860 protein-coding genes, 1 tRNA gene, 7 pseudogenes and 2 riboswitches (2 of these 870 only partly in view) are annotated in these 911,429 nt (G+C 64.3%); of the genes and pseudogenes, 383 read left to right on the top strand and 485 right to left on the bottom strand.

Features of this window, described 5'->3' with window-relative positions:
- The 4 genes from XH91_RS19345 to XH91_RS39915 all read right to left on the bottom strand — a co-directional run.
- Positions 1-1,621: the 5' portion of a penicillin-binding protein 1A gene (locus XH91_RS19345; RefSeq protein WP_128952043.1), read on the bottom strand. The gene continues 887 nt to the left of window position 1, outside the view; the window shows 1,621 of its 2,508 coding nt (coding positions 1-1,621); its start codon is at positions 1,619-1,621; the stop codon falls past the left edge of the window.
- 233 nt (positions 1,622-1,854) lie between these two features.
- Positions 1,855-3,153 carry an N-acetylmuramoyl-L-alanine amidase gene (locus XH91_RS19350; RefSeq protein WP_128952044.1) on the bottom strand — a complete coding sequence of 433 codons (1,299 nt, stop codon included), beginning with the start codon at positions 3,151-3,153 and terminating at the stop codon, positions 1,855-1,857.
- 614 nt (positions 3,154-3,767) lie between these two features.
- Positions 3,768-4,184: a hypothetical protein gene (locus tag XH91_RS39910; protein WP_283810012.1), complete on the bottom strand. Its 417-nt coding sequence runs from the start codon at positions 4,182-4,184 to the stop codon at positions 3,768-3,770.
- 12 nt (positions 4,185-4,196) lie between these two features.
- Positions 4,197-4,625, bottom strand: a complete 429-nt coding sequence (locus tag XH91_RS39915; protein ID WP_283810011.1) for a hypothetical protein — start codon at positions 4,623-4,625, stop codon at positions 4,197-4,199.
- Between XH91_RS39915 and XH91_RS19355 the strand changes: the two genes are divergently transcribed.
- On the top strand, positions 4,596-6,986 hold the full coding sequence (locus XH91_RS19355; RefSeq protein WP_283810010.1) for an Rne/Rng family ribonuclease: 2,391 nt from the start codon (positions 4,596-4,598) through the stop codon (positions 6,984-6,986). The genes XH91_RS39915 and XH91_RS19355 overlap by 30 nt on opposite strands.
- 69 nt (positions 6,987-7,055) lie before the next feature.
- Here XH91_RS19355 and XH91_RS19360 read toward each other — a convergent pair whose 3' ends face one another.
- Positions 7,056-7,736 (bottom strand): helix-turn-helix domain-containing protein, encoded by a 681-nt coding sequence (locus tag XH91_RS19360; RefSeq protein ID WP_128952046.1) that lies wholly within the window; start codon positions 7,734-7,736, stop codon positions 7,056-7,058.
- A gap of 207 nt (positions 7,737-7,943) precedes the next feature.
- On the opposite strand from XH91_RS19360, the gene XH91_RS19365 reads away from it, so the two are divergent.
- From XH91_RS19365 to XH91_RS19375, 3 genes are read left to right on the top strand one after another with little or no spacing between them, the layout of a single operon-like run.
- Entirely contained in the window at positions 7,944-9,437 is a 1,494-nt protein-coding gene (locus tag XH91_RS19365) for an amidase (RefSeq protein ID WP_128952047.1), read from the top strand.
- A gap of 47 nt (positions 9,438-9,484) precedes the next feature.
- The gene (locus XH91_RS19370; RefSeq protein WP_128952048.1) at positions 9,485-10,699 is read left to right on the top strand and encodes an MFS transporter; all 1,215 of its coding nucleotides are present in this window, start codon (positions 9,485-9,487) and stop codon (positions 10,697-10,699) included.
- Between the two features lie 14 nt (positions 10,700-10,713).
- Positions 10,714-11,946: an NAD(P)/FAD-dependent oxidoreductase gene (locus tag XH91_RS19375; protein WP_128952049.1), complete on the top strand. Its 1,233-nt coding sequence runs from the start codon at positions 10,714-10,716 to the stop codon at positions 11,944-11,946.
- Here XH91_RS19375 and XH91_RS19380 read toward each other — a convergent pair.
- Positions 11,943-12,776: a helix-turn-helix transcriptional regulator gene (locus tag XH91_RS19380; RefSeq protein ID WP_128952050.1), complete on the bottom strand. Its 834-nt coding sequence runs from the start codon at positions 12,774-12,776 to the stop codon at positions 11,943-11,945. The genes XH91_RS19375 and XH91_RS19380 overlap by 4 nt on opposite strands.
- Positions 12,777-12,865: 89 nt before the next feature.
- On the opposite strand from XH91_RS19380, the gene XH91_RS19385 reads away from it, so the two are divergent.
- Positions 12,866-13,750, top strand: coding sequence for an SDR family oxidoreductase (locus XH91_RS19385; protein ID WP_128952051.1), 885 nt, complete (start codon positions 12,866-12,868; stop codon positions 13,748-13,750).
- 26 nt (positions 13,751-13,776) lie between these two features.
- Here XH91_RS19385 and XH91_RS19390 read toward each other — a convergent pair whose 3' ends face one another.
- The 3 genes from XH91_RS19390 to XH91_RS19400 all read right to left on the bottom strand — a co-directional run bounded on the left by XH91_RS19390 (position 13,777) and on the right by XH91_RS19400 (position 17,032).
- Positions 13,777-15,111: a dicarboxylate/amino acid:cation symporter gene (locus XH91_RS19390; protein WP_128952052.1), complete on the bottom strand. Its 1,335-nt coding sequence runs from the start codon at positions 15,109-15,111 to the stop codon at positions 13,777-13,779.
- 85 nt (positions 15,112-15,196) lie between these two features.
- Positions 15,197-15,754, bottom strand: a complete 558-nt coding sequence (locus tag XH91_RS19395; RefSeq protein ID WP_128954911.1) for a biotin transporter BioY — start codon at positions 15,752-15,754, stop codon at positions 15,197-15,199.
- A gap of 90 nt (positions 15,755-15,844) precedes the next feature.
- Entirely contained in the window at positions 15,845-17,032 is a 1,188-nt protein-coding gene (locus tag XH91_RS19400) for a pyridoxal phosphate-dependent aminotransferase (protein ID WP_128952053.1), read from the bottom strand.
- Positions 17,033-17,205: 173 nt separating this feature from the next.
- Between XH91_RS19400 and XH91_RS19405 the strand changes: the two genes are divergently transcribed.
- The 10 genes from XH91_RS19405 (at position 17,206) to aat (ending at position 27,114) form a co-directional block, all read left to right on the top strand.
- Entirely contained in the window at positions 17,206-18,600 is a 1,395-nt protein-coding gene (locus tag XH91_RS19405; RefSeq protein ID WP_128952054.1) for a M48 family metalloprotease, read from the top strand.
- A 95-nt stretch (positions 18,601-18,695) separates the two neighbouring features.
- The gene (locus tag XH91_RS19410) at positions 18,696-19,463 is read left to right on the top strand and encodes a DsbA family protein (protein ID WP_128952055.1); all 768 of its coding nucleotides are present in this window, start codon (positions 18,696-18,698) and stop codon (positions 19,461-19,463) included.
- A gap of 250 nt (positions 19,464-19,713) precedes the next feature.
- Positions 19,714-20,517 carry a DUF1236 domain-containing protein gene (locus tag XH91_RS19415; protein ID WP_128952056.1) on the top strand — a complete coding sequence of 268 codons (804 nt, stop codon included), beginning with the start codon at positions 19,714-19,716 and terminating at the stop codon, positions 20,515-20,517.
- A 258-nt stretch (positions 20,518-20,775) separates the two neighbouring features.
- Complete coding sequence (gene aroQ, locus XH91_RS19420) at positions 20,776-21,243, top strand: type II 3-dehydroquinate dehydratase (RefSeq protein ID WP_128952057.1); 468 nt, start codon at positions 20,776-20,778, stop codon at positions 21,241-21,243.
- Positions 21,244-21,280: 37 nt separating this feature from the next.
- The gene (gene accB / locus XH91_RS19425; RefSeq protein ID WP_128952058.1) at positions 21,281-21,775 is read left to right on the top strand and encodes an acetyl-CoA carboxylase biotin carboxyl carrier protein; all 495 of its coding nucleotides are present in this window, start codon (positions 21,281-21,283) and stop codon (positions 21,773-21,775) included.
- Positions 21,776-21,855: 80 nt separating this feature from the next.
- Positions 21,856-23,214 (top strand): acetyl-CoA carboxylase biotin carboxylase subunit, encoded by a 1,359-nt coding sequence (gene accC / locus XH91_RS19430; RefSeq protein WP_128952059.1) that lies wholly within the window; start codon positions 21,856-21,858, stop codon positions 23,212-23,214.
- A gap of 102 nt (positions 23,215-23,316) precedes the next feature.
- The gene (locus XH91_RS19435; protein WP_128952060.1) at positions 23,317-24,834 is read left to right on the top strand and encodes a sensor histidine kinase; all 1,518 of its coding nucleotides are present in this window, start codon (positions 23,317-23,319) and stop codon (positions 24,832-24,834) included.
- Positions 24,831-25,271 (top strand): response regulator, encoded by a 441-nt coding sequence (locus tag XH91_RS19440; protein WP_128952061.1) that lies wholly within the window; start codon positions 24,831-24,833, stop codon positions 25,269-25,271. Before XH91_RS19435 ends, XH91_RS19440 begins: the two co-directional genes overlap by 4 nt.
- A complete protein-coding gene (locus XH91_RS19445) occupies positions 25,268-26,374 on the top strand; it encodes a sensor histidine kinase (RefSeq protein ID WP_128952062.1) in 1,107 nt (368 codons plus the stop codon). Before XH91_RS19440 ends, XH91_RS19445 begins: the two co-directional genes overlap by 4 nt.
- Positions 26,375-26,433: 59 nt before the next feature.
- Positions 26,434-27,114, top strand: a complete 681-nt coding sequence (gene aat / locus XH91_RS19450; RefSeq protein WP_128952063.1) for a leucyl/phenylalanyl-tRNA--protein transferase — start codon at positions 26,434-26,436, stop codon at positions 27,112-27,114.
- A 39-nt stretch (positions 27,115-27,153) separates the two neighbouring features.
- Here aat and XH91_RS19455 read toward each other — a convergent pair whose 3' ends face one another.
- Positions 27,154-28,176, bottom strand: coding sequence for a DUF2155 domain-containing protein (locus tag XH91_RS19455; RefSeq protein ID WP_164938297.1), 1,023 nt, complete (start codon positions 28,174-28,176; stop codon positions 27,154-27,156).
- A gap of 207 nt (positions 28,177-28,383) precedes the next feature.
- Here XH91_RS19455 and XH91_RS19460 point away from each other — a divergent pair, with 207 nt between their 5' ends.
- Both XH91_RS19460 and XH91_RS19465 read left to right on the top strand, forming a co-directional pair.
- Positions 28,384-29,331: an alpha/beta hydrolase gene (locus XH91_RS19460; protein WP_128952065.1), complete on the top strand. Its 948-nt coding sequence runs from the start codon at positions 28,384-28,386 to the stop codon at positions 29,329-29,331.
- Positions 29,332-29,344: 13 nt separating this feature from the next.
- Entirely contained in the window at positions 29,345-30,355 is a 1,011-nt protein-coding gene (locus tag XH91_RS19465) for a Na+-dependent transporter (RefSeq protein WP_128952066.1), read from the top strand.
- A gap of 27 nt (positions 30,356-30,382) precedes the next feature.
- On the opposite strand, the gene XH91_RS19470 is transcribed toward XH91_RS19465, so the two are convergent.
- The 3 genes from XH91_RS19470 to XH91_RS19480 all read right to left on the bottom strand — a co-directional run bounded on the left by XH91_RS19470 (position 30,383) and on the right by XH91_RS19480 (position 33,261).
- The gene (locus XH91_RS19470) at positions 30,383-30,622 is read right to left on the bottom strand and encodes a hypothetical protein (protein WP_128952067.1); all 240 of its coding nucleotides are present in this window, start codon (positions 30,620-30,622) and stop codon (positions 30,383-30,385) included.
- Positions 30,623-30,764: 142 nt separating this feature from the next.
- On the bottom strand, positions 30,765-32,099 hold the full coding sequence (locus tag XH91_RS19475) for a S8 family serine peptidase (protein WP_128952068.1): 1,335 nt from the start codon (positions 32,097-32,099) through the stop codon (positions 30,765-30,767).
- A gap of 259 nt (positions 32,100-32,358) precedes the next feature.
- A complete protein-coding gene (locus XH91_RS19480; protein ID WP_283810009.1) occupies positions 32,359-33,261 on the bottom strand; it encodes a LysR family transcriptional regulator in 903 nt (300 codons plus the stop codon).
- Positions 33,262-33,377: 116 nt separating this feature from the next.
- On the opposite strand from XH91_RS19480, the gene bla reads away from it, so the two are divergent.
- A complete protein-coding gene (gene bla / locus XH91_RS19485) occupies positions 33,378-34,262 on the top strand; it encodes a class A beta-lactamase (protein ID WP_128952069.1) in 885 nt (294 codons plus the stop codon).
- A 16-nt stretch (positions 34,263-34,278) separates the two neighbouring features.
- Here the strand turns inward: bla and XH91_RS19490 are convergent, their stop codons facing one another.
- The gene (locus tag XH91_RS19490; RefSeq protein ID WP_128952070.1) at positions 34,279-35,217 is read right to left on the bottom strand and encodes a GlxA family transcriptional regulator; all 939 of its coding nucleotides are present in this window, start codon (positions 35,215-35,217) and stop codon (positions 34,279-34,281) included.
- A gap of 91 nt (positions 35,218-35,308) precedes the next feature.
- Here XH91_RS19490 and XH91_RS19495 point away from each other — a divergent pair, with 91 nt between their 5' ends.
- On the top strand, positions 35,309-35,995 hold the full coding sequence (locus XH91_RS19495) for a DJ-1/PfpI family protein (protein WP_128952071.1): 687 nt from the start codon (positions 35,309-35,311) through the stop codon (positions 35,993-35,995).
- A 555-nt stretch (positions 35,996-36,550) separates the two neighbouring features.
- Here XH91_RS19495 and XH91_RS19500 read toward each other — a convergent pair.
- A complete protein-coding gene (locus tag XH91_RS19500) occupies positions 36,551-36,958 on the bottom strand; it encodes an NADH:ubiquinone oxidoreductase subunit NDUFA12 (RefSeq protein ID WP_128952072.1) in 408 nt (135 codons plus the stop codon).
- Positions 36,959-37,216: 258 nt separating this feature from the next.
- On the opposite strand from XH91_RS19500, the gene XH91_RS19505 reads away from it, so the two are divergent.
- The 3 genes from XH91_RS19505 to XH91_RS19515 all read left to right on the top strand — a co-directional run bounded on the left by XH91_RS19505 (position 37,217) and on the right by XH91_RS19515 (position 40,821).
- A complete protein-coding gene (locus XH91_RS19505) occupies positions 37,217-37,792 on the top strand; it encodes a BA14K family protein (RefSeq protein ID WP_128952073.1) in 576 nt (191 codons plus the stop codon).
- Positions 37,793-38,146: 354 nt separating this feature from the next.
- Positions 38,147-38,560 carry a response regulator gene (locus XH91_RS19510; RefSeq protein WP_128952074.1) on the top strand — a complete coding sequence of 138 codons (414 nt, stop codon included), beginning with the start codon at positions 38,147-38,149 and terminating at the stop codon, positions 38,558-38,560.
- Positions 38,557-40,821: a CHASE3 domain-containing protein gene (locus XH91_RS19515; RefSeq protein WP_164934151.1), complete on the top strand. Its 2,265-nt coding sequence runs from the start codon at positions 38,557-38,559 to the stop codon at positions 40,819-40,821. Before XH91_RS19510 ends, XH91_RS19515 begins: the two co-directional genes overlap by 4 nt.
- Here the strand turns inward: XH91_RS19515 and XH91_RS19520 are convergent.
- Positions 40,787-41,683, bottom strand: a complete 897-nt coding sequence (locus XH91_RS19520) for a DMT family transporter (RefSeq protein WP_128952075.1) — start codon at positions 41,681-41,683, stop codon at positions 40,787-40,789. The genes XH91_RS19515 and XH91_RS19520 overlap by 35 nt on opposite strands.
- Positions 41,684-42,448: 765 nt before the next feature.
- Between XH91_RS19520 and XH91_RS19525 the strand changes: the two genes are divergently transcribed.
- Genes XH91_RS19525 through XH91_RS19535 form a run of 3 tightly spaced genes read left to right on the top strand, consistent with a single transcriptional unit; the run spans position 42,449 to position 46,722 of the window.
- Positions 42,449-46,216, top strand: a complete 3,768-nt coding sequence (locus tag XH91_RS19525; RefSeq protein ID WP_128952076.1) for a vitamin B12-dependent ribonucleotide reductase — start codon at positions 42,449-42,451, stop codon at positions 46,214-46,216.
- A 31-nt stretch (positions 46,217-46,247) separates the two neighbouring features.
- The gene (locus XH91_RS19530; RefSeq protein ID WP_128952077.1) at positions 46,248-46,493 is read left to right on the top strand and encodes a DUF4160 domain-containing protein; all 246 of its coding nucleotides are present in this window, start codon (positions 46,248-46,250) and stop codon (positions 46,491-46,493) included.
- Positions 46,474-46,722 (top strand): DUF2442 domain-containing protein, encoded by a 249-nt coding sequence (locus XH91_RS19535; RefSeq protein ID WP_128952078.1) that lies wholly within the window; start codon positions 46,474-46,476, stop codon positions 46,720-46,722. The genes XH91_RS19530 and XH91_RS19535 overlap by 20 nt, the downstream gene beginning before the upstream one ends.
- On the opposite strand, the gene XH91_RS19540 is transcribed toward XH91_RS19535, so the two are convergent.
- The 3 genes from XH91_RS19540 to XH91_RS19550 all read right to left on the bottom strand — a co-directional run bounded on the left by XH91_RS19540 (position 46,719) and on the right by XH91_RS19550 (position 47,990).
- A complete protein-coding gene (locus XH91_RS19540; protein ID WP_128952079.1) occupies positions 46,719-47,297 on the bottom strand; it encodes a hypothetical protein in 579 nt (192 codons plus the stop codon). The genes XH91_RS19535 and XH91_RS19540 overlap by 4 nt on opposite strands.
- Positions 47,298-47,536: 239 nt before the next feature.
- Positions 47,537-47,827: a type II toxin-antitoxin system PemK/MazF family toxin gene (locus XH91_RS40120; RefSeq protein WP_128952080.1), complete on the bottom strand. Its 291-nt coding sequence runs from the start codon at positions 47,825-47,827 to the stop codon at positions 47,537-47,539.
- Complete coding sequence (locus tag XH91_RS19550) at positions 47,736-47,990, bottom strand: AbrB/MazE/SpoVT family DNA-binding domain-containing protein (protein ID WP_128954914.1); 255 nt, start codon at positions 47,988-47,990, stop codon at positions 47,736-47,738. Before XH91_RS19550 ends, XH91_RS40120 begins: the two co-directional genes overlap by 92 nt.
- A 238-nt stretch (positions 47,991-48,228) precedes the next feature.
- On the opposite strand from XH91_RS19550, the gene XH91_RS19555 reads away from it, so the two are divergent.
- Positions 48,229-50,586 (top strand): hybrid sensor histidine kinase/response regulator, encoded by a 2,358-nt coding sequence (locus tag XH91_RS19555; protein ID WP_128952081.1) that lies wholly within the window; start codon positions 48,229-48,231, stop codon positions 50,584-50,586.
- 171 nt (positions 50,587-50,757) lie between these two features.
- The gene (locus tag XH91_RS19560) at positions 50,758-51,267 is read left to right on the top strand and encodes a ParB N-terminal domain-containing protein (protein WP_128952082.1); all 510 of its coding nucleotides are present in this window, start codon (positions 50,758-50,760) and stop codon (positions 51,265-51,267) included.
- Positions 51,268-51,280: 13 nt separating this feature from the next.
- On the opposite strand, the gene XH91_RS19565 is transcribed toward XH91_RS19560, so the two are convergent.
- Together XH91_RS19565 and XH91_RS19570 are read right to left on the bottom strand one after the other, a co-directional pair.
- A complete protein-coding gene (locus XH91_RS19565; RefSeq protein WP_128952083.1) occupies positions 51,281-52,252 on the bottom strand; it encodes an acyl-CoA desaturase in 972 nt (323 codons plus the stop codon).
- 270 nt (positions 52,253-52,522) lie between these two features.
- Positions 52,523-52,798, bottom strand: a complete 276-nt coding sequence (locus tag XH91_RS19570) for a hypothetical protein (protein ID WP_128952084.1) — start codon at positions 52,796-52,798, stop codon at positions 52,523-52,525.
- Between the two features lie 117 nt (positions 52,799-52,915).
- On the opposite strand from XH91_RS19570, the gene XH91_RS19575 reads away from it, so the two are divergent.
- Entirely contained in the window at positions 52,916-53,137 is a 222-nt protein-coding gene (locus tag XH91_RS19575) for a hypothetical protein (RefSeq protein WP_128952085.1), read from the top strand.
- 161 nt (positions 53,138-53,298) lie between these two features.
- Here XH91_RS19575 and XH91_RS19580 read toward each other — a convergent pair whose 3' ends face one another.
- Complete coding sequence (locus tag XH91_RS19580) at positions 53,299-54,111, bottom strand: FkbM family methyltransferase (RefSeq protein WP_128952086.1); 813 nt, start codon at positions 54,109-54,111, stop codon at positions 53,299-53,301.
- 228 nt (positions 54,112-54,339) lie between these two features.
- Here XH91_RS19580 and XH91_RS19585 point away from each other — a divergent pair, with 228 nt between their 5' ends.
- On the top strand, positions 54,340-55,173 hold the full coding sequence (locus XH91_RS19585; RefSeq protein ID WP_128952087.1) for a PhzF family phenazine biosynthesis protein: 834 nt from the start codon (positions 54,340-54,342) through the stop codon (positions 55,171-55,173).
- 27 nt (positions 55,174-55,200) lie between these two features.
- Here the strand turns inward: XH91_RS19585 and XH91_RS19590 are convergent, their stop codons facing one another.
- Positions 55,201-55,560 (bottom strand): c-type cytochrome, encoded by a 360-nt coding sequence (locus tag XH91_RS19590; protein WP_128952088.1) that lies wholly within the window; start codon positions 55,558-55,560, stop codon positions 55,201-55,203.
- A gap of 280 nt (positions 55,561-55,840) precedes the next feature.
- Here XH91_RS19590 and XH91_RS19595 point away from each other — a divergent pair, with 280 nt between their 5' ends.
- The 3 genes from XH91_RS19595 (at position 55,841) to XH91_RS19605 (ending at position 56,930) form a co-directional block, all read left to right on the top strand.
- On the top strand, positions 55,841-56,191 hold the full coding sequence (locus XH91_RS19595; protein ID WP_128952089.1) for a zinc ribbon domain-containing protein YjdM: 351 nt from the start codon (positions 55,841-55,843) through the stop codon (positions 56,189-56,191).
- An 81-nt stretch (positions 56,192-56,272) separates the two neighbouring features.
- On the top strand, positions 56,273-56,542 hold the full coding sequence (locus tag XH91_RS19600) for a hypothetical protein (RefSeq protein WP_128952090.1): 270 nt from the start codon (positions 56,273-56,275) through the stop codon (positions 56,540-56,542).
- A 100-nt stretch (positions 56,543-56,642) separates the two neighbouring features.
- Positions 56,643-56,930: a hypothetical protein gene (locus XH91_RS19605; protein ID WP_128952091.1), complete on the top strand. Its 288-nt coding sequence runs from the start codon at positions 56,643-56,645 to the stop codon at positions 56,928-56,930.
- An 8-nt stretch (positions 56,931-56,938) separates the two neighbouring features.
- Here the strand turns inward: XH91_RS19605 and XH91_RS19610 are convergent, their stop codons facing one another.
- The 3 genes from XH91_RS19610 to XH91_RS19615 form a co-directional block, all read right to left on the bottom strand.
- On the bottom strand, positions 56,939-57,859 hold the full coding sequence (locus XH91_RS19610) for a DMT family transporter (RefSeq protein ID WP_128952092.1): 921 nt from the start codon (positions 57,857-57,859) through the stop codon (positions 56,939-56,941).
- A gap of 86 nt (positions 57,860-57,945) precedes the next feature.
- Complete coding sequence (locus XH91_RS38935; protein WP_164934152.1) at positions 57,946-58,092, bottom strand: hypothetical protein; 147 nt, start codon at positions 58,090-58,092, stop codon at positions 57,946-57,948.
- Between the two features lie 217 nt (positions 58,093-58,309).
- On the bottom strand, positions 58,310-58,474 hold the full coding sequence (locus tag XH91_RS19615) for a Flp family type IVb pilin (RefSeq protein ID WP_164934157.1): 165 nt from the start codon (positions 58,472-58,474) through the stop codon (positions 58,310-58,312).
- Between the two features lie 311 nt (positions 58,475-58,785).
- Between XH91_RS19615 and XH91_RS19620 the strand changes: the two genes are divergently transcribed.
- Entirely contained in the window at positions 58,786-60,144 is a 1,359-nt protein-coding gene (locus XH91_RS19620) for a M15 family metallopeptidase domain-containing protein (protein ID WP_128952094.1), read from the top strand.
- Positions 60,145-60,151: 7 nt separating this feature from the next.
- Here XH91_RS19620 and pdxY read toward each other — a convergent pair whose 3' ends face one another.
- Together pdxY and XH91_RS19630 are read right to left on the bottom strand one after the other, a co-directional pair.
- Complete coding sequence (pdxY, locus tag XH91_RS19625) at positions 60,152-60,964, bottom strand: pyridoxal kinase (protein ID WP_128952095.1); 813 nt, start codon at positions 60,962-60,964, stop codon at positions 60,152-60,154.
- A 57-nt stretch (positions 60,965-61,021) separates the two neighbouring features.
- Complete coding sequence (locus XH91_RS19630) at positions 61,022-61,666, bottom strand: TetR/AcrR family transcriptional regulator (RefSeq protein WP_128952096.1); 645 nt, start codon at positions 61,664-61,666, stop codon at positions 61,022-61,024.
- A gap of 98 nt (positions 61,667-61,764) precedes the next feature.
- On the opposite strand from XH91_RS19630, the gene XH91_RS19635 reads away from it, so the two are divergent.
- From XH91_RS19635 to XH91_RS19645, 3 genes are all read left to right on the top strand, one after another.
- The gene (locus XH91_RS19635) at positions 61,765-62,430 is read left to right on the top strand and encodes an O-methyltransferase (RefSeq protein WP_128952097.1); all 666 of its coding nucleotides are present in this window, start codon (positions 61,765-61,767) and stop codon (positions 62,428-62,430) included.
- A gap of 199 nt (positions 62,431-62,629) precedes the next feature.
- A complete protein-coding gene (locus XH91_RS19640; RefSeq protein WP_128952098.1) occupies positions 62,630-62,974 on the top strand; it encodes a DMT family transporter in 345 nt (114 codons plus the stop codon).
- Positions 62,974-63,543, top strand: coding sequence for a TetR/AcrR family transcriptional regulator (locus tag XH91_RS19645; RefSeq protein ID WP_128954915.1), 570 nt, complete (start codon positions 62,974-62,976; stop codon positions 63,541-63,543). Before XH91_RS19640 ends, XH91_RS19645 begins: the two co-directional genes overlap by 1 nt.
- A gap of 18 nt (positions 63,544-63,561) precedes the next feature.
- Here the strand turns inward: XH91_RS19645 and XH91_RS19650 are convergent, their stop codons facing one another.
- The 5 genes from XH91_RS19650 to XH91_RS19670 form a co-directional block, all read right to left on the bottom strand.
- A complete protein-coding gene (locus tag XH91_RS19650) occupies positions 63,562-63,915 on the bottom strand; it encodes a hypothetical protein (protein ID WP_128952099.1) in 354 nt (117 codons plus the stop codon).
- Between the two features lie 70 nt (positions 63,916-63,985).
- A complete protein-coding gene (locus XH91_RS38940) occupies positions 63,986-64,192 on the bottom strand; it encodes a hypothetical protein (RefSeq protein ID WP_164934153.1) in 207 nt (68 codons plus the stop codon).
- A gap of 253 nt (positions 64,193-64,445) precedes the next feature.
- On the bottom strand, positions 64,446-64,724 hold the full coding sequence (locus XH91_RS19660; protein WP_164934154.1) for a hypothetical protein: 279 nt from the start codon (positions 64,722-64,724) through the stop codon (positions 64,446-64,448).
- Between the two features lie 173 nt (positions 64,725-64,897).
- Positions 64,898-65,872: an SH3 domain-containing protein gene (locus tag XH91_RS19665; protein ID WP_128952102.1), complete on the bottom strand. Its 975-nt coding sequence runs from the start codon at positions 65,870-65,872 to the stop codon at positions 64,898-64,900.
- A 140-nt stretch (positions 65,873-66,012) separates the two neighbouring features.
- Positions 66,013-67,935: an FAD-binding monooxygenase gene (locus XH91_RS19670; RefSeq protein ID WP_128952103.1), complete on the bottom strand. Its 1,923-nt coding sequence runs from the start codon at positions 67,933-67,935 to the stop codon at positions 66,013-66,015.
- Positions 67,936-68,036: 101 nt separating this feature from the next.
- Here XH91_RS19670 and XH91_RS19675 point away from each other — a divergent pair, with 101 nt between their 5' ends.
- Both XH91_RS19675 and XH91_RS19680 read left to right on the top strand, forming a co-directional pair.
- On the top strand, positions 68,037-68,501 hold the full coding sequence (locus XH91_RS19675; RefSeq protein ID WP_128952104.1) for a MarR family winged helix-turn-helix transcriptional regulator: 465 nt from the start codon (positions 68,037-68,039) through the stop codon (positions 68,499-68,501).
- Between the two features lie 121 nt (positions 68,502-68,622).
- Complete coding sequence (locus tag XH91_RS19680) at positions 68,623-69,054, top strand: COG4315 family predicted lipoprotein (protein ID WP_128952105.1); 432 nt, start codon at positions 68,623-68,625, stop codon at positions 69,052-69,054.
- Here the strand turns inward: XH91_RS19680 and XH91_RS19685 are convergent.
- Together XH91_RS19685 and XH91_RS19690 are read right to left on the bottom strand one after the other, a co-directional pair.
- Positions 69,051-69,284, bottom strand: a complete 234-nt coding sequence (locus XH91_RS19685) for a hypothetical protein (RefSeq protein ID WP_128952106.1) — start codon at positions 69,282-69,284, stop codon at positions 69,051-69,053. The genes XH91_RS19680 and XH91_RS19685 overlap by 4 nt on opposite strands.
- 144 nt (positions 69,285-69,428) lie before the next feature.
- The gene (locus XH91_RS19690) at positions 69,429-70,025 is read right to left on the bottom strand and encodes a L,D-transpeptidase (protein WP_164934158.1); all 597 of its coding nucleotides are present in this window, start codon (positions 70,023-70,025) and stop codon (positions 69,429-69,431) included.
- 339 nt (positions 70,026-70,364) lie between these two features.
- On the opposite strand from XH91_RS19690, the gene XH91_RS19695 reads away from it, so the two are divergent.
- The 5 genes from XH91_RS19695 (at position 70,365) to XH91_RS19715 (ending at position 75,182) form a co-directional block, all read left to right on the top strand.
- On the top strand, positions 70,365-71,390 hold the full coding sequence (locus tag XH91_RS19695) for a hypothetical protein (protein WP_128952108.1): 1,026 nt from the start codon (positions 70,365-70,367) through the stop codon (positions 71,388-71,390).
- 374 nt (positions 71,391-71,764) lie between these two features.
- A complete protein-coding gene (locus XH91_RS19700; RefSeq protein ID WP_128952109.1) occupies positions 71,765-71,995 on the top strand; it encodes a DUF6894 family protein in 231 nt (76 codons plus the stop codon).
- 99 nt (positions 71,996-72,094) lie between these two features.
- Positions 72,095-72,487 carry a hypothetical protein gene (locus tag XH91_RS19705; RefSeq protein WP_128952110.1) on the top strand — a complete coding sequence of 131 codons (393 nt, stop codon included), beginning with the start codon at positions 72,095-72,097 and terminating at the stop codon, positions 72,485-72,487.
- A 202-nt stretch (positions 72,488-72,689) separates the two neighbouring features.
- A complete protein-coding gene (locus XH91_RS19710; RefSeq protein ID WP_128952111.1) occupies positions 72,690-72,938 on the top strand; it encodes a hypothetical protein in 249 nt (82 codons plus the stop codon).
- A 132-nt stretch (positions 72,939-73,070) separates the two neighbouring features.
- A complete protein-coding gene (locus XH91_RS19715) occupies positions 73,071-75,182 on the top strand; it encodes an ATP-binding protein (RefSeq protein WP_128952112.1) in 2,112 nt (703 codons plus the stop codon).
- A 6-nt stretch (positions 75,183-75,188) separates the two neighbouring features.
- Here the strand turns inward: XH91_RS19715 and XH91_RS19720 are convergent, their stop codons facing one another.
- The 6 genes from XH91_RS19720 to XH91_RS19745 all read right to left on the bottom strand — a co-directional run bounded on the left by XH91_RS19720 (position 75,189) and on the right by XH91_RS19745 (position 79,807).
- Positions 75,189-75,374 carry a hypothetical protein gene (locus XH91_RS19720; RefSeq protein WP_094974415.1) on the bottom strand — a complete coding sequence of 62 codons (186 nt, stop codon included), beginning with the start codon at positions 75,372-75,374 and terminating at the stop codon, positions 75,189-75,191.
- A 98-nt stretch (positions 75,375-75,472) separates the two neighbouring features.
- The gene (locus XH91_RS19725) at positions 75,473-76,546 is read right to left on the bottom strand and encodes a linear amide C-N hydrolase (RefSeq protein ID WP_128952113.1); all 1,074 of its coding nucleotides are present in this window, start codon (positions 76,544-76,546) and stop codon (positions 75,473-75,475) included.
- Between the two features lie 168 nt (positions 76,547-76,714).
- Positions 76,715-76,996 (bottom strand): cell division topological specificity factor MinE, encoded by a 282-nt coding sequence (gene minE, locus XH91_RS19730; RefSeq protein ID WP_128952114.1) that lies wholly within the window; start codon positions 76,994-76,996, stop codon positions 76,715-76,717.
- Positions 76,993-77,808, bottom strand: a complete 816-nt coding sequence (gene minD / locus XH91_RS19735; protein ID WP_128952115.1) for a septum site-determining protein MinD — start codon at positions 77,806-77,808, stop codon at positions 76,993-76,995. The genes minE and minD overlap by 4 nt, the downstream gene beginning before the upstream one ends.
- 19 nt (positions 77,809-77,827) lie before the next feature.
- Positions 77,828-78,526, bottom strand: a complete 699-nt coding sequence (minC, locus tag XH91_RS19740) for a septum site-determining protein MinC (protein WP_128952116.1) — start codon at positions 78,524-78,526, stop codon at positions 77,828-77,830.
- 276 nt (positions 78,527-78,802) lie between these two features.
- The gene (locus tag XH91_RS19745) at positions 78,803-79,807 is read right to left on the bottom strand and encodes an ABC transporter substrate-binding protein (RefSeq protein WP_128952117.1); all 1,005 of its coding nucleotides are present in this window, start codon (positions 79,805-79,807) and stop codon (positions 78,803-78,805) included.
- A gap of 99 nt (positions 79,808-79,906) precedes the next feature.
- Here XH91_RS19745 and XH91_RS19750 point away from each other — a divergent pair, with 99 nt between their 5' ends.
- From XH91_RS19750 to XH91_RS19775, 6 genes are all read left to right on the top strand, one after another.
- Positions 79,907-80,554: a TetR/AcrR family transcriptional regulator gene (locus tag XH91_RS19750; RefSeq protein ID WP_128952118.1), complete on the top strand. Its 648-nt coding sequence runs from the start codon at positions 79,907-79,909 to the stop codon at positions 80,552-80,554.
- Positions 80,555-80,635: 81 nt separating this feature from the next.
- Positions 80,636-81,406, top strand: a complete 771-nt coding sequence (locus XH91_RS19755; RefSeq protein ID WP_128952119.1) for an ABC transporter permease — start codon at positions 80,636-80,638, stop codon at positions 81,404-81,406.
- A gap of 29 nt (positions 81,407-81,435) precedes the next feature.
- Positions 81,436-82,473 (top strand): NAD-dependent epimerase/dehydratase family protein, encoded by a 1,038-nt coding sequence (locus tag XH91_RS19760; RefSeq protein ID WP_128952120.1) that lies wholly within the window; start codon positions 81,436-81,438, stop codon positions 82,471-82,473.
- Positions 82,460-83,281, top strand: a complete 822-nt coding sequence (locus XH91_RS19765) for a GNAT family N-acetyltransferase (protein ID WP_128952121.1) — start codon at positions 82,460-82,462, stop codon at positions 83,279-83,281. The genes XH91_RS19760 and XH91_RS19765 overlap by 14 nt, the downstream gene beginning before the upstream one ends.
- A gap of 6 nt (positions 83,282-83,287) precedes the next feature.
- Positions 83,288-84,343 (top strand): dihydrodipicolinate synthase family protein, encoded by a 1,056-nt coding sequence (locus XH91_RS19770; protein WP_128952122.1) that lies wholly within the window; start codon positions 83,288-83,290, stop codon positions 84,341-84,343.
- Complete coding sequence (locus tag XH91_RS19775; RefSeq protein ID WP_128952123.1) at positions 84,331-85,113, top strand: ABC transporter ATP-binding protein; 783 nt, start codon at positions 84,331-84,333, stop codon at positions 85,111-85,113. The genes XH91_RS19770 and XH91_RS19775 overlap by 13 nt, the downstream gene beginning before the upstream one ends.
- 46 nt (positions 85,114-85,159) lie before the next feature.
- Here XH91_RS19775 and XH91_RS19780 read toward each other — a convergent pair whose 3' ends face one another.
- Positions 85,160-85,663 (bottom strand): MarR family winged helix-turn-helix transcriptional regulator, encoded by a 504-nt coding sequence (locus tag XH91_RS19780; protein ID WP_245477155.1) that lies wholly within the window; start codon positions 85,661-85,663, stop codon positions 85,160-85,162.
- Between the two features lie 509 nt (positions 85,664-86,172).
- Between XH91_RS19780 and XH91_RS19785 the strand changes: the two genes are divergently transcribed.
- A complete protein-coding gene (locus tag XH91_RS19785) occupies positions 86,173-88,029 on the top strand; it encodes a tannase/feruloyl esterase family alpha/beta hydrolase (protein WP_164934155.1) in 1,857 nt (618 codons plus the stop codon).
- 169 nt (positions 88,030-88,198) lie between these two features.
- On the opposite strand, the gene XH91_RS19790 is transcribed toward XH91_RS19785, so the two are convergent.
- Positions 88,199-88,456 carry a hypothetical protein gene (locus tag XH91_RS19790; protein WP_128952125.1) on the bottom strand — a complete coding sequence of 86 codons (258 nt, stop codon included), beginning with the start codon at positions 88,454-88,456 and terminating at the stop codon, positions 88,199-88,201.
- A gap of 66 nt (positions 88,457-88,522) precedes the next feature.
- On the bottom strand, positions 88,523-89,494 hold the full coding sequence (locus XH91_RS19795) for a DUF2778 domain-containing protein (RefSeq protein ID WP_128954917.1): 972 nt from the start codon (positions 89,492-89,494) through the stop codon (positions 88,523-88,525).
- A gap of 191 nt (positions 89,495-89,685) precedes the next feature.
- Between XH91_RS19795 and XH91_RS19800 the strand changes: the two genes are divergently transcribed.
- On the top strand, positions 89,686-90,123 hold the full coding sequence (locus tag XH91_RS19800; protein ID WP_128952126.1) for a DUF1810 domain-containing protein: 438 nt from the start codon (positions 89,686-89,688) through the stop codon (positions 90,121-90,123).
- Between the two features lie 99 nt (positions 90,124-90,222).
- Positions 90,223-92,304, top strand: a complete 2,082-nt coding sequence (locus XH91_RS19805; protein ID WP_128952127.1) for a methyl-accepting chemotaxis protein — start codon at positions 90,223-90,225, stop codon at positions 92,302-92,304.
- 42 nt (positions 92,305-92,346) lie between these two features.
- Here the strand turns inward: XH91_RS19805 and XH91_RS19810 are convergent, their stop codons facing one another.
- Positions 92,347-92,937, bottom strand: a complete 591-nt coding sequence (locus XH91_RS19810; RefSeq protein WP_128952128.1) for an NADPH-dependent FMN reductase — start codon at positions 92,935-92,937, stop codon at positions 92,347-92,349.
- 50 nt (positions 92,938-92,987) lie between these two features.
- Positions 92,988-93,935, bottom strand: a complete 948-nt coding sequence (locus XH91_RS19815) for a helix-turn-helix domain-containing protein (protein ID WP_128952129.1) — start codon at positions 93,933-93,935, stop codon at positions 92,988-92,990.
- Positions 93,936-94,235: 300 nt separating this feature from the next.
- On the opposite strand from XH91_RS19815, the gene XH91_RS19820 reads away from it, so the two are divergent.
- From XH91_RS19820 to XH91_RS19830, 3 genes are read left to right on the top strand one after another with little or no spacing between them, the layout of a single operon-like run.
- Positions 94,236-95,339 (top strand): DUF2336 domain-containing protein, encoded by a 1,104-nt coding sequence (locus XH91_RS19820; protein WP_128952130.1) that lies wholly within the window; start codon positions 94,236-94,238, stop codon positions 95,337-95,339.
- Between the two features lie 3 nt (positions 95,340-95,342).
- Positions 95,343-95,675 (top strand): PilZ domain-containing protein, encoded by a 333-nt coding sequence (locus tag XH91_RS19825; protein WP_128952131.1) that lies wholly within the window; start codon positions 95,343-95,345, stop codon positions 95,673-95,675.
- A 57-nt stretch (positions 95,676-95,732) separates the two neighbouring features.
- Complete coding sequence (locus XH91_RS19830; protein ID WP_128952132.1) at positions 95,733-96,854, top strand: HD-GYP domain-containing protein; 1,122 nt, start codon at positions 95,733-95,735, stop codon at positions 96,852-96,854.
- A 47-nt stretch (positions 96,855-96,901) separates the two neighbouring features.
- Here XH91_RS19830 and XH91_RS19835 read toward each other — a convergent pair whose 3' ends face one another.
- Positions 96,902-97,105, bottom strand: a complete 204-nt coding sequence (locus XH91_RS19835) for a hypothetical protein (protein WP_128952133.1) — start codon at positions 97,103-97,105, stop codon at positions 96,902-96,904.
- A 128-nt stretch (positions 97,106-97,233) separates the two neighbouring features.
- A complete protein-coding gene (locus XH91_RS19840) occupies positions 97,234-97,401 on the bottom strand; it encodes a hypothetical protein (RefSeq protein ID WP_245477156.1) in 168 nt (55 codons plus the stop codon).
- On the opposite strand from XH91_RS19840, the gene XH91_RS19845 reads away from it, so the two are divergent.
- The 3 genes from XH91_RS19845 to XH91_RS19855 all read left to right on the top strand — a co-directional run bounded on the left by XH91_RS19845 (position 97,385) and on the right by XH91_RS19855 (position 98,917).
- Positions 97,385-97,651 carry a hypothetical protein gene (locus XH91_RS19845; protein ID WP_128952134.1) on the top strand — a complete coding sequence of 89 codons (267 nt, stop codon included), beginning with the start codon at positions 97,385-97,387 and terminating at the stop codon, positions 97,649-97,651. The genes XH91_RS19840 and XH91_RS19845 overlap by 17 nt on opposite strands.
- Positions 97,652-97,662: 11 nt before the next feature.
- On the top strand, positions 97,663-98,574 hold the full coding sequence (locus XH91_RS19850) for a dienelactone hydrolase family protein (protein WP_128952135.1): 912 nt from the start codon (positions 97,663-97,665) through the stop codon (positions 98,572-98,574).
- A gap of 94 nt (positions 98,575-98,668) precedes the next feature.
- Positions 98,669-98,917 (top strand): hypothetical protein, encoded by a 249-nt coding sequence (locus tag XH91_RS19855; protein WP_128952136.1) that lies wholly within the window; start codon positions 98,669-98,671, stop codon positions 98,915-98,917.
- 78 nt (positions 98,918-98,995) lie between these two features.
- Here the strand turns inward: XH91_RS19855 and XH91_RS19860 are convergent, their stop codons facing one another.
- Positions 98,996-99,871: an MBL fold metallo-hydrolase gene (locus tag XH91_RS19860; protein ID WP_128952137.1), complete on the bottom strand. Its 876-nt coding sequence runs from the start codon at positions 99,869-99,871 to the stop codon at positions 98,996-98,998.
- Between the two features lie 69 nt (positions 99,872-99,940).
- Positions 99,941-101,563 carry an ABC-F family ATP-binding cassette domain-containing protein gene (locus XH91_RS19865; protein WP_128952138.1) on the bottom strand — a complete coding sequence of 541 codons (1,623 nt, stop codon included), beginning with the start codon at positions 101,561-101,563 and terminating at the stop codon, positions 99,941-99,943.
- Between the two features lie 196 nt (positions 101,564-101,759).
- On the opposite strand from XH91_RS19865, the gene XH91_RS19870 reads away from it, so the two are divergent.
- Positions 101,760-102,728, top strand: coding sequence for a phosphate acetyltransferase (locus XH91_RS19870; protein WP_128952139.1), 969 nt, complete (start codon positions 101,760-101,762; stop codon positions 102,726-102,728).
- 140 nt (positions 102,729-102,868) lie between these two features.
- Here the strand turns inward: XH91_RS19870 and XH91_RS19875 are convergent, their stop codons facing one another.
- Positions 102,869-103,615 carry a hypothetical protein gene (locus tag XH91_RS19875; RefSeq protein ID WP_128952140.1) on the bottom strand — a complete coding sequence of 249 codons (747 nt, stop codon included), beginning with the start codon at positions 103,613-103,615 and terminating at the stop codon, positions 102,869-102,871.
- A 248-nt stretch (positions 103,616-103,863) separates the two neighbouring features.
- Here XH91_RS19875 and XH91_RS19880 point away from each other — a divergent pair, with 248 nt between their 5' ends.
- Positions 103,864-104,799 carry a hypothetical protein gene (locus tag XH91_RS19880; RefSeq protein ID WP_128952141.1) on the top strand — a complete coding sequence of 312 codons (936 nt, stop codon included), beginning with the start codon at positions 103,864-103,866 and terminating at the stop codon, positions 104,797-104,799.
- Positions 104,800-104,813: 14 nt separating this feature from the next.
- On the opposite strand, the gene XH91_RS19885 is transcribed toward XH91_RS19880, so the two are convergent.
- From XH91_RS19885 to XH91_RS19905, 5 genes are all read right to left on the bottom strand, one after another.
- Positions 104,814-104,963: a hypothetical protein gene (locus XH91_RS19885; RefSeq protein WP_084292415.1), complete on the bottom strand. Its 150-nt coding sequence runs from the start codon at positions 104,961-104,963 to the stop codon at positions 104,814-104,816.
- Positions 104,964-105,047: 84 nt separating this feature from the next.
- On the bottom strand, positions 105,048-105,869 hold the full coding sequence (locus tag XH91_RS19890) for a tetratricopeptide repeat protein (protein ID WP_164934156.1): 822 nt from the start codon (positions 105,867-105,869) through the stop codon (positions 105,048-105,050).
- A 32-nt stretch (positions 105,870-105,901) separates the two neighbouring features.
- Positions 105,902-106,585: a substrate-binding domain-containing protein gene (locus XH91_RS19895; protein ID WP_128952142.1), complete on the bottom strand. Its 684-nt coding sequence runs from the start codon at positions 106,583-106,585 to the stop codon at positions 105,902-105,904.
- Positions 106,586-106,603: 18 nt separating this feature from the next.
- Positions 106,604-107,305 (bottom strand): GrlR family regulatory protein, encoded by a 702-nt coding sequence (locus XH91_RS19900; RefSeq protein WP_128954919.1) that lies wholly within the window; start codon positions 107,303-107,305, stop codon positions 106,604-106,606.
- Positions 107,306-107,507: 202 nt separating this feature from the next.
- Entirely contained in the window at positions 107,508-108,542 is a 1,035-nt protein-coding gene (locus tag XH91_RS19905) for a glutamine synthetase beta-grasp domain-containing protein (protein ID WP_128952143.1), read from the bottom strand.
- Positions 108,543-109,076: 534 nt separating this feature from the next.
- Here XH91_RS19905 and XH91_RS19915 point away from each other — a divergent pair.
- Entirely contained in the window at positions 109,077-109,280 is a 204-nt protein-coding gene (locus XH91_RS19915; RefSeq protein ID WP_128952144.1) for a DUF2735 domain-containing protein, read from the top strand.
- A gap of 113 nt (positions 109,281-109,393) precedes the next feature.
- Here XH91_RS19915 and XH91_RS19920 read toward each other — a convergent pair whose 3' ends face one another.
- Positions 109,394-109,705 (bottom strand): MliC family protein, encoded by a 312-nt coding sequence (locus XH91_RS19920; protein ID WP_128952145.1) that lies wholly within the window; start codon positions 109,703-109,705, stop codon positions 109,394-109,396.
- A gap of 71 nt (positions 109,706-109,776) precedes the next feature.
- On the opposite strand from XH91_RS19920, the gene XH91_RS19925 reads away from it, so the two are divergent.
- Complete coding sequence (locus XH91_RS19925; protein WP_128952146.1) at positions 109,777-110,532, top strand: tyrosine-protein phosphatase; 756 nt, start codon at positions 109,777-109,779, stop codon at positions 110,530-110,532.
- 72 nt (positions 110,533-110,604) lie between these two features.
- On the top strand, positions 110,605-111,285 hold the full coding sequence (locus XH91_RS19930) for an SDR family oxidoreductase (RefSeq protein ID WP_128952147.1): 681 nt from the start codon (positions 110,605-110,607) through the stop codon (positions 111,283-111,285).
- On the opposite strand, the gene XH91_RS19935 is transcribed toward XH91_RS19930, so the two are convergent.
- Positions 111,286-111,633 carry a GrlR family regulatory protein gene (locus tag XH91_RS19935; protein ID WP_128952148.1) on the bottom strand — a complete coding sequence of 116 codons (348 nt, stop codon included), beginning with the start codon at positions 111,631-111,633 and terminating at the stop codon, positions 111,286-111,288.
- Positions 111,634-111,760: 127 nt separating this feature from the next.
- Between XH91_RS19935 and XH91_RS19940 the strand changes: the two genes are divergently transcribed.
- Positions 111,761-112,459: a DUF2161 domain-containing phosphodiesterase gene (locus tag XH91_RS19940; RefSeq protein WP_128952149.1), complete on the top strand. Its 699-nt coding sequence runs from the start codon at positions 111,761-111,763 to the stop codon at positions 112,457-112,459.
- Between the two features lie 77 nt (positions 112,460-112,536).
- On the top strand, positions 112,537-112,842 hold the full coding sequence (locus tag XH91_RS19945; protein WP_015686575.1) for a hypothetical protein: 306 nt from the start codon (positions 112,537-112,539) through the stop codon (positions 112,840-112,842).
- A gap of 73 nt (positions 112,843-112,915) precedes the next feature.
- Here XH91_RS19945 and XH91_RS19950 read toward each other — a convergent pair whose 3' ends face one another.
- From XH91_RS19950 to XH91_RS19980, 7 genes are all read right to left on the bottom strand, one after another.
- A complete protein-coding gene (locus tag XH91_RS19950; protein WP_128952150.1) occupies positions 112,916-113,527 on the bottom strand; it encodes a GNAT family N-acetyltransferase in 612 nt (203 codons plus the stop codon).
- A 152-nt stretch (positions 113,528-113,679) separates the two neighbouring features.
- Positions 113,680-114,078, bottom strand: coding sequence for a PaaI family thioesterase (locus tag XH91_RS19955; protein WP_128952151.1), 399 nt, complete (start codon positions 114,076-114,078; stop codon positions 113,680-113,682).
- A gap of 169 nt (positions 114,079-114,247) precedes the next feature.
- A complete protein-coding gene (gene kynU / locus XH91_RS19960; protein WP_128952152.1) occupies positions 114,248-115,450 on the bottom strand; it encodes a kynureninase in 1,203 nt (400 codons plus the stop codon).
- 8 nt (positions 115,451-115,458) lie between these two features.
- The gene (kynA, locus tag XH91_RS19965; RefSeq protein WP_128952153.1) at positions 115,459-116,298 is read right to left on the bottom strand and encodes a tryptophan 2,3-dioxygenase; all 840 of its coding nucleotides are present in this window, start codon (positions 116,296-116,298) and stop codon (positions 115,459-115,461) included.
- Positions 116,299-116,332: 34 nt separating this feature from the next.
- Positions 116,333-117,142, bottom strand: coding sequence for an alpha/beta hydrolase (locus tag XH91_RS19970; RefSeq protein WP_128952154.1), 810 nt, complete (start codon positions 117,140-117,142; stop codon positions 116,333-116,335).
- A 153-nt stretch (positions 117,143-117,295) separates the two neighbouring features.
- Positions 117,296-118,573, bottom strand: a complete 1,278-nt coding sequence (locus XH91_RS19975; RefSeq protein WP_128952155.1) for an ArgE/DapE family deacylase — start codon at positions 118,571-118,573, stop codon at positions 117,296-117,298.
- A gap of 52 nt (positions 118,574-118,625) precedes the next feature.
- Complete coding sequence (locus XH91_RS19980) at positions 118,626-119,414, bottom strand: pyridoxamine 5'-phosphate oxidase family protein (RefSeq protein ID WP_430648523.1); 789 nt, start codon at positions 119,412-119,414, stop codon at positions 118,626-118,628.
- A 24-nt stretch (positions 119,415-119,438) separates the two neighbouring features.
- Between XH91_RS19980 and pdxR the strand changes: the two genes are divergently transcribed.
- Positions 119,439-120,908, top strand: a complete 1,470-nt coding sequence (gene pdxR, locus XH91_RS19985; RefSeq protein ID WP_128952157.1) for a MocR-like pyridoxine biosynthesis transcription factor PdxR — start codon at positions 119,439-119,441, stop codon at positions 120,906-120,908.
- Positions 120,909-120,977: 69 nt separating this feature from the next.
- The gene (locus XH91_RS19990) at positions 120,978-121,235 is read left to right on the top strand and encodes a DUF6719 family protein (protein ID WP_128952158.1); all 258 of its coding nucleotides are present in this window, start codon (positions 120,978-120,980) and stop codon (positions 121,233-121,235) included.
- A gap of 111 nt (positions 121,236-121,346) precedes the next feature.
- Here the strand turns inward: XH91_RS19990 and XH91_RS19995 are convergent, their stop codons facing one another.
- Positions 121,347-121,712, bottom strand: coding sequence for a hypothetical protein (locus XH91_RS19995; RefSeq protein ID WP_128952159.1), 366 nt, complete (start codon positions 121,710-121,712; stop codon positions 121,347-121,349).
- Positions 121,713-121,750: 38 nt separating this feature from the next.
- Entirely contained in the window at positions 121,751-122,086 is a 336-nt protein-coding gene (locus XH91_RS20000; protein ID WP_128952160.1) for a hypothetical protein, read from the bottom strand.
- Between the two features lie 229 nt (positions 122,087-122,315).
- Between XH91_RS20000 and XH91_RS20005 the strand changes: the two genes are divergently transcribed.
- On the top strand, positions 122,316-122,531 hold the full coding sequence (locus XH91_RS20005) for a hypothetical protein (RefSeq protein ID WP_347338607.1): 216 nt from the start codon (positions 122,316-122,318) through the stop codon (positions 122,529-122,531).
- 55 nt (positions 122,532-122,586) lie between these two features.
- Here XH91_RS20005 and XH91_RS20010 read toward each other — a convergent pair whose 3' ends face one another.
- Positions 122,587-123,135, bottom strand: a complete 549-nt coding sequence (locus XH91_RS20010) for a CreA family protein (RefSeq protein WP_128952161.1) — start codon at positions 123,133-123,135, stop codon at positions 122,587-122,589.
- Positions 123,136-123,343: 208 nt separating this feature from the next.
- Between XH91_RS20010 and XH91_RS20015 the strand changes: the two genes are divergently transcribed.
- From XH91_RS20015 to XH91_RS20030, 4 genes are all read left to right on the top strand, one after another.
- Complete coding sequence (locus tag XH91_RS20015) at positions 123,344-125,005, top strand: L,D-transpeptidase (protein WP_128952162.1); 1,662 nt, start codon at positions 123,344-123,346, stop codon at positions 125,003-125,005.
- A gap of 88 nt (positions 125,006-125,093) precedes the next feature.
- Positions 125,094-125,663 (top strand): glutathione peroxidase, encoded by a 570-nt coding sequence (locus tag XH91_RS20020; RefSeq protein WP_128952163.1) that lies wholly within the window; start codon positions 125,094-125,096, stop codon positions 125,661-125,663.
- Positions 125,664-125,826: 163 nt separating this feature from the next.
- Complete coding sequence (locus XH91_RS20025; protein WP_128952164.1) at positions 125,827-126,846, top strand: polysaccharide deacetylase family protein; 1,020 nt, start codon at positions 125,827-125,829, stop codon at positions 126,844-126,846.
- A gap of 7 nt (positions 126,847-126,853) precedes the next feature.
- Positions 126,854-127,408, top strand: a complete 555-nt coding sequence (locus XH91_RS20030; RefSeq protein WP_164934229.1) for a dihydrofolate reductase family protein — start codon at positions 126,854-126,856, stop codon at positions 127,406-127,408.
- A gap of 3 nt (positions 127,409-127,411) precedes the next feature.
- On the opposite strand, the gene XH91_RS20035 is transcribed toward XH91_RS20030, so the two are convergent.
- Positions 127,412-127,864: a DoxX family protein gene (locus tag XH91_RS20035; protein ID WP_128952165.1), complete on the bottom strand. Its 453-nt coding sequence runs from the start codon at positions 127,862-127,864 to the stop codon at positions 127,412-127,414.
- A 291-nt stretch (positions 127,865-128,155) separates the two neighbouring features.
- The gene (locus XH91_RS20040; RefSeq protein ID WP_128952166.1) at positions 128,156-130,465 is read right to left on the bottom strand and encodes an NADP-dependent malic enzyme; all 2,310 of its coding nucleotides are present in this window, start codon (positions 130,463-130,465) and stop codon (positions 128,156-128,158) included.
- Between the two features lie 246 nt (positions 130,466-130,711).
- Between XH91_RS20040 and XH91_RS20045 the strand changes: the two genes are divergently transcribed.
- Positions 130,712-132,679: a hypothetical protein gene (locus tag XH91_RS20045; RefSeq protein ID WP_128952167.1), complete on the top strand. Its 1,968-nt coding sequence runs from the start codon at positions 130,712-130,714 to the stop codon at positions 132,677-132,679.
- Between the two features lie 152 nt (positions 132,680-132,831).
- Here the strand turns inward: XH91_RS20045 and aspS are convergent, their stop codons facing one another.
- Positions 132,832-134,601, bottom strand: a complete 1,770-nt coding sequence (gene aspS / locus XH91_RS20050; protein ID WP_128952168.1) for an aspartate--tRNA ligase — start codon at positions 134,599-134,601, stop codon at positions 132,832-132,834.
- Positions 134,602-134,797: 196 nt separating this feature from the next.
- On the opposite strand from aspS, the gene XH91_RS20055 reads away from it, so the two are divergent.
- A complete protein-coding gene (locus XH91_RS20055; RefSeq protein WP_128952169.1) occupies positions 134,798-136,270 on the top strand; it encodes a protein adenylyltransferase SelO in 1,473 nt (490 codons plus the stop codon).
- Positions 136,271-136,376: 106 nt separating this feature from the next.
- Here the strand turns inward: XH91_RS20055 and XH91_RS20060 are convergent, their stop codons facing one another.
- Complete coding sequence (locus tag XH91_RS20060) at positions 136,377-136,910, bottom strand: REP-associated tyrosine transposase (protein WP_128952170.1); 534 nt, start codon at positions 136,908-136,910, stop codon at positions 136,377-136,379.
- Positions 136,911-137,226: 316 nt separating this feature from the next.
- On the opposite strand from XH91_RS20060, the gene XH91_RS20065 reads away from it, so the two are divergent.
- The 6 genes from XH91_RS20065 (at position 137,227) to rnd (ending at position 143,274) form a co-directional block, all read left to right on the top strand.
- The gene (locus XH91_RS20065) at positions 137,227-138,078 is read left to right on the top strand and encodes a phosphodiesterase (protein ID WP_128952171.1); all 852 of its coding nucleotides are present in this window, start codon (positions 137,227-137,229) and stop codon (positions 138,076-138,078) included.
- A gap of 1 nt (position 138,079) precedes the next feature.
- Positions 138,080-139,030 carry a carbohydrate ABC transporter permease gene (locus XH91_RS20070; RefSeq protein WP_164934228.1) on the top strand — a complete coding sequence of 317 codons (951 nt, stop codon included), beginning with the start codon at positions 138,080-138,082 and terminating at the stop codon, positions 139,028-139,030.
- The gene (locus XH91_RS20075; protein WP_128952173.1) at positions 139,027-139,896 is read left to right on the top strand and encodes a carbohydrate ABC transporter permease; all 870 of its coding nucleotides are present in this window, start codon (positions 139,027-139,029) and stop codon (positions 139,894-139,896) included. The genes XH91_RS20070 and XH91_RS20075 overlap by 4 nt, the downstream gene beginning before the upstream one ends.
- 11 nt (positions 139,897-139,907) lie before the next feature.
- Complete coding sequence (locus XH91_RS20080) at positions 139,908-141,242, top strand: ABC transporter substrate-binding protein (protein WP_128952174.1); 1,335 nt, start codon at positions 139,908-139,910, stop codon at positions 141,240-141,242.
- 634 nt (positions 141,243-141,876) lie between these two features.
- A complete protein-coding gene (locus tag XH91_RS39920; RefSeq protein WP_256439977.1) occupies positions 141,877-142,008 on the top strand; it encodes a hypothetical protein in 132 nt (43 codons plus the stop codon).
- A 117-nt stretch (positions 142,009-142,125) separates the two neighbouring features.
- On the top strand, positions 142,126-143,274 hold the full coding sequence (gene rnd / locus XH91_RS20085) for a ribonuclease D (protein ID WP_128952175.1): 1,149 nt from the start codon (positions 142,126-142,128) through the stop codon (positions 143,272-143,274).
- A gap of 152 nt (positions 143,275-143,426) precedes the next feature.
- On the opposite strand, the gene XH91_RS20090 is transcribed toward rnd, so the two are convergent.
- Together XH91_RS20090 and XH91_RS20095 are read right to left on the bottom strand one after the other, a co-directional pair.
- Positions 143,427-144,809 carry an aspartate aminotransferase family protein gene (locus tag XH91_RS20090; protein ID WP_128952176.1) on the bottom strand — a complete coding sequence of 461 codons (1,383 nt, stop codon included), beginning with the start codon at positions 144,807-144,809 and terminating at the stop codon, positions 143,427-143,429.
- 200 nt (positions 144,810-145,009) lie between these two features.
- Positions 145,010-146,341 (bottom strand): MFS transporter, encoded by a 1,332-nt coding sequence (locus tag XH91_RS20095; protein ID WP_164934227.1) that lies wholly within the window; start codon positions 146,339-146,341, stop codon positions 145,010-145,012.
- A 155-nt stretch (positions 146,342-146,496) separates the two neighbouring features.
- Here XH91_RS20095 and XH91_RS20100 point away from each other — a divergent pair, with 155 nt between their 5' ends.
- Both XH91_RS20100 and XH91_RS20105 read left to right on the top strand, forming a co-directional pair.
- The gene (locus XH91_RS20100) at positions 146,497-147,252 is read left to right on the top strand and encodes an IclR family transcriptional regulator (RefSeq protein WP_128952177.1); all 756 of its coding nucleotides are present in this window, start codon (positions 146,497-146,499) and stop codon (positions 147,250-147,252) included.
- Positions 147,253-147,347: 95 nt separating this feature from the next.
- Positions 147,348-148,940: an FAD-dependent monooxygenase gene (locus XH91_RS20105; protein WP_283813048.1), complete on the top strand. Its 1,593-nt coding sequence runs from the start codon at positions 147,348-147,350 to the stop codon at positions 148,938-148,940.
- A 31-nt stretch (positions 148,941-148,971) separates the two neighbouring features.
- On the opposite strand, the gene XH91_RS38945 is transcribed toward XH91_RS20105, so the two are convergent.
- From XH91_RS38945 to XH91_RS20120, 4 genes are read right to left on the bottom strand one after another with little or no spacing between them, the layout of a single operon-like run.
- Positions 148,972-149,139: a hypothetical protein gene (locus XH91_RS38945; protein ID WP_164934226.1), complete on the bottom strand. Its 168-nt coding sequence runs from the start codon at positions 149,137-149,139 to the stop codon at positions 148,972-148,974.
- A 33-nt stretch (positions 149,140-149,172) separates the two neighbouring features.
- The gene (locus tag XH91_RS20110) at positions 149,173-149,733 is read right to left on the bottom strand and encodes an isochorismatase family protein (protein WP_128952178.1); all 561 of its coding nucleotides are present in this window, start codon (positions 149,731-149,733) and stop codon (positions 149,173-149,175) included.
- A 25-nt stretch (positions 149,734-149,758) separates the two neighbouring features.
- On the bottom strand, positions 149,759-150,379 hold the full coding sequence (locus XH91_RS20115) for a GNAT family N-acetyltransferase (protein ID WP_128952179.1): 621 nt from the start codon (positions 150,377-150,379) through the stop codon (positions 149,759-149,761).
- Positions 150,366-150,983 (bottom strand): hypothetical protein, encoded by a 618-nt coding sequence (locus XH91_RS20120; protein ID WP_164934225.1) that lies wholly within the window; start codon positions 150,981-150,983, stop codon positions 150,366-150,368. The genes XH91_RS20115 and XH91_RS20120 overlap by 14 nt, the downstream gene beginning before the upstream one ends.
- 71 nt (positions 150,984-151,054) lie before the next feature.
- Here XH91_RS20120 and XH91_RS20125 point away from each other — a divergent pair, with 71 nt between their 5' ends.
- The gene (locus XH91_RS20125) at positions 151,055-152,095 is read left to right on the top strand and encodes a LysR family transcriptional regulator (RefSeq protein WP_128952180.1); all 1,041 of its coding nucleotides are present in this window, start codon (positions 151,055-151,057) and stop codon (positions 152,093-152,095) included.
- 19 nt (positions 152,096-152,114) lie between these two features.
- On the opposite strand, the gene XH91_RS20130 is transcribed toward XH91_RS20125, so the two are convergent.
- Positions 152,115-153,281, bottom strand: coding sequence for an autotransporter outer membrane beta-barrel domain-containing protein (locus XH91_RS20130; protein WP_128952181.1), 1,167 nt, complete (start codon positions 153,279-153,281; stop codon positions 152,115-152,117).
- Positions 153,282-153,692: 411 nt separating this feature from the next.
- Between XH91_RS20130 and XH91_RS20140 the strand changes: the two genes are divergently transcribed.
- The gene (locus XH91_RS20140; protein ID WP_008551638.1) at positions 153,693-153,899 is read left to right on the top strand and encodes a cold-shock protein; all 207 of its coding nucleotides are present in this window, start codon (positions 153,693-153,695) and stop codon (positions 153,897-153,899) included.
- A gap of 89 nt (positions 153,900-153,988) precedes the next feature.
- On the opposite strand, the gene purN is transcribed toward XH91_RS20140, so the two are convergent.
- Complete coding sequence (gene purN / locus XH91_RS20145; protein ID WP_128952182.1) at positions 153,989-154,657, bottom strand: phosphoribosylglycinamide formyltransferase; 669 nt, start codon at positions 154,655-154,657, stop codon at positions 153,989-153,991.
- On the bottom strand, positions 154,657-155,730 hold the full coding sequence (gene purM, locus XH91_RS20150) for a phosphoribosylformylglycinamidine cyclo-ligase (RefSeq protein ID WP_128952183.1): 1,074 nt from the start codon (positions 155,728-155,730) through the stop codon (positions 154,657-154,659). Before purM ends, purN begins: the two co-directional genes overlap by 1 nt.
- Positions 155,731-155,886: 156 nt before the next feature.
- On the opposite strand from purM, the gene XH91_RS20155 reads away from it, so the two are divergent.
- From XH91_RS20155 to ppx, 4 genes are all read left to right on the top strand, one after another.
- A complete protein-coding gene (locus XH91_RS20155) occupies positions 155,887-156,429 on the top strand; it encodes a CDP-alcohol phosphatidyltransferase family protein (RefSeq protein WP_128952184.1) in 543 nt (180 codons plus the stop codon).
- A gap of 92 nt (positions 156,430-156,521) precedes the next feature.
- Positions 156,522-157,199: a P-loop NTPase family protein gene (locus XH91_RS20160; protein WP_128952185.1), complete on the top strand. Its 678-nt coding sequence runs from the start codon at positions 156,522-156,524 to the stop codon at positions 157,197-157,199.
- Positions 157,200-157,347: 148 nt separating this feature from the next.
- Entirely contained in the window at positions 157,348-159,537 is a 2,190-nt protein-coding gene (locus tag XH91_RS20165) for an RNA degradosome polyphosphate kinase (protein ID WP_164934232.1), read from the top strand.
- Positions 159,538-159,552: 15 nt separating this feature from the next.
- A complete protein-coding gene (ppx, locus tag XH91_RS20170) occupies positions 159,553-161,055 on the top strand; it encodes an exopolyphosphatase (protein WP_128952186.1) in 1,503 nt (500 codons plus the stop codon).
- Positions 161,056-161,060: 5 nt separating this feature from the next.
- Here ppx and XH91_RS20175 read toward each other — a convergent pair whose 3' ends face one another.
- Together XH91_RS20175 and ndk are read right to left on the bottom strand one after the other, a co-directional pair.
- A complete protein-coding gene (locus XH91_RS20175) occupies positions 161,061-161,918 on the bottom strand; it encodes a TerC family protein (RefSeq protein WP_128952187.1) in 858 nt (285 codons plus the stop codon).
- A gap of 34 nt (positions 161,919-161,952) precedes the next feature.
- Positions 161,953-162,375, bottom strand: a complete 423-nt coding sequence (ndk, locus tag XH91_RS20180) for a nucleoside-diphosphate kinase (protein ID WP_128952188.1) — start codon at positions 162,373-162,375, stop codon at positions 161,953-161,955.
- 320 nt (positions 162,376-162,695) lie between these two features.
- On the opposite strand from ndk, the gene XH91_RS20185 reads away from it, so the two are divergent.
- From XH91_RS20185 to XH91_RS20195, 4 genes are all read left to right on the top strand, one after another.
- Positions 162,696-162,953 carry a sulfur globule protein precursor gene (locus tag XH91_RS20185; RefSeq protein WP_128952189.1) on the top strand — a complete coding sequence of 86 codons (258 nt, stop codon included), beginning with the start codon at positions 162,696-162,698 and terminating at the stop codon, positions 162,951-162,953.
- Between the two features lie 224 nt (positions 162,954-163,177).
- Positions 163,178-163,351 carry a hypothetical protein gene (locus XH91_RS38950; RefSeq protein WP_164934224.1) on the top strand — a complete coding sequence of 58 codons (174 nt, stop codon included), beginning with the start codon at positions 163,178-163,180 and terminating at the stop codon, positions 163,349-163,351.
- Positions 163,352-163,397: 46 nt separating this feature from the next.
- On the top strand, positions 163,398-165,263 hold the full coding sequence (locus XH91_RS20190; protein ID WP_128952190.1) for an ABC-F family ATP-binding cassette domain-containing protein: 1,866 nt from the start codon (positions 163,398-163,400) through the stop codon (positions 165,261-165,263).
- A gap of 323 nt (positions 165,264-165,586) precedes the next feature.
- Positions 165,587-166,375 carry a class I SAM-dependent methyltransferase gene (locus XH91_RS20195; RefSeq protein ID WP_128952191.1) on the top strand — a complete coding sequence of 263 codons (789 nt, stop codon included), beginning with the start codon at positions 165,587-165,589 and terminating at the stop codon, positions 166,373-166,375.
- A 45-nt stretch (positions 166,376-166,420) separates the two neighbouring features.
- Here XH91_RS20195 and XH91_RS20200 read toward each other — a convergent pair whose 3' ends face one another.
- The 3 genes from XH91_RS20200 to XH91_RS20210 all read right to left on the bottom strand — a co-directional run bounded on the left by XH91_RS20200 (position 166,421) and on the right by XH91_RS20210 (position 169,036).
- The gene (locus XH91_RS20200) at positions 166,421-166,921 is read right to left on the bottom strand and encodes a hypothetical protein (protein WP_164934231.1); all 501 of its coding nucleotides are present in this window, start codon (positions 166,919-166,921) and stop codon (positions 166,421-166,423) included.
- A gap of 166 nt (positions 166,922-167,087) precedes the next feature.
- Positions 167,088-167,540 carry a DNA polymerase III subunit chi gene (locus tag XH91_RS20205; RefSeq protein WP_128952193.1) on the bottom strand — a complete coding sequence of 151 codons (453 nt, stop codon included), beginning with the start codon at positions 167,538-167,540 and terminating at the stop codon, positions 167,088-167,090.
- Positions 167,537-169,036, bottom strand: a complete 1,500-nt coding sequence (locus tag XH91_RS20210; protein ID WP_128952194.1) for a leucyl aminopeptidase — start codon at positions 169,034-169,036, stop codon at positions 167,537-167,539. Before XH91_RS20210 ends, XH91_RS20205 begins: the two co-directional genes overlap by 4 nt.
- Before the next feature lie 342 nt (positions 169,037-169,378).
- On the opposite strand from XH91_RS20210, the gene lptF reads away from it, so the two are divergent.
- The 14 genes from lptF to XH91_RS20275 all read left to right on the top strand — a co-directional run bounded on the left by lptF (position 169,379) and on the right by XH91_RS20275 (position 182,694).
- Complete coding sequence (gene lptF / locus XH91_RS20215) at positions 169,379-170,548, top strand: LPS export ABC transporter permease LptF (protein ID WP_128952195.1); 1,170 nt, start codon at positions 169,379-169,381, stop codon at positions 170,546-170,548.
- A complete protein-coding gene (lptG, locus tag XH91_RS20220) occupies positions 170,545-171,642 on the top strand; it encodes an LPS export ABC transporter permease LptG (protein WP_128952196.1) in 1,098 nt (365 codons plus the stop codon). The genes lptF and lptG overlap by 4 nt, the downstream gene beginning before the upstream one ends.
- The gene (locus XH91_RS20225; RefSeq protein ID WP_164934223.1) at positions 171,642-174,128 is read left to right on the top strand and encodes an LPS-assembly protein LptD; all 2,487 of its coding nucleotides are present in this window, start codon (positions 171,642-171,644) and stop codon (positions 174,126-174,128) included. Before lptG ends, XH91_RS20225 begins: the two co-directional genes overlap by 1 nt.
- 69 nt (positions 174,129-174,197) lie before the next feature.
- Complete coding sequence (locus tag XH91_RS20230; RefSeq protein WP_164934222.1) at positions 174,198-175,142, top strand: SurA N-terminal domain-containing protein; 945 nt, start codon at positions 174,198-174,200, stop codon at positions 175,140-175,142.
- A complete protein-coding gene (pdxA, locus tag XH91_RS20235) occupies positions 175,142-176,167 on the top strand; it encodes a 4-hydroxythreonine-4-phosphate dehydrogenase PdxA (protein ID WP_128952199.1) in 1,026 nt (341 codons plus the stop codon). The genes XH91_RS20230 and pdxA (XH91_RS20235) overlap by 1 nt, the downstream gene beginning before the upstream one ends.
- Positions 176,167-177,021, top strand: a complete 855-nt coding sequence (gene rsmA / locus XH91_RS20240) for a 16S rRNA (adenine(1518)-N(6)/adenine(1519)-N(6))-dimethyltransferase RsmA (protein WP_128952200.1) — start codon at positions 176,167-176,169, stop codon at positions 177,019-177,021. The genes pdxA (XH91_RS20235) and rsmA overlap by 1 nt, the downstream gene beginning before the upstream one ends.
- A gap of 26 nt (positions 177,022-177,047) precedes the next feature.
- Positions 177,048-178,106 (top strand): alcohol dehydrogenase, encoded by a 1,059-nt coding sequence (locus XH91_RS20245; protein ID WP_128952201.1) that lies wholly within the window; start codon positions 177,048-177,050, stop codon positions 178,104-178,106.
- 70 nt (positions 178,107-178,176) lie between these two features.
- Positions 178,177-178,404 carry a hypothetical protein gene (locus XH91_RS20250; RefSeq protein ID WP_128952202.1) on the top strand — a complete coding sequence of 76 codons (228 nt, stop codon included), beginning with the start codon at positions 178,177-178,179 and terminating at the stop codon, positions 178,402-178,404.
- A 265-nt stretch (positions 178,405-178,669) separates the two neighbouring features.
- On the top strand, positions 178,670-178,861 hold the full coding sequence (locus tag XH91_RS20255; RefSeq protein WP_128952203.1) for a hypothetical protein: 192 nt from the start codon (positions 178,670-178,672) through the stop codon (positions 178,859-178,861).
- 39 nt (positions 178,862-178,900) lie between these two features.
- Positions 178,901-179,077 carry a hypothetical protein gene (locus tag XH91_RS38955; protein ID WP_164934221.1) on the top strand — a complete coding sequence of 59 codons (177 nt, stop codon included), beginning with the start codon at positions 178,901-178,903 and terminating at the stop codon, positions 179,075-179,077.
- Between the two features lie 58 nt (positions 179,078-179,135).
- Complete coding sequence (locus XH91_RS20260; RefSeq protein WP_128952204.1) at positions 179,136-179,357, top strand: hypothetical protein; 222 nt, start codon at positions 179,136-179,138, stop codon at positions 179,355-179,357.
- 134 nt (positions 179,358-179,491) lie between these two features.
- Positions 179,492-180,838: a caspase family protein gene (locus XH91_RS20265; protein ID WP_128952205.1), complete on the top strand. Its 1,347-nt coding sequence runs from the start codon at positions 179,492-179,494 to the stop codon at positions 180,836-180,838.
- Positions 180,839-180,865: 27 nt separating this feature from the next.
- Positions 180,866-181,366 (top strand): single stranded DNA-binding domain-containing protein, encoded by a 501-nt coding sequence (locus XH91_RS20270; RefSeq protein ID WP_128952206.1) that lies wholly within the window; start codon positions 180,866-180,868, stop codon positions 181,364-181,366.
- Between the two features lie 152 nt (positions 181,367-181,518).
- A complete protein-coding gene (locus XH91_RS20275) occupies positions 181,519-182,694 on the top strand; it encodes a hypothetical protein (RefSeq protein ID WP_128952207.1) in 1,176 nt (391 codons plus the stop codon).
- On the opposite strand, the gene gmk is transcribed toward XH91_RS20275, so the two are convergent.
- The 9 genes from gmk to XH91_RS20320 form a co-directional block, all read right to left on the bottom strand.
- Complete coding sequence (gmk, locus tag XH91_RS20280; protein ID WP_128952208.1) at positions 182,627-183,286, bottom strand: guanylate kinase; 660 nt, start codon at positions 183,284-183,286, stop codon at positions 182,627-182,629. The genes XH91_RS20275 and gmk overlap by 68 nt on opposite strands.
- A 3-nt stretch (positions 183,287-183,289) precedes the next feature.
- Positions 183,290-184,177, bottom strand: coding sequence for a YicC/YloC family endoribonuclease (locus tag XH91_RS20285; RefSeq protein WP_128952209.1), 888 nt, complete (start codon positions 184,175-184,177; stop codon positions 183,290-183,292).
- 141 nt (positions 184,178-184,318) lie between these two features.
- Positions 184,319-185,572 (bottom strand): endolytic transglycosylase MltG, encoded by a 1,254-nt coding sequence (gene mltG / locus XH91_RS20290; protein WP_128952210.1) that lies wholly within the window; start codon positions 185,570-185,572, stop codon positions 184,319-184,321.
- 125 nt (positions 185,573-185,697) lie between these two features.
- A complete protein-coding gene (fabF, locus tag XH91_RS20295; protein ID WP_128952211.1) occupies positions 185,698-186,963 on the bottom strand; it encodes a beta-ketoacyl-ACP synthase II in 1,266 nt (421 codons plus the stop codon).
- A gap of 108 nt (positions 186,964-187,071) precedes the next feature.
- Complete coding sequence (locus XH91_RS20300; RefSeq protein ID WP_008130699.1) at positions 187,072-187,311, bottom strand: acyl carrier protein; 240 nt, start codon at positions 187,309-187,311, stop codon at positions 187,072-187,074.
- Between the two features lie 309 nt (positions 187,312-187,620).
- Positions 187,621-188,358 (bottom strand): 3-oxoacyl-[acyl-carrier-protein] reductase, encoded by a 738-nt coding sequence (gene fabG / locus XH91_RS20305; protein ID WP_057757979.1) that lies wholly within the window; start codon positions 188,356-188,358, stop codon positions 187,621-187,623.
- A 68-nt stretch (positions 188,359-188,426) separates the two neighbouring features.
- Positions 188,427-189,386, bottom strand: coding sequence for an ACP S-malonyltransferase (gene fabD, locus XH91_RS20310; protein ID WP_128952212.1), 960 nt, complete (start codon positions 189,384-189,386; stop codon positions 188,427-188,429).
- 166 nt (positions 189,387-189,552) lie between these two features.
- Positions 189,553-190,578: a fatty acid desaturase family protein gene (locus XH91_RS20315; protein WP_128952213.1), complete on the bottom strand. Its 1,026-nt coding sequence runs from the start codon at positions 190,576-190,578 to the stop codon at positions 189,553-189,555.
- Positions 190,579-190,581: 3 nt separating this feature from the next.
- Positions 190,582-191,286 (bottom strand): TetR/AcrR family transcriptional regulator C-terminal domain-containing protein, encoded by a 705-nt coding sequence (locus tag XH91_RS20320; protein WP_128952214.1) that lies wholly within the window; start codon positions 191,284-191,286, stop codon positions 190,582-190,584.
- A gap of 478 nt (positions 191,287-191,764) precedes the next feature.
- Between XH91_RS20320 and rpsF the strand changes: the two genes are divergently transcribed.
- The 4 genes from rpsF (at position 191,765) to rplI (ending at position 194,262) form a co-directional block, all read left to right on the top strand.
- A complete protein-coding gene (gene rpsF / locus XH91_RS20325; protein ID WP_128952215.1) occupies positions 191,765-192,262 on the top strand; it encodes a 30S ribosomal protein S6 in 498 nt (165 codons plus the stop codon).
- A gap of 5 nt (positions 192,263-192,267) precedes the next feature.
- Positions 192,268-192,507: a 30S ribosomal protein S18 gene (rpsR, locus tag XH91_RS20330; RefSeq protein WP_007592020.1), complete on the top strand. Its 240-nt coding sequence runs from the start codon at positions 192,268-192,270 to the stop codon at positions 192,505-192,507.
- Positions 192,508-192,636: 129 nt separating this feature from the next.
- Positions 192,637-193,614, top strand: a complete 978-nt coding sequence (locus tag XH91_RS20335) for a DUF2232 domain-containing protein (RefSeq protein WP_128952216.1) — start codon at positions 192,637-192,639, stop codon at positions 193,612-193,614.
- A gap of 48 nt (positions 193,615-193,662) precedes the next feature.
- Positions 193,663-194,262, top strand: coding sequence for a 50S ribosomal protein L9 (rplI, locus tag XH91_RS20340; protein WP_128952217.1), 600 nt, complete (start codon positions 193,663-193,665; stop codon positions 194,260-194,262).
- Positions 194,263-194,423: 161 nt separating this feature from the next.
- On the opposite strand, the gene XH91_RS20345 is transcribed toward rplI, so the two are convergent.
- Positions 194,424-195,458 (bottom strand): hypothetical protein, encoded by a 1,035-nt coding sequence (locus tag XH91_RS20345; RefSeq protein WP_164938298.1) that lies wholly within the window; start codon positions 195,456-195,458, stop codon positions 194,424-194,426.
- 279 nt (positions 195,459-195,737) lie between these two features.
- On the opposite strand from XH91_RS20345, the gene XH91_RS20350 reads away from it, so the two are divergent.
- The 3 genes from XH91_RS20350 (at position 195,738) to alr (ending at position 200,584) form a co-directional block, all read left to right on the top strand.
- Entirely contained in the window at positions 195,738-196,988 is a 1,251-nt protein-coding gene (locus XH91_RS20350; protein WP_164934181.1) for a cyclopropane fatty acid synthase, read from the top strand.
- A gap of 759 nt (positions 196,989-197,747) precedes the next feature.
- Positions 197,748-199,259 carry a replicative DNA helicase gene (locus tag XH91_RS20360; RefSeq protein WP_128952220.1) on the top strand — a complete coding sequence of 504 codons (1,512 nt, stop codon included), beginning with the start codon at positions 197,748-197,750 and terminating at the stop codon, positions 199,257-199,259.
- A 47-nt stretch (positions 199,260-199,306) separates the two neighbouring features.
- Positions 199,307-200,584: an alanine racemase gene (gene alr / locus XH91_RS20365; protein ID WP_164934184.1), complete on the top strand. Its 1,278-nt coding sequence runs from the start codon at positions 199,307-199,309 to the stop codon at positions 200,582-200,584.
- Between the two features lie 12 nt (positions 200,585-200,596).
- Here alr and XH91_RS20370 read toward each other — a convergent pair whose 3' ends face one another.
- Entirely contained in the window at positions 200,597-200,815 is a 219-nt protein-coding gene (locus XH91_RS20370) for a cysteine rich repeat-containing protein (RefSeq protein ID WP_128952222.1), read from the bottom strand.
- A 41-nt stretch (positions 200,816-200,856) separates the two neighbouring features.
- Here XH91_RS20370 and XH91_RS20375 point away from each other — a divergent pair, with 41 nt between their 5' ends.
- Positions 200,857-201,627: an exodeoxyribonuclease III gene (locus XH91_RS20375; protein WP_128952223.1), complete on the top strand. Its 771-nt coding sequence runs from the start codon at positions 200,857-200,859 to the stop codon at positions 201,625-201,627.
- Between the two features lie 15 nt (positions 201,628-201,642).
- Here the strand turns inward: XH91_RS20375 and XH91_RS20380 are convergent, their stop codons facing one another.
- A complete protein-coding gene (locus XH91_RS20380; protein WP_128952224.1) occupies positions 201,643-202,011 on the bottom strand; it encodes a GFA family protein in 369 nt (122 codons plus the stop codon).
- Between the two features lie 274 nt (positions 202,012-202,285).
- On the opposite strand from XH91_RS20380, the gene XH91_RS20385 reads away from it, so the two are divergent.
- Positions 202,286-203,011, top strand: coding sequence for a sulfite exporter TauE/SafE family protein (locus XH91_RS20385; RefSeq protein WP_128952225.1), 726 nt, complete (start codon positions 202,286-202,288; stop codon positions 203,009-203,011).
- Between the two features lie 3 nt (positions 203,012-203,014).
- On the opposite strand, the gene XH91_RS20390 is transcribed toward XH91_RS20385, so the two are convergent.
- Together XH91_RS20390 and XH91_RS20395 are read right to left on the bottom strand one after the other, a co-directional pair.
- The gene (locus XH91_RS20390; RefSeq protein ID WP_430648524.1) at positions 203,015-205,066 is read right to left on the bottom strand and encodes a putative bifunctional diguanylate cyclase/phosphodiesterase; all 2,052 of its coding nucleotides are present in this window, start codon (positions 205,064-205,066) and stop codon (positions 203,015-203,017) included.
- Positions 205,063-206,220 carry an ABC transporter substrate-binding protein gene (locus tag XH91_RS20395; protein ID WP_164934180.1) on the bottom strand — a complete coding sequence of 386 codons (1,158 nt, stop codon included), beginning with the start codon at positions 206,218-206,220 and terminating at the stop codon, positions 205,063-205,065. The genes XH91_RS20390 and XH91_RS20395 overlap by 4 nt, the downstream gene beginning before the upstream one ends.
- Positions 206,221-206,422: 202 nt before the next feature.
- Here XH91_RS20395 and radA point away from each other — a divergent pair, with 202 nt between their 5' ends.
- The 5 genes from radA to XH91_RS20420 all read left to right on the top strand — a co-directional run bounded on the left by radA (position 206,423) and on the right by XH91_RS20420 (position 212,528).
- On the top strand, positions 206,423-207,871 hold the full coding sequence (gene radA / locus XH91_RS20400) for a DNA repair protein RadA (protein WP_128952227.1): 1,449 nt from the start codon (positions 206,423-206,425) through the stop codon (positions 207,869-207,871).
- 167 nt (positions 207,872-208,038) lie between these two features.
- Positions 208,039-208,668 carry a CvpA family protein gene (locus XH91_RS20405; protein ID WP_128952228.1) on the top strand — a complete coding sequence of 210 codons (630 nt, stop codon included), beginning with the start codon at positions 208,039-208,041 and terminating at the stop codon, positions 208,666-208,668.
- 28 nt (positions 208,669-208,696) lie between these two features.
- Positions 208,697-210,208, top strand: a complete 1,512-nt coding sequence (purF, locus tag XH91_RS20410; protein ID WP_128952229.1) for an amidophosphoribosyltransferase — start codon at positions 208,697-208,699, stop codon at positions 210,206-210,208.
- Positions 210,209-210,367: 159 nt separating this feature from the next.
- On the top strand, positions 210,368-211,108 hold the full coding sequence (locus XH91_RS20415) for an SDR family NAD(P)-dependent oxidoreductase (protein ID WP_128952230.1): 741 nt from the start codon (positions 210,368-210,370) through the stop codon (positions 211,106-211,108).
- Between the two features lie 193 nt (positions 211,109-211,301).
- Positions 211,302-212,528, top strand: a complete 1,227-nt coding sequence (locus XH91_RS20420) for an ABC transporter substrate-binding protein (protein WP_128952231.1) — start codon at positions 211,302-211,304, stop codon at positions 212,526-212,528.
- A 126-nt stretch (positions 212,529-212,654) separates the two neighbouring features.
- On the opposite strand, the gene der is transcribed toward XH91_RS20420, so the two are convergent.
- The 7 genes from der to XH91_RS20455 form a co-directional block, all read right to left on the bottom strand.
- Positions 212,655-214,037 (bottom strand): ribosome biogenesis GTPase Der, encoded by a 1,383-nt coding sequence (gene der / locus XH91_RS20425; protein WP_128952232.1) that lies wholly within the window; start codon positions 214,035-214,037, stop codon positions 212,655-212,657.
- A 50-nt stretch (positions 214,038-214,087) separates the two neighbouring features.
- Complete coding sequence (locus tag XH91_RS20430; protein WP_128952233.1) at positions 214,088-214,645, bottom strand: hypothetical protein; 558 nt, start codon at positions 214,643-214,645, stop codon at positions 214,088-214,090.
- Positions 214,646-214,690: 45 nt separating this feature from the next.
- Positions 214,691-215,344 (bottom strand): tetratricopeptide repeat protein, encoded by a 654-nt coding sequence (locus XH91_RS20435; protein ID WP_128952234.1) that lies wholly within the window; start codon positions 215,342-215,344, stop codon positions 214,691-214,693.
- Between the two features lie 179 nt (positions 215,345-215,523).
- Positions 215,524-217,110 (bottom strand): class I adenylate-forming enzyme family protein, encoded by a 1,587-nt coding sequence (locus XH91_RS20440; protein WP_128952235.1) that lies wholly within the window; start codon positions 217,108-217,110, stop codon positions 215,524-215,526.
- Between the two features lie 73 nt (positions 217,111-217,183).
- Positions 217,184-217,768 (bottom strand): NnrU family protein, encoded by a 585-nt coding sequence (locus XH91_RS20445; RefSeq protein ID WP_128952236.1) that lies wholly within the window; start codon positions 217,766-217,768, stop codon positions 217,184-217,186.
- A 71-nt stretch (positions 217,769-217,839) separates the two neighbouring features.
- The gene (locus XH91_RS20450) at positions 217,840-218,418 is read right to left on the bottom strand and encodes a hypothetical protein (protein WP_128952237.1); all 579 of its coding nucleotides are present in this window, start codon (positions 218,416-218,418) and stop codon (positions 217,840-217,842) included.
- A 283-nt stretch (positions 218,419-218,701) separates the two neighbouring features.
- On the bottom strand, positions 218,702-220,324 hold the full coding sequence (locus XH91_RS20455) for a peptide chain release factor 3 (RefSeq protein WP_128952238.1): 1,623 nt from the start codon (positions 220,322-220,324) through the stop codon (positions 218,702-218,704).
- A gap of 176 nt (positions 220,325-220,500) precedes the next feature.
- On the opposite strand from XH91_RS20455, the gene sugE reads away from it, so the two are divergent.
- Entirely contained in the window at positions 220,501-220,815 is a 315-nt protein-coding gene (gene sugE, locus XH91_RS20460) for a quaternary ammonium compound efflux SMR transporter SugE (protein WP_128952239.1), read from the top strand.
- Here the strand turns inward: sugE and XH91_RS20465 are convergent.
- The 7 genes from XH91_RS20465 to XH91_RS20495 all read right to left on the bottom strand — a co-directional run bounded on the left by XH91_RS20465 (position 220,808) and on the right by XH91_RS20495 (position 227,296).
- Entirely contained in the window at positions 220,808-221,812 is a 1,005-nt protein-coding gene (locus XH91_RS20465) for an inorganic phosphate transporter (RefSeq protein WP_128952240.1), read from the bottom strand. The genes sugE and XH91_RS20465 overlap by 8 nt on opposite strands.
- Before the next feature lie 12 nt (positions 221,813-221,824).
- Positions 221,825-222,469: a DUF47 domain-containing protein gene (locus tag XH91_RS20470; RefSeq protein WP_128952241.1), complete on the bottom strand. Its 645-nt coding sequence runs from the start codon at positions 222,467-222,469 to the stop codon at positions 221,825-221,827.
- Between the two features lie 157 nt (positions 222,470-222,626).
- Positions 222,627-223,595 (bottom strand): branched-chain amino acid ABC transporter permease, encoded by a 969-nt coding sequence (locus tag XH91_RS20475; RefSeq protein ID WP_128952242.1) that lies wholly within the window; start codon positions 223,593-223,595, stop codon positions 222,627-222,629.
- Between the two features lies 1 nt (position 223,596).
- On the bottom strand, positions 223,597-224,460 hold the full coding sequence (locus tag XH91_RS20480; RefSeq protein WP_128952243.1) for a branched-chain amino acid ABC transporter permease: 864 nt from the start codon (positions 224,458-224,460) through the stop codon (positions 223,597-223,599).
- A gap of 72 nt (positions 224,461-224,532) precedes the next feature.
- Entirely contained in the window at positions 224,533-225,753 is a 1,221-nt protein-coding gene (locus tag XH91_RS20485) for an ABC transporter substrate-binding protein (protein ID WP_128952244.1), read from the bottom strand.
- Between the two features lie 48 nt (positions 225,754-225,801).
- Positions 225,802-226,548 (bottom strand): ABC transporter ATP-binding protein, encoded by a 747-nt coding sequence (locus XH91_RS20490; RefSeq protein WP_128952245.1) that lies wholly within the window; start codon positions 226,546-226,548, stop codon positions 225,802-225,804.
- Positions 226,541-227,296, bottom strand: a complete 756-nt coding sequence (locus tag XH91_RS20495; RefSeq protein WP_128952246.1) for an ABC transporter ATP-binding protein — start codon at positions 227,294-227,296, stop codon at positions 226,541-226,543. Before XH91_RS20495 ends, XH91_RS20490 begins: the two co-directional genes overlap by 8 nt.
- 339 nt (positions 227,297-227,635) lie before the next feature.
- Here XH91_RS20495 and XH91_RS20500 point away from each other — a divergent pair, with 339 nt between their 5' ends.
- Positions 227,636-228,283, top strand: a complete 648-nt coding sequence (locus XH91_RS20500; RefSeq protein ID WP_128952247.1) for a hypothetical protein — start codon at positions 227,636-227,638, stop codon at positions 228,281-228,283.
- Here XH91_RS20500 and XH91_RS20505 read toward each other — a convergent pair.
- Positions 228,280-228,645 carry an ArsC family reductase gene (locus XH91_RS20505; RefSeq protein ID WP_128952248.1) on the bottom strand — a complete coding sequence of 122 codons (366 nt, stop codon included), beginning with the start codon at positions 228,643-228,645 and terminating at the stop codon, positions 228,280-228,282. The genes XH91_RS20500 and XH91_RS20505 overlap by 4 nt on opposite strands.
- Positions 228,646-228,773: 128 nt before the next feature.
- On the opposite strand from XH91_RS20505, the gene XH91_RS20510 reads away from it, so the two are divergent.
- The 3 genes from XH91_RS20510 to XH91_RS20520 all read left to right on the top strand — a co-directional run bounded on the left by XH91_RS20510 (position 228,774) and on the right by XH91_RS20520 (position 230,753).
- On the top strand, positions 228,774-229,145 hold the full coding sequence (locus tag XH91_RS20510; protein WP_128952249.1) for a tRNA-binding protein: 372 nt from the start codon (positions 228,774-228,776) through the stop codon (positions 229,143-229,145).
- Between the two features lie 192 nt (positions 229,146-229,337).
- The gene (locus XH91_RS20515) at positions 229,338-229,970 is read left to right on the top strand and encodes a TetR/AcrR family transcriptional regulator (RefSeq protein ID WP_128952250.1); all 633 of its coding nucleotides are present in this window, start codon (positions 229,338-229,340) and stop codon (positions 229,968-229,970) included.
- 3 nt (positions 229,971-229,973) lie between these two features.
- On the top strand, positions 229,974-230,753 hold the full coding sequence (locus XH91_RS20520) for a sulfite exporter TauE/SafE family protein (RefSeq protein WP_128952251.1): 780 nt from the start codon (positions 229,974-229,976) through the stop codon (positions 230,751-230,753).
- A 1-nt stretch (position 230,754) separates the two neighbouring features.
- On the opposite strand, the gene XH91_RS20525 is transcribed toward XH91_RS20520, so the two are convergent.
- The 13 genes from XH91_RS20525 to XH91_RS20580 form a co-directional block, all read right to left on the bottom strand.
- Positions 230,755-231,459, bottom strand: coding sequence for a glutathione S-transferase family protein (locus XH91_RS20525; protein WP_128952252.1), 705 nt, complete (start codon positions 231,457-231,459; stop codon positions 230,755-230,757).
- A 103-nt stretch (positions 231,460-231,562) separates the two neighbouring features.
- Positions 231,563-231,706 carry a hypothetical protein gene (locus XH91_RS38960; protein WP_164934179.1) on the bottom strand — a complete coding sequence of 48 codons (144 nt, stop codon included), beginning with the start codon at positions 231,704-231,706 and terminating at the stop codon, positions 231,563-231,565.
- Positions 231,707-231,820: 114 nt separating this feature from the next.
- Positions 231,821-232,486, bottom strand: coding sequence for a DUF429 domain-containing protein (locus XH91_RS20530; RefSeq protein ID WP_128952253.1), 666 nt, complete (start codon positions 232,484-232,486; stop codon positions 231,821-231,823).
- A 31-nt stretch (positions 232,487-232,517) separates the two neighbouring features.
- Positions 232,518-232,859: a carboxymuconolactone decarboxylase family protein gene (locus XH91_RS20535; RefSeq protein WP_128952254.1), complete on the bottom strand. Its 342-nt coding sequence runs from the start codon at positions 232,857-232,859 to the stop codon at positions 232,518-232,520.
- A 3-nt stretch (positions 232,860-232,862) separates the two neighbouring features.
- A complete protein-coding gene (locus tag XH91_RS20540; RefSeq protein ID WP_128952255.1) occupies positions 232,863-233,384 on the bottom strand; it encodes an RNA polymerase sigma factor in 522 nt (173 codons plus the stop codon).
- Positions 233,381-233,590, bottom strand: coding sequence for a YgaP family membrane protein (locus XH91_RS20545; RefSeq protein ID WP_128952256.1), 210 nt, complete (start codon positions 233,588-233,590; stop codon positions 233,381-233,383). The genes XH91_RS20540 and XH91_RS20545 overlap by 4 nt, the downstream gene beginning before the upstream one ends.
- Positions 233,591-233,685: 95 nt before the next feature.
- A complete protein-coding gene (locus XH91_RS20550) occupies positions 233,686-234,870 on the bottom strand; it encodes a serine hydrolase domain-containing protein (RefSeq protein ID WP_128952257.1) in 1,185 nt (394 codons plus the stop codon).
- A 74-nt stretch (positions 234,871-234,944) separates the two neighbouring features.
- On the bottom strand, positions 234,945-235,637 hold the full coding sequence (locus XH91_RS20555; protein WP_164938299.1) for a GNAT family N-acetyltransferase: 693 nt from the start codon (positions 235,635-235,637) through the stop codon (positions 234,945-234,947).
- A gap of 4 nt (positions 235,638-235,641) precedes the next feature.
- Entirely contained in the window at positions 235,642-235,989 is a 348-nt protein-coding gene (locus XH91_RS20560) for a Lin0512 family protein (protein WP_028178016.1), read from the bottom strand.
- Between the two features lie 24 nt (positions 235,990-236,013).
- Positions 236,014-237,840 (bottom strand): chloride channel protein, encoded by a 1,827-nt coding sequence (locus XH91_RS20565; RefSeq protein ID WP_128952259.1) that lies wholly within the window; start codon positions 237,838-237,840, stop codon positions 236,014-236,016.
- Between the two features lie 109 nt (positions 237,841-237,949).
- Positions 237,950-239,605 (bottom strand): acetolactate synthase large subunit, encoded by a 1,656-nt coding sequence (locus XH91_RS20570; RefSeq protein ID WP_128952260.1) that lies wholly within the window; start codon positions 239,603-239,605, stop codon positions 237,950-237,952.
- 229 nt (positions 239,606-239,834) lie between these two features.
- Entirely contained in the window at positions 239,835-240,479 is a 645-nt protein-coding gene (locus XH91_RS20575; protein WP_128952261.1) for an O-methyltransferase, read from the bottom strand.
- A gap of 12 nt (positions 240,480-240,491) precedes the next feature.
- Positions 240,492-241,118 carry a PadR family transcriptional regulator gene (locus tag XH91_RS20580; RefSeq protein WP_128954927.1) on the bottom strand — a complete coding sequence of 209 codons (627 nt, stop codon included), beginning with the start codon at positions 241,116-241,118 and terminating at the stop codon, positions 240,492-240,494.
- A 165-nt stretch (positions 241,119-241,283) separates the two neighbouring features.
- On the opposite strand from XH91_RS20580, the gene XH91_RS20585 reads away from it, so the two are divergent.
- Complete coding sequence (locus XH91_RS20585; protein ID WP_128952262.1) at positions 241,284-241,658, top strand: MmcQ/YjbR family DNA-binding protein; 375 nt, start codon at positions 241,284-241,286, stop codon at positions 241,656-241,658.
- Positions 241,659-241,736: 78 nt separating this feature from the next.
- A complete protein-coding gene (locus XH91_RS20590; protein ID WP_128952263.1) occupies positions 241,737-242,615 on the top strand; it encodes a bifunctional helix-turn-helix transcriptional regulator/GNAT family N-acetyltransferase in 879 nt (292 codons plus the stop codon).
- A gap of 6 nt (positions 242,616-242,621) precedes the next feature.
- Here the strand turns inward: XH91_RS20590 and XH91_RS20595 are convergent, their stop codons facing one another.
- Positions 242,622-243,848, bottom strand: coding sequence for an MFS transporter (locus XH91_RS20595; protein WP_128952264.1), 1,227 nt, complete (start codon positions 243,846-243,848; stop codon positions 242,622-242,624).
- Between the two features lie 588 nt (positions 243,849-244,436).
- On the opposite strand from XH91_RS20595, the gene XH91_RS20605 reads away from it, so the two are divergent.
- Positions 244,437-244,937, top strand: coding sequence for a peptide deformylase (locus XH91_RS20605; protein ID WP_128952266.1), 501 nt, complete (start codon positions 244,437-244,439; stop codon positions 244,935-244,937).
- A gap of 111 nt (positions 244,938-245,048) precedes the next feature.
- Here XH91_RS20605 and XH91_RS20610 read toward each other — a convergent pair whose 3' ends face one another.
- The 4 genes from XH91_RS20610 to XH91_RS20625 all read right to left on the bottom strand — a co-directional run bounded on the left by XH91_RS20610 (position 245,049) and on the right by XH91_RS20625 (position 247,220).
- A complete protein-coding gene (locus XH91_RS20610) occupies positions 245,049-245,411 on the bottom strand; it encodes an ArsR/SmtB family transcription factor (RefSeq protein WP_128952267.1) in 363 nt (120 codons plus the stop codon).
- Entirely contained in the window at positions 245,411-246,073 is a 663-nt protein-coding gene (locus XH91_RS20615) for an SRPBCC family protein (protein WP_128954928.1), read from the bottom strand. The genes XH91_RS20610 and XH91_RS20615 overlap by 1 nt, the downstream gene beginning before the upstream one ends.
- 106 nt (positions 246,074-246,179) lie before the next feature.
- Positions 246,180-246,698 carry a hypothetical protein gene (locus tag XH91_RS20620; RefSeq protein WP_128952268.1) on the bottom strand — a complete coding sequence of 173 codons (519 nt, stop codon included), beginning with the start codon at positions 246,696-246,698 and terminating at the stop codon, positions 246,180-246,182.
- 84 nt (positions 246,699-246,782) lie between these two features.
- Positions 246,783-247,220, bottom strand: a complete 438-nt coding sequence (locus XH91_RS20625) for a hypothetical protein (protein ID WP_245477159.1) — start codon at positions 247,218-247,220, stop codon at positions 246,783-246,785.
- Between the two features lie 149 nt (positions 247,221-247,369).
- On the opposite strand from XH91_RS20625, the gene XH91_RS20630 reads away from it, so the two are divergent.
- Entirely contained in the window at positions 247,370-248,317 is a 948-nt protein-coding gene (locus tag XH91_RS20630) for a LysR substrate-binding domain-containing protein (RefSeq protein WP_128952269.1), read from the top strand.
- 148 nt (positions 248,318-248,465) lie between these two features.
- Here XH91_RS20630 and XH91_RS20635 read toward each other — a convergent pair whose 3' ends face one another.
- Positions 248,466-249,344 (bottom strand): AraC family transcriptional regulator, encoded by an 879-nt coding sequence (locus tag XH91_RS20635; RefSeq protein WP_128952270.1) that lies wholly within the window; start codon positions 249,342-249,344, stop codon positions 248,466-248,468.
- Between the two features lie 324 nt (positions 249,345-249,668).
- Between XH91_RS20635 and XH91_RS20640 the strand changes: the two genes are divergently transcribed.
- Positions 249,669-250,082 (top strand): GFA family protein, encoded by a 414-nt coding sequence (locus XH91_RS20640; RefSeq protein WP_128952271.1) that lies wholly within the window; start codon positions 249,669-249,671, stop codon positions 250,080-250,082.
- Positions 250,083-250,173: 91 nt separating this feature from the next.
- Positions 250,174-250,566 carry a VOC family protein gene (locus XH91_RS20645; protein WP_128952272.1) on the top strand — a complete coding sequence of 131 codons (393 nt, stop codon included), beginning with the start codon at positions 250,174-250,176 and terminating at the stop codon, positions 250,564-250,566.
- 114 nt (positions 250,567-250,680) lie between these two features.
- Here the strand turns inward: XH91_RS20645 and XH91_RS20650 are convergent, their stop codons facing one another.
- Both XH91_RS20650 and guaA read right to left on the bottom strand, forming a co-directional pair.
- Positions 250,681-251,583, bottom strand: coding sequence for an HNH endonuclease (locus XH91_RS20650; protein ID WP_128952273.1), 903 nt, complete (start codon positions 251,581-251,583; stop codon positions 250,681-250,683).
- A gap of 53 nt (positions 251,584-251,636) precedes the next feature.
- Positions 251,637-253,235 (bottom strand): glutamine-hydrolyzing GMP synthase, encoded by a 1,599-nt coding sequence (guaA, locus tag XH91_RS20655; RefSeq protein ID WP_128952274.1) that lies wholly within the window; start codon positions 253,233-253,235, stop codon positions 251,637-251,639.
- Positions 253,236-253,385: 150 nt separating this feature from the next.
- Between guaA and XH91_RS20660 the strand changes: the two genes are divergently transcribed.
- From XH91_RS20660 to XH91_RS20670, 3 genes are all read left to right on the top strand, one after another.
- A complete protein-coding gene (locus XH91_RS20660; protein ID WP_128952275.1) occupies positions 253,386-253,757 on the top strand; it encodes a nuclear transport factor 2 family protein in 372 nt (123 codons plus the stop codon).
- Positions 253,758-253,983: 226 nt separating this feature from the next.
- Positions 253,984-254,316, top strand: coding sequence for a DHCW motif cupin fold protein (locus XH91_RS20665; RefSeq protein ID WP_128952276.1), 333 nt, complete (start codon positions 253,984-253,986; stop codon positions 254,314-254,316).
- Between the two features lie 257 nt (positions 254,317-254,573).
- Complete coding sequence (locus XH91_RS20670) at positions 254,574-254,783, top strand: cold-shock protein (protein WP_027532363.1); 210 nt, start codon at positions 254,574-254,576, stop codon at positions 254,781-254,783.
- Positions 254,784-254,931: 148 nt separating this feature from the next.
- Here the strand turns inward: XH91_RS20670 and XH91_RS20675 are convergent, their stop codons facing one another.
- On the bottom strand, positions 254,932-256,233 hold the full coding sequence (locus XH91_RS20675) for an RsmB/NOP family class I SAM-dependent RNA methyltransferase (protein WP_128952277.1): 1,302 nt from the start codon (positions 256,231-256,233) through the stop codon (positions 254,932-254,934).
- Between the two features lie 91 nt (positions 256,234-256,324).
- Complete coding sequence (locus XH91_RS20680) at positions 256,325-256,747, bottom strand: MAPEG family protein (protein WP_128952278.1); 423 nt, start codon at positions 256,745-256,747, stop codon at positions 256,325-256,327.
- Between the two features lie 159 nt (positions 256,748-256,906).
- On the opposite strand from XH91_RS20680, the gene XH91_RS20685 reads away from it, so the two are divergent.
- Together XH91_RS20685 and XH91_RS20690 are read left to right on the top strand one after the other, a co-directional pair.
- On the top strand, positions 256,907-257,524 hold the full coding sequence (locus tag XH91_RS20685) for an acriflavin resistance protein (RefSeq protein ID WP_128952279.1): 618 nt from the start codon (positions 256,907-256,909) through the stop codon (positions 257,522-257,524).
- Positions 257,525-257,592: 68 nt separating this feature from the next.
- Positions 257,593-258,435 (top strand): metallophosphoesterase family protein, encoded by an 843-nt coding sequence (locus XH91_RS20690; protein WP_128952280.1) that lies wholly within the window; start codon positions 257,593-257,595, stop codon positions 258,433-258,435.
- Positions 258,436-258,443: 8 nt separating this feature from the next.
- Here XH91_RS20690 and XH91_RS20695 read toward each other — a convergent pair whose 3' ends face one another.
- The 3 genes from XH91_RS20695 to guaB all read right to left on the bottom strand — a co-directional run bounded on the left by XH91_RS20695 (position 258,444) and on the right by guaB (position 261,681).
- Positions 258,444-258,743, bottom strand: a complete 300-nt coding sequence (locus tag XH91_RS20695) for a hypothetical protein (protein ID WP_128952281.1) — start codon at positions 258,741-258,743, stop codon at positions 258,444-258,446.
- Positions 258,744-258,922: 179 nt separating this feature from the next.
- Entirely contained in the window at positions 258,923-259,957 is a 1,035-nt protein-coding gene (locus tag XH91_RS20700; RefSeq protein WP_128952282.1) for an NADP-dependent oxidoreductase, read from the bottom strand.
- 230 nt (positions 259,958-260,187) lie between these two features.
- Entirely contained in the window at positions 260,188-261,681 is a 1,494-nt protein-coding gene (guaB, locus tag XH91_RS20705; protein ID WP_128952283.1) for an IMP dehydrogenase, read from the bottom strand.
- Positions 261,682-262,139: 458 nt separating this feature from the next.
- Between guaB and XH91_RS20710 the strand changes: the two genes are divergently transcribed.
- On the top strand, positions 262,140-263,630 hold the full coding sequence (locus XH91_RS20710) for an MFS transporter (RefSeq protein ID WP_128952284.1): 1,491 nt from the start codon (positions 262,140-262,142) through the stop codon (positions 263,628-263,630).
- A 64-nt stretch (positions 263,631-263,694) separates the two neighbouring features.
- Here the strand turns inward: XH91_RS20710 and XH91_RS20715 are convergent, their stop codons facing one another.
- Both XH91_RS20715 and XH91_RS20720 read right to left on the bottom strand, forming a co-directional pair.
- Positions 263,695-264,375, bottom strand: coding sequence for an RlmE family RNA methyltransferase (locus XH91_RS20715; protein WP_128952285.1), 681 nt, complete (start codon positions 264,373-264,375; stop codon positions 263,695-263,697).
- Between the two features lies 1 nt (position 264,376).
- Positions 264,377-265,462 (bottom strand): Ppx/GppA phosphatase family protein, encoded by a 1,086-nt coding sequence (locus XH91_RS20720; protein WP_128952286.1) that lies wholly within the window; start codon positions 265,460-265,462, stop codon positions 264,377-264,379.
- 211 nt (positions 265,463-265,673) lie between these two features.
- Here XH91_RS20720 and XH91_RS20725 point away from each other — a divergent pair, with 211 nt between their 5' ends.
- Positions 265,674-268,046, top strand: coding sequence for a xanthine dehydrogenase family protein molybdopterin-binding subunit (locus XH91_RS20725; protein WP_128952287.1), 2,373 nt, complete (start codon positions 265,674-265,676; stop codon positions 268,044-268,046).
- 166 nt (positions 268,047-268,212) lie between these two features.
- Here XH91_RS20725 and XH91_RS20735 read toward each other — a convergent pair whose 3' ends face one another.
- Positions 268,213-269,013 (bottom strand): hypothetical protein, encoded by an 801-nt coding sequence (locus tag XH91_RS20735; RefSeq protein WP_128952288.1) that lies wholly within the window; start codon positions 269,011-269,013, stop codon positions 268,213-268,215.
- 107 nt (positions 269,014-269,120) lie between these two features.
- Between XH91_RS20735 and XH91_RS20740 the strand changes: the two genes are divergently transcribed.
- The 3 genes from XH91_RS20740 to XH91_RS20750 are packed head-to-tail and all read left to right on the top strand — an operon-like array spanning position 269,121 to position 272,509.
- Positions 269,121-269,612 (top strand): YaiI/YqxD family protein, encoded by a 492-nt coding sequence (locus XH91_RS20740; RefSeq protein ID WP_128952289.1) that lies wholly within the window; start codon positions 269,121-269,123, stop codon positions 269,610-269,612.
- A gap of 2 nt (positions 269,613-269,614) precedes the next feature.
- Positions 269,615-271,426 carry an ABC-F family ATP-binding cassette domain-containing protein gene (locus XH91_RS20745; protein WP_128952290.1) on the top strand — a complete coding sequence of 604 codons (1,812 nt, stop codon included), beginning with the start codon at positions 269,615-269,617 and terminating at the stop codon, positions 271,424-271,426.
- A gap of 3 nt (positions 271,427-271,429) precedes the next feature.
- On the top strand, positions 271,430-272,509 hold the full coding sequence (locus tag XH91_RS20750) for a D-TA family PLP-dependent enzyme (RefSeq protein ID WP_128952291.1): 1,080 nt from the start codon (positions 271,430-271,432) through the stop codon (positions 272,507-272,509).
- 105 nt (positions 272,510-272,614) lie between these two features.
- On the opposite strand, the gene XH91_RS20755 is transcribed toward XH91_RS20750, so the two are convergent.
- From XH91_RS20755 to XH91_RS20790, 8 genes are all read right to left on the bottom strand, one after another.
- Positions 272,615-273,790: a TIGR03862 family flavoprotein gene (locus XH91_RS20755; protein WP_245477160.1), complete on the bottom strand. Its 1,176-nt coding sequence runs from the start codon at positions 273,788-273,790 to the stop codon at positions 272,615-272,617.
- A 207-nt stretch (positions 273,791-273,997) separates the two neighbouring features.
- Positions 273,998-274,915 carry an SDR family NAD(P)-dependent oxidoreductase gene (locus tag XH91_RS20760; RefSeq protein WP_128952293.1) on the bottom strand — a complete coding sequence of 306 codons (918 nt, stop codon included), beginning with the start codon at positions 274,913-274,915 and terminating at the stop codon, positions 273,998-274,000.
- 231 nt (positions 274,916-275,146) lie between these two features.
- Positions 275,147-275,626, bottom strand: a complete 480-nt coding sequence (locus tag XH91_RS20765) for a MaoC family dehydratase (protein ID WP_128952294.1) — start codon at positions 275,624-275,626, stop codon at positions 275,147-275,149.
- Positions 275,627-277,345, bottom strand: a complete 1,719-nt coding sequence (locus XH91_RS20770; protein WP_128952295.1) for an AMP-binding protein — start codon at positions 277,343-277,345, stop codon at positions 275,627-275,629.
- On the bottom strand, positions 277,345-278,235 hold the full coding sequence (mmsB, locus tag XH91_RS20775; protein ID WP_128952296.1) for a 3-hydroxyisobutyrate dehydrogenase: 891 nt from the start codon (positions 278,233-278,235) through the stop codon (positions 277,345-277,347). The genes XH91_RS20770 and mmsB (XH91_RS20775) overlap by 1 nt, the downstream gene beginning before the upstream one ends.
- A gap of 27 nt (positions 278,236-278,262) precedes the next feature.
- Complete coding sequence (locus tag XH91_RS20780) at positions 278,263-279,330, bottom strand: enoyl-CoA hydratase/isomerase family protein (protein ID WP_128952297.1); 1,068 nt, start codon at positions 279,328-279,330, stop codon at positions 278,263-278,265.
- Positions 279,327-280,472, bottom strand: a complete 1,146-nt coding sequence (locus tag XH91_RS20785) for an isobutyryl-CoA dehydrogenase (RefSeq protein WP_128952298.1) — start codon at positions 280,470-280,472, stop codon at positions 279,327-279,329. Before XH91_RS20785 ends, XH91_RS20780 begins: the two co-directional genes overlap by 4 nt.
- A gap of 153 nt (positions 280,473-280,625) precedes the next feature.
- Complete coding sequence (locus tag XH91_RS20790) at positions 280,626-282,122, bottom strand: CoA-acylating methylmalonate-semialdehyde dehydrogenase (protein WP_128952299.1); 1,497 nt, start codon at positions 282,120-282,122, stop codon at positions 280,626-280,628.
- 100 nt (positions 282,123-282,222) lie between these two features.
- On the opposite strand from XH91_RS20790, the gene XH91_RS20795 reads away from it, so the two are divergent.
- Positions 282,223-283,137, top strand: a complete 915-nt coding sequence (locus tag XH91_RS20795) for a LysR family transcriptional regulator (protein WP_128952300.1) — start codon at positions 282,223-282,225, stop codon at positions 283,135-283,137.
- Positions 283,138-283,252: 115 nt separating this feature from the next.
- Here XH91_RS20795 and XH91_RS20800 read toward each other — a convergent pair whose 3' ends face one another.
- Both XH91_RS20800 and XH91_RS20805 read right to left on the bottom strand, forming a co-directional pair.
- Positions 283,253-283,873: a TetR/AcrR family transcriptional regulator gene (locus XH91_RS20800; RefSeq protein ID WP_128952301.1), complete on the bottom strand. Its 621-nt coding sequence runs from the start codon at positions 283,871-283,873 to the stop codon at positions 283,253-283,255.
- Between the two features lie 59 nt (positions 283,874-283,932).
- Positions 283,933-284,472: a PaaI family thioesterase gene (locus tag XH91_RS20805; RefSeq protein ID WP_128952302.1), complete on the bottom strand. Its 540-nt coding sequence runs from the start codon at positions 284,470-284,472 to the stop codon at positions 283,933-283,935.
- Between the two features lie 151 nt (positions 284,473-284,623).
- Between XH91_RS20805 and XH91_RS20810 the strand changes: the two genes are divergently transcribed.
- A complete protein-coding gene (locus XH91_RS20810; RefSeq protein ID WP_128952303.1) occupies positions 284,624-285,394 on the top strand; it encodes an enoyl-CoA hydratase in 771 nt (256 codons plus the stop codon).
- 52 nt (positions 285,395-285,446) lie between these two features.
- On the opposite strand, the gene XH91_RS20815 is transcribed toward XH91_RS20810, so the two are convergent.
- The gene (locus tag XH91_RS20815; protein ID WP_128950217.1) at positions 285,447-286,601 is read right to left on the bottom strand and encodes an IS4 family transposase; all 1,155 of its coding nucleotides are present in this window, start codon (positions 286,599-286,601) and stop codon (positions 285,447-285,449) included.
- Positions 286,602-286,939: 338 nt separating this feature from the next.
- On the opposite strand from XH91_RS20815, the gene XH91_RS20820 reads away from it, so the two are divergent.
- The 4 genes from XH91_RS20820 (at position 286,940) to XH91_RS20835 (ending at position 291,918) form a co-directional block, all read left to right on the top strand.
- Positions 286,940-288,136, top strand: coding sequence for an acetyl-CoA C-acyltransferase (locus XH91_RS20820; protein ID WP_128952304.1), 1,197 nt, complete (start codon positions 286,940-286,942; stop codon positions 288,134-288,136).
- A gap of 111 nt (positions 288,137-288,247) precedes the next feature.
- On the top strand, positions 288,248-289,543 hold the full coding sequence (locus XH91_RS20825) for an MFS transporter (protein WP_128954930.1): 1,296 nt from the start codon (positions 288,248-288,250) through the stop codon (positions 289,541-289,543).
- Positions 289,544-289,805: 262 nt separating this feature from the next.
- Positions 289,806-290,255 (top strand): c-type cytochrome, encoded by a 450-nt coding sequence (locus XH91_RS20830; protein ID WP_128952305.1) that lies wholly within the window; start codon positions 289,806-289,808, stop codon positions 290,253-290,255.
- A gap of 187 nt (positions 290,256-290,442) precedes the next feature.
- The gene (locus XH91_RS20835; protein WP_128952306.1) at positions 290,443-291,918 is read left to right on the top strand and encodes an FAD-binding oxidoreductase; all 1,476 of its coding nucleotides are present in this window, start codon (positions 290,443-290,445) and stop codon (positions 291,916-291,918) included.
- 27 nt (positions 291,919-291,945) lie between these two features.
- Here XH91_RS20835 and XH91_RS20840 read toward each other — a convergent pair whose 3' ends face one another.
- The 3 genes from XH91_RS20840 to XH91_RS20850 all read right to left on the bottom strand — a co-directional run bounded on the left by XH91_RS20840 (position 291,946) and on the right by XH91_RS20850 (position 295,084).
- On the bottom strand, positions 291,946-292,320 hold the full coding sequence (locus XH91_RS20840) for a hypothetical protein (protein ID WP_347338598.1): 375 nt from the start codon (positions 292,318-292,320) through the stop codon (positions 291,946-291,948).
- Positions 292,321-292,620: 300 nt separating this feature from the next.
- Positions 292,621-294,180 (bottom strand): acyl-CoA carboxylase subunit beta, encoded by a 1,560-nt coding sequence (locus tag XH91_RS20845; protein ID WP_128952308.1) that lies wholly within the window; start codon positions 294,178-294,180, stop codon positions 292,621-292,623.
- Positions 294,110-295,084 carry an IclR family transcriptional regulator gene (locus tag XH91_RS20850; protein ID WP_128952309.1) on the bottom strand — a complete coding sequence of 325 codons (975 nt, stop codon included), beginning with the start codon at positions 295,082-295,084 and terminating at the stop codon, positions 294,110-294,112. Before XH91_RS20850 ends, XH91_RS20845 begins: the two co-directional genes overlap by 71 nt.
- 95 nt (positions 295,085-295,179) lie before the next feature.
- Here XH91_RS20850 and XH91_RS20855 point away from each other — a divergent pair, with 95 nt between their 5' ends.
- Both XH91_RS20855 and glsA read left to right on the top strand, forming a co-directional pair.
- Positions 295,180-295,407, top strand: coding sequence for an acyl-CoA carboxylase biotin carboxyl carrier protein subunit (locus XH91_RS20855; protein WP_128952310.1), 228 nt, complete (start codon positions 295,180-295,182; stop codon positions 295,405-295,407).
- A 139-nt stretch (positions 295,408-295,546) separates the two neighbouring features.
- On the top strand, positions 295,547-297,394 hold the full coding sequence (gene glsA / locus XH91_RS20860) for a glutaminase A (RefSeq protein WP_128952311.1): 1,848 nt from the start codon (positions 295,547-295,549) through the stop codon (positions 297,392-297,394).
- 7 nt (positions 297,395-297,401) lie between these two features.
- Here glsA and XH91_RS20865 read toward each other — a convergent pair whose 3' ends face one another.
- The 14 genes from XH91_RS20865 to XH91_RS20930 all read right to left on the bottom strand — a co-directional run bounded on the left by XH91_RS20865 (position 297,402) and on the right by XH91_RS20930 (position 310,295).
- Positions 297,402-297,704, bottom strand: a complete 303-nt coding sequence (locus XH91_RS20865; protein ID WP_128952312.1) for a nucleoside triphosphate pyrophosphohydrolase family protein — start codon at positions 297,702-297,704, stop codon at positions 297,402-297,404.
- Positions 297,705-297,729: 25 nt separating this feature from the next.
- Complete coding sequence (locus XH91_RS20870; RefSeq protein WP_128952313.1) at positions 297,730-298,257, bottom strand: carboxymuconolactone decarboxylase family protein; 528 nt, start codon at positions 298,255-298,257, stop codon at positions 297,730-297,732.
- 479 nt (positions 298,258-298,736) lie between these two features.
- Complete coding sequence (locus XH91_RS20875) at positions 298,737-299,096, bottom strand: Zn-ribbon domain-containing OB-fold protein (protein WP_128952314.1); 360 nt, start codon at positions 299,094-299,096, stop codon at positions 298,737-298,739.
- The gene (locus XH91_RS20880; protein WP_128952315.1) at positions 299,093-300,229 is read right to left on the bottom strand and encodes a thiolase family protein; all 1,137 of its coding nucleotides are present in this window, start codon (positions 300,227-300,229) and stop codon (positions 299,093-299,095) included. Before XH91_RS20880 ends, XH91_RS20875 begins: the two co-directional genes overlap by 4 nt.
- 10 nt (positions 300,230-300,239) lie before the next feature.
- Entirely contained in the window at positions 300,240-301,439 is a 1,200-nt protein-coding gene (locus XH91_RS20885; RefSeq protein ID WP_128952316.1) for a CaiB/BaiF CoA transferase family protein, read from the bottom strand.
- Positions 301,440-301,550: 111 nt separating this feature from the next.
- Complete coding sequence (locus tag XH91_RS20890) at positions 301,551-301,757, bottom strand: hypothetical protein (protein ID WP_128952317.1); 207 nt, start codon at positions 301,755-301,757, stop codon at positions 301,551-301,553.
- Between the two features lie 226 nt (positions 301,758-301,983).
- Complete coding sequence (locus XH91_RS20895; protein WP_128952318.1) at positions 301,984-303,153, bottom strand: acetyl-CoA acetyltransferase; 1,170 nt, start codon at positions 303,151-303,153, stop codon at positions 301,984-301,986.
- A gap of 58 nt (positions 303,154-303,211) precedes the next feature.
- Complete coding sequence (eda, locus tag XH91_RS20900) at positions 303,212-303,862, bottom strand: bifunctional 4-hydroxy-2-oxoglutarate aldolase/2-dehydro-3-deoxy-phosphogluconate aldolase (RefSeq protein ID WP_164934049.1); 651 nt, start codon at positions 303,860-303,862, stop codon at positions 303,212-303,214.
- A gap of 31 nt (positions 303,863-303,893) precedes the next feature.
- A complete protein-coding gene (locus XH91_RS20905) occupies positions 303,894-304,874 on the bottom strand; it encodes a sugar kinase (protein WP_128952320.1) in 981 nt (326 codons plus the stop codon).
- Between the two features lie 30 nt (positions 304,875-304,904).
- The gene (gene denD, locus XH91_RS20910) at positions 304,905-305,891 is read right to left on the bottom strand and encodes a D-erythronate dehydrogenase (protein ID WP_128952321.1); all 987 of its coding nucleotides are present in this window, start codon (positions 305,889-305,891) and stop codon (positions 304,905-304,907) included.
- Between the two features lie 89 nt (positions 305,892-305,980).
- Positions 305,981-306,856 carry a carbohydrate ABC transporter permease gene (locus XH91_RS20915; protein WP_128952322.1) on the bottom strand — a complete coding sequence of 292 codons (876 nt, stop codon included), beginning with the start codon at positions 306,854-306,856 and terminating at the stop codon, positions 305,981-305,983.
- A gap of 3 nt (positions 306,857-306,859) precedes the next feature.
- Positions 306,860-307,807, bottom strand: a complete 948-nt coding sequence (locus XH91_RS20920; RefSeq protein WP_128952323.1) for a carbohydrate ABC transporter permease — start codon at positions 307,805-307,807, stop codon at positions 306,860-306,862.
- Between the two features lie 66 nt (positions 307,808-307,873).
- Complete coding sequence (locus tag XH91_RS20925; protein WP_128952324.1) at positions 307,874-309,187, bottom strand: ABC transporter substrate-binding protein; 1,314 nt, start codon at positions 309,185-309,187, stop codon at positions 307,874-307,876.
- A gap of 46 nt (positions 309,188-309,233) precedes the next feature.
- Entirely contained in the window at positions 309,234-310,295 is a 1,062-nt protein-coding gene (locus XH91_RS20930) for an ABC transporter ATP-binding protein (protein WP_128952325.1), read from the bottom strand.
- A gap of 204 nt (positions 310,296-310,499) precedes the next feature.
- Here XH91_RS20930 and gntR point away from each other — a divergent pair, with 204 nt between their 5' ends.
- The 6 genes from gntR to XH91_RS20960 all read left to right on the top strand — a co-directional run bounded on the left by gntR (position 310,500) and on the right by XH91_RS20960 (position 316,771).
- Complete coding sequence (gene gntR / locus XH91_RS20935; RefSeq protein WP_245477162.1) at positions 310,500-311,597, top strand: HTH-type transcriptional regulator GntR; 1,098 nt, start codon at positions 310,500-310,502, stop codon at positions 311,595-311,597.
- Positions 311,598-311,724: 127 nt separating this feature from the next.
- Positions 311,725-313,554 (top strand): IlvD/Edd family dehydratase, encoded by a 1,830-nt coding sequence (locus XH91_RS20940; protein ID WP_128952326.1) that lies wholly within the window; start codon positions 311,725-311,727, stop codon positions 313,552-313,554.
- 133 nt (positions 313,555-313,687) lie between these two features.
- Entirely contained in the window at positions 313,688-314,419 is a 732-nt protein-coding gene (locus tag XH91_RS20945; protein ID WP_128952327.1) for an SDR family oxidoreductase, read from the top strand.
- A 21-nt stretch (positions 314,420-314,440) separates the two neighbouring features.
- Entirely contained in the window at positions 314,441-315,187 is a 747-nt protein-coding gene (locus XH91_RS20950) for an SDR family NAD(P)-dependent oxidoreductase (RefSeq protein WP_128952328.1), read from the top strand.
- 37 nt (positions 315,188-315,224) lie between these two features.
- Complete coding sequence (locus XH91_RS20955; protein WP_128952329.1) at positions 315,225-316,382, top strand: serine hydrolase domain-containing protein; 1,158 nt, start codon at positions 315,225-315,227, stop codon at positions 316,380-316,382.
- On the top strand, positions 316,379-316,771 hold the full coding sequence (locus tag XH91_RS20960) for a GFA family protein (RefSeq protein WP_128952330.1): 393 nt from the start codon (positions 316,379-316,381) through the stop codon (positions 316,769-316,771). The genes XH91_RS20955 and XH91_RS20960 overlap by 4 nt, the downstream gene beginning before the upstream one ends.
- 2 nt (positions 316,772-316,773) lie before the next feature.
- On the opposite strand, the gene XH91_RS20965 is transcribed toward XH91_RS20960, so the two are convergent.
- Positions 316,774-317,685, bottom strand: coding sequence for a DMT family transporter (locus XH91_RS20965; RefSeq protein WP_128952331.1), 912 nt, complete (start codon positions 317,683-317,685; stop codon positions 316,774-316,776).
- 92 nt (positions 317,686-317,777) lie between these two features.
- Here XH91_RS20965 and XH91_RS20970 point away from each other — a divergent pair, with 92 nt between their 5' ends.
- The 3 genes from XH91_RS20970 (at position 317,778) to XH91_RS20980 (ending at position 319,887) form a co-directional block, all read left to right on the top strand.
- A complete protein-coding gene (locus XH91_RS20970) occupies positions 317,778-318,644 on the top strand; it encodes a LysR family transcriptional regulator (protein ID WP_128952332.1) in 867 nt (288 codons plus the stop codon).
- A 68-nt stretch (positions 318,645-318,712) separates the two neighbouring features.
- Positions 318,713-319,393, top strand: a complete 681-nt coding sequence (locus tag XH91_RS20975; protein WP_128952333.1) for a site-2 protease family protein — start codon at positions 318,713-318,715, stop codon at positions 319,391-319,393.
- Between the two features lie 71 nt (positions 319,394-319,464).
- A complete protein-coding gene (locus tag XH91_RS20980; protein WP_128954931.1) occupies positions 319,465-319,887 on the top strand; it encodes a hypothetical protein in 423 nt (140 codons plus the stop codon).
- A gap of 11 nt (positions 319,888-319,898) precedes the next feature.
- Here XH91_RS20980 and XH91_RS20985 read toward each other — a convergent pair whose 3' ends face one another.
- From XH91_RS20985 to XH91_RS21015, 7 genes are all read right to left on the bottom strand, one after another.
- Complete coding sequence (locus tag XH91_RS20985; RefSeq protein ID WP_128952334.1) at positions 319,899-320,690, bottom strand: energy transducer TonB family protein; 792 nt, start codon at positions 320,688-320,690, stop codon at positions 319,899-319,901.
- Positions 320,691-320,700: 10 nt separating this feature from the next.
- Complete coding sequence (exbD, locus tag XH91_RS20990) at positions 320,701-321,162, bottom strand: TonB system transport protein ExbD (protein ID WP_128952335.1); 462 nt, start codon at positions 321,160-321,162, stop codon at positions 320,701-320,703.
- 3 nt (positions 321,163-321,165) lie between these two features.
- Positions 321,166-322,167 carry a tonB-system energizer ExbB gene (exbB, locus tag XH91_RS20995; protein WP_128952336.1) on the bottom strand — a complete coding sequence of 334 codons (1,002 nt, stop codon included), beginning with the start codon at positions 322,165-322,167 and terminating at the stop codon, positions 321,166-321,168.
- Complete coding sequence (locus tag XH91_RS21000) at positions 322,164-322,853, bottom strand: Fe2+-dependent dioxygenase (RefSeq protein ID WP_128952337.1); 690 nt, start codon at positions 322,851-322,853, stop codon at positions 322,164-322,166. Before XH91_RS21000 ends, exbB begins: the two co-directional genes overlap by 4 nt.
- A gap of 20 nt (positions 322,854-322,873) precedes the next feature.
- Complete coding sequence (locus XH91_RS21005) at positions 322,874-325,444, bottom strand: TonB-dependent receptor (protein ID WP_128952338.1); 2,571 nt, start codon at positions 325,442-325,444, stop codon at positions 322,874-322,876.
- A 255-nt stretch (positions 325,445-325,699) separates the two neighbouring features.
- A complete protein-coding gene (locus XH91_RS21010; protein WP_128952339.1) occupies positions 325,700-328,114 on the bottom strand; it encodes a TonB-dependent receptor in 2,415 nt (804 codons plus the stop codon).
- Positions 328,115-328,348: 234 nt separating this feature from the next.
- Positions 328,349-328,588 (bottom strand): hypothetical protein, encoded by a 240-nt coding sequence (locus tag XH91_RS21015; protein ID WP_092291479.1) that lies wholly within the window; start codon positions 328,586-328,588, stop codon positions 328,349-328,351.
- A gap of 389 nt (positions 328,589-328,977) precedes the next feature.
- Here XH91_RS21015 and XH91_RS21020 point away from each other — a divergent pair, with 389 nt between their 5' ends.
- The 3 genes from XH91_RS21020 (at position 328,978) to XH91_RS21030 (ending at position 333,915) form a co-directional block, all read left to right on the top strand.
- Entirely contained in the window at positions 328,978-330,153 is a 1,176-nt protein-coding gene (locus XH91_RS21020; protein ID WP_128952340.1) for an efflux RND transporter periplasmic adaptor subunit, read from the top strand.
- Positions 330,150-333,287, top strand: a complete 3,138-nt coding sequence (locus tag XH91_RS21025) for a multidrug efflux RND transporter permease subunit (RefSeq protein ID WP_128952341.1) — start codon at positions 330,150-330,152, stop codon at positions 333,285-333,287. Before XH91_RS21020 ends, XH91_RS21025 begins: the two co-directional genes overlap by 4 nt.
- Positions 333,288-333,351: 64 nt before the next feature.
- Complete coding sequence (locus tag XH91_RS21030; protein ID WP_164934050.1) at positions 333,352-333,915, top strand: invasion associated locus B family protein; 564 nt, start codon at positions 333,352-333,354, stop codon at positions 333,913-333,915.
- 15 nt (positions 333,916-333,930) lie between these two features.
- Here XH91_RS21030 and XH91_RS21035 read toward each other — a convergent pair whose 3' ends face one another.
- A complete protein-coding gene (locus XH91_RS21035; RefSeq protein WP_128952343.1) occupies positions 333,931-336,219 on the bottom strand; it encodes an arylsulfatase in 2,289 nt (762 codons plus the stop codon).
- An 88-nt stretch (positions 336,220-336,307) separates the two neighbouring features.
- Between XH91_RS21035 and XH91_RS21040 the strand changes: the two genes are divergently transcribed.
- Entirely contained in the window at positions 336,308-337,003 is a 696-nt protein-coding gene (locus tag XH91_RS21040; RefSeq protein ID WP_128952344.1) for a TetR/AcrR family transcriptional regulator, read from the top strand.
- Between the two features lie 241 nt (positions 337,004-337,244).
- Here XH91_RS21040 and XH91_RS21045 read toward each other — a convergent pair whose 3' ends face one another.
- The gene (locus XH91_RS21045) at positions 337,245-338,810 is read right to left on the bottom strand and encodes a porin (protein ID WP_128952345.1); all 1,566 of its coding nucleotides are present in this window, start codon (positions 338,808-338,810) and stop codon (positions 337,245-337,247) included.
- A gap of 361 nt (positions 338,811-339,171) precedes the next feature.
- Here XH91_RS21045 and XH91_RS21050 point away from each other — a divergent pair, with 361 nt between their 5' ends.
- Positions 339,172-339,558 (top strand): hypothetical protein, encoded by a 387-nt coding sequence (locus XH91_RS21050; protein WP_128952346.1) that lies wholly within the window; start codon positions 339,172-339,174, stop codon positions 339,556-339,558.
- A gap of 175 nt (positions 339,559-339,733) precedes the next feature.
- On the opposite strand, the gene XH91_RS21055 is transcribed toward XH91_RS21050, so the two are convergent.
- On the bottom strand, positions 339,734-339,976 hold the full coding sequence (locus XH91_RS21055) for a DUF3551 domain-containing protein (RefSeq protein WP_128954932.1): 243 nt from the start codon (positions 339,974-339,976) through the stop codon (positions 339,734-339,736).
- A gap of 241 nt (positions 339,977-340,217) precedes the next feature.
- Positions 340,218-340,291: transfer RNA gene (locus tag XH91_RS21060), tRNA-Gln, on the bottom strand.
- A 248-nt stretch (positions 340,292-340,539) separates the two neighbouring features.
- Between XH91_RS21060 and XH91_RS21065 the strand changes: the two genes are divergently transcribed.
- On the top strand, positions 340,540-342,033 hold the full coding sequence (locus tag XH91_RS21065) for an amidase (protein WP_128952347.1): 1,494 nt from the start codon (positions 340,540-340,542) through the stop codon (positions 342,031-342,033).
- Positions 342,034-342,044: 11 nt separating this feature from the next.
- On the opposite strand, the gene XH91_RS21070 is transcribed toward XH91_RS21065, so the two are convergent.
- Genes XH91_RS21070 through XH91_RS21085 form a run of 4 tightly spaced genes read right to left on the bottom strand, consistent with a single transcriptional unit; the run spans position 342,045 to position 346,296 of the window.
- Positions 342,045-343,175, bottom strand: coding sequence for an iron-containing alcohol dehydrogenase (locus tag XH91_RS21070; RefSeq protein ID WP_206733536.1), 1,131 nt, complete (start codon positions 343,173-343,175; stop codon positions 342,045-342,047).
- 16 nt (positions 343,176-343,191) lie between these two features.
- On the bottom strand, positions 343,192-344,220 hold the full coding sequence (pdxA, locus tag XH91_RS21075) for a 4-hydroxythreonine-4-phosphate dehydrogenase PdxA (RefSeq protein WP_128952349.1): 1,029 nt from the start codon (positions 344,218-344,220) through the stop codon (positions 343,192-343,194).
- Positions 344,217-345,323 (bottom strand): four-carbon acid sugar kinase family protein, encoded by a 1,107-nt coding sequence (locus XH91_RS21080; protein ID WP_128952350.1) that lies wholly within the window; start codon positions 345,321-345,323, stop codon positions 344,217-344,219. Before XH91_RS21080 ends, pdxA (XH91_RS21075) begins: the two co-directional genes overlap by 4 nt.
- Positions 345,324-345,375: 52 nt before the next feature.
- Entirely contained in the window at positions 345,376-346,296 is a 921-nt protein-coding gene (locus XH91_RS21085) for a dihydrodipicolinate synthase family protein (protein ID WP_164934056.1), read from the bottom strand.
- A 139-nt stretch (positions 346,297-346,435) separates the two neighbouring features.
- On the opposite strand from XH91_RS21085, the gene XH91_RS21090 reads away from it, so the two are divergent.
- Positions 346,436-347,308 (top strand): IclR family transcriptional regulator, encoded by an 873-nt coding sequence (locus XH91_RS21090; protein WP_128952351.1) that lies wholly within the window; start codon positions 346,436-346,438, stop codon positions 347,306-347,308.
- Between the two features lie 35 nt (positions 347,309-347,343).
- Here XH91_RS21090 and XH91_RS21095 read toward each other — a convergent pair whose 3' ends face one another.
- From XH91_RS21095 to XH91_RS21120, 6 genes are all read right to left on the bottom strand, one after another.
- Positions 347,344-347,547, bottom strand: a complete 204-nt coding sequence (locus tag XH91_RS21095; protein WP_128952352.1) for a hypothetical protein — start codon at positions 347,545-347,547, stop codon at positions 347,344-347,346.
- Positions 347,548-347,665: 118 nt separating this feature from the next.
- Positions 347,666-348,571 (bottom strand): ribonuclease Z, encoded by a 906-nt coding sequence (rnz, locus tag XH91_RS21100; RefSeq protein ID WP_128952353.1) that lies wholly within the window; start codon positions 348,569-348,571, stop codon positions 347,666-347,668.
- 48 nt (positions 348,572-348,619) lie between these two features.
- The gene (locus XH91_RS21105) at positions 348,620-349,603 is read right to left on the bottom strand and encodes an antibiotic biosynthesis monooxygenase (RefSeq protein ID WP_128952354.1); all 984 of its coding nucleotides are present in this window, start codon (positions 349,601-349,603) and stop codon (positions 348,620-348,622) included.
- Positions 349,604-349,613: 10 nt separating this feature from the next.
- A complete protein-coding gene (gene guaD / locus XH91_RS21110) occupies positions 349,614-351,011 on the bottom strand; it encodes a guanine deaminase (RefSeq protein ID WP_128952355.1) in 1,398 nt (465 codons plus the stop codon).
- A complete protein-coding gene (locus XH91_RS21115; RefSeq protein ID WP_128952356.1) occupies positions 351,008-352,243 on the bottom strand; it encodes a multidrug effflux MFS transporter in 1,236 nt (411 codons plus the stop codon). The genes guaD and XH91_RS21115 overlap by 4 nt, the downstream gene beginning before the upstream one ends.
- 384 nt (positions 352,244-352,627) lie before the next feature.
- A complete protein-coding gene (locus tag XH91_RS21120; protein ID WP_128952357.1) occupies positions 352,628-353,401 on the bottom strand; it encodes an alpha/beta fold hydrolase in 774 nt (257 codons plus the stop codon).
- A gap of 154 nt (positions 353,402-353,555) precedes the next feature.
- Here XH91_RS21120 and XH91_RS21125 point away from each other — a divergent pair, with 154 nt between their 5' ends.
- The 5 genes from XH91_RS21125 (at position 353,556) to XH91_RS21145 (ending at position 360,235) form a co-directional block, all read left to right on the top strand.
- Positions 353,556-354,206: a GntR family transcriptional regulator gene (locus tag XH91_RS21125; RefSeq protein ID WP_128954934.1), complete on the top strand. Its 651-nt coding sequence runs from the start codon at positions 353,556-353,558 to the stop codon at positions 354,204-354,206.
- Entirely contained in the window at positions 354,203-355,732 is a 1,530-nt protein-coding gene (locus XH91_RS21130; protein WP_128952358.1) for an aldehyde dehydrogenase, read from the top strand. Before XH91_RS21125 ends, XH91_RS21130 begins: the two co-directional genes overlap by 4 nt.
- Positions 355,733-355,805: 73 nt before the next feature.
- Complete coding sequence (locus tag XH91_RS21135; RefSeq protein WP_128952359.1) at positions 355,806-357,173, top strand: MFS transporter; 1,368 nt, start codon at positions 355,806-355,808, stop codon at positions 357,171-357,173.
- A gap of 243 nt (positions 357,174-357,416) precedes the next feature.
- The gene (locus XH91_RS21140; protein WP_128952360.1) at positions 357,417-359,273 is read left to right on the top strand and encodes a caspase family protein; all 1,857 of its coding nucleotides are present in this window, start codon (positions 357,417-357,419) and stop codon (positions 359,271-359,273) included.
- Between the two features lie 266 nt (positions 359,274-359,539).
- A complete protein-coding gene (locus tag XH91_RS21145) occupies positions 359,540-360,235 on the top strand; it encodes a Clp protease N-terminal domain-containing protein (RefSeq protein ID WP_128952361.1) in 696 nt (231 codons plus the stop codon).
- A gap of 144 nt (positions 360,236-360,379) precedes the next feature.
- On the opposite strand, the gene XH91_RS21150 is transcribed toward XH91_RS21145, so the two are convergent.
- The 7 genes from XH91_RS21150 to XH91_RS21180 all read right to left on the bottom strand — a co-directional run bounded on the left by XH91_RS21150 (position 360,380) and on the right by XH91_RS21180 (position 366,197).
- Entirely contained in the window at positions 360,380-360,877 is a 498-nt protein-coding gene (locus XH91_RS21150) for a DUF2147 domain-containing protein (RefSeq protein WP_128952362.1), read from the bottom strand.
- 95 nt (positions 360,878-360,972) lie between these two features.
- Positions 360,973-361,419 (bottom strand): MaoC family dehydratase, encoded by a 447-nt coding sequence (locus tag XH91_RS21155; RefSeq protein WP_128952363.1) that lies wholly within the window; start codon positions 361,417-361,419, stop codon positions 360,973-360,975.
- Between the two features lie 391 nt (positions 361,420-361,810).
- Positions 361,811-362,233 (bottom strand): hypothetical protein, encoded by a 423-nt coding sequence (locus XH91_RS21160; RefSeq protein WP_128952364.1) that lies wholly within the window; start codon positions 362,231-362,233, stop codon positions 361,811-361,813.
- A 12-nt stretch (positions 362,234-362,245) separates the two neighbouring features.
- Positions 362,246-362,467 carry a hypothetical protein gene (locus XH91_RS21165; RefSeq protein WP_128952365.1) on the bottom strand — a complete coding sequence of 74 codons (222 nt, stop codon included), beginning with the start codon at positions 362,465-362,467 and terminating at the stop codon, positions 362,246-362,248.
- Between the two features lie 33 nt (positions 362,468-362,500).
- A complete protein-coding gene (locus XH91_RS21170) occupies positions 362,501-363,397 on the bottom strand; it encodes a lytic murein transglycosylase (protein ID WP_128952366.1) in 897 nt (298 codons plus the stop codon).
- A gap of 128 nt (positions 363,398-363,525) precedes the next feature.
- Positions 363,526-364,332, bottom strand: coding sequence for a shikimate dehydrogenase family protein (locus XH91_RS21175; RefSeq protein WP_128954935.1), 807 nt, complete (start codon positions 364,330-364,332; stop codon positions 363,526-363,528).
- Positions 364,333-364,337: 5 nt separating this feature from the next.
- Entirely contained in the window at positions 364,338-366,197 is a 1,860-nt protein-coding gene (locus XH91_RS21180; RefSeq protein WP_128952367.1) for a flavin-containing monooxygenase, read from the bottom strand.
- A gap of 177 nt (positions 366,198-366,374) precedes the next feature.
- Between XH91_RS21180 and XH91_RS21185 the strand changes: the two genes are divergently transcribed.
- Both XH91_RS21185 and XH91_RS21190 read left to right on the top strand, forming a co-directional pair.
- Entirely contained in the window at positions 366,375-368,000 is a 1,626-nt protein-coding gene (locus XH91_RS21185) for a long-chain fatty acid--CoA ligase (RefSeq protein WP_128952368.1), read from the top strand.
- 70 nt (positions 368,001-368,070) lie between these two features.
- On the top strand, positions 368,071-369,180 hold the full coding sequence (locus tag XH91_RS21190; RefSeq protein ID WP_128952369.1) for a glycoside hydrolase family 172 protein: 1,110 nt from the start codon (positions 368,071-368,073) through the stop codon (positions 369,178-369,180).
- A gap of 219 nt (positions 369,181-369,399) precedes the next feature.
- Here XH91_RS21190 and XH91_RS21195 read toward each other — a convergent pair whose 3' ends face one another.
- The 4 genes and pseudogenes from XH91_RS21195 to XH91_RS39425 all read right to left on the bottom strand — a co-directional run.
- Entirely contained in the window at positions 369,400-370,266 is an 867-nt protein-coding gene (locus XH91_RS21195) for an efflux RND transporter periplasmic adaptor subunit (protein WP_128952370.1), read from the bottom strand.
- Entirely contained in the window at positions 370,263-370,469 is a 207-nt protein-coding gene (locus tag XH91_RS21200; protein ID WP_128952371.1) for a DUF1656 domain-containing protein, read from the bottom strand. Before XH91_RS21200 ends, XH91_RS21195 begins: the two co-directional genes overlap by 4 nt.
- Positions 370,466-372,517 (bottom strand): FUSC family protein, encoded by a 2,052-nt coding sequence (locus XH91_RS21205; protein ID WP_128952372.1) that lies wholly within the window; start codon positions 372,515-372,517, stop codon positions 370,466-370,468. The genes XH91_RS21200 and XH91_RS21205 overlap by 4 nt, the downstream gene beginning before the upstream one ends.
- A gap of 200 nt (positions 372,518-372,717) precedes the next feature.
- Positions 372,718-372,872: pseudogene (locus XH91_RS39425) on the bottom strand (amino acid ABC transporter substrate-binding protein); the annotation flags it as partial.
- Between the two features lie 123 nt (positions 372,873-372,995).
- Here XH91_RS39425 and XH91_RS21220 point away from each other — a divergent pair.
- The 3 genes from XH91_RS21220 (at position 372,996) to XH91_RS21230 (ending at position 375,954) form a co-directional block, all read left to right on the top strand.
- Entirely contained in the window at positions 372,996-374,237 is a 1,242-nt protein-coding gene (locus XH91_RS21220; protein ID WP_128952373.1) for an amidohydrolase family protein, read from the top strand.
- A gap of 37 nt (positions 374,238-374,274) precedes the next feature.
- A complete protein-coding gene (locus tag XH91_RS21225) occupies positions 374,275-375,480 on the top strand; it encodes an amidohydrolase family protein (RefSeq protein ID WP_128952374.1) in 1,206 nt (401 codons plus the stop codon).
- Between the two features lie 150 nt (positions 375,481-375,630).
- Positions 375,631-375,954, top strand: a complete 324-nt coding sequence (locus XH91_RS21230; RefSeq protein ID WP_128952375.1) for a hypothetical protein — start codon at positions 375,631-375,633, stop codon at positions 375,952-375,954.
- A gap of 3 nt (positions 375,955-375,957) precedes the next feature.
- Here the strand turns inward: XH91_RS21230 and XH91_RS21235 are convergent, their stop codons facing one another.
- From XH91_RS21235 to XH91_RS21270, 8 genes are all read right to left on the bottom strand, one after another.
- Positions 375,958-376,872 carry a DUF1932 domain-containing protein gene (locus tag XH91_RS21235; RefSeq protein ID WP_128952376.1) on the bottom strand — a complete coding sequence of 305 codons (915 nt, stop codon included), beginning with the start codon at positions 376,870-376,872 and terminating at the stop codon, positions 375,958-375,960.
- Positions 376,872-377,741, bottom strand: coding sequence for a substrate-binding domain-containing protein (locus XH91_RS21240; RefSeq protein WP_128952377.1), 870 nt, complete (start codon positions 377,739-377,741; stop codon positions 376,872-376,874). The genes XH91_RS21235 and XH91_RS21240 overlap by 1 nt, the downstream gene beginning before the upstream one ends.
- A gap of 22 nt (positions 377,742-377,763) precedes the next feature.
- Positions 377,764-378,447 carry a 4-carboxy-4-hydroxy-2-oxoadipate aldolase/oxaloacetate decarboxylase gene (locus tag XH91_RS21245; RefSeq protein WP_128952378.1) on the bottom strand — a complete coding sequence of 228 codons (684 nt, stop codon included), beginning with the start codon at positions 378,445-378,447 and terminating at the stop codon, positions 377,764-377,766.
- Complete coding sequence (locus XH91_RS21250) at positions 378,444-379,157, bottom strand: PIG-L deacetylase family protein (RefSeq protein ID WP_027517331.1); 714 nt, start codon at positions 379,155-379,157, stop codon at positions 378,444-378,446. The genes XH91_RS21245 and XH91_RS21250 overlap by 4 nt, the downstream gene beginning before the upstream one ends.
- A 66-nt stretch (positions 379,158-379,223) precedes the next feature.
- On the bottom strand, positions 379,224-380,525 hold the full coding sequence (gene dctA, locus XH91_RS21255) for a C4-dicarboxylate transporter DctA (protein ID WP_128952379.1): 1,302 nt from the start codon (positions 380,523-380,525) through the stop codon (positions 379,224-379,226).
- Positions 380,522-381,406 carry an amidohydrolase family protein gene (locus XH91_RS21260; RefSeq protein ID WP_128952380.1) on the bottom strand — a complete coding sequence of 295 codons (885 nt, stop codon included), beginning with the start codon at positions 381,404-381,406 and terminating at the stop codon, positions 380,522-380,524. The genes dctA and XH91_RS21260 overlap by 4 nt, the downstream gene beginning before the upstream one ends.
- A complete protein-coding gene (locus XH91_RS21265) occupies positions 381,406-382,359 on the bottom strand; it encodes an amidohydrolase family protein (RefSeq protein WP_128952381.1) in 954 nt (317 codons plus the stop codon). The genes XH91_RS21260 and XH91_RS21265 overlap by 1 nt, the downstream gene beginning before the upstream one ends.
- A gap of 74 nt (positions 382,360-382,433) precedes the next feature.
- A complete protein-coding gene (locus XH91_RS21270) occupies positions 382,434-383,144 on the bottom strand; it encodes a TetR/AcrR family transcriptional regulator (RefSeq protein WP_128952382.1) in 711 nt (236 codons plus the stop codon).
- A gap of 115 nt (positions 383,145-383,259) precedes the next feature.
- Here XH91_RS21270 and XH91_RS21275 point away from each other — a divergent pair, with 115 nt between their 5' ends.
- Positions 383,260-384,240 carry a tripartite tricarboxylate transporter substrate binding protein gene (locus XH91_RS21275; RefSeq protein WP_128952383.1) on the top strand — a complete coding sequence of 327 codons (981 nt, stop codon included), beginning with the start codon at positions 383,260-383,262 and terminating at the stop codon, positions 384,238-384,240.
- A 10-nt stretch (positions 384,241-384,250) separates the two neighbouring features.
- Here the strand turns inward: XH91_RS21275 and XH91_RS21280 are convergent, their stop codons facing one another.
- Positions 384,251-385,396 carry a mechanosensitive ion channel family protein gene (locus XH91_RS21280; protein ID WP_128952384.1) on the bottom strand — a complete coding sequence of 382 codons (1,146 nt, stop codon included), beginning with the start codon at positions 385,394-385,396 and terminating at the stop codon, positions 384,251-384,253.
- 121 nt (positions 385,397-385,517) lie between these two features.
- On the opposite strand from XH91_RS21280, the gene XH91_RS21285 reads away from it, so the two are divergent.
- Positions 385,518-386,768, top strand: a complete 1,251-nt coding sequence (locus tag XH91_RS21285) for a DUF763 domain-containing protein (RefSeq protein WP_128952385.1) — start codon at positions 385,518-385,520, stop codon at positions 386,766-386,768.
- On the opposite strand, the gene XH91_RS21290 is transcribed toward XH91_RS21285, so the two are convergent.
- The 3 genes from XH91_RS21290 to XH91_RS21300 form a co-directional block, all read right to left on the bottom strand.
- A complete protein-coding gene (locus XH91_RS21290; protein ID WP_128952386.1) occupies positions 386,669-387,976 on the bottom strand; it encodes a cytochrome P450 family protein in 1,308 nt (435 codons plus the stop codon). The two genes, XH91_RS21285 and XH91_RS21290, sit on opposite strands and share 100 nt — an antisense overlap.
- 80 nt (positions 387,977-388,056) lie before the next feature.
- Positions 388,057-388,383 (bottom strand): hypothetical protein, encoded by a 327-nt coding sequence (locus tag XH91_RS21295; protein WP_128952387.1) that lies wholly within the window; start codon positions 388,381-388,383, stop codon positions 388,057-388,059.
- A 159-nt stretch (positions 388,384-388,542) separates the two neighbouring features.
- The gene (locus XH91_RS21300; protein ID WP_128952388.1) at positions 388,543-389,316 is read right to left on the bottom strand and encodes a ferredoxin--NADP reductase; all 774 of its coding nucleotides are present in this window, start codon (positions 389,314-389,316) and stop codon (positions 388,543-388,545) included.
- Between the two features lie 157 nt (positions 389,317-389,473).
- On the opposite strand from XH91_RS21300, the gene XH91_RS21305 reads away from it, so the two are divergent.
- Positions 389,474-390,670 carry an amidohydrolase family protein gene (locus tag XH91_RS21305; RefSeq protein WP_128952389.1) on the top strand — a complete coding sequence of 399 codons (1,197 nt, stop codon included), beginning with the start codon at positions 389,474-389,476 and terminating at the stop codon, positions 390,668-390,670.
- A gap of 142 nt (positions 390,671-390,812) precedes the next feature.
- On the opposite strand, the gene XH91_RS21310 is transcribed toward XH91_RS21305, so the two are convergent.
- The 8 genes from XH91_RS21310 to XH91_RS21345 form a co-directional block, all read right to left on the bottom strand.
- On the bottom strand, positions 390,813-391,268 hold the full coding sequence (locus XH91_RS21310) for a MarR family winged helix-turn-helix transcriptional regulator (protein ID WP_128952390.1): 456 nt from the start codon (positions 391,266-391,268) through the stop codon (positions 390,813-390,815).
- Between the two features lie 14 nt (positions 391,269-391,282).
- Complete coding sequence (locus XH91_RS21315; protein ID WP_128952391.1) at positions 391,283-391,987, bottom strand: ABC transporter ATP-binding protein; 705 nt, start codon at positions 391,985-391,987, stop codon at positions 391,283-391,285.
- On the bottom strand, positions 391,984-392,775 hold the full coding sequence (locus XH91_RS21320) for an ABC transporter ATP-binding protein (RefSeq protein ID WP_128952392.1): 792 nt from the start codon (positions 392,773-392,775) through the stop codon (positions 391,984-391,986). Before XH91_RS21320 ends, XH91_RS21315 begins: the two co-directional genes overlap by 4 nt.
- Positions 392,772-394,661 carry an ABC transporter permease gene (locus tag XH91_RS21325; protein ID WP_128952393.1) on the bottom strand — a complete coding sequence of 630 codons (1,890 nt, stop codon included), beginning with the start codon at positions 394,659-394,661 and terminating at the stop codon, positions 392,772-392,774. Before XH91_RS21325 ends, XH91_RS21320 begins: the two co-directional genes overlap by 4 nt.
- Positions 394,662-394,844: 183 nt before the next feature.
- Positions 394,845-396,047 carry an ABC transporter substrate-binding protein gene (locus XH91_RS21330; RefSeq protein ID WP_128952394.1) on the bottom strand — a complete coding sequence of 401 codons (1,203 nt, stop codon included), beginning with the start codon at positions 396,045-396,047 and terminating at the stop codon, positions 394,845-394,847.
- Positions 396,048-396,125: 78 nt separating this feature from the next.
- Positions 396,126-396,710, bottom strand: coding sequence for an amino acid synthesis family protein (locus XH91_RS21335; protein WP_057758342.1), 585 nt, complete (start codon positions 396,708-396,710; stop codon positions 396,126-396,128).
- Positions 396,711-396,736: 26 nt separating this feature from the next.
- Positions 396,737-397,636, bottom strand: coding sequence for a UPF0280 family protein (locus XH91_RS21340; RefSeq protein ID WP_128952395.1), 900 nt, complete (start codon positions 397,634-397,636; stop codon positions 396,737-396,739).
- Positions 397,633-399,090 (bottom strand): 6-hydroxynicotinate reductase, encoded by a 1,458-nt coding sequence (locus XH91_RS21345; protein WP_164934052.1) that lies wholly within the window; start codon positions 399,088-399,090, stop codon positions 397,633-397,635. Before XH91_RS21345 ends, XH91_RS21340 begins: the two co-directional genes overlap by 4 nt.
- A gap of 245 nt (positions 399,091-399,335) precedes the next feature.
- Here XH91_RS21345 and XH91_RS21350 point away from each other — a divergent pair, with 245 nt between their 5' ends.
- A complete protein-coding gene (locus tag XH91_RS21350; protein ID WP_128952397.1) occupies positions 399,336-399,818 on the top strand; it encodes a (2Fe-2S)-binding protein in 483 nt (160 codons plus the stop codon).
- Positions 399,818-403,330: a molybdopterin cofactor-binding domain-containing protein gene (locus tag XH91_RS21355; RefSeq protein ID WP_128952398.1), complete on the top strand. Its 3,513-nt coding sequence runs from the start codon at positions 399,818-399,820 to the stop codon at positions 403,328-403,330. The genes XH91_RS21350 and XH91_RS21355 overlap by 1 nt, the downstream gene beginning before the upstream one ends.
- Position 403,331: 1 nt before the next feature.
- Here the strand turns inward: XH91_RS21355 and XH91_RS21360 are convergent, their stop codons facing one another.
- Entirely contained in the window at positions 403,332-404,300 is a 969-nt protein-coding gene (locus tag XH91_RS21360) for a catechol 2,3-dioxygenase (protein WP_128952399.1), read from the bottom strand.
- Positions 404,301-404,732: 432 nt separating this feature from the next.
- Between XH91_RS21360 and XH91_RS21365 the strand changes: the two genes are divergently transcribed.
- The 4 genes from XH91_RS21365 to XH91_RS21380 all read left to right on the top strand — a co-directional run bounded on the left by XH91_RS21365 (position 404,733) and on the right by XH91_RS21380 (position 408,549).
- The gene (locus tag XH91_RS21365) at positions 404,733-406,472 is read left to right on the top strand and encodes an ATP-binding protein (protein ID WP_128952400.1); all 1,740 of its coding nucleotides are present in this window, start codon (positions 404,733-404,735) and stop codon (positions 406,470-406,472) included.
- 226 nt (positions 406,473-406,698) lie between these two features.
- Positions 406,699-407,286 carry a peroxidase-related enzyme gene (locus XH91_RS21370; protein WP_128952401.1) on the top strand — a complete coding sequence of 196 codons (588 nt, stop codon included), beginning with the start codon at positions 406,699-406,701 and terminating at the stop codon, positions 407,284-407,286.
- A gap of 10 nt (positions 407,287-407,296) precedes the next feature.
- On the top strand, positions 407,297-407,776 hold the full coding sequence (locus tag XH91_RS21375) for an MgtC/SapB family protein (protein ID WP_128952402.1): 480 nt from the start codon (positions 407,297-407,299) through the stop codon (positions 407,774-407,776).
- 110 nt (positions 407,777-407,886) lie between these two features.
- Positions 407,887-408,549 (top strand): flavin reductase family protein, encoded by a 663-nt coding sequence (locus tag XH91_RS21380; protein ID WP_128952403.1) that lies wholly within the window; start codon positions 407,887-407,889, stop codon positions 408,547-408,549.
- Positions 408,550-408,760: 211 nt separating this feature from the next.
- Here XH91_RS21380 and XH91_RS21385 read toward each other — a convergent pair whose 3' ends face one another.
- Together XH91_RS21385 and XH91_RS21390 are read right to left on the bottom strand one after the other, a co-directional pair.
- Positions 408,761-409,003 carry a DUF6894 family protein gene (locus XH91_RS21385; RefSeq protein WP_128952404.1) on the bottom strand — a complete coding sequence of 81 codons (243 nt, stop codon included), beginning with the start codon at positions 409,001-409,003 and terminating at the stop codon, positions 408,761-408,763.
- Positions 409,004-409,010: 7 nt separating this feature from the next.
- Positions 409,011-409,775, bottom strand: a complete 765-nt coding sequence (locus XH91_RS21390; protein ID WP_164934053.1) for a Crp/Fnr family transcriptional regulator — start codon at positions 409,773-409,775, stop codon at positions 409,011-409,013.
- A 117-nt stretch (positions 409,776-409,892) separates the two neighbouring features.
- On the opposite strand from XH91_RS21390, the gene XH91_RS21395 reads away from it, so the two are divergent.
- Entirely contained in the window at positions 409,893-410,108 is a 216-nt protein-coding gene (locus XH91_RS21395; RefSeq protein ID WP_430644530.1) for a hypothetical protein, read from the top strand.
- Here the strand turns inward: XH91_RS21395 and XH91_RS38965 are convergent.
- Complete coding sequence (locus XH91_RS38965) at positions 410,105-410,248, bottom strand: hypothetical protein (protein WP_164934054.1); 144 nt, start codon at positions 410,246-410,248, stop codon at positions 410,105-410,107. The genes XH91_RS21395 and XH91_RS38965 overlap by 4 nt on opposite strands.
- Before the next feature lie 273 nt (positions 410,249-410,521).
- Here XH91_RS38965 and XH91_RS38970 point away from each other — a divergent pair, with 273 nt between their 5' ends.
- Positions 410,522-410,677, top strand: coding sequence for a hypothetical protein (locus XH91_RS38970; protein ID WP_164934055.1), 156 nt, complete (start codon positions 410,522-410,524; stop codon positions 410,675-410,677).
- Between the two features lie 16 nt (positions 410,678-410,693).
- On the opposite strand, the gene XH91_RS21400 is transcribed toward XH91_RS38970, so the two are convergent.
- Positions 410,694-411,320, bottom strand: coding sequence for a ParB-like protein (locus tag XH91_RS21400; RefSeq protein ID WP_128952405.1), 627 nt, complete (start codon positions 411,318-411,320; stop codon positions 410,694-410,696).
- Between the two features lie 289 nt (positions 411,321-411,609).
- Between XH91_RS21400 and XH91_RS21405 the strand changes: the two genes are divergently transcribed.
- From XH91_RS21405 to XH91_RS21430, 6 genes are all read left to right on the top strand, one after another.
- Positions 411,610-411,954 carry a hypothetical protein gene (locus XH91_RS21405; RefSeq protein ID WP_128952406.1) on the top strand — a complete coding sequence of 115 codons (345 nt, stop codon included), beginning with the start codon at positions 411,610-411,612 and terminating at the stop codon, positions 411,952-411,954.
- Positions 411,955-412,201: 247 nt separating this feature from the next.
- Positions 412,202-412,489, top strand: a complete 288-nt coding sequence (locus tag XH91_RS21410) for an acyl carrier protein (protein ID WP_007592476.1) — start codon at positions 412,202-412,204, stop codon at positions 412,487-412,489.
- Between the two features lie 10 nt (positions 412,490-412,499).
- A complete protein-coding gene (locus XH91_RS21415) occupies positions 412,500-412,970 on the top strand; it encodes a 3-hydroxyacyl-ACP dehydratase FabZ family protein (protein WP_128952407.1) in 471 nt (156 codons plus the stop codon).
- Entirely contained in the window at positions 412,967-414,172 is a 1,206-nt protein-coding gene (locus XH91_RS21420) for a beta-ketoacyl-ACP synthase (protein ID WP_128952408.1), read from the top strand. The genes XH91_RS21415 and XH91_RS21420 overlap by 4 nt, the downstream gene beginning before the upstream one ends.
- Positions 414,173-414,297: 125 nt before the next feature.
- On the top strand, positions 414,298-415,575 hold the full coding sequence (locus XH91_RS21425; protein ID WP_128952409.1) for a beta-ketoacyl-ACP synthase: 1,278 nt from the start codon (positions 414,298-414,300) through the stop codon (positions 415,573-415,575).
- A gap of 22 nt (positions 415,576-415,597) precedes the next feature.
- Entirely contained in the window at positions 415,598-416,533 is a 936-nt protein-coding gene (locus XH91_RS21430) for a lipid A biosynthesis lauroyl acyltransferase (protein ID WP_128952410.1), read from the top strand.
- 78 nt (positions 416,534-416,611) lie between these two features.
- On the opposite strand, the gene XH91_RS21435 is transcribed toward XH91_RS21430, so the two are convergent.
- Entirely contained in the window at positions 416,612-417,766 is a 1,155-nt protein-coding gene (locus XH91_RS21435) for an IS4 family transposase (protein ID WP_128950217.1), read from the bottom strand.
- Between the two features lie 211 nt (positions 417,767-417,977).
- Positions 417,978-419,132 (bottom strand): IS4 family transposase, encoded by a 1,155-nt coding sequence (locus XH91_RS21440; protein WP_128950217.1) that lies wholly within the window; start codon positions 419,130-419,132, stop codon positions 417,978-417,980.
- 196 nt (positions 419,133-419,328) lie between these two features.
- Here XH91_RS21440 and XH91_RS21445 point away from each other — a divergent pair.
- Positions 419,329-419,406, top strand: a pseudogene (locus tag XH91_RS21445) (LpxL/LpxP family acyltransferase); the annotation flags it as partial.
- A gap of 271 nt (positions 419,407-419,677) precedes the next feature.
- Here XH91_RS21445 and XH91_RS21450 read toward each other — a convergent pair.
- From XH91_RS21450 to XH91_RS21505, 12 genes are all read right to left on the bottom strand, one after another.
- Positions 419,678-420,790, bottom strand: coding sequence for a polyamine ABC transporter substrate-binding protein (locus XH91_RS21450; RefSeq protein ID WP_128952411.1), 1,113 nt, complete (start codon positions 420,788-420,790; stop codon positions 419,678-419,680).
- 6 nt (positions 420,791-420,796) lie between these two features.
- Positions 420,797-421,978, bottom strand: coding sequence for an aminotransferase (locus XH91_RS21455; protein WP_128952412.1), 1,182 nt, complete (start codon positions 421,976-421,978; stop codon positions 420,797-420,799).
- A gap of 7 nt (positions 421,979-421,985) precedes the next feature.
- The gene (locus XH91_RS21460) at positions 421,986-422,312 is read right to left on the bottom strand and encodes a rhodanese-like domain-containing protein (protein WP_128952413.1); all 327 of its coding nucleotides are present in this window, start codon (positions 422,310-422,312) and stop codon (positions 421,986-421,988) included.
- Between the two features lie 158 nt (positions 422,313-422,470).
- Positions 422,471-424,399 (bottom strand): potassium transporter Kup, encoded by a 1,929-nt coding sequence (locus tag XH91_RS21465; RefSeq protein ID WP_128952414.1) that lies wholly within the window; start codon positions 424,397-424,399, stop codon positions 422,471-422,473.
- Between the two features lie 152 nt (positions 424,400-424,551).
- Positions 424,552-426,450, bottom strand: a complete 1,899-nt coding sequence (locus XH91_RS21470; RefSeq protein ID WP_164933719.1) for a potassium transporter Kup — start codon at positions 426,448-426,450, stop codon at positions 424,552-424,554.
- Positions 426,451-426,625: 175 nt separating this feature from the next.
- Positions 426,626-427,456: an OmpA/MotB family protein gene (locus tag XH91_RS21475; RefSeq protein WP_057758401.1), complete on the bottom strand. Its 831-nt coding sequence runs from the start codon at positions 427,454-427,456 to the stop codon at positions 426,626-426,628.
- A gap of 24 nt (positions 427,457-427,480) precedes the next feature.
- On the bottom strand, positions 427,481-428,254 hold the full coding sequence (locus XH91_RS21480; RefSeq protein WP_128952416.1) for a motility protein A: 774 nt from the start codon (positions 428,252-428,254) through the stop codon (positions 427,481-427,483).
- 213 nt (positions 428,255-428,467) lie between these two features.
- Complete coding sequence (locus XH91_RS21485; protein ID WP_128952417.1) at positions 428,468-429,292, bottom strand: SDR family NAD(P)-dependent oxidoreductase; 825 nt, start codon at positions 429,290-429,292, stop codon at positions 428,468-428,470.
- A 13-nt stretch (positions 429,293-429,305) separates the two neighbouring features.
- Positions 429,306-430,025, bottom strand: a complete 720-nt coding sequence (locus XH91_RS21490) for an RraA family protein (RefSeq protein WP_164933720.1) — start codon at positions 430,023-430,025, stop codon at positions 429,306-429,308.
- 120 nt (positions 430,026-430,145) lie between these two features.
- Positions 430,146-431,027 carry a CDP-alcohol phosphatidyltransferase family protein gene (locus XH91_RS21495; RefSeq protein ID WP_128952419.1) on the bottom strand — a complete coding sequence of 294 codons (882 nt, stop codon included), beginning with the start codon at positions 431,025-431,027 and terminating at the stop codon, positions 430,146-430,148.
- 87 nt (positions 431,028-431,114) lie between these two features.
- Positions 431,115-431,813 (bottom strand): phosphatidylserine decarboxylase, encoded by a 699-nt coding sequence (locus tag XH91_RS21500; RefSeq protein ID WP_128952420.1) that lies wholly within the window; start codon positions 431,811-431,813, stop codon positions 431,115-431,117.
- Positions 431,814-431,893: 80 nt separating this feature from the next.
- Positions 431,894-433,840 (bottom strand): ABCB family ABC transporter ATP-binding protein/permease, encoded by a 1,947-nt coding sequence (locus XH91_RS21505; protein WP_128952421.1) that lies wholly within the window; start codon positions 433,838-433,840, stop codon positions 431,894-431,896.
- A gap of 202 nt (positions 433,841-434,042) precedes the next feature.
- Here XH91_RS21505 and XH91_RS21510 point away from each other — a divergent pair, with 202 nt between their 5' ends.
- A complete protein-coding gene (locus tag XH91_RS21510) occupies positions 434,043-434,648 on the top strand; it encodes an LOG family protein (RefSeq protein WP_164933721.1) in 606 nt (201 codons plus the stop codon).
- A 3-nt stretch (positions 434,649-434,651) separates the two neighbouring features.
- On the opposite strand, the gene XH91_RS21515 is transcribed toward XH91_RS21510, so the two are convergent.
- The 4 genes from XH91_RS21515 to cysS form a co-directional block, all read right to left on the bottom strand.
- Entirely contained in the window at positions 434,652-435,029 is a 378-nt protein-coding gene (locus XH91_RS21515; RefSeq protein WP_128952423.1) for a VOC family protein, read from the bottom strand.
- A 142-nt stretch (positions 435,030-435,171) separates the two neighbouring features.
- Entirely contained in the window at positions 435,172-436,770 is a 1,599-nt protein-coding gene (cimA, locus tag XH91_RS21525) for a citramalate synthase (protein WP_128952424.1), read from the bottom strand.
- Positions 436,767-437,258: a GNAT family N-acetyltransferase gene (locus XH91_RS21530; protein WP_164933722.1), complete on the bottom strand. Its 492-nt coding sequence runs from the start codon at positions 437,256-437,258 to the stop codon at positions 436,767-436,769. Before XH91_RS21530 ends, cimA begins: the two co-directional genes overlap by 4 nt.
- 115 nt (positions 437,259-437,373) lie before the next feature.
- Positions 437,374-438,756, bottom strand: a complete 1,383-nt coding sequence (gene cysS / locus XH91_RS21535) for a cysteine--tRNA ligase (protein ID WP_128952426.1) — start codon at positions 438,754-438,756, stop codon at positions 437,374-437,376.
- A gap of 293 nt (positions 438,757-439,049) precedes the next feature.
- Between cysS and XH91_RS21540 the strand changes: the two genes are divergently transcribed.
- Together XH91_RS21540 and XH91_RS21545 are read left to right on the top strand one after the other, a co-directional pair.
- Positions 439,050-439,355 carry a hypothetical protein gene (locus tag XH91_RS21540; RefSeq protein ID WP_128952427.1) on the top strand — a complete coding sequence of 102 codons (306 nt, stop codon included), beginning with the start codon at positions 439,050-439,052 and terminating at the stop codon, positions 439,353-439,355.
- A 130-nt stretch (positions 439,356-439,485) separates the two neighbouring features.
- Positions 439,486-440,658, top strand: coding sequence for a DUF2865 domain-containing protein (locus XH91_RS21545; protein ID WP_128952428.1), 1,173 nt, complete (start codon positions 439,486-439,488; stop codon positions 440,656-440,658).
- 142 nt (positions 440,659-440,800) lie between these two features.
- Here the strand turns inward: XH91_RS21545 and XH91_RS21550 are convergent, their stop codons facing one another.
- Genes XH91_RS21550 through XH91_RS21560 form a run of 3 tightly spaced genes read right to left on the bottom strand, consistent with a single transcriptional unit; the run spans position 440,801 to position 444,321 of the window.
- Complete coding sequence (locus tag XH91_RS21550) at positions 440,801-442,558, bottom strand: NAD+ synthase (RefSeq protein ID WP_128952429.1); 1,758 nt, start codon at positions 442,556-442,558, stop codon at positions 440,801-440,803.
- 16 nt (positions 442,559-442,574) lie between these two features.
- Complete coding sequence (locus XH91_RS21555) at positions 442,575-442,928, bottom strand: diacylglycerol kinase (RefSeq protein ID WP_164933723.1); 354 nt, start codon at positions 442,926-442,928, stop codon at positions 442,575-442,577.
- A 4-nt stretch (positions 442,929-442,932) separates the two neighbouring features.
- On the bottom strand, positions 442,933-444,321 hold the full coding sequence (locus tag XH91_RS21560) for a class II 3-deoxy-7-phosphoheptulonate synthase (protein ID WP_128952430.1): 1,389 nt from the start codon (positions 444,319-444,321) through the stop codon (positions 442,933-442,935).
- 181 nt (positions 444,322-444,502) lie between these two features.
- Between XH91_RS21560 and XH91_RS21565 the strand changes: the two genes are divergently transcribed.
- Positions 444,503-445,399, top strand: a complete 897-nt coding sequence (locus XH91_RS21565) for an alpha/beta hydrolase family protein (protein ID WP_128952431.1) — start codon at positions 444,503-444,505, stop codon at positions 445,397-445,399.
- Positions 445,400-445,402: 3 nt separating this feature from the next.
- Here XH91_RS21565 and XH91_RS21570 read toward each other — a convergent pair whose 3' ends face one another.
- Positions 445,403-446,548 (bottom strand): ATP-binding protein, encoded by a 1,146-nt coding sequence (locus XH91_RS21570; protein ID WP_164933724.1) that lies wholly within the window; start codon positions 446,546-446,548, stop codon positions 445,403-445,405.
- Positions 446,549-446,694: 146 nt separating this feature from the next.
- Positions 446,695-447,324: a response regulator transcription factor gene (locus XH91_RS21575; RefSeq protein ID WP_283817263.1), complete on the bottom strand. Its 630-nt coding sequence runs from the start codon at positions 447,322-447,324 to the stop codon at positions 446,695-446,697.
- Positions 447,325-447,582: 258 nt separating this feature from the next.
- Between XH91_RS21575 and XH91_RS21580 the strand changes: the two genes are divergently transcribed.
- The 3 genes from XH91_RS21580 (at position 447,583) to XH91_RS21590 (ending at position 449,643) form a co-directional block, all read left to right on the top strand.
- Positions 447,583-448,332, top strand: a complete 750-nt coding sequence (locus XH91_RS21580; protein WP_128954939.1) for a COG4705 family protein — start codon at positions 447,583-447,585, stop codon at positions 448,330-448,332.
- A gap of 59 nt (positions 448,333-448,391) precedes the next feature.
- A complete protein-coding gene (locus tag XH91_RS21585) occupies positions 448,392-448,790 on the top strand; it encodes a hypothetical protein (RefSeq protein WP_245477164.1) in 399 nt (132 codons plus the stop codon).
- A 61-nt stretch (positions 448,791-448,851) separates the two neighbouring features.
- Entirely contained in the window at positions 448,852-449,643 is a 792-nt protein-coding gene (locus tag XH91_RS21590; protein WP_128952434.1) for a COG4705 family protein, read from the top strand.
- On the opposite strand, the gene XH91_RS21595 is transcribed toward XH91_RS21590, so the two are convergent.
- A complete protein-coding gene (locus XH91_RS21595) occupies positions 449,640-449,903 on the bottom strand; it encodes a hypothetical protein (protein ID WP_128952435.1) in 264 nt (87 codons plus the stop codon). The two genes, XH91_RS21590 and XH91_RS21595, sit on opposite strands and share 4 nt — an antisense overlap.
- A gap of 299 nt (positions 449,904-450,202) precedes the next feature.
- Here XH91_RS21595 and XH91_RS21600 point away from each other — a divergent pair, with 299 nt between their 5' ends.
- Entirely contained in the window at positions 450,203-450,580 is a 378-nt protein-coding gene (locus XH91_RS21600) for a winged helix-turn-helix domain-containing protein (protein ID WP_128952436.1), read from the top strand.
- Positions 450,581-450,582: 2 nt separating this feature from the next.
- Here XH91_RS21600 and XH91_RS21605 read toward each other — a convergent pair whose 3' ends face one another.
- Positions 450,583-450,960 carry a hypothetical protein gene (locus tag XH91_RS21605; protein ID WP_128952437.1) on the bottom strand — a complete coding sequence of 126 codons (378 nt, stop codon included), beginning with the start codon at positions 450,958-450,960 and terminating at the stop codon, positions 450,583-450,585.
- 182 nt (positions 450,961-451,142) lie between these two features.
- On the opposite strand from XH91_RS21605, the gene XH91_RS21610 reads away from it, so the two are divergent.
- On the top strand, positions 451,143-452,549 hold the full coding sequence (locus XH91_RS21610) for an aldehyde dehydrogenase family protein (protein ID WP_128952438.1): 1,407 nt from the start codon (positions 451,143-451,145) through the stop codon (positions 452,547-452,549).
- 71 nt (positions 452,550-452,620) lie between these two features.
- Complete coding sequence (locus tag XH91_RS21615) at positions 452,621-453,181, top strand: DUF2478 domain-containing protein (protein WP_128952439.1); 561 nt, start codon at positions 452,621-452,623, stop codon at positions 453,179-453,181.
- Between the two features lie 4 nt (positions 453,182-453,185).
- Here the strand turns inward: XH91_RS21615 and XH91_RS21620 are convergent, their stop codons facing one another.
- A complete protein-coding gene (locus XH91_RS21620; RefSeq protein ID WP_128952440.1) occupies positions 453,186-453,758 on the bottom strand; it encodes a hypothetical protein in 573 nt (190 codons plus the stop codon).
- Between the two features lie 159 nt (positions 453,759-453,917).
- Here XH91_RS21620 and XH91_RS21625 point away from each other — a divergent pair, with 159 nt between their 5' ends.
- Both XH91_RS21625 and XH91_RS21630 read left to right on the top strand, forming a co-directional pair.
- Positions 453,918-454,856, top strand: a complete 939-nt coding sequence (locus XH91_RS21625) for a LysR family transcriptional regulator (protein ID WP_128952441.1) — start codon at positions 453,918-453,920, stop codon at positions 454,854-454,856.
- A gap of 101 nt (positions 454,857-454,957) precedes the next feature.
- Positions 454,958-455,206 (top strand): hypothetical protein, encoded by a 249-nt coding sequence (locus XH91_RS21630; RefSeq protein WP_245477165.1) that lies wholly within the window; start codon positions 454,958-454,960, stop codon positions 455,204-455,206.
- Here XH91_RS21630 and XH91_RS21635 read toward each other — a convergent pair.
- Positions 455,192-456,346, bottom strand: coding sequence for an IS4 family transposase (locus XH91_RS21635; RefSeq protein ID WP_128950217.1), 1,155 nt, complete (start codon positions 456,344-456,346; stop codon positions 455,192-455,194). The genes XH91_RS21630 and XH91_RS21635 overlap by 15 nt on opposite strands.
- Here XH91_RS21635 and XH91_RS21640 point away from each other — a divergent pair.
- Entirely contained in the window at positions 456,338-457,186 is an 849-nt protein-coding gene (locus XH91_RS21640; protein ID WP_128952442.1) for a helix-turn-helix domain-containing protein, read from the top strand. The genes XH91_RS21635 and XH91_RS21640 overlap by 9 nt on opposite strands.
- A gap of 18 nt (positions 457,187-457,204) precedes the next feature.
- On the opposite strand, the gene XH91_RS21645 is transcribed toward XH91_RS21640, so the two are convergent.
- The 5 genes from XH91_RS21645 to XH91_RS21665 all read right to left on the bottom strand — a co-directional run bounded on the left by XH91_RS21645 (position 457,205) and on the right by XH91_RS21665 (position 460,044).
- Positions 457,205-457,777, bottom strand: a complete 573-nt coding sequence (locus XH91_RS21645; protein ID WP_128952443.1) for a TIGR00645 family protein — start codon at positions 457,775-457,777, stop codon at positions 457,205-457,207.
- Between the two features lie 43 nt (positions 457,778-457,820).
- Entirely contained in the window at positions 457,821-458,459 is a 639-nt protein-coding gene (locus XH91_RS21650; protein WP_128952444.1) for a TerC family protein, read from the bottom strand.
- Positions 458,456-458,818: a hypothetical protein gene (locus tag XH91_RS21655; RefSeq protein ID WP_164933725.1), complete on the bottom strand. Its 363-nt coding sequence runs from the start codon at positions 458,816-458,818 to the stop codon at positions 458,456-458,458. The genes XH91_RS21650 and XH91_RS21655 overlap by 4 nt, the downstream gene beginning before the upstream one ends.
- Positions 458,819-458,820: 2 nt before the next feature.
- Positions 458,821-459,267, bottom strand: a complete 447-nt coding sequence (locus tag XH91_RS21660; RefSeq protein WP_128952446.1) for a TerB family tellurite resistance protein — start codon at positions 459,265-459,267, stop codon at positions 458,821-458,823.
- Between the two features lie 396 nt (positions 459,268-459,663).
- Positions 459,664-460,044, bottom strand: a complete 381-nt coding sequence (locus tag XH91_RS21665) for a nuclear transport factor 2 family protein (protein ID WP_128952447.1) — start codon at positions 460,042-460,044, stop codon at positions 459,664-459,666.
- A gap of 184 nt (positions 460,045-460,228) precedes the next feature.
- On the opposite strand from XH91_RS21665, the gene XH91_RS21670 reads away from it, so the two are divergent.
- From XH91_RS21670 to XH91_RS21685, 4 genes are all read left to right on the top strand, one after another.
- On the top strand, positions 460,229-461,980 hold the full coding sequence (locus tag XH91_RS21670; protein ID WP_128952448.1) for an MOSC and FAD-binding oxidoreductase domain-containing protein: 1,752 nt from the start codon (positions 460,229-460,231) through the stop codon (positions 461,978-461,980).
- Between the two features lie 16 nt (positions 461,981-461,996).
- Positions 461,997-462,587 (top strand): redoxin domain-containing protein, encoded by a 591-nt coding sequence (locus tag XH91_RS21675; protein ID WP_128952449.1) that lies wholly within the window; start codon positions 461,997-461,999, stop codon positions 462,585-462,587.
- Between the two features lie 109 nt (positions 462,588-462,696).
- A complete protein-coding gene (locus tag XH91_RS21680; RefSeq protein WP_128952450.1) occupies positions 462,697-463,326 on the top strand; it encodes an FMN-binding negative transcriptional regulator in 630 nt (209 codons plus the stop codon).
- A 141-nt stretch (positions 463,327-463,467) separates the two neighbouring features.
- A complete protein-coding gene (locus tag XH91_RS21685) occupies positions 463,468-464,697 on the top strand; it encodes a carboxylate-amine ligase (protein WP_128952451.1) in 1,230 nt (409 codons plus the stop codon).
- 19 nt (positions 464,698-464,716) lie between these two features.
- Here the strand turns inward: XH91_RS21685 and XH91_RS21690 are convergent, their stop codons facing one another.
- A complete protein-coding gene (locus tag XH91_RS21690) occupies positions 464,717-465,025 on the bottom strand; it encodes a hypothetical protein (RefSeq protein ID WP_245470705.1) in 309 nt (102 codons plus the stop codon).
- 354 nt (positions 465,026-465,379) lie between these two features.
- On the opposite strand from XH91_RS21690, the gene XH91_RS21695 reads away from it, so the two are divergent.
- The 3 genes from XH91_RS21695 (at position 465,380) to XH91_RS21705 (ending at position 468,977) form a co-directional block, all read left to right on the top strand.
- A complete protein-coding gene (locus XH91_RS21695) occupies positions 465,380-466,519 on the top strand; it encodes a hypothetical protein (RefSeq protein ID WP_128952452.1) in 1,140 nt (379 codons plus the stop codon).
- 103 nt (positions 466,520-466,622) lie between these two features.
- The gene (locus XH91_RS21700; RefSeq protein WP_128952453.1) at positions 466,623-467,090 is read left to right on the top strand and encodes a hypothetical protein; all 468 of its coding nucleotides are present in this window, start codon (positions 466,623-466,625) and stop codon (positions 467,088-467,090) included.
- 240 nt (positions 467,091-467,330) lie between these two features.
- A complete protein-coding gene (locus XH91_RS21705; protein WP_128952454.1) occupies positions 467,331-468,977 on the top strand; it encodes a porin in 1,647 nt (548 codons plus the stop codon).
- Positions 468,978-469,032: 55 nt separating this feature from the next.
- Here the strand turns inward: XH91_RS21705 and gor are convergent, their stop codons facing one another.
- From gor to rpiA, 3 genes are all read right to left on the bottom strand, one after another.
- The gene (gor, locus tag XH91_RS21710) at positions 469,033-470,421 is read right to left on the bottom strand and encodes a glutathione-disulfide reductase (protein ID WP_128952455.1); all 1,389 of its coding nucleotides are present in this window, start codon (positions 470,419-470,421) and stop codon (positions 469,033-469,035) included.
- A gap of 81 nt (positions 470,422-470,502) precedes the next feature.
- On the bottom strand, positions 470,503-471,018 hold the full coding sequence (locus XH91_RS21715) for a DUF2059 domain-containing protein (protein WP_128952456.1): 516 nt from the start codon (positions 471,016-471,018) through the stop codon (positions 470,503-470,505).
- Between the two features lie 21 nt (positions 471,019-471,039).
- Positions 471,040-471,738, bottom strand: coding sequence for a ribose-5-phosphate isomerase RpiA (gene rpiA, locus XH91_RS21720; RefSeq protein WP_128952457.1), 699 nt, complete (start codon positions 471,736-471,738; stop codon positions 471,040-471,042).
- Positions 471,739-471,904: 166 nt separating this feature from the next.
- On the opposite strand from rpiA, the gene XH91_RS21725 reads away from it, so the two are divergent.
- From XH91_RS21725 to XH91_RS21750, 6 genes are all read left to right on the top strand, one after another.
- Positions 471,905-472,618, top strand: a complete 714-nt coding sequence (locus XH91_RS21725; protein WP_128952458.1) for an HAD-IA family hydrolase — start codon at positions 471,905-471,907, stop codon at positions 472,616-472,618.
- A gap of 133 nt (positions 472,619-472,751) precedes the next feature.
- Positions 472,752-473,234, top strand: a complete 483-nt coding sequence (locus tag XH91_RS21730) for a hypothetical protein (RefSeq protein ID WP_128952459.1) — start codon at positions 472,752-472,754, stop codon at positions 473,232-473,234.
- 123 nt (positions 473,235-473,357) lie between these two features.
- A complete protein-coding gene (gene moaA / locus XH91_RS21735; protein WP_128952460.1) occupies positions 473,358-474,392 on the top strand; it encodes a GTP 3',8-cyclase MoaA in 1,035 nt (344 codons plus the stop codon).
- Between the two features lie 296 nt (positions 474,393-474,688).
- Positions 474,689-475,228, top strand: a complete 540-nt coding sequence (locus XH91_RS21740) for a TRAP transporter small permease subunit (protein ID WP_128952461.1) — start codon at positions 474,689-474,691, stop codon at positions 475,226-475,228.
- Positions 475,225-476,826: a TRAP transporter large permease gene (locus XH91_RS21745; RefSeq protein WP_128952462.1), complete on the top strand. Its 1,602-nt coding sequence runs from the start codon at positions 475,225-475,227 to the stop codon at positions 476,824-476,826. Before XH91_RS21740 ends, XH91_RS21745 begins: the two co-directional genes overlap by 4 nt.
- 146 nt (positions 476,827-476,972) lie before the next feature.
- Positions 476,973-478,262 carry a M20/M25/M40 family metallo-hydrolase gene (locus XH91_RS21750; RefSeq protein ID WP_128952463.1) on the top strand — a complete coding sequence of 430 codons (1,290 nt, stop codon included), beginning with the start codon at positions 476,973-476,975 and terminating at the stop codon, positions 478,260-478,262.
- Positions 478,263-478,299: 37 nt separating this feature from the next.
- Here the strand turns inward: XH91_RS21750 and XH91_RS21755 are convergent, their stop codons facing one another.
- Positions 478,300-479,664 (bottom strand): sensor histidine kinase, encoded by a 1,365-nt coding sequence (locus XH91_RS21755; RefSeq protein WP_245470706.1) that lies wholly within the window; start codon positions 479,662-479,664, stop codon positions 478,300-478,302.
- Between the two features lies 1 nt (position 479,665).
- Positions 479,666-480,340: a response regulator transcription factor gene (locus XH91_RS21760; RefSeq protein WP_128952464.1), complete on the bottom strand. Its 675-nt coding sequence runs from the start codon at positions 480,338-480,340 to the stop codon at positions 479,666-479,668.
- Positions 480,341-480,922: 582 nt separating this feature from the next.
- Between XH91_RS21760 and XH91_RS21765 the strand changes: the two genes are divergently transcribed.
- On the top strand, positions 480,923-481,378 hold the full coding sequence (locus XH91_RS21765; RefSeq protein ID WP_128952465.1) for a hypothetical protein: 456 nt from the start codon (positions 480,923-480,925) through the stop codon (positions 481,376-481,378).
- Between the two features lie 135 nt (positions 481,379-481,513).
- On the opposite strand, the gene XH91_RS21770 is transcribed toward XH91_RS21765, so the two are convergent.
- The 9 genes and pseudogenes from XH91_RS21770 to XH91_RS21810 all read right to left on the bottom strand — a co-directional run bounded on the left by XH91_RS21770 (position 481,514) and on the right by XH91_RS21810 (position 489,524).
- On the bottom strand, positions 481,514-482,602 hold the full coding sequence (locus XH91_RS21770) for a TRAP transporter substrate-binding protein (protein ID WP_128952466.1): 1,089 nt from the start codon (positions 482,600-482,602) through the stop codon (positions 481,514-481,516).
- Positions 482,603-482,812: 210 nt separating this feature from the next.
- Positions 482,813-483,847 carry a sigma-70 family RNA polymerase sigma factor gene (locus tag XH91_RS21775; RefSeq protein WP_245477167.1) on the bottom strand — a complete coding sequence of 345 codons (1,035 nt, stop codon included), beginning with the start codon at positions 483,845-483,847 and terminating at the stop codon, positions 482,813-482,815.
- A gap of 29 nt (positions 483,848-483,876) precedes the next feature.
- On the bottom strand, positions 483,877-484,599 hold the full coding sequence (locus XH91_RS21780) for an SDR family NAD(P)-dependent oxidoreductase (protein ID WP_245477168.1): 723 nt from the start codon (positions 484,597-484,599) through the stop codon (positions 483,877-483,879).
- A gap of 57 nt (positions 484,600-484,656) precedes the next feature.
- Positions 484,657-485,427, bottom strand: a complete 771-nt coding sequence (locus XH91_RS21785) for an SDR family oxidoreductase (RefSeq protein WP_128952468.1) — start codon at positions 485,425-485,427, stop codon at positions 484,657-484,659.
- A gap of 114 nt (positions 485,428-485,541) precedes the next feature.
- Positions 485,542-485,958, bottom strand: coding sequence for a nuclear transport factor 2 family protein (locus XH91_RS21790; protein ID WP_128952469.1), 417 nt, complete (start codon positions 485,956-485,958; stop codon positions 485,542-485,544).
- A 163-nt stretch (positions 485,959-486,121) separates the two neighbouring features.
- Positions 486,122-486,292: pseudogene (locus tag XH91_RS40125) on the bottom strand (YunG family protein); the annotation flags it as partial.
- Between the two features lie 308 nt (positions 486,293-486,600).
- Entirely contained in the window at positions 486,601-487,692 is a 1,092-nt protein-coding gene (locus tag XH91_RS21800; RefSeq protein WP_128952471.1) for a TRAP transporter substrate-binding protein, read from the bottom strand.
- Between the two features lie 192 nt (positions 487,693-487,884).
- Entirely contained in the window at positions 487,885-489,021 is a 1,137-nt protein-coding gene (locus XH91_RS21805) for an Mrp/NBP35 family ATP-binding protein (RefSeq protein ID WP_128952472.1), read from the bottom strand.
- 53 nt (positions 489,022-489,074) lie between these two features.
- Positions 489,075-489,524: a VOC family protein gene (locus XH91_RS21810; protein ID WP_128952473.1), complete on the bottom strand. Its 450-nt coding sequence runs from the start codon at positions 489,522-489,524 to the stop codon at positions 489,075-489,077.
- Positions 489,525-489,713: 189 nt separating this feature from the next.
- Between XH91_RS21810 and XH91_RS21815 the strand changes: the two genes are divergently transcribed.
- The 5 genes from XH91_RS21815 to XH91_RS21835 all read left to right on the top strand — a co-directional run bounded on the left by XH91_RS21815 (position 489,714) and on the right by XH91_RS21835 (position 494,442).
- A complete protein-coding gene (locus tag XH91_RS21815; RefSeq protein WP_128952474.1) occupies positions 489,714-490,586 on the top strand; it encodes an NAD(P)-dependent oxidoreductase in 873 nt (290 codons plus the stop codon).
- 12 nt (positions 490,587-490,598) lie between these two features.
- On the top strand, positions 490,599-491,876 hold the full coding sequence (nhaD, locus tag XH91_RS21820) for a sodium:proton antiporter NhaD (RefSeq protein ID WP_128952475.1): 1,278 nt from the start codon (positions 490,599-490,601) through the stop codon (positions 491,874-491,876).
- Between the two features lie 138 nt (positions 491,877-492,014).
- Positions 492,015-493,610, top strand: coding sequence for a sensor histidine kinase (locus tag XH91_RS21825; protein WP_128952476.1), 1,596 nt, complete (start codon positions 492,015-492,017; stop codon positions 493,608-493,610).
- A gap of 45 nt (positions 493,611-493,655) precedes the next feature.
- On the top strand, positions 493,656-493,859 hold the full coding sequence (locus tag XH91_RS21830) for a DUF1289 domain-containing protein (RefSeq protein WP_128952477.1): 204 nt from the start codon (positions 493,656-493,658) through the stop codon (positions 493,857-493,859).
- 28 nt (positions 493,860-493,887) lie between these two features.
- Positions 493,888-494,442 carry a TIGR02281 family clan AA aspartic protease gene (locus tag XH91_RS21835; protein WP_128952478.1) on the top strand — a complete coding sequence of 185 codons (555 nt, stop codon included), beginning with the start codon at positions 493,888-493,890 and terminating at the stop codon, positions 494,440-494,442.
- 4 nt (positions 494,443-494,446) lie between these two features.
- On the opposite strand, the gene dusA is transcribed toward XH91_RS21835, so the two are convergent.
- A complete protein-coding gene (dusA, locus tag XH91_RS21840; protein ID WP_245470708.1) occupies positions 494,447-495,406 on the bottom strand; it encodes a tRNA dihydrouridine(20/20a) synthase DusA in 960 nt (319 codons plus the stop codon).
- Between the two features lie 171 nt (positions 495,407-495,577).
- On the opposite strand from dusA, the gene XH91_RS21845 reads away from it, so the two are divergent.
- Entirely contained in the window at positions 495,578-495,919 is a 342-nt protein-coding gene (locus tag XH91_RS21845) for a hypothetical protein (protein WP_245470709.1), read from the top strand.
- A 42-nt stretch (positions 495,920-495,961) separates the two neighbouring features.
- A pseudogene (locus tag XH91_RS21850) lies at positions 495,962-496,168 on the top strand (transposase); the annotation flags it as partial.
- Between the two features lie 5 nt (positions 496,169-496,173).
- Here the strand turns inward: XH91_RS21850 and XH91_RS40130 are convergent.
- Positions 496,174-496,308 (bottom strand): annotated as a pseudogene (locus XH91_RS40130) (oxalate/formate MFS antiporter); the annotation flags it as partial.
- A 657-nt stretch (positions 496,309-496,965) separates the two neighbouring features.
- Here XH91_RS40130 and XH91_RS21860 point away from each other — a divergent pair.
- From XH91_RS21860 to XH91_RS21885, 6 genes are all read left to right on the top strand, one after another.
- On the top strand, positions 496,966-498,216 hold the full coding sequence (locus XH91_RS21860; protein WP_128952480.1) for an ABC transporter substrate-binding protein: 1,251 nt from the start codon (positions 496,966-496,968) through the stop codon (positions 498,214-498,216).
- A 111-nt stretch (positions 498,217-498,327) separates the two neighbouring features.
- Positions 498,328-499,122, top strand: a complete 795-nt coding sequence (locus XH91_RS21865) for a branched-chain amino acid ABC transporter permease (protein WP_245470710.1) — start codon at positions 498,328-498,330, stop codon at positions 499,120-499,122.
- Positions 499,119-500,123 (top strand): branched-chain amino acid ABC transporter permease, encoded by a 1,005-nt coding sequence (locus XH91_RS21870; protein WP_245470711.1) that lies wholly within the window; start codon positions 499,119-499,121, stop codon positions 500,121-500,123. The genes XH91_RS21865 and XH91_RS21870 overlap by 4 nt, the downstream gene beginning before the upstream one ends.
- A 2-nt stretch (positions 500,124-500,125) precedes the next feature.
- Positions 500,126-500,869 (top strand): ABC transporter ATP-binding protein, encoded by a 744-nt coding sequence (locus tag XH91_RS21875; RefSeq protein WP_245477169.1) that lies wholly within the window; start codon positions 500,126-500,128, stop codon positions 500,867-500,869.
- Positions 500,870-500,880: 11 nt separating this feature from the next.
- A complete protein-coding gene (locus XH91_RS21880; RefSeq protein WP_347338583.1) occupies positions 500,881-501,585 on the top strand; it encodes an ABC transporter ATP-binding protein in 705 nt (234 codons plus the stop codon).
- Positions 501,586-502,580: 995 nt separating this feature from the next.
- Positions 502,581-502,898 (top strand): ArsR/SmtB family transcription factor, encoded by a 318-nt coding sequence (locus XH91_RS21885; protein ID WP_128952484.1) that lies wholly within the window; start codon positions 502,581-502,583, stop codon positions 502,896-502,898.
- A gap of 16 nt (positions 502,899-502,914) precedes the next feature.
- Here the strand turns inward: XH91_RS21885 and XH91_RS21890 are convergent, their stop codons facing one another.
- The 14 genes from XH91_RS21890 to XH91_RS21955 all read right to left on the bottom strand — a co-directional run bounded on the left by XH91_RS21890 (position 502,915) and on the right by XH91_RS21955 (position 513,618).
- Entirely contained in the window at positions 502,915-503,466 is a 552-nt protein-coding gene (locus XH91_RS21890; RefSeq protein WP_128952485.1) for a YeeE/YedE thiosulfate transporter family protein, read from the bottom strand.
- A gap of 12 nt (positions 503,467-503,478) precedes the next feature.
- Positions 503,479-504,030, bottom strand: coding sequence for a YeeE/YedE thiosulfate transporter family protein (locus tag XH91_RS21895; protein ID WP_128952486.1), 552 nt, complete (start codon positions 504,028-504,030; stop codon positions 503,479-503,481).
- A gap of 83 nt (positions 504,031-504,113) precedes the next feature.
- Positions 504,114-505,199, bottom strand: coding sequence for a YeeE/YedE family protein (locus tag XH91_RS21900; RefSeq protein ID WP_128952487.1), 1,086 nt, complete (start codon positions 505,197-505,199; stop codon positions 504,114-504,116).
- An 81-nt stretch (positions 505,200-505,280) separates the two neighbouring features.
- Positions 505,281-505,724: a DsrE family protein gene (locus tag XH91_RS21905; RefSeq protein WP_128952488.1), complete on the bottom strand. Its 444-nt coding sequence runs from the start codon at positions 505,722-505,724 to the stop codon at positions 505,281-505,283.
- An 8-nt stretch (positions 505,725-505,732) separates the two neighbouring features.
- Positions 505,733-506,638 carry an alpha/beta hydrolase gene (locus XH91_RS21910; protein ID WP_128952489.1) on the bottom strand — a complete coding sequence of 302 codons (906 nt, stop codon included), beginning with the start codon at positions 506,636-506,638 and terminating at the stop codon, positions 505,733-505,735.
- Positions 506,639-506,652: 14 nt separating this feature from the next.
- Positions 506,653-507,087 (bottom strand): DsrE family protein, encoded by a 435-nt coding sequence (locus tag XH91_RS21915; RefSeq protein WP_245477171.1) that lies wholly within the window; start codon positions 507,085-507,087, stop codon positions 506,653-506,655.
- Between the two features lie 26 nt (positions 507,088-507,113).
- The gene (locus XH91_RS21920) at positions 507,114-507,806 is read right to left on the bottom strand and encodes a c-type cytochrome (protein WP_164933726.1); all 693 of its coding nucleotides are present in this window, start codon (positions 507,804-507,806) and stop codon (positions 507,114-507,116) included.
- Positions 507,790-509,061: a sulfite dehydrogenase gene (gene soxC / locus XH91_RS21925; protein WP_128952492.1), complete on the bottom strand. Its 1,272-nt coding sequence runs from the start codon at positions 509,059-509,061 to the stop codon at positions 507,790-507,792. Before soxC ends, XH91_RS21920 begins: the two co-directional genes overlap by 17 nt.
- A gap of 6 nt (positions 509,062-509,067) precedes the next feature.
- Complete coding sequence (gene soxB / locus XH91_RS21930) at positions 509,068-510,759, bottom strand: thiosulfohydrolase SoxB (RefSeq protein WP_128952493.1); 1,692 nt, start codon at positions 510,757-510,759, stop codon at positions 509,068-509,070.
- Positions 510,760-510,786: 27 nt separating this feature from the next.
- A complete protein-coding gene (gene soxA / locus XH91_RS21935) occupies positions 510,787-511,608 on the bottom strand; it encodes a sulfur oxidation c-type cytochrome SoxA (protein WP_128952494.1) in 822 nt (273 codons plus the stop codon).
- A 28-nt stretch (positions 511,609-511,636) separates the two neighbouring features.
- Entirely contained in the window at positions 511,637-511,963 is a 327-nt protein-coding gene (soxZ, locus tag XH91_RS21940; RefSeq protein ID WP_128952495.1) for a thiosulfate oxidation carrier complex protein SoxZ, read from the bottom strand.
- Positions 511,964-511,981: 18 nt separating this feature from the next.
- Complete coding sequence (gene soxY, locus XH91_RS21945; protein ID WP_128952496.1) at positions 511,982-512,434, bottom strand: thiosulfate oxidation carrier protein SoxY; 453 nt, start codon at positions 512,432-512,434, stop codon at positions 511,982-511,984.
- 18 nt (positions 512,435-512,452) lie between these two features.
- Entirely contained in the window at positions 512,453-512,908 is a 456-nt protein-coding gene (gene soxX, locus XH91_RS21950; RefSeq protein WP_164933727.1) for a sulfur oxidation c-type cytochrome SoxX, read from the bottom strand.
- 128 nt (positions 512,909-513,036) lie between these two features.
- The gene (locus XH91_RS21955) at positions 513,037-513,618 is read right to left on the bottom strand and encodes a SoxW family protein (RefSeq protein WP_430648560.1); all 582 of its coding nucleotides are present in this window, start codon (positions 513,616-513,618) and stop codon (positions 513,037-513,039) included.
- Between the two features lie 86 nt (positions 513,619-513,704).
- Between XH91_RS21955 and XH91_RS21960 the strand changes: the two genes are divergently transcribed.
- A complete protein-coding gene (locus XH91_RS21960) occupies positions 513,705-514,424 on the top strand; it encodes a hypothetical protein (RefSeq protein ID WP_164933728.1) in 720 nt (239 codons plus the stop codon).
- Here the strand turns inward: XH91_RS21960 and XH91_RS21965 are convergent.
- Positions 514,421-515,152, bottom strand: a complete 732-nt coding sequence (locus XH91_RS21965; RefSeq protein ID WP_128952498.1) for a cytochrome c biogenesis CcdA family protein — start codon at positions 515,150-515,152, stop codon at positions 514,421-514,423. The genes XH91_RS21960 and XH91_RS21965 overlap by 4 nt on opposite strands.
- Before the next feature lie 73 nt (positions 515,153-515,225).
- Between XH91_RS21965 and XH91_RS21970 the strand changes: the two genes are divergently transcribed.
- The 3 genes from XH91_RS21970 (at position 515,226) to XH91_RS21980 (ending at position 517,137) form a co-directional block, all read left to right on the top strand.
- Positions 515,226-515,597, top strand: coding sequence for a thioredoxin domain-containing protein (locus XH91_RS21970; RefSeq protein ID WP_128952499.1), 372 nt, complete (start codon positions 515,226-515,228; stop codon positions 515,595-515,597).
- Between the two features lie 35 nt (positions 515,598-515,632).
- A complete protein-coding gene (locus XH91_RS21975) occupies positions 515,633-515,983 on the top strand; it encodes an ArsR/SmtB family transcription factor (protein WP_092183595.1) in 351 nt (116 codons plus the stop codon).
- A gap of 74 nt (positions 515,984-516,057) precedes the next feature.
- On the top strand, positions 516,058-517,137 hold the full coding sequence (locus XH91_RS21980; RefSeq protein ID WP_128952500.1) for a YeeE/YedE family protein: 1,080 nt from the start codon (positions 516,058-516,060) through the stop codon (positions 517,135-517,137).
- 245 nt (positions 517,138-517,382) lie between these two features.
- Here XH91_RS21980 and XH91_RS39435 read toward each other — a convergent pair whose 3' ends face one another.
- The 10 genes from XH91_RS39435 to XH91_RS22030 form a co-directional block, all read right to left on the bottom strand.
- On the bottom strand, positions 517,383-517,574 hold the full coding sequence (locus tag XH91_RS39435) for a fibronectin type III-like domain-contianing protein (protein ID WP_245470714.1): 192 nt from the start codon (positions 517,572-517,574) through the stop codon (positions 517,383-517,385).
- Between the two features lie 148 nt (positions 517,575-517,722).
- Positions 517,723-518,316: a glycoside hydrolase family 3 protein gene (locus XH91_RS39440; protein ID WP_245477360.1), complete on the bottom strand. Its 594-nt coding sequence runs from the start codon at positions 518,314-518,316 to the stop codon at positions 517,723-517,725.
- A 129-nt stretch (positions 518,317-518,445) separates the two neighbouring features.
- Positions 518,446-519,135, bottom strand: a complete 690-nt coding sequence (locus XH91_RS21995) for an ABC transporter ATP-binding protein (protein WP_245477172.1) — start codon at positions 519,133-519,135, stop codon at positions 518,446-518,448.
- A 37-nt stretch (positions 519,136-519,172) separates the two neighbouring features.
- A complete protein-coding gene (locus XH91_RS22000; RefSeq protein WP_128952501.1) occupies positions 519,173-519,913 on the bottom strand; it encodes an ABC transporter ATP-binding protein in 741 nt (246 codons plus the stop codon).
- Positions 519,910-520,869 (bottom strand): branched-chain amino acid ABC transporter permease, encoded by a 960-nt coding sequence (locus XH91_RS22005; protein ID WP_128952502.1) that lies wholly within the window; start codon positions 520,867-520,869, stop codon positions 519,910-519,912. Before XH91_RS22005 ends, XH91_RS22000 begins: the two co-directional genes overlap by 4 nt.
- Positions 520,866-521,747, bottom strand: a complete 882-nt coding sequence (locus tag XH91_RS22010) for a branched-chain amino acid ABC transporter permease (protein WP_128952503.1) — start codon at positions 521,745-521,747, stop codon at positions 520,866-520,868. Before XH91_RS22010 ends, XH91_RS22005 begins: the two co-directional genes overlap by 4 nt.
- A gap of 110 nt (positions 521,748-521,857) precedes the next feature.
- Entirely contained in the window at positions 521,858-523,141 is a 1,284-nt protein-coding gene (locus tag XH91_RS22015; protein WP_128952504.1) for an amino acid ABC transporter substrate-binding protein, read from the bottom strand.
- Between the two features lie 64 nt (positions 523,142-523,205).
- Positions 523,206-525,599, bottom strand: coding sequence for a xanthine dehydrogenase family protein molybdopterin-binding subunit (locus XH91_RS22020; protein WP_128952505.1), 2,394 nt, complete (start codon positions 525,597-525,599; stop codon positions 523,206-523,208).
- Positions 525,596-526,081, bottom strand: coding sequence for a (2Fe-2S)-binding protein (locus XH91_RS22025; RefSeq protein ID WP_128952506.1), 486 nt, complete (start codon positions 526,079-526,081; stop codon positions 525,596-525,598). Before XH91_RS22025 ends, XH91_RS22020 begins: the two co-directional genes overlap by 4 nt.
- Complete coding sequence (locus tag XH91_RS22030) at positions 526,078-526,959, bottom strand: FAD binding domain-containing protein (RefSeq protein ID WP_128952507.1); 882 nt, start codon at positions 526,957-526,959, stop codon at positions 526,078-526,080. Before XH91_RS22030 ends, XH91_RS22025 begins: the two co-directional genes overlap by 4 nt.
- A gap of 173 nt (positions 526,960-527,132) precedes the next feature.
- Here XH91_RS22030 and XH91_RS22035 point away from each other — a divergent pair, with 173 nt between their 5' ends.
- Together XH91_RS22035 and XH91_RS22040 are read left to right on the top strand one after the other, a co-directional pair.
- Positions 527,133-528,239, top strand: a complete 1,107-nt coding sequence (locus tag XH91_RS22035; protein ID WP_128952508.1) for an LLM class flavin-dependent oxidoreductase — start codon at positions 527,133-527,135, stop codon at positions 528,237-528,239.
- Positions 528,240-528,243: 4 nt separating this feature from the next.
- Entirely contained in the window at positions 528,244-529,119 is an 876-nt protein-coding gene (locus tag XH91_RS22040) for a polysaccharide deacetylase family protein (RefSeq protein WP_128952509.1), read from the top strand.
- 52 nt (positions 529,120-529,171) lie between these two features.
- Here the strand turns inward: XH91_RS22040 and XH91_RS22045 are convergent, their stop codons facing one another.
- Genes XH91_RS22045 through XH91_RS22055 form a run of 3 tightly spaced genes read right to left on the bottom strand, consistent with a single transcriptional unit; the run spans position 529,172 to position 532,117 of the window.
- Positions 529,172-529,555: a cupin domain-containing protein gene (locus XH91_RS22045; protein ID WP_128952510.1), complete on the bottom strand. Its 384-nt coding sequence runs from the start codon at positions 529,553-529,555 to the stop codon at positions 529,172-529,174.
- Between the two features lie 11 nt (positions 529,556-529,566).
- Positions 529,567-530,271 carry an SDR family oxidoreductase gene (locus XH91_RS22050; RefSeq protein ID WP_128952511.1) on the bottom strand — a complete coding sequence of 235 codons (705 nt, stop codon included), beginning with the start codon at positions 530,269-530,271 and terminating at the stop codon, positions 529,567-529,569.
- Positions 530,272-530,317: 46 nt separating this feature from the next.
- The gene (locus XH91_RS22055) at positions 530,318-532,117 is read right to left on the bottom strand and encodes a thiamine pyrophosphate-binding protein (protein WP_128952513.1); all 1,800 of its coding nucleotides are present in this window, start codon (positions 532,115-532,117) and stop codon (positions 530,318-530,320) included.
- A 227-nt stretch (positions 532,118-532,344) separates the two neighbouring features.
- Between XH91_RS22055 and XH91_RS22060 the strand changes: the two genes are divergently transcribed.
- The 4 genes from XH91_RS22060 to XH91_RS22075 all read left to right on the top strand — a co-directional run bounded on the left by XH91_RS22060 (position 532,345) and on the right by XH91_RS22075 (position 538,082).
- Positions 532,345-533,256: an IclR family transcriptional regulator gene (locus XH91_RS22060; protein ID WP_128952514.1), complete on the top strand. Its 912-nt coding sequence runs from the start codon at positions 532,345-532,347 to the stop codon at positions 533,254-533,256.
- A gap of 141 nt (positions 533,257-533,397) precedes the next feature.
- Positions 533,398-534,642 carry an ABC transporter substrate-binding protein gene (locus tag XH91_RS22065; RefSeq protein ID WP_128952515.1) on the top strand — a complete coding sequence of 415 codons (1,245 nt, stop codon included), beginning with the start codon at positions 533,398-533,400 and terminating at the stop codon, positions 534,640-534,642.
- A gap of 27 nt (positions 534,643-534,669) precedes the next feature.
- The gene (locus XH91_RS22070; protein ID WP_128952516.1) at positions 534,670-535,545 is read left to right on the top strand and encodes a branched-chain amino acid ABC transporter permease; all 876 of its coding nucleotides are present in this window, start codon (positions 534,670-534,672) and stop codon (positions 535,543-535,545) included.
- Positions 535,542-538,082 carry a branched-chain amino acid ABC transporter ATP-binding protein/permease gene (locus XH91_RS22075; RefSeq protein WP_128952517.1) on the top strand — a complete coding sequence of 847 codons (2,541 nt, stop codon included), beginning with the start codon at positions 535,542-535,544 and terminating at the stop codon, positions 538,080-538,082. The genes XH91_RS22070 and XH91_RS22075 overlap by 4 nt, the downstream gene beginning before the upstream one ends.
- Positions 538,083-538,292: 210 nt before the next feature.
- Here the strand turns inward: XH91_RS22075 and rhaI are convergent, their stop codons facing one another.
- Entirely contained in the window at positions 538,293-539,591 is a 1,299-nt protein-coding gene (gene rhaI / locus XH91_RS22080) for an L-rhamnose catabolism isomerase (protein ID WP_128952519.1), read from the bottom strand.
- A complete protein-coding gene (locus XH91_RS22085; RefSeq protein WP_128952520.1) occupies positions 539,588-541,684 on the bottom strand; it encodes a bifunctional rhamnulose-1-phosphate aldolase/short-chain dehydrogenase in 2,097 nt (698 codons plus the stop codon). Before XH91_RS22085 ends, rhaI begins: the two co-directional genes overlap by 4 nt.
- Before the next feature lie 184 nt (positions 541,685-541,868).
- Between XH91_RS22085 and XH91_RS22090 the strand changes: the two genes are divergently transcribed.
- From XH91_RS22090 to XH91_RS22115, 6 genes are all read left to right on the top strand, one after another.
- Positions 541,869-542,684, top strand: coding sequence for a DeoR/GlpR family DNA-binding transcription regulator (locus tag XH91_RS22090; protein WP_128952522.1), 816 nt, complete (start codon positions 541,869-541,871; stop codon positions 542,682-542,684).
- A 2-nt stretch (positions 542,685-542,686) separates the two neighbouring features.
- Positions 542,687-544,228 (top strand): sugar ABC transporter ATP-binding protein, encoded by a 1,542-nt coding sequence (locus XH91_RS22095; RefSeq protein ID WP_128952523.1) that lies wholly within the window; start codon positions 542,687-542,689, stop codon positions 544,226-544,228.
- A 5-nt stretch (positions 544,229-544,233) separates the two neighbouring features.
- On the top strand, positions 544,234-545,211 hold the full coding sequence (locus XH91_RS22100; protein WP_430644532.1) for an ABC transporter permease: 978 nt from the start codon (positions 544,234-544,236) through the stop codon (positions 545,209-545,211).
- Entirely contained in the window at positions 545,208-546,200 is a 993-nt protein-coding gene (locus tag XH91_RS22105; protein WP_128952526.1) for an ABC transporter permease, read from the top strand. The genes XH91_RS22100 and XH91_RS22105 overlap by 4 nt, the downstream gene beginning before the upstream one ends.
- Positions 546,201-546,249: 49 nt before the next feature.
- Positions 546,250-547,365 carry an autoinducer 2 ABC transporter substrate-binding protein gene (locus XH91_RS22110; protein WP_128952527.1) on the top strand — a complete coding sequence of 372 codons (1,116 nt, stop codon included), beginning with the start codon at positions 546,250-546,252 and terminating at the stop codon, positions 547,363-547,365.
- Positions 547,366-547,443: 78 nt separating this feature from the next.
- Positions 547,444-548,808 (top strand): FGGY-family carbohydrate kinase, encoded by a 1,365-nt coding sequence (locus XH91_RS22115; RefSeq protein ID WP_128952528.1) that lies wholly within the window; start codon positions 547,444-547,446, stop codon positions 548,806-548,808.
- A 99-nt stretch (positions 548,809-548,907) separates the two neighbouring features.
- Here XH91_RS22115 and XH91_RS22120 read toward each other — a convergent pair whose 3' ends face one another.
- The 10 genes from XH91_RS22120 to XH91_RS22170 all read right to left on the bottom strand — a co-directional run bounded on the left by XH91_RS22120 (position 548,908) and on the right by XH91_RS22170 (position 558,863).
- Positions 548,908-549,927, bottom strand: coding sequence for an RNA polymerase subunit sigma-70 (locus XH91_RS22120; protein WP_128952529.1), 1,020 nt, complete (start codon positions 549,925-549,927; stop codon positions 548,908-548,910).
- Between the two features lie 28 nt (positions 549,928-549,955).
- On the bottom strand, positions 549,956-550,714 hold the full coding sequence (locus XH91_RS22125; RefSeq protein WP_128952531.1) for an SDR family NAD(P)-dependent oxidoreductase: 759 nt from the start codon (positions 550,712-550,714) through the stop codon (positions 549,956-549,958).
- 29 nt (positions 550,715-550,743) lie between these two features.
- On the bottom strand, positions 550,744-551,184 hold the full coding sequence (locus XH91_RS22130; protein ID WP_128952532.1) for a DUF3237 family protein: 441 nt from the start codon (positions 551,182-551,184) through the stop codon (positions 550,744-550,746).
- A 61-nt stretch (positions 551,185-551,245) separates the two neighbouring features.
- Entirely contained in the window at positions 551,246-552,040 is a 795-nt protein-coding gene (locus tag XH91_RS22135) for an SDR family NAD(P)-dependent oxidoreductase (protein WP_128952533.1), read from the bottom strand.
- A 957-nt stretch (positions 552,041-552,997) separates the two neighbouring features.
- Positions 552,998-553,573, bottom strand: a complete 576-nt coding sequence (locus XH91_RS22145; RefSeq protein ID WP_164938332.1) for a histidine phosphatase family protein — start codon at positions 553,571-553,573, stop codon at positions 552,998-553,000.
- A gap of 57 nt (positions 553,574-553,630) precedes the next feature.
- Positions 553,631-554,719, bottom strand: coding sequence for an ABC transporter ATP-binding protein (locus tag XH91_RS22150; RefSeq protein WP_128952536.1), 1,089 nt, complete (start codon positions 554,717-554,719; stop codon positions 553,631-553,633).
- A gap of 9 nt (positions 554,720-554,728) precedes the next feature.
- Positions 554,729-555,562, bottom strand: a complete 834-nt coding sequence (locus XH91_RS22155; RefSeq protein WP_128952537.1) for a carbohydrate ABC transporter permease — start codon at positions 555,560-555,562, stop codon at positions 554,729-554,731.
- Positions 555,563-555,571: 9 nt separating this feature from the next.
- Positions 555,572-556,522, bottom strand: a complete 951-nt coding sequence (locus XH91_RS22160; protein ID WP_128952538.1) for a carbohydrate ABC transporter permease — start codon at positions 556,520-556,522, stop codon at positions 555,572-555,574.
- Between the two features lie 132 nt (positions 556,523-556,654).
- The gene (locus XH91_RS22165) at positions 556,655-557,917 is read right to left on the bottom strand and encodes an ABC transporter substrate-binding protein (protein ID WP_128952539.1); all 1,263 of its coding nucleotides are present in this window, start codon (positions 557,915-557,917) and stop codon (positions 556,655-556,657) included.
- Position 557,918: 1 nt separating this feature from the next.
- Positions 557,919-558,863, bottom strand: a complete 945-nt coding sequence (locus XH91_RS22170) for an N-acetylmuramic acid 6-phosphate etherase (RefSeq protein WP_128952540.1) — start codon at positions 558,861-558,863, stop codon at positions 557,919-557,921.
- A 93-nt stretch (positions 558,864-558,956) separates the two neighbouring features.
- Here XH91_RS22170 and XH91_RS22175 point away from each other — a divergent pair, with 93 nt between their 5' ends.
- Genes XH91_RS22175 through XH91_RS22195 form a run of 5 tightly spaced genes read left to right on the top strand, consistent with a single transcriptional unit; the run spans position 558,957 to position 563,853 of the window.
- Positions 558,957-559,829 (top strand): glucosamine kinase nucleotide-binding domain-containing protein, encoded by an 873-nt coding sequence (locus XH91_RS22175; protein ID WP_164938300.1) that lies wholly within the window; start codon positions 558,957-558,959, stop codon positions 559,827-559,829.
- On the top strand, positions 559,826-560,581 hold the full coding sequence (locus XH91_RS22180) for a GntR family transcriptional regulator (protein ID WP_245477174.1): 756 nt from the start codon (positions 559,826-559,828) through the stop codon (positions 560,579-560,581). The genes XH91_RS22175 and XH91_RS22180 overlap by 4 nt, the downstream gene beginning before the upstream one ends.
- A complete protein-coding gene (locus XH91_RS22185) occupies positions 560,578-561,603 on the top strand; it encodes an SIS domain-containing protein (RefSeq protein WP_128952543.1) in 1,026 nt (341 codons plus the stop codon). The genes XH91_RS22180 and XH91_RS22185 overlap by 4 nt, the downstream gene beginning before the upstream one ends.
- The gene (gene nagA, locus XH91_RS22190; protein WP_206733492.1) at positions 561,603-562,739 is read left to right on the top strand and encodes an N-acetylglucosamine-6-phosphate deacetylase; all 1,137 of its coding nucleotides are present in this window, start codon (positions 561,603-561,605) and stop codon (positions 562,737-562,739) included. Before XH91_RS22185 ends, nagA begins: the two co-directional genes overlap by 1 nt.
- A gap of 16 nt (positions 562,740-562,755) precedes the next feature.
- A complete protein-coding gene (locus XH91_RS22195; protein WP_245477175.1) occupies positions 562,756-563,853 on the top strand; it encodes a Gfo/Idh/MocA family protein in 1,098 nt (365 codons plus the stop codon).
- Between the two features lie 17 nt (positions 563,854-563,870).
- Here XH91_RS22195 and XH91_RS22200 read toward each other — a convergent pair whose 3' ends face one another.
- The 4 genes from XH91_RS22200 to XH91_RS22215 are packed head-to-tail and all read right to left on the bottom strand — an operon-like array spanning position 563,871 to position 568,658.
- Entirely contained in the window at positions 563,871-564,647 is a 777-nt protein-coding gene (locus tag XH91_RS22200; RefSeq protein ID WP_128952545.1) for a cyclase family protein, read from the bottom strand.
- A gap of 48 nt (positions 564,648-564,695) precedes the next feature.
- Positions 564,696-565,127: a RidA family protein gene (locus tag XH91_RS22205; protein WP_128952546.1), complete on the bottom strand. Its 432-nt coding sequence runs from the start codon at positions 565,125-565,127 to the stop codon at positions 564,696-564,698.
- 17 nt (positions 565,128-565,144) lie between these two features.
- Positions 565,145-566,323, bottom strand: a complete 1,179-nt coding sequence (locus XH91_RS22210; protein WP_128952547.1) for an acyl-CoA dehydrogenase family protein — start codon at positions 566,321-566,323, stop codon at positions 565,145-565,147.
- A 16-nt stretch (positions 566,324-566,339) separates the two neighbouring features.
- Positions 566,340-568,658 carry a bifunctional salicylyl-CoA 5-hydroxylase/oxidoreductase gene (locus tag XH91_RS22215; protein ID WP_128952548.1) on the bottom strand — a complete coding sequence of 773 codons (2,319 nt, stop codon included), beginning with the start codon at positions 568,656-568,658 and terminating at the stop codon, positions 566,340-566,342.
- 290 nt (positions 568,659-568,948) lie between these two features.
- On the opposite strand from XH91_RS22215, the gene XH91_RS22220 reads away from it, so the two are divergent.
- The gene (locus XH91_RS22220) at positions 568,949-569,455 is read left to right on the top strand and encodes a MarR family winged helix-turn-helix transcriptional regulator (RefSeq protein WP_128952549.1); all 507 of its coding nucleotides are present in this window, start codon (positions 568,949-568,951) and stop codon (positions 569,453-569,455) included.
- Between the two features lie 12 nt (positions 569,456-569,467).
- On the opposite strand, the gene XH91_RS22225 is transcribed toward XH91_RS22220, so the two are convergent.
- Genes XH91_RS22225 through XH91_RS22255 form a run of 7 tightly spaced genes read right to left on the bottom strand, consistent with a single transcriptional unit; the run spans position 569,468 to position 576,835 of the window.
- Complete coding sequence (locus XH91_RS22225) at positions 569,468-571,123, bottom strand: ATP-dependent acyl-CoA ligase (RefSeq protein WP_245477176.1); 1,656 nt, start codon at positions 571,121-571,123, stop codon at positions 569,468-569,470.
- 14 nt (positions 571,124-571,137) lie between these two features.
- Positions 571,138-572,295, bottom strand: a complete 1,158-nt coding sequence (locus XH91_RS22230) for an ABC transporter substrate-binding protein (protein WP_164933731.1) — start codon at positions 572,293-572,295, stop codon at positions 571,138-571,140.
- Positions 572,296-572,351: 56 nt separating this feature from the next.
- Complete coding sequence (locus XH91_RS22235) at positions 572,352-573,134, bottom strand: cyclase family protein (protein WP_164933732.1); 783 nt, start codon at positions 573,132-573,134, stop codon at positions 572,352-572,354.
- Positions 573,135-573,168: 34 nt separating this feature from the next.
- On the bottom strand, positions 573,169-574,410 hold the full coding sequence (locus tag XH91_RS22240; protein WP_128952552.1) for an SDR family NAD(P)-dependent oxidoreductase: 1,242 nt from the start codon (positions 574,408-574,410) through the stop codon (positions 573,169-573,171).
- Complete coding sequence (locus XH91_RS22245) at positions 574,407-575,585, bottom strand: thiolase family protein (RefSeq protein ID WP_128952553.1); 1,179 nt, start codon at positions 575,583-575,585, stop codon at positions 574,407-574,409. The genes XH91_RS22240 and XH91_RS22245 overlap by 4 nt, the downstream gene beginning before the upstream one ends.
- 22 nt (positions 575,586-575,607) lie before the next feature.
- Entirely contained in the window at positions 575,608-576,036 is a 429-nt protein-coding gene (locus tag XH91_RS22250) for an organic hydroperoxide resistance protein (RefSeq protein WP_128952554.1), read from the bottom strand.
- Positions 576,037-576,052: 16 nt separating this feature from the next.
- A complete protein-coding gene (locus XH91_RS22255) occupies positions 576,053-576,835 on the bottom strand; it encodes an aspartate/glutamate racemase family protein (protein ID WP_164933733.1) in 783 nt (260 codons plus the stop codon).
- 609 nt (positions 576,836-577,444) lie between these two features.
- Here XH91_RS22255 and XH91_RS22260 point away from each other — a divergent pair.
- From XH91_RS22260 to XH91_RS22275, 4 genes are read left to right on the top strand one after another with little or no spacing between them, the layout of a single operon-like run.
- Complete coding sequence (locus XH91_RS22260; RefSeq protein ID WP_128952556.1) at positions 577,445-578,593, top strand: ABC transporter substrate-binding protein; 1,149 nt, start codon at positions 577,445-577,447, stop codon at positions 578,591-578,593.
- 43 nt (positions 578,594-578,636) lie between these two features.
- On the top strand, positions 578,637-579,680 hold the full coding sequence (locus tag XH91_RS22265) for a branched-chain amino acid ABC transporter permease (protein ID WP_128952557.1): 1,044 nt from the start codon (positions 578,637-578,639) through the stop codon (positions 579,678-579,680).
- The gene (locus XH91_RS22270; protein WP_128952558.1) at positions 579,677-581,446 is read left to right on the top strand and encodes a branched-chain amino acid ABC transporter ATP-binding protein/permease; all 1,770 of its coding nucleotides are present in this window, start codon (positions 579,677-579,679) and stop codon (positions 581,444-581,446) included. The genes XH91_RS22265 and XH91_RS22270 overlap by 4 nt, the downstream gene beginning before the upstream one ends.
- The gene (locus XH91_RS22275) at positions 581,443-582,156 is read left to right on the top strand and encodes an ABC transporter ATP-binding protein (RefSeq protein ID WP_128952559.1); all 714 of its coding nucleotides are present in this window, start codon (positions 581,443-581,445) and stop codon (positions 582,154-582,156) included. The genes XH91_RS22270 and XH91_RS22275 overlap by 4 nt, the downstream gene beginning before the upstream one ends.
- Positions 582,157-582,382: 226 nt before the next feature.
- Here the strand turns inward: XH91_RS22275 and XH91_RS22280 are convergent, their stop codons facing one another.
- Both XH91_RS22280 and XH91_RS22285 read right to left on the bottom strand, forming a co-directional pair.
- Positions 582,383-582,976: a dihydrofolate reductase family protein gene (locus XH91_RS22280; RefSeq protein WP_128952560.1), complete on the bottom strand. Its 594-nt coding sequence runs from the start codon at positions 582,974-582,976 to the stop codon at positions 582,383-582,385.
- 19 nt (positions 582,977-582,995) lie between these two features.
- Positions 582,996-583,343, bottom strand: a complete 348-nt coding sequence (locus XH91_RS22285) for a winged helix-turn-helix transcriptional regulator (protein ID WP_245470722.1) — start codon at positions 583,341-583,343, stop codon at positions 582,996-582,998.
- Positions 583,344-583,527: 184 nt separating this feature from the next.
- On the opposite strand from XH91_RS22285, the gene XH91_RS22290 reads away from it, so the two are divergent.
- The 7 genes from XH91_RS22290 to XH91_RS22320 all read left to right on the top strand — a co-directional run bounded on the left by XH91_RS22290 (position 583,528) and on the right by XH91_RS22320 (position 591,554).
- Positions 583,528-584,391 (top strand): NmrA family NAD(P)-binding protein, encoded by an 864-nt coding sequence (locus tag XH91_RS22290; protein WP_128952562.1) that lies wholly within the window; start codon positions 583,528-583,530, stop codon positions 584,389-584,391.
- A 458-nt stretch (positions 584,392-584,849) separates the two neighbouring features.
- The gene (locus tag XH91_RS22295) at positions 584,850-585,770 is read left to right on the top strand and encodes a LysR family transcriptional regulator (protein WP_164933734.1); all 921 of its coding nucleotides are present in this window, start codon (positions 584,850-584,852) and stop codon (positions 585,768-585,770) included.
- Positions 585,771-585,881: 111 nt separating this feature from the next.
- Positions 585,882-587,240, top strand: a complete 1,359-nt coding sequence (locus tag XH91_RS22300) for an extracellular solute-binding protein (RefSeq protein WP_128952564.1) — start codon at positions 585,882-585,884, stop codon at positions 587,238-587,240.
- Positions 587,241-587,248: 8 nt separating this feature from the next.
- Positions 587,249-588,220 carry a carbohydrate ABC transporter permease gene (locus XH91_RS22305; RefSeq protein ID WP_128952565.1) on the top strand — a complete coding sequence of 324 codons (972 nt, stop codon included), beginning with the start codon at positions 587,249-587,251 and terminating at the stop codon, positions 588,218-588,220.
- A complete protein-coding gene (locus tag XH91_RS22310) occupies positions 588,217-589,047 on the top strand; it encodes a carbohydrate ABC transporter permease (protein WP_128952566.1) in 831 nt (276 codons plus the stop codon). Before XH91_RS22305 ends, XH91_RS22310 begins: the two co-directional genes overlap by 4 nt.
- A gap of 24 nt (positions 589,048-589,071) precedes the next feature.
- A complete protein-coding gene (locus tag XH91_RS22315) occupies positions 589,072-590,610 on the top strand; it encodes a sulfatase (RefSeq protein ID WP_128952567.1) in 1,539 nt (512 codons plus the stop codon).
- Complete coding sequence (locus XH91_RS22320; RefSeq protein WP_164933735.1) at positions 590,607-591,554, top strand: DUF4432 family protein; 948 nt, start codon at positions 590,607-590,609, stop codon at positions 591,552-591,554. Before XH91_RS22315 ends, XH91_RS22320 begins: the two co-directional genes overlap by 4 nt.
- Here the strand turns inward: XH91_RS22320 and XH91_RS22325 are convergent.
- The 5 genes from XH91_RS22325 to XH91_RS22345 are packed head-to-tail and all read right to left on the bottom strand — an operon-like array spanning position 591,551 to position 595,120.
- Positions 591,551-592,270 (bottom strand): hypothetical protein, encoded by a 720-nt coding sequence (locus tag XH91_RS22325; RefSeq protein WP_128952569.1) that lies wholly within the window; start codon positions 592,268-592,270, stop codon positions 591,551-591,553. The genes XH91_RS22320 and XH91_RS22325 overlap by 4 nt on opposite strands.
- Positions 592,267-592,704, bottom strand: a complete 438-nt coding sequence (locus XH91_RS22330; RefSeq protein WP_128952570.1) for an acyl-CoA thioesterase — start codon at positions 592,702-592,704, stop codon at positions 592,267-592,269. Before XH91_RS22330 ends, XH91_RS22325 begins: the two co-directional genes overlap by 4 nt.
- Positions 592,704-593,612, bottom strand: coding sequence for a fumarylacetoacetate hydrolase family protein (locus XH91_RS22335; RefSeq protein ID WP_128952571.1), 909 nt, complete (start codon positions 593,610-593,612; stop codon positions 592,704-592,706). The genes XH91_RS22330 and XH91_RS22335 overlap by 1 nt, the downstream gene beginning before the upstream one ends.
- Positions 593,613-593,657: 45 nt before the next feature.
- Positions 593,658-594,764, bottom strand: a complete 1,107-nt coding sequence (locus XH91_RS22340) for a cupin domain-containing protein (RefSeq protein WP_128952572.1) — start codon at positions 594,762-594,764, stop codon at positions 593,658-593,660.
- Positions 594,749-595,120 carry a nitrilase-related carbon-nitrogen hydrolase gene (locus XH91_RS22345; protein WP_128952573.1) on the bottom strand — a complete coding sequence of 124 codons (372 nt, stop codon included), beginning with the start codon at positions 595,118-595,120 and terminating at the stop codon, positions 594,749-594,751. The genes XH91_RS22340 and XH91_RS22345 overlap by 16 nt, the downstream gene beginning before the upstream one ends.
- Positions 595,121-595,246: 126 nt before the next feature.
- Between XH91_RS22345 and XH91_RS22350 the strand changes: the two genes are divergently transcribed.
- The 4 genes from XH91_RS22350 to XH91_RS22365 all read left to right on the top strand — a co-directional run bounded on the left by XH91_RS22350 (position 595,247) and on the right by XH91_RS22365 (position 600,035).
- Positions 595,247-597,406, top strand: coding sequence for a thiamine pyrophosphate-dependent enzyme (locus tag XH91_RS22350; RefSeq protein WP_128952574.1), 2,160 nt, complete (start codon positions 595,247-595,249; stop codon positions 597,404-597,406).
- Between the two features lie 10 nt (positions 597,407-597,416).
- Positions 597,417-598,982: an indolepyruvate oxidoreductase subunit beta family protein gene (locus XH91_RS22355; RefSeq protein ID WP_128952575.1), complete on the top strand. Its 1,566-nt coding sequence runs from the start codon at positions 597,417-597,419 to the stop codon at positions 598,980-598,982.
- A 76-nt stretch (positions 598,983-599,058) separates the two neighbouring features.
- Positions 599,059-599,553, top strand: a complete 495-nt coding sequence (locus XH91_RS22360; protein ID WP_128952576.1) for a MarR family winged helix-turn-helix transcriptional regulator — start codon at positions 599,059-599,061, stop codon at positions 599,551-599,553.
- A 56-nt stretch (positions 599,554-599,609) separates the two neighbouring features.
- Positions 599,610-600,035 carry a MarR family winged helix-turn-helix transcriptional regulator gene (locus tag XH91_RS22365; RefSeq protein WP_245477178.1) on the top strand — a complete coding sequence of 142 codons (426 nt, stop codon included), beginning with the start codon at positions 599,610-599,612 and terminating at the stop codon, positions 600,033-600,035.
- A 223-nt stretch (positions 600,036-600,258) separates the two neighbouring features.
- On the opposite strand, the gene XH91_RS22370 is transcribed toward XH91_RS22365, so the two are convergent.
- The 11 genes from XH91_RS22370 to XH91_RS22425 form a co-directional block, all read right to left on the bottom strand.
- Complete coding sequence (locus XH91_RS22370) at positions 600,259-600,987, bottom strand: SDR family NAD(P)-dependent oxidoreductase (protein WP_128952578.1); 729 nt, start codon at positions 600,985-600,987, stop codon at positions 600,259-600,261.
- Positions 600,988-601,003: 16 nt separating this feature from the next.
- Positions 601,004-602,620 carry an ATP-dependent acyl-CoA ligase gene (locus tag XH91_RS22375; protein WP_128952579.1) on the bottom strand — a complete coding sequence of 539 codons (1,617 nt, stop codon included), beginning with the start codon at positions 602,618-602,620 and terminating at the stop codon, positions 601,004-601,006.
- A gap of 7 nt (positions 602,621-602,627) precedes the next feature.
- Positions 602,628-603,104, bottom strand: a complete 477-nt coding sequence (locus tag XH91_RS22380; RefSeq protein WP_128952580.1) for an aromatic-ring-hydroxylating dioxygenase subunit beta — start codon at positions 603,102-603,104, stop codon at positions 602,628-602,630.
- Positions 603,101-604,441: an aromatic ring-hydroxylating dioxygenase subunit alpha gene (locus XH91_RS22385; protein WP_128952581.1), complete on the bottom strand. Its 1,341-nt coding sequence runs from the start codon at positions 604,439-604,441 to the stop codon at positions 603,101-603,103. Before XH91_RS22385 ends, XH91_RS22380 begins: the two co-directional genes overlap by 4 nt.
- A gap of 14 nt (positions 604,442-604,455) precedes the next feature.
- A complete protein-coding gene (locus XH91_RS22390; protein WP_128952582.1) occupies positions 604,456-605,406 on the bottom strand; it encodes a PDR/VanB family oxidoreductase in 951 nt (316 codons plus the stop codon).
- A gap of 402 nt (positions 605,407-605,808) precedes the next feature.
- Positions 605,809-606,858: a LacI family DNA-binding transcriptional regulator gene (locus XH91_RS22400; RefSeq protein ID WP_128952584.1), complete on the bottom strand. Its 1,050-nt coding sequence runs from the start codon at positions 606,856-606,858 to the stop codon at positions 605,809-605,811.
- A complete protein-coding gene (locus tag XH91_RS22405) occupies positions 606,855-607,499 on the bottom strand; it encodes a ThuA domain-containing protein (protein WP_128952585.1) in 645 nt (214 codons plus the stop codon). Before XH91_RS22405 ends, XH91_RS22400 begins: the two co-directional genes overlap by 4 nt.
- 10 nt (positions 607,500-607,509) lie before the next feature.
- Complete coding sequence (locus XH91_RS22410) at positions 607,510-608,607, bottom strand: Gfo/Idh/MocA family protein (protein WP_128952586.1); 1,098 nt, start codon at positions 608,605-608,607, stop codon at positions 607,510-607,512.
- A 22-nt stretch (positions 608,608-608,629) separates the two neighbouring features.
- Complete coding sequence (locus XH91_RS22415) at positions 608,630-609,478, bottom strand: carbohydrate ABC transporter permease (RefSeq protein ID WP_128952587.1); 849 nt, start codon at positions 609,476-609,478, stop codon at positions 608,630-608,632.
- Entirely contained in the window at positions 609,471-610,397 is a 927-nt protein-coding gene (locus XH91_RS22420; protein ID WP_430644520.1) for a carbohydrate ABC transporter permease, read from the bottom strand. Before XH91_RS22420 ends, XH91_RS22415 begins: the two co-directional genes overlap by 8 nt.
- A gap of 14 nt (positions 610,398-610,411) precedes the next feature.
- Complete coding sequence (locus XH91_RS22425) at positions 610,412-611,677, bottom strand: extracellular solute-binding protein (protein WP_128952589.1); 1,266 nt, start codon at positions 611,675-611,677, stop codon at positions 610,412-610,414.
- Positions 611,678-611,837: 160 nt separating this feature from the next.
- Between XH91_RS22425 and XH91_RS22430 the strand changes: the two genes are divergently transcribed.
- Entirely contained in the window at positions 611,838-612,596 is a 759-nt protein-coding gene (locus XH91_RS22430; protein WP_128952590.1) for an SDR family NAD(P)-dependent oxidoreductase, read from the top strand.
- A gap of 24 nt (positions 612,597-612,620) precedes the next feature.
- Here the strand turns inward: XH91_RS22430 and iolE are convergent, their stop codons facing one another.
- Positions 612,621-613,520: a myo-inosose-2 dehydratase gene (gene iolE / locus XH91_RS22435; protein ID WP_128952591.1), complete on the bottom strand. Its 900-nt coding sequence runs from the start codon at positions 613,518-613,520 to the stop codon at positions 612,621-612,623.
- A 15-nt stretch (positions 613,521-613,535) separates the two neighbouring features.
- Positions 613,536-615,377: a 3D-(3,5/4)-trihydroxycyclohexane-1,2-dione acylhydrolase (decyclizing) gene (gene iolD, locus XH91_RS22440; protein WP_128952592.1), complete on the bottom strand. Its 1,842-nt coding sequence runs from the start codon at positions 615,375-615,377 to the stop codon at positions 613,536-613,538.
- 227 nt (positions 615,378-615,604) lie between these two features.
- Here iolD and iolG point away from each other — a divergent pair, with 227 nt between their 5' ends.
- The 3 genes from iolG to dinB all read left to right on the top strand — a co-directional run bounded on the left by iolG (position 615,605) and on the right by dinB (position 618,559).
- On the top strand, positions 615,605-616,597 hold the full coding sequence (gene iolG, locus XH91_RS22445) for an inositol 2-dehydrogenase (protein ID WP_128952593.1): 993 nt from the start codon (positions 615,605-615,607) through the stop codon (positions 616,595-616,597).
- Between the two features lie 2 nt (positions 616,598-616,599).
- On the top strand, positions 616,600-617,382 hold the full coding sequence (locus tag XH91_RS22450; protein ID WP_128952594.1) for an inositol monophosphatase family protein: 783 nt from the start codon (positions 616,600-616,602) through the stop codon (positions 617,380-617,382).
- A 76-nt stretch (positions 617,383-617,458) separates the two neighbouring features.
- Positions 617,459-618,559 carry a DNA polymerase IV gene (dinB, locus tag XH91_RS22455; protein WP_128952595.1) on the top strand — a complete coding sequence of 367 codons (1,101 nt, stop codon included), beginning with the start codon at positions 617,459-617,461 and terminating at the stop codon, positions 618,557-618,559.
- A 24-nt stretch (positions 618,560-618,583) separates the two neighbouring features.
- On the opposite strand, the gene XH91_RS22460 is transcribed toward dinB, so the two are convergent.
- Positions 618,584-620,749 (bottom strand): exonuclease domain-containing protein, encoded by a 2,166-nt coding sequence (locus XH91_RS22460; RefSeq protein WP_128952596.1) that lies wholly within the window; start codon positions 620,747-620,749, stop codon positions 618,584-618,586.
- A gap of 397 nt (positions 620,750-621,146) precedes the next feature.
- On the opposite strand from XH91_RS22460, the gene XH91_RS22465 reads away from it, so the two are divergent.
- The 20 genes from XH91_RS22465 (at position 621,147) to XH91_RS22560 (ending at position 643,231) form a co-directional block, all read left to right on the top strand.
- Entirely contained in the window at positions 621,147-622,397 is a 1,251-nt protein-coding gene (locus XH91_RS22465; protein WP_128952597.1) for an ABC transporter substrate-binding protein, read from the top strand.
- 130 nt (positions 622,398-622,527) lie between these two features.
- On the top strand, positions 622,528-623,355 hold the full coding sequence (locus tag XH91_RS22470; protein ID WP_128952598.1) for an AraC family transcriptional regulator: 828 nt from the start codon (positions 622,528-622,530) through the stop codon (positions 623,353-623,355).
- Positions 623,356-623,551: 196 nt separating this feature from the next.
- Positions 623,552-624,562, top strand: coding sequence for a branched-chain amino acid ABC transporter permease (locus XH91_RS22475; protein ID WP_128952599.1), 1,011 nt, complete (start codon positions 623,552-623,554; stop codon positions 624,560-624,562).
- 1 nt (position 624,563) lies between these two features.
- On the top strand, positions 624,564-625,652 hold the full coding sequence (locus XH91_RS22480) for a branched-chain amino acid ABC transporter permease (protein ID WP_128952600.1): 1,089 nt from the start codon (positions 624,564-624,566) through the stop codon (positions 625,650-625,652).
- Positions 625,645-626,427: an ABC transporter ATP-binding protein gene (locus XH91_RS22485; protein WP_128952601.1), complete on the top strand. Its 783-nt coding sequence runs from the start codon at positions 625,645-625,647 to the stop codon at positions 626,425-626,427. Before XH91_RS22480 ends, XH91_RS22485 begins: the two co-directional genes overlap by 8 nt.
- Positions 626,420-628,636 (top strand): ABC transporter permease, encoded by a 2,217-nt coding sequence (locus XH91_RS22490; protein WP_128952602.1) that lies wholly within the window; start codon positions 626,420-626,422, stop codon positions 628,634-628,636. Before XH91_RS22485 ends, XH91_RS22490 begins: the two co-directional genes overlap by 8 nt.
- A gap of 3 nt (positions 628,637-628,639) precedes the next feature.
- On the top strand, positions 628,640-629,473 hold the full coding sequence (locus tag XH91_RS22495) for a phosphoenolpyruvate hydrolase family protein (protein WP_128952603.1): 834 nt from the start codon (positions 628,640-628,642) through the stop codon (positions 629,471-629,473).
- A 26-nt stretch (positions 629,474-629,499) separates the two neighbouring features.
- On the top strand, positions 629,500-632,403 hold the full coding sequence (locus XH91_RS22500) for a flotillin family protein (RefSeq protein WP_128952604.1): 2,904 nt from the start codon (positions 629,500-629,502) through the stop codon (positions 632,401-632,403).
- 10 nt (positions 632,404-632,413) lie between these two features.
- Positions 632,414-632,851 carry an SRPBCC family protein gene (locus tag XH91_RS22505; protein ID WP_015686997.1) on the top strand — a complete coding sequence of 146 codons (438 nt, stop codon included), beginning with the start codon at positions 632,414-632,416 and terminating at the stop codon, positions 632,849-632,851.
- Positions 632,852-632,856: 5 nt separating this feature from the next.
- Complete coding sequence (locus tag XH91_RS22510; protein WP_128952605.1) at positions 632,857-633,300, top strand: SRPBCC family protein; 444 nt, start codon at positions 632,857-632,859, stop codon at positions 633,298-633,300.
- Entirely contained in the window at positions 633,301-634,119 is an 819-nt protein-coding gene (locus XH91_RS22515; RefSeq protein WP_128952606.1) for an FAD binding domain-containing protein, read from the top strand. It abuts the gene before it with no gap.
- A 6-nt stretch (positions 634,120-634,125) separates the two neighbouring features.
- Entirely contained in the window at positions 634,126-634,602 is a 477-nt protein-coding gene (locus XH91_RS22520) for a (2Fe-2S)-binding protein (protein ID WP_128952607.1), read from the top strand.
- A 10-nt stretch (positions 634,603-634,612) separates the two neighbouring features.
- Positions 634,613-636,208 carry a xanthine dehydrogenase family protein molybdopterin-binding subunit gene (locus XH91_RS22525; protein ID WP_128952608.1) on the top strand — a complete coding sequence of 532 codons (1,596 nt, stop codon included), beginning with the start codon at positions 634,613-634,615 and terminating at the stop codon, positions 636,206-636,208.
- Positions 636,209-637,231, top strand: a complete 1,023-nt coding sequence (locus XH91_RS22530) for a xanthine dehydrogenase family protein molybdopterin-binding subunit (protein ID WP_128952609.1) — start codon at positions 636,209-636,211, stop codon at positions 637,229-637,231.
- Positions 637,232-637,243: 12 nt separating this feature from the next.
- Positions 637,244-638,125: an AAA family ATPase gene (locus XH91_RS22535; RefSeq protein WP_128952610.1), complete on the top strand. Its 882-nt coding sequence runs from the start codon at positions 637,244-637,246 to the stop codon at positions 638,123-638,125.
- On the top strand, positions 638,122-639,243 hold the full coding sequence (locus XH91_RS22540) for a vWA domain-containing protein (protein ID WP_128952611.1): 1,122 nt from the start codon (positions 638,122-638,124) through the stop codon (positions 639,241-639,243). The genes XH91_RS22535 and XH91_RS22540 overlap by 4 nt, the downstream gene beginning before the upstream one ends.
- Positions 639,240-640,124 carry an amidohydrolase family protein gene (locus XH91_RS22545; protein ID WP_128952612.1) on the top strand — a complete coding sequence of 295 codons (885 nt, stop codon included), beginning with the start codon at positions 639,240-639,242 and terminating at the stop codon, positions 640,122-640,124. Before XH91_RS22540 ends, XH91_RS22545 begins: the two co-directional genes overlap by 4 nt.
- Before the next feature lie 30 nt (positions 640,125-640,154).
- Positions 640,155-641,003, top strand: coding sequence for an MBL fold metallo-hydrolase (locus XH91_RS22550; protein WP_057758792.1), 849 nt, complete (start codon positions 640,155-640,157; stop codon positions 641,001-641,003).
- A gap of 20 nt (positions 641,004-641,023) precedes the next feature.
- The gene (locus XH91_RS22555; protein ID WP_128952613.1) at positions 641,024-642,601 is read left to right on the top strand and encodes an isochorismatase family protein; all 1,578 of its coding nucleotides are present in this window, start codon (positions 641,024-641,026) and stop codon (positions 642,599-642,601) included.
- Positions 642,602-642,604: 3 nt separating this feature from the next.
- Positions 642,605-643,231, top strand: a complete 627-nt coding sequence (locus tag XH91_RS22560; protein ID WP_128952614.1) for an FMN-dependent NADH-azoreductase — start codon at positions 642,605-642,607, stop codon at positions 643,229-643,231.
- A gap of 44 nt (positions 643,232-643,275) precedes the next feature.
- On the opposite strand, the gene XH91_RS22565 is transcribed toward XH91_RS22560, so the two are convergent.
- The 14 genes from XH91_RS22565 to XH91_RS22630 all read right to left on the bottom strand — a co-directional run bounded on the left by XH91_RS22565 (position 643,276) and on the right by XH91_RS22630 (position 655,031).
- Complete coding sequence (locus XH91_RS22565) at positions 643,276-643,731, bottom strand: RbsD/FucU family protein (protein WP_128952615.1); 456 nt, start codon at positions 643,729-643,731, stop codon at positions 643,276-643,278.
- Positions 643,732-643,756: 25 nt separating this feature from the next.
- Positions 643,757-644,746, bottom strand: a complete 990-nt coding sequence (gene dhaK / locus XH91_RS22570; RefSeq protein ID WP_128952616.1) for a dihydroxyacetone kinase subunit DhaK — start codon at positions 644,744-644,746, stop codon at positions 643,757-643,759.
- Positions 644,747-644,778: 32 nt separating this feature from the next.
- Positions 644,779-645,210, bottom strand: a complete 432-nt coding sequence (locus tag XH91_RS22575) for a hypothetical protein (protein WP_128952617.1) — start codon at positions 645,208-645,210, stop codon at positions 644,779-644,781.
- Positions 645,207-646,805: a phosphoenolpyruvate--protein phosphotransferase gene (gene ptsP / locus XH91_RS22580; RefSeq protein WP_128952618.1), complete on the bottom strand. Its 1,599-nt coding sequence runs from the start codon at positions 646,803-646,805 to the stop codon at positions 645,207-645,209. Before ptsP ends, XH91_RS22575 begins: the two co-directional genes overlap by 4 nt.
- 3 nt (positions 646,806-646,808) lie before the next feature.
- A complete protein-coding gene (locus XH91_RS22585; RefSeq protein ID WP_128952619.1) occupies positions 646,809-647,123 on the bottom strand; it encodes an HPr family phosphocarrier protein in 315 nt (104 codons plus the stop codon).
- Positions 647,116-647,502, bottom strand: a complete 387-nt coding sequence (gene dhaM, locus XH91_RS22590) for a dihydroxyacetone kinase phosphoryl donor subunit DhaM (protein WP_128952620.1) — start codon at positions 647,500-647,502, stop codon at positions 647,116-647,118. The genes XH91_RS22585 and dhaM overlap by 8 nt, the downstream gene beginning before the upstream one ends.
- The gene (gene dhaL / locus XH91_RS22595) at positions 647,499-648,113 is read right to left on the bottom strand and encodes a dihydroxyacetone kinase subunit DhaL (RefSeq protein ID WP_128952621.1); all 615 of its coding nucleotides are present in this window, start codon (positions 648,111-648,113) and stop codon (positions 647,499-647,501) included. Before dhaL ends, dhaM begins: the two co-directional genes overlap by 4 nt.
- Positions 648,110-649,117 carry an ABC transporter ATP-binding protein gene (locus XH91_RS22600; protein WP_128952622.1) on the bottom strand — a complete coding sequence of 336 codons (1,008 nt, stop codon included), beginning with the start codon at positions 649,115-649,117 and terminating at the stop codon, positions 648,110-648,112. The genes dhaL and XH91_RS22600 overlap by 4 nt, the downstream gene beginning before the upstream one ends.
- Positions 649,110-650,207, bottom strand: a complete 1,098-nt coding sequence (locus tag XH91_RS22605; protein WP_128952623.1) for an ABC transporter ATP-binding protein — start codon at positions 650,205-650,207, stop codon at positions 649,110-649,112. Before XH91_RS22605 ends, XH91_RS22600 begins: the two co-directional genes overlap by 8 nt.
- Positions 650,208-650,213: 6 nt before the next feature.
- On the bottom strand, positions 650,214-650,426 hold the full coding sequence (locus tag XH91_RS22610) for a hypothetical protein (protein WP_128952624.1): 213 nt from the start codon (positions 650,424-650,426) through the stop codon (positions 650,214-650,216).
- The gene (locus XH91_RS22615) at positions 650,423-651,376 is read right to left on the bottom strand and encodes a carbohydrate ABC transporter permease (protein ID WP_128952625.1); all 954 of its coding nucleotides are present in this window, start codon (positions 651,374-651,376) and stop codon (positions 650,423-650,425) included. The genes XH91_RS22610 and XH91_RS22615 overlap by 4 nt, the downstream gene beginning before the upstream one ends.
- Entirely contained in the window at positions 651,373-652,332 is a 960-nt protein-coding gene (locus XH91_RS22620) for a carbohydrate ABC transporter permease (RefSeq protein ID WP_128952626.1), read from the bottom strand. Before XH91_RS22620 ends, XH91_RS22615 begins: the two co-directional genes overlap by 4 nt.
- Positions 652,333-652,431: 99 nt before the next feature.
- Positions 652,432-653,766, bottom strand: coding sequence for an ABC transporter substrate-binding protein (locus XH91_RS22625; RefSeq protein WP_430644519.1), 1,335 nt, complete (start codon positions 653,764-653,766; stop codon positions 652,432-652,434).
- Positions 653,767-654,041: 275 nt separating this feature from the next.
- A complete protein-coding gene (locus XH91_RS22630) occupies positions 654,042-655,031 on the bottom strand; it encodes a Bug family tripartite tricarboxylate transporter substrate binding protein (protein ID WP_128954949.1) in 990 nt (329 codons plus the stop codon).
- A gap of 356 nt (positions 655,032-655,387) precedes the next feature.
- On the opposite strand from XH91_RS22630, the gene XH91_RS22635 reads away from it, so the two are divergent.
- Positions 655,388-658,225 (top strand): ATP-binding protein, encoded by a 2,838-nt coding sequence (locus XH91_RS22635; protein ID WP_128952628.1) that lies wholly within the window; start codon positions 655,388-655,390, stop codon positions 658,223-658,225.
- A gap of 14 nt (positions 658,226-658,239) precedes the next feature.
- Here XH91_RS22635 and XH91_RS22640 read toward each other — a convergent pair whose 3' ends face one another.
- From XH91_RS22640 to XH91_RS22665, 6 genes are all read right to left on the bottom strand, one after another.
- Positions 658,240-658,533 carry a DUF1330 domain-containing protein gene (locus XH91_RS22640; protein ID WP_128952629.1) on the bottom strand — a complete coding sequence of 98 codons (294 nt, stop codon included), beginning with the start codon at positions 658,531-658,533 and terminating at the stop codon, positions 658,240-658,242.
- Positions 658,534-658,535: 2 nt separating this feature from the next.
- Positions 658,536-659,051: a peptide-methionine (S)-S-oxide reductase MsrA gene (msrA, locus tag XH91_RS22645; RefSeq protein WP_128952630.1), complete on the bottom strand. Its 516-nt coding sequence runs from the start codon at positions 659,049-659,051 to the stop codon at positions 658,536-658,538.
- 89 nt (positions 659,052-659,140) lie between these two features.
- A complete protein-coding gene (locus XH91_RS22650) occupies positions 659,141-659,563 on the bottom strand; it encodes an OsmC family protein (RefSeq protein WP_128952631.1) in 423 nt (140 codons plus the stop codon).
- 143 nt (positions 659,564-659,706) lie between these two features.
- Positions 659,707-661,020 (bottom strand): epoxide hydrolase family protein, encoded by a 1,314-nt coding sequence (locus XH91_RS22655; protein ID WP_128952632.1) that lies wholly within the window; start codon positions 661,018-661,020, stop codon positions 659,707-659,709.
- A 266-nt stretch (positions 661,021-661,286) separates the two neighbouring features.
- Positions 661,287-661,976, bottom strand: a complete 690-nt coding sequence (locus XH91_RS22660) for a VOC family protein (RefSeq protein WP_128952633.1) — start codon at positions 661,974-661,976, stop codon at positions 661,287-661,289.
- A gap of 131 nt (positions 661,977-662,107) precedes the next feature.
- The gene (locus XH91_RS22665) at positions 662,108-662,779 is read right to left on the bottom strand and encodes a sensor histidine kinase (protein ID WP_128954950.1); all 672 of its coding nucleotides are present in this window, start codon (positions 662,777-662,779) and stop codon (positions 662,108-662,110) included.
- Between the two features lie 339 nt (positions 662,780-663,118).
- Here XH91_RS22665 and XH91_RS22670 point away from each other — a divergent pair, with 339 nt between their 5' ends.
- From XH91_RS22670 to XH91_RS22680, 3 genes are all read left to right on the top strand, one after another.
- Entirely contained in the window at positions 663,119-665,956 is a 2,838-nt protein-coding gene (locus XH91_RS22670; RefSeq protein ID WP_128952634.1) for an ATP-binding protein, read from the top strand.
- A 118-nt stretch (positions 665,957-666,074) separates the two neighbouring features.
- Positions 666,075-666,782 carry a hypothetical protein gene (locus tag XH91_RS22675; protein ID WP_128952635.1) on the top strand — a complete coding sequence of 236 codons (708 nt, stop codon included), beginning with the start codon at positions 666,075-666,077 and terminating at the stop codon, positions 666,780-666,782.
- A 198-nt stretch (positions 666,783-666,980) separates the two neighbouring features.
- Positions 666,981-667,973, top strand: coding sequence for a helix-turn-helix domain-containing protein (locus XH91_RS22680; RefSeq protein WP_128952636.1), 993 nt, complete (start codon positions 666,981-666,983; stop codon positions 667,971-667,973).
- Between the two features lie 145 nt (positions 667,974-668,118).
- Here the strand turns inward: XH91_RS22680 and XH91_RS22685 are convergent, their stop codons facing one another.
- From XH91_RS22685 to XH91_RS22715, 7 genes are all read right to left on the bottom strand, one after another.
- Positions 668,119-669,114, bottom strand: coding sequence for an ABC transporter ATP-binding protein (locus tag XH91_RS22685; RefSeq protein WP_128952637.1), 996 nt, complete (start codon positions 669,112-669,114; stop codon positions 668,119-668,121).
- Positions 669,111-670,100, bottom strand: a complete 990-nt coding sequence (locus XH91_RS22690; RefSeq protein ID WP_128952638.1) for an ABC transporter ATP-binding protein — start codon at positions 670,098-670,100, stop codon at positions 669,111-669,113. The genes XH91_RS22685 and XH91_RS22690 overlap by 4 nt, the downstream gene beginning before the upstream one ends.
- Before the next feature lie 15 nt (positions 670,101-670,115).
- Positions 670,116-671,039 (bottom strand): ABC transporter permease, encoded by a 924-nt coding sequence (locus XH91_RS22695; protein WP_128952639.1) that lies wholly within the window; start codon positions 671,037-671,039, stop codon positions 670,116-670,118.
- Positions 671,036-671,977, bottom strand: coding sequence for an ABC transporter permease (locus XH91_RS22700; RefSeq protein WP_128952640.1), 942 nt, complete (start codon positions 671,975-671,977; stop codon positions 671,036-671,038). The genes XH91_RS22695 and XH91_RS22700 overlap by 4 nt, the downstream gene beginning before the upstream one ends.
- A 17-nt stretch (positions 671,978-671,994) precedes the next feature.
- On the bottom strand, positions 671,995-673,599 hold the full coding sequence (locus tag XH91_RS22705) for an ABC transporter substrate-binding protein (RefSeq protein ID WP_128952641.1): 1,605 nt from the start codon (positions 673,597-673,599) through the stop codon (positions 671,995-671,997).
- A gap of 180 nt (positions 673,600-673,779) precedes the next feature.
- A complete protein-coding gene (gene hydA / locus XH91_RS22710) occupies positions 673,780-675,249 on the bottom strand; it encodes a dihydropyrimidinase (protein ID WP_128952642.1) in 1,470 nt (489 codons plus the stop codon).
- 46 nt (positions 675,250-675,295) lie between these two features.
- Complete coding sequence (locus tag XH91_RS22715; protein WP_128952643.1) at positions 675,296-676,228, bottom strand: N-carbamoyl-D-amino-acid hydrolase; 933 nt, start codon at positions 676,226-676,228, stop codon at positions 675,296-675,298.
- Positions 676,229-677,503: 1,275 nt separating this feature from the next.
- Between XH91_RS22715 and XH91_RS22725 the strand changes: the two genes are divergently transcribed.
- A complete protein-coding gene (locus tag XH91_RS22725; protein ID WP_128952644.1) occupies positions 677,504-678,640 on the top strand; it encodes an MFS transporter in 1,137 nt (378 codons plus the stop codon).
- A 7-nt stretch (positions 678,641-678,647) separates the two neighbouring features.
- Here XH91_RS22725 and XH91_RS22730 read toward each other — a convergent pair whose 3' ends face one another.
- Together XH91_RS22730 and XH91_RS38975 are read right to left on the bottom strand one after the other, a co-directional pair.
- Positions 678,648-680,090 carry a PepSY domain-containing protein gene (locus tag XH91_RS22730; RefSeq protein ID WP_128954951.1) on the bottom strand — a complete coding sequence of 481 codons (1,443 nt, stop codon included), beginning with the start codon at positions 680,088-680,090 and terminating at the stop codon, positions 678,648-678,650.
- A gap of 11 nt (positions 680,091-680,101) precedes the next feature.
- Positions 680,102-682,450 carry a TonB-dependent receptor gene (locus XH91_RS38975; RefSeq protein WP_164938301.1) on the bottom strand — a complete coding sequence of 783 codons (2,349 nt, stop codon included), beginning with the start codon at positions 682,448-682,450 and terminating at the stop codon, positions 680,102-680,104.
- A 116-nt stretch (positions 682,451-682,566) separates the two neighbouring features.
- Positions 682,567-682,770: riboswitch (cobalamin riboswitch) on the bottom strand.
- Positions 682,771-682,843: 73 nt separating this feature from the next.
- On the opposite strand from XH91_RS38975, the gene XH91_RS22745 reads away from it, so the two are divergent.
- Complete coding sequence (locus tag XH91_RS22745) at positions 682,844-683,416, top strand: histidine phosphatase family protein (protein ID WP_128952646.1); 573 nt, start codon at positions 682,844-682,846, stop codon at positions 683,414-683,416.
- Here XH91_RS22745 and cobT read toward each other — a convergent pair.
- Genes cobT through cbiE form a run of 7 tightly spaced genes read right to left on the bottom strand, consistent with a single transcriptional unit; the run spans position 683,409 to position 689,581 of the window.
- Positions 683,409-684,461, bottom strand: a complete 1,053-nt coding sequence (cobT, locus tag XH91_RS22750; RefSeq protein WP_128952647.1) for a nicotinate-nucleotide--dimethylbenzimidazole phosphoribosyltransferase — start codon at positions 684,459-684,461, stop codon at positions 683,409-683,411. The genes XH91_RS22745 and cobT overlap by 8 nt on opposite strands.
- A 10-nt stretch (positions 684,462-684,471) precedes the next feature.
- On the bottom strand, positions 684,472-685,221 hold the full coding sequence (gene cobF, locus XH91_RS22755) for a precorrin-6A synthase (deacetylating) (RefSeq protein WP_128952648.1): 750 nt from the start codon (positions 685,219-685,221) through the stop codon (positions 684,472-684,474).
- Complete coding sequence (cobA, locus tag XH91_RS22760; protein ID WP_128952649.1) at positions 685,218-685,949, bottom strand: uroporphyrinogen-III C-methyltransferase; 732 nt, start codon at positions 685,947-685,949, stop codon at positions 685,218-685,220. Before cobA ends, cobF begins: the two co-directional genes overlap by 4 nt.
- On the bottom strand, positions 685,946-687,256 hold the full coding sequence (locus XH91_RS22765) for a cobyrinic acid a,c-diamide synthase CobB (protein ID WP_128952650.1): 1,311 nt from the start codon (positions 687,254-687,256) through the stop codon (positions 685,946-685,948). The genes cobA and XH91_RS22765 overlap by 4 nt, the downstream gene beginning before the upstream one ends.
- Entirely contained in the window at positions 687,256-688,038 is a 783-nt protein-coding gene (gene cobM, locus XH91_RS22770; RefSeq protein WP_128952651.1) for a precorrin-4 C(11)-methyltransferase, read from the bottom strand. Before cobM ends, XH91_RS22765 begins: the two co-directional genes overlap by 1 nt.
- Positions 688,035-688,403, bottom strand: coding sequence for a cobalamin biosynthesis protein (locus XH91_RS22775; protein WP_164933745.1), 369 nt, complete (start codon positions 688,401-688,403; stop codon positions 688,035-688,037). Before XH91_RS22775 ends, cobM begins: the two co-directional genes overlap by 4 nt.
- Positions 688,400-689,581 carry a precorrin-6y C5,15-methyltransferase (decarboxylating) subunit CbiE gene (gene cbiE, locus XH91_RS22780; protein WP_128954952.1) on the bottom strand — a complete coding sequence of 394 codons (1,182 nt, stop codon included), beginning with the start codon at positions 689,579-689,581 and terminating at the stop codon, positions 688,400-688,402. Before cbiE ends, XH91_RS22775 begins: the two co-directional genes overlap by 4 nt.
- Before the next feature lie 10 nt (positions 689,582-689,591).
- Here cbiE and XH91_RS22785 point away from each other — a divergent pair, with 10 nt between their 5' ends.
- Entirely contained in the window at positions 689,592-690,338 is a 747-nt protein-coding gene (locus XH91_RS22785; RefSeq protein ID WP_128952653.1) for a cobalt-precorrin-6A reductase, read from the top strand.
- Here XH91_RS22785 and cobJ read toward each other — a convergent pair.
- The 7 genes from cobJ to XH91_RS22820 are packed head-to-tail and all read right to left on the bottom strand — an operon-like array spanning position 690,314 to position 698,218.
- The gene (gene cobJ, locus XH91_RS22790) at positions 690,314-691,048 is read right to left on the bottom strand and encodes a precorrin-3B C(17)-methyltransferase (protein ID WP_128952654.1); all 735 of its coding nucleotides are present in this window, start codon (positions 691,046-691,048) and stop codon (positions 690,314-690,316) included. The two genes, XH91_RS22785 and cobJ, sit on opposite strands and share 25 nt — an antisense overlap.
- The gene (locus tag XH91_RS22795) at positions 691,045-691,776 is read right to left on the bottom strand and encodes a precorrin-2 C(20)-methyltransferase (RefSeq protein ID WP_128952655.1); all 732 of its coding nucleotides are present in this window, start codon (positions 691,774-691,776) and stop codon (positions 691,045-691,047) included. Before XH91_RS22795 ends, cobJ begins: the two co-directional genes overlap by 4 nt.
- 2 nt (positions 691,777-691,778) lie before the next feature.
- Positions 691,779-692,408 (bottom strand): precorrin-8X methylmutase, encoded by a 630-nt coding sequence (locus tag XH91_RS22800; RefSeq protein ID WP_128952656.1) that lies wholly within the window; start codon positions 692,406-692,408, stop codon positions 691,779-691,781.
- Positions 692,408-693,568, bottom strand: a complete 1,161-nt coding sequence (gene cobG / locus XH91_RS22805) for a precorrin-3B synthase (RefSeq protein WP_128952657.1) — start codon at positions 693,566-693,568, stop codon at positions 692,408-692,410. Before cobG ends, XH91_RS22800 begins: the two co-directional genes overlap by 1 nt.
- Positions 693,565-696,813: a cobaltochelatase subunit CobN gene (gene cobN / locus XH91_RS22810; protein ID WP_128952658.1), complete on the bottom strand. Its 3,249-nt coding sequence runs from the start codon at positions 696,811-696,813 to the stop codon at positions 693,565-693,567. The genes cobG and cobN overlap by 4 nt, the downstream gene beginning before the upstream one ends.
- Positions 696,813-697,847: a cobalamin biosynthesis protein CobW gene (cobW, locus tag XH91_RS22815; RefSeq protein WP_128952659.1), complete on the bottom strand. Its 1,035-nt coding sequence runs from the start codon at positions 697,845-697,847 to the stop codon at positions 696,813-696,815. Before cobW ends, cobN begins: the two co-directional genes overlap by 1 nt.
- The gene (locus XH91_RS22820) at positions 697,844-698,218 is read right to left on the bottom strand and encodes a DUF1636 family protein (protein ID WP_128952660.1); all 375 of its coding nucleotides are present in this window, start codon (positions 698,216-698,218) and stop codon (positions 697,844-697,846) included. Before XH91_RS22820 ends, cobW begins: the two co-directional genes overlap by 4 nt.
- Positions 698,219-698,314: 96 nt before the next feature.
- Positions 698,315-698,531, bottom strand: a riboswitch (cobalamin riboswitch).
- A 39-nt stretch (positions 698,532-698,570) separates the two neighbouring features.
- Here XH91_RS22820 and cobO point away from each other — a divergent pair.
- Both cobO and XH91_RS22830 read left to right on the top strand, forming a co-directional pair.
- A complete protein-coding gene (gene cobO, locus XH91_RS22825; protein WP_128952661.1) occupies positions 698,571-699,218 on the top strand; it encodes a cob(I)yrinic acid a,c-diamide adenosyltransferase in 648 nt (215 codons plus the stop codon).
- A 5-nt stretch (positions 699,219-699,223) separates the two neighbouring features.
- Entirely contained in the window at positions 699,224-700,672 is a 1,449-nt protein-coding gene (locus XH91_RS22830) for a cobyric acid synthase (protein WP_128952662.1), read from the top strand.
- Here XH91_RS22830 and cobD read toward each other — a convergent pair.
- Positions 700,661-701,626, bottom strand: a complete 966-nt coding sequence (cobD, locus tag XH91_RS22835) for a threonine-phosphate decarboxylase CobD (RefSeq protein ID WP_164933746.1) — start codon at positions 701,624-701,626, stop codon at positions 700,661-700,663. The genes XH91_RS22830 and cobD overlap by 12 nt on opposite strands.
- An 11-nt stretch (positions 701,627-701,637) precedes the next feature.
- Positions 701,638-702,579 (bottom strand): adenosylcobinamide-phosphate synthase CbiB, encoded by a 942-nt coding sequence (gene cbiB, locus XH91_RS22840; protein WP_164933747.1) that lies wholly within the window; start codon positions 702,577-702,579, stop codon positions 701,638-701,640.
- 122 nt (positions 702,580-702,701) lie between these two features.
- Here cbiB and cobU point away from each other — a divergent pair, with 122 nt between their 5' ends.
- From cobU to bluB, 3 genes are read left to right on the top strand one after another with little or no spacing between them, the layout of a single operon-like run.
- Positions 702,702-703,205 carry a bifunctional adenosylcobinamide kinase/adenosylcobinamide-phosphate guanylyltransferase gene (cobU, locus tag XH91_RS22845; RefSeq protein ID WP_128952664.1) on the top strand — a complete coding sequence of 168 codons (504 nt, stop codon included), beginning with the start codon at positions 702,702-702,704 and terminating at the stop codon, positions 703,203-703,205.
- Positions 703,202-703,987 (top strand): adenosylcobinamide-GDP ribazoletransferase, encoded by a 786-nt coding sequence (gene cobS / locus XH91_RS22850; protein ID WP_128952665.1) that lies wholly within the window; start codon positions 703,202-703,204, stop codon positions 703,985-703,987. The genes cobU and cobS overlap by 4 nt, the downstream gene beginning before the upstream one ends.
- 3 nt (positions 703,988-703,990) lie before the next feature.
- Positions 703,991-704,623: a 5,6-dimethylbenzimidazole synthase gene (gene bluB, locus XH91_RS22855; protein ID WP_128952666.1), complete on the top strand. Its 633-nt coding sequence runs from the start codon at positions 703,991-703,993 to the stop codon at positions 704,621-704,623.
- Positions 704,624-704,660: 37 nt separating this feature from the next.
- Here bluB and XH91_RS22860 read toward each other — a convergent pair whose 3' ends face one another.
- From XH91_RS22860 to XH91_RS22870, 3 genes are all read right to left on the bottom strand, one after another.
- Positions 704,661-706,355 (bottom strand): ShlB/FhaC/HecB family hemolysin secretion/activation protein, encoded by a 1,695-nt coding sequence (locus tag XH91_RS22860; protein ID WP_128952667.1) that lies wholly within the window; start codon positions 706,353-706,355, stop codon positions 704,661-704,663.
- Positions 706,356-706,362: 7 nt separating this feature from the next.
- Complete coding sequence (locus XH91_RS22865; RefSeq protein ID WP_128952668.1) at positions 706,363-731,616, bottom strand: leukotoxin LktA family filamentous adhesin; 25,254 nt, start codon at positions 731,614-731,616, stop codon at positions 706,363-706,365.
- Positions 731,617-731,687: 71 nt separating this feature from the next.
- The gene (locus XH91_RS22870) at positions 731,688-732,449 is read right to left on the bottom strand and encodes a hypothetical protein (RefSeq protein ID WP_128952669.1); all 762 of its coding nucleotides are present in this window, start codon (positions 732,447-732,449) and stop codon (positions 731,688-731,690) included.
- A 285-nt stretch (positions 732,450-732,734) separates the two neighbouring features.
- Here XH91_RS22870 and XH91_RS22875 point away from each other — a divergent pair, with 285 nt between their 5' ends.
- From XH91_RS22875 to XH91_RS22885, 3 genes are all read left to right on the top strand, one after another.
- Entirely contained in the window at positions 732,735-733,778 is a 1,044-nt protein-coding gene (locus XH91_RS22875) for an ABC transporter substrate-binding protein (protein ID WP_128952670.1), read from the top strand.
- On the top strand, positions 733,775-736,489 hold the full coding sequence (locus XH91_RS22880; protein ID WP_128952671.1) for a hybrid sensor histidine kinase/response regulator: 2,715 nt from the start codon (positions 733,775-733,777) through the stop codon (positions 736,487-736,489). Before XH91_RS22875 ends, XH91_RS22880 begins: the two co-directional genes overlap by 4 nt.
- Before the next feature lie 158 nt (positions 736,490-736,647).
- A complete protein-coding gene (locus tag XH91_RS22885) occupies positions 736,648-737,526 on the top strand; it encodes an alpha/beta fold hydrolase (protein ID WP_128954954.1) in 879 nt (292 codons plus the stop codon).
- A 96-nt stretch (positions 737,527-737,622) separates the two neighbouring features.
- On the opposite strand, the gene XH91_RS22890 is transcribed toward XH91_RS22885, so the two are convergent.
- Together XH91_RS22890 and XH91_RS22895 are read right to left on the bottom strand one after the other, a co-directional pair.
- Positions 737,623-738,081, bottom strand: coding sequence for a hypothetical protein (locus tag XH91_RS22890; protein ID WP_128952672.1), 459 nt, complete (start codon positions 738,079-738,081; stop codon positions 737,623-737,625).
- A gap of 63 nt (positions 738,082-738,144) precedes the next feature.
- Positions 738,145-739,056, bottom strand: a complete 912-nt coding sequence (locus XH91_RS22895) for a LysR family transcriptional regulator (protein ID WP_164933748.1) — start codon at positions 739,054-739,056, stop codon at positions 738,145-738,147.
- A gap of 130 nt (positions 739,057-739,186) precedes the next feature.
- Between XH91_RS22895 and XH91_RS22900 the strand changes: the two genes are divergently transcribed.
- Both XH91_RS22900 and XH91_RS22905 read left to right on the top strand, forming a co-directional pair.
- Positions 739,187-740,125 (top strand): ring-cleaving dioxygenase, encoded by a 939-nt coding sequence (locus XH91_RS22900; protein ID WP_128952673.1) that lies wholly within the window; start codon positions 739,187-739,189, stop codon positions 740,123-740,125.
- Positions 740,122-740,742, top strand: coding sequence for an alpha/beta hydrolase (locus tag XH91_RS22905; protein ID WP_128952674.1), 621 nt, complete (start codon positions 740,122-740,124; stop codon positions 740,740-740,742). Before XH91_RS22900 ends, XH91_RS22905 begins: the two co-directional genes overlap by 4 nt.
- A gap of 61 nt (positions 740,743-740,803) precedes the next feature.
- On the opposite strand, the gene XH91_RS22910 is transcribed toward XH91_RS22905, so the two are convergent.
- Positions 740,804-741,739, bottom strand: a complete 936-nt coding sequence (locus tag XH91_RS22910) for a LysR family transcriptional regulator (RefSeq protein ID WP_128952675.1) — start codon at positions 741,737-741,739, stop codon at positions 740,804-740,806.
- 107 nt (positions 741,740-741,846) lie between these two features.
- Between XH91_RS22910 and XH91_RS22915 the strand changes: the two genes are divergently transcribed.
- From XH91_RS22915 to XH91_RS22925, 3 genes are all read left to right on the top strand, one after another.
- Positions 741,847-742,260 carry a hypothetical protein gene (locus XH91_RS22915; RefSeq protein WP_128952676.1) on the top strand — a complete coding sequence of 138 codons (414 nt, stop codon included), beginning with the start codon at positions 741,847-741,849 and terminating at the stop codon, positions 742,258-742,260.
- A gap of 108 nt (positions 742,261-742,368) precedes the next feature.
- Complete coding sequence (locus tag XH91_RS22920) at positions 742,369-743,676, top strand: MFS transporter (RefSeq protein ID WP_206733498.1); 1,308 nt, start codon at positions 742,369-742,371, stop codon at positions 743,674-743,676.
- A 106-nt stretch (positions 743,677-743,782) separates the two neighbouring features.
- A complete protein-coding gene (locus tag XH91_RS22925) occupies positions 743,783-745,255 on the top strand; it encodes a carboxylesterase/lipase family protein (protein WP_128952677.1) in 1,473 nt (490 codons plus the stop codon).
- Between the two features lie 37 nt (positions 745,256-745,292).
- On the opposite strand, the gene XH91_RS22930 is transcribed toward XH91_RS22925, so the two are convergent.
- Positions 745,293-746,291: a LysR substrate-binding domain-containing protein gene (locus tag XH91_RS22930; RefSeq protein WP_128952678.1), complete on the bottom strand. Its 999-nt coding sequence runs from the start codon at positions 746,289-746,291 to the stop codon at positions 745,293-745,295.
- Between the two features lie 248 nt (positions 746,292-746,539).
- On the opposite strand from XH91_RS22930, the gene XH91_RS22935 reads away from it, so the two are divergent.
- Positions 746,540-747,661: a hypothetical protein gene (locus tag XH91_RS22935; RefSeq protein ID WP_128952679.1), complete on the top strand. Its 1,122-nt coding sequence runs from the start codon at positions 746,540-746,542 to the stop codon at positions 747,659-747,661.
- Positions 747,662-747,712: 51 nt separating this feature from the next.
- Here XH91_RS22935 and XH91_RS22940 read toward each other — a convergent pair whose 3' ends face one another.
- From XH91_RS22940 to XH91_RS22955, 4 genes are all read right to left on the bottom strand, one after another.
- The gene (locus XH91_RS22940; RefSeq protein WP_164933749.1) at positions 747,713-749,368 is read right to left on the bottom strand and encodes a methyl-accepting chemotaxis protein; all 1,656 of its coding nucleotides are present in this window, start codon (positions 749,366-749,368) and stop codon (positions 747,713-747,715) included.
- A gap of 85 nt (positions 749,369-749,453) precedes the next feature.
- Complete coding sequence (locus tag XH91_RS22945) at positions 749,454-749,774, bottom strand: plastocyanin/azurin family copper-binding protein (RefSeq protein ID WP_128952681.1); 321 nt, start codon at positions 749,772-749,774, stop codon at positions 749,454-749,456.
- Between the two features lie 19 nt (positions 749,775-749,793).
- Entirely contained in the window at positions 749,794-750,879 is a 1,086-nt protein-coding gene (locus XH91_RS22950; protein ID WP_128952682.1) for a cytochrome-c peroxidase, read from the bottom strand.
- 94 nt (positions 750,880-750,973) lie between these two features.
- On the bottom strand, positions 750,974-751,231 hold the full coding sequence (locus tag XH91_RS22955) for a hypothetical protein (RefSeq protein ID WP_128952683.1): 258 nt from the start codon (positions 751,229-751,231) through the stop codon (positions 750,974-750,976).
- A 172-nt stretch (positions 751,232-751,403) separates the two neighbouring features.
- Here XH91_RS22955 and XH91_RS22960 point away from each other — a divergent pair, with 172 nt between their 5' ends.
- From XH91_RS22960 to XH91_RS22985, 6 genes are read left to right on the top strand one after another with little or no spacing between them, the layout of a single operon-like run.
- Positions 751,404-753,179: a thiamine pyrophosphate-requiring protein gene (locus XH91_RS22960; RefSeq protein ID WP_128952684.1), complete on the top strand. Its 1,776-nt coding sequence runs from the start codon at positions 751,404-751,406 to the stop codon at positions 753,177-753,179.
- The gene (locus XH91_RS22965; protein ID WP_128952685.1) at positions 753,179-754,285 is read left to right on the top strand and encodes an enolase C-terminal domain-like protein; all 1,107 of its coding nucleotides are present in this window, start codon (positions 753,179-753,181) and stop codon (positions 754,283-754,285) included. Before XH91_RS22960 ends, XH91_RS22965 begins: the two co-directional genes overlap by 1 nt.
- Positions 754,282-755,250 carry a hypothetical protein gene (locus tag XH91_RS22970; RefSeq protein WP_128952686.1) on the top strand — a complete coding sequence of 323 codons (969 nt, stop codon included), beginning with the start codon at positions 754,282-754,284 and terminating at the stop codon, positions 755,248-755,250. Before XH91_RS22965 ends, XH91_RS22970 begins: the two co-directional genes overlap by 4 nt.
- Complete coding sequence (locus XH91_RS22975) at positions 755,243-755,893, top strand: gluconate 2-dehydrogenase subunit 3 family protein (RefSeq protein WP_128952687.1); 651 nt, start codon at positions 755,243-755,245, stop codon at positions 755,891-755,893. The genes XH91_RS22970 and XH91_RS22975 overlap by 8 nt, the downstream gene beginning before the upstream one ends.
- A complete protein-coding gene (locus tag XH91_RS22980; RefSeq protein WP_128952688.1) occupies positions 755,883-757,589 on the top strand; it encodes a GMC family oxidoreductase in 1,707 nt (568 codons plus the stop codon). Before XH91_RS22975 ends, XH91_RS22980 begins: the two co-directional genes overlap by 11 nt.
- Positions 757,586-758,641 (top strand): SDR family oxidoreductase, encoded by a 1,056-nt coding sequence (locus XH91_RS22985; RefSeq protein ID WP_430648525.1) that lies wholly within the window; start codon positions 757,586-757,588, stop codon positions 758,639-758,641. The genes XH91_RS22980 and XH91_RS22985 overlap by 4 nt, the downstream gene beginning before the upstream one ends.
- Positions 758,642-758,874: 233 nt before the next feature.
- Here XH91_RS22985 and XH91_RS22990 read toward each other — a convergent pair whose 3' ends face one another.
- From XH91_RS22990 to XH91_RS23015, 6 genes are all read right to left on the bottom strand, one after another.
- Positions 758,875-760,368, bottom strand: a complete 1,494-nt coding sequence (locus XH91_RS22990) for an ABC transporter substrate-binding protein (RefSeq protein ID WP_128952689.1) — start codon at positions 760,366-760,368, stop codon at positions 758,875-758,877.
- Between the two features lie 57 nt (positions 760,369-760,425).
- Complete coding sequence (locus tag XH91_RS22995) at positions 760,426-761,430, bottom strand: ABC transporter ATP-binding protein (RefSeq protein WP_128952690.1); 1,005 nt, start codon at positions 761,428-761,430, stop codon at positions 760,426-760,428.
- Positions 761,427-762,434 (bottom strand): ABC transporter ATP-binding protein, encoded by a 1,008-nt coding sequence (locus XH91_RS23000; RefSeq protein ID WP_164933750.1) that lies wholly within the window; start codon positions 762,432-762,434, stop codon positions 761,427-761,429. The genes XH91_RS22995 and XH91_RS23000 overlap by 4 nt, the downstream gene beginning before the upstream one ends.
- A gap of 2 nt (positions 762,435-762,436) precedes the next feature.
- A complete protein-coding gene (locus XH91_RS23005; RefSeq protein ID WP_128952692.1) occupies positions 762,437-763,330 on the bottom strand; it encodes an ABC transporter permease in 894 nt (297 codons plus the stop codon).
- Positions 763,327-764,277, bottom strand: a complete 951-nt coding sequence (locus XH91_RS23010; RefSeq protein WP_128952693.1) for an ABC transporter permease — start codon at positions 764,275-764,277, stop codon at positions 763,327-763,329. The genes XH91_RS23005 and XH91_RS23010 overlap by 4 nt, the downstream gene beginning before the upstream one ends.
- An 85-nt stretch (positions 764,278-764,362) precedes the next feature.
- Positions 764,363-765,784 carry an amidase gene (locus XH91_RS23015; RefSeq protein WP_164933751.1) on the bottom strand — a complete coding sequence of 474 codons (1,422 nt, stop codon included), beginning with the start codon at positions 765,782-765,784 and terminating at the stop codon, positions 764,363-764,365.
- Positions 765,785-765,907: 123 nt separating this feature from the next.
- Between XH91_RS23015 and XH91_RS23020 the strand changes: the two genes are divergently transcribed.
- Positions 765,908-766,795 carry a LysR family transcriptional regulator gene (locus XH91_RS23020; protein WP_128954958.1) on the top strand — a complete coding sequence of 296 codons (888 nt, stop codon included), beginning with the start codon at positions 765,908-765,910 and terminating at the stop codon, positions 766,793-766,795.
- Positions 766,796-766,801: 6 nt separating this feature from the next.
- Here XH91_RS23020 and XH91_RS23025 read toward each other — a convergent pair whose 3' ends face one another.
- The 26 genes from XH91_RS23025 to XH91_RS23150 form a co-directional block, all read right to left on the bottom strand.
- Complete coding sequence (locus tag XH91_RS23025; RefSeq protein ID WP_128952694.1) at positions 766,802-767,737, bottom strand: carbohydrate kinase family protein; 936 nt, start codon at positions 767,735-767,737, stop codon at positions 766,802-766,804.
- Positions 767,738-767,755: 18 nt separating this feature from the next.
- Positions 767,756-769,402 (bottom strand): FGGY-family carbohydrate kinase, encoded by a 1,647-nt coding sequence (locus tag XH91_RS23030; RefSeq protein ID WP_128952695.1) that lies wholly within the window; start codon positions 769,400-769,402, stop codon positions 767,756-767,758.
- A 39-nt stretch (positions 769,403-769,441) separates the two neighbouring features.
- On the bottom strand, positions 769,442-770,215 hold the full coding sequence (locus XH91_RS23035) for an SDR family NAD(P)-dependent oxidoreductase (protein WP_128952696.1): 774 nt from the start codon (positions 770,213-770,215) through the stop codon (positions 769,442-769,444).
- Positions 770,216-770,235: 20 nt separating this feature from the next.
- Positions 770,236-771,243, bottom strand: a complete 1,008-nt coding sequence (locus tag XH91_RS23040) for an ABC transporter ATP-binding protein (protein WP_128952697.1) — start codon at positions 771,241-771,243, stop codon at positions 770,236-770,238.
- 15 nt (positions 771,244-771,258) lie between these two features.
- Positions 771,259-772,089 carry a carbohydrate ABC transporter permease gene (locus XH91_RS23045; RefSeq protein WP_128952698.1) on the bottom strand — a complete coding sequence of 277 codons (831 nt, stop codon included), beginning with the start codon at positions 772,087-772,089 and terminating at the stop codon, positions 771,259-771,261.
- Between the two features lie 4 nt (positions 772,090-772,093).
- Positions 772,094-772,966: a carbohydrate ABC transporter permease gene (locus XH91_RS23050; RefSeq protein ID WP_128952699.1), complete on the bottom strand. Its 873-nt coding sequence runs from the start codon at positions 772,964-772,966 to the stop codon at positions 772,094-772,096.
- Positions 772,967-773,114: 148 nt separating this feature from the next.
- Positions 773,115-774,368, bottom strand: coding sequence for an ABC transporter substrate-binding protein (locus XH91_RS23055; RefSeq protein WP_245470675.1), 1,254 nt, complete (start codon positions 774,366-774,368; stop codon positions 773,115-773,117).
- Positions 774,369-774,702: 334 nt separating this feature from the next.
- Positions 774,703-775,653 (bottom strand): sugar-binding transcriptional regulator, encoded by a 951-nt coding sequence (locus XH91_RS23060; protein WP_128952701.1) that lies wholly within the window; start codon positions 775,651-775,653, stop codon positions 774,703-774,705.
- A gap of 6 nt (positions 775,654-775,659) precedes the next feature.
- Positions 775,660-776,322, bottom strand: coding sequence for an HAD family hydrolase (locus XH91_RS23065; RefSeq protein ID WP_128952702.1), 663 nt, complete (start codon positions 776,320-776,322; stop codon positions 775,660-775,662).
- 163 nt (positions 776,323-776,485) lie between these two features.
- Positions 776,486-776,698 carry a hypothetical protein gene (locus tag XH91_RS23070; protein WP_128952703.1) on the bottom strand — a complete coding sequence of 71 codons (213 nt, stop codon included), beginning with the start codon at positions 776,696-776,698 and terminating at the stop codon, positions 776,486-776,488.
- A gap of 102 nt (positions 776,699-776,800) precedes the next feature.
- Positions 776,801-777,991: a multiple monosaccharide ABC transporter permease gene (gene mmsB, locus XH91_RS23075; protein WP_128952704.1), complete on the bottom strand. Its 1,191-nt coding sequence runs from the start codon at positions 777,989-777,991 to the stop codon at positions 776,801-776,803.
- On the bottom strand, positions 777,988-779,565 hold the full coding sequence (gene mmsA, locus XH91_RS23080) for a multiple monosaccharide ABC transporter ATP-binding protein (RefSeq protein WP_128954960.1): 1,578 nt from the start codon (positions 779,563-779,565) through the stop codon (positions 777,988-777,990). The genes mmsB (XH91_RS23075) and mmsA overlap by 4 nt, the downstream gene beginning before the upstream one ends.
- 63 nt (positions 779,566-779,628) lie before the next feature.
- Positions 779,629-780,702, bottom strand: coding sequence for a multiple monosaccharide ABC transporter substrate-binding protein (gene chvE / locus XH91_RS23085; RefSeq protein WP_128952705.1), 1,074 nt, complete (start codon positions 780,700-780,702; stop codon positions 779,629-779,631).
- A 74-nt stretch (positions 780,703-780,776) separates the two neighbouring features.
- Entirely contained in the window at positions 780,777-781,655 is an 879-nt protein-coding gene (locus XH91_RS23090; RefSeq protein ID WP_164933769.1) for an SMP-30/gluconolactonase/LRE family protein, read from the bottom strand.
- Positions 781,655-782,731 carry an aldose epimerase family protein gene (locus XH91_RS23095; RefSeq protein ID WP_128952707.1) on the bottom strand — a complete coding sequence of 359 codons (1,077 nt, stop codon included), beginning with the start codon at positions 782,729-782,731 and terminating at the stop codon, positions 781,655-781,657. Before XH91_RS23095 ends, XH91_RS23090 begins: the two co-directional genes overlap by 1 nt.
- Before the next feature lie 2 nt (positions 782,732-782,733).
- The gene (locus XH91_RS23100; RefSeq protein WP_128952708.1) at positions 782,734-783,660 is read right to left on the bottom strand and encodes a Gfo/Idh/MocA family protein; all 927 of its coding nucleotides are present in this window, start codon (positions 783,658-783,660) and stop codon (positions 782,734-782,736) included.
- Complete coding sequence (locus XH91_RS23105; protein WP_128952709.1) at positions 783,657-784,424, bottom strand: FadR/GntR family transcriptional regulator; 768 nt, start codon at positions 784,422-784,424, stop codon at positions 783,657-783,659. The genes XH91_RS23100 and XH91_RS23105 overlap by 4 nt, the downstream gene beginning before the upstream one ends.
- A complete protein-coding gene (yjfF, locus tag XH91_RS23110) occupies positions 784,421-785,401 on the bottom strand; it encodes a galactofuranose ABC transporter, permease protein YjfF (RefSeq protein WP_128952710.1) in 981 nt (326 codons plus the stop codon). The genes XH91_RS23105 and yjfF overlap by 4 nt, the downstream gene beginning before the upstream one ends.
- Positions 785,398-786,390 carry an ABC transporter permease gene (locus tag XH91_RS23115; protein ID WP_128952711.1) on the bottom strand — a complete coding sequence of 331 codons (993 nt, stop codon included), beginning with the start codon at positions 786,388-786,390 and terminating at the stop codon, positions 785,398-785,400. Before XH91_RS23115 ends, yjfF begins: the two co-directional genes overlap by 4 nt.
- On the bottom strand, positions 786,387-787,928 hold the full coding sequence (locus XH91_RS23120) for a sugar ABC transporter ATP-binding protein (RefSeq protein ID WP_128952712.1): 1,542 nt from the start codon (positions 787,926-787,928) through the stop codon (positions 786,387-786,389). Before XH91_RS23120 ends, XH91_RS23115 begins: the two co-directional genes overlap by 4 nt.
- A 117-nt stretch (positions 787,929-788,045) precedes the next feature.
- Positions 788,046-789,011 carry a galactofuranose ABC transporter, galactofuranose-binding protein YtfQ gene (gene ytfQ / locus XH91_RS23125; RefSeq protein WP_128952713.1) on the bottom strand — a complete coding sequence of 322 codons (966 nt, stop codon included), beginning with the start codon at positions 789,009-789,011 and terminating at the stop codon, positions 788,046-788,048.
- Positions 789,012-789,322: 311 nt separating this feature from the next.
- Positions 789,323-790,495 carry a fumarylacetoacetate hydrolase family protein gene (locus tag XH91_RS23130; RefSeq protein ID WP_128952714.1) on the bottom strand — a complete coding sequence of 391 codons (1,173 nt, stop codon included), beginning with the start codon at positions 790,493-790,495 and terminating at the stop codon, positions 789,323-789,325.
- A 136-nt stretch (positions 790,496-790,631) separates the two neighbouring features.
- Positions 790,632-791,609: a HEAT repeat domain-containing protein gene (locus XH91_RS23135; RefSeq protein WP_164933752.1), complete on the bottom strand. Its 978-nt coding sequence runs from the start codon at positions 791,607-791,609 to the stop codon at positions 790,632-790,634.
- A gap of 2 nt (positions 791,610-791,611) precedes the next feature.
- Positions 791,612-791,845, bottom strand: coding sequence for a 4Fe-4S dicluster domain-containing protein (locus XH91_RS23140; RefSeq protein ID WP_008141081.1), 234 nt, complete (start codon positions 791,843-791,845; stop codon positions 791,612-791,614).
- A 31-nt stretch (positions 791,846-791,876) separates the two neighbouring features.
- Positions 791,877-793,619, bottom strand: a complete 1,743-nt coding sequence (locus tag XH91_RS23145; protein WP_164933753.1) for a fumarate reductase/succinate dehydrogenase flavoprotein subunit — start codon at positions 793,617-793,619, stop codon at positions 791,877-791,879.
- 101 nt (positions 793,620-793,720) lie between these two features.
- Complete coding sequence (locus XH91_RS23150) at positions 793,721-794,494, bottom strand: ferredoxin--NADP reductase (protein ID WP_128952717.1); 774 nt, start codon at positions 794,492-794,494, stop codon at positions 793,721-793,723.
- Positions 794,495-794,684: 190 nt separating this feature from the next.
- On the opposite strand from XH91_RS23150, the gene XH91_RS23155 reads away from it, so the two are divergent.
- The 5 genes from XH91_RS23155 (at position 794,685) to XH91_RS23175 (ending at position 799,207) form a co-directional block, all read left to right on the top strand.
- Positions 794,685-794,981, top strand: coding sequence for a gamma-butyrobetaine hydroxylase-like domain-containing protein (locus tag XH91_RS23155; RefSeq protein WP_164933770.1), 297 nt, complete (start codon positions 794,685-794,687; stop codon positions 794,979-794,981).
- A gap of 72 nt (positions 794,982-795,053) precedes the next feature.
- The gene (locus XH91_RS23160) at positions 795,054-795,827 is read left to right on the top strand and encodes a Crp/Fnr family transcriptional regulator (RefSeq protein ID WP_128952719.1); all 774 of its coding nucleotides are present in this window, start codon (positions 795,054-795,056) and stop codon (positions 795,825-795,827) included.
- Positions 795,828-796,008: 181 nt separating this feature from the next.
- Positions 796,009-797,430: an ABC transporter substrate-binding protein gene (locus tag XH91_RS23165; RefSeq protein ID WP_164933754.1), complete on the top strand. Its 1,422-nt coding sequence runs from the start codon at positions 796,009-796,011 to the stop codon at positions 797,428-797,430.
- On the top strand, positions 797,427-798,338 hold the full coding sequence (locus tag XH91_RS23170; protein ID WP_128952721.1) for an ABC transporter permease: 912 nt from the start codon (positions 797,427-797,429) through the stop codon (positions 798,336-798,338). Before XH91_RS23165 ends, XH91_RS23170 begins: the two co-directional genes overlap by 4 nt.
- Positions 798,335-799,207, top strand: coding sequence for an ABC transporter ATP-binding protein (locus XH91_RS23175; protein WP_164933755.1), 873 nt, complete (start codon positions 798,335-798,337; stop codon positions 799,205-799,207). Before XH91_RS23170 ends, XH91_RS23175 begins: the two co-directional genes overlap by 4 nt.
- 127 nt (positions 799,208-799,334) lie before the next feature.
- On the opposite strand, the gene XH91_RS23180 is transcribed toward XH91_RS23175, so the two are convergent.
- Positions 799,335-800,393 (bottom strand): YeiH family protein, encoded by a 1,059-nt coding sequence (locus XH91_RS23180; RefSeq protein WP_128952723.1) that lies wholly within the window; start codon positions 800,391-800,393, stop codon positions 799,335-799,337.
- Positions 800,394-800,523: 130 nt separating this feature from the next.
- Positions 800,524-800,742 (bottom strand): hypothetical protein, encoded by a 219-nt coding sequence (locus tag XH91_RS38980; RefSeq protein ID WP_164933756.1) that lies wholly within the window; start codon positions 800,740-800,742, stop codon positions 800,524-800,526.
- Positions 800,743-801,003: 261 nt separating this feature from the next.
- Between XH91_RS38980 and XH91_RS23190 the strand changes: the two genes are divergently transcribed.
- A complete protein-coding gene (locus tag XH91_RS23190; protein ID WP_128952724.1) occupies positions 801,004-802,914 on the top strand; it encodes a flavin-containing monooxygenase in 1,911 nt (636 codons plus the stop codon).
- 10 nt (positions 802,915-802,924) lie between these two features.
- Here XH91_RS23190 and ald read toward each other — a convergent pair whose 3' ends face one another.
- Positions 802,925-804,040, bottom strand: a complete 1,116-nt coding sequence (ald, locus tag XH91_RS23195) for an alanine dehydrogenase (protein WP_128952725.1) — start codon at positions 804,038-804,040, stop codon at positions 802,925-802,927.
- Positions 804,041-804,176: 136 nt separating this feature from the next.
- Between ald and XH91_RS23200 the strand changes: the two genes are divergently transcribed.
- From XH91_RS23200 to XH91_RS23210, 3 genes are all read left to right on the top strand, one after another.
- A complete protein-coding gene (locus XH91_RS23200) occupies positions 804,177-804,656 on the top strand; it encodes an Lrp/AsnC family transcriptional regulator (protein ID WP_164933757.1) in 480 nt (159 codons plus the stop codon).
- Positions 804,657-804,747: 91 nt separating this feature from the next.
- A complete protein-coding gene (locus XH91_RS23205; RefSeq protein WP_128952727.1) occupies positions 804,748-807,114 on the top strand; it encodes an Orn/Lys/Arg family decarboxylase in 2,367 nt (788 codons plus the stop codon).
- Positions 807,111-807,689, top strand: coding sequence for a GNAT family N-acetyltransferase (locus XH91_RS23210; protein WP_128952728.1), 579 nt, complete (start codon positions 807,111-807,113; stop codon positions 807,687-807,689). Before XH91_RS23205 ends, XH91_RS23210 begins: the two co-directional genes overlap by 4 nt.
- A 3-nt stretch (positions 807,690-807,692) precedes the next feature.
- On the opposite strand, the gene XH91_RS23215 is transcribed toward XH91_RS23210, so the two are convergent.
- Entirely contained in the window at positions 807,693-807,905 is a 213-nt protein-coding gene (locus XH91_RS23215; RefSeq protein WP_128952729.1) for a hypothetical protein, read from the bottom strand.
- Between the two features lie 169 nt (positions 807,906-808,074).
- A complete protein-coding gene (locus XH91_RS23220; protein ID WP_245477361.1) occupies positions 808,075-808,440 on the bottom strand; it encodes a flagellar basal body rod C-terminal domain-containing protein in 366 nt (121 codons plus the stop codon).
- Between XH91_RS23220 and XH91_RS39445 the strand changes: the two genes are divergently transcribed.
- Positions 808,334-808,567 carry a hypothetical protein gene (locus XH91_RS39445; protein WP_245470676.1) on the top strand — a complete coding sequence of 78 codons (234 nt, stop codon included), beginning with the start codon at positions 808,334-808,336 and terminating at the stop codon, positions 808,565-808,567. The genes XH91_RS23220 and XH91_RS39445 overlap by 107 nt on opposite strands.
- A 25-nt stretch (positions 808,568-808,592) precedes the next feature.
- Here the strand turns inward: XH91_RS39445 and XH91_RS23225 are convergent, their stop codons facing one another.
- Complete coding sequence (locus XH91_RS23225) at positions 808,593-809,642, bottom strand: hydroxyacid dehydrogenase (RefSeq protein ID WP_128952731.1); 1,050 nt, start codon at positions 809,640-809,642, stop codon at positions 808,593-808,595.
- 240 nt (positions 809,643-809,882) lie between these two features.
- Here XH91_RS23225 and XH91_RS23230 point away from each other — a divergent pair, with 240 nt between their 5' ends.
- The 3 genes from XH91_RS23230 to XH91_RS23240 all read left to right on the top strand — a co-directional run bounded on the left by XH91_RS23230 (position 809,883) and on the right by XH91_RS23240 (position 811,485).
- Positions 809,883-810,440 carry a thiamine pyrophosphate-binding protein gene (locus XH91_RS23230; RefSeq protein WP_164933758.1) on the top strand — a complete coding sequence of 186 codons (558 nt, stop codon included), beginning with the start codon at positions 809,883-809,885 and terminating at the stop codon, positions 810,438-810,440.
- An 8-nt stretch (positions 810,441-810,448) separates the two neighbouring features.
- Positions 810,449-811,045, top strand: coding sequence for a thiamine pyrophosphate-dependent enzyme (locus XH91_RS23235; RefSeq protein ID WP_164933759.1), 597 nt, complete (start codon positions 810,449-810,451; stop codon positions 811,043-811,045).
- A gap of 77 nt (positions 811,046-811,122) precedes the next feature.
- The gene (locus XH91_RS23240; RefSeq protein WP_164933760.1) at positions 811,123-811,485 is read left to right on the top strand and encodes a VanZ family protein; all 363 of its coding nucleotides are present in this window, start codon (positions 811,123-811,125) and stop codon (positions 811,483-811,485) included.
- Positions 811,486-811,543: 58 nt separating this feature from the next.
- Here the strand turns inward: XH91_RS23240 and XH91_RS23245 are convergent, their stop codons facing one another.
- The 8 genes from XH91_RS23245 to XH91_RS23285 all read right to left on the bottom strand — a co-directional run bounded on the left by XH91_RS23245 (position 811,544) and on the right by XH91_RS23285 (position 821,768).
- The gene (locus XH91_RS23245; protein WP_128952734.1) at positions 811,544-811,927 is read right to left on the bottom strand and encodes a DUF1236 domain-containing protein; all 384 of its coding nucleotides are present in this window, start codon (positions 811,925-811,927) and stop codon (positions 811,544-811,546) included.
- Positions 811,928-812,040: 113 nt separating this feature from the next.
- On the bottom strand, positions 812,041-812,928 hold the full coding sequence (locus tag XH91_RS23250; protein ID WP_128952735.1) for a 2-hydroxy-3-oxopropionate reductase: 888 nt from the start codon (positions 812,926-812,928) through the stop codon (positions 812,041-812,043).
- 216 nt (positions 812,929-813,144) lie between these two features.
- On the bottom strand, positions 813,145-813,930 hold the full coding sequence (gene hyi / locus XH91_RS23260; protein WP_128952736.1) for a hydroxypyruvate isomerase: 786 nt from the start codon (positions 813,928-813,930) through the stop codon (positions 813,145-813,147).
- 12 nt (positions 813,931-813,942) lie between these two features.
- The gene (gcl, locus tag XH91_RS23265) at positions 813,943-815,733 is read right to left on the bottom strand and encodes a glyoxylate carboligase (RefSeq protein ID WP_128952737.1); all 1,791 of its coding nucleotides are present in this window, start codon (positions 815,731-815,733) and stop codon (positions 813,943-813,945) included.
- A 152-nt stretch (positions 815,734-815,885) separates the two neighbouring features.
- Positions 815,886-817,688, bottom strand: coding sequence for an adenine deaminase C-terminal domain-containing protein (locus tag XH91_RS23270; RefSeq protein WP_128952738.1), 1,803 nt, complete (start codon positions 817,686-817,688; stop codon positions 815,886-815,888).
- A gap of 85 nt (positions 817,689-817,773) precedes the next feature.
- Positions 817,774-818,574: an NYN domain-containing protein gene (locus tag XH91_RS23275; RefSeq protein ID WP_128952739.1), complete on the bottom strand. Its 801-nt coding sequence runs from the start codon at positions 818,572-818,574 to the stop codon at positions 817,774-817,776.
- A 108-nt stretch (positions 818,575-818,682) separates the two neighbouring features.
- The gene (locus XH91_RS23280) at positions 818,683-819,522 is read right to left on the bottom strand and encodes an IclR family transcriptional regulator (RefSeq protein WP_128952740.1); all 840 of its coding nucleotides are present in this window, start codon (positions 819,520-819,522) and stop codon (positions 818,683-818,685) included.
- Positions 819,523-819,638: 116 nt separating this feature from the next.
- Entirely contained in the window at positions 819,639-821,768 is a 2,130-nt protein-coding gene (locus XH91_RS23285; RefSeq protein WP_128952741.1) for an acetate--CoA ligase family protein, read from the bottom strand.
- A 345-nt stretch (positions 821,769-822,113) separates the two neighbouring features.
- Between XH91_RS23285 and XH91_RS23290 the strand changes: the two genes are divergently transcribed.
- The 3 genes from XH91_RS23290 (at position 822,114) to frc (ending at position 825,952) form a co-directional block, all read left to right on the top strand.
- A complete protein-coding gene (locus XH91_RS23290) occupies positions 822,114-822,809 on the top strand; it encodes a GntR family transcriptional regulator (RefSeq protein WP_164933761.1) in 696 nt (231 codons plus the stop codon).
- Positions 822,810-822,882: 73 nt separating this feature from the next.
- A complete protein-coding gene (oxc, locus tag XH91_RS23295) occupies positions 822,883-824,613 on the top strand; it encodes an oxalyl-CoA decarboxylase (RefSeq protein ID WP_128952743.1) in 1,731 nt (576 codons plus the stop codon).
- Positions 824,614-824,674: 61 nt separating this feature from the next.
- Positions 824,675-825,952 carry a formyl-CoA transferase gene (gene frc / locus XH91_RS23300; protein WP_128952744.1) on the top strand — a complete coding sequence of 426 codons (1,278 nt, stop codon included), beginning with the start codon at positions 824,675-824,677 and terminating at the stop codon, positions 825,950-825,952.
- A gap of 280 nt (positions 825,953-826,232) precedes the next feature.
- On the opposite strand, the gene XH91_RS23305 is transcribed toward frc, so the two are convergent.
- From XH91_RS23305 to XH91_RS23320, 4 genes are all read right to left on the bottom strand, one after another.
- The gene (locus tag XH91_RS23305; protein ID WP_128952745.1) at positions 826,233-828,584 is read right to left on the bottom strand and encodes a cytochrome c3 family protein; all 2,352 of its coding nucleotides are present in this window, start codon (positions 828,582-828,584) and stop codon (positions 826,233-826,235) included.
- 92 nt (positions 828,585-828,676) lie between these two features.
- Positions 828,677-829,120, bottom strand: a complete 444-nt coding sequence (locus XH91_RS23310; RefSeq protein WP_245477182.1) for a DUF2721 domain-containing protein — start codon at positions 829,118-829,120, stop codon at positions 828,677-828,679.
- 42 nt (positions 829,121-829,162) lie between these two features.
- Positions 829,163-829,444: a hypothetical protein gene (locus tag XH91_RS23315; RefSeq protein ID WP_128952747.1), complete on the bottom strand. Its 282-nt coding sequence runs from the start codon at positions 829,442-829,444 to the stop codon at positions 829,163-829,165.
- Between the two features lie 76 nt (positions 829,445-829,520).
- Entirely contained in the window at positions 829,521-832,205 is a 2,685-nt protein-coding gene (locus XH91_RS23320) for an arylsulfatase (RefSeq protein WP_164933762.1), read from the bottom strand.
- A 333-nt stretch (positions 832,206-832,538) separates the two neighbouring features.
- On the opposite strand from XH91_RS23320, the gene XH91_RS23325 reads away from it, so the two are divergent.
- The 3 genes from XH91_RS23325 (at position 832,539) to XH91_RS23335 (ending at position 835,872) form a co-directional block, all read left to right on the top strand.
- Positions 832,539-833,588, top strand: a complete 1,050-nt coding sequence (locus XH91_RS23325; RefSeq protein WP_164933772.1) for a SphA family protein — start codon at positions 832,539-832,541, stop codon at positions 833,586-833,588.
- A gap of 415 nt (positions 833,589-834,003) precedes the next feature.
- Positions 834,004-834,375, top strand: coding sequence for a hypothetical protein (locus tag XH91_RS23330; RefSeq protein WP_128952749.1), 372 nt, complete (start codon positions 834,004-834,006; stop codon positions 834,373-834,375).
- Between the two features lie 219 nt (positions 834,376-834,594).
- Positions 834,595-835,872 (top strand): MFS transporter, encoded by a 1,278-nt coding sequence (locus XH91_RS23335; RefSeq protein ID WP_206733499.1) that lies wholly within the window; start codon positions 834,595-834,597, stop codon positions 835,870-835,872.
- 102 nt (positions 835,873-835,974) lie between these two features.
- On the opposite strand, the gene XH91_RS39450 is transcribed toward XH91_RS23335, so the two are convergent.
- Positions 835,975-836,676 carry an alpha/beta fold hydrolase gene (locus tag XH91_RS39450; protein WP_245477183.1) on the bottom strand — a complete coding sequence of 234 codons (702 nt, stop codon included), beginning with the start codon at positions 836,674-836,676 and terminating at the stop codon, positions 835,975-835,977.
- Positions 836,677-836,958: 282 nt separating this feature from the next.
- Positions 836,959-837,102 (bottom strand): annotated as a pseudogene (locus XH91_RS40340) (DUF1127 domain-containing protein); the annotation flags it as partial.
- Between the two features lie 130 nt (positions 837,103-837,232).
- Between XH91_RS40340 and XH91_RS23345 the strand changes: the two are divergent.
- Both XH91_RS23345 and XH91_RS23350 read left to right on the top strand, forming a co-directional pair.
- Positions 837,233-837,622: a GntR family transcriptional regulator gene (locus XH91_RS23345; protein WP_128952751.1), complete on the top strand. Its 390-nt coding sequence runs from the start codon at positions 837,233-837,235 to the stop codon at positions 837,620-837,622.
- Positions 837,623-837,627: 5 nt separating this feature from the next.
- Complete coding sequence (locus XH91_RS23350) at positions 837,628-838,521, top strand: slipin family protein (RefSeq protein WP_128952752.1); 894 nt, start codon at positions 837,628-837,630, stop codon at positions 838,519-838,521.
- Between the two features lie 170 nt (positions 838,522-838,691).
- Here the strand turns inward: XH91_RS23350 and XH91_RS23355 are convergent, their stop codons facing one another.
- Positions 838,692-840,038 carry a TAXI family TRAP transporter solute-binding subunit gene (locus XH91_RS23355; RefSeq protein ID WP_128952753.1) on the bottom strand — a complete coding sequence of 449 codons (1,347 nt, stop codon included), beginning with the start codon at positions 840,036-840,038 and terminating at the stop codon, positions 838,692-838,694.
- A 203-nt stretch (positions 840,039-840,241) separates the two neighbouring features.
- Entirely contained in the window at positions 840,242-840,406 is a 165-nt protein-coding gene (locus XH91_RS38985; RefSeq protein WP_164933742.1) for a hypothetical protein, read from the bottom strand.
- Between the two features lie 82 nt (positions 840,407-840,488).
- On the opposite strand from XH91_RS38985, the gene XH91_RS23360 reads away from it, so the two are divergent.
- Positions 840,489-840,932, top strand: a complete 444-nt coding sequence (locus tag XH91_RS23360) for an SRPBCC family protein (RefSeq protein ID WP_128952754.1) — start codon at positions 840,489-840,491, stop codon at positions 840,930-840,932.
- 87 nt (positions 840,933-841,019) lie between these two features.
- On the opposite strand, the gene XH91_RS23365 is transcribed toward XH91_RS23360, so the two are convergent.
- From XH91_RS23365 to XH91_RS23380, 4 genes are all read right to left on the bottom strand, one after another.
- Positions 841,020-842,345, bottom strand: coding sequence for an Hsp70 family protein (locus XH91_RS23365; protein WP_128952755.1), 1,326 nt, complete (start codon positions 842,343-842,345; stop codon positions 841,020-841,022).
- 83 nt (positions 842,346-842,428) lie between these two features.
- Positions 842,429-842,923: a flavin reductase family protein gene (locus XH91_RS23370; RefSeq protein ID WP_128952756.1), complete on the bottom strand. Its 495-nt coding sequence runs from the start codon at positions 842,921-842,923 to the stop codon at positions 842,429-842,431.
- On the bottom strand, positions 842,923-844,512 hold the full coding sequence (locus tag XH91_RS23375; RefSeq protein ID WP_128959299.1) for a 4-hydroxyphenylacetate 3-hydroxylase N-terminal domain-containing protein: 1,590 nt from the start codon (positions 844,510-844,512) through the stop codon (positions 842,923-842,925). Before XH91_RS23375 ends, XH91_RS23370 begins: the two co-directional genes overlap by 1 nt.
- Positions 844,513-844,652: 140 nt before the next feature.
- Positions 844,653-845,501: an IclR family transcriptional regulator domain-containing protein gene (locus XH91_RS23380; protein WP_128952758.1), complete on the bottom strand. Its 849-nt coding sequence runs from the start codon at positions 845,499-845,501 to the stop codon at positions 844,653-844,655.
- 135 nt (positions 845,502-845,636) lie between these two features.
- On the opposite strand from XH91_RS23380, the gene XH91_RS23385 reads away from it, so the two are divergent.
- From XH91_RS23385 to XH91_RS23480, 19 genes are all read left to right on the top strand, one after another.
- Complete coding sequence (locus XH91_RS23385; protein WP_128952759.1) at positions 845,637-846,965, top strand: ABC transporter substrate-binding protein; 1,329 nt, start codon at positions 845,637-845,639, stop codon at positions 846,963-846,965.
- 22 nt (positions 846,966-846,987) lie between these two features.
- A complete protein-coding gene (locus tag XH91_RS23390) occupies positions 846,988-847,704 on the top strand; it encodes an ABC transporter ATP-binding protein (RefSeq protein ID WP_128952760.1) in 717 nt (238 codons plus the stop codon).
- Between the two features lie 3 nt (positions 847,705-847,707).
- On the top strand, positions 847,708-848,406 hold the full coding sequence (locus tag XH91_RS23395; protein WP_128952761.1) for an ABC transporter ATP-binding protein: 699 nt from the start codon (positions 847,708-847,710) through the stop codon (positions 848,404-848,406).
- Positions 848,407-848,410: 4 nt separating this feature from the next.
- Positions 848,411-849,280, top strand: coding sequence for a branched-chain amino acid ABC transporter permease (locus tag XH91_RS23400; RefSeq protein WP_128952762.1), 870 nt, complete (start codon positions 848,411-848,413; stop codon positions 849,278-849,280).
- 8 nt (positions 849,281-849,288) lie between these two features.
- Positions 849,289-850,374 (top strand): branched-chain amino acid ABC transporter permease, encoded by a 1,086-nt coding sequence (locus XH91_RS23405; protein WP_430648526.1) that lies wholly within the window; start codon positions 849,289-849,291, stop codon positions 850,372-850,374.
- A 207-nt stretch (positions 850,375-850,581) separates the two neighbouring features.
- Positions 850,582-850,719 (top strand): hypothetical protein, encoded by a 138-nt coding sequence (locus XH91_RS38990; protein WP_164933763.1) that lies wholly within the window; start codon positions 850,582-850,584, stop codon positions 850,717-850,719.
- A gap of 247 nt (positions 850,720-850,966) precedes the next feature.
- The gene (gene oxlT / locus XH91_RS23415) at positions 850,967-852,256 is read left to right on the top strand and encodes an oxalate/formate MFS antiporter (protein WP_128952763.1); all 1,290 of its coding nucleotides are present in this window, start codon (positions 850,967-850,969) and stop codon (positions 852,254-852,256) included.
- Positions 852,257-852,516: 260 nt separating this feature from the next.
- Entirely contained in the window at positions 852,517-853,851 is a 1,335-nt protein-coding gene (oxlT, locus tag XH91_RS23420) for an oxalate/formate MFS antiporter (protein ID WP_128952764.1), read from the top strand.
- A 193-nt stretch (positions 853,852-854,044) separates the two neighbouring features.
- Positions 854,045-854,473 (top strand): CBS domain-containing protein, encoded by a 429-nt coding sequence (locus tag XH91_RS23425; protein WP_014496672.1) that lies wholly within the window; start codon positions 854,045-854,047, stop codon positions 854,471-854,473.
- A 225-nt stretch (positions 854,474-854,698) separates the two neighbouring features.
- The gene (locus XH91_RS23435) at positions 854,699-855,718 is read left to right on the top strand and encodes a 2-dehydropantoate 2-reductase (RefSeq protein WP_128952766.1); all 1,020 of its coding nucleotides are present in this window, start codon (positions 854,699-854,701) and stop codon (positions 855,716-855,718) included.
- On the top strand, positions 855,715-856,503 hold the full coding sequence (locus XH91_RS23440; RefSeq protein ID WP_128952767.1) for a fumarylacetoacetate hydrolase family protein: 789 nt from the start codon (positions 855,715-855,717) through the stop codon (positions 856,501-856,503). Before XH91_RS23435 ends, XH91_RS23440 begins: the two co-directional genes overlap by 4 nt.
- Positions 856,504-856,815: 312 nt before the next feature.
- Entirely contained in the window at positions 856,816-858,222 is a 1,407-nt protein-coding gene (locus tag XH91_RS23445; protein WP_164933764.1) for a hypothetical protein, read from the top strand.
- 42 nt (positions 858,223-858,264) lie between these two features.
- Positions 858,265-858,981: a hypothetical protein gene (locus XH91_RS23450; RefSeq protein ID WP_128952769.1), complete on the top strand. Its 717-nt coding sequence runs from the start codon at positions 858,265-858,267 to the stop codon at positions 858,979-858,981.
- 171 nt (positions 858,982-859,152) lie between these two features.
- Positions 859,153-859,356: a hypothetical protein gene (locus XH91_RS23455; protein ID WP_128952770.1), complete on the top strand. Its 204-nt coding sequence runs from the start codon at positions 859,153-859,155 to the stop codon at positions 859,354-859,356.
- Positions 859,357-859,398: 42 nt separating this feature from the next.
- Positions 859,399-860,049 carry a hypothetical protein gene (locus tag XH91_RS23460; RefSeq protein WP_128952771.1) on the top strand — a complete coding sequence of 217 codons (651 nt, stop codon included), beginning with the start codon at positions 859,399-859,401 and terminating at the stop codon, positions 860,047-860,049.
- 308 nt (positions 860,050-860,357) lie between these two features.
- Positions 860,358-861,353 carry an NAD(P)H-dependent flavin oxidoreductase gene (locus tag XH91_RS23465; protein ID WP_128952772.1) on the top strand — a complete coding sequence of 332 codons (996 nt, stop codon included), beginning with the start codon at positions 860,358-860,360 and terminating at the stop codon, positions 861,351-861,353.
- A gap of 25 nt (positions 861,354-861,378) precedes the next feature.
- Positions 861,379-862,347 carry a zinc-binding dehydrogenase gene (locus XH91_RS23470; RefSeq protein ID WP_128952773.1) on the top strand — a complete coding sequence of 323 codons (969 nt, stop codon included), beginning with the start codon at positions 861,379-861,381 and terminating at the stop codon, positions 862,345-862,347.
- A 176-nt stretch (positions 862,348-862,523) separates the two neighbouring features.
- Positions 862,524-863,915, top strand: a complete 1,392-nt coding sequence (locus tag XH91_RS23475; RefSeq protein ID WP_128952774.1) for a cation-efflux pump — start codon at positions 862,524-862,526, stop codon at positions 863,913-863,915.
- A 225-nt stretch (positions 863,916-864,140) separates the two neighbouring features.
- Positions 864,141-866,471: a PAS domain-containing sensor histidine kinase gene (locus XH91_RS23480; RefSeq protein ID WP_128952775.1), complete on the top strand. Its 2,331-nt coding sequence runs from the start codon at positions 864,141-864,143 to the stop codon at positions 866,469-866,471.
- Positions 866,472-866,569: 98 nt separating this feature from the next.
- On the opposite strand, the gene XH91_RS23485 is transcribed toward XH91_RS23480, so the two are convergent.
- Positions 866,570-867,463 (bottom strand): LysR family transcriptional regulator, encoded by an 894-nt coding sequence (locus XH91_RS23485; RefSeq protein WP_128952776.1) that lies wholly within the window; start codon positions 867,461-867,463, stop codon positions 866,570-866,572.
- 223 nt (positions 867,464-867,686) lie between these two features.
- On the opposite strand from XH91_RS23485, the gene XH91_RS23490 reads away from it, so the two are divergent.
- Genes XH91_RS23490 through XH91_RS23510 form a run of 5 tightly spaced genes read left to right on the top strand, consistent with a single transcriptional unit; the run spans position 867,687 to position 873,682 of the window.
- On the top strand, positions 867,687-868,187 hold the full coding sequence (locus XH91_RS23490) for a formate dehydrogenase subunit gamma (RefSeq protein WP_128952777.1): 501 nt from the start codon (positions 867,687-867,689) through the stop codon (positions 868,185-868,187).
- On the top strand, positions 868,184-869,740 hold the full coding sequence (locus tag XH91_RS23495; RefSeq protein ID WP_128952778.1) for a formate dehydrogenase beta subunit: 1,557 nt from the start codon (positions 868,184-868,186) through the stop codon (positions 869,738-869,740). Before XH91_RS23490 ends, XH91_RS23495 begins: the two co-directional genes overlap by 4 nt.
- A 10-nt stretch (positions 869,741-869,750) precedes the next feature.
- A complete protein-coding gene (gene fdhF / locus XH91_RS23500) occupies positions 869,751-872,624 on the top strand; it encodes a formate dehydrogenase subunit alpha (protein ID WP_128952779.1) in 2,874 nt (957 codons plus the stop codon).
- Between the two features lie 4 nt (positions 872,625-872,628).
- Positions 872,629-873,459, top strand: coding sequence for a formate dehydrogenase accessory sulfurtransferase FdhD (fdhD, locus tag XH91_RS23505; protein WP_128952780.1), 831 nt, complete (start codon positions 872,629-872,631; stop codon positions 873,457-873,459).
- On the top strand, positions 873,446-873,682 hold the full coding sequence (locus XH91_RS23510) for a formate dehydrogenase subunit delta (RefSeq protein WP_164933765.1): 237 nt from the start codon (positions 873,446-873,448) through the stop codon (positions 873,680-873,682). Before fdhD ends, XH91_RS23510 begins: the two co-directional genes overlap by 14 nt.
- On the opposite strand, the gene XH91_RS23515 is transcribed toward XH91_RS23510, so the two are convergent.
- The 14 genes from XH91_RS23515 to XH91_RS23580 all read right to left on the bottom strand — a co-directional run bounded on the left by XH91_RS23515 (position 873,648) and on the right by XH91_RS23580 (position 891,007).
- A complete protein-coding gene (locus tag XH91_RS23515) occupies positions 873,648-876,626 on the bottom strand; it encodes a bifunctional [glutamine synthetase] adenylyltransferase/[glutamine synthetase]-adenylyl-L-tyrosine phosphorylase (protein ID WP_128952782.1) in 2,979 nt (992 codons plus the stop codon). The genes XH91_RS23510 and XH91_RS23515 overlap by 35 nt on opposite strands.
- Positions 876,623-878,083: a sensor histidine kinase gene (locus XH91_RS23520; protein WP_128952783.1), complete on the bottom strand. Its 1,461-nt coding sequence runs from the start codon at positions 878,081-878,083 to the stop codon at positions 876,623-876,625. The genes XH91_RS23515 and XH91_RS23520 overlap by 4 nt, the downstream gene beginning before the upstream one ends.
- The gene (locus tag XH91_RS23525; protein WP_128952784.1) at positions 878,067-878,747 is read right to left on the bottom strand and encodes a response regulator transcription factor; all 681 of its coding nucleotides are present in this window, start codon (positions 878,745-878,747) and stop codon (positions 878,067-878,069) included. The genes XH91_RS23520 and XH91_RS23525 overlap by 17 nt, the downstream gene beginning before the upstream one ends.
- 296 nt (positions 878,748-879,043) lie before the next feature.
- Positions 879,044-880,618: a Do family serine endopeptidase gene (locus XH91_RS23530; protein WP_128952785.1), complete on the bottom strand. Its 1,575-nt coding sequence runs from the start codon at positions 880,616-880,618 to the stop codon at positions 879,044-879,046.
- Positions 880,619-880,827: 209 nt separating this feature from the next.
- The gene (locus XH91_RS23535; protein WP_128952786.1) at positions 880,828-882,171 is read right to left on the bottom strand and encodes a methyl-accepting chemotaxis protein; all 1,344 of its coding nucleotides are present in this window, start codon (positions 882,169-882,171) and stop codon (positions 880,828-880,830) included.
- A 108-nt stretch (positions 882,172-882,279) separates the two neighbouring features.
- Complete coding sequence (locus XH91_RS23540) at positions 882,280-882,762, bottom strand: cytochrome c-type biogenesis protein (RefSeq protein WP_128952787.1); 483 nt, start codon at positions 882,760-882,762, stop codon at positions 882,280-882,282.
- 5 nt (positions 882,763-882,767) lie between these two features.
- A complete protein-coding gene (locus XH91_RS23545) occupies positions 882,768-884,750 on the bottom strand; it encodes a heme lyase CcmF/NrfE family subunit (protein ID WP_128952788.1) in 1,983 nt (660 codons plus the stop codon).
- Entirely contained in the window at positions 884,747-885,238 is a 492-nt protein-coding gene (gene ccmE / locus XH91_RS23550; protein ID WP_128952789.1) for a cytochrome c maturation protein CcmE, read from the bottom strand. The genes XH91_RS23545 and ccmE overlap by 4 nt, the downstream gene beginning before the upstream one ends.
- Positions 885,239-885,275: 37 nt before the next feature.
- Positions 885,276-886,391: a c-type cytochrome biogenesis protein CcmI gene (gene ccmI, locus XH91_RS23555; RefSeq protein ID WP_128952790.1), complete on the bottom strand. Its 1,116-nt coding sequence runs from the start codon at positions 886,389-886,391 to the stop codon at positions 885,276-885,278.
- 134 nt (positions 886,392-886,525) lie between these two features.
- Positions 886,526-886,795, bottom strand: coding sequence for a hypothetical protein (locus XH91_RS23560; RefSeq protein ID WP_128952791.1), 270 nt, complete (start codon positions 886,793-886,795; stop codon positions 886,526-886,528).
- Between the two features lie 99 nt (positions 886,796-886,894).
- Positions 886,895-888,298 carry a hypothetical protein gene (locus XH91_RS23565; protein ID WP_128952792.1) on the bottom strand — a complete coding sequence of 468 codons (1,404 nt, stop codon included), beginning with the start codon at positions 888,296-888,298 and terminating at the stop codon, positions 886,895-886,897.
- A 148-nt stretch (positions 888,299-888,446) separates the two neighbouring features.
- Positions 888,447-889,823 carry a sensor histidine kinase gene (locus tag XH91_RS23570; RefSeq protein WP_128952793.1) on the bottom strand — a complete coding sequence of 459 codons (1,377 nt, stop codon included), beginning with the start codon at positions 889,821-889,823 and terminating at the stop codon, positions 888,447-888,449.
- Positions 889,824-889,917: 94 nt separating this feature from the next.
- Entirely contained in the window at positions 889,918-890,592 is a 675-nt protein-coding gene (locus tag XH91_RS23575) for a response regulator transcription factor (protein WP_014496705.1), read from the bottom strand.
- Between the two features lie 229 nt (positions 890,593-890,821).
- Positions 890,822-891,007: a hypothetical protein gene (locus XH91_RS23580; protein WP_128952794.1), complete on the bottom strand. Its 186-nt coding sequence runs from the start codon at positions 891,005-891,007 to the stop codon at positions 890,822-890,824.
- Positions 891,008-891,210: 203 nt separating this feature from the next.
- On the opposite strand from XH91_RS23580, the gene ku reads away from it, so the two are divergent.
- From ku to XH91_RS23630, 10 genes are all read left to right on the top strand, one after another.
- Positions 891,211-892,200, top strand: coding sequence for a non-homologous end joining protein Ku (ku, locus tag XH91_RS23585; protein ID WP_128952795.1), 990 nt, complete (start codon positions 891,211-891,213; stop codon positions 892,198-892,200).
- A 62-nt stretch (positions 892,201-892,262) separates the two neighbouring features.
- Positions 892,263-892,499, top strand: coding sequence for a hypothetical protein (locus tag XH91_RS23590; protein WP_128952796.1), 237 nt, complete (start codon positions 892,263-892,265; stop codon positions 892,497-892,499).
- Positions 892,500-892,686: 187 nt separating this feature from the next.
- Positions 892,687-892,869: a hypothetical protein gene (locus XH91_RS23595; RefSeq protein ID WP_128952797.1), complete on the top strand. Its 183-nt coding sequence runs from the start codon at positions 892,687-892,689 to the stop codon at positions 892,867-892,869.
- A 185-nt stretch (positions 892,870-893,054) separates the two neighbouring features.
- The gene (locus XH91_RS23600; protein WP_128954967.1) at positions 893,055-893,219 is read left to right on the top strand and encodes a Flp family type IVb pilin; all 165 of its coding nucleotides are present in this window, start codon (positions 893,055-893,057) and stop codon (positions 893,217-893,219) included.
- A gap of 165 nt (positions 893,220-893,384) precedes the next feature.
- Positions 893,385-894,926, top strand: a complete 1,542-nt coding sequence (locus XH91_RS23605; protein ID WP_128954968.1) for a thymidine phosphorylase family protein — start codon at positions 893,385-893,387, stop codon at positions 894,924-894,926.
- Positions 894,923-895,849 carry a ribose-phosphate pyrophosphokinase gene (locus tag XH91_RS23610; protein ID WP_128952798.1) on the top strand — a complete coding sequence of 309 codons (927 nt, stop codon included), beginning with the start codon at positions 894,923-894,925 and terminating at the stop codon, positions 895,847-895,849. Before XH91_RS23605 ends, XH91_RS23610 begins: the two co-directional genes overlap by 4 nt.
- On the top strand, positions 895,846-897,441 hold the full coding sequence (locus XH91_RS23615) for an MBL fold metallo-hydrolase (RefSeq protein WP_128952799.1): 1,596 nt from the start codon (positions 895,846-895,848) through the stop codon (positions 897,439-897,441). The genes XH91_RS23610 and XH91_RS23615 overlap by 4 nt, the downstream gene beginning before the upstream one ends.
- Positions 897,442-897,758: 317 nt before the next feature.
- The gene (locus XH91_RS39990) at positions 897,759-897,947 is read left to right on the top strand and encodes a hypothetical protein (RefSeq protein ID WP_347338584.1); all 189 of its coding nucleotides are present in this window, start codon (positions 897,759-897,761) and stop codon (positions 897,945-897,947) included.
- 161 nt (positions 897,948-898,108) lie between these two features.
- Positions 898,109-899,743, top strand: coding sequence for a thiamine pyrophosphate-requiring protein (locus tag XH91_RS23625; RefSeq protein ID WP_128952801.1), 1,635 nt, complete (start codon positions 898,109-898,111; stop codon positions 899,741-899,743).
- A 19-nt stretch (positions 899,744-899,762) separates the two neighbouring features.
- Positions 899,763-901,451: an alpha/beta hydrolase gene (locus tag XH91_RS23630; RefSeq protein WP_164933766.1), complete on the top strand. Its 1,689-nt coding sequence runs from the start codon at positions 899,763-899,765 to the stop codon at positions 901,449-901,451.
- A gap of 6 nt (positions 901,452-901,457) precedes the next feature.
- Here the strand turns inward: XH91_RS23630 and XH91_RS23635 are convergent, their stop codons facing one another.
- A complete protein-coding gene (locus XH91_RS23635) occupies positions 901,458-903,047 on the bottom strand; it encodes an MDR family MFS transporter (protein WP_128952802.1) in 1,590 nt (529 codons plus the stop codon).
- A gap of 160 nt (positions 903,048-903,207) precedes the next feature.
- Positions 903,208-903,723 carry a YcgN family cysteine cluster protein gene (locus tag XH91_RS23640; protein WP_128952803.1) on the bottom strand — a complete coding sequence of 172 codons (516 nt, stop codon included), beginning with the start codon at positions 903,721-903,723 and terminating at the stop codon, positions 903,208-903,210.
- Positions 903,724-904,018: 295 nt separating this feature from the next.
- On the opposite strand from XH91_RS23640, the gene XH91_RS23645 reads away from it, so the two are divergent.
- From XH91_RS23645 to XH91_RS23655, 3 genes are read left to right on the top strand one after another with little or no spacing between them, the layout of a single operon-like run.
- Complete coding sequence (locus XH91_RS23645; RefSeq protein ID WP_128952804.1) at positions 904,019-906,313, top strand: transglycosylase domain-containing protein; 2,295 nt, start codon at positions 904,019-904,021, stop codon at positions 906,311-906,313.
- A 9-nt stretch (positions 906,314-906,322) separates the two neighbouring features.
- A complete protein-coding gene (locus tag XH91_RS23650; protein ID WP_128952805.1) occupies positions 906,323-906,901 on the top strand; it encodes a DUF1214 domain-containing protein in 579 nt (192 codons plus the stop codon).
- On the top strand, positions 906,898-907,482 hold the full coding sequence (locus XH91_RS23655; RefSeq protein ID WP_128952806.1) for a DUF1254 domain-containing protein: 585 nt from the start codon (positions 906,898-906,900) through the stop codon (positions 907,480-907,482). The genes XH91_RS23650 and XH91_RS23655 overlap by 4 nt, the downstream gene beginning before the upstream one ends.
- 234 nt (positions 907,483-907,716) lie before the next feature.
- Here XH91_RS23655 and XH91_RS23660 read toward each other — a convergent pair whose 3' ends face one another.
- The 3 genes from XH91_RS23660 to XH91_RS23670 all read right to left on the bottom strand — a co-directional run bounded on the left by XH91_RS23660 (position 907,717) and on the right by XH91_RS23670 (position 910,860).
- Positions 907,717-908,916 carry an MFS transporter gene (locus XH91_RS23660; protein WP_128954970.1) on the bottom strand — a complete coding sequence of 400 codons (1,200 nt, stop codon included), beginning with the start codon at positions 908,914-908,916 and terminating at the stop codon, positions 907,717-907,719.
- A 209-nt stretch (positions 908,917-909,125) separates the two neighbouring features.
- Entirely contained in the window at positions 909,126-910,493 is a 1,368-nt protein-coding gene (locus tag XH91_RS23665) for an NAD(P)-binding domain-containing protein (protein WP_128952807.1), read from the bottom strand.
- A gap of 49 nt (positions 910,494-910,542) precedes the next feature.
- Positions 910,543-910,860, bottom strand: a complete 318-nt coding sequence (locus XH91_RS23670) for an ArsR/SmtB family transcription factor (protein ID WP_128954971.1) — start codon at positions 910,858-910,860, stop codon at positions 910,543-910,545.
- A 135-nt stretch (positions 910,861-910,995) separates the two neighbouring features.
- Between XH91_RS23670 and XH91_RS23675 the strand changes: the two genes are divergently transcribed.
- Both XH91_RS23675 and XH91_RS23680 read left to right on the top strand, forming a co-directional pair.
- Entirely contained in the window at positions 910,996-911,358 is a 363-nt protein-coding gene (locus XH91_RS23675) for an ArsR/SmtB family transcription factor (protein WP_128952808.1), read from the top strand.
- A gap of 1 nt (position 911,359) precedes the next feature.
- Positions 911,360-911,429: pseudogene (locus tag XH91_RS23680) on the top strand (arsenate reductase ArsC) (its annotated part continues 41 nt past the right edge of the window); the annotation flags it as partial.

Below are 911,429 nucleotides of genomic sequence, written 5' to 3' on the forward strand. Positions count from 1 at the left end.
GCGTCACCGGCCCCTGATATTTGTTCGCCGAGAAGTTTTCAGGTCGCCAAACGCCCGCGCCCTGGCCCTGGTCGATTTCGATCGGCGCGTCGAGCACGACGGTCGAGGGCGTATAGCCATTGTCGAGCGCCGCCGAATAGACGATCGGCTTGAACGACGAGCCGGGCTGCCGGTAGGCCTGTGTGGCGCGATTGAACTGGCTCTGGTCGAACGAGAAGCCGCCGACCATCGCGAGCACGCGGCCGGTCCAGGGATCCATCACCACCATCGCGCCCGAGACTTCGGGGATCTGGCGCAGGCGATACTGGCCTTCGACCGGTTGTCCCTCCTTGCTGTAGAGCGGATCGGCATAGATCACGTCGCCGGGCTGGAGCACCTGGGCCACCGACGTCGGCGTCTTGCCCTTCAAGTTGCCCTGGGCCGCCCTCGCCCAGCGTACGCCGTCGAGCGTAACGAGGCCGGTCTCGCGCTGCTTGCTGACGGCACCGCCGAGCTCGCGGTTCGGCTGGAAGCCGATACGTGCCGACTGGTCGCTGGTTTCCAGCACCACCGCCATGCGCCACGGCGAGATATCGGAGAGCGACTTGATCTCAGCGAGCTTCACGCCCCAATCGCCCGAACTATCGAGCTTGCTGATGGCGCCGCGATAGCCCTGCTGCTCGTCATAGTTCACGAGGCCGGCGACCATGGTCTTGCGCGCCATGACCTGGATCTTCGGGTCGAGCGTGGTGCGGACCGAGAGGCCGCCCTCGTACAGCTTCTTCTCGCCATAGCGCTCGAAAATGTCGCGGCGCACTTCCTCGGCGAAATATTCGCCGGCGAAGGTGTGGGCACCGTTGGAACGGTTGGTGACGACCAGCGGCTCCTTGCGCGCCTTGTCGGCGTCAGCCTGCTTGATCCAGCCGTTTTCCTGCAGACGGTCGATCACGTAGTTGCGGCGCTCGATGGCGCGATCGCGGTTGCGCACCGGATGCAGCGTCGCCGGCATCTTCGGCAGCGCCGCGAGGTAGGAAGCTTCCGCCACGGTGAGCTCGTTCACCGACTTGTCGAAATAGACCAGCGAGGCGGCGGCGATGCCGTAGGCGCCGAGGCCGAGATAGATTTCATTCAGATACAGCTCGAGGATCTTGTCCTTCGAATAGGTCTTCTCGATGCGCATCGCGAGCAAGGCTTCCTTGATCTTGCGCGAGAAGGAGACCTCGTTGGTCAGAAGGAAGTTCTTGGCAACCTGCTGGGTGATGGTCGACGCACCCTGCGGACGGCGGTTGGAGCCGAAGTTCTGCAGGTACAGCACGCCGGCGCGCGCCATGCCGGTGTAGTCGATGCCGCCATGCTCGTAGAAATTCTTGTCTTCGGCGGCGAGGAACGCGTTGATCACGAGCTTCGGCACCGCCTGGATCGGCAGGTACAGGCGCCGCTCCTTGGCGTATTCGCCGAGCAGCGAGCCGTCGACCGCGTGGACGCGGGTCATCACCGGCGGCTCGTAATCCTGAAGCTGAGAGTAGTCGGGCAAGTCCTTGGAGAAGTGCCAGATCAGGCCTGCCGCGGCACCGACACCGACAAGGAACACCACCGTTCCCGCAGCGAACAGGAAGCCCATGAACCGCACAAGCAAGCGCATTATGTGTTTATCCGTTCAATCCCAGGATCAGTCCAAAGATCAGCCCAAAGCACCCCAAACGGGCGCCGTTCTCACGTCGCGAATTCACCGGCCTACTCAATACCATTGATGCCGGACCGAAAGACGCTTGCCGAACGGGATTCTCGTCGATTCCGGAACCCCCTGCGTTGTTTTTATAAGGCGTCCGCTGTGGCCAAACTAGGGCTTAACAACGGAACCGCCATTCCCCTTCTTCAATTCCCGGCCCCCGCCGTCGCCATTCGCTTGGCCAAAAAGGTATCGATCGCCTGGGCCATCGAACCGACGGCCTTGGACCGCCACCCCTCGGAGACGAGGTGCTCAAGATCGCCCTTGTTGGAGACATAGCCGATCTCAACCAGCACCGAGGGCACGTCGGGCGCCTTCAGCACCCGGAACCCGGCCGACTTCAGGGGATGCTTGTGCATCCGCATGGTCGTCTTCATTTCGCCCATCAGCAGATGCGCAAAACGGCTTGAAAAGGTACGGGTTTCCCGCTGCGTGAGATCGATCAGGATGTCGGCGACATCGGTCGGCTCTTCCGCGAGATTGAAGCCGGCGATCGCGTCGGCGCGGTTTTCAGCATCGGCCAGGCGCTGGGCCTCGGCGTCGGAGGCCTTGTCCGACAGCGTGTAAATGGTGGCGCCCTGGGCGTCGCCCTCGGCCTTCGGCAGCGCGTCGGCATGAATCGAGACGAACAGCGCGGCATTCAGATTGCGGGCAACCTTGGGCCGGTCGTTGAGCGGAATGAAGGTGTCGTCGTCCCGCGTCATGACCACCCGGTATTTGCCCGATTTTTCCAGCCGGTCGCGCAACGCAAGGCCAAAGGCCAGCACCAAATTCTTCTCGCTCTCACCGCTCGACTGGGTGCCGTTGTCGATGCCGCCATGGCCGGGATCGATCACGACGACCGGGCGGCCGTCGGAAGGTGGACTCGGCTTCTGCTGCGCCGGTTCGGGCGCGGCGGGGACTGTCGCGGGCGGAACGGCGGCAATCGTCGGCCGCAGTTCGGGGCGATTCTCCGGAGGGGGAGTTTGCACGAAAGCCGCACGATCGACCTCTTCGAGCTCCAGCACCAGCCGCGCCGGCTGGCCGTTGGCCGCATCGAGCACGTAGGAATTGGCGATCTTGGCGGGCCCGGTCAGGTCGAATACGATTCGGGAGCCGCCGGGCATCACCAGCCCGTAGCGGAAGGCCTTGACCAGCCCTCGCCCGGCCCCTGTGCCCGGCGCCAGCTGAAAATTGACCTGGGGAACATCGACCACCACCCGATAGGGATCAGCAAGCGTCGTTGCGCGAAAGCTGACGGACCGGTCGAGATCAAGGATGAAGCGGGTCTGCTTGCCGTCACCGGCGAGGCGCGCGGCTGTGGCGACAGGAAAATTTGCTGCCGCCACAGAGGGTTGCGACGAGCTCTCCGCCGCGCTCAGGCGCGAGGAATCGGCGCATGGCAATGCTGAGGCGCATAGAAGCGCAAATCCCAGCAAAACCCGTTGATTTGTGCGGCTCGCCACCGAATCCGTGCCTCCGAGCAGCCCTCTTTAACGCAATAGAACCACAGGGTTAATCGGTCCTTAATGACGGAAACGCGAAACTCTTGGACTGTGACCGGCGTGCGACGCTCCCTTGCACGGATGGCCCATTCCTCGTATGTACGGAATGCTGACGGCCAATAATTTCCGGTTGTGTCGCATTCAGCCTCCCGGTGCAGCGCCGGAGCTCCCAAGATTCGGGAATTCCAGCGTTTTTCTGTTCCCCTCAACGACCAGCGCGGTGCGCGGCAGCGAGGCGGAACGGGGCAAGCCCCGGCGGCGGACGGTTTCCGGTTACCACACTGTTTCCGGGACAGTTTTGACAGCGATGCGGCCAGTTACCCATCCCCTCAATCCAGAGGGGGCGGTTCTTGATCCAGGGCGAGCGCGCACGCGCCATGCCTGGCCAGCAGCAACTGTTTAGGGGCGGCCCCGCCGCCCAGTGTTTCATACGGGCCGACGCTTGATGCGCCAGACTGTGCCGACGAATTCTGAAGGACCTTTCGCGACGCTGCGGAGCGAAAATCCCGCGCGCCGCTTCGGTCCTGAAGCTTCCGATTCGGCAAGGCGCGAGAGACGGCGTTTCGGCCTTCCCCTCACCCCCGAATCAGGTGGACCGTCGCGTCACCCGGCAGCGCTCTTCGCGCCCACGGTGAACCGCGCCCGCCGCCGCCAAGAGTTAAGACATGCCCAACAAGATGTTGATCGATGCCACCCACCCGGAAGAGACCCGGGTCGTCGTGGTCCGCGGCAATCGCGTCGAAGAGTTTGACTTCGAGACCGCGCAACGCAAGCAACTGCGCGGAAACATTTACCTCGCCAAGGTCACCAGGGTCGAACCCTCGCTCCAGGCCGCCTTCGTTGAATATGGCGGCAATCGCCACGGCTTCCTCGCTTTCAGCGAAATCCATCCCGACTATTACCAAATCCCCGTCGCCGACCGGCAGGCACTGATCGAGGCCGAGGAGCAGGCGCATCGCGAAGCCGAGGAAGAGAGCGAGAACCGCTCCCACGGCCGCCGCCGCTCACGCCACCGCAATGCCCGCCGTCGCGGTCACGGCGAGCGCGTCCGGAGCGACATCGTCGAGGGTCTCGACGCCGGTAGCGATCCCGCTGCCCAGCCGGTCGAGGGCCAACCCCAGCAGGAGCACGCCGAGGGCGCGCCGCATGAGGGCGAGCATCACCAGGGTCACGACCACGACCATCATGAGCATGATCACGATGATCACGGGCATGACGATCATGAGCATGATCATCACGGCCACCATGATCATTCTCACGCCCATGATGATGAGCATGCACACGATCATGACGACCATGGTCATGACCACGAGCATGATCATCACGAGCACGATCATCACGCGCACGAGCATCATGCCGACGAGACGCCCGCGCCCGTTGCGGCTGTTGGCGCTGAGCCCGTCGTGGCGGCCGAGAGCGTTGCCGAGCCTCACGAGGCCGCCGCCGAATCACATGGCGAAGCGTTTGCCGAGATCGTGACCGAGGCCGCCGAGCCGGCCGATGCGGTTTACGCGGCCGGCGAAGCGGTCGAGGCGCCACATGGCGAGGCTGCGGAAGCCGCCGGTGAGGACGACGAGGACGACGAAGACGGCGAGGAAGGCGAAGAGGAACACGTCGAGTCGGTCGGCGGCGACGACGTGCTCGAGGAAGTGCCGGAGCGCACCTTCCGTCCGCGCCGCCAGTACAAGATCCAGGAAGTCATCAAGCGCCGCCAGGTGATGCTGGTGCAGGTCGTCAAGGAAGAGCGCGGCAACAAGGGTGCGGCGCTGACGACCTATCTATCGCTCGCCGGCCGCTATGCCGTGTTGATGCCGAACACCGCGCGTGGCGGCGGCATCAGCCGCAAGATCACCAGCGCCCAGGACCGTTCGCGCCTGAAGGAAGTGGTGCAGGATCTCGACGTGCCCGAGGGCATGGGTATCATCCTGCGCACCGCAGGTGCCGCCCGCACCAAGCCCGAGATCAAGCGCGACTTCGAGTACCTGATCCGGATGTGGGAGACGGTGCGCGACCTGACGCTGAAGTCGCAGGCCCCGACGCTGGTCTACGAGGAAGGCTCGCTGATCAAGCGCTCGCTGCGCGACCTCTACAACAAGGAAATCGACGAGATTCAGGTCGCCGGTGACTCCGGCTACCGCGAAGCGCGCGACTTCATGAAGATGCTGATGCCCGCCAATGTCGGCGCGGTCAGGCAGTATCGCGACGGCCAGCCGCTGTTCTCGCGCATGGGCGTCGAGAGCCAGCTCGACGCGATGTTCTCGCCGACCGTGCAGTTGCGCTCGGGCGGGTACATCGTCATCAACCAGACCGAGGCGCTGGTCTCGATCGACGTCAACTCCGGACGATCGACGCGCGAGCACCATATCGAGGACACCGCGCTCAAGACCAATCTGGAGGCGGCCGAAGAGGTCGCCCGCCAGCTTCGCCTGCGCGACCTCGCCGGCCTGATCGTCATCGATTTCATCGACATGGACGAGAAGCGCAACAACCGTGCGGTCGAGCGCAAGCTGTCCGACTGCCTGCGGCAGGACCGCGCGCGCATCCAGGTCGGACGCATCTCGCATTTCGGTCTGCTCGAGATGTCGCGCCAGCGCATCCGCGCCAGCGTGCTGGAGAGCTCGACCGATCCCTGCCCGCATTGCGGCGGCACCGGCCATGTCCGTTCGGTGTCCTCGGTGGCGCTGCAGCTGCTGCGCGGCCTCGAAGAGATCCTGATGAAGGGCGCAACCCACAATCTCGTGGTCCGCACCCGCACCGATGTCGCGCTCTATGTGCTGAACCACAAGCGCGGCCATCTGCGCGATCTCGAGAACGGCTTCAAGGTCACGCTGTCCGTGATCGCCGATCCCAGCGTCTCAGGCCCGCAAGCCTATGTGATCGACCGCGGCGAGCAGGTGCATACGCTCGAAGCCGCCAAGGCACTGCTGGCGGCACAGGCTGCCGCAAGCCCGCCGCCGCTGGCCGAAGAAGCCTTTGACGAGGAGGACGGTTTCGACCTTGAGACTGAATCCGAGGTCGAGACGGACGAGACTGAAGGCCTCAGCGAGGAACAGGCGTCAGGTGAAGCTGCCGCCGAAGGGGATGGACAACGCCGCAAGCGCCGCCGTCGCCGGCGCGGTCGCGGCGGTCAGCGCGACGGTGAGCTCCGCGAGGACAGTCCAGCCACGCTTCCCGAGCCGGCCATGGTCGCCGGCGAAGGCGAAGAGGACGGCGAGTCCGAGCAGGATGGCGAGGAAGGCGAGGAGCAAGCCGCGCGCGGCGAGCAGCAGGGCAGCGGCGAGCGCCGCCGCCGGCGCGGCCGTCGGGGTGGACGCCGTCGGCGCGGTGGTAACGAAGACGGTCTCGCCGGATCCATCGGCGACGAGCTCGGCGGCAATCCGCCGCCGGAGGCAACCGACGCGGTGGCCGATTTCGACAGCACCGGCAGCGAGGCCGCTCCGTCGATTGCGCATTCCGAGCAGATCGCCGCTGATGAGCACGAGACATCTCGGCCCGAACCCCAATTCGACCAGGCGCCGGTTGAAGCACCGGTCCAGGCCGCACCCGCTGCTGCTGTCGCGGAGGAAGACCCCGTCGTCGACGAGAAGGCGGCGCGTCGCCGCTCGACCGTCCGCGAGAAGGTGAGCTTCATGTCGAGCAGCCCGAGCGAGCCGGCAGCCACGGTTGCTTCAGCGCCCGAGCCGGTTGCTCCGACCGCGCCTGCGCCGGAGCCCGCGCCGGAAGCTGTGACCGAGACGCCGGCGGCCCCGCGCCGCGCCGGTTGGTGGTCCCGCCGTTTCGGCGGCGGCGAATAAAGCCGAACATCCAATGCAAAACGCCCGGCTCATGGCCGGGCGTTTTCGTTTTCATGCCTCGCCAATCCGCTACGGCGGCAGCTCGTCATCGCCAAGCGAGGCCACGTCACGCGATGCGATCTGGCGGAGCTGGTCGTAGAGATCGGGCGCTTCACTGGTGCAGAGACAGACGCCCTTCGCAGATGCCGCCTCGCCGGCATTGAGGTAAGCGTGGCCCATGGTGCTGTCGAGATAGATACCGTCGCCCTCGCCCAGGATCTCCGGTGCGTAGAACTCGGTGTGGACGGCCACCCGTCCGCTCGTCACCAGAAAATACTCTTCGCCGGCGTGACGCAGCAGCGGACCGAATTCGTCCAAGGAGCGCGCACGAACCTCGGCCACGATCGGCACCATGCGTTTGCCGATCAAATCGGTGCATTGATAGGTGTAGGTGTAGAATTTCGTGTTGATCAGTTGGCCCTGCCCGGCCCGGCTGATGCTTCGGCGCGCGGTGACCGGCCGGCCCGGTGCGGGCGCTGCGACCGCCGGATTGAACAGCTCCGCGATCTCCATCTTCAGGCCTGAGGTCAGCTGGAGCAGCTTGTCGTAGGTCAGCGACATCAGGCCATTCTCGACCTTCGACAGGGTCGAGAGCGCCATGCCGGTCCGTTCCGCGACTTGCTTGAGCGTCAGGCCCCGCGCCTGACGGGCGGCCTTCAGACATTGGCCGAGCTGGGAGTTGGCACCTTCTGATGTCGTGATCTCGCTCATGCAGCAAGCCTATCACGGAACGGGAAAAATTGTTGGCCTATCCGCCTAATCTTTTCGGCCCAAACACCCCTCATGGACGTCTTTGGCGGCCATCTCCGCAGTCAGGCCAGGATTTGTGCATGAATCGCCCGGATCTGACGAAAATTGGTGCGTCGCCCCGACTTTCCGATATGCTAAATCGTTTTCATAATCTGAAAGGGATTGGCCTTGTCCGACCTGTGCGATTCCAGCGCCGTTGAGTTGCGCCTGCTGGCCAGCAAGGCGATTTCGCCTGTCGAACTGCTCGACGCCTGCCTGTCGCGCATTGCCGCAGTCAATCCCGCCGTCAACGCCGTCGTCACACTGGACGAGCCGGGCGCCCGCGCCGCCGCAAGGGCCGCCGAGGCCGCCATCCTGCGCGGCGAGGATCGTGGCGGGCTGCACGGGCTCCCCGTCCTGATCAAGGACACGCAGGACACCGCGGGGATGCGCTCGACCTATGGCAGCCCACTTTTGCGCGACAACGTGCCGACTGCCGACCAGGGCTCGGTGGCGCGCTTGCGTGCCGCCGGTGCCATCATCTTCGGCAAGACCAACACGCCGGAATGGGCGGCAGGCGGCAACACCCGCAATCCGGTGTTCGGCGCCACCGGCAATCCCTTCGATCCCATGCGCTCGGCGGCTGGCTCCTCCGGAGGCTCGGCGGTCGCGCTCGCCTGCGGCATGGCGCCGCTTGCTTCCGGCTCCGACACCGGCGGCTCCTTGCGCAATCCGGCCGGGTTCTCCGGCATCGTCGGCATGCGCCCCTCCTACGGTCTCGTGGCAAGCGAGAAGCGCGCATTCGGCTGGTCCAACCTGTCGACCGACGGACCGATGGCGCGCAATGTCGCCGATACCGCGCTGATGCTGTCGGTGATGGCGAGCGACGATGCCCGCGATCCACTCGCCTACACGCTGCCCGGCGAGCCCCTGCGCGGACGCGCTGAGCGCTGGACCGCGCCGCGTCCCGCAGAGCTCGGCAAGCTGCGCCTCGCCTTCACCGAGGATTTCGGCTTCGCTCCGACTGAGCAAGCCATCCGCCGCGTGTTCCGCGATCGCGTGAACAAGCTCGCACCGCTGTTCGCCGAATGCCGCGAGGCGACGCCGGACTGCACCGGCGCCGACGATGCCTTCGCGGTGCTGCGCGCCGGCCTGTTCCTGGCGATGCATGGGAAGAACTACAAAGAGCGGCCCGAGATGCTCGGCCCCAATGTCCGCGCCAATGTCGAGGAAGGGCTATGCTACACGCTCGAAGACCACGCCCGCGCGAGCACGACACAGACGCGGATCTATCGCGCCTACCAGACCTTCTTCGCCAGATACGACGTGCTGATCAGTCCAACCATCACGCTGAGCCCACGGCCATGGTCGGAGCTTTATCCCGCAGAGATCGACGGCCTGCCGACGAAATCCTACTTCCACTGGCTCGCGCTCGCCTACTCCGTCACACTCCCCGGCCACCCCGCGATCAGCATCCCGCTCGGCCTTGATGAGGCCGGCCTGCCGTTCGGCCTCCAGATCGTGGGCCCGCGCGGCGGCGACGCCGTCGTGCTTGCGGTCGCCGCGAGCATCGAGGCTGCATTCGCGGACGATCAACACATGCGCCGGCCGCTTCCCGACCTCGCACGGCTCGCCGCCGCGCCGCCGCTCTCGGCCGCGCCGGGCTTTCTCACCTGGGAATAGACCCAAGCAGGCATCAACGCCGGCTCGCCGGCATCGCGGAGATCAGCATGGCCGAATTGTCGAACCGCAAGACCGGCATCGTTGCCTTCGTCCTGCTGTATCTCGCTTATTGCATCTCCTATATCGACCGCGCCGCGATTTCGCTGGCGCTCGCGCAGATCGGCAAGGATTTCAATCTCCAGGCTGCCGATCTCGGCATCGTCATCAGCGCGTTCTTCTTGGGGTATGCGGCGATGCAGGTGCCCGGCGGATGGCTCTCCGACCGCTTCGGCTCGAAATATGTCGTCATCGTCACCATCGTGATGTGGTCGCTGTTCACCGCCTTCACGAGCCTTGCCTGGTCGCTGACTTCGCTGATCGCGATCCGCTTCATCTTCGGCATCGCCGAGGGCGGCTTTCCGCCGGCGAGCATTCGCGCCATCGCGGAATTGTTCAGGAAGGACAGCCGGCCCAAAATGTCGGCGCTGCTGCTCTCGTCGAATTATGCCGGCAGCATGGTCGCACCGCTGATCATGGCGCCGCTGATCGTCTGGCTGGGCTGGCGCCACGCCTTCAATACGATCGGCATCGCCGGCATCGTCTTCGCGGTGGTATATTTCGTGTTCGTTCCGCATCTTGCGCGGATCGGCGTCGGACCGGTGACGGCAAAGCCCCGCGCGCCGATGCGCGAACTCATGGCTAATCCGCTGCTGTGGCAGCTGATGGTGGTGTGGTTCGGCCTGAGCTGCGTCAACAAGGGGCTGGATTCCTGGATGCCGCTCTATCTGCTCCAGCAGCGCGGACTCGATCTCAAGACCGTCGGCGTGGTGGCGCCGATCCCGTTCGTGATGGCGACCTTCGCGACCGCAATCGGCGGCTGGGTGATGACCACGTTCTTTGCCGAGCGCGAAAAATATCTCTTGATCGGCAGCTCCGCGTTAACGGGCATCTTCCTCTACGCCATGTTCAAGGCCGAGACGATCACCGCCTTGATCGTCTATCAATCGGTGGTCTATTTCTTCAAATCCTTCGTTTTGGCCTCCGTGATTGCGCTTCCGACCAAGCTGCTGCGTGACGACCAGATCGGATCGGGCATCGGCATGGTCAATCTCGGCGGCCAGAGTGCGGGCTTCGTCGCACCCGCCGTCATGGGCTTCATCGTGACCGGGTCAGGATCGTTCGACGCGGCTTTCGGCTTTCTTGTCGCGATGACAGCGATGTCGGTCGTCGTCGCCGCGACCATCAACACGGCGCAGCCCAAGCTCACGCCGAAGCCGGCCTGACAGGAGTTTTGCTGATGCAGAGCGCAATCATTCTCGGCGGCGGCATGGTGGGGGTCGGCGCCGCCGTGCATCTGCGACAGCGCGGCTGGACGGTCACGCTGATCGATCGCCGGGAGCCTGGTCGCGAGACCAGCTACGGCAATGCCGGCATGATCCAGGCCGAAGCGGTGCGGCCTTATCCCATGCCGCGCGACCTCTCCTCACTGCTCGATATCGCGACCGGCCGCACCAACGACGTGCGCTACAGCTTTTCCTCGCTGCATCGTCACGTCGAGCCGCTGCTTCGCTACTGGTGGCATTCGGCGCCGAAGCGGCATCGCGAAGCGATCGCGGCCTGGGCCCGCCTGATCGCCTATGCGACGCCCGAGCACGACATCCTTATCCGCGAGGCCCATGCCGACAATCTGATCCGCCGCGCCGGCTATCGCGCGCTGTTCCGCGATGCCGCCGCGTTGGATCGCTCGGTCAAGGACGCGGAACGGGATAGGCGCGAATTCGGCGTGAACTTTCGCGTGCTCTCGGGCAGCGAATTGACAAAAGCCGAGCCGATCCTGCGCAACGATCTTCCCGGCGCGATCCACTGGCTCGACACCTGGACCGTGTCCGATCCCGGCGCACTCGTCACCGCCTATGCCGATCTCTTCCAGCGCCTCGGCGGCACCATCGTGCTCGGCGATGCGCAGTCGCTGCAACAGACCGCGACTGGCTGGTCCGTCAACACCGACAATGGCCGCATCGACGCTGCCAACGCCGTCGTCACGCTCGGGCCATGGTCGCCGGATCTCTTGCACAAGTTCGGCTATCGCATCCCATTGGTGCGCAAGCGCGGCTACCACATGCATTACAGCGGCGGCGCCTCGCTCGACCTGCCGCTGGTCGACAAGGGCCGCGGTTACGCGATGGGACCGATGGCCAAGGGCATCCGCATCACGACAGGAGCGGAGCTGACAGGGCCAGACGCGGTGGCGACGCCGGTGCAGCTCGCCAGCGCAGAAGCCTCCGCGCGCGAGCTGATCGATCTCGGCAAGCGCGCCGAGCCGGAGCCGTGGTTCGGCACCCGCCCCTGTACACCTGACATGGTGCCGGTGCTCGGGCGCGCCCCGCGACACCCCGGCCTCTGGATGAACTTTGGCCACGGCCACCAGGGCTTCACGCTCGGCCCCGCCACCGGACGGCTGCTCGCCGAAATGATGAACGGCGAGACGCCATCGATCGATCCGACGCCGTACCGGCCGGAGCGGTTCTAGCCCTCGTGTTTGGCCAGCACGGCCCTGATGCGCCGGGCATCCTCCGACGTCGCCGGGTTGTAGACGACCATGCCGAGATCGGGCCGGCCATCGATCGCAAAGGCCGAATATTCGAACGCGATCGGGCCGAGCACGGGATGGCGCAAATGCTTGATGCCCTCGCCATGGGAGCGGACATCGTTGTCGCGCCACAGCTTTGCGAATTCGGGGCTCTCGCGGCAGAGCTCATCGACAAATTCAGCGACATGCGAGACCGCGCCCGCGCGCGCCACATCTGCCCGGAACGCCGCGACGACGAAACGGGCGACGCTGTCCCAATCATATTGCGCGGCACGCACCCGCGGCTCGCAGAAGATCAGGCGCAGGATGTTGCGCTGCTCGGGCAGTAGCTTTGAATAGTCGGTCAGCACGATCGTGGCCGCGCGATTCCAGGCCACGACGTCCCAGGTCGCCGTCCTGATGATGGCGGGGCTGGTCTCCAGCGCGTCGAGCACGCGCTGCAGCCGCGGCGAGACGCCGTCGCTTTTCTGGTAGCGGACCTCGGGCGGCCGGCCGAGCCCGATCAGGAACAGGTGCTCGCGCTCGACATCGGTCAGCATCAGCGCACGGGCGATCCGATCGAGCACGTCGGCCGACGGCGCGCCGCCCCGGCCCTGCTCCAGCCAGGTGTACCAGGTCGGGCTGATATTGGCGCGCTGCGCCACCTCTTCGCGCCGCAGCCCCGGGGTACGCCTTCGGCTACCGCCAAAGCCGAAAGCGGCCGCGTCGAGCCTGATACGGCGGTCCTTCAGATAGGTCCCGAGCAGGTTGTCGCTGGTGGTCTCGCTCATCCTGTTAGCTATTATACCCCGATAACCTCACTACTTTACCCGGATAATTCTAGCGCAGATGTTGGCTTCTACCAACGGGAGACCTGCTCATGCGTGTATTCGTTACTGGCGCCACCGGCTTCGTCGGATCCGCCGTCGTTGCCGACCTGATCGCCGCCGGCCACAGCGTCACTGGCCTCGCTCGCTCTAATGCGGGTGCCGCCGCCCTCGCTGCGATGGGCGCCAAGGTCCATCGTGGCTCACTGGAGGACCACGCGTCGTTACGCAGCGGCGCGGCCGCTTCCGATGGCGTCCTGCATCTCGGCTTCAACCACGATTTCTCCAAATTCGCCGAGAATTGCGAGCTCGACCGCCGCGCCATCCTGGCGCTCGGCGAGGAGATCAAAGGCTCCACGCGTCCGCTCATCGTCACCTCAGGCGTGGCGCTGCTTGCGCCTGGACGTCTTGCAACCGAGGACGACGCAGCCGCTCGCCACTTTCCACGTGTCTCGGAAGCAAGCGCCGAAGACCTTGCGGAGCAAGGTGTCCGTGCCGGCATCGTGCGGCTGCCGCCGACCACCCATGGCGAAGGCGACCACGGCTTTGTGCCGCGGCTGATCGCGATCGCGCGCGAGAAACGCGCAGCCGCCTATATCGGCGAGGGTAACAACCGCTGGCCCGCTGCGCACCGCATCGATGCTGCCCGCGTCTATCGCCTTGCGCTCGAGCAAGGCGCATCCGCTCGTCGCTACCATGCGATCGCCGAGGAAGGCGTGCCCTTCAAGGCGATTGCCGAGGTGATCGGCAAGAGGCTCGGAGTGCCCGTCGTTTCGAAATTGCCTGATGAAGCCGAGGCGCATTTCGGCTGGTTCGCGCGCTTTGCGGCCGTCGACGTCCCGACATCGAGCGCCAAGACGCGCGCGGCTCTCGGCTGGGTGCCGAAAGAAAAAGGGCTGATCGAGGATCTCGACCAGCCCTGTTACTTCGAGGTTTAACGGCGCACCGCGCCGTCAAATCCGTCTTAGTCCGTCGTGACGGCGGTTTCCATGTCGGTCGGATCGATCTGCTGGGCCAGCCGCGCAGTCAGCTTGTCGCGATCGAGCTCGCCCTCCCACCAGGCGACGATCACGCAGGCGACGCCGTTGCCGCACAGATTGGTCAGCGCACGGCACTCGCTCATGAACTTGTCGATGCCGAGCACGATCGCCATGCCTGGCACGAGGCGCGGATCGACCACCGCGAGCGTCGCCGCCAGCGTGATGAAGCCCGCACCGGTGATGCCGGAAGCGCCCTTCGAGGTCAGCATCGCCACGACCAGGATCGTGAGCTGCTGGCTGAAGGTGAGGTCGTAGCCGAGCGCCTGCGCGATGAACAGCGTCGCCAGCGTCATGTAGATGTTGGTGCCGTCGAGATTGAACGAATAGCCCGTGGGCACCACGAGGCCGACCACCGACTTCGAGCAGCCGAGCCGCTCCAGCTTCTCCATCAAGGTCGGCAGCGCGCTTTCGGAGGACGAGGTACCGAGCACGATCAACAGTTCGTCCTTGATATAGGCCAGGAACTTGAAGATCGAGAAGCCCGCGATCCGCGCGATGATGCCCAGCACGACGAACACGAACAGCGCGGCGGTCAGGTAGAAAGTCGCGATCAGGCCCATCAGGTTTAGGATCGCGCCCGTGCCGAACTTGCCGATGGTGAAGGCCATCGCGCCGAACGCACCCAATGGCGCTGCGCGCATCACGATGGAGATGACGCCGAACACCGCGTGCGCGGCATCGTCGATGAAGCTGCGGATCACATGGCCGCGCTCGCCGAGCCCCATGATGGCGAAGCCGAACAGCACCGAGAACAGCAGCACCTGCAGGATCTCGCCTTGCGCGAAGGCGCCGACCACCGTGTCGGGAATGATATGCAGGATGAAGTCGACCGACTTCTGCGCTTCCGCCTGCTTGGCGAAGTTGGCAACGGCATTGGCATTGGCGGCCGCACTGCCGAAGCCGGCGCCCGGTTTGATGACGTTGCCGATGATGAGGCCGATGATCAGTGCGAATGTCGAGACGACCTCGAAATAGACCAGCGCCTTGACACCGATGCGCCCGACCTTCTTGGCGTCCTGGATGTGCGCGATGCCCGACACAACGGTGCAGAAGATGATCGGGGCGATCACCATCTTGATCAGCTTGATGAAGCCGTCGCCGAGCGCCTTGATCCAATCGTTAGTGGCAACCGACGGCCAAAGCCAGCCGACGATCGCGCCAAGCACGATGGCGATCAGCACCTGGACATAGAGAATCTTATACCACGGCTTGGCCGCAGCAGGTGCAGCCGGCGCGCCAGCCACCGTTGTCGATGTCATCGTTTCCTTCCCCCCTCAAAAGCTCAGAGCCAGCCAAGATCAACTTGGCCGGCCCTGTCAATTGGAACATTCCGTACGACGAAATCTAGCCGCGGCGCTCAACGATCCGACGCGCCGCCGGCACCAGCGCGGCACCGAGCGCGTTCTTGATGACGGAGGCCGCGATGAACGGCGCGACACCGACCATCCAGGCCTTGGTTCCACCAAGGCCGATGCCGTAGGCAAGCCAACCGAAGCCGGCGATGAAAATGACGACATGGCCGACCGCCATGGCCGCAAACAGCAGCACGACGTTGCGATCCCAGCCGCGCTCGGCGAGCCAGCCGGTGATGAAGGCAGCAGCCACGAAGCCATAGAGATAGCCGGCAGTCGGACCGACCAGAGGTGCAATTCCACCGACGGGTCCTGCGAACACTGGCAGGCCCATCGCGCCTTCGGCGAGGTAGGCGATCATGGTTGCGCTGCCAAGCCGCCAGCCATAGGACGCACCGATTGTCAGCACGACCAGAGTCTGCAACGTCATCGGCACGTAAGGCAGCGGCAGGTTCACCTTGGCTGATAGCGCCATCAACGCGGAGCCGAGCATAACAAGCACGAATGCGCGCAAGTGCCCGACGGCTTCGCCGGGCCGGGCTGGCCACATCACTGCGGCAAGAGGAGAACGCGACATGGCGGCGGGCTGGACAGTTCGATCAGACAAGATGCACTCCGGAGGCGTGGCAAGAACTGGCGGCTATTTAAGCCAGTGAGCGATCCGGTCAACCGCCTCCTGCATCTCCTGAAGCGAGCGCGCATATGAGAATCTGATGAACGAACGGCCGTGAACCGGATCGAAATCGACGCCGGGTGTGGCCGCAACATGGGCCTTCTCCAGCATCTGCTTGGCGAAGTCGAAACTGTCGGAGGTGAAATCCGAGACGTCGGCATAGAGGTAGAAGGCGCCATCCGCCGGCAGAAACTTGGCGAGGCCAGCCTTGGGCAATCCCTCGATCAGGATGCGCCGATTCTCCTGATAGCCGTGCTTGATCTCCTCCATCTCGGCCGCGCCGTCGAAAGCGGCCTCTGCGGCGATCTGCGAGAGCGAGGGCACCGAGATCGAGAGGTTCTGCTGCAGCCGCTCGATCGGACGCACCAGAATCTCCGGCACGACCATCCAGCCGACGCGCCAGCCGGTCATGCAAAAATACTTCGAGAACGAGTTGATCACCAGCGCATGGTCGGACAGCGCCGCCGCCGTCACCGCAGGAAACGCGTAGTCGAGCCCGTGATAGATTTCGTCGGAGATGAAGCGAATGCCGGCATCTTCCGCGGCGGCGATCAGGCCGGCGAGCGCTTCGCGGGACATCATCGTTCCCGTTGGATTGGCGGGGCTGCCGACCAGCACGCCCTTCAGCGGCGCCTTGCGATGGGCGGCGAGCAGCGCCTCGCCGGTGAGCGCGTGGCGCGTCTCGTTGGTAGTCTCGATCAGCACCGGCTCGCAGCCGAGCGCGGTGAGGATGTGACGATACGGCGGATAGCCGGGCACCGTGACGGCGACGCGATCGCCGGGCTCGAACATCGACAGGAAAGCCAGAATGAAACCGCCGGAGGAGCCCGTGGTCACAACGATCCTGTCCGGGCTGACGGTGCAGCCATAGGCGTCACGATAGTGCCGCGCGATGCGGTCGCGAAGGCTTGGAATGCCGAGCGCCGAGGTGTAATCGATCCGCCCCGTCGCGAGCGCGGCCTGCGCGGCCGCAATCGCGGTCTTCGGCGCACCGGCCGCGGGCTGGCCGACCTCCATGTGAATGACATGGCCGCCGGCGGCCTCGATCCGGGCCGCGGCGGCCATCACGTCCATCACCATGAACGGGGGAACATCGCTGCGGCGGGAGGGCTCGAGCCACTGCCCCACCCGGGTCCTTAATGTCGCATCGTGCATCGATTTCTGCTATTTCGCTGGCCAACCGGTCCGTTCGGTCCGGAAAACAGGGCGCTTGCGCCCCAGACTAGCCGCATTATACGGCTCATAAGGGCATATCGCGTATCCGGTCCGCCGCCAATCGCCAAAACCGATCACAAAACTACATCCAAGTCCGCTTGCAAGCCCGTTTGATGTTGCTCCAGATCGCATTGCGCAAGAAGGCCTCCGCCCTCACCGCCCTCGTCACGGCGGCTGCGATCGCGCTGCTGCCGATCCCGCCGGCGCAGGCGCAGGAAGGCCGCGGACCGCCGGTCCTGCGTGACACGGAAACCGAGCAGCTGCTGCGCGAATATACCCGCCCGATCCTGCGCGTTGCCGGTCTGGAGAAGCAGAACATCCAGATGGTGATCATCAACGACAACTCGTTCAACGCGTTCGTCGCCGATGGCCGCCGCATCTTCGTCAATTACGGTGCGATCCTGCAGTCGGAGACGCCAAACCAGCTGATCGGCGTGCTTGCGCACGAGACCGGGCATCTGGCCGGCGGCCACCTCGCCAAGATGCGCGAGCAGATCGCCAGCGCCCAGACGTCCATGATCATCGCCATGCTGCTCGGCGCCGGCGCGATCGCGGCGGGTGCCGGCCGTGGCGGCAATAGCGGGCTCGCCAATGCCGGCGCGGCCGCCATCTCCGGACCACAGGAGATGATCCGCCGTTCGCTGTTGTCCTATCAGCGCCAGCAGGAGGAGAACGCCGACCGCGCCGGCGTGAAATTCCTGACCGCGACCCAGCAATCGCCGAAGGGCATGTACGAGACCTTCAAGCGCTTCACCAACGAAAGCCTGTTCGCTTCGCGCGGCGCCGATCCCTATCTGCAGTCTCATCCGATGCCCGCCGAGCGCGTTGCAGCGCTTCAGGAGTTCGCCAGCACCAGTCCCTATTGGGACAAGAAGGACGATCCCGCGCTCCAGCTCCGCCACGACATGGTGCGCGCCAAGATCTCCGCCTTCATGGAACGGCCGGAAGTGGTCTATCGCCGCTATCCCCTGACCAATGACAGCCTGCCGGCGCGCTATGCCCGCGCCATCAGCACCTATCTGCACGGCGACTTGCGCAGCGCCCTCACCCAGATCGACGCCCTGATCGCGGTGCAGCCGAACAACCCGTACTTCTACGAGGTGCGCGGCCAGGCGCTCCTGGAGAGCGGCAAGCCCGCCGACGCGATTGCCCCCCTGCGCAAGGCGGTCGCACTCTCGAACAATTCGGCCCTCATCGAGATGTTACTTGGGCAGGCTCTGGTTGGAACCGATAATAAGGCCTACACGGACGACGCCATCAAGATTCTCCGTGCAGCGGTGGCGCGCGAGCCCGAGGCGCCGATCGGCTTCACCCAGCTTGCGATGGCGTATGGCCGGAAGGGAGACTATGCCGAGGCGGATCTCGCCTCCGCCCAGGCCGCGTATTTGCGCGGCGACAACAAGACCGCTCGCGAGCTCGCCACGCGCGCGAAAACCCGTTTCGCCGTCGGCACGCCCGGATGGGTCAGGGCCGACGACATCGTGGCGTCGAAACCGCCGCGGAACTAGATTGAAGCCTGAACTGCCACTTTGACGTCACGACACTAGCGAATAAGTCCACCGCGACGTTTTTTCGAAACCTGCACTGGATAGAGGATTTGCCAATGCCTTCGCTGCGCCTGCTTGCTCCCGCGCTGTTTGCGCTCGCCATCTTCGGCGCAACGGGACCGGCTTCGGCCGAAAGCTTCTCGGATGCCCAGCGCACCGACATCGAGGCGATCATCAAGAACTACCTCGTCACCCACCCCGAGGTGCTCGAGGAAGCCATGACCGAGCTCAGCAAGCGGCAAGCCGCGGCGGAGACGGAGAAGCACGAAGCCAGCATCGCGCAGAACTCGGATGCGATCTTCAACTCGCCGCGTCAGGTCGTGCTCGGCAACAAGGACGGCGACGTCACCTTCGTCGAGTTCTTCGATTACAATTGCGGCTACTGCAAGCGGGCGATGAGCGACATGCTCGACCTGATGAAGTCAGATCCCAAACTGAAGGTCGTGCTCAAGGAGTTTCCGGTGCTGAGCCAGGGCTCGGTCGAAGCCGCACAGGTCGCGGTCGCCGTCCGCATGCAGGATCCCTCCGGCAAGAAATATCTCGACTTCCACCAGAAACTGCTCGGCGGTCGCGGCCCGGCCGACAAGGCGCGCGCCATGCAGGCGGCGAAGGATGCCGGCCTCGACACCGCGAGGATCGAGAAGGACATCCAAAGCCCCGAAGTGCGCGCCACCATCGAGGAGAACTTCAAGCTGGCTGAGGCGATGGGCATGAACGGCACGCCGAGCTACGTGATCGGCAAGCAGATCATTGTCGGCGCCGTCGGCCTCGATGGCCTCAAGGAAAAGATCGGCGTCGCCCGCTGCGGCAAGGCCACCTGCTAACGGGCCGATCTGCTGATCACGCATTCTGCAATTTGCGCACGCGACGAGGCCGGCTGAGAAGCCGGCCTTTTTCGTTGGCCGAAGCTCTCCACGAATCTCGACGCGCAGAGTCTGGCGTGAATCCGGCGCGAACGTTCATCCCGCGTTTAGGAAACAAATGCCGGGGAACAGCAGATGTTCCGGAACAAGTGACACCTCCTCCCGTTGTCGGCGCGGGCAATGACGCAAAGAAACACGTGAGGAGAATTCAATGTTGAACCGCTTTATGATCTCGGTTGCCGCAGTCGCGCTGATCGCAGGCACCGGTCTGGCGAACGCACAAGGCACGATGAAGAACGACAGCGGCGCCGGCGCGCAGCCGATGCAGCATTCGCAGTCCTCGGGCGGCGCTGCCGAGCGCAGTGGCGCGATGGGCAAGGAATCCAGCCATGAGAAAGGTACCGTCGGCCAGGCTGGCGGCGCCATGAAGCAAGGCGAAGAGAAGTCGTCCGGTGCGATGGAGAAATCCGGCACCGCGGAGAAGTCAGGCGGGATGGAGAAGTCCGGCGCGATGAACAAGAACGCGGCCGACGAGAAGGCCGGCGCGGCGAAGGGCGAGCACGCCCAGAGCGCGCAGGACAAGTCGACGCAGGACAAGTCCAAGAGCATGAGCCAGGATACCAGCAAGTCCGGCACGCAGAAGGACATGAAGGCTGAGGGCACCAAGAGCGGCACCTCGACCAACAATGCCGAGAACCGCCCGGCTACGACCGACAGCAAGTCGCAGACCACGACCGGCAACGCCGCGACCTCGGCGACCGCCGCGCCGCCGGCTGAAAAGCGGGCCCAAATCTCAACCGCGATCAAGTCGACCAAGATCGAAGAGACGACCAACGTCAATTTCAACGTCTCGGTCGGCACGACGATCCCGGCCTCCGTCCACTTCCAGCCGCTCCCGGAGCGGATTGTCGAGATCTATCCGGAATGGCGCGGCTATGACGTGATCCTGGTCCACGGCGAGTACATCATCGTCAAGCCGCAGACACGCGAGATCGTCTACATCATCGAAGGCTAAGCTGCCTCGGAGAATGCCCAGAGAGCCCTTGCCGAGCGATCGGCAGGGGCTTTTTGCCGTTGGGGCGGCTGGCCCCGCCGGCCTCGTCCGACAGCCATGCTTTGGACTGGTTAACAAGCAATTTCCGTAGTTTCCGCACAGGTTTTTGCACACTGGATGAGGTCCCTGAAGCCCTTACCGAGGCCCTTCAAGGCTTCCCCTAGGTCACTTTGTTACCTATAACCCCCGCCACGCCGAAACACCTCTTCCGGGATTGGAATGGCCGAACCAGCAACCGACACGATCCTCGTCCTCAACGGGCCCAACCTCAACATGCTGGGGACGCGGGAGCCCGAGAAGTATGGCCATGCCACGCTGGCCGACGTCGAGGCGCTGTGCCGGGAGACGGCGGCGAGCTTCGGTCTCAAGGCCGACTGCCGGCAGTCCAACCGCGAAGGCGAGCTGATCGACTTCATCCACGAGGCACATGGGCGCAAGATGAAGGGCATCATCATCAACGCCGGGGGCTATTCGCACACCTCGATTGCGCTGCACGACGCGCTGCTCGCGGTACAGATCCCGACGGTCGAAGTGCACGTGACCAACATCCACGCCCGCGAAGGCTTCCGTCACCACTCCTACACCGCGCGCGCGGCCTTCGCCTCGCTCTGCGGCTTCGGCATCGAGGGCTACCGCCTCGCCATCCAGGGCCTTGCCGCCAAGCTCGGCATCAAGCCCAAAGCCTGACGCTCCCTCTTCACCCAGAACATTCGGATCAAAGAACATGGCGCGCCAGCCAGACGACAAAGCAGCCGCAAAGTTTTCCAGTGACGATTCCGCGCTCGTCCGCGAGCTCGCTCTGCTGCTCGACGAGACCAGCCTCACCGAGATCGAGATCGAGCGCGCCGGCCTGCGCCTGCGCGTCGCCCGCAACATCAGCGTCGCCGCGACCATGCCGATGCCGGTCGCTCATGCAGCTCCCGCGCTTGCCGCTGCACCCGCCGCCACCCCTGCGGCCGCAGCCGCAGCAGATTTTTCCAAGCATCCGGGCGCGGTGACCTCGCCGATGGTCGGCACCGCCTATTGGGCGCCGGAGCCCGGCGCCAAGCCGTTCGTCGAGGTCGGCGCCAAGGTCTCCGTCGGTCAGACTCTGCTGATCATCGAAGCGATGAAGACCATGAACCAGATTCCCTCGACCCGATCAGGCACCGTGACGCAGATTCTGGTCGAGGACGGCCAGCCCGTCGAGTTCGGCGAGCCCCTGGTCATTATTGAATAACGCGAATGGAGAATAGCGAGTAGCGAATGGCATCAGCCTTCCCTACCTGCCATTCGCCACTCGCCATTCGCTAGGACATCATGTTCGACAAGATCCTCATAGCCAATCGCGGCGAGATCGCCCTTCGCATCCTGCGGGCCTGCAAGGAGCTCGGCATCGCGACCGTCGCCGTGCACTCCACCGCCGACGCTGACGCCATGCATGTGCGCCTGTCGGACGAGAGCGTCTGCATCGGGCCGCCGCCGTCGAAGGACAGCTATCTCAACATCCCCGCGCTGCTCGCGGCCTGCGAGATAACAGGCGCGGATGCCGTGCATCCCGGTTACGGCTTCCTGTCGGAGAACGCGCGCTTCGCCGAGATCCTCGGCGAGCACAATCTGCAATTCATCGGGCCCAAGGCCGAGCACATCCGCCTGATGGGCGACAAGATCGAGGCCAAGAAGACCGCCAAGAAGCTCGGCATCCCCGTGGTGCCCGGCTCCGATGGTGCGGTTGGTCCGAGCGACGACGCGATGGCGATCGCCAGGAAGATCGGCTTTCCCGTGCTGGTGAAGGCTGCTGCTGGCGGCGGTGGCCGCGGCATGAAGGTCGCGCAGAGCGAGGCGGATCTCCAGGTCGCGCTGTCGACGGCGGCCAACGAGGCGAAATCCGCTTTCGGCGACGCCTCCGTCTACCTGGAAAAATACCTGCAGAAGCCCCGCCACATCGAGATCCAGATCCTCGGCGACGGACGCGGCGGCGCGATTCATCTCGGCGAACGCGACTGCTCGCTGCAGCGCCGCCACCAGAAGGTCTGGGAGGAAGGCCCCTCGCCCGTGCTGGCTGCGGCTGCGCGCGCCAAGATCGGCGAGACTTGCGCCAAGGCGATGCGCGAAATGAAATATCTCGGCGTCGGCACCATCGAGTTCCTCTACGAGGACGGCGAGTTCTACTTCATCGAGATGAACACGCGCATCCAGGTCGAGCATCCCGTCACCGAGAGCATCACCGACATCGACCTCGTGCTGGAGCAGATCCGCATCGCCGCCGGCGGCGAGCTGCCGGCCAGGCAGGACGAGATCCAGATCATCGGCCACGCCATCGAGTGCCGCATCAATGCGGAGAACCCGCAGACCTTCCGCCCCTCGCCCGGCCGGATCTCGCAGTACCACCCCCCCGGCGGGCTCGGTGTGCGGATCGATTCCGCTGTCTATCAGGGCTACCAGATCCCGCCCTATTACGATTCCCTCGTCGGCAAGCTGATCGTCCACGGCAAGACCCGCGCCGAATGCCTGATGCGCCTGCGCCGGGCGCTGGACGAGATGGTGGTCGAGGGCATCGAGACCACGCTGCCGCTGTTCCGCGACCTGGTCCGTCAGGACGACATCATCAACGGCGACTACCACATCCACTGGCTGGAGCAGTATCTCGCCGGCAAGACGGAACCATCAGCGAAATAATCGTTGCTTTCCAGGGAACCCGTTGGCCCCCATCGCGTTTTGGACGGTGGGGCAGTTCCAAGGGGGCGTTTTGACTTCCAGATTTGATCGAGCGAGATGGTCGTGACCGCCGAGGGGCAGCGACGTCGCGCATTTTGGCAGATCCTGCTGTTCGCAGCCGGCCTGGTCGTGCTGACCGCAATCAGCGCCGGCTCCATCTATCTCGTCAACAAGGCGCGCGACGACAATAAATGGGTGGTTCACACCCTGGAGGTAGAGAACCAGCTTAACGCGCTGCTGCTCGAACTGCGGCGGGCCGAGAGCGGGGCGCGCGGCTATCTCCTGACGCAGGGCGAGAACTTCAAGGCCGACCACGAGAAGGCTGTCGCGGAAATCGTGCCCGCCTTGGACAGGATCACGCGCCTGACCGGTGACAATCCGGCGCAACGCGAGAGCATCGAGAAGCTCAGCGCGGCAATCGAGACCCGGCTTGGCCAATTTTCGCAGGAAATGGAGTTCGTCCGGCAGGGCCAGCTCGACAAATCCATCGCACTGGTACGCGAGGCCGCCGCTGCCAATACCACCTCCGCGATCAGCCGCGAGGCCACTGCGATGATGCAGGAGGAGGAGCGGCTGTTCCGGCTCCGATCGGTCAACTCTGACCGCAGCCAGACGCTGGCCGCGTCCCTCACCGGCATCGGTTCCGGTCTCGTGGTGGTGCTGGCGCTGATCTCGATCTGGCTGGTGCGGCGTTCGGCGCGCAGCCGCGACGAGGCCGAGGCACGGCTGCGCGATGCCAACCTCAACCTGGAAGCCACCGTCGACGAGCGCACGGCAGACCTGCGCGAAGCCAACGATGAGATCCAGCGCTTTGCCTATATCGTCAGCCATGACCTGCGCTCGCCGCTGGTCAACATCATGGGCTTCACCAGTGAGCTCGAGGAATTGGGCAAGGACATCTTCCGACGGATCGGAGGGCTCGCGGGCGTGCCGGCGGGCGGCCCGCCGGTCGACGCTGCCGAGATTCCGCTCGAGGGCGCCGACAAGCAGATGTCGGCGGATTTTTCCGAAGCGCTCGGCTTCATCAAATCCTCGATCGCCCGGATGGACCGGCTGATCTCGGCGATCCTCAACCTTACCCGCGAGGGCCGGCGCGAGTTTCAGCCCGAAAGGATCGATACCCGCGATTTCATCGAGACCATCGTCTCCTCGCTGGCGCACCAAGCGTCCGAAGCGCAGGCCGAGATCCACCTCGAGCCGTTGCCGAATATTGTCAGTGACCGCCTTGCGCTGGAACAGATCTTCTCCAATCTGATCGATAACGCGATCAAGTACCTCAAGAACGGGGTTCCCGGCGAGATCAGAATTCGCGGGCGCACCAAGCTTGGCTACGCTATCTTCGAAATCAGCGACAACGGCCGCGGCATCGATCCCAGGGATCATCAGCGGATTTTCGACCTGTTCCGGCGTGCGGGAACTCAGGACAAGCCCGGTCAGGGCATCGGTCTTGCCCATGTCCGTGCACTTGTGCGCCGCCTCGGTGGCACAATGTCGGTATCGTCGGAACTGAACGCGGGCAGTACATTTACGATCACGCTGCCCATCAATTGGAACGCCAGCAACCGGAACGCCGACCAATGACATTGCCCGTCACCATCATCATGATCGAGGACGACGAGGGCCACGCCAGGCTGATCGAGCGCAATATCCGCCGCTCCGGCGTCAACAACGAGATCCTCTCCTTCACCAACGGCACCTCGGCGATGAAGCATCTGTTCGGGCCCGACGGCACCGGACTCGCTCAGAAAGGCAACGCACTCCTGATCCTGCTCGACCTCAACCTGCCCGACATGAGCGGGATCGATATCCTGAAGCAGATCAAGGAAAACAAATATCTCAAGGCCTCGCCCGTGGTGGTGCTGACCACGACCGACGACAGCCAGGAGATCAAGCGCTGCTACGAACTCGGCTGCAACGTCTACATCACCAAGCCCGTCAATTACGAGAATTTCGCCAATGCCATCCGGCAGCTCGGCCTGTTCTTCTCCGTCATCCAGGTCCCGCCCGCCGCCTCATGACCCAACAGCGCACGCCGACACTGCTCTACATCGATGACGACGACGCGCTGGCGCGCCTGGTCGATCGCGGCCTGACGCGGCGCGGCTACAAGGTCGTCCATGCCGCAAGCGGCGAGGAAGGACTGGAGCGCATCCGCAGCGCCAGCACCCGGGGCTGCATCGATGTCGTGGCGCTCGACCAGTACATGCCGGGTCTCGACGGGCTCGAGACGCTCGAGCAGATCATGGCGATCCCGGATGCCCCGCCCGTGGTCTTCGTCACGGCCTCGCAGGATTCCAGCATTGCCGTTACCGCGCTGAAAGCAGGCGCGGCCGATTATCTGGTCAAGGACGTCAAGGGCGACTTCATCCCGCTGCTGCATGTCGCGGCCGAAGGCGCGCTGCGCCAGGCCGAATTGCAGCGCGCGCGCGAGGAAGCCGAGGCCGAGATCCACGCCTCGCGCGACCGCTATGCCGCGCTTGCCGCCGAACGCGAGCTGCTGCTGCGCGAGGTCAATCACCGCGTCGGCAATTCGCTCCAGATCATCGCGTCGCTGCTGCATCTGCAGGCGAGCTCCGCCGCCCAGGACGAGGTCAAGGCCGCGCTCACCAACGCGATGGGCCGCGTCGCCGCCGTCGCCCAGGTGCACCGCCGCCTCTACACCTCGCAGGATCTGAAGAGCGTGATGCTCAACCAGTATCTGGACTCCCTGCTCGAGGATCTCCGCCGCTCCGCCGAAGGCAACCGGATGTCGCGCCTGACGGTGAAGGCCGAGCCGATCGAGATCGACCCCGACCGCGCCGTCGCCGTCGGCATCATCGTCAACGAGCTGGTGATGAACGCGGTGAAATACGCCTATCCCGATGGCGCCGGGCCCATTCACGTCGAGCTGAGCTCGAAGGGCGAGGATCTCCTGCTGACGATCACCGACGACGGCGTCGGCGACAACGTCAAGGCCGATCCGCGCTCCACCGGCATGGGCCAGCGCATCGTCGCGGCGATGGCCTCCAAGCTCGACGCCACCGTCGAGCGCGATCCCGGCCATTCCGGAACCCGCATCATCCTGCGGTTCCGCCGCACCCCCGCTCTGTCGGGCAAGACGAACAGCGCCGCGGCGGGCTGATCCGGGCCGCTCGTTCGCGCCCATCGCACCGGCGCGGCGATCCTGCTATTGTCGCGATCATGACTTCGCGCGACTCCGCCTCGTCTGAAATCACGCCGGCCGTGCTGCTGCGCGCCTATGCCTGCGGCATCTTCCCGATGGCCGAGAGTGCCGACGATCCGACCCTGTTCTGGGTCGAGCCGGAAATGCGCGGCGTGATCCCGCTCAATGGTTTTCGGGTCGCCTCGCGCCTGGCGCGCACCGTGCGATCGGATGTGTTTCGCGTCACCGTCAACACCGCGTTCAAGGCGACCATCGCCGGCTGCGCCGCGCCGCAAGCCGGGCGCGAGGACACCTGGATCAACAAGCGCATCCGCGACCTCTATGGCGGCCTCTACGAGCTCGGCCATTGCCACAGCGTCGAGGCCTGGCAGGGCGACGACCTCGTCGGCGGTCTTTACGGGGTGAGCCTGGGACGCGCCTTCTTCGGCGAGAGCATGTTCCACACCGCGCGCGATGCCTCCAAGGTTGCGCTGGTGCATCTGGTCGCGCGGCTGATCCATGGCGGCTTCGAGCTGCTCGACACGCAATATGTCACCGAGCATCTCAAGACCTTTGGTGCGGCGGAAATCTCGCGGCGCCGCTACACGGCCTTGCTCGACAAGGCGCTCGCCGGCGAGCCCGGCGATTTCCTGAGACTGGCTGGCGGCGATGCCGTCCCGGGGGCGCGCGCGCTCGAGATCATCGCCTCGCGGCAATAGATCAGCCCCACCGGTTGAAAAGACCCGAGGGGATTCGGCCTAACGGCCAAAGCCTGGAATACCGAACAGGCCCGGCCGCTGCTCCGGCGGCGGAGGAGGCGGCGGGGCTGGCTGCGGCGGTGGTGGCAAAGGCTGCGGCGCCCGCTGCTGCACGGCCTGCTTCGGCGCGGCCCTCCTCTGCGCGGGAGGCGGAGGCGGCGGCGCGGCCGGCTTGGTCGCCGGATCCGGCGCGGCCGTCGCAATGGTCTGCTGCGGCTCTTTGCAGTCGGTCAGCCAGATGTCGTAAATCGGGTGCTCGACGCCGTGCAGGCCGGGGCTTGCGGCAAACATCCAGCCGGAGAAGATCCGCTTCACCTCGCCCTGCAAGGTGATCTCGTCGACCTCGACGAACGCATCGGTATTGGCGGCTTCGGTCGCGGGCCGCGTGTAGCAGGCATCGGTCTTCACCCGCAGCGCGCCGAACTGCACGGTCTCGCCGATATCCTCGTCGAAATTGATGATGCGCCCGGTGATCTTGTCGAGGCCCGAGAAGGTCGCCTTCTTGTTCACGATCTTCTGCGCCGGCGGCTCGGTGACGACCTCGTCGCCCGGCTGCAGGCTGGCCGGAGCCTGCGGCACGGCGCCCTGCTGGGTCCCGCCCTTCTGCTGCGGCTGGCGCTGGCCGGGAGCCGCGCCCGGCGGCGCAACCGCCACCGCTGGCGGCTGGTTCTGCGGAGCCATGGTGGTGCCCGGCGGCGGCGCCAGCGGCTGGGTTTCGACCGGTCCGGGCATGGCATTGCCCTGGCGCGGCATCGGGCGCGACGGCAGCACGCGGCCCTGCGGCGGCAGCTCGGGCACCTCTTCGTCGTCGTCAGGGGTCGGCGCCGGCTGGGGCTGCCCGCCCCGGGGGATGCTCCCCGGCGGCCGCAGCGGCGGCGGATCGGAGAAGATCGTGCCGATCTGCGCCTGCACCGGCGTTGCCACCGTCAGCGCGATGGCAGCCAGCAGCGCCGCTAGGCCTGTCAGGGTAAAGGTTTTGAACATCTCGCGCGGCTTCAACAGCGAATCGGGCTTGTTGGACATTCTACAGGGGATACCGCCGCTCGCAGGCCAACCGGTTAACACGGCGAATACGGCGGGGAAAGGGCGGCATTCCTGCCCTGCCCGCCGCCCGGCTGGCCAGACCGGTCCACGGATGGGATAGTCGCAAGGCCTCTCCCCGGCGCCGACACGGGCATTGCCTCCACAAGGCCGTCCAACGATCACCAGAAACTCTGGGAGTACCTGCCCATGCCCGTCGTGCTCGATCTCGATGCCGCCACCGTCTACAAGGCGTTCCAGGACGCTGGCCGTCCCGCCTACGAGACGCTGACCGCGGCGGAGGCGCGCGCCTATTACCTCCAGGCCCGCTTTGTCACCAACCCCGAACCGCCCGAACTGGCCCGCGTCGCGCCGCTGTCGATCACGGCACCGCATGGAACGATCCCCGCACGCATCTACGTGCCGAAACAGCCCCGCCTCAAAGATGGCGCAGCGCCCGCGCTGGTGTTCTTCCACGGCGGCGGCTGGGTGATCGGCGATCTCGACAGCCACGACGTGGTCTGCCGGCAGCTCGCCGACGCAGGCGCGCTTGTGGTGATCGCGATCGACTACCGCCTCGCGCCCGAGCACAAGTTTCCCGCCGCCGCCGATGATGCGGTTGCCGCGACCAAATGGATTGCCGCGAATGCTCGCGCGCTCGGAATCGATCCCGCGCGACTTTCGATCGGCGGCGACAGCGCCGGCGGCAATCTCGCAGCGGTCGTCGCGCTCGCCGCGCGTGACGGCGACGGCCCTGAGCTTGCGGGCCAGCTGCTGATCTATCCCGCCGTCGATTTCGCCATGACGCATGGCTCGCATAGCGAGCCCGAGACCAGCGTGCTGCTGACGCACAGCGTGATCCGCTGGTTCCGCGACCATTATCTGAGCAGCGCCGCGGATATCCACGACTGGCGCGCCTCGCCCGCGCGCGCTGAAAACCTTGCCGGCCTGCCGCCCGCCTTCGTCATGACAGCCGGCGCCGATCCCCTGCGCGACGAAGGCGGTGAATACGCCGCACGACTGAAGCAGGCCGGCGTGCCCGTTACGTACAAACATTTCCCCGGCCAATTCCACGGCTTCTTCACCATGGGCAAATTGCTGCAACAGGCCAATGTCGCGGTGAGCGAGATCGGCGCATGGCTGAAGGCATTGGGCTGAGAGCGCCACCCTGATGTCGTCAGCGCTTCAATCCATCTTCGCCCTTCCGCTGCGCGGCCTGACCTGGCTCGGCAGCCAGGGCACGCGTGCGGTCGCCGCAATCGTGTTCATCGCCGCAGCCGTGCCGCCGCTCGGCGCGCTGCTGCGTCCCTACCTCACCGAGGCGATCCTCGTCCTGCTCTGCATCTCCTTCATGCGGGTCGATCTCGTGGCGCTGTCGGGTCATCTGCGCCGGCCGGCGCTGGTGGCGGCGGCGACCGCCTGGACCACGATCGGCGTGCCCGTCATCGTCGGCCTGGTCGCGCATGCGACCGGACTCACCGAGCGCGCACCGGGCCTGTCGCTGGCGCTGATGCTCCAGAGCATGGCCTCGCCGATGATGGCCTCTCCTGCGCTCGCCGCGCTGATGGGGCTCGATGCCACGCTGGTGCTGGTCACGCTGGTGACGGCAACCGCGATCGTGCCGTTCACCGCATCGTTGTTCGCAGGACTCTTTCTCGGCGGCATGCTCAGCATCTCGCCGCTCACGCTCGGCCTGAAGCTATCAGGTATCCTCTCGGCATCGCTGCTATCGGCGACGATGCTCCGCTGGCTGTTCGGCGCGGATGCGATCCAGCGTCACAAGCAGTCGATCGACGGCTTCAACATCATCATTCTCTTCATCTTCGCGTCGGCGATCATGGGCGACGTCGTGGGTGACCTGATGGCGCGCCCGATCTTCACCGTAAGCCTCGCAGCCCTGTCATTCGCGATCTATTTCACGCTGCTCACTGTGACGACCCTGCTGTTCCGCCGCATCGGCACTGAGCGCGCGCTGGCGCTCGGACTGATGGTGTCACAGCGCAATCTCGGCCTGATGCTCGCGGCGACATCAGGCGCTTTGCCGGCAACGACCTGGCTCTATTTCGCGATGACGCAGTTTCCGATCCACCTGTCGCCATACTTGCTGACACCGATCGCGCGGCGGCTGACGGCGCAGAAGCCGACAGCGCCGATGATCGCCGCTACGCGGCCGGCGCCATAGAGCGGCCCGGAGCCGCGCCGCAATTCGCTAGCTGACGCGCCCGTCGGGCGGTCCGATGTCGACCTTGTGGTCGAGCGAGACGTCCTGAACGCCCGGAACCTTCCTCAGCTTCGCGATCTTGTCAGGATCCGTGGCCCCGGTCACAACGCCGATGGCGTCGAGCGACTGGGCTTCGTCCAGCCCGATCGCCTTGAGATCACGCGCGACCTCCTCGATCTTACGCTTCCCCGACAGGGTCACCACGACGGCTTGGCGCGGTTTCTTCATGGCTCTCTCCAAGGCGACATCTTCCTCGATGTCCGGCTAGAGGTGATCATACCATGCCGAAATTCAAGCGCAGCTTGCCAAATACGCCGGCGTGGCCGGCAGCTCACGCTCGCCGGCCGGCCCGTCTTGCGATGCATTTCGTCTAAGGCGCCTGCACGAGGCCAGCGCCGACGTCCGTCGCCGGTAACGGAAGGTGCCTGGCACTTGCGATCAATTTTGCGCGCAAGGCTGCGCCACGCAACGCCTGACTCGTCTGCGCCCACAGAGCGGCGCAGCCTGCGACATGCGGCGTCGCCATGCTGGTGCCGCTGATCGTATTGTGCAGCGTCGGCCGCGGCCATGACGAGAACACGTTGACGCCGGGACCGGCGATATCGACCTTGCCGCCGTTCGAGAACACGGCCACGCGCAGCGAGCTGTCGAGCGCCGCCACCGACACGACCGACGGCGAATTGGCCGGTGCGCCGGTCGGCTGGATGTTCCACGGCCGGCTGCTGGCGTTGCCGGACGCCGCAATGATCAGGCAGCCCGCGTTGAGCGCCGCGTTTCCCGCGGCTGTATAGGACGGCTGCACCGGAATCTGCGCACCGAGCGACATCGAGATCGCGGCGCAGCGGTTGCTGATCGCCCAGTTCATGCCCGCCAGGACCTGGGCCTGGGTGCCGCCTCCGGAATTGGTCAGGACCTTGCCGATGAAAATCTGCGCGCGGGCGCCGATGCCGTAGCGCGGCACCGGACCGGGAGGCGATGCCGGACCGCAGGCGGTGCCGGCCGTATGTGTCCCGTGACCATGCAGGTCCTGCACGGGCTGTCCCACGAAGCTGTTGGTGACAAAGGAGCGGCCCGCGAATTCGGGATGGCCAAGGTCGAAGCCGGTGTCGAGCACGGCCACCTTGATGCCGTTGGCGTCGAAGTGACTTGGCGGCACGCGACAGGCCGAAAGTCCCCAGGTGGCGCCGGCGACGGCCGCGGAAACGTCGCGCACCGCTGCGCCGCCGGTCTCCTGCGTGCCGAGATCTTCGGCGATCATCTCCGCCGTGCGCAGCACGCCGCGCAGATAGTCGCTCGGATTGATCTGCGTGGCGAACATGAAGTACTCGGGATCGACCGAATGCGCGGGCGCATCCGCCGCGACGAACTCGGCTGCGTTGATGCCGTGCTCGACGGCCGCATCCCCGCCGACCAGAGCAACGCCGATCTCCGAAAACACCATCGCGCCGGCATCGCCTGCGGCAGCGAAGTCGAAGGACTGATTGGTGAAGTCGCGCGCGTCTGCAACGCGCAAGCCTCGTTTGGCCGACAGGGATTTGATCCCTGCGTCCGCCGCACTTTCCTTGAACGTGACCAGGAAACGACCTGTCTTCGTGACGTCGCCGCCGCGATCGAGCGCAGCCAGCATCAGTTCGTCCGCACTTGCCGATACTGATTGACTGACGGCGGCTGCCGATTTCGGCGATTTGGTTGCTCTGCGTGCCATCGTGTTCTCCTGAAATGATGATCGAGCCGGCAAAACGTGCTGCGCAACAAAAACATCTTAAGATTGCATAACGGCGCATGCCCATGCAATCGCAAAGGTCGCAAGGCACCGCGATCGCGACGGATTGTTCCAGCAGTGCTACTGACCTTTTCTCACCCCGCCCGGGCCGCGCGCTGGAGCGCCTGCCGTGGCGGGCCGAAGGCGCGAATGAAGGCTCGCAGGAAGCGCAACTTTTGACCGGCTCTCAAAGCCGCGAGCGTCATGGTTGGCCCGCCCTCTTCGTCTTGCACTCTGCCAGAATCCAGTCGCGAAACGCCTTCATCGCATGCGAAGACCTTTTTGATTTCAGCGACGTGAGCCAATAGGAGCCCAGAAAGACTTGGCCGTCATAGGGACAAACCAGTCTCTTGCGCGACAGATCGTCCGAAAACAACACGACCGGCAGGAGCGCGACCCCGGCGCCTTGAGCCGCGGCATGCGCCAGGGAGACCGACGAGTCGAAGGTCGGGCCGGTCATCCGCGGTTGCCTGCATTTTACCGCCTCGAACCAGTGCGCCCACTCGCCCGGTCGATACGAGCGCAACAACACCTCCTTGTGGAGGTCGACCGGATTTTTCAGGCGCTTCGCCACATTGGGTGCGCACATCGGTGTGAAATGAGCCTCGACAAGACGCTCGGCATTCGTTCCGTGCCACGCGCCGTCGCCAAATCGAATCGCGAAATCCAATCCTTCGCCGCCGAGATCCACACGATTGTTGTTCGCAAATATCCTGACGTCGATGTGCGGATGGTTCGCGGTGAAGCCGGCGAGGCGCGGCAGCAGCCAGCCGGACGCGAACGTGCCGACCACACCGATCGCCAGACTCTCGCGCATCCGACCATTCTCGAACCGGTCCAGGACCTGATTGATCTGGGTGAAGGCGCTCGAGATGACGGGCTGCAGCGCCTCGCCTTCTTCAGTGAGAGCAAGCCCGCGGGTCAGTCGCTTGAAAAGCTTGACCCGCAGGCTCTCTTCCAGAGTCCGCACCTGCTGGCTCACCGCGGCCTGCGAGACGCGAAGTTCGAGACCGGCCTTGGTGAAGCTGAGATGGCGCGCGGCCGCCTCGAATGAGCGGAGCGCGTTCAGCGGCAGGTTGGAAATATTGGCGGGGCGGCGGGCCAAACATCCGTTCCAAGTTTTTCTGATCCAAGTTTTACTTATGGATGGCCTTACGAACCATCGTTTGTCAATCGTTCGAGCGCCAAGCAAAACCTGCCCGTCAATCACGGGAGTTTTCGATGCTGACGCGACGTCAATTCAACTCATCTGCTCTTGCGGTCGCGGGAAGTCTCTTCCTGCCGAACGTTTCCGTTGCCGCGTCAGATGGAACCGCACCGCTCATCGAGGCCTTCGAACAGTTGGAACTGAAGTGCGCAGGCCGCCTCGGCGTCTCCGTGCTCGACACCACGACTGGAGCGCAGATCCATCACCGGGGTGACGAACGCTTTCCCATGTGCAGCACATTCAAGGTCCTGGCGGCGGCAGCGATACTGAAAGGCGTGGGCAGCAAGCTGGAAGGCCTCGAACGGCGCGTTCGTATCGAGCAGGCCGATCTCGTCGAGTACTCGCCCGTCACGAGCAAGCATGTCGGTGGCGACGGAATGTCGCTTCGCGAACTTTGCGAGGCAGCCATTACCATGAGCGACAACACGGCCGGCAACGCACTCCTGAAAAACATTGGCGGTCCCGCCGGCTTGACCAGCTTTGCGCGAAGCCTCGGCGACAAAACGACAAGACTCGATCGGATTGAAACCGAACTGAACGAGGCCACGCCGGGCGATCCCCGCGACACCACTACGCCGAACGCGATGGCTACGAATTTCAGGCGCCTGCTGCTCGGCGACGTTCTCCTTACCGAAGGGCGCGATCAACTCGGCAAATGGCTGATCGCCAACAAGACCGGGGACAGCCGTTTACGCGCCGGCGTGCCGAAAGGCTGGCGCGTGGGCGACAAGACCGGAGCGGGCGAACACGGCACCACCAACGACGTGGCCATCGTGTGGCCACCCGAACGTTCGCCGGTCATCATCGCAGCCTACCTCACGGGCTCCGCGCTCGATCCGAATGGACGCAATGACGTGATCGCATCTGTTGGAAGCGCGATCGCCAAGAGCCTCGGCTGACAATCGTCGCGCCCGCCTACCCCGCCCGCGCCGCGCGCCGGAGCGCCTGCGGTGGCTGGCCGAAGGCGCGGATGAAGGCGCGGCGCATGCGCTCGGGATCGCCAAATCCCGTCGCCTCGGCAACGCGCTCGATGGCCTCGCGCGAGGACTGCACGCGCTCGCGGGCAACCTCGATCCGTAACCGCTCGATCGCCTTCGACGGCGTCGTGCCGGTCTCGGCGGCAAAGGCGCGGGCAAAATGCCGCGCGCTCATGCCGGCGCGATCGGCGAGATCCTCCACCGTCAGCGGCGCATCGAGATTCTCGCGTGCCCACGACAACAGCGCACCGAAGCGGCCGTTCGGCGTTTTCAATTCCAGGAGCGAGGAGAATTGCGACTGGCCGCCGCTGCGGCGATGATAGAGCACGAGCTGGCGTGCGGTCGCCTGTGCGACCTCCTCGCCATGGTCCTCGGTGACCATCGCCAGCGCGAGATCGATCCCGGCGCTGATGCCGGCCGAGGTCCAGACATTGTCGTCGCGGGTGAAGATCTGGTCCGGCTCGAACTTGATCTTCGGATAGCGCGCGACGAAGTCGCGGGTGCGGCCCCAATGGGTGGTGGCACGGCGGCCATCGAGCAGGCCGGCCTCCGCCAGCACATAGGCACCCGAGCAGACGCTGGCGATCCGCACGCCCCGCTTCGCCAGCCGCTGCACGAAGGCGAGCGTCGCGGGGCAGCGCGCGGGAGCCGACACGCCCGCACCGCCCGCTACTACCAGCGTCGTGATCGCGTTCGCCGATTTGAAATCGCGCGCCATCATCTCGACGCCGGAGGACGAGCGCACAGCGCCTGCGTTCAGCGCCAGCACCCGCAGCGCAAGCGGCTTGCCGCTGGCACGCGCTGCGATCTCGAACACCGAGATGGGACCTGCCGCATCGAGCAGCTGGAAATCCGGGAAGATCAGGATGCCGATCATGCCTTTGTCCGAAAGTGAGGGAAATACGCCATTTTGGACAACAAGGCACCATGCCATGCTGCGCCCGTCAAGCTCTTCTTTGGAGGCTCTCATGTCGGCACCGCTCCAGATCGGTCTTCTGGTGTTTCCGCGCGTCACCCAGCTCGACTTCACCGGGCCGCTGCAGGTGTTTTCGTCCGTACCCGGTGCGACCGTGCACCTGATCTGGAAGACGCTGGATCCGGTGCCGAGCGATTCCGTGTTGATGCTGACGCCATCAGTCACGTTCGCCGACTGCCCGCAACTGGATGTGATCTGCATTCCCGGCGGCTTCGGCACCGATGCGCTTCTCAACGACGAGGAGACCCTCGACTTCGTGCGCAAGCAGGCTGCAAGCGCCAAGTTCGTCACATCGGTCTGCACCGGATCGCTGGTGCTGGGCGCGGCTGGGCTTCTGAGGGGCTACAATGCCGCAACCCATTGGAGTGCGGTGGAGATGCTGGCGCTGTTCGGCGCGACGCCGACGAAGACGCGCGTCTGCATCGATCGCAACCGCGTCACCGGCGGCGGCGTCACGGCAGGAATCGATTTCGCCCTCACGCTGGTGTCGCTGCTGGTCGACCGCACCACGGCGGAGGCCATTCAGCTCCGCCTTGAATACAATCCGGCCCCGCCCTTCAATGCCGGCTCGCCCGATACGGCTCCGGCCGAGGTGCTCGCGCTCATGAAGGAGCGGGTCGCCCCATTCCAGGCACGACGCCTCGATGCCGCCAAGCGGGCAGCCGAGCGGCTGATATAGCCTCGCCTCTTGGGTCCCGAAGGGGCCGCAGCGTCCGAGAAACGAGCCGAAAGATTAGTGCACAACTGCATCCAGCGCGTCATTGCGAGCGCAGCGAAGCAATCCAGGAATCTCTCCACGGAGACATTTCTGGATTGCTTCGTCGCATCAGCGCAAAATTGCTTCGCAATTTTGTCGCGAGCTCCTCGCAATGACGGAGCCTGTGGCTCCGGTCCTCTCCTCCAGCCCCCAAAAGAAAAAGGCCGCCTGGTTTCCCGGGCGGCCTTTCCTGTCTCACGGCGGCGCACATTCTCATCGGGCGATGTCGGAGCTTCCAGACCGGGGGCCTATCTCCCGATCGAGTCCTTCCTCGGCGGCCGCTGCATTTCGGGACAGTCGCGAACTGTTGCCCGAACCGAACGCGATGGTCTCCCATCTCCGTAAGATGGGTTCATTGAGCCGCATTGCCGGTGCGGACGCAATCGCGCGGCAGCGGGCATCCCCGCTGATCCCGTTGTCCACAGCGACGTCGTCAGGATGCGAGTGCATCCAATCCGGAGGTGGAGAAAGCCGGAGCTAGCCGGGCGTCCAGGGCTGATAGTCGCCGGTCGCCTTCGGCCGCCTGCCGCTGGCCAGCGTCGAGCCCGAGGGCCGGTAGGCCCCGGCCGTGCCGGTGAGATTGGGCTGGTGCGGCTTTTCCCACTCGCGCGGCTGGTAGTTGATCGCGGTCGGCGGGGTATCGACGACGTGGTGCATCCAGCCGTGCCATTCCGGCGGAATGCGGCTCGCTTCGGCATAGCCGTTGTAGATCACCCAGCGCCGCTCGAAGCCGAGCGTCGGGTCGATCTTGCCGCCGGCGGTGCGGTAGTAGCGGTTGCCCTGCTCGTCCTGGCCGACCAGCTCCCCGAACCTGGAGGTCCAGAGTTGGGTGCCAAAGGTCTGGCCGTTCCACCAGGTGAAGAGCTTCAGGAAGAATTGTTTCATGCGGCAAGGGCCCTGCTTCGTGGGGTCCTGATGCCATCCGGACGCCCAAATGTCCAGTTCGCCCGATGCGGCCATGCCCGGCCCAAATGCGGTGACCGGGCCGCCAGGACCGCAAGGAGACCGCCGCCAATCGGGACGCGATCCGTTCATGCGGAGTACAGCAGCACAGTGGAAATCTGCACCTCATGCGCAAACCAATGTGATCCCAGGAACTGTAGCCCTTTCAAGGAATTTGCTTTCGGGAAAAGGAGTTTGAACATGAACAGTCTGAGAGTTTTGGGTGCGGCCGCAGCGCTGGCACTGGTTCTTCCGATGGCGACGCCGAGCTTCGCCCAGGGCCATGGCGGCCACGGCGGTGCGCATTTCGGCGGCGGTGGCGGCGGAATGCATTTCGGTGGCGGCGGTGGCCATATGGGCGGCTTTTCCGGCGGCGCCCACTTCAGCGGCGGCGGCGGCAATTTCGCAGCGGCCGCGCGCCCGAGCGGCGGAGTCGCGTTCAACGGCGGCGGCCGCAACTTCGCGGCAGCCGGCGGCCATTGGAATGGCGGCGGCGGCAACTGGCATGGCGGCGGCTGGCACCACCGTGGCGGCTTCTGGCCGGGCTTCGCGGCAGGCGCAGCGATCGGCGGCCTCGGCTCATACGCCTATTATGGCGGCCCCTATTACGGCGATGGCTACTACGACGACGGCTATTATGACGACGGCCCGACCGTCGCCGTGGTGCCGGACACCAGCGGCGATTCGTCGGCCTATTGCGCCCAGCGCTATCGGTCCTACGATCCGGCTTCCGGTACCTATCTGGGCTATGACGGCCTGCGCCATCCCTGCCCGTAATGCGGCCTGATGATCATCATTCAAGGGCGGCGCCGATGATCGGTGCCGCCCTTCGTCTTGATGACAGTCGATCGACCGCACCCGGCGACTGAGGTCGCCGATGCGGGTCTTTGGCGGAGCTTCGCGCGAATCCGGACCACAAGGCAGCCTTCGCTGATCGCACGCATTCGTTTCAACCTGTCATTGAAATCCGATGAAATTCACGTGCGGCGCCGACCGCGGACATCAGGAACCCGCAAGGGCGCTATGCATTGCTCCGTGCATACCCATTTCGGTCCAATCCAAAATTGACCCGGCGCACGATTCGCCTATATCACCAATCGCTGTGGGGACTTCGATCTACTGGGAAAGGTCATGCCGCGTATTCTCGTGGTCGATGACGATCCGATGGTCGGCGCGACCATCGAGGTCCTCCTCCTGCGCCAGGGCTTCGACGTCACGTTGACTGACGGCGGCGAGACCGGGCTTGCTGCGCTGGAAGCGCAGACCTTTGACGTGATGCTGGTCGATATCTTCATGCCTCATATGCGCGGCTTTGAATCGATCCGCATCTTTCACGAACGCGCGCCCGCGATTCCGTTGATCGCGATGTCGGGCTACGCTTTCGCCTCATCCGCCTCGCCCTCCCCGGACTTCCTGCGCATGGCGCTCGAGCTCGGCGCGATGCGTTGCCTGCGCAAGCCGTTCACGCCCGAAACGCTGCTGGCGACGATCCGGGAATGCCTCGGCGAGAGCGCGCCGCCGAAGGACCAGAAAGAGGCCCCTTGATCCCCTCGCAGCGCGTCATTCTCGGTGCTGGACTTGCCGTTCTCCTGCTCATCACCGCCGCCTCGATCGGTCTCGACGTCAAGTCGCGGTCGGACACCGCCTGGGTCAGTCACACCGTCAAGGCCCTGAAGAAGATCTCGGATCTGCGCGCCCTGATCCGCCACGCCGAAAGCGCCGCGCGCGGCTACGAGATCTACCGGACTTCGAGCTTCAACGACGAATTCCAGGCGGTGCACGCCCAGATCGCGCCCGCGCTCGCCGACCTCAAGCGCGGCTTGCGCGGCAATCCCGATCAGATCGCGCTGCTCGAGAGTACCGAGCCTCTGGTGCTGCGCCGGGTCGACATCGCCGCGCAGGCCATGCGCCTGCGCACCGCCAATGACGGCGACGGCATCGCCGCGCTCCAGAGCAAGGGCGAAGGCCGCAGCCTGATGGACACGGTGATGGGCAATCTCGACCGCCTGAGTTCAGGGGAAGAACGGTTGCTCAGCGCGCGATCGCAGGATTCGCGCCGGACCGGCATCGTGCTGCTCGGCATCGACGTCGCGGGTGCCCTGGTGATCCTGTTGCTGGTCGTGATGGTGATGCGCGAGAGCCAGCGTGCCACCGTGCAGCTTCAAAGCTCGCTCGAGCAGACGCAAGCGGCCAAAGAGGCGCTCGAAGCCGCCGTTGCCGAACGCACCGAGCACCTCGTCACCGCCCATGACGAGTTGCGTCTGTCGGTCAACGTGCTGCAAAGCACGTTCCGCAGCATGGCGGAGGCGGTGCTGGTGATCGACAGCGACGGCACCGTGCTCCTGTCCAATCCTGCGGCCGAACGCATGCTGCTGCATCGGACCGGCATGAGTCTCGGCAATCTGCGCGTGCTGTCCGACGTATTCCACGGCGACGGCGTCACGCCGCTCAATCCCGACGAGCTGCCATCCGCTCGCGTGCTGCGCGGCGACGAGTTCGAAGATCTCGAGATGATCGTCCGCCCGCATAGCGGCAACGGCACGCGTCATCTGATGATCAGCGGCCGGCCGATGCGCGACGGACAAGGCAACATCTCCGGCGCGGTGCTGGTCTATCACGATGCCACCGCGTCACGGGAGACCGAGCGGCAGCTGTATCAGTCGCAGAAGCTCGATTCGATCGGAAAGCTGACCGGCGGCGTCGCGCACGACTTCAACAACATGCTGACCGTGATCTCGGGCAATACCGAGACGCTGGTGGCGGGACTGAAGGATCAGCCCGAGCTGCAGCGCACCGCGCGCCTGATCGACGATGCCGCCGCGCGCTGCGCCGACCTGATCCAGCACCTCCTGGCCTTTGCGCGCAAGCAGCCGCTGCAGCCGCGCGACGTCGAGATCAACGCCGCCATCACCGACATCGCAAAACTGCTGCGCCCGACCCTCGGCGAGCAGATCCAGATCGAGACCGTGCTCGAACAGGGACCGATGACATCGCACATCGATCCGTCCCGGCTCACCAATGCCGTGCTGAACATGGCGATCAACGCACGCGACGCCATGCCGAACGGCGGCAAGCTGCTGCTCGAAACCCATCACGTCGTGCTGGACGAGGCCTATGCGCAGGCCAATGCGGATGTCACGCCCGGTCCCTACGTCATGCTTGCCGTCAGCGATACCGGCACCGGCATGCCGCAGAGCGTGCAGGACAACGCGTTCGAGCCGTTCTTCACCACCAAGGAGGTCGGCAAAGGTTCGGGCCTCGGCCTCTCCATGGTCTACGGCTTCGTCAAGCAGTCGGGCGGCCACATCAAGATCTACAGCGAGGAAGGCCACGGCACCACGATCAAGCTCTATCTGCCGCCGGGCCAGGGCGCGGTGGAAACGGCAAGCGCGATCGCGCCGCAGGCCGAAGGCGGCGCCGAGACCATCTTTGTCGTCGAGGACGACAATCTGGTGCGCACCTTCGTCACCGCCCAGCTCCAGAGCCTTGGCTACAAGACCGTCGCCGCCGCCGACAGCAAGGCGGCGCTGGAGCTGATCGACGCCGGCCAGGCCTTCGACCTGCTGTTCACCGACGTCGTCATCCCCGGCGGCATGAGCGGCCGCGAGCTCGCCGACGAAGTGGCCAAACGCCGGCCGGGCGTGAAGGTGCTCTACACATCCGGCTACACCGACAACGCCATCGTGCATCACGGCAAGCTCGATGACGGCGTGATGCTGCTGACCAAGCCATATCGGCGCAACCAGCTCGCCGAGATGATCCGGAAGGCGCTCAGCGCGTCGCCAGCACCACCGCCGCCAGCGTGAAGATCAGCGCGGCGATCTGCCCTGCCCCGAGGGGCTCGTGCAGCGCCAGCGCGGAAGCCACGACGCCGATCACGGGCACCGCCATCGTCCCGATCGCGGCCACCGAGGCCGGCAGGCGCGCGAGCGCTGCGAACCAGCTGACATAGGCGATGCAGAACTGCACCACGGTCGAATAGACCAGGAGCCACCAGCCTGTCGGCGTCACCTTGTCCAGATGCGAGGTCTCGATCAGCAGGCCGACGACTGAGATCGGCAGGCAGCCGATGCCGATCTGCCAGGCGGCGGCCGTGACCGGCGGCAGGTGGATCGGGTACTTCTTCGAGAACACCGTGCCGACGGCAAATCCGAGCGCGCCGCACAGCGCCATGATGATCCCAGGCGCTTTCGCAGCGCTGGCGGCAATGCCGTTGCCGCCCATGATCGAGGCAAGGCCGGCGAAGGCCATCACCAGCCCCAGCGTGCGCAGCACGGTCGGCCGCTCGCCGAGCACGGGCCAGGCGATCAGCGAGGCCCAGACCGGCATGGTGTAGGCGATTAGCGCCGCTTCGCTGGCCGGCAGCCAGAGCAGCGCCAGCCCCATCAGCACCATCCAGCCGGTGACGTTGAGCACGGCGGCCGTCAGCAGCCGCGGCCAGATCGCCGGTGCGACCTTCAGGCTGTCGCCGCGCACCAGCGCGAGCAGCGCCAGCAGCACGGCGCCGAGCACGCCGGTGACGCCGCGAAGCGTCAGCGGCGGCAGCTCGGAGAGCAAGAATTTGGTCACCGGCCAGTTGAAGCCCCAGCCGATCGAGGTGATGGCGAGGAACATCAGGCCGGCCGGGGCGATGCGCGGTCGCGCATCCCGACGAGTCGAATCAAGCATGTGGGCAGTCCGGCAAAATCCAGGTCAGCTTGGCGCGGATTCGCAGTCGCGACCACCACCTCGGCGGGCATGCCTGCCCTCAGCTTCCGTACCATTACGTGAGTCTGGCTGACGCAATCCCATCGGCCAAAAATATACCTGCCCTGTGAACAGCGGGATGAAGCGTCCGGATCATCACGGGATGCAAATTTTTTCGGTTGGGAATCCCTGAGGACTCACTGATACTTGGGTTCACAACAGGCGCGGGCTTGCCCCCTGTTATCCCCCGCAATCCACCATATTTAGTATTTGATTCAGGAACTCGCACTAGTTCTTGACGGGCGCTTTGGAGAGTCCTAGCTTTCGGATCGTTCGGCGCGAGTGAGTTTGCGTCCCGCCGGCACTCCCCCAAAGGGTCCGCATAACTGCACTCCGCCAGGCCAGACGAAGGCAGCGGGATGAGGGCTTGTCTGCCCTCGCATGTGGATTTTTCGGGCGCCAGAACGGGCCGGCAACAGGCTCGGATGGCATCAGTAACGTGTGACGGTGTGGGGCGTTTGAACGCATGTCGGGCTCATCCCCTTGGGGGCGGATGGGTCTGGACATGCCGGCGGGTGATCGATGCGCGCATCGAGGAATCACGTCGGGAGAAACTGGGCCGGATCCACCGGCTGAACTGCGGTGCCCAAGGGCCATGAGGCCTGCGTGGAAACGCGAAACGAAATGTCGACCCGGACGCCTTCAACGAGGGGCGGATCCGGTCAAAGAATAGGACGGGGCAAGACCATGCGGATTGAGCGGCGCCACACCACTTCTGGACAGTCACCTTATGCGGGAATCGAATTCCGCCTGACCACATCGGAGATCAGGAATCCCGACGGCTCGGTCGTGTTCAAAATGGACGGCGTCGAGGTCCCGGCCGAATGGTCGCAGGTCGCCTCCGACGTGCTCGCCCAGAAGTACTTTCGCAAGGCCGGCGTGGCCGCGCGCCTGAAGAAGGTCGAGGAGGAATCCGTCCCCTCGTTCCTGTGGCGCTCGATCCCGGATACCGAAGCGCTTAGCCTCCTCCCTGAGAAAGAGCGCTATGTCAGCGAGCTCTCATCGAAGCAGGTGTTCGACCGCCTCGCCGGCTGCTGGACCTATTGGGGCTGGAAGGGCAAGTATTTCTCCTCCGACGAGGACGCGCAGGCGTTCTACGACGAGCTTCGCTACATGCTCGCCATGCAGATGGTCGCGCCGAACTCGCCGCAATGGTTCAACACCGGTCTGCACTGGGCCTATGGCATCGACGGCCCCGGCCAGGGCCACTATTACGTCGATCCCTTCACCGGCAAGCTGACCAAGTCCAAGTCCGCCTACGAGCATCCGCAGCCGCACGCCTGCTTCATCCAGGGCGTCGGTGACGACCTCGTCAACGAAGGCGGCATCATGGACCTCTGGGTCCGCGAAGCCCGCCTGTTCAAATACGGCTCCGGCACCGGCTCCAACTTCTCGCGCCTGCGCGGCGAAGGCGAAAAGCTCTCCGGCGGCGGCCGCTCGTCCGGCCTGATGAGCTTCCTCAAGATCGGCGACCGCGCCGCCGGCGCCATCAAGAGCGGCGGCACCACGCGCCGCGCGGCCAAGATGGTCGTCGTCGACGTCGATCACCCCGACATCGAGACCTATATCGACTGGAAGGTGAAGGAGGAGCAGAAGGTCGCCGCCCTCGTCACCGGCTCCAAGATCAACCAGAAGCACCTCAAGCTCGTCCTGAAGGCCTGCGTGAACTGCGAAGGCTCCGGCGACGATTGCTTCGACCCCGAGAAGAACCCGGCGCTGCGCCGCGAGATCAAGCTCGCGCGCCGCAGCCTCGTGCCCGACAATTACATCAAGCGCGTCATCCAGTTTGCCAAGCAAGGCTACAAGGACATCCAGTTCGACACCTACGACACCGACTGGGACAGCGAAGCCTATCTCACGGTCTCGGGCCAGAACTCCAACAACTCGGTCTCGCTGAAGGACGATTTCCTCCGCGCCGTCGAGACCGATGGCGACTGGAATCTCAACGCCCGCACCTCCAAGAAGGTGACCAAGACGCTGCGTGCGCGCGACCTCTGGGAAAAAATCGGCTACGCCGCCTGGGCGTCGGCCGACCCGGGCCTGCACTTCAACACCACCATGAACGACTGGCACACCTGCAAGGCGTCCGGCGACATCCGCGCATCGAACCCGTGCTCGGAATACATGTTCCTGGACGACACCGCCTGTAACCTGGCGTCGGCCAACCTGCTGACCTTCTACAACACCGAGACCAAGCAGTTCGACGTGAGGGGTTACGAGCACCTCTGCCAGCTCTGGACCATCGTGCTCGAAATCTCCGTGATGATGGCGCAGTTCCCCTCGCGCGCGATCGCCGAGCTCTCCTACGAGTTCCGCACGCTCGGCCTCGGCTACGCCAACATCGGCGGCCTGCTGATGACCATGGGCCTCTCCTACGACTCCCGGGAAGGCCGTGCGCTCTGCGGCGCCCTCACCGCGGTCATGACCGGCATCACCTACAAGACTTCGGCCGAGATGGCGGCCGAGCTCGGCACCTTCCCCGGCTACAAGAAGAACGCCGCGCACATGCTGCGCGTCATCCGCAACCACCGCCGCGCCGCGCACGGCGAGGCCTCAGGCTACGAGGCGCTCAGCGTCAACCCGGTGCCGCTCGACCACGCCTCGTGCCCGCAACAGGACATCGTCGCCCATGCCAAGGCGGCCTGGGATGCGGCGCTCGAGCTCGGCGAACAGCACGGCTATCGCAACGCCCAGACCACCGTCATCGCGCCGACAGGCACGATCGGCCTGGTGATGGACTGCGACACCACAGGCATCGAGCCCGACTTCGCCCTGGTGAAATTCAAGAAGCTCGCCGGCGGCGGCTACTTCAAGATCATCAACCGCGCGGTCCCCGCAGCGCTGCGCGCGCTCGGCTATCGCGAAGCCGATATCGCGGAGATCGAAGCCTACGCCGTCGGCCACGGCTCGCTCTCCAACGCGCCCGGCATCAACGCCTCGACCCTCAAGGCCAAGGGCTTCACCGATGAAGCCATCGCCAAGGTGGAAAAGGCGCTGCCGACCGCCTTCGACATCAAGTTCGCCTTCAACAAGTGGACCTTTGGCGAGGATTTCATTCGCGACCAGCTCGGCATCGGCGCTGAAGCCATCGCCACCCCGGGCTTCGACCTGCTCCAGGCCGTCGGCTTCACCAAGCGCGAGATCGAGGCCGCCAACGTCCACATCTGCGGCGCGATGACGGTGGAAGGTGCGCCCCACCTCAAGGCCGAGCACTACGCAGTGTTCGATTGCGCCAATCCCTGCGGCAAGATCGGCAAGCGTTATCTGTCGGTCGAGAGCCACATCCGCATGATGGCTGCGGCCCAGCCCTTCATCTCGGGTGCGATCTCCAAGACCATCAACATGCCGAACGACGCCACGGTTGAGGACTGCAAGTCCGCCTACATGCTGTCGTGGAAACTCGCCTTGAAGGCCAACGCGCTCTATCGCGACGGCTCGAAGCTCAGCCAGCCGCTCAACTCGCAGCTCATCAGCGACGATGAGGACGAGGACGATGCGGTCGAGACGCTCTACGAGAAGCCGATGGCGGCGCGCGCCGCCCAGGTCTCGGAAAAGATCGTCGAGAAGCTGGTCGAGCGCATCGTCGTGATGCGCGAGCGCGAGAAGATGCCCGATCGCCGCAAGGGCTACACCCAGAAGGCGGTCGTCGGCGGCCACAAGGTCTACTTGCGCACCGGCGAATATGACGACGGCCGTCTTGGCGAGATCTTCATCGACATGCACAAGGAAGGCGCAGCGCTCCGCTCCTTCATCAACAACTTCGCCATCGCCGTGTCGCTCGGCCTGCAATACGGCGTGCCGCTCGACGAATATGTCGATGCCTTCACCTTCACCCGCTTCGAGCCGGCGGGCCCGGTGCAGGGCAACGACAGCATCAAATACGCGACCTCGATCCTCGACTACGTCTTCCGCGAGCTGGCGGTGAGCTACATGTCGCGCTTCGATCTCGCCCATGTCGATCCGACCGAGTCGAACTTCGACGCGCTCGGCAAGGGCGTCGAGGAAGGCAAGGAGCCGGATGAGACCCAGCACGCGACCAAGCTGGTCTCGCGCGGCCTCACCCGCTCGCGGACCGACAACCTCGTCGTGATGCGCGGCGGTTCGGCCGCCGTGGTCTCGGGCAATGACAGTGCCCCGTCAGGCGGCAGCAAGGTCACGGCACTGGCCGGGCACGGCGCGAGCGCCCGGGTCGGCGATGTCCTGGAAGGCGCAGTCGCGCTGAAGCAGGAAGTGGCCCACGACCTCTCGCCCACCGAGAAGCTAGAGGCCCTCCAATGGAGCAAGGCCGGCAGCGCCGCAACGGTCGCGGCCCCCACCAAGGCCGAGCGCCGCGCGGAAGCCAAGGCCAAGGGCTACGAAGGCGAGATGTGCTCAGAGTGCGGCAACTTCACGCTGGTGCGGAATGGCACCTGCATGAAGTGCGATACTTGTGGGTCGACGACGGGGTGTAGCTGAGACCAATAGCGCAAGCCGCCCGGAGGCCAAGATGCCAGTTGCATTGCGCCAGGGTGGCTTGCGCTACTACTTCTTCTCCAACGAAGGCCAGCCACCCGAGCCGCCGCATGTCCACGTCAAAGGCGGCGGCCGGGACGCCAAGGTCTGGCTTGAGCCCGCCGTATCAATAGCCGACAGTTATGGCTTCAATCCGCGTGAACTTTCGAATATCCTGCGCGTGGTGGAAGACAGCAGTGATCTTCTTCTGAAGGCTTGGCATGACCATTTCGGCAACTAGCGTTCGCTTCGACGAGCACATGATGTGGGTCGAACTGTCCGACGGCCGGGCGCTCGGCATACCGCTCGCGTGGTTTCCGCGACTGCTGCATGCATCGCCCGCGGAGCGCGAGCAGGTCGAACTCAGCCGGGTCGGCCTGCACTGGGAAACGCTTGACGAAGATATCTCCGTAGCGGGCCTTCTCGCAGGACGCGGCGACGTCACGCGATCCACGGAACACGCCGCCTAGCCCGCTGGATCGACGCGCTCGGATATTGCGGCCACCTGCTGAGCCTCTGCGCCGCGAACGGAAATGCGGCCCCTGCGTCGATCTGCAAGCCATGCCAAAGCAAATGCGGCCAGCGTGAGGACGATAGCGCCAGCATACGCATATTGCGGCAGGCTGAGCACGTTTATTCCTGAGTAGAGGCAGTAGAGCGTGGCTGCAATGACGCAGAGCAGGACCATGTGGATCGTACTGAACACGTAGCTCCACTCCGAACCCACATCGCCTTCGTCATCGTCCATCTCGCATTTCAGTTTGTTGAATTCAACTTGAAGGTAACGGAAGCCGTTCGGATAGGAGCGAGCCACCATGCGCAATAGTTGGCGATCGATCGAAAAGTTGATCGCCGTGAGCGCCCTCACGACTGTGAGAAGCAGGAGAAAAAGGAGAGCGACCACTATCATGGTCAACCACACCGGCGCGGCGATTATGGCCCACGCCAACATCGCAAAAATTCGGCTAAACGAAATTACGGACGCTTCCAACCTCTCGAGCCACGTACTCTCAGGCGCCTCTCGTGTACCGCTGGTGTCGCTCATGCTGCGCCCCCCGGCTAGATGATGTTCGCAACTATTCCAGGTAATTCCTCCGAGCAATGCCGGCGGATTGAATCACATCATCACGTCCAGCGCAACTTAGACGGGCACCGAGATAGCGGATCAACGGTGGTATCCTCATGGGCGGTCGGCCGGCCCGTTGCCTATTGACATGCGTCGTCGGCGCTCCGCCCTCCCGGCCCCCGTGCGAACGTAGGACGGGCGGAACGAAGCGATACCTATCAAAGTCGTCCAGCGCGTGGGACGGGTTGAGCCCTTGCGAAACCCATCATCTGACGACGGCTGTTGATGGATGCCCCTCGAAGAGACGTGTTGTAGTGCCGCGGCGACACCACGATAGCCGGTCGCCGGCCGCTTTGCCCATGTCCGACCGTTGGGTCCAGATCGAACCAAATGAGGTCCCCGGCCTCGGGACGATAGTCACCAGGCTTCGGTGCCAACGGCAGACCCCCAATCAGTCTCGTCGTGACGGTTGGCCGGCGTGATCCCCGCAACCAGATCGTCGAGCGCATAGCGACGTTTGCGCCGCTGCGGTCGCGCGATCTCGATGACCAGCTTGCCGTCGCTCACGGTCATCTCCGCGGCCCTCCCGTCGCGGGCTCCGATCTCGTCGGCGAACGCTTTCGGGACGCGCAGCGCGAGGCTCTTGCCCCACTTCTGAAATGCAACCTTCATCCTTGGCCTCCGAGCGCGATGATACAATGTAGACACATCGTCGGCATTCAACTGCGAAGTTTACCGCGGCGACGGGCTTCGCAAGAGCTCACTATCCTACGCACTATCGCCACGGTTGCGTCGCGCACGGCACATCCCCCAAGGATTGCCACGCTCTGCGCCGCCGCTCGCAGCAGCTCTTTCCGACCGATCGGACATATCTTGCGCTGGATCAAGACCGGGTGAGTCGATACCGGTCATGACGATCTCTGCCTCGGCCGTCAGCGACGGTCGAAGCTCCCGCGAGGGACCACCGGCGCGCGACGACATTTGCTTCGTTGCGGGCCAGCGCGAGAGCATCATGTGGCATCAGAGAACCATTCGTTTCTGGCTGATCTGCCTGGTCGTCGCCTGCGTTCTGCCGGTGACGCTGGCGGCGGGCTTTCTGATCGTGCATTCCTACCGGCAAAATACCGCCTTCGTCGGCCACAGCACGGTGGCTACCGCCCGCGCGCTGATCCAGGCCGTCGACGCCGAAATGTACGGGGTGCAATCCGCGCTGCAGGCGCTCGCAACATCGCCTCATCTCTCCTCCGGCAACCTCGAGGGCTTCTATGGACAGGCGCGCGAGGCGCTGACCGTTCTCACCGGCACCAACATCGTCCTCACCGATCCCGCGGCGCAGCAGGTCCTCAATTCGCTGCGGCCGTTCGGCGCTCCCCTGCCCCGGCATGGCCAGCCCGACGTGGTGCGGCGGATCCTCGAAACCGGCGATCCCGTCATTTCCGATCTCTTCCGCGGTCCGGTCGTCGATAACTGGGTGTTCGTGGTCGAAGTGCCCGTGCTCGCGGACGGCAAGATCATCTACACGCTGGCCATGGGCATCACGCCCGATCGCCTGAGCGGGATCCTGCGCAGGCAGAATATTCCGCCGAGCTGGGTCGCTGCGATTTTCGACAGCACCGGGACCATCGTCGCGCGCACCCATGCAGCGGACCAGTTCGTCGGCAAGAAGGGCGCGGCGGAATTCGTCCAGCGCTTCACGGAGGTCGCCGAGGGCAGCATCGAAACCACGACGGTCGAAGGCATTCCGATCTTCAGCAGCTTCAGCCGCTCCCCCCGATCCGGCTGGACGGTCGGCATGGGCATTCCGCTCGCCGATCTGACTGCGAATGCCCGGCAATCGATCGCGTTCAACGCTGCAACTGCCGGCACCATGCTTGCGATCGGCTGCCTCGCGGCTGCGATGTTCGGCGCCCGCATCAGCCGTTCGATCATGAGGCTCAGCGCCCCGGCCCTCGCACTGGGGTCACCGGGACTGCCGTCGATTCCAGTCACCGACATCATCGAGATCGACGAGGTCGGTCAGGCGCTGGTCAGAGCCTCGCAGCTGATTGCGTTGCGCGAGCACGAACGCGTCCAGAGAGAGGCGGACACGCGCGAGGCAGTGGTCGCAAAGCAGGTGGCTGAACAAGCCAATCGCGCGAAGTCTGAATTTCTGGCGTCGATGAGCCACGAGTTGCGAACGCCACTCGGCGCCATTTCCGGCTTCGCCCAATTGCTGCACGGAGCGGGAGATGCGCTCGCGCGCGATCGCCGGATTCGTTACACGGAGAACATCATGACGGCGAGCGAGCATCTCGAACATATCATCAATGATATATTGGACATGGCCCGCCTCGAGACCGGACACGTCAAGCTCGACCTCGAGACCCTCGATTGCCTGGAAATCATGACCGAAGCGAGCCGCACGCTGGAGCTCCAGGCTCGCAAGAGCGGCATTGTCTTCACGGTGGACACCTCGGCAAACCTTCCGCTCGTCACCGCCGATCGAACCCGTCTGATCCAGGTCCTGCTCAATCTCGGCAGCAACGCCATCAAGTACAACATCCCGGGTGGCTGGGTTCAACTGTCGGCGATCCCAGTCGGCAGCATGGTCCGCTTCATCGTCCGGGATACCGGTCCGGGCATTCCTGCCGCGCTTCGCGGCCAGATTTTCCAGCCGTTCAATCGCCTCGGCGCCGAGCTTACCCAGGTCGAGGGGACCGGCATCGGCCTTGCCCTCAGTCGCCGACTGGTGCTGGCCATGAACGGTCGCATCGACTTCGAAAGCACCGAAGGGGAAGGCAGCAAATTCTGGGTCGACCTGCCGGCCGCCGATGAGATCGCGGCGACGTCGGCGAAGGTCGCGACGCCATTGCCTCCCACGACCCCGCTTGCGCGGAATACGGTTCTCTATATCGAGGACAAGATCCCGAATGTCGAATTGATGCATGGCGTGGTTGAAAATGCGGGAGGCATCCGCTTGCTCGATGCGCAGACCGTCAAGGACGGTATCGCCATTGCGCGATCGGTGAAGCCGGATCTCGTCATCACCGACATTCACCTGTCCAACGGCACGGGATTCGACGTCCTGCAGAGCCTGCGCGAGGACCCTGCCACCGCGCACATTCCAATTGTCGCACTGACTGCGGATGCCATGCAAGCCAACATGAACAACATGAAACGCGTTGGCTTCGACGAGATCCTGACCAAGCCGTTCAAGGTCGTCGAACTCGTCAACTTGCTGCGCACTCGGCTGCCGAATGAGCCGAATCCGCTCAAGGCTGACTGTTAGCGCTTAGGGTGGGTTAGCACCCTACGCGCGGTCTCCCTCATGCGCACGAAGTTCGCGCGTGCGACTCTGCGGGCACTCCGCTTGAAATGCCTTTGCGCTCGCACATTTCCCCCCTTACACTTCCCCCTTACCGGGTTTGCAACGGAACCCTAGACGCGCGGAGGAGAAGCTATGTCCAAGCCGGAAAGCTTCCCGATCGAGAAGATCTTCGTTCCCACGAAGCAGAAGAAAGCAATCAAGCCCGAGATCGTCGCGGAGATCGCAGAAAGCATTCTGGACATCGGACAACAGGCCCCCATTTCCGTCAGGCGCGATGGAGACCGGCTCGTCCTGGTCGAGGGGCTGCATCGGCTCGAAGCCTGCAAGGCGCTCGGCGAGAGCACCATCACCGGTGTCCTGGTCCCGGCCGAGCTTGCGCAACACAAGGCGCAGCTCGCCGACCGGCCCGAGGTCGAGGCAGAGCGCATCAAGATGGCGCGATTGAAACAATTGCGCCTCGAGCGGGAGGCCGCAGAGGCGTCGATGGTATCAGGCAAGCGCAGCAATGAAACGGCAGCGCCGCGCGCCCGTCCGAACAACGGCGTCCATACTCCGAAGGCACCGGGCCGGACTGCGAAAGCGACGACGAAATCGTTGTCGGAATGGATCACGCAGCAAAAGGGCAGCGGCGGCCGCTACTGATGGCCGGCCGCGCTCAGTCCCGCCGCCGCTCGTTCTCGGGGTGAATGAAGATATCGTGCACTAGCCCGAGCTTGCCGAGCCCGAGGATGATCAGGCCGTTGATGTCGATCTCGTACCAGGCGTGCGAGAGATAGGCATCGCGCGGAAACCGGTGATGGTTGTTGTGCAGGCCCTCGCCGAAGGTGATGAGCGTGGTGACGAGCTCGTTGGTGGTACCGTCGTCGAGCTGGTAGCGGCGATAGCCCCAGCGGCCGTCGCTGTGGCAGACCGAATTCACCAGCGAAGTCGCCATCGTCATCATGTAGCTGCGGAACAGGCCGGAGAACAGCACGCAGCCGATCATCGTATGCATGCCGCCGAAGGCGTAGCCGATGCCGCCTGGAATGATCAGCGCCGACAGCGCGTACCAGTACCAGCGCGTCCTGGTGAAGAACGTGCTGATAGGATCAGCCAGAATGTCCCTGGCGTAGTATTCGGCATCCGTGGTCGCCTGGTCCCACACCCAACCGCCCTGCGCATGGCCCATGCCCTTGGCGAAGCCGTCGATGCGGTGGCCGAAGCCGTCGTAGTAAGGGCTGTGGACGTCACCGGGCTTGTCGGAGTGAAGATGATGGCGCCGGTGGTTGCTCACCCATTTCAGGATCGAGCCCTGCACTGCCATGGTGGCGATCGCGGCCAGGATCGTCCGCATCACCGGGCCGCAGCGATAGCTGCGATGCACGAAATAGCGATGCATGAAGCCGATGCCCATGGTGGTCAGCATGAACATGCCGGCGAACACCGAGATCTCGACGCGTCCGAGCCCGTACGTGAACGCCCAGATCAGCGCCCCGATCGAGCCTGCGATCATGAGCGCGAACGAGATATAGGAATCGCGAAACTTAGCATCGACGACAGGGCCTTCGACCAGCACGCCGGGCGGCATTTTCGGCGCCTCGCTCCGGCCAGAACCCTCCTCCGCAACCACGCCCTCAACGACGGTCATTTCAGCCATTCCATGAGTGTAACATCTGCTCTTCTGCAACGAGAGGGTACAGAGGCCTGATATCCAGGGCAACCCGTGGAAGCGCGGTGGTGCCATCAGCTGTCGCGGCGGTTAACGCCATGGAGCGGCAACCCGGTGCCGTAGGGTGGGTTAGCCGTAAGGCGTAACCTACCACTTCTGCTTCTGCGAATGGAGACCGCGGTGGGTTACGCCGCGCCATCCGCGCTTCGCGTAATCGCGGGGCTAACCCACCCGATGCACCGCCGATCGCTACCACCAATACGGCCAGCGCCATCCCTCATAGCGAATATAGGACGGCACAAACGGCGGGCCGTTGGGATCGACGCGGTCGTCTTCGGGCCGATAGCGATAGCGTGGCACGACATTGTAATCCCACGGTGTCGGCCTGAGCACGGGCGCCGTCACGATGAGCCGCTCTTGCGGCGTGCGCACGACGACGGCCTTCCGCGCCCTCGCTTCGGCACCGGACGTGCCGAGCAACACCAGGGCGGTTCCGAGCGCACAAGCGACGGTCGATATCTTCATGCGTTGGTCTCCTTCGGAACCAAGAGTGCGCAAGGACGCCCGCCAAGGCAAGTCAATTCATCGCGCTGAACTTTTTTGCAGCTGGGCCGTTCTCTGTGCCAACGGAGGATGGCGACAATGATGTTTGATTTGCGGGTTGTGGCGATCGCAGCGAGTTTGATCCTGGCGTCCATCACGGTGGCCGCGGCGGAGGGCGAAAAGGATCAACCCGCGAAGGCCACAACGGGCACCACAGCCACCACCGACACGACCGCAGCACGCCCCATCCGCGTCGTCCTCCCCGCCCCCTGGGAACCCGCCCCGGCCTCGTCAGGCGAACGAGCAATTGTTCAGAAATAAATCGCAGCCGTAGGTGGGGCAGCCACGCGGACTGCGCGCAGGGCAGACCGCCCGGTGTAACCCACCTCTTCTGTTGCCCGCGGATAGAGCCAGTGGTGGGTTACGCCGAGCAGATGCGCTTCGCGCATCTGCAGGGCTGACCCACCCTACGAGACCTTCGTTTAAGCCGCGCGCGTTTGCGGACCGGCGTTGATCTCCGTCAGGCACGCGTCGCTCTGATGGACGGCGAGAATGTTGATGCCGAGCGTCATCAATTGATAGCCATGGTCATCGAGCCATTGCTCGAGCTGGCGCAGATCCGTCTTGATCTTCTCGATCAGCAGGATCGGGCGATGTGCCCTGATCGTCTCACGCGCCCCGGCAAGCGCCTCCATCTCCATGCCCTCGATGTCGATCTTGACGAAATCGACGCGCGGCAGATTGAGCTCGTCCAGCGTCATCTTGCGAACGAGGACGGTGTTATCGGTATAGTCGATCGGCTGACCGATGAATTCGTTGCTGGGGCGCGGGCGCAGCTCCAGGCTGCCGAAGCTCGACGGCGTGAAATAGTTCGGATTGGGCACCTGCATCGTGCCCGGCTCCGACGACAGGGCCGCGTGCACGGCCAGCGCGTTGAAGCAGTTGTTGATCGCGATGTTGCCGGCCAGCGCGTAGTAGATCCGCTCCTGCGCCTCGATCGCGATCACCGAGCCCCAGCCGGTCATGGCGGATGCCCACTCGACCGTGTGAACGCCGATATTGGCGCCGCAGTCGATGGCGATCACGCCGTCGCCATGGTGCTTGCGCCGCAAGGCCAGCAGCTCCAGCGCGATCTTGACCTCGCCGGGATCGAACGCCGCGGCCTCCAGGATCTGATAGCCGACGCCATAACCGCGGTCAGGGCCGACCATGCGATAATCGAAGCGGTTGACGATCATGGTGCCATGGTTGGACGAGGCCATGACAAAGGCCAGCTTTTGCCCCGCGATCGGCATGGTGGAATCTCCTCGAGATGAGCGTGGATGCCATTATCCCAACGGGCGCTTATGCGAGGCTTGCCCCGATCCGTAGGGTGGGTTAGCCCTGCAGATGCGCGAAGCGCGTCTGCTCGGCGTAACCCACCACTCTGGGTTTCGCAGTGACAGAAGTGGTGGGTTACGCCTTCGGCTAACCCACCCGACGAAGCGGGCTACATCAAGCCGGCGCCCAACAGGAATCCCCCAATGTCAGTCCTCCGCATCTCCGCCTTCTCCGACGGCACCAGGGGCGGCAATCCCGCCGGCGTCTGGATCGGCGATGCCCTGCCCGATACCGCCGACATGCAGGCGATCGCGGCTGAGGTCGGCTTCTCCGAGACCGCTTTCGCCGCGCCCGAGGCTGACGCCTGGCGCGTCCGCTATTTCTCGCCTGCCATGGAGGTGCCGTTCTGCGGCCATGCCACCATCGCGCTCGGCGCCGCGCTCGCGCATCGCTTTGGCGAACGGACCTTCAAGCTGCATCTGAACGATGCGGTCATCTCCGTGTCGGGCCAGCGCGACGGCAGCACCATCGCAGCCGCGCTGCAATCGCCGCCGACGCGCAGTGCGCCGCTCGATGCCGGCTTGCGCGATGAATTGCTCAACCTGTTCGGCTACGCCAGCAGCGATCTCGACCCGAGACTTCCGCCGGCGAAAATTCATGGCGGCGCCGATCATGTCCTCCTCGGCTTGCAATCGCGTGAAGCGCTGGCACGCATGGCCTATGATTTCGACCGCGGCCGCGCGCTGATGGCGCGCGAAGGCCTCATCACCATCGCGCTGGTCAGCGTGGAAACGCCGCGGCTGTTCCATGTGCGCAATGCCTTTGCTGCCGGCGGCGTCGTCGAGGATCCCGCCACCGGCGCGGCCGCCGCCGCGTTCGCAGGCTATTTGCGCGACATCGGCTGGCCGCATGGCGGCGCCATCGACATCGTCCAGGGCGAAGACATGGGCGCGCGCTCGCTGATCCGCGCCGAGATCGGCGCGGCCAAAGGCAGTTCTATCCGCGTCTCGGGCGCGGCACGGTTCATGAAGGATTGATGCAAGAGCTCCCGGCGTTCGACGCCGTCAGCGGTGTTGCAGGCTCAGGATATACTCGGACAGTGCATCGGCCTGATCGGGCGCGATCACGAGGTTCGGCATGTCGTGGTGGCTGGTTCGCCAAAACACCTTGAGCGAGAGCGCGGTGGTACCGTTGCGGTCGGCGACCGCCTGGAAGCTCGGAGCCAGGTCGAAGAACCCGGACATGCCTGGGTCGACGGCGTGGCACGTCTGGCACCAGGCTTGCGCGAGGCGATGGCCCTCAGCGGCCCTGCGCAAGGAAGGCCCGGATGCGCCGGCTGCGGTGTGGACCACGCCAAGGAGAAACAGCACCGACAACGCAATCAGAACGGCAAGGCCGATGTAAATTCGAACGCTGCGCGACATCGCTTTGACCTCGCCTTCGCTTCGATGATTTGATCAGCGTAAGGCGGCCGGGGTGCAGGACGTTTGATCTGCCTCAACCGGCCGGCGCCGCGCAATCCGCACTGCGGGCGTCGCACCTGCTCATCTTGTCATCGTGCGCCTGTTTTGCCCGACGGGTCAACAATTATTCCGAATAACCGAAATATCGAAACCCCCGAGCGTTTCTACTGTGCATGGGGTTGTTTTCGCGAAAATTGACCCGCATCAAGACGGGCGCCGCGATTCCCATGCAAGAGCCCCCATGATCTCCTCGACACACTGCCCCGCCTGCCGCTCCGAACACGCCTATCAGGATCGCGATCTCTGGATCTGCCCGGAGTGCGGCCATGAATGGAGCGCGCTTCCCGGCGGCGCCGCGGATGCACCCGACGAGGCCGGCGTGCGCGATGCGCACGGCAATGTTCTGGCCGATGGCGACAGCGTCATCGTGATGAAGGACCTCAAGGTCAAGGGCTCGTCCTCGGTCGTCAAGGGCGGCACCAAGGTCCGCAACATCCGCCTCCAGGACGCCACCGACGGCCACAACATCGCCTGCAGGATCGACGGCATCGGCGCCATGAACCTGAAGTCGGAGTTCGTGAAGAAGGCGTGAGGCGGACGCCGCACGCCCCGCTGCCGTTCTCGGCTGTCGGATTTGATGCTATGCTCCGCCCGGCTGGCGAAGGAGCGCATCATGAAGATCTTTCAACGAACCCTGCTGACATTGGCGACATCGATGCTACTGCTCGGTGCGGTCACGGCGGTCCGCGCCGACGGCCTCTGCGGTCCCGGTTGCCACACCAGCACTTTCGGCGCGTGCGTCGTCGATGGCTGGGAAACCGGCGCGCGGGTCTGGAACGAATGTCCCGTTACGACGCGCCCACGCCCGCCCTGCGGCGGACCGGACTACGTCTGGAGCCGGCGCAAGCAGGCCTGCTTTCCAAGAGTGAAAGACTGGCTCTGACAAGCGGCGTCGCGCGAGCGGCGCTTGTGAGGCGCTTCACAAGCGCCTCGCCTTCCCTGTGGTAACTTGCCGCATACTTTACAATCATAGGGAGACCGTCATGCAATTTCGTCAGTTCGTCCTGGCCGCGTCGCTCGTCATCGCACCCATCGCATTCATCGGCAGCACACCGGCGCAGGCGTTTCAGACCTGCCGGTGTACCGACATCGTCTTCCCGAGCGGCGCCTGCTCCCGCTACGGCAACTGCAGCACGCTTGAAATGGTCGTCCCTGGCGGCTCGCCCAAACCGATCAGCAGCCTGAAGAGCTGTCCGGCGAAGAAGCAGCTCCTCGTCTGTGATCTCAACAGCTGCACCGTCACCTGCAGCCCGGCGAAGAGCGGTTCGTAGCGCGCGTGCTAGCGCTGCCGCTGCGCGAGGTAGAATCCGCACAGCACGATCACGAGCCCCGTGGACTGTAGCGCCGTCGGCGGCTCGCCGAGCAGCAGCCATCCGGTCAGCAGCGTCAGCGCCGGCACGCAGGCCGGGAACACGGCCGCGCGCGCGACGCCGAGGCGCTGCACCGAGACGGCAAAGAGGTAGAGCGCCGCAGGGCCCGCGAGCACGCCCTGCACCAGCGCCTGGATCGCATTCTCGGTGAGGCCGATCGCGGCGATGTGGGCGAGACCGATCGTCCCGATGTAGATCGGCAGCAGCAGCAGCGACAGCACGCTGATGACGAGCGCGGCCGAGACCGCCGAGACGCGCCAGTGCCGCAGCAGCGCGCCGAAGCTCGCGAACATCAGGCCCGTCAGCACGAAGATCAGGTCGCCCTGCACCCCGTCGACGCCGATATGGCCGATCGATTCCGCGCCGATCACGCCGAGGCCGCCGACGATGACGATCGCCCCCGTCAGCCGCGAGAGCGAGATCCGTTCTTTGAGGAACAGTGCGGCCAGCAACAGGCCGCCGAGGGTCGCGCAGGACGGCTGGATCACGCTGCCATGGCCGAGCGGCACGAACAGGAACCCGGTGTAGGAGATCAGCGACATCACGGGGCCGCCGAGCACCATCAGCGCAAGACCCCTGCTCCAGCCGATGCCGCAGAGATCCGAGAGCCCGGCACGCAGGACCAGCGGCAGGAAGGCGATGCCCGACCAGACGTAACGATGCACCAGAAGATCGACCGGCGTGAAGCCGACCTTCAGGCCATGCCGCGTGCCGGCAAAGCCGAGCGCCCAGAACAGCGCGGCCGACAGCCCGCAGACGACGCCAAGCAGCGCCGGCGTCCGATCGTTCGTCTGAGTGAGAGCGCCAGCGCCGCTCGTCCGCTGATCCATGGGGGCAAGCGGTACGTCAGACAATGCGACGGCTCAACCCACGCCGACGCAGAGCAGGCAGACCGCGAGGGCGAATTCGGCTGCGTTCAGAAGAAGCCGGGACTGAGATCGAGCCCATAGGTCAGGCTGAGCACGAACACGAACAACGCGGCGGCGGCGAACATCGCGAGATGTCGGATGATGAATTCACGCGGCGACGTGACGGCAACAACGGCTTTCTGTGCAACGGGCATGACGGCTCCAGTATGAAAACGATTCTTGGCCGCCAATATGCGGCGCCCGCATCAGGCGCCGCGATCTGCAAAACAAGTATTAAGGAGATCACACTCGTCTTGAACGCCCGTACACAAGTCGCGCTTGACCAGACATTTTTTCGCGGAGGGATTCTCGATCAGCGCACCGACACGCAACGTCGGACACAAAGGAGGTGCGATGACGAGCGGACAGCGCTTATTTCAACGCCGCCGCCAGTGATTGCAGCTTCGCGACCAGATTGGTGCCGAGCGCATAAATCACTTCGATGATCGCGAGCGCGATGCCCGCCGCAATCAAGCCGTATTCGATCGCGGTGGCGCCGGATTCGTCGGCCGCGAATTCATTCAAGAGGCATTTCAGCTTCACACGCATGTCCTTCCCAGGTCTACCGGACGTTGCCGGTACGGGAGGAATGCATCATCACAATCCAAGATTGCGTAAATCCGGATCGTTCAATTTGATAGGCAAATGCAGCCAAATTTGCCTCTCCCCTGCCCCCGATGACGTAGGGAACCTTGGGGAACTCGCGTTGCAATTGCGCAACACCGGCTTGAAAAGCCCGTTTTGGGAGATTTGCGCCATTGCGCTGCCACATCGTCCCCCGAACAATCAATCCGCCGCGTGCTTGGCTATGCAATCTGGTTCGTTCGCGAACTTTGGAGGCAGGGATCATGAATGATCGGCGGTCTCTTCTTGTGGCTGTGACGTGCCCCTCGGCCGTGATGGTCGGCTGGCTGGCGCTCTCCCTTTCCGCCTATGCCCCGGCCTTGATCGAGAACAGCGGCGCCAATTCAGCCGCCGTGGCCCGCGCCAAAGATCTCACCCGGCTCGAGCTTCCTGACTTCCCGCGTGCCGCAGCGATCGACGATGGTATCGCGCTGACCGCCGACATCGCTGCCGCCGCGGCGGCGACACCGAGCGTGGCGATGACCGAACCGCCACCGCCCGAAGCAACCGCCCCAACCATCCAACTGGCCTCGGCCGATCCGACCGAGGTGTTGGCTGTGGCGTCGCCTGCGCCGCAGATTGCGCCCGAACCGGCTCCCGTTGCGAACGAGGCTGCGGCCGTCACCAATGAAGAGGCGCTCCTGCCGAATGAGGCTGCGCCCGCGGCAGAGCCCGCAATCAAACTCGCCTCCGCCGATCCCGGCGACGTCGTGCCGCAGGATGCGCTGTCGCCCGCCGCCATCGCGAGCGGGCCTGTGGCCGAGAGCAAGGCGTCGCCGCCGGCCGACACGGTGGCCGTACTCGACGAATGCTTCTCCATGGACGCCTGTATCGACCGCTATCTCTGGGCGCTCTATCAGCGCACTCCGAAGGAGGACTCGATCAAGGTCGAGGACCGACGTGCCGTCACCATCAAGCGCAAGGGCAAGATGGTCACGGTGATGCGCAGCTTCACAAAGCTCGTCGACGAGGATTTTGCCTGGAAGGATCCAAAGGCGGCCGAGCACGCCAACATGCCGCTGATGGATTACGTCATCGGCGGCATGGACAAGAGCTTCAAGCAGAAGCTGTTCCACATGCTGCTCGCGGCGGAGAATGCTGGTCTGTCACCGGGCATCACCAGCGCGTTCCGTGACGACTATCGCCAGGAGATTGCGAGCGGCCTGAAAGCGGCGTCCAACCGCTCCTATCACGGCGGCAGTCTTCGTGGTGGCTACGGCCATGGCCTCGCGGCCGACATCGTCAGCACCCAGGGCAACAACCGCGCGCAGCGCTGGGCCTCGACGGAAGTGCTGTGGAAATGGGTCGACACCAACGGCAAGGCGCTCGGCATCGGTCGGCCCTACCTCGACCACGATCCCCCGCATGTCGGCCCGATCGATGGCCCTGAATATATCTCCAAGCGCGGCATCGCGACCGACCGCAAGGAAGCCGCCAACACCAAATCGAAAAAGGCGCGCGTTGTGGCCAGCGCCAAGTCGTCAGCCAAGCCATCGAAGGCGAAGGTGCAGGCCGCGCGCGAGCAGAAGAGCTCCGCAAAGCCGCAAAAGTCGGCGCAATCGGGCGCGAAGCGGACGACTTGACCGGGGCTTAAGGGCCTGACACAGGCAGTGGCACGAGACGCATTTCGGCCGATCCTTCAGCTTGTGTACGAACGAGCACGGCAAAAATGGTTTCGACCGCAAGCCGCACCGCGGGCGCGATTGCCGTGCCCTTGGCGAGATGCGCCGCGATCAGGCCGGTCAGGAGATCACCAGTGCCATAGGGGCGGATCGGCAGGCGCGGCGTTGCAAAGCGCGACAATTGCCCGTCAGCACACAGGATCGTCTCGACCTGCCCCGAGGGCGTGTCCGCGAGCGTGCAGCCTGTGGCGACGACGTCGATCCGGCGTTGCCCCGCAAGCGCGACCGCTGCGGCATGCAGTCCTTCGATATCAGTTATCTTGACGCCGGAGAGCAGCTCCAGCTCGAACTGGTTCGGCGTGATCAGGTGTGCGGCCGGCAATAGGCGGTGCCGCAGCGCATCCAAAATCCCATCAGCGACGTAGACACGGCCATCGTCGCCGATCACGGGATCGCAGAGATAGAGGAGCTTGGAATTGCGCGACAGCGCCCGCTCGACGAAATCGGCGATGACGACCGCGTTGTCGGGTGAACCGAGATAGCCGGTGACGAGCACGGTGGCTTCATCGACGAGGCCTCGCTCCTCGACGCCTCTCAGCAGATCGGCGACAAGCTCGGCGTCGAGCACCCGCCCGCGCACGGTCGGATAGCGCGGATGGTTCGAGAGCAGTGTTGTCGGCGCGGCGGCGACGTTGACGCCCTCCGCCTGCATGGCGTGAACCGCCGCGCTGTTGCCGACATGGCCGTGGACCACCTGACTTTGAATTGAGATGACGAGCATGCAAAGGTCCGTAAGATCAAATGCCTGAGGTGGCAAGTGCAGCCGCAAACGCAGATGTCAAGAATGACTTGCCCGGTGTGCCAGCTCACTGAGATAGGCGCAGAACATGTCTGCCAGACCGTCGGCGTGACGGACGATGTCGGCCTCACCGCGCGGTGTTTCCGAGAAGCGTTTGCCGACCTCGGCCAACGTCGTCTTGATCAGATCTCCGGCAAGCTCGCACGTTGCCTCCGAGGCCTTTGGCAGCGCTTCGCGCATGAAGGCCGCGATGATGCCCTCGCCGGCCGCGCGCGCCTCCTGCGCCTCGGGTGCATCGCGATAAAGCGGCGCGGCATCGCTGAGCGCGCCGCGGATCGCGGCTTCCTCGCATTCCGAGCGAATGAAGGCGTGCACCAGCGCGCGCAGCCGCGCCGGAGGCGGCTGCGTCTGATCCGCCAAAATGCCGCGCAGTAGCCGGCTCGTGCTGCGCCATTCGTCGCTTTGCAGGCGGAACAGGATCGCCGCCTTGTTCGGAAAATATTGATAGAGCGAGCCGACGCTCACCCCGGCCCGCTCAGCCACCCGCGCGGTGGTGAAGCGTTGGGCTCCCTCCTTCGCCAGAACCTGAACCGCAGCGTCGAGAATAGCCCCGACGAGCTCGCTCGAGCGAGCCTGTTGCGGCTGTTTTCGTGAGGAAACTGAACGGCTTCGACGATCGGCCATGACGCTCCCGGGGGAATGCGAATAGGAAATGCGACGAATTAGTCGTATTTCAGTCCGCACGCAAGCAGGCGCTCTGCGGTGAACCTTGGAGAGACCAAATGACCACCCCGACAATGGCATCGCTTGCACCGCTGCTGGATCGTCTGTTCGATCAGGACGAAGCAGCGCGCGGCGACCTGCGAGCCGCCTTCGCCGATGTGACCGACGCCGATCGCGTCAGGATGATGCAAAGCAAGACCGGTTACCGCGACCTTTACGCCCGCCTGAAGGACGCGCCGCTTGCCGTCTCGCGCGAGACGGGCAACCTGTTGTACATGCTGGCGCGCAGCTCGCGCGCCAGGACGATCGTCGAATTCGGCACCTCGTTCGGCATCTCGGCCCTGCATTTGGCTGCAGCCTTGCGCGACAATGGTGGCGGGCGCCTGATCACCAGTGAGTTCGAGCCATCCAAGGCAGCGCGGGCCCGCGAGAACCTCAGGGACGGCGGGCTGGCCGATCTCGTCGAAATCCGCGAAGGCGATGCGCTGAAGACGCTGAGCGTCGATCTGCCCGATCAGATCGATCTCGTGCTGCTCGACGGCGCCAAGGCGCTCTATCCTGATATCCTCGACCTGGTCGAAGATCGCTTGAGGCCGGGCGCGATCATCGTGGCCGACAATGCCGACGACAGCCCCGACTATCTGGCGCGCGTGCGCGCGCCCGGCAGCGACTACATGTCCACGGCCTTCGCAGAGGATGTCGAGCTCTCCGTGCGGATCGGTTAGAGCCGCATCGAACATATCGCGGCACCCGGAGCCGCCGTACGATTCGTCGTGCGGCGGCTCCGTGGCGCGGAAGTCCTCGGGTTTTGCCTTGTCGCAGGCTCGTCACTCACACGTGATATCTGCTCCCCACAAACGCCATGTCGCGCGTGCTAAACATACCTACCGCGCGGTATCTTTGGCGCGCGCGCTCGAGATCGCCATGACGTCTGCCTTCACCTCTTACGCCGCATTAGCCCTCGCCATTGTGTTCGAGGTGACGGCATCGGCCTTTTTGCAGCAGTCCGCGCAGTTCACGCGGCCGTGGCCGACGCTGGCGATGGGGCTGTTCTATGTCGCCTCGTTCTACGCGCTGTCGGTCGCGATCCGGGTCATCCCCCTGAGCGTCGCCTATGCGATCTGGGGCGGGGTCGGCATCATCCTGACCGCCACCGTCTCGTTCGTGCTGTTCCGCCAGATGCTGGACGCCGCCGCCTTCGTCGGCATCGCGCTGATCGTCTCGGGCGTCGTGGTCATCAACCTGTTCTCGCAGACGACGGCGCATTGATGCCGGCGAGCGCCTATACCCGCGCCAAGCAGCCCGAGCAGGTGCGGCGCGCCTTGCTCGACTGTGCAGCAACGATCGCGATGGACCACGGTGTCTCCGGCATTACCGTCCAGGCGGTGGCGGCGGCCGCCGGAGTCACCAAGGGCGGGCTGTTTCATCACTTTGGCAGCAAGCAGGCGCTGATCGAGGGCCTGTTCGCCGATCTGCTCGCCCGCGTCGATGCCGAGATCGACGCCGCCATCGAAGCGGATCCGAAACCGCGCGGCAGTTTTACGCGCGCCTATGTGAATGCCGTCTTCACCGGAAAGGCGTTCGGCTTCACAACGCCCTGGGCGACATTGTGCATGGTGGCCGTCACCGATCCGTCTTTGCGCCGACTTTGGAACGACTGGATGAAGGCGCGCCTGAAAAGACATCGCGCCACGGACGCGGCGCCGGAGTTCCACATCGTCCGTCTCGCCGCCGATGGTGCCTGGCTGTCCTTTGTCACGACGGGACAGACCCGCATGAACGCCGATCTGCGCGCCGTGCACGACCGCCTGATCGCGCAGACCTATCGTTCCGCCTGACCGTATCAGGATCGGCGACTACTGGCTCTGGGCGGGCTTCGGTTGGCTCTCCGCCGGCTTCGGCGGACGCGGCTTGGATCGGGTTGGCTTTGCGCCAGGCTTTGCGGCTGCGCCAGGAGGCGGCGTGTCGACCGACACCAGATAGGCCGCGAGCACCTTCGCCGTATCCGGTCCTGCCGAATAATGGTCCTGGAGAAACCAGGATAGCGTCAGGGTGTAGCGCCCCTTGGCGAGCCCGCGCGGGCTGCGGTGGCAGGTCGCGCAGCCGTCGGCGAAGAGCTTTTCAGGCGATTTGCCGGCGTCGAGATTTTGCGCGGAGACGAACGGTGTCGTCAGCACCGCGGCGGCCGCGACGAGGGTTCCAACAATCATCAGAGGCGCGATGACCTCGCGCCCCCGTCGAAACAACGATCTCAATGTCGTTCCCCAGCTCGTCCTGCGGTCAAGCCGCCAGCAACTGATCGAACTCCGGCGGCGCATAGGCCTTGCCGTCCTGATCGGTGATGACGACCCGCCAGCCTTCGCTTGCCCAAACCTTCGCCTTCGCCACGATGAGCAATCGGCTCTCGCGGGCAAAACTGTACTTCTCATTGTCGCGTTCTGCGATCATCTTATAGGCCAATGCGCATCCCCTTGCGTTGCCCTGCACCCGACCTCGTCGTGGCAGCGGCCTTTGGCGGCAATTCGCCGGGAGCGTGGCAATTTGGTGCCGTCCGCGGCAGCATTGTGAGATAGCACCGACCCCTTCGGAGCGCTGGCACCTCATGATGCGTCGCATCTTGGATGTGATTGCTTGCCGGGAGCTGGTTCAAGGGCTCGCCTGCGGATGCGCAGGTGCCGAGCTGCCAGCCGGGCCCGGGCCTATCGCCGCCGCGACAGAACCGATAGCGCCAAAAATCCGCTTAGTGGACGCGGATCACATGTGGCCGGCCGAGATCTATCAGACCCTGCACAGCCGATAGACGGTCGTCCAGGGCCGCTATGGTGAGCAACAAATTGTTGCGGCGTTCGTCGAGCATACCCATTTCGGCCCCGGAGAGCTTTGTGCTCGCCCGCTCCTTGTGGATGCCATCGAGGGATTTGCGCAACCCGGCAATCAGGCCGGCCAGTTGCTTGGCCTCTCTGGTCATCGACCGCTTCGCGACACTTTGGCGGCGCGACTCCGCCTGGTTCTGTCTCATCGTCAACATCCTCCCGTAGCCCCGCTGCCCCGAGTGGATGCTTACAGCTTTGAATAGACGTGTTACGATCAATGAAATCTGCGGGCGAAGAACTTTCTTAAATTGTAGGCGGACGGAACTCGCGCCAATCCAAACAAAAAGCCCGGCGGGAGGCCGGGCTTTCGTGGCGAATATTAGTGCTTTTCATGGCCGCCGGCGGGCCCACCACCATGCGGAGCGGCGTTGACGTGCGGAGCGCCACCCCCGCCCGGATGCGGCATCGCGGGCGCAGGTGCAGCCGCACGCGGCGCCGGCATCTGCGCATGGGCATTCATGGGCGCACCGTGGCTGACATTGGGCTGAGCCATATGCGGCATTGCGGGCCGGGCAGCAGGTGCGGCCGAAATGCGCGGTGCCTCATGGACACGCGCCGTCGGCTGCGCGCGCAGCGCAGCGTGGCTCGCCGACTGTTCGTGCATCATGCGTGCCTGCGCATCGCGGGGATTGCGCGCCTGCACCGCGGTACGCTCATTGACGACGCGCTGGCTACGTTCGGCTCGATTCCGGTCGACGCCAACTGCGGCATCGCGCTTGGCGATGGTCGCATCATGCCGCGCGGTCGCGGCGTCGCGCCCGGAGACCGCGACATTGCCCTTGATGTTGTCTCTGGCGTGCTCGTCGCGGCCCAGCGCGACCGCAGCGTCGCGCGTCGCCGCGCGGCCGATGCGGGCGGCGCGCGGATCGATCGTCATCCGTGTCGCCAAGCGCTCATGCGAAGTCCAGTAGCTGTTCCAGTAGGCATGACGGCGATACCAGGGACGTCCCTCGTAATAGCTCGACCAGTACGAGCTCAGCACGAAGGGAACGACCGGCACGCCGACCTCGTCGACATAGTCGGGGAGATAGACGTAGTGATTGCGGTAGAGATATTCGAGATATTCCGACGACACCCAGCCGCGGTCGTCGGAGAAGCTCACGTCACACCAGGCATTGCCGCGCAGGCAACCATGGATGTTGACGCGGGCGCCTTCGGGGACGCGATCGACCAGCGGAAAGCCCGCACCTGGACCCGCGCGCAAGCCCGTCGAAACGGTGACGATTCCAGGCGCGGCCAATGCAGCGGTCGGTGCAAGCAGCAATGCGGCAACTAAAGCGGTTCTCAGTCTCATGGCGAAGTCCTCCTCTGACAGGCGGAACGCGCGAGCGGAATAAAGCGTTCCGCTCGCGAGCGCCGCATCAGCCGAAAGAGTGAGACGCGCACCTTGCACTGAGTTCAATATTCATCAGCCGTTCATCGGCGGAGCATGCGTCAGGTCTTCTGCAACATGAAGCCGTCGAAATATGCCGACAGCGCGACAAAACCATCGAGCGGCAGCACCTGCGCGACGTACTGATCCGGGCGCACCACGATCATGCAGCCCGCCATCCGGTCGATGCCGCGCATCGTGAAGATATCTTGGCCGCTCTTGAGGTCGGGACAGAACATCTTTTCGTAGTCGAGCAGGCCGTAACGCCCCTTGCGTGGCAGCAGCATCGCGGGCATCGCCTGGATCGCAAGCTCGCGATGGTCCTGCTGAAACACCGCCCGCAGATCGATCACGGCATCGATGTCGGCGCCGACAGGGGTGTATCGCTTCACCGGCGATTGCCTGGATTCAGCAAGGAAATTGCAAAGCGCGCGAATGGCCGAGTTGTCTGCGCCCGGATCTTCGGCGCCCGAGAATGCGTAGATGCGGAAGCGACCATCGGCCTGCGCCGCGTGGCCGAGATGAACGGGCTTCGCATCCCCGAGCCGGATCACTGGCGCGGAATGGAAGCGCTTGCCGATGACGAGGCCTTTCGCCAGATGTTGATGCGAAGCCGCGCCCGTGAGGATCGACGGCGCGTAATGCGTCGCCGTGCCCGCGGTGTAGCGGCCGTGCCTGACGAAATAATCCTGCGTCTTCGCCGCATCGGCGCCGCCGGCCTTGGCCGCCGAGGCCAAAATCCCGGCCCACTCGCGATCGAAATCGATCAACTCCTTCGCTACCGCCTGCCGCTCGGCCGAATAGGAATGCAGCAGGCTCGGTGCGCTCTGCTTTCGCAGCACGGCCGCAAGCTTCCAGCCGAGATTGAAGGCGTCCTGCATCGAAACATTCATGCCCTGCCCGGCCTTCGGGCTATGGGTATGGCAGGCATCGCCCGCAATGAAGATGCGCGGCTGCCGCGTCGCGATCTCGGGGTCAGGCACGTCGTCGAACTTGTCGGTCAGGCGCTGACCGATCTCGTAGACCGACCACCAGGCGATCTCCTTCACCTCGAGCGTATGCGGATTCAGGATCCGCCGCGCCTTCGCGATCACGTCGTCGGCGGTGATATTGCGATTGGCGACGCGCTCGCCGACGTCGAGTTTTGCCAACTCGACATAGAGGCGGACCATGTAACCGCCCTCGCGCGGAATGATGAGAAGGCTGCCGTCCTTCGCCGACTGGATCAGGGACTTGAACCGGATATCGGGGAAATCGGTCACCGCCAGCACATCCATCACGCCCCAGGCGTGGTTGGCGGAATCGCCATGCAGCTCGCGGCCGATCGACTTGCGCACCGTGCTGCGCGCGCCGTCGCAGCCGACGACGTAGCGCGCCCTGATGGTCTCGACCTTGCCTTCGTTCCCGGCATCGCCACGTTCAAGGCGCACGGTCACCGCACGATCGGCGGGACCTGCGGCCGGATCGACCTCGAGGTCGAGCAGACGCCTGTTGTAATAGGGTTCGAGCTTGGCCTGTGATTTGCGCATGACGTCGAGAAAGCCGTCATGAATGCGCGCCTGGTTGAGGATGACGTGCGGGAATTCCGACAGGCCGTCCTCGACGTCCTGCACCCGGCCGCTGCGGACGATTGCCTCCGGCGCGCGCTCGTCGGGCTTCCAGAACGTCGTCTCGTTCACCCAATAGGCTTCCTTCAGCACGCGCTCGCTGAAGCCAAAGGCATGGAACATCTCCATGGTGCGGCAGGCGATGCCGTCGGCCTGGCCCACCGAGAGCCGGCCCGGCTTCTGCTCGACGATGCAGGTCTTGATATCGGCGAATTGCGCGAGCTGTGCCGCGAGCATCAGGCCCGCGGGGCCACAGCCGACGATGAGAACATCGACCTCATTAGGCACGGCGCCTACGGCACCTGGCGCCTGCACGCGCTCGGCGGGATCGGCGATTTCAGGATCGCCCGGCTGGAATCCATTGAGATGGAATTGCATGCGCCTCTCCCATTGACGATTTGCCTGATATTAGTCAGTATACTGACTATCAGTATACTCGTCAACAATCCGCCACCGTCCCTGCCCTCACGGAGAATTCGGTGAAAGACAACAACGACATGCCCGGCCATCTGGCGCGGCGATTTCAACAGATCGCGGTGGCGGTATTCTTGGCCGAGGTCGGTGAAGCCGGCTTCGACCTCACTCCGGTGCAGTACGCGGCGCTCGCGACCATCAAGGCCAATCCCGGGCTCGACCAGGTCACTCTCGCCGGATTGATTGCCTATGACCGCACCACCATCACCGGCGTGGTCGATCGGCTGGTGCAGAAGGGCCTTGCCGAGCGCCGCGCCAGTGCCCGCGACCGCCGCGCCCGCGAGCTCGAGATCACCGACGAGGGCCGGCGTACGCTGCGCAAGATCACGCCGGCAGTTGAATCCGCCCAAGCCGTCATGCTCCGCGGCCTCAGCGCGAGGGAGGGCGAGGAGCTGATGAGGCTGCTGCGCAAGGCCATTGCCGCCGGCAATGAGCTCAGCCGCGCCCCGTTGCGCGATATCAAGGCATGACCGGCTCGCCGGATGCGTAGATGTCGCAGCGCGGAGAAACCTGGAACTAACCTTCGGCTGCTATGGTCGGCGGCAATTCTGCGTTTAACACGCCATTAACTTTGCCTTTTTGGAGTTTCGGATGTCGAGATTCGTCACTGCGGCCGCAATCATCGCGCTGACCACCGGTCATGCGCTTGCGAATGGCCATGGTGGCGAGGCCCCTCCTCCGCCGAAGCCCGAGGCGACATCCGCTCCCGCGAAGGTGGTCCTGACCAAGCAGGGCCCCAAGCTCGTCGATCCCAAGGGGATGACGCTCTACTATTATGAGCGCGACACCACGGGCAAGACGTCGAACTGCAACGGCAAGTGCACCGAAAGCTGGGTGCCGCTCGCCGCAACCACCGAAGCCAAGGCCATTGGCGACTTCACCGTGATCGACCGCGAGGACGGCAGCAAGATGTGGGCGTATCGCTATCGCCCGCTCTACACGTCACCGGCCGACAAGGCGCCGGGCGATGCCAACGGCAACGCCACGACGTTGCAATGGCGCATCGCCCGCCCCGACAATTAAGGCGCGAACGGCGCGCGTCCTGCTCCGCTCGGCGCGCTCGTGAGCTTGGCGTGGGCTGCGGAATCGGCCGAGGCGTAGTTCACCTCGGGATTCCAATGCAGCGCTGCATAGACGATGAGTCCGGCCAGGATCGACCCGTAGAAACCGAGCGTGGCCAAACGCCACCTGCGCACGATGCGGCGATCGTTCTCATCAAATTGTTCAATGAAATTTTGCATGATGCCTCCCATGGCAACGAGCCATGGAGGCGTAGCGCAACTGCAGCAAAACGCCTGTGAAGCAATTCACCTTTGCGGTCGACCAACCGACAGTCGACGCGGTCGCGTCATCAAGCTTCGGTGATGCGACCGACGTGACAGGTCAGATCGATTGCCTTATCCGCGCCAACTCGGCCCCGAGTCAATCTGCGCGCTTTGTCCTGGCGGCAGTACAACGACAGTCGCGTTGAGCTTCACCCGGTCGAACAGATCGATCACGTCCTCGTTGCGCATCCTGATACAGCCCGACGAGATCGCCTGCCCGATATATTCCGGCTGATTGGTGCCGTGAATGCGATAGAGCGTGTCCTTGTTGCCGGCATAGAGATAGATGCCGCGTGCACCCAGCGGATTGGCGGGACCGCCGGGCACGCGTGCAGGATATGGCCCCAATCGCGCCTGAATTTCGGGGGTCGGCACCCAATCCGGCCATTCCGCCAGCCGGCCAACGCGCGCCACGCCCGAGAAGGCCATCGCCTCCTCGCCGACCGCAACGCCATAGCGGATCGCCTTGCCGTCGGGCAGAACGTAGTAGAGGTAGCGCGCATCGGTATCGACCAGGATGGTGCCCGGCAGCTCCTTGCGCGGATAATCGACGATGTGACGGAGATATTGCTCGGGCACGTTTGCCTGGGCGTAAGGCGTGTGCGCGAGCAACTCGCGGTCGCGCGCCGTCATGCTGGCATCTGTCGATGGCGAGAGAGTCGTCTGCATGCAGCCGCCGAGCGGCAGCAGTGCAACGACGAACAAAACGAGGAGAGATCTTGGCACCGCCGGCCCCCGATAGCGGTTAGCAGCACCCCCAGCGGAGCGAGATGCTGCCCAAATCATGCTGAAAACAAGGCAATGCGGAACACGTGCCCGTGTTCGGCCCATCAGGTTCCATCACCACATCTGGCAGAAGACGGTCGCGATGTCTCCATCGCCTCGCCTTGCTTTGGTCAAACCCGGCTGGACTCGTGCGTACGGGGCCAGCCTGATCAAATTGGGACGGGCTCATGAAACAGATCGGCTCGCGCCAATGCGGACGACCAAGGGGTCAAAGGAGCTGCGATGCTCGCGACGTTGAACAGCCGCCAGATCGTCGATGAGATCGTGAAGGACACGGTCAAGGACAACGATCCGCATGACGCGGTACAGATTTCGCCTGATGTGATCAGGGCGTCTCGCGTGAGCAGCGAGACGCCGACGCTGGCACCGGAGTTTACGGCGCGGCCCGAGCCGAAATTCGCGCCCGAGCCGAAAGCGACGATCGAGCCGAAGTTCAGCCCCGTATCGGTGCCGCAAGCAGCCGAGCCCCAACCGGCCGCGCCTTCGGTCGACACCGCCGTACGCGTCACCGCCACCGATGATCACATCAGACCGAAGCGGTCGGCGGCCGGCAAATGGCTGCGCGGCGCGTTCCTCACGTTCCTGTTCGCGGGCGGCAGTGCCGCGGCGACCATCGCCTGGGAGAAGCACGGCGACACTGCGACGCAGATGCTCGCCGAATGGACCCCGGCCCTGGCCTCGCTGCTGCCTGCGACGTCGCAGACTGCACCGGTTGCAGCCGCGCAGGCGGCACCTCCGGCCGCGCAGGATCAGACCGCCGATCAAACCGCGACGACGCCCGCTTCGCCAATTGCCACGGCCGCTGCCGCGCCGACGGCACCACCCCCTGATGCCGGGCCTTCGGTGGAATCGATGACGCGCGACATCGCCTCGATGGCGCAGCAGATCGAGCAGCTCAAGGCCAACATCGCCGAGTTGAAGGCAGGTCAGGAGCAGATGGTGCGCGAGATGGCGAAGCCGCCTGCGCCCAAGCCGATCGCTGAGGCGAAACCACCGAGCGCCCCGCCCGCGCGCATGTCGGCGCTGCCGCCGCGCGCTCCGGCGCCGATGCCGCCTGTTCGCAAACCGAAGCCCGTGGTGTCGCACACTTACGCGCCGGCCCATGCACCAGCGTCGCTTGCGCCTCCGCCGCCGCCTTCGCAGGCAGCCGCGCTGCCGCCACCAGCGGTGGCAGCGCCCGTCGCGACGACGCAAGCTGTTGCCGATGATGATGGGCCTGTCGTGCGTCCGCCGATGCCGCTGCGCTAGCGCATCATCGAAGGGCGACGCAAGCTGTCCTGTTCGACGTGATCATGCGACGATGTGGCTCCGTGCTACTACGGGGATGCACGGCTCGACCCAAAGAGAAAAGGCCGTCGGGATCTATGCCGCCGGCCTTCTCTTGCAGCTGCCGGTTCCCGGAGCCCGGTTCTGCTGCAATTCCATGCCTTATGATCAGGCCGATATATTTAATAAAATCTTAAGGCGCGCGAACGTTGCACATCATTTCTGCGCCATACGCACAGAGATTGCGCGCTCCGTTCATCGGTTAGAGATCGACTCAGTGCTACGATCCGGCATGTGTCGAAGACTTCCGTTGAAGCCTTCGTGTGAAGATTGGGTCGTCACACCGGGGAATTCGAATGCCGTATTATTCCTTCGATCTCGTTGACGGTGAAGAGTTCAAGAACCAGGGCGGAATCATCCTCGAGGACATCGAGGTCGCCTCTGATCGTGCCGTTCAACTCGCAAGCGAGCTGTCACAGGTGAAGCCTGAGTTGCAGCAGAAAGGTTGCTCGGTGCGCGTCACCGATCGCGATCACGTCGAGGTCTATCGCACCCCACTCGATCCCGTGCCGGCCTGGCGACGCTAACCCTCTGCACCGCACGAGCAGGCAACAATCACGCCCTGCCACCATTGCGGAGCGGCCCGCAGGACGCTAGCCTCCCTACAAAACGAGGAGGACCCAGGGATGCGCGCCCCTTTGCTGATGGCAGGCCTGTTGCTGATCGCAGCTCCAGCCCAGGCGGCTGACGACCACACACGCTCGAACTATGTGACGATGGTCTTGCAGGCCTTCGCCGCCAAGGTCGAGTGTCCTGGTACGGACGTGGTCTATCAGGATCTGGTGCAAAAGGCCCAGCAGATGCAACTGCCCGACGGCACCACCGAGCAGGTGCGCAAGGCAATTGCCTGGATGCACACCGGCGGCAAGATGGGCGAGAAGCAGGCCGACGACATCATGGCCGAGGTCGCGGTCGCAACCCAGATGACGGACCTCGACCAGCGCCGGCTCGGCATGAGCAATTGGTGCGAAAAGCAGAAGACCAGCCTCGCCGGTCTGATCCGCAGCAAGGGCGGCTAGAGCGTGATCCGGAAAAGCGCGCAGCGGTTTTCCGAAAAGATCATGCTCAAACAACAGCCTAAGCGCGATGACGATTCATCCTAAACTCATCGCGCTTTAGGCATCGCCTGGCCGTTAAGCACGCCGCGACGGAACCGCCGCTCCGGCCCATAATTGTCACATTCCTCGCCAGCATGCGGGTGTTTTCAACCCGGAGACCCCCATGCGGATACCTCATCTTGTCTTCGCCGGTGCGCTCGCGGTGAGCGCCGTGCTGGCAGCGCCAGCGCTGGCGAGAAATGCCGACGCCCAGAAGGGCGAGGACAAGGCGGCCTCTTCGTCCTGCAGCGCCTATCAGCAGGGCCCCGATGGGTCCTGGGAGCAGCTTCCCTGCCAGGAGGCCGGCGAGCGGGCTCAGCCGCAGACCCATCACAAGCCGGTGCCGCAAGGCGCCGAGCAAGGCGAGCGCTGAGCCGCGGATCACGCGGGAACCCGCCGGTTCCGGTCGGGTTGAGATGGACGGCTTGCCGCGGGGCTTCCGCCCAGTAGAATGCGCGAACAGGCTGGAGAGCCGTCCTGGAAACGCCCAACCCCGCGAGCGCTTGTGGATTCGATCGAGTTTGAGAACCTGCAACGCCGCCTGAAGGCGCTTGAGGAGGAAAACGCACGCCTCAAGGCGCAGCGGATCGCCGTCGTCAGCGAGCGCCAGAAGGTCGAATCCGCACTCGCCGAAAGCGAGGAGCGCTACCGAACGCTGTTCAACTCGATCGACGAAGGCTTTTGCATCATCGAGTTCTTCGACGGTCCCCATGGTCCGCTCAGCGACTACGTCCATGTCGAGGCTAATCCCGCCTATACCCAGCATGCGGGCATTCCCAACGTGGTCGGCCAGAAGGTCCGCGAGATGGTCCCCGATGAAGCCGGCGGTTGGGTGGAGCTTTACGGCGGCGTCCTGCGCACCGGCGTCCCGATTCGCTTCGAGCGCGAACTGGTCGCGACGGGCCGCTACCTCGAGCTTGCTGCCTTCCGGGTCGAACCCGAAAGCCGCAAGCAGGTCGCCGTGCTGTTCCAGGACATCACCAAGCGCAAGCGGGCCGAGGAAGAGCTACAGCGCCTGAACGAGACGCTGGAAGCGCGCGTGGTCGCGGCGGTCGCCGAGCGCAAAGTCTTTGCCGACCTCGTCGAGGGCACCGATGCTTTCGTGCAGGTCGTCGCCCCGGACTTTCGCTGGCTTGCCATCAATGGGGCCTCGGCCCGTGAATTTCACCGCATCTACGGCATCTTGCCGAAGGTCGGTGACAACATGCTTGAAGTGCTTAAGGACCAGCCGCAGCATCTGGAGGCCATCCGCGCCGTCTGGACACGCGCGCTTGCCGGCGAGTCCTTTGTCGAGGTCGCGGAGTTCGGCGAACCCGGGCGGGCCCGCCGCTTCTATGAGATGCGGTTCAATTGCCTGCGCGATGGCGACGGAAGACTCCTCGGCGCCTACCAATATTCCTACGACGTCACCGAACGCCTGAGGGAGCAGGAACGGCTGCGCCAGGCCGAGGAGGCGCTGCGCCAGTCGCAGAAGATGGAAGCGGTCGGCCAGCTTACCGGCGGCATCGCCCACGATTTCAACAATCTGCTCACCGGCATCATTGGCTCTCTGGAATTGCTGCAGACACGGCTCGGCCAGGGCCGTGTCAAGGAAATCGACCGCTACGTCACGACGGCACAAGGCGCCGCCAAGCGCGCGGCCGCGCTGACCCACCGTCTGCTCGCCTTCTCGCGACGGCAGACGCTCGACCCGCGGCCAACCGATTTGAACCGGCTGGTGATGGGAATGGAGGAGTTGATCCGCCGCACGGTCGGGCCCGAGATCGCCGTGGAGGTCGTCGCCGCCGGCGGCCTGTGGTCGACGCTGATCGATCACTCGCAACTCGAGAACGCGCTCCTGAATCTGTGCATCAATGCCCGTGATGCCATGCCGCGAGGCGGCCGCATTACCATCGAGAGCGCCAATCGCTGGCTCGACGAACATGGCGCGGGCGAGCGCGATCTGGAGCCCGGACAATATGTCTCGCTCTGCGTCACCGACACCGGCATCGGCATGCCCCCCGATGTGATCGAGCGCGCTTTCGATCCGTTCTTCACCACCAAGCCCATCGGCCAGGGCACCGGCCTCGGCCTCTCGATGGTCTACGGCTTCGTGCGCCAGTCCGGCGGACAAGTGCGGATCTATTCCGAGGTCGGCCAGGGCACGACCATGTGCCTCTATCTGCCGCGGCATTACGGCAAGGATACTGACAAACCGTCCGCGCTCGCCAGCAAGACCACGGAGCGACCTCAGACGAGCCACACCATTCTGGTCGTTGACGACGAGCCCTCGATCCGGATGCTGCTGACGGACGCACTGGAAGAGATCGGCTTCAGCGTGATCGAGGCCCATGACGGCCCGACCGGACTGAGGATGTCGCAATCGGATGCGACAATCGACCTGCTCATCACCGATGTCGGCTTGCCCGGCGGCATGAACGGCCGCCAGCTCGCGGATGCGGCGCGTCTCACGCGCCCCGAACTGAAAGTTCTGTTCATCACGGGCTATGCGGAGAACGCCATCATCGGCAACGGACAGCTCGCGCCCGGTATGCAGGTGCTGACGAAGCCGTTCGTGGTCGAGGCGCTGGCGAGCCGGGTCCTCGACATGATCAAGGATGGAGCCGGAAAGGCCTGACGGCGCTCAGCTGTGCGCCGGGCCGCGCATGATTTTCATGGCATCGGCGATGTGACGCCATTCCTTGGCTTCGTCAGCCTCCCCGCGCCCCTCGCAGGCCTGCGCCTGCTCGGCAGCCTTGGCGATCGCCGCGAAACCATGCTGTTCCAGCATCTGTCGGGCGACGGTGTGAACCTGGACCTCGGACATCATGGGCGCTCTCCCGTTTGCGGACACCGCGGCGCCCGGCTCGGCGCTCCGCGGCTCGCTGATAACGATCTCGCCGCGCTGCCCGTTCCGCCCGCAGTCGATCACATCGGCAGTCCCAGGAACTTGAACGGCTCGGCCTCGCGGAAGCTAGCGGTCGCATCGCCGGCAAAGGTGTGATCCTGATCCGGGCCGAGATCGAGCTTTTTCACCTTCCCCGTTTGCGGCGAGAAATCGACCCTCTTGAGATCGACCCAGAACGTGTTCGGCGTCAGCACCGACTCGAAGAAATAGAGCTTTCGCTGGTGATCGGCGACGGTGCGCCAACGGGTCGACGAGATGTTCGGCTGGTCCGGCGTCGTGATGCCGAACGGCACCGAAGTGTTGCGGATCACGCTGAACACGGCGGCGAGCGCGCGGTCGGGGTTTTCGTCCTTCGGGATCGCGTCGACGTAGAACGAGGCGCGCGCGAAGCGGTCGGAGGCGCGGTTGGTGCCGGGCAGAAACACGGTGCCGCCGATCTGCTTCCAATAGGCATTGAGCGCGAGCTGCTCGTCAAAGGTCGGCGAGTTCGTCATGACCTGGTATTGGCGGCCGTGGTGGATGACCTGCTTGCCCTGGATGTATTCGACGATGGCGCTGTCGCCGGTGGCATCCGACATCGACAGATGCAGCGTTGCGAGCCGCTTCTCGCCGGGTACGTTGTCGGTCACGATCGTGAAGGGCTCCTTGGCGAGCGCGTCCACCGCCTCCTGGACGGTCGCGAACTCGTCGAGCACATATTGCGCCCAGGCCGCGATGGTCAGGCCAGGCTTGCTCCCGTCGAACTTTGGATATTCCGATTCGACCAGCCACAGTACGTTGGCCATCAGGCCGGCTTCGTTGAGCCCGTCGGTCGTGGAAATGTCGTAGCCCGACGCGATGACGCTGCCGTATTTCGAGGTCCAGGTCAGCGAGCTCGGTCCGACCTCGCCGCTGCGTGCCATGCCGCGCGGAAAGATCCAGAGATTGGTGGCGACGTCGCTCTTCCAGTCCATCGAACGCGCCGTGATCACCTGATTGCCCGCGCCGAGATAAACCAGGCGCGTGCAGGCCAGCGAGATCGACGGCGCGACGGCCATCGCAGCGGCGATTGTCACGGCCAAAAAGCGATAACGGATAGGTTGTCTCGACGGCATGGCGGCATCCCCTCCCGAACCAGCAGGACGCGCAAGGTCCTGCCATGACAATCCAGCGTCGAGACGGAATCGGGCGAAACCGTGGTTACCTCATGCACGCAAGACAAAGGCGGCCCGCTGTGCCCAGCGGACCGCCTTCACCCACCCCAAAGTCTTCGGCCGCGCCCCCTACCCGACCGCCACTTTCTTGCGCTCGAAATCGTTGGGCACCTCGATATCGACCTCGAGGGTCGAGACTTCGTCGCCCCGCTCGAGCCGGACGATCACCTTGGTCGGATCCAGCATCACGTGCTTGGAGACGACAGCCAAAATTTCCTCACGCAGCACACCGAGTAGATCGGGCTGGCCGCGCATTCCGCGTTCATGGGCCAACAGGATCTGCAACCGTTCGCGAGCGACGGGTGCGGATGCCTTGTTGCCGCGGAGAAGCCGGAGCAGACCCATGCTCATGCAGCCCTCCGTCGCAGCAACCGATCCATGAAGCCCTTGCGCTCGACAGGCACTTGCATGGCGACGGTTTCGCCGCACAGCCGCCTCGCCGCGTCGATATAGGCCCGCGCGGGTGCGCCTTCGGCGTTTGAGAGCGTCACCGGGGTGCCGACGTTCGAAGCGCGCAGCACGTCCTGGCTTTCGGGGATGATGCCGAGCAAGGGCGTTGCGAGGATTTCCAGGATGTCGTCGATGGTCAGCATCTCGCCGCGCGCGGCACGCGAGGGATCATAGCGGGTGATGAGAATGTGCTTCTCGACGCGCTCGCCCTTCTCGGCCCGCACGGTCTTGGAATCGAGCATACCGATGATGCGATCGGAATCCCGCACCGAGGAGACTTCCGGATTGGTGACGATCACGGCCTCATCGGCAAAGCGCATCGCCATCGAAGCGCCACGCTCGATGCCGGCCGGACTGTCGCAGATCACCCAGTCGAACCGGCTACGCAGATCGGCGATGACCTTGCCGACGCCCTCTTCCGTCAGCGCGTCCTTGTCGCGGGTTTGCGAAGCCGGCAGCAGCCACAAATTCTCCAGCCGCTTGTCCTTGATCAGCGCCTGCGGGAGCTTGGCCACGCCCTGCACCACGTTGATCAGATCGAACACCACGCGGCGTTCGGCGCCCATCACGAGGTCGAGGTTGCGCAAGCCGACGTCGAAATCGACGACGACGACCTTGTCGCCGCGCTGCGCCAGCGCAGCTCCCAATGCGGCGGTCGTGGTCGTCTTGCCGACGCCGCCCTTGCCTGATGTCACGACCAGTACCTTGGCCATTTCAAATATCTCCTTCTGGTCAGTTCAGCGCAGTAATTCGCATGGTGTTGCCCTGTAGCCAGGCCTGGGCAGGCCGGCCGCGCAAGGCGCTGTCGATGTCGTCGGCAGTCTGATAAAATCCATCGATTGCAAGCAGTTCGGCCTCGATCTTCTGGCAATAGATCCGCGCGCTCGTGTGTCCGTTCACGCCCGCCATGGCGCGGCCGCGCAGCGCGCCGTAGATGTGGATGGAGCCGCCGGCAACGACCTCGGCGCCGGAGCCGACCGAGCCCAGAATCGTGACGTCACCTTCGGGGAAGATCACGGTCTGGCCGGAACGCACCGGACTGTCGAGCAGTAGCGAGGTTGCCTTGGTCTCGGCCTTGGTCTCCGGCTTTTTCGCCGCGGTTGGCTCGATCACGCAACTGCGCCCGCCCGACAGCAGCGGCGGCATCATGGGCGTCAGCCTCGCCTCGTCCACGCCCTCGATACCAAGCACGCGAATGTTGCGGTCCTGCAGGCTGGTGAGTAGATGGCCGATGCCGGCCTGGCTGAGATCGACCGAGGACAGGTCGATCACCACGGGCCGACCGGAAAAGAAGCCCGGCGAACGCGCGATGGTGGTGTCGATCTCCTGGAGCCAGTCCTGGATCGGAACCGTCGGCACGAAGACGAAGGCCACATAGGAGCGCCCGCGCAGGCGCACCATTTGGCGTTGAACTTTTGCTGCAGCCTCCATAACGGCCGACTCGTTCCCTGTTATTGAATGGTTAACGATGCCGCCGATATGGTTAATGGCCGGTTAATTTCTCCGTGGGGTTACGTGAGTGACGAGTTAGTTGGCCCCCTCCCGTGTCCCGGACGCGGTGCAGCGCGTAGCGGTGCGCCGCAGAGCCGGGACCCAAACCACGCGGGTTGCTCTCGGCGAGATGGGCCCCGGCTCTGCAGCGCACCGTCAAGGGACGCTGCGCTGCGTCCGGGGCACAAGTGGAGTGTGAGGCGACGACCGAGCCCCCTACTTCTTCACCTTGCTCGCGTCCATCTTGATGGCGGGATCCAGCATCTTCGTCGTGAACGCGGTCGTCACATCGAACGGCTTCTCCATGCCGAGATAGGTCTGGACCAGCTCGTAGTCCTTCTTCATCCGCTCGCCGTCGATCCAGCCCAGACCCTTGGTGGTGGTGAACTCGTCCGTCATCAGGAACTTGATGCGCTCCCACTGGCGCTCCTGGTTCTCCTTGTCGAGACCGGAGACCTGGTCGAGCAGCGCCTTCAGGCACGGCGTGACGTCGGCAACGCAGGCGGCAAAGGCCTTCTGCGAGATGCGCACGAAATCCTCGACGAGCTTCGGGTTCTTCTGCAAGTAAGCGCCGTTGACGATCAGCGAATTGCCGTAAGGATTGAGGCCGATGTCCTTCCAGTTGACGTAGCCGAGGTCCGGCCCGAACTCGATCACCTTCAGATCGTGCTCGTTGTAGAAGTCGCTGATGATGTCGACGGTGTGGCTCTTCAGCGCGGCGATCTTGGCGGTCGGCCCGATATTGACGAAGCTGACGGAGTCGGGCGCGAGACCCGCCGCCTTCGCGAATGCAGGCCACATCACCCGCGAGGCATCGCCGGGCGGGTTACCGATCTTGTGGCCGGCAAAGTCCTTCGCGCCGTTCACGCCATAGCTCTTCAGCCAGTAGAAGGTCTGGCCGGTATTCGCGTAAATGCTCATCAGAGCGACGTCATCGGCGCCCTTGCTCTTGGCAACCAGCATGGTGGCGAGATCGGCGATGCCGAAGGCCGAGCCGCCGGAGCCGACCTTGGCGGCGGAGACGCCGGAGCCCTTGCCGACCTCGATGGTGAGGTCGATGCCTGATTTCTCGTACCAGCCTTGCGCCTTGGCGTAGTAGAACGGCGAATGATCGGCGGTCGGCGTCCAGTTCAGGATCAGGTTGACCGCCTCGCCCGCGCCTGCCGGGCCTACCTGCCATCCGAGCATCAGGGTTACGATCGCAGCCTGCAAACGCTTCATCGCACTCTCCTCATTGCCGCGACCCGGCTTGTCGCTACCGCCATGTGCGGCTACCAATGCAACAAGCCCGCCCTCAACTTGTCAACTGTTTGGTTGGAAATGCCCGCAAAACGCTCAGGCGACACCGTGCCGCAGCGCCGCGACCCGGTCGCGACCCGCAAGAAACTGCTCACCGCGGCACGCCAGGAGTTCGCCAGGCATGGTTTTGCGGGCGCCCGCGTCGACGAGATCGCCGAGCGCGCCGGCGTCAACAAGCAGCTGGTCTATCACTATTTTGGCGACAAGGACGCGCTCTACCTCGCCGTACTCGAATGGGTCTATGAGGACATCCGCGAACAGGAGCGCAGGCTCAATCTCGAAGGCCTGCCGCCGGACAAGGCGATCCGCCGGCTGATCGAGGCCTCGTTCGATCATCTGGCGGAAAACCCCGATTTCATCGTGCTCCTGAACGACGAGAACCGCGGCGGCGCCCGCCATGTGCGCGGCTCGACCCGGCTGGAGGCGATGCATTCGCCGCTCGTGAAGAGCGTCTCGCACATCCTCCATGAGGGCGTGCGCTCAGGGATGTTCCGCAAGGGGATCGACCCCATCCAGCTCTACATCTCGATTGCGGGCCTTTCCTATTTCTTCTTCTCCAACACGCCGACGCTGTCGGCGATCTTCGGCAAGGACCTGTCGAGCCGCACCGCCCGGCGCGCGCGCCGCCGGCATGTCGCCGATCTGGTGCTGCAGTCGCTCCGGCCGTAATCAACCAGATGGTTGAAACTTGCCCCAGAGACGGTTAGGCTCGGCCTGCGGCAGCGAGGCCGAAGCAACAGGGAGCGGATGGTGACAGGTGGCGGAGCAAGGCCGGCGCGCAGCTTTGCGATCGTCCTGATCGTGCACCTCGCCGTGCTCGTGCTCTGGCAACTCGCGGTCGATGCCTTCCACGTGCCGAAATTCATCCTCCCCTCGCCACTCGCGACGGTGCAGACACTGGGCACTGCAAGTTATGCCTGGGGTACCAACACGCTGGTGACGGCCATCGAGATCCTCGGCGGCTTCGCCCTCGGCGCGGTCGTCGGCGTCGCGCTCGCCGTGATCTTCAGCTGGGCGCCGCTGGTGAGCCTCGTGCTACTGCCGCTGTTCGTGACGCTGAACATGATCCCGAAGGTCGCGCTCGGCCCGCTCTTCATCGTCTGGTTCTCCTACGGCATCCTGCCGAACATCCTGATCGCCTTCAGCATCTGCTTCTTCCCGATCCTGCTCACCACCGCGCGGGGATTGCGCGAGGTCGAGCCTGACCTGCTCGACCTCGTCAAATCGCTGCGCGGCTCGCGCTGGACGCTGTTCCGCAAGATTCAGCTGCCGGGATCGCTGCCTTACGTGTTCTCCGGCATGAAGGTCGGCGCCATCCTAGCGGTCGCCGGCGCCGTCGTCGGCGAGTTCATCGCCTCCGAGCGCGGGCTCGGCTACCTCATGATCCAGGTGCAGTCCTCGCTCGACACGCCGGCGATGGTCATGGCCGTCGTGCTGCTGACGCTGCTCGGCGTCGCCCTCTACGGCCTGGTGCTCGCCCTCGAACGCATGTTCGTGGTCGGCGATGCCAGGCAAACTTGAAACGGCAGATTTAGCTGAAGGACCGATCCATGCTGCTCACCCGCCAGACGCTGCCGAAGACCATTCCTGATATCGCGGCCCTCGACGATCTGCTGTGCCGGCCGACGCAGGCATTGATCGACGACCTCAAGAAGGTCGAGGGCGACATCATGATCCTCGGCGTCGCCGGCAAAATGGGCCCGACGCTGGCGGGGCTGGCGAAGGCTGCCGCACCCGATCGCCGCGTCATCGGCGTCGCCCGCTTCAGCGACGCCGGCGTCAAGGACTGGCTGCATGCGCGCGGCGTCGAGACCATCAATTGCGACCTGCTGGACGAGGCCGCGATCAACGCGCTGCCGAAGGCGCCCAACATCGTCTTCATGGCCGGCCGCAAATTCGGTGCCGAGGGCGATCTGTCGCTGACCTGGGCGATGAACGCGCACGTCCCGGCGCTGGTGGCACAGGCCTTCCCGTCGTCGCGGATCGTCGCGTTCTCGACCGGCTGCGTCTATCCGTTCGTGCCGGTCGACGGCAAAGGCTCGACCGAGGAGATGGCGCCGAACCCGCCCGGCGAATACGCCCAGTCCTGCGTCGGGCGCGAGCGCATGTTCGAGTATTTCTCGCACAAGTTCGGCACGTCAGGACGGCTGTTCCGGCTCAATTATGCAATCGACATGCGCTACGGCGTGCTGCACGACATCGCCACGAAGGTGCTCAGCGGCGTGCCGATCGATGTCAGCCTCGGCCACGTCAATTTCATCTGGCAGGGCGATGCCTCCGCGCAGGCGCTGCGTTGCCTCGTCCACTGCACGTCACCGACATCGCCGATCAATGTCAGCGGGCATGAGATCCTCAGCGTGCGCGATCTCGCGCAAAAATTCGGCGCCCGCTTCGGCCGCTCGCCGGTGCTGACCGGCAAGGAAGAGCCGACGGCCTGGCTCACCGACACATCGAAAGCCGTCGAGCTGTTCGGCCTGCCCGTGGTCGACACCGAGCAGCTGATCGCCTGGACCGCCGACTGGGTCTCCCGCGCCATGCCGAGCCTCGGCAAGCCGACAAAATACGAGGTGCGCGATGGCCGTTATTGACGGGCTGCCCGTGGTCAAGCTCGGCGTCGACGATGCGATCGCCGGGCTCGTGTTGTCGACGGAAGCGAAGTGGAACCAGACCGAAGAGGACTGGCGCGTCTTCCTGCACGAGGGCGTCGTGTTCGGCATCCGCAACGGCCCACTGCTCGTCGCCACGGCCGCGCTGCTGCCCTACTCCGGCAACAACGCCTGGATCAGCATGGTGCTGGTGACATCAAGCCATCGCCGGCGCGGCCTCGCGACGCGGCTGGTCGACGCCTGCCTTGAAACCGCACGCAGGAACGGACTGACCAGCTGGCTCGATGCGACGCCCGACGGCGCCGCCGTCTACGGGCCGCTCGGCTTCACGCCGACGCTGCAATTGCGGCGGCTGAAATTGGTCATGCCGATGCGCCTGCCCGCGCCACCGCCACCCGCCGCATCGCTCGCTACGCTCCGCACGCGGGACCTGCGCGCAACCGGTTTCGACCGCGCCGCTCTCCTGACCGCCTTTGCGCAGCGCTCCGGCTCGCGCATTGCCGCCTCACGCGGGGCGATCGCGCTGATCCGCGACGGCAGGACCGCGCGCCATATCGGCCCCCTGTTCGCAGACAATGCCGCCGACGCGCTGGCGCTGGTTCACGCGATCGCGCGATCCGAGACTGCGCCGCTGCTGATCGATGCGGTCGCCCCACAGGCCGCATTCCTGGAAGGATTGACCGCCTCGGGCTGGACCATCGAGCGCCCGTTCCAGCGCATGCGGTTCGGCCCAGCCACATCAGCGGGCGATGAAATGCCATTCGCCGTCGCCGGCCCCGAATTCGGATAGGACATCATGCACCACAGCCAGATCAACAGCGACATCCGCAGGCTGATTGCCGAAGGCACGGTGCTGCCGGCGCACCCGCTCGCGCTCACCGCCGAACGTCAGCTCGACAGACGCCATCAGCGCGCGCTGACGCGCTATTACATCGACGCCGGCTCCGGCGGCCTTGCGGTCGGCGTCCATACCACGCAATTCGCGATCCGCGATGTCGGCCTCTACCGGCCCGTGCTCGAGCTTGCCGCCGAGACGGCAGCAAACTGGACCAAGCGACCGCTGGCGATGGTCGCGGGCCTTGCCGGTCCGACCCGGCAGGCGGTGGCCGAGGCCCGCACCGCGCGCGACATCGGCTATCACGCCGGCCTGCTCAGCCTCGCCGCGATGAAGAGCGCCTCCGAGGACGAGATCATCGCGCATTGCACCGCGGTCGCCGCCGAAATCCCGCTGGTCGGCTTTTACCTCCAACCGGCGGTTGGCGGCGTCGTCCTGTCGAGCCGGTTCTGGCAGCGCTTTGCCTCGATCGACAATGTCATCGCCATCAAGATCGCGCCGTTCAACCGCTATCGGACGCTCGACGTGCTGCGCGGTGTCGCCGCCGCCGGCGCGCTCGACCGCGTCGCGCTCTACACCGGCAATGACGATCACATCCTGCTCGATCTGATGCTGCCGTTCGACCTTCGCGACCGGGGCGTCACCACGCGCACCTACTTCAAGGGCGGCCTGCTCGGCCATTGGTCGGTGTGGACCGCGAGCGCCGTCAAGCAGTTCGAGCGCTGCAAGCAGGCGCGGCACAAGGACAGCGTGCCGGCCGATTTGCTCGCGCTCGACGCCCGCGTCACCGATTGCAACAGCGCCTTCTTCGACGTCGCCAACAATTTTCACGGCTGCATTGCAGGCTGCCACGAGGTGCTGCGGCGTCAGGGCCTGATGCGGGGCCTGTGGTGCCTCGATCCGAACGAGAGCCTCAGCCCCGGCCAGATCGAGGAGATCGACCGCGTCACGCGCGAGCATTCCGATCTCAGCGACGATGCCTTCGTCGCCGCCAATTTGAGCAAATGGCTGGCATGAGCCCAACACCCTTCATCAGCCTGAAAGGCGTCCGGAAAGTCTATCGCAGCGGCGGCCGCGAATTCCTGGCAGTCTCGGACGTGACGATGGACGTGCAGGAAGGTGAGCTGGTCTCGCTGGTCGGCCCGTCCGGCTGCGGCAAGACCACGGTGATGAAGATTCTGGCCGGCCTGCACGGCGCCGACGGCGGCACGGTGAGTATCGGCAATGCCGAGAGCCCGTTCGATCCGAGCCGCGACATCGGCATGGTGTTCCAGCAGGCGCTGTTGTTGAAATGGCGCACCATTCTGGACAACGTGCTGCTGCCGGCCGAGATCGTCGGCCTGCCGATGAAAGCGGCGCGTGAGCGGGCGCGCGACCTGCTCAAGCTGGTCGGCCTATCGGGCTATGAAGAGAAATATCCGCGCGAGCTCTCCGGCGGCATGCAGCAGCGCACTGCCATTGCACGCGCCTTCATCCACGATCCCAAGCTGATCCTGATGGACGAGCCGTTCGGCGCGCTGGACGCATTGACGCGCGAGCAGATGAATCTGGAGATGCTGCGGATCTGGCGCGAGAGCGGCAAGACCATCATCTTCGTCACGCATTCGATCCAGGAAGCCGTGTTCCTGTCCTCGCATTGCGCCGTGCTCACCGCGGGCCCCGCGAAGATGGCCGACTATTTCCCGATCGACCTGCCCTTCCCGCGCGACCTGCCGCTGAAGACGACGGATGCGTTCGGCGCCTATGCAAGGCGTATCTACGCGAAGCTCGGGTTGGGCGCGGCGTAGGCTGCTCCCCCTGCTGTCATTCCGGGGCGCGCCCCGGAATGACAGATCAGCCGTCCTCGACAAAGATCGACAGGGCCTTGCGCAATTCCTTGTAGGCGCGCGGTCCGATCTTGGCGGCCAGCGCCTTGTCGCTCTCGGCCGCCGCTGGCTTCATCCGGGCGAGCAGCGCGATACCGGCCTCGGTCAGATAGAGCACGTAGTAGCGTCGGTTGACCGCCGAGGCGGTCCGCCGTACCAGGCCGCGGCTCTCCAGATGATCGACCAGCCTGCCGAGCCCTGCCCGCTCGATCGACAGCAGTTGCGCGACCGCGAGCTGGTTGACGCCCGGATTGGCGTCGATCACGCAGAGCACGGAAAACTGGGCGGGGCTGATCTCGAAGGCCGCCAGCTGCCGGCTGAACTCCTTGAAGATCCAGAGCTGCGCCCTGCGGATGCTGTAGCCCAACAGCTGCGTGAGGTCGCCAAGCGCCGGCGGCTTGGCCTTGAGTTTAACCTTGGCCTGCTTGGTGGCGGACACCGCGCGGGGCGCCGATCGCGACGGCTTTGCCACGCGTGCTATCCGCTGCGGTCCTGCGATCCGTTTCCTCACCCGTGCCTTGCCTGGCTGCATCGACCCGCATCTTTCGCAGAGCCGGTGCAGGCGCATCCGGCGGATTCGGACAGCAAGTCTAACGCAACGCGGCCGGATCGAGAAGCCGGGCGGGTTCCGTCCGCGCGCCTACAGCTTCTACGACAGGTTGCACGGCAATATCGCGTGATGCGTCATGTTGACACGGCAACATCGCTCCCTTAAGCATCGTGAAAGTCCGCCGTCATACGAGCGGGTTCAAGGGGAGCGAAATTCGGTGCCGTCATCAGGGGTGGACGCCGATCCGCATGCCGTCGTGCATCGCGGCGGAAAGTCTTTGCGCGCGGCCGATGCTGCGCTGGCGCCGACCATTGGCGCGAGAGCTTCTCTCCCAACAACACTGTCGCAGATCACGCCGCCACGCCTCACCGGCTGGCGGCGCGCCGGGCGCGTTCGTTCACGCAGCAATCATGAAACTGGGAGGACATGACATGAAACGACTTTTCCTGGCATCGACGATCATCGCCACATGGGCGTCTGTTGGCCCGCAGGCGACCGCACACGGGCTGCCGCCGAGCGGCGTCGCCCCGCGCGCGTCCTGCACCGCCCTCACCGGCCTCACGCTGCCGAACACCCAGATCCTGAGCGCGACGCAGAAGTCGGGCTATTGCAACGTGGTCGGCATCATCAACAAGCGCGTCTCGACGCAGGATCCAGATCACTTCACCTACGGCATCGGCTTTGCGCTCAACCTGCCCAACACCTGGCACGGCCGCTTCGAGATGATGGGCGGCGGCGGCACCGACGGCAGCCTCAATGCCGACCCGCAAGGCGCGGCCGGCGTCGAGGTCGGCCAGGGCTGGGCGGTCGCGGCCGATGACGGCGGCCACGAAGACAATCCGGCCAATGCGGTCGGCGGCTATCAGGACGACGACGCCAATGCCGGGGGCTCCGCGCATTTCGCCATCGATGCGCAGGCGCGCCGCGACTACGGCTACAACGGCATCGAGAAGACGGCGACGACGGCCAAGCAGATCATCTCCTATTTCTACGGCCTCGACACCGTCTATTCCTACATCATGGGCTGCTCGAACGGCGGCCGCGATGCGATGGTGGCGTCACAGCGCTCGCCCTGGCTGTTCGACGGCGTGATCTCGCAAAATCCCGGCTTCAACCTGCCGCAGGCCGCACTCGCCGAAGCCTGGAACGAGCAGGTGCTCGGCACGCTCGCAACCAGCAAGGACGTCAACGGCCAGCCGTTCATTCCCGATACCTTCCCGCAGCAGGACCTTCAGGTGGCATCCGCCGCGATCCTGAGCGCTTGCGATGCGCTGGACGGTCTCGTCGACGGCATCATCGACAATTACCACGCCTGCACGGCGAAGAAGGTCTATCCGGCGCTCGCGAGCTACACTTGCGGCACCGGCTCGCACGGCAGCACGCCGCATGGCGGCACCTGCCTCACCAGCGGCCAGGTCGATGGTCTGAAGAAGATCTACGCCGGACCGGTCAACTCCAGGGGCGAGCGGCTCTATTCGAACTGGTTCTGGGACGCCGGCATCTGGACGCCGCCCACCGCGCCCGGCGCGGGCTGGCAACTCTGGAACGTCGTCACTGCGCCGATACCCGGCGTCAACACAGCGATCAACCTGACGCTTGGCGCCGGCGCGATCCCGATGATCTTCCAGACGCCGCCCGTGGTCACGCCGGTCAACGGGCCGACCGGTCAGGAAGCCTTCGTGTTCAAGTTCAACTTCGACACCGACGCGCCGAAGATCTTCACGAAGACCGCGGCCTATCCGGAGAGCTCGATGGATTTCATGGCAGCGGTCGCAACGGATCTACGTCCGTTCAAAGCGCGCGGCGGCAAGCTGATCATCTCGTCCTCCGTCAATGACGGCATCTTCTCGGGCGCCTCGATCGCCCGCTGGTACCGCCATATGAACCGGCGCATGGACAATCACGCGACCGATTTCGCGCGGCTGTTCATGGTGCCCAACATGGCGCATTGCGGCGGCGGCGCGGCCACCAACAACTTCGCCGGCAACGAGCTCAAGGCGATCACCGACTGGGTCGAGAACGGCATCGCGCCGGACCGCATCGTCGCGGCCAACACCAACACCACCTCGCCCTACCCCGCCGGCGGCGTGTTCGATCCGCGCGTGGCCCAGAACTTCCCGACCGGCGGCACGCGGCCGCTCTGCGTCTATCCCAGAATCGCATCGTACAAGGGCAGCGGCCTGACCAGCGATGCCGCCAACTTTGCCTGCGTCGATCCCAACTTCGGCCGCGGCGGTGACCACGATTTCGACGACGATGACGACGGCCACGGAGGCGACCGGCATTAGGGGTCGTTGGTGCCCCGGACGCTGCGCAGCACGTAGTGATGCGCCGCTGAGCCGGGGCCCATCTCACCGCATACCCTGCGGCTTTCTGGATTCCGGCTCTGCGCCGCAACGCTCCCGCGCTGCGGCGCAGAGCCGGGACACGAGAGTGAGTGGAGATGATGCAATCCGCCTAGAGCAGCTTCGCGCTCACGAACAAGGCGCGCACCGCGTTCGTCGCCTGGACTGCGAGCATGGCGTTGCCGGAAGCGCCTTCCAGCGCCGCGACGGCCTCCTCATGCAGCGAGCGGAATTCCATCCACTCGACCGATTTGAAGTTGGTGAGGAATTGATAGGCCTGGCCGACGGTCGCGATCGCCAGCGTGTCACCGTTCAGCTTGATCTTGAACGTCGTGCGCAGCGGGGTCTCGGAGCTTGCTGGATCACTCATGGGCTGCTTCTGGACGACAACGGCTTAACGAAGGGAAAACGGCAGCGCCGCTGCACCTGACAAATATCAGGAGTCGGTGCTGGCGCGCTGCGAGGCGGTCGTCGCACCGCTCAGGCTCGGCACCACGACCAGGCGGTTGAACTCGCCGTTGTCATAGGCCTTGAGGAAGCGATCATAGTCCTTGATCGAGACGCAACCGTTGGAATCGCCGCGCGGGCCGAGCATGTAGGTGTGGGTGAGCAGGCCGACGCGGCCGAGCGCGCTGGTGCCGTCAGTCGGCGTCATGCGCAGCGCCCGCACGCCGTGGAACAGCTTTTCGCGCGGCTTGAGGTCGTAGGTCGCAGGCGGGGTCGCGCCGACCATGCGCTGGTCGACATGATCAGGGTCGTCCATCAGCGCGCCCATGCCCGAATGGGCCTCGATCGCAACGCCACTCGGCAAATAGAGCGCCTTGGCCTTGATGTCATAGACCGCCGTGTGCGAATCGTAGCCAAGCGCAGCCAGATCCGGCGCCCTGCCCAACAGGCCGTCGCTGGGGGTCAAGGAGGCCAGCCTGATCTTGTCGGTGAATTTCTCGAAGAAGTTGCGGTTGTCGACCCGGGGATTGGCATCGGCATAGGCCTGGCTCGAAGCGATCTGAGCTGAGAAGTCGGCCTGCACCGGCCGCGAGCGCGGCATCGGGACGTTATCGGCGCGCTGCGACGGCTTTGCCGTCTCTTCGGTCGCGGCCTGATCGTTGTCGATCAAGGTCGAACGCCAGTCATCGCCCTGGAGCTTCTGGGCGAGCATCGCCTTGGCATCGCGCAGCTTGAGCTGGACCGCATTCAGGGCGGAGCGCTCCATCGTCCGCAGGCCAGGCTCGCGCGCGGGCGTGCTGTTGCCGGACAGCGAGGCGAAGCGATCGGCGAACGAGGGAGAATTGGCCGGCGGCAGCGCGGCCGTCACCAGCGAGCTCGAATCGCCCGAATTCGGAACGCCGATATCCGCGACCCACGCGGCGGCACCCAGCGCCAGCGCGATCGCAGCCATGGACAGCAATATCGTCTCGGCTCGCCCAATACGGCGGCGCGACAACAGCCTGTCGGCGCGTACGCGGTCGGAAACCATCAGATCCCCAAATCGACACCCCCGGGGGACCCAACCCCCACCCGGAGACTCTCTACCAGCTACCACATTGGGAGCCAAAAGTTAGGCATAATCGCGGCCGGAAAGCCGTCCGGAGGTATCCAATGACCGATCCTTTCGATCTAGAGCGCTTCCTGAGAGCCCAGGACCCGGTTTTTCGCGCCGTTTTAACGGAGCTGGGCCAAGGCCGGAAGCAAAGCCACTGGATGTGGTTCGTCTTTCCGCAAATCGCAGGCCTCGGCTTCAGCGCCATGTCGCAGCGTTATGCGATCAGCTCGCGGGCGGAGGCCAAAGCCTATCTGGCCCACCCCGTCCTCGGCCCTCGCCTGGTCGAATGCACCCGCCTTGTCCTCGCTGTGCAGGGGCAAACCATCAATGCAATCCTTGGCGCGCCCGATGATGCCAAATTCCGCTCGTCGATGACGCTATTCGACGCCGTGTCCGACGATCCCGTCTTCAACGAAGCGCTCGCCAGATATTTCGCCGGCAAGCGCGACGATGCGACGCTGGAAATCCTGGCAGCTCTCGATCGAAAGACCTAGCTGGCGCAGCTACGGCGCGAGCAACGTAAACCCGCGGTTAACAGGCTCCCTCTATTTTTCTCGGAGAAATCATTCCCCGCGCCAATTGCCGGACAGATCATGAAAATCGGTACGCTGCTGACCACCGCCATCGTCTCGCTCTCGACCGTCGGCGGCGGCCTCGCCGTCTATGTCGCCGTGACCAAATACCAGACGATCGAGCGGATTACCGAGGCACAGGGCCGGCTCGCGATCGTCCGCGCCGTCAGCGACATCCCGCGCTATCTCAATCCCGAACGCGGCTTTTCCACCAACATCCTCTACGGGCCTGCAACCATCGATCCCGCGCAGCTCGCCGAGCAGGACAAGCTGCGCAAGCAGACCGATGGCGCCCGCGACAAGATGAATGCGCTACGCAAGGAGCTGCCTGCTTCCTTCGACGACGGCGCCACCATCGGCAGCAACATCGACGGCATCAATGCGAAGTTCACTGGCTTACGCGAGGCCATCGACAAAGCGTTGGCCGGTCCGGCCGATGCGCGCAAGGACGCGGCCAAGAAGATCGTCGCCGACAATGCCGTGCTCAACGGCGGGGTGACCGCACTGCTCAACGAGCAGGTCCGCCGCATGGCGATCCTCAACGGCGACGCCTACCGGCAAGCCAGCTACGCCAACATCGCCATGACTTTGCGCGACGTCGGCGGCTTCAACTCCAGCCTGCACAAGAACCTCGTCGGCGGCAAGAAACCGGCGACTGACGCCGAGAAGGCCGACATCAATCGCTCGCAGGGCCGCAACGACCAGATCGTGATGTCGCTGCAGGAGCTACGCGGCAATCCAGCCACCCCTGCGAATGTCGCCGCTGCGCTGGAGAAGTTCAATGCGGTCTATGTCGAGGAGTTCGGCCGCGAGCTCAAGCTCGTGAAGGACGGTGCCATCACCGGCAAGTACGAACACGATATGGACACCTACTTCGCCTCGACGCAACGCGGCCTCGGCACCATCATTGAGGTCCGCGACGCCTTCTACGACAATGCCGAGCAGGTTCTCGCCGGCGCCTCTGCCGCCGCGCGTACCAGTTTCACGATCGCACTGGTCGGCCTGCTCGCCGTGCTGATCGCAAGCGCCGGCCTCATCGTGACGGTCCGCCGCCGCGTCTGCGCCCCGATCGTCGGCCTGACGAGCCGGATGTCACGGCTTGCGGACGGCGAGCTTGCGGAAGACATCCCCGGCGCCGACCGCTCCGACGAGATCGGCGCGATGGCCGCCGCCGTCCAGGTCTTCAAGGACAACATGATCCGGGCCGAAAGGCTCGCCGCCGAGAAGCAGGCCGAGAACGACGGCAAGATGCGCCGCGCCCAGGCGCTCGACGAATTGACCCGCGCCTTCGAAGCCAAGGTCACCGAGCTGGTCGGCGGCCTGTCGCAGGCGTCCTCGACCATGGAGAGCACCGCGCAGTCGATGACCTCGACGGCGGCCCAGACCAACAGCCAGGCCGCGGTCGTCGCCGCCGCCTCCGAGCAGACCTCGACCAACGTGCAGACGGTCGCAAGCGCGACCGAAGAGCTGACCTCTTCGATCGCCGAGATCGGCCGCCAGGTCGCACAATCGACCGAGATCGCAGCCCGCGCCGTCGACAATGCCCGCCGTACCGGCGACACCGCGCGTACGCTAGCCGAGGGCGCGCAGAAGATCGGCGACGTCGTCACGCTGATCCAGAGCATCGCCGAGCAAACCAACCTGCTGGCACTCAACGCGACGATCGAGGCCGCCCGTGCCGGCGACGCCGGCCGCGGCTTTGCCGTCGTCGCCTCCGAAGTGAAATCGCTGGCCGGCCAGACCGCCAAGGCCACCACCGAGATCTCCGAGCAGATCACCGCGATCCAGACCGCCAGCGACGAGACCGTCGCCGCGATCCGCAATGTCGCCGACGTCATCGCCGAAATCGACCAGATCGGCACCGCGATTGCGGCCGCGATCGAGGAACAGGGCTCGGCGACCAAGGAGATCGCCCGCAGCGTGCAGGAAGCCGCGCGCGGCACCCAGGAGGTCAACACCAACATATCGGGCGTGCAGCGCGCCGCCGACCACACCGGTACGGCCGCAAGGGAAGTTCTCGGCGCCGCCGAACAGCTCTCGACGCAGTCGCGTGACCTCGCCGGCCAGTTCGATCGCTTCCTCGGCGAAGTCAGGGCGGCGTAGGATCTGTCGCTGCGATGACACTCCCGTAGCCCGGATGGAGCCTCAGTACGGCGGCGCCTTGCGCGCGCGCTGCGCTTTCGCCGCCTCGATCCACCACAGCAAATCATCGGCAAAGCGGGGGAACGCGCGCTCCAGCGCCTTGCCGCCCTCGCCGATCGGCTCGCTTTCGGCCGACAGCGTCTGCGCGATCGGACCGACGCCGATGGTGCTCGAGATCACCACCATGCCCATTTCCGACAGCGTGCCATGCCACGCGGTCGAGGCGCGTGCGCCCGACAGGCGCCCCGCCGAGTAGCTCACGATCGCGGCCGGTCGCCAGAACCACTCTTCCAGGAAGTGGTCGGTGAGATTCTTCAAGCCCGGCTGGATGCCCCAATTATATTCGCCGGTCACAAAGACAAAACCGTCGGCGCCGCGGATCTGGCCGGCGAGCTTTTCCAGCGCCTCGGGTGCTGTACCCTTGGCGTATTCCTTGTACATGCGATCGAGCATTGGCAGGCCGATCGCCTTGGCGTCGATGAACTCAACTTCTTCGCCGCGGCCGCGCAGGCCATTGATGACGAAATTCGCAAGGCGGATGCCCATGCGGTCGGAACGGTAGGATCCGTACAGGACGAGGATGCGGTTGCTCATGGCGGCATGCTAGCACGAAACCGGAGCCCGTCCCCAATCGCTTTATCGTGCTAACGCCGGCGTCCGCGCTCCAGCGTTTGCGAGGGCGTCTCGCCGAACTGATCGCGATAGCCGCGGGAGAAATCGGACAGATGCCAGAAGCCGAAGGCCAGCGCGACGGCCTTCACGCTCTCGGCTCCGGCCAGAAGCCGCCGGCGAACCAGCCACAGGCGGTGTACCCGCAAGAAACGATGCAGGCTCATGCCGCGATAGCGGCGGACGACGTCATGCATCGTGCGGACGGAGAAACCGAGCTTGCGTGCGATCTCCTCGCTATAGATCGGCTGCGACAGATCGTCGGACAGAAGCGCGCGGATGTCCTGGAATATCTTGAAGTTGCGCTCATCGTTCGCGCGCAGTATCCATCGTGCGGGGACCAGGTTTTCGAACACCTCGTCGACGGCACCGAGCAGAGATTCCTTCATGGCGGCCGTCTTCAGCGGCATCGCCGCGGCCTCGACCGGTTCCGCCGCAACAGCCAGGACCTCCCGGACCACTTCGCGCAGCCGGTTCAAACCGAGCGCAGTCGTCTCGTAGATCTTGAAGGTCGAGGTCGCCGCCGGCCACCCGCGATCCGTCACTTCCGGCCTGAACACCACCGAGGCAATTTGCCGCTGCACCTCCTCGATCGTGGTGTAGGCAGCGCCGCTGCTGCCAATGACGATGGCCTGACGGGCGCGCTGGGAACCGTTGAAGCGAATGGGCACGTCGAGGTCGTCCATCGTGAAGCCGATCGCCGTGCAGTCTTCGACGAGTTGCGCATCGACAACGCGCGGAAACGCACGCGTCACGTTCACGTCGCAGCCGGGCAACGACAGGACTGTCTGCTCAGACGAAATGCTCCTGACGAAAGGCGTGAATTCGAAATTCAGGCCCCGTATGGCACTCCGAAATTCATCGACGTCAGAGAAGCGAAATGTCTTAAGCGCCAAGCCGGGCGCATCATCAATACTGTTCATGGCAATGTGAAACGTCGCATCTAAACCGATGCACGTCCGGCACCGAGGCCGGTTCGATCCCCCCTTTTGAGCTGTCCCGCGAGCTCGAAAGACTCATCTGACCTGTTTGGACAGTTGGCGAGCGTCCCGTCTAAAGAACAAGCCGGCCGATCAAGGCTCGCCAAATTTCGATATCGTTTCCGATGCAAGTGTGGTGCATCAATACCCGCATGATCAAAGTGTATATTCCAAATTAACACCTCTGGGGCGCAATGAACCCTGTTCGATATTCTAGTTCTTTTTTGATTTCAGGCTCCTGCCATGATGGCAAATTCGCCTGCCGGTATCCTTGCCGAGTTGGAAGAAGCGGTCGCGGCCTGCCCGCCCGAGCGTTGTGCGCGTATCCTTTCAGGGATCGTTCGCCTGCTCGCATCCGGTCGCGACAAGCCTCAGGAATTGCTGGTCAATGTGGTCGACGGCGTCTTGCTTCGGCTGACCGGGCGCGTCGGGCCTGCCGCGCTGACGGAGCTGAGTGAGGCACTTGCCACCCTCGACATCGCTCCGCATGACACGTTGCGGCATCTGGCATCCCATGATGATCCAGCGATCGCATGCCCGCTCCTGCTGAGATCGCGGGCCCTGTCGACCGCCGACCTCAACGCGGTCGCGACATCGTGCGGTGAAGCCCACCAACTCGCGATCTCGGCCCGTGATGGGATCGAAGCGGCCGTGACCGAAACGCTCGTCGCACGCGGCACGCGCGCGGTTCGCCTGGCCCTGATCAAGAACCCCGAGGCCCGATTTTCCGAAGCAGCCTACACGCAGCTCATCGAGACCAGTGCGGCAGACGACGAAATCACCAAGACGTTGGCTCTGCGACCAGGCACGCCGGACCTGGTCCTGCGCAAGCTCCTCTCGGCCTCGCCCGGGCCGAAAGCCGCGGCCAGGCCCAAGCCCTCCGCAGCGCCACCGGCACAGAACCCCGCGCCCGTTGCGCTCAAGCTGCCCACCACGACCGACTATGCGAATGCAAGGCCCGAGATCGTTGCCCTCAACCGTGTCGGGAGGCTCAACGATTCAACGGTGAACCGATTTGCAATCCGCGGCGAGACCGCCAATCTGCTCACGGCCTTGTCGGTGCTGTCAGGCGCTCCGATCGAGATCGTCGAACATGTCCTGGTTGACGAGGATTGCGAGGGATTGGTGATGGCCTGTCGAGCCTCGCGCCTGAACTGGGCGACCACGCTCTCGATCCTGAGCAACCGCAGCGGCTCGCGGCTTTCATTTGGCCAGCGTGAACGCGCCCAACACCTCTTCGAGACACTTCTTCTGTCGACCAGCCAATGGACGGTGCGCTGGGGAGAAATCGCAGCCGGCGCAAACATACGCGATCCGGGACATCGCGCCGCAGCAATGGGGAAATAGCCGATGAAATTCGATGGCCGCAAGGACGCTCGCGTGAAAATGGACCACCGCCAAGCCGTCAATTTGATGGGCTCGGACGGCACCTGGCGGCGCAGTTGCGTCCTGCTCGACGTGTCGCAAACAGGCGCCAAGCTCGAGGTCGAGGGCACGCTCGACGTGCTGCAAGCCAAGGAATTCTTCCTGGTGCTGTCGTCGACAGGGTTGGCCTATCGGCGCTGCGAGCTGGTCTGGATCGACGGCACCATCGCCGGCGTTCACTTCGTCACTGCGGACGGCAAGAAGAAACCGGCAAATGCGAAGGCCGCCACCGCGCAAGCCAGTAGCCAGCACGACTGAAGACGCCATCAGGCTCGTTCAACTCCAGTATCGTCCAGGTCTTCCGTCAGGTCTTCCGTGCAGAAAGCGCGAACCATAACCAGCTCCGTCAAAGGCGACGGCGGCATTGGAGCAGCACCATCGGCGCGTCCCTTCGTGCACGTGCTGGCCGATTCCTCCGACAAGCTGTCCGGCATCTGCTCCATACTCGAGCAGCAGTTCATCGTCGCCGGCGAGCGGCTCGACGCGGAAGCCAAGCTGTCGCAAGTGCCTTACGCCATCGTGATCCGCGCCGAGTTGCGTGACGTCGACAACATCTCAGCGATCAAGAAGCGGTCTGCCAGGCTGGCAAAGGCCACCAAGCGCATCTTCCTCGTCGAGCAGACCTCGCACGTCTGCGTTTCGCAAGCCTACGCGCTCGGCGCAACACTCGTGCTCCCCGGCCCGCTCAACAGGATCAAGCTGCTGGCCGCGCTGGCCGAGCCGGCCGAACCGGCAGCGGATTCGGCGAGCAGGCCGACACAGCCGGACAACGCGGTGGAGACCGCGGCGACCGCTATCGCGTCGATGTTCACGGCCGTCACCATGGGCGAGCCGCTGGACGTCGACGGCACCAAGGACGCCGGCCGCAAGATTGCCGAACGCATCACCGAGCACGGCCTGTCCGAATGGCTCACGACCGTGCGCCGCCACCATGAGGGAACCTACCAGCACTGCCTGCTGGTCACGGGCGTGGCCATCGATTTCGGGCTGAGCCTCGGCGTCGGACGAGCTGATCTGGAGCGGCTGTATTCGGCCGCCATGTTCCACGACATCGGCAAGGCCCAGATCCCGCTCGCGATCCTGGACAAGCCCGGCCGGCTTGACGACGTCGAGCGCGCCATGATCGAGACGCATCCGGTAGCGGGTTACGACTTCCTCAAGGACCACGAGAAGATCTCACCGGAAATTCTCGATGCGGTCCGCCACCATCACGAATATCTCGACGGCAGCGGATACCCCGACGGGCTGGCGGGCGGCAGCATCAACGATATCGTGCGCATTCTCACGATCTCGGACATCTTCGCCGCATTGATCGAGCACCGGCATTACAAGCCGACGATGCCGCGCAACGAGGCCTATGACATTCTCTGCGGGATGACGGAAAAGCTGGAGAAGGCGCTCGTCGCCTCCTTCAGGGACGTCGCACTGTCGAGGTAACCCACGCGCTATCCTCGACCATGGACGACGTCGCGGGTTAACGGGCCCTAGTGAGTCGCCCGGAATTTGATGCGGCGCGGGATCGAGCGACAGGCCAGTCCCTCCGCGAGCAGCTTCATGTCCTCGCGTTTGCCGCTACGGATCAGCCTGCTGAACTCTTCAGGGGAAAAAGGAAGACTGGCATCATCATCGATCGGGTGCCGCATCCGCGGACCGAAGAACCATCGAACCAGGCTAGCCAGCCGCCGCATGTCAATTCCCTCGCGCCAGCAACAAACCTTTGAGTCCGAGCATTGTTCCTCCTGCACGATGGAGATTGCAAGAGGCCGTAACGAGTCCGCACGAAAAAAATCGCGAGGGAATAATCTCCTTCGGCCCCTCAAATTCGGTCGGCAAAACCGACGTAGCTGACGAACGCCTCGTTGCGCTTGCGATCCGAACGCACGGCATTCGCGGCAAAATTGTCGTCGGGATAGCCCGTCGCCACGCAGATCATGATGACCTCGTCCTCCGCTCGCTCGACGCTTTCGATGATCGCCTCGATCACCGCGCGGCACCGGCTCGTTCTTGAAACCGCGCACGCTGCGGCGGGATTGGACCAGCGCTTCGAATTCCGCCTTCGGATCTCCCTGACTTCTGACTGCGCCCTGCAATACCACCGGTTGCCGGTGCGGCGCGCGAAATCTATGCTAAGGCGCAGGCAAGACCAAGAACCCCGTGGGAAAGTCTCCACGGCCACGAGCGACATCCTCAACCGCGTCACGGAATTTTCGGCGGCCTCGCTGGCGCAGGTCTGATTCCGCCGCCAATGAACCGGAGCGAATTGCTGCGTCACCTCATCGCTGCCTTCGTCGGCCTTCTCGCAACGCTGCTGCCGGTCGCCCTTGTCTCCGCAGCACCGCAAACCGTTTATTTCCCCAGCGCGGACGGCCGCACCGCGCTCGTCGGCTATGTGTTTCAACCCGCCGGGCCCGGCCCCTGGCCCGCAATCGTCATGCTGCACGGCCGCGGCGGGCCGTATTCGAGCAACGATAATGCCGGTTGCACTTATGTCGGCGTCGCCTTCGCCTCGCCCTGCAATGCCGGCTCGCTGTCGAGACGCCACATGATGTGGGGCGAGTATTGGTCGGCGCGCGGCTTCCTCGCTCTTTTGCCGGACAGCTTCGGTCCGCGCGGCAAGGCGCATGGCTTCGGTCGTTTTACCCATGACGATCCCGATCGTGCCGATGTCAACGAGATCAGCGTGCGTCCGCTCGACGCCGATGGCGCACTGGCTTATCTGCGCGGCCTTCACGAAATCATCGCGAGCCAGATCTACCTTCAAGGCTGGTCCAATGGCGGCAGCACTGCGCTGAACGTGATGATCCGGCAAGAAAACCAGCAAGGAAGCCAGCAAGGCCATCAAGCCGGCTATCGCGGCGCGCTCGTGTTCTATCCGGGCTGCGGAGAGAGCGCCCTCCTCGCGCCCGCCCTGTTCGTCAGTGCGCCGATCGCCATGTTTCTCGGATCCGACGATGAGGAGGTCTCGCCGATCATCTGCCAGCATGTCGCCGAGCGCTCCCGGCGGGACGGCACTCCGATCGACGTCACCATCTACGCGGGCGCAACCCATGATTTCGACGATCCCTCGGCGCGGCGGCAGTCCGCTCCCGGGAATCAGGCGGCGATGGACGACGCTCTGGTCAAGGCCATTGCGCTCGTCAACGGCTGGAAAAAATGAAGCGGGAGCCAACCCCGCGCTGCGATCCTGCTTGATTGCGCCATGATTCCGGGCTCCAATCCGAGACGCCATTTTTGGTTTAGGGAGACACCCAATGATGAAACGGATTTTCCTGGCTGCGATCGTTGCCACCTTTGCGGCGGGTTCGGCCTTGGCGGACGATACCTGCGAGAGCAAGGCGGTCGGCAAGGACGGCAAGGCGCTCGCCGGCGCGGCCAAGACCTCGTTCATGAAGAAGTGCAAGGAAGATGCCTGCACGCCCAAGGCCGTCGGCTCCGACGGCAAGCCGCTCGCCGGCGCGGCCAAGAACAGCTTCATGAAGAAGTGCGAGATGGGCGCGTAAGGCGCTCACGACTTCTTTCCAACAATCGACAACGAGTTGCGCCGATGGCCGGGACAAGCCCGGCCAAGACGCAAAACTTCACTCCCGCTTGAAGCGGTAGTCGAAGGCGGCGCCGAACGGCTTGATCAATCCAACCGTCGGCGCCGGAAAATGAATCGGCAGGATCAGCGTGTCGGTGTCGGCGACGGAGGCGAAGAACTTTCGCCGCGACACCGCCGACTGCTTGGCGTCCCAGTCCGGCTTCGACGACCATTCAGGCTCGCGGCACTGGATCTGGTGATGCATGAGGTCGCCGGCGACCACCGCGCGCTGCCCCCCAGAGAAGATATTCACGCAGCAATGACAGGGCGAATGCCCCGGCGTCGGCGTCAGCGTCACGGTGTCGTCGAGTGCATAATCATCGTCGACGAGCAGCGCCTGCCCCGCCTCGACGATCGGCAGGCAATTGTCGCGAAACACGGTACCGGGCGGATTGTTGCCTTTGGCGTTCTCGGCCTCCCAGGCTGCGTATTCGCCCCTGTGGAAGACGTATTTCGCGTTCGGGAAGGTCGGCACCCAGCGGCCATCGCGTAACGTCGTGTTCCAGCCGGTGTGATCGATGTGCAGATGCGTGCAGAAGACATAGTCGATCTGCTCGAAGCCGATGCCGAGCGCGAACAACTCGTTGCGCCAGCGCTCCTTGCCGGGAAAGTCGAACGGCGGCGGATGACCCTTGTCCTCGCCGGTGCAGGTATCGACCAGAATGGTGTAGCGCGGCGTGCGCACGACAAAGGTCTGATAGGTGATCACCATCATGCCGCGCGCAGCGTCGAACACCTCCGGCTCCATCGTCGGTAGATGATGCCTGAACACGCCGTCGTCATACGCAGGAAAAAAGTCTTGCGGGCGCCGCCACGGCCCCTCCCGCTCGATCACCGCATCGATGGTGATGTCGCCGATCCGAAGCTGCTTCATGGTCGTTCGCTCCCCTTTTTGAGGGAGCGTAACGGGAGGCATCAACGCGTCAAGGCGCGTCAGGGCATGTTAGCTCCGCAACCCCGGCGCTTCCTGCCCGGTGCGCGCGACATATTCGGTGTAGCCGCCGCCATATTGGTGGATGCCTTCGGGCGTCAGCTCGAGCACGCGGTTCGACAGGACGCTGAGGAAGTGGCGGTCATGCGAGACGAACAGCATGGTGCCCTCGAAATCCGAGAGCGCGTTGATCAGCATCTCTTTCGTCGCGAGGTCGAGATGGTTGGTCGGCTCGTCCAGCACCAGAAAATTTGGCGGATCGAACAGCATTTTCGCCATCACCAGGCGCGCCTTCTCGCCGCCCGAGAGCACGCGGCAGCGCTTTTCGACGTCGTCGCCGGAGAAGCCGAAGCAGCCCGCGAGCGCGCGCAAGGAGCCCTGCCCCGCCGTCGGAAACTGGTCCTCCAGCGACTGGAACACGGTGCGCTCGCCGTCGAGCAGGTCCATCGCGTGCTGGGCGAAATAGCCCATCTTGACGCTGCCGCCCAAGGCCACGGTGCCCTCGTCCGGCTCGCTTGCACCAGCAACCAGCTTGAGCAGGGTCGACTTGCCGGCGCCGTTGACGCCCATCACGCACCAGCGCTCCCGGCGGCGGATCATGAAATCCAGCCCGTCATAGATGCGCTTGGCTCCATAGCCCTTGTGGACCCCCTTGAGCGCGACGACGTCCTCGCCGGAGCGCGGTGCCGGCAGGAAGTCGAACGCGATCGACTGGCGGCGGCGCGGTGGCTCGACCCGCTCGATCTTGTCGAGCTTCTTCACCCGGCTCTGCACCTGGGCAGCGTGCGAGGCGCGCGCCTTGAACCGCTCGATGAACTTGATTTCTTTCGCCAGCATCGCCTGCTGGCGCTCGAACTGCGCCTGCTGCTGCTTCTCGTTCAGCGCGCGCTGCTGCTCGTAGAACTCGTAATTGCCGGTGTAGGTCGTCAGCGAGCCGGAATCGATCTCGACCACCTTGGAGATCACGCGGTTGATGAACTCGCGGTCATGCGAGGTCATTAGCAGCGTGCCTTCGTAATCGTGCAGGAACTTCTCCAGCCAGATCAGGCTTTCCAGATCGAGATGGTTGCTGGGTTCGTCGAGCAGCATCACGTCGGGGCGCATCAAGAGAATGCGGGCCAGCGCCACGCGCATCTTCCAGCCGCCGGAGAGCTTGCCGACGTCGCCGTCCATCATCTCCTGGCTGAAGCCGAGGCCGGACAGCGCCTCGCGCGCACGGCCGTCGAGCGCGTAACCGTCAAGCTCCTCGAAGGCGTGCTGCACCTCGCCATATCTAGCGATGATCTCGTCCATCTGGTCGGTCTTGTCGGGGTCCGCCATGGCGGCTTCGAGCTCGCGCAGCTCGGCCGCGACCTCGCTGACGGGACCCGCGCCATTCATCACCTCGGCCACGGCGCTGCGGCCACTCATCTCGCCGACGTCCTGGTTGAAATAGCCGATGGTGATGCCGCGATCGGTCGACACCTGTCCCTCGTCGGGCAGTTCCTCGCCGGCGATCATCCGGAACAGCGTGGTCTTGCCGGCGCCGTTCGGGCCGACGAGGCCGATCTTCTCGCCCTTGTTGAGGGCCGCGGAGGCTTCGATGAACAGGATCTGGTGGCCGGCTTGCTTGCTGACGTTGTCGAGGCGGATCATGAGGTCTTTTCGGGGAATTTTGCGTTGCAGCGTAATAGGCCATGCCCTCGTCCAAGGGAAGCCCAGCGGGGTACGGATTTCGGGATTCCCCAGTCGATTTTTGCGCGACATCAAAGCGAACGCTTTGCTCGATAGTATGAATGCGAATTCTGCACCGATCGCGGTCACGCCATCGCGTCACGAGAGGGGATGAGCAATGAGCGCGGTCCAAATCGAGGCCAACACTGCGCCTCACGCGAAATATGAGCGCCTGATCGCCGCCGCCCGACACGTTCCTCCCGCAACGACCGTCGTCGTCCATCCTTGCGACGAAACATCATTGAGGGGCGTCTGCGAAGCCGCCGAAATTGGCATCATCAAGCCGGTCCTCGTAGGACCGCTTAACAAGATCAAGTCCACAGCGGCCAGACACGATCTGGACGTCGAAAAGTTCGAGATTGTGGATGCGCCGCACAGCGATGCGGCCGCCGCCCGGGGCGTTGAACTCGTCCATGAAGGCAAAGGCGAAGTGCTGATGAAGGGCAGCCTGCACACCGACGAGTTGATGCGATACGTGACGGCGACAACAGGCGGTCTGCGCACGAACCGGCGCATCAGTCACGTCTTCGTAATGGACGTGCCGAATTATGCCGAAACGCTCTTCATCACGGACGCGGCAATCAATATTTTTCCCGACCTCGATGCGAAGCGTGACATTGTGCAGAACGCCATTGATCTGTTCGTCCAGATTGGGCTCGGATCTCACCCGCGCGTCGCGCTGCTATCGGCCGTGGAGACGGTGACAACCAAGATTCCCTCGACGATCGATGCAGCCGCGCTCTGCAAGATGGCGGAACGCGGCCAGATCAACGGCGGCATCCTGGACGGCCCGCTCGCCTTCGACAATGCGGTCGATCCGAAAGCGGCAGAGATCAAGGGCATCAAATCGCCGGTCGCAGGCAGGGCTCAGATTCTCGTCGTGCCTGACCTCGAGGCCGGCAACATGCTGGCAAAGAACCTTACTTTCCTGGCCAAGGCCGATGCCGCAGGCATCGCGCTGGGCGCTCGCGTGCCGATCGTGCTGACCTCGCGCGCCGACACCGTGCGGGCACGTCTAGCCTCCTGCGCTATGGCCGTACTCTCAGCCGACGCGCGACGACGACTCCATCCCGTTCCCGCCGCCTGACGGGCGATGACGCGCTGCACGGCTCGATCCCAGTCGAGGCTCTGCGCCACGGAGCCTCGTCGCAAGCGCAGGCGGCACATGCCTAGACGGGAAGATCCCGTCACGCATGCGCCGCTCAACCTGCCTGCGCTTGCTAGAGCCTACAGCAGCTTGCCGCGGGCTGCGCTTGCGGGGAAATCCTTCTGGTAGGCTGCGAAGGTTTCGGACGGGAACAACCAGGACGTATCATCGTAATTGACCCACGCGCCGCTGTTGAAGAACGGAAGGCGCCCATTCCACGCGACCTCGGCCTTCCGATTTGCGTGATTGCGGTCTCCTTTCGGAAGCACCGTGCCGTCCTTCTGAATCGCCACGACTTCGTGCACCAACTGCCACAGCATCCAGACCCGAACCATTCCAGCCGCCGGCGGATCAATCTGGACCGTGTCCGTGTATGTATTTTCCTCGCTGGTCGTCACGGATTTGGAGAATGTCGCGGAGATCTCGGCGCTCAGCGCGCCATACGAGATGCCTAACGATGCCGTGATCGACTGTGAGACGGTCGACGATATGCCCTGGGTCTTGGAGACACTGACCGTCAGGGTGTTGCCCACCGGAATCCGATGGTACGACTTTCCGACGGGCCGCCAGAACTGCCGCAAGACCAGTTGATAGTCCGGCGGCCCGCCGCCGTCCCAGTAGTTCACGATGATCGCGGTGGTGTTTGGCAGCGTGGTGTTGGGCTTGTCGCAGACGAAGGCCGACGCGCCCGAATTGTCGGAGTTGGCCCACATGACCAGAGACCGATCCACGCTTTCGAGCTGGACATAGTCGGACCGGTCGGGGGGCTGACTGTTCACGTTTGCGAGTTCGGGGACAGCCGGGTAATTCGTGGGCGTATCAAGCATCTTGCTGAACTCCATTCTGGAAATGAGCGTCAATCTCTATTTAAGGTAGTATCGGAAGCTATCGAAAAACGTACACTCGCCAATTCAAGAGATTGCTGCCTGCAGAAATCTTGCGCCGCCGTACGGGCGCCAGCAGCCGAGCAATCGCGAGAAATCTAGTCGCTTCTACTCAGGATTGAACGGAAAACATTGCGCCGATCGCTGCCGGGTTCGTATAGTCTCCGCGCGTCAGGATTTTGGGGGCGACTTTGGAGCAAGACGAACTGGAACGTCTCGTTGGGGACCGGCTGCGGCTGACGCTCGATGAGATCGTGCGGCACCCTCGCCTGTCCGAGGCACGGCACGCCTATCTGGAAAGCTTCCTGAAAGTGTACGAGGGCGAACCATTCCTGGTTCGGCTTCTCCTTGAGGCGGGCCGGTTTTTCGTCTTCCATTGCGCGGCCGTCCTCGAGGCCGCCCAAGACCCTTCCCGACGCGAGACCTGGTTCACCGTCGGCGCCCTCAAGCAACAGCTTGCCCTGTTCGGCTACGCGAGCGACCGGCAGGCCGATCATCTGGTGGCTCGGCTGCGGGAGGTCGGGTTTCTCGAACTGCGCAAGGCCCCCAGTGACGGCCGCGTCCGATTGCTGGCAACCACGGAGAAGCTGCGCGCGCACCACATTGAATGGCTGGTTGCGCATTTTGTGCCCCTTGCGACGCTGTATCCGGATCATGATTACGGCCCGATATTCGCGCGCGATCGGGACTTCTACCTGCTTCACTGCAGCCGATCGGTCCCCTTCAATCCTGCCGCGGCCCGCCTCATGATGACGCTGCCGGATACGATGCTGTTCTTCGGTCATGCCGCGGGACCGTTGATCCAGAATGCCGTGCTCAAGGCTGCCATGGATGCCGGCGACCCGGGCGCGGTCGTGCCCTATATCGAAGCCACCGACCGTTTCGGCGTCTCGCGAACCCATGTCCGCAACCTCATGATATCAGCTGAAGCCGCCGGGCTCGTCAGGATCGTGGGGCGCGGGGGACGCAACATCGAGATTCTTCCGCGCTTCTGGGCAAGCTATGACCGCGGGCTCGCGGTCGGAATGTACCTGACCGACGCGGTCAACCTGGTCACGATGCGCGAGTGGCTCGAAAGGCCCGGGAACATCGCGCAACGGACAGCTGCATTTGAGAATCAAGACTAGCGTCCTGGACGCACTCAGTGACGCTTGAAATACTGCACGTCGCGCTCGTGCTTCTCCGCCGCGGCGCGGCTCTTGAAGGTGCCGAGATTGCGCCGCTTGCCGGTCTTGGGATTCACCTTGCGCGAATAGAGCCTGTATTCGCCGGATGCGAGCTTGCGGATCATGGTTGCGCCTCCTGTCGTGGCCTTGCCAGTCAACCCGCTTTGCACGCCGTCCGTTCCGTCACGGCCTGGCCCTGGGCGGAACAGTTAGAAGCACAGCGTGGTGACGAGCTTGCCCTGCTTGTCCTTGATCGCATAGGGGCAACGCAGCCGCTCCAGCGCCTTCTTGGCGTCCTCGTCGCCGAGCGCAGCCGCGCGCTCGTAATAGGCTTTCGCCGCGTCCTTGTCCTTGGGACCGCCGCGGCCGCCTTCCGTGAAGGCGCCCATCCGCTCCAGCGCGCCGGGATGGTTCTGCGCCGCCGCTTTCTCGAACAGCGCGCGCGCCGCGAAATCGTCCTTCTCTCCGCCGTTGCCGTTGGAGAGCATCAGCCCGAGCTGGTACTGCGCCTCCGCATTGGTCTCGGCGGCCTTGCCGAGCAGGCTGCGCGCCTGCGCCGGATCGGCCGGCGCCCCGCCACCGGCGCTGCCCAGCGCCGCGAGATTGGAGACACCACGCGGATTGCCCGATTGCGCCGCCTTCTCGAACAGCTTTCGCGCCTGCGTCTCGTCCTTGGCGATGCCGGAGCCGGTGCCATAGGCAACACCGAGCTCGACCATTGCCGCGCTGGAGCCCTTGTCGGCCGCCTTGCGCCAGGCGGCAAGCGCTTCCGCCGTCTGCCGGTTGGCGGCATAGGCCCGGCCGAGCGCAAACATCGCGCGGCGCGAGGTGCTTGCTGCCTGCTTGCAGAATTTGATGGCGGTCGCGATGTCGGCCGCCGCGATCTCGGGCACGCCCTTCACGTCGACAGGCTTGTCCGGGTCGCTGGGATCGGCGGCGACACGGTCACACAGGACGAGATCGGCCGATTGGGCATGCGCGGCGACCGGCGCGGCGAGCGTGACGAGGATGGCAAGGAGAGAAGTCCGCATGGCCATCACGTTGCGTCCGCCTGCCGGCGAATTCAAGGCTCGAGTCCCGACTGGCGCAGCACGGGCACGACCTCCGGCGATGCCAGATAGCGCAGCAGCCGGTCTGCGGCTTCGGGCTGCTTCGCATTCGTCATGCGGCCGGCGGAGAACACGGCGGGCGTCAGCAGTTCGTGCGGGACCGGGCCGATCACCTCGATGCCGCCAATTTGCTTCAGCTCGCTGATCTGCTGCACAGCCAGATCAGCCTCGCCGCTGACGAGCCGCTCCGCGGTAAATCCCTGCTCGACGATGGTGGCCTTGGCGTTGATCTCGGTGGCAATGCCCATCCGCTCGATCAGCTGGGCGAAATACACGCCGCTCGCGCCCAGCCGCGAATAGGCGACGGACCGCGCCGCGAGCAGCGCCTTGCGCAGCTCCGCTTCGCTCGAGATATCGGGATGCGGCTGCCCGCCCCGCACGGCAAGGCCGACATAGGAGCGCGCGAGGTCGGCTGCGCCGTCCGCAATCACACGGCCCTCGCCGATCACCTCATTGAGCCCTTCGCGCGTGAGGATGACGAGATCGGCCGCCTCGCCGGCGCGCAATCGCTTGAGCAGTGCCAGGGTGGGCGCGAAGTCGGCATCGACGTGAATGCCCGTCGCCGTCTCGAAGGCGGCGGAGAGGCTGCGCATCGCGCCCATCAGACCGAGCGTCGAGAGCATGCGAACATGGTCCATTTGATTTCCCTGTTGCGATCAGGCGCGATGCATCAGCTTGAGCGCGGCGGTCAGGCGCAGGCTGCGCTTGCCGGCCAGCGCACTCGCTTCCAGCATCGCCTGATCGCCGTCATAGGTGCCGGCGAAGCCGATCCCGACCTCGTGGCCACCAAAGATCGGATCGTCCTTCGCTGGCGTGTGCTCCTGGTTGAGAATCTGCCCCTTCCAGCGGCCGTTCGCGGCGGTGTAGCTGCCGAGGTAATAGAACGAGGCGTCGCCACCGAGGATACGGCCCCGGTTGAGCAGCATCACGCCGGTGAGCCCGCCATCGACGCCGTCGAGCATCCGCAGGTGAATAGAGTAGAGGCCATCGGTGATGCCGGCTTCGCCGACCCCGCCGGCGATCGGCACCTCCTCCTCCGTGATCGGTGTCATCACCGACTGGAAGGGCACGCCGGGCAGCTCCTTCAGCTCGCCTTTGAAGCGGTAGAGATCGCCGTCCGCAAATCCCTTCGCGATCAGCGTCGCATCGTCGGTGCCGGCCATGGCGCGGTAGTTCGGATCGGGGTTGTGACGGACGGTCTTGATGATGATGTCGACGCCGCCTGCGGTCTTCTCATAGGTGCCGATATGGGCGAACGCCGAATTGCCGCCGAGCATCTTGCCAATGCCGGCATGCATCACGCTCCGGCCGACCGCGTCGCCGAGCTGAAATCGCACCTTGTAGAAGCCTTCAAACACCAGCCGTGTCCCCGGCTCCGCGCGCATCCCAGCGGCTACTCTATCCCGGTTTCGGCCGACATGGACAGGCTTCACGCCGGCATGGAAGCCGGACCCACAACAAGCGCTGTCGTCAAAACGCAAAAATCCGCCGGAGCCTTGCAGCTCCGGCGGATCGAAAGCCAACCCGGACCAAGCCCCCAAGGTCCGGGCCGGGAGGATCTTAGGCCGCGGCCTTCTTGTCGGTCGGCACGGACGCGATCGTCTTCAGGATCTGCGAAGCGATCTGGTATGGGTCGCCCTGCGAGTTCGGGCGGCGGTCTTCCAGATAGCCCTTGTAGCCGTTGTTGACGAAGGAGTGGGGAACGCGGATCGAGGCGCCACGATCAGCCACGCCGTAGCTGAACTTGTTCCACGGCGCGGTCTCGTGCTTGCCGGTCAGACGCTTGTCGTTGTCAGGGCCGTAGACGGCGATGTGGTCCATCAGGTTCTTGTCGAAGGCGGCCATCAGCGCCTCGAAATACTCCTTGCCGCCCACGGTGCGCATGTACTCGGTCGAGAAGTTGGCGTGCATGCCGGAGCCGTTCCAGTCGGTGTCGCCGAGCGGCTTGCAGTGGAACTCGATGTCGATGCCGTACTTCTCGGTCAGGCGCAGCATCAGGTAGCGGGCCATCCACATTTCATCAGCGGCCTTCTTGGAGCCCTTGCCGAAGATCTGGAATTCCCACTGGCCCTTCGCGACTTCCGCGTTGATGCCTTCGTGGTTGATGCCGGCCGCGAGACAGAGGTCGAGATGCTCTTCGACGATCTTGCGGGCGACGTCGCCGACGAACTTGTAGCCGACGCCCGTGTAGTACGGGCCCTGCGGCGCCGGATAGCCGTATTCCGGGAAGCCCAGCGGACGACCATCCTTGTAGAAGAAATATTCCTGCTCGAAGCCGAACCAGGCGCCGGCATCATCCAGGATGGTGGCGCGCTTGTTGGAGGCGTGCGGGGTCTTGCCATCGGGCATCATGACTTCGCACATCACCAGCACGCCGTTGGTGCGGGCACCGTCCGGGAACACAGCGACCGGCTTCAGCACGCAATCCGAGCTGTGGCCTTCGGCCTGCTGGGTCGAGGAGCCGTCGAAGCCCCACAGCGGAAGCTGCTCGAGCGTCGGGAACGACGAAAATTCCTTGATCTGGGTTTTGCCGCGCAAGTTCGGAGTCGGCGTATATCCGTCGAGCCAAATGTACTCGAGCTTATACTTGGTCATTGAGCCTCTCTGTAGATGATGCGAAAGGTGGGGTTGAGAGCCCCGCACGTTTGTACCCGGCCATCATCGGCCGGCCCATTACAAGCATGTTGCGTGCCAAAAGGCCGCAGCGCGGGAGGTTTTCCACCGCTGCCATGGCCGGCCGTCCAGCTCGAACGGTCCACCGCAGCATGCGTCATAGAAGCGCACCTTCTCGTGAAGCTGCACTGCAAAAATCCCGCAGAAAACGCCCGATTCTGGAGCAGGCAGGCCCCTGCCTGAGGTTGCCGATCAAACGCGCATCAACGTCCGGCAACTTTCGTAAAGCCGCCCGCCCCTGCCTAGCAACCTTTGGAATGGCCCAGACGTTAGTCATCCGCCCGGTGCCTTAGGGGGTGCAGACAGTCACCTGCCCAAGAATTAGGCGGAAACTGATCTCCTTTTCAGCACTTTGCTTTTGGGAGTGCGAGGCCGATATGGGGATTCCAGTAACCACATCAGAACGAGTCGAGCGCACCATGGAGGCCAAGGCGCTTCGACCAAGGAGCAATCGCAATGATGAACAATGGTCTAAGTCACGGATCTGCGACGATCTACCAATTCCCTGTCGGGGGCCGCGCGGCTCTCGCCGGGCGCCGCTACGCCGAAACCCGCCTTCCTGCCGATCACACCTCGCTTCCCGCGAACGCGTCGATCTGCAGCGATAGCTGGTACCACCAGGACGCGGTCGACGAAGCAAAGCCCAAATGGGAACGCTAATGCCAGTGCCTGGTTTGAGACCGCCGCGCTCTTTGGAGTGCCCGACGGAAGTTTGAAAAAGGGTCGAAACAACGATGTTTCGACCCTTTTTGATTCTGGCCCTGATGGATCGGTCAGATCGCCGCGCAGGCCGTGACCGGCCGCTTCAGATGCTTGACCGTGGTGGCCCCGGTCTTGTCGATCCGCAGCGTGATCCCTGCCCCCGAAAAGCGCGCGCCTGAAACGGCCAATCGTTTGGCAAGCGTCACCGGCTCGCCGTCGATCTGGAGAAACGCGCGGTTGTCCTCGTCATAAAACGCTACGATGAACTGCGTACCGTCTGTACAGCGATAGGTCCGGAACGTCTGCGCATCGGCCTGCTGCGCACGGGCCATTCCAGCCGTCAGCATGGTGATCCCCCAAAGAACAGTCTTGTGCCAGCCCATCATCGCCCCCTGTAATAGATCTCAAGGACGCCCGCAGCGCGTCCAGTGGAACCATAACCCAAGCTGAGCCCATGCAAGACCCCTCCAAAGATTCCCCTGCCCGTCATCTTGCCCTGCAAGGCGCCAGCAATTTTCGCGACCTCGGCGGCTACGCGACATCGGACGGCCGCACCACGCGCTGGCGCCACATCTTCCGCTCCAACCATCTCGGCCAGCTCACTGCCGCGGACGTCGAGATCATCCGCGCCCTCGGGGTCAGAAGCGCATTCGACTTCCGTGGCCTCGAGGAGCGCACGTCCGGCGCCTGCGTCGTCGACGGGATCACCGTGCACTCGCTGCCGATCGAGCCGACGGTGGTGGCTTCGCTGCGCACCGAGCTCGCCAGGGGCACGCTCACTGGACCGGTCGCGCTCGAGCTGATGCGCGAATCCTATCGCAATTATGTCCGCCACAACACGCATCGCTTCCGCATGCTGTTCGGCCATCTCCTGGAGGATCGTGCTCCGCTCGTCATCCACTGCACCGCCGGCAAGGACCGCACCGGCTTTGCCAGCGCCCTGATCCTGCATGCGCTCGGCGTGCCCGACGACGTCATTGCCGAGGACTATCTGCTGACCAACCAGCACTATAAGCGCGACGCCTCGAGCGTCTCCGATTTGCCCGCCGACGTCGTCGACGCGATCGGCTCGGTCAACGCCTCCTATCTCGCGGCCGCGTTCGATGCCGTCAGCAACGACTATGGCGATGTCGAAGCCTATTTGCGCGACGGCCTCAAGCTTGGCGCGGCCGAGCGGACCGCGCTGCAGGAGCGCTATCTGCAAGCGTGATCCGGCGGCGCCATTGCAAGTCCAGCTGGCCTTGCGCAATAGTCGGCGCGAATAGAGACGAGGGAGAATATCGTGCAGGGAAAAGTCATCGTCGTGACCGGCGCGCTCGGCGCGCTTGGCGAGGTGGTCGCCGACATCGCAATGTCGCGCGGTGCACGTGTCGCCGGTATCGATTTTGCGCCCTCTCAAATGCCGGCGACGGCTGAGCGCATCGAGATCGGCGGCGTTGACCTCTCCGACGCAACGCAGGCGAAGACGGCGGTCGAGACTGCCGCGAAGCATTTCGGCAGGCTGGACGCATTGATCAACATCGCCGGCGGCTTTGCCTTCGAGATGGTCGGCGACGGCGACATCAAGACGTGGCACCGCATGCATGCGCTGAATGTGATGACGGCCCTCAACACCTCGCATGCGGCGCTGCCGCACCTGGCCGCCGCGAAGGCGGGCCGCATCGTCAACATCGGGGCAATGGGCGCGCTTCAGGCCGGCTCCGGCATGGGGCCTTACGCGGCATCGAAGGCCGGCGTACACCGTCTCACCGAGGCGCTGGCCAACGAATGGAAGGGCAGGATCACGGTGAACGCGGTGTTGCCCTCGATCATCGACACCAAAACCAACCGCGCCGATATGCCGAAAGCGGACTTCGCCAAATGGGTTACGCCGCAGGAGCTTGCCGAAGTGATCCTGTTCCTCGTCAGCGACGCCGCGAGCGGCGTCACCGGCGCGCTGATTCCGGTGAGCGGACGGGTCTGATCAGTCCGGCACCAGCAGCCGCAGATTGCCCTTGAAGCGGATGCTCTGCTTGCCCGCGAGCGCAATACCCTCGCCATAAGCGGTCTCGTCGGTGTAGGTGCCGCTGAAGCCGATGGTCACCACCTTGCGGCCCCACACCGGTCGCTCGTCGAAAGTGGGCGAATGCTCCTCGTTGGTCAACTCGCCCCTCCATTTGCCGTCGGTGGACGTGTAGCTGCCATAGGCAAAGAAAAACGAGTCGCCGCCGCGCATGGTGCCGTCGCGCAGCACCATGACACCCTGATTGCCGCCCTGGACGCTATCCAGGAACTCGATCCGGATGTGATAAAGCCCGTTCCTGATGGTCATATCGCAAGCGCCCTGTTCCCCGCGCGGGGATATAGCCGGCTTGGCCGCGTTCGGGCAAATGCCCGTCAGCCTCGACTCCGATCCGGGATACACTAAGGGGAATTGATTCTCCGGCCGGACACTCAGCTTGGAAACCGCGCTCTACCTCCCCGTCAAACGCTTCCTCGAAGGCCTCGGCTTCGACGTGAAGGGCGAGATCCGCGGCTGCGATCTCGTCGGCCTGAGCGCCGGCGATCCGCCTGTCGTGGTGATCGGCGAGCTCAAGCTCGCCTTCAATCTCGAACTGATCCTGCAAGCGGTCGATCGCGCACCGGCGGGCGACGAGATCTGGATCGCGGCCAGACTATCGGCGCGCGGCAAGGGCCGCGAGAGCGACGCGCGCTATCGCAATCTGTGTCGCCGCCTCGGCTTCGGTATGCTCGGGGTAACCGACAAGGGCGAGGTCGAGGTGCTGGTGAAGCCGCCGACCGCCGCACCGCGCCGCGAGCCGAAGACGCGCTCCCGGCTCGTCGCGGAACATCAGCGCCGCCAGGGCGACCCCGTGCTCGGCGGCAGCACGCGCGCGCCGATCATGACGGCGTACCGGCAACAGGCGCTGGCCTGCGCATCCGAACTCGCGGCAGGCCCGCGGCGGGTGCGCGAACTGCGCGAGCGATGTCCCGATGCCGGCAAGATCTTGCTTAACAACGTGTATGGCTGGTTCGAGCGCGCCGACCGGGGAATCTACGGGCTGACCGCGGCGGGACATGCGGCGTTGAAACGCTGGCCGCAGCAACGGATTGAGATCGGTGCCCTGTCACCGTCAGGACACCCGAGCGGTGCATAGCTGAGATGCCACACGGATTTCATATTGCAATGCAACATCTACGGCACTAGGTATCCCGGCATCAAAACGAGGCCGTTATGAGCGCAGACTGGAATACCAAATATGGCACGCGGCGCGTGCGCCACGATCCGCCCACCCTGGACGAGGCGATCTTCGCCGCCGTCGGCATCACCGACGACCAGGAGCAGCAGGCCGAGATCGCTGCCGCGCTGATGGGCATGCCGCTCGACGTAGTTCAGGCCGAGGTGAAGAAGCAGGCCCGCACCAACAGCCGCATCACCGCGACGCGCGTGATCGCCGGCGAACAGGGCGCACAGCGCTCGGTTGTGGTCGAGCGCCGCGTCGTCCGCCGCTTCGGCAACGACAAGCGCACCGGCACCTGAGCGCTTCTTGCCTTGCTTCAACAAAAAAGCGGACCGGCCTCGCCGGTCCGCTTTTTGATTCAGGCGCGTGCTATCAGGCCGCGCGATTGCCGTACATGCTGGAGATCAGCTTCCAGCAGGTCGAGTTGAAGCTGAGCAGCGCGCGGCCAGCCTTGAACGGCGCCGCGGCGAGATCGGCAAGCTCGTCCTCGGGCGTCTTGGTCAAGTCGATCGTGCCGGTCGATTCGCCCTGGCGGAATTGCAGGTGCGCGCCGAACTTCTTGGCGAGCGCACGCATGGCGTGATTCTCCGCGCCGGTGGTGATGCGCAGGCTCTTGTAGCCCTTCCAGCGCGCTTCCGCGATCAGGCGGCTGAACAATACCGTGCCGACGTTCTGGCGGCGGGCAGAAGCCTCCACGCTGAAAGCGACTTCGGGCAGCGAATCGCCCTCCGGCGGATGCAGCTCGGCTGCACCACGGACCACGCCGTCGACGATATAGGCAACGATCACGGTGCCATCATCCGCGCAGCGGGCCGCGTAGCGCTCGATAAAACTGTCGTCGAGAAAACCGTTGAAGCGGTCGTGCCGGCTTTCGGCATCGAGCCTGAGCAAGTGATCGCGCAGCAGCGGCAACTCTTCCTGCTGGCTCAGGGTCCGCACATAGCCCGGAACGGACGTCGTGCGGACGGTCTCATCAAGTGTCACGTCAAAACTCCTCTTGGTGTCCCTCGAGGAGGCGTTCGAATCCCTAGGCCTCCAATATTGTGCGTCGCAGCAAATTTATCAAGACGGGAACCTGCTCAAGTTTCCGGCATCGAGAACGACTAATTCGTTAATAAAATCAAAGCACCGTAGTCTTACAGGACCAGCTGCGTCTGGGTCACCACGGCGACCAGCTTGCCGTCCTCGGTCTCGAGCCGGGTGGTCCAGACCTGGGTTCGGCGCCCGCGGTGAACCGGGGTCGCGGTCGCGATTACGGTAGCCCCCTCCTTGGCGCCGCCAATGAAGTTGGTCTTGCTCTCGAGCGTCGTCGTGCCCTTGGCATCCTCGGGCAGGTTGATCACGGTCGCCGCAGCGCCAACGGAATCGGCAAGCGCCATCACCGCGCCACCATGGATGGTGTGATGCAGGGTGCAGAGATCGGGCCTCACCGTCATCCGGGCAATGACGCGATCCTTGCCGGCTTCGATGAATTCGACGCCCTTGAGCTCGGCGAACGGCATCTTCATCGCTTTGAGCTTCTCGAGCGGCGTCATCGGATCTCCTCCCAATTCGTTGTTGCCTCAACGTGAATTGGTTCGCGCGGCAAAGCAATGACGTCCCAGGTAATGGTTACCGTGAGCTGAATTCGGTGCAGCATGGGCCCCGGCTCTGCAGCGCACCGCGAAGAGGCGCTGCGCTGCGTCCGGGGGCACGAGAGCGCCTTCACGTCACTGCATTGACGACCTGATATTCCGGCCGCCGCCACACTTCACCCACGATCACTTCCTCAATAATTTCGGCCGCCCGGATGATCTCGCTCTCGCCGATGTACAGCGGCGTGATGCCGAACCGCATGATGTCAGGCGCGCGAAAATCGCCGATCAGACCGCGGGCGATCAGGGCCTGCATCGCGGCGTAGCCGCCTTCGAAGGCGAAAGAGACCTGGGAGCCGCGGCACTCATGTGCCCGCGGGGTCACGAGCTCTAGAGATGGACAACGGCGCTCGACCTCAGCGATCAGGAGATCGCCCAGCGCCAGCGAGCGGGCACGGACCTCCTTGAGGTCGACACGATCCCAGATGTCGAGCGAAGCCTCCAGCGCCGCCATCGCCAGCACCGGCGGTGTACCGACACGCATGCGCTCGACGCCGCCGGCGGCCGCATAACCAAGCTCAAACGCAAACGGCTTGGCGTGGCCCATCCATCCGGACAAAGCGGCACGCGCGCCATCGGCATGACGCGGCGCGACGTAGAGAAAGGCCGGCGCGCCCGGGCCGGCATTGATGTATTTGTAGGTGCACCCCGCAGCGAAATCGACGCCGCAGCCGGCGAGATCGACCGGCAGCGCGCCGGCCGAATGTGCGAGGTCCCAAACCGTGACGATATCCAGCGCATGCGCCCTTGCGGTCAGCTTCGCCATGTCGTGACGACGGCCGGTGCGGTAGTCGACCTCGGTAATGTAGAGGACGGCGATCTCTTCCGACAGCGAAGCCTCGATCTCCTCCAGAGCAACCAGGCGCAGCTGATGACCTCGGCCGAGCGTCGCGATCAGGCCTTCGGCCATGTAGAGATCGGTCGGGAAGTTGCCGGTGTCGGAAAGCACGATCTTGCGCGATGCGTTCATGTCGAGCGCGGCGGCGAGCGCCTGGTAGACCTTGAGCGATAGCGTATCGCCCACCATCACCGAACCCGCCTCCGCGCCGATCAGCCGGGCGATGCGATCGCCGACATGGCGCGGCTGGGCATACCAGCCTGCCGTGTTCCAGGCGCGGATCAGCTCATTTCCCCACTCGGTGGTGATGACGCGGCCAACGCGCTCGGCAACGCCAAGCGGCAGCGCGCCGAGCGAATTGCCGTCGAGATAGATCACGCCCTCAGGCAAATGAAACAGCGCTTTGGTGTCGTCGTAGACGCGAAGCCTGGACATGGTCATCTCTACAGAATTGTGCGCACGCGCCAGAGTTCGGGGAACAGCTCGACCTCCAGCATGCGCTTGAGGTAGCTGACGCCGCCGGTGCCACCGGTGCCGCGCTTGAAGCCGATGACGCGCTCGACCGTGGTGACATGGTTGAAGCGCCAGCGCCGGAAATAATCCTCGAAATCGACCAGCTTCTCGGCAAGCTCGTAGAGCATCCAGTGCGTCTCCGGCGCCTGGTAGACCTCGCGCCAGGCGTGAAGCACGCCCTCGCTAAAGCTGTGGGTCTCGCGGACGTCGCGCGCCAGCACTGCGGCCGGCATCTTGAGGCCGTTGCGGTTCGCAAGACGCAGCACCTCGTCGTAGAGGCTGGGCGTCGCGAGCTCAGCCTCGAGCAGTTTTGTCGTTTCCAAATCGTGCGCGTGCGGCTTCAGCATGGCGTGGTTACGATTGCCGAGCAGATATTCGATCAAACGGTACTGCCGCGACTGGAAGCCCGAGGACTGGCCAAGCTGGGAGCGGAAGCGGGTATATTCGCTCGGCGTCATCGTCCGCAGCACGTCCCAGGCGTTGTTGAGCTGCTCGAAGATGCGCGACATCCGCGCCAGCGTCTTCATCGCCGGCGCCACCTCGTCCTTGGCGATGGCACGCCGTGCGGCGCTGAGCTCGTGGATGGCAAGCCGCATCCACAGCTCGGTGGTCTGATGCTGGATGATGAACAGCATCTCGTCATGGGCTTCGGAGAGCGGATGCTGTGCGCCGAGGATCGCGTCCAGCGACAGATAGTCGCCATAGGACATGCGCCGGGCAAAATCAGTCTCGGCGCCTTCGCTTGAGGGATCGTAATCGTTGGACGTCATGACAGGCCCCTTCGATCGATCATCCCTGCCTCGTTCAATCGAGCCCGATCAGGCGCGCGGTGATTTGCGACGCCGGATCCCTCAGCGCGTCAATCACGGTGAAATGGTTGAGCCCGGGATCGACGACAAGGCGCGTCGGCACGTCGAAACCGGTCCAGACGTTGGCCAGCAGATCGGACTGGCGGATGAATTCCGGCCGCTCGCTGCCGCCGACCCAGGCGGTGACGGGCGAATGCCCGCGCGGCACGTGCAACGCCGCGCTCTCCAGCGTTGCCTCCTCCATGGTCATCCGCAGCGTGTCGTTCATCCTGGTCTTCAACAGCGGCCGCAGATCGTGCAATCCGCTGATCGAGAGCGTACCGGCGATGCGGTTGAAGAACGGAGGCTCGAGCCGGCTGTCGTCGCACAGCATGCGCGTGACGAGATGGCCGCCCGCCGAATGGCCGGCGAGTCGGATAGGTCCCGCGACGAGCGAAGCGGCTTTCGCAATCGCCGCGGCGATCTCCGCCGTGATGTCGGAGATGCGCGCGGCCGGCGTCAACGTGTAGCTCGGCAAGCAAACCGTCCAGCCGTGATGCCGCGCGCCTTCGGCGAGATCCGTCCAGGCCGATTTGTCGAAGCGCATCCAGTAGCCGCCGTGCACGAACACGACGAGACCCTTGCTGTCGCCGTCGGGCAGGATCAGGTCGAAACGATGACGCTCGCCGGAGCCGTAGGCGATATCGGGGCGAAAATCCTTCAGCCCTGCCCGGTAAGCCGCCGCCCGCTCCGCCCATTGCGCCGGCATCTTGTCCGAGCCCGGGATATGGGCCGAATTGGCGTAAGCATCATCCCAATCGCGCATTGTGACTCCCGGGGACTCGTGCAGCGAACCGGTCGCCAGTCTGCCACCGGGCGCGGCCGCATCCTAGTCTTTATTTTAAGCTTAAAGGATTCGGAGGCGCTTGTGTTTCAGGCAAAGCGCGCTCCAGCCGAGATGCCATAGTTGGAGCGGCTCTTACGCCTTCTCCACCCCGCACCACTCCGCGATGAACAGCGCCATCGCCTTGGTGGCCTTCTTCAGCGACTCCAGATCGATAAATTCGTTGAAGCCGTGCATCTCGCCGCCGCTGGCGCCGAAGCAGAGGCTCGGGATGCCGTGGTTGAGGCCGTAGAAGCGGGTGTCGGTCAGCGCGGTGAAGACGAGATCCTCGACCGCACCGCCATAGACCTTGTTGAAGGCCTTGCCGAAGGCCGCTTCCGGCGCAGCGGAATCGGTCAGCTCATAGCCTTCCGACAGGAAGCCGGACCATTCCACCTCGGGCGGATTGTTGGCGAGGAAGCGGTGGTTGCGCGAGGCTGCGGCGATGCATGCCAGGATTTCCTTCTGGTGATCGGCGATCGACCAGCCCGGCAGGACGGCGATGCGGCAATCGACGTCGCACCAGGCCGGGACGCTCGAAGCCCAGTCGCCACCCTTGATGATGCCGGGGTTGAAATTGATGGGATGATTGAGCGTCTTGAAATGACGGTCGGCCTTGGCCCGCTCGTTCCATTCGATCTCGAGCTTCTGCACCGCCTGGATCAGGTGATACGCCGCCATGATCGCGTTGGCGCCCGAGCCCGCATGCGCGACGTGCACGGGATGGCCCTTCACGCGCAGCCGAAACCAGATCACGCCGACCTGCGAGCGCACCATCTTGCCGCCGGTCGGCTCGGGAATGAAGCAGGCGTCGGCGCGATAGCCGCGCTGAAGCGTCGAGAGTGCGCCGACGCCGGTGCTTTCCTCCTCGATCACAGACTGGAAATGAATGCGCGCGGTCGGCTTCAGGCCGGCCGCCTTGATCGCGTCGAGCGCATAGAGTGCGCCGATCGTGCCCGACTTCATGTCGCAGGCGCCGCGGCCGAACATCTTGCCGTCCTTGATGACGGGCGAGAACGGCGGCGTATCCCACAGTTCCAGCGGGCCCGCGGGCACCACATCGCAGTGGCCCTGGAGGATCAGCGATCTGCCGGCCTCGGCGGCGGGACGATACGTGCCGACCACCGTGCGTGCTTTGGAAAAATCGTGCTCGATCGGCCCGAAGCCACGGAGGTCTTTCAAATCGTCGACATTGATGTGCCAGTCGTCGACCTCGTAGCCGCGCGCCCGCAGGAGGTCCCCGATCATGTCCTGGCACGGCCCCTCCGCCCCGCGCGTCGAGGGGATCGCGACGAAATCGCGTGTGGTCGCAAGCTGGGCTTCGAAGCCGGCATCGACGGCGTCAAGAATCCTCTGTTGCGTGTCGGCATCCATCGGGCAAGCTCCGGGCATCCATTGATCGAGGGTGCGCGCAAGCTAGCCGATTTCAGCCGTTCGGGTACTCCACAAAATATGCATCCCGCAATGCATCTTCGAGCAGGCGGCCTTCGGAATAGCCATTTAATGTCGCGGGCCGGCTCACACCATCGAGCAACCGCGGGCACGGCTCCGGCGCGCCGAGAACGGTTCGGACCGGAATGCGCTCGGCATAAATGGGCAATTCGTAGTCCTCATCGTCGTCGGCGACACCTTTGGCGCGGACTTTCGCGGAGGCCTCCTCGATCTCCATCGCGATGAATGAGGTCGCCTTGATCTCCTGGAAGTTGCTGGCGCGCAGGCTCGCGGTGCGATCCGGGAAGAAGCGGTCGACCATCGCGACCACGGCGCGCTCCTTCTCCGCGGGATCGGTGACGAGATAGGCGGTGCCGAACGCCATCACCGCGCGGTAGTCGGCAGAGTGGTTGAAGCCACAGCGCGCCAGCACGAGGCTGTCGAGATGGGCGACCGTCAGGCAAACCCGCTCGCCCCTGGCCTGGTTGCGCAGCATGCGGCTGGCGCTCGAGCCGTGCCAATAGAGCTTGGTCCCCTCGCGCCAGAAGAAAGTCGGCGTGCAATAGGGCTGACCGTCGATCACGTAGGAGACGTGGCACAGCATCGAGGAATCCAGGATGCGGTGAACGATAGCGTGATCGTAGAAGCCGCGGTCGTGCCGGCGCTTCACCTGGTTGCGCACTGATGTCGGATAGGATTCTTGATAGGACTTTTGGCTTTCGGTCTGGCTCACGGCCGCTCCTGTCGTGTCTTCAACACTTCCAGGCCAGTTGTAGCGTCGCATTTGGTCTGCGATAGTGCCAATTCCATGCAAAAAATTCCGACCAATTCACTCTCCTCGGCGAAGGCCGAGCTGCCGCTCGATCTCACCGGGCCGCACATCACCGCCGGTGCCTCCTCGGCGCACCGGTTGTACCAGGCGCTGTGCGAGATGATCGTTTCTGGCCTCGTCATGCCAGGCGAGCCGCTGCCGCCATCGCGCACGCTGGCCGGGCAGACCGGCTTTCGGCGCAACGCGGTGGTCACAGCTTACGAGCGCCTGATTGCCGACGGATTTGCGCAAGCAACCGTCGGCTCCGGCACGTTCGTGGCCGCGCGCATACCGGCGCGCGCCGCCGCCACCAAGAAACCGAAAGTGATCGTCGAGACGCCGAAACAAGGCGCACTCTCGCTTGGCTGCACCCATATCGACGAGCGCGCGGTGCAACGCTTTCGTGCCTTCGTCGGCCGGCGGATGCGCGCCTTTGGTGGCGAGCACCTGCATTATGGCGACCCGCGCGGCAGCCGTGAGCTGCGCGTCGCGATCGCCGATCATCTGCTGTCGGCGCGAGGCTTGCGCTGCGATCCCGACCAGATCATGCTCACGTCAGGCACGTTGCATACGCTGCGCATCGTGCTGGGCGCTCTCTTGAAACCGAGCGATCAAGTCTGGTGCGAGGATCCCGGCTATCCCACTGCGCGTAAGGCGATCACACAATGCGGTTACCGCACGATCCCCGTTCCCGTTGACGCGCAGGGCCTGCAAGTCGCGAAGGGCCGCACCGCCGCACCACACGCACGCGCGGCCTATGTCACACCGTCGCATCAGTTTCCGCTGGGCGTGCAGATGTCGATGCCGCGCCGGCTCGAGCTGCTGGACTGGGCGAAGCAGGCCGGCGCCTTTGTATTCGAGGACGATTACGACAGCGAGTTCCGCTATGACGGCGCGCCATTGATGTCGCTCGCCGGCATCGACCATCTGCAGCGCGTGATCTACATGGGCACCTTCGCCAAGACTCTGTTTCCAGGCTTGCGCATCGGCTATTGCGCCCTCCCCGAACGCCTGATCGGCGACGTCACGGCCGCGCGCGCCGCACTCGATCGCTTCCCTGCGACGCTGATGGAAGGCGCGGTCGCCGACATGCTCAATTCCGGCGCATTCGCGGCGAACCTGAAGCGGGTGCGAAAGCTCTATCGTGAGGCGCGCGATGCGCTGGCCGAAACGCTCGAAGCCGCATCCGATGGCGCGCTGTCGGTCCCGGTGCCGTCACAAGGCCTGCACCTCGTGGCACGGTTCGATCCATCGGTTGCCTCCGCGGTCGCGGCTGAGGCGAAGCAGGCGGCAGACGCGGAAGGCTGGCTGCTCGCCGACACCTATGCGCGGGTACGGCCCCTGCCCGGTTTCGTGCTGGGATTTTCGGGGCACGCGGTTCCACAGCTCGTAGCCGCCGCGGAACGACTTGCAAAGGAATCGCGCGCCAGATTGCGCGCCAAGGGCCGTCAGGCCCGGCGGGCCTGACGAAGGTTCACTATCAAAGTCGAAGGCTGCCGCTTAACGTGGCAAAATCGATTCCGGGATTCTCTCATCATGTCACCTGTCGCCTCACTCGGCCGCGCAGCCGGTCTTCTGCTCCTGATCTTCTCCGCGCTTGCTTCGGCGGCAAACGCGACCACGGTTGGGCGTGAGCAGGATATCGTTGATCTCAAGCTCGGCCAGCGCGTGCAGGTGGATGACGGAACCTGTCCGGCAGGACAGGTCAAGGAAGTGCGCGGCTCGAAGATGACGGACAAGGGCGTGGCGCGAACGGCATCCTGCGTGCCGCGGTTCGGTCCGAAGTCGAGGTGACGAGCATGATCCGGATCCGAGGGGCCGCGTTAGCGCAAAGAGTGAAGCGGTTTTCCGACGCGACATCAGCGGAGCGCGTTTGCGCGGAGATCATGCTCAAACAATAAACCCTTAAGACTTCGCCGGGTCGAACATGCACTGCAAGGTCGGCTTGGCGATCTTGGTGAAGGTCGCGCCGATCTCGCCTTGCTTCGCCGCCGGCACCCAATCGGTCTCGATCGTGGGAACCCCTGTTTCGCTGATGCCGCGCAGCAGCGCCTCGCGCAGGTCGCGATCCTCGACGACGGCTGCGGCATGATCATGCAGGCAGCCGCAAACCTCTTCCGGATGTTCCCAGCGCCCGAGCATGCGCGGCGCACATTGTCTCACGAACTCGGTGCGCGGATCGGGCAAGCGGCTTGGTGAGCGTACCTGCGCCTGAACGGAGCTGATGGTCAGAAGGGAGAGACACGCCGCGGCGCAGACACGAAGGTACATGATGGCGCCTTTGCGGGCTGATTTTTCTTGTTTGAGGGTCAGAAGCGCGCCGCCACAACGATCGGCTGCGGCGCCGTGGTTGATATCGGCGAGCCGCTGTACTGGAAGGTGCCGATGCCGGGCAGGTTGCCGTCGGGTGTTCCGGCGAGCGAGGAACCGGCGAGCACGAAACCGAAAGCAAGGATGAAGCTGAGCGCGCGCATGGGATGTCTCCGAATTGCGTGGCCGGCGGTGCCGCCGTCGTCGTTGTCACCCTGATAACCATCAGCGGTTTCTCCCGTGATGCGCCCAAAGCCCAAAATGGTTTCGTTCCCGGTGAGAATTGTTTCGTCGCCCGCGACGCGATGAAACAATCGCCTGAAAACTTCAATCATTTCAGATGGGGCGCTTGATGGTTTGAACCGGGATGAGAGCGACCGTTCGCGTCAGTCGAGGCAAGGCGGTCATATCCGCGACGTCCGCGCTTCACATGCATTTTACGGTTTTCTGCTGAAGAGGTCGGCAAACGAGGGCCAGTCCCGCCGATGAACCCAGAATCGATCGGACGCGACCGAAGCCTTCGAAACCGAACGGCCCGTCATTATCAGGGCCCATAGTTGAGGGATGGCCATCATGTTGGCGCAAGATCGCGCAACGGCGCGCGACGCGGCGCAGCCTACGGACCGCGCCGATCGAGAGATCAGCGTCCGCGCCGGTTCGACCGGCGCAATGGCGCTGCAATCAGGACGCGGCTACGAGGCCGCGCCCCAAGCGTTCGTGCGGCTGAGCGGCTCGCACCTCGTGAAACCGCGCGTGAAGCGCGATCACATCACTGACTGAACGCAAGTGCGTCACTGAGTGAACGCAAGTGCATCACTGGGTGAACGCAATTGCGTCACTGAGTGAAGAAGTCGCCGCACTTCTGGACGTTCGCGTCGGCCGGTCCCCACGGTATGATCGGCACGGTCGAGGTCGAGTTCTTCGGCGATCCCTCGATCAGCTTGTCCGAATAGACCATGTAGACCAGCACATTGCGCTTGGCGTCACAGCCGCGCACGATCTGCATCTTCTTGAAGAAGAGCGAGCGGCGCCTGCGGAACATGTCGTCGCCCTGCTCCATCTTCTCCCTGAACTTGATCGGCCCGATCTGGCGGCAGGCGAGCGAGACGTCCGAAACCTCTTCGGCAAGTCCCAGCCAGCCTTTGAAGCCCCCTCTCTCCGGCACCGTGAAATGACAGGCCACGCCCTCGACCTCGGGGTCGTCGAGGCCGTAGGTCGCGAGCTTGTCATTCGGGCTCATCCACTTGAATACCGTCGAGCGGCGGAAGATGAGATCCGGCTCGTCGGCGGCTTGCGCGCCCGTCGCGGGCAAGACCACAGCCAGGAGGAATAAAGCGAGGCCTTTCAAGCGGATGCCGGAAAGACCGGGGAAACGAGATGACATGAAGTTCTCCGGTAAAAAGTCCCTGCAATGTAGGCATGGAAAGTCGCGTCAGGAAGGTGACGGCAGGCGGGCGCGGCCGCCGTTTACCGCTCCGTGAGGCTTTTTTGTTACGTCTTGAACAAAAGTAGCGGACGGCAGAACCGCCGTGCTGGTGAACGCGTATCCCCTCTGCGACACTAACGTCTGATTTGGATTGTGGATTCGAGGAATGAATAGCGTGAACGGGTCCCCTTTTTCGGCCACGCCTGTCAGGCTGTGGCAGGTCGCGATTTTGGCGGCGGCGGGCGCGATCGGAACGGCGAGCCAGGCGGAAGCAGCGTTTTACTATTATCCGGATTACTCGGACGGAGCCTACGGACGGCAGCCGCGGTACATCGAGGAGCCGCGACTGAAGCCGCAGAAGCGCCGCGCGGCAGCCGCAAGGAACAAGAAAGAGACCGTCGTCGAGAAAGAGACCGGCGCGAAACCGCAAGGTCCGCTCGTCATCGTGGTCTCGATCGAGCGGCAGAAGGTGACGATCTACGACTCCAACGGCGTCTTCGCGGAAGCACCGGTGTCGACCGGCATGAAGGGCCACGCGACGCCGATGGGTGTGTTCAGCGTCATCCAGAAGCACAAATTCCACCACTCCAACATCTATAGCGGCGCGCCGATGCCGTACATGCAGCGGATCACCTGGTCCGGCGTCGCCATGCATGCCGGCGTGCTGCCGGGCTATCCGGCCTCGCACGGTTGCATCCGCATGCCGATGGCATTCGCGGTGAAGATGTGGAACTGGACCAAGATGGGCGCGCGCGTGATCGTCACGCCGGGCCAGATGGCGCCGCAAAGCTTCTCGCATCCGATGCTCGCGTCCCTGCGCGTCCCGCCGCAGCCCGCAGCCAGCCTCCAGCCGACGACGAGCGTCGGCGACAAGGCGGACAAGGGCGCGCCTGACACCAAGGTCGCGGACGCAAAGCCTGTTGAAACGAAGACCGCCAGCGCCGACGGCGTGCTCGAGCTGCGCTCCACGGTCGGCCACACCGTGATGTCGGATGCGACCACCGGCAATGCGCCGGTTCGCGAAGAAGCCGCCAAGACTGAGGTCGAGACTGAGGTCAAGACCGACACCAAGTCTGACGAGGCTTCCGAACCGGCCAAGCAGCCCGATACAGTTGCGAAGACGGACGAATCCGCCAAGCCCGCCGATGCGGCGAGCATCGAAGCAAAGCCCACGGAGGCTGCGGAAGCTCCCAAGGCGACGTCAGACGAGAAGCCGGTCGACAAGGTCGAGACCATCAAGTCCGAACAGTCCGAACCCGCGAAGGTCGAGGTGCCGAAGGCGGAAGCGCCCGCGCAAGCTGCTTTGCCCGATGCGAAGAAAGACCAGACCCGCATCGCCGATCCCGCGCCTTCCGTAAAGCCGGACCTGCCGAAGCGGACCGGCCAGATTGCGGTGTTCATCAGCCGCAAGGACTCCAAGCTCTATGTGCGGCAGAACTTCGCGCCGCTGTTCGACGTGCCCGTCACGATCGCGGCGAGCGATCGGCCGCTCGGGACCCATGTCTTCACGGCCGAGGTCGACAAGTCCGATTCGAATGCGCTGCACTGGTCGGTGGTGTCGCTGCCGGTTTCCGTCCGTGCTGCGGCACGCGACGATGATGGCCGTGTCGTGCACCGGCGTGGCGCCGCCGTGATCCCTGTTGCCGCAAAGCCCGTGGTGACGCCCGATAGCCCGGCCGAGGCCCTGGATCGCATCACGATCCCGGCCGACGCCATGGCGAAGATCAACGAGATGCTCACGTCGGGCGGCTCGGTCATCGTCTCCGACCAGGGCATCAACCAGGGTGAGACCGGCGAAGGCACCGACTTCATCGTCCGCCTTTACTGAGCCTGACGTCACGATAACGCGGTATTGAGCGAGCCGGCCGCAACGGCGGAGTAAGCTCCATCCCGGATCACATCCGGGGGACACCGCCATGTTGAACCGTAGGACAGTCGTCACCGCTGCGCTCCTCGCAGCAGCCGATTCGGCCACGCGCGTGCGGGCCGATGCCGGGATGAGTCGGATTTCGGCTTACGCCTTCTCATTCCCCGCGCTGTCCGGTGACGACATCCGCCTCGCCGCCTTCACCGGTAAGCCGCTGCTCATCGTCAATACGGCCTCGCTGTGCGGCTACACCCCACAATATGCCGGGCTGCAGGAGATCTGGAGCGAGTTTCGCCAGCGCGGCCTCACCGTGATCGGCGTGCCCTCCAATGATTTCGGCAGCCAGGAGCCCGGAGGCGCCAGCGAGATCTCGGAGACCGCGCACCACCAATACGGCGTTACCTTTCCGATGACGGCCAAGGCGGTCGTGTCTGGGGCGAAGGCGCATCCCTTCTACAAATGGGCGGCCGAGGCGCGGCCCAAGGAAGTTCCGAAGTGGAACTTCCACAAATACCTGATCGGCCGCGACGGTTACATCGCCGAAGTCTTTCCGTCAGCCGTGGAGCCGGCCGACACGCGCGTCAAAACCGCGATAGCCCGGACATTGGCCGATAGTTGATGGGCCGGCGGCAACGCGGTTGGGCACAATTGCGGCGAAGGGCCAAACAGCCGTTGCAATGGCGATGGAGCACCATCTAGGCTAGGATGATTAGGGGCAGGAAGGTTTTGCCGGAGGCGAAAAGCGACGGCGGAACAACGGGATCAATCTCGAGGACAACACCATGCGTGTGGCGGCAAAACTGATTTTGGCAAGCGCGATGTCCATTGCGCTGACAGGCGCGGCATGGTCGCAGACCTCGGCTGCAAAACCCGTAGCCGCCACCCAGGCCGCCCCCGCGGCAGCACCGGCTGCGGCCGCAGCTCCAGCAGCCGCCGCCCCGACGGCAGCTGCCGCGCAACCGAGCGCCGCCTTCCCGCCCCCGCCGCAACAGGCGCCGCAGCCGGCGCGCGCCGCCTGCAACAATCCGAACGCGCTGGGCGTCGCCCGCACCGTGGAGATCGACACGACAGGCGGTCCCGGCTTCGGCTTCGAGCATTTCAAGGAGCTCGACTTCCTGCGCGACAAGGAGGTCGTCCTGACCTTCGACGACGGCCCCTGGCCCCATAACACACCTGCGGTGCTGAAGGCGCTCGCCGACCAGTGCACCACCGGCATCTTCTTCTCGATCGGCAAGCATGCCACCTACGAGCCCGAGCTCCTGAAGCAGGTTTACGCAGCCGGTCACACCATCGGCACCCACACCTGGTCGCACGCCAATCTCAACGACAAGAAGCTGAGCGAGGCGCAGCGCAAGGACGAGATCGAAAAGGGCATCAGCGCCGTGAAATGGGCGCTCGGCGGCATCTCGCCGGCTGCGTTCTTCCGCTTCCCGGCCCTGCAGCACCCGCCGGAGATGGTCACCTATCTCGGCAACCGCAATGTGGCGATCTTCTCCTGCGACATCGACTCCTTCGACTTCAAGGCCTCGAAGCCCGAGAAGGTGATCGAGACCGTGATGAAGAAGCTCGAGAACAAGGGCAAAGGCATCATCCTGATGCACGACTTCCAGAAGCACACGGCGGAAGCGCTGCCCGAGCTTCTGAACCGCCTCAAGGCCGGCGGCTACAAGATCGTGGCGATGCGTGCCAAGGCGCCGGTCGCCTCGCTGCCCGAATACGACCAGGAGCTGATGAAGGACGTCAAGCTGCCGACCGTCAGCACGCGCCCGGTCAATTCCGTGGTGACGACCGTTTCCGAATAGTCGTCATTTGTCGTTCCATTTCGAAGGCTACGTCATCGTCTCGGCGGACGGCATGCTTGCCGACGCCAGCCACGTCATGCCCGACAGCCTGAAGTTCAAAGGCGACAAGCTGTTCTTCGAGCAGGCGCTCGATGGCGCGGCGCTGATCGTGCACGGCCGCAACTCGCACGAGGGTCAGCCCAACTCACCCAAGCGCAAGCGCCTGATCCTGACCCGCAAGATCAAGGCCCTCACCGTCGATCCCGAGATGCCGAACGCGACGCTGTGGAATCCGGAACATGCAAGCTTCGAGGAGGCCTGCGCGTTTGCCGATGTCGCCTCGGGGCGGGTCGCAATCATCGGCGGTCCCGTCGTGTTCGACATGTTCATGGACCGCTACGACACCTTCTGGCTGTCGGAAGCCCCCCATGTGCGACTGCCCGGCGGCGAAGGCTGCTTCGTCGATGTGCCGCGGCGGACGGCGCACGAGGTGCTGGCGTCACATGGACTCGCGCCGGGCACGCCTTACATGCTCGACGCGGTGCATGAGGTGACGGTCACGCCGTGGCGACGGTTGGATTAGCGCTCACACGTCCCCGTAAGCCGTCTCGGCCGAGCGCGTGGCGCGGCCATAGCCCATGATCATGAACAGCGCGCCGATGATCGAAAGATTCTTCAGCGCGTCGACCACCACCGCGGCGTTCTCGGGCGCGGTCTGGTTCCAGAAATCGGAAAACAGCACGGTCGAGACGGCGATGTAGATCACCATCAGCATCGCGAAGAACCGCGCGCCGAAATTCAGCGCGATCATCAGGCCTGCGATGATCTCGAGCCCGCCGATCGCAATCGCCAGCAGTTGCGGCGTCGTCATCGCGGTCGCAGTCTCGACCTGCTTGGCGTAGGGCGCGATCGCATCGGGCACCACGATCTTGCCGGCAATGAAATCGGCCGTCGCCTGGATGGCGATGAGCTTGGTCGCGCCCGTGTAGATGAACAGCACGGCGAACAGGATTCGCCCGAAAGTCACGAACGCTGGCATGGTCGGCCTCTTGGCAAAACGCTGAGCACGGGACGCGCTCGAGGATTATGATGAGTCCGCTTGCGGTTTTCAAACGGGGAAATGGAAAAGTACGAGTTATTCAAAAGTGGTGAGATGGGCACGGTGCCCCTTCTCCCCCTGTGCGAGAAGGTGGCGCGAAGCGCCGGATGAGGGGTAGCTCTCGGCGAATTCGACAAGCAACTTCACACGCGGAGACAGACCCCTCACCCGTCTCGCCGCTACGCGGCGAGCCACCCTCTCCCACAAGGGGAGAGGGAAGATAGACCGCCCCTACGTAAACAACGTCGGCTGTTGCCGGGCCGCGCGCTCCTGCGCTTCGACCACCGCGACCGCCGTCATATTGAGGATGCCGCGCGCCGTGACCGAGGGCGTCAGGATGTGGGCGGTCCGCGCCGGGCCGATCAGGATCGGGCCGACGGGCAGCGCATCCGCCAGCGACTTGATCATCTGGTAGGCGACATTGGCGGTATCCAGGTTCGGCATGATCATGATGTTGGCCTCGCCCTCCAGCTTGGAGTGCGGCAGCACCATTTTTCGGGCGGCGGCCGAGAGCGCCGTGTCGCCCTGCATCTCGCCGTCGGCTTCGATCTCCGGATGCTTCTCCTTCAGCAGCTGCGTTGCCCGGCGCATCTTGCGCGAGGAGTCGGTATCATAGCTGCCGAAATCGGAGTGCGAGACGAAGGCGATCTTCGGCTTGATGGTGAAGCGCTGGACGTGGACCGCGGCGAGCGAGGCGATCTCGGCCAGCTCTTCCGCGCTCGGATTGGGCCGCACTTGCGTGTCGGCGATGAAGAACGCGCCCTTGCTGGTGATCAGCAGCGCCAGCGCCGCATAGTCGCTGATGCCAGGCGAGAAGCCGACGATCTCGCGGACATGACGCAGATGGCTCATATAGCGGCCCTCGACGCCGCACAGCATCGCATCCGCCTCGCCGCGCGTCACCGCGAGAGCGGCGATGACGGTGTTGTTGGTACGCACCACCGTGCGCGCCGCATCCGGCGTCACGCCGCGGCGGCCGGCGACCTCGACATAGGACTGCACGTAGGAGCGGTAGCGCGGATCATCCTCGGGATTGACGAGATCGAAATCCTTGCCCGCCTTGATCGACAGGCCGAAGCGCTTGATGCGCGCCTCGACCACCGATGGGCGGCCGACCAGGATCGGCGTCGCCAGCTTCTCCTCCAGCACGACTTGCGTGGCGCGCAGCACGCGCTCGTCCTCGCCCTCGGCGTAGATCACGCGCACCGGCTGGGTCTTGGCCTTGGCGAACATCGGCTTCATGACGAGGCCGGAGCGGAAGGCGAAGCGCTCGAGCAGCGCGGTGTATTCGTCGAAATTGGTGATGGGGCGCGTTGCGACGCCCGACTCCATCGCCGCCTTCGCCACCGCCGGCGCGATGCGCAGAATGAGACGCGGATCAAACGGGCTCGGGATCAGCGAGCCTGGACCGAAGCCTTGCGTCTCGCCGGTATCAAAACCCTGCGCCACCGCATCGGACGGCGCCTCGCGCGCGAGCTGCGCGATGGCCTCGACGGCGGCGTGCTTCATCTCCTCGTTGATGGCGCTGGCGCCGACATCGAGTGCGCCGCGGAAGATGAAGGGGAAGCAGAGAACGTTGTTGACCTGGTTCGGATAGTCCGAGCGCCCGGTGCAGATCATGGCGTCGGGACGCACTTTTCGCGCTTCTTCCGGCATGATCTCAGGGGTCGGATTGGCGAGCGCCATGATGAGAGGCTTCTCGCCCATCGCCTTGGCCATCTCGGGCTTGAGCACGCCCGGTGCCGAGAGGCCGATGAAGATGTCGGCGCCGCCGATGACGTCGCCGAGCGTGCGCTTGTCGGTCTTCTGCGCATAGACCGCCTTCCAGCGGTCCATCGAGGTGTTGCGGCCCTCATGCACGAGGCCGTCGATGTCGCAGACCCAGATGTTCTTGCGCTGCGCGCCCATCGACACCAGCAGATTGAGCGTCGCGATGGCCGCGGCCCCTGCCCCCGACGCGACGATCTTGACGTCCGACAGCTTCTTGCCGTTCAGCCTGAGCCCGTTGGTGATGGCGGCGGCGACGATGATCGCGGTGCCGTGCTGGTCGTCATGAAAGACCGGGATCTTCATGCGCTCCTTCAGCCGAGCCTCGATCTCGAAGCATTCCGGACCCCGGATGTCTTCCAGATTGATGCCGCCGAAGGTCGGCTCGAGCGCAGCCACGGTCTCGACCACGCGGTCGATGGTGTCGGCGGCGATTTCGATGTCGAACACGTCGATGCCGGCGAATTTCTTGAACAGGACCGCCTTGCCCTCCATCACCGGCTTGGAGGCCAGCGGGCCGATATTGCCGAGGCCGAGCACCGCGGTGCCGTTCGAGACGACGGCGACCAGATTGGCGCGGGTGGTCAGCGTGGCGGCCTCGGCCGGGTTCTTGGCGATCTCGGTGCAGGCGGCCGCAACGCCCGGAGAATAGGCAAGCGCGAGGTCGCGCTGGTTGGCAAGCGGCTTGCTCGCCTGGATCTCGAGCTTTCCGGGGCGCGGCAGACGATGATAGGCCAGTGCCGCCTGGTGGAGATCATCAGAATAGGACGACATGCGGTCTCTTGCCTCGCGTTACCGGCCTCAAAATGCATCATCCGGAGCGGCCATCCAAGCGGATGGTATTTCCGGGTCGTGGAAACGGGATGAAGCACGGCCGCAGGCCCGGTGGCAACATCCGATTGCGCCGCCATCAACAGGGCCAGCCGTCAAATATTTGAAAGCGCTGGCTTTCCCTGGACCTTGCGATGTTTCCTCAATATGGCAGCTTGCGCAGCGCACAACGAGCAACTGGAGCTGGTAATGAAGCGGATCCTGATCGGCCTGATCGTCGCAGCCGTGCTCGCCGCAGGCGGATGGTTCGGCTTCAACCTCTATGTCCGGCACCGCGTCACCGCCGAGATCGAGGCGGCGTTCGAGCAGGTGCGCTCAGGCGGCGGCAAGGCAAGCCACGGCAAGATCGGGTTCGATCTGCCGAGCCGGACGCTGACGATCGAGGACATCGATGTCGAGCCGGGACGGCCTCCCCTGGCCGGCGTCAAGGCTGCGAGCTTCAAGGCGGTCGGTGTTCGCCAACTCGACGAGGCGCACATCGCGGCCGACAATGTCGAAATCGAGGGCGCGGAGTTGGCGATCGATGGAGCCGCAGGTGCGGCGAGCATGAAGCTGACTTACAAGATCCCACGGATCGCATTGACCGGATATTCCGGGCCCGCCCGCATGCAGGGCGCGCCAGCCTCTGACTCGATTATCGACGCATATCGGTTTGGGCTCGAGCAATTCGCAGCCATGACCGCCGGCTCCCTAAGCATCCCAACCATAACCGCCGCCATGACCGGCATCACCGGAGGAGGAACCGGCGACATTACGTATTCGGGGTTGACGTTCCGCAACATCGATCACGGCAAGATTGAAACGGCAAAGGTCGAGCGCGCTCTTGTCACCATCAATGTGCAGCAGCCGCGTCCGGATAAAGTCACCTCGGGATTCTCCGACGCGACGATCGACGATTTCGACGCAAACGTCGTGATCGCCGCCCTCAATCCGGAAAAGACTGACGACGACAGCTATCGCCGTGTTTATCGACGGATATCGACCGCATACGATATGACGTCGACTGCCGGCATCGGCGCGAAAATCGGCCGCATCCTGGTCGAGGACATCGCGTATCGGCCGTCGAAGTTTCGTCCTGCAGAGCTGCTCGCTGTTCTGCCAAAGGATCCGTCTGCATCTCAGAATCCGGCGCGGATGCGCGAATTGATGGAGAAGCTCGCGAACATCTACGAGGGCGCGCGGGTCGGCAAGGTGACATTAACCGATTTGTCGATGAATACACCGCAGGGGACCGGCAAGCTCAACGCCGTCACATATTCCGAAGGCGATTTCGCACTGGAAGGCCTCGATGCACCGGCGCCGCAGGGTCAATTCAAGATGGAGCGGTTCGCGTTGAAGTCCTTCAGCGTCACCAACCTGATCCGCTGGGCCGCGGACCTCACGAAAAACGCCGGGCGGCCGCCCTCGCCGGATCAGATGCTGGGGCTGTTCGGCGTGCTCGCAGGCGCGGAGATCAAGGGCGTGGTTGCACCCTTCAAGAACACCAAGAAACTGGTCACGATCGACACGATGAGCCTGGACTGGGGGCAGCTGGTCGGCTCGATCCCGAGCAAGGCGCATGTGGTTGCGAAATTCGTCACGCCGACCGATCCATCCGATCCGAAGCAGCTTCCGTTGATGGCCAGTGGGATCGACAAGCTCGCGATCGACCTCGATCTCGGCGCCGAGTGGCGCGAGGCGTCCAACAGCCTCGCGCTTGCGCCGGCGACCCTCGACATCGGAGGGATTGCAAGAGCGCAATTGGGCATCACGCTCGGCAACGTCCCGCGCGAGGTGTTTTCGACCGATCCCGCGCAGCTCATGGGCCAGGCAGCCAGGATCGAGGCAGGCTCGCTCGCCTTCTCGCTGCGCGACAATGGCGGCGTCGAGGCCGCAGCGACGCAATACGCACGGAGCAAAAACGTCAGCCGCGACGCCGCACGCCAGGCGCTCGCCGACAACGTTAGGGCACATCGGGAGGACATCGCCGCCGACAATCCGGAAGCGGGCGCGGCGGTGGACGCGATCGCAGGTTTCATCGAGACCCCAGGCCAGACGCTCGTCATCAAGCTGACGCCTCGCGCCAAGGCGCCGCTGATGCAGATCATGCAGCTCCTGCAAACCGATCCTGGAAACGCGCTGGCGCAATTCAAGATCGAGGCGTCGACGGGGCTGTAAGACGGGCGGTGGCGTGTCCCGGACGCGCTGCAGCGTGTAACGCTGCCGCGCAGAGCCGGGACCCAGGACGGCCGCGGTTCGCCGAAGGATGGGCCCCGGCTCAGCAGCGCATCACTGCGTGCTGCGCTGCGTCCGGGGCACGAGGCTCAACCTCACTTCTGCGGCAGGTTCACCCGCACATGCAGCTCGCGGAGCTGCTTGGTCGTGGCTTCCGACGGCGCTCCCATCAAGAGGTCGGCGTATTGCTGGTTCATCGGGAACAGCGAGATCTCGCGCAGATTGTTGGTGCCGCACAGCAGCATGACGATGCGCTCGAGGCCGGCGGCCATGCCGCCATGCGGCGGTGCACCGTACTGGAACGCGCGATACATGCCGCCGAACCGCTCGACGACCTCCTGCTCGCCATAGCCGGCGATCTCGAATGCCTTCACCATCGCCTCGGGCACATGGTTGCGGATGCCGCCCGACGCCATCTCGTAGCCGTTGCAGGCGATGTCGTACTGGAAGGCCTTGATGGTCAGCGGATCCTGCGACTTCAGCGCGTCGAGGCCCCCTTGCGGCATCGAGAACGGGTTGTGCGAGAAGTCGACCTTCTTGTTCTCCTCGTCATACTCGTACATCGGGAAGTCGACGATCCAGGCGAACGCGAACTGATCCTTGTCGATCAGGTTCAATTCCTCACCGACCTTGGTGCGCGCCATGCCGGCGAACTTCCAGAACTTCTCCGGGTCTCCAGCCACGAAGAACGCGGCATCGCCCTCCTTGAGATGGAGCTGTTCGCGGATCGCGGCCGTGCGGTCCGGGCCGATATTGTTGGCGAGGGGACCGGCGCCCTCACCGCCCTCGCGCCACATGATGTAGCCGAGACCGGGCTGGCCTTCGCCCTGCGCCCACGAGTTCATGCGGTCGCAGAAGGCGCGGCTGCCGCCGCCCTTGCCAGGGATTGCCCAGACCTGGTTCTTCGGGTCCTCGAGCATGCGCGCGAACACCTTGAAGCCGGAGCCGCGGAAGTGCTCCGACACGTCCTGCATCTCGATCGGGTTGCGCAGGTCCGGCTTGTCGGTACCGTATTTGCGCAGTGCCTCGGCAAACGGAATCCGCGGCCAGTTTCTGGTGACACGCTTGCCGTTGGCGAACTCCTCGAACACGCCGGTGATGACCGGCTCCATCGCGGCGAACACGTCGTCCTGGGTGACGAAGCTCATCTCGACGTCGAGCTGGTAGAACTCCGGCAGACGATCGGCGCGCGGGTCCTCGTCGCGGAAGCAGGGCGCGATCTGGAAGTAGCGGTCGAAGCCCGACATCATCAACAGCTGCTTGTACTGCTGCGGGGCCTGCGGCAGCGCATAGAACTTGCCGGGATGGATGCGCGAGGGCACCACGAAGTCACGCGCGCCCTCCGGCGAGGAGGCCGTCAGGATCGGCGTCTGGAATTCGAAGAAGCCCTGCTCCTTCATCCGCTTGCGCAGGGAGTCGACCACCGCGCCGCGCGTCATGATGTTCTGGTGCAGCTTCTCGCGGCGCAGATCGAGGAAGCGGTACTTCAGCCTGATATCCTCGGGATAGTCCTGATCGCCGAACACCGGCAGCGGCAGGTCGCCGGCAGGTCCCAGCACCTCGATCTCGCTGACATAGACCTCGACCTTGCCGGTGGCGAGATCGTCGTTGTCCGTGCCCGCCGGACGCCGGCGGACCTTGCCGTCCATCCGCACCACGAACTCCGAGCGCAGCTTTTCGGCCAGCGCGAACGCCGTCGAGTCCGGGTCGACCACGCACTGGGTCAGGCCATAATGGTCGCGCAGGTCAATGAACAGCACACCGCCATGGTCGCGAACGCGATGGACCCAGCCCGAGAGGCGGATGGTCTCGCCGATGTTGCTCTCGCGGAGCGCGCCGCATGTATGTGACCGGTAGCGATGCATGGTCGTCCCAAAATCAATGTCGGAGGATACGAATCGGACGGCCTGAAACGACCGGTCCGACGTTGCGGCAGGGTTTACCCCGGGAGGACCAAGGCGGCAACCGAGGGAACGCTCTGTTTTGGGCCCCGAAGGCCCCTTTTTGGACCATTTGGGCCCAAGCCTTTGCCATCAGGCGTTCCAGCCCTATCTTGAGGCCATGACGGTCCATTTCCCCTTCCAGAACTCCTATTCGGCGCTGCCGGACAGCTTCTTTGCCCGGGTCGCGCCGACCCCCGTATCCGCGCCCCGGCTGATCAAGTTGAACCGGGCCCTGGCCGTCCAGCTCGGGCTCGATCCTGATCTGCTGGAGACCCCTGAGGGCGCCGAGATCCTGGCCGGCAAGACGGTTCCCGCAGGAGCTGATCCCATTGCCATGGCCTATGCCGGCCATCAGTTCGGGCATTTCGTGCCCCAGCTCGGCGACGGCCGCGCCATCCTGCTCGGCGAGGTCATCGACCGTGACGGCGTGCGTCGTGACATTCAGCTCAAGGGCTCTGGTCCCACCCCGTTCTCGCGCCGCGGCGATGGCCGCGCCGCCCTCGGGCCGGTCTTGCGCGAATACATCGTCAGCGAAGCCATGTTCGCGCTCGGCATTCCCACCACGCGCTCGCTCGCCGCCGTCGTCACCGGTGAGCACGTCATCCGCGAGACCGCGCTGCCCGGCGCGGTGCTGACGCGCGTCGCCTCGAGCCATATCCGCGTCGGCACCTTCCAGTACTTCGCCGTCCGCCGCGACACCGATGCGATCCGCCGGCTCGCCGACCACGTCATCGCCAGGCATTATCCGGATCTGCTCCACGCGGAGCGGCCCTATCACGCCCTGCTCGCCGCAATCGTCGCACGGCAGGCCGAGCTCATCGCGCGCTGGCTGCTGGTCGGCTTCATCCACGGTGTAATGAACACCGACAACAGCTCCATATCAGGCGAGACCATCGATTACGGCCCCTGCGCCTTCATGGATGCCTACAACCCCGCGCAGGTATTCTCGTCGATCGACGAGATGGGCCGCTACGCCTATGCCAACCAACCGCGCATCGGCTTGTGGAATCTGACACGCCTCGCCGAATGCCTGCTGCCGCTGTTCTCTGATGACCAGGAGAAGGCGGTCGCGGAAGCGCAGGACATCCTCGGCGCCTTCAGCGAGACGTTCAGTGCCGCCTACCAGGCCGGCCTGCGCAGCAAGGTCGGCCTGTTCACGGCGCGCGATGGCGACGAGGCGCTGATCCAGGATTTGCTCGACGCGATGGCCAAGAACCAGGCCGACTTCACCCTCACCTTCCGCAAGCTCGGCGATGCCGCAGCCGATGACGGCGCCGATTTGCGCGCACAGTTCATGGAGCCCGCAGCGTTCGACGAGTGGGCCGGCCGCTGGCGCGCGCGTATCGCGCTGGAGCCGCAGACGCCGGCGGAACGGCGAGCGGCGATGCACGCCGTCAATCCGATCTTCATTCCACGCAACCACCGCGTCGAGGCCGTGATCCAGGCGGCGGTGAACGACGACAATTACGCGCCGTTCGAGGAATTGGTGAAGGTGCTGGCGAAGCCCTACGAGGACCAGCCGGACTACGCCGCCTACGCCGATCCGCCGCTGCCGGACCAGCTCGTGTTGCAGACGTTCTGCGGGACGTAGCAAAGAGCTCCGCTTCGTAGGGTGGATTAGCGAAGCGTAATCCACCACTTCTCTCAGCACACGGCAAGTAAAGAGGTGGATTACGCTTCGCTAATCCACCCTACAGTTACGCGCGTTCGCCAAACTCGCCCGCGATCTTGAAGTCCCCGCCCCAATCTTCCGGAAACAATCCGGCCCGCACGTCGCGATGAAACGACGAGTACGGCCAGTCACGCACGTTCGAGACGTGGCCGTGCTTGACTGGATTGAAATAACAATATTCGACATGACGCGCATAATCGGCCTCGTCGCGAATGAGATGCTCCCAGAATCGGCGTTGCCAGATGCCGCGTTCGTTCCGCGCGACACGGACTGCGCTTAGTCGTTCATTCGCCGGGAGCGCTTTCGCGAAGCGTGCCTTGATCAACCGCCAGCGCACCGAGAAATCAGCGTCGCCCGTCGGCAACCTCCAGATGGCATGCAGATAATCCGGAAGAACCACGAAAGCATCAATGCCGAAGGGATGGCTGTGGCGCGTTGCGGCGACCGCGTCCCGTAGAATTTCGATCTGATCGGTCAAAGGAGCTTGCCGTCGATCGAGCAAATTCACGGTGAAGAACCAACATCCTCCGGGGATAAATGCGCGGCGGTAGCTCGACATGAAAGGAGAATAGCACAACTTTGAGTTGGCTCACAGAGGTGGATTACGCTTCGCTAATCCACCCTACGTTGTTGCGCCGAGACGCATCGATCAAACACGCGCAAGCCATCCCCCCGGCAACCACCGGCTACTGGGCATGGGGTCGTTTTCGATATTTTGCGAGGCTTGCAGCTCGGCGCCTTCGCCGGCGCTTGTTGTGGAATTCGAAGCCCTCGGGAACCGCTGTCATCAAACTGAAACACACGCGCTCTAACGCCCTGCCAGGGCCGTCTTGCCGGAGGCGCCCATCCGCTAGACAGCCCCGACAGAGCGCGCCATGCCCTTCAAGTTCATCCATATCACCGACACGCACCTGGCCAACCCCGGGCTGAAGCTCTACGGCCTCGATCCGCGCGCGCGGCTGGACGCGGCGATCGCCGACATCAACAAGCACCAGTCCGATGCCGCCTTTGCAGTCGTGACGGGCGACCTCACTCATTGGGGCGAGCCTGAATCCTACGCCAATTTCGCCGAGGCGATGGCGGCGCTGAAGATCCCCTACATCGCCATGGTCGGCAATCACGACAAGCGCGTCGCCTGCCTCGACGGACTGAAAGCCGCGCCGCGCGATCCCAACGGTTTCGTCCAGGGCACCCGCACCACCGAGCACGGCCTGTTCGTCTTCCTCGACACGCTGGACGAGACCAGCCATGCCGGCGAGATGTGCGCGAAACGCTTCGATTGGCTGGCGAAGACGTTTCAAAGCGCGCCCGCCGACATGCCGTTCGTCGTCTTCATGCATCATCCGCCCTTCCCGGTCGGCGTCCACGCGATGGACGAGATCGGGCTGAAGCAGAGCGCGGAGTTTGCCGAAGTGATCGCGCCCTACCGGTCGCGCATCCGCCACCTGTTCTTCGGCCATGTGCACCGCCCGATCTTCGGCAGCTACGGCAAGATTCCGTTCTCGACGCTGCGCGGCACCAACCACCAGGTCTGGTTCGAGCTCGACGCCAACGCCGCCGACCATCTGGCAAGCCACGAGCCACCGGCCTATGGCGTGGTGTTGATCGACGACGACAACCTCGTCGTGCACAGCCACGACTTCCTCGACACCAGTCTGCGCTTCCCCTTCGAGCCGCCCGCGGGCGTGGACGGCCGCGACTATGCGCTCAATTTCCCGGCGCGGTGACATGAGCCTCGCTGAACCCGCGGCCCTCCCCGTCGCGGCATCGGCGCCGCCGCGCCTGAACATCGCGATGCGGTTCACGACCCGCTTCAAAGCCTCGCTGCCGGCCTATCTGCTGCTGCTGCCCTCGCTGATCTTCCTCGCGCTGTTCACCTATGGCGCGATGGGCCGCGTGATCATCGATGCGCTCTACCAGCGCGCCACGCCCAAGGCGCCGCTTCGCTTCGTCGGCCTGGACAATATCGCGGCGGTGCTGGCGGACCCCGCCTTCACCGGCGCCGTCGTCAACAATCTGATCTACGCGGTCGGCACCGCGATCCCGAGCATCGGCCTTGCGCTGCTGTTCGCGCTGGCGCTGGCGCGGACCAATGTCGTGACAAGCGCGCTGCGGGCCGCGCTGTTCCTGCCGGTGCTGATCCCGATGGTCGCGGCATCGGCGCTGTTCCTGTTCATCTTCCTGCCCAATGTCGGCCTGCTCGACTACTATCTCGGCCGGCTGCTGCCGGTGCTGCCGAACTGGCTCGGCGACCCCGATATCGCGCTCTACGCGATCATGATCATCACGATCTGGAAGAACGCCGGCTACTACATGCTGTTCTTCCTGGCCGGCCTCCAGGCCGTGCCCGAGGATGTGATGGAAGCCGCGCATCTCGATGGCGCCGGTCCCTTCATGCGGCTGCGCTACATCATCCTGCCCGAGCTCAAGCCGACCTTCCTGTTCGTCATTGTCATCGCCACGCTCAATGCGGTGACGCAGGTCGACCACGTCTTCGTCATGACCAAGGGCGGTCCGTCGAACGCCACCAACCTCGTGCTGTTCTACATCTATCAGCAGGCCGTCGAGCATTACGACATCGGCATGGCTTCGGCCGCAACGCTGCTGACCCTCGCCGCCCTGATGGCGCTCACCGCACTGTCGTTCCGCACCATGGCGAAGCGCGAGGGCGGGCCATGAAACTGATCGATCGGCTCTACAAGGACGCTCCGCTCGCCACCCGCAACGAGATCACGCCCAAACTCGGCTTCTTGCTGACCGTGCTGCTCGCGTTCGCCTGGCTGATCCCGTTCCTGTGGATGGGGGTTGCGACCCTGCGCCCCTCCTCCGACGGCATCAACCTGATGGCCGAGCTGATCCCGAGCTTCAAACCGACGCTCGACAATATGAGGGACGCCTGGGAGATCGGCGACTTCCCGCGCTACTTCCTCAACACCACGATCATCTGCACCGGCATTCTCCTGGTGCAGTTCTTTACGATCACCCTTGCAGGCTTTGCGTTTGCGCGGCTCGATTTCGCCGGCAAGACGCTGATCTTCTATCTGTTCCTGATGCAGCTGATGCTGGTGCCGGTGCTGCTGATCGTACCGAACCTGCGCATCATCGCGCAGTTCGGCCTCTACGACACGCTCGCCGGCGTGATGATGCCGTTCTTCGCCTCCGCCTTCGGCACCTTCCTGATGCGACAAGCGTTCGAAGCGATTCCGACCGAACTGGAAGACGCGGCGCTGATCGATGGCGCCAGCCTGATCCAGCGCATCCGCCACATCTACGTGCCGCTGTCGATCCCGAGCTTCTCGGCCTTCGCCATCATCTCCGTGACCAGCCACTGGAACGACTTCCTGTGGCCGCTGATGGTGATCAATTCGCCGGACAAGCGGCCGCTCACGGTCGGCCTCTCGGTCTTCACCGCGACCGCGGAAGGCACGCAGGCCTGGGGCACCATCGCCGCAGGCACGCTGATGGTGATCGCACCGCTGCTCATCACCTTCCTGATCTTCCAGAAGCGTTTCATCAGCTCTTTCGTCACCTCAGGCATCAAATAGGAGATTTTCCGATGCTGTTCTCCCGCCGGCTCATGCTCGGCCTCGCCATGGCAGGCACTCTGGCAAGTGCGCTCGCCTTCCCGGCTCTCGCCGGTGAAGGTCCAACCGAGATCGACCTGTTCTTCCCCGTGCCCGTCGACGGCAAGCTCGCCCGCGACATGGGCACCTTGATCAAGGAGTTCAACGACGGTCACCCCGACATCAAGGCGACCGCGGTCTACACCGGCTCCTATGACGACACGCTGATCAAGACGCGCGCCTCGATCAAGGCCGGCAAGCCGCCGGCCGCAGTGATCATGTCGGCCAACTTCCTGCTCGACATGCAGATCGAGAGCGAGCTGACCAATCTCGATCCGTTGATCAAGGCGGACGGCACCACCAAAGAGCAATTTCTCGGTCAGTTTTTCCCCGCGCTCAGCGGCAATGCGGTGATCAATCGCTCCGTCTACGGCGTCCCCTTCCAAAATTCGACGCCGCTGCTCTACATCAACGCCGACAAGGCCAAGGAAGCCGGCCTCGATCCGAACAAGCCGCCGCAGACCTGGGCCGAACTGACCGACTGGGCCAAGAAGCTCACCAAGCGTGAGGGCGACAAGGTCACGCAATGGGGAATCGCGATCCCCTGCGCCTATGACTATTGCGGCTGGATGATGGAAACGCTCACCATGACCAATGGCGGGCGCTACTACAACGAGGAGTTCGGCGGCGAAGTCTATTACGACACGCCCTCCATGCTGGGCGCACTGACCTGGTGGAGCGAGCTCGTGAGCAAGCACAAGGTTCACCCGCCCGGCGCCACGCCCGGCCCTGCCGTCAGCACCTCCTTCATATCAGGCAACGCCGCGATGATGATGCTCTCGACGGGCTCGCTGACCTACGTGCGCGAGAACGCCAAGTTCAACTACAAGGTCGCTTTCATTCCGCGCAACGTGCGCAATGCCGTGCCGATCGGCGGCGCCTCGCTGATCATTCCGGCGGGCGTCGAAGCCGACAAGCAGAAGGCCGCCTGGACGCTGATCAAGTGGATGACCTCGCCCGAGAAGAGCGCCTGGTGGAGCCGGGCCACCGGCTATTTCGCGCCCAACATGGCCGCCTACAAGACCCCCGACATGATCGACTTCCTCAACAAGAACCCGGACGCCAAGACCGCCGTCGAACAGCTCGACGTCGCAAAGCCCTGGTTCGCGACCTACAAGACCGTGCCGGTCCGCAAGAATCTCGAGGACGAGGTCATGCTGGTCCTCAACGGCAAGAAGCAGCCGAAGGAAGCCCTCGTCGCGGCCCAGAAGGCGGCGGATGAGACGCTGAAGCCGTACAATGCGGAGACGTCGCTGAAGCTGCCGTAAGCAGCCTCTGTGACTTCGTAAGGTGGGTTAGCTGGGCGAAGGCGCGAAGCGCAGTTCGCCCAGCGTAACCCACCTCCTCTGCCCCCGCGGATAGAACAGTGGTGGATTACGCCTTCGGCTAACTAATCCACCCAACGGCCTCAGAGGTTGTCAGCACGATCTTGCCGAGCTGCGTATTCACTTCCGAACACCGCTCACCAAACGCCGCGCGGGAGCCATCTCCGAAAAGGGCCAGCATGGCATCGTGCCACTGTTTTGCCCGACGCTGCAAGCAATATTCGATAAATACGAAATTATGCAATTCTGAGATCGCCGCCGACCGACGACAGGCTGGTTACGACAACGAACCCGCGCCGCAGATGCAGCGACCCTTGCCGGGCTGCCGTCGATTTGCTCGACTCTGCAATGACATGACCAAGTGCACTTCGCGCCAGCGAGCAATCGCGCCTCTACTGTGCATGGGGTTGTTTTCGTGTCTTGCAGGAGGTCGAGCCGGCAACGAGGGAGGCGAGCACCGCCCGCATCGCTTCGGGCTGACATCGCCCATTAACCCCCCGTCCACCATCCGGCTGCCCGCCCGGCCGGTAACCATGGGAATTAACAGACCCTCAATGCACCCTCGACAAATCTACCGATGTTTCTGGAGATTTCCGCCGTGGATTTGTTGGTTTTCGAGTTCCTGGGGTTGGCGCTGGTTGGCATGTGCCTGGTGGTGGTGGCGCTGCCCTGCGCCCGCAAATCCTCGCACCGGATCCGTTACGAATAGGAATTTTGCCCGCTTCAGGCGATTCTGGCCCCGATGCAAGGCTCGAATTCGCTTAGAGCCCCTTGACATCACAGCGCTTTCGGCAGAACGGCTGATACCAAGTGTCATGGGCCGTTCATGGATTTAATTACCACCACCGCTGACCTCGCGGCTGCCTGCAGCCGGCTGGCCAAGCACCCCGTCATTACTGTCGATACCGAGTTCCTGCGCGAGACCACCTATTACCCGCTGCTGTGCGTGGTGCAGATGGCCAGCCCCGAGGAAGCGATCGTCATCGACACCCTGGCCGAGGGTATCGACCTCAAGCCGTTCTTCGAGCTGATGGCCAACGAGGCCGTGCTGAAGGTCTTTCACGCCGCGCGACAGGACATCGAGATCATCTGGCATCAGGCCAATATCATCCCGCATCCGGTGTTCGACACCCAGGTCGCGGCCATGGTGCTCGGCTATGGCGACAGCATCGCCTACGACGCCCTGGTCGAGAAGGTCACCGGCCACCGCCCGGACAAGACCCACCGCTTCACCGACTGGTCGCGCCGGCCGCTGACCAAGGAGCAGATGCATTACGCGGTCTCCGACGTCACGCATTTGCGCGACGTCTTTGCCGCGCTCGACGCGGACCTCAAGAAGCGCCGCCGCAGCGAATGGGTCTCCATCGAGATGGAGATCCTGACCTCACCCAAGACCTACGATTTCCACCCGGAGCGCGCCTGGGAACGGCTGAAGACGCGCGTGCGCAAGCCGAAGGACCTCGCCGTCCTGATGGAGGTCGCAGCCTGGCGGGAGCAGGAGGCCCAGAGCCGCGACGTCCCGCGCGGCCGCGTGCTGCGCGACGAGGCCATCAGCGACATCGCCACCCACGCACCGAACACGCTGGAGAAGCTCGCCCATCTGCGCTCGGTGCCGAAGGGGTTCGAGAAGTCCAAATGGGGCGCGGATATCGTCGCCGCCGTCGAGCGCGGTCTGGCGCGGGATTTCTCGACGCTGCCGAAGCTGGAGAAGCCGCGCAACAATTCCAATGGCGCGGCGACCGTCGAGCTGTTGAAGGTGTTGCTGCGCATGACCGCCGAGCGTCACGCAGTGGCGAGCAAGGTGATCGCGACCGTCGACGATCTCGAAGAGATCGCAGCCGATGACGACGCCGACGTGCCGGCCCTGCGCGGCTGGCGCCGCGAGCTGTTCGGCGATGCCGCGCTGAAGCTCAAGCGCGGCGAGCTCGCGCTTGCGATCGAGAAGGGCCGCGTGATCGGGGTCCAGCGCGCGTAGCTGGCCCACGAACGCCTATGGCTGGCACAATGCCAACCGCGGCGTCATTGCGAGGAGCTCTTGCGACGAGGCAATCCAGACTGTTTGCGAGGAGACATTCTGGATTGCTTCGCTACGCTCGCAATGACGGAATTTGACGCGACAGTGTGACCCTACGCCGGCGTCAGCTTCGCGACCTCCGGCTTCATATCATCCAACACCCCGGTCATCGCCGCGACCAGCTCGTCGATCTGGGCCTTGGTGGTAATCAAGGGCGGGCAGATCGCGATGGCATCGAGCATGTTGCGCGAAATCACGCCGCGCTCCTGCAGCATGCGGCTGGCCATGCCGCCGACGGCGCCGGGCGTCGCGGCCGCAGTCTTGCGGCCCTTGTCCAGCACGAGCTCGAGCGCTGCAATCATGCCGACGCCGCGGACTTCGCCGACCAGCGGATGGCTGATGAGCTCGCGAAGCTTGCCCTGCATGTAGCCGCCGAGCTCGGCGGCATGCGCGACGAGGCCGCGCTCCTCGATGATCCTGAGGTTTTCCAGCGCAACCGCCGAGCCGACCGGATGGCCACCGGCCGTGAAGCCGTGGCCGAGCACGCCGATCTTGTTGCTCTCGTCCGCGATCGGCTCGAACATGCGCTCGTTCATGATGATCGCCGACAGCGGGAAGTAACTGGAGGTGATCTGCTTGGAAACCACGATCGCATCGGGCTTGATGCCGTAGGTCTCGCAGCCGAACATCTTGCCGGTGCGGCCGAAGCCGCAGATCACCTCGTCGGCGATCAGCAGGATGTCGTACTTCTTCAGCACCGCCTGGATCTTGTCCCAATAGGTCGCCGGCGGCACGATGACGCCGCCCGCCCCCATCACCGGCTCGCCGAAGAAGGCGGCGATCGTGTCCGGGCCTTCCTTCTGGATCAGCGCGTCGAGCTCGTCGGCCCGGCGTGTCGCGAAGGCCTCCTCGCCCTCGCCCGGCGCACCGTCCTTGTAGAAATGCGGCGAGCCGGTGTGCAGGATATTTGGCAGCGGCAGGTCGAACGAGCGATGATTGTTCGGAAGGCCCGTGAGGCTGGCGGACGCGATGGTGACGCCGTGATAGGCGCGCATTCGGCTGATGATCTTCTTTTTCTGCGGCTGGCCAAGCGAATTGGAGCGGTAAGCAATCAACTTGAGGACGGTGTCGTTCGCCTCCGAGCCGGAATTGGTGAAGAACACCTTGCTCATCGGCACAGGCGCGAGCGCGACCAGCTTCTCGGCGAGGTCGATCGAAGGCCCGTGCGATTTGGCCGAGAAAGTGTGATAGAAAGGCAGCGCCCGCATCTGCTTGTGCGCGGCTTCCACCAGCCGCTTCTCGTTGAAGCCGAGCCCGACGCTCCACAGGCCCGCCATCGCCTCGAAATAGCGTTTGCCTGACGCGTCGAACACGTAGGGCCCCTCGCCGCGCTCGATCACCAGAGGGCCGGCCTGCTGATGGGCGCGCGCGTTGGTGTAGGCATGGAGCTGGTAGGCCACATCGCGAGCTTCTTGCGAATTGGGCAGCATCGTCATCGCGGGATTCCCTAACTGGTGCGTCATCGGACATCATGACGCAGCCTCCATCCGAAGACGGGGCTTGTCCAAACAAAACGTCGATACCTTGGCTATTGCGGGGCGCCGCAACTTGCAACGCCATTTCGTTGACAGCAGGTGCACATGAGCGTTGCAGGAACGCAGCGCTGGCGTTTCGGCATCTGGCCGCCTCGCCGCGGCTAATTCCGCCGGGCCAGTATGAAAGCAGCGACAGCCGCCACCAGCGCCGGCACCGCCGCCGCGGCAAACAGCGGCTGCGCCCCCATGTCGCGGGCCAGCATCACCCCGCCGACGAGCGGGCCCACGATCGAGCCGATACGGCCGATGCCGAGCGCCCATCCGACGCCCGTCGATCTGATCGCCGTCGGATAGAAAGTCGCCGTCAACGCGTTCGAGGCGATCTGTCCCCCGACGATGCAGAACCCGGACGCAAAGATCGCGATCGTGACCAGGACGATCGAATGGCTGGCCAGGCCGATGGCCGCGACCGCTCCTGCGGCGACCAGATAGGTCAGCGACAGCGCACGAAACGAGAAGCGGTCGATGAATTGGCCGAGCGTCAAGGTGCCGACGACGCCGCCGACCTGGAGCATGGCGCCGATCGCGGCGGCGGTTGATACCGAGACGCCGAGATCGTTCAGCACGGTGGGAAGCCAGTTCGACAGCAGATAGAGATCGAGCAGACTCATGAAGAACACGATCCAGAGCAAAACAGTCACCCATCCGCGCCCCTCCGCAAACAGATGCGCGACGGGCAGGCCCGATAATTTCGGCTCCTGCACGACGAATTTCACCTCGCCCGCGAAGGACGTGTTCGGGGCGATCCTTTTCAGGAGATCGACCACCTCGTGGTCGCGGCCGCCGACCATGGCCAGGAACCGGATCGATTCCGGCAGCGCCCTGAACAGAAACGGCAACAGCAGCAGTGGCACGAGGCCGCCGACCAGAAACACCGCGCGCCAGCCGAAAGCGGGAATGAGCGCGGCGGCGAGCAACCCGCCCAGGGCAGCACCGATCGAAAATCCCGCAAACATGATCATGACAAGGGTGGCGCGACGGCGATGTGGGCTGAATTCGGAGGTCAGCGCCACGGCATTGGGCATGGCGCCGCCGAGACCGAGACCGGTCAGCACACGTAAAGCCATCAACCATTCTGCGTCGGGCGCGAACACGGTGAGCAAGGTCCCGATGCCGAACACCAACGTGCTCGCGAGAATGATGCGACGACGGCCGATCCTGTCGGCCATCGGACCGAAGATCAGCGCGCCGATCATGAGACCAAGAAGACCGGCGCTGAACACTGGCCCGAGGCTGCCGCGCGCGAGCTTCCACTCCTGGGCCACGGCAGGCGCGACATAGCCGATGGCCTGGGTGTCAAAGCCGTCGACGAACAACACCGCGGCACACACCAGCAGCACCCGGATCTGGAAGGCGCCGACCGGCTGACGGTCGACATAGGCGGCGACGTCGATCGTACCAGACGCAACCTCGCCCGCAGCTGTGACAGCCATGCTTAAACCCCTCCCGCCAGCCCCTGCACTATTTTTCTTCTCAAAATCTCTTATAGTGAGACTTCACCTAAGGCAAGCCGCGCCTGCCGCCGCGATTTTGCGATCCCGGCGAATGCCGCTAACAAGGCCAAACGCGAAGCTGGATCGAACCGAAATTGGTCAAGGCAAACAGTCAGGATCGGGTCCTTGCCGTGCTCGATCTCTTCACCGAGGCACGGCCGCAATGGTCGCCGGAGGAACTCATGAAGGAGCTCGGCTACACCAGGCCGACGCTTTATCGTTACCTGAAAAGCCTGAAGGACAGCGGCCTCGTCATGTCGACGCGCGGCGGGCGGTTCGCACTTGGCCCGCGCGTGGTCGAGATGGATTATCTCAGCCGCCGCTCCGATCCGCTGATCGCAACCGCCACGCCGCACCTCGAGCGCCTTTCGGCGACGCATCCCTGCACGGCGCTCGTCGTGCGCTGGTATGGCGAAAAGATGCTCTGCGTGGCCTCGGTTGCCTCTGCGGTCAATCCCGTCAGCAGCTATCCGCGCGGCCGGCCGATGGCGATGGGACGCGGCGCGATCGCGCGATCGATCATGGCCTTCCTACCCAAGCCTCACCTGATGCCCCTGCTGACACGTTATGCGGCGGACCTGCGCAGCGTCGGGGTCGGCACCACGAGCGATGAAATTCTCGCGACACTGAAGCGGGTAAGGCGGGCCGGCGTGGCCGTTGCCTTCGGCGAAGTGACTCCGGGCGCGGTCGGGATTGCAGCTCCCATCCTCGATGCGAATTATCCGATCGCAAGTCTCTGCATCACGATCGGCGGACAACACACAAGGGGCGAAATGATCGATCGGATCAGCCTGGAGGTTCGCGGCGCCGCCCGGCAGATCTCCTCGGCGCTCGATGAAGATCCTTCATAATCTCATATTTTGAGATTTTACTTGACGCCATCCCGGCTCCGACGCAAGACGGCGATCGATCGCGCCTCGTGCGGTGGCAATCGTAGGGAAACGATGTGAGCAACACTCTTCCGGACAATAACGCGCCCGTCGTGATCGTCGGCGGCGGACCGGTCGGAATGGGTCTGGCCATCGGACTTGGCCAGCGGGGCATCAAGACCATCGTGGTCGAGCGCTATGAGGAGCCGCAGCCGATCCCGAAGGGACAGAACCTCACGCAACGGACGATGGAGCATTTCCATTTCTGGGGCGCGGAGGCGGCGCTGCGGGCGGCCCGCACCATTCCACCCGATTACGGCATCGGCGGAATGACCAGCCACGGCACGCTGCTCAGCGGCTATAACTACAACTGGCTCCAGCGCGAACTGGTTCGACCGTTTTACTTCACCGACAATGAGCGCTTGCCCCAATACGCAACCGAAGCCGTGCTGCGGCAACGGGCAGCGCAGCTTCCTGACGTCGACCTGCGCTACGGTTGGACCTGTCAGGACGTGCGATCTGAAGCCGACGGCGTCGTCGTAGAGATCGTCAACGGCGATGGGACGAAGCAGAGCTTGCGCGCCGATTACGTCGTCGGTTGCGACGGGAGCCGGTCAATCTTGCGCGAATGTGCGGGCATCACCCAGACCCGCTCCGACCACGATCGCCTGATGGTCCTCCTGGTGTTTCGCTCCACCGAATTGCACCGCTTGCTCGGCAGGTATCCGGGCAAGTCCTTCTACAACGTGCTGCATCCGGACCTCGAAGGCTACTGGAAGTTCTTCGGCCGGGTCGATCTCGGCACCACCTGGTTCTTCCACGCCCCCGTCCCCGCAGACACCACGCGCGACAATTTCGATTTCCAGCGCCTGCTTCACGAGGCCGCTGGCGCGAAATTCGATGTCGAATTCGAGCACGTCGGATTCTGGGATCTGCGTTTCACGCTCGCCGACAGCTACCGCGCGGGCCGCATCTTCGTCGCGGGGGACGCCGCGCACAGCCACCCGCCTTACGGCGGCTATGGCATCAACAGCGGCTTCGAGGATGCCGTCAATCTGGCGTGGAAGCTCGCTGCAGTCCTGCACGGCTGGGCACCCGCCGGTCTGCTCGACAGCTACGACGCCGAGCGCCGCCCGGTCTTTGCGTCCACTGCGCGCGACTTCATCGAGGCATCGATTTTTCGCGATCGGGATTTTCTGCGGAAGCATGATCCGGCGCGGGATCGGGTGGATTTCGAGGCTGCCTGGCAGGCACGGCATTCCGGCGCGCGCGCGGAGGTCAATGCCTTCGAGCCGAATTACGAGGGATCGCCGATCGTATTCGGCCCTGCCGGCGGCGTCAGCAGCGCGATCGGCTCGCACGCCCATGCCGCGCGCGCCGGCCATCATTTGGCGCCGCAACCTCTGTCGTCGGGCAAAAACGTCTTCGAGGAACTCGGCGACGGCTTCACGCTGATCGATCTGACGGATGGTGCGGGAGCCGCTTTCGAGCGAGCCGCCGTAGCGCTTGGCATCCCGCTGAAAGTGATCCGGGATACCGCCTCGGACGGCCGCGAGGCATACGAGGCGCGATTGATTCTGGTGCGGCCCGATCAGTTTGTTGCTTACGCGGGCAACAACGACGGCGCCGACGCATCTGAGATCCTGAGGCGCGCCGTCGGTCAATCCTGACGAGATCGCCCTGGCCGGCGGCAAGCAAACATCAAGCCGCACCGTCGTCGTCATCGCCGACCGAGTCGATGGCTTCCCTCACCTCGACCAGTGCCATCGACAGTAAATAGACGGTCGTGGGCAGACCGATCCGGCGCGCCGCTTCGAGCGCACACGACAGGTCGCTCGCCAGCTCCTTGAGCTCGTTTCCCCGTGACAATGTCCCGCCTGTCCGTCCGCCGATCGCGTCCGCCTAGACCGCGACGGCGCCGCTGGTCCTGATCAATTCGGCGCAGGACTGCACAGTAGCAAAATTGCCGATGACATTCATCAGCGACTGCTTGTAGTCGCCCGCTTTGCCCGTGGCCGGCTGCCGGCAGGCCACGGCGTCGCCGACCAACCGGTAGCGGTGGCTCCGATGAAACCCTTCGACCACGGTGGCAAGGATGGTCTCGTCGAGGGAAAAGCCCGTCACCACGCAGCGCACGTTACGAAGGCTGGACATATGGTCGGCGAAACGGGAGGAACTGTAAGCCGAAGGCAACGCGTGCTCGAACGTCATTTCGCCCGGGCGGGGCCTCGCCTCCGCGATCCAATCGGTCAGTCTGGATGACGGATCGAACCACGCTGCGTCCGCAACCCGTTTCAGATGCATCACTGGCCAGAGGTTGCTCCGCCACAACGCCAGCAGCTCGAGGCAGCGTAGAATGGCGGCGTCGCCGTCGAGAATGACGTGGCGCCGCCCCGGGATCATATATTCCACCTGGAGGTCCGCGCAGACCAGGACCAGCAGATCGTCATGGAAGATCGGCATTTTCTTGCGCAGAGCTGCACCAGTTTCAGCTATCGGCGAGTGCGAGGTCCCGCAGCGGCGAGGTCACCGCCCGCCCCGCCGAAGCGTCCAGCACGCCCGGACGATCCCAGTCGCCCTCGGGACGGATGATGACGTAGGGATCGCTGTCCAGCGTGATCGCGTCCGGGCCCGGTTCGATCTCCAGCAGCATCTCCGTGTAAGAGAAATCCGAGAAAGTGATCTTTCTGTTATGGCCGAGCGGCTTGGCACCGAAATGGGCCCAGAAGTCCACTAGCCGGTCCTGCGCCTGGCCGTAGATCTTGCGGAACCCCTTGCGCTTCACGAAGTCAATGCTCGCCTGCACCAGCTTGAACGACAGGCGCGAGCGCCGATACTGGTGACGCACCGCAAGCCGTTCCACCTTGGCGAAATCGCCGAAGAAGCGCACCCGTAAACAGCCTGCCGGCTCGTTGCCGATGTAGCCGATGAAATGCGCGGCAACCATGTCATTGCCATCGAATTCCTCATCAAATGGGCAATCCTGCTCGGCGAGATAGACCGCCGAGCGAATGGCCGTGACCAGCATGAGGTCGCTGGGATCGCGCGCGAGGCGGATGGTGATGGCGCGGGAGTCAGACTTGGCGAGGGGAATCCTAGTGCCGTGCATCTGCGTAACTCCTTGCTTGGATGATCGCGCCAGGCATGAGCATCGGCTGCCGATGCCACGGTCGCTCATAACACCAGAGGTCAGGCTGAAAACTGGAGATCGGCTCGAAGCCCGTTGCCTTCATGATTTCGCGTCCGGCCACCGTTGACGGCTGCGCATAGCAGTCCGCGCCGCGAAACCTTATTTGCCGCAGATGAGCCGCAGCTTTGCCAAGGCCGGCGATGCCGCGGCCGGTCGCGGCGATCGCCCAGATGTAGATCGCGGAAACTTCCTCATCCGCCGCGGCGAGATGGCGCGTGTCGGGCGCGGTCAGGCAGATATCATCGAGCAGCAATGCGTCGTGTCCGTGGTCGTTGAGAAACAGGAAGGCCATGCCGCCGAGCAGAGCGCCGTTCCGGGTGAAAGTCAGGATGCTCTGGCGATCGAAGGCAAAATATCTTGCAAGCTCCATCGCCCCGATCTGCACGCCCGGGACCAGCCGGTGCGCCATATCCGAAAGAGCGCCGATTTCCCCGAATTGCGCGCAACGGACATCCACCTCCGGGCTCAGGGGCAAGGCATCGAAATCATGCCTTGCGGCAAACGAGCCCCTTTCCATACTCATGTCGTCCCTCTATCGTTCAGGGGTTTTGTACGCCGCCACGAGCAGAAGCTTAGCGGCTGGAGATCAGGAGTATGCAGCAAGTATCGCACCGGGGTGCTGCATTGATGCAGCACCATGAAGAAGCGCTGAATGCGTCCTGGGACGATTTGAAACTGTTTTTAGCCTGCGCAAAGTTTAAAAGTTTCCGCAACGCTGCCGAAGAGCTCGGGCTCACCTCAACTACATTGATGCGCCGGATCGACCGGCTCGAAGAGAGTATCGGTTGCAAGCTTTTCCTGCGTGACCAGAGCGGCCTCACGCTGAGCGACGAAGGCACCGCAATGATTGCCGACGTCGCGCATATGGAGCGTCACGCCTTCAACGTCTTCCGCCGTGCCTCACGCTCATCGAACGATATGTCGGGCACCGTGCGCGTCGCGGTGACGGAAGGTCCGGGCAACTTCTGGATCCTGCCGCGGCTGATCGATTTCCAAAAGACCTATCGCAAGATCACCGTCGATCTGCGTTGCGCAATGGAGCAGGCGGACGTCGCACGGCTGGAGTCGGACATCGCGATCCAGCTCGAGCCGCCGACCAATCCCGATCTCATCGTCGCCAAGCTCGGCCGGTTGCACATCTACCCCTTCGTCTCCAGGGAGTATGCGAACCTCTACGGCCTGCCCGCCACGCTCGCCGAATTGCCGAACCATCGCATCATCAAGCAGAACGCGCCGCAGGTCGACGACAGCGCCTACGCGCGCGTCCTGGGGCTCAAATCGCTCGAAGGCATCGTCGGGATCAAGACCAACTCTTCCGTAGGCGTGCTCTATGCGGTCGAACGCGGCGCCGGCATCGGCTTCCTGCCGACGGTGTCGATCGCGCTCGGTGCGCCGCTCGTCGCCGTCGACCTCGGCGTCAGCCACCACGCCGACCTTTGGCTCACCTATCACAAGGAGTTCCGCGCCTCCGAGCGGCACAAGATCGTGGTCGACTGGCTGAAGAAGATCTTCGATCCCAAGAGCCATCCGTGCTTCCGCGACGAGTTCATCCATCCGAACACGTTGGTGCCGATGATGACGGCGGCGCGAGACGGCTTTGGATTGTCCGGATACATTGCGGCGACCCCGACGTGAGCGGGAGCGAGCAGTCCCTTCACCACCGATATTCGAAGCCGACGGTGCCTTGGTGCGATCTCAGCTCGTTGCGGAACTTGCCGTCGTAATTGACATACAGCCGCACGGTATTGGTCAGGCTGAGCGAGGCCGAGGCGCCGGCGTCCATCCCGTAACGGCTCTCGCCGACGCCGGGCACGATGATGTTTTGGGTGCCGAGGCTGACCTGCACCGTGCCGAGGTCCTGATAGAAATTGTCGACGAACTTGCCGTACGCCGAGAGGTCCAGGATCTTCCGGTCGAAGATGAAGTAACGCCCGACCTCGGCGCCGATCATGACGCGCGCACGCGAGATTGCGCTCGAGCCGACGTTGAGGGGATCGAGTCCTCCGGCCTCCTGGAATGCTGCGCTGGTGGCGCGCACATATTCGATCCCGCCCTTGGGCACGATGCGCATCTGATCCTTGGTCCAGTAATAGTTGATCTCGGTGAGCGCACCGTCGACCGCGGCGTGATAGCCTGCAACGGCAAGGCCGAAGCCGGTATCGCGGGCCGAATGCACCTTGCCGAAACCGTGCACCAACGCGAAGGCCCAGGTCCAAGGTCCGTTGTCGACGGAACCGTTGAAACCGATCTGCGTCAGGTCGAGCGTCGCCGACTGAAGCGCGAGCGGCACGTCGACATCGGTGTGGCTCTGGTCGACGGAGAAGCCCAGATTGACGCCCGGCGCAACACGCGCACCGAAGCCGGCGACACCGCCAAACGTCGTTCGCTTGTCACCCACGAAATCCCCCTGCGGATCAGTGCGGACCGAGATGCCGTATCCCTCGTACCAGGTGCGGTAGCGCGGATCCTCTGCGCTTTCCGACGCACCACCGCCGCCGGGATTGGAGCGCGAGCCCCTGATGATGCCGCTCGAGGCCTGGTTGCCCAGCCGCTCCAGAAAATTCGAGCCCAGATTGAGCGTGCTGTTGCCGGCCGACTGGTTGGCATTGCTCGACGTCGCGCTCGGGGTCGGCGAAGGTGACGGCGACGGCGATGGCGATGGCGATGGCGACGGGGTGGGCGTCGGCGTGGGCGTTGGCGTTGACGTCGGAGTCGGTGTCGGTGTCTGCGCAAAGGCCGCCGTCGCCGGTAGCATCGCAGCAACCGCGAGTACCATGGCGATCGCCGTCACGATCCGGCGGACACGGTCCAGCCCGATCATCTGCCGTATCCCGGTGGCTGCCGAGTGCAGCACATGACGACCAATCCCAAAGCAAAATGGCGGCCCGCAAAAATACAACCTGAAGGGCGCGCAGGCGCGACGATTTGTGCTGAACTACCATGAGGGGTCAACCGGTCCGCAGGCTTCCGCCACGGCGATTGCGTCCGATTGTGGTTCCAGGGCCACAGGTCGCAAATTGCAGCGGGACGTCTCCGGTGCGGTCTTGAAGTTTGCACGCAGCTTGCTAGCGCACGGTTTTCGTGTTGGAATATCGTACACAATCGGAATTGGCCGCTCGGCTGTGCGTTTCGCGACAGGCTCAAGACTCGAACAGACTTCCGGAAGCCCGTTTGTGACGTGGCACGCGAAAAGCGGCCGCGTCTTTTTAGTATCTAGCGGAGGAGACTAAGGATGCCACAAAAGGGCACCGTCAAATGGTTCAACCCGACCAAGGGCTACGGGTTCATCAAGCCGAACGGCGGCGACAAGGACGTGTTCGTCCACATTTCGGCCGTCGAGCGTGCCGGACTTTCGACCCTCAATGAAAACCAGGTGGTTGAATACGACCTCGTGGAGAACCGCGGCAAATCGTCCGCGGAGAACCTCAAGGTCTCCTGATTTCTCTCAAGTCTAAGCAACGAGAGGTCATGACGATGCCCCCGGCTCTGCCGGGGGATTTTGTTTGGGGCGACGAAACGCGAGTAGCTTCAGGTCGCCACCGGCGCAATCAGGAAATTCTCCGACGCCCCACTCCCCACCGTCTTGCAGACGTCGCCCTCGATCCTGACCTTACCGGTCGCAAGCAGGCTCAGCGCGGCCGGATAGATGCGGTGCTCGACTTCGAGGATGCGCTCCGACAGCGTCTCGGCCGTGTCGTGATCGCTGACGGGGACAGCGCCCTGCATCACGATCGGGCCGGCGTCGGTCTCGGGGATCACGAAGTGCACCGTCGCGCCAGACAACTTGACGCCGGCGCGCAAGGCCTGGCCGTGCGGGTCGAGGCCGGGGAACGACGGCAACAGCGAGGGATGGATGTTGAGCATCCGCCCGTACCAGGCCCTGGCAAACTCCGCCGTGAAGAGGCGCATGAAGCCGCCGAGGCAAATCAGCTCGATGCCGTGCTCATCGAGCGCGGCCTGCAGCACCTTCTCGAAGCCGGCGCGATCCTTGCCGAACGGCTTGCTCTCGATCACCTGCGTCTTGACGCCGGCCGCCCTGGCTCTTTCGAGCCCGACGGCGTCGGCCTTGTTCGAGATGACGAGCGTAATCTCCGCGGGGAAATCTAGCACGCTGGCTGCCTTGATCAGCGCCGACATGTTGGAGCCGCGGCCGGAAATCAGGATGGCGACGCGCCGTTTGATCGCAGCGCCAGTCATCACAGCGCCATGTCGAGATGACCGTTATAGACGACGCGGTGCTCGCCCTCGGCCGGGATCACGGTGCCGAGCAGGGCCACGGTCTCGCCGGCATCCGTGAAGACCCGCATGACCGCGTCGACCTTTTCGGGCTCGACGATCGCAATCATCCCGATGCCGCAGTTGAAGGTCCGGAGCATTTCGAGCTCGGCGATGCCGGCCTGGGCGGCCAGCCATTTAAACACCGGCAACACCGGCAGGCGTGCCAGATCAATGCCGACGCCAAGATGTGTAGGCAGCACACGCGGAATGTTGTCAGTGAAACCGCCGCCGGTGATGTGGGCGAGGCCCTTCACCGCACCGGTCTCGCGGATCGCCCGCAGGCAGGATTTGACGTAGAGCTTCGTCGGCGTCAGCAACGCGCCGCCAAGCGTCATGACAGGGGCAAACGGCGCCGGCGCCTCGAAGCCGAGGCCGGATTGTTCCACGATCTTGCGCACCAGCGAGAAGCCGTTGGAGTGCACGCCCGATGAGGCGAGACCAATCACGGCATCGCCCGCGGCGATGTCCTTGCGCGGCAACAGCGTGCCGCGTTCGGCGGCACCCACGGCAAAGCCGCCGAGATCGTAGTCGCCATCCTTGTAGAGGCCCGGCATCTCCGCGGTCTCGCCGCCGATCAGGGCACAGCCGGACTCGCGGCAGCCCTCGGCGACGCCTGCCACGATGGCGGCGGTGGCCTCCGGGTCGAGCTTGCCGCAGGCGAAATAGTCGAGGAAGAACAGCGGCTCGGCGCCCTGCACCACGAGGTCGTTGACGCTCATGGCGACGAGGTCGATGCCGATCCCGCCATGCAGGCCGGTGTCGATCGCGATCTTGACCTTGGTGCCGACGCCGTCGGTGGCCGCGACCAAGACAGGATCCTTGAAGCCGGCCGCCTTGAGGTCGAACAGGCCGCCGAATCCGCCGATCTCGGCATCCGCGCCCGGCCGTGCGGTGGCGCGCACCATCGGCTTGATCAGGTCGACCAGGCGGTTGCCCGCGTCGATATCGACGCCTGAATCGGCGTAAGTGAGGCCGTTTTTGCGGTCGGTCATGCCCGATTTCCAGTGGGTTTGCGGCTGGTTACGTCGAATTCCGGGGACGCGCAATGGCAAGCGTGGCGCCCCGCCCTATACTATGTAGAGATATCAACCGGTTCAGCCTCTTAGAGGCCGGATTCTAAGGTCAGGTCGGGTGCCGGGAAGCGCCGTGTGAGTATTCCGAACATCATTACCCTGGGCCGCATCATGCTGGTCCCGATCATCGTCTGGGCCATCGTGTCGAGCCAAATGGAGGTGGCGTTCGCCGTGTTCCTCATCGCGGGCATCAGCGATGCCGTCGACGGCTTTCTGGCCAAGCGCTTCAACATGACCAGCGAGCTCGGCGCCCTGCTCGATCCACTGGCCGACAAGGCGCTGCTGGTGTCGATCTACCTCTCGCTCGGCATCTGGGGCGACATCCCGCGCTGGATCGTGATCCTGGTGGTGTCCCGCGACATCATGATCGTCACCGCGGTGATCGTGTCCTGGCTGTTCGACAAGCCGGTCGAAATGAGGCCTTCCAAAGTATCCAAGCTGAACACAGCGGCACAAGTGGCTTATGCGGCGCTGGTGCTGGCCGCCCTCGCCTTCGGCTTCAAGCCGTCGCCGTATGATATGGTCCTGATAGGGCTCGTCACGGTGTTCACCCTGTCCTCGGTGTCGCTCTATCTCGTAGAGTGGCTGCGGCACATGAGCACGATCGAAGCCAAATGAGGGGGATGCGGCCCCGCAAAAGGCCAAGTCCCGATCAAATAAGTCTACCCTCGTCAGACAAGGCCGGCGCGCCGGCACGGAGCAAAGCAAGCGTGGCAGGCCGCGTTCATCCCCGACAATTGGCATTTTCGCTTCCGCATGCGGAGAGCCTCGGCCGGGACAATTTCCTCGAGGGCCCTGCCAATGCTGCCGGTCTTGCCTTGATTGACAGCTGGCCGGAATGGCCGAACCGGATCATGTGGCTTGCCGGCCCCGAAGGCTCCGGCAAAAGCCATCTCGCCGCGATCTGGGCCGAGGAATCAGGCGCTCGCTCCACTACGGCCAACGCGCTGAATGCCGCCGCCGTGCCCGGCGCGCTCGCGACCGGCGCGCTGGTGGTCGAGGATCTCAAGGCTGGTGATTTTGACGAGCGTGCGCTCTTTCATCTGATGAACCTCGCGCGCGAGGACGGCGCCTACGTGCTGTTCACCGGACGCGAGGCGCCCGCAGCGGTCGAGGTCGAGCTCCGCGACCTGCGCTCCCGGCTTCGGACGATCCCTGTGATTTCGCTCGCGCCACCGGATGACCAGCTTTTCCGCGGCCTGATCGTCAAGTTCTGCGCGGACCGCCAGCTTGCTGTGGACGAGGCTGTTGTGAGCTACCTCGCGACCCGGCTGGAGCGCTCCTCGGCCGCGGCACGGCGCGCGGTGGAACTGCTCGATAGCGAGGCGCTGCGGCTCGGCCGTCCCGTCACACGGGCGCTGGCCGCAGAGCTGCTTCGGGACGTTTAGACCTCCCATTGACGCTCCCCTTTGACCCGCTTGACGCGGCGCGGCGGCGGAACATCAATGTCATCGAAACGTCATCGCATTAACACATGCTCCCGCCGGTTTTGCGCGTAAGTCGCAAATTGGGGCGAAATGGATGGACCGACTTCTCATGGACTCCGCGCAAGCTATTGAAACGAAAGAAAAAGCCACGGAGACCGAGGGCCTGCCGGCGATCGCCTCAAGCCCCGAGCGATTTATCAATCGCGAGCTGTCCTGGCTGCATTTCAACCGTCGCGTCCTGGAGGAATCGGTCAACCCCAGCCACCCCATGCTGGAGCGGGTGCGATTCCTGTCGATTTCGGCAAATAACCTCGACGAGTTCTTCATGGTCCGCGTCGCCGGCATCAAGGCGCAGGTCCGCGAGGGCATTGCCGAGCGGGCGCCCGACGGACTGACCCCCTCTGAGCAGCTCGCGTTGATCAACCGCACGGTTTCACAGCTCGCCAGCGACCAGCAGGCGATCTGGCGCGAGCTGCGCGGCACGCTGGCCGACGTCGGCATCGTGCTTGTCGATGGCAAGGAGGTCACCAAGGCGGAACGGACCTGGCTCGAGGACTACTTCCTCAACAACGTATTCCCGCTACTGACACCGCTGGCGATCGATCCGGCCCATCCCTTCCCGTTCATCCCGAGCCTCGGCTTCACCATCGCGCTCCAACTCACGCGCGAGGCCGATGGCAAGCCGATGAATGCGCTGATCCGCATGCCCGGCAAGATCGATCGCTTCATCCGCCTGCCGGCCGAGGGCAAGGTCCGCCTGATCTCGCTGGAGCAGGCCACCAGCCTGTTCATCAACCGTCTGTTTCCCGGCTACAGCCTCCACGGCCAGGGCGCCTTCCGTATCATCCGCGACTCCGAGCTCGAAATCGAGGAAGAAGCCGAAGACCTCGTCCGCCTGTTCGAGACCGCGCTGAAGCGCCGCCGCCGCGGATCGGTGATCCGGCTCGAGATCGACGCCAAGATGCCGGAGGAGCTGCGCAGCTTCGTGCAGCACGCACTCTCGGCCGCCGACGACGAGGTATTCCTGGTCGACGGCGTGCTCGCCATGAACGAGCTCTCGCAGCTCACCAGGCTCGACCGGCCTGATCTCGAATTCACCCCTTACGTGCCGCGCCATCCCGAGCGCGTCCGCGAGCATGGCGGCGACATCTTCGCGGCGATCCGGCAAAAGGACCTGATCGTCCACCACCCCTACGAATCCTTCGACGTGGTGGTGCAGTTCCTGCAACAGGCCGCGCGCGACCCCGACGTCGTCGCGATCAAGCAGACGCTCTACCGCACCTCCAATAACTCGCCGATCGTGCGTGCGCTCGCCGAGGCTGCGGAAGCCGGCAAGTCCGTCACCGCGCTGATCGAGCTGAAAGCGCGTTTCGACGAAGAGGCCAATATCCGCTGGGCACGCGACCTGGAGCGCGCCGGCGTGCAGGTCGTCTACGGCTTCCTCGAACTGAAGACGCACGCAAAGCTCTCGATGGTGGTGCGCCGCGAGGGCGGCAGCCTCACCACCTACGTCCATACCGGCACGGGCAATTATCATCCGGTTACAGCGCGTATCTATACGGACCTGTCCTATTTCACCTCGGAGCCGACCATCGGCCGCGACGCCGCGCGCGTGTTCAACTTCATCACGGGCTATGCCGCGCCGAGTGATCTTGAAAAGATGGCTGTGTCGCCGCTGACCTTGCGCAAGCGCATCATCGAGCACATCCAGGGCGAGACCGAGCACGCCCGTCATGGCAAGCCCGGTGCGGTCTGGATGAAGATGAATGCGCTTGTCGACCCCGACATCATCGACGCGCTCTACGAGGCCTCACAAGCTGGCGTGCAGGTCGAGCTCGTGGTCCGTGGCATCTGCTGCCTGCGCCCCGGAATCCCCGGCCTGTCGGAGAATATCCGCGTCAAGTCGATCATCGGACGATTCCTGGAACACGGCCGAATCTACTGTTTCGGCATGGGCCAGGGCCTGCCGAGCGCGAAAGCGGCTGTGTATATCTCGTCGGCCGATATGATGCCGCGCAACCTCGACCGCCGTGTCGAGGTGCTGTGTCCGCTGCAAAATCCCACGGTGCATCAGCAGGTTCTCGAACAGATCATGGTCGCGAATCTGAAGGACAACGAGCAGAGCTGGCAATTGTTGCCGGACGGGTCCTCAACGCGTATGAAGACCGCGAAGGGCGAGGAGCCTTTCAACGTGCACAATTACTTCATGACAAATCCGAGTCTGTCTGGCCGTGGAAAGTCTCTCAAGGAATCCTCGCCGCGTCGTCTCACGCGCCGAAACGAACGCCATCAGCCCTGACCGGAGAACTTTGCCGTGAAACGGCCGCGCAAGCGTGGCGCTAGCGTCGCGGTCATCGACATCGGCTCCAACTCGGTTCGTCTCGTCGTCTACGAGGCGTTGGCACGGAGCCTGATTCCGATCTTCAACGAGAAGACGCTGTGCGGCCTCGGGCGCGAGGTGCAGAGCACGGGGCTGCTCGCGCCCGACGCCGTCGACAAGGCACTGACGTCTCTGAAGCGTTTTCGCGCGCTGTGCCGCGTGATGCAGGTCGGCCGCGTGTTCGCGATCGCGACCGCTGCGTGCCGCGATGCTTCCAACGGCCCCGACTTCATCGCGAAAGCCGAGCGCATCTGCGCGGTGAAGATCGAGATACTGTCAGGGCCGCGTGAGGCAAAACTGTCGGCGCTCGGCGTGATCTCGGGCATTCACCGTCCCGACGGCATCGTCGGCGATCTCGGCGGCGGCTCGCTCGAACTGATCGATGTGCGCGGCAACAGCGTGCGCAGCGGCGTGACACTGCCGCTTGGCGGCCTCGCGCTCCAAGACCTCGCTCATAAATCGCTCAAGCGCGCCGATCGCATCGTGCGCGAGGCGATCGACGATGTCGACCTGCTCACGGCCGGCCGCCGCCGTACCTTCTATGCAGTCGGCGGCACCTGGCGCGCGCTTGCGCGCATCCACATCATCCAGAGCGGCTATCCGCTCCAGGTGATGCACGGCTATTCCATACAAGCGGCCGAGGCGCTCGATTTTGCACGCCGCTTACGGCGCCTCGCCGCCGCCAACATGCTCGCCGACATCGAGGTCGTCGCGGATGCGCGGCGCCCGCTCCTCACCTATGCAGCGCTCGTGCTCGAGCACATCGTGCGCGTCGCAAAGCCGAAAACCATCGTGTTCTCGACCTTCGGCGTGCGCGAAGGCCTGCTGCACGAGAAGCTGCCGGAGACCGAGCGCAACAAGGACGGGCTGATCTGCGCGGCCGAGGAGTTGAACCAGCTGCTGTCGCGCTCGGCGAAGCACGCCCGCGAGCTGATTGCCTGGACCGATCGCCTCGCACGCGTGGTCAAGCTGCGCGAGACCGAGGAGGACCGCCGCCTGCGCCACACCGCCTGTCTTCTGTCCGACATCGGCTGGCGCGTCCATCCTGATCATCGCGGCGAGCAGACGCTGAGCCTCGTGGTCAACGCCAATTTCGGTGCGATCGACCATCGCGAGCGCGCCTTCGTCGGACTGTCGGTATTCTATCGCTATGCGGGCCTCAGCGAGGAGAACCAGCCGCCGCTGACCATGCAGGAATTGCTGACGCCGGCGCAGCTCGAGCGCGCCCGCCTGCTCGGCGCGGCGTTCCGCGTCGCGCATCTGATCTCGGCGGCGCGACCGGGTGTATTGCCGGCCACGCATTTTCGCAGCCAGGGCCGCAATCTGATGCTGGTGTTCGAGCACCGTCTCGGCGATCTCGTCGCCGATCGCGTCGGCAGCCGCTTCAAGCAGCTCGCCCGCCTGATCGGGCGCAGCGGCTCGATCGTGCGGCGGTAGTTCTCTTACTCGGCGGACGCCTTGGCGTGTGCGTCGGACGCTTCGAGCGCAGCGGCCTGCAGGCTGCGCCGGCGCCAGATCGAGCCGACCAGCAACACGACGACGACGCCGAGCGCGGCACAGAGATATTCGGCGCCACCACCGCCATGGGCGAATTGCGGCGGGACATGCAGAGTGCCGAGCATCTGGTCCAGCGAGACGCCGAACGGACCTTCGGCGAGGGAATGCAGCTTCGGTGCGATGCCGGGATCGGTCGCGATCACCTCGCCTGCGATCCAGCCGAGCAATGCCGCGCCAGCCCAGACCAGAATAGGCAGCTTCGTCAGCAGCGCCATAATCAGCGCCGCGCCGGCAACGATGAGCGGCACGCTGATGGCAAGGCCGAGCACCAGCAGCGGCACGCTGCCATTGGCGGCAGCGGCGACCGCAATGACATTGTCCAGGCTCATGACGATGTCGGCAACGACGACGATCTGCACCGCCTGCCACAGATGCGAGGCGGACTCGACGTCCTCTTCCTCGTTCTCCGGCACCAGCAACTTTGCCGCGATCACGATCAGCGCGAAGCCACCGACCAGCTTCAGGTACGGCAGCGCCATCAGGCTTGCGACGACGCCGGTGAAGATGATCCGCAGCAGCACTGCGGCGCCCGCGCCTAACACCATGCCCCACAGCCGGTGCCGCGGCTTGAGGCCGCGGCAGGCGAGCGCGATCACCAGCGCGTTGTCGCCGGAGAGCAGGATGTTGATCCAGATGATCTTGCCGACCGCGATCCAGAAGGTCGGCTCGGCCATCTCATTGCGGAACTGGGTGAAGAATGCCCCGATCGTGGCGGGATCGAAGATCTGCCCGAGCCAGTTCACAATGAGTCCCCTGTCGACTCGACCTATCGGCTGGTCAGCCGACGATCTCGTTGCCCGAGAAGAACTGCGCGATCTCGATCGCGGCGGTTTCCGGAGCATCCGAGCCGTGAGCCGAGTTCTCGCCGATCGACTTGGCGTAGAGCTTGCGGATGGTGCCCTCGGCCGCCTTCGACGGATCGGTCGCGCCCATGGCGTCGCGGTACTTGGCGATGGCGTTCTCGGCTTCCAGCACCTGAACCACGACCGGGCCCGAGGTCATGAACTCGACCAGCTCGCCGAAGAACGGACGGGACTTGTGGACGGCATAGAAGGTCTCGGCCTGTTCCTTGGTCATGCGGATGCGCTTCTGCGCGACGATGCGCAGGCCCGCCTTCTCGATCACGGCGTTCACGGCGCCGGTCAGGTTACGCGCGGTGGCGTCGGGCTTGATGATCGAGAAAGTGCGTTCGATGGCCATGATCTTGTCCTTGAAGAGAAAAAGGGCGGTGGGAGTTGCGGGGCTTATATCGGCGCCTTCGCGATCCGGCAAGCGAGTGCCGGAACGTCCCCAAGGGCGCTTCGCCGCAGGCGAAGACCCAAATCGCGGCCGGATTCCAATATGGATTACAACGATTTCACCCAGATGAACCCAATCTGAAGGCTCCATCAGGGTTTGGTTCAGCCTCGCTGGCGTATCGTCGGCTCCATCGAAACCAAAGCCTCGTTGCCGAGGCAAATCGTTTCGGCGGCCTTCCATCGACGCGATAGCCCCGCGCCGGCAGTTTTGAGGAGATCACGATGTTGAGGAAACTTTCGCTCGCTGCAGTCGCCGCGGTCGCCCTGGGGGCCGCGCTGGCTCCCACCTCCGCCTCCGCTCACTGGCATGGCGGCTGGGGCTGGCACGGCGGCGGCTGGTATCACGGCGGCGGCTGGGGCTGGGGCGGACCGCGCTTCTACACCGCGCCCGTCTCTTACGGCTACGGCGGCTGCTACGTGCGCCGGCTGGTCCCAACCCCCTGGGGACCCCGCTGGCGGCTGATCAACCGCTGCTACTGAGCCCGGCAGCATATTCCCTGATTACGTGAGGTACTGTTCCCCCCCTGCAGTACCTTCCAAGAGAGGCCCCGGTGTTCCCCCCACCGGGGCCTTATATTTGGGCACATACGGCGAATTCATACAATTTTTACTAGAATGCCAGCCATCCCCAACGCTCGGCGAAACCATTTTGGGGGGCAATGACTTGGTAGCGTGTCGTTACTTTGAACACACGGAACCCTGAAATGGCTGGCGTTCTTGCCAATGACAGCGAACAGATCGACCGGCGGACCAGCCGCTCGATTTGCGATGCCGTGGGCGAACGGCTTCAGCAGAGCATTCGCCCCGACCCCCGGCTGCCGACGCATCTCGAGCAGCTCTTGAACGAGCTGCGGAAGCGCGACCTCGATACGCACTGACGAAAAATCGGGTTGCGTTTGATCACGCCTGCGGTGACAAGGCCGCATGCTCACCATCACCGACCTCTCCGTCCGTCTCGCCGGACGCCTCCTGATCGATGACAGCTCCGTGCAGATCACGCCCGGTGCGCGCGTTGGCATGGTCGGACGTAACGGCACCGGCAAATCGACGCTGTTCAAGGTGATCCGCGGCGAGCTTTCGGCCGAGCACGGCTCGGTGACCCTGCCGCCCCGCTGGCGCGTCGGCAGCCTGGCGCAGGAAGCCCCGAACGGGCCAGAAAGCCTGATCTCGGTCGTGCTCGAGGCCGACCTCGAGCGCGAAGCGCTGCTGGCAGAAGCCGAGACCGCAACCGATCCGCACCGCATTGCCGAGATCCAGACCCGGCTCGTCGACATCGACGCCCATTCGGCGCCGAGCCGCGCCGCCGCGATCCTCTCCGGTCTCGGCTTTTCCGCCGCCGACCAGCTGCGCCCCTGCGCCGAATTCTCCGGGGGCTGGCGCATGCGCGTCGCGCTGGCCGCGACGCTGTTCGCGGCCCCCGACCTTCTGCTGCTCGACGAGCCCACTAACTATCTCGACCTCGAGGGAACGCTGTGGCTGGAGGATCATCTCGCGCATTATCCGCGCACGGTGATCGTGATCAGCCACGACCGCGACCTGCTTGAAAGCTCGGTCGACCAGATCCTGCATCTGGAGCGCGGCAAGCTCACGCTCTACAAGGGCGGCTACTCCTCCTTCGAGGAGCAGCGCGCCGCGCGCGAGTTGCTCGATGCCAAAGCCGTCAAGCGCCAGGAGGCCGAACGCGCCCGCCTGCAGGCCTTCGTCGACCGCTTCAAAGCCAAGGCGTCCAAGGCGCGCCAGGCCCAGTCCCGCGTGAAAATGCTGGAGCGGCTGAAGCCAATCACGGCGCTGGTGACGGAGGACGTCCGCGAGATCACCTTTCCCGCTCCCGAGAAATTGCTGTCACCGCCGATCATCGCGGTCGACAACGTCTCCGTCGGCTACGATCCGGCCATGCCGGTGCTGAACCGCGTGACGCTGCGCATCGACAATGACGACCGCATCGCGCTTCTCGGCGCCAACGGCAACGGCAAGTCGACGCTGGTCAAGCTGCTCGCTGCGCGTCTTGCGCCCTTCTCCGGCAAAGTGACGCGTGCCGACAAGCTGTCGATCGCCTATTTCGCGCAGCATCAGCTCGACGAGTTGAATGAGGACGCCTCGACCTACGACCACGTCCGCAAGCTGATGGGGGGCGATGCGCCCGAGGCCAAGGTGCGGGCACGTGCCGGCGCGATCGGCTTCTCCGGCAAGGCCGCCGACACCAAGGCGGGCAAGCTCTCGGGCGGCGAGAAAGCGCGGCTGCTGCTGGGGCTCGCCACCTTCTTCGGCCCCAACATGATCATCATGGACGAGCCGACCAACCATCTCGACATCGACAGCCGCGCAGCGCTTGCCGAAGCCATCAACGAGTTTCCCGGCGCGATCATCATGGTCTCGCACGACCGCTATCTGATCGAGGCCTGCGCCGACCAGCTCTGGATCGTCGCCGACCGCACCGTGACCAGTTACGACGGCGACCTCGACGAGTATCGACGCCTGGTGCTGTCCGCGCGCAATGCGGAAGCCCCCGCGCGCGAGCGCGCCGCTCACATCGAAAAGCCGCAGCGTCCGAAACCGGAAAATCGCGGCTCGCTGAAGAAGCGCATCGCGGAAGCCGAGTCCGAGATCGCCCGCGTCACCGAGATCATCGCCAAGATCGACACCGCGCTCGCGCTCCCCGATATTTTCACGCGGGATCCCAAACAGGCCGCACAACTGTCGAAAGCCCGCGCCAATGCCGCCGACGCGCTGGCGCGCGCGGAAGAGCGATGGCTCGAGGCGAGCGCGCAGTTCGACGAGGCGGCGGGCTAGATCGAAAACTGCAAAACAACCCCATGCACAGTAGCCGGGCCGCTGCCGGCGGAGTCCCGGCAACGCGACACAAACAATTGAAACAGCGCAGATAACCGGGCGAACCTGGGGTTCCCGCGTGATCTCATGCCTGTAGCGCTGAAGCGGCGACAGCAAGTAGCCCAGGATGGTGCGCGAGCCGGTCCTGATCTCCACGGTCACCCGATGCTTTGAAGAAACTTGCTGCGGCAGATCGCGCATCGTGCGGCACCGTGCTACGAAGCCGACACTGACCTTTTCGGGCGAAGAACATTTTTCAATAGGCAATTTTGAGGAGATCGCAGATGTCGTCACCCGAACCGATTAAATTCACCGACGGCGCGGCTTACGAGCGTTTCATGGCGCCTTGGAGCCGATCGGCCGGGACTCTCTTCCTCGACTGGCTGGCGCCTCGCCCGGGACTAAGTTGGGCAGACGTTGGTGCGGGCAATGGCGCGTTTACCGAGCTTCTTCTGGCGAGGTCCGCTCCTTCGTCCGTTTGCGCGATCGATCCCTCCGATGCACAGATCGGGACGGCGCGTCAAAAGTTCGCGGCAAAGCCGGTCGAGCTCTCGATCGGCGACGCGATGGCCCTGCCCTACGATGCGGCCCGCTTCGATGCCGCAGTGATGGCCTTGGTGCTGTTCTTCGTCCCCGATCCGCGCAAAGGCGCTTCGGAAATGGTCCGCGTCACCAAGCCCGGCGGCATGGTCGCGTCCTACACCTGGGACATTGTGCGGGGTGGCACGCCGACGCAGCCGCTGTGGGAAGAGTTGGATGCCCTCGGCATCCCCGCAGCGCGCCCGCCGAGTGCGGATATCTCGCGCTTCGAGATGCTCAAGGCGCTGTGGGCAGAAATCGGCCTGCGCGAGATCGAAACCCGCGAGCTCGTCGTCGAGCGAACCTTCGCTGACTTCGACGACTACTGGCTATCGATGGTCGTCAGCAGCCCGAGCGGTGTCGTGGGAAAGCTCTCTCAGTCCGAAACCACCGAGCTCAAACGACGATTGCAGGCACGCCTGCCGACGAGCGCGGCCGGCGCGATCACCGTTCACGCTTCCGCCACTGCGATCAAGGGACGCAAAGCCGCTTGATGGACAGCACGAGCCGATAGGTGCAACTAGAAGACCGACGTCCCGCTAGGTCGCCGCCTTCTTCTTCTTCGCCTTCGGCTTCGCCACCTTCGGCGCCGGCGGTGGCTCGGGATTGCCTTCGATCGCGGAGAGGCGCCCCGACGTGAAGGTGTAGATGCCTGCGCGCGGACCCGTGGTCCACGTGACCACTGCGACGCGGCGGCCGGCGCCATCGCTGGAGAGATTGACGTTCGAGGGCGCGCCGATGCCGCGCACCACGTCACACTCGGTGTGGCCGAGCGCAACCGTGCCGCCCACTGGCGCCGGCGCTGTCGAGGCATTGGCATCGGCGGGACCGGGCGGCGGCGCCATGCCGGGACAAGCGCCGTCGGCGCTGACGAGATCCTCAGCTCCCACAGGCTTATCGGGCGTCAGCGGCGGCGATTCGATCGAGATGTTCTTGATGAACAGGCGGCTCGGCTTGTTGAACCATTCAGCGTCTTTGGCTGAGCTCAGCATATCGGATGCGCCCGCGCAGCCCGCCATCAGCGGCGCGACGGCGAGCAACACAATCAGGGGCGACTTTGGAAGCTTTTGATGTCGCACGATAACCTAAATTCCCCACGTGAAGGAGCAGCCCTAAGCGATTGTCCCAACATCACTTTGCGGCACGAAGGTGGCCGAAACCAATCTGCCCGTCAAAGTCCAAATTATCATTAATTGCAAGCGGCCATCAATTCCGCCGCTGCCACCGGCCGCGTTCGTCGGCCTGCCAATAGGTGACCTCAAATCCGCGCGTCTTGCAATCCGCCCAGGTGCTGCGAGCCGCCGCGAGCGCGTCCGGATCGTCGCCGTTGAACAGCAGCACCATGCGCTCATAGCCTTGCGCGTCCTCGGGCAACGCGGCGTTGTCGACCAGGAAGCGGACATTGGCGCCGTTGGGATTGTCTGCCTCGATCGCCAACACGATCGGCTGGTCGGCAACATCGCTCACCCGCCATGTCGCATGCGGCAGGAAGGAATCGTCGCGATAAGTCCACAGATGAGCGTCCAGCGCATCGGCGCGCTCGGGCGAGGTCGACTGCACCACGACCCGCCAGCCGCGCTCGAGCGATTTCTCGAGAAGCGGCGGCAAGACGTTCTCAACCGTCATGTTTTGCAGATGGTAGAAGAGAACTTCCGTCATTTGCGCTCGTAATGATCGGCCACCAGACGATCGAGCAGCCGGACGCCATAGCCGCTTCCCCAGCTCTGGTTGATGTCGGTCTTGGGCGCGCCCATCGCCGTGCCGGCAATGTCGAGATGCGCCCAGGGCGTGCCATCGACGAAGCGCTGCAGGAACTGCGCCGCGGTGATCGAGCCTCCGTGGCGGCCGCCGGTGTTCTTCATGTCGGCGAACTGGGAGTCGATCAGCTTGTCGTATTCGGGACCAAGCGGCAGGCGCCAGACCTTCTCGCCGCTTTCGATGCCGGCTGCGAGCAGGCGCTCGGCAAGCTCGTCATTGTTGGAGAACATGCCGGCATGATCGGTACCGAGCGCGACCACGATCGCGCCGGTGAGCGTCGCCAGGTCCACCATGAATTTCGGCTTGGTCTTCTTGGCCACGTACCAGAGCACGTCGGCCAGCACCAGGCGGCCTTCGGCGTCGGTGTTGATGATCTCGATGGTCTGGCCCGACATCGAGGTGACGATGTCGCCCGGGCGCTGCGCATTGCCATCGGGCATGTTCTCGACGAGGCCGATGGCGCCGACCACGTTGACCTTGGCTTTGCGGGCCGCGAGCGCATGCATCAGGCCAACGACGCAAGCCGCCCCGCCCATGTCGCCCTTCATGTCCTCCATGCTGCCGGCCGGCTTGATCGAGATGCCGCCGGTGTCGAAGCAGACGCCCTTGCCGACGAAGGCGACCGGCGCCTCGCCCTTCTTGCCGCCATCCCAGCGCATGATCACGGTGCGGCTCGGCCGCGCCGAGCCCTGGCCGACGCCGAGCAGCGCGCCCATGCCGAGCTTCTGCATCGCCTTGACGTCGAGCACCTCGATTCGCACGCCGAGCTTCCTGAGCTGGCCGGCGCGGCGTGCGAACTCCTCGGGGAAAAGCACGTTCGGCGGCTCGTTGACGAGGTCGCGCGCGATGATGACACCGTCGACGACCGCGCCGGCCGAGGCAAAGGCCTTCTTCGCCGCGGCCGCATCGCCAACCGCGAGCGACACGTCGGCGCGCAGGGCGCCCTCCTCGCCGTCTTTCTTCTTGGTCTTGTAGCGGTCGAATTTGTAAGCGCGCAGGCGCAGGCCCGAGGCGATCGCAACCGCCTGCTCGCCGCTCATGGCGCCGTCAGGCAGCTCCGCCAGAATGGTCATGGACTGGGAAACCGCCTTGAGCTTGCTGGCCGCCATGCCGCCGAATTTGAGGAAGTCGTTGCCCTTCAGGCTTGAGGCCTTCCCGGTTCCGATCACGATCAGCCGCTCGGCCTTCAGACCTTCGGGGGCGAGGATGTCCAGGGCCGCGCCGCTTTTGCCCTTGAATGAGCCGGCCGCCGCCGCTCGCTTCACGAGTTCGCTGGCACCGCCCAGCGCCTTGGCGGTTGCCGGGCCAACCTTCAGACCCTCGTCACAGAACACGACCAGAATGCCACGGGCGGCGGAAGCGAGCGGGACGAAGCCGACCTTGATGGCATCGGACATGGGTAACTCCTCGAAAACATGGGGCTTTTTGCCGATCGATGGATACGGCCGAAAGCCGGACCTGAACGGCGATTCACTCTGCTTTCGACACTATGGGCGAGATCAGCGGCCGATGCCAAGCACCGCCCGTGGCGTGGAGGTCACATTGAGGGAAATATTAACCATATATTGACGGCGCCTTGGGTCAGCCATTTTGTTGACGGATCAAAGGGATGGTAGTGAGAAAGTAAGCTGCCGAAAGAAGTGGTCGGGCGACCTTGGGGATCCCTGTCAGGGGATTGGTCGAACAACCGGAATTTCGGTGCGCGCGTTGGGGCTTTGGTGGGATTCGTGCGGTAGCGCATGGGGTCGATCGACAGGTATATTTTCCGCACGACGCTGGCGTCGTTTGCGCTGGTCCTGGTCAGCCTCACCGGCGTGATCTGGATTACGCAGGCGTTGCGCGGCATCGACCTGATGACGAGCCAGGGTCAGACCATCCTGACCTTCCTCGGCATCACCAGCCTCGTGATCCCCGCACTGGTGCTGATCATCTCGCCGATCGCGCTGATGATCGCGATCTCGCACACGCTGAACAAGCTCGCGACCGATTCCGAGATCATCGTGATGAATGCCGCCGGCTTCTCGCCGTTCCGGCTGTTCTATCCATTCTTTTACGCCACCTGCGTGGTGGCGCTGCTGGTCGCCTTCATTGCGGCCTACCTCGCTCCCGACGGCATGCGGCGGATCAAGCAATGGGACGCCGAGATCACCGCCGACGTGCTCACCAACATCCTGCAGCCCGGCCGCTTCGCCCAGCTCGACAAGAACCTCACGATCCGCATCCGCGAGCGGCTGCCCGGCGGCATCCTCGCCGGCATCTTCATCGACGACCGCCGCGATCCAAATGAGCGTGTCTCGATCGTCGCCGAGCATGGCGAGGTCGTGAAGAACGAGAACGGATCGTTCCTGGTGCTCAAGGACGGCAATCTGCAGCGCTTCGAGGCCGGCAAGCGCGACCCGGCCCTCGTGGCATTCGGCCGCTACGGCTTCGACATGTCGAAGTTCGGCAACCAGGGCCACGACGTCACGCTCGGCATTCGCGAGCGTTATCTCTGGGAGCTGTTCTCGCCGTCCGAGGACGACCCCGTTTACAAGCAGATTCCCGGGCAGTTCCGTTCGGCCCTGCATGACAGCCTGCTGGCGCCGATCTATCCGTTCGCCTTTGCCGTGCTGACCTTCGCGTTCCTGGGCGCGCCGCGCACCACGCGCCAGAGCCGCAATTTTTCGATCGGCTCCTCGATCCTCGTCGTGTTCGGCCTGCGCATGGTAGGCTTCGCCTGCTCGGTCATGTCCGTGAAATCGGCGGATGCGGTGCTGGTCCAATATTTGATGGTGCTCGGGGCCATCGGTGTCGGACTTTGGATGGTGATCGGCGGCATCGTGGTCGAGCCGCCGCCCGGCCTGCTGGAGGCCATCAACAGGTCGAACGCGCGGATTGCGCGGCTGTTCGGACGGCCGGCCGCCGCATGAGCATGCTCACCAACACGCTCGGGCGCTATTTCGCCGGCCGCTTCGTGGTCGCCGCACTCGGCGTGTTCGCGAGCATCTTCCTGCTGCTGGTGCTGGTCGACTACATCGAGATGGTGCGCAAGACTTCGGGGCTGGCATCCGCCTCCGCGATCATGGTGGCCGAAACCTCGTTGTTCCGGGTGCCGCAATTGCTGGAGAAGCTGACCCCGTTCTGCGTGCTGATCGGCGCCATGACCTGCTATCTCGCGCTCTCCCGCCGGCTCGAGCTCGTGGTGGCGCGCGCCGCCGGCGTTTCGGCCTGGCAGTTCATCTCGCCGGCACTCGGCAGTGCGCTCGTGATCGGCGTGCTCGCCACCGTCGCCTACAATCCGATGTCGGCCAATTTGCGCGAACTGTCCAAGCGCATGGAAGCCGAGCTGTTCGGCTCGGCGCCCGGCGGCGGCATCCAGGACGCCTCGGGCTTCTGGCTCAACCAGGTGACCAGCGACGGCCAGACCATCATCAACGCCGCACGCAGCGAACAGCAGGGTATCCGGCTGACGGGCCTCACACTGTTCCGGTTTGACACAGATCAGCACTTCAAGGAGCGGATCGAGGCGCGCGAGGCGACGCTCGAGTCAGGTCATTGGCTGTTCAAGGGCGTGCGCCGTTTCACGCTCGACGCCCCGCCGGTCGACCAGGCCAGCCTGGAGATTCCGACGACGCTGACCGAGGCGCAGGTCCGCAACAGCTTTTCCACACCCGAGACTGTGTCCTTTTGGCAACTACCGAGCTACATCCGTTCTTCCGAGAGCTCGGGCTTCGCGACAGCCGGCTATCGACTCCAGTATCACAAGCTTCTTGCGCAGCCGTTTTTGCTCGCAGCGATGGTGATGCTCGCGGCTTCCGTGTCGCTGCGCTTCTTCCGGATGGGTGGCGTACAGAAGATGGTTTTGAGTGGCGTGGGCGCAGGCTTTCTGCTCTACGTTCTGTCGAAAGTGACTGAAGACTTGAGCAAGGCTGAGTTGATGCATCCGATCGCTGCGGCGTGGTTGCCCGTGGTGGTGGGCGGCCTCACCGGCTTTTTGGCCTTGCTGTATCAGGAGGACGGATAGTGACGGCCGTCCGCCGAGGACATCTGGCTGGCTGGGCGCAGCGCAACGTGGTGCGCGCGAACGGATGCGGCTTGTCCATCCGCAAGCTGATGCTGGCCGCCATTGCCGTCGCCTCGCTCGCCGGGATGATGGATGTCGCCGCGGTGGCGCCTGCGGCCGCGCAAAGCTTCACCTACAATCCTTTGCCGCCGCGTCCGAAGCCGCCGCGGGCCGCCAATGACGGCCAGATGCTCGTGCAGGCGACCGAGGTCGACTACGACTACAACAATTCGCGCGTCTCGGCGGTCGGTAACGTTCAGCTGTTCTACAACGGCACCAGCGTCGAGGCCGACCGGGTCATCTATGACCAGAAGACCAAGCGGCTGCATGCCGAGGGCAACATCCGCATGACGGATGCCGACGGCAAGATCACCTATGCCGAGATACTCGATCTGTCCGACGACTACCGTGACGGTTTCGTCGATTCGCTGCGCGTGGACACCGAAGACCAGACCCGGATGGCCGCGACCCGCGCCGACCGTTCCTCGGGGAACTACACCGTGTTCGAGAACGGCGTCTACACGGCCTGCGCACCGTGCCGGGACGATCCGAAGAAGCCGCCGCTCTGGCAGGTCAAGGGCGCCCGCATCATCCATGATCAACAGGAGAAGATGCTGTATTTCGAGACGGCGCAGCTCGAATTCTTCGGCGTGCCGCTCGCCTACATGCCCTATTTCTCGACGCCCGACCCGACCGTGAAGCGCAAGACCGGCTTCCTGATGCCGGGCTTCACCTCCTACACGGCGTTCGGCTACGGGGTCGAAGTCCCGTTCTATTGGGCGATCGCGCCCGATATGGACGCAACCTTCAACCCGCGCATCACCTCCAAGCAGGGCGTGCTGTTCCAGGCCGAGTTCCGCCAGCGCCTGCTGGACGGCGCCTACCAGGTTCGCGTCTACGGCATCGACCAGCTCAATCCGGGCAATTTCGCCGGTCAGCCCGGCGACCGCCAGTTCCGCGGCGGCGTCGAGACCAAGGGCCAGTTCGCCCTGAACGACAAATGGGTCTGGGGCTGGGACGGCGTCCTGCTGTCCGATTACTATTTCATGTCGGACTACCGCCTGTCGGCCTATCGCGATCCGCTGGGATCGTTCCTGAATCTTCCGACGGAAGCGATCTCGCAGCTCTATCTGACCGGCGTCGGCAATCGCAGCTTCTTCGATGCCCGCACGATGTACTTCCTGAGCTTCTCGGGCAACCAGCAGCAGGTTCCGGTCGTCTATCCCGTGATCGACTACTCGAACGTGCTCAACTATCCGATCTTCGGCGGCGAGGTCTCCTACAAGACGAATTTCGTCAACCTGACCCGTAACGACGCGGCGTTCGATCCGATCACGACGACGGCCAATACCAACGGCCTGTGCACGATGGCCTCGGCCGATCCGCTCGCGCGCACGCCGACGCAGTGCCTGCTGCGCGGCTTCCCCGGCACGTACACCCGCCTGTCGGCGGAGGCGCAATGGCGCAAGTCCTACACCGATCCGTTCGGCGAGATCTGGACGCCGTTCGCCATCCTGCGCGCCGACGCGATCAACTCCGACGTCTCGAACCAGCCGGGCGTGTCGAACTACCTGCCCGTCGGCGACACCCAGGCGTTCCGCCTGATGCCGACCGTCGGCCTCGAATATCGCTATCCCTTCATCAACGTTCAGCCCTGGGGCTCGACCACCATCGAGCCAATCGCGCAGGTCATCATCCGTCCGAACGAGACCTATGCCGGCAAGCTTCCCAACGAGGATGCGCAGAGCATGGTGTTCGACGCCTCGAACCTGTTCAGCGTCGACAAGTTCTCCGGTTATGACCGCGTCGAAGGCGGCGGCCGCGCCAATGTCGGCGTGCAGTCGACCACGCAGTTCGACAGGGGCGGCGCGATCAAGGTGCTGTTCGGCCAGTCCTACCAGCTGTTCGGCATGAACTCCTTCGCGGTGCAGGACTCCATTAATACCGGCATCAATTCCGGCCTCGACAAGCCGCGTTCGGATTACGTGGCCAGCGCCAGCTATTCGCCGAACAGCACCTATACGTTCAGCGTCCGCTCCCGCATGGACGAGCAGACCTGGAACTTCCAGCGCTTCGAGGCGGAAGGCCGCGCCAATTTCAATCGCTGGTCGGTGAGCATGCTGTACGGCAATTACGCGGCCCAGCCCGAACTCGGCTACCTGACCCGGCGCGAGGGCATCCTGACGACGGGCTCGGTCAAGGTCGCGACCAACTGGGTGGTGACGGGCTCGGCGCGCTGGGATCTCCAGGCCAACAAGATCAACCAATATGTGCTCGGCGCCGGCTATGTGGACGATTGCTTCGTGCTGGCGGCGAACTACGTAACTTCGTATAGCTACTCCGCGGGCACCACGCCGCCCGTACTGAGCCACGCGTTCATGTTCCAGATTGGCTTGCGCACGCTGGCGACCTCGGCGGCGTCCAGCAGTTCCGCCGGCATCCAGTGAACCCGTCCAAAATGCCGGCCGCGCGATCCCTATCGCAGGATCATTTCGGCTGACATGCGAGCGACAACCATGACGACCTCCCTGCCCGTGTTCCGCCTCCTCCCTCCCGCGCTCGGCGCCTTGCTGGTCGCCATGCTCGTGCTCGCCGGCGCACCGGCGCGGGCGCAGAACATCGTGGTGATGGTCAACGGGGATCCCATCACCGATTACGACATCGAGCAGCGCTCCAAGCTCGACACGCTGACGACGCAGAAGACGCCGAGCCGGCAGGACGTCATCAACGAGCTGATCGACGACAAGATCAAGATCAAGGAAGGCAAGAAATACGGTGTCGAACCCACCGTGTCCGACGTCAACCAGTCCTACGAGGGCATGGCGCAGCGCATGCGCGTCACGCCCGATCAGCTCAGCAAGTCGCTCGAGGTCAAGGGCGTGCGTCCCGACGTCCTCAAGAGCCGCATGAAGTCCGAGATGGTCTGGACCAGCCTCGTGCGCGGCCGTTTCAAGGAGAAGCTGCTGGTCAACGAGAAGGACGTCGCGGACAAGGTGCGCGAGAGCGGCGACGAGAAGCTCCAGATCGAAGGCACCGAATACAAGATGCAGCCGGTCGTGCTGATCGTCCCGCGCGGCTCCTCCCCTGCTTTCCAGGAGACGCGGATGAAGGAGGCCGAGCAATATCGCGCGCGTGTCGGAAGCTGCGAGGAAGCCAATTCGCTGTTCCGCTCGACGCCGAATGCGACCATCCGAGAGACCGTCACCAAGACGACCTCGGACCTGCCAGAAGCGCTGCGCAAGGTGCTCGACGACACACCGATCGGCCATATGACCGCACCGGAAGTCACCAAGGCCGGCATCGAAATGGTGGTGGTGTGCTCGCGCAAGCCGACCACGATCGATACGCCGAAGAAGCGCGAGATCCAGCAGAAGATGTATACGGAGAAATACGAGAAGACCCAGAAGGCCTATCTCGACGAGCTCCGCAAGGCGGCGATGATCGAATATCGCAACCGCTGATGGCTACCGCTCCCGCAACGCCTCTCGCATTGACGCTCGGAGAGCCTGCCGGCATCGGCCCCGACATCACCATCGCCGCCTGGCTGAGGCGCCGCGAGCTCGGCCTGCCCGCCTTCTACCTGCGCGGCGACGAGGCGTTCATCGCCCGCCGCGCCAAGGCGCTGGGCAAGGCGCTCGGCGCCGACATCAAGATCGCCTCGGTAAGCCCCAGCGAGACCGAGGCCGCCTTTGCCGACGCCTTGCCCGTGGTTGCAACCAGCGAACGCGCGACCGCAGAGCCCGGCAAACCTGACGCCTCCAGCGCACCGGCCGCGCTCGCCTCGATCCGCGAGGCGGTCGCCGACGTTCGCGCGGGCCACGCCAGCGCAATCGTCACCAATCCCATTGCCAAGAGCGTGCTCTACCGCGCCGGATTCCGCCATCCCGGCCACACCGAATTCCTCGCCGAGCTCGCAGAGGCGGACGGCCGCGTGCCGCAGCCGGTGATGATGCTGTGGTCGCCGCGGCTCGCCGTGGTACCGGTGACGATCCACGTGTCGCTGCGAGATGCCCTCACGCAGCTCACGAGCGACCTCATCGTCTCGACCGTACGCATCGTCGCAGCCGAGCTGAAATCCCGCTTCGGCATTGCGGAGCCGCGCATTGCGGTGTCCGGACTCAACCCGCATGCCGGCGAGGACGGCTCGCTCGGCCATGAGGAGCAGACCGTGATCGCGCCCGCGCTCAAGGCGCTGCGCAACGACGGCATCGACGCCAGGGGACCGCTGCCCGCCGACACCATGTTCCATGAAGCCGCGCGCAACACCTATGACTGCGCGGTCTGCATGTATCACGACCAGGCGCTGATCCCGATCAAGACCGTGGCCTTCGACGACGCTGTCAACGTCACGCTCGGCCTGCCCTTCATCCGCACCTCTCCGGATCACGGCACCGCCTTCGACATCGCCGGCAGCGGCAAGGCGAATCCCGCGAGCTTGATCGCCGCGCTCAAGCTCGCGAGCCGCATGGCGGCTGCGAACAGCTGATGAGCGCGATCGACGACCTCCCGCCGCTGCGCGAGGTCATTCGCCGGCATGCGCTGTCGGCCCGCAAATCGCTCGGCCAGAACTTTCTGCTCGATCTCAACCTCACCGCGCGCATCGCGCGTGCAGCAGCGCCGCTCGAAGAGAGCGTCATTGTCGAGATCGGCCCCGGCCCCGGCGGACTGACACGGGCGCTGCTCGCGCTCGGCGCAAGGCGCGTCATCGCCATCGAGCACGACGAGCGCGCCATTCCCGCCTTGCAGGATATTTCCGCGCGCTACCCTGGCAGGCTCGAGATCGTGCATGGCGATGCCATGACGTTCGACCCGCGCCCGCTGCTCTCAGGAGAGCGCGCCAAGATCGTCGCCAATCTGCCCTACAACATCGCGACCCAGCTTTTGATCAACTGGCTCACCATCGAACCCTGGCCGCCCTGGTATGACATGATGGTGCTGATGTTTCAGCGCGAGGTCGGCGAACGCATCGTCGCGCGCGAGGACGAGGACGCCTATGGCCGGCTCGGCGTGCTCGCCAATTGGCGCTGCGAGACAAAGATATTGTTCGACATTGCGCCGTCCGCTTTCGTGCCGCCGCCGAAAGTCACCTCCTCCGTCGTGCGCCTGGTGCCGCGCGCCGAGCCGCTGCCCTGCGATCGCAAGCTGCTCGAACAGGTGGCAGCAGCGGCCTTCGGCCAGCGCCGGAAAATGCTGCGGCAAAGCCTGAAATCATTGGGCGTCGATCCCGCGCGGCTTGCGCAAGCCGCCGGTGTCGATGCGACGCGGCGTGCGGAGACCATCCCTATCTCCGGCTTTGTTGCCATGGCGCGTGAATTGGCGGATATACGCAGCCAAGCCTGATCATCGGGAATTTCGGAGGAAGGAATATGGCGTTGATGCGTCGGCAGTCGCTGGTCAAGTTCGATGCGCCCCTGTGCGAGACCATCGTCGATGCGCCCAAGCCCAAGGCTATGGAGGTGCTGGTGCGCATCGAGCGCTGCGGCCTCTGCCATTCCGACCTGCACATCCAGGACGGCTATGCCGATCTCGGCGGCGGCAAGAAGCTCGACACCACGCGCGGCATGACGCTGCCCTTCACGCTCGGCCATGAGATCGCCGGCGTCGTCGACGAAGTCGGCCCTGACGTGCCGGCAAGCCTCGTCGGTTCGAAGAAGGCGGTGTTTCCCTGGATCGGTTGCGGTCAGTGCCGCGACTGCAAGAACGGCGACGAGAATCTCTGCGCCAAGCAGCGCTTCCTCGGTGTCTCCATCGACGGCGGCTTCGCCACCCACGTGCTGGTGCCCGACGCGAAGTACCTGCTCGACTACGATCCCCTGCCGGTCAACCAGGCTGCGACCTTGATGTGCTCTGGCGTCACCGCCTACGGGGCGCTCAAGCGCCTGGTCGATCGTCCGCGCCAGCGCAATCTGCTGCTGATCGGTCTTGGCGGCGTCGGCATGATGGGCCTGTCTTTCGCGCAGGCGATGTTCAAGCAACCGATCACGGTTGCCGATCTGTCGCCGGCCGCGCGCGAGACCGCCCTGAAGAACGGCGCCGCGGTTGCCTACGATCCGTCCGAGCCCGACGTGATCAAGCGCATCCTGAAGGAGACCGATGGCGGCTTCGACGAGGTGGTCGATTTCGCCGGCAACGAGAAGTCGATGGCGTTTGCGGTCGCAGTCGCCGCGCGCGGCGGCAAGGTCGTGGTGTCAGGCCTGATGGGCGGCCAGTTCACGCTCCCGATGGTGCAATGGGTCTACAAGCGCCTCACCGTCGAGGGTTTCATGGTCGGCACGCTTGCGGAGGCGCATGAGCTGATGGCGCTCGCCCGCGCCGGCAAGATCAAGCCGACGCCGATGCGCGAAGAGCCGATGGGCGACGTCCAGAAGTGGATCGACGAATTGCGCGCCGGCAAGGTGGTCGGCCGCATCGTGCTGAAGAACTAGGTCTTCACCGACGGCGAGATGTCTTGCTACTGCACGCGGAACGGCTTCGGCCGCACTGCGTTGGCAGCGCATGTCCATTCGCTGTACGGTCGAAAGCGCATTCTTCATCGCCTGGAGCTTCCTCGAGAAGACCGGCGAGCTCGGGCCGCCTGATGTCTCCGCGGATACCATCCTCGACGCGATCGAAGCGCAGCTCAGAACCGGCGAGCGCCGGCCCCTGATGCTCGCCAACCGAGCGATCGATGCGTACCGGCACGCGAACGACCGGTCGGTGACGCGCGAGGCCCGCCTCGGGTAGCGAGCCGCAAGCCATACGCGCGTACCTGTGTTCACTGTTGAACAGAGCGGGTGTTCCGTTTTCGAAATATCCGGTGTTCTCCGGTGAAGAACAAAGTTCGCGACGTGGCGGACAGGCAACAATGCCTGCGACGCGCTTACTGACGACGAGGCCGCCCGGTGCGAAGCGGTCCGTCCTACCCGCGAACACTTGGGCCCGCTGCTGGAACGCCCCGAGCGTCCAGCGCGTTGACCTTTCGTCAAGGCAATGACGGAGTGTGATCTGCATGACGAAGCCGCTGACAAAGACCGTGCAGCCCGTTCCCGACGAAAACCAGAGCCATAAGGGCGCCGGCAGCGCACCGACCGTTCCCGTCGACACCACCAAAGGCCATCGCGACGACGAGAAACAGAACATCCGTGAGCAGGCCGCCCACGGCAATCTCACCCAGAACACCACCAGCCGGCGCATGGGATAGGCGCAGAATCCACGGGGGGAATGAAGAGGAGATACGAACTTGGTGACTCCCGGCAAATGGTACGATCCGATCTCCGAACGCTGGATCGCACCGCGCGAACTCCACGCCGTAGCTCCCTCCCCTGGTGTCAGCGAGAACCACGTGCTCGAGATGCAGAGGTCCGTCGAGATTCAGCGCATCTGGCGCCTGCTGGTCGATTGCTGCGCAAGCAAATGATGCTTTTGGTCGTGCGCGACGGCGGAGCGCGCCATCCGCCAAGAATCAGTCTTCCCGCATGACCGACCCCGTCTCCCCCGCCAGGCCGGTCGCCGTCGCGATCCGCTATGGCGCGATCATCGCCGGCTATGCCTGCCTCCTTCTCACCGCGATCTGCTTCGTCATCGCGTGCCAGGTCTTCATCCAGACCGGCATGTTTGCGCAGTCCTACGCGATGGTGGGATTGATCGGCGGCGTGCTGGGCATGTTGGCGCTGAAGCTGGCGAGTGTGTGGAAATAGACGCGCCTCGTCATTACCGGCGAGAGACTGCCCTCGGGGAATCAGCCGCGCTGAGCGCCTCCGACATGAGCATCGCACCGCTTTTCGCCTGCGCACAGGGCTGTTAGACTGTCACCATTGATTTGGGGGCTTTCATGCACGCGAGGATTGTCAATCGCGTCCTGATGCTGGCGGCGCTGGTCGCAGCGACGCTCACCGTTGCGAGCCCGCCGGCTCTCGCCGAGAAGCGCATCGCGCTCGTCGTCGGCAACTCCGCCTACAGGAACATCACGCCGCTCGACAATCCGTCCAAGGATGCGAGCCTGATGGCCGACACCCTCGCCTCGCTCGGCTTCACGCTGGTCGGTGGCCATGCCCAGCTCGATCTCGACAAGGCCGCGATGGACATCGCCGTGCAGAGCTTTGGGAGGCAGGTTCAGGGCGCCGACGTTGCGCTGTTCTATTATGCCGGCCACGGCGTGCAGGTCGCGGGCTCGAATTATCTCGTGCCCGTCGGCGCCAATCCGACACGCGAGGCCGACGTCGATTTCCAGATGACCGACGTCAACCTGGTGCTGCGGCAGATGCAGGGCTCAGGCACGCGGCTCAACCTCGTCATCCTCGATGCCTGCCGCAACAATCCGTTCGGCTCGCGCGGCCTGCGTTCCTCGGACGGCGGGCTTGCACAGATGCGCGCGCCCGAGGGCACGTTGATCTCCTACGCGACACAGCCCGGCAACGTCGCGCAGGACGGCAGCGACGGTCACAGCCCCTACACCAAGGCGCTCGCTGCGACCGTCCGCACCGCAGGCCTCGACGTGTTCCAGACCTTCAACCAGGTTGGGCTTGCCGTGAAGCGCGCCACCGCGGGCGCGCAGCAACCCTGGGTCTCATCCTCGCCGATCGACGGCACGTTCTATTTCGTGCCGCCGACGCAGACTGCGCCGCCACAGGTCGCGGCGATGCAGCCGGATCCCCTGCCGTCCGAGCGCCTCCGCGCCGATCCCGACCGCGTTCCGCTGCGCGATGCCGCGCTGCTCAGCGAGTTGAACGAGCGGCTCTACGAGCTCAATTTCGACCCTGACACGCCCGACGGACTGACGCGCGCCATCACCAAACTTCAACAGCGCATCGCCATGGCGCCGACCGGCGAAGCCACCGAGGGCCTGCTGCTGCGGATGCGCAAGATGGAGGACCTCAAGCCGTGGGGTTCGATCGTCTATGGGGCCGACAGCAACAAATGGGGCATCTCGTGGAATCACGCCTCGCGGCGCGCGGCGGTGGCGGATGCGCGCGGCAATTGCGCCGGTGCCAAATGTCCGATCGAGCTCTCCTTTTACGGCAAGAGCTGCGGCGCGTTCGCGATCTCGGACAAATCCTGGTCGCTGGTCCAGCGCGACAGCGTCCAGCGTGCAAAGGACGCCGCGCTTGACGATTGCGGCAAGGCCGGCAAAGCTTGCCGCATTATTGGCGCCGTCTGTGCCGACGGCTCCGGTCGCTGATTTTTCATGATGATGGATTGATTGCTCATGACGAACCCCGCCCGCGTATTTGCGCTCACCTCGCTCATTATCATTCTCGGCTCACCATCGGCCTTTGCGCAGTCCGGTAGCGCCGGCGGATCGATCGGCAATGACGAGAAATCCCTGTCTGGCTCGCGCCCGGACAGTTCTCCCGGCCGCTCGGCGGAGCCGGCGCCGTCGGCGCGCCGGAGCAAGCCGGCGGCTGACGAACAACGCTCGTCACGGCGCGGCGGCGGAGGAGGTGGCGGCAGCTTCGACGGCGCCTGGGCCGTCACCAGTGTCGGGTGCGGCGGCACGACGAGCGGCGCGACCGTCGTGACCTCGGGCCGTGTGATCGCCGAAGGCGTCAGCGGAACCGTCAGCGCGAACGGCTCGGTGCACACGTTCGGGCATGGCGAAGGCGGCATCACCTATACCGGCGCTGGCCGGCTGTCCGGGCGCAGCGGTTCCGGCACGTTCCGCCGCTCCGACGGCTGCTCGGGAACCTGGACCGCGAGCAAACAATAGCGCCGACAAAAAGCCTGAATCCGCGGTGGAACGAACGCCGCGCAGGCCCGATTCAAGCCACATCCTCTCCGGATTTGCGGCTCATTGCCACCTAACTCTTTGTTGAGAAAGGGAAGGTAACGAGTTGCGTCATGCGTAATCGGGAGACCAGGATGGGCAACCGCACCGCAAAGTTTTTATCCGCGCTGGCAGGCAGCATCATTGCCGGCGCACCATTGGCCGCGGTCTCACAGAACGCGCCGAGCGCCCCCGCCGCCGCAAGCGCGGCGAGTGCCGCAAGCGACTGCCTCGCCTCACCGAAGGGCACTGCGCCGCAGGGACAGCACTGGCACTATCACGTGGAACGCGGGACCAAGCGGCAATGCTGGTATTTGCGCGCCGAGGGCGCCAAAGCGACAACCACCGCGCAGACCGCGAACGACTCGCCGCAACCGGATTCCTCGCCGCCGCAATCGGTGCAGAATGCGCGCGCCGAATACATCGCGCCGCAGAGCACCGCCGCGCAGGCTGCGCCTGCAGCAGCGACGCCACAGCCAGCTCAGCCCGCATCCGCCACCAGCGGCGAACCGCAGCAACCGGCGGTCGCCGCGCGCTGGCCTGATACCACGACGGCAGCCGCCGCGCCCATGCCGCAGCCGGCAGCGGCAGCGGACCAGGCGAGCGCGCAGCCGTCCGAATCCCCTGCCCCTGTGGCGCTCGCCGCGGCCGACAGCGCTGACAAGCCGACCGGCTCGCTCCAGACATTGCTGCTCGTCATTGTCGCGGCGCTCGCGCTCGCCGGCCTCATCGCCAGCGTGATCTACCGCTTCGCCGGTGGCCGCGCGCGCGTGCAGACGGCCGATCGCCGCGTCAGCTGGAACAGGCAGGATGACGACAACAGCCGCGCGCCCTGGCACACGGCGCCGCGCGCAGAGCGCCCGCTTCCCGTCGACTTCGATGCGGTGCGTCCACAAGCGCCTCAGATCGCCGCTTTCAGCGACGCCATCGGACGGATCGCCTCGCAAGGCCGTTCCACCGAGGTCGCGGTTGAAGAACCTGATGAGACCGGGATCGACCATTACGACGATGAATTCGAGATCGAGGCCTCGGCCTCTCCCCTCGCGGCCGACAGGATCCACGAGGAAGAGCCGGTCCCGCACGCCGCAGGCGCGCACGAGGACCATCCGCGCGAGGACAATGCCGTCGACATCGACATCATCACGGCGATGCTGGAGCGGATGGCGAGCGAAGGGCCGCGGCTGACGCAGCCGAGCCTCGACCCTAGCCTTGAAGCTGACCTTGCAGCCCTCGCACGAAGCTCACGAGCCCGGTCCGCCGCTCGCGCTTGAGGCGCTCGGCCTTCAGGATCGACTGCACCTCGGCGAAGGCGTCATCGACATTGTGGTTGATGACGATGTAGTCGTACTCGGCCCAGTGGCTCATCTCATGGCTGGCGCGGCTCATGCGCTTGCGGATGACCTCGTCGGAATCCTGCGCGCGCGAATGCAGCCGCTTCTCGAGATCGCCGGCCGACGGCGGCAGGATGAAGACGCTGACGACGTCGGCGCGCGCCTTCTCGCGCAGTTGCTGCGTGCCCTGCCAGTCGATGTCGAACAACACGTCCTGCCCCGCCGACAATGCGGTCTCGACGGGCGCGCGCGGCGTGCCGTAGCTGTTGTCGAACACGGTCGCCCATTCCAAGAGCTCGTCGCCCTTCACCATGGCGTCGAACCTGGGCTTGTCGACGAACAGATAGTCGCGGCCGTCGACCTCGCCGGGCCGCATCGCGCGCGTCGTCGCCGACACCGACATGCGCAAGCCCGGCATGCGATCGATCAGCATCCGCGACAGCGTCGTCTTGCCCGCACCCGAGGGCGAGGACAGAACGAACATCAATCCGCGCCGCTCGACCCCGTCAGTTCCGTGACCGCCCGTCGTCATCGATCACTCCAGATTCTGGACCTGTTCGCGGAATTGCTCGACCACGTTCTTCATGGCGAGCCCGGTATTGGTCAGCTCGATGTCGTTCGACTTCGAACAGCAGGTGTTGACCTCGCGGTGAAACTCCTGCGCCAGGAAATCGAGCTTGCGGCCGATCGGGCCGCCCTTGCCGATCAGCTCGCGTGCTTGCGCGATGTGCGAGGCGATGCGGTCGAGCTCCTCGCGGATGTCGGCCTTGGTGGCGATCAGGATCGCCTCCTGCATCAGGCGATCGGAATCGAAACGGTCTGACGTGTCGAGCAGAGCCGCGATCTGCTCGGCGAGCCTCGCCTTGATGGCCTCCGGCTTTCGGCCCGGCGAGCCCTCCGCTTTCTTCGCGAGCTGCTCGACCTCGTCGACCCGCTGGGTCAGGATCTGGCCGAGCGAGGTGCCCTCGCGCTTGCGCATCGCCACGAGCTCGTCGAGCGCCTTGTCGAAGGCGTCGGCGGCGGCAGCGCGCGCGGCCTTGTCCTCTTCCTCGTCGCCCTCGGGCTCGGCGACCTCGACGACCCCCTTGATGGCGAGCAGGCCGTCGATGCTCGGCGCGACCGCGTCGACCTTGCCGGAGATCATTGCGGCGGCCTTCAGCACGGCGTTGAGCACGTCCTCATTGACGCGGACGGTGGCGGCCGCGTTGGCACGCTTGACGTTGAGATTGGCGTAGACCGTGCCGCGCGAGAGCAGCTCGCCGGCGCGCTTCTTGGCGTGGGCCTCGAGCTCGTCGAAGCCCTGCGGCAGCCGCACCCTGAGGTCAAAGCCCTTGGCGTTGACCGACTTCAACTCCCATTCGAACGTATACGGCCCGCTTGCGCCGTGGCTTCGGGCAAAGCCGGTCATGGACGACAGCGCCATCAGGTCAAATTCTCCGAAAACATGGGATTCGCAAGGCCATCGGGCCATGGGAATCTTAAGACTATTTTGCAGGAAAGTGGAATCCGCAAAGTCCGCAGGCAGGTCTGCGGGCACGTCTGCACGGACCCCGATAGGACCGGCCTAGCGCTGGACCACCGGCGGCGACAGTTGGACCGCGCCCTGGCGGGCAGGCCGCGCCGGCTTCTTCTGGGTCGGCTTGGGCGGCGTGGTCGCGGTTGGCGCCGTATCGGCGGCCGCAGGCGCGGCGGCGGCCGGCGGCTGCGCGTCATCGGCCGGCTCGACCGTGTCGTTCTGGATCTGCTTCTCCATCGCACGGAGTTTTGCGACGTTCTTCTGGTGCGCGTCGTAGGTTTCGGTGAAGGCATGGCCGCCCGAGCCGTCGGCGACGAAATAGAGGTCGCGGGTGCGGGCCGGGTTAGCGGCGGCCTCCAGCGAGGCGCGGCCGGGATTGGAGATCGGGCCCGGCGGCAGGCCTTCGATCACATAGGTGTTGTAGGGCGAGGGCTGCGTGATCTCGCTGCGCTTGATCGGACGCCCCAGCGTGCCCTTGCCGCCGACGAGGCCGTAGATGATGGTCGGGTCGGACTGCAGCTTGATCTTCTGCTTGAGCCGGTTGACGAACACGGCCGCAACACGGCTGCGCTCGTCCGGCTTGCCGGTCTCCTTCTCGACGATCGAGGCCAGCGTCACCAGTTGCTCCGGCGTCTTGATCGGCAGGTCCTGGCTGCGGCGCTCCCAGATCTCGGCGAGCACGCGCTTGTGCGCCTGCTGCATGCGCTGGATCACCTGGTCGCGCGGGGTCCCGCGCGGGAATTTGTAGGTCTCCGGCAGCAGCGTGCCTTCGCGCGGCAATTCGTGCACGCTGCCGGTGAAGATGTCGTTGTCGGTCAGCCGTGCCACGATCTGCTCGGAGGTCAGGCCTTCGGGAATCGTGACGGCATGCTGGACCACCTTGCCCTCGACGATGGTGCCGATGACATCGCGCAAGCTCGCGTTCTTCTGGAACGAATATTCACCGGGCTTCAGGTCCGAGCTCGCCTTCAGCGCAGCCACAGCGCCGATGAACACCCATGGGTTGACGTCGGTAACGCCTTCCTTGTTCAAGGTCTCGGCGATATCGCGCTTGCCAGCACGCTGCGGGATGTTGACGACCTTGTCTTCCTTCAGCGGCCCCGGCGACTCCAGCACCTGCCGGCCGTAATAATAGGCCGCGCCTGCGCCGATCATGCCGATCAAGAGCAAGGTGATGATGGCGTTGCCGACCACGACGAACGGGTTGCGCGCCCGCTCCGAACGCTTCGGCGGCGGCGGGACCTGCTCGGGCTCGAGCGCTGCCCGCGGACTCCGGGGCGAAATGGGCGGCCTTTCACTCATCGAAGCAACCTGAATCCTGCCGGTTCAATCGCAGCCTGACAATCGCTTGCCGAGCCAAATGCACGCGCCCACGGATATGACTATCGCCGAATACGGCAAAACGGTGGATTCGTCTCAAACGCAAACTATTGGGCCAGACGCCGGACGATCACCGACGCATTGGTACCGCCGAAACCGAAGGAATTCGACAACGCGATGTTCACCTCGCGCTGCTTCGCCTTGTGCGGCACGAGATCAATCGCGGTCTCCACCGACGGGTTGTCCAGATTGATGGTCGGCGGCACGACATTATCGCGAATCGCGAGGATCGCGAAGATCGCCTCGATCGCGCCGGCCGCGCCGAGCAGATGGCCGGTCGACGATTTGGTCGAGGACATCGCCACCTTGGAGGCGGCATTGCCGAGCAGCCGCTCCACCGCACCGAGCTCGATCTCGTCGCCGAGCGGCGTCGAGGTACCGTGCGCGTTGATGTAGTCGAGATCGGACGCAGTCAGGCCTGCGCGCTTGAGCGCGGCCGACATGCTGCGGAAACCGCCATCACCATCGGGCGACGGCGACGTAATGTGATAGGCGTCGCCGGACAGGCCATAGCCGATCACCTCGGCATAGATCCTCGCGCCACGGCGCCGGGCATGCTCGAGCTCCTCCAGGACGAGGACGCCGGCGCCCTCGCCCATCACGAAACCGTCGCGGTCCTTGTCGTAGGGACGCGAGGCCTTCTCGGGCGTCTCGTTGAAGCCGGTCGACAGCGCGCGTGCGGCATTGAAGCCGGCAATGCCGATGCGGCTGATCGGCGACTCCGCGCCGCCTGCGACCATGACGTCGGCATCGCCGAGCGCGATCAGGCGGGCCGCGTCACCGACCGCATGGGCGCCGGTCGAACAGGCCGTGACCACCGAATGGTTCGGGCCCTTCAGCCCGTGCTTGATCGACACATATCCGGAGGCCAGATTGATCAGGCGGCCCGGAATGAAGAACGGCGATACCTTGCGGGGTCCGCGCTCCTTCAGGAGGATCGCGGTGTCGGCGATACCGCTGAGGCCGCCGATGCCCGAGCCGATCATGGTGCCGGTCGCGCATTTGTCCTCTTCGGTCTCGGGATGCCAGTTGGCATCGTCGAGGGCCTGGCCGGCCGCGGCCATGCCGAAAATGATGAAGTCGTCGACCTTACGCTGGTCCTTCGGCTCCATCCACTTGTCGGGATTGAAGCTGTCGTTGCTGCCGTCGCCGCGCACGACGGTACAAGCGTACTTGGTCTGAAGATCGGAGACGTCGAAGCTCTCGATCCTGCGCGCGCCGCTCTCGCCGTCGAGGATGCGTTTCCAGGTGGCATCAACGCCGCAGCCGAGTGGCGACACCATGCCGAGACCAGTGACGACAACCCGCCTCATATCCGAAAACTCCGCATCGAAAGATTCACGGCCAATAACAAGAAACCGGCTGACCGCTGGGAGGCGGCCCGTCCGGTTTCAATGTTGTCCCCGCGAAAATGAAGAGCCTTAGCTCTTCGCGTTCTTCTCGAGAAACTTCGTGGCGTCGCCGACGGTGAGAATCGTCTCAGCGGCGTCGTCCGGAATCTCGCAACCGAATTCTTCTTCGAACGCCATCACCAGCTCGACGGTGTCCAGACTGTCGGCGCCGAGGTCATCGATGAAGCTCGCTGCGTCGACAACCTTCTCGGGTTCAACACCAAGGTGTTCGACCACGATCTTCTTAACCCGCTCGCCAATGTCACTCATTGCATAACCTCGTGTTGTTCCCTGTAGACCCGACCCCCCGGGACGATACGAGCCGTCGTGGTCGTTGACTGCCTTCGCTTACGAACTTTGATTTGGCCCCATCTTAACCGATAGAGGCCCGGCGAACGACGGCCAAGGCTCCGCATCGCCAATATACAGGGTTTCAAAAACCTGCAATGGCGTTCTTTGCCCATCCGTTGAAGGTCCGGTTATCATACTTCAACTGCCTTGACTACACGCCTCAATTCGCTCCGGAAACGGCCGTTTGCCGCATCTGCACCGCCCATGTGGGCAGTGCGGAACGGCGCGTCAGATCATGGCCATGCCGCCGTTGACATGGATGGTCTGGCCGGTGACGTAAGCAGCCTCGTTCGAACTCAGGTAAACGGCGGCGGCCGCGATATCCTCGGGCGTGCCCAGGCGGGCCGCCGGAACCTTGGCCAGAATGGTCTCGCGCTGCTTGTCGTTGAGCGCGTCGGTCATCGGCGTCTTGATGAAGCCGGGCGCGATGCAATTGGCGGTGACGCCGCGCTTGGCGTATTCGGCGCCCAGCGTCTTGATCATGCCGATCAGGCCGGCCTTCGACGCGGTGTAGTTGCCCTGCCCCGGATTGCCGGTCACGCCGACGATCGACGTGATCGCAATGATGCGGCCGAAGCGCTTGCGCATCATCAGTTTGGTGGCAGCACGCGCCAGGCGGAAGGTCGCGGTCAGGTTGACGTTGATGACCTCGTCCCAATCCTCGTCACGAAGCTGAACGAACAGATTGTCGCGCGTAATGCCGGCGTTGGCGATGAGGATGTCCACCTGGCCCATCGCGGCTTCAGCAGCCGGCACCAGTGCCTCGACCTCATCGGCCTTGGAGAGATTGCAAGGCAGCACGTGGGTGCGCTCGCCGAGCTTGCCGGCAAGCTCGTCCAGCACTTCCTTGCGCGTTCCCGAAATCGCGACGGTCGCGCCCTGCGCATGCAGCGCCTGCGCGATCGCGCCGCCGATGCCGCCGGTCGCGCCGGTGACGAGCGCCTTTTTGCCAGTCAGATCGAACATTGAGAAACTCCTTCAAAGCACGATCCGGAAAAGCGTGCAGCGGTTTTCCGGTAAGATCGTGCGGAAACTTAAGCCTGCTTCGCGGCGGCCAATGCATCCTTGGCGGCGGCAATATCGTTCGGGCCGCCCACCGCAACGCCGACGGCGCCGTCGGCAATGCGCTTGACGAGCCCCGTCAGCACCTTGCCCGCGCCGATCTCGAAGAAACGGGTGACGCCCTGCCCCGCCATATAGGCGACCGACTCGCGCCAGCGCACGGTGCCGGTTACCTGCTCGACCAGCCGGCGGCGAATGTCGTCGGGATCGGTGATGGCTGATGCCAGCACGTTCGACACCAGCGGCGCAGCCGGCGCCTTGATCGTGACCTTGGACAGCGCCTCGGCCATGGCGTCGGCCGCGGGCTGCATCAGTCGACAATGGAATGGCGCGGACACCGGCAGCAGCATCGCGCGCTTGGCCCCCTTGGTCTTGGCGATCTCGACGGCGCGATCGACTGCCGCCTTGTCGCCGGAGACGACCACCTGCCCGCCGCCATTGTCATTGGCCGCCTGACAGACCTGGCCCTGCGCCGCCTCCCTGGCGACCTCCATGGCCGCGTCATAATCCAGTCCGAGCAGCGCAGCCATGGCGCCGGCGCCAACAGGTACGGCTTTTTGCATTGCGAGACCGCGGGTGCGAAGCAGCCGCGCGGTGTCGGAGATGGTCAGGCTGCCGGCCGCGGCCAGCGCCGAATATTCGCCGAGCGAGTGACCGGCGACGAAGGCGGCATCCCGTGCCACGGAAAACCCGGCTTCAGCCTCCAGCACACGCAGGGTCGCCACAGACACCGCCATCAAGGCCGGCTGTGCGTTCTCGGTGAGCTGAAGCGTCTCGGCCGGGCCGTCCCAGATCGTCGCTGTCAGCTTCTCTCCTAGCGCGGCATCGACCTCGTCGAACACGGCGCGCGCCACAGGAAAAGCGTCGGCCAGCGCCTTGCCCATGCCGACCGCCTGGGAACCCTGCCCCGGAAATGTGAATGCTGCCGTCATCGGCGCGCTCCCTGGATCGCTCAACACGAGAACCCGGCAGCCGATGACGTCCGGCCCGAGCCTTGGTTCCCGACCATGCTCCGAAAGGGGCCGTAGACACTGTCCGGGGCCGGAATGTCAAGCCAAGATAAGAGCTTCGGCCGGCGTTCAACTGGGGATCCGGCCGCTAGAATCCGCCGTTGGTCTGGTTGGCGTCGACCGCCGCCCCTGCCCGCGCGCGGCGCGCACTGTTCACCAGCTGACCGGGACGGTCGTCCCGATCAGGCTTCGCCGTCGCAAGCCGTAGAACCGCGGCGTAACCAGGCTGAACCTCCATGCGACCGGCGTGACGGCTCTCGCTGAGCAGGCGATGGACCTTCGGCAGGTTGTAGCAGGGCACGTAGAACAAGAGATGATGCTCGAGGTGGTAGTTCACGTAATACGGCGCGATGAACAGCCGCTCGAGGAAGTTGGCGTGCGTGGTGCGGGTGTTGCGCAAGGGATCGCGGCTGTCAGGCACGACGGCGTGTTCGGCGATGTTGCGGATGCGGGTGATCACCATCATCCAGGTGAGCAGCGGCACCAGCCACAGCAGCGGATAGGCCCACCACACACCGGCCGCCGCAAGGCCAGCAAACATCGCGGCGTTGACGAGGCACTGCGGACCGAGCTTCTCCCGGAAATGCGCGGCGCGCCGGCGCCACGGCCAGTCCTTTGGCCCGAGCGCATTGAGCAATTGCGCCTTGCGCTGCTGGTAGCCGGTTTGCCCGGTGATGTCGCGAATGAACTTGCGGCGGTAGCTCAGCTTGGTGATCGGAAACGGCGCCGACAACACCAGATCAGGATCGTCCTCCTGCTGGGTGCGCGCGTGATGCTGCAAATGATAGCGCCGATAGCTGCGCGTCTCGGCAAAGAGCGGATAGGCGCAGAGCCACTGGCTCAGCGCCAGATTGGTTTTCTCGTCCGCGGACAGGCAGCCATGCGCGCCGTCATGCATCAGGATCGCGAGACCCAGCTGGCGCGAGCCGATGACGGCGACGGCGAGAACATAGCTGATCGGATTGGGCCACCACGCCACCAGCGCGATCGCGCCAATGATGAGCGCCCAGGCGTGCGCGATCATCGCGACGCCTTTCCAGGTCACGCGCTGGCGTATGTCGGCGAGTTGATCGTCGGTCAGGAAATCGCGGGCCCGCATGCGAAGCGCGGTCATGACCTAGCCCTCCTCGTTCTGACGGTTCGACGCGTTACGCTCGTCGACGAGACGCAGATGTGCTGGATCGCCGATCGATTTCGCCTGCTCACCGAGCACGCGCAGCATTTCGGCGCAGAGCGCCTCGGGCGAGCGGCCCATGGCATAACCTTCAAGGACGACGCCGATGGCGACCGCCCAGAACCGCCGCGAGCTTTCGTCGGGCGCGCGCAACGAACGCCAGCCATGGCGCGCCACCTGGCCGGCATAGGCGCGCGCGCCTTCAGCATGCAGGCGCTCGATGGTGCGCTCGACCAGCGGCGCCAAATCCTGGCGTCGCCGCGTCAGCGTCAGCGCCTCTGCAAAGAATGCGATCGAATCGCTCGCGGTCACGGCCTCAGCCAATGCCTGCGTGTAGTCCCGCGGCGTCCGCGCCTTCAGCGCCGCCTGCTCGGTCGCACGCGCCAGATACAGAAGATCGCGGCAGGCGCATTCGACGAACAACGCCTCCTTGGTGCGGAAGTAATAGGTGATCTGGCTTGGAAACGCGTCCGCGGCGGCCGCGATGTCGCTGATCGCGGTACCCGACAGCCCCCGCTCCCGAAACAGCGGACTCGCTGCATCCAGCAACAGGGACCGCATCTTGCGGCCGGCCGAGCGTGTCGCTCGGGCCGCGTGTTTGGGCTCGTCAGCCGTCTCAAGCGGCTCGTGCAATGGCTTTTCCACCACAGATCCTCTCTCGCTTTATTTGTATGACATACAAACAAATAAATCAAGCCGGTTATGGTATTTGAGGACCGGCCATCCCTGGCTGTCATGCCCCGCGAAGGCGGGGCATCCAGTACGCCGCGCCCTATCGGCACAACCACAACCGCCTCTAGGTGCTGGATCGCCCGGTCACGCCGGGCGATGACACTGAGTGTGTGGCGAGCACATTCGGCCGCCCCGCGCCGGAACCATCTGGGGCCCAAAAACATGGCCTCAAACCTTGCCAAGCCGGCCAAAATCCGTATAACGCGCGCATCCGCAGACCCCGGCCGGGAGCTGAACGGACGGTCTCAGCAAATCCTCAGTGATTTTGGTGTGGCAGGGCCAGTCGGCCCGTCGTCCCGTGTTTCCGCCTTCTGAGCTTAATCCCAGAGTCCTTTCCGAAGGTCTCTTAAGGGCTTGACGCCGGGCAATGCGCCAACATGAGGAAAGGACTGATATGGCTCTCTATGAGCATGTTTTTCTCGCGCGCCAGGACGCGAGCACGCAGCAGGTCGAAGAGCTGACTGCGCAGATGACCGGCATCGTCGAAGGTCTCGGCGGCAAGGTCACCAAGACCGAGAATTGGGGCGTTCGCTCCCTCACCTACCGCATGAACAAGAACCGCAAGGCGCACTTCGTGCTGCTCAACATCGACGCGCCGTCCGCGGCGATCGCCGAGATCGAGCGCCAGGAGCGCATCAGCGAGGACGTGATCCGCTATCTCAGCGTTCGCGTCGAAGAGCTCGAGGAAGGCCCGTCCGCGATGATGCGCAAGGCGGATCGTGATCGCGAGCGTGACGATCGTGGCGGCGGCTTCCGCGGCGAGCGTGAAGGCGGTTTCCGTGGCGACCGCGAGGGCGGTTTCCGTGGCGGCGATCGTGATGGTGGCGGCTTCCGCGGCGATCGCGGCCCGCGCCGCCCGCGCGACGAAGCTGAAACGACGGATGGGGAGTAAGAACAATGGCTGAAGCTGGTGCACGTCGCCCGTTCTTCCGTCGCCGCAAGAGCTGCCCTTTCACGGGAGCCAATGCGCCGAAGATCGACTACAAGGACTCCAAGCTGCTGATGCGTTACGTCTCCGAGCGCGGCAAGATCGTGCCGAGCCGCATCACCGCGGTGTCCGCGAAGAAGCAGCGTGAGCTCGCCCGCGCCATCAAGCGCGCGCGCTTCCTGGGCCTGCTGCCCTACGTCATTCGCTAAGACGAATCCGACCGGCGGCGATCACGCCGCCGGTCGTAACGTTTCTGAACTCATAAGGCTTCCGGATCGTCCCGGTCGCCGATGGTTGGGGCAGACGCCTCTAACCGCTCGAAGGGAGCGGGACAGCTGATGATGGTATTTGGACTGATAGCCCTGATCGCCGGCGCTGCGTCGGCCCTGATGTTCGCCTCGATCGTGTCGGGCGCGCTGATCTCGCTCGTCCTGTTCTATCTCGCACCACTGCCGCTGATGGTCGCCGCGATCGGCTGGGGGCCGCTCTACGCTAGCCTCGGCGGAATCGCTGCCGCCGTGGGCCTGGGCGCGATCTTTGGCCTGCCCTATTGCCTCGCCTTTGCCGTCACCGTCGCATTGCCGGCCTGGTGGCTCGGCCATCTCGTCTTGCTCGGTCGGCAGGTGGCGAGCATCACGCCTGACGCAGCCGTTGCTGCACCAGCCGAGCCCGAAATCGAATGGTATCCGGTCGGCCGCATCCTGTTGTGGATCGCGGGCTTCGCCACGCTGACCACGCTCGCCGCCCTGCTCACGCTCGGCACCGACGCTGACACGATCACCGGAACGCTGCGCCGCGGCTTGACGCGCATCCTCCACGCCACCGATCCGCAGGCCACGGGCGAGGCCGACCAGTTCATCGATGCGTTGGTCCGCATCGCGCCGGCTGCTGCCGCCGTCGTCTCGATGATGACGCTCACGCTCAACCTTTGGCTCAGCGCCAAGGTGACGGCGACATCGGGCCGGTTACGCCGCCCCTGGCCGGATATGAAAACGGCCGAACTGCCGCCGATGACGCTCGCGGTGCTCTGCATCGCGCTTGCCTTCTGCTTCACCGGCGGCCTGGTCGCAATCGTCGCGCAGATCACCACCGCGGCGTTGATGATGGCTTACGCGCTGACCGGCTTCGCCGTGCTGCACACGCTGACGCTCGCGCTCAAGAGCCGCACCTTCTGGCTCGGATCAACCTATGCCGTCGTCGTCGTGTTCGGCTGGCCAGTGATCGCGATGGTGATCCTGGGGCTTGCGGATGCCGTGTTCGGCTTCCGCGAGCGCTTCCTGCGCAGCCGGCAGCCGCCGCCATTGCCGACCTCTTGAGTTCAACCCGAAACTGAAAAACCCAGAGCACTTCAAAGGAGAACGAATATGGAAGTCATTTTGCTGGAACGCGTGAGCAAGCTCGGCCAGATGGGCGAAGTCGTGAAGGTTCGCGACGGCTATGCCCGCAATTTCCTGCTCAAGCGCGGCAAGGCGCTGCGCGCCACCGCGGATAACCGCGCCAGGTATGACGGCATGAAGGCCGACCTCGAGGCTCGCAACCTCGCCTCGAAGGGCGAAGCGTCCAAGGTCGCCGAGAAGATCCAGGGCAAGAACATCATCGTGATCCGTCAGGCCTCCGAAGCCGGCCAGCTGTTCGGCTCGGTCACCGTGCGTGACGTGGTCGCCGCCTTCGAAGCCGATGGCGTCAGCCTCGCCCGTCCGCAGGTGCAGCTCGATGCTCCGATCAAGACCATCGGCAAGCACAGCATCACTGTTGCCGTTCATCCCGAGGTCGAGGTCGAGGTCACCGTCACCGTTGCGCGCAGCCAGGATGAGGCCGAGCGCATCAACCGCGGCGAAGACATCTCCACCCGCAACGAAGACCGCGACGCCGCCGCCGAGGCGATCGCCGCTGCCGGCGAGTTCTTCGATCCGGAAGCCCAGCACGACGAGGTCGAGCCGGCCCCGGCTGCGGAAGAGAAGTAAGCTCGCTTTTACGCAAGGCTGCGAAGCCCGGCTGCCTCAGGCGGCCGGGCTTTTCGTTTCTGCACCGACATCCTCGCTCGGCATCGCGATCGAGGCGAGCGGTCAAGACGACGAAGGCCGCGCCGGGCGCGGCCTTGCGAGATCGACGGGGAGCGTGCTGCCTAGCGCGAGATCGGCGGCGCCGGCGGACCGGAGGACTCGGCCGGTGCGGGCGATGGGGCCGCGGCGGGCGCGGACGGCGCGGGCTCTGCCGCCTTGGCCGGCGGCTCGGCGCTTGGCGCGGGCTCGGCCGGTTTGGCAACGGCCGCTTCCGCGGGCTTGGGCGCAGCCGGTTCAGCCGGCTTGGCGGCGGCCGGCGGAGCCGGTGTCACTTGCGGCACCGGATCAGGGCGCAGAGCGGGCGTCTCGCTGGCGCTCGGCTCGACCTTGACACTGTTGTCAGGCTTGGCCTCTGCCGGCTTCTCCGTCGGCTTGCCGCTTTCGGGCTTGGACTCGGAGTCGACCTTCGCGCTCTCGCTCTTCGGTTCGGACTTCGGTTCAATCTTGGGTTCGATCTTCGGCTCAACCTTGGGCTCGGATTTCGACTCGGTCTTTGGCGCGGCCGTCTCTTCCGTCTCCGGCTTGGCGCGCTTGCTCATGCGCTTGCCCTTGCCCTTGCGGCCCTCGGGCGGTTGTTCGGTGGTCGCCTCGGGCTTCGCACCTTCCTTGGCACCCTCTTCGCTCGGTCGCGCGGCGCGCTTCTGGCGGCCCTCAGGCGCCGGGGTCGTCGGAGCGCCCTCGCCGTCCGGCCTGGTGGCTTCCTGCCGCTGGCGGCGGCCCTGATGCTCGGGCGGCTGTCCGGGATTCGTATTGGCGTCCCTCTCCCGGGCGCCGTCCTTTTTCTCCTTGCCGTCCTTCCCGTCCTTGGCCTGATAGCGCGTGTCGGCAGCACCATTGGAGACGAGGTAAGAGGCCAGCACGCCGGCCATGTCGGGGCTGGTGGTGTAGTGCTGACGCAGGAAGCCCGGGAGCGAGCCCGGCGCCACCGTCTTCAACAGCCCCCGCGGGCTCTTGTGGCAGGCATTGCAAGTCTGCGCGAAAATCTGCGATGGGGCCTTGCCGGCCTCGAGGTTCGTCGCCTGCGCCAGAACGGCATCGGAGGCGCCGAAGCCGATCAGAAACAGCACCGTGGCGAGGCTGAGCGCTCGGCTCGACATTCCCATCATCTCCATTGAAATCCGACAGATACGGCCGGCGTAAGGCGCGGCGGCGGTCACCTTTTAGCCGATTGCGCTGCGAATGGAAGCAGGCTCCAGGCGCAAGGATGTGATTAAGCGCCTCGGGAATATCTGCCGTGAACACAACGCAATAGCGGCACGCAAACGCCCTCCCCAGATTTAGATGCAAACGCATAGGAACCGAGCGGGACCCTGAGCGTCAGAACTAAAGGCCGGGATAGTCGCATCTCTTCGGGTTCGCTCGAGAGGAAGGTGTGGATGGACCGATTGTTGCTTAGATTCCTGTCTCAATTCATTCGCCGGGGGTCGCTGACCGTGACCACGGCAACGGGATCGAAATTCACTGCCGGCGACGGCTCGGGCGAGCCGATTGCGGTACGCTTCGTGACATCAGACGCAGAGCGAAAGATCCTCATCAATCCCGAGCTCGGGCTTGGCGAGGCCTATATGAACGGCGAGTTCGTCGTCGAGCGTGGCAACATAGCTGACGCCCTCGCGATTCTGCTCGATCAGGCCGACCTGTTGCCGCGCTGGGCAAAACCCTGGTGGCACCTGCGCTATCTCGTCCGGCATCTGAGACAGTTCAATCCGCGGACGCGCTCGCGCAGCAATGTCGCGCATCACTATGATCTCGACGCGCGGCTCTATTCGCTCTTCCTCGACGCCGACAAGCAATATAGCTGCGCCTATTTCGAGACGCCGGACGCCACGCTCGACGACGCGCAGCTCGCCAAGAAGCGGCATGTCAGTGCAAAGCTGCTGGTCAAGCCCGGCCAGCGCGTGCTCGACATCGGATCGGGCTGGGGTGGGCTCGGTCTCTATCTCGCCGAGATCGCAGGCGCCGACGTGACCGGCGTGACGCTGTCGACCGAGCAGTTGCAGGTGGCGAATACGCGCGCCGCCGAGAAGGGTCTGACGCATCAGGCGCGCTTCCTGCTCCAGGACTATCGCGACATCGACGGGCCGTTCGACCGTATCGCGTCGGTTGGCATGTTCGAGCATGTCGGAGCCAGGTTTTATGACACTTACTTCCAGCGCTGCGCCGAGCTGCTGAGCGACGACGGCGTCATGTTGCTGCACTCGATCGGCCGCTCGCAGGGACCGGATTCGACCAATCCCTGGATCGCCAAATACATCTTCCCCGGCGGCTACATCCCGTCTCTCTCGGAGGTGTTGCCCGCGATCGAGAACGCCGGGCTATTGGTCTGCGACATCGAGATTCTGCGGATGCACTACGCCGAGACGCTGAAGGCCTGGCGGGAGCGCTTCATGGCGCGGCGCGAGGAAGCCGTGCAGCTTTATGACGAGCGCTTCGCCTTGATGTGGGAATTCTATCTCGCCGCATGCGAGATGACGTTCCGCAAGCAGGCCATGATGAACTTCCAGATCCAGCTGACCAAGCGCCAGGGTGTCGTGCCGATGACCCGCGATTATATCGCGCATGAGGAAGCCCGGCTGCGCGCCGTTGAGGGCGGCGCCCGGCCGAAGCTGCAGCTTGCCGGTGAATGAGTTCTAGTGACGAAGCGTGGAAATCGGCGATACCCGGAAAGATGCCGTTAACGCCAGTTGCGCCCTGAACGCCACGATGACCTCGGGTGCGACTGGCCGACGCCGGATTTCTGGCCGTTCGACATCCTGCATGGCCGCGATCAGCCCGGACAGCCACAACCGGCTACCTGCCTCGCTTCGCCAGATCTGCTGCTGCCGTTCTGGCCGCATCGCGTGCCTCGTCTCCCGTGAGGTGGGTGGGGATAATCCCCGGGTCACCCGCCTGTTCCTTGTCCTACCCCCGAAAGAATCCGGGGAGATGTGATCTGGTTCACATTCCTCTCGACAGCGCTGCCTTAGACCATCACCCATGAGAAAGCAGACCCAAACCTCATTCGACGTCCAGGACGATCTCCGCACCGACTACGCCCTGATCGCCACCGGCGTCGGCGCGGCCCTGCTTGCGCTGATTTATCTCCTGCTGGTCTGATCCCGCATCGAAAAACGCCAGCGCATCGTTTGGCGCCCCTTGCAAATAGGTCTGCGGCTCAATTCATTAGGTTCACCTCATCCGGATTTTTCCGTGGCGCGATCGCGGCCACTTCGGGTCTGGCCTCGGGTTCCGTGAAAATCCGTCAAGCGCGGCGAATGCCGAGGCCGCCAATCATCCACCGCTTTTAAGATCGGTTGATAGAGACGAAGTTTTAGCTTCCGCTTTGGCTTGCGGCGGCGCTTTATCCCGGCCCCGCATCCGCCGCAGAAAATTGCTATCGCTCGACCATGGCCCTGACTGATTCGAACGTCCTCAAACTCGCGCCCGAGCCCGGCACTCCCGCTTATCGGAGCGCGCCGCACAATATCGAGGCGGAACAGAGCCTTCTGGGCGCGATCCTGGTCAACAACGACGCCTTCTACCGGGTCTCCGACTTCCTGGAATCGAAGCATTTCTTCGAGCCGCTGCACCAGACCATTTTCGAGACCGCCGGCAGCCTGATCCGGATGGGCAAGATCGCCACGCCCGTCACGTTGAAGACGTTCCTGCCCGCCGACACCGACGTCGGCGGCATGACCATCGGCCAATACCTGGCGCGGCTCGCGGCCGAAGCGACCACCATCATCAACGCCCAGGACTATGGGCGCACCGTCTACGACCTGTCCCTGCGGCGTGACCTGATCGGCATCGGCGAGGACATGGTCAATGTCGCTTATGACGCCCCGGTCGACTTCCAGCCGCGGGCGCAGATCGAGGACGCCGAGCGAAAGCTCTACGAGCTTGCCGAGTCCGGCCGGTACGACGGCGGCTTCCAGAAATTCTCGCAGGCGTTGGCGGTCGCGGTCGACCTCGCGGCCAAGGCGTTCCAGCGCGACGGAAAGCTGTCCGGAATTTCAACGGGCATGCGCGACCTCGACACCAAGATGGGCGGCCTGCAGCACTCCGACCTCATCATCGTCGCGGGCCGTCCCGGTATGGGCAAGACCTCGCTGGCGACCAACATCGCCTACAATGTCGCGCGAGCCTACGTTCCGGAGCTCCAGGCCGACGGCACCACCAAGGCCGCCAACGGCGGCGTGATCGGTTTCTTCTCCTGCGAAATGTCGGCCGACCAGCTCGCCACGCGTATCGTGGCCGAGCGCACCGGCGTTCCCTCCTCCCACATCCGCCGCGGCGGCATCTCGGAAGCCGATTTCGACAAGATCCGGGAGGTCTCGATCGAGCTGCAATCGCTGCCGTTCTATGTCGACGCGACTGGTGGCCTGTCGATCGCGCAACTGATGGCGCGCGCGCGCCGTCTGAAGCGACAGAAGGGTCTCGACCTTCTCGTGATCGACTACATCCAGCTGCTCTCCGGCTCGAGCAAGCGCGCCAGCGATAGCCGCGTGCAGGAAATCACGGAGATCACGACCAGCCTGAAGGCCCTCGCCAAGGAACTCAATGTTCCCGTTATCGCGCTGTCCCAGCTCTCACGCCAGGTCGAATCTCGCGACGACAAACGGCCGCAGCTCTCCGACTTGCGTGAATCCGGATCGATCGAGCAGGACGCCGACGTCGTCCTGTTCGTGTACCGCGAGGAATATTACCTCGCGATGAAGGAGCCCCGCCCGGGCACACCTGAACACGAGAAGTGGCAGCTTGACATGAGCCTTGCCCACGGAAAGGCCGAGGTCATCATCGGCAAGCAGCGCCACGGCCCGACCGGCACCGTCGATTTGGCGTTCGAAGCTTCGGTCACAAGGTTCGGCGACCTCGCGCCAGACAGTCAGGTGCCGGCTCGCGGCGGCGACGACTACTGAGTTCCTTGAACCGGCCCTGCCTCTTCGCGTAAAACGGCGCCATGACATTGGCGTCCGACCCGAACATGATCCCGCAATCCGGCCTTCTCTCCGCGGAAGCCAACCAGGCTGCCGCACTCGCTGCCTATGGCGGCGTGCTTACCGTCGATCTCGACGCCATCATCGCCAACTGGCGCAAGCTCGAGAAGACCGCCGTGCCGGCCGAGTGCTCGGCGGTGATCAAGGCCGATGCCTATGGCTGCGGCACTGCGCAGGTCGCGCAGGCGCTCAACAAGGCGGGCTGCAAGACCTTCTTCGTCGCCACCATCGAGGAGGCCCGCACCGCGCGCGCAGCGGTGCCTGATGCCACGATCTACGTGCTCGGCGGCTATTTCCAGAACACCGGCGAGCACTACGCCAAGATCAATTGCCGTCCGGTGATCGGCGATCTCAACGAGCTCGCCGAATGGGACGTGTTCTGCCGCCGCACCGGCTGGTCCGGCGGCGCCGCCATCCACATCGACACCGGCATGAACCGGCTCGGGCTGACGCTATCGGAAGCGCAGGCCATCATCCCCCGCATCAATGCTGGCGATCACGGCATCACGCTGGTGATGAGCCATCTGGTCTCGGCCGAGCAGCTCAACAGCCCGATCAACGCAAAACAACTCGCGGCCTTCCGCGGCATCGCCAGCGAATTCTCCGGCGTGCCGGCGGCGCTCGCCAATTCATCCGGCATCTTCCTCGGCGCGCCATTCCAGTTCGACATGGTGCGGCCGGGCGCCGCGCTCTACGGTGTCAATCCGACGCCGGAGGCCGACAATCCGATGCAACAGGTGGTCGACCTCAAGGCGCGCATCGTGCAGACCCGCTCGATCGAGCGCGGTGAGACGGTCGGCTACGGCGGCACCTGGTCCGCACGGCGGCCGACCAGGCTTGCGATCATCGCAGTCGGCTATGCCGACGGCTATTTCCGCGCCGCCAGCTCCAATGATGGAACCCGCGGCGCCGAGGTGATCGTCGCCGGCAAGCGCTGCCCGGTCGCCGGACGCATCTCGATGGACCTGATCGCGATCGACATCACCGATCTGCCACCGAACGCGGCCCGCCGCGGCCACATGGTCACGCTGCTCGGCGAGGGCATCACCGTCGACGAGCTCGCCCATCATTTCGGCACGATCGGCTACGAGGTGCTGACCAGCCTCGGCCACCGCTACGCCCGCGTCTACAAGGGTGGCAACGTGGTCGAGCCGCTGGTGAAGCCGGAACCCGCCAAGGCCGCGGACCAGCCGGCCTCCCCGCCGCCACTCGAGCAGCCGCCGGCCCCGCCGCCGCTGCCGAGCTGAGCGTCTCGCCGCTTACTTCTTGCGGCTGTCGAGCGCCGCCTTGCAGGTCGCGCTGAGCTGGTCGCGCTTGGCGTTCAGGCAGGCGATGATCTTGCCGCCGCCCGGCGCGATGCCGGCGCAGAATTTGTCGTAATCCGCCTTGCACGCGCCGCGCGGATCGGCCGATTGTGCCGAGGCGGCCCCGGAGAGTGCGACGACGAATGCGATAGCGGCAAAGCTCAACTTGGACATTGTATCTCCGGTGTGGGGACGTACGAGGCGATCAGCTCTACATGAAGATTGCGACATTCAACATCAACAACATCAACCGCCGCCTGCCCAATCTGCTCGCATGGATGCGCGCGGCGAAGCCCGATGTCGTCGCGCTTCAGGAATTGAAGGCAAGTGATGGCGAATTTCCGGCGGCCGCGATCGAAAAAGCCGGCTATGGCGCCGTCTGGCGCGGACAAAAGACCTGGAACGGCGTCGCCATCCTCGCCCGCAATGCCGAGCCTGTACTGACGCGCGACCGGCTGCCGGGACGGCCCGACGATCACGAGGCGCGCTACATCGAGGCTGCCGTGCGCGGCATCATCGTCACCAGCATCTACCTGCCGAACGGCAATCCGCAACCGGGGCCGAAATTCGATTACAAGCTCGACTGGTTCGCCCGGCTGAAGCGCCACGCCAGGACCTTCCTCAAGCAGGATCTGCCCGTGGTGCTTGCCGGCGACTACAACGTTGCGCCCACCGACATCGACATCTATCCGACGCGTTCGTGGGACAAGGATGCGCTGATCCAGCCGAAGAGCCGCGCGGCGTACGCCTCGCTCGTCGAGCAAGGCTGGTGCGATGCGATCCGCGAGCTGCATGGAGACACGCGCATCTACACGTTCTGGGATTACAAGCGAAACCGCTGGCCGCGCGATGCAGGCTTGCGGCTTGATCATCTGCTGCTGAGCCCTGCCCTCGTCTCGCGCCTGGCCAAGGCCGGCGTGGACAAGAAGGTTCGGGGCGAGGACGGCGCGAGCGATCACGCGCCGGCCTGGGTAGTGCTGAAATAAGCAAGGCGATCGCCCTCACCACAAATTCTTGCCGTCGATCACGTTCACCGGCACCGCATCGAGATCGAAATCGTCGAACAGACGCGCGTTGACGCCGACCTTGGGGTTCTCGAAGTCGGGCTTTCCAGTCGACCAGTCCGGCGATTCCGAGAACGTGCCACAGCCGCAATTCGCGCAGTAGTGATGCTTGACGGTGCGGCTCCCCCACAAATAGGTCGCGACGTTGTCGGGGGGCGACAGCAGGCGAAACTGCGCCGGCGTGTAGTAGGCCCACAGCGCGCCGCGTTTGGCGCAGAGCGAGCACGTGCAACGCGTCACGCTCGCAGGCGCCTCTGTCACCTCGAACACCGTCTCACCGCAATGACAGCTTGCCTCGACCGGCATGATCCGCTCCCCGTTTTGTCAGGAGGTGGTCGTAGCCCGCCCCTGCTGCCAACATGCTGTCAGCAGTACTCGCTCCCAGACAAATCATGAAAAACAACCCCATGCACAGTAGCCGACGCCTGCCAGATCAAGTAATTTCGGTTATTTCGAATTAGAATTTGACTTGTCGGGCAAAACACTGGCAGAATGTCACCATAGACGACTCCCTGTGCACCGCGAGCAGCAAGCACGGATCGGCAACCCGTCATCATCCGAGTCCCGGAGCGAGCCTCCCTTGGCCTTCCTCTTCGTCCTCAGCGTCGGTCTGATCCCAGGCACCATTTCCGGCATCGTCGGCACGGGCTCGTCGATCATGTTGATGCCGGTCCTGGTCTATGCCTATGGGCCGAAAGAGGCCGTGCCGATCATGGCGGTCGCCTCGGTGATGGCTAATTTTTCGCGGATTCTGGCGTGGTGGCGCGAGGTCGACTGGCGGGCATGCCTGGCCTATTCGATCACGGGTATTCCGGCCGCGGTGCTGGGCGCACGGACGCTGCTCGCCTTGCCCTCACACGCCGTCGACCTTGCCATCGGCATCTTCCTGATCGCGATGGTGCCGGTGCGGCACTGGCTGGCGCGGCACGACCTCAAGGCCAATCTCTGGCACCTCTGCGTCGGCGGTGCGATCATCGGATATCTCACCGGCATCGTGGTCTCGACGGGTCCGCTCAGCGTGCCGCTGTTCCTGTTCTACGGTCTCTCCCGGGGCGCCTTTCTCGCGACCGAGGCCGCTGCCTCGCTTGGCCTCTATTTCGCGAAGTCGGTGACGTTCGAGCGCTTCGGCGCGCTGACGCAGGAGGTCTTCATCAAGGGCCTGATCGCAGGCTCCTCGCTGATGGCAGGCGCCTTCGTCGCCAAGCGCTTCGTGCTGCACCTGAAACCGGAGATGTTTCGGCTGGTGATGGATGCCATCATGATCGCCGCCGGGCTCTCGATGCTCTGGAACGCGACGCAGCCGTAGCGCTCAGGCGAATTCGGGCGCGATCGACGGGCTGTCGGCGAGCATGTGCTCGCCGCCGCCAACTTCCGCAAGCTGGTGCAGCACGGCATCAAGCGGCTGCGGCTTGTGGAACAGAAAGCCCTGGCCAAGTCTCACGCCCATCTCGCGCATCGCCTGCGCCTGCTCGTCCCGTTCGATGCCTTCCGCGACCAGCGTCAGCCCGAGCGTTCCCGCGAGCGAGGCGATGACGCCGACAATCGCCTTGTCCTCGGCGCTTTCGGGGATTTCGCGAATGAACGCCTTGTCGATCTTGACCTTGTCGAGCGGAAATCGCCTGAGATGCGCAAGCGAGCTGTAGCCAGTGCCGAAATCATCGAGCGCAATGGTCGCCCCCAGCCGCCGCAGCCGGCGCAGCGTGTCGGATGCGCTGGCGATGTTGTTGATCAGCGACCCTTCCGTGATCTCGAGCTCGAGCGACGAGGGCGCAACACCGAACCGCTCGCAGGTCTCGCGCAAGCAGGCGGCGAGCGAATGGTCGGCGAGCTCCGACGGCGGCAAATTGATCGCGATCCGTATCTGCGGCGCGCCGGCGGCTGCGAGGCGTTGCAGCGCGCGGCAGGCGTCGGTCAGCACGTAGCGCGTCAGGCGCGCATTGTTGCCGCTGCGCTCGATCAGCGGCAGGAATTCGCCGGGGCCGATCACGCCGTGATCGGGATGGCGCCAGCGAATGAGCGCCTCCAGGCCGATGACGTCCCGGGTCACGAGGTCGACCTGGCTCTGATACCAGACCTCGAAGTGCTCCTCGGAGAAGCCAGTGGGAATGGCAAGCTCCAGATCCCTGCGGCGACGATAGTCGTGTTGGAGCGCCTCGTCGAGCACCGCGACGGTGCCGGGCGCCTTGCTCTTGGCGTGATAGAGCGCGATGTCGGCGAGCGCCGGCAAGTGCGACAATTCAGGATCGCCGGCACGCCGCACGGCAAGGCCGATGCTGGCGCGCGGCACCACCTGCTTGTCATGCAGCATGATCGGCTCGGAGATCGCGTCCAGCAATTGCCGCGCGAAGCCTTGCGCGACCGCTTCATCGCCGACCTCGGGCCTGATAACCACGAATTCGTCGCCGCCGAGCCGCGCGACCCAATCTTGGGCTTCGACCGTGCCACGAAGCCGCTCCGAGATATGGACCAGGAATTTGTCGCCGCCGTCGTGACCAAAGGTGTCGTTGATGCCCTTGAAATCGTCGAGATCGATGAAGCAGAACGCGATCAGCGCATCCGGAGCACCTGCATCCCGGCTCAATGTCACCAGACGCTCGGACAGGGTGCGGCGGTTGGGCAGCCCCGTCAGCGGATCGTGCTCGGCCATATGGCCGAGCCGGTCGAGCGCGCCCGAGGTCGTGTGCTGCATCGCGTTGAAGGCGATCGCGAGCTGGCCGAATTCGTTGGACGATTTGACATCGGCGGGATAGGCGCGGCTGTCCTGCTTGCTGCGCTGGATCGCCGACATCATCGCGGCCAGCGGTTTGCCGATGAAGATGTTGGCGGAGATCCGCATCGCGATCACGGTCGCAAGCGTTGCGAGCAGGCCGACGACGAGAAGCAACCCCAGCCTGCTGCCGGCGTCCATATACAAGGTCGCGTAGGAATAGGCGATCACGATGCGACCGGCCTGAACGGCCATGTTGCCGTTGCTGTATTTGATCGGGCGCGAGACTTCCGTGAGCGACTGAACCTCGGGCCGCGCCACCACGCGGGCGATCACGGCGCCGGTGTCGTCGTAGACGGCGGCGGCCGCAATGGTCTCGTCATGCATGATCTCGTTGAGCACGCCCGTGACCTGGTCGTAGCGCATCTTCCAGAGCGGCTCGGCGATCAGCTCGGCGCGGCTCTCGGCGACGCGGGCAATGCGTGCATCGAGCTGCCTGATCTGCGCCCAGAAGCTCGAGACTTCGACGCCGGCCGAAGCGAGCAGCTGCACCAGCAGCAGCACGGGAACGGTCGCCCAGATCATCGCGCGAACGACCGAGCGTGATGGTGCGGGCTTGTTCGGGCCGTTCATCCGGTCAGCGTCCCGCATCATTCACCGGCGCCGCCAGGACGCGATATTGAGGAGATCAGAGCCTCCACAGAGAAGTCATATTGGCCGCAGCGTCCTGCCTTGGCCCTGAATTGCGCAAAGTCGATCCGATCGAAGGCATGCGTGGAGATCAGCGTCGCGACGGAGGCGAGATTGTCGCGCGTGATCGCCGACGTCTTGACCTCGACATGGGGCGAGGTGGCCGCGAAATCGCAACTGTCGGCAAAATCGCGGAGCAGCACGATCGACCAGCCGCCAAGCAGGAAGTGGCCGCCATCGGTCAGCAGCAGGCGGCCGGCCTTGATTTCGCGCAGCGCGTCTTCCGACCAGTTGAGGCCCACCACCTGAATCTGCTCGCCTGGCGTGATGCCGGCGGCCGCGACAGCCTTAAGCGCGCCCAGTGCCATCGGGTCGTTGCCCGCCCAGATCCCTGCGGGACGAATGCCTTTGCGCTGCGCCCAGCCGAGATAATTGGCCGCGACCTGCTCCGCTTCCGACTGCGTCCAGTTGGCGAACAGCATCCGGTCCAGCACCACATCAGGCGCGGCTGCGACCGCGAGCTGGAGGCCGGCATTGCGGGCGATCGAAGCCGGCGTGATCTCGTCGCCACCAATCGCGAGCAGGTGGATCTTGCCATCAGGACTTTGCCATTTTTCGTTGCGGGCCGCGCCGATCAGTGCATTCGCCATCCGCGCGCCTGCGGTCGTCAGATCAGTCGTGATGTCGCCAAGCCAATTCTTGAGAATGCGGCGCGGCGGTCCAAGACGTTTCGCATCCTCGCCAATCAACGAGTTCGACAGCAGCAGCGTCTTGATGCCCGCGGCGTCGGCGGCCTCCAGGATCGGAACGGCGGCGGACTCTTCGTTCGAGAGAATGAGGAAGTCGGGCTTGTCTGCGCGGGCGACCACGCCGAGGCCGAGCTCCTGCATGGTGCGGTAGTTGCGCTCGCTGGTCAGCACCTCGACCTTGGCGTTGAGCTTGCGGCCGGCGGCCTGCATGGTCTGCGCGACCATGTCCCAATAGACCTCGCCGGTCTTGCCGGGGCTGACGAAGACGATGTTGAGCGGTTTTGCGTCGGCCGCAACAGCCGAGCCGGCCGGCGCAAGAATGCCGCAGGCGATGCTCACTGCGAGCCATATGCGCAAGATTACCGTCATTCGTTCCGCCACCCCGTCTTGGTTCCAAAACTGGACCCGCGTCCGCTAACATTTGGCAAAGTCCGGTGTGATGCGGCGGCGTAGAGCTAACAAAGGGTGTATCGGCTGCGCGAAATTGGGCTCATGGAAGCGCTCACGGACGCCCGCACCGCCCAACGTTCCGTGCTATCAGCGCAATTATAACCTCCGACTCACCATACCCATGGCCAAGAACACGCTTTCCTTCGTCTGCCAGAACTGCGGCGCGGCCTATAACCGCTGGCAGGGCAAGTGCGAGTCCTGCGGCGAGTGGAATACGCTGGCCGAGGAGGACGCGACCGGTAGCGTGCCGGTCTCGATCCGCTCCAAGCGCAAGGGCCGGACCTTTGCGCTGGAGAGCCTCGCCGGCAAAAGCCCGGATGCGCCGCGCTTCTCCTCTGGCATGGCCGAGCTCGACCGTGTCACCGGCGGCGGCTTCGTCCGCGGCTCGGTGCTGCTGGTCGGCGGCGATCCCGGCATCGGAAAATCGACCTTGCTGACGCAGGCGACCAGTCTGATGGCGCGCGTCGGGCATCGCGTCGTCTACATCTCAGGCGAAGAAGCCATTGCCCAGGTGCGCCTGCGCGCCGAACGGCTTGGGCTGTCGGATGCGCCGGTGCAGCTCGCGGCCGAGACGTCGGTGGAAGATATCGTCTCGACATTGTCCGAAGGCGCGGTGCCGCGGCTGATCGTGATCGACTCGATCCAGACGATGTGGACCGACACGGTGGAATCCGCCCCCGGCACGGTGACGCAGGTGCGCGCCTCGGCGCAGGCGCTCATTCGTTTCGCCAAGAAGACCGGCGCGGCCATCATCCTGGTCGGCCACGTTACCAAGGACGGCCAGATCGCCGGCCCTCGCGTGGTCGAGCACATGGTCGATGCCGTGATGTCCTTCGAGGGCGAAGGCTCGCAGCAATTCCGCATCCTGCGCGCCGTGAAGAACCGGTTCGGGCCGACCGACGAGATCGGTGTGTTCGAGATGACCGGCCTTGGCCTGCGCGAGGTCACCAACCCGTCCGAGCTGTTCCTGTCCGAGCGCGATCTCGGCACGCCCGGCACCGCAGTCTTTGCGGGCATCGAAGGCACGCGGCCCGTCCTGGTCGAATTGCAGGCGCTGGTGGCGCCGACCTCGCTCGGCACCCCGCGTCGGGCCGTGGTCGGCTGGGACCAGAGCCGGCTCTCGATGGTGCTGGCGGTGCTGGAAGCCCATTGCGGGGTCAAGCTCTCCGGCCACGACGTCTATCTGAATGTCGCGGGTGGCCTGCGCATCCACGAGCCGGCGGCCGATATGGCCGCGGCCGCCGCGCTGGTGTCGTCCCTGGTTAATGCGCAGTTACCCACCGATGCCGTTTATTTCGGCGAGATCTCGCTTTCCGGCGTCATCCGACCGGTGGCACAGACCCCTGCCAGGCTCAAGGAAGCGGCCAAGCTGGGCTTCAAGCGCGCCGTGCTGCCCGAATCGGCCCGTGGCGGCGAGGCGAGCGGTGACGCCGGACTGACCCTGAACGCGGTCAACAGCCTGACGACCCTCGTCGCGGAGATCGCCGCCAAGGGCTCCCGCCGCGGCGACTCGGCCCCGCCGGCGGAGAAAAATGCCACACCGGCAAGATTCCGCCGTGGAGAGGGTTAGCCGGAGGTGACGCCAAGCGCCCCCACCGCTATACAGCCGTCACAAAAGCAGCATGGGATTGCGTGGTTGCGGCCTTGCCGGGAACGTCGTCTGGCCTTCAGTTAGGGCGGCGGCCAAACACCGATTCGCTGAGCCCCTTTGAGCGTACGAGCGGACCAGACCAGCCGATGCCAGTTACACTCCTCGACCTGATCCTGCTCGGCGTGATGCTGATCTCGGGCCTGCTCGCCATGGTCCGCGGCTTCATGCGCGAAATCCTCTCGATCGCGGCTTGGGGCACCGCGGCGATCGTGACGCTGTACTCGTTTTCCAAGCTGCTGCCGACCGCAAAGACCTATTTCAACAACGACACCGTCGCGAGCGTGGTCGTGGTCGCCGGCGTGTTCATCGGTACCCTGGTCGTGGTGTCCGTGATCACGGTCCGGATCTCCGACATGATCCTGGATTCGCGCATCGGCGCGCTGGACCGCACCCTCGGCTTCCTGTTTGGCCTGGCTCGCGGGCTTTTGATCGTGGTGGTCGCCTTCCTGTTCTTCACCTGGCTGGTGCCGGACAAGCAGCGCCCGGACTGGGTCTCAGGGGCCAAGTCCCGCGTGGTGCTCCAGGGAACCGGGGATTGGCTGATGTCCCTCTTGCCTGACGACCCCGAGAACACCATCTTGAAGAGATTCAAGAAAAACAAACCAGATGATGATCAAGCTGATACCGAGCAGCAGCCTTCGGGCAGCGGCGACGGCTACAGCAAACCGGCTCGTGACAGCCTGAAGAAGCTGATCGAGAAACCTGCGGCGCGTTGATTTAGCCCTAAAGAGAGGCGCGGACGAGATGCGACACCCTGACCAGGACGCCCACACTGAACTCGATCCCGGCTCCGCCGCGCTAGAGCTTCAGGACGACCTGGAGGGAGATACGGTCCGCGAGGAATGCGGTGTGTTCGGCATCTACGGACATCCCGACGCCGCGGCCATCACGGCGCTCGGCCTGCACGCCCTTCAGCATCGCGGCCAGGAAGCCGCCGGCATCGTCTCCTACGACGGCAGCCGCTTCCACAGTGAACGCCGCCTCGGTCTCGTCGGCGACACCTTCTCCCGGCGCGAGGTGATCGACCGCCTCCCCGGAACCATGGCGGTCGGCCATGTCCGCTACGCCACGACCGGCGCCACCATCCTGCGCAACGTGCAGCCGCTGTTCGCCGAGCTCAATGCCGGCGGCCTTGCGGTCGCTCACAACGGCAACCTCTCCAACGGCCTGACGCTGCGCCGCGAACTCGTCAGGAACGGCGCCATGATGCAGTCGACCTCCGACACCGAGGTGATCCTGCACCTGGTGGCGCGCTCCAGGCGCAGCCGCTTCATCGAGCGCTATATCGATGCGCTGCGCGAGATCGAAGGCGCCTATGCGCTGGTCTCGCTCACCAACAAGAAGCTGGTCGGCGCGCGCGATCCGCGCGGCATCCGCCCGCTGGTGCTGGGAGAGCTCGACGGCTGCCCGATCCTGACGTCGGAGACCTGCGCGCTCGACATCATCGGCGCGCGCTTCGTGCGCGACATCGAGCCCGGCGAAGTCATCGTGTTCGACGAGAACGGCCAGGACATCCACAAGCCGTTCCCGCCGATGGCGCCGCGCCCCTGCATCTTCGAATACATCTACTTCTCGCGTCCGGACTCCATCGTCCACGGCCGCTCGGTCTACGAGGTGCGCAAGGCCTTTGGCGCCCAGCTCGCGCGCGAGAGCCATGTGCCCGTCGACGTCGTGGTGCCGGTGCCGGATTCCGGCGTGCCGGCCGCCGTCGGCTACAGCCAGCATTCGGGCGTACCGTTCGAGCTCGGCATCATCCGCAACCACTATGTCGGCCGCACCTTCATCCAGCCGACGCAGGCGATCCGCGAATCCGGCGTGCGCATGAAGCACTCGGCCAACCGCGCCGCGATCGAAGGCAAGCGCATCATCCTGATCGACGACTCGCTGGTGCGCGGCACCACGTCGAAGAAGATCGTGCGCATGATGCGCGATGCCGGCGCCAAGGAGGTGCACTTCCGCCTCGCTTCGCCCCCGATCCTCTATCCCGACTATTACGGCATCGACCTGCCCGACCGCGGCGGCCTCCTGGCCGCGACGCATTCGCTGGAGGAGATGCGCGAGCTGATCGGCGCCGACTCGCTCGCCTTCCTGTCGATCGACGGCATGTACCGCGCGATGGGCGAGCCCGGCCGCGACCCCGCCAATCCGAAGTTTGCGGATCACTGCTTCACCGGCGTCTATCCGACCCACCTCACCGACCAGACCCAGATCGAGCCGCAGCCGCGGCAGCTGTCGCTGCTGGCGGAGGCGAGCTGACCCTGTCGCGTTGAGTTGGTCGTCCCGGCGAAGGCCGGGGCCCATAACCGCAGGCCCATGTGGTTCAAAGCAGGTCGCAACGACCATTTTCATCATCAATAATCGTCACGGCGTATGGGTCCCGGCCTCCGCCGGGACGACGCTGGATAAAGACGTCCGATGACAAAGCCCCTCGCTGATCGTATCGCTCTCGTCACCGGCGCCTCCCGCGGCATCGGCTTTGCCGCGGCGCTCGCGCTGGCCAAGGCCGGCGCGCATATCGTTGCGACCGCGCGCACGCAAGGCGGGCTCGAGGAGCTCGACGACGAGATCCGGAAAGACGGCGGCAGCGCCACGCTGGTACCACTCAACCTCACGGATACCGACGGCATCGCGCGGCTTGGTGCCGGCCTGCACGAGCGCTACGGCAAGCTCGACATCCTCGTCGGCAATGCCGGCGTGCTCGGCCCCTCCTCGCCGATCGGCCATATCGAGCTGAAGACGTTCAACGACGTCATGGCCGTGAACGTCTCCGCGAACTTCCAGCTGATCCGCTGCATGGAGCCGCTGCTGAAGCAGTCCGACGCCGGCCGCGCCGTGTTCATCACCTCGGGCGCCGCCAACAAGGCAACCGCCTATGTCAGCCCCTACGCCGCCTCCAAGGCCGCGCTGGAGACGCTGGCGCGCGCCTGGGCGCAGGAGACCGCGAACACCGCCATCCGCGTCAATTTGTTCAACCCAGGCCCGATCCGCACCCGCATGCGTGCGACCCTGATGCCGGGCGAGGATCCGGCGACGCTCGACACGCCCGAGCAAGTCGCCGAATTCATCGTCCCGATGTGCGCGCCCGACTGGACCGAGACCGGCAAATTCTACGACTACAAGACGCGCAGCCTGATGAGCTTCCGCGCACCGGCCTGATTGACTCGGACGCGCTGAAATAGCGTCTCAACGCATTTGCTCAAAGGTTAACCGACGGATGACGCTACGACGCAGCGTCATCCGGCTTTTGGTGCATTGCCGCCGGCCGTGGGACAGGCTACGGAGTCCGCCGGACCAAGGCTTCATCCAAGAAAGCCGTCCGCAATTATTTTGACAATGGAGGAAACCCTTTATGACAACGATCGCGCGCCGCTCCGCGGCCCTTCTGGCTTGTGCCGCCGTTTTCGGTTTTGCATCATCCGCCTACGCCCAGGACAAGACCGTCACGATCGGCGTGCTCAACGACATGTCCAGCCTCTACGCCGATATCGGCGGTCCCGGCTCCGTGGTGGCCGTGAAGATGGCGGTCGAGGATTCGGGCCTGCTGGCAAAGGGCTGGAAGATCGATGTCGTCAGCGGCGATCACCAGAACAAGCCTGATGTCGGCGTCAACATCGCGCGGCAGTGGATCGACACCCAGAAGGTCGACATGATCACCGACACGCCGAACTCCGGCGTGGCGCTGGCGGTCAGCAACGTTGCCAAGGAAAAGAACGTCGTCCTGCTCAACAATGGCGGTGCCAGCGCCGACCTCACCGGCAAGGCCTGCAACGCCAACACGATCTCCTACACTTACGACACCTACATGCTCGCCAACGGCACCGGCAAGGCGCTGACCAAGGCCGGCGGCGATAGCTGGTTCTTCCTGACCGCCGACTATGCCTTCGGCGCCGCGCTCGAGCGCGACACCAGCGCGGTTGTGACCGCAAACGGCGGCAAGGTGCTCGGCGGCGTCAAGCATCCGCTCAACACGTCGGATTTCTCGTCGTTCCTGCTCCAGGCGCAGAACTCCAAGGCGAAGATCATCGGGCTTGCCAACGCCGGCGGCGACACCACCAACGCGATCAAGCAGGCGGCCGAATTCGGCATCGTCGAAGGCGGCCAGAAACTCGCGGCGCTGCTGCTCTTCATCAACGACGTCCACTCGCTCGGCCTCAAGACCGCGCATGGCCTGACCTTCACGGAATCCTTCTACTGGGATCTCAACGATTCCACGCGTGCCTGGTCGAAGCGCTTCCAGGAAAGGACGGCCAACAAGGCGATGCCGTCGATGACGCAGGCGGGCAACTATGCCGGCGTGATCCATTACCTCAAGGCGCTGGAAGCGCTCGGCGGCAATCCGCATGACGGCGCCAAGGTCGTCGCCAAGATGAAGGAGATCCCGACCGACGATCCGCTGTTCGGCAAGGGCCCGCTTCGCGAGGACGGCCGCCGCATCATCCCGGCCTATCTGTTCGAGGTGAAGAAGCCCGAGGAGTCGAAGGGTCCCTGGGATTATTACAAGCTGGTCTCGACCATCCCGGCGGAAGATGCCGCAAGGCCCCTCAAGGACAGCGAATGCCCGCTGGTGAAGAAGTAAGCGAGATATCGTAGGGTGGGTTTAGCCCTGCGGCTGCGCTTTGCGCAGCCCGGGGCTAACCACCCTACGAGACCGTCTTTGTGGCAGCCAGCGTTCGCACCGCGATCGCCACGCACACCACCATCCTCACGACGGCCGCTTGCGCTTGTGGGCGAACGGATTGGCCTTTTCGCGCAGCGTGATGCGCACCGGCGTGCCCGGCAGGTCGAAGGCCTCGCGCATCGAGTTGATGAGATAGCGCAGGTAAGACTGCGGCACTGCGTCCGCACGCGAGCAGAACAGCACGAAGCTCGGCGGCCGCGCCTTGGTCTGGGTGATGTAGTTCAGCTTCAGCCGGCGGCCCGAGACGGCCGGCGGCGGATTGGCCTGGATCGCCTGCTCGAACCAGCGATTGAGCGCAGAGGTCGGCACGCGCCGGTTCCAGAGCGCATAGGCGTCCTGGATGGCCTGCATCAGGCGGTCGATCCCCTCGCCCATCAGGCCTGAGACGGCGACGATCGGCACGCCCTTGAGCTGCGGCAGCCAATGATCGGCGTCGCGGCGCAGAGCCGAAATCGCGCCGCCGCCCTTGGTCTCCATCAGATCCCATTTGTTGACCGCGAGCACGACCGCCCGGCCCTCGCGCTCGATCAAATCGGCGATGCGCAGATCCTGCTCCTCGAAGCGATTCTGCGAATCCATCATCATCACGACGACTTCGGCGAAGCGCACCGCACGCAGCGCGTCGGCGACCGAGAGCTTCTCCAGCTTTTCCTCGATGCGGGAGCGCCGGCGAAGGCCTGCGGTGTCGAACACCCTGAACTCGCGGCCCTTCCAGTTGATCTCGACCGCGATGGAATCGCGCGTCGTGCCGGCCTCGGGGCTCGTCAGCAGGCGCTCCTCGCCGAGCAGATGGTTGATCAGCGTCGACTTGCCTGCATTGGGACGACCGACGATGGCCACCCGGATCGGGCGCGTCGCGGCCTCTTCCTCGGAGACGGGCTCGTCGTCCTCGGCCTCATCCTCCTCGACAGGCTCCGGCATCAGCTTGGCAAGCGCGTCGTAGAGTTCGCCCATGCCTTCGCCATGTTCGGCCGAGATCTGGATGGGGTCACCCAGCCCAAGCGCAAAGGATTCCATCGCGCCGGCATCGCCGTGCTTGCCTTCGCTCTTGTTGGCGATCAGCAAGACCGGCTTGTTGGCCTTGCGGGCGAAATCGGCAAACGCGCGGTCCGTCGGCGTGAGCCCGATGCGGGCATCGATCACGAAGAACAACGCATCCGCTTGCGCAATCGCAGCCTCAGTCTGCTCCTGCATGCGCGCAGTCAGCGAGCCCTTGGCGCCTTCATCGAGGCCTGCGGTGTCGATGATGGTAAACTCGAGATCGCCGAGCCTGGCCTCACCTTCGCGGCGGTCGCGGGTGACGCCCGGCAGATCATCGACAAGCGCGAGCTTCTGTCCGACCAGGCGGTTGAACAGCGTCGACTTGCCGACATTGGGCCGGCCGATGATGGCAATCGTAAAGGGCATCGGTCATTCGTGCGCCGCCGGGGCTGCGCCTGTCAATTCGGTGAAAAATATCAGCGCGAGAAACTGCCGCTGGGCATCGGCGCCGGGAAGGCCCCCTGCGTCTGCTGTTGCTGGGTGGTCTGCTGCGCCGGCTGCTGGGCGGATTGCTGGTCCGGCGGCGGCGCGGTGGTGCGCTTTCGGACGATCTTGTGCTTGGGCGGCGGAGCGGCGGTCGCCGGTACAGCCTCGGGCTGGGCCTCGCCGTCGACCTCGCCCGCCGGCGCTGCAGCGGGAGCCGCAGCGGTCGCGGGCGGCCGCTTGGTCTTCTTGCCCTTGGCCGATTTTGATGATTTCGCGGGCTCGGCGGGCGGCGGCTCAGCCGGCAGTGCCGCGGCGTCCGGAGCATCCTGTTGCTGCTGCGCCCCCTTGTACAATTCCTTCGGCACGCCCTGCTCGAGGCCCGGCACGCCCTCGGGGAAGACGGGCTTGCGCTCGCCCGGCAGCTTCTTCTTGGTGTCGAGCCAGTCGAGCAAATCGCTCGGATCGAATCCGCCGCTGGAGCAACCGCCCAGGACGCCTGTGAAGGCGATCAGGACGACAGCTGCGATCAAACGTGGCGTGCGGCGCATATCAGTATCTCGTCTCAGCTCTCGGGACCGTCAGCTCGGCTGCTCTCAGCTCTTGGCGACGGGCGGCAGCAGGGCCTGGAGCGCCTCGGCGCGCGAGCGCAGGCCCGGCGGAGTTTCGCCGTCCTCGGCGATCGCATCGACCCATTTGCGGGCCGCGGCCATGTCGTTGTTACGCCAGGCCGACAACGCCAGCAGCTCGCGGGCGCTGTGGCGGAAGGTCGATTTGGGCTCGGCGGATGTCTCCAGCCGCTGCTGAATGTCGGCGTAGCTCGCGCTGTCCACCAGCAGGCTCGCCGCGCGAATCTTCGCCAAATCCTGCCACTCGCTGCCGACGCTGCGGTCAGCGGCGATGTCGTCATACATCTTCGCCGCAGCCTTGGGATCGCGGGCCGACGCCTCCGCGGCGGCACGGAGCCGCGACAGGGTGCGATAGCCGAACGGGGCCTTGGCAGCGAGATCGGCAAAGGCCGTTTCGGCCTCCGCGTGCTTGCCCTGCTCCGACAGTTCGACCGCCTTTTCGAAGGTGGCGCCGGCCTCGGCGGCCTTCTTGGCCTCGAGGTACTGGTAGCCGCGCCAGCCGCCCACGGCCGCCACGATCAGCACCATCAGGGCGATGAAGTAGAGCGAATATTTATCCCACAGCTTTTTGAGCTGCTCGCGACGTACTTCCTCGTCGACTTCGTCAAATAATTCAGACACTTAAGATAATCCCATGCCCGGCCGGGAGCGCGCGCCAGATCGCGCGCGACAAAAGCCCGTCCCCACGTCGCGGCGGCGATACCCTATCGATATGGCGGTGGCAAGGCAAAGCAAGGCCGATCAAGGCGTTAACGCGCGATCCGGGATATCCCGGGGCTGCCCCAACGGCGCTCAACCACCTACCAGAGCTCCCGCAACTGTCGCTTCAGGACCTTGCCATTGGCGTTGCGCGGCAGGGGATCGGCGGTGATCGCCATGGTCTCCGGCACCTTGTAATCGGACAGCCGCTCGGCGCACCAGGCCCGCAAGTCCTCGCTGCCGACCTGCACGCGCGTGACCACGACCGCGTGGACGCGCTCACCAAGGACCGGGCATGGCTTTGCGATGATCGCGCTCTCGACCACGGCGGGATGGCCGGCCAGCACGGACTCGACCTCGGCCGAATAGATCTTGAGGCCGCCGCGGTTGATCATGTCCTTCTGCCGGTCGAACACGCGGACGAACCCATCCGAATCGACCGAGCCGAGATCGCCGGAATGCCAGAAGCCGGCGGTAAAGCTCTCGGCCGTCGCTTTCGGGTTGTTCCAGTAGCCCTTGATGACGGAGGCGCTCTGAATCCAGAGTTCGCCGATCTCGCCGGGTGGAAGTTCGCGGCCATTCGCTCCCATTGCGATGATCCGCGCACCCGGACACGGCAGGCCGACGCTGTCGATATGGCTTGCCGTCAGCTCGCCCGGCATGATGGTGGACGGCGAGGTCGTCTCGGTCGCGCCGTAGCAATTCGCAAGCTTCAGGCCGGGAATTGCCGCCTTGAGCTTCTCGATGGTCGCGACCGGCATCGGCGCGCCACCGAAGCCGCCGATGCGCCAGCTCGCAAGATCGTAGCTGTCGAAATCGGGCTGCAGCAGACAGAGATTGTACATCGCCGGCACCATCACCGTGTAGGTGACGCGCTCGCGCGCCGCGAGCTTGAGGTAATCGGCGGCCTTGAATTCCGGCATGATGATCAGCGCGCCGCCGCAGCAGATCATCGTCGTGATGTTGGCGACGACGCCGGTGACGTGAGCGAGCGGGACGGCTGCAATCGAGCGGTCGGCCGCCGTCAATTCCAGGCAAGACACGAACACCATTGAGGAATGCACGATGTTGCAGTGAGCCAGCATGGCGCCTTTCGGCTTGCCCGTCGTGCCCGAGGTGTAGAGGATCATCGCGGTGTCCTCCTCGTTCGCCTCGATCGGCGTTGGGGCCGGCGCGTTGTCCGCCAGCACGGAAAAACGCGACAGCTTCGCGTCGTCGTCGATGGCGATGCGGTGGATGACGTCAGGAACATCCCGCGCGTCCGGCAGCCGCTCAGCGAGCGCCGCCTCGTGGATCAGGATCTTGGCGCCGCAATCGGCGAGCACATAAGCGATCTCCGGTTTCTGCTGGCGCGTGCCGAGCAATACCGTAACCAGCCCCTCGTGCGCGGCGGCGAACAGCAACAGCGGAAATTCGATGCGATTGCCGAGCAGGATCGCAACACGGTCACCGCGTTGCAGGCCGAGCCTGCGAAAGCCCGATGCAATCCGCGCCGCCTGCTCCACCGTTTGCTGCCAGCTCAGCCGGACATGCCCGCAGACGAGCGCTTCGCCCTCGCCGTTGCGCGCCGAGGTCTGCGCTATCATTGCCCACAAGCTGGAAGGCCGATCGACGAAAGCCGGCACCACCCGATCGCCAAAACGCGCCTCGGACCGCATCGGCGGAATCTGAGATCGTGACCAGTCCATCGGAGAGTCCTCGTCTTGTTGCTTTTGTCACCCTCCACGCATCGACACGGGGGTGATGTCTTGCGCTGATCTTCTATCCGCCCATGACGGGAACACCAATCACGACAGGATGGAACGCAAACGCCAGCGCCAGATAGACGACGATGCCGACTGCGATCGCAATCAGATCATTGGTGACGCCGCCCACCGGAATCGGCGGGCCGCCGCTGTCGGCGCGATGCTTCAGCGAGATGCGATCATATACGCCCCAACCCAGGAACGAGCCGAACAGGATGATGGAGCCAAGATCGCCATTGGCGAGCAGATGCGCAAAGGCCCAAAGCTTCACCCCAGCGAGCATCGGATGCTTCAGCGTCGCATAGATGCGCCCGCGCAGATAGGAGGCGACCACCAGGATGACGGCAGGCAGCATCAGCGCGATCGTGATGTGCTTCATCGCCTTGGGCGGATGCCAGACGTCGATCCAGCCGGTCGCGCGATAGTGGCCAAAGCCCCAGACGATCAGCGCCAGCCCTGCAAGCGAGACGACCGAATAGAGGATCTTGTAGGTCCCTTCCCCCAGCCGCGCGATCGCCTGCGCGCGTGCGTCCCGCTTCGTTGTGAAAACATGAGCGGCGAAAAACAGCACCAGCCCCAGGATCATGACCAGCAGACCCACGACGTCCTCCCCTTCAAGCACCGCCCCGCCTCTGAGGTATCATTGATTGGCCGCCGGTCGCAACTGACGGGCTATCTTCCGAGCTCTCGATTGTCGACATAGCGGATCGCAATTGGCCGTCCGGCCAACGCGCCACCAAGGCCGGTGGTGAACTTCAGCGGCAGACAGGCGTTCAGGGACGAATTGATCGCGTCGAGGTAGATGGTTCTGATATCGGCGGGGACGCCTGCCGTCGCAAAGGTCAGCCGCGGCGGACCGATCAGGCCGCCGGCCTTGTTGAAGCTGAAGCGGACAGCCATCTGCATGCCCGCGCGCGCCTTGTCAGACGGCGGTGACCAGCACGTCCGCAGCTCGGCAAAGAGATCGCCGATCGTATCGAGATCATGATCCGGCTTTTGATACTTGGCCCGATCGGCCTCCGCCGGCACGCTCTCGATCGTGAGCTGGAGATTCTCGCCGTAGGGATAGTCGATCTCGGGAATGCAGGGGCCGGGCTCCAGCGGACTGCAATAGGACGGCGTGCAGGGCCTGAAGTCGAGCACACTGCACGGCTCGTGCGCAAACGGGATCGGATTGATCTGGCGACGCTGCGCGGCGGCGGCGACGGTCGAGAATGCCAACAGTGTGAAAACGAGAATACCGCGCCACATGCTTCGAGCTCGCGATGTCACGCGACAAACGTGGCACCGACCGTGGAAGCGTCAAGCCTGCGGGCGTTCACATGCTCGCGTTCAGGCAATGGTGTCGTCCTCGCGTTCAGGCAATGGTGTCGTCGCCCGGCTCGACCGGGCGACCCAGTATTCCAGAGAAAGTTGTGATTGGGTCGAGAGGCCTCGGCGTACTGGATGCCCCGGTCAAGCCCGGTCAAGCCGGGGCATGACAGCGGAGGGTGTGGCCGCAGAGCCTAAGGACGCGGTAGGCAGTACGTGCCCCCTAGCCCTTCTTCTTGACGTCCTTGACGTTGGTGAACTCGATGCCCTCGGCGCGCTCTTTGGTGTAGCCGAGGTAGAACTCGTTCCGCGCCAGGTACACGGGATCGCCGTCGACATCGTCAGCAATGCTTGAGGTGTTCGCCGCGATGAACGTGTCGAGTTTCTTGCGATCCTCCGAGGAGACCCAGCGCGCGAGCTGGAACTCACTCACCTCGAACTCGACCGGCAATGAATATTCAGCTTCGAGCCGCGCCTTGAGCACGTCGAGCTGCAGCGCACCGACCACACCGACCAGCGCCGGCGCACCGTCGCGCGGACGGAACACCTGGACGACGCCCTCCTCCGACATCTGCTGAAGGGCTTCCTTCAGCTTCTTCGCCTTCATCGCGTCGGTGAGACGGACGCGGCGGACGATTTCAGGCGCGAAGCTCGGGACGCCGACGAAATTGAAGTCCTCGCCCTCGGTCAGCGTATCGCCGATGCGCAGCGTGCCGTGATTGGGGATGCCGACGACGTCGCCGGCAAAGGCCTCGTCGGCCACCGAACGATCCTGGGCAAAGAAGAATTGCGGGCTCGACAGCGGCATGCTCTTGCCGGTGCGCACCAGCTTTGCCTTCATGCCGCGGCTGAGCTTGCCCGAGCAAAGGCGCGCGAACGCGATGCGGTCGCGGTGGTTCGGATCCATGTTGGCCTGGATCTTGAACACGAAGGCGCTCATGCGCGGGTCGGTCGCTTCGACCCTGCGCTGGTCGCTATCCTGTGCGCGCGGCTCGGGGGCGAACTTGCCGAGACCCTCCAAGAGGTCGCCGACACCGAAATTGCGCAACGCGCTGCCGAAATAGACCGGTGTCAGATGTCCCTCGCGGAACGCTTCGAGCTCGAACGGTTTCGAGGCCTCGGTGACCAGCTCGAGCTCGTCCTTCACGGCGGAGGCATCGAGATTGGCGTTGAGCTTGGCGAGCTCGGCGATTTCGATCTGCTGCGCCGCGCCGGTCTTGGCTCCGCCGCCTTCGAGCAGGCGGACACCGCCGTTAATGACATCATAAGTGCCGAGGAAATCGCGCCCCCGGCCGACCGGCCAGGTCATCGGCGTGGTGTCGAGAGCCAGCGTCTTCTCGATCTCGTCGAGCAGCTCGAAAACGTCGCGGCTCTCGCGGTCCATCTTGTTGATGAACGTGATGATCGGGATATCGCGAAGGCGACAGACCTCGAACAGCTTTCGCGTGCGTGCCTCGATACCTTTGGCCGCGTCGATCACCATCACGGCGGAATCGACCGCCGTGAGCGTGCGATAGGTGTCCTCCGAAAAGTCCTCGTGGCCCGGCGTGTCCAGCAGGTTGAACACGAGGCCCTCGAACTCGAAGGTCATCACCGACGTCACGACCGAGATGCCGCGCTCGCGCTCGATCTTCATCCAGTCCGAACGGGTATTGCGCCGCTCGCCCTTGGCCTTGACCTGGCCGGCAAGGTTGATGGCGCCGCCGAACAGCAGCAGCTTTTCGGTCAGCGTGGTCTTGCCGGCGTCCGGATGCGAGATGATCGCAAAGGTGCGCCGCCGCGCCACTTCGGCGGCAAGCGGGGAACGGGCCGGCGATTCGGCTGTGGTGGCTGCAATGTCGGACATGGCGGGAGCGTTTGGCAGGGAAAATGAGAGGGATCAAGCCTGATTTGGTGATTGCGCAGCCCTTCGGCCAGCCCCATATCGGCCCTGGCCATACTGGGCCTTGGGGAAGGACGGCCTTCCTGCTCAGCAGCCTATCAGCCCAGCGGGGACGACCCTGCCTTGAATGGAGGGTCGCCATGGCCTGGAGCATCCTGTTCGTCGCCGGTCTTCTCGAGATCACCTGGGCTATTGGCCTGAAATATACCGAGGGCTTCTCCAGGCTGGTTCCCTCCGTCATCACGCTCGCGGCCATGGCCGGCAGCGTGATCCTGCTCGGCATCGCTCTCAAGTCCCTGCCCGTCGGAACCGCCTATGCGGTCTGGACCGGCATCGGCGCGGTCGGCACCGCCACGCTCGGCATCTTCCTGTTCGGCGAGCCCGCCACAGCACTTCGCCTTGCCAGCATCGGGCTGATCGTGGCCGGCATCGTCGGGCTGAAGCTCGTTACTTGAAGATCTGGACCGCCCACCAGCTGAGCGCCGCGACGATGGCCGAGGCCGGGATCGTGATCACCCAGGCATAGACGATCGAGCTCGCCACGTTCCAGCGCACCGCCGAGACACGACGAGCCGCACCGACGCCGACGATGGCACCCGTGATGGTGTGGGTGGTCGAGACGGGAACGCCGAGGAAGGTGGCGATGAAGAGGGTCGCCGCGCCGCCGGTCTCGGCACAAAAACCCTGCATCGGCGTCAGCTTGGTGATGCGCAGGCCCATGGTGCGGACGATGCGCCAGCCACCCATCAGGGTGCCCAGGGCCATCGCAGCCTGGCAGGACAGCACCACCCAGAACGGCACCGAGAATTCGTTGCCGAGATGACCCTGCGAATAGAGCAGCACGGCAATGATGCCCATCGTCTTCTGCGCGTCGTTGCCGCCATGGCCGAGCGAATAGAGCGAGGCCGAGGCGAATTGCAGGATGCGGAAGGCGCGGTCGACCGCGAACGGCGTCGAGCGCACCGACAGCCATGACACGATCGCAACGAGCATCATCGCGAGCAGGAAGCCGACCAGCGGCGACAGCACGATCGCCAGCACCGCCTTGGTGAGCCCGCTCCAGACCGCCGCCGAAATCCCGGCCTTGGCCATGCCGCCGCCGACGAGGCCGCCGATCAGCGCATGCGAGGACGAGGACGGAATGCCCAGCGCCCAGGTCACGAGATTCCAGACGATGGCGCCGACAAGCGCGGCGAAGATCACCTGGGCGTCGACGATGGCGGGATCGATGATGCCGGTGCCGATGGTCTGGGCGACGTGCAGGCCGAACACCATGAAGGCGACGAAATTGAAGAACGCCGCCCAGAACACCGCGAATTGCGGCCGCAGCACCCGGGTCGAGACGATGGTCGCGATCGAATTGGCGGCGTCGTGCAGGCCGTTCAGGAAGTCGAACAGCAGTGCGACGGCGATCAGTCCGACCAGGACGGGAAGACCCAACGCAGCATCCACGACGGCCCTGCCCTACACTTGCTCGATGACGATGCTGTTGATCTCGTTCGCGACGTCGTCGAAGCGATCAGCCACCTTTTCAAGGTGATCGTAAATCTCGACGCCGACGATGAAATCCATCGCGCTGCCGTTGCGATGCTTGAGGAACAGCTCCTTCAGGCCGATGTCGTGGAGATCGTCGACGCGGCCTTCGAGCTTGGTCAGTTCCTCCGTGATCGCGGTCAGCATGGCCACGTTCTTGCCGATCTCCTGCATCAGCGGCAGCGCACGGCCCACCAGATTGGCGCACTCGATCAGCAGCGCCCCGATCTCGCGCATCGGCGGCTCGAAGGTGCGGACCTCGAACAGCATCACGGCCTTGGCCGTCTGCTGCATCTGGTCGATGGCATCATCCAGCGAGGTGATCAGGTTCTTGATGTCGCCGCGGTCGAACGGCGTGATGAAGGTGCGGCGCACCGCTGTCAGCACCTCGCGGGTGATGTTGTCAGCGTCGTTCTCGAACTGGCTGACGCGCTGGCAATAGACCGGCGTCTCCTCGCCGCCATTGAGCACGCCCTGGAGCGCGATTGCACCCTGTATCACCGTCTGGGCATGGCGGTCGAACAGGTCGAAAAATCGTTCTTCCTTGGGCAGGAAGGCGCGAAACCAACGCATCATGGGATAGTCTACCGGTTGGACATGGGCCGGCCCTGTCAGGGCCGTCACAAAACCGTCATAGACCATTTTTGCCTCGCGCGCGTGCCGTCTCACACCCGCCAGGCAGGGTCATCCACCGGATTTACCTCGCCATCAAAATTGATGCGATATCAGCGACTTAGAGCGATCTGCGGAAGTAATGCGCGATTTCGCCAATGACGCCACGGCGGAAAGTGAGCACGCAGATCACGAAGATCGAGCCCTGAATCACCGTCACCCACTGGCCGAAGCCCGCCAGATATTGCTGCATGGCGATGATCACGAAGGCGCCGACCACGGGACCGAAAATGGTGCCGAGACCGCCGACCAGCGTCATCAGCACGACTTCACCGGACATCGACCAGTGCACATCGGTGAGCGAGGCGTTCTGCGCCACGAACACCTTCAGCGCGCCGGCGAAACCCGCCAGCGTCCCCGACAGGACGAACGCCAGGAATTTGTACTGGTCGGTCCGATAGCCCAGCGAGATCGCACGCGGCTCGTTCTCGCGGATCGATTTCAGGACCTCGCCGAAGGGCGAGTTGATGATCCTGTAGATCAGCAGGAAGCCGGCAAGGAAGCCGACGAGCACGACGTAATAGAGCACGGTCGGCTTGGACAAATCGAGCACACCGAACATGTGCCCCTGCGGAATGCCCTGGATGCCGTCCTCGCCATGGGTGAATGGCGCCTGGAGGTAGATGAAATACAGGAGCTGCGACAGCGCCAGCGTGATCATCGAGAAATAGATGCCCTGGCGACGGATCGAGATGTAGCCGGTGATGAGCGACAGCACGAACGCAGCGGCGATGCCGACGAGAACGCCGAGTTCCGGGGGCAGCGCCCAGACCTTCAGCGCATGCGCGCTGCAATAACCGGCCGTGCCCATGAACATGGCATGGCCAAACGATAACAGGCCGCCATAGCCGATCAGGAGATTGAAGGCGCAGGCCAACAGCGCAAAGCAAAGCGCCTGCATCACGAAGAACGGATAGACTCCCGTGAAAGGCACCGACGCCAGCAGCAGCGCCATCACCACGAACAAGATCATCTCGTCACGCATCGCGCGCGGCGTGACCGGCAGCGTATCGTCCGTCAAGGCTGTCATATCAGGCTGCCCTTCCCGTCAATCCCGTTGGCTTCACCAGGAGCACAAGCACCATCAGCACGAACACGACGGTGTTGGAGGCCTCGGGGTAAAAATATTTGGTCAAGCCCTCGATCACACCGAGCGCAAAGCCGGTGATGATGGAGCCCATGATCGATCCCATGCCGCCGATCACCACCACGGCGAACACCACGATGATGAGGTCGGCGCCCATCAGCGGCCGCACCTGGTTGATCGGCGCCGACAGCACGCCGGCGAGCGCGGCCAGGCCGACGCCGAGGCCGTAGGTGAGCGTGATCATGCGGGGCACGTTGATGCCGAAGGCGCGCACCAGAGTCGGATTTTCCGTGGCGGCGCGCAGGTAAGCGCCAAGCCGCGTCTTCTCGATCAGGAACCAGGTGGCAAAGCACACGACGAGCGAGAAGATGACGACCCAGCCACGATAGATGGGCAGGAACATGAAGCCGAGATTCATGCCGCCTCTGAGTTGGTCCGGAATGGAATAAGGCAGGCCGGACGAACCGAAATAGTTCTGGAACACGCCCTGGACGATCAGCGCGATGCCGAAGGTGAGCAGCAGGCCGTAGAGGTGATCGAGCCCGGTCAACCATTGCAGCATGGTCCGTTCCAGGATCATGCCGAAGATGCCGACGATGACGGGGGCCAGCAGCAGCGCCCACCAGTAACTGATGCCGCCGATGTTCAGCAGGAAATAGGCAACGAAAGCGCCCATCATGTAAAGCGCACCATGGGCGAAATTGATGATGTTGAGCATGCCGAAGATCACGGCGAGCCCGAGACTGAGCAGCGCGTAAAACGAGCCGTTGATCAGTCCCACCAGTAGCTGTGCGTAGAGAGCCTGCATCGATCCAGCACCCAGTCCCTTCGGCGTTCCCAAAGTAGCGCCCGCCTGCACAGTGCCGGCGAGCTGTCGATCTTATTTCTTGAGCAGCGCGCACTTGCTTTCGGCGAGCGGCGTGAAAGCCTGGTCGCCCGGCACTGTCCCCACGAGCTTGTAGAAATCCCACGGTCCCTTGGACTCGGAGGGCTTCTTCACCTCGAACAGATAGGCGTTGTGGATGGTGCGGCCATTGGGCTGGATCTCGCCCTTGCCGAACAGATCGTCTTCGGTCGGCATGGACTTCATCTTCTCGACGACCTTCACGCCATCATGCGGATTGCCGCCGAGCGCCTCGAGCGCCTTGAGATAGTGGCGCACGCCCGCATAAACGCCGGCCTGAACCATGGTCGGCATCGCACCGTTCTTCATCTTCTCCGAAAACCGCTTGGAGAAAGCCCGGGTCTTGTCGTTCATGTCCCAGTAAAAGGTCTCGGTGAAGTTGAGGCCCTGCGCCGTCTCGAGGCCAATGGCCTTGACGTCGGTGAGGAACAGCAGCAGCGCCGCGAGCTTCTGGCCACCCTTGCCGATACCGAACTCGGCGGCCTGCTTGATCGTGTTGGTGGTGTCACCACCGGCATTGGCAAGGCCGATGATCTTGGCCTTGGAGGCCTGCGCCTGGAGCAGGAACGAGGAGAAGTCCGGCGTGTTTAGCGGATGCTTGACCCCGCCGACCACCTTGCCGCCATTGGCGGTGACGACCGCCGTGGTATCGCGCTCCAGCGCCGCACCGAAGGCGTAGTCCGCCGTCAGGAAGAACCAGGTGTCGCCACCCGCCTTCACCAGCGCCTGGCCCGTGGTATGCGCCAGCATGTAGGTATCGTAGGTCCAGTGCACGGTGTTGGGCGAGCACTGCGCGTTGGTGAGGTCCGAGGTCGCCGCGCCGGAATTGATGTAGACGCCGTTTTTTTCCTTGACGACGTTGTTGACCGCCAGCGCCACGCCGGAGTTCGGCACGTCGACGATGATGTCGACCTTGTCGACGTCGAACCACTGCCGCGCGATCGCGGTGCCGATGTCGGGCTTGTTCTGGTGATCGCCCGAGATGATGTCGATCTTCCACCCCTTCGCGCCCAGGCCGGAATCTTCAACCGCCATCTGCGCAGCGAGCGTCGAGCCGGGACCACCGAGGTCGGCATAGAGACCGGACTGATCGGACAGTGCGCCGATCTTGACCGTCTTGTCCTGTGCGAAAGCGGCGCCAGCGCTGGTCACGGCCAATGCCGTGCCAAGCAACAACGATGCAATCGACCTTGTCATGCGACTTCCCTCGTAAATCTTCTCGTGACCATTCGACCGTTGGCCGGACTAGACGCCGAGATAGGTGTGGAGCTTGTCCATGTTGGCGGCAAGCTCCGCATTGGAAAATCCGTCAATGATCTTGCCGTGCTCGACCACGTAGTAGCGATCGGCGACGGTGGATGCGAAGCGGAAGTTCTGCTCGACCAGGAGGATCGTGAAACCTTCCTTCTTGAGCCGCGCAATGGTGTGGCCGATCTGCTGAATGATGACGGGGGCGAGGCCTTCGGTCGGCTCGTCCAGCATCAGGAAGCTTGCGCCCGTGCGCAGGATTCGCGCGATCGCGAGCATCTGCTGCTCGCCGCCGGACAGCTTGGTGCCCTGGCTGCTCAGCCGCTCCTTCAGGTTCGGAAACAGATCGAAGATCTGCTCGAGCGGCAATCCGCCTGCGCGAACCACCGGCGGCAGCAGCAGGTTCTCCTTCACGTCGAGGCTGGAGAAAATTCCCCGCTCCTCCGGGCAGAACGCGATACCCATGCGCGCGATCTTGTCGGAGGTCGCGCGGATGATCTCCTGATTGTTGAACTTGATCGAGCCGGCGCGCTTGCCGATGATGCCCATGATCGACTTCAACGTGGTCGTCTTGCCGGCGCCGTTGCGCCCGAGCAGCGTAACGACCTCGCCCGCGTTCACGTCGAAATTGATCCCGTGCAGGATGTGGGACTCGCCATACCAGGCCTCCAAGTTGCGGACCTGGAGGATATTGCCGCCGGTCGCGGCCTTCACCGGCGCCTCGGCCATTGCAGTCTCAGGCATGACCGGCTCCCAGATAGGCTTCCTTGACGCGCTCGTCCTTGGTGAGCTCCGAATAATGGCCCTGCGCGAGCACCTGCCCGCGCGTCAGCACGGTGATGATATCGGAGAGATTGGCGACGACACTCAAATTATGCTCGACCATCAGGATGGTGTACTTCGCCGAGATACGCTTGATGAGCGCGGCGATCTTGTCGATGTCCTCGTGACCCATGCCGGCCATCGGTTCGTCCAGAAGCATCATTTCCGGATCGAGCGCGAGCGTGGTTGCGATCTCGAGCGCGCGCTTGCGCCCATAGGCCATCTCGACCGCAGGCGTATTTGCAAACTCGCTGAGACCGACATCGCTCAACAGCTCGCGCGCCCGGTCATTGAACCGGTTGAGCACGGACTTGGAGCGCCAGAAATCGAAGGAGCTGCCGTGCTGGCGCTGGAGCGCGACACGAACATTCTCCAGCGCGGTGAGATGCGGAAACACCGCCGAGATCTGGAACGAACGCACCAGTCCCAGGCGTGCCACGTCCGCGGGCGCCATCGCCGTGATGTCCTGTCCCTTGTACAGGATTTTTCCGGCAGACGGTTTGAGGAACTTGGTCAGAAGATTGAAGCACGTCGTCTTGCCCGCACCGTTCGGGCCGATCAACGCGTGGATACTCCCACGGCGAACCTTGAGCGCAACGTCGCGGACGGCGAAGAAGCCCGCGAACTCCTTGGTCAAGCCTTCCGTTTCGAGAATGAACTCATCGGCCAAACAGATTTCCCCCTGCCCGCGCAATACGCGTGGCTGTCCTTGTTGTCTCGACTTTCCGGGGGCCTTGGAGCCTGTCCCGGAACGCCGCCTCCGGGCGCGGAATATGCCGGAGGTGACGGGGGTTAGGCAAGGCGGAAAGCTGAGCAGGTCAGGCCTTTGGCGGGGAGCCTTATGCTCCCTTAGTTGGAGGCTTCGTGATGTGGCCTGCCGGCTTCCCGGCTCACAAGACACCGGTCATCAAGTCGTCGTTAACGGTCTTTGCTTCCGCGCGCCAGCCTTCATCAAAAATTTTCCCGCGCGCGAGATCATGCTCGGGTTTCATTCGCCGGGAATATTGTTTTGGATTTCGCCAGCGCTGCTCCCTCCGTCGTCAAGTCGATCAAGCAACGTGACCTTCTCAACACGTGGCTGCGACTGTATGCGCGCCATCAGATTGCGCCTGCGATCTGGGAGTATCAGCCCGCACGGCTCGAGGAAGAGCTGTCCGATCTCATCTACTATACGGTGGACCACTCGACTCCGACGCCGCGTTTGACCATCCAGAGCGAAGGCACGCGGATCTCCCGCGCTTACGGCCATACCGGCAAGGGAATCCTGCTGGAGGACTATATCGGGCCGCGACTCGCGCCTTTCGTGATGCCGGTCTATCACGAATGCATCTTGCGCGGACTTCCGGTCTACAGCGTCGCCGATGTCGACGACATCTATGGCCGTGTCGTCGCCTACGAGCGGCTGCTGCTGCCTTTCCTGACCCATGACAAGGTCAGCCACGTCATCGCCTCGCTCAAGACGTTCTGCGAGGACGGCGGCTTCGAGATCAAGAATCTGATGCGCGGAAATGACGCGCTGCCGCGGCCGAAACTGCGCACGGTGATCGACCGCGACCTGTTTCATCGCGCCCCTGGGCGCATTGCGGCCGCCGAAATCGTCGAATTCGCCGATCAGTCCACTCCAGCCGTCACTGCCGAGATCATTGAGCTCAATTAGCTCTTGCGGGCCTTGGCGCCAATTTCCTTGTCGTAGATATCAGGCTTGAAGCCGACCAGCAGCTTGCCGCCGATTTCGAGCACGGGCCGCTTGATCATCGATGGTTGCGCTAGCATCAGCGCCAGCGCCTTCTTCTCGGTCAGACCTTCCTTGTCGTCATCGGGCAGCTTCTTGAAGGTCGTGCCGGCGCGATTGAGCAGCGTTTCCCAGCCGAGCTTGTCGCTCCATTGCTTGAGCTTGTCCTTCTCCACACCGGCGGTCTTGTAATCGTGGAACTCGTAGGCGACGCCATGGGTGTCGAGCCAGGTGCGCGCTTTCTTCATGGTGTCGCAGTTCTTGATGCCGTAAATGATGTTGGGCAAGACGGTCCTCGCGCATACGTCGTGAGTGATCTCCAGGGCGTTTCACGTCCCCCGGCGTTGTAAGCAACTCCGCATCACGCGACAATATAACCAACGACGGTTTCGACCTCTTCCGAAACGGATACACCATGCACGTCACCCACGATCCAGCCGCATCCGCCTCGCCGACCATCGACTTCAATACCTTCCTGGCAGTCGATATCCGCGTCGGCACCATCGTCGACGCAAAACCGTTTCCCGAGGCCCGCAAGCCGGCCTGGCGGCTGTGGATCGACTTCGGCCCGGCCATCGGCGCGCGCAAGAGTTCGGCTCAGATCACCGAAAACCATCCGCTCGAGACGCTGGTCGGACAGCAAGTCGCCGCCGTCGTCAATTTCCCGCCGCGCCAGATCGGACCTGTCGTCTCCGAGGTGCTGACGCTCGGCTTCCCCGATGCCGACGGCAAGGTCGTACTGATGCAGCCGAGCAAGCCGGTGCCGAACGGCGGGCGGCTGTTCTAGACGACAACGCCTTCGCGGGCCGCCCATCGCGACATCCCCTTTCTAAGGCTCAGCCATCCAGGCTTGACCTCAAACCCCTTCTGCAAATATAAATGACTGACTGATCGTTTTTTATTTGGCTCGACTGCATTAGTTCTAGTGCTGGCACTCTCCTAAAACGATCAATCTGTCAGTTATATAGGGACGGGACGGATGCCCAAGATCAGCGACAAGAAGCGTGAGGACCGGCGACAGCAAATCCTCGAAGCGGCGCTGGCCTGCTTCTCCGCGGACGGGTTTCACCAGACCGGAATGGCCGACATCGTGAAGCGGTCGGGCCTGAGCCACGGCGCGGTCTACCTCTACTTCCAGAGCAAGGACGATCTGATCGAGGCCCTCGCCGACGACAGGCATCGCCGCGAGGCCATCCTCAACTCGGTCGCGCAAGGCTCCGGCGATCCGATCGAGGGACTGCACGCACTGGTCCGCGTCTACGCGCAGTGGCTGACCGACCCGATGGGCGAAGCGCGGCGCCGTGTCGGCATCCACGGCTGGGCCGAGGCGCTGCGCAACCGCCGCGTCCGTACCAGCGTCGTCGAAGGCATCGATTTGCCGCGTGCGCTGATCGTGGCGCTGGTCGAGCGCGGCCAGCACGACGGCCTGATCAAGCGCGACATCGGCGCCGATGCAATCTCGCGCGTGCTGATCGCGATCTTCCAGGGCTTTGTGCTGCAAAAATGCTGGGGCGAGGATTTCGACGTCGCGGCCTGCATGGCGACCGTCACCACCGTGATCAACGGCTTTCGCACGACCACGGCAGATATGAAGCGGCGAACCAGGACGTAAGCGATGTCCTGGCTTCACGAGCTTCTCGCCGGCGGCGGTGTCGGCCTCATCGCGGGGCTGGCGTCGGGCTTCAGCGGCACGAGTCCAGGGGGCGGCCTCGTCATCTTCAGTGTGCTGCTCCTCGGCGCCGAACAGCATGTCGCCCAGGGCACCTCGCTGATCACGCAGATCCCGCCGACGGGCCTCGCTGGCGTGCGCCGTTACTGGCAGAGCGGTAATCGCAGCCCGTTGCCATGGATCGTCTGGATCGGCATCGGATTTCTGATCGGCGGCGTGGGCGGCGGCTATGCCGCGGCTGCTGTCTCCGACGCGGTGCTGCAATGGACCTATGTCGCCTATCTCGTCGCGCTGATCGCGCTGCTGATCTTGCGTCGCGACCGCAAGGACGGTGACGGCGCCGGTGATCGCGACAAGTTGCCTTGGCCTCCGCTGCTCCTCATCGGCGGGCTTGCCGGCTTCTCCTCCGGCTTCATGGGCATCGGTGGCGGTCTCGCGATCACGGTCGGCCTCGCCGCGGGCTTGCGCGTGCCACAGCATCAGGCGCAACTCGTCAGCCTGATCTTCTCGGTAATACCGACCAATATTCCGGCAGCCTGGATCTACTGGAGCAAGGGCCTGATGGTCGGCTGGCCGGCCATCATCGGCATCATTGCAGGCCTCTGGGTCGGCACCGATCTTGGCGCACGCATGGCCAACCGCGTCAGCAAGGCGGTACTGCGCCGGAGCATGATCGCCCTCGTCGCCCTGATGGCGCTCTACATGACCTACAAGGCGCTGAGCTAGATCAGGGTCGCTTCGGAATGTTCAATCCGCGCTGCACGGCCGGACGCGCCAACCCGCGCTCGAGCCAGGCACCGACCGACTTGAACTGGCCGAATGCGACGAGGTCGCCGGCCCCGTAGAAGCCGACGAGATTGCGGACCCAGCCGAGCATCGAGATGTCGGCGATGGTGTAGTCGTCATCCATGAACCATTGCCGGCCGGAAAGATGCGTCTCCATCACACCGAGCAGGCGCTTGGACTCGCCGACGTAACGCTCCAGCGGCCGCTTGTCCTCGAAGTCCTTGCCGGCGAATTTGTGGAAGAAGCCGACCTGGCCGAACATCGGCCCGATGCCGCCCATCTGGAAATGCAGCCACTGGATGGTCTGGTAGCGCCGCGCGGCATCCTGCGGCAGCAGCTTGCCGGTCTTCTCCGCCAGATATTGCAGGATCGCACCGGACTCGAACAGCGGCAGCGGCTTGCCGCCGGGGCCATTGGGATCGAGGATCGCCGGGATCTTGCCGTTGGGATTGAGCGAGAGGAATTCCGGCGTTTTCTGGTCGTCCTTGCCGAAGTCGACGAGATGGACTTCGTAGGGCAGCCCGATCTCCTCCAGCGTGATCGAGACCTTCACACCGTTCGGCGTCGGCAGCGAATAGAGCTGAAGCAATTCGGGATGCTTGGCGGGCCAACGCTTGGTGATCGGAAAGGCGGATAAATCAGGCATCGGGACCCCGGTTGCTTGCGTGAGATTCCGACTAATCTAGGCGAGCCGGAAGATGGCGCAAGGCCGGGCCGTCATGACACCGATCTCTGTCGAGGATTGCCAATCACAATGGCCGCAGTAAATGACTGGTGGCGTAGACCGCATCGCGTTGGGCGCGCTGCTCGATGAAGAGCTGTCCGGTGACGAGCAATGCTCCGACGAAAACGAGCGCGAGCATGGCGGTCGCGAACTGACTGGCATCATTCATCGCACGAGGTTCTCTCAATTCGGTTCGCACGGGGAACGCAGACCGACCATCGCCAGTTCCCGTGCGGTTCAAATAATTTGCCTGTTTTTCCCGGATTCGTGCCCCCCGGCCGCTTCAGTAATTGATCTCCATCCGCAGACCGCGCGGATCGATCTCATCGCCGCCGACGCGCGTCGTGCTGTCGCGCGCTGCCACCGCGCAGGCACAGGCATCGATGAGATCGTCGCGGCCGATGCCGGTGCCGTGGCGTTGCGTCAGCCATTTCGACAAATGCGTGAAGCCGCGCTGCGCCAGCAGCGCAATGCGCTGCTCGCGACCTTTCGCCGATGTCTTCGTCGCAAGCCGGACTCGCCCTGCAAGATTCCAGAAGATCAATTCCGGATGCGCCTCGCCGATCGTCTCCTGCCGCGCCGGCGTCATGATCTCGTCGACGTCCCTGATCTTGTCCCTGATATTCCAGAGCTGCGCGGAGATGCCCCTGCCCTTGCCTTCGCGATCCCAGTAATGCCTGTTCGCCGCGGCCATGTCGGGAAATGTCCAGAGGTCGCGGCGCGCGCCGAGAAACACCGCGGGGCCGACGAGCTCGCGCGCATGCAAATCGCACGTCCGATAGCCGCTCGGCTTCAGCCCGATCGGCATGTCGATCATCGTACGCGCATGCGGCATCGCGAGCAGACGCGTCAGACCGGGTGCATAATCGAATCCCTGCTGGCCGCGATCATCGATCCAGGCAGCAACCCAGCCGAACCGAAATCCATCGAGACCGAGATAATTGTTCACCCGTCCTGTCCCGCCTCAGACCCAGGTTCGTTCATCCCGGCCCCCCATGCCGCTCAAATAGCCGCTGCGCCAGCAGCGCATGGCCGAGCGTGCCGCCGGCGCGCACTGCCGCTGCGATCAATGCGGCCTCAGCGACCTCTTCGCGCGTCGCGCCGGCTTTTGCAGCCTGAGCGGTATGCACGTCCAGGCAATAGGCACATTGCGTGGTGAGCGCGACGGCGAGCGAAATCAGCTCGCGATATTTCGGCGGAATCAATCCGTCCTTACGCTCGACCGCATGATTGAAGGCGAGAAACGCGTTAGCCTCGACTGGCGCCAGCGCGACGAAAGCCGGAATCGATTTCAAATCGTCGGAGCTTTGATAGTTGGTCATGGTTCATCTCGTCAGATATTCGCGCATCAGGGCGCGGGCGCGATGCAGCCGAGCCTTCACGGTCTGCCGCGTCGCGCCGAGGGCATCCGCAATCTCATCGATGGTCATTTCCTTGACGTCGCGCATCAGCGCGACATCACGATAATGCGGCGGCAACGCCTCGAAGGCCGCGGCGACGTCGAGTCGCAGATCGGACTCGGGCCGCGACAGCAGCGCAGCCTCCGCTTCGCCCTCCTCGAGAGGTGCCGCGAAGCCGGCCTTGCGCGCGAGCCGCAGGCATTCGCGGCGGACGACGCTGAACAGCCAGGCCGAGAATGCGAGCAGCGAGCGGATCGTGCCGACATGCCGGAACAGGATCCACAGCGCTTCCTGCGCGGCGTCCTCGGCATCTGCCGAGCTCCGGCACGTCGCCCGTGCATAGCGGCGGATATCGGGCTGCGCAGTCTCGAGCAGACGGGCGATCGCCTGGACGTCGCCGACCCGCGCCGCCTCGAACAGATTGGGCGAGATCGCGGCCGCGCTCACGAGACGCCTCCCCGGCCGATGCCCGCCATCGCGCACATCGGGCAATAGCCGACGAGGCCGGTCAGTGCGAAGCCAGCGCCGCCGAGTGCGACCAGCCAGGCCGCCGCGCCGGTGAGATAGACTGATGCCGCAACCACCACCGCAATCCCGGCAGCAACCCGCACCGCCTGGTGCAGGCTGCCGATATTCTTCCTGTAAAATGCCATCGCATCCCCCTAATTGAGCCGAGGCGGACTGCCTCGACCACAAGGAGGGCGCGATGGTCGAAAAGGATTCGCGAAGATGCGCAATTTTTTGAGGGTCAGCCTCCGACGGCTTGGTAGGCCAGGCGCTTGAACTCGAAGAAAAACGGATTCCAGAAGCCGAGATGACGCTGCGCCATCAGCACGCCAGCGGTATTGGCCTCAGGGCAGATCCACCAATGGGTGCCGGCGAGCCCGCCCCATTGGAATTCGCCGGTGGAGTTTGGCGGATCGAACGGCGTCGGCGCGAAGGTCACGGCGCCGCCGAGGCCAAAGCCCTTGCCCGGCATCGGGCCGAGATTGGCGAAGCGGATGACTTGGCCATCAGGCAACTGGTTCGTCATCATCAGCCGCAGCGTCTCCGGCTTCAGCAGTGCGTCCGGCCCGGGGAGCAGCGCCTTCACCAGGGCCAGCATATCAGGCAGGGTCGAGACCAGCCCACCGCCGCCCGACAGTCGCGGAAACGGAACTCGATAGGCCTGCGGATAAGGCAGATTGTCGGCGCGCGTGAGGCCAGGCTTCATCGGGTCGAGCACGTCGGCACCGGTGTAATGCGCGACCAGCCTGCCCTGCTGCGCCTCAGGAACGAAGAAGCCGGTATCGGTCATGCCGAGCGGATTGAAGATGCGCTCCTTGAAGACAACATCCAGCGCCTTGCCCGAGACGACCTCGACCACGCGACCGAGCACGTCGGTCGCCACTGAATATTCCCAGCTCGTTCCGGGGTGATAGGACAGCGGCAGATCGGCGAGTTTGTCGATCATGTCGGTCAGCGGCGTCAGCGGATTGAGCACGCGCGCGTCGTTGTAGCCCTTGAACAGCACCGTGCCGGGATCGAAGATGCCGTAGCTGAGGCCGGACGTATGGGTCAGCAGATGCCGGATCGTGATCGAGCTCTTGGCCGGCTCGACATCGGCAAGGCTTGAAGCGCCCTGCTTGAGCACTTTGCGACTGCCGAGCTGCGGCAGGAATTTCTCGAGGGGATCATCAAGTCCGATGCGGCCTTCTTCGACCAGCAGCATGATCGCGGAGGTGACGAAAATCTTGGTGTTGGAGAACGCGCGGAAAATATGGTCGGGCCGGAGCACCGTCTTCGCCTCGCGATCGGCAAAGCCGACGCACTGCTGATCGACCACCTCGCGCCCCCGCAGCACCGCCCAGGACACGCCAGGGATGATCTCCTGATCGACGTAGCGCTGCATCGCCGTCCGCGCGGCGGAAAAATCTGCTGTCCTGGCGTCCATGCGTCTCCCCCATTATGGCGGGAGAGGATATAGCGCGCTTTCGCCGAAAATGAAGGGCCATCCTGACGGACGCCTCACCCCTGCTTCATGAACGCCGTCACGTGCAGGCGACGACGGGTGCGCATGCCCTGTCGCTCGTACAGCGCGATGGCGGACGTGTTGTTAGAAAACACGTGCAGGAACGGAACTTCGCCGCGCGCCTCGATCCGGCGCGCGACAGCCGCAAGCAACGCCTGTGCGTAGCCACGCCCGCGATAGTCAGGGTGGACGCAGACCGCGGTCATTTCGACGAACTTGCCCGGCTTCATTCGTTCGCCCGTCATCGCGACTAATTCGCCGCCGGCACGAATGCCGAGGAACGTGCCGAGCTCGTGCGTCCGCGCCGCGAACGGCCCGGGCTTGGTCAGCGTCGTCAGCGCCGTCATCGCGGGGACGTCGGCCTTCCCCAGCGTCACGATCTCGGCATCACGAAGCGGGCTATCGGCGGGTGAGCCGATCATCTGGTCACCGCTCTCGGCCAGCACCACCTTGAAGCCGGCGGGAACATCGACCGCATCAGGCGTGAACAGCGCGACGACCTGCGAGGGCGCCAGGAGATCGCCGAGTGCGGCGAAGCTCTCCGCAGACATGTCGATCACGTCGGCAAACGGGGTCATGTCCGCCGGATAGCGCAACGCCCGCGTGCCGCGTTCGGCGAGATGCCTATGGCTCGTCGTCAACGCGCTCCAGATCGGACGGTCCAGCAGCCGCTCATCCCTGTCGGACACCGGCTCAATCCTTGTCGAAGCTGACGATGACGGCGGCATTGGCGATGAGGATGGGATCGTTCGCCACTTCCGTGGCCGAGGGGATCTCCAGCCCGCCCTTGACCGCGGTGACGGTCACGGTGCCGTAAGGAAGCTCCCTGGCCACCGCCTCCTTGTCGACGGCTTCGGGATTGGGCACGCCGATGGTGACATCGACGAACATGTCGTTCGCGGTCTTGCCGATCATCCGGAAGAAGCCGAGGCTCGAATGCCTGATGGCATCCGACACGGCGCGCTTGGCCGCCTTGGTGGCGTCCCTGCCGTGAACGTCGACGCCCATCCCCATCTCGGTAACACAACGAACGCGAGTCATGCTCATTCCTGTCGACGCTGGAGTTCAGAGGGGCTGACCTTCCGCGATCCGCGCCTCCTGCACAAGCGCCTTGTCGCGCAGGAAGTATGCGTTGCGGTCCTCCTCCTGCGCGTTCACGACCGCGCGAATTCGCAGCAAATCCTTGCGAGCGACGAGGCCCACCACGCGATGGCTGGCGCGATCGACCACCGGCAGCCGCCCGAGATCGGAGGCGACCATGAGATCGGCGACCCGTCCCAGCACATCGTCGGGATGCGCCACCACGCTCGAGCTGTCCGAGACGACGTCATCGAGCGTCGCCGCCTGATGATCGCCCTCGGTGCGCCAGCGCAGCACGTCGGCGCGGGTCACCATGCCCGTCAGCCGTCCGTCGCTGGCTACGACAGGATAGGATTTGTGACGGCGCTGATCGGAGGTGAAGAAAGCCACCGCCGCGTCGACGGACATGTCGACCGGCAGCGTATCGACATCCGTGACCATGACATCGGCCGTACGCATCAGCTCGAACGGGTCGATGGCGTATTCGCGGGTGATGTGCTGGCCGCGGCGCGCGATCTTCTCGGTCAGGATCGAGCGCTTGAGCAGCAGCACGGTGACGGCATGGGCCGCGCCAGTCGCAGCCAGCAATGGCAGCAGCATGTCGATATTGCCCGTCAGCTCGATCGCGAACATCACGCCTGTCAAAGGCGAACGCATCGTGCCGCCCATCATCGCGGCCATGCCGATAAGCGCCCAGAATGACGCGCCACCGGGCAGCACCAGCCCCTCCATCCACCCGGCGGTGCCGCCGAGGATGAGCAGCGGTGCCAGCACGCCGCCCGATGTGCCTGAGCTCAGCGCGACCACCCAGATCACCGACTTCACAAGCAACAGCCGGATCGCTTCGTCGCGCACCATGTGGCCGGACAATAGATCGGCAATGACATCGTAGCCGACACCCAGCGCCCGCGGATCGATCAGTCCGCCGAGCCCGACGACCAGGCCGCCGAGCATCGGCCACCACATCCAGTGCACGGGCAGATGGTCGAACAAATCCTCGATCGCGTAGAGCAGCCGCGTCATCAAGCCGGATTGCAGCCCGGCAACGACGCCGACGCCGAGCGCCGCCGCGAGGCCCCACCAGGGCAGGTGCGGCCGCTCCGCGAACGGAAACAGCGGCCCCGTTCCGAACAGCAAGGGACGCCATGCCGCCGAGATCACCGCCCCCGTCACCACGGGAAGGAAGCTGCGCGGCTTCCATTCGAACAACAGCAGCTCGACCGCGAGCAGCACGGCTGCGATCGGCGTATTGAAGATCGCCGTCATGCCGGCGGCCGCGCCCGCGACCAGCAACGTCTTGCGTTCGGCCGCTGTGAGATGGAAGCACTGGGCGAAGATCGACCCGATCGCGCCGCCCGTCATGATGATCGGCCCCTCGGCGCCGAACGGGCCGCCGCTACCTATCGATACCGCCGATGACAGCGGCTTCAGGATCGCGACCTTCGGCTGCATCCGGCTGCCGCCGATCAGGATCGCCTCGATCGCCTCGGGGATGCCGTGGCCCCGGATCTTTTCCGACCCAAACCGCGCCATCAACCCGATCACGAGCCCGCCCAGCGCGGGCGCCAGCACCATCCAGATCCCTGGATGGGCGTTGGCCAGGGAGACGTTCTCGGTGCTGACATGGCCGAACCAGACCAGATTGGTCACCAGCGCGATCAGTTTCAGCAGCACCCAGGCGGCCCCGGCACTCATGCTGCCGACCAGTAGCGCCATGCCGATCAGGACCAGCACGCGGCGGTCGGCGGTAAAATCTCCGGGCTTGCCGCGAGGCCGCGGGAGGCCGCCGGTCATGTCGGGGGTCTGGCGCATGGACGTCTCTTGTCGGGAGGAATCTTCGCGCCTGCAATATATCGTAGCACGATATATATCAAGGAATGGCAGGTATGAGCCTACCGGACAATTTTCCTAAGGCTTGCCGCTATTTCTGCCGGGTCCGCAGCTCGTCGACCAGCACCCGCACGTTCTCCGAATAATCGATCGGGATCGAGACCAGGTGCACGCCGCCCTCCTTGAAGGCTGCGTCAAGCGTCGGGCCAAAGCTGTCGATGCTTGCGATACGATGACCCTTGGCGCCATAGGCCTTGGCGTAGAGCGCAAAGTCGGGATTGCCGAAGGTCATGCCGTAATCGGCGAAATGATCGACCGCCTGCTTCCAGCGGATCATGCCGTAGGCGTTGTCCTCCAGCACCAGCACGACGAGGTTGAGCTTGAGGCGGACCGCGGTCTCCATCTCCTGGCTGTTCATCATGAAGCCACCGTCGCCGGCGACCGCGAGCACGCGTCGGTCGGGATACAGCATCGCGGCCATCATCGCCGATGGCAGGCCGGCGCCCATCGTTGCCAGAGCATTGTCGAGCAGCAGCGTGTTGGCGACGCGGGTGCGATAGTTGCGCGCGAACCAGATCTTGTACATGCCGTTGTCGAGCGCGACGATGCCGTTCTCCGGGATGACCTGGCGGACGTCGTGCACGATGCGCTGCGGCGTCGGCGGCCAGCGCGTCTCAGTGGCGCGGTCGGCGATGTGGTTGAGGATCCCTTCGCGGAGCGGCAACAGCGCCGCCGCCTGCGGCAGCTTGCCTTCGAGCCGGTCGGCCAAAAGCTCCAGGCTCGGACCGACGTCACCGACCACCTCGGCGTCAGGAAAATAGACCAGCTCGACGCTCGCCGAAGTATAACTGACGTGAATGACCTTCGGCCCCGATGGCCCCATGATGAAGGGCGGCTTCTCGATCGGATCGTGGCCGATCGCGATGATCAGATCAGCGGCATCGATGGCGTCGTGGACGTAGTCGCGCTCGGACAGCGCCGCGGTGCCCATGTAGAGATTGGTGCCGCCGGGCACGGTGCCCTTGCCCATCTGGGTGGTGAAGAACGGAATGCCGGTGCGGCGCACGAAGCTCGCGATGCCGTGCGTCGAACGCGGCCGGCTGGTCGCCGCGCCCATCATCACCAGCGGACGCCTTGCGGCCAAAATCATCTCGGCGGCCCTGTCGAGCGCGCTGCGATGCGCGACGGGGATCTCGATCGGATGGATCGGGATCACGGGGACGGCCTCGACCTCGTCGCCTGCGATGTCCTCGGGCAGTTCGAGATGCACCGGTCCCGGCCGCTCCTCCATCGCCACGCGGAAGGCATCGCGGACCACTGTTGGAATCGAGGAGGCGCTGACGATCTGCCGCGACAGTTTCGTCAGCGGCTTCATGGTCGCGACCACGTCCACAATCTGGAAGCGCGCCTGACGGCTGCTCATGATCGGCTTCTGGCCGGTGATCAGGATCATCGGCATCCCGCCGAGATTGGCATAGGCGGCGCCGGTGGACAGGTTGAGTGCCCCGGGGCCGAGGGTCGAGAGACACACGCCGGGCTTGCCGGTCAATCGTCCGTGGGTCGCGGCCATGAAGGCGGCGGCCTGCTCGTGACGGGTCAGCACCAACTGGATTTTCGAGGTGCGCAACGATTCGACGAGGTCGAGATTCTCTTCACCGGGAACACCGAAGATGCGATCGACGCCTTCGTTCTCCAGCGCCGCGACAAACAGGTCCGATCCCTTGACTTTATGGTCCTGCCCACTCATGTCGCCTCCGCGGTCGCTAGCTCTGGCTCCCGTTTCCGCCGGGAACCTCGCTCGCATCGTAACCGCGTAGCGCTCAGGCACAACTCACAAAGCAGGTGGCTTTTCAGGGTGCACGAATAATCCCGGCATCCATCGCTCTCGTGTCCCGGGCGCGCTGCGCAGCGTCCACGACACGAGAGCATTGTTCAACGATGGGTGCATCAGCGCAAGCTGTCGGGGGCGGAAGCCCTCACTTCACCTTCAACGACAGCTCCGTGCCACCCTTGAGCGGCAGCGTCATCGACACAAAACCGTTCCTGGGATCGCGGATGAAGGCGAGATAGTCGGGCTCGGCATTGTCATTCATGACATAGCCGCCGACGAGCAACTGCGGCGCGACGATCTCGATCACCTCGCGGGCGAGCGACGGGCCACTCTCGCCCGGCCAGCCATCGATCAGCACGAAATCGACGGGACCGCCGAGATCGCGCAGCGTCTTGCGGGCGTCACCTTCGCGGATCTCGGCATAGTTGGCCAATCCCGCCTCCGCGAGATTGCGCTTGGCGGCTTCGACCTTGGCGGGCACGATCTCCGAGCCGATCACGGTGCCGCCGCCATTGTCACGGAGCGCGGCGGCAAAATAGAGCGTGGACATCCCGACCGAGGTCGCGAACTCGGCAACGCGGGTCGCGCGCAGGCCGCGGCACAACAGATAGATCAACTCGCCCTGCTCGGGATGAATCGAAAAGCCAAGCTCGGCATAGGCGTGAGGATCGCGGCCGTTGAACGAGCTGCGCGGGCCGCCGCCGGACGGCCGCTGCCGCGCGCCTTGCAGGCGCGCGATCACGGCGTTGACGCGGGGATCTTGAATCGGGCTGTGCGGCCGATCATTCATCTCTGGCGTCCCTCACTTGCCGAGGATCTCCGCCGCCGCGCGCTCTAGAATTCCGGCGATGCGGCGCGCCTCGGCGGAATCGCTGCCGTGCCTGCTGCGCAGCGCGCGCTTGAGGTTGTGGCGGGCACGGTGCAATTCGTCGGAGGCATCCGCATCGAGATCGCTGACGCCGGCGAAGGCTTCGCGCACCTCGTCCATGCGACGCCCGATTCGCGACAGCGCTTGCAGGATCGCATCAGCCGTGCCGCGCTGCTCGGCGAGAAAGGCTTCGCCTTGCGGTGTGATGCTGTAGAGCTTGCGGCCGCCATCCTGCGCGACGCTGGCGTGACCGACCTCTTCGAGATAGGTCAGCGCCGGATAGATCACGCCGGGGCTCGGCGTATAAAAACCCTCCGACTGCTCCTCGATGATCTTGATCAGTTCGTAGCCGTGCGCAGGCTTGTCGGCGAGCAGGGCCAGGATCACGAGCTGGAGGTCCTGCGACGACAGCCGCCGCGCGCCCGGGAAGTCATCGCCGCCGCGCCCGAAAAAGCCATGCCCGCCGCGGCCGAAGCGATGCCGCCCACCGTGCCGCCCCATGGCGAAATGGGCGAAGTGGCCGAAGTGGAAGTCTCTGTGGTCTCGATGTTTGCCGAACATATCGTACGTCTCCTTCTCAAAACATATCGTACGATATAGTTTGCGATACTTCAGAAGCAAATCACGGATCCGTGATCTGCTGATGACGGGCGACACGGCATTCCCTCCTTGGCTGGAGCATGCATGCCGCCGAAGAGATGTGCCGATGTTCGCTGCTGCAATCGCATGACTCCCAAGACGTTCGAAACACGCTGCTTGCGCCTGCCCGCCGCCGCCAAGGTGGTGCAATGGGAAGGCACCTCCGTGTTCAAAATCGGCGGCAAGATGTTCGCGCTGAGCGGCGGTTACACGGCTGAGACGGGCGGCTACATGTTCAAGGTCTCGAACATGGCCTATGCCATGCTGATCGAGCACGGCCTGGCGCGGCCTGCGCCCTATCTCGCACGGGCCAAATGGGTGCAGCTCGTCAGCAATAACGCGCTGCCCGACACCGAGCTGACGGCCTATCTGGCGCAGGCCCATGCGCTGATCGTGGCAAAGCTGACGAAAAAACTTCGCAAGGAGCTCGGGCTTGGCTCGCCGCAGACCGGAGCTGCCTGACCGTGCTGCGGACCGGGACCGGCTGATCTCTCGCGCACGTGCCATTGACCTGGCGAGATATCTGACTACAGTCAGATAATGCTCGACCCCGTCTCCCGCGTCCGCCGCTTCAACCGCGCCGTCACCTCCGCCGTCGGCGCGCTCGACACATCCTTCCTCGGGCGCGGGCGGCCGCTCGGGGCAGCGCGGGTGCTCAATGCAATCGGACATGGGCGCTCCGACGTCGGCGAGATCCGCGATTATCTCGGCCTCGATTCCGGGCTGATGAGCCGGCTGTTGCGCGGTCTGGAAGATGAAGGCCTGATCGAGACGCACGCGCATGAGGATGATGCGCGCCGCCGCGTGGCGCGCCTGACGCGCGCAGGCAAGCGCGAGTTCGCGGCCTATGAGACGCTGTCGAACACGCAGGCCGAGGGTTTTCTCGCCCGCAATTCGCAACGCGAGGCGCTGCTGGCGGCGATGGATCTGATTGCGTCTGCGCTGACGCGCGACCGCATCGCGCTCACCGAAATGGATCCGCGCAGCGAGGAGGCGCGCTATTGCCTGGCTGAGTACTATGCCGAGCTCGGCCGCCGCTTCAAACAGGGATTTGACGTGTCGCTCTCGCGCGATCCTGACGCCAAGGACATGCGCCGGCCGCGCGGCAGCTTCATCGTCGCGATGTCGGACACGCTGCCGATCGGTTGCGTCGGCCTGAAGGGCACCGATCAAGGCTATGCCGAGATCAAGCGCCTCTGGGTCGCGCCCTCCACGCGCGGATTGGGGCTGGGCAAGCGCCTGATGGACGCAACTGAAGATGCTGCGCGAACGCTCGGCATCGACATCTTGCGGTTAGACACCAACAGCGCGCTGCCGGAGGCCGGTCAGCTCTATCGCACCACCGGCTGGCGCGAGATCCCGCGCTTCAACGACGATCCCTACCCGGACCTGTTCTTCGAGAAACAGATCCGGGCATAGGTCGGGTCACGCCGCCACAGGCGCCGGAGCCGGCTCGGATTGCGGCTTCGGGAACGGACGGAACGTCATCGCCATCAGGAATGCGCCGAGGCCCATCGCCCAGGAGCCGATATAGAGCCAGGCGTAGCTGGAGAAGGCGTCGTAGATCAGGCCGCCTGCGAGCGGGCCGGTCGCCATGCCGAGGCTGCCGGCCATCGCCGTGCCGCCGATCACGGTGCCCATCATCCGAAGCGGAAAGTTTTCACGGACCAACACCGCATACAGCGGCATGGTGCCGGCATAGATGAAGCCGAACACGGCCGCGACCGAATAGAACGCCGCAAGCTGGTGCGCGAAGACGTAAGCGAGCGCGCCGAACGCCTGCAAAAGCAGGCCGGAAACCAGCACGCGCTTGGCGCCGAACCGATCCCCCATCAGGCCGAAGGCGATGCGTCCACCGAGGCCGGACAGTCCCTCGACGCTGTAGATCGTCACCGCCGAGATCAGCGGGATGCCGCAGCTCACGGCATAGCTGACCGTGTGGATGATCGGGCCGGAATGGGTGGCGCAGCAGAAGAAGTTGGTGGCGAGCAAGATCAGGAATTGCGGCGAGCGCAGCGCTTCGCTTCGCGACATCTCTGCCTGCGCGCCACCCACCCCAGCTGCCGCCTTCGGCGGCTGCGCGAGCGCCGGCGGACGGCGCACCAGGAACGCGACCGGGATCATGATGACGGCAACCACCAGCGATATGATCTGCATCGCGGTGCGCCAGTCATGATGCGACACCAGCCAGGCCGCGAGCGGCGCCATGGTCATCGGCGCCACGCCCATGCCGGCCGACACCAGCGAGACGGCGAGGCCGCGATGGGTGTCGAACCAGCCGGTGACGGTCGCCATCATCGGCGCGAAGATCGCCGCGCAGGAGGCGCCGACCAAAAGGCCGAACACGAACTGGAACGCGATCAGCGAGGTCGCGTGGCTCGCGGCGAACAGGCTGAACGCCAGCACGGTCGACCCGGTCAGCACCACCGGCAGCGGCCCGAACCGATCCGTCAGCGTGCCCCAGATCATGCTGCTGCAGGCCATCGCCAGGAAGCCGATGGTCATCGCGCTGGAGATGCCGGTCACCGACCAGCCGGTGTCCTTGGCGATCGGCTGCAGGAACACCGGCAGCGAAAACATGCCGCCGATGGCGACGCATCCGAGCAAGCCGCCGGCGGCGACGATCACCCAGCGATAGTTGGAAGCAGTCATCTTTGTCTCCCGTCAGGTCTGTCTCACGTGGAAGACGAATGGAAATCGCAAAAGCAGACAGGCGATCCTATTTTATTTCACCGGTTGCCGCGACCGCGGACCGCAGACGGAGCCGCAATCAGCTCTCCTCGCCGAAAGCGCGAAAACAACCCCATGCACAGTAGGCGACCGCAACCGGTTCAACGACCTGGATGCTGACACCCGCTGACACCGGAACCGGCGGCGCCAAGGCCGCGATTTGACACGTCGGGCAAAACACCGGCACGATGGCATGATCCGAACAAGCTCGATCGAGCGCGATGCGATCGGCTCTCCCCACACCTAATCGTCGAATAGAGCGTTGACGTCGCTCTCGGTGAGGGCCGAAGCGCGACATCGTGAGCCGTAAGGAATCGTAGAGATCTCGCTGCGGTCCCTCCAGCGCGATGGTCTCCACGATTTCGCTCTTGGGAGGCGCGCCAACCCGCGAGCCGTACTCGTCATGGGTGGAGGAATTTTCTCCTGCGAAAGCGCTCGCGATCGCTCGCACAACGCCATATGGACTGAAATGATGAGGCCTCAAGCCAGGGCAGGTGCTAGGAGCTTTGAATGACCATTCGCCCCATCGTCCGCTATCCCGACCGCCGGCTCACAGTGGCCGCCCGCCGCGTCACCGCTTTCGACGATGGCTTGCGCGAGCTTGCGGCGGATTTGCTCGAAACGATGCGCGCCGCGCCCGGCATTGGCATCACCGCGCCGCATGTCGGCGTGCCCCTGCGGCTCGTGGTGCTCGAGCTCGACGCCAAGGCCGGCGCGCAGACCTACGTCAATCCCGAGATCACCTGGGCCTCGCCCGAGATGATCATGCATAAGGAGGGCAGCGTCTCGATGCCCGGCATCAACGACGAGGTGCAGCGCCATGCGCGCGTGCGGATCGATTATCAGGATCTCGAAGGCATCGCGCGGACCGACGAGTCGGAGGGCTTGCGCGCCGTCTGCCACCAGCACGAGATCGACCAGCTCGACGGGATGTTCTGGCTTCAGCGGCTGTCGCGGCTCAAGCGCGAGCGGCTGGTCAAGAAATTCGAGAAGATGACGCGAACTTCGTAGGGTGGATTAGCGAAGCGTAATCCACCGATCCAAGCGCGGCTTAGCGAATGGTGGATTACGCCATCGACTGCGCTTTGCGCAGCCGCCGGCTAATCCACCCTACGCATCTCATCACGCCCTCTTCCCGCCGCGCTTGGCGATCGGCGCGCGACGACGCTCCCGTTTGCCGCGCGCAATCTCGGTCGCCAGCGCGTCCAGCTTCGGCTCCCAGAAATTCCTGAATTGACCGATCCAGGCATCCACCGCGCGAAGCCCGGCAACGTCGACGGAATAGAGTCGCCTCTGCGCCTCCGCCCGAACCGTCGCAAAGCCGCTTTCACGCAGCACCTTCAGGTGCTGCGACACCGCAGCCTGCGTGATTCCGAACTCGGCGCCGATCGCCTCGACCACCTCTCCGGACGCCATCTCCCCGGGGGCGAGCAGCTCGAGAATACGACGGCGCACGGGATCGGCGAGGACCTCGAAGACGTGCATCAGCTTCCAGCGCCCGGATGCGCGACGTCGGGCGGTGGCTCGCCGCGATAGAAGGCAATGGTCCGGTCCGAGCGCAACTTTGCCGCGTCAGGATCGACCCCGCTTGCTACGTGCGCCGCGCGCCAGGCCTCGCCACTCGACGTCATGAATTCCTTCCCCGCGGGAGAGCCCATCCATGCCTCGGCCGTCTGATGATCGACCGCTGTCCCGGTTGCAACATATCGCTCGAGCCCTGCAATGGCGAGGTCCCAACCGATGCCCACGGCACCGGGACCGAACTGATTCCAATGATCCTCCATGATCGCAGTGTGCTCCAGCGTCAAACGCGCCTGGCTGCGTTCGGCCGCGAGCTTGACGTCGATCCAGCTCACCGCGCCACCAAATTCCCAGGTCGCGGCAAAATGGGTCGGTGGCGAACATGCCGTGATGGTGCCGCCCGCATTGCCCTTGAGCTGGTACTTCCCGCCGAGCTTGAGATCTCCCTCGACCGGCAAGAACCAGCGTGGAATGCGTTGTTTGCTGGTTACGGCGTCCCAGAGGTCGTCGACATCAGTGTCGTAAAGCCGGGTCAGCGTCACCGCGCTGGCCGCCTTCCCGTCCTTCTCGAAAGTCTTCACCGAACGCGTCACAAGCCCCATGACCCGGGCGACGTCGATCTCCATCACGATCCCTCCTGGCGATTGATCGGGATGAATATCGGTCTACGCTAATATAAGTCAAGTCTAATATTACGGTGCGAGGATTGCGCCGGCGAGGGGCCGGTTGGGCTCAAGCCGCCCCGGCCAGCCCCACCGCACCGGCGCTCACCCGAGGGCGTGCCAGAAAATAGAACGCGGTGACGTGCGTGATCATCAGGAGCGGCACGTAGATAACAGGGATCGCATAGGTCGAGGCGAGCCATTCCGCATGCGCGGGAAGGCCGACCTGGATGGCGTCGTAGTAGTCGACGACGAGGTCGACCACCCCGACGAGATTGAAGGCGACGACGAACAACCAGAACAGCGCGCGGATCCTCACCGAAAGAAGCGCCAGCATGGCGAGCACCCCGGTCGCGAAGTCGCCCCAGGCGGCGAAATTGGCGAAGCTGGCCGGCAGGTCCGGGCTCACGACGCCGGGAAGGATGAAGACGAGCCCGAAGAAGCGGAAGCTGTGCAGCGTGGCGATGGCACGATGCGCCTCGAGCCTGTCCATCACCCTCAGTCGGGGCCAGACATACGCGCCGAAGCAAAGCAGCCACGCGACATAACCGAGAATGAGATGTGTCCGGAAGAGAGTTTCAGTCGTCATGTTGGTCTCCGATCAGATCGCGACGTCACGGGCAACGGGAGTGGCATCTGATGTCATCGGCCCTCCTCCGTCCGGGGCTCGCGCTTATTGCCGGCGGTCTGGATTGGCCATGAGCAGCCGAAGCGGCAGAAGCGGACCGATGGCGATGTACTCGTGGTCCATCAGATCCTGCTTGGCCAATGGGAGGTCTTCCATGATCGCCTTCGCCGCGGCGACATCCTTGACATCGACGACGAAAACAACGCCGCGTCCGTCGCCGCGCGAATACCACTCGCGAATTTTGCCCCCGAGATAGAGCTGCACGGTCTCCCGGATTTCAGCCGGCATGACGGCCATGACCTGCTCGCGCGTGACGCCCGCCTTCGCGGCCAGGATGACCATCACGCCCGTGATCGTGGGCGAGAAGGCTTGCGCGGCGGATTGTGGGTTGGATTGGGTCTGGGCAACGGATAGATCGGACATGGAAGTCGCTCCCATCAGGGTTAGGGTAAGCATGACGACAAGTTTGCGGATCGCTTGCATCGGTCTCGTCTCCCGGAGCATGGCGGTCACCTCGGTTCGTCCGAGGTGACGCTGATGTCGACTGTCCGCCATCAGCGACGCTCCTGATCTGCGAGCCAGAGATACGATCGATTGTCGCCGGCGACTATTCGGGATAATGTTGACGGGCTATGAAGCAGAACTTCACAGTCAGGCAAGGCGCGCTCGATGGCGTGGAAGCGTTCCTGAGCGTTGCCCAGCACCGCAATTTCCGCCGGGCAGCCGCAGAACTCGGCGTGACGCCCTCGGCCATCAGCCAGGCGGTCCGCGCACTCGAGGCGCGTGTCGGTGCAGCCCTGTTCATCCGCACGACACGCAGCGTCGGCCTCACCGAGGCCGGCGCCCAGTTCCTCTCGCGTGCGAAGCCCGCTTTCGAGGAGCTCGTTGCGGCGGGCGACGTTGCACGCGATCTTGGACGGCGGCCATCAGGACTATTGCGCCTCACCGTGCCGCGCGCGGTGGTGCCGATCCTGCTGGAGCCGCTGATCGCCTCCTTCTGCCAGGCTTATCCGGAAGTCGAGGTGGAGATCGCCGCAGGCGAGGAATCGGTCGACCTTGCGGCCAAGGGGTTTGATGCCGGCGTCCGGATGGGCCAGTTCGTCGCCGCCGACATGATCGCGGTCCGGCTGACGCCGCCTTTTCCGTTCGTGATCGTCGGCAGCCCCGACTATCTGCGGCGGCACAAGCGGCCCGAACGGATCGATGATCTGCGCCAGCACGCATGCCTGCGCATCCGCCGCAGCAACGGATCGATCGCGCCCTGGTCCCTCCTCAATGGCAACAAGACGGTCGAAGCGATCGTCTCGGGACCGCTGATCGCGCACGACTTTCCCACCATGCTCGGCGCAGCCGTGGAAGGCTTGGGACTTGCGCAAGTCCCCGCGCCGATCGCCGCCAATCTGGTGAAAACGGGAAAGCTCGTGCAGGTGCTGAAGGCGTTCGCGCCGACGACGCCGGGCGTGTTTCTCTATTATCCCAGCCGCCATCAGATGATGCCGAAGCTGCGGGCCTTCATCGATCACGTGAAGGGCCGCCCGGTCGCGGCCGGAAAATCGCGGGCGCGAACGCGTAACCCGTAGGGCGGGTTAGCGACAGCGTAACCCGCCATCCCAGGAGTCACGCGACGCGAAATGGTGGATTACGCCAGCGGACTGCGCTTCGCGCAGCCGCAGGCTAATCCACCCTACGCGCCTGCGATCGAAAGCGACAGGCCTCCATCGGAGCCCCCTATTTCAGCGGCAGAAACACGTCGGCTTCCGTCTCGTGCTCCGGCACCTCCGGGAAGAAGCTGAGCCGCTGGCAATAGATCGGGAAGTCGCGCGCCTCCTCGCCGCTGGCCGGAAGCCAGTCGCGATAGAGATAGAGCGCGGCTGGCTCCAGATTGTCGGTGTAGCCGACCACCCGCAGCACGGCGCAGCGCCCGCCGGGGATCTCGCCGACCTTGATCTCTTCGCCACCAGCCTCGATCGGCCGGTCGGTCCCGACACAGAGGTCCGTGCTGTAAGCGGCCGGCGAGGACGGGCGCCGTTCGGAGCGCCAGACATTGAACGTCGGGCTAGTCCTGGGATGCAGTCCGGCAGCCTTGCGCCAGGCGATGAACCGCCTGATGGTGTCGCCGAGCGTTGCCGGGTCGCCCCGATGCTCCATGATCGCCACCCGTGTGGGGGGCACGTCGCGGATCGTCACGTCGTCGGTGGTAAAGGTCTTCATGAGCTTGCTCCTCGCGCTATCGAGAGGCCCGAAGGCCACAAGCCACGGCTCCCATTCGGGCGCGTTGCGGAACGACGACGGCGATTGCCCGAACCGTTGCCGGAAGGCGCGGGCGAAGGCGTCAGGTGCATCGTAACCGGCATCCATCGCGATGTCGGTGACGCTGTCGGCGTCACTGTAAGCCAGCAGGTAGGAAGCGCGCTTCATACGGGCCAGCTGGACATAGCGATGCACCGACAACCCGAAGGTTGCCGTGAACTGCCGATGGAAATGAAACCGCGAGAAGGCGGCAACGCCGCTCAACGTTTCCAGGTCCAGATCGGCATCGAGGTGCCGGTCGATATAGTCCAGCACCCGCCGCATCCGGTCCCGATAGGTTTGCAGCGCCGCCGTCATCGTCGTTCCTTTCGTGGCGGCATGAGTTAGGCCGGAATGGCCGCGATGCGCTCGACCGATCTTGCGGTTTGAACACTATCGCGGCATTCGCCGGTGCTGTAGGGCGGATTAGCGACTTGTCCGACGAAGCTCGAAGAGCGAAGGCGGAAGCGTAATCCGCCATCCATCGGCGAGGCGTGGCGAGAGATGGCGGATGACGCCTTGCGGCCAATCCGCCCCACGCGCCGGATCGCCCGACGTGACAGCCGGCCCCATGGCTTGTCCCGTCGCGCGTCCATGCCAATATCAGGATTCGCCAGGATCGTTCTCTTTCAGGAGGCAGACATGGACTGTTCGGGACGCTGCGCCTGCGGTGCGGTTCGCTACACAATAACGGCCGAGCCGATCCGCGGCTTCCAGTGCCAGTGCCGCGACTGCCAGCGCGATACCGGGACCGGCCACAGCTCGATATTCGTATTTCCGCGCAATGCCCTCTCCATCACCGGCGAGGTGCGCGAGATCGCCCGGAGCGCAGACGGCGGCGCGGTCAAGCGCAAAGGCTTCTGTCCGAACTGCGGTTCGCCAATCTACAACAAGCCGGATGACAAGCCCGAGTTCATCGGCATCTATGTCGGCACGCTGAACGATGCCAGCACGTTCAAGCCATCGGTCGCCCTGTTCTGCTCGCGCGGCTATGCGTGGGACCATCTCGACCCCGACATCCCCAAATTGCCGGAGTGGCATCCGGGATCGCGTTGATTTTTGCATCTGGGGGATGAAGGCAATCTGCTTCTTCATTTCCAGATGCGTTGTGTCAAAAGACTGACCAGTCGACCGAGGTGCCCTCGAAATGAACAGCTTGAACAATCTGGAATGCGTGACCCTTTTCGTTGACAACCTCGCGCGCACGAGAGAATTCTACGAGGCCGTGTTCGATGCGAGGCCGATCTATTCCGATGCCGTCTGCAGTGTGATCGGGCTCGGTGGCGTCATGGTCAATCTGCTGCAGGAGACGCAGGCGCCGCAGCTCGTGGCGCCCGTAGTGCCGGCGACTTCAAGCACCGGACCTCGCATGCTCATGACCATTCGCGTCGCCGATGTCGATGCAGCCTGCGCGAGGCTCCGGCAAAGCGGCGTCGCGCTGGTGAATGGCCCCATCAATCGCCCCTGGGGCCGCCGCACGGCTGCCTTTGCGGACCCATCGGGGCATATGTGGGAGATCGCGCAGGAATTACGGTCTTAGAGTGCTAACTATGCTCCGTCTCCATAGCCCGCACCAACCCCCGCGATCGGGAGGCCAAGGTTATTTCAACGTATCGCTTTCGCAGCTCATTTGAAGCAGCGCTTGCTTGCGTGCTCACTGCTTGAAGCAATGCTCGCGGTGCCACCTCAAAAAGTTCGGATGAGGTCGATCTGACGGTCTTCTTGGCTCAAGAGCACGACCGGTCTTGTTGATGACCGATCGGACTCCTTCCAGGTCGTTTGTCTGGCGCGAGATCAATATTTCTAGATCATCGGCCAGGCCGATCAAACCGCGATCGAACATCCAATGCGCGGTACCGGACAGAGCGATCCCGTTGCTCACGATGTCAGGCCCATTTTCTTCCACAGGCCGAATGTGCGCCGCCGCAACCTCCGCACGTCCCATTCCATTGATGAGCTTCAAACCGGTGATGGCGCAGCGCTCGTCATAAGCACGCAGCACGATCCGACGAAATACGCGATCGCGCAGAACTCGAGATACGGTAAGGCTGATGCGATCTCTTTGCTGCTCAAATAGGAACGGCGCCTGTTCCCCTTCGTCGAGCTCGGCCAACCGAACATCGGCATCAACGCGGGGCAGCAGCGGTGCACCTTCCGCGAAACCAAGCTCGAATATTTTATTGAAATCTTCGGGCGAGATGGGACGGACCGCCGACTGAGCACGCCCAGAAATTCGTCCCTGCTCATTCAAGACGCCGCGCTCTACTGGACCAGTCGGTCCGTTGAAGGAAACCGGATTGGCAAAATCGAGATAGCTTCCGGGCTCGATCAGAGCGAGATACATCCCTGGAGTGCCCGGGTCAGGAATAACCTGCTGAACCCGGGCAATCGCAAAATAGCCGCGCGTCTCGGCGACTTTGCTCGGCTCGTAATAGATGATCCAATCGCCTACGCAGGCTTCAACGCGGCGGAGATACTGACTGGGAAACTGATATCGTTCAGCGGGACTGTCATCGTAGATCGAGTCCGATCGATGGATGAATACCCCAGATCCCATGATTCAAGCGGCATCGCCTCTGCGGAGAGTTGCGGATTGAACAATCATGCCCCCTACTCCCACTCAATCGTCCCCGGCGGCTTGCTCGTCACGTCGTACACCACCCGGTTCACGCCCTTCACCTCGTTGATGATGCGCGTCGCGGTCTCGCCCAAAAACTTCATGTCGAACTGGTAGAAATCCGCGGTCATGCCGTCGGTGGAGGTGACGGCGCGCAGGCCCACCACATAATCGTAGGTGCGGCCGTCGCCCATGACGCCGACGGTCTTGACGGGAAGCAGCACGGCAAAAGCCTGCCAGATCTCGTCGTAGAGGCCGTGCTTCCTGATCTGGTCGATGTAGACGGCATCGGCCTTGCGCAGGATGTCGAGCTTGTCGCGCGTGATGTCGCCGGGGCAGCGGATGGCGAGGCCCGGGCCCGGGAACGGGTGGCGGCCGACGAAGATTTCGGGGAGGCCGAGCTCGCGGCCGAGCTTGCGCACCTCGTCCTTGAACAGCTCGCGCAGGGGCTCGACGAGCTTCATGTTCATCCGTTCAGGGAGACCGCCGACATTGTGGTGCGACTTGATCGTGACCGAAGGGCCGCCGGTGAAGGAGACGCTCTCGATCACGTCAGGATAGAGCGTGCCTTGCGCCAGGAAGTCGGCGCCGCCGATCTTCTTGGCTTCAGCCTCGAACACCTCGATGAAGAGGCGGCCGATGGTCTTGCGCTTGGTTTCGGGGTCGGTGACGCCTTCGAGCTCGCCGAGGAACTGCTTGGAGGCATCCACGTGCACGAGCGGGATGTTGTAGTGGTGGCGGAACAGGTCGACGACGGTCTTGGCCTCGTCGAGACGCAGCAGGCCGTGATCGACGAACACGCAGGTGAGCTGGTCGCCGATGGCCTCGTGGATCAGCACGGCCGCCACGGCGGAATCGACGCCGCCGGAGAGGCCGCAGATCACCTTGCCCTTGCCGACCTGCGCGCGGATCTTTGCGATCTCCTCCTCGCGGAAGGCACGCATGGTCCAGTCGCCGGTGAGGCCGGCGATCTTGCGGACGAAATTGCGGATGAGTTTCGCGCCGTCGGGCGTGTGCACCACTTCCGGGTGGAACTGCATGGCGTAGAATTTGCGGACGTCGTCGGCGATGACAGAGATCGGCGAGCCCTGCGCCTTCGCGACGCCGCGAAAACCGTCCGGCAGCCTGGTGACGCGGTCACCATGGCTCATCCAGACCTCGTAGCGGCCGCCCTTCTCCCAGACGCCCTCGAACAGCGCGCAATCGTCGGTGACTTCGATGGTGGCGCGGCCGAATTCGCGGTGATGACCACCTTCGACGGTGCCGCCGAGTTGCTGCGCCATGGTCTGCTCGCCATAGCAGATGCCGAGCACGGGGACGCCGGCGGTGAGAAGCGGCAGCGGCACGGAGGGGGCGTTGGCGTCGAGCACCGAGGCTGGACCGCCGGAGAGGATCACCGCCTTCGGCTTCATCTCCTTGAAGGCGCCGTCCGCCTTGTTGAACGGGACGATCTCGCAATAGACGCCGTCCTCGCGCACGCGACGCGCGATCAGCTGCGTCACCTGGCTGCCGAAGTCGACGATGAGAATCTTGTCGTGCGCCGAGGCCACCGAGGGCGTCGACGCGGAGCGGTCGTTCTGTGCTGCTGTCATGGCAAGCAGATACGCGATGAGCCCCCGGCCCGCAACCGCGCGACTGCGCGCGCCCACATGCTTCTTTGGGCATGGACAGATGGCTATAGGTAAGTATTATTGACCTAATTTGCCCCGCCGTGAACCACGGGGTCGATCAGGGAGAACGCCATGTCTAGATTTCATCAGCCTTCCCAGCTTGCCGCGCTCGGCCGCACCTGGGTGGAGGCCTGGAACGCGCGCGACCTCGAGCGCGTGCTGAGGCTCTATGACGATGCCGCCGTGATGACCTCGGACCGCATTCCGACGATGGGATTCGACGCCAGCGGCACCGTGCGCGGCAAGGACGCGTTACGGGCCTATTGGGGCAAGGGGCTCGCGCTGCTGCCGGAGCTGCACTTCTCGCTGATCGAGGTGTTCGTCAGCCCTGACAGCCTGGTGGTGCTTTACGAGAACGAGCGGGGCAAGAAGATCTGCGAATATCTGCGGGTGAATGATGCAGGGCTGATCGTGCAGGGCTCGGCGAACCATCTGCCGCATTGAGGGGGCCCCACCCACCGCCTGTCATTCCCCGCGAAAGCGGGGACTCCAGTACGCCGCGGCTTGTCAGTGGACCACGACTGCCTCGGCGTACTGGATCGCCCGATCAAGTCGGGCGATGACAGCGAGAGTGAGGGACGGACGTAGCCCAAGCTCGCAATGACGCAGACTGTAGAGACAGCTTGCGCTAACACGGCTTCCGCCGGCTCTGAAACAGGATCCTCCCATCATGAAGCTCCCCACCTCGCCCTTCACCGTCACCGACTGGAGCAAGGTCGAAGCCACCACGCATCCCGGCGAGACCGGGCAGGCGCTGTGGCGCACGCTTGAAATCGGCGATCTCCGGGTGCGGATGGTCGAGTATTCGCCGGGATACCTCGCCGATCATTGGTGTGATCGTGGGCACGTGCTCTACGTGCTCAAGGGCGAGCTCGACAGCGAGCTGCGCGACGGGCGCAAGTTCAAGCTGACGCCTGGGATGAGCTACCAGGTCTCGGATTTCGGCGATGCCGCGCATCGCTCCTCGACATCAGTGGGCGCGACGCTCTTCATCGTGGATTGACGGAACTATCCTTCACAATGTGCAGCGCAAAATAGCAAAGTATCAGCCGCTCGCGGTCAGCGCGCGCCGCCTTGAAGTCGCCCCAAAAAATCGCTAGATTGTGAACATCGATCCTTGGCCGAACGACTGGGCCGCTCCGTCTCATTTCCAATGGGCGAGCACGTTTCAGGTATTTCTCCAAAATCGACCAATCGGGACGTGGGCGCGTTATGCGCATTTGTCCCCCTGAGTGCATCGTCAATTGAAAGGAAATGACTATGGCAATGGGCACCGTGAAGTGGTTCAACAACCAAAAGGGCTTTGGCTTCATCCAGCCGGATGACGGCGCAAAGGACGTCTTCGTTCACATCAGCGCCGTCGAGCGCGCCGGCCTGTCGACCCTCAACGAGGGCCAGAAGGTTTCGTTCGACATCGTCGCGGACCGCCGCAGCGGCAAGTCCTCGGCCGACAACCTCCGCGCCGGCTAGTGGCCGCGCAGACGCTCTGACCACGGACGTACCGGCAGAGTGTCGAGACAAGAAACCCCGCGACCGGGATCCGGTTCGCGGGGTTTTTGTTTGCGTTGTCATTTCGGGGCGCGCCCTTTGGGCGCCCCGGAATGACGACGGAGCGAGATCAGCCGGCCTTCTTCAGAACCGACACAAAGAACCCGTCCGTTCCGGTACGGCGTGGCGTCATCAGCCAGCCCTCGGGCGATTGCAGGGCGGCGTTTGCAAAATCCTCGGCCTTGTCCCAGAGCACGCTCGCGGTCTGCTCCGGCGGCACCGCCGCAAACTCCGGATGCCTGGCCACGAAGGCCCTCACCTGCTCGCCGTTCTCTTCCGTCAGCACCGAGCAGGTGATGTAGGCGATTCGGCCGCCCTGCTTCACCAGCGGAACCGCGCGCTCGAGCACCTCGGCCTGGTCCTTCAGGCGAATCTCCAGTGCACCCGGCCGCATGCGCCATTTGGCGTCAGGGTTACGGCGCCAGGTCCCGGTTCCCGTGCAGGGCGCGTCGATGACGACGAGGTCGGCAGTGGCGCTGATATCGGCGAGCGGATCGGCCTCGCCCTTGGGCGTGCGGATATCGGCATTGTGGACGCCGGCGCGCGACAGGCGCTCGTGGATCGGCGCGAGCTGCCGCTTGTCGCGATCGGTGGCAATGAGGCGGCCCTTGCCCTGCATCATGGCGGCGAGCGCCAGCGTCTTGCCGCCGGCACCGGCGCAGAGATCGATCACCTGCTCACCCGGCTTTGCCGCGGTGAAGAGCGCCGCAAGCTGCGATCCTTCATCCTGCACTTCAACGCCGCCCTTGATGAACTCCTCCTCCGCCTGGATGCCGGGGTTGCGCGCATCGGCCGAAAGCTCGATGCGCAGGCCGTTTGGCGACCACGGCGTCGGTTTCGCATGAAGATGAGCAAGCGCCTTTAGCACCTTGTCGCGATTGGATTTTAGCGTGTTGACGCGCAAGTCCAGCGGCGCCCGGCTCGCCATCGCCACCGCTTCCGCCGCGCGGTCCTCGCCGAACACTTTGGCAAGATGGGAATCGAGCCATTCCGGATAATCGCCGGCGATCGCCGCGGGCGCATCCTTCAACGACCGCGAGGCGAGTGCCGCCTGCTCGGCTTCCGTCAGCGGCTCGGGCGCGAAGCGGCTGCCGTCGAACATCGCGGCCATGGTCGCGGTGTCCATGTTGCGCTCGAGGCGGAGCATGCCGATCAGACGCGCGCGGGCGGTATCGGAATCCATCAGAAAGGCGCTGGAGGACAAGCGCCGCAGCACGTCCCAGACGAGGCCGGCAATGGCGGCCCGGTCGCCGGAGCCGGCAAAGCGGTGCGCGGTGCCCCACTCCTTCAGCGCCTTGGCCGCAGGCACGCGGTCCTTCTCGATGGTGTTGATCACTTCGATGGCTGCGGACAGCCGGGCAGCGGGAGTCATTTGAATCTTTCAGATCGGGATTCTTTGGTTTTGCGCATGATCTTGTCGGAAAACCGGTATCCGCTTTTCCGGATCATGCGCGCGCAAGCGCCTAGATCAGCAACAAAATCTTGAGTGCGAAGTAGATCCACATCGCGAGCAGCACCAACACGCCGGCGAGCCAGACCGACGAGCGCCGGCCGAGATCGTTCGAGGTGACGAACACGCCGGCATGGGCAAAACGCGTCACCACGAACACCCAGGACATCAGCACGATGAAGAGGTCGGCATGCCGCAAGGGCAGCGCCAGCGCGATCAGGGCGTAGAACAGCAGCGGCAGCTCGAACTGGTTGCGGTAGCAATTGGCGATTTGTGTGGCGCCCTTCGGCCAGTTCGGCTCGCCCAGCGCAATGTCGCGGATCTTGGTCTCGCCAGAGACCAGCGCCTTCCGGCGCCCGAACACCATGCCGATCAGCAGTGCGAAGGTGAGGCCGATCTGCACGAAAACCGGCAGCAGGACCATTTGGACGGACATCGGATCTTTCCCGTAAATCGCGGATTGCCGCGGACCGTCATTAGCCGCGACTTCTCGCGCTGACAATCAACCAGTTGAACCAGCGTTCCCGATTCCGCGACGAACTGCCGATAGTTGAAGCGATTTTGGCCCCATTGCGGGCCCTCGAGGCGATCGGCCATGAACACCCTGTCCAGCCTTTGGACCGAAGCCGGCGACGGCCAGCTCGGCATCTGGATGTCGGCGCTGTCAGGCGTCGCGGCGGCGCTCGCCGTCGCACTGGCGATGACGGTCTATTTCCGCCTGGCCTACCGTACCTGGCGCGACGTCGTCAGGCACGGTCTGGCGGTGCTCGCGGCCGCGGCTCTGCTCGCCTTCGTTGCCTTCGACATGCGCCACGCCGCGCTGGCTTTTCTCGGCCTCAACCCGTCCAAGCCGGCGGTCGAGTTCGAGATCCGGATGCCGCGCGAGACCTTGACCGCTGCCTCCGCCGACACCCAGATCGAGCTGCACACCGACCGCAACCAGACCCTCGCACTGATCGACGGCGTCAGCGACCTCACGGATGGCCGCGCGGTGCTGCGTGGCGCGGTCGCCCTCAACTATCGCACCGCAGACCGCATGCTGGTGGTGAATCTGCCGGGCAAAGGCACGTTCGAGTTCCGCCTGCGCCTGCCTGCCGAGCCGCATCGCAGCGAGCAGTTCGGACCATGGCATCTCGCCGACCGCATCGCCTCGCCGCTCGCAAACGGCATCGCGCAGCAGGACGCCTATTCCATCCGCTATCGCGTGCTTTAAACTTTGTTTCATCGCGGATTTTGTCCGCGCGTCATCGTTCCGACGTTTGCCGGGACGATAGTTTGCGCATGTCCGAATTTCGTATCACCCAGATTTCCGACACGCATCTCGGCCGGCGCTTTCTCGGCCTGATCGCGAACTTCCAGGCGGTCAGCGAGCACATCGACGCAAGCAGGCCTGATCTGGTCATCAACACCGGCGATGTATCCTTCGACGGCCCGAGCGGCCGCGACGATGTCATGTTTGCGAAAAGCCTGCACGCCGCCCTGCCCGTCGACTGTCGCTACATCCCCGGCAATCACGACATCGGCGACAACCCGACCGCAACAGGGCCGGCGCCGAAGCCGCCGGTCACAGAGGCGCATCGCCAGCAATTTCGCGACATCATCGGCGAGGACCATTGGTCGTTCGATGCTGCGGACTGGCGCTTTATCGGCCTCAACTCTCTCGTGATGAATTCAGGGCTCGCCTTCGAGGCCGAGCAGTTCGACTGGCTCGCTTCGGAGATCGCCGGAGTGAAAGGCAGGCCGGTCGCGCTGTTCATTCACAAGCCGCTGTTTCTCGATCTGCCCGACGATCCCGAGCTCCCGGAGACCTCGATCCGCTATGTGCCGCAGCCGGCGCGCCAACGGCTGATCGAGATGTTCTCGCGCGTCGATCTGCGTCTGATCGCCAGCGGTCACGTGCACCAGCGCCGCGACTTCACGTTCCGCCACGCCAGGCACGTCTGGGCGCCGTCAACCGGCTTCAAGATCAACGATTCACGCCAGGACCGGATCGCGATCAAGGAGACCGGCCTCGTCGAATACCGCTTCGCGTCAGACAGTTTTGAAGTCCGCCACGTCCGCGCCGCGGGCCAGGTCGATGTCGATATCGAAGAGCTGTTCGCCCAGATGGGCAGCGAGCACTAGCTGAGCTCTCAGGCGACGCTCTTGAGATCCTGCTGGATTGCAGCCAGCAACGACTGCAGCGCCTCGCTGGTCACGGGCTTGGCCGCGGGATCATTGGCCGGCACAATTCTGGCTGGCTCGGCTGCCTTGACCGGGCGCCGGGGAAACGGCGGCGGAGGTGTCGGCATCGGAGGCTGCACGAACGCCTCTTCATCCTCGCTGTGCACGAACTTGCCGTGGATGACATCGTCATGGCGGCCCATGACATACATGGCCGCCCAATAGCCGGCAGCCAGCAGGATTACGCAGAAAAAACCGATCTCTAACATCGCAGCACCTGAAATATGCGCGATGATTCAATGCCTTCGCCTTGGCGTCAATGAACCCTCGGTCACACGCTGCGCCTTTTACGGGCAGGTGTGGCCGATCGGTAACTATTTGTTAACTAGCTACGCCCGCGGTGTGACATGGACGCGCCAAGCCTCCTGGAGGCGCTCCAGGCCTGGGCCTACGCCTTATCCGGCCCGACCCGGACCAGCTGCTTGCCGAAATTGGCCCCCTTCAGCAGGCCCATGAAGGCGCCGGGAGCGCTCTCCAAGCCCTCGGTGACGAACTCCTTGTACTTGACCTTGCCGTCGCGGACCCAGCCGGACATGTCGCGCAGGAAGTCGCCATGGCGGGACGCAAAGTCGGAGACGATGAAGCCGCGGAAGGTCAGCCGCTTGGTCAGCGTCACGCGCATCATCGATGCGGCCCATTTCGGTGGCTTGGCTTCGGTGTCGTTGTAGTGCGCGATCAGGCCGCAGACCGGCACCCGCGCGAACGGATTGAGCAGCGGGAACACCGCTTCGAACACGGCGCCGCCGACATTCTCGAAATAAACGTCGATGCCTTTCGGGCAGGCATCCTTCAGCTTGGCCGCCAGATCAGGATCGCGGTGATCGATGCAGGCGTCAAAACCGAGCTCCTTCACCACGTAGTCGCACTTGTCCTTGCCGCCGGCGATGCCGACTGCGCGTGCGCCCTTGATCTTGGCGATCTGGCCGACCGCCGAGCCGACCGCGCCGGAGGCACCTGCGACGACGACGGTCTCGCCCGGCTGCGGCTTGCCGATATCGAGCAGGCCCGTGTAGGCGGTCATGCCGGGCATGCCGAGCACGCCGATCGAGGTCGAGATCGGACCAAGCTTGGGATCGACCTTGATGAGGCCCTTGCCGTTCGAGATCGCATGCGTCTGCCAGCCGGTGCGCGCGCGCACGATGTCGCCCTTGGCAAAATCAGGATTGTTGGAGGCTGCGACCTCGCTCACCGCCTCACCCTCCATCACGCCGCCAACAGGCACCGGCGCGGCGTAGGACGGACCATCGCTCATGCGCCCGCGCATGTAGGGATCGAGCGACAGCCAGATCGTGCGCAGCAGAACCTCGCCAGCGCCAGGCGTCGGCGCCGCGAATTCCTCCAGACGAAAATCGGATGATTTGGGTTCGCCGACGGGACGCGCGGCGAGAACGATGCGTTTGGCGCTATGCTGATCTTGGGACATGGCTTCCTCCACTTTTCTGTCATTGCGAGCGAAGCGAAGCAATCCAGCCGCGTCAACACAAAAGGACTGGATTGCTTCGCTGCGACGAAGCTCGCGCCAAATACTCGCTGTCATCGCCCGACTTGATCGGGCGATCCAGTATTCCAGAGACGGCACTGATTGAGCCGAGAAGCCGCGGCGTACTGGATGCCCCCGGTCAAGCCGGGGCATGACGGCGGTGGGTAGAGCGACTAGCCCCCGCCCGGATAGTTCGGCGCCTCGCGCGTAATGGTCACGTCGTGGACGTGGCTTTCGCGCAGGCCCGCGCCGGTGATGCGGACGAACTGCGCCTTGTCGTGCAGCTCTTTCATGTCCTTTGCGCCGACATAGCCCATTGCGGCGCGGAGGCCGCCGGCGAGCTGGTGCATGACGTTGCCGACCGGGCCCTTGTAAGGCACTTGGCCCTCGATGCCTTCAGGCACGAGCTTGAGCGAATCCTTGATGTCCTGCTGGAAGTAGCGGTCTGCAGATCCGCGCGCCATCGCGCCGACCGAGCCCATGCCGCGATAGGCCTTGTAGGACCGGCCCTGCCACAAAAACACTTCGCCCGGCGTCTCGTCGGTGCCGGCGAGCAGCGAGCCGACCATCGCGATGTCGGCGCCGGCGGCGAGCGCCTTGGCGAGATCGCCGGAGAACTTGATGCCACCATCGGCGATGACAGGGATGTCGGACTTCTTGGCAGCCTCGACCGCATCCATGATCGCGGTGAGCTGCGGCACGCCGACGCCGGCGACGATGCGTGTGGTGCAGATCGAGCCCGGGCCGATACCGACCTTGATGCAATCGGCACCCGCATCGATCAGCGCCTGCGCGCCGTCCGAGGTCGCGACGTTGCCGGCGACGACCTGCACGGAATTGGAAAGACGCTTGATGCGGTTCACCGCATGCAGCACATGACGGGAATGGCCATGCGCGGTGTCGACGACGACGAGATCGACGCCAGCATCGATCAGGCGCTCGGTGCGCTCGAAGCCGGTGTCGCCGACGGTGGTCGCGGCGGCGACGCGGAGACGCCCCTGCGCGTCCTTGCAGGCGAGCGGATGGGCAACCGCCTTCTCGATGTCCTTGACGGTGATCAGGCCGACGCAGCGGTATTGATCGTCGACCACCAGCAGCTTCTCGATGCGGTGATGGTGCAGCATCCGCTTGGCTTCGTCCTGGCTGACATTCTCGCGCACCGTGACGAGGTTCTCATGCGTCATCAGCTCGGAGACTTTTTGCCGGCGGTCGGTGGCAAAGCGCACGTCGCGGTTGGTGAGGATGCCGACCAGCTTGCCGGGCGTGGACTTGCCCGCGCCGGTGACGACGGGAATGCCGGAAATGCCGTGATCGCTCATCAGCTTGAGCGCATCATCGAGGCTGGCCTCGGGGCTGATGGTGAGCGGGTTCACCACCATGCCCGACTCGTAGCGCTTGACCTGCCGAACCTGGGCGGCCTGGCCATCGGGATCGAAATTGCGGTGAATGACGCCGAGGCCGCCGGCCTGCGCCATGGCGATCGCCATGCGGGCCTCGGTGACGGTGTCCATGGCGGAGGCCATGATCGGGATATTGAGCGGAATGGCGCGGGTGACGCGGGAGCGGATGTCGACCTCGCCCGGCATGACGTCGGACAGGCCCGGCTTCAACAGCACGTCGTCGAATGTGAAGGCTTCGCGGATGCCCTGAAGTTGCACCGTGGCCATATGCCAACTCCTTCCTGCGGCCGTGCCGCAAACGATTATGGATGAGCGCCGCCCTCGGCGTGCCTTGCGGCATCGCCCTGAGAATCGGAGCCCATCGGTGGGGTTGACGCGGGTCGATAGCATGTCCGCGTGACGAATCAAAGCAAATCGGGCCGCTGGCCAGCCATGCACAGGCTTTTTACGTAAATTCAGCGGGGATTGCGCGGGCGGTGCTCGTCATTCCGGGGCGCGCCACTTGGCGCGAGCCCGGAATCCATTGGTCCGCGGGGGCCGCTGCGGGATGGATCCTAAGGTGCGCAATGGCGCACCATAGCTCGCGACTTCGTCGCGCCTGGGAATGACGAGGAGGCTGATCCAGGATTTAGGTGCTATGCGTTCATCCGCAATGGTCCCGGCGAGATGGCGGTGATAAGCCGAAATCCTCGCCCTTCCGCCCCGGTTTTCATTACAAATCCGTCATGGTCGACAAGCAACGCATCATTCCGCTGATCGTGGCCACTGCTCTCTTCATGGAGAACATGGATTCCACCGTCATCGCCACCTCGCTGCCGGCGATCGCGGCCGACATCGGCACCAGCCCGCTGACGCTGAAGCTTGCGATCACCTCCTACCTCTTGTCGCTCGCCGTATTCATCCCCGCGAGCGGCTGGACCGCTGACAGGTTTGGCGCGCGGATGGTGTTCGCGATCGCGGTTGGCGTGTTCATGATCGGCTCGGTTGGCTGCGCGCTGTCAGGCTCGGTCACCGACTTCGTGATCGCGCGCATCCTGCAGGGCATGGGCGGCGCGATGATGACGCCGGTCGGGCGCCTCGTGCTGCTGCGCTCGGTCGACAAGAGCGCGCTCGTCAACGCGATGGCCTGGGTGACGGTGCCCGCCCTGATCGGTCCCGTGATCGGCCCGCCGCTCGGCGGTTTCATCACGACCTACGCGTCGTGGCACTGGATCTTCCTGATCAACATTCCGATCGGGCTGCTCGGCATCTTCATGGCCTTGAAGTTCATCGATCCGATCAAGAGCGAGACGCAGGAGAAATTCGATCTCTACGGCATGGTGCTCGCAGGTATCGGGCTTGCCGGCATCGCGTTCGGTCTTTCGGTCGCTGGCCTCAATCTGTTGCCGTGGAGCACGGTGGCGGCCCTGGTCGCGGGCGGCGCGATCTCGATGACGCTCTACGTCATTCATGCCCGGCGGACCGGCTCGCCGGTGCTGGATTTCTCGCTGCTGACCTTGCCGACCTTGCGCGCGGCCATCGTCGGCGGCTTCATGTTCCGGCTCGGCATCGGCGCCCTGCCCTTCCTCTTGCCGCTGCTGATGCAGATCGGCTTCGGCCTGTCGCCGTTTCATTCCGGCCTCGTCACCTTCTCGTCCTCGCTCGGTGCCATGGGCATGAAGACGCTTGCGGCGCGCCTGATCCGGGCCTTCGGCTTCCGCAATCTGATGACGGTGAATGCGATCGTCAGCGCGTTCTTCCTCGGTGTCTGCGCGCTGTTCACGGTGACGACCCCGCTGCTGATCATCATGGTCATCCTGGTGGTCGGCGGCTTCTTCCGCTCGCTGGAGTTCACCGCGATCAACACGGTGGCCTATGCCGAGGTCGACAGCCCGCAGATGAGCCGCGCCACCACGCTGGTCAGCGTCAACCAACAGCTCGCCGTTTCTGCGGGCGTCGCGGTCGGTGCCGCCTCGGTGGAGACCACGATGTGGCTGAACCACGTCAGCGAGCTCAATGCCACCGTGTTCATGCCGGCCTTCATCGTGGTGGCGCTGACCTCGGCCGCCTCGAGCTGGTTCTTCTGGCAGATGCCCAGCGACGCCGGCCACGAGATCTCCGGTCGCAAGGCGATCGAAGTCGCAAGCCGCAAGGGCGCGGCGAAGGGCGCCGCGAGCGCCGCCGTCAAGGCGGCGACGGAAGATACGCAGGACATGCGGGACCAGCGGCTGGGGTAAGTTAGACGAGCAGGCGCCATATCCTCGATGTGGTCCCGGCGCAGGCCGGGACGACAGCGAGAGTCTATGCCCCGCCGCGAAATCCCGTCGCGAGCACATAACGCTCGGAGGAATCCTGCCGGCTTGCCGCCGGCTTGACATGGCGGACTGTCGCGAAATCGCGCTTGAGCTGCGCGAGCAGATCGGCGTCGGCGCCGCTCTGGAACGTCTTGGCCAAAAACGTGCCGCCGGGCTTGAGCACATCACACGCAAAGGCAGCCGCCGTCTCGACGAGGCCAACGATGCGGAGCTGGTCGGTCTTGCGGTGGCCGGTGGTGTTGGCGGCCATGTCGGACATCACGACATCGGCGCCGCCGCCCAGCATGGCGGTGAGCTTTTCGGGCGCGTCGTTGTCCATGAAATCGAGCTGGGCGAAATCGACGCCGGGGATCTCAGGCATCTCCAGCAGGTCGATCGCGACGACCTTGCCCTGGCCGTCGACCGAGCCGACGCGCTTGGCGGCGATCTGGCTCCAGCCGCCGGGCGCGGCACCAAGATCGACCACCGCCATGCCCGGCTTCAGCAGCCGGAACTTGTCGTCGATCTCGAGCAGCTTGAACGCGGCGCGCGAGCGATAACCTGCGGCCTTGGCCTTGGCGACATAGGGATCGTTGAGCTGCCGCTCCAGCCACAGCTTCGACGACAGCTTCCGCTTGCCGCCGGTCTTGACCTGAACGTGCAAGCGGCCGGTGGTGTCTTTCGCCATCTCACCAGCTCCTGAGCGCGCCGTCCTCGCGCATCATCTCCACCAGCATGCCCTCGCGCAGGCCGCGGTCGGCGACGCGCAGGCGCGGCAGCGGGAACGCGTGCCTGATGGCATCGAGGATGGCACAGCCGGCCAGCACCAGATCGGCGCGCTCGACACTGATACAGCTGTTATTCGCGCGGTCCTCGTAGCTCATGCCGAGCAGCTTGGTGATGGTCGCGGTGATGTCGGTGTCGTTCATCCAGATGCTGTCGATGCGGCGGCGGTCGTAACGCACGAGATTGAGATGGATGCCGGCGAGCGTCGTCACGGTGCCCGACGTGCCGAGCAGATGCATGCCGCTGAGATCGCGGCCATGCTCCGCGGCGAACGGCGCAACGTGATTGGCGACCTCCTGCTCCATCGCGGCATAGATCTCCGGCGTCACGTCGCGGCCGCCGAATTGCTCCGCCAGCGTCACGACGCCGAGCGGGATCGACATCCATGCTTTTATGCGCGGTTCCGGATTGGCGGGATCGCGCTCGATCCGCACCAGTTCGGTCGAGCCGCCGCCGATGTCGAACAGAATGGCGCCACGGCCCCTGGGATCGACCAGCGGCGAGCAGCCGAGCATGGCGAGCGAGGCCTCGGTCTCGCGGTCGATCACCTCGAGCTCGATGCCGGTCTCCGCCGCGACGCGGCTGCGAAAACCTTCCGCATTCGAGGCCGCGCGGCAGGCTTCGGTGGCGATCAGCCGCAGCCGCTTGGCCTTGCGCAGGTTGATCTTGTCCCGGCAAATGCTGAGCGCGGCGATGGCGCGATCGATCGCGGCCTCGCTGATGGACCCCGTGGCCGAGACGCCCTCGCCCAGCCGGATGATGCGCGAGAAGGAATCGACCACGCGAAAGCCGTCGTGGGTCGGACAGGCGATCAGGAGCCTGCAATTGTTGGTTCCGAGGTCCAGCGCCGCATAGACGCCGGTTCCCGGCGCCTGCGCGGGGACTGCAGGCTCCGTGGCCAAAGCCACCGCCGCCATCGACCCCTCCAGCTCACCGTGCGGCCCATGTTGGCTTACATGGCCGTCGCGGAGCCGCGTGTGGTCATTCATACAAACTGTCTTTCCACGGCCCCTAAAGCGCCGATCCGGAATTGATTTTTCGCCTGAAACATTAGCAGCGCGGCAGACATGCGCAACATCGCATCACATAGGACCATGCCCATTCGTGCGTTGTCGTGAACGGGACCGTCGGCTATTTTTGAACGGTCCGGTCCTCGAGGCGCCCCCCAAAGCGCGATTGCCGGCTTTTCAGGTCAATTCCATGCAAGAACACACCAAATCGTCCACGCTCGAAAACGCCATTGCACTGCAAAAATATGGCGTCGGGCAGCCCGTCCGCCGCAAGGAGGACGACACGCTGGTGCGCGGCAAGGGCCGCTATACCGACGATTTCAACCTGCCCGGCCAAGCCCATGCGGTGATCGTCCGCTCCACCCACGCCCATGGCGTGATCCGCGGCATCGGCCTTGATGCCGCCAAGGCGATGCCGGGCGTGCTGGGGGTCTGGACCGGAACGGACCTGAACGCCGCCGGCTATGGGCCCTTCACCTGCGGCCTGCCACTGAAAAGTCGCGACGGCTCGCCCGTGCATCAGACCAACCGCCATCCGCTGGCCACCGACAAGGTCCGCTTCGTCGGCGACCCCGTCGCCTTCGTGGTGGCCGAGACGCTGGCCCAGGCCCGCGATGCGGCCGAGGCCGTCGAGCTCGATATCGAGCCGCTGCCAGCGGTGACCGATCCCGAGGAAGCCGCCAAGCCAGGCGCGCCGCAGCTCTACGATCACATCCCCAACAACGTCGCGCTCGACTATCACTATGGCGACGCCGAGAAGGTGAACGCTGCCTTCGCCAGCGCCGCCCATGTCACCAAGGTCGACATCGAGAACACCCGCGTCGCCGTGGTGTCGATGGAACCGCGCGTCGGCCTTGCCTCCTATGACAAGAAGACCGAGCGCTACACCATTCAGATGCCGACGCAGGGCGTCGCGGGCAACCGCGCCAACCTCGCCAAGAATTTGAAGGTGCCGAACGACAAGGTGCGGATCCTGACGGCCAATGTCGGCGGCTCGTTCGGCATGAAGAACGTCAATTATCCCGAATACATGTGCATCCTGTACGCGGCGAAGGCGCTGGGACGCCCGGTGAAGTGGCTCGACGAGCGCTCGACCAGCTTCCTGTCGGACAGCCACGGCCGCGCGCAGAAGATCCATGCCGAGCTGGCGCTCGATGCCGAGGGGCACTTCCTCGCGGCAAAACTGTCCGGCTACGGCAATCTCGGCGCCTATATCACCGGCGTTGCGCCCAGCCCGCTCTCGCTCAACACCGGCAAGAACTTTTCCAGCGTCTACCGCACGCCGCTGATGGCGATCGACATCAAGACGGTTTTGACCAACACCACGCTGATGGGCGCTTATCGCGGCGCCGGCCGGCCCGAGGCAAACTACTATATGGAGCGGCTGATCGACCGCGCCGCCGACGAGATGGGCATCAACCGTCTGACCTTGCGCAAGCGCAACTTCATCAAGCCGAACCAGATGCCGTTCCCGGCCTCGTCAGGCGTCACCTATGACAGCGGCGACTTCCAGGCGGTGTTCAGCAAGGCGCTGGAGATCTCCGACCACGAGAATTTTGCCAAGCGCAAGAAGGACAGCAAGAAGGCCGGCAAGCTGCGCGGCATCGCCGTCGGCTCCTATCTCGAGGTCACCGCGCCGCCGAGTCCCGAGCTCGGCAAGATCGTGTTCGATCCCGACGGCAGCGTTCAGCTCATCACCGGCACGCTTGATTACGGCCAGGGCCACGCCACGCCGTTCGCGCAGGTGCTGTGTGCGCAGCTTGGCGTTCCCTTCGAGAGCGTGAAGCTCGTGCAGGGCGACAGCGACATCGTCCACGCCGGCAACGGCACCGGCGGCTCGCGCTCGATCACGGCCAGCGGCATGGCCATCGTCGAGGCCTCGAAGCTCGTGATCGAGAAGGGCAAGCGCGCCGCCGCGCACATGCTGGAGGCCGCCGAGGCCGACATCGAGTTCGCCGACGGCAGCTTCACCATTGCCGGCACCGATCGCAGCATCGACATCATGGAGCTCGCCAAGAAGCTGCATGACGGCAAGGTGCCTGATGGCGTGCCCGATAGTCTCGATGTCGACCACACCAGCGAGCCGGTGCCCTCGGCCTTCCCGAACGGCTGCCATGTCGCCGAAGTCGAGATCGACCCTGATACCGGCGTGGTGCAGATCGTGCGCTACAGCGCGGTGAACGATTTCGGCACGGTGATCAACCCGATGCTGGTCGCCGGCCAGCTCCATGGCGGCGTGGTCCAGGGCATTGGACAAGCGCTGATGGAGCACGTTCGCTACGACGAGAGCGGCCAGCCGATCACGGGCTCGCTGATGGACTACGCCCTGCCGCGCGCCGAAGACGTGCCGAACATGACGGTCGGCGATCACCCGGTGCCGGCCACGACCAATCCGCTCGGCAGCAAGGGTTGCGGCGAAGCCGGCTGCGCCGGCAGCCTGTCGACGGTGGTGAACGCGGTGCTCGACGCACTCTCGGACTACGGCATCAAGCACATCGACATGCCGTTGACGCCGGAGCGGGTGTGGCGCGCGATCCAGGACGCGAAGGGGAAAGCGGCTTAAGGCTGTGCTTCTGCCTCCACAACAAAGCTGTCATCGCCCGCGAAGGCGGGCGATCCAGTATCCCGAGGCCGCAGTGGTTTGACCGATACGCTGCGGCGTACTGGATGCCCCGCCTTCGCGGGGCATGACACCGTCTTTGGATTGGCGCGATTGCCCCGTCCCGCACCTAAGCCGCCGCCTGCTCGCGCGGCTGGTAGATCGCGGTGTGCTGGCAGCGTGCAAGCGGCGTCGTGCCGTTGGCGACGACCAGCGCGTCGAGTTCGACGAAGCGGTGGCCCTTCTTCTCGTAGTTCGCGGTGACTTTTGCCCGCGCGACGATCTCGTCGCCGGTGCGCGCGGGCGACAACAGCTGCATGCGGCTGCCGACATGGATCCACGGGCCCAATATCGTATTATCCACCAGCACGCGATTCATCACGCGCTGGATCAGGCCGGGATGGCCGAGTCCCTCGCGCGCAAAGATCGGATCGGTCTCCCTGATATCGGCGAGATAGTTGGTCGCGTCCTGACCGGCCCAGCGGCGCGGCGCCGTGCCGAGCCAGTTGCCGACCTCGAAGATCTCGGCGCTGACCGGCCTACGCTCGGCAACCGCAGGCACCTCGACATAGTCCCCCAATGACACCGCGGGCGCTGCCACCGGCAGCGAGGCTGTGCCAGTGGCGCACAGCACGGTACGACTGAACACCTCGATCGTGAGCAGGCCGTTGTGCTCGGTGGCATCGACATCGGCGGTCTCGCCGTCATAGACCGGCTTGATGAAGCGGGCTTCGACCAGCCCGCGGGAGAGGAAATCGCGGCCCCAGCGCGCCACCGGCACGTGCATCATGTAGGCGAAGACGTCGACGCCGGGCACCAGCCCGCCGGAAAAGCCGAAGCGGCGCGCCACCGTGTCGTCATGCATCTTGTTTTCGGACTGCTTGGCGGTGTTGTAGGCCTCGACGCGCCAGGTTTCGAGCCGGTTCGGCATGGCTTGGCTTCCCCACTATTCTTGTTGTTTCCTGGCTGATCGTAGGCCCCGGGGAACACCGGTCAATCCCCTCGCCTTTGCGGCCCGAATGGGGTACCACGCGGCGAATGACTGACACCTCCACCCGCATCTATGTCGACGCCGACGCCTGCCCGGTGAAGGACGAGATTTATCGCGTCGCGCTTCGCCATGGCGTGCCCGTGAGCGTGGTCGCCGGCAACTTCATCCGCGTGCCCCACGATCCCCTGATCGAGCGTATCGCGGCAGGTAGCGGCATGGACGCGGCCGACGACTGGATCGCGGAACGGGCGAGGCCCGGCGACGTCGTCATCACCTCGGACATTCCGCTGGCGAGCCGTTGCGTGAAGGCCGGCGCCGATGTGATCGCGCCGAACGGCAAGCCGTTCACGGAAGAGTCGATCGGGATGACGCTGGCGGTGCGCAATCTGATGACGGATCTGCGCTCGGCCGGCGAAGTCACCGGCGGCCCGCGCTCGTTCTCCCCGCGCGACCGTTCTGCTTTCCTCTCGGCGCTCGACCAGACGCTGCGCCGGATCCAGCGCCGCCGCGCCGACGCGGCCGCGACGAGCCAGAGCTGACCATGGCGCCGCCGCTGATCCAATTGAAAGACATCAAGCTGACCTTCGGCGGCACGCCGTTGCTGTCGGGCGTCGAGCTCAATGTCGCGCCATCCGAGCGCGTTTGCCTGATCGGCCGCAATGGCTCCGGCAAATCGACGCTGTTGAAGATCGCAGCCGGGCTGGTCGAACCCGACGGCGGCACGCGCTTCGTTCAGCCCGGCGCCACCGTGCGCTATCTGCCGCAGGAGCCCGACTTCGGCGAGCACAAGACCCTGCTGGCCTATGTCGAGGCCGGTCTCGCGCCTGGCGACGATCCCTACCAGGCACGTTATCTGGTCGAGCAGCTTGGACTCACCGGAGACGAGAACCCGGCGAACGCCTCCGGCGGCGAGGCCCGTCGCGCGGCACTGGCGCGCGTGCTGGCGCCCTCGCCCGATATCCTGCTGCTGGACGAGCCGACCAACCACCTCGATCTCTCAACCATCGAATGGCTGGAGAAGGAGCTCGATTCCCGGCGCAGTGCGCTCGTCATCATCAGCCACGACCGCCGCTTCCTCACCAATCTGTCGCGCTCCACCGCCTGGCTCGACCGCGGCAAGATCAAGCAGATCGACCGCGGCTTCGCCTCGTTCGAGACCTGGCGCGACGAGGTGCTGGCGGAAGAAGAGCGCGACCAGCACAAGCTCGACCGCAAGATCGTCGACGAGGAGCACTGGCTGCGCCACGGCGTCTCCGGACGGCGCAAGCGCAACGTCAAGCGGCTCTCCAACCTGCATGCCCTGCGCGACCAACGCCGCAACTATCGCGGCACCGCCGGCACCGCGAGTCTCGCAGCTAGCGAAGCGGAAGCCTCCGGCAAGCTGGTGATCGAGGCCAAGGGCATCAGCAAGGCCTATGGCGATCGCATCATCGTCGACAATTTCTCGACCCGTATCCAGCGCGGCGACCGGCTCGGCATCATCGGCCCGAACGGCGCCGGCAAGACCACGCTGGTCAATCTGCTGACGGGCGGCATACAGCCGGATTCCGGCACCGTGCGGCTCGGCGCCAATCTGGAAATGGCAACGCTCGACCAGCACCGCGAAAGCCTCGATCCCAAATCGACGCTGGCGGAAGCGCTGACCGGTGGCCGCGGCGATCACGTCATGGTCGGCGGCAAGCCGAAGCACGTGGTCGGCTACATGAAGGATTTTCTGTTCGCGCAGGAGCAGCGCGGCACGCCGCTGGAGGTGCTCTCGGGCGGCGAGCGCGGCCGGCTGATGCTGGCGCGCGCGCTCGCCAAGCCTTCAAACCTCTTGGTGCTGGACGAGCCGACCAACGATCTCGACCTCGAGACGCTCGACGTGCTCGAGGAGATGCTCGGCGACTATGAGGGCACGGTCATCCTGATTAGCCATGACCGCGACTTCCTCGACCGCGTTGTCACGTCAGTGATCGCGCCCGAAGGTAACGGCAAGTGGATCGAATATGCCGGCGGCTACAGCGACATGCTGGCGCAGCGTGGCGCCGATCTCAAGCGCGAGACGATCAAGACGCAGGCGCCCGCGGAAAAGAAAGAGGAGCGTGTCGTTGCTCCCGCCTCCACGCCGAAGCGGAAGCTGAGCTTCAACGAAAAGCACGCGCTGGAAACGCTGCCGAAGAAGATGGAAACGTTGCACGCCGATATCGCCAGGCTGCAACGCGTGCTCGACGATCCAAATCTCTACGCCAGGGATCGCAAGACATTCGACGATACGTCGGCCGCGATCGCCAGGGCGCATGAAGAACTGTCCGCCGCCGAAGAGCGCTGGCTCGAACTTGAAATGCTTCGCGAAGAAATAGAGCAGGCTTAACTCATGACAACGACCCTTGCTGCAAAGATTGCCCGCGAATATGGCACGCCCTGTGCCGTCATCGACATGGACAAGGTGGAGCGCAACATTGCGCGGATCCAGAAGGCTTGCGACGACGCCGGCGTCGCCAACCGCCCGCACATCAAGACGCACAAGAACCCGACCATCGCGAGGATGCAGGTCGCGGCCGGCGCCAAGGGCATCACCTGCCAGAAGATCGGCGAGGCCGAGATCATGGCCAATGCCGGCATCGACGACATCCTGATCAGCTACAATCTCCTGGGCGAAGAGAAGATGGCGCGGCTCGGCGCGCTCAATGCCAAGACCAGGATGACGGTTGCCGCAGACAACTCCACGGTCGTCGCGGGCTTGCCGAAGGCCGCCGAGGCTTCGGGCCGTCCGCTCTCGGTCGTGGTCGAATGCGACACGGGTCGCAAGCGCGCGGGCGTCGAGACGCCGGCGGAGGCGATCGCGCTGGCGCGCGAGATCGCCGCGTCCAAGGGGCTCGCGTTCGCCGGCTTCATGCTGTATCCGACCGAAACAGGCTGGGCGGACGCGCAGAAATTCTACGACGAGGCGCTGGCCGGCGTGCGCGCGCACGGGCTCGACGCAAAAATCGTCTCGACCGGCGGCACGCCGAACCTCGTCAACATCGGCAAGCTCAAAGGCGGCACCGAGCACCGCTTCGGCACCTACATCTACAACGATCGCATGCAGGTCGCGGCCGGTGTCGCCACCTGGGACGACTGCGCGCTGCACATCTACTCGACCGTGGTGAGCCGTGCGGCGCCCGAGCGGGGCATTCTCGATGCCGGCTCGAAGACGCTGACATCGGACACCGGCGGGCTCGACGGCCACGGCCTGATCCTAGAGCATCCCGAAGCCAAGATCGCAAAATTCGCCGAGGAGCACGGTTTCCTCGATCTTTCCCGCAGCAACACGCGGCCCAATGTCGGCGACGTCGTCCGGATCGTGCCGAACCACGTCTGTGTCGTCGTCAACATGATGGACGAGGTCTTGATGGTGCGCGGCGACGAGATCATCGGCACGCTGCCGGTCGCGGCGCGGGGGAAGCTAAGGTAGGTCCGACCGCTTCCACGGCCGTCATTGCGAGGAGCCCTTGAAGCAATCCAGACTACCTCCGCGGAGGCAGTCTGGATTGCTTCGCTGTGCTCGCAATGACGGCGGTTAGTGTCTTAGCCACGCCAATACACCCCTGCCCGCCGCCGCCCCCGTCGCGAACGACGCTTGCAGCAGGTAGCCACCGGTCGGGGCTTCCCAATCCAGCATCTCGCCGGAGGCGAACACGCCGGGCAGCTTGCGCAGCATGAAGTGGTTGTCGAGTTCTTCGAAGGCAATCCCGCCTGCGGTGGAAATGGCGCGATCGATCGGCGCAATACCCGTGAGCTCGACCGGAATCGCGTTGATCAGAAGCGCGAGCTCTGTCGGCGAGAACGCCGCCAGCGGCCGACCGGAGGCGATGACCGCCTCCTGCATCAGGCCGATGCCAACCGGCGACACTTGCGCCGCCTTGCGCAGGAAATTTGCGAGCGACTGTTTGCCGCGCGTGCCTGACAGTCGCGTGGTCAGCGTCCCCTGGTCGAGATCAGGCCGCAGCGCGATCGTCAGTGTTGCGTGCCCGATCCCCAGCACGGCTTCGCGCAGCTCCGCCGACAGCGCGTAGATCGCGCCGCCTTCGATGCCGCCGCGGGTGATCATGGCTTCGCCGCGCACGGTATGCCGGCCGATCGTAAAGGTCGCGCCCTTGAGAGGCTGGCCCTCGAAACGATCGCGGAAGACGTCGGACCAGGCGACGGTGAAACCGGAGTTGGCCGGCCGAAGTTTTGAGATGGCAATGCCTTTGGCTACCAGCAAATCGCCCCATGCGCCATCCGAGCCGAGCCGCGGCCAGCTCGCACCGCCAAGCGCAAGCACTGTTGCACTGGCCGCAATAGCACGCGGGCCGTTGGAAGTTTGGAACAGGAGCCGCCCCTTCTCGTCCCATCCGATCCAGCGATGGCGGAAAACAAACTGCACGCCCGCCGCATCGAGCCGGCGCAGCCAGGCACGCAGCAAAGGCGAGGCCTTGAACGTTTTCGGAAACACCCGCCCGCTACTGCCAACGAAGGTCAGCTGTCCAAGTTCGGCGCTCCAGTCACGCAATGCATCGGGCGGAAACGCCTCGACCGCAGCGCGCAAGTGCGGCATCGCCTCGCGGTAGCGCGAAAGGAAGTCCGCCAGCGGCTCGCTGTGGGTCAGATTGAGCCCGCCCCGGCCGGCCATCAAAAATTTGCGGCCCGCCGACGGCATGGCATCGTAGACGATGACGCTGGCGCCACCCTGCGCCAGCACCTCCGCCGCCATCAGCCCGGCGGGACCGGCCCCGATGACGGCGACTTGGTTGGTAATTGCGGTCATGATGGGAGTTTAGGTCAAATTCTCGCGCCAAAAAAAGGCTCGTCATTCCGGGGCGCGCCGCTTGGCGCGAGCCCGGAATCCATTGGGCCGCATGTTCTGTCGCACGATGGATTCCGGGCTCGATGCTTCGCATCGCCCCGGAATGACAGGGAGCTACAGCTTGATCCCCGCCCGTGCTGCGGCCTGCGCGACGTACTTTTGCGTCTGCTCGAACGCACCGGCGAGTGCCTTGGCCTTGGACATGTCGCTGATCTCAGCGAAATGCGCAGCGATCGCGTCCGGGGTCCAGTCCGACTCCGGCAGGTTGATGCCTTCGCTCTCGACGATCTTGATCACGGCGAACGAGCCTGCACCGGCGCCCATGATGGTGCGGGTCGGCGCGTCCTCGCTCAGCATGTACTCGACCGCGGGCGTGATCGCATTCGGTTTCATCAGTTGCAGCGCCTGCGGCGGCAACAGCTCTTCGGTCATGCGGGTCGCGGCCGTCGGCGAGATGATGTTGACGCGGATGTTGTTCTTGCGGCCCTCTTCCGCAAGCACGTTCATCAAACCGACCATGCCTGACTTGGCCGCGCCGTAATTGGCCTGGCCGAAATTGCCGTAGAGGCCGGAGGACGAGGTCGTCAGCACGATGCGCCCGTAATTGCGGTCGCGCATGCCGGCCCACACCGCCTTGCAGCAATAGAAGGTGCCGACGAGATGCACGTCGAGCACCTTCTGGAAATCGGCGGCTTCCATCTTGCCGAACGACTTGTCGCGCAAAATGCCGGCATTGGCGCACATGATGTCGACGCTGCCCCACTCCTTGGTGGCGCGCTCGACCACGGCGGTGACCTGCTCGAAATTGGAGACGTCGGCGCCGTCAGCCATCGCGGTGCCGCCGGCTTTGCGGATCTCCTCGACCACGGCTTCGGCCGGCGAGAGCGAGGCGCCCGTGCCGTCACGCGCGCCGCCGAAATCGTTGACCACGACTTTCGCGCCGCGGCTCGCAAGACCCAACGCGTGCGCCTTGCCGAGACCATTGCCCGCGCCGGTGACGATGGCGACGCGTCCGTCGAACCTGATTGCCATGAGTGTGCTTCCTGCTTCTTCGTCCTTCTCCCCTTTCGGGAGAAGGTGGCGCACAAGCGCCGGATGAGGGATATCTCTCGGCAGCCGAGTTCGTGGAGAGATACCCCTCACCCGGCTTCGCGTTCCGCGAAGCCACCCTCTCCCACAAGGGGAGAGGGTGACACCGCGCGATTTGGTCAGCTTTTGAGCAGCGATGCATGGCTGGGTCAAGCCCGGCCAACACGGCTCGACTTACGCGAAATAGATCAACCCAAGCCAGTCGGCGACCAGTGCGGGCTTGTCCTCGCCCTCGATCTCTACCGTCACATTGGTACGGGACTGCAACTCGTTCGGCTTGCGCAGCTTGGCTTCCGCCAGCACGAAACGGCCGCGAACGCGCTTGCCCGAGCGGACCGGCGAGATGAAGCGCAGCTTGTCGAAGCCGTAATTGACGCCCATCGTGGTGCCCGCGATCGCCGGCATCACCTCATAGGACATCACCGACAACATCGACATCGTCAAAAAGCCGTGCGCGATGGTGGTGCCGAACGCGGTCTCCTGCTTCGCCCTCTCGGAGTCGACATGGATGAACTGGTGGTCCTCGGTCACATCGGCATAGGTGTCGATGCGGGGCTGGTCGATCAGGTGCCAGGACGATACGCCGATCTCCTTGCCGACCATGGCCTGATAGGCCTCCAGCGTGATCGGCGGTTTCTTCCAGATTTCGTTCACTCAGGTCTCACTTCTTGTCTTCGGCAGCTCCGGAAAATCCTCCTCACGGAATTCCCGGCCGCGCAGCGGATCGTCGCGATCATTGTCGCGTTCGAGCCGTCGTAGCTGCACCCGGCGGATTTTGCCAGAGATCGTCTTCGGCAGCTCGGTGACGATTTCGAGCCGCCGGATGCGCTTGAACGGCGCAAGCCGCGTGTGCAGGTGCTTGAAGATCGACAGCGCCGTCTCCGGCGTCCGCTCGGCGCCCGAGGTCAGCAGCACGAAGGCCTTGGGGATCGCGAGCCTGATAGGATCCGGGCTCGGCACCACCGCGGCTTCGGCCACGAGCTCATGCTCGAGCAGCACGCTTTCGAGTTCGAACGGGCTGATCCGATAGTCGGAGGATTTGAAGACATCGTCGGAGCGGCCGACGAAGGTGAGATAGCCGTCCTCGTCGGCGAAGACGACGTCGCCGCTGCGATAGAGCTCGCCTTCGGCGCCCGACAGCTTGCCGTCGTCGCCCTGATAGCCCTGCATCAGGCCGGCGGGCCTGTTGGCACCGAGCAGCAACGCCACCTCGCCCTCCTTGGCCGGATGGCCGTCCGCGTCGCTGACCTGCACGCGGTAACCCGGCAACGGCCGGCCCATCGAGCCGACCTTGATCTTCTGCCCGGGCGAGTTGCCGGCAAGTGCCGTGGTTTCGGTCTGGCCATAGCCATCGCGAATCGTGAGCCCCCAGGCGGCCTGCACCTGGTCGATCACTTCGGGATTGAGCGGCTCGCCAGCGCCGCAGACCTCGCGCAAGGCCACCTTGAACGAAGCCAAATTCTCCTGGATGAACAGCCGCCACACCGTCGGCGGCGCGCACAGCGTGGTGACGCCGCAACGGCCGATGGTGGCGAGCAGGCCTTTGGCGTCGAAGCGCGACTGATTGACCACAAACACCGTCGCGCCCGCATTCCAGGGCGCGAAGAAGCAGCTCCAGGCGTGCTTGGCCCAGCCGGGCGAGGAGATGTTGAGATGGACGTCGCCGGGCTTCAGCCCGATCCAGTACATGGTGGAGAGATGGCCGACGGGATAGCTGCGCTGACTGTGGCGAACGAGCTTTGGCTTTGCCGTCGTGCCCGAGGTGAAATAGAGCAGCATCGGGTCGTCGGCATTGGTCGGGCCGTCGGCTGCAAAACTCTCCGAAGCTTTTGCCGCCTCGTCATAGGCAAGCCAACCATCGGACGCCTCGCCCACGACGATACGCACCACACCGTCAACGCCGAGGCTGGCGAACTTGGCGACCTGGTCCTGCGCGGCCACGACCGCCTTTGCCTTGCCGCGATCGAGCCGGTCGCGCAGCTCATCGGCAGTGAGCAGCGTGGTCGCGGGAATCACGACGACGCCGAGCTTGATCGCCGCCAGCATGATCTCCCACAGCGGAACCACATTGCCGAGCAGCAGCAGGAGATGATCGCCGCGCCTCAAGCCCTGCGCGCGGAGGAAATTGGCAACCTGGTTGGAGCGCTTCGAGAGCGCGGCGAAAGACAGCTTCGTCTGCTTGTCCTGGGCGGCATCGACAATCCAGAGCGCGGGCCGATCCTTGCTCTCCGCATTCGCCGCCAGCTCGGCGTCGAACCAGTCGAGCGCCCAGTTGAAGGGTTCGGGATCGGGCCAGCGGAAATCCCTGACCGCGGTCTCGTAATCCGTGCGGTGTGCGAGAAGAAACGCGCGCGCGTCCTGAAATGTCGTCATCAAGTTTTCCCGGCTAGTCCCCTAACGTGCTTGATAATTCCGGAAAAATCCACCCCGCCCTGGCCGGCTGCGTCGAAAGACTGATAGATCTCCTGCGCATGCTTGCCGAGCGGCGTCGCCGCGCCTGCGGCTTTCGCGGCATCCTGTGCCAGGGTCAGGTCCTTCACCATCAGCGCCGAGGCGAAGCCCGGCTTGTAGTCGTTGTTGGCCGGCGAGGTCGGCACCGGGCCCGGAACCGGGCAATAGGTCGTCAGCGACCAGCACTGGCCCGACGAGGTCGAGGCGACATCAAACAGCGCCTGATGCGAGAGGCCGAGCTTTTCAGCCAGCGCAAAGGCTTCGCTCACCGCGATCATGGAGATGCCGAGGATCATGTTGTTGCAGATTTTGGCCGCCTGGCCCGCTCCGGCCCCGCCGCAATGCACGATCTTCTTGCCCATCTTCTCCAGCACGGGCTTTGCCGCCGCGAATGCGGCTTCCTCGCCGCCGCACATGAAGGTCAGGCTCGCGCCCTTGGCGCCGCCGGTGCCCCCGGAGACCGGCGCGTCGACCGAGAGCACGCCGTTCTTGGCGGCCAGCGCATGCGCGGCCCTCGCGCTCTCGACGTCGATGGTGGAGCTATCGATGATCAGGGTGCCCTTGGTCATAGCAGGCACGACCTCGTTCCAGACGCCCAGCACGTGCTTGCCTGCGGGGAGCATGGTGACGACGATTTCGGCGCCCTTCACCGCTCCGGTCGCGCTGTCGGCAATGTTGGCGCCATCGGCCTTGGCCTGATTGCGGGAAGCCTCGACGAGGTCGAAGGCCACCACCTTGTGGCCGGCCTTGACCAGATTGGCAGCCATCGGGCCGCCCATATTGCCGAGACCGATGAATGCGATCGTGGCCATTGTCGTTTCCTCCGCTTCAATCGTTGACTAGTTGAACTTTAGCTCGTTGGCGCCGATTTCGGCGAGATACGGCGCCAGCATCGCCGGCGTCACGTCCTCGATCCGCGGCGGCGACCAGGTCGGATTGCGGTCTTTGTCGATCACGGCCGCACGCACGCCCTCGCGGAAATCGTCGCTGCGGAAGACTTCAAGCGCGGCGCGATATTCGCGCACAAGGCATTCTTCCAGGCTCGAGGCGGTGCGCGCCAGCCGCAGCAACTTCAGCGTCACCACCATGCCACGCGGGGATTTTTCGTTGAGCGTCTTCAGCGTCGCCAGCGCGAACTCCGAGCCGTCACGCTTGAGCGCAGCGAAGATGTCTTCCATTCGGTCGAAGCCGAACAATGCGTCGATAACAGGTTCCCTCGCAGCGACCGGACCCGCGGTCTCGCCCGTCGCAAAACCGTTGATCAGCTTGCTGGCCTCGGCCGCGGTGACGCCGCCGCGAACCTTGGTCAGCGCCTCGCGCAATTCCGGCCATTTGGCAGCCGGCACCACGGCGTCGGCGAACTTTGCGTGAATCGCGTCGGGCCCGTTCATGGTCTGGCCAGTCAGGCCGAAATAAGTGCCGATCTCGCCGGGCGCGCGCGACAACAGCCAGGTGCCACCGACGTCAGGGAAGAAGCCGAGCCCGACTTCGGGCATCGCCAGCTTGGTGCGATCGGTGACGATACGATGACTGGCATGGCCCGACAGCCCGACGCCGCCGCCCATCACGAGACCATCCATGAATGCGACATACGGCTTCGGATACTTCGCGATCCGCGCATTCATGACGTATTCCTGCCGCCAGAACCGCGCGCCGAGATCGCCGCCTTCGCGCGAGTTCTCCCAGAGACCGCGAATGTCGCCGCCGGCGCAGAGCCCGCGGTCGCCCGCACCTTCCAGGATGACGACTGCAACGTCAGAGTCGGTCTCGAACTTGTCGAGCGCGGCGTCGATGCCCTCAGACATCTCCAGCGTCATCGCGTTGATTGCCTTGGGGCGGTTGAGGCGAATCACGCCGGCCGCGCCCTCGCGGCGAACGATGAGGTCCCCCTCTTCCACTGCATTCATCGCGCGCCCTCGATCAACTTGCGCGCCACGATGAGCCGCATGATTTCGTTGGTGCCCTCGAGAATCTGGTGCACGCGCAGATCGCGCACGATCTTCTCGATGCCGTATTCGCTGAGGTAACCGTAGCCACCGTGCAGCTGAAGCGCATGGTTGGCGACCTCGAAGCCGACATCGGTACCGAACCGCTTTGCCATCGCACAGAGCATGGTGGCGTCGGGGTCCTTGCGATCCAATGCAGCCGCGGCACGCCACAGGAAGGTGCGCGCGGCCTCAAGCTCGATCGCCATATCGGCGAGCTTGAACTGCAACGCCTGGAACTCGTCCAGACGCTTTCCAAAGGCCTTGCGCTCCTTCATGTAGGCGCGCGCCTTGTCGAGTGCGGTCTGTGCGCCGCCGAGCGAGCACGCGGTAATGTTGAGGCGGCCGCCGTCGAGGCCGGCCATCGCTATCTTGAAGCCGACGCCTTCCTCGCTCAGCCGGTTCGCAACCGGAACGCGGGCGTTTTCGAACATCACGGCGCGGGTCGGCTGTGCGTTCCAGCCCATCTTGCGCTCATTGGCGCCGAAGGAAACGCCTGGCGTCTTGCCGTCGATGACGAGCGTCGAGATGCCGCCGGGACCATCGCCGCCGGTGCGTACCATCGCGACCAGGAGATCAGTGCCCCCGGCGCCGGAAATGAACTGTTTCTGGCCGTTGAGAACATAGTGATCGCCCTCGCGCACGGCGCGGGTGCGCAGCGCAGCCGCATCCGAGCCGGCGCCCGGCTCGGTCAGGCAGTAGCTTGCGATCAGCTCCATCGCGCAGAGTTTTGGCAACCATTGATGGCGCTGGGTGTCGCTGCCGAAGGCATCGATCATCCAGCTCGCCATGTTGTGGATGGAGATGAAGGCCGAGGTGGTCGGACAGCCCGTCGCCAGCGCCTCGAAGATCAGCGCCGCGTCGAACCGCGACATCGCGGAGCCGCCGACATCGTCGCGAATGTAGATGCCGCCCATACCGAGAGCGGCCGCCTCGCGCATCACGTCGACGGGAAAATGCTTCTCCTCGTCCCAGCGTAGCGCGTGCGGCGCGATCTTTTCTGCCGCAAACGCCAACGCCATGTCGCGAACCGCGACCTGATCCTCGTTCAGAGCGAACTGCATGCTGGGCTCCTCACCTTCCTCGTCATTGCGAGGAGCTCGTGACAAAATTGCGGAGCAATTTTGCACTGCAAGCGACGAAGCAATCCAGACTGTCTATGCGGAAAGATTCTGGATTGCTTCGCTACGCCCGCAATGACGGGCTGGACAACAGCCCTACTTCATCAGCGGGATCGAGAACTCCGCACCTTCCTTGACGCCGGACGGCCAGCGCGAGGTCACCGTCTTGGTCTTGGTGTAGAAGCGGACCGAATCCGGGCCGTGCTGGTTGAGATCGCCAAAACCCGACTTCTTCCAGCCACCGAAGGTGTAGTAGGCGATCGGCACCGGGATCGGCACGTTGATGCCGACCATGCCGACATTTACCTTGGCCGCGAAGTCGCGCGCGGCGTCGCCGTCGCGGGTGAAGATGGCAACGCCGTTGCCGTAATCATGCTCGGACGGCAGCGCCAGGGCTTCCTTGTAGTCGTGCGCGCGCACGACCGAGAGCACGGGCCCAAAGATCTCTTCCTTGTAGATCCGCATGTCCTTGGTGACGTTGTCGAACAGCGAACCGCCGAGATAGAAGCCGTTCTCGTACCCCTGCATCTTGAAGCCACGGCCGTCGACGGCGAGCGTCGCACCTTCCTTGATGCCGATGTCGATGTAGCTCTTGACCTTCTCGACCGCCTCGCGCGTCACCAGCGGACCGTAATCGGCCGACGGATCGATCGAGGTGCCGATCTTCAAGGACTCGACGCGCGGGATCAGCTTGTCCATCAGGCGGTCGGCGGTGGACTTGCCGACGGGCACCGCAACGGAGACGGCCATGCAGCGCTCGCCGGCCGAGCCGTAGCCGGCGCCGATCAGCGCGTCGACGGCCTGGTCCATATCGGCATCAGGCATGATGATGGCGTGATTCTTGGCGCCACCGAAGCACTGGCAACGCTTGCCGGTCTGGGCGGCGCGCTCGTAGATGTACTGCGCGATCGGCGTGGAGCCGACGAAGCCGATGGCCTTGATGTCTGGGTCGTCGAGGATGGCGTCGACCGCTTCCTTGTCGCCGTTGACGACGTTGAGGATGCCGGCCGGCAGGCCCGCTTCCATCATCAATTGGGCGAGCAGCATCGGCACGCCGGGATCGCGCTCGGACGGCTTGAGGATGAAGGCGTTGCCGCAGGCGATCGCGGGGGCAAACTTCCACATCGGAATCATCGCCGGAAAATTGAACGGCGTGATGCCGGCGACGACGCCGAGCGGCTGGCGCATGGAATAGATGTCGATGCCGGGGCCGGCCCCTTCGGTGTACTCGCCCTTCATCAGATGCGGAATGCCGCAGGCGAACTCGGCGACTTCGAGGCCGCGCTGGATGTCGCCCTTGGCGTCGGGCACGGTCTTGCCGTGCTCGCGCGCGAGCAGCTCGGCGAGCTTGTCGTAGTCGCGCTGCACCAGCTCGAGAAATTTCATCATGACGCGGGCGCGGCGTTGCGGGTTGGTCGCGGCCCATTCGGGCTGTGCGGCGCGGGCGTTCTCGACGGCGGCGCGAACCTCGGCCTTGGACGCCAGCGCGACCTTGGCCTGGACGTCACCGGTCATCGGCTCGAAAACGTCGGCGGTGCGGCCCGAGGTGCCCTTGATTTCCTTGCCGCCGATGAAATGTCCGATTGAACGCATGGATGATCTCCTTGAGGCCAGCCTGTTGGCTTTGACAAATCCTATCGACCTGCATTTATTGGGATTCAAGTCTGAGATAATGCACCATAGATGTGCGAAAATGCTGGATCAAGGCGCTATCGACTGGGACGACTTTCGCTTCGTGCTGGCCATCGTGCGGGGCGGCTCGGTGTCGGCTGCGGCCAAACAGCTCGGGGTCGACCATGCCACCGTGATCCGGCGTGTGGACCGGCTGGAGAGGCACCTCTCGGCCAAGCTGTTTGACCGGCGCAAGACCGGCTACCTCCTCACCGAATCCGGTCAGCGGGTGGCCGACAGCGCCGAGGCGATGGAATCCACCATCGTCGCCAATCAGGAGCAGGTCGGCGGCTCCGTGGCGCGGCTGACGGGCACGGTACGGATTGGCGCGCCTGATGGCTTCGGCACCGCCTTCCTGGCGCCGAGGCTCGCCCCCTTCGTCGACCGCTATCCCGATCTCGATCTGCAACTTGTGGCCACCGCGCGGCTGTTCAGTCTCTCCAAACGCGAGGCCGACATCGCCATCAGCCTGACCATGCCGAAGGAAGGCCGCATCGTCGGCCGCAAGCTGCTCGACTACCGCCTCGGGCTTTATGCCGCCCCCGCCTATCTCGACCGCTTCCCAAGGATCGCCTCGCGGCAGGATCTGCCGCAGCACCGTTTCGTCGGCTACATCGAGGAACTGCTGTTCACGCCCGAGCTCGACTACCTGCCGCAGGTGTCGCCGCGCATCTCGGCCCGCTTCCGCAGCGCCAATCTGATCGCGCAGCTCAACGCCACGCTCTCAGGCTTCGGCATCGCCGTGCTGCCGCACTTCATGGCGAGCGATTATCCGCAGCTCATGGCGGTGCTGCCTGAGGAGGTTTCGATCACCAGGACGTTCTGGATGCTGATGCACGCCGACAGCAAGGATCTCGCGCGGATCCGTGCGGTCGCGGACTACATCGGCGAGATCGTGGAGCGCGAGCGGGCGCTGTTTGCGGGGCGGATTTCGTAGGGGGGCAGCGAAGCGTAACCCACCGACTTCGTTCGGCGCTTGCTGAAGCATGGTGGGTTAGCCGCGCAGATGCGCTTTGCGCATCTGCGCGGCTAACCACCCTACAGCACCTCGCCTAATTCTGCTTCGCCTTCTTCGCGGCCGCGACCTTCGGCTCGCGCTTCGTGCCCTCAAGCGCGCTGTCCCTGCCTACCTTCAGCACCTCATCCGACAACTCACTGGAGCCGGCGATGCGCGCCAGCAGCATGGTGCCGGCCATCGTGGCCAGCGTGGCGATCGCCTGCTTGCGCGCGGCCTTGCGTGGGACGTTCGGGATGAAATCGGTCATCATCTCGACCATCTCGTCGAGCTTGCCGGCAAAAGCCTTTCGCGTCTTCGGGCTTTCGCGGGCGATCTCGGCGCCGAGCGCCGGGATCGAGCAGCCATGGCCGGGATTGTCACGGTGCAGCGCCGAAAGATAGTTGTCGACGATCTGGGCAAGCTGCTTCTCGGGCGCAACCTGATCGGACTGCTTGCGCCAGTGCTCCATCGAGCGGTCCATGGCGTAGGCAAAGGCCTCGATCACGAGCGCCTCGCGCGAATCGAAATGCGCGTAGAAACCGCCATGCGTGAGGCCCGCCTCCTTCATGAGGTCGGCAACGCCGATGCCGTGGGCGCCCTTTTCGCGCAGCCGCACCGACGCCTTCCTTACGATGCGGTCGTGGGTTTCCTGCTTGTGTTCCCGAGAATAGCGCATGCAGCTCTCATTGGATGTCGGAGGTCATCTCATAGCACGGATCCCGGCCGAGCGGCGCATTAATTCCCGGTAGGGATGTTGCCAATCATGGAAAAGGTTGCAGTTGCATGGACCGCGAGTGCCCCTTTACCGTCGTGCACAAACCCTTCGGTATAGCTGGTCCGGCGCCCGAGCTTGATGATCTTGCCTTCGGCCGAGATCAGCCCTGACAGGACCGAGAGCGGCCGCAGGAAGGTCATCTTCAGGTCAAGCGTCACCGACGACTGCCCGGCCTCCAGCTGCGTCGAAATCGCGCAACCCATCGCCGTGTCGAGCAGCGCGGCCGCGGTCGCCCCATGCAGAAGGCCGATGGTATTTTCGAGATCCTCGCGCGGCTCCAGTTCCATCACGATCCGCCCTGGTTCGACCACGGCCATGACGAAACCGATCAACTTGGCGAAGGGCGGCGGCGGCAGCCGGCCATCGCGGATGCCGAGCATCGCGTCCATGCCTGACAGGCCCATGGCCACTCTCGCGACCGGCGCCGGAACCTGCCAGTCGACCACGCGCTCGCGACGCTGCTCTGACGAAAATAGATCGGGTCGAGCGGATTCGGCCATGGGTCGCCTCTTATATGATACCCATCATACTACGCCGTGGACTTCGGGCTGGCAACTCCGTCCCCTTCTGCTTGACAAGCGAGCCGTTTCGGCCCGGAAGTAATCTCGACGGTCGCGCCTCGCGCCGGTCCACAAAGCTTCGAGACATCAGATGGAAATGCTCAACAACCACTGCGGCGTAACGCGCGATGCGCGCGGCGTCGCCCATGTCGCAATCTGCAACGCCGGCTCGCTGAACATTCTGGGCTCGCCCGTGACCGACGCGGTCCGCGAAGGGCTGCAAACGCTCGCCACTGATCGCGGCATCCGCGTCGTGGTGCTACGCGGCCAAAGCGAGAAGAGCATGATCGGCGGCGCCGACATCAAGGAAATGGCGAAGCTCGACCAGAAGTCCGCGGAAGCCTTCATCAGCCGCTTACGCGATCTCTGCGAGGCGGTGCGGCAATTCCCTGCCCCCATGATCGCGCGCATGCCCGGATGGTGCCTCGGCGGCGGGCTCGAGGTCGCAGCCGCCTGCGATTTCCGGATAGCCGCGCATGATGCGCATTTCGGCATGCCGGAGGTCCGGGTCGGCATTCCCTCGGTGATCCACGCGGCACTGTTGCCGCGCCTGATCGGCTGGGCCCGCGCGCGCTGGCTGGTGATGACGGCGGAGAACATCGATGCGCCGACGGCGCTGTCCTGGGGCCTTGTCGACAAGGTTGCACCGGCCGGCGGCCTGGATGCCGAGGTCGAGCACCTGGTGACGGCGCTGCTCGCATGCGGCCCCGAGGCGTTGCGCTCGCAGAAGGCGCTGCTGCGGCAGTGGGAGGAATTGCCGCTGACGGAGTCGGTGAACCTCAGCGTCAAGGTGTTCGGCGAATCGTTCCTGACGGACGAGCCGACGCGGCTGATGAGCGCGTTCGTGAACAGAAAGCGATAGCGCCTGCTCCAAAGACGGTGTCATGCCCCGGCTCGACCCACGGGTGTCCGGTTCATTGGAAGTATAGTCCAAGGTTCAACTGGTTTTGGTTGATAGGGACGGACTGCAGAGGTTCGAGCAAGTTGTTGATCGGACGTCTGTGCATGAGATTGGTGCGGACGAGCCGGGCAAATTCGAGGGGACTGTGTACCGCTTTTTGAGCGAGCTGGGCCATGCGCAGGAGGAGAAACGCGATCAGGGCGATGGCGATCTGAATGCGGACTGCGTTCTCGGAGACGCCGATAAAATGCCTGATTCGAAGCGTCTGCTTGACCCAGCGGAAGAACAATTCGATCTGCCAGCGCTGTTTGTAGAGCTCGGCGATCTCTTCTGCCGACGCGTCGAGATCATTGGTCACGATACGCAACTGCTTGCCGCTCTCAATGACGACGCAGATCTCCCTGACCGGAACTTGCAGCGGATTCTTGCGGCTGTTGGCGAGGCGGGCCGGCAAGTGACCGATCCGGTCGCTCACAATATTGCTGTTCTTGGAGACGTGGTTCTCCCTTATCACGTCGAGCGGAGTGTTCTTCTTCAACCGCGTCACGAAGCGGCAGCCGGCCTCATCGAGCTTCGCCCACCAGCCATAATCGTAGTAACCGAGGTCGTAGACGTAGGTTGCGCCCAGCTCAATCGGCATGGCCTTCGCAGCCGTGATGTCGTTGACGTTGGCTGGCGTCACCGCAAAGTAAACCGGCCGATCGGCATTCGGATCGTAGACGATATGCGCCTTGGCCCCGAACACATCGGCCGAAAATGTCGCCCAGCTCTCGCTCAGGCTGGAGAGCCTAATACTGGTAGAATCAATCAGGCGGACCGCATCCGCGGTTGCCCGCCGCAGCCCGCGATGCGCCTGCGGCAGCATCTGTGCGAACAGCTCGCTGAACACCTGCCAAGGTCGCTGCGAGTTGGCGTCCGACATCGTCGAGCGCTTCACCGGCGCCGCCCCCACGTGATAAAGCCGCGTCTCGTGGCTTGCCATCCCAGTCACGATCTCCCGCAGGCTCGTCGAGCCGCTCAATTGCCCATACAGCAGTGCAATAAAGTGGCGCTTCGTCGTCAACTTGCGCACCAATCGATCGGCCCCGTACTTCTCCACGACCTGTTCGAACTTAGACCAAGGGATTTGCTTCGTTAGACTGTGAAATACGCTATTCTGATGCCGCATGGCGTGGACTTCCTTCCGTGTCTCGAACGTGTGCGAAGCGCTCGAAACACAGAAGAATCCCCGTCATGCACCCTGTCCACAACAATCGAACCGGACACCCGTGGGCTCGACCGGGGCATCCAGTACGCCGCGACTGCTCGGTTCTAGCAGCGCGGCCTCTGGAATACTGGATCACCCGCTTTCGCGGGTGATGACAGTGTGCCGTGGCACCACCTCCTCGAATCGAACGACAAGAGCTCATCCGACCCACGACATTTTCTCATGCCGGGCGCGGTTGCATTTTTTGCGCCGCATCATATGATGACCATAATATTACACATCACACAGGGAGTTCCGTCATGGCCGAAGCCGCCGATCCCGTCGTCATCGTCTCCGCCGCCCGCACCCCGCTCGGCCGCTTCATGGGTGAATTGTCGCCCTTCGCCGCGCACAAGCTCGGCTCGCATGTGATCGGCGCCGCGCTGGAGCGCGCCAGGCTCGCTCCCGAGAAAGTAGACGAGGTCTTCATGGGATGCGTGCTGCCGGCCGGCCAGGGCCAGGCGCCGGCGCGGCAGGCCGCGCGTGGCGCCGGTCTGCCTGATGCGACCGGTGCCACCACCGTCAACAAGGTCTGCGGCTCCGGCATGAAGGCGACCATGCTGGCACACGACATCATTCGCGCCGGCTCGGCCGAGATCGTCGTCTCGGGCGGCATGGAGAGCATGAGCAATGCGCCGTATCTGCTCGCGAAGGCGCGCGCTGGCTATCGCGCCGGTCATGATCGCATCATCGACCACATGATGATGGACGGCCTCGAGGACGCCTATGAGACCGGCCGCTCGATGGGCGATTTCGGCGAGGCCACCGCCGAGGCTTATCAATTCACCCGCAAGGACCAGGACGCCTATGCGATGGAGACGCTGAGCCGCGCCCGCAAGGCGGTCGAGGGCGGCGCATTCAAGGCCGAGATCGCGCCTGTTACGCTGACCGAGAAAGCGGGCCCGCGCGTCATCGCCAATGACGAGCATCCGCTGAAGGTCGATCCCGCCAAGATTCCCGGCCTGAAGCCGGCCTTCCGCACCAATGGCACGATCACGCCGGCCGCCTCCTCCGCCAATGCCGACGGCGCCGCGGCACTGGTGCTGACCAAGCGCTCGCTCTCCGATCGCGATGGCCTGCCCGCGATCGCCGAGATCAAGGGCCATGCCACGCACAGCCAGGAGCCGCAATGGTTCACCACGGCGCCGATTCCGGCCATCCGCAAGCTGCTCGACAAGATCGGCTGGAGCGCAGGCGACGTCGATCTCTTCGAGATCAACGAAGCGTTCGCCGTGGTCGCGATGGCGGCACAGCGCGATCTCGGCATCCCGCGCGACAAGCTCAACGTCAATGGCGGCGCTTGCGCGCTCGGTCATCCCATCGGCGCCACCGGCGCACGGCTGATCGTGACGCTGCTGCATGCGCTCGAGGCCAACAACCTCAAGCGCGGCATTGCGGCGCTCTGCATCGGCGGCGGCGAGGCCACGGCGATCGCGGTCGAGCGCCTCGCCCGCTGACTCGCGACGTCCGAAATTGAGGGAAGTCTGGCATTTCAGACTTCCCGTTTTCGTGTCAGGCTGCAACAATGACGCGGGTCCTCCGAACCCGCCAACCTGGGTTAAATGGCAATGATTTCGAACTGGCTCTCGGCCGCGCTTGGCCGTCGCAACATCCATTACGGCTGGGTGATGGTCGGCGTGACCTTCTTCGCCGCGCTGATCAGCGCCGGCACGGTCGGCGCGCCCGGCGTGTTCATCGTGCCGCTTCAGAAAGAGTTCGGCTGGAGCACGGCAGAGATCTCCTCGGCGCTCTCGATCCGCTTCATCCTGTTCGGCCTGATGGCGCCGTTTGCGGCGGCGTTGCTGAACCGCTACGGCCTGCGCAATGTCACGCTGACCGCTCAGCTGATCGTGGTTTCGGCGCTCGTGCTCTCGCTCGGCATGACGCAGGTCTGGCAGCTCGTGGTGCTGTGGGGCGTGGTGATCGGCATCGGCACCGGCATGACCGCGCTGGTGCTGGGCGCGACCATCGCGACGCGCTGGTTCGCGGCGCGTCGCGGCCTCGTCATCGGCATCATGACCGCGAGTGTCGCCACCGGCCAACTCGTGTTCCTGCCGCTGCTGGCAAGCCTGACCGAGCGTTTCGGCTGGCGGCTGGCGCTCGGCTTCGTCTGCATCATGCTTGGCGTTTCCGCGATCGCGGTCATGCTCATCATGCGCGACCGCCCGAGCGACATGGGCCTGCGTCCCTTCGGCGACGAGGGCACCGAGCCCCTGCCCGCGCCGCCCGTGAACCACGGTTCGATCACGTCGGTGGCGCTCGGCACGCTGCGCGATGCCTCGAAGTCGAGCGCGTTCTGGATCCTATTTGCGACCTTCTTCGTCTGCGGCGCCTCGACCAACGGTCTCGTGCAGGTGCACCTGATCCCGATGTGCCTGGATTTCGGCATTCCGCAGGTGCAGGCGGCGAGTCTCTTGGCGGCGATGGGCATCTTCGACTTCTTCGGCACCATCATGTCCGGCTGGCTGTCGGACCGCTATGACAATCGCTTCCTGCTGTTCTGGTATTACGGCCTGCGCGGGCTCTCGCTGATCTTCCTGCCCTTCAGCGATTTCTCGTTCTATGGCCTGTCGATCTTCGCGATGTTCTACGGCCTCGACTGGATCGCGACCGTGCCGCCGACGGTGCGCCTCACCGCGCAGAAGTTCGGCCCCGAACGCGCCAATCTGGTGTTCGGCTGGATCTTCGCCGGCCATCAGCTCGGCGCCGGCACAGCCGCCTTCGGCGCCGGCCTGTCGCGGACGCTGCTCCAGAGCTACCTCCCAGCCTTCTTCGTCGCCGGTGCGCTCTGCGTGTTCGCTTCGCTGATCGTACTGGCGCTGTCGCGGCAACCGAAGCCGCAGGCAAAACCTGCAATGGCTTAAGCGACGCGCGTGACTGGGCCGGTATCAGCCGGCCCAGTCCCTACTCCGCGGCGGGCCCCGGCGCAGCCCTCGCACGAGGACGCCGGGCGAACGCTGAAACGACGCGACTGGATCATCTCCGGCGCTCACAGCTGGGCATGAATCCACAGGAGTCCGGAACGTTCGCGGGCTCATGCCGCAAGTGGGTCTTGATGTGCATCAAACGATCGGGGAACATAGCAGGTAGGAATTGAGGCCTTGCTAGCCGGCGTCGGAGCGCGACATGGAAAAACATAGCCTTAAGTGTTTGATTATTGCCGGTCTTACCGCTGGCTTCGCGGCCGCGGCCCAGGCTGACGACATTGACATCGGTAAGTCAGAGTTTCAGTCGTCCTGCGCGAGCTGTCATGGTGCGGATGCGAAGGGCAACGGGCCGGTCAGCGACCAGCTGAAGGTATCGCCCGCCGATTTGACGATGCTGTCCAAGAACAACAACGGCGTGTTTCCCGCGGACGCCATTTATAAAACCATCGATGGAACGAAAGCAGTTCCCGCTCACGGCTCTCGTGAAATGCCGATTTGGGGCGAGCGATTCAATCCCATCGTCAACCTGCCTCACTATGTTGATCCGTCCTATTGGGAAAAGGCCGGGCCGGATCAAAAGCCTGAGGTCGTCGTGCGAAAGCGCATCCTCTCTGTCGTCGATTATCTCAGCCGAATTCAGCAAAAATAGCAGCCGACAAGCATCGAGATGACCTGCCGTTCGCGCCGGGGCGCCCTCCAGAGCGGCCGCCGGTCATTGCCGGCCACGGCCTGATCAGGGACAGATTGCCGTTAGACTTCGCGGCCCAAACGTGGACAATACGACCTCAAGCGCTTCGCGCGCGCAGTGCACACCAAGATGCGCCAGAGGAAACAAGATGCCGACCGCCTTCCCGTCGCCTGTCCCCGTCATTCCGACCGTTCCCTTGACCGCCCAGCTTCGCGATGCCTTGCGCGCAATCGTGGGCGAGAAGGGGTTGATCGAGGATGAGCACGGCATGCAGCCGTTCATCACCGATTGGCGCGGGCTGCTGTTTGGCCACGCCGGCGCCGTCGTTCGACCTGACAGTACCGAGGAAGTCTCAAAAGTGGTCCGGCTCTGCCATGAGCATGGCATCGCGATCGTGCCGCAAGGCGGCAACACCGGGTTGATGGGCGGGGCGACGCCCTGGCCTGCGCACACCGGCATCGTGCTGTCGCTCGGACGGATGAACCGCGTGCTGGACGTCGATCCCGTCGGCTATGCCATGACGGTCGAAGCCGGCTGCGTCCTGGAAACACTGCAGGAGACAGCGGCCAGTCACGACAGGTTCCTGCCGCTCTCACTCGGCGCCCAGGGCTCCTGCATGATCGGCGGCAACCTCTCGACCAACGCCGGCGGGGTGCAGGTGCTGCGCTATGGCAATGCCCGCAATCTCGTGCTCGGGCTCGAGGTCGTGCTGCCCAATGGCGATGTCTGGAACGGGTTGCGGGCGCTGAAGAAGGACAACACCGGCTATGATCTCAAGCACCTCTTCATGGGCGCCGAGGGCACGCTCGGCATCATCACCAAGGCCGTGCTCAAGCTGTGGCCGGCGCCGAAGGACGTCTGCACCGCGTGGCTCGCGGTCCGCGATCCGCGCGCGGCGCTGGAGATCCTCTCCGAAGCGCATGCGGCCTCTGAGGACAACGTGGGATCCTGCGAGCTCCTGAGTCGCGCGGCTGTCGACCTCGTGATGCGCCACATTCCCGGCGTCCAGGACCCCCTCAAGGCGGATACGCCGTGGTACCTGCTGCTGGAATGGTCGTCCTCGCGCCCACGGCAGCACGGCGCCGACGGCATGTCGGAGAAGCTCGAGCAGTTTCTCGCCGATCAGCTCGAGGCCGGTCGCGTGATCGATGCGGTGATCGCGCAGACCGTCAGTCAGTCGCGCAACATGTGGCGCATCCGCGAAGCCATGGCCGAGGCCTCCCGCGCCGAGGGACCGGGGATCAGCTACGACGTGTCGGTGGCGATCTCGAGAATTCCTGAGTTCATCGACAAGGGGCTCAAGGCCACGCTCGACATTCTCCCGAGCATTCGCCCCTATCCGCTCGGGCATATCGGTGACGGCAATCTGCATTTCTCGTTCATGGGCCCTGAGGGCATGGATCAGACCACGCTGAACCAATACACCGCCGCCATCACGCGGGCCGTGAACGATCTCATCACCTCCATGGGCGGCTCGATCTCGGCCGAGCACGGCATCGGCATCGAAAAGCTCGACGAACTCAGCCACTACCGTTCCAAGACCGAGCTCGACATCATGCGCACCATCAAGCGCGCGCTCGATCCGCAGAACATCATGAATCCCGGCAAGGTACTGCGGGTGTGATGGCGCCGCAACACCCTCGCCGTCGTATCAGGCGTGTGGGTTGACGATGGTATAGCCACGCAGCGAACGCGCATGCATGCGCGTGGCGTGACCGCCCGAATTGGCGTCATACGCCATCCACATGTCGCCGCCGAGCGGCTGCTCCAGAACAAAGACATGTCCGTGCCGCGCGGCAACCATTCCCGGCGCCGGCGCCGCGCGCGGGAAGCGCAGCCAGTTGGACGCAAGATTCAATTCCGGCACGACATGACCGAACACGCGGATCGCCGCGCCGCAGCCGCAGAAGGATGAGGGGCAACCGGCCGGGCGGCCGCCGATGACGCGATCACCGGTGACGCTGACGGTCGTCGCCGAATAGCCCGCGTTCGCGACCGTCATCTGTGTTGCGCGATAGGCCTGCAAGGACAGCCTCGGAGCTCGCTCACGGCGCGGCTGCGCATACGAGAAATCGCAGGGCATGGTGACGTTGCATTCGGGAGCTTGGAGGTTGCGATGGGACCGCGCTTCTGCGGCAGTCGAGGTGGCGACAACAAAAACGCACGCTGAAAGAACCAGCTTTATCATTTGCAGGACTCTGGGTTGGAGGGTCCTGCCCCGGCAGGGAGCAACCAATATTGGTTTGGCTGAAATGAGCCTGAAGAACGGCGGAAGAAAGCACACGCTTAACCTGGGTTAATATCCCGGCGCGTGGACGGCCAAGCATCACGGCCTGATCGTCATGTTCTCCGGCGGCCCTGCCTTGCGCAGCGGCTCAGCGAGGCGCGCGAACTCGCAGAGCAGCGAGCGCGTCTTGCGGGGATCGATGATCTCCTCGACCCAGAATTTTTCGGCCGAACGGAACGGCGAGCGCAGCTTGTTCAGCCGCTCCTCGATTTCCTTCAGCTTGGCTGCCTTGTCCTCGGCCGCATCGATATCAGCGCGATAGGCGGCCTCGATGCCGCCTTCGAGCGGCAGCGAGCCCCAATAGGCGGACGGCCAGGCGTAGCGGATCGAGAATCGGTCGGCGGGCTGATGCACCACGCCGGCGACACCGAAGGCGTTGCGCAGGATCACGGTGCACCAGGGCACGGTGGTCTGGTTGACCGCGGCCATAGCGCGGACGCCGTGGCGGATGGTGGCCGCCTTCTCGGCATCGAGGCCGATCATGAAGCCGGGGCAATCCATGAGATAGACGATCGGCAGATGGAAAGTCTCTGCAAAGTCGATCCAGCGCACCACCTTCTGACAGGCATCGGCCGTCCAGGAGCCACCATAGTGAAAACTGTCGCTGGCAAGCAGCATCACCGCCCGGCCCTCGAGCCGCGCGAGGCCGACGATGATCGGCTTGCCGAAATTGCCGGCGACCTCGAAGAACGACCCCTTGTCGACGACCTGCTCAATGATCGGCCTGATCTTGTAGACCTGCTTGCGGTTGCGCGGCACCGCCTTCATCAGTGCTTCTTCGCTGCGCTCCGGATTGTCGATGCAAGGCAGGGTCGGTGGCAGTTCGTAGACCGACGACGGCAGATAGGACAGAAAGCGCCGCGCGCAGGCAAAGGCCTCTTCCTCGGTGTCGACGGCATGGTCGACCGCACCGGCCTTGGTCTGAATATCAGCGCCGCCGAGCTCCTCCTTGGAGAGGTTTTGGCCGAGCGCCTTCACCACCGGCGGCCCTGCGACGAACATCGCCGACTTCCGCGTCATGATGGAATAGTGGCTGGCGGCAAGACGCGCGGCCCCCAAGCCCGCCACCGAGCCGAGGCCGAGCGCGACCACGGGCACGCGCGACAGATTCTCCGTCGTGAAGCGATACCAGCGTGTGCCGCCGATACCGCCAGGCAGATTCGCAGCGCCCTTGGTCTCGATGGTCTTGACCGAGCCGCCGCCGCCGGAACCTTCGATGATCCGAATGATGGGCAGACGGAAGTCGTGCGCCATCTCCTCCGCCATCAAGGGTTTTGCCGAGATCGACGCATCCGCCGACCCGCCGCGAACGGTGAAATCGTCACCGACCACGACCACCGTGCGGCCGTCAACGCGCGCGCGGCCGAACACGCAGTTCGCCGGCGTCACAGTCTTGAGCTCGCCCTTGGGATCGTACTCACCGATGCCGGAGACGGCACCGATCTCGTGAAAGCTATTTTTGTCGATCAGTTTGTCGATGCGTTCCCGAACAGTCAGCCGGCCCTGGTCATGCTGTCGCTTGACCTTGTCAACGCCGCCCATCTCCCGCGCGAAGGCTTCGCGCCGGGCGAGCTCGTCGAGTTCCGGCTTCCAGTTCATTCACTCCCTCCGAACTCATCGGCTTGTTATTGTTATGCACTGATATTGCGACCGGTTTGCGCGAGATGCGGTTGTTGAAGGCATCTCCTTCCGCGCCCTCCATCAGGCTACCGAGCGAACGGCCGAGCGCCAGCATCAGCGGCGCGACTTCGGCATGCAGGCGCTCCTCGTCATACATCGCCGAGAGCAAACCGATCGTGACGACCACGAAGGTCTGGTACTGCGGTGACCAGATCGGTACCGCCAGCCCATTGATGTGCGGGCTCCACAAGCCGCAGGCCGTGACATAACCGCGCTCGCGCAACGACTGCCTGTTGCCCTCGATGCGCGGCCGCAGGATCTTCACAGCTTCCGGCGCTTCGCGCTCCATGTCGTTGATGAATGCATCGCCAACCTCCGGAGCCAGCGCCGCGGTGTAGGCCGCGCCCGCCGCGGTCGATGCCATCGAGATGCGGCTGCCGGTGCCCTCATGCAGACCGAGCGCCGAGGGCGAGCGCGCAAACTGGAGATAGACCAGATGGAAGCGATCAGGCACCACAAAGCCGACCGTGCCCGGAAGCTGCTCGGCGACTTCCTGCAGCCGTTGCCGGATCATGCTGCGCAGCTGCGCGCCCTTCATCATCGAGGCGCTCATCGCGACCGCGCTCGGACCGATCCGATACTTTTGATCGCGCGGCAGATAGACCAGCTGGCCCATTCGCGTCAGCGTGTGCGTGAGCCGCGACACCGTCGAGCGAGGCAGGCCGCAGCGATTCGAGATCTCGAGATTGCCGAGCCGCGCCTCGTGGCCCTCGAAGCATCGCAACACGTCGAACGCGCGCGACACCACCTGGATGACATCACCCTCACCGGCATCGCCAGCGAGCGCACCTTGCCTGCTTAACCGCTCCGAACGTCGTCCCATGATCCCTACCGTTTGTTCCGCTCTGCGGAATTAAATTCCACTTTGTGAACGACGCTACCTCAGCCGTTTTGTGACGACAACAAAAAGGCGATGGCATGCCAGAAATTAAGATCGTCACGGAGGTCGCCGGCCGCATCTGCGCAACTCCCGTGCAGGTTGGAGGAACCGTCGCCGATGGCAACGAAATTGTGGTGGTCGAAGCCATGAAGATGGAGATACCGGCACCCTCGCCAGCATCAGGCACGCTCACATCATTGCTCGTGAAGATCGATGACCTCGTCACCGGCCACGCGATCGCTGTTGTCGCGAGGCGAGCACGCTGAAACAGCGACTTCTCATCCGCGATATTCTGAAACAGACAACGAATTGGCGCGCGGCGTCTTGCGTTCGGACGCCGCGCCAGGTGCGTCATCGCGCGCCTGACGGGTTGCGCATATGCTGGATGCGTTGCACAAGAGAACGATGATAGCGCAACCGTCGCATACCTCCGCCTGGACCCGCTCGAAGCCGCCGTTGCTGCGGTTTCTCGACATGTGCCTCAACGAATTCTCCGCGGAAACCTCGGGCACGGTTGCGGATTATATTCCCGAACTGAGCAAAGCCGACCCTGCCTATTTTGGCATCAGCCTCGCCACCCTCGACGGCCATGTCTATGAAGTCGGCGACTCCAGGGTGCCCTTCACCATCCAGTCGATGTCAAAGCCGTTCGTGTTCGCGCTGGCGCTGGATCTTTTGGGCGCGGGCAAGGTCGAGAGTGCGATCGGTGTCGAGCCCTCGGGCGATCCCTTCAACTCGATCCGGCTCAATGCGGAGAACCATCCGTTCAATCCGATGGTGAACGCAGGCGCGATCGCCTGCACCGGGTTGATCTACGACAGTAAGGGCCCTGAGGCTTTCGAGCAGATCCGCCTTGCGCTCAGCCGCTTTGCCGGACGCGACCTCGCCGTCGATGAGGCCGTCTACGCCTCGGAGAGCCAGACTGGCGACCGCAACCGCGCCATCGGCTATCTGCTCAAGACCAATGCGGTGATCTCGGACAATGTCGCAGGCGTCCTCGACGTCTATTTCCGGCAATGCGCGGTGCTGGTGACCGCCCGCGACATCGCGGTGATGGCGGCCACGCTTGCCAATCGCGGCGTCAACCCGGTCACGGGCGAACAGGTGCTGACGCCGTATGCGATCTCGCGCACGCTGTCGGTGATGACGTCGTCGGGCATGTACGACTATGCCGGCGAATGGATCTACCGGATCGGCATCCCCGCCAAGAGCGGCGTCGGCGGCGGCATCCTCGCCGCCCTTCCCGCACGGCTCGGGCTCGGCAGCTATTCGCCAAAACTCGACAAGCACGGCAACAGCGTGCGCGGCATCAAGGTCTGCGAGGCGCTGTCCTCGCACTACGATCTGCACATGCTCAACCGCAGCGACGACGCCCGCAACGCCGTGATCGCCGACTACGACATCGGCAAGAGCCCGTCACGCCGCGTCCGCCGCCAGCAGGAGCGCGACATCCTCGCCGCGCATGAGCAGGCCGTACGCGTGATCGAACTGGTCGGCGTGCTGTCGCTGTCGGCCGTCGACTATGTCTCGCGGCGGCTCGCCGGGCGGCCGCGACCGCAAATCGTCGTGTTCGACCTGCACCGCGTCACCTCCACCACCCGCGCCGGCGCCCGGCTGATCGCCGAAGCTTTCGAGGAGCTCGCCGCACTTGATGTCACCGTGGTGATTTCAGGCGTTCGTCGTGCCTCCAGGGAGTGGGACAGCTTGCGCGAATGGACGGCCGAGCTGAAGAACGTCCGCGACTTCTATCTGCTCGATACCGCGATCGAATGGGCGGAAGACCAGATCGTCTACCGCTATGGCGGCTCGATCGATTTTCACGAGACCACCGAGCTGTCCGAACAGCCGCTGCTCGGCGGCCTCAGCGCAGAAGAGCTGACGGATCTCGCCTCGATCTGCACCATCAGGACCTATCAGTCGGGCGCAAAGATCGTCACGACAGGCGATCCCGCCGATGCCCTGTTCTTCCTGCGCAGCGGCGCGGTGCATGTCACCCTGCCTGACGGCGTGCGCCTTGCAACGCTCACTGCCGGCATGGCCTTTGGCGAGATGGCGTTGATCGAGACGACCCGCTCCGCCGACGTATTCGCCGACATGGCAGCGACCGCGCTCGAAGTGCCGCTGAAGGATTTCGAGCGCTTTCGCAGGCAGCATCCGCGAGCCTCCGAGCGCATCATGCGCAACCTTGCGCAACTGCTCGCCGATCGCCTGATCGTCGCCAACACCAAGGTGGATATCCTGACGTCGACGTGAGCTAAGCTCAGCGGCTCGCCGCCTCGCTGATCCGCCGCTTGATCTTGGCGGCGCTGGCCTTTAGCAATTCGGACGGCTGCTGGCCAGTCGCGGCGCACAGGCAGGCCCAGTAATAGATGACATCGCCGAGCTCTTCGACGAGACCCGCCTTGTCGAGCCAGTCGTCGCGCAGCAGCTTCTTGATGTGTTCGGCGACCTCACCGGCTTCGCCGGCAAGGCCGAGCCCGAGATAGGACAGGCGCTCGTTCGAGGGATGCGCATCGACTTTCGCAACTGATGCGGCCCAGGCCGCATATTCATCGATCGTCATGACATCCCCCACGGCTCGCGCCTGATCAGCCCACCACTTCGGTGACGGGCTGGAGATCGATCTCGAACGTCTCCAGAAACTTCGACGTCATGATGTAGAAGCCGACCGAGAGCTGCAATTCGACCAGCGCCGCCGGCGTCAGCTTCGCGGCGATCGCCTTGAAGGTCGCATCGGTCGGCTTCTTCAGCTTGACGATCTCGTCGGTGAAGGCGAGCGCGGCGCGCTGCGTCTCGTCGAAACAATTGGCAGCCTGCCAGTTCTCCAGCGCCTCGTTCTGCGCGTCGGTGACGCCGACATTCTTGCCGATGCGCTTGTGCGCGACGATCTCGTACGGTGCCTCGCACAGAATGCCGGTGCGTGTGATCGCAAGCTCCCGCACGACGGGGTCGAGTTCGCCCTTGTGCCTGATGGCGCCGCCGAGGCGGCAATATTGCTCAAAATAGCTCGGCGAATGCGACATCATGCGGAAGATGTTGGCATTGCGGTTCTTGTCGAGGATCTCGCGGGTGCGGTCGGACGCCTTGGAGGGATCGCTGTAGTCGATGCGGGCCATTGGGGAATTTTTTCCTCGAGCTTTTGATGCTTATTGTCGTTACCGGAATAAGTTCCCAAAAACTCTATTCGCAGCCCGACGCAGGAGCAACATCATCGAGTCAAATTGCCGCCGCATTGCTGATCGACCTTGGCACAGTCGATATTCGCCGCGTGGGGACACATTGCGGTGAATAATCGAGTGGGGTGTTCCGAGTAAAAACAATTGGCCGTCGGGTGCGCAGCGCGCGCAACGATGAGTCACGCCCAAGTCTAGGGAGAAAACGGCATGAAGGAAGCCTCCAAGGGGGCGGCCTCGGAAGCGCTCGCGCATATGCTGGCGGTGATGGCAATGCTCGTCATCGCCAGCATATTGTTCTACGCGCGCTGAGTTGGAGTTTTTGAGTTTTCGTCATTCCGGGGTGGCCCTCGCACAGGCCAGGCCCAGAATTCCCGTTCCAGGCTCGGTCCTCAGGACCGCCCCCGAATGACGAAATCCCCTTATGGCCTCTTCGAAAAGAACGGCACGACTTTACCTGCGAACGGCTTGAAGCTCGCCGTGACGGTATCGCCGATGACCAGCCCGTTCTCGCCATGGGCCATCATGCGAAATCCCTCGGCGCAATCGACCAGCACGATGTTGTAGGGCACGTGCGCACGCGTCTCGGGCGTGGCGGCACGGCAGACCAGCGAGGTCGCATAGACCCTGCCTTTGCCGCTGGCACGCGCCTCGCGCGGACCTGCGGTTCCGCAAGCGGCGCAGAAAGCGCGGTGGAAATACTGCACATGACCGCATGCGGCGCAGGTCTGATAGGTGATCGCCTCTTCGCCCCTGGTCCAATCAGCTAAGCGCTCGCTCATCGCACCTGCTCCAGAAACATGCTGACATGGGACGACAGCACACCGCCATCGCCGTGCAGCAACGCGATCGATGCATCCTTTACCTGGCGATTCGCTGCCCGCCCCGTCATCTGCAAGTGCGTCTCGACCAGATGGGCCATGGCCCCGCCGACGCCGCAATGACCGTAGCTGAGCAGGCCGCCATGGGTGTTGAGCGGCATCGCGCCGTCGCGGCCGAAATGGCCGGAGCGCACGCGCGCGGCTGCCTCGCCGCGCGCGGCAAGGCCGAGGTCTTCCAGCAGCATGGCGAGCGTGATGGTAAAGCTGTCGTAGATCGCGGCGTAGCGCACGTCGGAGATCGCGATCCCCGTGGCTTGCTTGGCGCGTGCGATGGAGATTTCGGCACCGAGTTCGCTCAAGCCTGGCGCGGCGGTGACGTGCTGATGGGTGTGCGCCTGGGCACAGCCACGGATGCGCACGCCGGCCTGCCCGGTCCGCTCGCGGCCGATGACGAAAGCCGCGCCACCGTCGGACACAGGGCAACAATCCAGCAATTTCAGCGGCATCGCCACCGGCTTCGAGGCCATGACATCGGCAACCGTGATGGGATCGTGGAATTGTGCCCCGGGATGGGTGCAGGCGTGCGCGCGCATCAGTACGGCAAATTCGGCGAGGTCTTGTTCGGTTACGCCGTATTCGTGCATGTACCTGGTCGCAACGAGGCCGTAATAAGCGGGAATGGTCGGACCGAGCGGCACTTCATAGTCGGGGTGGCCGACCTGTGCCAGCGCCTGGATCGAGGCATCGCGGCTCTGTCCGGTGAGGCGGTTCTCGCCGGCGACCACGAGCACGTTACGGCAGACGCCCGCTTCGACGAGATGATGGGCGAGCATCGTCATCGCGAGGCCCGTGGCGCCGCCGACCTGCACGGCATGGGCGTAGGACGGGCGGATGCCGAAATGCTCGGCGAAGACAGTCGCCAGCATGATGTGCGGCGAGACGGTGGAATAGCCACAGAGGATGCCGTCGATCTCGGCGCGCTTCAGCCCGGCATCGTCAAGCGCGAGTTGGGCGGCCTTGCTCATCAGGTCGAGCGAGGACGAGCCCTCGTGCTTGCCAAAAGGCGTGAGGCCGACGCCGGTGACGAAGCTCATGATGTCCTCCCTACTCCGGCGCCGAACGTGTAACGCCGTCGCGGACCATGGCGGCGATCTCGTCCCGGGAGTAGCCGATCTCGCCCAGGATCTCCGCGCCGTGTTCGTTGAGGCGTGGCGCGAGGCGCTCGGGCTCGGCCTCGGTCTCCGACCAGGTCGCGGTCACCTTCATGCTGCGGATTGGGCCTTCGGTCGGATGGTTGACGACGGGAAAGAAGCCGGTCGCTTCCAGATGCTCGTCGTGCAGGATCGAGGCGAGGTCATGCATCGGCATCACAGGCACGTCGGCCTTGGTGAGCAGCTCGATCCACTCTGAGGTGGTGCGCGTCTCGAAGATGCGGGCGAGCTCGGCATAGACGATGTCGATATTGGCTGCACGGCCGGCGAAGGTCGCGAACTTCGGATCGGCGCGCAGATCGTCCCGGCTCGTCGCCTTGAAGAAATTCTCCCACTGCTTGTCGTTGTAGACGATGACGCTGAGATAGCCGTCCGAGGTCTTGTACGGCCTGCGGTCGCGCGAGAGGTGGCGGGCATAGCCGCCCTTGTCGAGCGGCGGCTCGTAGGTGAGCCCGCCCATGTGGTCACCCATGACGAAACCGGCCATGGTCTCGAACATCGGGATGTCGAGGCGCTGGCCGCGCCCGGTGCGATCGCGATGCACGAGGCTGGCGCAGATCGCACCGACGGCGGTGAGGCCGACGATGCGGTCGACCAGCGCGTTCGGCACATAGCGCGGCACGCCGTCACCCGTCTGCGCCATCAATGCCGGGAGTGCGGTCGCGCCCTGGATCAGGTCGTCATAGGCGGGCTTCGCCGCATAAGGCCCGTCCTGGCCGAAGCCGAACACGCCGGCATAGACGAGGCGCGGATTGATCGCGGAGACGACATCGTAGCCGAGCTGAAGCCGCGCCATCGCCTGTGGGCGGACGTTGTAGACGAGCACGTCGGCGTCCTTCAGCAGCCGCAACACCGCCTCGCGGCCCGCGGGCTTTTTCAGGTCGAGGCAGATCGAGCGCTTGCTGCGGTTGGTGTTCAGGAACACCGGGCCCATGCCGGCGTGCCGCATCGGGCCGATCAGGCGGGTGACGTCGCCGTCGAGCGACTCCACCTTGATCACATCGGCCCCGTAATCGCCGAGCATCTGGGTCGCATAGGGCCCCATCAGCACGGTGGTCATGTCGACGACCTTGATGCCCTTTAGCGGCCCCATTCGTTCGCTCCCGATTGCGCGCTGAAGATGCGCGATTTCGGCCCAGCTAAAGGGAGTAGCGGCGCGTGCGCAAGGGCGGCCCGCGTATGGCCGCATGCGCGAGGATGGCTGCTATTTCTTCTGGCGGGATTCGCGGATCTTCATGAGACGCTCGAGCTCGTCGTTCTGCTGGTTGATGCGGTCGGCGATGCGCGACTCGCTCTGCTCACCGGAGGCGGCAGCAGCCTGCTCGATCAATTGGCGGATGTTGTCCTCGAGGATCGCGATGCGGTCGTTGAGGGCTTCAATAGAGAGTGAGTCTTCGTAGTCATTGCTCATGATGCATTCCCTGCAAATCAATCAGAGCATTAAGGGGAGCCGGGACCGACCCACCATGATCTAGCGCAAAGGACCTAATGCGTGGGGTGGGTTAGCCCCGCGGATTGCGCGAAGCGCAAACCGCTCGGCGTAACCCACCACTGTCTGCCTCCGCTGAGACAAAAGAGGTGGGTTACGCCGCGGACTGCACTTCGTGCGGCCTTCGGCTAACCCACCCTACTCAACCCTACTTCAGCGGCTCGAGCACCGAGACGTAATTGGCAACCGCCGCGCCGCCCATGTTGAAGATGCCGCCGAGCTTGGCGTTCTTCAGCTGCATGCCCTCGGGCGCTTGCCCGGCGAGCTGCATTGCGGTCATCACATGCATGGAGACGCCGGTGGCACCGATCGGATGGCCCTTGGCCTTCAGACCGCCGGACGGGTTGACCGGAAGCTTGCCGTCCTTGAGCGTCCAGCCTTCCTTGATGGCGCGGGCGCCCTGCCCCCTCGGCGTCAGGCCCATCGCCTCGTACTCGATCAGCTCGGCGACGGTGAAGCAGTCATGGGTCTCGACAAAGGAGAGATCGGACAGCGTCACGCCCGCCTGCTCCAACGCGCGCTGCCAGGCGACCGTGCAGCCCTCGAACTGGAGGATGTCGCGCTTGCTCATCGGCAGGAAGTCCTGGGCATGCGCAGTGGCGCGGAAGCCGATCGACTTGCTCATGCCCTTGGCGGTCTCGGCGTCGGCCAACACCAGCGCAGCCGCGCCGTCCGAGACCAGCGAACAGTCGGTGCGCTTCAGGGGACCTGCGACGTAAGGGTTCTTCTCGCTCTCGGCGCGGCAGAAGTCGAAGCCAAAGTCCTTGCGCATCTGGGCGAAGGGATTGGCGACGCCGTTCTTGTGGTTCTTGGCGGCGATCAGCGCCAGCGCGTCGGACTGGTCACCGTATTTCTGGAAGTAGGAGCTGGCGATCTTGCCGAACACGCCGGCAAAGCCGCCAACGGTGTCGCCGTCCTCGGGCAGATACGACGCCTTCAAGAGGTTCTTGCCGATCTCCGGGCCCGGCGTGCGGGTCATCTGCTCGACGCCGACGACCAGCACGATCTTGGCTGCGCCTGCGGCGATCGCGCGCAAGCCCTGGTGGACGGCAGCCGAGCCGGTGGCGCAGGCGTTCTCGACGCGGGTGGCCGGCTTGAAACGCAGCTTCGGGTCGGCCTGGAGCACCAGCGAGGCGGTAAAATCCTGCGCCGAGAAGCCGGCGTTGAAATGGCCGAGCACGATCTCGTCGACATCGGAGGCCGAAATGCCGGCATCGGCCATCGCCTCGTTGGCGACGCGAGTGACGAGGCTTTCGACGGTCTCGGTGTCGAATTTGCCGAACGGCGTATGCGCCCATCCGACGATGCTGGCAGTCATGGTCTTCTCCCTGGCGGTCTCTTGCTGACCTAAGTCTTAGCCCAGGGATGGCAAGACTTCACGCGGGTTTAAACGCCTGGAGGGTACGCTGGCAGATGGCAGTTATGCCGGCCCAGTTCCCGGCCCTGATCTCCGCTGTCGGGCACAGCCAGGAACCGCCGACCGCGACCACGTTGGGCTCGGCGAGCCAGGTCGCCGCATTGGCCTCGCCAACCCCGCCGGTCGGGCAAAACCGCACATTCGGGAATGGCCCGCCCAGCGCACGCAGGCCCTTGATGCCGCCCGCCTGCTCGGCCGGGAAGAATTTTGCGACGTCGAAGCCGTGGGACAGCGCCATCATCAGCTCGGACGCCGTGGCAATACCGGGAGCGAACGGCAGGGAGCTGTGCGTGGCGGCCTTCAGGAGATCGGGGGTCAGGCCGGGGCTGATGCCGAAGGCGACGCCAAGCTTCTCGACGCGGGTGAAATCGGCCGGGTTGAGAATGGTGCCGATGCCGACGACTGCATCGGGGATCTCGGCCATCATCGCTCGGGCCGCCTCGATCGCGACTGATGTGCGCATGGTCACCTCCAGCGTGCGGACGCCGCCAGCCACCAGGGCTTTTGCCAGCGGCACGGCATCCTGGATCCGCTCGATGGTGAGGACCGGAATGACGGTCGCGGCCTTGAACAGCGCGACGAGGTGATTCTGTTGGGCAGCAGTGGGCATCTCAGGGGATCTTTTCGTTGATTTGGTCGCGTTACTTCGTGGCCTGACGTGTCGTCGCCGGTCGGTGCCGCTTCTTCGGCGGCATGGCATAGCCCGGAATGATGGCACCGGGATAGCAGATCACGAGGCTGGCGAGGCGATGGCCCGATTGGGCCGCCTCGACAGGATCGGAACCGCCGAGCCGGGCGGCGATGTAGGCCGCAGCAAAACTGTCGCCGGCCGCGGTGGTGTCAACCACGGGCCTCGTCATTGGTTCGGCGCGGACCTCACTCATCCCGCCGGGGAAGCGCAGCAGGCTAACGGGCTCGGCAAGGCGGAACACCAGCTCGGGCGTTGGGATTCGCGCCATCAATTGCTCGGGGCTCTCGCCGGGATAGAGCGCGAGCAGATCCTCGGTCGAGGTCAGGACGATGTCGGCGGCCGCAAAGGCGGTGGCAAACACCTCGCGCGCGACATCACGGTCGGGCCAGCCGCGTGCGCGGAAATTGGTGTCGAATACAAAGCGCGTGCCGAGCAAACGCGCGCGCTTGATCGCAGCGAACAGGCGATCGCGCCCCGCGGCATCGTAGATCGAGAGCGTGATCGCCGAGAGATAGACAATGTCGTAGCTCATCAGCGAGTTGAGCAGCTCGTCGGTCTCCGGCAGGCTCATCAGCTGACGCGCCGCCGCGCTATCGCGCCAGTGGAAGAATTGGCGCTCGCCGTTGGCATCGAGCTGAATCATGTACAGGCCGGGCAGCTTGCCCGGCAGCCGCACGACGCGCCTGGTGCCGACGCCCTCCGCATTCCAGGCCGCGATCATCTCCTCGCTCATGCCGTCGTCGCCAAGGGCGGTGAGATAGTCGACCTTGACCTCGAGCCGCGCCAGATACACGGCGGTGTTGAGGGTGTCGCCGCCGAAGCCGCGCGAGAACAGGCCACCGCCCTGCCCCGCAGATTGCCCTGAGGAGTGCCCCCCCTGGGCCTGCCGCAGCTCGACCATGCATTCACCGATGCAAGCCACGCTCGCCATCGTCATATCCACGCTGTTCGTGTCCAACGATCAGGCGACGAAGTTGCCGCCGAGCTCGTCTTCGATGTGAATGCGGATGATGTCGTCAAAGGTCTTCTCGGCGGTGGTGAAGCCGAGCTCGAGCGACCGCTTTGCGTTGAAGTTGCGCGGCCAGCCACCGACGATGCCGACGATAAAGGGATCCGGCTCCCGTTTGATGCGGGCTGCGACCTTCTCGCCCGCAACGCGCTTCAAGGCTGCGATCTGCTCGCCGACAGTTGCCGACAAGCCGGGCATGGTCAGATTGCGGCGCGGACCGACCGTGGCGAGGTCCATGGTGCCGGCGTGCAGCAGGAAGCCAACGGCGGAGCGCGGCGTGGCGTGCCAGTGGCGGACGTCCTCGGACACCGGGAGGACCGCTTCCTTGCCGGCCAACGGTTCGCGCAAGATATTGGAGAAGAAGCCCGATGCCGCCTTGTTGGGCAGACCGGGCCGGATGCAGATGGTCGGCAGGCGGATGCCGATGCCGTCGAGGAAGCCGCGGCGCGAGTAGTCGGCGAGCAGCAACTCGCCGATCGCCTTCTGGGTGCCGTAGCTGAGCAGCGGGGTGTGGAAGAACTCATCGCCGATCGCATCCGGGAACGGCGCGCCGAACACCGCGATCGAGGACGTGAACACGACGCGCGGCTTGTAACCGCCGCCGATGAGCCTGACAGCATCGAGCAGCATCCGCGTGCCGTCGAGATTGATGCGGTAACCCTTGTCGAAATCGAGCTCGGCCTCGCCCGAGACGATCGCGGCGAGATGGAAGATCACGTCGGGGCGGCCGGCAATCAGCTTTTCGGCGGCGCCCGGCACGGCGAAATCGCCCGAGACGGTCTCGACGGGAAACCCAGCCTTTTCCGGCTTCTTGGGCTCGACCACGTCGTGCATGGTCAGCTTGGTGATGTCGCTCTTGCCGAGACGGCCGTCGCGCAAGAGACGTTCACACAATTTGCGGCCGACCATGCCGGCAGCGCCCAGAACCAGAATGTGCAAGAGCTCAACTCCTTCTTATTGGCCGGAACGCGCCGCTCTTGTATCGTCCTTGGGACGCTACTGGCGCGTTCTCAAGCAGGCCCCGCCGGTCATTCCTTCACGGCGCCGGTCATCGCCGACACATAGTACTCTACGAAGAAGGAATAAAGGATAACTACGGGGACCGAGCCGGTCAGGGCCGCCGCCATCAGGGCGCCCCAATGATAGACGTCGCCGTTGACGAGCTCGGTGATGGCGCCGACGGGAATGGTCTTGTTCTCCGAGGAGGAGATGAAGGTCAGCGCGTAGATGAACTCGTTCCAAGACAAGGTGAAGGCGAAGATGCCGGCCGAGATCACTCCCGGCAGAGACAAAGGCAGCGTGATCTTGACCAGGATCTGCAGCCGCGTCGCCCCGTCGATCAGCGCGCATTCCTCGAGCTCATAGGGAATGGTGCGGAAATAGCCCATCAGCAGCCAGGTGCAGAACGGGATCAGGAAGGTCGGATAGGTCAGGATCAGCGCCAGATTGCCGTCGAACAGGCCGAGCTGGAACACGATCGCCGCCAGCGGAATGAACAGGATCGATGGCGGTACGAGATAGCCAAGGAAGATTGCAAGTCCGACATAGCGCGAGCCAGTGTAGCGCAGACGCTCGATTGCATAGGCCGCGCAGACGCTGGCGAACAGCGAGATAAAGGTCGAGGACACCGAGACGATGACGGTGTTCCACATCCACAGCGGATAGTCGGTGTCGAAGAACAGCTTCTTGATGTGCTCGAGCGTCGGATGCGCGATCAGGAACGGATTGTACTTCTCGTAATCGTACATCTCCGCGTCGGGTTTGAACGTCGTCACCGCCATCCAGTAGAATGGAAACAGCAGGAAGAAGATGATCAGGCCGAGCGGGAGGTAAACCCGGAGGAACTTCTTCGGGAAGCTCTCCAGATAGTCCATTCCGACGCTTTGGTCGTCCACGGTGGTCATAGGTCAGTCCCTCCCGCCCTGCTGCCAGCGCGAGCGTTGAAGCCCGAAGAAGCTGAGCAGGATCGCGGCGACCAGGAACGGGATCATCGCATTGGAGATCGCTGCGCCTTCGCCGAGATTGCCGCCGGTAATGGCGCGCTGGAACGACAGCGTCGCCATCAGATGCGTGGCGTTGATCGGCCCGCCGCGCGTGATGGTGTAGATCAGCTGGAAGTCGGTGAACGTCATCAGCACCGAGAACGTCATCACGACAGCGATGATCGGCGACAGCATCGGCAACGTGATGTGACGGAAGCGCTGCATGTTGGTGGCGCCATCGAGATTGGCGGCCTCGTAGAGCGAGGGCGAAATAGTCTGCAATCCCGCCAGCAGCGTGATCGCCACGAACGGCACGCCGCGCCAGATATTGGCGAGCACGACCGACCAGCGCGCATTCCAGGGATCGCCGAGGAAATCGATGTAGTTGGTGAGGAGACCGGCCTTGATCAGCACCCAGGAGATGATCGAGAACTGGCTGTCATAGATCCACCAGAACGCAATCGCCGACAGCACGGTCGGCACCACGAAGGGCAATAGCACGATGGCACGGACCATCGACTTGAACGGCAGCCGCTCGTTGAGCAGCAGCGCGAGATAAAGCCCGATCGCGAACTTCACGATGCTGGCGAACACCGTGTAGAAAATGGTGTTGAACACCGACAGCCAGAACACCGAGTCCTTGGACAGCGAGACGAAGTTCGCAAAGCCGATGTAGCGGCCAACGCCGCCGATCTTGGTGTCGGTCATGCCGAGCCAGAATCCGAGCGCCAGCGGGTAAGCCAGAAACAGGATCAGGATGGCGATCGCCGGCACCATGAACATGGCGCCGAGAAAATTTCGGCTTTCGAACGCCCTGCTCCACAGGCTGCTGCGCTTGAGCTGCGCAGTAACGGGCTCGGCAATGACTGCCATGTCGGATTCCCCTTCGAGAACGACGACGGCGGCGCCCAGCGAACCGGACGCCGCCGCGCGTGCGGATCAGACCTGGTAGTAGCGCTTGGCGCGCTCGGCGGCACGCTTGGCTGCCTCCTGCGGCGTGGCCGAACCGGAAGCGGCCTCGGCGAACATGTCGACCACGACGAAATCGCCCATGACGGCGGCCGAGGCGTAGCCGAGATCACCGGCATAGCCGTTGTCCAAGCAGCGCTTGAGGCAGTCGCGGTACGGCGTGATCTTGGGATCGGAGGTCCAGACCGGATTGTCATTGTAGGCCGGAAGCGGCGGCGAGACGTAGCCGTTGGAAGCAACCTCCCACGCGTCGTAGTTCTCCTTGTCCATCATGAACTTGATGTATTCCTTGACCGCCTTCGGATACTTCGAGTGCTTGTAGCCGTAGTAGACCAGGATGTTTTGCTGCTCAGTCGGCTTGCCTACCGGACCGATCGGCATCGGCGCATGGTCCATGTCCTTGGCGATCTCCTGCTGCTTGGGATCAGGGGAGGTCTTGCCGACTGTCCAGATCGAGATGCCGTTCAGGGTGAGACTGAGCTCGCCGTTGAGGAAGGCCTTGTTGTTGTTCGAGTCGTTCCACGACAGCACGCCCGGAATGAACGTCGCATAGAGCTGCTTGACGTATTCGAGGGCCGCGATCGTTTCCGGAGAATCGAGCACGACCTCGTTCTTCTCGTTGACGACCTTGCCGCCGAACGCCCACAGCGCCCACTGGCACCAGCCATTGGCATCGCCCGTGGCATGACCGAGCGCGAAGCCGGGCGGCGTGTTGTTCTTCTTGAGCGCCTGGCACAGCTTGAGGAAGCCAGCGGTGTCCTTGGGGAATTCCTCGAAGCCCGCGGCCTTCATGTGGCTGATGCGGTAGTTCAGGCAGCCACCGGTCGCGCCTTGCGGAATCGCGATCCAGCCATTGCCCTTCTTGCCGTACTTCTCCGCGACCGGATACCAGCCGCCATACTGGGCCCCGAGATATTGAGCCACGTCGGTGACGTCGATCAGCTTCTCCGGAAATTTGTGGGGATCGTCGAGCGTGCCGATGATCAGGTCGGGACCGGCGCCGACATTGGCGGCGACCGCGGCCTTGGGACGAATGTCCTCCCAGCTCTCGGCCTCGAGCTTCACCTTGATGCCGGTCTTCTCGGAGAACTTCTTGGTCTGCTCGGCGAACTTGTCGAACTCCGCCTGGATGAACTGCTTCCAGCGCAGGACGCGGATGGAGGCGTTCGGCTCCGGCGTGTTGGTCCACTCCGCAGCCCGGACGGGGACGACACCCGGGCCAGCCAGCAACGCTGCGCCGCCCAGGCCGGCTTTAAGCACACTTCGCCTGTCGAAATCGCTCATCGTTCTCTCCCTGATTTTTTAATTGTATTGGGTCGTTCTGAAGTCGCTACAGGCGCTTGCCTGTTGCCTCGTCAAACAGGTGAACCACGGTCGGATCCGGCTTCAACTTGACCTTGTCGCCCGGATTGAACTGGTGCCGCTCGCGGAAGACCGCGACGACCTGCTCGCCACCGACCTTCGCAAACACCTGCGTCTCCGAGCCGGTCGGCTCGACGACGACGATCTCGGCGTCGGCGCCGTCGTCGGCAATCGTGAAATGCTCCGGGCGAACGCCGTAAACCACGGGCTTGCCGTCCGAGGCAGCCGGCGCGCTCTTGAGCGGCAGCTTGACGCCGTTCGGTCCCTCGAAGGTCGCAACGCCGTTGACGCGGATATGCCCCTTCAGGAAATTCATGGCCGGTGAGCCAATGAAGCCGGCGACGAACTGGTTTTCCGGCCTGTCATAGAGCTCGAGCGGCGTGCCCATCTGCTCGACGATGCCGTCATGCATCACGACGATCTTGTCGGCCATGGTCATGGCCTCGATCTGGTCGTGGGTGACGTAGACGGTCGTGGTCTTGAGCCGCTGGTGCAGCTCCTTGATCTCGGTGCGCATGGCGACGCGCAGCTTGGCGTCGAGGTTCGACAAGGGCTCGTCGAACAGGAAGACCTGCGGATCGCGCACGATGGCGCGGCCCATGGCGACGCGCTGGCGCTGGCCACCGGAGAGCTGGCGCGGATAGCGGTCGAGCAATGGCGTCAGTGCCAGAATTTCGGCGGCGCGCTTGACGCGCTTGCTGATCTCGTCCGAGCCGGCATTCCGCAGCTTCAGCGAGAAGCCCATGTTCTCGGCGACGGTCATGTGCGGATAGAGCGCGTAATTCTGGAACACCATCGCAATGTCCCGCTCCTTGGGCTGGACATTGTTGACGACGCGGTCGCCGATCGAGATCGTGCCTGAGGTGATGTTCTCTAGGCCTGCGAGCATGCGCAGGAGCGTCGACTTGCCGCAGCCGGAGGGGCCAACCAGGACGACGAACTGGCCATCCTCGATCGGGATCGAGACGCCGTGCAGGACTTCAAAATTGCCGAACGATTTCCGCACGTCGCGGATTTGCACAGACGACATCTAGCTCCCTCCTTCGACTTAGACGACGCACCTGTCGCGCCGCCACCGTCTTGTTTTTTCTGAACTTCGCCGACCCGAAGCCCTCTTAACAGGCGACATTGTCAGCAGTTTGTGCGGGTTTGGCAATTTGTCTTTGGTTAGTCGCTGCTGGTAGCGCTGTCAACGATCCTTTGTTTGCGGGATTGGCTGTGTTAAGAGCAACAAATGGGTCGAAAGCGCACCAAGTCTGGCAAGATTCGGCTAGCGGAAGTCGCCGAGCTGGCCGGCGTCAGCCCGATTACGGCGTCCCGCTTCTTCCGCAATCCGGAGGCGCTGTCGGTCGCCAAGCGGACGCGGGTCGAAAGCGCAGCCCGCGAGCTCGGCTATGTGCCCAACCTTGCGGCACGCGCGCTCGCCTCGCAGCGCACCGAAGTGATCGGTGTCTTGATTCCGTCACTGACCAACAACGTGTTTTCCGACGTGCTCCGCGGGATCTATGATGCGTCCGAAGGCAGCCGTTACTCGATCCAGCTGTCCAACACCCGCTACAGCATTCTCCAGGAGGAGAAGCTGCTGCGGCTGTTTCTGGCGCAGAAGCCGGCGGGACTGATCGTCACGGGCATCGACCAGACCACCGAATCACGCGCGATGCTGGAGGCGGCCGATTGCCCGATCGTGCAGATCATGGAGATCGGGCCCCATCCCGTCGACATGATGATCGGCTTTTCCCATTATGATGCGGCGCGCGCGGCGATTGCCCATTTGTTCGCGCAGGGCCACCGCCGGATCGGCTTTGTCGGCGCCCGCATGGACCCCCGGGTGCAGCGCCGGCTCGACGGCTATGGCGCAGCCATGAAGGACGCCGGCCTGTTCGACCAGAGATTGATCGTGACGACGGCAACGCCGACCTCGGTGACGCTTGGCGGCGCGCTGTTCGCCGATCTGATCGCGCGCGAGCCTGACATCGACGCGGTCTTCTGCGCCAATGACGACCTTGCGCTCGGCGTTCTCTTCGAATGCCGCCGCCGCGAGATCCCCATCCCGGATCAGATTGCGATCGTCGGCTTCAACGACCTCGAATTCATGGCCTCCTCGGTGCCGACGCTGACCAGCGTGCGGACCAACCGTTACGAGATGGGCAGCACGGCTGCCGCGATGCTGATTGAAGCGATCGAGGGAAAGCGCCCCGAGAAGCCCGTGCTTGATCTCGGCTTCACGGTGATCGAACGGCAGAGTTCGCAGGCTCAACGGCCGACGGCTAGTCCCCGCGCGGGCGAATGGGTGCCAGCCGTACAAAATGATAGCGTTACCAACGACCCGTGAGTAATATCCCAACCATGAGGAAACGTTCGCCAGCAGGCGGGCCGTCTTACCATGCTCGCGCTGCCGGGCAGCGCACCGATCGACATCCGAAACGTCGGCCAGTGCGTTTGCATTGAAGGAGAAACCCATGACAAAAAAGCCAACCAATGGGCACGCGCCCGCCGGCAACGGCACCCGCCGCCATCTTCGCTCGCAGGACTGGTTCAACAATCCCCATAATCCGGGCATGACCGCGCTCTACATGGAGCGCTACCTGAATTTCGGCCTCACCCGCGCCGAGCTGCAATCCGGCAAGCCGATCATCGGCATCGCCCAGACCGGTAACGACCTGTCGCCCTGCAACCGCCACCATATCGAGCTAGCCCACCGCGTCCGCGAGGGTATCCGCGAGGCCGGCGGCATTGCCATGGAATTCCCGACCCACCCGATCCAGGAGACCGGAAAGCGCCCGACCGCCGCGCTCGACCGCAACCTTGCTTATCTTGGCCTGGTCGAGGTGCTCTACGGATATCCGCTCGACGGTGTGGTGCTCACCACCGGCTGCGACAAGACCACGCCGGCCTGCATGATGGCGGCTGCGACCGTCAACCTGCCCGCGATCGTGCTGTCGGGCGGCCCGATGTTGAACGGCTGGCACAATGGCGAGCGCACCGGCTCAGGCACCATCGTCTGGAAGTCGCGCGAACGGCTGGCTGCCGGCGAGATCGACTATGAGGAGTTCATGGAAATCGTGGCGTCCTCGGCGCCGTCGGTCGGCCATTGCAACACCATGGGCACGGCCTCGACCATGAACGGCCTTGCCGAAGCGCTCGGCTTCTCGCTGCCGGGTTGTGCGGCCATCCCCGCTCCCTATCGCGAGCGCGGCCAGATCGCCTATGAGACGGGCAAGCGCATCGTCGAGATGGTCTGGGAAGACCTCAAGCCGTCGGACATCCTGACCCGCAAGGCATTCGAGAACTGCATCGTCATCAATTCGGCGCTCGGCGGCTCGACCAACGCGCCGATCCACATCAATGCGCTGGCCCGCCACATCGGCGTCGAGCTGTCGATCGACGATTGGCAGAAATTCGGCCACGACGTGCCGCTGCTGGTCAACATGCAGCCGGCCGGGTTCTATCTCGGCGAGGAATTCCACCGTGCCGGCGGCGTCCCGGCGGTGGTGCGCGAGTTGATGAAGCACAAGCGCATCCATGAGGACGCGGTCACCGTCAACGGCCGCGGCATCGGCGAGAACTGCAGGAATGCGCCTCTCCCCGACAACGACGTGATCTGGGCCTACGACAAGCCGCTGGTGAACGACGCCGGCTTCCTGGTGCTGAGAGGCAATCTGTTCGATTCCGCGATCATGAAGACCTCAGTGATCTCCAAGGAATTTCGCGATCGCTACCTGAACAACCCGAAGGATCTGAACGCCTTCGAAGGCCGCGCCATCGTGTTCGAGGGTCCGGAGGATTATCACGCGCGGATCGACGATGCCTCGCTCGACATCGACGAGCGCTGCGTGCTGTTCATCCGCGGCACCGGACCGATCGGCTATCCAGGTGGCGCCGAGGTCGTGAACATGCAGCCGCCGGCAGCACTGATCAAACGCGGCATCCACTCCCTGCCCTGCATCGGCGACGGCCGCCAGTCCGGCACGTCGGGCTCGCCATCGATCCTGAACGCCTCGCCGGAAGCCGCCGGCAACGGCGGGCTCGCGATCCTGAAGACCGGCGACAAGGTCCGCATCGACCTCAACAAGGGCAGCGCCAACATCCTGATCTCGGACGAGGAGCTGAAGAAGCGCCACGCGGACCTCAAGGCCGCCGGCGGTTTCAAGCATCCGCCGAACCAGACGCCGTGGCAGGAGATCTACCGCAACACCGTCGGCCAGCACGCGACCGGCGCCTGCATGGAGCTCGCCACGCGCTACCAGAACGTCTCCTCGGCGTTTGGTGTGCCGCGGGATAATCACTGACGCTGTCATTCCGGGGCGCGACGAAGTCGCGAGCCCGGAATCTATCAAGCCACCGACATTGCGGCACAATGGATTCCGGGCTCGCGCCAAGAGGCGCGCCCCGGAATGACCAATTCAAAGGGAGAACAACAACATGGCTAACCGCCTCAAGGGCAAGCGCGCCGTCATCACGGCTGCTGCGGCAGGCATCGGGCGCGCATGCGCTCTCGCATTTGCGCGTGAGGGCGCAGCCGTCATCGCCACCGACATCAACGAGGCCGGCATCGCAGGCCTGACCAAGGAAGGCATCACGGAAGTCGCCAAGCTCGACGTCCGCAACACCGCCGCCGTCAATGCTTTCGCCAAGCGTATCGGCAAGATCGACATCCTGCTCAACGCGGCCGGCTTCGTGCACCACGGCACCATTCTGGACTGCTCGGAAGAGGATTTCGACTTCTCGTTCGACCTCAACGTCAAGTCGATGCACCGGACTATCAAGGCGTTCCTGCCCGACATGATCGCGGGCGGCGGCGGCAGCATCGTCAACATCTCGTCCTGCGCGGCGCTGCGGCCGCCGGCGAACCGCTATGTCTACAGTTCGTCGAAGGCGGCGGTGTCGCTGCTGTCGCGCGCGGTCGCGCTCGACTTCATCACCAGGGGCATCCGCTGCAATTCGATCTGCCCCGGCACCGTCGAGACCCCCTCGATGCTCGACCGCGCCGCAGCCCAAGGACCCCAGGGCAAGGAGATGTTCATCTCGCGCCAGAAGATGGGACGGCTCGGCACGGCCGACGAAATCGCCAACATGGCGGTCTATCTCGGCAGCGACGAGAGCGCCTTCACCACCGGCGTCGACCTCGTCGTTGACGGCGGCTACATGCTCTGACGCCAACCGGGGTCACATCTGATGAACAAGATTGATCTCAACGACCGCGTCGCCGTCGTCACCGGCGGCGCGCAGGGCTTTGGCCGCGCCATCACCGAGCGCTTCGTCGCCTCCGGCGCCAAGGTCGCGATCTGGGATTTTGATTCAGCGCTGGCCGAGAAGACCGCCAAGGACATCGGCGACAACGTCCGCGCCTTCAAGGTCGACGTCACCGACACCGCAGGCGTCGAGCAGGCCCGCGATGCGACCTTGGCCGCCTTCGGCAGGATCGACATCCTCGTCAACAATGCCGGCATCGCCGGCGTCAACAAGCCGGTCTGGGAAACGGATCTGGAGGAATGGCGCAAGGTCCTGCGCATCAACCTCGACGGCCCCTTCATCGTCTGCAAGGCGATCGTGCCCGTCATGCTCAAGCAGAAATACGGGCGGATCGTGAACATCGCCTCGATCGCGGGCAAGGAGGGCAATCCGAACGCCTCGCATTATTCGGCGTCCAAGGCCGGCCTGATCGCACTGACCAAGTCGCTCGGCAAGGAGCTCGCCGCGCATGACATTCTCGTGAATGCGGTGACGCCTGCCGCGGCCAAGACCGCGATCTTCGACCAGATGACGCAGCAGCATATCGACTTCATGCTGTCTAAAATTCCCAAAGCCCGCTTCGTGCTGGTGGAAGAGCTCGCCGCGATGGTGAGTTGGCTTGCATCTCAGGATTGTGCCTTCTCGACCGGCGCGGTCTTTGATATTTCCGGGGGACGGGCGACCTACTGAGCCATTGGCCGCCCGAGGAAACTCCGAGGGGCGGACCATGCAGCTTGGGCGACGGGACTTTGTGAAGCTCGCAGCCGGCGCAGGCGCGCTGCCGCTAGTTTCGCCTCACGCCATTGCACAACTCGCGCCGAACCCGCCGAGCATCCGCCCGCCCTCGCCGGCCGAACGCGCGGCGATGGGCCGGCTGGCGCAGACGTTCATGGGCAAATACGACGTGCCGGGCCTGTCTTTTGCGATCGGCTATGCCGGTGCGATCGTGCATCAGGCCGCCTTCGGCGTGGCCGATCGCGAGCAGAACGAGGCAGCGACACCGCAGCATCTGTTTCGCATCGCCAGCATCAGCAAGATGATCACTTCGGTCACGCTGTTCCGGCTGATCGAGGAAAATCGCGTCAAGCTCGGCGACCGCGTGTTCGGCTCTGGCGCGCTGCTCGGCACGGATTACGGCGCGCCGCCCTACTCGCCCGGCATCGACCAGATGACGCTCGAACATCTCCTGACCCATACCGGCGGCGGCTGGACCAACGATGCCCGCGATCCCATGTTCACGCATCCGCACATGGACCACGCGCAGCTCATCACCTGGACGCTGGCCAACCGGCCGCTGGACCGTCCACCGGGCCAGCATTACGCCTACTCCAACTTCGGCTATTGCGTGCTGGGCCGGGTGATCGAGAAGCTCACCGGCCAGCGCTATGCCGAGCATGTCCGCGCCGAGGTGCTCGGGCGTTGCGGCGTCACCGACATGACGCTCGCCGGCAATACCCGTGATCAGCGCCAGGCGGGCGAAGTCGCCTATTATTGCAAGGTCGAAAGCCCCTACGACATGAACGTCCACCGGATGGATTCCCATGGTGGCTGGATCGCGACGCCGACGGACCTCGTGCAATTCCTGATGCATGTCGACGGCTATGCCCGGCCAGCGAACATTTTGCGGCCGCGCACCATCCAGACGATGACATCGGCGCCGAGCTACAGCCCCGATTACGCCAAGGGGTTCTGTATCAACAAATCAGACAATTGGTGGCACAATGGCAGCCTGCCCGGCACTAGCACCATTGCAGTCAGAACCCATGGCGGCTTCTGCTGGGCCGCCTTCACCAATGTCAGCCGACCGAGCACCAAGATGGACGACGAACTCGATGAGCTCAATTGGAACATGGCGCGGCAAGTCAGCGAATGGCGGGTGGCATGATTAGAGAAGGTGGATGCCTGTGCGGCGCAGTACGGTTCAAGGCGGAAGGCGAGCCTCTGAACGTGCGCATCTGCCATTGCCGTATGTGCCAGAAGGCGATGGGCTCGCCCTATTTCGCCCGCGCCCAGTTCGACCAGAAGATGCTGACCGTCGAGGGTGACACCGGCCGCTATAAGTCGTCCGAAGCGATCGATCGCGTATTCTGCAAGACTTGCGGCACGCGGCTGGGCTCCTGGCGGCGCAACGGCACCCTGGCCGGCGTCGCACTCGCGACCTTCGACGACCGCAATGCGTTTGCGCCGACCGAGCACATCTGGGTCTCGGAAAAGCTCGCCTGGGTGAAGCTGGATGACGGCCTGACGCAATATCAGGGAACGATCCCGGCGTGAGATCAAGGTCGGCTCGAAGCCGACAGACCCGCGGCCTCAACGCGCCGTCCTGCCGTCGTGGCCAGCCAGATCCCGGCGAACACCGCGACAATGCCGGCCGCCAGATTCCAGCGCAGCGGCTCCTTCAGCAACCAGGCGCCGACCAGCGATGCAGTGATCGGATTGACCGTCACCGAGATCGCCACGCGCGTGGGCGTTGTCCGTTCCAGCGCGAAAGCCCAGAGATAGAAGGTCAGCGCCGCGCCGAAGGCGCCGAGATAGAGCGCGGCCAGCCATTGCGGCGCGGCGAAATCTGCGACGGGTGCGAAGCTGCCTCGAAAACTTGAAAGCAGGATGAGGCAGAGAGCGCCCGCGGCCATGCTCATGGTCGTAAACCCGATCGGGCTGGAGCGCCGGATCAACGGCTTCGACCAGATGCCATACAGTGCCATGCACAGTGCAGCCGCCATCATCAGGAGATCGCCGCGCCAGGCGCCTGACGGCGCAGCGCTCAAATTGGTGAGCAGCGCGACAGCAACGCCTGATGTTGCCACCACGACGCCGATCGATTTGCGCCAGGTCAGGGCCTCGCTGCCGAGCGCGGCGCCAATCATCAGCGACAGCAGCGGCAGCGTCGACAGCGCGAGCGCGCCGCGCGCCGCCGTCGTGTAGATCAGCGATGCATTGAACAGGATTGGAAACAGCGCGAAAAACAACATGCCGAGCCCGACGGTGGCCGCCCAGTCAGCGCGGGCCGGCCAGCGGTCGCCGCGCAGCAGGGTTAGCGGCATCAACAGCAGAAATCCGAAGCCAAACCGGAATGAGCCGATCGCCAAAGGATCGATGCTGCCGACGAGATAACGCGTGGCACCGATCGAGGTGCCGCCCAGCGCACTCGACAGCACGGCAGCCAGAACGCCAAAAATCTCGCTCACGATTGCTCCCTGTGGAACGGGTTGACCAACAGCATACGGGGCGTGCCGAAACAGGGAATGGAATTTCCGTCATGCTGGGATAACGTTCCATCATGGCCGTGTCCGATCTCGATCCCGATCTGCTTCGGGCTTTTCTCGCCGTCGCCGAGCATCGCTCGTTCACGCGCGCGGCCGATCAGCTCAACCGGACCCAGTCGGCGGTAAGCGTGCAGGTCAGGCGGCTCGAGCAGCGGCTCGGCGCAAAACTATTTCAGCGCGCTCGGACCGGCATCGTGCCGACCGCCGCGGGCGAAGAGCTGCGCGTCTATGCGCAGCGGATCCTTGCCCTCCATGCGGAAGCAGTCACTGCTCTCCATGCGCGCAAGCCGGAGACCGTCATCCGCCTCGGCGTGATGGACGATTACGGTACGATCGTCGTTCCGCCCCTGCTCGCGAGCTTTGCCAAAAGCCATCCGACTGTCAGGGTCGAGGTCGAGACCGGACTGACCGCGACCATGCCGGCCCGGCTCGGCGAGGCCTATGACCTCGTCATTGCCATGCATCCGGTCGGGCGCGGCGACGGCGAGCTGCTGCGGCGCGAGCAGGCCGTCTGGGCGGCCGCCGCTTCCTGTCGTGCCATGGCGGAAGACGCCCTGCCCGTCGCGCTCTACCCGCCCGGCTGCCTGTTCCGCCAATGGGCCGCAGAGGCGCTTGATCACGCCGGCCGGCCCTGGCGGCTCGCCTATGTCAGCCGGACGCTGGCAGCGGTGGAATCGATCGCGGCGCAGGGCCTCGCCATCACCGTGGTCAAGGCAAGCACCCTGCCGCCCCGCCTACGCCCACTCGGTCCGCGCGATGGCCTGCCGCCGCTGCCCGCGGCGGACATCCGCCTGCACCGTGCGCGCGACCTGTCGCGCCCGGCGGCGCTGCTCGGTGACCATTTGCGGCGTGGCATTTCAGAACCGGCCACCCTATGTTGAGCTGAAGCGTTGCTGCACCGCCCGACGGTCGTCTGCAAGGCGACAGACACAAACGGGCAAGATGCGACGTGAACATTTCCATCTATGATCTCTCGGTGTGGGTGCTGCCCCTGGTGCTCGCCATCACCTTCCACGAGGCCGCGCACGGCTTCGTGGCGCACCGGCTCGGCGACGACACCGCCTGGCAGCTCGGGCGCGTCAGCTTCAATCCGCTCCGCCATATCGACCCGTTCGGCACGCTCATTTTACCAGCGATGCTGCTGTTCGCGCATTCGCCATTCCTGTTCGGCTATGCCAAGCCCGTGCCGGTGAATTTTCGCAAGCTCAACAATCCGAAGCTGGACATGGTCTGGGTGGCCCTCGCCGGGCCCGCCACCAACATCCTGCTGGCACTGCTCGCGGGTCTCGCCCTCCACGCCTTGCCCTTGGCGCCGGCCCGTTCAGCGCAATGGATCTTCGATAACCTCAAGAATGCGCTGCTGATCAACGCCGTGCTGGCCGTCTTCAACATGATGCCGATTCCGCCGCTCGACGGCGGACGGGTGGCGGTCGGGCTGTTGCCGCGGCCGCTCGCCCTGCCGCTGGCGCGGCTCGAGCCGTTCGGCATGATGATCCTGATCGCGCTCCTGATCCTGCTGCCGCTGGCGGGTTCCCAGTTCGGTCTAAATCTTGATGTTATTTCAGCAATACTGCGAACGTTGACCGGTTATGTGATTCAAGCTGTTCTCTTGGCTACCGGCAATGCGTAGTTGAAGCCGTACTCGATATCCCAAGAGACAAAGCCGAAGGGCTAGAGGCCAACTTGGTCAAAGCTGCCGATATGCTGATCGCGCGACGCGCGGACACCCGTGCCCGTGCCGATTTCGCCACTTGGAAGATGATGGCCAAGCTGAACGGGTTGTCGGCGCTGCCACCGGATGCACAGGGATTCCTCGACGGCTACAAGAAGCTGCTGGAGCGAATGAGCGAGGCCGAGGCGACAGAGGCCGCCATCGCCGAGGTCTACAAATCCTACTATCTGGAGATGGGCGGCGGTGGGAACCCGCCCGACGTCCGCACGCGGCCGGCCGAACCGGCAAGGGACAATGTTACCGCTTTCCGGCGCCCGGCCCCAAAGCCGAAAAAGACCAGCTTCTTCGGAGCGACGACGGTGGGGGGAACCCAGAAGCGTCCCCTGCCGGTGGCGTTGATCTTTGCCTGCCTGGTCGTGATCTATGTCGGGGTCAAGTTCTACTGGCGCTGAGCGCCTTCAGCCTATTTCGACGGCTTCTTGAAATTCACCGGCAGGCTGAAAGCGAACTGATCGTCGGTCAGCTCGGCCGGCGGAGCCGGCACCGGATCCGAACGGCGCACCATCGATATGGCCGCATCGTCGAAGGCGGGATCCCCTGAGGACTCCGCGACATTGACGGACACGACATTGCCGCGCCGGTTCAGGACCAGGCTGAGCTTGACCGTCGTGGTCTTGCTCTTGTCCTTGGGATAGCGCTTGTGAATCTCGAAATAGGCGCTGATCCGCTTGCCCCATTCGGCCGTCAGCTTGCGGACGTCCTTGCCGATGCCCTGATGGGGGGCGGCCGCCTTCTCGTCCTCGCGCGCGTTCTCGTTCAGCGCCTGCCTGGCCGATTCCTGGGCATTGGGCATCTCCTCGACAGCCTGTGTCTCGACCTTGGCCACCTTGGTGGTGTCCTCGACCGGCTTCTTGGAGTCATTCTCGGTGACGAGGCGATCCGGGTCCTCGGCTTCCTGGGGGATATCCTTCGGCAGATCAGTCTCTTTCACCTCGGCCTGCTGCTGCATCTGCTGCGGCTGGTATTGCGAGGCTTCGCTGTCCGGGCCGGGCGGCAGATCCGTCTCGGGGAGTTTCGGCGAGGTCATTTCGACGGCGTATTCCGCGCCATTGGCGCCGAGACCATCGTCACCGTCATCAGGGCGAAGGTTCGCCAGCGCCAGCGCGGCCCCGCCAATGTGCAAGCCAACGGCCACCACGGCGGCCAGGATCCACAACGGCCGCGAGGATTTTGCCTCGAACACAGGGTCGGTCATCGCGCCGCCATCAGGGTTGGACTGCCCCTTGCGCCGGCCCGGCCGCCGCAGGAGGTGCCTCGAGCGCCACCAGCTTGATGCGAGAATAGCCGCCCGATCGCAGGATTTCCATGACGCCCATCAACTCGCCGTACGGCACTGCCTTGTCGGCACGCAGGAACACGTATTTGTCCTTGCTCATGTCGGCGATGGCGTCGAGCGAGCTGACGAGGTCGGTGCGCTTGACCGGATTTTCGCCGATCGCGAGCGTCAGATCGGGCTTGATGCTGACATAGGTCGGCTTATCCGGCTTCTTCTGCGGCGTCGCACTCGATGTCGGCAGGTCGATCGGCAGGTCGACGGTCGACAGCGGGGCTGCGACCATGAAGATGATCAGCAGCACCAGGATGACGTCGATGAACGGCGTGACGTTGATGTCATGCGTTTCCGAGAAATCGTCGTCGTCATCGACGTCGTTGAGCGAGACAGCCATGGCCTACTCCGCCGCGCGCGAATGCGTGCTGCCGTGGCTGCGGTCGAGATCGCGCGACAACAGCCGCGCCGCGGCTCCCGAGGCGCGGCTGACAAGCTCGAGATAGCCCTTCGTCACGCGCGAGAAGTGATTGTAGATGATGACGGCGGGGATCGCCGCGACGAGGCCGATGGCTGTGGCGAGCAGCGCCTCGGCGATGCCGGGGGCAACCACAGCGAGGTTCGTCGTCTGCGACTTCGAGATGCCGATAAAGCTGTTCATGATGCCCCAGACGGTGCCGAACAGGCCGACGAAGGGCGATGTCGAACCGATGGTGGCAAGGAAGCCCATGCCGATGCGGATGCGGCGTTGCTCCGCGCGCACGAGCTCGGCGAAGCTCGAGGCCGCGCGCTCCTTGATGCCGCTGTCGCTGGACAGGCCCGCCGATATCCGCGCCTCACGCAGCGCCGCGGCCAGGAAGGACGGCAGGATACCCTGCTTGGCGCCGAGCGCCATCTGGGCTTCTGCGAGTGACCGCGCCTCTGCAATCTTCCGCAGCGCCGAACGAAGCTTGCTGGAGGCAATCGACAGCTCGATCGATTTCGCGATGAAGACCGTCCAGGTCACGAGCGAGGCAAAGGCAAGCCCGATCATCACCGCCTTCACGATGATGTCCGCCGACATGAACATCACCCAGGGCGACAATTCCTTCATGGCCGGCGCGATGCCGGCCTTTGGCGTCGGCTCGGATGCCGGGGCCACTGCAGCCTCGGTTGCGGAGGCACTGGGCGTCGCGGCGACAGGCGCAGCAGCAGTAGCCGCGGTCGATGGCGCCGCAATCGTGCTTGGTTGCGCCGCGGCAGCAGGAGCAGCCGGCGCCGGCTGGGGCGCGACAGGTGCAGGCGCCGCGGAACGCGCCTGCGCCGCCGCTTGGGGCTGTGTCTGGGCGAAAGCAGGCGCTGCGAGCCAGGCGACCGTCAACAGCACGGCTGCAGCGAGGCTTGCTTGGAAAGATGCGGTCTTCATACTTCGGCCCAGGTGCGAATGAGGTTGTGATAGATACCCGTCAATTTAACCGTTTCGGGATCGTCGCGCCCGAGCCGTGCCACCAGCGCCTGAATGGCGGTGTCGAGGTCGAAGATCATGCTGCGGGCTTGATCGTCCCGTATCATGCTCTGAAGCCAGAAGAAAGATGCAACCCGCGCCCCCCTCGTCACCGGGGTGACCAGATGCAGGCTGGTCGAGGGATAGAGCACGCAGTCCCCGGCTTGCAACTTCACTTCGTGCGAGCCGTAGGTGTCCTCGATCACAAGTTCGCCACCGTCGTAATCCTCGGGCTCGCTCAGGAACAGCGTGACCGAAAGATCGGTGCGGATGCGAAGCCCGGTCAGGCGGTCGCCGCGGATCGCGTTGTCGACATGCAGGCCGAAATGGTGGCCGCTGTCCGCCGCATAGCGATTGAACAGCGGCGGAAAAATCTGGAGCGGGATTGCGGCGGCCAGAAATCGCGGGTTCGCCGTCAGCGCCGAGATGATGCGATGGCCGAGCTTGCGCGCGACCTCGCTGTCCGGCGGCAATTGCTCATTGCGCTTGACCATGGCCGACTGCGCACCCGCGGTGGAACGGCCGTCTTCCCATTCGCTGGCGTCCATGATGCGGCGAAACTCCGCCACATCATCTTTGCCCAGGACGCCTTCAATGCATGTCAGCATGGCACCTCGTCATCTCTCCATCAGTAGCGCGCGGACAGAACCAGATAGGCGGCGCGCCCGGGCGCCTCCAGCACGAACGGCGTCGCGCTCTGGTACAGCGCGTCGTAGTAGCGCTTGTCGAAGATGTTGTTGACGAACAGCTTGACCTGCCAGTTCTTGTTGATCTTGGCTTCGGCGAACGCATCGAAGCGCCAGTAGCCGGGGATCGACGTGCCCTGGTTTGCCGCGAGCAAAGTGCCGCCGTAGATCTGCGAGCGGTACACCGCCTGCCCGCCCAGCTCCCAGACGTCGGTGAGCTGGTACTTCGTCAGCAGGCTGAATGACTGATGCGCGATGTTGGCGAGCGGACGCCCAACATTGGTTGGGTAAAGCGACGGCTGAGCCGACGGTGCAAGCGACTTCGTCACCTCGGATTGCATCAGCACGAGACCACCGAACACGCTCCACTTGTCCGTGATCTTGCCGCCGACCCCGAGGTCGATGCCGCGAATGCGATAGGCCGCGCCGGCCGTGATGCAGGACACGGTGCCGGACGCTCCCGCCGGATAAGGACAGGCCGCGGTGGCAGTTGCTTTCGTGACATTCTGCGCCTCGCGCGCGTTCTCCTTCTCGGTCTGGAACAGCGCGGCCGTCAGCAGCAAATGGCGATCGAACAGCTCCCACTTGGTGCCGAGCTCGATCGCCTTGTTCTGCTCGGGGCCGAAGATCTGGTTCGAGCCGCCGTTGAGGACCGGTGAAAGACCGCCATAGGCCGTGCTGGTGCCGTCGAACTCGGAGCCCACCGGATTCGACGACGTCGCATAGGCTGCATAGACGCTGCCGTTCGGAAGCGGCTTCAGCGTGACACCGAGGTTGAAGTTCGGAAGCCCGAACTCAGCACTCTGCGTGCCAAAAGTTTGCGTGCCGCCGACTGAACCGTAGCCGCTGGTATTGATGGTGTAGTTGTCGTAGCGGACGCCGCCATTGAGAATGACGAGATCGCGGTAGTTGGCGCTATCCATCGCATAGACGCTCTTGGTGTCGACCGAAAGGTTGGTCGGCGCTCCCAGCATCCGCGGTGTATCGAACCCGTTGAGGAAGGTGTATTGCGGCGCGAACACGCTGACACCCGAGGTCGAGCCGCCGGACGTGAATGACGGGCCGGCCGTTAGTTCCGAGTCCAGCCCGGCGTACTTGTCGATGAACGACGTCTCGCGCGAGACTTCGACACCACCAAGTGCGGTGTGCCTGAACCCGCCAGTGTCGAATTTGTAGGTCGCCTCGCTCTGGTTCGCCAGCACGCCCGTAACTTGGTAGCGGCTCTGCGGATTGAGGGTCACCGTCGAAGCCGACAACGGAATTGTGGCGATGGGAGATTCCGCCAGCGTACCGATGTAATCGTTGACCGAGCGCGATGCACGGATCTTGTCGGTGAGGACGAGATCGGGCGTCACGTAGACTTCGGCACCGACGGTTCCGATGTCCTGCTTGACCTTGAAGAAGTCGCGGTTGACGAAGCCGTAGAAATTGTTGCGGTTCGAGCCAAAATCCGGGAACGGACCGCCCGCGGTGGTGCTGTAGACATTGCCCACTGTCGGAGATCCCGGCCGGTAATACGGCACGCCGAAATCCGGGATGCCATGCTGATACGTGTGGATGTAGTCCGTCGTCACTTTGACGGCATCGACGGGCTTCCACGTGGTCGCAATGAAGGCGCCACTCCGATCATCCGTGACGAAGTCGCGACCGGCAACACCCGCGTCCTGGAACAGGCCACCGGCGCGCACCGCAAAGGTTGGATTGATCACCTGGTTGACGTCGAGCGTCACGCGTTTGGTCTTGTCGGTCCCAAACGAGGTGTCCATGTCGTAGAAGCTCTTCTCCGTGTTCGCCTGCTTGGTGACGATGTTGATCGCACCACCGGCGACCCCGCGGCCGGAGAAGGTAGAGCCGGGACCTCGCAGAATTTCGACCTGCTCGGTGAAGAAGTTTTCACGGACGCTGACGCCGGGATCGCGCACGCCATCAATGAAGATGTCGTTGCGGGCGTCGAAGCCGCGAATGAAGAAGCGGTCGCCAAAGGCGTTACCGCCCTCACCCGTGCCGAGCGTCACGCCGGCCGTGCTGAGAATGGCCTGCTTCAAATTGGTGGCGTTCTTGTCGGCAAGCACGTCCTTGCTGAGCACGGTGATCGATTTCGGCGTGTCGACCAACTTCTCCGGAAACTTTCCGCCGGCCTGGACGTGATCGACCTTGTAGGGCGCGGCCGGATCCGCATAGGGATTGCGATCGGCGGCGGGCGCGTTGGCGGGCTCCACCGGCGTTTGAGCGGCCTGCTGACGCTGCTGGGCGGCACGACGCAACGCGTTGCGGGCGCGGACCTGATCAGGGGTCGGTTTCGCGGTGGAGGAGCGCGGCCGCTCCTTGGGGGCGTCGACGTTGACGGGCGGCAGACTTGTTTGCTGCGCCTGTGCTGCGCCCGATACGGACGCGACTGCGATCAGGCTTGCGACCGTGGAAACAGTCTTGCCGGCCGCACCATCGAAATTGCCGACCAATGCCTGCCGTGCCGCGGTCGAACGCAACGACCGCGGAGCCCTCGCCATTCCCATCCTACGCCCCATTCCATTGCTGCAGTGTGTCGCACTGTGGCAGTGCGACACACTGGTCGTATCGAGCGGGGCAATGAGGGTCAACGCAATCACAGCACGAGCAACCTTGAATCCATCCAGATCAAAACGATTCTAAATTCGAGTTTGAAATCGTTCTAAACTCGAGTTTGTAAGCGTTCTAAATTGAGGCCGACGTTTGCGCTCGCGATGCACGATCTCGTGCATCGCGATGATGGCGGCGCAATCGGACCTGCATCAGAACTTGGCCGTCGTGACGATGTAGAACGCTCGCCCCGGCGCAACCGCGACGAACGGCACGGCACTGCGATAGAGCGTGTCGTAATAGAGCTTGTTGGTCAGGTTCTGCGCGTAGAACTTCATGGTCCAGTTCTTGTCGATCTTCTTTTCGACGAACGCATCGAAGCGCCAGTAGCTCGGCAGCTCGTTGCCGGTGTTGGCCGCGAACGTGCCGCCATAGACCTTGGAGCGGTACACCGCCTGTCCGCCGATCTCCCAGTCGCCATCGAGCTTGTACTTGGTCAGCATGCTGAACGATTGATGCGCGACGTTGGCGAGCTGCAGGCCGATGTTGGACGCGATGTTGCTTTGTGTGACCTTCGATTGCATCAGCACCAGGCCGCCGAACACGCTCCAGCGATCGGTGATCTTGCCCTCGGCCTCGATGTCGATGCCCTGGATGCGGTAGGCCGCATTCGAGGTGAGCACGCCGGATGCATTGGTCTCGCGCGCATTGTCCTTTGTGGTCTGGAACAGTGCCGCGGAGACCAGCAGGTGACGATTGGCAAGCTCCCACTTGGTGCCGACTTCCGCCGCCTTGTTGCGCTCTGGCCCGAGCAGGACGGCCGTGTTGGCGGGAACGCCGCCGTAATCGGTGCCGGTAGCGTCGAGCTCGGAGCCGAACGGATTGGCGGAAGTCGCATAGGCCGCGTAGAGACTGCCGATCGGCGTCGGCTTGTAGACCAGGCCGACATTGTAGTTGAACAGATCGGAGTTCTGCTTGAGGTAGGCCGAGTTCGTGGACGAACTCTGGCTATAGCCGTCGTAGCGAATACCGCCGTTCAGGATGATGGTGTCGCGCCAGTTTGCGGTGTCCATGGCGTAGACGCTGCTGGTGTTGACGCCATAGCGGGTCGGATTGCCCGTCAGCGACGCTGAGCCGAAACCACCGAGATACGTGTACTGAGGGGAGTAGAGATTAACTCCCGAGATCGCCCCGTTGCTCGTAAATGGCGAGCCGGCGAGCTCCGACGTCAGACCCGCGTAACGGTCGATCGAGACATTCTCGTTGGTGTATTCGACGCCGAACACCGCGGTGTGCTTGACCCCGCCGGTATCGAGCTTGAACGTGGCCTCGTTCTGGTTGGCCCAGACGTCCACGGCCTGGTAGCGGCTCTGCGCGCTCGCCGTCGTGGTCCAGAGCAGCGGATTGGAATTGGTCGTCACCGGGTTCTGCGGCAGCGTGCCGATGTAATTGAGCAGCGAATGCTCGCCGCGCACCTTGCTGCTCAGCGTGATGGCTTCGTTGACCTTGTACTCGGCCGTGGCCGTGCCGAAATCCTGCCGCGCGGTCTGGAAGTCGCGGTTGAGGAAGCCATACCAGTTGCCGCGTGGAATGCCGGCCGACGTCACCGGCATATTGCCCTGCTTGTAAAAGGGCACGCCGAAGTCAGGCAGGCCGCTGAGATCGGTATGGACGTAGTTGGTCGTGATCTTGATATCGTTGGTCGGGGTGTACTTGGTGGACAGGAAGGTGCCCCAGCGATCATCGGTCACGTAGTTGCGCCCCGCCACATTGGCGTCTTGAAACAGGCCGCCCGTGCGTACCGAGAAGGTCGGGTCGACCACCTGATTGACGTCGAGCGTGACGCGCTTGGTCCTGTCGGTGCCGAACTCGGTATCCATCCGCTTGAAGTTGACGTCGCCGGCCTGCTTGGTGACGATGTTGATGGCGCCGCCGGCGGTGCCGCGCCCCGCGTAGGAAGATGCGGGTCCGCGCAAAATCTCGATCTGCTCGGTGAAGAAGTTCTCGCGGATCGACACCGCGGGATCGCGGATGCCGTCGATGAAGACGTCGTTGCGGGCGTCAAAGCCGCGAATGAAGAAGCGGTCGCCGAAGGCGTTGCCGCCCTCGCCCGAGCCCAGCGTCACGCCGGCGGTCGAGCGCCCGATTTCCTTCAGCGTCGTCGCGTTCTTGTCCGCGAGCACTTCCTTGCTGAGCACCGTGATCGTCTTCGGCGTGTTCAGCATCGGCTCGGGAAACTTGCCGGAGGCCTGCACGTGATCGACCTTGTAGGGCGCGGCGGGATCGGCATAGGGATTGCGATCCACCGCTCCGGCCGGTGCCGGTGCAACAGCCGCAGCCTGCTGCTGCGCCTGCTGGCGCTGCGCGGCGCGGCGAAGCGCATTGCGCGCGCGGACTTGCTCGGACGACGGCTTCGAGGCCGCTGGGCGCGGACGCTCGACGGGCGCATCGACATTCACCGGCGGCAGGGTCGATTGCTGCGCCTGCGCGCCGCTCGACACCGACGCCACGGCAATCAGGCCAGCAACGACTGATGCCGTCTTGCCCAAATTGCCATCGAGGTTCTCTTCAACTGAATTTCTTGCCGAGATCGCACGCAGCGATCGCGGAGCCACGGCGAGCCCCATTCCAACACACCCCATTCCAATTTCGTCGATGCGCGGCATGCGCGACGAGCGATGAGGCGGTGCTATCGGCCGCAAAAAATCGGGTCAATGCAACGGGGCCCGCGAGAGCACTTGAATAGGTCTAGTTCAAAACGATTCCAAAATTTCGATCTCGAAATTGCTGAAATGTCGCGCGACACATTGATGCATCGGGACATAGCGACACTTGCCTTCGCGCATCATCTCGCGCAGCCGTCAGTCGCTGCTCGGCGGCTTCATCAGCGAGAACAATTCATCGACGGTACGCTGCGCGGTGGCACGTACGCGGTCGGTATCGTCCATGCCGGCGATGTTGACGCCGCCAACGACGGCTTTGATCTCGTCGCGGAAGTCGGTGAGGAAGCGCAAGGGATCGCGCTGCTCGTTGGCAACACGCGCAATCAGTCCCGTGATCAAGATCTGGCACGCGATCAGCTTGCCGTTCAATTCGTCCATTCCGCACTCCCGATATGGCGGCGCCGATATGAACGACGCTGGTTTTGGTGACAACCGAAACGTGGCGCCAGCGTTTAGAACCGTTCTCGCTCGGGCAAGTGCGCCTTCCCCGCAGAGCGCGTTCACGTGCGTCTTCCGTCGCAGGCCCACGCCTTCAGCGAGCATTTCCTGCCTCCCGCACGCTCCTCGTTCGCGACAGGAAAATGCAGCACTGCACACGGGCGCGTCACCCGTTTGCCTACGGGGTGCAAAGCTTTCCAATTGTTTAGGATTCTCAACTGATAGTGCTGTTTACACTGGAACTTGGCGTGTAATATACAAGCCTTGCTGGAACCCTTCGATTGCCCCGCAATTCGTTGTTTTGGGCATACAAGCCGATACGCTCAGATATGAAAAAGTCACGGCCGATCCTGTGGATTGTCATCATCGCAGCCGTGGCCGGTGGCGGCTATTACGGCTGGAAGCGATATCAGGCCGCGGAGGCCGGAAAAACCCAGACTGCACAGAAGGGTGCGCCGCACGCCCCCGCCGTGCCCGTCAGCATCACGCCGGTCCAGAAGGCCGACTTCCCGGTCTACTTGACGGGCCTCGGCACCGTTCAGGGCTTCAACACCGTACAAGTCCGGACCCGGGTGGACGGTCAGATCGACAAGATCGCCTTCACCGAGGGCCAGACGGTCAAACAAGGCGAGCTGCTGGTCGAGATCGATCCGCGCCCGTTCCAGGCCGCCCTCGACCAGGCCAAGGCCAAGAAGTCGCAGGACGAGGCCAACCTCGCCAACGCCAATCTGGACCTTCAGCGCTACACCAAGCTCGGTGAATTCGCGACGCGGCAGCAGACCGATACGCAGCGCTCCACGGTTGCCCAGCTCACCGCGCAGATCGCCGCCGACGAAGCCGCGATCGCCAACGCCCAGACCCAGCTCGACTACACCAAGGTCAAGTCGCCGATCACCGGCGTCGCGAGCCTGCGCCAGGTCGACATCGGCAACATCGTCAACGCCTCGAGCCAGACCGGCATCGTCACCATCGCGCAGATCGAGCCCATCACGGTGATCTTCACGGCGCCGGAGGACCAGCTGCCCTATATCAGCGAGGGCCAGAAATCCGGCGAGCTCAAGGTGATCGCCTTCACCACCGACGGCAAGAAGACGCTGGCCGAAGGCAAGCTTGCCGTCATCAACAACCAGGTCGATACGACCAGCGGGACTATCAGGCTCAAGGCGGTGTTCGACAACAAGGAGCACACGCTGTGGCCGGGGCAATCGGTGTCGACACGCCTCCTGGTCCGGACGCTGAAGGACGCGACCATCGTTCCCGACGACGCGGTCCAGCATTCGACCAACGGCCTCTACGCCTACACGGTCAGCCCGGACAACAAGGCCGAGGTCCGCAAGATCAAGGTCAGCTACTCCATCGACGGACGTTCGGTGGTCGATGAGGGATTGAGCCCCGGTCAGCAGGTGATCACCGGCGGGCAGTACAAGGTTCAGCCCGGCAGCCTGGTCTCGACGACCGTCGCGAGTTCAGATTCGGTCCAGAAAAACAAGGTCCAGCAGGAATGACCGAAGGCGGGATTTCGGCACCTTTCATCCGTTATCCCATCGGCACATCGCTGCTGATGGCCGGCATTCTTTTTGTCGGTCTCGTCGCCTATCCGCTGCTGCCGGTGGCGCCGCTGCCGCAGGTGGACTTCCCGACCATCCAGATCACGGCCAATTTGCCGGGCGGCAGCCCGGAGACGATGGCCTCGTCGGTCGCGCAGCCGCTGGAGCGCCAGTTCGCCCAGATTCCCGGCATCGCGCAGATGACCTCGACGAGCTATCTTGGCACCGCGTCGATCACCATCCAATTCGATCTCAACCGCAGCATCGACGGCGCCGCCAACGACGTACAGGGCGCCATCAACGCCGCCGCCGGTCAATTGCCGAAGAACCTGCCCTCGCCGCCGACCTATCGCAAGGTCAATCCGGCGGACTCTCCGATCCTGCTTCTATCCGCCACTTCCGAGACGCTGCCTCTGACCAGCGTCAGCGATGCGGTCGACGCGCAGCTTGCCCAGCAGATCAGTCAGATATCCGGTGTCGCACAAGTCATCATCGGCGGTCAGCAGAAGCCGGCCATCCGGGTCCAGATCGATCCCGCCAAGCTCGTCGCCAAGGGGTTGTCACTGGAGGACGTGCGGACCCAGATAGCGATCACGACCGTCGATAGTCCCAAAGGCAACATCGACGGCGAGAAGCGCGCCTATACGATCTACGCCAACGATCAGCTGACGCAGTCAAAGGACTGGAACGACGTCATCGTCGCGTATCGCAACGGCGGTCCGCTGCGTATCCGCGACATCGGCCAGGCCGTCACCGGCCCCGAGGACGCCAAACAGGCCGCCTGGGCGAACGGCAAACGCGGCGTCTTCCTGGTTGTGTTCAAGCAGCCGGGCGCGAACGTCATCGAAACCGTGGACAAGATCAAAGCGGCCTTGCCCCGCCTCGTTGCCGCGATCCCGCCTGCGATCAAGATCGAGCTGATGAGCGACCGAACCCAGACCATTCGGGCCGCGGTCGAGGACGTGCAGTTCACCCTGCTTCTGACCATCTTCCTGGTAGTCATGGTCATCTTCGTCTTCCTGCGCAGCTTCTGGGCGACGGTCATTCCGACGATCACGGTGCCGCTGGCGCTGCTCGGCGCCTGCTCCCTGATGTGGGTATTCGGCTACACACTGGATAACCTGTCGCTGATGGCGCTGACGATCGCGGTCGGCTTCGTGGTCGACGACGCCATCGTCATGCTCGAGAACATCTCCCGCTACGTCGAGGAAGGTGAAGCCCCGATGGCCGCCGCCTTCAGAGGCGCGAAGGAAATCGGTTTCACCATCGTTTCGATCAGTATCTCGCTGGTCGCGGTGCTGATACCGCTGTTGCTGATGGGCGGCATCATCGGCCGCCTGTTCCGCGAGTTCGCCGTCGTGCTGGCGATGACCATCTTCGTCTCGATGATCGTCTCGCTGACACTCACCCCGATGATGGCGTCGCGCTTCCTGCGCGCCCATGGCGAGATCCAGCACGGCCGCTTCTACCAGTGGAGCGAACGCGCCTTTGACGCGATGCTGCGCGGCTATGAGCATATCCTCGACATCGCCTTGAGCTGGAAGCGCACGACGCTCGTCATTTTCTTCGCAACCCTTGCGCTGTCGGTCTATCTCTTCGTCTTGATCCCCAAAGGCTTCTTCCCGCAGCAGGACAACGGCCTGATCACCGCGACCTCGGAAGCTTCGCAGGACATCTCCTTTGCGGCCATGAAGGAACGGCAGGAGGCGCTCGCCAAGATCATCCAGGCAGATCCCGCCGTCGCCAGCGTCGCCATGGCCATCGGCGGCAGCGGAAGAGCCGGCAACAACGGCAACCTGTTCATCACCTTGAAACCCCGGGATCAGCGCGACGTTTCGGCGCAGCAGGTCATTGGACGCCTCCGTCCGCAGCTTGAGAAGGTGCCGGGCGCGCGGCTTTACATGCAGGCGGCCCAGGACGTCCGGCTCGGCGGCCGGCCGACACGCACCCAGTTCGAGTTCACGCTGCAGGATGCCGATCTCTCCGAGCTGAACGAATGGGCGCCGAAAATTCTCGCCAAGATGCAGACGCTGCCGGAGCTGCGCGACGTCGCGACCGACCAGCAGACCCAGGGCACCACGGTCCAGCTCAAGATCAATCGTGACACCGCCTCGCGCTACGGCATCCAGCCGCAGCTGATCGATGACACTCTCTATGATGCCTTCGGCCAGCGGCAGGTTACGCAGTATTTCACGCAGCTCAACACCTACAAGGTGATCCTGGAAATCCTGCCGGAGATGCAAGGCAACCTGGATTCGCTGAACAAGCTCTATCTGAAATCGCCGCTGACCGGGGATCAGGTGCCGCTGTCGACCTTTGCGACCTGGACCACCGATCCGGTTCGTCCGCTTTCGATCAGCCACCAGGGCCAATTCCCGGCGATCACGATCAGCTTCAACCTCGCCCAGGGCGTTGCGCTCGGCCAGGCCACCCAATCCGTTCAGAAGGCGATGGCCGATCTCGGTGCGCCGGCGACGCTGAATTCGAGCTTCCAGGGCACCGCGCAGGCGTTCCAGCAGTCGCTCGGCACCGTGCCGCTGCTGATCCTCGCGGCGCTGGTCGTGGTCTATCTGATCCTCGGCATCCTCTATGAAAGCTACATCCATCCGATCACGATTCTGTCGACCCTGCCCTCGGCCGGTGTCGGGGCGCTCATGATTCTGATGGCGGCTGGCTTCGACTTCAGCCTCATTGCCTTGATCGGAATCATCCTGCTGATCGGCATCGTGAAGAAGAACGGCATCATGATGGTCGACTTCGCCATCGCAGCCGAACGCGACGGCAAGACGCCGGAGGAATCGATCCGCCAAGCCGCGCTGTTGCGCTTCCGCCCGATCATGATGACGACGATGGCAGCACTGCTCGGCGGCGTGCCCTTGATGCTCGGCCACGGCACCGGCGCCGAGATCCGCCAGCCGCTCGGCTACGCGATGGTCGGCGGCCTCATCGTCAGCCAGGCGCTGACGCTGTTTACCACCCCGGTGGTCTATCTCTATCTCGACAAGTTCTCGAACCTGTTCAGGGGCAGCTCGACCGACGAGGAAGGGCACCAGACGTCGGCACACGGCGCCGTCAAGGAAGCCGCCGAGTAAGCTTGCGTCGCGGCGTCCGCGACGCTACAGCCAAGCCCTCGCTTCACGCCAACGCGGTCACGCCATGCCCATGCAATCCAGACTTGTCGCCCTTGCCGCCGCTGTCTTGCTGTCGACGGGCGCCGCGTCTGCCCAGCAGGGCGCCAAGAAGAACGCGGTTCCCCCTGCCCCCGCCGCCCAGCAGGCGCCGGCCCAGCCGCAAGCCGAGGGCACGCCGCCGCAGCCCGGCTGGATCGCACGCTGCACCAGCGCGAGCCGCGACGCTCCGCTCGAATGCGCGATCGAGCAGAACGCAGTGCTGACCAAAACCGGCCAGACCATCGTGCTCGTCAACATTCGCATCGCGCCCGACACTCGCACGCCGGTTGCGCTGCTGCAGCTGCCGCTCGGCCTCAATCTTCCGCTTGGCGCCAAGCTTCAGGTCGACGAAGGCAAGACGATCGATCTGCAGATCCAGACCTGCGAGAACCGCGGCTGCTACGCCTCGACGCCGATCGCGCCCGACCTGCTCGCCGCCTTGCGCTCGGGCAAGCAGCTGAAGGTTTCCTTCCAGAACATGGCCAAGGAGACGATCGCGATCCCGATGCCGCTGAACGATTTCGCGGCGGCCTACGACAAGATCAAATAAGGCGTCTCGCCCCTCCTACTGCCGCGCCATCTGTGCGTCGCCGACGGCCTCGCCGTCGAGCGTCTGGTCGTTGTGCATGGTGACGGTGACGCGGAGCAATCGCCCCTCGAATTCGAAGGGCGACTCGTAATGGGACACCGGGCTGCCGCGGTCGCGGCCGATATCGAGTCCCGACCACGAGATCAGCGTATGGAAGCCGAGCTGGGTCTGAAGCGAGCCGGCCGGCTCGCCGTCGATCAGCAGCGTGTAGCCGGTGAAGCCGGTGCGCGCGCCCTTGGCTGGCGGCTCCTTGCGCACGAGGCGCTCGACATGAACGCCAAGCCGCCGCGCGCCTGAGAGCACCTTGCGGTCGGAACGCACGATCTGATGGCTACCGCCGATGTTGAGATCGTGCACGAGATGGCCGTCGCTTACGTAGAGGCTGTAACCTGACGTCGCGTCGCCGTGCGAGATCAGCACACCGCTGGCGCCCGCTTCGTCGATCTCGACATACGCCTCGATCGTATAGCTACGACTGCGCACGTCGGGCGCAACGTCGGTCGGCACATGGCCCATTCCGTGGTGAAAGACGAAATGGTGGCGCGCGCCATGGAAACGTGCGGCATTCTCCGCAAAGCGCGGACCGAAGCGATCGTCGAGCGGCAGCACATTGTGCTTTTCGGCCTCGCCCCACCACGTCGCGATCATCTGCGCAAGTCGCTCGGGCTCCTTCACAGCGAGATCGTCGGTCTCGGAGAAATCCTTGTCGAGATGGAACAGCTCCCATTTGTCGTTCTCGAACGGCGTACCCGGCGGATGGTAGGCGACCGCCTTCCAGCCGCCCTGCCAGAGGCCGCGATGGCCGAACATCTCGAAATATTGGGGCGAGCTCTTTGACGGCACGGAGGCATCCGTGATCGAGCGCGCGAAGCTCTCCCCTTCGAGCGGCATTTGCGGCAAGCCGCCGATCTCAGACGGCACCTCGATCCCGATCAGGTCGAGCAGCGTCGGCGTCAGGTCGCAGGCGTGCACGAACTGGTGACGCAGCTCGCCCCTGGCTGCGATCCGCTTCGGCCAGCTGATAACGAAGGGATCGCGGATGCCGCCGCCATGGGTGTTCTGCTTGTAGCGGCGCAGCGGCGTGTTGGACGCCATGGCCCAGCCGTGCGGGAAATTGCTGTGGGTGTCGGGGCCGCCGATATCGTCGATGCGGGCGAGCTTCTCCGCGATCGGCTCCGGCTTGAAGTTGAACGGCCCCATCGCGTTGACGAAGCCGAGCGGTCCGCCCTCCTGGCTCGCGCCATTGTCGGACATCACGATGATCATGGTGTTGCTGCGAATGTCAGCGGTCTCGAGAAATGAGATCAGGCGGGCAAGATGGCGATCGGAATGGTCGAGCATGCCGGCGAAGGCGGCTTGCAACCGTGTGAACACGCGGCGCTCGTCGGTGGAATGATCCTCCCAGGCCTTCACGCCATCGTTGCGCGGAGGCATCCGCGTCTGCTGCGTCACCAGCCCCATCGCCTTTTGCCGCGCCAGCCGCCGTTCGCGCTCGACATCCCAGCCGTGCACGAACTCGGCGTCGTAGCTGCGGATGATGTCGGCCGGGGCTTGGTGCGGCGCGTGGCACGCGCCGAGCGCGACCCAGGTCAGCCAAGGAATATCGGGCCGATCGGCCTGGTGATCACCGATGAAGCGGATCGCCTGGTCGATCAGATCCTCGGTCAGATGATAGCCGCCGGCATAGGTGCCTGGAGGATCGATATGCGTGTTGTCGGAGACGAGCTCGGGCGCGTACTGATCGGTCTCGGCATCGAGGAAGCCGTAGAACCGGTCAAAGCCACGCCCCAGTGGCCAGCCGTCGAACGGGCCGGTCGCGCCGCTCTCGGTCAGCGGCGTGACATGCCACTTGCCGATCATGTAGTTGCGATAGCCGTGCACGCGCAACATCTCTGCAAGCGTGCCCGCCTCGCGCGCGATCTTGCCGCGATAGCCGGGGTATCCGGAATCGAAATTGGCAAGGCACCCGACGCCGACCGAATGGTGGTTGCGCCCGGTGAGCAGCGCGGCACGCGTCGTCGAGCACATCGCGGTGGTGTGGAATCCGGAATAGCGCACGCCCTCCGCGGCGAGCTTGTCGATGGTCGGCGTCCTGATCGCAGACCCGTAGCAGCCGAAATCGGAGAAGCCGACATCATCGAACAGGACGACGAGGATATTCGGCGCGCCCTCGGGCGGCTTTACGGCCTCCGGCCACCAGGGTTTTGATTCCGCGACCGTCTTGCCGACGGTACCGCGGAACATCGTGCCGCCGCCTGCGCTCATGCCTTGCTCCCTGTCCGGCGGCTGCGGTTGACCCACAGCTCGTCTCGCCTTAAAACATAATCCGAATTATGATTACTGTTTGACACGGATGCAAGCACGAACCCGGCGATCTTCCGAGGAGTCCGGCGATATCGACCTGCCGGGCGTGGCCCCGTCGCGCCAGAAGCGAAGCCGTGAGACGACCCTGGCGCTGCTGCGCGCTGGAGCTGACATGCTGCGGACACGAAGCCTCGCCGAGCTCTCGATCGAGACGCTTTGCACCGAGGTTGGCGTCACCGTCGGCGCCTTCTACAGCCGCTTCGAGAGCAAGGAAGCTTATTTCAATGCGCTCATGGCGCTGGCGGCACGCGATGGGGAGCAGCGGCTCGGCGAGATCAAGCGCCCTTCGACCGAGACCGATCTCGGCGGCCTCTGCCAACTCGTCGTCAGCGGCATCATCGCCTGGATGCGCCACCATGAGGGCGTGCTGCGCGCCGCACTCCAGCATGACAGCACCCGTCCGGACAAATGGACGCCGTTCAAGGCGCTGGCCAAGGCGACCACCGAGCGTGCCACCCCTCTCCTGCTGCACGCCATGGGCAATGCTCGGGCAGCCGCGAAGACGCGCGCCATCGCGTTCGGCCTGCAGGTGGTGCTGGGCACCCTGGTGAACGCCCTTCTGAATGATCCCGGGCCGCTGTCGCTTCGATCGAAAGAGATGGAGACGCGACTCGCGAGCTGCCTGCTGCTGCTGCTCCAGGCGGATATGGTCAGCTCATCTTCCCCGCCGACGACAGCATCGTAAAACCACATCGATCATGGTTTGCCGTCGAACGGCATGGGGCAGCGCTTGAGCCGTGGATCCGCCATGGCCTGGCCCTGACGGCGTCGCAGCTCTTCGGCTTGCGGGTGACGATCGAGGAGAAACTCGACCTCGTCCTCGGTCGCCGCGAGCGCCTGCTTCAGACGGCCCGCGCCCTATCGCCAAAAAGCAAAAGCCCCCGGCGGTTTCCCGCCGGGGGCTCTCGGATGATCGAAAAGATCGATCAGAAGTTGCGCTGAGCGCGGAGGAGCAGCGTGAGCGAGTTCTGGTCCTTCAGCTCATAGGTAGCAGCCGGCTTGGCGAAAGCAGAAACCGCGGTCGCCGGGCCAGAGATGGTGCCCGAGTACTTCTGGTCCAGATGGGTCCAGCTCAGGTCGGCCGTGAACGCCAGGTTCTTGACCGGGGTCCAGACGGTGTTGACACCGACGACGCCGATCGCGAAGTCCGGATTACACGTTGCAGTGGCGGTACCATAAGCTGCGGCGAAGTTGGCGCAGATCAGGCCCTTGCTCATCGTGCCGTAGCTCATCTGAGCATAGCCACCGTAGATGGCGCTCACCCAGTTCGGGTTCCAGTTGTGGTTGTAACCACCGCGGAAGCCCCAAGCCTTGGTCGTCTCGATGCTGGTGCCAGCGCCGAAGACGCCGTCAGAGATACCGGCGAAACCGACGCTCTGGTAAGCACCGATGCCGCTACCGCTGTACATCGAGAAGTTCTGCGGCCACGAGATGTTGCCGAAGACGTAGTGAGCTGCACCGTCAGCGTACACGGCCTGCATGTTGATCGAGTCGCCCGCACCGGTCGGGATGTTCTTGATCGACAAGACGCCCTGCACAGCCCAGCCCCACTTCATGTCGGGGTGACCCGTGGTCTCGTTCGCGCCGTAGTAAGCGCTATTGAGCTCATGTGCGAGGGCCGCGATCTGGAACAGACCCCAAGCCTGGTCAACACGAACCTGACCGAGGATGTCGGGAGAACGCGTACCACCCCAATCGGGGGAACCGTAGATGCCCTGAATGAGGGCCGCACCAGCAGCCGTGCTGGCCGGAGTGAGCGTAATCGCGCCCGTCGTGCTGCTGATGGAAGCGCTGCCGGCGAAGCCGCTCGCATTCCACAGGTTCGACTGACCGCCGCCGTTGCCGGTGCCCTGATCCTGGATCGACACCGAACCGGACACGCCCTGGCCGAAGTCAGCCGTGTAGGTGGCCTGGTTCACGCCGGTGACGAAGTTCGAACCGCCCGGAATGGTATCGGGACCGCCAGCCGGATAGCCCGTCCACGGTGCATCGAAGATCGAGACGGTGCGGCCGAAGGTGAAGCCAGCGAACTGGATGAACGCATGGTAGAGGCCGAGACCGGCGGTACCGCCCGAAAGCGTGGACGGGGTGCTGCCCGAGGCCGTCTGGGAATCAACCGAGAAGACCATGTCGGCGAAGGTGCGGACCACGCCGTATTCGGTCGCGGTGCGGGTATCGACCGTGAGGTCCATACGAGCGCGGCCGTAATAGTAGCTCGTCAGACGGTTGTTCGAGCCGCCGTTAAAGGTCGCGTTGCTGTTGCGGAAACCGTAGTCGTTGGCGCCGCCGAGAACCATGTCAGCACGGACGTAGCCACCCAGCTTGATGCAGGTGTCGGTGCCCGGCATGTAGTAGAAACCTGCACCGTACAGGGAGCAGATCTTCACGTATTCGACCGCCTTCGCCTTCAAGGGGAGATCGGCTGCTTGAGCTCCGCCCGCGGCGATCAGACCCGCCGCTGAGCCGAGCAAAAGGCTCTTAACCAACTTCATGTTAAACCTCCAAGTTGCTCTTCAGGGAAGGTCACTGACCCGAACGGCCAATTCCCCAACCCCCTTTAAATCACCGCTTTGGCCGCCTTCGCGTCTTCGGACACACCCGCATGAACGCGAGGGACTTAAGCGAAAGACCTAAACGGGACGACCTTGGGATGCCCCCCTCCGTCGCCCGATCACCATGATCGATGGCCGATGCACACGCAACATCCGAACGGCCCCAAACACCCCCCAACAATTCGAATCCGGGCAGGTGTTGCACAAAAATCACGCAGCATTTTCCGAGCGAAGCCCGAGCAACTGATTGATTCAACTGCCTAAATTATCGATCACAGCTGCGTGACGCTCAAGGCAGCCGATGGAACTCGTCTCCGTGGGATTGGCAAGCCGATCCACGGAGAGCGAATTTCGGGGCTTGGAAAGGTCGAATCGGGCCGCGAGAAAACGAACGCTCGAAAGGCACTCTTGGGAACGAGCAAGGCTGAAACAAAAGCAAAATCTCAGCCGCTTTCGGCTGCCGATCCAAGCCAAAACCGCCAAGATTCTTTCCCGCGGCGGGCCGTGCTCGTTCCCCGGATCCCGACGATCGCTGGAACAGAGGTTACGCGCCGCCGACGATCTCGATGAACGGAACACGCTGCTCTTCAAATCATCCAAAATCCGAAATCAACCGCCCGGGTCGCTCGCCGGCCTCGCTACATCTCTTCACCGCGGCAACGAAGATGATCTTTCTGCCGCGTCATGAAAGCTTCTCATCCCGTTCGCGTCTCGCGGACAAAATCACCAGCCTTCAAACGAGCCGCACTCTGCGAGGCGGATCGAGATCGAAGAATCCTTCGACGGGTGAACAGTCACAACGACGATCGTTCACAACGCAATGCGCTGTTGAACAGTGTTTGAAGAGAATGCTGCGCGCCTGCTCATCGCAACGTCGGAGCGCGAGCGCCCCGATGCGGCGCGCGCGCGGCACCTGATGTCGTCGACTGCGCCCAATAGGGGTTGTTGAGGCACATCGCCGGCAAGCCTACCGCTGCCAATCGGCACGCGTCCCAGGACTCGTAGCTGCAGTCGATTTTGCTACTACCTCCCCACTCCCATTGCTGGAGGCAGACAGGAGACCGCGGATCGTATCGCTGGCCATTAGCGGGTGGCACCGCAACCATTGTGATGGAAAGCGCAACAGCCGAGACGATCGATCTCGCTGTCGCTCCATTCACGAGGGCAGGACTGCACACGTCAAGAACTCCAAAAACAACATCGTGACATGATAACGCGCGCGAACTGCGCGGGGCATCCGCATAGTACGCCCCGATTTGGTCCGAGTGGAGCAAAGGTGAGGATTCTGTCGGGGAGCGTGCCGCGATCGACGGATCAATTGGCGATCCCGGTCGTGGATCTGACGCTTGGCTGGGGAACCTGGATTCGAACCAAGACAAACAGAGTCAGAGTCTGTTGTGCTACCGTTACACCATTCCCCAACGGAATAGCCGAACAAATTCAATATCTTACTGATTCGTCCGGCTGTGGCCGGCAGCGCGGTTTGCGCAAATCGCGGCTCAGGCGTGCAGCCTTCTACCCGCTCAGCCATAGGCTGGCAAGCGCGGCTGTGCACGGATACGCTTGCTCAGCCGCCTCTCCCGCCGGGCCGCCAAAATCTCTAGATGTGCGCATCAATCGGTGACCGTGCCGGCCCCCGAACTGACTGCGAGACACCCTGGAGATTCCGATGCAGCGCGCGTCAGACGCCCCCGACCTAGATTACGGCTCAATCGGCACATTGCAGAGCGCTTTGGTCGCGCAAAAACTATCGGCATCGGAGCTGCTCGCACACACGATTGCGCGCATCGAGGCGCTGGACGGGGACATCAATGCGGTCGTCGTTCGCGACTTCGATCGCGCCAGAGAGGCCGCACGTGCTGCCGACGCCGCACTCGCCCGCGGCGAGCGAGGTCCCCTCCTCGGCATCCCCGTGACCCTGAAGGAACCCTTCAACGTCGCGGGCCTGCCGACAACGTGGGGCTTTCCGCATTTCCGGGATTTCCAACCGGCGGAGGATGCGCTGCTCGTCTCCCGATTGAAGGCGGCCGGCGCGATCATCATCGGCAAAACCAATATCCCGATCGGGCTGCGGGATTTCCAGAGCTACAACGAGATCTACGGGACCACGAAGAACCCGTGGGACCTCGGCCGTTCTCCCGGCGGCTCCTCGGGCGGATGCGCCGCGGCGCTGGCGGCGGGATTCGGGCCGCTCTCGATCGGCTCGGACATCGGCGGTTCGATCCGCGTGCCGGCACATTTCTGCGGCGTATTCGGACACAAGCCGAGCCTCGGCCTGGTCCCGCTGCGAGGCTACAGCCTTCCGCCGGCACCACCCGTCCCGGGCCAGGGCGATCTTGCCGTCGTCGGGCCCATGGCGCGCACCGCCTCCGACCTCGGGCTGGCGCTCGACGTGATTGCCGGGCCCGACGAGGCCCGCGACGGCATCGGCTATCGCCTCGCCTTGCCGGCCTCCCGGCACGACAGTCTCAGGGATTTCAGGATCCTCGTCATCGATACCCATCCGTTGATGCCAACGGGCGAGGCCGTGCGTACGGCGATCGTCGGACTGGCCGAGCGACTCGATAAGGCAGGCGCACGGGTCTCGCGATCGAGCACCGCGCTGCCCGATCTTGCGGACTCGGCACGCCTCTACATGAAGCTGTTGAACGCAGCGCGCAGTCCGCGCCTGACACCGGAAGCCCTGACCGAAGCCCAGGAATTGGCCGCTACGCTCGCGCCTGATGATCGCAGCCTGCAAGCCGAGCGCGCCCGCGGCTGGGGCATGATCCATCGCGACTGGCTCGCAGCCGATGCGATGCGCCTGCGACTGCAGGCGCAGTGGCACGGGCTATTCCGCGACTTCGACGCGGTGATCTATCCGGCAGCGGCCGTACCGACCTTCCCGCATGATCATTCCGAGCCGTTCGATGCACGGCAGCTCGACATTGACGGCAAGGCCCATCCCTACGCCGACGCCTGCTTCGTCTGGGCTGATCCGGCATCGACCTGCGGATTGCCGGCGACCGCCGTTCCGATCGATCGGTCGCCGTCGGGCCTGCCGATCGGCGTTCAGATCATCGGACCGCACCTGGAGGATCGCACGACGATCGCGCTTGCTGGATTGATCGAACGCGAGTTCGGCGGCTTCGTCCCGCCACCGTCGCTCGCCCGTCCATCCTGATGCGGAGACGCCTAGAACGCGACCTCGTACATGCCAAGGATCGCATCCCGGCTGAGGTCGCGCGGGTTGTTGTCGAGCAGGCGCCTGATAGCATGCGCCTCGTCGGCCATGACGCCAAGATCGTTCCTGGGCACGCCCAGCGCCGACAGCCGCATCTCGACGCCGAGATTCTTGCAGAATGCATAGGTGGCATCGAATGCGTGCTTCGGATCGTTCTGCTCGGGCAGACCTAGCGCGCGCAGCACCGCGACCGTCTTCTCTTCCGCCGCCGGCATGTTGAACGCGAGCGTGTGCGGGAAGATCATCGCGCAGGCAAGACCATGCGCGATGTGATGCCGAGTGCCGAGCGGATAGGCCACGGCATGACCGGCGGTAGTGTTCACCGGCCCGAGGCAATAGCCGCCATACAGCGAGGCCAGCGAGAGACCGGCGCGCGCCTCGCGATCACCGCCATCGGCCACCGCGCGCTCGAGGTAGCGGCCGACCAGGCGCGCGCCTTCGAGCGCGTAGAGATCGATCGTCGGGTGCGCCTTACGGCTGGTATAGGCCTCGACGCAATGCGCCAACGCATCGACGCCGGTGGCGGCCGTGATCTCTTTCGGCACGGTCATCGTCAGATCGGGGTCGACGATGGCGATGTCGGCCAGCATGAAGCGGCTCTGCACCGCCAACTTGTTCTGGCTGACGGGATCAGTGACCAGCGCACGGGTGCCGGCCTCACTACCGGTGCCCGAGGTGGTCGGGATCTGCATCAGCGCGACGCTGCGGCCGGCGACCTTCTCCGGTCCGACGATATCGGCAAAGGGCACATCCGACGTGCACATCACCGCGACCAGCTTGGCGAGATCCATCGCGCTGCCGCCGCCGAAGCCGACGACGAGATCGGGCCTGATCTCTTTCGCCATCGCCACGGCCTTCTCCAGATTGGGCAGGTCCGGCTCCGGCTCGACCTCGCCGAACACCTTCACTGTACCGGGCAGCGCCAGCGTGTCGACGCGGCGCGCATTGAAGGGGTCGGAGATGACCAGTGGTCGCTTGGCCCCGATCCGCTCGGCGAAGCGCGCGGCCGCGGTGATCGTGCCATTGCCGAACTCCAGGATGGTTGGGCGGAGGATTTCGATGGGCGTGAAGGCGTTGGTCATCTCAGGCTCGTTACAGTTACTTGGAAGCGCCGGCGGCGAGCCGCTCGGCATAGTCGATCGCTTCGATCAGGCTGTGCTCGTTGGCGATGCCTTTGCCGGCGATGTCGAAGGCGGTGCCGTGATCGACGGAGGTGCGGATGATCGGCAGGCCCAGCGTGATGTTGACCCCGGACAGCTCCTGCCAGCGGCCGGTGGCGGGATCGACCTGGAAGCCAAGCAGTTTGACGGGAATGTGCCCCTGGTCGTGATACATCGCGACCGCGGCATCGTACTGGCCGGCACGCAGCTTGACGAAGATGGTGTCGCCCGGCACCGGGCCGACAACGTCGAGGCCGTCGGCCACAGCCTTGGCGATCGTCGGCGCGGAGACGTCGATGTCCTGGCGGCCGAACAGACCGCCCTCGCCGGCATGCGGGTTGAGCGCCGCGATCGCGATCTTCGGCTTGGCAATGCCGAGCCGGCGCAGCGCATCGTTGGTGAGGTCGATCACCATGCGCAGCCGCTCCGGCGTCAGACGCTTCGGCACGTCCTCCAGCGCCACATGGGTCGAGACATGACTGACGCGCATGTTGCCGTGGGCAAGCAGCATCACCGAGCCGCGCACGCCGGTGAGATGCGCCAGCATCTCGGTATGACCCGGGAAATGATAGCCGGCCTTGTTGAGCGCTTCCTTGTTGAGCGGCGCCGTGACGATCGCCGCCGTGCGGCCAGCCTGTGTCAGGCGCACCCCCTGCTCGATCGCCTTGTAGGCAAAGCGTCCGCCATCGGCGCTGAGCACGCCGGGCTTGATCGCCTCGCCTTCGGCGTCGGCTTGCAGATAACAGAGGTTCGGCCAGTCGCGATCATCGGCAGTGACTTGCGGGATTGCAATGTTGGCGCCGAGCGCGGCCTTCGCGCCGTCCAGCGCCGCGCCGCTGCCGATGATCAACAGACGCAGATCGCCTTTCGCAATCCGTTCTTCCAAGCCGACGCAGGCCTTGACGATGATCTCCGGCCCGATCCCGGCGGGATCGCCCATGGTGATGGCAAGATGACGAGAGGTCATGTCGGACTCTCCAAGTTGAGGAAATGATTGTCCCGCAGCAGGTCGCGCCACAGATCGCGCGCACCGAACGCCCCGGATTTCGAGATGACATCGACGCCGGACCAGCGGCCGCCTTGCAGCGTCGAGCGCGGCAAGCCCGGCACGATGCGACCCGTGACCTGGAGCGCACGCGCACCGAGGGCAAGGCATACGGCCTTCAACGTCTCGCCGCCAGCAACGATCAGGGTTCCCGGTGGATCGAGCGATGCGATCAGCGTCGTCAATTCATGCGCGATGCGCCGCGCCGCTTCGGAACGCGCGAGGCCCTCGGGGAGCGTGAATTTCACCAGGGCCACACCCTCATCCGTCAGTTTGCGCTGAACATCGGCGCCGCCCTCGCCTTCAGCCAACGCAATGGTAGCCTCGCCACACGCCGCAAGCTGAGACGCTGACGTCGCTTGATCGGAACCGAACAAGCCCAGCACCGGTCGCTTCAGGATCGACGGTGCGACAGAAACATGATTGCGCGCGAGCGCACCGGCCAAACCGCCGCTGCCGCACCAGAGTACAGGTCCTGGCATGCGCCGGGCCATTTCGACGACGCGATCGAGATCGAAGTCGCTCTCGGCATCGAACACCTGAACGCCGCCTTCCGACAGCGTGTCGGAGCTGCCTCGCCGTGCCGCGATGCCTTCCTGCCCGAGCTGATCCAGCAGATTTTCGCCGATCCGATGCCAGTCGCCCTGCACGGTGCGCGCATATTGCTGGCCCTCGATTGTGCGGCGTCCCTGATAATCGAAAGCAGGTGCGACGACGCAAGACGCCCAATGGCCGGTGTTCAGGCAAGCGCCGAGCTCGGCCGCCCACGCGCCGCGAAGCAGGCTGTCGACTTTCTTGTAGGCGATCTCTCCGTCCTGAAGCAGTGGCGCCAGCCGGGTGACGATCTCGACGCTCGCGGCCTTCGAACGCTCGCGGGTGCCGCTGTCGATCGCAAGGCTCAGGGAGGTCGACGTCGCCGGCGGTTCTCCCCAGACGACGTCGAACGGGCCGCACAGGCCGACGAACTCCGCCGCGGTGTCGAGCGCACCGGTGAGATCGTCGGCAAGCATACGGACGCTGGTCAACGCATCTCCGAAAGATTCGGACATCGGATCGCCTCGTCGTGCGCGTCCGCCTCTAAGCCGCTTTTGCGGATGCCGCGGCACTCGCGAGCAACTCTTTCATTTGAGCGGCCGGCAGGGTCTCAAGCGGCGGCCGCAGGCGCTGCCAGCCGGCGTGACCGGTGCGCTCGGCCATCAGGGCCTTGAGCGAAGGCATCTGTGCGAAGCGCGAGACCAGCTCGCGCGCCTTCACGATGCGCGCCTGCGCTGCGGCAAGGTTTGCGTCGTCGTCGCTGTCGCGGAAATGTTTGAAGACATAGGCAAGATCGCGCGCGACGAGATTCGAGGTCGCGGTGATGCAGCCCGCGCCGCCCTTGCGTAGCAACGGCAGCAGCAGCGGGTCGGCCCCGGTCAGCACCGCAAAGCCGGGGAAACGCTCGACCATCGCGGTCATGTTGGCAAAATCACCCGAGGAATCCTTGATGCCGACTATGGTCGCCGGAAAGGCCTTGCGCAGCCGCTCGATCAGCGCGTGCGAAATCGGCTGCATCGACATCTGCGGGATGTGATAGAGTACGATCTTGAGCCGGGGATCGCCGATGCGCTGGATGATCTCGCTGTAGGCGGCATAGACGCCGTCATCGCTGACGTTCTTGTAATAGAACGGCGGCAGCATCACCACGGTCTCGACGCCGACCGACAGCGCATGGCGCGTCAGCACGACGGTCTCGGTGAAGGCAGCGACGCCGGTGCCCGGCAGCAACTGGTTCGGCTTGACGCCGCCGACGACCACGGCCTCCAGCAGCGCAGTGCGCTCGGCGACCGAGAAAGAGTTGGCCTCCCCCGTCGTGCCCAGCATCGCGATGGCATCGCAGCCTTCGTCCAGCAGGTAGCGACAATGCGCGATGAAGCACGCGTGATCAGGCGCGAGCTCGGCGTCGAGCGGCGTCAGCGCGGCGGAGAACACGCCATGTGGGTGCAAGGATTGGGGATGCAGCGATGATGTCGACAAAGCTTCCTCCGATCATCAGATCTATGTTGTTCGGAATGCGAACATTTGTTATAATCTGTCCTGTTGGTAAGAGCAGGCTGCCGCGGCGTCAAGGGCCGTAGCTGTCATGACAGGGCATTCAAGTATGGCCAAGGTCGAAAAGAAGGCGGCGAAGCGTGCAGCGGAAGCGGCTGCGAAAACGCCCGAGCCCAAGAATCCCAAAGACAATCCCAAGAACAATCCAAAGAATTACGTCGCTTCCGTCGGCAAGGCCTTTGCCGTGCTCAGGAGTTTCACCAGCGAGGCCTTCGAGCTGACATTGAGCGAAGTTGCCGCGCGCGCCGATCTCGACCGCGGCACCGCGTTCCGGCTGATCCAGACCCTGATCGAGCTCGGCTATCTCCAGGCGGTGCCGCAGAGCCGCCGGTTCCGTCTCGGCGTTGCCTGCCTCGACCTCGGTTACACCGTGCTGTCGCACGGATCATTACGAAACATCGTCGAGCCGCTGCTGCGCGATCTCGTGCCCGAGGTCGGCGATGCCGCCTCGCTCGGTATCCTCGATAACGGTGACGTGATTTATCTCGCACGGGTCAGTGCGGGCCTCGACCGCTACAAAATGGATCGCCGGCCGGGCACGCGCATCCCGGCCTACAGTGCGGCGCTGGGTCATGCCATGCTGGCGCACCTTCCGCGCGAGGAGCAGATCCGGCGGCTGGAGTCACGCCCCCGCGTCAAGCTGTCGGAGCGGACGCTGACCGATCTCGATGCCCTGCTCGCCCGGCTCGACCAGGTGAAGAAGAAAGGCCATGCCGTCTCCGACGGCGAGAACGCCTATGGTCTTCGTACGCTGGCGACGCCGATCCTGGACGCCCAGGGTTCTGTCATCGCCGGACTGAGTGTCACGGTGGATGCGATGCGCATGGACATGCCGACCTTCCGCGACCAGGCGCTGCCCAGGTTGATGCAGCTGACGGGCAAAGTGCAGGAGCTCGCGATCAAGTCGGGACTGTTGAGCTGACCGCGTCTCCTGCCGAGACGCGATCTTGGCGGCGGCTATTCCGGGACGAGCGTCGCGAGACCGGCCTCGATGATGGTGATTTCCTCGCTGACCTGCGCGATGGCCTGCTTGGGGTCGACACCGGTCACGGCCACCAATTGCCGCAGCAGGTCCTGGCGATGGGTCAAAATACCTTCCAGCGCGTCGCGATCGTTCAATCTCACATAGCCTTCAACGATCAATTCAACGGAACGGGACATAAGTACTCTCAATACAAGCTGATTTCTGATCCCCGAAAATATCGCGCTGACGCGCGGTTGCGGCGATGAAGTCGCGTCAACCTTGACAGGTAAGATTAATGGCCGTGCAACGCACTGCCTAAACAGCGATACGATCCAGGTCAGCAGCGATCCTGACGCTCGGAAAGATCGTTGCGGCCTCCGCCAGAATCTCGTCGTCCTCATAGCGACCCGAGAGATGGGTCAGCACGAGCTGCCGGACATTGTTGGCGGCTGCGAACCGGGCCGCCTCTGCTGCCGTGAGATGGCCGTAGTCTCGCGCCGTCGGCACATCGCGATCCAGGAACGTCGCCTCGATCACAAGTAGATCGGCATCCGCGACATGCCTCGAAAGTCCCTCGGTGGTCTCGGTGTCGCCGATCACGACCAGCTTTTTGCCGCCGCTCGGCGGCCCCAGAACGTCCTCCGGATCGATCGTCCGGCCGCCTTCAATGCTGATCGGCCGACCTGCAGCCAGCTCGCCGCGCAGCGGTCCATCGGGCACATCAAGCGCTGAGAGGCGATCGGACAACAGATGGCGGCGCGCCGGGCTTTGGAATGAGAACCCAAAGCTGTCGGTGTCGCGATGACGGACCGGAAAGCAGTCGATGGTGAAGTCGCCGGCGTCGACGGCCTGCCCTTCCGACAGCGGCGCGAACTGCACGGAGATCGGCGCCCGCCCCTCGCCCCAGAGTCCGGCGAGCATGCGGATCACGATATCGAGCGTCCCCGGGCCGCCATGGATGGTCATCACGTCGGACGCCTGTCGCAGGCCCAGAGTCGAGAAGAGACCGGGAATGCCCAGCACGTGATCGAGATGACCATGCGTCAGCAGCATCCGATCGAGCCGCCGAAAGCCGGCGCCACTCCGCAGCAATTGGCGCTGCGTTCCTTCGCCACAATCGATCAGCATGCGCTTGCCCCCGGCCTCCAGCAGAAGCGCGGGGTGGTTGCGCTCAGCAGACGGAACGCTTGCGGATGTGCCAAGGAACGTCAGGGCGAACATGGTGGTCGGTTGTCCAGCGGGTCGGCCGAGGCCTGCCCCCAGACGGCCTCACCGTCCCCAATGCCACGTGAGCAGCAGTGCGTATAGCCCCATTGACGCGGCGTAAAGCCCGACAAGCAGTGCATAGCCGGCGATCTGGCGACCAAACGTGGCCTTCGGCGTGACCCACCAATCGAGCGCCTTGAAGGCAGCTGGCACGAGCCACCAGCCGAGCAGCTGGGTGCTCACGAGATTGCCGACGAACAGCGACAGCCAGATGGGCACACCGTGGCTATCGATCAATGGCCTGCTGATGAACGTGCCCCAGAGATAGACCACGGGATAAAGCACCAGGAGGACGATGAGATTGCTCTTCCAGATCAAGCCCGCACTTTGCTCCGGTGCCTGGGCCTTGCCGGCCGGGAACCAGAAATTGAAGCCATAGCTCGCACGCTTCACGTTCATGCCGGCGTTGAAGCGCGCGCCCTCCTTCAGCAGCTTCTGCCGCAAGGGCGAGTCGAGCCACGCATTGAGATTGGCATCGCTGTCGAACGAGAGGATGGCGATCCATTCGTCATGCAGGCCGGGGATCGGCCGCTCGATCTTGTGACGCAAAAACCCTTTGAACTCGGCTTCGGCGGCCTGGATGCGTTGCTGCCATTTGAGGAAGGCATCCTCCAACCCGACAGGCACCTTGAAGGAGATGACGGCGGAAACGGCGCGGTCGCGCTCGACGCCGGTATCGGGCAGGATATGGACATCCTCCGAACCGACGAAATGGCGCTGCACCTCCGCGATCAGCTTCGCCCGCACCTCGCTCTGGAGCCAGGCGCGCGCAGCGGCCGGACTTGCAAAGCGCACGATCGTCACCCAATCCACATGCGCGGGCGGCTGCGGCGGCACCACTTCCTGGCCGAGGAAGCCGGGCCATGACTTGAGCACCTCGCCGACCTCGCCGTTCCAGCGCGCGAACGCGGCAAAGCCTTCGTCCGCAATCCGGCGCTGGATGACGAGGGCGACCGGCTGGCCGGCCTTATCGGATGTTCCGCTCATCGCGTCCGCATTAGCTCTTCTTGTAGAGACGCTTGCCCATCACCCAGGTCTCGTCGACGCAGCGATCGTCGCCGACCATCATGACGGCGAACAGCATGCTCGCGGCCTCATCCATCGTGCGCGGACCGGCGCCATCGGCGATCAGTGACTGGTGCCACGCTTGCGCGCTCTGGCCGCCATTCGGGTCGAGCGCGACGAAATCCGCCTCCTTGCCCGGCTCGAAATTGCCGAGCTTGTCGTCGATATAGAGTCCTTCGGCGCCGCCCAGCGTGATCGACCAGAAGCCGCGATAGGGCGAGAGCTTGTTGCGTTCGGCTTCGGCGAGATCCTTCCTCGTGGGATCGATGCTGCCGTCGAGCAGCGTGTTGTTGCACATGCCGACCTTGTAGGCATCGTCGAGCACGGAGATCATCGAGAAGCGGTTGCCGCCGCCGACGTCGGTGCCGAACGACATCTTCACGCGATGCTCCGGATCGGTGGCGCGGCCGAGGCGGAACAGGCCGCTACCGAGGAACAGGTTCGAGCACGGACAGAACACCACCGCCGCGCCCTTCTTCGACATGCGGCGAAACTCGTTGTTGGAAAGGTAGACGCCGTGGCCGCCGGAGAATTTTGGACCGACCAGGTCGAACTTCTCATAGACGCCGAGATAGTCCTGGCAGTCGGGATGCTCGACCAGCACGCCGCTGCATTCGGCAGGGTTCTCGGAAATGTGGGTGTTGACCCAGCAGTCGGGATGTTCGTGCTTGAGACGCTGGCACGCCTTCAGCAGTTCCGGCGAGGCACCGAAGGCGAAGCGCGGCGTGATGGCATAGAGATTGCGGCCCTTGTTGTGATACTGCGCGATCAGCCGCTTGCTGTCGCGATAGAAATTCTCGGGCGTATCGATGAAATCGGCTGGCGCGTTGCGATCGATGCCGGTGAGGCCCGCGATGACGCGCATGTTGCGGCGGGCCGCTTCCTCGAACAGTTCTTCGGTCGAGACCGGCGAGGAGCTCGTGAACGCCTGGCACGTGGTGGTGCCGGAAGCGAGCAGCGCGTCGAGGAAACGCTTCACGCCCTCGCGCGCGTAGTTGCGATCGCGGTATTTGAGCTCTTCCGGATAGACCCACTTCTGCAGCCAGGGCAGCAGCTGCTCGCCATAGGCCCCTAGCACGCGGGTCTGCGGCAGATGGATGTGACCGTCGATGAAGCCCGGAACGACGATGCGGTCCTTGATGTGCGTGATCTCGACGCCCGGATGCGCGGCCGCGATCTTCTCGTAGGGACCGAACGCCTTGATGACGCCGTCGGTGACGACCATGAGGCCGTCCTGATGGAAGCGCGCTGCGGCCTGCTCGTTGCCGACGTGCTTCCAGGGATCGTCGACGAAGTCGAAGAACGTGCCGCGAATACCGACGGTGGTCATGATGTGATTCCTTCTTGTGTCTGTGTGGCCTGGCGCGCTGCGGGCAACGAGATCGCGAGCAGCACGCCCGCGACGGCGCAGAGGCCGAGATAGAGCAATCCGATCGGCGCCTGTGTCTCTTCGGGCAGCACCGCGGCGATCGCCATGGCACCGCTGACCGCGAGATAGCAGAGCGCACTGATGAGGCCGCCGATCAGGCCGTGGTCGCGCTCGAACAGGCCGAGCCCCATGCCGTACATCATCGGGCACAGCACGCCGCAGCCGCCGAGCACCAGTGCGCCGCCTGATGTGATCGACACGAAGTCGAGGCCGAGCGTCATGCCTGTGACGGTCAGGACGCCGGCGCCGGCGAGAAACAGCGCGAAGGCGCCGAAACCGAGCATCCGGGCCGGCAAGAGCTGCGCGAAATGCGCGCAGCCGAGCTCGCCGGCGAGATTGACGCCGCCAAGGCCGAGCGCGACGAGACCGTAGATGGCCGCGGAGTAACCGAGGCCGCTCTGGTAGAAGAACGGCGCGACGACGCCGAACGCCAGCTGCGCGCTCGCTGCCGCCGCGAAGACCAGCACGAAGGCGAGGAAGCCCGGACGCATCAGCGCGTCGCGCAGGATGCCGGCGGTGCGGCGCGGATCGAACGGCGCGCGCCGATCCGCAGGCAAGGTCTCGGGTAGGAGGCACACGACGATCGTGGCGACGATGGCCGCAGCGATGGCGATGATGACGAAGACGCCGCGCCAGGATGTGAGGTCGACGATGAAGCCGCCGGCCGCCGGCGCAAGCACCGGTGCGAGGCCCCAGGCGGCGCCGAGCAGGCCGGAGATCGCGGTCAGCTCGCGGCCGCGGTAGCAGTCGGCCGCAACCGCATAGGCAACCACGAGACAGGTGCAGCCGCCGATGCCTTGGAGGAACCGCAAGCCCAGCAGCAGCGAGGCGCTGGTGGCCATCGCACAGGCAACGCTCATGGCGATGAGCATTGCAAGACCCGCAAGCAGGACGTTGCGGCGGCCGAGCGTGTCGGAGGCGATGCCGACAGGCACCAGCGCGAGACTCATGCCGAGCATGTAGGCGGTGACGGTGTTCTGCATCGACGCCGCGTCGGTTGCCAGATCCACCACCATCTGCGGCAGGCCCGGCGTATAGGCATCAAGTGGAATCTGGCTGAACGGTACGACGCACAGCAGGATCGGCACGATCCCCCGCTTCGCGCAACCGGCGTCCGAAGCAAGTGCAGTCATCGACAACGCCCCCACAGTGCCCGCGGGCCCCGTCTTTTCGTGCGCGCGATGAGACACGATGCGGGTTGCGGGTCTTGACGCGCGGGACCGTGCCACAACTGTGTGTAGAAATTCTTAGAGGTACCGTTTCAATGCGCACGGATGTTCTTCGAACGCCTCGCGGCGTGAGGACGCTCCGTCGAAAACGCGAAAACAACCCCATGCACAGTAGAAATCACTGGTGAATTTCGCGCGTTCGCGCCACGTGCCCGGACGACACGGGAGGTTTGACACGTCGGGCAAAACAGGCGCACGATGGCATGATCCCCCGTCGCGAATGCGCGATCGCGCCGAGCCATTAACTGTCCGGAAGCCATCGCCGTTGCGGGCGCGGCGCTCGCGCCATCAGAACACGAAGCCCTTGAGAGCATCGAGAAACTGCCGCGGCGATTGCAGCTGCGGCACGTGCGCGCAGCCCGGAATGATCTCGAGCCTGGCATGCGGCAATCCGGCGGCGAGCTCGTGCGACATCGGCGGCGGGGTCGCTTCATCATGCTCACCGACCAGAACGAGGACCGGAACTTTCACCGTGGCGAGTTCAGCGCGGAGATCGAGGCCGGCCAATGCCTCGCACGCGGCACGGAAGACATCGGGATCCGTCCGCAGGAACGCTGCACGACGATCCTTCATCAGCTCAGGATGCTGCTCCTGAAACTCCGGCGCGAACAGGCGTCGCATGGCGACGTCGGTGATCGCCTCCAGCCCCTTCTCGCGCGACACCCTCGCCATGTTGCGAAACGCTTCGCGGCCGGGCTCGGAGAATGCAGCGCCGCTGTCGGCGAGAACGAGCCTGGCGGCGATTTGGGGATGCCGGATCGCCATCTGCAAGGCGACGAAGCCGCCATAGCCGTTGCCGAGTACGATCGCCGGCGCGCCGTTCGCAGCGTCCCGCACTGCCTCAGCCATCCGGTCCGCGACCGCAGCAAGACCGCCCTCGACCGTGCGTGAACGGCCGAACCCGGGCAGCTCCGGCACGATGGTCCGAAACGATGTCGCAAGCTCCGGCGCGATCGCGTCGAAGCTCGCACGATCCGACAATAGCGAGTGAAACAGAAACAGCGGCGGCCCCTCGCCCGACTGCGCGGCGTTGACGGTTCCAAAGGCAAGAAGCCTGTCCATGTCCGGTCTTTCCCAGCTTGCGTCGGTCGGAATACGCGCGACCCGCGTGCCTCATCGGCTCGATTGATAAATCAAATCGCGGGGAATTCAAGCATTTGGCCTTGACGTGAAATATCAGGACTGAGAGATTATGGGCACGGAGGCCGTCCAGACCATGCTTTTGCGCGAGAATATCTACGATCTTCTGAGAGCTGATATTTTAGCGTGTCGCCTTGCACCAGGCGATGAAATGCGCGAGCAGGACCTCGCCGAGCGCTACGAGGTGAGCCGGCAGCCGGTGCGGGATGCCCTTTTGCGGCTGCAGCGCGAGCACCTCGTCACGGTGCAGCCGCGCCAGGGCTATCGGGTCACACCGATCTCGCTCTCGGATGCCCGCGACCTCCTGCGCTTCCGCCTTGCGCTGGAGCCGGCCTGCGTCGCCGAGGCGATCGAAAGCGCGCCCGACAGCGTCTTGAAATCGCTCGACGAGTTTCGCCGCTTCTCGGGCAACCACGAGGACTTCATCGCCTACAACAGGGGCTTCCACACCGCGCTGGCCCATGCCTCCGGCAATCGCCGCATGGCCACCGCGCTGTGCGATTTGATCGGCCAGGCCGATCGGCTGGTCCGCGTCAGTATCTCCAATTTGAAGGGGCACGACCCGGCAAAGCTCGTCGCCGAGCACGTCGCCCTGATCGACGCCATGCAGAGCCGCGAAACGCGAACCGCGGCACGCATCATCAAGGCCCATATCGGAGCCACCGAGAAGCGCGTCCTGCCGGCGCTCAAGCGCAACGCCGTCATCGTCGAAGAGAGGTCATCATGAACGTTCCGTCGAAACCCGCCTCGATCGGCGTCGAAATCCACGGCAATTTCATCGATGGCCGCGAGGTCGAAGCCGGCAATGGCGCGATGCTGGACGTCCGCAATCCCGCGACCGGCGATGTGATCGCGCGTATTCCCAACTCGACCGCGGCGGACATCGACCGCGCCATGAAAAGCGCGCGCGCCGCGTTCGAAGGCAAGGCCTGGGGCGGCATGGACACGCGCGCACGCGCCCGACTGGTCAACAAGCTTGCCGATGCCTTCGAGGCCAATCTCGACAGTCTGTACCGGCTCGAGACCCTCAACAACGGCCGCCCGATCAACGAGACCCGCGCCCAGCTCTCCCGCCTGCCCGATTTCTTCCGTTACTTTGCTGGCGTCGCGCTGTCGCGCCGCGATTCCGTGATCCCCGTCGAAGGCGCCTATCTCAACTACACGCTCCGTACCCCCATCGGCATCGTTGCCAATTGCACGCCGTTCAATCATCCTTTGATGATCCTGTGCAAATCGCTCGCCGTGGTGCTGGCGACCGGCTGCGTCACCGTGGTCAAGCCGTCCGAATACACGCCGCTGACGACCTTGAAGCTCGCGCAAATCTTCACCGAGGCCGGCCTGCCGCCGGGAGTCTTCAATATCGTTCTCGGTCTCGGCCAGAGCGCCGGCAAGATGCTCGCCGAGCATGGCGACATCAACAAGCTGGTTTTGACCGGCGGCACCGAGGCCGGCCGCATCGCCGGCAGCGCGGCCGCCAAGGTGTTTGCGCATCAGACCATGGAGCTCGGCGGCAAGACGCCGGTGATGGTGTTCGACGATTTCGACGTCGACCGCGCCGTCAATTACGCAGCGTTCGGCGCCTTCATCGGCGCCGGACAAACCTGCGTCTGCGCCTCGCGCCACATCGTGCAGGCCTCGATCTACGACGAATTCGTCGAGAAGCTGAAGGCCAAGACCCGCACCATCCGCATCGGCGATCCCTTCGATGCGAGCACCCAGCTCGGCCCCGTGATCTCGGCGCGGCAGCGCGACCGCGTTCTCACCTATTCCGGCTACGGTCACCAAGACGGCGCACGTCTCGTGACCGGCGGCGTGGCCGCCAAGGTGCCGGGGCACGAGAACGGCTATTTCGTCGAGCCGACGGTTTTCGCCGACGTCAGCTCCGACATGCGCATCTTCCAGGAGGAAGTGTTCGGTCCCTTCACCTCGGTGACGCCGTTCAAGGACGAAGCCGATGCGCTGCGGCTGGCCAACGACTCGCCCTTCGGCCTTGCTGCCGCGATCCGCACCCGCGACGTCGCGCGCGCCCACCGTGTCGCCGCCTCCGTCAAGGCCGGCATCGTCTGGGTCAACGATCACCACCGGCTCGATCCGGCCTCGCCCTGGGGCGGCGTCGATGATTCCGGCATCGGCCGCGAATGCGGCACGGAAAGTTTCGACGACCACTTCAACACCAAGAGCGTGATGGTCGCGACGCACGAGCAGCCGTTCGACTGGTATCGCGACACGGCCAGCCAGAAGCGGCTGAACTAGAGAACGACAGGCGGCCAATCGCTCAGAGAAGGCGGGCCGCGTCATCAAGAATAGCAGTCAAGGGAGAGCGTATATGTCGACATCGGTGAACGCGGGCGGCCGTCTGGATCGGCTGCCGATCGGGCCATTCCATCGTCGCATCATGATGCTGATCGGCATCGGCATGTTCTTCGACGGTTTCGACATCTATATCGCCGGGACCGTGCTGAGCGTGACGCTGAAGACGGGCTTTTCGACCCTCGCCCAGAACGCGGTTTTCATCTCCGCGACCTTCGTCGGCATGATGCTGGGATCATTCGGCACCGGTTTTCTCGGTGACCGCTATGGACGCCGCTTCACCTATCAGTTCAATTTGCTGCTTTTCGGCATCGCGTCCCTGGCCGCCGCGTTCGCGCCAAACATGGCTTTCCTGATTGCCTGCCGCTTCGTGATGGGCGTCGGGCTCGGAGCGGAGAACGTCGTCGGCTATTCGACGATGACGGAATTCGTGCCCGCGCGCACGCGCGGCAAATGGCTCGGCTTCACCACCGTGTGCGTCGTCACCGGTCTGCCCGTCGCGCTGTTGGTCGCATCCGTGCTGGTGCCGCAGTTCGGCTGGCGCTCGATGTTCGTGCTCGGCGGCATCGGCGCGCTCGTCGTCTGGTACATGCGCAAGTCGCTGCCGGAATCGCCGCGCTGGCTGGAAGCGGTCGGACGGACCGCGGAGGCGGAAGCGCTGATGCAAGCCATCGAGAAGGAGGCGGCGCAAGGCCAGCCCTTGCCCGCGCCGGTGGCCATGGCATCGGCCCCGGTCGCGGCCGATCTCGGCACACTGTTCGCTGCCCCCTTACTGTCGCGGATGATCGTCGGTGCGGTCTGCCTCATCACCATCAACACCCTGCTCTACGGCTTCGTCACCTGGCTCCCGGTGTTCTTCGTCAAGCAGGGTCTCTCGATCGCGACATCGTTCGGTTATTCCCTGCTGATGGCACTGGGTGCGCCGATCGGCTCGGCGATCGGTGCGCTGACGGCCGACCGCTGGGGCCGCAAGCCGACCATCATCGGCGCGTCGCTGATCTCGGTGGCGCTGGGTATTCTCTATCCCATGATCTCGGATCCGATCCTGCTGCCGGCCGTAGGCTTTGCGCTGACCGTGCCGATCTACGTCCTGGTCGCGCTGCTGTTCGGCATCTACATCCCCGAGCTGTTTCCGACCGAGGTTCGCCTGCGCGCCTCCGGCATCGTCAACACGCTGGGGCGCGGCGCCACCATCGTTACGCCGTTCCTCGTCGTGTCGCTGTTTGAATCGCGCGGCGTTGCCGGCGTCATGGCGCTGATGATCGGGCTGCTAGTGATTCAGATCATCACGGTCTGGGCTCTGGGCATCGAGCCCAGGCATCGCAGCCTCGAGGAGCTGAAGACGGAGGAAGCGGCGGCGCCGGTTCTGAGCGAGGTGTCTTGAATTACCCGCTACGCTCGACACGCGCGCATGACGCCCCGGTGGCATTCTTTTGGCTGCCGGGAGGAGGCTCGCGCCTCGTCTGCCGAACGTCCGCTCATCGCGCCCGAGCGGACCAGATTTGCTGAACCTGGACTCTTCGCATTTAACCCGAAGCGGGTTCCTGCGTGACGATGGTCACAGACCCGTCGCTTGCCTTCTCGAATGTTCCGACTAGTTTTGGACCACGTTGCAACAGGGGCGGCAATGGGCGCGGTTCGACTACTCGCATTGATCTTTTGTTCCTTCTGGTTGGCCTGCACATCGGCTCAAGCCGAGCGCCGAGTTGCGCTGGTCATCGGCAATTCCGCTTACAAGAATGTGCCCAAGCTAAGTAACCCGGTGAACGACGCCGCTCTGGTTGGTGGCATGTTGAAGAACGCCGGGTTAGAGGGGGTCTACATCAAGACCGACCTCAACGGTATCGAGATGCGAAAGGCTCTGCGCGACTTTGGTGCGAGAGCGCGAGAAGCAGATGTCGCCATCATTTACTACGCTGGTCACGGCATCGAATTCGACGGGACTAATTACCTCATCCCGACTGATGCAACTCTCGAAACCGACAGTGACGTACTCGATGAGACCGTGGCGCTTGACCGCGCTCTCTTCGCCGTTGAGCCTGCGAAGCAGCTGAGGCTCATCATTCTGGACGCCTGCCGCGACAATCCCTTCGCTAAGACCATGAAGCGAACAATCGCTGCTCGTGGAATCGGGCGCGGTCTTGCGAAAGTCGAGCCGACAAGCCCTAACACTATGATCGCGTTCGCAGCGAAGGCAGGGTCTACGGCTTCGGATGGCGATGCAAAAGATAGCCCCTTTGCCACGGCACTCGTTGATCGACTGCCGACGCCGGGTTTGGACTTGCGCAAGGCGTTCGGCTTCGTCCGCGACGATGTCCTGAAGAACACTGGCTACACGCAGGAACCATACATTTACGGCTCGCTAGGCGGCGATGATGTTGCCCTCGTTCCAGCAAAGCCAGTGGCTTCGCCGACGACGGATGACCGTGACGCCACGATGCAGCGAAACTACGAGCTTGCGCTCCAGATCGGTACAAAGCCGGTGTGGGATGCCTTCATCGAGAAATATCCGTTCGGTTTCTACACCGCGCTCGCAAAAGCGCAGCGTGACAGGCTGGCGGCAGAAGAGGCGCGCGTCGCCGCCACCGAGAAAGCGAAGGCGGCGCAAGAGGAAAAGGCCAGGCTTGCAGCCGAGGGTGCAAAGCAGGTCGAGCAAGCCAAGGCGGCCCAGCAAGCCAAGGTGGCCGAACAAGAGAGGATTACCGCTGAACTCACCAAGAAGGCGCAAGAAGAAAAAGTAGCGGAGGCCGAACGCATTAAAGCGGCGGCTCAGGCCAAGGCCGCGGAGGAAGCGAAAGCCGCTGAGGCTCCAAAGGCGGCCAAAGGCGAGGCTGAGGCGGAGAGTTCCAGCGCGGCGAAGGCGGAAAAAACTGCCCCCGACGAAAAAACAGAGGCCGAACTGAAGGTGACCGAAGAGAAGGTCGCGGCCCTTGCACCGGCGGATGACAAACCGGCGTCGTTGTCGGTGCCCGATCTGTCGCGTGCTTTGCAGTCCGAACTGCGCCGGGTTGGTTGCAACACTGAGCCGGTGGATGGCAACTGGAACGCGGCCTCGCAGCGAGCGCTCGAGCTGTTCAACAAACACGCGGGAACCAAGCTGGAGGTCAAGACCGCAAGCGCCGATGCGCTGGATGCCGTCAAGGCGAAGACCTCGCGGATCTGCCCGCTGGTTTGCGAACACGGTTTGCGGGCGGACGGCGAACGCTGCGTGAAGATTACCTGTCGCTCGGGTTATCGGATCAATGACGACAACGATTGCGAAAAGATAGGGGAGAAAAGACCGCTGGCGAATCGTGAAGAGTCCAAGCCAAAGCGCGATGTAGAGCGGAAGGATGCGGAGTCTGCGCCGTCGAAGCCGCAAGCTTCGGGGCAAATGATTTGCGGCATGGCAGGATGTCGTCCGGTTGCAAAGGGCTGTAGGTTGGAAATTAAAGCCCGCTCTTACGGTACTTCCCAACCTGCCACTGTGGAAGTCTGCAACTGACCGTACTGGTTCGTGGCAGCAGTACAGCTACAAACGGTGTCAGTGCCAAGGGCAGCCCATGACCTACACGATCCATCTCGTCAGGGGCAATTGACAGCAGGTTGCATCACGATCATTATTGCTTGAGGTGGATACGACCTGCCGCTTGCGCCCCACTGGGGGTGGTGAACGTATCATCGATCTTTCTAAGCCCTTTGCCCGAACGAACGGGTCAGCAACGCAAGCGCCTGGCGCCTCGGCTTCGTTCAAGCAAAGGATGAAAGATCATGCGCGACTATCGCGACGCAAAGACCATGGCCCACACGGCCCGGGTCTTCCTCGGCGATCACGGCCTGAAGATCACCAATAGCCAAAGCCTAGAACTGATCGCCAAGGCGTTTGGCGCTGCGGACTGGAACACGCTTGCTGCTACAATTCGCGACGAGGTCAGCACGCCTCGGGCCGAAGCGGCAACGCCATCACCCGCCACAATCGATGCAGGGATCAGGCCCCGGGTGCCTCGTTTCTCCAGCGAACTGGAACGCACCTTGCAGCGCGCTCTTGCTCATGGCGACGCGCGAAAGCATCAGTACACGACGTGTGAGCATCTGCTGCTCGCGCTGACGGATGATCCGAACGCGTCAAAGGTTATGCAGGCTTGCAGTGTCGATCTTACGGCACTCAAGAAAGGCCTGACCGACTACATTGACAATGATTTGCGACCCATCGTTGTCAAAACTGGCAAATCGATCGGTGGATCTCGTCCCACCGCAGCGTTTCAGCGCGTAATGCAGCGCGCGGAGGCGCACGCCGAACAGATGGGACAGCAGGAGGTCACCGGCAATAATGTGCTGGTCGTCATCTTTGCCGAGCGGTTAAGCCCGGCGGTGCGGATGCTTTACGGTCAGGACATGTCGGCTGAGGATGCAGCAAACTTCATCGAGCGAGGTGTCGCCAAACGAAATGGCACCGCCGGGCCTTGAAACAGTACCGCCAGCACTCGCGGAAAGAGTCCTCTTGTGGATCCATTTGCGAAGTTGGGCCACCTCTGACGGAGGTGCGCTCACCACGCCAGAACGCAATGGATTTGCGCGCGGCGGGGGCGGACGATCGGATCGCGTCTCGATCTATTTCCGGTTCTCCTCGCAGAACTTCAGCGCTGCGAGCGCCTCGCCGGCGCGCGGGATCTGCATCTCGATGCTGTCGTCGTCATCGTCCTCGAAGTCCAGCGTCAGACGCTTGGCTTTCGACAGGCGGTCCATGATGGACTGGTCGAATTCGAAGATGCCGCGCACCGTGGTCTTGTCCATGACCTCCCACTTCGCCTTCGACATGATGTCGGCATCATCGGTGCCGACGTCGGCGCGCAGGATCTCGCCGACCTTGTCCCACTCCCAGCCGTCATAGATCATCACGATCACGATGGCCTTGTCCGAATAGGTGATGACGATGACGTAGTCGCGGTTCTCGTCGTCCTTGTCCTTGTAGCCGCGGCTGGCGTTGCAATGGGTGTCCTGGCTGCGTTTCTCGATGGTCCAGTCACCGACCTTGGATTGTTGCGCGACCGCGGGTGCGGCACTCAAGGCGCCTGCGAAGAGTGCAGTGGCAAGAAAGATCCGTTTCATGTCAGCCTCCAGCGTTTTCCCCACGCCAAGCTGACCATCTCTCCCGGAAAGCCGCAAGGGCCGGCGCGACGCAGCCGTCGGCGAAGGCTCGCCCGCTACGCCTGCCGCGGCACGATCGCGATCGGGGTGAAGGTGTAAACCTCCTCGCCGTCCTGATTGAACATCGTCCATTTCACCAGCGCGATGCCTTGCGGCTTCGACTTTGACGGCGTCAGGCTCATGACCTCGCCGACCAGATGCAGCCGGTCGTTCGGCCGCACCGGAATGGTCCAGCGCAACCCGTCGACGCCGGCTCCGATCAGCGGGTGCGGCCCGAAGGGCCGGGTCTGGATCGCAAGGTTCATGGCGATCGCCGCGGTGTGCCAACCGGAGGCGGCCAGGCCCTTGAACAGGGTGTCCTTGGCGGCCTCGTGGTCGAGATGCATCGGCTGCGGGTCGAACTCGGCGGCAAACCGCTTGATGTCGGCTTCGCTGACCACGACCTCGGGGGATTTGAAGCGCATACCGACGGTGAGATCGTCGAACCAGGCGACCTGGGCCATGATTTTGCCTCGAAATGTGACATGCCGCGCACGCAACGCGCGCGACCAAAGGGTGGATCGGTCGTGGGGATGTAGCGGTTCGGCCGCCCGCAGGCCAGCTCCCGGTTCCCCGCGAAACCCCTTTCCCGTCTCAACGAAACACGCCTGAAACAGTCGCTCGGTTATCTAACCGTCAAAATCATACAGGGACGTGCGTCATGCAATTCTTCCTCGACCTGATTAGCGAATATGCCTGCTGCCAGCATCTCGTCGCCCAGCCGCTTGGGGAGGACGAGACATGATCGAGATGATCTCCGTTCTCCTCGCTCTGTGCAGCATCGCCGTCTTCGCGGCGCATGCGCTGGACGCCTATCGCACCACCCATTCCTGACCGGAAGCGACGGCGGCGCGGCTAGAATGGCCGCCGGTAGAAGTGCTCCGAATGCGTTGCCGGCGGAAACCGGTTGGCGAGCGCCAGGGCCCCCTTCTCGTCCGTCTCCAGCGCGATCTTCTGCGCCAGCATCACGTCGCCGGGCACCAGGAAGCCCGACGGCACGAAGCACCACCCCATCGTTGCATTGCCCGACGCGTCGACCTCGTGGACATTGGCGGCCGTGCCGTAGTGGATGCGATAACGCTTGCCGCTGTCGCAGCCGATGACGTCGAAGTGCCGATGCTGCTCGAATTGAGCGCGCTGCTCCTCGGACAGCCATTCAGCCAATAGCCGCCTTCCCCGCGCCTCGGGCGTATTCTCGCCGAAGAAACGCCGGTAGAGCTCGCGGAGCGCGTGCAGACGCGCCCGCGCGGGCGCGCGAAGCCTGAAGACCGCGATCATGGGCCGTTCAGATCAACCGCCGACCAGGCGGGGATAGAACAGCGTTTCGTGCGCGGTCGGATCGAACGATTTGATACGCGTGACTTCGCCGGGCCCGGTCCGGTACGCCGCGGTAAACCCCGCGCCGGTCAATTCCCGAAAGCGTTGTTCGGCCCGCGCCAACGCTTCGGCATTTTCGGGATCAAACTCGTGGCGTGTATCGCCGGTATGATCCATCACGATCTGGGTAGCCATGTTGAGTCTCCTCATGCCCAGCCCTGAACTTGATCAAAGCAAACCTCGTGCCGTCAGTTCCCGAAAGCAACAACTTTCTCTCCAAGACGTCCAGTCACGCCTTGCGGAGCACTCAACGCACGGCCGCTGCCCCGCCACCCCGTCGATCTGCCGGCCCATCAGCGCGATGGCTTTCTGGTAGACGCCGGCCGCATTCCACGCCTGGATGGCGGCGAAATTCGGTTCGCCCGGCTGGTAACCGGCTCCCGCACGCCAGCCATTGGCCTTGAGGAAATTCGCAGTCGAGCTCAACGCGTTGGCGGCGACGTCGAGATTGCCGGTGCCATAGGCCAGGATGTTCTTGGGCATGAACTGGGTCTGCCCGACCTCGCCGTGCATGGAGCCGCGCGTCGATCCGGACAGCATGCCGCGGTCGACCAGCTTCAGCGCTGCATAGAGCTGCTCGGTAAAGAATTCGGGGCGACGGCAGTCGTAGGCGAGCGTTGCGATCGACGAGAGCATGTTCTGGTTGCCGCGCTGGCTGCCGAAACCGGTTTCCATGCCCCAGATTGCGATCAGCGGCCCCGGCGGCACGCCGTAACGCTGCTCGATCGAGGCAAACATCGCTGCCTGCGACTGCTTCAGCGAGCGGCCGCGCGCGACGATTGTGGTCGCGCCGCGCTTGGCCAGGAATTGGTCGAGCGACAGCGAAAAACTGTGCTGGCTGCGGTCGGCATTGATCGTCGCGCTGGCGTAATTGGTCTGCATCAGCGCCGAGATCGCGGTCTGGCCGATGCCCTTGCCCTGCGCCTCCGCGCTGAACTCGCGCTTCCAGGCCTCGAAGCCGCCGGGGCCGTTGCCGCATTGCGCAGCCATGGCCGAGGGAGCCAGGAACAACAGCAGCGCGGCCGCGCCGATCATCGCCGTCGCAACGGCCTTGCCCTCGATCATTCCTGCGTATCCTTTTCTCAAATTGCGCGACCGGCTCGCGCACGGCCATGATCCTACGTCAGCCGTATCAGCTCAAGCCCCGACCGGTGCAATCAATGCAAGCAATGCGCTTGACATGAATCAAAGGCTTATCGTCCGCCGTCGGTTCCGGGCAGGAAATCCACCATGATGCCCTGGTGCTGCCGGTACATGTCGGTGCCGGTCGCGGTGACGCAGCCGAGCTTGCGGGCTGCCGCGATGAAGGGCGAGATCTCCGGCTTGGTGATGACGCAGCCGCAATAGGCCGACGGCGCCAGCCTGATGACGTCGACCGGCAGCGGATCGCCAGCCTTCATGCCGGCCGGCGTGGCATTGGCGACGAAATCGAAGCCTGCGGGATCGGATGTACCCGCCCGCACGGGCGCTTTGCCGAGCCCGTTGAGCCGGTCGATCAGTGCGTCGCGGCGCTCGCTTGCGCTGTCGTGAATCGCGAGCTCCCTGACGCCGGCCTCGACCAGGGCCAGCGCAATGGCCGAGCCTGCCCCACCCGCACCGACGAGAAGTGCCCGCATGCCCCGGGGATCAATTCCATTCGCGCGCGCGGCGCCGACGAAGCCAAGACCGTCCACCATGTCGCCGTGCCACGAACCATCGGTGCGGCGGCGCATCAGATTCGCAGTGCGCAGGAAGTGCGCACGATCGCTCGCGCTGGCGCAGGCCTGGTAGCAGGCAAATTTGTGCGGGATGGTCACCACGATGCCGTCGAGATTTTTCAACCGGCTCGCCACTGAGAGAAAATCATGGAGATCGTCGGTCGCAACCTGAACCGGGACGAGGATGCCGTCATGGCCGCGCGCAGAGAATTCCGCGGAAACGCCCGCGGGCGAGCGCACCTGCGCGATGGGCTCGCCGACGATGACGTAAAGCCGGGTCGCCCCCGTCGGAGCCGGGATCATGCCGTTCATGCCGAGAGCGGAGCCCCCTGGCTGTTCGCGTCGGCGCCATAGCTCAATTCCAGCCCGTCCAGATTGCCCTCCTTCCGCCAGGTGGCGAGCAGCCGGAGAAACGCCATCGGCCCCCGCCAGTACTGGCTGTTGCGCGCCGCGACCGGATCGAACACGCCCTCATTGTTGTAATAGCCGGGCGTGCATTCGGCGAGATAAGTCTGGCGGCCGACCGCGGCCTTCACCACCTCATCGACCCAGGCGTTCTCGGCCGCGAGCGTCGGCTCCAACGTCCTTGCGCCGCGCTTGCGCGCCTCTGCGATCACATAAGCGATGTGCTGCGATTGCTCGTCGATGATGTGCGGGAAATTCGCGCTCTGGCCGGCCTGCACCGTCACGATCAGGAAGCAGTTCGGGAAGCCGCGGCTGTAGAAGCCGTGCATCGTCTTGACGCCGTCGCGCCAGCGCTCGGACAGGCTGACACCGTCCCGCCCATAGACCTCGAAGCCCATGCGGCGCGCATAGTCGGTGCCCACCTCGAAACCGCTGGCGTAGATCAGGCAGTCGAGCTCATGGGCCTTGCCGCCAGCGACGACCGCATTCTCGGTGATGCGCTCGACGCCTCTGCCCTTGGTGTCGACGAGATGCACGTTGGGACGGTTGAACGTGTCGAGATATTCGTCGTGGAAACACGGCCGCTTGCAGAACGCCTTGTACCAGGGTTTGAGCGCCGCTGCGGCCGCCTCATCCTTCACGATCGCATCGACGCGGGCGCGGATCTCCTCCATCTTGCGATAGTCGGCCTGCTCGATCACCTTCAACGCCTCTTCCATCGAGGTCACTGGTTGGGGCTGACGGCGCGGCGCCAGTAGGATCTCGCCGAGCAGGCCGGTCCAGCCGTCCTGCACCAGATCCTGCTCGAACGGTTCGCCTGAGATCACCGCGGTGAAATTGTCCATGCGCTCGCGCTGCCAGCCCGGCTTCAGGCTTTCCGCCCAGGCGCGATCCGTCGGGCGGTCGGCGCGCACACCGATCGCGGACGGCGTGCGCTGGAACACGTAGAGCTCTTTCGCCGAACGGCCGAGATGCGGCACGCATTGCACTGACGTGGCGCCGGTGCCGATGATGCCGACGCGCTTGTCGGCGAGACCGTCGAGACCGCCCTCCGCACTGCCGCCGGTGTAAGCATAGTCCCATCGGCTGGTGTGGAAGCTGTGCCCCCTGAAGCTTTCGATGCCGGGAATGCCCGGCAGCTTCGGCCGGCTCAGCGGACCTCCAGCGAGAATGACGAAGCGCGCGCGGATGCGATCGCCGCGATCGGTCTCGACCAGCCAGCGCCCCTCCTGCTCCTGCCATGTCATGCGCGAGATGACGGTCTGAAACAGCGCACGCTCGTACAGATCGAAGTGGCGGCCGATGCGGCGCGAGTGCTCGTAGATCTCCGGGGCTCGCGCATATTTGCGCACCGGCATGTAGCCGGTCTCTTCCAGCAGCGGCAGGTAGATGTAGCTCTCGGTATCGCAGGCAGCGCCGGGATAGCGATTCCAGTACCAGGTGCCGCCGAAATCGGCGGCCTTTTCCACGATGCGGAAATCGTTGATACCCGCCGACCGCAGACGCGCGCCACACAAAAGACCACCGAAGCCGCCGCCGACGACGAGCACTTCGGTCTCTTCGCTCAAGGGCTCGCGCGTAAACCCGGCATCGGCCCAGGGGTCGTCGAGATAGCGAGCGAAGTCGCCTGATGCCTCGACATATTGCGCCTTGCCTTCGGAGCGCAGGCGCAGGTCACGCTCGTCGCGATAGCGCGCACGCAGTGCCTGGATGTCGACCGTAGGTACGCCGGCTGCTCCGGTCTTGTGTCTTTCCGCTGACATCGATTCCTCCACCGCGGCCCGCTGCTTCGCCGGGAGCTGGTGCCACTTAGCCTCGAAAAAGTGACGCATGCAATCGCGCCGATCGCTTTTTGCGTGGACGTCGCGCGACGTTGCGCTAACCTTTCGCACAAATCACAGCTTATGCCACGCAACGACGTGGCTGCTACGGAGGGGACGATGCAGGGATTGATGATGGACATGCCGCTCCTGATCAGCGGCCTGATCCAGTATGCCGCCGACTATCACGGCGAAGCGGAAATCGTCGCGCGCGAGATCGAAGGCGACATCCATCGTTACACTTATGCCGATGCACATCCGCGCATCAAGCGCATGGCGCTGGCGCTGACGCGGCTCGGCATGAAGCAAGGCGATCGCGTCGGCACGCTCGCCTGGAATACGCATCGCCATTTCGAGATGTTCTACGCCGCGCCGGGCATGGGCTATGTGCTGCACACGGTCAATCCGCGGCTATTCCCCGAGCAGCTCGTCTACATCGTCAACCACGCCGAAGATCGCCTGCTGTTCATCGACCGTGCCACATTGCCGATCGTCGAGGCGATCTCGCCGCAACTGAAGACGGTCGAGGCGTTCGTCGTGATGTCCTCGCGCGAGCGGATGCCGGAGACCAAACTCGCCAATGTGCATTGCTACGAGGAACTGCTCGAAAAGGAGAGCGATACCGGCTTTGCCTGGCCGGAGTTCGACGAAAAATCCGCCTCCACCATCTGCTACACCTCGGGGACGACAGGCAATTCGAAGGGCGTGATCTATTCGCACCGCGCGGCGATCCTGCAGACCATGACCTGCTGCAATTTCGACTTCCTGCCCGGACATGTCGAAGGCGTGCGCGAGGTAATGATGCCGATGGCCCCGCTGTTCCACGGCAACGGCTGGAATATGCCGTTCACCGCGCCCTATACCGGCTCGAAGCTGGTGCTTCCCGGCCGCAATTACGAGCCCGACAAGCTCTATGAACTGCTCGAAGGCGAGAAGGTGACGCTTTCGGCCGGCGTGCCGAGCTTCTGGTTGATCCTGCTCGACTGGCTCGGCCGCACCGGCAACAAATTCTCGACGCTGCGCGCAACGTTGTCATCGGGCTCGGCGCCGCCGCGCGCGATGGTCGAGAAGCTCAAGCGCAACTACGCCGTCGATTACGTCCAGGCCTGGGGCATGACGGAGGCGCTGGGCTGCTCGATGCCCGGCTTGAGACCAGGATCGGAGCATCTCAGCGAAGCCGACTTCTTCGACCGGCGTCAGGTCTCCGGCCGCGCCTGCTTCGGCACGACCTTGCGCATCGTCGATGATGCCGGCGTCGAGCTGCCGCGTGACGGCAAGACCGTTGGGCACTTGCGCGCCCGTGGTCCATGGGTTGCCTCCGGCTACATGAAGTTAGAGGAGGGCCTCGATCGCGACGGCTGGTTGATCACCGGCGATATGGCCGTGATCGATCCGCAGGGCCACGTCACGCTGACCGACCGCTCCAAGGACGTGATCAAGTCGGGCGGCGAATGGATCTCCTCGATCCAGCTCGAGGACATCGCGCTGTCCCACCCCGACGTTCTGCAGGCCGCCGTCGTCGCCATTGCGCACGAGAAATGGCAGGAACGCCCTCTCCTTCTCGTCGTCCGCAAGAAGGGCGCGACCGTCGACGGCAAGACCCTGCTCGACCACATGCGCCCCAGGATCGCGAGCTGGTGGATGCCGGATGCGGTCGAATTCCTCGACGAATTCCCGATGACCGGGACCGGCAAGGTGCTCAAATCGGCGCTGCGCGAGAAGTTCAAAGCGTATCGCGTCGCGTAATCCATCTTCATCTTTTGGTAGATTCGGAAGCGATATATCCAGGGATCGCTAACTCCTGGTCGAGGACATCATGGCGTTTTCCGGATTGGGCCTGCATCTCGGCAATCTCAGCCACCTGTCGAACGCGCAGACGCGGTCGATCAGCCCCGAGAATTTCACCGGTGAAAAAGGCAAGGGCGGCATGTCCGTCGACGGTCCGGCGGCGCGCCAGGCCCGCGACCTCGGGCAAGGCTGGAAGGTGTCTCCCTATGTCGTGATCGAGCCCGGCGCGACGTTCACGCTCGCGGACATCGAGGGCCGGGGCGCGATCCAGCAGATCTGGATGACGCTGGCGCGCGGGCGGCTGCGCCATTCCATCCTGCGCATGTATTGGGACGATCAGGCGCAGCCGAGCGTGGAGTGCCCGGCCGGCGATTTCTTCGCCTGCGGCTGGGAGGAATTTGCGCAGGTGTCGTCGCTCGCGGTCTGCGTCAATCCGGGACGGGCCTTCAACTGCTACTGGGAGATGCCGTTCCGCAAGCGCGCACGCCTCACGCTGGAAAACCGCAGCGAAGAGGCGCTGACCGTCTACTACCAGATCAACTACGCCCTGACCGAGGTACCCGAGGACTGCGCCTATTTCCATGCGCAGTTCCGCCGCACAAATCCGCTGCCCTACAAGGACGTCTACACCATCCTCGACGGCATCAGCGGCCGCGGCCACTATGTCGGCACCTACATGGCCTGGGGCGTCAACAACAACGGCTGGTGGGGTGAAGGCGAGATCAAGTTCTTCATCGATGGCGACGGCGAATTCCCGACGATCTGCGGCACCGGCACCGAGGATTATTTCTGCGGGGCCTACAATTTCGATCCCTATGTCGCGCATGCCGGCCAAGGGCAATCCCGCTATGTGGAGTTCACCACGCCTTATGCCGGCCTGCCGCAGGTGATCAGGCCGGACGGCGTCTACAAATCGCAGCAGCGGTTCGGCCTGTACCGCTGGCACATCCCCGATCCGGTCCGCTTCCAGAGCGACCTCCGCGTGACCATCCAGGCGCTGGGCTGGCTGCCCGGCGTCAAGGAATCGAAATATCTCCCGCTGCAGGACGACATCGCCTCGGTCGCGTTCTGGTACCAGACGCTGCCGACGGCGCCGTTCCCGAGACTGCCTGGTCCGGACTATCTGGAAATCGGGTAGGTCCGATTAAATCATGGACCTCTGTCACCCATCCATCCACTGGGCAATTCTCTTCCTTCTCCCCTTGCGGAAGAAGGTGGCGCGCAGCGCCGGATGAGGGGCATCTGTCAGCACGGTAAGCGCGGAGACTACCCCTCGCCCTGGCGAGTATGTGCCAACCAGCGAAGATGCCCTCTCCCACAGGGGGAGAGGGCACAGCAACGAGCAACTCGCAGCGAGCTAGTTCAACACCTCGACCGTCGCCGAGCGGCCTGCGACCAGCGAGATTGCCTCAGGCACCGGATCGAGGGCGATGCGGACCGGCACGCGCTGGGCAAGCCGCACCCAGCTGAACGTCGGATTGACGTTGGCAAGCAGGCTCGCACCCTCGGCGCGGTCGCGGTCTTCGATACCGGCGGCGATGCTCTCGACATGGCCTGACAGGGTCGCCTTCTCGCCCATCAGACGGACGCGAACCCTGTCACCGACGCGAATGCGCGCAAGCTTCGTCTCTTCGAAATAGCCTTCGACATGCAGCGTATCGCTGTCGACCAGCGCCATCACGCCCTTGCCGGCGGAGACGTAAGCGCCTGGGCGCAGATCCATATTGGTGATGACGCCATTCACGGACGCCCGCACCTCGCTGCGATCGAGATTGAGCTGGGCGACCGCGCGATCGGCCACCGCCGCATCGAAGGCGGCCTTGGCCTGAAGCTGGGTCGCGAGCACCTGCTCCTGCTTCTGCTGCGACACTGCATCCGTCGTCAGCGCAGTATAGCGCTTCAGATCGGCGTTGGCCTGATCGAGCGTGGCCTGATGACCGGCGACAGCCGCATCGGCCTGCCGCAAAGCCAGCGCGAATCGTTCACGATCGATCCTGAACAGTACGTCGCCGCGATGGACCTTCTGGTTGTCCTTGACGAGCACGTCGGTGACGAAGCCGGAGACGTCTGGTGCGACCTGCACCACGTCGGCACGCACACGGCCATCGCGCGTCCATGGCGATTCCAAATAATAGACCCAGAGCGCGCGGCCGACGGCGAGCGCCGCGATGACCACGATGGCCGTCACCGCAAGCCGGCCGAGCCAGGCAACATTTCCTTTCATGGGAGATACTCCGAGAGATAGACCACGCCGCCGAGCAGGCAGACGAAAACAGCGAAATCGAACAGCGCGCGGTGCCAGACCAGACGGTAGAGGTCGAAGCGCTGCATGAGCCTACGCAAAATCGCGCTCAGCACATACGCGACGATGATCCAGAGCAGGAGCGCCGGCACGAGCACGCCGTAGATATCGATCACGTATCTCATGCCGCCACACTCGCATCTGCGCGCGGCCGGTACGCAGGCGCGTCCGGGAACAGGCCGCGCCTGATACCGACGAGGCCGATCAGGGCATCTTCGCGCGCGCTGTCATTGGGATCCTTCACCGCCTGGCCCAGCGCCCGGTCGACGCCAGCCAGAAGCTCGCGCGGCATTCCCCCGCCCGCATAGTTGCGGCAGGCAATGGCGAGCTGGTCGAGCATGTCGTCGATGACGGCGATAGTCGACGCCGCGAGCCCGTAGCGCGCGCGGCGCAGATCGATGATGTTGATGCCGATGCGGAGCTGCACCAGGCTGTCGGCGTCGCGGCGATCGCTCTCCGACAGGAAGGCGATGCGCTGCACCAGCAGCCCGAGACGGTGCAGCATGAGACCCGCGAACTCCGCGCGATCGCGTTTGCCGCGCCGTTCGGCCGCAATCGCGATCGTGGTCCAACTCGACAGCACCAGGCGGTTGGCGATCCACTCCGCCCCCACCCCGCGCGCAATCCGCGTCACGATCTCGGCGATCAGCACACCGACGAAGAATGCCACGGCGGAATTGGCATAGGACGCGAAATCCGCGACGTAGGTCGATTGCAGCGCCAGCAGCGTCGCCGTGTTGGCGGCGAGCGCCATGCCGGTGCCCGCCGTGGCGGGCCGGCCGATCAGGAAGCCGTAGAGCAGGAAAGTCGGTGCCAGCGCGACGATCAGAACCTCGATATGGGAGATCGCAGGCACCAGCGCGAACAAATAGATCGCGACGACCACGATGGCGACCAGCGACCACAGGCCGAAGCTGCGGATAAATCGCGCCGGCTCGTCCTGCGCGGCGAAGAACGAGCAGGCCACGGCCGCCATCATCGGCGCCGAGGCGCCGTCCGGCCAGCCCGTGCCGATCCAGAACGCGCAGCAGATCAGGATGGCGGTCGCGGCGCCTGCCGCCGACCATAGCGCCAGGCCGCGATCCCTGTGGCGCACCGGCGCGGCGCCGGCTTCGGAATGGAAGGCGAGATCATCAGTGGAGATGCTGCGGCCCTCGCCAATGGCCTCGGTCAGCGCACGGCAGTCGCGCGAGAGGTCAACCAGATCGCGCAACCGCGACAGCAGGCTGGTGGTGATAATTCGCTCCCAGGAGGCATTGTCGTTCAGCCCCGCCTGCTGCTCAGCTATCTCGCCACGGATACGGTCGGCCGGCTGCCGCGCACCGACGTCACTCACGATCCATTGCGCAAGTTCTTCCAGCAAGCGCTTCAGCTCCGGCCGGCGCCCCAGGGCCTCCTCGCCCAATGCAGCCAGCCGATCCTCGATCGAGGCGATCACCGGCAGCAACGTCAACATCCGCAGCCGGATCTCGCCGAGGCTGGTCACGGCATTGCGGTCGGTCAGGCGATCATAGGCAAGATGAGTGGAGAGCGTGTCGATCTCGACGATGTCGGTCGCGAGCTTGAGGCGCTTGCCGCGGCGGATATCGCCCGTCGCGTCCCGCAACAGCACGGCCTGGCTGAGACGGCGTGCATCGGAAAGCCAGGTGTCGACGCGATGGGCCACGGCCGGTGCGACGCTGCGGGGGAACACGATGGTGGAGACGAGGCTGGCGCAGATGATTCCGAGCGAGATCTCCTCGAGCCTCGCCACCGCGGTGTCGAAAATCGCGCCGGGGTCGGACACCGAGGGGAAGCCGATCAGCGCCACCGTGTATCCGGCCAGCATGAAGACATAGCTGCGCGGCGTGCCGTCGAGCAACGACAGATAGAGGCACAGCCCGACCCAGAGCGCGATCGCGAGGCACAGGAGTTCCGGCGCGTTGATCAGGTTCGGCACCAGCGCCACCGTCATGATCGCGCCGACCAGCGTGCCCATGACGCGGAAGAAGGCTTTCGAGCTGGTGGCGCCGGCCAGCGGCTGCGAGGTGATGTAGACGGTCGCCATCGCCCAATAGGGCCGCGGCAGGTCCATGGCGAGCGCAATGATAAGCGCCAGCATCGACGCGGCAAACGTCTTCAACGCGAAAATCAAGTCCGCGTGGCGGACCAGAAACGGCTCATTTTCGCGCATGACTATTCGGCTCTGGATGCGCTGATGCGTCTCGCAGGTTATCGCAAGTTCGTCCGCACCGATATCCTTCAGCAAGGCTAGGGCGCGCCGGAGCACGCGGTTGGTCTCCTCGACCCTCGGCCTCGCCCCACTTTTGTCAAATGTAGCGTTTTGGCACGGCGGTCTTTTCCCGGCGATGAGAGGTGGAAGCCGCCCTCGCCTCACTTCACCCCATCCACGTCCGGATCGGCGCTCGAGCTCGGGGTCTTGAAGGCGGCTCGCAAGGCTGGCGACATCGGAACGTTGTAATTGATGCCGTTGGGCGGGTCGGCGATTCCAGCCACTTCCTGTAGAGCAGCTCGATCTCCGGGCTTGCGTCGTGCCGGCCGCCAGATCAGCTTGGGTCTACCAGCTATCGCGGCTTTCGATATGGCGGCAGGCCCGTCGCCTCCGCTACATTGCCACCATCCAGGAATCGCTTATCAGTCAGATCCCCTTCATGACCGCCCAGACCGCCTTCGACCTGATCTTCCGCAACGCCCTGATGCGATCATCCCCGACGCCCGTCGATATTGGAGTGACGGGCGGACGCATCACCGCGATCGAACCCCACCTGGCCTGCGAGGCCGTCGAGATCGATGTCGGGGGACGGCTGGCCCTGCCCGGCTTCGTCGACACTCACATTCATCTCGACAAGGCCTGCCTGTTGGAGCGCTGCGGGCACATCCACGGCACGCTCGGCGATGCCATCCGCGCCGTCTCGGCGATGAAGCGGGATTTCAGCACGGACGATGTCTATGCGCGCGGCGCCAAAGTGCTCGAACGCGCCATCGTGCACGGCACGACGCGGATGCGCACCCATGTCGAGATTGACCCGCGCATCGGCCTGCGCAGCTTCGAGGCGGTCAAGGCGCTCAAGCGGGACTATGCCTGGGCGATTGACCTGTCGCTATGTGTGTTCCCGCAGGAGGGCCTGACCAACGACCCCGGCGCCGATGAGCTGCTGCTTCAGGCCTTGCGCGACGGCACCGACGCGATCGGCGGCTGCCCCTATACCGACACCGATCCGAACGCGCATCTGAAGCGCATCTTCGATCTCGCCCAACAGTTCGACCTCGACGTCGACCTTCATCTCGATTTCGATCTCGATCCCTCCTGGTCACATCTCGACGAAGTCATTGGGCAAACCGAGCAGCGCAATTACGGAGGCCGCGTCGCGATCGGGCATGTGACAAAGCTCTCGGCCCTGCCTCCGGAGCGGCTGAAGGCCGCCACCGCACAGCTGGCCAAGGCCGGCGTCGCCATCACGGTGCTGCCGGCGACCGATCTGTACCTAATGGGGCGCGAGGCCACCCATAACGCGCCGCGCGGACTGACGCTCGCACACAAGCTCGTAGCCGGCGGCATCGTCTGCTCGGTCGCCACCAACAATGTGCTCAATCCCTTCACGCCGTTCGGCGATGCCTCGCTGCTGCGGATGGCGAACTTCTACGCCAATGTCGCTCAAGCCGCCGTCGGCGATTTCGACACCTGCCTCGATCTCGTCACCGAGCTGCCGGCGCGGCTGATGAATCTCAAAGACTATGGCATCGCGGTCGGCAAGCCCGCAGATCTCGTCGTCCTCGATATCAAGGACAGCCGCTTCGCCATTGCCGAGCTGCCTGAAATCCTGATGGGGTTTAAAAACGGACGGCAGACTTTTGAGCGGTCGCCGGCCAAGCTGCTTCATCCGCGAAACTGAACCGCGCGCGACACATCGACCCTACGGGAGCAACCGGATGGCCTTCGACAAGATCTTCCTGAACGCCCGCTTCGACGGCGGGGCGCGGCATCACATCGCGGTCAAGGACGGCCTGATCGCCGCGCTTCTGCCGACCGACACGCCCGCAAGCGGCGTCGAGACCGTCGACCTCGGCAACGCCCTCGTCGTTCCCGGCTTCGTCGAGGGCCACATCCATCTCGACACCAGCTTCTATGGCGATGCCTGGCGTCCGCACAAGCCGTGCACCGCCGGCTTCAACGTGCACGAACGCGTGGCCTTCCAGGCTCAGAACATGGCCGAGGCGGCGCCGATGGACGTGCGGGCGCGCAACCAGCTCGATCTCTGCATCGGTCATGGCTCCACGCAGATGCGCAGCCACGTCATGGTCGACGGCTCGGTCGGCCTGAAGTCGCTCGAGACGATCCTGCGCGTGCGCGAGGAATATCGCGGCCTGATCGACATCCAGCTCGTCGCCTTTCCCCAGAGCGGCATCTTGACGAGCCCGGGCACGCCGCAATTGCTCGACGAGGCGATCGGCGTCGGTGCGAACCTCGTCGGCGGGCTCGATCCCGCGAGCTTTGATCGTGATGTCGAGAAGCACCTCGACGTCGTGTTCGGCGTCGCCGAGAAGCATGGCGTGGATGTCGACATCCATCTGCACGACATGGGCACGCTCGGCGCTTTCGAGATCGAGCAGATCGCGGTGCGCACGCGCGCGCTCGGCATGGAGGGCCATGTCGCCATCAGCCACGCTTACGGGCTCGGCGATATCACGGCGGATCAACTCAAGGGCATCGCCGACATCCTCGCCCGCTCCGGTGTCGCGATCATGACCAACGCGCCGGGCGCCCGCGCCTTCCCGCCGATCCTCATCCTGCGCAGCGCCGGCGTCACCGTGTTCAGCGGCAACGACAACATCCGGGATTCCTGGTGGCCCTACGGCGACGGCGACATGCTGCGGCGGGCGACGACGCTCGGCTATCGCTCGGGTTTCAACGTTGATGAGGAACTTCGCGTCGCGTTCGACGTCGTCACTGCGTCAGGCGCCAAGGCGCTACGGCTTGAAGGTTACGGCCTGCATGTCGGCGCCAAGGCGGATTTCGTGACGCTGGACGCGAAGCATGTTCCGGAGGCCGTGGTCGCGGTGCCGCAGGGCCGCGCTGTGTACAAGGCAGGTATGCTCGTCGCGCTCGACGGTAGAATTGTCGGGAAACAGCGCTGATCCCAGACCTTTCTGGCCCGATTCACCGCCAATTCGCCTCGAAATCCGAGTCCGGTAGAATCCCGGACCGTAGCTCCACGAATTGCTCGAAAGGTGGTCCTAACCATAATTGGACGCGCGCACTGACCATCTGCGTTCTCTGGGGAAGTTATGGATACGTTCAGCGCATTCAGCAGCATTGATTATCAATCGATCCGGGCCAAGACGCCCGCCGAGATGGCCATCAAGCGATTGAGCGGCATCGGCGAAGTGTTGTCGGGGCTCGATATCGCCACGATGAACTCGCAGGACGACAAGGCCCGCGCGCTGCGCACGCTCGATACGGCCGACAAGTGCATTCGCATGGTCTTGACCGACTTCAAGAGCGAGCGCACCAAGGACGTCACCCGCGAAGCCAATCGCCTGATTGACTCGATCGAACTCGCTCGCGATGAAATCTCGAGCCTGCATCGCGCCAGCGGCGTCCCGAGCTGAGCGCTACGGCTTGATCTTCGCCAGGATGCGGTCCGCCTCGGTGCGCCAATCGGCGCTGCGGGCGAACTCCTTCGTCCCCTTGGTGCCGAACAGGCCCTCGTCGGCGAGATCGGCAACCCAGGCCTGACGCTCGGCCGTGCCTTGCGCAGACCAGGGCGTCAGCCCGGCTTCGCGGACGGTCTCGGCGACCTCACGCACCTCTTCGGCGCGGCGGCGGCCATGCTCGATCACGCGCTGGAAGAAATAGGCGCCCTGCTTCTCCCAGTTGATCGCGGGAAAGGTTTCCGTCAGCGACGCCAGCACCGCATCCTCGACGCCATAGGCACGTGCAGTGGTGAAGCTTTCGATAACCATGGCCTCCAGGCCCTTGATCATGATGCTGCGGCACATCTTCACCGCCGAGGATACGCCGAGCTTGTCGCTCGCAACCTTCGCCGCAAAGCCGATCGCATTCAGCAGCGGTTCGAGCTCTCTTGCGCCGGGGCCACCAAGCAGCAGCGGCACCTTGATCCGATAAGGCGGCACCGAGGTCATCACCGCGCCCTCGACATAACGACCGGCCGCGCCGTCGATCAGCGCGGCCGCGCGCTGCTTGGCGCCTGGAGAGGCCGAGTTGAAATCGAGGAACCAGGTGCCCTGGTTGATCGCATCAGCGCAGGCTCTTGCGACCGGCACGGCCTGACTGGCGGTGACGGCCGAGATGATGAAATCGGACTTCGCGGTCAGCTCGGCATGCGACGCCGCCAGCATCACGCCGAATTTTGCGGCGTGCTCCTTCAACACGGCGCCCTGTTCGCCTCCAAGCTTGATGTCGTAAGCGGCGACCTTGATGTCCTGCCGCCGGAGATCCTCGGCCAGGATGCGGCCGACCTCGCCATAGCCCACCAGCCCGATCTGCCACCGCTTCGGATCCGCCATCAATTCAATCCTCGCGTCGTTGCGTCGAAGAGTTCCTCGACCGGATAGCGGCGCGGAATCAGCGCCTGCTGGAATGCATAGTCGATGATCAGCTCCAACGGTTTCCTGTTCGCCTCGATCCCGAAGGGCAAGAGGTCGGGTGTCGCCGCCGGCCCCGTCTGTTCCTTGTTGCGCTTGAGCAGATCATAGATGCCGGCCACCACGTCGGGACGCGATTTCGCAAGGCCTTCGGTCACGACCACGAGATGGTTGACCGGCACGACGCCACGGCGCGCATACCATTTGGCCGCTTCCGCGCCCGGATCGGGGAACAGCGACTTCACCTTGGGATCGTTTGAGGTCTCTCCAAGAACGGCATCGACCTCGCCGTCGAGCAGCATCTGCAAGACCTTCTTGTCCTTCGGCGCGCGCTCGGTGGTGTCGACATATTCGGCGACGTGCGGATCTTCGAAGGTAACCCAGCGGATCTTGTCGAGATTGACGCCGTAATCGTTGGCGAGAATGCCTCGGATCCAGGCCCCGGTCGTGGTCGTGAACGAGCGGATGCCGACGCGCTTGCCTTCGAGATCGCCGGGCCCGAGCGTCCCGTGCGCCGGATTGTACAGCGCATAGGCATGCTGGAAACGGCCGAGCATGGTCGCCGGCAGCAGCACCAGCGGCTTGCCGTGGGCCTTCGCCATCAGGTAGGTGACGATCGCCATCTCACAGACGTCGAAGGCCTGCTCACGCACCATCGGCTTGAATGCCGTGTTGGTCGGCTTGTACTCGATGAAGTCGAGATCGAACAGGTCGGAGCGGAGCTCGCCACTCTTCACCGCCTCGACGTGAGGGTGACTGCCGAGCACGGCCTTCAGCTTGAGACGATCCATCCGCCCTCTCCGCTCCTCTTCCTCAGACGTCCTCGGGATTGTCGACGTAGACGAGCCCCGCTTTCGCCAGCGCCTCGCGCATGCCGTACATGTCGAGGCCAAGCTCGCCCGAAGCAAGCCGCGTGCGCTTGCCGCCCTCATCGGCGTTGCGCTTCTTCGCTTTCTCGGCAACTTCAGCGGCGTAACGCTTCGGCACCACGACGACGCCGTCGTCATCCGCGACGATGATGTCGCCGGGATCGACGTTCACGCCGGCGCAGACCACGGGGACGTTGACCGAGCCGAGGGTCGCCTTCACAGTGCCCTTGGCCGAGACCGCCCGCGACCACACCGGAAAGTTCATCTCATGCAGCGCCTTGACGTCGCGGCAGCCGGCATCGATGATCAGCCCCTGCACGCCGCGCGCCCTCAGCGAGGTCGCGAGCAACTCGCCGAACATGCCGTCGGTGTTGTCGGTGGTGCAGCCGACGACGAGGACGTCACCCTTCCTGCACTGCTCGACCGCGACATGGATCATCCAGTTGTCGCCGGGCTGCGCCAGCACGGTGACGGCGGGACCGGCGATCGACGCGCCGGCCCAGACCGGCCGCAAGTATGGCTTCATCAGCCCGAGGCGGCCATAGGCTTCGTGCACGGTCGAGACGCCGTACTCCGCCATCCCGGCGGGGTCGGCTCGCTCGATGTTGCGAACGACGACAGGCTTCATGCCAACTCCTCCGCAACCGTCGGGAACAGGCGCTGATAGGCCTCGCCATAGGTCATGGGCACGCCGGTGTTGCGGCTGCCCTGGATACCGCGGTTAAGCGCAACGCGCTCGTAATAGCCCCAGAGATGCTTTTGCGCGGCGAGGATCTGGAACGCCTCGTACTTCTCCTTCCAGACCTCGTCGATCTTGAGCAACAGATCCGGCTTGTAATTGCATTGCTCGGGCTGGTGCGGCTCGAACAGGAACACCGGTGGGGCGGAATATTTATATTGCGCGCCGGGCTTGTGGCCCATCGCCTGCGCGACCACGCGGGTCTCCTGGGCGAAATGCGCCGCGTTCGGGTGGTCGAAATTATAGGGATCTTCCAAAGCGTGCGTCAGCACGAAGCTCGGATTGAGCTCGCGGTAGATGTCGACCATGCGGTCGAAATGCGCTTCGGTGAGCTTGAGCGGATAGTCGCCACAGTCGAAGAACTCGATCTCGGCTCCTAACAGCTTGGCCGCCCGCTCCGCCTCGTCCTTGCGGCCGGCCTTGACCGATTCCAGCGTCGCGCCCTTTTCCTTCCAGGCGAACTGGCTCTCGCCGCGCTCGCCAAAGGACATGCAGACGATCTTCATGCGATAGCCCTTCTTCGCATGCAGCGCGATGGCGCCGCCGGCGCGCCAGACGAAGTCGCCGGGATGGGCGGTGATCACGAGACCTGTTTTCATGGGAGAACTCCCCTCTTTCGTTCGTCAGCATCATAGGCTGCTCGCGTCATGCCGGCAGCAAGTTCATCAGGCGGCGGCGGCCGCAGGTTCCTCACCGTCGAGTACGCGCGTCAGGCGCTCACCATCGAGCGCGCCTTCCCATTTGGCAATCGCGATGGTCGCAACCGCGTTTCCGATCAGATTGGTCGGCGTCAGCCCCTGCGACATCAGGCGATGGATGCCGAGCACCAGCGCGACGCTCGTCACCGGAATCGTGCCGGTGGCCGACAATGTCGCCGCCAGCACGACAAAGGCCGCGCCCGCGATGCCCGCAGCACCCTTGGAGGTCACGAGCAAGATCAGCAGCAGCTCGATCTGCTCGGCGAGTCCGAGCGGCGTGTTGGTCGCCTGAGCCAGGAACACCGAGGCGGCAGCGAGATAAAGGCACGTGCCGTCGAGATTGAAGGAATAGCCGGTCGGAATCACCAGTCCGACCACACTCCTCTCGCAGCCGGCCTTCTCCAGCTTGGTCAGCATGCGAGGCAGCACTGTCTCCGACGACGTCGTGGCGATGCAGATCAAAAGCTCTTCCCAGATATAGCGGATCAGCTTGAGCAACGAGAAGCCGCAGAGCCGCGCGACGGGGCCAAGCGCCACGATGATGAAGATGACGCAAGTGAGATAGAAGCCGCCGAGCAGCTTGCCGAGCGAGGCCAGCGATCCCACGCCGAACTTGCCGACGGTGAAGGCAATCGCGCCGAACGCGCCGATCGGCGCCGCCCACATCACGAAGCCGACCACGGCGAATACCATCTTGGCGGCGATGTCGACCAGATGGACCAGCGGCGCGGCGCGCTCGCCGAGCTGCACCAGCGCAAACCCGCACAGCACTGAGATGAACAGGACCTGGAGGATGTTGCCCTCGGCAAAGGCGCCGATGAAGGTCGCCGGCACGATGTTCATCAGAAACGGCACGAAGCCGATCACGGTGGTCTGCTTGACATAGGGCTCGACCGCGCTGGCATTGATGCTGGCGGGATCGATGTTCATGCCGGCGCCGGGCTTGAGTACATTCACCGCGATGAGACCGATGATCAGCGCGATCGTTGTCATGATCTCGAAATAGACGATGGCCTTGATCGCAACGCGCCCGACCCGCGCCATGTCCGCCATATGCGCGATGCCGTGGACGACGGTGCAGAAGATGATCGGCGCGATCAGCATCCGGATCGCCTTGATGAAGGCGTCGCCAAGCGGCTGCATCTTGGCCCCTAGCTCGGGACTGGCGATCCCGAGCGCGATGCCGGCCGCCATGGCGATGAGCACCTGGATCCAGAGCTCCTTCCACCAGGCGCGCCCGCGCGGCTTGTCGATCGCCATCGCGGTCATCGGTCGAACTCGAACAAGCGTGCGGGATTGTCGACCAGGATCTTCTGCTGGAATTCCAACTCCGGCGCGAACAGCGGGATCAGGTCGACGAGGTCGCCGTCGTTCGGCATCACCTTGACGTTGGGATGCGGCCAGTCGGTACCCCAGATGACGCGGTCCGGGGCGGTCTCGACAATCTTGCGTGCGAACGGCACGGCGTCAGTAAAAGGCGGGCCGGCCGACGAGACCCGCTCCGAGCCGCAGATTTTGACCCAGCACTTTTCGTCGCGCTGCATCAGCTCTATCAGGATCTTGAACGGAAGCTGGCCGAGGCCTTCCGATGCCTTCACGCGTCCCATATGGTCGATGGTGTAGCTCAGCGGCAGCCTGGTCAGCATGTCGGCATGGTCAGGCAGATCGATCGCATCGAAGTGCAGATCGATGTGCCAGCCGAGCGGTGCGACCATCGCGACGATGCGGTCGAACACACGCTTGTCGGGCACGCCGCCGAGATGGCGAACGAAATTGAAGCGGCAGCCGCGGAAGCCGCCTTCGTGCAGCACGCGCAAGCCCCGCTCGCTGATGGTGTCGTCGATATTGGCGACCGCGCGATAGGCACCGTTGCTCTGCGCGATCGCATCGAGCGCCACCGTATTGTCGGTCCCGTGCACGCTGGCATTGACGATGACCGCGCGCTCGACGCCGAGCTTGGCGTGGAGCACCTTGAAGTCCTCGAGCGGCGCATCCGGCGGCGTGTAGGACCGGTCAGGCGCGTAAGGGTATTTCGCGCCGGGGCCGAAGATGTGGCAGTGCGCATCGCATGACAGCTTTGGCAGCTTGAATTTTGGCGTGCGCGTGTTGGGATCGGGCGGCGGAATGGTGGGCGTGTACGTCATCTTGATCAGCTGAATTTGAACAGGCGCGCGGGGTTGTCGACCAGCAGCTTCTGCCGGATCGCCTTGTCGGGCGCATAGAGGGGGATCAGGTCGACGATCTCGCCGTCATTGGGCATGATCTTGACGTTGGGATGGGGCCAGTCGGTGCCCCAGATGACGCGATCCGGCGCATTGTCGATCAGCGCCCTCGCGAACGGCACGGCGTCGTGGAACGGCTTTCCGCCCGCGGAAGCGCGCTCCAGACCTGTGATCTTGACCCAGCACTTCTCGTCGTTCTTCTGGAGATCGAGCAGCGCCGTGAAGCCTGGATCGCCGAGACCCTTCGCGGCTTGAACGGTCCCCATGTGATCGATCACGTAAGGCGTCGGCAGCGCAGTCAGGATCGGTGCGAAGTCGGCAATCGTACCGGGCTCGAAATAGACGTCGATGTGCCAGCCCAGCTCGGCGACGCGGTGCACGATGCGCTGGAACTTGTTCATGTCCCCGACGCCGCCGAGGCGCTTGAGGAAGGCGAAGCGGCAGCCGCAGATGCCGGCCTTGTCGAGCGCGGCAAGCTCCTTCTCGGTCATCTCATCGCTGACATTGGCGATGCCCTTGTAGGCACCCTCGCTCTGCGCGATGGCATCGGTGACGACGCGGTTGTCGGTGCCGTGCACGGTGGCATTGACGATCACGCAGCGCTCGACGCCGATCTTCTCGTGCACGCTGCGGAACGTCTCCAGCGGCGCGTCGGCCGTGTTGTACGGGCGCTTTTCCGAGAAGGGATAGCGGGACGCGGGTCCGAAGATATGCGTGTGGCTGTCGCAGGATTTCGGCGGCAATTTGAACGACGGGGTCTTGGGATCGGGATCCGGCGGCTTGATCGTCGGAATCGCCCTCGGCTCTTCCGCACGCACTTTGCCTGCGAGCGCGGCGCCGGCCAGCCCGGTCAAGAGATGGAAGCACTCCCGCCTGTTCATTTCCCAAAACACCCCGTTACATGTCCGCTTGCGAGCGAAGGCGCCGTGACGCGCCTCCCCTCAGGCGGTTTCTTTCAAGTCTTGCTGCTTGCGATAGCCCGCCGCCGCGCCGGCGTCGCCTGATCCAGCGCGGGTGCCTGGAATGCTGCAACGGTGGCCTGCACCATCTGCTCGATGGCGTTGGCGGCATCATTGCCATCGGCCTCGCCGCGCGACAGGCGCGAGACACGGTCCGGCGTCACCAGCGAGTAGTACAGCGCGCCGAGCAGGAAGTGGCTGCGCCAGACGATGTCGGTGCGCGGAATGTGCGGCAGGCTCTCGTGGATCGCGTCGATGAAGGCGTGGCTGGTGTCGTCAAACGTCTGCGCGATGATCTTTCGCGCCACTTCGTTGCCCTCGGCCGACATCACCGCGCGCAGCCGCGTGAAACGCGCGCCGCCGCCGGCGAGATCGCTGCCCGAGGTGAAGGCCGGCACCACATAGGCCCGCACGATGGCTTCCAGCCGGTCCTGGAGATCGCGCACGCGCTTGGCGGCGGCGAGCAGCTCGGAGCGGCGCAGGTTCATCGGGCCGCAATGCCGGCGGTAGATCTCCAGCAGCAGGCCGTCCTTGGTCTTGAAATGATAGGTGACGCTGCCAGGGTTGGCCCCAGCCGCGTGCGCGATATCGCGCACCGAGACGGCGTTGAAGCCGTTGGTGGCGAACAGCTCCTCGGCCGCGGCGAGGATCGCCTCGCGCATGTTCGGCTTGCGGGCCGTTTCCTTGCTGGTGGGCTTGCGTGCCATGTGATTTGTACTATCGTACAAAAGATCAGGTCTCGTCAACAAAAACCACGGGCAATGTCCGGAGGCGGCTCGAAGACCACCGCGGGCGCGAAAAGCCCTTAGGGAGTGCTGAACCATGCTTGGGTTGAAAATGACGATCGGCCGCCTGATGCTCGGCGCCGGTGTGCTGTTCGCCTGCGGCGCCGCGCGTGCCGCCGACAGCTATCCGAGCAAGCCGGTCCACATCCTGGTGCCCTACGCGGCCGGCGGGGCCGTCGACGTGCTCGCCCGCACGCTCGGCCAGGCACTCGCGAAAACCTGGGGCCAGCAGCCCGTGATCGACAACCGCCCCGGCGCCGGCGGCATCGTCGCCTCGCAGGCGCTGACGCAAGCCGCGCCCGACGGCTACACGCTGATCCTGGTCGCCAGCGGCCATCCGCTCAACCAGTTCATTTATCCGAGTGTGCCCTACGACACGTTCAAGGATTTTACGGCAATCACCGAAGTCGCCTCCTCGCCCCTCGCGATCGTGGTCGCAAAGGACAGCCCCTACAAGACGCTCGGCGATCTGCTCGCCGCGGCGAAGAAAGATCCCGACAAGCTCTCCTACGGCATGTCCGGCAACGGCACGTCAGCACATCTTGCCGGCGAGCTCCTGAAATACATGTCCGGCACCAGGATCGTCGCGATCCCCTACAAGGGCGGCGCGCCGGCGCTGACCGCGGTCATATCAGGCGAGATTCCGCTCAGCATCAATCCGCTGGCGGAGGCGATCGGCCAGCTCGACGGCGGCCCGGTGCGGGCACTCGCCGTGACTTCGGCCGAGCGCTCCAAGGCGCTGCCGAACGTGCCGACGGTCGCCGAATCCGGCGTCCCAGGCTACGACGTCCCTGTCTGGTGGGGCGTGCTGGGACCCGCAAAGATGCCGCCCGAGATTGTCACGAAACTCGAGGCCGATCTGAAGGCGGCGCTGCAGGACCCGAACGTGATCTCCACGCTGAGCAAGATCGGCGCAACCCCGGTCGGCTCCTCGCCCGGGGAATTTGACGCCTACATCCATGCCGAAGCGACCAAATGGGAGCCCGTGCTGAAGGCCGCCGACATCCGCGCGCAGTGAGGGTCTCCTCCTAGTTGCGCGCGCTGGCCCGCATCTGCTCCGGCTCGGCCGGGCGCCGGAAGAATTCGGTATCACCGCCTCCTCCCGACGGGATCAGGATGGCGCGCTCGCGCGGCAGGGCTTCCGGCATCTCGTCGCGAATGAAGGCAATCAGCTTCTCCCTGACCTCGCAGCGCAGGTCCCAGGATTGCGGCGCATTGCGCGCGCTGACCAGTGCGCGTAGCTCGATGGTGCGCTGGTCCGCATCGATCACCTGAAGATTGACTACGGCGCCGTCCCATAGCTTGGACTCCTTCACGGCACCCTCCAGCCAGCGCCGGATGCGCGGCACGTCGGCGCGATAGTCGACATGAAGCGCGATCACGCCGATCAGGGACGCCGTATCGCGGGTCCAATTCTGGAACGGCTTTTCGATGAAGTAGGACAGCGGCACCACCATGCGGCGCCAGTCCCACAGCCGGATCACGACATAGGTCGCGGCGATGTCCTCGACCCAGCCCCATTCGTTCTCGATGATGACGGCATCCTCGATGCGGATCGGCTGGGTGATGGCGATCTGCAGGCCCGCGATGAGATTGCTGAGCAGCGGCCGCGCGGCGAGACCGACGATTATACCGGCGGCACCGGCCGAGGCGAACAGGCTGACGCCGTATTGCCTGACCGAGTCGAACGTCATCAGCGCCGTCGACACCGTGATGATGACGATGATGATGTCGGTCACGCGCTTGAACACGCGCACCTGCGTCACGTGCTTTCGCGCGACGAAATTTTCGGTGACGTCGCGAAAATTCTGCAGATAGCGCGCCGCGCTCATGTCGACGATCCGGATCGAGATCCAGCCAATCAGCGCGATGAAGGCTACCACGAACAGGCTCGTGAGCGGAGCGCGGAACGCATCGTCCAGAGGGGCGAGCGGCAGAACCAGCGCGACGGCCGCCAGGCACAGCGCGAGCTGCGCCGGGCCGGACGTGCGTTCGATGAACACGCTCAGCAATGGAAGCCGGGTTCCGAAGGTGCGTTTGAGCAGCCATGTTGCGAGCCGATAGAACGACAGCGCAATCAGCATCGCCCCGGCCACCAGGCCGAGACCGATAAACCATGATGGTATCCACCCGAACATCCTATCGATGTCAGTCATGATGGCTTGGCGATTCATTCATGTCCCCGCAATTGCGTTCGCGGCCCAACGCGTCTGCGGGAGCTTCGCTCCCACGCTCAGTGCAACGCAGCATCCCACTGGTGCAACCGTCGCCCAATTGCGCTATTCGTAGGCAATCATGACTCGTCGAACCGGCAGCGCCGATCTTCCCTTGCACTCCGGACGAGTTCCGCCGTGGCTTGCAAGCCGTATGGCGTCGCTGGGTGCGATCGTCACGCAGGCGATCGTGCTGCATTATGGCCGCGATGCGTTCATGCAGCGGCTGTCGCATCCATTCTGGTTCCAGTCGTTCGGCGCCGTCATGGGCATGGACTGGCACTCCTCAGGCATCACGACGTCGGTGATCGGCGCGCTGAAGCGCGGGCTCGGCCCGCTCCAGGACGAGCTCGGCATCTATGTCTGCGGCGGCCGCGGCCAGCATTCGCGCAAGACCCCGGACGAGCTCTTGCAGCTCGGCAACCGCGTCGGCTTCGACGGCGCAAAGCTCACACGCGCCAGCCGCCTCGTGGCCAAGGTCGACAGTGCCGCTGTGCAGGACGGTTTCGATCTCTATCTGCACGGCTTCTTCGTCACCTCAGATGCCAAGTGGACGGTGGTGCAACAGGGCATGAACGGCGACAAGCGCCAGGCCCGCCGCTACCACTGGCATTCCGAGGCGCTCAAGAGTTTTGTCGATGCGCCGCATAGTGCGATCGATGGCCCGCAGCAGGGCGAGATCGTCAATCTCACCGACCATCGCGCCGAAATCTCGCGCAGCGCGCAGCTCGAGCTCCTCTCCGACCTCGGCCCTGATCGCATTCTCTCCGAACTCGAGCGGCTCACCGGCACGGCGCCCGAGCCGCTTCAGGCCACGCTGCCGCATCTGATCATGCCGGCGCATCACGATGTCAGGCCGAAGGACGTGTTCGCGCGCCGCCTGCACGGCACGCTCGCGGCCGCGGCCGAGCGCGGGCCGGTCGATTTCCCCGAGCTGTTGCTGACGCCCGGCGTCGGCGCCCGCACCGTGCGATCGCTGGCAATGGTCGCCGAGGTCGTGCACGGCGCGCCCTATCGCTTCAACGATCCCGCGCGCTTCTCGCTCGCCCATGGCGGCAAGGACCGGCATCCCTACCCCGTTCCGATCAAGGTCTATGACGAGACCATCCGCGTGCTGAAGGGCGCAATCCAGAGCGCAAAACTCGGCCGCGAGGAAGAGTTGCAGGCGATCAGGCGCCTCGACGACCAGGCGCGGCGGCTGGAACGCACCGCAAGCGGACCATCGGTCGAAGCCTATATCGCCGGTGAGCGTGAAGCCTCGCCGGATCTCGACGGTCGCTCGGTGTTCGGCTGGGAGCGCGATCGCGTCGCCTCGCGCAAATCGACGGGCTGACCATCGGACGCGATCACCGGCAATTTTGCGATCGCGCGGAGGCCCGGCCGCTTGCGCCAACGGATCTGCGACGGATCGACTGCGAGACCGAGCCGCGGCCAGCGGGTGAACAGCGCCTGAAGCGCGCAGGCCCCTTCGATCCGCGCCAGCTGATGTCCCAGGCAGAAATGGATTCCCGTGCCGAAGGAGATGTGGCGATTGGGCTTGCGTTCGAGATTGAGGCGCTTCGGCTGTTCGTGCACCGCCGGATCCATATTCGCGGCGGCGAGCATCACCATGACGCGATCGCCCTTCTTCACGCGCACGCCTTCGATTTCGACGTCCCGCCGCACGTAACGCGGCTTTGAAAACTGGACCGGCGAGACGAAGCGCAAGAATTCTTCGACCGCGAGGGAGGCGCGGCTCCAATCCTGTTCCATCCAGTCAAGCATGTCAGGATTTCTGAGCAGCTCGTAGACCGAGCCGCTGATCAGATGCGTGGTGGTCTCCGAGCCCGCAGCGAGCAGCAGGAACACCATCGAGACCATTTCGTCCGGCGTGATCTCGCCGCCCTCGCGTTCGACCTGGACCAGCTCGGCAATCAGGCCCTCGCCGCCCCGCTCGCGCGCGATCCGCAACTGTCCTTCGAGATAACTCCGCATGTTGCGGAACGCGAACAGCAAGCGAAAGAAACTGACGACGTTCGTCAATGTGGACATCGCATTGGCCCAGGCGATGAAACGCGGGCGATCGGCCATGGGCAGTCCGAGCAGCTCGGAGATCACCGACAGGGGCAGGATGCGCGCATAGCGCTCGACCAGATCGGCCGGGCTGCCGTCTGCAAACAGCTCATCGGCCAGACCATCCGCGATGGCGCGGATGCGCGGCTCCATCGCGACGATGGCGCGGCGGCGAAAGGCTTCGTCCACGATGCTGCGCAGCCGCGTATGGTCCGGCTCGTCCGTCGTCAGCATGTTGTTGGCGATGGTCCTGACCAACCCCGGCATCCACCAGCGCAGGCCTGCCACTTCGCCGTCCTCCTTGCGCAGCGTGAAGATCGTGCTGTCCTTCAACACTTGCGCAGTGGCGTCGTGAGTGGTGGTGATCCAGACGTCGCCGACCAGGGGAAAACGTGTCGCGACCACAGGACCTTGCGCGCGCAGCGCGGCAATGGCCGTAGGCGGATCGCGAAAGAAGGCTTCGCTGGTGAAATCGAGGCGCGGTGCCATGGAATCACCGGAATGGTTGTTGGCGCCTCAACCACATGGTGTGTGAGGCCGTAGACGCAAGGGCTGGAACCCGCCCTTCTTTAGCCCCGGCCCGGCGACCGCGGACCGACCTTGCGCTGCTGCTGGTTGGTGTAGGCGTCCCAATGGCTCCAGCTGCCATTACTGAGGCTCTGCAGGTCGGTGCCGAGCGGGCGGCGCGTGCGCTTGTCGTGATCGCCAATCACGCGTTCCGACTGCGCGATCTTGCGCTTGAGTTCACCGATCGTCTTCTGGGTCTGGCCGTTGCGCTTGGAGGACGCGATCTCGCCCATCGTGAAGCGCGCGGTCTCCAGCGCCTTCAACTCGGCGCGATTTTTCTTCAACTGAACCCGGTGCCAGGCGATGTTGCTGTCGCTGTCCGCAACCATGTGGGAACTCCGCTGATTCGCTCCCACAGTGTATCAAGCGCCGAATCGGCGGGGCAACGCCCGGCCGACGGCGAAAATGCGGAGATATTGCGAGAAGGGCACGATCCGGAAAAGGGTGAAGCGGTCTTCCGAATAGATCATGCCCAAAAAGTGCCGCGTTTAGCGCTCGGCAAACGCCTTCTCGACCACGAACTGGGCGGGCTCGCCATGGTTGCCCTCGACGAAGCCGCGCTCGCCCAGCAGCACGCGGGTGTCGGCGACCAGCGCCGGGCTGCCGCAGATCATGACGCGGTCATGGGCCGCCTCGATGGCCGGCAGGCCGATATCGGCGAACAGCTTTCCTGACGTGATGAGGTCGGTGATTCGGCCGCGGTTGCGGAAGGGATCGCGGGTCACGGTCGGGTAGTAGATCAGCTGGTTCTGGATGTATTCGCCCAGCATCTCGTCCTTCGGCAGGTGCTCCGTGATCATCTCGCCATAGGCGAGTTCCTTCACATGACGGCAGCCGTGCAGCAGCACGACCTTCTCGAACCGCTCGTAGGTCTCGGGGTCCTTGATCACGCTCAGGAACGGCGCAAGGCCGGTGCCGGTGCCGATCAAATAGAGGTTGCGCCCCGCTTCCAAATTATCGATCACGAGCGTGCCGGTGGCCTTGCGACTGACGATGATCTCGTCGCCTTGCTTCAGATGCTGGAGGCGCGAGGTCAGCGGCCCATCGGGCACCTTGATCGAGAAGAACTCCAGCGTGTCCTCGTAATTGGCGCTGGCGACGCTGTAGGCCCGCAGCAGCGGCTTCTCGCCGACCTTGAGCCCGATCATGGTGAATTCGCCGTTGCGGAAACGGAAGGTCGGGCTGCGGGTGGTCTTGAAGGAGAACAGCGTGTCGGTCCAGTGGTGGACGCTCAAAACGCTTTCCTGATTGAAATTGCTCATCTCACCCTTCCGTTTCGCTTCCAGCGGTTTCCGAGGCGGTCAGCTATGCGTCGTTTGTACACGATCATTCGTATACTAATGAATAATCCCGCTTGATCCCGCGGTCAAGGCTGCCCAAGATCGCGAGCGTTGCAGTTAGGAATAAGGAGCCCCTTCCATGGCGCATGACGCACCCCAGGCCACCGGACCCTCGAAGCTGGTGATCCGCAATATCGGCCTGATCCTGTCCGGCGCGCTGGAAAAGCCCATCCTGGACGGCGACACCATCGTCGCCGAGAACGGCAAGATCACCGCGATCGGCCGCTACAAGGACCTCAACACCGAAGGCGCAACCACCATCGTCGATGCCAATGGCACGACGGTCACCCCCGGCCTGATCGACAGTCACGTCCATCCCGTCGCCGGCGACTGGACGCCGCGGCAGAACCAGATCAACTGGATCGACAGCTCGCTCCATGGCGGCATCACCACCATGATCTCGGCCGGCGAAGTGCACATGCCCGGCCGCCCCCGCGACGTCGTTGGCCTCAAGGCGATGGCGATCTTCGCCCAGCGCGCATTCTGGACGCTGCGTCCGGGCGGCGTGAAAGTTCACGCCGGCGCCCCTGTGATCGAATGCGAGATGGTCGAGGAAGATTTCAAGGAGATGGCCGCCGCCGGCGTCAAGCTGCTCGGCGAAGTCGGCCTTGGCGGCGTCAAGGACGGCCCGACCGCGCGCAAGATGGTCGGCTGGGCCCGCAAATACGGCATCCAGAGCACCATCCATACCGGCGGCCCCTCGATCCCCGGCTCGGGCCTAATCGACAAGGACGTGGTGCTGGAGGCCGACACCGACGTGGTCGGCCACATCAATGGCGGCCACACTGCCTTGCCCGACGACCAGATCCGCTGCATTTGCGAGGGCTGCAAGCGCGGGCTCGAGATCGTTCACAACGGCAATGAGCGCTCGGCGCTCTACACGCTGCGCATCGCGCGCGAGATGGGCGACCTGCACCGCGTCATCCTCGGCACCGACGGGCCGGCCGGCTCCGGCGTGCAGCCGCTCGGCATCCTGCGCATGGTCTCGATGCTGTCCTCGATCGGCGAGCTGCCGGCCGAGCTGGCCTTTTGCCTCGCCACCGGCAACACCGCGCGGATGCGGCAGCTCGATTGCGGCCTGATCGAGGTCGGCCGTGCCGCCGATTTCGTCATCATGGACAAGGCCCAGCACTCGCCCGGCAAGAACATCCTGGAGAGTGTCCAGCTCGGCGACCTCCCCGGCATCGGCATGACCATCATCGACGGCATCGTGCGGACGCAGCGCAGCCGCAACACGCCGCCGGCGGGCCGGGTGCCGGAGGTGGTGGCGAAGTGATCGGGAAGAAGGTGCCGTAGGGTGGGTTAGTTAGCCGAAGGAGTAACCCACCTCTTTTCTTTCCGAACAGATCGAAGTTGGTGGGTTACGCCCTGCAGATGCGCTTAGCGCATCTGCAGGGCTAACCCACCCTACAAGACCATCACCTCAGCTTGTTCAACAACGCCATCAGCAGCTCGCGCTCTTTCGCATCGAGTGGCGCCAGCGTCTCGCGCGTGATCGCGATCGCGTTCGGCGCGAGCTTTTCCGCGAGCTGCTGCCCGGCACGCGTCAGGCTCACCAGAAGGCGCCGTCCGTCCTCGGGATCCTGGCTGGTCTCCGTCAGGCCGCGCGCGGTCAATCGATCGATCACACCTTTGATGGTCGCGACATCCATTGCCGTCAGTCGCCCGAGCTGGTTCTGCGAACACGGCCCGGTCTCGGCGAGCTTCGACAACGCCGCCCATTGCGTCGGCGTCAGGTTGGTGCCGATGTCGCGGGAGAAGATCGAGCTGTGGCGCTGCCAGACCTGGCGCAGGATGAAGCCGACCTGCTCGTCGAGAACGTAGGGCGGCTTGCCCTGCTTGACACTCTTCTTCGCCGTGACGCTTCTTGCCATTCCAGCCCCGCCCCTCACAACGACAGATGCGCGTCGCGGATATCCGGACGTGCGTCTAGCTCGGCCATGGTCCCGCCGAAGCAGATGCGGCCGCGCTCGATGATGTAGGCGCGATCCGAAATCAACCGCGCAAAGTGCAAATTCTGCTCGGAGACGACGATGCTGACGCCCTCCTTCTTCATGGTCAGGATGGCATCGACCATCTGCTCCACGATCTTCGGCGACAGGCCTTCCGAGGGCTCATCCAGCAGCACCAGCGACGGATTGCCCATCAGCGTGCGTGCGATGGTCAGCATCTGCTGCTCGCCGCCGCTCATGCGGCCGCCGGGACGGTTCTTCATCTCGCCGAGGTTCGGAAACAGCGTGAACAGCTTTTCGCGATCCCAGTGCGGCGCGTTCGGTCGTTTCGGCTGACGGCCGACTTCGAGATTCTCCTCCACGGTCAGATCGGTGAAAATGCGCCGCTCCTCCGGCACATAGCCGAGCCCCTCGCGCACGATCTCATGCGTCGGTTTGGCCGAGACATCCTTGCCCTCGAACATGATGCGGCCGGTGCGCTGCGCGACGAGGCCGACGATCGAGCGGAACGTGGTCGACTTGCCGGCGCCGTTGCGCCCGAGCAGCGCCACCACCTCGCCTTCGCCGACCTCGAAACCGATGTCGAACAGGATATGCGCGGGGCCGTAATGGCTGTTGAGGTCCTGTACCGTGAGCTTCATGCCGAGGCCCCCTCGCGATGGCCGCCCTCGTAGAGCAGGCCCTCGCCGAGATAGATCGCCTGCACCTGCGGATTGCCGCGCACCTCGGCCGGCGAGCCCTCGGCGATCAGCGTGCCGCGATTGAGCACGATGATGCGGTCGGCATGCTCGAACACCACGTCCATGTCGTGCTCGGTGAAGAGCACGCCGATCGACTTCTCCTTCGCGATCTGGGCCGTGAGCCGCATCAGCTCGACGCGCTCGCGCGGCGCCATGCCGGCGGTCGGCTCGTCCATCAAGAGCAGCTTTGGATCGTTGGCGAGCGCCACCGCCAGCTCGAGCCGCTTGAGATCGCCATAGGCGAGCTCGCCGCAGGGACGATCGGCGTAGCCGCCCATGCCGACCAGCTCGAGCAGCCGGCCGGCCTCGTTGCGATCAACATTCGGCGCCGAGCCCCAGAGATTGAACAGCTGCTGACCATGCGAGATCAGCGCGACCTGCACGTTCTCGCGCACCGTCATGGTGGCGAACGTCGCGGTGATCTGGAAAGTTCGGCCGACACCCATGCGCCAGATCTCGCGCGGCTTCTTGCCCGTGGTCTCCTCGCCGAGCAGACGCACATGGCCGCTATCGGGCTTGTTCTGGCCGTTGAGCATGTCGAAGCAGGTGCTCTTGCCCGCGCCGTTCGGGCCGATCAGCGCCAGGATTTCGCCTGATCGCAGCGCGAACGAGACGCCGCGCACGGCGTGGATGCCGCCATAGGATTTGGTCAGGCCTTCGACCGCGAGAAGTGGGGGTGAAACGCTCATTCGGCGGACTCGATCGGCTTGGCGAGCAAAGAGGATCCCGGCGGGGCTGACTTCCTGCGCCGCTGCGCCAGCACCTCGAGCATGCCGACAATGCCCTTGGGGAAGACGACGACGATCAGCACGATGAAGCCGCCGAGCACGAGCTTCGACAGGTCGGTCTGGCTGACGAGCCAGATGTTCAGCGCCTTGTAGACGATGGCGCCGATCACCCCGCCCGAGACGGTCTCGACGCCGCCGAGCAGCACCATGACCAGCGCATCGACCGACAGCGAGATGCCGAGATTGTCGGGGAAGACGCTGCCCTTGAGGTAAGCGAACAGCGCGCCGCCGATGCCGGCGGTGGTGCCCGCGATCACGAACGCGGTCCACTGGATGCGCTTGGCATTGATGCCGACCGCCTCGCTGCGCAGCAGCGAGTCGCGCGTGGCCCGAAGCGCGTAGCCGAACGGCGAGAACACCGCGATCCGCAGTGCAATCGTCACCAGCGCCGCGACGCCCAGCGCCAACCAGTAGAAATGCGACGGGCTCGCCGCCCAGCTCGCAGGCCACACGCCGAGGATGCCGTTGTCACCGCCTGTCACACTGACCCACTGGAACGCGATCGACCAGACGATCTGCGCGAAGGCCAGCGTCAGCATCGCAAAGTAGACGCCGGAAAGCTGCACCGCGAAGAAGCCGAATATCGCCGCCCCCATGCACCCGAGCAGCGGACCGAGCAGCAGGCACACGATCATCGGCAGTCCCGCCATCTTGGCGAGGAAGGCGACGCCGTAGGCGCCGAGGCCGAAATAGGCAGCGTGGCCGAACGATGCGAGCCCGCCGACCGACATCAGGAAGTGCAGGCTGACGGCGAAGATCACGAAGATCGCGATCTCGGAGCCGACAGTCAGCGCATAATTGCCGGCGAACAACGGCAGCATCGCGGCGATGACGAGTGCCACCAGCGAAGCCAGCCGCTCATTCGACGTCAGCGGACGCCAGGGATTGACTGACAATCCGGGCGTCTTGCGCGCGGCCGCCTCCGGCTTGCCGAACAGGCCCCAGGGCCGGACGATCAGCACCGCCGCCATCACCAGGAAGACCAGGATGATGGAAATCTTCGGAAAGATCAGAATGCCGAAGGCGTTCAGCTCGGAGACCAGCACGGCCGCCACGAACGCGCCGACGATGCTGCCGAGGCCGCCGATCACGACGACGACGAAGACCTCGACGATGATGCGCAGATCCATGGCGTGATGCACGGCATCGCGCGGGATCTGGAGCGCGCCGCCGAGCGCGGCGAGGAAGACACCGACCGCGAACACCGATGTGAACAGCCATTTCTGGTTGACGCCGAGCGCCGCAACCATGTCGCGATCCTGCGTCGCGGCGCGCACCAGAACGCCCCACCGCGTGCGCTGGAACAGCAGCCAGAGAATGCCGAGCACCACAGGCCCGAGCACGATCAGGAATAGGTCGTAGCTCGGAATGTTCTGGCCGAAGAAATCGACCGCGCCCTTGAAGCCCGGCGCGCGGCGGCCGACGAGATCATCGGGCCCCCAGATCAGCACGACGAGATCCTCGACCATCAAGGTCAGGCCGAACGTGCCGAGCAGCTGGAACAGTTCGGGCGCATGATAGATGCGCCGCAGCAGCACCATCTCGACGAGCACGCCGATCAGCGCCACCGCCAGCGCCGCCATCACCACTCCGCCCCAGAAGCCGAACGCGCCGGAGAAGCGCTCGGTCAGCGTGAAGGCGATATAGGCGCCGATCATGTAGAAGGCGCCATGCGCGAAATTCACGATCCGCGTCACGCCAAAGATGATCGACAGGCCCGAGGCCACCAGAAACAGCGACGCTGCGCTGGCAAGACCTGTCAGAAACTGTACGACGTAGAAGGCCATCGGCGGTCCGGGTTGGTGTTGCTTCTCATCCCTCCCCGTGCAGGGAGAGAGAGCTTCGTAGGGTGGGTTAGCCCTGCATATGCGCAGAGCGCATCTGCTCGGCGTAACCCACCTCTTCTGGTTCTGCGGGCGCAGACCGTGGTGGGTTACGCCTTCGGCTAACCCACCCTACGGCAGCGGTGGCTAGTCCTTCGGCCGCAGCTTCTCGACTTCGGCGTCGCTCGGCAGATAGTCCGAACCCTTCTTGTAAGACGCATCCACCATCACGCCCTTGCCGTCCTTCTGCGCGGTCTTGCCGACGAAGGCGCCGAGGGTCGACTGGTGGTCGATCTTGCGGAACGTGATCTCGCCGAACGGAGATGGCATCGAAATGCCCTCGGCCGCCGCGATCAACTTGTCCGTATCCGTCGAGCCGGCCTTGGCGAGGATCGCCGCAGCCGCCTTGATGGTCTGGTAGCCGACGATCGAGCCGAGGCGCGGATAGTCGTTGTACTTGGCCTGATAGGCCTTCAGGAACGCATCATGCTCGGGCGTCTTGATCGAGTACCAGGGATAGCCGGTAACGATCCAGCCCTCGGGCGTCTCGTCCTTCAGCGGATCGAGATATTCGGGCTCGCCGGTCAGGAACGACACGACTTCGCGGCCCTTGAACAAGCCGCGGGTGTTGCCCTCACGCACGAGCTTGACGAGGTCAGGACCGAAGGTGACGTTGAGGATCGCTTCGGGATTGGCCTGCGCCACCGCCTGCACCACAGGACCAGCATCGATCTTGCCCTGCGGCGGCCACTGCTCGTCGACCCACTGGATGTCGGGGCGCTTCTCCGACATCAGCTTCTTGAACACCGCGACCGCCGACTGGCCGTATTCGTAGTTCGGCGCGATCGTCGCCCAGCGTTTTGCGGGGAGCTTGCTTGCCGCTTCCACCAGCATCGCGGCCTGCATGTAGTTGGAGGGGCGCAGGCGGAATGTGTATTTGTTGCCTTTCGACCAGGTCACGGCGTCCGTCAGCGGCTCGGCGGCGAGGAAGAACACCTTCTTCTGGTTGGCGAAGTCAGAGACCGCGAGGCCAATGTTGGACAGGAACGTGCCCGTCAGCATTGCAACGCCTTCGCTGGAGACGAGCTCGTTGGCCGCAGTCTGCGCATCCGCCGGCTTGCCGCCGTCGTCCTTGGAAATGACGACGAGCTTCTTGCCGTTGATGCCGCCTGCCGCGTTGATCTCTTCGACCGCGAGCTGCCAGCCTTTGCGATAAGGCTCGGTGAAGGACGGCAGCAGCGAATAGCTGTTGATCTCGCCGATCTTGATGTCCTCAGCCAGGGCCGAATGGCCCATGCCGGCAGCCAGAAGCGCAAAGGCCGCGCCGACGAAAATGTTTCTTGCTCGCATCCCAACCTCCAGTTTTGAACTTTATCTCTCGACCACGATCCTGCCGGAGAAGCTGTGCCCGCCCCTCCGGACTGTCCCTTATTTCAAGCCGTCTTCGCCCTTGATCTCGGCGACCGTCAGCCCTCCGACGCGCGGCAGCGGGCGGCCGCTGTCGGTGACGGCGACCGCGACCATGATCTCGTTGGCGCGCGGTGCATCGTTGATCTGCACCTCCATGCCGTCGAAATGGCTGCGCACGAAGGCCGCGTCCTTGTGCCCAAGCGGAATGTCCAGCGTGGTGCCGGGCCCGCTGCGCTTCTTGGACGACGGGATCAGCGCCGCGCCCTTGCCCAGCACCTTGCGCACCGGCGCACCCATCTTGGGGTGAAGGATCGCTGCGGCATGTTCCAGCTCGCCGTTCTCGCCGACGGCCGCGGCCTTGCCGTAGCTGTGTGCCTTTGCGCCGTCGATGCCGAGCGCCGCCACGGCGCGCTTGGCCAGCAGGTCACCAAGCTCCTCGCCGATCGCGATCAGCGGCGAGAGGTCCTCGACGTATCTTCCGGCAAAGGGATTTTCGATCACGGCGATCGCAGCAGCGCGCCGGGTCGGCGGGGAGACCTGGCGGCCCATCTCCATCTGCGTCTCTTCGACGACGGTGACGATCTTGCGGATGATCGCGCTCATGATTGCTTCCTTAGACTCTTCCCCGTTCAGGCACTGATCGCGTTCTCCAGCACCAGCGGGCGCGGTCGTTGCTCTTCTATATCCTTGGTTCCGATGACAAGCATATCACCACAAAGCCTGAGCACGGCACCCTCGATCAATCCGCGATCGAATATTTGCCGTGCACATTCCGCGCCAGATTCGAGCGCGGCGGCGATCTCTCCTTGCGACAATTCACCGACCTCGCTGACAACAAGGCGCGCGCCGAGATCGCTGTCGGGCTGAAGCTCGTCGGCCGGCTTTCGGACGATGGCGGGATGGCCCTGCAGATCGACGGCGTTGGCGATCACGGTCGCCGCTGCATCAGCCTGCGAGGCCGTCGCCGCCAGCACCGTTACAGCGTCCGCAATGCCGAGCGAAAAGCTGCGGCCGTGGCGGCCGCTGGTCGCAATGCCGCGCACGGGGTCGTCGGCATCGACCCTCATGGCGCGCATCACGCCATCGCGATCAGGCCGATCCATCAGGCCAACGGAAAAATGCTCGCCCGCGCCAAGGTGCAGCGCGATATCGCCGCCATTGTTGACATAGGCCCGATCGAGCCTCGCGACATGAAGCATGGCGCCGAGAATTTCCTCCGCCACACTGCCCGCCACCGCGGCCATCGGCGTGATGAAGCGATTCCAGGCGTAGGGCGTAACGGCAGCGTACATGCGCCGGGCCACCGTACCGGTTAGCGAGCACGCCGCCGGCAGCGCCGCCCTCCGTAATTCCGGCAGCTCCGCACAGAGCTCATCGAGGAGTCCGGTAAACCGCCGCGCCGCGGCCTCATAGGCCGCACGCACCTCGTGCTCGTGCCCCCCCGCCTCGACGATCAGATCGATCGGTCCATCCTGCAAATGCAGCCGCCGGCCATCAGACAGCAATGCGATTTGCGGGAGCCTTCTCATGCCCGCCGTCCCGGGATCGGGCTCTGCCAGGGCAACTGACGGACGTCGTCACCACCCCTCACCTCGGAGAGCGGTTTGACATAGTCCATGTGCCCGCCGAGCGCGGCATAGTCGGACAGTTTCATCGTGAATTCGATCGGCGCAACCAGCGCCGGCGTCGGCACATAGCCGAACGCACCTGCCGGCATCTGCGTCACATCGACCATGTAGGTGATGCCGCCGCCCGGCCAGACATAGACCGCCGCGCCGCCGCTGGTGACGCGCGTCAGCGCATCCTTCACCGAGCGCGTCAGCCGCACCGGATTGTCGGTGACGCCGGCGCGCAAGGACCCGCCGGCACCGGCCATGAACAGCACCGTGCACAGCGCCGGCTCGCAATTTTCCTGGATGCGCTCGACTGAAAATTTCAGGTCGGCGGGCATCTCGGTCTCGACCGGCTTCAAGGCCTCGTCGAGCACGTAGTAGGACGAATGCTCGCCTGTCGTGGATACCATCAGCATCGAGAGACCGGGCTTGGCCTCCTTGGGATCGAACGGACCGAGGATCGCCAATGGATCGGAGATATTCGTGCCGCCCCACCCGGTGCCGGGATCGGCGACCTGGAAATAGCGGCCGGGCGTCGAGCGCCGGCCCTTCATCTTGATGCCGGTGTCGGCGATGTCGAGCAGCTTGCCGGCCTGATGCTCTGAGAGCACGCCCGTGATGTGGTCGTCGACCACGACGACCTCATCGACCTTGCCGTGCCATTGCTTGGCGAACATGCCGATCGTCGCAGAGCCGCAGCCGACGCGCATGCGCTCTTCTTTCACGCCGTTGACGATCGGCGGCTGGCCGGCCTGCACCACCACGCTGGCGCCGCCGTCGATCGTCAGCTCCACCGCCTTGCAATTGGCGAGGTCCATCAGCGTGTCGCAGGTGACCCGCCCCTCTTTCTTGGAGCCGCCGGTGAGATGATGCACGCCGCCGAGCGACAGCATCTGCGAACCGTATTCGCTGGTCGTGACGTGGCCGACCGCTTCGCCCTGCGCACGCACGGTCGCGGTCTCGGGCCCGAGATAGCGGTCGGTGTCGATTTTCACCTTGACGCCGCAGTAGGAGAAAATGCCTTCGGTGACGACAGTCACCATGTCGACGCCGTCGACCTCGGACGAGACGATGAAAGGCGCCGGCTTGTAGTCGGGATAGGTCGTGCCCGCGCCGATTGCGGTGACGAAGGTCGAGGGCTCGTGGACGAGCTTGCCGTCCCAATCTTCGCTGCGGCTGAACGGAACCAGCTTGCCACCGTGCGACACCGTGCGCTCGAGAATGATGTGCGGATCGACGCGAACGAGCTTGCCATCGTCATTGGCATAGCGGTCGCAGGCGCCCGCCGCCCCGGGCTTGATGTAACACATCACCGGACAGGCATCGCAGCGGATCTTGTCGGTGGCGGCGCTCGTTATTTCCATCACCATGTCAAAGCCAGCGGACAGTGCGGTTATCATTCGTATACGAACGATGTTGCGCGCGGTCCCCCGGGGCTGTCAAGCGGCGCCGCGCGCGAAAAGCCGCGCCTGCCGAATAAAACCTCATTTGCCTCCCTGCCTTGTCCACAAAGCGGGCAGCCACGCTGCAGTGCGGCATGACGGCTTGCACGTTTGTGTACAAACGGTATCGTCGCGACGTCGAAATTACGCGACCGCAGGGTTTGGGAACGAGGATGATGCAGCCACCGATCCGCCTCACCGTGAACGGCAGGATCCACGATGTCACGGCGGAAGGCCAGACGCCGCTGCTTTACGTGCTGCGCAATGATCTCGGACTCAACGGGCCGAAATACGGTTGCGGCCTGGGTGAATGCGGTACCTGCACTGTCCTGATCGACGGCATGGCTGCGCGCTCCTGCGTGATTCCCGTCAGCGGTTGCGCCAGCCGCGACATCGTGACGCTCGAAGGCCTCGGCACGCGCGACAAGCCTGACGTCGTGCAGCAGGCCTTCATCGACGAGCAGGCCGCGCAATGCGGCTACTGCCTCAACGGCATGATCATGACCACCAAGGCGCTGCTCGCATTAAATCCCCAGCCAACAGAGCAGGAAGCGCTCGCCGCGCTGCGCTACAATCTCTGCCGCTGCGGCACGCATGTCGAAATCCTGCGCGCCGTGATGCGCGCCTCCAGCCAGCTCGCCGAGGCCGGTGATTGATGGCCTCTCCTGTTTCGCATGCAGCTGAGCGAGGTTCGCTCATCGTCGTCCGCACGGTGGACGAGGTCACATCGGAGACCTTCATTCGCATCACCGCGGACGGTTCGGTCACGGCCTATAACGGCCATGTCGATCTCGGCACGGGAATCCGGACCGCGCTCGGCCAGATCGTCGCCGAAGAACTCGACGTCTCCTTTGCCCGCGTCGTCGTGGTGCTCGGCGACACCGCCGTTGTGCCGAACCAGGGCGCGACGATCGCGAGCGAAACCATCCAGATCACCGCCGTCCCCCTGCGCAACGCCGCAGCGCAAGCGCGACAGTTTTTGATCGCGCGCGCGGCCGAGCGGCTGGAGCTGCCGGAAGCCGAACTGAAGATCGAAGACGGTCTCGTGCGCGGCCATAATCGCAGCGTCAGCTATGGCGAGCTGATCGGCGGTGAAACCGTCCGTCTCGAACTGGCCGATGATGTGGTGGTCAAGGCTGTCAACGACTACGCCATCGTCGGCCAGTCGATGCCGCGCGTCGATCTTCCTGCAAAAGCCACGGGCGAGCTGACCTTCGTGCACGACATCCGCTTGCCCGGCATGCTGCACGGCCGCGTGGTGCGCCCGCCCTATTCCGGCGTCGATGCCGGCCCGTTCGTCGGCACCAGCCTGATCGCGGTGGACGAATCCTCCGTGCGTGACGTCCCAGGCCTCATGGCCGTCGTCCGCATCGGCGATTTCGTCGGCGTCGTCGCCGAACGCGAGGAGAATGCGATTCGCGCGGCCGAGCAGCTCAAGCTGAGCTGGAAGCCGACGCCTGAACTCACCGATCTCGCCGATGTCGAGACCGCACTGCGCGCTCAACCGTCCGCGCCGCGGACGCTGATCGACAAGGGCGATGTCGTTGCGGCGATATCGGGCGCGGCCAAGCCGATGCAGCGCACGTATCTGTGGCCGTACCAGATGCACGCCTCCATCGGCCCGTCCTGCGCGGTCGCGGATTTCCAGGACGGCAATGTTCGCGTCTGGTCGGGCACACAGAATCCGCACCTGCTGCGAGCCGATCTCGCGTTGCTGGTCGAACGTCCCGAGAGCGAGGTCGAGGTCATCAGGTTGGAAGCCGCCGGCTGCTACGGCCGCAATTGCGCCGATGACGTCAGCGCGGACGCGCTATTGCTGTCGCGCGCGGTCGGCCGGCCCGTGCGGGTGCAGCTGACGCGCGAGCAGGAGCATGCCTGGGAACCCAAGGGCACCGCGCAGCTGATCGACGTCAACGGTGGCTTGGACGCGAATGGCGGCATCGCCGGTTACGACCTCGCCACGCGCTATCCCTCGAACGCCGCGCCGACGCTGGCGCTGCTACTCACCGGGCGCATCTCGCCCGAGCCCGCGGTGCTCCAGATGGGCGACCGCACCGCGATCCCGCCTTACGACTACGACCATATGCGCGTCGTCGCCCACGACATGGCCCCGATCGTGCGCGCGTCCTGGTTTCGTGGCGTCTCGGCGCTGCCGAACACCTTTGCGCACGAATCCTACATCGACGAAGCCGCGACCGAAGCCGGCGTCGATCCGATCGAATATCGCCTGCGCTATCTCAAAGACCGGCGCGCCGTCGATCTCGTCAACGCGGTGGCCGAGCGCGCCGGCTGGACGCCGCGTCCGGTGCGTGAGGACAAGGACGGCGAGATCGTCCACGGCCGCGGCTTCGCCTACGCGCTCTACGTCCACAGCAAATTCCCCGGCTATGGCGCGGCGTGGTCGGCCTGGATCGCCGACGTCGCCGTGAACAAAACCACCGGAGATGTCAGCGTCACGCGCGTCGTGGCCGGGCAGGACTCGGGCCTGATGATCAATCCCGATGGCGTGCGTCACCAGATCCACGGCAACGTCATCCAATCCACCAGTCGCGCGCTGATGGAGGAGGTCTCGTTCGAGCGCGGCGCAGTGGCGGCGCGGGAATGGGGCGCGTATCCCATCATCCCCTTCCCCGATGTGCCCAAGATCGACGTCCTGATGCTGCCGCGCCAGGACCAGCCGCTCGGCGTCGGCGAGTCAGCCTCCGTGCCGAGCGCAGCGGCGATCGCGAATGCAATCTTCGATGCAACAGGCGTGCGCTTTCGTGAGCCCCCGTTTACGCCCGAACGCATCCTGAGGGGCTTGCACGGAGAAACGTCGCCGGTGCCACGAGCCCTGCCGGCGCCCGCGGCGCCGAAATCGTCCCGCATCTGGGAGAATCCGTTCGCCAGACGCGCCGGCATTTTCGCGACGATCGCGGCCGTCTGCACCGCCGCGATCGGCCTGTGTGCCACGCTCCTGCCCGGGCGCGCGATCGCGCCGATCGCGCGGCCCGATGCATCGGTCTATTCGGCTGCGACGATCGCGCGCGGCGAGCAGCTTGCGGCGCTCGGCAATTGCGCGGAGTGCCACACCAACCTCAATGGCGCGCTCAACGCCGGCGGCCGCGCGCTGGAGACGCCGTTCGGCACGATCTACTCGACCAACATCACGCCCGATGTCGAGACCGGCATCGGCGCGTGGTCCTATCCCGCCTTCGAGCGCGCGATGCGCGAGGGGCTGCACCGCGACGGGCGGCAGCTCTACCCCGCTTTCCCCTACACGCACTTTTCCAGGACCGGCGAAGCCGACCTCCAGGCGCTCTACGCCTATCTGATGGCGCAGCCTGCGGTGCGCGCAACAGCACCTGCGAACGCGCTCGCTTTCCCGTTCAACATCCGCCCGCTGCTTGCGGGCTGGAATGCGCTGTTCCACGACACCCGGGAGTTCAAGCCCGATCCGGCAAAATCCGAACAATGGAATCGCGGCGCTTATCTGGTCGAGAGTCTCGGCCATTGCAGCGCGTGCCACTCGCCGCGCAATGCGCTCGGCGCCGAGCAGCGCCAGGCCTATCTCGCCGGCGGCTATGCCGAGGGTTGGGAGGCGCCGCCGCTGACCTCGCTCTCGCACGCGCCGATCCCGTGGAACGAGGACGAGCTGTTCACCTATTTGCGCACCGGCCACTCGCGCTATCACGGCGTCGCGGCCGGCCCGATGGCGCCGATCGTTCGGGATCTCAAGGCCCTGCCCGACCAGGACATCCGCGCGATGGCGGTCTATCTCAATTCCTTCAACGACGTCGCGGCCGATGCTCCCGCACTCGCCGCAAAGCTCGAGAGCGCGACACAGGTCACCGTCGCCTCATCCACCGGCGCGCGGCTCTATCAGGGTGCCTGCGCGGTCTGCCACGAGGTCGGCGGCCTGCCGCTGTTCGGCAGCCGGCCCTCGCTCGCGCTCAACAGCAATCTGCACAGCGCGACGGCGGACAATCTCGTGCAGGTGATCCTGCACGGCATCACCGAACCCGTGTCGAGCGACCTCGGCTACATGCCTGCGTTTGGGAATAGCATGAGCGACGCCCAGGTCGAGGAGCTCGTCGGCTTCCTGCGCGACCAGTTCGCGCCGGATGAGCCGGCCTGGACCGGCGTGCGCGAGACGATCGCACGGGTGCGATCGTCAACCGCACACTGAATCAAGCGTGCTGCTTCATCTCCACCGGCGGCGTGCCGTGGGTGTGGAAGGACTCGATCGTCTTCAACCCCCAGGCCTGGCCCTTCTTGCGCTCCTCCTCGGTCCACACGATCGGTTTCCAGTCCGGCGCGAGGATCAGGCGGGCGCCGGCATTGGCGACCTCGACGCGGTTGCCGCCGGGCTCGTAGACATAGAGGAAGAAGGTCTGCTGGATCGCGTGCTTGTGCGGTCCGGTCTCGATATGCACGCCGTTCTCCAGGAAGATGTCGGCCGCGCGAAGAATCTCCTCGCGGCTGTCGAGCGCGTAGGTGACGTGGTGGAAACGACCGGGCGTACCGGAATGGTCGAGCGAATAGGCGAAATCGTAGCTCTTGTTCGACATGGTCAGCCACATCGCAGCTTCACGGCCGTCGTTGAGCACGATCTGCTCGGTCAGCCGGCAACCGAGATAGTTTTCGAAGAACTCGCGATTGGCCTTGATGTCGACGGCGAGGCAATTGAGATGGTCGAGCCGGCGAACATTGACGCCGCGTGCGGGAAAACGCTGCGCCTGGTTCTTCAGCGCCGGCTTCAGCTCCGGCGGCGCCTGATACCACTCGGTCTCGTAATAGAGCTCGACGATGTGGCCGTCAGGATCGCGGCAGCGGAAGGTCGGCCCCTGCCCCATGTCGCCGTCGATCCAGCCGATATCGAAGCCCGAGCCCTTCAGCGCGGCGACGCGGCGTTCCAGCGCCTGCTGGCTGCGCGCCCGCAGCGCCATATGCTCCATGCCTGAGGTCTTCGAGGCCGTGAGCTTGAGCGAATAGCGCTCGTAATCGTCCCAGCCGCGCAAGTACACCGACTCGCCCTTCCGTCCGCTGACGGTCATACCCATGACATCGACGAAGAATTTCAGGCTCTCGTCGGGCTTGGGCGTCAACAGCTCCATATGGCCGAGATGGGCGAGATCGAGGATCGGTTCGCTCTGCATGGTTCCTCCAAAACTTGGCTGCGATCCCTTTTGAGGAATCGCGCAATCGGGCGCGGGACACAATGTGCATGGGGCGCCGGGGCGGCCGTCGGCCTGCGGGCTCATTTGTACTAATGTACAAATGATTAGGTCCCGTCAACAAATCAACGCGGGCCGCCTGCAACCGTTGCTGCTCGGCGCCTTGAACAGCCGTCTCGCCGGAGGGCGGATGGACTGCTCGAATGGTAAAGTCTTCCTTAACTCGAATTGGGGCCCTCGGGCCCATAAACCAGCATTTTCGGGCAGATTCCGCCCACCAGTATGCATTCGGAACAAACCGAGCGGCCGAATTGTAGTGGATTTAACAAAGCCGCCGCGCCTGCCGTTTAACCGTTTGTGCAGCCACGACCCGCATAGTCGCAGAAACAGTCTGATTTTTCAGGTTCATCCATCGTGACATCTTTTGGACGCGTGATTTCGGTACGTGGATCGCTCGCCCGGGTCGGGCTTCTGGCACAAAGCCAGATGTCGATCTCGGAGGTACGGGCGACCGTCGGCCGCTTCGTCAGCATCCGCTGCGCCAGTTCGGTCATCGTCGCCATGATCACCGAAGTGTCCTGCGAGAACCTCGCAAGCACCGGCGAGTACATCGCGATCGCCTCGGTCGACCTGCTCGGCGAAATCCTCAACGCCGCCGACAAGGCCAAATTCCAGCGCGGCGTCACCAATTATCCGACCATCGGCGATGCGGTCGACCTGATCACGAGCCAGGAGCTGCGCACGATCTACGCGCCGACCGGATCGGACCAGATCAATGTCGGCTTCCTCCAGCAGGACCGCTCGGTCATCGCCTATGTCGACATCGAGGAGATGCTGTCCAAGCATTTTGCGGTGCTGGGATCGACCGGCGTCGGTAAATCGACCGGCGTGTCGCTGCTGCTCAACGAGATCCTGAAGGCGCGCCCGAACCTGCGCATCTTCCTGCTCGACGTGCACAATGAATATGGCCGCTGCTTCGGCGACCGCGCGCTGGTGCTCAATCCGCGAAACCTGAAGCTGCCGTTCTGGCTGTTCAATTTCGAGGAAATCGTCGACGTGCTGTTCGGCGGCCGCGCGGGCGTGCCCGAAGAACTCGACGTCCTCGCGGAAGTGATTCCGATCGCCAAGGGCATCTACACGCAATATCAGAACACCGATCGCCTTGGCCTGAAGCGCATCGATCCCAAGCAGATCGGTTTCACCGTCGACACGCCGGTGCCGTACCGTCTGGTCGACCTGATCTCGCTGATCGACGAGCGCATGGGCAAGCTGGAAAATCGCTCCTCGCGCATCATCTATCACAAGCTGATCTCGCGCATCGAGGCGGTCCGCAACGATCCGCGCTACGCCTTCATGTTCGACAACGCCAATGTCGGCGGCGACACCATGGCCGAAGTCATCAGCCATCTGTTCCGCCTGCCCGCCAACGGCAAGCCGATGACGGTGATGCAGCTCGCCGGCTTCCCGGCCGAGGTCATCGATTCCGTCGTGTCGGTGCTGTGCCGCATGGCGTTCGATTTCGGCCTGTGGAGCGACGGCGTTTCGCCGATGCTGTTCGTCTGCGAGGAAGCGCACCGCTATGCCTCCGCCGACCGCAATATCGGCTTCGGGCCGACCCGCAAGGCGGTCTCGCGCATCGCCAAGGAAGGCCGCAAATACGGCGTCTATCTCGGGCTGATCACGCAGCGCCCCGCAGAGCTCGACGCCACGATCATCTCCCAGTGCAACACGCTGTTCACGATGCGTCTTGCCAACGACCGCGACCAGGCGCTGCTGCGCGCCGCCGTCTCGGATGCGGCCGCGAACCTGTTGTCCTTCGTGCCCTCGCTCGGTACCCGCGAGGTGCTGGCGTTCGGCGAAGGCGTCGCCCTGCCGACGCGGCTGCGCTTCAAGGAGGTGCCGCCGCATCAATTGCCGCGCGGCGAGGCCACCATTTCCAGCGTGCCGTCGATCTCCGCCGGTCACGACATGCATTTCGTCGGCGCCGTGCTCGAGCGCTGGCGCGGTGCGACCTCGCAGCGCGACGTGCCGAACGACCCGGTGTTCGCCGCGCCGCCCGCCAAGACGCTCGCGCCGGCCGAAACGCCGATGCTGCAGCCCTCGATGGGCCTCGACCCCGACCGCTTCTCACTGCTGAAGAAGCCGCTGCGGTAAGGGGCGCGCTTACGCCTCTAGCACATGTCATGCCCCGCGAAGGCGGGGCATCCAGTACGCCGCGGCCTCTCGATTGAATCACCACCGCCTCTGGAATACTGGATCGCCCAATTAAATCGGGCGATGACAGCGAGTATGTGGCAAGCGCGCCGCGCATATAGCTGCACGTTGAGGCGCCCGCCCGCATGGACTATGGTTTGCCGCCCCCGAGCCGGAATCCATGCCCATGACAAAGCCCGCGCAACGCTTTCCCGTACCCGCCATCGACAGCCTGCCTGACGACATCCGTACGCGCCTGCTCGCCGTGCAGGAGAAGAGCGGCTTCGTGCCCAACGTCTTCCTGACGCTGGCCTACCGCCCCGACGAGTTCCGCGCCTTCTTCGCCTATCACGACGCGCTGATGGAGAAGGACGGCGGCCTCTCCAAGGCTGAGCGCGAGATGATCGTGGTGGCGACCTCGGCCGCCAACCAGTGCCAATATTGCGTGATCGCCCATGGCGCGATCCTGCGCATCCGCGCCAAGAACCCTGTGATCGCCGACCAGATCGCGACCAATTATCGCAAGGCCGATATCACGCCGCGGCAGAAGGCGATGCTCGATTTCGCGATGAAGATCTCGACCGATGCGCAACGGAGCTCGGAGGAGGATTTCGCAAGCCTCGCCGCGCACGGCTTCAGCGACGACGACATCTGGGACATCGCCGCGATCTCCGCCTTCTTCGGCCTGTCGAACCGGCTGGCGAATTTCACCGGCATGCGGCCGAATGAGGAGTTCTACCTGATGGGACGCCTGCCCAAAACCGAAAAGAAATGACCGAAACGGAATGACCGAGCTCGACTGGAGCGAAATCCTGCTGCGCCTCGGCGTTGCAACGCTTGCCGGCGCCGCGATTGGGCTCAACCGCGATTTGCAGGGCAAGCCGCTCGGGCTGAAGACGCTCGGCATCGTCGGCCTCTCCACCGCGACCGTGGTGGTGCTGGCGCTGCAACTCTCCGAGCCCGGCAAGGTCGTCGATGCCACCAGCCGGGTCATCCAGGGCATCCTCACCGGCATCGGCTTCCTCGGTGCCGGCGTCATCGTCCATGAAAGCGAGCGGTTTCGCGTCCGCGGGCTGACCAGCGCCGCCTGCACCTTCCTTGCCGCCTGTCTCGGCGTGGTCTGCGGCGCGGGGCAATGGAAGATCGTCGCGATCGCGCTGGCGCTGACCTTCGTGCTGCTCACGATCGGCCGCCGCATCGAGCGCCACTTGCACCGCATGCTCGGCGGCAAGGACGAGCCGCACGAGGACAACAGGCAAGCGTAGCAGACCTTGCTCAAATCTTCCGCTCGCATATTGGTCTGAAGCACTGATAATCGCCGCAAAAGATTTCGCTGACGTCAGCCAGCGACGACCGTTCGAACCCGAGAGACATGATGGACAACAGTGCTCACGCCCCCGGCGATGTGACGTTCGACTTCCGCGCATTGTCGGCGCGCGACAAATACAAGCCGCTGATCGGCACCGTGGTGCCGCGGCCGATCGCGCTGGTGACGACGGTCGATCCGCAAGGGAAGATCAACGCCGCGCCATTCAGCTTCTTCAACTGCCTGTCGGCCGATCCGCCGATTCTCGCGCTCGGCGTCGAGAACCACCCGGACATGCGGTTCAAGGATACCGGCCTCAACATCCGCCTGACCGAGGTCTTCACCGTCAACATCGTCTCGCACGCCATTGCCGAAGCGATGCACGTCTGCGCCGTGCCGTTCGCGCCTGATCATGATGAACTCGAGGCCGCGGGCCTGACCGCGATGCCGGGCAGGACCGTGGCGTCACCCTGGATCAAGGAGGCGCCGGCTGCCTTCGAATGCCGCCGCCACATCACGCTCGAACTCGGCAAGTCGCGCCAGATCATCATGGGCGAGATTCTATTCGCGCATTATCATCAGGACGTCGTGGATGCCGAGCGCCTGCACATCGACCCGGCGAAGCTCGATGCCATCGCCAGGCTCGGCGGCAGCACCTGCTGCACCATTCGCGACCGTTTCGACATGGAAACGCCCACGCTCGACGACTATTGGAGCCAGCGGCAGTCCTAGCCGAGCGTTGGCCGCTGGGCTCCTTGTTCCGCGAGCTCGCGCGCCCTCCGGCTGACGCGCCTTCTGCAACATGATGTTCCGCGCCTCGGTGCTGGCCTCCATGCTGCGCTTCGAAGGCGATGATGTCGCTAACGTGGGTTACAGCGCGCCGGCCTATAAACTTGCATTTCGCGGGAACAATCGCGGCCTCCCGGCGTCTGGCGCGAAGACGCTAGCCGCCTGCCAGCTCCTCGACCTCGAGCGTGATCGATATCTTCAGGAACGGTGCATGCTCGTCCTCACGCACGTCGACGACGACGTGATCGGCACTGCCGGCCACGAACGCCTCACGAGCGATCGACGCGCCGGTCAGCACCGCTTCCTTGCGCGCGACCTCCACATTCGCGAAATTCTGCCCGTCCTCATCGGGGATGAGACGGCTGTCCTCGTGGATGTCAAAATGGAAGCGCGGCATCCGGGCCTCAAAGGGTTGGCGATTGATGGAGGTAACGGCCGTCGAAATCGGCTAGTTCCTGAAATTTCCGCTCGTCGAGCACGGTGGCGCGGCCGCGATTGAGCTCGACGACGCCCTCCTGGCGGAGTTGCCTGATCACCCGGTTGGCGTGCACTGCGGTGATGCCCAGGGCCTCTCCGATCTGCTCTTGCGTCAGCGGCATTTCAAAGCTGTTGCCGTCGAGCCGCCCGATCAGCCTGAGACGCTCACGCAGCTCGATCATGACATGTACGAGACGCGCGGGCGCGGGCCGTTGGCCGACATTGACGATCCACTCTCGGAACATCGAGGCGTCGATCAGCGTGTCGCGCCAGAACATCTCGGCCACGCTCGGACTGCGGCGATGCAGCTTCTGCAAATTGTCGTGGCTGATGAAGCCGAGCGTTGCCGGCGTCAGCGTCGACAAATCATGGTCCATCACGTGCAGGAACAGGCTCATGAGATCCGGGATCTCGCCGGGAATATGCAGCGAAAGAATCTGCCGCTTGCCGTTTGCGATGGTCTTGGAGCGCGCGCAAAATCCGTCCACGATCAGGCAGCAATCGGTCGCGCGCTCGCCATCGCGCACCACCGCCGTCTCGGCCGGAAACTCCCGCACCGAGATCGGAAGGGCGCCGATCTCCTTGATATCCTCCTCCGCAATTGCGGAAGAAACGCGCAGTCGCTTGATAAGCGCCGCGCGGATCGCGTCGCTGGGCACTTCGTTGGCTCCCGTCGTGGAGGTGGAACTCATGGCGCCGCAGCGCCGCCATGACAAAAAACCCGCGATCGCCTCGCCCGGTTCCAACAAAAGTTAAGGACGCGTCTTGGCGGCGCGTGGTTGGCTCGACGCTTGAAAGGGCAACTCATCATGAAGAAGCGCAACCGCACGCGACCGGCACTGTCCCTTCAGGAACGCTTGACCAGATTCACGCAGAACGCCCGCGCCGCGGCCAGGAATCTCCCTGCCGGCGCCGAGCGCCACGAGTTGCTGCAGAAGGTGCGCGACGGCGAGGCCGCTGCGGAGATGGAGCGGTGGCTCTCCCCGCAAGGCCCGAAACAGGCGCGCGATGCGCTAGATCGCTAGTGCTTCACCATCAGCGGGAGCGCGGGCGCGAAGCGCTCCTCAAATGTCAAAGTTCTGGCCTGGTGGACTGCGGCGAACGACGCCGAGATTCCCGCTGAAGCAACCACGGCCAACGCAATTGCGAAAACCAGACGGCGCATGTGAGCCTCCTGTGTGAGCTCGACTACCATCATTAAGTGGGGCGGCTCTGTTTCAGGACGGTTTCATCGGCGCGGAAAATGATTGCGTTCAAGCGGCTGTGATCAGATCAGGCTCACGCGCCCGTCTGCCGTGACCAACTAATCAGTGTCGCTGTCGTCTTACGGAGAACGCGGGCGATCTGGAATTTCACGCCCGCGATCACGATCGAGTCTCTCAAGACGGTCGCGACGAGCAGGAAATGCTCACGCGCAGCGTCTTCGAGGAAGACTCACATGAAAATCATCATCCAAAGGCTCAATGGTCTGTGGCACCTCATCGTCGGATCGTATCGAATCCGTACGCCCTTCCTTGAGACCCAGGACCGCGCGCTCGTCGTGACATATGCCAGGCGCGCTTATCCCGGCGCCAAGATCTTCCAGCGCGACTGATGCAAGCGGTGCGCGCCTAATCGTCCGATGCCGGCCCGCACCAGCCGGGCAGGTAGATTGCATCCTTGCTCTTGGCCGCAGCCAGCGCTTTCTCGAGCGCCTTGTCGAAATTGGCATCCACGGCCTTGCGCGTCAGCTTGCGGCGCAGAAAGTCGGCCCACAGAAATTCGGAAAACGGCGTGGTGTCCTTGGCGAAGCCGCCCATGCGGCGGAGCTCGCCGGCGAGGCTGCGGAACGGATCGTCCCTGAGATCGGCGACCGATTTCGGCAGATCGCGGAATGGACGGCGCTCCCCCTTGGAGTCATAAGGATAGACCCAGCGCTTGTTGTCCATCACGCCCCAGAACGCTTCGCGCTCGACCATACGAAGGTCGCCCACCACCGTCACCAGCACCTCCTTGATGCCCTCGTCGTGCAGCGCGCGGCCGAGATGGTGATGGTCGATCACGTAGTAGCGCCCGTCAGGTCCGGCGACGACGGGGATCATGTGGGTGCCGAGCAGGTCGGACTGCTTCCTCTTGCCGTGCTCGCGCCAACGCTTGCGCTTCTCCTTGACCTCGCGCATGCCGACCGTCATCTGCGTCGGCCGAAGCGACAGGATCGATACCGGGTGCACTCTCGGCTCGCGTGCGTTGGTCGTCATGATCGAGGCCTCTTGTCTGGTTGCAACCTGTCGTCCGGGTTCCCGATTATGCCATGGGCCTTGCGGCGGCAACATGCGTTCGAGGCAACGAGCGCGATCTGCCCCGCAGTGTTGCAGCGCAACCCTGAGGTCCCTGACGCCGGGATGACAACCGGGTCTCGTGATGGCGCACTTCCGTCCTGGAGGATCATGCGAACGCGCAATACACGTGCGCGTTGAGAAGATTTTCTGCACCCCCCGTGTCGCCTGTGCTATCTAAAAATCGCTGCTTCGGAGTGATCCCCGCCCCATGAAATCCCAGCGGCCCATAACCTCGGACGACGAGCACCAGGTGCTCCAGTTCAGGCCGCGCACGACGCCCTCTCCGGTGATCCATCGGGGCAGCGGTGTCGTCCAGAAGCTGCATGCAGCGGCACCCGAACCGCTCGACCTGTCGCGTTACGAGCAGCCCCGCGCCGAGCCCGACGATTTCCGACAGCGGATGCTCGCCAATATCGCGGCGCTCGCCTTCACCATCGCCCTGACTGCGATCGGGATCTGGCTCGCGGTCAGCATCGCCGATTTGCGCCGCACCCAGGATTGCGTGCTGATGGGCCGTCGGGACTGCGTCAAGATCACGACGCCGCACATCTAGGCCAGGCTTGCCTGGACAGGACCCTGGCACCGACGCCTCCTGGCGGCTGGTCATGCCTCCGGGGCCGGCATCCCCAGCCCTGTCCCCACCCCTGTCCGGCTCCATTGAACTCAGGGCGGCGCTCCGATATACGGGCTCTCGACCCGTCCAGAGGGGGGTTTGAGGGCGTCATCAGGGGCGCGATGCCCACCCACCGTGCCGCTCTGGGAAATCTGACAAATACCAGCAATATATCAAAGGCTTAGTGATGTCCTCCACATTCGATCAGGTCGCTACGATCATCGCTGAAACCTGCGACATCCCGCGCGACACGATCACGCCGGATAGCCATGCCATCGATGACCTCGGCATCGACAGCCTCGATTTCCTGGACATCGCGTTCGCGATCGACAAGCAGTTCGGCATCAAGCTGCCGCTGGAAAAGTGGACCCAGGAAGTCAACGACGGCAAGGCGACCACCGAGCAGTATTTCGTGCTGAAGAACCTGTGCGCGCGCATCGACGAGTTGGTTGCCGCCAAGGGCGCGAGCGCCTAATCGGGCGGTCATGCAACTCGAATACTTCCACATGATCGATCGCATCGTCGACCTCAAGGTCGACGAGAAGACGATCGTCGTCGAGGCCCAGGTCCCCAAGGAGAGCACCATCTTCGAGGGGCATTTCCCGGGCTATCCCTTGATGCCCGGCGTGCTGCTGATCGAATCGATGGCGCAGGCTTCCGGCTTTCTCCTGCTCGGCGTCCTTAAATTCGAGCGCATGCCGATTCTGGCTGCGGTCAAGGAAGCCAAGGTGCGCGGCTCGGTGTTTCCGGGCGACCTCATGACCCTCGAGGCGAGCGTCGCCCATGAGGGCTCGGGCTATGCCATGACCGAAGCGAAGATCCGGGTCGGCGGCAAGCTGCGCGCGAATTCGACGCTCACCTTCACGCTGATCCCCTTCCCCAATTCGGATATGCGCGGATACATGGACGCGGTCGCACAACGCGTCGGCTTTCCGCAACAGGCCGTTTCGCCATGACTGACACCGCTTCGAAGCCGGGCCAGACCGAAGTCTGGATTACCGGCATTGGTCTTGCCACTTCGCTCGGCGAAGGGCTCGATGCCAACTGGGCCGCGCTCCAGGAAAAGCGCATCAATGTCGACGAGAACGGCTTTACGCCCTTCATCGTCCACCCGCTGCTGCCTGTGTCCTTCGACAGCCAGATCCCGAAGAAGGGCGACCAGCGCCAGATGGAAGCCTGGCAGCGCATCGGCGTCTATGCCGCGGGCCTTGCGCTCGACTCGGCCGGTATCAAGGGCAACAAGGACATCCTGTCCAAGATCGACATGGTGGTGGCCGCCGGCGGCGGCGAGCGCGACCTCAACGTCGACACCGGCGTGCTGAACGCCGAGGCCAAGGGCGCCAACGCCCCCGGTTTCCTCAACGAGCGGCTGATGAGCGATCTCCGGCCGACGTTGTTTCTGGCCCAGCTCTCCAACCTGCTCGCCGGCAACATCGCCATCGTCAACGGTCTCGGCGGCACCTCGCGCACCTTCATGGGCGAAGAGGTTGCGGGCGCCGATGCGCTGCGCATCGCACTGTCGCGCATCGCCTCGGGCGAGAGCGACATTGCCCTCGTCGGCGGCTCGCACAATGGCGAGCGCAAGGACCTCCTGGTCCTCTACGAATTCGGCGACTTCAACCTGAAGGACAAGTTCGCCCCCGTGTGGGCGCGCAAGGACCACGCCGGCTTCGCGCTCGGCTCGGCCGGCGCCTTCCTGGTATTGGAATCGAAGGCCCACGCCGAGGCACGCGGCGCCAAGCCGTACGCAAAACTGTCGAGCGTCGTGACCGATCTGGCCCGGCGCAAGCAGTCCGGCGACATGGAAGCGACGCTGGAGAAGCTGTGGGACAAGCTGCCCAAGCGCGAGGGCAAGGGCGCGATCATCTCGGGCGCATCGGGCGCAGAGCCCGCGACCTCGGAGGAGCGCGACTTCCTGAAGAAGCACGCCAACTTTCCGGTGCGCGCCACCGGTACGATGTTCGGGCACACCATGGAAACGCAGTTCCCGCTCGGAATTGCGCTCGCGGCGCTCTCGATCTCGCGTGGCGCGCTGTTCCCGCCGAACGATTCGACCGGGACCGAGATTGAAATGCAGGGGGCGCCCACCCAGATTGTCGTGGTGGGAGCCGGACACTGGCGCGGCGAAGGCATGGCGCTGGTCGAGGCTGTAAGCTGAAGCGCGCCGCGCTTTGGCCGGTTGTTGTTTTGAGCATGATCTTACCGGAAAACCGCGTCACACTTTGCGCTAACGCGGCCCTCCGGGTCCGGATCATGCTCTAGCTCTATCGGGGGACGATCGACATGACTGCACCACGCGACAAACTCGGGCGTCCCGTTGTCGTCGTCACCGGCATGGGCATCACGACCTCGCTCGGTGCCGGCAAGGCCGACAATTGGTCGAAGCTGGTCGCCGGCGAATCCGGCATCCGCACCATCACGCGCTTTCCGATCGACGGCCTGAAGACCACGATGGCCGGCACGGTCGATTTCGTCAGCGTCGATCCGTTCTCCTCGACCGGCCTGTCCGAACGGATGGCTGAGCTCGTCACCCAGGAAGCCCTCGAGCAGGCCGGCATCGGCGCCAAGGGCGATTTCCCGGGTCCTCTCTTCCTCGCGGTCGCTCCAGTCGAAGTTGAATGGCCTCAGCGCCGCGAGCTCGGCCGCGCCGTCGGCAAGCCCGACTTCACCTATGACGATTTGCTGCGCATCTCCGGCGGCGGCAAGTACAGCGCCTATCACCATCGCTTCATGTTCGGCTCTGTCGCAGCCCACCTCGCCGAGACCTTCGGCACCAAGGGCTCGCCGATCTCGCTGTCGACGGCCTGCGCGTCCGGAGCGACCTCGATCCAGCTCGGCGTCGAGGCGATCCGCCGCGGCGAGACTGATGCGGCGCTGTGCGTCGCCACCGACGGCACCGTGAATCCGGAAGCGCTGGTGCGCTTCTCGCTGCTCTCGGCTCTGTCGACCCAGAACGATCCGCCGCAAGCGGCCTCCCGCCCCTTCTCCAAGAACCGCGACGGTTTTGTCATGGCCGAAGGCGCCGGCGCGCTGGTGCTGGAGAGCTACGAAGCAGCTGTTGCGCGTGGCGCAAAAATTCTCGGCGTGATCGCCGGTTGCGGCGAGCTGACCGACTCGTTCCATCGCACCCGCTCCTCGCCCGATGGCAAGCCGATCATCGGCTGCATGAACAAGACGCTGGCGGACGCCGGTATGACGCCTGACCAGATCGACCACATCAACGCGCACGGCACGGCGACGCCCGAGAACGACAAGATGGAGTTCAACACGACCTCGGCCGTGTTCGGCGATCTCGCGCAGAAGATCCCGGTGACCTCGAACAAGTCGATGGTCGGCCATACCATCTCGGCCGCCGGCGCGGTGGAAGCGATCTTCTCGCTGCTGACGCTGGAGCATCAGCGCATTCCGCCGACCATCAACTACGAGACGCCGGATCCGACGATCCTGTTCAACGTGGTCGGCAACAAGGCGCGCGATGCCCGCGTCACCGCCGTCATGTCGAATTCGTTCGGCTTCGGCGGCCAGAACGCCTCGCTGATCCTGACCCGCGAACCGGCGTAAGCCGGCTCGCGCGCGACCTGCGATGAACCGCCTGCTCCTCCGCACCCGGGCGCGCCTGCGCGATGCCCTCAAGCCCGTGTCAGAGGTCGCGGTCGGCGGACTCACCATCGCGCTGTTGCGCACTACGCGCTATTTCGACCCGGACAAGACGGCGGAATTCTTCGCCCGCGCCGCGCGCTTCATCGGCCGCTTCCTGCGCGAGGACCGCATCGGCCGCGAGAATCTGACGGCGGCCTTCCCCGAAAAATCACCGGAGGAGATCGAGCAGATTCTCACCGGCGTCTGGCACAATCTCGGTCGCATTGGCGCCGAGTTCGCCCATCTCGACCACATCTGGGACTACGACGTCGATCACCCGGAGAAGCCGAGCCGCATCGAGTTCGACGCGCGCACCAAGCAGCTGTTCGACAGCCTGCGCGACGACGGCAAGCCCGCGATCTTCTTCGCCAGCCACACCGGCAATTGGGAAATCCCGTTGGTGGGTGCAGTCGCGCACGGCCTCGACTGCGCGGTCCTATTCCGCCGGCCTAACAGCGAGGCCGCAGATCGCGCCATCGAGCGCATCCGTGCGGTGGAGATCGGCACACTGGTCGCCGCGGGCCGCGATGCGCCGTTGCGGCTCGGCCAAGCCCTGCAAAGCGGCCAGCACGTTGCCATGCTGGTCGATCAGTGGTTCACCAACGGCGTCGACGTCACCTTCTTCGGCCGCAAAACCAAGGCCAACCCGACGCTCGCGCGTCTGATCCGTCAGGTCGAATGCCCGATCCATGGCGTCCGCATCATCCGCCTCCCGAACCATCGTTTTCGCGCCGAGGTCACCGAAGAGGTCAAGCCGGTGCGCGATGCCGACGGCAATATCGACATCCAGGGCACGATGCAGGCGGTGACGTCGGTCATCGAAGGTTGGGTGCGCGAATATCCGGATCAGTGGCTGTGGCTGCATCGCAGGTGGCGCTAGCTGCGCCGTCGTTGTGGGCAGGCCGAGCGCGCCCTCATTCTCGGTGTCATCGCCCGGCTCGACCCACGGGTGTCCGGTTCATTGGAAGTATAGTCCAAGGTTCAACTGGTTTTGGTTGATAGGGACGGACTGCAGAGGTTCGAGCAAGTTGTTGATCGGACGTCTGTGCATGAGATTGGTGCGGACGAGCCGGGCAAATTCGAGGGGACTGTGTACCGCTTTTTGAGCGAGCTGGGCCATGCGCAGGAGGAGAAACGCGATCAGGGCGATGGCGATCTGAATGCGGACTGCGTTCTCGGAGACGCCGATAAAATGCCTGATTCGAAGCGTCTGCTTGACCCAGCGGAAGAACAATTCGATCTGCCAGCGCTGTTTGTAGAGCTCGGCGATCTCTTCTGCCGACGCGTCGAGATCATTGGTCACGATACGCAACTGCTTGCCGCTCTCAATGACGACGCAGATCTCCCTGACCGGAACTTGCAGCGGATTCTTGCGGCTGTTGGCGAGGCGGGCCGGCAAGTGACCGATCCGGTCGCTCACAATATTGCTGTTCTTGGAGACGTGGTTCTCCCTTATCACGTCGAGCGGAGTGTTCTTCTTCAACCGCGTCACGAAGCGGCAGCCGGCCTCATCGAGCTTCGCCCACCAGCCATAATCGTAGTAACCGAGGTCGTAGACGTAGGTTGCGCCCAGCTCAATCGGCATGGCCTTCGCAGCCGTGATGTCGTTGACGTTGGCTGGCGTCACCGCAAAGTAAACCGGCCGATCGGCATTCGGATCGTAGACGATATGCGCCTTGGCCCCGAACACATCGGCCGAAAATGTCGCCCAGCTCTCGCTCAGGCTGGAGAGCCTAATACTGGTAGAATCAATCAGGCGGACCGCATCCGCGGTTGCCCGCCGCAGCCCGCGATGCGCCTGCGGCAGCATCTGTGCGAACAGCTCGCTGAACACCTGCCAAGGTCGCTGCGAGTTGGCGTCCGACATCGTCGAGCGCTTCACCGGCGCCGCCCCCACGTGATAAAGCCGCGTCTCGTGGCTTGCCATCCCAGTCACGATCTCCCGCAGGCTCGTCGAGCCGCTCAATTGCCCATACAGCAGTGCAATAAAGTGGCGCTTCGTCGTCAACTTGCGCACCAATCGATCGGCCCCGTACTTCTCCACGACCTGTTCGAACTTAGACCAAGGGATTTGCTTCGTTAGACTGTGAAATACGCTATTCTGATGCCGCATGGCGTGGACTTCCTTCCGTGTCTCGAACGTGTGCGAAGCGCTCGAAACACAGAAGAATCCCCGTCATGCACCCTGTCCACAACAATCGAACCGGACACCCGTGGGCTCGACCGGGCGATCCAGTATTCCAGAGGCTTTCGTCGGAAAGCTCGCTCTCACAATTCACGCCTCGGCGTACTGGATGCCCCGGTCAAGCCCACGGGTGTCCGGTTCATTGGAAGTATAGTCCAAGGTTCAACTGGTTTTGGTTGATAGGGACGGACTGCAGAGGTTCGAGCAAGTTGTTGATCGGACGTCTGTGCATGAGATTGGTGCGGACGAGCCGGGCAAATTCGAGGGGACTGTGTACCGCTTTTTGAGCGAGCTGGGCCATGCGCAGGAGGAGAAACGCGATCAGGGCGATGGCGATCTGAATGCGGACTGCGTTCTCGGAGACGCCGATAAAATGCCTGATTCGAAGCGTCTGCTTGACCCAGCGGAAGAACAATTCGATCTGCCAGCGCTGTTTGTAGAGCTCGGCGATCTCTTCTGCCGACGCGTCGAGATCATTGGTCACGATACGCAACTGCTTGCCGCTCTCAATGACGACGCAGATCTCCCTGACCGGAACTTGCAGCGGATTCTTGCGGCTGTTGGCGAGGCGGGCCGGCAAGTGACCGATCCGGTCGCTCACAATATTGCTGTTCTTGGAGACGTGGTTCTCCCTTATCACGTCGAGCGGAGTGTTCTTCTTCAACCGCGTCACGAAGCGGCAGCCGGCCTCATCGAGCTTCGCCCACCAGCCATAATCGTAGTAACCGAGGTCGTAGACGTAGGTTGCGCCCAGCTCAATCGGCATGGCCTTCGCAGCCGTGATGTCGTTGACGTTGGCTGGCGTCACCGCAAAGTAAACCGGCCGATCGGCATTCGGATCGTAGACGATATGCGCCTTGGCCCCGAACACATCGGCCGAAAATGTCGCCCAGCTCTCGCTCAGGCTGGAGAGCCTAATACTGGTAGAATCAATCAGGCGGACCGCATCCGCGGTTGCCCGCCGCAGCCCGCGATGCGCCTGCGGCAGCATCTGTGCGAACAGCTCGCTGAACACCTGCCAAGGTCGCTGCGAGTTGGCGTCCGACATCGTCGAGCGCTTCACCGGCGCCGCCCCCACGTGATAAAGCCGCGTCTCGTGGCTTGCCATCCCAGTCACGATCTCCCGCAGGCTCGTCGAGCCGCTCAATTGCCCATACAGCAGTGCAATAAAGTGGCGCTTCGTCGTCAACTTGCGCACCAATCGATCGGCCCCGTACTTCTCCACGACCTGTTCGAACTTAGACCAAGGGATTTGCTTCGTTAGACTGTGAAATACGCTATTCTGATGCCGCATGGCGTGGACTTCCTTCCGTGTCTCGAACGTGTGCGAAGCGCTCGAAACACAGAAGAATCCCCGTCATGCACCCTGTCCACAACAATCGAACCGGACACCCGTGGGTCAAGCCGGGGCATGACAGATCGGGCTTGCGTTCTTCATCGGCGGCCGGACACTTTGCCTGGCGGTGCCGGGCCGCTAGCGCAGGCCCTCCGCGATCGCCAACGTCGTGGAAGGTTGGGTGCGCGAGTATCCGGAGCAGTGGCTCTGGCTGCATCGCAGGTGGCGGTAGCTGCTCCGTCGTTGTGGGCAGGCTGAGCGCGCGCCTCATTCTCGGTGTCATCGCCCGGCTCGACCGGGCGATCAAGTATTCCAGAGGCTTTCGTTGGAAAGCTCGCTCTCACAATTCACGCCTCGGCGTACTGGATGCCCCGGTCAAGCCTGGTCAAGCCGGGGCATGACAGCGAGGGTTCCAAACTGCTCTCGCCTACTACTCCGACAATCTCCGGCCACCGTTCTACTGTGCATGGGGTTGTTTTGCGGAAATGGCATCCGCGATCGATCTACCGTCCCGTCTTCACCCTGGTCCAGAGCCGGTTGATGATGCGCTGGGTGGCGGGATCACGGGCCGTGATGACGAACAGCTTTGAGAGCGTCGCCTCGTCGGGATAGATGTTCTTGTCGCCCAGGATCTTTGGGTCGACCAGCTTCTGGCTGGCGAGGTTGCCGTTGGCGTAGGACAGGAAGTCCGAGTTCTTGGCGGCCACGTCGGGGCGGTAGAGATAGTTGATCAGCTCGTAGGCTTCCTTGACGTTCTTGGCATCGGCGGGGATCGCCAGATTGTCGAAGAACATCTGCGCGCCCTCCTTCGGGATCGCATAGCCGATCTCGATGCCGTTCTTGGCCTCGGCCGCCCGCGCGCGGGCCTGCATGATGTCGCCGGACCAGCCGACCACGAAGCAGATCTCGCCGGTGGCCAAAGCGCTAAGATATTCGGAGGAGTGGAACTTGCGCACGAAGGGGCGGACTTTTGCGACGACATCGGCGGCCTTCTCCAGGTCGGCCTGCTTGGTCGAGTTCGGATCGAGCCCGAGATAGTTCAGCGCCGCCGGAAAGATGTCGTCGGCGGAATCGAGCATGTGCACACCGCAGTCTTTGAATTTTGCCAGGTTCTCCGGCTTGAAGACGATGTCCCAGCTGTCGATCTTGGCGTCCGCGCCCAGGATCTGCTTCACCTTGGCGACGTTGTAGCCGATGCCCGTGGTGCCCCACATGTAATTCGCGGCGTAGACATTGCCGGGATCGTAGGTCGCGAGATTCTTCGTCACCATCGGCCAGGCGTTGGCGAGGTTCGGCAGCTGCGACTTGTCGAGCTTCTGGAAGATGTTCGCCTTGATCTGGCGCTGCAGGAAATAGGCGGTGGGCACCACGAGGTCGTAGCCGGACTTGCCGGCCATCAGCCGTGTCTCCAGCGTCTCGTTGGCATCGAAGGTGTCGTAGACCACCTTGATGCCAGTCTCTTTGGTGAAGGCCTCGAGGACGTCGGGCGCCATGTAGTTCGACCAGTTGTAGAAGTTGACGACGCGCTCCTCGGCGCCGGCACCCTGCGAGAGCAATGTCAGCGCGGCGCCGATCGCGAAACCAAGGCGAAACCTCGCGCGGCTGACGTTCGTCATCTCTGTCTACCTTTTGCGTCCGCGTATCGCGTCCGACAGCCGCTCCAGCGCGGTGTCGAGCGTCTGGTCCTTCTTGGCAAAGCAGAAGCGCACCACCGAGGTCACGGGATCCTGCTCGTAGAACGCCGAGACCGGGATCGCCGCGACCTTGTAGTCTTTCACGATGCGCCAGCAGAACTCGGCATCGCTCTCGTTCAACCCGAGCGGCGACAGGTCGACCGTGAGGAAGTAGGTTCCTTGCGACTTCAGCACGGGGAAGCCGAGGCTCTCCAGCCCCTTGGTCAGGCGGTCCCGGCTCCGCGTCAGGTCCTTCCGCATCAACAGGAAGTAGTCGTCGGGCTTGCCGAGGCCGTAGGCGACGGCGGCCTGCAGGTTCGGCGCGGTGGTGAAGGTCAGGAACTGATGCACCTTGGCGGCGACGCGCAGCAGCTGCGGCGCGGCACAGACGAAGCCGATCTTCCAACCGGTCAGCGAGAAGATCTTGCCGGCCGAGCCGACCTTGATGGTGCGCTCGCGCATGCCGGGGATGGTGATCAGCGGGATGTGCTTGTGCTCGTCGAAGGTGACGTGCTCCCAGACCTCGTCGCAGATCGCGATGACGTCGAACTCCTGGCAATAGCGGGCCAGCAGCTCGAGGTCCTCGCGCGGATAGACCACCGCGCTGGGATTCAAGGGATTGTTGAACAGCACCGCCTTGGTCTTTGAATTGAAGACGCTTTTCAGCATGTCCTCATTCAGCCGCCAGCCCGGCGGCTCGAGCCGCACCAGGCGCGGAATGCCGCCGGCCTGGCGGATGATCGGCAGATAGGAATCGTAGACCGGCTGGAAGCAGACGACTTCGTCGCCCGGCTGCACCACCGACAGGATCGCCGAGGTCAGCGCCTCGGTGCCGCCAGATGTGACCATGACCTCGCTCATCGGATCGAGCTGGAGGCCGTGCCAGTGGGCGTAATGGGTCGCGATCGCCTGGCGCAGTTCCGGGATACCCATCATCGACGGATACTGATTGTAGCCGTTGAGCGAGGCATCGGCCGCAGCGCGGCGGATATCTTCCGGGCCGGGATCGTCAGGAAAGCCCTGGCCGAGATTGATGGCGTTGTTGTCGCGCGCGGCCTGCGACATCGCCTCGAAGATGGTGACGGGAAGGTCGGCGAAGACCTTGTTCAGCGAGGAGCTCTTGGTCGTCATCGCGGGGTTAGCCACCGACCTTGCTGGGAAGCCCCGCCGCCTTCCACCCGAGCATCCCGCCGGCCAGATGCTTGTCGTAAGGCAGGCCAGCCGCTTGGGCGGCGAGCGAGGCGGTCACCGAGCGCTTGCCGGAACGGCATGCGAACACGACCTCCTTGCCCTGGGGATCGGGGATCGCCTTGGGATCGAAGGTCGAGAGCGGCACGACGACGCCGTAAGGGTAAGCCTCGGCCTGGACCTCGTTCGGCTCACGGACGTCAACGAGCAGATAGCGCCCTTCCGCGACACCCTTGGAGACCTCGTCCGGGCTCAGATCCTGTACTTGATTTGCCACATCATCCTCCAACGTCGCAGGGCCCTCGCCGGGCGATCCCGGCCGGCGGCAACCTCGCCTCTCGGCATGCGAAAATCAAGCGCTACAAAGGCTTGAGCTGCCTTGCGCAAGTTAAAGCTAAATCGCAGCGACTTGAAGTGCGGCTTTGAATCCTAGCCCTAGATCGTGACCTGCGTGCCGACCTCGACCACACGACCAGACGGGATCTGGAAATAGTCGGTGGCGTCGTTGGCGGAGCGGCTGAGCGAGATGAACAGCCGGTCCTGCCAGCGCGGCATGCCCGAATGGGCGGCGGGCTTGAGCGCCCTCCGCGACAGGAAGAACGAAGTCGACATGATGTCGAACTGCCAGCCGAGCTTGCGGGCGATGGCGAGGGCCTTCGGCACGTTGGGCGATTCCATGAAGCCGAACTTCAGCGTCACCTTCGAGAAGGTCGGGCTGATCGCCTCCAGCTTCACCCGCTCGGCCGGATCGATGCGCGGGGTCTGCGCGGTCTCGATGGTGAGAATGACATTCTTCTCGTGAAGCACTTTGTAGTGCTTCAGACTGTGCATCAGCGCGGTCGGCGCGCTCAGGGGATCGCTGGTCAGGAACACCGCGGTTCCGGGGACCCGCTGCGGCGGCCGCTTCTCCAGCATGGCCACGAGGTCGGCGAGCGGGAATTCGAGCTTGCGCGACTTCTCGAACAGCAGCCGGCTGCCGCGCCGCCATGTGTACATCAGGAGGATCATGAGAGAGCCGAGCGCGAGCGGCACCCAGCCGCCCTCGAACACCTTGAGCAGGTTGGCAGCGAGGAACGTCAGGTCGAGGAACAGGAATGGTGCGATCAGGGCGGCTGCCCACAGCGGCGACCACTTCCAGGCTTTCCAGATCACGACAAATCCCATCAGACCGGTGACCACCATGGTGCCGGTCACGGCGATGCCATAGGCGGAGGCCAGCGCGCTGGAGGAGCGGAACAGCAGCACCATCATGATCACCGCCACCAGCAGCAGCTGATTGATGCGCGGAATGAATATCTGGCCGGAATGGACTTCGGACGTATGGCGAATTTCGAAGCGCGGCAGCAGCCCAAGCTGAATTGCCTGTCGCGTCAACGAATAGGCGCCAGTGATGACAGCCTGGCTCGCGATGACGGTGGCGGCGGTGGCCAGCACGACCATGCTGCCGCGAATGACCCCTTGCGGGAAGAGCTGGAAGAACGGGCTTTCGATCGCGGCGGGATCGCCGAGGACGAGCGCGCCCTGCCCCAGATAGTTCAGCGCGAGTGAAGGCAGCACGATGAAGAGCCAGGCGGTCTGGATCGGACGCTTGCCGAAATGACCGAGGTCGGCATACAGCGCCTCGGCACCGGTGACGGCCAGGAACACCGCACCCAGCGTGACGAAGCCGATGATGCCGTGGTGGAGCATGAACGACACCGCATAGAACGGGTTCAGCGCGAGCAGCACCTGCGGCTGCCGCATGATCGGACCGATCGCAACGACCGCGATCACGCCGAACCAGACGCACATCACCGGTCCAAAGAACGCCGCGACGCGGGCGGTGCCGCGCGATTGCACGGCAAACAGGACGACCAGGATCAGCACGGTGAGCGGAACGATGTAGGGCTCGAACGTCAGCGTGACGTCCTTCATGCCCTCGAGGGCCGACAGCACCGACACTGCCGGAGTGATCACGGCATCGCCGTAGAACAGCGCGCCGGAGATGATGCCAAGCATGACGATGGTCGCCCCGCCGGTGCCGACCGCGCGCTGGGCCAGCGCCATCAGAGCCAGCGTACCGCCCTCGCCGTTATTGTCGGCGCGCAGCAGGATCACGACGTATTTGAGCGTCACCACGACGATCAGGGCCCACAGGATCAGGGACACCACGCCGAGGACAGCCGCCGACGTCGGCGCGCCTTCAGCACCTGAGGCCGCCATCACCGCCTCGCGGAACGCGTAGAGCGGGCTGGTGCCGATATCGCCGTAGACGACGCCGATGCTGCCGAGCGTCAGCGCGCCGAAGCCGGCGGTGGTGTGGGCATCGCCATGCCCATTGGTCGCCGCCGTTTCCGGGGCGGGAACTGCTACGTCACTTGTCATGGGAGAGCCTGGTGGCCTCTAAAAATGCTTCACTGCACAACGGCTGAAGAGCGCGCGGCTTATAGTCCTGCGCTGCCGGCATAGCCTAGCCCGATTCTGGGCCCTTGGCATGCAAAATTTGCATGGGTACGCCATTGCGTCCCAACTGCCCTTCAGATGGTGACCTGGGTTCCGACTTCAACCACCCGCCCGGTCGGAATCTGGAAATAGTCGGTGGCGTCGTTGGCCGAGCGGCTGAGCGCGATGAACAGATGGTCCTGCCAGAGCGGCATGCCTGATTGCGCCGAGGCCTTCAGCGAGCGCCGCGACACGAAAAACGACGTCGACATGATGTCGAACTGCCAGCCCTGTTTGCGCGCGATCGCCAGCGCCTTGGGCACGTTGGGCTGCTCCATGAAGCCGAAGCGCAAGCGCACCTTGGAGAATTTCTCGCTGATCTTCTCCATCTTGAAGCGCTCGGAGAGATCGACCCGCGGCGTGTGCGCGGTCTCGATCGTCAGGATCACGTTGTGCTCGTGCAGCACCTTGTTGTGCTTGAGATTGTGCAACAGCGCGGTCGGCACGAAAGCGGGATCGCTGGTCAGGAACACTGCCGTGCCCTTGACGATGTGCGGCGGCCGCTTCTCCAGGCTGCGGATCAGATCGTCCAGCGGCACCTCGATCCGGCGTGTCTTCTGGATCAGGATTCCCGAGCCGCGCCGCCAGGTCCAGATCGTCCCCGCCATTGCCGCACCGAACAGCAACGGAACCCAGGCGCCTTCGAGCAGCTTCAGCAAATTGGCGCTGAAGAAGGTGATATCGACCATGACGAAGGGCAGGATCACGACCGCGGCGGTCGCAGCTTTCCAGTTCCACAGTTTCCAGATCACCACGAAGCCCATGATGCCGTCGGCGACCATGGTGGTGGAGACCGCGATGCCATAGGCCGAAGCGAGATTGCTGGGTGTGTGGAACAGCAGCACCAGCAGCATCACGCCGATCAGCAGCAGCCGGTTGACGCGCGGCAGATAGATTTGGCCGGCATGGGTCTCCGACGTGTAGCGCACCTCGAAGCGCGGCAGGAGGCCGAGCTGCACGGCCTGATAGACCAGCGAATAGGCACCGGTGATCACCGCCTGGCTCGCGATGACGGTGGCGGCGGTCGCGAGCCCGACCAGCGGCAGCACCAAATGCTCGGGCACCATGCGATAGAATGAATGCTCGATCGCGCTGGGATTTGACAGCACCAGCGCGCCCTGCCCGAAATAGTTGATCAGCAGCGAGGGCAGCACAAAGAACATCCAGGCCGATTGGATCGGCTTGCGGCCGAAATGGCCGAGGTCGGCGTAGAGCGCTTCGCCGCCGGTCACGGCGAGAAACACGGCGCCAAGCGTCACCAGGCCGATCGTGCCATGCGACAGCAAAAATTGCAGCGCGTAATAGGGATTGATCGCAGCCAGCACGGACGGGTCGTCGGCGATGTGAATGACACCGAGCACCGCAAGACAGGTGAACCAGACCACCATCACCGGTCCGAAGGCCGAGGCCACCAGCGCCGTGCCCTTGCTCTGCACCGCGAACAGCAGAACCAGGATCAGCACCGTGAGCGGCACGACGTAATGCTCGAACGCGGGCGTTGCGAGCTTCAGTCCGTCGACCGCCGAGAGCACCGAGATCGCGGGCGTGATCATGGAATCGCCGATGAACATCGAGGCGCCGACCACGCCGAGCGCGAGCAGGAACCAGCTGCGCCGCCCCAGCGCGCGCTGGCCGAGCGCCATCAAGGAGAGTGTGCCGCCCTCCCCGTTATTGTCGGCGCGCAGCAGCAGCAGGACGTATTTTGCGGTGACGACGATCAGCAGCGCCCACAGGATCAGCGACAGCACGCCGAGCACCATCAGCCGCGTCACCGGCGCACCGTGAGCCGCGCCCCTCACCGCCTCATGAAACGCGTAGAGTGGTGAGGTGCCGATATCGCCGAAGACGACGCCGATGCTCCCGAGCGTCAGGGCCCAAAAACCTGATGTGACCGGCCCTTCCTGGGTCTCGGCCTGCGTGATGCTCGCCGTCATGAGGGTGGAAAACGCTTCGTCCCTGGAATTGATCCGGCGCCTTTCGACGCTGCGGGCGCGCTTGTCAATCGGCCCGCCACCATAGCAGGGGCCGCGGCAGATGCTGTGACGGCATAGTCACGCTCGCCGTCATCCGCCACCGGCAGCCTTCAGGTAAAATGGTAGCGCAACGGGGTCAGGGCTTCAAGTTCGGCGGCAGCGGCGGATCTTCGCGCATCAGGGTGATGGTCACGCGACGGTTCGCCGCAAGCGATGGATCATCCGGGAACAACGGCTGGGTGTCCGCCTTGCCGGAGACGGCGAAGATGTGCGACGGCGGCAGGCCCTCGCGCTCCAGGATCTGGCGCACCGCGTTGGCGCGATCGGCCGACAGATCGAAGGCGCCATAGTCGCTGCGCGTGGGCACGAAGCCGGCCGCGGTGTGGCCGGCAATGGAAACGCGCAAGGGCGTGGCCTTGAGCGGCACCGCAAGCTTCTCGATCAGGCGGCGGGTGCGATCGTAAGGCACCTTGGAGCCGTCCGCGAACATCGAGCGGCCGTCCTGGTCGACGATCTCGAGGTTGAGGCCCTGCTTGGTCTCCTCGAACATGATGTGCTTGGACATCTCGGTCAGTTCCGGCATGTCCTGCAGTGCCTGGCGCAGCGAGGCTGCGGCCAGTGCAAAATTGCGATCGATCTTCATCTTCGCGCCCTGGGTGCGGTCGCGATCCTCCTGGTCCGGGGTCGGCGTGTTGGAGGCGTCCTCGGGCTCGATGTGATCGACGTTCTTCAGCCGCGGCCGCGTCGGCAGACCGTCCGACTCGACGATGCCGGCATAGCGCGCTTCGCTCTGGACGCCGAAGGCGTCGCGCATGGAGCCCGCGACGACCTTCAGCTTGTTGGCGTCCTGGGTCGAGAACGCGACGAGCATCACGAAGAAGCTCATCATCAGGCCCATCAGGTCGGCGAAGGTCACGAACCAGCCGTGACCACCACCATGTGCGTCGCCGCGCTTCTTCTTGGCCATATCTCAAAATCCCGGCGGGCGGCGTCAGGCCGGTACCGGCTCGCCTTCGGCGTGACGATGCTTCTCCGGCAGATAGGCCAGCAGCATTTCGCGCACCAGCGTCGGGCTCTTGGAATCGCGGATCATCAAGATGCCGTCGATGATCAGCGTGCGATTGGTCTCTTCGTCCAGGAGCTTGCCGTGCAGCTTGTCGGCGATCGGGATGCAGAAGAGGTTGGCGACCAGCGCGCCGTACAGCGTCGCGAGCAGCGCGGTCGCCATGAACGGGCCGAGCTTGGAGGGGTCGGTCATGTTGGCGAACATCTGCACCATGCCGATCAGGGTGCCGACCATGCCGAAAGCCGGGGCGCAATCGCCGACGGCGCGATAGATCTTGCTGCCCTCGTCCAGATGCATCAGGAAGTTGTCGCGGTCGCGCTCGAGATTGTCGCGGATGAAATCGAGGTCGTAGCCGTCGGCGACATAGCGGATGCCCTTGGCGAGGAACGGCTCGTCGGTCTCCACTTTTTCCAACCCCACGGGGCCCTGCTTGCGGGCGATCTCGGCGATGCGGGCGAGCTCGTCGACGAGGTCGTGCGCCGACAGCCGGCTCATGGTGAAGGCGAACTTGGCGCCGAGCGGCAGGCCGTGCATCAGCGCGGAGAGCGGAAAGCGAATCATGGTCGCGGCGCTCGATCCGCCGAAGATGATGATCATCGCATGCTCGGAAACGAACATGTGAAGATCGCCTCCCAACAGCATCATCGTCGCGATGACGATTATGCCCGCCACGAGGCCGACGCCCGTCATGATATCCATGGGAGACTCCAACGCGAACGCAACAACGGCCATCCTGGCCGGTGGCGCGGTCCAACCCCGAACCGCATCGGAAACCCTAGAGTGGCGCCCTTAAAGCCGCGTAAAGGTTAAGTTCATCCGATGCGACCGAGCGGCGCAACGCAAGGGAACGGCGGCGGCTTTGCCGTTCTGCGACATGAATCTCAACACTTTGCTAACCATGAATGAGGCGCGTCAGGACGACAGTCCGGTCAGCTTCAGGCTGAGCGCGCGCAGACGCCGGCGCGCATCGGCATCATAGGCCTGCGGATTGGCGCGCGCCTCGTTCATGCCGTTGAAGAACAGGCCGCTTCTAGCGGCAACATCGTCGCCTTCGACCAGATGCAGGATCGCCGCGCCGCCTTGCTCGACGGTCGATATCGGCGTGATACCGCCGGCGCGCACCATCGTGGTGTTCATATAGGTCGCCGGATGCAGCGCGTTCACGGTGATCCGGTCGCCCCTCAATTCCTCCGCGAGATCGATCGTGAACATGATCTGCGACAGCTTGCTCTGCGCATAGGCGCGCGAGCCGCTATAGCCCTTCGTGATCATGACGTCGTCGAAATCGATCGGATGCTGGCCGAGCGAAGCGACATTGACGATGCGCGAGGGCGCGGCGGCCTTCAGCAGGGGCAGCAGCAAATGGACAAGCAGGAAGCCCGAGAGATAGTTCACGGCAAAGCGCAGCTCGTGACCGTCGCGACTCTCCTGCCGATGCGGCCCGTCGCTCTGCGAGCCGATGCCCGCGTTGCTGACGAAGACGTCGAGACGCTTGTGATCTCGGATCACCGCCGCGGCAAGCTCGCGCGCACCTGCCATCGACGACAAATCGGCCTGATAGAAGGTCGGCGCAGCATGGCCGGCCTTCACGATCTCGTCGACCACCGCCTTGGCGCGCTCGGCACTCCGGCCATGGATCAGGACAGCAGCGCCTTCGGCGGCAAGGCGGGTTGCAACATAGCGCCCGACACCATCGGTCGAGCCCGTGATCAGCACCGTCTTGCCGCGCATGTCCATGGCCTGTTCCCCGTCAGTGAATCTCCGCCGAGCGCTTCAGCGCGGCTTTCAGCTTCTCCAGCGAGAAGTCGGGGCTGCGCGCGATCTCGAGGATCGGCGTCTCGCGGCGGCCGCAGAGTTCGGCGGCCTCGGGGAGTTTTGCCGCGAGATCGAGCGGGATGACGATGGCGCCGTGCCGGTCGGCGTGGATCAGATCGTCGGAGTTCACCGTCATGCCGGCGACACGGACCTGGCCGCCGAAGCTCTCCGCGTGAACCCACGCATGCGAAGGGCCGATCGAGCCGGCCAGCGCCTGGAAGCCCGGCGCCCATTGCGGGACGTCGCGGATCGAGCCGTCGGTGACGACGCCGAGGCAGCCGAGCGCCTTGTGCACGTTGCTCTGCACCTCGCCCCAGAACGCGCCGTAGCCGATATCGGGACCATCGACGTCCTGGATCACCGAGATGCGCGGGCCGTGGCCCGTGCCGACATACTCATAGTATTCAATGCGGCGCTTGGCCTGCTCCGCGGCGGGCAGCGGAGACTTCTGCACGGAGCGAATCGTGACGGTGCGGGCGTAGCCAACCATCGGCGGCAGCTCCGGAAACGGGCAAACCAGCTGCTTGGTGGTGAAGCCGATCAAGCGCCGCTCCGGTGCGATGACCTCCATGGCGTTGCAGATCGTCGGCGTGTCGTAGCGGCCCAGCGCTTCGAGGACGGCAGCGGGCAGCGGCCCGGTCGCGGTATTGGTCACGGCGTTGTCTCCCAGATGGGCGGCTGATTGATGTGATGCCGCCGGCACAGGGCGATATAGCCGAGATCGGGCCTCAACCCAACTCAGGTGCCCTCATGGCAGATATCCGCATGCGATCGCTCAGTGCAGGCGTCCGGGCCGGTCGTCGTCGTGCGGCGGCTCGGACAGGTTTGCCAGCGTCGGCGCCGAAGGCGGCGACGGGACCTCGCCGCCGGCAGGCGCGGCTGCTCCCAGCGCGCGCGCCTGATCGCGGTAGGATTTGTAACCGAGCGGCAGGCCGAGCAGATACAGCGCCGTGCCGACCGACAGCACGTGCCAGGGATAGGCAATCAGGATCGCAATGAAGACGACCACTGCGACGAAAGCCGGCAGCACCAGCTCTGGCGAGACGCGCATGCGCTTGGTCTTGCCCGAGAACACCGGCAGGCGCGAGACCATCAGGAAAGCGATCAGCAACGTATAGGCGGCGGTCAAGGCCGCGGGCGCACGGCCGAGCTCGAGAAAGGCGACATAGATCGGCAGCAGCACCGTGATGGCACCGGCCGGCGCCGGCACGCCCGTGAAGAAATTGGCGGCGAAGGCGGGCTTGTTCGGATCGTCCATGGTGGCGTTGAAGCGCGCGAGCCGCAGGCCGCCTGAGATCGCGAACACCATCGCGGCGATCCAGCCGGCATTGCCGAGCTCGTGGAGCTGCCAGAAGTACAGCATCAGGCCGGGAGCGACGCCGAAATTGACGAAGTCGGCGAGGCTGTCGAGCTCGGCGCCGAACTTCGACTGGCCCTTGATCATGCGCGCCACGCGGCCGTCGATGCCGTCGAGGGCAGCCGCAAACACGATGGCGTAGACGGCGAGCGTCATCCGCCCTTCGATCGACAGCCGGATCGAGGTCAAGCCGGCGCAAATCGCCAGCAGCGTGATGACGTTGGGCACCAGCATCCGCACCGGGATCGGACGGAACCGCCGGCGGCGAATATCGGGATCTCGGTAGTCGTAGGGCGTCATGGGCTCGTCCTCACCTCTAGGCGAGATATAGCAAGCCGTGCTCCCCTCCGCCATTGCGGCGGAAGGCCCCCGACAGCGGCGTGTTGGTTAATTGGCGCGGTAAGTGCGGCCGGGGTCGTCGCCGGTAAGGTCGGCGAGGATGGTCTCGCCGGCGATCGCAGTTTGCCCCTCCGAGACCAGCGCCTTGGTGCCGACGGGCAGGTAGACGTCGAGCCGCGAGCCGAAACGGATCAGGCCGAACCGCTCGCCGGCGCCGACCGCCTGCCCTTCCTTCACGAAGCAGACGATGCGCTTGGCCACGAGGCCTGCGATCTGGATCACGCCGATACGGCCCTGCGGTGTCGAGATGACGAGCGAATTACGCTCATTGTCCTCGCTTGCCTTGTCGAGCTCGGCATTGATGAAGAGTCCCGGCCGATAGGCGATACGATCCACCCTGCCCGCCACCGGACTGCGATTCACGTGGCAGTTGAACACGCTCATGAACACCGAGATGCGCGGCAGCGGCCGGTCGCCGAGTCCGAGCTCGGCCGGCGGCAGCGCCATGGTGATCATCGACACCCGGCCGTCGGCCGGCGACACTACGAGCCCGTCGCGCTGCGGCGTCACGCGCACCGGATCGCGGAAGAACAGTGCGCACCACACCGTGAGGATCGTGCCGACCCAGCCCAGCGGCGACCACAGCCACATCAGGAAGATGCTCACCGCCGCGAAGATGCCGATGAAAGGATAGCCCTCCTTGTGGATCGGCGGGATCTGACGTTGGATCGAATCGAGGATGGACATCGCTATCTGCCGCTGAAGGGGTTGATGGCACGGGTCGTCGCGCGGGCCTGTTTAGGCCAGAGTTGGGACCGGAGACAAGCTCACTCCGCGGCCGCCTGCGCCGTCAGGGCGTCCTCCACCGGCGGCGGCTCCCGGTTGGGCGCCTCGCTCGAGTCGGCCATCCGAGCCAGTTTCTCGCGTGCCGCCTCGGCCTCGCGCTGCCTGTTCCACATGCTGGCGTAGAGGCCGTCCTGTGCGAGCAGGCTGGTATGGGTGCCGCGCTCGGCGATGCGACCCTGGTCCAGCACGATGATCTCGTCGGCGCCGACGATGGTCGAGAGCCGGTGCGCGATCACCAGCGAGGTGCGGTTCTTCGCCACGCGGTCGAGCGCGCCCTGGATCTCGTGCTCGGTGTGGGTGTCGAGCGCCGAGGTCGCCTCGTCAAGCACCAGGATCGGCGGCGCCTTCAATACGGTGCGCGCGATCGCGACGCGCTGCTTCTCGCCGCCGGACAGCTTCAGGCCGCGTTCGCCGACCTGGGTCTCGTAGCCCATCGGCGCCATGCGGATGAAATGGTCGATCTGCGCCAGCCGGGCGGCGTCCTCGACCTCGGCATCGGTCGCATCCCAGCGGCCATAGCGGATATTGTAGCGGATGGTGTCGTTGAACAGCACCGTGTCCTGCGGCACCATGCCGATCGAGGCGCGCAAGCTCGCTTGCGTCACCTCGCGGATGTCCTGTTCGTCAATCAGGATCTTGCCGCCGGAGACATCGTAGAGGCGGAACAGCAGCCGCGACATGGTCGACTTGCCGGCGCCGGAGGGGCCGACGATCGCCACCGTCTTTCCAGCCGGCACCTCGAAGCTGATGCCCTTCAGGATCGGCCGCTTCGGCTCATAGGCAAAGCGCACGTCCTCGAAGCGCACGGTGCCGGCGGAAACGACCAGCGGCCGCGCATCGGGCGCGTCCTTGATCTCGGCCTCGCGGTGGATCACGTTGAACATCTTCTCGATGTCGATGATCGCCTGCTTGATCTCGCGATAGACCATGCCCATGAAATTCAGGGGTTGGTAGAGCTGGATCATCATGGCGTTGACCAGCACGAAATCGCCGACCGTGTTGGTGCCGTTGCGCACGCCGATCGCGCACATCAGCATGGTGGCGGTCAGCCCGAGCGTGAAGATCACGGCCTGTCCCGTGTTGAGCACGGCGAGCGACGTATAGGCGTGGACGCTCGACTCCTCGTAGCGCGCGACCGAGCGGTCGTAGCGCTGCGCCTCGCGCGCCTCGGCGCTGAAATACTTGACGGTCTCGTAGTTAAGCAGCGAGTCGATCGCCTTGGTGTTCGCCTCCGTGTCGGAATCGTTCATCTTGCGACGGATGCCGATCCGCCACTCGGTCGCGACATAGGTGTAGTACATGTAGACCGCGACCGTGATCAGCGTCGCTACCACGTAGCGCCAGTCGAACTGCCAGAGCAGCACCGCCATCAGCAGCGAGACCTCGACGATGGTCGGGATCAGCTGAAGGATCACCATGCGCACGATGACCTCGATGCCCGCGCGGCCGCGCTCGAGCACGCGCGTCAAGCCGCCGGTCTTGCGCTCGAGGTGAAAACGCAGCGAGAGCTCGTGCATATGGATGAAAGTGATGTTCGCGAGCTTGCGCACCGCATGCATCGCGACGCGCGCAAAGATGCCGTCGCGCCATTGCGTCAGCACCGCCATCACGATGCGCATGACGCCGTAGCTCGCCGTCAGGAGCAGCGGCGATGCGACCACCCACAGATGCCAGTTGCCGGCCTGCACCGGCGCCGTATTGGCGCCCGTGAGCGCATCCGTTGCCCATTTGAAGCTGAACGGCACCGCCAGCGTGACCAACTTGGCCGCGAGCAGCAGCACCATCGACCAGACCACCCGCATCTTCAGGTCGAAGCGGTCGCCCGGCCAGATATAGGGCCACAGATGCGCCAGCGTGCCCAACAGCGTGGCCCGCTCCAGCGGTCCGCTTGCGGGCTCAGGCACGTCGGGCGAATGAGGTGGGCTCATGAAGAAACCTGGAGGGTCCGCCGGATGCGGGCGCGTTTGCGATTAACTGTTTTCGCTCGTCATATAGAAGCTTCCGGGGCCAAGCGCACCCCGCCAGATGGCGAATCTTCGATTGTTTGTCGCCATTTACCGGTAGATTTCCGGGTAGCCCGAATCACCTGAGGGGCTTGACGCCCCTTCGCTGCAATGCATCATGGTACCAATGAGCACGATCAAAACCGTCTGTGTCTATTGCGGCTCCGGTCCCGGAACCAATCCCCACTTCACCGAAGGCGCCAAGGCGTTCGGCAAGGCACTCGCCGAGAACAACATCCGCCTGGTCTATGGCGGCGGCTCGCTGGGCCTGATGGGCTCGGTCGCAACCTCCGTGCTGGATCACGGCGGCACCGTCACCGGCATCATTCCCGAATTCCTGCGCAAGCGCGAGAACGCGCTGACGCGCGTGCAGGAAATGATCGTCACCCCCGACATGCACGAGCGCAAGCGTCTGATGTTCGAGCGCTCCGACGCCTTCGTGGCGCTGCCGGGCGGCGTCGGAACGCTTGAGGAGCTGGTCGAGCAATTGACCTGGAAGCAGCTCGGCCGTCACGCCAAGCCTGTGCTGCTCGCCAACATCGACAATTTCTGGGAGCCGCTGTTCTCACTGCTGTCGCATATGCGCCAGACCGAGTTCATCCGTGCCGGCCTTTCGGTCGACATCCTCAAGGCCGATCGCGTCGAGGACATCCTGCCGAAGCTGAAGTCGGCAGCGGCACAGATCGCCGAGACGGAAAAGCAGCTCGCCCCCGAAGTCGCGCGCAAGCTGTAAGAGCTATTCGCTCGGAAACGTCACCGCCTCGATCCGGTTGCCATCGGGATCAACGACGAAGGCCGCGTAGTAGCGGACGCGGTCGTGCGGACGGAGGCCCGGCGCGCCATCGGATGCGCCGCCATTCGCAACGGCCGCAGCGTGGAATGCATCGACCTCGGCTACCGTCTTCGCCCGCAGACAGATATGAACGCCGCTCTCCGCGGCGACGGGCGGCATGGCTTCGCGCAGATTGATCCAGAATTCGGGATAGGCCTTGCCGAAGCCAATCGTCCGCGGTCGTGTGACAAGGCGCGTCAGCCCGAGCGCTGTGAGCGTGGTCTCATAGAATTTTGCCGAGCGATCGAGATTGCTGACGCCGACGGAGATGTGGTCGATCATGCCCTTGCCCTCTCCTCTCTCTCCGCTGTCATCGCCCGGCTTGACCGGGCGATCCAGTACTCCGAGACGGCTGTGATTGAATCGAGAAGCCGGTGCGTACTGGATACCCCGCTTTCGCGGGGTATGACAGTTGCCGTGGTTCCTACGCCGGCGCGCCCGATTTCACGAGCTTGTAGATCACCGAATCCATCAGCGCCTGGAACGAGGCGTCGATGATGTTCGGGGACACGCCGACCGTGGTCCAGCGATCGCCGTTCTCGTCCTCGCTCTCGATCAAGACGCGCGTCACCGCGCCGGTGCCGCCATTGAGGATACGGACGCGGTAGTCGATCAGCGTCAAGCCCTCGATGTACTTCTGGTACTTGCCGAGGTCCTTGCGCAAGGCAACGTCGAGCGCGTTGACGGGACCGTTGCCTTCCGCGGCCGAGATCAGATGCTCGCCGGCGACGTCGACCTTGACCACTGCGAGCGCCACGGTGACGCGCTCGCCGAGCGCGTTGTAGCGCTGCTCGACATTGACGTCGAACTGCTCGACCTCGAAATAATGCGGCACCTTGCCGAGCGTCCGGCGCGCCAGGAGATCGAACGAGGCATTGGCGGATTCATAGGCGTAGCCTTGCGCCTCGCGCTCCTTCAGCTCCTCGACCAGCCGGGTCAGCTTCGGATCGCTCTTCTCATAGGCGATGCCGGCGCGGTCGAGCTCGGCCATGACATTGGAGCGGCCGGCCTGGTCCGATACCAGCACCTTGCGATGGTTGCCGACCGTCTCCGGCAGCACGTGCTCGTAGGTCTGCGGATCCTTCATCACGGCGGAGGCGTGGATGCCTGTCTTGGTGACGAAGGCGCTCTCGCCGACGTAGGCCGCATGGCGGTTCGGCACGCGGTTGAGCATGTCATCGAGCGTGCGCGAGACTTTGACGAGCGTCGCCAGTTTCTCCGGCGTGACCGAAATCTCGAAGGCGTCCGAAAACTCCTTCTTCAATTTCAGCGTCGGGATCAGCGAGCAGAGATTGGCATTTCCGCACCGCTCACCGAGGCCGTTCAACGTGCCCTGGATCTGTCGCGCACCGGCGCGGACCGCGGCGAGCGAGTTCGCCACCGCCTGTTCGGTGTCGTTATGGGCGTGGATGCCGACATGATCGCCGGGGATGTGCTTTGTCACGTCAGTGACGATGGCAGCAACCTCATCGGGCATGGTGCCGCCATTGGTGTCGCACAACACCACCCAGCGCGCGCCGGCCTCATAGGCCGCCTTGGCGCAGGCGAGCGCAAAACCCGCATCCTCCTTGTAGCCGTCGAAGAAATGCTCGCAGTCGAGCATGACCTCGCGGCCGGCGGCCTTTGCCGCCGCGACGCTGTCGCGGATCGAGGCGAGGTTTTCCTCGTTCGTGGTCTCCAGCGCGACGCGTACCTGGTAGGCGGACGACTTTGCCACGAAGCAGATTGCGTCAGCTTTCGCCTCCAGAAGCCCGGCGACACCGGGATCGTTGGAGACCGAGCGACCTGCCCGCCGCGTCATGCCGAAGGCGGTGAAGCGCGCATGGTCGAGCTTCGGCTTGGAGCCGAAAAATTCCGTGTCGAGCGGATTGGCGCCAGGATAGCCGCCCTCGACATAATCGATGCCGAGATCGTCGAGCATCCCGGCGATGATCCGCTTGTCGGCCAGGGTGAAATCGACGCCATTGGTCTGCGCGCCGTCGCGCAGCGTGGTGTCGAACAGATAAAGGCGCTCCTTGCTCATTGCGGCGCTCCGAGCGTCTTCTTCATGCTGGTGTTGGCAAGCCACTCATCGTTGATGGTAACGCTGTTGCGCTGCTGGGCCGTGTAGCCGCGCTTGGCGAAGAAATTCTGCGCAGTGTCGCTTGCGTCCACGGTGAGCGCCGCCGCGCCGCGACCGCCGGCGAGCTTCTCCAGCGCGTCGACCAGCATGGTCGCAATGCCCTGGCGGCCGACGGCCGGATGCACATAGAGCATGCGGATATGATCGGCGCCGCGCAGCGAGGCGAAGCCGACGGGCGAGCCGTCCAGCGTCGCAATCAGCGTCAGGTCGGACGCGAGCCGCTTGCCGAACTCCTCGGTCTCGGCCGCCTCCATCCAGGCCTCCTGCTGTGCCTCGCTGTAATCGTCGCCGGTCAGCTCCTGGATGCTGGCGGCGAAAATCGCGGCCAGCATCGGAACGTCGGCGGGCAGGAACGGCCGCAGACCGGGCTTGGGATGCGCTTGTGCCATCGTCCTCACCACATCCCATAGATTTTCAGCACGACCGCCACCGCGGCGCCGAGCAGCAGGATCTTCAGCGCGATGTAATAGAGCCAGTGCCGGGGGAACGGCGTATCGGGCCGGGTCATCGCGAAAACTCCCAGGTTGTCCCGTCCTTGGAGTCCTTGATAGCGACGCCCATGGCGGCCAGCTGATCGCGAATGCGATCGGACTCGGCGAAATCCTTGCGCGCGCGGGCGGCCGTCCGCTCCGCGATCAGGCGTTCGACCTCGCTGGCGTCAACACCGCTCGCCAGCTGCTTGCGGTCCTTCCATTGCGCAGCGCTCTCGGCGAGGAAGCCGAGCAGCCGCAACGAGCCCGCAAGCGCGGGCACGTCGCCGCCGCGCAGGCCGTGCAGCGCCGCGATCGCCTGCGGTGTGTTGAGATCGTCGAGCAGCGCCTCGACCACGGACGCAGCCGGCTTGCCGGGTTCGACGTCGGCGGCGATCCGATACCAATCGTCAAGCGTCTTGCCGCTCTCCTCCAGCGACTTCATGGTCCAGTCGATCGGCGACGTGTAGTGCGTCTTGAGCATGTTGAGGCGCAGCACTTCACCCGGCCAGTCCTTGAGCAGCTCGTGGATCGTGATGAAGTTGCCGAGCGACTTCGACATCTTCTCGCTCTCGACCTGCAGGAAGCCGTTGTGCATCCAGTAGTTTGCCATGCGCTGCCGGTGGAAGGCGCAGCAGGTCTGCGCGACCTCGTTCTCGTGATGCGGAAACACGAGATCGATGCCGCCACCATGGATGTCGAATTGCTCGCCGAGATGCTTCCAGGCCATGGCCGAGCACTCGATGTGCCAACCCGGCCGCCCCTCGGCCTTGATGCCTGACGGCGATGGCCAGGACGGCTCGCCGGGCTTGGATGGCTTCCACAGCACGAAGTCGGTGTTGTCCTTCTTGTAGGGCGCGACATCGACGCGGGCGCCCGCGATCATCTCGTCCAGCGAGCGATTGGACAGTGCGCCATAGCGCGGCAGTCCATCATTGGCCGCATTCATCGCCTGCGGCGAGAACAGCACATGGTCCTCGGCGACATACGCAAAGCCGCCGGCAACCAGCCGTTCAATGATCTCGCGCATCTCGCCGATGTGCTCGGTCGCGCGCGGCTCGACGCTCGGCCGGAGCGCGCCAAGCGCGTCCACATCGGCATGAAACTGCTTGCCGGTCTGCTCGGTGACCCTGCGGATCGCCTCGTTCAGCGGCAGGCCGGGAAAGTCCCGCGCGGCGCGGTCGTTGATCTTGTCGTCGACGTCGGTGATGTTGCGGACATATTTGACGTGTGCCTCGCCGTAAATGTGGCGGAGCAACCGAAACAGCACGTCGAACACGATCACGGGCCGGGCATTGCCGATATGGGCGAAGTCGTAGACGGTCGGTCCGCAGACATACATGCGGACGTTGCTCGCATCGAGCGGCACGAAGGTGCGCTTCTCCTTCGTCAACGTATCGTACAGACGCAATTCCATATGGACACCCGTCGGCTGTTGGCCGGGCGTCCAGTGCTCTCAATGTGTTTTGAGAAAAGACGGCTCCAGCCAGCGAATCGCTAGCTCGTAATCTCGCGGCAAATAATGCAGATGGCGAGGAGACCGTTCATGTCGGACATATGGGCTATGAGCCCGCCTTTCGTCAAGAGAGCCACGGAAATGCCGCTTTATTTCCGCCAGGCAGGGCCTGCCGCCCAGATGGTTCATCATCCTTAACCATTTGAGCGCATTCTGGAACTGGCGGTTCCTATTTTTTGCCCCAAGGTGATTTCATGCGATCCCTGCTCGCGCTCATTTCCTGCGCCTCGATCCTTAGCGCATCCAGCGCCGGCGCCGAGACCCGCGTCTTCATCATTGGCAACCAGACCGACGGCTATGGCGTCGACCAGTGCCTGGCCAAGGGCGACAAATGCGGCGCCCAGGTCGCCCGCACCTACTGCCAATCACGGGACTTTGCACAGGCATCAAGCTACCGCCGGGTCGATCCCGACGAAATTACCGGGTCTGTCCCCAAATCCGGCGCAAACTGCTCCCATGGCCATTGCGACGAATATGTCGCAATCACCTGCCAGCGCTGAATTCGCTCGGAACTGGCGGACCTTAGGACCAGTCTTCGGCCCCTGAAACGACGTGACGATGCCGCAGGAAGCGGCTATTGGAGGGCGCGCGTCGGCCCCCCAAGTCAGTGACGGCCGTGACCTCGCTAGAATGGCGGATATGCCTGAATTTTTGTCTCTGTCCCGTCCCCGCTTCCTCCTTGCCTGCACCGTGCTTCTCGGCGTCGTGCTCGCCACCGATGCCTTCGCACAGGCTGGGCCCTCAGGCGCGGCGCCGCCTCCTCCCGCCCAGGGCGGCCTCGGACCGAATCCGATGTGCGTGCGCCTGGAAGGCCAGCTCGCCGCGCTTGACCGTGGCGGCAGCGACCCTGCACGCGAGGACCAGATCCGCCGCTACCAGGATTCCCAGAGCCGCCAGCAGGCCGAGCTCGACCGCGTCACCATGCAGGCCAAACGCATGGGCTGCGACTCCACCGGCTTCTTCTCGCTGTTCAACGGCCAATCCGCACAATGCGGCCCGGTCAACACCCAGATCCAGCAGATGCGCGCCAATCTGGACCAGATCAACAGCAATCTCGAGCGCCTGCGCGGTGGCGGTCCGGGCGGCGGCAACCCCGAGCGCGACAGCCAGCGTCGCTCCGTGCTGGTTGCTCTCGCGCAGAACAATTGCGGACCGCAATACGCCAATGCGGCGCAGTCACAAGGCGGCGGCAACTTCCTGAGCAATCTGTTCGGTGGCGGCAACAACAACCCGAACAATCCGCAAGGCGTTCCGCCAGCGGATCTCGGCCCGCAATCCGGCACCTATCGCACCGTGTGCGTGCGTACCTGCGACGGTGCTTATTTCCCGATCTCGTTTGCGACCGTGCCGGCGCGCTTCCCCGACGACGAAAAGACCTGCAAGGCGCTCTGTCCTGCGGCCGAAGCCGTGCTCTACGCCCATCGCAATCCCGGCGAGGACATGAACTCGGCGGTCTCGATCAGCGGCCAGCCCTACACGTCGCTGCCGAACGCCTTCAAATTCCGCAGCGAGTTCAACCCGTCCTGCTCCTGCAAGGCGGCCGGCCAGAGCTGGGCCGACGCGCTGAAATCGGCCGACGACAAGGCGGCGGTGGAGCAGCAGGGTGACATCATCGTCACCGAGGAAAGCGCCAAGAAGATGCAGCAGCGGCAGCTCACCAAGGGCGCGCCCGCGAATGGCAAGAAGGGCGCGGCTCCAGCGCCGAGCGCTGCCGCGCCGGCTGCGGATGCGAGCGCCGCGACCACGTCGGAGAACAAGCCGATCCGCTCGGTGGGGCCGACATTCCTGCCGCAGCAGAAGTAGTTGAAGCGTCAAGCTGCGAATTCAACCGTCATGCCCCGCGAAGGCGGGGCATCCAGTACTCCGCGGCGGAAGTCGTCTCCGATAATCTCTGCCGTGAAGTACTGGATCATCCGCCTTCGCGGATGATGACAGCGGAATATGGCTACCCCTCGAACGCGTCGATCGAGGCCTTGCTGCCGCGCGACACCAGCGTCTCGTCGGGTGCGGGCAGCTTCTCGCCCCGATCGCGGAAGCGGTTGGTGATGGGATAGCGGCGGTCGCGGCCGAAGTTCTTGCGCGTCACCTTCACTCCGGGCGCGGCCTGACGGCGCTTGTATTCGGCGACGTTGAGCAGATGGTCGATGCGGGTCACCGTCTCGCGGTCGAAGCCGGCTTCGATGATCTGGTCGAGCGGCTCCTCGCGCTCGACCAGACGCTCCAGGATCGCATCGAGCACGTCGTAAGGCGGCAATGAATCCTGATCGGTCTGGTTCTCGCGCAATTCAGCCGTCGGCGGACGCGTGATGATATCGGGCGGGATCACCTCGCCTGCGGGCCCCAGTGCATCATCGGGCTTCCATGAATTGCGCAGCGCCGCCAGTCGAAACACCTGCGTCTTGTAGATATCCTTGATCGGATTGAAGCCGCCGTTCATGTCGCCATAGAGCGTGGCGTAACCGACCGACATCTCCGACTTGTTGCCCGTCGTCATTACCATCAGCCCGATCTTGTTGGAAATCGCCATCAGCAGCGTGCCGCGGCTGCGGGCCTGCAGATTTTCCTCGGTGATGTCAGGCGGCAGGTTCTTGAACAGGCCGGACAGGATGGTCTCGAAGCCGGACACAGCTTCCGCGATCGGCAGCACCTCGTAGCGGATGCCAAGATGGCCGGCGAGCTCGCCGGCGTCGGCAATCGAGTGGGCTGCCGTGTAGCGATACGGCAGCATCACGCCGTGCACCTGATCGGCGCCAAGCGCATCGACCGCGATCGCGGCACACAGCGCGGAATCGATGCCGCCGGAAATGCCGAGCAACACGCCCGGGAAGCCGTTCTTGCCGACATAGTCGCGCAAGCCAAGCACGCAGGCAGCGTAGTCGGCCTTGTCGCCTTCCGGTTGCTCGACGATCGGACCGGCGCAGCGCCAGTCGCCGCCCGTCCTGGTGAAGCGCAACGTGGTGATGCTCTCCTCGAACGCTGGCAGTTGCGCGGCGAGCGAGAGGTCGCCATTGAGCGCGAACGAGGCGCCGTCGAACACGAGCTCGTCCTGGCCGCAGACCTGGTTGAGATAGACCAGCGGCAGGCCGCTTTCGGTGACCCGCGCGACCGCCACCGACAGGCGCACGTCGTTCTTGTCGCGGGCATAGGGCGAGCCGTTCGGCACCAGGATGATCTCGGCGCCGGTCTCGGCCAGCGTCTCGACCACGTTCTCGTAGTCCTCGGACTCTTCCAGCCAGATGTCCTCGCAGATCGGCACGCCGATCCGCACCCCCCGCACGGTGAGGGGACCCGAAGCAGGCCCGCGCGCAAACAGCCGCTTCTCGTCGAACACGCCGTAGTTCGGCAGATTGCATTTGAAACGCAGTGCGGCGATGCGACCACCCTCGAGTAGCGCGCAGGCATTGTAGAGCTTGCCATCCTCGACCCAGGGCGTGCCGACCAGCAATGCCGGGCCACCGTCGGCGGTCTCGCGTGCGAGCGCTTCGATCGCGGCGCGGCAGGCGGCCTGGAAGGCCGGCTTCTGCACCAGGTCCTCCGGCGGATAGCCGGCGATGAACAATTCCGGGAACAGCACGAGGTCGGCGCCGTCGGCGATGGCGCGCGCGCGTGCCGCGCGAACCTTCGCGGCATTGCCCTCGATATCGCCCACGGTCGGATTGAGCTGGGCGAGCGTGACCGCGAAGGCGTTGAGACGTTCGGTCATGGCCGCCGTCCTCGGGCTAGAGGAATCCCAATCGCTCGATAATGGCGATGATCCAGAATGCGCCGGCCATCAGCAGCGCAACGCCGACTGCGGCCGAGCCCATGTCCTTGACCCGCCCGATCTGCTTGTCGCGGTCCATGGTCAGGCGATCGGCGAGCTTCTCGATCGCGGTGTTGAGCAGCTCCACGACCAGCACGAACGCAACCGCACACACCAGCTCGACCGCGCGCATCGCGGTCGCGGCGACGAACCACGCCACCGGCAGCGACAGGATCAGCGCAAAGACCTCCTCGCGGATGGCCTGCTCCGAACGGAACGCAAAGGCCATTCCGTTGCGGGAATTGATCGTGGCCTTCCAGATGCGCAGCAAGGTGTCAGAGCCCCGCTGCAGCCGGCATCGGCCGGACCTTGCCGGCGCGTTCCTGCTTCAGCAGTTCGGCGACCAGGAACGCCATGTCGATGGATTGCTCCGCATTGAGGCGGGGATCGCAGACCGTGTGGTAGCGGTCGTTGAGATCCTCGTCGGTGATGGCGCGGGCGCCGCCGATGCATTCGGTCACGTCCTGGCCGGTCATCTCCAGATGCACACCGCCGGCATGAGTGCCTTCTGCGGCATGGATTGTGAAGAACGACTTCACCTCCGACAGCACGCGATCGAACGGCCGCGTCTTGTAGCCTGACGTGGAGGTGATGGTGTTGCCGTGCATCGGATCGCACGACCAGACCACCGCCCTGCCCTCGCGCTTCACTGCGCGGATCAGGCCCGGCAGATGATCGGCGACCTTGTCGGAGCCGAAGCGGTTGATCAGCGTCAGCCGGCCCGGCTCGTTGTCGGGGTTGAGGACGTCGATCAGCTTCAACAGTTCGTCGGGCTTGAGCGACGGGCCGCACTTGAGGCCGATCGGGTTCTTGATGCCCCGGAAATATTCGACATGGCCATGATCGAGCTGGCGGGTGCGATCGCCGATCCAGATCATGTGGCCCGAGGTCGCGTACCAGTCGCCCGTCGTGGAATCGACGCGGGTCATGGCCTGCTCGTAGCCGAGCAGCAGCGCCTCATGGCTGGTGTAGAAATCGGTGGCGCGCAGCTCGGGATGGCTTTCGAGATCGAGGCCGCAGGCGCGCATGAAGTTCAGCGCATCCGAGATGCGGTCGGCCAGCTCCTTGTAGCGGCGTGACTGCGGCGAATCCTTGAGGAAGCCGAGCATCCATTCATGCACGCTGCCGAGATTGGCGTAACCGCCGGTCGCGAACGCGCGGAGCAGATTCAGCGTCGCGGCCGACTGGCGATAGGCCATCAGCTGACGCTGCGGATCCGGAATGCGTGCCTCCTTGGTGAAGGCGATGTCGTTGACGATGTCGCCGCGATAGCTCGGCAGCTCGACGCCATCGACCTTCTCGGTCGGCGATGACCGGGGTTTGGCAAACTGACCGGCGATGCGACCGACCTTCACCACCGGCACCGCGCCGGCATAGGTCAGTACCACCGCCATCTGCAGCAGCACGCGGAAGAAGTCGCGGATGTTGTTGGCGCCGTGCTCGGCAAAGCTCTCGGCGCAATCGCCGCCTTGCAGCAGGAAGGCGTCGCCGGCCGCAACGCGCCCCAGCGCCTTCTTCAGATTGCGCGCCTCGCCGGCGAACACCAGCGGCGGAAAGGTTGCAAGCTGCGCCTCGACGTCGGCCAAGGCCTTGGCGTCGGGATATTCGGGCACCTGTAGCACCGGCTTGCTGCGCCAGGACTCGGGCGTCCACCGCTCGGACATCGCAATCTCTCCGTGAAGCGAAAAGTGCAACCTGATCTGTGGGTTGCGGAGGGCCGCCTTATACACAGGCTGGCACGACACCGCCAGTTGTAAATCCATTTCGCAATGCAAACCCTTGCGGGCAAAGCCGAATTCGCATTTGCTAGGGGGCGGTAGAAGAAACCGGCAAGACAGCTTCCCCATGGACGCGCCCCTGGACGACGCTTTCATCGACGAGATCAGCTTCCCGGCGACCGACGGGTATGCGCTGACAGGCACGCTGTTTCTGCCGCGGGGCGCCAAGCGCCACGCCGTCCTGATCAATTCGGCGACCGCCGTCCCGCGCAAGATCTACAAGGGCTTTGCCTCCTACCTCGCCCATCGCGGCTGCGCAGTGCTCACCTACGATTACCGCGGCATCGGCGACTCGCGCCTGCCGGCGATGGTCGGCTACAACCAGCCGAAATCGCTGGTTGGCTTCAAGGCCTCGATGTCGGACTGGGCCGCGCAAGACGTCACCGCCGCGGTGCGCTGGATGCGCGAACGCTATCATGGCCTCCCGCTCGCTTACGTCGGCCACTCCTTCGGAGGTCAGGCGCTCGGGCTGATCGAGAACAACAGCGAGATCTCGCGCGCGGCGTTCGTGGCCTCGCAGGCCGCGACCTGGCGGCTGATGACCCCGCCGGAGAAATATCGCGTCTTCGCCTTCATGAACTTTGTCGGCGTGCCGCTGGTCCACGCACTCGGTTACGCACCGGGATGGGTCGGCATCGGCGAGGATTTGCCCAAGGGTGTGTTCCTGCAATGGGCCGATTGGGTTTCGAGCCCGCGCTATCTGTTCGATTCCAAGCTGCCGGCGCTGGAGAACTTTGCCAAGTTCAAAGGCGAGCTGCGCGCGCTCTGCTTCTCCGACGATCCCTGGGCGACGCGGCCAGCCGTGGAGCTGCTCACGTCCGGCTTCAGCGCGATCACGCCGGAGGTGCTGACAGTGAAGCCGTCCGACGTCAGCGCCAAGGCGATCGGCCATTTCGGCTTCTTCCGCCCCGAACACCGCGACACGCTGTGGCGCGGCGTGGCGGAATGGATCCAGGGGGAGTGAGCGTCAGCCAGACGCGGCCGGCAATTTGACCTGGACGCGCAGTCCGGTGCGTCCACCATCGGCAACATTCACAGCCTCGATCGATCCGCCGAGCCGAACAACGATCCGCTTGACGATGGATAGACCAAGCCCGACGCCATCGCCTTCAGGCCGCTGGCCGCGATAGAAGGGCTCGAAAATCCGGGTGATCTCCTCGGGCCCAACTCCGCTCCCGCTATCCTCGATCTGGAGGATCGCCGTGCCGCCCTCGCGATAGACCCACGCGTCAATCCGTCCCCCATGCGGCGTGAAGCGGAGGGCGTTGTCGAGGAGATTGCGTGCCAACGCAGCGAGCATGACCGCTTCCGCGCGTACCAATGCCGGCTCGATACGTGCAAAGCCGAGATCGACGCCGCGATTGGCTGCATCAGCCATGGCGTCGGCTACGACCTCTTTCAATGTAACGTCCAGCGCGACGACCGGCATGACCGATCCATCCGACGATCCGGCGTCCTGCCTTGCCAGCGCCAGCAATTGTTCAAGAAGATGCTTGGTCCGCCCGATCCCCCGGCGGAGCGCCGTCACGCGGTCTCGCGCATCGGCGGGTAGATCGACCGCAGAGAGATTCTCCGCTTGCAGGCTCAGCGCCGTAATCGGGGTGCGCAGCTCATGCGCGGCGTCGGCAACGAACCGGCGTTGCTGATCCACCAAGAAACGTGTCCGTTGCAACAATCCATTGATGGAGGCGACGAACGAATGCAGCTCGGTCGGCATCTGCGCCGCCGGCAGCGGCGTCATGTCATCAGCATTGCGGCGGTCGAGATCACCGGCGAGACGTACCATCGGCCGCAGCGAGCGTGAAATGACAATGGCCGTGACCAGCAATAGACAGGGAATGAGCGCGGCGATCGGCAGCACGGTGCGGAAGGCCATGTCACTCGCGATCTCGTCGCGCACGGAGGTGCGCTGCGCCACGGCGAACCGCGTGCCATCGGACCGCGTCCGCAGCAGCGCGCGGATCGGCTGCCCCTTTCGGGTCGCCAGCGCGAGACCGTCCTTGAGGCTCCAAAGCCCCGCATCGTCATCGGACGCCTCGTCGATCAGCCAGACCTCGGCGTCCTCATCCACACCACGCAGGTCCCGACCACCGGTGAGGCTGCCGGACTGCACGAGGCCTGCGATCTGGATCAGGACGGAGTCCTGCATCTCGATGGCTTCGTCGAACGCCCAGCGATGGGCGAACAGGCCGCCAATCAGTCCCGTCAGGAGAATGATCGCGGTGAGACCGGCGAACAGCCGGCCCCGCAAGGACCTGATCATGAGCGGTCCACCATCCAGCCGACTCCACGCACGTTGCGGATCGCATCCGCGCCGAGTTTCTTGCGAACCGCATGAATCAGGAATTCGATCGCGTTGCTCGCAACCTCCTCGTTCCAGCCGTAGAGCTGCCGCTCCAAATCGCTGCGTGACAGGATCGTGCCGGGCCGTGCCAGCAGCGCCTGCAGCAGTGCGAATTCGCGCGCGGTCAGCACCGCGGATTTTGTGAGATAGGACGCTTCCCGGCTCGCGGGGTCCAGGCGCAGCACTGCATTGCCGAGCACCGCCGGCGCGCCGCTGGCCTCGCGCCGAGCCACCGCGCGCATCCGCGCCAGCAACTCGCGAATCTCGAAGGGCTTGACGAGATAATCGTCGGCGCCGAGATCGAGCCCCTCGATCCTGTCGTCGATCGCATCGCGCGCGGTCACGATGATGACGGGAAGCTTGCGGCCATCGGCGCGCAACCGCCGCAGGATGTCGCGGCCGTCGACATTCGGCAGACCAAGATCGAGCAGCAACACCTCGTAGGATTCGCTCGCCGCGGCGTGCAGCGCGGTCTCGCCGTCCCTGACCCAGTCGACGGCATAGGCGGCATCCTTCAGCGCCTGCTCGACGGCGGCGCCGACCATCCTGTCATCCTCGATCAGCAGCACCCGCAAAAATCGATCCTCGAGCTCCGCCGGACCTTCCGGCTCTCACATCCTGTTCACCATGACTTAGCGCAGAGTTAGGAAGCGCGAGCAGGCCCAAATTGCGGCGAAGACGATGCTGCGCACGAAATTTCTCGCCCCTAAGTCGGGCCTAAGTCCTCTGCGCGACGGTCCCACATCGCTTCGGCTCCAGGAGATTTGGGCGTGTCGCAATATTTAGGCGTTGGCGCAAGGCAGATGCTGAACAAGGTTCCGGAGGTCACCGCGATCTTCTGGGCCATCAAGATCCTCTCCACGACGGTCGGGGAGACCGGCGCCGACTATCTCGCGGTTCATGTCGGCCTCGGCGCCAGCCTCACCGCGATCTGTTTGACCGGCCTGCTCGTTGCCGCGCTGCTCACGCAACTGCGCCGCCGGGCGTATGTGCCCTGGATCTACTGGCTCACTGTTGTTCTCGTCAGCATCGTTGGTACACAGCTCACTGATCTGTTGACCGACAAGCTCGACATCAGCCTCTACATCAGCACCGCAGCGTTCGCCTGCGCGCTCGCGGCGACGTTCGCCTTATGGTTCAGCGTCGAGCGCACCCTCTCGATCCATAGTATCGTCACGACGCGACGCGAGCTGTTCTACTGGACCGCGATCCTGTTCACCTTCGCGCTCGGCACCGCAGCCGGCGATCTGTCCGCCGAAGCGCTCGGCCTCGGTTTCCAGCTCGGTGTTGTCGCCTTCAGTGCGCTGATCGCCGCTGTGGCCGTCTCTTATCATTTCGGCGCCAATCCGGTCCTCACCTTCTGGCTCGCCTACATCCTCACCCGCCCGCTCGGCGCCTCGCTCGGCGATCTGCTGTCCCAATCGCGCGAATACGGCGGCATCGGTCTCGGCACGATCCAGACCAGCATCGGCTTCCTGAGCATCATCGTTGGCCTTGTTGCCTGGGTGACGTTCGAAGGCGACGGCGCGCGCCGGGCCGGCCCAGCCCAGTAATTCGCAACGCAGGTTCAACCCGTCCTGCGCCGAGGCAGGAGTTACACCAGGAGACACCGATGAAACTCATTCCCGCCATTGCCGTTTGTCTCGTGACAACGTTCACGGGCGAGCCGAACACGCAGGCAAGCCGGCACTTCACCTTTGTGCCGCTGGCGGAGGCGGCGGCCGCGAAGCTCGGCGACCTTACGCCATTCCGCAGCATCGCGGTCGATGTCGCGGGGCTGATCGACAAGGGCGACCTGGCCGCCGCCAAGGCCAGGATCAAGGACCTGGAGACCAAATGGGACGAAGCAGAAGCCGGATTGAAGCCACGCGCGGCGGCCGACTGGCACATGGTGGACAAGGCGATTGACCGAGCTCTGGAAGCGCTGCGCGCAGGAACGCCGGATGCCGCCAAATGCAAGCAAGCGATCACCGACTTGCTTACGATCATGGATAGCGTCGCCAAGGCCTGAGGTTTCCGCACCGCCTCCCGCCAGTCGCAGGCCATAGTTCTGGCCCAGCAAAGAGGACACGATGGAAGACACTATCAAGAGCAGCCATTTCAGCGAAAGCAAGGTCCCCGAGGTCACGCTCGGTTTCTGGATCATCAAGATCGCCGCCACGACGCTGGGCGAGACCGGCGGCGACACCGTGACGATGACGCTGAACTGGGGTTATCTCGCAGGCACATGCCTTTTCCTGGCGGCGATGGTCGTCCTGGTCGCGGCACAGATTCGCGCGCAGAAATTTCATCCCGCGCTTTATTGGGCCACCATCGTGGCCTCGACCACATTCGGAACCACGATGGCCGACTTCGCCGACCGTTCGCTCGGTATCGGCTACACCGGCGGCGCGACGCTGCTGCTGATCTGTCTCGCGCTGGTGCTCGGCCTCTGGTATCGCATCGAAGGGACCATCTCGGTCAACAGTGTCAGCACCCCGCGGGCGGAAGCCTTCTATTGGGGCGCGATCACGTTCTCACAGACGCTGGGCACCGCGCTCGGCGACTGGATCGCCGACACCGGCGACATGGGCTATCGCGGCGGCGCGCTGATCTTCGCGGCCGGGCTCGCCGTCATCGCAGCGCTCTATCTCTGGACCCGGGTCTCCCGCGTGACCCTGTTCTGGGCCGCCTTCATCCTGACGCGACCGCTGGGTGCAACCGTCGGCGATTTCCTCGACAAGCCGCTGGATCAGGGCGGGCTGGCGCTGAGCCGACCATTGGCCTCCGCCGTCATCGCGACATTCATGGTGGCCTGCCTGCTGCTGATCCCGCAACGTGCGGGGCAGCATCCAGGCGCTAACCGCGCAGCCGAGCGCGCCTAGCGAATGATCGTCGTCAGCGACGAGTAGCGCTTGTTCGGCTTGGCTTCGGCCGCCGAGAACTGCGCAAAGGCGTCGCTGACGCGGGTCGCCGGCGGCGTGTTGCTGGCGAAGCGGAATTCCTGCGGCCCTGGCGCATAGAAGCTGGCGCTGAAATAGGAATCGTCGAAGCGCGCCTCGCCGACCCCGAACAATGTGTCGCACGCAAACAGGAATGCGTAGACTCCCATAATTGCTGCGACGACCTCCTTGAGAACCGACATGTTGATGCCCTGCCCTTTTGCGGCAGGATGCAGGCCGGTTCCAAAGTTCTGGTTTAAGGTGCCGGGCTTCTTGTCCGCACGGTTTGCCGGCACTGAGCGGATTGCAGACAATTTTATCGATCTGCAAAGCGCACGCGCGAAGAGACGCTCGCGACTTCCTCATTGGCAGGAGCCGACGTCACCGGCTGAAGGCGTTCCCGGAGATGCACGCCGTACGATGAAGCGGCCGGCCGCATGCGCCTTGTTCGCGGCGGGCAAGAATGGCAAGCTCGGTTTGGAACCATTCAAGAGACGCCAGCATGTCGCGCGCAAGCGCCAAATCCCTTCCGCAGCTGAGCCTTCGCATCGACCTCGACGGCGAGGACCGGATCGGGCCAGGCAAGATCGAGCTTCTGGAGCAGATCCGCGAGCAAGGCTCGATCTCCGGGGCCGGCCGCGCCATGGACATGTCCTACAAGCGCGCCTGGGATCTCGTCGACGAGATCAACCGGATCTGCGGACATCCTGCGGTCGAGCCGCAGGCCGGCGGCAAGTACGGCGGCGGCGCAATGCTGACACCGTTGGGCGAAAAGCTCGTGGCACGCTACCGCAAGATCGAGCGCGACGCCGCCCGCGCCGTGCACAAGGACCTGGAAGCGCTCAAGAGCGACATTGCCCGCTCCCGCAAATCGTCGTAGCCCTAGTTCGGCCGCACCGTCATCTCGGGCATCGGCTGGGTCAGCGCTTCGCCCAGAAGGCTCTGCTCATCCCTGGGGATCGAGAAACGAACCTTAAAACCGTCTTCGGTTTCCAGCGTGATGATGCGCTGCGTCGTGTCGGTGGATTGTTCGAGCACCCAGGATGCGAGCGGATAGGCATAGCGCAGGCTCTGGTCGCCGTAACGGACCTTCAGCGCCGCCTCGAGCAATCCGGGCAGCGTCATGATGAGCGCGCCGACCTGGTTGAGCGAGACGCTGACCGCGGCGGGATTGCCCGACACGTCCTCGAAGCCCAGCGAGATCGCGCCGCCATCGGACGCCACCTCGCAGGTCGTGAGCTGCCTCACCTTGATTTCCATCGCCGGTCCCGGAACGCAGTTCGCTATATCCGTCAAGATATATCGATAGGTCGAGCCGCGTCCAGCCGCTTTTTCTGGAATTGATCGATTCCGCGACCATTGGCCGGCCCGTGGCAAGCGTGATATATCTCGGAATATAACGAGGCCTGAACGGCCCGTTCTGCAAAGGGAACACAAAGCCTATGAGTGACTTCAATCTTCTCATCGACGGCAAGATGGTGCCCGGCGACCTGACCATGCCGGTTCTCAATCCCGCAACCGAAGAAGTGGTGGCCGAGTGCCCCCGTGCCTCGAAGTCGCAGCTCGATGCGGCCGTCGCGGCGGCGAAAGCCGCCTTCCCCGCCTGGGCTGCGACCTCGATCGAGGACCGTCGCAAGGTCGTGATGAAGATGGCCGACGTGATCGAGGCCAATTCAGGCGAGCTTGCGCGCCTGCTTACCAGCGAACAAGGCAAGCCGCTTGCGGACGCCACCGGCGAAGTGCTCGGCATGGCCGCCTTCTTCCGCTATCTCGGCTCGCTCGATCTGCCGATGAAGGTCATCGAAAATTCCGGCGATCGCAAGGTCGAGGCCTATCGCCGCCCGCTGGGCGTCGTCGGCGCCATCATCCCCTGGAACTACCCGCTCCTGATCCTTGCCTTCAAGCTGCCCTCCGCGCTGATCGCCGGCAACACGCTGATCGTGAAACCCGCCCCGACGACGCCGCTCTCCTCCTTGCGCTTCGCCGAGCTGATCAAGGACGTGGTGCCGAAGGGCGTGCTCAACTTCATCACCGACGCAAATGATCTCGGTGGCGAGATGACCAAGCACCCAGACATCCGCAAGATCTCCTTCACCGGCTCGACCGCAACGGGCCAGAAGGTGATGGCGAGCGCGGCGCAGACGCTCAAGCGCATCACGCTCGAGCTTGGCGGTAACGATGCCGGCATCGTGCTCGACGACGTCGATAAGAAGGTCGCGCCCGGCATCTTCGAAGGCGCGTTCCAGAATTCGGGGCAAGTGTGCCTGGCCATCAAGCGGCTCTATGTGCACGAATCCGTCTATGACGAGCTTTGCGACGAGCTGGTCGCCATCGCGAAGAGTACCGTCGTGGACGATGGCTCCAAGCAAGGAACAAAACTCGGGCCGCTGCAAAACAAGATGCAGTACGAGAAGGTCAAGGCGTTCCTCGAGGACGCGCACAAGAACGGCAAGGTGGTCGCAGGCGGCGCCGCGATGGACCGTCCCGGCTATTTCATCGAGCCGACCATCGTGCGCGACATCAAGGAGGGCTCGAAACTGGTCGACGAGGAGCAGTTCGGCCCGGTGTTGCCGCTGATCAAATATTCCGACAAGGACGATGTGATCCGCCGCGCCAATGCCACCACCTACGGCCTCGGCGCCTCGGTCTGGTCATCCGACATTAACCGTGCGCATGAGGTCGCGACGCGCCTGGAGTCCGGCACGGTCTGGATCAACAAGCATCTCGACATGGCCCCGCACATCCCGTTCGGCGGCGCCAAGCAATCGGGCATCGGCACGGAGTTCGCCGAGGAAGGCCTCGCCGAATTCACCCAGCTCCAGATCATCAACGGCCCGCCAGCGGCCTGATTCGACATCAGGGGTCGCGGCGAAACCGCCGCGGCCCCGATTCATTCTCAAGAGACATACGGAGGCGAACCATGTTCGATGCACATTGCGAGCTCGCCGCTCTCGTTTACGAGAAGCATCAGGACCCGGATGCCGTCCTGCGCGACTTCGCCGCAGATTTGATCGCCCGCGGCCATCGCGTCGTCGGTATGGTGCAGGCCGGCCAATGCGCCGATTCCAGCCTCTCCGCCATCCTGCTTCACAGCTGCGAAAAGCTGCTGCTCGCGCAGGATATTGATCCGGCCGCACAAGGCTGCCGGCTCGATCTTGCGCGCCTGCAAAATGCCGGCATGCGGATCGCAGATGCCCTCGCCCGCGGGGCGGACCTCGTCATCATCAACCGCTTCGGCAAGCGCGAGCGCGACGGCAAGGGCCTGTCTTATCTGATCGAGCGTGCGCTCGATGCCGGCATTCCCGTGGTGATCGCGGTCGGCCAGGATCACTTCGCCGACTGGATCAAGTTCGCCGGCGGCATGAGCGTCAAGCTCGGTTGCGACCGTGGCGCGCTGGACACGTGGTGGCGCACCGTCTCGACCGCCGACATCCAGACGGGAATCGGACCGCATCCGACAGTGTGCGAACTTCTCAAATAGACGGTCAGGAGAGCGGCTCGTCCTTCAGCGCCGCGATCACCTGCGCGCCCGGCGCGGTGAGGCGATACGTCACCAATGGACGGCTCGTTGGCGGCTTGCGGTCGATCTCGACGACGTAGCCGCGCACCATCAGCGCTTCGAAGCTGCCGTAGTAGCCGTGCATGCTGATCTGGCTCTGCTTGAGCAGCTTGAACTCACGCAGCAGGCGGATCTCGTTGCCCGAAAGCAGCGAGCGTCGGACCCTTTGCACGAAGCTCGCGCGCCGCTCGAACCAGGCTGCATCGGGCAGCTCGCGCGAAGACGGCAAGGCGTCGCGGTCGCACGGAGGCGCCTCGACATCGGCCCTTACTGCCGGCGGCGACGGCATGCTGCTGCCGACCGCGTCCCTGACGTCGTCGAGCAACGCAATCGGCCAACGCCGCTTGTTGTCGACCATGACGGGTGGCGGCACGACGTTGTCGCGCACGAGCTGCTCGAAACGGCCGGCGGTCACGCCGACATAAGCGGCCGCGCGGCGGCGGTCGACCAGACGGGCATCCCGCCCATGCTCCAGCTCGCAAGCGATCGTCTCGTCCACCCCAAAATCCCCTGCCGCATCTTTGCGGGCGCGCCGCCGCGCGGGTCCGAGAGGCCCGTCAGCACATGACACTAGGGTGAATTCAGCGCTCTCAAAAGGCAGAGAATTTCGTACATGTTGCTGCCATTTCGGCAACAGCTATTGTGCGTCCGGGGTCCCATGCGCTTTCATTCACCAGCCATCCAGTATTTCCATGCCGTCCGCCGCACCGGCTCGATCCGGGCCGCCGCGCGTCTTCTGAACGTTGCCTCGTCAGCGGTCAGCAGACAAATTATCAAGCTGGAACAAGAGGTTGGCTCGCCCTTGTTTGAGCGGACTGCGCGCGGCCTGACGCTGACTACGGTCGGCGAGATGCTGGCCCGCCACGTCATGAACGTGCTGCAGGACCTCGATCGCTTCCGCTCCGACGTGGCGTCCCTGTCCGGCGCCTGGCGCGGCACTATCAGCATCGCCTGCATCGAGTCTCTCACGGAATCGGTGCTGCCGGATCTGATCGCCTCGCATCGCAGCAGGGCCAGGCGCGTCAGCTTCACAGTCGAGGTGATGGGATCGTCCGACGTGCTCGAAGCCCTGCGGCGGGGCGAGGCCGACATCGGCATTGCCATCGCGCTCCGGCATCCGCCCGATTTGCGCCAGGTCGCGCTGAAACGGTTTCGCCTCGGCGCGCTGGTCGCCCGCGAACATCCGCTGGCGCGCCGCAAGACCGTCACGCTGGAGCAGTGTCTCGCCTTCCCCGTCATTCAGGCGCTGCCGGAGCTCTCGATCTACCATTTGCTGCAGCCGCTGATCGCGCAGCTCTCGGAGACACCGGAGCCGGCGATCCAGGCCAACTCGATCGACCTGATGCGCGAGCTCGCCGCGCGCGGTGTCGGCGTCGCCTTCCAGACCCAGCTCGGCATCACCAGGCTGTGGCGCGATGCGCAGCTCGTGTTCCTACCGCTCGACAATGCCGGCAGCCCGGTCTGGTCCGATCTCGGCGTCTATGTCCGTGCCGAGCGCACCCTGCCCGCCTTCACGGACTCATTTCTCCAGGAGCTGGTGCGCGAACTGGGCGAGCGTGAGCGGCACGAGACTGCGGCGTACCCGCAAGTCGTGTGATAAGGCGCCGCAGTAGTTTTACGGAATAGGGCCAAGGGCCTGCCACCTGATACCTTCCGCGCATTATTCGCACTCCTCCTGGCACCGCTTGGTATTCAGACATGCCGGTTCGTCAGCTCACAGCTTCGCGCATCCTCCGCATCGAGCGCTTTTCGGATTTCGACGAGTTTCGCGCCAATGACGTCCTCGGTCTGGGCGTCAGCACGCCGCTGCGCCCGCACGAGGTCTCGCTGTCGCGCGCCATCCTGCCGCTCCAGGACGGGCTGTTCGTGCTCCAGCGCGCCTTCGCTCGCCGTTTCGAGGCCGAGGTCGGCACCGACCCACGGGTGTCCGGTTCATTGGAAGTATAGTCCAAGGTTCAACTGGTTTTGGTTGATAGGGACGGACTGCAGAGGTTCGAGCAAGTTGTTGATCGGACGTCTGTGCATGAGATTGGTGCGGACGAGCCGGGCAAATTCGAGGGGACTGTGTACCGCTTTTTGAGCGAGCTGGGCCATGCGCAGGAGGAGAAACGCGATCAGGGCGATGGCGATCTGAATGCGGACTGCGTTCTCGGAGACGCCGATAAAATGCCTGATTCGAAGCGTCTGCTTGACCCAGCGGAAGAACAATTCGATCTGCCAGCGCTGTTTGTAGAGCTCGGCGATCTCTTCTGCCGACGCGTCGAGATCATTGGTCACGATACGCAACTGCTTGCCGCTCTCAATGACGACGCAGATCTCCCTGACCGGAACTTGCAGCGGATTCTTGCGGCTGTTGGCGAGGCGGGCCGGCAAGTGACCGATCCGGTCGCTCACAATATTGCTGTTCTTGGAGACGTGGTTCTCCCTTATCACGTCGAGCGGAGTGTTCTTCTTCAACCGCGTCACGAAGCGGCAGCCGGCCTCATCGAGCTTCGCCCACCAGCCATAATCGTAGTAACCGAGGTCGTAGACGTAGGTTGCGCCCAGCTCAATCGGCATGGCCTTCGCAGCCGTGATGTCGTTGACGTTGGCTGGCGTCACCGCAAAGTAAACCGGCCGATCGGCATTCGGATCGTAGACGATATGCGCCTTGGCCCCGAACACATCGGCCGAAAATGTCGCCCAGCTCTCGCTCAGGCTGGAGAGCCTAATACTGGTAGAATCAATCAGGCGGACCGCATCCGCGGTTGCCCGCCGCAGCCCGCGATGCGCCTGCGGCAGCATCTGTGCGAACAGCTCGCTGAACACCTGCCAAGGTCGCTGCGAGTTGGCGTCCGACATCGTCGAGCGCTTCACCGGCGCCGCCCCCACGTGATAAAGCCGCGTCTCGTGGCTTGCCATCCCAGTCACGATCTCCCGCAGGCTCGTCGAGCCGCTCAATTGCCCATACAGCAGTGCAATAAAGTGGCGCTTCGTCGTCAACTTGCGCACCAATCGATCGGCCCCGTACTTCTCCACGACCTGTTCGAACTTAGACCAAGGGATTTGCTTCGTTAGACTGTGAAATACGCTATTCTGATGCCGCATGGCGTGGACTTCCTTCCGTGTCTCGAACGTGTGCGAAGCGCTCGAAACACAGAAGAATCCCCGTCATGCACCCTGTCCACAACAATCGAACCGGACACCCGTGGCACCGACCAGGGCATCGGCCTCACGGTCCCGTTCTCGTTTCACGCAATCACCAACGGCCATGAGATCGACAGCTCCATGGTGAACGTCGTGCGCGGCAAGGTCCCGATCGATTCCCTCGCATACGGCACCAATACTTTCCTGATGATGCGCTTCAACTCTGAAATGCGCCATCGCGGCTGGGCTGACTACACCAGCGGCCTCACGTACTACCGCCCACAAGACGCGGCCATGACACGGCTGCGAAGCGCGATCACGAGCATGTTCAACCTGGCCTCCAGCCTCGACGACCCCAGGGAGTTCGCCATGCTCAACCGGCCGATCCAGGAGACGCTGCTCGCCTGCCTCGACGACACACTGGTGACGTCCGATAGTCTCCGCGCACGCCCGGGGTCGTTCGACAAGCACCGCAAACTGATCGCGCAGCTCGACGAAATCGCGGCGACATTCGGCAGCCGCCCGCTCTACAGCGAAGACCTCGCCGCCGCGCTCAACATCTCGGTGCGCACCCTCCAGACCGCAACACATGCGGTGCACGGCGTGAGCTTGCACCATTATCTGCGGCTCAAGCGGCTGTGGTCCACCCGCGTTCAGCTCATGTCCGGCTTCTCCGGCTTGAGCGTCAAGGCCGCAGCGCTCGGCAACGGCTTCTGGCACCTCGGCGATTTTTCGCGCGGCTATCGCGTGGCGTTCGGCGAGATGCCCTCCGAGACGCTGGCGCGGAGCCGGCGTCTCTGATCAGGCCCGCTCACGTCATCACGCGTGACCGTTCTCCTTGCGATGCCCGTTCTCGCTGAGACGATCGACCCAGGCGATGCCGATCGCGGAGACGATGAAGGTCAGGTGGATCAGCACCTGCCACATCACGCCGGTCTCGGTGAAATTGCTGCGCGTGGTGCCGAGATTGCCGGCCTCGATGAAAGTCCTGAGCAGCGAAATCGAGGAGATGCCGACGATTGCCATGGCCAGCTTGATCTTGAGCACGCTGGCATTGACGTGGCTCAGCCATTCCGGCTCGTCGGGATGGCCGCGCAGGTTCAGGCGCGAGACGAAGGTCTCGTAGCCGCCGACGATCACCATGACGAGCAGGTTGGAGATCATGACGACGTCGATCAGCCCGAGCACGACGAGCATGATCTGTTGCTCGCTGGCGTCGAACGAGTGCGCGACCAGGTGCCAGAGCTCCTTCAGGAACAGCAGGACATAGACCGCCTGCGCGACGATGAGGCCGACATAGAGCGGCAATTGCAGCCAGCGCGAGCCGAAGATCAGCCGCGGAAACAGGCCGACCGGCGGGTTCGCCAAAGGTGCTTTGGATTCAGACGACATCGATCACTCCAGGAAGATGAAGACAGAAAGACGAAGGCGGGACTTAAAGGCTCGCGATGACAGGTGCGAGCTCGAGCGAGCCGCGATAGATCATTTCGGCGGCGACGTAGACGATGATGGCGAGGCCGACATAGGCGATCCAGCGCTGCGTCTGCAGCACGCGGCCGAGCAGATCGGCGGCAACGCCCATCAGCGCGACCGACAGAAGCAGGCCGAAGGCCAGGATGTAGGGATGCTCGCGCGCCGCACCCGCGACCGCGAGCACATTGTCGAGCGACATCGAGACGTCGGCGGCGACGATCTGCATCGCCGCCTGCCCGAACGTTTTCCGGGGCAAAGCCGCGCCGGCCGCGCCGCCGCCATGGCTGAACGCGAATTGGCTGGATTGCGCGGCCTGCTCGCGCAGCTCGCGCCACATCTTCCAGCACACCCACAGCAACAGCACGCCACCGGCCAGCAGCAGGCCGATCACTTGCAGGAGCTGGGTCGCGACCCCGGCAAAGACGATGCGCAAGCCGGTGGCCACGATGATGCCGACGACGATGGCGCGGCGGCGCTGATCGGGCGGAAGGCCTGCCGCGGCAAGACCGATGACGACAGCATTGTCGCCGGCGAGCACGAGGTCGATCAGAACGACCTGCAGCAGCGCGGTCAGCGCGTCGGCCGTGATGAATTCAGTCATGTCTCATCATTTTTGGGAGCGGATGGATCCAGCCAGTGCGGCTTGCGGCGCTCGATCCAATCGAAGACCTTCGAGCGCGACGCGCGCAGCGCCGGCACGTCCTCGGCGAGCAGCGCGAGGCCCAGCGGCAGCATCCAGATGCCGAGCACAGGCAGGAAGGACAGCACGCCACCGACGACGAGCAGCGCGCCCGAGGGAATCCGGACCCAGCGGCTGGACGGCTGCAGGAGGTAGCCGACCGCGCCGGCAAGGCGCGGCGGCAGCCGATGGACGAGCGCGTCGAGCCGCGGGTCGCCACCCGCAGGCCTGCCGCCGGCGCCCTCGAATTTCGTCCCCTGCTCGTCCGAAGCTGCGCTCATGATCACCTCTTTGCGGCCGCGCTGGCCCCGACCGGCTTCGCGCGCGGCAGCACCAGCGTCAGCAGGCGCAACAGCTTGATCGCCTGCACTTCGTGCGGATGCACGTCTTCGTCCGCCGCCGCGACGCGCTCCGACAACTCGATGAGATGGGACGACAGCGGCAGGTCCGCGACCGGGCGCAAAGTTTCGATGACGACATTGGCGAAGTCGGGCTCCTCGAGCCGTTCGGCGAGCTCGTCGAACATGGACGACAAACGATCGTCGGCGATGCCAGGCGCCAGGCCGCGCTCCCTGATGAAGCGGATCACCTCGTCGCGCTCGACCGGCGAGACGCGCCGGTCGGCGACGGCAACGAGCGCGCCTGATATCACCAGCGCCACCGCAGCCTGCTCGTTGAAACGTGACGGTTCGGTGATCTCGATCAGGGTGGACGTATTGACGTCGGACATCGTCGCTCCTCATTCTTGCGAATTGGCCGCGCGGAGCTTGCGATGGGGACGATTGGGCCGGAGGGAACTCAAGAAGGCCCGACAATCGGCCGATCCATCGCATTCGCGCGGGACAGGTCATCCGACATCGCGAGGTTTTGCTGAGACGATCAGCGGCCTCGCCAGAGGGGCCCGGATTCTTGTTCGCTTCAGACATAAAGATGCATGGATCGGAATCAAGGCGACACGACTGCGACCAGCAGCCGCAGATCAGTTCCGCGTTGTCATATTCATTACCGTCATCGCACGCGCAGGCGGGCGATCCAGTATTCCAGAAGCGGCGCAGCTGGAATCGAGGAGTCGCGGCGTACTGGCTTCCCCGCCTTCGCGGGGAATCACAGCGGAGTGTTCGCGCGTCTACCTTGCCCGCTCCACGAGATGCGCACGCGTTGGTGACGGATCGAACCGATCGCCGAAATATTGCGTTTCGTGCGCCACCAATCCGTCACGGAATTCCATGATGCTGACCACGTAGGACGGCACCCCGTCATAGGTCAGGACGAACTCGCTCACCCAGAGATCGCCGCCGCCGATGATCCGCCGCACCGTGAAGCGCTTCTGGTTCGGCTGCACGAAACGGCTCTGCTGAATATTCCGCCGTCCGCGGATGCGTTCGCCGGACTGCGGATAGTCGAGCACGGCATCCTCGCGATAGATGTCATGTTCTGCCTCGAAATCATTCGCGTCCGAAGCGTCCCAATGACGCTGCAGCGCCGCGCGTGTGGCCATGTCATCCATCGCGATCTCCCGCCTTGTGGTTTCCTGTCTTTAAATCAGCGTGCAGGCGGCCGGCGGCAAGACCAGCTCGCAAAGTCTAACAAAGCCTAACGTGCCAAGGCCGCGATCCGGATGCAGATTGCCACTGCCTCGATCGGGAATCCGCCGGGTCGACGCGCCGCTCTGGTCACCCCGGGGAACACAAATGGCACGCTTGCTGTCCGTCAATGTCGGCCTGCCCCGCGACGTCGTCTGGCAAGGCAGGACGGTGCATACCGGCATCTGGAAGACTCCCATCGAGGGCCGGCGCAGGGTGCGGAAGCTCAACATCGACGGCGATGGCCAAGGCGATGCCGCGGGTCACGGCGGCGAGCAGCGCGCCGTGTACGTCTATCAGGACGAGTCCTATCGTTTCTGGCAAGAGCATCTCGGGCGCGCGAACCTCGTCCCCGGTCAATTCGGCGAGAACTTCACGGTCGAAGGCCTCGTCGACAGCGACGTCTGCATCGGAGATCGCTTCAGGATCGGCTCTGCCCTGCTCGAAGTGACGCAGCCGCGCGTCACGTGCTACCGGCTCGGCATTCGCATGCAGGAGCCCGACATGGCCGCCCTGCTGGTCAAGCACGGCCGGCCCGGCTTCTATTGTCGCGTGATCGAGGAAGGTGACGTCGGGGCCGGCGACGAGATCATCCAGGTCGCGCGCGGACCGGAAAGCATGAGCGTGTCCGAGATCAACGCGCTGCTTTACCTGCCCCCTCACCCGCGTGACAGGCTCGAATGCGCGCTGAAGATTCCGGCGCTGAGCCGTGGCTGGCGTCATTCCTTCGAGGCATTGCTTGGCCAGAATGCGGCAGCCGGCAATGCCGGGCTCGGCCCGGCGGCGAACCCGGCACCGGCGTGGCGCGGCTTCCGGCCATTTCGCGTCGTGCGCAAGATCTTCGAAACCGACGACGTGACGTCGTTGGTCCTCGAACCTGCGGATGGACGTGCCGGGGCGGCGGCTCTGCCCGGTCAGTTCGTCATCATCAGGCTCGGGCCCTCCGGCACGCCGGCGATGACGCGCAGCTATTCGCTGTCGAGCAACATCGATGCGGCGTCCTATCGCGTCAGCATCAAACGGGAGCCGCACGGCATGGCCAGCGCATACGTCGCCGACGAGCTCCAGCCCGGCGACGTCGTGCAGCTCGGTGCGCCCCGCGGCAGTTTTACGCTGCGACAGGACACGCGGCCCGTGGTCCTGCTGAGCGCCGGCATTGGCGTGACGCCGGTGCTCGCCATGCTCCACGCGCTCGCAACAGAAGAATCCCAACGAGATATTTGGTGGCTGCACGGCACCCGCAACGGCCGCGAGCATGCTTTCGGCGCCGAGGTGCGCGAACTCCTGACCGGACTTCCTCACCATCACGGCCACGTCCGTTACAGCAGGCCCGACCCCGGCGATCGGCTGGGAATCGATTTCGACAGCGTCGGACGTCTGGATGCCGCCCTGCTCCGGCAACTCGATTTGCCGCGAGACGGCGACTTCTATCTGTGCGGACCGGCCACCTTCATGAGCGACCTCACCTCGGGGCTCCGCGCTTGGGGCGTCGCGCCCGATCGTATCCACACCGAGTTGTTCGGCGCTGGACCGTCGCTGACGCCCGGCATCGCGACGTCGGCAACGAAGATCCCCCCGCATGTGCTGGCGGGAGCGCCGGGCCCCGGGCCGGTGGTGTCCTTCGCCCGCAGCGGCCTCAATGTCCGCTGGGGACCGTCCTATGCGAGCCTGCTCGAACTGGCCGAGACCTGCGACGTCCCCGTGCGCTGGTCCTGCCGGACGGGGGTCTGCCACAACTGCGAGAGCGGGCTCATTGCCGGTGACATCGGCTATCAGCCCAATCCGCTCGACGCACCGGCGGACGGAAACGTCCTGATCTGCTGCGCCCGGCCGGTCAGCGACATCGTGATCGATCTCTAAGACAGAGGAGAACCTCATGCGGTCAGACATGGTACCGGGAGCAACCTTTCCGGACTACGAGCTCAGCGACCATATTGGCAAGCACCGCAAGCTTTCCGAGCTGCAAGGCATCGATCCGATGATCGTCGTGCTCGGTCGCGGCGGATATTGTCCGAAGGACCGTCGCCAGACCGAAGGGCTGGTGCAGCTCCATCGCGAGATGGAGGTGGGCTATTGCCGGCTCGTCACCATCACCACCGATACCATCATCCAGACCAACGAATACCGAACCGGCGCCGCAGCGCATTGGCCCTTCCTGTCGGATCCCAGGCGGATCGTGCAGAAGGATCTCGACATCGCCGAATACACCGATCCCGTCCACAATCCGATGATTCCGCATGTCGTCGTGCTGGAGCCCGGCTTGCGCATTCACAAAGTCTATAACGGCTACTGGTTCTTCGGTCGGCCGACCGTCGAAGAATTACGCGGCGATCTCAGAGCCGTCAGCATGAGATGTCGTCCGGATTGGGACATCACAGCGCCTGGACTCAGGGCGCAGTGGGACCAGGGCCGCAAAGAGCATTTCTATCCCTACGGCAAGACTTACGCCGAAACGCTCGGCGAATAGGGCCAGGGGCGCAGGCGATTGCCGATCTGGCCTGATGGAATCGCCAACGTCTGGCCATTTATGAAAGGCCGGATTCCGGCTATCTCCGTACCAAGAACGGAGACACGCCATGTACATCCCCCCGGCTTTCAGGGACGACGACATCGAGAGCATCCGCGCAACCATTCGCGCCGCCCGCCTCGCGAGCCTCGTCACGGCCACCGCGGAGGGTCCGGTCGCGACACCGTTGCCGCTTCTCCTCGACGAGAGCGAAGGCGAGCGCGGCGTGCTGTATGGGCATGTCGCGAAAGCCAATCCGCAATGGAAGTTGCCGCCGATCGGCGATGCGCTCGCGATCTTCTCGGGTCCCGACGCCTATGTGACGCCGTCCTGGTACGCGACCAAGCAGGAGACCGAGAAGGTCGTGCCGACCTGGAACTACGTTGCCGTCCATGCCTACGGCCCGGTGGAATTCTTCCAGGAGCCGGAGCGCCTGCTCGAGGTCGTGACGCGGCTGACGGGCAAGCACGAAGGCGCGCGCCCAAAGCCCTGGGCCGTCAGTGACGCGCCCGCCGATTTCATCGCCGCGCAGTTGCGCGGGATCGTCGGGCTGCGCATCCCCGTGGTGCGGTTCGAAGGCAAACGCAAGATGAGCCAGAACCGGCCGGAGGCCGATCGCATCGGTGTCGCACGGGGCCTCGCGGCGAGCGACAACGCCGATGATCGTGAGGTCGCGCCCCTGATCCCGCTCCCGACCTGAGCCGATGGCGCCCATTGCGCGTCCCGGAGGGAACGACCGAATTGTTCCGTCCGGCCTCGCAATTTCGGGGGTCCCCGAGGCGGAACCCGTCTCGGTCCGACGGATTATCGCCCGCAGGTGGTACCGTCGCCGGGTGGCATGATGACAATTGCATCGGATGTCTTGAAATTGCTGCGCCTCGATTCCTCAGACGACAAGCAGCATCTCGTCATTCGCTCCGCCGGCGGCCGCGGCAAGGCGGCGGACTATTCATTCGGCATCGAGGAGGAGTATTTCCTCGCCGATCGCCGCACCCTCGAGGTCGCGATCCAGACCCCGAACGAGTTGTTCGAATCGGCGAACTGGTCGACCGGCGGCCAGGCCATGCGCGAGATGCTGCAATCCCAGCTCGAGATCGCCACCAACGTCCACGTCGACGTCAATGACGCACGGGAAGAGCTGAGATTCCTGCGCCGCGAGGTCGGCAACGTCGCCGCGCAATATGGCTTTGTCATCATGGCCTGCGGCACGCACCCCACCGCCGTCTGGCGCATGTCGCAGCCGAGCCCGAAGCCGCGCTACGAGGAGATGATCGAGGATCTGCGCAGCATCGGCCACCGCAACATGATGTGCGGCATGCACGTGCATGTTCAACTGCCGGATCCCGAGAAGCGGATGGCGGTGATGCGGGCGATGCTGCCGCATCTGCCGCTGTTCATTGCGCTGTCGGCCTCCTCCCCGTTCTGGAATTCGCACAAGACGGGACTGAAAGGCTACCGGCTCGCGGCCTATTCCGAACTGCCGCGCACCGGCCTGCCCGAGCTGTTCGAGAGCAAGCGTGAGTATGACGATTATGTCGGCGCATTGCAGCGCTCCGGCGTGATCCCGGACGAGAGCCACATCTGGTGGGCGATGCGGCCGTCGATGAAGCATCCGACACTGGAGCTCCGTGCGCCCGACACCTGCACCCTCGTCGACGACGCCGTCGCCATCGCCTCGCTGTATCGTTGCCTGACGCGGCATCTCTATCTGCGGCCGCATCTGTCGAAGCAGGTCAATGCGGTCGAACGCGCGATTGCGGTCGAGAACAAATGGCGCGCCCAGCGCTACGGCACCGACTGCATCTTTGCATCCAGGGACGGTCCGGTGACGATCTCGGAGATGCTCGCGCGAATCATCGACGACACCGCCGAGGACGCCGACGCATTGGGCTGCGCCGCCGACATCGAGCACTGCCGCACCATTGTCGACCGCGGCAGCTCGGCGGAATTCCAGCTTCGTGCCTATCGCGACAACGGCGATGATCTCGCGGCCGTGTCACGATGGATCGCGACATCGACAATCTCGGGAACGAGCGCGCCGGTCGGGCGCAGCGCTCAAGCGCCGTCGTAGCGCTCGAGCGCCCTTTGCCTCAAGCGCGCGCCACCAGGCGTGGACGGAACACGGACTCGACGGTGGGGGCCTGTGCCGCAGCGAGCTTTCGTGCCGACCTGCGCCGCGGAATGAAGAAGCTGCTCACGACGATCGGCTCGAAATCGCCGAGCGCAGTCCGCTCCTTCACCAGCAGGCTCATGACCGAGCGCATCTTGATGACTTCCTGCGCCACGAAGCTGCAATCCTCATCGCGGTTGATCTGTTCGTGCATGATCGCCTCAGCCTCGCGCATGCTGACGCGGAGCGCTCTGATGGTTCTGCGGATGTCGTTGATGCGGTTGTCCATGGCTGCCTCCATCTCGGTCGCAGCATAAGAACAAAACATGAACAAGATGTCAATTGCAGCCTGCGCCGATTGCGGTGTCACGCGCGATCCGCCGACGGCGCCGCTGCACGTGCGCTGAGATTCTTGCTGACAAATTAGACACGTGACGCCGCTGCCCGGCAATCGCGACGCCCTCGCGACGCCTGGCGCGATCGACGTCGACTGCCGATCTAACCTCCGGTGCAATCACCGAATTTTTTCCTGATCGGGCCCTCCGCATGGCAGCGCCAGGCGTGCTTGCTGCCCGGCCAACCGACTGGCCCAAAATTCGCAATGACATTGCAAGCTTGGCAATGGCGCAGAGCGGAGAACGTCATGAACGTGCATGCTGCGGGCGATCTCAAGACATCAGGCCTCACCCATCCGAACGGCGCGCCGCTCCGCCTCAACGTCAAGGACTTCGTTGCGATCGATCGCGACAAGAATGCAAAATTCGAAGCGACCTACCGTCCGCAAGCGCTCTACAATCGCGCCAGCGAAGGCTTTCACGCCAACAACGAGACCTTCCTGCTCCATGAAGTCGCGACCAACCTGCCGATCTATCGTCCCGACACCGGCCCCACGGATTTCCATCTGCATCTGCCGCCCGGCGGCTTTCAGCTCGTGCTGGTGACCTCCGGCGCATTCACCTTCGACTATGACGGACGCTGGTACAATGTCGGCCCCGGCGCGGTGATGCTGCAAAGCGCGATCGTGCACCGCCAGCTCTTCTACACCTGGTCGGGGCTATCGACCGAAGAGAATTTGAAGACGCCGCAGACCGTCGTGCCGGACCCGATCTCGATGGGCTATTCCGGCAAATTCCTCGAAGCCTTCATCACCGATCCCACGACCTTCCCGAACCCGACCATCGTCGGACCTGATAAGATCAATGAAGACGAAACGCCGCGCGTGGCCTGGAGCCATCCGTTGCATGATCGTCCCGCTGACGCCGGCTTCTGGCTCCAGGATCCCCTCGCGCTGGATGCGCTCTACAAGCCGCTCACCGACGGTTCGGTCAAATCGGCGCAGCAGGTTTACGTGCGCGATATCGGGATCGAGGCTCCGAGCGGTCATCTCGTGACCGGCCATGTCATCGCAACCGATCCGCATGGGCACGCACTCCTGCCGAAGAGCACGTCTGCCGCCGCCGATGCAACGTGCTTTGCCAAGGGCGAGGTCGTGATCTATCGCGTCATTCGCGGCACGGCCGAGTTCAAGAAGAAGGATGGCGAGCGCTTCGAGCTCTCTGCCGGTGATGTGGTCACATCGGGCAAGGATTCGATCGGCCTGATCGGCGTCGGCGAAAACACCCAGGTGCTTCGGCTCGGTCTTCTCAAGGGCATCAACGATCTTCGCAGCTGGACACCGACGCAGCGCGACGAGATCGATGGCCTTGCCAGCCAGATCATCACGCACAGGGACATTCGTCCGCTGCGCACCGAAGGCAAACCGGTCGGCTATCTGTACGGCTAGGCGCGAGCGCAGTGTCAACGCGCCCGCTGCCGCTCTTGCCCCTTCGCGAATGGTGCTGGTAGTTCATAGGCGATCGAATTTGCCTGGAGCACCAGCTTCACCCGTGAGCCCTGCCGTCACCAGAACCTGCGGAAGCTGCACCGCCTGCTGCGATGGCTGGCTGCAGATCGAGGTCCGCGGCCACAAGGTGGGCAAAGGGCAGCCGTGCCCGTTCAGCGTTGCACATCAATGCTCGATCTATGCTGACCGCCCGCAGCATCCCTGCCGCGAATTTGTCTGCGGCTGGCTGGTCGCGTCGAGCCCGCTGCCGGATTGGATGCGGCCGGACCAATCCAGCATGATCATGCTCGCTGCCAATTTTGTCTGGCGCGGCCTGCCGGTCGACGTCGCGGTGCCGGTCGGCGACCAACCAAAGAAGAAAGCGCTGGACTGGCTGACGCAGTTTTGCGCCGAGAACAGGCGGCTGCTGGTGTACCAAATCGGCGAGGAGTGGTTCGCGTTCGGTCCGCCGCTGTTCCAGACCGACATTGCCGACCGTCTCGCCCGCGGCGAAACGCCGTGGAGCGATTGAAGCTGGGCGCAGGGCAAGCCCTCGAATTCACTAGGCTTTTAGCGCGAAACCGCCTGCCTCCATCGCAATGCGGCAGATCGCCGCGCGACACGTTTTGCGAAGAATAGTTGCCCTTCAGACACACGCGGCCGGAAAGCGAGCAACATCGCAGCAATCGCGTTGTATATGGCATCTGGCATACATTAACTTCCGCTTTATCCCGGACCCATCTGAGAGTCCGCGGCGATAAAGGGGAAACCAATGAGGAAGGCCTTTCTGCTCGGCACAGGCTTCGCGGCCCTCTGTGCAACTACAATTAGCCATCCACTGAAAGCCGCAACCATAGATGACGTGGTTGCCCGCCTCGATGCGCTCGAGCGCAGCAATGCCAAGCTTGCGAAGGAAAACGCGCAGCTGCGCGAACGCGTCAATCACATCAGCGAGCCGAGGACCGCCGCGACGGCCGTCGCGCCGGGTTCGCCGAAGGGCAACCCGGTTCTGCATGCGGCGGTGGCACCGTCGCCGGCCCCCGCGGCGCCCGAGCACACCGTCGTCAGCATCGGCGGCGCTCCGCTCTACAGCAAGGCGCCGGGAAGCAATCCCTTCATCGACAACACCACCGTGACGCTCTACGGCCACGTCGATCTGTCCGGTGACATCTTCAATCCCGGCGTCTACGACCAGGGCACGAAGTTCGGTGTCGCCAGCAACCTCACCTATTTCGGCATTCGCGCGCGGCACAACCTCGATCCCTATGGCTATCCCGGTTGGGCGGCCATCGCGCAGTTCGAGTCGCTCGTGGAGGTCGCGGCCGTTCCGACCGAACGCGCAGCGTTCGGCACTCGCGACAGCTTCCTCGGCATGGAGAGCCCGTGGGGCACGATCAAGGCCGGCAAGGCCGACACGCCCTACAAGAAGGCGACGGCGAAGTTCGATCCGTTCTCGGCCACGCTCGGCGACTACAACTCGATCATGGGCAACACCGGCGGCGATCTCCGCGCCGAGTTCGATTGGCGCGCCGCGCATGCAATCTGGTATGAATCGCCGGTGTGGAACGGCTTCCAGGCCACAATCATGGTCTCGCCGGGACAGAACACTGCCAAGGACAACAGCGACTACGCGCTCGGCGATTTCAACTGCCCGGCCACCTCGTCACGCGGCAGCGGTTCAGGCTTCCCGCTCACGTCGGCGCCGGAGGGCTGCACTGACGGCTCGTACGGCAACCTCTACAGCGCATCGCTGACCTACAACAAGAGCGGGTTCACCGGCGTCGCCGCCTACGAGTTCCACGAGGGCACCAACCGAACCGGCGACGAGGCCGTGACACCGCTCAGCAATGGCGGCGTTCTCACCGTGCCGACCGGAGCGGTCGGCATCGCCAACGAGTGGGCCGCAAAGGTCGGCGCGGGCTACAAGTTCAACGACATGATCGGCAGCCTGCAGCTCTACGGCATCTACGAGATCATGCGCCGCGAGCACACGGTCGCCGCCTTCAACGAGCGATCGCGCGACGGCTACTTCCTCAGCGCGACCCAGTCCGTCGAAAAATGGGACCTCAGTGCATCCTGGGCTCACGCCAATGCCTCGCCGGGCTCGCCGGGCACGGGCGTCCTCAACGCCTATCCCACCCCCGGCGTCGCGGTCTCCGCTCCGGCTGGTGCCGCCGACTTCGCGCTCAATACCGTCGACTCCAGTGCCGACCAGTACGCAGTGGGCGTGAAGTATCACTTCAGCCCGTTCGTGAGCTGGTACATGGTGGGCAGCTATCTGCGCAACGGCCCGGGCGCGCATTACTGCCTGGGTGTCAGCGGACATGGCTACGGCGTGTGCGGACGCGATGCCAACAACAACGTCATTGCCGGCAACAAGGCCGAAGCGGTCACGACAGGCATGACGTTCGACTTCTGAGCAGAAGAAAGACGACAGCGGGGAGCCCGTCGCGGCTCCCCGTCCTTTGTCCGCCCTACTCTGCCGCCTGGCGCACGTGGCGCGCGGTCGGCGTGCGCATCGTCACGAGCTCCTCGGCCGCGGTTGGATGCAGCGCGATGGTTGCGTCGAAATCGGCCTTGGTCGCTTTCATCTTCACGGCGATCGCGACGGCTTGCGTCACCTCGGCGGCGCAATCACCCACGATGTGGCAGCCGAGCACCCGATCGGTCGAACCGTCGACCACGAGCTTCATCAGCACGCGCGTGTCGCGACCCGACATTGTCGCCTTGATCGGGCGGAACGTCGTCTTGTAGATGTCGACGTGACTGAACTGCGCGCGCGCCTCGGTTTCGGTCAGACCGACGGTGCCGACTTCCGGCTGCGAGAACACCGCAGTCGGGATGTTGGAATGGTCGACCTGCACCTCGCGCTTGCCAAACACGGTGTCGGCGAAGGCATGGCCCTCGCGGATCGCGACCGGCGTCAGGTTGAAGCGATGGGTGACGTCGCCGATCGCAAAGATGCTCTCGACCGAACTCCTGGAGAAATGATCGACAGCAATGCCGCCGTTCTTCGGGTTGATGGCGACGCCGGCCTTGTCGAGGCCGAGATTGGCCACATTGGGATGGCGGCCGATCGCGAACATGACCTGGTCAGAGGCAACGCTCGATCCATTCGACAAATGCGTGGTGAATTCCTCGCCATGACGATCGACCTTCGTCACCGTGCAGCCGGTGAGAATGGTGATGCCCTGCTTTTCCATCTCGCTGCGGACATGGGCGCGCACGTCTTCGTCGAAGCCACGCAGAATGTTGTCACCGCGATAGATCACGGTGACGTCGGAGCCGAAACCGTTGAAGATGCCGGCGAACTCCAGCGCGATATAGCCGCCACCCTGGATCACGATCCGCTTCGGCAGCTTCTTGAGGTGAAAAGCCTCATTCGAGGAGATCACATGCTCGATGCCTGGAATCGCGACCCCGTGATTGGGCGCACCGCCGGTGGCGATCAGGATGTATCTTGCGGTGATCTTCTTGTCGTCCGTGAGCAGGCGGACAGTGTGCTTGTCCTCGATCACGGCGCGGCTCTTGACGATCTGCGCGCCCGACTTCTCCACATTGGCCGTGTAGGCCGCTTCGAGCCGCGCGATCTCCTTGTCCTTGTTGGCGATCAGCGTCGGCCAGTCGAAGTGTGCTGCCGGAACGGTCCAGCCGAAGCCGGCGGCATCCTCGAGGTCGTGACGAACATGCGAGCCGATCACGAACAGCTTCTTCGGCACACAGCCGCGGATCACGCAGGTGCCGCCCATGCGGTACTCTTCCGCGATCATCACGCGGGCGCCGTACCCGGCCGCGATGCGGGCGGCGCGCACGCCGCCCGAACCGCCACCGATGACAAAGAGGTCGACGTCGAATTCAGCCATTGTCCCCTCCGACCCCTTCAACCCGAAGCGCGGCGCTGCGCTCGAGGGATTTCTGATCGCTATCCTCTCAAATAGGTACGGTCAGATTTCCTTGCCACGCTTGCGCATCTCGGTGCGGAAGGCGCTCGCGACGACCTCGGAGAAGTTCCGCGCCCAGTCGTTCATGACCTGCATGCTGAGGCTGATGGCCTTGGGTTCATTGGTGAGCAGCTTCTGGCCGAGCGGCGACTTGTAGAACGTGACGAGGTCCTTCAGCTCCTGCTCGGTGAACTCGCCGGCATAGACCCCCACCATGCCGTCGCCAATCTCGGACTCGCGGCCCGCGAGCTGCTTGGCGATAACAGGGGCGAGCTCGTTGAGATCCTTCTGGTAGTTGAGGTTCTGCCCGATCAGGGTGGTCTTGACCTTCTCCACCATGCCCGGCACGGCGCCGGCGTACATCGCGCTGGCATTCTTCAGCTGCAAAATCTCCTTCGCAGCAGCGATCGCCCCCGGAGAGGGGGCCGCCGGCTGCTGTTGCGCGGTCGCAGGTGCTGCCCCCAGCGCCAGCACGAGGGCGAGGCACGCAGCGGGCACGATCTTCAAAGCGCTCTTCATTCCTAGTCTCCTTTCGGCGGCTTATCGCCGTTCAATCACGCGGATTCCCTCGCCACCCGCCAAAACAGCCGAGCTGGCCAAGCCGATGAACAACCCATGCTCGACCACGCCGGGGATCGCGCTCAGCGCCTTGGCGAGGCTCGCCGGATCGGCAATGCGTCCGAGCTGGGCATCGACGATCCAGTGGCCGCCATCAGTGACGAAAACGTGGCCATCTTTGGCCTTGCGGACCGCCATTTGCCCGGAAACGCCGCATTCTACAAATGCCTTCTCGATGGCGCGGCGGGTCGCCCCGAGCCCAAACGGGATCACCTCGACCGGCAGCGGAAAGCGACCGAGCGTCGGCACCCATTTGGTGTCGTCGGCAATCACGATCATGCGATCCGAAGCGGCCGCCACGATTTTCTCGCGCAGCAATGCCCCGCCGCCGCCCTTGATCAGATTGAGCTGGGGATCGATTTCGTCGGCGCCGTCGACGGTGATGTCGAGATGGTCGATCTCGTCGAGCGTGGTCAACGGCACGCCACAGCGCTCTGCGTCGGCGCGGGTTGCCTCCGAGGTCGGCACACCGATCACATTGAGCCCGGCGGCGACGCGCTCTCCCAGCAGCTCGACGAAATGCTTGGCCGTCGAGCCGGTCCCGAGCCCGAGCTGCATCCCGTCGCGCACCTCGTCCAGCGCGCGCGCCGCAGCCTGCCGCTTCAACTGGTCCATATTCACGTTTGCGCCCGCCTCTCAAAGTCAGGTGTGCCGCGGATAGAGTCGCTTGCGGCGGCCTATGTAGCCTCGTTTTCCCCGCGAGAACAGGGCCCGGAAACCGACCTATAAGCTGATCTTATGGCCCTGCCCCTTGCGCCGGCCCGGGCGGACCGATAGCGCTTTTTGCATGACCTCCCCAGACAAGACCGGCCCTTACACCCTCGTCTTCGATCTCGACGGCACGCTCGTGGATACGGCGCCCGACCTGATCACCGCACTGAACCACGTGCTGGAGCGTGAAGGCCTGCCGCCGGTGCCGATGGCCTCGGCCCGCAACATGATCGGCGCCGGCGCCCGGAAGCTGATCGAGCGGGGCCTGGAGGCCGAGGGCCGGACGGTCACGCCTGCCGACATGGACCGGTTGACGACCGATTTCATCGCCTATTACGCCGACCATATTGCGGTCGAATCCCGCCCCTTCGAGGGGCTACTTGACGCGCTCGACCTGTTCGCCGCGCAGGGCCACCGGCTTGCGGTCTGCACCAACAAGCTGGAATGGCTGTCCAAGCGGCTTTTGGACCAGCTCGATTTGAGCCGCCGCTTCGCAGCGATCTGCGGTGCGGACACGTTCGGCGTCCAGAAGCCGGATCCGACCATTTTCCGCGAGACCGTGGCGCGGGCGGGCGGTGAGGTCAAAGCCAGCATCATGGTCGGGGACGCCGGAACCGATGTCGGGGTGGCCAGGCGCGCCGGGGTGCCCGTCATCGGGGTCAGCTTCGGCTATACGGATGTGCCCATCGCCGACCTGAAGCCGGACCGCCTGATCCATCACATGCGTGACCTGCCGGCCGCCGCCGATAGCCTGATGGTCCCCCAGGCGGCAGGCAAGGCGCTGAGATAGCCCGATTGTCCCGCGGAACCCCGCATTAACCATCTATTAACTATGCACGGTCCGCCGGTTGCTTGCCCGGAACGACGCTCCTAAGGTCCGCACGGGGTTATGTGGCGGTTCGTCGCAGTAAAAGTGGATGGTCATGCGTCGTGTCATCGCGATTGCGTTAGCGGGAGCGAGCCTTGGTGGCTGCTCCTCTGTATCTTGGGATATGTTCAAGTCGGCGCCGCCGACCGTACAGGTCCGGCTTGAGTCCAATCCGCCCGGCGCGGACGCCAGTACCTCGCTCGGGCCGGGCTGCAAGACCCCCTGCTCGGTCTCGGTTCCTGCACCCGACGGCCCGTTCACGGTCGCTTTCGCGCTGCCCAAGTACCAGCCGGCGAGCGTGCCCGTGAACGTGATCAAGACTCCCGGCAGCCTGATGACGGCCGGGACCGCCACCACCGATCCAAATCCGGTGTTCGCGGAACTCCAGCCGGCCGTGCCGCCCAAGCCGGTGAAGAAAAAGCCTCACCGGCCGAAGAAGCCGAAACCTGCCGCAGCCGCACCGGCTGATGCACCGGCCGACGCGGCAGCGCCTGCTGCAGGCTCGGCATTCCCCGATCCGAACGCGGGCAAGCGCTGATCTTCCGTGCAGTGCACGATTGTCCTTGTGGCATACCATGCTTAGATTGGCTTCCGAGCGCACCGCTGAAGCAAAGGTGCGCTCGTCGCCATCAGTGACAAGGCATTTGGCAAGGCATTTGGTATGAACGGATCCCCTGCGAGTCCCCTCGCCGCACTGTCGAGTCCAATGACCGATCCGTTCGGTCGCACCATCTCTTACTTGCGCGTCTCCGTCACCGATCGCTGCGATTTGCGCTGCTTCTATTGCATGTCGGAAGACATGACGTTCCTGCCCAAGGCCGACCTGCTGACCCTGGAGGAGCTCGACCGGCTCTGCTCGGCCTTCATCGCCAAGGGCGTGAAGAAGCTGCGACTCACCGGCGGCGAGCCGCTGGTCCGTCGCAACGTAATGACGCTGGTCCGCTCGCTGTCGCGCCACCTGGTGAGCGGCGCGCTCGGCGAGCTCACGCTGACCACCAACGGCACGCAACTGGCAAAACATGCGCAGGAGCTTGCCGATTGCGGCGTCCGCCGCATCAACGTCTCGCTCGACACGCTCGATCCCAAGAAATTTCGTGAGATCACGCGCTGGGGCGAGATCGACAAGGTGCTGGAGGGAATCGAAGCGGCGCGCGCTGCGGGGCTTGCCGTGAAGATCAACGCGGTCGCGCTGAAGAACCTCAACGAGGACGAGCTCCCCGATCTGATGCGCTGGGCCCACGGCAAGAACATGGGGCTGACCCTGATCGAGGTGATGCCGATGGGCGAGATCGGCTCCGGCCGCATCGACCAATATCTGCCGCTCTCGCTGGTGCGCGCGCGGCTCGCCCAGCAATTCACGCTGACGGATCTGGCCGAGAGCACCGGCGGGCCGGCGCGCTATGCCAGCGTCGCCGAGACCGGCGGCAAGCTCGGCTTCATCACGCCGATGACCCATAATTTCTGTGAATCCTGCAACCGCGTGCGCATCACCTGCACCGGCACGCTGCACACCTGCCTCGGCCACGAGGACGCGTCCGATTTGCGCAAACCTCTGCGTGCATCCAGCGACGACACCCTGCTTGCAGCGAGCATCGACCGCGCCATCGGGCTGAAGCCCAAGGGCCACGATTTCATCATCGACCGCCGCCACGACCGCCCCAGCGTCTCCAGGCATATGAGCGTCACCGGCGGCTGAGGATTCGCCGCGCGTCTGTCGCCTTAACCTTTTGACTGGTCGTCAATTTGCCCATTTTCCGATTGACGGCACCCAGCGCCGCTGATTTGGTGCGACCGCCTTTGCTTGCCCGGCAGCCATAAGCCGGCCCGCCCCTTTGGCGGTCGCGGTCAAGACGGCAAGGCACGAGGGGAGGACTGACGCCGCAATCGCTTTCGGACTGCGATCCGTGTGGTCGCGTGCTTGTCGCACGCCGGCCAGGCGTTGCGTGCTGAAGCCTCCCGTGAAGTGTTAGGCCGCGACGGAGAGAAGGTAAAATGCGTCCATTGCTGGCGATGAGCAACGCCATCGACGCCCTCAATGAAAAGATTGGGTACGTCTGTAACCTGCTCGTGCTCTTCGCGTGCTTGGTCAGCGCGGCCAACGCCATGATCCGCTACGCCTTCAGCTACTCGTCCAACGGCTGGCTGGAGCTGCAATGGTACATGTTCGCGATCCTGGTGATGTTCGGATCGTCCTACACCTTCAAGCGCAACGAGCATGTGCGGGTCGAGATCTTCTATCTGACCCTGTCCGAACGCGGCCAGCTCTGGCTCGACCTGATCGGCACGCTGTTCTTCCTGATCCCTTCCTGTCTCCTGCTCGCCTATCTGTCCTGGCCGTTCTTCATGCAGGCCTATGACGTCGGCGAGATGTCGGGCAATGCCGGCGGCCTGGTCCGCTGGCCCATCAAGTTCGTGATCCCCGCCGGCTTCGTGATGCTGGCGCTGCAGGGTGTTTCCGAAGTCATCAAGCGTATCGCGGCTCTCCAGGGCTATGTGACGATCGACGCCAAGTACGAGAGGCCGACCCAATGATTACGCTGGAAATGATGCCGCCGATGATGTTCGGCGGTCTGGTTCTGGCGATGCTGCTCGGCTTCCCCGTCGCGTTCACGCTTGCCGCGGTCGGCCTCTCCTTCGGCTTCCTCGCCATCCATCTCGGATTCTTCGACCTCAACTTCCTGCAGGCGATCCCCGGCCGTGTGTTCGGCAGCGTGCTCTCCAACGAGCTGCTGCTCGCGATCCCGTTCTTCACCTTCATGGGCGCGATATTAGAAAGATGTGGACTTGCGGAGGACATGCTGGACTCGATGGGCCAGCTGTTCGGCCCGATCCGCGGCGGCCTCGGCTATTCCGTCATCATCGTCGGCTTCATCCTCGGCGCCATCACCGGCACGGTGGCGGCGCAGGTCATCGCCATGGCGCTGATCTCGATGCCGGTGATGATCCGCTACGGCTACAACATGCGCTACATCACCGGCGTGCTGGCGGCTTCCGGCACCATCACGCAGCTGGTGCCGCCCTCGCTGGTGCTGATCGTGCTCGCCGATCAGCTCGGCAAGTCGGTCGGCGACATGTATCTCGGCGCCTGGGGCCCCTCGGTGTTCCAGATCCTGCTGTTCGCCGGCTACACTTTCGTGCTCGGCCTGATCAAGCCCGACCACGTGCCGCCGGTGCCGAAGGAAGCGCGCACGCTGACCGGCTGGGCGCTGTGGAAGAAGTGCCTGATGGGCATCATCCCCTCAGCCGTGCTGATCTTCGTCGTGCTCGGCACCATGATGATGGGCCTTGCGACGCCGACCGAAGCCGGCGCCATGGGCGCGGTCGGTGCCATCGTGCTCGCCGCGATCCACCACAAGGATTTCACCTCGACCGACCGCAAGGTGCTGGTCATCGGCGTGATCGCCGCCGGCATCGGCACCATCATCGCGATGCTGTTCACCGAGAACCTGATCTTCAAGCTCGCCTTCGCCGTGACCTATCTCGCGGTCGCCTGGATCTGCATCCAGGCCGCCCGCATCCCCGACCTGCGCGACCTGATCAAGCAGGGCTACGAGACCACCATGCGCATCACCTGCATGGTCACGTTCATCCTGATCGGCTCGACCTGCTTCTCGGTGGTGTTCCTCGGCGTCTCCGGCGGCGTCTGGCTCGAGCACATGCTGACCTCGCTGCCCGGCGGCGTCTGGGGCTTCCTGATCTTCATCAACCTCTTCATCTTCTTCCTGGCCTTCTTCCTCGACTTCTTCGAGATCGCCTTCATCATCCTGCCGATGATCGCGCCGATCGCGCAGAAGATCCTGGGGCCCGTCGTCGGCGACGGACCGGCGCTGATCTGGTTCGGCGTCATGCTCTGCGTCAACATGCAGACCTCGTTCCTGCATCCGCCGTTCGGCTTCGCGCTGTTCTACCTGCGCGGCGTCGCGCCGAAGGAAGTGAAGAGCTCGGACATCTATTGGGGCGCAATGCCCTGGATCGGCCTGCAGATGATCATGGTGCTGATCGTGATCGCCTTCCCGATCACGGTGACGGGCCTGCTGGACAAGCCTGTCAATGTCGACCTCGACAAGGTCAAGATCGAGGTGCCGCAGATCGACCTGCCGCCATTGGATCTCGGCCCGCCGCAGAAGTAGCGGCCACGCTTTCTTCCTTCTCCCCCTGTGGGAGAAGGTGGCGCGAAGCGCCGGATGAGGGGTTGCCTCAGCGTATTCAACTGAGAGTGACACGCGCGGCAAACGCGGGCATACCCGACGTTCCCTAAATTCACGGAACGCTGCGCATGCCCCGATTGCACTCTGCTCCCTCGCTCGCCGGTTCTCTGATCGCCTCGCTGTGGCTCGCCTGTGCCGCGGGACTGGCGCATGCCGAGGCGATGGCCGACCTCCAGGCGCTGGCGCAGAAGGAGCAGCAACCGCTGCTCGACACCCTGCGCGATCTCGTCAACATCGAAACCGGCAGCCGGGACATCGAGGGCCTCAACGTGATCGCAGGGCGCGTCGCCGACCAGCTCAAGCAGCTCGGCGGCGAGGTGGAGATCCTGCAACCCACCGACATCTATCGGCTCGACGACACGCCCGAGAAGATCGGACCTGCCGTGCACGCCACCTTCAAGGGCACCGGCACCAAGAAGATCATGCTGATCGCCCACATGGACACCGTCTATCTGAAGGGCATGCTGAAGGACCAGCCGTTCCGCATCGACGGCGACAAGGCCTATGGCCTGGGCATCGCCGACGACAAGCAGGGCGTCGCGCTCATTCTCCACACCGTCGCGATGCTGCAGAAGCTGAACTTTAGGGATTACGGCACGCTCACGGTGCTCACCAATAGCGACGAGGAGATTTCTTCGCCCGGCTGGCGCAGCACCATCACCAAATTCGCCTCCGACCAGGACGTCGTCTTTTCGTTCGAAGGCGGCGGCACCGATGGCTCGGTCCGACTCGCAACCAGCGGCATCGGTTCGGCCTATCTGACCGTGACAGGCAAGTCGTCGCATGCCGGCGCCAGGCCCGAGGGCGGCATCAACGCGCTCTACGAGCTCTCGCACCAGCTGCTGCAGATGAAGGATCTGTCGAAGCCCGAGCAGGGCCTGAAGCTGAACTGGACCGTCGCGAAGGCCGGAACCAACCGCAACGTGATCCCGGCCCAAGCCACGGCCCAGGCCGATGCGCGCGCGCTCAAGGTCGCCGATTTCGACGAACTGGAGAAGACCCTCCAGGAGAAGATTAGGGATCGGCTGCTGCCGGACTCCAAGGTCGCGATGAAATTCGAAGTGCGCCGCCCGCCGCTCGAGGCCAACGACGCCTCGCGCCGCGTGGCGGCCTATGCCAAGACGATCTATCAGGAGCTTGGAATGTCCATGAACGTCGCCGAGAAGGCGACCGGCGGCGGCACCGACGCCGCCTTTGCCGCGCTCAAGACCAGCGGTGCCGTGGTCGAAGGCATGGGCCTGTCGGGCTTCGGCGCGCATTCCAACGATGCGGAATATGTCAAGCTCGACAGCATCGTGCCGCGCCTTTACCTGACGACGCGCATGATCATGGATCTGTCGACCGGCAAGCTGAAATAGCCGTCAGCGTTCTTCCTTCTCCCCCTGTGGGAGAAGGTCAGGCCCTCGCCTCCGCCAGCCTGAACCGCAACGTGAACTCGGCGCCGCCGCCGGGAAGATTGTCCACCGCAACCGTTGCGGCATGATCGTCGGCGACGCCGCGGACGATCGAGAGGCCGAGGCCCGCACCGTCGCTGCGCTGGCGATCCCTGCGCCAGAAGCGCTGGAAGATCAGATCGCGCTCTTCTTCGGTCACGCCGGGGCCATGATCGCGCACACGCACCGAACCATCGTCGCCGACTTCAACGTCGACGGACGTCTCCTTCGCGGTGAACTTGATGGCGTTTTCGGCAAGGTTGAAGACCGCGCGCTGGAGCATCTCCGAATTGCCGTGGATCAGCACGGGGGCCTCGGCGCCCTTGAGCGCGATGTCCTTGTGCTGCGCAATCGCCAAGGGCGCGATCGCGCCGACCACCTCGGCGCAGACGGCGCGCAAGTCGGCTGTCTCACCGGGATCGATCACCAGGGTGTCGAGCTCGGCGATCTCGAGGAGCTGGGCGACGATCCGGCTCATGCCCTCGATGTCGTCATGCAGCAGCTGCCTGACAGCACTGTTGCCGAGCGTCTCGATCCGCGTGCGCAGGATCGCGAGCGGCGTCCGCAACTGATGGGCCGCGTCGGCGGTGAACTGGCGCTGCACGCGAAAGCCGTCCTCGAGGCGGTCGAGGGCCTGGTTCACGGCGGTGACCAGCGGCACGATCTCGCGCGGAATCTGCTCCGTCGGCAGACGGATGTCCGTGCGCGACGGGCCGATATTGCTGGCCTCTTCCGAGGCCTTCCACAGCGGCGCGATCGCGCGGCGGAAGATGATGATGTCGATGGCGAGCAGGATCAGAAGAATGGGAATGGTGATCCAGCCGACGCGGCGGAAGAAGTTGGACACGATATCGTCGGTGATGACGTCGCGATGGGACAGATCTTCTCCCACGCGAATGCGAACGGTGGTGCCGTCGATTGTCTGCCTGACTTCGGCGCCCGAAATCGTATCCGACCTCGCATCACCGGTCTTCTTGTGCGACGAGAACAGCAGACGGCCGCGTTCATCGCGGATGTCATACTGGTAGCGGCCATAGGCTTCCGAATAGAGGCCTCGCAGGCTCTCCGGCAGATTGAACGTCACCTTGCCGTCTGGCCCGATGGCGATACGTTCGGCGAGCGTCTCGGCCTGGGTCCGCATCGCCGCCCGATGCAGTTGGTCGATCTCGGAGTTGAGCAGCCAGAACAGCACCAGCGGCAGGAAGATCGCCACCACCGCGACTGCGATGATATGCAAGAACACGATGCGCGAGATCAGCGATTTGAACGACGGGGCCCGGACCTTTGATCCGGTCAGGGACCCGATCTGGAATCCACCCCAAGCCACCCTATTTCTCCTCGGCCATCATGTAGCCGACGCCACGGATGGTATGGATCAGGACCTTGGCGCCATGCTCGGTAAGCTGCTTGCGCAGGCGCGAGACATAGACCTCGACCGCATTGGAGGCGACCTCGCCCTCCAGCCCGAAAATGTGATCCTCGACGTTCTTCTTCGGCACCACCCGCCCCTGCCGGCGCAGCAGGATCTCCAGCACCGAGGTCTCGCGCGAGGAGATGATCCGCGGCTTGTCGTCGATGAAAATCTGGCGGCTCTCGGTATCGTAGACGAGATTGGCGAGCCGCAATGAACGGCCGAGCAATTGTCCCGGGCGCCGCAGGATCGCCTCCAGCCGCGCCACCAGCTCCTCCATCGCGAACGGCTTTGCCAGATAGTCGTCGGCGCCGCTGCGCAGGCCGTTGACGCGGTCCTGCACGCCGCCGCGCGCGGTCAGCACCAGCACCGGCAGCGGCTCCATCTGCCGCCGCAATTCGCGCAGCACCGACAGGCCGTCGCCGTCGGGCAGGCCGAGATCGAGGATCATCGCGGCATAGCTGACATTGTGCACCGCCCCGCGAGCCTCCTCGGCACTGCCGACGATATCGCTCTCATAACCGGCCGCCGCCAGCCCATTGGCCACGAGCCGTGACAGCTCGGCATTGTCCTCGACGATCAGCAGGCGCATCCAGTGAATCCAAGCATCCGGCATTTCCGAACCGCGCGCACGCGGCGATGGCCGATCTCTTCCACCAATCGGCGGATTGAGCCAGCGAAAAATGGCGCTTGCGAGGTTGACGCGATCCCGCAGGCGCGTGCTCGGCCAGATCACCGCCGGTCTGGCCGGCGCAGTGGCGCCAACATCTGCACCGACGGCCGGGTTTCGATCGGCGCGCGTTTCATGCCGCGCTCAACACCGCCGCATCGGCGCTCTTCCGGGAGCACCTGAAGGATTGACCAACAGCGGCAGCTTTGGGCGCGACAGCCCGGCGCGCCGCACGATGTTGCGGCATTGGCGGTGGACTCCCTCTCCCGCCTTGCTTGCGGGAGAGTGTTGGGGAGAGGTTAACGGGACAATCCCAAGGAAGAACCCTCACCGGCCACGCGCGGGACGATGCTTCGCATACGAGATTGCTCTGCCGTGTAGGGGACGCCAGGCGGGCGGTCGCGGGGGCCGGCAAAGCGCTGGAAATTTTCGCGCCCAGGGGGTACAATAAACTCCAATTGCGGTGGGTTGCGGTGTTGCTTCCTTGTTGGTGTGAGTAGCGTTATGGACGACAAGTTCGCGGGTTGGCGCAGGCCCGATATCCAAATCCGCCACATCCTGCTTTTGGCTGCCGCGATGTATGCGGCCTGGACGCTGACCTACCTCCTGTTCAAACCGGACCCCATTACCGTGCCGGATGGTGAGCACGTCGAGCTCATTGTGCCGACAGGTACCAATAGCGACGACGGCACATCGGTCGAGCACCTGTTCGGCATCCGACAACAAAAAGGCGGCGAGGACCCCGGCAAACTTGTCGTCTATGAAGGCCGGGTGCAGCTGCCGACCGATCACTACCACTTCGCGCCATTCAACCCGGGCAATCCGTGGCGGATTGTTGACGTCATGGCGAGCGACGGGAGCGATCCGAGACACAACGGGCGCTCCTACTACGCTGTCGTGCCGCATACCGGCCAAGGCTCGGTTCAAGCCAGCCGCGGGCGAACTGCACTCATCGATTAGGGTGCTGTCGTGATCGGCACCTGACCTTCCTCGATCGCGCTCAGAGGTTGGCCTCCGTCTCGTGAGGTCCTCTGCCTCGAACAAAAGCCCCGGAGCGTAGGCTCCGGGGCTTTTTTCTCTCATGCTCGACGCTGCTCAGCTCTGCGAGTGACGCGCCATGAAGATGTCGTAACCGACTTCTGCGACCTGGAACCAGGCATAGCTCTCGTTGGAGAATTTGGTGAGGGACTCGTAGACCTTCTTGAAATTGGGATTGGTCGCCGAGACCTCGTCGTGCAGCTCCTTCGCCGCCTTGTAGCAGGCGTCCATGATCGGCGGCGAGAAGGCGTGCAGCTTGGTGCCGTTGGCGAGCAACTTGCGCAACGCCAGCGGATTGGCCTGGTCGTAGCGCGCCATCATGTAGTTGTTGGAGTAGTGGCCGGCCTGCGTGAGCACGCTTTGATAATATTTCGGCAGCGCGTTCCATTTGTCGAGATTGACGAAGGCGAGCAGCATCGGACCGCCTTCCCACCAGCCGGGATAATAGTAGTGCGGCGCGATCTTGTAGAAGCCGAGCTTCTCGTCGTCATAGGGGCCGACCCATTCGGCACCATCGATGGTGCCCTTCTCCAGCGCCGGATAGATGTCGCCGCCGGCAAGCTGTTGCGGCACCACGCCGAGCTTCAGCAGCACGCGGCCGGCGAAGCCACCGATGCGAAATTTGAGGCCCTGGAGATCCTCGACGGTGTTGACCTCTTTCCTGAACCAGCCGCCCATCTGGCAGCCGGTGTTGCCGGCGAGCAGCGAGGTGACGTTGTAGCTCTTGTAGAAGTCGTTGAGGATGTCCTTGCCCCCACCCAGCATGTACCAGGCCTGGTTGACGCGCATGTTCGGACCGAACGGCACCGACGAGCCGAAGGTGAAGGTCGGATCCTTCCCGAAATAATAGTAGGATGCGGTGTGGCCGATCTCGCAGGTGGCGTTCTGCACCGCGTCCAGCACCTGGAGGCCCGGCACGATCTCGCCGGCTGCAAAAGGCTGGATCTGGAATTTGTTGTCGGTCGCCTCCGCCACCATCTTGCACATCATCTCGGCGCCGCCATAGAGCGTGTCGAGCGATTTCGGCCAGCTCGTCGGCATGCGCCATTTGATCTCCGGCATCGACTGCGCAATCGCGGGAGAAGCGAGCGTGGCGGCCCCAGCCGCAGCAAGTCCAGTGACCTTGATGAAGTCTCGTCTTTTCATGATTTCCTGCCCTGATGTATCAGTGATTGTGGGCCTTCTTTCCGAGGCTTGGGAACCAGCATGGCGCAACGCCGAGGCGAATGCCATCGTCATCGCACTGCGGCATGGAAAAAGGGCCGGCCTCGGTGGCGAGCCGGCATCAGGACGGGGCAGCTATTTTCCGAATTCACGGCCCGCGCGGCTTTTGCCAAAGGTTGATGGCCCCGATCCCTATCCTTCCAGCGTCACCGGCAGGCCAAACGCGCTGAACAGACGCGGGCTGGAAGGTCTCACAAACAGGGTCAGGCTGGAGACCGACTCGTGCCCGAGGGAGAGCACCTGGATGGAATGCGCCCTCCACTCCTCGCCGGCGCGGGCATAGGCGGCGAACGCCGGCTGTCCGTTAGCCGCGGTCGTCAACAGACGATAGCCCTCATAGTCTTTCCACGCCCATTTGAAGAACGCGCGAATTGATTGACGCCCCGCATACCACTGCGACATCGGCGGCATGGTGTAAGTGGCGTCCTCCTTCAGAAGGGCCACGAAGCCATCGAGATCGAGCGCTTCCCACGCCTTCACGTACCGACCAAGGAGTATCTTCTGCGCCGCGTCGGGCTCCGCACCTGCAACGGTCTCCTGACGACGTCCTCTTTCGGTCGTCGTCCGCGCACGCTGCAGGGCGCTGTTGATCGAGGTCGTCGAGCCGCCCAGCAGGGTGGCAACTTCTGACACTTTCCAGCCCAGCACGTCGCACAGCAAGAGCGCAGCCCGCTGGCGCGGCGGAAGCTGCTGGATCGCGGCAACGAAGGCAAGCTGGACCGCTTCACGCGCAGCGTAACGCGCCTCCGGGTTCGGGGTCCCGTCGAGTACACCCTCGAGCTCGGAATCCGGGTAGGGATCGATCCATGCGACCTCGTCCGCCGGTATGCCGTCCGGCATCCGATCATCAGGCGGAAATCGGCGATCGGGCAAGAACCGCCGCTGCTGTGTTCGGCTGGCCAGCGCATCGAGACAGACATTCGTTGCGATCCGGAATAGCCAGGCACGAAAGGACCCGCGTTCCTCGAAGCGATCGAAATTGCGCCAGGCGCGCAGATAGGTCTCCTGAACCAGGTCCTCGGCCTCAGAAATCGAGCCCATCATCCTGTAGCAGTGCAATTTGAGCCCACGCCGGAAAGGCTCGGCGAGTTGCTCGAATGTGTGGCTCCCCCGCGGCGAGGTCGCTGCAGCCGTTGTCGGATGCGGACGGGTCATGTCATTCGACATCGCAGCTGCGCTCTCTTTTCCAACCGGGCTCATAACTGCACGGTTTCGAGACAGTTCCCCGAGACCACGAAGACGCTGCCCTCGGGCTTGTCGCTGGCGGCCAGCTCGATGATCGCCTCCGCAGCGTGAGCTGCCGTTGGCGGAGAGGCCATGCTGCGAATGAAGTCGTCCGCCGATATGCCGAGATAATCGGAGTACCCGGCAATTGCGCTCTCCCCGAGCTCGGTCCCGGCCAGGATGCGGGGAGCGATCGCGAGAAATCGTAGTCCAAGCCCGAGACGATCCGATTCCTTCTGGCTGTAATTCGCGATGAAGAGCTGTGTGCGCTTGGACCCGGCATAGCCGCCCGTCAGAGGCGAGCCCGCAAGGGCCGCTCCGCTGGAGACAAGAACGATCCTTGTGCCCTCCGGCAACGGCCGGGTCAGTGCTGCCTTGCAGAAATGAAACGCGATCTTGACGTCACTCTCCCAATTTACCGCGAACTGTTGCCAGCTCTGCTCATGCAGAGGCGCCAAAGAGGGATGCGTGCCTGCGCAAATGACCAGGATATCGGGCACCATCGCGTCAAACAGCTTCGGCGGGGCTTCGGGATCCGTCGCATCGAGCGACATCGTTTCCAGGCCCGGCAGGCTCCGGGCCAGCTCTTGGAGGACGCCGGGTTGACGCGCGAGCGCAAGCACCTCTGCGCCATGGCGGTGCGCCTCCTCGACCAGACGCCGTCCCACGCCTCGACTACCGCCGACGACGATCATTTTCTTGCCTGCGAGTGCGTGCATCTCATCCTCCCGGATTGGTTCGCTCGGTATCTGTCAAACAGCAGCGGGAACGAGCTTCCTGGAGGCTTTCCAGAGCTGCGCGTTGATGAAATCGGGCGCAATGCGCCGCATGAGTGCCAACTGGCTGGACTGGCCCGGCCGAATCTCGAGAGTGCCCTTGCGCAGCGACTTGAACGACTGTTTCACCAGTTCGTCGGTCGTGATCATGGTGATGCCGTCACCGTCGCGCAGGTCGGCGGTCATATCGGTCTTGACCGCCGGCGGCATGAGTTCGATGACCTCAACGCCAGTCTCCTCGAGTTGGAAGCGGAGCGACTGGGTGTAGGAATGGATGGCCGCCTTCGTGGCGCAATAGATCGGAATGCAGGGCAACGGCACGAAGGCCAGTGCGGACGACACGTTGATCAGCGTGCCCTTGTTGGCCTTGAGAAGGTCCATGAAGGCAGAGGTCACGCGAATGACGCCACCTGCGTTGACCTCCAACTCCTTGGTGAGGCCGGCCAGATCCGTGGCTGTCCCCTTGAGGTTCTTGTAAAGGCTGATGCCGGCGTTGTTCATCAGGACATCGAGTCGCGGAAACTCCGCCGCCATGCGCGTCGCGAGGGCGCGGATTTGATCGGGGTCAGCGACGTCGCTCTGAATCGCGTGGAGCTTTGGATACCTCCGCTTGACGTCTTCGATCAGCCGCTGACGGCGGCCCGTGACAATGACCTGATTGCCGAGTTCGGCGAATTTGAGTGCAAACGCGAGACCGATGCCCGCGGTACCTCCCGTGATGAGGATGGTGCGACCGGTGAGTTTCATGGACGTCCGAAATCCCTCTGAATGCGGGCCCTCGCGGGCCACCTAATGTGTATGACTGGCAGACCAGCCGAAACTCACCGGTGGACGTCGGATTTTTTTGAGCGCCGGCCAGGCTTACCAGTAAGGTTTGAAGGGATGTCCGGCCTTCATCTCCCACAGGACATTCACAATCACCCAGCGGCCGTTGAGGCGCGACAGGTGTAGGTAGTCGATCCAGGTCGATGCGGTCACCCTGGCACTGGCGGCATTGTTGCAGATGTCGAAGACGACGATGTCCTGCTGGCGTTCCGCCGTCGGCGTCGGACGGTCAGCCTTCTGCCGCGTCAGCTTTGTGAGGGCAAGCGCGCTCATCTCGGCGACGGTACCACGCCCGGATGCGGCGTCGACGTAAGCGATGCGCTTGGCGAGCTCGGGATGAAGCGCACGTTCCATGCGCGCCTCATCGCCATCGTAGAACCCTTCGATATAGTCGAGCAGCGTCCGCTCTATTGCCTCAAGGTCGTCCCGTCCTGCGATATTGGCGTCGTCCATCTCTGGTTTCCCCCGGCTTGGGGGCCCAGCCTAACCTTTCGGCCAGGGAGCGGAGAGTAACAATCCTGACGCGAATTGCGTCATGAGCCTGTCTTCCAACTCCGCGGAATCGACGCAATCGCCGCGGCTGGGCTTATGTTCAGACATGTTCTTTGTTCGTTATTCACTGCGCTGCGTCGGCCCGATTTGCGTAAGCGATCGGCTCATCGAATTGGCTCGCCGCGAAGTCATATCGCCGCCCCTCGATCCGGTTGTAGAAGTGGTCGCCGGCCGGCAGCGGCGTCTTCAGCAGGTCACCGCCGAACAGTTCCTGGACCAGCAGGGACGTGACATTGCATTGTCCTGCCGGATTGTCCGCCGTCCACTGGCTGGCTGTCGCTGACGACCATGCCTTCGAACTTCATCGTCGCCCAAGGGTGACGGTCGCCACCAGAATTCGGATTATTCGATTATCGGTTTATGCCACTGTTTTGCCCGACGGGTCAAGCCAAACTCCATCCACGCATCATTGCGCCCTCCCCCATTTCTACTGTGCATGGGGTTGTTTTGCGGATTTTGCGTGCGCCTGCCGTCTCGCCCACGAAAAAGGCCCGGCCTCGCGAACGAGGCCGGGCCATTCCGTCTGACAGCTCGAGCCGACGATCAGCCGCGGGTGCGCGAGCGGATCATGAAGCTGTCGTAGGTGTACTCGGCGACCTGCCACCACAGATATTCGTCGGAGCGGTAGGCCTGCATCGCGTCGATCGACTTCTTGAAGTCGGCGTTCTTGGCCGAGATCTCTGCCCACAGCTCGTTGGTCGCCTTGAGGCAGGCCTCCAGCACTTCGTTGGTGAAGGGACGCAGCTGCGTGCCGCCGGCGACAAGACGCTTCAGCGCAGCCGGGTTCTGCATGTCGTAGCGCGCGGCCATCCAGCTGTTGGCGTTGGCCGTCGCATTGGTGAGGATCGCCTGGTAGTTCTTCGGCAGCGAATTCCACTTGTCGAGGTTGGCGAAGGCGTGGACCATCGGACCGCCCTCCCAGAAGCCCGGGTAATAGTAGTACTTGGCGACCTTGGCGAAGCCGAGCTTCTCGTCATCGTAGGGGCCGACCCACTCGGCCGCGTCGATGGTGCCCTTCTCCAGCGCCGGATAGATGTCGCCGCCGGCGAGCTGCTGCGGCACCACGCCGACCTTCTGGAGCACCTGGCCTGCGATGCCGCCGATGCGGAATTTCAGGCCGGAGAGATCGGCAACGGTCTTGATCTCCTTGCGGAACCAGCCGCCCATCTGGGTGCCGGTGTTGCCGCAGGCGAAGCCGATCACGTTCGACTTCTTGAAGAACTCATTGCCCAGTTGCTCGCCGCCGCCCTGGTACCACCAGGAGTTCTGCTGGCGCGCGTTGAGGCCGAACGGCACCGAGGCGTAGATCGCCCAGGTCGGGTCCTTGCCGACATAGTAGTAGGAGACGGTATGGCTCATCTCGACCGTGCCGTTCGAGGTCGCGTCGAGCGCCTGCAGGCCGGGCACAACTTCGCCAGCGGCGAACACCTGGATCTGGAACTTGTTGTCGGTCATCTCGGCGACGTACTTGGCCACCTGCTCACCGCCGCCATAGATGGTGTCGAGCGACTTCGGGAAGCTCGACGTCATGCGCCACTTGATCTCGGGCGAGGATTGCGCAATCGCCGGCGAGGCGACCGCGGCTGATGCCGCTGCGCCTGCTGCCGACACTTTCAGAAAATCACGACGCTTCATCTTCAGGTCTCTCCTTGCTGGGGCGTGTCCCCGAACTTCCTCTTTGCTGCCGCTCATTCCGGCGAGGCGATCTTCCCGCGTCGAACCGTAGGGGCTTTGCCGCCGTGGCGTTTAACACGGAAGCTCTTGCCACGGAACGCGACATTGGCATGACAGGGGGCGACGAAAGTCGCATGTCCCCAGACATCAGGCTCAGGCCGCGGAAATCGCGCTCTTGAGCTGGTCCCGGACCTGTCCCGCAATGGCGCGATAGATCGCCGCATGGGGGCCGTCGGGCTCGCTGTCCACGACGGGATTGCCGGCGTCGGATGTCGCGCGAATCGCCATGTGCAGCGGGATCTCGCCCAGGAACGGTACTCCGAGCTTCTCCGCCTCGTGGCGCGCGCCACCGTGGCCGAAGATGTCGGATTTCGTGCCGCAATGCGGGCACTGAAAGTAGCTCATGTTCTCGACGATGCCGAGCACGGGCACGTTGACCTTCTTGAACATGGCGAGCCCCCGCCGCGCGTCGATCAGCGACAGGTCCTGCGGGGTCGAGACGATCACGGCGCCCTTCAGCGGCACGTTCTGCGCCAGCGTGAGCTGGGCATCGCCGGTGCCCGGCGGCATGTCGACGACGAGCACGTCGAGCGTGCCCCATGCGACGTCGCGCAGCATCTGCGTCACCGCCGACATCACCATCGGGCCGCGCCAGATCATCGCGGTCTCTTCCTCGACCAGGAAGCCGATCGACATGATGGCGAGGCCGAAGCGCCGCAGCGGAATCATCTTGCGCTCGCCGTCCAGCTCCGGCTTCTGGTGCAGGCCGGTCAGCCGCGGCACCGAGGGGCCGTAGATGTCGGCATCGAGCAGCCCGACCTTGAGGCCGAGGTCGCGCAAGCCGAGCGCCAGGTTGAGCGCGGTGGTCGACTTGCCGACGCCGCCCTTGCCGGAGGCGACCGCGATCACGGCAGCAACGCCCGGAATTTCGGACTGCCGCGCCATCGGCGATTGCGCGCCGCCCTGTGGCGGCGGCTTGTGGGCGTGGACCGGTTGCACGCCAGGCGTGCCGCGGCTCGGCGGCGGTGGCGGTGCGGCGCCCGCCTTGCGCTCGGCAGTCAGCGCGACCATCACGGTGGTGACGCCTGGAAGGCCGCGCACGGCCGCCTCGGCCTCGGCCCGGATGGATTCCCAGGCCCGCGCCTCGGCGGCATCGACGTTGATCGAGAAGAACACCTTGCCGTCGGACGCACTGATCGCGCTCAGCACATTGGCATTGGTGAGCGCGACCCCGCGGGGCGACTTGATCTTGGCGAGGCTGTCGAGGACCTGTTGCTGCGTCACGCTCAAAGCGCATCTCCTAAAGTTCAAGATGCCCCATTAGAGCGGAAACGGCCAAAAGGCTACTGCCTGCCGATATCGTCAGCCATCTCGGCGGGCGCGGCTCCCTGCTCCAGGGCCGCCTCGTAATTGAGCTCGATCATGACCCCGTTGGGGTCGTGGACGAAGATCTGCCAGAGGTCGCCGCCGGGCACCTGGCGGGAATCGAATGTCATGCCCTTGGAGGCCAAGCGCTGCTTCATGCCGTCGAAGCCGCGGCTGACGAAGGCGACGTGGTGGACCACGCCGGAATCCGGCTTTTGCGGCTCGGAGGTCGGGGAAATATCGACGAGGTGCACCACCGGCTTGCCCTCGCTGTACATCCAGGCTCCCGGGAAGGCGAAATTCGGCCGGGGTCCTTTTTCGAGGCCCAGCACGTCCTCGTAAAAGCGGACAGTCTCGGCCAGATTCCGGGTCCGGATGTTGAAATGATCGAGGACGCCAACGCTCACGCTGCCCGAGCCTGCTGCCATGGTTTCGCTCCCTTGTTTTGAAGTCCTTTAGTCCCACCATCCTAGCACAGGAGGCCGCCAAACGAAGCCGTTGCCCTCCGCCCCTAAGAGTTTATGGTGCGCCCGGCCGCCCTTGGGCGGAACCCTAGGGATCCCGGCTGGCGCCCCTCGCCCGGCTGCAACCGTAAAACTCAAGCTACGGACACACATATGGCTAAAGTCGCTTTCCTCGGTCTCGGCGTGATGGGCTTTCCCATGGCCGGACACCTCGTGAAAAAAGGGGGCCATGAGGTCACCGTCTACAACCGCACCGCGGCCAAGGCGAAGGAGTGGGCGGACAAGTTCGGCGGCAAGACGGCACCGACCCCGAAGGCTGCCGCCGAGGGCCAGGACTTCGTGATGTGCTGCGTCGGCAACGACAACGATCTGCGCGCGGTCACGATCGGTCCCGACGGCGCATTCGCCGGCATGAAGAAGGGCGCGACCTTCGTCGACCACACCACCGCCTCCGCCGAAGTCGCGCGCGAGCTCGACGCGGCCGCGACCAAGGCCGGCTTCAAGTTCATCGACGCCCCCGTCTCCGGCGGTCAGGCTGGTGCCGAGAACGGCGTGCTGACCGTGATGTGCGGCGGCGCGAAGGATGACTATGCGGGCGCCGAGCCCGTTATCACCGGCGCCTATGCACGGATGTGCAAGCTGCTCGGGCCCGCCGGATCTGGCCAGCTGACCAAGATGGTCAACCAGATCTGCATCGCCGGCCTCGTGCAGGGCCTCTCCGAGGGCATCCATTTTGCCAAGAAGAGCGGCCTCGACGTCGCGGCCGTGATCGAGACCATCTCCAAGGGCGCGGCGCAGTCCTGGCAGATGGAGAACCGCTACAAGACCATGAACGAGGGCAAGTACGATTTCGGCTTCGCGGTCGAATGGATGCGCAAGGATCTCTCGATCGCGCTCGCCGAAGCCCGCCGCAACGGCGCCAACCTGCCTGTTACCGCGCTGGTCGACCAGTTCTATGCCGAGGTCGAGAAGATGGGCGGCAAGCGCTGGGATACGTCGAGCCTGCTCGCCCGCCTCAATCGCTGACCCGATACTGCCTTGCTGACCGCGATCGCCGCAATCTTCGTCGTGACCTATGCGGCGATCGCGCTCGAGCACCCGCTCGGGATCAGCAAGACTGCGACCGCGCTTCTCGGCGCGGGGCTGCTGTGGACCATCTACGCGGTCACGATCAGCGATCACGCGCTGGTCAGCCATCAGCTCGACGAGTCTATCGCCTCTACCGCGCAAATCGTGTTCTTCCTGATCGGGGCAATGACGATCGTCGAAGTGATCGACGCCCATGACGGCTTCGAGGTCATCACCTCCCGCATCAACACCACGAGCCAGGTCACACTGATATGGCTCGTCGGCTTCGTGTCCTTCGTCCTGAGTGCGATCCTGGACAATCTGACGACCACCATCGTCATGATCTCGCTGATCCAGCGCCTGATCGCCCGGCGCGACGATCGCTTGCTGTTCGCCTCCCTCATCGTCATCGCGGCGAATGCAGGTGGCGCGTGGACCGTAATCGGCGACGTCACCACCACCATGCTGTGGATCGGCGGCCAGATCACGCCATTGAACATCATGCGAGCGCTGTTGCTGCCCTCGCTGGTCAATCTGCTTGTGCCGCTGGGCTTCATCAGCCTTTCGCTCAGGGGCAAGACCATCGCGGCGCCGCAAACAGAGAGCGGATTGCTGGCCGTCGTCAGGTTCGAGCGCAACCTGATGTTCTTTCTCGGCCTCGGCGTGCTGATTGCGGTGCCGGCCTTCAAGACGCTCACGCATCTGCCGCCCTTCATGGGCGTGCTGCTCGGCCTCGGTATCGTGTGGCTGGTCGGCGAGGTCCTTCACCGCGACAAGGACGAGCACGTGCGCCGGCCGCTCTCGCTCGCGCATGCACTGACCCGGATCGACATGGGCTCGATCGTGTTCTTCACCGGCATTCTGCTCGCGGTGGCCTGCCTCGAACATGCCGGCCTCCTGACGATGCTGGCCAGATGGCTGGAGGCGACGATCGGCCGCCAGGACGTCATCGTCGTCGTGCTCGGCCTGTTCAGTGCCATCGTCGACAACGTGCCGCTGGTCGCGGCAACCATGGGCATGTACGACCTCGGCCACTACCCGACGGACAGCTTCCTCTGGGAGTTCATCGCCTATTGCGCCGGCACCGGCGGCTCGATCCTGATCATCGGCTCGGCCGCGGGCGTTGCCGCGATGGGGCTGGAGCGGATCGAGTTCCTCTGGTACGCCCGCCGCATCGCGGGTGCGGCGCTTGCGGGCTATCTGGCCGGCGCCGTGGTCTATGTCGCGCAGCATGCGTGGCTGCACTGAGCGGCGGCGGCTCGATCCAAGTTAACGCCCCGTTAACGCAATTCTTTAGCTCCTTAAGTCACCTCTTAAGGATTTCTTGCCAGAGATAGACAATGCAGAAGGCCCGCGTGCGACGCGGGCAGGAATCGTTGTTGCTTGATGAGTAACCCCGCTGAAAAGCCTGAGGTAGTGCAGCTTCCGGCCGATCCGGTCGGCGCTCCATCAGCGAGCTCCCGACGGGCTGCGTCGCAGCGGGTCCGCGAGGCACGCGATAAGTTAACGTCGACCAGCGGAACCCGGCCGGCCTTCGACGCCGAGCTGTTGCGTCAATATGCCCAGACGCGGCTTTCGGCCTCCTATGTCGTGATGCTGCTGGTGGTCGCGACCGGCGTGCTGTTCGGACTGTGGATGCAGCCGATTCCGGCTGCCGCCTGGACCGCCGGCATGATCTGCCTTCATGTGGCGATGATCCGCAGCTGCCGTCGCTTCCTGGCGGAGCCTGCCTCGCCAGCGGCAACGCGCGCCTGGCGGACACGCTTCGTCGTGCTCGATCTGCTCTATGGCCTGTGCTGGATGGCGATCCTGATCCATCCCGTGCTCGACATGGTCACGGAAACGCTGATGATGTTCCTGATGCTGCTGGTGATCGCAGTGTCGAGCATGCTTGCCGCCAATCTGCCGATTGCAGCGCTCGCCGCCACAGCTCCGGTTGCAGTCGCGATGGCGCTGAGCTTTGCCATGAGCGGTTCGCTCGACAACTACATCCTGGCCGCGCTCGCGCTCGCAGCCGAAGGCTATTTCGTGCTGCTGGCGCATCGCCTGCACTCCTCCACCTTTGCCACACTCGAAGCGCGCGCCGAGAAGGACGCGCTGATCGGAGAGCTCGAACAGGCCAAGGCGATCTCGGACGAGGCGCGCCACCGCGCCGAATCCGCCAACGTCGCCAAATCGCGTTTCCTGGCCCAGATGAGCCACGAGCTACGCACGCCTCTCAACGCCATCCTCGGCTTCTCCGAGGTGATGAAGAGCGAGATCTTTGGCGCGCATGCTGTGCCGGTCTACAAGGAATATTCCGCCGACATCCATAATTCCGGCGTGCACCTGCTCAACCTGATCAACGAAATCCTCGATCTGTCGCGGATCGAGGCCGGCCGCTACGAATTGAACGAGGAAGCGGTGTCGCTGGTAGGCATCGTCGCCGACTGCCATCATCTGATGAAACTGCGTGCCTCGAGCCGCGGCATCACCATCCACGAAGTGTTCGAGCAGGCCATGCCGCGGCTCTGGGCCGACGAGCGCGCGATCCGCCAGGTCGTGCTTAATTTGCTCTCCAACTCGATCAAGTTCACTCCGCAGGGCGGCGAGATCTGGCTCAAGGCCGGTTGGACCGCCTCTGGCGGGCAATATCTGTCCGTGAAGGATTCCGGCTCGGGCATCCCCGAGGACGAGATCCCGGTCGTGCTCGCCTCGTTCGGCCAGGGCTCCAACTCGATCAAATCGGCCGAACAGGGCGCGGGCCTCGGCCTGCCCATCGCCAAGAACCTGATCGATCTGCATGGCGGCACCTTCACGCTGAAGTCGAAACTGCGCATCGGCACCGAGGTGATCGTCACCTTCCCACCGGAGCGTGTGATGAGTGCGCTGGCGCCGCTGTCGGAGGATGCGCCGCCGCTGCAGCCGGAAAGTTCCATGGTGCCCGATGAGAAGCGCCGGCCGCGCCACAGACCGATCATGAGCGCAGGCACGGGCTCGTAAACCACATGCTTGCCGACATGCCCGATATTCCTTCACTATGTCCGTATGAGCAAAGAAACGCCGTGCGTCGCCGTCTGCATGATCGATCCCAAAACCAAGCTGTGCTTCGGCTGCGGCCGGACCCTGCCGGAGATCGCGCGGTGGCACGCCATGGAGAGCGTAGAACGGCTCGCGGTGATGGCGCTGTTGCCGGCGCGCATGGCGGACGCTGGCCTTGCGCCACCAGCGGGATCGCCGAGACGCACCTGACCGGCCTCCGCGCCGTCGGAGGCGCGCAATGATCCGCCTCCTGCTCGTTCTCATCTTGTTGGCCGGCACAGCGGGCGCCGTGGTCGCCTATGGCGATCCCGACCAGATCGCACGCGCGAGCCACAAGGTCTCCTACATGTTCCGTGGGCAAGCCGCCTCGCCCGCGCCCGAAGTGCAAATCCAGCGGGGCCAGGGCGGCGAATTTGCGCTGCGCGCCAAAATCAACGGCGTGGCAACGCCAATGGTGATCGACACTGGTGCCACCTCCGTGGTGTTGACCTGGGAGACCGCAAAGGCGATCGGCCTGCCACTCGAGATGCTCGAATACGACGTCGACCTCGAAACCGCCGGCGGCCACACCAAGGCGGCCAGGCTGACACTCGATCGCCTCGCCGTCGGCCACCTCGTCGAGAAATCCGTGCCGGCGCTCGTCGTGCAGCGCGGGCAGATGAAGACCAATTTGCTCGGCATGAGCTTTCTCGATCGCCTGGAGAGCTGGGGCGTGCGCGCGGACAAGCTCATGCTGACCGGCTATCCGGAGCTGCAGGGCAGCCATCGCCGCGCGCGCACGGCGGTGGATTGAGAACCTAGGCGGCCGCCTCTGCCGGCGCGTGAGCCGTGATGCGTGCGATCGCATCGCGCAGGACGTCGACGCCAGCCCCCGGCCTGACACCTTGTTCGGCAAGATGGCGACGGAAGGCCCGCGCGCCGGGCACCGCGTGGAAGGCGCCGACGAAATGCCGCGTCATGGCGTGCAGCCGCGTACCGCGCGCAAGCTGCGCCTCGATATAGGGCATCATCGCCTCGAACACGTCCTGCATCGTCGCATGCGGCGCAGCTTCGCCGAAGATGTCGCTATCGACTGATAGCAGCCGCCACGGCTCCTGATAGGCGGCCCGGCCGAGCATCACGCCGTCAACATGCGCAAGATGGGCTTTCGCCGCCTCGATGCTCAGGACGCCACCGTTGATGATGACAGGCACATCCGGCATCGCACGCTTGAGCCGATAGACACGATCATAATCGAGCGGCGGGATATCGCGGTTTTCCTTCGGCGACAGACCGTTCAGCCACGCTTTTCGCGCATGCACGATCAGCGCGTCACAACCCGCAGCCACGACGGCGCGCGCGAGCGTATCCAGCGCGACTTCGGGATCCTGGTCATCGATGCCGATGCGGCATTTCACAGTAACCGGGACGGACACCGCGCGCTTCATCGCGCCGACACATCTCGCAACAAGCTCAGGCTCCGCCATCAGGCAGGCACCGAAGCGGCCATCCTTCACCCGATCGGAGGGGCAGCCGACATTGAGATTGATCTCGTCATAGCCGAACTGTTCGCCGATCCGCGCAGCCCTCGCGAGCTCGCCAGGATCCGACCCGCCAAGCTGAAGCGCCACGGGGTGCTCGCTCGCGTCAAAGCCGAGCAGCCGCTCACGATCGCCATGAATGATGGCACCCGTGGTCAGCATCTCCGTATAGAGTAGCGCCCGCTTCGTCAGGTGACGATGGAACACCCGGCAGTGCCGGTCCGTCCAATCCATCATGGGGGCCACAGAAAAGCGATAGTCTTGCGATTTCAAATATTTACCTTGTTTTTTCAATGGGATGAACCCGGAACATGTGCACTTCAAACTATTCGAAATTGCACATGTTTGTACCTGTTTTGACCTCTCAGTGCACACATAGCGCACACGAATTGGGGGGTGCACACGGCCGTGGCCAGCTTTACTCAATTGCCTTCCGGGAACTGGCGCGTCCAGGTCCGCCGCAAGAACCGCTACGTGTCAGAGACCTTTCGCCGGCGCAAGGACGGCGAAGGCCGGGCGCTCGACATGGAGCGCAATATCGACCGCAGTGGATCGCCGAAGCCCCGCGCCGCGGTCCAAGCCAAAACCTTCGGCGACATCATCGATCTGCAGATCGAGGACATGCAGGAGGTCGGCCGCCCTCCCCGCCGCTCCAAGGCCGCAGTGTTAGAGGCACTAAAGGAAGCCTTGGGGACAGTAAAATTACCCAAGCTCAATCGCGAACGGCTTATTGAGCTGCTGCCGGTTTGATGGACACCGAGATTAGGTGTTTCATAAAGCCGGAGGTGGGCGATGAAGAGACGGAAGTTCAGTCGCGAGTTCGAGGTCGAGGCGGTCAAGCTGGTGGGGGAGCGCGGGGTATCGGTGGCGCAAGCCGGCCGGGACCTGGATGTTCATGAGAATGTTCTGCGCAAGTAGGTGAAGGAGCTCGGCTCCAACCCGGTACAGGCCTTTCCCGGTCATGGGCAGATGAAGCCCGAGCAGCGGGAGATCGACCAATCCTTATGCGCCGCATTGATTGGGTGGACGAACAACGTCCAACCATATTGCAGATTGGCGATCATGATCATGCAGATGATCCCCGCGATCAGTTGGGTCCATTTTTCCCGATTGAGCGATGAGCTTGCACCATGGGCCATTTCTCTCTCCCCGAGCTTCTTCCCTCCCCCATTTTCGCTTTCCACGCTTTGCTGAGCGCGCGCTGCGCTTTGCGACGACGCGACGGAGCTTTGCGCAAGCTGAAACTCGGCCGTGCCGTTCCAGGTTCCTTCCTCACAAATACTACGATCGTCGGAGTTCGTGGGTCTGACGATCATCGCCATCGAAACGATGAGGCAGCGGCACTTCAACTTTCGTCGATGTCTAGACGTCGAGCGACAAAGCGGAAGCCTCGTTCAAACAGATCCTTGCTTAAGTGTCGGCTCCTTCCAAGAAGAGAGCCTCGCGCGAGATTCGGCTGCCGGGCTTTGGGTTTGCCAAGACATTGAGCTACAGCTCATTGAGTGCGCCCTCGATGTTGCGCAGCAGCAGGATTATCGAAAGATCAGAGTCGAGCACGAAAGCGTGTTGGCCGGTTAGACCAATTGTGAATTTTTACCCTTCGGGAACCGATGCAGTCTGCCGTCGGGAAGCGATGACCGTTGCCGCGTGACGCGCGGCAAGCGCCCCCCAATTCAAAACAGCGATGTGAAATCGCCCGTGATCTCGGAGATGACTGATCTCCTACTCATCGCGGCAACCGGAATGATTTGCCCTATGAACTAGCATCGTGAAACGAATGAACAGGGAGGTCTGGAATGGCACGAATTCAACCTTCGATCAGTCGTCGTTCGCTCATCAAGTCTGGCGTTGTCCTTGCCGGAAGCCAGTTGATCAGCGCCCCCTTTATCGTGAGATCTCTCGCCGACGAGCCGGTGAAGATCGGTATGGTCAATCCCTTGACGGGTGTTCTCTCCGCGCTGGCTCAGAGCGAGGTCGACGGGGCCAAATACGCTGAGGCCGAGATCAACAAGAAGGGCGGCATCCTGGGTCGCCAGGTTCAGCTTCTTGTCGAGGATTCCGCGAACGATGTCGGGACCGGTGTGCAGAAGACCCGCAAGCTGATTGACCGTGACAATGTGGCGGTCATTCTCGGTGACGTCAATTCCGGCATTGCCTATGCAATGTCCCAAGTCACCAACGAGAAGAAGATTTTCCATATCGTCCCTGGCGGCCACACCGATCCGATCACCGGCTCGAACTGCAAATGGAATGTCTTCCGGATCTGCAACACAACGACGATGGACGCCAACGCGGTCACACCGGAGCTGGTGAAGAAGTTCGGCAAGAAATGGTTCTTCATCACACCGGACTACGCCTATGGCCACACGCTTCAAGACGCCTTCATCAAGGCGCTGAAAAAAGCCGGTGGGACTTACGAGGGAGACATGCTCCCGATTAACAATACGGATTTCTCGGCTACTCTGATCAAGGCGAAGGCGTTCAAACCGAACGTTCTACTCAACAACATGGGCGGTCTTACGCAAATCAACTGCATGAAGCAATTCACGCAATTTGGCATGCAGAAGGAAATGGCGCTTGGCGGCGCGCTCTTCGAGCTCGAGAGCATCAAGGGCTGCCCGCCCGATGCGCAGGCTGGATGGTGGGCGATGGAATGGTGGTGGAATCAACCGAACGTGCCGGAGGTCGTCAAGTTTGTGAGCGACTTCCGCGCCGCCACGAAGAGGACGCCCTCAGCGCGCGACTGGTTCGGCTACGTGGCGATGCATACCGTACGCTTGGCGTCAGAAAAGGCGAAGTCGTTGGATGGCCCCAAAATGGCGAAGGCTCTTGAGGATCTCGAGCTGCCGCCGGATGTCGCTCTCCAGCCGGGCAAGGTACGCTACAGGGCGGGAGACCATGAGCTGATGCCGAACATCTTCGTCGGCGAAGTTCATCCGGCAAAATCTTCTCCCGACGACGTCTTCAATGCCGAGACGCTGGTGTCTGGCGAGCAGGCGGCAGGCTCGGTGGAAGATACAGGATGCAAGATGGTCGAGCCGGCCTGATCAACAAGCGGAGAAGACATCAGGGCGGAGGACGCGATGATCCAGGTCATATTTTTCAACGTCACTAATGGACTGATCATTGGCGCGTTCTACGTGTTGATGGCCCTCGGCTTGTCGCTGATCCTCAATCTCAGCAACGTCATCAATTTCTCCCACGGCAATTTCCTGGCGCTCGGCGGCTATCTCGCTTTCACGTTGTCGCCGGCGCTGGGTTATTGGGGCGCGTTGCTGGTCGCGCCGCTCATCACAGCGCTTATCGGCCTTGCCGTCGAGCGGCTGATGATCCGCCGCGTTTACAACCGAGACCCCGTTTACAGCCTGTTGCTCACGTTCGGTTTTGCCTTCGTCATGCAGGACATGGCTCGCTATATTTGGGGACCCAATGGCTTGCCGCTGGGATTGCCGGAATTCCTGGCCCAGCCGATCAGCTCAAACCTGTTCTTCATCACTTGGTACCGCGTCTTCATGGTCGCGGTGGTGATCATCGCGGTGCTCGGGCTGTTCGCGTTCCTCCGCTACACAAAAGTCGGCGTCCGCATTCGGGCCGGCACGCTCGATCTTGAAACGGTGGCCTCCCTTGGCGTCAACATCAGCCTCCTGCGAACATTCAATTTCGCGCTCGGCTGCATGCTCGCCGGCCTTAGCGGAGTACTCGCCGCGGGGCAGATCGGGCTCAATCCAAATATGGGTGATGACCTGCTGATGCCGAGCTTCATTGCAATCATTGTTGGTGGCGTCGGCAGCCTGATCGGCACGCTGTTTGGGGGGCTGCTCATCGGCCTCGCGGCGGCACTGACGACCGTCGTCTTTCCCGCCGCGAGCGAGGCGGTCATTTACGCAATTATGATGGTCGTGCTTCTGGTTCGTCCACGGGGCCTGATGGGCGAAGAAGGGATGATGTCATGAGCACGGACGTTAGCCCAGGTTTGCCCACAGCCGCTGTCGCAACGAGCCGTACTCCGCCGTTCCCCCGCTGGATGTTGCTCGTCCTTGTCTGGGCACTTCTGATTGCAGCCCCGTACTGGCTGCCTCTGGTCGGCGGCTACACTGCACTTGCCGGAAAGGTTCTGGTTTTCGGCCTGGCTGCAATGGGCCTGAATCTCTTGTTGGGATTTACGGGCGTGCTGAGTTTCGGGCACGCGGCCTATTTCGGGCTCGGCGCGTATGGCGCGGGTCTCACATTGCGGTACCTCGCGCACAGCACGCCGCTCGCCATGCTTTTAGGGACGTTGCTTGGAGGGCTGGCAGGCACGCTGTTCGGACTCTTGATCGTACGTCGCCGCGGCGTTTACTTTGCGATGTGTACCATCGCATTCGGACAGCTCTGGTACTATCTCGCCTATAGCTGGAACGACTTCACCGGCGGCTTTGATGGCTTGCGCGATTTCCACCGCGAGCAGATTGGATTGGGTCCCTTCAGCCTGGACATCGCCGAGGGCGGCAACAAATTTTACTTCTTCGTGCTCGCTGTGTTTGCGATCACGGTGGGATTGCTAGGTATGCTGGTTCGCTCGCCGTTTGGTCACACCTTGCGGGCGATCCGGGAGAATGAGCGTCGTGCTCGCTTCTTGGCCATTCCTGTCGAACGACAGATCTGGCTGTCTTTCTCGATCTCGTGCTTTGTGACGGCGCTTGCCGGCACGCTCTATGCTCTTTTGAACAACTTCGCCGATCCACTGGCGTTGCACTATTCGCTCTCGGGCTATTTTGTCGTGATGTGCGTGATGGGCGGGATGCGGACGTTCTGGGGCCCGTTGGTTGGCGCGACGGTATTCGTTGTGCTGCAGGACTATATCTCCTCCATGACCGTTAATTGGATGTCCTTTGTGGGTGCGATTTTCGTGCTGGTCGTGCTTTTCTTCCCGCGCGGCCTGCTTGGCATGCGGCGCCAGCGCAGTTCGGGGTGAACATGCTCGAGGTTCGCAACGTTTCCAAACGGTTCGGCAGCCTGGTTGCCGTGAAGGACGTGTCGATGATGGTCGAACGTGGCGAGCTGCGCGCCATCATCGGTCCGAATGGAGCGGGAAAGACGACCTTCTTCAACATGATCAGCGGCTATTTCCCGCCCAGCAGGGGATCAATCCTGTTCAATGGCAAAGACGTGACCGCTGTCCCGCCACACGCGCGGGTTGGTCTCGGCATGGGGCGTACTTTCCAGATCACCGAGGTTTTTCCCGAATTGACCGTCCATGAGAACGTCCTGACTGCGGCGGAGGTCGCGGCGGGGCAGACCTTGCGGATGCTGCCCAACAAGGCCGATGCCAAGATTGCCAACGATGTAGCGATCGAGATGCTTGCGGTCGTGGGAATGAGCGCCAAGGCGGACCGGCTGGTCGGGGAGCTCTCGCACGGCGATCAGAGGACGATCGAGATTGCAATGACGCTGGCGCAATTGCCGCGCCTCCTGCTGCTCGATGAGCCGACCGCGGGAATGGGCGATCAGGAAACGTACGAAATCACCACACTGATCCGCCGCCTGCATCGAGAGCGAAACTACACGATCGTCCTGATCGAGCATGATATGCGCGTGGTCTTTCACCTCGCCGACCGCATCACGGTTCTCGACCAGGGCACCCTGCTCGCAGAAGGGACGCCACAGGAGATCGCCGCTTCCGAAGCGGTGCAAGCGGCCTATCTGGGGGAGACCCAATGAACCCACTCAGCGTGAGGGGATTGCAGACCTTCTACGGCAAGAGCCACATCCTGCATAACGTCGGCCTGGAGGTCCATGAAGGCGAGATCGTCGTCCTGCTCGGCCGGAATGGCGCGGGCAAGACGACAACGCTCCGTAGCATCATAGGGCTGACCCCGCCCCGAGAGGGCAATGTTAGCCTATTCGGAGTCGATGCCACACGGATGTCACCCTATCAGGTTGCGGCGCTCGGTGTGGGCTATGTTCCCGAAGGACGCAAGATCTTCGCCAACCTGACCGTTGAGGACAATTTGCGAGTCCCGGTCACGCGCCCGGGTCCGTGGACCATCGATCGCGTCTTTCAGACCTTTCCGCGGCTTGCCGAACGCCGGGGAAATCGCGGTCGGCAACTGTCGGGCGGCGAGCAGGAGATGCTTTCGATCGCGCGTGCGCTGCTCCTCAATCCAAAACTGCTGCTGCTGGACGAGCCAAGCCAAGGCCTTGCCCCATTGATCGTAAAGGAGGTGTTTCAGATCATACAGACCATGCGGCAAGAGGGCATTTCAGTCCTGCTGGTCGAGCAGAATGTGAGGATCGGTCTAACCGTTGCTGACCGCGCCTATGTGCTGGATGACGGCGCCATCATCTATAGCGGCAGCGCTTCCGAGCTCGCCAATGACGAGGAACGCGTCCGTTCCATGGCGGGCGCGAGCGCAAACGAGTGGGCGATGAGCTAGCTCGGCAGAGCGAGACGCCCGCGAGCGGCAGGCGCTGTCGCTGAGCTTTATCGAGGCGACAATCTCGGCAAACTACTCCTCCACCTTGAGCCGCTATGAGCCCCATTGATGTCCCGTTGCCCATTAGCCAAGCAGGCCCCCACCTCACGTCCCTCGCAGCAGCCTTGTGTGCTGGATTCCCGCTGGGCAGCTTGGCAGAAAACTTGACCCGCCCCATGCAGTTTCGCGTGCCGCCACAAGGGCTACCATCTTGGGTGCAGGATCGTGAAAAATTGTACTCTGGCGTACAAATTCGATTCTGCTGTTAGCGGGGGAGCGACCCGCCCCCCGACATCAACCTTCTTCATCGTTGAGCTAAACAGCAGACCTACGCGATCGACGAAATGAAGGCCGATCCGACCTCCGCGCGACAAAAACGGGATCGGCTTCTCGGTCGCAGTGGTTCGATCGCGTTGTCCGCATCACGGCTCGTGACCGCCTGCTCAGACTTGCCGTCGATAGATTTTTCTGGATCTCCCGGTGCACACGTCGTGCACACGAGACCCTCTAAGCGATTGAATAAATTGAACTGTCGCTTCAATCCATCATGGGAGCCGTGGAAAATCTGCGATCTAAGCTATTCATTTTGCTGGGATATTTTGACTTCGGTCGACCCTTTAGGTGATTGGACCGATTGAGAAATCTGGTTTGAGCAAGCTTCCGCGGCTTGGCACTTCTAGGACCATATATGCATGAATTGGAAGCGGAAATCGCTACTTCGGATTCTCTGTGCACACGTCGCCTGCGCGGGAGCGAGAGTGCGCACGTCACTCATATGACGTGGGTCAGAGATCCTTGAGAGCGACGGGCGGGCTTCGGTTATACTCATTCCGCAATGTGAGTATACTTCGCATGTTCATGCTGCGCCCATACAATCGCGGACCATTTACTCTCGGCAATATCAGGATTTCTGACCCTTTTGGCGGCTGGCACGCAAATGCTAATGAGACACCGTCATGCGACGAATGAATACGAAGGAGCTCGAAAGGCAGGCAAAGGGGGTGGCCACCCTGATGCGCATGTTCGCCAATGAGCATCGGCTGCTCATCGTCTGCAAGCTGGTCGAATATGGCGAGGCCAGTGCCGGTACGCTTGCCGAGGATGTCGGACTATCCGCCTCGGCGCTGTCACAGCACTTGACCAAGCTGAAGGCGGAGGGCGTCGTCGCCGTTCGACGCGACAGTCAAACCATGTGGTACCGCATCGCCGACCGGCGGGTCGAAGAGCTGTTCGCGACCTTGCACCGGCTGTTCTGCGGCCCGCGCAAGCGCTGAGCTTTCGACGCGCAGCCTAGCTGCGCTTCTGCTTCGCTTCCGCCGATTCAATCCACCAGAAGAATAGCGCGGCACCGACGGCAAGGGCCGCGAACCAGGCGATGTCCGGGATGTGCGTGACATCCGGAAGGCGGACCTTGCCCAGCGCCCAGACGTTGAGGACATGCGCCTTCAACCAGTCGAAGCTCAGCGCGTAGAGGATGGCGCCGGCGACCATGCCGAGTGCGCCGACAAGCGCGTGCACGCTGCCGGTGGCGATCGCGCCGAGCGCCGTGCCCGGACAATAGCCGTAGACCACCATGCCGATGCCGAACAGCGCGGCGCCGAGCGCGACCGCCAGCATGTTGGCGTCCTTCACGTAGTACTTCGTGTTGCCGGTATCGACGAGCAGCAGCACGCCGAGCCCGCCGACCACGATCGCCGTGCCCATCACCTTGAGCACGGTGAAGTCGCGCAGTCGAAACTGGTTCTCGATCACGTTGCAGTTCGTCACCTTGCCACGTTGCAGCAGGAAGCCGAAGGCTGCTCCCATCCCGAGCGGCCCGAGGATTGTCATCATCGCAGTCATCTCGATTCTCCTTTACGGCTTGCGGAACAGGAGCGCGGAAATGCCGAGCCCGGTGCCGAACATCACCGCCAGGAACAACCAGCTCGACACCGCGAGTTGCAGACCGCCGGAGATGCCGTGTCCGCTGGTGCAGCCGCCGGCAAGCCGCGCGCCGTACATGATGACGATACCGCCAAGAAACGCGCCGACGAAGCGCTTGGCGATCGACGGTCCGAACCGCTCCTTCCAGACCTCAGGCACGAGCTCGAGCCGCCACGTGCCCGACATCACCGCCGCGATGAACGCACCTGCGGGAATGCCGACGAGAAACCAGACGCCGTAGTCCCATTTCAGCGGCATGCTCTTCCAGTAGGAATTCTGCGCCACCGCCTCCGGCCCGATCACAGGAACGGCGAACAGCGAGGCGACGCGCGAATAGGCGGTGGTGACGCCGAGCGGGTCACCGAACACTGCAAAGGCGATCCAGCTCAAGAGCCCGATCCCCGCGCCGACGAGATAAGGCGACCAGTCGATCCGCGCGGTGCGCGGCGCTGGCCGAACATAGCTTTCCGTGATGGTGGTCATGTGTGTCTCCCCGACAGCGGCTCGACCGGTCCGCATCGGGGAAAATCATATTCAAGAAACATAATTTAGCAAAGCCTAAAGTATTAGGCGCGCGGAGAACCGACCGCTTGCTGCGGTTGCGACAGGCCGGCCCGATCGACCAGCAGATCGGTGAGCCCCGCCCCCAGCCACATGCCGCCGAGCACGAGCCAGGCGGTGAGCGCGAATACGGAGGCTCCGGTCACACCGGCGCCGACCGCACAACCGCCGGCGAGCATCGCGCCGAATCCCATCAGCACCGCGCCGAGCGGGTAGCGGCGCATGCCGAGCCCGTCCGAAAACCCCTCGAGCTTGAGTTCATGGGCACCGGCCGCGGCGACGAACGAGCCCAGGAACACGCCGGGGATGATGCCGAGGTCGAAGCCGAGCCGGAGCTGCGGGCTGTTCAGGAACAGCATCAGCAACTCGGCCGATGGTCCGCTGAAGGTGAGGCTTTTCAGCGTCACCGGCGCGAACGAGGCCTGCGAGAGCTGGTAGGTGAAGAGCCATCCGGCGACGACGGCCACGCCCGTGGCCAGCGCTGCAAGGATCAGGCGCCGCGGCAGATGGCTGCGAAGCGCGAAGGCGAGCCCCGCGATCAGCCACAATCCGCCGAAGGCGAGCTTCTCGGGCGTCCCGCCGCCGAATACCGCCATGATGTCGCGCGAAGGGCCACCGTCGACCAGCCACAGATTGGTCACCCATTCGCGCGCGGGCGACAGCAGGCCGCGATAGGAGGCCTGCGCGGTGACCGCAAACACCAGGCCCGACAGCAGCGCCCTGAGATTGCCGTTGGCGGAGAGCACGAGCAGCCGGCTGGCGCAGCCGCGGGCGAGGATCATGCCGCAGCCGAACATGACGCCGCCGACCAGCGCGCCGGAGATGCTGCCCTGCTGCGCGAGCTGGCGCGCCTCGGACACGTCGAGGAAGCGGAGCGCGACCAGCGCCTGGGTGCCGACCAGCGCCGCCGCAAAGGTCAGGAGCCACACCGCAAGGCGCGGGCCGCCCTCGCCGCGGGAGAATTCGACCGCCGCGGCGCGCAGGCAGAATCGGCTGCGCTGGGCGAAGAAGCCGAAGAGGCCACCGACCAGAAGGCCGCCCAGCCATGACAGCCGGTCTTCCCCGAAGAGGTCGATGAGTGTCGTCAGCACGGCCGTCTCGGTTCCCTTGAGATCCGCTAACCTACCGCTCGTTACGGCCGCGCCATATGAGCCAAATCAAGGCTCGCGCGCTCACGGGCGCAGATAGGCATATCCCTGCTGTTGCAGCTCGGCGAGCCGCACCACGCCGCCCTTCTCGGCCACCACGAAGCCGGGCGTGAGGTCGTCCAGCTTGACGCCCTGCGCCTTCATGGTGTTGGCACAGGCGTCGAACCCGACGCCTGCGTCGGCAAGCTTCTTCATCATCTCGATGGTGTGATCATCGGCGGCGAGCGCATGGAAGGCGCGGAGTGCCGGTCCATGCACGACCAGCCTGATATCGGCCTTGCCGGGCCCGCCGACGCCATCGACATGGTTCTGGATGTTGCCGAGCACAAAGACGACGCGGTCGGCGTCGGCGAGGTGATAGACGACGCGCTGCCGCGCCGGCGCTTCCGTCGCAGCACTCGCCTCGCGTACGGCAAGAGCGCCGAACAGTCCGGCAAGGCTCGCGCGAAGCATGGATCGACGCTGCATGGTCCCTCCTATCGGGTCTGCTTGATGAACTCGGCGATGCGGTCGGCGACATCTTCCGCGAACAGGTCGCGGAAGAAATGATCGGCATCCTCGATCTTGTCGAGCTGCACCCGGCCGCCGCTCGAATCGGCAAGCGGTGCGAAGGACGCTACCACATCGGGCACGACCGTATCCTTGGTTGCGGCGAGCACCAGGACGGGCAGCTTCATGCGCGCCACCAGCGCCGCAGTGTCCTGCGCAGCATCGGCGACATAGAAGGACGCAAAGGCGCGCGCCGTCACCACGGCGTTGCGGCAATAGATGAAGCCGGGCACGTCCATCCACTCTCCGCCGCGTCCCGCTGCGACGGCCTTCGTCGCCTGCTCCAGGAACGGCTCGAGCGGCTTGCCATACGTCTGGGCGTAGGAGGCGCGCAAATCGGCCTCGGCCTTTGCGGTCGCCGGCGCCAGCAGCACCGCACCCGCTACCGGCGACGTCTCGTTCGCCGCCAGATAGCGCGCAACCTGGTTGCCGCCGCGCGAATGACCGAACGCGAAGACCTGCCGCGACATGGCCTTCGCCTTCTCGACCCAGGCGCCGATCTCGGCAACAGCGTCCCCTGCGGTATGGTCGTGCCGGACAGCGCAGTCATACATGCCCTTGCGGCGATCGATCCCCAGCGACAGCGTATGGGCGAGCGAAGCGATGCCGCGCTGCTCGAGCGCCTTGGCTACGCCCTGAATGACCTCCATGTCCTTGTGCGCAAGGGTGCCGTGGGTCATCACGACGAGCGGCGTGTCCGGCCCCATCGCGGCTGGCGTGCGCAGCGTCGCGAGCGTCGTGCGGCCGTAGACCGACAGTTCCAGCTCCTGCTCGGCCGCGCCAGCAGGCCGGGCGAGAAGGAGCAAGACCGCCAATCCCATCAACCATCGCATCGGCGGCTCTCTCCCTATGGCCGGACGATCGTCCAGCTCTTTTCGGCAAGCTCCATCAGCATGGCAACCCCGACCTGGGTGACGCTGATGCCTTCGATCAGCGGCGGTCGTTTGCCTTCCTTCGCCGTGAGCGTTTCCAGCGTGTTGCCGCAGGCGACGAAGCTCACATTAGGCATCGATTTCAGGAAATTCACCAGGCGCTCCTTCACTGGCGAGCGATCCTCGAGCAGCATGTCGAGGCCGCCATTGAAGGCGACAACCACGATCTCGACGTCCTCGCCTTGCCCTGAATAATGCCGCGACACGTTGGCCGCAACATCGAGGACCGCGCGCATCTTGACCGGGTCATCGTCGCTGATCTGCAGCGCGAGCCTGTGCGACTCCGCCGCCCGGGACGGGGCCGCGAGACTTGTCACGATGAAGGCCGCTGCGAGCAGACCGCGAAGCATTCCACGGCGGCTCGCCCGGCCCCTTCTCACTCCACGCCCCGCGGCTTTCCGTCCTTGCCGTCCTCAGGCGTCACATCGATGACCGCGGCGCGCCCGGTGATCTTCACCGGCGCGATGCAATCCTTCATGCAGGGGTCCTTCTGCCAGAACGACCTCTCGCTGGTGGCGCGATCGTCCATCACAAAACCCTGCTCGTTCGGCATCTTGAGCGTGGCGAGGTTCTTGTTGGTGAGCTCGAAGTTCTGGTCGGTGACGACGTCGTTCAGGTAGAGGACATAGGCGACCAGCGCATAATATTCGTCGACCGAGAACGACTCCGCATTGCCGTAGGGCATGGCGTGACGGACATAATCGAACACGGTCGAGGCATAGGGCCAGTAGGAGCCGACCGTCTTGACCGGATTGTCTGACGTCAACGAGCCCTTGCCGCCCGCCAGCACCGGCCAGCGGCCGTTGCCCTCGCCGAACTCGCCATGGCAGGTCGAGCAATTGTCCATGAACAGCTTCTCGCCCTGCGCGACGGTGCCCTTGCCTTCCGGCAGGCCCTGGCCGTCGGGCCGCACGTCGATATCCCAGCCGCGGATCTCGTCCGCGGTCGGCGCACGACCGATGTGATAGCGCGGACCGCCCCTGGCGTCTGCCTTCTGTTGCGCGAGCGCCGGTGCGACCAGCGCGCAAGCGAGCAGCGCGGCTGCGATGAAATTAGGCGACTTCGACATTCTCGACCTCACCATTGGCCTGCACATGCCAGGTCTGGATGCCATTGTTGTGATAGATGGAGTTGACACCGCGAATCTTGCGCAGCTCGGCCTTGCTCGGCTGCACATAGCCGGTCTCGTCCTGGACGCGCGATTGCAGCAGCAGCGGCTCACCGTTCCAGTCGAACTCGTAGTAGAAGCGCGTCAGCGCCTTGTCGAGAACGGGACCATCCAGCCGCGCCGGCCACCAGTTGCGGCCACCGTCGAGCGATACGTCGACGCGCTTGACCTTGCCGTTGCCGCTCCAAGCGAGCCCGGAGACGATGGTGAAGCCCTTGCCGTGCTTGATCGGCGCCTGCGGGCTCGGACTCGTGATGACAGACTTGGCGTCCATCGACCAGGTGAAGCGGCGCGCCTTGCCGTTCGGCAGCAGGTCCGTGTATTTCGACGTCTCCTCGCGAGTGTGCCAAGGCTGGTCGCCGACCTTGATGCGGCGCAGCCATTTGACCCAGAGATTGCCCTGCCAGCCCGGGACCACGAGCCGCATCGGATAGCCCTGCTCGGGATAGAGCGCCTCGCCGTTCATCTTGTAGGCGATGATGCAGTCATCGAGCGCCTTCTCGATCGGCAGGCTGCGATCCATCGCCGCCGCATCGGCGCCTTCGACAAGCAGCCACTTGCCATTGGTTTTGACGCCGGCTTCCTCCAGCAGCGTGCGCAACGACACGCCGGTGTACTGCACGCAGTGGATCATGCCGTGGGTGAACTGGCAGCCATTGAGCTGCGCGCCGCGCCACTCCATGCCTGAATTCGCCGCGCACTCCATGAAGTGGATGCGGTTGACGCGCGGATAGCGCTTCAGCTCGTCCAGCGTCAGGATCAGCGGCCGCTCCACCAGCCCGTGGATCATCAGGCGATGATCGGCCGGATCGATCTCGGCGATGCCGCCATGATGCCGCTCGAAACAGAGGCCGTTCGGCGTGATGATGCCTTCGAGCTCGTGAAGCGGCGTGAAGCTGACCGAGGACTCGCGAGAGGCCGTCAGCCATTCGACATCGCGCCGGATGACCTCCTTCTCGAACTTCGACGGCTTGCCGTAGGGGCGCACGGCGACGCCCTCACCGAGCGACTTGCTCCATTCAGGCACGTTGGGCGGCTGGTTCGCGGGATTGCCGGCGCCCGCAAGAGCGGGCTTCGCGAGCACCGATGCCGCAACACCGGCGCCAGCGGCCAGGAAACTGCGTCGGGATTTCCGGGGACTGTCCATCTTCGACATCGCTTCTTACGCTCCGGTGACTTTGACCGCTCGGTTGGGTTCGAGGCGAACCGTCTTCTGTCGGGTGAGATAGTTGGCTACGACCTCCCAGATTGGCGGCCCTTCGGTTCCTTCGTTGACGCTGGCCCAACCGGCGACCTGATATTCCCTGGCGGGATCGATCGGCGCACCGGTCTTCAGCAACTGCATGTCCGAGATGCGACTACCTTGCGGCTTCGTGACATCGATCGCGTAAGACAGCCCGCCGATCCGCACCATATCGCCGCCCTGCTGGTAATAGGGATCGACGTTGAAGAGATTGTCGGCGACGTCCTCGATGATCTCCTTCAACCGCGAACCCGTCATGCCCATGCGGTAGACGGCCGGATACGTGATCGCGGTCGCATTGGTGACGTCCTCGAAGGTGATGTCCTGCCCCGGCAGCACGCTGGTGCCCCAGCGGAAGCCCGGCGACAGCGCGATCTCGGCGTCGCGCTCCTGCATCAACGCCTGGCAGATCAGGTCGTCGAACGTGCCGTTGAAATTGCCGCGGCGGTAGAGCAGCGAGTCCGTCTTGCCGAGGACCTTGGACAGGTCGGACGCAAAGGGCTTGCGCACCTCGGCAATCTTGGCGGCCATCTCGGCGTCCGCCGCGATGACGTCGGAAAACAGCGGGATGAGCTTGTAACGGAACGCCTTCACCTCGCCATCGCGGACGTCGAGGTCGAGCCGCGACACGAACTTGCCGGACGAGCCCGACGCGATCAGCAGCGTCTTGCCGACCTTGACCGCCTCGGGCAGCGCGTCATGGGTGTGTCCGGTCAGGATGACGTCGATGCCCTTGACGCGGCTCGCAAGCTTGCGATCGACGTCAAAGCCATTGTGCGACAGCAGCACGACGAGCTGCGCGCCATCCTTGCGCGCCTTGTCGACCTGCGCCTGCACGTCCTCTTCACGGACGCCGAACGACCAGTTCGGAATCATCCAGCGCGGATTGGCAACGGGCGTATAGGGGAACGCCTGGCCCAGCACCGCGATCTTGACGCCGCCGCGCTCGATCATGGTCGAGGCGTCGAACGCCGCCTCGTTCCACTCGGTGTCGCGGATGTTGAGGCCGAGGAACGGGAAGCCGAGGCCTTCGATCGCCTGCTTGACGCGCTCGGTGCCGTAGGTGAATTCCCAGTGACCGGTCATCGCGTCGGGCTTGAGCAGCGCCATGCAGTCGATCATGTCCTGGCCGCGCGTCTTCAGCGAGGACCACGAGCCCTGCCAGGTATCGCCGCCGTCGAGCAGCGCGACCTTGTCGCCGCGCTCGGCGCGGATCGCCTTGATCACGGTGGCGGCGCGATCGAGGCCGCCGATCCGGCCGTAGCTCTTGGCGAGCGCCTCGAAATCCTCCGACGTCAGGGCATAGGCCGCGGACGAACCGGGCGCGATGCCGAAGCGCGCAAGAAACTCCTTGCCGGTGACGTGCGGCGGAAGGCCCTTGGCATCGCCGACGCCGAGATTGGTCGAGGGCTCGCGGAAATAGAGCGGCATGAGCTGGCCATGAATGTCGGTCACATGCACCAGCGTGACGTTGCCGAGCGGCTCGAACGCCAGCAATTCCTTCTCGGTCAGACGCTGCTGCGCGACCGCCCGGGTCAGGTCCGAACCCACACCGGCCGAAAGGGCGGCCGTCGCGGCAGCAACCTGAATGAACTCGCGGCGAGAGATCATGCCCGATGCTCCTGCATGCTCATCGTTTCAATTGCGTACCGACGGCGTCTCGACCGGCAATCCGATGCCGCGCCAGGCGACATAGAGCTCAAGCGCAAGGAATTCGTCCGACAGCGGCTTGAACGGCTCGGCGCGCACGTCGAACATGCAGCCTTCGAAGCGCTCATGCAGCGGCACCAGGCGCTGGTCGCGCAGTCGATAGGTCGGAAAGCCATTGGTCTGGCCCTGGCTCAGGAAGTCGGCCCGCATGAACTTGCCGTTGTTGCGCTCATGACAGGACTCGCAGGCGAGATCGAGCTGACCGTAGCGCGTGTAATAGATCTGCTTGCCGCGCTCGAACCAGGGCGACATCGGCCCGTCAGTCTTCACCGTCACGGGCATGCCGTGCGACTGGTAGCGCACGAAAGTCGTCATGTCGGTCAGCTCCTGCGATTTGAATTTCCAGGGCTCCGCCTTCATGTGCTCGCTGCGGCAGATGTTGATGCGCTGCTCAAGATTGACCGGCTTCTTCAGCCTGTCATCCCATTTCGGCATGGCGGCGCCGACGCCCTTCATGCTGGTCTCGGCCTCGCCGTGGCAGCTCATGCAGGACTTGCCCTCGCTGCCCTCGACCTTCTTCCAGACGTCCGCCGCGCGCTCCACAGCGAGGAAACCCGGATTTTCGAGATCGTCGTCCTGCAGTGCGCGAGTCTCCTTGCTGCGAAACTCGTAGCCGGAGATGATGGTCTTGAAGACGTGGCCAGGCGGCGCCGGGATGCCCTTGCGCTCGGCCTCCTCTGCAAAGGCGACCGTCGCGATCGATGCGGCGGCCACGATCGCAGCGGCTATCCCAACATATCGTGGCGCCATCCGAGCCTCCCTCAATGCGCGATGCGCATCACGCCTTGAGCGCGATCTTCTCTTCGGCGGTGATCACGGTGCCGTCGTCGTCGGTCCAGGAGAACTTGAACGTTCCGGCCTCATCCAGCTTGGCGTCGAACTGGATGTAGGGATTGGCCGAGATCGCCGGCTCCAGCGCGCAAGAAAACACCGGCTTGCCGTTGAACTCGCAGGCGAACTTGTTGATGATCTTGCGCGGAATGGTCTTGCCCTGCGCGTCCTTGCGCTGGCCCGATTCCATGACATGCGAGACCAGGGTCTTGATCTGGATGACCTCGCCCTTGGTCGCTTCCTTCGGAAGCTTGATGCGCGGTTTGTCTGCCATCTTTTCTCTCCTCAGCCCTCAGCCGCCGCAGCCGCCGATGGTGACCTTGACGGTCTTCTGTTCCGTGAACAACGAGCCGTCGCTCATCTTCGCGATCGCAACCACGTTTTGCGTGGCCGCGAGCCGGATGCGGATCGAGGCTTCCGCCTTGCCCGACAGCGGCGTGAAGGACAACGTCGCGACGCCCGCGTTCGGGTTGCCGTCCGCAATGATCATGACGTCCGTGACGTAGGAGACCGCCGTCATCGGGCTTTCGATGTTGATCGACAGCGGCACGGTGTTGCCGTTCTCCGCGATCTCCGGCAGGTCGAGCGAGATCTTGCCCTTTGCGGGCTGCTTGCCGGCCGTGAACTTCTCGATCCACTTGGCCGCGTCGTTCGTCACTTCGGCATCGGCCGCCATGGGCATCAGGGTCAGCATGACGAAGCCGCCCCCGAGCGCAAAAGCCTGCCGTCGATTGATGGCCTTCATTCCTGGTCCTCCTCGCCGTCAGTTCAGCGTCTTGAGAAAAGCAACGACGTCCTCGACTTGCGCGGCCGTCAAAATCGACTTGCCGACGAATTCCGGGCGCACCCGGCTCAAGCCGTCGTTCCTAAAGAACGCGGGCATGACCGTGTTGGTGAAGATGCGCTTGGGGTCGGCGACGATGAGGCGCAATTGCGCCTCGGTATAGCGGCCGGCCACGCCATCGAGCGACGGACCGAACTCGCCGTGGAATTCCTCGGATTTCAGGCTGGTGACCTGGTGGCAGGCCAGGCAGTTGCCGAGCGTGCGCGTCAGGAACACCTTCTTGCCGGCCTCGGCATTGCCGGGCGTGCCGGTCAGGGACTTCGGCAGCGAGTCATTGACGACGTCGAGCTTGATCGGCGCCACGGCCGGCTGCTGGGCAAGAGCGCCTCCGGCCGACAGACACAGTGCAAACGCAGCCACAAGCGAGCGCCGCATGTTCCCTACCCTTATAGCGGGGTGACGCCCGCTTTTGATCGCGATGGATTCACAGTCCATCAAATTCAATTATGATGATATGTTCATATAAACGACGGCGTCAAGCGAAATTCGCGAAACGCTCTCCGCTAGCCATTTGCGCCGAGGAAATCCCTGAACGAGCCGCGCTCATAGGCCCGCTCCCGCACGAAACGAAACATCGACAGGAAATGCGGCGGCTTGAGATAGCCCGGTGCCCGCGCCACTTCCCGAGCCATCGCCTCCTTCGCCTCGATCCCATCGGACGACGGCGGAAAGAACTGAAATGTCGGGGTGAACCTGATCGCGTATTTCTGGGCGAGCTCCTTCTCGGTCAACTCCTGGCGGTCGAAATCCGTAACCTTACGGGAGCCGATCAGATTGAGCTGCAATACCTCGAAATTGTCGCGGATGTAGGTCGTGATGCCGGCATCGGCAAAGTTCACCAGATGCGTTTCGCGACAATAGGGACAGCCGCGCAGCTCCCACATGATGGCGAGGCGCTTGCCGCCGGCGGCCGCGCTGTCGAGGTCCTCGCGCAGATCGAGGAAGCTCTGCAGGAACCAGGGCTCGTGATAGATTCCGTCTTCGCCGAGCGCAGGCTCAGCGGCCGCCGCGCCGCGGCCGGCGGCGAGAGCCGCGCCCGAGGCCAGGGCAAGAAAGCCGCGCCGCGTCGGCGCTCGAAGCATCATCATGGATTTGTGCTTTGGAAGATCTTGCGCGTCCGTCATTTTCATTATGATATTCAAATACACGAATGTGACAAGGATTTCCGATCTTGCGCTGCATTATCGCCCTCTTGGCATGGCTGGCTTCGACCGCGCTCGTTCTGGGCGTCGAGGCCGGTAAATCTGCTGATTTCGGATCGGCGATGGCGCCGATCATGGCCAATCTGCGCAGCGCGGCCGGCTATGCGCGCACCGGAAACATTGCGCTGGCCCAGATGGAGACCGACGAGGCGGTGGCCATTTGGAAACGCCTGGAGCCGAACGCCTCCGGTTCCCTGCCCGCTTACGCGCCAGCCGCGGTATCGGATTTTCTCGACCGGGGGCACGAGCGGTTGACTGCAGCAACGCGCGCACTCGACAGCGGAGACAATATCGCCGCCGGCCGCGAGCTACTTGCGCTTCGCCAGTCCTTTCATGACCTAAGGCGTCATGCGGGCCTCTACGATCTCGGCGACTGCGTCTTCGAGATATCACCAGCGATGGAGAAGCTGCGTGTTGCCGCCACGCGATACGGCGAGCAACCCGCAGCTGCAAACGCCGAGGACACCGTCGCAGCCGCAAGCACGTTCCGCGATCGTCTGCAGCGCTGCAACGAATGGGCAAGTCCAGAGATCGCAGAGAAGAGCGAGTTCCGCCGCCTGATCGACGGCGCGATCGCGAGCAGCGGCGAGATCGCGCATGCGGCGATGGCCGGCGACGGCCCGCTCGTGCATCGCTACCTGATCGAGCTGCAGTCCTACGCCCAGCTGCTCGATTTTCGCTACGGCTAACCGATACTGGTCAGCCCGGGGAATCGCTCCAGCAGCCATTCAGAGACCGCCGGCATCAGACCGGTCAGGAACATCAGGCCGGTTGCGACCAGAAAGACGCCCATCGTCTTCTCGACCAGGCCGAGATGCCGGCGCGCGCGGCCAAGCAGCGCTATGAAACGACCGGTGAAGGCGGCCGCGATCAGGAACGGAATGCCGGTCCCGACCGAATAGGCCGACAACAGCAGCGCGCCGCGTCCGGTCGTGTCCTCTGAGCCTGCCATCAGCAGGACCGCGGCAAGGATGGGCCCCGCGCAGGGCGTCCAGCCGAAGGCAAAGGCCAGCCCCATGACGAAGGCCCCCGCCACGCCGGCCGGCCGATGATCGACCTGCACGGTCGCGCTGCGATAGAGCAGCGGAATCCTGATGACGCCCAGAAAATGCAGACCCATGACGATGATCAGGCCGCCGGCTACCATGCCGAGGGTCGACAGATGCGCAGAGACGAAGCGACCCGCGATCGATGCGGTCGAGCCGAGCGCGACGAAGACCAGCGAAAAGCCCGCCACGAAGGCCAGCGCCGCGACCAGGATACGCGGCCGCAGATCCGGCCTGTCGCCGGACAGATCCGTGACCGACACGCCAGCCATGTAACACAGGAAGGGCGGCACCAGGGGGAGGATGCAGGGCGACAGAAACGACAAGAGCCCCGCGACAAAGGCCGCGCCCAGCGTGACGTCCAAGGTCATTGCGCCTCATCCCTAGCACATATACGAATTTAATGATATAAAGCGCCCAGGATGTCCAGAGGCCCGTGACCTCATGAACCGAATCATCGCCCTGCTCGCCGTCACCGTCGCGCTCGCGCTGTCCGCGACGGGATCGCGCGCGGCCGAGCTCGTCATGTTCGAGCGCCCCGGCTGCGTATGGTGCGCGCGCTTCAACGCCGAGATCGCGCCGATCTACGCCAGGACCGAGGAAAGCCAGGCCGCCCCGCTGCGCCGGGTCGACCTGAACAGCCCCCTGCCCGCCGATCTCGCCGGAATTGATCCGGGCGCCTTCACCCCGACCTTCGTCGTGGTAAAAGAAGGCCGTGAGATCGGGCGCATTCGCGGCTATCCGGGGGATGCCTTCTTCTTCGGCCTCTTGGACCGGATCCTGTCCAGCACAGGGTCGGAACCAGCCAGATCGTGACCGCTCTTTGGATCTTGCTTAGGGAATTTGACGCGATGCCATTGCCAAAGCTGAAGGAGATCGAGGGCTCCGCCGAGCTCGAGCAGATGATCGAGAAGGCGCGCGAGGCGAGCGACATGCTCAAGGCGCTGTCGCACGAGTCGCGGTTGCTGCTGCTCTGCATCCTCGCCGAGGGCGAGAAGTCGGTGACCGAGCTCGAGCAGTTCCTGGGCGAGCGGCAGTCGACCGTCTCGCAGCAGCTCGCGCGGCTGCGACTCGATCGGCTGGTGACGACGCGCCGCGACGGCAAGGCGATCTACTACAGCCTCGCCAACGAGGACGTTCGCAAGATTCTCACCGCCGTCTACGACGTGTTCTGCGAGCCAGTGCGCCGGCGCCGCCGGTAACTTTCCGCTCTGGATTTTCGTACCCCTCAGGCGCAAACTGCCCAAAGAGGCAGAGTAAACATTTCGTGGGAGGAATGCTCAGTCCGTCGACCATAGCGTTTGCATGCGGGCTTGCCGCCGGCGCCGTGCTCGGCGTTGCCGGCCGCGCCGGCCGTTTCTGTACGCTCGCGATGCTCGAGGATGCATTCTTCGGATCGGATTATCGCCGGCTGAAATCCTTTGCGCTGGCTGCAGCCGTGGCCCTGCTCGCAACCCAGGCGCTCGCCGCGCTCGGCATCGTCGACCTGTCGCGGTCGATCTATCTGACGGCATCGATCGGCCTTGGCGGCGCGATCATTGGCGGGCTGATGTTCGGCGTCGGCATGGCGCTGGTCGGCACCTGCGGCTTCGGCACGCTGGTGCGCGTCGGCGGCGGTGATCTCCGCGCCATCGTGGTCTTTCTCGTGCTCGGCCTGTCGGCGCTCGCGACCATGCGCGGCATCACCGGCATGTTGCGCGTGGCGCTGATCGAGCCCTTGTCGCTGCGGCTTCCCGAGGGAAGCACGCAAACGCTGACGTCGCTGCTTGGCGCAGGCGGCACGGCTCGCGCGGTCCTCGTGATAGCGATTGCCGCTGCGCTTGCGTTTTGGGCGCTCGCAGACGGCAGGCTGATCCGCTCGCCGCGGCTCCTGGTCTCCGGCCTTGCCGTCGGCGTCGCGATCGCGTTCGGCTGGTTCGCGACAGGGTGGCTCGCGGACGACGAATTCGATCCCGTGCGGGTCTCCTCACTCACCTTCGTGGCCCCGCTCGGCGACACCATCCTCTATGTCGCAACTTTCTCCGGCGCACGGCTGAATTTCGGCATCGGCTCCGTCGCCGGCGTCGTGGCGGGCTCTTTTGCCGCAGCGATGCTCGCGCGCGGCTTCCGCTGGGAGGCCTGCGACGACGCGCGCGAATTGAAGCGTCACATGACCGGCGCGCTTCTGATGGGTATCGGAGGCGTCATATCGATGGGATGCACCATCGGCCAGGGCTTGACCGCGTTCTCGACGCTCGCCGCCTCGGCGCCGATTACCATGCTGGCGATTGCCTGCGGAGCTCGACTGGGGCTCGAGTTCACGATGACCGGCGAGTGGTTGCCAGCAGTGCGCAAGCTGTTCGGCGTCTCGATGTAGAAGGCGGCGGCCTCGCCGATCTCGACTATCCTGCCCAGGTACAACACCGCGATCCAGTCGCTGATGTAGCTGACAGCGGCGAGGTTGTGCGCGACGAAGATATAGGTGAGCTGAAATTCCCGCTTGAGCTTACCGAGCAGATTGAGCACGTGCGATTGGACGGATACGTCGAGTGCCGACACCAGCTCGCCGCAACGACCCGTTTCGGCAACAACCTTGCTGCATTGGTCGGAGCGGCGGTGCTGTCACACCGCGATCGTGCTGTCCACCATCGGCAACATCGCGGACTGACTAATGTCGGCAACTGAGAAGCCGGCGGATATCTCGAAGCGGCCGGCCTCGATCCGCCACGCTTGCGCACGCGTGTCGAAATAGGAAAACGCACGTGGCGGCAAGGCGAGAGTGAGTTCGCGCCGTTCAGCCGGATCGAGCGTCACCTTGGCGAAGCTCTTCAACTCGCGCAGGGGACGGGCAACCGACGCCTCGGATCGCCGACATAGATCTGTACCACCGTGCTCCCGCGCCGCCGGCCGGTGTTGGTCAGCGTCACTGCGACACGCGCTCCCGTTCCGTCTCCGGCGGCGGTCAAATCTGACAGGGCGAAGGTGGTGTAGCCGAGCCCGTGACCGAAGGCGAACATCGGCGCAATGCCGTGACGATCGTAGTGCCGGTAGCCGATAAACACGCCCTCGGCATAGTGAACCCTGCCGTCCTCGCCGGGATAAACTGCGGATCCTCGCTCCAGGACAGATTGCCCTGCCAGCGAGTGGGAAAGGTCTGCGGCAGACGGCCCCCCGGCTCCGCTGCACCAAACAGAACGTCCGCGATTGCGTTGCCGGCCTCTTGTCCGGGGTACCAGGCCTGCAGGATCGCCGGTGCGTCACGCATCCACGTCGATGCAACCGGACCGCCGGTTTGCAGAACGACGATCGTGTGCCTATTGGCGGCCAGCACCGCCTCGACCAGTTCGTCTTGGCGGCCCGGCAAGGTGATCCCGTCAAGGTCACTGCCTTTCGTATCCCATTCGCCGGAGCGCCCGACGAATACGAGAGCGGTCTCGGCTGCTGCGGCAGCCTTTGCGGCCGCGGCGATATCGGCGTCGCCGAGGGGACGGCCGATGCCGGCGCGCAAGGCCGAAAAGCGGAGATTGTCGAATCGCTTCGAGCCGAATTCGATCACGGCCAATGTGAGCAGGCTTGTGGCACAAGTGAAGGACTTGAATTTCCCAGGCAGGCGGCGGACGAGTGCTGACGAGCGGTCTCGCTGCGCCGCCAAACGGCGCGTGAGTTGGCCTCAGTCAGGCAGTAATCACGCAGCGCCGCTAAGATAGAGCCGCTTGACGATATCGTTGCCCCGCAATTCGTCCACCGAGCCGGCCGAGACGACGATCTCGCCATGGACAATGATATAGCCACGGCCGGCGATCCGGATCGCTTGGTTGAAGTTCTGCTCCGCCATCAGCACCGTCAGGCCGAGATGCTGATTGAGCTCGCCTATCTTGGTGATCGTCTGCGAGACCAGGAGCGGCGAGAGACCTACCGAAGGTTCGTCGACCAACAACAACCGTGGCGACGACATGAGGGCGCGCGCAATGGCCAGCATCTGCTGTTGCCCGCCCGACATGGTGCCCGCCAGTTGCGCCTGCCGCTCCTTGAGAACGGGAAACGTTTCGAAAGCGACCGCCAGGTTGCGGTCGATATTGCGCCTGGCAGCCTTGCGGAACGCGCCGAGCATCAGATTTTCCAGCACGGTCAACCGAGGGAACAACCGCCGGCCTTCTGGAACCATTGCTACGCCGAGGTCGACGATCTCTTCCGTCGAAAGACGGGACAGATCGTGCGTGGCTCCGTCAATCGTCAAAGAGATGACGCCGCGTTGCGGCCGCACCAGGCCCGCGATGCACTTCATGAGCGTGCTCTTGCCATTGCCGTTGGTGCCGAGCAAGGCGACGGTTTCGCCGGCATCGACATGGAGCGAAACGCCGCGCAGCGCCTTCACGGCGCCGTAACCCGCATCAAGGTCGTTGATGGCCAGGCTAAGTGCCAAGATAGGCCTCCTGCACCCGTTTGTCGGCCATGACTTCGGACGGCGCTCCGATTGCGATGATCCGGCCGGCATCAAGGCACATGACACGCTCGGAGAAGCGCATCACTGCCTGCATGATATGCTCGATCATGATGATGGTGATGTCCCGGCTTGCGAGGTTCAACAGCAGGTCCAACACCTCGTCGACCTCCGAGCTGGAAAGGCCCGCCATGGCCTCGTCCGAAATCAGCAGCTTGGGGTGCGTCGCCATCGCACGCGCGAGTTCCATCTTGCGCAATTCCACCTGACTGAGCTGCGTGGCGGAGACGTTGGCCTTCGACCCCAGCCCCATTTGATCGAGGATCGACATCATGGTGTCCCGGCGCTGCGCCACAGAGACGTGCTCGTGCGCGGCGAAGTCGAGTGCGACCATGAGGTTTTCGGCAACCGTCATGCTCCGGAACGGCCGCGGAATCTGGAAGCTGCGGGCAATGCCCCGGCGCGTGCGCAGGTGAGGCTGGAGCGGCGTAATGTCCTCGTCGCGAAACATGATGGTGCCGGGTTCAGTGCGAAACGCGCCGGAAATGCAGTTGATGAGTGTCGTCTTGCCGGAGCCGTTCGGACCGATCAGACCGAAGCGCTCGCCGGGCCTGATATCGACGCTGACGCTATGGAGCGCTGTGAACCCGCCAAAGCGCTTCGTGAGCGCACAAATCCGTAGCAGCGGCGCCTGGGTCTCGGAGAGGCTCATATCTTCCCCTCCTTTCGGTTGGCGCGCAGCTTTTTGATCAGGCCGACGATACCCTCCGGTGCGCCCACGACGAACAGCACCAGCATCAAGCCGAGCACTAGCAGATTAACTTCCGACGAGATCGTGACGGTCAGCACTTGTTGCGTCGTGCCGAGCAGGATCGCACCGATGATGGGCCCAGCCCAATGCGCGGTTCCACCGATCAGCGACATCGCCAGCGTCGTGACGGAGTAATTGAGATTGAACGCCGACCCCGGGTCCGCGTATTGCAGGTACATCGCGGCAGGGGCGCCGACAGCGCACATCAGCGACCCTGAGATCACGCAGGCGAGCAGCTTCAACCGCAAGGTCGGCACGCCCGTGCATTCGGCCGCAAGTTCGTCGTCCCTGAGCGCCTGCAAGCCGCGACCGATCCACGAATTCTGGATGTAACGCGAGATCGCAACCGCCAGGACCACGAGGACAGCTTGGACGAAGAACAGCATTTGAACATAGCTGTCGAACGGTGGGGTCACTGCCGGCCGCTGGATCTGAATGCCCGCCGCCCCACCGACATATCGCCAGTTCGTGACCGTCGTCTCGATGACGATCGTCAGGGCAATCGTCGCGATCGAGAAGAAGATGCCCTGCATGCGAAGCGTCAGAAGACCGAGCGCAAGCCCCATGAGCGCGCCGATCGCGGCGCCGGTCAGGATCTGCACGGGAAGCGGCGCACCAAAGGCAGTCACCATAAAGACCGAGGCATAGACACCAACGCCGTAAAACGCGCTGGTGCCGAAATTCACATAACCCGCATAACCGCCAAGGATACTCCATGCAACGGCGAGCGCGATGGATTGCAGGATGACGTAGCCGGCGAAGAACGGATATTGGTTATCGACGACCTGGGTCATCACGAGGACGGCAGCGAGAAAGATGATCGCTCCGATCCAGAAGGCAACGCCGTTGCGTTTCATGATCGCCTGCCAAACAGGCCCTGTGGCCGCACGGCCAGAATGGCGAGCAACATCGCAAAGGAAATCGCCGGAGCCCAGGAAGCGCCGAACAGGGTAAGGACAATCGACTCCGCAACGCCCAGAATGATGGCGGCGACGAGCGTGCCTCCGAGGCTGCCGAGCCCCGCCATCACCACGACGCAGAATGTGCGTCCGATATAGGCGCGGTCGAGCGTTGGGTCGACGGGAGAAACGATGATGAGCAAGGCACCTGATATCCCGAGCACGGCGGTGGCGATCCCAAAGGCCCACTGCTTGACCTTGATCGGGTTGGCGCCCATCAACCGCAGTGCTTCCTGATCTTGCGCCACCGCGCGGATGGCGCGGCCCATGAACGTCCGCGACAGATACAAGGTGAGCAACATTGTCAGCACAGTCGCGACAGCGAAGGCAACGAGAAGCCGGTACGGAATGCGGATATCACCGAGCCGCCATGCCTTGCCGATATAGCTGGCAGAGACGGAACGTTGGTCGACGCCGAATTGCAGAATGATCAGCACCTCGATGATGAAGGCGACGCCGAAGAAGAAGGCAATGCCGCGCACGGCGGCGTCGCTGCCCCGCTTCTCGAACGTCTCGTAGTACAGGCGATAGGCCGTAAGCCCTAACAGGAAGAATATCGGCGTGATCACCAGCCCGGCGACCAGCGGATCAACCCCATAGTTCTCGTTGAGGAAATACACCGCATAGGACGCCAGCACCAGAAACGCCGGATGCGCTACATGGGGGACGTCGAGCAATCCAAACGATACCGACAACCCGAGGCTGACCGCTCCGTAAAAGCAGCCGAGCAACACCCCGATCACCACCGCATCGAGCAGCAGATCCAGTGAAAACAATTGAGGTCCCCCTTGGCCCGGCTCGAGAAGCGCCCTCGAGCGGCCCGCACTGGAGTATTCGAACTTGCGGCCCGGGATGACTTTTCCCGGGCCGCCTCGAGACACGCGGCCTATGTTCGCGCCGCCTCAAACGGAGCCACCAGTTCGCCGGACTTCAGATGGTCAGGAAACAGGATCACCTGTTTGCCGGAGCTACGAAACTGTTCGATGTTCTTGTCCACGACGCCACGGAACTGAGCCTGCAACACGGCTGTTTCCTTCCGCTCGCCGTCGGCCGAAAACGCGATCGGACCGACGATGGTCTTGTGTGTGTTCTCACGCAGATATTTTGCGAGTGCCTTTTGATCCAGCGACCCCACGGCACTGATGGCCTGCTCGGTGAGCTGGCCGCTGGCATAGCCGAACGGTGCCAGATAGTAGCCGAGCGGGTCGATCTTCGCTTCCACAGCCCGCTTGGTGTACTTGTCGAAGAACTCCCTGGTTCCCTCGAAGTACATGCTCTTCTCGGGAAGCCAAGTGTTGTAGTTGACAACGCCGTTGAGCAGCGAGCCCATATTCTCCATCACGGCACCAAACTGAAGGCCGACCATGCCGCCGCCGAAAACCTTGACGCTGTCGCCGATGCCGATCTCGTTGACGGCGCGCAGAATGCCGGTGGAGTCCGGCGGATAGGACGCGACGTAAACGATGTCGGGCTTGGTCGCCTTGAGCGCGCGGATGATGCTGGAAAACTCGACCGTGTTCGGCGGATAGGCCTGGTCGAACACGATCGGCAAGTTGCGCTTGGTCGCGACCTCGCGCGCGGTCTTCGCCAGATTCTGCGCGAATTCCTGGTCAGCCGAAAGCAGCGCCATGGATTTTCCGCCAGCCTTCTGGCCGATATCGAGATACGAGGTCGCCCAGCTGTCAGCCGGTCCCCACGGCGCGTTGTTGAACCACATATCGTGGCCGACCTTGCTGTTGACCTGGAAAGAGAAGTTTCCGATCAGCAGAAGCCCACGCTGTTTGACCATCGGCATGATCGGCGCCGTCGGTACCGTCGCATACGGCGCGAACAAGAGGTCGACCTTGTCGATATCGATCAGCTTCGAATAGATCGCTGGCGTCTCCGAGGCGCTCGACTTGTCGTCATAGACCACCAGTTCGACCTTGCGGCCGCCAAGTAGCCCGCCTTTGGCGTTGACGTCGTCCCGCCAGATCTCGATGCCGAGCAACGACGCCTTGCCGCCGCCTGCGAGACCACCGGTTTGCGGCATGCTCATGCCGATTTTGATCGGAGCCGCTTGCGCCTGCAACAGGTTCGCCCCGAGCGGGGAAGCAGCGATCGCGGCACCCGCGGACGCCAGCAGGCGACGACGCGAGATCGATCCTGGCTTGGATACCCTCTTCGACATAGGCAATTTCCTCCCTTGTATATTGTTGTTTGGCCTGATCGTGTTTGGCCAGCAGCGTCCCTCGTCAGATTTTCCCCAGAGCCGTCAGGATAACCTGCGGCGTCAGGGGAATCTCTGTAATTATTGTATCGAACGGTGTGAGCGCGTCGTTGACCGCGTTGGTCACCGCCGCGGCCGCCCCCGCGGTGCCCGCCTCGCCCGCGCCCTTGGCGCCAAGCTCGGACTCGCGCGTCGGCGAGACCACATGGCCGACGTCGATATCGGGCATCTCGCCGGACATCGGCACCAGATAGTCGGCCATGTTGGCATTGGTGAGTTGTCCGCGATCGTCATAGATGCACTTTTCAAACAGCGCCGCGCCGAGCCCCTGCACGACCCCGCCCCTGATCTGCTCGTCGACCAGTTGCGGATTGATGATGGTACCACAATCCTCGACCACCCAATGCCTCAGCAATTTGACGAAGCCGGTGTCGGTATCGACCTCGACCCAGGCGGCCTGAACACCGTTAGTGAAGGCAAACGGGTACTCCCGAGGGACGAAGTGCCTCGTCGCCATCAGTTCGGGCCGGATGCCCGGCGGTAAGGTGTCGGGACGGAAATAGACGATGCGTGCGAGCTCGCTCAAATCGATGCGCGGCGTGCCGTCGCTAGCGTCAACCACTCCATTGTTCACGATATCGAGTTCGGCAGGACTAGCTTGCAGGATGGCCGCGGCCACCTCGAGGATATTTTGGCGTAAGATCTTTGTCGCCTGCAACGCCGCCTCCCCGCCGATGCCGGCACCGCGCGACGCCCAGGTGCCGCCGCCGTAAGGCGTCATGTCGGTATCACCAAGCATGACGCGGACGCGGTCCATGGAGACGCCGAGGACACTGCCCACGATTTGGGCCGTGAGCGATTCCGAGCCCTGCCCCTGCTCGGTGATACTGGTCTGGCAGATCACCGAGCCTTGCGCATCGAGCCGCACCGCGACGCCGTCCTGCGACGATATCCTGGCTCCGCCAACCCCGTAGAACGCGGCGCTCGGGTTGGTCACCTCAATGAAGCTCGCTATGCCGATGCCGCGAAAGATGCCGTCCTTGCGCAACCTGGCCTGCTCAGCCCGCAGCGCCTGGTAGTCCATCATCTCGACGATCTTGGTCAGCGAGGCGTGATGCGACAACTGCTCGAACCGCAGCCCCGATGACGAGGCACAGGGGTAAGCGTCGTCGGCGATCAGATTGCGGCGGCGGATCTCCACTGGGTCCATGCCGATCTTCAGCGCGGCAAGATCGATCAGCCCCTCCGTCACCGAACAGGCAATGGGATGGCCGACGGCGCGGTACTGGCACATCACATTCTTGTTCTGGAACACCACCCGTGCCCGCGCGCGATAGTTCTTGTTGGTGTAGGGGCCGCCGACGAGGTTGACGACCTGGTTGGCCTCGATGGCACTGGTGCGCGGATACATCGAATAGGGACCGATTCCAGTCAAATCGTCGATCTCGAACGCCGTGATGGTACCGTCGCGTTTGACTCCGATCTTGCCCTTGCAGCGATGATCCCGGGCGTGGATGTCGGTATTGAAGCTCTCGACGCGATCGGCGACGAATTTGATGGGGCGACGCAGCAGCTTCGCCAGCGCATAGGTCGCCATCTCGTCGGCGTAGACGTGCACTTTGATGCCGAAGGAGCCGCCGACATCCTTGCAGACAACGCGAACCTGCGAATCCCGCAGCCCCAGATGCAGCGCCGCGATGTTCTGCACCATGTGCGGGGCCTGGGTACCCTGATAGATCGTGAGCCGCGCTTCGGCGGCGTTCCAGTCGGCAACGACGGACCGCGGCTCCAGCGTCACGCCGGTGTGCCGGCCGAAGACGAAATCGGCCTCCACCACCGCGTCGGATTCGGCAAAGGCCTGATCCACGGCGCCAGCCTCGTGGATACGCTCGAATGCGAGATTGTCGCCGAGTGAAGCATGAATGATCGGTGTCGCCGGATCCAGCGCCGTGCGCATGTCGGTGACGGCTTCGAGTTCCTCGTACTGGACCACAACATGTTCCGCGGTATCCTCGGCCGCCGCGCGGCTCGTCGCCACGATGGCGGCCACGGCCTCACCTTGCCAGCAGACCCGATCGACGGCGATCGCCGATTGCGGCGCGGATTTGAGGCCCTTGAGATGCGAGAGCACGCCGACCCAAGGCGTGATGACGGCTGCAAGCTCCTTGCCCGTCACGACCGCGATCACGCCCGGGATCTGCTTGGCCGCGCCGACATCAATGCTTACGATCTTCGCATGTGCATGCGGCGAGCGCAGGAACACGACATGCGCCATTCGCGGCAGCTCGAGATCGCTGACATAGCTGCCGCGTCCCTGCAGAAGCCGGTCGAGATTCGGTCGCGGCACCGTCCTGCCGATATAGGAGTTCGGGTGGTCCAGCACCGACAGCCTTTCGGGATTGCTGCGGATCGAGCTCATACCTTCAGCTCCATCCGCATCCGCGCCGTCGCTTCCACCGCGTCGATGATCGCCTGGTAGCCGGTGCAGCGGCAGTAGTTGCCCGAGAGATGCTCACGGATTTCGTCGCGTGCGGGCATCCGCTTCTCGCGCAACAGATCCTGCGCCGCCATCAGCATGCCCGGCGTGCAGAAGCCGCACTGCAGTGCATTGCGGTCGCGAAATGCCGCCTGCAGGTCGGCGATCTCGCCGGAATCGGACAAGCCCTCGATCGTTTCGACCGCGGTGTCGTTCGCTTGCACGGCCAGCATCAGACAGGAACGCACGATCTCGCCGCCGACGCGGACCGTGCAGGCGCCGCACACACCATGCTCGCACCCGAGATGCGTGCCCGTCAGCTCGAGATGCTCGCGCAGGAAATCCGCAAGGTTGAGCCGCGGCAGGACATGCGCTTCGACGCGTTCCCCATTCACCGAGAGCGAGATCGCCACTGGAGCCGTCACGCAACGCCTCCGAGTTGGAGATCGGGACGTTTCAGCAGCGACGCCACACACCGCCTCAGCAATATTCGTGCGAGATGCCGGCGCATGGCCGGCGTCGCCTGCTGATCCTCATGCGGATCAAGCTCGTCTGAAAGCGCATCGGAGGCCTCAGCCAGGAGCGCCGGCGTGACGGCAACATCAGTCAGTTTGTCAGCGGCCTCCGCCAGAACCGGCCTGTCGCCGACCGCGAAATAGCCGAGCCGGAGGGCGGCGAACCGGTCGCCCTCCAGCAAGGCCTGCGCCGCAAGGCCTGTGATCGCATAGTCGCCGTGCCGCCGCGCAAACTCCTGGAAGAAATGCGCCGAGCCACTGTCGGCCACCGGTAGTTCTACGGCGACCAGCAGATCCTGCGGGGCAAGCTGCGTCTCGTAAATCCCTCTGAAAAACTCCTCCGCGGCAATCCGCCGCTCGCCGCCGGGACCGCGCACCACGATGGAGGCGCCCAGCGTCAGCATGCACGCGGGCAGCTCGGATGCCGGATCGGCTTGCGCAAGGCTGCCGCCAACGGTGCCCCGGTTGCGAATTGCGGGGTGCGCGATGTGCGCCACTGCGGCGGCGAGAAGCGGGACGAATTTCGCAATGTCGGATGATTTCAGGAGGTCGGCATGGCGGGTCAGCGCGCCGATGACGAGCGTCTTGCCCTCGACCGCGATCCCGCGCAATTCGGCGAGCCCGCCGATATCGACGATCACGTCCGGAGCGACCAGCCGCAGATTCATCGCGGGAATCAGGCTTTGCCCGCCCGAAAGCACCCTCGCCTTCTCACCGTGGACGGCAAGCAGCTCCAGCGCATGAGCAACGCTCGTCGCGCGTGCGTATGCGAAAGCCGAGGCTTTCATTCAGGCAAGTCCCTCCCCGGCCCTGCTCTTCTGCTTTTCACGAATTAGAGGGTCGGACTTTACAAAGGTCAAGCTACTTGATTTTACAGTCCTATCGACTTTCGGACTTGCCCTGCTCGAGCTGCCGACGCACGCTCACGCCAAACAAGAATGGTTCGGGGAGCCGCAGAAACATGAACCTCGGGTTCTTCACGATGCCGATCCATCCCCTGGACAAGGATTGGCGGCAATCCTTGCGGGAGGACCGGGAAGCCTTCCTGCTAGCCGATGAGCTCGGATTTTCGGAGGCCTATGTCGGCGAGCACGTCACCGATCGCGCCGAAAACATCACGTCCTGCATCGCTTTCATCGCCTGGCTTGCCGCCGCCACCAAGCAGATCAAGCTCGGCACCGGCACGATCAACATGCCGAACAGCCATCCAGCCGCAATCGCCGCCTCCGTCGCAATGCTCGACCACATGCTTGACGGCCGGCTGATCTTCGGCATCAGCCCGGGCGGCCTGCTGTCGGACGCCGAGCTGTTCGGCAATCTCGAGGCCGATCGCAATGCGATGTTTCTAGAGGCGATCAACCAGGTGCTGGCTATCTGGGGCAGCGAGCCACCCTATAATCTCGCAGGGAAATACTGGAACATCTCGGTCGAAAAAACCCTGATCGAGGACATCGGCCAGGGCTTTATCGCAAAGCCTCTGCAGCGTCCGCATCCGCCGATCGTGGTCACTGCCGTCGCGCCCTTCTCCAAAGGCGTCACCGAGGCGGCCGCACGCGGCTGGGAACCGATTTCCGCCAACTTCCTGATGCCGGCCTGGGTGAAGAGCCACTGGCCCAAATATGTCGAGGGTTGCGAGCGCGTCGGCCGTCCCGCCGATCCCGCCAACTGGCGTGTGGCCAAGAGCGTCTTCGTCGCCAAGGATGCCGCGACCGGCAAGGCTTATGCCACCGATCCGGGCGGACCTTACGTTTATTACTATCGCTCGCTTTTCACCAAGCTGAAGCGAAATGGGCGCATCGAGCTGTTCAAGACCCGGCGCGACCAGCCCGACGATGAAGTGACGCTGGAGAGCATCTGCGAAAAACTCATCATCTACGGCACACCAGAGAGTGTCGCCGATCAATTGCTGGCCTTCCAGGAAGAAGCCGGCAGCTTCGGCACGCTCCTCTACGCCGGCAAGGACTGGCGCGACCGCGAGCTCGGCCGTCGCTCCATGATCCTGATGGCAGAGCAAGTTATGCCGCGCGTGAACGCCGTTTGTGCCCGAAGCCACGACGCCGCGGGTTGACGTGATGGCTATCACCGATCGCATCCCCTATCTGGCGCAGATCGATCGCCCGAAACTCAAGCTGCCCGGCGGCAAGCGGCTCGCCGTCTGGGTCATCCTCAATGTCGAGGAATGGCGGATCGAAAACGCCATGCCTCGTACTGTGCTGTCACCACCCATGGGGCAGCCGCTCTTGCCCGACGTGCCGAACTGGTCTTGGCACGAATACGGCATGCGCGCGGGCTTCTGGCGCCAATTCAAGGCGCTCACCGAGCGCAACATCCCCGTAACGCTCGCCATCAACGGCAATGTCTGCAACTCCTACCCCCGCGTCGCCGCCGCCGCGCTGGAAGCAGGCTTCGAGTTCATGGGCCATGGCTTCCTGCAGGGGCCGATGCACAAGCTCGACGACCAGGCCGACGCGATCAAGCGTGCGGTCGACACCATCGCCAAGTTCTCCGGCAAGCCGCCGCGCTCATGGGAAAGCCCGGGCCTCACGGAAACCGAGGCAACGCTCGACCTGCTCCGCCTTAACGGCATCGAATATGTCGCGGACTGGGTGATCGACGATCTGCCGCAGGAAATCGCCACCCCCCACGGCACCATCACCACCATCCCCTATTCGGTGGAGACCAACGACATTGTCATCCACGCGCTACAGCATTTGCCTTCCGAGCAGTTTTTGAAGCGCTGCACCGACCAGTTCGATCGCCTCTATCTCGAAGGCGCCGACAATGCGCGGGTGATGGCGATCTCGATCCATCCTTACATCACCGGCGTCCCACACCGGATCAAATATCTGGAGGCGCTGCTCGACCATGTCATCTGCCATGATGGCGTAGCCCTGATGACCGCGAGTGAAATCGGCGACTGGTACCGCGGCGAGATGGCGAGGACATAGCGCCAGTCGAGTTGGCAAGGGCCTGTGCGTGTTCCGGAAATGCATTACTGTGTCAGATGGGCCTCTCACCGTCGGTAACGGGCGAGGTAACCACCAGAAATACCAAGTCCGTGAGGCCCGAATTCGAGATCGCATGCTCGACACCGGGCGGCAGGAAGATCACGTCGTGCTTGCGCACGACATGATTCTTGCCAGCGATCTCCATCAGGCCTTCGCCGTCGAGCACGTGATAGACTTGCTCCTGCACCTTGTGATGATGCCGCGCGACATAGGCCATCGGCTGGTACATCGAGATACGGTAGTCGATGTGCCGCGAGCCTGCGGTCTCCGGCATCACCAGCGGCTTCGACAGCGCCCTGCCAAAATGGTTGGGGAACTCGCGCCAGGGCACCTCGGCGATATTGCGAATGAAGGCGCCGTTGCTGTCCTCGGCCATGCTCATGCTCCCTAATTCACCAACGCGCCGCCATCGATATAGACGATCGCCCCCGTGGCAAACCCATTGTTCATGAAGCTCACGATCTGCTGAGCGATATCCTCGGCCATGCCGATGCGGCCGACCGGCAGCGCGGCCGCCGTCTTGGCCAGCATCTCTTTCCGCGCAGCTTCCGGCATCGCGGCCCGGATCGGCGTGTCGATTACGCCGGGCGATACCGCATTCACACGCACCGGCGCGAGCTCGAGCGCCAAAGCCCGGGCCAGCGATTCCAGTGCGCCATTGGCCGCACTGATGATCGCAGAGTTCGGTCGCGGACGGACGCTGAGGAAGCCGGTGACCAGCGTCAGGGAACCACCCGGCCGGATCCCGGCCTCGCGCGCGACGCGCCACGCACCCCAGAATTTTCCTTCCATCGTCGCGCGCACGTCCTCCATCGCGACCGACTTGAACGGTCCCGTACGAAGCTGAGCGGCCGTCAGCACGACATGATCGACAGGGCCGGTGCGCTTGAACAGCTCGCCCACGCTCTGATCGCTGGTGACGTCGGCCAGGATCGCCGTCACCTTCAACCGCTCGGCGACCGGATCGAGTTTTGCGGCGCTGCGCGAAGCAATGACGACATCCGCGCCCTCTGATTTTGCAAGCTCCGCCGTGGCGAGGCCTATCCCCGAGGAACCGCCGACCACGACGACCTTCTTGCCTGCGAGCGTCATTCCCATCTCCCGATCTATAGTTGTTTGACGGTTGCGGGCCGCGCGATCAGCCCGGCTGAAAGCGCGTGCCGATGCCGGCCTTGCTCTGGCCGAGGCCCGGCAATTCCCAGACGCCGGCCCCGGCCGGATTGACGTCGGCGGCGATGTCCACGTCGATCAGATACGGCCTGTTGGCCGCGATACCCTTGCGGATAGCGTCGCCGATGTCGGCAGCGCGATCGACCCGCACGCCTTCGACGCCGCAGGAGCGCGCCATCGCCGCGAAGTCCGGGTTGTAACGCTCGCCGGTCTGCGGATGCTTGAAGTCGGTCGCAAGCTCGCGCCCGCCGAGATAACCACGCTGAAGCCCGCGGATGGAGGCGTAGGCGTAGTTATTCCAGACCACCCAAACCACGGGCAGATTGTACTCAACCGCAGTGCCCAGCACGTTGGCATGCATGAAGAAAGCACCGTCGCCGCAGACGGACACGCAGGGGCGATCGGGTGCTGCAAACTTCGCGCCCATCACACCGGCGACACCGAAGCCCATCGGGCCAAAGCCCATCGAGCCGATCAGCGAATCCGGCCGCTTCGGCTTGCAGAATCCAAGCAGCCAATTGTGGTGCACACCGATGTCGGAGACGAGGATCGCATCGTCCGGCAAGGCCTTGTCGATCTCGACAGCCGCGCGCTGCGGATTGATCGGCGTGGTGTCGTCGGAGAAGCCTGGCGCGACGAACTTGTCCCATTCCTTGCGATAGCCGTCGATCTGCGCCAGCCATTTTTTGCGGGCGTCGGCCTTCCTGGAGACATTGTCGCGGCGATCGAGTTCGGCATGCACCTGCCGCAGGAAGGTGCGGACATCGGCCATCAGGCCGAGCGCAACGGGATAGTTGCGACCGATCTCTTCGGGATCGATGTCGACGTGGATCAACCGCGTCGGCGGGATCGTGAAGGAGTAGCCAGGGATCCACGAGCTCGAGGTGCGATCGTCGAAGCGGACGCCGAGTGCAAGCAGGACGTCGGCCTGACGCGCGGCGTGGTTGGCCTGGTAATGTCCGGCACGGGCGACGAGGCCGAGCGCGAGCGGATGATTGACGTCGAGAGCGCCGAGGCCGCTTGCCGAAGCCGCGACCGGAATCTGAAGCCGCTCAGCGAGCTTGCGCAGCTCCTCCGCCGCGCCGCCATAGCGCACGCCCTGCCCCACCAGCATGACCGGCCTCTCAGCCGCAAGCAGCATATCGACCGCCTGCTCGACGCCTTCCGGATCGGCGCCGCAGCGGCTGGAGATGTTGGCGCTCCACTCGATCGCTTTTGGGGCTTCTTCCGCTGCCGACTCCATGAAGACGTCGAACGGCACGTCGACCACGACGGGCCCCGGCCGCCCTGTTACCATGGTCTTCCAGGCCTGCCGCACCGCAAGCGGCACCATTTCGCCGCGGGTCGGCTGAAACACCTTCTTGCAGATCGTCCTCACCGTGGAGGGGAAGTCCGCCTGATAGTGCCGGTACATCTCCTGGAACGCACCGCGGTTGAACTGGCTGGTCGGCACGTTGCCGGTGATCGCCATGAACGGCACGGAATCGAGGAAAGCGTTCGCCAGCGAGATCGGCAAATTCGCCGAGCCAGGGCCACATGAGGTGAACGTCGCGGTCGGCCGGCCCGAGACCCGGTAATAGACGTCAGCCATGAAGCCGGCGACGCTCTCGTGGTGCACCGAGATCGTCTTGATGTCGGAAGAGCGCTCGTACAGCGCGTCGATAAACTGGATGTTGCCGTGGCCGCAGAGCCCGAACACCTGCGGCACCTTTTCCTGGATCAGGTAGTCGACAATGACCTGAGCGCCATTGAGCATGTTTCGCGACATCAACCGGTCTCCCTCTCGGCCCGTCGACTTCTTGTGTACCGATGCGGAGAACGCGGCCGGTCATCATGGGGCCGCTGAGAGCCTATTTCTCATAATGCTGTACGTCAATTTATATTGTGATAGACTTCCTCTGAGGAAAGGCAGAGCCACGGCGCCGACGGCCCCACCGTTGCATGCTACTGTCGCAAGAACGGAGCAGAGACGATTCATCAGAGGGAGCCCAGTCCTTGAGATCGCGTACCAAGCCAACGACCGGCGAGAAGCCTGCAAGCCCGCGCAAGGCCGCGATTGCCAAACTGGTCCCCGCTCCCAAGCCCGACCGCGACGACGAAGCCGACGACAAGCAGCGCGGCGGAGGCGTGCAGTCGCTCGGGCGCGCTTTCTCGATCCTTGAAGAGGTGGCACGCCATCGTGAGGGAATCGGGCTTGCGGAACTCAGCAAGTTGGTTGGCCTACACAATTCGACGACGTTTCACCTCGCAAAGACGCTGGTCTCGCTTGGCTACCTCCGCCAGGAGAAGGACAACAAGCGCTACCGCATCGGCCGCCCCCTGTTCGCACTCGCGGCAAGCGCGCTCGACGAGATCGAGATGGTCAATGTCGCAACCCCCGTACTGGAAGAGTTGTCGCGCCAGACCGGCGAAAGCGGCCATTTTGCCGTGCGCATGGGGGATGCGGTGGTTGTCATCGCCCGCACCAGCGGCCCCGGCGCTTTCCAACTGACCGACCGCGTCGGCGTGGTGCGGCCAGCCCATTGCACCGCGCTCGGCAAGATCATTCTGGCGTCCCTCCGCCCCGAGCAGCTCAAGCGCTTCATCGATCGCGTGGAACTGAAACCGTCGACACCGAAATCCATCAGCGATGCAGGCGCGCTGATGCGCGAGATCGCGGAAGTGCAGCGGACGGGTGTTGCCTTCGACGACGGCGAGTTCAATCCGGAAGTGCGTTGCGTCGCCGTGCCCGTGACCGATTTCACCGGGCAGGTGATCGGCGCGCTCGGCATTTCCGGCCCGATCTGGCGCCTGTCCAACCAGGCGCTTCACGCGGGCGCACAGGTCGTGCAGGCCGCCGCCGACCGCCTGTCGGCCGAATTCGGCGCCAAGGACCGGGCGCACAAGGCGTTCACGCAGAAAGTCTGAGCACCGGCCCAAAGCGGCCATTTTGCCGGTTGACACGGGCGATGACGCTCGCAATTATCATCCAGCATTAAAAAAAGCTCTCTCACAATACCGGATACCGGCTTTGAAGGGAGGCGCGCGATGCACCCGGAGGAGGCAGATATGATCCGCTACCCACGACGGACCTTGTTACGCGCCGGCGCAGCTTTCGCTGGCGCAGCCGCCCTCGGTTTTCCCGCGATCGTAAGCGCGCAGGCCGAGAAGATCAGGATTGGACACCTGACGCCGCTTACCGGCTTTCTCGGCGTGATCGGCAGCTACGCGCAACTCGGCGCGAAGCTCGCGGCGGACGAGGTCAACGCCTCCGGCGGCATCCTCGGTAAGCAGATCGACCTGCTCTCGGAGGATTCGATCAATCCGGCGACCGCCGCGACCAAGGCGCAGCGCATGCTTGAGCAGGACGGCGCCGTGCTACTGCTCGGTGAGATCTCGTCGGCGTCGGCGCTGACCATCATGCAGGTGGCCGAGCGCAACAAGAAGGTGTTCTTCTCGACCGGCGCGCGTTCGGACGCGCTACGCGGCAAGAGCTGCAACAAATACTCGTTTCACTGCGACATCCCGAACACCGTGATGGTGAACGCGGTCGGCACCGCGCTGTCGCAGCAGGGCATGGTGAAGGGCAAGAAGTTCTTCACTCTGACAGCCGATTACATTTTCGGTCATGACCTCTTGAAGGCCGCCAAGATTTTCTTCGGCGCGCATGATGCCAATTTGATCGGCGACGAGCTGATCGCGACCGATGTCACCGACTTCAGCCCGTATCTTCTGAAGGTCCGACAGGCCAAGCCCGACGTGGTCTGCTGCAATCTTGCGGGCAATCAGGTGACCAATCTCGTCAAGCAGTATGCCGAATTCGGCCTTCCCTATCCGCTCGTCGGCTTCAACCTCAATACCGGCGATGCCTGGGCCGCGGGTGCAGGCAATCTCAGCGGCACCTGGCCGACGGTGTGGTATCACACGCTGCAAAGCCCGACCTCGCAGGCCTTCGTCGCGGCCTTCACCAAGACACACGGCAAGCCGCCTGAGAACCACGCCTGGATCGACTACATCACGCTGAAGCTGCTGGCGGAAGCGATCAACACGACCAAGTCGACCGATAGCGGCGAGCTGATCGCCTATTTCGAGAAACAGGCGCAGTTCGATATCGGCAAGGCACGCAAGGCGTACTTCCGCACCTGGGATCACCAGCTGGTGCAGGAGGCCTATCCGTTCACGGTCAAGCCGAAAGACCAGATGAAGGACCAGTGGGACATGCTGGTGCTGGGCGATGCCGTGCCGGCCGCGAACGATCCATTGGAGACGATCTATCCGACCAGGGAACAGAACCCCTGCGAAATGAAAGCCTGACGCGCCGGCGCGCGGCAAGGACGCAACATGCAGTTCGAGTTCTTGCTGGAACAGGTGGTGAATGGCCTCGTGCTCGGAGGCTATTACCTGCTCATCGCGCTCGGGCTGTCGCTGATCTTCTCGGTCGGCGGCATCGTCAACCTCGCACATGGTGCGTTTTACGCGCTCGGCGCGTACATCTGCGTCGAGCTGACGAGCCGTTTGGGCTTCAGCCCATCCGTTGTGATCTCGCCGCTTGTCGTGGCGCTGCTCGGCATTCTTTTTGAGCGCTTCATCCTGCGCCGCTTCTACACGGCTGACCCGATTCTCAGCCTGCTTGTGACCTTCGGGCTGGCGATGGTCGCAGAGCAAGCGATCCGCATGATCTGGGGCGCAGCGCCCGTCTCGACCGAGATCCCGCAAAGCTTTCGCGGCTCGATTATCGTGGGCGACTTCCTGTTTTCTCGCTATCGTCTGCTTATCCTCGGCGTCGTCGCGGCGATCCTGCTAGGCGTCTGGCTGCTGCTGCACAAGACTTCGTTCGGACGCGTGGTGCGCGCCGGCATTCAGCAGCCGGACATGGTCGCAGCGCTCGGCATTCGCCTGCAGCCCTACATGACCGCGATCGTCATGCTCGGCGTCGGTCTTGCCGCACTCGGCGGCGCCTTCTTTGCCCCAATCACGACTGTCCACCCGGCCATGGGGGCCGATATCATGACCATCGCCTTCGTCGTGGTCGTCATCGGCGGGCTCGGCAGCTTCTGGGGCGTTGTCATCGCCGCCCTCCTCGTGGGGGTCGTTCGCGGCATCGCCATTCATTTTGAACCGGCCGCCGGCGAGGCCTCGATCTACATCCTGATGTTCCTGGTGCTGCTGGTGCGCCCGCGCGGCCTGCTCGGCGAACGCATCGAGAAGTTCGAATGAGCAATGCCTCGACTATCGATCGGCTAAAGCCGCTATTGATCTCGATCGTCGCCGTCATCGCGCTGCCCTTCCTGCTGCGCGCGCTCGGACTGTCGCTCAACACCGGCACCTGGATGCTTGGCCTCGCTATCGCGGCGATGGGGCTCAATCTCTGCATCGGTTATACCGGCCTCGTCTCTTTCGGCCACAGCGCCTGGTTCGGCATCGGCGCCTATGCGGCCGGATTGATCCAATTGCGCTTCTTCCCGGACCAGATCTGGCTGCCGCTTTTGGGATCGATGGTCATCGTCGCAATCTCTTCCACCGTGACGGGCATGCTGATCCTGCGCCGGCGCGGCGTCTATTTCTCGCTGTTGACGCTTGCGCTCGCAGCCCTCGTCTACACCATCGCGTTCCGCTGGACGAGCCTCACCGGCGGCGAGGATGGGCTTGGCGGGCTGAAGCGCGGCGGCGTCGGCCGCATAAGCTTCGACGGCGCGCTCAACTATTACATCGTTGTCGCGGTGATCGGCCTCGCCGTGCTCTACGTGTTGATGCGCCTGGTGCGCTCGCCGTTCGGTCATGTGCTGGTGGCGATCCGCGAGAACCAGCTGCGTGCAGGCTTTCAGGGCTATCCGGTCGAGCGCTACAAGCTCGCGGTGTTCGTGATCTCCGCTGTCGTCACCGGGTTTGCCGGTGCGCTGATCGCGTTTCTGAACTATCTCGTCTCGGCCGAAGCGGTCTCGGTGCCGTTTGCAGGCGAGCTGCTGGCCATGGTCGTGATCGGCGGCATGCGCAGTCTGCTCGGACCTGCGCTCGGCGCGGTGTTCTTCATTCTGTTCAGGGAATTGTTCTCGATCTGGACATCGGACTGGCTGTTCTGGTTTGGCGTCACCTTCGTGGCCTTCGTGATGTATTCGCCCGGTGGCCTCGTCGGCATCGGTTCGCTGATCATGCGGCGCCTGCGTCCACCCGTGGCGGAGACGGCCGCGATGAGCCGGCGCAAGATATATGAGGGCTTGCCGTTACCCGACTTCCTGCGGCCCGAGGCACTGAAGGGCATGGTGCTGGAAGTCAGCGGCGTCTCTCGAAAATTCGGCGGCATCCGCGCGGTCGAGAATGCGAGCCTGACTGTTGCGGCCGGCGAGATCCACGCGCTGATCGGGCCGAACGGCGCTGGCAAGACCACGCTGTTCAATCTGGTCTCTGGCCTCTACGCGCCCGACAGCGGTACCATCCGCCTGCAGGGCCGCGACATCGCCGGCGTGCCGGCGAACCTGATCTGCCACCAGGGACTGGCGCGCTCGTTTCAGATCACAAATCTCTTCCGCGGGCTCTCGATCTACGAGAACCTCCGCCTATCGCTGCAAGCGCGGCGCCCCATGCGTTTCAACATCTGGAACGACATCGATACCTACAAGAACATTCACGCCGAGACCGCCGCGCTGGTCAAATTCCTTGGCCTCGAAGGCATCGAAGCGATCGAGGGCGGCGAGCTCTCTTACGGCGGGCAGCGGCTGGTCGATCTCGGCATCGCGCTTGGGTCGAAGCCGCAGGTCCTGCTGCTCGACGAGCCACTGGCGGGGCTTGCTGCCGCCGAGCGCGAGCGGGTGTCCAACCTCGTCAAAAACATCGCAACCAACATTCCCGTACTGATCGTCGAGCATGACATCGACCGCGTGCTCGGCTTCTCGCAGGTGGTCACCGTGATGAACCAGGGCGAGGTCCTGATGTCCGACTGCCCCAAGGTGGTACGGGCCGATCTGCGCGTGCAGGAGATCTATACCGGCAAGGGCATCCCCGCTGTCGAGCACCGCCACATTGGCGCGGCGATTGGCGAGCGTGAGACCGTGCTGCGCCTCGACCGAGTTAACACTTTCTATGGCAAGAGCCACGTCCTCAACGACGCCATGCTCGACGTACGCGAAGGCGAGATCGTCGCACTGCTCGGGCGCAACGGCGCCGGCAAGTCGACGCTGCTGAAGACTATCGCCGGCCTCGTACCGGCGGCGTCAGGCCGTATCGACTATCGCGGCACCGACATCGCAAAGTTACCGGCACCCGACATCGCCCGCCGAGGCATCGGCTATGTGCCTCAGGGCCGCGGACTGTTCGCCGGCATGACCGTGCGTGAAAACCTCGCGCTCGGCCGCCTCGCACGCAAGACCGACCTCGGCGACGGCGTCGTGTGGGACGAGGAGCAGATCCTGCATTACTTCCCGCGCTTGAAGGAACGTATGAACGTCGCGGCCGACTACCTCTCTGGCGGCGAGCAGCAGATGGTCGCCGTCGCCCGTGCCATGTCCGGCAATGTGCGCCTGTTGCTGCTCGACGAGCCATTCGAGGGTCTGGCCCCTGCGGTGACGCTCGAGCTGTTCAAAGTGTTCGACGAGCTCCGCCGACAGATGTCGATCGTGATCGTCGAGCACAATCTCGATCTGGTGCTCGCATTAGCCGACCACGTCTTCGCGCTGGAACACGGCGCGGTATTCCACCAGGGTCCAGCCGCGGCGTTGCTCAACGATCTCAGCTACCGCAAGCAAATCCTGTGGCTGTGATGACAGCGCAAGGTCGCCTGCGCATACGAAGGCAGGCTCAACATTCGACCGGACTTCACGTAATCTCTCGACGGCGCTTTCGTCGATGGTGCCAAGTCCATCATCGGCGGATTTGATCCCGTTAGAAACGGCGAAATGCAAGTCGATCACGCATTGCTTTGCGTTCGCCCGCCGGGCGCGCTTGCGGCCTAAAAACGAGAAATCACGTTCCTAGACGATGCCCGCCGAAGTCCCTCCGACAGCGGGGCGTTCGCTCGCCTTCCGCGCCCGGTAGCCGGACGCACGATAGGCAGCAATTGGTGCGATCGCCCCGCCGGCTCGCATGCGGGCCACGGCGAGGAGCGGCGAGACGTCGGTGGTGAAGGCACGCTTCAGTTCGAGATGCGCACCGAGCGCATCATTGGCCTCTTGTGCCGCTTCGAGCGCCGCGCGATCGACGATCAAAGCCTGCGCATAAGCGCGCTGCAACTCGATCGCCGATTGCATCAGGCTCTCGATCGGATCGGTCACGTTGTGCGACTGGTCGATCATATAAGCGGGCGCGAAGCCTTCCAACTTGCGACGCTCGGCGTCGATCAGCTCGTTGAAGACGAGAAACAGCCGGAACGGCTCGACGGAACCACTGTCGAGATCGTCATCGCCATATTTTGAATCATTGAAGTGAAAGCCGGCGAGTTTGTTGAAGCGAACGAGCCGAGCCACGACCTGCTCGATGTTTACGTTCGGCGCATGATGGCCAAGGTCGACAAGGCAATGCGCCTTGGGTCCGAGTTCCTGCGCGACCGCAAAACTCGTACCCCAATCCGAGATCACGGTCGAGTAGAACGCCGGCTCGTAAAGCTTGTGCTCGAGGAACAACCTCCAGTCGGCAGGCAGTGCCGCGACGATCTCGCGCATCGCATCGATGTAGCGGTCGAGCGCCTTGGTTAAATTCGACTGGCCGGCAAAGTTCGAGCCATCGGCGATCCAGACGGTCAGCGCCTTCGAGCCGAGCTTGCGGCCGATCTCGATGCATTCGACGTTGTGGGCGATGGCCTGCGCACGCACCCGTGCATCGGTATGCGACAGCGAACCGAACTTGTACGAATGTTCCTGCCCCGGCTGATCCTGGAAGGTGTTCGAGTTGACGGCGTCGAAGGCCAGACCGTGACTTGCAGCCTGTTCGCGCAAGGCGGCATAGTCGTCGACCTTGTCCCACGGAAAGTGCGGCGAGATCGTCGGGGTCGACCGCGCCAATTGCTGGATCACCGCGCAATCGTCGACCTTCTCGACCACATTGCGCGGCTCGCCCGGCCCCGGAAAACGGGCAAATCGCGTTCCCCCCGTGCCCACGCCCCAGGTCGGAATGGCGACGCCGAAGGCCATGACCTTCTGCACCAGAACGTCCGCATCGATGCCGTGCCGCCCCAGCGCGCGCTTCAGGGCGTCATAATCTTCGTTGATCGCGGCTTCGAGCCGCTCATTTTGCTCGGCGATGAAGTCCGCGCTGATGGAGTACTTCGCGCTCATCGCGTGAAGGCCTGGGCGTTGCCGGCATCGATATTGAGAATGTTGCCGGTCGACTTGGCCGAAAGGTCGGACGCAAAAAAGTAGACGCCCTCGGCGATGTCCTCGGGAAAAACCGACAATTTGAGCATCGAGCGCTGGCGGTAGACTTCCTCGAGCTGATCTTCGGCAACCTTGTTGGACGCCGCGCGCTGCTGGCGCCATTCGCCCTCCCAGATCTTGGAGCCGCGCAGCACCGCGTCCGGATTGACCGTATTGACGCGGATGCCTTGCGCCGCACCTTCCAGCGCCAGGCACCGGGCGAGATGGATCTCGGACGCCTTGGCGGCGCAATAGGCCGAGGCGCCAGCCGAAGCAGCAAGGCCGTTCTTCGAGGCCACGAAGATGATGGCACCACCCATGTTCTGGCGCTGCATGAGCCGGAACGCTTCGCGCGAAACCAGGAAATAACCCGTGGCGAGAATGTCCATGTTCTTCTGCCAGAGCCCAAGACTCGTGTCCTCGACCGGTGAGGCCGATGCGATCCCGGCATTCGAGACGACGATGTCGACGCCGCCAAAGGCGCGCGCGGCTTCTTCGAACGAGGCGACCACCGCCGCCTCGTCGGTCACATCGAGCTTCACGCCGATCGCAGCATCCCGGCCATGGCGCTTCGTTATCGCGGCGACGCGCTCGCTGAGAGCCTTCTCGTCGATATCGGCAACGACGAGGCAGGCGCCTTCACCGAGCAGCCGCAGCGCGGTTGCCCCGCCAATCCCCCCGGCACCGCCGGTCACATAGGCAATCCGCCCGGCGAGCGATTTCGGCTTGGGCATGCGCTGGAGCTTGGCTTCTTCCAGCAGCCAGTATTCGATATCAAACGCTTCCTGCTCGGCAAGGCCGACATAGGCGCTGACGCCCGAGGCGCCGCGCATGACATTGATGGCGTTGACGTAAAACTCAGCCGCAACCCGCGCCGTCGCCTTGTCCTTGGCGAAGGTCAACATGCCTACCCCCGGCACGAGATACACGACCGCGTTGGGGTCGCGCATGGCCGGCGAATTGGGATGCTTGCAGCGCTCGTAATAGGAGGCGTAATCGCGCCGGTAAGCTGCGAGAACCTCGTCAAGGCCGGCGATGACCTCGTCGAGATTGTCGCGCCCGGGATCGTAAGGCAGCAGTAGCGGGCGGATCTTGGTGCGAAGAAAATGATCCGGACAGGAGGTGCCGAGCGGCGCCAGCTTCGTCAGTGCGCTGGAGTTGACGAACTCCAGCACTTCAGGCGCATCGGTGAAATGGCCGATCTTGCGCTCATCCGCGGAGATCTTGCCACGGATCAGCGGCATCAGCCTGGCCGCGATGGCGCGGCGCCTCTCCGGTGCGGCCGTCTGGACTTTGGCGCCGCCGAAGGCCGGCTTCTGCTCATGTGCGGCAAGCCAATCGGCGGCCTGCTGAATCACGCGCAAGGTCATCTCGTAACAGGCTTTCGACGTCTCCGCCCAGGTGAAAAGTCCGTGGCCGCCGAGGACCACACCGACATAGTCGGGATGGCGCGCGGCCATCTCGCCGAGCTTCAGGCCGAGATCGAAGCCGGGCCGCTGCCACGGCAGGAAGCCGAGCTTGCCGCCAAAGACCTCGCGGGTCAGACGCTCGGCATCTTCAGAGGCGGCAATGGCGATGACCGCATCGGCATGGACATGATCGACATGCCGATGCGGCACAAAGGCGTGCAAGGGCGTATCGATCGACGTCGCGCGCGGATTGAGATCGAAGGTGCAGTGATTGAACAGGGCGACCATCTCATCCTCGTGGGCGAGGCCGCGGTAGAGGCCTTTCAGGCCTTCGAGCTTGTCCAGATACAGCGTTGAAAAGCCGTCGCGCTTCATCGAGCCGATGTCGCCGCCGGAGCCTTTAACCCAGAGCACACGCACGTTCTCGCGCGTCAGCGGATCCTTCATCTCGATCTTGGCCGAGGTGTTGCCGCCGCCGAAATTGGTGATGCGCAGATCGGCCCCGAGCAGGTTCGACCGGTACAGCAATTGACCGGCTTCATCGAGCCCGGCGGCGCGCGCGTCGTCCCATAGATTTGGCAGGGACGTGGCCGCAACCTCGCTCATGACGCATCCTCCCTGTGCTTGATCTCGGGGCAGCTTAGGCCGGGGATTCAATCAAGGTCAATCACGGACACTCATGGTGGCGATGCAATATGATTGATGCAGCGCGATATTGATCGAATATGACGGTTTGCAGTTGACCGCTGCCCGAGAGCATGACCTATTTGCAGGCAAAAGGGAGGGCGACGTGCACGAGCGGGAACGCTGGCAGGTCATCAAGGCACTCTTGCGCGAGCGGTCGCTGGTGCGCATCGCCGACGCTTGTCGCGCGACCGGTGTCTCCGAAGCCTCGATACGGCGTGATTTCGCCAGGCTCGCCGAGCAAGGTGTCGCGATCAGGGTGCACGGCGGGCTCGAAGCCCTGCCGGACACCACCGCCAACACGCCAGGCGATGTCCTCTCCCTGGCGACCCGCTCCTTCGACGTCAGCCAGACCCTCAACATCGACGCCAAGCGCGCCATCGCGAAAGCGGCCGTGGCCCTCTGCGCCGATGGCGAGACAATCATCATCAATGGCGGCACGACCACCTATCAGATGGGCGAGTATCTGCGCGAGCGCCGACTGAAGGTGTTGACCAATTCCTACCTGCTCGCCGACGCGCTGATCCACACGTCGAAATGCCGCGTCGCCTTGCCGGGTGGCGAGGTCTATCGTGAGCAGGGCATGATCGTGTCGCCTTTCGAAGAGGATGCGATCCAGCACTATTCGGCGACACGGATGTTCATGAGCGCGATCTCGATCGGCCCCCTCGGCGTGATCGAAGGCGATCCCCTGCTCGCGCGCGCCGAATCCAAGCTGCTGAAGCGCGCCGACAAGTTGATCGTGCTCGCCGATTCCTCGAAATTCGTCTCGCGCGGCAGCCTTGTCGTCTGCCCACTCTCGCGCATCGACACGCTGATCACCGATTCCGATGCGCCGAACGACGCACTCGACATGCTGCGCGGACAGGGTGTCCGTGTCGTTATCGTCGATGCGAGCGCTCAAACCACTGCGGCGGCGTAGCCATGACAACGCACACGCATAGTGAAACTCCAACTGCACCGCTCCTGTCGGTGAGTGCGGTCGAAAAGTCCTTTCCGGGTGTACGGGCGCTGTCCGGCGTCTCGTTCGAGGCTGCCAGGGGCGAGGTTCACGCCTTGCTCGGTGAGAACGGCGCCGGCAAGTCGACGCTGATCAAGATCATCTCGGGCGTGTTCCCGCCCGATCGCGGCGAGGTGCTCGTGGAGGGCAAGCCCGTCGACCTCGCGCGGCCGGACGATGCCAGGCGCGCCGGCATTGCCACGATTTATCAGGAACTGCTGCTTTTTCCGGAGCTCACGGTCGCCGAAAATATCTTCATGGGGCACGCTCCGCGCTCCAGCTTCGGCAGGATCGACTGGCGGGCGATGCACGAGAAGACGAATGCGCTGCTCGCTTCGCTCGAGATTCACGACCTGCAAGCAGACCGCATAGTTGGCTCGCTCAGCGTCGGCAATCGTCAGCGCGTCGAAATCCTGCGCGCGCTGTCGCAGGATGCGCGCATCCTGATCATGGACGAGCCGACCGCGGCCCTGACCGAGTATGACGTGACGCGGCTGTTCGACATCGTGCGCAAGCTGAAAGCCCGCGGTGTCGCCGTGATCTATATCAGCCATCGGCTCGATGAGATTTTCACGATTGCCGATCGTGTCACCGTGCTGCGCGACGGCGCGCATGTCGCAACCAGTCGTGTTGCCGACACGGATGCAGCCGTACTCGTGCAATTGATGGTCGGCCGCAGGATCGAGAGCCTGTTCCCGAAGGTCACGGTTCCGATCGGCAAGCCGGTGCTGGAGGTTCTGGACCTCGAGCGACGGCCGCTGACGAAACGCGTCTCGCTCGCGGTGCGGGCCGGCGAGATCGTCGGCCTGGCCGGCCTGGTCGGCTCGGGTCGCAGCGAACTCGCACAAACCATTTTTGGCGTCACGCCCGCCGATGGCGGCGAAATCAAGGTCGGCGGGCAGCAAGCCGACATCCGCTCACCAGCCCAGGCGCGGTCCCTGGGGATCGCCTACGTTCCCGAGGATCGCGGCACGCAAGGATTGGTACGGCCAATGACGGTGCGCGAGAACTTCAGCCTCGCGGCGCTCGGCAAGATCGCATTCGGCGGCTTCATCGATCGCGGCGCCGAACGCACGCTCGCCAGCGATGGCGTCAAGCGCTTTGCGGTCAAGGCGAGCTCGCTCGAGCAGGTCGCGGGCAAGCTCTCCGGCGGCAATCAACAGAAGATCGTGCTCGGCAAATGGCTTGCCAATGGGCCGAAGCTGTTGATCCTCGACGAGCCGACGCGCGGCATCGATGTCGGCGCCAAGGCGGAGATCCATCGGTTGATGGGTGAGCTTGCGGCCCAGGGGCTCGCCATCTTGATGATTTCGAGCGAGCTGCCGGAGGTGCTCGGCATGAGCGACCGCGTGCTCGTGATGCGCGAAGGCCGTATCGTTGCCGAATTCTCGCGGGAAGAAGCGACCCAGGAGGCGGTCGGCGCAGCGATGATGGGCAGCCATGAAAACGCGGAGAAAGCGGCATGACGGCGATGACCTTGGCCGGCGCCGGGGCTGATCCGCGACGGCGGCTGAAGGTTCTTGCCTCGCAGGAGGCATTGCTCGCGATCGCGGTGATCGGCCTTGCCATCGCCGTCGGCCTTTACAATCCGCGCTTTCTGGCGGCACGCAACCTTTCCGACGTGCTGCTCGGCAACGCCTATATCGCCGTCGCGGCAGTCGGCATGTCGATGGTGATCGTATCCGGCAACATCGATATTTCCGTCGGCGCACTGATCGGCGTCCTGGCGACGATCAGCGGCACCCTGGCCGTGAACGGCGCGCCGATCCTCGTCGCCTGGCTGGCAGCACTCGTTGCCGGCGTTGCGGTGATGGCCTTGCAGGGCGTCATCATCGCTTATCTGCGCATTCCGGCGATCGTGGTGACGCTCGGCATGCTGTCGATCCTTAAAGGCGGGCTGATCAGCGTCACCGGTGGCAAATGGATCACCGACTTGCCCGACAGTTTCCATCTCGCCGATATCGAGCTCTTCGGCATGTTGCCGTTTCCTGTCGTTCTGATGATCCTGGTGACGATCCTGGCCGCGTTGTGGATGCGCTATTCGGCTTCGGGCCGTGCGATCTACGCCGTCGGCGGCAACGCCGAAGCGGCCCGGCTCTGCGGCATCTCGCAACCGCGCACGATCGTCATGGTCTTCGCGCTGCACGGCCTCTTTGCCGGGGCGGCCGCCCTGCTCTACGCAACGCAACTGCGCGTCATCCAGTCGACGGTGCCACCCAATCTCGAATTGACGATCATCACCGCGTCGGTCGTCGGAGGCGTCAGCATTCTCGGCGGCGTCGGCACGGTCGTCGGCTCGACCCTTGCGGCCGTCCTGATCGCCGAAATCGCCAGCGCGCTGGTCTTCATCGACGTCTCGCCCTACTGGATCCGCGCGGTGCAAGGCGCGCTCATTCTCGTGACCGTGATTGCCGACATTCTGCGGCGCCGGCGCATGGCCGGAGCATGAGCGCCATGAGCGAGATCCCTCTCCCCCAAATCGCCAAGCGCGTCATGCCCTGGTGGTTGCTGCGCCACGAAACCATGCTCGCTGTGATCCTGCTCATCGCGCTGATTGGGCTCGGAGCCTTGAACAATCGCTTCCTGACGCTCGACAATCTGCTGAACCAGGGCAGGCTGACGACCGAAGTCGGGCTCATCGCGCTGCCGATGACCTTCATTATCATCACCGGCGGCATCGATCTCTCGGTCGGCTCGATCGTCGGGCTCTGCGCGATCCTGCTCGGCTATTCCTGGAAGACCTTCGGCTTTCCCCTACCGCTGGCGATCTGCTTCTCACTGTCGGTCGGTGCGGCGGCGGGGTTCGTCAACGGGCTCGTCATCACCAAGGTGAAAGTGCCGCCGCTGATCATGACCATCGCGACGCTTGCTCTCTACCGCGGGCTCGCCGAGGGGATCAGCCAGGCGCGTTCGGTGCGCGGCTACCCTGAATGGTTCTACTTCATCGGACAGGAAAACCTCTTTGGTGTCCCGGCGCAGCTCTGGCTCTTGCTGATCGCGATCGTGGCCACGGCCATCGTTCTTGACCGCACCACCTTCGGCCGGACGCTCTACGCGATCGGCAACAACGAGACCGCGGCGCGCTTCTCCGGTTTGCCGGTCGATCGCGTCAAGCTGATCGTCTACACGCTATCGGGCCTGATGGCCGGTCTTTCCGCCTGTGTTCTCGTCTCGCGCGTGACCACCACCCGCTCCGACATGGGCATCGGCTATGAGCTCGACGTGATCGCGGCGGTGGTGCTCGGTGGCACCAGCATATTTGGCGGCGTCGGCACCATCTGGGGCACCGTGGTCGGCCTCGCGATGATCCAGCTGTTGAAAAACGGGCTGGCCCTGACCGGCGTCAAGGGTGACGCGACGATCGTCGTCATCGGCACGGTCCTCATCCTTTCAACTCTTGTGGCGAGTTCGCTCCAGCGGAGACGCGAGGGCGTTTGACGGCGTGTCTAGCCGCAAAAAAGCGGCATCAAAATGGGAGGAAAACAAGATGAAGCTCGGATTAGCTGCTGCATTCCTCGGCGCGACGCTGCTGGCCGGAGCGGCCTCGGCGGCGGACAAGAGATGGGACGGCGCGGACGACCTGCCGGTCAATCCGCTGGCCTGTTCGGCGGGCGAAGCCAGCGCCGCGCCTGCCGCCAAGCCTTATGACGGCGGCAAGCCGACAAATGCGGCCGACAAGGCCGGCAAGCCGATCACGTTGGTCGACGTGCCGAAATTGATTGGCATCGGTTATTTCAACGCGACCTCGAAAGGCATGCAGGACGCCGCCAAGGCGCTCGGCAACGTCACGGTGAAGACCGACGGCCCGACCGAGGCCAAAATCGACGAGCAGATCAAGTTCATCGACAATTACATCACCAGCGGCGTCGACGGCATTCTCTTCGCCGCCAACGATCCGGTGGCGATCGCGCCTGTGCTGAAGAAGGCGCTGTCGAAAGGCATCCACGTCGTCGGTTACGACGCGAATTCGACGCCTGATGCGCGCGAATGGTTCGTCAACCAGGCCGAGTTCAACGGCATCGCCAAGTCGATGGTCGACTCCATGGCCAAGGAGGCCGGCGAGGACAAAGGTTTTGCGATCGTCACCTCGACCTTCACGACGCCGAACCAGGCCCGCTGGATCGCCGAAATGTGGGCCTATGCGCAGAAGTGCCATCCCAAGCTGAAATGGCTGGAAACGGTCGAAGCGCAGGAGGACAACAACCTCTCCTTCAACCAGGCGACGACGCTGATCAACAAGCATGGCGACAAGCTGGCTGGCCTCTTCGGAATGACCTCGGTCGCGACGCCCGCTTCGGCGGAAGCCGTGACCAAGGCCAAGCTCTGCGGCAAGGTCGCGGTGGTGGGCCTCGCCACGCCAAACGCGATGAAGCCGTATGTCAACGCCGACTGCGTCAAATCGGTCGTGCTGTGGAATCCGGTCGATCTCGGCTACGCCGCCACCTACGTGATGCGCGCCGTGGTCGATGGCAGCCTGAAGCCGGGCGCGACCTCGGTCGATGCTGGCAAGCTCGGCAAGCTGAACGTGGTCAATGGCAGCGAGATCCTGCTGGGTTCGCCCTTCATCTTCACGAAACAGAACATCAAGGACTTCGATTTCTGATCTGAACGCGTCGCCCGGCTGCGGAGCGCAGCCGGGCGACGTTGCTTGCGCTGATGTTCCACCCGCTTCGAGTTGACGATGAGCCAGACGGTCGCAGTCCTCGACATCGGCAAGACCAACGTCAAGCTTGCCTTGTTCGACCACGGTCGGCTGCTCTGGGAAAAGTCGGCGCCCAACAGTATTCGGCCGGGGCCGCCCTATCCGCACGAAGACGTCGAGAGCGCATGGCGCTTCTTCCTCGATGCGCTTCGTGAAGCCGCACGCGCGCACCGGATCAGCGCAATCGTTCCGACCGCACACGGCGCTGCCGGTGCCTTGATCGGCGAGGACGACCTCGCCGCGCCGGTCATGGACTACGAATTCGCTGATGTGGACGCAATCGAGCCCGACTATGCCGCCTTGCGCCCGCCGTTTTCGGAGACGCTGTCACCGAAATTGCCGGCCGGCCTCAATCTCGGGCGGCAGCTGGCCTATCAGAAATGGCGCTGTCCTGAGCTCTTCGCCAACGCGAAGCATTTCGTTGGCTATCCGCAATATTGGTCCTGGCGCCTGAGCGGTGTCGCGGTCTCTGAAGTCACCACCATCGGTGCTCATACGGATCTCTGGGCGCCACGGCAGGGACAGGTCTCGAGCCTCGTCAAAGCTCTCGGCGTCGGCCACCTGCTGCAGCCGATGCGCCCTGCCTTCGACCCGCTCGGTCCGATCAAGCCCGACATCGCCGCCGCATGCGGGCTCGCGCCCGACACGCCGGTCTTTTGCGGCATCCACGATTCCAATGCGTCGCTGCTGCCCTACCTCGTCTCGCGCCAGGCGCCGTTCACCGTGCTATCGACCGGCACCTGGGTGATCCTGATGAGCGTGGGCCTTTCGCTCGATCAGCTCGATCCTCGCGACGACACGCTGGCCAACGTCGACGCGCTGGGCCGCCCGATCGCCTGCGGACGCTTCATGGGTGGACGCGAATACGCCATGATCGCGGGCAGCGGTGGCAACGCGGATCTCGGCGCGATCGAACGTGTCATCGCCTCGGGCGCGATGGCCCTGCCCTGCTTCTGCGGCCAGGGCGGACCCTATGCGACGACCGAGGGCGTGGTCCGCGGCGAAGTCGCCGCGCGAGATCGGGCCGCACTCGCGACGCTCTATTGCGCGTTGGTCAGCGATCTGATGCTGACGCGCATGGGAGCGACCATCGGCGATCTCATCGTCGAAGGAACCTTCGCTCGCAACCTTCCCTTCTGTATGGCGCTGGGCGCGTTACGACCCTCGCAGCGTGTCTTTGCGGCGAAAGACGCCGCAGGCACGGCACGCGGCGCCGCAATGCTCGCGCAATGGCCTCCCTCTTACCGCATCGCTGAGCCGGGCCCCATCGATTCAATTTCGATCGCCGGCCTTGATTCTTACCACAAGGCCTGGACGGCAACAGTCGATGGGATTGCTCGGTGAGCCAGCGTCCCGGGAGTTCGCGCTTCGCGTGCCCCGGAACGACGCCTCCTTGCTGAACAACGCATCCTGGGATCCAACCGGACGATCTTGCGAGTCATGTCAGGGCTCCAGCACCTTTGGCAGTCGGAACGCAGTGAAGAGCTTCTGGGCCAGCGGCTGCATGAACATCGTCATGGCCCCGATCTGGCTCTCGTCCAGCGCCAGGAGCTGGATGGAGTGGGCGTTCCAGCGCCCTTCAGCGCCGAGGGAATAAAGGGCGAATGCCGGCTGCAGGTTCGCGCCGACGGGCACAAGCCTGAAGCCACGATAAGCGGGCCAGACCGCCCTGAAAAAATCCGCGATCGAAGAGCGTCCCTGATACCACTCTCGCCAAGGCGGCATCGAATAGACGGCGTCTTCTCTCAGGAGCGAAACGAACCGCTCGAGATCAGCACTCTCCCAAGCCCGCACGTAGCGCTCCAGCAGGCTGCGCTGTTGTTCATCGGCGATTGGAGCCGGCCGGGCATCCCAGTCGAGCGTGGCCAGCTTGGCCCGCGCCCGTTGCAAGGCACTGTTCACCGAGGCCACCGAGGCGTCGAGCACGGCGGCGACCTCGATTGCCGACCAGCCCAACACGTCGGCCAGCAGAAGTGCAGCGCGCTGGCGCGGCGGCAGTTGCTGGATCGTTGTGATGAACGCGAAACGGACGGATTCGCGCAGCTCGTAGCGGACGTCCGGCCCTGCGGCGGGATCCGGCAGGCTCTCGAGCTCGGCGTCGGGATAAGGCTCGATCCACAGCGTTTCTGCATCCGGCCGTCCCTGCGGTCTCATGGTTGACGGACCATTCAGCCGGTCTGGCATCGTCCGGCCGTGCTTCGAACGGCTCGCCATGTTGAGGGCCACGTTCGTCGCGATCCGATAAAGCCAGTTCTTGATCGAGGCGCGCGCCTCGAAGTCGTCGAAGCCCCGCCAAGCCCGCAGCATGGTCTCCTGGACCGCGTCCTCGGCCTCATGAAGAGAGCCCAGCATGCGATAGCAATGCAGCTTGAGCGCGCGACGATGCGCTTCGGCCACGCGGACGAAGTCGGCGCGGCTCGGCGGCGCAGCGTTCGCAGGACTGGTCAGCGTCTTGTCTTTCATGGCCACACTCTTGGACTACAGTCCTTCCTCAGCTCGCCGCGGCGACGCCATTGGCCGAAATGGTGAAGATCGCTCCTGCCTCGGCCGGCGGCTTGACCGCGGCTGCAACGACGGCCTCGGCAACATCTTCAGGCGACTGGCGCGCGCCCATGTTCTCGAGGAACTTCTCCCGGGGAATGCCGAGATAGCGGGCATAGCCGTTCACGGCCGCCTGCCCGAGGTCCGTCTCCGGCATGATGCGGGAGGGAACGAGCGCTACGAAACGGATACCGAGCTCGAGGCGATCGGATTCGGCCTGACAGTATTTGGCGATGAACATCTGCATGCGCTTGGCGCCAGCGTAGCCGCCCGAGATCGGCGACCCGCCGAGGCCGGCCCCGCTGGAGATGACCACCACGACCGAGCCTGAGGCAAGCGGCAATTTGAGCGCCTCACGGCAGAACAGGAAGGCCATCTTGGTGTCGACTTCCCAATTCACTCCGAATTCGGCCCAAGTGAGCTCGGGTATCGGACGGACCGGCGGGGTGGCCCCGCCGCAGATCACCAGCAGATCAGGCCTCGTCCTGCCGAAGACCCTCTGCGGCGCGGCTTCCGAAGCGGCGTCCAGCGCCAGCGTTTCGATGCCGCGCGTTTCCTTTGCGAGCTCGGAAAGACCGCGCGCCTGCCTGGCCACCGCCAGGACCTGCGCGCCTTCGCCCGAAGCCCGCCGCACGATCTCGCGGCCGACGCCGCGGCTGGCGCCGAGCACGACCACCCGCTTGCCCTGGAGCATTCCGTTTTCCGACATGGCTCAAATCTCCTCAGCGTGCCCAAACCTCAGTGCAGGTAGGCGTCGATGTGGATCTTCCCGGTGGCCAGGTTCGCATAGCCCGCGCCCCAGGCCGGTCGTGCGTTGACCCAGGCGTAGGCCGCGGCGGCCGTGGCAAGGTCGATCTTCACAGCCAGATCGACGATCGGCTCACCATCCCGCGGCGTCCCGACGCCGTCGGCCGAAAACGCAACCCGGCTCCCATCCTCGGTCTCGATGGTCGCGCGGAGATCGAGCTCCCTGCGGCCGTCCGCGCGGACGCGCAGATAGTCGATGCCGCGTATCGTACCCGTCATGCGGCCTTTGATCGGTCCCGCGAGCGTGACGTCGAATTGAGCGCCGTGCAGCGGCACACTTTCTTGCCCGGCTAACATGGCCTGCATGTTCACGCCGTATTCAATCACACTCATGATGTCGAGGTCGTATTCGAAGATCTTTTCGTAGCTCATGGCTTCTCTCTCAAGTGTCCCACAAAAACTGACGTCGCTGATCGCCGGCAGCGTAACGCCCTCAGTCGACGATCAACCCGCCGGTCAAATTAGCCACGGCTCCGGTCATGCCGCTGCCTCGGTCCGAGGCCAGGAAGGCAGCCATTTCCGCGACCTCGGAGACCTTGCTCGAACGCTTGCGATGCGTGAGGTTTTCGATGAAGCCGAGAAACTGCTCGCGCGGGATGCCGATCGCGTTGGCATGCAGCCCGAACACGACGTCGATTGTCTCCGTCTCCGGCATGCCGGTCGAGCGCACGCAGATCGCGCGGACCCCCCTGGCGCCGAATTCGGCGGACAGGTTGCGGTTGAAGGCTTCCATCGCGGCCCAGGCGGGACCCATCCCTCCGACCAAGGCCGCTCCGAGCCGCGCCGGTTCAGGGGTGTGCATCAACAGCACGCCGGAGCCTTGCTCGGCCATCCGCCGTGCTGCCGCCCGCGCCGTCAGGAAGTGCGACCGCAGGTAGGCTGTGATCGGCGCAGTGAAGCTGTCGACCGACAATTGGGCAATCGGGATCCCCTGGGTTCCCGGCTGCGGAATCGGCGTGATGGCGTTGAAAGACACATCCAACCGCCCGACGCTCTTGAAGACCGTGGCCACGTGGCTGTCCACGGCCTCTTCATCCAGAGCGTCGACTTGAAAGGCTGTTGCCGTTCCGCCCGCTGCGACGATCTCCCGGGCCACGCGCTCGACCTTGCCGAGCGTGCGGCCGGAGAGGAAGACCTTTGCCCCTTCGCGGGCGAATGTCCGCGCCACGGCGCCGCCGACGGCCCCGCCGGCGCCGTAGATGACCGCTGTCTTGTTTTCGAGGAGCATGACGAGTCCCTTTCATCTCGGGTTAGGTGCGCAGGGCCGGTTTGACCACCGCCATCGCCCATAGAGACCTCAGCAACGTCAAGACTCATCGGTGTCGGCGAAAAATGTTCGGGCCGCGGGGCAGCGCGCGCAGGACGCGTGTTCACATTCTCGCGGCGCAGCGCACCCGAGCCTTGCGTCGTTCCGGCCCTCGAAATGAAAGAGGGCGCAGGGAAGGCCGGGTGCCCGGCTGGCACCCGGGATCCACTGTGCGACACCTAAAAGAAGAGGCTGCACAGCGGCGTACAGGTGAAGCCGAAACATCCGGCCTTCCCTGCGCAGTGGTTTTACGGCTTATGTCGTGCTCTCCCCGGGGAGCGAGGCACTATCCCCGTCGGCTCGCAGATCGCCAATACGAGGGTCCCGTTGGACCACACGCATCATGACGAGCCTTGACGCACAGACCCGGGCGCCAGGACCACACGATTTTGCCGTACGCCGATCACACCGGTCGTTCGCGCGACAGTCCCACTCGCGGTTGCCCGCCCAGCAAAACCCTTCGCGCCGATGTGCTCACCGTCCACCGCCGTCCGGTCCGCGTCGTGACGATCGCGATACGCCCCTCTTCCATGGGCCGGGTTGCCGCGACACATACGTCATTTCCGAATTTCGGTAAAGTGGAATATTTTCAGGGGCGGATATTGCCCTACCCCTAGCGTGTTTTGGCCGTCGGGTAACGCAAGGTCTTGTAGCCCATCGATCGAACCAAAACCGCCTGAGGGCGTTAACCCCGGCACCGCCGGGTGACAACCGGACACAACAGGGAACGATGGACGTGGCGCATTTTTCCGGTTTCTGCCCACGACATCAACGCATCGGTACGCGCTGACATCTAACCTGTTCCCGGCGCGTGCAGCCTCTCCGCTGCACGCGCCAGCTCTCCTGCTGCCATACCTGGCTCTGCCATCGCAGCGACAATCACAGCTCTTCGAGGCGGCGCCAGCCATGCAGCACGCGGCGCTCCTGCGATGTGAATGCGAAGAAGCAGCCACCACCAGCAAGCTGATCATGAACGCGATCAATCGCCAAACCGGCGTAATGGCAGTACAGCAGGGTACCAACGCCACCGTGGCCGACGAAGAGCACATCGCCCGGCGTATCGCGGGCCAGTACATGCTCGACCTCGCCGACGACGCGTACCTGGGCGTCAACTGCCCGTTCCCAGCCGCGAACGCTGACCTGGGGTTGCCCGAAAAATTGATTGGCCACCTCCTCAAACTCGTCGGGGACGAGGAATCCGGTGGCCGATCGATCGTTCTCGTGCATCGCCTCGCGCACCTCCACGTCGATCCCGAGCTTTGCCGCAATGATCTCGGCGGTCTCGATCGCCTTTTGCTCTCCGCTGGAAATGACCTGCGCGGTACCCGACAACAGTCCCGTCGCCGTCACGGCTTCCGTGCGCGCCCTGCCGACCTCGCTCAGGCCCCAACGCGGAACCGGGATTGACGGATCGATATTCACCTGAGGATGGGTCAGATAGCGTACGACATGCATCATGGCTGAACGACCCTGCCCTTACACCCGCCTGCAGCCGGCATCCCGTCGCCTTCCTCAGCGGGCTTCGGTCGCAACACGCAGGCCAGAGGCGTCGAAAACGTGAACATCGGGACTCGCGGCGACGAGTGCCACCCTCTCGCCGGGCACCGGCGTCTGACGGCCGCGGACCTCCGCCACGAACATCCTGCCGTCGCCGCGGCGCAGATAGGCGAACGAGGCCTCGCCAAGCCGTTCGACCAGCTCGACGACGCCTTCGGCGGCGAAAGCACCGGCTTCGCCCCGGACAAGATGCTCCGGGCGGACGCCGACCGTCAGCCTGTCGCCGACCTTCAGCGATGCCGCCGAAATGTCGAGGCTGCGAAACGCCGCACCGGTCACGCGGGCGCGTCCGCCCTCGATGCCTTCGACCTCGGCGTCGAAGAAGTTCATCGCAGGCGAGCCGATGAAGCCGGCCACGAACAGATTGGCGGGTTCATAATAGAGGTCGAGAGGCTTGCCGACCTGCTCGATGCAGCCCTTGTTCATCACGACGATGCGGTCGGCAAGCGTCATCGCCTCGACCTGATCGTGCGTGACATAGACGATCGTCGATTTCAGCAACCTGTGCAGATTGGCGATCTCGACGCGGGTCGAGACACGCAAGGCTGCGTCGAGATTGGAGAGCGGCTCGTCGAACAGGAAAACAGCGGGCTCGCGCACGATCGCTCGGCCGATCGCGACACGCTGACGCTGACCGCCGGAAAGATCGCGCGGATAGCGCTCGAGCAGCTCCTCGAGCCGTAGCATGCGAGCCGCTTCCGTGACGCGTCGCTCGCGTTCGGTCGGCGGCACACCAGTGAACTTCAATCCGAACGTCATGTTCTTGCGCACATTCATGTGCGGATACAGCGCGTAGGACTGGAAAACCATCGCGATACCACGCTCGGCAGGCGCGAGCGTATTGACGAGCTTGCCGGCGATATGGATGTCGCCACCCGATGCACCATCGAGCCCGGCAATCATCCGCAGCAGCGTCGACTTGCCGCAGCCCGAAGGGCCAACGAGAACGACGAATTCGCCGTCCTCGATGCTCAGATTGACGTCGTTGAGCACCGTCGTTGCGCCATAACGCTTGTTGAGTTGCTCGATGCGCAGATTGGCCATTCTGACAACCTATTTGACTGCGCCGGAGGTGAGGCCTGCGATGAGTTGGCGCGAGAGGATGACGTAGATCACGACGACCGGCAGAATCGCCATCGACAGTGCGGCGAGCACGGAATTCCAGTCGGTAATGTACTGGCCGAGAAACTGCTGCACGCCGAGCGTCACCGTATGGGTCGAATCGCTCGAGGTCAGGATCAACGGAAACCAGAGGTCGTTCCAGATCGGCACGATGGTGAAGACAGCGACCGTCGCAATGGCCGGGCGCAGCAGCGGGGCGACTACCTCGAAGAAGATGCGGGTTTCCGGCACGCCGTCGCAGCGCGCGGCATCGCGCAGATCCTTCGGGATCTGTTGGATGAACTCGCTCAAGATGAAGATCGACATCGGCAGGCCCTGCGCGACATAGACCAGGACCAGGGCCGTCAGCGTGTCGTTGAGCCCGGCGGATCGCATCATGTTGAGGATTGCGACCGAGCCAAGCCGGATCGGCACCATGATGCCGATCGACAGGAACAACGCCAGCGCCGTCGAACCACGGAAGCGGTACTCGGTGAGCGCCCAGGCCGCCATTGCCCCGAACAGCAGGACGAGCGCCATGCTGACGAGGGTCACGATCAGCGAATTCGAATAGTACAGGAGGATATGCGAGGAGCGGAACACCTTCTCGTAGCCGATCAGGCTGAAGGTCGATGCATCCGGCGGCGCGAGCGGGCTGCCGAAGATGGCGCTGCGCACCTTGAACGAATTCATCACGACGAGCAGGATCGGCCCTACCGCCAGAAGACTGTAGGCGATCAGGACGAGGTGGACACCGATGCTCCTTGCGCGCTGATCCCTGGTCATGCCTCCCCCTCAGAAAGCGTAACGGCGGATGCGCCGTTGCACGAGGAAGAGATAGAGGCAGAGACCGAGAAGGATGATGAAAAACATCACGGTCGCGACCGCAGCGCCCATGGTCGGGTTGCCGAGTTGAAGCTGATTGCCGAAGAAGGTGCGGTAGAAAAACGTGCCGAGGATGTCGGTGGCGAAATTCGGCCCGGCAAGCGCGCCCTTGACCGAGTAGATCAGATCGAAAGCGTTGAAGTTGGCGACGAAGGTCAGGACCGAGACCAGGCTGATCGTCGGCAGCACGAGCGGCAGCTTGATGTGGAAGAAGATGCGGAACTGCCCAAGCCCATCGACGCGCGCCGCGTCGATCAATTCTTCGGGGATGTTGAGCAATGCGGCATAGACCAACATCATCGGGATGCCGACGAATTGCCAGACCGAAATGAGGGACAGGGTGACGAGCGCGCTCGATTCGAGCCCCAGCCACGGAGCAAACAGCGAGCCCAATCCGACCGCCTTCAGGGCGCCGGAGGCTACGCCCCAGAGCGGCGACAGGATCAAATTCCAGGAGAAGCCGACAATGACGACCGACAGCATCGTCGGGAGAAACATCACGGTGCGATAAAAGCCCTTGAGCCTCACGCGGGGCAGGCTGAGCAGTCCGGCGAGCGCAATCCCGACCGGGTTCTGCACGCACATATGCACGACGAAGAATATCAGATTGTTGCCGAGGGCATTCCAGAATGGCTTCGACCAGAGCGCATCACCGAGCAGCGTCGCGAAATTGGCGAGGCCGACGAAAGATCGGGCTCCGGACGGATCGCTGGTGTAGGTCGAGAGCGCCATCGTCGCGACCAGCGGATAGATCGAAAACAGACTGTAGATCACGACCGCCGGCCCAAGAAAGAACAGCAAAAGGCCCGCGAGCTTGGCGCGGGGCATCTGGGCGGTGACGTGCGAGATCGGTTCAGCCATGAGGGGAAAAGAACAAACCTGACATGCGTTATCGCCGCTGTGTGCTCGTGCCATCCCCTGGCGGAGCCTGCAGCAACTATCGACCGAGGACAGTTCCTCTCCCCGCGAGCGCGGGGAGAGGGAGATCTGAATTCACTTGGCGGGCTTGTACCACTTGTCGAGGCCGTCCTGGAGCTGCTTGCCGGCGGCCTCGGGCGTCAGCTTGCCGTTGACCACCTGCGCGGACACGTTCCAGAGCTCGTTTTCGAGATTCGGCGTACCCCGCGACAGGATCTGATACGAATTGCGGATCGTCGACTTGCAGGTCTGCCGCCATCCGACCATCGTCGCAGCAACGTCGTCCTCGACCTTCACCGGAGTCTTGGCGAGAGGGAAGAAGCCGGGAAGCGCGTTGGCATAGATCGTTGCGAATTCCGGCGTCGTCAGCCATTCCAGGAATTTCTTGGCATCCTCCTTGTTCTTCGAGGCTGCGTTGATGCCCATCGCGATGTCGGTGTGATCGGAGATGTAGCAATCCGTCGTGCCGGCAGGCTGCGGCGGCGGGAACGCACCCATGGCGAATTTCGCCTGGCCCCGGAATGTCGAGATGTCCCACGAGCCGGCTGCATAGATCGCGCCCTTGCCGAGCGAGAACAGGTTCTGACTGTCGGCGTAGGTCTGTGCCTGGAATCCCGACCCGAGATACGGCGCCCAGCTTGCGATCTCCTTGAAGGCCGCGACATATTGCGGGTCGGTGAGCTTTTCCTTGCCCGCAATCAGATTGGCCCTCCCCGTCTCGCCTTTCCAGTAGTCGGGGCCGATGTTCTGGAAGCCCATGGTTGCGGCCTCCCATTGGTCGGCCGTGCCCATCACCAGCGGGACATAGGTCCCGTCCTTCTTGAACTTTTCGAGCACGGCGTGCAATTCGTCGAGCGTCTTCGGCTCGGTCACGCCGACCTTGGCAAAGGCTTCCTTGTTGTAGATGAATCCGGCGATGACGGAGGCCATCGGAACACAGAAAGTGGTCTTGCCGTCGTCGGTTTGCCACGCGGCCTTTGCGACATCGGAGAAATTGTCCATGCCCTTGATGCCGTCGACGCTGTCGAGCTGATGCTTCTGATAGAGCGCGAGCGAGGCGTCGAACGGACGGCAAGTGATGAGGTCGCCGGCAGTCCCGCCATCGAGCCGCGCATTGAGGGCAGCGTTGTATTCCTTGGGCGCCGAGGGGGCGAATTCGATCTTGATGTCAGGATAGTGCTTGTTGAAGGCGGGAATGATCTTGGAGTTCCAGATATCGGCGTCGTCATTGCGCCAGCTCTCGATCTTCAATGAGCCCGCCTCGGCCGACGCCAGCCCCGTGAGCAACGCCAACGCGGCAACCTCAGCTCCCAATGCGGCCTTGAATGTCCGTCTCATGCTACGCTCCCTTGTTCGGGCCTTCGCCCCTGATTCCGCTACCCCTTGCGCGGCGCAGCGCGCCGTCTATGCGGCCTTCCGCAGCAGCGAGCCAGCCGACGGCTTCACTCATGCTGGGGATGCCGCACGCAATCAACACCGCCGGCTTGACGTCGCCGCCGGCCTCACGCAACGCCGCCGCCGCCTTGGCATCACTGACATCAGCGATCGTTGCGACGATCCCGTGCGCCCGCTCGCGCAACTTGGCGTTATCGGCCTTCAGATTGACCATGAGCCCCTGATGGATGTGACCGAGCTCAAGTCCCATCAATGACGAGAGCATGCCGAGCGCGGCCTTCTGCGCAGCTCCGGCCGCGAGTCGCGTCGAGCCGCGCAGCGCCTCCTCCCCGCTTTCGAGCAGGATTGGAGCGTCGGCCAGAGCGAGCAATTGCGAGGCAGGACGGTGCGCGATGCCAATGACGAAGGCGCCGCGGCGACGCGCCTCTGCAGCCGCGGCGACGGTGAACGGCGTCGAGCCGCTCGCCGAGACAGCGATCACGGCGTCGCCGGAGAGATCACCGAGTTCGACGATCGAACGCGCACCGGCTGCAGCATCATCCTCCGCCGCGCTGTCGATGCGAAATGGCTCGGCAGTCCCGCCGGGCAAGACGATCGCGATGCGGCTCTGGTCAAGGCCGAACGTACCGGGAAGCTCGGCAGCATCTTCGGCCGCCGCAAGGCCCGAAGATCCCGCACCGGCATAGACCAGACGTCCGCCGGCTCGCCAAATGGCGGCGAGCCGAAGGGCTGCCGCACGGATGTCGCTGGTGACAGCCGCGACCGAAGCAATCGCTCGGCGGTAGGAGACGAGCACCGCGTCGGCAAACATCGCCTCATCGGTCGTCACGACGTCGGCGGTGTCGTCGCACCTCTCTCCGCCCGTCTCTCCACTCGGCAGTACCGGCATCGTGAATACCAATGGTAGATACCTCTTGTATTCGTTTTAGACACGTGACATACCACTTGTCTAGAGGCGTTAAGAATTTTTTTAGGAGGCCCCTTGGCGACAGCCCGGTTCTTTCTCGGAGTAGACGGCGGCGCCACCAGTTGCCGCGCGAGACTGCGGGACGCGTCGGGCCGCGAACTCGGGCGCGCCGTGGGGCCGGCTTCGAACATCTATCTCGACTTCGACGAAGCGATGCGGGTCGTGCGCGAAACCATCGAATCCGCAATGACTGCCGGCGCGCCACGCCAGGAGATCGCCCTCGGCCTGAGCCTTGCCGGACTCTCTGACCACAATGAAGCCGAGCGTGTCTCCGCCGCCCTGCCCGGCTTCGCGCAGATCGTCGCCGTCAATGATGCGGTCGCCGCTTGCGTCGGAGCCAACGGCGTCGGCGATGGTGGCCTGATCATCGCGGGCACGGGCTCGGCGGGAATCGCTCGCGTGGGCGCGCGAACGACGATCATCGGCGGACGCGGCTTCTGGCTGGGCGACGACGGATCCGCCGCGCGGCTCGGCGAATCGGCGCTACGCGCGACGCTGCGTGCGATCGATGGCCTGGAGCCGATGAGCGGACTGGCACAAGCACTCGGTCGACATTTCGATGACGATCCGTTGCGGATGAGCCGCTGGGCAGCGGAAGCCAGACCCAGAGACTACGGCGCCTTCGCACCGCAGATCCTCGACGTCGCAAGGTCCGGAGACATGCGCGCGTGCGAAATCGTCGGAGAAGCAGCCCTCGCGATCGCAGCGCTCGCGAACGCGCTGAACGCGCTCGGCGCCCAGCGCATTGCGCTGGCGGGCGGCTTCGGCGAGCCCTTGCGCCCCTTCCTGCCGCCTGACGTGGCCAATCGCCTTGCCCGGCCGCGGCGCGACGCCGTCGACGGCGCGATCCTTCTTGCCGGCGGCACGCTCGCGGAGGACGCGGCATGACGATGACGGTCGAGACGGCGCCGGGCCAAAAGCTCTATCGTGCCGTGGTCGATGCGCTCAGGCGCGAGATCGAAACCGGACGCTTCGCGGAAACGCAACTGCTTCCGGCCGAGCGCGTATTGTGCGAGCTGCTCGAGGTATCGCGCACCACGCTGCGAAAGGCGATCGCTGATCTGATCGCCGAAGGCGTGCTGTTTCACCGCCACGGCGCCGGCACCTTCATCCATCGCGCGACACCCCGCGTCGAGCAGCCCTCCTCGCGCCTGACCAGCTTCACCGAAGACATGCGGCTGCGTGGACTGGTGGCGAGCTCGCGCGAGCTCGAGCGCGGCGTATTCCTGCCGACGCCGGAAGAGGCGATGATGCTCGGCGTACGACCGAACGACCGCGTGTTCCGGCTCGGACGCCTGCGCCTGGCCGATGGTTCGCCGATGGCAATCGAACGCGCCGCCGTGCCGATACGCTTTCTTCCTGAACAGGATTCGGTGGGCGACTCGCTCTACGAGGCGCTCTCCGCAAAGGGCTTCAGGCCGACCCGGGGCCTGCAGCGCTTGCGTGCGACCCTGCTCGATCATGCGGATGCCGAACTGTTGGGCGTCGCGCCTGACAGCCCCGCGCTCTACATCCAGCGCATCGCCTACCTCGCCGACGGAGCCTGCGTCGAGTTCACGAAGTCCTGGTATCGCGCCGACGCCTATGACTTCGTCTCCGAGCTCACGCTGTCGCCCCCGGCCCGAAAGACGCACCGATGACGACACACATGCTTCAGGAGATCGGCGAGGCAGGTGAAGCGACGGCGCGCCAGCTCGGTCAGAATGCGGAGCGGCTGGCTGACCTCGGCGCGCGTCTGCGCGCCCTCGATCCGCCGCTCGTCGCAACCATCGGTCGCGGCTCGTCGGATTGCTGCGCGCTCTATCTGAAATATCTCGTCGAGATTCTTTCAGGAGTGCCGTGTGCGTCGATCGGCCCCTCGATTGCGACGCTTTACCGGACGCCGATGCGGCTCAAAGGCAGCGTGTCCGTCGCGATCTCGCAATCAGGACGCAGCCCTGACATCGTGGAAATGCAGCGTGCGGCACGCAGCGGCGGTGCGCTGGCCCTCGCATTGGTCAACGACGTGGCCTCGCCGCTCGCGCAAGAGGCCGAAATCCTGCTGCCACTCTGCGCCGGCACGGAACGTTCCGTCGCCGCGACCAAATCGATGGTGGCCGGTCTCGTCGCCGGGGCAAGCCTCGTCGCGGCGTGGCGCGAGGATCGGCCGCTCGCAGACGCCCTCGCCGGCCTGCCGGACGTTCTCCGCGGCCAGGTAGCGCCGCCGCCCGCGATGATGCTGGAGAGACTTGCAAGTGCCCGCAGCGCTTTCGTGCTCGGCCGCGGCGCGACGCTTGCGATCGCCGCGGAAGCAGCACTCAAGCTCAAGGAAACGTGCGCGATTCACGCCGAGGCCTACTCCGCGGCCGAGGTGCTGCACGGCCCGGCCGAGCTTGTAACTTCGGGCTTCCCCGTCATCGCCTTCCTGCCGTCCGACCCGGCGCGCGAAGGCATGCTGCCGGCGCTCAACGCGCTGGCCGATGCCGGCGCGACGGTGATCGCAATCGAAGCGGGCGGCGACGACGAGCCGGATCGTCTCGCGACGGCGCGGGTCGAGGCGTCCCTGTTGGAGCCCATCGTCATGATCCATCGCTTCTACCGGCTTGCCGAAGCGCTTGCGCTCCGGCTCGGGCGCGATCCCGACCGCCCGCGCAATCTGAGGAAGGTGACGGAGACCGTGTGATGATCGTTCTATCAGGCGCGCGGATTTTCGATGGCGAACGCTTCCTCGATGACCACGTGGTCGTCGTCGAAGGCGCACGCATTGCCGCGATCGTTCCCCACGCCAAGAAACCTGATGGCGCCCTGCGGGATCTCGGCGGCGGCCTGCTTGCGCCCGGCTATGTCGACGTTCAAGTCAATGGCGGCGGCGGCGTCCTGTTCAACGAGGACCCGACGCCCGAAGGCATCGCCCGCATTGCGGCCGCACACCGCAACCACGGGACCGTCGGCCTGTTGCCGACGCTGGTGACCGATGCGCCGCAAGTGATGGCCGCCGCGATCGCCGCGACGCGCGAGGCGCGGCGTCTGACCCCAGCGGCACTCGGCATTCACCTGGAAGGGCCGTTCCTGGATCCGCGCCGCAAGGGTGCGCATGAACTCGGCTACATCCGCAATCTCGAATCCGACGATATCGCGACCATCGCAAACGCCGATTGCGGCGCGATAATGATGACGCTTGCGCCCAACAGGGTCGAACCCGAGAGCATCGCCGAACTCGCGCGGCAGGGCGTGCTCGTCTCGCTGGGGCATTCCGACGCGAGCTACCAGGAGGCGCGCCGGGCCGTGGAAGCAGGTGCGCGCGCGTTCACCCATTTGTTCAATGCGATGAGCCCGCCGACGGGGCGCGAGCCGGGTATGGTCGGTGCCGCGCTCGATCTCGACGATGCGTTCGTCGGCCTCATCGCCGACGGCCATCACGTCCACGAGGCGAATTTACGCGTCGCGGTTGCCGCCAAGCGGCACGATCGCTTCATGCTGATTACCGACGCGATGCCGCCGGCGGCCGGCGGCCCCGATCATTTCGATCTTCAGGGCCGCCGCGTGACGTCCATTGACGGCTGCCTGCGGCTCGACGACGGGACGCTCGCCGGCTCGGTTCTGACCATGGATGAGGCGGTGCGCTATGCCGTCAATATCCTCAGGCTTCCGCTCGCCGACGCCCTCGCCATGGCATCACGTATTCCGGCGACGTTTCTCCGGCGCGATGCCGACCTCGGCCGGATCGCACCGGGCTATCTCGCGAGCCTCGTGCATCTCGACGACGAGCTGCGCGTGCTGGAAACCTGGATCGAAGGCCACTCCTCAACACCTGATTGAAGGACGCGATCGAGCCATGTCCGCCCTCTCCATGTCGCCTCAACGGACTGTCCGCGTTCTCGTGGTTGGCCTCGGCACCATGGGCATCAGCCATGCTCGCGCCTACAGATCGATCGAGGGTTTCGAGCTTGTCGGTCTTTGCACCTCTCGGGCGGCCGATCGCGACGATCTCGAGGCCGAGTTTCCCACGCTTCCGCGCTTCGACAGCTTTGATGAGGCGCTCACGCGTTTGCGTCCCGATGCCGTCGCGATCTGCACCTACACCGAGCACCACGCCGCCATGGCGCTGCAGGCTTTCGGTGCCGGCGCGCATGTGTTCTGCGAAAAGCCGCTGGCCGACACGCTGGATGCCGCGCGGCAAGTCGTTGACGCTGCACGCGCGACCGGAAAGGCGCTGCTGATCGGCTATATCCTGCGCGTCCATCCCGCGTGGTCGCGGTTCGTCGAGATCGGGCGAACGCTCGGAAAGCCGCTCGTGATGCGCATGAATCTCAACCAGCAGTCTGCAGGCTCCTTCTGGGAGGTGCACAAGAGGCTCATGCGGTCGACCTCGCCGATCGTCGATTGCGGCGTCCATTACGTCGACATCATGTGCCAGGTGACGCGGGCGCGCCCCGTCGCGGTCCACGCGGTCGGGGCGCGACTGACGAGCGAGATCGCGCCGGCCATGTACAATTACGGCCATCTCCACATCGTGTTCGACGACGGCTCGGTCGGCTGGTACGAGGTCGGCTGGGGTCCGATGATGAGCGAGACCGCTCATTTCGTGAAAGACATGATCGGCCCGAACGGCAGCGTCTCGATCGTCGCGAAAGAAAGTAGCGGCGCGGGCGCCGGTTCGGCGGACCATGACTCGCATACACGGACCAACGCGCTTCGAATCCATCACGCGGCGCGCGACAGCGAAGACCGCTTTGCCAGGCCGGACGAAATGATCTCGACCGCGGATGAACCCGGACATCAGGAACTTTGCGAACGCGAGCAGCTGATGTTTCTGAGGGCGATCCGCGGCGAGGTCGATCTGTCCGAGCATCACGAGGACGCGATCAACTCACTCCGCATCGTCTTCGCCGCCGACGAGAGCGTTCGAACCGGTGAAGTCGTACGCCTGTAGATCCACACTTGCGACGTCTAGCCGTCTACGATGGCGACCGCCCGCGTCCAGCCTGCGGATGCCCGCTCGATCTTCACCGGAAAGCACGACACCATGAAGCCGGTCGAGGGCAGAAGCTCGAGATTGTGCAGCTTTTCGATGTGGCAATAGCCGATGTGGCGTCCGGCCTTGTGACCCTCCCAGATCAAGCTGGCGTCCCGGGTCTCGGCATATTTCTTCGCGGTGTAGACGAAGGGCGCGTCCCAGCTCCAGCCATCGATCCCGGTCAGCCGCACGCCGCGTTCGAGCAGATACATGGTGGCCTCATAACCCATGCCGCAGCCCGAGGTGACATAGTCCTGCCGACCATACTTTGCGCCGGCGCTGGTGTTGACGACGACGATCTCGAGCGGCGACAGCTTATGCCCGATCCGCTTCAGCTCGGCCTCGACATCCCCGGCGGTCGCCACATAACCGTCGGGCAAATGGCGAAAGTCGAGCTTCACGCCCGGCTGGAAACACCATTCCAGCGGCACCTCATCGATCGTCCACGCGCGCTCGCCCCGGTTCATCGTGGGATGAAAATGCCAGGGCGCATCGAGATGGGTACCGTTATGGGTGGACAGATTGACCATTTCCACCGCCCAGCCCTGGCCGTCGGGCAGATCCTCCGCCTTCAGGCCATCGAAGAACTGGAGCATGCGCGGCAAGCCCTGTTGATGGTCGATGTATTGAATGGTCGGATGGTTGCCCGGTGGATCGGCCGGCACGTCGTTTTGCAGCGGGACGGAGATGTCGATCAGTTTGCGCGCCATGGTTGCCTCCGTCTTCTTCTTACCGCGGGCCTGCGCAGCCGCCCCGCATCAGCGCGGGACGACGGCCGTCGCTTCGATCTCGACGCGCGCCGATGGCTCGACGAGACGCACGACCTGCACCAGAGCCATGCTGGGATAATGGGTGCCGACGACCTCGCGATAGGCTTTGCCGAGCGCTTTCAGGTTAGACACATATTCATCCATGTCGACGACGTACCAGGTCAGGCGCACAAGATGATCCGGCTGCGCGCCGCCTTCGGCGAGGATCGCCACGATGTTTTCGAGCGTCTGCCGGACCTGGGCGACAAATCCGTCGGCAAACCGCCCCGTGACGTCCCAACCGACGACACCACCCGTCACGACAAGGCGTCCCTCGGCCGCGATGCCGTTGGCATATCCCTTCGGCTGCGGCCAGCCGCTGGGCTGAAGCACTTGCAGGCCGCTGGCCGCGCCGGCTTCCGGCTTTCCCATCGTATTCATGCGAAATACCATTCCCCTCAGCGCGGCTTCAACAGCTCGCGCGCGACAATCAGTTTCTGGACCTCGGTCGCGCCCTCGTAGATGCGCAGCGCACGGATTTCACGGTAGAGGCTTTCGACGACCTCGCCCTTGCGCACGCCGCGGCCGCCGAACATCTGGACGGCGCGGTCGATGACGCGCTGCGCGGTTTCGGTGGCGGTCAGCTTCGCCATGGCCGCTTCACGCGTTGTCGGAAGTTTCTGGACATCGCGGCGCCAGGCGGCGCGGTAAGTCAGGAGGGCCGCGGCGTCGGTGTCGGTCGCCATGTCGCCGAGCGCGGCCTGGGTCAGCTGGAGATCTCCCAAGGTCGCGCCGAACATGTGCCGGCTGCGCGCGTGCCACAGCGCTTCGTCGAGCGCCCGGCGGGCAAAGCCGAGTGCCGCGGCCGCGACCGAGGCGCGGAAGATATCCAGCGTCTGCATCGCAAGCTTGAACCCGCCGCCCGGCGCGCCGAGGCGACGGCTCGCCGGGATCCGGCAATTGGTGAAGCGCAACGTCGCCAGCGGATGCGGCGCGATGACGTCGATGCGCTCGGCGATGCCGAAGCCGGGATCGTCGGGAAAGACGACAAAGGCCGAGATGCCGCGCGCGCCCGGCGCCTCGCCCGTTCGGGCAAACAGAGTATAGACATCGGCAATGCCGCCGTTGGAGATCCAGGTCTTCTCGCCGTCGATGATGTAGTCGCTGCCGTCGGCGCGCGCGACGCACGACATCGCCGCCACGTCCGATCCCGCCTGCTTCTCGGACAGCGCGAAGGCCGCAAGCCATTCGCCGGAGCGTACCTTCGGCAGCACGGCCTTGCGCAGCTCCGCCGAGCCGCCAAGCGCAATCGCGCCGGAGCCGAGCCCCTGCATGGCAAAGGCGAAATCGGCAAGGCCGTCGGCATAGGCGAGCGATTCGCGCGACAGGCAGATCGAGCGGGAATCGATCGTCGCAGCATCGCCGTCGGGCGTCGCGACCGCGCAGTCGAGCAGCCCCGCCTGCCCCATCGCGCGCACGAGCGCGCGGCAAGCGCCGTCGACATCGTTGTGATCAATCGTGTCGAGTGCGCCCGACTGCACGAAGCGGTCAAGCTTTTCGCCGATCGTGTGGTGGCGCTGTTCGAAGAACGGCCAGTCCAGCCAGTCGCGTTTAGCGACCTTTGCGACGGAGCTCATCTGTCATCTCCTCCGTTCACTGCGCGGCCGCCGCGGCGGCGCGCGCCAGATTGGTTTCGTACTGCCCCTTCGCAGACAGATATTGCTTCGGCCAGCTGATCGCGGTGATGCCGATGCGCGCGGCCTCATGCAGCGTCCAGGCCGGGTCGGCCAGATGCGGCCGCGCAATGGCGCAGAGATCGGCGCGGCCGGCCGCGAGGATCGAATTGGCGTGATCGGCCTCGGAGATTGCACCGACGGCAATCGTCTCGATGCCGACCTCGTTGCGGATCAGGTCGGCGAACGGCGTCTGGAACAGGCGTCCATAGATCGGCCGTTCCTCCTTCCAGACCTGCCCCGACGAGCAATCGATCACGTCCGCCCCTGCCTCCTTGAACATCGCGGCGAAGATCGCCGCATCGGCCGGGATGTTGCCGCCCTCGGTCCAGTCATGACAGGACAGGCGCACCGACATCGGCCGATCGGACGGCCACGCCGCGCGCATCGCCTTGAACACTTCCAGCGGATAGCGCGCGCGGTTCTCGTGACTGCCGCCGTAGTCGTCCGTGCGCCGGTTGGTCAGCGGCGAGAGGAAGCTCGACAGCAGATAGCCGTGGGCGCAATGCAGCTCGAGCCACTCGACACCGGCGGCCGCCGCGCGGCGCGTTGCCGCGACGAAATCGTCGCGCACGCGGTCCATGTCGCTGCGGTCCATTTCTCGCGGCAACTGGCTGTGAGGCAGATACGGCAAGGCCGACGCGGAGATCAGCGCCCAATCGCCTGATACAAGCGGCTGATCGATTCCTTCCCAGGGCACTCTCGTCGCGCCCTTGCGCCCGGCATGCCCGAGCTGAATCCCGACCTTTGCATGGCCGACACCGTGGATCAGGTCGACGAGCCGGCGCCATTGTGCCGCCTGCTCGTCGTTCCAGAGCCCAAGGCAGCCCGGCGTGATCCGCGCATCCGGCGAGACGCAGGTCATCTCGGCAAAGATCAGCCCGGCGCCGCCCATGGCGCGCGCGCCGAGATGGGCGATGTGGAAGTCGTTGATGAGCCCGTCCTGCGACGAATACATCGCCATCGGCGAGACCATGATGCGGTTCGCCAGCGACAGGCCGCGCACGCGATGCGGCGTCAGCATCGGCGGCGGCACCCGCTCGCCGTCCTTCACCGCGATGCCCGAGCGCGCGGCGAACCAGCGCTCGAAGCCCTCCAGCCAGGTGCGATCGCGCAGGCGCAGGTTTTCGTGGCTGATGCGCTGCGAGCGCGTCAGCATCGAATAGAAGAATTGCGGCGGCTCAAGCGTGTCGGCATAGCGCCGGCCGACCACCTCGAACCATTCCATGGCGTTGCGTGCGGCGTTCTGGATGCGCGCGACGTCGACCCGGCGCACCTCCTCATAGGCCTCCAACACGGTCGGGATGCCGTCGCGGCCGTGACCATGGCGATCGAACTGATTGGCAAGCTCGATGGCGTCGTCGAGAGCCAGCTTGGTGCCCGAGCCGATGGCAAAATGCGCGGTGTGCGCAGCATCGCCCATCAGCACGACATGCGATTTGCCGTTGAACACGCTCCATTTGCCGCAGATCAGACGGCTGAAATTGAGCCAGGCCGAGCCGCGCAGATGGCGCGCGTTGGTCAGAAGCTTCGCGCCGTCGAGCGTCTCCGCGAAGATCTTCTCGCAGAACTCGATCGAGCCTTGCTGATCGAGCTCGCCGAGGCCGTGCGCGTTGTAGGCTTCTTCCGTGGTCTCGACGATGAAGGTCGAGGTCTCCGCGTCGAACTTGTAGATGTGCGCCTGGAACCAGCCATGCTCGGTCCGCTGGAAATCGAACGTGAAAGCGTCGAATGCCTTCTTGGTGCCGAGCCAGATGTAGCGGTTCGGCCGGATCACCATGTCCGGCTGGAACTGGTCGGCATAGCGGGCACGAATCCTGGAATTGACGCCGTCGCAGGCGACGATCAAATCGGCATCCGGAAATTCGAGATCGGACTCGACGTCGCGCTCGAACACGAGCTCGACCCCCAGTGCCTCGCAGCGCCGCTGGAGAATGTTGAGCAGATGCTTGCGCCCGATACCGATGAAGCCATGGCCACTGGTGCGCTGGCGTGTTCCCTTGAACACCAGCTCGATGTCGTCCCAGTGATTGAAGGCATCCTCGATCTCGACGGCGCTCTCGGGGTCGGCAACGCGCATCGCCGACATCATGGCGTCGGAGAACACCACCCCCCAGCCGAAGGTATCGTAGGGCTTGTTGCGCTCGACGACCGTGACGACATGCTCAGGATGCCGCCGCTTCATCAGCAGGCCCAGATAGAGGCCGGCCGGGCCGCCGCCGATACAGACTATGCGCATGATCCCTCGCTTTCGCGCGCCGCGCGTGATGCCGAGCTCTCACTCAAATTATTTTAAGCATAAAGTATTTGGTCGGCGCATGCATTGTCAAGACGGTTCTGCGATGACCCTGGCGCGCGGGCCCGAAGCTGCGGCATCGATCTTGAACCCGGTGTAAATTGGAGACACGGCAGCGCCGATTCCGAGGCCTTCAGGCTCCGCCTTGAATTTACTTTTGGCACGAACTATCTTGCCCGTATTCATGAGAGCTGCACCGGCTTTCAAAAGGCCACGAAGACCGGGAGATTCGATTGGCACTCGCAAAGGAGCCCACGCCTGTTTCGGCCAAGAACGGGGCGGATCAGGAAGCCGAGTACAGGGCTCAAACGCGAGTCTGGCTCCGGCTGCTCGCCTGCACGACCCTGATCGAGGGCGAGCTGCGGCGTCGGTTTCGCGAAGAGTTCGATTTCACCATGCCGCGCTTCGATGTTCTCGCCCAGCTCGACCGCGAGCCCAGCGGGCTGGTGCTGGGCGAGCTGCCCAAGCGCCTGATGGTCTCGGCCGGGAACCTGACGCCGATCGTCGACCGCCTGGTCGCTGATGGATACATCACCCGCACGCCGTCGAATCTCGACCGCCGTGTGCAGATTGTCTGCATGACGGTCGAAGGCCGCAAGACCTTCCGGCGAATGGCCAAGAGCCATGGCGCATGGCTTGCGGAGCTGCTGGCGGATTTCCCGGCGGACCGGTTCGACGGGTTGATCGGCGAGCTCGACGAACTCAAGGGCGCCGTCAGGGACGCCCTGCAGAAACCCTGAGACGACCAACGCTCAGCGTCGCAACTTCACGCCGGCCGCCTCGCGATCCCACGTGTCCTTAGTCACGCCCTCCTCACGCAGCACGCCCTTCTTGATCTTGCCGTTTTCCGTCAGCGGCAGCTGGCTCAGAATGCGCACATAGCGCGGAATGGCAAAATAGGCGATCTGGCCTTCGCAGTGCCTGACAATGTCGACGGGCTGCAGCGATTGGCCGCCTTCCGGCAGAATCGCCGCCGCAACCTCGTCCTCGCCCAATTCCGACGGCAGCGGGTAGATCGCGCAAGCGGCGACCGCGGGATGGGACTGGATGGTCTGCTCGACCTCCCATGAAGATACGTTCTCGCCACGCCTGCGGATCGAATCCTTCATGCGATCGATGAAGCGATAATGCCCGTCAGCATCCCGAACCACCCGATCACCCGAGTGGAACCACAGATTGCGCCAGGCCTCGACTGTCTTCTCCGGCATGCCGAAATAGCCGGTGGCGAAGGCAAACGGTTCTCTTGCTCGAAGCACGAGCTCGCCGGCCTCGCCATCGGGAAGCGCCGAATCATTCTCGTCGACGATCCGCGCTTCGATGCCGTCGGCCAGATAGCCCATCGTCCCCGGACGATCCGACGGGATCGTGCCTGCGAACACGAAATTGGTCTCGGTCGATCCATAGCCGTCGACCAGCGGCACGCCGAACCGCTCGCGAAACGGAGCGTGGATCTGCGGCGGCACGCCGCCGCCGAGTGCGACACGAAGTCGATGCGTCTTGTCGTTCTCACTAATCGGCTGCGCGAGAAGCATCGACGCCATCGCGCCGAGCAGATAGCCGACCGTTGCATTGTGCCGCTCTGCGGCGGCCCAGAAGCCCGAAGCGGAGAATTTCGGCTCCAGCACGTAGGTGCAGCCGTTCAGCAGCGCCTGATAGAACGCATTCAGCGCGTTGGTGTGGAACAGGGGCAGTGTCGTGAACAGCACGTCGCCGTCGCGGATGCCGAGCGCCCGCGCCGAATAGATACCCCACCAGAACAGCTGCGCCTGCGGGCAGCACACCCCCTTCGCAGGCCCCGTGGTCCCTGACGTGTAGAGGATCGCGACGGTGTCGCCGGGACGCACGGCGCCCGCCGGAGCGGAAATTCCGAGCGCCGGCAACGGCACCGCGGCCAGCCTGGCATCGATTGGCCCTGTTTCAGCTCCGATGATCCAGCTCCGAGGCGGCAGCTCGACACCGGCCTCCACACTCTCGATCGCGCCGGCGAACTGCGCCTCGACGACAAGAAGCGCCGGACGCGAATTGCGAAAAATGTGGGAGAGCTGGAAGCCGCGCAGCGCGGTGTTGATCGGGACCGCGACGGCGCCGAGCCAGGCGCAGCCGAGATAGACCAGCAAGAACTCCGGACGGTTCGAGCACATCAGCGCGACGCGGTCGCTCGGCTTGATGCCGGCATCGACGAGCGCCTGCGCCGACCCAGCCGCGATCGCCGCGGTCTGCGCAAAGGTCCAGCGCGTCTCGCCCGCGACCAGCAGGGCGCGATCGCCATAACGCTCGGCCTGCCGCGTGAGGATGGCAGAAAGAATCCGGTCGGACGGCGGAAACAGCTCGACCGCTCGCGCCCAGGCGGCCGTGGGACCGCCGTCCCCGACCACACCGTCGCCCTGCATCTGCAGGTTGCTCTCCATCGCGTCTGCCCCGCTCAGGGCAACAGCTTGTATTTACCGTCCTCGATCTGGACCATGATACGCGAACGATCGTCGACGCCGTATCGGTCCGCCGGCGTATAGGTATAAACGCCCTGTGTCCCAACAACCTCCTTGGTCGTAAACAGCGCCTGACGAAGCGCGGTGCGGAATTCCGGCGAGCCGGGCTTGGCGCCCGATGCCATCGCGCGCTTGGCGGCGTCGGCGAGGACCAGCCAGCCGTCGAACGAATAGGACGAGAATGAATCCGTCGGCGCCTCGCCGTTCGCCTTCTCGAAGGCGGCGCGGAAATCCAGGGCGACTTTCTGAATCGGATTGCTGGCGGCAAGCTGCTCCGCTGCGGTCACGGGGCCGGTCGGGCAGATGATGCCGTTGGCCGCCTTGCCGGCAAGGCGCAGGAAGTCGGCACTGATCATGCCGTGATTGCCGTAGAGCGGCCCCTTGTAGCCGCGCTCGGACAGCGCGATCACCGGCAGCGCACCGGGCGTTCCCGTCCCACCCAGCATGATTGCATCAGGATGCGCGGCGACGACGCGCAAAACCTGCGCGGTGACCGAAGAGTCCGAGCGGGCGTAGCGCTCATTGGCGATCACCTTGATGTCCGCCGATTTGGCCGCCTGTATCAGGGAATCGTAGAAGAGATCACCTAACGCGTCGGAGAAGCCGATGAACGCAACGCTCTTCAATCCCTTCGCCTTCATGTTGTCGACAATGCCCTGCAGCAACAGTGATGTCGGCTGCGGGATTTGCACGACCCACGGGCCACCGTCACCAGCCGACACCTGTGCGATGGGCGACACGGCGATCATCGGTACCTTCATCTCGACCGCGGCGGCCGCCATCGCCAGGGTTTGGGGCGCGCCCGAAGTACCGATCAGGATATCGACCTTCTCCTGCTCGACGAGCTTGCGCGCATTGCGGGCCGACGCAGTCGGATCGGAGCCATCATCGAGCTGGATGACCCGGAGCTTCTCGCCGCCGATCTCGCCGACATAGGCCTGGCCCGCGGCAATCCCCTTTGCATTTGGAATGCCGATCGATGACACCGGCCCACTGAGGCCGGTGACAAATCCGACGAGGATCTCAGCTTTCGCAAATTGCGGGACGGCAAGCAGCAATGCGGTGGAAGCCAGCAGGCTCTTGATCAAGTTCATGGCACCTGTCTTTCGTGAGTGTTTCTTGTTCTGATCGGCAAGTGCCATGATAGGGCTCAGCTCGACGCAACCAGCGCGATGACGCGAAGCGGACTGCCGGAGCCGTTCTGGATCTTCAACGGCGAGGCCACGACGACGGCGCCGGTAGGTGGCAACTGATCCAGGTTGCACAGGCATTGCAGGCCATAACGCCCTGCTCCATGCAGGAAGTGATGCGCCGGATAAGGCGGATCGAAATGCCCGGCCTGCCCCGCATCCGTACCGATGGTCTCGGTGCCGAACCCGATGACGCCGCGTTCCTCCACCAGCCATTTCATCACGGCCGGATTCGGGCCCGGCGTGTGCGCGCCGTCATCCCTGAGGTTCGCGTAGTCGCGCCACCCCTTCTTCGACCAATCGGTGCGCAACAGAACCCAGTGACGTGCGGGAATCCGTCCATGCTTCGCCTCCCATGCTTCGACGAGCGGAACGGTCAGGACGAAGTCCGGATCCTGCGCGGCCTGCGCCGAGCAATCGATGACGCAAGCCGGAGCGATCATGTCCTTCGGCGGCATCGTGTCGACGGCATTATTGGGCAGATCCTTGCCGGTGAACCAATGGATCGGCGCGTCGAAATGCGTGCCAGTGTGTTCGCCGAAGGTGACGTTGTTCCAGTACCAGGCCGGGCCGCGGCCATCATATCGCGAGATCTCCTGGATGCGGACCGGTGCGGCCTGGCCGAACTCGGGCGGAAGCACGATGACCGGAAAATCCGGACTGAGCGTAAAGGTCAGGTCGACGACGCGCACCGCGCCGGAAGAAATCGCACTCGCCAGCTCCAGGAGATTGTTGCCTTGCATTGTCACGTCCTCCAGCTTGGTTGAAATCCTGATCTCACCTGTCGAGCTCGCGCTCGAGCGCTTTCGGATTGGCCGCGAGGCGTTGCCGGATTTCCTCGGCAACGTCTCCGACATACATCTCTTCCAGCCCGCCCTTGAGACCCGACACGATCGCGTGCGCGATGGCGCGCGGCGCGACCTTCGGCGGCGGGACGGTTTGGAACCATTCGGTGTCGACGGGCCCGGTGAACAGATTCATCACCTTCACACCGCCGGGCCGCAGCTCCGCGCGAAGGCAGTGCGACAGCGACAGGCAAGCCGCCTGCGAAGCCGAATAAGCGCCAAAGGCAGGCCAGTTCGCCAGCGCGTAAACCGAGAGAATATTGACCCATGCGCTGCTGCTAATAATGCCGTCGGCACCTCGCATTCGCATGGCAGGACCAAAAGCCTGCGCGAGATTGATGAAGCCGAGATAGGCGTGGTCGATCTCGTCCCGCGCGATGCTCGTGCCCCTGCGATCGAGCAGGCCACCCGGCCGCACATATTCCGTCGTGTTGACGAGGATATCGACTTTGCCGCCGATATCGGCGGCAAGATCGACCGCCGATTTTTCGTCAGCCGCATCGAGAGTAACGATCTCGATCCCATCTTGACCGCGCAACAGATTCTCGCCGGCGAACGGCCGCCATGGTTCGGCGACGCCGACGAACACCGTCTTGGCGCCCGCGACCTTCAACGCTGCAACGGCTTCCTGGCCGATCACGCTCCGGCCATTGGTCACAAGCACGCGCCTGAATTTCGGATCGGCCGTCATTTCCCGCCACTGCTTGTCGTCCGCCATGTTCGGAGTCTCTCCCTCGGGACGGGCAAAGGCGACCGCCTGCCCGCTCTTATCGAGTTGCAACGACATGCGGACGACTGCGCCCTCTGCGCAATCGGCATGTAGATGCGCGACAATGGTCGGACCGCAGTCCATCTTCACGAGGCCGATCCGCCACGGCGCACGCTCGCGGAAATAGACGTCGCTCGGCACGCGTGCCGTCGTCTCGGCGAGCAGCAGGCCGCGGCGCGGGGCATCGACGAAGGTGAGGTCTGACGACAAGCAAGACGGACATGCCTCGCGCGCTGGATAGGCAAAGGAGCCGCACCCCTCGCAGCGCTGCAACATGAAGCGGCCTTCGGCGGCCGCGCGCGTGAACCCGTGCGACGTCCTGCTGCGCGGTCGCGGTGGCGAAGCAGGCAGCCGCGTTCGCAGCAGCGGATTCTTGCGCCCGGGCGGCTTGATCGGCTCAATCATCGCGAAGGCCCTGCAAGGATCGCGGCGCCCGAGGCGAGACCGCGGTCATAGTTGATCATACCGAATCCCGAGGCGAGAGCGAGACTTGCATTCCTGACTTGCGTGGGACCCGCCGTGCCCAGAATCTGCCGCAGGCCTTCGACGAGACCGAGATAGGCGCCGGCCGCGCCGGCCTGCCCGACCGAGAGTTGTCCCCCCGAGGTGTTGTGCGGGAAGTCGCCGTCGATGGTGAGATCGTGCTGGCGCACGAACGCGGCGCCTTCGCCTTTCTTGCAGAAGCCGAGATCCTCGAACTGCATCATGGTGATGACGGGATAGTCATCATATGTCTGCACGACATCGAGGTCATCGGGTTTCACGCCAGCCATCGCGTAGAGCTCGCCGACATCCATCGCCCAGCCGCCGCGCACCTGCATCGGATCGTCGGCAAAGGCGTTGTGCCGCTCGATTGTCGACAGCAGCCGCGCCGCGGGCAAACCCAGCGAGGCCGCCGTCTCTTCGCGCATGACGAGGAACGCCTCCGCGCCGGCACATGGCATTACGCAATCGAACAGATGAATGGGGTCGGAGATCGGCCGCGCCGCCAGATATTGCTCCATCGTCAACGGCGCCTTCATCAGCGCGTGCGGGTTGCGCAGGGCATTGGCGCGCTGGGCAACGGCGATCCTGCCGACATCCTCACGCGTGACCCCAAACGTCCGCATGTAGTTGCGCGCAATCAGCGCAAAGCTCGAATTGGCCCCGCCCGCGCCATAGGGATAGACGGCATCCTGGTTGAAACGCGAGAAGTTCTCGAGCGTCAGCCTGAACGAATCGACGTGGTTGGTATCGCCGGCGACGCACGCCACGATGTCGGCATCACGGGCCTGAACCGCCCGCGCCGCCTTGCGCAGGCCTGCGATGGCGCTGGCGCCACCGAGCGGGATCGTATCCAACCATCGGACGCAGAGCCCGAAATGCTGTGTCAATCCGACCCCGCTGTCGGTCCCCATGGTGAAACTGGAGACGCACAGGCCGTCGATATCGGAGGCCTTGATGCCGGCCTGCCCGACGAGTGCACTCAGCGCCCGCCCGATCCACCATTGCGCACTTTCAATGGAGTAGCGCACATAGGGAATCGTGACAGGAGCCGCGATCACCACGCCGTCGTAAGGTGCGCGCAAGGAATTGGTCACTGACCGCCCTCGTTCATCCGCCTCAGACCAGCGTCAGTTTCACGGTTATATTGCCGCGCGTTGCGTTCGAATAGGGACAGCGTTCATGCGCACCGGCAACGACCTGTTCCGCCACTGCTTTTTCGACGCCGGGCAGATTGACCTTCAGCTCGACGGCGAGCGCGTATCCGACGGGCACCGGTCCCATCGCAACCCTCGCCGTCACGGATGGCTCGGCAGAGGGCACCACCTTACGCGTGCGCGCGACGAGCTTGACCGCGCCGAGAAAGCAGGCGGCATAGCCGGCCGCAAAAAGCTGCTCGGGATTGGTACCTTCACCACCGGGGCCGCCGAGCGATTTCGGCACGGACAGCGACACCGATAATAGACCGTCGGTGCTGGCGGCCTTGCCGTCCCGACCTCCCGTCGCCGTCACCTCGGTCTCGTACAGAATCTTTTCGGGAGTCATCATGATGGGTTCTCCAGAATTAGCGGCTATTACGGGCGAGCAGTGCGCGAAAATCGCTGCGCGCCTGGGCGCTGGCACGTTTGAAGCTCGGCCCGCGGCTGGGCTCGGTGCCGTTGAGCTTGCGGAGCTGCACCCACATCTCGGCGTTCTTCAGCGCCACGGCCGCACAGTTGACCACCGGCGCGTGGCCGACCTTCAGGCCATGCTCCTTCCCGATCAGAAGGCCCGGCAGCACGCCGGCCGGGATCACGACATCAGCGCCGTGCTCGACCAGCGGAAGGGCGCAGCCGACGAAATCCTTGATCATCCGCGCTTGCGCTGCAGCATCCCCGGCGAACGCATCGGCGAAGTCTTCCGGCTTGCAGCCAAGGCCAACCACATGAACGACCCGATCGCCGAGGCCGTAACGTTCGGCCTGCTCATAGTGCCAAACCTCGAAGACGGGATCGAGCGTCACAAGGCCGAGACGCCGTCCGAGCTGTGAGGCCGCCAGCAGCGTTGCCTCGCCGGTCCCGATCACGGGAATGTCGAGCGCCGAGCGCAGCTCGTAGAGGCCGGGATCCTGGAAATGCCCCATGACGAAGGCATCGAAGCCGCCCTCCTCGGCCGCAATGCCGTTGTCGATCGCCTGGACGGCGCAGCGCAGTTCCGCAAGCCGGCCGAACTCGCGGTCCGGCGGACTGATGCCCTCGACGTGAACCGTCGTGCCCGGTGCAGCGATGTTGTTGAGGTATTCCGACAGTCGCGCCATGTAGGGCGCGTTCACGCTCGCATCAACGAAGCTCTGCCAGAAGATGCGCATCGTCCTTCTCCTCAAGCGTCGATCGGAGGATCGGTCGTCGGCTGCCGATGAATATATTTCAATCATAAACTAATTCACGCGTCAAATGCGCGCCGTGGCGATCGCGCGGCTCGCCGTACAGGCAAGGCGCGCACAGCTTTTTCGTTCAACCGGGCTACCAGGAAGCGCCGCGCACTGGCCAAATTGTATGCAACAACATTTTTTTCTGACGGCCCCGTGACACGTGTTGACGGCACCACTGACAATACTTTAGGCTTTAAGTAATTCATCGCCGGCCAGGGACCGGCGGCCATGACAATGATGTTGCAGGGCACCGATTTTGAGACACTCGATCGTGTGGACACTCGCCGGGCTCGAACAGCCGGCCGCGCATCGCGGCCGCACCGATTTCATCGTTCCGGAAAAGGCTCGCCTGCATTCACCGGTGGGTCCGACGTTCGCGCGGCAAGCAACATCATGACTGCCGAGCGCCGGGGCGAGCAAATTCTCTTCGGTCGCGCCCGGCCTTTGGCGCTGCAGCAATGCTTTCGATCAGCTGGCTCGTCGTTCGGGGTCCCCGCGCGGCAGCTTCACGGCATTCCTATCCAGCATCAACGGAGGAGAACGCATATGCGCAAGACTCTGAGCTTACTTGCCCTTGTCGCCGGAATCGCCGTGGCCCCGGCGGCGCAGGCCGAGATCACCATCGGCTTCGTCACCTCGCTGAGCGGCAACGGCTCGTCGATCGGCATCCCCTACGGGCGCGGCATCAACGCCGCCTATGAATACAGGAAAACCATCAACGGCGAGACCATCCGCCTGATCCAGCTGGACGATGGCTCAGACCCGTCGGCCGCAACCCGCAACGCGCGCAAGCTGGTGGAGGAAGAGAAGGTGGACCTCCTGATCGGCACCGCGACGGCGCCCTCGACCATCGCCATGGCGGCGGTGGCGAGCGAACTGAAGGTGCCGATGATCGCGGTCTCGCCGATCGGCAAGCTGCCTGATGCGCCCGAGCAGTGGGTGGTGTCGGTGCCGCAGCCGGCCTCCCTCCTCGTCAAGATCGTCGCCGATCGCATGAAGCGCGATGGCATGAAGAACATCGGATATATCGGCTTCTCCGACGCCTGGGGCGACCTCGTCTATAACGGCGCCAAGGCCGCTGAAGCCACCGGCGAGATCAAGATCCAGAGCAACGAGCGCTATGCCCGCACCGACACTTCGGTGACCGCGCAGATTCTCAAGGTACTCGCGACCCGCCCCGACGCCGTGCTGGACGGCGGCTCGGGAACGCAAGGCGCGCTGCCTCTGCTCAGCCTCGCCGACCGTGGCTTCAAGGGAAACACCTACGGCACGGTGGCTCTGGTCAATCCGGACTTCGTGAATGTCGGCGGCAAGGCGGCCGACGGCATTCAGGTCTCCGCAGGTCCCGTGATCGTCGCCGAGCAGTTGCCCGATGAGCACTTCGCCAAGAAGATCGCGCTGGATTTCCGCGCCGTCTACCAGAAGGTCCATAACATACCGACCACCGACGGCTTCTCCGCTTATTCCTTCGACGCCTGGCTGATCTTCGCCAATGCCGCCGAGCGCGCGCTGAAGACTGCGAAACCCGGCACGGTGGAATTCCGCGCGGCGCTGCGAGACGCGATCCTCAGCACCAAGGAGCTGGCCGGCGTGCATGCCGTCTACAACTTCAAGCCCGGCGCGGTGACCGGCGTCGACGAGCGTTCGCTCGTCGTGGTGCGGCTGACCGGCGGCGCCTGGAAATACGCGCCTTAGTCGGACGCCGGCTGGCCACCACAACGAGGGGACAGCGTTCTCAATGACGAGCGACATCGCAGCCATTCTTGCGATCGACGGGATCGCCACCGGCGCAGTCTATGCGCTGGTGGCGATCGGGACCGTCCTCATCTTCACGGTGACGCGGGTCATCTTCATCCCCTTTGGCGACATCGCGGCCTTCACGGCGCTGACGCTGGCCGCCCTCGACGCCAAGCGCTTTCCGGGCACGGGCGCGCTGGTCGTCATCCTCGCGTGCCTGGCAACCCTGATCGAGATCATCTCGCTGCTACGGGCCCGCGAGCCCCGCTTGCTACCGCGCGCACTCTTCTTCTATCTCGTGCTGCCGCTCGCCATGGTCGGCCTCGCCTGGCTGACGATGCGCGCCGATCCCCCTCTCGCCGTCAGACTCGTGCTGGCGTTGATGCTGATCACGCCGATCGCCCCGCTGCTGGACCGGATCGTGTTCCGCCCCATCGCGGATGGAACGGTGCTGCTGTTGCTCACCGTGTCGGTCGCGCTGCATTTCGCGCTGGTCGGCCTCGGCCTCTTGTTCTTCGGCCCTGAAGGCGTCCGCACCGAGCCGCTGACCTCGTTCTCGACCGAATTCGCGGGCGTGCTGATCTCGGGTCAGACCATGCTGATCGTGATCGCAGCGCTCGTCTTTTCCGGCCTGCTCTATCTCTTCTTCGACTTCACGCTCGTCGGCAAATCGCTGCGCGCCACCGCCGTGAACCGAACCGGTTCGCGCCTGATGGGCATCCGCCCCGCCCGCGCCGGCACCATTGCTTATCTCCTGGGCTCGCTGATGGCCGGCGTCTCCGGCATCCTGATCGCACCCGTCAACACCGTGTTCTACGATTCCGGCTTCCTGATCGGGCTGAAGGCCTTTGTCGGCGCCATCGTCGGCGGCATGACCAGTTATCCTGGAGCCGCGATCGGCGCGGTCGGCGTCGGCATCCTCGAAAGCTTCGCGTCGTTCCAGAGCAGCGCGTTGAAGGATGTCATCGTGTTCTCGCTGCTGATCCCGATCCTGATCTGGCGATCGCTCGCCTCGCTGCATTCCGAGGAGGAGATCGAGGAATGACGCGCCTTCACGTTCAGCTCGCAGCAATGGCCGCGGTGGCGTGCATCGCGCTCGCGCCGCTCGTGCTCAGCCCGTTCAGCATCACGCTGATGAACTATATCGGCATCTATTCGCTGGTCGCGATCGGCCTGGCGCTGCTGACCGGCGTCGGCGGCATCGTGTCGTTTGGACAGGCCGCCTTCGTCGGCGTTGCGGCCTATGCCACCGCCTGGGTCTCGGCGCTGAACGGATACTCGCCGTGGCTCGGCCTCGTGTTCGGCGTGGCGCTGACCTGCTGTGTCGCCGCCATTCTCGGCGTCGTCACGTTGCGCCTGCAGGGCCATTTCCTGTCGCTGTCGACTGTCGCCTGGGGTCTCGCCATCGGCTTCCTGTTCGGAAATGTCGACGGGCTCGGCCGCTTCAACGGCATCTCGTCGATTCCGCCGATCAGCATCGGATCGTTCGCGCTCGTCTCCAGCGACCAGATCTATTTCCTGATCTGGGGCATTGTCGCCTTGGTCCTCTTCCTCGGCTACAATCTCCTTGACTCCCGGCTCGGCCGCGCCATGCGCGCGCTGCGCGGCGGCAACATCCTGGTCGAGAGCCTCGGCATCAACGCCTTCCGGATCAAGCTCGTCACCTTCGTGATCGCCGCGTTCCTCGCCTCGCTCTCCGGCTGGCTCTATGCCCATATGAGCCGATTCATCAGCCCGGGGCCGTTCGATGCCGGCATGGGCATCGAATATCTGATGATGTCGATGGTGGGCGGCGCCGGCAGCCTGCTCGGCGGCGTCGTGGGCGCGGCCATCGTCACGCTGCTGAAGAACAGCGTGCAGGACTATCTGCCGCTGATCGCCAAGGGCGCCTCCGGCCAGCTCGAGATCGTCGCGTTCTCCGCGCTGTTCATCCTGTTCCTGCAATGGGCGCGCCAAGGCATCGTGCCATCAGTCGCGCGCTATCTGCCTAAGATCCAGCGCGGGCGGCCGCCCGTCGCGCCGCCCCTGCCCCGCCGCGCACAACCGGCACCGGGCGAGCTGCTGCTGAAGGTCGACGGCGCCGAGCGCCGGTTCGGCGGCCTCGTCGCCGTGAACAAGGTCAGCTTCGACGTCCGCTCCGGCGAGATCCTCGCCGTCATCGGACCGAACGGCGCCGGCAAGAGCACGATGTTCAACTGCCTCACCGGCGCGCTCCGGGTCAACAAGGGCGAGATCGTCTTTGCCGGGCGCCCGATCACGCGCGATCCGCAATCGCGCATCGCCAGGGGTGGAATCGCCAGAACCTTCCAGCACGTCAAACTGCGGCCGCGCATGAGCCTCCTGGAGAATGTCATGCTCGGGACCTATGCGCGCACCAGCACGGGCCTGTTCGCCGGCGCCTTCCGCCTCAACCGGCGCGAGGAGGCCAGCGCAAGGCACGAGGCCTTGATGCAGCTCGAACGTGTCGGGCTCGGCGACAAGCCGTTCGAGCTCGCCGGCAATCTTCCGCTCGGCAACCAGCGCATCCTGGAGATCGCGCGCGCGCTCGCCGCCGACCCGGCGCTGCTGGTGCTGGACGAGCCCGCGGCCGGCCTGCGCCGCCAGGAGAAGCTGCGGCTTGCGGAGCTGCTGCGGTCACTGCGATCGGACCATCTCACCATCCTGATCGTCGAGCACGACATGGAGTTCGTGATGTCGCTGGTCGACCGCATCGTGGTGCTCGATTTCGGCTCGAAACTCTGCGAGGGCGCGCCGGCCGCGATCCGCAGCGACGAGCGCGTGCAAGAGGCCTATCTCGGAGGCGTCGCGTGAGCGAGATGTTTTCGATGCGAGGTGTGACCGTCTGCTACGACAATGTCGAAGCGGTCCGCAACGTCACGCTGTCGGTCGAGGAAGGACAGATCGTCACCGTGATCGGCCCGAACGGCGCCGGCAAGACCACGCTGCTGATGGCCGCGATCGGCCTGCTCGCTGCGCGCGGCCGCCTCGTGTTTCAGGGCAACGACATCGGCAGGATGTCGGTCGAGGACCGCGTCGAGCGCCGGCTGTGCCTGGTGCCGGAAAAGCGCGAGCTGTTCTCCGACATGTCGGTCGCCGACAATCTGCTGCTCGGCTCCTACAGCCTGCGCGATCGTTCCGGCGTGCAGAAGACGCTCGACGAGGTCTACGATCGCTTCCCCCGCCTGAAGGAGCGGCAGCGCCAGGCGGCAGGCACCCTCTCCGGCGGCGAACGCCAGATGCTCGCGCTCGGCCGCGCGCTGATGGCCAAGCCGAAACTGCTGATGCTGGACGAACCCAGCCTCGGCCTCGCACCGCTGATCGTGCGCGAGATCTTCCGCACCATCGCCTCGCTGCGCGACCTCGGTGTCTCCATCCTGCTGGTCGAGCAGAACGCCCGCGCCGCGCTGGAGACGGCCGACTACGGCTATGTGCTCGAGACCGGCGAGATCGTGCAGGCCGGCCCCGCCAAGGATCTGATCCACGATAACAGGCTGATCACGGCCTATCTCGGCGGACACTGAACCCAGTTGGATCAGGCCCGGCGAGCCACTGCGACAAAACGTCGAAAACAACCCCATGCACAGTAGCCGGCGACAGCGTCATCAACGGCTTAGTCGCGGACTTACGGATTTTACGAAATCCTCTTGCTCCGTCGGGCAAAACAGTGGCATGATGTCATCATCGCCGCCTGCTTCATGCAGCGATCGCTCGTGCCCTCATCCCGCAGCGTCAGGGTGTCGTGTTCGCTCAGCGAGCCGGTCGCGGCTGATAGCGGTTAACGACCATGCCACAGGGATAGGCCTTGGATTGGAGAAGCATCAGTTGCTTTGTACGATTGCGTTCGAAAATCGACGCTCCATGGCCTAAAATGACAGGATTGATGAACAGCTGAAGCTCCTCCACCAGGTCCATCGCGAGGAGCGAAGACGCCAGACCGATCCCTCCGAAGGCGATGATGCTGCGTTCCGGCCGGTTCTTCAGTTTCCGCACTTCGTCTTCAAGAGGGCCCCCAGCGATCACAGTGCGGTCCCAACGGGATCGTGTAAGACGTTGGGTCAGGACGACCTTCGGGACGTCAACCACACGCTGAGCGAACGCATAGAACTTGTCGGCGGGATAGCGCTTCGCTGCGGCGCCCCAGTGATCGAGATATCCCCCTTCGATCATCTTCCGGCTGAGCAGAATGCAATCGATCGAGGCGAAAATGGAATTGAAGTCCCCTTTCAGGTCATCGTCCCAATTGCAACGCTCGCCCCATCCCCAGAGCTGCCAATCGACAGGCTTGTCGACGGCGAAATAGCCATCCGTCGACATCTGCATCTGCAATACCAACTTGCGCATCAACATGCTCCGGCCGCTTCTATGGGTGAGCCAAATGTGTCCGGCGGAGCTCGGCCATCGTCTTCCGCCAAAGTCGTGGGCCGCCTCTTTCGAGTTCCGCCGCTGCCGCCGCACTCTCCTTGGTGACAGGGCGATAGGCTCTCCCCCAAATGCCGATCTGTGCGATGACCGGAAACAAATCGATTCCCTTTTCGGTCAGGCTGTAGATTGCCTTTTGCCTGTGCGTCGGATCGTCGGACCTGGTGATAACCCCTGCTTCGAGCAGGCTGTCGAGCCGGTCGGCAAGGATGCGTGACGAGATCTTCTCGTCGGATTTCAGGAACTCGCGAAAATGCCGCTTCCCGGCGAACATTAGATCGCGAACCACCAGCAAGCTCCATCGATCCCCGAAAACCTCGAGGGCAAGGCTGATTGGGCAATTCGATCGCATTTCCTCGCGCATAGCGTCAGACGCTCTCATTATGAAACTGCTTGCATAATGACATCAGTTCATGCACGATGCAACTGCTCTCTTAACGAGAGCATCAATCAGCTTTGTGCGGGAGCGGCCGATGTCGAATGCGCAGCGTAGAACTTTCGTGATCACCGGAGCGACGGGATCTGTGGGACGAGCCGCTTCAGCCCGACTTGAAGCGATGGGACATAAAGTGCGGCCGGTTGCGCGGCGGTCGGGCGTCTCGTTTGACGATCCCGGAGCGCTCGACAGGGCCTTCGAGGGCGTCGATGGTGCCTACATCATGATTCCGTTCGACTATGCGGCGCAGGATCTTCACGGGCGCGAGGAGGAAATCGCCGAGAAGCTCGTTTCAGTCTTGTCAAAGCGGAGGCCGAGGCGGGTCGTGCTCCTGAGTGGATTGGTGGCGCATCATGGCGGCGGCACCACAGGCAGCGCGAGAGGAGCCGCGCTGATGGAACTCCGGCTGAATGAATTGCTCATCCCCGAGCTGGTCCACTTGCGGGCGGGCTTCTTCATGGAAAACCTCCTTCAGGGGATCGAGCAGATGATTGCGACGGGCGTTTTCGCCTCGCCGTTCAGCCCGCACCGCGCAATGCCGATGGTTGCCGCAGCCGATGTAGGCGGGCGCGTGGCGGAATTGCTCACGGAAGAACCTTTCCGTGGCCCGCAAGTCCAGGAACTGCATGGCGGCGGTGATTATCGGATGAACGAAGCCGCGGCGATGCTGGGCAGGGCAACGGGAAAGCCGAATGTGAACTATCTTCAATTGGACTACGGCGAGGCGCGCGAGGCGATGATCAAAGCGGGACTGTCGGAAAGCTTTGCCAACGCAGTCATACAGACTGCCCGTAGTTTCAACGAAGGGGAGCAATGGGCGTTAGAGGCGCGATCACCGCGCAACACCACTGTGACGACTTTGGAAAGGTTCGCCGCCACCCTAACGCTGCCTAAGCCCTAATTCCGAAGACCTCGCATACACCGAAGGCCCCTAGAGCCCATCGGCAATATCCCGCCGGCTGACGCCGAACAGGCGACTCCGCGACGCTGACACCCCGGCCACGGCGGCATAACTCAAGCCGAATGATCTCGCCGATCCCGGAGCGGTTCGTATCCATTCGTCCGGGGCGAGCGCTCGCCCGCTCGTCGCGAGGGCCTAGCTGTTCCGCGACAACCCGTTCTCATGGTCAGCTTTTTCGAGTGCATGAAGAGCCGATCTTCCCTCCAGCAGCCGGGCTTCTTGCGGATTTTACGAAACTCGCTTGCTCCGTCGGGCAAAACAGTGGCATGATGCCATCATCGCCGCTCGTGGGATGGCCAACAGCCCCGGCTGCCAACCAGAGCGCCAGCTTGCGGAGAGCCTCTTCCTGGTGCGATGGAGACGTTGAAAGCAGGGAAGCGTTCGGGGTACGGGCAGCGATGGACTTTCGACAGCTTGAATATTTCCTGCGTGTCGCGCAGCGCAAGAACATATCGCTTGCCGCGGCTGACCTGAACATTGCCCAGCCGACCCTGACCAAGAGCATCAGGCTGCTCGAGGAGCAACTGGGCGTCAAATTGTTCGAGCGTCTGCCGCGTGGCGTCGCGCTGACATCGTTCGGGACCACGCTGCTGCGCCACGCCGAGGCCGTGCACGTCCAGATGAAGGATGCAGGTCACGAGATTGCCGCGCAGCGCTCCGGCGCCGTCGGCACGGTCGTGATCGGAGCGGGTCCGACATGGCTGCGCCGTTATCTTCCGGCGGCTCTGGCGCGCACGTTCTCGGCGCATCCGCTGGTGCGCGTCCGCATCGAGGCCGGTTTCGATGAAAAGCTGCTTCGCGCGCTGAGGCAAGGCGAGCTCGATTTCGTCGTCGCCGAGATTCCCTCGCCCGAGGACCGGCGGGAATTCGAGGCCCTGACGCTCACGTCGGACCGGCTCGGCGTCTGTTGCCGGCGCGGCCATCCGTTGACCCGGCGCCGACGGGTCAACATGCGCGACCTGCTGCAATATCCCTGGATCAAGCCGCCACATGCGACGCGGGCGCATCGCCGGCTCGATGCGCTGTTCGTCGCAAACGATCTGCCGCCGCCCTCGAGCGTGCTCGAAAGCGGATCGGTGGCGCTTCAGCTCAACGTGCTTCGGCACTCCGACGCGCTCGCCACCACCGTGTCGAAGACGTTGCAGACGCCTGAGGGCGATGGCCTCGTCATGCTCAATGTTCCCGAGCTTGCGCTGACGCGCGATGCCGGCATCATCACGCGCAAGGACGGCTGGGTCTCGCCGGCGGCCGCGGGGATCATCGATGCGCTCAAGACCGTCTGTGCCGCGGAGACAGCGGGCCGCAAAGGCAAACCATAGCTTTTGTCTATACCTGCGACACAATTATCTCTTTGTAAGAATACCTGAATCCTGTTTTGCTTGGCGTCCGAGAGAGCCGGAATCGGCCGAAACGCGGGCGGGAGGATTGATATGCCGGGACAGAGCGGGAAGCGTGGCCTGACGCGCCGTCAGGTCGTGGGTGCAGGGGGTGCGGTCGCGCTGGGGCTCGCTGCGCCGTGGCGCTACGCGGCGGCGGCCAAGGTCGCGCCGATGACCATCGTGATCAACCAGTCGCCCTGGTTCGACAGCTTCCGCAAGACGGTCGAGCTCTACGAGAAGGAAACCGGCAACCAGGTCGAGCTCGACGTCAATCCCTTCGCGGGATCGCTGGAGAAGCAGCGCAACTCGGTGCGTGCCGCCAACGGCCAGTACGACCTGCTGATCATGAACTCCGGATGGGTCGCCGAGATGTATTTCGGCGGCTTCGTCGAGCCGATCGCGGCGATCGATCCGTCCTTCAAGCTCGACCCTGATGTCTACACGCTCGACAACACCGTCTATTTCGATGCCGACAAGAAGACGATGGCGGCCTCCGGCAAGCTGATGTCGGTGCCGATCTCGCCGCTGATCCCCCTGCTCTATTATCGCGGCGATCTCTACAAGGACGCGGGCCTGAAGGCGCCCGAGACGTTTGCCGAGCTCGAAGCCAACGCAAAGAAGCTGCACAAGCCGCCGAGCCGCTACGGCATCGTCCAGCGCGGCGCCCGCGGGCCGGCGACCGTCAGCTACGATTTCTATCCCTATCTCTACGGCTTCGGCGGCGGCATCTTCAAGAACCAGGCCGCCGGCGACTACACGGTCACCCTCAACAACGAGGCCGGCCGCACCGCGCTCGACTATTATTTGCGAATCGCCAAGGAAGCCGGCCATCCACAGACGGCCTCGCTGGAGCAGGCCGAAGTGATCCAGAACATGCTGACCGGCAAGGCGGCGCACATCATGGTGGTGGTGTCGGCATGGTCGCAGATGGACGACCCTGATAAATCCGCCGTGGTCGACAAGGTGGAGTTCGCGGTCACGCCGCATGCGGACGGCTTCTCGACCGGTCCGGGCCTTGGCCATTGGCTGGGCGGCATCGCACGCAACGTGCCTGACGATCGCAAGCGCAGCGCGCTGGAATTCCTGCGCTGGTTCCAGACTAAGGAAGCCCAGCTCGCCTACACCAAGGTCGGCGGCATCCCCGTCAGCGCGGCAAGCTATCGCGACCCGATCGCGCAGGAGCGCCGTTACCGCTGGATGAAGCCGCTCGGCGAAGCCTTGCCGCACGCGGTCAACATCTATCAGTTCCCGGAAGCGAGCGAGGTGATCTCGATCCTCGAACTCGGCCTCAACCAGGCCGTCGCCGGCAATACAACGTCGGTCCAGGCCCTCAACAGCATGGCCGAGCAGATCTTTGGCGTGATGTCGAAGCACGGCTACAATACCGGCAAACTGCCCGCACTGCCCTGAGGCTCAAGATGAAGCCATCAGCGAGCGCCGCCGCGCAAATGGCTGCGGTGGCGGCAGAACCATCCGCCCCGGCGGGCCGGCCGGCCGCGGCCGACTTCCGGCGCGGCCTCGATGAGCGGGCGTGGCGCTGGCTGACGCTGTCGCCGGCACTCCTCCTGTTGCTTGCGCTCAGCGTGCTGCCGCTGGTCAATCTGTTCGCGACGAGCTTCTTCACCGTGAGCTGGAGCGGCGGGCATTCGAGCTTCGCCGCTGCAGGCTTGAACAACTATCGCGCGCTTGCCGGCGACACGCTGTTCCGCGCCGGCATCCTCAACACGATCCTGTTCGCGCTGTTTGCCGTCGGCGGCCAGATGCTGTGCGGCTTCGTGCTTGCGCTGCTCTGCACCGGCGTCACGCGCGGCCGGCTGCTTTATCGCACCATTTTCATCCTGCCGATCCTGGTTCCCGGCATCGTCGTCGGTGCGATCTGGAAGCTGCTGCTCAACTTCGATTTCGGCCTGGTCAACCAAGCGATCGCACTGGTCGGGATCGATCCGCTCAACTGGCTCGGATCGGCCACCACGGCGCTGGCTTCGGTGATCTTCGTCGACATCTGGCACTGGACGCCGTTCTGCTTCCTGCTGTTCCTCGCCGGCCTGCAATCGCTGCCGCAGGATGTCTACGAGGCCGCCAAGATCGATGGCGCCTCCGGCTGGCAGGAACTCACCTACGTGACGCTGCCGATGATGCTGCCGACCATCATGGTCACGTTCGCGTTTCGGCTGGTGCTGGCCTTCAAGGTCTTCGACGAGGTCTATCTGCTCACCGGCGGCGGGCCGGGCACGTCGACCCAGGTCATGAGCTTCACGCTCTACCAGCGCTTCTTCCGCGAGGACCAGACCGGATATGGCTCGGCGATGTCGGTCGCGATCATCTTCATGACCTGTATTCTGCTGTCGGCGGCCTTCGCGGCGCGCGGACGGATGGGGGCCGCGAAATGACGATGCCTCCGAAAGCGCGCGCGCTGATCGTTCATGCCCTGCTGGTCGCGGCGGCCTTGCTTGTGCTCATCCCCGTGGTCTGGGTCGTCGCTGCCGGATTCCGCACCCAGATCTCGCTGCTGTCAGGCGCGTTCTGGTTCACGCCGGTCCTGAAGAACTTCAACGAGGTGCTGTTCTCCAAGACCTCGGACTTCCTCGTCAACTACCGCAACTCGCTCGTCGTCGGCACGCTCAGCACGCTGATCTGCCTCCTCGCCGCCACGCTCGCCGCATGGTCGCTCAACCGGATGTCCTGGCCGCGCTGGTTCGTGCACGTCTTCCTTGGCTGGGCGTTGGTATTTCACATGTTTCCGCCGCTGGCACTGGCGAGCGCCTGGTTCACCATCATGCGCACGGTCGGCCTCGACAACACGCTGACCGCCGTGGTGCTCGCGCACACCGTGCTCAATTTGCCGATGGCGCTGTGGCTGATGGGCGTGTTCGTGCGCGACGTGCCGGTCGAGCTCGAGGAAGCCGCCCGGCTCGACGGCGCCACGACGCCGGTCCTGCTGTGGCGGATCGTCCTGCCGATCATTGCGCCGGGCCTCGCCGCAACCGCCATCCTGACCTTTGTGTTCAGCTGGAACGATTTCGGCGTCGCGCTGACGCTGACCATGAAGCAGACCGCAACCGTGCCGGTCGCGATCGCCAAATTCGCCCAGGACTACGAGATTCTCTACACGCAGATGGCGGCCGCCGCCGCGCTGTCGATCCTGCCCGCACTCGTGCTGCTCATCATCGGCCAGCGCTACATCGTGGCGGGTCTCACGCAAGGCGCCGTGAAATAAGACGCGATCAACGAAGGAAATGCCATGAAGACGGTCTTCGTTCTCTTTGATTCCCTCAACCGCCATCTGCTCGGCGCCTATGGCGGCAAGCGAATTCCGACACCGAACTTCGATCGCCTCGCCGCGAAGACGCTGACCTTCGATCGCCATTATGTCGGCAGCCTGCCCTGCATGCCGGCGCGGCGCGATCTCCTCACCGGCCGGCTGAGCTTCCTACACAGGAGCTGGGGCCCGCTCGAGCCGTTCGACAACGCGATGCCGGAGCTTCTACATCACGCCGGCATCTACAGCCACCTCATCACCGATCACTTTCACTATTGGGAGGATGGCGGGGCGACCTATCACAATCGCTACGACAGCTACGAGTTCGTGCGCGGCCAGGAGGGCGACCCCTGGAAGGCGATGGTGCAACCGCATTGGGAGCGGCTGCGCGAGATGTATCACGCGCGCCAGTTCACCACCGACCGGCGCAAATACCACTCGCAGAACATCATCAACCGCGAATTCATCAAGGAGGAGAAGGACTTTCCGTCGGTGCAGTGCTTTGCGCACGCCTTCGACTTCCTCGACCGCAATTACGACGCCGACAACTGGTTGCTCCAGCTCGAGACCTTCGATCCGCATGAGCCGTTCCACGCACCTGCCAGGTTCAAGGCGCCGTTCGACAGCGGCTGGAACGGGCCGATCCGCGACTGGCCGCGCTATGGAAGGGTCGACGAGCTGCCGGCCGAATGCGAGGAATTGCGCGCCAACTATTATGCCGTGGTGTCGATGTGCGACTTCCTGCTCGGGCAGTTGCTCGACGATTTCGACCGCCGCGACATGTGGAAGGACACCGCCCTCGTCGTCACCACCGATCACGGCTTCCTGCTCGGCGAGCACGATTTCTGGGCCAAGAACCGCATGAATCTCTATGAGGAGATCGTGCACATTCCGTTGTTCGTGCACGATCCACGGCGCCCGCAGCCCGGGGCGCGAAGCGGGGTCCTCACCCAGTCCATCGATCTCGCGCCGACATTCCTCGATCTGTTCGACGTGGCGCCGCCGCGGGAAATGGAGGGACACTCGATCCTGAAGGCTGCGCATTCGGCCCAGCCGTTACGCGAGGCCGCGCTGTTCGGCTATTTCGGCGGCGCCGTGAACGTCACCGATGGCCACTACACCTATCATCGCTTTCCCGCCGACCTGACGACGCAGGAAATCTTCCAGTACACGGTGATGCCGACGCATATCCGCTCACCGTTCCTCCCCGAGGAGCTCGCCGGCGCATCGCTGTCGGACGGCTTCCCCTTCACCAAGGGCGCCAAGCTGCTCAAGGTCCCCGTGATCGAGCGTTCGCCGATGTATCTCAATTACGGACCAGGCGCGCTGCTCGAGAACGACACGCGGCTCTATGATCTCGCCAAGGATCCGGGCCAGCAGCAGCCGGTGAAGGACGCTGCGCAGGAGGCGCGCCTCGTGGCGCTGATGGCGCGCCTGATGGCCGCCAACGAGGCTCCATCAGAAGCTTTCGGCAGGCTCGACCTGCCCGAACCGGCGGCGCAACGCGAGATGTCCTCGTGACGGCCGGGGATCTGCGCGCCAAGGTCGGCGACCTCAGGCAGTTCGCGAGCGTCCGGCGCATCGTGCTCGATGAGGGCGTGGAGCGCGGTGTCGCCGCGCTCGCCTTCTCCAACGGAGGCGGTCTCGATTTCTGGACACTCGCCGACCGGTCGCTCGACATCGGGCCGCTCTGGTGGAGGGGCATGCCGATTGCCTGGCAGAGCATGGCGGGATTTCGCAGTCCGCATTTGCACCATCCGGAGGAAGATGGCGGGCGCGGCTACAGCCGTACCAATTCCGGATTCCTCGTCACTTGTGGCCTCGATCATTTTCGCCAGCCGGTGCCAGGCCATCCCATGCACGGCCGGCTGCCGTTCACGCCGGCGCGCGTGACGGCGCACGGCGAAGACTGGAGCCGGACCGAGCCCGTGCTGTTCTGCGAAGGCGAGGTGATGCAATTCCGGTTTGGCGGCGAAGCGCTGCGCCTCAGGCGCCGGCTCGAGGCGCCCATCGGCGGCAACCTCCTGCGCATTCGCGACGAAGTGACCAACCTTGCGAACGAGCCCACGCCGCAGGCGAGCCTTTATCATTTCAATTTCGGTTACCCCGCTCTCGCGCCGGGATCATCCGTGACCCTTGGCGCGCGGCGCCTGCTGGATGTCAAGGCACTGCCCGACCTCTCGTTGCCGTCCGAATCCATCAGCTTTCCCGCCGGCGATCAGGGCGCCTCCGCGGCTTGCAAGCTGGCCACGCCGGTTGACAACGACACGATGCTGGAGATCGCCATCACGTTCGACGTCAGCACGCTTCCTCATCTTCAGCTCTGGCACGACCTGCGGCCACATGCCTGCGTGCTTGCGATCGAGCCCTGTACCAGCGCTAAAGTGAATGGAACGGAAGCCGTGCTGATGCCCGGCGAGAGTCGCGCTTACGCTTTGGAGATCGCGTTCGAGGTGAAGAGCTAATTCTGGCGCTTCGGCCGCACCACCCGCGTCAGCATCGGAAAATGCTTGTTGCCGCCTGCGAATGGCGGAAACTTCACGAAGTCCGCGCGCATGTGCTCGATCACGTCGGAGCCGAGCGCGTGCGCGAGGGCCGCGGCGCTGTCGAACACCAGCTTGTTGCGCTGCATGTGCTCAACGCGCTGCGACGGCAGGCGGTCGACCCAGTCGATGCGGGTGTAGATCTCGATCTGGCGGACGTTGGGAAAGGTCCGCATGATCGACGGATGATGCTCGAGATAATGCAGGTTCCAGGCGTTGATGTCCTCGGCCGGGCCGGGATAGTGCACGAGGTAACTGCATGGCGTTGTCGTCGTCGTCCCTGCCGGATGCTCGGCGACATCGACGGGGAATGCGCGTGTCAGCATCACCTGGTGCGTGACGTCGAGGCCAGTGAGGCCAGGCAGGCCTGCACCGGTTGCGAGGCTCGCTAGGATGCCGCCGCGATCCATCGCCGCCTCGCAGGCGAACAGGTCGGGAAAGCGCAGTTGAAGCGCAAACACCGGGCCTGAGCCATCGGCCTTGTAGGGATGATCGACCGACTGTTCGAGCGGTGTGAACAGCATGGCCTCGGTCATGTCGGGGATCGATCCGACCAGCTCCGCGACGGCGTCCACCTCATCGGGATGAACGCGCCGTTCGCCCGCAGAATCCGAGAACGTCATGAACAGCGAGATCATGCCGGCGTTGCCTCCGCGCCCTCGCCCGCGCTCACATGCGACACGAGCGCGGCTCTGATGTCATCGGGCCATGGGATCGCATGATGGTCGACCAGCGAAGTTGCGGCAAGGATCTGCCGCGCGCGCCAGCGCGGGCCGTTCGCGCCTGATATGACGTGCCCCAGATGGAGCGAGGAGCCGCCGACCTTGATGATACGCAAGTTGAACGTCAGGAGGTCGCCGAACATCGAGGGCCGCGAGAAATCGCAGGCGAGATGCACCGTGGGCGTCCCGATCTTCCTGATGGTGATCAGCTCCTGCCACGGAAAACCGACCCTCGCCCAAAAGTCCTCGACGACGCCGTTGAGGATGTCCAGGTAGGATGGGAAGTACGCGATCCCCGAGGGGTCGCAATCTCCGAACCTGAGCTCGCGATCGAACTTGAAGACCGTCATCAGATCGCAACGACCGGGTGCCTGATGACACCGACGCCGTCGACCCCGGCCTCCACCACGTCGCCCGGCCATAGCCATTCCTGCGGGCTCATGCCGGCGCCGACACCCTCCGGCGTCCCTGTTGCGATGATGTCGCCCGGCTCGAGCGTCATGCCCGACGAGATGTCCGAGATCAGGACCGGGATGTCGAAGATCATGTATTTGGTGTTGGAGTCCTGCTTCATGACGCCGTTCTTGGTCAGCCATAGCCGCAAGTTCTGCGGATCTGGAATCTCGTCCGCGGTGACGATGCAGGGACCGAACGGCGCATAGGTGTCCATGCCCTTGGAGAAGATCCACTGCCCGGCGCGGCGGTTGTCGCGCGCGGAAATGTCGATCATCACGGAATAGCCGAACACGTGGTCCATCGCGCTGTCGGTGGAGATGCGTGTTGCGGTCTTGCCGATGATGACGGCGAGTTCGACCTCCCAGTCGAGCTGCTGCGTCATCTTGGCGTTGTGCTGGATAGCGCCGCCCGGGCCGATCACCGAGGTCGGCGGCTTGGAGAAGACGACCGGTTGCTTCGGCAGGTCGTTGCTGGTGTCGAGGCTCTTGGCGGATTCCGCGACATGGGCGCGGTAGTTCAGGCCGATGCCAAAGATGTTCTTGCGCGGGCGCGGAATCGGCGCCTGCAGCTTGACGTCCTCGACCGAAACGGCGGAGCCGGCCGGGAAGCGAGCGTCGGCCGCCTCCAGTGCCTCCTTGAGCGCCGGCAGCAGGGTCACGCTGTTGTCGATGAACGACAGCATGTCATCAGGCCATGTCACGCCGCTGGCCGCACCGAGATGCTCGACATCGACGACCAGTCCATTGACGAGGGCTCCCAGACGGGCACCGCTGTTGCCCAAGGTATAGGTGACGAGACGCATGAAAGATTTGATCCGGCTGTTCTGGTTGAATTCCGCGAGAGGGTGTCAGGCCGCGACCGACTGGTAGCCGCCATTGTCGCCATAGGCCTCTTCCCGATAGAGCCCGAGACCTTCGATGACAGGGAGATCGTTGAAGCAGAACAGGCAGGCATCCTCGCTCGCGGAGGCATTGCCGTGCTCGTGCCAGGCCCAGGAGGGAACGCAGAAGATGTCCCGCTCCTCCCAGTCGAGCCGCTTGCCGCCGATGATCGAATAGCCGTGCCCCTTGGCGACCTGGTAGAGGAAGCTCCCGGTGTGGCGATGCGATTTTGTTTTTTCGCCGGGCCGCAGCATCTGCATGCTGGCGCCGATCGTCTGCATCACATGGCCGCCGGTGATCGGGTTGACGTAGTTCATGAGCGTGCCGTCGTAGGGCGAGCCGTCTGTTGCAGCGGCGTATTTCTGCAAGGACTCGTAGGTCGGCTCCCACTCATATTTGAACATGGGGGAATAGCCCTTCGACCATTTCGAGCCGGCCGGCCGAAGACCGGGATTGCCCCAGGTCTTGGTCATGTCGTCGACGGGATAGAACGACGGCTCCTGCTGGAGCTTTGGATGCACGACGAAGAAATTGGCCTCCAGCGCGTTGACCAGCGGAATGTCGAGGCCGTCCTGCCAGATGCAGACCGAGCCGTTGCCTTCGACGCCGTGCTCGTGCCAGGTGCCGTTCGGCGTCAGCACGAAATCCCGCGCGCCCAGCGTCATCTTGTGACCGTCGACGACGGTGTAGGCGCCCGCGCCTTCCATGATGAAACGCAGCGCCGAGGCGGAGTGCGCATGGGCCGTGGCGACCTCGCCGGGATGCATCACCTGCAATCCCGAATAGAGCCAGCCGACCGCGGCGGAGACGTCGCGGCGCCCGGGGTTGTTGAGATAGATCACCCGCCGCCCCGCCTTCTCCGGCGAGACCAGCTCGACCGAGCGCAGCACGTGCTCGCGCAGATCCTTGTAGCGCCAGAGCACGGGGACGGAGGCGGATTGCGGCGCCCACGGCTCGATCTTGTTGGCGACCGTCCAGAGCGCGCCGGCTTCGTATTTTTCGAGGTCCTTGTAATAGGCCTTGAGCTCGGGCGTGTCCTCGACATTGGCCCGGCCGATCACGTTCTCGCGCATACTGTCCTCCAAGTCCTGTCTGGCTTCAACCCGAGCAAAATAAGGTAGTTGAACGGATTTGGCCGCGCGGGTCCTTCGCCTCTCCCGCTTGCGGGAGAGGCCGACGCGCTCGCAGAGCGCGGCGGGTGAGGGCTCTCTCCTCTGGGGGAGTGGCCCGTTGCGGAGCCACCCTCTCCCCGACCCTCCCCCGCAAGCGGATAGCCGGGCACGAACACTTCGGGGAACGCGACGAGCCTGGCGCCGTCGGCCGCAGCCTCACGCACCAGTGAGGCAGCCTTGTCGGCGGTCGCGCTCGCATTGAGATAGACTGGTGAAGTCCGGACGGCGGCGGCTTTAAAGCGCTGTAGCTTCAGCATCGACCCACCCTGTCGGCTTGCTCATGCCCGCCTCGCCGGAAGCGACAACCGCAGGCATGATAGCATGGCGCGCGTTGACTTACTTCACATGTAAACGTATGCTAACGCATATTTCTGGAGGGTGCAATGGCTGAACGTTCCTTTGCTCGCGAAGTCGAGGATCTCCGGCTCGGCGACGGCGACACCTTCCGCGGCGAAGGCATCCTCGCCATCACCAAGGCGCTGCTGCAATCCGGCGTCGCCTATGTCGGCGGTTACCAGGGCTCGCCGATCTCGCACCTGATGGACGTGCTCGCCGACGCCAAGGACGTGCTCGACGATCTCGGCGTCGTGTTCCAGAGCTCCGCCAATGAAGCCGCCGCCGCGGCGATGCTGTCGGCCTCGGTGATGTATCCGCTGCGCGGCGCGGTGGCGTGGAAGTCGACCGTCGGCACCAACGTCGCCTCGGACGCACTCGCCAATCTCGCCTCGGGCGGTGTCACCGGCGGCACCATGATCATCGTCGGCGAAGATTATGGCGAGGGCTCCTCCATCATGCAGGAGCGCACGCATGCGTTTGCGATGAAGTCGCAGATATGGCTGCTCGATCCCCGCCCCGAGCACGAATGCATCGTCAATCTGATCGAGAAGGGCTTTGAGCTCTCGGAAGTCTCCAATACGCCCGTGATGCTGGAGGTGCGCGTCCGCGCCTGTCACATGCACGGCAGCTTCGCCTGCAAGGACAATGTCAGGCCCGCCCACACGATCAAGGACGCGCTCAACAATCCCAAGCGCGACGTCAACCGCATTGTGCTGCCGCCGGCGGCCTACGAGCACGAGCAGGAGAAGATCAAGACGCGGATGCCCGCGGCCATCGGATTCATCCGCGACAACAAGCTGAATGAATGGATGGGGCCGAAGGAGAGCAAGGTCGGCATCATCATGCAGGGCGGCATGTACAACAATGTCATCCGCGCGCTGCAATATCTCGGCCTGTCGGACGCCTACGGCAACACGCAGGTGGCGCTTTACGTCATGAACGTCACCTACCCCGTGATCGACACGGAGGTCGCGGAGTTCTGCGCCGGCAAGGATGCGGTGCTCGTCGTCGAAGAGGGACAGCCGGAATATCTGGAGCAGGCGATCAACACCGTGCTGCGGCGCCGCGACATTCAGGCGCGCGTCCACGGCAAGGACGTGCTGCCGATGGGCGGCGACTACACCGCGCAGGTGCTGCTCGGCGGCATCAGGGAGTTCCTGGAGAAGACCGAGCCGCGGCTGCTCGGCAACCGGCCACCGGCGCCTGATGCCGCGCCCGTGCTCAATCATCCCGCGGTCGAGAAGCTGAAGCAGGTCGTGCCGGCGCGGCCGCCCGGGCTTTGCACCGGCTGCCCGGAGCGGCCGATCTTCGCCGCCATGAAGCTGGTCGAGGAAGAGCTCGGCCAGCACCACGTCTCCGCCGACATCGGTTGCCATCTGTTCTCGATCCTGCCGCCGTTCAACATCGGCGCGACCACGATGGGCTTCGGCCTCGGTCCGGCCTCGACCTCGGCGTTCAACGTCAAGGCCGACAAGCGCTCGATCGCAGTGATGGGCGACGGCGGCTTCTGGCACAACGGCCTGACCAGCGGCATCGGCAATGCCGTGTTCAACAAGCATGACGGCGTCTTCGTCATCGTCGACAACTACTATACGTCGGCGACCGGCGGTCAGGACATCCTGTCCTCGCGCGCGATCAACAAGCGGCGCGACACCAACAATTCGATTGTCAAGGCGGTGAAGGGCATCGGAGGCCAATGGGTGCGCCAGCTCGACCGCACCTATGACGTCGGCAAGATGCGCGACACGCTGAAGGAAGCGCTGACGACCAAGGACGAAGGTCCCAAGGTCATCGTCGCCTCCTCCGAATGCATGCTGAACAAGCAGCGCCGCGTGAAGCCGCAAATCAATAAGGCCATCCACGACGGCGTGCGCATCGTCAAGGAACGCTTCGGCGTCGACGAGGATGTCTGCACCGGCGACCATGCCTGCATCCGTCTGTCCGGCTGCCCGTCGCTGTCGGTCAAGCAGCTCGACGATCCCCTGCGCGACGATCCGGTTGCGGCGATCGACAATTCCTGCGTCGGCTGCGGCAATTGCGGCGAGGTCTCGGAGGCCGCGGTGCTCTGCCCCTCGTTCTACCGCGCCGACGTGATTCACAATCCGAGCGGATGGGACAGGTTCAAGTCGAAGGTCGCCATGAGCGTGATCGGCTGGCTGCAGCGGCGGCGCGACCACCGGCGGCCGGCGCTCGAGGCCTTAATATGAGAATCCGGGCATGAGGGACGACACGGTCCGACTGGCCCTGCCCGCTTCGGGCGAAGCAACCGAGCGGCCGATCTCGATCGCGATCGTCGCGATGGGCGGCCAGGGCGGCGGCGTGCTGACCGACTGGATCGTGCAGCTTGCCGAGAACCACGGCTGGGTCGCGCAATCGACCTCGGTGCCCGGCGTTGCGCAGCGCACCGGCGCGACCATCTACTACATCGAGGCGATGCCGCCGCTCGATGGCCGCAAGCCGATCCTGTCGCTGATGCCGACGCCCGGCGACGTCGACGTGGTGATGGCGGCGGAGTTCATGGAGGCCGGCCGCTCGATCCTGCGCGGCCTCGTGACGCCTGACCGTACCACGCTGATCGCGTCCAACCACCGCTCGTTCGCGGTCGGCGAGAAGATCGCGCCGGGCAACGGCATTGCCGACAGCGGCGCCGTCACCGGCGCCATCGGGATCGCGGCCAAGACCGAGATCATCTTCGATCTGAACGCGCTGGCGGTCGCCCATGGCAGCGTCATTTCGGCGGCGATGTTCGGTGCGCTCGCGGCGGCCGATGTGCTGCCGTTCAGCCGCGACAGCTATCTCGACGTCATCCGCGCCGGCGGCAAGGGCGCCAAGGCCAGCGTCGAGACGTTCGAGGCCGCCTTTGCGCGGGTCAAGACCGGACCTGCCGAGGTTGCGGCACCGGCGCAAGCCAAACCGGCCGGCACAATCCCCTCTTCCGCACCGCCCGATCCGCAGCTCGGCGCGCTGATCGCAAGATTGAACCAGGAGCTGCCCGAGCCCGCGCTTGCCATGGCGCGTGCGGGACTGCGGAAAGTCGTGGACTTCCAAGACGTCGCCTATGGCGGCGAATATCTCGACATCCTCAAGACGCTGCACGCGGCCGACCAAGGCGCCCGCGGCAGCGCACACGGCTATGCCTTCACGGAAGTCGCGGCAAAGTACCTCGCCAATGCCATGAGCTATGACGACGTGATCCGCGTCGCCGACCTCAAGACGCGTGCCGGTCGCCGCGCCCGCATCGAGAGCGAGCTCGAGATGTCGGACGGACAGGTGCTGCAAACCACGGAGTTCATGCATCCGCGCATGGAGGAAGTGATGGGCATGCTGCCCGCTGGCTTTGGCCGCTGGCTTGGCGCGCGGCCGCGCCTGCTCGGCTGGCTCGATCGGCGCGTCAACAAAGGGCGCCGCGTGAAGACCTATTCGCTGCCCTGGTTCCTGGTGCTTTATGCCGTGGGCGGGATGCGCGGCCTGCGCCGCCGCTCGCTGCGTCACGCCATCGAGACCGCGCACCGGGATGCATGGCTGAAGGCCGCGACCGAGGCGGTCGGCACGAACTACCGGCTCGGCGTCGAGATCCTGCAATGCCGCCGGCTCGTCAAAGGCTATTCGGATACGCATAGCCGGGGCCTGTCGAAATTCGACAGGACGCTGGCTGCGATCAAACTGGTCGAGCGCCGCGAGGATGCCGCCGATTGGGCGCGCCGATTGCGCGAGGCCGCGCTGAAGGACAGCGCCGGCACCGCGCTCGACGGCGTAATCCAGACCATCAAGACTTTTGCGTGATAAGTTGTTAATCGGAGCGAAAGATTCGCGATAATCCCGCCAATTGACGAGACATTCTGTCCTCGATGGTCATGCGATGCCGGCAGCACTCAAAGAGAACGTTGTTTCCGTCCCCGGGCAGATCGAAACCCGGCTCTGGCTGCAATTGCTGTCGCTGCATGGCGAACTGTTTGCCTCGCTCAATGCGATGCTGAACTCCGAGTTCGGCCTGTCGCTGGCAAAGTTCGACGTGCTGGCCCAGCTCGATCGTTACCGGGATGGCCTTGCGCTCGGGCAATTGTCGCAAAACCTGAAGGTGACCGGCGGCAATGTCTCCGGCCTGGTGCAGCGTCTTCTCGCCGATGATCTGATCAGCCGGGAGATGTCGAGCGAGGACCGGCGGTCCTTCATCGTACGCCTGACGCCGAAGGGCGAAGCGCTGTTCAGGAAGGCGGCCGATGTTCACAAAACGCATCTCGCCAAGCGGTTCGAGACCATCCCGGTGCGGGAGCTGGAGGGCGCGCTGTCCGTGCTGAAATCGCTGTCCTCAAATGATCATACCGAGAGCAAGAAGCAAAGTCGCAAGAGATAATGGCCAGAGAATCCAAGAGCAGATGGAAATCGGGTCCGCCGAGGACGCGGGACCAGTTGCAAACCTACATTCCGTATCTGTTCAACCGGCTTGCCAATCGCTGGAACCTCGATCAGAACCGCGACCTCAGCGAGCACGGCATCAACAATGTCGTGTTCCGGACGCTGTCGGTGCTGTTCATCTACAAGACCCTCACGGTCAACGAGGTTGCCGTGCTCGCGGTGACCGAGCAGTCGACGGCGAGCCGCATGGTCGAGTCCATGGTGTCGTCGGGCCTCGTCAAGCGCGAGATCGCCGAGGAGGACCAGCGCCGCCGCGTCGTCGGCCTGACGCCTGAAGGTGAAGCGCTGCTGCGCAAGATCTGGCCGATCATGGCGAACAATTACGACAGGCTGATCGAAGGCATCGAGCCTGACGACATCGAGGTCTGCGCGCGCGTGCTGGCCAAGATGGTCGAGAACATCAGGCAGAACCAGATCTAAAGCGCGACGCGATGAGGCTCGATCGCTGCAACGGCGGAGGTGCGCTCCCTCTCCCGCTTGCGGGAGAGGGTTGGGGTGAGGGTACATCCGCAATGGGACACTCCCCTAGAGGAGAAAGCCCTCACCCGGCGCTTCGCGCCGACCTCTCCCGCAAGCGGGCGAGGTGAACCGAGTTCGCGGCACGCGACTCAACCCAAAGCCATTCCGCGTTAGACGGCAGATATCACGGCCCGAGGCCGACGAGGCTGGTGCCGCCGCAGACATAGAGCACCTGGCCGGTGACGAAATCCGAGTGCTCGTCGAGGAAGAACGAGATCGCGTGCGCGACGTCCTCGCGCGAGCCGAGCCGCCCGACCGGCACGTTGCGCGCCATCCGCTCCTGCTGCTCGGAGCCCTTCGGGATGATGCCCCAGAAATTGTCGGTGAGGATCGGCCCTGGAGCTACGACATTCACGGTGATGCCGCTCGCGGCAAGCTCCAGCGCCCAGGTCCGCGCCATGCCGTGCACGCCGGCCTTGGTCGCCGAATAGGCCGAGCGCGTCGCCGCGCCCATCGCGGCACGCGAGGAGACGAACACGATGCGCCCGAAGCGGCGCGCCAGCATCCCCTCCAGCGCGGCCTGGGTCAGCAGCATCGGCGCGCCCAGATGCAGCTGCGCCAGCATCAAGATGTCTTCCGGCCTGGCATCGGGCAGCAGGTTTGGCAGGATCACGCCGGCATTGTGCACGAGGCGGTCGATGGCGTGATCGCGGCAAATCTCCTGCGCGATTTCGCGCGTCTCCGCGAGATTGGACAGATCGGCGCAATAGGCCGTGAGCAACTCGTGCGTCCATGTCGGCTGCTCCAACCCGACTGAAACGACGCGCTCGCCGCGCGCGACGAGCTTCTTCGCCAGGGCCTCGCCGATCCCGGAATTGCCGCCGGTGATGAGGGTGGTGCGCGCCTCGCCCATGATCAGACCTCCTCGATCAGACTTGCCGCTTCTTGAGGTCGCGCAGGTCGAAGAACGCGCCCTCGCGCATCAGTTTGGTGACGAAGTCTTTCAGCCCGCCGCGCTGGATCTTCTCGGTGGCCGTCAGAGGCAGGCTGTCGACGAAAGCGACCCAACCGGGCGCCTTGTAATAGGCCATCTGCTCCAGGCTCCAGCGCACGATCTCTTCGGCCAGCGCGCGGTCGGCGCCGGCTTTCTCAGTGATGATCACGGCTGCGACCTCGTCACCGCGCACCTGATCAGGCGTCGCGGCGACCGCGGCCTGCCGGATCGCGGGATGGCGGTTGAGGACGGATTCGACCTCGACCGCGGCGATGTTCTCGCCGGAGCGGCGGATCACGTTCTTCTTGCGATCGACGAAATGCAGATCGCCGTCGGCATCGCGCGACACGATATCGCCGGTGTGCAGCCAGCCGCCTGCCCACGCTTCAGCGGTGGCCGCCTCGTTCTTCAGATATTCGCGGAAGAAACCGTAGTGCGGGTCGGAGCCTGTCCGCCGCACCAGCAGCTCGCCTGGCACCTCCACCGGCGCATCGTTGCCGCCATCGTCGACGATCCGAATCTCGACCTCAGGGGCCGGACGACCAAAGCAGCTGGTGCCGACCTTGCGCGGCTCGACATTGGCGGCGATGACGCCGCCGCTGCCGGTCTCGGTCATTGCCCAGGCTTCCAGCAGCGGAAAGCCGAAGCGCTGCTCGAACGGCGCATGCAGCAGCTTGTCGACCCCGGCACCGAATCCGAAGCGCACGCTGTGCGCGCGATCCTGTTCCGACGCCGGTGCGCTCATCAGCATCGAGGGCATCACGCCGAGATAGTGCAGGCAGGTGGCGCGGCTGCCACGCACGGACGCCCACCAGGAGCGAGGATGGAAGCGATCGAGCATGGTCAGGCAGCCGCCGACCGACAGCATCGCCATCAGCGACACCGCCATCGCGTTCATGTGGAACAGCGGCAACGGCGTGATCATGCGCTCGCCCTCAGGCTTGAGATCGATCAGGCCGCCGACATCCCGATACCAATTGCCGGAATGCAGGAAATAAATGTTGGTGAGCACGCAGCCCTTGGGCTGGCCCGTCGTCCCTGACGTATAGAGCAGCGCGCATTCGGTCGAGCCATCGCCCGCGCTCGCGGGCCGCGCGCCGCCGAAAGGCGCGGGAACGTCGCCCTCCTCCGTCACGACAGGGATCGGCCGGCCGGCCTGACGGGCCGCCGTCTCCACCTCGTCACGCCGATCGGCGAGCACGAAGGCCGCGTTCATCTCGGAATGCGCGATGATGTATTCGAGTTCGCTGAGGCGCAGATCCGGGTTGATCGGCACCACGGAGACGCCGAGCGCGTTGAGTGCGAACCACAATTCGACGAAAACAGGCCTGTTCTGGAGTAGCAGCCCGACGCGGTGGCCTTCGCCATAGCCGCGGCTTGCGAAGGCCGCGCGCCAACGCTCAACCCGATCGAGCATGGCGCGGTAGGTAATCTCACCGGCGGCGATGCCGTAGATCTCAGCGGTTTCCGGCAGGACGTTGAGAAAGCCTACCTCGCCCCGGCGGAGCGTGGTCTCGCGAAAGCGTTGGTAGACTGTGGTCGCAGCGGTCAAGGCAGTCTCACATGAAAAGCTGAATGTTGCCGAACGGCGCATCGAAATTGACGAGATCGACCCGCTTGAGCCTGATCTTCAGGGCATCGCCGACCTGGACGAGATCGTGCGAGGCCCAGCCGGAATAACGCTCCAGCATGTCGCCGCGCGTCTCCGTGTAGATGTAGGACGTCCGCGCCTTGAACACGCCGGCTTCAGGAACGCACGCCACGATCCTGGGCGACTGGAGCAGATGATGACAGCGGCTCTTCGGCTTCTGGCTGAAGGTGCGCTCGCCGGCAAGGCGTTCGACACGGACTTTCAGGAGCAGCAGATCTTCGTACATCAGGGACGGCTGCAGCACCGGATCCTGCTGTTGCCATTCCAGCGGCATCCAGTAGCGTCCCTCCGGGTGAAACAGATCGAGCCAGGCCTGCCACTGCATCGTATCGAGCAGCTCGGCCTCGCGGTAGATGAACTCTGCGATGTCCTTCTCGTCGATCATTCCGCGGCCTCGATGCGCTTGCCCATGTCCATGGTCATGAATTTGGCCCAGGCGTGGAACTGGTTTCGCATCTGCCGCTCCGACGTGCCGTTGATGACAGCCGTGACGTCCTGCTCCTCATGGCCGTCGTAGAGCCGCCGCAGATTGACCCATTGGTTGCCGTTGGACTTCAACCCTTCCTGCGCCCGTTCGTACATCTCGAGATCGTCGTGTCCGACGATCGAGGTCGGCGCGTTGATGAAGCGATTGTACATCAGTGCCCGCTCGTACAGCTTGTCGGGCGCGCCCACCAGGCGATAGACCCAGCTCTCGACCAGCGTCTTGTCGACCGCGATGGGGATGAAATTGCGCAGGATCTGGACGGCGCCCTTCACCATGATGTTGGGGAAATAGACCGTGTTGTGCCTGACCTCGCCGAGGATTTCGTGGGCGCGCTGCTCGCCATAGGCCGCGACCATCTGGTCGAGATAGCCTGAAACATCCTGATAGTTCGAATGGATGGAGTTGGCGACGCCGGTATGGCCGTGGCCGTTCGGCCAGATCCTGATGCCGCTCTGCTCGTAGAACTCGTACGGGCTCATGAAGGGACCGTAGAGCTGCACCGCCATCGGCGTCTCCGTGGAATCGCCCTGCTCACGCTTCCAGACCTTGACCGCCGTTCCGGCCGAGCTCTCATGCGCGACCATGGGATGGCAGGTGTCGGTCTGGTTCTCGACCAGCATCTTCCAATTGCAGGTGTGCATATAGCGGATCGGCGTCGCCTGGACTGCCAGCTTCCCCTCCGGCGAGCGGTCGACCATGTTGTCGATGGTCGAGAGGCTTTCACCGAAATAATCCTCGAAGGAGACGCCTGAAACGCTGAGGCGGGCGAAGATGAAATCCCGGTAGATGACGACGTTTTTGACTTTCGACAGCCCCTCATTGGCCTGGGTGTCGCCGAAGCCGGTGCCCTCATAGCCCTTCTTCAGGGGGATCGCGAGCAGCGAGCCGTCGGTCTTGAAGGACCAGGCATGATAGGGGCAGCGGAAAAACTTTCCGGTGTTGCCACAAGGCTCGGAGGCGATCTTCACGCCCTTGTGCGGGCAGCGATTGTAAAACACGTGAATCGAGCCGTCGCTATGGCGGCTCGCCATGACAGGCTGCCGGCCAATATTGGCCGTGATGAAATCGCCAGGCTTCGCCAGCTGGCTCGCATGGCCGACATAGATCCAGCTGTTCGGGAACAGGTGCTCCATCTCGAGCTCGAAGATCTCGGGGTCGACATAGACGTCGCGGTGCACCTCGGCCTCGCGCACCAGCGCCGCAATCGCCTCGGCATTCTCTCCATATTTCTTCATGTCGTCCCTCGCCCCTAGAGATCCAGCACCAGACGTTCCGACTTGGCGCGTGACACGCAGATCTGCATGACCTTGTTGGACGCCTTCTCGTCATCGCTGAGGATGACATCGCGATGATCAGGCACCCCCTCGATGACGCCGCACTGGCAGATGCCGCAATCGCCGCGCTGGCAGTCGTAGAGGACCTCCAACCCGGCGGCTTCCAGCGCCTGGATGATGGTCTGTCCCGCCGCGACGCCGACGACCTGCCCGGTCGAGATGATCTCGACCTCGAACGGCCGGTCGGGTGAGGACGGCTGTTCGGATTTGAAGAGCTCATAATGGATGCGGTCGGCTGACACGCCGGCGGCAAGCGCGCCCGCCTTCACCGCGTCGATCATGCCTGAGGGGCCGCAGACATAGATGTGGGCGTTCGCGGCGGCAGCGCCGAGCGCAGCGGCGATGTCGAGCCGAGACTCGTCGCTGTCGTAGTGAACAGAGAGGCTCTTGGCGCAGATGGCCTGCAATTGCGGCAGGAACGCCAGCAGCCCTTGCGTGCGCCCCGCATAGTGCAAGCGATAAGGGCTCCCCCGCGCCGCGAGCTCCGCCGCCATCGACAGAACGGGCGTGATGCCGATGCCGCCGGCAAACAGCAGCGCCGGCGCGCTCCCCTCGTGCAGGCAAAAATTGTTGACCGGCGCGCTCGCCTTGACGACATCGCCGACCTTCAGCGCGTGCATGAATTGCGAGCCGCCGGTCGAGGCCTCCTCGCGCAGCACCCCGAGGGCCAGCGCATCCTCAGGCAGGCCCGGCAACGCCATCAGCGAGTACGGGCGGTCGCCTCCGTCAGGGAGCGCCACGCGCAGATGCGCGCCGGCCTGCCATCGCGGCACGACACCGTCCTCCACGCCAAACACAAGGCTCCGTACGAACGGCGTCTCCGCGGCATACGACCTGACCTTGAGCTTGAGCGGATGCGCGTCCATTCAGGCGTCTCGTGAATTATATGAATTTGCATATTTTTAGACATGTAATAATTGCCTGTCAATCGCCGGCGCGGGACAGGTCCGGCCGGGCGCTTATTGCGCCACTAACTATTTGCGAAGATGGAGCTCTTGGTGCGTTGCGCGTGTGCAATTGCATGTGCATTCATGCAGACTGTCGCGGGGCTTGCTCCGCCTCTCCCGCTTGCGGGAGAGGCCGACACGCCCCGGGCGATGCGAAGCATCGTCCCGAGCGTGGCGGGTGAGGGTTCTTTCCTCTGGGGGATTGCCCCATTGCGGAGGCACCCTCTCCCCAGCCCTCTCCCGCAAGCGGGAGAGGGAGCGCACTGCCGATGCTGCCGCATCGTGCTCCCATATGCGATTGCCCTGCAACCCAACCGGCCGTTACGGCAGGTTGTCGCGCAGGAAAATGTCGATCCGGATGCGCTCCTGGTCGGGGCTGATCGGCTCTTCCATGCAATGCGCCAGCAGCACCCGCGCGGCGGAGCGCGCCTCGTGGCCGGGGTCCTGGTTGATGATCGCATCGAGCGTGCCGCGCACCAGGAAGCGCCGCGTATGCTGGGTCAGCTCATGGGTGATCCAGACCACGTCGCGCGCGCGGCCGGACGCCTCGAGCGCCTCGGCAATGCCGCGATTGCCGGCGCCGCAGCAATAGATGCCGCGCAGGTCGGCATGGCGCTTCAGCAGCGCGGTGGTCAGCTCCCGCGTGCGCACGCTGTCGTCGCGGCCCTCCATGAGGGGCAATGTCGCGAGGTTCGGATGCTCGCTGGACAATATCTGGTGGAAGCCGAATTGCCGCTCGGTGTGATCGCGCAGCGACAACGATCCGGCGATGACGGCGACCTTCCCTTCGCGGCCTGCGAGGAAGCGCCCCATCAGCGTCGCCGCGGTCCGGCCCGCGGCCGGATTGTCGATACCGACATAGTGCAGACGGCGCGAGCTCGGCGCATCCGACACAAGGGTCACCACGACGACCCCGCGAGCGGTCAGTTCGTCGATCGCGCCGCGGACCTTGGGATGGTCGAGCGCGACCACGGCGACCCCCTGATAGACCGGCGGCAAATCATCCAACGCGCCGGCAAGGACATCAGGATCGAACACGTCGACGTGGAGGATGTCGATGAAGCCGCGCTGGCCGGCAAGCCAGTCGGCGGTGCGCTGGACCTGCTCGGACAGATTGGTCATGAAGCTGTTGCTGCCCGTCGGCAGCACGAAGGCGAAACGAAACGTCTGTCCGCGGGCGAGACGTGCAGCCGCGACGTCGGCACGATAGCCGAGCTTTGCCACCGCGGCCTCGACACGCGCGACAGTCTTGGCGCGCACGCCTTCGCGCCTGTTGACGACGCGATCGACGGTGGCGAGCGAAACCCCCGCGGCGCGCGCGACGTCCTCGAGTGTGGCGCGAACCATGGGCTGGGTCGCGCTATCCGTCATTCGCGCGCCGCCCACAGCATGCCGCGGGTCATCAACGTCCGGATCTCCGGCACGTCGAGCTCGTAGGCACGATGACCGAGCGAGGAATAGAATACCCGGCCCGCGCCATATGGCTTCTTCCAGACCACGGGCATCAGCACGCCATCGATCCAGGATGCGTGCTCGCCGGTGAAGGTCGTCGTCGCCAGCACTTCAATCGCGGGGTCGACATGCATGTAATACTGCTCGGAACGATGCTCGAAACTCTTCAGGCCCTTCATGATGGGATCGTCGGGCTTGGTCACGTCGACCTTGTAATCGATGATGTTGCCGGGATGCGCAACCCACTGCCCGCCGCACATGAATTGGTAATCCACGGAATCGCGGAACGCATCGCACATGCCGCCATGATGACCGGCGAGCCCGACGCCGCTGCGCACCGCCGCACAGAGATTGAGCGCATCCGCTTTCTCGATCTTCGACATGGTGTAGATCGGGATGATCAGCGAGAGATCATGGATCCCGGGATCGCCGAATGCCTCGGTCGTGGTTTCGATCCGGACATCGAAGCCTTCCGCCTTCAGCCAGCCGCGGATCATCGAGGCACAGAGATCGGGATCGTGTCCCGGCCAGCCGCCCCATACAATCAATGCCTTGCGCATGCTCATTCCCTCAGTCGATCTGTCCGGTTTCACGTCCGGCCGGCAGCATCGCCGGCCGCTCGACGCGGTTTTCGATCTTGACCCGGCGGCCTTCGTCCGCCGAGGTCTGGAACGCCTCCATCACCTCGAGCACGTGGAAGGCGAGCGCGCCGCTGGCGCGGTGTGGCCGGTTGTTCAGGATCGCCGAGGCCATGTCGGCGACGCCGATCGAGCGGAACTCGCCTTCGACATGACCGTGCGTCAACGGCATCGTCTCAAATTCGCCGCCGGTCTTGGCGACCTGCACCTCGCCCCCGAAGCGATTCGGGTCGGGCACCAGCATGCTGCCCTTGTCGCCATAGATCTCGATCGGCGCGTGGCGGTGCTTCGGCACATCGAAGCTCATCGTAACAGAGACGACCGCTCCGTTCTCGAATTCGAGCGTGCCCGCGACGTGGGTCGACACCTCGACTGGAATCAAGGTGCCGCTCATCGGCTGGCTGGTGACCAGACGCTCGGATCTCGGGCGCGCGGTCGAGCCCATCACGCTGGCGACAGGCCCCAGCAGTTGCACGAGATCGGTGATGTAATACGGCCCCATGTCCAGCATCGGCCCGCCGCCGCGCGAATAGTAGAAGCCCGGCGCCGGATGCCAGCGCTCGTGGCCGGGGCAGCCGAAGAAGGCGCTGCCCGCGACCGGCGTGCCGATCGCGCCGTCGTCGATCAGCTTGCGCGCCGTCTGGTGCCCGCCGCCGAGGAACGTGTCGGGCGCGCAGCCGACGCGCAGGTTCTTCTGCGCGGCGAGATCCATCACCTTGCGGGCTTCAGCGACGTTGATGCCGAGCGGCTTCTCGGAATGGACGTGCTTGCCGGCGTTCAGCACGGCGAGGCTGACATCGGTATGGGCGAGCGGCACGGTGAGATTGACCACGATCTCGACATCGTCGCGCTTGAGCAGCTGGTCGACCCGCATCGCGGGCAGGTTGAAGGCGGCGCCCTGGCGCTCCGCGACATCGCTGCGCATGTCGGCGAGCGCCCTCACCTCCATGACCGGAAAGCGCTGCGCTGCCTTGAGGTAAGCGGTGCTGATGACACCGCAGCCGATGATTCCGACGCCGACTTTTCTCATTCTTGTCTCCGTGAAGTCTTATTCATCCCTTGACCGCGCCCGCCGTCAGGCCGGCGACGATGTGCTTTTGCGCCAGCAGGAACAGAATGATCGTCGGCAGGATGGTGAGCGTGATGAAGGCGAGGATCAGGTGCCATTCGGACGAATATTCGCCCTGGTAGACCATGATGCCGAGCGGCCAGGGATAGAGCGCATCGGTGTTGAGCATCACCAGCGGCAGCAGGTAGGCATTCCAGCTGTTGACGAAGGTGATGGTGCCGACGGTCGCCAGGATCGGCCGCGACAATGGCAACGTCACGTAACGAAAGAACTTGATGTAGCTGCAGCCGTCGACCAGCGCGGCCTCCAGCAGCTCATAGGGAATGTCCTTGAAGAAGCGGCGCAGCAGCAGCACGCTCATGGCGAGGCTGAAGGCCACTTGCGGCAGCGCAACGCCGAAATAGGTGTCGAGCAGGCCGAGATCGCGCACCTTGATGAACAGCGGCAGCACGGCGGTCGCCGCCGGAAACAACAGGCCGAGCGTCAAATAGCTCAGCAGCATCGACGAGCCGAAGAACCTGACGTGAGCGAAGGTGAACGCCGCCATCGAGGCCGTGATCAGCGTCAATGTCACCGTGAGGGTCGAGATGATCAGCGAGTTGCGCAGCAGTTGCCAGTAGCGCCCCGAGAACAGGATGTCGGCGTAGTTCTGCCATTCCCAATGATGGGGCAGACCGAACGGATTGACGCGCAATTCGCCGAGCGATTTGAAGCCGCCGAGCAGGGTTGCCAGCAGCGGCACCAGCACGAAGATGGCAACGATGCCGAGAAACGCCGCCTTGAACAGCACGGCGGGATCGAACGGAGCGCGGGCAGTTTCTGCACTATTCATCGCGCATGAACCATCGCTTGTAGGTGAAGGCAAAGGTCACGCAGATCGCGAACAGGATGACGCCGATGGCGCTGCCATAGCCGACGCGCATGCGCGAGATGCCGTTGTTGTAGAGGAAACTCACCATGGTGTTGGAGGAATCCGCCGGTCCCCCGCGCGTCAGCGGCATGACGAGATCGAACAGCTGCAGCGAGCCGACGATGGCGAAGAACACCGAGAGCCGGATGGTCGGGTAGAGCAAGGGAATCACGACATGGCGCAGGGTTTGCGAACGCGTCGCGCCGTCGATCCGCGCCGCCTCGACCAGGCTCTTGTCGAGGCTCTGCAGCGCCGCGATGAACAGCATCATGTGGAAGCCGAAATACTTCCACACGATCACGATCAGCACCGCCAGCATGGCCGTGTCGGTCGAGGCGAGCAGATACGGCGGCTCGGCGCCGAAGAAGCGCCAGATCGACGCGACAAGACCGTAGTCGCCGTCATAGACGAAGGAGAAGATCAACCCGGTCGCGATCTCCGCCAGGATGTAGGGCATGAAGAACAGCATGCGCAGCGCCACCGCGCCGCGAAACTTCTCGGCCAGCATCAGGGCCAATGTTAGCGCGAGGGGCAGCTGGATCGCGAGCGAGACAGCGATGATCAGCCCGTTGTTGCGCAGCGCGAGCCAGAATGCGCGCGTTTCCAAGACGAAGCGATAATTGTCGAAGCCGATCCATTGGGTCGGCCTGCCGAAACCGTTCCAGTTGAAGCCCGAGTACCATGCCGCCTCCCCGATCGGCAGCACCACGAACAGCGTGAACAGCAGCAGCGCCGGCGGCAGGAACAGGATCAGGACGGTGAAGCGGCCGTCCCAGCCCGGGCCACGCAGCGCCTGCGGAGCCGCCTCGCCGGCAACGTTGATCGGCGAGGCGATCGCCATCCGACGCGCCACCGTCAGTTACCCTGCTTGTACGCCGCTTCGATCGCTTTCGCGGCGTCCTGCGGGCTCATGCTGCCGCCGGCAATCTCCGCCGAGACGTCGTTGACGACGCGGCCGACCGAGGGGCCGAGGCTCTGGTCATAGAAGTTCTGATGATAGTTGGACTTCGCCAGATTGGCCGCGATCTGCTTCATGAAGTCGCTCTTGAGGCCCGCCTCGCCGCCCTTAACGACGGGAACAATGAAGTTGCCGGCGGCGAGCCGCGCCTGCACGTCCTTGGAGATGAAGTACTTCAGGAAATCGACTGCCTCCTTCGGCGAGTCCTTGGTGACCAGCCATCCGGTGATGCCGCCCAGCGTGTCTGACGGCTCACCCTTGCCGCCCGGAACGACCGGAAAATCGAACCAGCCAAGCTTGTCGTCGGAAAGACCGACCTTGTCGGCGGCGAGCGCGCGCTGGGTGTGATAGAAGGACGAGATGGCCAGGATCATCGCAGCCTTGCCGTCACCGAAATAGCCGACGGCCTGCGGGTTCTTGGAGCCGAGGAAGCCATTCTGGAAGGGCTGGAGATCAACGAGCTGCTTGAACAGCTCACCGGACTTCTGGAAAGTTTCACCGGCGAAGCCACCGTTTTCCCCTTTCAGCGCTGCATCGAAGGCCGGCTTGCCGCCGATGCGCACCGCGAGATGGGTCCAGTAGAAATGCAGCGGCCACTTATCGGCACCGCCAACCACTATCGGCGTAACACCCGCGGCCTTCAGCGTTTTCACCGCGCCGAGCAGATCGTCCCATGTCTTGATCTTGCTTGCATCGACATGACCCTTGGCCATCAAATCCTTGTTGTAGAGGAAACCGACCTGCGACAGCGCGATCGGAAGTCCATAGACGCGGCCGTTCTGAGTGAAGGCGGCGAGCGCCGCCGGTGCGATCGTGTCGCTATAGCCGCCGCTCTTCACGGAATCGGTGATGTCTTCCAGCACGCCGGCTTCGATCTGCGTCTTCAAGACGCCGCCGGCCCAGCTGTAGATGATGTTCGGCCGATCCTTGGATTGCAGGATGGTCGGCAGCTTGGCCTTGTAGGCCTCGTTCTCCAGGAACTGCATCTCGACCTTCACACCGGGGTGCGAGGCCTCATAGCTGCGCGCGACCTCCTCCCAGATCTTCACCTGGGCCGGATTGACCTCGATGTGGAGCCATTTCACGACGGTGTCGGCTGCCGCGACATTGGCGCCAAATAGGCATGCGGCGACGGCGAATCCCAGCTTCCCGAGCAGTCTCATCACAACCTCCCAACGGCTTTTATTCTTTGGGCGCAATCCTGCCTTCAGATTTTGAGGTACGCAACTAAAATTCTGACATATGCACCTCACGGGACAAACGGATAAGGTCTGCAAAAGAGTCGGGCGGCGTTCGCCGCCCCTAACAAACTGGAAGGTTCCCATGGCCGCCATCTATTCCGACCTCGCCGGCAAGGTTGTGCTCGTCACCGGAGGTGCTGCGGGAATTGGCGCTGCGATCGTGCGGCGCTTCGCGGAGCAGAAGTCCAAGGTCGTGTTCTTCGACATCAAGGCCGAGGAAGGCCAGCGCCTGGCGCGCGAGCTGTCGGATCAAGGACTTGCTGCGCATTTCCAGCGCGTCGACCTGACCGACATTCCGGCCCTGCGCGCCGGTGTCGAGGAGGCCCGCAAGGCACACGGGCCGATCAGCATCCTGATCAACAACGCCGCGCATGACGAACGGCACAAGACCGAGGAAATGACGCCGGAATATTGGGACGACCGCATCGCGGTGAACCTGAAGCATCAGTTCTTTGCGTCGCAGGCCGTGTTGCCGGACATGAAGGCGGCCAAGTCAGGCGCCATCATCAATTTCGGCTCGGTATCGTGGATCGCCGGACAAGGCGGCATGGCCGCCTACACCGCCAGCAAATCAGGCGTGATCGGGCTGACGCGCTCGTTGGCGCGCGACTACGGTCCCTACAATATCCGCGTGAACGCAATTGCGCCGGGCTGGATCATGACCGAGCGCCAGCTCGAGAAATGGATGACGCCCGCCGGCGAGGCCGAACTGCAGCAGCGCCAGTGCCTGAAGCGTCGGCTCGTGCCTGATGAGGTCGCGAAATTCACCCTGTTCCTCGCCTCGGACGAGGCCTCCGCCTGCACCGCCCAGCACTACATCGTCGATGGCGGCTGGGTCTGAGACGCTGCCTGCGCCTGAGGGCAATCAGGCGAGCCCGGCCACCTTCAGGCTCTGCCTCAGATGGGCAACACCCTTCCTGGCATAGGTCAGCGGGTGTGCCTTCTGCGGGTCCTGCTCCGCCTCGACCACGATCCAGCCGGAATAGCCCTTGAGCTCGCGGAAGACGGCGGGGTAATCGACCATGCCGTCGCCGGGCACGGTGTAGACACCGAGCGCGCTGCCCTGCCCCAGCACCGCATCGAGGAAGCTCCAGTCCTCGCGCCGCGCCTGCTCCATCACCGCCTGACGCACGTCCTTGGCGTGGACATGGCTGATGCGGGCGCGGTATTTTCGGGCGAGCGCGGCCGGATCGGCGCCGCCCCAGGTGGCATGGCCGGTGTCGAGCAGGAGATGAGCGGCGTCGCCGGTCGACGCCATGAAGGCGTCGATATCATCAGCGCTTTCGACGACGGTGCCGATGTGATGATGATAGACCAGCCTGACGCCCTCGGCGAGCGTACGCTCCGCGACTTCAGTGATGCGGCGGCCGAACTCGGCCCAGTCGCCCGACTTCATCACCGGCCGCTGTGATAGCGGCTTGCCGCGATCGCCATGGATCGCATTCGAGGTCTCGGCGAACACGAGCACTGACGATCCCATCGCCTTGAGAAGATCGAGATGCGGGCGCAGATGCCGCATCTCCGCATCGGCATCGCGCTTCAGGAGCTCCGCCGAATACCAGCCGGAGATGCAGGCCATGGCGAAGGGCGCCAGCGCAGCTTTCAGGGCCTGCGGCTCGCGCGGAAATTTGTGACCGAGCTCCATGCCCTCAAAGCCCGCTTCGCGCGCCTCGGCAAGGCAAGTCTGAAGCGGCGTGTCGCCGCCGATCTCCTGGAGATCGTCGTTCGACCAGCCGATGGGGTTGGCGCCGATACGGATAGGCATGTCGTCCTCACTCGATCAGATATTGCGACGCGCGAGCGCCTCGATATAGCCGCGCCTTGCGGCTTCGACCTCGGTGCGCTCCGAGATTTCAGGCACCGCCACCTCCCACCAATGGCCACCGGCATCGGTCGAGCGCAACGGGTCGGTGTCGATCACGACGACGCTGGTCCTGACGTGACCGCGCGCCTCCTCGAACGCCGCTTCCAGCTCGGCGATGCCGGTGACCTTGCGCGCGATCGCCCCCATCGCGGCGGCGTGGGCTGCGAAATCGATCTCGGGCAGCGTCTCGTGGCGGGCGTCGCGCAAGAGGTTGTTGAAAGGAGCACCGCCGGTCGCGTTCTGGAGGCGATTGATGCAGCCGAAGCCGCGGTTGTCGAGCACGACGATGATGAGCTTCGCACCCAACATCACCGACGTGGCGATTTCGGAGTTCATCATCAGATAAGAGCCGTCGCCGACCATCACGATGACTTCGCGCGTGGGATCGGCGAGCTTGACGCCGAGCCCGCCCGCGATCTCGTAGCCCATGCAGGAATAGCCGTATTCCATGTGGTAGCCGCCGGGCGCGCCGGGCTGCCAGAGCTTGTGCAACTCGCCGGGCAAGCCGCCGGCGGCGCACAGCACGACATCGCTTGGCCGGCTGCGGCGCTGAACGGCGCCGATGACCTGGGCGTCGCTTGGCAAGGTGTCGTTGCCCGCAGCCAGGTAGCGCGCGGCCGTTTCCAGCCAGGCCGTGCGGCCAGCCTTGGCCTGCCCGGTCCAGACCGAAGGTGCCGTCCAGCCCTGAAGCGCGGCGCCGAGCTCCGCCAGCCCGACCTTGGCGTCGGCCACGAGCGGCTGCGCGCGATGCTTGCCGGCATCAAAGGCCTGCGTATTGAGGCCGATGATCCGGCAGGCGGGATCGGCGAACAGCGAGCGCGAGCCGGTGGTGAAATCCTGCAAGCGGGTGCCGATCGCCAGCACGAGATCGGCCTGCCGTGCCGCATCATTGGCCGCGCCGGTGCCGGTGACGCCGATCGCGCCGAGATTGAGCTGATGATCGTGCGGCAGCGCGCTCTTGCCGGCCTGCGTTTCCGCCGCCGGGATGCCGTGCGCGATGCAGAAGGCGGCAAGATCAGCTTCCGCCTCACTATAGAGGATGCCGCCACCGGCGACGACGAGCGGGCGCTTCGCGCTCTTGAGCAGCGCTACGGCCTGCACCATTTGCGCCGCGTCGGCACGCGGGCGGCGCGGCTGCCAGACGCGCTCGGCGAAGAACCAGTCGGGATAGTCGTAGGCTTCGGTCTGCACGTCCTGGCAGAGTGCGAGCGTCACGGGTCCGCATTCGGCCGCATCGGTCAGAACCTGCATCGCGCGCTCGAAGGCGGGCATGATCTGCTCGGGCCTCGTGATGCGATCGAAATAGCGCGAGACGGGCCGGAAACAATCATTGGCGGAGACCGTGCCGTCGCCGAAATCCTCGATCTGCTGCAGCACCGGATCGGGACGGCGTCCGGCGAAGACATCACCCGGCAGCAGCAACACCGGCACGCGATTGACGTGAGCAACGGCTGCGGCCGTCACCATATTGGTCGCGCCGGGGCCGATCGAGCTCGTCACCGCCATCATGCGCCGGCGGCGCGAAGCCTTGGCGAAGGCGATCGCGGCATGCGCCATCGCCTGCTCGTTATGCGCGCGCAAGGTCGGCAGACGGTCTCGCACGGCATAGAGCGCCTCGCCGAGACCTGCGACATTGCCATGCCCGAAGATCGCCCAGACACCGGCGAACAGCGGCCGGTCCTGCCCGTCAATGACAGTCCTTTGCGCGGCCATCGCGGCGACGAGCGCCTGGGCCATGGTGAGCCTGATCGTCGCCATCACTCGCTCCCGTTCAACCGCCAGGCGCGAACCGGCCCGTCGAGATGTTCCATCATCGTCCTGACCGAGCGCGTGTGCTCGCGCAACTGTGTCGCGAATGTGTCGGCGTTCGATCTGATCTGATGTTGCGCGGCGGTTGATGACATCGCGAAGTGCAGGCTCCGACCTTGACTGGGCGGCGCAGAGAATGGAATGCTTATTCGAATAGTCAAGCAATGATGATGACAATGCGGTTTGGACTTCTCGGCGCCGGCAGGATCGGGCGCATTCACGGTCTCAATGTCGCGGCGCGCGGCGATGCGCGGCTGGTCGCGGTGGCCGACGCCTCGAACGAGGCCGCGTCCTCGCTCGCACAGGCGACAGGCGCGAAGGTGGCCGCTGCGGATGCGATCATCGGCGATGCCGGCATCGACGCCATCCTGATCTGTACGCCGACCGACACGCATGCCGACCTGATCGAGGCTGCCGTCTCGGCCGGCAAGGCGGTGTTCTGCGAGAAACCGGTCGACCTTGATTCGGATCGCATTCGCCGATGCCTGGCCACGGTCGCGACATCAGGCAAGCCGCTGATGATCGGCTTCAACCGCCGCTTCGATCCGAACTTTGCGGCGCTGGAGAAGCGCCTGCGCAGCGGTGAGGCCGGCGAGATCGAGATCGTCAGCGTGATCTCGCGCGATCCCGGGCCGCCGCCGGTCGATTATGTGAAACGCTCAGGCGGCCTGTTCCGCGACATGATGATCCATGATTTCGACATGGCGCGCTTCCTGCTGGCTGAAGAGCCGGTCGAGGTGTTCGCGCTCGGCTCGGCGCTGGTGGACAAGGCCATCGGTGAAGCCGGCGACGTCGATACCGCCGCCGTGGTCATGAAGACGGCGAGCGGGCGCATCGCACAGATCTCGAATTCGCGCCGCGCCACCTACGGCTACGACCAGCGCATCGAGGTGCACGGCTCGAAGGGCATGCTGAGGGCCGGCAATATCCACGAAACGACGGTCGAGATCGCGACCGGCCAGGGCTTCCGCGCCGATCCGGTGCAGAACTTCTTCCTCGAACGCTATGCCGCCGCCTATCGCGCCGAGCTCGCGGCCTTCATCGATGCCTGTAGCGGCAAGGCGGCGCCCTCGCCGACCGGTCTCGACGGGCTGCGCGCCCAGATGCTCGCCGACGCGGCGACCGAGTCGGCCCGCACCGGCCGCCCCGTCGCGATCAGGTCCGCCTGACCATGACGCCTGCCGAGCTCATGCTGCGCCGCTATGCGGCCCAGGGCCTTGCCGCCGAGGCCGGGCGCATCGCGCTCGACTATTTCGGCCGCAAGGAAAGCCTCGGCGTCACGATGAAGGGTGCGCAGGACTGGCTCACCGTCGCGGACGGCACTGTCGAGGACTTTCTCCGTGCGCGGCTGTCGGAGCTTTTCCCTGGCGACACCGTCATCGGCGAGGAAGGCGGCGGCGAGGCCAGCGATGCGGTCTGGATCCTCGATCCGATCGACGGCACCGCCAACTTCGCCCGCGGAGATCGCAATTGGTGCATCTCCATCGGCTTCCTGCTCAACCGCGAGCCGACGATCGGCATCGTCGCCGCGCCATCATTGGGCGAGCTCTATGTCGCGCAGCGCGGCCAGGGCGTGACGCTGAACGGGCAGAAGATCGCCGTCTCTGATACCGATGACATCAGGCGCGCCTCTTTGGAACTGGGCTGGTCGCCCCGTCTTCCCTCGCAGCGCTATCTCGACGTGATGAGCCGCGCTTATGCTGCCGGCTGCTCAATCAAGCGCGCCGGCTCCGGCACTTTGGGCCTCTGCAACGTCGCCAACGGGCGCACCGACGGCTACGCCGAGTTGCACATCAACGCCTGGGACGTTGCCGCCGGCATGGTGATCGTTGGCGAAGCCGGCGGCTGGGTCAGCGACTTCTTCGCCGGTGACGGCATCAGCAAGGGCAACCCGATCCTGTGCTGCACGCCGGCGCTGGCGTCGCAGCTCAACGACATCACCGGGATTAGCTAGTCTATTGCTTTGAAGCCGTAGAGGCGCGCCACCGCCGCCCCTCGCGATTCCCACGGCCCGATTGTATCATCCGGGCATGAGCGACTCCGATGCCGTGGACGGCGACGCGCCGCGCGTTCGCAAGATCATCCATATCGACATGGATGCCTTTTACGCATCCGTGGAACAGCGCGACAATCCCGAGCTGCGCGGCAAGCCCGTCGCTGTCGGTGGTTCGGCCGAGCGCGGCGTGGTCGCAGCCGCAAGCTATGAAGCGCGCAAATTCGGCGTTCGGTCCGCGATGGCGTCGGTGACCGCGAAGCGGCAATGTCCCGACCTGATTTTCGTGAAGCCCCGCTTCGAGGTCTACAAGGCGATCAGCCGGCAGATCCGTGAGATTTTTGCCGAGCATACTGAAATCATCGAGCCGCTGTCGCTCGACGAGGCCTATCTCGACGTGACGGAGAACCTGCAAGGCATCCCGCTTGCCCGTGACGTCGCGCTGCGGATCCGCGAGAAGATCAAGGCCGAGACTGGCCTCAACGCGTCGGCGGGCATCTCCTACAACAAGTTCCTGGCAAAGCTCGCCTCCGATCACCGCAAGCCCAACGGCCAGTTCGTGATCTCGCCCGAAATGGGGCCCGCCTTCGTGGAGACGCTGCCCGTCGGCAAGTTCCACGGGATCGGACCGGCGACCAGCGCAAAGATGAATGCGCTCGGCCTGTTCACCGGTCTCGACATCCGCAACCAGACGCTCGAATTCATGAACGCGAATTTCGGCAAGTCGGGCGCCTATTACTATTGGATATCGCGCGGTGTCGATGAAAGACCGGTGCGGGCCAACCGGATCCGCAAGTCGATCGGTGCCGAGACCACGTTCTCGACCGATCTTTCCGATTTCGACGCGCTTGTCGTCGAGCTTCGTCCGCTCGTCGACAAGGTCTGGCGCCACTGCGAGACATCGGGCAGCCGGGGCCGCACCGTGACCTTGAAGATCAAGTTCGCCGACTTCGAGATCATCACGCGCAGCAGATCCGTGCTCGCAGCGGTCGCAGCACGGGACGAGCTGGAGCGCCTTGCCTGCGGCCTGCTCGAGGTCGAGATGCCCCTGCCCAAACGGGTCAGGCTGCTGGGCGTCTCGCTGTCATCGCTCCAGGTCGGAGACGATGCCGAGCCGCAACTGACGTTGGAAATTTGATCCAGGCGCCGGGGATTCGAAGGATCACGCCGCGATCTCTTCCGCCCTGCTCCCGCTCCCGCTCTCGTCGCGCTTCGCATTGATCAAATTGAGAAGATGCGCGGCCGCGCGGGCGTCGCACAGAGCACGGTGGTGGTCCTTCAGCTCGATATTGTAGGCCCGGGTGAGCTTACCAAGCCCGTAAGACTTATGACCCGGGTAATGCCGACGCATGCTCGCGCAGGTGCAGAGCTTTGGAAAGCGGAAGCGGCGTTCGAGGCGCTCGTATTCCGCGGCAATGAAGCCGTAGTCGAAATTGACGTTGTGGGCGACGAAAACGCCATCAGCCATGAACTGCATGAAGCTGTCGGCGACCTCCGCGAACAACGGCGCATTGCGCACCATCTCGTTGGTGATGCCGGTCAACGCGACGATCTTGGCCGGGATCGATCGCTGGGGATTGATCAGCGAATGCCACTCGGCCACGACCTCGTGATTGCGGATCTTGACGGCACCGATCTCGGTGATGCGATCCCCGCCGGTCCAGCCGCCGGTGGTCTCGATGTCCACGACGACATAGTCCTGGTCCGGATCAAAACGGAAATCGGCGCGGCCGATCTCGGCAGGGATACCGGCGTTGCCGAGCTGGCGAAGCCGCGTCAGCTGGTTGCGCCTGATGACGTCACCCTCGGCCTTCACTTCCATGAACGAGACGGCACCATCAGCCACAAGCATGAGATCGGGGAAGCCATCGCGCATCGCGCGATAGTCCTCGCACATCAGACGGAGCATCGTGGCGAGGCCATCAGCACTGGTGCCCGCAAGCAGCGCGCGGAGTGCATCCATATCGACATGGTCCCAGGCGAACACGCCATTCGGCTTGCCCCATTTCGCAGCGACGATACGCAGGATCTGGGGCAGCGCGGAGCGCGACGCGACGGCCGCCAGCTTCGCCTCGATTTGAGGCGAGAACATCTGCGCAAAGGTTTTGTCCTTCAGGCAGTGCGGCATCCAATCGAAGCCGCTGTGCAGCTGTCCGGATTCGAACAGCTCGTCCCAGAACAGCAATCCGAACAGGCAGTGCCAGAGCGTGTTTTCGGCGTGGAAGACCTCGAGGCCCTGCCGGCGCAAGACGCCCGCAATGCCGGCCTCCGGGCTGCCGCGCCAGGTGTCGTCCACCCGGAGCGTTCGTCCAGCCCGCAGTAACGCGGTGCACAAGCCGGTCCGGCGCCCATCGAACTTCCGGGCATAGAAATCGCTTGCGAAGACGAACTCGTCGTCGCTGGCGGGATCATCGATCATGCGCCGCAACAGTTCCTCGGCGGCGTCCTTGTCGCCTTCCGCGTAGAGCAGCCGGGCGACACGCTCATTGCATTCGGCCGAGGATCCGGCGCGATAAAGCTGCACCGCGAGCGCGGCCTCGCCCTTCTTCTCGAAGTGCAGACCCGCTTTGTGGGCCGCGCGGCTGCGCAGATCCACGGCGTAATCCGTCGGGCAGGCAGGACCGCCGAGAATGTCGGCAACGGACTTGCGATATACCTCGTCGGATTTGGCCTCGAGGTGGCGCAGCAGGCGCGCGTAGTGGAAGCAGGCCCTCGCCTCGTCCGCGTCGGCAAACCGGGCGCTGAAATCCGCCTGGTCGTTGGTGCGCAGGATGCCGAGGTCGCGCAGCGCGAAATTCTTGAGATTGTTCTCTGTCTTGCCGAAATAGAGATAGAGCAGGAACTCCAGCGGCTCGGTGTCGCCGAGCGCGATGAAGGCCCCACCACCAAAGTGCTGGAAGGCCGTGCCGAACGACAGGTTGGCGAGACAATACTCCGACAGCTTGGCCTTCGGCCACGAGGCCCTGACATCGCTCATGCCGGCTGCCTTTGCGCCGTCGAACAGATCGGGCTTTGCAAGGCACGCCAGGAACGCAGCGTAATCCTGCTCGCTCAGGCCTCGAACATAACCGGCGATGCCAAGCTCCCCCAACGCGCCGATGGGATCGGCGATCTCGGCGTATTTGAACGTGGAGGGATTGAAGACCGTGCCGTTCCGGTTGACCATCCGGATGAACAGGCACTGGGCGTCCTTCGACAGCGAGGAGAAGCGAGCGACAAATGCCCGATGCCTGTCGGCCAGCACCGGACCGTAGCTCTCGCACACGAAGCTGAGCATCTCCGTGAAGTGGTCGTGATAATAGTAGACCGGCAGGACAGGCAGCGTCATCGGCGCTTCGCTCTCGGCGCGGCGTCGCGCGATCCCGCTCTGATCGAAGTTCCCCGTGATTCCTTGATGTTCATGTTCGACTTCTGTTCTTTTCGCCCGATAGTGTCAAGCTTGGAACTTCGCGATCCCGCGCCCATTCCGAGGCCGCCGTTCAGCGACAACCAGGGCGCGTGAGCGCGCCTATTGCAGCGCGGGACGATTTGCGACGCACCATTCAAAATGAGACTGCCCGTTAAGCCGTACACGGCTCCGACGCGTGCGCCGTATCCGAGTTCGGTTAGCCTTCATCCCAAGAAATCGTCGAAGACCCGTTGGCCTTGCAAGCACGTCGCATCGAGCGGCGGACGCGTGAGGGTGCGGTGAAAAACAGCGACAAGAACGCCCAGGGAGGAGAGCAATGTTGAAAGGCAGTCTAGGACTGATTGCGTTGAGCAGCCTGCTGATGTCAGGCGCCGCCTTTGCGCAGGAAAAGATCAAGGTCGGCGTCACCGCCACCCTCGAAGGCACCTACACGGTGCTCGGCGAGGACGGCATTCGCGGCTTCCAGACCGCACTGAACGTGCTCGGCAAGAAGGTCGGCGACAAGGAGCTCGAATTCGTCATCGCTTCGACCGACGCGACACCGGATTCGGCCGTGCGTGCCGTGCGCAAGCTGATCGAGCAGGACAAGGTGCAGATCCTGCTGTCGCCGCTGTCGGGCGACGAGGGCATCGCGGTCAAGAACTTCGCAAAGACCCATCCGGAGCTGACCTTCATCAACGCGGCCTCCGGCGCGCAGGAAACGACCTATGTCGATCCGGCCCCGAACTTCTTCCGCTACAACATGGACGGCGCGCAGTGGCAGGTCGGCCTCGGCAAATACGCCTATGAGACCAAGGGTTATCGCAAGATCGCGACCGTCGGCGAGGACTATTCCTTCATCTACACCCAGGTGTTCGGCCTCGTGCTCGAGTTCTGCGGCATGGGCGGGCAGGTCACCAACCGGCAATGGGTGCCGCTCGGCACCAAGGATTTTGCGTCGGTGATCGCCGCGCTGCCCGACGACGTCGATGCGATCTATCTCGGCCTCGGCGGCGCGGATGCCGTCAACTTCCTCAATCAGTACCAGCAAGCCGGCGGCAAGGCGCATCTGATGGGCGGCTCGATCATGATCGACCAGACCATCCTGTCGTCCAAGGGCAATGCCAAGAACGCTCTGATCGGCACGCTGGCTGCCAGCGGCCAGGCCGACACCTGGGAGGATCCGGGTTGGCAGAAGTTCGTGAAGGACTATCAGGACGCCTTCCCGCCGAACAAGCGCTTCCCGAGCCCGTCGCTGCTCGCCACCAATTATTACGGCTCGACCATGGCGCTGATCCTGGCGCTGCGTCAGGTCAACGGTGATCTCAGCGACAACCAGTCCAAGTACAAGGCTGCGCTGGCCAAGATCGAGCTCGATGCGCCCAACGGCAAGATCAAGCTCGACGCCAACCGCCAGGCGATCGGTACCAATTTCGTCACCGAAGTGGTCGATGACGGCAAGGGTGCATTATTCTCGAAGGTCGTGAAGGTGATCCCGAACGTGAACCAGACGCTGGGCTACGACCCCGCGGTGTTCGCCAAGATCGGTTTGCCCAGTCGTACAGTACCGGAATGTAAGAAGTACTGACGTAGTCGCATCGGCGACGCGATGACTGACCGGGGAGAGATTTGCAAAAGGCGCGACACGCGCACTCTTGCATTCTCTCCCCGGTTGTTGAACGCTATCAAAAAAGACAAATGCTTCCGGGAGGGAAGGCATGAGCCGGGCGCTCGCCGTCTTCCACGGCCGTTTCGGCCGGGCGACGGTCTATCAGTTGAACCGCCCCTTCAATATCCACGCGCATCGCGAAGGTCATTTGATCTTCCATGTCGGCGGGCGATCCGCATGCATTGATGTCAACGACGGACGCTACGAGCTCACCGAGGGCTCCGTCGTCGCGGTCAATCCGTGGGAGCCGCACAATTTCCTTCCTACCGACCTCGACGGCGGCGCCGTCTTCTTCGTGCTCTATGTCAATCCGGAATGGTTCGCGCCAGACGCGCCCGGCGCCGACCGCCTCCGCTTCGGCCGAACCCAGTTCGCGCGATCGCTTGCGCTTGACAAGCAGATCAGGCATGCCGCCGCTCTTGTTTGCGGCGCACCCTCCTTGAGCAGCCTCGATGGCGAGCTGCGACGGCTCATCGACATCTGCTACGACGAAAGCTGGCAGCAGGCCAAGACCGCGCCCGATCTGCGCGCGAATGGCTCCATTACCGATTTTCGCGTGCGCAAGTGCATCAAGATGATGTCGGAGAGCCCCGGCGCGGAGATCGAGCTCGACACCATCGCGCGCGAATCCGGCCTGTCGCGGCCGCATTTCTACCGGCTGTTCCGCACCCAGACCGGCGTCACGCCGCACCTCTATCTCAACACCCTGATGATGGAGCAGGCGCTGGAAGCGCTGGTGGCGAGCGAAGCGCCGATCGCCGATATCGGCTTCGACCTCGGCTTCTCCTCGCAAAGCGGCTTCACCCGCTTCTTCGCCGCCAATGTCGGGATGGCGCCGACCGATTATCGCCGCGCGGCCAAGGTTTTGCGCGGCTGACGGACGCGCGAAAAGATACTCACGATCAAGTGCCTCTCTCGCCGTCCCATTAGGATGGGCGGAACGCGATCCCGGCAAGAGGATCGCATGTCCGGGGAGGACGCAAATCCATGGCGTGGTACGCAGCCTGCACAGGGCTGTCCGACCTGCATCGGAAGTGTGATGGCGCCCGTCGCAGGCGGAGCGAGGCGACGCCATGACGCGCTTTGTCGAGCGTCATCCAGCCTGGGCGCTGATCGTCATCATCGCGGTCGCAGTCGTGCTGTGGCTGATCTTCGCGGTCTGGCCGCCCGGGCTTGAAGACGCGATCGGCCGCAAGCGGGTCTTCCTCAACGCGCTCTTCAACGGCATCACGCTCGGCGGCCTCTATTTCCTCGTCGCCAGCGGTTTCACGTTGATCTTCGGCCTGATGCGCAACGTCAACCTCGCGCACGGCTCGCTCTATCTGTTCGGCGGCTATGTCGGCTACGCCATCAGCGCCTCGACAGGCTCCTGGATCCTCTCCTTCATCGTTGCCTTCATCCTGACGGCGTTGGTCGGCGTGCTGCTTCAGGTGCTCGTGTTCCGCCGCATGGAGGGCCAGGATCTGCGCCAGACCATGGTGACGATCGGGCTTTCGATCGTGTTCGCCGATCTGATGCTGTGGGCCTGCGGCGGCGACTTCTACCAAATCCAGACCCCGAACTGGCTGATCGGCCCGATCGAACTGCCGCTGATCACCGCGGTGAAATCCTCGGGCGAGCCGGTCTATTTGCGCTATCCGCTGGTGCGGCTCGTGATCTTCCTGGCCTCCGTGATCATCGGCTTCGCGATGTGGCTCGCGCTCAATCGCACCCGCATCGGCATGATCATCCGCGCCGGTGTCGACGACCGCGACATTCTTGCCGCGACCGGCGTACGCATTCAGATCGTGTTCGTGCTGGTGTTCGCGCTCGGCGCCGGCCTTGCCGGGATCGCGGGCGTGGTCGGCGGAACCTTCCAGTCACTGTCGCCCGGCGAAGACATCCGCTTTCTCCTCGCCTCCCTCGTCGTCGTGATCGTCGGCGGCATGGGTTCGATCCCCGGTGCTGCGCTCGGCGCGCTCATCATCGGCCTCGCCGAGCAGCTCGGCTCGGTCTACATCCCGACCTACGCCATCGTCGTGACCTTCCTGATCATGGTGCTGGTGCTGGCGCTTCGGCCGCAAGGCCTGCTGGCGAGGCGCTGACATGTCCGTCACTCACGATGCGCGCATTCAGATCCGCAGCCCCGCCTCGGCGGCGCCGCGACAGGCAGCGCGCGGCTGGCCCGACCTCAACAATCCCGCAGCCTGGATCGTCGCGATCATCCTGCTGATCATGCCGCTGATCGCCAACGGCTTCTTCCTGATCGAAATCTTCGCAACCACCTTGATGCTCGGCACCATCGCGCTCAGCCTGATGTTCCTGGCCGGCTATGGCGGCATGGTCAGCCTGATGCAGCTCACCATCGCGGGCTTCTGCGCCTACATGGTCGCGGTGTTCGGCACCAGCGACAACGCCAATATCAGCCTGGGCTGGCCGTGGTGGCTGGCGGTGCCGATGGCACTGACGCTGGCCACGATCTTCGGCACGCTGGGCGGTGCGCTCGCGGTGCGCACCGAGGGCATCTACACCATCATGATCACGCTCGCGATCGGCGCTGCGTTCTACTACTTCACCAACCAGAACTGGGCGATCTTCAACGGCCATACCGGCATCAACAACGTCGCGACGCCGCATTTCTGGGGCGTCGATTGGCGGGCGGACGTTCCGTTCTACTATGTCGTGCTCGTGGTCGCCGCGCTCTGCTATTTCGCCGTCGACTACATCTCCCGCGCGCCGTTCGGCCTGGCGCTGCAGGGCGTCCGCGACAATCCGCGCCGCATGGCCGCGCTCGGCTTCAACGTCAACGCCCACCGGGTCGCCGCCTATGCGGTGGCCTCGTTCATCGCTGGCCTCGCCGGCGTGCTCCAGGTCTGGAACTACAGGCAGATCTCGCCGGGCTCGGTCAGCGTCGGCGCCTGCATCGATATCCTCATCATCGCCATCGTCGGCGGCATCACCCGCCCGATCGGTCCTTATATCGGCGCGCTGGTGTTCGTCCTGCTGCGCACCTTCGCGCTCGACTTCCTGGTCAAGATCGGGCTCGACGGCAACCGTTTCCGGCTGCTGATCGGGCTCGGCTTCCTCGCCATCGTGTTCTGGTCGTCGGATGGCGTGATCGGCCTGTGGCAGCGCTGGCGGCGGAGCCATCGTCCACAGTCGGATCGCCCGGGCGTAGGGCGCGGCCATGGATAGCGTCGCCCAGCGCCTCTCCGCCGTCGGTGCCGGTGCAGCGCTGGAGCTGCGCGGCGTCACCCGGCTGTTCGGCGCGCTCGCGGCGCTGACCGACGTCACCATCACCGTGCGCCCCGGCGAGCGGCGCGCCGTACTCGGCTCCAATGGCGCCGGCAAGACCACGCTGTTCAACTGCATCACCGGCGACTTCCCGCCGACATCAGGCACCATCCGCTTCTTCGGCGAGGACGTCACGCACTTCCCGCCCTATGAGCGTATCCGCCGCGGCCTGAGGCGGACCTACCAAATCTCCGCGCTGTTCCCCGGCCTCACCGTGCAGGACAATGTCTACCTCGCCTGCCGCGGCGTCTCGCGTGGACGCTTCTCGTTCCTGCGGCCCGGCCAGAACGATGCGCTGATGCATGCGGCCGACAATCTGGTGCAGGCCGTGCATCTGAGCGCCGTGAAAGACCAGCGCGTCGCCGAGCTCGCGCACGGCCAGCAGCGCCAGCTCGAGATCGCGCTGGCGCTCGCGGGCGCTCCCCGCTTCGTGCTGTTCGACGAGCCGGCCGCCGGCCTGTCGCCGACCGAACGGGCCGAACTGGTCGAGATCCTGACCTCGCTGCCAGCGCATATTGGTTACATCATCATCGAGCACGACATGGACGTGGCGCTACGCGTCGTCGAGAGCGTGACGATGATGCACAACGGCCGCATCTTCAAGGAAGGCGTGCCGGAAGAAATCCAGTCCGACCCCGAGGTGCAGGAGCTTTATCTCGGAGGCGGCCATGAATGAGGCTCGCCGCTCTGCCGCAGCGCTCGAGGTCCGCGGCCTCGACGTCTATTACGGCCATTCGCACGCGCTGCAGGGCGTCGACCTCACACTCGATGCCGGCGTGTTCTCCGTGGTCGGCCGCAACGGCATGGGCAAGACCACACTGTGCAAGGCCATCATGGGCCTGGTGCCTGTCAGCGGCGGCTCGATCCGCGTCCGCGGCGAGGACATCACGCGGCGACCGCCCGCGACCATCGCGCGGCTCGGCGTCGGCTACGTGCCACAGGGGCGCCGGCTCTGGCGCTCGCTCAGCGTCGACGAACATCTGCGGCTCGCCGGCGGGATGCGTTCGGGCGCCTGGACGGTCGAGCGCATCTACGACACCTTTCCGCGGCTCGCCGAGCGCAAGAACCATGGCGGCGGCCAGCTCTCGGGCGGCGAGCAGCAGATGCTCGCGATCTCGCGCGCGCTGCTCACCAATCCGCAATTGCTGATCATGGACGAGCCGACCGAGGGGCTTGCACCCGTCATCGTCGCCCAGGTCGAGGAGATGCTGCTCCAGCTCGGCGAGGACGGCGACATGTCCGTGCTCGTGATCGAGCAGAATATCGGCGTCGCCACCGCGATCTCGCGCAATGTCGCGATCATGGTCAACGGCCGCATCAATCGCATCATCGATTCAGCTCGGCTGTCCGCCGACCGAGAGCTGCAGCAGCGCCTACTCGGCGTCGGACTGCACGCCGAGTTGGAACCCGACATCGACGTGCCGTCCGTTGGCGGCGAAACCAAGCCGGCCGCTCAGCCCGCGCGCACCAGTGGCCCGATCCGGATCTATATCTCCAACCCCACTCCGCCGACGCGCTGGTCCCAGCCGGTTCCGATCGCGCGCATCGAGGCGGCGGCGCGGACGCTATCGACGCAGGTTTCGCGTCTCGACGACACCACGCGGCGCAAGCGCGAGCCGGTGACGGCGCAGACCTCGGGTCCGCCTGTTGTTCTGGTCGTCGGCACGCTCGACACCAAGGGCACCGAGTTGCGTTTCATCCGCGACATCATCGCCGAAAGCGGCCTGCGCACGCGGCTGGTGGACGTCTCCACCAGCGGCAAGCATGCGACCTGCGACGTCTCCGCGCAGGAGATCGCCCTGAACCATGGCCGCGGCGGCCCGGCCGTGTTCGGCCCGGATCGCGGCGCCGCTGTGACCGCGATGGCGGACGCGTTCGCCAACTGGATCAAGCGCCAGGGCAACATCGCCGGCGTCATTTCGGCCGGCGGCTCGGGAGCGGCATCGCTGGTCGCCCCTGCTATGCGCACCCTCCCCGTCGGCGTGCCAAAACTGATCATCTCCTCGGTCGCCTCGGGCGACGTCGCACCCTATGTCGGTCCTGCCGACATCACCATGATGTATTCGGTCACCGACGTGCAGGGGCTCAATTCGATCTCGCGCGCCGTGCTGTCGAACGGCGCCAATGCCATCGCCGGGATGGTCAAGGCGCGGCTCGACCAGCGCGAAGCGAAGGAGCGTGCCACCAGTGCCGCATTGCCGTCGATCGGCATCACCATGTTCGGCGTCACCACGCCCGCGGTGCAGAAGATCGCGGCCGATCTGCGCGACGATTTCGAATGCCTTGTCTTTCACGCCACCGGCGTCGGCGGGCGCTCCATGGAGAAGCTGGTCGATTCCGGTCAGCTTGCGGGCGTGATCGATCTCACCACCACCGAAATCTGCGATCTCCTGATGGGCGGCGTGTTTCCGGCCACGGAGGATCGCTTCGGCGCCGTTATCCGCACCCGCCTGCCCTATGTCGGCTCGGTCGGCGCGCTCGACATGGTCAATTTCGGCGCGCCCGATACCATCCCCGAGCGCTATCGCGGCCGCAAATTCCACGTCCACAATCCGCAAGTGACCTTGATGCGGACGACAGTGGAGGAGAACGAGCGCATGGGTCGCTGGATCGGCGAACGGCTGAACCAGATGAATGGGCCGGTGCGCTTCTTCCTGCCCGAGGGTGGCGTTTCCGCGCTCGATGCCCGCGGCCAGCCGTTCTGGGACCCCGAGGCCGACGCTGCCCTGTTCCGCACGCTGGAGCGGACGGTGCGTGCGACCGGCAACCGGCAACTCATTCGCGTCAAGCAGAACATCAACGATCCCGAGTTCGCCTCGATCATCGTGAGCGCCTTCCGAACCCTGTTCGGACGCGCCGGGGCACGCCGGAGAGTAGCGAGGTGACCGATGGCCCGGTTTGAACGCGCAGCACTCCTGAAGCGCTTTCGCGAGATGGCGAAGCGCGGCGAGCCGATCGTCGGCGGCGGCGCCGGCACCGGCCTCTCCGCCAAGTGCGAGGAAGCCGGCGGCGTCGATCTCATCGTGATCTACAATTCCGGTCGCTATCGCATGGCCGGTCGCGGCTCGCTTGCGGGGCTGATGCCCTACGGCGACGCCAATGCCATCGTGGTGGAAATGGCCGGCGAAGTGCTGCCCGTGGTCAGCAGGACACCGGTGCTCGCGGGCGTGAACGGTACCGACCCGTTCCGCGACATGGATGTATTCCTCGACCAGCTCAAGACACTCGGCTTTGCCGGCGTGCAGAACTTTCCGACCGTCGGCCTGATCGACGGCATCTTCCGCGCCAATCTCGAAGAAACCGGCATGTCCTACGCGCTGGAGATCGACATGATCGCGAAGGCGCGCGAGAAGGATTTGCTGACGACGCCCTATGTGTTCAGCGAGAAGGAAGCGGCGGCGATGGCGATCGCCGGCGCCGACATCATCGTCTGCCATCTCGGCCTCACCACCGGCGGCACGATCGGCGCGCAGACAGCACTGAAGTTGAAAGATTGCCCGGCGCGCGTCGACACCTGGGCGTCGGCGGCACTCAGCGTCAATCCGGACATCCTGGTGCTCGCTCATGGCGGCCCGATCGCCGATCCCGCGGATGCCGATTTCATCATGAAGAACACCCGTTACTGCCACGGCTTCTACGGCGCGTCCTCGATGGAGCGGCTGCCGGTGGAGCGGGCTTTGACGGAACAGGTTCGCAAATTCAAGGCGATCGGCGCGCCGTAACGCCTGCAAGATCGAGGGAGGGAAACATGTCAGGGATCCTGGTCGGCGAGCTCATCCTCTGGCTGATCGTCGCGATCATCGTGATCGTGGTCGGCGTCTACATCGTCAACTGGCTTTACCATCGCTCCTCCAAGGAGGTGTCGTTTGTCCGGACCGGTTTCCTGGGCGAACGCGTGGTGATCAACGGCGGCGCGTTCGTGCTTCCGTTCATTCACGACTACACACCCGTGAACATGAACGTGCTGCCGATGGGCATCGTGCGCTCGCGGCAGGACGCCGTGATCACCCGCGACCGCATGCGTGTCGACATCGAGGCCGACTTCTATGTCCGGGTGCAGCCGACGCGCGAAGCCGTCTCGATCGCCGCCGCCACGCTCGGCCGCCGCACCATGGAGCCCGAACAGCTCCACGCGCTGCTGGCCGGCAAGTTCATCTCGGCGATCCGCTCGGTCGCCTCCGAAATGACCATGGAGGAAATGCACGAACAGCGCGGCGACTATGTCGCACGGGTCAAGACCAACGCGGCAGAGGCGCTCGCGCAGAACGGCCTCGAGCTCGAATCCGTCGCCATCACCGATCTCGACCAGACCGATCTCGAATTCTTCAACCCCTCGAACCGCTTCGATGCCGAAGGCTTGACCCGGCTGATGGAGGACATCGAAGCGAGGCGCAAGCTGCGCAACGACATCGAGCAGGACTCGATGATCAAGATCCGCACCCGCAATCTGGAAGCCGAGCGGCAGGCGCTCGAAATCGAGCGCGAAAGCGAAACCGCGCGGCTGGAGCAGGAGCGCGACATCGAGATGCGCCGCGCGCTCCAGCGCACGGAAGTCGCCCGCGAGCGTGCGCTGCGCGAGACCGAGGCCGAACAGGCCCAGATCTCCGCGCGCGAGGCCATCGAGCGCTCGCGGATCGCCAACGAGCAGGCGATTGCGGAAGCCCGCATCGCCTCCGAGCGGGAGACCCGCCAGAAGGAGATCGAGCGCACCCGCACCATCGAAGAGAAGGAGCTGCTGGCCCGCGAGGAGATCGAGAAGACAAGGATCGCCAACCAGCGCTCGATCGACACGACCCGAATTGCCTCCGAGCGCGAGGTCCGCCAGCGCGAGATCGAACGGATGCGGACCGTGGAGGAAGCCGAGATCGCGGCGCGCGAGGCGATCGAGAAGGCCCGGATCCAGCAGGACCGCGTCGTCACCGACGCCCGCATCGCCAATGAAGAGGAGACGCGACGCCGCGAGATCGAGCGCACCCGCGCCGTCGACGAGGCCGAGATTGCCGCCCGCGAGACCACCGAGAAGGCGCGCATCGCCCAGACCTTGATCGTCAATGTCGAACGCATCTCCTCCGACGAGCGCACCCGCGCGCTGGAGATCCAGCAGGTTCGCACCATCCAGGAAGCCGAGATCGAGGCGCAGCGTGCGGTCGAAGCCGCCCGCATTGCCCGCGAGCGGACGCTCGCCGCCGAGCGCATCGCCGCCGAGCAGAACACGCGGCAACTGGAGATCGAGCGGAACCAGATGCTCGAAGTCGCCGGCATCTCCGCACGCGAAACCACCGAGGCTTCGCGCATCGCCCAGGAAGAGCGGGTCCGCTCGCTCGAGATCGCGCGCAACCGCGCGGTCGAGGAAGCCGATATCGCCTCCCGCGAGGCGATCGAGGCGGCCCGCATCGCCCAGGAGAAGACGGTCGCAGCCGAGCGCATCCAGGCCGAGCGCGACACCCGTTCGCTGGAGATTGAGCGGACCGGCATTCTGGAAGCCGCCGAGCTGAAGCGGCGCGATGCGATCGAGCGGCAGCGTATCACGGTCGATCTCGCGCTGGAGGCGGAGCGGATCAACTCGTCCAAGAAGCGCGAGGTGCTCAATATCGAGCAGAAGAAGGCGATCGAGATCGCCGACGAAGACCGCGTGATCGCCCTCTCCGCCAAGAAGTCCGAACGGATCGACGCCGACCGCCAGGTCCGGCAGGCCGAGATCGTCGCCCGCAAGGAGGTCGAAACCACAGACGTCTCGCGCGAGCAGGCACTGGAAGCCGCCCGGCTCGAGCGCCGCCGTGCGATCGAGCAGCTCGAAGTCGCCCGCGTCCAGTCGCTCCAGGAGGCCGAGATTGCCTCCCGCGAGGAGGTCGAGCGCGCGCGCATTGCCTCCGACCGCGGCCTGGACGAGGCCCGTGTCGGCCGCGAGCGGGAGTTGCGCAAGCTCGAAGTCAACCGCGAGAAGGAGGTCGAAACGGTCCTGATGGAGAAGGCGATCGCGATCCATCAGAAGTCGCTGGAGGAATCCGCCGCGAAGGCGATGGCGGAGGAAGCGCGGATGCGCGCCACCGAAGCCACCGAACGCGTCATTACCGCGCGCGAGAGCGAAATTGCAAAGCGCCGCAAGACGGTCGAGGTGCTGCTCGCCGAGAAACAGGCGGAGGAAACCCGCATTGCCGCCGATGCCGAACGTGTCCGTGCGGCCGTCGAGGCCGAGGCGCAGCGGATGCTCAACGAGGCCGAGAACGTGCTGACTGACCAGGCACGCTACTCGCTGTTCCGCCGAAAGCTGCTCGACAAGATCGAGGGCATCGTACGCGAGAGCGTCAAGCCGATGGAGAAGATCGAGGGCATCCGCATCCTCCAGGTCGACGGCCTCAACGGCAATGGCAACGGCGGCAATGGCGGCCGCAGCGCCACCGACGAAGTGATCGACTCGGCGCTGCGCTACCGCGTGCAGGCGCCGCTGATCGACTCCATCCTCTCCGATATCGGCGTCGAGGGGGGCAGCCTTGCCAAGATGCCGGGCCTGATCCGCGAAGCTCGCGACATGCAGGGCATCAAGGAGTCCGCGCGCAAGAGCGGCGGCGGCGACAAGCCTGCGGCCTCCCCGCCGGCGGCCGAGGGCGGCGGCGAACCGTCGGCCGAGCGCGGTCCGCGCAAGAAGAGCTGAGGTCCGAGCCATGCCCCGCGTCTACGTCTCCACCGTCGTCAATGCGCGCAACGACCGCGTCTGGGCGCGCGTGCGCGACTTCAACGGCCTGCCGAACTGGCACCCCGCGATCGCCGAAAGTCGCATCGAAGGCGGCGAGCCCTCGGACAAGATCGGCTGCGTGCGCGACTTTCGCCTGCGCAATGGCGACCGCATCCGCGAGAAGCTGCTCGGGCTCTCCGACTACGACATGTTCTGCACCTATTCGATCCTGGAATCTCCGATGGGCGTCGAGAACTATGTCGCGACCTTGCGCCTGACGCCTGTCACCGACGGCGACCAGACCTTTGTGGAATGGACCGCCGAATTCGACTGCGCCCCGGAGCGCGAGACCGAGCTCGTCGGCAACATCGGCGGTGGCGTGTTCCAGGGCGGATTCGACGCCTTGAAGCGCGTGTTCGGAGGCTGACATCCGTGCCGCATATCGTCAAAAGCACCATCCTGGACGCACCGACCGATACGGCGTGGGCGATGCTGCGCGATTTCAACGGGCATGACCGTTGGCATCCGGCGGTCGCGACCTCCTCGATCGAACGCGCGCACGCCTCCGACAAGATCGGCTGCATCAGGCGGTTCAAGCTGAAGGACGGCGCCGAGCTGCGCGAGCAATTGCTGGCGCTGTCAGACCTCGAGCAGAGCTTCAGCTACTGCCTGCTCGATACGCCGATCCCGATGTTCAACTACGTCGCCCATGTCCGCCTGCTGCCGGTGACCGACGGCGACCGCACCTTCTGGCACTGGGAGTCGCGCTTCACGACCAGGCCAGAAGACCGCGACCGCATCACCCACATGGTCGCCGAAGACATTTACCAGGCCGGGTTCGAGGCAATCCGCCGGCATCTGAAGGAGGCCGCCTGAATGGCCGTGACAGTGAAGACTTTTGCCAGCGCCGGCGAGGCAGCCGGAGCGCTCTCCTCGGATCGCAGTGCGCGCTATCTTGGCGGCGGCACGCTAGTGATGCGAGCGCTGAACGAGGGCGATGTGTCGATCTCGACCGTCGTCCGCGCCCAGGACCAGGCACTGACCCGGATCGATGCCTCCGGCCCGCGCATCAAGCTGGGCGCCGGCGTCACCTTCGCGCGGGTCCTCGCCGAACGCGATCTCGGCTTCCTGCACGCCCCTGCCCGTTCGATCGGCGGACCCGCCGTGCGCAACATGGGAACGATCGGCGGCAATCTCTTTGCACCAAATCCGTACGGCGATTTTACCGTCGCGCTGCTGGCGCTCGACGCGACCGTCGCGGTCGCCGGCGGCTTTGGCTCGCGCGACATCGGAATCGAGGAGTTCTTGCAGGCACGCGACCGGCAGGCCGGGACATTGGTCCTGTCAATCTCCTGCACGCGACCGGCGAGCACCGAAGCGTTCCGCTATCGCAAGATCGCGCGTATCAAGCCGAAGGGCGGCTCGGTCATCACGCTGGCCGCACATCTGCCAATCTCCGGCGGCCGGATCGCAGGCGCCCGGATCGCGCTCGGCTCGATGGCTCCGACGCAAATTCGTGCCCGCGCGGCCGAGCGGGCGCTGGAGGGGCGCTCGTTGGACGCGGCGACCATCGCTGCCGCTGCGTCGGCCGCGACCGAAGGAACATCACCCTCCGACAACGCACTCGGCAGCGCCTGGTATCGCCGCGAGATCGTCGGCGTGCATCTGCGCCGCCTGCTGTCGGGACAGGAATAGACCAACATGTCAAAGATACCCCTGCAATTTCGTCACAATGGCCGCGACGTCGCGATCTTCGTCGATGGCGGCACCAATCTCTTGGTGGCGCTGCGCGAGCTGATCGGCGACATGACGCCGAAATTCGGCTGCGGCCAGGGTGGCTGCGGTACATGCAGCGTGCTCATCGACGGCGAGCTTCACCTCTCCTGCCTGACGCTTGCCGAAACGGTCGCCGGCCGCTTCGTTGAAACGCTCGACGGGATGAAGCAGGGTCCGAACCTGCATCCGCTCCAGCGTGCCTTCGCCGACAATTTTGCCGCCCAGTGCGGCTACTGCACGCCGGGCATGCTGATGGCCGCAAAGGCGCTGCTCGACCGCAATCCACAGCCAAGCCGCGACGAGGTCATCGAGGCCATCTCCGGAAATATCTGCCGCTGCACCGGCTACGAGCCGATCATCAATGCCATCCTGGCCGCCGCTGGCGGCCGGGTCAGCGCCTGAGGACGTCGCCATGCTGGAACTGCGCAAGGACATTTTCGCCGACGAGCGCGACGATAACCTCAAGGAAATCGGCAAGGGCACGCAGCGGCAGGACATGCTCGGCCATGTCACGGGTACGTCGAGCTATTTCAACGACCACAAGCTGCAGGGCATGCTGCATCTGAAGGTCGTGCGTTCGACGCAGGCGCACGCTCGTATCCGCCGTATCGACACCGCCGAGGCGGAGCGTTCGACCGGCGTGCGCAGGATCATCCGCGGCGCTGACGTGCCGGTGAATCTCAACACGCTGCTCAGCCTGATCAATTTCGGCAAGGACGACGAGCCGTCGCTGGCGGTCGACAAGGTCCGCTACAAGGGCGAGCCTGTGATCGCCATCGTCGCCGACAGCGAGCGCGAGGCGTTCGAGGCCATCGCGAAAGTCAGGATCGACTACGAGCCGCTGCCGGCGGTGTTCGACGTCGAGGATGCGCTGAAATCAGGCGCGCCCGTGGTCAACGAGACCTATCCGAAGAACACCTTCACCTATCACGAGACCTACGACCACCAGAGGCTGCGCTTCGGCGACGCCGACGCGGCGCTCGCGACGGCCGACCACGTGCTGGAGCAACGCTACCAGATGTCGCCGATCGAGCACGCGCCGACCGAGACCAACGGCGCGATCGCCGCGCCAGACACCAATGGCCGTTATGTCGTCTACACCTCGACCCAGGCACTGTTCTTCTCGGTCGACACCTGCGCCAAGATCCTGGACGTGCCTTCCAACACCTTCCACTTCATCGGCGGCACCGTCGGCGGAGGGTTTGGCGGCAAGGTCGACACGCTGACCGAGCCGCTCGCCATCCTCGGCGCCATGCTGACCGGAAAGCCCGTGCGCTACGTGTTCGGCCGCGAGGAGGAGATGCAGTACGGCCCGCCGCGCGGCGCCGAACGCATCTACATCAAGGACGGCGTCATGCGTGACGGCCGCATCGTGGCGCGCAAGATCCGCGCCTATTTCGACAGCGGAGCCTATACGCGGCTCTCCAGTTATGCCGCCGTGAAATGTGCCGCTCATCTGCCGGGCCCCTACACCATCCCCAACGTCTACGGCGACGTCTATTGCGTCTTCACCAACCGGACGCCGGCGACTGCGATGCGCGGCTTCGGCGTCACCGCGATGGATTTCGCGATCGAGTGCCAGATGGACAAGCTGGCGCATCTCATCAACATGGATCCGATGGAGTTCCGGATCCTCAACGCCTATCGCGATGGCGACATGAAGGCGCATCGGCGCGAGGCCAAGAACACCGCGCTGATCGAATGCGTGCAGGTCGCCGCCGAGAAGGCAAAATGGCCGCTGCGTGAAGAGTTCAAGCGCGCGTCATCGCGCAAGGACGGCGGCGGCAGCCGCGCCGTGATCCCGCCGACCCCAACGGACTCTTCGCGCGTGCGACCGACCGCTCCGGCGCAGCAGCGCACCAGCTACGACCGGCTGCCCCCCACCGTCACCCGCGAACCGCCGCGCGAGCCGCCTCCACCGGCTCCGCCGCCGCCTGCACCGCGGCCGGGGGCGCCCTCGCATGGCGCCACTCGTTTCTCCTCCGTCTTCGGCACCAGGAGGCGCTAGATGACCCGGCACCGCGGACGCGGCATCGCGTCGATCAACTATCCCATCGGCATGAATCTCGGAGGCGACCCCAGCCAGGCGCTGGTGCATTCCAACCCGAGCGGCAAGTTCACGGTGGCGTTGTCGTCGATCGACCTGGGCCAGGGCATGAAATCTGTGACGCGGCAGATCTGCGCGGAGACGCTGGGCGTGCCGGTCGAGGACGTCTATGTCGACACCGCCGATTCCGACACCGGCCCGCATTGCATGGGCTCGTTCGCCTCGCGCGGAACGCATCGCGTCGGGAACGCGGTGATGGCGGCGGCGCGCGAGGCGCGCGGCGTGATGATGGAGGCCGCCGCCGAGGAGCTGGAGGTCAACGCCGCCGACCTCGAGACCGACGGCCGCGGCAACATCCACGTCAAGGGCGCGCCGCATCGCTCGATCTCGACCAAGGACGTCGCGATTGCCGCGCAGTTCAAGCAGGGCAAGACCATCTCCGGCCGTGGCATCTTTTTGGTGCCGCTCTCCGAAGTGAATCCGGAGACGGGCGAGATGTCGCCGGCGACCTGCTATGCCCATGCCTGCCTCGTCGCTGAAGTCGATGTCGATGACGAGACCGGCGAAGTGGCGATGGTGCGAATGGACTCGGCCTATGAACTCGGCCGTGCGCTCAATCCGCGCCTGGTCGAGCAGCAGCTCGTCGGCGGCGCCTGGATGGGTGTCAGCCACGCGCTGTATGAGACGCCGGAGCCGTATTATCCCGAGCCCGTCCACGGCCCACGCGACTTCGTCGAATATCTGATGCCCGGCCCCGGCGATATCTGCCCGCACGATATTGCTGTGCTGGAGCGCCCCGCCCCTGATGGTCCGTTCGGCGCCAAGGGCCCCGGCGAGATGTGCGCCAACCCAGTGCTGCCCGCTGTCGCGAACGCGATCTTCAACGCGGTCGGTGTGCGGATCGACGATCTGCCGATCACCCCCGAAAAGGTGCTGCGCGCGATCAAGGCCCAGGGCGGCGCGCGGCCGCAGGCGCGGCGCTAGAGGTCTTCGTCAATGGCGGTCCGCAGCAACATCGTCGGCATCGACAGCCCGGAGGCGCTGGAGAAGGCGCTGCGCGCAGCCTATTACCTCGCCGACGAGGGCCTTGCGACATCAGCCTATCTCGGCCTCGCGCTCGGCAAGCCTTTGCTGCTCGAGGGCGCGCCCGGCGTCGGCAAGACGGAAGCCGCGAAAGCCATCGCCGCTGTGCTCGGCCGCCGTCTCATTCGCCTGCAATGCTATGAGGGCATCGACGCCTCCGCCGCCCTCTACGAATGGAATTACCCCCGCCAGATGCTCGCGATCCGCCAGGCCGGCGACGAGAGCATCGACATCTATGGCGAGACATTCCTGATCGAACGCCCCATGTTGGCGGCACTGCGTACGCCTGATTCCACCGTGCTGCTGATCGACGAAATCGATCGCGCCGATCAGGAATTCGAGGCGTTTCTGCTGGAATTCCTGTCCGATTTCCAAATTTCGATTCCCGAGCGCGGCACCGTGCGGGCCGCCGAGCGCCCCGTGGTGGTGCTGACGTCGAACCGGACGCGCGACTTGCACGAAGCGCTTCGCCGCCGCTGCGTCTATCACTGGATCGACTATCCGACCGAGGAACGCGAGGCGCGCATCGTGATGTTGCGCGCCTCCAGCGTTGCCGAAGCCACCGCGCGGGCCGTCGTCGCGGCGGTCGGCAAGCTCCGGCGCGAGCCGCTGAGCAAGGTGCCCGGAATCGCCGAGGCGGTCGACTGGGCGGAAGCCGCGACGTTGCTGCACAAGGGCGGGGCGCGTTGGCCCGACGCGTTCAAGCGCTCGATTGGCGTCGCGCTGAAGGACGAGGAGGATCTGCATTTCATCTCGCCCCGGCTGGACGCGATGCTCGCGGAGGCCACCGCATGAGCACCGAGCTTGCGCTTCCGCGCGCCGCAAGAATCTTCGTCTCCTTCGTCGCACTGATGCGCGCCAACGCCTTCGCCGTCGCGCCGGAGCAGACCACCGCGTTCCTCACCGCCATCGAGCTGCTCGGCCCGCGCGACCTCAGGGATATCAGGCAGGCGGCACTGGCTACCCTCGCCCCTCCGCCGGAGCGCCGTGCGACGTTCGACCGCCTGTTCGACCTGCATTTCCGCGGCAGCGAGGCGATCGAGCGCGCCGATGATGGCGAGGATGACGAGACCGTGCGCCTTCAGGAGGAAGGCCGCGGCGATGAGGAACCGCTGCTCTCCGACGAGGCCAACGAATCCGGCTTGACCGCGACCCGCACCGAGGCGCTGGTCGAGCGCCGCTTCGCACAGCTCTCCACCACCGACGCGCTACGCCGGTTGGCACGCGAAGCCCCGAGGCGCCTGCCGCGTCGACGCGGCCACCGCCGGATGCGCGCCCGCCGCGGTCCGTTTGCCGATCTGCGCCGCACGTTGCGCGACAGCGTGCGCAGCGACGGCGAAATTCTGCGGCTCGGCCACATGAAGCGGCGCCAGCGCCCGCGCAAGTTCCTGCTGCTGATCGATGTCTCCGGCTCGATGAAGAGCCGCACGGAGGAGAACATGAAGCTGGCGCATGCGCTGGTGCAGGCCGCGCCCAATGTCGAGGTCTTCACTTTCGGCACGCGGCTGACCCGCGTCACCCGCGCGCTGCGCGTGAAGCGCCGCGAGCAGGCGCTGAACGCGGCCGCACATCTCGTCAGCGACTGGGACGGCGGCACCCGCATCGGCGATGCGCTGCAAGCGTTCCTCGCGGTACCCCGCTTCGGCGGCTATGCGCGCGGCGCGGCCGTGGTCATCGTTTCGGACGGGCTGGAGCGCGGCGAGCCCGATGCGTTGCGCGATGCCGTGGCAAAGCTGTCGCGGCGGGCCTGGCGCGTGAGTTGGCTGACGCCGCTGGCGAGCGGCCCGGCGTTTCGTCCGCAGACCGAGGCGCTCGTCGCGATCGAGCGCTTCGTCGATGACCTCGTCGACGGCGGATCGACCGGATCGATCGTCGCATACGTACTGGCACTGGGACGAAGGAGCGTTGCGTGACCGAGATTGTCGACGGCCATCATCACATCTGGCGGCAGGCCGACCTGCCCTGGCTGGTCGGCCCGATGCAACCGCGCATCTTCGGACCCTACGAGGCCATCAGGCGCGACTACCCACTTCGCGAATATCTCGACGACCTCAAAGGCAGCGGTGTTAGCCGCTCGGTTTACGTCCAGACCAACTGGCCCAACGATCGTTTCGAGGACGAAGCGGCCTGGGTGCAGAAGACCGCCGACGAGCAGGGTTGGCCGCACGCCATCGTCGCCTATGCCAATTTCGCCGTCGACGACGTTCGTCCGCAGCTCGACCGGCTGAAGCGCCATTCCCTCGTGCGCGGCGTGCGCATGCAGCTGCACTGGCACGAGAACCCGCTCTATCGCTTTGCGGCCAAGCCCGATCTGTGCATCGATCCCATGGTCCGCCGCAATGTCGCCCGGCTCGCCGACTACGGCTGGAGCTTTGATCTCCAGGTCTTCACGCCGCAGATGCCGGACGCGGCACTGCTCGCCGAATCCTGCCCCAAGGTGACCTTCATCCTCCAGCATGCCGGCATGCTGGAGGATCTCTCGCCCGCAGGCCGCGCCGCCTGGCGCGCCGGCATGGCCCGACTCGCGATATGTCCGAATATCGTCTCGAAGCTCTCCGGGCTTGGCACCTTCATCCACCGCAACGATCCCGCGCATATTGCCGCGGTGGTCATGGACACCGTCGCGATCTTCGGCGCCGAACGCTGCCTGTTCGGCTCCAATTTTCCGATCGAGAAATTGTGGACCAGCTATCGCGAGCTCGTTGACGCATTTCGCGCAGCAGCCGCGCCGCTGAGCGCCGAGCAACGGGATGCAATCTTCCGAGGCACCGCAACGCGCGTCTATCGGCTTTAAAAAACAAGAGCAGAACAGGGAGGGAAACGAATGGCGCTGGAGATCAAGATCCTGGACTACGGCGATATCGAGCTGGAATCGAGCTTCCTGGTGCTCGGCCGCGACTGCGGCCGGACCCGCCGCGTCCTCACGCTGGGCTTTTTGATTCTCGGCGGCAAATATCCAGTCGTGGTCGACACCGGCTATCGCTCCAACCAGATCATGGAGACGCTGGGCATGCGGGGGCTGCAATACCACGAACACATGATCGAGAACCAGCTTGCCCGCCATGGTGTCCGCATGGGCGACGTCCGTTTCGTCTGCCACACCCATCTGCACATCGATCATGCCGGCAAGGACGATCTGTTCCCGATGAACACGACCGTCGTGCTCAACCGCAAGGAGCTGGAATATTCGGTCTCCGGCCTGATGCACCCGCAATATCCGGCGCCCGACATCAAGCATTTGATCGACCGCCTGCACACCAAGAGCGCGCTGCGCTTCCTCGACCTGGAGATCACCGGCCCGATCGAGCTGATGCCCGGCGTCTATTGCGATGCCGCCAATGCCCACACCGAGGGCTCGATGAATATCATCGTCGAGACCGCCGATGGCATCGCCACCATCTGCGGTGACGTGATCTACGATTTCAACGACCAGATCGTGACGCCTTTCCACGAGATCCATGACTGGGAGCCGCGCACGACGGGCAACCACGGCACCAGCAAGCGCGCCGAGAAGGCCGCGATCAAGAAGCTGCTCAGCAATTCGCGCTATCTGCTGCCGGTGCATGACCGCCCCGCCAAGATCGAAGGCGGCAATGTCGTGGGACGCCTGCATGACCAAGTCCCGGGACCGATCGTGCAATCCCTGCCCGCTCGCAACTGGTTCCCGGCCTAGCACGATGTGAGGACCGACCGATGACACACGTCACCTTGCGTTCTGAATTCGAGACCCTGATCGACCCCTACGCACCCGTTGCCCAGGTCGGCACAGGCTTTGAGTTCACCGAAGGCCCGATCTGGCATCCGGTCGATCATTACTTGCTGTTCTCGGACATGCCGGGCGACGTACGACGGCGCTGGGATGCCCGGCGCGGTGTCGCCGAGGTCAAGCGCCCGTCGAACAAATGCAACGGCATGACCTACGATGCCGAGCTCAATCTGATCGTTTGCGAGCACGCGACCTCGTCGCTGATCCGCGAACGGCCGGATGGGCGGCGCGAGGTGCTGGCCTCGCATTTTGGCGGGCAGGAGCTCAACAGCCCGAACGACGTCTGCGTGCATTCCTCGGGTGCGATCTATTTCTCCGATCCCTGGTATGGCCGCATGCCGGTCTATGGCGTCGAGCGGCCACGCCAGCTCGGCTTCCAGGGCGTCTATCGCGTCATGCCCGGCAGCGAGCCGAAGCTGGTGGTCGATCGCAATTTGTTCGACCAACCGAACGGGCTGTGCTTCTCGCCCGACGAAAGACTGCTCTACGTCAACGACACCGTGCAGGCGCTGATCCGCGTGTTCGACGTCAATGCCGACGGCACGCTGGCGAACGCGCGGGTCTTCGCGAGCGGCATCCGCTCCGAGCTGGAGCCGGGTGTGCCTGATGGCATGAAGTGCGATCAGCACGGCAATGTCTGGGTCACCGCGCCGGGTGGCGTCTGGGTGTATTCGCCGCGCGGCGAACTGCTCGGAAAAGTTCGCGTGCCGGAGCTGGTCGCCAACCTCGCCTGGGGTAATCAGGATTTCCGTACGCTGTACCTGACCTCGACGCATTCGGTCTATGCCATCCCGACCAAGACCGGGCCGCGCCACGAGCCCTATATGAGCGGCAGGCGCAGCAGTGGCAGCGCCACGAGCGGAGGCCCAGCGGCCCCGGCGCCGATCCTCGCCGATGGCGAGTTGCGCCTCGATCCGAACCGCTGCGCCATGATCATCCAGGACCTCCAGAACGACGTCATCATGGATGGCGGCGCCTTCGCCGAGTCCGGTGCGCCCGGCCACGCCAAGCAGCAGCACGTGGTCGAGAACGTCCGGCGCCTGGCTGAAACGGCCCGCGCGCGCGGCGTCGCCATCATCCATGTCTGGTTCGTGGTCGAGCCAGGCGCGCCCGGCGTGACGCTGAACGCGCCGCTGTTCGAAGGGCTGGTCGACAGCAAGGCGATGGTGCGCGGCAGCTGGGGCGCTGCGCCGGTCTCCGGCCTCGAGCCGCGGCCTGGCGATTTCGTCGTCGAGAAGATGCGCATGAGCGCCTGGGAAGGCACCAGGCTGGAGACGATCCTGAAAGCCACCGGCCGCGACATGATCATCAACACCGGCGCCTGGACCAACATGTCGGTCGAGCACACCGCCCGCACCGGCGCCGACAAGGGCTATTTCATGATCGTGCCCGAGGATTGCTGCTCGACCATGAATGCCGATTGGCACTCGGCCTCGATCAATTTTGCCATGCAGAACGTCGCGGTGGTGACCAGGGCGGATGCCGTCATCAGAGCGCTGGGATGAACGGTGGCCAAGCTCCTGCACCTCTCCTGCTCACCGCGTGCCGATTCCGAGTCGAGCGCCGGCGCCGGCGTTTTCCTTGACGGCTTTCGCCAAGCCCGCCCCGATTGGGACATCGACGTCGTCGATCTCTGGCGCGAGCGGATGCCGGAATTTGCCGGCCCTATCGTCGAGGCCAAATACGCACGGATGAAGGCGCTAGCCTTCAATGACGCCCAGCGGGACAGCTTTGCCGAAGCCGAACGGATGGCGACACGCTTCTCGCTGGCCGATCGCGTGCTGATCTCGACGCCGATGTGGAACTTCGGCATCCCCTACAAGCTGAAGCAGTGGTTCGACATTGTGATCCAGCCCGGCCTGACCTTCCGCTTCGATCCCGCGCAGGGATATCTGCCGCTGCTGAAGGACCGGCCGACCATCGTGATCCTCGCCTCCGGCAGCGACTTTGCGACCGGCATGAATCGCGGCCGCATCGACATGGCGACGCCCTATCTGCGCGAAGCGCTCCGCTTCATCGGTGTCAGCAACGTGCGCTTCGTCCCGATCGGCCCGACCACAGGCCCTACCGAGCCGATCCGCGCCGCCCGCGAGACCGCGCATCGCCGCCTCGCCGAGATGGCAAAGCGGTTCTGAGCCACATTGTCAGGTGATTCGCCCGGTCCCAGGACTCACGATCGTCACTCTCCGTCCGGCGCGATGACGCCTTTGGAGAGGATGAAGCAGCCGTAGAAGCGCCGCTCGCCGGTGGCGATCACGCAATAGGCGGCCTTGGCTTTCTCATAGAAGGCGTGGCGTTCGACCCCGACCAGCGGCCAGGAGCGCCCCTCGGCGCGGTCGATCACGGCCTGCACCTCGTGCTGCACCGGTGGCACTTCCTGAGGCTGGCCGACGATCTCCATGCGCATCGCCGCATCGTCCACGAATGTATCGAGCAGCAGCACCGAGAGAATGGCTTCGATCGCCTTGGCGGTGCTGACATTGTCGATGCGAAGCAGCTCGCCGAATGCGGTCTGGCGCGCGATCGAGTCGGCCGGGAAATTGGTATCGCACACGACGAGACGATCCCCGTGCCCCATGGCACGCAAGGCATAGAGCACGTCGGCATTGAGCAGTGGGTTGATGCCCTTGAGCATGGTGGGTCCCTCCGTTCCCTGTTTATCACATGCGCCAGCGGAGTGCGGCGGTATGCACCGGAGCGTCCCACAATTCCTTCGATTGGTCATCGAGCACTGAGACGGTGATCGAAGCACCGGCCATGTCGAGCGATGTCACGTAGGAGCCGGTCAGGAAACGCGTCGCCGTGATCCCGGCGCCATCCAAAATCCGTTTGGCGCTGTTGACCATCAAATAGAGCTCGATCAACGGCGTCGCGCCGAACCCGTTGACCAGAAGCACGACCTCGCTGCCCTTGCTCGGCTCGAGATCATCCAGGATCGCGCCAACTATGTCGGCGGCAATAGCATCGGCAGAGGCCAGTGGCACTCGGCGGCGTCCCGGCTCGCCGTGAATGCCGACGCCCATCTCCATCTCGTTGTCAGTCAGCGTGAAGTTCGGCCGGCCCGCCGCCGGAACGGTGCACGGCAGCAGCGCGACGCCCATCGATCGGGTGCGCCGGTTGACATCATCGCCGAGCGTCTTGAGCGCGGCGAGCGGCATGCCCTTTTCCGCCGCGGCGCCGACCATCTTTTCAACGATCAGCGTGCCCGCAACGCCGCGACGGCCGGTCGTATAGGTCGATTTCTCGACCGCGACGTCGTCATTGGTGACCACGCTTGCGACCTCGCGCCCGGCCATCTCGGCGGCCATGGTAAAATTCATCACATCGCCTTCGTAGTTCTTGACGATGAAGAGCACGCCCGCGCCGGTATCGACAGCCTCCGCCGCCTCGATCATCTGATCCGGCGTCGGCGACGTGAAGACCTGGCCTGGACAGGCGGCATCGAGCATGCCATGGCCGACGAAGCCGGCATGAAGCGGTTCATGGCCGGAGCCGCCGCCCGAGATCAGCGCAACCTTGCCCGGTTTCAAACTGCGTCGGCGCACGAACTTCCTGTCGGCACCAAGCAGCAGGATATCGGCGTGAGCAGCTGCAAGCCCGTCGAGACTCTCTTCGAGCACCGTGTCGGCGCTGTTGATCAGCTTTTTCATGGCGTCCTCCCGGTTTTTTCGTTTCGAATCCGTCAGCCGATGCTTTCGGCATAGCGTGCGAGCTGGGCCGCGAAGTCGACGATGAGCTGCTCCAGAGCGCGATTTTTCTTGTCATCGCCGAGATCGGGCACCGTCACGGTCACGACGCGCGTGCGCGCCTCGCGGTGAGCGCCGCGCAACCGCCCCGGATGCGCACGCCCATAGGCTTCGAGGAAAGCCGCACGCTCGCTACCCGAGAGATGGCAGACCTCGAAGATGATCGCGACATGCTTTGCGGGGATCGGCACCAGATAGGCCGGATTGGTGATCTGGCTGACGAAGGAGCGGTTCTTGCCAAGCGCGGCCGCGAGCTTCAACCGCGTCCCGGACGGTCGGTTGTCGAGTGCCCGTCGCAGGATGAGCTTGTAATCGGCGACATTGCTGTCGCCCGGCCGGCTCGCCTCTTCCTCTGCATCCTCGCTCATGCGGTCACTCCGGCAATGGCGGCCTTGAGCCGCGCCACCGCAATCGGCGAGACCGACAGAGTCGTCAAGCCCGTCGCCAGCAGCGCCTTCGTCAAGCGCGTATCGGCCGCGGCATCGCCGCAGAGCGAGACCTCGACACCGCGCTTGCGACCGGCCTCGACCGTTCGCGCAATCAGCGCCAGCACCGCTGGATGACCGGCATCGTTGAGGCCGGCGACAGCGCCGATATCGCGCGCCGCGGCCATCGTGTATTGGGTCAGGTCGTTCGATCCGATGGAATAGAACGCCGCGCCGAAATCCTCTGCGCATAGCGCTGCCGAGGGGACCTCGACCATAATGCCCAGCGGCGGCCGCGCGCAGGCGACGCCCTCCGCCCTGAGGGTGGCAAACTCTGCGTCCAGCAGGGCATTGGCGCGGTCGAGCTCCGACGGGATCGCGACCATCGGCAGCATCACCTTCAGCGTCCCATGCACGGCTGCACGGCACAGCGCCCGCAACTGCACGCGAAACACCTCCGGCCGCGCCAGCGAGAGCCGGATACCGCGCAGACCCAGGAATGGATTGCGCTCGCCATCGACAGTCACGCCTGGGATCGGCTTGTCGCCGCCCGCATCGAGGGTGCGGATTGTCACCGGCCGTCCTTCCGCCCATTCGAGAATGCGGCGATAGACCTGGTATTGCGTATCTTCGCGGGGCAGGCCCCGCGATCCCTCGAACAGAAATTCCGTCCGCACGAGGCCGATGCCGTCGCAGATGATGGGATCGAGACTGGCCAGCTCTTCCGGCGCGGCGACATTGAGCATGACGGCGATGCGCATTCCATCCGCCGTCAGCGCGGGTTTGAGGCGGCCGGCATCGGCAGCAATCTGCGCGGCATTCGCAGCCGCCATGCGGTGTTCAAACAGGCGGCGCGTTTCGGGATGGGGATCGAAGATCACCGTACCAGCGTCGCCGTCGACCAGCGCCAGTGACGGCGGCTGTCCGTTCCATGGCAACGGCCCCAACCCAACCACCATCGGAGCGCCACGCGATCGCGCGAGCATCGCGACATGCGACGATGGCGATCCGGCGGCCAGTGCAATGGCGCCGCCCCGAGTCCAGTCAACGGCGAGGAACGTCGACGGCGAAATATCGTCACCCGTGACGACCGAATCGCCTGAGATCTCGGCGATCGCGTTGGCACCGTTCAGGCCCGCCAGCACGCGATCGCGAATGTCGACGAGATCGGCAGCGCGCGCCCGGAAATATTCCTCGTCCGCCGCCCGATAGCCTGAAATTTCGGCTTCGAGTGCCGCACGCCAGGCCTCGTCGGCGGCCGTACCCTCCGCAATGGCTTCGTAAGCACCCTCTGCAAGTGCATCGTCGCCGAGCATCGCAACCTGGAACTCCAGAATCTCCGCGGCCTCACCGTGAACCGTCGCGATCAGGTCGGCGAGCTCCGCTGCTGCTCCCTCGATCGCCGCCTTCAGCTCTGCGGCCTCCTGCGCCGGATCGCCCTTCGCCGCCCTGCTCGCGATTTCTGTCGTCAGCACAGCGACCGGGCCGATGGCGAGGCCGGGCGAAGCGGGATGGCCGGTGAGATGGATCTCGCCCACGACTTACGCCTCGCCGAAACCGTCATGCACCAGCGCCAGCATGGCCGCGAGCGCTGCCTCGCCATCAGGACCGTTGACGCGGAAATGCAGCGTAGCGCCTTGCGGTGCCTTCACCCGCATGACCTTCACCGGGCTCTTGGCGTCGGTCCAGGGTCCCTCAGGCGCAAGCGCAATTTCGATCTTCGCGGTAAAGCCCTTAGCCAGTTGCGTGAGCTTCACCGATGGCCGCGCGTGCAGGCCGACCGGGTTGACGAGAACCGCGGAGGCAGTCAGCGGCGCGAACGACTGGGCCGCCCGGTTGACATTGGCATCATGCATAGAATTCCTCCGCGCTGCGCTTGACGGCGGCAAGCGATGAGCCGCCCGAAGATTCGGTCGCGGCGATCACCGCCCCCTCGACCACCGGGGCATTGCAGACCAGCACGCGCGCACGACGATCTTCGGAGAGCATCTCCACCGCCATCTCCGAATTGGTCTCGGCACCGCCGAGATCGACGAGGATCGCAACACCTGCCGGCGACCAGGCGGTCTCGATCGCCTCGAGGATTCCGGCAACGTTCGTACCTAACCCGCCATCGACATCGCCACCGGTCCAGGCCAGCGGCACTGCGTCACCGACCATCTGGCGCACCATATCAGCCGCGCCTTCCGCGATCTTCGGCGAATGCGATACGATGACAATTCCGACATTGCTCATGGATTGACCTCGAATTCCAGTATCTCGACTGCTGCGCCGATCAGGAGGGATGCCGAGCGCGAGCCCGGGTCCATATGACCGATGGAGCGTTCACCAAGGAAAGATGCGCGGCCGCGAATCGCCAGCATGGGCGTGGTGCGATCGGCCGCTTGCGCAGCCTCGGCCGCAATGGCCCTGGCGTCGCCGCCGCCCGCCAGGACGACGTGAACCGGCACCAGGACATCCAGCAGCGTCTTCTGTCCCGCCTCCGAACGGCCGCGCGCCTTGACTGCCTCGATCGCCTTGTCCGTCGCGGCGACCAAATCAGGCCGGCTCGGCTGTTCCGGGAGGGCCTTACCTAATTCCATGAAGAAAGTTCCGACCAGCGGCCCCGACGCACCGCCGACCTTCATCACCAACGTCATTCCAATCGCCTTCAGCATGTCCGGGAGCGATTTGTCGGCAAGATCAGGCAGTGCCGCGAGCACCGCCTCGAAACCGCGCTTCATGTTCAGCCCATGATCTCCGTCGCCGATCGCCTGGTCGAGGCTCGTCAACTCGTCCGCATGCTCGATCACCGCCGCTGCCAGCGCTCGCACCAATCTTTCCCTGGCTACCCGATCAAGGCTCATGCCGCCACCCTCCAGCCATTCGCATCGAAAAACAGCGGTTTGTTGAGACGAAGCGACACGACATCTCCGGCGCCGAAGCCCGCCTCGGGATCCGCCAACGTCACAACCGGTCGGCCGGCAACATCGAGATGGAGATGGCTCTGGTCGCCGAGATGCTCGACACGCTTGACCGTTGCCGAGACATCGCCGCCGCCACGTGCGATCGTCAGGTGCTCGGTCCGCGCACCGACCGTCTCGACACCGGCAGGCGCGCTGCCGAACAGGGCCGCCGGCAGCAGATTGATCGTCGGCTGCCCCAACCTTGCTGCGACGTGCGCGTTGATCGGGTTCTCGTAGATCTCGCGCGGCGAGCCGATCTGCAACAACCGCCCGCCCTCGATCACGCCGATGCGCGAGGCCATGGTCATCGCCTCGGTCTGGTCGTGGGTGACATAGAGGATCGTGGCGCCGAGATCGACCTGGATCCGCTTCAGCTCCAGGCGAAGCTCGCCGCGCAGCTTGGCGTCGAGCGAGGAGAGCGGCTCGTCCATCAGATAGATCGAGGGCGAACGAACCAGTGCGCGGCCGATCGCAACGCGCTGCATCTGCCCGCCCGAAAGCTGCGTCGCCTTGTTGTCCAGCTTGGTTTCGATGTGAAGGAGACGGGCGACCTCCTGCACCTTGGTGCGGATGTCGGCTTCGGGAACGCGGCGGGTCGGCGCTCGCAGCGCGAAGGCCATGTTCTCGAACACGGTGAGGTGCGGATACAGCGAATATTGCTGGAAGACGAAGGCAACGTCGCGATCCGCAGGCGCCGCACCGGTGACGTCACGCCCGTCGATGCGGATCGAGCCGCTATCCGGTTGCTCCAGTCCCGCAATCAAGCGCAGCGCGGTGGTCTTGCCGGCACCGGTCGGGCCGAGCAATGCGACGAATTCGCCGTCGCCTATCGTCAGCGACAGGTCGCTCAGCGCTTGCGTCCTGCCGAAGGCCTTGGAGACGGAGACGATCTCGACCTCAGCCATGCGCAGCTCCCTCGTGCAACGCGGTGCGAATGGCCCGGCCCGACGCCTGGTCGAAGATCGACAGCGTGTCGGGCCGGAAGTCGAGGCCGACGGTCTCGCCCGTTCGAAACGATCTGCTGCTGGGTGAACGAGCCTTGAGCGCACCATAGCTCGTCGTCACCGTCACGATCTGCGTCGTGCCCAGATATTCGGTGCCATAGACCTCGCCGCGCACCATGCCGCGATCCGTGAACCGCACGTGCTCGGGCCGCACCCCGAGCACGAGCTCGCTCTCCGCCATCGCTTCGCGCGCAGTCGGAATGGCAACGTCCCGTTCGCCAAGCCGGATCGCTTCTGCGCCGGTCTGCAAGCCGCCACGGAACGGCAGGAAGTTCATGGGCGGTGACCCGATGAAGTCGGCGACGAACAGCGACGCCGGCCGGTCATAGATGTCGCGCGGGCTTGCGACCTGTTCGACCACGCCATTGTTCATCACCGCGATCCTGTCGGCCATCGCCATGGCCTCCAGCTGGTCGTGGGTGACATAGACGGTCGTCGCGCCCAGCCGGTCATGCAGGGCGCGCAATTCATGAATCATGGCCTCGCGCATCTCGGTATCGAGCGCGCCGAGCGGCTCGTCCATCAGAAAACATTTCGGCTTGCGTACGATCGCCCGCCCCAGCGCGACGCGCTGCCGGTCGCCGCCGGCAAGGCCGGAGACCGAACGGTCGAGGAGATGGGAGATCCGCAGGATGCGCGCGGCCTCGACGACGCGACGGTCACGCTCGGCCGCGCCGATGCCCTCGCATTTCAGGGGAAAGCCGATGTTGTGCCGGACATTCATGTGCGGATAGAGCGCGAACAGCTGGAACACGAAGGCGATGTCGCGCGCCGAGGCGCGGTTCATCGTCACATCCTCGCCGTCGAGCCTGATGGTGCCTGCCGTCGGCAGCTCCAGGCCGGCGATCATGCGGAGTGTCGTGGTCTTGCCGCAGCCGGAAGGTCCGAGCAGGCAAAGGAACTGACCATCCTCCACCGTGAAGCTGGCGGACTTGACCGCATGAAACGAACCGAACGATTTGTCGAGCGCCTCGACCTTGATTTGTGCCATCGCGCCCTACTCCCGAACCTTGGACACGATGGTGAACATCACGGTGCCGAACAGGGTCGTCGCAAACGACCAGGAATACAGCGTCAGCGAAAACGGCTGCATCAGCATGACCACGCCGGCGGCAATGATCGCGGTCGCCGCGGCTTCAAGCGGGCCGCGGCGCAGAACACGGTCTGCAAGACCACGTCGCACGATGGCTGGGGTGACATCGGGGCTCATTTGCGGACAGCTCCAAAGGTGATGCCGCGCAGCAGATGCTTGCGCAGGAGCACCGTGAACACCACGATCGGCACCAGGAACAGCGTCGTGCCAGCGGCCACTGCCGGCCAGTCCTGACCGCCCTCGCCGATGATGATCGGAATGAACGGCGGCGCCGTCTGGGCGTTGCCCGAGGTGAGAAGCACCGCAAAGGCGTATTCGTTCCAGGCGAAGATCAGGCAGAAGATCGCGGTTGCCGCGATCCCCGTGGTGGCCTGCGGCAGCACCACCTTCACGAAAGCCTGGAAGCGGGTATAGCCGTCGATCATCGCGGCTTCTTCGTACTCGCGCGGGATTTCGTCGATGAAACCCTTGAGCAGCCAGACCGCGAGCGAGACGTTGACCGAGGTGTAGAGCAGGATCATCCCGAGCCTGGTGTCCGACAATCCGATCGTGCGGTACATCAGATAGATCGGAATCGCGACCGCAATGGGCGGCATCATCCTGGTCGACAAAATGAAGAAAAGAAGATCATCTTTCAGGGGTACGCGGAAGCGCGAGAAGCCGTAGGCCGACAAGGTGCCGAGCGCGACGGCGAGCACGGTCGAGCCGAACGCGATGATCAGCGAGTTGACGAAGCGCGGCACATAGTTCGAGGGACCTGCGACCACCATGTTGCGGTCGCGCGCGATGCTGTCGCACATCCCTTGTGGCGGCCCCAGCGAGCGGATGAATTCGGGCGTCTGGCGCGAGCGTGTCGTGAACAGGTTGCAGAAGCCTTCGAGCGACGGCTTGAACAGCACCTTGGGCGGATAGGAGATCGCATCGTCAGGCGACTTGAACGCGGTGAGCATGATCCAGACCAGCGGGATCATGGTGATGATGGCGTAGAGCACGACCAGCGAGCCGGCAAAACGCCGCGTCGTGGCCGAGGGCTCGACGACCGAATGGGCTGTGGTGGCTGAGGTCATCGGCTTTTCACCCTGTTCAGCGCTTTCACGTAGATGTTGGCGAGACCAAAGACCGTCACGAACAGGATGATCGCGAAAGCCGAGGAATAGCCGGTGCGCCAGCTCTCGAACGCCGCCCGCTTGAGCGTGATCGAGGCAACTTCGGTGGTCGATCCCGGCCCGCCGCCGGTGAGCAGATTGACCATGTCGAACATCTTGAAGTTCTCGATGCCGCGGAACAGCACCGCCAGCATGATGAACGGCAGCGCCATCGGCAGCGTGATCGACCAGAATTGCCGCCATTTCGACGCGCGATCGACCTCTGCCGCTTCATAGATGTAATCGGGGATCGACCGCAGACCGGCCAGGCAGATCAGCATCACATAAGGCGTCCACATCCAGGCATCGACGATGACGATGGCCCAGGGGCTCAGCGTGACGTCGCCCAGCATCTGAAAGGACGATGCGGCGCGGCCGGTAAAGAAGGCGACGACGTAGTTGAACAGTCCGATCTGCGGCTGATAGAGGAACGTCCAGAAATTGCCGACGACGGCGGGCGACAGCATCATCGGCAGCAGGATGATCGTGGTCCACATGCCGTGGCCGCGGAATTTCTTGTCGATGAGATAGGCAAGGCCAAATCCGAGGACGGTCTCGATCACGACCGTCCAGATCACGAAATGCGCCGTCACCTGCATCGCCGCCCAGATGTCCGGATCGGTGAGAATCGACTGGTACCAGTCGGCGCCCAGCCAGATCGTCGGCACATTGGCCCTGTTGGCGCGATAGTTCGTGAACGACAGATAGATCGTCCAGAGCAGCGGGAAGATATTGATCGCCAGCAGCAATACGATCGTCGGCGTGATGAAGAGCCAGGCGAGCGTCTTGTCCGACAGGCCCCGGATACGACGCGCCACACCGGGCCGGACCATGACGGCCCGATATGTGATCCGCGAAGAGGCACTCAGTTCATTCATCGTAGCGACCGATCCTGGCACCGGGATGTCGACGATGCGACGGTTCCGGTCATCGAAGGAAAGTCCGGAGCGCGAGCGCACGCGCTCCGGGTATCAACCTCAGAACTTCTTGCCTTCTTCCTTGAAGATTGCCTTCCAGTCCTTGACCAGACCATCGAGCGCTTCCTGTGCAGTGCCCTTGTCGGCCACCACATAATCATGCACGCGCTTCTGCTCGGCTTGCAGCAGCTGGGCGTAAGAGGGTTCGGCCCAGAAGTCGACCACCATGCCCATCGACTGCAGGAACTCCTTTGCGAAGGGCGCGCTACCAGGGAAGCTCGGATCGTTCAGCACGGACTTGGCGCAGGAATAGCCGCCGAGCGCCCACCACTTCTTCTGGACGTCGCCGCCGGAGAACCACTTGATGTATTGCAGCGCCTCGGCCTGGTTCTTGGAGTACGAAACTACCGAGATGCCCTGCCCGCCGAGCTGCGTCGCCTGCGCGGCGGGACCGGCCGGATTGACGAAGAAGCCGATCTTGTCGCCGCCGACGTTCGGGTCCTTGTAGAGGCCCGGGAAGAAGGCGAAGAAGTTCATCTGCAGCGCGACCTGACCGGACTTGAAGGCATCAAGCCCCTCCGACATGTAGGAGTTGGAAGCGCCGGGCGGCGTGCAGCACTTGTAGAGCTCCTTGTAGGCTTCGAGCCCCTTCACGGCATTGGCCGAGTTCACGAACCCGTCCATCGCATAGGGCTTCTTCGGATCGTCGTATTTGAAGCCGTAATCGTAGAGGTAGTTCGACACGCCCATGGTGATGCCTTCCGAGCCGCGCTCGGTGTAGATCGAGGCGCCATAGACCTTCTTGCCGTCGATCTCGCGGCCCTGGAAGAATTGCGCGATGTCCTTGAGCTCGTCGAGCGTCTTCGGCACGCCGATCTCCCGGCCATACTTGGCCTTGAAGTCCTTCTGCACGTCCGGGCGCGCGAACCAGTCCTTGCGATAGGTCCAGCCCACCGCATCGCCCATCGCCGGCAGCGCCCAGTAGTTCGGCGTGTTCTTCGGCCACTCGGAATAACCGACCACCGTGGCCGGCATGTAGTCGTCCATGCTGATTCCTTCCTTCTTGAAGAAATCGTTGAGCTTGACGTACTGGCCGTTCTCCGCGGCGCCGCCGATCCATTGGGAATCGCCGATGATGAGGTCGCACAGTGAGCCGTGCGAATTGAGTTCGTTCAGGAAGCGATCGGCGTAATTGGTCCACGGCACGAATTCGAACTTCATACCGATACCCGATTTGGCGGTGAAGTCCTTCGACAATTCGACCAATGCATTGGCCGGGTCCCATGCGGCCCAGCACAGTGTGATGGTCTTGCCTTGCGCCTGCGCGGGCGTGGTGCCCGCTCCGACGCCAAGCGCGGCGGCCACTGCCCCGCATGCCACTACAAGCGTCTTCATCGTTCGTTTCATTACACGTTCCCTCCGAGTGGGCCGGCCATCGACATGGCGCGGCTTTCCTACCCGCTCGAATGCTTCGAGCAGAGCGACACAGTCCACGACGAGCTGAGTAACTAAACTGGTGTTTCCTCGCGCCACCCGGATTCTATAGGCCCGGCAGGCTCGATTTGTTTAGTAATGCACGGTTTACTAAACATTGCAAGCGCGGTTCGTCGGCTCCCGACATGAAGCCCGCAGAGATTGTACATCGTCTCCAGCACACGAAGGTCAGGCGGTTACAGCGCCTGAAGTCCGATCGATTTGATCACCGGCGCAAGGCTTGCCGAAGTGGCATCAACAACCCGCTGGAATTTCTCCGGACCTGAATCGCCGTCGGGCTCCATGCCCTGCGCGCGGTAATTCGCCTGCAGTGCTGGATCCGCCATCGCCAGCCGAGTTGCCTGCGCGATGCGGTCGATGATCGCATCATCAGTCTTTTTCGGTGCGAACAGGCCGAACCATCCCTCGTAGCTGAGATCGGGCATGCCGGATTCAATCGCGGTCGGAATCTCCGGCGCGCCGCTCAAGCGCCTGTCGGTCGTGACTGCAAGCAACCTTACCTTGCCGGCCCGGCTCAGTTGCTGCAATTGAACCGACATGACGGCAATGACGAGAGATATCTGACCGCTAACGAGATCGTTGGTGGCCTGTGCGATTCCCCGATAGGGAACGTGGACGATATCCAGGGCGCCGGCCTGCTGCTTGAACAGCTCCCCCACGAGGTGATTTCCGGTGCCGATGCCGGGGGTTCCATAGGACAGCGTACCCGGTTTGCTTCTGGCATAGGCGATCAGGCCCTGCAGGTCTGTGACGGGCAGCGACGGGTGCACGACGAAAACCAGCGCACTGCTGATCAGGCGATAGATCGCCCGGAAATCGCCCATGGAATACGAAGGATTTGGCGTCGTCAGCGGAATGATGACCTGCGTGCTGCCGTTTCCCAGAAGCAACGAATAGCCATCGGGCGTCTCGCGCGCGACCTCAGTCGTCCCGATCGCGCCTCCCGCACCGCCGACATTGTCGACAAAGGTTGAGCCAAGTCGAGATGACATCTTCTCGGCCCAGGGTCGTCCGATCTGATCACCCGAGCCGCCCGCGGCATAGGGAATCACAAGCCGAATTGGGCGCGACGGATAGTCAGCCGCATTCGCGCTGCGCGACAGTCCGGAGAGCGCAACGCCAAGCGTGGCCGCATTGACGAAATCTCGCCGCGAGAGGGAGGGCATGTCCTGTTCCGAACGTCGGGACCGGCTCTGAAAGCTCCATACGCAGCAGGAGGCAGCCATCGTCAATGGCCCATTCGATCAGCGCGCCACTCCCGGCTCGTGCGCGAAATGAGAGTGCCCATCCGTTTTCGGCTACGGTCCCTGCGCAAGACGGACAGCTCAGCGGCTGAGCCAATCTCGCACACCAGACTAAACCATTCATCTAACAGCAATATTTCAAGACTCTCTGAGCCGGTCGGAGCAACGGCGCGCGCACCTCATGCCGCTCCCGCTGCTTTCGTCGAGTTTACTGTACGGTTCGTTCTGATAGGAAAAAGTCAAACTATTTTGACTCCCCGCTGCGGGGGCGATGGCGCGTGCCAGACAACAAACAAGACTCGGCCATCTCTTTTGGGCCATTTCGACTGTTTCCAAAGTCTCGCCTCCTGGAAAAGGACGGCGCGCATCTTCACGTCGGCGGCCGCGCGCTCGACATCCTGATCTTCCTGGCCGAGCGGCCCGGCGAAGTCGTCGACAAGCGCGAGCTCGTCAAGCGTGTCTGGGCCGACGTGAATGTCGACGATGGCAGCCTCCGCTTCCACATCGCAGCCCTGCGCAAGGCACTCGGCGACACCGGCAAATCGGCCCGCTATGTCGTCAACGTCCCGGGACGCGGCTATTGCTTCGTTGCATCTCTCACCCAGCTCGCACCCGCACCTCCCGCGCCCCTGACCGACATCCCTCTGCCACGTTCCCTTCCCGCTCCGCTCGCGCGGGTGATCGGGCGCGACGACGTCATCGAGAAGATTGCGACCGGGCTGGCAACGCATCGCTTCGTGACGGTGGTCGGCCCCGGCGGCATCGGCAAGACTGCCGTGGCCGTGACCGTCGGCCATCGCCGGCTTGCACATTTCGACGGGCATGTGTTCTTTGTCGACTTCGGGCCGGTGAGGAAGCCGGAGCTCGCAGCAACCACCATCGCATCGACGCTCGGGCTGTCCATCAATGCGGAGGATCCGGTCCCGGCGCTGCTGACGCACCTCCAGACGAAACCGACGCTGCTGATCTTCGACAGCTGCGAGCACGTGCTGGAGACCCTTGCCCCGCTCGTCGAGCGCCTGGTTCGCGAAGTACCGCGATTGCATGTACTGGCGACCAGCCGGGAATCCTTTCGCAGCGAGGGAGAACGGATCTTCCGACTGTTTCCGCTCGATTGTCCGCCTCGGCGCGACGACCTCACCGTGCCCGAAATCCTCGCCTATCCGGCGGCCCAGCTCTTCATCGAACGAATTGCGCAGAGCTCCGGACCATTTCAGCTGAGCGCGGAAGAAGCACCGCTGGTGGCCGACATCTGCCGCCGCCTCGACGGTATAGCGCTCGCGATCGAGCTCGCCGCGGGACGCGTCAACGCCTATGGCATCGCCGGCACGGCATCCCTGCTCGACAGCCGCTTTTCACTGCAATGGCGCGGGCGCCGCACGGCCATCCCGCGACATCAGACGCTCGGCGCCGCGCTCGACTGGAGCTACGACCTTCTTCCCGCATCCGAGAGCGCGATCTTGCGGCGATTGTCCGTATTCGCCGGGCCGTTCACGCCGGAGGCCGCTGCCGCCGTCGCCTCGGGCGACGGACTCAGCGCCGCCGCGACCATGGAGGCGATCGACAATCTCGTCACGAAGTCGCTGATCGCACCGTCGGGCGCGCGAGCACTGCGCTATCGCCTGCTGGATACAACACGCACCTACGCGTTTGGCAAGCTGAACGAGGCCGGCGAAGCGAAGCGGATCGCGCAGCGGCACGCCGAATATTTTCGCGATCTTTTCGAGCGCGCCGAGGCCGAAACATCCGCTCCACTGGCGGACTGGCTCGGTACCTATGGCGCGGAACTGGACAATCTGCGTGCCGCGATCGATTGGGCCTTTTCGGCCGATGGCGACACACAGCTCGGAATCGTGTTGACGGCGGTGGCCGTCACGCTCTGGATCCGCCTGTCATTATTTTCCGAGTGTCGCGAGCGCGCCAGGACGGCACTTGCGGCCCTCGCAGACCACGGCGACGAGCGCGTGCGCATGCAGCTCCTGGCAGCGCTTGGCTGGTCGCTGATGTATGGCGAAGGACGGGCGCGCGAGGCCCGCCCGATCCTCGAAGCCACTCTCGAGCTGGCCGACAGGCTCGATGACAAGGATTTCCGCTTGCGGGCCCTCTGGGGCCTCTCCATCGACCAATTCAACAACGGAGCGTTCGGCAAGGCACGCGCGCTGGCCGACCGTTTCGCCGAGGCCGCGGCGAATTCGGCTGACAAAACCGACCTCATGTTGGCGGACCGGCTCACGGCCGTCGTGCTGCATTATCTCGGCGACCAACGCGAGGCGCGCGTTCGAATCGACCGGGTGAATTCGTCGCTGCATGTGCTGGCTGAGAAGCCAAAGATCTTCCCGCTCGATCTGCGGATATCGACGCAGTATTTCCGCGCCCGCATCCTGTGGCTGCAAGGTCAGGCCGACCAGGCTCTTGCGCTTGCCGAGCAGAACATCCACGAAGGCCGCGCCAACGGCCACGCGCTGACCTTCTGCAGCGTGCTCGGACAAGCCGCCTGCCCGATCGCGTTCCTGGCCGGCGACTACGACGCCGCCGAGCGCTATGGCACCGAGTTGCTCGAGCATACCGATCGGCACGCGATCCGGCTCTGGGGCCTGTGGGCCCGTGCGTTCAACGCGCTGGTCGTCGCAAAGCGTACGGATGTCGAGACGGGTCTGCCGTTACTCCGCGACGAGCTCAATCGCGCCGGCGATGCACGCTTCCTGCCGCGATTTCTTCCACTGCTCGGCGAACTCGCGGCGTGTTTCGGACAGGCGAGCCAGGTCCACCACGGCTTGGACGCGATCGAGAACGCGCTGGCGCGCTGCAACGACAGGCAGGAACGCTGGTATCTGCCCGAGCTGCTTCGCATCAAGGGCGAGCTGATGCTGAGGGAGTCGCCGCAATCGGAAGCCGCTGATGCCTGCTTTCACGAGGCGATGGAGCTGGCGGCACAGCAAGGCGCGCACTTCTGGCAGCTGCGCTGCGCGATCAGCATTGCGCAGCTCGGGATCGGACGAGACCAGCGCACCGAAGCGCGCGCGGTTGTGGAGAAGGCATGCGGCGCCATGACTGAAGGATCCGGGATCGCCGATATGCGGATCGCGCGCGACCTGATCGCGCAATTGCGGGCATGACGCTTATCGCAACGTCAGCCCAATCCTTCGACGATCCGGACATCCCGCTCGCAGGCCTTGCCGAGCGTCTTCAGCGCCTCCTGATAGGCAGGGCTGTCGTGCGCCGCCACAGCGAGTTCGAGGCTGTCGAACTCGGTCACCGTGGTGCGCTGGGCAATGCCCTGCTCATAGACCTTCGTGGCAACGCCGCGCGCGAGGAAGCGGCCACCATGCGCGCTGATCGCGGGCCCGGCGAGCTTCACATAGGCCGCCAGCGCCTCTGGATCGGAAATCGAGCGATAGAGGGTGATCCAATAGCCCTTGGCCATCGCTAGCCTCCGGCAACGGCCGCGCGTCGCGGCAGTTTCCAGTTCGGCCTGATAAAGTGACACGTGTAGCCGTCAGGATAACGTTCGAGATAGTCCTGATGCTCGGGCTCGGCCTCCCAGAATTCGCCGGCTGGAGCGACCTCCGTCACCACTCTGCCGGGCCACAGGCCTGACGCCTGGACATCTGCAATGGTGTCTTCCGCGGTACGCTTCTGCTCATCTGACGTGTAGAAAATCGCCGAGCGGTAGCTCGTCCCCAAATCATTGCCCTGGCGATTGAGCGTCGTCGGATCGTGAATCTGGAAGAAGAACTCCAGCATGGTCCGGAAGCTGGTCTTTGCGGGGTCAAAGATGATCTCGATCGCTTCGGCGTGACCTTCATGGTTGCGATAGGTGGCGTTCTTCACCCGTCCGCCGGTGTAGCCGACGCGCGTGGAGATTACACCTGGCTGCTTGCGAATGAGATCCTGCATGCCCCAGAAGCAGCCCCCAGCCAAAACCGCGCGTTCTGTCGTCATTTGTCAGCTCCTGTCATGCCAGGGATGTCCATCCGGTTCCTGCCTTTTTGGTGAAGGACCGGATGGTCAATCTATTCGAAGCGGCCCGGCTAGACCAGCTTGGCGTCGAGGCTGATTTCGGCGTTGAGAACCTTGGAGACCGGGCAGTTCTTCTCGGCCTCGCCGGCAATGCGAGCGAAGCCGGCATCGTCGAGATTGGGCACCTTGGCGCGCAGCGTCAGAGCGGACTTGCTGATCTTGAATCCCTTGCCTTCCGGCTCGAGCGAGACCGCGGCCTCGGTCGACAGCTCGGTCGGCGTGAACCCGGCAAGCTGGAGGCCGAACGCCAAGGCCATGGTGAAGCAGCCGGCATGAGCGGCTGCGATCAATTCCTCGGGATTGGTGCCCTTCTCGTTCTCGAAACGGGTCTTGAACGAATAAGGCGTCGCGGCCAGCACGCCGGACTCGCTCGACAGATGGCCGGTGCCGTCGCGGCCAGTGCCCTGCCAAACTGCTTTTGCCTTGCGGATCATCTTGTTTCTCCTTGCTGGTTGCGGATTGACCAGCGGCGCTCCGCAACGGTGGAAGGCGGCCCCGCTGGGATTTGTTGGGACGCTTCGGGATTTGCACCATCGAAGTGTCTTTTGAAGGGCGGGACGCGCCTGTCAGGGCTACCTCAAATCGACTGGCGGAGCGAGCGGAAGGCGGTGCGCACTTCCGCGCAGAACAGCACGGGCTGTTCCCACGCCGCGAAATGGCCCCCCTTGTCGAGGCGGTTGTAATGGATCAGCTTGGGATAGGCCTTCTCGGCCCAGCTGCGCGGCGCGGCATAGATCTCGTCCGGAAACACGCTGACGCCGACCGGGATATTCACATGCTTGGGCGCGAAGAACGCCAGCTTGTTTTCCCAGTACAGACGCGCCGAAGACACCGCAGTGTTGGTGAACCAGTAGAGCGTGATGTTATCGATGACATCGTCGCGCGACAGTCCTTCGGTCTTGCCGTCGAAGGCTCGCGCAATCATTGCGGTACTGCGGGCGTCGTGGTCGAGCATCCAGGACGCCAGACCTGCCGGCGAATCGACGAGGCCATAGAGCGTCTGCGGCCGGTTCGACATCTCGATCGCATAGCCGAGGCCATGCTTGTAGAAATCGTCGAGCTGATCATAGGCGAGATTCTCGTCGGCCGTGAGGCCCGACGGCTTCGCCCCACCGGGCTGGAGTGCCTTGGCGATGTCGTCTGGAACGGTCGCGGGCATATTGGTGTGAATGCCGAGCAATTCCGGAGGTGCCAGCAGCGCCATTTGCTCTGTGATCGCGTTGCCCCAGTCGCCGCCCTGCGCGACGTATCTGGTGTAACCGAGCCGCTTCATAAGCACGACCCAGGCCCGCGCAACACGCTGTGGATCCCAGCCAAGCGCCGCAGGCTTACCGGAGAAGCCGTATCCGGGGAGCGAAGGGATCACCAGGTGAAACGCATCGGCTGCTGCTGCGCCATGCGCGGTGGGATCGCTCAGCGGACCGACGATCTTCATCTGCTCGATGATCGAGCCCGGCCAGCCATGCGTGACGATCATCGGCAACGCGTTGTCATGCTTGGAACGCACGTGGATGAAATGAATGTCGACGCCGTCGATCTCCGTGACGAATTGCGGCAGTGCGTTCAGGCGCGCCTCAATCTTGCGCCAGTCGTAGTCGGTCTGCCAGTAACGAACGAGCTGCTGGATGGTCGAGAGCTGCACGCCTTGCGACTGATCGGCCACAAATTCGCGATCCGGCCACCGCGTCGCGGCTAGACGGCGGCGCAGATCGAGCAGATCTTCCTCAGGCACGCTGACGTGGAACGGGCGGATTGCATCGCTTGCAGCAGCCTTTCCGGAATTTGCCGGAAACAGGCTCGCCGTGCCTGCGGCAACAGCTATCATCGCGGCTTGGCCCAACAATTGGCGGCGGTCCGGGTTTATGATGTCGGCTCGTGTCTGCGTTGTCATCTCGCATCTCCCTGGCTGCGGTCTCATGACGTTCACCGAAATTCGAAATCGACAGATCGGTTCGTCCTTGATGTAGATTGGCTCAGGCATCGGCCATTGGCTCGTTATGGATTGTTAGAGCGCGTTAGCGGTTGCGAGTTGTCGTGCCGCAGGATCGAAGGGGGACGACGGATGATCACCGCAAGATGCGTCGGTGCAGACGCATGACGGCGCGCGACCGGCTATCGCGCGCCGTCAATCGCGATCCAACCAGCTACGGCCGTGCATCAGGTCGGCAGTGGCTGGCCGGCCTGCTCGCGGACGATGTAATCGGCGTACCAGTCCGGCCAGTTCTCGTCGTGTCCGCCGGTCCGCTTCTCGTGCTCGCCATGCGCCGCTGCCGCGCGCCGCAGAGCGCCTGCAAGTTCGCCGGATGAGGTGAACGTGGCGTCCGTCGCCTCGATGCGGCCAGGCAGCCGCGTGGTGATTTCCTGAAACAGCCAGCCGTTGCCGTCCGGATCTCTGAAGGAGGCAAACGAGCTGTAGCTGCCGCGTTTGGGATCAGCACCGTTGAGCCTGATACTGCCGAACAGATACGGCTCGTCCGCGCCGGCGTGGACGTCGCCGCCGCCGTGGAAGGGTTCGCTGATCTCGACGCCGCGCGCGAGCAGATCCTGCCGTGCGGCGTCAAGGTCCGAGACGATCAGATACAGGCCTTGCGCCGAACCGGGCACCGCCGATGTGACGTTCTTGCCGAAGATCACCGAGCAGGCCGAGCCCGGCGGCGTGAACTGAATGACGCGCCAGCCGTCGGCAGAGGCGAAATCGGCATCCAGGCGCCAACCGAGACTCGCATAAAATGCCTTGGCCCGATCCACATCCGATACGGGAATCACGACAACCTCGAGCTTGAGGTCGACGGCACGCGATTTCGCCGGCTTGGCGCCGGCTGGGTGATTCATCTCGGCGGCGGTCATGTCGAACTCCCTGGTTTGAGATACGGGCTCGGCACCGAGACCGTTTGTGACACCACGAGTTTCGCGCAGACGATGGAATAATGCTCGCTATCGGTTGTTATGCTTCGTTAGCGAATGTGAGCGCCACTTCCTTACGCTGCAGGGAGCGGCATCGCGATGGTGACACGTGTGCCGCCCCGCCCGGCTTCGCCATGCATCCGGGCACAGATGCTGCGCGCGAGGCCTTCCAGGATCCGGCTGCCGGCCCCTTGAAGCGGTGCGGTCGCGCCGACGCCATTGTCAGCCACCGCGCAGAGCCAGCTGCCATCGCGATTCACAACCTCGATGCGGATCAGCGCGCCGTTTTTGCTCGGAAAGGCATGCTTTGCCGCATTCGTGACCAGCTCCGTCAGCATCAGCGCGAGCCGGTGACACTGCCAAGCCGGCAGCGTACCGTTTTCGATCGAAGCCTCGCAGCGGATGCCGGCCGGCTCCAGCACCGCTTCGGAAAGCGCGCCACACAATTTTTCGAAGAAGGCCTCAACGGGGATATCCGAGAGATCGTCATTGTCGGACAAGAGTTGATAGAGCCTGCCGAAGGCGACGATCCGCCGCTCCAACCGGTCCACCGCACCGGACATGTCTCGGCCTCCGGCCCGCGTGAAGTCGCGACGGACTGACGCACCCAGCAGCGTCAGCGTATTCTTCATCCGATGGTGCGATTCGCGCAGCACCAGTTCCCAGTCACGCGAGACGTCATCCGGATTGCTGACGACATGCGATCGAACACCCTTGTCGTTCGGCCGAGCGCTGATATCGGGCATCATAGCCTCCCCATTGGAAATAGGCCTAACTCGAAGCCTATACTGATGCAGACCCGCCGCTCACGCTCGTTAGACGTTGCAAGATTGTGTTATGATTGCAGGGCACGTCACAATTCCAAGCCATGCCAAAAGCATCGCCCTGAAGCGGCCTGCTGAATTTTCCCGCTTCCCGGATAAGCCGTTCGCGTTTAAACAAAATTCGCAGCATTTGATCCCAACGCTTTCGACCCGGTCCCATGCCCGTTGCTCGATTTCGCCGCTTTCGGCCGGTTTACTCGCTGTAACGTTCTGCTAGATCAAACAGACAGCAGCTCTTTCCTTTCGCTGGAACCGTGGCGCGTGCCGGACACTAACGACCAGGACTCAGCCATTTCCTTCGGGGCCTTCCGGCTGTTTCCGCGGTCCAGGCTGCTCGAAAGGGATGGCGTGCCGCTGCATCTCGGCGGCCGGGCGCTCGACATCCTGATCTTTCTCGCCGAGCGCGCCGGCGAGGTCGTCGACAAGAGGGAATTGGTCAAGCGGGTCTGGGCCGACGTGAATGTCGATGAGGGCAGCCTGCGGTTTCACATCACCTCGCTTCGCAAGGCGTTGGGCGATGCGGGCGAAGGCTCCCGCTACGTCGTCAACGTGCCTGGCCGGGGCTATTGCTTCACGGCGCCGCTGCTCCGTGCGGCACCTGCGGAGATCAGAACAGGCGCGGCTGCTTCCTTGCTTCGCTCCCTCCCCGCCCCGCTTGCGAAGATGATCGGCCGCGACGACGCGGTCGAGAAGATCGCAAACGAACTATCCCTGCATCGGTTCGTCACCATCGTCGGCCCCGGCGGTATCGGCAAGACCTCCGTCGCGCTCGCGGTGGCGCATGGCCAGCATGCGGGTTTCGAGGGTCAGGTCTGCTTCGTCGATTTCGGCGCACTGACCGACCCGCAGCTCGTTCCTGGCACGATCGCCGCCGCCCTTGGCCTGACCGTCAGTTCCGGCGACCCGCTACCCGGGTTGCTCCAGTCGCTGCGCAGTCGCCGGATGCTGCTGGTGTTCGACAGCTGCGAGCATATCATCGACGAGCTTGCGCCCCTGGCAGAACGCATCGTCCGGGAAGCTCCCGAGTTGCATCTTCTCGCCACCAGCCGCGAATCCTTCCGCACCGAAGGCGAACGGGTTTACCGGCTGTTTCCGCTGGATTGTCCGCCACAACGCGACGGACTGAGCATGGCCGACGTCCTTGCCTATCCGGCGAGCCAGCTTTTCGTCGAACGCATCGCCGACAGCTTGAGCGAATTCGAACTCAGTGAAGAGGACGCGCCTCTCGTCGCCGATATCTGCCGGCGCCTGGACGGCATCGCGCTCGCGATCGAGCTTGCCGCCGGACGGGTCAACGCCTACGGAATCGCCGGCACGGCCTCGCTGCTCGACAGCCGCTTCTCGCTGCTTTGGCGGGGACGCCGCACCGCTATACCCCGGCACCAGACGCTGAGCGCAGCGCTGAGCTGGAGCTACGATCTTCTGCCCGCGGCAGAGAGCGCGACCTTGCGCGGATTGTCGGTCTTCGTCGGACCATTCACGCTGGAAGCGGCGCTCGCCGTCGCCGCAAGTCAGGGCATCGACGAGGCCGAGGCGGTCGAGACCATCTCCAATCTGCTGTCGAAATCTCTCATTGCGACGTCGCCTGCGGAACGCCGGCTGAGGTACCGCCTGCTCGACACGACCCGCGCCTTTGTCGGCGACAAGCTCGTCGAGAGCGGCGAATCGGCCCGCGTCGCGCGCGCCCACGCCGAATATTTCCGCGACTTCCTGCACGACATCTCCGTGAAATCGACGGGCATGCAGAGCGCGGGCGGCTTCCTGCCCTATGCCGATCATTTGCCGAACGTGCGGGCCGCGCTGACGTGGAGCTTCTCGGAAAGCGGCGACCGCACGGTCGGCGCGGACCTGGCCGCGTCAGCCGCGCAGTTCTTCCTCGAGCTGACCTTGCTGACGGAGTGCCATAGCTGGACCCAGCAGGCACTCGCTTCCGCCGAGGCACTCGACGGCCGCAAGGAAATGACCTTGCAAGCGGCTCTCGGCGTCTCCGTGATGTTCACGCAAGGCAATACGGAGGGAGTCCGATCGGCGTTCACGCGAAGCCTGCAACTGGCCGAGGAACTCGACGATCTGCACTGGCAGCTCTGGCTGCTCCGCGGGCTCCACATCTACCTGACCCGGGTCGGGGATTTTCACGGCGCGCTCGGCACCGGCGAACAAGGCCAAGCCGTCGCGAGGAAGCTGAACGACCCGACCAGCACACTGAACGTCGAGTGGATGCTGGGCGTGGCCCATCATCTGATCGGCAACCAGGACAAGGCCGTTCAGTTCTGCGAGAGCGCGATGGTGGACAATCCGGGTTCACAGCGGCTGAATATTGGCCATCTCGGCTATGACGACCGTATCGTTGCGCTGGTCGCTTTGGCGCGGGGGCTCTGGCTCAGCGGCCGGCCCGATCGCGCCATCGAGGCGGCGCGATACACCGTGAAAGAGGCCGAGCAGCTCGAGCAACCCCTGACGCTCGGCATTTCCCTGATCTGGACCATCTACGTGTTTCTCTGGGTCGGTGACTGGACCAGCGCCGAGAGCTTGATCGAGCGGCTGATCGACCACGCCGCGCGGCACTTCCTCGGCCCCTATCACGCCGTCGGCATCGGCCAGAAGGGAGAGCTCCTGCTCCGCCGCGGGGATATCGCCGGCGGTATCGAGCACCTTCGCCGCAGCCAGGCGACCTTGTATGCCACGCGGCACCGGATCATGACGACGGTGTTTGCAACGGCGCTCGCGGAGGGACTTGCGGCTCAGAACCAGGTCGATGAGGCGTTGCGCACGATCGATGAAGCCATCGCCCAGATCGGCGATCACGGCGAATCCTTCGACATGCCGGAAATGCTCCGGGTCAAGGCGGACATCCTGGTGCAATCCACCCGGGCGACGGAAGCTGAAGCCTGCCTCCAGCAATCGCTCGCCTTGTCGCGCCGCCAGTGCGCGCGCGGCTGGGAGTTGCGGGGCGCAATGAGCCTGGCTCGCGTCTGGCTGCAGGCTGGTCGAAAGGGCGACGCCCAGGCCCTGCTGGCGCCGCTCCTTGCGCACTATCAGGAAGGCCTGTCGAGCCGCGATCTGGTCGCCGCCAGGGCGCTGCTGAGCGCCCTGAATTAGAAGCGTCTTCAACGGGATACCGCAAAATCGCTCTCTTGCAACTCCTAACAACTTCTAACACGCCAAGCCGCCCGCGCCCCGCCATGGTGACGACAATTCATGGTGGATGCAGTGAGACATGGCACTTCTTGACGATGCGATCGACGCCTGCGGGGGACTGACCCGCTGGAACAGCTTGAGCCGGTTCACTCTGCATCTGTCCGTCGGCGGCAGTCTGTTTTCCGACGCCGGACATGCCCGCGAATTCAAGGATGTGACTGCGGAGGGATCGACGCGCACACAATCGGTCCGCTTCACCGGAATCACCGGTGGCGAGCAGTCCGGCGCCTTTCAGGCGGACGCGATCACGATCGAGAGCCTGGATGGCCAGGTACTCCGGACCTGGCGAAACCCGAGCCTGGCCTTCCCGACCAATGGCACACATGCGCTGGCGGACGAACTGCATCTGGTGTTGTTCTGCGGCGTCCAGATCTGGAACTATCTCACGACCCCGTTCCTTCTCGCCCGGCCCGACGTCGTCGTCGAGGAGCTGCCGCCATGGCAGGAGAACAGCGAAACGTGGCGATGCCTTCGCGCGCAATTCCCGTCGGGCCTCATCAACCTGGCCTCGGAGCAGGTCTTCTATTTTGACGAGAACGCGTTGCAGCGGCGAACCGACCACGATCTCCTGGGGGCGCGCGTCGCGCACTATTCGTGGGCCCACGAGAATTTCTGCGGCATCGTAGTGCCAACCCTCCGACGCACGCTGACGCGACAGGCCGATGCAACGGTGATCGCCAAACCCGTGCTGATCGACGTCGAGATCTTCGATGCCGTCTTTGAGTGACCAATAAGTCCCTGACATATTGGTTCAAGTTGAAGCCGCTGCAATCGACCGCGGCATCCGATCCACCCCACACAATCTAACAGATCCTAATCACCCCTAACGGGCGTCCGAGCCTGCTCAGGCCTATCCTGTCAGCATGCCGAGGATGCGAGTCCACCGGTCCTCGTGAACGACCGTGCAGCCCAGAGGGAATAAGCGATGCTGACCGAATTGCAGAGGGCCCACGCCCGGATCAATCTTCCGGCAGGTTCCGGGGATCACGAAGCGCCTCGCGCGGCCCAGGCGATCGCCCGGGAACGCGAGTGGCGCCAGATCGCTTGCGGCGCGCAGCCCGCGCTGGACGACATCACGATCTCGCGGTGGGAGGATTCGCGTGCGGCATCCTGGCACGTTGCGACGACGCCGTCAGATCGATATTTCGTCGGCATTGCGCTGAAGACGACGCGTGCGATCCTCACCAGGGACCGCCGGGTCATCTTCGACGGCACCATGCCATCGGGCACGCTCTATGTCAGCGCGCCGACGCGGCAGCTGAGCGCACAGTTCCAGACGCCCTGCGCCTTTCTGCACCTTCACATCTCCGCCGAGCATTTCCCGACGCAGTGGTCCGCAGCCGCGGCCGAAGGTCTCGACGATTTGATTCTGCTGCGCGATCCGCTCGCTGCGGGACTGGCCAGAGCGCTCGCCGAGCAAGGCGACGCTGCGGGACCTCAATTCGCGCATTGCATCGGACAGATTCTTGCGATGCATCTGACTCGGCCCGAATTGCCGCGCGCCAAGGTCAATGCCTTGCCGAAATGGCGCCTGCGCCGCGTCGAACAGCATATCGCCGCTCATTTCGAACGCAGCATCAGCCTGTCCGAGCTCGCCGGCGTCGCGGGCCTTTCCAGGATGCATTTCGCCGCGCAGTTCCGTGCAGCGACCGGATATCGTCCGCGCGAATACCTGCTCAATCATCGCATCGAGCAGGCGAAGTCCCTGTTGACGAGGACCGAGAGACCATTGGCCGAGATCGCACTTGCCGTCGGCTTCAGCACTCAGGCGCACTTTTCGACCGTCTTCAAGCGCATCAGCGGCGAAACCCCGGCGCGCTGGCGTGCGGCCAGCAGGAACCACCGGCCTGACGTTGAAGCGCTGCCACGACGACGTCCATCATGGGATCAGGACCACATCGTGAGCACGGCCGCATGACAACGCTCGGGCCAAGCCTCTTCGCGTAGGTGTCCTTCCGCTTGCGCCGGCTCGCGCCCTCCTCCTCCCGGGCCTACGAGCCTCTTGGGGCCGCCCTGCACCCCACAGGACGGCCCCTCTTTTTCATCACGCCGCGTTTTCAGCATCACGAATGCGCTTTTTCCGCCGGCAGCGCATCCAGATGACAGGCGACCCATTGCTTGCCGTCCACCGAACGAAGCTGCGGCTCTTCGCTGCGGCACCGATCGAACACAAACGGGCATCGGGTGTGGAAGCGGCAGCCATTCGGCGGATTGATCGGGCTCGGCACGTCGCCGCCGAGGATGACGGGATTGCGCTTGGCGCCAGGCTCCGGGAGCGGCACCGCCGAGAGCAACGCCTTGGTATAGGGGTGTCGGGGCGCGGCAAAGATCTCCCGGCGCGGCGCGACCTCGACGATCTTGCCGAGATACATCACCGCGACGCGGTGGGTCATGTGCTCGACGATGGCGAGATCATGGCTGATGAACAGCAGCGCCAGGCCGAACTCGCGCTGCAGATCCTGCAGCAGGTTGACGATCTGCGCCTTGACCGAGACGTCGAGCGCCGAGACCGCCTCGTCACAGACGATCAGCTCCGGCTCGGCCGCGAGCGCCCTGGCAATGCCGATGCGCTGGCGCTGACCGCCGGAGAACTCATGCGGCCGGCGGTTCAGCGCCTCGCGCGGCAGGCGCACCGTGTCCATCAGCGCGGTCACGCGCGTCTCGAGATCTGTTGCCGATTTGGCGAGGCCGAAATTGCGGATCGGTTCGGCCAGAATGTCGCGCACGCGCATGCGCGGATTGAGGCTCGAGAACGGATCCTGAAACACCACCTGAATGCGTTGCCGCAGCCGACGCATCGTGCCCGGATGGGCGTCGTCGATACGCTGACCGTCGAGGATCACCTGGCCGGAGGTCACATCGAACAGCCGCAGGATCGCGCGGCCGACCGTCGACTTGCCGCAGCCGGACTCGCCGACCAGCGACAGCGTCTCGCCCCGCGCGATCTCGAACGAAACGCCGTCGACGGCATAAACGAATTCGGTTTGTCGCCCGAACAGGCCCTTGTTGACGGGAAAATGCTTCTTGAGGTCGTTGACCTGGAGCAGCGGGACACTCATGCCGCAACGGCTCCCTTGGCGGCGTAGTGGCAGGCCGCGATATGGCGCGGCCCCTTCTCCTCGAGTCCAGGCGCATATTGCCGGCAGAGATCGGTCACCAGCGCACAGCGGCCGGCGAAGACGCAGCCGATGATCGGCTTGCGCAGATCGGGAACTTGCCCGGGAATTTCAGCGAGCCGCGTTGCGGTGCCCGCGAGCGAAGAACCCAGCTTCGGCACCGCGCCAAGCAGCCCTTGCGTATAGGGATGACGCGGCGAACGGAACAGTTCGGCCACCGGCGCCTCCTCGACCTTGCGGCCGGCATACATCACCATGACGCGCTCGGCGATCTCGGCGACGACGCCGAGATCATGGGTGATCAGGATGATCGCCGCGCCGACGCGTCGTTTCAGATCGAGCATCAGCTTGAGGATCTGCGCCTGGATGGTGACGTCGAGCGCGGTGGTCGGCTCGTCTGCGATCAAAAGCTTTGGATTGCAGGCGAGCGCAATCGCGATCATCACGCGCTGGCGCATGCCGCCGGAGAGCTGGTGCGGATATTCGCGCACGCGCCGCTTCGGCTCGGGAATGCCGACCAGCGCCAGCATCTCGATCGCGTGCGCTTCGGCGGCCTGCTTGTCCAGGCCCTGATGGATCATCAGCGTCTCGCGGATCTGGCGGCCGACGGTCAGGACCGGGTTGAGGCTGGTCATCGGCTCCTGGAAGATCATCGAGATGTCGTTGCCCCTGATGGCCCGCATCTCGCGATCGGACATGCGCAGCAGATCCTTGCCGGCGAAGCGGATCGCGCCCGCGATCCTGCCCGGCGGCTCCGGGATCAGCCGCATCAGAGACATCGAGGTGACCGACTTGCCGCAGCCGGACTCGCCGACGATCGCGAGCGTCTCGCCCTCATTGACGTGGAAGGACACTCCGTCCACCGCGCGGTTGATGCCGCTGGGGGTGCGGAAGTGGGTCTGGAGATTTTCGACCTCTAACAACGCCATCGCGATCAGCCCCCGTCAGAGACGCTTGGCCATGCGCGGATCGAGCGCATCGCGGAGACCATCGCCGAGCAGGTTCACGGCCAGCACGGTGATCGAGAGAAAGGCCGCCGGGAAGAACACGATGTAGGGCTTGACCTGCCACAGCGCGCGCCCCTCGGCCATGATGTTGCCCCAGGACGGAATGGTGGGCGGCGTGCCGGCGCCAATGAAGGACAGGATCGCCTCGGTGATCATGGCGCTGGCGCAGATATAGGTCGCCTGCACCAGCATCGGCGCGACCGTGTTGGGCAGGATATGGCGCAGGATGATCATCGGCGTGCGCGTGCCGCATGCGACCGCCGCGTCCACATAAGGCTGCTCGCGCAGCGACAGCACCACGCTGCGAACCAGGCGCGAGACGCGCGGGATCTCGGCGACGGTGATGGCCAGGATGACGTTGCCGACGCTGCCGCGCGTCAGCGCCATCAGCGCTATCGCGAGCAGGATCGGCGGGATCGACATCAAGCCGTCCATGAAGCGCATCAGGATGCCGTCGGCCCAGCGCACGAAGCCCGAGACCATGCCGATGGCAAGACCGGCCGCGGACGCGAAGATCGCGACCGACAGCCCGACCGTCAGCGAGACCCGCGCGCCGAACAGCACGCGTGAATAGATATCGCGGCCCAGCGCGTCGGTGCCGAACCAGTAGAGCGCCGACGGCGCCCTCGTGCGCCTGGCAGGCGCGAGCGCGGTCGGATCGACCGTCCAGAGATACGGCGCAAAAACCGCGATCAGGACCAGCATCAGCAGCAACACGCCGCCGACCGCGACCGTCGGATGGCTGCGCAGAAAGCCGATGAAACCACGGCGGATCGTGACCGGCCGGAGGATGTCGGGCAGTTGCGGGGCGAGCGCGAGGCCGGCCGGCAGCACCTGCGGATTGACGGTCGTATCGGTCAATAGCGGATCCTCGGGTCAACGAGCGTGTAGGTGACGTCGATCATCAGATTGACGAGGACGTAGACGAAGCTGAACAGCAGCACGATGCCCTGAATGACGGGATAGTCGCGCCGCAGGATCGCATCGATGGTGAGTCGGCCGAGGCCGGGAATCGCGAACACGCTTTCGGTCACGACCGCGCCGCCGATCAGCAGCGCGATGCCGATGCCGATGACGGTGACGATCGGCACCGCCGCGTTCTTCAGTGCGTGAATGAACAGGATGCCGCCCTGCCCGAGACCCTTTGCCTTGGCGGTGCGGATATAGTCCTGCTGCAGCACTTCGAGCATGGCGGCACGGGTGATGCGCGCGACCAGTGCGATATAGACGCAGCCGAGCGCGATCGCCGGCAGGATCAAATTCTGCAGCCACGGCCAGAAGCCCTGGTTGAGCGGCGTATAGCCCTGCACCGGAAGCCATTCGAGCTGGAGCGCGAAGACATAGGCGAGGACATAGCCGACCACGAAGACAGGCAGCGAGAAGCCGAATACGGCAAAGCCCATGATGGCCCGATCGATGAAGCTGCCGGCCTTCCAGGCCGCGACGACGCCGAGCGGCACCGCGACGACGATCGTGAGCAGCAGCGTGATCACCATCAGCGACAGCGTCGGCCCGAGACGCTGCCCGATCAACGTCGACACCGGAAGATTGGTGAAGATCGAGGTGCCGAGATCGCCGTGCAGGAGGCGCCACACCCAGCTCCCGAACTGGATCAGGAACGGCCGGTCGAGGCCGAGGCTCTGGCGGATGCGCTCCACATCCTCCGGGCTCGCCTGGTCGCCCGCGATCACCACGGCCGGATCACCCGGCGCGATGTAAAGCAGGCTGAACACGAACAGCGCGACAATCGCCATCACCGGCAAGGTGGCGACGATGCGCCGGAGGATGTAGGAGAGCATCTGGCCTCAGCCCAGGATCATGCGGTCTTCGACACGCCCCAGAAGAACGGCAGCGGCCCCTTGGTGACACCGGAGACGTTCTTGCGCCACGCGGTGTAGCTCAGGAAGAAGCCGGTCGGCGCGTAGACGACGTCATCCATCGCCGCCTTGTTGAGACGGCCGATCGCGGCCTTCTCTTCGTCGAGGTTCTTTGCCTCGAACCAGGACGTGACCTCCTTTTCCGTGCCGGCACTGGTCGGCCAGCCAAACCAGGCCTTGTCGCCATTGGCACGAATGGCGGTGTAGGGCGCGGGGTTGATGCAGTCCGCGCCTGCGTGCCAGGTGTGGAACATGTTCCAGCCGCCCTGTCCCGGCGGCGTCTTCAGTGCGCGGCGCGCGCCGACCGTGCCCCAATCCGTCGCCACGAAGTCGACATTCATGCCGAGCTTCTTCAAGAGATCGGCCGTCACGTCGCCCATTGCCTTGGTAATCGGCTGGTCCTGCGCGACGAGACACGTCACCGGCTGACCGGAATAGCCGCTCTCCGCAAGCAGCTTCTTGGCGGCATCAAGATCGCGCTTGCCCATGAGGATCTCGCCGCCCATTTCGGTGTAGAGCGGCGTACCGGGCGTGAAGAAGCCAGGCAGCGGCTTCCACAGCGTGTCGTCGTCGCCGACGAGCGCGCGCATGTAGTCTTCCTGGCTCATCGCCATCAACACGGCGCGCCGCGCGCGCACGTCATTGAACGGCGGATAGAGGAAATTCATGCGGAAGGAGCCGATATTGCCGAGGGGATCGCCGATATCGACGTTGATGTTCTTGTTGTTCTTCAGCACCGGAACGAGATCGGCGATCGGGTTCTCCCACCAGTCGATCTCGCCATTCTGCAACGCGGCCGCCGCGGTCGCCGGATCCGGCATGACCACCCACTCGACGCGATCGACCAGGATCTGCTTGCCACCCGCGAGCCAAGACGCCTTCTCCTGCCGCGGCGCATAGTCGGTGAACTTTTCGAACACCGCTTTCGCGCCCGGCACCCACTCGCCCGTGGCGAACTTCATCGGGCCGGAGCCGACATAATCCGAGATCTGCTTGAACGGATCGGTCTGCGCGATGCGTTCCGGCATGATGAAGGCGCAAGGCGAATTGTTCTTGGCGAGCGCGTAGAGCATCTTCGGAAACGGCTGCTTCAGGACCCATTTGAAGGTGCGGTCGTCGACGGCCGTGAGCTCCTGCTGGATCGCCTTGAGCATCAGGCCCATGGGATCGCGCGCAGCCCAGCGATTGAGACTCGCGACGACGTCCTTGCTCAGCACCGGCTCGCCGTCGTGGAATTTCAGGCCCGAACGCAGCTTGAACGTCCAGGTCATGCCGTCGTCGGTCACTTCCTCGGATTCGACCATCTGGCGTTGTGGCACGAGCGAGGAATCGACGCCGTAAAGCGTGTCCCAGACCAGCGCCGCCGCATTGCGCACGACATATTGGGTGCCCCAGATGGGGTCGAAATTGGCGAGATTGGCCTGCGGCACGAAGCGCAGCGTGCGGGCCGAGGCACCTTGCGCGATCGCCGGGGCCGAGAGGCCGCCGGTCAACGCCAGACCGCTCGCGCCGGCCAGTCCCTTCAATACGGTCCTGCGATCCATAAAGTCCTCCCAGTCATGCCGTGATGCCGGCCGCTCATTGGCCAAAGGCAGGTGAAACAGAGCCCATCGGCCTGCAAATGGTATGCCAGCAATGGCGCTTCACGAGCGGGATCTTGTCGACTTCCGGCTGTCGCCGCGCGGCCGCAGGGAACGACGAGCTTCAGCGCGCCCGGTTCATGATCACAGCAGTTTGGCCCCGAAATTCCGCTCCGGATCCATGTCCGCGACGAGCCGGCCGGTGGGCTTTGCCGCCTCGCCTCCGCTGCGCGCCAGGAATTTGCCACTGCCGGCGCTGGCGAGACATTTGTCGCCGTCGACGATCAGCCGGCCGCGCGACAGCACCGACACCGGCCAGCCCTTCAACTTGCGGCCCGAGAACGGCGTGTAGCCGGCGAGATCGTGCATCATCTCGTCGGCGATCACGGTCTCGCGGTTGGGATCCCAGATCGCGATATCGGCATCGGCACCGACGGCGATCGAGCCCTTGCGCGGGTGCAGATTGTAGATTTTTGCCGGCGCCGTCGCGGTCAGCTCGACAAATTTTTCGACGCCCAGCCGGCCCTTGGAGACCATCGCGTCGAACAGCAGCGGCAGCCGCAGCTCTAATCCCGGAAGGCCGTTGGCGACCTGCTTGAAGTTCGGATTGGGGCCGGCGCGCAGCTTGCCGGTCTCATCAAAGCGATAGGGCGCATGGTCGGACGAAATGGTCTGGAGATCGCCGAGCGACAATGCCTGCCACAGCGCTTCCTGATCGGCATGCGTGCGCGGCGGCGGGCTGCACATCCACTTGGCGCCTTCCGCGCCGGGCTTGTCGAGATCGCCAGCGGTGAGGAACAGATATTGCGGACAGGTCTCCGCAAACACCTTCAGCCCCTGCCCGCGCGCGTCACGGATCACCTTGGCGCCTTCGGCAGTCGAGACATGGAAGATCATGATCGGCTGGTCGATCAGCGCTGCCATGCCGATCAGCCGGGTGAAGGCTTCCGCCTCCGAGACGCGGGCGTGGCTGACGGCGTGGTATTTCGGCATCGTGTAGCCGCGTGCAAGCAGCCGCTTCACCATCCAGGCGATGATGCCGTGGTTCTCCGCGTGCGCACACAGCATCGCGCCAGACTGGCGCGCGGCCAGGAGAATGTCGAGCAGCGGCTCGTCATCGACCTTGAGCCGGTCGTAGGTCATGAAGATCTTGATCGACGCATGCCCCTGCCTGACCAGTGCGGGAATGTCCTCCTCGATCGTCTCCCTGGTCGCGTCCGCGATGATCATGTGAAAGGCGTAGTCGATCAGGGCGCCCTTCCTGGCGAGCGCGTGATAATCCTCCACCACTTGCGGCAGCTTCATCCCGACATGCTGGGCCGCGAACGGGATCACCGTAGTGGTGCCGCCGAAGGCCGCCGATACGGTTGCGCTCTCGAACGTGTCGGCATTCATGATACCGGCCGCGGACAGCTGCTCGATATGGGCGTGGCTGTCGACGCCGCCAGGCAGCACCAGCTTGCCGCGCGCATCGATCTCGCGCCTGGCTGGCGGCAAGCCGCGGCCGATGGCGACGATGGTCTCGCCGGAGACGGCGACATCGGCCTCGAACACGTCAGTGGTGGTGGCGACGCGCCCGCCGCGGATGACGAGGTCGTAGGTGGGTTCGGTCATGAGGCACTCCATCAGTCATCGCCAGCTTGCGAGAAGAGCGTCGCCGTCACTTCGCCGGTGGCGGCACTGCGCCGGTGCGGCTCGTGATCAGGCCGTAATGCTCGATGCGGCGGTGCCTGGCGAAATCGAAGATCGTCGTCTTGCCGAAGGTGGTGGCATCGAGGTCGCAAGCGTGGACCAGAACCTCGTCGTCGTCGGTCTTCGCTTCAACAACGATCTCGCCATTGGGATCGACGATCAAGCTGCCGCCGAACAGCGCGTGGCCGTCCTCGATGCCGGCCTTGGCGACGGCAACCACCCAGGTTGCGTTCTGGTAGGCGCCGGCCTGCACGGAGAGGCGATTGTGGAACAGACGCTTTTCGACGCCCTCCTCGCCTCGCTCCGCATTCACCGACGGCGTGTTGTAGCCGATCAACACCATCTCGACGCCCTGCAAGCCCATGACGCGATAGGTCTCGGGCCAGCGGCGATCGTTGCAGATCGCCATGCCGATGATGCCGCCAAGCTCGCGCCAGACGTTGAAGCCGAGATCGCCCGGCTCGAAATAGCGCTTCTCCAGATGCTGATGCGACCGGTGGGATTCGAATTCGACATGACCAGGCAGATGGACCTTGCGATATTTGCCGACGATCCTGCCGGATTTGTCGGTCAGAACAGCGGTGTTGAAGTGATGGCCGTCGGGCGTCAGCTCGGCATAGCCGAAATTCATCGCGATTCTGTGCTGCGCCGCGCGCTCGAACAGCGGCCTTGTCGCCGCGTTCGGCATCTCGCGTTCGAACCAGACGTCGAACGCGGCGCGGTCCTCGACGTACCAGCGCGGAAAGAACGTCGTCAGTGCCAGTTCCGGATAGACGATGAGATCGGCACCCCTGGCTTTGGCCTCGTCCATCAGCGCGATCATGCGCTTGACCACAGCCTCGCGGCTGTCGGCCTTCTGAATCGGGCCCATCTGGGCGGCGGCGACGGTGACGATACGCATCAGCGTGTTCCTGATTTCTTGACGACTTTTTTTTGGCGAGGCTGGCGATCGCAGCTTCAAGGGCGGGTCGGCGCGCAGCATAACGTGGCCGAACGGCGTCTTTCCAGCCAAGCAGCTTTCATGCCGTCCGCTCCCTCGCTCCGCATCTTACCGACGCGCCATGATAAACCCTCACGCGCAACGACCGCGCTGCACGCCCAGAAGGTGCGGGCGTCCCCCGTCTCGACGGGTCACATTGCCCGCGGAATGAGCATAGGCGCGGAGCAACGTTCCCGAAAGAAACCTGCGGCGCATCGCGGTTTTCCGCGCAAATCGTGATCTCCGCTGCGCTGCAACCGGAGCGCCTCGACCGGCTGACTAATTTGCAGGCGATCGAAGCGCGGTTGGGGATCGTCGGATGCCTATGAGCTATGCGCAGCGGTCAGCTCAGCTTCCTTTCATGCGCGCCCCCAAGCCCAAGGTCTTGCAGCCGCGGCTTCGCCATCTCGCGGCGCGTTTCGCCCGAGTTTTGCGTTACCTTTCACGCCCCTCGAAAGAAAGGGCGCAGGGAAGGCCGGGTGCCGGCCGGCACCCACGGTCCGCTGTGCGCATGTAGCGCAAAAGGAACTGCACAGCGGCATACAGGTGAAGCCGAACACACGGCCTTCCCTGCGCGATGGTCGGACGGCTTATGCCGCGCTCTCCCGGGAGCCGAATTCCTTCTGGCCTCCCTCGCCGTGCGGAAGTGACCAGCACCGCGCCGGTTGGCGCCGATGCCGCATCCGCAAGACTTGGCCGTAGCGACGACGGCCGGGACCACACGGTTTTGCCGTACGCAAGACAAGGCGCCGTTCGAACAACGCGGCTTGCCGACGGCTCACGGGGCTCGGCTCAATCCACTGCCCCGCCCTGCCACCCGCATCCGCGACGGCGCCGCTCGCGTCCACCGCAACCCGATCCGCGGCTCGTGACGACGTACGACCGCCCCTCTTCGCCGGATCAGGATGGACGAAACATACGACAAATCCGAATTTCGGTAAAGTGGAATTTTTTGACGGGCGGTGGTTGACAGGCCCGCGAAACAGGGGCGACGGAGAGCTCTTCTCTCCGCCGTCATCCCGGGGCTCGCGCTTGGCGCGCCCCGGAAAGACGGTCGCTGCAAGCTTTCGAACGACATCATCATGATACAAAACGTCAACTCACGGCGCTGCCGGAACTCTGGCCTTCGCTTCCCGTTGATGATCTAAGCACACTCCTTGCCCGCGATCGCGCGCGTTTTCCTCCCGGAGTCCATCGATGACCTCAGCCGACCGGCCGGCGACGCGGCTCGCCACGCGACTCTCGTTCCTGGTCGCCGGCTTCGGGCTTGCGTGCTGGGCACCGCTGGTTCCGTTCGCGAAGGAGCGGCTCGCGGTCGACGACGCCGTGCTCGGCCTGCTGTTGCTCAGCCTCGGCATCGGCTCGGTGCTCGCGATGCTCGCGACCGGCATCTTGAGTGCCCGTTACGGCACCAAGCCGATCATCATCGCCGGCGGGATCGGCCTCGCCCTGATCTTGCCGCTGCTGGTCGTCGCCGGCACGCCCACGGCATTGGCGCTGACGCTGCTCGCATTCGGAGGCGCGCTCGGCTCCATCGATGTCGCCATGAACATCCACGCCGTCGAGGTCGAACGCGCGGCGGGCGAACCGTTGATGTCGGGCTTCCACGCGCTCTTCAGCATTGGCGGGTTCGCGGGATCGGCGGTGATGACGGCGCTGTTGTCGTTGCAACTTGGGCCGCTCGGAAGCGCATTGATCTGTTCCGTGCTGATGCTGATCGCGATGGCGATGGCTGCACCACGCCTGTTGCGCCGGGCGCAGGCGCAGGACGGGCCGCTGTTCGTGCTGCCGCACGGCATCGTGCTGCTGCTGGCGCTGCTGGCGGCCGTCACCTTCCTGATCGAAGGCGCGATGCTGGACTGGGGCGCCCTGCTCGTCATCGGCGCAGGTCTCGTCAGCGAGGCACGCGGCGGGATCGGCTACATCGTGTTCTCGATCGCGATGACCACGGGCCGGCTCGGCGGCGATGCCGTCGTGGCCCGGATCGGCGATCGCGCGACATTGATCGGGGGAAGCCTGCTTGCGGTCGCAGGCCTTGCCGTGCTGCTGCTGGCGCCGAGCGCGGCCGTTGCCATCGCCGGCTTCCTGCTGATCGGCCTCGGCGCGTCGAACCTCGTGCCGGTGCTGTTCCGCGGCGCGGCCAGGCAGACCGCGATGCCCACCGGGCTGGCGGTGGCGTCGATCACCACTGCCGGCTATGCCGGTGTTCTGGTCGGCCCTGCCGGCATCGGTTTTGTCGCCCATGCCGTCGGATTGCCGGCGGCATTCTGGATGCTCGCCGCGCTGATGTGCGTCGTCACGCTGTCGGCGCGCGCCGTGACCAGAAAAATATGAAGGCGCGTCATGCGGCTTGGGGCACAACTGTCGCCCGCAACCGCCGCCAGCCGATCACGATGCCCGTGACGGAGAATGCCAGGCCCAGCGCGCAAAGCCCGACGATCAGAGCATCGCGCAGGCGCGGATGCGAGATGAGGATGGGAAAATCCAGCGTGTGCAGCGCGCTGTAGGCCCAGCGATAGGCCCGCCGCGAAGCATCGAGCCGCTGCACGATGCTGCCGTCGGCCCCATCGACATCGAACCAGAGATCGCCGCAGCGGGAGCGATAGACGGGCGCGCCGGGAACGATGGACCGCGCAGGATAGGCGTCGTTGTCGGCAAGAATGGACACGGCGTCACATCCGGCCGCCAGGCGTGTGGTCAGGTTGAGGATGTCCTGTTCAGCCAAGAACGCGGCTTGCCGATTGCGGATCGGCGCGCCGGCTTTGATCAAGGCCTGGCTGCCAAGGCCGGTCCGATCGCGCCGAAAGACATGCGCATTGAAAGCGAACCATTCGATTTCGCGGGATGAGGTCGATAGCGGCTGCTGAGCGAGAGAGGTCGCCGCGCCCCAGTCCGGCACGGCATTCGTTAACCGCGCCTCCGCCGCGGTCAATTGCCCGCGCGAGAACAGCCGGCCGTGATCCATCGAGAGCCAGCCGCTGAAGATCCAGGTCAGCACGAAACCTGCCGAAACAAGACCGATGATGTGATGCAGGGCGTGCCAGCCGCGATAAGGCGATGAGACGAGGCCGCTGCGGATCCTAGTTCTGACGACGCCGAGCACCGCGCCCAGCATTGCCATGATCAAGGCCGCCAGCGACAGCGTCGAGACGACCCGGTCCCACAGCGCCCAGTTGCTCCTGAGAACCGTCGGATAGATCCAGTGCAGGACGCTGCCGACCCAATTCCATCGACGGTCCCAGCGGGTCGTGTCGAGCACGACCTCACCGGTGCGCGACGAGATGTAAATGTCCGTTCCGGCCGCATCGTCGAGAGCGACGCGGAACAAAGGCCGATGGCGATCGAACCCGTTGGGGACGCTCCATTGATCATAGTCCGCGCGTGCAGCGATCGTGGCGTGTGCTGGATCCAGCCCGCGTCGGCGGGCATGGTCTCGTGCAATGACGAGCGCGAGATCGGGAAACTCCACCGCGGCGTCTGCCCCGTCCGACGCATGGATCGCCCGCAGGCGCGAGGGTCCCGACACGACATAGACCGGCCCGTCGCCGCGCTGGATCAGGCGAACGCGGGTGGCCTCGGTGATGCCGCTCGCCGCGACCGCGTCGGCAACCGGAATGATCGGTGCTCCGCCCTCCACCGGCGCAAGGCCGGCGAAACGCTCCGCCTCCGTCAACGACGGAAACGGAACGAAATGCATCACGATCCCGCTCGCGAACCACATCGCGAACAGCAGGCAGAACGCGATCCCGAGCCAGCGGTGCGTAAGGACGATCGCGCCCATCATGCGGTCGGCGCCTACCATTTGAACGCCGCCGAGATCTCGTAGGTCCTGGGCGCGCCGAGCAGGATCTGGTCGGGATAGAATGGATCGCCCCAGATCGCGTAGCGCTTGTCGGTGACGTTGCGCACCCGGAAAGTCAGGCGCGCCTGATCTACCGCATTGAAGGTCGTCTTGGGGATATCGACGAAGGCATAGATATCGCCCACAGTGTAGGCATTCATCGTCACAGTGTTGGCGTCGCTGTTATAGCGGTCGCCGACACGACGGCCGGTGATGCCGACCTCCAGCGGCCAAGGCGTGAAGAAGCGCCAGGATGCGCCGGCATTGGCGACGATGCGCGGCACGTTGGGCGGCGTATTGCCCGAGAACGATCCGCCCGCGAAATCATAGTCGGCATAGCGCGCATCGACATAGGCGATGTTGGCCCACAGCCGCAAAGGCTCGATCGGACGGACCGCTCCCGCGAGCTCGACGCCTTTCGATTCCTGCTGTCCCGCAATGTTGAGCGTCTGGCCCCCGGCCGCGGCATAGACGTTGCTGCGCAGGATGTCGTAGGCCGAGAACGACCACTCCGCCCTGTTGTCCCAGAGCACGTGCTTGACGCCGGTCTCGTAGGTGCGCGCGGTGGTGAGATCGAGCGGTTGGGACGGCCCCAGCAAAAAGATGTTGTTCGCCGAGACGTCGGCGCCGGTGGCGTACTGGCTGAAGAAGGTCAGGCCCGGAACGGCTTCCCAGGTGTAGCCGATGCGACCGGTGACGGGTGCCCAGTCCTTCGTGAACGGGAAGTTCTCGTTCTCCAGGCCGTTGACGTCGGTCGAGTTGCGGCCGAGCCCGATATGTTCGACGCGCAAGCCGCCGATCAGTGCGAAAGTCCGGGTGAGCTTCAGCCGGTCCTCGAACGACAGCGCCTCGTTGTCGATCCGCGCGGTCTGCTGCCTGGTCGTGAGCAGGCCGTAGAAGCCGCGGTCGGGATCGACGAGATCGACGGAATCGCCCGGGAAATTCGCGGCACCCGGCCGGACGAAATCGAGATAGCTCGACGACAGCGTCGTGACGAGCCTGTTGTCGAAGCCTGCGATATCAGCATCCCACGTCAGATCGGTGATGTTGCCGACCAGGCGCTGGCTGTGCGCGACATAGAAGCGACTGCGATCGACCGTGTTGGTCGCAGTGTTGAACGCCTCGACCTCGTTGTTGAACCAGGAGCGCTCCGCGCCATAGCCATAGGCCTGGCTCTTCAGCGTCAAATCAGGCGCCAGCTTCAGCTCGAAGCCGCCGCGCAGCCAGACTTCCTGCGCCACGTTCCTGTTATCGAGGACGTTGTAGTTGGCGTTGAAGGTGCGATCGTCGATCGTAATAGGGCCGAGATTGGTCCCGTTGAAGTTCGAGACGTAAGTGCCCGAGACGATGCTTGCCGTCGCGTGTGAGCCGCTGAACGCCACGGGCACCAGCGGCGCGCCCCAATAGGCCTTGCCGCGGTCCTCGCGAAATTCGATCGCGCCCCAGACCTTGAGGCTGTCGGAGATGCGGTAGTTGAGCTGGCCGGAGACGTCGAACGTCCTGGTGCTGGTGTCGTCGGCGAAGCCGTTGAGCGCGGAACGGCTGACGTCAAACCGATAATCCAGCCCCTGCACATCAGTGCTGCCGCCCGAACCGTAATGCGCGCGGAACGAATTGAGCGAATCGTACGAGAAATCGGCTTCGTTCCGGATCGGCCCCGTGTGCGGTTGCCTGGTCACGAAGTTGATCGCGCCGCCCGCGGCGCCTTCGCCCGAGATCAGCGAGGCCGGGCCTTTCAGGATTTCGACGGCTTCGAGATTGGCGGTGTCCATGATCCGAGAGGTCATGTTCTGCGGGCCGATCTTGATGCCGTTGTAGAGCGTGTTGATCTGGCTGTTGGTGAAGCCGCGCATCGAGAAGGCCGAGGGCTCGGCCGGGTTGTCGCCGGCGATAACCCCGACCGCGCCTTGTGCGACGTCGGAGACAGTGCGGTAGCCCTGCTCGCGGATGGTCTCGGCGGAGATGACTTCGACGGTCGCGGGCGTCTGCCGCACCGTCAGGCCAAGGCGCGAGGCGCTCTCGGCGACCGCGTTGCTGTTGAGAGGCGTCGGCACAGCGACGTTGGGCACGACCGGCTTTGGCGCGGTCGCTGACCTGCGCGCTGTTGCGCGGCGGATACTTGCCGCGTCCCGGGCTGCCGGCTTGGCGGGCTTGCGGGATTGTGGAGCAGACACCTCCACAGGCGGCAGCGGCTCGCGGGCCTGCTGCGCCAAAGCAGCCGGCATGTCGATGGCAGCAAAGGATGTCAGAACGGCGGACGCCAGCAAGAAGCAGCGTGGTCGTACGATACGGATGGAAAACACGGTCCTGGACCTCGGAGTGACGTCAGTGGCACGTCACCGCGAACCAAGGTCCCATCATCAGGCCATGAGCCTTCCGATGAAGCCAAATGTCTGTACTCCCCGACCGACATCTTCGCGTGTGACCACGGCTGACGGCAGGTCTCCTGGCTCGCGGGTCGTGACCGCTTCGTCGCCTTCCCGGGACCGAGGACCCAGTGGCTTAAAGACGAAGGATTCGCCGCTTACAGTTGCGGGGGCAGCTACGGCATTGGGGATATCGTCCCAGCACCGCATTCCCTTTTCATCCCCCTTTCGGGGAAACCGTCACCGCCATCTAGGATTTCGGCGAAGACAGAGTCAATGTGCCAGATGCGGCGATATTGCCGCAGCGGCCAACTTTCCCGGGAGATCTGCATGGAAGGCGAGACCTTCCTCTGGCTGATACGGCATGCCCCCGTCGACGGCGTCGCGGGGACCATCCATGCCAATGACGCGCCCGCCGACCTCGGCGATCGCGCGCAGCTGGAGGCGCTGCGTCAGCGCCTGCCGCCCGATGCGGCTAGTTATGCGAGCCAAGCGCGACGCACGGTCGAGACCGCGCGGGCGCTGGGACTCGCGCCCCAGCAGATGGCTGAGTTCGGCGAGCAGGATTTTGGTGACTGGACCGGCCGTCGGCATGACGAGCTCGCCAGCAGCGGTGGCGAGGCCTATGCGCAGTTCTGGCGCGATCCGGCGCGCGGACGACCGCCCGGTGGCGAGAGTTTTGAGAATCAGGTCGCGCGCGTCCGGCTGGGGCTTGCACGGATCGACGCGGGTTCGGCAACGCTGGTCGTGCATTCCGGCACGATCCGGGCGGCGCTCTGCATCGCGCTCGACCTGACGCCGCAGGCCGCCTTGCGCTTCGTGATTGATCCGCTGTCACTGACCCGGATCGATCGGCTCGCGACCGGCTGGCGCGTCGTGTCGGTCAATCAGCGGATCAGCTAGGCCTGTCAGGCACATTGGCCTGCGCAAATGTCGCCATGTCGTTGTGCAGCGCGCAGGCGAAGCGCACCAGCGGCAGCGCGATCGCAGCGCCTGATCCTTCGCCAAGCCTGAGATCGAGGCTGATCAATGGCTGCACGTTCAGGGCACGCAATACCAGCCGATGCCCCTGTTCCGCCGATTGATGCGACGGCAGCAGGAACGGCTGGCACGACGGATTGAGACGCACCGCCGCGAGTGCCGCGACTGAAACAATAAAGCCATCGATCAGCACGGGAATGCGCGCCTGCGCAGCCGCGATGATCGCGCCTGAGATCGCGGCGATCTCGAGGCCGCCGACGGCACACAGGATCTTTTCGGGCGAGCCGCCCGCCACGCCATGGCGCGCGATCGCGGCCTCGATCACGCGCACCTTGTGTGCGCGGCCTGCTGCATCGACGCCGGTGCCACTGCCCGCGATCTCCTCGGCGCTGATGCCGAGCAGGCTCGCGGCGATCGCGGCTGATGTCGTGGTGTTGCCGATGCCCATCTCGCCGAAGATCAGCAGGTCGGGCTGATTGGCCATCGCCTGCATTACCGCGCGTTGGCCGGCCTCGAAGGCGAATGCCAGCTCCGCCGGCGTGAGCGCAGGCTCGATGCTGAAATCGCGCGTGCCATGGCGCGGCTTGTCCGTGACGATATCAGGCATCGCATCCTCGGCCAGCGTGCCGGCGTCGACCACCTCAAGGTCGGAGCCCAGCTCACGCGCCAGCACCGAAATCGCGGCACCTCCGGACGCAAAATTCGCCATCATCGCGATGGTGACGGCCTGCGGATAGGCCGACACGCCCTGGGCCACGATGCCGTGATCGCCGGCGAAGATGATGATCGGCACGCGCGCCGCGCGCGGCCGTTCGGTCGCTTGCAGGCCCGCCAGCTCGATCGCGAGCTGCTCGAGCCGGCCGAGCGCGCCGGTCGGCTTTGTCAATTGTGCCTGTCGTGCGATTGCCGCCTCGCGATGGTCAGCGGAGATCTCGGGGCATTTCTGGGTGATCCATTCGGGGAGCATGCTACCTCGCTTAGGGGCTGCGCTTGAGGATGTAACTGTCCATGATCCAGCCGTGCCGCTCGCGCGCGTCCTGCCGCGTGGCGACGATGCGCGGGCCGATCTCGGCGAGCGCGCCGGACAGGATGATCTGGTCGGCCATGCCGAGATAGGCGCCCCACCAGATGTGAACTCCATCAGGGTCGAGCGACTGGAACGCCGTGCTGCCGTCGAGCATCACAACGATCGTATCGACGCCTTCAGGCCAGCCGCCTTCGCGCAAGCGGCGCCCCGTCGTCACCAGAAACGGCTCGCCGATATCGTTGAGCGGCAACGCATGCGCCGCGCACAGCGCCTGGATCGAGGTGATGCCGGGCACGACCGCGATGTCTGGCAACGGATCGAGCCGCCGCGCGATGCGCAGCGAGGAATCGTAGAGCGAGGGATCGCCCCAGATCAGCAGCGCGACCTTGCCGGCGCCGTCAAGATGATCGGCGATGGTCTGCGACCAGGTCGCGGCGACCGAATCGTGCCAATCGTCCACGCCCTTGCGGTAATCCGCTTCGGCGGCGTCGCGCACCGGAAGATCGAATTCGGCAATGCGCGTGGTGGCGCTCGTGAGCACGTCGGCGCAAATCGTCCGCCTGAGGTCGGCGAGATCGGATTTTGCGGCGCCCTTGCGCGGGATCAGGATCAGGTCTGCGGCGTTGATGGCTTCGATTGCCGCGCGCGTGAGCTGCCTGGGATCGCCGCAACCGATGCCGATCAGGGACAGCGTCATCATGACGATCCGCCCTCCGCCAGCGCGCCGAACATGATGACGGCGGCCGTGGAAGCCGCGCCGCCGCGCGCCAGTTGCTCGGCAAGCTCGACAACAGTGGAGCGGACCAGACGCTCATCGGCACGGCCGAGCGATTCCGCGAACAATGCCGGAGTGCTCGGTGAAAGGCCATGCTCGATCAGTTTCCCGACCAGCGCCGAAAAGGTCCTCCGGCCCATATAGACCACCGTCGTCGCATCGGGGTCAGCCAGCGCGGCCCAGTTCAGATTTGGCGGCAGCTCGCCGGTCACATCGGCGCCGGTCACGAATTGGACGCGGCGCGAGGTGTGACGACGTGTCAGCGGAATGCCGGCTTGCGCGGCGGCGACGCAAGCCGAGGTGACGCCAGGGATGATCTCATAGCCGATGCCGGCCTGGCGCAGCGTCTCGATCTCCTCCTCGAGCCGGCCAAAGATGCCGGCATCGCCCGACTTCAGCCGCACGACGCGGACGCCCGTGGCGGCATAGTCGACCAGCAGACGATTGACGTGATGCTGCTTTGTCGACGGCCGCCCTGCCCGCTTCCCGACTGCGACGAGGTTGGCACCGGGCCGCGCCAGATCGAGGATCGCTCCCGACGCGAGATCATCATAGAGGACGACATCGGCCTCGCGCAGCCGCGCGGCGCCCTTGAGCGTGAGAAGCTCGGGATCGCCGGGGCCGGCGGAAACGAAGGAGACAAAGCCGCTCACCGGTCCTCCGCGATCAGATGGAAGAACGTGCCGGTGGCGCGGCCGCGCCGCGAGCCGGTCTCGGCGATGACCGCGCCGGTCGCGTCGTGCACGACCGCCAGCGGCGTATCGGGCTGGGCGAGGATCGTTGAATAGTGGAATTCGTGGCCGCGCAGACGCGCGCCGACCGGATGGCCCGGCATCGGCGCTGCGAGCGCAGCGAGGCGATAGCCGAGATGCATGCGGCGCTTGGCAAAGCTCGTCTCCAGGCCCAGCAGGCCCGCCATCTCATGCCTGACACCCTCGGCATCGATCAAAGCGGACCCCAGCACCATATACCCGCCGCATTCGCCGTGCACCGGCCGCGTCTCGGCGAAAGCGCGCAGCCTGCTGCGGAAGCCCGTGTTTGCCGCGATCTTGCCGGCGTGAAGCTCGGGATAGCCGCCGGGGAGCCAGCATACATCGGCGCTTTTATCGGGGCCTTCATCCGCGAGCGGCGAGAACGTCGCAATTTCGGCGCCCGCCGCGCGCCAGCCTTCCAGCATGTGCGGATAGATGAACGAGAATGCGGCATCGCGGGCGAGCGCAATGCGCTGGCCGGGCGGTGTCACGTTCAGGCCATTCGTTGCGGATTGCGGAGACCAGGAAGCCGCCGACCCCAGGACCGCATCGAGATCGACATGCTCGGTGACGAAGCGCGCAGCTTCGTCGATCAGCTTGCCGATCTCCGCCTGCTCCTCGGCCTGCACGAGGCCAAGATGGCGCTTCGGCAGGCTGATCTCGGCATGGCGCGGCAACGCGCCGAACACGGCAATGCCGGCGTCATTCAGCGCGCGCCGCACCAGATCTTCATGGCGCGGGCTGGCGATGCGATTGAGCACGACGCCCGCAAGGCGCACACCGGCGCGGTAGTCGCGCAGGCCAGCCGCGATCGCCGCCGCCGTCTGCGCCTGTCCGGAGGGATCGATGACCAGCACCACCGGCCAACCCAGCATCTCCGCGATATCGGCGGTGGCGCCTGTGCCGGAGACGCCGCGAGCGGCGACGCCGTCGAACAGGCCCATCGAACCCTCGGCGAGCACGATGTCGGCGTCCGCCCCGTGGCTGACGAGATGTGAGATCGTCGCGCGGTCCATCGCCCAGCTATCGACATTGACCGAAGCGCGGCCGGTGGCCACTGCGTGGAAAGCGGGATCGATATAGTCCGGGCCGCTCTTGAAGCATTGCACGTTCAAGCCGCGATGGCGCCAGGCGCGCGCGAGCGCCAGCGTCAGCGTGGTCTTGCCGACACCGGAAGCCGGCGCGGAGATGACGAGGCCTGCCGCCATCACGACGCCTCCGGAAAGCGCGGCTCCGCGCCGACCGGCCGATAGCGGCGATCGTAGTCCGCGGCATAAAGCCGGCTCTCGTCGAAATCCGAAAGCCCAAGCGTCTTGCCGACCAGGATCAGCGCGGTGCGCTCCATCTCGACGGCGACAGTGGCATCGAGTGTTGCCAGCGTCGCACGCACGACGCGCTGGTCCGGCCAACTCGCGCGCCAGACGACCGCGACCGGGCAGTCCGCACCGTAATGCGGGGTGAGCTCGGCGACGACTTTGTCGAGCTGATGGATCGACAAGTGAATCGCGAGCACCGCGCCGGTTGCAGCGAAGGCCGCGAGTTTCTCGCCTTCGGGCATCGCGCTGGCGCGGCCCGGCGTGCGCGTCAGCACGACCGACTGGGCGAGACCGGGCAGCGTCAGTTCGGCTTCGAGAGTGGCCGCAGCGGCGGCGAAGGAGGGCACGCCTGGCGTGACGGTAAAGGGAATGCCAAGCGCGCGCAGACGGCGAAGCTGTTCGCCCATCGCCGACCAGATCGAGAGATCGCCGGAATGCAGCCGTGCGACGTCCTTGCCCTCGGCATGCGCGGCGGCAATCTCGGCGATGATCTGGCCGAGCGACAGCGGCGCGGTGTTGACAATGCGCGCCCCAGGCGGGCAATGCGCCAGCACGCCCTCTGGCACCAGAGAGCCGGCATACAGGCAGACCGGACAGGCGGCGATCAGGTCGCGGCCGCGCAGCGTCAGCAGATCGGGCGCGCCCGGCCCGGCGCCGATGAAGTGCACCGTCACGGGCCGTCTCCTTCAGCGATTGCGGCGGTTGCGGTGCGGTCCTGCGAGACGACGCGTGTTGCGATGAGCCGCGCCCGCGGACCAGCCGCAGCGAGCGCCGCGGCTTCGGCGACCGAGCCCGTGCCGAACGTTTCGGTGATCCGCCGCGACTGCGTCGGCGTATCGATACCGGCCAGCACATCGGCCGGCACAGCCCTGATCGGAACGCCATACTCGCGCGCGAGCTGTTTCAGCGCCTCCGCGTCAGCCTTGTCGCTGATGGTCGCCACGGCCGCGAGGCCATCTGAACCGCCTGCGGCCGCCAGCGCTTCGCGCAGTGAGGCCAGCGTCACATCCTGTTTGAATCCGAGCCCGGCGACCTTCATCGGACCGTACTCCACTGCACCACCGGCCGGGCCGTCTCCCACGAACGATAACGGCCGAGCGGAGCGGCATGCGCGATCTCGACCCGCATCAACTCGCCGCCATGGTGCTGATGCAATTCGCCGAGCAACGCTTCGGTCTCCAGGGTCACGGCATGAGCGACCAGCCGTGCCCCCGGCACAATCCGCGACCAGACCACATCGAACATCGCGCGATCGAGACCACCGCCGACGAAGATGGCATCCGGCGCATCCAGCGCAGCGAGCGCGTCCGGTGCCTGTCCTGCGATCACCGCGATCCGATGCGCCAATCCGAACGATGCCGCATTGGTGCGAATAGTCGCAGCGCGATCCTCGCGCGCCTCGACGGCGGTCGCGGTCCCGCCACACAGCGCCCACTCCACCGAGATCGAGCCGGAGCCGGCGCCGATGTCCCACAGCCGCTCGCCGGGACGCGGCGCCAGTGCAGACAACGCGAGCGCACGCAGCGGCCGCTTGGTGATCTGGCCGTCATGGGCGAAGAGCTCGTCCGCAAGCCCAGAACTGCGGGGAATACCTTGCCCGCCCATCGCCTCGATCGCAACTGCAACCAGGTTTCCAGCGAGCTCGCCCCTAAAGCTGTCTGCGCGATGCTCTGCGATGCTTTCGCGCGGCCCACCGAGCGCTGCGAGCGTCCAGAAGGCCGAGGCGCCCCAACCGCGATCGCTCAGCCATTTCGCGAGGTCGCCGACCGCCTCGCCGTCGCGCACGAGACAAACGATCTGCGCCCCATCCGCCAGATGCGGCACAAGGCGTTCGAACGGCGCGGCATGAAGACCGAGGCAGACGATCGATTCGAGCCGCCAGCCAAGCCGCGCGGCAGCGAGCGAGAATGTCGAGGGCGCGGGATGGGCGATCCACTCGTCACTCCCGAGTTTTTCGGCAAGGCCTGCGCCGGCGCCGTACCAGAAGGGATCGCCGGAGGCGAGCACCGCCGTCGGCCGACCGCGACAATTCAGCACTGCGCTGGCGTCGAACGGCACCGGCCAGGCGCGACCGCGGCCCCCCGCCCCGGCAAGCGCAAGATGGCGCTCGCCGCCGAACACGGTTTCGGCGCCCGCGAGCGCCTTTCGGCTTGCCTCGGACAGCCCGGCAAGGCCATCTTCGCCGATACCGATGATGGTCAGCCAGGGATCAGGCAGGAAATCAGCCATGACGCGCGCCCTCATTCTGGGCGGAATTGCCGATGCGAGCCTGCTCGCCGCGGAGATCGCGCGTGCCGGCATCGACGCCGTGTATTCCTATGGCGGCCGCACGCGGGCGCCAGCCGATCAACCGCTGCCGACCCGCATCGGCGGCTTCGGCGGTGTGAGCGGTCTCGTCGATTACATCCGCGGCGAAGGCGTTACGCATGTGATCGACGCGACGCATCCCTTTGCCGCCGAGATGAGCCGTCACGCCATCGCCGCGTGCGCGGAGACCGGCACGCCGCTGATCGCGCTGGAGCGCGCGCCCTGGCGCAGAGCGCCAGGCGACATCTGGATTGAAGTCGACGATGTCAACGCCGCAGCCGCCGCGCTGCCCGAAGCGCCGGCCAACGTGTTCCTCGCCATCGGGCGCCAGCACATCGCGCCGTTCGCGGCGAGGCCGCAGCATGCCTACACGCTGCGGTTCGTCGATCCGCCCGAAGCGCCCCTGCCCTTCGCCGGCGACGTCATTGTATCGCGCGGACCGTTCACGCTTGATGGCGAGTTGGCGATGATGCGCGCACGCGGCATCGCCTGGATCGTCGCCCGCAATTCCGGCGGCGACGGCGCGTACGCCAAGATCGATGCGGCCCGCAAGCTCGGCCTGCCCGTCATCATGATCTCGCGACCGCAATTGCCCGAACGATCGCGGGTCGAGAGCGTCACTGACGTGATGCAGTGGCTCGGTCATTCTACCCGCCTCGGCGCATAGACCCAACGGCCGACGCGGCGCGTCCGGGAATTGCCGACAATCACCAGCGTGCGCATATCGGCCATCTCCGGTGTCGCGTCGTTCAGCCTCACGGTCACAATCTTCTCGTCAGCCGCGCTGATCGCGCGCGCGAAGATCACCAGGCGGTCGCCGCACCCGGCTTCCTTCAACACGTCGACCGCCCGTCCAAATCCTTCCGGTCGGCTCGCCGAGCGCGGATTGTACATGGCGATGGCAAAATCCGCTTCGGCAGCAAGCCGGAGCCGCTTCTCGATCACGGCCCAGGGCTTGAGATTGTCGGAGAGATTGATCGCACAAAAATCGTGACCGAGCGGCGCACCGGCGCGCGCCGCGGCGGCCAGCATCGCGGTGATGCCGGGCAAGACGCGGATCGGCAGGTCCTGATAGTGCGGCGCCTGTTCGAGCGCTTCGAACACGGCCGACGCCATCGCAAACACACCGGGGTCGCCGGAGGAGACAATCACCACCTGCCCCCCTTCGGCCGCGAGCCGCAATGCTTCAGCAGCTCGCTGCAGCTCTTCGCGATTTTCGGAGGGATGCAAGGTGAGACCGGCCCGCGGCGGCACGCGCGCGACATAGGGGGCGTATCCCAATATATCGGTCGCGGCGGCAAGCGCGACGGAGACCTCCGGCGTCACCAGCGCATCGCTGCCCGGGCCGAGCCCCGCGATGGTCAGCGTGCCCGTCATTCGACGGCGTCCGGAAGCCGGCCCTTGCCGTGCACCAGCACGATCGCAAAGTAAGGACAGTCCGTTGCGTCGATCTCGGCTAGCCGCGCGACGCGCTCGCCAGGCATGGTGCCGCGCTCGACCAGCCAGGCGTCGTCGAGCCGCCCGGCCGACGCGAGCGCACGCCGCACTTTTGCGAGGTTGCGCCCGATCTTCATGATCACAAGCGCATCGGAATCGCGCATGCGGCGTTCGAGCTCGGATTCGGGAAGCGTGCCCATCAGCACCGTCGTCACGTCGTCGCCGAGCGCGATCGGCTGGCCCACGCCATTCCAGCAGCCGACCATACCGGGAATGCCGGCGATCACCTCGATCTCGACGCGGCCCTGCAGGCGCGTGTGCAAATGCATGAAAGAGCCGTAGAAATAGGGATCGCCCTCGCAGAGCACGACGACGTCGACGGCACGCGCCAGGCGCGCGAGGCGCTCCGCCCATTCATCGTAGAAGCCGGCGAGAAGCTGGACATAGTCCGGGCTGTCGAAGGCGATCTCGGTCGTCACAGGGTATTCCATGGGATATTCGGTGACGTCGGCCGCGAGCAGGCCCTCGACGATGCGTCGCGCCTGGCCGGGCCGGCCCTTCTTGCGGAAATAGGCAAGGTGCTTGGCAGCCCGCACGGTGCGGTCCGCGCGCACGCTCATCAGATCGGGATCACCGGGGCCGAGACCGCAGCAGATGATGCGTCCCATGGCTACTCGCTCCGGCTCGCCAGTGCATTCACGGCGGCGACCGTGATCGCGGAGCCGCCGAGGCGGCCTTCGACGGTGAGCGCCGGCGCCGGCGGATCAATCATCAGCGCGGCCTTGGATTCGGCGGCGCCGACGAAGCCGACCGGACAGCCGATGATCGCCGCAGGCCGCGGGCAGTCGTGATCCTCCAGCATGTTGAGCAGATGGAACAGCGCTGTCGGCGCATTGCCGATCGCGACGATCGCGCCATCCAGATGCGGCCGCCACAGTTCCAGCGCCGCGGCCGAGCGCGTGTTGTGCATGGACTTGGCCAACGCAGGAACGGCCTCGTCGCCGAGCGTGCAGATCACGACGTTGGCGGCAGGAAGTCGCGCGCGGGTAATGCCCTCAGACACCATGCGCGCGTCGCACAGGATCGGCGCGCCCTTCTGCAGCGCTGCCCGTGCTGCGATCGCCATGCCCGGTGTGAAGCGGATATGCGCCTCCAGGCCGACCATGCCCGCGGCGTGGATCATCCGCACCACGACCTGCTCCTCCTCAGGCGTGAAGCGCGCGAGATCAGCCTCGGCCCGGATGGTCGCAAAGGATTGCTGATAGATCGCCGCACCATCGGTCTGGTAAATATGCGGCATCAGTGCCCTCCCATCAGAATGGAGGGATCGCGCACGATGTCGTCGCGGTCGAGCCCGCGCAAGATCGGCTCGTCGCGGGTCGAGCCGCCGCGCACGAGATCGAATCCCGCAGGCGTTGCGACCAGCGTGATCGCGGCCTCGCCGGAATGGGCGCAGCCCTTGGCGCAGCCGGAGACGTGGAGCCGTGCCGCCCCGCCGATGTTCGGCGCCAGCGCCGCGGCAAGTCCGCGCGTGTCGGCATGGGCCTCGCGACAACGCGGCGCGCCGCTGCAGGCGATGACGCGCAGCGCCGGATCATAGGCCTCGGTGATCAGGCCGGAAGCGGATGGCATCGTCCGCTTGCCTTCGCTCAGGACCATGCGCCACGGCGTCATCCGCAGCGGATAGCCGCAAGCCGAGAGCTGATTGAGCGTCGTGTGCGGCATTTGTCCGAAGGCGATGCCGATCATGGCGCCTTGCGGATAAAGACCAGGACGCGCTGCGGCCATGATCGGCGCAGGCTCCGCCTCGCCGCGCAGCGCCTCAGGCAATGTCGCGCCGGCCGCAAGATGCGTTGCCATGCGCCCTCGCCCGCCCCTAACGCCCGACGCGACGAACCAGCGCGCGAAAGCAAGCGCAGTGTTCACCGCTTCACCGCGCGCGACGCTGCGGCCGAAGCCGGCGCCATCCGCGCGCACGAGGAGACCGCCAGCGGCATCGCGCTCGATCCGCACGTCGGCGGAAGCGCCAGCGAGCACGCGCGAGGTGCCGTCATCGATGGCAAAGCCGAATTTCGTCGGTAGCTCGAGCGCCGAGTCCGCCAGCGCCTCTTCGAGTTCGGCGGCGAACGCCTGGGTCTCGTCGCCGTCGCGCCAGAACGGCGTGACCAGGATGTTGCGGCGGGACTCGGTGTCAGCGTCCGGATCGAGCAGCGTCAGTTCCGCGAGCCCGTCGATCAGCGGCCGGTGGCTGGCCTCGCTGACGCCTCTGATCTGCAGATTGGCGCGGCTGGTCACGTCGATCAGACCATTGCCGTGGCGTTCGGCGAGACGCGCAAGCCCCGCGATCTGTTCCGCATCGAACCGACCGCCGAACGGGCGCACGCGGACCACGAGCCCGTCGCCCGATTGCATCGGCCGGAGCGCGCCCGGACACCAGCCCCTCACTGAAGCCGCGCTCATGACGCCTCCTTCAGCGCAGCCGCAATCGAGTTGCGGCGCGTCCGCCAGAGCGAGGCCTCGTGCAGGCGGGTGAAGCAGGTTTCCATTGCGGCAAGCGCCGCCGGATTCTCGCGCGCGATGAAGGCGCGGATTTCAGCATCACCCAGCGTCGCATCATAATAGAGATCGAACAGATGCGGCGGCACGGCGCCGGCAAGGTGCGCAAAGGCGGCCATGTGTTCGAGCGTCGCTGATATCTCGGCCGCTCCGCGAAAGCCGTGGCGCATCATGCCGGCGATCCAGGCCGGATTGGCAGCGCGGGCCCGGACGACGCGCGAAATCTCTTCCGTCAGCGTGCGCGCATGCGGCTCGTCCGGCCGCGTCGTGTCGAGATGATAGAGCGATGGCGCGGCAGCACCAAGATGGGCGGCTGCCGCGGCGATGCCGGCTTCATGCGCGGCATAATCGGCGGCGAGCAAAAGATCCGCCTCAGGCAGATCCTGAGCGTGGACGAACGCATCGGCAGACGCGAGCCGCTGCTCGATGCCGGCGCGATCGTGCTTGATCTCGCCGTCGGCGGAGAACGCCCAGGACGATGCCGACAACCAGGCTTCGCCGGCCGCATCGCGCGTTTCCGACGTGAACGCATCGGGAATGGCCGAAAGGCCGACGCCGTATTGCCCGGGACGCGGCGCGAACACGCGGGAGGCGCGGTAGCGATAGGGATTTTCGTCGCCCTCGTCTTCGCGTGAGGCGAGCGCCTCGGAGGCGGCCTCGAACAGATGCGCAAGCCCGGAGAATACATCGCGGAACAGGCCCGACACTCGCAGCGTGACGTCGATGCGCGGACGGCCGAGCTCGGCCGGCGCGACGATGTCGTAACCGGTGACGCGGCCAGAGGCATGATCCCAGCGCGGCGCGAGGCCGGCCAGATGCAGCGCCATCGCGAATTCCTCGCCCGCGGTGCGCATGGTCGCCGAGCCCCAGAGATCGAAGACGAGACCTTTCGGCCAATCGCCGTGATCCTGCAAATGACGGCGCAGCAGCTCTTCTGCAAGCTTGATGCCTTGCGCATGCGCCGATGGTGTCGGCACGGCGCGGGGATCGACGGCGAAGAGATTGCGTCCTGTCGGCAGCACGTCCTGCCGTCCGCGATAGGGGGAGCCCGACGGGCCGGGCGCGACGCGACGTCCTGCAAGCGCGGAACGCAATGCATCCCGCTCGGCATCGCCACAGGCACCGCGACCGAACACATGCAGGCCGTCGCCGAACTGGCTTTCCTTGAGGTCGCAGACGAAGCGGTCGATGCGCGGGATCGCTTCGGCCGCTGCAGCGGTCGCATCGAGACCGAGATCGTCTTCGAGACCGGCCGCGCGCGCCTCGTTGCGGATCGCCGCGATCAGGCGCTGGCGGCGGGCAGGATCGAGACCATCGGCGGTCGAATATTCGTCGAGCAGACGTTCGAGCCGGCGCAGGCCCTCCGGCACCGCGGATTGTTCGAGCCGGGCCGGCAGATGGCCAATGGTGACGGCGCCGATCCGCCGCTTGGCCTGCGCGGCCTCGCCGGGATCGTTGACGATGAAGGGATAGATCACGGGGAGATCGCCGATCAGCGCCTCCGGCCAGCAGGACGAGGACAGCGCCACGGATTTTCCCGGCAGCCATTCCAACGTGCCATGCGCGCCCATGTGCACGATGGCATCGATCCCCTGCCCGCGGAGCCAGAGATAGAACGCGACATAGGCATGGCGCGGCGTGCGGGCAAGATCGTGATAGTCTGCATCGCGTGTCACCGCATCGCCCCGCTCGGGCTGGACCGCGATGATCGATCGGCCGCTCGCGATGGCCGCGAAGTGGAACGCGCCGTCGCGGCAGCTCGGATCGCTCTCCGGTGCGTCCCAGGCTTGCACGAGATCATCCTGCAAACTTTGCGGAAGCTGCAGGAGCGCCGCGCGGTAGTCGGCGACACTCCAGGTCAATTTCCGTTTTAGCAACGTCTCGCCGAGTGCATGCATCGGCGTAACGTCAAAGCCGGCCTCCCGGAGATCGGCCACCAGCGCTTCGACCGACGCCAGCGCATCGAGACCGACCGCATGCGCGATCTGATGCGGACGGCCGGGATAATTTGAGAGCACGACGGCCAGCCGCTTTTCGGCCGCCGGCTTCCCGGCAAGCTTTCGCCAAGCTGCGACGCGAGCGACGACCGCTTTCACACGCTCCTGATCCGGCCTGTGGGCCAGATGGGAGAATTGCAGATCGGGATCGCGCTCCGCAGCCGACTTAAAACTTACCACGCCCGCAAACAGGCGGCCATCGACCTCGGGCAGCACCACATGCATGGCGAGATCGCCGGGCGACAGGCCGCGCAGCGACTCCGCCCAGTCCTCCCGTTGCGCCGATGACAGAGCGACCTGGAACACGGGACACGGCGCAGCATCGAACGGCGTGGTGCCGTCATCGCCCATCGCCGAGAACGCCGTGGCATTGACGATCGCGGCCGGTGGATTTTGCACGAGATGCGCGCGCAGCCAATCCACGACGCCCGCCGCCTTCAGCGAGGTGACGAAGGCCCCATACGCGTCAAAACCATTCTCGCGCAGCGCTGCGATCAACGCATCGACCGGCCCCGTGTCGGCGGCCGTGAGATAGGAGCGATAGAACGTCACGAGCGCGCGCGGCCTGCCCTCGCTCGGCGCCGGCTCTGCGACCACACCATGCGCGGGATCGTAAAAGCCCCTCTCAGGAACGTTCATCTCGCCGACAACAGGCCCGGCATAGAGTCCCGAGGCCAGCGCGAGCTGCGCGATCGCGGCTTGCGCCGCGACGGGGCCGCCGGTGTCGCACAGCACCTTCAGCCGGCGCAGCGTCGAGACCGGCAGGGTTGAGTACCCATCGAGCCTGATGTCGTCGCGGCCATCGGCCGGCAACACGGCAAGAGCGATGTTGCGGTCTTTCGCGAGCTGCTGGAGCGCCGCCAATCCATACGACCAATAGGATACACCGCCGATCAGACGCACCAGGATGCCGCGCGCCTGTGACAGCGTGCGCTCGATATAGGTGTCGACCGAGAGGGGATGGCGCAGTTCCGCGAGATTGGCAAGCCGCAGCGACGGCAGGCTGCCCCGGCCGCGCCGCCAGCCCGCCGCAAACGCAGCCAGGTCGGAATCCGAGAACGAGAGCACCACGAGATCGGCCGGGTCCTGGCCGATGTCCCTTGGCGTCGCGGTCTCTTCCAGACCGCGGCTCTCGCGGAAGACGACGTGCATCAGACTCCCAATCCCGCCCTGATCGCGGACTCGTCGATATCGCCGTGCTCGCCGATGACGACGAGCTTCGATTGCCTGAGCCCCGCGCCCCAGGGCTTGTCGAACTGGTGGCGCACGCGTTCGCCGACCGCCTGCAGCAGAAGCCGCATCGGCTTGCCTGCGACCGCGATATAACCCTTGGCACGCAGCACGTTCTGCTCGCGCGCGAGCTTCTGGACCGATGCGACGAGCGCATCGACATCCAAAACCTCGGGAAGATCGATCACGACTGAGGCAAAATCGTCGTGCTCGTGCTCCTCCTCGCCGTCATGATGCGAGGGACGCGCGGCGAGATCGTTCTCGGCGGCGGCGCCGAGGCCGAGAATGACGCGCGCATCGATCGCACCGTCGGTGACGGCCAGCATCGGCACGCGGCGGGGCATCTCTGCGGTAATCGCGGCCTTCGCGGCTTCAATGCCCACAGCGCCTGCGAGATCAGCCTTGGTCAACAGCACGATATCGGCGCAGGCGATCTGGTCCTCGAACACTTCCGAGAGCGGCGTCGCGTGATCGAGGTTTTCATCCGCGGCGCGCTGCGCTTCGACCGCGTCCGGATCCGGCGCGAAGCGGCCGGCGGCAACAGCCTCGGCATCGGCGAGCGCAATCACGCCATCGACGGTGATGCGCGAGCGGATCTCGGGCCAATCGAACGCCTTGAGCAGCGGCTTCGGCAACGCCAGGCCCGAGGTCTCGATCAGGATGTGATCGGGCCGCACCGGCCGCGCCAGCAGTTGCTCCATGGTTGGAATGAAATCATCGGCGACGGTACAACAGATGCAGCCGTTGGCGAGCTCGACGATGTTCTCTTCCGGGCAGTTCGCGTCCGCGCAGGATTTCAGGATCTCGCCGTCGACACCCTGGCTGCCGAACTCGTTGACGAGCACCGCGAGCTTCTTGCCATTGGGATTGCTGAGCAGGTGCTGGATCAGCGTGGTCTTGCCGGAGCCGAGAAAGCCGGTGACCACGGTCACAGGGACTTTTGCGAGCGAGTTCATTCGGCGGCCTCCGGCAACACGGCGATGGGGGGAATGCGGGCAAGCGACTGCTTGCGGAAGATTTCGGGGCGGCTGCGCCAGGGGACGAGGCCATCGCTCGCGGCGGCATAAGCGGCGGCGCCCGCGACCACGTCCTGCGCGTTGGCATCCGACAGGCGGCCATAGACATAGGACCAGCGGCCGGGCGCACTGAGCGCAACCGAGCAGCCCTGGCTGCATGCAGACAGGCATTCGACGGGAACCACGGTCACGCCCTCGGGCACGCCGGCTTCGAGGATCGCACCATGCAGGCGCTTGCCGGGCGTAACCTCGCCCTCGCCCAGCGTCTGGCCGGCGCGGCAGGTGATGCAGACATGCAGTGTGACAGTCATCGCCTCTTCCAGAAGTATCAGCGGGAGGCGAAGAGGCCCACGGACCGTTCTTGCGAAGGCCCGTTTCCCCGTCGCGGAACACCCCGTCCGCCGGTTCAAAAATCGTCCGCGCTGGCAGGTCTCCCGGCTTGCGGAGCAGGGTTTCCCCTTCGATCCCCGCCTTCCCGATCCCTGGGGATCAGTGGCTTTGGGCATCTCTCCGGTCACGGTCGCGGGGGCGGCTGCATTTTGGACCCAAATCTTGCCGATTCGGACCCTATCGCATTCCCTCTTCGCCTGTCATAGGACAGGAACCAACGCCGGGCCACCATTTGCCCCCGGCCGCCTCTTGTCAAGCCGAAGGACCGATCCGATGACGAGTGAACCGGAGACCCAAACGGCCCAAGAAACCGACGCCAAAACCGATGCCAAACACGCCGCCAAAATGGCGAAGATCAAGGTCGCCCGCGACAAGATCATGGCAACCAAGAGTGGCGAAAAGGGCCTCATCATCGTCCACACCGGCGCCGGCAAAGGCAAGTCCTCTTCCGCTTTCGGCATGATCGTGCGCTGTGTCGCCCATGGCTTGCCCTGCGCGGTGGTGCAGTTCATCAAGGGCGCCTGGGATACCGGCGAGCGGCGCCTGCTCACCGGCCATTTCGGCGAGCTCTGCCAGTTCCACGCCATGGGCGAAGGCTTCACCTGGGAGACTCAGGACCGCGCCCGCGACATCGCGGCCGCGCGCGCCGGCTGGGAGAAGGCGAAGGAGCTGATCCTTGATGCCAACCTGCGCATGGTCGTGCTCGACGAGATCAACATCGCGCTGCGCTACGACTATCTCGACATCGCCGAAATCGTCGACTTCCTCAAGACCTCGAAGCCGCCGATGACGCATGTCGTGCTCACCGGCCGCAATGCCAAGGACGAGCTGATCGAGATCGCCGATCTCGTCACCGAGATGACGCTGGTGAAGCACCCGTTCCGCTCCGGCATCAAGGCGCAGGCCGGCGTCGAGTTCTGAATGCGATGGCACGCGCGCTGATGATCCAGGGGGCCGGCTCGGACGTGGGCAAGTCGCTCATCGTCGCCGGTCTCGCACGCGCTTTCACGCGGCGCGGATTGCGCGTGCTTCCGTTCAAGCCGCAGAACATGTCGAACAACGCCGCGGTCACCGTCGACGGCGGCGAGATCGGCCGGGCGCAGGCATTGCAGGCGCTTGCCGCCGGCGTCGAGCCGCACACCGACATGAACCCGGTGCTGCTGAAACCCGAGACTGATGTCGGCTCGCAGGTCATCGTGCAGGGCAAGCGCATCGCCACCGCGCGGGCGCGCGAATATGCGGCCTTGAAGCCCTCGCTGATGGGTCCGGTGCTGGACAGTTTTGGACGGCTGAAGGCGCGCGCTGATCTGGTGCTGGTCGAAGGCGCCGGTAGCCCCGCCGAGGTGAATCTGCGCAAGGCCGACATCGCCAATATGGGCTTTGCCCGCAAGGCCGACGTCCCCGTCGTACTGGTCGGCGACATCGATCGCGGCGGAGTCATCGCACAGCTCGTCGGGATCAAGACGGTGATCGACCCCGACGATGCCGCGATGATCCAGGGTTTTGTCATCAACAAGTTCCGCGGCGATCCCACGCTGTTCGGTGACGGCTACAAGCTGATCGAAGCGAAGACCGAATGGCGCGGCTTCGGTGTGTTGCCATGGTTTTCGCGCGCCGGCGAATTGCCGGCTGAGGATGCTTTGGGTCTCAGCGACGCGCGAAAGCCTGGCCAGACCAAGATTGCCTGCCTCGCGCTGTCGCGGATTGCCAATTTCGACGATCTCGATCCGCTCAAGCTCGAGCCTTCTGTCGATCTCGTGATGGTGCGCCCAGGCGAAGCGATCCCCGGCGATGTCAGGCTCGTGATCATCCCCGGCTCAAAGTCCACGCGCGGCGATCTCGCCTTTCTGCGCGCGCAGGGCTGGGACATCGATCTGCTCGCGCATCACCGCAGGGGCGGCCATGTGCTCGGCCTCTGCGGCGGCTATCAGATGCTCGGACGCAGCGTCGCCGACCCGGAGGGTATCGAAGGTCCCGCGGGCGACACGGCGGGCCTCGGGCTGTTGGATGTGGAAACAATGATGAGCCCACAGAAGACGCTGACGCGCGTGTCAGCCATTCACGCGGCGACGGATCAGCCGATCCAGGCTTACGAAATCCACATCGGGCGTACTGACGGGCCAGATCGCGCGCGGCCGTTCGCGAAGCTGAACGGCGAGCCGGAAGGCGCGATTTCGCGCGATGGGCGCGTGCAGGGCAGCTATCTGCACGGCCTGTTCACGTCGGATGAGTTTCGCAAGGCGTATCTGGCGAAGCTCGACATTCCCGCCGGCGAGGAGCCGTATCACCCCAGGGTCGAGAGCGCGCTCGAGGCGCTGGCCGATCACATCGAACGGCATCTCGACGTCGAAGGCCTGCTCGCGCTAGCGCGCTAACACCTCGGCAAGGCGCGACCACTCGGCCTCGGCACCCGGAAGGCCGAGGCGAAGCCATGTCGGATTTTGCGCGAAGACGCGCGACCAGATCTGGCCACGAGCCAGCTTCTCCTGCGCGACAAGCGCGTCAGACGTCTCGTAGAGACGGAACAGTGATGCGCCGCCGACGAGCCGCCAGCCCTGCGCTTGCACCATCTCGTCGAGGCGCGCACAGTCCCGCGCAAGCCGCGCAGACGTCGCCTTGGCCCAGGCGTCATCGCGCAGGGCGCGGCAGCCGACCGCGATCGCGGCGCCGGAGACCGGCCATGGACCTGATGCCGCCGAGAGCTTGCCGATGTCCTTCGCATCGCCGATCGCGAAGCCGAGGCGCAGGCCGGCGAGGCCATAGAACTTGCCGAACGAGCGGAGGATCAGCAGCCCCGGCTGGCCCGCTTCCGAAGCGAGCGAGAGCTCGGGAACGGCATCGGCAAAGCTCTCGTCGATGACGAGATGACCGACGCGCGGCAATAGTGCGAGCAGATCATTCGGGTCGTGACGGCGGCCGTCGGGATTGTTGGGATTGACGACGATGGCGAGGTTCGCTCCAGCCAGCGCATCGAGCTCCCTCACCTCCTCGACCTGCCATCCCGCGGCTGAGAGAACGGGCGCATATTCATTGTAGGTCGGTGCAAGGATGCGGGCCAGGCCACGCGGCGCGAGCTGCGGCAGCAATTGAATCGCGGCCTGCGCGCCACCCATCGCCACAACAGGCGCTGACGTGCCATACGCGTGTTGGGCGGCCAGGTGCAGCACCTCGATTTCGGTGTGCGACGGCAGCGCCTGCCAGTGATGCGGAGCGATCTCGCCTACGGGATAAGGCAGCCGGTTGATCCCGGTCGACAGATCGATCCAGTCGTCCGCCCGCCCGCCGAAACGCTGCTGGGCCAGATCGAGATTTCCACCGTGCTCGCGCATGGCCCGTTCTTTCACGCGAAGGCCAGGATCGCAAGCAGGCCGGCGAGCAGCAGCATGCCGCGGCGATAGATCGCCAGTGCCTCGACGATATCAGCCGCCAGCGGATCACGCGCGCCCTCGTTGAGCCAGGGCTCTTTCGTGACGCTGCCGTGATAGATGCGGGGACCGCTGAGCCGCACGCCGAGCGCCCCGGCCATCGCGGCTTCCGGCCAGCCCGCATTGGGCGAGCGATGGCGGCGTGCATCGCGCGTCATGCACGACAGCGCCTGGGAGCGCTGCGGCGCGAGCAGCACGAACAAGAAGCCGGTCAGGCGCGCGGGAATGAAATTTGCGACATCGTCGATGCGCGCGGCCGCCCAGCCGAAGGCTTCGTGGCGTTCGCTGCGATGGCCGATCATGGAGTCCAGCGTGTTGATGGCCTTGTAGCCGAAGATTCCCGGCAGGCCGAACAGCGCGCCCCAGAACACCGGCGCGACGATGCCGTCGGAGGCGTTCTCGGCGAGGCTCTCGATGGCCGCGCGTGCGATGCCGGCTTCATCGAGCGCGGCGGGGTCGCGGCCGACGATACGCGAGACCGCCTCGCGCGCGCCGTCGATGTCGCCGGCCAGCAGAGGCTTGGCGACGGCGGCGACATGATCATGCAGCGAGCGCAGCGCCACCAGCGGCCAGGCCAGAACTCCGGCCAGAGCAATTCCGATCCAGCTCGAGGGAAGCAGGAACTGAAGCAGCCAACCAAACGCAACCGCGAGCGCGATCACCAGAAGCGCGCCGGCGACGCCGGCGGCGCGGCGCAGCGCCGGCGGGGCAAGCTCGCGGTTCCAGCCGATGTCGATGGCTGCAATCAGCCGGCCCAGCCAGGTCACGGGGTGGCCGATCCGCGCGAACAACGGCGAGGGCCAGCCCAGCAGGGCATCCACCGCCATCGCCACGACCATCGCGCCCGCAAAGCCCACATCCGCCTCCTGTCCCGCCTCCTGTTGCGCAAAGCAAGCGGCGAGCGCAAGCCCCCGCCGGACTGATTTCGGCTTTGTCTTTGGCCGCGATTGGTGATTAGTCAGGCCGATAGGAGACTTTGATGGCCGTCATCTTGATCACGGGCGGAGCGCGATCGGGCAAGAGCAAGCGTGCGGAAACGCGCGCGCGTGCCTTTCCCGGGCAGCCCGTCTATGTCGCGACGGCCGAGGCGCTCGATGCCGAGATGGAGACTCGCATCGCAAGGCACCGCGCGCGGCGCGGAACCGACTGGATCGAACGCGAGGTGCCGCTCGATCTCGTGCCCGCGCTCATTGCGAGCGATGGTGGCGGTGCGAGGCTGGTGGACTGCCTGACGCTGTGGCTCTCCAATCTGATGCATGCGGAACGCGACTGGGAGCACGCGGTGAGCGAGCTTGCCGCCGTTCTGCCTCGTCTCAAGAGCTCCGTTGTCTTCGTCACCAACGAGGTCGGACTCGGCATCGTGCCCGACAACGCTTTGGCGCGCAGCTTTCGCGACGCCGCCGGCATCATGAACCAGACCGTTGCGGCCGCCGCTGACGAAGTCGAGTTCGTCGTCGCCGGCCTACCGATGAAGCTGAAATGACGCCGCGCGCCGACATTCTGAAAGACGTGATCGGCGATCTCAGGATCGCGGCGTCCTTCGTCACGATCGTTCCGGTGGCCTCGTCGAAGCCATCGGGCGAAGGCGCCGTCGCACGCGCGACGTGGGCGCTGCCTGTTGCAGGACTTCTGGTCGGCCTTGCCGGCGCTTTCGTCTACAAGGTCGCCATTCGCGTTGGACTGGCGCCGAACCTCGCTGCGCTGCTCGCGCTGGCGGCGACCACGCTCATCACCGGCGCACTGCATGAGGACGGGCTTGCCGATACCGCCGACGGGCTCGGCGGCGGGCGGACACGCGAGCGCAAGCTCGCGATCATGCGTGACAGCCGGATCGGCAGCTATGGTGTCTGCGCACTGATCCTGTCATTCGGCTTGCGCTGGAGCGCTCTTGCGGTCATCGCCAATCCATGGGCCGTGATGATGGCCCTCTGCGCGGCCCATGCTGCGGCCCGCGCGGGCTTGCCAGCCTTCATGTCGCTGGTCCCGCCGGCACGACCGGACGGATTGTCAGCCAGCGCGGGATCGCCGCCGGGCCGCAGCGTGGCCATGGCCTTCGGTCTCGGAACGCTCGTGCTTGCGCTTGCGCTGGGGCCGGCCAAGGCGCTGGTCGGCCTGATGCTGCTGTCGGCAGCCGGATTGATCCTGGCTCGCCTCGCCATCAGTCAGATCGGCGGACAGACCGGCGACATCCTCGGCGCGTTCGAGCAGGTCGGCGAGATCCTGATCCTGCTGGTCGCCGCAGCCTTCCTCCACGGGGGAGGATGAGCGATGATCGAGTTCGACGACACCTTCCGCCGGCAATTGCGCGAGCTGTTCGTGTGGCGCCGCGACGTGCGCCGTTTTCGTAACCAGGCGCTGCCCGACGGCGCCGTGGAGCGGCTGATCGACATCGCCTGCCTGTCGCCGTCCGTCGGCCTGAGCCAGCCGTGGCGCTTCGTCATCGTCGATGATCCCGAGCGGCGCCGCGCCGTGATCGACGACTTCAAGACGTGCAACGCCGATGCACTCAACTGCTATTCGGGCGAGCGCGCCGCGCGCTATGCCACGCTCAAGCTCTCGGGCCTCGAACAGGCACCTTGCCATCTCGCAATCTTCGCCGACAAGGCCAGCGACATCGGCCACGGCCTCGGCCGCGCCACCATGCCGGAGACCACGGAATATTCCGTGGTCTCGGCGATCACCGCGATGTGGCTCGCCGCGCGCGCCGAAGGCATCGGGCTCGGCTGGGTCTCCATCCTCAATCCGCAGCGCATCCACAGCGTGCTCGACGTGCCCGTCTCCTGGAAATTCGTCGCCTACCTCTGCATTGGCTATCCCGAGGCGGAGTGCGACCAGCCCGAGCTCGAGCGTGCGAAGTGGGAGCATCGGCGGGACGCGAGCGAGTTCACGCTGCGGCGTTAGCCTGGTCAGCCGCTCTATCCTCCGTCATTGCGAGCGCCTACGACTTGCTCTTGTCGGTGACCGCCGCCATAGGCGTCGCGGTCTGCTGCTTCTCGAACATCAGCAGCGGACGGAAGATGACGCGGCCATAGGCCTCGTAATGGTGCTGGGTCGAAATCGCATTCTTCAGCGGCGTCGCGTAATTGGCCTCGAACGTCATGAACGGCGCATAGGTCCAGGAAAAGCCGACGCCGGCGGAGGCCATTTCCGTAATGCCGGGAGCCGTCGAATACACCGCGCCCCAGTCGGTGAAGATGTAGGTGTCGAATCCCCGCAGCCATTGCGACCAATTGTAGTGCAGCTCGGCGTTGAAGTAATAGCCGCTGTCGCCCGACGCCGCGTTGGTCGGATAACCACGCACCGTCGTCGGGCCGCCGATCGTAAAAATCTGATCGCCCGGCAGCAGCTTTTCCTGGGTGTACTGCCAGCTCGCCAGCACGTTGGTGCTGAAATTGGCGGGGCCGGCCGCGCTGGTCGCGATCAGCGAGCCGGTATAGGTGTTGAACGTGCGGTTGTTGCCGAGCACGTGGTCCTGCCATTCGATGTAGTTCACGGCTGGCGAGACCGTGACCGAATAGGTGTTGCCGGAATTGGTCACGGAGACGCCGGCTGTCGCCTTGTCGTAATGGTCGTCGGTCACCGCGACCGTCGAGAAGCGGCTGACCGTCTTGCCCTCGGTCTCGGCGGCATTGAGCAACACCAGCCAGTTCTGCGTCGCCCAGACCGGCTGGCTGACATTGACCGCAGCCTGGCTCGACCGTCCGGTGACGTCGAGCGCGACGAATGGCCCCTCGATGATCTTGATCTTGCCTTCGGTATAGCTGACGCCGACACGTCCGCCCCAGGGATTGACCGGGATGCTGTAGGCGGCGTTGCCGTTGAGGTTGCCGTCGGCGCGAACGCCGTAGAAGGTCAGGCGGTCGTCGACGCCGAACAGGCCGTGGCGCTTGTAGAAGGTGCCGCCCTCCCAGCGGCCGGTGTTTTCGGAGCCCTGGTTGTCGACGAACAGCTGCCAGGTGTCGACCGGCGGCTCGATCACGGCAAGCTGCAGGTCGGTCAGGCCGAAGCTCGTTCCTGGCTGGAGCAGCGCCTTGATCTGCACGTCGTTGGTCCGGTTGAACCAGGTCACGTCGCGATTGAGCTTGGGAACGTCGAGGACCTCGCCTTCCGGTTCCTTAACGCGCTGGAGGATGTAGTCGGTCCGGGTCTGCTGGTTGCCCTCGACGGTGGTCTTCTGCAGCCGGCCTTCGGTCAGCTTGATCTTGACGGTCCCGTCCTTGGGATCCTGATCCGGCAGTGTCGCGATGCCGGTCACGATGCCGCGCTCGGTGTAGATGGCGTTGATGTCGGCGACGATCTGCAACAATGTCGCAATGTCGACATTCCTGCCGACATATTTCTTCGCGATCGCGTCGAGTTCGGCCGGCGTGATGAATTTGGACGGGTCGAACTCGAGCTTGCGCAGACGGAATTTCGGGCCGCCCGGCTTCATCAGCGGCGACTTTTCCCTGGGGCCGCCGACCACGGCGGGACCGTTCAGCTTGGGCGGCGCGCTCTGCTGCTCGAACTGGCGGCGTTGCCGGTCGACGTCGTTCTGGATGGCGCCGGGATTGATCGAGGGCACCTGCGCGCGCGCGGCCACGATGCTCGACGCCGCAAGCCCGATCCCCAGTGCTGCCCCCAGAATCCGCATCTCGGACCTACCACGCCTCCGCAAGGCGGCTCGTGGCCGGCTTGGTCATGACGCCAGCATCTTTCCAACCCGGGCGTCCCGCGCGCTGCCCGTGGCGGCGCAGCTTGCGCATATCGCTGAGCCCTTCGATGTTCACCGCGGGACCGGATCCGATGGTCTCGACCGCACGCGGCGACAACAATGCGTCCAGCCGTGCCTGGCCCGAGAGACCAAGCTGGTAGAACGTTCCCACGCTCTTCTGCGCCAGCCACGTGTCGATGCTCTCGTCGCCTTCGCCATCGACGGCGACGTTACGCATCATGCTGGCGCCGGTGTAGTCGCTGCAGCAGGTGTGGGTCGCCCCGTAGTTGATGACGGTCGCGGACATGTCGCCGGTGTAGAACACCACATAGGCGTTGCTGACATTGGCGTTTGCGACCTGGCTCATCGTGAAGACGCCGCCGGGCTGGTAGAGCTGAAGCGACGGCCAGTTGGTCGGCGCCGGCGACCGGTTGTTCAGCAGCACCTGCTCGGTCACCGTGGTGAGGATGAGTTGACCCGGCACATAGCCGTTCAGGATCGACACCGCGCGCGCATCGGTCAGGAAATTGGCATCCACCACGTTGAACCGGTTGACCACGATGGTATCCGGATCGAGCGAGATGTTGGCCGAAATCGCCGTCCCGCCGTTGTAGCCGGTCACGTTCATGATCAGCGGAACCGGCGGCGTCGAGCGGATCTGCTCGCCCTTGACGTTGATGGTGTTGGCGGCGAGGTCGAGCTCCCTGAGCACGCTGACGAAGCCGATCGTCAGGTCGCCCCGTGAAGACAGCTTGATCGTGCTGCCCCTGATACGGTCCAGCGCAATCGGGCCGGCCGTATCGAAATGGGTATCGCCGTTGGCGGAGATCGATCCACCGCGGAGCGCGCCGGTGTCGGACGTGAGGTTGATGTCGCCGGCATCTCCAGGGATTCCGGTGGTGGTGAGCTGGTTGAAAGCGATGTCGGTCACGGCGTGCAGCGTCTGCGTGCCACCGCTGACGGCCGTTCCGAGATTGATGCCGCCCGTCGTCGCGGCGATGCCGAGCGAACCGCCGACATTGAGGTTGTCCCAGCGGACCAGACTGCCGCGCAGGACCGCGTCGCCCGTGGCCGTGGTGAGATTGTGCCCGGTGTTGGACAAGGCCGCGATCAGCGTTGCCGAGCCATTGGCGGCCACCGAGCCTTGCGTCACGGCACCACCGGTCGGGACCGTCTGCGCCAGGATGAAGCCGTTGTCGGCGGTGACGTTGATGCTGCCGGCGTCGCCGGTGATGCCGGTGGCGGTCAGCGCGTTGAACGTCACGTTGTCACGGGCGTGGATGGACTGCGTGCCGCCGCTCCGCGCGGTCTGCAAGGTGATGCTGCCCTGGCTCGCTGCCGCACCGAGCGTTGTACCGACGTCGAGCGTGTTCCAGTTGATCGGCCCGCCTGAGGTCAACAGGCCCGAACCGGTCGCGGCTGCGAGCGTGTTGCCCGTGATGGTCGTGCCGGCAACCAGCGCCGCCGAGCCATGGGCAGAGACCGAGCCCTGCATCGTCACGCCGCCGGATGTCACGGTCTGCGCCAGGATGAAGCCGTTGTCGGCGGTGACGTTGATGCTGCCGGCGTCGCCGGTGATGCCGGTGGCGGTCAACACGTTGAACGTCACGTTGTCACGGGCGTGGATGGACTGCGTGCCGCCGCTCCGCGCGGTCTGCAAGGTGATGCTGCCCTGGCTCGTCGCGCCGAGCGTCGTGCCGACACTGAGCGTATTCCAGTTGATCGGGCCGCCGGCGGTCAGGAGGCCCGAACCGGTCGTGGCTGCAAGCGTATTGCCCGTGATGGTGGTGCCGGCGACAAGCGCCGCCGAGCCATGGGCCGCGACCGAGCCCTGCGTCGTCACGCCGCCCGACGTCACCGTCTGCGCCAGGATGAAGCCGTCGTCGGCGGTGATGCTGATGTTGCCGGCGTCGCCGGTGATGCCGGTGGCGGTCAGCGCGTTGAACGTCACGGCGTCATGGGCGTGGATGGTTTGCGTGCCGCCGCTCTGTGCGGTCTGCAAGGTGATGCTGCCCTGGCCCGCTGTCGCACCGAGCGTCGTGCCGACATTGAGCATGTTCCAGTTGATCGGACCGCCGGCGGTCAACAGGCCCGAGCCGGTCGTGGCTGCAAGCGTGTTGCCCGTGATGGTCGTGCCGGCAACGAGCGCCGCCGAGCCGTTGGCCGCGACCAAGCCCTGCGTCGTCACGCCGCCCGACGTCACCGTCTGCGCCAGGATGAAGCCGTGGTCGGCGGCGACGTTGACGTTGCCCGCATCGCCGGTGATGCCGGTCGCGGTCAGGCTGTTGAAGCTGACATTCTGGTTGGCACGGATCGTCTGCGCGCCGCCGCTGCTCGCCGACGCCAGCGTGATGCTGTCACCCGTCGAGGTCACAGCCAGCGTCGTTGCGGCCGTCAGCGAGGTCCAATCGACCAGGCCGCCGCCCGTGATCGAGCCCGAACCGGTGGTGGCCGTCAGCAGCCTGCCGGTGTTGGTGGTTGCCGCGGCCAGCGAAGCCGAGCCGTTGGCCGCCACCGAGCCCAGCGTTGCCATGCCGTTCACAGACACCGACTGCCCCAGCACGAAGCCGTTGCTGGCGACGATCATGATATTGCCGACGTCGCCGGTGATGCCGGTCGCAGTCAGGCCGTTGAAGCTGACATTCTGGCTGGCCCGGATCGCCTGCGAGCCGCCGCTGCTGGCGGTCGCCAGCGTGATGCTGCCGGCGGTCGAAGTCACGCCCAGCGTCGTTGCGGTCGTCAGCGAAGTCCAATCGATCAGGCCGCCGCCCGTGATCGAGCCCGAGCCGGTGACGGCCGTCAGCACCCTGCCGTTACTGGTCGTCCCTGACGTCAGCGAGGCCGAGCCGTTGGCCGCCACCGAGCCCAGCGTTGCCATGCCGTTCACAGACACCGCCTGCGCCAGCACGAAGCCGTTGCTGGCGACGATCGTGATGTTGCCGGCGTCGCCGGTGATGCCGGTCGCGGTCAGGCTGTTGAAGGTGACGTTCTGGCTGCCCCGGATCGCCTGCGAGCCGCCGCTGCTGGCCGACGCCAGCGTGATGCTGTCAGTGGTCGAGGTGATGCCGAGCCCAGCCGCCGCGTCGAGCGTCCCGCCGTTCACTGCGGCGTAGGCGGTCAGCCCGATGGCTCCAGCCGTGGTGCCAAGCTGCGTGAAGCGAAGGGCGCCGGCGCTGTCGACCGTCATGTCGCCGCTGCTCGTAGCGGTTCCAATGACGACGTCGCCCGTATGCGTCAGCGTTTTGGCCGTGATGGTGCCGCTCGCGCCGGAGGCCGTGCCCGCCAGGACGCTGTCGAGCGTCAGCTCGCCGCTCGAGACGATGTCAACCGACCCGTGGATCGCCGACAGCTGGACCGCGTCGAGATCGGCAACCGAGCTCAGATAGATGCCTGCGGTGCCGGCGGTCGCCGTCAGCAGCGGCGCGTCGACGCTGAGCCTCTGGGTCGAGGTACCCACGCTGTTTGCAGCGAGCGACACTTCGGCGTTCGCCGCCGTTGCAGTGAAGTTGATGTGGCCATCTCCGTTCGCCCTGATGGTGCCGCCGGTGCTGTTGACCGTGATGACGGTCGCGGCCGAGGACGGGCTGGCGGTCGAGATCAGCTGGCCGAGCACGATATCGCCGGGCGCAGTCAGACTGATCGATTGCCCTGTCAGGATCGAGGCATTCGCACTCATCGTGATCGATCCGCCGACCGCGGTCGATCCGGTCAGGCACGGACCGGAGCAGACCGTGACCGATCCCTGCGACGAGCCCGCGGCGCCGGCGAAGGAGATGCCGGCATCGCTGATCAGCGTCAGTCCGCTCGCGGCCGTCAGGTTGCCGACATTGAGCGACACCGGATTCTGCGTCGCCAGCGTCGGGCTGTAGAAGAAGCCGGATCCTGCAATCGTGCCGCTCAACAGGCCGGTGGCGCCGACCTGAACCGTGAACGGCGTGTTCTGCGTGCCGACATCGCCCGATGCATTGAGGATGATGTTGTCGGCGGCCATCGTGACGCCAGCCAGATAGCTGTCGATATTGCCGCTGGTCGCGGTCAGCGAGACGGTGTTCGTGGCAAACACCTTGCCGAAGATGGCATCGCCGCCGGTTGCGGTCAGATAGGCGTCAGTGCCGGCCTGCGCCGAAACCAGCTTGCCGTTGATATGATAGGTGAACGCATTGGCAGCCGAACCGATCGCGTTCGTGGCGGCCATCGTCAGGTTGCCGATCGCGCCGTTGGCGGGGTTGATCACGACCTGGTTGGCATAGAGCGACCCGCCGGATGAATTCGTCGCCGCCAGAATGCTCTGCGGCGCCAGCAGGGTGACATCGCCGCCCGCGGTGATCTGACCGATCGTCAGGCTCGCAACCGGATGTCCCTCACTCGCGGCCGCCTGGACGTACAGCGCAGTGCCGGCGGTCGCGTTGAAGGTGCCGCCGGCATTGACGTAGAGCGGCGCCGTCTGCGCCAGCTCGACGGAGTTCAGGTCATTGACCGTCACGCCGTTCGGCAGATTGCCGAGCGTCAGGCCGCTGAGCGTGTTTCCGTTGACGGTGACGCCGGCCGGGAGATGGGCGAGGTCGATGCCGGCCAGGACCTGGTTGCTGACCGTCGCGCTGAACGTGATCGAGCCCGGCGTGGTCGCAACCGACAGCGCGGCCTGCTGTGTCGTCGTGATCGTGCCGTCCTTCAGGTCGGTCAGGCCGATCGAGACGCTCGGCGCGGTGCTGCCGACGCTGTTGCCGGCATTCAGCGTGACGTTACGGCCGGCAACGCTGGCCGTGACATTGGTGCCCACGGTCCCTGCCGAGGGCAGCAACGCGGCATTGCTCAGCGTGGAGACGATCTGTCCCGTCGAGTAGACGGAGTTGGCCACCAGGCTGAGGATGCCGGCGCTCACCTGCGGCGTGCCGTTGGCCGTGAGCGCCTGGTACTGCGAATTGCCGTAGGCCTGGATCGTCGTCACGTTCGCCTGGTACTGCGTGCTGGCGTAGTTCTGGATGGTCTGGACGAGGCCCTGGTACTGGGTGTTGCCGTAAGTGCTGATCGACGTTGCGTAGGACTGGTACTGGGTCGCGGCGTAGCCCTGGATCGACGCCAGGTCGCTCACATAGGACTGCGCTGCGAAGGCCTGTACCTGCGCATTGGTCGGATTGTTACCCAGGAAGGCTGCGGCGGCGGCCGCAACGTTGGTGATGCCGGCCGCAGTCAGGGTCAGCATGCCGTTCTGGATCGTGCTGTTGCCGGCGCCCACGATCGCCTGGAACGCCAGATAGGACTGATTCAGGATCGACGAGGCCGACGCCGGGTTCGAATAATAGTTTTGCAGGGCGGCCTGGCTGAGCGTCAGCGTTCCGTTCTGCACCGCGCCCTGCCCGAGCATCGCGGTGAAGCTGTTGTAATCCGCGGTCGAGATCGTGCCGTAGCCGTTGTTGCCGCCGAACGGGCTGTTGGTCGAGCCCGAATGCGCCTGCTGCGCCCAGTCGGCCAGAACCGCATTGGTGATCGGCGCCGGCGCGGAGCAATTATTGTACTGGCAAGTGCCGCTGAAATCGAAGCTGGTGCGGTATGTGCCGCTCGGCAGGTCGACCACGATGTTGAGGTTGTTCGTGGCGTAGGTCAGCACCTCCTGCTGCAGCGGCTGGTACTGGCCGTTGGCATAGGACGAGAACGTGCTGCCGTAGCTCTGATACTGCGAATTGGCGTAAGTCTTGATGGTCGTCGCGAAGCCCTGGTACTGGCTGTTGGCATAGGCCTGAACCTGCGCCGCGGTCGGAGCCGTGGTGCCCAGATGCAGCGCCGCAGCCGTCGCCGCCGAGAATTGCGCGATGCCGGCGGCGGACAGCGTCAGCACGCCGTTGACGACCTCGCCATTGGCGCTCGCGGTCAGCCCCTGGAATGTCAGGTAGTTCGCGGCCGTCAGCGCCGCCGCCGCATAATAGGACACGCCGGGATCGCTGAGGACGAAGCTCGAGGTCGCGACCCCGTTCACCGTCGTGGTCTGGACCGCGCCGCTCGCCAGAAGCTGCTGCAAGGGATTGCTGCCCAGCGCCGTCGATGCATTGGCCAGGATGCCCGCGGTGTTGAACTGGAACAACCCGGACGCCGCGCTGCCGCCGGTCGCGAGCGTCTGAAGGTTCTGCAAGACGGTCGCCGAACTCAGCACGAACTGGCCGCCTTGCAGCGCGCCCGTGCTCAGCAGCGAGGTGAAGGCGGTCGCGAGCGGCGCCGAGAGCACCTGCGCGGACACCGGCGCGAGACCGGCCGCGTTCAGCGTCAGCACGCCATTGGCGACCGTGCCGTTGGCGGTGAGCGTCTGATAGTTCTGCAAGTCAGTGCCTGAGAGCGCCTGGCTGGCATATTGCGCCACCTGCGCATCGGTGGCGGCAGTCTGCCCCGGGGCGAGGATCGGGCCCGAACAGCCGCCAAGGCCATGGCATCCCCCCTGCCGGTCCTGCTCCTGCAGGTACAGGAAGACCTTGTTGGCCAGATCCGTGTACTGCGTCTGGGCGCCGGAGCTGATCGACTGGGCATAGGACTGGTAGATCGGGTTGGCGCTGCTGAACAGCGAGTTCTGGTACTGCTGGTTGGCGTAGGTCTGCACCTGCAGCGCGGTCGGGCTCGCGATGCCCAGCGCTGCCGCAGCGATCGACGTGTAGGCCGAGAGGCCGCTGCCCGACAGCGTGAACACACCGTTGACCACCGAGCCGTTGGCCATCAACTGCTGGAACGAAGTGTAGGCGGCGGTCACGCCAGCCTGCGCATTGGCGAAAACGCCGGCGCTGCTGAAGACGAAGTTGCCGCTCTGCAACGAACCGTTGGAGGTGAGGTTGACGTAGGACTGGTAGTTCGGCGTCAGCTGGGCCTGCGCCATGCCGTTCAAGCCTGCCGGCGACAGGGACAGTACGCCGTTCGTCAGCGTGCCGGAGGCCAGCAGCGCGTTGTAGGCACCGTAGTTGGCGGCGCTCAGCCCGGTCTGGGCATAGGACGCCACGTTGTTGAGCACGAAGGTGCCGTTTTGGATCTGCCCGAGCGCCGTCAGGCTGGCGAACGCGGTCCTGTCAGCGTCTGGAAGCAAGGTCGAATAGAACTGCAGGAACTGCATCGCATTGGCGGGGGTGTATGTCGCCGTCGGTCCGAGCAGATCGGTGATCGCGATCGGGCTGCTGCCGGCGTAGTACTGATTGTAGACCGCCAGCAATTCGGCGGCGAAGTTGCGGTACGCCGTGCTCGCCGCGGTCGAGATCGACGTCAGGTAGCCCTGATACTGCACGTTGGCCGCGCCGTTGATGTTCGCCGCATAGGATTGGTACAGCGCGTTGGCAAAGGCCTGCACCTGTGCGTCGGTCGGGTTCGGATTTTGTGTCGTCGCCGCCGCCTGACGGAAGGCCGCGATGCCTGCGGCCGTCAGCGTCCAGACCCCGTTCACCAGCGAGCCGTTGCTATAGAGCGTCTCGAAGTTCTGGTAGTCCTGCGTCAACGCCGTCTGGGCCAGCGAGGAGACACCGCCGGCAGTGAGTTGGAACGTGCCGCCGCTCAAGCTGCCGTTGCTGAGCAGATTGGCGAACTGAGTATAGTTGGTGCTCGACAGCGCGCTCTTGGCGTAGCTCAGGATGCCGCTATTGGTCAGCACGAAGGTGCCGTTCTGCAACGAGCCGCTGGCGCTCAGCAGAGAGAACGCGACCGCAGGCGTGGCATTGAAGGTCGTGGCCGTCTGCAGCGGCTGGTACAGGCCGGTGGCGTAGGTCTGGATGGTGCCCGCATAACCCTGATACTGGCCGTTGGCGTAAGTCTGGATGGTCTGTGCGATGGTCTGGTACTTGGCGCTGGCGTAGGCCTGGACCGTCTGCGCGTAGCCCTGGTACTGGCCATTGGCGTAGGTCTGGATGTTCTGCGCGTAAGCCTGGTACTGCGCGTTCGCATAGGCCTGAACCTGCGCCTGCGACGGCGAGGCAATGTGCAGCGCCGCGGCTGCGGCCGCAGTGAAGAAGGTGACGCCGGCCGAGGTCAGCGTGAGTACGCCGTTGCTGACGGATCCGTTGGCGGCCGAGGTCAGGTTCTGGAACGCGGTATAGCCGGAAGACGTCGATCCGAGCGCGGCCGAGGCGTAAGCCGAGAGGCCGGCTGCGGTCAGCACGAGGGTGTTGCCGCTGAGAGTGGCATTGGTGCTGGAAGTCAGCGCCTGGAACGCGGTGTAGGCCGTCGACCCCAGCGCCGCCGAGGCGTTCGCCGCAACGCCGGCCGCGGTCAGGGTGAGAACGCCGGCGGTGCTGACGGTCGAGCCGTTCGCGGTCAGGGTCTGGAACGTCGTGTAATTGGCGGAGCCCGATCCGAGCGCGGACGACGCATAATACGCAACGCCGGCCGCCGTCAGCGTGAGAACGCCGTTGTTGACCGAAGAGTTCTGCGCGGACGTCAGGGTCCGGAACAGGCCGTATTGCGTCGACGTCAACCCGGCGGACGCGTAGTTCGCGACGGCGGCATCGGCGATCGCACCGGTGCCCAGCGTGAACACGCCATTGACGACGCTGCCATAGGTGTTGAGCGTCAGCAGTGCCGACGAATTCGCCGCATAGTTTGCGACCTGCGAATTGGTCTTCCAGTTCGACCCGTAAGCCTGTCCGAACACGGTGGCCATCGGCAGGTACAGTGTCGGCGCGTAGGCCTGAATGGTGGTCTTGAAGCCCTGATAGACCGTATTGGCGTAGGTTTGCGTGGTCTGCGCATAGCCCTGGTATTGGCCATTGGCGTAGGCCTGGATGCTCTGCGCGTAGGCCTGGTATTGCGCATTGGCATAGGCCTGCACCTGCCCCGCCGTCGGCGAGGCAACATTCAGCGCCGCGGCCGCAGCTGCGGTGAAGAAGGCAATGCCGGTCGCGTTCAGCGTGAGCACGCCGCCGCTGACGGATCCGTTCGTGGCCGAGGTCAGGTTCTGGAACGCGGTATAGCCGGGAGACGTCGCTCCCAGTGCGGACGATGCATAGGCGGAGAGGCCGGCCGTAGTCAGCACCAGGGTGTTGCCGCTGAACGTGGCGTTGGTGCTCGAGGTCAGTGTCCGGAACGCGGTGTAGGCCGTCGACCCCAGCGCCGCCGAGGCGTTCGCCACGACGCCGGCCGCCGTCAAGGTCAGTACGCCGGCAGCGCCGAGGGTCGCCCCGTTCGAGGTCAGGGTCTGGAACGTCGTATAGTCCGTCGCCGACAGGGCCGTCGGCGCATAGGTCGCGATCGACGCCAGGTCGCTCGCCAGCACGTAGGTGCCCTGGGCGTTGGCGTAATTCTGGATCGCCGTCGCAAAGGCCTGGTACTGGCTGTTGGCGTAGCTCTGGATCTGCGCCGATGTCGGGTTGGCGATGCCGAGCGCGGTGGCCGCCGCGGCCCTGAACTGGCTGATGCCGTTCGCCGTCAAGGTCAGCGTGCCGTCCGATCCGATCGTGGCATTGGCGGCGGCTGTGAGGCTCTGGAACGTGGCGTAATCGGTCGAGTTCAGCACGCCGATGGCGAGACGCGCGATCCCGGACGCGTTCAGCGGCGCCGAACCGGCCTGGATCGTGCCATGCTGCAACAGCACGCTATAGGCCACGAGATCGCGGTTCACCGTGTTGGAGAACGCAATCACGCTGGCAAGCGCGGTGTCGTTGGCGCCATCCAGCGCGGTCAGGTGCAGGGCCGAGGACACCGCCGCGACCTGCGCCGACGTCAGCGTTTGCGAGGCGGTCTGCCCGCTCGCGTCGCGGATCGTGCCATAGGGCACGTTCAGCAGCACGTCGCCGCTCGCCGACGCGATCAGGCCGACCCTGAGATCGCTGGAATAGGCCGAGGACGCCGCCGTCTGGGTCAGGCCGATGTCGCCATGCGCGACGACGTTGACGATTCCGCCGCTATACGAGCCGTCGGCCTGCTGCGACGCGTTGGCGCTGATCGAGAGCGGATTGGTGGTCGAACCGACGCCGCCGAGCGTGCTGATCAGCGAGATGTTGCGGCCGGTGACCTGCGCGTTGGCCCCGGCGATCAGATCGCCCGTCGCGGTGATGTTGACGTCGCCGAAGCCGGTGTTGCTGTTGCCCGACGACACCTGCCCGAGCGTCGCGCCGGAGCCGAGGTTCAGATAGACGCCGCCGACACCGGCCTGCGCCGACAGGGCACCCGGTGCCGATCCGGTATTGGACAACGTCGCGTTGATCGGGGCCACCTGCGAGCCAATGGCTCCCGAGGCAGTGAAGCTTGCGCTCTGGGTCAGGATCGAGCCGGTCGACGTCTGCGAGATGTTACCGCCGGTCGTCGTGTTGAAGAGCTGCTGCTGCGACGACGAGCTCACAGCCAGCGCGCCGTTCGGATTGACGATACCGCCGGTGAAAATCACGTTGCCGTTCGAGGCGATGTTCACCGTGCCGCTGGCGTTGCCGCCGAAATTGATCCCGAACCGGTTGTCCGCCTTCACCGACGAGGTGATGGTCAGCGTGCCCCTGTCCACCAGATTGTAGTTCCAGTCGGCGTAGCCGGGACCGTTCTCGTAGAAGTGATAGTCGTGGGCGCCGTCGCAGTAGCTGCCGTCACAGTTGCCGTACTGGACGTTGCTCTGGGCGTAATGGTCCACCCTCCCGGTGATGGTCTCCTGGAATACCGGCGCGCTGGTGGAATTGCCCGTCGTGATCGTTCCCTGCGGCGTCGATGAGAGGGTGCCGTTCGCGGCGACATACGACCAGGGTTGATTGGCGTTGCCGACGAATTGCCAGTCCGAGTAAGCCCCGACGTCGGTGACCACGTGGGTGATCGGGTCGGTGGTTGTGAGATTGCGCTGGATCGATGCCTGTTGCACCCACTGGAAGCGCAGCCCGGAAACCGGATCGTAATATCCGTCCGAACCGGAAGTCGTGGAGCAATTGTTGGCCGCAGTACAGCCCGCACTGGTGACGGGCGGCGCGCCGTTCGCGGTCTTGTAGAGATTGATGGCGTTTGTCGCCGGCGAATAGACGTAGGTCGAGGTGCTGTTGCCGGAGGTGATGTTGCGATCGACCAGGGTCACGGTGCTGGTCAACGCTGCCGCAGCAGCCGTGTTGCCGGTGTTGACGCCCTTGACCACGAGGTCGAGGCCGGTCTGGTTGTTGATGCTGACGCTGCCGTAGCCGCCGTTGACGTGGATGTTGCCGAGCTGGTTGGTGCTGATGATCTTGCCATCGAGCAACACGCTGCCGCCGCCGGACGAGGCGTTGATGTTGGCGACCGTGATCTGGTTGGTCGCGGCATTGTAGGTCGCCAGCGGAGCGCCGAACTGGTCATAGACCAGCGTCATCAGCGCGTTGGCGGTCGGGTTCGTCAGGATCGCCTGCTGATAGTTGTACTCGAACACGGAGATGGATCCGCCGGAGACGCTCGTGTTCGTCACCGTCGTCGCGCAGCCCTCCTGGAAATACCGGCAGCCGAACGAGTTGTCGTTGCCGGAGGTGGTCGTCGTCGTGGTGACGACGGCGGGCGCGGACAGGCTCGAGTCCAGGTTGATGCTGTAATTGGTCTGGCGTCCGGCGGTGATCTTGCCGTTGACGTCGATGATGCTGGCCTTGATCGCGACCTGGGAGCCGTAGATCTGGAAGCTTGCGAGGCTGCCGCTGAGGTTCGCCTGTGCATATTGCTGGGCGGTGGTCAGGCTCGCATCGGTCGACTTGGTCAGCGGCTGGAAATACGTGATGTACGGCTGCATCGCGTCCCAGCGGCCATAATTGAAATCGTAGTTCTGCGACTGGTCGAGGATGGCCCCACTCCAGTCATGCCCGTACTGGGCCTGGTACCGGATGCAATTCCCGCTGTAGTACATGACGCAGTTGCCGAACAGGATCATGCTGATATTGGCCGGCGAGCCGTCAGACTTCGTCCCGCTGTCGCCAGCCTTGCCGTAAAGATATTGGTTAAGCGCGGCAGCGCTGGTCGCAGTCGGATCCAGCGTGTTTGCCAGCACCGCGGCTGCGATGTTGCCGACCGGCGCGCCGCTCGCCGGATTGCCGCCCGGATACACCATGAAGGTCGACCATTCCGAGAACGGCGAGCCGCCGGCGATATAGATGCCGGACGGATCGTTCGCCGACACCGCGACCGCGCCGTTCGGCACCGTGATCTGGACCTGCTGGCCGGTCAGATTGGCCGACAGGCCGTAGGATCCGAGCGTGTTGTTGACGGTCACCAGGCCGTTGACGTTGGTGACGTCGCCGAGGATCAGCAGCGTCGGTCCGTTGACGCTCAGATCGTAATTGGGCGGGTTGTAAGAGTTGTTGATCGCGATCGTGGCGATCCCGCTGGTGTTCGCGTTGGGGTGAAGCGTCGCCGTCGATCCGCTCGCGAAGCCGCTGGCCGCGCCCGTGAAGAAGATGTCACCGGCCGCGGCGATGCCGATATAGGCGCCCGTGATCACGAGGTTCGCGTCGCTCTGGTTGTCCACCGAGATCGTCGGCGCGCCCCTGGCGGTGACGGTGCCGCTGCCGGTGATGTGGTCGGCGTTCAGGGTGACGGTGCCGCCCGAAGCGAACAACTGTCCCAGCGCGAACGCGTTACCCGACGTGCTCAGCCCGGCAAGCAGGGTGTTGCGGACCTCCTGGTCGAAATGGCTGTTGATCAGCGTGGTGCCGTCGAAAGCATTGGTATAGCTGAAACTGAACGGCGCGCCGCCGGGCGCCACGCTGAGACAGGTGGCGCTGTAGTCGCAGGAGATGGTGATCAGGAGAGAATTGTAGATGCCGGCCGTCAGCGCGCCGTTGACGGTCAGTTCGGCATGGGCGTTGTTGCTGGGGTCGCTGTGGCCGTCGCTGGCGGGGATGAATCCGAGCTCATAGCCATGACCGCTGCCGGTCGCGGTCGCGTTCACCACGCCGGCATAGCCGCCGGCGATGATGTTCTGGCCGCTGTTGACCGATGCTCCGGCCGCGATGGTGACGTTGGTGTTGTTGGTGAGCGTCGAGGACGCGCGCGCGTCCGGCACCGCGATGAGTCCCCTCGCGAAGCTGATCGCAGAGGCGTCATCCTGCATGGCCGTCGAGGTAGACCCGTCGGGGCTCCGACCGGCCGTGAGATCGATGTTGTCGAATGCCGTCAGCACCGACGAGCCGACCACGATGTTCTGGCTGGTGGTAATGTTGGTGTTGGCGAAGGCCGCGGCAGCGACGAACGCGACGCCGTAAGTGTTGGCGTTGGACGAGGTGTTGGCCGAGGACATGGTGTAGGTGCCGGCCCCGATGGTGCCGAACGATGTGATCCACACTTGATCCGCCGCGGCGGCAGACGGCGAGGTCAGCGCGCCGGAATCGAACGCCGCGGCCGAACCGATATTGATGTTGTTGTCGACATTGGCTGACAGCGTCGACGAGACGCCGGCACCTTCGATACCGCCGCCGGTGACCAGGGTTACACGGTCGGTGCCGGTGATCGTGCTGGTGGCGAGCATCTTCACATTGCCGGGGTTCAGCACCGTGTCGGTACCCGTGGCGATGTGGGTGTTCTTGCCGATGTTGACGGTCGCCGCGCCACTCAGCGTGATGGCGCTGGTGGCGCCGACGCCGTTGATGCCGCCGCCGGCGCCCGCATTGGCGCTGGAACCGGTGCCGACCTCGTTGAAGATGTTGTTGGCGGTGATGGTCAGGTCGGCGGCGCAATCCGACACGTCGCAATGGCCGGGGCTGGTGCCCCTCACCCCGATCGTATTGTTGATGCCGATGCCCGCCGTCACGACGGAATTGGCGCTGTGCGTCGAGGCCGCTCCGCTGGCGCCGTAGGCCGCCGCCTGCCCCGTATCGGCCATCGTCGTGTAGTTGTCGGTGTGGGTGGCGAGGATCGCCAGCGAGGCGACCGAAATGAAGTTGTCGGAACCGGAGGGCGTGGCGCCACGGTTGCCGTTACCGATGCCGGCATTGACGGTTGAACTATCCGACGTGTTCGCCGAGGCGCCGTTTCCGGCAAACAGGCCGCCGCTACCGGAAATCCCGTGCGCGTAGTTGTTGTCGGCGCCGATGGCTGAAATCTGCATCACGCCGACGTTTGAGGCGTCGGTGTCGTTGCCGATGGTGGCGATGGTCGTCGTGCTCGAGGTCGCGTTCACCACCACCACGCCAACCGCCAACACACCCGCCGCCGCGATACCGGTGGCATTGGCGCTCTGGCCAGTGGTGTTCTGCGCGAAAACGGAGACGTTACCGGACGACAGGGTGACGTTGTCGCCGATCGTTGCCGCCACGCTGGAGGTGTTGGAGGCAAGCGACGCCGTTGCCTGGAGCCCGAGCAGGACACCGCCGGAGGCCCCGATCGCATTTGTATAGGCCGCATTGCCGCCGTTCTGGACCTTCTCATAGGCGGAGACCGCGACATTGCCGGTCAGCGCTGCGCCGTTCAGCACCTGCGACGTCACCGTGGAGCTGACGGTGGAGGTCGCAACCGAAGCGCCGACAGCGGCCGCGCCCGCGACGACGCCCAGCGCATTGGCTTCCGCATCCGGCGTGTCGGTCGCAGTCATCGTCAGGCCGCTGCTGCCGCTGGTCGTGATGATCGCGTTGGTTCCGACTCGCGCGGTGACGTTCGCAAGATCCGTCGCAAAGGCGGTCGATCCGTTACCGCTCACGATGCCGCCGGAGACCGCGACCGAATAGGCCCACAGCATGCCGGCGTTGGAGGCGTTCACGCCGAGCGAGGCGGCGGTGATCTGGGCAGCATGCAGCACCTGGGCCGTCACCAGGCTGGTCTTCTGCGCAGTCGTGACCGATGCGCCGATGGCGGCGATGCCGACCGATGCGCCTTCGGTCTGGGCGCGCTGCGAGGAGGTGTCGCGAGCACCGACATTGATGGTGGCGGCGGTGGTGTTGGTGCCCGATATCTGCCCGCCGATTTGCGCCATGACCACGTTGCCGATATCACCCTCGGCAACGGCGGCATCGCCACCGAAATAAAGCGCGCCGCCACCGGCGATCGACTGGATGTCGATGGTATGGCCGGGGTGCGAGCCGCCGCTCGCATCCTGCACCGTCGCCAGCACGTTGATGGTGGGCGCCACCGCGGTGACGGGGTTGAGGCTGGCAAGGACGTTGCTGCCGACGGTGGCAAAGCCGATCGCGGCACCGACGCCGGCATTCTTGCCGAAGCCGGCCCCGAGCAGGAACATCTGTGCGCTGGTCGCGCTGGTCGCGCCCACGTCGATCTCATTGGCAGTAACCGAACCACCGTCGATCTGCGCGGTCACGCCGTCAGCACCGCCGTTCAACGCCCCGCTGACATCGTATCTCGAGCTGGCATGCGCACCGGACGGAGCCCCGGCCGTGCCGCTGGCGACGGCGTCGCCGCCCTGGTCGGAATTGGTTCCTGAATTTGTCGCATCCAGGGTGCCGCCGAGCTGCCCCATTTGCTGCGCGAACACGGCGCCATCGGCGAGGTTAACACCGACATTGATGACGCCGATCGTTGCGGCAAGCCCGGCCGAGCCACCGATGCCGGCCGTCACCGCGTAGGACTGCACCTCTCGCGTGCTCTGGCCGACGACACTGACCGCGCCTGACGACTTCAGGGTGCTGCCACGGGCTTCCGCAACGGTCGAGCTCTCGAAGGAGATGATGTTGGCCGCCGCGCCGACGCCGACCCCCGCCCCGCTCGCCGCGATCGACAGCGCGCCGGCGATTTCCATGATGTTGACGGTTTCGGTGCCGCTGATCGAGATCGCGCCGACCGAACCGCCGGTCGCTGTCTGAACGGTGGTGTCGTAAAGTCCCGCGATCGTCGTGTTGTTGGCGATTTCGATGTTCGCCATGCCGGCGATGGCGGCAGTGCCGCTCGAGACCGCGCCTCCGACCGAATAGGCCTGGAAATTGTCCGTGGTCGACGCCGCCACGTCGAGGGTCCCGGCGCTGGCGAGCGTGATCGCGGTGGGATGCGCCGTCGTGCTGTCGCCGCGATAGAAGAATTCGTCGCCGACATAGGCTTCGGTCTTGTTGGCGCTGACCTGAACCAGGAACGCGGCACCGATGGCGGCCTGGCTGCCATACGCGCCGCTGCCATTCGCGGAGGCGATCCCCGTGCTGTCGGTGGCCCTGACGGACAGCGACGTCGCGTTGAGCGCGCCGCCATCCACATAGGCCTCGGTGGTCGCCTTGAAGACGTTGAGGCCGACCGAGCCGCTGTTGAAGCCCAGCGCGATCGACGATGCGTCCTGCTCGGCATTGGACTTGACGGTGACGGCGCCGACCGCAGGCGCGCCGCCGATCATGGTGCCGATCGTCGCGTTGGTGATGGTCGCGTATGTACTGCGCGCCATCGTGGTGCTGACGATGGTCGCGCCGCCGCCGACGCCGCCACCACCGGTGACCACCGCGACGCCCACGCCGAACGTGCCCGAGTAGGAGAAGCTGCTGGCCGCGACGTCGATTTGCGGGAGCGGCTGCGTCGCCGGCGACGCATTGGCGAGCCGCGTATCGATGCCGGCTTGATCGATGTAAGCGTTCGTCGTGCCCTGCATCACGTTCACGATCGGGTTGATCATGATGGCGATGCTGCTTCCCGCCGCGAGGCCTGCGACGTTGGCGACCACCGCCTGGTGCGAGCTGGCGACGACGGCAAGGCCCTTCACCGATTCCTGGGTCTCGCTGAGATCGGGAATATTGTCGGTGGGCGCGCTGAATCCGCCGATATTGAATGCGTGCGTCAGCGTTCCGCTATTGACCGACAGGGTGTCCGTCGAGCTGGTTCCGAGGGCATCGACGAGGGTGGTCGGGCCGGTGATATAGGCCGAGGTGGTGCCGTTGATCGAGTTGGTGACCATCGAGCCGCCGCCGCCGGCTGCACCCTTCGAGATGGCGAAGGCGCCGGCGAACACGGCGATGCCGTCGGTGTTGTTGGCGAGCACGCCGACATTGTTGGCCGCGAGCACATCGGCGCCGCCGGTGATGCTGGCGGTGACGTTGGTGCCCATCACATTGGTCGCGACCGAGCCCGCAAGGCCGATCTGCGAGGACAAGGCCACGCCGACGGCGACCGTCGAGATCGTGGCGTTCGAGGTCGCGCTCACCCCGACATCGCTGCCGGCGACGATCTTGGCGCCGGTGACGTCGGCGCTGAGCTGGTTACTGATCTCGCTGTAGACGATGGAGAGACCGCCGGCGTTGCCCTGGGTGGAGGCTCCCGCGACCGCCGCTGTGGATGTGATCGCGGAATTGTCGCGCGCCTGGACATTGACGTTACCCGCGTTCACCACGGTGTTGGTGGTGGACGAGTTGCCGTCGCCAATCGCCGCCGAAACGTTGTTCTTGATGGTGCTGACGACGACGCCGCCCTGCCCGGCGAACTGTCCGCTCGCAAGACCAAACCCGACCGCAACGGACTGGATCTTCGAGGAATCCTCCGCCGCCACGAGCACGTTGCCGGTCGTCACGGTCATCAGCGTCTGGGTGACGTAGGCCGAATGCGTGGTGGAAATGGCATCGGCGACGATGGCGACGCCGACATTGTTCTTGCCGGCCTCGACGATGCCGGCGACCGACATGATCGCAGCGCCCGGCCCGGCGCCGACACCGCCGTTGAGCGCGGCTCCGCTGAAATCGACGCAAGCCTGCGAGCCGCTCGTGGTCGGGCAATTGTCTTGCGCGACCTGGCCGTTGTTCGTGCTCTCGGCGAGGACGGCGAGCGCGCCATCGAGACTGGCGGAATCGACGCTTTCCGCACTGACGGTGACGGTACCGCCGGCCGACATCGTGATGGTGCTGCCGCTGATATAGGCCGTGGTCGTCGGACTGATCACGTCGACCACGATGGCGCCGGCCAGACCATTGCCGCCCAGTCCGACCGAAGCCGCGCCCGCCGCAATCACGGCTGCGTCGTCACCGATCACGGTCAGCGTATTGAATCCGTTGACTTGCGAATTGGTGATGTGGGCATCGACGGCCTTGCTGCCGCCAGGATCGCGAATTTCGGCGTAGGTCAGCGCCAGCCCGACGCTGCCGCTGCTGGAGCTGCCGGACACATACAGCGAACCACCGCCGATCGCGATGTTGCTGGTCTGGTAGGCGTTGACGTTGAGCGCGTTCGACGTTCCGGCCGCAACACCGGTCATGTTCGAGTTGTCGATATAGGCCGTGGTGCTGTCGGAGATCAGGGCGACCGAGGCCGCGACCGAGGCCGCAATACCGGTGCGGGTCGCGGTCAGCCCGAGAGCGACCACGGTCTCCGAACCGCCGGTTAGCGCCGTGACGCTGGCGCTGGCTTCGTCGCTGAGCGTCGTGTTGGCAATGAAGGCCGTCGTCGAATTCTGTGACATCGCGACCGCGATGGTGCCGTCGACGGCGGCGCTCGGATTGCTGCCGCCCGCAAAATTGAGCGCGGCGGCGCCGGAACCGTTGTCCAGAATGGTGTAGTTCAGCGCCTGGACCTGCACGAACGGCGCAGCAGCAACCGCGTAGGGATTGCCCTGATTGATAGTGACGCCGGAAATATAGGCCGTGGTGTCGACCCCGGTCTGCGAGACCGCCGAACTGCCGGCGATATCGATGCTGAAGCTCGGCGACTTGCCGGACTTGGCCGCAGCGGCCGCCGCGGCCCGGTCAAGCAGGCTGGTTGGGGACGCCCCAAATGCGCCGGTTGAACCCGCCAGGATCGACTTTGCCTTGGTCACCGAGCCGACTTGGGCAAACGGATCGGATTCCACCACGGCCACGGAAGCAACCGTCAGGCGGCCGGCGGTCGCCGCGAGCACCGTCAGCGCACTGCTGGTGATATTGCCGCCGTCAGCCGACCTGGCGCCGCTGTCGTCGTCGCTGAACGTCCTGATATCGCTGTGATTGTCGCCGATATAGGCGGCGGTGTCGGTGTTGGCGGTGAGGTACGCGACCGCGAGACCGACGCCGGAGGTGGTGCTGAGCTGGATCGCGCCGGCGAGCGACAGCACCGAGATGTTCTGGTAGGCCTCGACATTGATCGTCGGCGCCGTGACCGTGGCACCCGAACTGATCGAGGCGTGGGTTTCGTTGTTGATGAAGCCGAGCGACGTCAGACCGTTGAGCGCGATGCTGCCCGATGACGACCCCGACGTCGGCGCGATCGCGAACATCAGGTCGGTCGTGATGGCGGTGACGGCGACGTCCTTGGCGCTGAGCGTGACGCCGTTGGACACGCCGGCGTTGGTATTGCTGGTCGAAATGATGAGGTTGAGCGAGCCGCCGGCGGCCACCCCGCCGGAATCCGCTCCAGGCAACAGCACCAGCGGCCCGAACACGCCGCCGACATTGATCGAATTGTTGGTCGCCGTTGCCGCCACGGTGATGTCGCTGGCAAAGTTCACCGTCAGGCCGTTCTGGCTGCCGTCGGCGACCTGCGTCGACCAGCTGCCTGTCGTGGTCTTGTTAGACTGCAGGTACGCGCCGCTCGCGATCCAAGCCGTGGTGTTGTCGGTATTGCCGAAATAGGCGAATGAGCCGGAAACGCTGGCCGTGCTGCCGCCGGACGCGGTTGCGTCGGCATAGGTGGTGACGACGTTGTTGACCGCACCGAAATTCGCGTTGAGATGGCTGAGCGTCTGGTCCAGACCGTCCCACTGGCCCCAGGTATTGGTGTTCGGCAATTGGGTATCGGCCGACACCGCGATCCGCGATGCGATGATCCTGACACCCTCACCAACATAGGCATTCGAATTGTTGATGTAGGTGCCATAGGCAACCGCAGCGGCGATGGTTCCCTTTTCGGGCTTGCTCGGATTGGTGACGGTGCCCGAGGACGACGAATTGTTGCGGATCTGGTCGTCGACCAGCCGGCTGACCACGCTGACGTCACCCGTGGAATAGATCGAGGGAGCGCTGCCGCCGCCCGTCGCCGCGATCTCGGCGTTAGCAGACAAATTGCTGGTTGCAAGCGACAGCGAGCCTGCGACCTTCAACGGAAAGTCGACCGATACCAGCGGCGACATCAGCGCGCCAATGACGCCAGCCGACACCTTGCCAAGGCCCGCGACGCCAGACACGATCCCGCCGACCAGGGCCGGCTGTCCCAACGTCACCGACGCGCTGACCGCGTTCTTGCTGGTATCCGAAAACGCCGACACTTGCACCGGGCCGGTCGCCGCCGCACTCGTGCTGCCGACGTCGGCGCCGAGGATCGCCGTTGCCACACTGCTGACATTGCTGACCGCAACGACACCGCCGACGCCACCGGACCCGCTCGTCGGGTTGTAGGCGAACGCCGTCGCGCTGGTCGAGAACGAGTTGCCGTTTCGCGCGGTGACACTGATGCCGCCGGCGCCGGCGCTGATATGGGCGCCGCTGTTCACGATGGCCTGGGTCTGGATGTCGGCAAGGCCAACGGCCGCGGTCGTGACGAACTGCGCCGCCGTCGTGATGGTCAGCGCCGAAACGTCCAGCGTGGCATCGTTTGCGGCGGCGACCCGCAGCGATCCGCCGGCGGCGACCGTCGCCTGGTCGGCGATGGTCACCGAGACATTCGCCGTGACGCTGCCGACCACCGCGGAGGCGCCGAACGGCGACATCGCGCTGATGGCGATGACGGGGTCTGCCGCCGTCTCGGATCCCGTTGCCGTGATCGCGACGTTGCCGGATCCCGAGATATTGGCGGTTGCGTTGATCGCCACCGTTGCGGTCGAGTCGCCGGCGACGTAGCCGCCATTGACGCCGAGCCCGGCGAGCAGGATGCCGATCGTCGCCAAATAGCCAGAGGCGTTGCTGGTGAAGTTCGAGGACGCCGACGAATTGGCGGCGATGCTGATGTTGCCGCCCGTGATCGTGGCCGTAGCGCCGCCCGGGGCCTCACCGACCGTGATGCTCGTGGTCGAACTTGCGAGGCCGGCCATGAGGCTCGTGCTCCAGGCCGCGGACAGCGTGACGTCGCCGTCGGTAAAGGTGCTGCCGCCGGAATTGATCGCCTTCGCCAGGATCTGGGCGCCGCCCGCAACCTTGATGATCGGCGCATCGAGTTCGATACCCAGCGCATTGTGTGTGGAATGCGACTGCGCATCCAGGAAGCGGGTGTCGATGATGCCCGACGCCGCGACGTCGATCTCGCTATTCGCGGAAATCGTCAGCTTGGTCGCGTTGGCCGACGCGAGAATGAGCGCCGCGATCTGGCTGTTGCTGACGAATGAATAGCCCGCCGTGTTGGGATTGCTCGCCGCGATGACAATTTTGTCGTCGTTGAAGCCGAACCCGACCGTGACCGCATTGATGGACGCGCCGGATACGACATTCAGCGTGCCGCCTGACAGGGCGACCGCGATGCCGTTGCCCGCCGTGATCGAGGCCGTCGATGCCAGCGTCAGGCCGTGGCTACCGGCCGACAGCGCGAAGGTGCCCGCGCTCATGGCGCCGACGTAGTTGGCGATGACGTTGTTCGACAGGATGCCGCCGGTGCCATTGCTGCTCGACGTGTTGTTGACCGTCAGATCCTCGTCGAAGGCGAAGATCACGGTGCCGGCAGGGCCCGCCGAGAGCGTCGCTCCGTTCGCAACCGTGATCAAATTGGAACTGAGCAGAACCGTTCCGCCCTTGACGGTGCCGCCGATGTTGACAAGACCCGAGCCGCTGCCGGCCGCGTTCAGGGTGACGGTGCCGGAACTGTAGCTGGTGCCGCTGTTGACCGCGAGCGCCGTCACCTTGCCCAGTGCGGCGACCGTGATCGACGGCGCGGTCAGCAGCAGGTTCACCGAATTGCCGGTGGACAAATTGCTGCTCATCTGGGTGCCGTCAACGACGCCGGTGCCGTCGACCACGATCGAGGACGACGCCGACAGCTGCAGCGTGCCGACGCCGTGCATTGCGGTGACGTAGCGGGCAACCGTCGCGTTGGAGATGAAGCCGAGCGCGGCGGTGTTTGTCGACGTGCTCGCATCGCCGACGAACATGGCGGCCGCGCTGGTCAGGTTGATCTGCGAGGCCGTCACCTGCAGCGGCGTTTGCGCGGAGATCTGCGCCCCGATGCTGGAGCCGGCGTTGATGTTGATGATTCCGGCACTGCCCGCGTTCAGGAGGACGGTGTTGCCGCTGACGCTGCTGCCGGCCGCGAAGGTCAGCGTCGGCGCAGAGAACGTGAGGTTGCGGGAGCTTCCACCGGCGATGACAGCGCCGCCGTCGATCGAGATGGTGTCGCTTGCGGAAAGCCTGAAGGTGCTCGATCCACCGAGCGCCGCGAGGTAGCTCGCGATCTGGGCGTTGGAGAGGAAGCCTGGGTTGACGGCATTCGAATCGCCGGACGGCCCGACATAGATCGCCCTCTGCCCGTCGTAGAACGTCACGACACCGCCGTTCAGGGTTCCGGCACCGACCGTGATGCTGGACGAGGTCAGCGTGATGTCGCCGGCATTGTAGAACGTGCTGCTGGTATTGACGACATCGGAGCGGATGGACGCGCCGGTGGCAATGCTGATGGTCGGCGCGGCAAGGACGATGTTCGCCGACACTCCATTGGTGACCCCTCCGCTCTGGCGGCGGACGTCGATGATGCCGCTGGCATCGACCGCGATCGACGACGTGCCCGAGATCTTGATGGTCCCGACCGGGCCGGCGGCAAGATAGCTCGTGATCGTGGAATTCGCCAGATTGACGGCGGCATCCGCATTGGGATCGCCGACGACGACGGCGGCGGCGCTGTTGGTGAGATTCAACGTGAGCGCGGACAGGTACAACGGGGTCGCCGACGAAATCTGGGCACCGCCGGTCCGGCTGGCGTCGATATTGAGGTCGCTGCTCGCCACCAGCGACACGGCATGGCCGCTGATGCTGCTGCCGCCCGATAGGGTGATCGACGGCGCGTTCAGCGTGACGTCCAGATTGCCGCCGTTGACGACGCCTGCCGAGCCGACGGAGAGCGAAGTGGTCGAGGACAATGTCATCTTGCCGCTGCCGTTGAGCGCGGCGATGTACTGCTGCACGGTCGCGTTAGATGCGGAGTCGTTGACCGACAATGCCGATTGCAAGGCGTAGTTGACCACTGCGCCCGCGACCGGATCGCCATTGTTGACGCCCGGCGCGGAAAACACCGCGCCCGTCGCCACCGAGATGTTCGGTGCCTGCAGCGTGATCGCCGCCGTGCCCGACGGAACCGATGCGGCGATCGTGGCCTGCGCGCCGACATTCACGGTTGAACCGGCCCAGAGATCGACATTGTCGCCGACAACAGCGCCATTGGCCGCGACGACGCCGCTCGACGAGCCGGTCGCGTCGAACCTGACATTGCCGCCGACATAGGTCGTCGTGCTATCGGCATTGACCGCACCGGCGAGAATTTGGCTGCCCTGCGATGCGGTAATCGACGGAGCGGTCAGCACGACGTTTTGCGAGTTCGCGGCGGCAAAACCGTTGGAATCCTGAATGCGGGTGTCGATGACAGCCGTCGAGGCGAGCGTCACCGAATTGCCGGCCTGGAGCGTGGTGACGCCGCCGGCCAGGGTACCCGCGACCGAGACGGTGCCGGTCGGCACGCTGGTGGCATCGAGGGTGATGTCGCCGGTCGTGAAGGCCGAGTTGGAATCGTTGATCGCCTTGGTCAGGATCCTGCCGCCGTCCTGAACGACGATGGTCGGCGCCTTCAGCGTCACGCCGAGTGAGCTGGCGGTGGAAAGGCCGTTGCTGATCTCGCGGGTATCGACGATGCCGGTGTTGTCGATACTGATGGAGACCGCGGCATTCACGGTCAGGTCCCCTGCCCCGTTCATCGCGGCGGCGTATCTGGCAATCGTCGCATTCGAGATGAATCCCGATGCGGTCCTGTTGCCCGAACTGGTGCCGTCACCGACGAACACGGTGCCCGTGCTGGTCAGCATCAGGTGCGCGGCGTTGAACTGCAGCGCGGAATTGCTCACCAGCTGCGCACCGCCGTTGGCGGCAGCGTTGACGTTGATGGTGCCGCTCACGCCGGAATCCAGCAGCACCGTATCGCCGCGCACATAGCTGCCGGCCAGCAGGCTCAGCGTCGGCGCGCTCAGGGTGACGTTGACGCCGCCGGCGCCGGCGTCGACCCGGCCGTGCTGGTCGATCGTGATCGAATTGCTCGCCAGGAGCGTGAAGGTGCCGGTGCCGTTGAGTGCCGCGATCGCGGCGGCCACCGTCGCGTTCGACATGTTGACGTTGGCATCGCCCTGACTGGCGTCACCGATGACGATGTCGACGGGATCGAGGACCAGCGTGCCCTGCCTGCCGTTCGGCGCCGCCAGGTTGATCTTCACCTTGTCGCCGACATCGAACCTGCCGTCGGCGCTGAGATCGACCACGCCGCCATTGCCCTTGGCGGAGCTGGCATTGATCTTGGCGCCGCTCCTGACCGTGAGGTCGCCTTGCGTCTTCAGCGTGATGTTGCCGGCGTCGCCGGTTCTGCTGGCCGTGACAAGCCCGGCGTTGTTACCGACCTCGATGCCGTTGCCGGCGGTGACGGTGATGTTGCTGGGCGTCGTCGTCTTGCTGCGGGCCGTCAAGCGTCCGTTGACCGTGGCCTTGTTGACGGCGCCGATATGGATCGAGCCGTTGCTGACGGTGATGGCGCTGGCGCTGTGCAGGCCCTTCGAATTGACCGAGGCTGCGAACTTCGCGGCGTGGTCGAGATTGGCGATGTCGCGCTGGCTGGCGCCGCCGACAAGCACGTTCTGCCCGGTGAGGCGAACGCCGTCGATGGCATTGATGCGGCCGTAGATCCTGACACTGCCGTCAGGCGAGACCGGGAACGAGCCCGCCATCAGATTGCCGACCGCCGTGCCGTTGATCGCCCCGCCCGGGCCGATCAGGCTGTCGGTGAACTCGCGCGTTGGCGTCGAGACGTTGAGGCTGCCGACATTCACCGTGCCGCTGCGGCCGACGACGAAGCCCTTGGGATCGGCGAAATAGACGTTACCGCCGATCGCTCCGTTCATGTAGGAGTTCAGCGTGCCGTTGACGTAAACAGGCGCGTCACGGACGACGTTGACGAGGTTTTGGGTCCCGTTCGGCAGCTGCAGATTGACGGTATTGCCCTGCCCGACGCTGAACTGCGAGAACGAGTTGAAGGCGTTCGCGCCTGCCACCGTCGAAGTCGTGACGTTGGTGACGCCGCCGGACGAGTGCAAGGCGGTCCCGGTGCGGCCGTCGGGGACGATGACGTTCGCCGTCTGCGCCTGGAGGCGGACGCTGAAGACAGGCAGGAAGACCATCTGCATTGCGCAAAGCAGCGACATCGAACGGAAGCGTGCAAGGCCCTGCAGCATCCGTTCGTTGTTGGCTCGGCTCGCAGATGGTCCGCGCATTTCAGATCCTCTTCATCGGCATTTGCGCCGATCCACAACCGGGTGGGAGAACGACGTGAGACGGTCCGAGATCAGAACTGGCCGGGCGGAAGCTTGAAGACGTCGGGACTCTTGGCGTCGGCGACGTAGAACAGCAGCAGGCTCGTCGGCGTCAGCACGCGCTGGTTGTTCTCCTTGTTCTCGAACGTGCCCTGCAGCAGCAGGATCACCGAGCGATCCTTGGAATCGCTGCCGCGGAACATCACGATGCCGCCGTTGACCGGCATGTTGACCGCGATGGAATCGGGCTTGAAACCCTCGCTGAGGAAATGGGCGCGCAGGATGTTGGCATTGGAGAACAGCTTCTCCGGCGTCATGGCCGCATCGGTCGCCTTGGACCAGACCGCGCCGACCTGGATCAGCGACTTCGACTTGTAGCCGAACACGTAAGAGAGCTCGGCGGTGCCGCCGTTCTGCAGCAGATCCGGAACCGACAGCAGCACGCTGTGGGTCAGCTCCGACGGATTGTCCTGGGCCTTGATGGCGTCGGCCTTCGGGTTGAAGTCCTTGGTCATCGCCGCGCGGACGTCGGCCTCGGTCATGCCGAATTTGGCGGAGCGGAAACCGTCGATCGCCTTGGTCTTGTCATCGGCGGTCGGGCCCTCGCTCTGGGTCGGCTGCGCCGCGCCGCCGGGGGTGGCTGCGACCGGCGGCGCGCCTGCGGCGACCGCCTTCGGCGCCGCCGCGGATTTTTGCCTGGGTGCGGCGCCCTGAACGCTCTGTGCCATCAGCGACCAGGCCGCAACAGTGGTGAAAAGGCCAGCCAGAACCGGCACGAGATAGATTTTGCGCATCGTAAACCTTCGACAACAACCTGAAACAACGGCTCAAAAATCGGCAGTTCGACAATCGGCTTTCCCGAAACACTGCCTCGTCAGGAACGAAAATGTTGCAATGCCAGAAGGCCTTGCAAAGCATCACGGACCGGACAACGATCGAGCCAGCGATCTACGTAGCAATACGGTATCGGGCTGCCCGTGGCTGCGAATGAACATTCACAAGCGTATTTTTTCATCAATTGTGGTTGCCGTCCTTTCGCGTTATGCACATGCGCAGGGACAACTTTTGCGAAACATTTCATGAGTGTGCGGCCTGCTCCTGCCCGCGTCGTGCCGGCGGTCGCCCGCCGCGATTTCATTCGCCTTGCGGGAGCAACTGCCGCAGGACTCCTGACGCTCGGCGCAACGCCGGATCGCATGCGAATCGTCGCCTCGATCACCGTGCTGCCGCTCGATGACGAACTGACCAGACGCAACATGAGCGAGAGCTCGACCTCACGCCTGGGTGCACTGATCGCGGGCTTGCGACAGCGCGGCTGGGTCGAAGGGGTCAACTATCGTTTCGAGGTCCGCTCGAGTTTCGGCGGGCCCGACAAGATGAAGATCGCGGTGCAGGAGCTCATCGATCTCAAGCCTGACGTCATCCTGACAGGCTCGACTGTCGAGACCGCGGCCATCATGGCAGCCACGACGACGATCCCGATCGTCTTCGCGACCTCCAACGATCCCGTCGGCAATCGCTTCGTCGAAAGCCTTGCCCATCCCGGCGGCAATGTCACGGGCTTCACCAGCAGCACGCCCGAGATGGGCGGCAAATGGCTTCAGCTGATCAAGGAGGCCGTGCCTGACATGCAGCGCGTCGGCGTCCTGTTCAACCCCGCCAGCACCCCGCGCGCCGGGCGCTATTACCTTGAATCGCTCGAGCAGGAGGCCGCGGCATCAGGCATTGCGGTGGACCTTGCGCCCATCAGCGCGCCAGCTGAAATCGACGGCGCGATCGGACGTTTCCGCGATCCCCCGAAGGCGGCCATGATCTCGCTCGTCGACAGCTTTCTCGTGGTCAACCGGAAAGCGGTCGTCGAGACCGCCGCGCGATATCGCGTGCCGATGATCTATCCGTTCCACTACTTCATGGATTCGGGCGGACTGATGAGCTACGGGCCCACGCTGGAAGTTCGCTCGGCCGATTATGTCGATCTCATCCTGCGCGGCACCAAGGCGGGCGACCTGCCGGTGCAGTCGCCGCGCAAATACGAGCTGCTGATCAACCGCACCGTCGCCAGCGCGCTCGGATTGAAGATTCCCTACACGCTGCTCGCGCGCGCCGACGAGATTCGCGAGTGAACGAACAGGTCGACCAGGGACATCTGCGGACGCCTCCGGGACGGCTGTTCCGCAAATATCTCTACTCGATCGTCGCGCTTGCCTTTGCCGCGCTCGCCATCAACACCGGCTTCGACGTCTGGTTCTCCTATCGCGAGCAGAAGCAGCTTCTCGCTGCGAACCAGCGCGAGCAGGCTGCAAGCGCGGCCATACAGATCGGCCAGTTCATCAGCCAGATCGAGACCCAGATCAGATGGCTGTCGCGCCTGCCCCCGGAGCTTTCGACCAACGAGGACGTGCGCCTGAATGCCATCAGGCTGTTGCGTCTCTCGCCCGCGATCGCCGAAATCACCGAACTGGATTCGAAGGGCCGCGAACAGGTGCGCGTATCGCGCCGCGTCGCGGACAGGGTTGGCAGCAACGTCGACCAGTCCTCCTTCGCCGCCTTCCGCGGCGCCAATGAAAGCCGGGCCTATTACGGGCCGGTCTATTTCTTCGGCGACACCGAGCCGTTCATGACGCTCGCCACGCGCGGCAGCGGGCGTGCGCCCAACGTGGTCATCGCCGAGGTCAATCTGCGCTTCATCTGGGACCTCGTCGCCGGGATCAGGGTGGGCAACACCGGCAAGGCCTATGTGGTCGATCGGCTCGGTGTGCTGATCGCGCATCCCGACCTGTGGCCCGCGCTCCGCCGCAGCGATCTCTCCGGGCAACCCGACGTGCGCGCCGCACTCGACGGCGTCGGGCCGCCCGCGGGCGGCCTAATCAAGGAGGATCTGTCGGGTCAACGCGTGCTCTCGACCTATGCGACGGTCCCTTCGCTCGGCTGGCTGGTGTTCGTCGAGCTTCCGCTCAGCGAGGCCTACGCACCGATCTACGCCTCGATCGGACGGTCGACGTTCCTGCTGATCGTCCTGCTCGCCTTTGCCGCCCTGGTCTCGCTCTGGCTCAGCCGGCGCATGGCGGTGCCGATCCAGATGCTGACCCAGGGTGCACGGCGGATCGGCAGCGGCGATCTCGAACAGCGGCTCGCGATCAAGACCGGCGACGAGCTCGAGGCGCTGGGCGACCAGTTCAACCGCATGGCCGCGCATTTGCGCGAGTCCTACGCGACGCTCGAGCGCAAGGTGATCGAACGCACCTCCGAGCTCGAAAAGGCGCGCGATCACGCGCTTGCCGAGCACGATGCGGCCGAGCGCGCGCGCAGCGTCGCGGTTGCGGCCAACGAAACCAAATCGCGCTTCCTCGCCGTGGTCAGTCACGAGCTGCGCACGCCCCTCAACGGCGTCATGGGCGTATTGCAGCTGCTCGATGACGGCGGGCTCAGCGAGGTCCAGCGCCGCCACCTCGCAACCGCGGCCGCGTCGGGCGAAACGCTGATCGCGCTGGTGGACGCCATTCTCGAATATGCCCGCCTCGAGGCCAGCGCCGAGGCGCTGGAGACGCGCGACTTCCGCCTCGACCAGTTGATCGAGACGGCGGCCGATTTGATGCGTCCGCAGGCGTTCGGCAAGGGGCTCTCCTTCGACCTCGCCTGCGATCCATCAGTCGCCACGTCGGTGCACGGCGACCCCGTCAGGCTCAACCGCATCCTGCTCAATCTGATCGGCAACGCCATCAAGTTCACCCCATCAGGCGGGATATCAGTGAGCGCGACGATCGAGCGACGTGACGATCAGGCGCTGCTGCGCGCGATCGTTCGTGACACCGGCATCGGCATTGCGCCAGACATGCACGAACGCATTTTTGAAGACTTCGTGCAGGCCGACGACAGCATCGCGCGGCGGTTCGGCGGCACCGGCCTCGGCCTCGCGATCGCGCGGCGCCTGACGCACCTGATGCGCGGCGAGTTGACGTTGGAGAGCACGCCGGGCAACGGCAGCGTGTTCACGCTTGTCGTCCCGCTCGGCAACGCCGCCAGCGGCACTGTGCAAGGCGCGATGACGCCGCCCTCGCGACGGCTCCACGTGCTGCTGGTCGACGACGATCCCGTGAATTGCGAGGTCGGCGAAGCCATTTTGGTCAGGCTCGGCCACCGTGCCGCAATCGCAAGGAATGGCGCGGCCGCCGTTGCGCTCGCCGGAAGCCAGCCGTTCGACGTCGTCCTGATGGACCTGCACATGCCCGACATGGACGGCGTGGAGGCGGCCACGCGCATCCGGCAGCTCCCGTTACGGCCCATGCCGCGGATCATCGTCGTGACCGCCGACGCCTCGCCCAGCACCCGCGAGCGGCTCGCAGCCGCGGGAATCACCACGGTCGTCAGCAAGCCGATCCTGATCAGCGCGCTTCGCGAGGCGATCGAGGACGCGCCCGAGCACGGCGCCCCCGATGCGCCGCTCGTACCGGGCGCATTGATCGACCGGCACTTTCTCGCCGACCAGAAGGAGCTGCTTGGCGCCAGCCAGATCGCGAAGCTGCATCATCTGCTGAAAGAGACCAGCGAAAAGCTGATCGCCGACATCACCGCAGCGGCCGCAATCGGCGATCACAGGCAGCTCGCGCGATTCGCGCACCAGCTCGGCAGCGCGGCGAGCGCGCTCGGCCTCGTCGGCCTGTTCGAGCGCTGCCGCGAGATCGAGCTGGCAGTGCCGTCGATGTCCCTGCCCGAGTGCCAGAGCGCCGCCCGCGAACTCGCCGCGCTTCGGGAGGCCTCGATGAGCGCACTGGACGAGATGCTCGCGCCCGTCCCGGCTTCACCTCAGCCGAAGGGAGAGGTCGGATCGCATTGAAAATGCGATCCGTGCGAGCGATTACGATTTCGCCCGATTGCTGCGGATCCTCGCCTGGATTTCTGTTGTGGATCGAACGGTCTGCATTTACCTCTGCCAGCCGAAATTCATGATGACAGGGGCCGCCGTTGCGCGCAAGATATCTCGCCATTCTCCTCATGCTGCTCGCGCCCGCCGCCCGCGCCGAGCAACAATTCCCGTCCAGCTTCCAGACCAAGTCGATCCCAGCCAACGGCACGGAGATCCATGTGCGCGTCGGCGGCAAGGGACCCGCCGTGATCCTGATCCACGGCTTTGGCGATACCGGCGACATGTGGGCCAGGTTGGGTGCGGACCTTGCGCGCGACCACACCGTGGTCGTGCCCGACCTGCGCGGCATGGGCCTCTCCGGCAAGCCCGAGAACGGCTACGACAAATATACGCAGGCCGCCGACATGCGCGCCCTCCTCCAGTCGCTCGGCATCGACAAGGCCGTCGTCGTCGGACACGACATCGGCACCATGGTGGGCTATGCCTACGCCGCGCGCTATCGCGATCTGACCGAAAAGCTTGTTGTCATGGACGCCCCCGTCCCCGGCGTGCCGCCGTGGGACGAGATCGTCCGCAGCCCGCAGCTCTGGCACTTCGATTTCGGCGGCCCCGACATGGAGCGGCTGGTGAAGGGCCGCGAGCGCATCTATCTCGACCGCTTCTGGAACGAGTTTGCCGGCACGCCCTCAAAAGTCGACGAGGCGACCCGCCGTCACTACGCAAAACTCTATGCGCGCCCCGGCGCCATGCACGCGGCCTTCGCCCAGTTCAGGGCGATCCGCACCGACGCCGAGGACAACAAGAAGGCGATCGCGACCAAGCTGGCGATGCCCGTGCTCGCCATCGGCGGCGAGAAATCGTTCGGCAAGATGGAAGCCGTCGTGATGCGGAACGCAGCGAGCGACGTCACCGAGGTCGTGATTCCAGGCGCCGGGCACTGGCTGATGGAGGAGGATCCGGCGGCGACGATCAAGGCGGTGCGGGAGTTCCTCGACGGGAAGAAATAGGGCGACGAGCCGGGCTGAGGCAACGCGTCTCAGGCCGGCTTCTCCGCCAGCGAAGCCGCCCCCTGGTGCGACAACCACTTCTGACCCATTGCTGTGTTACGCCGCCGCAAGTGCTCTGGCCGCTGCACTGACGTGATCTCGTTGCTCGATAAATCGGCGAGCGCGAGGGATCGGATCATGTAGATACTGATCTGGTCCCCGCATCTGTCGCTTGTTCAATTCAGCTGTCGAGAGAAGGTCGAAATCGACTCTCTCGATTGCCGAGAACCAGCCGGCATATTGGCTCGTCCAGACTCGCTTATAATGTTCCAGGAGCCGGTCACGCATGGAATAGCCGTGATAATCGAACGCGATCACACCGTTGGTCAAGTAGACGTGAAATCCCAAGAAACCTTCCGCCGGGATAATTTGCTCCGCATAAAAACCGGGAAGCGGAGGTTGATCCAGAAAAACTCCAGCAAGGATATGGCAAGCGCCGTACCCGAAGAAGTTGCGGTCCGGTAGCGCCCACCGCCGATGCGGGTCCCCCTTAATGCCCTGCTTGAGAACATACATCGCAGTTGCTCAATCGTGATTCGTGCTGAGGCAGCGTATCAGCGTCGGATTGTGTGCGCTGTGTCAGCGCGCCCGCACACCCGCCTCCTCTTCCCGCCCAAACCGCTCCACCAGAAAATCAATGAACAGCCGCACCTTCACCGACAGATGCCGCGTCGGCGGGTACACCGCATAGAGCGCGAGCGGTGGCGCGGAATACTCGTCCAGCACGGTCCGCAGCTTGCCCTTCTTCAACGGATCGGCAGCGATGAACTCGGGCAGCAGCGCGAGCCCCCTGCCCTTGATCGCGGCATCCCGCAGCACCTCGGCATTGTTGACGCAAAGCGACCAGTCCGGCTGGATCCAGTGATCGCCGTCGGCGCCTGACAGCTTCCACTGATTGCCCGTCAGTAGGAAGCCGTAGGTCAGCGAAGCATGCGCGCGCAGATCCTGCGGATGTCTTGGCGTGCCGTGGCGCGCGAGATAATCGGGTGAGGCGCAGATCATGCGCGGCACCGGCATGATTTTGCGCGCGATCAGGCTCGACGATTCCAGCTCCGCGATCCGCAGCGTCACGTCAAAGCCGTCCTGCACGGGATCGAGCAGATCGTCGCTGAGCACGATCTGGAGCTGGAGCTCCGGATACGCCTCCATGAAATCGGCGAGAACAGGCCCAAGCCGCATCGTGCCGAACGACATCGGCGCGTTGACGCGCAACAGCCCCCGCGGCGCCGATTGGGCCTGCGTCACGGCCTGATCGGCGGCCTCGATCTCGGAGAGGATCACGACGGCGCGCTCGAAATAGCGCTGGCCGCTCTCGGTCGGGCTGGCGTGGCGGGTGGTCCGGTTCAAAAGCTGGACGCCGAGGCTCTCCTCGAGGTCGGCGATGTATTTGCTGATGGCCGAGCGCGACAGCCGCAGCTGCCGCCCGGCCTCGGCAAAGCTGCCGCTTTCGACCACCTTCACGAAAGCGCGGAGACTGGCGACCTTATCCAAGGGCCGGCCCCGCCGATTGTTTCCAAATTGTAGACATAGCGGTCATATTTGCATGGATTGTCTCCAATCCAAAGCGGAACGATATTTCCGCCCAGAGCAAGACTGCTCCCCAAATTCCTGGAGGACGACAATGTCTGGACTGCACCACGTCACCGCGATCGCCGGCGACCCCATCCGCAATTTCGGCTTTTACACCAGGGATCTCGGCCTGCGCTTCGTCAAGAAGACGGTCAATTTCGACGATCCCGGCACCTATCACTTTTATTATGGCGACGAGACCGGCCGCCCCGGCACCATCCTGACCTTCTTCCCCTGGGCCGGCGTGTCGCCGGGGCGCCGCGGCGTCGGCGAGACTCACCAAACTGCTTTCCGCGTGCCGCAGCGCTCGCTCGGCTACTGGACCCAACGCTTCATCGAGAAGGGCATCGCCTATGAGGCGCTGGAGAAGCGCTTCGGCGAGTCCGTGCTGCCGTTCACCGATCCTGACGGCATGGCGCTCGCCCTCGTCGGCATTCCCGGTGCCGAGAACGAGCCCGGCTGGAGCAATGGCGACGTGCCCCCAGAGCACGCGATCCGCGGCTTCCACGGCGTGACCCTGCTGCTCGACAGCGCCGCGAAGACGGCTGCCGTCCTCACCGACGTGCTCGGCTTCACGGAGACCGGGCGCGAAGGCTCCGTGATCCGCTTCAAGGCATCAGGCGATGCCCAAGGCAATGTCCTCGACATCTATGAAGCCAAGGGTTTTCTGCGCGGACATCAGGGCGGCGGCTCGGTGCACCACATCGCCTTCCGCGCGGCCGACGACGCCGAGCAGGGCAAGATGGCACAAAAGCTCGTGAGCAATCACGGCCTGCATCCGACCGAGCAGCGCGACCGCAACTACTTCCGCTCGATCTATTTCCGCGAACCCGGCGGCGTGCTGTTCGAGATCGCAACCGATATACCCGGCTTCGCCGTGGACGAACCCGTGGCCACGCTCGGACGCGACCTGAAACTGCCGAGCTTCCTCGAACAACACCGCAAGCAGATCGAGGGTGTGCTGCCGAGCCTGGAAGCGACCGCATCATGACCGAGTTCATCCATCGCTTCGAGCCCGCAACCCGCGCGGGCTCCCCGCCTCTGCTGCTCCTGCACGGCACCGGCGGTAACGAGAACGATCTGCTCGGGCTCGGCAAGATGATCTCGCCGGGCTCGGCGCTGCTCTCGCCGCGCGGCCGCGTGCTCGAGCACGGCATGCCGCGCTTCTTCCGTCGTCTCGCGGAGGGCGTGTTCGACGAGGACGACGTGCGTCGCCGTGCGCACGAGCTCGGCGACTTCGTTACCGCCGCGCGCAAGCGTTACGGCATCGCCGCGCCCGTTGCGGTCGGCTTCTCCAACGGCGCCAACATCGCAGCCGCGCTGCTGTTGCTGAAGCCGGACATGCTGGCCGGCGCGATCCTGCTGCGTGCGATGGTGCCGTTGTCGGATCCGCCGAAGGTCGAACTCGGCGGCAAGCCGGTGCTGCTGCTGTCGGGCCAGGCGGATCCGGTCATGCCGGCGAGCAATGCGGCCAGGCTTGCGGCACTGCTGTCGGAAGCAGGCGCGCGCGTCGACCACAAGGTCCTGCCCGCGGGACATCAGCTGTCGCAAGCCGACGTGACGCTGGCGCGCAACTGGATCGGGAGCGTCGGGGCGAAGGCGGCATGACACGAACAAGCGGCGCGTCGTCTCTGGATGGCGCGCCGCTTCGTCGAGGATTCGCCATGCTTCACGCCGCCTTGCCGCCGAACGCGGCGGGAAGCGTGGCGAGGAACGACATGACGCGCTGTGTGCGCAAGGGCGGGCGGCCGCCGGAGGTGCGCAGCATCCATAGGGGCTCGCCAGCCGCGCGCCAGGGTGCCAGCACTTCGACCAGCCGGCCGGTGCGAAGGTCTTGGTCGACGAGCCACGCCGGCCCCCAGCCGATCCCAAACCCATTCACGATCAAAGCGAGCGACGCGTGCGCGTCGTCGCAAATGTGCTTGGCCTTGGGCGTGACGCGTATGGCTCCTTTGCCGTGCGGATCGACGAAGCGCCAGGTCAGGATCTGACCGCTTGCGGGATTCCGGAAGCCGACGTGGTCGTGCGCGGAAAGCTCGTATGGACTCGCCGGTACGCCGCGCGCCTTCAGATAGGCAGGCGAGGCGCAAGCAATCCAGGAGAACGTGCACAGCCGCCGCGCCTTGTGGCCCGGCGCGCGGTCGAGCGGCCCCGAGCGGATTGCGACGTCGACGCCTTCCGCCGCGAGATCGAGAATCTCGTTGCGGAATTTGACCTCGATTTCGATTTCCGGTCGTTCCCGCAGGAACGCGGGAAGTCGCGGCAGGATGCAGGCGCGCGCGAACGAGGCCGGTGCGGTCACGCGCACCCGTCCGCCATCGTCGCGCGCGACTTCGCCGAGCGCGGATTGGACACGGGCGAGACTTTCGAGCAACGCGCGTCCCGCCGCCATCAGCCTGTCGCCCTCTTCGGTCAGCGCCAACGAATGCGTGGAGCGATGCAAAAGCCGCAACCCGCGAGCCTTCTCGAAGCGGGCGACCGCCTTGGACATCGCCGAGGTGGTCGTCCCTGCCCGCCGCGCGGCTTCAGCGAAGGAGCCCGCCTCGACGACGCGGACAAAGGCGAGAAGACGCGAGACGTCGGGAGGCAAATTTGTTGTGGACATGCAGTCCACATAATCATGGCTGCACGGTCACTACAAGAGCCGTTCCCGAACAGCTAAACCGGGAGCACCAGCGCGCAATCAGCAGCGCTAGAAACGCGGGAAGTCCCATGAACCTCGTCGAAATCACCTTGCAAGCCCTTGACGAAGCCGAGCGCGCGATTCCGCCCGGCCAGCCGGTCTATATGCTCAATCTGCTGTGCTACCGCGCGCATGCGCGCTACGAGGACGGATTCGACGCCGCGCCCTGCTCGGGACGCGAAGCCTTTCATGAACGCTATAGGCCGGCATTCCGGCGTCTCGCCGCCGGTAAGCCGCTCGTGCGGATTTTTTCCGGACCGGTGCTGGCGAGCCTCGTCGGCTCGCCGGGCGAACAGTGGGACGAAGCGGCGATCAACGAATACGGCGATTTCGCCACCTTCCGCGCGATCGTCGATACCGAGACCTACCGGCGCGAAGTCGCCCCGCATCGGCACGCGGCGCTCGAGCATTTCCGGCTGTTCGCGCTCGCCAAAGCGATGTGAACGCGTTGGCGTCTCAATTATAGAACCCAGCATTCCATTCCTGGAGCTGGACAGCAAATTTGGAAATCCCTTGAGTTTACCCCAACGGGACTTGTGGGGAGACAAAGGGTGACGAACATAGCGCAAGCGAATTCGCGAGGAGGCGCCGGCGAAGGATGCGGCTCCGGCGCCGTCGACACCAGCACCCGCATTGGCAGCACGTCCGTTGGACGCGCATCGAGGTCGACCTGGATCGCGATCGCGCTCAGCTTCGTCGCGGTCGTGCTCGACGGACTGGATACCAGTTCGATCGGTGTGGCGGCTCCCGCGATCGCGGCTCACTTCGCAGTGCCGCCGGCGGCGCTCACAGCTGCATTCGTGCTGACAAGCGTCGGCGCGGTGCTCGGCTATCTGGCCTCCGGCCCGCTGGTCAGCCGCTTTGAGGCGCGTCCTGTCCTGATCGCAAGCGTGGCAATGTTCGGCGTTCTCTCGCTGGCAACGCCGCTTGCGGGCTCCGTTGGTCAGCTTGCGGCGCTGCGCCTGGTTACGGCAATCGGACTCGGCGCAGCGTTACCATCGGCCATCGCCATTGCGACATCGCAATGCCCGCCACGGCTGAGGGAGACGGCTGCAGTCATTGTCGGCACCGGGCTCGCCGCGGGCGGCATCCTGGGCGGTGTGCTGGGCGCAGTCCTGACCGCTCATTTGGGTTGGCAGTCCATCTTCATCATCGGCGGCGCCCTGCCGCTTGCGCTCTCGCTCGTTCTCCTGCTTTGGTTGCCCAGGCGGGCCGCAGCGGGCGATCTGGTGTCAATAAATCAACGCGATCTGCACCGGGGCGGTCTCAAGCCGATCGGAGATCTGCTCGCCACGGGCCTTGGGGCAAGGACCATCAGCCTCTGGCTATTCTCATTCTTGATATTCGCCGACGGCTACGCGCTGGTGTTCTGGCTGCCGACGCTGCTCATCAAGTTTGGTTTCTCGCCCGAATACGCCCAGCTCGGCATCAGCTTCTTCAGCGCCGGGGGGCTGGTCGCCAATGTCACCGTGATGCTGCTCGTGAGCAGGCTTCCGATTGCGCGTATCCTGTTGTCGGGCTTGGTCGTCGGGGTCATCTCTGCCGCGGGGCTTGCGGCGCACGATCTGATCCCGATCGGTGTCTGGCTGCTGATTGCCGGAACGGGCGCGGGTCTGATCTCATGCAGTGTCGGTCAGTCTGCTCTCGCGGTGGCGATCTATCCCGAAGCGCTTCGCACCCACGGCGTCGGCTTCTCGGCTGCGGCCGGCCGCATCGGATCGATCATCGGTCCCGCGGTCGCAGGTTTGCTGATTTCGATGGGCGTTGCGCCGAAAGCGATTGTGCTTGCGGCGACGATTCCCGCGCTGGTTGCGATCCTCGCGCTGCTTCAGCACATGCGGACGCCGACACGGACGTAATGCAGCGTTTCGAATCTGGAACGCTGCTCACCATTTCCGGACGCTGGATGCATCAAGTGCGAGAGCCTAAGCCTTAGCCTCAGGAAGCGCGTTGTTGGAGACAGGAATGACTGCCGTAGAGCATGTTGAGCTGGACACGCCGTTTGGTCGGCTGCGCGGCGCGAGATCGGAGGGCGTGACCGCGTTCCGGAAAGTCCCCTACGCGGAAGCCCCCGTCGGCCGGTTGCGCTTTGAGATGCCGTCAGCGGCGCCGCGATGGGCAGGTGTTCGCGACGCCATCGCGGCCGGGCCGGTTCCTCCGCAAAATCCGTCGCGTCTCGATGCGGTGATGGGCACCTACGATGTCGAACAAAGTGAGGATTGCCTCCATCTGGACATCTGGACCGGTCATGTGCCGGAAGATCGAGCGCCTGTCCTGGTGTTCATTCACGGCGGCGCCTTCATGACCGGAGGTGGATCGCTGCCTTGTTACGACGGGGGCATTCTCGCGAAGGAGAATGGTCTCGTCGTGGTCAACATCACCTATCGTTTGGGCATTCTCGGCTTCTTTCCGCACCCCAGCCTTGGCGGTCTGAACCTCGGCCTGCACGACCAGGTCGCGGCATTGCGCTGGATCACGCAGGCCATCAGCGCGTTCGGCGGCGATCCGCAGCGGATCACGGTAATCGGCCAATCGGCCGGTGCCTTCAGCATCGCGGCTTTTGCCGGCACCGAAGCCGGAGCTGGGCTGTTCAATCGGGCGATCCTGATGAGCGCGCCGGTCGGCATCAAGCTGCGTACCGTCGAACAGTCGCGACCGGTCGCCAATGCGATCCTCGATGTTCTCGGGATTGCCGCTGACGACGTCGACAAGCTTCGAACCATCCCGGTCGATCGCGCCCTCGAGGGCTTGCGCCTGCTGCAAAGGCGGCCGCCGGCGATCCCCGGTGATATCTCGCCACCTTTCATGCCTGTGCTGGATGATACGCTCGTGCAATGCGACCCTATCGAGTCCATTCGCACTGGCGGAGCGCGTTGGTGCGACATGATGATCGGGGCGACGCGCGAGGAGTACGCCGCGTTCTCGATCTCGAACCCCTCGCTCGACGAGTTGTCCGAGGATGCGCTGGAGGACTTGATCCGATCGCACGGTGAATACGACGCGAGCGCGACGCTGGCAAGATTGCGTTCCGCGCGGGTGCCCGCGACGCCTCGCATGCTCCTGGGCGACTTCTACAGCGAACGGATGTTTACCCGGCAGAGCCTGGAGATCGCCGCCACGCAGTCCGGACTCGGTCGAAAAGCGTTCACCTATCTGTTCGACTGGCAGGCGCCCGTTCCGGGACTGGGAGCCTGCCATTGCATCGATCTTCCGTTCCTGTTCGGCAACATCGACGTCTGGCAGGCGGCTTCGATGGTCAAAGGCGCGGACCGGCGCGAAGTCCGGGACTTGAGCCGGCTCTTCAGAGGCTCGATCGCCGCGTTTGCGGCTGCGGGAGATCCCAACGGTCACGGTCTGCCCGAATGGCCCGCCTACACAGCGAATCAGACCGTCCTGCACTTTGATCGCCGGATCGCGGCATCACGATACATCGCCTGATCGGTGATGGCCGCGCCGGAAACAGCCGCGAGTCCTCTCAACGCTTGGTCGACCTGCGCCCGCGCCTCTTGGAAGCGCGTTGAGACTTCGGCTCTACTGCAGGCGCCGAGACCTGTTGTTGCGGAGCGTCGAGCGACCGCAGCCTGTCCTGAAGAAATTTGGCAAGACCGGTGAGGAATAACTTGCCGGCGACGGTCAAAGATCGGCGGGAGGGATAGAGCGCGTAGAACGTCACCGGTGGCGGCGACCAGCCGGGAAGCGGCTGAACGAGTCTTCCACTGAGCAGGTCCGCCTCGCACATCGGCATTGGCAATCGCGCAAGACCGAGGCCCCGCAGCGCGGCCTGGCGGATGATGTTGAGGTTGTTGGCCGAAAACTTGAGCTTGAGGTTGATCTCTGTCGTCTCAACGTTCGCGCCGAGCAGCCGCCAACGCGCCATGAAGCCATCGGCGCCCCAGCCGATGCCCGGCAGGCCCTCGAGGTCGGCGGGACTCGTGCAGGCGGCCATGCGGGCCATCAGGTCCGGTGCCGCGACCAGGCGGTAAGGCGTGATCGCGAGCTTCTGGCAGATCAATTCGGAATCGGCCAGATCTTCGCGCACGGGATGGATCGCGAGGTCGTAGTGATCGATCTTCGGGTCGAACGTTCCCTTGGTGTTGTCCAAGGTCAGTCGCACGTCGGGATAAGTCTCGGCGAACTGGATGGCGAAATCGGTGACCAGAATTTCGGAGAGGACCGCCGGGCAGGAGATGCGCAGCATGCCGGAGGGCCGGTTGGTCCGGTCTTCGGCGAGCGCCTTGATGGCAACCAGCTCTTCCCGGATCTTCTGGCTGCGCTCGTAGACCGAGAGGCCGATTTCAGTCGGCGCAAAGTTTCGCGGGCCGCGGTGGACGAGATGCACGCCGAGCTGGCTTTCGAGGTCACCAATTCTTCGGCTGAGGCTCGACTTCGAAATGCCGGTCTTGCGGCTCGCCGCCGACAGGCTGCCGGCCTCGATGATTTCGACAAGGAGCGTCAGGTCATCGACTGTACCCATTGGGTGATCCTCTGCGGAGACCTCGGACAGGAAGTCCGGTTTCGATGAGACGATCGAAAGCCGAACTTCGGCAAGCAGGCCATCGTTCCAATCCTGGAACGGGACTGTACCGATTGCCGGACTTTTTGTCCCGCGTCCACTGCCTATGCTGTTTCACCGAACTGAACGGGGCGGCTCTAGGGGAAACGCGCCGGACCACGACAGCGTCGAATATCTTGGACGGGGCATAGAGAACATTGGAGGGGGAAGTGAGGCGTCAGATTCAACCGATACTCTTGGCACTGGCTTTTTCGTCGCTCGCAAGCAGAGCGACTCTTGCGGAGGATTTGCCGGTCAAAGCCAAGCCGGTGCCGTTCAGTCAGCCGTTCTTTTCGCTGATCGATGACCGCTTCACCTTCTCGTATATCCCCAAGGCGACAGATCCCGGCGTATTCTCCAGAAATCCGGACGGGTCGCTCAACAGCACGACCGCGATGCAGGTCTACTCGTTCACGCATTTCGACATCTGGCAGTACGGCACGAACTTCCTGAACATCTCGATGTTCAAAGCCGACCACAACGATCCCGCCAGCCCCTGCACGAACGCGGGCGTGGTCGTCAACCCGGGCACCGGTGTTGCAACGCCGGCCAATTGCGCGGGTGCACTCATCTTCACCGGCCAGAGCCGCTCGACATTCGGCTGGAATGAAATTTTCAACACCAAGGCTTTCACGGTCGGCCCGCTCCGCAACGTCTCCTTCGAGGTCGGTCTCGACCTGAGCTCGTCGAACTACTATCGCGCTGCCGCGGCCCAGGCCGTCTCGGCCGGTCTGCAGTTCCAGTTCGATCTTCCCTACAAGGGCTACGTCAACGTCGCGCCGCTCGCGACCTGGATCTACATGGCGCACATGGGCTTCCTGCAGTGCGGCGGCGGCTTTGCTCCTCCGGTGCCAGGCGTGAGCTGTCTTCCCGACGGCAACCGCCGCTATCAGCCGACCTGGGCGATCGAGACGAACTACTACATGGATCTGGGCTTCCTGCCCGAGAGCGTGCGCTATTTCTCCGTCAGCGGTCGCGCGCAGCTGCTCGGCGCCCTCGGCCCGGAGAACAGCCCACTTCCCTATAATCCGCTGCCGCTCGCGGCGCCGGCCAACTCCATGACCAAAATTTCACTCAACTCCGAGCCGATCCGCCTGACGTTCGATGCCTCAAAAGCGATGTGGGGCCCGAAGTTCTCGCACTATGTCGATGTCTGGGTGGCCTACCGCTACTGGCAGAACAAATACGGTCTCGATCACAATGTCAGCAAGCTCTGCACGATATCGCCGGGGGTGAGCAACCACACCTGCACCGAATCGAGCTTATACAGCGGCATTACCATGAAGTTCTAGCCTCGCTTGCCGCCAGGAAGCCAATATCAATTCGACTGAAACTCGCCCCGCCTATGCCGCGACGTTTGACAGGAAGCGATCCACCGACGAGCGCAGCTGCGACGCCTGGCTGGACAGGTCATGCGCCGTGGCCAGAACGATGTCGGCCGTGCGATTGGCGTTGTCAGTCGCCTCGGCCGTCCCGGCGATGCTGCGCGCGACCTGCGCGGTGCCCGAGGCCGCCTGCCCGATATTCCTGGAGATCTCGCCGGCCGCCGCATTCTGCTGGCTGACCGCGGCCGCGATCCGCCCGGTAAAGCCGTCGATGTCGCCGATGATCGACGCGATGGCGCCGACATTGTCGACCGCCTCGCGCGTCGCCGACTGCACCTCGGTGATCTGGCTTGAAATCTCCTCGGTCGCCTTTGCCGTCTGCGTCGCCAGCGCCTTCACTTCGGAGGCGACGACCGCAAAGCCCCGGCCCGCTTCGCCCGCCCGCGCCGCTTCGATCGTGGCGTTGAGCGCGAGCAGATTGGTCTGGCCGGCGATGGTCCTGATGAAGCCGACCACCTCGTCGATCTGCTGGGCGGCGCTGGCGAGCCTGCCGATGGTCTGGTTGGCCGCTTCCGCCATGCCGGAGGCGCGCTGCACGATGGTGGTCGCATCCGCCAGTTGCGACGTGATCGCCTGGACGGATTGGCCGAGCTGACTTGCGGCTGATGCCACGGTCTGCACGTTCGCCGAGGTCTCCTTCGCCGTCGAAGCCGCCTCGTTCGATTGCGATCCCGCGTTGCGTGCGGCGGAGGCGAGCCCCTGGGCCGTATCCGTCAACTCGCCGGTCATGCGCGCGGTGTTGCTCATGACCTCGCTGAAGGCAGACCGGAAGGCGTCGATCTCGGCTTCCAGGCGCTGCCGGTGGCCGACCTGCTCCGCGCTGCTCAGGTCCTTGGCGGCGATCACGGCGAGATCGTCATCGGCGCGGGTCTTCAGGCTCGCCTGCATGACCGCAAGCGACTTCAACAGGCGGCCGAGCTCGTCGCGGCGGCGCACTGCGATGTCGTCGGTGAAGTTGCCGGCGGCGACGCGCTCGGCAACGCGCACCGCCGCGGAGATCGGCCGGCTCATCGAGTACGAGAACGCAAGCGCGATCAGCAGTCCGATCGCGACGGTTCCGACGGCGACCGACAGCATCATGGTGCGGGCCGCCTCGACGTCCTTCTCCGCCGCCATGCGATATTCATAGCCATACGCCGCCACCAGCTCGACGAGGTCGTCGATCGACGCCATCAGCCGGTCGCCCTGTTGTGCAAGCAGGAAGCTGGTCGGGATCTCCGTCGCGCCGCCGGGCGTCGGCTTCAGGATCTTGAGCGCGGCGGTCGACCAGTCCTTGAGCTGGGCCTCGGCCTTCTCGCGCGCGGCCGCAACGCTGGGCGTTGCGGCGCGCTCACGCACCACTTTCAGGTCCTCGACACTGTCGCGGATCAGCGCCTCGAACTTGGCGACGTCGCTGGAGCTGCCGGCAACAAGGGCCCGCTGAAGCACCAGCCGCGCCCCGTGCAGTGCCGCGTGGGCGGAACGCGCGTGGTTGATCCCCATCAAGGGGCCGTCATAGAGACGGACCACCATGTCGCCGGAATTGCCGATGGCGCGAATGCCGTAGAAGGCGATGCCGCAAGCCAGCAGAAGCACGACGCTGAAGGCACCGAAAATCTTGTAGCGTATCGACATCATCAATCTCCGGCGTCTCGATGGAGCGTTTTCGAGCGAAGTGGATACCGGTTCGCGTGACGAAAACGCGTCAGAACAAAAACTCCTAGTCTATGACCTTGACCATCATCTTCATGCGCGGATGAATGGCGCAGATCACCTGCACATCGCCCGCCTCCTTGAAGGACACGTCCGTCGAGGTGCCCGGCGCCTGCGATCCCAGATTGAACTCGTTGCCCTTGCTGGCCGACATGATGTTGTGCGGCACCGTGTCGTCGTTCAGGAAGGTGACGGCTTCGCCCTTCTTGACCGTGATGCTCTCGGCGGAGAAGGCACGGCCCTGCTGATGGACGATTTCGGTCGCGGCATAGGCGCCGACCGAAAAGCCGGCAACGATGACACAGGCGAAGAGAGCGATTGTGCGCATGTGAGGAAACTTTCGTGGGTTAGCGTGGGAGAACCGGCACGGCCGTCGGACCGAGCTCGCTGGTCAAAGTCTTGAGGAAGGCGACGAGGTCGGCCTTGTCCTGCGCGGACAAATCGAGCGGATGCATGAGATCGGATCGGCTGGGCCGTTCGACGCCGGCATGGTCATAGTGGTCGATGACCGCTTCGAGCGTCGGGAGCGAACCGTCATGCATATAGGGACCGCGGCGGGTGATTTCGCGCAGGCCCGGCGTCTTGAACGCGTGCTGCATCTTGATGACGCCGGGGAGGTATTCACCGCGACCGATATCCTTGCTCGGCAGACCGATGTCCTGAAAGCCCTCGTTGGTGAAGTTCCAGCCTTCGTGGCACGCGGCGCATTGCGCCTTGCCGTTGAACACCGTAAAGCCGCGCTTGGCCTCTTCGGAGATCGCCTTCTCGTTGCCGTCGATCCAGGCGTCGAACGGCGCCCGTTCCGAGACGACCGTACGCTCATAGGTCGCGATCGCCTGCGCCAACGTCTTCGGCTTCATGCCTTCGCCCGGGAAGGCCGCGTCGAACATCGGCTTGTATTCGGGGATGCTTGCGAGCCGCGCCATGAGCTGGTCGAGCTTCATGTTCATTTCGCCGGGGGACTGGATCGGACCGAGCGCCTGGTCCTCCAGCGTCGGAAGCCGGCCGTCCCACATGTAGATCGCGCTCCAGGCGGCGTTGACGACGGTCGGCGAGCGGCGACCGAGCTTGGCCATGCCGTGACCGACGCCGACCGCAAGCCCGTCGCCCCAGCCGAAACCCGGGCTATGGCAGCTCGCGCAGGACTGCGCCGACGTCACCGAGAGGCGCGTGTCGAAATAGAGCTTCTTGCCGAGAGCCGCCTTCTCGGGGGTGAAAGGATTGTCCTTGGGGAACGGGATGGTCGCCGGCCTGCGATACAGCGCCTTGAGCGCATCGACACCACCGGGCGCTTTCTGCGTGATCTCGACCTTCCGGCTTTCGCCGACCACGGCGGCGCCATGACCGATCGTCGCGAAACCGAGAACGCCGAGTGCGGTTGATGCGACCGTCGCAACGAGCAGCCGCGAGCGATGAGAGCCCTGCGTCGGCATGCGAATGTTCCCCGAGCCGGGTGTCATTTGCGACACCGAAAAAAAATTGAAGCAACGCGCGATGAATTATCGTGATGAAAATACCGGCAATTCGTTAAACAGATCGTACCGGCCAAATTGTTCCACTATCGCTTTTCGGCATTTCAGCAATCATAAAGTGCGGGAAGAATCGGCAGGCAACGAAGAGTTGCACGAGAGGATCGCGGAACAGCTCGCGCGATCGGTTGCGATTAACAAATGTTAGCCGGTCAAGCCTTTCTGAATTTCCGATCGCGCTGCCCTTGCCCGACCGAGCAAGCAATTCCACAAAATACGAACCCTCACCGGACTCTTTCGACCAACGGTGCGACATGGAAGACGCCGAGCGGGCACCGCTCACCCGACCGTACTCTGGACTGCACCGTGGCGGCTCTCAGGTGCTCGTGAACCTAAACAATCATTTAGCTAGCAACATTCGACGTCCTTTCCCGTTTGGATTTCATATCCATCCGATCACCGCCGATCGACATACGGGAACCCTTCCGATGAATGTTAGCGATTATGTTTGGCATCGCCTGTCCGAATGGGGTTTGAAGCGCGTCTATGGTTATCCCGGCGACGGTGTTGGCGGGCTTGATGTCGCTCTCGAAAAGGCAAAGGACAGAATGGACTACGTCCAGGTTCGCCATGAGGAGATGGCGGCCTTCATGGCCTCGGCCCATGCCAAGTTTACCGGCGAGGTCGGTCTTTGCTACGCGACCTCGGGTCCCGGTGCCATTCATCTCCTCAACGGGCTTTACGACGCCAAGATGGATCACGTTCCGGTGGTCGCGCTCGTTGGTCAGCAGGCGCGAAGTGCGATCGGCGCAAGCTATCAGCAGGAGGTCGACCTCCAGACCCTGTTCCAGGGCGTCACCGAATACGTCGCGCTGGCCAGCGTTCCCGAACAGGTCCGCCATCTGATCGATCGCGCGGTCCGCATCGCCCATACCAAGCGCGCCGTCACCTGCGTGATCCTGCCCAACGATCTTCAGGAGCTCGACTACAAGGATCCGCCGCTGGCGCATGGCGCCACCCATACGGGCGTCGGCTATGCCGGCCCGGCGAAGCTGCCGGACGAGGCCTCGCTTCGGGCGGCTGCCGATGTCCTCAATGCAGGCAACAAGGTCGCCATGCTGGTCGGTGCCGGCGCGCTTCATGCAACCGACGAGGTGATCGAAGTCGCCCAACGCCTGCAGGCCGGCGTTGCCAAGGCGCTGCTTGGTAAAGCTGCGGTGCCCGACGACCTTCCGTTCGTCACCGGTTCGATCGGGCTGTTGGGAACGCGGCCGAGCTGGGATCTCATGAAGAACTGCGACACGTTCCTGATGGTCGGCTCCGCCTTTCCCTACAGCGAGTTTCTGCCCAAACCGGGCGATGCACGCGGCGTGCAGATCGACATCGACGGCAGCCGGCTTAGTCTGCGCTATCCGATGGAGGTCAACATGGCCGGTGACAGCGCGACGACGCTGCGCGCGCTGTTGCCGCTGCTCACACAGAAGAAGCAGTCCTCCTGGCGCCGTGACATCGAGCAGGGCATGACCGATTGGTGGGACACGCTGAAGGAAAGGGCGATGAATTCGGCCGAGCCGCTCAATCCGCAGCGGGTGTTCTGGGAGCTGTCGCCGCGTTTGCCCGATAACGCCATCATCACCGCGGATTCGGGCTCGGTGGCCAATTGGTACGCGCGCGATCTCAGGATGCGGCGCGGCATGAAGGCGTCGCTCTCGGGCGGCCTTGCCTCGCTCGGCGCGGGCACGCCTTACGCGCTTGCGGGAAAGATGGCCTATCCCGATCGCACCGTGATCGCCTGCATGGGCGACGGCGCGATGCAGATGAACGGCCTCAATGTCATGATCACCATTTCAAAATACTGGAAACGCTGGTCGAACCCGCGGTTGATCGTGCTGGTGCTCAACAACCGCGATCTCAACCAGGTGACCTGGGAGGAGCGTATCCAGCTCGGCTCCGGCAAGACCGAGTCGACCCAGAGCATTCCGGATTTCCCCTATCATCGCTACGCCGAGCTGATCGGCCTGAAAGGCATCTTCGTCGACAATCCCGACCGCGTCGGTGCGGCATGGGACGAGGCGCTCGCAGCCGATCGGCCGGTCATTCTCGAGGCCTATACCGACCCCAACGTGCCGCCACTCCCGCCGCATATCACCCTGAAGGAAGCCAAAAACTTTGTCAGCATGATCCCATCCGAGCCGGAGTTGGGGAGCGTGCTGAAGAACAGCGCCAAAGAGCTGCTGACGAGTGTTCTGCCTGGAAAAGACTGATGCAGTGCGAGGTCCCAATCCGGAGCGTGCGCGTTCAGGCCTACACGGTGCCGACTGATCGTCCCGAGGCGGACGGCACCATCGCCTGGAATTCCACCACCCTCGTGCTCGTCGAGGTCGAGGGTGGTGGACGGGTTGGCCTCGGCTACACCTATGCCAGCGCCTGCATCGCCGCGCTGATCCGCGACAAGCTCGCCGCGGTGATCTCAGGCAAGGACGCCCTTGCACCACAAGCCTCTTTCGAGGCGATGCAGCGGGCGGTCCGTAATCTGGGGCGCGAGGGCCTCGCGGCAACGGCGATCTCCGCGGTCGATGCTGCCCTGCATGACCTCAAGGCGCGCCTGCTCGATCTCCCGCTGGTTGTCCTTCTCGGCATTCGCCGCACCTCCATTCCGATCTATGGCAGCGGCGGCTTCACCACCTATTCCGACCGCGAGCTGGAGCAGCAGCTCGGCGGTTGGGTGACGAAGGATGGCTGCACGTCCGTCAAGATGAAGATCGGGTCCGAGCCGGAGCGGGATCCGCATCGCGTCGCGGTGGCCAAGCGCGCGATTGGCGATGCCGCCCTGTTCGTCGATGCCAACGGCGCTTGCACTCCCCGCCAAGCGATCCGGCTGGCGGACATCTTCAGCGAACACGACGTCAGCTGGTTCGAAGAGCCCGTGTCGTCGGACGATCTACCCGGATTGGCCATGGTGCGGCAGCATGTGCCTGTCGGAATGGACGTGGCGGCCGGCGAATATGCCTATACGCTCGACTATGTGCGCACCATGCTTGCGGCCGGTGCCGTCGACGTGCAGCAGGCCGACGCGACGCGATGCGGCGGCTTCACCGGCTTCCTCGGGATTGCGACGCTGTGTGATGCCTTCCACGTGGACCTCTCCGGTCATTGCGCGCCGGCGCTACATCTCGCCGTCGCCTGCGCGGCACCCCGTACACGCCATCTCGAATGGTTTCACGACCATGTGCGGATCGAGCGCATGTTCTTTGATGGCGCGCCGCGCCCCCGCGAGGGCCGGATCGCGCCCGACCTGACCGCGCCGGGAAACGGGTTGGTCCTGAAGCGGAGCGATGCCGCCGCCTACGCGGTGTCGGAGGCAGCATGAAACTTCCCACGGAACGCGATCTGATTGCAGTCGCCGGCATCGCAGCATCGGGCCTTGCGCTGATCTCAATGCTTTCAGCGCGTTCGGCGCGGGTGCGTCCCACGCGTTCGCACCTCCTCGCGCCAGGTCGCAGTCGTTCCAGCAACGCGGCAACTGCGAAAACCGCGCGCGAGCTCAATCGGGCCGCAGGAACGCTTGCGGCCTCCGTGCTCGCCGATTCCAGCGTCGAGCATTACCGCGGCTCGTTCAAGAACAAGGCCATGTACACCCCCCTTGCAGTTTCGGCGCTGACGCTAGCGACGAGCATCCACGGCACCGCCGATACGCGTCCGCTCGCCCACAAGGCCCGCGATGCCGCCTACCTGCTGGCGGCCGCGACCGGGCTGGTCGGTTCAGGATTCCATCTCTACAACGTCGGCAAGCGCGTGGGCGGCTTCAGCTGGCAGAACCTGTTTTACGGTGCGCCGATCGGCGCGCCGATGGCGATCCTGCTCTCCGGGCTGCTCGGCTTCTGTTCGGAGCGAGTGCGAGAGGCGAGGCGAACGCGGCCGCGCATCTTCGGTCTGCCGGCGGGACGCATGATCGCGACGGTTGCAGGCGCAGGCCTGCTCGGCACCACCGGCGAGGCCGGGCTGCTCCATTTCCGGGGTGCCTATCACAACCCCTTCATGCTTCTCCCGGTGACGCTACCGCCGATCGGCGCAGCGCTGCTGCTGTCGGCGGCCGGTGGCGATTCAGGCAGGACGCATCGCTTCGCCCGTTGGTGGATGCGTGTGTTGACGGCCATGGGTGTCGCCGGTGTCGGCTTCCACGCGTACGGCGTGTCACGAAACATGGGTGGCTGGCGCAACTGGAGCCAGAACATCCTGAACGGACCGCCGATCCCTGCGCCGCCGAGCTTCGCCGGCCTCGCGCTCGCGGGTCTCGCCGCACTCCGTCTCATGAGGGCGCATCCCGATGCATGAACGTCGTGACCGCTATCCCGAATATGACGTTCTCGCCAAATGGTCGGGACCGTCCTGGAACGACAAGACGCGCGAGGTCATCGCGCGGCGGCTGTCGATCGCGCCCGAGCCGCGTTTCTTCACGCGCGACGAGTACGACACCGTCGTCGCGATTGCCCACCGCATCGTTCCGCAGCCGGCCGGACGGCCGCCGGTGCCGATCGCCGCACTGGTCGACCGCAAGCTGCACGATCGGATCATGGACGGCTTTCGCGGGCCCGGCGTGCCCCGAGACGCGGATGCATGGCGGCAGGGCCTCAAGGCGTTGAATGCCGAGGCCTCGGCCGCCTACGGCCAGCGCTTTGCAGCGTTGCCGGACGGCTTGCAGGACAAGCTGCTCCGCGCCGCGCAATGCGGCGAATTGAAATCGGCCGAATGGGGCGGCTTGCACAGCGACGCCTTCTTTAAGCATCGCATGGGACGGGACATCGTGCTCGCCTATTACGCTCATCCGACGGCGTGGAGCGAGATCGGCTGGGGCGGCCCCGCAAGCCCACGCGGCTACGTGCGCCTCGATATCGACGAGCGCGACCCCTGGGAAGCCGCGGAGGCGAAAGACGGCAGTGATGCTGCAGCACGCCGGAGCAATCGCCGTGTCCGATAATCCTCTGCATGTGCCGCGAGCAAGCGGCGGCCGCGCGCCGGACGTGTTCCGTCCGGGCGGCTGGGTGCCGATGCGGCAATACCGCGAGAGCGAGCCGGTCGATTTCGCCATCGTCGGCACGGGCGCAGGCGGCGGCACCCTCGCCTGCAAGCTGGCCGAATACGGCTTCTCGGTCGTTGCGCTCGACGCGGGCCCGTATTTCAGACCGCTCGAGGATTTCGCCTCCGATGAATCCGAGCAGACCAGGCTCTACTGGACCGACGATCGCATCGTCGACGGCGCCAATCCACTGCAGCTCGGCGGCAACAACAGCGGCAAGGCCGTGGGCGGTTCGACGGTGCATTTCGCGATGGTCTCGCTGCGGTTCCGTCCCGAATGGTTCAAGTCGCGCACCGCGCTCGGCTATGGCGCCGACTGGCCGCTCGATTGGCGCGAGATGTGGGACTATTACACCGAAGTCGAGCAGGCCTTGAAGATATCGGGCCCGGTGACCTATCCCTGGGGCCCGCCGCGTCCGCGCTACCCCTACCGCGCCCATCCGTTGAACGGCGCGGCGCGAGCGCTGGCGAAAGGTTGCGAGGCGCTGGGCATCAAATGGACCGAAACGCCGCTCGCGACGCTGTCGGCGCCGCGAGGCCTGGCCCACCCTTGCGTCTATCGCGGCTTCTGCGTCGCCGGTTGTTCGACCAACGCCAAGCAGAGCGCGCTGGTCACGTGGATTCCGCGCGCGATCGCCGCGGGCGCGGAGATCCGCGATCTGGCGATGGTCGGTCGCGTCGAGGTCGAGCCGTCCGGCCTCGTGTCCGGAGTTTACTATCACAGGGACGGCGCATGGCGCTTTCAGCGCGCGCGCAACGTCGTCGTCGCCGGCTACGCGATCGAAACACCACGGCTTCTGTTGAACTCCGCGACGTCCCGCTTTCCGGACGGCCTCGCCAACAGTTCGGGCCTGGTCGGAAAGAACCTGATGGCGCAATCCAATCAGGCGGTGTGGGGCCGGCTGGAGCACGAGGTGCGCTCCTACAAGGGGCCGCCGTCGCTCGCCATCACCGAGCACTGGAACTACGAAGACAAGGGCAAGGACTTCTTCGGCGGCTATTCCTACATGAGCCAGGGACCGTTGCCGCAGCTCTGGGCGAACACGCTTTTCAGCGCTCGCGGCCTATGGGGCGAGAGCCTGGTCGAGGCCATGAAGGACTACAATCACGTCATCGGTCTCAAGATCGTCGGCGAGATGCTGCCTCAGGAATCCAACCGGGTGACCCTGGCCGAAGAGGTCGATCAATACGGTCTGCGCATTCCCCGCGTCACTTATTCCTGGTGCGACAACGACAAGCGTCTGATTGATCACTCCCTCAATTTCATGGGCCGCGCACTGGAGGCGGTGGACGCACGCGACATCTGGACCCAGGACGACGATACCTGCCACCTCAACGGCACCGCGCGCATGGGGAGCGATGCCCGAACCAGCGTCGTCGATGCGGACTGTCGCAGCTGGGACATTCCGAACTTGTGGATCTGCGACGGGTCGGTCTTTCCGACGGTCGGAGGCGCCAATCCGTCGCTGACGATCCAGGCCATCGCCTGCAGGACCGCGGACCGCATTCGCGTTCTGGCGCAACGGGGCGAGCTCAACGCCGCCGTGGGTCGACGGTCCCCACTCCATCAGCGTTCAACCGAGGTACACAGATCATGAGCATGGTGCCGGTGCCGCTTCATTCAGGCCGGGTCGTCGTCATCACGGGAGCTTCAGCGGGCGTGGGACGGGCCATCGCGCATCGCTTCGCCCGCGCCGGCTGGCGCGTCGGCCTGATTGCGCGTGATGCCGAGGCGCTCGAGGAAACCCGGCGCGAGGTCGAGGAGATGGGCGGGACGGCGCTGCCCATGCCATCCGACGTCGCCGATGCGGACGCCATGGCCGCTGCGGCGGACCACGTCGTCCGGACGTTCGGAACGATCGACGTCTGGATCAATGATGCCATGGTCACGGTGTTCTCGCCGGTGTGGAAGATGACCGCCGAGGAGTTTCGCCGCGTCACCGAGGTGACCTATCTCGGCTTCGTGCACGGCACGATGGCAGCGCTGCGTCACATGCGGCCGGCCGATCGCGGGCATATCATCCAGATCGGGTCCGCGCTGGCCTATCGCGGCATCCCGCTGCAATCGGCCTATTGCGGCGCCAAGCATGCCATCCGCGGCTTCACCGATTCGCTGCGGACCGAGTTGATCCACGATCGCAGCCGCATCCAGCTCACCATGATGGAGCTGCCTGCGGTCAACACGCCGCAATTTGATTGGGCGCGAACTCACATGCCGCGAGAACCTCGTCCGGTCGCGCCGGTGGTGCAGCCGGAAGTCATCGCTAACGCGGTTTATCAGGCTGTCCTCCATCCCGGTCGCGAATACTGGATCGGGCTCAGCACGCTCGAGGTCATCCTGGCCAATGCCGTGCTTCCGGCGTGGCTCGACCGCTATCTTGCGAGGGCTGCGTTTTCCGCGCAGGAGACGGTCAAGCCCGTGGGACCCCAACGCGCCGACAATCTGATGCATTCGGTTCGGTCCTTGCACCGCACGCGCGGGCGCTTCGGCGCGGAGGCGGACGATCGCGCGATCGTCGTCGACGGACCCATGGCGCGAGTCGCGCCGCTGGCTGTCGGCGCTCTCGCGGCGTTCGCAGCCGGCATGCTGCTCGGCACGCGGACAGGCCGCCCTGGGCGACATCAACTCGGAGGACGAGGGATGGACTGAAGCAACCCGCCCCCTGGTCGCCATGATCGCAATGATGGCATTATGCCGATGTTTTGCCCGACGGCACAAGCAATTTCTTAAAATCCGAACTTTCATCAAACCTTTCAAGCCCCTCTCTACTGTGTATGGGGTTGTTTTCGGATTTGTTCTGCCGAGGCCAAAACGAAAGGCCTCCTCCCGACGGGAAGAGGCCTTTGCAGAAGCGACAGTGTCGACCGACGAGGCGATCCCGCTTACTCCCAGGACCAGGCCGAGAAGTCGTTCTCGAACTGCGGGACTTCCTTCCACACGCCCTTCAGCTTCTTGTTGATGACCGTCGGCCATTGCGGCTGGAACAGGAAGCCGGCCACCGCATCGGTCGCCAGCATCTTCTGGGCGTCGCCGAGCAGCTTGGCGCGGCCGGCCTCGTCAGGCGTCGACACGATCTGCTTGTAGAGCGCGTTGAACGCCTCGCTGTTATAGCCGAGATAGAAGTCGGGCTCGGTCAGCTTGACGAGATCGAACGGCTCGACATGCGAGACGATGGTGAGGTCGTAATTGTGCGGCCCGTTCGGCGCGAACACCTGCGACAGCCACTGCGCCCACTCGACGTTTTCGATCTTGGCGTTGATGCCGACCTTGGCGAGCTGGGCTGCGAGGATCTCGCCGCCCTGCCGCGCGTAAGGCGGCGGCGGCAGCTTCAGGCTGAGCTCGAGCGGCGTGGTGACACCGGCCTCGGCCAGAAGCTTCTTCGCCTTCTCGGGGTCGTAGGGATTGATGCCTGTGGTGTCGACATAGCCGAGCGAGCCGGGCGTGTAGAAGCTGCCGATCGGCGTGCCGAAACCTTCGGCAGCACCGTCAATCATCGCCTTGCGGTCGATGGCGGCGAGGATGGCGCGGCGCACCCTGACATCGTCGAGCGGCTTCTTCTTTTCGTTGATGGCCACGATGGTCTTGGCCTTCGAACCGCCGATCAGCACGGTAAAGCGCGGGTCGGCCTTGAACTGGGCAACGACGCGGGTCGCGATGCGCGGGAATGCGTCGACGTCACCCGAGAGCAGCGCCGCAGCCTGCGCGGCGGGATCGGAGATGAAGCGGATCGTCACCTTCGAGAGCTTGATCGCGGAGGCGTTGCGGTAGTCGGCCCACTTGTTCAGCGTGAGCGAGGAGCCCTTGGCCCAGGCGCCGAGCTGATAGGGGCCGGTGCCGACCGGCTGGGTGACATTGGTCGCCGCGCTCTTCGGCTCGACGATCGAGGCGCTCGCCTGTCCCAGCAGGAACGGCAGGTTGGGCTCTGAATTTTTCATCGTGAGCGCGATCGTGTTCGCGTCTGGCGCATCGATCTTCTCGATCGCCTGGAACAGGCTCTTGTCCTTGTTGGTGCTGTTCGCGGCCGCGTTGCGCTCGAACGAGAATTTGACCGCCGCGGAATCGAACGCCTCGCCGTTCTGGAATTTGACGCCCTTGCGCAGCTTGAACGTATAGGTCTTCAGATCGGGCGATGCGGTCCAGCTCTCGGCCAGCAGCGGCGAGACCGAGCCGTCCTCGTTGATCTTGGTCAGGGTCTCGTAGATGTTGTAGAGCGTGACCTCGGCGATCGCGGCGGCGGCCGCGTTGGTGGGATCGAGCCCCGGCGGCTCCAGCGTCATGCCCATGACGACGCTGTCCTTCTTGCCCTGCGCCAGCACCGGCAGCGGCGCCGCGGCCAATGCGGCGGCAAAAGCGACGATCGTTAGCTTCTTCAACATGCCCAACTCCCGGCCTTCTCTTGTCTTGTTGAGACTACGCCAATCCTGTAGCCGACATTAACCTTCCACGGCCGCCTGCGGCAATGCCATCACGGCCTCCGCCTTGTGGCAGGCGGCGAGATGCTCCTCGCCCACCCTGCGTAGCAAGGGCGGAACCTCGCGGCAATGCTGATCGCCAAGCGGGCAGCGCACCACATAGGGGCATCCGGTCGCAGCCGCCGATTGCGAAGCGATCGCCTGGGCCCCGCGCCGGCGCCGGCCCCCACCGGCCCGTGCCCGGGGCACGGCGTCCAGCAGCGCCCGCGTATAGGGATGCGCGCAGCGCTCGAACAGATCCTCCGGCCGCCCCTGCTCCACGACCCGGCCGAGATACATCACCGCGACCTCGTCGCAGAGATAATCGACCACCGCAAGGTCGTGGCTGATCAGGATGTAACTGAGACCGAACTGCTCCTGGAGGTCCTGCATCAAATTGAGGACCTGTGCCTGCACGGACACGTCGAGCGCGGAGACCGGCTCGTCCGCGACAATCAGCTTTGGTTGCGTGATCAGCGCGCGCGCGATGGCGATGCGCTGGCGCTGGCCGCCGGAGAATTCGTGCGGATATTTGTCCATGTCCGCATCGCGCAGGCCGACCTGCTTCAGCACCGCGGCGACGCGGGCGCGGAACGTCGTGCGGTCGGCGTCATCGAGCACGGTGAGCGGCTCGGCGACGATGCGCGCAATGGTCTGGCGCGGGTCGAGCGATCCGTAGGGGTCTTGGAACACCATCTGGAAGTCGCGCCGCGCGCGGCGCAACTCTTCCGGAGAGATGCGATTGAGATCGCGGCCGAGCAGCGTGACCTCGCCCGCAGTCGGCCGCTCCAGCGCCATCACCACCCGCGCGAAGGTCGACTTGCCCGAGCCCGACTCGCCGACGATGCCGAGGCTCTTGCCGGCCTGGACCTGCACGCTGACGCCGTTGAGCGCGCGCACCTGTCCGGGCGGACGGAGCAGGCTTTCGCGCGGCAGCGTGTAGCGCTGCTCGAGATCTTTGACATCAAGAAGCGGTGCGGCGGTCATGCGGAGAGCGCCCCGACAGTCGCGGCCATGGAAACATCGGTCCTGATGCAGCGCACAACATGACCAGGACCGACCTCGACCATCGGCGGCAGCGCCGCGCGGCACCGATCGATCACCAGCGGACAACGATCACCGAAGGCGCAGCCAACAGGCAGATCGGCCAGCTCCGGCACCGTGCCCGAGATCGTCGTCAGCTGCGTCCCCTTGCGCGCGCCGAGCTTGGGGCGGGCGCGGAACAGGCCCTGCGTATAGGGATGTCCCATCCGGCGGAATACCTCGTCGGTCGGCCCGCTCTCGACGACCGTGCCACCATACATCACCATCATGCGTTGCACGTTCTCCGCGATGACGCCGAGATCGTGCGAGATCAGGATCATCGACATGCCCCGCTCCTCGACGAGATCGGCGATGAGATCGAGGATCTGGCCCTGGATGGTGACGTCGAGGGCGGTGGTCGGCTCGTCCGCGATCAACAGATCGGGCTCGCACGCCAGCGCCATGGCGATGGTGACACGCTGGCGCTGGCCGCCGGAGAACTGATGCGGATAGGCATCGATGCGCTTGGCGGGATCGGGTAGCCCGACGCGGTCGAGCAACGCGATCGCTTCTTTCCGCGCCTGCGCGGCGGAATATTTCTTGTGACGCCGCAAGGGCTCCGCGACCTGATGACCAATCGTGTGCATCGGGTTGAGCGCCGTCATCGGCTCCTGGAAGATCATGCTGATGCGGTTGCCGCGCAGTTTGCAATAATCCGCATCCGGCAGCCGCGCGAGCTCGTGACCATCAAGCTTGATGCTGCCGGTAACGACGGCACTCTCAGGCAGCAGCCCCATCAGCGAAAGCGCAGTCACCGACTTGCCGCAGCCGGATTCACCGACCAGCCCGAGCGTCTCGCCGCGCTTCAGGGTAAAACTGACACCGCGAACGGCCTGCGCCGGGCCGCGGCTGGTGTTGAGGCGGACGCCGAGATTGTCGACCTCGATCAATGTTGCGGGATCCGCCATCGTCATCGCTCCCGCGCCAGCCGGGGATCGAGCAGATCGCGCAATCCGTCACCGAGCAGATTGAGGCCGAGCACGGCGACCGCGATCGCCGCGCCCGGATAGACCGCGAGCATGGGCGACTGGAACAGCATGGTCTGCGCATCATTCAGCATGCGACCCCAGGACGGCTGCGGCGGCTGCGTGCCGAGGCCGAGATAAGACAGCGCGGCTTCGGCGAGGATCGCCAGCGCAAACTGGATCGTCGCCTGCACGATCAGGATCGACAGAATGTTCGGCAAGACATGTTCGATGGTGATGCGGAAGGCGCCCTTCCCCGAGGCGCGCGCCGCCAGCACGAATTCGCGCGCCCAGATCGCATTCGCCGAGCCGCGCGTCAGCCGGGTCAAGGTCGGAATCTGGAAGATACCGATCGCTATGATCGAGGTCACCATGCCCGGCCCCGCGACCGCGGCGAGCATGATGGCCGAGAGCACGGCCGGAAAGGCGAAGGTGAAATCGGAGAAGCGCATGATGATCTCTTCGGTCCAGCCGCGCTTGGCCGAGGCGATCAGGCCGAGGCAGACGCCGAAGGAAAGACCGATGCTGACCGCGATGATGCCGACCAGGATGGTCGAGCGGGCGCCTGCGAGCAGCAGCGAGACGATGTCGCGACCGAAGGAATCAGTGCCGAGCCAGTGCGCCGCCGACGGCGGCCGGAGCTTCGCGGCAATATCGATCTCATAGGGAGACCAGGGCGTCCACACCAGCGAAAGCAGTGCCGAGGCGACCACCAGCAGGCTGAGCGCACCGCCCAGCACGAAGCTGTGATGGCGCAGCGCACGGCTCCAGAAGGTGCGGGCCGGCACGGGGCGCGCTGCAACCGGCGCGTCAAGCGGAGTGGAAAGCTGCGCGCTCACAGGTCGTGCACCTTGATGCGGGGATCGATGAAGGCATAGAGCACGTCGACGACGAAATTGACGATGACCACCATCGCCGCGAGCAGCATCACGCAATTGCGAACCACGATCAGGTCGCGGTTCGCAATCGACTGGAAGATCAAGCGGCCGAGGCCCGGCAGGTAGAACACATTCTCGATCACGATGGTGCCGGCGAGCAGGTTGGCGAATTGCAGGCCCATCACCGTCATCACCGGGATCATGGCGTTGCGTAGCACGTGGCTCCACAGCACCTCGCGCTTGCCGAGCCCTTTCGCACGCGCGGTGCGAACGAAATCTTCGCGCAGCACTTCGAGCACGGCCGAACGGGTGACGCGGGCCAGGATCGCGGCCTGCACCACGGCCAGCGAGATCGATGGCAGCAGTAGCGATTTGACCCCAGGCCAGATCCCGTCGTCCCAGCCGGCGAAGCCGCCCGCGGAGAGCCATTGCAGCCGCACCGCGAACAGCAGCACCAGAAGGATCGCAAACCAGAAATTCGGCAGCGCGATGCCGATCTGGGTCAGCGACATCACGCCGACATCGCCGAGCTTGTTGTGGTTGGCAGCGGTGTAGACGCCGGCCGAGAGCGCCAGAACCACCGTGATCAGCATCGACATGATCGCGAGCGGAATGGTCAGCACCATCCGTTCTGCGATCAGACTGGCGACCGGCGTGCCGTAGACATAGGAGTTGCCGAGGTCGCCGACGAGGAGCCCCTGGATCCAGTGCAGGTAGCGAACCGCCAGCGGCTGATCGAGCCCGAGCTTGACGGTCAGCGCGCGCACCGCGTCGGCCGAGGCGTCAGCACCCATCAGCATCTGCGCGGCATTGCCCGGCAGCGCATCCAGCACCAGGAAAATGATCACGGATGCGCCGACCAGCGTCGCCAGCAATGTCAGGACACGTCGGAGGACAAATACGCTCATGCGCGGTCGGGCTCAGGCCTCATCAGCGGCACGATCAACATGTCCGGACGCCGGACGCAAGCCTTTTGCTGGCCTGGCCAAGCCGTCATTCCGGCCGGCGGGCGAGAAGGTCGTGCGAAGCCTCGAACAGCGCGCTCACCCGCAGCAATTCCGCATCGGCCCGGAAGCGGCCGACAAGCTGGAGCCCGATCGGCAGGCCGTCGCGGCCGAAGCCGCAGGGCAGACTGATCGCGGGGTGACCGGTCATGTTGAACGGCATGGTCCAGGGGAACCAATGCGGCCGGACGCTATCAAACTGCACGCCGTCGATCTCGATCGTGCCGAACAGGTCCTGGTCGATCGGCAGCGCAGTGCGGGTGATGGTCGGCATCGCCAGCAAATGCCCGCGCGCAAGCAGGGATTGCACGCGGCGGAACAACGCCGTGCGCGCGAACATTGCCTCCTGATAGTCAACGCCGCTGACGTTGGTTGCCAATGTCACCTGCTTGATGAACGCCTCGCTGAGCACCTCGCCGTGCTCGGCGACGAGCTTCGCGAATCGCGAACGCCAGACCGTGTGGTTGATGGCGCGCCAGATCGGCTCGACGTCATACCCCTCGCCGGAGAACTCTTCGAGCTCGGCACCGAGGCCCGCGAGACGGCCGAGGCTCGCCTTGAACGCAGTGGCGACGTCTGTCGACACCGGGCGTCCAGGCGGCGAGGAGCAGAACAGGATTTTTTGTCCCCGCAGATCGCCACGCGGGGCGGCGGCGCCGATGAAATCGGGCACGGGCACGCCGATCGACCAGGGATCACAAGCGTCTTCGCCTGATATCGCCTGCATCATCAGCGCGGTGTCGGCGACGGTGCGCGTGGTCGGCGTGACATAGGTCTGGTTGCCGAATGCGTCGAGCGCCTGGCTGTGCGCGATCACCCCGTTGCTCTGCTTCAGGCCAACGACGCCGTTGCACGCCGCGGGAATGCGCGTCGAGCCGCCGCCATCGGTTGCGATCGCCAAAGGCCCTATGCCGCTCGCCACAGCCACGGCGGCACCGCCGCTGGAGCCGCCTGATGAGCGCTCCGCGCTCCAGGCATTGCGGGTGCGGCCGAACAGGGGAGAATCGGTCAGGCACTTGCTGCCGAACTCCGGCGTCGTGGTCTTGCCAATCAGGATCGCGCCTTCGCTGCGCAACTTTGCGACCGCAACTGCATCCTCCGTGGGCACGTTGTCTTTATAGGAAACGGCGCCGAAGGTGGTCTTCACGCCCTTGGTGTTGACGATGTCCTTGACGGTGACGGGGAGGCCGTGCAGCAGGCCTAGCGGCTCTCCTGCCATCACCTTGCGCTCGGCCTCGCGTGCCGCTTCCATCGCCTGGTCGCCACAGAGCGTGATGAAGCAGTTTAGCCTGGGCTGGAGCGCCTCGGCGCGCGCGAGCACGGCGCTGGCGATTTCGACGGGGGAAATCTGCTTGTTGGCAATCAGCGGACGCAATTCGGTTGCGGACAGCAGGCAGGGATCGCCGTTCATCGTCAGTTCTTGCTCCGAAGCGGGCCGCCGTTGGCCCAATGCATTGACATTGAGAATGACAGTTTTGTTAACTCTGCGTCCAATACGATTTTTGTAGTCAACCCATACGATTTCGGTATGCCTATGGATCTCCGCCGTCTTCGCTATTTCGTCGCCGTGGCAGAGGCGCGCAGCGTCGGCAAGGCCGCCGAACAGTTGCGGATGGCACAGCCGCCGCTCTCGGTCCAGATCCGCAAGCTCGAAGCCGAGATCGGCGCGCCGCTGTTTCGCCGCGGCACGCACGGCATGGACCTGACGGAGGCGGGCCAGGCTCTGCTGGCGCGCGCCGGCGAGGCGTTGGCGCTGGCCGCTGACGGCATCGAAGCCGCGCGCGCGGTCACGGCCGGCAGACGCGGGCGGCTCTCGGTCGGCTACATGTTCGTGCTCGCAAACGCGGTGCTACCGCGGCTGATTCCGGAACTGCGGCGATCCATTCCCGGCGTCGATCTCGACTTCGTCGACCTCAGCGCATCGACGCGCGAAGCGCGGCTGCTCGACCGCAGCGTCACGGTGGCGCTATGCATGCCGGCGATCCACCATCCTGAAATCCAGGTGGCGCGGATCGGTGCGCAGCGCTTCATGCTGGCGATGCCGAACCGCTCGCCGCTGGCGCGTCTCGGCGCCGTGCCGATGGCGCGCTTGCAGGGTCGACCGCTGATCGCGCTGCCGCCGCCCGAGCGGGACCCCGCCTCCTCCGCAGTCGCAGCCCTGCTCAGACGGCATCAGATCGTGATGCCGATCGCAAGCCGCGTGGAAACCGTGCATTCGGCGATGAGCCTCGTCCTCGCTGGTGAGGGTCTTGCGATCCTGCCGGACTGCGCCAAGCTCGGCGCGCCGCGCGGCATCGTGTTCCGGCCGCTGCGGGATGTCGACGATTCCATCGATATCGCAGTGTGTTGGCGCCGAGATTCGCAGAGTCCGCTCATCCCCAGATTTATGAAATGCGCCGAAAAAATCGTCGCGCGGCTGTAACGCGGATTACCAGCTCCAGCTGATCTCATGGCTCCAGGGCGGATCGGCGCCTGGCCGCGTGCAGGTCAGACCGGCGCAATTGGCGGCAAAAGACAACGCGCGGCGGAGTTCGTCGGCGCTGATGTCTTCGAGCAGCTGCCTGGCGAGACGGCCTTGCTTGTGCAGGGCGAACAGCAATGCGGCCTGAAAGCTGTCACCGGCGCCGATGGTATCGGAAACAGCGACCTTCGGCGCCTCGACCTCGATCTGGCCCGCCTCCGCATGCCAGGCGATGGCCCCGTTGTTGCCGCGAGTGATGACGACAAGGCTCGGGCCCAGCCCAAGCATTGTGGCCGCGCGCTGCTGATACGGCTCCTCGCCGAAGAGATATTCGAAGTCGACGTCAGACATTTTGATGAGATCGGCGCTGCCTGCGAACTCCGCCATGCGGGCGAGATAGGCGGGCTTATCCTTGACCAGATTGGGTCGGCAGTTCGGATCGAAGGAGATCGTCGACGTCGCCCTCGCGTCTGCAATTAGAGCTTTGGTCTCGGCAGCACCCTGATCGTTGACCAGCGTGGTCGAGCCGACATGAACAGCTTCGACCTTATCGAAAGGGATGGTACCTCGACGAAACGTCCAATTCCGCGTCGCGGTATCGGCGTCATAGAAGGCATAATGCGACTCGCCCACGACAATGCGGACAAACGCGAGTGTAGTCTGGTGATCGCTGCGCGTGGCGAAACCAAGCTCGACATTCGACGTGGCGGCGTGGTCGGCGATCATGCGCCCGAACATGTCGTTCGAGATGCCGCCGACAAAACCGGTGGGGGCACCGAGCCGTGCAATTCCAATCGCGACGTTGAGGCAGGAGCCGCCGACCGCCGGCATCACCGCTTCGCGGCCGTCGGCGTTTTTCGTGGGCACGAAATCGATCAGTGCATCGCCGCAGGAAATCAGCATGTCTCTCAACGCGTCCTTCTAGCTTTTGGGGATGTCACGCATCGCCGTCCGGCTGGCGCGATCGACCTCGCGCAGCAGCTTGTACACCTCCCGCTTCTTCTTGTGAAATACCGCCATGTCGGGCGCAGTCGGTTCGCTCTTGCGTCCGAGCGCGGACATTTTTGCCATGGTTTCGCCGATCGAGGCATAGGCGCCGCCGGCGACTGCGCCGAGCATCGCGGCGCCCAGCAGTACCGGCTCCCTGGTCTGAGGCAGCGCGACGATGAGGCCAGTGGTGTCAGCCATGATTTGCCGCACCAAGGGGCTGCGGCTGGCGCCGCCGCCCATGATCATGATGCCGGTATGAACGCCATGCGCGGCAAAGGCTTCGATCACCTCGGCGAGCCCATAAGCGAGTCCGCACAGGCCTGCGACGAACAATCGCTCCATCGAACCGACATCGGTGTCGAGATCGAGGCCCGCGATCACAGCGCGCGTATCGGGGTCCGCGTAAGGCGAGCGGTTGCCGATGAATTCGGGGAGCACATGAACATCGCGGGCCAGCAGCGCCGCGCGGCTCACATCGCCGGCGCGCGCGATGATGCGGCGCTCGAGGAATTCGATGAGGTCAACCCCCTCGCTCTTCGCTGCCGCGCTCGCCTCGGCGTGGCCCGGATGCGACTTGAGAAGGTGGTCGATTGCAGCTCCGGCTGCAGATTGACCGCCCTCGTTGAGCCAAAAGTCCGGCACCATGCCGGAATAATAGGGACCCCAGACGCCCGGCACGAAGCACGGATCCTTCGTCGTCGCCATGATGCAGGCCGACGTTCCCATGATGTAGGCCAAGCGATCGGTGACGTCAGTCGTTCCGCCCGATCCGTCGCGTCCCCCAATCGCACCGATCCCGCCGGCATGGGCGTCGATCAGCGAGGCGCCGACCGGAATGCCAGACGCCAAGCCCAGATCGGCGGCAGCCGCTCGGGTGAGGCCAGCGCCGAGCCGCGTGCCGGGGGCGACGATTTCGGTGCCGATGCGCGCGTATTTTTCGCTCACGAAGTCGGAGAGGCCGATACGCTTGAAGAACGGCGCGCTCCAGCCGCCGCCATCGTGGGCGAGGTAGTTCCATTTGCAGGTGACAGTGCAGGTCGAGCGCTGGAGCGATCCGGTCGCGCGCCAGGTCAGATAGTCCGCCAGATCGAAGAAATGCCCGGCGGCATCGAAGCTCGCGCGCAGATGACGCTTGAGCCACAACAATTTCGGCATCTCCATCTCAGGCGAGATCGAGCCACCCACATAGCGCAGCACATCGTCCGCGGTCTCATTGATCAGCCGCGCTTCGGCGATGGCGCGATGGTCCATCCAGACGATGACGTTGCGCTGCCTGTCGCCGGAGGCGCTCACCGTGACCGGCTCGCCCTCGCGATCGAGCACCACCAGGGAACAGGTTGCATCGAAACCGATGCCGCCGACGCTGTCAGGTGCAATGGCTGCTTCCGCCATCGCCGCCCGCACCGACTTGACACAGGCCTCCCAGATGTCCTGAGAGGACTGCTCGACGATGTCGCCGGCCTCATGCCAGATCCGAATCGGATGTTTGGCGGTCGCAAGCAGCGTTCCCGCCTCGTCAAACACCCCTGCCCGCGTGCTCGTGGTTCCTACATCGACGCCGATATACGCTCGCGGCATTGTCACTCCCGGTCGCTTCCGTCAGTTTTGACGGCAAGCCTACCAGCAAGTGTAGCCGCCATCCACCAGCACGATGCTGCCGGTCATCAGGCTCGCGGCCTCGGATGCCAGAAACAGGACGACCGAGGCGATTTCCTCGACCTGTCCCATCCGCGCCATCGGGGTTCCACCGATCCAGGCGTCGTACATTTTCGGGGTGCTTTTCACGAAGGCGTTGAGTGGCGTATCAATGTAAGTTGGCGCCACCGCGTTGACACGGATGCCGCGCGCGCCCCATTCGGCGGCCAGCGACTTGGTCAAATGGTGCACGCCGGCCTTGGAGGCATTGTAAAAGCATTGTTCCTGCGGCTTGTTGACGATGAAGCCGGACATCGAGCCGACATTGACGATGGCGCCGCTCTTGGCCTTGAGCATGTGCTTGCCGAATTCGCGGCAGCACCAGAAGGTGCCGTTGAGATTGACGTCGATGACGTTGAGCCAATGCTCGTCCGTCACCGTCTCGGCCGGCGTCTCGCTGCGGGCAATGCCCGCATTGTTGACGAGGATGTCGACCTTGCCGTGGCGGGCGACGAGGTCGTTGGCGACCTCCGCAACCCGCTTGGTATCGGTGACGTCCATGATCGCGGTCTCGATGTCATAACCCTTCGCCTTCAAGCTGGCCTTGGCGTCGCCGGCGACCTTGCTGTCGCGGTCACCGATGATCACCTTTGCGCCGGCCTCGGCCAGCGCCTCCGCACAGGCGAGCCCAATGCCCTGCCCGCCTCCGGTGATGAACGCGGTCTTGCCGCTCAGCTTGAATTTTTCCAGGTACATGGTCGTATTCCCGTTTCTTGTCAGTTCCTGATCGCATTGCCGCTTGCGTCGAAGCGGTGAATGCGCGCGGGGTCCGGCACCAGCGACACGCGGTCGCCGGCATGCAGGCTCAATTCGCCGATGTAGCGCGCTGTCAGCATGCCGAGCGGCCCAGCGTCGACATAAAGAAAGGTGTCGCTGCCGAGGTGCTCGGCGACCGCGATCGTGCCCTGCCAGCCGCCACCACCGTCGCGCTCGATCTTGAGATGCTCCGGCCTTACGCCGATCGTGGCCGCACCCTGCTGCGCCGCGCTGTTGCCGGTGACGAAATTCATCTTGGGCGAGCCGATGAAGCCGGCCACAAAGAGATTGGCGGGCCGCTCGTAGAGCTCCAGCGGAGAGCCGTATTGCTCGATCTTGCCGGCGTTGAGAACGACAATCTTGTCGGCCATCGTCATCGCTTCGACCTGGTCGTGCGTGACGTAGATCGCCGTGGTGCCGAGCTGCTTCTGGAGCCTCGTCACCTCGATGCGCATCTGCACGCGCAGTGCGGCGTCGAGATTGGAAAGCGGCTCGTCGAACAGGAACCCCTTGGGCTCGCGGACGATGGCGCGTCCGATCGCGACGCGCTGGCGCTGGCCGCCTGAAAGCTCGCGCGGCTTGCGGTCGAGATAAGGCGTCAGGTTCAGCGTCGCGGCGGCTGCCTCGACCTTGCGGTTGATCTCGTCCTTAGGCAAGCCTGCCATCTTCAGGCCGAAGCCGATATTGCCGCGCACGCTCATGTGCGGGTAGAGCGCGTAGGACTGGAAGACCATCGACAGGCCGCGCTTGGCCGGCGGCGTGTCGACGACGTTCTTGCCGTCGATCAGGATGCTGCCGCCGGTGACGTCCTCGAGGCCTGCGATCAGGCGCAGTAGCGTGGTCTTGCCGCAGCCGGAAGGACCGACGAAGACGACGAAGGAGCCGTCGGCAATGTCGAGATCGGCACCTTTGATGATATGCACGGGGCCGAAGGATTTCTGCACGCCCTGAAGTGTGATCTGACCCATGATCCAGCAGCCCCTTTATTTCACCGCGCCGAAGGTGAGCCCGCGCACGAGCTGCTTCTGGCTGAACCAACCGAGGACGAGAATGGGCGCGATCGCCAGCGTCGAGGCCGCCGACAGCTTGGCCCAGAACAGTCCTTCCGGACTTGAATAGGAGGCAATGAACACCGTCAGCGGCGCCGCCGCCGAAGTGGATAGGTTCAGCGTCCAGAACGCCTCGTTCCAGGCCAGGATCAGATTAAGCAGCATCGTCGAGGCAAGCCCGGGGATCGCCATCGGCGTCAGCACATAGATGAGCTTGCGGCCAATCGTAGCGCCGTCCATGCGCGCGGCTTCGAGAATGTCGCGCGGGATCTCCTTGAAATAGGTGAACAGCATCCAGATCACGATCGGCAAATTGCCGAGGCAGAGGATGAAGATGAGGCCGATGCGGGAATCGAGCAAACCAAAGGTCTTGTAGATCAGGTAGATCGGCACCAGCACGCCGACCGGCGGCATCATCTTGGTCGACAGCATCCAGAGCAGGATGTCCTTGGTGCGTTTGGTCGGCGAGAATGCCATCGACCAGGCTGCGGGGACTGCGATCAGGAGCGCAATCAGCGTCGAGCCGCCGGCGATGATGATCGAGTTCATCGCATGGTGAAGATAATCGCTACGCTCCTGCACGGTCGCATAGTTTTCCGTGGTCCAGTGGAAGAACAAGAAAGACGGCGGGATCGCGAAGGCTTCCAGCTCGGTCTTGAAGCTCGCCAGCACCATCCACAAGATCGGAAAGAAGATCAGAAAGCCGAAGAACCACGCTCCGATCGTCGAGACCACCACCCGCTGCGTTGTTGACTTGCGCGCCATGATTTCAGGCTTCCAGGTTGCGGCCGACGATGCGGACCAGGAAGAAGGCGACGATATTGGCGATGACCACCGCGACGAGGCCGCCTGCCGAGGCGCTGCCGACGTCGAACTGGATCAGCGCCTGCGAATAGATCAGGAAGGCGATATTGGTGGTCTGCAGGCCTGGTCCGCCGCCGGTAGTGACGAAGATTTCGGCAAACACCGTCAGCAGGAAGATGGTCTCGATCAGGATCACTACGGTGATCGGGCGGGCCAGATGCGGCAGCGTGATGTAGATGAAGGTCGAGATGGCGCTGGCACCATCCATCTCGGCCGCTTCCTTCTGCTCTTCGTCGAGCGATTGCAGCGCCGTCAGCAGGATCAGCGTCGCAAACGGCAGCCATTGCCAAGCCACGATCAGGATCACGGAGAACAGCGGCACGTCGTTGAACCAGTCGACCGGCGTCAGCCCAACCAGCTTGGCCAGCCAGGCGAACAGGCCGGAGACCGGATGCATCAGCAGATTCTTCCAGACCAGCGCACTCACCGTCGGCATCACGAAGAACGGCGCGATCACCATCAGACGCACGAAGTTGCGGCCGACCACGGGCTGGTCGAGCAGTAGCGCCAGGGGAATCCCCAGCACGATCGTCAGGGCCAGCACCGAGCCGACCAGCACAAGGGTGTTCTCGAGCGAGGCGAGAAAGGCCGGATCGGTGAGGAAGTAGCGAAAGTTTTCAAGCCCGACGAACGCTTCGGAACCTGGATCGAGCAGGCTGTAATGCAGCGTCGAGAAATAGATCGTCAGCGCGAGCGGAACGATCATCCAGATGAACAGCAGTCCGACGGCCGGGGTCAGGAGCGACCGCGCAAGAAACTGCGTCTGCCGGGTTGCCATCCTCGGGATCTCCCTCAGGGCGTTTTCGAGCGAAGTGGAGACCGGTTCGCGGAAGGAAAACGCGTCAAAATAAGCCTCGGGACGAAGGCGGCCATCCATCGCGCAAGGAGTGGATGGCCGCGAGTTTGAGCTCAGGGAGAGCTCGGGTTTACTTGATGTAGCCGGCGCGCTTCATCTCGCGCTCGGTGGCAGATTGCGCCGCAGCCAGCGCCGCATCGACCGTCATCGATCCCGCAAGCGCGGCCGAGAACTGTTGCCCGACTTGCGTGCCGATGCCCTGGAATTCGGGGATCGCGGCATATTGCACGCCGACATAGGGCACCGGCTTCACGGTCGGCTTGTTCGGGTCGGCTGCGTCGATCGAGGCGAGCGTCATCTTGGCGAAGGGCGCCGCCTTCAGGTACTCAGGATTCGCATAGAGCGAGGTGCGCGTACCCGGCGGCACGTTGGCCCAACCCTCCTTCGAGGCCACGAGCTTGGTGTAGTCCTTGCTCGTTGCCCAGGCGATGAACTTCTCGGCAGCGTCGGCCTTCTTGGAGCCTGCGGGAATCGCGAGACTCCAGGCCCACAGCCAGTTGGCATTCTTGCCGAGCCCGGTGTTGGGCGCGAGCGCAAAGCCGACCTTGTCCGCAACCTTCGAGTCCTTCGGGTTGGTGACGAAAGACGCCGCGACCGTCGCGTCGATCCACATCGCGCACTTGCCGGCGTTGAACAGCGCCAGATTCTCATTGAAGCCGTTCGAGCTCGCGCCGGGAGGGCCGGCGTCCTTCATCAGATTGACGTAGGTCGTGAGCGTGGTCTTCCATTCCGGCGTGTTGAACTGCGGCTCCCACTTCTCGTCGAACCAGCGCGCGCCGTATGAATTGGCCATCGCCGAGAGGAACGCCATGTTTTCGCCCCAGCCGGCCTTGCCGCGCAGGCAGATGCCGTAGACGCCACCGTTCTTGTCGGTGAGCTTCTTGGCGGCGTCGATGACGAAATCCCAGGTCGGTTTTTCCGGCATCTTCAGGCCGGCCTTGTCGAACAGATCGGTGCGGTACATCACCATCGAACTCTCGCCGTAGAATGGCGCGGCATAGAGCTTGCCGTCGACCGAGACCGCGTCCCTGATCTTCGGCAGGAGATCGGCAACGTCGTAGTCGGCGCCGAGATTGGCGAGCGGCACCAGCCAGCCCTTCTTGGCCCAGATCGGCACCTCGTAGGTGCCGATGGTCAGAACGTCGAACTGGCCGCCCTTGGTGGCGATGTCGGTCGTGACGCGCTGGCGCAGCACGTTCTCCTCGAGCGTCACCCATTTCACTGAAATGTCCGGGTTCGCCTTGGTGAATTCGCTGGTCAGCCCCTGCATGCGGATCATGTCGCCATTGTTGACTGTGGCGATCGTCAGGGTCGTTTCGGCCATCGCGGGGACGGCAAGCAGTACGGACGCGCCGCAGACGGCGCCCAGAAATCGTTTCACGGTGTCCTCCCTCAACTCGCGTTTTGAGCATATGCCCACGCGTTGGGCGTATGTTCGGCTGAGGTGCCGCGCTTGTCAAGCAGGCGCGCGGCCGTTTCGGCAACTTATGAGTGCTGCGGTGCGGGACGGAGCCGCCCCAACCCCGCTGTCATGCCCCGCGAAAGCGGGGCATCCAGTACTCCGTGTCGTTTATTGCTTTGCCTCAAGCTTGGCCGCGGCGTACTGGATCGCCCGCTTGCGCGGGCGATGACAGCAGTGCGAGGGGTGGGAGCAATCCCTACCGCTCCAGGATCGCCCTTGCGGTGGCCTCGTCCGTGATCAGGCCGTTGATCAGGCGCCCGTTGAGCGCCGCTGCGATCGCGGACACTTTGGCCGCACCGACTGCAGCGCCGATGGTCGTGGTCTTCGCCGGTACCTCCGGCGGAATGCTGGTGAGGCGCCTGTTGGTGCCGGCCTTGAGCAGACGGCCCTTGGAATCATAGGCCCAGCCGGTGATCTCGCCGATCGCGCCCTGCCGCATCATCTCGAACAATTCATCACGCGTGACGAAGCCATCGACATGGACCTGGGCCCTCTGGTCCATCTGGCCAATGCCGACGAGCCGCAGATCCGCTTTGGCCGCGACCGCCTTGACCTTCGCGATCGGCTCGATGCGAACCATCTTGTTGCGCTCGTCCTCCGACGACATCAGGAACGGCAGCGGCATCGGATAGTGCCGCGCGCCGGTGCGGTCGGCGAGCCGGCCGACGGTGTCGTAGAAGCTTGCCGAGCCGTCCGCGGAGATGTTGCCGACCAGCGAGACGATCTGGTGGTTGGGCCGGTCGATCGGAGTGACGCGCTCGACCGCGGCGCGCACGGCCCGCCCCGTGCCGAGCGCGACGATCACGGGCGTCTCCGAGCGCAGCGTCGCATCGAGCAGATTGGCGCAACGCTCGGCAATCCCGGCGGTGGACTGCGGCGCGGCCGGATCGGCGGGCACGACCTCGCAATGACCGAGATCAAAGCGCTCCTTCAGGCGCGCCGCGAGCTCCATGCAAGCTGCGATCGGATGCTCGAGCCGGAACGTGATCAGCCGCTCGGCGAGGCACAGCGACACCAGTCGCTGCGCCGAGGCGCGGGACAGCTGCAGCATCTTTGCGATCTCGTCCTGGGTATGGCCGGCAATGAAATAGAGCCAGCCGGCGCGCGCGGCGTCGTCGAGTCGGGACTTTTCGTTCTCGGCGGCCATGCGGCCTCACGCTCCCCAGAAATCGCTCATCTGCGCGAAGACCCGATCGGCCCCGGCGGCGGACAATATAGCGCGGCCGGCGCGGCTTCGATAATGGCCACCGCCGACAAATCCCCAGACCATCATCCCGGCCGCCTTGGCGGCCTGGACGCCGCTGACGCTGTCCTCGATCACCAGTGTGCGAGAAGGGCTGGCCCGCATTTTCGTGGCGGCGTGAAGAAAGAGATCCGGAGCCGGCTTGCCGTGCCTGACCATCTGCGCCGTGTAAAGGCGGTCGCCGAAATGCGGCGCAAGACCGGTGACCTCCAGCGACAGCGAGACACGGTCGAGGTCGCTCGACGATGCGACGCAGTATGGCACCTGCAATTCCGACAACATGGTGCCGACGCCCGGGATCGGCTGGAGTGCCCCTGCAAACGTCTCGAGCACGCGCGCCTTCAGTCGGGGGAGGAATTCGCCAGGCAGAATCTGGCCGAGTTCGCGGTAGTGCTGCTCGATCGCCTTCGTGCTGCGTCCGAGAAAGAGCTCGAGCGCCTGCTCGACACTGAGTTGGAGGCCGAACTGCGCCAGCACCTCGGACAGGCAGCGGCAGCTGAGCAACTCGCTGTCGACGAGCACGCCGTCGCAATCGAAGATGATCAGATCGGGTTTTGGCCGGTCCAGGTCCATCGCGGCATTCGATCATATACCCAGTCGATGAGCAATAGTTCGGCTCTCGGCAGACCATCGCAGGCAACCCGCGGCAGAACGAGCGCGGCGCGGCCCTCATTGCCATTTTGAGGCGGCTACAGGTGACAATCAGGAATTGGCGCCTGATGGCGCGGTCACGCCGTCAAAACAGGACAAAGGCGCCGATCAGCAAACCCGCCGCGAAGGACATAAGTCCCAGGGTGCAGACGGAAACGATGCGCACGAGGATGCGGAGTCGCACCTCATACTCGTCGTCCGTCATCTCATGGATATGAGCCGCCACTGGTGCTGCCCTGCCCGTGCGCTGTTCGGCACCTTTGGATCTATAGCCCAAATCATGGTCAAGGCGAGGCATCGGCCTCGGTCGTGAGGCCGATGCCGATGCCGTGATCGCAATTGAGGAAAATTGTACCGTATGGGGACGGTGCCGGAGCCCCGCCCCGCGGGTGACTTATTCCTATCGCCGCTGGTTATAGACGTCGATGCACACCGCACCGAGCAGCACCAGGCCCTTGATGACCTGTTGGTAGTCGATGCCGATGCCGAGGATGGACATGCCGTTGTTCATTACGCCCATGATCATGGCGCCGACCACGGCACCGCCGACGCGGCCAACGCCGCCATAGGCCGAAGCGCCACCGATGAAGCACGCGGCGATGACGTCGAGCTCGAAGCCGAGGCCGGCTTTCGGAGTCGCGGTGTTGAGGCGCGCGGCGAAGACGAGACCGGCGAGCGCGGCGAGCGCACCCATGTTGACGAAGGTGAAGAACGTCAGCCGCTCGGTCTTGATGCCCGACAGGCCTGCCGCCTTGGCGTTGCCGCCGACGGCATAGATCTGGCGGCCAATCACGGTGCGACGGGTCACGAAACCATAGAGCGCGATCAGGACGCTCATGATCACGAGCACGTTGGGCAGGCCGCGATAAGTCGCGATCAAATATGTGAAGTACAGCACGGCGCAGGCCAGCACGACGCTCTTGCCGAGGAAGAATGCGTAGGGCTCAACCTCGATGCCGTGCGACACCTCACGCGCGCGGCTCTTGGCGCTGGCATAGACCAGGCCGAGTGCGAGCACCGCACCAATCAGCATGGAGGTGGGATGCAGCGTGCCGGCCTCAGGCAACAGCTCCGGAATGAAGCCCGACGACAGCTTTTGGAAGGTCGACGGGAACGGCCCGAGCGACTGCCCCTGCAACACGGCAAGCGCAAGGCCCTTGAACACCAGCATGCCCGCCAGGGTCACGATGAAGGACGGAATCTTGAAATAGGCGACCCAATAACCCTGGGCCGCGCCGATAGCCGCCCCGACCGCGAGACAGATAAGGAAGGCGAGCGTGTAGTCGACCTTGTATGTCACCATCAGAACGGCGGCGACCGCACCGACGAAGCCCGCGACCGATCCGACCGACAGGTCGATATGGCCGGTGACGATCACCAGCAGCATGCCCAATGCCATGATGACGATGTAGCTGTTCTGAAGCACCAGGTTCGTCAGATTCAACGGCTGCAACAGCGTGCCGCTGGTCATGACCTGGAAGAACAGCATGATCGCAATCAGCGACATCAGCATGCCGTAGTTGCGCAAATTGTTCTTGATGAAGCTGCCGTGCCGGCGCTCCTCGGGCAGCGACACCGTCTTGTCGGTCATGGCTGCGATCCTCCCATCTCCGCGGCCTTGGCCGCGCCGTTTCCGTTGCTTCGTTCGTTGCGCATGATAGCGCGCATGATGTTTTCTTGTGTCGCCTCAGCGCCCGGGAACTCGCCGACGAAGGCGCCGTCGTTCATGACGCAGATGCGGTCGCAGATGCCGAGCAGTTCGGGCATCTCCGAAGAGATTACCACGACGCCGCGGCCAGCCTCCGCCAGTTCGTTGATAATACAGTAAATCTCGTATTTGGCACCGACGTCTATGCCCCTCGTCGGCTCATCCAGGATCAGTACCTTGGGGTCGGTCATCAGCCATTTCGACAATACGACCTTCTGCTGGTTCCCGCCGGAAAGCTGGCCGGTCTCCTGATAGACGTCGGAACAGCGGATCCGCATCCGGTTGCGGTAGTCGCTGGCGATTTTCAGCTCGGCGATGTCGTCGATCACCCGCCCCGGCGCGACCTGATCGAGGCTTGCCAGGGTAATGTTCTTGCGGACGTCGTCGGCCAGGATCAGGCCGAGCTGCTTGCGGTCCTCCGTGACATAGGCAAGGCCGGCGTCGATAGCGGCGGCGACGTTCGGCAGCACGATCTCGTGACCCTCGAGGGCGATGCGACCGGTGATATTGGCCCCCCAGGAGCGGCCGAACAGGCTCATGGCGAATTCGGTGCGACCGGCCCCCATCAGCCCGGCGATACCGACGACCTCGCCGCGCTTGACGCCGAAATTGACGTTCTTGATTACCTGCCGCTCAGGATGAATCGGGTGGTAGACCGACCAGTTCGAAACCTCGAGCACGGGCTCGCCGATCTTGGCGCTGCGCTCGGGAAAACGATGGGCGAGATCGCGGTTGACCATGCTGCGGATGATACGGTCTTCCTGGATCGGCTCGGCGCGGCAGTCGATACCGTCCACGGTGCGTCCGTCGCGCAGCACGGTGATGTGGTCGGCGACGCGGGCGACCTCATTGAGCTTGTGCGAGATCAGGATCGAGCCGATGCCTTGCTCGCGGAACTTCATCAGGCGTTCGAGCAATGCTGCGCTATCGGCCTCGTTCAGGCTCGCAGTCGGCTCGTCCAGGATCAGCATCCTGACGCGCTTGGAGAGCGCCTTGGCAATCTCGACCAGCTGCTGCTTGCCGACGCCCAGATCGGTGATCAGCGTATCTGGCGATTCCTTCAGGCCGACCTGCGCAAGCAGCTCGCGCGTGCGGCGGTACACCGCGTCGCGATCGATCACGCCGAATTTTGACGGGGGATGCGAGAGAAAAATATTCTCCGCGATCGACATCAGCGGAATCAGCGCCAATTCCTGATGGATGATGATGATGCCGAGCGCCTCGGAATCGTTGATGTCGCGGAACCGGCGTTCCTCACCCTCGAAAACAATGGTGCCTTCGTAGCTGCCCGCCGGATAGACCCCGCTGAGCACCTTCATCAAAGTTGATTTGCCGGCGCCATTCTCGCCGACGAGGGCGTGGATCTGCCCGGCCTCGACCGAGAAATTGACGTCACGCAACGCCTGCACACCGGCAAAGCTCTTGCTGACGTTGCGCATCTCCAGCATGGCGGTCATCGCGTTGCGTCCCATCCGTTACGTCCCTCTCCCCGCGAACGGGGAGAGGGAAACTTGAGTGTCTTACTGGAACTGCGACTTCTTGTAGTAGCCGCTGTCAATCAGGGTCTTCTCCCAATTGTCCTTATACACCACAACCGGCTTCAGCAGATAGGAGGGCACAGTCTTGGCACCGTTCTCGTAGGTCTTAGTGTCGTTGACCGTGACCTGCTTGCCGGCGAGCGCGGCGTCGACCATGTCGGCGGTCACCTTAGCGAGATCGCGGGTGTCCTTGAAGATGGTCGAGTACTGGTCGCCCCGCAGCATCGCCTTGATCGACGGAACTTCGGCGTCCTGTCCCGAGATGATCGGCATTGGCTGGTCGGCACTGCCATAGCCTACGCCCTTCAGCGAGGAGATGATGCCGATCGAAATGCCGTCATAGGGCGACAGCACGGCATTGACCTTCTTGTTGCCGTAGTAGGCGCTGAGCAGATTGTCCATGCGGGCCTGCGCAGTGGCGCCGTCCCAGCGCAGAGTCGCAACCTTGTCCATGCCCATCTGGCCGGAGGCGACGACGAGCTTGCCGCTGTCGATATACGGCTTCAGCACGCTCATCGCACCGTTGTAGAAGAAAAAGGCGTTGTTGTCATCGGGCGAGCCGCCGAACAGCTCGATGTTGAACGGACCCTTGCCTTCCTTCAGGCCGAGGCCCTTCTCGATCGATTGCGCCTGGAGCACGCCGACCTGGAAATTGTCGAAGGTCGCGTAATAGTCGACATTCGGCGTGCCGCGGATCAGGCGGTCATAGGCGATGACCGTGATGCCCTTGGCCTTGGCCTGCTTGAGCACGTCCGACAGCGTGGTGCCGTCGATCGCGGCGATCACCAGCGCCTTGGCGCCCTTGGTCACCATGTTCTCAACCTGCGAGAGCTGGTTCGGAATGTCGTCCTCGGCATATTGCAGGTCGGTGTTGTAGCCGCGTTCCTTCAGCACCTTCACCATGTTGTCGCCGTCTGCGATCCAGCGCGCGGAGGATTTCGTCGGCATGGCGATGCCGACGGTTGCCTTGTCCTGCGCGGAGGCTGTGAGACCTGTAACCATCGTTGCGGCGCCAGCCAGCGCCATCGCCAGAAATGTCGTCTTCAATTTCAACATGCTTCACTCCCTTTGGGTGTCAGATTGCTTGTTAGTGTCGTCCAGTACATGGGTAAAGGTCGGTTTCGGATCTCCTATGCGAGCTTGACATCGGGCTCCGCGCGACCGCGCGCGGATGCTTGTAACACAAAAGTGCAGCCGGCCTGTGGGTCGGCCGCGCGCGCCTCTGCGTCCATGTCCTGCCAGGCAGAAGTGACGAGCAGGCGCGACAGATCCGCGCCGACGAATGCAGGACAACTCGCCTGCTTTGCCGGCACATGCAGCGAGCGCAGGCGCTCGCCTTGCGGAGAATAGACATCGACGCGGCTGGCCCCCCAGCAGGCATTCCAGATCTGCCCGTCGGCATCGCACACCGAACCGTCAAGCCCGCCGACGCCGGTGTGGCGCAGCAACACCTCGGGCTCTCCGCGCGGCAGGCCGGTGTCGGGATTGAGCGGTACAGCATAGAGCACGGCGCGCGCGGTGTCGGTGAAATATCCTTTGGCGCCATCCGGCGAGAAACAGATCGAGTTTGGAATGCTGATCCCCGGAAACAGCGTCGAGATCTTGCCGCGGTGGAGCGCGTAGATCGCCCCCAGACCTCGTTCGGCCGTTCGTCCCATCGTCCCGATCCAGAACGTGCCGGATTGATGCACACGGCAATCATTGGAGCGTGTCGCGGGATTGTCCGCTTCGAGCGGGCAGAACAACGTCATTGCGCCATCGGCGAGTGTGCGGATGTAGCAACCATCCTCCGCGACAACGAGCTGGCGCTCGGCATCGATCCGCCCCAGCGCACTCGCCATCCGGCCGAGCGCGTGGATTCGGATCGCGCCGCCGCCGAGGTGCGCCTCGAAGAGTTTGCCCTCGCGAATGTCGAACCACCAGGCGGTGTCGGTGGCCACGTCATAGGTCGGGCCTTCACCGAGATGACATTGCTCAGCGCACAGAACGGTCGTCGGCACCTCTTCCATCATGGCGCCCTCACCGCGAAGCGATAGACGGTGTGATGTCGATAGACGCCGCCGGGGTCGAGGCGCGGGCTCGGAAAATCCGGCCGGTTCGGCGAGTCGGGCCACACATGCGGCTCCAGGCACAGCGCGTCCGATTGCCGGATCAGCCTGCCGCCCTTGCCCGAGATCGTGCCGTCGAGATAGTTGCCGGAATAGACTTGCAGGCCGGGCTGGTCGGTGAACAGTTCCATGATCCGTCCTGAAAGCGGGGCTTCCAGGCGGGCCGCAAGCGCGAGCTTGCCGTCGCGCGCGAGGCAATAAGTGTGATCGTAGCCCCTCCCGTTCTGCAATTGCAGATCGCCCTCGCGAATGTGTGCGCCGACGGCGTGAGCCTCGCGGAAGTCAAATGGCGTACCGGCTACGCTGCGCGGCGGCTCCGGCAGCGGGATAGCGCTGGGATCGATAGCGAGGAAGTGGTCGGCCTTGACCGTCAGCCTGTGATCCAGAGTGGACGCGCCCGAGGTCGCGCCTTCCAGATTGAAGAAGCTGTGATTGGTGAGGTTCACGATGGTCGACCGGTCGGTCCGCGCCTCCATGATCAGCGACAGCTCGGATGGGCCTGTGACACGATAGGTCAGGCGCACATCGAGCTTTCCTGGGTAATTCTCCTCGCCATGCGGGCTCGTATAGGTCAGCGTGACCGCGGGGCTGGCGCCGTCGTCGATCTCGGCAATATCCCAGAGCTTTCGATCGAAGCCGTCGACGCCGCCATGCAGCGCGTTGGGGCCGTTGTTAACGGCAAGCTGGAAGGTCTCGCCGTCCAGCGAAAACCGGCCGTTGGCGATGCGATTGGCGTAGCGGCCGACGGTGGCGCCAAAGAACTTCCGTTCAGCAAGATAACCGGCAAAGGTATCATGGCCGAGCACGACGTCGTCGGTGCCGCCTTTGGCGTCCGGTGCGATCAGCGCCTGGATCACGGCGCCATGGGTGATGATGCGGGCCTCAAACCCGCCCGCCCCGCGCAGCACGATGCGCTCGACACTGCGTCCATCGGGCAGCGTTCCGAACACATCCTTCGCTATTTTCGCACCAGCCATGTCTAGTCCACAAACGGTTCGACGATACTACGCTTGCCGAGCAGGAAGGAGTCGGCGACGAGGCGAAGCGGTGCCAGGTCGACATCGCTCGCGCCTGATGCCGCGAGCTTGACGAAGTGACGATAAAGTTCTCGATATTCCTCATCGGGCGCGTCGGCAACAACCTTGCCGTCCACCGCCATGATCCTTCCACCGCGGGACAATGTCATCTGGCCCTGATCGGTTTCCGCGAAGATATCCCAGCTCTGCGGTCCGGTCTGACGAAAGTCGAACTCGGCCGTGACAGGCAAGCCGCTGATGTCGGTCAGCGTCAGGTTGGCGGCAATCGGCGACTGGCAATTGGCCGGAAACGCAAGCTCGGCCGCGGTGACGAACACCGGTTTTGGCAGGATGCGGGTGAGGATCGAGAGCGCATTGATGCCGGGGTCGAACACGCCGAGCCCGCCCGGCTCCCAGATCCAGGTCTGGCCGGGGTGCCAGACGCGGACGTCCTCCTTCCAATTGATATGAACGGACTTGATCCGGCGCGTCGCCAGCCATTCGCGGGCCGGCTCGACCGCCGGGGCGTGGCGCGAATGCCAGGTCGCAAACAAGGTCCGCTTTGCCTCGGCCGCCATTGCGACCAACGGATCGAGCTCTGCAACACCGATGCCGGGCGGCTTCTCCAGCATGACATGCTTGCCTGCGGCCAGCGCTGCGGCAGCCTGGGCACGGCGCACCTGCGGCGGTGTGCAGAGCGACACCGCATCGATCTCCGGACCCTTCTCCAGCAGTTCCTCGATGGTGGCAAAATGCGGCAAGCCGGGCAGCGACGCGTTACGACTGGCAACGGCGGCAAGCACGGCGCCCGGCGTCGCGGCGATCGCGCCGACATGCTGGTCGCGCGCGATCTTGCCGAAGCCGACGATGGCAATACGAAGAGCTGTCACGATTGTTCTCCAGATGCTGCAGGCGCGGCCGGTGCCGTCTCGGCCGCCGCGCTCTTATGCCGGCGCATGCCATTGTGAATGACGAAGGCCATGGACTCGGCCGCCGCGTCGGCATCACCTTCTGCGATCGAATCGACGATCTTCTGGTGCCAGAGCAAGGTAATCTCGCGGTCTTCCGACCCGGCAGGTGCGCTGAGCATGAAGGCCGTCCGCAGAGCAGCCTCGATCACGTGACCGATGGAGCGCATGAACGGATTGCCGGATGCGCGCGCCACCGCCAGGTGCAACGCGAGGTCGGCTTCGGCAAAGTCGACGGACTCGGACGTCTCCTGCCGCATGCGGTCCATGCTGCGCTGAAGCTCGGCGATGTCTTCCTCCGAACGGCGCCTGGCCGCGAGTGCCGCCGCGCGCGGCTCCACCGCAAGACGTATCTCCGCAAGGTCGTTGAGGAAGCGCCTGTCGATGCCGGCGTCGAGATGCCAGGCCAGCACATCGGCGTCGAACATGTTCCAGGCGGCGCGCCCGCGCACGACGGTGCCAACCCGCGCCTTGGTGGTGAGCAGGCCCTTTGCGACCAGCGTCTTCACGCTCTCGCGCAACACCGGCCGCGACACGCCGAACATTGCCGTCAGCTCGGCATCGCCCGGTAGCCGCACCCCTTCCGCATACCGGCCAGCGATGATGTCGACGCCGATCGAGCGGGACACTTCCGCATGGTTGGAATGGGCCCGTCGTGTCGGGATGACGACGATGCGCGAGGTCATGAGGTTGCTCCCGCGCGCTTCGCTGCCGGCCGGCGCGCCAGCGCGACCAGACCCTGTTGAAGTGCGATGAAGGCGAACAGCAAGGTGCCGGTCGCGATCTTGGTCCACCAGCTCGACAGCGTACCGTCGAAATTGATGTAGGTCTGGATCATGCCCTGGATCAGCACGCCGAGGAAGGTGCCGATCACCGAGCCCTGCCCGCCCGTGAGCAGCGTGCCGCCGATCACCACGGCGGCGATGCTGTCGAGCTCCACGCCGACAGCGGAAAGCGAATAGCCGGCGCTGGTGTAGAACGAGAACACGATGCCGGCAGTCCCTGCGAGCAGGCTCGACAGCATGTAGATCTTTATCGTCATCTTGCCGACCTCAACGCCCATCAGGCTGGCGGTCGCCCGGCCGCCCCCGAGCGCATAGACATTGGCACCGAACCGGGTGAGACGCAGCAACAGGATGCCGCCGATCAGGATCACGAGCATGATGATCGCAATCGCGCTCAGCCGCCCGCCCCCGGGCATCCGAAACGCAAAGTCGGACACGGTCGAATAGACAGGCGCGTTGATCGGCACCGAATCAGTCGAGAGCAGGAAGCTCGCGCCGCGCGCCAGGAACATGCCGGCCAGCGTCACGATAAAGGGCGGCAGGTCGAATACGTGGATGACCGCGCCAATCGCCGCACCGAAGGCCGCCGAGAGCACGAGGATGGCGACGAAGGCGACTAGCGGCGGCACGCCCCAGCGTTCGATCGCCAGCGCGACGAACACAGTGGTGAAGCCTATCACCGAGCCGACCGAGAGATCGATCCCGCCGGAGATAATGACGAAGGTCATCCCGGTCGCGACGATGCCGAGGAAGGCATTATCGGTGAGGAGATTACCGACCACGCGGGTGGAGGCAATGTTGGGAAACTGCACCGCGCAGAGCGCGAAGCCCACGACGAGCACAATGGCCGTGATCAGGACGGGCGGGAGGCCTTTCATGGTTTCGTCCTCCGCAGCCGCGCCATGATGCCGGCGAAGCCGGACAGCTTTGGCGATTGCAGCAGCAGTACCGCGAGCACCACCACGGCCTTGACCAATAAATTGAACTCCGGCGGATAGCCCGACAGCAAGATGCCGGTGTTCATGGTCTGGATGATCAGCGCACCCAACACGGCAAGAACGAGGCTGAAGCGGCCGCCGAACAGCGAGGTGCCGCCGATCACGACCGCAAGAATAGCATCGAGCTCGAGCCAGAGGCCGGCATTGTTGGCATCCGCCCCCATGATGTCGGCCGCGGCGATCACGCCGGCGAGCGCGGCGCAGACACCGCACCAAACATAGACCGCCAAAATCATCGCGCGGGTGCCGACGCCGGCAAGCTCGCTCGCGCGCGCGTTGCCGCCGGTCGCTTCGATCAGCAGTCCGAGCGCCGAGCCGCGGACCACCGCGCCGGTGAGGATCAGCATGCCGAGCGCAATCGCAATCGGGACCGGGACACCGAGAATGGCGCCGTTGCCGAGCCAGACCAGGTCCGGCGAGGTAAAGGTCACGATGCGGCCCTCGGTGATGAGCTGGGCAATGCCGCGCCCAGCCACCATCAGGATCAGCGTCGCCACGATCGGCTGCATGCCGAGCACGGCGACAAGAAAACCATTCCACAATCCGCAGAGGAGGCCGGCGCCGAGCGCGGCCGCCAGCACCACCGGCAGGCTGTGACTGTCGGCGAGACTCGCGGCGATCGCGCCGCAGATTGCCATGACCGCACCGACGGAGAGATCGATTCCGCGCGTTGCGATCACGAGGACCATACCGAGCGAGAGCAACGCCACCGGCGTACCGCGATTGAGCACATCGATCAGGCTGCCGAACAGGCGACCGTCCTGAAGACGGAGGTCGAAGAATTGCGGCGACACCACGCGGTCGACGGCGAGGATGACGATCAGCGCGAGGATCTGGGCCAGGCCGCGCCGCGGCAACAGCATCGTCATACCCGGGCCTCATGCATCGCTGCGCCATCGGCGGCGATGGCCGCGAGAATATTGGTGACGTCGATGGCCTCGCCCGCGAGCTCCTCGACATGCGCGCGGTCGCGCAGCACGACCACGCGATCGGAATAGGTCACGATCTCGTCGAGCTCGGAGGAGATCACCAGCAACGCCAGCCCGTCGTCGCAGAGCTCGCGGATCAAGCGAATGATCTCGGCATGTGCGCCGACATCGATGCCGCGCGTAGGTTCGTCCAGCACGAGAAGTCTCGGCGAAGTCGCGAGCCAGCGGGCCAGCAGCGCCTTTTGCTGATTGCCGCCGGAGAGCAGACCCACCGGGCGCTCGGGATCGGGCGGGCGGATGTCGAGCATCTTGACGTAGCGGCCTGCAATCTCGTCCTGCTCGCGGCGCGACAGCGGCCGATGCAGGCCGCGCTTGGCCTGCAGCGCGAGCACGATGTTTTCGCGCACGGTGAGCTCGGCGACGATGCCGTCGGTCTTGCGCTCCTCAGGGCAATAACCGAAGCCGTGGCGCACGCCGTCGCGCGGCGACTGCAGCCGTACGGGGGCGCCCTCCACCTTGGCCTGCCCGCCATCGGGGCGCTCGGCGCCGAACACCAGCCGCGCCGTCTCGGTGCGGCCCGAGCCGAGCAGCCCGGCTAGGCCGACGACCTCGCCGTGGCGCAGCTCGAGATTGAACGGCGCGACATAGCCGGTCTTGCCGTAATTCTCGAAACTCGCACAGACCTCGCGCGGTGGACGGTCGCTCGCCGCCGCCCGCGCGCTGGTGGTTTCGGCGAGCTCGCGCCCCAGCATCATCCGGATCAGCTCGAGCCGCGTCAGCGAGGCCGTCTCGCGCTCGCCGACCAGGCGACCGTTGCGCAGCACCGTGATCCGATCGGAGATCTCGTAGACCTGATCTAGGAAATGGCTGACAAAGACAATGCCGATGCCACGCTTGGCCAGCTGGCGCATGATGCCGAAGAGGATCTCGACTTCGTGACGGTCGAGGCTCGCGGTCGGCTCATCCAGAATCAGCACGCGTGCGGATAGATCGACGGCACGCGCGATCGCGGTGACATGCTGGATGGCGATCGAATAATTGCCGAGCGGCGCGGCGACATCGATGTCGAGGCCGAACTCGGTCAGCAGCGCTTTGGCGCGGCGGCGCATCTCGCCTTCGCGCACGATGCCGAAGCGCATCGGCTGGCGGTCAAGAAACAGATTTTGTGCCACCGACAGGTTCGGCAGCAGATTGACTTCCTGGTAGACGGTGGCAATGCCGGCCTCGAGCGCCGCCTTGGCCGAACGCGGCGCGACCTCGTCGCCGCCCAGCCTGACAACCCCGGCATCGCGCGGGAAAACGCCGGTGACGACCTTGATTAAGGTGGATTTGCCGGCGCCGTTCTCACCGAGCAGCGCATGGATCTCGCCGGCGCGAAGCGTGAAGTCGACGTCCTGCAACGCGCGCACCGCACCAAAGCTCTTGCTGATCCCGCGCACCTCCAGGAGGGGCGGAGCAGGATCAAGGCTATTCTCCATAACGACGTCACTCCCACCGGCGCCCGCTTATGCTGCGGACGCCCAGCCTATTCGTTCGCGCGACGGTTGCGAAGGGGGTTGCCGGACCACAACGCGTGGTCCGGCAAGACGCCCGCCTCAGTAACCGAGACCCTTCTTGCTATCGTATTCCTTCTGGGGATTGTCGGCGGCGGTAAGCAGCCTGGATTCGGTCTGGATCCACTTCGGCGGAACCGTGCCCTTCTCCTTGAAGGCCGCGACGGCGTCGAAGGCCGGGCCGGCCATGTTCGGCGTCAACTCGACGGTGGCATTGGCCTCACCGGCAACCATCGCCTTGAAGATGTCTGGCACTGCGTCGATCGACACCGTGAGGATGTCCTTGCCCGGCTTGAGGCCGGCTTCCTTCATGGCCTGAATCGCGCCGACCATCATGTCGTCGTTGTGGGCGTAGACCGCGCAGATGTTCTTGCCACCGCCTTCGGCCTTGATGAAGCTCTCCATGACTTCCTTGCCCTTGGCGCGGGTGAAGTCACCGGTCTGGCTGCGCACAATCTTCAGATTGGCGTGCTTGGCGATCGCGGTGTCAAAGCCCTTCTTGCGGTTGGCGGCGACGCTGGCGCCGACCGTGCCCTGCAATTCGACGATGTTACAGGCCTTGTCGCCGACAGTCTTGGCCAGCCAGTTGCCGGCCACTTCGCCTTCGTGGACGCTGTCCGAGGTGACGGCGGTCAGATAGAGGTCCTTGCCCGAGGGATCGATGTCGCGGTCGAGCAGCACGACCGGAATCTTGGCTTCCTTGGCTTCCTTCAGCACCGCATCCCAGCCGGTCGAGACGACGGGGGCGAGGAAGATCGCATCGACGTTCTGCGCGATGAAGGAGCGGATCGCCTTGATCTGGTTTTCCTGCTTCTGCTGCGCGTCGGCAATCTTGAGATTGACCTTGCGCTTGGTGGCCTCCTGCTTGGAGACCGAGGTCTCAGCTGCGCGCCAGCCGGATTCAGATCCGATCTGAGAGAAGCCGACGGTGAGCTCTGCGGCATTGGCCGGCAGCGCAAGCAACAACGCGGCAGTAGCGCTGGCAGCAAAAAGGGCTTTGAGGGTCATGAGGCGTGTGTCTCCCAAGTGTTATCCGGGGCGTCCACGGTATCATGACACCCTCAGGCCGACCTTCAGGGCGGCGAGAGGGACTATTTCACGGAAGCTCGCGTCCGTATAGTCATATTATTTGACTATTTAGGCTAATGATGTGGACGCGTGCGATCTACACTCCCTGCGTTATCACCTGATTATATGCCATTTAAGGATGTCCCCATTTTTGTGAAAGTACGTCGCGGCCGCGCTCGTCCGGGACATGACGTTCTCAGGGAAATTCGCCTGTGCGATCCGCTGCGACAGGCGGCAGACAAGCGAAAAGGCTAGATCAGCCTACGCTGCGCGAGGTTCTTCATCAGCGCGCCGATGCCGAAAGTCCAGGGCTCGCATTCGTCGCTGGTTCGCATGCGATTGACGAGCTTGCCGAGCTGAGGGGCGGAAATGGTGACGATGTCGTCGCGCTTGTGGGTGAACCCCTGCCCAGGCGCATCACGATCCTTGACCGGCGCGAACATCGTGCCGAGGAACAGCACGAAACCATCGGGATATTGATGCACCTTACCGATGGTCTGCGCGACGAGATCGGTCGGGTCGCGGCTGATCTTGCTGATCGAGGAATGGCCGTTGAGGACAAAGCCGTCAGCCCCCATCACGTTCAGGCTGATGTCGAGCTTGCGCGCGTCGTCGAGCGTGAAGGTGTCGTCGAACAGGCGCAGCAGCGGACCGATCGAGCAGGACGCATTGTTGTCCTTGGCCTTCGATAGCAGCAGCGCCGAGCGGCCCTCGAAATCGCGCAAATTCACATCATTGCCGAGCGCACCGCCGACGATCTTGCCGTGACTGGAGACGAACAGCACGAGCTCCGGCTCCGGATTGTTCCAGGTCGACTTCGGATGCAGCCCGGCGTCCATACCGGTGCCGACCGATGACATGGTCGGCGCCTTGGTGAAGACCTCGGCATCGGGGCCGATGCCGACTTCAAGATATTGGCTCCAGGCGTTCTGATCGATCAGCACCTGCTTCAGATGCATCGCCTGGTCTGAACCCGGCTTGAGCTTGGACAGATCGTCGCCAATCAGCCGCGTCACTTCCTTGCGAATGGCTTCGGCCGAGGCCGGGTTGCCCTTGGCGCGCTCCTCGATGACGCGTTCCAGCATCGAGATCGCGAAAGTGACACCCGCGGCTTTCAGGGTCTGAAGATCCACGGGCGCGAGCAGCCAGGGCTTCTTCGGATCGCGCCCATCAGGCGCCGTGTTGCCGACGATGGCTTCGAGATCACCGATGCGCTCGCCCTTGGTCGTGCCAAGTGCCTTGGCCGGACTGTCCTCCTCGCAGAGGGCGCTGACGGTCGGAAACTTGGCGGTGACGTCGAAGACGCCGTCTGCGCGCACCGCGACCACGGCCGGACCGTTCGCCTGCGGCAGCCAGACGCGGCCGACCAGCGTTCCCTTCGTTCCATCCTCGGGGAGAAGGTCTCTAACCGTCAAATTCGTCATGGCCGGCGTCCTCGCTGTTTTTCGGATCGGCCCCTCTCGCAAGCGGCCGACGCCATTGGCGAAGACAAATAAACGTCTGGCAGGGGAAGTCCATAGCGACTGATGCGCGCCGCTATGCCGCTGCCCGCGCCTTTTACTATGCGCCTGCGCGCGCCTTGCGGGCAGCGATCTGCTGCAGCGCCCAGCGTGCGTTCTTGCGGACATCGGGATCAGCATCGTCGGCGATGACGGCCAAAAAGGCCTCACCGTCGGGATGGGCGATCTCGCCGAGCGCGGCGGCCGCCTCTTTCCGCAAATTCGCCTGGTCATGATTGACGCAATTGCCGATCGGACGCACCGCGCGCTCGATCTTCATCCTACCGAGGCTGCGGATCGCCTTCAGCCGCACCTGCCAGAATTCGTCGCCGAGCGCACCAACGAGCTGGTCGGCCGCGATTGATCCGTTGACATTGAGTCCGAGCGTCTCCGCGGCCATCTCGCGAACCATCCAGTCAGCGTCCCTCAATGCGCGCGTGATCGTCTCGGCCGCCGGCTTCATCTGCGAGAACGCCAGCGCACTGACGGCTGCACGCCGGACATGCGCATCGGGATCGTTGATCAGCGCAGTCAGCGCGGGGATGGATTCTTCCAGCTTGAGGAATCCGATCACGCCGATCGCCTGCACGCGCACGGCCGCATCGGAATCCTGCAGCGCTTCGAGCGCCGGCTTGAGCGTAGCCTTGCAGCGCAATTCCTTGAGCGCACGCAACGCGCCCATCCGGACGAAGGCGTGCGCATGCTTGACCAGCGGCAGGATGACATCGGCGCAGGCGGGATCCTTGAATTCGGCCATGCTGTCGGCCGCGGCGGCGGCAACGATCCGTTCAGGATCAACCAGCAGCTTCACCAGCGCACTCGCCGCTTCAGGTCCGTCGAACTCGCCGAGCGCCATCGCCACCTGCTGGCGCACGCCGGCGTCGGGATCGGCGACCATGTTGGCGAGATGCGCAACCGCTGCGGGATCACCGGAATGGCCGAGCGCGATGATCGCGACGCGGCGCTCGGCGGGATCTGCGGCCTGGAGTCGCTCGTCGGCATCTTCGAGATCGTCGTAGGATTCGAACGGGCTCGACATGGTCACCTCAAGAGGTAGGGAATGTTGACGGTGACCGCTCCAGTCGGGCAATCGGCCTCGCAGGGCATGCAGTACCAGCACTCGTCATAGGCCATATAGGCCTTGCCGGTCATGTCACTGATGCGCAGCACGTCGAGCGGGCAGACGTCGACGCAAACGGTGCAGCCCTTGTCGGCGATGCATTTGGCGTCGTCGACGACCACCGGAACCGATGTCTGATAGGACGCGAGAGGCATGTGATGTCTCCTGTTGCTCTGTTGCGGTGGATCAGGCAGTGGCGCGGATGCGTTGCTTGTCGTAGAGATCCTTCTCGTCGTCGGCGATCGGCACGACGTAAGGCTCGACGGCGCGCTTCTCGCTGGTCATCTTGCCGTTCTGTTTGCTCAGCAGCGTGTGGCAGAACCAGTTCTCGTTGTCCTTCTCCGGGAAATCCGTGCGCCAGTGGTAGAGGCCCCAGCGGCTCTCCTCGCGATAGAGCGAGGCATGCACGGCCATGTCGGCGCAATCCATGATCGACTGCACTTCGAGCGCGCGCAGCAGCTCGTGAGCGTTGCGCGCGATCATGCGCTCCTGCATGTCTTCCCGCGTCTCGGCGAGACGGCGCATGCCGAGCTCGTATTTGCGCGTGACCTTCGGCGGCTGGAGATAATCATTCACCAGGCGACGGGTCTTGTACTCGACCTGGTTCGGCGGAATGCCGTCCTCGCGCTTGGTCGGCGCCAGCACGCGGTCGCGTTCTTTCGCAACATCCGCCGCGTCGAACTCCGCAAAATCGTGGCTGTCGGCAAACTCCATCGCGTCGATGCCGGCGACCGAACCGTTGGTGAAGGCGCCGAGCATGTAATTGTGCGGCACGCTCGCCATGTCGCCGGCGGCATAGAGGCCCGGCACGGTGGTGCGGGCATTATCGTCCACGAACACGCCGGAGGCGCTATGGCCGGAGCAGAAGCCGATCTCGGAGATGTGCATCTCGATCGAGTCGTTGCGATAGTCGACTCCACGTCCCTGCTGAAACAAGCCGCGCGTTGGACGCTCGACCTTGTGCAGCGTGGATTCGATCTCGGAGATGGTGTCGGGGTGAAGATGCTTGAGCTGGAGGAACACAGGCCCCTTGCCGGACAAGAGCTCGTTGTAGAACTCGAGCATCATCTGGCCGGACCAGTAGTCGCATTCGATGAAGCGCGATCCCTCGTTGTTCGCCGTGAAGGCGCCGAAGGGGCCGGCGACATAGGCGCAAGCCGGACCGTTATAGTCCTTGATCAGCGGATTGATCTGGTAGCATTCGAGGTTCGCGAGCGCCGCGCCGGCGTGATAGGCCATGGAATAGCCGTCACCGGAATTGGCGGCGTTCTCGTAGGTGCCGAACATGTAGCCGGAGGTCGGCAGTCCAAGGCGACCGGCGGCCCCCATGCAGAGGATCACGGCCTTGGCCTTGATGACGAGGATCTCGGCGGTGCGGGTGTTGACGGAGATCGCACCCGCGATCCGGCCGTCGCTAGACTTCAAGAGCCGCGTCGCCATGTAGCGGTTTGAGATCAGGATGCGGGCGCGGCGGAGCTGACGGTAGAGCGCCTTCTTCACGGTCTCGCCGTTCGGCATCGGCAGAACGTAGGTGCCGATGTGATGCACTTTCTTGACGGCGTAGTCGCCGTTCTCGTTCTTCAGGAAGCGGATGCCGAAACTGTCGAGCTCTTCGATGATCTTGTAGCAGTTTTGCGCGTATTTATAGACCGCCTTCTGGTCGACGATGCCGTCATTGGCAATCGTGATTTCCTTGGTGTACTGCTCCGGCGTCGCGTAGCCGGGGATGACGGCATTGTTCAAGCCGTCCATGCCCATCGAGATCGCGCCGGAGCGCTTGACGTTGGCCTTTTCGAGCAGGACGACGTTCGCCTTCGGGTTCTTCAGCTTCGCCTTCAGCGCCGCCATCGGGCCGGCCGTGCCGCCGCCAATGACGAGCACGTCGCAGGAAACCTCCGAAAGTCCGTCGACGATCTGATCTAGTGCCATCTCTTGCTCCTGGTTCGCCGGTGTCCGGCGCCTTTGCATCAGATTTGTTCAGGTGGTTGTCCGGCGATAGCAATTAGTTGTCGCCTGAGGCCGATTTGGCCTCAGCGCTCGACAAAGGCTTTCTCGATCACGAAATGGCCGGGCTGGCTGTGATTGCCCTCGACGAAGCCGCGCGCGGTAAACATCGCGGGGAGTTCCTCAAGCATCGCCGGGCTGCCGCACAGCATGATGCGGTCGGTCTCGATATCAAGGCCGGATTGTCCGATATCGTCGAACAGCTGATTGGAGGCGATCAGGTCGGTGATGCGGCCGCGATTCCGGAACGGCTCGCGGGTCACGGTCGGATAGTAGACCAGCTTGTCACCGATCAGCGGCCCGAAGAATTCGTGATTGCGCAGGCCGTCGACGAGATGTTCACCATAGGCCAGTTCTGAGACTTGGCGGCAGCCGTGGGCGAGCACGATGGTCTCGTAGTTCTCGTAGACATCAGGGTCCTTGATCAGGCTCGCGAAGGGCGCAAGCCCCGTGCCGGTCGAGAGCAGCAGCAGGCGCTTGCCCGGGATGAGATTGCCGGTGATCAGCGTGCCCGTCGCCTTGCGGCCGACCAGGATGATGTCGCCTTCCCGGATCTTCTGGAGGCGCGAGGTCAGCGGGCCGTCCTGCACCTTGATCGAGAAGAATTCGAGTGCTTCCTCATGATTGGCACTGGCCATGCTGTAGGCGCGCATCAACGGCTTGCCGTTGACCTCGAGCCCGATCATCGCGAACTGCCCGTTCTGGAATCGGAAGCCGGGATCACGCGTCGCGGTGAAGCTGAACAGCGAGTCGGTCCAGTGTCTGACCGACAAGACCGTTTCCTTTTGAAATGCGCTCATAGTCTCTCCTCAGTCCTCGTTGAGCACAACGTTTCGGAGAGAGCAGAGTCCGGCAATTCGTAAGTGACATTCCCGGTCGATTAGTTTCACATTTCGCCAACGCTGATCGAAGACGCGTCACCCCGGCAATTAGTTGCTATCCGCGCGGGCGAGCGTCGACGTAGAGAGCATCAGGAGGTTCGTCATGACCATGACCCTGGTGGCCCCAACCGTCGCCGACTACGAAGCAAGCGCCGATCTCGCAGCGCTGCTCGTCCGGACGGCCGAGGGCGACGCGCTTTGCGTGCCTGCCGAAAAGCTCCGCCTCTCCTGCAAATGCGCCCACTGCACCCGCGCCCGCTTTGACGGTCGCTTCCCGGACGCGTTTCCGGGGATCGCGATCACCGAGATCGGCAATCTCGGTTATGGGCTGAACATCTCGTTTTCGGATGGGCACAACAGGGGGATTTACCCAAAACCCTATCTCCTGAGCCTGGCCGGACGGTAAGCGCCCGTTTGCCCCCATCTGGCACGGACATTGCTCCTCTTTAGAACGGTTTGAACGTTCCGGAGGCAGTTAATGTTGCAAGCGGCAAGTGCAGTGCGCGGGACCGTCCCCCCGGCAGTCCGGCCTGCGGGCAGTTCCTCGCTGCTGCTGACCGAGAACCAGCAATGGATCGGCGGCCCGCCGCCACTGATGGACAAGCTCTCGCCGCGCGAGCGCGAGCTGGTGTTGAAGCAGGGCCGGCGAAAGGTGCTCAACCGCGGGCAGACGCTGTTCAGCCAAGGCGGCAAACATGATGGAATCTGGCTGATCGAAAGCGGCCGAATCCGCGTCTTCTACACCTCGCCGCTGGGCCGCGAGATCACACTGGCCTACTGGCATGTCGGCAATTTCGTCGGCGGCCCCGAAGTGTTCGAAGGCACCGTGCATCAATGGTCCGGCGTCGCATCCAGCAATTGCAGCGTCGTGCACCTGCCCGGAAAGGAACTGCGATCCCTTGCCGCAGAGATCCCGAGCCTCGCGATCGGTCTGATCGAGGGCCTCACCTTCAAAGGCAAATGCTATTCGGCGTTGGCCCAAATGCTGGGAACGCGCTCGATCACGCAGCGCCTTGCACATCTGCTCTTGCATCTCGTCGATCTCTACGGCGTCGAGGATGCCGATGGCCGGGTGATCGCGGCGGCGTTCACCCATGCCGACATCGCCCACATGGTCGGCGCGACCAGGCAATGGGTCACGATCAGCCTGAAGCGGATGCAGGAGAAGGGAATCGTCCTGACCAAGCGCTCGCAGATCGTGGTCTGCCGGACCGACGTACTGGAGGAGATGCGCGGCCACGCATCCGACTGAGCGAATTTGCTGCCAGGGCCGATGCACAGGCAAGCGGCTTTATAGTGCAGGACTGCCCAAGGAGTATGCAATCAGCTTTTCCCGGCAACTAATCGACTACCGCGGTCATTCCGGATTTGCCCTGTCCACGCCCTCACCCAATCATGGCAACCGCAGCACATCCAACCGAATGAGGATGAGAATGGTCCGCCATCTTCCCACGCTCTCGATCGCGATGTCGGTGACGTCGCTGGCGCTATTCCTCGCGCAGCCGGCCTCGGCAGAAACCGTCACGCTCGGCATAGGAACGCAGGACACCACGACCAACACGGTGACCGCTGGAACTGTGGTGCGGCAGCTCCATCTTCTCGAAAAGTACCTGCCGACGTCAGGCAAATACGCAAACATCAAATTCGAGATCGAGTGGCAAAACTTCACCTCGGGCCCACCCGTCACCAATGCGATGATGGCGAACAAGCTGCAGATCGGCATGATGGGCGACTATCCGCTGATCGTGAACGGCTTCACCTTCGACAGTAATCCGGAGAGCAAGAGCCGCCTGATTGCAGTTGCCGCCTACAGCCTCGCCGGCTCCGGTAACGGCATCGTCGTCCACAAGGACTCGCCCTATTACGATCTCGCCGACCTCAAGGGCAAGCTCGTGAGCGTGCCGTTCGGCTCCGCCGCACACGGCATGGTGCTCAAGGCGATGCAGGACCGCGGTTACCCTGACGACTTCTTCCAACTCGTCAGCCAAAGCCCGGAGGTCGGCTCGACCAATCTTCAGGAAAAGAAGATCGACGCCCACGCGGACTTTGTCCCCTTCGCCGAGCTCCTGCCGTTCCGCGGCTTTGCGCGAAAGATCTTCGACGGCGTCGAGACCAATCTGCCGACCTTCCACGGCGTCGTGGTGCGCACCGACTTCGCCGAGAAGTACCCCGAGGTCGTGGTCGCCTACGAAAAGGCCCTGATCGCCGCCAATGCGTGGCTCCGCGCCGATCCGAAACTGGCCGCCGAAAAGATCCAGGAATGGACCGGCATCAACAAGGAGGTCGTCTACATCTTCCTCGGCCCCGGCGGAAACATGACCACCGATCCGACCATCAAGCCAACGCTCATCGACGCAGCCGCGGCTGACGTCAAAGTGCTCCAGAAGCTCGGCCGCATGAAGGAGTTCGATCCGAAGAAGTGGGTCGACGACAGCTACATCCGCAAAGCCTACGCCGAGATGAAGCTCGACTATGATACCCAGCTTGCGAGCACCAAGAACTACGAAATCACAGGCGAAGACGCCTTCTGCAAGAAGCCGATCACCGATCCGCGCAAGGCCGGCGAGGTCTGGGTGGATGAGGCAGGCATCATGCCGTTCTCGTCCGCCGCCTGCACGCTCGGGGCCTATGCCGACTTCAAGGCCAAGGGCAAGAAGATCAACGTCGCTTACGTCTTCGACACCACACGCGGCATCAAGCTGTTCGCCGACCAGGCCTTCTTTGCGGTGGGCAATGGCGACGTCGCACCGTTCCTGCTCAAGAAGGACGCGGAGGCCTATGCCGCCAAGATCAGCGGCAAGGTGCTCGGCTTCGACGACGCGGTGAAGGCGGCCGTCAGCGGAGGCAAGACGTGAGCAGTCCCGCCCTCGTCAGACATCCCGAGGACAGCATGCCGGCAACAGCCATCGCCAAGGCGGGCCCCGCGCCCGCCGTCACCCCCCCGGTCACACCGCCTTCTTTCGGCACGCTTGCGCTGCGCTGGTACCGGCTGAACCAGGGCCGGCTGCGCGCAACTGCGATCGGCATCATGTCGCTGCTCGCCTTCCTGCTGGTCTGGCACCTGCTCACGACCTATCGCGTCGTGTTCTTCGTGCGCTTCATCAACGTGCCAACGCCGCTTGAGGTCTATGCGAGCTTCGCCAAGGCGATCCACGACCCCAAGTTCCTGATGCACATCGCGCTGAGCTGCCGGCGCATCTTCATCGGCTTCTCGCTCGCCGCCCTTGTCGGCGTGCCGCTTGGCTTGATCATGGGCCGCTTCAAGCTGGTGCACGAGATCATCTTCCCCGTGGCGGAAGTGCTGCGGCCGATCCCGGCGATCGCCTGGGTACCGATGGCGATCATGCTGTGGCCGACCAACGAGCAGAGCATCGTCTTCATCACTTTCCTCGGCTCGTTCTTCCCGATCCTGGTCAACACGCTGCACGGCATGTCGCTGGTCGATCCCGTGCTGGTGCGCGCCGCGCAATGTCTCGGCGCGCGCGAGCGCTCGATCTTCCGCGAGGTGTATTTTCCGGCCTCGCTGCCGCACATCTTCACCGGCCTTACCGTCGGAATGGGCGTGGCCTGGGTGTCGCTGATCGCGGCCGAGATGATCTCGGGCCAGTACGGCATCGGCTATTTCACCTGGGAGGCCTATTCGCTGGTCCAGTACGCCGATATCGCCCTCGGCATGATCGCGATCGGTGTGCTTGGCCTCGGCTCGAGCCTGCTGATCCGGGGCGCGGGACACCTGGTGATGCCGTGGAGATCGACGAGATGAGCGAGATGCTTGCGAGCGAACCGAAGGGCCATATCGAGGTCAAAAACTTCTCCCTCAGCTACGACAGCATTGAGGGGCCTGTGCAGGCCGTCACGGACACGCAAATCCATGTGAAGCCCGGCGAATTCGTCTCGATTGTCGGCCCCTCCGGCTGCGGAAAATCGACGCTGCTCAATGCCGTCGCGGGCTTCCTCAAGCCGACCACGGGCATCGTCACCGTCGACGGAGAGCGTGTGAACGGCCCCAGCGCCGAACGTGGCATGGTGTTCCAGCAATACTCGCTGTTTCCCTGGAAGACGGTGCGGGAGAACGTCGAGTTCGGGTTGAAGATGCGCGGCATGGCGCGCTCGCAGCGCGAACGCGCGGCGCGCACGCTGCTAGGGCTTGCTGGCCTGGAGGCCTTTGAAAAGCATTATCCGGAGAAACTCTCCGGCGGCATGAAGCAGCGCGTCGGCATCGTCCGCGCGCTGGCGACGGGCCCGAAGGTGCTGCTACTGGACGAGCCGTTCGGGGCGCTCGACGCGCAGACGCGCGTCATCATGCAGCAGATCCTCACAAATATGTGGCAGCGCCTGAAGATCTCGGTGCTGTTCGTCACCCACGACATCGATGAGGCGATCTTTCTCTCCGACCGCGTCTACTGCATGACCGCCCGTCCCGGCTCGATCAAGGCGGAGATTCCAATTCCCTTGGAGCGGCCGCGGCAGCAATCGATGATGATGTCGTCGGAATTCCTGGCGCTGCGCCGCGGGCTGATGTCGCTGATCCGCGAAGAGAGCCTCAAAGCGATGGGCGGCGAGATCAACGACATGGGCATGCAGGGGCTCAACATCGAACTGCACGGCCATTCGCTGGCGGACGTGATCTGATTTAGCGGCGATGTCGGTTTCGTCGGGTCGGCAAAGCGAAAGCGTACCCACCCTTTTTCGCCTCACGCGGAACTGGTGGGTGAGGCGCTTTCGCGCCTTTGCTTAATCTACGGCACCTTCGCGTCCCTCACTTGAACCAGTGCACCAGCGCGATGCTGATCCCCAGCAGCAGCATCAGCGACAGTGTCACCGCGGCCGTCACCCGGCCACCGACATTGGCGAGCACCTTCACGTCGACGCCGAGGCCCAGCGCTGCCATCGACACCACCGTCAGGAAGGTTGTGATCTTCGTCACCGGCCCGACCACCGTGGCCGGCACGATCTCGAGGGAACGCAACGTCGCGAGCGCGAGGAAGCCGAGGATGAACCAGGGGACCAGGCGGAAGAACCCGACATTGGTCTTCTTGGCGCCGGTCTGCCAGCGCGAGGCGACCAGCGAGAGACCGACGACGACAGGGCCGAGCATCAGCACGCGCATCAGCTTGACCAGCGTGCCGATCTGCGTGGAAATCAGCCCCGCCGGCACCGTCGCCGCGAGCACTTGGGGCACGGCATAGACGGTTAGTCCTGCGAGAATGCCGTACTGCGTGGCGGTGAGCTGCAACAGCGGGATCAGCAGCGGCAGGCCCAGCACCATCATCACGCCGAGAATGGCGGTGAATGAGATCGAGGATGCAATCTCCTCGCTGTTAGCGCCGATGATCGGCGCCACCGCCGCGATCGCGGAGTTGCCGCAGATGGAATTGCCGCAGGCAATCAGGATCGACAGCCGCGTCGACAGCCCGAGCATGCGGCCCAGACCAAAGGAGACGCAGAGCGCTATCACCACGACTGCGGCGATCGAAACGAGCAGCGCGATGCCGGAGGCCGCGATGGCGGCAAAGCTGATCGAGGCGCCGAGCAGCATGACCGCGACCTCCAGGAGCTGCTTGGCGCTAAAAGCGATGCCGGCCTGCCAGCGCGGCGCCGGCTTCCAGAAGCTGCGCAGGGCCATCCCCAGCAGGATGGCCATCACCAGCGCCTCGATATAGGGGTGCTCGAACACGCCAAGCTCGGCCCGCTCCAGCAGCGCCGAGACGCCCGCCACGGCGATGCACAGGAGAATGCCGGGAATCAGCGCGACGATGCGGCTAAAGGCAGTGGTCGGCTTGGCGGCGGCCGGGCTGGATGCTTGATTCTGCGACACAAATCTCTCCCAGAGGAGAAGGATTTATACGCACGACGCTCGCGTTGGGGAATAAGTTTTCAGCATATCAGGGCCGAGGGAAGTTTGATCCTCGGCGTGGAATAATTCGGCTCAGAGCAGCAGGTCGGTCTCAGAAGAGCAGGTTCTTGGCGAGCGAAGCCACGTGGCTGAAGCTGTCATAGACGCCCGGCTCGAAGAACGCGGCTCGCGCGAGCACGATGCCCGCGACCAGCGTCCAGAACACGCCCGTGCCGGCCCGCAGCAGCAGTTTTGACGCGCGGGACTGCGGCTGGCTGTCCGTTGCGGACACCAGCGGCTCGCCGAAGGGCTCAAATCCAGTGCGTTCCATGGCTGTCAATCCATCAATTTCTGAATGGAATGTCGTCGTTTCGGCCCAAAACGGCAATGGAAGCGATTGGCGTTTTTGTCCCCTCGGGAGGAAACTCCTTCTGCCGGCCCCGCCTGGGGCAATAGTTTTCTTCTTCCACCCTATTTGGGCACCTGAGGGCCGGCCCGGAGACCCGTCCCGCATGGACGATTCCATCCTTGTCGACTAGCCTGCCGTCGCCCGCAGGTTCGTAACCGGATCGCAGGAGATCAAAAGAAGACGATGAACATCGAATCTCCCCGCAAGCCGCTCGACCTCATCTCGGCCATTGCGGAAGCCGACATCCGCTGTCTCCTGATGGTGCTGGTGCACATGACCGGCGACGAACGCTGGCTTGAGCCACCCTATCTGCCCAAACGCGACATCCGCTTGATTCCCGATCCCGAGGCCGGCGTGCCCCGCGAGATCCAGGACGAGATCCGCGCGGCCGTCGTCAGGCTCTTCGCCGACGGCACGCCAACGCCCGTCATCACCGATCCCGGCGAAAAGCTGCTGCTTAGAATGATGCGGGCCTGCCTCGGCGAGAACGTCGCATCGGAATATGCGCCGCTGATGCGCGAGGAGATGGGCTTTGTGTCGCGCGAGGCACGATGGACCAAGCGTCCATCGCAAGAGAAGCTCGCCGCGCAGCACGTGCTGATCGTCGGCGCCGGGGTCTGCGCCATCGCGCTTGCCGTCGCGCTCGGCCATCTCCGCATCCCCTACACCATCGTCGAGAAGAACGCCGAGCTCGGTGGCACCTGGTGGATCAATCGCTATCCCGGCTGCGGCGTCGACACGCCCAACCACTCCTATTCCTACTCGTTCGGCTTGGGCAACGCCTGGACGCGCTATTTCTGCCAGCGCGAGGAGCTGCTCGGCTATCTGCTCAAGGTCGCGGACGAATACGGCATCCGCAAGCATCTGCGCGTCAACACTGAGCTGACGGCGTCGCGCTGGGACGAGGGCAAGCGACGCTGGATCTCGACGCTGAAGACGAGCAACGGCGAAGAGACCTTTGAGTCGACCGCACTGGTCTCGGCCATCGGCCAGCTCAACGATCCCTCCCGCGCGCAATTCAAGGGCGAGGAGAGCTTCAAGGGAACGATCCTGCATTCGGCGCTATGGTCCGATGACATCAGCCTCGACGGCAAGCACGTTGCTGTAATCGGCACAGGCGCGACCTCGATGCAGCTGGTGCCGACGATCGCCGGCCGCGTCGCCTCGGTCACGGTCTACCAGCGCAGCGCGCAATGGGCGCGGCCGGTGAAAGGCTATGCCGATCCGATCACCGAAGGCGCGCGCTGGCTGCTCGCACATCTGCCATTCTATGTGCAATGGTATCGCTTCAACATGTTCTGGCGCTACGGTGACGGCCTGTTGCCGTTCCTGCGCAAGGACCCGGCCTGGCCACATCCGGAGCGCGCCGTGAACAAGGGCAACGACCGGCATCGCCAGGAGCTGACCGACTTCATCCTGACAGAGCTGAAGGATCGCCCCGACCTGATCGAAAAATGCGTGCCGACCTATCCGCCCTATGGCAAGCGCATCCTGCTCGACAACAACTGGTTCAAGACATTGAAGCTAGATAATGTCGAGCTCGTCACCGACACGATCGACCATTTCGATGAAAGCGGCATCATCGCGGCCGACGGCAAGCACCGCCCCGCCGACATCATCGTGGTCGCCACGGGCTTCAAGGTCACGGAGATGGCCGCCCGCCTCAACATCAGCGGCCGCGATGGCAAGACGCTGCGCGAAGCCTGGGCCAACGACAATCCGACCGCATTCCTCGGCCTCACGGTGTCCGATTTTCCAAACTTTTTCTGCATGCTCGGCCCGAACTCGGGCCCCGCCCATGGCGGCAGCGTCATCTTCCAGTCGGAATGCCAGAGCCGCTACATCTCGACCTGCCTCGTCGAAATGATCGAGAACGACCTCGCCGCCATCGATGTCCGCCGCGAGGTACTCGATGACTATGTCAGCAAGGTCGACGCCGAGCACGAGGCGATGATCTGGACCCATCCGGGAATGAGCACTTACTATCGCAACGCAAACGGCCGCGTGTTTTCGGCGATGCCGTGGCGCTTCGTGGACTATTGGCGCATGACGCACGATCCCGACATGCGGCAGTACAGGCTGACGAAGGCGTAGGTCCGCGGCTCTAGGCCGCGAGCCCGCTTCCAACAGGCGCAAATTCCAGCCCGAGGCTCTCCGCAACCGCCTTGTTGGTGATACGGCCGCGATGCACGTTCAGCCCGTTGCGCAAGTGCGGATTTTCGAGCACCGCGGCAAAACCCTTGTTCGCGAGCATCAGACCGAAGGGGAGGGTCGCATTGTTCAGCGCCTGGCTCGACGTCACCGGAACCGCGCCCGGCATGTTGGCGACGCAATAGTGCACGACGCCGTCGACTTCGTAGGTCGGCTCCGCGTGCGTCGTGGCATGCGAGGTCTCGAAACAGCCCCCCTGGTCGATCGCGACGTCGACCAGCACCGCCCCCGGCCGCATCGATTTCAGCATCGCGCGCGTCACGAGCTTCGGCGCGCTCGCACCTGGCACCAGCACTGCGCCGATCACGACATCGGCGCTGAACACTTCCTCCTCGACGGACTCGATCGTCGAGAAGCGCGTGCGCACACGTCCGGCGAAGAGGTCGTCGAGCTCGCGCAAGCGCGGAATCCAGCGGTCGATCACGGTGACTTCGGCGCCGAGACCTGCAGCCATGCGCGCGGCTTGCGTTCCCACCACGCCGCCGCCCAGCACGACCACGCGCGCCGGCTGCACACCGGGCACGCCGCCGAGGAGTAGGCCGCGACCGCCGGCCGATCGCTTGAGCGCGGCGCCGGCGGCCTCGATCGCGAGGCGGCCGGCGACTTCGCTCATCGGCGCGAGCAGGGGGAGGTGACCGGCCGCGTCGGTGACGGTTTCATAGGCAATCGCAGTGCAGCCGGCGGCGAGCAAGCCCTTGGCCTGTTCCGGATCCGGCGCAAGATGGAGATAAGTGAACAGGATCTGGCCTTCGCGAAGCTGGGCCCATTCGCTCCTCTGCGGCTCCTTCACTTTCACGATCATCTCGGACTTGGCGAAGATGTCGCTTGCGCTCGCCGCAATCGAGGCCCCTGCCCGCTGGTACGCCTCATCGGACGCACCGATGCCGCCGCCGGCGCCGGTTTCGACCGTCACCTGGTGCCCAGCCGCGACATATTCGCGGACGGCGCCCGGGGTGAGCCCAACGCGATATTCCTGCACCTTGATCTCCCTGGGCACACCGACACGCATTTTGCTGGTCTCCTTTTGATTCCTGCTAAGATCGTAGCGACCTGGCCGGTTTGGTTTCGTGCAAATATCCGCTAGCTTTGACCTTCCCGCGCCGGTTTCGGTCGCGGAAGTGCCCTTTCACGCTGGAAACGAAACCTTGGCCCTCGACCGCAAAGATCTCGCGATTCTCGCGGAACTCACCACCAACGCACGCGCCAGCCATACCGAGCTCGCCAACACGGTCGGCCTGTCAAGCACAGCGCTGGCGCGGCGGCAGAAGGCGCTGGAGGATGACGGCTACATCCAGGCCTACCAGGCCGCGCTCGACCTCACCCAGTTCGGCCTCACCACCACGGTGCTGGTGCGCATCGCGCTGGAGAGCCAGAGCGACGAGGCGCTGAAGGCCTTCGAGGCGGAGGTCGTGAAGTGCCCTTCCGTCGTGCGTTGCTTCCTGATGTCGGGCACCGACGATTACATCCTGATCGTGCTCGCCCGCGACATCCAGGATTTCGAGCGCATCCACCGTACCGAGCTTTCGCGCCTGCCGCGCGTCGCGCGGGTGCAATCAAGCTTCGCCCTGCGTGAGGTCGTCAACCGCGCGGTGCCGACCGTCGTGTTCGGCGAGACGAAGCGCTAGAGCCCTTCCTGCGCTCGATTGCCGCCTCCTGTCATAGAACTGTCATCGAATGTGCAGAGACGTGTCTGTCTCTGCACATTCGGGACATGCCATGGACTATTTCAAGCGCTTCAACTTCCTGTTCGCCGCACCTGTGTTCGATGCCGACGACCTGGAAGGTCTCCGCTTCAACCAGATCATTGAGGAGATCCAGCGCTCCGGCTTCGAGGTGGTCCGGGCCCGCAAGCTGGAAGACGCCGAGATCGCGGTGCAAACCGATGCCGCGATCGGCTGCATGGTGGTGGATTGGGGCAAGAAGGGTCTTGAGGGCAAGACCTCGGCGCTGATCAATCTGATGCGGCGCCGGGGTCTCGATTTCCCGATCATCCTGCTGATCCGGCGCAAGCGTTTCGAGGATTTGCCAGTCGAGGTGCTCGATTTCATCGACGGCTATGTCTTCCTGTCTGAGGAAACGCCAACCTTCATCGCCAAGAATCTGATCAGCCGCCTCAAGCAATATGCCGAAACGCTGAAGACGCCGTTCTTCGGGGCGTTGGTCGACTACGCCGAGGAAGGCAACCAGCTCTGGACCTGCCCGGGTCACAATGGCGGCGTGTTTTACAACCGCAGCCCGATCGGCCGGGTCTTCGTCGAGCATCTCGGCGAATCCGTGTTCCGCGACGACCTCGACAATTCCGTGCTCGACCTCGGCGACCTCCTCACCCATGAAGGCCCGGCGCTGAAGGCACAGAAGGAGGCCGCGCAGATCTTCGGCGCGGAAAAGACCTATTTCGTGCTCAACGGCACCTCGACCTCGAACAAGGTCGCGCTCGGCGCGCTCGTCACCGACGGCGATCTCGTGCTGTTCGACCGCAACAACCACAAGGCCGCCCATCACGGCGCGCTGATGATCGGCGGCGGCATCCCCGTGTATGTTCCCACCACCCGCAACGCCTGGGGCCTGATCGGCCCGATGCGCTGGGACATGCTCGACGAGAAGGCCCTGCGTGAGACCATCCGCAATCATCCCCTGGTCATGGACAAGGAGGCCTGGCGCAAGGAGCGGCCGTTCCGCGTCGCCGTGGTCGAGCAATGCACCTATGACGGCACGATCCACAATGCCGAGATGATGATGAAGCGCATCGGCCATCTCTGCGAGTACATCCTGTTCGACGAGGCCTGGGCCGGCTTCATGAAATTCCACCCGCTCTATGCCGGCCGCTTCGCCATGGGCCTTGCCAACCTTCCGCCGGAGGCGCCGGGCATCATCGCGACTCAATCGACCCATAAGCAGCTCGCGAGCTTCTCGCAGGCCTCCCAGATCCATATCAAGGACCGTCACATTCGCGGCCAGAAGCGGCGCGTCGAGCATCGCCGCTTCAACGAAAGTTTCATGCAGCACGCCTCGACCTCGCCGTTCTATCCGCTGTTCGCGTCGCTGGACGTCGGCGCGCAGATGATGAAAGGCCGCTCCGGCGAAGTGCTGTGGGACGACACGATCCGCCTCGGCATCGAGCTACGCAAGAAAATCCGGGCGATGCGCCGCGAGTTCGAGGAGAAGGAGCAGAACCCGGACCGGCGCTGGTTCTTCGAACCGTTCGTGCCCGATCGCGTCGCCATCCCCGATGTGAGCCGCCCTGGCGCTGCGCACAACGTCGCCTGGGAGACCCTGTCGACCGACGAGCTCGCCACCAATCCCGCGCTCTGGCAGCTCGGCCCCGACAGCACCTGGCACGGCTTCCCCGGCATGACCGAGGGCTTCGCCATGACCGATCCGAACAAGCTGACACTGCTCACCCCCGGCTTCGACCGCGCCACCGGCGCCTATTCCGAGCACGGCATCCCCGCCCCGGTCGTCGCGCAGTACTTGCGCGAAAACCGCATCGTCCCCGAGAAGAACGACCTCAACTCGCTGCTCTTCCTGCTGACCCCCGGCGTCGAGGCGAGCAAGGCAGGCACCTTGATCTCCGGTCTCGTCGCCTTCAAGAAGCTGCATGACGACAATGCGTTGCTGGCCGATGCGATCCCGGAATTCTACCAGCGGCGGCAGGCGCGCTATGCCGGCGTGCGGTTGCGCGACCTCTGCGGCGAGATGCACCGATTCTTTCGCGCGGCCGATGTCAGCGCTCTCCAGGCGCGGCAGTTCATGCCCGAGCACATGCCTGAGATCGCGATGTCGCCGCGCGATGCCGCGCGCTTCCTGTTCAAGAACGACGTCGACTATCTGCCGATCGAGGCGATCGCCGGCCGCATCGCCACCACGCCTTTCGTGGTCTATCCGCCCGGCATCGCCACCATCGTGCCGGGCGAGCGGCTGACGGAGAGAGCCAAGCCCATGATCGATTATCTCAAGATGTTCGAGACCTGTTTCAACACGTTTCCAGGCTTCGATGTGGAAATCCAGGGTGTCTACAAGGAGATCGATGCGAAGGGCCGCATCGGGCTCTATACCTACGTCGTAGCCGAGCAGAGCCGATGAACGAAACAGCGATTGCACGCACCGATGACGAGCCGGTCCTGATCCGGCCGTCACGCGAGGGCGATGTCGAGGCGATGCTGGCGATCTATCGCCATCACGTTCGCAATGGCGTGCCCCGCGACGTCGAGGGAACCGGCGCGCCGGAGCCCGACGATCTTCGCGACCGGCGCAAGAATCTGAAGCAGACCCGCCTGCCGCATCTGGTCGCGACCTGGCGCGGCGAGGTGGTCGGCTATGCCTATGCGGTGCTGTTCCGCAAGCGCCCGGCCTATCGCTACACGGCCAAGCACTCGATCTACGTCCATCACGAGCATCTCGGCCGCGGCGTTGGGCGGCTTTTGCTCGGGGCCATGATCGATGCATGTGCTGCCGCAGGCTTCCGCCAGTTGATCGGCTATATCGATGCCGACAACGGGCCTTCGCTGGCACTGCATGAAAGGTTCGGTTTCGCGCGCGCTGGCCTGCTCAGCGGCGTCGCCTATCGCCACGGCCACTGGTCCGACACCGTCATGGTGCAACGTTCGCTCGGTGCGGGGACGACGGCCCCGCCGCCCGTCACAGCGCCGGGCCGCTAGGCCTCACGACGGGAAGTCAGACGGCCTGACCTGGATGCGATCGGCATGAAGCGACCAGTGATGCAACGCCTGGTCCTTGCAGAATTTTGCCTTCGCCCGCTCCGTGGCCTCGTTCTCGTCGATAGCATCGATCTCGAGCGTACCTTGACAAACTTCGCTCTGCCGGCCGCACTCCCCGAGCACGTCCTTCATGAACCTGACGACATAAGTTGACATGGGACCTCCTGCTGCCCCGGCGGCACTCTAATCCCATTTAGGCCGGTAGGGGGAGGAAGATTTTGAGGTGAATCAAGGCGAAGCGCCGATTCGCGCCGCCGAGGCGTCCGTCGATACCGTCCGTCAGCCATCAAGTCGTGATGTCGAGCAGGGACTTTTCCGTCTCGGATTAGGCCTGAATGACCTTGGCATTGGCCATGAAGCTGTATTTTGCGGTCGCCAGCTGGACGAATTGGTCAGCGAGATCGACATTCGGCGCAGCGACCAGGCCATCCTGGTTTGCGAAGGGAGCGCTCGGGTCGGATTGCGCGGTATAGCTCGGCGACACCGTCGACAGGGTCGCAACCGTACCGCCCGGCGCCGAGCCGCTCGATTGCGAGACCTGATCGACTCGTAGCGGCACATAGGCCGCAGGATAAGTCGAACTCGTGCTCGAGCTGCCGCCGCTACCCGATGTGCTCGATCCGCTTGATGTGGGCAGCGGCCCGGTCGTTCGAACATTGGCGATGTTGCTGGCGGCCGCGTTCGCCCGCAAACTCGCGGCAGAAAGTCCTGAGGTCGCTATCGAGAAGATGCTCATGGATTCTGATCTACAGGACAAGTCATACGCGATCACTGACGCAATCAGTAAAATGCGGCGCGTTCTGTTTTCATCCGCATAACCAGCACGCAGAGCGTTGCACGGCCCTACCCCGGCGTCACACCAAAGGCCTGCCTGAAGCGCTCGGCATAGACGGGCCAGACCTCCGGATTGATGATGCGTGGCGGCCGCTTGCCGTCGAGCGTCTCCAGCACCTGCTCGGCCGCGATGCGGCCCATGTTCTGGCGCGCTTCGATCGTCACACCCGCGGTGTGCGGGCTTGCCAGCACGTTGTCGAACTGCAGCAGCGGATGCTCCGGCGGCGGCGGCTCCTTTGACCAAACGTCGAGGCCGGCACCGGCAATGCGCTTGTCGCGGAGCGCCTGAAGCAGCGCATCCTCGTCGTGGATGAAGCCCCGCGCGGTCGTGATGAAATAGGCGTGCGTCTGCATCAGGCCGAATTCGCGCGCGCTGATCATGTTGCGGCTGCCCTTGTTGAGCGGGCAGGAGATCGAGACGAAATCGGCGCGGCGCAGCAGCTCGTCGAGCTCGACCTTCTCGCCGCCTCGCTCGGCCATCACCTCTTTCGAGAGATAGGGATCGTAAGCCAGCACCTTCATGCCGAGCAGGCCATTGCAGAGCGCCGCGATGCGGCGGCCGACATTGCCGAGACCGATGATGCCGACGGTCTTGTGCTCGACCTCGTTGCCCACGAGCTCGTTACGATTGACATTGGCCTCGCGGCGCAAGCGGCGATCGGACTGGATGATGCGCTTGGACAGGGTCAGCATCATGGCCAGCGCGTGCTCGGCCACCGAATGCGCGTTGCCGCCGGACTGGTTGACGACCAGCACACCTGCATCCGTACAGGCCTCGACATCGACGGGGTCGAAACCCGCGCCGTTGCTGGAGACCAGGAGCAGGTTCGGGGTGCGCTTCAGGAAGGCGGCGTCGACATGGAAATGCGGGGCCAGTTCGTCGCGTGCGGCACCGATCTGATAAACATGCGCCGCGCCCAGGATCGGGGCGTAAAAATCCTCGGGGCTCTCATTTTCGATGCGGTCGAGCCGGACGTCAGACCGCGCCTTCAGGACGTCGATATAAATGGGGTTTGCCAGGTATTTGACGTAGAAGACGCGCTTGTTGTTGACCGACATCAGGACCCTTCCGGCTCTCTCACGGAGGTTCGCAAGGTCAGCGCCATGCGCGTCCCTCTCCCGGCGTTCCTCCTGTTCCTCATTATCCCACCTATGGCATGGCGGTGCCGACCACGGCAGCCCCTCTGGCGCAGATCACGGTGTCGGCCCGGACATGTTGACAATCCCGGCCGCTCCGTCAAGTTCGGCCAACGCCGCGACGGCCAAAGAAGAAGCATGCGCGGCGCAAGGGAGAACGCAATGGCTGACGCGGAGCAGCATGGTTCGAAGCAGGCATCCGGCGACAAGAGCTGGCATGGCATCGTCCTGCAAACCCTGAAGCGGAACGAGATCAGCCTGATCCCCTATGTGCCCGACCGGGTGCTGACGCCGCTGATCAAGAACCTCCACGCCGATCCGTTCTTCACCACCTTTGCCACCGCCCGCGAGGAAGAGGCCGTCGGTATCGTCTCGGGTGCCTGGATGGGCGGGCGGCGCGGCGCGGTACTGATGCAAACCTCGGGCTTTGCAACACTGGCCAATACCCTCGCTTCGCTCGCGGTGCCCTACCAGATCCCGCTGATCATGTTCGTCTCCGAACGCGGCACGCTTGGCGAATTCAACTATGGACAGTCGCTGGTCTGCCGCACCATGCGCCCGGTGCTGGATGCGCTGGCGCTGGAGCACCACACCATTACCAGGCTCGACGAGCTCGAATTCATCGCCGACCGTTCGATCAAGCAGGCCGTCACCACACAGGCACCGGTGGCGCTGATCCTCAACCCGCTGCTCACGGGCGGCAAGGTCTTCGACAAGTGAGGTCAATCATGAACACTGGCAATACCAAGGTCATGAACCGCTTCGATGTGACGTCGCGCTTGATTGCAAAGCTCGAGCACGAGGAAGCGGTGATCGGCGGGATCGGCAATACCAATTTCGACCTCTGGGCCGCCGGCCACCGCCCGCAGAACTTTTACATGCTAGGCAGCATGGGCCTCGCCTTCCCGATCGCACTCGGGGTGGCGCTGGCGCAGCCCGATCGACGCGTCTTCGCGCTGGAAGGCGACGGCTCGCTGCTGATGCAGCTCGGCGCGCTCTCGACGATCGCGGCCTTGAAGCCGAAGAATCTTATCATGATCGTCATGGACAACGGCATCTACCAGATCACCGGTGCGCAGCCGACGCCCGCAGCTGGTGTCGCCGATCTGGTCGCGATCGCGCTGGGCTCGGGACTCGCCAACAGTTCCTGGGCCGCGGACGAAGAGGATTTCGAACGACTGGTCGACCAGGCCATGTCGGCTGAGGCTCCGAGCCTGATCGCGCTGCGCATCGACGATAAACCCGGCGTCGGCACTACCCGCCGGGATCCCGTGCAGATCCGGGAGCGCTTCATGCACGGCCTCGGCGTGCGCGAGCCGCTTTAACATTTCGTCATTAACTACACGGCGATCTGATCCGCATCCCGAGACAGGCCTCTGCCGATCCGTGCTAAGCGGTGCGGATGCCCATTCTTGTTCGCGCCTTTGCCTGGCTACTCGCCGCCGCCGTAACCTTTGCAACGCTCGGGCCTCCGAGCCTGCGTCCCCATTCCGACCTCGGCCAGGACGGCGAGCATGCGCTGGCCTTCATCCTGGTCGGGCTGGCCTTCGGGCTCGCCTACCGGCAGCGCCGCCTGTCGGTGGCGGCCGTCGCGGTCGTGCTGATTGGCCTGCTCGAACTGATGCAGCTCTGGGCACCCGGACGCCATGCGCGGCTGGAGGATTTTCTCGTTGATGCCGGCACTGCCTGTATCGGCTTCGCGGTGGCGGCCGCCATCGATTGGGTCATGACGCGGTTTCGGGCAGGCTCGGCCCTGACAAGCTGAGGCCCCGCGGAGCGAAGCTCCGCAGGGCCTTTTTTCTTCAAAGCCGGTATCGCGCCGATCAGTCGATGATCTTGATCACCCGGCGCGTGCGCGGCTCGACGATCACGCGGCGATCATTCACCACGGCATAGCGATACTGGGTGTAGTTCGGGACCGGACGCAGCACCACGGTCGGAGGCAGCGGCTCGCCAACCACGACGCGCTCCTGCACCACGACAGAATCATCGCGCGGGATGCCGCCGAGGATCGCATTCGGAATCTCGAGGCCTGCGCCAACCGCCGCACCCACCGTGCCGCCAACCATCGCGCCGATCGGGCCGCCGACTTCGCCGCCCGTGCGCGCGCCGTTCCTGGCGCCTTCTTCGGTCGTCGACTGAGCAAAGGCTGCACTCGACGCCAGCAGCGACGCAGCAGCCAACGAAATCACAAGACGGGTCTTCATATCCTTAACTCTCCAGTGTTGTTGTGCGCCATCAACCGCGGGGCCGGAGCATTGTTCCGGTTCCTGAGCGATGAAACCCACATCAACATCGGCGACTGTTACCGCGTAACAGTTCAGGCCGCCGCTATCTCGTGACCCGCCATCAGTTCCAGCGCCCGTACCATGGCCGAATGATCCCAGCCCTTGCCGCCGTGCGCGGCGCAGGACGAGAACAATTGCTGCGCCACGGCTGTGCTCGGCAGCGACAGGCCGAGAGAGCGCGCGCCTTCGAGCGCGAGGTTGAGATCCTTCTGGTGCAACTCGATGCGGAAGCCGGGATCGAAATTGCGCTTCACCATGCGCTCGCCGTGCACCTCGAGAATGCGCGACGACGCAAAGCCACCCATCAGCGCCTTGCGCACCAGGGCAGGATCGGCGCCGGCCTTGGAGGCGAACAGCAGCGCTTCGCTCACCGCCTCGATCGTCAGCGCGACGATGATCTGGTTGGCGACTTTCGTCGTCTGGCCGTCGCCGTTGGCGCCGACATGGGTGACGTTCTTGCCCATCTTGTCGAAGATCGGCTTCATGGTGCCAAAGGCGCGTTCGGGCCCGCCGACCATGATGGTGAGACTCGCCGCCTTGGCGCCGACCTCCCCGCCCGACACGGGTGCGTCGAGGTAATCCGCACCGAGCGCCTCGATCTTCTTCGCGAATTCCTTCGTCGCCAGCGGCGAGATCGAACTCATGTCGACGACGATCTGGCCCTTGGAAATGCCGCTCGCGACGCCGTCCTTGCCGAACAGCACCGCCTCTACGTGCGGCGTATCAGGCACCATGATGATGACGACATCCGCCTCCTCCGCGACCTCCTTGGCCGATTTGCAGGCGACACCTCCGGCCGCGATCAACTCCGGCGCGACCGGCGCGACGTCGTGCAGGAGCACGCGATGGCCCGCAGCCAGGAGATGGCCGGCCATTGGCCGTCCCATGGTGCCAAGTCCGATGAAGCCGATGTCGATCATGATTAGTCTTCTCTCAGTTGCATACGCAAAAATTCGTCCACACGCTCGGTGCACCTCTCCCGCTTGCGGGAGAGGTCGGCGCACAGCGCCGGGTGAGGGCTTTCTCCTCTTGGGGATTTTCTCGGTGTACCTCAGCGGTCCCATTGCCGAGATACCCTCTCCCCAACCCTCTCCCGCTTGCGGGAGAGGGAGCGCACCGGCGGCGTAGCTACGGTCTCAGGTCTCAAAGGTCTGCGCGGCGTGCCAGGACAGGCCTTCCAGCGTCGTGGTGCGCGGCTTGTATTCGCAGCCGATCCAGCCGCGATAGCCGATCGCGTCGAGATGGCGGAACAGGAAGGGATAGTTGATCTCTCCGGTGCCGGGCTCATGCCGGCCGGGATTGTCGGCGAGCTGGATGTGGGCGATCTGAGGCAGGTATTCCTGCATGGTGCGGGCGAGATCGCCCTCCATGATCTGCATGTGATAGATGTCGTACTGGACGAACAGATTGTTCGACCGCACGTCGGAGATCAGCTGGATCGCCTGCTCCGTGCCGTTGAGGAAGAAGCCGGGAATGTCGAGCGTGTTGATCGGCTCGACCAACAGCTTGATGTTCTCGCGGGCGAGCGTCGAGGCGGCAAAGCGCAGGTTTCCGACCAGCGTCTCCTGCAGTTCGCCTGGATCGGCGTCGACAGGCGCAATGCCGACGAGGCAGTTGAGCAGCTCGCAATCGAGCGCCTTGGCGTAGTCGATGGCGCGGAATACGCCATCGCGGAATTCGGCGGTGCGATCGGGCATGATCGCGATGCCGCGCTCGCCGGCGGCCCAATTGCCGGCCGGCAGATTGTGTAGCACCTGGCTCAGTCCGTGGGCATCGAGCTGTTCGCGCAGCTGCGCCTTGTCGAAATCGTAGGGAAAGAGATATTCGACCCCGGCAAAGCCAGCCGCCTTCGCCGCGGCAAAGCGGTCGATGAACGGCATCTCGTTGAAGAGCATGGTGAGGTTGGCGGCGAATCTCGGCATGATGCGTTCCCTCTATTCCGCCGGTTGCAAAACGCCGGGCCGCGCAGACCCGACCTCGTCGAGCGGCAGATCCAGCACCTCCTCGAACTCGACGATGTTGTCGATCTCGGTGCCCATCGCGATGTTGGTGACGCGTTCGAGGATGAATTCGACCACGACTGGCACGCGGTGCTGCTTCATCAATTCGCGCGCGGTCGCGAATGCAGCTTGCGTGTCCTTGGGATCGGTGACGCGGATCGCCTTGCAGCCCAGCCCTTCGGCGACCGCGACATGGTCGACGCCGTAGACGCCGATCTCGGGCGCGTTGATGTTCTCGAAGGAGAGCTGAACATGATAATCCATCTCGAAGCCGCGCTGGGCCTGGCGGATCAGGCCGAGATAGGAATTGTTCACGACGACATGGATGTAGGGCAGATTGAACTGCGCCCCGACCGCAAGCTCCTCGATCAGGAACTGGAAATCGTAGTCGCCTGAGAGCGCGACGATGTCGCGATCCGGGCACGCCGCACGGACGCCGAGCGCTGCCGGCAGTGTCCAGCCGAGCGGCCCCGCCTGCCCGGCATTGATCCAGTTGCGCGGCTTGTAGACGCCGAGGAACTGCGCGCCCGCGATTTGCGACAGGCCGATCACGGTGACATAAGTCGTATCGCGGCCGAACGCCTTGTTCATTTCCTCATAGACGCGTTGCGGTTTGATCGGGACGTTGTCGAAATGGCTCTTGCGCAGCATGGTCTTCTTGCGATCGCGGCAGGAAGCGGGCCACGCCTGGCGCTCGCGGAGCCTGCCTGACCGGCGCCACTCCCTGGCGACGGTGACGAAGAGCTCGAGCGCGGCTTTCGCGTCCGAGACGATGCCGAGATCGGGGTTGAACACGCGCCCGATCTGCGTCGGCTCGATGTCGACATGCACGAAGGTGCGGCCCTTGGTGTAAGTCTCGACTGACCCGGTATGACGGTTGGCCCAGCGGTTGCCGATGCCGAGCACGAAATCGGATTCCAGCAGCGTGGCGTTGCCATAGCGGTGGCTGGTCTGGAGCCCGACCATGCCCGCCATCAGCACGTGATCGTCGGGGATTGCGCCCCACCCCATCAGCGTCGGGACAACAGGGACATTCGCGATCTCGGCGAACTCGACCAGCAGGTCCGAGGCGTCGGCATTGATGACGCCACCGCCCGCCACGATCAGCGGCCGCTCGGCGGCATTGAGCATCTCCAGCGCCTTCTCGACCTGCTTGCGCGTAGCGGTGGGCTTGTAGACCGGCAGCGGCTCATAGGTCTCGTCGTCGAATTCGATCTCGGCGAGTTGCACGTCGATCGGCATGTCAATCAGCACCGGCCCGGGCCGGCCCGATCGCATCACATGAAAGGCCTGGCTAAACACGCGCGGCACCAGCGCCGGCTCGCGCACGGTCACCGCCCATTTGGTCACGGGCTTTGCAATCGATTCGATGTCGACGGCCTGAAAGTCTTCCTTGTAGAGCCGCGCGCGTGGCGCCTGCCCGGTGATGCAGAGGATCGGAATGGAATCGGCGATCGCCGAATAGAGACCGGTGATCATGTCGGTGCCGGCCGGCCCCGAGGTGCCGATGCAGACGCCGATATTGCCGGCCTTGGCCCGCGTATAGCCCTCGGCCATGTGCGAGGCACCCTCGACGTGCCGCGCCAGGATGTGACGGATCGAGCCCCGCTTCTTCAGCGCCGAGTAAAGCGGATTGATTGCGGCTCCGGGAACACCGAAGGCGGTTGAGATGCCCTCCTTCTCCAGGATTCGCACGGCTGCATCGACGGCTCGCATCTTCGCCATATCGGACCTCGCTCAAGTTGCGTCAGCGAGCGAGATCATCGGGCGCGCGGGATGCGATCTCAACGAGATCGATTTTATTTTCCACGATGCGGCAACCGCTGGAAAAACGCGGCGGTCTCAATCGGTTAGATCGAGCAATGCGTGAAAGCTGCTTACTCGAAAAGCGGCGCCAGCTCCATCTGCGGCACCAGCACGAGGCCCTTGTCGGTGATGCGAATTTCCGGAATGACCGATAGCGGAATCAAATTGAAGCCCATGTAAGGGATGGTGCAGCCGGCATCAGTCCACTCCTTCTTCAAGACCTTGACCTCTTCGGCCACCTCAGTGACGCGCTTGTCGGACAAGAGCCCCGCGATCGGAAGCGGTACAAGCGCCCTCACCTGGCCGTCGGCGACGACGCAGACGCCGCCCTGCTTTTCCTTGATCGCCGATATCGCCGCCTGCATATCGGCCTCATTGGTTCCGGCGACGATGAGGTTGTGGCTGTCATGGCCGACGCTGGAGGCGACCGCGCCGCGCTTCAGGCCGAAATCCTTCAGCAGGCCGTAAGCGACGTTGCCGGCCGATTTGCCGTGGCGCTCGACCACCGTGACGAAGCACAGGCCGTAGCGCGCGAGCAACGACGGCCAGTCCTTGGCCGGCTCGATCGCGACCTTCTCGTGGATCAGCGTAATGCCGGGCAACGCCGTCTTGATGGCGTTGACGGTGCACGCCTTTGCCGGCAGCTCCGGCGTCAGCTTGAGCTTCTCGGGCAGCTTCACGGTCGCGTAGGCCGCCTTCGGATATTGGTAGCGCTCAGACAACGCCTGATCGAGAAGCGGCGTGATCTTGCGGTTCTCCACCACCAGTTCGCCGCCGTACCAGGTCGATTGCGGCTTGAGATTATCGTCCATCAGCACCAGATCGGCGCGGCGGCCGCCGCCGAGCCCTCCGATGTCTCCCTCCATGCCGAAGCGGGTGGCGCCGTGCAGCGAACCCATCGACCAGGCCTGCTCCGGCGACATCCCCGCCTTCGCCGCCTCGCGCACCACCCAGTCGAGGCCGAACAGCAGAAGATCGTCGGCATCGCGGTCGTCGGTGCAGACGGCGGTGCGCTTGTGCGAAGCCCCCAACTCAGTGATCGTCCGGATCGCCTGCGGCAGCGAATGCCACGGTGTGGTCGGCGGTCCCCCGCGCAAGAACACCCAGACGCCGGCATCGAGCAGATCGTCGGCGATGTCACGGTCGATCGCTTCGTGCGTATCGGTGACGCCTGAAGCCGCGTAGGCCGCGACGAATTCGCGGCCGTAAACATGGCCCGACACCGGCCGTCCACGCTTGAGGGCCGCCGCGAGGATTGCATGGCTGCGCTCGTCGCCCATGGTGACAGGCACGAAATCCATCTTCTCGCCGAGCGCGACTGCTTCAGGCCAGCGATCGAACAGACCGGCAATCTTATCGGGCGTGAGGTCCCCGCCGGCGGTTTCCAGCTCGGCCGAGGTTGCCGGCACCGTGCTCGGCACGGTCAAAAAGATCGACAGCGGCGCCTGGCGCGCATCCTCCAGCATCGCCTCGACGCCTGCGACGTCCATGACGTTGCCGATCTCGTGGCTATCGCAGAAGATCGTGGTGGTCCCGTTGAGCAGCGCGGCCTCGGCGTAGGCGCAGGCCGTCACCATCGAAGATTCGATGTGAATATGCGGATCGACCAGCCCTGGCGCGATGATCCCGCCGCCGACGTCATACAGCGGCACGTCGCTCCACATCTTCTTCGCCGTTCCGCCCGGTTTCACAGCGGCGATGCGACCGCCTGCGATCCAGATCTCGCGTCCCGGATGGATCCGCTCGGAATAGGTCGAGAGCATCCGCGCGCCTGAGATGACAAGGTCGGGCGCGAGCCGCGCGGAGGCGACATCGGCGAGACGGCGTGTCATCGTATGCAGCGGGGCGACGGCAAAACGGGTCAGTTTGGTCATCGGGACTCTCGCAGGGCGTTACGGTCGGACGATGGTTACGCCCCGCGCCAAACTGGGCAAGCTCAAATATAACGGCACGCCCTGCTTACGCCTTGGGCGGTGAACCGCCTGCCGTCACCGACCTTGCAGGTCGGCGCGAGTTCCGCCTTCTCGGCGGTGGCGTGGCGGTCGGCTTGACCCGAATCCGCATCGACCGGCCCTTTAACTCGTCAATTTCGAACGAATTCGTCTTTCGCACGAGATCACTCAGCTTGCGGAAGCCAAAGGTCCTCGGATCGAAATCGGAAGCCAGATTGGCGAGCTGCCGGCCGACTTCCCCGAGCGTCACCCAGCCGTCTTCGCTTTCCATCTGGGTGATGACCTTCTTGATGATGGGCGTCGCGGCATCCGGCGGCTGAAGCGATGTCGATCTTGACGCGACATCCTGGGTGTTCGCCGGGACCGCGAGCAGGTTCTCTGTGTAGACAAATCTTCGGCAGGCCTGCCTGAAGCTTTCCGGTGTCTTGTGTTCGCCGAACCCGAAGACATCGACGCCCTGCTCCCGGATGCGGGCGGCCAGACGGGTGAAGTCGCTGTCGGACGACACCAGGCAGAAGCCATCGAACCGGCCGCTGTGAAGCAGGTCCATTGCGTCGATGACCAAGGTTATGTCGGAGGCGTTCTTTCCCGTCGTATAGGCGAACTGCTGCTGTGGGATGATGGCGTGCTTCGATAGGATGTCAGCCCACCCCCTGGATCGCGCACTGGAGAAGTCGCCATAGATGCGGCGAACGCTGGCCTCGCCGATCTTGGCAATCTCCTCGAACAGTCCATCGGCGATCTTTGCGGATGCATTGTCGGCGTCAATCAGAACAGCGAGACGGGGCGAACGGAGCTCGGAAGGCATGACATTCCCCATAAGGACGCGACAACGGGGGATGGATATACCGATGTTGGGGCTCTTGCCGCCAGACCTGATTTCCTTCAGCGGGTCACGACCGACCGCAAACCCGGCTCAGGCCGGTTTCACCGCCGGGGTCATCCCCCCGAGCGCGGCCGTCAGTTCCGCGGCCACCTCCCGCACCATCCGGCCAACCTCAGGCAATCGCTGGTCGGTGATGCGGCTGGTCAGGCCCGAGACGGAGATCGCGGCGAGCGGCTCTACCAGCGCGTTGTAGACCACGGCGGCGACGCAGCGCAGGCCCATCTCGGCCTCTTCGTCGTCCACCGCAAAACCTTGCTTGCGGATCGTCGCGAGCTCCTTGAACAGGTCGCTCGGCCGCACAATGGATTTTTCGGTGAGGCGGGGCATGCCGTGATGGCGGATGACGGCGCCAACGTCCTCGTCGGAATAGGTCGCAAGCACCGCCTTGCCGACGCCCGACGTGACCATGGGAACGCGACCGCCGACCTTGGTCAGCGAGCGCATGATCTCGCGGCTTTCCATGCGGGTCAGCACGATGATGAACTCGTCGTCGACCACGGCAAGGTTGGCGGTCTCGCGGGTCAGATCGCGCAGCTTGCGGAGGTACGGAATCGCCTGCGCGGTGAAATTGCGCCTCCGCGCGAAGCTAGCACCCACGGTGAAGCTGCGCACACCGACATGCCATTTGGATTCGGCGCGGTCGAACTGAACGAAGCGGCGGCTTTCCAGCGTCGCCAGCAGGCGGTGCACGGTGGAAGCCGACAGGCCGGTGCGAACGGCGAGGTCGCTGAGGCGATAGCCTTCGTCGTCTTCGGCCAATGTTTCCAGGATCGACAGTGCACGGTCGACGGACTGCACGCCGCCGTCACGATCGGCGTCTGCTGCCGATCGTGCGTCGAGCGATTTGCGCCGGATCACGTTCTTGCCCATCGCGACCTGCCGCTGTGGCTGGCGTCATTCCGGGACGCGCAAGAGCGCGTCCCCGGGATCTCGAAATCCCGGGTTCGACGCTTCGCGGCGCCCCGGGATCACTGGAGAGACTACGTTCAGAGCAGGCCCGCGCCGCGCGCCCACTTGTACTTGGCGCCGAGCACCTCGACCGGAAGTTCGGTCGAGTAAGCATAGGCCGGGATGCCGTTCTGGTAGAGATATTCGGCGGCTTCCTCGACCTCGACGTCGCCGGCCAGCGAAGCCACGATCGGCTTCACGAAGCCCTTGGCCTCCATCTCCTTCTTCACCTCGACCATGTTGCGGGCGAACACCATCGGCGGCGTGACGATGGTGTGCCAGTAGCCGAGGATCAGCGAATGGATGCGCTCATCCGACAGGCCGAGCTTCACCGTATTGACGTAGGTGATCGGCGGCTCGCCGCCGGTGATATCCACAGGATTTCCGGCCGCGCCGAACGGCGGGATGAACTTGCGGAAGGCCGCATCGAGATCCGGCGGCATCGACATCAGCGACAGGCCGTTGTCGACGCAGGAGTCCGACAGCAGCACGCCCGAGCCGCCGGCACCGGTGATGATCAGCACGTTCTCGCCCTTCGGCGTCGGCAGTACCGGCACGCCGCGGGCGAATTCGAGCAGCTGCCGCAGGCTGCGGGCGCGGATCACGCCGGACTGCGCCAGCACGTCCTCATAGATCTTGTCGTTGCCGGCGAGCGCGCCGGTGTGCGACGAGGCGGCCTTGGCGCCGGCCGAGGTGCGGCCGGCCTTGAGCACGACGACCGGCTTCTTCTTGGAGACCCGTTTGGCGGCTTCCGCGAAGGCGCGGCCATCCTTGAGGTCCTCGCAGTGCTGCGCGATCAGGTTGGTGTTCGGATCCTGCTCGAAGAAAGCGAGCAGATCGTCCTCGTCGATGTCGGACTTGTTGCCGAGGCCGACGATCGCGGAGACGCCCATCTTGGCCGAGCGCGAAAAGCCGATGATCGCCATGCCGATGCCGCCCGACTGGGAGGACAGCGCCGCGTGGCCCTTGACGTCATAGGCCGTGCAGAAGGTCGCACAGAGGTTCGCCGGCGTATAATAGAAGCCGTAGATGTTCGGCCCCATCAGGCGGATGTCGTACTTCTTGCCGACCTCGACGATCTCCGCTTGCAGCTCCGGCGCGCCGGCCTCAGCGAAGCCGGACGGGATCAGCACCGCGCCCGGAATCTTCTTCTCACCGCATTCGGTGAGCGCGGCGGCCACGAACTTCGCGGGGATCGCGAACACGGCCGTGTCGATCACGCCGGGCACATCCTTCACGCTCTTGTAGGCCTTATAGCCGAGGATCTCGGCCGCCTTCGGATGGATCGGATAGATCTCGCCCTTGTAGCCGCCGTTGATGAGGTTCTTCATCACGGAGTTGCCGATCTTGCCATCCTCGGCGGAAGCGCCGACCACAGCGACTGCCTTCGGCTGCATGATGCGGCTCATGGCCGCAACGATCTCTTCGGTCGGACGCGGCTTCGGCTTGGGCTTGTAGGCGAAGTCGACGACGATGCGAACGTCGGCGGCAACGGCGTCCTTGGCGGTGGCGAACACAGGGTTGAGGTCGAGCTCGACGATCTCAGGGAAGTCGGTGACGAGCTGCGAGACCTTGACGATGACGTCGGCAAGTGCTGCACGGTTCACTGGCTCGCCGCCGCGAACCCCCTTGAGAATCTCGTGCGCCTGGATGCCATCGAGCATCGACAGTGCGTCTTCCTTGGTCGCGGGCGCGAGGCGGAAGGTGATGTCCTTCAAGACCTCGACCAGCACGCCGCCGAGACCGAAGGCGACCAGCTTGCCGAACGAGCCGTCGGTGATCGAGCCGACGATGACCTCTGTGCCGCCGGCCAGCATCTGCTGCACCTGGATGCCCTCGATCTTGGCATCGGCCTTGTACTTCCTGGCATTGCCAAGAATGGTCTCATAGGCCTTCTCGGCGTCTTCGGCCGTCTTGACGCCGACTATGACACCGCCCGCCTCGGTCTTATGGAGAATGTCCGGCGAGACGATTTTCATCACCACCGGGAATCCCATCGACGACGCCATCTTGCCGGCCTCGCCGGCCGACTTCGCCACGCCCTCTTTCGGCACCGGAATGCCGTAGGCGTCGCAGACCACCTTGCCTTCGGGGGCGGTCAGGCTGGTGCGTTTGTCGGCCTTGACCTGGTCAAGGACCTTGCGGACGACGTCTTTGGAATTGGACATGAGCTTCTCCCTTGACCTTCAGTTCTTGCTTTGCAAAGCGCGCGTGATGCGGCTGCCCGTGATACTTGCCATCATCGCGCTCTGTTCCACCTAGCGGAACGGAGCGGCGAAAGGCCTTGATTACTCCGCCAGCTTGGATCAAAAATGGCTAGCGATGGCATTTGGTATGCCAGAAGCCAACTTGTCAAGTCGGAGCAGGCTCGATAACGCCGCAAAAAATAGGCAGCTTGACATTCTGGCATTTGGTATGCCAAAAACTTTCCGGTAAATATTCCTGTAAAAGACGACTCCCATCAGAGGAGAATCGTCGTGTCACTGCGGAAACCAACCAAGGCGTTGCCGAATATGGCCGAGGCAGACATCGCAATCGTTCGTATTGCCCCGGAGAGCAGCTTCAAGAACAAGGCGTATGACGCCTTGAAGGAAGCCATCCTCAAGATGGACATCTACTCGACGCCGGAGCCTGTCATGCTGGACGAGCGTGCGCTTTCGGAACGGCTGGGTGTCAGCCGCACGCCGATCCGCGAAGCGATCGCGATGCTCGAGCAGGACGGTTTCGTGAAGACCGTGCCGCGCCGCGGCATTATGGTGGTGCGCCGGACCAAGAGCGAGATCGTCGACATGATCCGCGCCTGGGCGGCGCTTGAGAGCATGGCGGCGCGCCTCATCACCACCACCGCGCGCAAGAAGGACATCACGGCGCTGCGCGACTATTTCAAGGATTTTGGCAAGGACCGCCTGCCCGAGGATCACGTCGAGGAATATTCCAAGGCCAACATCGCCTTCCACCAGGCGCTGATCTCGCTGTCGGAATCCCCCGTCCTGGTCGACCTCACCAACGACCTTTTGCTGCACGTGCGCGGCTATCGGCAGCTGACGATCGGGCGCAAGGACCGCACCGCGACGTCGCTGCCCGAGCATCTCGGCATGATCGAAGCGCTCGAGGCGCGCGACACCGAGCTCGCCGAGAAGCGCGCTCGCGACCACACCCTCGGCCTCGCCGCTTACGTCGAAGCGCACGGCCAGGAACTGTTTACGTAACTCTTCACCTGACAACCTTCACCAGAAGGGCGAAAAATTCGCCCCACTACTTGAGACCAGGGAGACAAGGCCCATGCTGAACACCGCGACCAAGTCCGAAGCACCGGGCACCGAGCAGGAACTGACGGATGGCTTTCATCTCGTCATCGACGCGCTCAAGCTGAACGGCATCAACACCATCTATAATGTGCCGGGCATCCCGATCACGGATTTGGGCCGCATGGCGCAGGCCGCCGGCATTCGCGTGATCTCCTTCCGACACGAGCAGAACGCCGGCTACGCCGCGGGCATCGCCGGCTATCTCACCAAGAAGCCCGGCGTCTGTCTCACGGTCTCCGCGCCCGGCTTCCTCAACGGTCTCACCGCGCTCGCCCATGCCACCACCAACTGCTACCCGATGATCCTGGTCTCGGGCTCCTCCGAGCGCGAGATCGTCGACCTGCAGCAGGGCGACTATGAAGAGATGGACCAGCTCGCGATCGCCAAGCCGCTGTGCAAGGCGGCCTATCGCGTGCTGCATGCCCAGGACATCGGTATCGGCTTTGCCCGCGCCATCCGCGCCGCGGTCTCGGGCCGTCCGGGCGGCGTCTATCTCGACCTGCCGGCAAAACTGTTCGGACAGGTGATGAACGCCGAGGCCGGCCAGAAGTCGCTGGTCAAGGTGATCGACGCGGCGCCCGCACAGATCCCCTCGCCCGCTTCGGTCAAGCGCGCGCTTGATGTTTTGAAGAGCGCAAAACGTCCGCTCATCATCCTCGGCAAGGGCGCGGCCTACGCGCAGGCCGACGAGGAGATCAAGAGCTTCGTCGAGAAGAGCGGCGTGCCGTTCCTCCCCATGAGCATGGCCAAGGGTCTGCTCCCCGACACGCATCCGCAATGCGCCGGTGCCGCCCGCTCGACCGTGCTGAAGGATTCCGACGTCGTCATGCTGATCGGCGCGCGGCTGAACTGGCTGCTCTCGCACGGCAAGGGCAAGAGCTGGGGCGATCAGCCGAAGAAGTTCATCCAGGTCGACATCGAGCCGAAGGAAATGGACTCCAACGTCGAGATCGTCGCGCCCGTCGTCGGCGACATCGGCTCTGTCGTCTCCGCCTTCAACCAGGCGATCGGTGCGGGCTGGACCGCGCCGGCCGAATGGACCAAGGCTGTCTCGGCCAAGCGCGAAGAGAACGTCGCGAAAATGGCGCCGAAGCTCATGAACAACAAGTCGCCGATGGACTATCACGGCGCGCTCGGCGTGCTGAAGAACGTGATCAAGGATCACCCCGAGGCGATCCTCGTCAACGAAGGCGCCAACACGCTCGACCTCGCTCGCGGCGTCATCGACATGTACCGCCCGCGCAAGCGTCTCGACGTCGGCACCTGGGGCGTGATGGGCATCGGCATGGGCCAGGCGATCGCGGCTGCGCTCGAGACCGGTCACCCCGTGCTCGCGGTGGAAGGCGACTCGGCGTTCGGCTTCTCCGGCATGGAGGTCGAGACCATCTGCCGCTACAATCTGCCGATCTGCGTCGTCATCTTCAACAATGACGGCATCTATCGCGGCACCGACGTCAACGGCGCGAACTCCGATCCCGCGACCACGGTGTTCGTCAAGGGCGCGCGCTACGACAAGATGATGGAAGCCTTCGGCGGCGTCGGCGTGAACGCCACCTCGCCCGACGAGCTCAAGCGCGCCGTGAACGAGGCGATGGCGTCGCGCAAGCCGACGGTGATCAACGCGGTGATCGATCCGGCGGCGGGCTCGGAGAGCGGCCGCATCGGCAACCTCAATCCGCAGAGCGTTCTGCAGAAGAAGAAGTAAGTCCACCCCTCAACCTTATTCCCTGCGGGTGCAGGGGCAGACAGAGTACGGAGCATAGACGATGACCAAAGCGCTCGAGGGCGTTCGCATTCTCGATTTCACCCACGTTCAGTCAGGACCGACCTGCACGCAGTTGCTGGCCTGGTTCGGCGCCGACGTGATCAAGGTGGAGCGCCCGGGCGTGGGTGACATCACCCGCGGCCAGCTGCAGGACATCCCGAACGTGGACAGCCTGTATTTCACCATGCTCAACCACAACAAGCGTTCGATCACGCTCGACACCAAGAACCCGAAGGGCAAGGAAGTCCTCACCGAGCTGATCAAGAAGTGCGACGTGCTGGTCGAGAATTTCGGCCCCGGCGTGCTCGACCGCATGGGCTTCCCCTGGGAGAAGATCCAGGCCATCAACCCGAAGATGATCGTCGCGTCGATCAAGGGCTTCGGCCCCGGCCCCTACGAAGACTGCAAGGTCTATGAGAACGTCGCGCAGTGCACCGGCGGCGCCGCCTCCACCACCGGCTTCCGCGACGGCCTTCCCCTCGTCACCGGCGCGCAGATCGGCGACAGCGGCACCGGCCTGCATCTGGCGCTCGGCATCGTCACCGCGCTGTACCAGCGCACGCATTCGGGCAAGGGCCAGCGCGTCACGGCCGCGATGCAGGACGGCGTGCTCAACCTCGCCCGCGTCAAGCTGCGCGACCAGCAGCGCCTCGCCCACGGACCCCTGAAGGAATACAGCCAGTTCGGCGAAGGCATTCCGTTCGGCGATGCCGTGCCGCGCGCCGGCAACGATTCCGGCGGTGGCCAGCCCGGCCGCATCCTGAAATGCAAGGGCTGGGAGACCGATCCCAACGCCTACATCTACTTCATCACCCAGGCCCCGGTCTGGGAGAAGATCTGCGACGTGATCGGTGAGCCCTCGTGGAAGACCGATCCGAACTACGCCAAGCCCGCAGCCCGCCTGCCGCGCCTGAACGAGATCTTCGCCCGCATCGAGCAGTGGACGATGACGAAGACCAAGTTCGAGGCGATGGAGATCCTCAACAAGGACGACATCCCCTGCGGCCCGATCCTGTCGATGAAGGAGATCGCTGAGGACCAGTCGCTGCGCGCGACCGGCACCGTGGTCGAAGTCGACCACCCCACCCGCGGCAAGTACATCTCGGTCGGCAACCCGATCAAGCTGTCGGACAGCCCGAGCGACGTCACCCGCTCGCCGCTGCTCGGCGAGCACACCGACGAGATCCTGCGCGCCGTGCTCGGCTTCTCGGATCATCAGGTCGCCGAGATCCACAAGTCGGGCGCGCTCGATCCGCCGCAGAAGCAGGCCGCCGAGTAAGCGCAAGCAAATCGATCAAGACGGAAGGGCCGCCCATCGGGGCGGCCCTTTTTGCTTCGGCAAGACCGTGCGACGCCCAGCATAAGCCGAAAGTCGAAAACAACCCCATGCACAGTAGCCGGCCTCGTCGGCCGAGGAGGCAATTTCGTATTTATCGAATTTTTTCTTGCGGCGTCGGGCAAAACAGGAGTAGTATGTCATCATCGCGCCGTCCATCAGCAGTGACGCCTGCAATCGGCTCGCCATTCCCGCAGGCGTGGATACCCAGGACCAATCTCTGCTATCGCTTCAACTCCTTGATGAAATCGGCCAGACGCGAGTCGTCCGGCATGAGCTTCGATAGCCGCTCGGCATAAGCGAGCGCGGCTACAACATCTCCCTTCTCGCGGCTGAAGTTCAGCGCGGCGGACAACAACTCCAGACTGTTGGGATGCGCATGTAAACTTTCCTTCAGCACCGCAAGCGCGTCGTCGCGCCGGCCATTCGCGCTGAGCCCGACGGCATAGACGTAGGCGTAGTGCGTCTGCCCCGGCGCCAAAGACGCGGCCTGACGCAGCTCATCGAGCGCAGCCTCGTTGCGCTTCTGGCGTACGAGCGCCAGACCGAGTGCATGGTGAAGAGATGCATCCTGCGCCGACGTGGCGAGAGCCTCACGCAAGACCTGCTCACAATCGCTTTCGCGTCCAAGCTGCCGATAGAGGTCAGACAGGTTGACGGCGGCGGCTGTGAACGAAGGATCCAGCCGAAGTGCAGCACGATATTCGATCTCCGCCTCACCGGCATTGGCTTGGCGGGCAAAGAAGCCCCCGAGTGCGGTACGGGCGTCAGGCCTGTCCGCGTTCAGCCTCTGGGCAGCCACGAACTCGGCCGCGGCCCGCGTGAAGCTATCGCGATCGGCTGCGGGTTGCCGTGCTGGCGGCGTGGCCGCAAGAAGATCGGCTGCGCGAATGCGCACGCCGCGCACGGGATCGCTGAGCCGCGAGGAGGCGAGCGACCAGAGTTGTTCGGACGATACCCCTTCCAGCCCGTCGAGTGCGCCACGTCTCACAAGCGGATCGGGATCGGACAACGCGTGCCGGATCAGGTCCAAATCCGGTACCGGAAGCTCAGCGAGTGCGCTGGCGCGGACGATGCCGGGAACGTCGCCCGATCCGGCGATTGCGGCGAGCCGCGCTTGGGCATCGGCAGCCTCGCTCCAGACGGCATGAAACGCCGACGCCCAGGTCTGGTAACCGCGCCGCTCCGTGCCGAACCAGGTTTCGACTTGCCGGGCCGCCCACATCGCAGACTTGTCGCGGTGACACTCGTTGCATGCATTCGGCGTGCCGGTCTGCACGGAGAGATCGGGCCTCGGAATGCGGAAGCCGTGGTCGTGACGGCGATCGACGACCATGTAGCGCCGCTCCGGCATATGGCAGGCCGGACAGCCGGGCGGTGGCGAGACGTCGGCGTGATGGCGATGCGCAGTCGATTGGTACTTCTCGGGTGCGTGGCACTGCGCGCAGACGCCGTCCCCAGGGGCCTTCAGAGTCGCGCTGTGCGGGTCGTGGCAGTCGCTGCAGGTCACGCCTTTGGCGAACATCCTGCTCTGCTTGAAGGGCGCGTAATTGTAGGTCTCCTCGTCATCGCGCATCTGGCCGTCGGCATGAAAATACCGGCGATCGAGCAGCGCAACCTGGTGGGTTTCCGAGAGCGGCCGTCCCGGCATCCAGTCTTCCGAAAGCTGAGCGCGACGAGCATGACAGCGCCCGCAAGTCTCGACCTCCTTGCGAAGCGCCCCTGGCTGCGCACTGCGCGTCGGCGTCATTGTTCCAGCCAAGGCCGACCAGGTGATGCCCGTGCGCTCGTCAAAGGAGACAAGCAGGCCGTCATCGACGCCGCGCGACGCCGGCTTGCCGCGCGCCCAGGCGACGTGACGCGAGCCGGCACCATGACACGCCTCGCAGCCGACGCTGATCTCGGAGAAGGTGGTGGCAAACGTGTCCTTGCCGGCATCGTAGCCCTTGCGTACGCCGGTCGAGTGACACTCGGCGCACATGAAATTCCAATTCTGGTTCAGCTTCGTCCAGTGCAGGGGGTCGTCATGGGTGATGGCGCTGTCGGGATAGAGATGAAACCAGCGCTGGCCGCCCTGCTCCTTCGGTCGCGTATCCCAGGCGATGGAGAGAGCCTGGATGCGGCCGTCGGGAAATTCGATCAGGTATTGCTGCAGCGGATCGATGCCGAAGGCGTATTTGACCTCGAAGGTGGCAAGCTTTCCGTCCGGCCCGTCAGTTTCGACCATGAACTTATCGTCCTTGCGGAAGAAGCGCGAACGCGTGCCGGCATAGTCGAAGGTTGCGCCGTTGAAGTCGCCACGTACGGATTGCGCGGTGGCGTGATCCATGGCGTGGCGATGTTGCGAGCTCAGCCAGAGTCGTGCCTCCGCTTGGTGGCAGCCCGCACAGGACTCGCTTCCAACGAAGGCCAGTTCGGCGGGCGCGGACGGCCGGACCCGGACCTTCGACATTTCGAACCAGAGAAGCCCGGCGGCGATTGCGACAGCAAGCGCGCTCGCGCCGGCGATCCGCCGCTTCATCGGGCTATGCGGGACGGTCGGTGGCTGCGGTGCAGAATGATCCGGTTCGGGCATTCGCGCCTCGCGGACCTTGTCGCGCTTGCGGTTCTTTCGCGAGCCCCTTGCCACGTCAGCTCACCGCTCCAGTCGTTCAACTGCCATCGGGCTTATACGTGAAGGTCATTGTCGTGAAGCGCGATCCTTGCCTCGCGCGCGAGATCGACGAGGGATACGCTGAACATCAGCATCGCCGCCATGAACAGGATGGCCACGCCGTACTCGTGGGTGAAATGCAGGAGCGCGCCGATGAATGCGAAGATGATGATGAGAGCCGTCAGGATGGCCGCGATCACGGAACAGAACAATGATCTGTTCAGAAGTCTCGCCCTCCGTCGAAGCCGGGGCAGATCGGCCTTCAGGAAGGCTCTTGTGGAGTCGTTTGCCGGGATACTGTGAATGAACTGCGAACGGTCGATCACTCGGTTGATCCTGGAGATCAATACGGAAATGAACGCGGCGACTGCGCCGAGCAGAAAGGCCGGCGCGGCGACATTAGCGATGATGCGGCCAAGCTGGTCGATCGACGGGGTGGCGGGGATCAGATCGGCCACGCTATGCATGTCGCGCCGTTCGGTGCCAGGCCACGCGACCCATCATCGAAGCGGCTCGACCTTGGCGGCCATGTCGGGGGCGCGGCTCACCCGAAAGCTCGCATTGCTGCATCTGAGCACCCAAACCGCATGATCGGGCCTCGAGCGCGTGGCGTCCCTCGCTGCGCCGACCGCCTTGTCGCACGAAAAGCCCTGCGAGCGGATTTGCGCGGCGAGTATGCTCTGCACCGTCTCTTCGGCTGCTCGCGCCCGAACTCCGCCGATGACCATGGCAGCAGCAGCCAGCACGACGGCCGAAGGATAGATCGAACGACTAGGCTTCATGAACCTCTCCGATCCTGACATCATGCAAATCGAGCCGGAGGGAAGCCGATTGGCTACCCGCCGGTCTAACCCGGGATTATTGCTGGACGCACTCCTGAATGAACTTGATCCGGTCCACGACACCGAGATCCTTCGCCTCCGCCTGCTTGCGGCAGCCCTCGCGTTTGTCGATCCGCAACTGGATCTTGTCGACGAGACTCAGACCGACGGTTCCGACTTGTGGTTCGGCCGAAGCCGTCTTTCCGGCGTCGGCGGACGGACCGTCGCCGGCCGCCCGAGCCGCCTCCTGCAGGCGCTTGACGTCGTCCGGGCTTAGCTTCGGCCGGTCTATGTCGAGCGTGAGCTTGTTGATCTTGCCGGTGAAGGCAAACGGTGTCTGATAGTCGTTGTCGTCCACCGGCGTGCCGGTGTCGGAGCCGATGTCGAACGCTTCATCCCATTGCAGGATGAACGGCAGCGTGTGCTCCATCTTCTCCGTGGCCACCGCCTTGCCGTCGACCTTCAGCGTGCCGGTGCCGCCCTGGCCGATGCCGGTATAATTGCCGAACATCATCGTGGCCGCACCAAGACCATCATACTTGAAGTCAAACTCGATCAGGTGCTTGCCAGGGGTCAGGTCAGGCCCCTCCCAACGCACGCGCTTCAGGTCGACGAGGTTCCATGTGAAGACGGGCTTGTTCTTGAGGACATAGAAGCCATAGCCCCCGAAACGTCCTCCCTGCGTCACGAGCATGCCCTCGGCGCCGCCATCTGGAATATCGACGTCGACCTTGAAGATATAGGAGGCGTTGAGCAGGCTCGGCGCGTCGCCGTTGGGCGTTCCAGTCATCGGCCGGGTCCAGGCAAAGTTCGTGCGGCCCGCACTCAGGCTGGGACGCGGAGTAATCATACGCGACGCCACCGTCGAATCGAGCGGCAGCACCTGATATTTTTCCGCCTCCTTCCAGAACAGCGCCTGCAACTCCTTCAGCTTGTCCGGATATTTGGCGGCGACGTCCTCGGTCTGCGTCCAGTCGTTGCGCAGATCATAGAGCTCCCAAGGGTAGTCCTCGGGCTTCGGCAGCTTCGCGACCGTCACCCAGGGCGGCCTCAGGACTTTCGTGCTCGCGATCCAGCCGTCATTGTAGATTGCGCGATCGGCAAACATTTCGAAATATTGCGTTGTGTGCGTCGTTGGCGCATTCGCGTTCTTGGCATCGAACGTGTACATCATGCTGACACCCTCGATCGGGCTCTGCTTGATGCCGTCGACGATGACCGGCGCCCTGATCTGCGCGGCCTCGAGAATGGTCGGCACCACGTCGATGACGTGGTGGAACTGGTTGCGGATGCCGCCCTTGTCCTTGATGACCGCCGGCCACGAGACTGCCATGCCCTGGCGCGTGCCGCCGAAATGCGAGACGATCTGCTTGGTCCAAGAGAACGGCGTGTCGAATGCCCAGGCCCAGCCGATCGACATGTGGTTATAGGTCTTGTCAGTACCCCACACGTCGTAAAAATATTTGAGCTGATCCTCGACTGACGGGGTGACCTGGTTGAACATCGCCACTTCATTGGGCGTACCGGTCGGCTGGCCCTCCGCGCTCGTGCCGTTGTCGCCCTCGATGTAGATGACCAGGGTGTTGTCGAGCTTGCCAAGATCATCGATCGACTGGATCACGCGACCGATCTCGCTGTCGGCATACGCCACATAGGCCGCGAACACGTCGGCCTGGCGGATGAAGAGCTTTTTCTCGTCGCCCGAGAGCTGGTCCCACTCCTTGATCAGGTCTTTCGGCCATGGGGTCATTTTCGCATTCTGCGGAATGACGCCGAGCCGCTTCTGGTTCTCGAAGATCGTGTCACGCAGCTTGTTCCAGCCCTGGTCGAACAGGTGCATGTCGCTGATCTTCTTCACCCACTCCGGTGTCGGATGATGTGGGGCATGCGTTGCACCGGGCGCGAACTTGATGAAGAACGGCGTGTCGGGCGACAGCGCATTCATGCGGTTGACGTAGTCGATCGCTTCATCGGCCATCGCCGTCATCAGATTCCAGCCGGGCTTGCCGACATAGGGATGGATCGGCGTCGTATTGCGGACGAGGTTGCCCGGCTGCCACTGGTTGGTGTCGCCGCCCATGAAGCCGTAGAAATATTCGAAGCCCATGCCGGTCGGCCACTGGTCGAACGGGCCGGCCTGGCTCGCCTGATATTCGGGCGTGTTATGATTCTTGCCGAACCAGGCGGTGTGATATCCATTGTCGGTCAGGATCCGGCCGATCGTGGCCTTGTCCTTGGTGATAATGCTGTCATAGCCGGGATAGCCGGTCGCCTGCTCGGCGATCACGCCATAGCCGACCGAGTGATGATTGCGTCCCGTGATCAGCGCAGCTCGCGTCGGCGAACACAGCGCGGTGGAATGAAAATTGGTATAGCGCAGTCCATTTTGCGCAATTCGGTCGAGCGCAGGCGTCGGGATCACGCCGCCGAACGTGCTGGGCACACCGTAGCCCGCGTCGTCAGTGATGATCAGGAGAACATTCGGCGCTCCTTTCGGAGGCACCACGCGAGCCGGCCAATACGGTTTCGAATCCCGAGCATCGCGCTCGATTTTCCCGCCGAATTTCTCCGGTGGCGGCGGAAGCTGATTGCCGGGAATGGTGATTGTCGCTGCCGGCGAACCGGGTGGCGGTGCGGTTTGTTGCGTCTGCTGTGCGAATGACGGCGCCGAAAAGGCAAGTGTCAACACAAATGCAGAGACGAAGGATCGGGCAGCGCTCATTGCAATTCCTCCCTTCAAATGAAGGGTCATGATCTGCTCGCGGCATCGAAAAGGGGTTGATATAAATCAACGCGTCAGATGGTGGCTTAAGTTCGCAGCGACTTTTCTACGCGACGTGATCGGATGGAGTGCTTTGCCGAGAGAACCCGATCATCCTTTCCCTTCGGAGGTAAGATAGCGCTGCATTGTGCTTTGTTTGCTACATCTGATTGCCAAAATGTCCTGCTGCCCTAGGTCGCTATGGCCAGCGTCGACGCCTTCGTCATATCGTCAGTATCGTACTAGGCGCTCCCACTGAGCGAAGCTTATGGTTCGGGAGAAGTCATCATGCGGATGATGAAGGCGTTTGCGGCCATTGCAATTGCGGCCGTCGCAGCAGTACCGACCAAGTCCTTGGCCGATGAAAGCGGTATCAGCTTCTGGATTCCCGGCACATTCGGCAGCCTCGCTGGCACGCCTCAGCAGCCGGGCTGGACGGCCGCCGCGATCTACTATCACACCTCGGTATCCGCCGGCGCCGACGTAGCCCGCGCGCGAGAAATTCAGATCGGCCGCATCCCCGCAAATCTGACCGCGACGCTGAACGCAAACGTCAATGCAAATGTCGACCTTGGATTGTTGAATGCGACTTACGTTTTTGCGACGCCGGTGCTGGGCGGTCAGGCCTCTACCAGCTTGATCGGCATCTACGGGGCGAATACCACCTCGCTCAATGGATTGGTCACGGGCACACTGGCACTGCCGGGCGGCGCCTCGATTCCCTTCTCGCGCGCCGATTCCATCAGCGACTCCGTGACGGGTTTCGGCGACCTGATCCCACAATTCGCGCTGCGATGGAACGCCGGTGTCAACAACTACATGACCTACATCACGGGCGATATTCCGGTCGGGGCTTACCAGTCGACCCGCCTCGCCAATATCGGGCTTGGGCATGGGACGATCGACGCCGGCGGCGGCTATACTTATTTCAATCCGCAGACGGGGCACGAATTGTCCGGCGTGCTCGGCTTCACCTATAATTTCAAGAACACCGACACGCAGTATCAGAGCGGCGTCGACATGCATTTCGACTGGGGCGCTTCGCAATTCCTGACCAAGCAGGTCCAGGTCGGTCTCGTCGGTTATGTCTACAAGCAACTCGGCTGCGACAGCGGCTCCGGCGATCGCATCGGCTGCTTCCGCTCGCAGGTCGCGGCCGCCGGCCCGCAGGTCGGCTTCATTTTCCCGGTCGGCGACATGCAAGGCTATCTGAACCTGAAAGCTTACAAGGAGTTCGCCGCGGAAAACCGGCCCGAGGGCTGGAACGCCTGGGTGACCTTTGTCATCTCGCCTGCAGCACCGCCCCCGGCGGTGACGCCGACAAAGCACATCATCACGAAGTGACAGGCGCTTCATCGCCGGGCGCGCTCTGTCGGTTGATCTGAATCAACGTCGATCCCGAGGAGCCGTGGCTCCCTGGACAGGACATACTGGTTGCAGCGTCCGGGCAGCGCGCGGGCACTGTCAAACGATCCGATCCCTGTTTGATCGTCGAGTACAGCCATGACGAGCGTTCGCTTTCTTGCCGTGCTTGCTACCTTTCAAATTTGGCTCGCTCCGCCGGCCCATGCAGCGGACCATTACGTTCGCCCAACCGGTGCAAGGGCTCAGGTGTTGGGTTCGCCGTCTCCTGCCTCTGCAGCCGCGCGCGGCTTCGTTTTGGGACAGGATCTGTTTGATCGTGCCAATCCAAACAATCTCAGGTCCGATTGGTCCCCACCGCCCGCGCAACCGGGGCAATTCTAGCAAGGAGACACAGATGAACGGCGCCCTGCTTTCACTTGCACTGCTTGCGGGTTCAATGGTCATACCGGCTTCTGATCGCGTTCCCGAGCTGAAGGTCGAGGCGCTTTGCCAGGCGACGTCCGAAACGGACAAGTCGATGGGACTGGCGTTGGCGCAAAGCTTTGCCGATTGCATGCGCGATGAAACGACAGCGCAGCAACAACTCGGCACGGTATGGTCGACGGCCAAGCCTACTGTCCGCGACGCCTGCGAAGGCGAGGCCATGGCAGGCGGAACCCAAAGCTATGTCGATTTGCTCACCTGCATCCAGATGACCGATACCGCAACTGCGCTGGCCTCGACGCCGCCGCTCAGAGGGGCCAGCAAGAACCGAAACAGGCAATAGTGACGCGTGCGGGCCGCTCCTTGATCGGGCCGGAGCCGCGCCAGTCGCCTGGCATGTCCGCCCGACGAAACGCAAGCCTGAAAGGCCGCCGGTTTCGGCGGCTTTTTTGTTGGACTCGGGGTCACTCTGCTCTACCCTTGGTTTCACCTTGAGCGGGACCAGCCCAGGCCAGGCCTTCGGCGTTTCCAGAGACTGCATCATCATCGAAGGGGTTTGGCCTTGCTTGCTGAGTTCATCGCACGACAGGCTGCGGCTCGAAACATCCACTACGGCTGGGTGATGGCTGCGCTGGGATTTCTCTATGGGCTGTTTGCGAGCTCGGCGCTCGGTGTACCCAGTGTCCTGATGCGAGACATCGCGGCTGACCTCCACGTCAGCATGAGCGAGTTGTCTGCGTCGCAAGGACTTCGCTTTGCGCTATTCGGATTGGTGGCACCGTTCGCCGGCGGCATGATGCTGCGATACGGCCCGCGGGTGATGCTGGCGGTCGCCGGCACGATGACCCTGGCGGGATTGCTGCTCACGGTCTTCATGACCAACCGGTTCGAAATGTGGCTGGGACTCGGGCTCATTCTCGGCATCGCGCCGGGGCTCACCGCCCTGCAGCTCGCCACGATCATTTCGGTGCGCTGGTTCACGACCCATCGTGGATTGGTCGTCGGTCTCCTGAACGGATCGGTCGCGACCGGCACATTGATCTTCGTGCCGATGGGCGCATGGATCACCGAGCATTGGGGCTGGCGCCTCGCGCTCGTTCCATCAGGACTTGGTCTTCTTCTCGCACTCATGCTTTTTCTGTTGCTCGGGAAGGACCGTCCCCAGGAATTGGGACTGGCGTCACTTGGCGAGACGGCAATGGCGCCGATCCCCGCGGTGCCGCGACGGAATTTTGTGGCGCTCAGCTTTCACGGCCTGCGCCTCGCGTCGACCCGCCCAGTGTTCTGGGTGTTGGCTCTGACGTTCCTGATCTGTGGCGTGTCCAGCTACGGGCTGACATCGACCCACTTCGTGCCCTTCTGCGGCGATCTCGGCTTGCCGGCCGTGACATCGGCAGGCCTGCTCGCCATGATCGGCGTGTTCGATCTGATCGGCACGGTGGGATCGGGATGGCTGTCCGATCGCTTCGACAACCGCTGGCTGCTCGCGATCTACTACGGTTTCCGCGGGCTCTCTCTGATCTGGCTCGTGGAATCCAACGCGACGCTCGTGACGATGAGCGCGTTTGCGATGCTCTACGGGCTGGACTTCATCGCGACGGTTCCGCCGACGGTCAGATTGACGGTCGGTACGTTTGGACGGGAAATGGGGCCGGTGGTGTTCGGTTGGATCTTTGCCGCTCACCAGCTCGGCGTCGGCCTGATGGCATTTGCCGCGGGCGTCAGCAGAGACGCGCTCGGGACTTATGTGCCGGCCTTTCTTTTCGCCGGACTTCTGTGCCTGCTGGCCGCCGCGGCCTTTGCGCTGGTGAAGCGTCCGGCGGTTCCGGCTCCAGCTTGACGGGCCTCGAGCGCGTCAGCCCTACACCTACTGCTCGCTACCGGGAAAAGAAGACTTCTTTTTCGTCGCCCAGTAGCGGCCTGATGTCCCTCTTGGCTCCTTCTAGTGGCTGGCGATGAAGGAAAGCACGGCCTCGTCGTAGGCTTGAGGGGCTTCACCCGGCACCGTGTGGGATGAGCCGGCAATCTCCACCCGAGTTCGCCGAGGCAGGCATCGCACCAATTCGTCGACGATGCGATGGAAGAATTCCGGACTGCGATCGCCGTTGGTCACGAGCGTCGGTGCCGAGATGCGCTTCGCCATGTCGCAGGTAAACACCGGGCGCGGGCGGGTCGTTATTGCATCCGCAACGGCCGACAACGCGTTGTCCGCCATCATCTTGCGCTCGCTCTCGGACCGCCGATCGTAGGTGCCGGGTCCGCCGATGGCTTCGGCAAACAACCGCAGCCCTGCATTGAGATCGTCCTTTTCGAAGGCTTGCCGCGCAGGAGCAAACCTCGCACCCCATTGCTTCAGAACATCATCCCCGCCTGGAACTCCGGCGAGCAACGCCGCGGCAGGAGGCTCGTTGATGACGAGCGTTCGCACCGCCTCGGGATGGTTGGCGGCGAAGAACAGCGCAGCATGCGCGCCGGAGGAGTGGGCGACAATGTGCGCGCTCGTAATGCCAAGCGCGGCCAGCAAGGCGGCAAGGTCCTCGCCATGCAGGTCTGCGGCGCCGTCGGGCAGACCGTCCTTGCTCGTCGCATTCGGAAAATGGTTCTGCCGGCTATAGGCGATGACCCGATGGGTTTTGGCGAACACCGCAAGATGCGAATTCCAGAAGCGGTAATCCTGAAGCCCACCGTGCACCAGAACAACGGGATCGCCCTGCCCGGCCTCGACATAGGCGAATTGCTTTCCGTTGACGCTGGCCTGCTTGACGTCGGCGCCGACGGCCGGCGCCAAATTCAACAGACAGAGAACGAGGCCGGTCGTCAGGATCTTGACTTTGAAGTTCATGGTGCCCTCCCGCAGATCGGCAAAGCGGCCCGAGACGACGTAGTCGATCTCGCCGCGCGCGATGGCGATGTCCCGAAGCTCCCGGTCATCCAGGGCGCACAGATCCCTGCGCAGCCTCCCGCGCCTGCGCCACTGCAGAAAGTCGTCACGATATCTTCCGAAGAGGCTGATGAGCCGGCTCGTTCGGGTCGTCGGGGAAAAGGCGGTTGTGCTGAAGGTCGTGGTCATTGCAGCGCCTCCTTGACGAAGTGGTTCGTCGTTTCGGAATTCGGCACGGCAGCAGCGCGAAAAAGTCCGGGCTTCGCGCGGATGAAACAGGCGTTGACGAGATAGTAACTGATATGTACTGTACTAGTCAATGCATACACTACTAGAATCGCTTCGTCTCGATAATTCGGGTGTTCCGATCTACATCCAGCTTCGGGACCAGATCCTGCGCAATCTCGGCGCGGGCGTCCTGGCTAGCGGCGACCAGATGCCGACGATGCGCGAAGTCGCAGTTGCCTTGAAGATCGACCTCAATACGGTCCGGCACGCCTACGACGAGTTGGAACGAATGGGCGCCATCACCCTGGTTCGGGGCCGGGGTAGCTTTGTCGCGGCGCCTCCGCCCGCAACCAGCGTACGTGAACAAGCCAGGCAGATTGACGGTCTGGCAAAACAGACGCTCGCTACGGCCGCCGCCGCGGGCATCGATCCCGTTGCCCTGGCCGATCGGATAAAGGTCCTCGCAAGACAGAAGGAATAGTCGTCATGCACAACTATTTTAACGTAAGCGGCGGAAGTCGATTCTCTCTGCTCCTTGCAGCGGTGGCTCTCGCAGCTGCGGCACTCGTCGCCTCGCTCGCCTACGACGGCGGTTCTCGCGGTCTCTATGCCGTCGCAGTTGGCCTCGCGATCGTCGCATTCCTGATTCCCCAGGCCGTCCTGGTTGCAGGCCAGTGGGAGCGCGCGGTCGTGCTTCGCCTCGGCAAGCTGTCGGCAATTCGCGGCCCCGGCCTGTTCGTGATCGTACCGTTCATCGACGAGGTGGCCTCATGGCTCGATCAGCGCATTCAGACCACGGAAATCAATGCCGAGAAAGCGCTGAGCAAGGACACGGTGCCCGTGAATATCGACGCGATCGTGTTCTGGCAGATCCATGATCCCGAGCGGGCCGCGCTCGAGATTGCGAACTACCGTCAAGCCATCACCCAGGTCGCACAAACCTCATTGCGCGAAATGGTGGGATCGTCGCTTTTGTCGACGCTGCTGGCCGAGCGCAAGCAGGGCGATCAGTTGCTGCGCGATGATATCGGGCGCAAGACCGCTGATTGGGGCGTCGCCGTGATCTCGGTCGAGATCAAGGACATCGGCGTGCCACCTGGATTGCAGGACGCGATGAGCCGGCAGGCGCAGGCCGAGCGCGAGAGATTGGCGCGCGTGCTGCTCGGCCAGGCCGAACAGGAGATAGCCCAGAAATTCGTGGAGGCCGCCGACATCTACGCGCGTAGTCCGGCGGCACTTCAGCTGCGCGCCATGAACATCATCTATGAGACGACCAAGGAGCGTGGCGCCACGATCCTCATTCCCACGACGATGATCGATGCCATGAATCCCGGCACGGCAATGGGCATCGTTGCCGCCGCGCAGCCGGCGCCGGGTTGAGCCGGGCGGCAAGAGGCCGAAAGCAGCAGCCTCAGTTCGGCCGCCATGTCTTTGGGCGCTTGACGCGAAAGCCTCGCAAGTGGGAGAGGCGGGAGCAAGCCGCAGACAATCCTCGTAAAATCCATATGCGATTGCCCCGCGACCAAAACACAGGCTCTGCCCCACCCAGGCTATGATGCCCTGATAACCTCCGGCTGCACGGCGGGCGACGAATGGCCCCGCGCGATGATGGCGCGACGGACCAGGCGGATATGCTCACGGAGCGTATAGGCCTCGCTCGCGAATCCGGCCGGCGTGCGTATTCTGGCGACGGCCTCTTCGATGCGGGCGAGGTCCGCCTCCCACTTGTCTCTCGGCAAATCGCCTGTGCGCGCGGCAACGTCGCGCTCGAGCAGAGCCAGCTCGCCGTACCATCGGTAGATGCGCGAGCGGACATGCCAGCGGACCAATTGAGGCAAATAGTGGAACAGCGGAAGCAGGATGGCTGCCAGAGGCAACAAGATGATGATTGCACGCTCGCCCCACGCCGCGATCCAGAACGGCAGGTATTGGTAGAGGATCGTGCGGCCGAAGCGTCTGTGCTGATCGGCATCGGTCGAAACCGGCAGATCCACCTGGGCCGTGCTTGGAAATTCGCCTGCCTCCTCGAAAAGTCCCTGCCGGCCATGGATCTCCCTTGCGGCGTCGACCAACAGGAGTGTGATGGCGGGATGGAGATCCTTGCGCGTTGCCAGCATCTCCTTGGTGCCGATCAGGTCGATATCCTGTTCCGGGACATGGTCCGCCAGGTCGATCACACCCGACGGCAATTTGAGCGTGCTGATGAAGTTGAGCCGTCGCCGATAGGCCTCTGCTCTCGTGAAGCTCAGCAAGCTCAGGGTCGGATCGCGAAGTGCGTTCCAGATGGCAGGATTGTCCGCCCCGTCGACGAAGACGACGGCGTCCACCTCGCCCGAGCGCAGCGCAATCAGCGCCGGAAGATTGCTCAAGGGCTCCATCGTGACATTGTCCGGCGTGAGACCGTTGAGGGCGAAAACGGACTCGCTGAACGAACGTGCTCCGCTGCCGGGAACACCGACGGCGACCTTGCGATCGCGCAATTCATTGACGTAGTTCAGCGGCTCCGCCTTGCGATAGAAAATCCACAGCGGCACATAATAGAGGCTCGCGACCATGACCACCTCCGTCGCGTCGGACGCCTGCGAGAGGCCGCCTTGCGTGAAGCCGATGTCCACGCCGGACTTCGGATCCTGCAACAGTGCCAGATTGTCTGCCGGACCATTGGTGATCCGCTCTTCGACCGTGACCCCGGATCGTGCCAGAACTTCGATGTAGCGCTTTGCGTATTGGTGCAGAAGGCCATCCTCCAGGCCGGACGCCAGGACGATGTGGCGCGACGGAGCGGTCTGCCAAACATGCACCAGCGCCCAAATCGTGGCGGCGATCGACGCCAGCACGACGATCGCAAGGCTCAGGCGGCCACGTGGCGAGAGATGTGCGAGGTATTCGGTCCTCACAACGGACGCTTCTTTGACACACGAAAGACGCGGCGAGCGCCCATGACGTCAGGCCTGCGCAGCTCCTGCGACATAGGCAGCGGCACATCGCTCGTGTTCGCGAGCACTGCGCAAGCCGGGAGTAATTTCATTGCACGGCGCCTTCCGTTCATGAAGAAGCCCTCCTTTTTGGAGAGCTCGCACCCTCAAACACTTGACATAGGTCAAGGCCTCACGACGTCATCGACGGCGAACGGCGGATCCGTCAGCAGCAGCCCCCGTCCGTGCGAGAAGATCACCAGCGGCAGCTTGGCGCCTGTAACAGGACAATCCTTCGCACCGCCCCAGAGCCGCGCCGCAAACGTTCGCAAGAAATTCCGGGACGACATGTCGGGTCTTCGACGCCTCGTTCGTCCTCAGGCCATGATCGGCCTCTAGACCTCGACGGCCATCAATTCATGAGGAAAAACCATGCCCGGCACTGTCCGCCTGCACCGCGTTCTGACGACCAGCCCCGAGAAACTCTATCGCGCCTTCGTCGAGGCTGATGCGTTGGCGAAATGGCTTCCGCCCAACGGCTTCACCTGCACCGTGCACCATTTGGAGGCCAAGGTCGGAGGAACTTTCAAGATGTCCTTCCGGAATTTCACGACAGGCAACGGCCATTCGTTCGGCGGCGAATATCTCGAGCTCGTCCCGGGCGAGCGTCTTCGCTACACGGACAGGTTCGACGATCCGAACCTGCCGGGTACCATCGAGGTGACCGTGATCCTGAAGAAAGTCCTTGTCGGTACCGAGCTCGATATCACGCAGGCCGGCATTCCCGACGCGATCCCGCCGGAGGCCTGCTATCTCGGCTGGCAGGAATCGCTGCGCAATCTGGCGCGGCTGGTCGAGCCCGACATCAAGCAGTGACCGCAACGAGCGCAAGAGATGGCGTGCGAAACACCTCTCCCGAAGGGAGAGGTGGAGCACGCCGATCGTGCTTCGCCCGATGATGTCCTATGCGCTCGCCTTCAGCCCGCCGTCGGCGGTCCAGCGATCCGGCTCGGGGCTGTGCCCGATCAGCGCGAGGCCGTAGGCGATCGACTCGAACTGGTCGCCCGACATCAGCCGCTCGTTGCCGAACCTTTCGGCGAACAGGTTTCGCACCGCCGGCACGAATGAGGTGCCGCCGGTCAAAAACACCTTCTCGACTTCGCGCGCGGTGATGCGGGCCTCGCCCAGCACCTTGTCGACGGTCGCGCCGAGCCGCGCGATGTCGTCGGCAATCCAGGACTCGAACTTCTTCCGCGTGATGGCCGCGCCGATGTCGACGCCGCCGCCCCTGAAACGGAAGTCCACTTCGTCCTTGGCCGACAGCGCGACCTTGGCGTCCGACACCGCGCGGTACAGCGAGAAGCCGAGGTCGAGGTCGACGATGGTGATGAAATCCTCGAGCTGATCCGGCTTCAGCGCGGTGCGCGCGAGTTCGCGCAACTCGCGCAGGTCGCCGTTGCTCTTCATCAGCGCGAGCTGGTGCCAGCGCGCGAGGTTGGTGTAGTGGCTGTTCGGGATCGGCAGCACCTTGTCGAACGAGCGGAAGCTCGAGCCTTTGCCGAGCCGCGGCGAGACGACGTGATCGACGATGCGATAGTCGAACGTGTCGCCGGCAATGCCGATGCCGGCGTGGCCGAGCGGTTCGGCGCGCAAATGGCCGCCGGCGCGCGAGAAACGCATCACCGAGAAGTCGCTGGTGCCGCCGCCGAAATCCGCCACCAGCACGGTGGCGTCACGCTCGAGGCGCCGAGCGAAGGAGAACGCGGCGCCGACGGGCTCGTAGACATAGCGGGCATGACCGGCGCCGAGACGCTCGAAGGCGGCGCGGTAGCGCTGCATGGCAAGATCGTCGTCGGGATTGCCGCCGGCAAAGCGCACGGGACGGCCCACGGTGATGTTCGCCGCCTCGAAACCGAATTTGTCGCCGCCATGCCGCGCCAGCGTGCGCAGGAACGCAGCCAGAATGTCCTCGAACTTGAAGCGCTGGCGGAACACCTGCGTGGTGTTGAAGCTCGAGCTGGCCGCGAAGGTCTTGAACGACTGCAGGAAGCGGTAGACGTGGCGCCCTTCGAGAAATTGCTCGATCGCCCACGGCCCGCCTTCAGCCTGGGCGCCGGCGCCCGGCCGGTCCTCCCAGAAGCACAGCGCCGAGACGTAAGTGCTGTGGCGCAGTCCGCCGTGCTCGAAGCGGATGGCCTCGACCCGGCGGTCGTCCGCGGCGAGGGCCACGACCGTATTGCTGGTCCCAAAATCGATGCCGATCGAGACGGCGGGCGAGGCGCTCGACATGAACCACTCTGCGAGATGCTTGGAAAAGGGGGCGAACCACTAACGGCTTTGCATAGCCCTGGCAAGCCCTGATCCGTCATCTCTCAAGCGCGCTGAAAGCTCCCGTACGCCCCCTTGTGGAACACGAGCGGACTGCACATGGACTCCTCGCCCGAGATCACCTCGCCCAGAATGATGTCGTGATCGCCAGCCTTGTGGACGGTGGCAACGCGACAGCACAGCCGGGCCGCAGCTCCCTGCAACAGCGGCAGGCCGTCGGCGCTGAACGCCGGGGCCAAATCATCGAAGCGGTTCTTCAACTGCCCGGTAAAGCGGTGGGACAGCTCGGATTGATGCTGGCCCAGAATGTTCACCGAGAACAGGCCGCGCCGCCGGATCGCGGCTCCGGTCGTGCTGCCCTCGTTCATGCAGAACAGCAGCATGCAGGGGGCGAGCGAGACCGACGTCAGCGAATTGATCGTCGCGCCGAACAGCTCGCCGTTCCATTCGGTCGCGATGACTGCGACGCCGGTCGGAAATGTTCCCATCATCGACCGGAAGCGTTTGGAATCGATGGCGCTGCCGCTCAGCATCATCATCACTTTCGCAGCATGTGATAACTGAGCTCGCCGGGATCGGTGAGGTCAGGCACCTTCCAGCCGTCGAGGTCGTATTCGGCCATGCAATCCTCGGCAAAGCCCTTGAAGCGGTCGGCATTGCCGGAGGCTTGCGCGCCGAACAGGCAGTAGCGGCGTATCTCCTCGGTCGAGCCGCCATAATTGATCTCGTAAAGCTCATGACGGCCGCCGAACTCGCTGCCGATGCAGTCCCACAACAGTTTGAGCAGCTTGACGCGCTCCTCGGCCTTGTAGCCGTTGGAGCCGCGCAAGTACCGATCGAGATAAGGACGAATCTCGGGATTCTTGAAGTCACTGGAATGGCTGTTGAGGTAGATCAGGCCGGAGGCGACCGTCTGCTCGATCAGATACTTCACCTTGGTGTAGGCCATGGTGGCGATGATCTGGTAGGCGTTGCCGGGATCCATGTTCGGCAGCACGTAATCGCCGATCCACGGCTTGGGATCGCGCACCATCGCGTCCGACAGGCTCCAGAACAGGTTTCGCCAGGCGATCACTTCGCCGACATTGGCCTGCACGCCGCGATAGTCCTTGGTGCCGGCAGCCTCCGTTGCCTTGAGCAAGAGCCCGCTGATGAAGTCGAGCTTGACCGCGAGACGCGTGCAGCCGTGCACGACGAAGCGCGGGAGGAAGCCGGTGCGCGGGAAGAAATTGTTCGCCTTCTCGATATCGCCGTAGACGAAGACGTTCTCCCAGGGCACCAGCACCTTGTCCATGATGAACACGGCATCGTTCTCGTCGAGCCGGCTCGAGATCGGATAGTCGAACGGACTGCCCATCACGCTCGCGCTCATCTCGTAGGACGTGCGGCAGATGAACTTCACGCCGGGCGCGTTGGTCGGCACCATGAACACTGCCGCGAACTTCTTGTCCTGGAGCGGGATCAGGCCGTGATGCGCGACGAAGGTGTAGTTCGTCAGCACCGATCCCGTTGCCACCACCTTGGCGCCCGACACGATCAGCCCAGCGTCGGTCTCCTTCTCGATATGACAGCAGACGTCGGCGACCTCGTTCGGCGGACGGTCGCGATCGACGGGCGGATGGATGATGGCGTGATTGATGAAGGGCACGCGCTCCTGGCTGAATTTGTACCAGCGCTTGGCATTCTCTTGATACGGATCGTAGAAATCGGAGTTCGCGCCCAGCGTCGCGAGGAATGCGGCCTTGTAGTCGGGCGCGCGACCCATCCAGCCATAGGTGATCTTCGCCCATTCGGCGATCGCGTCACGCCCGGCGATCAGATCCTGCATCGACTTCGGCGCCTTGAAGAAGGCGTGCGTGGTGCTGCCATTGCCGGTGTCGGTCGGCAGCAGCAGCTTGTCCTTGTGCTTGTCGTCGTGCAGCGCGTCGTAGAGGCGGGCCACCATGCGCGCGGTGTTGCGAAAGGCGGGATGCGTGGTGACGTCCTTCACCCGCTCCCCGTAAATGTAGACCTCGCGATCGTCGCGCAGCGAGTCCAGGTATTCCGCGCCGTTCTGCGGACGCGTGACTTTGACGTTGCCGGTATGCTCCGGCGGAACGGCCCCGACGCCCTGCGTCTTGCCTGCCATCGTGCAATCTCCCTCAATTTGTTCGATTATCGAACGCATGTCCGTATTTCGAACTTGACGCGACGATACGGCCGCTCCTGCGGAATGGCAAGGGTCGGGAGGCTGGTCGGGAGGCTGGTCGGGCGGCTCGGGCGTGCAGCTCAGACGGTCATCGATGAGATCTGCTCGCTGATGCGGTTGAGCTCGGGAAGGAAATGCTCACGCATTTCGTTGCGGGTCGTTCGTGTCGAATGCGTCGAGAGATTGATGGCGCCGACGATCTGGCCGCCGCGATCGAGCACCGGCACGGCAAGCGCGCGCAGACCGCGCTCGAGCTCCTCGTCGACGATCGAGAATCGTTGCGCGCGATCCGCGCGGATACGGTCGAACAAGGCCTGCAGGTCGGTGATGGTTTGCGGCGTGTAGGCCTCGATCCGCTGCGACTTCAGCCTTCGCCAGATCTCGGCTTCGTCGAGATAGCCGAACAGAACGCGCCCCAAGGCGGTGTGCAGCGCGGGCAGCCGGCTTCCCACCGACAAGGCGGCGGACATGATGCGCCGCGCCGGCACGCGCGCGACATAGACGATGTCCGCGTCCTGCAGGATCGCGGCCGAGCAGGATTCGCCGAGCCGTTCGCTGAGCTCGCGCATCAGCGGCAAGGCGCGATCGATCCAGCTCTGCGTCGACAAGTAGGCAAAGCCGAGGTCCAGGATCTGCGGCGACAGCGCAAAGCTGCGGCCGTCCTGCACGACGTAGCCGAGCAAGGTCAGCGTGCGCAGCACCCGCCGTGCCGTTGCGCGCGATAGATCGGCGACGCTGGCGGCTTCCGACAGGGTCATGGACGGGCGCTGACGGCCGAAAGCGCCGAGCACGGCCAGCCCCTTGGCCAGCGTGGTCATGAACTCCTTGTCGTCGGGCTCGCTTTTGCGATGCCCCGGCTCGCTCTGGCGATGCACCTGCTCGCTCTGGCGATGCCCCGGATCTGCCTTGTGCTCTGTTGGCTGCGTCATGCGGCGGCCTGTTGACTCCGTTTGGGCGCTAGAAGACACTGGTCGAATTACGAACGTATGTTCGAATATCGAACGCCGGCCCGTGTGTCAAATCACACTGAGAATCCGGCGCATCCAAAAGGGGAGGACGCGCAGATGAATAGCAGCAGGATCAGCTCGGCTGATCGTCATTCCATCAATCGCCGCACGCTCCTGAAATACTCGGCCGCGACCGGGGCCGCGCTCTCCGTCGGGTTGAAGTCGCCGGCAATCGCCCAGACGCGCGCGATCAAGCTCGGCTACGTCTCGCCGCTGACCGGTCCCCTCGCCGCCTTTGCCGAGGCCGACAATTTCATCCTCGCCAATTTCAAGGAGGCGACCAAGGCCGGCATCAAGGTCGGCAACGCCACGGTCCCGGTCGAGGTGATCGTCAAGGACAGCCAGTCCAATCCGAACCGCGCCGCAGAAGTCGCCAAGGATCTGATCGTTCAGGACAAGATCGATCTCATGCTGGTGGCATCGACACCTGAGACCACCAATCCGGTGTCGACCCAATGCGAGATCGAGGAGGTGCCGTGCATCTCCACGGTCGCGCCCTGGCAACCCTGGTTCATCGGCCGCCAGGAGAACCCCGGTGGCGGGCCGCCGGCGTGGAAGGGTTTCAACTACACCTATCACTTCTTCTGGGGCCTCGAGGACGTCATCGCCGTCTTCACCAACATGTGGAGCCAGGTCGCGACCAACAAATCCGTCGGCGGACTGTTTCCCAACGATGGCGACGGCAACGCCTGGGGCGACAAGGTGGTCGGATTTCCGCCGGCGCTCGACAAAGGTGGCTACAAGCTGACCGACCCGGGCCGCTACCAGAATCTCACCGACAATTTCTCGGCGCAGATCGGCGCGTTCAAGTCGGCCAATTGCGAGATCGTCACCGGCGTGGTGCTGCCGCCCGACTTCACCACCTTCTGGAAGCAGTCTTTGCAGCAGGGCTTCAAGCCCAAGGTCGCGTCGATCGGCAAAGCAATCCTGTTTCCGGTCGCCGTCGAGGCGCTGGGCAAGGACGGTCACAATTTGTCCTCCGAAGTCTGGTGGACGCCGAACCACCCCTTCAAGTCCTCGCTGACGGGGATGAGCGCGAAGGACCTCGCCGGCGCCTATGAAAGCGCCACCAAGCGGCAATGGACCCAGCCGATCGGCTTCGTCCACGCATTGTTCGAGGTCGCCGTCGATGTCCTGAAGCGCGCCCCCGATCGCGACGGCAAGGCGATCACCACAACGATTGCCGCCACCAATCTCGATACCGTCGTCGGCAAGCTGCAATGGGGCTCTTCGAGCCTGCCGCCCTTTGCCGCCAAGAATGTCGCCAAGACGCCGCTCGTCGGCGGTCAGTGGCGGTTCAAGGACGGCAAGTACGACATCGTCATCACCGACAACAGGACGGCGCCGGCGATTCCCGTCGGCGGCAAGATGGAGCCGATTGCCTGATCGCGCGGCGCGCTGAAGACCCATGCTGCTGGAAATCGCCGGCCTCAGAAAGAGCTTCGGGGCGATCGTCGTGGCCGACGATCTGGACCTGACGATCGCGCATTCCGAGGCCGTCGGCATCATTGGCCCCAACGGCGCCGGCAAGACCACGCTGTTCAACCTGATCGCCGGCGGCTTGTCGCCGAGCGCCGGCCGCATGCGGTTCGACGGACGCGATCTTTCGGGCCTGCCGCCACAGGGACGCTGCCACGCCGGTATCGGTCGCACCCACCAGATTCCACAGCCGTTCGAGAATCTCACCGTGTTCGAAAATCTTCTGGTCGGCGCGGTTCACGGCCGGCGCAAGAGCGAGCGCGAGGCCGCGCAGGCCTGCGGCGAGATCCTCGACCAACTCGGTCTGCACAAGCGCGCGAACGTGCTCGCGGGCTCCCTGACGCTGCTCGAGCGCAAGCGGCTGGAAATGGCCCGCGCGCTCGCCAGCGCCCCGAGACTGCTGCTCCTCGACGAGATCGCCGGCGGATTGACCGAGGGCGAATGCGCCGAGCTCGTCGCGACGATCGGCGATATCCGCAAGTCCGGCGTCGCGATCCTCTGGATCGAGCACGTCGTGCATGCCCTGTTTGCCGTCATCGATCGCCTCGTCGTGCTCAATTTCGGACGCAAGATCGCGGAAGGCCCGCCGAAGGAGGTCATGCAGCGGAGCGACGTGCACCAGATCTATATCGGCATCGAGGCGTGAGGCATGCCGTTGCTCAGGACACACAATCTCACGGCCTTCTACGGCGACTTCCAGGCACTTTACGGCATCGATCTCGGCTTCGATGCAGGCGAGACCATCGCCATCATCGGGGCGAACGGCGCCGGCAAATCGACCTTCCTGAAGGCGATCGCGGGGCTCATCCCGTCTCGCCCGGACAGCGTTCTGCTCGACGGCCATCCGATCGGGGCGAAGCGCGCCGCCGACATCGTCAAGCTCGGAATTGCGCTGGTGCCGGAGGGGCGACGGCTGTTTCCCTCGCTGACCGTGGAAGAGAATCTTCTGATCGGCGGGCACGGCCGCAAGCTTGCTGGACCCTGGACGCTCGATCGGGTCTATGGCCTGTTTCCGGTCCTGAAGGAGCGGCGGGCTTCGGCCGCACCGATTCTTTCGGGCGGCCAGCAGCAGATGGCAGCAATCGGCCGCGCCCTGATGTCCAATCCCCGGGTGCTGCTGTGCGACGAGATCAGCCTCGGGCTTGCGCCGATCGTCATCGCCGACATCTACGCCGCACTTCCGCAGATCAAGGCAGAAGGCACCAGCGTCGTGCTGGTCGAGCAGGACATCGTGCAGGCGATGAAGGCCTCCGATCGCGTCTACTGCTTCCAGGAGGGGCGCGTCTCGCTCGAAGGCCGCCCCGGCGAGCTGTCGCGCGATCAGATTCACCGCGCTTATTTCGGTTGATGCGATGAACGGCCTTCTCGACGCGATCATCCAGGGTGTCCTGCTCGGCGGCCTCTACGCGCTGTTCGCAACCGGACTCTCGCTGATGTTCGGCGTGATGCGGCTGGTCAATCTTGCCCATGGCGACCTCATCGTGCTCGCAGCCTTCGTCATTCTGACGGTGACGGAAAAGCTTGGCGTCGACCCGTTCGCCGCAGTGCTCCTCGCAGCCCCGATCCTGTTTGCGATCGGCTTCGGGCTTCAACACGTGCTGTTGAACCGGACACTCGGACGCGACCTCCTGCCGCCGCTGCTCGTCACTTTTGGACTCTCGATCATCATCCAGAACGGGCTGCTGCAGATGTTCTCGGCCGACAGCCGCCGCCTGCGTTCCGGTGCGATCGAAACTGCCTCCGTGTCGCTGGGTGGAGACATCGCCGTGGGCGTCGTGCCGCTGCTGACGCTGGTGTCCGCGATCGCCGTGATCGTGGTTCTCAACTTCATCTTCTATCGGACGTCGATCGGCCGGGCATTTCGCGCGACCTCCGACGATCTCGACGTCGCACAGCTCATGGGGATCGACGTCAACCGCACGTTCGCGATGGCGATGGGCATCGCGTTCGTCGTGATCGCGATCGCGGCGCTCTATCTGGGCCTGCGGGCGAATTTCGATCCCACCATCGGCCCGGCGCGGCTGCTGTATGCCTTCGAGGCCGTGATCATCGGCGGGCTCGGCAGTTTCTGGGGCACGCTTGCCGGCGGCATCATTCTCGGCCTCGCCCAGACCATCGGCGCACACATCGATCCGGAATGGCAGATCCTGTCGGGTCACCTCGCGTTTCTCCTGGTGCTGGTGCTCAGGCCGCGCGGCCTGTTTCCGCGCGCGATCGATTGAGGCGCGGGATGATGGACCTCGACACGACCAAGCCGAAGCGGATCTTTCGCATCGCGACCGCGGACGCCCTGTCGCGACCGGCCGCGGGCCTCGCCTGCATTGTCCTTCTCGTGCTCGTGCTGCTGCCGACCTTCGCCGGCCGAAATCTCATCCAGGATCTGATCTTCCTGTTCTACATGCTGGCATTGGCGCAATGCTGGAATCTGCTTGCGGGCTATGCCGGCCTGATCTCGGTCGGCCAGCAGGCGTTCGTCGGACTGGGCGGCTATGTCCTGTTCGCGCTGACGCTGGTCGCCGGTTTCAATCCGCTGCTTGCGATTCCGGTCGCGGGCATCGTGTCGGCAGCACTCGCCTTGCCGACGGCGCTGATCGTCTTCCGCCTGCGTGGCGCCTATTTCGCGATCGGCACCTGGGTGGTGGCCGAGGTCTATCGTCTCGGCTTTGCGCAAGTGAAGGCGCTCGGCGGCGGCACCGGGACCTCGCTTACTCCATCCGTCACCTCGTCCGTGCCTGGCATTGAGTGGATCAAGACTTTGCTCGATGTGCGCACGCCCGCCGCGCGCGACATTGCCTCGTACTGGCTTGCGCTGGCGTTGGTGGTCGGCACACTCGCCTTCGTCTATCTCCTGCTGCGCTCGCGCCACGGCCTGGCGCTGGGTGCGATCCGCGACCGCGAGGCTGCGGCTGCGAGCCTCGGCGTCGACATCACCCGCATCAAGCTCGCCGTCTATGTCGCGACCGCGGCCGTGACCGGGATGATCGGCGCGCTGATCTACCTTCAAAAGGCGCGTATCTCGCCGGACGCTGCCTTCTCGGTGCTCGATTGGACCGCCTATGTCATCTTCATCACGGTGATCGGGGGCATCGGGACCATCGAAGGTCCGATCATCGGCGCAGTCGTCTTCTACCTGGTGCAGCGCTACCTTGCCGATTTTGGTGCCTGGTACCTCATCCTTCTCGGCACCCTCGGGATCCTCGTCATGCTGTTCGCCCCTCGCGGGCTTTGGGGCCTGCTTTCCGGGCGATATGATCTGACGCTGTTCCCGACCCGGCGCCGTCTGGAGACAAGCCAGACGAATGAGGACCAGAGCTGATTCTCCCGCAAAATCTCCGGAATGTGGGCGATTGCCGCTAGTTCGCAGGTATTAGGCCCGGAACGGCCGCTTTAACGCACCATTATGCTGCAATGCGGTATAAGCATGCTGCTATGCAATGGCATGCATGGACATTGGCATCTGGTATACATAGAACATCCTTCGAAATGAGACAGCAATACTGACTGTCTTGAGAAAGGAATTCCGATGTCCAAGACCGCTTCCGTCGCGCTCGCGCCCCCCGCTTCGCTGTTCGCCCGCTTCATGGCCGCCATCGACCGCTTCCTGATGGCGAGCGCCGAGATCTCCAACCAGAACGGCGACCTGCCCCGCTTCGGCCTGTAAGCGGCATCTGAGATCGCCGCGCGTCGAATTGTCGCGCCGGTTGTAATTTCTGCGAATTCCTACTTTTGAAGAATGGCTCCGCGCTGCGGGGCCATTTCTATTTGGGATAAGGCACATTCGTGCAGCCTCGCGAACGAGGTTGCGTCATAAGCGCACAATGGGCCTCGCGCGCTTGATGCTTGGCATAATGAATACAAGAATGCCGCCAACGCTCGCTCAAAAAACAGAAGCGCTCATTGGAGGATTCATGACGGACATGGTGCAGGCCACATCAGGCCCTTCAGCCGCACGCGTCAGCGATACGTATCGCTGGGCACAATTGGCGATCGGCGTGGCGGCGATGGTGATGATCGCCAACTACCAATATGGCTGGACGTTCTTCGTCCCCGACATTCAGAAGACGTTCGGTTGGGATCGCGCCTCGATCCAATGGGCGTTTACACTGTTTGTTTTGTTCGAGACCTGGCTGGTGCCGGTCGAAGGATGGTTTGTCGATAAATATGGTCCGCGCATCGTCGTGCTGGTCGGCGGCGTGCTCTGCGCGATCGGCTGGGCGGTCAACGCGCAGGCCACCACGCTCAACGGCTACTATCTCGGCATGATCATCGCGGGCATCGGCGCTGGCGGCGTCTACGGCACCTGCGTCGGCAATGCGCTGAAATGGTTTCCCGACAAGCGCGGTCTTGCGGCGGGCATCACCGCCGCGGGCTTCGGCGCGGGCTCTGCGCTGACCGTCGCGCCGATCCAGGCCATGATCAAGGACAGCGGTTTTCAGACCACCTTCCTCTATTTCGGCCTCGGACAAGGCATCATCATCTGCATCCTCGCCTTCTTCCTGCTGGCGCCGAAGCCTGGCCAGGTGCCGAACGTCGTGGCGAATGCCGCGCTTGCGCAGAGCCGCCGCAACTACCAGCCGACGGAAGTTCTGCGTCAGCCGATCTTCTGGCTGATGTACTTCATGTTCGTGATCGTCGGCGCAGGCGGGCTAATGGTGACGGCGAATCTGAAGCCGATCGCGGTCGACTGGAAGGTCGACGCCGTGCCCGTGACGCTGATCGGCATGACCATGACCGCAGTGACCTTCGCAGCGACCATCGACCGCGTGCTCAACGGATTGACGCGTCCGTTCTTCGGCTGGATCTCCGACATGATCGGCCGCGAGAACACGATGTTCATCGCTTTCGGCATGGAGGGCGTCGGCATCTGGATGCTCTACCTCTGGGGCCACGATCCGATCTGGTTCGTGATCCTCTCGGGCTTCGTGTTCTTTGCCTGGGGCGAGATCTACTCGCTATTCCCCTCGACCTGCACCGACACGTTCGGCGCGAAGTTCGCGACCACCAATGCCGGCCTGCTCTACACCGCCAAGGGCACCGCTGCGCTATTGGTGCCGCTGGCGAACTATGTGCAGCAAAGCTCCGGCCATTGGGACAATGTCTTCATCCTGGCTGCCGGCGCCAACATCCTGGCCTCGCTGCTGGCGCTCGTGGTGCTGAAACCCTGGCGCAAGGCCGTAGTCGCGCATTCGACCATCTGACCTCGCACCGCAACATAAAGCTTGCGCCTCGCGCCCGGCCTCACCGCCGGGCGTTTTTATTTTCCCGAATACACCTTGATACCGTAAACCCGAAGGAACCCTGCACTTTTCTTGGGCTTGCTCCCAAGATAGGGCTTGCTTTCTGGAATATGGTATACCAAGTTGCGTGCCGCGCTTGCGACCATAAGCCACAATATTTGCGACACTCCGTCATATGGGCGGCGGCTGTCGTGACCAGACAGGCGCTTGGGAGGTTGTTGATGATGTCCAGCACGGACGGCGCGGTGACAGCTGCGCCCCTACGAACCGGTTTCCGTTGGCTCCAGCTCGCAATGGGCATCGTCTGCATGGCGATGATCGCGAACCTGCAATATGGCTGGACGCTGTTCGTCGATCCGATCGACGCCAAGTACCATTGGGGTCGCGCCGCGATCCAGCTCGCCTTCACCATCTTTGTCGTCACCGAGACCTGGCTGGTGCCGGTCGAGGCATGGTTCGTCGACAAATACGGCCCGCGCATCGTCATCATGTTCGGCGGCGTGATGATCGCACTCTCCTGGCTGCTCAACTCCTACGCCGATAGCCTTCCCCTGCTCTACACCGCCGCAGTCGTCGGCGGCATAGGCGCGGGCGCGGTGTACGGCACCTGCGTCGGCAACGCGCTGAAATGGTTTCCTGATCGCCGCGGCCTCGCCGCCGGTGCGACCGCGGCTGGCTTCGGTGCGGGCGCGGCCCTCACCGTGGTGCCGATCGCGGCCATGATCGCATCGTCAGGCTATCAGCACGCGTTCCTCACCTTCGGCATCGGCCAGGGTGTGATCGTGTTCGTGCTCGCCTTCTTCATCCAGCCGCCGCGGCTCTCGATCCCGCCGAAGAAGAAGCAGCTCAACCTGCCGCAGACCAAGATCGACTTCACGCCGCCGCAAGTGCTGCGCGCTCCCATTTTCTGGGTGATGTATCTGGTTTTCGTCATGGTCGCCTCGGGCGGCCTGATGACCGCGGCCCAGATCGCGCCGATCGCGCACGACTTCAAGATCGCCACGACGCCAGTCTCGCTCGCCGGCTTCCAGATGGCGGCGTTGACGTTCGCGATCTCGCTCGACCGCATCTTCGACGGCTTCGGCCGCCCGTTCTTCGGCTTCGTGTCCGACACGATCGGGCGTGAGAACACCATGTTCATCGCCTTCGGCACCGCCGCCTTGATGCTGCTGACCTTGTCGGCCTACGGTCACGTCCCGATCGTGTTCGTGCTCGCGACCGCGGTCTATTTCGGCGTGTTCGGCGAAATCTACTCGCTGTTCCCCGCCACCTGCGGCGACACCTTCGGCTCGAAGTTCGCGACCACCAACAACGGCATGCTCTACACCGCGAAGGGCACCGCATCGCTACTGGTCCCGCTGGCAAGCGTGATCTCGAGCGCCTATGGCTGGAAGGCCGTGTTCGTGGTGGCCGTGGCGCTGAACGCGACGGCCGCGCTGATGGCGCTGTTCGTGATCAAGCCGCTGCGCCGGTCGTTCATCCTGGGCAACGAGGCCGAGAGCACCAGTCCCGCAACTGCCAATGCCGAGACCCGTGCCAAGACCGGGACGGCGTAAACCGCCAGCGGTCGGCAAGACGATTAAAGAGGGGCGCAGCGATGCGCCCCTTTTTCTTTGCCGTGCCCCTCCGCGGGTGGTGACAAACGTCAGCAATGCTGCCGCAAGATTTTTCGGATCAACCAAATCCAGCGCTTGACGATTGGCATTATGTATACCACACTTCTCCCATCGCTCACCCAGGGAGGTTGCCATGCTGGTCGGAGACATTCTGCGCAAGAAGACGCCGCGCGTTGTCACGGTGCGAATGAACGAAACGGTGGGTATCGCCGCCAAGCTGATGCGCGCCAACAACATCAGCGCGCTGGTGGTGAAGGACGTGGTCCGCTCGGAAGGAAACACCGCGGTCGGCATGTTTACCGAGCGTGACGTGGTGCGCGCCGTTGCCGAGCACGGCGCCAATGCCATCAACGTCAAGGTCTCGCAGCTCGTCTCGGTGCAGCAGCTGGTCTCCTGCAGCTCCTCAGACACGATCGAACACGTCCGGCACCTGATGAACCGGAATCACATCCGGCACCTGCCCGTGATCGACGACTACAGCCTCGTCTCCGTCATCAGCATGCGCGACATCGCTGCTGCGGTTGACGAAGCACTCAACGGCACGCCGCAAGCGGCAGCCTAGGCGTCAACTCTCCTGGCTCCCTCTCCCGCTTGCGGGAGAGGGTCGCGGAGAGGGTGTCTCCACCAGGGAGACTCCCCAAGAAGATAGAACCCTCACCCGACGCGCTCGGGACGATGCTTCGCATCGGCTGGGGCGCGCCGACCTCTCCCGCAAGCGGGAGAGGTGCAGAGAACCTGTGGCCTGATCAATCGAACCAGTCGCCCACTTAGTCCCCGCGAGGAATTCATGAAGATCTGCATCTACGGCGCCGGCGCGATCGGCGGATATCTCGGCGTGCAGCTGGCACGCGCAGGCGCCGATGTCAGCCTGGTCGCGCGTGGCGCGCACCTCGCTGCGATGCGCGAGCGTGGCCTGACCCTGCTCGCCGGCGAGGAGACGCACACCGTCCATCCCCGCTGCACCGACAATGCGGCCGAGCTCGGCGTGCAGGACTATGTCATCGTCACGCTGAAGGCGCATTCGATCACCGGCGTGATCGAGAAGATGCAGCCGCTGCTCGGGCCGCACACCCGCCTCGTCACCGCGGTCAACGGCATCCCCTATTGGTACTTCCACAAGCACGGCGGCGCCTACGAGAATTCGACGCTGGAGAGCATCGACCCCGGCGGCCGCCAATGGCGCGAGCTCGGGGCCGAGCGCGCGATCGGCTGCATCGTCTACCCCGCCACCGAGATCGAGGCGCCCGGCGTGATCCGCCACGTCTATGGCAACAACTTCCCGCTCGGCGAACCATCAGGCGAAATCACCGCCGACGTGCAGCGTCTCGCCGACCTGTTCGTCGCGGCCGGCCTGAAGGCCCCGGTGCTCGACCGCATCCGCGACGAGATCTGGCTGAAGCTCTGGGGCAACGTCTGCTTCAACCCGATCAGCGCGCTGACCCACGCAACGCTCGACGTGATCTGCACGGATCCGTCGACGCGGGCGCTGTCACGCGCGATCATGATGGAGACGCAAGCCATCGCCGAAACCTTCGGCGTCAAGTTCCGCGTCGATGTCGAGCGTCGCATCGAGGGCGCCCGCAAGGTCGGCGCGCACAAGACGTCGATGCTGCAGGATCTCGAGCGCGGCCGCCCGATGGAGATCGACCCGCTCGTCACCGTCGTGCAGGAGATGGGCCGCCTCACCAGGATCCCGACGCCTGCGCTCGACTCGGTGCTGGCGATGGTGACCCAGCGCGCGCGCATCGCCGGTCTCTATGACGGCGTTTCGGCGCCATCGGATCCTCGCGCGCTGGCGGTGGCATGATGAGCACCGAGACGACAAAATGGCTGCGCTTTCGCCACGCCGGCACCACCGGCTTCGGCACGCTGACGGCGTCGGGCATCAGCGTGCATGAGGGCGAGATGTTCGGCCGGAGCGCGGCGACCGGCAGAACGCTTGCGCTGTCTGAGGTCGAGCTGCTCGCTCCTTGCGCGCCCAGCAAGATCGTCGCGCTCTGGAATAATTTTCATGCGCTCGCCGCAAAGCTCAATCAGCCCGAGCCGCCTGAGCCGCTCTATCTGCTCAAGGCCACCACCACCATCACGACGCCGGGCGCGGTGATCCGCCGTCCTTCCTACTACGACGGCAAGACCACCTATGAGGGCGAACTCGGCATCGTCATCGGCAAGACCTGCGCCCGCGTCTCGCCTGATGAGGCCGACCGCTTCATCTTCGGCTACACCTGCGTCAACGACATCACCGCCAACGACATCCTGACCAGCAACCCCACCTTTCCGCAATGGGCCCGCGCCAAGGGCATCGACGATTACGGTCCGTTCGGGCCCGTCATCGCCACCGGCCTCGATCCGGCCAAGCTCACGGTCCGGACCATTCTCAACGGCGCCGAGCGGCAGAACTATCCGATCTCCGACATGATCTTTTCCGCGCAAGCCCTGGTCAGCAAAATCTCCCACGACATGACCCTGCTCCCCGGCGACCTCATCGCGGTCGGCACCTCGGTCGGCGTCGGCGTGATGAAGGAGCCGGTGAACATTGTGACGGTGGCGATCGACGGCATCGGCGAGCTGACCAACGAGTTCAGGCTGTAAGCACCGCCGTCATTCCGGGGCGCGACGAAGTCGCGAGCCCGGAATCCATTTCGCCATCGTCTCTAATGCTTGATGGATTCCGGGCTCGGCGCTTCGCGCCGCCCTCGGAATGACGACGGAGGGGGTTCCTGCCCCCTCCCGAAATTTCGGAAAGCCCACTCCGCTTCTTCCCCGCCCTACACCAGCCCGCCAACGCCTCCGCCTGTGGATCGCGCTTTCCGATGCGACCGACAGCCCGCGCGCCCCTTGATCTCGGTTCCGCTCTCCAATAGCAATTATGGCGAAAATGTGCGCGGGCGTGAGGGCGTCGCCATGTGGCTGTTTTTCCTGATTGCCTGGTCTGTCCTGCTCGCCGCTATCGCGTTTCTCGCCCCGCAGGCGTTCGGATACGACATCACCCATTTGCCGGCCGCCTTCATCGCCCTGCCGATGCCGCAGCGCATCGCGGCCGGCGCGCTTCTGGTGGCCGGGCTGGCGCTGATCGGCGCCTCGGCCTTTCGGCTCTCGCGCCAGGACCGGCGCCTCGACAGCTTGCGCGACCGTCTCAAGAAGACCCGGGAGGACGTCGTCGTCGCGCACGCCCTGCAAAATCATCTCGACGCCACCGTCCAGCATTTGATCGAGAGCGATCCCAGGGAGGCTGTCTCCGCACTGCACGACAAGCTCGGCGAGACCGAGCAGCGCGCGTTGCTGCAGCAGGGCCGCAACCAGTCCACCGACATGCACGACCAACTCGCCGAGATCCGCCGACGCCAGCAGTCGGTGCGCGAGATGGTCGGCAAGGTCGCCGATCAGCGCCGCGCGGTCGAGCCCGTCTTCACCGAGATCCGCGATCGCCAGAACCAGCTCGAACGCGCGCTGCTCGACTTAGAGACCGACGATCGCAAGAACAATCTTGCCGACCGGCTCAAGGACATCGGCCGCGACGTATCGGCACTGCTATCCAGGGTCAACGCGGTGCAGGACACCTTCGCGACGCTCAACCAGTACAGGGAAGATCTGGCGAAATCCCATGCCGAGCTGGCGCCGCTGCGCTCCTCCGATGCCGGCATCAATGCGTTGATCGGCGAGCTCGGCCTCAGCCATGAGCGCCTCGCCAAGACCGTCGACGAGCTCGAGACCGGCGGCGAGGCGCCGCTCAGCGCACGCGTCGAGACGCTCTCGAAAAACAAGGATGAGATCGAGCAGCGCCTCGCCCGCATCGACGACAGCGCCAACATCCTGAAAAGCATCCGGCTCGATTTCGAGGAGCTCGGCCAGCGCCAGGCCCAGCTCGAACGCGCGCTCACCGAAGTCGAGACCGACCCTGACGGCAAGACCCTCGTCGATCGCCAGAATGCACTGAACGATTTCGTCCTGCAGTCGCGCCGGCGTCTGGCTGTCTTGCAGGAGACGCTGGCGACGCTGAACACCTTCAAGGCGGAGCTGTCGAAATCGCAGGCCGATCTCGTGCCGCTGAAGGCGCCGGTGTTCGGCATCGAGGCCATGATCACCGAGGTCAGCTCGACCCGCGATCTCCTCGCCAGGACCGTCGGCGAGATCGAGGCGAGCGGCGACGTCACCCTCGCCTCGCGCGTCGATGCGCTGACCAAGAGCAAGCGCGAAGTCGAAGACCGCCTCGCCCGCGTCTTCGACAATTTCAACGCGCTCGACGCCTTGCGCAAGGACATCGGCGGCATTTTCTCGACGATCAGGAATAGCTTGAACCGGATCGGGTAAGCCGGTTCGAACCGGGACTGATCTGCCTGCGACTATCAGCACATGCGCTTCATCCTCGGTTTCCTCTCCGGCCTGCTCGGCGCACTCGCCGGCTGGTCCGCCTTGGCTGCCCTGGTGGTCATGCTGGCGGGCCCGGACCGCGATGGCGGCATCGCCATGGGCGCTTTCTTCGACATCGGTCCGATCGGCGGCGTGGTCGGCCTGGTCGCCGGCATCTGGCTGTTCGTGCGCTTCGGTCTGGTCCGAAATGTTGCGCCGGAGCCCGTCACGGAAGCCCACGAGGCCGCGCCTCCTCGCGCCACGCGGCTGTCCTTCCCGTTCGCCATCACCGTGCTGCTCGTCGTGGCCGGGCTCGGCTATTGGGGATGGTACGAGTTGATCCGCTCGCCCAATCTGAGCCACGGCTTCATGACGCTCCAGGTCGAGTTTCGACTTCCCCCCGGCATGAGCTTGCCGGACCAGGAGGAAGACGTGCATATCGAAGTCGAGGAAGCGACGGGTTATGCCAACGCCATGTTGCCGCCGAACTGGCGCGCGCATGACGGTGACCGCAAAGCGATCATTTCGACAGTTTCGCTGATGTACAAGACGCGCCACCGCGCCGTCAGCCTGACGCTGCCTGATGTGCCGACGCAGCGCTGGTCGATCGATCTTCCGTCCGACCCGGATCCCACGCCCGGCTTCTCGCCGTGGCGCACCGCAAGCGAACCGTCGCCAGCAAGGATCGAGATGCATTTTCGGCTGAGTGCCGATCGCTGACGATCAGCGCGGCGCGCCGAAACATTTCGACACGCATCACATCTGCGCGCGCCCAACAGATGCCGCCAACATGTCGCTGATGTGCCGCAACTTGGTCGCATTCGGCCGCCCATGTGGGAGGCGTGTCTGGGGGCACGGCTCAGCCGTGTTTGGACCAAACCTGCTAGGGGTATGACTGTGAAGAAGATTGTATTTGTTCTGGGTGCGACGCTTGCTCTGGTGACGGCTGCAAACGCCGCGGACCTGCCGCGCCGCCAGCCCGTGCCGGTGTATCCGGCCGAGCAGGCTCCGATCGGCAAGATGCCCATCGGCAAGGGCCCGGTTGGCAAGGCCCCGATCGGCAAGGCGCCCAGCCCGGTCGCTGCGCGCTACTGAGGCGCCAGCGAACGAAGCGGCCGACAGTCGAAGGGGCATTGCGTGACGAACAAACCTGATCGATCGGGATCCTGCATCCTTGCGGGCCTCGCGCTCGCGACCATGCTCGCATGCACGATGACCTCGGCTTCGGCACACGAGTCGAACAAGCGCATGGCCGACGCCAGTGCGCTTGTGTCGACCGACACCGCATCGCGCGCCACACCGCAGGCGATGCGGCGCTCGGTCACGCGGGCGGAGAAAGGCCCCTACTACGTCGACTTCCGCGCGCGGACGGCGGCGAGCTGGGGCCATGCCTTCGTCTGGTACGGCAAGACCAGCGAGCGCGCCGTCGAGGTCGCAGGCCTGACGCCGGCCGGCGACACCTGGACCTACGTGCTCGGCTATCTCACCTGGGTGCCATCGGAGACCGGCGCGAGTTACGGCGATCTCGACCCGGACTATCTGACCGCGAGCTATCGCGTCTATTTGAACGAAGCCGACGCCAAGCGCGTGTTCGCCTACATCGAGAAACTGAAGGCGAGCTCGCCGGTCTGGAACGCCGAGACCACCAACTGCACCGGCTTCATCGGCGACATCGCCGAATATATGGGCCTGAAGGTCCCCAACCGCTGGCAGCGGCCGGAAAACTTCGTCAACAGCCTGAAAGAGATGAATGGCGGCCGCCAGGTGGTGCGGCTGTCGGCGGAGTAGCTGTTCGCTTCATCCTCACTGTCATTGCCCGCGAAGGCGAGCAATCCAGTATTCCAGGGGCAACGAGGCTAGAACCGAGAAGCCGCGGCGTACTGGATACCCCGCTTTCGCGGGGCATGACGACGGAGCGCGAGGAAAGAGCTTGCGCCGAAAGGCAACCGCACACTCCAATTATCCGCCCCGCGGAATCATCCCCGTTGCTCGCATGACGCTCCGCACGGCGGCGCAATAGACATTTCCCGACCCCGGCGGCATCCTCCCGTGATCAGCGATAACAGAGCCTGCGGGCCGCCCAGGGGGAAACAGGGATGTTGCAGACACGGTTCACGAAACTCGTCGGCGTCGAGCACCCGATCGTCCAGGGCGGCATGCAATGGGTTGGCCGTGCCGAGCTGGTCGCGGCGGTCGCCAACGCCGGCGCGCTCGGCTTCATCACGGCGCTGACCCAGCCGACGCCGGAGGATCTGACGAGGGAGATCGCACGCTGCCGCGACCTCACCGACAAGCCGTTCGGCGTCAACCTCACCATCCTGCCCGCGATCAAGCCGCCGCCCTATGCCGAATACCGCGCCGCCATCATCGAGGCCGGCATCAAGGTGGTCGAGACCGCCGGCAACAAGCCGCAGGAGCATGTCGACGAGTTCAAAAAGCACGGCGTCAAGGTCGTGCACAAATGTACCAGCGTCCGTCACGCGCTCTCGGCCGAGCGTATGGGCGTCGACGCCATCTCGATTGACGGGTTCGAATGCGCCGGCCATCCCGGCGAGGACGACACCCCCGGCCTGATCCTGATCCCGGCCGCCGCCAACAAGGTCAAGATCCCGATGATCGCCTCCGGCGGCTTTGCCGACGCCCGCGGCCTGGTCGCCGCGCTGGCGTTAGGGGCCGATGGCATCAACATGGGCACCCGCTTCATGGCAACCAAGGAGAGCCCGATCCACCAGCTCATCAAGGAGAAGATCGTCGCCAATGACGAGCGCGAGACCGAGCTGATCTTCCGCACCATGCGCAACACCTCGCGCGTCGCCAAGAACGAGATCTCGAGCAAGGTCGTCGCGATGGAAAAGGAAGGCGCCAAGTTCGAGGATATCCGCGAGCTTGTCGCGGGAGCCCGCGGCAAGATGGTCTATGCGACAGGCAATTCGGACGAAGGCATCTGGTCGGCCGGCCAGGTGCAAGGCCTGATCCAGGACATCCCCAGCTGCGGCGAGCTAATCTCCCGCATCGTGCGCGAAGCCGAGGCGATCATCCGCGGCCGGCTCGAAGGGATGATCGTTCAGCCGCAACGCGAAGCCGCGGAATAGTCACTGCAAGAAGCGAGAGCAATTCATGAAAGCTTACGTCTACGGTCCTGATGGTGCTCGGATTTCCGACGTCGCTCAACCAAAGCCTAAGGGCACGCAGGTCCTCGTCAAGGTCCGCGCCTGTGGCCTCAACCGCGCCGACAGCGGCATGCGCAAGGGCCACGCGCATGGCGCGGCGGGCGGCGTCGGCACCGTGCTCGGCATGGAATGGGCTGGCGAAGTGGCCGAGCTCGGACCCGATGCGAAGGGCGTGAAGGTCGGCGATCGCATCATGGGCTCGGGCGGCGCGGCGTTCGCCGAGTACACGCTCGCCGATCACGGCCGGCTGTTCCGCGCGCCCTCGAACATGAATTTCGAGGAAGCCGCCACCCTGCCGGTCGCGCTCGCGACCATGCACAACGCCGTCGTCACCGTCGGCGGCGTGCAGCCAGGCCAAACCGTGCTGATCCAGGGCGCCAGCTCCGGCGTCGGCCTGGTGGCGATGCAGATTGCAAAGCTCAAGGGCGCAAAGATGGTGATCGGCTCCTCGACCGATCCCTATCGCCGCGGCCGGCTGAAGGACTACGGCGCCGACCTCGCGGTCGATTCCTCCGATCCCACATGGGTCGACGAGGTGCTGAAGGCGACTAATGGCGAAGGCGTCGATCTCATCGTCGACCAGGTCTCGGGCAAGGTCGCCAACCAGAACTTGGCTGCGACCAAGGTTTTGGGCCGCATCGTCAATGTCGGCCGGCTCGGCGGCACCCATGCCGACTTCAATTTCGACCTCCATGCCGCCCGCCGCATCTCCTATATCGGCGTCACCTTCCGCACCCGCACCATCGAGGAGGTCCGCGCGATCTTCGAGGAGGTCAGGAAGGACATCTGGGGCGCGGTCGAGTCGCGAAAGCTGCAGCTGCCGATCGACAAGGTCTATGCGTTCGCCGACATCGACAAGGCGTTCGAGCACATGGAGGCGAACAAGCATCTCGGGAAGATCGTGGTGACCTTGTAAGGCACTGTCAGTCCGGGGCGGCTCGAAGAGCCGAACCCGGAATCTCGAGATTCCGGGTTCGCCTTCGGCGCCCCGGAATGACGGGGCTCGAGGGCGCATCCGCTCTTGCAACTCACTCGCGACTACAGTTGTGGATCGTCGCTTGATGTTCACGGTCGCCCTGCTAAATCCCCGCCATGAGCGGACAACATGACAAGGCATCGGTCGCGGCCATCTCGATCCTGGTCAGCGGCGGCATGGCGGCGGCCAAGTTCGTGGTCGGCATCGCGATCGGATCGCTGGCGCTGATCTCCGAAGCGCTGCACTCCTCGATCGACCTTGTCGCGACCATCATCACCTGGGCGGTGGTGCGGGTGTCGGACAAGCCGGCCGACGACGAGCACCATTACGGCCACGGCAAGCTCGAGAGCATCTCGGCGCTCGGCGTCACCGCGCTGCTCTATGTGCTGGCCGGCGGCATCCTGGTCGAATCCTACAGCCGGCTGCGCGAGGGAACTCCGCCGCCGACGATCTCCGCCGTGCCGTTCGTGGTGCTGGTGATCGACATCCTGGTCAATCTCTGGCGCGCCCGCGCCCTGCACCGCGCCGCGCGCGCGACGAGGAGCCAGGCGCTTGCGGCCGACGCGCTGCATTTCGCCTCCGACGTCATGGGCTCGTTCGCCGTCATCATCGGCCTGATTCTGGCGGCCTTCGGCTTCTGGTGGGGTGACGCCGCGGCCGCAGCGGCCGTAGCCGTCATGATCGCCATGCTCGGCCTGCGGATGGCAAGCTCCACGGTGCAAACCCTGGTCGATCGCGCGCCGGAGGGCGCCCAGGAAAAAGCCACCGCCGCGATTCGCAGCGTGCCCGGCGTGATCGACGTCGAGCGGCTGCGCGTGCGCATGGTCGGGGCGACCACCTTCATCGACAGCATCGTCAAGGTCCCCAGGACCTACCCGATCGACCGCGTCGAAAGCATCAAGCGCAACGCCGAAGCCGCGGTCGTCACGGCCTTCGGCGATGCCGACCTCTCCTTCACGGCCGTCCCCGTCGCCCGCGACAACGAGACCGTGCGCGACCGCATCATGGTGATCGCGCGCAATTCGGGCCTCGCCATCCACCACGTCACGGTGCACGATCTGGGTACGGTCAACGATTTGGCCAAGCTGATCGTCAGCATCGACCTCGAGGTCGATGCCGACATGCAGCTCGACGCCGCTCATGACATCGCCAACACGCTGGAGCGAAACATCAAGGAAGAGTTCGGCGAGGACGTCGAGGTCGATGTCCATATCGAGCCGCTGGAACCGGAACTGCCGTTCGGCGCCGATGCCGTGCCTGACAGGGTTCAGACCATCGCTGCGGCGCTGACCGAGTATGCCGCCAGCGGCGGCGAGATCCACGACATCCATAATGTGCGTGTCCGCAACACCGACTCCGGCGAGATCGTCAACTTCCATTGCCGCGCCACGCCGTCGATGAGCGTGATCAAGGTGCACGAACATGTCGACGCGATCGAACGCCGCTTGCGTCGCGCGTTCCCGAGCGTGAAGCGCGTCATCAGCCACGCCGAACCGCCGCGCGCGTGAGGCGGAACGCGCGGGGAGTCATACGTTCCCGTTTCGGACTCCTGATGCACGTGAGTTTGCGGAGTCGAAACGCGCAAACTCTGCATTGGATAAGAATTATTTCGCGTTAACCTTTCGTTGACTCTCGACAGCCTGCGCAAACTGGATTCAAATCGCTGTGATTCGAAAGCGTTGTGGGGCTGCTTTCGAACTGAGTAGCAAGCAGGTTTTCAGGGGGCCGAAGGCATGGCGCGTGCAGACGCCGCGAACGCGTGCGTCCAATCCGATTCGATCAAGGGATTGGCGCAATCGATCGCGAAACCTGCCTATCATCGGCTCCTGATCGCGGAGCCGGCGCTACGTCGCGCCGTGCCGACGCTCATCATCGCTTTCCTCATCACGATCTGCCTCGGCGCGTTCGTCCAGGTCGTCGACCAGACGCGCCAGAAGCGCCTGGTGATCCAGAACGACATCTCGATGCTCGCCGAACTGCTCGCCGAGCGCATCGATCGCGCGGCCTCGGTGCGCGCCGAGCGGCTGAAGACCATCGAGAACCTGCCGACGCTGCTGCCCGACATGATCCCGACCAAGGCCAGGGTCTCGGGCCGCCACGTCGTCGTCACTTCGGCCGGCGTCAACGGCCGCATCCTCGCCCGCATTCCGATCGACAGCGATCCGGCAGGCAACGACCGCCTGCTCGATGCGATCACCACCGCACAGCTGCTCGCCTCGCCGCCGCGCGACAACAACGTCGTGGACTTGACCCTGCCCGACGGCAATGCGGCGCTGGCGACCTCGCGGCCGATCAAGGCGCTGCCGGGTCTCGTCACGGTGATCCAGGAGCGCAACGAGCCGATCTGGGGCTCGGACGCGGCGCTGTCGGTGACGCTGTCGGCGACCACGGGCTTCGTCGTCCTGATCCTGGGCTTTGCCTTCCACTGGCAGTCGACCCGTGCCAGGGAAGGCGACCTCATCAACGACGCCGTGCGGGGCCGGATCGACACCGCGCTCAACCGCGGCCGCTGCGGCCTGTGGGACTGGGACCTGTCGCGCGGCCGGATCTTCTGGTCGCAATCGATGTTCTCGATGCTCGGCCTCGACGGCCGCAACGAGCTCCTCACCTTCGGCGAGGTCAACGCGCTGGTGAAGTCCGACGACATCGACCTGTTCGCGATCGCCGACCAGCTGATCTCCGGGAAGATCGACCATATCGACCAGACCTTCCGCATGCAGCATGTCGACGGCCACTGGATCTGGCTGCGTGTGCGCTGCGAGCGGACCCGCGGCGCCAGCGATGCCGGCATGCACCTGATCGGCATCGCGGTCGACATCACCGAGCAGAAGAGCCTCGCCGAGCGCACCGTGGAAGCCGACCTTCGCCTGCGCGATGCGATCGAGACCATTCCGGAAGCCTTCGTGTTGTGGGACGCCAGCGATCGCCTCGTGCTCTGCAATTCGCACTTCCAGCGCCTGCACAAGCTGCCCGACACCGCGGTGATCCCCGGCACTTCCTACGAGACCGTGCTGGAAGTCGGCCGCATGCCGGAGGTCCGCACCCGCCACAACGAGACCGGTGTCCAAGGCCCTGGCGCGCGCACCTTCGAGGCCCAGCTCGACGACGGCAGCTGGCTGCACATCAGCGAGCGCCGCACCAAGGACGGCGGCTACGTCTCTGTCGGCACCGACATCACCCGCATCAAGGAGCACGAGCAGAAGCTCGTCGACAACGATCTGCGCCTGCGCGCCACCGTCATCGACCTCAAGCGCTCACAGGCCGCGCTGGAGCGCCAGACCATCGAGCTTGCCGATCTCGCCGAGAAGTACCAGCGCGAGAAGACCCGCGCCGAGGAGGCCAACCAGACCAAGTCGAAATTCCTCGCCAACATGAGCCACGAGCTGCGCACGCCGCTCAACGCCATCATCGGCTTCTCCGAGATCATGGGCTCGGGCATGTTCGGCGAGCTCGGCAGCGAGAAGTACCAGGAATACTGCCACGATATCCTGACCAGCGGTCACTATCTGCTCGAGGTCATCAACGACATCCTCGACATGTCCAAGATCGAGGCCGGCCGCATGAAGCTCGACATGGAGGAGCTCGACCTGTCGCGGACGCTGGCTGAATCCTTGCGCGTCGTCGCCGGCCGGGCCCAGGACAAGAACCTGACGCTGGATGCCGATATCGCGAAATCGATCTCCGTCGTCGCCGACCGCCGCGCCACCAAGCAGATCGTCGTCAACCTTTTGTCCAACGCAGTGAAGTTCACGCCCGACGGCGGCCGCATCGTGGTGCGCAGCCGGCAACTCGAGGACAGGATCGTGCTGATGATCGCCGACACCGGCATCGGCATCGCGCCGCATTCGCTGGCACGGCTCGGCCGTCCCTTCGAGCAGGTCGAGAGCCAGCTCACCAAGACCTATCACGGCTCCGGCCTCGGGCTCGCGATCGCCCGCTCGCTGGCGCAGCTCCACGGCGGCTCGATGAAGCTGCGCTCCAGGCTGGAAGTCGGCACCGTCGTCCGCGTGACCCTGCCGCGCGACGCCATCAAGGCGGGAGCCGGGATATCGGCGGCGGCGTGACGCCGGAGCACGATGGAACGGCGTCGGGATCATCTCTCGCGTAGGAAGAGGTTGATCGAGCCCTTGGCGCGCATCGATTCAACCAAACAGATTCCACCCTACGATTGCAGTGTCGGCGCCACCTCGCGGGCGATATTGACCAGCGCTGCGATCAAGGGCGTCATCGGATCGCGCTGCGGGATCACGAGGCCAATGCTGTAATTGACCTCGGGGTCGACGATCGGGATGGTGCGGACCTTGTCGGACAGGCCGAGCGTCTCGGCGAGCTTGGCCGGCATCACGCTCGCCCACCGCCCGGTCTTGACGTGGGTGAACAGCACCAGCAGCGAGTTCGAGGTCAGCGTCGGCGTTGCCTCCGCGCCGACCGAGCGCAGCGCACGGTCGATGATGCGGCGGTTCTGCATATCAGGCGTCAGCAGGCACAGCGGCACCTGGCCGACTTCGGTCCATGTCACCGTCTCGCGATCGCCGAACATCCCATCGGGCGCGGTGAGCAGGCGATAGCTCTCATTGTAGAGCGGAATGGTGCGCACCTTGCCGATCGGCTCGTTCTCGATATAGGTCAGCCCCGCATCGACCTCGAGATTCTCGAGCAGCCCAAGCACCTCCGATGAGGTCGTCGAGCGGATGCTGAAGCGCACCTCCGGATGCCGCGCACGGAACGGCGTCGTCAGCGACGCAACCATGCCGAGTGCCGTCGGAATTGCCGCGATGCGGATCTCGCCGGAGAGCTGATGCTTCAGTCCGTTGATCTCGTCGCGCATGGCGCGGGCATCGCCGACGATCCGCCGCGCCCAGTCCAAGGCACGCTCGCCCTCCGGGGTAAATCCCTGGAATCGGGAGCCGCGCTGGACCAGCATTACGCCGAGGATCTCCTCGAGCTGCTTGAGCCCGGTCGACATGGTCGGTTGGGTGACGCCGCAGACCTCTGCCGCCCGTCCAAAATGCCGCTCCTTGGCCAGCGCCAGCAGCAGTTCAAGCTTGTCGATCAATCGTCCATCCCTTCGGATTCCGTCATGGCCAGCAAGCTATCACGCCGGGCCTGCACCAACACGCAAAAACCGGCAAACGATACAAGTTTCATTGCCTGACCGTATCGACCGATTGCGCTTTCCAATCGATCTGAATTCGCAATCGCAGCATGAGACAGCTTTATTGATCTTCGAATGATTCCAAATAGTTTGCGCGAAGGGACGCTCAATCTGAGAACGAAGAATGACAACCGCTTACGAGCCTTCATACGAGGCTTCATACGAGCCTTGGGACGAGACGCGCGGTGCCGAAATCATCGCCGAACATGGCAGCCAGGAAGGCGCAACGCTCGTCATCCTCCATGCGCTTCAGGAGGCATTTGGCTACGTGCCGGAGGGGGCGATTCCCATGGTGGCGCAGGCGCTGAACCTGTCGCGCGCCGAGGTCCATGGCGTCTTCACCTTCTACCATGACTTCCGTCACAAGCCGGCCGGCCGCCACGTGCTGAAGCTGTGCCGCGCAGAGGCCTGCCAGGCCGCCGGTGGTGATGCGCTGGCTGCGCGCGCGGAAGCGAAACTCGGCGTTTCGCTTGGCAACACCACTGCAGATGATCGGGTCACGCTGGAGCCGATCTACTGCCTCGGCCTGTGCTCGACGGCGCCGTCGGCGATGCTCGACGGCCGCCTCATTGGCCGGCTCGACGAGAAGCGCCTCGATGCGCTGGTTGCGGAGGCGCAGCGATGACGATGAAGATTTTCGTTCCCCGCGATGCAACCGCCGTTGCGGTCGGCGCCGATGAAGTCGTCGCAGCCTTCGCGCAGATCGCACAACAGCGCGGTCTGCCGGTCGAGATCATCAGGACCGGCTCGCGCGGACTTCATTGGCTGGAGCCGATGGTCGAGGTCGCGACGTCTAAGGGCCGCGTCGCCTACGGCCCCGTCGGCACCGACGAGGTCGCCTCCGTGTTCGACTCTATGGCGAGCGACGGACCGCATGCGCTGCGGCTCGGCATCGCCGACGAAATTCCCTGGCTGAAGCGCCAGACCCGCCTCACCTTCGCCCGCTGCGGCGTGATCGATCCGCGCTCGCTCGAGGATTATCGCGCCCATGGCGGCTACAAGGGTATTGAGCGCGCGCTGTCGCTCGGCCCCGATGCGACCCTCAACGAAGTGACGGCGTCGGGCCTGCGCGGCCGCGGCGGCGCCGGCTTTCCGACCGGCATCAAATGGAAGACGGTGGCGCAGGCCAAGGCCGACCGCAAGTTCATCGTCTGCAACGCCGACGAAGGCGACAGCGGCACCTTTGCCGACCGCATGATCATGGAAGGCGATCCCTTCCTGGTCATCGAGGGCATGACCATCGCCGGCATCACGGTCGGCGCCACCAAAGGCTACATCTATATCCGCAGCGAATATCCGCATGCGGTCGAGGCGATGAACGCCGCGATATCGGCAGCACGGCGCGGCGGTTATCTCGGCGACAGGATCGGCGGCTCGCCCCACGGCTTCGACATGGAAGTGCGCGTCGGCGCCGGCGCTTACGTCTGCGGCGAGGAGACCTCGCTGCTGGAGAGCCTCGAGGGTCGCCGCGGCCTGGTGCGCGCCAAGCCGCCGCTGCCGGCGCATCGCGGTCTGTTCGGCAAGCCGACCGTCATCAACAACGTGCTGTCGTTCGCCGCGATCCCCTTCGTCCTCGCCGAAGGCGCCAAGGCCTATGCCGATTTCGGCATGGGCCGGTCGCGCGGCACGATGCCGATCCAGCTCGCCGGCAACATCCGCAACGGCGGACTGTTCGAAACGGCGTTCGGCGTGACGCTCGGCGAGCTCGTCGACGACATCGGCGGCGGCACCTCCACCGGCCGTCCGGTTCGTGCCGTGCAGGTTGGCGGCCCGCTCGGCGCCTACTTCCCGCGCGCCCTGTTCGACACGCCGTTCGACTATGAGGCCTTTGCCGCACGCGACGGCCTGATCGGACACGGCGGCATCGTCGTGTTCGACGACAGCGTCGACATGCGCAGGCAGGCACGTTTCGCAATGGAATTCTGCGCCGTCGAATCCTGCGGCAAGTGCACGCCCTGCCGGATCGGCTCGACCCGCGGCGTCGAGACCATCGAGAAGATCATCCGCGGCGAACGCGTCGGCGAAAATATCGCGCTCGTCGAAGACCTCTGCAACACCATGAAATTCGGCTCGCTCTGCGCACTCGGCGGCTTCACGCCCTACCCCGTGCTCAGCGCATTGAAGCACTTCCGGGAAGATTTCATGCCGGCCCCGACCACGCTTCAGGCCGCGGAATAGGAGAACGACAATGTCTCTGATCGAAGAAATCGACTTCGGCACGCCGGCTTCCAAATCGACCACGATGGTCACGCTGACCATCGACGGCAACGAGGTCACGGTGCCCGAGGGCACCTCGATCATGCGCGCCGCAATGGACGCCGGCCACCAGATCCCCAAACTCTGCGCGACCGACATGGTCGACGCCTTCGGCTCATGCCGTCTCTGCGTCGTCGAGATCGAGGGCCGCGCCGGCACGCCGGCCTCCTGCACCACACCTGTGATGAACGGCCTCGTCGTGCACACCCAGAGCGAGCGGCTCAAGAAGCTGCGCAAGGGCGTGATGGAGCTCTACATCTCCGACCATCCGCTCGACTGCCTCACCTGCGGCGCCAACGGCGATTGCGAATTGCAGGACATGGCCGGCGCGGTGGGCTTGCGCGAGGTGCGCTACGGCTATGAGGGCGAGAACCACGTCTTCGCGAAATCCAACGGCGAGGTCAACGCGGCCTGGATGCCGAAGGACGAATCCAATCCGTATTTCACCTACGATCCCTCCAAGTGCATCGTCTGCTCGCGCTGCGTCCGCGCTTGCGAGGAAGTGCAAGGCACTTTCGCGCTGACGATCTCCGGCCGCGGTTTCGACAGCCGCGTCTCGCCCGGCATGAGCGAAAGCTTCCTCGGCTCGGAATGCGTCTCCTGCGGCGCCTGCGTGCAGGCCTGCCCGACCGCGACGCTGACGGAGAAATCCGTAATCGAGATCGGCCAGCCGGAGCACTCCGTCGTCACCACCTGCGCCTATTGCGGCGTCGGCTGCGCTTTCAAGGCGGAGATGCGCGGTGAGGAAGTCGTGCGCATGGTGCCCTACAAGGACGGCAAGGCCAATCGCGGCCATTCCTGCGTCAAGGGCCGCTTCGCCTGGGGCTATACCAACCACAAGGAACGTATCCTTAAACCCATGATCCGCGAGCGGATCGAGGATCCCTGGAAGGAAGTGTCCTGGGATGAAGCGTTCTCCTTCGCCGCCGCCAAGATGCGCGGCATCCAGAAGAAATACGGGCGCGACGCCATCGGCGGCATCACCTCGTCCCGCTGCACCAATGAAGAGACCTATCTGGTGCAGAAGTTGATCCGCGCCGGCTTCGGCAACAACAATGTCGACACCTGCGCCCGCGTCTGCCACTCGCCGACCGGCTACGGCCTGTCGCAGACCTTTGGCACGTCGGCCGGCACCCAGGATTTCGACTCGGTCGAGGACACCGACGTCGCCGTCATCATCGGTGCCAATCCGGCCTCGGCTCACCCCGTATTCGCATCGCGCCTGAAGAAGCGGCTGCGCCAGGGCGCAAAGCTGATCGTGATCGATCCGCGTCGCACCGAGATGGTGGAATCGCCGCACGTCCAGGCGCTGCATTTGCCCTTGATGCCCGGCACCAACGTCGCCGTCGTCACCGCGCTGGCGCATGTCATCGTCACCGAGGGGCTCGTCAACGAAGCCTTCGTGCGCGAGCGCTGCGACTGGAGCGAGTTCGAGGAATGGGCGACTTTCGTCGCGCAAGCGAAGCACAGCCCGGAGGCGACCGCCATCCTGACCGGCGTCGACCCGAAGACGCTGCGTGAAGCCGCGCGCATCTACGCCACCGGAGGCAATGGCGCGATCTATTACGGCCTCGGCGTCACCGAGCACAGCCAGGGCTCGACCACCGTGATCGCGATCGCCAATCTCGCGATGGCAACAGGCAATATCGGCCGTCCCGGTGTCGGCGTGAACCCGCTGCGCGGCCAGAACAACGTGCAGGGCTCGTGCGACATGGGCTCGTTCCCGCACGAGCTGCCCGGCTATCGCCACATCTCGGGCGATGCCGTGCGCGACCAGTTCGAGGCGCTGTGGAACGTCAAGCTCAATCCGGAGCCGGGTCTGCGCATTCCCAACATGTTCGATGCCGCCATCGAAGGCACGTTCATGGGCCTCTATGTGCAGGGTGAGGACATTCTCCAGTCCGATCCCAACACCAAGCACGTCGTGGCGGCGCTCTCCGCGATGGAATGCGTCATCGTCCACGACCTCTTCCTGAACGAGACCGCGAACTACGCCCACGTCTTCCTGCCCGGCTCGAGCTTCCTCGAGAAGGACGGCACCTTCACCAATGCCGAACGCCGCATCCAGCGCGTCCGCAAGGTGATGTCGCCGAAGAACGGCATGGCCGACTGGGAGGTCACCATCGGCCTCGCCAAGGCGATGGGCTTCGAGATGAACTACAGCCATCCTTCCGAGATCATGGACGAGATCGCGGCACTGACGCCGACCTTCACCGGCGTCTCCTACGCAAAGCTCGACGAGCTCGGCTCCGTGCAATGGCCCTGCAACGAGAAGGCGCCAGAGGGCACGCCGGTGATGCATATCGACGGCTTCGTCCGCGGCAAGGGCAAGTTCATCGTCACCGAATATGTCGCGACCGACGAGCGCACCGGGCCCCGCTTCCCGCTGCTGCTCACGACGGGTCGCATCCTCAGCCAGTACAATGTCGGCGCGCAGACACGGCGCACTGAGAACGTGGTCTGGCATGCCGAGGACCTCCTGGAGATCCATCCGCACGACGCCGAGCAGCGCGGCGTGCGCGACGGCGACTGGGTGCGGCTGCAGAGCCGCGCCGGCGAGACCACGCTGCGCGCTGAAATCACCGACCGCGTGTCGCCTGGTGTCGTCTACACCACCTTCCACCACCCGGACACGCAGGCCAACGTGATTACGACGGACTATTCGGACTGGGCAACCAACTGCCCGGAGTACAAGGTCACGGCGGTGCAGATCTCGCCCTCTAACGGCCCGTCCGACTGGCAGAAGAGCTACGACGAGCAGGCGCGGCACTCCCGCCGCATCGCACCGGCCGAGGCCGCGGAGTAACCTTATGCACGTCCCGGTCCAGGCCATCGACCGCGAGATCTGGCGCGACGGTGTCGCGTCGGAGGGCACGCGGCTGATCCCCGAGGAGACGCCGCTGGCGCTGACCTATAATGGCGGCACCTATGCCGTCATGATGGGGACGCCGCAGAACCTGGAAGACTTCGCCGTCGGCTTCAGCCTGGACGAAGGCATCATCAGATCGGTCGACGAGATCAAGTCGCTCGACGTGGTCCGCCTCGACGACGGCATCGAGCTGCGCATGTGGTTGGAGTCGGAGAACGCCACGCGCATCAGCGAACGCCGCCGCCATATCGCCGGTCCCACCGGCTGCGGCATCTGCGGCATCGAGTCCATCGCCGAGGCCATCCGGCCCGCGGCGATCGTGCGGCAGGGGCAGACCTTCACGCCGCTACAGATCATGACGGCGATGCAGGCAATCGCCCCCCTGCAATCGATCAACATGCAGACCCGCGCGGTGCACGCCGCCGCCTTCTGGTCGCCGCCGAACGGCATCGTGGCCCTGCGCGAAGATGTCGGCCGCCACAACGCGCTCGACAAGCTCGCAGGCTCGCTGGCGCGCAGCCGCGCGGATGCGAGCGCCGGTCTGGTCTTGCTGACGAGCCGCGTCTCGGTCGAGATGGTGCAGAAGACGGCCGCGATCGGTGCGCCCGTCATGGTCGCGGTCTCCGCCCCCACCGCGCTTGCGGTCCGCACCGCGGAGGCTGCCGGTATCACGCTGATCGCAATTGCCCGCAACGACGGGTTTGAAGTGTTTACGCACCAGGGCCGCGTGACGGCTCATTGTGCTCCGGAGATCATCGATGTCGTCGCATGACCGCCTCGTCTACATGGCCAACCAGATCGGCACCTTCTTCCGCAGCCAGGGCCACGACAAGGCCGTGCCCGGCATCGCCGATCACATCAAGAAATTCTGGGATCCCCGGATGAAGCGCGCGATCTTCGCGCATCTCGATGCCGGTGGCGCCGGCCTGGAGCCGAACGTGCTCGAAGCCCTCACTTCGCTCAAGCAGACGGCTTCCCTTCCAGAAGCGCGCTGAATACCCGTCTCACCTCGCTTTGCGTCTCCTTCACGCGGGCCTCGAGCGAGGAGAAATCAGGGGCATCGCCGGCGCGCGCCATCACCCGCTGAAGATCGGTACCCGCCGTTTCCGGCTTGAAGCGGTCGCTGACGCAGAGCCGCAGGATCTGCGTCAAATCGTGGTACAGCCGCGCGGCTGCCCGCAGGATCTCCGCCTCCGACTGCGGCAGCACGCCGAGCCTGGCGGCATTTTCCAGCACCTGCACGGTAGCCACATCGAGAATCTCTGGCCTGTCGTGGGCATGGACGAGCTGGAGATATTGCGCGATGAAATCGATGTCGACCATGCCGCCTGAGGCGTATTTCAGGTCCCAATGATCGGTCTCGCCCTTCTCCTGGGCGATGGCGCGGCGCATGTCGGCGACGTCGTTGGCGGTAGTGACCGGATCGCGACGGCGGGTCAGGACCTCGCGGATGATCTGCTCGATGCGCGCGGTGAATTCAGGCGACGCCGACACCACGCGGGCACGCGTCAATGCCATGTGCTCCCACGTCCAGGCCTCATTGGCCTGGTAATCCGCGAAGGAGACAAGGCTCGATGCCACCGGACCCGCGCGCCCCGACGGCCGCAGCCGCATGTCGATCTCGTAGAGCACGCCGTAATTGGTCCGGGTCGTGAAGGCGCTGATCAGGCGCTGGGTGAAGCGCGCGAAATAATGCGCGCCCTGCAGTGACTTCGGCCCGTCCGAGTCCGGATTGTCGCTGTCGAAATCGTAGAGCAGGATCAGATCGAGATCCGATGACGCGGTCATCTCGCGGCTGCCGAGCCGTCCCATGGCAATGATCGCCGTCTCCTGCCGCTTGATCCGGCCGTGTTGCGCGGCAAAGCGATCGGCGACGAGACCGTGCACGGTGTGAACGATGCCCTCGGCGACGTCGGCAAAAGCCGTGCTGGCCTGCTGCGCCGAAACGGTGCCGGACAGGATGCGCGTGCCGATCAGGAACAGGCTCTCCTGTCCGAACAGTCGCAGCCGATCAAGAAACTCCTCATAGGAGCCCGCATCCTGCACCGTGCTCGCAAGCCGTGCCGACAATTCCCGACGATCCGGCATGGCGCCGAAGAAGCGCGGATCGATCAGGCCGTCCATCAGCTGCGGCTGTCGCGCCAGCATCTCGCCAAGCCGGGGCGCCGCGCCGAGCACCAGCGCCACCAGTGCGACGAGATCGCGGTTCTGGCCGAGCAGCGTGATCAGCCGGCCGCCGCGCTGGAGCGCCCTCAGGAAGTGATCGAATGCCGTCACCGCGCGGTCCGGCTCCTCCGCATGCGCCAGGCCCTCGATCAAAACAGGCACGAACTCGACGAAAGCGTCGCGCGTCGGCTTGTTGCGGAACACGCGATAATCCCCGGTGAGCCAGTCACAGACGGTCTGCGCCACGGCGGCGGGCTTCTTGAAGCCGAGCGTCGTCAAATGCTGAAGCAGGCGCGGATCATCGGGACCGGCGCGATAGTCGATCGCCGGCAGGCTTGCCGTCCCGGTTGGATCGTCGCCCTCGAACAGTTTTTCGTAGTGCCCCTGGACGATCCCGAGCTGGCGCAGCAGGTCACGCGCAAAGGCCTCGCGGCTGTGATAGCCGAAGAACCAGGCGAAGCGTTCGACCGCCTCCTTGTCCTCCGGCAGCGCATGGATCTGCTCGTCGGCGATCATCTGGAGACGATGCTCGACCCGGCGCAGGAATTCATAGGCCGTGGTCAGCTCGTCGCGGGCCGCGGAAGTGATCCAGTTGCTGGAGGCGAGGATGTCAAGCGCGGCCAGCGTCGGCCGCACCCGCAGCTCCGGATGGCGACCGCCCGCGATCAACTGCTGGGTCTGGGCGAAGAACTCGATCTCGCGGATGCCGCCGCGGCCGACCTTGACGTTGTGGCCTTCCACCGCAATCTCGCTCTGGCCGCGATAGGTCTGCATCTGCCGCTTCATGTCGTGGACGTCGGCAAGCGCGGCGAAATCGAGGTGCTTGCGCCAGACGAAGGGCGCGATTTCGGCGAGCAGCGCCTCACCCGCTTTGGGATCGCCGGCACACGCCCGCGCCTTGATCATTGCCGCGCGCTCCCAGGTGCGCCCCTCCCGCTCATAATAATTCAGCGCGGCGTCTCGCGAGATCGCGACTTGCGTCGAGGATGGATCGGGCCGCAGCCGCAAATCGACGCGGAACACGTAGCCGTCATAGGTCCGCTGCTGGAGGATGCGCGCCATGCCTTGCGTCAGGCGGACGAAGAACGGCTGCGGCTCGATGTCGGGCACGAGTGTCGTGGCATCGGGGTCGAAGAACACGATGAGATCGATGTCGCTGGAATAGTTGAGCTCGCCCGCGCCCATCTTGCCCATGGCGAGCACGATCAGGCCGCAGCCGATCTCCGGCGCCTCGGAATCTTCAGGCACGAGCTTGCCACGTGCGGCTTCCTGACGCAGCAGGTATTGCAGCGCCGCCTGCACCGAGGACGCTGCAAGATCGGTCAATGCCGCCGTCACCCGCATCACCGGCCAGACCCCGCCGATGTCGCACAGCGCGATCAGCAGCGCGGCCTCGCCTTTCATGCGACGAAGCAGCCGCATCACCTCGACCTCGTCGGGTGCGGCAAGCACGGCTCCCCTCGCCTCCGCGATCAGCGCGGCGAGATGCGTATCCGGTTCGCATTCGAGCAACCGGATCAGGCGCAGCGGATCGGCGCGCACCAGATCGAACAAATAGGGCGAGAATTCCGCGATACCGACCAGGATGTCCCGCGCAAGGGGATGAACCAGCAGCGCTTCCACACGGGTCGATTGGGCCGGCTCGAGCTCGGCCAGCCAGCTTTCAAAACGTCGTTCGTCGATTGTGGAAGCGGCAATATGGGGAGCTTCCGCGAAGCGCGCGACCAGGCTCTCACCATGCTTGTCCGCGTTTCCCGGCGCGGAGTGGTTCATGCCACCTTCTGTGGCACATCCGGCATTGGAGGAGCAACCCTGTCGCCGGCCCCTGCGCGCGCGGGAAGCACCAGCGTGGCGACGAGACCGGGCTGGGCATCGCCCAGGCGCAATTCGCCACCATGCAATGTGGCGACGGCGGAGGCCAGGCTGAGGCCGAGGCCGGAGCCCGGCATTGTGCGGCTCGCTTCCAGCCGCACGAAGCGCTCGACGACATGCTTGCGATCGCCTTCCGGAATTCCGGGGCCCCGATCGGTGACGCTGAGCAGTACCTGATCACCTTCGCGCTTGGCTTCGATCGTGATCTGCCTCGAGTCCATGCTGACCACGGTTCCCTGGGGTTGCGCGGCCGGCTTGCCGTACTTGATCGCATTCTCGACCAGATTGGCGAGCGCCTGGCTGATCAATTCGCGATTGCCGTGAAGGGGTGCTGCTTCGGTCTTGACCTTCAAGGTCATGCCGTCGTCTTCGGCGAGCGGCTCGTAGAGCTCGTGAATGCCGCCTGCTACATCGGCGGCATCGAAATCGTCCATGTTGCCGCGCGCCTGGCCGGACTCCGCGCGCGCGATCATCAGGAGCGCGTTGAAGGTGCGGATCAGCCCGTCGGATTCCTCGATGGTCCGCTCCAGTGCGGCACGATAATCGGCCTCGCAACCGGATTTCGCCAACGCCTCCTCGGCGCGGTTGCGCAGGCGCGTCAGGGGCGTCTTGAGGTCGTGGGCGATGTTGTCGGAGACTTCCTTGAGCCCCGACATCAGCGCCTCGATCCGCTCGAGCATGGCATTGAGATTCTCGGCGAGGCGGTCGAGCTCGTCGCCGCTGCGCCCGACCGGGAGGCGCTCGCTGAGATCGCCGGTCATGATGCGATGCGCGGTGCCGCTCATCGCGTCGATGCGCGTCAGCACCCTGCGCGCGACGAAGACGCCACCGCCAAGGCCGAGCACGACGACGATCAGGATCGACCATTGCGCCGCCTTGGCGACGATGCCGAACAGGCGCCGCCGCTCGGCGAGGTCGCGGCCGATCAGGAGGCGGAAACCGTTCTCGAGTTCGGTGACGCGCACCAGCGCGCGATGATCGCGGGCGTCCGCATCCTCGATGCGCCGATAGGCCGTCTCCGACCAGCCGCGCGTTGCCATCACGCCCGGCGCCAGCGAGCCGACATTGCCGGCGACCGCCTGCCCGGTCGGCGTGGTCACGAGGTAGAGATTGGCGCCCGGCCGCAGCGCCCGATACTCGATCGCGCGTACGAGGCCGACCAAGCCGCGGCGATCATAGATCACGTTGATCTCCGAGGTCTCGGCGTTCACCGTCTGGGTGATTTCCTCGGTGATCAGCCGGCGCGTATTCCAGGCGAAATAGCCGAGCAGCGAGGCCGCGAAAATCGCGAACAGGAACAGGTAGACCAGCGTCAGCCGGAATGCCGTGGTGCGGACGAGTTTACCGAATGCCGTCACGGATCATGTACCCGGCGCCGCGGATCGTGTGCAGCAGCGGCCGCTCGAAACCCTTGTCGATCTTGGAGCGCAGCCGCGAAATGTGCACGTCGATCACGTTGGTCTGCGGATCGAAATGATAGTCCCAGACGTTCTCCAGCAGCATGGTGCGCGTCACCACCTGGCCGGCATGCTTCATCAGATATTCGAGCAGGCGGAATTCGCGCGGCTGCAGCGTCAGCTCGTCCTTGCCGCGGGCGACGCGGTGGGACAGCCGGTCGAGCTCGAGGTCGCCGACACGGTAGAGCGTGTCCTCGGCAGGTCCGCCGCGACGGCGCGACAATACCTCGACGCGGGCCAGCAGCTCGGCGAAGGAATAGGGCTTCGGCAGATAGTCGTCGCCGCCGGCGCGCAAGCCCTTGATGCGATCGTCGACCTGACCGAGTGCAGACAAGATCAGCACCGGCGTCGTGTCGCCCTTGTCGCGCAGCGAGCCGATCAGCGACAGGCCGTCGCGCTTGGGAAGCATGCGGTCGACCACCAGCACGTCGTAATCGCCGCTCTCGGCCATGGCGAGGCCCTCCTCGCCATCACCAGCGTGGTCGGCAACGTGTCCGACCTCGCGAAACGCCTTCACGAGATAGTCGGCGGATTCGCGGTCGTCTTCGATGATGAGGAGGCGCATCGTGCGTTCGGCGGCGGTCAAGGAGGTCAACCTTCTCTAAACATGGCGCGAGCGGCAATCGCATGCAAGCCGAGTGAGCGAGACCCGGGGTAGGCAAAAAGGCGGGCGGTGAAGCTGGGGGGACCTCACCGCCCTAGGCCTTCCGACGGAGGGGGGCGTAATTCCACCGGAAGGTAGGCGCGGGGGAGCAAGCGTTGCGCTGCTCCCCCGGAAGAGTGCCGACGGCGGGGGCGACTAATGCCGGCGACACCCTTCATGTCGTAAGCCTCCTGAGGCTCAGCCCTGATCGGCCCTTATCAACCCTTGGCGATGGGCACCGCGACGAAGCGCGACTGGCCGCCGCTCTTCACGCGCATCAGGACGCTGTTCTTGTTGTCGGTCCGCGCCGCGGTGATGGCGTCGCGAACCTCGCCGGCGGTGCTCACGCTCTTGCCGCCGACTTCGAGAATCACGTCGCCTTCCTTGAAGCCGCGTTCAGCCGCGGCGCTCTTCGGATCGACTTCGGTAACCACGACGCCGTCCTTGCCGGCGCCGGCCACGGAGTTGGCGGGCGCAACGGTCATGCCGAGCTTCGGCACGTCTGTACCCTTGGCGCCCCTGCCGTTGTCGTTATCGGTGTCGGCCTTGGCCTCGACCGTGTTCGGCAGCTGGCCGAGCGTGAGGTTCACGACCTTGTCCTGGCCCTTGTGCAGCACGTTGAGCTTCACGGAAGCGCCGGGCGCCATGCCGCCGATGGTGCGGGCGAGCTCGCGCGCATCCTTGACGGAATCGCCGTTGACCGACGTGATCACGTCGCCGGATTCGATGCCCGCCTTCGCGGCCGGACCATCCTTCTGAGGCTCCGCCACCAGCGCGCCTTCGGCCTTCTTCATGCCGAGGCTGTCGGCGATGTCGGAGGTGACGGGCTGGATCTGCACGCCGATCCAGCCGCGGCTGACCGAGCCCTTGTCCTTGAGCTGGGCGACGACGCTCTTCACAGTGCTGGCGGGAATCGAGAACGCGATGCCGACGCTGCCGCCGGAAGGCGAGTAGATCGCGGTGTTGACGCCCATCACCTCGCCGTTGGTGTCGAAAGCCGGACCGCCGGAATTGCCCTTGTTCACGGGCGCGTCGATCTGAATGAAATCGTCATAGGGGCCGTTGCCGATGTCGCGGCCGCTGGCCGAGACGATACCCGCGGTGACGGTGCCGCCGAGACCGAAGGGATTGCCGACCGCGAGCACCCAGTCGCCGATCCGCGGCTTGCTGTCGGCGAGCTTGGCGAAGGAGAAGTTCGAGCCGCCCTCGACCTTGATCAGAGCAAGGTCCGTACGTTGATCGGTGCCGATCACCTTGGCGCTGTAGGTTTTGCCGTCATCGGTGGTGACCTCGACCTTGTCGGCGCCGTCGACCACGTGGTTGTTGGTCACCGCAAAGCCGTCAGCCGAAATGAAGAAGCCGGAGCCCTGGCCCTGCACGATGCGCCCACGCCCACCGCCCTTCAGACCGGGAATGCCATCCGGACCGCCGAAGCGGCGGAAGAACCGCTCCATCGGCGAACCCGGCTGGAACGGCGAGGAATCATCGCCGTCGTCGTTGCTCGCAGCCTTCTCCTTGATGTTGACCTTGACCGAGATCACCGAGGGCTTCACGCGCTCGACGATGTCGGCGAAACCGATCGGACGATCGACCTTCTTGACCTCGTTGTTGACCTGCGCGTGCGCCGGGCTCGAGAACAGATCCGCCGGCGATGTCGACGGGCTGAAGCCGTGGACGGCGATGCCGAGACCGGCGACGACCGAGGCCATCAGCGCGATCCTGCGGGCGGACAGCACCGAACGGCGGGGCTGCCGGTAGGACGGAAGGTTCGATCGGTCGGGACGGTCGGTCATGCAGGTCTCCAGGGCCTAGAAATCCATGTGGTGCCCGATGGTGGCACCTTACGGACCTGAACATGGGGACTTGCGCCTTACCGCGCGCTGACGGGCGGGTTAAACTTTTGTAATAAAGACCGTGCCGGCATGCGGCAGTTTAACGCAGACCGAAAACCACGATTTGACAGGAACTTAACACGGTTCCAGCGACGGGCGCGGAGGCGCGCTCAGCTCGCCCGGACACTGGCAATGAATTCGTCGACTTCACGCTTCAGCGTTTCGGCCTGCTGGGACAGGTCGACGGCGGAATCCCGGGCCTCGGCCGCCATACGGCCGGTCTCCGCCGAGGTCGAGGTGATCTGGACGATGTGATTCGAGACGTCGAGCGTGCCGCGCGCGGCGTCCTGGACGCTGCGGCTGATGTCCTGCGTGGCGTTGCGCTGCTGGGCCGTGTCGACCTCGATCCCGGACATGATCGACGAAATCTCCGACAGCGTCTTCGAGATGGCGTCGATCGCCCCGCGCGTCTCGGCGGTGATGCCCTGAATGCTGGCGACGTGCGAGGTGATCTCCTCCGTCGCTTTGCTGGTTTGGTCCGCAAGACTCTTCACTTCGGAGGCCACCACGGCAAAGCCCTTGCCGGCCTCTCCTGCCCGCGCCGCCTCGATCGTGGCGTTGAGCGCGAGCAGATTGGTCTGCGATGCGATCGCCTGCACGAGCTGCACGACCTCGCCGATCTTGTCGGCGGCATCCGACAGCGTATGGATGGTGTCGCGGCTTTTCTCGGCTTGGGTCGCGGCGCCCTCGGCGCGCTGGGTCGCATCCGTGACGCGCCGGCTGATGGTGCCGATCGAGGTCGTCATCTCCTCGGCCGAACCCGCGACCGTTTGCACGCTGGCGCTGGCCTGGCCCGCAGCGCTCGCGACCGCGTTGGCCTTGGTGCTGGTGTCGTTGGCGGTCTGCGACAGCGCGGCCGCGTTGCGTTTCAGGTGCACAGCCGATGATGCCACGCTGTCGACGACGCTTGCGACGAGCTCGTTGAAACTTCTGATGCGGGCATCGAGATATGTCGACCGCTCGGCCTGGTGCCGGGCTTCATGCAGCTGCTGCTCGGTCAGACGCCGCCGCTCGAGCCCGTTGGTCTTGAACACTTCCAGCGCGCCGGCGAGCAGCCCGATCTCGTTGGTGCCGCCGAGGCCCGGTACCGGCGTCTCGAACTTCTGGTCGGCGACCTCGCGCATGGCATGCACGATGGCCGCAAGCGGATTGAGGATTCCGTTTCGTACTGCGAACCATGTGGTGAGGCAGATCGCGACCGCGATGGCTGCGATCATGCCGCAAGCAACCAGGAACCAGGAGAACGCGGTCTGCGCCTGCTGGTAGATCTGCATCGCGTGGTCGCGCGCCGGGCCGCTCAGCGCGGCAAAGTCAGACGACAGGCTGGTGATCTCGTTGTTGAGATAGAGCACCGCGACGAAGCCGGTGCCGCCGCCAATGCCCAGCAGGAACAATAATGCAGCGACGACGGCGCCAACCAGAAAGCGGATCGTCAGATTGCTGTTCGTGAACATCGCATGAGGACTCAAATCTGGAATCGAATCTTGCGACAAGCTTCCAGACAAAGGTCAACAGAGCATGAAACGCGCTCCGTCCGAGACCTTACGTATCACTACGTAGATTCAAGGGGACCTTGCGTCCTCGGACATCAACGCGGCGAGCTTCGCCTCCTCGTCGGGCGTCAGCGGCGGCGTCGGTACATCTGCACCTTCCTGCGCGCGACGGCGGTTCTGCCGCCACAGCGCGAAGCCGCCACCGGCGAGCAGCAGCGGCGCGAGCAGCCAGAGCAGCATGGTCTGGCGTTCGAAACGCGGCTTCAGCAGCACGAACTCGCCGTAGCGCGCGACCAGGAAATCGAGCACCTGCGAATTGCTGTCGCCGGCCGCGATCCGCTCCCGTACAAGCAGCCGCAGGTCGCGCGCGAGCGGCGCATCGGAATCGTCGATCGACTGGTTCTGACAGACCATGCAGCGCAACTCGCGCGACAATTCACGCGCGCGGGCTTCCTTGACGGGATCCGACATGATTTCGTCGGGTTGCACGGCCTGCGCCGCAGGCGCGGCCAGCAGCATCAGCGCAACGAACGCGACCATCATCCGGCGCATCAACGTCACTCCGCCGGTTGCAGGCGCTGCTTGGCCCGCGCCGGCTTCGGCGCACCGACCCGCAGGCGCCGGTCGGACAGCGACAGCATGCCGCCGAATGCCATCAGCACCGGTCCCCACCAGATCAACAGCACGAACGGCTTGTGATAGATGCGGACCGCGATGGCGCCCTGGGGGGTGACGTCACCGAGCGAGATGTAGAGCTGGCTCGCGCCGCGGGTCAGCAATGCAGCCTCCGTGGTCGAGGAGCCGCGGGTGGTAAAACTGCGCTTCGACGGCGTCATGACGCTGAGCGCTTCGCCGCCCCGACTGACGTTGAACTGCGCGACCATCTCGCGGTAGTTCGGTCCCTGACGCTCGAGCAGGCCATCGAGCTTCAGATCATAGCCGGCGACGTGCGCCACGTCGTTCGGCTTCATCGTGGCGATATATTCGCTATTCCAGGTGGTCTCGCAGACGATCCCGATCAGCGCGATGCCAAGGCCGGCATGCGCAAAGGCGGTGCCCCAGGCCGAGCGCGGCAGGCCGCGGGCGCGTTGCAGCGTCGTCGTGAACGGAAGACGAAACAGGCCGGTTCGCTCAGCGATGTCAGTCACGACGCCGGCGATGACGAAGACCCCAAGCCCGATCGCGAGCGGCGCCAGCGCGCTGCCGCCGCGCGTCCAGGCCCAGACGATGGCGACCACGACGAGGCCGGCGACGCCGGCCGCGAGCAGCCGCTGCGTGACGCCGAGCAGATCGCCGCGCTTCCAGGCCAGCATCGGCCCGAACGGCACCGCGAGCAGCAGCAGCGCGAACAACGGCACGAAGGTCAGATTGTAGAATGGTGCGCCCACCGACATCTTGAAGTCCGCGAGCACTTCCATCGCCAGCGGATAGAGCGTGCCGAACAGCACGACCGCGCAGGCAACCGTCAGCAGCAAATTGTTCAGCACCAGCGCACCCTCGCGCGAGATCGGCGCGAACAGGCCGCCCTGCTTCAGCGAGGTCGCGCGTCCCGCGAACAGCGACAGGCTGCCGCCGATGAACAGGCAGAGGATCAGCAGGATGAAGACGCCGCGGGTCGGATCATTGGCGAAGGCGTGCACGGAGGTGATGACGCCGGAGCGGACAAGGAAGGTGCCGAGCAGCGACAGCGAGAAGGTCAGGATCGACAGAAGGATGGTCCAGACCTTCAGAGCGTTGCGCTTCTCCATCACCAGCGCCGAGTGCAGCAGCGCGGTGCCGGCGAGCCACGGCATCAGCGAGGCGTTCTCGACCGGGTCCCAAAACCACCAACCGCCCCAGCCGAGCTCGTAATAGGCCCAGTAGGAGCCCATCGCGATGCCGAGCGTCAGGAAGATCCAGGCCACCAGCGTCCACGGACGCACCCAGCGCGCCCAGGCCGCGTCGATCCGCCCCTCGAGCAGCGCTGCGATCGCGAAGGAGAACGAGATCGAGAAGCCGACATAGCCGAGATAGAGCATCGGCGGATGCACGGCGAGGCCAATATCCTGGAGCACCGGATTGAGGTCGCGCCCCTCAATCGGCGGATTGGCGATGCGCAGGAACGGATTCGAGGTGATCAGGATGAAGAGATAGAAGGCACTGGCGATCCAGGCCTGGACGGCCAGCACATGCGCGCGCAGCGACAGCGGCAGGTTGTTGCCGAAGGCCGCGACCAGCCCGCCGAACAGGGCGAGGATCGACACCCAGAGCAGCATCGAGCCTTCATGGTTTCCCCACACGCCGGTGATCTTGTAGATCAGCGGCTTCATGGAGTGCGAATTCTCGTAGACGTTCGCGACGGAGAAATCCGAGTTCACGTGCAACGTCACGAGCGCAATGAACGAGGCACCGACGAACAGCAGCTGCGCCAGCGCGGTCGAGCGCGCCACGTTCATCAGGGCGGGATCGCGCAGGCGGGCGCCGATGACCGGCACGAAGGACTGGATCAACGCCAGCGCGAGCGCCAGCACCAGCGCGTAATGTCCGGCTTCCGCGATCACCGCACCGCTCCCTGCGAATTGCCCTGCGCCGTCGTCGCCGCAGGCTTTCCAGCGTAATCGTCCTTCCAGTGCCCCTGCTTCTTCAGGGCATCGGCGACGTCCTTGGGCATGTAGGTCTCATCGTGCTTGGCAAGTACGGTGTCGGCCTTGAACACACCGTTGGCATCGAGCGCGCCCTCGGCGACGACGCCCTGCCCTTCACGGAACAGATCGGGCAAGATGCCCTTGTAGGCGACGGGCAGCTTGGCGCCGCCATCGGCAACCTCGAACGTCACCGCGAGATTGTCGCCGCGCTGGAGCGAGCCCGGCTGCACCAGGCCGCCGAGGCGAAAGCGCTTGCCGGGGGCGACATGCTTTTCGACCACCATGGTCGGGGTCGAGAAGAACACGATGGAGTCGCGCAAGGCATTGAGCACCAGCGCGGCCGCGAGCGCGAGCACGGCGAGCGAGCCGCCGATGATGGTCATACGTCGCTGCTTGCGCGTCATGGCGTATCCGTTCTCCGCTCGTCTCGTGCTGCGACAATCATCCGTCGAGCCCGAGATTCTTGAGGCCTTCGTTGAGCTGGCGCAGCCGCTCGGCATCTTTGGCGACCGCCTGGCGGGCATCCGTCGTGGCACCAAGCGCCTTGTCGCGATCGCCCATCACAAGATATGCGCGCACGAGGCGCAGCCAACCCTCGACGTCGTCGCCGTTCTGCTTGAGACGCGTGGCAAGACGCTCGACCATGCCGCGGATCATCGCGTTGCGATCGCCGTCATTCATCTCTTTGGATGCCGCGATGGTCTCGTCGGACAGCGCCGGCATCGTCACGCCGCCGCCGCCGACCCGCGCCAGCGAGGTCTGCACCAGCGGCCGCCACGGCGCATCCGCCGGCGCTTTCGCCAGCAGCGTGCGCCAGATGTTGGCTGCGTCGTCCTTGCGGCCGTCCTGCTCGGCGGCGAGGCCGAGGAAATAGTTCGCCTTGGGATCGTCAGCGCTCAGCGCGTGCGCGCGCTCGAACTCGGCCTTGGCTTCCGCCGTCACCACGCCGTTCGCGGCGGCCGTGATCGCCTCACCGAGATCGGAGCGGCGTTCCGGGCTCTCGCCATTGTAGGTGATCGAACTGCGATAGGCGCGCACGGCCTCGTCGAAGCGGCCGAGCCGCTCCAGCACCGGTGCAAGCACGTTCCAGCCGCGGCCGTCGGTCGGATTCTTCTCCAGATGCTGCTGAGCCTGCACGACGAGGTTCTCGAGCGACTGCGCCATGCCGGGAGCCGCGCCGCGCTGTCGCTCCGCCAGCGGGAAATCGCGAAGCGCAGGCGAGCCGAGCGGAACGTAAATCGCGACCGCCACCAAAGGCAGGCCGACGAGTGCCAGAACGGATGCCGCACGACGCCATTTGAGATTGGAATTCGGCGCGAGGGAAGGCTCGCTGCTGTCGGCGGCGAGCAGCCTCCGGCTGATCTCGATGCGCGCTGCCTCGGCTTCCGGCGCGGCGATCATTCCCGCGGCAAGGTCACGCTCGATCTCGGCCAGCTGGTCCTTGTAGACCGCGACTTCGCTGCCTTGACTGTCAGGACGCCCGCCACGCCCGAGCGGCCAGAGCACGGCGAATATCGCCGCGACCGTCATCAGCGCGAACACGAACCATAGCGTCATCGGGCAAGCTTCCGGCAGCGCGCGAACCGCGCCTGTATCTGATGGCTTTACACCACGGCCGGACGATGCGGCAATTGACAATTGTCAATTCAGCGCGAGCACACACCGTTCCGAAATGGTGAAAATCCAACAGCTTAGCCGATCTCGAAGTCCGCGCTCTGGGCAGCGTCCTCGCCGTGCCCGTTGAAGGCCCTGAGGAAGTATGTTCCCGGCTCGATGGCGTCAGGCACTCTGATCCGCAACGCTCCGACGGGAACAGGCGATGCGACCCGGGTGACCGTCTCAGATAGCTGCCGACCGCTCGCTTTTTCGACCAGCACGACCTTCGCGCCGACCATCAGCCTTTGGTATTTGGCAACAATGACGCGGTTCTCAATTTCGATGGAGCTGATAATGGGTTTCATGCGCCTACAAATAGAAATTTCAAAGACTTGCACGGGAGCGTAGGGCTCGCGACCCGCACCGTCAACCACAAATTGTGATCACGAAAAGATGCGCTTGAATCAGCTTGCGCGCGTGGATTTGCGCTCGCCGGTCGCCGCGTTCTCCGCGGCGCGGCTCATCAACGAGGCGTAGTCATCCCCGAACAGCACCTGGCAGAAGCGGATCGCGGCCTGCACCTGTTGCTGCCGGTAGGCGCGGACCTTGTGGTCGGCGCCGCGCAGCGACTGCACCGCCTGCTCGGTCGAGCGTTCGACATATTGCTGGAGGTCGGAATAGGTGCGCAGCGTCACCTCGTTGATCGCGAGTTCGCTGGCGTAATTGCGGCAGGTCGCGACGAAGTCGATCAACGCCACGGTTTCCTCGACCTCGGTGGTGTCGATGCGCGCTCCGGGCGGGATGTCCTTTTCGGGGCGCTGGCGCAGGATACGGCGAACCCGGCCGGGAACGCTGTCGATCTCCGATTGCAGGGCATTGGAGATGTCGGCCCGGATCGAGGTCAGCTGCTTGCCCCAGGCGGAATCATTACGCAGGTCGAGCTCGGTGCGCAGGCCGCGCACGCCATCGTGCAGCGTTTTCAGATTGTCGGCGACGGTCTCGAAATGGCCGCGCTTGATGTCCATGCGCAAATTGGCGGCAACGCGGGACAGATCGTGCAACGCCATCGTCACCGCGACCCCATACGGCGTCGCCGCGACGCGGATCTCGTCGTCGGACGCCGCGATCTTGATCGCGAGGCGAATGATCTGCCACGGCGCGGTCATGCGCTGGACCACCACGGACAGCGCGAAGGGCAGCATCTGCGGCGTCTGCAGCACGGGAATATTGAGCGCAGCGGTCACCGAGGCAATCTGCGGATCGCCGAACGCACGCAGGAAGCGCGGCAGCTTTTCATTGAGGGTGCCCAGGGCCTCGCGAACGGCGAGCACCGCTCCGATCGAATAGAGGTCTTCGATCACGTTGGGCGGACCGACACGGGCAAGAGCACGCGACTTGTCGCCGCCGCCCGGCCCCGTCAGCTCGAAGATGGCGTCCGCCGCCACGGCCTGGAGCTTGAGCGTGAGCGCCTCGACCTGTCCCGCGTTGTCTGAAGCAGCCATGCGCGCCAGCGCCGCCTCGAATTCGCTGATCTTGTCGGGGGCGCCATCGCGACCGAGCCATTGCCAGATCGGATGCAGCGATGAGCGGCGGATCTGGCCGACCCTGACAGGAGCGCCGGCCTCCACCAGGAACGGTTCCAGGATCTGGAACAGCAGCCGTGACAGATCATCGGTTCGCGGCGGCGGAGCTTCGTCGGCTTCGCTCTTGCGCACGATCTTGCGCAACTGCTCGAGCACAAGCGTCGCAACAGCCGTGTCCTGGCCGCGCTCGAGCGCGCGCTCGAACTCCCGCATCAGCAGCGCCTGCGCCTGCGGCGGGAGCTGCGCGAGATATTCCCTCAGCCGCTCGATCGATGTCTGGCTCATGCGCCCGGGTGATGCACGGTAAAATGGCAGACGTGGGATGCGTCCTTCCCGATCATAGGTGGGCGCGCCTTAAGAAGCCGTTGAGGAAGTCGCTCCGAAACCCTCCGGTTTCCCCCGGAAGTCCAAATAATCGTGCCAGATCAGAGGATTAAATTCCCGGCAGCACCAGCTCGGCGCGCAGGCCCCCGATCGGGGCGCTGCCGAGCGAAAGGCTGCCGCCATAAAGCGCGGCAAGGTCGGTCACGATCGACAGCCCGAGCCCGGAGCCGGGCTTGGATTCGTCGAGCCGCTGGCCGCGCCGGGAGACCTGGGCGCGCTCGGCCTCGGACAGGCCGCGCCCGTCGTCATCGACGATCAGCCGGAGCCTTGGCCCGGCGCCCGCCTGAGCAGGTGGTTCGACCAAAACCTCGATGAAGACCCGCGAGGCCGCCCATTTGCAGGCGTTGTCCACGAGATTTCCGACCATCTCCTCCAGATCCTGGCGCTCGCCCCGGAATTTCGCCGACGGATCGGCCTTGGCCTCGACCGCGATGCCGCGGCCGCGATAGATCTTCTCCATGGTCCGCCGCAGCGCCTCGATGGCGGGGGCGACCTCCGTGACGGTGCCGACGATCGAGACCCTCGCCGCGATGCGGGCCCGCTCCAGATGATGCGCGAGCTGGCTGCGCATCACGTCCGCCTGCTCCATCACCTTGGCCGCGAACGGATCGGCCGCGTGCGTTCCGGCTTCGTTGACGATCACGGAGAGCGGCGTCTTGATCGCGTGGGCGAGATTGCCGACATGGGTGCGGGCGCGCTCGACGATCTCCCTGTTGGCATCGATCAGCGCGTTGGTCTCGCGCGCGAGTGGCGCAATCTCGACCGGAAATTCGCCCTCGAGCCGCTCGGCTCTGCCCGAACGGATATCGGCGATGGCGTCCGAGATGCGCTTGAGCGGTGCGAGACCGAAGCGGACCTGGAACACGGTGGTCAGCAGCAGCACGATGCCGAGCGCGGTGAAGGTGCCGCCGAGGTAATAGTCGAAGCTTCGCGTTTCGTCGAAAATCTCGGTGGAATCGCCGGCGACGCTGACGAGATATTTGCCGTCTCCGCCGAGATCGACGGGCCGCTCGACCATGCGCAGATTCTGCCCTTCGGGCCCGTCGACGTAAGCGAGGCGAATGCCGGCGGCGGTGAGCTCGGTGCCCTGATCTTCCAGTTTCGGCAGCTTCTTGTCCCACAGCGAGCGCGAGGAGCGCACCTCCGGCTTCTCGGTGTCGGTGCGCGTGATCTGCCAGTACCAGCCCGACAGCGGCAGCTCGAACAGCGGCTCGCCGAGCGACTGGAACTGGCGATCCGGCGGCTCGTCGGGGGTGGCGACCTCGGCAATGAGGGTGCGCAGATAAAGGTTGAGACGGCGGTCGAACGCCCGCTCGGTCGCGTTCTTGTAGACCGACGACAGCACCACGCCGGTGATGGCCAGGATCACCACGAGCCAAGCGGTCGCCGACAGGAACAGGCGATTGGCAAGCGAGCTGGCGGGCATCGGAATCATCCCGGAAGCGCGAGGTGGCGGCATGGCGTCGGCGGTCATGTCAGGACCAAGGCCCGTGTCGGACCGCCCGTCAAGCCCAGACGTCTCAGGCGCCGGGGGCTGGCGGCGGGGTCAGGAGATAGCCAAGGCCTCGGACAGTCTGGATGATGTCGACATCGAGCTTCTTGCGGATGCGGCCGACAAAGACCTCAATCGTGTTGGAGTCGCGGTCAAAATCCTGGTCGTAGAGATGTTCGACCAGCTCCGTGCGCGACACCACGCGCCCCGAATGGTGCATCAGGTAGGCCAGAAGCCGATATTCGTGCGAGGTCATCTTGACCGGATTGCCGGAGACGCTGACCCGGCCCGTGCGGGTGTCGAGCGTGACAGGGCCGCAGCTCAATTCGCTCTGGGCATGGCCGGTCGAGCGGCGCAGCAGCGCGCGGATGCGTGCCAGCACCTCTTCCAGGTGGAACGGCTTGGGCACGTAATCATCGGCGCCGGCATCGAAGCCCTGCACCTTGTCGCTCCAGCGGTCGCGCGCGGTAAGGATCAAAACCGGCATGGTGCGGCCGTTGCGGCGCCAGGCCTCCAGCACGGAGATGCCGTCCTTCTTGGGCAGGCCGATATCGAGCACCACGGCGTCGTACGGTTCGTTGTCGCCGAGATAATGCCCCTCTTCACCGTCGAAGGCGCGGTCGACGACGTATCCGGCGTCCGTCAGCGCCTTGGTGAGCTGGCGATTGAGATCAGGGTCGTCCTCAACAACAAGCAGGCGCACGCTTCTCTCCAGAAATAGGCCGCATCAACGCGCACCAGATGAGCAATTCCGGCGTGAACTGAATATGAACGCGGGGAACCGCCCGCGTTACTTTTTGGTCATATACCGGATGGTCTCAGTCGATGCGACTGCGCCCATCAGGCCACCGGACGAACCGGCGGCGTGACGGGCGTGATCTGCCGCGTCTTGCGGCGCTTCGGAAGGTCCGCCCTTCCCGTCAGCTTTGCCGTCAGGTCCGGAAGAACACGAACCAGATGACGGCCAGGATCAGAATCGCAAGCCCGGTCGAAATGGCGAGCAGCGCGGCCACCGACGGCCCAGGTTCGCCCTGGCGTGCCTCGGTGGCAGTTTCGACGATCCGACGGTCCTCGCGCGTGGTTGCCATGGTGACCTCAATCTCTGGATGCCGTCTCATGGCCGCGACCTCCTCGCGGCCCTGCGTCCTGAGCCAACGCCCGATCCGATTTGATGTTCCGGATTTTAGGACTGGATCGGCCCGAACTGTTGGGGTGAGCGACTGGTTAACGCAGTTACAAGATTCCGAGCTAAGGCGTGTATGATTCGCTGTTCCCCGATGGTATTCTCATGGGTCTGTCCCTGTTGCGTTTGGAGTAGCCCATGGCCCCCCGCGCCAATTGGAAGGGTTTTCTGCGTCTCTCGCTCGTGACCTGCCCGGTCGCGCTGTATCCGGCAACGTCCGATACCGAGAAGGTCTCGTTCAACCAGATCAACCGCAAGACCGGCCATCGGATCAAATATCTCAAGGTCGACGCCGAGACCGGCGACGAGGTGACCTCCGAGGACATCGTCAAGGGCTACAAGGTCGACACCGACACCTACATCGAGGTCACCAAGGACGAGCTCGACGACATCGCGCTGGATTCGACCCATACGATCGAGATCGATGAATTCGTGCCGAAGGCCGACATCGACAACCGCTACCTGATCCGCCCCTACTATCTCGTGCCCGACGGCAAGGTCGGCCACGACGCCTATGCGGTGATCCGCGAGACCATCCGCAGCATGGACAAGGTCGCGATCGGCCGCGTGGTCCTGACCAACCGCGAGCACATCATTGCGCTCGAGCCGCTCGACAGCGGACTGATGGGCACGCTGCTGCGCTACCCCTACGAGGTGCGCAGCGAGACCGAATATTTCGACGACATCCAGGACGTGAAGCTGACGAAGGACATGCTCGACCTCGCCAAGCACATCGTCGAGAAGAAGTCCGGCGCGTTCGAGCCCGAGCTGTTCGAGGACCATTACGAGACCGCGCTGATCGATCTCATCAACAAGAAGCGCGCCGGCACGCCGATCGCGGCGAAGGCCGCACCGAAGAGTGGCGGCAACGTCATCAATCTGATGGACGCGCTGAAGAAGAGCCTGGCAAACGAGAAGGATGCGGCACCGGCAGCGAAGGTCGCCAAGGAGACTGCCAAGGAAACTACGAAGGCCAAGAAGCCGAAGAAGCGCGTCGAGGGCCAGCGCGAGATGCTGCTGCCGATCTCCGGCAAGGGCGGCAAGGACGCCGCAGCCAAGGAAGCCGCGCCGAAGAAGGCCGACAAGCCGGTGCGCGCGACGACGGCACGGACCAAGAAGGCCGGCTGACCGCATTCACATCGCCGGCCGCGCCGTGACGTCGTCTCCCCTTTCCGATCGAGCGGCCTGACATGCCCTGGTCGACGCCGTTCGCCGATCCGATCGGCTTGCGCGGCGGACGCAGCCTGCGCACCCTGCAGGAGGCGGCTGACTTCATCATGCGGCTGCCTGAAGACGAGCAGCAGGAGCCGCGCTGGCAGACCGCAATCGAGATGCTGATCAACGCAGCGGAGACCGGCGGCGGCTGGCTGCTGTTTGCCCGCATCGGCATGCTGCGCGCGTTGAATGGGAACGGCCGGCGCGATTGAACCATGATCGGCATGCTTGCCGACCGGTTGACGAACAGGCTCAACGATCTCTTAAGCGGCCAGGTCATTTTTGGCATCACGATGCCATCCTGCCGCACCGGGTATTCCTACGGGAGACGAAATTAACCGCTGATTGCCTTTGCGCACACCATGGTTCGCCATCGATTGAGCCAGGGTTCGCACCTCCGTGCCGCAGCAGGACGCCAGGAAGAACTACATCGGCATCGTGAGTGACACGGCCGAGGAAGAGAGCATCGCCGATACGGTGCTGCGGGCGCGGCCGCTTGTCATGCGCGATCTGTTTGGACGCCTCGCGGCAGCGCTCGGACGTTCACGCAAGGGTGCGCCGGGACACACCGCCGGCAGCTGAGGACGGGCTGCTTCCGCTCATTTGAAGCGGATAATGAAACCTTCGTTTAACGGCTATTGCGTTAAGACTCGGCAGGCTGGGTCGGCCGGACTTGCAATTTGACGCGCCAACAGCGCCTCATCGATCGCTTTACCAGTTTGATAACGACGCGCGCCTACATTGGACCGGATGAACAGGAGTTGGCGATGATTGTGATCAGGTCTTTTCTTGCCGATGAGAAGGGCGCCACCGCGATCGAGTATGGCCTGATTGCCGCCGGTATCGCACTCGCCATCGTCACCGTCGTGACCAACACGGGCAGCGTCCTCCTGAGCAACAAGTTCAACTCGATCAGCGCGGCCACGAAGTAGGGCCACGCCTCGTCATCACGTCGCGTCATTGTCAGCCACCGGTCGCGCAAAGGCACGGCCCGTTGGCTTGCAATGCGCAGCCGATCTTGCGGACCATGATCTGAGTCAAGCCCGCCGGGACAGCGGCGGCTAAGCATGACGGACCCAGCATCCTGCGGTCCGTTCATGAATCCTGATCCTTCGCGCTCCCAGCTCAAGATACGCCGTGTCCATCTCGATACGGGCCGCGAGAACGTCGTCGTCATTTCCAGGCGGTCGAAGGCGCTGCGTGCGGACATCTTTCGCGGCTTCAGCCGGGTCGAGCTTCGACTGGACGACAAGACGCTGCTCGCGACGCTGCTGATCACCGATGATGACGCACTGGCAGCCCAGGACGAAATCGGCCTTTCCGAGCCTGCCTTCCGCCGCTTCGGCAAGCCGGTCGGCACCCTGGTCACGGTCGCGCCGGCCTCGCCGCCGGAAAGCCTCGAGGCGGTGCGCGCCAAGATCCGCGGGCGAACGCTCGATAAGGCGGAGATCGGCGCGATCATCAACGACCTCGCCCATTTTCGCTATTCCGACATGGAAATCGCCGCCTTCCTGATCGGCTCGGCGAGCTTCATCACCAGCGATGAGCTTCTCGCGCTCACCGGAGCCATGGCCCAGGTCGGCACGCAGCTGATCTGGCCGGACCCGATCGTGGTCGACAAGCATTGCATCGGCGGCATCCCCGGCAACCGCACCTCGATGGTCGTGGTGCCGATCGTCGCGGCCCATGGCCTGCCGATCCCGAAGACCTCGTCGCGCGCCATCACCTCGCCGGCCGGAACCGCCGACACGATGGAGGTGCTGGCGCGGGTGAATGTCGGCGTCGAAGAAATGAAGTCGATCGTCTCGTCCTGCAACGGATGCCTGATCTGGGGCGGGCACGTGAACCTGTCGCCGGCCGACGACGTGCTGATCTCGGTCGAACGCCCGCTCAGCCTGGACACCCGCGAACAGATGGTCGCCTCAATCATGTCCAAGAAGATCGCGGCAGGATCGACGCATCTGTTGATCGACATCCCGGTCGGGCCGACCGCGAAAGTTACCACCGCCATCGACGCGATGCGGCTGCGAAAGCTGTTCGAATTCGTCGGCGATCGGTTCGGCCGTTCGGTCGAGGTGATCACGACCGACGGCCGCCAGCCGATCGGCAGCGGCATCGGCCCGGTGCTCGAGGCCAACGATGTGATGGCGGTGCTCGGCAACGAGGCGGATGCGCCGCACGATCTGCGCGAGAAATCGCTGCGCCTCGCTGCCCATCTGTTGGAATACGATCCGAAGCTGCGTGGCGGCGCCGGCTATGCGCGCGCGCGCGAACTGCTGGAGAGCGGCGCTGCGCTGAAGCAGATGCAGAAGATCATCGACGCCCAGGGCCCCTCGACATGCAGCACCGACCTCGGACCCATCAGCTTCGACGTCAGGGCGGCACACGACGGCGTGGTGTCCGCGATCGACTGCCTGCGACTGAACCGCCTCGCCCGTACCGCTGGTGCGCCGCTCGACAAGGGGGCCGGCATCCGCCTGTTCAAGAAGATCGGCGACCGCGTCGAGCAGGGTGAGCCGCTCTATCGTGTCTACACGTTCGACGGACCCGAGCATGACTTGGCCGTGTCGGCCGCCCGGCAGGAGACCGGTTACATGCTCAACGGTCGTGAGGCTCTCCAGGGCGGGACGCAGTCGTGAGCACGATCGCGCTTCAAGCCTTGCCCTCCAGCACCGGCGCGGCAAAGCGGCTTGCGGCGCGGTTTGGCTTTGGCCTTGCCTGCGACGAGATCGCCCTGCACCGCTTTCCGGATGGCGAGCTGCGCGTCACGGTCGCGCCGACGGCAGACACCACCATCCTTTTTGCCTCGCTCGATCAACCCAATGACAAGCTCATCGCCCTGCTGTTCGCCGCGGAGGCGCTGCGGCGCGGTGGCGCCAGGCGGCTGGTGCTGGTCGCGCCCTACCTCTGCTACATGCGGCAGGACATCGCGTTTCATCCGGGCGAAGCCATCAGCCAGCGCGCCATGGGTCGCTTGCTCGCTACGCTTGTCGACCGCGTCGTCACCGTGGACGCTCATTTGCATCGCACGTCCGACATCAGGTCCGTATTTCCAGGCATCGAAGCGGAGAACCTGTCCGCAATGCCGGCGATCGCGGATGCCCTCGCCGCCGAAGGCATCGATTCTGCGACGGTCGTGATCGGCCCCGACGCCGAGTCCGGGCCCTGGGTGAGCGATCTCGCAGGCCGGCTGCGGCTGCAGCACACGGTGGCCCGCAAGAGGCGGCGTGACGATCGCTCCGTCGACATCGATTTTGCAGATCCAACGCTTCTCTCGGGGCGGCCGGCGCTGATGGTCGACGACATCGTGTCCTCGGGAACGACATTGATGGTCGCAGCGCGGGCGCTGCGGACAATGGGCGCAACGGCCATCGATGCGGTCGTGACGCATGCGCTGTTTCCGGCCGCGATGGTCACCGCATTCACCGACGCCGGCGTCCGGTCGATCCGCTCGACCGACAGCGTGCCGCATCCGACCAACGCGATCGCGCTCGACGAGGTTCTCGCCGCAGCCTTACAATCCGAACTCGGCACGACATGTTCGCGGGAGACGACAAGATGAGCATCACGGTTCGCTTCTGCGGAGCCGCCCGCACCGTCACCGGCGCCAGCTATCTGTTCCAGACCGCCGCTGGCGCCTTCCTGGTCGATTGCGGCCTGTTCCAGGGACAGAAGACGCTCAAGGAGCTCAACTACGGCGCCTTCCCGTTCCGCCCTGCCGATATCCGGACGGTCCTGCTCACGCACGCCCATATCGACCACAGCGGCCTGCTGCCGAAGCTCGTGCGCCAAGGCTTTGCCGGACCGATCCTGGCGACGCGTGGCACGATCGACCTCTGCTCCTACATGCTGCCGGACGCCGGCAGCATCCAGGAGTCCGAAGTCGCGCAGCTCAACCGGCGCAACAAGGCCCGCGGCCGCAAGGAAGTAGAGCCGATCTACACGCAGGCCGACGCGGTTGCATCGCTGCAATCGTTTCGCCCGGTCGAATACGAACACTGGACCGACGTGATCCCGGGCGTCCGCGCCCGCTACTGGAACGCCGGCCATTTGCTCGGCTCAGCCTCGATCGAGCTCGAAATCGCCGAGCAAGGTTCGCCACGCCCGGTTCGCGTGCTGCTCTCCGGCGATGTCGGGCCGGAGGCCAAGCTGCTGCAGCCCGACCCCGAAGCGCCTGTCAACCTCGACTATGTCATTGCCGAATCCACCTATGGCGACCGCTTGCGCGCCGCCACGACAACTATGCTCCGCCGCCAGCATCTTGCCGCCGAGGTGCGCGAGGCCGCCGCGGCTGGAGGCGCATTGCTGATCCCTGCCTTCGCGGTCGAACGCACCCAGGAGCTGATCGTCGACCTCGTCGACCTGATGGAACATGGCGAGATCCCGACCGCGCCGATCTTCCTCGACTCCCCGCTGGCGATCCGGGCCACCGAAGTGTTCCGCCGGCACGCCGCGAGCCTCGACCCGAGCGTCGACGCCGACCGCCTGCTCAACTCGCCGCATCTCAAATTCACCGAGACCGCAGATGAGAGCAAGGCGATCATGCGGCTCAGCGGATTTCACATCATCATCGCGGCCAGCGGCATGTGCGATGCCGGACGCATCCGCCATCATCTGAAGCGCTGGCTCTGGAACGAGCGCGCGACCGTGCTGCTCGCCGGCTTCCAGGCCAGCGGCACGCTCGGCCGCTTTCTGCAGAACGGCGCGAAGGCCGTGCGGATCCAGGGGGAGGAAATCCGGGTCGCGGCACGGATCCGCATGATCGATGAATATTCAGGTCATGCCGACGGCGCCGGCATGGCTGGCTGGATCGCGGCACGTCGCCCCATTTCCCGCGGGCTGTTCCTGGTCCACGGCGAGGAAAGCGCGATCGCGGGCCTGGCCGAGCGTGTCGCCGAACGCATCATTCCGGCGGCGAAGGTCTACCAGCCGATCCTGGACGACATCTATGAACTCGCCGCCCCCGAACCGCGCGTGATCGACGTCGATCATCGCCGGCGGCTGGCGCCCGAAGCCGTGACCCGCCTCGACTGGCACAACGAGATGTCGGAGCTCACGCTCGACATCAACGACAGGCTTGCAGCAGCCGCCGACGACCGCGCCCGCGGCGTCATCATCCGACGCCTCCGCCGCGCCCTGGACGAGAAGGCATAAGCGTGCCGTCACCCATCCCACAAGATTCCCATTTCTGTCACCTTTGACGGCTATTTGAGTGCTGATACTCTTCGGCACGCGTTGATAACCAGGTGAAGTTCTATTTGAGGATTCGGATGAGACGTGCGGCGCTCCTGGCTCTCGGCCTCATGGTTGTCGGCATCTGCTGGCAAGACAGCGCGAGGGCTCAGACCTCGGCCACGCCGCCGGTTTCGCTGACCCCGCCCAAAGCGTCGCCACCTCGTGCGGGGACGAAGAGTTCGCCGAGAACGTCCGCCAGCGTGCCGTCGACCCCGGCGACCAGCGGGCCTCCACAATTGCCGAGCCCTGCAGCCGCCGCCGACTACGACGGCTTCAGCGTCGGTCCTGACGACCACGACGCACCGAGCCAGGTGACGCCGCCTGCGAGGTCGCGCGCAGCAAACGGCCTCGACGCGCAGTCGTTGGTCGATCAGGAAGACGAGGCTCTGAAGCGCAAGCTGACGATCTGCAAGAACTGCAAATAGGACGGTCGCCTAACTCGTAGCCCGGCTCCTCCGGGCTACAGCAGCGCACTGCATGGCAGACCTACCACGAACGTCTCCCGCCCGCGCTTTACCCTCCCCCGATTTCCTGATCCTCTCAGCCCAACAGCCGGAGCAACCGGCCAGCCTCAAGGAGAGACGCCATGAAGCTCGGCACCGCCATTGCGGAAATCATGCGGCGCGAGGGGATCGAAATCCTCTGCGGTTATCCCGTCAACCATCTGATCGAGCACGCGGCCAAGGCCGAGATCCGCCCCGTGATGGTGCGGCAGGAACGCGTCGGCGTGCACATGGCCGACGCGATCTCACGCGTCACGTCGGGACGTACGATCGGCGCATTCTGCATGCAGCACGGGCCCGGCGCGGAGAACGCGATGGGTGGCGTCGCGCAATGCTTTGGCGAATCCGTTCCCGTGCTGGTGCTGCCGATGGGCTATCAGCGCCGGCTTGCGCATATCGAGCCGAACTTCAATTCCAGCGAGGCGATGAAGCCGTTTGCGAAATCGTCCGAGCCGATCATCCTGGCCGCGGAGGTCGCCAACATCTTTCGGCGCGCCTTCACCAAACTGAAGAACGGCCGCGGGGGTCCCGTCATCGTCGAAATCCCCGCCGACATGTGGAACGAGGAGGTGCCGGAGCCGCTGAACTACACGCCGGTGCTGCGCACGCGTTATGGCGCCGACCCCGTGCATGTGAGGGAAGCAGCCGCCCTGCTCGCGGGTGCCAAGCGTCCGGTGATCTATGCCGGCCAGGGCGTGCATTATGCGCAGGCGTGGCCGCAGTTGAAGCGGCTGGCGGAAAGGCTGGCCATTCCTGTCACCACCAGCTTGGGAGGCAAATCGTCATTTCCCGAGACGCATCCGCTCTCGCTTGGCTCCGGTGGCCTCGCCGTGCCGCGCGCGGTGCCCAAATTCCTCGCTGAAGCCGACGTCATCTTCGGGATCGGCTGCTCTTTCACCGAGACCAGTTTTGGCATCGCGATGCCGAAGGGCAAGGCCATCATCCACTCCACGCTCGATCCGAACCATCTCAACAAGGATGTCGAAGCCAGGATCGGCCTCGTCGGCGATGCCGGCCTCGTGCTCGATGCATTGCTGGAGGAGATCGGCAAGACCGTCACCGCCGATCGCGATGCCTCGGCGGTCGCGGCCGAGATCGCGGCCTCGCACGAGGAGTGGCTGGCGAAGTGGATGCCGAAGCTCACCAGCAATGACGCGCCGCTCAACCCCTATCGCGTGCTGTGGGACTTGCAGCACACTGTCGACATCGACAACACCATCATCACCCACGATGCCGGCAGCCCGCGCGACCAGCTCTCGCCGTTCTGGAAAGCGGTTGAGCCGCTCTCCTATCTGGGCTGGGGCAAGACGACGCAGCTCGGCTATGGCCTTGGGCTTGCGATGGGCGCCAAGCTGGCAAAGCCTGACAAGCTCTGCATCAACGTCTGGGGCGATGCGGCCATCGGTTTCACCGGCATGGATTTCGAGACGGCGGTGCGCGAGCGCATCCCGATCATGTCGATCCTGCTCAACAATTTCTCGATGGCGATCGAATTGAAGGTAATGCCGATCTCGACCGAAAAGTATCGCTCGACCGACATTTCCGGCGACTACGCCGCGATGGCGCGCGCCTTCGGCGGCTATGGCGAGCGCGTGACAAAGCCGGAGGACATCATTCCGGCGATCAAGCGCGGCATCCAGAAGACCAGGGAAGGCGTACCCGTGCTGCTGGAGTTCATCACCAGCAAGGAGACCGAGGTGTCGCGACCGGGAACGTGAGCCTCGAAAGGGGGCCTCGATGACGCTCGCGCGGTTCATTCGGCGGCAATTGCTTTCGCTGTCCGGCGTCGGCCTCATGCTGGGTGCGCTGTTCTTCGCGGCAGCGCTGACGCCGACGCTGATCCCGCGCAGCTATCTGACGCAAGGAGCGCTGGCTGGCGGCTGTTTTGCAATCGGCTATTTCGCCGGCGTGCTGTGGCGCCGGCTGTGGCACTATCTCGAGCTGCCCGAGCCATCGGCGCGCGCAAGATCCGTCGCGAACGCGCTTGTCGCTGCCAGCTGCCTGCTCGTCGTCATCGCCGCGCTCTGGCGCACGACCGCATGGCAGAACGCGATCCGTAGCGTGATGAAGATGGCGCCGGTCGAGACCGCGCATCCGCTCAAGGTCTGCATCATCGCCGTGATCACGTTCGCGGTGCTGCTGCTGCTGGGGCGGCTGTTCGCGCTTTTGGCCCGCGGCCTCGCTGCGGCCACACGGCGCGTCATTCCGCGCAAGCTCGCCAACGTGATCGGCGTCATCGTCGCAGGCCTGCTGTTCTGGTCGATCGCGAGCAACGTCCTGATCCGCACCGCCTTCGACGCACTCGATTCCTCCTTCCGCGAGCTCGACGTCCTGCTCGAGCCCGAGCGGGCGCAGCCGACCGCGGCCGACAAGACAGGAAGCCCGGCATCCCTGGTGAAATGGAACGAACTCGGACGCATGGGACGCCGGTTCATTGCCTCGGGTCCGACCGCAGCCGAGGTCAGCGCCGTCACGAAACGGCCCGCGCAGGAGCCCGTGCGCGTCTATGTCGGCCTCGCTGCCCGCGACACGGCGCAGGCGCGTGCTCGGCTTGCACTCGACGAGCTCAAGCGCCAGCACGGTTTTGAACGCAAGGTGCTGATCGTCGTTACGCCGACCGGCACGGGCTGGATCGATCCGGCCGCGATGGATACGGTCGAATATCTCCACCATGGCAATGTCGCCAGCGTCGCCATTCAGTACTCCTATCTCAACAGTCCGCTGTCGCTGCTGTTTCAGCCCGAATACGGCGCGGAAGCCGCGCGTGCCCTGTTCGCGGAAATTTACAGCTACTGGACGACGCTGCCGAGGGACCACCGGCCGAAGCTGTATCTGCATGGGCTCAGCCTCGGCGCCATGAACTCGGAAAGATCCGCAGAACTGTTCGAGACGATCGGTGATCCCATCGCGGGGGCACTGTGGAGCGGTGCGCCATTCGCGAGCCGCATCTGGCGCTCGATCACCGACAACCGCAATCCGGGCTCACCGGCCTGGCTGCCGGAATTCCGCGACAGCCGCTTCGTGCGCTTCATGAACCAGAACGGATCGACGGTGCCGCCGGAGACGCCCTGGGGACCGATGCGTGTCGTCTATCTGCAATATGCCAGCGATGCGATCACGTTCTTCGCCTACCGCGATGCCTACCAGGCCCCTGCCTGGATGAACGCGCCGCGCGGGCCCGACGTGTCACCGGAGCTGCGATGGTATCCAATCGTCACGATGTTGCAGCTGGCGCTCGACATGGCGGTCGCGACCCACACGCCGATGGGCTTTGGCCACGTCTACGCGCCCGAGCATTATGTCGATGCCTGGGTCGCGGTCACCGATGTCAATGACTGGTCGGCTGAGGCGCTGGCGCAGCTCAAGAGCCATCTTGCGGCCAGAGCACGACAGACGCCTGGCGAGGATCCTGACCGCGGCGGATAGAGCGCCCTACTCCGCCATCTCCACAGATTGGGCCGTGGAGGGACCGGCCAGCGGCCGCTCCTCCATCATGATCAAGCAGAGCGAGGCGGTGGTCATCAGCGCGGTCGCAGCTGCAAAGACGTAGCGGAAGGCGTGCCGCATGTCTTCGGCCGGGATCGCCGGGATGCTGCCTCCGGCGTGATGCTCGCCGGCCAGCGGAATGTCGGCGCCGAGCGCGATCAGCAGGATGGCGGCGAACGCTGCAACCGTGAACGAGGACATCAGCGAGCGGAAGAAGTTCATCGCGCCTGTGATGGTGCCGACCAGTGGACGGGCGACGGAGTTCTGAAGCGAGACCACGCAGACCGGAAAAGTCGTGCCGAGGCCGAGCGCGAACGCGGCCATCAGCGTCAAGAGGCCCCACAGCGGCAAGGTCGTCAGCGTGAGGCCGAGCGCGCAGATGGCGGCCCACGACGTGCCGACGATGGCGACCCGCTTGTAATGCCTGGCGCGTGCCATGGTACGGCCGGCCACGGCCGCACCGATGGTCGAGACCGCAGCAAGCGGGATCAATGCAAGCCCAGCCTCGCTGGCGCTGAGATGATAGACCGACTCGTAATAGAGCGGCAGCTGCACGGTGAGGCCTGTGATGGCGCCGAGACCGCAGCCGCCGGCCGTCAGCGCGAAAGGCGCGACCGATCCGCCAAGCAACGGCAACGGCAGGAACGGCTCGTCGGCGCGGCGCGCGTGCCAGACGAAGGTGAACGCGAGCGCGACGGCGCCGCCCACCATCGCCAGCACCGTCGGCGAAAGCCAGGGATAGCGCGTGCCGCCCCAGGTCAGCACCAGCATGAAGACGACGGCGGAGGCCATCAACAGCACGCCGCCGAGCCAGTCGACCTTGCGCTTGCGGTGGAACACCGGAATCTTCTTCATCTTCGGCAGCAGCAGCGCCAGCGCTGCGGCTGCGAGCGGCAGGTTGATCCAGAAGATCATCGACCAGTGCAGATGCTCGGCGAACACGCCGCCGATGACGGGGCCGAGGATGCCGCCGACCATCCAGACGCTCGAGAAATAGGCTTGGTACTGGCCGCGCTCGCGCGGGGAGACCACGTCGGAGATCACGGTCTGCACGACAGGCATGATGCCACCGCCGCCAAGCCCCTGGAGGCCGCGCGCGAGAATCAGCATCGGCATGCTCGGCGCGATCGCGCACAGGATCGAGCCGGCGATGAACAGGCTGAGCGAGACGATGATCATGGCCTTGCGGCCGTAAATGTCGCTCAGCGTCCCGAACACCGGGGCGACTGCAGTCGAGGCGAGCAGATAGGCGGTGATCACCCAGGACAGGTTCGAGACGTCCTGGAACTGGCGCCCGATGGTCGGCAGCGCGGTGGCGACGATGGTCTGGTCGAGGGCGGCCAGGAACATCGTCAGCATCAGGCTGATGACGATGGTGCGGACCTCGTCCGAGGAGAGCGGCGTCGGCGGCGAGATCGGGGGCGCATCACCGACGCTGATGACCTCGCCCGGCAGGCGGGTCAGTTCCTCGGCGATATCGTCGGGCAATGTCTGAATATCGGCAGCCTGATTGCTCTGCCGTGTGAATTGGTTCATCTCGGGCTGTCAGATTCGGGCGTGTTGCGGTGCAAAGCCGCGAAGGATTCGTTCTATCAGGCCAATCTAAACAGCAAACTTCTTCTCAGGCAGGCATTGCTGCGCATGGGTGCATCCCGCACCAGGGTCATCCCGAACACGTGATGAGAGAGCCGGCCGATCAGTCGTTGGGACGTCGCTTCAGGCGTGCCCGTTTCGGCACCTGCCCCGGCCATTGCACCAGATAGTGCTCGAGCTCGTTGTCCGGGATCTCGTTCTCGGTGCCCGCGACCCGGCCGCGCACGGAGACGCCGGCCTCGTGCACCGTATTGGGATCCCCTGAGATCAGCGGGTGCCACCAGTAGAGATCGCGGCCTTGTGCGACCAGCCTGTAGCCGCAGCTCGGCGGCAACCAGGACAGGGTGCGGACCTTTTCGGGCGTCATGACAACGCAGTCCGGCACGTAGTCGAAGCGATTCGCATAGTCCTTGCAGCCGGCGGTGCAGGAATCGAGCATCTTGCAGCTGACATCGGTGAAATAGATCTCGCCGGTATCCTCGTCCTCGAGCTTGTTCAGGCAGCAGCGGCCGCAGCCGTCGCACAGGCTCTCCCATTCGGTGGTCGACATGTCCTCCATCTTCTTGGTTTTCCAAAAGAATCCATCCTGGTCCGAAGGTGGTTTGCGTGCTGCGGTCATGCGCCTGATACTGATCCAAAGAGCTGCGGCCAGCGCCATCTAGGGTGCGCGGGCGTCCGACTGCAAGGAACACCCCTGCGAGGCCCGTATTGAACCGGGGTTCAATTAGGCCTGTTGTTCAAAATTGCGAGCCTGACCATTGGTTTATAGGCCCCGCTCGGCTAGAAGAACAGCAAGTCCGCTTGAGGTGCGCGAAACGGGTGCCTTGGGTTTGCCGCAACAATCCCGCAAGACGTCTCGATGCCGCCCCGGCCGGGTGCTTGAACGCTTTCGAACCGAGCCTCAAGGGTTCTAGGTGGTCCAGAACACACCATCCAACTGGAAGAGTCGTATCAGGAACTTCTTCCTGGACCTCGACGCACGCATCGACTCCTCGCTGTTCTCCTCGGCGAAGGGCATCCGCGAACTCTACGAGCGCTACTCGACCTTCATGGACCGCTTCTATGTCGGGCGGTGGAAGCGCTGGGTGTTCATCGAGCCGCTGTCGGAAGCCGCAACCATCGGTCTCGGCGGCATGGTGCTGATGCTGATCCTCGCCATCCCCGCCTTCCGCGAGACCGCGGACGAGGACTGGCTGAAGAAGTCCGACCTCGCGGTGACGTTCCTCGACCGCTACGGCAACCCGATCGGCAGCCGCGGCATCAAGCATAACGACTCGATCCCGCTGGAAGATTTTCCCGACGTCCTGATCAAGGCGACGCTCGCGACCGAAGACCGCCGCTTCTACGACCATTTCGGCATCGACATCGCCGGCACCGCCCGCGCGCTCGTCACCAACGCGCAAGCCGGCGGCGTGCGCCAGGGCGGCTCCTCGATCACGCAGCAGCTCGCCAAGAACCTGTTCCTGAGCAACGAGCGCACCATCGAACGCAAGATCAACGAGGCCTTCCTCGCGGTCTGGCTGGAATGGCGCCTGACCAAGAACGAGATCCTCAAGCTCTATCTCGACCGCGCCTATATGGGCGGCGGCACTTTCGGCGTCGACGGCGCGGCGCATTTCTACTTCAACAAGTCCGCGCGCGACGTGAACCTCGCCGAAGCCGCGATGCTTGCCGGTCTGTTCAAGGCGCCGACGAAATACGCGCCGCACATCAACCTGCCCGCCGCGCGCGCTCGCGCCAACGTCGTGCTCGACAATCTCGTCGATGCCGGCTTCATGACCGAGGGCCAGGTGTTCGGCGCCCGCCGCAATCCGGCCTTCGCGGTCGACCGCCGCGACGAGGCTTCGCCGAACTATTATCTCGACTACGCCTTCGACGAGATGCGCAAGCTGGTCGACACTTTCCCGAAATCCTATACCGAGCGCGTCTTCGTCGTTCGCCTCGCCATCGACACCAACGTGCAGAAGGCGGCGGAAGACGCGATCGAGAACCAGCTGCGCCAGTTCGGCCGCGACTATCACGCGACCCAGGCCGCGACCGTGGTGTCGGATCTCGACGGCGGCATCCGCGCCATGGTCGGCGGCCGCGATTACGGCGCGAGTCAGTTCAACCGCGCGGTCGACGCCTATCGCCAGCCCGGCTCCTCGTTCAAGCCTTACGTCTACACCACCGCGCTGCTGAACGGCTTCACGCCGAACTCGGTCGTGATCGACGGGCCGGTCTGCATCGGCAATTGGTGCCCGCAGAACTATGGCCATTCCTATTCCGGCGCGGTGACGCTGACGCAGGCGATCACACGCTCGATCAACGTCGTGCCCGTCAAGCTGTCGATCGCGATCGGCCAGAAGGAGCAGCCGAAGGCGCCGAACCCGGCCAAGATCGGCCGCGCCAAGATCGTCGAGGTCGCGCGCCGCTTCGGCATCAAGGCGCCGCTGCCCGACACGCCGTCGATGCCGATCGGCTCGGACGAGGTCACCGTGCTCGAGCACGCCGTGGCGTATGCGACCTTCCCGAACCGCGGCAAGGCCGTGACGCCGCATGCGATCCTCGAGGTGCGGACCGGCGCCGGTGATCTGGTCTGGCGCTGGGACCGCGACGGCCCGAAGCCGAAGCAGGCCATTCCGCCGAACATTGCCGCCGACATGGCCGGCATGATGAGCCACGTCGTCAGCGAAGGCACGGCGCGCCGCGCCGCGCTCGACGGCATTCCGACCGCCGGCAAGACCGGCACGACGAATGCGTATCGCGACGCCTGGTTCGTCGGCTACACCGGCAATTTCACCTGCGCCGTCTGGTACGGCAATGACGACTATTCGCCGACCAACCGCATGACCGGCGGCTCGCTCCCAGCGCAGACCTGGCACGACATCATGGTCGCCGCCCATCAGGGCGTCGAGATCAGGGAAATCCCCGGCGTCGGCATGGGCCAGAAGCTGCCGCGGGAGCCTCTCACCAACGCGCAGGCCAATGCAGGACCGAAGGTGCTCGAGACCAAGCCCGGTCCGCCGCCGGTGCTGACCAAGCGCGGCGCCGACATCCTGGTGCACGTCGAGAAGCTGCTCGACGACGCGGCCAAGACCGCGAGCAAATCGGCTGCCGACGACAGCACGAAGCCGGCCAAGCCGACGGCGTCGACGAGCGCGCTCGCCTTCCCGCAGAATTATGCGGCGGAGGAGAACGCCAACGCATCCACCCCGCGCAAGAACTGATCTGATCCCGTGCGGCTGCTCCTGATCACATTGACGGCCCTGCTGCTCGCGACCGTGGTCGGCGTCGGCGCCACCTGGATGACGACGACGCGCGGCACCGAGATCGGCGCGCTGACCATCGGGGCCTGGACCGCCCGTCCCCGCACCGGCACCGCCGACGTCGATCCCTATTCGCGCGCCACCATCGTGCGCAACGGCGAGCTGCCGATCGGCACCGGCGACGGTGTCGCCTTCACAGCAACGGCCGACGACAAGAAGAAGGCGCTCGACGGCCGCTGCGACGTCGTCGTCTCGGGCGTGACCCCGCCGGCGCGGTTCTGGACGCTGACGCTGTACGACCGCAAGGGCCATCTCGTCGCCAATTCGCTGCAACGTTACGGCTTCACCAGCCAGGAGATCGTGCGCTCCTCCGACGGCTCGTTCGAGATCCACATCGCCGCGCGCTCGCGCGCCGGCAACTGGCTGCCGACCGGCGGCATCGAACGCTATGCGCTGATGCTCCGCCTCTACGACACGCCGGTCGGGGTGGCGACGCGCACCAAGCGCGACGCGCCGATGCCCAGCATCTCGACGGTCGGCTGCTCATGATCCGCCTGGCGTTCACGATTCTGGCCGGCGTGGTGTTGGGCCTCGTGGTCCATCTCGTCAGCGTGCTGGCGCTGCCGCGCATCGCAACGCAGGACGCCTATTCGCGGCTGACGCCGATGACCAAGCTCAACGGCGTGACGCAGCTGCCGCTGGCCGATCCCAACACCTCGCCGATGCCGTTCATGGACCCGGCCTTCGCGCTCGCGATCTGCCGCTATGATCTTTCGGGCGGGCCGATCAAGCTCGCGGTGCCGGTGAGCCAGGCCTATACGTCGGTGTCGTTCTACACCCGCAACGAGATCGCCTATTACGCCATCAACGACCGCTCGGCCGGCAAGAAGGTGATCGAGCTCGACCTGATGACGGAAGCGCAGCACAACGCCCTGCCCGAGGACGAAGAGGTGACCGCGGCCGACCGCCTGATCATCGATTCCCCGACGACGACAGGCCTGATCCTGATGAAGGCGCTCGCCGCCGAGCCCGGCCTGATGCCGCAGGCGCAAGCCTCGCTTGCCGCTGCGACCTGCGCACCGCAGACCGAGGCGCCCGCCAAGGCCGAGACACCGCGCGCCCGGCGCTGACGCGCACGCTGAGACGCCCTCAAAGTCAGAGCTTCGAAAACAACCCCATGCACAGTAGCGCGGGCATTGAAGCGATTGGCAATTTCCGGTTTCGCGCGGGAGAGGGTGTTTACCGTGGTGAGGCCCCCCCTGCCCGCCGGATTTTTCCGCTTTGACACGTCGGGCAAAACACTGGCAGAATGGCATCATCGGAAATTCCAAAAACCCGCGCGGAGAAATCCGCCGCGGGTTTTCTCATGTCGGAGCTTCCGCTCTCACGATGGCTGCTTTTCCCAGCGCGCCATCCGCGCCCAGAGCAAAGGCCAATGGCCCGAGCAGGATTCCAGAGGCAAGCACCGCGAACACCAGCCGCCAGCCGGTCGCGCTCTCCGGGCCGCCCGCTGCGTCGAGCGCCGCGCCAGTGCCCCAGGCTCCAAGCGCGGACAGGCCGAAGCCGACGGTGGAATGCAGGGCCAGCGTGGCGCCACGATGTTCGGATACGGCCGCAGCGGACATGCCGGCCGTCAGCGCGCCGGAATCGGCCGGCACCGTCAGGCCATAGATCATCAGCAGCAATGCAAGCACCCATGCGGGCGCAGTCGCGTTGAGGCCGATGATGATCGCAACGCAGGCCGACGCCAGCATCACGATCGTGATGGTGCGATGTCGTCCGAATTTCAGCGCTGCCTCGTTGCCGAGGATGCTCGCGGGCATCGAGATCACCGCGAAGCAGAAGCTCATGGCGACAGGGCTGAGCCATGATGGCGCACCTTGATGCGCGATGACGAACGTCCAGAAGCCGACCAGCCAGGTGCGGATGCCGTAGAGCTCGAAGCAGTGCGCGCCGTAGCCGAAGATGTAGCCGAGCGCCTCGCGGTTGGCGAAGACGGGGGCGAAGTCGAGCAATCGCCCCACCTTCGGAACGGGTCGCTGCGCCTGCATCAGGAGGCACGCGACGACCATGGCGACGGGACCGAAGCCGGTCACGACGAAGGCGGTCCGCCATCCCCAACGATCGGCGATGATTTGCGCCACCAGGAACGAGAGGCCGACGCCAACCGAAAAGCTCGACGTGTACAACGTGACGGCCCGCGAGGTGTCGCCGGCCGGCAACCGGTCCGTCAACGCCTTCAAACCCGGCATGTAAGCGCCGGCAAATCCGAGTCCTGCGAGGGACCAGATCGCCGCGCCCGACCAGAATCCTCGCGCGAAGATGCCAAAGGCCACGGTCGCAAGTCCGCTGAAGACCGAGCCACAGAGCAGCACGAGCCGCGCATCGATGCGGTCGGTCAGCGTCGTCAGCAAGGGCACCGCGAGCATGTAGCCGAACGCATAACCGCTCGCCATCAACCCGCCCTCCGCTGCGGAGAGTCCCCACGCCGGCATCAGATGCTGCGCGAGATTGGCCGACAACGTCACGTGCGGCAACAGATTGCCGACCTGTCCGATGCACATCACCGCGATGAGAGACCGACCGCTCAGACTACGAATGGCTTCCCCCTCTTACCCTGGCGATTGCATATGGATTACACCATCGTGCGCGGGCTTCATCCGCCTCTCCCGCTTGCGGGAGCGGGAGCACATTGCCGCAGCGTCGTGGCACGCCATATGCGATTGCCATGCGCCTCTTACGACCAAAACGACGGCGCCCGAGCCGGCACGGCTTAAGCGCAACCACAGCCGGATGCGCCAGCCTTCTTGGCCGTTTCGTCAGCGGCACAGCACGCCGAGGCGTCTTGCTTCGCCGGCCCGCCGCAACATCCCGCGTCCCCGGCGCTCTCGACCCCGCCACGCGTGCAGACGCCGGTTTCCGGCAGCACGAGTTCGACCCTCGCCGCGGCCTTCTTGTCCCCGGCGATATCGGCGGCAATCGAACGGACCTGCTCGTAGCCGGTCATCATCAGGAAAGTCGGCGCGCGACCGTACGACTTCATGCCGGCCAAATAGAAGCCCGGCTCATCATGGGACAGCTCGCGTGCGCCGTGCGGGCGCACGGTGCCGCAGCTATGCTCGTTGGGATCGATGAGCGGCGCCAGTGCGACCGGCGCCTCGATGGCCGGATCGAGCCGCATGCGCAGCTCGGACAGAAACGAAAAGTCGGGACGGAAGCCGGTCGATACGATCAGTTCGTCCACGACCACGCTGCGCGCACCACAACAGGCGCCGGCCGAGATCTTCAGGCGGCCTCCGGACTCGGACAGATGCGTGACGCCGAACTCGGTCTCGACCTCGATCCTGCCGGAGGTCACGAGCGCGGCAAAGGCACTGCCGAGCGCACCGCGCGCCGCAAGCTTGTCGTTGCGGCCGCCGCCGAACGCTTTTGCCGGATCGGCGCCGCGCACAAGCCAGACGGGCTGCGTCCCCGGCACCTCGTCGGCAAGGCGCGCGAGGTCGATCAACGTGCCGACCGCGGAGTGGCCGGCGCCGAGCACGGCAACTTTCTTGCCGGCACATCTGGAACGTTGGGCGCCCCACACATCGGGCATGCCATAGGCGACGCGGTCGGCGCTGTCAGCCTCGCCGATCGCCGGCAGACCGTTGCTGCCGGCGGGATTGGGAGAGAACCATGTCCCTGACGTATCGATCACGGCATCGGCGCGCAGAACCTCGGGCCCGCTGCCGTTCTGGTAGCGGATTTCGAAAGGCGCCTGCGCTCTGCCCTTCGTCTTCGCCTTGTCGAAGCCGACGCGGCTGATGGCCGAAACGCGGCTGGAGGTGCGGATGACCTCGCGCAGCGGCGTTCGTGTCGCGAGCGGCTCGAGATATCCCTCGAGCAGCTCGCCGCCGGTCGGATAGGCTTGAGGGTCCGGCGAATTCCAGCCCGTCGGCGCGAGCAGACGCGCAGCGGCCTTGTCGACATTGTATTCCCAGGGCGAGAACAGCTGAACGTGCTGCCACTGGCGGATCGCATGCCCCGCCTCCGGGCCGGCCTCGAGCACGATCGGAGACATGCCGCGTTCCAGCACGTGTGCGGCCGCTGCGAGGCCGACAGGCCCCGCCCCGATGATGGCCACCGTCTTCGCATCGCTCATTCCGCTACTCCCATCATTCTAGAATCATCGAATAAGTCGGTAAAAAAAATCACGCCGCCGATTGAGCGCCCCCGCATCCGACTTCGTCCGCACAGCACTCCGCTGCCAGGAAATCCACCAGCCCACGCATCGCGTCGAAGTTGGCGTGACAGACGAGGGTGGTGGATTCGCGGACCTGGCTGACGAGCCCGACCGCAACCAGAGATTTGATGTGGTGAGACAGCGTCGACGCCGGGATCTTCAGCTTGTCCTGCAAACGGCCGACAGGCATGCCGGAGTGTCCTGCCCGCACCAGGGCGCGATAGATCTGCAGCCGGGTCCGGTTACCCAAAGCTTCCAGACGGGCTGCTGCATCGTCGATCTTCATGGAGAGCATCATGCGCCCTCCCGGATCGGCCTGTCAACGATATTTCTAGAATGTTCGAAATATTAACTCCCGGCAGCCGGCGCCGATGAAAATTCCGGATTGACGCCCCGTTTATATTTCCATAAATCTGGATATATGGAAACTGAAGAAGCCGTGCTGGCGCTCGCCGCCCTGTCGCAATCGACCCGTCTGGAGGCATTCCGGACGCTGGTCAGGCACGAACCCGACGGCCTTGCGGCCGGGGACCTGGCCCGGCAGCTGGAAGTACCGCCGAACACGCTGTCGGCTCACCTGTCGATCCTGACACGCGCGCGTCTCGTGACCTCCGAGCGGCACAGCCGTTCGATCGTCTACCGTGCCAACCTCGCCGAGTTCCGCGATGTCGCGGTTTTCCTGCTGCGCGATTGCTGCGGCGGACGGCCGGAGGTCTGCGAGCCGGTCGTCGACAGCCTGCGAGCCTGCTGCACGCCAAAGCGAAAGGGGAGAGTCCGTGCCTGATACCTTTGTGAACTTGCCGCTCAGGAGCATCGACAAGCTGTCGCTCGGCACCAGGCTGCGCGAGATCGGCC

It is taken from the genome of Bradyrhizobium guangzhouense, assembly GCF_004114955.1.
Taxonomy (GTDB): domain Bacteria; phylum Pseudomonadota; class Alphaproteobacteria; order Rhizobiales; family Xanthobacteraceae; genus Bradyrhizobium; species Bradyrhizobium guangzhouense.

Excerpts from the sequence above, each read along its gene's own strand:
- XH91_RS22145 (WP_164938332.1), bottom strand. The coding sequence starts at position 553,573 with ATGCATGTCGTACGCTATCTGACCCATCCTCAGGTGAATATCGATCCG.
- minD (WP_128952115.1), bottom strand. The coding sequence starts at position 77,808 with ATGGCCAAGGTACTGGTCGTGACATCAGGCAAGGGCGGCGTCGGCAAG.
- XH91_RS21640 (WP_128952442.1), top strand. The coding sequence starts at position 456,338 with ATGCCGCATGGCGTGGACTTCCTTCCGTGTCTCGAACGTGTGCGAAGC.
- XH91_RS22520 (WP_128952607.1), top strand. The coding sequence starts at position 634,126 with ATGTCAAAGATACCCCTGCAATTTCGTCACAATGGCCGCGACGTCGCG.
- XH91_RS22020 (WP_128952505.1), bottom strand. The coding sequence starts at position 525,599 with ATGAGCTCGATCCGCAGCAATCCCGAAAGGCTGTCGGTGCTGGACCAC.
- XH91_RS19815 (WP_128952129.1), bottom strand. The coding sequence starts at position 93,935 with ATGAACAGTATTGATGATGCGCCCGGCTTGGCGCTTAAGACATTTCGC.
- XH91_RS20580 (WP_128954927.1), bottom strand. The coding sequence starts at position 241,118 with ATGTTCGGCAAACATCGAGACCACAGAGACTTCCACTTCGGCCACTTC.
- XH91_RS19875 (WP_128952140.1), bottom strand. The coding sequence starts at position 103,615 with ATGCTTGATACGCCCACGAATTACCCGGCTGTCCCCGAACTCGCAAAC.
- XH91_RS22505 (WP_015686997.1), top strand. The coding sequence starts at position 632,414 with ATGCCCCGCGTCTACGTCTCCACCGTCGTCAATGCGCGCAACGACCGC.
- XH91_RS23105 (WP_128952709.1), bottom strand. The coding sequence starts at position 784,424 with ATGACCTCGCGCATCGTCGTCATCCCGACACGACGGGCCCATTCCAAC.
- cobS (WP_128952665.1), top strand. The coding sequence starts at position 703,202 with ATGACGCCGCGCGCCGACATTCTGAAAGACGTGATCGGCGATCTCAGG.
- XH91_RS23065 (WP_128952702.1), bottom strand. The coding sequence starts at position 776,322 with ATGGACCTGGACCGGCCAAAACCCGATCTGATCATCTTCGATTGCGAC.
- XH91_RS21580 (WP_128954939.1), top strand. The coding sequence starts at position 447,583 with ATGCTGAACAAGGTTCCGGAGGTCACCGCGATCTTCTGGGCCATCAAG.
- XH91_RS20045 (WP_128952167.1), top strand. The coding sequence starts at position 130,712 with ATGAAGCGGATCCTGATCGGCCTGATCGTCGCAGCCGTGCTCGCCGCA.
- XH91_RS21885 (WP_128952484.1), top strand. The coding sequence starts at position 502,581 with ATGCGACGAATGAATACGAAGGAGCTCGAAAGGCAGGCAAAGGGGGTG.
- XH91_RS38960 (WP_164934179.1), bottom strand. The coding sequence starts at position 231,706 with ATGAATGATGCCAGTCAGTTCGCGACCGCCATGCTCGCGCTCGTTTTC.
- XH91_RS22885 (WP_128954954.1), top strand. The coding sequence starts at position 736,648 with ATGCTGCTCGCGCCCGCCGCCCGCGCCGAGCAACAATTCCCGTCCAGC.
- XH91_RS21505 (WP_128952421.1), bottom strand. The coding sequence starts at position 433,840 with ATGAGCCCACCTCATTCGCCCGACGTGCCTGAGCCCGCAAGCGGACCG.
- XH91_RS20870 (WP_128952313.1), bottom strand. The coding sequence starts at position 298,257 with ATGGCCCGCATCGACTACAGCGATCCCTCCAAGGCGTCCGACCGCACC.
- mmsA (WP_128954960.1), bottom strand. The coding sequence starts at position 779,565 with ATGACCGCCATGCTGGAGATGCGCAACGTCAGCAAGAGCTTTGCCGGT.
- XH91_RS22085 (WP_128952520.1), bottom strand. The coding sequence starts at position 541,684 with ATGAGCGAGGTTGCGGCCACGTCCCTGCCAAATCTATGGGACGACGCG.
- XH91_RS19645 (WP_128954915.1), top strand. The coding sequence starts at position 62,974 with ATGCCGGCGAGCGCCTATACCCGCGCCAAGCAGCCCGAGCAGGTGCGG.
- XH91_RS20635 (WP_128952270.1), bottom strand. The coding sequence starts at position 249,344 with ATGACGGCGGCGCTGCAAACCTATCGGGACCGGATGCGGCGGGTGCTG.
- XH91_RS21510 (WP_164933721.1), top strand. The coding sequence starts at position 434,043 with ATGAGCACGATCAAAACCGTCTGTGTCTATTGCGGCTCCGGTCCCGGA.
- XH91_RS22215 (WP_128952548.1), bottom strand. The coding sequence starts at position 568,658 with ATGCGCATAGTCTGTATCGGCGGCGGCCCGGCCGGCCTCTATCTGGGC.
- XH91_RS23655 (WP_128952806.1), top strand. The coding sequence starts at position 906,898 with ATGATCCGCCTGGCGTTCACGATTCTGGCCGGCGTGGTGTTGGGCCTC.
- XH91_RS22975 (WP_128952687.1), top strand. The coding sequence starts at position 755,243 with ATGCATGAACGTCGTGACCGCTATCCCGAATATGACGTTCTCGCCAAA.
- XH91_RS38990 (WP_164933763.1), top strand. The coding sequence starts at position 850,582 with ATGTCCAAGACCGCTTCCGTCGCGCTCGCGCCCCCCGCTTCGCTGTTC.
- XH91_RS23285 (WP_128952741.1), bottom strand. The coding sequence starts at position 821,768 with ATGTCCAATTCCAAAGACGTCGTCCGCAAGGTCCTTGACCAGGTCAAG.
- XH91_RS23240 (WP_164933760.1), top strand. The coding sequence starts at position 811,123 with ATGCCCATTCTTGTTCGCGCCTTTGCCTGGCTACTCGCCGCCGCCGTA.
- XH91_RS19860 (WP_128952137.1), bottom strand. The coding sequence starts at position 99,871 with ATGAAGCAGCTTCGGATCGGCGACATCACCATCGATGCGGTGATCGAG.
- XH91_RS21410 (WP_007592476.1), top strand. The coding sequence starts at position 412,202 with ATGTCCTCCACATTCGATCAGGTCGCTACGATCATCGCTGAAACCTGC.
- hyi (WP_128952736.1), bottom strand. The coding sequence starts at position 813,930 with ATGCCGAGATTCGCCGCCAACCTCACCATGCTCTTCAACGAGATGCCG.
- XH91_RS21695 (WP_128952452.1), top strand. The coding sequence starts at position 465,380 with ATGAACGTGCATGCTGCGGGCGATCTCAAGACATCAGGCCTCACCCAT.
- ccmI (WP_128952790.1), bottom strand. The coding sequence starts at position 886,391 with ATGACGCTATGGTTCGTGTTCGCGCTGATGACGGTCGCGGCGATATTC.
- XH91_RS22055 (WP_128952513.1), bottom strand. The coding sequence starts at position 532,117 with ATGTCGCGAAACATGCTCAATGGCGCTCAGGTCATTGTCGACTACCTG.
- XH91_RS19710 (WP_128952111.1), top strand. The coding sequence starts at position 72,690 with ATGCGGATACCTCATCTTGTCTTCGCCGGTGCGCTCGCGGTGAGCGCC.
- XH91_RS22120 (WP_128952529.1), bottom strand. The coding sequence starts at position 549,927 with ATGAAAGACAAGACGCTGACCAGTCCTGCGAACGCTGCGCCGCCGAGC.
- XH91_RS23150 (WP_128952717.1), bottom strand. The coding sequence starts at position 794,494 with ATGAGCGCATTTCAAAAGGAAACGGTCTTGTCGGTCAGACACTGGACC.
- XH91_RS20065 (WP_128952171.1), top strand. The coding sequence starts at position 137,227 with ATGCCCTTCAAGTTCATCCATATCACCGACACGCACCTGGCCAACCCC.
- XH91_RS22640 (WP_128952629.1), bottom strand. The coding sequence starts at position 658,533 with ATGGCCAAGGGCTATTGGATCACCCTCTATCGCTCGATTTCCGATCCA.
- XH91_RS38965 (WP_164934054.1), bottom strand. The coding sequence starts at position 410,248 with ATGCGCCGTCTGGTTTTCGCAATTGCGTTGGCCGTGGTTGCTTCAGCG.
- XH91_RS22165 (WP_128952539.1), bottom strand. The coding sequence starts at position 557,917 with ATGAGACGGACATTCAAGGCCGCATTGGGAGCTGAGGTTGCCGCGTTG.
- XH91_RS22795 (WP_128952655.1), bottom strand. The coding sequence starts at position 691,776 with ATGGGACGCATCATCTGCTGCGGTCTCGGCCCCGGTGATCCCGATCTG.
- XH91_RS22265 (WP_128952557.1), top strand. The coding sequence starts at position 578,637 with ATGACGAGCGACATCGCAGCCATTCTTGCGATCGACGGGATCGCCACC.
- XH91_RS21685 (WP_128952451.1), top strand. The coding sequence starts at position 463,468 with ATGACAATTGCATCGGATGTCTTGAAATTGCTGCGCCTCGATTCCTCA.
- XH91_RS19870 (WP_128952139.1), top strand. The coding sequence starts at position 101,760 with ATGAGCGCGGTCCAAATCGAGGCCAACACTGCGCCTCACGCGAAATAT.
- XH91_RS22535 (WP_128952610.1), top strand. The coding sequence starts at position 637,244 with ATGGCGGTCCGCAGCAACATCGTCGGCATCGACAGCCCGGAGGCGCTG.
- fdhF (WP_128952779.1), top strand. The coding sequence starts at position 869,751 with ATGTCTCTGATCGAAGAAATCGACTTCGGCACGCCGGCTTCCAAATCG.
- XH91_RS22585 (WP_128952619.1), bottom strand. The coding sequence starts at position 647,123 with ATGCATGATGCCAATGTCAACCGGGCGGCCCAGTCGTTCGCGCCGCTG.
- XH91_RS21955 (WP_430648560.1), bottom strand. The coding sequence starts at position 513,618 with ATGATGCTTCGAGCGCCGACGCGGCGCGGCTTTCTTGCCCTGGCCTCG.
- XH91_RS23380 (WP_128952758.1), bottom strand. The coding sequence starts at position 845,501 with ATGACGCAGCCAACAGAGCACAAGGCAGATCCGGGGCATCGCCAGAGC.
- XH91_RS21665 (WP_128952447.1), bottom strand. The coding sequence starts at position 460,044 with ATGGATGACATGGCCACACGCGCGGCGCTGCAGCGTCATTGGGACGCT.
- XH91_RS22905 (WP_128952674.1), top strand. The coding sequence starts at position 740,122 with ATGACCGAGTTCATCCATCGCTTCGAGCCCGCAACCCGCGCGGGCTCC.
- XH91_RS21430 (WP_128952410.1), top strand. The coding sequence starts at position 415,598 with ATGAACCGCCTGCTCCTCCGCACCCGGGCGCGCCTGCGCGATGCCCTC.
- XH91_RS23245 (WP_128952734.1), bottom strand. The coding sequence starts at position 811,927 with ATGAAGACCCGTCTTGTGATTTCGTTGGCTGCTGCGTCGCTGCTGGCG.
- cimA (WP_128952424.1), bottom strand. The coding sequence starts at position 436,770 with ATGAGCAAGGAGCGCCTTTATCTGTTCGACACCACGCTGCGCGACGGC.
- XH91_RS21475 (WP_057758401.1), bottom strand. The coding sequence starts at position 427,456 with ATGGCCAAGAAGAAGCGCGGCGACGCACATGGTGGTGGTCACGGCTGG.
- XH91_RS19680 (WP_128952105.1), top strand. The coding sequence starts at position 68,623 with ATGTCGAGATTCGTCACTGCGGCCGCAATCATCGCGCTGACCACCGGT.
- XH91_RS19375 (WP_128952049.1), top strand. The coding sequence starts at position 10,714 with ATGCAGAGCGCAATCATTCTCGGCGGCGGCATGGTGGGGGTCGGCGCC.
- XH91_RS21415 (WP_128952407.1), top strand. The coding sequence starts at position 412,500 with ATGCAACTCGAATACTTCCACATGATCGATCGCATCGTCGACCTCAAG.
- XH91_RS23675 (WP_128952808.1), top strand. The coding sequence starts at position 910,996 with ATGGAAACTGAAGAAGCCGTGCTGGCGCTCGCCGCCCTGTCGCAATCG.
- XH91_RS20710 (WP_128952284.1), top strand. The coding sequence starts at position 262,140 with ATGGTCGACAAGCAACGCATCATTCCGCTGATCGTGGCCACTGCTCTC.
- XH91_RS23490 (WP_128952777.1), top strand. The coding sequence starts at position 867,687 with ATGACAACCGCTTACGAGCCTTCATACGAGGCTTCATACGAGCCTTGG.
- XH91_RS22225 (WP_245477176.1), bottom strand. The coding sequence starts at position 571,123 with ATGGAGAGCAACCTGCAGATGCAGGGCGACGGTGTGGTCGGGGACGGC.
- XH91_RS21835 (WP_128952478.1), top strand. The coding sequence starts at position 493,888 with ATGATCCGCCTCCTGCTCGTTCTCATCTTGTTGGCCGGCACAGCGGGC.
- XH91_RS19705 (WP_128952110.1), top strand. The coding sequence starts at position 72,095 with ATGCGCGCCCCTTTGCTGATGGCAGGCCTGTTGCTGATCGCAGCTCCA.
- XH91_RS19460 (WP_128952065.1), top strand. The coding sequence starts at position 28,384 with ATGCCCGTCGTGCTCGATCTCGATGCCGCCACCGTCTACAAGGCGTTC.
- XH91_RS23130 (WP_128952714.1), bottom strand. The coding sequence starts at position 790,495 with ATGACGAATTTGACGGTTAGAGACCTTCTCCCCGAGGATGGAACGAAG.
- XH91_RS20610 (WP_128952267.1), bottom strand. The coding sequence starts at position 245,411 with ATGCACGTCTTCGAGGTCCTCGCCGATCCCGTGCGCCGTCGTATTCTC.
- XH91_RS22800 (WP_128952656.1), bottom strand. The coding sequence starts at position 692,408 with ATGCCGCATATTTACCAGACCGATGGTGCGGCGATCTATCAGCAATCC.
- kynU (WP_128952152.1), bottom strand. The coding sequence starts at position 115,450 with ATGTCCAGGCTTCGCGTCTACGACGACACCAAAGCGCTGTTTCATTTG.
- XH91_RS19760 (WP_128952120.1), top strand. The coding sequence starts at position 81,436 with ATGCTGCTCACCCGCCAGACGCTGCCGAAGACCATTCCTGATATCGCG.
- XH91_RS38950 (WP_164934224.1), top strand. The coding sequence starts at position 163,178 with ATGGCTGGCGTTCTTGCCAATGACAGCGAACAGATCGACCGGCGGACC.
- XH91_RS23630 (WP_164933766.1), top strand. The coding sequence starts at position 899,763 with ATGACGCTCGCGCGGTTCATTCGGCGGCAATTGCTTTCGCTGTCCGGC.
- XH91_RS20345 (WP_164938298.1), bottom strand. The coding sequence starts at position 195,458 with ATGTCGAGCCGAGCGCTCAGCCTCGCCACGGTGCTGTTTCTGATCGGC.
- XH91_RS21135 (WP_128952359.1), top strand. The coding sequence starts at position 355,806 with ATGTCGACATCGGTGAACGCGGGCGGCCGTCTGGATCGGCTGCCGATC.
- XH91_RS20835 (WP_128952306.1), top strand. The coding sequence starts at position 290,443 with ATGCCGACCGCCTTCCCGTCGCCTGTCCCCGTCATTCCGACCGTTCCC.
- XH91_RS20025 (WP_128952164.1), top strand. The coding sequence starts at position 125,827 with ATGCGTGTGGCGGCAAAACTGATTTTGGCAAGCGCGATGTCCATTGCG.
- XH91_RS20590 (WP_128952263.1), top strand. The coding sequence starts at position 241,737 with ATGCTCGACCCCGTCTCCCGCGTCCGCCGCTTCAACCGCGCCGTCACC.
- XH91_RS20890 (WP_128952317.1), bottom strand. The coding sequence starts at position 301,757 with ATGAGCAATGACTACGAAGACTCACTCTCTATTGAAGCCCTCAACGAC.
- XH91_RS23640 (WP_128952803.1), bottom strand. The coding sequence starts at position 903,723 with ATGACCGCAGCACGCAAACCACCTTCGGACCAGGATGGATTCTTTTGG.
- cobT (WP_128952647.1), bottom strand. The coding sequence starts at position 684,461 with ATGCTCCCCGAATGGATCACCCAGAAATGCCCCGAGATCTCCGCTGAC.
- XH91_RS20930 (WP_128952325.1), bottom strand. The coding sequence starts at position 310,295 with ATGTCGTCTGTGCAAATCCGCGACGTGCGGAAATCGTTCGGCAATTTT.
- XH91_RS21875 (WP_245477169.1), top strand. The coding sequence starts at position 500,126 with ATGCTCGAGGTTCGCAACGTTTCCAAACGGTTCGGCAGCCTGGTTGCC.
- XH91_RS20675 (WP_128952277.1), bottom strand. The coding sequence starts at position 256,233 with ATGACTCCCGCTGCCCGGCTGTCCGCAGCCATCGAAGTGATCAACACC.
- XH91_RS21975 (WP_092183595.1), top strand. The coding sequence starts at position 515,633 with ATGCCATTGCCAAAGCTGAAGGAGATCGAGGGCTCCGCCGAGCTCGAG.
- XH91_RS22690 (WP_128952638.1), bottom strand. The coding sequence starts at position 670,100 with ATGGCGTTGTTAGAGGTCGAAAATCTCCAGACCCACTTCCGCACCCCC.
- gntR (WP_245477162.1), top strand. The coding sequence starts at position 310,500 with ATGGGTCGAAAGCGCACCAAGTCTGGCAAGATTCGGCTAGCGGAAGTC.
- XH91_RS19745 (WP_128952117.1), bottom strand. The coding sequence starts at position 79,807 with ATGAAGCGTTTGCAGGCTGCGATCGTAACCCTGATGCTCGGATGGCAG.
- XH91_RS22390 (WP_128952582.1), bottom strand. The coding sequence starts at position 605,406 with ATGGACGCGCATCCGCTCAAGCTCAAGGTCAGGTCGTATGCCGCGGAG.
- XH91_RS20015 (WP_128952162.1), top strand. The coding sequence starts at position 123,344 with ATGAATAGCGTGAACGGGTCCCCTTTTTCGGCCACGCCTGTCAGGCTG.
- XH91_RS21910 (WP_128952489.1), bottom strand. The coding sequence starts at position 506,638 with ATGCGATGGTTGATGGGATTGGCGGTCTTGCTCCTTCTCGCCCGGCCT.
- XH91_RS23040 (WP_128952697.1), bottom strand. The coding sequence starts at position 771,243 with ATGGGTCAGATCACACTTCAGGGCGTGCAGAAATCCTTCGGCCCCGTG.
- XH91_RS22340 (WP_128952572.1), bottom strand. The coding sequence starts at position 594,764 with ATGCGCGAGAACGTGATCGGCCGGGCCAATGTCGAGGACACGCCCGAG.
- XH91_RS22700 (WP_128952640.1), bottom strand. The coding sequence starts at position 671,977 with ATGCTCTCCTACATCCTCCGGCGCATCGTCGCCACCTTGCCGGTGATG.
- XH91_RS22650 (WP_128952631.1), bottom strand. The coding sequence starts at position 659,563 with ATGATCCGCAAGGCAAAAGCAGTTTGGCAGGGCACTGGCCGCGACGGC.
- XH91_RS19465 (WP_128952066.1), top strand. The coding sequence starts at position 29,345 with ATGTCGTCAGCGCTTCAATCCATCTTCGCCCTTCCGCTGCGCGGCCTG.
- XH91_RS22200 (WP_128952545.1), bottom strand. The coding sequence starts at position 564,647 with ATGGCGCGCAAACTGATCGACATCTCCGTCCCGCTGCAAAACGACGTG.
- XH91_RS21825 (WP_128952476.1), top strand. The coding sequence starts at position 492,015 with ATGAGTAACCCCGCTGAAAAGCCTGAGGTAGTGCAGCTTCCGGCCGAT.
- XH91_RS19495 (WP_128952071.1), top strand. The coding sequence starts at position 35,309 with ATGTCGGCACCGCTCCAGATCGGTCTTCTGGTGTTTCCGCGCGTCACC.
- XH91_RS20740 (WP_128952289.1), top strand. The coding sequence starts at position 269,121 with ATGACTGACACCTCCACCCGCATCTATGTCGACGCCGACGCCTGCCCG.
- XH91_RS20245 (WP_128952201.1), top strand. The coding sequence starts at position 177,048 with ATGGCGTTGATGCGTCGGCAGTCGCTGGTCAAGTTCGATGCGCCCCTG.
- XH91_RS22030 (WP_128952507.1), bottom strand. The coding sequence starts at position 526,959 with ATGAAAGCCTCGGCTTTCGCATACGCACGCGCGACGAGCGTTGCTCAT.
- XH91_RS19650 (WP_128952099.1), bottom strand. The coding sequence starts at position 63,915 with ATGATTGTTGGAACCCTCGTCGCGGCCGCCGCGGTGCTGACGACACCG.
- XH91_RS22210 (WP_128952547.1), bottom strand. The coding sequence starts at position 566,323 with ATGAGCTCCGTCGCAAAGGTCGCTAAACGCGACTGGCTGGACTGGCCG.
- XH91_RS21330 (WP_128952394.1), bottom strand. The coding sequence starts at position 396,047 with ATGCGAGCAAGAAACATTTTCGTCGGCGCGGCCTTTGCGCTTCTGGCT.
- bla (WP_128952069.1), top strand. The coding sequence starts at position 33,378 with ATGCTGACGCGACGTCAATTCAACTCATCTGCTCTTGCGGTCGCGGGA.
- XH91_RS21355 (WP_128952398.1), top strand. The coding sequence starts at position 399,818 with ATGGCCTCTCCTGTTTCGCATGCAGCTGAGCGAGGTTCGCTCATCGTC.
- XH91_RS21500 (WP_128952420.1), bottom strand. The coding sequence starts at position 431,813 with ATGTCCATCCTCGATTCGATCCAACGTCAGATCCCGCCGATCCACAAG.
- XH91_RS19470 (WP_128952067.1), bottom strand. The coding sequence starts at position 30,622 with ATGAAGAAACCGCGCCAAGCCGTCGTGGTGACCCTGTCGGGGAAGCGT.
- XH91_RS21140 (WP_128952360.1), top strand. The coding sequence starts at position 357,417 with ATGGGCGCGGTTCGACTACTCGCATTGATCTTTTGTTCCTTCTGGTTG.
- XH91_RS22860 (WP_128952667.1), bottom strand. The coding sequence starts at position 706,355 with ATGCGGATTCTGGGGGCAGCACTGGGGATCGGGCTTGCGGCGTCGAGC.
- soxX (WP_164933727.1), bottom strand. The coding sequence starts at position 512,908 with ATGCGGCGCTCGCTTGTGGCTGCGTTTGCACTGTGTCTGTCGGCCGGA.
- XH91_RS19580 (WP_128952086.1), bottom strand. The coding sequence starts at position 54,111 with ATGCCGATCGCGGGGCAAAAGCTGGCCTTTGTCATGGCCTCGTCCAAC.
- ytfQ (WP_128952713.1), bottom strand. The coding sequence starts at position 789,011 with ATGACCCTCAAAGCCCTTTTTGCTGCCAGCGCTACTGCCGCGTTGTTG.
- pdxA (WP_128952349.1), bottom strand. The coding sequence starts at position 344,220 with ATGACCTCTCGTCATCTTGCCATCACCATGGGCGATCCCGCCGGGATC.
- XH91_RS22360 (WP_128952576.1), top strand. The coding sequence starts at position 599,059 with ATGCCGGCAGCACTCAAAGAGAACGTTGTTTCCGTCCCCGGGCAGATC.
- XH91_RS23525 (WP_128952784.1), bottom strand. The coding sequence starts at position 878,747 with ATGCGCCTCCTCATCATCGAAGACGACCGCGAATCCGCCGACTATCTC.
- XH91_RS22380 (WP_128952580.1), bottom strand. The coding sequence starts at position 603,104 with ATGATCGACGAGAAGGACATCGCAGAGTTCATCTACCGCGAGGCCGAG.
- XH91_RS21175 (WP_128954935.1), bottom strand. The coding sequence starts at position 364,332 with ATGATCCCGGCTCCGACGGGGGCGACCCGGCTTTACGTCATCGTCGGC.
- XH91_RS21630 (WP_245477165.1), top strand. The coding sequence starts at position 454,958 with ATGCCGGTTCGTCAGCTCACAGCTTCGCGCATCCTCCGCATCGAGCGC.
- XH91_RS23625 (WP_128952801.1), top strand. The coding sequence starts at position 898,109 with ATGAAGCTCGGCACCGCCATTGCGGAAATCATGCGGCGCGAGGGGATC.
- XH91_RS21715 (WP_128952456.1), bottom strand. The coding sequence starts at position 471,018 with ATGAAGAGCGCTTTGAAGATCGTGCCCGCTGCGTGCCTCGCCCTCGTG.
- XH91_RS21300 (WP_128952388.1), bottom strand. The coding sequence starts at position 389,316 with ATGAGCAATTTCAATCAGGAAAGCGTTTTGAGCGTCCACCACTGGACC.
- XH91_RS19790 (WP_128952125.1), bottom strand. The coding sequence starts at position 88,456 with ATGAGTGATCCAGCAAGCTCCGAGACCCCGCTGCGCACGACGTTCAAG.
- XH91_RS20055 (WP_128952169.1), top strand. The coding sequence starts at position 134,798 with ATGACGGTCCATTTCCCCTTCCAGAACTCCTATTCGGCGCTGCCGGAC.
- XH91_RS20115 (WP_128952179.1), bottom strand. The coding sequence starts at position 150,379 with ATGCACGGCACTAGGATTCCCCTCGCCAAGTCTGACTCCCGCGCCATC.
- XH91_RS21380 (WP_128952403.1), top strand. The coding sequence starts at position 407,887 with ATGGACAACAGTGCTCACGCCCCCGGCGATGTGACGTTCGACTTCCGC.
- XH91_RS38935 (WP_164934152.1), bottom strand. The coding sequence starts at position 58,092 with ATGCCCGTTGCACAGAAAGCCGTTGTTGCCGTCACGTCGCCGCGTGAA.
- XH91_RS20350 (WP_164934181.1), top strand. The coding sequence starts at position 195,738 with ATGGACCGATTGTTGCTTAGATTCCTGTCTCAATTCATTCGCCGGGGG.
- XH91_RS19895 (WP_128952142.1), bottom strand. The coding sequence starts at position 106,585 with ATGGACCATGTTCGCATGCTCTCGACGCTCGGTCTGATGGGCGCGATG.
- XH91_RS19700 (WP_128952109.1), top strand. The coding sequence starts at position 71,765 with ATGCCGTATTATTCCTTCGATCTCGTTGACGGTGAAGAGTTCAAGAAC.
- XH91_RS22330 (WP_128952570.1), bottom strand. The coding sequence starts at position 592,704 with ATGACGGTCTTCAAGTTCGATCGCGAGCTCAGGTTCGGAGATTGCGAC.
- XH91_RS21740 (WP_128952461.1), top strand. The coding sequence starts at position 474,689 with ATGCGTCCATTGCTGGCGATGAGCAACGCCATCGACGCCCTCAATGAA.
- XH91_RS20075 (WP_128952173.1), top strand. The coding sequence starts at position 139,027 with ATGAAACTGATCGATCGGCTCTACAAGGACGCTCCGCTCGCCACCCGC.
- XH91_RS21480 (WP_128952416.1), bottom strand. The coding sequence starts at position 428,254 with ATGGATATCATGACGGGCGTCGGCCTCGTGGCGGGCATAATCGTCATC.
- hydA (WP_128952642.1), bottom strand. The coding sequence starts at position 675,249 with ATGACCGAACCCACCTACGACCTCGTCATCCGCGGCGGGCGCGTCGCC.
- XH91_RS22485 (WP_128952601.1), top strand. The coding sequence starts at position 625,645 with ATGGATAGCGTCGCCCAGCGCCTCTCCGCCGTCGGTGCCGGTGCAGCG.
- XH91_RS20250 (WP_128952202.1), top strand. The coding sequence starts at position 178,177 with ATGTCCATTCGCTGTACGGTCGAAAGCGCATTCTTCATCGCCTGGAGC.
- XH91_RS22990 (WP_128952689.1), bottom strand. The coding sequence starts at position 760,368 with ATGTTGAAGAAGCTAACGATCGTCGCTTTTGCCGCCGCATTGGCCGCG.
- XH91_RS23325 (WP_164933772.1), top strand. The coding sequence starts at position 832,539 with ATGATGAAGGCGTTTGCGGCCATTGCAATTGCGGCCGTCGCAGCAGTA.
- XH91_RS21335 (WP_057758342.1), bottom strand. The coding sequence starts at position 396,710 with ATGAGCGCGATCATCCGCAAGATCGTCACCGTCGTCGAAGAGACGCAG.
- XH91_RS21920 (WP_164933726.1), bottom strand. The coding sequence starts at position 507,806 with ATGTCGAAGTCGCCTAATTTCATCGCAGCCGCGCTGCTCGCTTGCGCG.
- XH91_RS19825 (WP_128952131.1), top strand. The coding sequence starts at position 95,343 with ATGAAATTCGATGGCCGCAAGGACGCTCGCGTGAAAATGGACCACCGC.
- XH91_RS23160 (WP_128952719.1), top strand. The coding sequence starts at position 795,054 with ATGTTGCAAGCGGCAAGTGCAGTGCGCGGGACCGTCCCCCCGGCAGTC.
- XH91_RS19835 (WP_128952133.1), bottom strand. The coding sequence starts at position 97,105 with ATGCGGCGGCTGGCTAGCCTGGTTCGATGGTTCTTCGGTCCGCGGATG.
- XH91_RS22890 (WP_128952672.1), bottom strand. The coding sequence starts at position 738,081 with ATGTATGTTCTCAAGCAGGGCATTAAGGGGGACCCGCATCGGCGGTGG.
- XH91_RS19915 (WP_128952144.1), top strand. The coding sequence starts at position 109,077 with ATGATGAACAATGGTCTAAGTCACGGATCTGCGACGATCTACCAATTC.
- XH91_RS23145 (WP_164933753.1), bottom strand. The coding sequence starts at position 793,619 with ATGGCACTAGATCAGATCGTCGACGGACTTTCGGAGGTTTCCTGCGAC.
- XH91_RS19690 (WP_164934158.1), bottom strand. The coding sequence starts at position 70,025 with ATGCAGACGACTCTCTCGCCATCGACAGATGCCAGCATGACGGCGCGC.
- XH91_RS19845 (WP_128952134.1), top strand. The coding sequence starts at position 97,385 with ATGATCGCCTCGATCACCGCGCGGCACCGGCTCGTTCTTGAAACCGCG.
- mltG (WP_128952210.1), bottom strand. The coding sequence starts at position 185,572 with ATGAGTGAAAGGCCGCCCATTTCGCCCCGGAGTCCGCGGGCAGCGCTC.
- XH91_RS20770 (WP_128952295.1), bottom strand. The coding sequence starts at position 277,345 with ATGACGACATTTCAGGACGCGCGCGCGTTTCTTCTCGCACACCGCACG.
- XH91_RS23010 (WP_128952693.1), bottom strand. The coding sequence starts at position 764,277 with ATGAGCGTATTTGTCCTCCGACGTGTCCTGACATTGCTGGCGACGCTG.
- XH91_RS22460 (WP_128952596.1), bottom strand. The coding sequence starts at position 620,749 with ATGACGCTGCCTGTCCTGCCGGTCTACTATTATCACGACCACTTCACG.
- XH91_RS22430 (WP_128952590.1), top strand. The coding sequence starts at position 611,838 with ATGGCCGCCATCTATTCCGACCTCGCCGGCAAGGTTGTGCTCGTCACC.
- XH91_RS21670 (WP_128952448.1), top strand. The coding sequence starts at position 460,229 with ATGGCACGCTTGCTGTCCGTCAATGTCGGCCTGCCCCGCGACGTCGTC.
- XH91_RS21345 (WP_164934052.1), bottom strand. The coding sequence starts at position 399,090 with ATGGTGATGGAAATAACGAGCGCCGCCACCGACAAGATCCGCTGCGAT.
- XH91_RS23375 (WP_128959299.1), bottom strand. The coding sequence starts at position 844,512 with ATGGCAGGCAAGACGCAGGGCGTCGGGGCCGTTCCGCCGGAGCATACC.
- frc (WP_128952744.1), top strand. The coding sequence starts at position 824,675 with ATGACCAAAGCGCTCGAGGGCGTTCGCATTCTCGATTTCACCCACGTT.
- XH91_RS19570 (WP_128952084.1), bottom strand. The coding sequence starts at position 52,798 with ATGAAGATATCGACCGTCGCTTGTGCGCTCGGAACCGCCCTGGTGTTG.
- XH91_RS19850 (WP_128952135.1), top strand. The coding sequence starts at position 97,663 with ATGAACCGGAGCGAATTGCTGCGTCACCTCATCGCTGCCTTCGTCGGC.
- XH91_RS20815 (WP_128950217.1), bottom strand. The coding sequence starts at position 286,601 with ATGCGGCATCAGAATAGCGTATTTCACAGTCTAACGAAGCAAATCCCT.
- cobN (WP_128952658.1), bottom strand. The coding sequence starts at position 696,813 with ATGCACGTCGTCTTCCGCGAGAGCCGCGGTCTGGAAGAGACCGCGACG.
- XH91_RS21600 (WP_128952436.1), top strand. The coding sequence starts at position 450,203 with ATGTCGCGCGCAAGCGCCAAATCCCTTCCGCAGCTGAGCCTTCGCATC.
- radA (WP_128952227.1), top strand. The coding sequence starts at position 206,423 with ATGGCCAAGAACACGCTTTCCTTCGTCTGCCAGAACTGCGGCGCGGCC.
- XH91_RS23015 (WP_164933751.1), bottom strand. The coding sequence starts at position 765,784 with ATGAACGGCGATCCCTGCCTGCTGTCCGCAACCGAATTGCGTCCGCTG.
- XH91_RS22945 (WP_128952681.1), bottom strand. The coding sequence starts at position 749,774 with ATGCGCACAATCGCTCTCTTCGCCTGTGTCATCGTTGCCGGCTTTTCG.
- XH91_RS21405 (WP_128952406.1), top strand. The coding sequence starts at position 411,610 with ATGAAATCCCAGCGGCCCATAACCTCGGACGACGAGCACCAGGTGCTC.
- XH91_RS23030 (WP_128952695.1), bottom strand. The coding sequence starts at position 769,402 with ATGCCGCGAGCGTATATCGGCGTCGATGTAGGAACCACGAGCACGCGG.
- XH91_RS22865 (WP_128952668.1), bottom strand. The coding sequence starts at position 731,616 with ATGCGCGGACCATCTGCGAGCCGAGCCAACAACGAACGGATGCTGCAG.
- XH91_RS20165 (WP_164934232.1), top strand. The coding sequence starts at position 157,348 with ATGGACTCCGCGCAAGCTATTGAAACGAAAGAAAAAGCCACGGAGACC.
- rhaI (WP_128952519.1), bottom strand. The coding sequence starts at position 539,591 with ATGAGCGCGAAGTACTCCATCAGCGCGGACTTCATCGCCGAGCAAAAT.
- XH91_RS19800 (WP_128952126.1), top strand. The coding sequence starts at position 89,686 with ATGACCGATCCTTTCGATCTAGAGCGCTTCCTGAGAGCCCAGGACCCG.
- XH91_RS20390 (WP_430648524.1), bottom strand. The coding sequence starts at position 205,066 with ATGATGCGGGACGCTGACCGGATGAACGGCCCGAACAAGCCCGCACCA.
- XH91_RS19785 (WP_164934155.1), top strand. The coding sequence starts at position 86,173 with ATGAAACGACTTTTCCTGGCATCGACGATCATCGCCACATGGGCGTCT.
- XH91_RS22345 (WP_128952573.1), bottom strand. The coding sequence starts at position 595,120 with ATGCTGAAGCTACAGCGCTTTAAAGCCGCCGCCGTCCGGACTTCACCA.
- XH91_RS21645 (WP_128952443.1), bottom strand. The coding sequence starts at position 457,777 with ATGTCGTCTGAATCCAAAGCACCTTTGGCGAACCCGCCGGTCGGCCTG.
- XH91_RS21305 (WP_128952389.1), top strand. The coding sequence starts at position 389,474 with ATGGCGCATGACGCACCCCAGGCCACCGGACCCTCGAAGCTGGTGATC.
- XH91_RS21915 (WP_245477171.1), bottom strand. The coding sequence starts at position 507,087 with ATGCTTCGCGGTCTGCTCGCAGCGGCCTTCATCGTGACAAGTCTCGCG.
- XH91_RS20370 (WP_128952222.1), bottom strand. The coding sequence starts at position 200,815 with ATGTCCAAGTTGAGCTTTGCCGCTATCGCATTCGTCGTCGCACTCTCC.
- XH91_RS19555 (WP_128952081.1), top strand. The coding sequence starts at position 48,229 with ATGACGATCTCTGCCTCGGCCGTCAGCGACGGTCGAAGCTCCCGCGAG.
- XH91_RS22625 (WP_430644519.1), bottom strand. The coding sequence starts at position 653,766 with ATGAAGACGCTTGTAGTGGCATGCGGGGCAGTGGCCGCCGCGCTTGGC.
- XH91_RS22130 (WP_128952532.1), bottom strand. The coding sequence starts at position 551,184 with ATGAGCTACGAAAAGATCTTCGAATACGACCTCGACATCATGAGTGTG.
- XH91_RS21045 (WP_128952345.1), bottom strand. The coding sequence starts at position 338,810 with ATGAAGTTGGTTAAGAGCCTTTTGCTCGGCTCAGCGGCGGGTCTGATC.
- XH91_RS22235 (WP_164933732.1), bottom strand. The coding sequence starts at position 573,134 with ATGCAAGGCAACAATCTCCTGGAGCTGGCGAGTGCGATTTCTTCCGGC.
- XH91_RS19595 (WP_128952089.1), top strand. The coding sequence starts at position 55,841 with ATGATCTCCTCGACACACTGCCCCGCCTGCCGCTCCGAACACGCCTAT.
- XH91_RS20800 (WP_128952301.1), bottom strand. The coding sequence starts at position 283,873 with ATGCGCTATTCTCGGGAACACAAGCAGGAAACCCACGACCGCATCGTA.
- XH91_RS19975 (WP_128952155.1), bottom strand. The coding sequence starts at position 118,573 with ATGGATGCCGACACGCAACAGAGGATTCTTGACGCCGTCGATGCCGGC.
- XH91_RS21160 (WP_128952364.1), bottom strand. The coding sequence starts at position 362,233 with ATGATCGCGGTCTTCAGGCTTCGCGCGCCCGCGCGGGCGCGTCTGCAC.
- XH91_RS22655 (WP_128952632.1), bottom strand. The coding sequence starts at position 661,020 with ATGACAACGCAGACACGAGCCGACATCATAAACCCGGACCGCCGCCAA.
- XH91_RS21465 (WP_128952414.1), bottom strand. The coding sequence starts at position 424,399 with ATGACAAGTGACGTAGCAGTTCCCGCCCCGGAAACGGCGGCGACCAAT.
- XH91_RS23405 (WP_430648526.1), top strand. The coding sequence starts at position 849,289 with ATGATGGACCTCGACACGACCAAGCCGAAGCGGATCTTTCGCATCGCG.
- XH91_RS23580 (WP_128952794.1), bottom strand. The coding sequence starts at position 891,007 with ATGAGACGGCATCCAGAGATTGAGGTCACCATGGCAACCACGCGCGAG.
- eda (WP_164934049.1), bottom strand. The coding sequence starts at position 303,862 with ATGCCCACTGCTGCCCAACAGAATCACCTCGTCGCGCTGTTCAAGGCC.
- ccmE (WP_128952789.1), bottom strand. The coding sequence starts at position 885,238 with ATGACGCGCAAGCAGCGACGTATGACCATCATCGGCGGCTCGCTCGCC.
- dctA (WP_128952379.1), bottom strand. The coding sequence starts at position 380,525 with ATGACCGCGATGGCGATCGACAAGCCGCGCGGGCGCGCCTGGTGGAAG.
- XH91_RS22925 (WP_128952677.1), top strand. The coding sequence starts at position 743,783 with ATGACTGCCGTAGAGCATGTTGAGCTGGACACGCCGTTTGGTCGGCTG.
- XH91_RS23665 (WP_128952807.1), bottom strand. The coding sequence starts at position 910,493 with ATGAGCGATGCGAAGACGGTGGCCATCATCGGGGCGGGGCCTGTCGGC.
- XH91_RS23495 (WP_128952778.1), top strand. The coding sequence starts at position 868,184 with ATGACGATGAAGATTTTCGTTCCCCGCGATGCAACCGCCGTTGCGGTC.
- XH91_RS22410 (WP_128952586.1), bottom strand. The coding sequence starts at position 608,607 with ATGAGAAAAGTCGGCGTCGGAATCATCGGCTGCGGTGTCATCAGCACC.
- XH91_RS21165 (WP_128952365.1), bottom strand. The coding sequence starts at position 362,467 with ATGGCTACCCAGATCGTGATGGATCATACCGGCGATACACGCCACGAG.
- XH91_RS21545 (WP_128952428.1), top strand. The coding sequence starts at position 439,486 with ATGGCGGATATGCCTGAATTTTTGTCTCTGTCCCGTCCCCGCTTCCTC.
- XH91_RS19585 (WP_128952087.1), top strand. The coding sequence starts at position 54,340 with ATGTCAGTCCTCCGCATCTCCGCCTTCTCCGACGGCACCAGGGGCGGC.
- XH91_RS20940 (WP_128952326.1), top strand. The coding sequence starts at position 311,725 with ATGACAAAAAAGCCAACCAATGGGCACGCGCCCGCCGGCAACGGCACC.
- yjfF (WP_128952710.1), bottom strand. The coding sequence starts at position 785,401 with ATGAAAGGCCTCCCGCCCGTCCTGATCACGGCCATTGTGCTCGTCGTG.
- XH91_RS19525 (WP_128952076.1), top strand. The coding sequence starts at position 42,449 with ATGCGGATTGAGCGGCGCCACACCACTTCTGGACAGTCACCTTATGCG.
- rpsR (WP_007592020.1), top strand. The coding sequence starts at position 192,268 with ATGGCTGAAGCTGGTGCACGTCGCCCGTTCTTCCGTCGCCGCAAGAGC.
- XH91_RS20260 (WP_128952204.1), top strand. The coding sequence starts at position 179,136 with ATGACCGACCCCGTCTCCCCCGCCAGGCCGGTCGCCGTCGCGATCCGC.
- XH91_RS20605 (WP_128952266.1), top strand. The coding sequence starts at position 244,437 with ATGACCATTCGCCCCATCGTCCGCTATCCCGACCGCCGGCTCACAGTG.
- XH91_RS23535 (WP_128952786.1), bottom strand. The coding sequence starts at position 882,171 with ATGTTCACGAACAGCAATCTGACGATCCGCTTTCTGGTTGGCGCCGTC.
- XH91_RS19360 (WP_128952046.1), bottom strand. The coding sequence starts at position 7,736 with ATGAGCGAGATCACGACATCAGAAGGTGCCAACTCCCAGCTCGGCCAA.
- XH91_RS21890 (WP_128952485.1), bottom strand. The coding sequence starts at position 503,466 with ATGACTGCGATGATGACAATCCTCGGGCCGCTCGGGATGGGAGCAGCC.
- XH91_RS22970 (WP_128952686.1), top strand. The coding sequence starts at position 754,282 with ATGAAACTTCCCACGGAACGCGATCTGATTGCAGTCGCCGGCATCGCA.
- XH91_RS20805 (WP_128952302.1), bottom strand. The coding sequence starts at position 284,472 with ATGGCCGAATCCGCTCGACCCGATCTATTTTCGTCAGAGCAGCGTCGC.
- XH91_RS21675 (WP_128952449.1), top strand. The coding sequence starts at position 461,997 with ATGCGGTCAGACATGGTACCGGGAGCAACCTTTCCGGACTACGAGCTC.
- XH91_RS22525 (WP_128952608.1), top strand. The coding sequence starts at position 634,613 with ATGCTGGAACTGCGCAAGGACATTTTCGCCGACGAGCGCGACGATAAC.
- XH91_RS22065 (WP_128952515.1), top strand. The coding sequence starts at position 533,398 with ATGATCCGCTACCCACGACGGACCTTGTTACGCGCCGGCGCAGCTTTC.
- XH91_RS21050 (WP_128952346.1), top strand. The coding sequence starts at position 339,172 with ATGGAACTCGTCTCCGTGGGATTGGCAAGCCGATCCACGGAGAGCGAA.
- XH91_RS21575 (WP_283817263.1), bottom strand. The coding sequence starts at position 447,324 with ATGGTCGGCGCCGCCGTCGAGCAGGCGCTGAAGGATGCCGCCTATGCC.
- XH91_RS20620 (WP_128952268.1), bottom strand. The coding sequence starts at position 246,698 with ATGACGACTGAAACTCTCTTCCGGACACATCTCATTCTCGGTTATGTC.
- XH91_RS22475 (WP_128952599.1), top strand. The coding sequence starts at position 623,552 with ATGACGCGCTTTGTCGAGCGTCATCCAGCCTGGGCGCTGATCGTCATC.
- XH91_RS22630 (WP_128954949.1), bottom strand. The coding sequence starts at position 655,031 with ATGCCCTCCCTCTCGCGGCGAGATTTCGTCAATGCGGCCACGCTTGGC.
- XH91_RS21760 (WP_128952464.1), bottom strand. The coding sequence starts at position 480,340 with ATGCGCCTGCTGATCGTCGAGGACAATGCCGAGCTGTCACGGCTCGTG.
- soxY (WP_128952496.1), bottom strand. The coding sequence starts at position 512,434 with ATGAAGGCCATCAATCGACGGCAGGCTTTTGCGCTCGGGGGCGGCTTC.
- XH91_RS23055 (WP_245470675.1), bottom strand. The coding sequence starts at position 774,368 with ATGGCCGAAACGACCCTGACGATCGCCACAGTCAACAATGGCGACATG.
- chvE (WP_128952705.1), bottom strand. The coding sequence starts at position 780,702 with ATGTTGAAATTGAAGACGACATTTCTGGCGATGGCGCTGGCTGGCGCC.
- XH91_RS22900 (WP_128952673.1), top strand. The coding sequence starts at position 739,187 with ATGTCTGGACTGCACCACGTCACCGCGATCGCCGGCGACCCCATCCGC.
- XH91_RS23045 (WP_128952698.1), bottom strand. The coding sequence starts at position 772,089 with ATGGCGCGCAAGTCAACAACGCAGCGGGTGGTGGTCTCGACGATCGGA.
- XH91_RS19955 (WP_128952151.1), bottom strand. The coding sequence starts at position 114,078 with ATGACGCCGCTCGAGAAGCTCAAAGCGATGAAGATGCCGTTCGCCGAG.
- XH91_RS20570 (WP_128952260.1), bottom strand. The coding sequence starts at position 239,605 with ATGAGTGGGCAGGACCATAAAGTCAAGGGATCGGACCTGTTTGTCGCG.
- XH91_RS21425 (WP_128952409.1), top strand. The coding sequence starts at position 414,298 with ATGACTGCACCACGCGACAAACTCGGGCGTCCCGTTGTCGTCGTCACC.
- XH91_RS23250 (WP_128952735.1), bottom strand. The coding sequence starts at position 812,928 with ATGATCGACATCGGCTTCATCGGACTTGGCACCATGGGACGGCCAATG.
- XH91_RS20535 (WP_128952254.1), bottom strand. The coding sequence starts at position 232,859 with ATGACCAACTATCAAAGCTCCGACGATTTGAAATCGATTCCGGCTTTC.
- XH91_RS23290 (WP_164933761.1), top strand. The coding sequence starts at position 822,114 with ATGGCCGAGGCAGACATCGCAATCGTTCGTATTGCCCCGGAGAGCAGC.
- XH91_RS20735 (WP_128952288.1), bottom strand. The coding sequence starts at position 269,013 with ATGCCGAACCGGCTCGAAACCTGGCGCGTCGAGGCCTACAACACCGCC.
- XH91_RS19560 (WP_128952082.1), top strand. The coding sequence starts at position 50,758 with ATGTCCAAGCCGGAAAGCTTCCCGATCGAGAAGATCTTCGTTCCCACG.
- XH91_RS38970 (WP_164934055.1), top strand. The coding sequence starts at position 410,522 with ATGAAAATCATCATCCAAAGGCTCAATGGTCTGTGGCACCTCATCGTC.
- XH91_RS19695 (WP_128952108.1), top strand. The coding sequence starts at position 70,365 with ATGCTCGCGACGTTGAACAGCCGCCAGATCGTCGATGAGATCGTGAAG.
- XH91_RS20230 (WP_164934222.1), top strand. The coding sequence starts at position 174,198 with ATGACGACCTCCCTGCCCGTGTTCCGCCTCCTCCCTCCCGCGCTCGGC.
- XH91_RS20550 (WP_128952257.1), bottom strand. The coding sequence starts at position 234,870 with ATGGACGCCAGGACAGCAGATTTTTCCGCCGCGCGGACGGCGATGCAG.
- XH91_RS20275 (WP_128952207.1), top strand. The coding sequence starts at position 181,519 with ATGGGCAACCGCACCGCAAAGTTTTTATCCGCGCTGGCAGGCAGCATC.
- XH91_RS19510 (WP_128952074.1), top strand. The coding sequence starts at position 38,147 with ATGCCGCGTATTCTCGTGGTCGATGACGATCCGATGGTCGGCGCGACC.
- XH91_RS22125 (WP_128952531.1), bottom strand. The coding sequence starts at position 550,714 with ATGTCGGAAAACGGAATGCTCCAGGGCAAGCGGGTGGTCGTGCTCGGC.
- XH91_RS20565 (WP_128952259.1), bottom strand. The coding sequence starts at position 237,840 with ATGCGCCAGACCCCCGACATGACCGGCGGCCTCCCGCGGCCTCGCGGC.
- XH91_RS23565 (WP_128952792.1), bottom strand. The coding sequence starts at position 888,298 with ATGAGCCAGACATCGATCGAGCGGCTGAGGGAATATCTCGCGCAGCTC.
- XH91_RS21530 (WP_164933722.1), bottom strand. The coding sequence starts at position 437,258 with ATGGCACAAGCGCATCCCAAGCCCGGTCTGCGGCCGTTCCTGCCCGCC.
- XH91_RS20210 (WP_128952194.1), bottom strand. The coding sequence starts at position 169,036 with ATGTCCGATGCCATCAAGGTCGGCTTCGTCCCGCTCGCTTCCGCCGCC.
- XH91_RS19670 (WP_128952103.1), bottom strand. The coding sequence starts at position 67,935 with ATGCAATTCCATCTCAATGGATTCCAGCCGGGCGATCCTGAAATCGCC.
- XH91_RS20110 (WP_128952178.1), bottom strand. The coding sequence starts at position 149,733 with ATGCCGATCTTCCATGACGATCTGCTGGTCCTGGTCTGCGCGGACCTC.
- XH91_RS23025 (WP_128952694.1), bottom strand. The coding sequence starts at position 767,737 with ATGCTGATTTCCTGCGGCGATGCACTGATCGATTTCGTGCCCACGAAA.
- fabG (WP_057757979.1), bottom strand. The coding sequence starts at position 188,358 with ATGTTCGATCTGACTGGCAAAAAGGCGCTCGTCACCGGCGCGACCGGC.
- aspS (WP_128952168.1), bottom strand. The coding sequence starts at position 134,601 with ATGCATCGCTACCGGTCACATACATGCGGCGCGCTCCGCGAGAGCAAC.
- lptG (WP_128952196.1), top strand. The coding sequence starts at position 170,545 with ATGAGCATGCTCACCAACACGCTCGGGCGCTATTTCGCCGGCCGCTTC.
- XH91_RS21725 (WP_128952458.1), top strand. The coding sequence starts at position 471,905 with ATGACCTCCCCAGACAAGACCGGCCCTTACACCCTCGTCTTCGATCTC.
- guaB (WP_128952283.1), bottom strand. The coding sequence starts at position 261,681 with ATGGCCACGGTGCAACTTCAGGGCATCCGCGAAGCCTTCACATTCGAC.
- XH91_RS20060 (WP_128952170.1), bottom strand. The coding sequence starts at position 136,910 with ATGTCGAGCTACCGCCGCGCATTTATCCCCGGAGGATGTTGGTTCTTC.
- XH91_RS20035 (WP_128952165.1), bottom strand. The coding sequence starts at position 127,864 with ATGCCAGCGTTCGTGACTTTCGGGCGAATCCTGTTCGCCGTGCTGTTC.
- XH91_RS20205 (WP_128952193.1), bottom strand. The coding sequence starts at position 167,540 with ATGACGGAAGTTCTCTTCTACCATCTGCAAAACATGACGGTTGAGAAC.
- XH91_RS21965 (WP_128952498.1), bottom strand. The coding sequence starts at position 515,152 with ATGACCTTGGACGTCACGCTGGGCGCGGCCTTTGTCGCGGGGCTCTTG.
- XH91_RS20855 (WP_128952310.1), top strand. The coding sequence starts at position 295,180 with ATGCCAGAAATTAAGATCGTCACGGAGGTCGCCGGCCGCATCTGCGCA.
- XH91_RS21560 (WP_128952430.1), bottom strand. The coding sequence starts at position 444,321 with ATGTCCGAGCGGTGGACGCCCGAGTCCTGGCGCAGCAAGCCGGTGCTA.
- XH91_RS21235 (WP_128952376.1), bottom strand. The coding sequence starts at position 376,872 with ATGGCGGATCCGAAGCGGTGGCAGATCGGGCTGGTGGGCTATGGCGAG.
- XH91_RS19490 (WP_128952070.1), bottom strand. The coding sequence starts at position 35,217 with ATGATCGGCATCCTGATCTTCCCGGATTTCCAGCTGCTCGATGCGGCA.
- XH91_RS22820 (WP_128952660.1), bottom strand. The coding sequence starts at position 698,218 with ATGACTGTCACACTGCATGTCTGCATCACCTGCCGCGCCGGCCAGACG.
- XH91_RS23020 (WP_128954958.1), top strand. The coding sequence starts at position 765,908 with ATGGATCTCCGCCGTCTTCGCTATTTCGTCGCCGTGGCAGAGGCGCGC.
- XH91_RS21180 (WP_128952367.1), bottom strand. The coding sequence starts at position 366,197 with ATGTCAGCGGAAAGACACAAGACCGGAGCAGCCGGCGTACCTACGGTC.
- XH91_RS19990 (WP_128952158.1), top strand. The coding sequence starts at position 120,978 with ATGTCACCTGTCGCCTCACTCGGCCGCGCAGCCGGTCTTCTGCTCCTG.
- XH91_RS22500 (WP_128952604.1), top strand. The coding sequence starts at position 629,500 with ATGTCAGGGATCCTGGTCGGCGAGCTCATCCTCTGGCTGATCGTCGCG.
- XH91_RS23370 (WP_128952756.1), bottom strand. The coding sequence starts at position 842,923 with ATGATGATGCTGAGCGGCAGCGCCATCGATTCCAAACGCTTCCGGTCG.
- XH91_RS22290 (WP_128952562.1), top strand. The coding sequence starts at position 583,528 with ATGTCGAATGCGCAGCGTAGAACTTTCGTGATCACCGGAGCGACGGGA.
- XH91_RS22035 (WP_128952508.1), top strand. The coding sequence starts at position 527,133 with ATGAACCTCGGGTTCTTCACGATGCCGATCCATCCCCTGGACAAGGAT.
- minC (WP_128952116.1), bottom strand. The coding sequence starts at position 78,526 with ATGGAGGCTGCAGCAAAAGTTCAACGCCAAATGGTGCGCCTGCGCGGG.
- XH91_RS20430 (WP_128952233.1), bottom strand. The coding sequence starts at position 214,645 with ATGCGCCGCACGCCACGTTTGATCGCAGCTGTCGTCCTGATCGCCTTC.
- XH91_RS23230 (WP_164933758.1), top strand. The coding sequence starts at position 809,883 with ATGGCTGACGCGGAGCAGCATGGTTCGAAGCAGGCATCCGGCGACAAG.
- XH91_RS22240 (WP_128952552.1), bottom strand. The coding sequence starts at position 574,410 with ATGATTGAGCCGATCAAGCCGCCCGGGCGCAAGAATCCGCTGCTGCGA.
- XH91_RS22615 (WP_128952625.1), bottom strand. The coding sequence starts at position 651,376 with ATGACCTCAGCCACCACAGCCCATTCGGTCGTCGAGCCCTCGGCCACG.
- XH91_RS20380 (WP_128952224.1), bottom strand. The coding sequence starts at position 202,011 with ATGCCGGTCGAGGCAAGCTGTCATTGCGGTGAGACGGTGTTCGAGGTG.
- XH91_RS21730 (WP_128952459.1), top strand. The coding sequence starts at position 472,752 with ATGCGTCGTGTCATCGCGATTGCGTTAGCGGGAGCGAGCCTTGGTGGC.
- XH91_RS20865 (WP_128952312.1), bottom strand. The coding sequence starts at position 297,704 with ATGACGATCGATGAATATGCGGCCTGGGCCGCATCAGTTGCGAAAGTC.
- XH91_RS20080 (WP_128952174.1), top strand. The coding sequence starts at position 139,908 with ATGCTGTTCTCCCGCCGGCTCATGCTCGGCCTCGCCATGGCAGGCACT.
- XH91_RS21350 (WP_128952397.1), top strand. The coding sequence starts at position 399,336 with ATGATGCAGCCACCGATCCGCCTCACCGTGAACGGCAGGATCCACGAT.
- XH91_RS23465 (WP_128952772.1), top strand. The coding sequence starts at position 860,358 with ATGTTGCAGACACGGTTCACGAAACTCGTCGGCGTCGAGCACCCGATC.
- XH91_RS22255 (WP_164933733.1), bottom strand. The coding sequence starts at position 576,835 with ATGCGCATCTTCTGGCAGAGCTTCGTTGATGCGAGCGTGAACGCGCCC.
- XH91_RS39920 (WP_256439977.1), top strand. The coding sequence starts at position 141,877 with ATGTTTCTGGAGATTTCCGCCGTGGATTTGTTGGTTTTCGAGTTCCTG.
- XH91_RS21030 (WP_164934050.1), top strand. The coding sequence starts at position 333,352 with ATGCCCATGCAATCCAGACTTGTCGCCCTTGCCGCCGCTGTCTTGCTG.
- XH91_RS23155 (WP_164933770.1), top strand. The coding sequence starts at position 794,685 with ATGACCCTGGTGGCCCCAACCGTCGCCGACTACGAAGCAAGCGCCGAT.
- XH91_RS22075 (WP_128952517.1), top strand. The coding sequence starts at position 535,542 with ATGAGCAATGCCTCGACTATCGATCGGCTAAAGCCGCTATTGATCTCG.
- glsA (WP_128952311.1), top strand. The coding sequence starts at position 295,547 with ATGATAGCGCAACCGTCGCATACCTCCGCCTGGACCCGCTCGAAGCCG.
- cobU (WP_128952664.1), top strand. The coding sequence starts at position 702,702 with ATGGCCGTCATCTTGATCACGGGCGGAGCGCGATCGGGCAAGAGCAAG.
- XH91_RS20190 (WP_128952190.1), top strand. The coding sequence starts at position 163,398 with ATGCTCACCATCACCGACCTCTCCGTCCGTCTCGCCGGACGCCTCCTG.
- XH91_RS22425 (WP_128952589.1), bottom strand. The coding sequence starts at position 611,677 with ATGAGACTGCTCGGGAAGCTGGGATTCGCCGTCGCCGCATGCCTATTT.
- XH91_RS23215 (WP_128952729.1), bottom strand. The coding sequence starts at position 807,905 with ATGTCAACTTATGTCGTCAGGTTCATGAAGGACGTGCTCGGGGAGTGC.
- XH91_RS23530 (WP_128952785.1), bottom strand. The coding sequence starts at position 880,618 with ATGACCGACCGTCCCGACCGATCGAACCTTCCGTCCTACCGGCAGCCC.
- XH91_RS21435 (WP_128950217.1), bottom strand. The coding sequence starts at position 417,766 with ATGCGGCATCAGAATAGCGTATTTCACAGTCTAACGAAGCAAATCCCT.
- XH91_RS22310 (WP_128952566.1), top strand. The coding sequence starts at position 588,217 with ATGACGATGCCTCCGAAAGCGCGCGCGCTGATCGTTCATGCCCTGCTG.
- XH91_RS22315 (WP_128952567.1), top strand. The coding sequence starts at position 589,072 with ATGAAGACGGTCTTCGTTCTCTTTGATTCCCTCAACCGCCATCTGCTC.
- XH91_RS19385 (WP_128952051.1), top strand. The coding sequence starts at position 12,866 with ATGCGTGTATTCGTTACTGGCGCCACCGGCTTCGTCGGATCCGCCGTC.
- XH91_RS21270 (WP_128952382.1), bottom strand. The coding sequence starts at position 383,144 with ATGGCACGCAAGCCCACCAGCAAGGAAACGGCCCGCAAGCCGAACATG.
- gmk (WP_128952208.1), bottom strand. The coding sequence starts at position 183,286 with ATGACGACGGGCGGTCACGGAACTGACGGGGTCGAGCGGCGCGGATTG.
- XH91_RS21005 (WP_128952338.1), bottom strand. The coding sequence starts at position 325,444 with ATGGGAATGGCGAGGGCTCCGCGGTCGTTGCGTTCGACCGCGGCACGG.
- XH91_RS22005 (WP_128952502.1), bottom strand. The coding sequence starts at position 520,869 with ATGAAACGCAACGGCGTTGCCTTCTGGATCGGAGCGATCATCTTTCTC.
- XH91_RS23305 (WP_128952745.1), bottom strand. The coding sequence starts at position 828,584 with ATGCCCGAACCGGATCATTCTGCACCGCAGCCACCGACCGTCCCGCAT.
- XH91_RS20695 (WP_128952281.1), bottom strand. The coding sequence starts at position 258,743 with ATGTTAGAGATCGGTTTTTTCTGCGTAATCCTGCTGGCTGCCGGCTAT.
- XH91_RS21220 (WP_128952373.1), top strand. The coding sequence starts at position 372,996 with ATGACCGCCCAGACCGCCTTCGACCTGATCTTCCGCAACGCCCTGATG.
- XH91_RS20820 (WP_128952304.1), top strand. The coding sequence starts at position 286,940 with ATGGCCGAAGCCGCCGATCCCGTCGTCATCGTCTCCGCCGCCCGCACC.
- XH91_RS21170 (WP_128952366.1), bottom strand. The coding sequence starts at position 363,397 with ATGATCGAGGGCAAGGCCGTTGCGACGGCGATGATCGGCGCGGCCGCG.
- XH91_RS23515 (WP_128952782.1), bottom strand. The coding sequence starts at position 876,626 with ATGAACCACTCCGCGCCGGGAAACGCGGACAAGCATGGTGAGAGCCTG.
- XH91_RS21295 (WP_128952387.1), bottom strand. The coding sequence starts at position 388,383 with ATGGTTGCGGACAGCGACAGCAACATCGCCTGGCACCGGGTTCAGTTG.
- XH91_RS22185 (WP_128952543.1), top strand. The coding sequence starts at position 560,578 with ATGACGACACACATGCTTCAGGAGATCGGCGAGGCAGGTGAAGCGACG.
- XH91_RS22150 (WP_128952536.1), bottom strand. The coding sequence starts at position 554,719 with ATGGCCAATCTGCGCATCGAGCAACTCAACAAGCGTTATGGCGCAACG.
- XH91_RS23425 (WP_014496672.1), top strand. The coding sequence starts at position 854,045 with ATGCTGGTCGGAGACATTCTGCGCAAGAAGACGCCGCGCGTTGTCACG.
- pdxY (WP_128952095.1), bottom strand. The coding sequence starts at position 60,964 with ATGCTCGTCATCTCAATTCAAAGTCAGGTGGTCCACGGCCATGTCGGC.
- XH91_RS21055 (WP_128954932.1), bottom strand. The coding sequence starts at position 339,976 with ATGGTTGCGGTGCCACCCGCTAATGGCCAGCGATACGATCCGCGGTCT.
- XH91_RS19660 (WP_164934154.1), bottom strand. The coding sequence starts at position 64,724 with ATGAGACAGAACCAGGCGGAGTCGCGCCGCCAAAGTGTCGCGAAGCGG.
- XH91_RS20850 (WP_128952309.1), bottom strand. The coding sequence starts at position 295,084 with ATGGGACGACGTTCGGAGCGGTTAAGCAGGCAAGGTGCGCTCGCTGGC.
- XH91_RS23280 (WP_128952740.1), bottom strand. The coding sequence starts at position 819,522 with ATGGGCAAGAACGTGATCCGGCGCAAATCGCTCGACGCACGATCGGCA.
- XH91_RS21585 (WP_245477164.1), top strand. The coding sequence starts at position 448,392 with ATGAAACTCATTCCCGCCATTGCCGTTTGTCTCGTGACAACGTTCACG.
- soxC (WP_128952492.1), bottom strand. The coding sequence starts at position 509,061 with ATGTCGAAGATGGACAGTCCCCGGAAATCCCGACGCAGTTTCCTGGCC.
- XH91_RS23360 (WP_128952754.1), top strand. The coding sequence starts at position 840,489 with ATGCCCGGCACTGTCCGCCTGCACCGCGTTCTGACGACCAGCCCCGAG.
- XH91_RS21615 (WP_128952439.1), top strand. The coding sequence starts at position 452,621 with ATGTTCGATGCACATTGCGAGCTCGCCGCTCTCGTTTACGAGAAGCAT.
- XH91_RS21290 (WP_128952386.1), bottom strand. The coding sequence starts at position 387,976 with ATGGCACCGCGCCTCGATTTCACCAGCGAAGCCTTCTTTCGCGATCCG.
- XH91_RS22930 (WP_128952678.1), bottom strand. The coding sequence starts at position 746,291 with ATGGGTACAGTCGATGACCTGACGCTCCTTGTCGAAATCATCGAGGCC.
- XH91_RS23120 (WP_128952712.1), bottom strand. The coding sequence starts at position 787,928 with ATGGAGAATAGCCTTGATCCTGCTCCGCCCCTCCTGGAGGTGCGCGGG.
- XH91_RS21370 (WP_128952401.1), top strand. The coding sequence starts at position 406,699 with ATGACAAAGCCCGCGCAACGCTTTCCCGTACCCGCCATCGACAGCCTG.
- XH91_RS22605 (WP_128952623.1), bottom strand. The coding sequence starts at position 650,207 with ATGGCACAAATCAAGGTCGAGGCGCTCGACAAATCGTTCGGTTCGTTT.
- XH91_RS22705 (WP_128952641.1), bottom strand. The coding sequence starts at position 673,599 with ATGGATCGCAGGACCGTATTGAAGGGACTGGCCGGCGCGAGCGGTCTG.
- fabD (WP_128952212.1), bottom strand. The coding sequence starts at position 189,386 with ATGACGGCAGCATTCACATTTCCGGGGCAGGGTTCCCAGGCGGTCGGC.
- XH91_RS19400 (WP_128952053.1), bottom strand. The coding sequence starts at position 17,032 with ATGCACGATGCGACATTAAGGACCCGGGTGGGGCAGTGGCTCGAGCCC.
- exbB (WP_128952336.1), bottom strand. The coding sequence starts at position 322,167 with ATGAAGACCGCATCTTTCCAAGCAAGCCTCGCTGCAGCCGTGCTGTTG.
- XH91_RS20895 (WP_128952318.1), bottom strand. The coding sequence starts at position 303,153 with ATGACTGCCAGCATCGTCGGATGGGCGCATACGCCGTTCGGCAAATTC.
- XH91_RS19685 (WP_128952106.1), bottom strand. The coding sequence starts at position 69,284 with ATGGGAGGCATCATGCAAAATTTCATTGAACAATTTGATGAGAACGAT.
- XH91_RS19380 (WP_128952050.1), bottom strand. The coding sequence starts at position 12,776 with ATGAGCGAGACCACCAGCGACAACCTGCTCGGGACCTATCTGAAGGAC.
- XH91_RS19610 (WP_128952092.1), bottom strand. The coding sequence starts at position 57,859 with ATGGATCAGCGGACGAGCGGCGCTGGCGCTCTCACTCAGACGAACGAT.
- XH91_RS22775 (WP_164933745.1), bottom strand. The coding sequence starts at position 688,403 with ATGAAGGTCGCCGGGCTCGGATTCAAACAGGATGTGACGCTGGCCTCA.
- cobG (WP_128952657.1), bottom strand. The coding sequence starts at position 693,568 with ATGAGCGCGGCTTCAGTGAGGGGCTGGTGTCCGGGCGCGCTCCGGCCG.
- XH91_RS21240 (WP_128952377.1), bottom strand. The coding sequence starts at position 377,741 with ATGGATCGTCTCAAGCTGAAGGCCGTGCTCGGCAGTCACCCTCACGTC.
- XH91_RS21660 (WP_128952446.1), bottom strand. The coding sequence starts at position 459,267 with ATGTCCGACGTCAATACGTCCACCCTGATCGAGATCACCGAACCGTCA.
- XH91_RS20700 (WP_128952282.1), bottom strand. The coding sequence starts at position 259,957 with ATGTCCCAAGATCAGCATAGCGCCAAACGCATCGTTCTCGCCGCGCGT.
- ku (WP_128952795.1), top strand. The coding sequence starts at position 891,211 with ATGGCCCCCCGCGCCAATTGGAAGGGTTTTCTGCGTCTCTCGCTCGTG.
- XH91_RS20415 (WP_128952230.1), top strand. The coding sequence starts at position 210,368 with ATGACAAAGCCCCTCGCTGATCGTATCGCTCTCGTCACCGGCGCCTCC.
- XH91_RS20120 (WP_164934225.1), bottom strand. The coding sequence starts at position 150,983 with ATGAGTATGGAAAGGGGCTCGTTTGCCGCAAGGCATGATTTCGATGCC.
- XH91_RS22170 (WP_128952540.1), bottom strand. The coding sequence starts at position 558,863 with ATGCCGGTACTGCCGAGTGGAGAGACGGGCGGAGAGAGGTGCGACGAC.
- XH91_RS19970 (WP_128952154.1), bottom strand. The coding sequence starts at position 117,142 with ATGCGCGATTGGGATGATGCTTACGCCAATTCGGCCCATATCCCGGGC.
- dhaK (WP_128952616.1), bottom strand. The coding sequence starts at position 644,746 with ATGAAAAAGCTGATCAACAGCGCCGACACGGTGCTCGAAGAGAGTCTC.
- XH91_RS19605 (WP_128952091.1), top strand. The coding sequence starts at position 56,643 with ATGCAATTTCGTCAGTTCGTCCTGGCCGCGTCGCTCGTCATCGCACCC.
- aat (WP_128952063.1), top strand. The coding sequence starts at position 26,434 with ATGACTTCGCGCGACTCCGCCTCGTCTGAAATCACGCCGGCCGTGCTG.
- XH91_RS21515 (WP_128952423.1), bottom strand. The coding sequence starts at position 435,029 with ATGATCGACCACATCTCCGTCGGCGTCAGCAATCTCGATCGCTCGGCA.
- XH91_RS20125 (WP_128952180.1), top strand. The coding sequence starts at position 151,055 with ATGCAGCAAGTATCGCACCGGGGTGCTGCATTGATGCAGCACCATGAA.
- soxA (WP_128952494.1), bottom strand. The coding sequence starts at position 511,608 with ATGGCGCCACGATATGTTGGGATAGCCGCTGCGATCGTGGCCGCCGCA.
- XH91_RS19885 (WP_084292415.1), bottom strand. The coding sequence starts at position 104,963 with ATGATCCGCAAGCTCGCATCCGGCGAATACAGGCTCTATTCGCGCAAG.
- XH91_RS21775 (WP_245477167.1), bottom strand. The coding sequence starts at position 483,847 with ATGTCGAATGACATGACCCGTCCGCATCCGACAACGGCTGCAGCGACC.
- XH91_RS21470 (WP_164933719.1), bottom strand. The coding sequence starts at position 426,450 with ATGACGGCGAGCATCACGCAGGCCGAGACCCAGGAAGGGCCGGTCACA.
- XH91_RS23095 (WP_128952707.1), bottom strand. The coding sequence starts at position 782,731 with ATGGCTGGTGCGAAAATAGCGAAGGATGTGTTCGGAACGCTGCCCGAT.
- dhaL (WP_128952621.1), bottom strand. The coding sequence starts at position 648,113 with ATGAGCCTTGATCGGGTAGCCAGGGAAAGATTGGTGCGAGCGCTGGCA.
- XH91_RS20300 (WP_008130699.1), bottom strand. The coding sequence starts at position 187,311 with ATGAGTGACATTGGCGAGCGGGTTAAGAAGATCGTGGTCGAACACCTT.
- XH91_RS19920 (WP_128952145.1), bottom strand. The coding sequence starts at position 109,705 with ATGGGCTGGCACAAGACTGTTCTTTGGGGGATCACCATGCTGACGGCT.
- XH91_RS19640 (WP_128952098.1), top strand. The coding sequence starts at position 62,630 with ATGACGTCTGCCTTCACCTCTTACGCCGCATTAGCCCTCGCCATTGTG.
- XH91_RS22910 (WP_128952675.1), bottom strand. The coding sequence starts at position 741,739 with ATGTCCACAACAAATTTGCCTCCCGACGTCTCGCGTCTTCTCGCCTTT.
- rnz (WP_128952353.1), bottom strand. The coding sequence starts at position 348,571 with ATGTTCGCCCTGACGTTCCTTGGCACATCCGCAAGCGTTCCGTCTGCT.
- XH91_RS22495 (WP_128952603.1), top strand. The coding sequence starts at position 628,640 with ATGGCCCGGTTTGAACGCGCAGCACTCCTGAAGCGCTTTCGCGAGATG.
- XH91_RS22965 (WP_128952685.1), top strand. The coding sequence starts at position 753,179 with ATGCAGTGCGAGGTCCCAATCCGGAGCGTGCGCGTTCAGGCCTACACG.
- msrA (WP_128952630.1), bottom strand. The coding sequence starts at position 659,051 with ATGACGACAGAACGCGCGGTTTTGGCTGGGGGCTGCTTCTGGGGCATG.
- oxlT (WP_128952763.1), top strand. The coding sequence starts at position 850,967 with ATGACGGACATGGTGCAGGCCACATCAGGCCCTTCAGCCGCACGCGTC.
- XH91_RS19530 (WP_128952077.1), top strand. The coding sequence starts at position 46,248 with ATGCCAGTTGCATTGCGCCAGGGTGGCTTGCGCTACTACTTCTTCTCC.
- mmsB (WP_128952704.1), bottom strand. The coding sequence starts at position 777,991 with ATGACCGACAAGACGGTGTCGCTGCCCGAGGAGCGCCGGCACGGCAGC.
- XH91_RS20450 (WP_128952237.1), bottom strand. The coding sequence starts at position 218,418 with ATGTGGCGCGGTATTCTCGTTTTCACACTGTTGGCATTCTCGACCGTC.
- kynA (WP_128952153.1), bottom strand. The coding sequence starts at position 116,298 with ATGACGTCCAACGATTACGATCCCTCAAGCGAAGGCGCCGAGACTGAT.
- XH91_RS20670 (WP_027532363.1), top strand. The coding sequence starts at position 254,574 with ATGGCAATGGGCACCGTGAAGTGGTTCAACAACCAAAAGGGCTTTGGC.
- XH91_RS20630 (WP_128952269.1), top strand. The coding sequence starts at position 247,370 with ATGAAGCAGAACTTCACAGTCAGGCAAGGCGCGCTCGATGGCGTGGAA.
- mmsB (WP_128952296.1), bottom strand. The coding sequence starts at position 278,235 with ATGGCCACGATCGCATTCATCGGTCTCGGCAATATGGGCGGCCCGATG.
- XH91_RS22100 (WP_430644532.1), top strand. The coding sequence starts at position 544,234 with ATGACCTTGGCCGGCGCCGGGGCTGATCCGCGACGGCGGCTGAAGGTT.
- pdxR (WP_128952157.1), top strand. The coding sequence starts at position 119,439 with ATGCAAAAAATTCCGACCAATTCACTCTCCTCGGCGAAGGCCGAGCTG.
- aroQ (WP_128952057.1), top strand. The coding sequence starts at position 20,776 with ATGGCCGAACCAGCAACCGACACGATCCTCGTCCTCAACGGGCCCAAC.
- XH91_RS22355 (WP_128952575.1), top strand. The coding sequence starts at position 597,417 with ATGAGGGACGACACGGTCCGACTGGCCCTGCCCGCTTCGGGCGAAGCA.
- accC (WP_128952059.1), top strand. The coding sequence starts at position 21,856 with ATGTTCGACAAGATCCTCATAGCCAATCGCGGCGAGATCGCCCTTCGC.
- XH91_RS21970 (WP_128952499.1), top strand. The coding sequence starts at position 515,226 with ATGAACCGAATCATCGCCCTGCTCGCCGTCACCGTCGCGCTCGCGCTG.
- XH91_RS20795 (WP_128952300.1), top strand. The coding sequence starts at position 282,223 with ATGCTGGATCAAGGCGCTATCGACTGGGACGACTTTCGCTTCGTGCTG.
- XH91_RS22135 (WP_128952533.1), bottom strand. The coding sequence starts at position 552,040 with ATGCTCCTCGAAAACAAGACAGCGGTCATCTACGGCGCCGGCGGGGCC.
- XH91_RS20010 (WP_128952161.1), bottom strand. The coding sequence starts at position 123,135 with ATGTCATCTCGTTTCCCCGGTCTTTCCGGCATCCGCTTGAAAGGCCTC.
- lptF (WP_128952195.1), top strand. The coding sequence starts at position 169,379 with ATGGGGTCGATCGACAGGTATATTTTCCGCACGACGCTGGCGTCGTTT.
- XH91_RS22180 (WP_245477174.1), top strand. The coding sequence starts at position 559,826 with ATGACGATGACGGTCGAGACGGCGCCGGGCCAAAAGCTCTATCGTGCC.
- XH91_RS20790 (WP_128952299.1), bottom strand. The coding sequence starts at position 282,122 with ATGCGTTCAATCGGACATTTCATCGGCGGCAAGGAAATCAAGGGCACC.
- XH91_RS22765 (WP_128952650.1), bottom strand. The coding sequence starts at position 687,256 with ATGGCGGCAGGCCTCGTCATCTCCGCGCCGGCTTCCGGTGTCGGCAAG.
- cobF (WP_128952648.1), bottom strand. The coding sequence starts at position 685,221 with ATGATGACGCTGTCCCTGATCGGCATCGGTTGCGGCGATCCCAGGCAG.
- XH91_RS22105 (WP_128952526.1), top strand. The coding sequence starts at position 545,208 with ATGAGCGCCATGAGCGAGATCCCTCTCCCCCAAATCGCCAAGCGCGTC.
- XH91_RS20420 (WP_128952231.1), top strand. The coding sequence starts at position 211,302 with ATGACAACGATCGCGCGCCGCTCCGCGGCCCTTCTGGCTTGTGCCGCC.
- XH91_RS22555 (WP_128952613.1), top strand. The coding sequence starts at position 641,024 with ATGACACACGTCACCTTGCGTTCTGAATTCGAGACCCTGATCGACCCC.
- pdxA (WP_128952199.1), top strand. The coding sequence starts at position 175,142 with ATGGCTACCGCTCCCGCAACGCCTCTCGCATTGACGCTCGGAGAGCCT.
- XH91_RS20525 (WP_128952252.1), bottom strand. The coding sequence starts at position 231,459 with ATGCCTGATTTATCCGCCTTTCCGATCACCAAGCGTTGGCCCGCCAAG.
- XH91_RS21155 (WP_128952363.1), bottom strand. The coding sequence starts at position 361,419 with ATGGCCCAGGTCGCCTGGTTCGACGATCTCACCGTCGGTATGCGCTTC.
- XH91_RS21860 (WP_128952480.1), top strand. The coding sequence starts at position 496,966 with ATGGCACGAATTCAACCTTCGATCAGTCGTCGTTCGCTCATCAAGTCT.
- XH91_RS21780 (WP_245477168.1), bottom strand. The coding sequence starts at position 484,599 with ATGATCGTCGTCGGCGGTAGTCGAGGCGTGGGACGGCGTCTGGTCGAG.
- XH91_RS23270 (WP_128952738.1), bottom strand. The coding sequence starts at position 817,688 with ATGACCAAACTGACCCGTTTTGCCGTCGCCCCGCTGCATACGATGACA.
- XH91_RS22385 (WP_128952581.1), bottom strand. The coding sequence starts at position 604,441 with ATGAAGAAATATGGAGAGAATGCCGAGGCGATTGCGGCGCTGGTGCGC.
- der (WP_128952232.1), bottom strand. The coding sequence starts at position 214,037 with ATGCCCTTTACGATTGCCATCATCGGCCGGCCCAATGTCGGCAAGTCG.
- XH91_RS21190 (WP_128952369.1), top strand. The coding sequence starts at position 368,071 with ATGGCGTTTTCCGGATTGGGCCTGCATCTCGGCAATCTCAGCCACCTG.
- XH91_RS20255 (WP_128952203.1), top strand. The coding sequence starts at position 178,670 with ATGACGAAGCCGCTGACAAAGACCGTGCAGCCCGTTCCCGACGAAAAC.
- XH91_RS19500 (WP_128952072.1), bottom strand. The coding sequence starts at position 36,958 with ATGAAACAATTCTTCCTGAAGCTCTTCACCTGGTGGAACGGCCAGACC.
- soxZ (WP_128952495.1), bottom strand. The coding sequence starts at position 511,963 with ATGGCAGACAAACCGCGCATCAAGCTTCCGAAGGAAGCGACCAAGGGC.
- XH91_RS20585 (WP_128952262.1), top strand. The coding sequence starts at position 241,284 with ATGACTCCCAAGACGTTCGAAACACGCTGCTTGCGCCTGCCCGCCGCC.
- XH91_RS23320 (WP_164933762.1), bottom strand. The coding sequence starts at position 832,205 with ATGAGCGCTGCCCGATCCTTCGTCTCTGCATTTGTGTTGACACTTGCC.
- XH91_RS19475 (WP_128952068.1), bottom strand. The coding sequence starts at position 32,099 with ATGGCACGCAGAGCAACCAAATCGCCGAAATCGGCAGCCGCCGTCAGT.
- XH91_RS23175 (WP_164933755.1), top strand. The coding sequence starts at position 798,335 with ATGAGCGAGATGCTTGCGAGCGAACCGAAGGGCCATATCGAGGTCAAA.
- XH91_RS20845 (WP_128952308.1), bottom strand. The coding sequence starts at position 294,180 with ATGAACTGGAAGCCGGAACTCGACGAGCTCGCCCGGCGCGAAGCCTTC.
- purN (WP_128952182.1), bottom strand. The coding sequence starts at position 154,657 with ATGACTGGCGCTGCGATCAAACGGCGCGTCGCCATCCTGATTTCCGGC.
- cysS (WP_128952426.1), bottom strand. The coding sequence starts at position 438,756 with ATGGAATTGCGTCTGTACGATACGTTGACGAAGGAGAAGCGCACCTTC.
- XH91_RS22530 (WP_128952609.1), top strand. The coding sequence starts at position 636,209 with ATGACCCGGCACCGCGGACGCGGCATCGCGTCGATCAACTATCCCATC.
- XH91_RS20005 (WP_347338607.1), top strand. The coding sequence starts at position 122,316 with ATGGCCATCATGTTGGCGCAAGATCGCGCAACGGCGCGCGACGCGGCG.
- XH91_RS23600 (WP_128954967.1), top strand. The coding sequence starts at position 893,055 with ATGATTGTGATCAGGTCTTTTCTTGCCGATGAGAAGGGCGCCACCGCG.
- XH91_RS21610 (WP_128952438.1), top strand. The coding sequence starts at position 451,143 with ATGAGTGACTTCAATCTTCTCATCGACGGCAAGATGGTGCCCGGCGAC.
- XH91_RS19505 (WP_128952073.1), top strand. The coding sequence starts at position 37,217 with ATGAACAGTCTGAGAGTTTTGGGTGCGGCCGCAGCGCTGGCACTGGTT.
- XH91_RS19665 (WP_128952102.1), bottom strand. The coding sequence starts at position 65,872 with ATGAGACTGAGAACCGCTTTAGTTGCCGCATTGCTGCTTGCACCGACC.
- sugE (WP_128952239.1), top strand. The coding sequence starts at position 220,501 with ATGGCCTGGAGCATCCTGTTCGTCGCCGGTCTTCTCGAGATCACCTGG.
- cobO (WP_128952661.1), top strand. The coding sequence starts at position 698,571 with ATGACGAGTGAACCGGAGACCCAAACGGCCCAAGAAACCGACGCCAAA.
- XH91_RS19620 (WP_128952094.1), top strand. The coding sequence starts at position 58,786 with ATGAATGATCGGCGGTCTCTTCTTGTGGCTGTGACGTGCCCCTCGGCC.
- XH91_RS23115 (WP_128952711.1), bottom strand. The coding sequence starts at position 786,390 with ATGACGATGCTGTTGCCGCGGCGCGGCCTGGCCCAGATCCTCGCGCTG.
- XH91_RS20545 (WP_128952256.1), bottom strand. The coding sequence starts at position 233,590 with ATGGCATTTTACAGGAAGAATATCGGCAGCCTGCACCAGGCGGTGCGG.
- XH91_RS20980 (WP_128954931.1), top strand. The coding sequence starts at position 319,465 with ATGCTGATCGCGCGACGCGCGGACACCCGTGCCCGTGCCGATTTCGCC.
- XH91_RS22400 (WP_128952584.1), bottom strand. The coding sequence starts at position 606,858 with ATGACGGATAGCGCGACCCAGCCCATGGTTCGCGCCACACTCGAGGAC.
- XH91_RS20645 (WP_128952272.1), top strand. The coding sequence starts at position 250,174 with ATGAACAGCTTGAACAATCTGGAATGCGTGACCCTTTTCGTTGACAAC.
- XH91_RS22205 (WP_128952546.1), bottom strand. The coding sequence starts at position 565,127 with ATGAATACGATGGGAAAGCCGGAAGCCGGCGCGGCCAGCGGCCTGCAA.
- nagA (WP_206733492.1), top strand. The coding sequence starts at position 561,603 with ATGATCGTTCTATCAGGCGCGCGGATTTTCGATGGCGAACGCTTCCTC.
- XH91_RS21385 (WP_128952404.1), bottom strand. The coding sequence starts at position 409,003 with ATGCCGCGCTTCCATTTTGACATCCACGAGGACAGCCGTCTCATCCCC.
- XH91_RS22685 (WP_128952637.1), bottom strand. The coding sequence starts at position 669,114 with ATGAGTGTCCCGCTGCTCCAGGTCAACGACCTCAAGAAGCATTTTCCC.
- XH91_RS21090 (WP_128952351.1), top strand. The coding sequence starts at position 346,436 with ATGGCCAAGGTCGAAAAGAAGGCGGCGAAGCGTGCAGCGGAAGCGGCT.
- XH91_RS21275 (WP_128952383.1), top strand. The coding sequence starts at position 383,260 with ATGCTTGGGTTGAAAATGACGATCGGCCGCCTGATGCTCGGCGCCGGT.
- XH91_RS20875 (WP_128952314.1), bottom strand. The coding sequence starts at position 299,096 with ATGAGCGAGCGCTTAGCTGATTGGACCAGGGGCGAAGAGGCGATCACC.
- XH91_RS21450 (WP_128952411.1), bottom strand. The coding sequence starts at position 420,790 with ATGACGAACGTCAGCCGCGCGAGGTTTCGCCTTGGTTTCGCGATCGGC.
- XH91_RS23000 (WP_164933750.1), bottom strand. The coding sequence starts at position 762,434 with ATGGCGGATCCCGCAACATTGATCGAGGTCGACAATCTCGGCGTCCGC.
- XH91_RS38980 (WP_164933756.1), bottom strand. The coding sequence starts at position 800,742 with ATGGAACGCACTGGATTTGAGCCCTTCGGCGAGCCGCTGGTGTCCGCA.
- XH91_RS21105 (WP_128952354.1), bottom strand. The coding sequence starts at position 349,603 with ATGAGCGGAACATCCGATAAGGCCGGCCAGCCGGTCGCCCTCGTCATC.
- fabF (WP_128952211.1), bottom strand. The coding sequence starts at position 186,963 with ATGAGGCGGGTTGTCGTCACTGGTCTCGGCATGGTGTCGCCACTCGGC.
- XH91_RS20090 (WP_128952176.1), bottom strand. The coding sequence starts at position 144,809 with ATGACGATGCTGCCCAATTCGCAAGAAGCTCGCGATGTGGCCTACCAG.
- XH91_RS21390 (WP_164934053.1), bottom strand. The coding sequence starts at position 409,775 with ATGAGTTCCACCTCCACGACGGGAGCCAACGAAGTGCCCAGCGACGCG.
- XH91_RS21785 (WP_128952468.1), bottom strand. The coding sequence starts at position 485,427 with ATGAAACTCACCGGTCGCACCATCCTCATCACGGGAGGTACCGCGGGC.
- XH91_RS20830 (WP_128952305.1), top strand. The coding sequence starts at position 289,806 with ATGGAAAAACATAGCCTTAAGTGTTTGATTATTGCCGGTCTTACCGCT.
- XH91_RS21650 (WP_128952444.1), bottom strand. The coding sequence starts at position 458,459 with ATGACTGAATTCATCACGGCCGACGCGCTGACCGCGCTGCTGCAGGTC.
- XH91_RS22960 (WP_128952684.1), top strand. The coding sequence starts at position 751,404 with ATGAATGTTAGCGATTATGTTTGGCATCGCCTGTCCGAATGGGGTTTG.
- XH91_RS19410 (WP_128952055.1), top strand. The coding sequence starts at position 18,696 with ATGCCTTCGCTGCGCCTGCTTGCTCCCGCGCTGTTTGCGCTCGCCATC.
- XH91_RS21605 (WP_128952437.1), bottom strand. The coding sequence starts at position 450,960 with ATGGAAATCAAGGTGAGGCAGCTCACGACCTGCGAGGTGGCGTCCGAT.
- XH91_RS20560 (WP_028178016.1), bottom strand. The coding sequence starts at position 235,989 with ATGACTCGCGTTCGTTGTGTTACCGAGATGGGGATGGGCGTCGACGTT.
- XH91_RS20455 (WP_128952238.1), bottom strand. The coding sequence starts at position 220,324 with ATGTCCGACATTGCAGCCACCACAGCCGAATCGCCGGCCCGTTCCCCG.
- XH91_RS22995 (WP_128952690.1), bottom strand. The coding sequence starts at position 761,430 with ATGACCGCCGCACCGCTTCTTGATGTCAAAGATCTCGAGCAGCGCTAC.
- XH91_RS20265 (WP_128952205.1), top strand. The coding sequence starts at position 179,492 with ATGCACGCGAGGATTGTCAATCGCGTCCTGATGCTGGCGGCGCTGGTC.
- XH91_RS23345 (WP_128952751.1), top strand. The coding sequence starts at position 837,233 with ATGCATACACTACTAGAATCGCTTCGTCTCGATAATTCGGGTGTTCCG.
- XH91_RS23450 (WP_128952769.1), top strand. The coding sequence starts at position 858,265 with ATGCGCTTCATCCTCGGTTTCCTCTCCGGCCTGCTCGGCGCACTCGCC.
- XH91_RS21540 (WP_128952427.1), top strand. The coding sequence starts at position 439,050 with ATGCGATCCCTGCTCGCGCTCATTTCCTGCGCCTCGATCCTTAGCGCA.
- XH91_RS21455 (WP_128952412.1), bottom strand. The coding sequence starts at position 421,978 with ATGACGACCAAGAGCTCCTCGCTGAACAAGGTCTTCGCCGACCTTCCC.
- XH91_RS19565 (WP_128952083.1), bottom strand. The coding sequence starts at position 52,252 with ATGACCGTCGTTGAGGGCGTGGTTGCGGAGGAGGGTTCTGGCCGGAGC.
- XH91_RS20665 (WP_128952276.1), top strand. The coding sequence starts at position 253,984 with ATGAAGCTCCCCACCTCGCCCTTCACCGTCACCGACTGGAGCAAGGTC.
- XH91_RS21360 (WP_128952399.1), bottom strand. The coding sequence starts at position 404,300 with ATGCAGAGCGAACCGATCCTCGATCTCGCCCATCTCGGCCATATGGAG.
- XH91_RS20490 (WP_128952245.1), bottom strand. The coding sequence starts at position 226,548 with ATGCCTGAGACTGCAATGGCCGAGGCGCCGGTGAAGGCCGCGACCGGC.
- XH91_RS22950 (WP_128952682.1), bottom strand. The coding sequence starts at position 750,879 with ATGCCGACGCAGGGCTCTCATCGCTCGCGGCTGCTCGTTGCGACGGTC.
- XH91_RS21245 (WP_128952378.1), bottom strand. The coding sequence starts at position 378,447 with ATGAAGCCTGTCGTCGTTCGCAACATCGAGCGAGCCGACCCCGCCGGG.
- XH91_RS22260 (WP_128952556.1), top strand. The coding sequence starts at position 577,445 with ATGCGCAAGACTCTGAGCTTACTTGCCCTTGTCGCCGGAATCGCCGTG.
- XH91_RS20660 (WP_128952275.1), top strand. The coding sequence starts at position 253,386 with ATGTCTAGATTTCATCAGCCTTCCCAGCTTGCCGCGCTCGGCCGCACC.
- XH91_RS40120 (WP_128952080.1), bottom strand. The coding sequence starts at position 47,827 with ATGCGCTCGACGATCTGGTTGCGGGGATCACGCCGGCCAACCGTCACG.
- XH91_RS21020 (WP_128952340.1), top strand. The coding sequence starts at position 328,978 with ATGAAAAAGTCACGGCCGATCCTGTGGATTGTCATCATCGCAGCCGTG.
- XH91_RS22515 (WP_128952606.1), top strand. The coding sequence starts at position 633,301 with ATGGCCGTGACAGTGAAGACTTTTGCCAGCGCCGGCGAGGCAGCCGGA.
- XH91_RS19805 (WP_128952127.1), top strand. The coding sequence starts at position 90,223 with ATGAAAATCGGTACGCTGCTGACCACCGCCATCGTCTCGCTCTCGACC.
- XH91_RS22415 (WP_128952587.1), bottom strand. The coding sequence starts at position 609,478 with ATGAATAGTGCAGAAACTGCCCGCGCTCCGTTCGATCCCGCCGTGCTG.
- XH91_RS19540 (WP_128952079.1), bottom strand. The coding sequence starts at position 47,297 with ATGAGCGACACCAGCGGTACACGAGAGGCGCCTGAGAGTACGTGGCTC.
- XH91_RS22270 (WP_128952558.1), top strand. The coding sequence starts at position 579,677 with ATGACGCGCCTTCACGTTCAGCTCGCAGCAATGGCCGCGGTGGCGTGC.
- XH91_RS20070 (WP_164934228.1), top strand. The coding sequence starts at position 138,080 with ATGAGCCTCGCTGAACCCGCGGCCCTCCCCGTCGCGGCATCGGCGCCG.
- XH91_RS22095 (WP_128952523.1), top strand. The coding sequence starts at position 542,687 with ATGACAACGCACACGCATAGTGAAACTCCAACTGCACCGCTCCTGTCG.
- bluB (WP_128952666.1), top strand. The coding sequence starts at position 703,991 with ATGATCGAGTTCGACGACACCTTCCGCCGGCAATTGCGCGAGCTGTTC.
- XH91_RS23350 (WP_128952752.1), top strand. The coding sequence starts at position 837,628 with ATGCACAACTATTTTAACGTAAGCGGCGGAAGTCGATTCTCTCTGCTC.
- guaD (WP_128952355.1), bottom strand. The coding sequence starts at position 351,011 with ATGACCACCGTCGGTATTCGCGGCACGTTCTTCGACTTCGTCGACGAT.
- XH91_RS19445 (WP_128952062.1), top strand. The coding sequence starts at position 25,268 with ATGACCCAACAGCGCACGCCGACACTGCTCTACATCGATGACGACGAC.
- XH91_RS22250 (WP_128952554.1), bottom strand. The coding sequence starts at position 576,036 with ATGATGACTCCCGAAAAGATTCTGTACGAGACCGAGGTGACGGCGACG.
- XH91_RS22195 (WP_245477175.1), top strand. The coding sequence starts at position 562,756 with ATGTCCGCCCTCTCCATGTCGCCTCAACGGACTGTCCGCGTTCTCGTG.
- XH91_RS20720 (WP_128952286.1), bottom strand. The coding sequence starts at position 265,462 with ATGAATGACCACACGCGGCTCCGCGACGGCCATGTAAGCCAACATGGG.
- XH91_RS21550 (WP_128952429.1), bottom strand. The coding sequence starts at position 442,558 with ATGACCGAACGTCTCAACGCCTTCGCGGTCACGCTCGCCCAGCTCAAT.
- XH91_RS23210 (WP_128952728.1), top strand. The coding sequence starts at position 807,111 with ATGAACGAAACAGCGATTGCACGCACCGATGACGAGCCGGTCCTGATC.
- XH91_RS20810 (WP_128952303.1), top strand. The coding sequence starts at position 284,624 with ATGGAAATGCTCAACAACCACTGCGGCGTAACGCGCGATGCGCGCGGC.
- XH91_RS20760 (WP_128952293.1), bottom strand. The coding sequence starts at position 274,915 with ATGGCAATCAGGTTCGACGGACGCGTCGCCATCGTCACCGGCGCGGGC.
- XH91_RS22600 (WP_128952622.1), bottom strand. The coding sequence starts at position 649,117 with ATGGCTGAGGTCGAGATCGTCTCCGTCTCCAAGGCCTTCGGCAGGACG.
- XH91_RS20095 (WP_164934227.1), bottom strand. The coding sequence starts at position 146,341 with ATGGCTGTCACAGCTGCGGGCGAGGTTGCGTCTGGTACGATCGACGTC.
- XH91_RS19925 (WP_128952146.1), top strand. The coding sequence starts at position 109,777 with ATGCAAGACCCCTCCAAAGATTCCCCTGCCCGTCATCTTGCCCTGCAA.
- XH91_RS22155 (WP_128952537.1), bottom strand. The coding sequence starts at position 555,562 with ATGACCAGGGATCAGCGCGCAAGGAGCATCGGTGTCCACCTCGTCCTG.
- XH91_RS19440 (WP_128952061.1), top strand. The coding sequence starts at position 24,831 with ATGACATTGCCCGTCACCATCATCATGATCGAGGACGACGAGGGCCAC.
- XH91_RS21035 (WP_128952343.1), bottom strand. The coding sequence starts at position 336,219 with ATGAGCGCAGGCGGCGGCACGATGTTCCGCGGTACCGTCGGCAAGACG.
- XH91_RS21680 (WP_128952450.1), top strand. The coding sequence starts at position 462,697 with ATGTACATCCCCCCGGCTTTCAGGGACGACGACATCGAGAGCATCCGC.
- XH91_RS21440 (WP_128950217.1), bottom strand. The coding sequence starts at position 419,132 with ATGCGGCATCAGAATAGCGTATTTCACAGTCTAACGAAGCAAATCCCT.
- XH91_RS21195 (WP_128952370.1), bottom strand. The coding sequence starts at position 370,266 with ATGAAAGGAAATGTTGCCTGGCTCGGCCGGCTTGCGGTGACGGCCATC.
- XH91_RS21800 (WP_128952471.1), bottom strand. The coding sequence starts at position 487,692 with ATGAAGCGTCGTGATTTTCTGAAAGTGTCGGCAGCAGGCGCAGCGGCA.
- purF (WP_128952229.1), top strand. The coding sequence starts at position 208,697 with ATGCGACACCCTGACCAGGACGCCCACACTGAACTCGATCCCGGCTCC.
- XH91_RS20950 (WP_128952328.1), top strand. The coding sequence starts at position 314,441 with ATGAACAAGATTGATCTCAACGACCGCGTCGCCGTCGTCACCGGCGGC.
- XH91_RS19770 (WP_128952122.1), top strand. The coding sequence starts at position 83,288 with ATGCACCACAGCCAGATCAACAGCGACATCCGCAGGCTGATTGCCGAA.
- XH91_RS19520 (WP_128952075.1), bottom strand. The coding sequence starts at position 41,683 with ATGCTTGATTCGACTCGTCGGGATGCGCGACCGCGCATCGCCCCGGCC.
- oxlT (WP_128952764.1), top strand. The coding sequence starts at position 852,517 with ATGATGTCCAGCACGGACGGCGCGGTGACAGCTGCGCCCCTACGAACC.
- XH91_RS21230 (WP_128952375.1), top strand. The coding sequence starts at position 375,631 with ATGGATACGTTCAGCGCATTCAGCAGCATTGATTATCAATCGATCCGG.
- XH91_RS22230 (WP_164933731.1), bottom strand. The coding sequence starts at position 572,295 with ATGAACTTGATCAAGAGCCTGCTGGCTTCCACCGCATTGCTGCTTGCC.
- XH91_RS21625 (WP_128952441.1), top strand. The coding sequence starts at position 453,918 with ATGCGCTTTCATTCACCAGCCATCCAGTATTTCCATGCCGTCCGCCGC.
- XH91_RS23455 (WP_128952770.1), top strand. The coding sequence starts at position 859,153 with ATGACTGTGAAGAAGATTGTATTTGTTCTGGGTGCGACGCTTGCTCTG.
- XH91_RS20285 (WP_128952209.1), bottom strand. The coding sequence starts at position 184,177 with ATGGCGCTGTCGTCCATGACCGGCTTTGCCCGAAGCCACGGCGCAAGC.
- XH91_RS22015 (WP_128952504.1), bottom strand. The coding sequence starts at position 523,141 with ATGTCGAAGAGGGTATCCAAGCCAGGATCGATCTCGCGTCGTCGCCTG.
- XH91_RS19765 (WP_128952121.1), top strand. The coding sequence starts at position 82,460 with ATGGCCGTTATTGACGGGCTGCCCGTGGTCAAGCTCGGCGTCGACGAT.
- XH91_RS23435 (WP_128952766.1), top strand. The coding sequence starts at position 854,699 with ATGAAGATCTGCATCTACGGCGCCGGCGCGATCGGCGGATATCTCGGC.
- XH91_RS23470 (WP_128952773.1), top strand. The coding sequence starts at position 861,379 with ATGAAAGCTTACGTCTACGGTCCTGATGGTGCTCGGATTTCCGACGTC.
- XH91_RS21115 (WP_128952356.1), bottom strand. The coding sequence starts at position 352,243 with ATGACTGCACTTGCTTCGGACGCCGGTTGCGCGAAGCGGGGGATCGTG.
- XH91_RS20680 (WP_128952278.1), bottom strand. The coding sequence starts at position 256,747 with ATGTCCGTCCAAATGGTCCTGCTGCCGGTTTTCGTGCAGATCGGCCTC.
- XH91_RS22300 (WP_128952564.1), top strand. The coding sequence starts at position 585,882 with ATGCCGGGACAGAGCGGGAAGCGTGGCCTGACGCGCCGTCAGGTCGTG.
- XH91_RS19750 (WP_128952118.1), top strand. The coding sequence starts at position 79,907 with ATGCCCGCAAAACGCTCAGGCGACACCGTGCCGCAGCGCCGCGACCCG.
- XH91_RS19370 (WP_128952048.1), top strand. The coding sequence starts at position 9,485 with ATGGCCGAATTGTCGAACCGCAAGACCGGCATCGTTGCCTTCGTCCTG.
- XH91_RS21205 (WP_128952372.1), bottom strand. The coding sequence starts at position 372,517 with ATGCGCGAAAATGAGCCGTTTCTGGTCCGCCACGCGGACTTGATTTTC.
- XH91_RS22465 (WP_128952597.1), top strand. The coding sequence starts at position 621,147 with ATGTTGAAAGGCAGTCTAGGACTGATTGCGTTGAGCAGCCTGCTGATG.
- XH91_RS20690 (WP_128952280.1), top strand. The coding sequence starts at position 257,593 with ATGTCCGAATTTCGTATCACCCAGATTTCCGACACGCATCTCGGCCGG.
- XH91_RS22280 (WP_128952560.1), bottom strand. The coding sequence starts at position 582,976 with ATGCGCAAGTTGGTATTGCAGATGCAGATGTCGACGGATGGCTATTTC.
- XH91_RS20625 (WP_245477159.1), bottom strand. The coding sequence starts at position 247,220 with ATGCAAGCGATCCGCAAACTTGTCGTCATGCTTACCCTAACCCTGATG.
- rnd (WP_128952175.1), top strand. The coding sequence starts at position 142,126 with ATGGATTTAATTACCACCACCGCTGACCTCGCGGCTGCCTGCAGCCGG.
- XH91_RS20755 (WP_245477160.1), bottom strand. The coding sequence starts at position 273,790 with ATGGCGGCGGAGGTGCTGGCGCAGGGTGGCGCCAGCGTCATCGTCTAC.
- XH91_RS21010 (WP_128952339.1), bottom strand. The coding sequence starts at position 328,114 with ATGGGGCTCGCCGTGGCTCCGCGATCGCTGCGTGCGATCTCGGCAAGA.
- dusA (WP_245470708.1), bottom strand. The coding sequence starts at position 495,406 with ATGATGGATTGGACGGACCGGCACTGCCGGGTGTTCCATCGTCACCTG.
- minE (WP_128952114.1), bottom strand. The coding sequence starts at position 76,996 with ATGAGCATGGGTCTGCTCCGGCTTCTCCGCGGCAACAAGGCATCCGCA.
- XH91_RS23225 (WP_128952731.1), bottom strand. The coding sequence starts at position 809,642 with ATGTCGGTCAACAACAAGCGCGTCTTCTACGTCAAATACCTGGCAAAC.
- XH91_RS20825 (WP_128954930.1), top strand. The coding sequence starts at position 288,248 with ATGATTTCGAACTGGCTCTCGGCCGCGCTTGGCCGTCGCAACATCCAT.
- XH91_RS21790 (WP_128952469.1), bottom strand. The coding sequence starts at position 485,958 with ATGGACGACGCCAATATCGCAGGACGGGACGACCTTGAGGCAATAGAG.
- XH91_RS20440 (WP_128952235.1), bottom strand. The coding sequence starts at position 217,110 with ATGGACTGGTCACGATCTCAGATTCCGCCGATGCGGTCCGAGGCGCGT.
- XH91_RS23275 (WP_128952739.1), bottom strand. The coding sequence starts at position 818,574 with ATGCCTTCCGAGCTCCGTTCGCCCCGTCTCGCTGTTCTGATTGACGCC.
- XH91_RS22550 (WP_057758792.1), top strand. The coding sequence starts at position 640,155 with ATGGCGCTGGAGATCAAGATCCTGGACTACGGCGATATCGAGCTGGAA.
- XH91_RS23235 (WP_164933759.1), top strand. The coding sequence starts at position 810,449 with ATGAACACTGGCAATACCAAGGTCATGAACCGCTTCGATGTGACGTCG.
- XH91_RS19995 (WP_128952159.1), bottom strand. The coding sequence starts at position 121,712 with ATGTACCTTCGTGTCTGCGCCGCGGCGTGTCTCTCCCTTCTGACCATC.
- XH91_RS21095 (WP_128952352.1), bottom strand. The coding sequence starts at position 347,547 with ATGTCCCGTTCCGTTGAATTGATCGTTGAAGGCTATGTGAGATTGAAC.
- XH91_RS22305 (WP_128952565.1), top strand. The coding sequence starts at position 587,249 with ATGAAGCCATCAGCGAGCGCCGCCGCGCAAATGGCTGCGGTGGCGGCA.
- XH91_RS23480 (WP_128952775.1), top strand. The coding sequence starts at position 864,141 with ATGGCGCGTGCAGACGCCGCGAACGCGTGCGTCCAATCCGATTCGATC.
- XH91_RS19575 (WP_128952085.1), top strand. The coding sequence starts at position 52,916 with ATGATGTTTGATTTGCGGGTTGTGGCGATCGCAGCGAGTTTGATCCTG.
- XH91_RS21870 (WP_245470711.1), top strand. The coding sequence starts at position 499,119 with ATGAGCACGGACGTTAGCCCAGGTTTGCCCACAGCCGCTGTCGCAACG.
- iolG (WP_128952593.1), top strand. The coding sequence starts at position 615,605 with ATGCGGTTTGGACTTCTCGGCGCCGGCAGGATCGGGCGCATTCACGGT.
- XH91_RS22000 (WP_128952501.1), bottom strand. The coding sequence starts at position 519,913 with ATGAGCCTCTCCGAGACCCAGGCGCCGCTGCTACGGATTTGTGCGCTC.
- XH91_RS23635 (WP_128952802.1), bottom strand. The coding sequence starts at position 903,047 with ATGAACCAATTCACACGGCAGAGCAATCAGGCTGCCGATATTCAGACA.
- XH91_RS23205 (WP_128952727.1), top strand. The coding sequence starts at position 804,748 with ATGGACTATTTCAAGCGCTTCAACTTCCTGTTCGCCGCACCTGTGTTC.
- XH91_RS20785 (WP_128952298.1), bottom strand. The coding sequence starts at position 280,472 with ATGCAGTTCGCTCTGAACGAGGATCAGGTCGCGGTTCGCGACATGGCG.
- XH91_RS23385 (WP_128952759.1), top strand. The coding sequence starts at position 845,637 with ATGAATAGCAGCAGGATCAGCTCGGCTGATCGTCATTCCATCAATCGC.
- XH91_RS23570 (WP_128952793.1), bottom strand. The coding sequence starts at position 889,823 with ATGCCCGCCAGCTCGCTTGCCAATCGCCTGTTCCTGTCGGCGACCGCT.
- oxc (WP_128952743.1), top strand. The coding sequence starts at position 822,883 with ATGCTGAACACCGCGACCAAGTCCGAAGCACCGGGCACCGAGCAGGAA.
- XH91_RS21690 (WP_245470705.1), bottom strand. The coding sequence starts at position 465,025 with ATGGACAACCGCATCAACGACATCCGCAGAACCATCAGAGCGCTCCGC.
- XH91_RS21265 (WP_128952381.1), bottom strand. The coding sequence starts at position 382,359 with ATGAACAGGCGGGAGTGCTTCCATCTCTTGACCGGGCTGGCCGGCGCC.
- XH91_RS21285 (WP_128952385.1), top strand. The coding sequence starts at position 385,518 with ATGACTCGTCGAACCGGCAGCGCCGATCTTCCCTTGCACTCCGGACGA.
- XH91_RS23560 (WP_128952791.1), bottom strand. The coding sequence starts at position 886,795 with ATGAAACCCATTATCAGCTCCATCGAAATTGAGAACCGCGTCATTGTT.
- iolE (WP_128952591.1), bottom strand. The coding sequence starts at position 613,520 with ATGCCTATCCGTATCGGCGCCAACCCCATCGGCTGGTCGAACGACGAT.
- XH91_RS21815 (WP_128952474.1), top strand. The coding sequence starts at position 489,714 with ATGGCTAAAGTCGCTTTCCTCGGTCTCGGCGTGATGGGCTTTCCCATG.
- XH91_RS19405 (WP_128952054.1), top strand. The coding sequence starts at position 17,206 with ATGTTGCTCCAGATCGCATTGCGCAAGAAGGCCTCCGCCCTCACCGCC.
- XH91_RS20470 (WP_128952241.1), bottom strand. The coding sequence starts at position 222,469 with ATGATGCGTTGGTTTCGCGCCTTCCTGCCCAAGGAAGAACGATTTTTC.
- XH91_RS20485 (WP_128952244.1), bottom strand. The coding sequence starts at position 225,753 with ATGACAAGGTCGATTGCATCGTTGTTGCTTGGCACGGCATTGGCCGTG.
- XH91_RS22660 (WP_128952633.1), bottom strand. The coding sequence starts at position 661,976 with ATGACCGCCGCCGAGATGAATCACCCAGCCGGCGCCAAGCCGGCGAAA.
- XH91_RS23605 (WP_128954968.1), top strand. The coding sequence starts at position 893,385 with ATGAATCCTGATCCTTCGCGCTCCCAGCTCAAGATACGCCGTGTCCAT.
- rsmA (WP_128952200.1), top strand. The coding sequence starts at position 176,167 with ATGAGCGCGATCGACGACCTCCCGCCGCTGCGCGAGGTCATTCGCCGG.
- XH91_RS21765 (WP_128952465.1), top strand. The coding sequence starts at position 480,923 with ATGGACGACAAGTTCGCGGGTTGGCGCAGGCCCGATATCCAAATCCGC.
- rplI (WP_128952217.1), top strand. The coding sequence starts at position 193,663 with ATGGAAGTCATTTTGCTGGAACGCGTGAGCAAGCTCGGCCAGATGGGC.
- cobW (WP_128952659.1), bottom strand. The coding sequence starts at position 697,847 with ATGAACTCGCTCGCAAAAGTCCCTGTGACCGTGGTCACCGGCTTTCTC.
- exbD (WP_128952335.1), bottom strand. The coding sequence starts at position 321,162 with ATGGCTGTCTCGCTCAACGACGTCGATGACGACGACGATTTCTCGGAA.
- XH91_RS21280 (WP_128952384.1), bottom strand. The coding sequence starts at position 385,396 with ATGAATCGCCAAGCCATCATGACTGACATCGATAGGATGTTCGGGTGG.
- XH91_RS20985 (WP_128952334.1), bottom strand. The coding sequence starts at position 320,690 with ATGACCGACCCTGTGTTCGAGGCAAAATCCTCGCGGCCGTTGTGGATC.
- XH91_RS22575 (WP_128952617.1), bottom strand. The coding sequence starts at position 645,210 with ATGAGCGAGGATGCAGAGGAAGAGGCGAGCCGGCCGGGCGACAGCAAT.
- XH91_RS23330 (WP_128952749.1), top strand. The coding sequence starts at position 834,004 with ATGAACGGCGCCCTGCTTTCACTTGCACTGCTTGCGGGTTCAATGGTC.
- XH91_RS22955 (WP_128952683.1), bottom strand. The coding sequence starts at position 751,231 with ATGTCGCACCGTTGGTCGAAAGAGTCCGGTGAGGGTTCGTATTTTGTG.
- XH91_RS22565 (WP_128952615.1), bottom strand. The coding sequence starts at position 643,731 with ATGCTCAAGGGCATCAACCCACTGCTCAATGCCGACGTGCTCTATGCC.
- XH91_RS23400 (WP_128952762.1), top strand. The coding sequence starts at position 848,411 with ATGAACGGCCTTCTCGACGCGATCATCCAGGGTGTCCTGCTCGGCGGC.
- XH91_RS20315 (WP_128952213.1), bottom strand. The coding sequence starts at position 190,578 with ATGACCGCGCTTCGCATGCGGGCCCGCGATTTCCTGACCGACGATCAA.
- XH91_RS20750 (WP_128952291.1), top strand. The coding sequence starts at position 271,430 with ATGACAACGACCCTTGCTGCAAAGATTGCCCGCGAATATGGCACGCCC.
- XH91_RS22665 (WP_128954950.1), bottom strand. The coding sequence starts at position 662,779 with ATGCCCGATATCAGCGCTCGGCCGAACGACAAGGGTGTTCGATCGCAT.
- XH91_RS19635 (WP_128952097.1), top strand. The coding sequence starts at position 61,765 with ATGACCACCCCGACAATGGCATCGCTTGCACCGCTGCTGGATCGTCTG.
- XH91_RS21025 (WP_128952341.1), top strand. The coding sequence starts at position 330,150 with ATGACCGAAGGCGGGATTTCGGCACCTTTCATCCGTTATCCCATCGGC.
- XH91_RS19455 (WP_164938297.1), bottom strand. The coding sequence starts at position 28,176 with ATGTCCAACAAGCCCGATTCGCTGTTGAAGCCGCGCGAGATGTTCAAA.
- ald (WP_128952725.1), bottom strand. The coding sequence starts at position 804,040 with ATGCGTGTCGGTGTGCCCAGGGAGATCAAGGTGCAGGAATATCGCGTT.
- XH91_RS20970 (WP_128952332.1), top strand. The coding sequence starts at position 317,778 with ATGGCCGTGTCCGATCTCGATCCCGATCTGCTTCGGGCTTTTCTCGCC.
- XH91_RS20945 (WP_128952327.1), top strand. The coding sequence starts at position 313,688 with ATGGCTAACCGCCTCAAGGGCAAGCGCGCCGTCATCACGGCTGCTGCG.
- XH91_RS23315 (WP_128952747.1), bottom strand. The coding sequence starts at position 829,444 with ATGAAGCCTAGTCGTTCGATCTATCCTTCGGCCGTCGTGCTGGCTGCT.
- XH91_RS20020 (WP_128952163.1), top strand. The coding sequence starts at position 125,094 with ATGTTGAACCGTAGGACAGTCGTCACCGCTGCGCTCCTCGCAGCAGCC.
- XH91_RS21145 (WP_128952361.1), top strand. The coding sequence starts at position 359,540 with ATGCGCGACTATCGCGACGCAAAGACCATGGCCCACACGGCCCGGGTC.
- XH91_RS22830 (WP_128952662.1), top strand. The coding sequence starts at position 699,224 with ATGGCACGCGCGCTGATGATCCAGGGGGCCGGCTCGGACGTGGGCAAG.
- XH91_RS19945 (WP_015686575.1), top strand. The coding sequence starts at position 112,537 with ATGAGCGCAGACTGGAATACCAAATATGGCACGCGGCGCGTGCGCCAC.
- rpsF (WP_128952215.1), top strand. The coding sequence starts at position 191,765 with ATGGCTCTCTATGAGCATGTTTTTCTCGCGCGCCAGGACGCGAGCACG.
- XH91_RS20780 (WP_128952297.1), bottom strand. The coding sequence starts at position 279,330 with ATGAATGCAGTGGAAGAGGGGGACCTCATCGTTCGCCGCGAGGGCGCG.
- XH91_RS22785 (WP_128952653.1), top strand. The coding sequence starts at position 689,592 with ATGACGCGCGCCCTCATTCTGGGCGGAATTGCCGATGCGAGCCTGCTC.
- XH91_RS20955 (WP_128952329.1), top strand. The coding sequence starts at position 315,225 with ATGCAGCTTGGGCGACGGGACTTTGTGAAGCTCGCAGCCGGCGCAGGC.
- XH91_RS22745 (WP_128952646.1), top strand. The coding sequence starts at position 682,844 with ATGGAAGGCGAGACCTTCCTCTGGCTGATACGGCATGCCCCCGTCGAC.
- XH91_RS20960 (WP_128952330.1), top strand. The coding sequence starts at position 316,379 with ATGATTAGAGAAGGTGGATGCCTGTGCGGCGCAGTACGGTTCAAGGCG.
- XH91_RS21200 (WP_128952371.1), bottom strand. The coding sequence starts at position 370,469 with ATGAGATACGTGATCGATATCTACGGCGTGCTCGTGCCGGCGCTCCTG.
- XH91_RS22045 (WP_128952510.1), bottom strand. The coding sequence starts at position 529,555 with ATGGCCGAGGACAGCAACGGCGCCTTCATTCGCAATATCGCCGAGGTG.
- XH91_RS22370 (WP_128952578.1), bottom strand. The coding sequence starts at position 600,987 with ATGGGCGAGGCGCGCACCACCCTCATCACCGGCGGCAATTCCGGGATC.
- XH91_RS23035 (WP_128952696.1), bottom strand. The coding sequence starts at position 770,215 with ATGTACCTGGAAAAATTCAAGCTGAGCGGCAAGACCGCGTTCATCACC.
- XH91_RS22050 (WP_128952511.1), bottom strand. The coding sequence starts at position 530,271 with ATGACGCTCGCAGGCAAGAAGGTCGTCGTGGTCGGCGGTTCCTCGGGG.
- XH91_RS21225 (WP_128952374.1), top strand. The coding sequence starts at position 374,275 with ATGGCCTTCGACAAGATCTTCCTGAACGCCCGCTTCGACGGCGGGGCG.
- XH91_RS20040 (WP_128952166.1), bottom strand. The coding sequence starts at position 130,465 with ATGTCGTCCTATTCTGATGATCTCCACCAGGCGGCACTGGCCTATCAT.
- XH91_RS21705 (WP_128952454.1), top strand. The coding sequence starts at position 467,331 with ATGAGGAAGGCCTTTCTGCTCGGCACAGGCTTCGCGGCCCTCTGTGCA.
- XH91_RS23165 (WP_164933754.1), top strand. The coding sequence starts at position 796,009 with ATGGTCCGCCATCTTCCCACGCTCTCGATCGCGATGTCGGTGACGTCG.
- guaA (WP_128952274.1), bottom strand. The coding sequence starts at position 253,235 with ATGACAGCAGCACAGAACGACCGCTCCGCGTCGACGCCCTCGGTGGCC.
- XH91_RS21065 (WP_128952347.1), top strand. The coding sequence starts at position 340,540 with ATGCAGCGCGCGTCAGACGCCCCCGACCTAGATTACGGCTCAATCGGC.
- XH91_RS20640 (WP_128952271.1), top strand. The coding sequence starts at position 249,669 with ATGGACTGTTCGGGACGCTGCGCCTGCGGTGCGGTTCGCTACACAATA.
- XH91_RS19810 (WP_128952128.1), bottom strand. The coding sequence starts at position 92,937 with ATGAGCAACCGCATCCTCGTCCTGTACGGATCCTACCGTTCCGACCGC.
- XH91_RS21340 (WP_128952395.1), bottom strand. The coding sequence starts at position 397,636 with ATGAGAAGGCTCCCGCAAATCGCATTGCTGTCTGATGGCCGGCGGCTG.
- XH91_RS22420 (WP_430644520.1), bottom strand. The coding sequence starts at position 610,397 with ATGGCGATCGCCTCGCCGATCAACGTTGCCGGCGAGGCGGCTCCGCAG.
- XH91_RS21310 (WP_128952390.1), bottom strand. The coding sequence starts at position 391,268 with ATGGCAAGAAGCGTCACGGCGAAGAAGAGTGTCAAGCAGGGCAAGCCG.
- XH91_RS22940 (WP_164933749.1), bottom strand. The coding sequence starts at position 749,368 with ATGTCGATACGCTACAAGATTTTCGGTGCCTTCAGCGTCGTGCTTCTG.
- XH91_RS21040 (WP_128952344.1), top strand. The coding sequence starts at position 336,308 with ATGCAAGCACGAACCCGGCGATCTTCCGAGGAGTCCGGCGATATCGAC.
- XH91_RS19905 (WP_128952143.1), bottom strand. The coding sequence starts at position 108,542 with ATGACCAAGTATAAGCTCGAGTACATTTGGCTCGACGGATATACGCCG.
- XH91_RS20195 (WP_128952191.1), top strand. The coding sequence starts at position 165,587 with ATGTCGTCACCCGAACCGATTAAATTCACCGACGGCGCGGCTTACGAG.
- XH91_RS22295 (WP_164933734.1), top strand. The coding sequence starts at position 584,850 with ATGGACTTTCGACAGCTTGAATATTTCCTGCGTGTCGCGCAGCGCAAG.
- XH91_RS19890 (WP_164934156.1), bottom strand. The coding sequence starts at position 105,869 with ATGCGGACTTCTCTCCTTGCCATCCTCGTCACGCTCGCCGCGCCGGTC.
- XH91_RS19775 (WP_128952123.1), top strand. The coding sequence starts at position 84,331 with ATGGCTGGCATGAGCCCAACACCCTTCATCAGCCTGAAAGGCGTCCGG.
- XH91_RS23050 (WP_128952699.1), bottom strand. The coding sequence starts at position 772,966 with ATGGCAACCCGGCAGACGCAGTTTCTTGCGCGGTCGCTCCTGACCCCG.
- XH91_RS22110 (WP_128952527.1), top strand. The coding sequence starts at position 546,250 with ATGAAGCTCGGATTAGCTGCTGCATTCCTCGGCGCGACGCTGCTGGCC.
- XH91_RS21905 (WP_128952488.1), bottom strand. The coding sequence starts at position 505,724 with ATGCAGCGTCGATCCATGCTTCGCGCGAGCCTTGCCGGACTGTTCGGC.
- XH91_RS21810 (WP_128952473.1), bottom strand. The coding sequence starts at position 489,524 with ATGGCAGCAGGCTCGGGCAGCGTGAGCGTTGGCGTCCTCGATCATTTC.
- XH91_RS22160 (WP_128952538.1), bottom strand. The coding sequence starts at position 556,522 with ATGGCTGAACCGATCTCGCACGTCACCGCCCAGATGCCCCGCGCCAAG.
- XH91_RS21830 (WP_128952477.1), top strand. The coding sequence starts at position 493,656 with ATGAGCAAAGAAACGCCGTGCGTCGCCGTCTGCATGATCGATCCCAAA.
- XH91_RS20270 (WP_128952206.1), top strand. The coding sequence starts at position 180,866 with ATGACGAACCCCGCCCGCGTATTTGCGCTCACCTCGCTCATTATCATT.
- XH91_RS21120 (WP_128952357.1), bottom strand. The coding sequence starts at position 353,401 with ATGGACAGGCTTCTTGCCTTTGGAACCGTCAACGCCGCGCAGTCGGGC.
- XH91_RS20575 (WP_128952261.1), bottom strand. The coding sequence starts at position 240,479 with ATGAATGATCGGCCGCACAGCCCGATTCAAGATCCCCGCGTCAACGCC.
- XH91_RS21495 (WP_128952419.1), bottom strand. The coding sequence starts at position 431,027 with ATGACGCCCTACGACTACCGAGATCCCGATATTCGCCGCCGGCGGTTC.
- XH91_RS22620 (WP_128952626.1), bottom strand. The coding sequence starts at position 652,332 with ATGAATGAACTGAGTGCCTCTTCGCGGATCACATATCGGGCCGTCATG.
- XH91_RS20725 (WP_128952287.1), top strand. The coding sequence starts at position 265,674 with ATGCAAGAACACACCAAATCGTCCACGCTCGAAAACGCCATTGCACTG.
- cobJ (WP_128952654.1), bottom strand. The coding sequence starts at position 691,048 with ATGACGGGCACGCTGACCATCGCGGGGCTCGGCCCGGGCAGCGATGCG.
- XH91_RS20885 (WP_128952316.1), bottom strand. The coding sequence starts at position 301,439 with ATGGGGCCGCTAAAGGGCATCAAGGTCGTCGACATGACCACCGTGCTG.
- XH91_RS19590 (WP_128952088.1), bottom strand. The coding sequence starts at position 55,560 with ATGTCGCGCAGCGTTCGAATTTACATCGGCCTTGCCGTTCTGATTGCG.
- XH91_RS19390 (WP_128952052.1), bottom strand. The coding sequence starts at position 15,111 with ATGACATCGACAACGGTGGCTGGCGCGCCGGCTGCACCTGCTGCGGCC.
- XH91_RS22870 (WP_128952669.1), bottom strand. The coding sequence starts at position 732,449 with ATGCGCAAAATCTATCTCGTGCCGGTTCTGGCTGGCCTTTTCACCACT.
- iolD (WP_128952592.1), bottom strand. The coding sequence starts at position 615,377 with ATGGCGACGATCAGGCTCACCATGGCCCAGGCGCTCGTCGCCGCGATG.
- moaA (WP_128952460.1), top strand. The coding sequence starts at position 473,358 with ATGAACGGATCCCCTGCGAGTCCCCTCGCCGCACTGTCGAGTCCAATG.
- XH91_RS21320 (WP_128952392.1), bottom strand. The coding sequence starts at position 392,775 with ATGAGCGTTTCACCCCCACTTCTCGCGGTCGAAGGCCTGACCAAATCC.
- XH91_RS22680 (WP_128952636.1), top strand. The coding sequence starts at position 666,981 with ATGCTGACCGAATTGCAGAGGGCCCACGCCCGGATCAATCTTCCGGCA.
- XH91_RS21655 (WP_164933725.1), bottom strand. The coding sequence starts at position 458,818 with ATGAGCGCAGCTTCGGACGAGCAGGGGACGAAATTCGAGGGCGCCGGC.
- XH91_RS21150 (WP_128952362.1), bottom strand. The coding sequence starts at position 360,877 with ATGAAACGGATCTTTCTTGCCACTGCACTCTTCGCAGGCGCCTTGAGT.
- XH91_RS22875 (WP_128952670.1), top strand. The coding sequence starts at position 732,735 with ATGAGTGTGCGGCCTGCTCCTGCCCGCGTCGTGCCGGCGGTCGCCCGC.
- XH91_RS22405 (WP_128952585.1), bottom strand. The coding sequence starts at position 607,499 with ATGCGCAAGGCATTGATTGTATGGGGCGGCTGGCCGGGACACGATCCC.
- XH91_RS22470 (WP_128952598.1), top strand. The coding sequence starts at position 622,528 with ATGAGCCGGGCGCTCGCCGTCTTCCACGGCCGTTTCGGCCGGGCGACG.
- XH91_RS22480 (WP_128952600.1), top strand. The coding sequence starts at position 624,564 with ATGTCCGTCACTCACGATGCGCGCATTCAGATCCGCAGCCCCGCCTCG.
- XH91_RS20515 (WP_128952250.1), top strand. The coding sequence starts at position 229,338 with ATGCCCAAGATCAGCGACAAGAAGCGTGAGGACCGGCGACAGCAAATC.
- XH91_RS21250 (WP_027517331.1), bottom strand. The coding sequence starts at position 379,157 with ATGAAAACAGGTCTCGTGATCACCGCCCATCCCGGCGACTTCGTCTGG.
- XH91_RS22715 (WP_128952643.1), bottom strand. The coding sequence starts at position 676,228 with ATGCGTATCGTCACCGTCGCCGCCGCCCAGATGGGCCCGATTCAGAAG.
- XH91_RS20130 (WP_128952181.1), bottom strand. The coding sequence starts at position 153,281 with ATGATCGGGCTGGACCGTGTCCGCCGGATCGTGACGGCGATCGCCATG.
- XH91_RS21565 (WP_128952431.1), top strand. The coding sequence starts at position 444,503 with ATGGACGCGCCCCTGGACGACGCTTTCATCGACGAGATCAGCTTCCCG.
- XH91_RS19630 (WP_128952096.1), bottom strand. The coding sequence starts at position 61,666 with ATGGCCGATCGTCGAAGCCGTTCAGTTTCCTCACGAAAACAGCCGCAA.
- XH91_RS21770 (WP_128952466.1), bottom strand. The coding sequence starts at position 482,602 with ATGAAAAGACGAGACTTCATCAAGGTCACTGGACTTGCTGCGGCTGGG.
- XH91_RS21895 (WP_128952486.1), bottom strand. The coding sequence starts at position 504,030 with ATGACCACCATCACGGAAAGCTATGTTCGGCCAGCGCCGCGCACCGCG.
- XH91_RS38985 (WP_164933742.1), bottom strand. The coding sequence starts at position 840,406 with ATGTCGTCCCGGAATTTCTTGCGAACGTTTGCGGCGCGGCTCTGGGGC.
- XH91_RS20475 (WP_128952242.1), bottom strand. The coding sequence starts at position 223,595 with ATGACAGCCTTGACGGACGATACGCTGCCGGTCACGCCGCGCGCGATG.
- XH91_RS23670 (WP_128954971.1), bottom strand. The coding sequence starts at position 910,860 with ATGAAGATCGACGATGCAGCAGCCCGTCTGGAAGCTTTGGGTAACCGG.
- XH91_RS21485 (WP_128952417.1), bottom strand. The coding sequence starts at position 429,292 with ATGGACATGCGCGGCAAGACGGTGCTGATCACGGGCTCGACCGATGGT.
- XH91_RS23660 (WP_128954970.1), bottom strand. The coding sequence starts at position 908,916 with ATGTGCATCGGACAGGTCGGCAATCTGTTGCCGCACGTGACGTTGTCG.
- XH91_RS22985 (WP_430648525.1), top strand. The coding sequence starts at position 757,586 with ATGAGCATGGTGCCGGTGCCGCTTCATTCAGGCCGGGTCGTCGTCATC.
- XH91_RS22115 (WP_128952528.1), top strand. The coding sequence starts at position 547,444 with ATGAGCCAGACGGTCGCAGTCCTCGACATCGGCAAGACCAACGTCAAG.
- XH91_RS20335 (WP_128952216.1), top strand. The coding sequence starts at position 192,637 with ATGATGGTATTTGGACTGATAGCCCTGATCGCCGGCGCTGCGTCGGCC.
- XH91_RS21395 (WP_430644530.1), top strand. The coding sequence starts at position 409,893 with ATGAAGAAGCGCAACCGCACGCGACCGGCACTGTCCCTTCAGGAACGC.
- XH91_RS22335 (WP_128952571.1), bottom strand. The coding sequence starts at position 593,612 with ATGCGTCTCGTCACCTATACCTTGGGCAACAGCGGTGCCCGTCTGGGA.
- XH91_RS20595 (WP_128952264.1), bottom strand. The coding sequence starts at position 243,848 with ATGACTGCTTCCAACTATCGCTGGGTGATCGTCGCCGCCGGCGGCTTG.
- XH91_RS20520 (WP_128952251.1), top strand. The coding sequence starts at position 229,974 with ATGTCCTGGCTTCACGAGCTTCTCGCCGGCGGCGGTGTCGGCCTCATC.
- XH91_RS19855 (WP_128952136.1), top strand. The coding sequence starts at position 98,669 with ATGATGAAACGGATTTTCCTGGCTGCGATCGTTGCCACCTTTGCGGCG.
- XH91_RS21635 (WP_128950217.1), bottom strand. The coding sequence starts at position 456,346 with ATGCGGCATCAGAATAGCGTATTTCACAGTCTAACGAAGCAAATCCCT.
- XH91_RS22325 (WP_128952569.1), bottom strand. The coding sequence starts at position 592,270 with ATGATCTCGCTGTTCATGACGTTCTCGGATTCTGCGGGCGAACGGCGC.
- XH91_RS19600 (WP_128952090.1), top strand. The coding sequence starts at position 56,273 with ATGAAGATCTTTCAACGAACCCTGCTGACATTGGCGACATCGATGCTA.
- accB (WP_128952058.1), top strand. The coding sequence starts at position 21,281 with ATGGCGCGCCAGCCAGACGACAAAGCAGCCGCAAAGTTTTCCAGTGAC.
- dinB (WP_128952595.1), top strand. The coding sequence starts at position 617,459 with ATGAGCGACTCCGATGCCGTGGACGGCGACGCGCCGCGCGTTCGCAAG.
- dhaM (WP_128952620.1), bottom strand. The coding sequence starts at position 647,502 with ATGAGCAATGTCGGAATTGTCATCGTATCGCATTCGCCGAAGATCGCG.
- XH91_RS21125 (WP_128954934.1), top strand. The coding sequence starts at position 353,556 with ATGCTTTTGCGCGAGAATATCTACGATCTTCTGAGAGCTGATATTTTA.
- XH91_RS21130 (WP_128952358.1), top strand. The coding sequence starts at position 354,203 with ATGAACGTTCCGTCGAAACCCGCCTCGATCGGCGTCGAAATCCACGGC.
- XH91_RS21000 (WP_128952337.1), bottom strand. The coding sequence starts at position 322,853 with ATGCTGACATGCATTGAAGGCGTCCTGGGCAAAGATGATGTGGCGGAG.
- XH91_RS21750 (WP_128952463.1), top strand. The coding sequence starts at position 476,973 with ATGCCCCGATTGCACTCTGCTCCCTCGCTCGCCGGTTCTCTGATCGCC.
- XH91_RS23475 (WP_128952774.1), top strand. The coding sequence starts at position 862,524 with ATGAGCGGACAACATGACAAGGCATCGGTCGCGGCCATCTCGATCCTG.
- XH91_RS20920 (WP_128952323.1), bottom strand. The coding sequence starts at position 307,807 with ATGGCAGTCATTGCCGAGCCCGTTACTGCGCAGCTCAAGCGCAGCAGC.
- XH91_RS23060 (WP_128952701.1), bottom strand. The coding sequence starts at position 775,653 with ATGGCCGCCGAGAACGAAAAGTCCCGACTCGACGACGCCGCGCGCGCC.
- XH91_RS22610 (WP_128952624.1), bottom strand. The coding sequence starts at position 650,426 with ATGAGCCCCGATGTCACCCCAGCCATCGTGCGACGTGGTCTTGCAGAC.
- XH91_RS21420 (WP_128952408.1), top strand. The coding sequence starts at position 412,967 with ATGACTGACACCGCTTCGAAGCCGGGCCAGACCGAAGTCTGGATTACC.
- XH91_RS19935 (WP_128952148.1), bottom strand. The coding sequence starts at position 111,633 with ATGACCATCAGGAACGGGCTTTATCACATCCGGATCGAGTTCCTGGAT.
- XH91_RS23395 (WP_128952761.1), top strand. The coding sequence starts at position 847,708 with ATGCCGTTGCTCAGGACACACAATCTCACGGCCTTCTACGGCGACTTC.
- XH91_RS22540 (WP_128952611.1), top strand. The coding sequence starts at position 638,122 with ATGAGCACCGAGCTTGCGCTTCCGCGCGCCGCAAGAATCTTCGTCTCC.
- XH91_RS23615 (WP_128952799.1), top strand. The coding sequence starts at position 895,846 with ATGAGCATCACGGTTCGCTTCTGCGGAGCCGCCCGCACCGTCACCGGC.
- XH91_RS20905 (WP_128952320.1), bottom strand. The coding sequence starts at position 304,874 with ATGGCGAGCGTGGCTTGCATCGGTGAATGCATGGTCGAGCTGCGGCAG.
- XH91_RS20000 (WP_128952160.1), bottom strand. The coding sequence starts at position 122,086 with ATGATTGAAGTTTTCAGGCGATTGTTTCATCGCGTCGCGGGCGACGAA.
- XH91_RS23365 (WP_128952755.1), bottom strand. The coding sequence starts at position 842,345 with ATGTCGAGCGCCTCGCCCGCCGTCTCGATCGGCATCGATTTTGGGACC.
- soxB (WP_128952493.1), bottom strand. The coding sequence starts at position 510,759 with ATGATCTCTCGCCGCGAGTTCATTCAGGTTGCTGCCGCGACGGCCGCC.
- XH91_RS20615 (WP_128954928.1), bottom strand. The coding sequence starts at position 246,073 with ATGGAGATCGACGTCGCCCGGGTCATGGGGCTTGTGACGCGTTCGGTG.
- fdhD (WP_128952780.1), top strand. The coding sequence starts at position 872,629 with ATGCACGTCCCGGTCCAGGCCATCGACCGCGAGATCTGGCGCGACGGT.
- XH91_RS19395 (WP_128954911.1), bottom strand. The coding sequence starts at position 15,754 with ATGTGGCCAGCCCGGCCCGGCGAAGCCGTCGGGCACTTGCGCGCATTC.
- XH91_RS22350 (WP_128952574.1), top strand. The coding sequence starts at position 595,247 with ATGGCTGAACGTTCCTTTGCTCGCGAAGTCGAGGATCTCCGGCTCGGC.
- XH91_RS23070 (WP_128952703.1), bottom strand. The coding sequence starts at position 776,698 with ATGCCTCGCCTTGACCATGATTTGGGCTATAGATCCAAAGGTGCCGAA.
- XH91_RS22450 (WP_128952594.1), top strand. The coding sequence starts at position 616,600 with ATGACGCCTGCCGAGCTCATGCTGCGCCGCTATGCGGCCCAGGGCCTT.
- XH91_RS21015 (WP_092291479.1), bottom strand. The coding sequence starts at position 328,588 with ATGGACGAATTGAACGGCAAGCTGATCGCGTGCCAGATCTTGATCACG.
- XH91_RS19980 (WP_430648523.1), bottom strand. The coding sequence starts at position 119,414 with ATGCGACGCTACAACTGGCCTGGAAGTGTTGAAGACACGACAGGAGCG.
- XH91_RS20880 (WP_128952315.1), bottom strand. The coding sequence starts at position 300,229 with ATGAGCTTCGTCACCGGCGTCGGCCTCACGCCTTTTGGCAAGCACGAG.
- purM (WP_128952183.1), bottom strand. The coding sequence starts at position 155,730 with ATGACCGACCGCAAAAACGGCCTCACTTACGCCGATTCAGGCGTCGAT.
- XH91_RS22915 (WP_128952676.1), top strand. The coding sequence starts at position 741,847 with ATGAACCTCGTCGAAATCACCTTGCAAGCCCTTGACGAAGCCGAGCGC.
- XH91_RS20915 (WP_128952322.1), bottom strand. The coding sequence starts at position 306,856 with ATGACCACCGTGGACGACCAAAGCGTCGGAATGGACTATCTGGAGAGC.
- XH91_RS20510 (WP_128952249.1), top strand. The coding sequence starts at position 228,774 with ATGCACGTCACCCACGATCCAGCCGCATCCGCCTCGCCGACCATCGAC.
- XH91_RS21070 (WP_206733536.1), bottom strand. The coding sequence starts at position 343,175 with ATGACCAACGCCTTCACGCCCATCGAAATCCTCCGCCCAACCATCCTG.
- XH91_RS21375 (WP_128952402.1), top strand. The coding sequence starts at position 407,297 with ATGACCGAGCTCGACTGGAGCGAAATCCTGCTGCGCCTCGGCGTTGCA.
- XH91_RS19725 (WP_128952113.1), bottom strand. The coding sequence starts at position 76,546 with ATGCCGTCGAGACAACCTATCCGTTATCGCTTTTTGGCCGTGACAATC.
- XH91_RS23190 (WP_128952724.1), top strand. The coding sequence starts at position 801,004 with ATGAACATCGAATCTCCCCGCAAGCCGCTCGACCTCATCTCGGCCATT.
- XH91_RS20925 (WP_128952324.1), bottom strand. The coding sequence starts at position 309,187 with ATGAGCGATTTCGACAGGCGAAGTGTGCTTAAAGCCGGCCTGGGCGGC.
- XH91_RS20140 (WP_008551638.1), top strand. The coding sequence starts at position 153,693 with ATGCCACAAAAGGGCACCGTCAAATGGTTCAACCCGACCAAGGGCTAC.
- XH91_RS19415 (WP_128952056.1), top strand. The coding sequence starts at position 19,714 with ATGTTGAACCGCTTTATGATCTCGGTTGCCGCAGTCGCGCTGATCGCA.
- XH91_RS20685 (WP_128952279.1), top strand. The coding sequence starts at position 256,907 with ATGAACACCCTGTCCAGCCTTTGGACCGAAGCCGGCGACGGCCAGCTC.
- ndk (WP_128952188.1), bottom strand. The coding sequence starts at position 162,375 with ATGGCCATCGAACGCACTTTCTCGATCATCAAGCCCGACGCCACCGCG.
- XH91_RS21590 (WP_128952434.1), top strand. The coding sequence starts at position 448,852 with ATGGAAGACACTATCAAGAGCAGCCATTTCAGCGAAAGCAAGGTCCCC.
- XH91_RS22725 (WP_128952644.1), top strand. The coding sequence starts at position 677,504 with ATGACCTCAGCCGACCGGCCGGCGACGCGGCTCGCCACGCGACTCTCG.
- XH91_RS20480 (WP_128952243.1), bottom strand. The coding sequence starts at position 224,460 with ATGCAGGCTCTCTACGCACAGCTACTGGTGGGACTGATCAACGGCTCG.
- XH91_RS23440 (WP_128952767.1), top strand. The coding sequence starts at position 855,715 with ATGATGAGCACCGAGACGACAAAATGGCTGCGCTTTCGCCACGCCGGC.
- XH91_RS22490 (WP_128952602.1), top strand. The coding sequence starts at position 626,420 with ATGAATGAGGCTCGCCGCTCTGCCGCAGCGCTCGAGGTCCGCGGCCTC.
- XH91_RS23540 (WP_128952787.1), bottom strand. The coding sequence starts at position 882,762 with ATGCGCCGGATGATGGTCGCGTTCGTTGCGCTGATGCTGCTGGCCGCG.
- XH91_RS23510 (WP_164933765.1), top strand. The coding sequence starts at position 873,446 with ATGTCGTCGCATGACCGCCTCGTCTACATGGCCAACCAGATCGGCACC.
- XH91_RS21595 (WP_128952435.1), bottom strand. The coding sequence starts at position 449,903 with ATGTCGGTTCTCAAGGAGGTCGTCGCAGCAATTATGGGAGTCTACGCA.
- XH91_RS22070 (WP_128952516.1), top strand. The coding sequence starts at position 534,670 with ATGCAGTTCGAGTTCTTGCTGGAACAGGTGGTGAATGGCCTCGTGCTC.
- XH91_RS23140 (WP_008141081.1), bottom strand. The coding sequence starts at position 791,845 with ATGCCTCTCGCGTCCTATCAGACATCGGTTCCGGTGGTCGTCGACGAC.
- XH91_RS20395 (WP_164934180.1), bottom strand. The coding sequence starts at position 206,220 with ATGACGGTAATCTTGCGCATATGGCTCGCAGTGAGCATCGCCTGCGGC.
- XH91_RS20185 (WP_128952189.1), top strand. The coding sequence starts at position 162,696 with ATGTTGAGGAAACTTTCGCTCGCTGCAGTCGCCGCGGTCGCCCTGGGG.
- XH91_RS23390 (WP_128952760.1), top strand. The coding sequence starts at position 846,988 with ATGCTGCTGGAAATCGCCGGCCTCAGAAAGAGCTTCGGGGCGATCGTC.
- XH91_RS22675 (WP_128952635.1), top strand. The coding sequence starts at position 666,075 with ATGGCACTTCTTGACGATGCGATCGACGCCTGCGGGGGACTGACCCGC.
- XH91_RS19865 (WP_128952138.1), bottom strand. The coding sequence starts at position 101,563 with ATGATCCGCCTCGACAACGTCAGCAAGCAAGCCGGCCACCAGATCCTG.
- XH91_RS23445 (WP_164933764.1), top strand. The coding sequence starts at position 856,816 with ATGTGGCTGTTTTTCCTGATTGCCTGGTCTGTCCTGCTCGCCGCTATC.
- XH91_RS19720 (WP_094974415.1), bottom strand. The coding sequence starts at position 75,374 with ATGATGTCCGAGGTCCAGGTTCACACCGTCGCCCGACAGATGCTGGAA.
- XH91_RS20360 (WP_128952220.1), top strand. The coding sequence starts at position 197,748 with ATGGCCCTGACTGATTCGAACGTCCTCAAACTCGCGCCCGAGCCCGGC.
- XH91_RS22730 (WP_128954951.1), bottom strand. The coding sequence starts at position 680,090 with ATGATGGGCGCGATCGTCCTTACGCACCGCTGGCTCGGGATCGCGTTC.
- XH91_RS21315 (WP_128952391.1), bottom strand. The coding sequence starts at position 391,987 with ATGAAGCTCACGGTACAGGACCTCAACAGCCATTACGGCCCCGCGCAT.
- XH91_RS21185 (WP_128952368.1), top strand. The coding sequence starts at position 366,375 with ATGCAGGGATTGATGATGGACATGCCGCTCCTGATCAGCGGCCTGATC.
- XH91_RS21745 (WP_128952462.1), top strand. The coding sequence starts at position 475,225 with ATGATTACGCTGGAAATGATGCCGCCGATGATGTTCGGCGGTCTGGTT.
- XH91_RS23135 (WP_164933752.1), bottom strand. The coding sequence starts at position 791,609 with ATGTCGAGCCCGTTCGAATCCTACGACGATCTCGAAGATGCCGACGAG.
- XH91_RS22040 (WP_128952509.1), top strand. The coding sequence starts at position 528,244 with ATGGCTATCACCGATCGCATCCCCTATCTGGCGCAGATCGATCGCCCG.
- XH91_RS23090 (WP_164933769.1), bottom strand. The coding sequence starts at position 781,655 with ATGGAAGAGGTGCCGACGACCGTTCTGTGCGCTGAGCAATGTCATCTC.
- XH91_RS19550 (WP_128954914.1), bottom strand. The coding sequence starts at position 47,990 with ATGAAGGTTGCATTTCAGAAGTGGGGCAAGAGCCTCGCGCTGCGCGTC.
- XH91_RS20745 (WP_128952290.1), top strand. The coding sequence starts at position 269,615 with ATGGCGCCGCCGCTGATCCAATTGAAAGACATCAAGCTGACCTTCGGC.
- XH91_RS20375 (WP_128952223.1), top strand. The coding sequence starts at position 200,857 with ATGAAGATTGCGACATTCAACATCAACAACATCAACCGCCGCCTGCCC.
- XH91_RS19535 (WP_128952078.1), top strand. The coding sequence starts at position 46,474 with ATGACCATTTCGGCAACTAGCGTTCGCTTCGACGAGCACATGATGTGG.
- XH91_RS19820 (WP_128952130.1), top strand. The coding sequence starts at position 94,236 with ATGATGGCAAATTCGCCTGCCGGTATCCTTGCCGAGTTGGAAGAAGCG.
- XH91_RS21400 (WP_128952405.1), bottom strand. The coding sequence starts at position 411,320 with ATGACGACCAACGCACGCGAGCCGAGAGTGCACCCGGTATCGATCCTG.
- XH91_RS21980 (WP_128952500.1), top strand. The coding sequence starts at position 516,058 with ATGCTCAGTCCGTCGACCATAGCGTTTGCATGCGGGCTTGCCGCCGGC.
- XH91_RS21325 (WP_128952393.1), bottom strand. The coding sequence starts at position 394,661 with ATGGCCTTCTACGTCGTACAGTTTCTGACAGGTCTTGCCAGCGCAGCG.
- XH91_RS20715 (WP_128952285.1), bottom strand. The coding sequence starts at position 264,375 with ATGGCGAAAGACACCACCGGCCGCTTGCACGTTCAGGTCAAGACCGGC.
- gor (WP_128952455.1), bottom strand. The coding sequence starts at position 470,421 with ATGGCTGAATTCGACGTCGACCTCTTTGTCATCGGTGGCGGTTCGGGC.
- cobD (WP_164933746.1), bottom strand. The coding sequence starts at position 701,626 with ATGCGCGAGCACGGTGGAAATCTCGATCTGGCCCAGCAGCGTTTCGGC.
- XH91_RS23590 (WP_128952796.1), top strand. The coding sequence starts at position 892,263 with ATGCCCTGGTCGACGCCGTTCGCCGATCCGATCGGCTTGCGCGGCGGA.
- XH91_RS20405 (WP_128952228.1), top strand. The coding sequence starts at position 208,039 with ATGCCAGTTACACTCCTCGACCTGATCCTGCTCGGCGTGATGCTGATC.
- XH91_RS20650 (WP_128952273.1), bottom strand. The coding sequence starts at position 251,583 with ATGGGATCTGGGGTATTCATCCATCGATCGGACTCGATCTACGATGAC.
- gcl (WP_128952737.1), bottom strand. The coding sequence starts at position 815,733 with ATGGCGAAGATGCGAGCCGTCGATGCAGCCGTGCGAATCCTGGAGAAG.